Origin of the sequence: Haloferula helveola (assembly GCF_037076345.1) — a bacterium.
GTDB classification, from domain to species: Bacteria; Verrucomicrobiota; Verrucomicrobiia; order Verrucomicrobiales; family Akkermansiaceae; genus Haloferula; species Haloferula helveola.
Genome location: NZ_AP024702.1, coordinates 980,415 through 1,903,160, shown reverse-complemented (window position 1 = coordinate 1,903,160; position 922,746 = coordinate 980,415). Strand labels below are relative to the sequence as shown.

684 protein-coding genes, 7 tRNA genes, 3 rRNA genes, 3 pseudogenes and 1 riboswitch (2 of these 698 running past the window's edge) are annotated in these 922,746 nt (G+C 63.3%); of the genes and pseudogenes, 354 read left to right on the top strand and 343 right to left on the bottom strand.

Annotated features, from left to right (window positions below; all coding sequences use genetic code 11):
- The 10 genes from HAHE_RS06920 to HAHE_RS06875 form a co-directional block, all read left to right on the top strand.
- Positions 1-1,651: the 3' portion of a S8 family serine peptidase gene (locus HAHE_RS06920; protein WP_338689695.1), read on the top strand. Its footprint begins 242 nt before the window's first position; 1,651 of the gene's 1,893 nt are visible here — the last part of the coding sequence; its start codon lies off the left edge, out of view; it ends in the stop codon at positions 1,649-1,651.
- Between the two features lie 105 nt (positions 1,652-1,756).
- Positions 1,757-3,121: a serine hydrolase domain-containing protein gene (locus HAHE_RS06915; RefSeq protein ID WP_338689694.1), complete on the top strand. Its 1,365-nt coding sequence runs from the start codon at positions 1,757-1,759 to the stop codon at positions 3,119-3,121.
- Between the two features lie 759 nt (positions 3,122-3,880).
- The gene (locus HAHE_RS06910; RefSeq protein WP_338689693.1) at positions 3,881-5,824 is read left to right on the top strand and encodes a TIR domain-containing protein; all 1,944 of its coding nucleotides are present in this window, start codon (positions 3,881-3,883) and stop codon (positions 5,822-5,824) included.
- A gap of 274 nt (positions 5,825-6,098) precedes the next feature.
- Positions 6,099-6,803 carry a hypothetical protein gene (locus HAHE_RS06905; protein ID WP_338689692.1) on the top strand — a complete coding sequence of 235 codons (705 nt, stop codon included), beginning with the start codon at positions 6,099-6,101 and terminating at the stop codon, positions 6,801-6,803.
- A 48-nt stretch (positions 6,804-6,851) separates the two neighbouring features.
- Positions 6,852-7,913 (top strand): phosphotransferase enzyme family protein, encoded by a 1,062-nt coding sequence (locus tag HAHE_RS06900; RefSeq protein ID WP_338689691.1) that lies wholly within the window; start codon positions 6,852-6,854, stop codon positions 7,911-7,913.
- A gap of 72 nt (positions 7,914-7,985) precedes the next feature.
- Positions 7,986-9,149 carry a VCBS repeat-containing protein gene (locus tag HAHE_RS06895; RefSeq protein ID WP_338689690.1) on the top strand — a complete coding sequence of 388 codons (1,164 nt, stop codon included), beginning with the start codon at positions 7,986-7,988 and terminating at the stop codon, positions 9,147-9,149.
- Between the two features lie 117 nt (positions 9,150-9,266).
- The gene (locus HAHE_RS06890; protein WP_338689689.1) at positions 9,267-11,630 is read left to right on the top strand and encodes a DUF1592 domain-containing protein; all 2,364 of its coding nucleotides are present in this window, start codon (positions 9,267-9,269) and stop codon (positions 11,628-11,630) included.
- Positions 11,631-11,634: 4 nt separating this feature from the next.
- Positions 11,635-12,915 (top strand): DUF1552 domain-containing protein, encoded by a 1,281-nt coding sequence (locus HAHE_RS06885; protein ID WP_338689687.1) that lies wholly within the window; start codon positions 11,635-11,637, stop codon positions 12,913-12,915.
- A 635-nt stretch (positions 12,916-13,550) separates the two neighbouring features.
- Positions 13,551-14,699, top strand: coding sequence for an SIR2 family protein (locus HAHE_RS06880; protein WP_338689685.1), 1,149 nt, complete (start codon positions 13,551-13,553; stop codon positions 14,697-14,699).
- A gap of 5 nt (positions 14,700-14,704) precedes the next feature.
- On the top strand, positions 14,705-18,094 hold the full coding sequence (locus tag HAHE_RS06875) for a hypothetical protein (RefSeq protein ID WP_338689683.1): 3,390 nt from the start codon (positions 14,705-14,707) through the stop codon (positions 18,092-18,094).
- 114 nt (positions 18,095-18,208) lie between these two features.
- Here HAHE_RS06875 and HAHE_RS06870 read toward each other — a convergent pair whose 3' ends face one another.
- From HAHE_RS06870 to HAHE_RS06830, 9 genes are all read right to left on the bottom strand, one after another.
- Positions 18,209-20,491 carry a hypothetical protein gene (locus HAHE_RS06870; RefSeq protein WP_338689680.1) on the bottom strand — a complete coding sequence of 761 codons (2,283 nt, stop codon included), beginning with the start codon at positions 20,489-20,491 and terminating at the stop codon, positions 18,209-18,211.
- A 29-nt stretch (positions 20,492-20,520) separates the two neighbouring features.
- Positions 20,521-21,240: a type II secretion system protein gene (locus HAHE_RS06865; protein ID WP_338689678.1), complete on the bottom strand. Its 720-nt coding sequence runs from the start codon at positions 21,238-21,240 to the stop codon at positions 20,521-20,523.
- A 100-nt stretch (positions 21,241-21,340) separates the two neighbouring features.
- Positions 21,341-22,867, bottom strand: a complete 1,527-nt coding sequence (locus tag HAHE_RS06860) for a LamG-like jellyroll fold domain-containing protein (RefSeq protein ID WP_338689676.1) — start codon at positions 22,865-22,867, stop codon at positions 21,341-21,343.
- Complete coding sequence (locus tag HAHE_RS06855; RefSeq protein ID WP_338689674.1) at positions 22,864-23,430, bottom strand: sigma-70 family RNA polymerase sigma factor; 567 nt, start codon at positions 23,428-23,430, stop codon at positions 22,864-22,866. The genes HAHE_RS06860 and HAHE_RS06855 overlap by 4 nt, the downstream gene beginning before the upstream one ends.
- A 104-nt stretch (positions 23,431-23,534) precedes the next feature.
- Positions 23,535-24,956 carry a DUF1501 domain-containing protein gene (locus HAHE_RS06850; RefSeq protein WP_338689673.1) on the bottom strand — a complete coding sequence of 474 codons (1,422 nt, stop codon included), beginning with the start codon at positions 24,954-24,956 and terminating at the stop codon, positions 23,535-23,537.
- 3 nt (positions 24,957-24,959) lie between these two features.
- A complete protein-coding gene (locus HAHE_RS06845; protein WP_338689671.1) occupies positions 24,960-27,494 on the bottom strand; it encodes a PSD1 and planctomycete cytochrome C domain-containing protein in 2,535 nt (844 codons plus the stop codon).
- 113 nt (positions 27,495-27,607) lie between these two features.
- Entirely contained in the window at positions 27,608-28,519 is a 912-nt protein-coding gene (locus HAHE_RS06840) for a DUF6807 family protein (protein ID WP_338689670.1), read from the bottom strand.
- 253 nt (positions 28,520-28,772) lie between these two features.
- Positions 28,773-29,144, bottom strand: a complete 372-nt coding sequence (locus HAHE_RS06835; RefSeq protein ID WP_338689669.1) for a hypothetical protein — start codon at positions 29,142-29,144, stop codon at positions 28,773-28,775.
- Positions 29,145-29,184: 40 nt separating this feature from the next.
- Positions 29,185-29,721, bottom strand: a complete 537-nt coding sequence (locus tag HAHE_RS06830; protein WP_338689668.1) for a hypothetical protein — start codon at positions 29,719-29,721, stop codon at positions 29,185-29,187.
- 287 nt (positions 29,722-30,008) lie between these two features.
- Here HAHE_RS06830 and HAHE_RS06825 point away from each other — a divergent pair, with 287 nt between their 5' ends.
- The 3 genes from HAHE_RS06825 (at position 30,009) to HAHE_RS06815 (ending at position 32,969) form a co-directional block, all read left to right on the top strand.
- Positions 30,009-31,610: an alkaline phosphatase D family protein gene (locus HAHE_RS06825; RefSeq protein WP_338689666.1), complete on the top strand. Its 1,602-nt coding sequence runs from the start codon at positions 30,009-30,011 to the stop codon at positions 31,608-31,610.
- Entirely contained in the window at positions 31,607-32,596 is a 990-nt protein-coding gene (locus HAHE_RS06820) for a hypothetical protein (protein ID WP_338689665.1), read from the top strand. Before HAHE_RS06825 ends, HAHE_RS06820 begins: the two co-directional genes overlap by 4 nt.
- Before the next feature lie 112 nt (positions 32,597-32,708).
- The gene (locus tag HAHE_RS06815) at positions 32,709-32,969 is read left to right on the top strand and encodes a hypothetical protein (protein ID WP_338689663.1); all 261 of its coding nucleotides are present in this window, start codon (positions 32,709-32,711) and stop codon (positions 32,967-32,969) included.
- A gap of 51 nt (positions 32,970-33,020) precedes the next feature.
- On the opposite strand, the gene HAHE_RS06810 is transcribed toward HAHE_RS06815, so the two are convergent.
- Positions 33,021-34,316, bottom strand: coding sequence for an MFS transporter (locus HAHE_RS06810; protein WP_338689661.1), 1,296 nt, complete (start codon positions 34,314-34,316; stop codon positions 33,021-33,023).
- Positions 34,317-34,484: 168 nt separating this feature from the next.
- On the opposite strand from HAHE_RS06810, the gene HAHE_RS06805 reads away from it, so the two are divergent.
- The gene (locus HAHE_RS06805; RefSeq protein WP_338689660.1) at positions 34,485-35,816 is read left to right on the top strand and encodes a thioredoxin family protein; all 1,332 of its coding nucleotides are present in this window, start codon (positions 34,485-34,487) and stop codon (positions 35,814-35,816) included.
- 61 nt (positions 35,817-35,877) lie between these two features.
- Here HAHE_RS06805 and HAHE_RS06800 read toward each other — a convergent pair whose 3' ends face one another.
- Positions 35,878-37,122 carry a CynX/NimT family MFS transporter gene (locus tag HAHE_RS06800; RefSeq protein ID WP_338689659.1) on the bottom strand — a complete coding sequence of 415 codons (1,245 nt, stop codon included), beginning with the start codon at positions 37,120-37,122 and terminating at the stop codon, positions 35,878-35,880.
- A 200-nt stretch (positions 37,123-37,322) separates the two neighbouring features.
- Between HAHE_RS06800 and HAHE_RS06795 the strand changes: the two genes are divergently transcribed.
- On the top strand, positions 37,323-38,792 hold the full coding sequence (locus HAHE_RS06795; protein ID WP_338689657.1) for a sulfatase: 1,470 nt from the start codon (positions 37,323-37,325) through the stop codon (positions 38,790-38,792).
- Between the two features lie 88 nt (positions 38,793-38,880).
- On the opposite strand, the gene HAHE_RS06790 is transcribed toward HAHE_RS06795, so the two are convergent.
- The 3 genes from HAHE_RS06790 to HAHE_RS06780 all read right to left on the bottom strand — a co-directional run bounded on the left by HAHE_RS06790 (position 38,881) and on the right by HAHE_RS06780 (position 43,192).
- Positions 38,881-39,792, bottom strand: coding sequence for a hypothetical protein (locus HAHE_RS06790; protein WP_338689655.1), 912 nt, complete (start codon positions 39,790-39,792; stop codon positions 38,881-38,883).
- A gap of 387 nt (positions 39,793-40,179) precedes the next feature.
- Positions 40,180-41,700, bottom strand: a complete 1,521-nt coding sequence (locus tag HAHE_RS06785; RefSeq protein WP_338689654.1) for a sulfatase — start codon at positions 41,698-41,700, stop codon at positions 40,180-40,182.
- 484 nt (positions 41,701-42,184) lie between these two features.
- Entirely contained in the window at positions 42,185-43,192 is a 1,008-nt protein-coding gene (locus tag HAHE_RS06780; RefSeq protein ID WP_338689653.1) for a Fic family protein, read from the bottom strand.
- Between the two features lie 452 nt (positions 43,193-43,644).
- Between HAHE_RS06780 and HAHE_RS06775 the strand changes: the two genes are divergently transcribed.
- The 3 genes from HAHE_RS06775 (at position 43,645) to HAHE_RS06765 (ending at position 46,348) form a co-directional block, all read left to right on the top strand.
- A complete protein-coding gene (locus HAHE_RS06775; protein ID WP_338689652.1) occupies positions 43,645-44,622 on the top strand; it encodes a hypothetical protein in 978 nt (325 codons plus the stop codon).
- 38 nt (positions 44,623-44,660) lie between these two features.
- The gene (locus HAHE_RS06770) at positions 44,661-44,897 is read left to right on the top strand and encodes a hypothetical protein (RefSeq protein WP_338689651.1); all 237 of its coding nucleotides are present in this window, start codon (positions 44,661-44,663) and stop codon (positions 44,895-44,897) included.
- Between the two features lie 155 nt (positions 44,898-45,052).
- Complete coding sequence (locus HAHE_RS06765) at positions 45,053-46,348, top strand: right-handed parallel beta-helix repeat-containing protein (protein WP_338689650.1); 1,296 nt, start codon at positions 45,053-45,055, stop codon at positions 46,346-46,348.
- A 151-nt stretch (positions 46,349-46,499) separates the two neighbouring features.
- Here HAHE_RS06765 and priA read toward each other — a convergent pair whose 3' ends face one another.
- A complete protein-coding gene (gene priA / locus HAHE_RS06760; RefSeq protein WP_338689648.1) occupies positions 46,500-48,878 on the bottom strand; it encodes a replication restart helicase PriA in 2,379 nt (792 codons plus the stop codon).
- Positions 48,879-48,994: 116 nt separating this feature from the next.
- On the opposite strand from priA, the gene HAHE_RS06755 reads away from it, so the two are divergent.
- Positions 48,995-49,660: a DUF4328 domain-containing protein gene (locus HAHE_RS06755; protein ID WP_338689646.1), complete on the top strand. Its 666-nt coding sequence runs from the start codon at positions 48,995-48,997 to the stop codon at positions 49,658-49,660.
- 172 nt (positions 49,661-49,832) lie between these two features.
- On the opposite strand, the gene HAHE_RS06750 is transcribed toward HAHE_RS06755, so the two are convergent.
- The 9 genes from HAHE_RS06750 to HAHE_RS06710 form a co-directional block, all read right to left on the bottom strand.
- The gene (locus HAHE_RS06750) at positions 49,833-50,066 is read right to left on the bottom strand and encodes a hypothetical protein (protein WP_338689644.1); all 234 of its coding nucleotides are present in this window, start codon (positions 50,064-50,066) and stop codon (positions 49,833-49,835) included.
- Positions 50,067-50,091: 25 nt separating this feature from the next.
- The gene (locus HAHE_RS06745) at positions 50,092-51,318 is read right to left on the bottom strand and encodes a YwqG family protein (protein ID WP_338689642.1); all 1,227 of its coding nucleotides are present in this window, start codon (positions 51,316-51,318) and stop codon (positions 50,092-50,094) included.
- Between the two features lie 45 nt (positions 51,319-51,363).
- The gene (locus HAHE_RS06740) at positions 51,364-51,600 is read right to left on the bottom strand and encodes a hypothetical protein (protein WP_338689640.1); all 237 of its coding nucleotides are present in this window, start codon (positions 51,598-51,600) and stop codon (positions 51,364-51,366) included.
- Between the two features lie 157 nt (positions 51,601-51,757).
- The gene (gene dxs, locus HAHE_RS06735) at positions 51,758-53,650 is read right to left on the bottom strand and encodes a 1-deoxy-D-xylulose-5-phosphate synthase (protein WP_338689638.1); all 1,893 of its coding nucleotides are present in this window, start codon (positions 53,648-53,650) and stop codon (positions 51,758-51,760) included.
- Entirely contained in the window at positions 53,628-53,951 is a 324-nt protein-coding gene (gene xseB, locus HAHE_RS06730) for an exodeoxyribonuclease VII small subunit (protein ID WP_338689636.1), read from the bottom strand. Before xseB ends, dxs begins: the two co-directional genes overlap by 23 nt.
- A complete protein-coding gene (locus tag HAHE_RS06725) occupies positions 53,951-55,783 on the bottom strand; it encodes an ArnT family glycosyltransferase (RefSeq protein WP_338689634.1) in 1,833 nt (610 codons plus the stop codon). Before HAHE_RS06725 ends, xseB begins: the two co-directional genes overlap by 1 nt.
- Positions 55,784-55,807: 24 nt before the next feature.
- Positions 55,808-57,172 (bottom strand): sigma-54 dependent transcriptional regulator, encoded by a 1,365-nt coding sequence (locus tag HAHE_RS06720; protein ID WP_338689632.1) that lies wholly within the window; start codon positions 57,170-57,172, stop codon positions 55,808-55,810.
- 54 nt (positions 57,173-57,226) lie between these two features.
- Complete coding sequence (locus HAHE_RS06715; protein WP_338689631.1) at positions 57,227-57,616, bottom strand: GxxExxY protein; 390 nt, start codon at positions 57,614-57,616, stop codon at positions 57,227-57,229.
- A gap of 52 nt (positions 57,617-57,668) precedes the next feature.
- Positions 57,669-58,838, bottom strand: a complete 1,170-nt coding sequence (locus tag HAHE_RS06710) for a two-component system sensor histidine kinase NtrB (RefSeq protein ID WP_338689629.1) — start codon at positions 58,836-58,838, stop codon at positions 57,669-57,671.
- 127 nt (positions 58,839-58,965) lie between these two features.
- Between HAHE_RS06710 and cutA the strand changes: the two genes are divergently transcribed.
- Together cutA and HAHE_RS06700 are read left to right on the top strand one after the other, a co-directional pair.
- Entirely contained in the window at positions 58,966-59,295 is a 330-nt protein-coding gene (cutA, locus tag HAHE_RS06705) for a divalent-cation tolerance protein CutA (RefSeq protein ID WP_338689628.1), read from the top strand.
- A gap of 159 nt (positions 59,296-59,454) precedes the next feature.
- Positions 59,455-66,345, top strand: coding sequence for an FG-GAP-like repeat-containing protein (locus tag HAHE_RS06700; protein WP_338689627.1), 6,891 nt, complete (start codon positions 59,455-59,457; stop codon positions 66,343-66,345).
- Positions 66,346-66,394: 49 nt separating this feature from the next.
- Here HAHE_RS06700 and HAHE_RS06695 read toward each other — a convergent pair whose 3' ends face one another.
- From HAHE_RS06695 to HAHE_RS06680, 4 genes are read right to left on the bottom strand one after another with little or no spacing between them, the layout of a single operon-like run.
- The gene (locus HAHE_RS06695; RefSeq protein ID WP_338689625.1) at positions 66,395-66,670 is read right to left on the bottom strand and encodes an acylphosphatase; all 276 of its coding nucleotides are present in this window, start codon (positions 66,668-66,670) and stop codon (positions 66,395-66,397) included.
- Entirely contained in the window at positions 66,667-67,260 is a 594-nt protein-coding gene (locus HAHE_RS06690) for a MarC family protein (RefSeq protein ID WP_338689623.1), read from the bottom strand. Before HAHE_RS06690 ends, HAHE_RS06695 begins: the two co-directional genes overlap by 4 nt.
- A complete protein-coding gene (locus tag HAHE_RS06685) occupies positions 67,257-68,522 on the bottom strand; it encodes a hypothetical protein (RefSeq protein WP_338689621.1) in 1,266 nt (421 codons plus the stop codon). The genes HAHE_RS06690 and HAHE_RS06685 overlap by 4 nt, the downstream gene beginning before the upstream one ends.
- A complete protein-coding gene (locus HAHE_RS06680; RefSeq protein ID WP_338689620.1) occupies positions 68,522-69,103 on the bottom strand; it encodes a hypothetical protein in 582 nt (193 codons plus the stop codon). The genes HAHE_RS06685 and HAHE_RS06680 overlap by 1 nt, the downstream gene beginning before the upstream one ends.
- 60 nt (positions 69,104-69,163) lie before the next feature.
- On the opposite strand from HAHE_RS06680, the gene folP reads away from it, so the two are divergent.
- Complete coding sequence (gene folP, locus HAHE_RS06675; protein WP_338689619.1) at positions 69,164-70,000, top strand: dihydropteroate synthase; 837 nt, start codon at positions 69,164-69,166, stop codon at positions 69,998-70,000.
- Positions 70,001-70,021: 21 nt separating this feature from the next.
- On the opposite strand, the gene HAHE_RS06670 is transcribed toward folP, so the two are convergent.
- Positions 70,022-71,227 (bottom strand): sialate O-acetylesterase, encoded by a 1,206-nt coding sequence (locus HAHE_RS06670; protein ID WP_338689618.1) that lies wholly within the window; start codon positions 71,225-71,227, stop codon positions 70,022-70,024.
- A gap of 172 nt (positions 71,228-71,399) precedes the next feature.
- Between HAHE_RS06670 and HAHE_RS06665 the strand changes: the two genes are divergently transcribed.
- Positions 71,400-71,906, top strand: coding sequence for a metal-dependent hydrolase (locus tag HAHE_RS06665; RefSeq protein ID WP_338689617.1), 507 nt, complete (start codon positions 71,400-71,402; stop codon positions 71,904-71,906).
- Between the two features lie 42 nt (positions 71,907-71,948).
- On the opposite strand, the gene HAHE_RS06660 is transcribed toward HAHE_RS06665, so the two are convergent.
- The 5 genes from HAHE_RS06660 to HAHE_RS06640 all read right to left on the bottom strand — a co-directional run bounded on the left by HAHE_RS06660 (position 71,949) and on the right by HAHE_RS06640 (position 77,629).
- Positions 71,949-73,664, bottom strand: coding sequence for an alpha-L-rhamnosidase C-terminal domain-containing protein (locus tag HAHE_RS06660; protein ID WP_338689616.1), 1,716 nt, complete (start codon positions 73,662-73,664; stop codon positions 71,949-71,951).
- Positions 73,661-75,103: a sulfatase-like hydrolase/transferase gene (locus HAHE_RS06655; protein ID WP_338689614.1), complete on the bottom strand. Its 1,443-nt coding sequence runs from the start codon at positions 75,101-75,103 to the stop codon at positions 73,661-73,663. Before HAHE_RS06655 ends, HAHE_RS06660 begins: the two co-directional genes overlap by 4 nt.
- A 209-nt stretch (positions 75,104-75,312) precedes the next feature.
- On the bottom strand, positions 75,313-75,915 hold the full coding sequence (locus HAHE_RS06650) for a DUF4126 domain-containing protein (protein WP_338689612.1): 603 nt from the start codon (positions 75,913-75,915) through the stop codon (positions 75,313-75,315).
- Positions 75,916-75,995: 80 nt separating this feature from the next.
- Positions 75,996-77,117, bottom strand: coding sequence for an acyl-CoA desaturase (locus HAHE_RS06645; RefSeq protein ID WP_338689610.1), 1,122 nt, complete (start codon positions 77,115-77,117; stop codon positions 75,996-75,998).
- A 53-nt stretch (positions 77,118-77,170) separates the two neighbouring features.
- Entirely contained in the window at positions 77,171-77,629 is a 459-nt protein-coding gene (locus HAHE_RS06640) for a bifunctional nuclease family protein (RefSeq protein WP_338689608.1), read from the bottom strand.
- 97 nt (positions 77,630-77,726) lie between these two features.
- On the opposite strand from HAHE_RS06640, the gene recJ reads away from it, so the two are divergent.
- Entirely contained in the window at positions 77,727-79,436 is a 1,710-nt protein-coding gene (recJ, locus tag HAHE_RS06635) for a single-stranded-DNA-specific exonuclease RecJ (protein WP_338689606.1), read from the top strand.
- 8 nt (positions 79,437-79,444) lie between these two features.
- Here recJ and HAHE_RS06630 read toward each other — a convergent pair whose 3' ends face one another.
- Both HAHE_RS06630 and HAHE_RS06625 read right to left on the bottom strand, forming a co-directional pair.
- Positions 79,445-80,728, bottom strand: coding sequence for an acetylxylan esterase (locus HAHE_RS06630; RefSeq protein ID WP_338689604.1), 1,284 nt, complete (start codon positions 80,726-80,728; stop codon positions 79,445-79,447).
- Between the two features lie 171 nt (positions 80,729-80,899).
- Positions 80,900-82,132, bottom strand: coding sequence for an LL-diaminopimelate aminotransferase (locus HAHE_RS06625; RefSeq protein WP_338689602.1), 1,233 nt, complete (start codon positions 82,130-82,132; stop codon positions 80,900-80,902).
- Positions 82,133-82,271: 139 nt separating this feature from the next.
- On the opposite strand from HAHE_RS06625, the gene HAHE_RS06620 reads away from it, so the two are divergent.
- The 10 genes from HAHE_RS06620 to HAHE_RS06575 all read left to right on the top strand — a co-directional run bounded on the left by HAHE_RS06620 (position 82,272) and on the right by HAHE_RS06575 (position 105,216).
- A complete protein-coding gene (locus tag HAHE_RS06620) occupies positions 82,272-82,973 on the top strand; it encodes an RNA polymerase sigma factor (protein WP_338689600.1) in 702 nt (233 codons plus the stop codon).
- 48 nt (positions 82,974-83,021) lie between these two features.
- Entirely contained in the window at positions 83,022-86,747 is a 3,726-nt protein-coding gene (locus HAHE_RS06615) for a serine/threonine-protein kinase (RefSeq protein ID WP_338689598.1), read from the top strand.
- 38 nt (positions 86,748-86,785) lie between these two features.
- Positions 86,786-86,986, top strand: coding sequence for a hypothetical protein (locus tag HAHE_RS06610; protein WP_338689596.1), 201 nt, complete (start codon positions 86,786-86,788; stop codon positions 86,984-86,986).
- Positions 86,987-87,182: 196 nt separating this feature from the next.
- Positions 87,183-87,941, top strand: coding sequence for a hypothetical protein (locus HAHE_RS06605; RefSeq protein ID WP_338689594.1), 759 nt, complete (start codon positions 87,183-87,185; stop codon positions 87,939-87,941).
- A gap of 42 nt (positions 87,942-87,983) precedes the next feature.
- On the top strand, positions 87,984-91,688 hold the full coding sequence (locus HAHE_RS06600; RefSeq protein WP_338689593.1) for a WD40 repeat domain-containing serine/threonine protein kinase: 3,705 nt from the start codon (positions 87,984-87,986) through the stop codon (positions 91,686-91,688).
- Between the two features lie 81 nt (positions 91,689-91,769).
- Positions 91,770-92,603 carry a hypothetical protein gene (locus tag HAHE_RS06595; protein WP_338689592.1) on the top strand — a complete coding sequence of 278 codons (834 nt, stop codon included), beginning with the start codon at positions 91,770-91,772 and terminating at the stop codon, positions 92,601-92,603.
- The gene (locus HAHE_RS06590) at positions 92,600-94,288 is read left to right on the top strand and encodes a hypothetical protein (protein ID WP_338689591.1); all 1,689 of its coding nucleotides are present in this window, start codon (positions 92,600-92,602) and stop codon (positions 94,286-94,288) included. The genes HAHE_RS06595 and HAHE_RS06590 overlap by 4 nt, the downstream gene beginning before the upstream one ends.
- Before the next feature lie 25 nt (positions 94,289-94,313).
- On the top strand, positions 94,314-96,749 hold the full coding sequence (locus HAHE_RS06585; RefSeq protein WP_338689590.1) for a tail fiber domain-containing protein: 2,436 nt from the start codon (positions 94,314-94,316) through the stop codon (positions 96,747-96,749).
- A gap of 36 nt (positions 96,750-96,785) precedes the next feature.
- A complete protein-coding gene (locus HAHE_RS06580; protein WP_338689588.1) occupies positions 96,786-104,648 on the top strand; it encodes a hypothetical protein in 7,863 nt (2,620 codons plus the stop codon).
- A gap of 4 nt (positions 104,649-104,652) precedes the next feature.
- Entirely contained in the window at positions 104,653-105,216 is a 564-nt protein-coding gene (locus tag HAHE_RS06575) for a hypothetical protein (RefSeq protein ID WP_338689586.1), read from the top strand.
- Here the strand turns inward: HAHE_RS06575 and HAHE_RS06570 are convergent.
- Positions 105,195-107,093, bottom strand: a complete 1,899-nt coding sequence (locus tag HAHE_RS06570; protein ID WP_338689584.1) for a heavy metal translocating P-type ATPase — start codon at positions 107,091-107,093, stop codon at positions 105,195-105,197. The genes HAHE_RS06575 and HAHE_RS06570 overlap by 22 nt on opposite strands.
- A gap of 189 nt (positions 107,094-107,282) precedes the next feature.
- The gene (locus HAHE_RS06565) at positions 107,283-107,657 is read right to left on the bottom strand and encodes a VOC family protein (protein WP_338689582.1); all 375 of its coding nucleotides are present in this window, start codon (positions 107,655-107,657) and stop codon (positions 107,283-107,285) included.
- 132 nt (positions 107,658-107,789) lie between these two features.
- Here HAHE_RS06565 and HAHE_RS06560 point away from each other — a divergent pair, with 132 nt between their 5' ends.
- The 4 genes from HAHE_RS06560 to HAHE_RS06545 all read left to right on the top strand — a co-directional run bounded on the left by HAHE_RS06560 (position 107,790) and on the right by HAHE_RS06545 (position 111,318).
- On the top strand, positions 107,790-108,227 hold the full coding sequence (locus tag HAHE_RS06560; RefSeq protein WP_338689580.1) for a universal stress protein: 438 nt from the start codon (positions 107,790-107,792) through the stop codon (positions 108,225-108,227).
- Positions 108,228-108,294: 67 nt separating this feature from the next.
- A complete protein-coding gene (locus HAHE_RS06555; RefSeq protein WP_338689578.1) occupies positions 108,295-110,121 on the top strand; it encodes a sulfatase in 1,827 nt (608 codons plus the stop codon).
- Positions 110,118-110,909 carry an ABC transporter ATP-binding protein gene (locus tag HAHE_RS06550; RefSeq protein WP_338689576.1) on the top strand — a complete coding sequence of 264 codons (792 nt, stop codon included), beginning with the start codon at positions 110,118-110,120 and terminating at the stop codon, positions 110,907-110,909. The genes HAHE_RS06555 and HAHE_RS06550 overlap by 4 nt, the downstream gene beginning before the upstream one ends.
- Positions 110,910-110,940: 31 nt before the next feature.
- Positions 110,941-111,318, top strand: coding sequence for a globin (locus HAHE_RS06545; protein ID WP_338689574.1), 378 nt, complete (start codon positions 110,941-110,943; stop codon positions 111,316-111,318).
- Here HAHE_RS06545 and HAHE_RS06540 read toward each other — a convergent pair.
- The 6 genes from HAHE_RS06540 to HAHE_RS06515 all read right to left on the bottom strand — a co-directional run bounded on the left by HAHE_RS06540 (position 111,315) and on the right by HAHE_RS06515 (position 121,270).
- A complete protein-coding gene (locus HAHE_RS06540) occupies positions 111,315-112,058 on the bottom strand; it encodes a sigma-70 family RNA polymerase sigma factor (protein WP_338689572.1) in 744 nt (247 codons plus the stop codon). The genes HAHE_RS06545 and HAHE_RS06540 overlap by 4 nt on opposite strands.
- A 31-nt stretch (positions 112,059-112,089) precedes the next feature.
- Positions 112,090-114,132 (bottom strand): serine/threonine-protein kinase, encoded by a 2,043-nt coding sequence (locus HAHE_RS06535; RefSeq protein WP_338689570.1) that lies wholly within the window; start codon positions 114,130-114,132, stop codon positions 112,090-112,092.
- Positions 114,133-114,228: 96 nt separating this feature from the next.
- Entirely contained in the window at positions 114,229-114,954 is a 726-nt protein-coding gene (locus HAHE_RS06530; RefSeq protein ID WP_338689568.1) for a sigma-70 family RNA polymerase sigma factor, read from the bottom strand.
- A gap of 26 nt (positions 114,955-114,980) precedes the next feature.
- The gene (locus tag HAHE_RS06525; RefSeq protein ID WP_338689566.1) at positions 114,981-117,086 is read right to left on the bottom strand and encodes a serine/threonine-protein kinase; all 2,106 of its coding nucleotides are present in this window, start codon (positions 117,084-117,086) and stop codon (positions 114,981-114,983) included.
- A gap of 146 nt (positions 117,087-117,232) precedes the next feature.
- Positions 117,233-119,779 carry a protein kinase domain-containing protein gene (locus tag HAHE_RS06520; RefSeq protein WP_338689564.1) on the bottom strand — a complete coding sequence of 849 codons (2,547 nt, stop codon included), beginning with the start codon at positions 119,777-119,779 and terminating at the stop codon, positions 117,233-117,235.
- Between the two features lie 30 nt (positions 119,780-119,809).
- Positions 119,810-121,270, bottom strand: coding sequence for a type II CAAX endopeptidase family protein (locus tag HAHE_RS06515; protein WP_338689562.1), 1,461 nt, complete (start codon positions 121,268-121,270; stop codon positions 119,810-119,812).
- Between the two features lie 74 nt (positions 121,271-121,344).
- Between HAHE_RS06515 and HAHE_RS06510 the strand changes: the two genes are divergently transcribed.
- From HAHE_RS06510 to HAHE_RS06500, 3 genes are all read left to right on the top strand, one after another.
- Positions 121,345-122,220, top strand: coding sequence for a CPBP family intramembrane glutamic endopeptidase (locus HAHE_RS06510; protein ID WP_338689560.1), 876 nt, complete (start codon positions 121,345-121,347; stop codon positions 122,218-122,220).
- Complete coding sequence (locus tag HAHE_RS06505; RefSeq protein ID WP_338689558.1) at positions 122,217-123,089, top strand: thiamine-phosphate kinase; 873 nt, start codon at positions 122,217-122,219, stop codon at positions 123,087-123,089. The genes HAHE_RS06510 and HAHE_RS06505 overlap by 4 nt, the downstream gene beginning before the upstream one ends.
- Before the next feature lie 148 nt (positions 123,090-123,237).
- Positions 123,238-123,696 (top strand): tRNA (cytidine(34)-2'-O)-methyltransferase, encoded by a 459-nt coding sequence (locus HAHE_RS06500; RefSeq protein ID WP_338689556.1) that lies wholly within the window; start codon positions 123,238-123,240, stop codon positions 123,694-123,696.
- Positions 123,697-123,706: 10 nt separating this feature from the next.
- Here HAHE_RS06500 and rseP read toward each other — a convergent pair whose 3' ends face one another.
- Positions 123,707-125,149, bottom strand: coding sequence for an RIP metalloprotease RseP (gene rseP, locus HAHE_RS06495; protein ID WP_338689554.1), 1,443 nt, complete (start codon positions 125,147-125,149; stop codon positions 123,707-123,709).
- Positions 125,150-125,432: 283 nt separating this feature from the next.
- Here rseP and HAHE_RS06490 point away from each other — a divergent pair, with 283 nt between their 5' ends.
- Entirely contained in the window at positions 125,433-126,527 is a 1,095-nt protein-coding gene (locus HAHE_RS06490) for a hypothetical protein (RefSeq protein ID WP_338689552.1), read from the top strand.
- A 91-nt stretch (positions 126,528-126,618) separates the two neighbouring features.
- The gene (locus tag HAHE_RS06485) at positions 126,619-126,792 is read left to right on the top strand and encodes a hypothetical protein (RefSeq protein ID WP_338689550.1); all 174 of its coding nucleotides are present in this window, start codon (positions 126,619-126,621) and stop codon (positions 126,790-126,792) included.
- Positions 126,793-126,818: 26 nt separating this feature from the next.
- On the opposite strand, the gene HAHE_RS06480 is transcribed toward HAHE_RS06485, so the two are convergent.
- Positions 126,819-127,091 (bottom strand): hypothetical protein, encoded by a 273-nt coding sequence (locus HAHE_RS06480; RefSeq protein ID WP_338689548.1) that lies wholly within the window; start codon positions 127,089-127,091, stop codon positions 126,819-126,821.
- An 8-nt stretch (positions 127,092-127,099) separates the two neighbouring features.
- Between HAHE_RS06480 and HAHE_RS06475 the strand changes: the two genes are divergently transcribed.
- The 3 genes from HAHE_RS06475 to HAHE_RS06465 are packed head-to-tail and all read left to right on the top strand — an operon-like array spanning position 127,100 to position 130,044.
- Entirely contained in the window at positions 127,100-129,280 is a 2,181-nt protein-coding gene (locus HAHE_RS06475) for a S9 family peptidase (RefSeq protein WP_338689546.1), read from the top strand.
- A 48-nt stretch (positions 129,281-129,328) separates the two neighbouring features.
- A complete protein-coding gene (locus tag HAHE_RS06470; RefSeq protein WP_338689545.1) occupies positions 129,329-129,763 on the top strand; it encodes a hypothetical protein in 435 nt (144 codons plus the stop codon).
- Positions 129,764-129,768: 5 nt separating this feature from the next.
- On the top strand, positions 129,769-130,044 hold the full coding sequence (locus HAHE_RS06465; protein WP_338689544.1) for a hypothetical protein: 276 nt from the start codon (positions 129,769-129,771) through the stop codon (positions 130,042-130,044).
- Between the two features lie 9 nt (positions 130,045-130,053).
- Here the strand turns inward: HAHE_RS06465 and HAHE_RS06460 are convergent, their stop codons facing one another.
- The 6 genes from HAHE_RS06460 to HAHE_RS06435 form a co-directional block, all read right to left on the bottom strand.
- On the bottom strand, positions 130,054-131,163 hold the full coding sequence (locus tag HAHE_RS06460; RefSeq protein ID WP_338689543.1) for a type IV pilus twitching motility protein PilT: 1,110 nt from the start codon (positions 131,161-131,163) through the stop codon (positions 130,054-130,056).
- Positions 131,164-131,185: 22 nt separating this feature from the next.
- A complete protein-coding gene (locus tag HAHE_RS06455) occupies positions 131,186-132,268 on the bottom strand; it encodes a type IV pilus twitching motility protein PilT (RefSeq protein WP_338689542.1) in 1,083 nt (360 codons plus the stop codon).
- 26 nt (positions 132,269-132,294) lie between these two features.
- Complete coding sequence (locus HAHE_RS06450) at positions 132,295-132,675, bottom strand: hypothetical protein (protein WP_338689541.1); 381 nt, start codon at positions 132,673-132,675, stop codon at positions 132,295-132,297.
- A complete protein-coding gene (locus tag HAHE_RS06445; RefSeq protein WP_338689539.1) occupies positions 132,645-133,049 on the bottom strand; it encodes a phage holin family protein in 405 nt (134 codons plus the stop codon). The genes HAHE_RS06450 and HAHE_RS06445 overlap by 31 nt, the downstream gene beginning before the upstream one ends.
- A 71-nt stretch (positions 133,050-133,120) precedes the next feature.
- A complete protein-coding gene (locus HAHE_RS06440; protein WP_338689537.1) occupies positions 133,121-133,549 on the bottom strand; it encodes a hypothetical protein in 429 nt (142 codons plus the stop codon).
- Between the two features lie 103 nt (positions 133,550-133,652).
- Positions 133,653-136,187 carry an AsmA-like C-terminal region-containing protein gene (locus HAHE_RS06435; protein WP_338689535.1) on the bottom strand — a complete coding sequence of 845 codons (2,535 nt, stop codon included), beginning with the start codon at positions 136,185-136,187 and terminating at the stop codon, positions 133,653-133,655.
- Between the two features lie 69 nt (positions 136,188-136,256).
- Here HAHE_RS06435 and HAHE_RS06430 point away from each other — a divergent pair, with 69 nt between their 5' ends.
- A complete protein-coding gene (locus HAHE_RS06430; protein WP_338689533.1) occupies positions 136,257-137,057 on the top strand; it encodes an MBL fold metallo-hydrolase in 801 nt (266 codons plus the stop codon).
- 8 nt (positions 137,058-137,065) lie between these two features.
- Here the strand turns inward: HAHE_RS06430 and HAHE_RS06425 are convergent, their stop codons facing one another.
- A complete protein-coding gene (locus HAHE_RS06425) occupies positions 137,066-137,803 on the bottom strand; it encodes a putative nucleotide-diphospho-sugar transferase (protein ID WP_338689531.1) in 738 nt (245 codons plus the stop codon).
- 115 nt (positions 137,804-137,918) lie between these two features.
- Between HAHE_RS06425 and HAHE_RS06420 the strand changes: the two genes are divergently transcribed.
- The 6 genes from HAHE_RS06420 (at position 137,919) to HAHE_RS06395 (ending at position 145,100) form a co-directional block, all read left to right on the top strand.
- Entirely contained in the window at positions 137,919-139,232 is a 1,314-nt protein-coding gene (locus HAHE_RS06420) for a DUF2868 domain-containing protein (protein WP_338689529.1), read from the top strand.
- The gene (locus tag HAHE_RS06415) at positions 139,229-140,677 is read left to right on the top strand and encodes a GTPase/DUF3482 domain-containing protein (protein WP_338689527.1); all 1,449 of its coding nucleotides are present in this window, start codon (positions 139,229-139,231) and stop codon (positions 140,675-140,677) included. Before HAHE_RS06420 ends, HAHE_RS06415 begins: the two co-directional genes overlap by 4 nt.
- Positions 140,678-140,780: 103 nt before the next feature.
- A complete protein-coding gene (locus HAHE_RS06410; protein WP_338689525.1) occupies positions 140,781-141,449 on the top strand; it encodes a hypothetical protein in 669 nt (222 codons plus the stop codon).
- A gap of 73 nt (positions 141,450-141,522) precedes the next feature.
- Positions 141,523-141,744, top strand: coding sequence for a DUF4177 domain-containing protein (locus HAHE_RS06405; RefSeq protein WP_338689523.1), 222 nt, complete (start codon positions 141,523-141,525; stop codon positions 141,742-141,744).
- Between the two features lie 30 nt (positions 141,745-141,774).
- A complete protein-coding gene (locus HAHE_RS06400) occupies positions 141,775-143,160 on the top strand; it encodes a sulfatase-like hydrolase/transferase (RefSeq protein WP_338689521.1) in 1,386 nt (461 codons plus the stop codon).
- A 71-nt stretch (positions 143,161-143,231) separates the two neighbouring features.
- Positions 143,232-145,100 carry a sialate O-acetylesterase gene (locus tag HAHE_RS06395; protein WP_338689519.1) on the top strand — a complete coding sequence of 623 codons (1,869 nt, stop codon included), beginning with the start codon at positions 143,232-143,234 and terminating at the stop codon, positions 145,098-145,100.
- 10 nt (positions 145,101-145,110) lie between these two features.
- Here the strand turns inward: HAHE_RS06395 and HAHE_RS06390 are convergent, their stop codons facing one another.
- Entirely contained in the window at positions 145,111-150,108 is a 4,998-nt protein-coding gene (locus HAHE_RS06390; RefSeq protein ID WP_338689518.1) for a sulfatase-like hydrolase/transferase, read from the bottom strand.
- Between the two features lie 172 nt (positions 150,109-150,280).
- Between HAHE_RS06390 and HAHE_RS06385 the strand changes: the two genes are divergently transcribed.
- The 3 genes from HAHE_RS06385 (at position 150,281) to HAHE_RS06375 (ending at position 155,085) form a co-directional block, all read left to right on the top strand.
- Positions 150,281-153,412 (top strand): family 16 glycoside hydrolase, encoded by a 3,132-nt coding sequence (locus HAHE_RS06385; protein WP_338689517.1) that lies wholly within the window; start codon positions 150,281-150,283, stop codon positions 153,410-153,412.
- 219 nt (positions 153,413-153,631) lie between these two features.
- Entirely contained in the window at positions 153,632-154,000 is a 369-nt protein-coding gene (locus tag HAHE_RS06380) for a hypothetical protein (protein WP_338689516.1), read from the top strand.
- A gap of 173 nt (positions 154,001-154,173) precedes the next feature.
- On the top strand, positions 154,174-155,085 hold the full coding sequence (locus HAHE_RS06375) for a PEP-CTERM sorting domain-containing protein (protein ID WP_338689515.1): 912 nt from the start codon (positions 154,174-154,176) through the stop codon (positions 155,083-155,085).
- A gap of 9 nt (positions 155,086-155,094) precedes the next feature.
- On the opposite strand, the gene rimO is transcribed toward HAHE_RS06375, so the two are convergent.
- From rimO to HAHE_RS06360, 3 genes are all read right to left on the bottom strand, one after another.
- Positions 155,095-156,489, bottom strand: a complete 1,395-nt coding sequence (gene rimO, locus HAHE_RS06370) for a 30S ribosomal protein S12 methylthiotransferase RimO (protein WP_338689514.1) — start codon at positions 156,487-156,489, stop codon at positions 155,095-155,097.
- 8 nt (positions 156,490-156,497) lie between these two features.
- Positions 156,498-157,172 (bottom strand): hypothetical protein, encoded by a 675-nt coding sequence (locus HAHE_RS06365; RefSeq protein ID WP_338689513.1) that lies wholly within the window; start codon positions 157,170-157,172, stop codon positions 156,498-156,500.
- Between the two features lie 163 nt (positions 157,173-157,335).
- A complete protein-coding gene (locus HAHE_RS06360; protein ID WP_338689512.1) occupies positions 157,336-158,082 on the bottom strand; it encodes a fused MFS/spermidine synthase in 747 nt (248 codons plus the stop codon).
- A 106-nt stretch (positions 158,083-158,188) separates the two neighbouring features.
- Between HAHE_RS06360 and HAHE_RS06355 the strand changes: the two genes are divergently transcribed.
- The 6 genes from HAHE_RS06355 to HAHE_RS06330 all read left to right on the top strand — a co-directional run bounded on the left by HAHE_RS06355 (position 158,189) and on the right by HAHE_RS06330 (position 164,184).
- On the top strand, positions 158,189-159,634 hold the full coding sequence (locus tag HAHE_RS06355) for a hypothetical protein (protein ID WP_338689511.1): 1,446 nt from the start codon (positions 158,189-158,191) through the stop codon (positions 159,632-159,634).
- Positions 159,635-159,658: 24 nt separating this feature from the next.
- A riboswitch (cobalamin riboswitch) is annotated at positions 159,659-159,799 on the top strand.
- A 40-nt stretch (positions 159,800-159,839) separates the two neighbouring features.
- Positions 159,840-161,642, top strand: coding sequence for a TonB-dependent receptor plug domain-containing protein (locus tag HAHE_RS06350; RefSeq protein WP_338689510.1), 1,803 nt, complete (start codon positions 159,840-159,842; stop codon positions 161,640-161,642).
- A 222-nt stretch (positions 161,643-161,864) separates the two neighbouring features.
- Positions 161,865-162,242, top strand: a complete 378-nt coding sequence (locus HAHE_RS06345; RefSeq protein WP_338689507.1) for a hypothetical protein — start codon at positions 161,865-161,867, stop codon at positions 162,240-162,242.
- Complete coding sequence (locus HAHE_RS06340; protein ID WP_338689506.1) at positions 162,239-162,583, top strand: hypothetical protein; 345 nt, start codon at positions 162,239-162,241, stop codon at positions 162,581-162,583. The genes HAHE_RS06345 and HAHE_RS06340 overlap by 4 nt, the downstream gene beginning before the upstream one ends.
- A gap of 55 nt (positions 162,584-162,638) precedes the next feature.
- Positions 162,639-163,403 (top strand): imidazole glycerol phosphate synthase subunit HisF, encoded by a 765-nt coding sequence (gene hisF / locus HAHE_RS06335; RefSeq protein WP_338689505.1) that lies wholly within the window; start codon positions 162,639-162,641, stop codon positions 163,401-163,403.
- Positions 163,404-163,410: 7 nt separating this feature from the next.
- On the top strand, positions 163,411-164,184 hold the full coding sequence (locus HAHE_RS06330) for a hypothetical protein (protein WP_338689504.1): 774 nt from the start codon (positions 163,411-163,413) through the stop codon (positions 164,182-164,184).
- A 100-nt stretch (positions 164,185-164,284) separates the two neighbouring features.
- Here the strand turns inward: HAHE_RS06330 and HAHE_RS06325 are convergent, their stop codons facing one another.
- The 6 genes from HAHE_RS06325 to HAHE_RS06300 are packed head-to-tail and all read right to left on the bottom strand — an operon-like array spanning position 164,285 to position 168,586.
- Positions 164,285-165,172, bottom strand: coding sequence for a tetratricopeptide repeat protein (locus HAHE_RS06325; protein WP_338689503.1), 888 nt, complete (start codon positions 165,170-165,172; stop codon positions 164,285-164,287).
- Between the two features lie 15 nt (positions 165,173-165,187).
- Positions 165,188-165,760: a DNA repair protein RecO gene (recO, locus tag HAHE_RS06320; protein WP_338689502.1), complete on the bottom strand. Its 573-nt coding sequence runs from the start codon at positions 165,758-165,760 to the stop codon at positions 165,188-165,190.
- Between the two features lie 51 nt (positions 165,761-165,811).
- Positions 165,812-166,879, bottom strand: coding sequence for an HD domain-containing protein (locus tag HAHE_RS06315; RefSeq protein WP_338689500.1), 1,068 nt, complete (start codon positions 166,877-166,879; stop codon positions 165,812-165,814).
- A gap of 52 nt (positions 166,880-166,931) precedes the next feature.
- Positions 166,932-167,987, bottom strand: a complete 1,056-nt coding sequence (locus tag HAHE_RS06310) for a hypothetical protein (protein ID WP_338689498.1) — start codon at positions 167,985-167,987, stop codon at positions 166,932-166,934.
- Positions 167,988-168,020: 33 nt separating this feature from the next.
- A complete protein-coding gene (locus HAHE_RS06305; protein WP_338689496.1) occupies positions 168,021-168,407 on the bottom strand; it encodes a hypothetical protein in 387 nt (128 codons plus the stop codon).
- 32 nt (positions 168,408-168,439) lie between these two features.
- On the bottom strand, positions 168,440-168,586 hold the full coding sequence (locus HAHE_RS06300) for a DUF1328 domain-containing protein (RefSeq protein ID WP_338689494.1): 147 nt from the start codon (positions 168,584-168,586) through the stop codon (positions 168,440-168,442).
- A 263-nt stretch (positions 168,587-168,849) separates the two neighbouring features.
- Here HAHE_RS06300 and HAHE_RS06295 point away from each other — a divergent pair, with 263 nt between their 5' ends.
- Positions 168,850-169,815, top strand: a complete 966-nt coding sequence (locus HAHE_RS06295) for a 6-phosphofructokinase (RefSeq protein ID WP_338689492.1) — start codon at positions 168,850-168,852, stop codon at positions 169,813-169,815.
- Between the two features lie 147 nt (positions 169,816-169,962).
- Here HAHE_RS06295 and HAHE_RS06290 read toward each other — a convergent pair whose 3' ends face one another.
- Both HAHE_RS06290 and HAHE_RS06285 read right to left on the bottom strand, forming a co-directional pair.
- Complete coding sequence (locus HAHE_RS06290; RefSeq protein ID WP_338689490.1) at positions 169,963-176,508, bottom strand: autotransporter-associated beta strand repeat-containing protein; 6,546 nt, start codon at positions 176,506-176,508, stop codon at positions 169,963-169,965.
- 331 nt (positions 176,509-176,839) lie between these two features.
- A complete protein-coding gene (locus tag HAHE_RS06285) occupies positions 176,840-182,020 on the bottom strand; it encodes a beta strand repeat-containing protein (protein ID WP_338689488.1) in 5,181 nt (1,726 codons plus the stop codon).
- 263 nt (positions 182,021-182,283) lie between these two features.
- On the opposite strand from HAHE_RS06285, the gene HAHE_RS06280 reads away from it, so the two are divergent.
- Positions 182,284-183,831, top strand: coding sequence for an ATP-binding protein (locus HAHE_RS06280; protein WP_338689486.1), 1,548 nt, complete (start codon positions 182,284-182,286; stop codon positions 183,829-183,831).
- On the top strand, positions 183,828-184,499 hold the full coding sequence (locus tag HAHE_RS06275) for a response regulator transcription factor (RefSeq protein WP_338689484.1): 672 nt from the start codon (positions 183,828-183,830) through the stop codon (positions 184,497-184,499). Before HAHE_RS06280 ends, HAHE_RS06275 begins: the two co-directional genes overlap by 4 nt.
- 8 nt (positions 184,500-184,507) lie before the next feature.
- Here the strand turns inward: HAHE_RS06275 and HAHE_RS06270 are convergent, their stop codons facing one another.
- The 3 genes from HAHE_RS06270 to HAHE_RS06260 form a co-directional block, all read right to left on the bottom strand.
- On the bottom strand, positions 184,508-185,194 hold the full coding sequence (locus HAHE_RS06270) for a zf-TFIIB domain-containing protein (RefSeq protein ID WP_338689482.1): 687 nt from the start codon (positions 185,192-185,194) through the stop codon (positions 184,508-184,510).
- Positions 185,195-185,318: 124 nt separating this feature from the next.
- On the bottom strand, positions 185,319-186,203 hold the full coding sequence (locus tag HAHE_RS06265; protein WP_338689480.1) for a polyprenyl synthetase family protein: 885 nt from the start codon (positions 186,201-186,203) through the stop codon (positions 185,319-185,321).
- A gap of 85 nt (positions 186,204-186,288) precedes the next feature.
- Positions 186,289-187,290 (bottom strand): aspartate-semialdehyde dehydrogenase, encoded by a 1,002-nt coding sequence (locus HAHE_RS06260; RefSeq protein ID WP_338689479.1) that lies wholly within the window; start codon positions 187,288-187,290, stop codon positions 186,289-186,291.
- 644 nt (positions 187,291-187,934) lie between these two features.
- On the opposite strand from HAHE_RS06260, the gene HAHE_RS06255 reads away from it, so the two are divergent.
- The 9 genes from HAHE_RS06255 to HAHE_RS06215 all read left to right on the top strand — a co-directional run bounded on the left by HAHE_RS06255 (position 187,935) and on the right by HAHE_RS06215 (position 200,563).
- Entirely contained in the window at positions 187,935-188,084 is a 150-nt protein-coding gene (locus HAHE_RS06255) for a hypothetical protein (protein WP_338689477.1), read from the top strand.
- A 210-nt stretch (positions 188,085-188,294) separates the two neighbouring features.
- Positions 188,295-189,290 (top strand): AAA family ATPase, encoded by a 996-nt coding sequence (locus HAHE_RS06250; RefSeq protein ID WP_338689476.1) that lies wholly within the window; start codon positions 188,295-188,297, stop codon positions 189,288-189,290.
- A gap of 13 nt (positions 189,291-189,303) precedes the next feature.
- Positions 189,304-190,305, top strand: coding sequence for a hypothetical protein (locus HAHE_RS06245; protein ID WP_338689475.1), 1,002 nt, complete (start codon positions 189,304-189,306; stop codon positions 190,303-190,305).
- Positions 190,306-190,314: 9 nt separating this feature from the next.
- On the top strand, positions 190,315-191,409 hold the full coding sequence (locus HAHE_RS06240) for a DUF58 domain-containing protein (RefSeq protein WP_338689473.1): 1,095 nt from the start codon (positions 190,315-190,317) through the stop codon (positions 191,407-191,409).
- Entirely contained in the window at positions 191,409-193,508 is a 2,100-nt protein-coding gene (locus tag HAHE_RS06235; RefSeq protein ID WP_338689472.1) for a BatA and WFA domain-containing protein, read from the top strand. The genes HAHE_RS06240 and HAHE_RS06235 overlap by 1 nt, the downstream gene beginning before the upstream one ends.
- Positions 193,505-195,655 (top strand): vWA domain-containing protein, encoded by a 2,151-nt coding sequence (locus HAHE_RS06230; RefSeq protein ID WP_338689471.1) that lies wholly within the window; start codon positions 193,505-193,507, stop codon positions 195,653-195,655. The genes HAHE_RS06235 and HAHE_RS06230 overlap by 4 nt, the downstream gene beginning before the upstream one ends.
- Before the next feature lie 18 nt (positions 195,656-195,673).
- Positions 195,674-198,559 carry a hypothetical protein gene (locus tag HAHE_RS06225; protein WP_338689470.1) on the top strand — a complete coding sequence of 962 codons (2,886 nt, stop codon included), beginning with the start codon at positions 195,674-195,676 and terminating at the stop codon, positions 198,557-198,559.
- A 5-nt stretch (positions 198,560-198,564) separates the two neighbouring features.
- Positions 198,565-199,200, top strand: coding sequence for a DUF4159 domain-containing protein (locus HAHE_RS06220; RefSeq protein ID WP_338689469.1), 636 nt, complete (start codon positions 198,565-198,567; stop codon positions 199,198-199,200).
- A 1-nt stretch (position 199,201) separates the two neighbouring features.
- Positions 199,202-200,563: a multiheme c-type cytochrome gene (locus HAHE_RS06215; protein WP_338689467.1), complete on the top strand. Its 1,362-nt coding sequence runs from the start codon at positions 199,202-199,204 to the stop codon at positions 200,561-200,563.
- Between the two features lie 15 nt (positions 200,564-200,578).
- Here the strand turns inward: HAHE_RS06215 and HAHE_RS06210 are convergent, their stop codons facing one another.
- From HAHE_RS06210 to HAHE_RS06190, 5 genes are all read right to left on the bottom strand, one after another.
- Positions 200,579-201,607 carry a class 1 isoprenoid biosynthesis enzyme gene (locus tag HAHE_RS06210; RefSeq protein ID WP_338689466.1) on the bottom strand — a complete coding sequence of 343 codons (1,029 nt, stop codon included), beginning with the start codon at positions 201,605-201,607 and terminating at the stop codon, positions 200,579-200,581.
- 92 nt (positions 201,608-201,699) lie between these two features.
- Positions 201,700-201,864 (bottom strand): hypothetical protein, encoded by a 165-nt coding sequence (locus HAHE_RS06205; RefSeq protein ID WP_338689464.1) that lies wholly within the window; start codon positions 201,862-201,864, stop codon positions 201,700-201,702.
- A gap of 207 nt (positions 201,865-202,071) precedes the next feature.
- On the bottom strand, positions 202,072-202,242 hold the full coding sequence (locus HAHE_RS06200) for a hypothetical protein (protein ID WP_338689463.1): 171 nt from the start codon (positions 202,240-202,242) through the stop codon (positions 202,072-202,074).
- Between the two features lie 194 nt (positions 202,243-202,436).
- Positions 202,437-202,604, bottom strand: coding sequence for a hypothetical protein (locus tag HAHE_RS06195; RefSeq protein WP_338689461.1), 168 nt, complete (start codon positions 202,602-202,604; stop codon positions 202,437-202,439).
- Positions 202,605-202,805: 201 nt separating this feature from the next.
- Entirely contained in the window at positions 202,806-202,973 is a 168-nt protein-coding gene (locus HAHE_RS06190; RefSeq protein ID WP_338689460.1) for a hypothetical protein, read from the bottom strand.
- 292 nt (positions 202,974-203,265) lie between these two features.
- Between HAHE_RS06190 and leuC the strand changes: the two genes are divergently transcribed.
- Genes leuC through leuD form a run of 3 tightly spaced genes read left to right on the top strand, consistent with a single transcriptional unit; the run spans position 203,266 to position 206,245 of the window.
- Positions 203,266-204,684, top strand: coding sequence for a 3-isopropylmalate dehydratase large subunit (gene leuC, locus HAHE_RS06185; RefSeq protein WP_338689458.1), 1,419 nt, complete (start codon positions 203,266-203,268; stop codon positions 204,682-204,684).
- 14 nt (positions 204,685-204,698) lie between these two features.
- Entirely contained in the window at positions 204,699-205,631 is a 933-nt protein-coding gene (locus HAHE_RS06180) for a TraB/GumN family protein (RefSeq protein WP_338689456.1), read from the top strand.
- Positions 205,632-205,642: 11 nt separating this feature from the next.
- Positions 205,643-206,245 (top strand): 3-isopropylmalate dehydratase small subunit, encoded by a 603-nt coding sequence (gene leuD / locus HAHE_RS06175; protein ID WP_338689454.1) that lies wholly within the window; start codon positions 205,643-205,645, stop codon positions 206,243-206,245.
- A gap of 70 nt (positions 206,246-206,315) precedes the next feature.
- Here the strand turns inward: leuD and HAHE_RS06170 are convergent, their stop codons facing one another.
- The 5 genes from HAHE_RS06170 to HAHE_RS06150 all read right to left on the bottom strand — a co-directional run bounded on the left by HAHE_RS06170 (position 206,316) and on the right by HAHE_RS06150 (position 212,368).
- Positions 206,316-208,082 carry an FAD:protein FMN transferase gene (locus tag HAHE_RS06170; RefSeq protein ID WP_338689452.1) on the bottom strand — a complete coding sequence of 589 codons (1,767 nt, stop codon included), beginning with the start codon at positions 208,080-208,082 and terminating at the stop codon, positions 206,316-206,318.
- A complete protein-coding gene (locus HAHE_RS06165; RefSeq protein WP_338689450.1) occupies positions 208,079-209,299 on the bottom strand; it encodes an MFS transporter in 1,221 nt (406 codons plus the stop codon). The genes HAHE_RS06170 and HAHE_RS06165 overlap by 4 nt, the downstream gene beginning before the upstream one ends.
- Before the next feature lie 145 nt (positions 209,300-209,444).
- On the bottom strand, positions 209,445-209,795 hold the full coding sequence (locus tag HAHE_RS06160; RefSeq protein ID WP_338689448.1) for a hypothetical protein: 351 nt from the start codon (positions 209,793-209,795) through the stop codon (positions 209,445-209,447).
- A 47-nt stretch (positions 209,796-209,842) separates the two neighbouring features.
- On the bottom strand, positions 209,843-210,958 hold the full coding sequence (locus HAHE_RS06155; RefSeq protein WP_338689446.1) for a formylglycine-generating enzyme family protein: 1,116 nt from the start codon (positions 210,956-210,958) through the stop codon (positions 209,843-209,845).
- A 120-nt stretch (positions 210,959-211,078) separates the two neighbouring features.
- On the bottom strand, positions 211,079-212,368 hold the full coding sequence (locus HAHE_RS06150) for a Gfo/Idh/MocA family oxidoreductase (RefSeq protein ID WP_338689445.1): 1,290 nt from the start codon (positions 212,366-212,368) through the stop codon (positions 211,079-211,081).
- A gap of 173 nt (positions 212,369-212,541) precedes the next feature.
- Between HAHE_RS06150 and HAHE_RS06145 the strand changes: the two genes are divergently transcribed.
- From HAHE_RS06145 to HAHE_RS06095, 11 genes are all read left to right on the top strand, one after another.
- A complete protein-coding gene (locus tag HAHE_RS06145; RefSeq protein WP_338689443.1) occupies positions 212,542-213,924 on the top strand; it encodes an MFS transporter in 1,383 nt (460 codons plus the stop codon).
- Between the two features lie 18 nt (positions 213,925-213,942).
- Positions 213,943-215,211: a Gfo/Idh/MocA family oxidoreductase gene (locus HAHE_RS06140; protein ID WP_338689442.1), complete on the top strand. Its 1,269-nt coding sequence runs from the start codon at positions 213,943-213,945 to the stop codon at positions 215,209-215,211.
- Positions 215,212-215,352: 141 nt separating this feature from the next.
- A complete protein-coding gene (locus HAHE_RS06135) occupies positions 215,353-215,598 on the top strand; it encodes a phosphopantetheine-binding protein (protein WP_338689441.1) in 246 nt (81 codons plus the stop codon).
- Complete coding sequence (locus HAHE_RS06130) at positions 215,595-216,773, top strand: FAD-dependent oxidoreductase (protein WP_338689439.1); 1,179 nt, start codon at positions 215,595-215,597, stop codon at positions 216,771-216,773. Before HAHE_RS06135 ends, HAHE_RS06130 begins: the two co-directional genes overlap by 4 nt.
- Positions 216,774-216,797: 24 nt before the next feature.
- Positions 216,798-217,037 carry a hypothetical protein gene (locus HAHE_RS06125; RefSeq protein ID WP_338689438.1) on the top strand — a complete coding sequence of 80 codons (240 nt, stop codon included), beginning with the start codon at positions 216,798-216,800 and terminating at the stop codon, positions 217,035-217,037.
- Positions 217,034-217,465 (top strand): type II toxin-antitoxin system VapC family toxin, encoded by a 432-nt coding sequence (locus HAHE_RS06120; protein ID WP_338689437.1) that lies wholly within the window; start codon positions 217,034-217,036, stop codon positions 217,463-217,465. The genes HAHE_RS06125 and HAHE_RS06120 overlap by 4 nt, the downstream gene beginning before the upstream one ends.
- A 114-nt stretch (positions 217,466-217,579) precedes the next feature.
- Entirely contained in the window at positions 217,580-218,212 is a 633-nt protein-coding gene (locus tag HAHE_RS06115) for a sigma-70 family RNA polymerase sigma factor (protein WP_338689435.1), read from the top strand.
- Positions 218,193-218,747: a hypothetical protein gene (locus HAHE_RS06110; protein WP_338689434.1), complete on the top strand. Its 555-nt coding sequence runs from the start codon at positions 218,193-218,195 to the stop codon at positions 218,745-218,747. Before HAHE_RS06115 ends, HAHE_RS06110 begins: the two co-directional genes overlap by 20 nt.
- On the top strand, positions 218,744-219,250 hold the full coding sequence (locus HAHE_RS06105; RefSeq protein ID WP_338689433.1) for a hypothetical protein: 507 nt from the start codon (positions 218,744-218,746) through the stop codon (positions 219,248-219,250). The genes HAHE_RS06110 and HAHE_RS06105 overlap by 4 nt, the downstream gene beginning before the upstream one ends.
- Positions 219,251-219,258: 8 nt before the next feature.
- Positions 219,259-219,945, top strand: coding sequence for a DUF1573 domain-containing protein (locus HAHE_RS06100; protein WP_338689432.1), 687 nt, complete (start codon positions 219,259-219,261; stop codon positions 219,943-219,945).
- Positions 219,942-220,415, top strand: coding sequence for a rhodanese-like domain-containing protein (locus HAHE_RS06095; protein WP_338689430.1), 474 nt, complete (start codon positions 219,942-219,944; stop codon positions 220,413-220,415). The genes HAHE_RS06100 and HAHE_RS06095 overlap by 4 nt, the downstream gene beginning before the upstream one ends.
- On the opposite strand, the gene HAHE_RS06090 is transcribed toward HAHE_RS06095, so the two are convergent.
- Entirely contained in the window at positions 220,399-221,709 is a 1,311-nt protein-coding gene (locus tag HAHE_RS06090) for a hypothetical protein (protein WP_338689428.1), read from the bottom strand. The genes HAHE_RS06095 and HAHE_RS06090 overlap by 17 nt on opposite strands.
- Before the next feature lie 317 nt (positions 221,710-222,026).
- Between HAHE_RS06090 and cdaA the strand changes: the two genes are divergently transcribed.
- Positions 222,027-222,881 (top strand): diadenylate cyclase CdaA, encoded by an 855-nt coding sequence (gene cdaA / locus HAHE_RS06085; RefSeq protein ID WP_338689427.1) that lies wholly within the window; start codon positions 222,027-222,029, stop codon positions 222,879-222,881.
- 96 nt (positions 222,882-222,977) lie between these two features.
- Positions 222,978-223,601: a dethiobiotin synthase gene (gene bioD / locus HAHE_RS06080; protein ID WP_338689425.1), complete on the top strand. Its 624-nt coding sequence runs from the start codon at positions 222,978-222,980 to the stop codon at positions 223,599-223,601.
- 55 nt (positions 223,602-223,656) lie between these two features.
- Here the strand turns inward: bioD and HAHE_RS06075 are convergent, their stop codons facing one another.
- Complete coding sequence (locus HAHE_RS06075; RefSeq protein ID WP_338689423.1) at positions 223,657-224,673, bottom strand: tyrosine-type recombinase/integrase; 1,017 nt, start codon at positions 224,671-224,673, stop codon at positions 223,657-223,659.
- Positions 224,674-224,796: 123 nt separating this feature from the next.
- Between HAHE_RS06075 and HAHE_RS06070 the strand changes: the two genes are divergently transcribed.
- The 3 genes from HAHE_RS06070 to HAHE_RS06060 are packed head-to-tail and all read left to right on the top strand — an operon-like array spanning position 224,797 to position 226,734.
- Positions 224,797-225,603: an RHS repeat-associated core domain-containing protein gene (locus HAHE_RS06070; RefSeq protein WP_338689422.1), complete on the top strand. Its 807-nt coding sequence runs from the start codon at positions 224,797-224,799 to the stop codon at positions 225,601-225,603.
- Positions 225,581-226,057, top strand: a complete 477-nt coding sequence (locus tag HAHE_RS06065) for a hypothetical protein (RefSeq protein ID WP_338689421.1) — start codon at positions 225,581-225,583, stop codon at positions 226,055-226,057. The genes HAHE_RS06070 and HAHE_RS06065 overlap by 23 nt, the downstream gene beginning before the upstream one ends.
- Before the next feature lie 38 nt (positions 226,058-226,095).
- The gene (locus tag HAHE_RS06060; RefSeq protein ID WP_338689420.1) at positions 226,096-226,734 is read left to right on the top strand and encodes an RHS repeat-associated core domain-containing protein; all 639 of its coding nucleotides are present in this window, start codon (positions 226,096-226,098) and stop codon (positions 226,732-226,734) included.
- Between the two features lie 646 nt (positions 226,735-227,380).
- Here the strand turns inward: HAHE_RS06060 and HAHE_RS06055 are convergent.
- The 4 genes from HAHE_RS06055 to HAHE_RS06040 form a co-directional block, all read right to left on the bottom strand.
- The gene (locus HAHE_RS06055) at positions 227,381-227,839 is read right to left on the bottom strand and encodes a hypothetical protein (RefSeq protein WP_338689418.1); all 459 of its coding nucleotides are present in this window, start codon (positions 227,837-227,839) and stop codon (positions 227,381-227,383) included.
- Positions 227,840-227,862: 23 nt separating this feature from the next.
- Positions 227,863-228,591, bottom strand: coding sequence for an RHS repeat-associated core domain-containing protein (locus HAHE_RS06050; RefSeq protein ID WP_338689416.1), 729 nt, complete (start codon positions 228,589-228,591; stop codon positions 227,863-227,865).
- A gap of 329 nt (positions 228,592-228,920) precedes the next feature.
- Entirely contained in the window at positions 228,921-229,595 is a 675-nt protein-coding gene (locus HAHE_RS06045) for a hypothetical protein (RefSeq protein WP_338689414.1), read from the bottom strand.
- Positions 229,596-229,664: 69 nt separating this feature from the next.
- Complete coding sequence (locus tag HAHE_RS06040; RefSeq protein ID WP_338689412.1) at positions 229,665-230,477, bottom strand: RHS repeat-associated core domain-containing protein; 813 nt, start codon at positions 230,475-230,477, stop codon at positions 229,665-229,667.
- A 328-nt stretch (positions 230,478-230,805) separates the two neighbouring features.
- On the opposite strand from HAHE_RS06040, the gene HAHE_RS06035 reads away from it, so the two are divergent.
- Entirely contained in the window at positions 230,806-231,324 is a 519-nt protein-coding gene (locus HAHE_RS06035; protein ID WP_338689410.1) for a helix-turn-helix transcriptional regulator, read from the top strand.
- Positions 231,325-231,658: 334 nt separating this feature from the next.
- On the opposite strand, the gene HAHE_RS06030 is transcribed toward HAHE_RS06035, so the two are convergent.
- The 4 genes and pseudogenes from HAHE_RS06030 to HAHE_RS06020 all read right to left on the bottom strand — a co-directional run bounded on the left by HAHE_RS06030 (position 231,659) and on the right by HAHE_RS06020 (position 233,384).
- Positions 231,659-232,228: a hypothetical protein gene (locus tag HAHE_RS06030; RefSeq protein ID WP_338689408.1), complete on the bottom strand. Its 570-nt coding sequence runs from the start codon at positions 232,226-232,228 to the stop codon at positions 231,659-231,661.
- A complete protein-coding gene (locus tag HAHE_RS06025) occupies positions 232,225-232,683 on the bottom strand; it encodes a hypothetical protein (RefSeq protein ID WP_338689406.1) in 459 nt (152 codons plus the stop codon). Before HAHE_RS06025 ends, HAHE_RS06030 begins: the two co-directional genes overlap by 4 nt.
- Positions 232,684-232,725: 42 nt before the next feature.
- Positions 232,726-233,016: pseudogene (locus HAHE_RS21725) on the bottom strand (RHS repeat-associated core domain-containing protein); the annotation flags it as partial.
- 68 nt (positions 233,017-233,084) lie between these two features.
- Positions 233,085-233,384 carry a hypothetical protein gene (locus HAHE_RS06020; RefSeq protein WP_338689405.1) on the bottom strand — a complete coding sequence of 100 codons (300 nt, stop codon included), beginning with the start codon at positions 233,382-233,384 and terminating at the stop codon, positions 233,085-233,087.
- Between the two features lie 119 nt (positions 233,385-233,503).
- On the opposite strand from HAHE_RS06020, the gene trpB reads away from it, so the two are divergent.
- On the top strand, positions 233,504-234,697 hold the full coding sequence (gene trpB / locus HAHE_RS06015; protein WP_338689404.1) for a tryptophan synthase subunit beta: 1,194 nt from the start codon (positions 233,504-233,506) through the stop codon (positions 234,695-234,697).
- A gap of 464 nt (positions 234,698-235,161) precedes the next feature.
- On the opposite strand, the gene HAHE_RS06010 is transcribed toward trpB, so the two are convergent.
- Both HAHE_RS06010 and HAHE_RS06005 read right to left on the bottom strand, forming a co-directional pair.
- Complete coding sequence (locus HAHE_RS06010; protein ID WP_338689403.1) at positions 235,162-235,410, bottom strand: hypothetical protein; 249 nt, start codon at positions 235,408-235,410, stop codon at positions 235,162-235,164.
- 12 nt (positions 235,411-235,422) lie between these two features.
- Entirely contained in the window at positions 235,423-235,926 is a 504-nt protein-coding gene (locus tag HAHE_RS06005; RefSeq protein WP_338689401.1) for a GNAT family N-acetyltransferase, read from the bottom strand.
- Positions 235,927-236,091: 165 nt separating this feature from the next.
- Between HAHE_RS06005 and rpmH the strand changes: the two genes are divergently transcribed.
- The 4 genes from rpmH to yidC all read left to right on the top strand — a co-directional run bounded on the left by rpmH (position 236,092) and on the right by yidC (position 238,886).
- Positions 236,092-236,274 (top strand): 50S ribosomal protein L34, encoded by a 183-nt coding sequence (gene rpmH / locus HAHE_RS06000; protein ID WP_343218197.1) that lies wholly within the window; start codon positions 236,092-236,094, stop codon positions 236,272-236,274.
- A 20-nt stretch (positions 236,275-236,294) separates the two neighbouring features.
- On the top strand, positions 236,295-236,651 hold the full coding sequence (gene rnpA / locus HAHE_RS05995; protein ID WP_338689399.1) for a ribonuclease P protein component: 357 nt from the start codon (positions 236,295-236,297) through the stop codon (positions 236,649-236,651).
- 75 nt (positions 236,652-236,726) lie between these two features.
- Positions 236,727-236,990 (top strand): membrane protein insertion efficiency factor YidD, encoded by a 264-nt coding sequence (gene yidD, locus HAHE_RS05990; protein WP_338689397.1) that lies wholly within the window; start codon positions 236,727-236,729, stop codon positions 236,988-236,990.
- A gap of 21 nt (positions 236,991-237,011) precedes the next feature.
- A complete protein-coding gene (gene yidC / locus HAHE_RS05985) occupies positions 237,012-238,886 on the top strand; it encodes a membrane protein insertase YidC (protein ID WP_338689395.1) in 1,875 nt (624 codons plus the stop codon).
- Positions 238,887-238,900: 14 nt separating this feature from the next.
- On the opposite strand, the gene HAHE_RS05980 is transcribed toward yidC, so the two are convergent.
- A complete protein-coding gene (locus tag HAHE_RS05980) occupies positions 238,901-242,170 on the bottom strand; it encodes a hypothetical protein (RefSeq protein ID WP_338689394.1) in 3,270 nt (1,089 codons plus the stop codon).
- A gap of 117 nt (positions 242,171-242,287) precedes the next feature.
- Between HAHE_RS05980 and HAHE_RS05975 the strand changes: the two genes are divergently transcribed.
- Positions 242,288-243,547 (top strand): hypothetical protein, encoded by a 1,260-nt coding sequence (locus HAHE_RS05975; protein WP_338689393.1) that lies wholly within the window; start codon positions 242,288-242,290, stop codon positions 243,545-243,547.
- 70 nt (positions 243,548-243,617) lie between these two features.
- Positions 243,618-243,911, top strand: a complete 294-nt coding sequence (locus HAHE_RS05970) for a hypothetical protein (RefSeq protein WP_338689392.1) — start codon at positions 243,618-243,620, stop codon at positions 243,909-243,911.
- Between the two features lie 107 nt (positions 243,912-244,018).
- Here HAHE_RS05970 and HAHE_RS05965 read toward each other — a convergent pair whose 3' ends face one another.
- Both HAHE_RS05965 and HAHE_RS05960 read right to left on the bottom strand, forming a co-directional pair.
- Positions 244,019-245,704, bottom strand: coding sequence for a LamG-like jellyroll fold domain-containing protein (locus HAHE_RS05965; RefSeq protein WP_338689390.1), 1,686 nt, complete (start codon positions 245,702-245,704; stop codon positions 244,019-244,021).
- Positions 245,677-246,186 carry a sigma-70 family RNA polymerase sigma factor gene (locus HAHE_RS05960; RefSeq protein ID WP_338689389.1) on the bottom strand — a complete coding sequence of 170 codons (510 nt, stop codon included), beginning with the start codon at positions 246,184-246,186 and terminating at the stop codon, positions 245,677-245,679. The genes HAHE_RS05965 and HAHE_RS05960 overlap by 28 nt, the downstream gene beginning before the upstream one ends.
- A 361-nt stretch (positions 246,187-246,547) precedes the next feature.
- Here HAHE_RS05960 and HAHE_RS05955 point away from each other — a divergent pair, with 361 nt between their 5' ends.
- The 3 genes from HAHE_RS05955 to HAHE_RS05945 all read left to right on the top strand — a co-directional run bounded on the left by HAHE_RS05955 (position 246,548) and on the right by HAHE_RS05945 (position 252,731).
- Positions 246,548-248,863, top strand: a complete 2,316-nt coding sequence (locus HAHE_RS05955) for a hypothetical protein (protein WP_338689388.1) — start codon at positions 246,548-246,550, stop codon at positions 248,861-248,863.
- A gap of 38 nt (positions 248,864-248,901) precedes the next feature.
- Positions 248,902-249,537 carry a PEP-CTERM sorting domain-containing protein gene (locus HAHE_RS05950; protein WP_338689387.1) on the top strand — a complete coding sequence of 212 codons (636 nt, stop codon included), beginning with the start codon at positions 248,902-248,904 and terminating at the stop codon, positions 249,535-249,537.
- Between the two features lie 155 nt (positions 249,538-249,692).
- The gene (locus HAHE_RS05945) at positions 249,693-252,731 is read left to right on the top strand and encodes a hypothetical protein (RefSeq protein WP_338689386.1); all 3,039 of its coding nucleotides are present in this window, start codon (positions 249,693-249,695) and stop codon (positions 252,729-252,731) included.
- Between the two features lie 22 nt (positions 252,732-252,753).
- Here HAHE_RS05945 and HAHE_RS05940 read toward each other — a convergent pair whose 3' ends face one another.
- On the bottom strand, positions 252,754-253,893 hold the full coding sequence (locus HAHE_RS05940; RefSeq protein WP_338689385.1) for a class I SAM-dependent methyltransferase: 1,140 nt from the start codon (positions 253,891-253,893) through the stop codon (positions 252,754-252,756).
- Here HAHE_RS05940 and HAHE_RS05935 point away from each other — a divergent pair.
- The 3 genes from HAHE_RS05935 (at position 253,892) to HAHE_RS05925 (ending at position 258,870) form a co-directional block, all read left to right on the top strand.
- Complete coding sequence (locus HAHE_RS05935; protein ID WP_338689383.1) at positions 253,892-256,324, top strand: transglycosylase domain-containing protein; 2,433 nt, start codon at positions 253,892-253,894, stop codon at positions 256,322-256,324. The genes HAHE_RS05940 and HAHE_RS05935 overlap by 2 nt on opposite strands.
- A gap of 171 nt (positions 256,325-256,495) precedes the next feature.
- Positions 256,496-257,464: a hypothetical protein gene (locus tag HAHE_RS05930; protein ID WP_338689381.1), complete on the top strand. Its 969-nt coding sequence runs from the start codon at positions 256,496-256,498 to the stop codon at positions 257,462-257,464.
- Positions 257,461-258,870 carry a TonB-dependent receptor gene (locus HAHE_RS05925; RefSeq protein WP_338689379.1) on the top strand — a complete coding sequence of 470 codons (1,410 nt, stop codon included), beginning with the start codon at positions 257,461-257,463 and terminating at the stop codon, positions 258,868-258,870. Before HAHE_RS05930 ends, HAHE_RS05925 begins: the two co-directional genes overlap by 4 nt.
- On the opposite strand, the gene HAHE_RS05920 is transcribed toward HAHE_RS05925, so the two are convergent.
- From HAHE_RS05920 to HAHE_RS05910, 3 genes are all read right to left on the bottom strand, one after another.
- A complete protein-coding gene (locus HAHE_RS05920; RefSeq protein ID WP_338689377.1) occupies positions 258,867-259,304 on the bottom strand; it encodes a hypothetical protein in 438 nt (145 codons plus the stop codon). The two genes, HAHE_RS05925 and HAHE_RS05920, sit on opposite strands and share 4 nt — an antisense overlap.
- A 68-nt stretch (positions 259,305-259,372) precedes the next feature.
- A complete protein-coding gene (locus tag HAHE_RS05915; RefSeq protein WP_338689376.1) occupies positions 259,373-261,433 on the bottom strand; it encodes a sodium-translocating pyrophosphatase in 2,061 nt (686 codons plus the stop codon).
- A gap of 139 nt (positions 261,434-261,572) precedes the next feature.
- Complete coding sequence (locus HAHE_RS05910; protein ID WP_338689374.1) at positions 261,573-262,019, bottom strand: septal ring lytic transglycosylase RlpA family protein; 447 nt, start codon at positions 262,017-262,019, stop codon at positions 261,573-261,575.
- A gap of 200 nt (positions 262,020-262,219) precedes the next feature.
- On the opposite strand from HAHE_RS05910, the gene HAHE_RS05905 reads away from it, so the two are divergent.
- Together HAHE_RS05905 and HAHE_RS05900 are read left to right on the top strand one after the other, a co-directional pair.
- Entirely contained in the window at positions 262,220-262,891 is a 672-nt protein-coding gene (locus HAHE_RS05905) for a hypothetical protein (RefSeq protein WP_338689372.1), read from the top strand.
- Between the two features lie 20 nt (positions 262,892-262,911).
- Positions 262,912-263,265 (top strand): cupin domain-containing protein, encoded by a 354-nt coding sequence (locus HAHE_RS05900; RefSeq protein WP_338689371.1) that lies wholly within the window; start codon positions 262,912-262,914, stop codon positions 263,263-263,265.
- A gap of 3 nt (positions 263,266-263,268) precedes the next feature.
- Here HAHE_RS05900 and HAHE_RS05895 read toward each other — a convergent pair whose 3' ends face one another.
- From HAHE_RS05895 to HAHE_RS05885, 3 genes are all read right to left on the bottom strand, one after another.
- The gene (locus HAHE_RS05895) at positions 263,269-264,087 is read right to left on the bottom strand and encodes a glycerophosphodiester phosphodiesterase (protein ID WP_338689370.1); all 819 of its coding nucleotides are present in this window, start codon (positions 264,085-264,087) and stop codon (positions 263,269-263,271) included.
- A 116-nt stretch (positions 264,088-264,203) separates the two neighbouring features.
- Positions 264,204-265,040 (bottom strand): alpha/beta hydrolase, encoded by an 837-nt coding sequence (locus tag HAHE_RS05890; protein ID WP_338689368.1) that lies wholly within the window; start codon positions 265,038-265,040, stop codon positions 264,204-264,206.
- A gap of 47 nt (positions 265,041-265,087) precedes the next feature.
- Entirely contained in the window at positions 265,088-266,389 is a 1,302-nt protein-coding gene (locus tag HAHE_RS05885) for an MFS transporter (protein ID WP_338689366.1), read from the bottom strand.
- A gap of 74 nt (positions 266,390-266,463) precedes the next feature.
- On the opposite strand from HAHE_RS05885, the gene HAHE_RS05880 reads away from it, so the two are divergent.
- Together HAHE_RS05880 and HAHE_RS05875 are read left to right on the top strand one after the other, a co-directional pair.
- Positions 266,464-267,075, top strand: coding sequence for a DUF1080 domain-containing protein (locus tag HAHE_RS05880; protein ID WP_338689365.1), 612 nt, complete (start codon positions 266,464-266,466; stop codon positions 267,073-267,075).
- Between the two features lie 58 nt (positions 267,076-267,133).
- Complete coding sequence (locus HAHE_RS05875) at positions 267,134-269,059, top strand: fructose-bisphosphatase class III (RefSeq protein ID WP_338689364.1); 1,926 nt, start codon at positions 267,134-267,136, stop codon at positions 269,057-269,059.
- 10 nt (positions 269,060-269,069) lie between these two features.
- Here the strand turns inward: HAHE_RS05875 and HAHE_RS05870 are convergent, their stop codons facing one another.
- On the bottom strand, positions 269,070-270,323 hold the full coding sequence (locus HAHE_RS05870) for an adenylate/guanylate cyclase domain-containing protein (RefSeq protein ID WP_338689363.1): 1,254 nt from the start codon (positions 270,321-270,323) through the stop codon (positions 269,070-269,072).
- 187 nt (positions 270,324-270,510) lie between these two features.
- Between HAHE_RS05870 and HAHE_RS05865 the strand changes: the two genes are divergently transcribed.
- The 8 genes from HAHE_RS05865 (at position 270,511) to HAHE_RS05830 (ending at position 278,638) form a co-directional block, all read left to right on the top strand.
- A complete protein-coding gene (locus tag HAHE_RS05865; RefSeq protein ID WP_338689361.1) occupies positions 270,511-271,875 on the top strand; it encodes a hypothetical protein in 1,365 nt (454 codons plus the stop codon).
- Between the two features lie 55 nt (positions 271,876-271,930).
- Positions 271,931-272,524 carry a hypothetical protein gene (locus tag HAHE_RS05860; RefSeq protein WP_338689359.1) on the top strand — a complete coding sequence of 198 codons (594 nt, stop codon included), beginning with the start codon at positions 271,931-271,933 and terminating at the stop codon, positions 272,522-272,524.
- A complete protein-coding gene (locus tag HAHE_RS05855) occupies positions 272,524-273,039 on the top strand; it encodes a gluconokinase (RefSeq protein WP_338689357.1) in 516 nt (171 codons plus the stop codon). Before HAHE_RS05860 ends, HAHE_RS05855 begins: the two co-directional genes overlap by 1 nt.
- A 55-nt stretch (positions 273,040-273,094) precedes the next feature.
- Positions 273,095-273,628 (top strand): rhodanese-like domain-containing protein, encoded by a 534-nt coding sequence (locus HAHE_RS05850; RefSeq protein WP_338689355.1) that lies wholly within the window; start codon positions 273,095-273,097, stop codon positions 273,626-273,628.
- Between the two features lie 8 nt (positions 273,629-273,636).
- Complete coding sequence (locus HAHE_RS05845) at positions 273,637-274,329, top strand: response regulator transcription factor (protein ID WP_338689354.1); 693 nt, start codon at positions 273,637-273,639, stop codon at positions 274,327-274,329.
- Positions 274,326-275,993 carry a HAMP domain-containing sensor histidine kinase gene (locus HAHE_RS05840; RefSeq protein WP_338689352.1) on the top strand — a complete coding sequence of 556 codons (1,668 nt, stop codon included), beginning with the start codon at positions 274,326-274,328 and terminating at the stop codon, positions 275,991-275,993. The genes HAHE_RS05845 and HAHE_RS05840 overlap by 4 nt, the downstream gene beginning before the upstream one ends.
- Positions 275,994-276,129: 136 nt before the next feature.
- On the top strand, positions 276,130-277,179 hold the full coding sequence (locus tag HAHE_RS05835; protein ID WP_338689350.1) for a cytochrome c: 1,050 nt from the start codon (positions 276,130-276,132) through the stop codon (positions 277,177-277,179).
- 4 nt (positions 277,180-277,183) lie between these two features.
- Positions 277,184-278,638 carry a hypothetical protein gene (locus HAHE_RS05830; RefSeq protein ID WP_338689348.1) on the top strand — a complete coding sequence of 485 codons (1,455 nt, stop codon included), beginning with the start codon at positions 277,184-277,186 and terminating at the stop codon, positions 278,636-278,638.
- A 3-nt stretch (positions 278,639-278,641) separates the two neighbouring features.
- Here the strand turns inward: HAHE_RS05830 and HAHE_RS05825 are convergent, their stop codons facing one another.
- A complete protein-coding gene (locus HAHE_RS05825) occupies positions 278,642-278,989 on the bottom strand; it encodes a hypothetical protein (protein WP_338689347.1) in 348 nt (115 codons plus the stop codon).
- A gap of 68 nt (positions 278,990-279,057) precedes the next feature.
- On the opposite strand from HAHE_RS05825, the gene HAHE_RS05820 reads away from it, so the two are divergent.
- A complete protein-coding gene (locus tag HAHE_RS05820) occupies positions 279,058-279,984 on the top strand; it encodes a cation diffusion facilitator family transporter (RefSeq protein WP_338689345.1) in 927 nt (308 codons plus the stop codon).
- A gap of 37 nt (positions 279,985-280,021) precedes the next feature.
- On the opposite strand, the gene HAHE_RS05815 is transcribed toward HAHE_RS05820, so the two are convergent.
- Entirely contained in the window at positions 280,022-281,260 is a 1,239-nt protein-coding gene (locus HAHE_RS05815; RefSeq protein WP_338689343.1) for a hypothetical protein, read from the bottom strand.
- Between the two features lie 140 nt (positions 281,261-281,400).
- Between HAHE_RS05815 and HAHE_RS05810 the strand changes: the two genes are divergently transcribed.
- Positions 281,401-281,925: an RNA polymerase sigma factor gene (locus HAHE_RS05810; RefSeq protein ID WP_338689341.1), complete on the top strand. Its 525-nt coding sequence runs from the start codon at positions 281,401-281,403 to the stop codon at positions 281,923-281,925.
- Between the two features lie 23 nt (positions 281,926-281,948).
- Positions 281,949-284,183: a vWA domain-containing protein gene (locus HAHE_RS05805; protein WP_338689339.1), complete on the top strand. Its 2,235-nt coding sequence runs from the start codon at positions 281,949-281,951 to the stop codon at positions 284,181-284,183.
- 51 nt (positions 284,184-284,234) lie between these two features.
- On the opposite strand, the gene HAHE_RS05800 is transcribed toward HAHE_RS05805, so the two are convergent.
- Positions 284,235-284,999 carry a glycosyl hydrolase gene (locus HAHE_RS05800; RefSeq protein WP_338689337.1) on the bottom strand — a complete coding sequence of 255 codons (765 nt, stop codon included), beginning with the start codon at positions 284,997-284,999 and terminating at the stop codon, positions 284,235-284,237.
- Between the two features lie 86 nt (positions 285,000-285,085).
- Between HAHE_RS05800 and HAHE_RS05795 the strand changes: the two genes are divergently transcribed.
- Positions 285,086-287,281 carry a glycoside hydrolase domain-containing protein gene (locus tag HAHE_RS05795; protein ID WP_338689336.1) on the top strand — a complete coding sequence of 732 codons (2,196 nt, stop codon included), beginning with the start codon at positions 285,086-285,088 and terminating at the stop codon, positions 287,279-287,281.
- Between the two features lie 93 nt (positions 287,282-287,374).
- The gene (locus HAHE_RS05790; protein ID WP_338689334.1) at positions 287,375-288,673 is read left to right on the top strand and encodes a glycosyltransferase family 4 protein; all 1,299 of its coding nucleotides are present in this window, start codon (positions 287,375-287,377) and stop codon (positions 288,671-288,673) included.
- An 8-nt stretch (positions 288,674-288,681) separates the two neighbouring features.
- Here HAHE_RS05790 and HAHE_RS05785 read toward each other — a convergent pair whose 3' ends face one another.
- Positions 288,682-288,984 carry a hypothetical protein gene (locus HAHE_RS05785; RefSeq protein ID WP_338689332.1) on the bottom strand — a complete coding sequence of 101 codons (303 nt, stop codon included), beginning with the start codon at positions 288,982-288,984 and terminating at the stop codon, positions 288,682-288,684.
- Between the two features lie 193 nt (positions 288,985-289,177).
- On the opposite strand from HAHE_RS05785, the gene HAHE_RS05780 reads away from it, so the two are divergent.
- The 10 genes from HAHE_RS05780 to HAHE_RS05735 all read left to right on the top strand — a co-directional run bounded on the left by HAHE_RS05780 (position 289,178) and on the right by HAHE_RS05735 (position 298,935).
- Complete coding sequence (locus HAHE_RS05780) at positions 289,178-290,239, top strand: hemolysin family protein (protein ID WP_338689330.1); 1,062 nt, start codon at positions 289,178-289,180, stop codon at positions 290,237-290,239.
- Complete coding sequence (locus HAHE_RS05775; protein ID WP_338689329.1) at positions 290,236-290,835, top strand: trimeric intracellular cation channel family protein; 600 nt, start codon at positions 290,236-290,238, stop codon at positions 290,833-290,835. Before HAHE_RS05780 ends, HAHE_RS05775 begins: the two co-directional genes overlap by 4 nt.
- Positions 290,836-291,321: 486 nt before the next feature.
- A 16S ribosomal RNA gene (locus HAHE_RS05770) occupies positions 291,322-292,845 on the top strand.
- Positions 292,846-293,078: 233 nt separating this feature from the next.
- Positions 293,079-293,154: transfer RNA gene (locus HAHE_RS05765), tRNA-Ala, on the top strand.
- Between the two features lie 43 nt (positions 293,155-293,197).
- Positions 293,198-293,274 (top strand) — tRNA-Ile (locus tag HAHE_RS05760).
- A gap of 286 nt (positions 293,275-293,560) precedes the next feature.
- Positions 293,561-296,391: ribosomal RNA gene (locus HAHE_RS05755) — 23S ribosomal RNA — on the top strand.
- A gap of 257 nt (positions 296,392-296,648) precedes the next feature.
- Positions 296,649-296,764, top strand: a 5S ribosomal RNA gene (rrf, locus tag HAHE_RS05750).
- The 16S, 23S and 5S rRNA genes sit together here with 2 tRNA genes alongside, the layout of an rRNA operon.
- Positions 296,765-296,929: 165 nt before the next feature.
- On the top strand, positions 296,930-297,583 hold the full coding sequence (locus tag HAHE_RS05745; RefSeq protein ID WP_338689328.1) for a TVP38/TMEM64 family protein: 654 nt from the start codon (positions 296,930-296,932) through the stop codon (positions 297,581-297,583).
- The gene (locus HAHE_RS05740) at positions 297,576-298,352 is read left to right on the top strand and encodes a hypothetical protein (RefSeq protein WP_338689327.1); all 777 of its coding nucleotides are present in this window, start codon (positions 297,576-297,578) and stop codon (positions 298,350-298,352) included. The genes HAHE_RS05745 and HAHE_RS05740 overlap by 8 nt, the downstream gene beginning before the upstream one ends.
- Before the next feature lie 40 nt (positions 298,353-298,392).
- Positions 298,393-298,935: a plasmid pRiA4b ORF-3 family protein gene (locus HAHE_RS05735; RefSeq protein ID WP_338689325.1), complete on the top strand. Its 543-nt coding sequence runs from the start codon at positions 298,393-298,395 to the stop codon at positions 298,933-298,935.
- Positions 298,936-298,941: 6 nt separating this feature from the next.
- Here HAHE_RS05735 and HAHE_RS05730 read toward each other — a convergent pair whose 3' ends face one another.
- The 19 genes from HAHE_RS05730 to HAHE_RS05640 form a co-directional block, all read right to left on the bottom strand.
- Complete coding sequence (locus HAHE_RS05730) at positions 298,942-300,258, bottom strand: hypothetical protein (protein WP_338689323.1); 1,317 nt, start codon at positions 300,256-300,258, stop codon at positions 298,942-298,944.
- Between the two features lie 347 nt (positions 300,259-300,605).
- Positions 300,606-303,794, bottom strand: coding sequence for an ABC transporter permease (locus HAHE_RS05725; RefSeq protein WP_338689321.1), 3,189 nt, complete (start codon positions 303,792-303,794; stop codon positions 300,606-300,608).
- Positions 303,795-303,811: 17 nt separating this feature from the next.
- On the bottom strand, positions 303,812-304,492 hold the full coding sequence (locus HAHE_RS05720; RefSeq protein ID WP_338689319.1) for an ABC transporter ATP-binding protein: 681 nt from the start codon (positions 304,490-304,492) through the stop codon (positions 303,812-303,814).
- 4 nt (positions 304,493-304,496) lie between these two features.
- Positions 304,497-305,705, bottom strand: a complete 1,209-nt coding sequence (locus tag HAHE_RS05715; protein ID WP_338689318.1) for a phenylacetate--CoA ligase family protein — start codon at positions 305,703-305,705, stop codon at positions 304,497-304,499.
- Positions 305,706-305,724: 19 nt separating this feature from the next.
- On the bottom strand, positions 305,725-306,276 hold the full coding sequence (locus HAHE_RS05710) for a hypothetical protein (RefSeq protein WP_338689317.1): 552 nt from the start codon (positions 306,274-306,276) through the stop codon (positions 305,725-305,727).
- Positions 306,277-306,295: 19 nt separating this feature from the next.
- A complete protein-coding gene (locus tag HAHE_RS05705) occupies positions 306,296-306,730 on the bottom strand; it encodes a thioesterase family protein (protein WP_338689316.1) in 435 nt (144 codons plus the stop codon).
- A 61-nt stretch (positions 306,731-306,791) separates the two neighbouring features.
- A complete protein-coding gene (locus HAHE_RS05700) occupies positions 306,792-308,078 on the bottom strand; it encodes a glycosyltransferase family 4 protein (RefSeq protein ID WP_338689314.1) in 1,287 nt (428 codons plus the stop codon).
- A gap of 80 nt (positions 308,079-308,158) precedes the next feature.
- Positions 308,159-309,418 carry an NAD(P)/FAD-dependent oxidoreductase gene (locus tag HAHE_RS05695; RefSeq protein ID WP_338689312.1) on the bottom strand — a complete coding sequence of 420 codons (1,260 nt, stop codon included), beginning with the start codon at positions 309,416-309,418 and terminating at the stop codon, positions 308,159-308,161.
- A 39-nt stretch (positions 309,419-309,457) separates the two neighbouring features.
- Positions 309,458-310,021, bottom strand: a complete 564-nt coding sequence (locus HAHE_RS05690; RefSeq protein WP_338689310.1) for a hypothetical protein — start codon at positions 310,019-310,021, stop codon at positions 309,458-309,460.
- Between the two features lie 49 nt (positions 310,022-310,070).
- Positions 310,071-311,393 (bottom strand): coproporphyrinogen-III oxidase family protein, encoded by a 1,323-nt coding sequence (locus HAHE_RS05685; RefSeq protein WP_338689308.1) that lies wholly within the window; start codon positions 311,391-311,393, stop codon positions 310,071-310,073.
- 98 nt (positions 311,394-311,491) lie between these two features.
- Positions 311,492-312,661: a PQQ-binding-like beta-propeller repeat protein gene (locus tag HAHE_RS05680; protein ID WP_338689306.1), complete on the bottom strand. Its 1,170-nt coding sequence runs from the start codon at positions 312,659-312,661 to the stop codon at positions 311,492-311,494.
- Entirely contained in the window at positions 312,658-313,782 is a 1,125-nt protein-coding gene (locus HAHE_RS05675; RefSeq protein ID WP_338689305.1) for an iron-containing alcohol dehydrogenase, read from the bottom strand. The genes HAHE_RS05680 and HAHE_RS05675 overlap by 4 nt, the downstream gene beginning before the upstream one ends.
- 6 nt (positions 313,783-313,788) lie before the next feature.
- A complete protein-coding gene (locus HAHE_RS05670; protein WP_338689303.1) occupies positions 313,789-315,222 on the bottom strand; it encodes an aldehyde dehydrogenase family protein in 1,434 nt (477 codons plus the stop codon).
- Between the two features lie 19 nt (positions 315,223-315,241).
- Positions 315,242-316,312: a hypothetical protein gene (locus tag HAHE_RS05665; RefSeq protein WP_338689301.1), complete on the bottom strand. Its 1,071-nt coding sequence runs from the start codon at positions 316,310-316,312 to the stop codon at positions 315,242-315,244.
- Between the two features lie 71 nt (positions 316,313-316,383).
- Complete coding sequence (locus tag HAHE_RS05660) at positions 316,384-317,937, bottom strand: sodium:solute symporter family protein (protein ID WP_338689299.1); 1,554 nt, start codon at positions 317,935-317,937, stop codon at positions 316,384-316,386.
- 36 nt (positions 317,938-317,973) lie between these two features.
- Positions 317,974-318,189, bottom strand: a complete 216-nt coding sequence (locus HAHE_RS05655; protein WP_338689297.1) for a hypothetical protein — start codon at positions 318,187-318,189, stop codon at positions 317,974-317,976.
- An 81-nt stretch (positions 318,190-318,270) separates the two neighbouring features.
- Positions 318,271-319,773: a PQQ-binding-like beta-propeller repeat protein gene (locus HAHE_RS05650; RefSeq protein WP_338689295.1), complete on the bottom strand. Its 1,503-nt coding sequence runs from the start codon at positions 319,771-319,773 to the stop codon at positions 318,271-318,273.
- Between the two features lie 43 nt (positions 319,774-319,816).
- Positions 319,817-322,051 carry a PQQ-binding-like beta-propeller repeat protein gene (locus HAHE_RS05645; protein ID WP_338689293.1) on the bottom strand — a complete coding sequence of 745 codons (2,235 nt, stop codon included), beginning with the start codon at positions 322,049-322,051 and terminating at the stop codon, positions 319,817-319,819.
- 140 nt (positions 322,052-322,191) lie between these two features.
- Positions 322,192-324,282 (bottom strand): TonB-dependent receptor, encoded by a 2,091-nt coding sequence (locus HAHE_RS05640; RefSeq protein WP_338689291.1) that lies wholly within the window; start codon positions 324,280-324,282, stop codon positions 322,192-322,194.
- Positions 324,283-324,339: 57 nt separating this feature from the next.
- Between HAHE_RS05640 and HAHE_RS05635 the strand changes: the two genes are divergently transcribed.
- From HAHE_RS05635 to HAHE_RS05620, 4 genes are read left to right on the top strand one after another with little or no spacing between them, the layout of a single operon-like run.
- Complete coding sequence (locus tag HAHE_RS05635; protein WP_338689289.1) at positions 324,340-324,519, top strand: hypothetical protein; 180 nt, start codon at positions 324,340-324,342, stop codon at positions 324,517-324,519.
- Positions 324,516-325,721: a PQQ-binding-like beta-propeller repeat protein gene (locus HAHE_RS05630; RefSeq protein WP_338689287.1), complete on the top strand. Its 1,206-nt coding sequence runs from the start codon at positions 324,516-324,518 to the stop codon at positions 325,719-325,721. Before HAHE_RS05635 ends, HAHE_RS05630 begins: the two co-directional genes overlap by 4 nt.
- A gap of 15 nt (positions 325,722-325,736) precedes the next feature.
- Positions 325,737-326,306, top strand: coding sequence for a hypothetical protein (locus tag HAHE_RS05625; RefSeq protein ID WP_338689285.1), 570 nt, complete (start codon positions 325,737-325,739; stop codon positions 326,304-326,306).
- 53 nt (positions 326,307-326,359) lie between these two features.
- A complete protein-coding gene (locus tag HAHE_RS05620; RefSeq protein ID WP_338689283.1) occupies positions 326,360-326,725 on the top strand; it encodes a DUF2237 domain-containing protein in 366 nt (121 codons plus the stop codon).
- A 249-nt stretch (positions 326,726-326,974) separates the two neighbouring features.
- Here the strand turns inward: HAHE_RS05620 and HAHE_RS05615 are convergent, their stop codons facing one another.
- The 3 genes from HAHE_RS05615 to HAHE_RS05605 all read right to left on the bottom strand — a co-directional run bounded on the left by HAHE_RS05615 (position 326,975) and on the right by HAHE_RS05605 (position 328,670).
- On the bottom strand, positions 326,975-327,400 hold the full coding sequence (locus HAHE_RS05615; RefSeq protein ID WP_338689281.1) for a DUF2452 domain-containing protein: 426 nt from the start codon (positions 327,398-327,400) through the stop codon (positions 326,975-326,977).
- A gap of 77 nt (positions 327,401-327,477) precedes the next feature.
- Entirely contained in the window at positions 327,478-328,182 is a 705-nt protein-coding gene (locus tag HAHE_RS05610; RefSeq protein ID WP_338689279.1) for a prepilin-type N-terminal cleavage/methylation domain-containing protein, read from the bottom strand.
- A 221-nt stretch (positions 328,183-328,403) separates the two neighbouring features.
- A complete protein-coding gene (locus tag HAHE_RS05605; protein ID WP_338689277.1) occupies positions 328,404-328,670 on the bottom strand; it encodes a GlsB/YeaQ/YmgE family stress response membrane protein in 267 nt (88 codons plus the stop codon).
- A 103-nt stretch (positions 328,671-328,773) separates the two neighbouring features.
- Here HAHE_RS05605 and tilS point away from each other — a divergent pair, with 103 nt between their 5' ends.
- Positions 328,774-329,721: a tRNA lysidine(34) synthetase TilS gene (tilS, locus tag HAHE_RS05600; RefSeq protein WP_338689276.1), complete on the top strand. Its 948-nt coding sequence runs from the start codon at positions 328,774-328,776 to the stop codon at positions 329,719-329,721.
- Positions 329,722-329,766: 45 nt separating this feature from the next.
- On the top strand, positions 329,767-330,654 hold the full coding sequence (locus tag HAHE_RS05595) for an alpha/beta hydrolase (protein WP_338689274.1): 888 nt from the start codon (positions 329,767-329,769) through the stop codon (positions 330,652-330,654).
- A gap of 62 nt (positions 330,655-330,716) precedes the next feature.
- Here the strand turns inward: HAHE_RS05595 and argF are convergent, their stop codons facing one another.
- The 5 genes from argF to HAHE_RS05570 all read right to left on the bottom strand — a co-directional run bounded on the left by argF (position 330,717) and on the right by HAHE_RS05570 (position 335,563).
- Complete coding sequence (gene argF / locus HAHE_RS05590; RefSeq protein WP_338689273.1) at positions 330,717-331,613, bottom strand: ornithine carbamoyltransferase; 897 nt, start codon at positions 331,611-331,613, stop codon at positions 330,717-330,719.
- A gap of 68 nt (positions 331,614-331,681) precedes the next feature.
- On the bottom strand, positions 331,682-332,056 hold the full coding sequence (locus tag HAHE_RS05585) for a four helix bundle protein (protein WP_338689272.1): 375 nt from the start codon (positions 332,054-332,056) through the stop codon (positions 331,682-331,684).
- A 70-nt stretch (positions 332,057-332,126) separates the two neighbouring features.
- Positions 332,127-333,359: an acetylornithine transaminase gene (locus tag HAHE_RS05580; RefSeq protein ID WP_338689271.1), complete on the bottom strand. Its 1,233-nt coding sequence runs from the start codon at positions 333,357-333,359 to the stop codon at positions 332,127-332,129.
- 37 nt (positions 333,360-333,396) lie between these two features.
- Positions 333,397-334,293 carry a DMT family transporter gene (locus HAHE_RS05575; protein ID WP_338689270.1) on the bottom strand — a complete coding sequence of 299 codons (897 nt, stop codon included), beginning with the start codon at positions 334,291-334,293 and terminating at the stop codon, positions 333,397-333,399.
- Positions 334,294-334,645: 352 nt separating this feature from the next.
- Positions 334,646-335,563 (bottom strand): MoxR family ATPase, encoded by a 918-nt coding sequence (locus tag HAHE_RS05570; protein WP_338689269.1) that lies wholly within the window; start codon positions 335,561-335,563, stop codon positions 334,646-334,648.
- Positions 335,564-335,724: 161 nt separating this feature from the next.
- Here HAHE_RS05570 and HAHE_RS05565 point away from each other — a divergent pair, with 161 nt between their 5' ends.
- A complete protein-coding gene (locus tag HAHE_RS05565; protein ID WP_338689268.1) occupies positions 335,725-336,594 on the top strand; it encodes a PEP-CTERM sorting domain-containing protein in 870 nt (289 codons plus the stop codon).
- A gap of 7 nt (positions 336,595-336,601) precedes the next feature.
- On the opposite strand, the gene purN is transcribed toward HAHE_RS05565, so the two are convergent.
- Positions 336,602-337,177, bottom strand: coding sequence for a phosphoribosylglycinamide formyltransferase (gene purN, locus HAHE_RS05560; protein WP_338689267.1), 576 nt, complete (start codon positions 337,175-337,177; stop codon positions 336,602-336,604).
- 131 nt (positions 337,178-337,308) lie between these two features.
- Here purN and HAHE_RS05555 point away from each other — a divergent pair, with 131 nt between their 5' ends.
- The 5 genes and pseudogenes from HAHE_RS05555 to HAHE_RS05535 form a co-directional block, all read left to right on the top strand.
- Positions 337,309-338,409 (top strand): aminopeptidase, encoded by a 1,101-nt coding sequence (locus HAHE_RS05555; RefSeq protein WP_338689266.1) that lies wholly within the window; start codon positions 337,309-337,311, stop codon positions 338,407-338,409.
- Positions 338,410-338,581: 172 nt separating this feature from the next.
- Positions 338,582-340,012, top strand: coding sequence for a hypothetical protein (locus HAHE_RS05550; RefSeq protein ID WP_338689265.1), 1,431 nt, complete (start codon positions 338,582-338,584; stop codon positions 340,010-340,012).
- 190 nt (positions 340,013-340,202) lie between these two features.
- A complete protein-coding gene (locus HAHE_RS05545) occupies positions 340,203-341,624 on the top strand; it encodes a glycoside hydrolase family 10 protein (protein WP_338689264.1) in 1,422 nt (473 codons plus the stop codon).
- Between the two features lie 104 nt (positions 341,625-341,728).
- Positions 341,729-341,944, top strand: coding sequence for a hypothetical protein (locus HAHE_RS05540; RefSeq protein WP_338689263.1), 216 nt, complete (start codon positions 341,729-341,731; stop codon positions 341,942-341,944).
- 64 nt (positions 341,945-342,008) lie between these two features.
- Positions 342,009-342,254 (top strand): annotated as a pseudogene (locus HAHE_RS05535) (CDGSH iron-sulfur domain-containing protein); the annotation flags it as partial.
- Between the two features lie 216 nt (positions 342,255-342,470).
- Here the strand turns inward: HAHE_RS05535 and HAHE_RS05530 are convergent.
- The 4 genes from HAHE_RS05530 to HAHE_RS05515 are packed head-to-tail and all read right to left on the bottom strand — an operon-like array spanning position 342,471 to position 345,941.
- Complete coding sequence (locus tag HAHE_RS05530) at positions 342,471-343,469, bottom strand: MlaD family protein (protein ID WP_338689261.1); 999 nt, start codon at positions 343,467-343,469, stop codon at positions 342,471-342,473.
- 40 nt (positions 343,470-343,509) lie between these two features.
- A complete protein-coding gene (locus tag HAHE_RS05525) occupies positions 343,510-344,271 on the bottom strand; it encodes an ABC transporter ATP-binding protein (RefSeq protein WP_338689260.1) in 762 nt (253 codons plus the stop codon).
- Positions 344,272-344,274: 3 nt separating this feature from the next.
- On the bottom strand, positions 344,275-345,294 hold the full coding sequence (locus HAHE_RS05520) for a tRNA-dihydrouridine synthase family protein (protein WP_338689259.1): 1,020 nt from the start codon (positions 345,292-345,294) through the stop codon (positions 344,275-344,277).
- Positions 345,295-345,338: 44 nt separating this feature from the next.
- Positions 345,339-345,941 (bottom strand): flavin reductase family protein, encoded by a 603-nt coding sequence (locus HAHE_RS05515; protein ID WP_338689258.1) that lies wholly within the window; start codon positions 345,939-345,941, stop codon positions 345,339-345,341.
- Between the two features lie 104 nt (positions 345,942-346,045).
- Here HAHE_RS05515 and HAHE_RS05510 point away from each other — a divergent pair, with 104 nt between their 5' ends.
- The 3 genes from HAHE_RS05510 to trxA all read left to right on the top strand — a co-directional run bounded on the left by HAHE_RS05510 (position 346,046) and on the right by trxA (position 347,533).
- Positions 346,046-346,312 carry an RNA-binding protein gene (locus HAHE_RS05510; RefSeq protein ID WP_338689257.1) on the top strand — a complete coding sequence of 89 codons (267 nt, stop codon included), beginning with the start codon at positions 346,046-346,048 and terminating at the stop codon, positions 346,310-346,312.
- A 118-nt stretch (positions 346,313-346,430) separates the two neighbouring features.
- Positions 346,431-347,003 carry a hypothetical protein gene (locus tag HAHE_RS05505; protein ID WP_338689256.1) on the top strand — a complete coding sequence of 191 codons (573 nt, stop codon included), beginning with the start codon at positions 346,431-346,433 and terminating at the stop codon, positions 347,001-347,003.
- Complete coding sequence (gene trxA / locus HAHE_RS05500; RefSeq protein ID WP_338689254.1) at positions 347,000-347,533, top strand: thioredoxin; 534 nt, start codon at positions 347,000-347,002, stop codon at positions 347,531-347,533. Before HAHE_RS05505 ends, trxA begins: the two co-directional genes overlap by 4 nt.
- 7 nt (positions 347,534-347,540) lie before the next feature.
- Here the strand turns inward: trxA and HAHE_RS05495 are convergent, their stop codons facing one another.
- Together HAHE_RS05495 and HAHE_RS05490 are read right to left on the bottom strand one after the other, a co-directional pair.
- The gene (locus HAHE_RS05495) at positions 347,541-348,119 is read right to left on the bottom strand and encodes a heme-binding protein (protein ID WP_338689252.1); all 579 of its coding nucleotides are present in this window, start codon (positions 348,117-348,119) and stop codon (positions 347,541-347,543) included.
- 58 nt (positions 348,120-348,177) lie between these two features.
- Positions 348,178-348,948, bottom strand: a complete 771-nt coding sequence (locus tag HAHE_RS05490) for a dienelactone hydrolase family protein (protein WP_338689250.1) — start codon at positions 348,946-348,948, stop codon at positions 348,178-348,180.
- 43 nt (positions 348,949-348,991) lie between these two features.
- On the opposite strand from HAHE_RS05490, the gene HAHE_RS05485 reads away from it, so the two are divergent.
- Complete coding sequence (locus tag HAHE_RS05485; protein ID WP_338689249.1) at positions 348,992-349,771, top strand: hypothetical protein; 780 nt, start codon at positions 348,992-348,994, stop codon at positions 349,769-349,771.
- Here HAHE_RS05485 and HAHE_RS05480 read toward each other — a convergent pair.
- From HAHE_RS05480 to HAHE_RS05470, 3 genes are all read right to left on the bottom strand, one after another.
- Positions 349,749-351,260: an alpha/beta hydrolase-fold protein gene (locus tag HAHE_RS05480; protein WP_338689247.1), complete on the bottom strand. Its 1,512-nt coding sequence runs from the start codon at positions 351,258-351,260 to the stop codon at positions 349,749-349,751. The genes HAHE_RS05485 and HAHE_RS05480 overlap by 23 nt on opposite strands.
- An 11-nt stretch (positions 351,261-351,271) precedes the next feature.
- Positions 351,272-353,563 (bottom strand): hypothetical protein, encoded by a 2,292-nt coding sequence (locus tag HAHE_RS05475; RefSeq protein ID WP_338689246.1) that lies wholly within the window; start codon positions 353,561-353,563, stop codon positions 351,272-351,274.
- Positions 353,564-353,650: 87 nt separating this feature from the next.
- The gene (locus HAHE_RS05470; protein ID WP_338689244.1) at positions 353,651-357,484 is read right to left on the bottom strand and encodes a hypothetical protein; all 3,834 of its coding nucleotides are present in this window, start codon (positions 357,482-357,484) and stop codon (positions 353,651-353,653) included.
- A 103-nt stretch (positions 357,485-357,587) separates the two neighbouring features.
- On the opposite strand from HAHE_RS05470, the gene HAHE_RS05465 reads away from it, so the two are divergent.
- The 3 genes from HAHE_RS05465 to argB are packed head-to-tail and all read left to right on the top strand — an operon-like array spanning position 357,588 to position 360,880.
- Positions 357,588-358,550, top strand: a complete 963-nt coding sequence (locus tag HAHE_RS05465) for a phosphotransferase (protein WP_338689243.1) — start codon at positions 357,588-357,590, stop codon at positions 358,548-358,550.
- A 43-nt stretch (positions 358,551-358,593) separates the two neighbouring features.
- Positions 358,594-359,949 (top strand): hypothetical protein, encoded by a 1,356-nt coding sequence (locus HAHE_RS05460; RefSeq protein ID WP_338689241.1) that lies wholly within the window; start codon positions 358,594-358,596, stop codon positions 359,947-359,949.
- Between the two features lie 52 nt (positions 359,950-360,001).
- Positions 360,002-360,880, top strand: coding sequence for an acetylglutamate kinase (gene argB / locus HAHE_RS05455; protein WP_338689239.1), 879 nt, complete (start codon positions 360,002-360,004; stop codon positions 360,878-360,880).
- 4 nt (positions 360,881-360,884) lie between these two features.
- Here the strand turns inward: argB and HAHE_RS05450 are convergent, their stop codons facing one another.
- The 3 genes from HAHE_RS05450 to HAHE_RS05440 are packed head-to-tail and all read right to left on the bottom strand — an operon-like array spanning position 360,885 to position 363,506.
- Complete coding sequence (locus HAHE_RS05450) at positions 360,885-362,267, bottom strand: sulfatase (RefSeq protein ID WP_338689237.1); 1,383 nt, start codon at positions 362,265-362,267, stop codon at positions 360,885-360,887.
- Positions 362,268-362,269: 2 nt separating this feature from the next.
- On the bottom strand, positions 362,270-362,641 hold the full coding sequence (locus HAHE_RS05445; protein WP_338689235.1) for a hypothetical protein: 372 nt from the start codon (positions 362,639-362,641) through the stop codon (positions 362,270-362,272).
- Between the two features lie 43 nt (positions 362,642-362,684).
- Positions 362,685-363,506 (bottom strand): glycoside hydrolase family 16 protein, encoded by an 822-nt coding sequence (locus HAHE_RS05440; RefSeq protein ID WP_338689233.1) that lies wholly within the window; start codon positions 363,504-363,506, stop codon positions 362,685-362,687.
- A 129-nt stretch (positions 363,507-363,635) separates the two neighbouring features.
- Here HAHE_RS05440 and HAHE_RS05435 point away from each other — a divergent pair, with 129 nt between their 5' ends.
- From HAHE_RS05435 to HAHE_RS05425, 3 genes are all read left to right on the top strand, one after another.
- Positions 363,636-364,718: a hypothetical protein gene (locus HAHE_RS05435; RefSeq protein WP_338689231.1), complete on the top strand. Its 1,083-nt coding sequence runs from the start codon at positions 363,636-363,638 to the stop codon at positions 364,716-364,718.
- An 82-nt stretch (positions 364,719-364,800) separates the two neighbouring features.
- The gene (locus tag HAHE_RS05430; RefSeq protein WP_338689230.1) at positions 364,801-366,162 is read left to right on the top strand and encodes an L-serine ammonia-lyase; all 1,362 of its coding nucleotides are present in this window, start codon (positions 364,801-364,803) and stop codon (positions 366,160-366,162) included.
- 3 nt (positions 366,163-366,165) lie between these two features.
- Positions 366,166-366,378, top strand: coding sequence for a hypothetical protein (locus HAHE_RS05425; RefSeq protein ID WP_338689229.1), 213 nt, complete (start codon positions 366,166-366,168; stop codon positions 366,376-366,378).
- Positions 366,379-366,448: 70 nt separating this feature from the next.
- Here the strand turns inward: HAHE_RS05425 and alr are convergent, their stop codons facing one another.
- From alr to HAHE_RS05400, 5 genes are all read right to left on the bottom strand, one after another.
- Positions 366,449-367,546, bottom strand: coding sequence for an alanine racemase (alr, locus tag HAHE_RS05420; RefSeq protein ID WP_338689227.1), 1,098 nt, complete (start codon positions 367,544-367,546; stop codon positions 366,449-366,451).
- Positions 367,547-367,636: 90 nt separating this feature from the next.
- Positions 367,637-369,130, bottom strand: a complete 1,494-nt coding sequence (locus HAHE_RS05415) for a DUF7133 domain-containing protein (RefSeq protein WP_338689225.1) — start codon at positions 369,128-369,130, stop codon at positions 367,637-367,639.
- Positions 369,127-369,990 (bottom strand): hypothetical protein, encoded by an 864-nt coding sequence (locus tag HAHE_RS05410; RefSeq protein WP_338689223.1) that lies wholly within the window; start codon positions 369,988-369,990, stop codon positions 369,127-369,129. Before HAHE_RS05410 ends, HAHE_RS05415 begins: the two co-directional genes overlap by 4 nt.
- A 229-nt stretch (positions 369,991-370,219) precedes the next feature.
- Positions 370,220-371,107: a metallophosphoesterase gene (locus tag HAHE_RS05405; RefSeq protein ID WP_338689222.1), complete on the bottom strand. Its 888-nt coding sequence runs from the start codon at positions 371,105-371,107 to the stop codon at positions 370,220-370,222.
- Entirely contained in the window at positions 371,104-371,778 is a 675-nt protein-coding gene (locus tag HAHE_RS05400; RefSeq protein ID WP_338689221.1) for a hypothetical protein, read from the bottom strand. The genes HAHE_RS05405 and HAHE_RS05400 overlap by 4 nt, the downstream gene beginning before the upstream one ends.
- 303 nt (positions 371,779-372,081) lie before the next feature.
- On the opposite strand from HAHE_RS05400, the gene ileS reads away from it, so the two are divergent.
- The 3 genes from ileS to HAHE_RS05385 all read left to right on the top strand — a co-directional run bounded on the left by ileS (position 372,082) and on the right by HAHE_RS05385 (position 376,258).
- Entirely contained in the window at positions 372,082-374,808 is a 2,727-nt protein-coding gene (gene ileS / locus HAHE_RS05395; protein WP_338689219.1) for an isoleucine--tRNA ligase, read from the top strand.
- A gap of 38 nt (positions 374,809-374,846) precedes the next feature.
- Entirely contained in the window at positions 374,847-375,473 is a 627-nt protein-coding gene (locus tag HAHE_RS05390; protein WP_338689217.1) for a signal peptidase II, read from the top strand.
- A 62-nt stretch (positions 375,474-375,535) separates the two neighbouring features.
- Positions 375,536-376,258: a TPM domain-containing protein gene (locus HAHE_RS05385; protein WP_338689215.1), complete on the top strand. Its 723-nt coding sequence runs from the start codon at positions 375,536-375,538 to the stop codon at positions 376,256-376,258.
- Here the strand turns inward: HAHE_RS05385 and HAHE_RS05380 are convergent.
- Positions 376,224-376,709 (bottom strand): DUF2062 domain-containing protein, encoded by a 486-nt coding sequence (locus tag HAHE_RS05380; protein WP_338689213.1) that lies wholly within the window; start codon positions 376,707-376,709, stop codon positions 376,224-376,226. The two genes, HAHE_RS05385 and HAHE_RS05380, sit on opposite strands and share 35 nt — an antisense overlap.
- Positions 376,710-376,860: 151 nt before the next feature.
- Between HAHE_RS05380 and HAHE_RS05375 the strand changes: the two genes are divergently transcribed.
- The 6 genes from HAHE_RS05375 to HAHE_RS05350 all read left to right on the top strand — a co-directional run bounded on the left by HAHE_RS05375 (position 376,861) and on the right by HAHE_RS05350 (position 381,426).
- A complete protein-coding gene (locus tag HAHE_RS05375) occupies positions 376,861-377,841 on the top strand; it encodes an undecaprenyl-diphosphate phosphatase (RefSeq protein ID WP_338689211.1) in 981 nt (326 codons plus the stop codon).
- Between the two features lie 44 nt (positions 377,842-377,885).
- A complete protein-coding gene (locus HAHE_RS05370) occupies positions 377,886-378,548 on the top strand; it encodes a M23 family metallopeptidase (RefSeq protein WP_338689210.1) in 663 nt (220 codons plus the stop codon).
- 3 nt (positions 378,549-378,551) lie between these two features.
- The gene (locus tag HAHE_RS05365; protein ID WP_338689209.1) at positions 378,552-379,220 is read left to right on the top strand and encodes a thermonuclease family protein; all 669 of its coding nucleotides are present in this window, start codon (positions 378,552-378,554) and stop codon (positions 379,218-379,220) included.
- A gap of 115 nt (positions 379,221-379,335) precedes the next feature.
- A complete protein-coding gene (locus HAHE_RS05360; RefSeq protein ID WP_338689208.1) occupies positions 379,336-380,079 on the top strand; it encodes a PEP-CTERM sorting domain-containing protein in 744 nt (247 codons plus the stop codon).
- A gap of 43 nt (positions 380,080-380,122) precedes the next feature.
- Positions 380,123-380,845, top strand: coding sequence for a uracil-DNA glycosylase family protein (locus HAHE_RS05355; protein WP_338689207.1), 723 nt, complete (start codon positions 380,123-380,125; stop codon positions 380,843-380,845).
- 116 nt (positions 380,846-380,961) lie between these two features.
- Positions 380,962-381,426, top strand: coding sequence for a thiol-disulfide oxidoreductase DCC family protein (locus HAHE_RS05350; protein WP_338689206.1), 465 nt, complete (start codon positions 380,962-380,964; stop codon positions 381,424-381,426).
- Between the two features lie 2 nt (positions 381,427-381,428).
- On the opposite strand, the gene HAHE_RS05345 is transcribed toward HAHE_RS05350, so the two are convergent.
- Together HAHE_RS05345 and leuA are read right to left on the bottom strand one after the other, a co-directional pair.
- On the bottom strand, positions 381,429-382,445 hold the full coding sequence (locus tag HAHE_RS05345; RefSeq protein WP_338689205.1) for a hypothetical protein: 1,017 nt from the start codon (positions 382,443-382,445) through the stop codon (positions 381,429-381,431).
- 13 nt (positions 382,446-382,458) lie between these two features.
- On the bottom strand, positions 382,459-384,141 hold the full coding sequence (gene leuA, locus HAHE_RS05340) for a 2-isopropylmalate synthase (protein WP_338689204.1): 1,683 nt from the start codon (positions 384,139-384,141) through the stop codon (positions 382,459-382,461).
- Positions 384,142-384,431: 290 nt separating this feature from the next.
- Between leuA and HAHE_RS05335 the strand changes: the two genes are divergently transcribed.
- The 4 genes from HAHE_RS05335 (at position 384,432) to HAHE_RS05320 (ending at position 388,346) form a co-directional block, all read left to right on the top strand.
- On the top strand, positions 384,432-384,959 hold the full coding sequence (locus HAHE_RS05335) for a phospholipase D-like domain-containing protein (RefSeq protein WP_338689202.1): 528 nt from the start codon (positions 384,432-384,434) through the stop codon (positions 384,957-384,959).
- 51 nt (positions 384,960-385,010) lie between these two features.
- Positions 385,011-385,373: a hypothetical protein gene (locus tag HAHE_RS05330; RefSeq protein WP_338689200.1), complete on the top strand. Its 363-nt coding sequence runs from the start codon at positions 385,011-385,013 to the stop codon at positions 385,371-385,373.
- A 65-nt stretch (positions 385,374-385,438) separates the two neighbouring features.
- Positions 385,439-386,131, top strand: a complete 693-nt coding sequence (locus HAHE_RS05325) for a tetratricopeptide repeat protein (protein ID WP_338689198.1) — start codon at positions 385,439-385,441, stop codon at positions 386,129-386,131.
- Entirely contained in the window at positions 386,094-388,346 is a 2,253-nt protein-coding gene (locus HAHE_RS05320; protein ID WP_338689196.1) for a ComEC/Rec2 family competence protein, read from the top strand. Before HAHE_RS05325 ends, HAHE_RS05320 begins: the two co-directional genes overlap by 38 nt.
- A gap of 15 nt (positions 388,347-388,361) precedes the next feature.
- Here HAHE_RS05320 and trmB read toward each other — a convergent pair whose 3' ends face one another.
- Positions 388,362-388,982 (bottom strand): tRNA (guanosine(46)-N7)-methyltransferase TrmB, encoded by a 621-nt coding sequence (gene trmB, locus HAHE_RS05315; RefSeq protein ID WP_338689195.1) that lies wholly within the window; start codon positions 388,980-388,982, stop codon positions 388,362-388,364.
- 163 nt (positions 388,983-389,145) lie between these two features.
- Between trmB and accB the strand changes: the two genes are divergently transcribed.
- The 3 genes from accB to thiE all read left to right on the top strand — a co-directional run bounded on the left by accB (position 389,146) and on the right by thiE (position 391,683).
- Positions 389,146-389,619, top strand: a complete 474-nt coding sequence (gene accB, locus HAHE_RS05310) for an acetyl-CoA carboxylase biotin carboxyl carrier protein (RefSeq protein WP_338689194.1) — start codon at positions 389,146-389,148, stop codon at positions 389,617-389,619.
- Between the two features lie 62 nt (positions 389,620-389,681).
- Positions 389,682-391,034 carry an acetyl-CoA carboxylase biotin carboxylase subunit gene (gene accC / locus HAHE_RS05305; RefSeq protein WP_338689192.1) on the top strand — a complete coding sequence of 451 codons (1,353 nt, stop codon included), beginning with the start codon at positions 389,682-389,684 and terminating at the stop codon, positions 391,032-391,034.
- A gap of 10 nt (positions 391,035-391,044) precedes the next feature.
- Positions 391,045-391,683, top strand: coding sequence for a thiamine phosphate synthase (thiE, locus tag HAHE_RS05300; protein ID WP_338689190.1), 639 nt, complete (start codon positions 391,045-391,047; stop codon positions 391,681-391,683).
- 18 nt (positions 391,684-391,701) lie between these two features.
- Here thiE and HAHE_RS05295 read toward each other — a convergent pair whose 3' ends face one another.
- Positions 391,702-392,670, bottom strand: coding sequence for a PfkB family carbohydrate kinase (locus HAHE_RS05295; RefSeq protein WP_338689189.1), 969 nt, complete (start codon positions 392,668-392,670; stop codon positions 391,702-391,704).
- Between the two features lie 423 nt (positions 392,671-393,093).
- Here HAHE_RS05295 and HAHE_RS05290 point away from each other — a divergent pair, with 423 nt between their 5' ends.
- The 4 genes from HAHE_RS05290 to HAHE_RS05275 all read left to right on the top strand — a co-directional run bounded on the left by HAHE_RS05290 (position 393,094) and on the right by HAHE_RS05275 (position 398,943).
- Positions 393,094-394,179, top strand: a complete 1,086-nt coding sequence (locus HAHE_RS05290; protein WP_338689188.1) for a hypothetical protein — start codon at positions 393,094-393,096, stop codon at positions 394,177-394,179.
- Between the two features lie 55 nt (positions 394,180-394,234).
- Complete coding sequence (locus HAHE_RS05285; RefSeq protein ID WP_338689187.1) at positions 394,235-394,870, top strand: PEP-CTERM sorting domain-containing protein; 636 nt, start codon at positions 394,235-394,237, stop codon at positions 394,868-394,870.
- A 290-nt stretch (positions 394,871-395,160) separates the two neighbouring features.
- Complete coding sequence (locus HAHE_RS05280) at positions 395,161-397,254, top strand: fused MFS/spermidine synthase (RefSeq protein WP_338689185.1); 2,094 nt, start codon at positions 395,161-395,163, stop codon at positions 397,252-397,254.
- Between the two features lie 51 nt (positions 397,255-397,305).
- The gene (locus tag HAHE_RS05275) at positions 397,306-398,943 is read left to right on the top strand and encodes a tetratricopeptide repeat-containing sulfotransferase family protein (RefSeq protein ID WP_338689184.1); all 1,638 of its coding nucleotides are present in this window, start codon (positions 397,306-397,308) and stop codon (positions 398,941-398,943) included.
- 387 nt (positions 398,944-399,330) lie between these two features.
- On the opposite strand, the gene HAHE_RS21680 is transcribed toward HAHE_RS05275, so the two are convergent.
- A complete protein-coding gene (locus HAHE_RS21680) occupies positions 399,331-399,414 on the bottom strand; it encodes a hypothetical protein (protein ID WP_343218204.1) in 84 nt (27 codons plus the stop codon).
- A 498-nt stretch (positions 399,415-399,912) separates the two neighbouring features.
- Here HAHE_RS21680 and HAHE_RS05270 point away from each other — a divergent pair, with 498 nt between their 5' ends.
- The 11 genes from HAHE_RS05270 to HAHE_RS05220 all read left to right on the top strand — a co-directional run bounded on the left by HAHE_RS05270 (position 399,913) and on the right by HAHE_RS05220 (position 414,646).
- On the top strand, positions 399,913-403,422 hold the full coding sequence (locus HAHE_RS05270) for a TonB-dependent receptor (protein WP_338689183.1): 3,510 nt from the start codon (positions 399,913-399,915) through the stop codon (positions 403,420-403,422).
- Positions 403,423-403,479: 57 nt separating this feature from the next.
- A complete protein-coding gene (locus tag HAHE_RS05265; protein ID WP_338689182.1) occupies positions 403,480-406,503 on the top strand; it encodes a hypothetical protein in 3,024 nt (1,007 codons plus the stop codon).
- Positions 406,504-406,655: 152 nt separating this feature from the next.
- Positions 406,656-407,441 carry a DUF3450 family protein gene (locus HAHE_RS05260; RefSeq protein WP_338689180.1) on the top strand — a complete coding sequence of 262 codons (786 nt, stop codon included), beginning with the start codon at positions 406,656-406,658 and terminating at the stop codon, positions 407,439-407,441.
- The gene (locus HAHE_RS05255; RefSeq protein ID WP_338689178.1) at positions 407,438-408,886 is read left to right on the top strand and encodes a MotA/TolQ/ExbB proton channel family protein; all 1,449 of its coding nucleotides are present in this window, start codon (positions 407,438-407,440) and stop codon (positions 408,884-408,886) included. The genes HAHE_RS05260 and HAHE_RS05255 overlap by 4 nt, the downstream gene beginning before the upstream one ends.
- A 7-nt stretch (positions 408,887-408,893) precedes the next feature.
- Positions 408,894-409,484 carry a MotA/TolQ/ExbB proton channel family protein gene (locus tag HAHE_RS05250; RefSeq protein WP_338689177.1) on the top strand — a complete coding sequence of 197 codons (591 nt, stop codon included), beginning with the start codon at positions 408,894-408,896 and terminating at the stop codon, positions 409,482-409,484.
- A gap of 3 nt (positions 409,485-409,487) precedes the next feature.
- Positions 409,488-409,898, top strand: coding sequence for a biopolymer transporter ExbD (locus tag HAHE_RS05245; RefSeq protein WP_338689176.1), 411 nt, complete (start codon positions 409,488-409,490; stop codon positions 409,896-409,898).
- A complete protein-coding gene (locus tag HAHE_RS05240) occupies positions 409,899-410,549 on the top strand; it encodes an energy transducer TonB (RefSeq protein ID WP_338689175.1) in 651 nt (216 codons plus the stop codon). It begins immediately after the preceding gene.
- 8 nt (positions 410,550-410,557) lie between these two features.
- On the top strand, positions 410,558-412,069 hold the full coding sequence (locus HAHE_RS05235) for a tetratricopeptide repeat protein (RefSeq protein ID WP_338689174.1): 1,512 nt from the start codon (positions 410,558-410,560) through the stop codon (positions 412,067-412,069).
- 11 nt (positions 412,070-412,080) lie between these two features.
- Positions 412,081-413,382, top strand: a complete 1,302-nt coding sequence (locus HAHE_RS05230; protein ID WP_338689172.1) for a hypothetical protein — start codon at positions 412,081-412,083, stop codon at positions 413,380-413,382.
- 11 nt (positions 413,383-413,393) lie between these two features.
- Complete coding sequence (locus tag HAHE_RS05225; protein ID WP_338689170.1) at positions 413,394-414,008, top strand: hypothetical protein; 615 nt, start codon at positions 413,394-413,396, stop codon at positions 414,006-414,008.
- A 62-nt stretch (positions 414,009-414,070) separates the two neighbouring features.
- Complete coding sequence (locus tag HAHE_RS05220; protein WP_338689168.1) at positions 414,071-414,646, top strand: NAD(P)H-dependent oxidoreductase; 576 nt, start codon at positions 414,071-414,073, stop codon at positions 414,644-414,646.
- Between the two features lie 9 nt (positions 414,647-414,655).
- Here HAHE_RS05220 and truA read toward each other — a convergent pair whose 3' ends face one another.
- Positions 414,656-415,429 carry a tRNA pseudouridine(38-40) synthase TruA gene (gene truA / locus HAHE_RS05215; RefSeq protein ID WP_338689167.1) on the bottom strand — a complete coding sequence of 258 codons (774 nt, stop codon included), beginning with the start codon at positions 415,427-415,429 and terminating at the stop codon, positions 414,656-414,658.
- 92 nt (positions 415,430-415,521) lie between these two features.
- Here truA and HAHE_RS05210 point away from each other — a divergent pair, with 92 nt between their 5' ends.
- A complete protein-coding gene (locus tag HAHE_RS05210) occupies positions 415,522-416,406 on the top strand; it encodes a tyrosine recombinase (protein WP_338689165.1) in 885 nt (294 codons plus the stop codon).
- 296 nt (positions 416,407-416,702) lie between these two features.
- On the opposite strand, the gene HAHE_RS05205 is transcribed toward HAHE_RS05210, so the two are convergent.
- On the bottom strand, positions 416,703-417,341 hold the full coding sequence (locus tag HAHE_RS05205) for a hypothetical protein (protein WP_338689163.1): 639 nt from the start codon (positions 417,339-417,341) through the stop codon (positions 416,703-416,705).
- Between the two features lie 160 nt (positions 417,342-417,501).
- Between HAHE_RS05205 and HAHE_RS05200 the strand changes: the two genes are divergently transcribed.
- Positions 417,502-418,362 carry a uracil-DNA glycosylase gene (locus tag HAHE_RS05200; RefSeq protein WP_338689162.1) on the top strand — a complete coding sequence of 287 codons (861 nt, stop codon included), beginning with the start codon at positions 417,502-417,504 and terminating at the stop codon, positions 418,360-418,362.
- Positions 418,359-418,847 carry an asparaginase domain-containing protein gene (locus tag HAHE_RS05195; RefSeq protein WP_338689161.1) on the top strand — a complete coding sequence of 163 codons (489 nt, stop codon included), beginning with the start codon at positions 418,359-418,361 and terminating at the stop codon, positions 418,845-418,847. Before HAHE_RS05200 ends, HAHE_RS05195 begins: the two co-directional genes overlap by 4 nt.
- Before the next feature lie 25 nt (positions 418,848-418,872).
- On the opposite strand, the gene HAHE_RS05190 is transcribed toward HAHE_RS05195, so the two are convergent.
- On the bottom strand, positions 418,873-419,583 hold the full coding sequence (locus HAHE_RS05190) for a Bax inhibitor-1 family protein (RefSeq protein WP_338689160.1): 711 nt from the start codon (positions 419,581-419,583) through the stop codon (positions 418,873-418,875).
- A 60-nt stretch (positions 419,584-419,643) separates the two neighbouring features.
- A complete protein-coding gene (lpxK, locus tag HAHE_RS05185; RefSeq protein ID WP_338689159.1) occupies positions 419,644-420,855 on the bottom strand; it encodes a tetraacyldisaccharide 4'-kinase in 1,212 nt (403 codons plus the stop codon).
- A 311-nt stretch (positions 420,856-421,166) separates the two neighbouring features.
- On the opposite strand from lpxK, the gene HAHE_RS05180 reads away from it, so the two are divergent.
- The 5 genes from HAHE_RS05180 (at position 421,167) to HAHE_RS05160 (ending at position 426,339) form a co-directional block, all read left to right on the top strand.
- Complete coding sequence (locus HAHE_RS05180) at positions 421,167-423,149, top strand: FAD-dependent oxidoreductase (RefSeq protein ID WP_338689158.1); 1,983 nt, start codon at positions 421,167-421,169, stop codon at positions 423,147-423,149.
- Positions 423,150-423,159: 10 nt separating this feature from the next.
- Positions 423,160-424,572 carry a cytochrome c3 family protein gene (locus HAHE_RS05175; protein WP_338689157.1) on the top strand — a complete coding sequence of 471 codons (1,413 nt, stop codon included), beginning with the start codon at positions 423,160-423,162 and terminating at the stop codon, positions 424,570-424,572.
- Positions 424,573-424,576: 4 nt separating this feature from the next.
- Positions 424,577-425,188: a DUF3365 domain-containing protein gene (locus tag HAHE_RS05170; protein WP_338689156.1), complete on the top strand. Its 612-nt coding sequence runs from the start codon at positions 424,577-424,579 to the stop codon at positions 425,186-425,188.
- A gap of 19 nt (positions 425,189-425,207) precedes the next feature.
- Positions 425,208-425,630: a globin family protein gene (locus HAHE_RS05165; RefSeq protein ID WP_338689155.1), complete on the top strand. Its 423-nt coding sequence runs from the start codon at positions 425,208-425,210 to the stop codon at positions 425,628-425,630.
- A 106-nt stretch (positions 425,631-425,736) separates the two neighbouring features.
- Complete coding sequence (locus HAHE_RS05160; RefSeq protein ID WP_338689154.1) at positions 425,737-426,339, top strand: PDZ domain-containing protein; 603 nt, start codon at positions 425,737-425,739, stop codon at positions 426,337-426,339.
- A gap of 13 nt (positions 426,340-426,352) precedes the next feature.
- Here the strand turns inward: HAHE_RS05160 and HAHE_RS05155 are convergent, their stop codons facing one another.
- The 6 genes from HAHE_RS05155 to HAHE_RS05130 all read right to left on the bottom strand — a co-directional run bounded on the left by HAHE_RS05155 (position 426,353) and on the right by HAHE_RS05130 (position 438,140).
- Positions 426,353-431,626 (bottom strand): beta strand repeat-containing protein, encoded by a 5,274-nt coding sequence (locus tag HAHE_RS05155; protein ID WP_338689153.1) that lies wholly within the window; start codon positions 431,624-431,626, stop codon positions 426,353-426,355.
- The gene (locus HAHE_RS05150) at positions 431,623-431,979 is read right to left on the bottom strand and encodes a response regulator (protein ID WP_338689151.1); all 357 of its coding nucleotides are present in this window, start codon (positions 431,977-431,979) and stop codon (positions 431,623-431,625) included. Before HAHE_RS05150 ends, HAHE_RS05155 begins: the two co-directional genes overlap by 4 nt.
- Before the next feature lie 79 nt (positions 431,980-432,058).
- A complete protein-coding gene (locus HAHE_RS05145; protein WP_338689150.1) occupies positions 432,059-432,727 on the bottom strand; it encodes a response regulator transcription factor in 669 nt (222 codons plus the stop codon).
- The gene (locus HAHE_RS05140; protein WP_338689148.1) at positions 432,724-435,747 is read right to left on the bottom strand and encodes a sensor histidine kinase; all 3,024 of its coding nucleotides are present in this window, start codon (positions 435,745-435,747) and stop codon (positions 432,724-432,726) included. Before HAHE_RS05140 ends, HAHE_RS05145 begins: the two co-directional genes overlap by 4 nt.
- A gap of 49 nt (positions 435,748-435,796) precedes the next feature.
- Positions 435,797-437,086 (bottom strand): GTPase HflX, encoded by a 1,290-nt coding sequence (gene hflX / locus HAHE_RS05135; RefSeq protein WP_338689147.1) that lies wholly within the window; start codon positions 437,084-437,086, stop codon positions 435,797-435,799.
- Between the two features lie 109 nt (positions 437,087-437,195).
- Complete coding sequence (locus HAHE_RS05130; RefSeq protein ID WP_338689146.1) at positions 437,196-438,140, bottom strand: SGNH/GDSL hydrolase family protein; 945 nt, start codon at positions 438,138-438,140, stop codon at positions 437,196-437,198.
- Positions 438,141-438,443: 303 nt separating this feature from the next.
- Here HAHE_RS05130 and HAHE_RS05125 point away from each other — a divergent pair, with 303 nt between their 5' ends.
- On the top strand, positions 438,444-438,920 hold the full coding sequence (locus tag HAHE_RS05125) for a DNA mismatch endonuclease Vsr (protein WP_338689144.1): 477 nt from the start codon (positions 438,444-438,446) through the stop codon (positions 438,918-438,920).
- Positions 438,921-439,112: 192 nt separating this feature from the next.
- On the opposite strand, the gene HAHE_RS05120 is transcribed toward HAHE_RS05125, so the two are convergent.
- The 3 genes from HAHE_RS05120 to HAHE_RS05110 all read right to left on the bottom strand — a co-directional run bounded on the left by HAHE_RS05120 (position 439,113) and on the right by HAHE_RS05110 (position 442,823).
- Positions 439,113-440,309 (bottom strand): MFS transporter, encoded by a 1,197-nt coding sequence (locus tag HAHE_RS05120; RefSeq protein WP_338689142.1) that lies wholly within the window; start codon positions 440,307-440,309, stop codon positions 439,113-439,115.
- Positions 440,306-441,427 carry a DUF6607 family protein gene (locus HAHE_RS05115; RefSeq protein ID WP_338689140.1) on the bottom strand — a complete coding sequence of 374 codons (1,122 nt, stop codon included), beginning with the start codon at positions 441,425-441,427 and terminating at the stop codon, positions 440,306-440,308. The genes HAHE_RS05120 and HAHE_RS05115 overlap by 4 nt, the downstream gene beginning before the upstream one ends.
- A 64-nt stretch (positions 441,428-441,491) precedes the next feature.
- Positions 441,492-442,823, bottom strand: coding sequence for a hypothetical protein (locus HAHE_RS05110; protein ID WP_338689139.1), 1,332 nt, complete (start codon positions 442,821-442,823; stop codon positions 441,492-441,494).
- A 174-nt stretch (positions 442,824-442,997) separates the two neighbouring features.
- Between HAHE_RS05110 and HAHE_RS05105 the strand changes: the two genes are divergently transcribed.
- A complete protein-coding gene (locus tag HAHE_RS05105) occupies positions 442,998-444,749 on the top strand; it encodes a cation:proton antiporter (RefSeq protein WP_338689138.1) in 1,752 nt (583 codons plus the stop codon).
- Positions 444,750-444,812: 63 nt separating this feature from the next.
- On the opposite strand, the gene HAHE_RS05100 is transcribed toward HAHE_RS05105, so the two are convergent.
- Together HAHE_RS05100 and HAHE_RS05095 are read right to left on the bottom strand one after the other, a co-directional pair.
- Complete coding sequence (locus HAHE_RS05100; protein ID WP_338689137.1) at positions 444,813-447,527, bottom strand: DUF2309 domain-containing protein; 2,715 nt, start codon at positions 447,525-447,527, stop codon at positions 444,813-444,815.
- 33 nt (positions 447,528-447,560) lie between these two features.
- Complete coding sequence (locus HAHE_RS05095) at positions 447,561-449,045, bottom strand: proton-conducting transporter membrane subunit (protein WP_338689136.1); 1,485 nt, start codon at positions 449,043-449,045, stop codon at positions 447,561-447,563.
- An 88-nt stretch (positions 449,046-449,133) separates the two neighbouring features.
- Here HAHE_RS05095 and HAHE_RS05090 point away from each other — a divergent pair, with 88 nt between their 5' ends.
- The 6 genes from HAHE_RS05090 to HAHE_RS05065 all read left to right on the top strand — a co-directional run bounded on the left by HAHE_RS05090 (position 449,134) and on the right by HAHE_RS05065 (position 454,390).
- Positions 449,134-450,054, top strand: coding sequence for a LysR family transcriptional regulator (locus tag HAHE_RS05090; protein WP_338689135.1), 921 nt, complete (start codon positions 449,134-449,136; stop codon positions 450,052-450,054).
- A 30-nt stretch (positions 450,055-450,084) separates the two neighbouring features.
- Positions 450,085-451,677, top strand: a complete 1,593-nt coding sequence (locus HAHE_RS05085) for a bifunctional GNAT family N-acetyltransferase/carbon-nitrogen hydrolase family protein (RefSeq protein ID WP_338689134.1) — start codon at positions 450,085-450,087, stop codon at positions 451,675-451,677.
- Positions 451,678-451,815: 138 nt separating this feature from the next.
- A complete protein-coding gene (locus HAHE_RS05080) occupies positions 451,816-452,013 on the top strand; it encodes a hypothetical protein (RefSeq protein WP_338689133.1) in 198 nt (65 codons plus the stop codon).
- A gap of 50 nt (positions 452,014-452,063) precedes the next feature.
- Entirely contained in the window at positions 452,064-452,873 is an 810-nt protein-coding gene (locus tag HAHE_RS05075; protein ID WP_338689132.1) for a hypothetical protein, read from the top strand.
- A 49-nt stretch (positions 452,874-452,922) separates the two neighbouring features.
- Positions 452,923-453,774: an MYG1 family protein gene (locus HAHE_RS05070; protein ID WP_338689131.1), complete on the top strand. Its 852-nt coding sequence runs from the start codon at positions 452,923-452,925 to the stop codon at positions 453,772-453,774.
- 154 nt (positions 453,775-453,928) lie between these two features.
- Positions 453,929-454,390: a hypothetical protein gene (locus tag HAHE_RS05065; protein WP_338689130.1), complete on the top strand. Its 462-nt coding sequence runs from the start codon at positions 453,929-453,931 to the stop codon at positions 454,388-454,390.
- A 9-nt stretch (positions 454,391-454,399) separates the two neighbouring features.
- Here HAHE_RS05065 and HAHE_RS05060 read toward each other — a convergent pair whose 3' ends face one another.
- From HAHE_RS05060 to HAHE_RS05050, 3 genes are all read right to left on the bottom strand, one after another.
- Complete coding sequence (locus tag HAHE_RS05060) at positions 454,400-454,918, bottom strand: PsbP-related protein (protein WP_338689128.1); 519 nt, start codon at positions 454,916-454,918, stop codon at positions 454,400-454,402.
- A gap of 77 nt (positions 454,919-454,995) precedes the next feature.
- Positions 454,996-456,006 carry a hypothetical protein gene (locus HAHE_RS05055; RefSeq protein WP_338689126.1) on the bottom strand — a complete coding sequence of 337 codons (1,011 nt, stop codon included), beginning with the start codon at positions 456,004-456,006 and terminating at the stop codon, positions 454,996-454,998.
- Entirely contained in the window at positions 456,003-457,346 is a 1,344-nt protein-coding gene (locus tag HAHE_RS05050; RefSeq protein WP_338689124.1) for a prenyltransferase/squalene oxidase repeat-containing protein, read from the bottom strand. The genes HAHE_RS05055 and HAHE_RS05050 overlap by 4 nt, the downstream gene beginning before the upstream one ends.
- Positions 457,347-457,543: 197 nt before the next feature.
- Here HAHE_RS05050 and HAHE_RS05045 point away from each other — a divergent pair, with 197 nt between their 5' ends.
- Together HAHE_RS05045 and HAHE_RS05040 are read left to right on the top strand one after the other, a co-directional pair.
- The gene (locus HAHE_RS05045; protein WP_338689123.1) at positions 457,544-458,797 is read left to right on the top strand and encodes a hypothetical protein; all 1,254 of its coding nucleotides are present in this window, start codon (positions 457,544-457,546) and stop codon (positions 458,795-458,797) included.
- Positions 458,794-460,095 (top strand): hypothetical protein, encoded by a 1,302-nt coding sequence (locus HAHE_RS05040; protein WP_338689122.1) that lies wholly within the window; start codon positions 458,794-458,796, stop codon positions 460,093-460,095. The genes HAHE_RS05045 and HAHE_RS05040 overlap by 4 nt, the downstream gene beginning before the upstream one ends.
- Before the next feature lie 128 nt (positions 460,096-460,223).
- Here HAHE_RS05040 and tsf read toward each other — a convergent pair whose 3' ends face one another.
- Together tsf and rpsB are read right to left on the bottom strand one after the other, a co-directional pair.
- The gene (gene tsf, locus HAHE_RS05035) at positions 460,224-461,090 is read right to left on the bottom strand and encodes a translation elongation factor Ts (protein ID WP_338689121.1); all 867 of its coding nucleotides are present in this window, start codon (positions 461,088-461,090) and stop codon (positions 460,224-460,226) included.
- Positions 461,091-461,182: 92 nt separating this feature from the next.
- On the bottom strand, positions 461,183-461,866 hold the full coding sequence (gene rpsB, locus HAHE_RS05030; RefSeq protein ID WP_338689119.1) for a 30S ribosomal protein S2: 684 nt from the start codon (positions 461,864-461,866) through the stop codon (positions 461,183-461,185).
- A gap of 283 nt (positions 461,867-462,149) precedes the next feature.
- Between rpsB and HAHE_RS05025 the strand changes: the two genes are divergently transcribed.
- Entirely contained in the window at positions 462,150-463,967 is a 1,818-nt protein-coding gene (locus HAHE_RS05025; RefSeq protein WP_338689117.1) for an NPCBM/NEW2 domain-containing protein, read from the top strand.
- A gap of 6 nt (positions 463,968-463,973) precedes the next feature.
- On the opposite strand, the gene HAHE_RS05020 is transcribed toward HAHE_RS05025, so the two are convergent.
- Entirely contained in the window at positions 463,974-464,831 is an 858-nt protein-coding gene (locus tag HAHE_RS05020) for a GH25 family lysozyme (RefSeq protein ID WP_338689116.1), read from the bottom strand.
- A 124-nt stretch (positions 464,832-464,955) separates the two neighbouring features.
- Between HAHE_RS05020 and HAHE_RS05015 the strand changes: the two genes are divergently transcribed.
- The 13 genes from HAHE_RS05015 (at position 464,956) to HAHE_RS04955 (ending at position 479,427) form a co-directional block, all read left to right on the top strand.
- Positions 464,956-466,320 (top strand): hypothetical protein, encoded by a 1,365-nt coding sequence (locus HAHE_RS05015; protein WP_338689114.1) that lies wholly within the window; start codon positions 464,956-464,958, stop codon positions 466,318-466,320.
- Between the two features lie 106 nt (positions 466,321-466,426).
- A tRNA-Arg gene (locus HAHE_RS05010) sits at positions 466,427-466,503 on the top strand.
- Between the two features lie 396 nt (positions 466,504-466,899).
- Positions 466,900-466,976: transfer RNA gene (locus HAHE_RS05005), tRNA-Pro, on the top strand.
- A 702-nt stretch (positions 466,977-467,678) separates the two neighbouring features.
- Positions 467,679-468,131, top strand: a complete 453-nt coding sequence (locus HAHE_RS05000) for a hypothetical protein (RefSeq protein WP_338689113.1) — start codon at positions 467,679-467,681, stop codon at positions 468,129-468,131.
- Positions 468,132-468,796: 665 nt separating this feature from the next.
- The gene (gene rsmH, locus HAHE_RS04995; RefSeq protein ID WP_338689111.1) at positions 468,797-469,759 is read left to right on the top strand and encodes a 16S rRNA (cytosine(1402)-N(4))-methyltransferase RsmH; all 963 of its coding nucleotides are present in this window, start codon (positions 468,797-468,799) and stop codon (positions 469,757-469,759) included.
- Positions 469,756-470,100 (top strand): hypothetical protein, encoded by a 345-nt coding sequence (locus HAHE_RS04990; protein WP_338689109.1) that lies wholly within the window; start codon positions 469,756-469,758, stop codon positions 470,098-470,100. The genes rsmH and HAHE_RS04990 overlap by 4 nt, the downstream gene beginning before the upstream one ends.
- An 8-nt stretch (positions 470,101-470,108) precedes the next feature.
- Entirely contained in the window at positions 470,109-472,031 is a 1,923-nt protein-coding gene (locus tag HAHE_RS04985; protein WP_338689107.1) for a penicillin-binding protein 2, read from the top strand.
- Positions 472,028-473,530: a UDP-N-acetylmuramoyl-L-alanyl-D-glutamate--2,6-diaminopimelate ligase gene (locus HAHE_RS04980; RefSeq protein WP_338689105.1), complete on the top strand. Its 1,503-nt coding sequence runs from the start codon at positions 472,028-472,030 to the stop codon at positions 473,528-473,530. The genes HAHE_RS04985 and HAHE_RS04980 overlap by 4 nt, the downstream gene beginning before the upstream one ends.
- Positions 473,527-474,894: a UDP-N-acetylmuramoyl-tripeptide--D-alanyl-D-alanine ligase gene (locus HAHE_RS04975; protein WP_338689103.1), complete on the top strand. Its 1,368-nt coding sequence runs from the start codon at positions 473,527-473,529 to the stop codon at positions 474,892-474,894. The genes HAHE_RS04980 and HAHE_RS04975 overlap by 4 nt, the downstream gene beginning before the upstream one ends.
- Positions 474,894-476,108, top strand: a complete 1,215-nt coding sequence (gene mraY, locus HAHE_RS04970) for a phospho-N-acetylmuramoyl-pentapeptide-transferase (RefSeq protein WP_338689101.1) — start codon at positions 474,894-474,896, stop codon at positions 476,106-476,108. The genes HAHE_RS04975 and mraY overlap by 1 nt, the downstream gene beginning before the upstream one ends.
- Positions 476,108-477,406 carry a UDP-N-acetylmuramoyl-L-alanine--D-glutamate ligase gene (gene murD / locus HAHE_RS04965; protein WP_338689100.1) on the top strand — a complete coding sequence of 433 codons (1,299 nt, stop codon included), beginning with the start codon at positions 476,108-476,110 and terminating at the stop codon, positions 477,404-477,406. The genes mraY and murD overlap by 1 nt, the downstream gene beginning before the upstream one ends.
- Positions 477,407-477,420: 14 nt before the next feature.
- The gene (locus HAHE_RS04960) at positions 477,421-478,248 is read left to right on the top strand and encodes a LysM peptidoglycan-binding domain-containing protein (RefSeq protein WP_338689098.1); all 828 of its coding nucleotides are present in this window, start codon (positions 477,421-477,423) and stop codon (positions 478,246-478,248) included.
- 30 nt (positions 478,249-478,278) lie between these two features.
- Positions 478,279-479,427, top strand: coding sequence for a putative peptidoglycan glycosyltransferase FtsW (locus tag HAHE_RS04955; protein WP_338689096.1), 1,149 nt, complete (start codon positions 478,279-478,281; stop codon positions 479,425-479,427).
- 9 nt (positions 479,428-479,436) lie between these two features.
- On the opposite strand, the gene HAHE_RS04950 is transcribed toward HAHE_RS04955, so the two are convergent.
- From HAHE_RS04950 to HAHE_RS04940, 3 genes are all read right to left on the bottom strand, one after another.
- Positions 479,437-480,177, bottom strand: a complete 741-nt coding sequence (locus HAHE_RS04950) for a phosphodiester glycosidase family protein (protein WP_338689094.1) — start codon at positions 480,175-480,177, stop codon at positions 479,437-479,439.
- A gap of 7 nt (positions 480,178-480,184) precedes the next feature.
- Positions 480,185-481,069: a hypothetical protein gene (locus HAHE_RS04945; RefSeq protein WP_338689092.1), complete on the bottom strand. Its 885-nt coding sequence runs from the start codon at positions 481,067-481,069 to the stop codon at positions 480,185-480,187.
- A gap of 740 nt (positions 481,070-481,809) precedes the next feature.
- The gene (locus HAHE_RS04940; protein WP_338689091.1) at positions 481,810-482,454 is read right to left on the bottom strand and encodes a 4'-phosphopantetheinyl transferase family protein; all 645 of its coding nucleotides are present in this window, start codon (positions 482,452-482,454) and stop codon (positions 481,810-481,812) included.
- 245 nt (positions 482,455-482,699) lie between these two features.
- Here HAHE_RS04940 and HAHE_RS04935 point away from each other — a divergent pair, with 245 nt between their 5' ends.
- From HAHE_RS04935 to HAHE_RS04885, 11 genes are all read left to right on the top strand, one after another.
- Positions 482,700-493,145 carry a non-ribosomal peptide synthetase/type I polyketide synthase gene (locus HAHE_RS04935; protein WP_338689089.1) on the top strand — a complete coding sequence of 3,482 codons (10,446 nt, stop codon included), beginning with the start codon at positions 482,700-482,702 and terminating at the stop codon, positions 493,143-493,145.
- Between the two features lie 103 nt (positions 493,146-493,248).
- The gene (locus HAHE_RS04930; RefSeq protein ID WP_338689087.1) at positions 493,249-494,541 is read left to right on the top strand and encodes an outer membrane beta-barrel protein; all 1,293 of its coding nucleotides are present in this window, start codon (positions 493,249-493,251) and stop codon (positions 494,539-494,541) included.
- Positions 494,542-494,554: 13 nt separating this feature from the next.
- Positions 494,555-495,127: a polysaccharide biosynthesis/export family protein gene (locus HAHE_RS04925; protein WP_338689086.1), complete on the top strand. Its 573-nt coding sequence runs from the start codon at positions 494,555-494,557 to the stop codon at positions 495,125-495,127.
- Positions 495,128-495,150: 23 nt separating this feature from the next.
- Positions 495,151-497,343 (top strand): hypothetical protein, encoded by a 2,193-nt coding sequence (locus HAHE_RS04920; protein ID WP_338689084.1) that lies wholly within the window; start codon positions 495,151-495,153, stop codon positions 497,341-497,343.
- 213 nt (positions 497,344-497,556) lie between these two features.
- On the top strand, positions 497,557-498,960 hold the full coding sequence (locus HAHE_RS04915) for a sugar transferase (RefSeq protein ID WP_338689082.1): 1,404 nt from the start codon (positions 497,557-497,559) through the stop codon (positions 498,958-498,960).
- Positions 498,961-498,988: 28 nt separating this feature from the next.
- Positions 498,989-500,338, top strand: a complete 1,350-nt coding sequence (locus HAHE_RS04910) for a hypothetical protein (RefSeq protein WP_338689081.1) — start codon at positions 498,989-498,991, stop codon at positions 500,336-500,338.
- Positions 500,339-500,395: 57 nt separating this feature from the next.
- Positions 500,396-501,940, top strand: a complete 1,545-nt coding sequence (locus HAHE_RS04905) for an excinuclease ABC subunit UvrC (protein WP_338689080.1) — start codon at positions 500,396-500,398, stop codon at positions 501,938-501,940.
- Positions 501,941-502,010: 70 nt separating this feature from the next.
- Positions 502,011-502,529 (top strand): hypothetical protein, encoded by a 519-nt coding sequence (locus tag HAHE_RS04900; RefSeq protein WP_338689079.1) that lies wholly within the window; start codon positions 502,011-502,013, stop codon positions 502,527-502,529.
- 28 nt (positions 502,530-502,557) lie between these two features.
- A complete protein-coding gene (locus tag HAHE_RS04895; RefSeq protein ID WP_338689078.1) occupies positions 502,558-504,111 on the top strand; it encodes a thiamine pyrophosphate-binding protein in 1,554 nt (517 codons plus the stop codon).
- Positions 504,108-505,082 carry an MBL fold metallo-hydrolase gene (locus tag HAHE_RS04890; protein ID WP_338689077.1) on the top strand — a complete coding sequence of 325 codons (975 nt, stop codon included), beginning with the start codon at positions 504,108-504,110 and terminating at the stop codon, positions 505,080-505,082. The genes HAHE_RS04895 and HAHE_RS04890 overlap by 4 nt, the downstream gene beginning before the upstream one ends.
- A 36-nt stretch (positions 505,083-505,118) precedes the next feature.
- Positions 505,119-505,625 carry a hypothetical protein gene (locus HAHE_RS04885; RefSeq protein WP_338689076.1) on the top strand — a complete coding sequence of 169 codons (507 nt, stop codon included), beginning with the start codon at positions 505,119-505,121 and terminating at the stop codon, positions 505,623-505,625.
- A gap of 156 nt (positions 505,626-505,781) precedes the next feature.
- Here HAHE_RS04885 and HAHE_RS04880 read toward each other — a convergent pair whose 3' ends face one another.
- Complete coding sequence (locus HAHE_RS04880) at positions 505,782-506,255, bottom strand: hypothetical protein (protein ID WP_338689075.1); 474 nt, start codon at positions 506,253-506,255, stop codon at positions 505,782-505,784.
- 57 nt (positions 506,256-506,312) lie between these two features.
- Between HAHE_RS04880 and HAHE_RS04875 the strand changes: the two genes are divergently transcribed.
- The 7 genes from HAHE_RS04875 to HAHE_RS04845 are packed head-to-tail and all read left to right on the top strand — an operon-like array spanning position 506,313 to position 513,011.
- The gene (locus HAHE_RS04875) at positions 506,313-506,903 is read left to right on the top strand and encodes a YceI family protein (protein WP_338689073.1); all 591 of its coding nucleotides are present in this window, start codon (positions 506,313-506,315) and stop codon (positions 506,901-506,903) included.
- Positions 506,904-506,909: 6 nt separating this feature from the next.
- A complete protein-coding gene (locus tag HAHE_RS04870) occupies positions 506,910-507,839 on the top strand; it encodes a polyprenyl synthetase family protein (RefSeq protein WP_338689071.1) in 930 nt (309 codons plus the stop codon).
- Positions 507,840-507,852: 13 nt separating this feature from the next.
- The gene (locus tag HAHE_RS04865) at positions 507,853-508,965 is read left to right on the top strand and encodes an ABC transporter permease (RefSeq protein WP_338689070.1); all 1,113 of its coding nucleotides are present in this window, start codon (positions 507,853-507,855) and stop codon (positions 508,963-508,965) included.
- Positions 508,965-509,627 carry an ABC transporter ATP-binding protein gene (locus tag HAHE_RS04860; protein ID WP_338689068.1) on the top strand — a complete coding sequence of 221 codons (663 nt, stop codon included), beginning with the start codon at positions 508,965-508,967 and terminating at the stop codon, positions 509,625-509,627. Before HAHE_RS04865 ends, HAHE_RS04860 begins: the two co-directional genes overlap by 1 nt.
- Entirely contained in the window at positions 509,624-510,862 is a 1,239-nt protein-coding gene (locus HAHE_RS04855) for a hypothetical protein (protein WP_338689067.1), read from the top strand. The genes HAHE_RS04860 and HAHE_RS04855 overlap by 4 nt, the downstream gene beginning before the upstream one ends.
- Positions 510,859-511,239: a hypothetical protein gene (locus HAHE_RS04850; RefSeq protein ID WP_338689066.1), complete on the top strand. Its 381-nt coding sequence runs from the start codon at positions 510,859-510,861 to the stop codon at positions 511,237-511,239. The genes HAHE_RS04855 and HAHE_RS04850 overlap by 4 nt, the downstream gene beginning before the upstream one ends.
- A gap of 35 nt (positions 511,240-511,274) precedes the next feature.
- The gene (locus tag HAHE_RS04845; RefSeq protein ID WP_338689065.1) at positions 511,275-513,011 is read left to right on the top strand and encodes a cytochrome c; all 1,737 of its coding nucleotides are present in this window, start codon (positions 511,275-511,277) and stop codon (positions 513,009-513,011) included.
- 5 nt (positions 513,012-513,016) lie between these two features.
- Here the strand turns inward: HAHE_RS04845 and HAHE_RS04840 are convergent, their stop codons facing one another.
- Together HAHE_RS04840 and HAHE_RS04835 are read right to left on the bottom strand one after the other, a co-directional pair.
- On the bottom strand, positions 513,017-513,418 hold the full coding sequence (locus tag HAHE_RS04840) for a hypothetical protein (RefSeq protein WP_338689063.1): 402 nt from the start codon (positions 513,416-513,418) through the stop codon (positions 513,017-513,019).
- A gap of 4 nt (positions 513,419-513,422) precedes the next feature.
- Positions 513,423-514,082 (bottom strand): DUF2306 domain-containing protein, encoded by a 660-nt coding sequence (locus HAHE_RS04835; protein ID WP_338689061.1) that lies wholly within the window; start codon positions 514,080-514,082, stop codon positions 513,423-513,425.
- A gap of 142 nt (positions 514,083-514,224) precedes the next feature.
- Between HAHE_RS04835 and HAHE_RS04830 the strand changes: the two genes are divergently transcribed.
- Positions 514,225-515,106 (top strand): helix-turn-helix domain-containing protein, encoded by an 882-nt coding sequence (locus HAHE_RS04830; protein WP_338689059.1) that lies wholly within the window; start codon positions 514,225-514,227, stop codon positions 515,104-515,106.
- Positions 515,107-515,256: 150 nt separating this feature from the next.
- Here the strand turns inward: HAHE_RS04830 and HAHE_RS04825 are convergent, their stop codons facing one another.
- The 4 genes from HAHE_RS04825 to HAHE_RS04810 are packed head-to-tail and all read right to left on the bottom strand — an operon-like array spanning position 515,257 to position 518,718.
- Positions 515,257-516,054: a type II secretion system protein gene (locus HAHE_RS04825; protein WP_338689057.1), complete on the bottom strand. Its 798-nt coding sequence runs from the start codon at positions 516,052-516,054 to the stop codon at positions 515,257-515,259.
- Positions 516,051-517,094: a hypothetical protein gene (locus tag HAHE_RS04820; protein WP_338689056.1), complete on the bottom strand. Its 1,044-nt coding sequence runs from the start codon at positions 517,092-517,094 to the stop codon at positions 516,051-516,053. Before HAHE_RS04820 ends, HAHE_RS04825 begins: the two co-directional genes overlap by 4 nt.
- Positions 517,091-517,777, bottom strand: a complete 687-nt coding sequence (locus HAHE_RS04815) for a PEP-CTERM sorting domain-containing protein (RefSeq protein ID WP_338689055.1) — start codon at positions 517,775-517,777, stop codon at positions 517,091-517,093. Before HAHE_RS04815 ends, HAHE_RS04820 begins: the two co-directional genes overlap by 4 nt.
- A gap of 23 nt (positions 517,778-517,800) precedes the next feature.
- Entirely contained in the window at positions 517,801-518,718 is a 918-nt protein-coding gene (locus tag HAHE_RS04810; protein WP_338689053.1) for a DUF6607 family protein, read from the bottom strand.
- A 129-nt stretch (positions 518,719-518,847) separates the two neighbouring features.
- Here HAHE_RS04810 and HAHE_RS04805 point away from each other — a divergent pair, with 129 nt between their 5' ends.
- The 17 genes from HAHE_RS04805 to HAHE_RS04725 all read left to right on the top strand — a co-directional run bounded on the left by HAHE_RS04805 (position 518,848) and on the right by HAHE_RS04725 (position 539,090).
- Positions 518,848-519,681, top strand: coding sequence for a hypothetical protein (locus HAHE_RS04805; RefSeq protein WP_338689051.1), 834 nt, complete (start codon positions 518,848-518,850; stop codon positions 519,679-519,681).
- 17 nt (positions 519,682-519,698) lie between these two features.
- A complete protein-coding gene (menB, locus tag HAHE_RS04800; protein WP_338689049.1) occupies positions 519,699-520,514 on the top strand; it encodes a 1,4-dihydroxy-2-naphthoyl-CoA synthase in 816 nt (271 codons plus the stop codon).
- A 198-nt stretch (positions 520,515-520,712) separates the two neighbouring features.
- Positions 520,713-522,467 (top strand): DUF1194 domain-containing protein, encoded by a 1,755-nt coding sequence (locus HAHE_RS04795; protein WP_338689047.1) that lies wholly within the window; start codon positions 520,713-520,715, stop codon positions 522,465-522,467.
- Positions 522,468-522,603: 136 nt separating this feature from the next.
- Positions 522,604-523,794 carry an autotransporter outer membrane beta-barrel domain-containing protein gene (locus HAHE_RS04790; RefSeq protein WP_338689045.1) on the top strand — a complete coding sequence of 397 codons (1,191 nt, stop codon included), beginning with the start codon at positions 522,604-522,606 and terminating at the stop codon, positions 523,792-523,794.
- 97 nt (positions 523,795-523,891) lie between these two features.
- On the top strand, positions 523,892-524,779 hold the full coding sequence (gene menA / locus HAHE_RS04785; protein WP_338689044.1) for a 1,4-dihydroxy-2-naphthoate octaprenyltransferase: 888 nt from the start codon (positions 523,892-523,894) through the stop codon (positions 524,777-524,779).
- A gap of 30 nt (positions 524,780-524,809) precedes the next feature.
- On the top strand, positions 524,810-525,769 hold the full coding sequence (locus HAHE_RS04780; RefSeq protein WP_338689042.1) for an enolase C-terminal domain-like protein: 960 nt from the start codon (positions 524,810-524,812) through the stop codon (positions 525,767-525,769).
- The gene (locus HAHE_RS04775) at positions 525,751-526,845 is read left to right on the top strand and encodes an AMP-binding protein (protein WP_338689040.1); all 1,095 of its coding nucleotides are present in this window, start codon (positions 525,751-525,753) and stop codon (positions 526,843-526,845) included. Before HAHE_RS04780 ends, HAHE_RS04775 begins: the two co-directional genes overlap by 19 nt.
- 168 nt (positions 526,846-527,013) lie before the next feature.
- On the top strand, positions 527,014-528,534 hold the full coding sequence (locus HAHE_RS04770) for a PhoH family protein (protein WP_338689039.1): 1,521 nt from the start codon (positions 527,014-527,016) through the stop codon (positions 528,532-528,534).
- A 58-nt stretch (positions 528,535-528,592) separates the two neighbouring features.
- Positions 528,593-529,177: a hypothetical protein gene (locus HAHE_RS04765; RefSeq protein ID WP_338689037.1), complete on the top strand. Its 585-nt coding sequence runs from the start codon at positions 528,593-528,595 to the stop codon at positions 529,175-529,177.
- Between the two features lie 25 nt (positions 529,178-529,202).
- Positions 529,203-529,487, top strand: coding sequence for a hypothetical protein (locus HAHE_RS04760; protein WP_338689036.1), 285 nt, complete (start codon positions 529,203-529,205; stop codon positions 529,485-529,487).
- 124 nt (positions 529,488-529,611) lie between these two features.
- A complete protein-coding gene (gene murG / locus HAHE_RS04755; protein WP_338689035.1) occupies positions 529,612-530,703 on the top strand; it encodes an undecaprenyldiphospho-muramoylpentapeptide beta-N-acetylglucosaminyltransferase in 1,092 nt (363 codons plus the stop codon).
- Positions 530,700-532,997: a UDP-N-acetylmuramate--L-alanine ligase gene (gene murC / locus HAHE_RS04750; RefSeq protein WP_338689034.1), complete on the top strand. Its 2,298-nt coding sequence runs from the start codon at positions 530,700-530,702 to the stop codon at positions 532,995-532,997. The genes murG and murC overlap by 4 nt, the downstream gene beginning before the upstream one ends.
- Before the next feature lie 3 nt (positions 532,998-533,000).
- A complete protein-coding gene (locus HAHE_RS04745) occupies positions 533,001-533,924 on the top strand; it encodes a D-alanine--D-alanine ligase (protein WP_338689033.1) in 924 nt (307 codons plus the stop codon).
- Positions 533,925-533,927: 3 nt separating this feature from the next.
- A complete protein-coding gene (locus HAHE_RS04740; protein WP_338689032.1) occupies positions 533,928-534,902 on the top strand; it encodes a cell division protein FtsQ/DivIB in 975 nt (324 codons plus the stop codon).
- Between the two features lie 7 nt (positions 534,903-534,909).
- Positions 534,910-536,109 (top strand): cell division protein FtsA, encoded by a 1,200-nt coding sequence (gene ftsA / locus HAHE_RS04735; RefSeq protein ID WP_338689031.1) that lies wholly within the window; start codon positions 534,910-534,912, stop codon positions 536,107-536,109.
- Positions 536,110-536,123: 14 nt separating this feature from the next.
- Complete coding sequence (locus HAHE_RS04730; RefSeq protein ID WP_338689030.1) at positions 536,124-537,797, top strand: cell division protein FtsZ; 1,674 nt, start codon at positions 536,124-536,126, stop codon at positions 537,795-537,797.
- 213 nt (positions 537,798-538,010) lie between these two features.
- Positions 538,011-539,090, top strand: coding sequence for a response regulator transcription factor (locus HAHE_RS04725; RefSeq protein ID WP_338689029.1), 1,080 nt, complete (start codon positions 538,011-538,013; stop codon positions 539,088-539,090).
- On the opposite strand, the gene metH is transcribed toward HAHE_RS04725, so the two are convergent.
- Complete coding sequence (gene metH, locus HAHE_RS04720) at positions 539,078-542,929, bottom strand: methionine synthase (protein ID WP_338689028.1); 3,852 nt, start codon at positions 542,927-542,929, stop codon at positions 539,078-539,080. The two genes, HAHE_RS04725 and metH, sit on opposite strands and share 13 nt — an antisense overlap.
- Before the next feature lie 94 nt (positions 542,930-543,023).
- Positions 543,024-543,923 (bottom strand): YceI family protein, encoded by a 900-nt coding sequence (locus HAHE_RS04715; protein ID WP_338689027.1) that lies wholly within the window; start codon positions 543,921-543,923, stop codon positions 543,024-543,026.
- Positions 543,924-544,022: 99 nt separating this feature from the next.
- Between HAHE_RS04715 and HAHE_RS04710 the strand changes: the two genes are divergently transcribed.
- The 3 genes from HAHE_RS04710 to HAHE_RS04700 all read left to right on the top strand — a co-directional run bounded on the left by HAHE_RS04710 (position 544,023) and on the right by HAHE_RS04700 (position 546,334).
- Positions 544,023-544,478, top strand: a complete 456-nt coding sequence (locus HAHE_RS04710) for a hypothetical protein (protein WP_338689026.1) — start codon at positions 544,023-544,025, stop codon at positions 544,476-544,478.
- 66 nt (positions 544,479-544,544) lie between these two features.
- Positions 544,545-545,861, top strand: a complete 1,317-nt coding sequence (locus HAHE_RS04705; RefSeq protein WP_338689025.1) for a serine protease — start codon at positions 544,545-544,547, stop codon at positions 545,859-545,861.
- Between the two features lie 26 nt (positions 545,862-545,887).
- Positions 545,888-546,334 carry a hypothetical protein gene (locus HAHE_RS04700; protein ID WP_338689024.1) on the top strand — a complete coding sequence of 149 codons (447 nt, stop codon included), beginning with the start codon at positions 545,888-545,890 and terminating at the stop codon, positions 546,332-546,334.
- A 108-nt stretch (positions 546,335-546,442) separates the two neighbouring features.
- Here HAHE_RS04700 and HAHE_RS04695 read toward each other — a convergent pair whose 3' ends face one another.
- On the bottom strand, positions 546,443-547,240 hold the full coding sequence (locus HAHE_RS04695) for an HAD-IIA family hydrolase (RefSeq protein ID WP_338689023.1): 798 nt from the start codon (positions 547,238-547,240) through the stop codon (positions 546,443-546,445).
- Between the two features lie 215 nt (positions 547,241-547,455).
- On the opposite strand from HAHE_RS04695, the gene HAHE_RS04690 reads away from it, so the two are divergent.
- Positions 547,456-549,084 (top strand): hypothetical protein, encoded by a 1,629-nt coding sequence (locus tag HAHE_RS04690; protein ID WP_338689022.1) that lies wholly within the window; start codon positions 547,456-547,458, stop codon positions 549,082-549,084.
- Positions 549,085-549,336: 252 nt separating this feature from the next.
- Positions 549,337-550,491 (top strand): hypothetical protein, encoded by a 1,155-nt coding sequence (locus tag HAHE_RS04685; protein WP_338689021.1) that lies wholly within the window; start codon positions 549,337-549,339, stop codon positions 550,489-550,491.
- Positions 550,492-550,684: 193 nt separating this feature from the next.
- Here the strand turns inward: HAHE_RS04685 and HAHE_RS04680 are convergent, their stop codons facing one another.
- Both HAHE_RS04680 and HAHE_RS04675 read right to left on the bottom strand, forming a co-directional pair.
- A complete protein-coding gene (locus HAHE_RS04680) occupies positions 550,685-551,698 on the bottom strand; it encodes a stomatin-like protein (protein ID WP_338689020.1) in 1,014 nt (337 codons plus the stop codon).
- A gap of 26 nt (positions 551,699-551,724) precedes the next feature.
- Entirely contained in the window at positions 551,725-552,165 is a 441-nt protein-coding gene (locus HAHE_RS04675) for an NfeD family protein (protein ID WP_338689019.1), read from the bottom strand.
- A 139-nt stretch (positions 552,166-552,304) separates the two neighbouring features.
- On the opposite strand from HAHE_RS04675, the gene ypfJ reads away from it, so the two are divergent.
- Positions 552,305-553,144, top strand: coding sequence for a KPN_02809 family neutral zinc metallopeptidase (ypfJ, locus tag HAHE_RS04670; RefSeq protein ID WP_338689018.1), 840 nt, complete (start codon positions 552,305-552,307; stop codon positions 553,142-553,144).
- Between the two features lie 3 nt (positions 553,145-553,147).
- Here ypfJ and HAHE_RS04665 read toward each other — a convergent pair whose 3' ends face one another.
- The 5 genes from HAHE_RS04665 to HAHE_RS04645 are packed head-to-tail and all read right to left on the bottom strand — an operon-like array spanning position 553,148 to position 557,824.
- Complete coding sequence (locus HAHE_RS04665) at positions 553,148-554,476, bottom strand: hypothetical protein (RefSeq protein ID WP_338689017.1); 1,329 nt, start codon at positions 554,474-554,476, stop codon at positions 553,148-553,150.
- A 47-nt stretch (positions 554,477-554,523) separates the two neighbouring features.
- Positions 554,524-555,486 carry a hypothetical protein gene (locus HAHE_RS04660; protein WP_338689016.1) on the bottom strand — a complete coding sequence of 321 codons (963 nt, stop codon included), beginning with the start codon at positions 555,484-555,486 and terminating at the stop codon, positions 554,524-554,526.
- Positions 555,483-556,523, bottom strand: a complete 1,041-nt coding sequence (locus HAHE_RS04655; RefSeq protein ID WP_338689015.1) for a hypothetical protein — start codon at positions 556,521-556,523, stop codon at positions 555,483-555,485. The genes HAHE_RS04660 and HAHE_RS04655 overlap by 4 nt, the downstream gene beginning before the upstream one ends.
- 18 nt (positions 556,524-556,541) lie before the next feature.
- The gene (locus HAHE_RS04650) at positions 556,542-556,877 is read right to left on the bottom strand and encodes a hypothetical protein (RefSeq protein WP_338689013.1); all 336 of its coding nucleotides are present in this window, start codon (positions 556,875-556,877) and stop codon (positions 556,542-556,544) included.
- A complete protein-coding gene (locus tag HAHE_RS04645) occupies positions 556,862-557,824 on the bottom strand; it encodes a hypothetical protein (protein WP_338689011.1) in 963 nt (320 codons plus the stop codon). Before HAHE_RS04645 ends, HAHE_RS04650 begins: the two co-directional genes overlap by 16 nt.
- A gap of 153 nt (positions 557,825-557,977) precedes the next feature.
- Here HAHE_RS04645 and HAHE_RS04640 point away from each other — a divergent pair, with 153 nt between their 5' ends.
- The 6 genes from HAHE_RS04640 to HAHE_RS04615 all read left to right on the top strand — a co-directional run bounded on the left by HAHE_RS04640 (position 557,978) and on the right by HAHE_RS04615 (position 565,326).
- Complete coding sequence (locus HAHE_RS04640) at positions 557,978-558,958, top strand: phosphoglycerate dehydrogenase (protein WP_338689009.1); 981 nt, start codon at positions 557,978-557,980, stop codon at positions 558,956-558,958.
- Between the two features lie 113 nt (positions 558,959-559,071).
- Positions 559,072-560,169 carry a sugar kinase gene (locus tag HAHE_RS04635; protein WP_338689007.1) on the top strand — a complete coding sequence of 366 codons (1,098 nt, stop codon included), beginning with the start codon at positions 559,072-559,074 and terminating at the stop codon, positions 560,167-560,169.
- Between the two features lie 148 nt (positions 560,170-560,317).
- Complete coding sequence (locus HAHE_RS04630; RefSeq protein WP_338689006.1) at positions 560,318-561,526, top strand: NupC/NupG family nucleoside CNT transporter; 1,209 nt, start codon at positions 560,318-560,320, stop codon at positions 561,524-561,526.
- 206 nt (positions 561,527-561,732) lie between these two features.
- On the top strand, positions 561,733-563,652 hold the full coding sequence (locus tag HAHE_RS04625; protein WP_338689005.1) for a DUF1549 domain-containing protein: 1,920 nt from the start codon (positions 561,733-561,735) through the stop codon (positions 563,650-563,652).
- Between the two features lie 22 nt (positions 563,653-563,674).
- On the top strand, positions 563,675-564,973 hold the full coding sequence (locus HAHE_RS04620) for a DUF1501 domain-containing protein (protein WP_338689004.1): 1,299 nt from the start codon (positions 563,675-563,677) through the stop codon (positions 564,971-564,973).
- A complete protein-coding gene (locus HAHE_RS04615) occupies positions 564,970-565,326 on the top strand; it encodes a hypothetical protein (RefSeq protein WP_338689003.1) in 357 nt (118 codons plus the stop codon). Before HAHE_RS04620 ends, HAHE_RS04615 begins: the two co-directional genes overlap by 4 nt.
- A 113-nt stretch (positions 565,327-565,439) precedes the next feature.
- On the opposite strand, the gene HAHE_RS04610 is transcribed toward HAHE_RS04615, so the two are convergent.
- From HAHE_RS04610 to lysA, 6 genes are all read right to left on the bottom strand, one after another.
- Positions 565,440-565,814: a hypothetical protein gene (locus HAHE_RS04610; protein ID WP_338689002.1), complete on the bottom strand. Its 375-nt coding sequence runs from the start codon at positions 565,812-565,814 to the stop codon at positions 565,440-565,442.
- Between the two features lie 70 nt (positions 565,815-565,884).
- On the bottom strand, positions 565,885-566,262 hold the full coding sequence (locus HAHE_RS04605) for a hypothetical protein (protein ID WP_338689001.1): 378 nt from the start codon (positions 566,260-566,262) through the stop codon (positions 565,885-565,887).
- A complete protein-coding gene (locus HAHE_RS04600; protein ID WP_338688999.1) occupies positions 566,259-566,852 on the bottom strand; it encodes an RNA polymerase sigma factor in 594 nt (197 codons plus the stop codon). The genes HAHE_RS04605 and HAHE_RS04600 overlap by 4 nt, the downstream gene beginning before the upstream one ends.
- 41 nt (positions 566,853-566,893) lie before the next feature.
- Positions 566,894-567,778, bottom strand: a complete 885-nt coding sequence (locus HAHE_RS04595; RefSeq protein WP_338688997.1) for a hypothetical protein — start codon at positions 567,776-567,778, stop codon at positions 566,894-566,896.
- A 102-nt stretch (positions 567,779-567,880) separates the two neighbouring features.
- Positions 567,881-568,774, bottom strand: a complete 894-nt coding sequence (locus tag HAHE_RS04590) for a DMT family transporter (protein WP_338688996.1) — start codon at positions 568,772-568,774, stop codon at positions 567,881-567,883.
- Between the two features lie 90 nt (positions 568,775-568,864).
- Positions 568,865-570,151, bottom strand: coding sequence for a diaminopimelate decarboxylase (gene lysA, locus HAHE_RS04585; protein WP_338688994.1), 1,287 nt, complete (start codon positions 570,149-570,151; stop codon positions 568,865-568,867).
- Between the two features lie 94 nt (positions 570,152-570,245).
- Here lysA and HAHE_RS04580 point away from each other — a divergent pair, with 94 nt between their 5' ends.
- Positions 570,246-571,523 carry a hypothetical protein gene (locus HAHE_RS04580; RefSeq protein WP_338688992.1) on the top strand — a complete coding sequence of 426 codons (1,278 nt, stop codon included), beginning with the start codon at positions 570,246-570,248 and terminating at the stop codon, positions 571,521-571,523.
- Positions 571,524-571,536: 13 nt separating this feature from the next.
- Here HAHE_RS04580 and HAHE_RS04575 read toward each other — a convergent pair whose 3' ends face one another.
- From HAHE_RS04575 to HAHE_RS04555, 5 genes are all read right to left on the bottom strand, one after another.
- The gene (locus tag HAHE_RS04575) at positions 571,537-571,836 is read right to left on the bottom strand and encodes a DUF4235 domain-containing protein (protein WP_338688990.1); all 300 of its coding nucleotides are present in this window, start codon (positions 571,834-571,836) and stop codon (positions 571,537-571,539) included.
- Between the two features lie 55 nt (positions 571,837-571,891).
- Positions 571,892-572,071 (bottom strand): YqaE/Pmp3 family membrane protein, encoded by a 180-nt coding sequence (locus HAHE_RS04570; RefSeq protein ID WP_338688988.1) that lies wholly within the window; start codon positions 572,069-572,071, stop codon positions 571,892-571,894.
- A gap of 24 nt (positions 572,072-572,095) precedes the next feature.
- Positions 572,096-572,395 (bottom strand): hypothetical protein, encoded by a 300-nt coding sequence (locus HAHE_RS04565; RefSeq protein ID WP_338688986.1) that lies wholly within the window; start codon positions 572,393-572,395, stop codon positions 572,096-572,098.
- A 163-nt stretch (positions 572,396-572,558) separates the two neighbouring features.
- The gene (cls, locus tag HAHE_RS04560; RefSeq protein WP_338688984.1) at positions 572,559-574,085 is read right to left on the bottom strand and encodes a cardiolipin synthase; all 1,527 of its coding nucleotides are present in this window, start codon (positions 574,083-574,085) and stop codon (positions 572,559-572,561) included.
- A 2-nt stretch (positions 574,086-574,087) separates the two neighbouring features.
- On the bottom strand, positions 574,088-575,098 hold the full coding sequence (locus tag HAHE_RS04555; protein ID WP_338688982.1) for an endonuclease/exonuclease/phosphatase family protein: 1,011 nt from the start codon (positions 575,096-575,098) through the stop codon (positions 574,088-574,090).
- Between the two features lie 307 nt (positions 575,099-575,405).
- Here HAHE_RS04555 and HAHE_RS04550 point away from each other — a divergent pair, with 307 nt between their 5' ends.
- A complete protein-coding gene (locus HAHE_RS04550; RefSeq protein WP_338688980.1) occupies positions 575,406-576,797 on the top strand; it encodes a Gfo/Idh/MocA family oxidoreductase in 1,392 nt (463 codons plus the stop codon).
- A gap of 172 nt (positions 576,798-576,969) precedes the next feature.
- Here the strand turns inward: HAHE_RS04550 and HAHE_RS04545 are convergent, their stop codons facing one another.
- Positions 576,970-577,785 carry a PP2C family protein-serine/threonine phosphatase gene (locus HAHE_RS04545; protein WP_338688978.1) on the bottom strand — a complete coding sequence of 272 codons (816 nt, stop codon included), beginning with the start codon at positions 577,783-577,785 and terminating at the stop codon, positions 576,970-576,972.
- 194 nt (positions 577,786-577,979) lie between these two features.
- Here HAHE_RS04545 and HAHE_RS04540 point away from each other — a divergent pair, with 194 nt between their 5' ends.
- Positions 577,980-578,993, top strand: coding sequence for a glutamine synthetase beta-grasp domain-containing protein (locus HAHE_RS04540; RefSeq protein ID WP_338688976.1), 1,014 nt, complete (start codon positions 577,980-577,982; stop codon positions 578,991-578,993).
- A 195-nt stretch (positions 578,994-579,188) separates the two neighbouring features.
- Here HAHE_RS04540 and HAHE_RS04535 read toward each other — a convergent pair whose 3' ends face one another.
- The 6 genes from HAHE_RS04535 to HAHE_RS04510 form a co-directional block, all read right to left on the bottom strand.
- Positions 579,189-579,842, bottom strand: a complete 654-nt coding sequence (locus HAHE_RS04535) for a hypothetical protein (RefSeq protein ID WP_338688974.1) — start codon at positions 579,840-579,842, stop codon at positions 579,189-579,191.
- A gap of 20 nt (positions 579,843-579,862) precedes the next feature.
- A complete protein-coding gene (locus HAHE_RS04530; RefSeq protein WP_338688972.1) occupies positions 579,863-580,801 on the bottom strand; it encodes a MoxR family ATPase in 939 nt (312 codons plus the stop codon).
- 5 nt (positions 580,802-580,806) lie between these two features.
- The gene (locus HAHE_RS04525; protein WP_338688971.1) at positions 580,807-582,714 is read right to left on the bottom strand and encodes a hypothetical protein; all 1,908 of its coding nucleotides are present in this window, start codon (positions 582,712-582,714) and stop codon (positions 580,807-580,809) included.
- A complete protein-coding gene (locus HAHE_RS04520; RefSeq protein WP_338688969.1) occupies positions 582,711-583,787 on the bottom strand; it encodes a M42 family metallopeptidase in 1,077 nt (358 codons plus the stop codon). The genes HAHE_RS04525 and HAHE_RS04520 overlap by 4 nt, the downstream gene beginning before the upstream one ends.
- A gap of 13 nt (positions 583,788-583,800) precedes the next feature.
- Positions 583,801-584,049: a hypothetical protein gene (locus HAHE_RS04515; protein ID WP_338688967.1), complete on the bottom strand. Its 249-nt coding sequence runs from the start codon at positions 584,047-584,049 to the stop codon at positions 583,801-583,803.
- 122 nt (positions 584,050-584,171) lie between these two features.
- Complete coding sequence (locus tag HAHE_RS04510) at positions 584,172-584,630, bottom strand: iron-sulfur cluster assembly scaffold protein (protein ID WP_338688965.1); 459 nt, start codon at positions 584,628-584,630, stop codon at positions 584,172-584,174.
- A 111-nt stretch (positions 584,631-584,741) separates the two neighbouring features.
- Between HAHE_RS04510 and HAHE_RS04505 the strand changes: the two genes are divergently transcribed.
- Genes HAHE_RS04505 through folD form a run of 3 tightly spaced genes read left to right on the top strand, consistent with a single transcriptional unit; the run spans position 584,742 to position 587,772 of the window.
- The gene (locus HAHE_RS04505) at positions 584,742-586,235 is read left to right on the top strand and encodes an FGGY family carbohydrate kinase (protein WP_338688963.1); all 1,494 of its coding nucleotides are present in this window, start codon (positions 584,742-584,744) and stop codon (positions 586,233-586,235) included.
- Complete coding sequence (locus tag HAHE_RS04500) at positions 586,235-586,906, top strand: lysophospholipid acyltransferase family protein (protein WP_338688961.1); 672 nt, start codon at positions 586,235-586,237, stop codon at positions 586,904-586,906. Before HAHE_RS04505 ends, HAHE_RS04500 begins: the two co-directional genes overlap by 1 nt.
- Complete coding sequence (gene folD / locus HAHE_RS04495) at positions 586,903-587,772, top strand: bifunctional methylenetetrahydrofolate dehydrogenase/methenyltetrahydrofolate cyclohydrolase FolD (protein WP_338688959.1); 870 nt, start codon at positions 586,903-586,905, stop codon at positions 587,770-587,772. Before HAHE_RS04500 ends, folD begins: the two co-directional genes overlap by 4 nt.
- A gap of 364 nt (positions 587,773-588,136) precedes the next feature.
- Here the strand turns inward: folD and HAHE_RS04490 are convergent, their stop codons facing one another.
- Positions 588,137-588,484 carry a VOC family protein gene (locus HAHE_RS04490; RefSeq protein WP_338688957.1) on the bottom strand — a complete coding sequence of 116 codons (348 nt, stop codon included), beginning with the start codon at positions 588,482-588,484 and terminating at the stop codon, positions 588,137-588,139.
- A 246-nt stretch (positions 588,485-588,730) separates the two neighbouring features.
- On the opposite strand from HAHE_RS04490, the gene HAHE_RS04485 reads away from it, so the two are divergent.
- Positions 588,731-590,698 carry a hypothetical protein gene (locus HAHE_RS04485; RefSeq protein WP_338688956.1) on the top strand — a complete coding sequence of 656 codons (1,968 nt, stop codon included), beginning with the start codon at positions 588,731-588,733 and terminating at the stop codon, positions 590,696-590,698.
- A gap of 114 nt (positions 590,699-590,812) precedes the next feature.
- Positions 590,813-591,316 (top strand): LURP-one-related/scramblase family protein, encoded by a 504-nt coding sequence (locus HAHE_RS04480; protein ID WP_338688955.1) that lies wholly within the window; start codon positions 590,813-590,815, stop codon positions 591,314-591,316.
- 45 nt (positions 591,317-591,361) lie between these two features.
- Here the strand turns inward: HAHE_RS04480 and uvrA are convergent, their stop codons facing one another.
- Together uvrA and HAHE_RS04470 are read right to left on the bottom strand one after the other, a co-directional pair.
- A complete protein-coding gene (gene uvrA, locus HAHE_RS04475; RefSeq protein WP_338688954.1) occupies positions 591,362-597,073 on the bottom strand; it encodes an excinuclease ABC subunit UvrA in 5,712 nt (1,903 codons plus the stop codon).
- Positions 597,074-597,104: 31 nt separating this feature from the next.
- Complete coding sequence (locus HAHE_RS04470; protein WP_338688952.1) at positions 597,105-597,905, bottom strand: YdjY domain-containing protein; 801 nt, start codon at positions 597,903-597,905, stop codon at positions 597,105-597,107.
- Positions 597,906-598,051: 146 nt separating this feature from the next.
- On the opposite strand from HAHE_RS04470, the gene HAHE_RS04465 reads away from it, so the two are divergent.
- A complete protein-coding gene (locus tag HAHE_RS04465) occupies positions 598,052-604,357 on the top strand; it encodes an Ig-like domain-containing protein (RefSeq protein ID WP_338688950.1) in 6,306 nt (2,101 codons plus the stop codon).
- Positions 604,358-604,367: 10 nt separating this feature from the next.
- Here the strand turns inward: HAHE_RS04465 and HAHE_RS04460 are convergent, their stop codons facing one another.
- Positions 604,368-605,396, bottom strand: a complete 1,029-nt coding sequence (locus tag HAHE_RS04460) for a sialate O-acetylesterase (RefSeq protein WP_338688948.1) — start codon at positions 605,394-605,396, stop codon at positions 604,368-604,370.
- Between the two features lie 112 nt (positions 605,397-605,508).
- On the opposite strand from HAHE_RS04460, the gene HAHE_RS04455 reads away from it, so the two are divergent.
- Positions 605,509-606,816 (top strand): arylsulfatase, encoded by a 1,308-nt coding sequence (locus tag HAHE_RS04455; RefSeq protein WP_338688947.1) that lies wholly within the window; start codon positions 605,509-605,511, stop codon positions 606,814-606,816.
- Here the strand turns inward: HAHE_RS04455 and HAHE_RS04450 are convergent, their stop codons facing one another.
- The 13 genes from HAHE_RS04450 to HAHE_RS04395 form a co-directional block, all read right to left on the bottom strand.
- The gene (locus tag HAHE_RS04450) at positions 606,817-607,236 is read right to left on the bottom strand and encodes a serine/threonine protein phosphatase (protein WP_338688946.1); all 420 of its coding nucleotides are present in this window, start codon (positions 607,234-607,236) and stop codon (positions 606,817-606,819) included.
- 170 nt (positions 607,237-607,406) lie between these two features.
- The gene (mgtE, locus tag HAHE_RS04445; RefSeq protein ID WP_338688944.1) at positions 607,407-608,807 is read right to left on the bottom strand and encodes a magnesium transporter; all 1,401 of its coding nucleotides are present in this window, start codon (positions 608,805-608,807) and stop codon (positions 607,407-607,409) included.
- Between the two features lie 66 nt (positions 608,808-608,873).
- Positions 608,874-609,593, bottom strand: coding sequence for a hypothetical protein (locus HAHE_RS04440; RefSeq protein ID WP_338688942.1), 720 nt, complete (start codon positions 609,591-609,593; stop codon positions 608,874-608,876).
- An 82-nt stretch (positions 609,594-609,675) separates the two neighbouring features.
- Positions 609,676-610,482 (bottom strand): FRG domain-containing protein, encoded by an 807-nt coding sequence (locus HAHE_RS04435; protein WP_338688940.1) that lies wholly within the window; start codon positions 610,480-610,482, stop codon positions 609,676-609,678.
- A gap of 44 nt (positions 610,483-610,526) precedes the next feature.
- Positions 610,527-610,880, bottom strand: a complete 354-nt coding sequence (locus HAHE_RS04430) for an SHOCT domain-containing protein (protein WP_338688938.1) — start codon at positions 610,878-610,880, stop codon at positions 610,527-610,529.
- Between the two features lie 32 nt (positions 610,881-610,912).
- Positions 610,913-611,701, bottom strand: coding sequence for an SIMPL domain-containing protein (locus tag HAHE_RS04425; protein ID WP_338688936.1), 789 nt, complete (start codon positions 611,699-611,701; stop codon positions 610,913-610,915).
- Between the two features lie 136 nt (positions 611,702-611,837).
- Entirely contained in the window at positions 611,838-612,215 is a 378-nt protein-coding gene (locus tag HAHE_RS04420) for a hypothetical protein (RefSeq protein ID WP_338688934.1), read from the bottom strand.
- A gap of 86 nt (positions 612,216-612,301) precedes the next feature.
- Positions 612,302-612,922 carry a hypothetical protein gene (locus tag HAHE_RS04415; RefSeq protein ID WP_338688932.1) on the bottom strand — a complete coding sequence of 207 codons (621 nt, stop codon included), beginning with the start codon at positions 612,920-612,922 and terminating at the stop codon, positions 612,302-612,304.
- 314 nt (positions 612,923-613,236) lie between these two features.
- On the bottom strand, positions 613,237-613,638 hold the full coding sequence (locus HAHE_RS04410; protein ID WP_338688930.1) for a hypothetical protein: 402 nt from the start codon (positions 613,636-613,638) through the stop codon (positions 613,237-613,239).
- 167 nt (positions 613,639-613,805) lie between these two features.
- Complete coding sequence (locus HAHE_RS04405) at positions 613,806-614,144, bottom strand: hypothetical protein (RefSeq protein ID WP_338688928.1); 339 nt, start codon at positions 614,142-614,144, stop codon at positions 613,806-613,808.
- A gap of 296 nt (positions 614,145-614,440) precedes the next feature.
- Positions 614,441-614,737 (bottom strand): type II toxin-antitoxin system RelE/ParE family toxin, encoded by a 297-nt coding sequence (locus tag HAHE_RS21720; protein ID WP_353415629.1) that lies wholly within the window; start codon positions 614,735-614,737, stop codon positions 614,441-614,443.
- Positions 614,734-614,940 (bottom strand): hypothetical protein, encoded by a 207-nt coding sequence (locus HAHE_RS04400; protein WP_338688925.1) that lies wholly within the window; start codon positions 614,938-614,940, stop codon positions 614,734-614,736. Before HAHE_RS04400 ends, HAHE_RS21720 begins: the two co-directional genes overlap by 4 nt.
- Positions 614,941-615,465: 525 nt before the next feature.
- The gene (locus HAHE_RS04395) at positions 615,466-615,990 is read right to left on the bottom strand and encodes a hypothetical protein (protein ID WP_338688923.1); all 525 of its coding nucleotides are present in this window, start codon (positions 615,988-615,990) and stop codon (positions 615,466-615,468) included.
- A gap of 1,234 nt (positions 615,991-617,224) precedes the next feature.
- Between HAHE_RS04395 and HAHE_RS04390 the strand changes: the two genes are divergently transcribed.
- Positions 617,225-618,133: a reverse transcriptase domain-containing protein gene (locus tag HAHE_RS04390; RefSeq protein WP_343218203.1), complete on the top strand. Its 909-nt coding sequence runs from the start codon at positions 617,225-617,227 to the stop codon at positions 618,131-618,133.
- A 73-nt stretch (positions 618,134-618,206) separates the two neighbouring features.
- On the opposite strand, the gene HAHE_RS04385 is transcribed toward HAHE_RS04390, so the two are convergent.
- From HAHE_RS04385 to HAHE_RS04370, 5 genes are all read right to left on the bottom strand, one after another.
- On the bottom strand, positions 618,207-618,776 hold the full coding sequence (locus HAHE_RS04385) for a hypothetical protein (protein WP_338688921.1): 570 nt from the start codon (positions 618,774-618,776) through the stop codon (positions 618,207-618,209).
- A gap of 153 nt (positions 618,777-618,929) precedes the next feature.
- Positions 618,930-619,424, bottom strand: a complete 495-nt coding sequence (gene lepB, locus HAHE_RS04380) for a signal peptidase I (RefSeq protein ID WP_338688919.1) — start codon at positions 619,422-619,424, stop codon at positions 618,930-618,932.
- A gap of 645 nt (positions 619,425-620,069) precedes the next feature.
- Complete coding sequence (locus HAHE_RS04375) at positions 620,070-620,534, bottom strand: hypothetical protein (protein ID WP_338688917.1); 465 nt, start codon at positions 620,532-620,534, stop codon at positions 620,070-620,072.
- Between the two features lie 155 nt (positions 620,535-620,689).
- Positions 620,690-620,962 (bottom strand): zinc ribbon domain-containing protein, encoded by a 273-nt coding sequence (locus HAHE_RS21675; protein WP_343218196.1) that lies wholly within the window; start codon positions 620,960-620,962, stop codon positions 620,690-620,692.
- A 1,706-nt stretch (positions 620,963-622,668) separates the two neighbouring features.
- Complete coding sequence (locus HAHE_RS04370) at positions 622,669-623,172, bottom strand: hypothetical protein (protein ID WP_338688915.1); 504 nt, start codon at positions 623,170-623,172, stop codon at positions 622,669-622,671.
- Positions 623,173-623,287: 115 nt separating this feature from the next.
- Between HAHE_RS04370 and HAHE_RS04365 the strand changes: the two genes are divergently transcribed.
- Positions 623,288-624,676, top strand: a complete 1,389-nt coding sequence (locus HAHE_RS04365; protein WP_338688913.1) for a sulfatase-like hydrolase/transferase — start codon at positions 623,288-623,290, stop codon at positions 624,674-624,676.
- Positions 624,677-624,820: 144 nt separating this feature from the next.
- Positions 624,821-626,386, top strand: coding sequence for an arylsulfatase (locus HAHE_RS04360; RefSeq protein ID WP_338688911.1), 1,566 nt, complete (start codon positions 624,821-624,823; stop codon positions 626,384-626,386).
- A gap of 9 nt (positions 626,387-626,395) precedes the next feature.
- Here the strand turns inward: HAHE_RS04360 and HAHE_RS04355 are convergent, their stop codons facing one another.
- From HAHE_RS04355 to HAHE_RS04315, 9 genes are all read right to left on the bottom strand, one after another.
- Positions 626,396-626,998: a CDP-alcohol phosphatidyltransferase family protein gene (locus HAHE_RS04355; protein WP_338688910.1), complete on the bottom strand. Its 603-nt coding sequence runs from the start codon at positions 626,996-626,998 to the stop codon at positions 626,396-626,398.
- Positions 626,995-627,768, bottom strand: a complete 774-nt coding sequence (locus tag HAHE_RS04350; protein WP_338688908.1) for a metallophosphoesterase — start codon at positions 627,766-627,768, stop codon at positions 626,995-626,997. Before HAHE_RS04350 ends, HAHE_RS04355 begins: the two co-directional genes overlap by 4 nt.
- A gap of 84 nt (positions 627,769-627,852) precedes the next feature.
- Positions 627,853-628,656, bottom strand: a complete 804-nt coding sequence (locus HAHE_RS04345) for a DUF1206 domain-containing protein (RefSeq protein WP_338688906.1) — start codon at positions 628,654-628,656, stop codon at positions 627,853-627,855.
- Positions 628,657-628,789: 133 nt separating this feature from the next.
- Entirely contained in the window at positions 628,790-630,115 is a 1,326-nt protein-coding gene (locus HAHE_RS04340) for a mechanosensitive ion channel family protein (protein ID WP_338688904.1), read from the bottom strand.
- Positions 630,116-630,496: 381 nt separating this feature from the next.
- Entirely contained in the window at positions 630,497-632,299 is a 1,803-nt protein-coding gene (locus tag HAHE_RS04335) for an adenylate/guanylate cyclase domain-containing protein (protein WP_338688902.1), read from the bottom strand.
- A gap of 61 nt (positions 632,300-632,360) precedes the next feature.
- Complete coding sequence (locus HAHE_RS04330; RefSeq protein WP_338688900.1) at positions 632,361-633,527, bottom strand: hypothetical protein; 1,167 nt, start codon at positions 633,525-633,527, stop codon at positions 632,361-632,363.
- Complete coding sequence (locus tag HAHE_RS04325; RefSeq protein ID WP_338688898.1) at positions 633,524-642,448, bottom strand: PQQ-binding-like beta-propeller repeat protein; 8,925 nt, start codon at positions 642,446-642,448, stop codon at positions 633,524-633,526. Before HAHE_RS04325 ends, HAHE_RS04330 begins: the two co-directional genes overlap by 4 nt.
- Positions 642,449-642,603: 155 nt before the next feature.
- Positions 642,604-643,227 (bottom strand): uracil phosphoribosyltransferase, encoded by a 624-nt coding sequence (gene upp, locus HAHE_RS04320; RefSeq protein WP_343218202.1) that lies wholly within the window; start codon positions 643,225-643,227, stop codon positions 642,604-642,606.
- Positions 643,228-643,647: 420 nt separating this feature from the next.
- Positions 643,648-646,683: a sulfatase gene (locus HAHE_RS04315; protein ID WP_338688894.1), complete on the bottom strand. Its 3,036-nt coding sequence runs from the start codon at positions 646,681-646,683 to the stop codon at positions 643,648-643,650.
- A gap of 179 nt (positions 646,684-646,862) precedes the next feature.
- On the opposite strand from HAHE_RS04315, the gene HAHE_RS04310 reads away from it, so the two are divergent.
- Positions 646,863-649,130 (top strand): DUF6288 domain-containing protein, encoded by a 2,268-nt coding sequence (locus tag HAHE_RS04310; RefSeq protein WP_338688892.1) that lies wholly within the window; start codon positions 646,863-646,865, stop codon positions 649,128-649,130.
- A 139-nt stretch (positions 649,131-649,269) separates the two neighbouring features.
- Positions 649,270-650,103, top strand: coding sequence for a hypothetical protein (locus HAHE_RS04305; protein WP_338688890.1), 834 nt, complete (start codon positions 649,270-649,272; stop codon positions 650,101-650,103).
- A 189-nt stretch (positions 650,104-650,292) separates the two neighbouring features.
- Here HAHE_RS04305 and HAHE_RS04300 read toward each other — a convergent pair whose 3' ends face one another.
- Positions 650,293-651,795: an arylsulfatase gene (locus HAHE_RS04300; protein WP_338688888.1), complete on the bottom strand. Its 1,503-nt coding sequence runs from the start codon at positions 651,793-651,795 to the stop codon at positions 650,293-650,295.
- Between the two features lie 93 nt (positions 651,796-651,888).
- Complete coding sequence (locus tag HAHE_RS04295) at positions 651,889-654,555, bottom strand: AMP-binding protein (RefSeq protein ID WP_338688882.1); 2,667 nt, start codon at positions 654,553-654,555, stop codon at positions 651,889-651,891.
- Between the two features lie 171 nt (positions 654,556-654,726).
- Here HAHE_RS04295 and HAHE_RS04290 point away from each other — a divergent pair, with 171 nt between their 5' ends.
- The 3 genes from HAHE_RS04290 to HAHE_RS04280 all read left to right on the top strand — a co-directional run bounded on the left by HAHE_RS04290 (position 654,727) and on the right by HAHE_RS04280 (position 661,925).
- On the top strand, positions 654,727-655,008 hold the full coding sequence (locus tag HAHE_RS04290) for a hypothetical protein (protein ID WP_338688880.1): 282 nt from the start codon (positions 654,727-654,729) through the stop codon (positions 655,006-655,008).
- 62 nt (positions 655,009-655,070) lie between these two features.
- A complete protein-coding gene (locus tag HAHE_RS04285; protein ID WP_338688878.1) occupies positions 655,071-655,859 on the top strand; it encodes a DUF4886 domain-containing protein in 789 nt (262 codons plus the stop codon).
- A gap of 96 nt (positions 655,860-655,955) precedes the next feature.
- Positions 655,956-661,925: a hypothetical protein gene (locus tag HAHE_RS04280; protein WP_338688877.1), complete on the top strand. Its 5,970-nt coding sequence runs from the start codon at positions 655,956-655,958 to the stop codon at positions 661,923-661,925.
- Between the two features lie 90 nt (positions 661,926-662,015).
- On the opposite strand, the gene HAHE_RS04275 is transcribed toward HAHE_RS04280, so the two are convergent.
- Together HAHE_RS04275 and HAHE_RS04270 are read right to left on the bottom strand one after the other, a co-directional pair.
- Positions 662,016-663,860, bottom strand: a complete 1,845-nt coding sequence (locus HAHE_RS04275) for a phosphoenolpyruvate carboxykinase (GTP) (RefSeq protein WP_338688875.1) — start codon at positions 663,858-663,860, stop codon at positions 662,016-662,018.
- Positions 663,861-664,098: 238 nt separating this feature from the next.
- Positions 664,099-664,482 (bottom strand): hypothetical protein, encoded by a 384-nt coding sequence (locus tag HAHE_RS04270; protein WP_338688873.1) that lies wholly within the window; start codon positions 664,480-664,482, stop codon positions 664,099-664,101.
- A gap of 153 nt (positions 664,483-664,635) precedes the next feature.
- Between HAHE_RS04270 and HAHE_RS04265 the strand changes: the two genes are divergently transcribed.
- The 6 genes from HAHE_RS04265 (at position 664,636) to lgt (ending at position 671,043) form a co-directional block, all read left to right on the top strand.
- The gene (locus HAHE_RS04265) at positions 664,636-665,529 is read left to right on the top strand and encodes a rhomboid family intramembrane serine protease (RefSeq protein ID WP_338688871.1); all 894 of its coding nucleotides are present in this window, start codon (positions 664,636-664,638) and stop codon (positions 665,527-665,529) included.
- On the top strand, positions 665,529-666,317 hold the full coding sequence (gene mazG, locus HAHE_RS04260; protein ID WP_338688870.1) for a nucleoside triphosphate pyrophosphohydrolase: 789 nt from the start codon (positions 665,529-665,531) through the stop codon (positions 666,315-666,317). Before HAHE_RS04265 ends, mazG begins: the two co-directional genes overlap by 1 nt.
- A gap of 535 nt (positions 666,318-666,852) precedes the next feature.
- Positions 666,853-667,323, top strand: a complete 471-nt coding sequence (locus tag HAHE_RS04255) for a hypothetical protein (protein ID WP_338688869.1) — start codon at positions 666,853-666,855, stop codon at positions 667,321-667,323.
- Positions 667,324-667,550: 227 nt separating this feature from the next.
- Complete coding sequence (locus HAHE_RS04250; protein ID WP_338688867.1) at positions 667,551-668,504, top strand: hypothetical protein; 954 nt, start codon at positions 667,551-667,553, stop codon at positions 668,502-668,504.
- A gap of 243 nt (positions 668,505-668,747) precedes the next feature.
- On the top strand, positions 668,748-669,827 hold the full coding sequence (locus HAHE_RS04245) for a M42 family metallopeptidase (RefSeq protein WP_338688865.1): 1,080 nt from the start codon (positions 668,748-668,750) through the stop codon (positions 669,825-669,827).
- Positions 669,828-670,032: 205 nt separating this feature from the next.
- Entirely contained in the window at positions 670,033-671,043 is a 1,011-nt protein-coding gene (gene lgt, locus HAHE_RS04240) for a prolipoprotein diacylglyceryl transferase (RefSeq protein WP_338688863.1), read from the top strand.
- On the opposite strand, the gene HAHE_RS04235 is transcribed toward lgt, so the two are convergent.
- Positions 671,027-671,482 carry a LysM peptidoglycan-binding domain-containing protein gene (locus HAHE_RS04235; RefSeq protein WP_338688861.1) on the bottom strand — a complete coding sequence of 152 codons (456 nt, stop codon included), beginning with the start codon at positions 671,480-671,482 and terminating at the stop codon, positions 671,027-671,029. The genes lgt and HAHE_RS04235 overlap by 17 nt on opposite strands.
- Before the next feature lie 148 nt (positions 671,483-671,630).
- On the opposite strand from HAHE_RS04235, the gene HAHE_RS04230 reads away from it, so the two are divergent.
- Positions 671,631-671,703, top strand: a tRNA-Ala gene (locus HAHE_RS04230).
- Positions 671,704-671,787: 84 nt separating this feature from the next.
- Positions 671,788-672,807 (top strand): aldo/keto reductase, encoded by a 1,020-nt coding sequence (locus HAHE_RS04225; RefSeq protein WP_338688859.1) that lies wholly within the window; start codon positions 671,788-671,790, stop codon positions 672,805-672,807.
- Between the two features lie 362 nt (positions 672,808-673,169).
- Here the strand turns inward: HAHE_RS04225 and HAHE_RS04220 are convergent, their stop codons facing one another.
- The 7 genes from HAHE_RS04220 to HAHE_RS04190 all read right to left on the bottom strand — a co-directional run bounded on the left by HAHE_RS04220 (position 673,170) and on the right by HAHE_RS04190 (position 685,306).
- A complete protein-coding gene (locus HAHE_RS04220; protein WP_338688857.1) occupies positions 673,170-674,606 on the bottom strand; it encodes a DUF1501 domain-containing protein in 1,437 nt (478 codons plus the stop codon).
- Between the two features lie 4 nt (positions 674,607-674,610).
- Complete coding sequence (locus tag HAHE_RS04215; protein WP_338688856.1) at positions 674,611-677,481, bottom strand: PSD1 and planctomycete cytochrome C domain-containing protein; 2,871 nt, start codon at positions 677,479-677,481, stop codon at positions 674,611-674,613.
- Between the two features lie 210 nt (positions 677,482-677,691).
- Positions 677,692-677,773: transfer RNA gene (locus HAHE_RS04210), tRNA-Leu, on the bottom strand.
- 686 nt (positions 677,774-678,459) lie between these two features.
- The gene (locus tag HAHE_RS04205; RefSeq protein WP_338688855.1) at positions 678,460-679,401 is read right to left on the bottom strand and encodes a DUF4405 domain-containing protein; all 942 of its coding nucleotides are present in this window, start codon (positions 679,399-679,401) and stop codon (positions 678,460-678,462) included.
- A gap of 4 nt (positions 679,402-679,405) precedes the next feature.
- The gene (locus tag HAHE_RS04200; RefSeq protein WP_338688854.1) at positions 679,406-680,668 is read right to left on the bottom strand and encodes an FAD-dependent oxidoreductase; all 1,263 of its coding nucleotides are present in this window, start codon (positions 680,666-680,668) and stop codon (positions 679,406-679,408) included.
- 90 nt (positions 680,669-680,758) lie between these two features.
- Positions 680,759-684,895, bottom strand: coding sequence for an Ig-like domain-containing protein (locus HAHE_RS04195; protein WP_338688853.1), 4,137 nt, complete (start codon positions 684,893-684,895; stop codon positions 680,759-680,761).
- A 325-nt stretch (positions 684,896-685,220) separates the two neighbouring features.
- A tRNA-Tyr gene (locus tag HAHE_RS04190) sits at positions 685,221-685,306 on the bottom strand.
- A 188-nt stretch (positions 685,307-685,494) separates the two neighbouring features.
- On the opposite strand from HAHE_RS04190, the gene HAHE_RS04185 reads away from it, so the two are divergent.
- Positions 685,495-688,443, top strand: coding sequence for a PSD1 and planctomycete cytochrome C domain-containing protein (locus tag HAHE_RS04185; protein ID WP_338688852.1), 2,949 nt, complete (start codon positions 685,495-685,497; stop codon positions 688,441-688,443).
- A 2-nt stretch (positions 688,444-688,445) separates the two neighbouring features.
- The gene (locus tag HAHE_RS04180; RefSeq protein ID WP_338688851.1) at positions 688,446-689,882 is read left to right on the top strand and encodes a DUF1501 domain-containing protein; all 1,437 of its coding nucleotides are present in this window, start codon (positions 688,446-688,448) and stop codon (positions 689,880-689,882) included.
- 222 nt (positions 689,883-690,104) lie between these two features.
- Here the strand turns inward: HAHE_RS04180 and HAHE_RS04175 are convergent, their stop codons facing one another.
- From HAHE_RS04175 to HAHE_RS04165, 3 genes are all read right to left on the bottom strand, one after another.
- Entirely contained in the window at positions 690,105-690,875 is a 771-nt protein-coding gene (locus HAHE_RS04175; protein ID WP_338688850.1) for a 3-oxoacyl-ACP reductase family protein, read from the bottom strand.
- A 59-nt stretch (positions 690,876-690,934) separates the two neighbouring features.
- A complete protein-coding gene (locus HAHE_RS04170) occupies positions 690,935-691,618 on the bottom strand; it encodes a DUF1080 domain-containing protein (protein ID WP_338688849.1) in 684 nt (227 codons plus the stop codon).
- A 231-nt stretch (positions 691,619-691,849) separates the two neighbouring features.
- Positions 691,850-693,340, bottom strand: a complete 1,491-nt coding sequence (locus HAHE_RS04165; protein ID WP_338688848.1) for a prenyltransferase/squalene oxidase repeat-containing protein — start codon at positions 693,338-693,340, stop codon at positions 691,850-691,852.
- Between the two features lie 190 nt (positions 693,341-693,530).
- Between HAHE_RS04165 and HAHE_RS04160 the strand changes: the two genes are divergently transcribed.
- From HAHE_RS04160 to HAHE_RS04135, 6 genes are all read left to right on the top strand, one after another.
- Positions 693,531-694,931 carry a sulfatase-like hydrolase/transferase gene (locus tag HAHE_RS04160; RefSeq protein WP_338688847.1) on the top strand — a complete coding sequence of 467 codons (1,401 nt, stop codon included), beginning with the start codon at positions 693,531-693,533 and terminating at the stop codon, positions 694,929-694,931.
- 387 nt (positions 694,932-695,318) lie between these two features.
- Complete coding sequence (locus tag HAHE_RS04155) at positions 695,319-696,377, top strand: M42 family metallopeptidase (protein ID WP_338688846.1); 1,059 nt, start codon at positions 695,319-695,321, stop codon at positions 696,375-696,377.
- Positions 696,378-697,505: 1,128 nt separating this feature from the next.
- Entirely contained in the window at positions 697,506-698,597 is a 1,092-nt protein-coding gene (locus HAHE_RS04150) for a ribonucleotide-diphosphate reductase subunit beta (protein ID WP_338688845.1), read from the top strand.
- A gap of 259 nt (positions 698,598-698,856) precedes the next feature.
- Positions 698,857-702,138 (top strand): ribonucleoside-diphosphate reductase subunit alpha, encoded by a 3,282-nt coding sequence (locus HAHE_RS04145; RefSeq protein WP_338688844.1) that lies wholly within the window; start codon positions 698,857-698,859, stop codon positions 702,136-702,138.
- Positions 702,135-702,287 (top strand): hypothetical protein, encoded by a 153-nt coding sequence (locus tag HAHE_RS04140; RefSeq protein WP_338688843.1) that lies wholly within the window; start codon positions 702,135-702,137, stop codon positions 702,285-702,287. The genes HAHE_RS04145 and HAHE_RS04140 overlap by 4 nt, the downstream gene beginning before the upstream one ends.
- An 88-nt stretch (positions 702,288-702,375) precedes the next feature.
- A complete protein-coding gene (locus HAHE_RS04135; RefSeq protein WP_338688842.1) occupies positions 702,376-703,569 on the top strand; it encodes a nucleotide-binding protein in 1,194 nt (397 codons plus the stop codon).
- Positions 703,570-703,659: 90 nt separating this feature from the next.
- Here HAHE_RS04135 and HAHE_RS04130 read toward each other — a convergent pair whose 3' ends face one another.
- The 5 genes from HAHE_RS04130 to HAHE_RS04110 all read right to left on the bottom strand — a co-directional run bounded on the left by HAHE_RS04130 (position 703,660) and on the right by HAHE_RS04110 (position 709,191).
- Positions 703,660-705,699: a DUF2971 domain-containing protein gene (locus tag HAHE_RS04130; RefSeq protein ID WP_338688841.1), complete on the bottom strand. Its 2,040-nt coding sequence runs from the start codon at positions 705,697-705,699 to the stop codon at positions 703,660-703,662.
- 74 nt (positions 705,700-705,773) lie between these two features.
- Positions 705,774-706,682 (bottom strand): hypothetical protein, encoded by a 909-nt coding sequence (locus tag HAHE_RS04125; RefSeq protein ID WP_338688839.1) that lies wholly within the window; start codon positions 706,680-706,682, stop codon positions 705,774-705,776.
- 161 nt (positions 706,683-706,843) lie between these two features.
- Positions 706,844-707,590, bottom strand: coding sequence for an ABC transporter permease (locus HAHE_RS04120; RefSeq protein ID WP_338688837.1), 747 nt, complete (start codon positions 707,588-707,590; stop codon positions 706,844-706,846).
- Between the two features lie 4 nt (positions 707,591-707,594).
- Positions 707,595-708,209 carry an ATP-binding cassette domain-containing protein gene (locus HAHE_RS04115; RefSeq protein WP_338690811.1) on the bottom strand — a complete coding sequence of 205 codons (615 nt, stop codon included), beginning with the start codon at positions 708,207-708,209 and terminating at the stop codon, positions 707,595-707,597.
- A gap of 52 nt (positions 708,210-708,261) precedes the next feature.
- Entirely contained in the window at positions 708,262-709,191 is a 930-nt protein-coding gene (locus HAHE_RS04110; protein ID WP_338688835.1) for a radical SAM protein, read from the bottom strand.
- A gap of 473 nt (positions 709,192-709,664) precedes the next feature.
- On the opposite strand from HAHE_RS04110, the gene HAHE_RS04105 reads away from it, so the two are divergent.
- Together HAHE_RS04105 and HAHE_RS04100 are read left to right on the top strand one after the other, a co-directional pair.
- A complete protein-coding gene (locus HAHE_RS04105) occupies positions 709,665-710,384 on the top strand; it encodes a LysM peptidoglycan-binding domain-containing protein (protein WP_338688833.1) in 720 nt (239 codons plus the stop codon).
- A 153-nt stretch (positions 710,385-710,537) separates the two neighbouring features.
- Positions 710,538-711,560 carry a transposase gene (locus HAHE_RS04100; protein WP_338688831.1) on the top strand — a complete coding sequence of 341 codons (1,023 nt, stop codon included), beginning with the start codon at positions 710,538-710,540 and terminating at the stop codon, positions 711,558-711,560.
- Positions 711,561-711,769: 209 nt separating this feature from the next.
- Here HAHE_RS04100 and HAHE_RS04095 read toward each other — a convergent pair whose 3' ends face one another.
- Positions 711,770-712,411, bottom strand: a complete 642-nt coding sequence (locus HAHE_RS04095) for a PEP-CTERM sorting domain-containing protein (protein WP_338688830.1) — start codon at positions 712,409-712,411, stop codon at positions 711,770-711,772.
- Between the two features lie 618 nt (positions 712,412-713,029).
- Positions 713,030-715,675, bottom strand: coding sequence for a right-handed parallel beta-helix repeat-containing protein (locus HAHE_RS04090; protein WP_338688829.1), 2,646 nt, complete (start codon positions 715,673-715,675; stop codon positions 713,030-713,032).
- A gap of 251 nt (positions 715,676-715,926) precedes the next feature.
- Between HAHE_RS04090 and HAHE_RS04085 the strand changes: the two genes are divergently transcribed.
- Together HAHE_RS04085 and HAHE_RS04080 are read left to right on the top strand one after the other, a co-directional pair.
- Positions 715,927-716,079, top strand: a complete 153-nt coding sequence (locus HAHE_RS04085; RefSeq protein WP_338688827.1) for a hypothetical protein — start codon at positions 715,927-715,929, stop codon at positions 716,077-716,079.
- A gap of 66 nt (positions 716,080-716,145) precedes the next feature.
- Positions 716,146-716,853, top strand: a complete 708-nt coding sequence (locus HAHE_RS04080; protein ID WP_338688826.1) for a LysM peptidoglycan-binding domain-containing protein — start codon at positions 716,146-716,148, stop codon at positions 716,851-716,853.
- Between the two features lie 90 nt (positions 716,854-716,943).
- On the opposite strand, the gene HAHE_RS04075 is transcribed toward HAHE_RS04080, so the two are convergent.
- From HAHE_RS04075 to HAHE_RS04045, 7 genes are all read right to left on the bottom strand, one after another.
- Positions 716,944-720,453, bottom strand: coding sequence for a sulfatase-like hydrolase/transferase (locus HAHE_RS04075; protein ID WP_338688825.1), 3,510 nt, complete (start codon positions 720,451-720,453; stop codon positions 716,944-716,946).
- A gap of 95 nt (positions 720,454-720,548) precedes the next feature.
- On the bottom strand, positions 720,549-721,826 hold the full coding sequence (locus HAHE_RS04070) for a DUF1552 domain-containing protein (RefSeq protein WP_338688824.1): 1,278 nt from the start codon (positions 721,824-721,826) through the stop codon (positions 720,549-720,551).
- Positions 721,823-724,186 (bottom strand): DUF1592 domain-containing protein, encoded by a 2,364-nt coding sequence (locus HAHE_RS04065; RefSeq protein ID WP_338688822.1) that lies wholly within the window; start codon positions 724,184-724,186, stop codon positions 721,823-721,825. The genes HAHE_RS04070 and HAHE_RS04065 overlap by 4 nt, the downstream gene beginning before the upstream one ends.
- Positions 724,187-724,358: 172 nt before the next feature.
- Positions 724,359-725,825 (bottom strand): sulfatase, encoded by a 1,467-nt coding sequence (locus tag HAHE_RS04060; RefSeq protein WP_338688821.1) that lies wholly within the window; start codon positions 725,823-725,825, stop codon positions 724,359-724,361.
- Positions 725,826-726,134: 309 nt separating this feature from the next.
- Positions 726,135-727,508: a sulfatase gene (locus tag HAHE_RS04055; RefSeq protein ID WP_338688820.1), complete on the bottom strand. Its 1,374-nt coding sequence runs from the start codon at positions 727,506-727,508 to the stop codon at positions 726,135-726,137.
- Between the two features lie 346 nt (positions 727,509-727,854).
- On the bottom strand, positions 727,855-728,568 hold the full coding sequence (locus tag HAHE_RS04050; protein ID WP_338688819.1) for an SGNH/GDSL hydrolase family protein: 714 nt from the start codon (positions 728,566-728,568) through the stop codon (positions 727,855-727,857).
- A gap of 271 nt (positions 728,569-728,839) precedes the next feature.
- Positions 728,840-732,229, bottom strand: a complete 3,390-nt coding sequence (locus HAHE_RS04045) for a beta strand repeat-containing protein (protein WP_338688818.1) — start codon at positions 732,227-732,229, stop codon at positions 728,840-728,842.
- Positions 732,230-732,323: 94 nt separating this feature from the next.
- On the opposite strand from HAHE_RS04045, the gene HAHE_RS04040 reads away from it, so the two are divergent.
- The 4 genes from HAHE_RS04040 to HAHE_RS04025 all read left to right on the top strand — a co-directional run bounded on the left by HAHE_RS04040 (position 732,324) and on the right by HAHE_RS04025 (position 737,475).
- Positions 732,324-733,391, top strand: coding sequence for a LacI family DNA-binding transcriptional regulator (locus HAHE_RS04040; RefSeq protein WP_338688816.1), 1,068 nt, complete (start codon positions 732,324-732,326; stop codon positions 733,389-733,391).
- 107 nt (positions 733,392-733,498) lie between these two features.
- Positions 733,499-734,680 carry a VCBS repeat-containing protein gene (locus HAHE_RS04035; RefSeq protein WP_338688815.1) on the top strand — a complete coding sequence of 394 codons (1,182 nt, stop codon included), beginning with the start codon at positions 733,499-733,501 and terminating at the stop codon, positions 734,678-734,680.
- Positions 734,681-734,795: 115 nt separating this feature from the next.
- Positions 734,796-736,058, top strand: coding sequence for a hypothetical protein (locus HAHE_RS04030; RefSeq protein WP_338688814.1), 1,263 nt, complete (start codon positions 734,796-734,798; stop codon positions 736,056-736,058).
- A gap of 145 nt (positions 736,059-736,203) precedes the next feature.
- Positions 736,204-737,475 carry a PQQ-binding-like beta-propeller repeat protein gene (locus HAHE_RS04025; RefSeq protein WP_338688813.1) on the top strand — a complete coding sequence of 424 codons (1,272 nt, stop codon included), beginning with the start codon at positions 736,204-736,206 and terminating at the stop codon, positions 737,473-737,475.
- A gap of 17 nt (positions 737,476-737,492) precedes the next feature.
- Here HAHE_RS04025 and HAHE_RS04020 read toward each other — a convergent pair whose 3' ends face one another.
- Entirely contained in the window at positions 737,493-738,587 is a 1,095-nt protein-coding gene (locus HAHE_RS04020; RefSeq protein ID WP_338688812.1) for an alanine racemase, read from the bottom strand.
- A 212-nt stretch (positions 738,588-738,799) separates the two neighbouring features.
- Between HAHE_RS04020 and HAHE_RS04015 the strand changes: the two genes are divergently transcribed.
- The 10 genes from HAHE_RS04015 to HAHE_RS03970 all read left to right on the top strand — a co-directional run bounded on the left by HAHE_RS04015 (position 738,800) and on the right by HAHE_RS03970 (position 756,841).
- Complete coding sequence (locus tag HAHE_RS04015; RefSeq protein ID WP_338688811.1) at positions 738,800-739,945, top strand: immune inhibitor A domain-containing protein; 1,146 nt, start codon at positions 738,800-738,802, stop codon at positions 739,943-739,945.
- A gap of 203 nt (positions 739,946-740,148) precedes the next feature.
- On the top strand, positions 740,149-740,688 hold the full coding sequence (locus tag HAHE_RS04010) for a sigma-70 family RNA polymerase sigma factor (protein WP_338688810.1): 540 nt from the start codon (positions 740,149-740,151) through the stop codon (positions 740,686-740,688).
- Positions 740,685-742,298: a LamG-like jellyroll fold domain-containing protein gene (locus HAHE_RS04005; RefSeq protein ID WP_338688809.1), complete on the top strand. Its 1,614-nt coding sequence runs from the start codon at positions 740,685-740,687 to the stop codon at positions 742,296-742,298. The genes HAHE_RS04010 and HAHE_RS04005 overlap by 4 nt, the downstream gene beginning before the upstream one ends.
- A gap of 55 nt (positions 742,299-742,353) precedes the next feature.
- Positions 742,354-746,217, top strand: a complete 3,864-nt coding sequence (locus HAHE_RS04000) for a hypothetical protein (protein WP_338688808.1) — start codon at positions 742,354-742,356, stop codon at positions 746,215-746,217.
- 114 nt (positions 746,218-746,331) lie between these two features.
- On the top strand, positions 746,332-752,742 hold the full coding sequence (locus HAHE_RS03995; protein WP_338688807.1) for a cadherin domain-containing protein: 6,411 nt from the start codon (positions 746,332-746,334) through the stop codon (positions 752,740-752,742).
- A gap of 138 nt (positions 752,743-752,880) precedes the next feature.
- Positions 752,881-753,327 (top strand): hypothetical protein, encoded by a 447-nt coding sequence (locus HAHE_RS03990; RefSeq protein ID WP_338688806.1) that lies wholly within the window; start codon positions 752,881-752,883, stop codon positions 753,325-753,327.
- A complete protein-coding gene (locus HAHE_RS03985) occupies positions 753,317-753,538 on the top strand; it encodes a helix-turn-helix transcriptional regulator (protein ID WP_338688805.1) in 222 nt (73 codons plus the stop codon). Before HAHE_RS03990 ends, HAHE_RS03985 begins: the two co-directional genes overlap by 11 nt.
- A gap of 118 nt (positions 753,539-753,656) precedes the next feature.
- Positions 753,657-754,673 (top strand): zinc-dependent alcohol dehydrogenase, encoded by a 1,017-nt coding sequence (locus tag HAHE_RS03980; protein WP_338688804.1) that lies wholly within the window; start codon positions 753,657-753,659, stop codon positions 754,671-754,673.
- A gap of 3 nt (positions 754,674-754,676) precedes the next feature.
- On the top strand, positions 754,677-755,486 hold the full coding sequence (locus HAHE_RS03975) for a glucose 1-dehydrogenase (RefSeq protein ID WP_338688803.1): 810 nt from the start codon (positions 754,677-754,679) through the stop codon (positions 755,484-755,486).
- Entirely contained in the window at positions 755,486-756,841 is a 1,356-nt protein-coding gene (locus tag HAHE_RS03970; RefSeq protein WP_338688802.1) for a gluconate:H+ symporter, read from the top strand. Before HAHE_RS03975 ends, HAHE_RS03970 begins: the two co-directional genes overlap by 1 nt.
- Positions 756,842-756,962: 121 nt before the next feature.
- On the opposite strand, the gene HAHE_RS03965 is transcribed toward HAHE_RS03970, so the two are convergent.
- Positions 756,963-759,896 (bottom strand): hypothetical protein, encoded by a 2,934-nt coding sequence (locus HAHE_RS03965; RefSeq protein WP_338688801.1) that lies wholly within the window; start codon positions 759,894-759,896, stop codon positions 756,963-756,965.
- Between the two features lie 499 nt (positions 759,897-760,395).
- Between HAHE_RS03965 and HAHE_RS03960 the strand changes: the two genes are divergently transcribed.
- A complete protein-coding gene (locus tag HAHE_RS03960; RefSeq protein WP_338688800.1) occupies positions 760,396-761,790 on the top strand; it encodes a sulfatase in 1,395 nt (464 codons plus the stop codon).
- 36 nt (positions 761,791-761,826) lie between these two features.
- Here HAHE_RS03960 and HAHE_RS03955 read toward each other — a convergent pair whose 3' ends face one another.
- The 3 genes from HAHE_RS03955 to HAHE_RS03945 form a co-directional block, all read right to left on the bottom strand.
- Complete coding sequence (locus tag HAHE_RS03955; RefSeq protein WP_338688799.1) at positions 761,827-762,504, bottom strand: rhamnogalacturonan acetylesterase; 678 nt, start codon at positions 762,502-762,504, stop codon at positions 761,827-761,829.
- Positions 762,505-762,570: 66 nt separating this feature from the next.
- Positions 762,571-763,332, bottom strand: coding sequence for a hypothetical protein (locus tag HAHE_RS03950; protein WP_338688798.1), 762 nt, complete (start codon positions 763,330-763,332; stop codon positions 762,571-762,573).
- A 60-nt stretch (positions 763,333-763,392) separates the two neighbouring features.
- Positions 763,393-765,393 carry an FAD-dependent oxidoreductase gene (locus HAHE_RS03945; protein WP_338688796.1) on the bottom strand — a complete coding sequence of 667 codons (2,001 nt, stop codon included), beginning with the start codon at positions 765,391-765,393 and terminating at the stop codon, positions 763,393-763,395.
- Positions 765,394-765,659: 266 nt separating this feature from the next.
- Between HAHE_RS03945 and HAHE_RS03940 the strand changes: the two genes are divergently transcribed.
- From HAHE_RS03940 to HAHE_RS03930, 3 genes are all read left to right on the top strand, one after another.
- Positions 765,660-768,173 (top strand): DUF1588 domain-containing protein, encoded by a 2,514-nt coding sequence (locus HAHE_RS03940; protein WP_338688795.1) that lies wholly within the window; start codon positions 765,660-765,662, stop codon positions 768,171-768,173.
- 8 nt (positions 768,174-768,181) lie between these two features.
- On the top strand, positions 768,182-769,564 hold the full coding sequence (locus tag HAHE_RS03935) for a DUF1552 domain-containing protein (RefSeq protein WP_338688793.1): 1,383 nt from the start codon (positions 768,182-768,184) through the stop codon (positions 769,562-769,564).
- A 161-nt stretch (positions 769,565-769,725) separates the two neighbouring features.
- Entirely contained in the window at positions 769,726-771,540 is a 1,815-nt protein-coding gene (locus HAHE_RS03930) for a S16 family serine protease (protein ID WP_338688792.1), read from the top strand.
- Positions 771,541-771,646: 106 nt separating this feature from the next.
- Here HAHE_RS03930 and HAHE_RS03925 read toward each other — a convergent pair whose 3' ends face one another.
- Positions 771,647-772,612: a PmoA family protein gene (locus HAHE_RS03925; RefSeq protein WP_338688791.1), complete on the bottom strand. Its 966-nt coding sequence runs from the start codon at positions 772,610-772,612 to the stop codon at positions 771,647-771,649.
- Between the two features lie 231 nt (positions 772,613-772,843).
- Here HAHE_RS03925 and HAHE_RS03920 point away from each other — a divergent pair, with 231 nt between their 5' ends.
- Positions 772,844-773,899, top strand: coding sequence for a hypothetical protein (locus tag HAHE_RS03920; RefSeq protein WP_338688790.1), 1,056 nt, complete (start codon positions 772,844-772,846; stop codon positions 773,897-773,899).
- Between the two features lie 119 nt (positions 773,900-774,018).
- Here the strand turns inward: HAHE_RS03920 and HAHE_RS03915 are convergent, their stop codons facing one another.
- From HAHE_RS03915 to HAHE_RS03835, 18 genes and pseudogenes are all read right to left on the bottom strand, one after another.
- Positions 774,019-775,245 (bottom strand): DUF4272 domain-containing protein, encoded by a 1,227-nt coding sequence (locus HAHE_RS03915; RefSeq protein WP_338688788.1) that lies wholly within the window; start codon positions 775,243-775,245, stop codon positions 774,019-774,021.
- 133 nt (positions 775,246-775,378) lie between these two features.
- On the bottom strand, positions 775,379-776,509 hold the full coding sequence (locus HAHE_RS03910; RefSeq protein WP_338688786.1) for a hypothetical protein: 1,131 nt from the start codon (positions 776,507-776,509) through the stop codon (positions 775,379-775,381).
- Between the two features lie 64 nt (positions 776,510-776,573).
- Positions 776,574-778,004 carry a TMEM43 family protein gene (locus HAHE_RS03905; RefSeq protein ID WP_338688784.1) on the bottom strand — a complete coding sequence of 477 codons (1,431 nt, stop codon included), beginning with the start codon at positions 778,002-778,004 and terminating at the stop codon, positions 776,574-776,576.
- A 112-nt stretch (positions 778,005-778,116) separates the two neighbouring features.
- On the bottom strand, positions 778,117-779,724 hold the full coding sequence (locus HAHE_RS03900) for a polymer-forming cytoskeletal protein (RefSeq protein ID WP_338688782.1): 1,608 nt from the start codon (positions 779,722-779,724) through the stop codon (positions 778,117-778,119).
- Between the two features lie 92 nt (positions 779,725-779,816).
- On the bottom strand, positions 779,817-780,281 hold the full coding sequence (locus tag HAHE_RS03895) for a type II secretion system protein (protein WP_338688780.1): 465 nt from the start codon (positions 780,279-780,281) through the stop codon (positions 779,817-779,819).
- Positions 780,268-780,621 carry a hypothetical protein gene (locus HAHE_RS03890; protein ID WP_338688778.1) on the bottom strand — a complete coding sequence of 118 codons (354 nt, stop codon included), beginning with the start codon at positions 780,619-780,621 and terminating at the stop codon, positions 780,268-780,270. Before HAHE_RS03890 ends, HAHE_RS03895 begins: the two co-directional genes overlap by 14 nt.
- Positions 780,622-780,624: 3 nt before the next feature.
- Positions 780,625-780,729 (bottom strand): annotated as a pseudogene (locus HAHE_RS21715) (prepilin-type N-terminal cleavage/methylation domain-containing protein); the annotation flags it as partial.
- Complete coding sequence (locus HAHE_RS03885) at positions 780,726-781,217, bottom strand: prepilin-type N-terminal cleavage/methylation domain-containing protein (RefSeq protein ID WP_338688777.1); 492 nt, start codon at positions 781,215-781,217, stop codon at positions 780,726-780,728. The pseudogene HAHE_RS21715 and the gene HAHE_RS03885, both read right to left, overlap by 4 nt.
- 105 nt (positions 781,218-781,322) lie before the next feature.
- The gene (locus HAHE_RS03880) at positions 781,323-781,715 is read right to left on the bottom strand and encodes a prepilin-type N-terminal cleavage/methylation domain-containing protein (protein ID WP_338688775.1); all 393 of its coding nucleotides are present in this window, start codon (positions 781,713-781,715) and stop codon (positions 781,323-781,325) included.
- A gap of 104 nt (positions 781,716-781,819) precedes the next feature.
- Positions 781,820-783,016, bottom strand: coding sequence for a PilT/PilU family type 4a pilus ATPase (locus HAHE_RS03875; RefSeq protein ID WP_338688773.1), 1,197 nt, complete (start codon positions 783,014-783,016; stop codon positions 781,820-781,822).
- Between the two features lie 27 nt (positions 783,017-783,043).
- Positions 783,044-784,186: a type II secretion system F family protein gene (locus tag HAHE_RS03870; RefSeq protein ID WP_338688771.1), complete on the bottom strand. Its 1,143-nt coding sequence runs from the start codon at positions 784,184-784,186 to the stop codon at positions 783,044-783,046.
- A 160-nt stretch (positions 784,187-784,346) separates the two neighbouring features.
- On the bottom strand, positions 784,347-786,050 hold the full coding sequence (locus HAHE_RS03865; RefSeq protein WP_338688769.1) for a GspE/PulE family protein: 1,704 nt from the start codon (positions 786,048-786,050) through the stop codon (positions 784,347-784,349).
- An 18-nt stretch (positions 786,051-786,068) separates the two neighbouring features.
- Complete coding sequence (locus HAHE_RS03860) at positions 786,069-787,661, bottom strand: secretin N-terminal domain-containing protein (RefSeq protein WP_338688767.1); 1,593 nt, start codon at positions 787,659-787,661, stop codon at positions 786,069-786,071.
- A 20-nt stretch (positions 787,662-787,681) separates the two neighbouring features.
- Positions 787,682-788,191, bottom strand: a complete 510-nt coding sequence (locus HAHE_RS03855; protein ID WP_338688765.1) for a hypothetical protein — start codon at positions 788,189-788,191, stop codon at positions 787,682-787,684.
- On the bottom strand, positions 788,188-788,730 hold the full coding sequence (locus HAHE_RS03850) for a hypothetical protein (RefSeq protein ID WP_338688764.1): 543 nt from the start codon (positions 788,728-788,730) through the stop codon (positions 788,188-788,190). The genes HAHE_RS03855 and HAHE_RS03850 overlap by 4 nt, the downstream gene beginning before the upstream one ends.
- Positions 788,727-790,415 (bottom strand): pilus assembly protein PilM, encoded by a 1,689-nt coding sequence (pilM, locus tag HAHE_RS03845; RefSeq protein WP_338688763.1) that lies wholly within the window; start codon positions 790,413-790,415, stop codon positions 788,727-788,729. The genes HAHE_RS03850 and pilM overlap by 4 nt, the downstream gene beginning before the upstream one ends.
- 600 nt (positions 790,416-791,015) lie before the next feature.
- Complete coding sequence (locus tag HAHE_RS03840; RefSeq protein WP_338688762.1) at positions 791,016-793,016, bottom strand: hypothetical protein; 2,001 nt, start codon at positions 793,014-793,016, stop codon at positions 791,016-791,018.
- Positions 793,017-793,184: 168 nt separating this feature from the next.
- Positions 793,185-796,310 carry a glycoside hydrolase family 2 TIM barrel-domain containing protein gene (locus tag HAHE_RS03835; RefSeq protein WP_338688761.1) on the bottom strand — a complete coding sequence of 1,042 codons (3,126 nt, stop codon included), beginning with the start codon at positions 796,308-796,310 and terminating at the stop codon, positions 793,185-793,187.
- A 325-nt stretch (positions 796,311-796,635) separates the two neighbouring features.
- Between HAHE_RS03835 and HAHE_RS03830 the strand changes: the two genes are divergently transcribed.
- Positions 796,636-797,235: a fasciclin domain-containing protein gene (locus HAHE_RS03830; RefSeq protein ID WP_338688760.1), complete on the top strand. Its 600-nt coding sequence runs from the start codon at positions 796,636-796,638 to the stop codon at positions 797,233-797,235.
- 147 nt (positions 797,236-797,382) lie between these two features.
- Here the strand turns inward: HAHE_RS03830 and HAHE_RS03825 are convergent, their stop codons facing one another.
- The 4 genes from HAHE_RS03825 to HAHE_RS03810 form a co-directional block, all read right to left on the bottom strand.
- Positions 797,383-798,276: a hypothetical protein gene (locus HAHE_RS03825; protein WP_338688759.1), complete on the bottom strand. Its 894-nt coding sequence runs from the start codon at positions 798,274-798,276 to the stop codon at positions 797,383-797,385.
- Between the two features lie 107 nt (positions 798,277-798,383).
- Complete coding sequence (locus HAHE_RS03820; RefSeq protein ID WP_338688758.1) at positions 798,384-799,376, bottom strand: hypothetical protein; 993 nt, start codon at positions 799,374-799,376, stop codon at positions 798,384-798,386.
- The gene (locus HAHE_RS03815) at positions 799,373-800,320 is read right to left on the bottom strand and encodes a carbohydrate kinase family protein (protein WP_338688756.1); all 948 of its coding nucleotides are present in this window, start codon (positions 800,318-800,320) and stop codon (positions 799,373-799,375) included. Before HAHE_RS03815 ends, HAHE_RS03820 begins: the two co-directional genes overlap by 4 nt.
- A 31-nt stretch (positions 800,321-800,351) precedes the next feature.
- Positions 800,352-801,005, bottom strand: a complete 654-nt coding sequence (locus HAHE_RS03810) for a hypothetical protein (RefSeq protein ID WP_338688755.1) — start codon at positions 801,003-801,005, stop codon at positions 800,352-800,354.
- 89 nt (positions 801,006-801,094) lie between these two features.
- On the opposite strand from HAHE_RS03810, the gene HAHE_RS03805 reads away from it, so the two are divergent.
- Together HAHE_RS03805 and HAHE_RS03800 are read left to right on the top strand one after the other, a co-directional pair.
- On the top strand, positions 801,095-802,627 hold the full coding sequence (locus HAHE_RS03805; protein ID WP_338688754.1) for a hypothetical protein: 1,533 nt from the start codon (positions 801,095-801,097) through the stop codon (positions 802,625-802,627).
- Positions 802,628-802,734: 107 nt separating this feature from the next.
- A complete protein-coding gene (locus HAHE_RS03800; RefSeq protein ID WP_338688752.1) occupies positions 802,735-803,220 on the top strand; it encodes a hypothetical protein in 486 nt (161 codons plus the stop codon).
- 26 nt (positions 803,221-803,246) lie between these two features.
- Here the strand turns inward: HAHE_RS03800 and HAHE_RS03795 are convergent, their stop codons facing one another.
- A complete protein-coding gene (locus HAHE_RS03795; protein ID WP_338688751.1) occupies positions 803,247-804,056 on the bottom strand; it encodes a PEP-CTERM sorting domain-containing protein in 810 nt (269 codons plus the stop codon).
- Between the two features lie 22 nt (positions 804,057-804,078).
- Positions 804,079-805,614 (bottom strand): hypothetical protein, encoded by a 1,536-nt coding sequence (locus tag HAHE_RS03790; protein ID WP_338688750.1) that lies wholly within the window; start codon positions 805,612-805,614, stop codon positions 804,079-804,081.
- Positions 805,615-805,802: 188 nt separating this feature from the next.
- Here HAHE_RS03790 and HAHE_RS03785 point away from each other — a divergent pair, with 188 nt between their 5' ends.
- Together HAHE_RS03785 and HAHE_RS03780 are read left to right on the top strand one after the other, a co-directional pair.
- Positions 805,803-806,864: a substrate-binding domain-containing protein gene (locus HAHE_RS03785; protein ID WP_338688749.1), complete on the top strand. Its 1,062-nt coding sequence runs from the start codon at positions 805,803-805,805 to the stop codon at positions 806,862-806,864.
- Between the two features lie 77 nt (positions 806,865-806,941).
- Positions 806,942-807,745, top strand: a complete 804-nt coding sequence (locus HAHE_RS03780) for a gamma-glutamyl-gamma-aminobutyrate hydrolase family protein (protein WP_338688748.1) — start codon at positions 806,942-806,944, stop codon at positions 807,743-807,745.
- Here the strand turns inward: HAHE_RS03780 and HAHE_RS03775 are convergent.
- Entirely contained in the window at positions 807,742-811,515 is a 3,774-nt protein-coding gene (locus HAHE_RS03775; protein ID WP_343218201.1) for a TIM-barrel domain-containing protein, read from the bottom strand. The genes HAHE_RS03780 and HAHE_RS03775 overlap by 4 nt on opposite strands.
- A 301-nt stretch (positions 811,516-811,816) precedes the next feature.
- Between HAHE_RS03775 and HAHE_RS03770 the strand changes: the two genes are divergently transcribed.
- Together HAHE_RS03770 and HAHE_RS03765 are read left to right on the top strand one after the other, a co-directional pair.
- Positions 811,817-818,590, top strand: coding sequence for a beta strand repeat-containing protein (locus tag HAHE_RS03770; RefSeq protein ID WP_338688746.1), 6,774 nt, complete (start codon positions 811,817-811,819; stop codon positions 818,588-818,590).
- Between the two features lie 118 nt (positions 818,591-818,708).
- Positions 818,709-820,115, top strand: a complete 1,407-nt coding sequence (locus tag HAHE_RS03765) for a hypothetical protein (RefSeq protein WP_338688745.1) — start codon at positions 818,709-818,711, stop codon at positions 820,113-820,115.
- 44 nt (positions 820,116-820,159) lie between these two features.
- On the opposite strand, the gene HAHE_RS03760 is transcribed toward HAHE_RS03765, so the two are convergent.
- The 3 genes from HAHE_RS03760 to mgtE (HAHE_RS03750) form a co-directional block, all read right to left on the bottom strand.
- Entirely contained in the window at positions 820,160-821,665 is a 1,506-nt protein-coding gene (locus tag HAHE_RS03760) for a sulfatase (RefSeq protein ID WP_338688744.1), read from the bottom strand.
- Between the two features lie 271 nt (positions 821,666-821,936).
- A complete protein-coding gene (locus HAHE_RS03755; RefSeq protein ID WP_338688742.1) occupies positions 821,937-823,121 on the bottom strand; it encodes a sialate O-acetylesterase in 1,185 nt (394 codons plus the stop codon).
- 120 nt (positions 823,122-823,241) lie between these two features.
- Entirely contained in the window at positions 823,242-824,645 is a 1,404-nt protein-coding gene (gene mgtE, locus HAHE_RS03750) for a magnesium transporter (protein ID WP_338688740.1), read from the bottom strand.
- 88 nt (positions 824,646-824,733) lie between these two features.
- On the opposite strand from mgtE (HAHE_RS03750), the gene HAHE_RS03745 reads away from it, so the two are divergent.
- Positions 824,734-825,195, top strand: coding sequence for a GNAT family N-acetyltransferase (locus HAHE_RS03745; protein ID WP_338688738.1), 462 nt, complete (start codon positions 824,734-824,736; stop codon positions 825,193-825,195).
- Here the strand turns inward: HAHE_RS03745 and HAHE_RS03740 are convergent.
- On the bottom strand, positions 825,192-826,112 hold the full coding sequence (locus tag HAHE_RS03740) for a histone deacetylase family protein (RefSeq protein ID WP_338688737.1): 921 nt from the start codon (positions 826,110-826,112) through the stop codon (positions 825,192-825,194). The two genes, HAHE_RS03745 and HAHE_RS03740, sit on opposite strands and share 4 nt — an antisense overlap.
- A gap of 129 nt (positions 826,113-826,241) precedes the next feature.
- On the opposite strand from HAHE_RS03740, the gene HAHE_RS03735 reads away from it, so the two are divergent.
- Entirely contained in the window at positions 826,242-826,961 is a 720-nt protein-coding gene (locus HAHE_RS03735) for a hypothetical protein (RefSeq protein ID WP_338688736.1), read from the top strand.
- Between the two features lie 15 nt (positions 826,962-826,976).
- Here the strand turns inward: HAHE_RS03735 and HAHE_RS03730 are convergent, their stop codons facing one another.
- Both HAHE_RS03730 and HAHE_RS03725 read right to left on the bottom strand, forming a co-directional pair.
- Positions 826,977-827,738: a sigma-70 family RNA polymerase sigma factor gene (locus HAHE_RS03730; protein WP_338688735.1), complete on the bottom strand. Its 762-nt coding sequence runs from the start codon at positions 827,736-827,738 to the stop codon at positions 826,977-826,979.
- 185 nt (positions 827,739-827,923) lie between these two features.
- Positions 827,924-828,931, bottom strand: a complete 1,008-nt coding sequence (locus tag HAHE_RS03725) for an SGNH/GDSL hydrolase family protein (protein ID WP_338688733.1) — start codon at positions 828,929-828,931, stop codon at positions 827,924-827,926.
- Between the two features lie 168 nt (positions 828,932-829,099).
- Between HAHE_RS03725 and HAHE_RS03720 the strand changes: the two genes are divergently transcribed.
- The gene (locus tag HAHE_RS03720) at positions 829,100-829,759 is read left to right on the top strand and encodes a hypothetical protein (protein ID WP_338688731.1); all 660 of its coding nucleotides are present in this window, start codon (positions 829,100-829,102) and stop codon (positions 829,757-829,759) included.
- A gap of 32 nt (positions 829,760-829,791) precedes the next feature.
- Complete coding sequence (locus tag HAHE_RS03715; RefSeq protein ID WP_338688729.1) at positions 829,792-830,541, top strand: SGNH/GDSL hydrolase family protein; 750 nt, start codon at positions 829,792-829,794, stop codon at positions 830,539-830,541.
- 21 nt (positions 830,542-830,562) lie between these two features.
- Here the strand turns inward: HAHE_RS03715 and HAHE_RS03710 are convergent, their stop codons facing one another.
- From HAHE_RS03710 to HAHE_RS03700, 3 genes are all read right to left on the bottom strand, one after another.
- Positions 830,563-831,597, bottom strand: coding sequence for a type VI secretion system tube protein Hcp (locus HAHE_RS03710; protein ID WP_338688728.1), 1,035 nt, complete (start codon positions 831,595-831,597; stop codon positions 830,563-830,565).
- A gap of 47 nt (positions 831,598-831,644) precedes the next feature.
- Positions 831,645-832,214, bottom strand: a complete 570-nt coding sequence (locus tag HAHE_RS03705; RefSeq protein WP_338688727.1) for a type VI secretion system tube protein Hcp — start codon at positions 832,212-832,214, stop codon at positions 831,645-831,647.
- A 214-nt stretch (positions 832,215-832,428) separates the two neighbouring features.
- Complete coding sequence (locus tag HAHE_RS03700; protein WP_338688726.1) at positions 832,429-833,946, bottom strand: sialate O-acetylesterase; 1,518 nt, start codon at positions 833,944-833,946, stop codon at positions 832,429-832,431.
- Between the two features lie 115 nt (positions 833,947-834,061).
- Between HAHE_RS03700 and HAHE_RS03695 the strand changes: the two genes are divergently transcribed.
- The 4 genes from HAHE_RS03695 (at position 834,062) to HAHE_RS03680 (ending at position 839,724) form a co-directional block, all read left to right on the top strand.
- Positions 834,062-834,760: a hypothetical protein gene (locus HAHE_RS03695; protein WP_338688724.1), complete on the top strand. Its 699-nt coding sequence runs from the start codon at positions 834,062-834,064 to the stop codon at positions 834,758-834,760.
- 73 nt (positions 834,761-834,833) lie between these two features.
- Positions 834,834-836,315, top strand: a complete 1,482-nt coding sequence (locus HAHE_RS03690; protein ID WP_338688722.1) for a hypothetical protein — start codon at positions 834,834-834,836, stop codon at positions 836,313-836,315.
- A gap of 83 nt (positions 836,316-836,398) precedes the next feature.
- Positions 836,399-838,111, top strand: a complete 1,713-nt coding sequence (locus tag HAHE_RS03685; RefSeq protein WP_338688720.1) for a GH39 family glycosyl hydrolase — start codon at positions 836,399-836,401, stop codon at positions 838,109-838,111.
- Between the two features lie 56 nt (positions 838,112-838,167).
- Positions 838,168-839,724, top strand: a complete 1,557-nt coding sequence (locus tag HAHE_RS03680; RefSeq protein WP_338688718.1) for an exo-alpha-sialidase — start codon at positions 838,168-838,170, stop codon at positions 839,722-839,724.
- Here HAHE_RS03680 and HAHE_RS03675 read toward each other — a convergent pair.
- Both HAHE_RS03675 and HAHE_RS03670 read right to left on the bottom strand, forming a co-directional pair.
- Positions 839,708-840,235 (bottom strand): MEKHLA domain-containing protein, encoded by a 528-nt coding sequence (locus HAHE_RS03675; protein ID WP_338688716.1) that lies wholly within the window; start codon positions 840,233-840,235, stop codon positions 839,708-839,710. The genes HAHE_RS03680 and HAHE_RS03675 overlap by 17 nt on opposite strands.
- A gap of 169 nt (positions 840,236-840,404) precedes the next feature.
- Positions 840,405-842,660: a serine protease gene (locus tag HAHE_RS03670; protein ID WP_338688715.1), complete on the bottom strand. Its 2,256-nt coding sequence runs from the start codon at positions 842,658-842,660 to the stop codon at positions 840,405-840,407.
- A 284-nt stretch (positions 842,661-842,944) separates the two neighbouring features.
- On the opposite strand from HAHE_RS03670, the gene HAHE_RS03665 reads away from it, so the two are divergent.
- The 3 genes from HAHE_RS03665 (at position 842,945) to HAHE_RS03655 (ending at position 846,579) form a co-directional block, all read left to right on the top strand.
- A complete protein-coding gene (locus HAHE_RS03665; protein WP_338688714.1) occupies positions 842,945-843,916 on the top strand; it encodes a toll/interleukin-1 receptor domain-containing protein in 972 nt (323 codons plus the stop codon).
- Between the two features lie 115 nt (positions 843,917-844,031).
- Complete coding sequence (locus HAHE_RS03660; RefSeq protein ID WP_338688713.1) at positions 844,032-844,694, top strand: hypothetical protein; 663 nt, start codon at positions 844,032-844,034, stop codon at positions 844,692-844,694.
- Between the two features lie 16 nt (positions 844,695-844,710).
- Positions 844,711-846,579, top strand: a complete 1,869-nt coding sequence (locus tag HAHE_RS03655) for a hypothetical protein (RefSeq protein WP_338688711.1) — start codon at positions 844,711-844,713, stop codon at positions 846,577-846,579.
- 15 nt (positions 846,580-846,594) lie between these two features.
- On the opposite strand, the gene HAHE_RS03650 is transcribed toward HAHE_RS03655, so the two are convergent.
- The gene (locus HAHE_RS03650; RefSeq protein WP_338688709.1) at positions 846,595-847,281 is read right to left on the bottom strand and encodes a sialate O-acetylesterase; all 687 of its coding nucleotides are present in this window, start codon (positions 847,279-847,281) and stop codon (positions 846,595-846,597) included.
- A 139-nt stretch (positions 847,282-847,420) separates the two neighbouring features.
- Here HAHE_RS03650 and HAHE_RS03645 point away from each other — a divergent pair, with 139 nt between their 5' ends.
- Positions 847,421-848,995 carry a sulfatase/phosphatase domain-containing protein gene (locus tag HAHE_RS03645; RefSeq protein WP_338688707.1) on the top strand — a complete coding sequence of 525 codons (1,575 nt, stop codon included), beginning with the start codon at positions 847,421-847,423 and terminating at the stop codon, positions 848,993-848,995.
- A gap of 27 nt (positions 848,996-849,022) precedes the next feature.
- Here the strand turns inward: HAHE_RS03645 and HAHE_RS03640 are convergent, their stop codons facing one another.
- The gene (locus tag HAHE_RS03640) at positions 849,023-850,702 is read right to left on the bottom strand and encodes a hypothetical protein (protein WP_338688705.1); all 1,680 of its coding nucleotides are present in this window, start codon (positions 850,700-850,702) and stop codon (positions 849,023-849,025) included.
- A complete protein-coding gene (locus HAHE_RS03635; protein WP_338688703.1) occupies positions 850,699-852,297 on the bottom strand; it encodes a hypothetical protein in 1,599 nt (532 codons plus the stop codon). The genes HAHE_RS03640 and HAHE_RS03635 overlap by 4 nt, the downstream gene beginning before the upstream one ends.
- 214 nt (positions 852,298-852,511) lie before the next feature.
- On the opposite strand from HAHE_RS03635, the gene HAHE_RS03630 reads away from it, so the two are divergent.
- The gene (locus HAHE_RS03630) at positions 852,512-855,103 is read left to right on the top strand and encodes a DUF7133 domain-containing protein (protein WP_338688701.1); all 2,592 of its coding nucleotides are present in this window, start codon (positions 852,512-852,514) and stop codon (positions 855,101-855,103) included.
- Between the two features lie 419 nt (positions 855,104-855,522).
- On the opposite strand, the gene HAHE_RS03625 is transcribed toward HAHE_RS03630, so the two are convergent.
- From HAHE_RS03625 to HAHE_RS03610, 4 genes are all read right to left on the bottom strand, one after another.
- Complete coding sequence (locus HAHE_RS03625; RefSeq protein WP_338688699.1) at positions 855,523-858,885, bottom strand: hypothetical protein; 3,363 nt, start codon at positions 858,883-858,885, stop codon at positions 855,523-855,525.
- The gene (locus tag HAHE_RS03620; protein WP_338688697.1) at positions 858,882-859,727 is read right to left on the bottom strand and encodes a sugar phosphate nucleotidyltransferase; all 846 of its coding nucleotides are present in this window, start codon (positions 859,725-859,727) and stop codon (positions 858,882-858,884) included. Before HAHE_RS03620 ends, HAHE_RS03625 begins: the two co-directional genes overlap by 4 nt.
- A gap of 84 nt (positions 859,728-859,811) precedes the next feature.
- Complete coding sequence (locus HAHE_RS03615; protein WP_338688695.1) at positions 859,812-862,604, bottom strand: DUF7035 domain-containing protein; 2,793 nt, start codon at positions 862,602-862,604, stop codon at positions 859,812-859,814.
- Positions 862,605-862,749: 145 nt separating this feature from the next.
- Positions 862,750-863,550, bottom strand: coding sequence for a hypothetical protein (locus HAHE_RS03610; RefSeq protein ID WP_338688694.1), 801 nt, complete (start codon positions 863,548-863,550; stop codon positions 862,750-862,752).
- 102 nt (positions 863,551-863,652) lie between these two features.
- Between HAHE_RS03610 and HAHE_RS03605 the strand changes: the two genes are divergently transcribed.
- On the top strand, positions 863,653-864,045 hold the full coding sequence (locus tag HAHE_RS03605) for a Dabb family protein (protein ID WP_338688693.1): 393 nt from the start codon (positions 863,653-863,655) through the stop codon (positions 864,043-864,045).
- A gap of 7 nt (positions 864,046-864,052) precedes the next feature.
- Here HAHE_RS03605 and HAHE_RS03600 read toward each other — a convergent pair whose 3' ends face one another.
- A complete protein-coding gene (locus tag HAHE_RS03600; protein ID WP_338688692.1) occupies positions 864,053-864,895 on the bottom strand; it encodes a PEP-CTERM sorting domain-containing protein in 843 nt (280 codons plus the stop codon).
- Between the two features lie 130 nt (positions 864,896-865,025).
- Positions 865,026-866,456 carry a sulfatase gene (locus tag HAHE_RS03595; RefSeq protein WP_338688691.1) on the bottom strand — a complete coding sequence of 477 codons (1,431 nt, stop codon included), beginning with the start codon at positions 866,454-866,456 and terminating at the stop codon, positions 865,026-865,028.
- A 307-nt stretch (positions 866,457-866,763) separates the two neighbouring features.
- Between HAHE_RS03595 and HAHE_RS03590 the strand changes: the two genes are divergently transcribed.
- Positions 866,764-868,113, top strand: coding sequence for a sulfatase (locus HAHE_RS03590; protein WP_343218200.1), 1,350 nt, complete (start codon positions 866,764-866,766; stop codon positions 868,111-868,113).
- Positions 868,114-868,134: 21 nt separating this feature from the next.
- Here the strand turns inward: HAHE_RS03590 and HAHE_RS03585 are convergent, their stop codons facing one another.
- From HAHE_RS03585 to ppk2, 3 genes are read right to left on the bottom strand one after another with little or no spacing between them, the layout of a single operon-like run.
- On the bottom strand, positions 868,135-868,785 hold the full coding sequence (locus HAHE_RS03585; RefSeq protein WP_338688688.1) for a DUF47 domain-containing protein: 651 nt from the start codon (positions 868,783-868,785) through the stop codon (positions 868,135-868,137).
- Positions 868,786-868,805: 20 nt separating this feature from the next.
- The gene (locus HAHE_RS03580) at positions 868,806-869,855 is read right to left on the bottom strand and encodes an inorganic phosphate transporter (protein WP_338688686.1); all 1,050 of its coding nucleotides are present in this window, start codon (positions 869,853-869,855) and stop codon (positions 868,806-868,808) included.
- Positions 869,856-869,858: 3 nt separating this feature from the next.
- The gene (gene ppk2, locus HAHE_RS03575) at positions 869,859-870,752 is read right to left on the bottom strand and encodes a polyphosphate kinase 2 (protein WP_338688685.1); all 894 of its coding nucleotides are present in this window, start codon (positions 870,750-870,752) and stop codon (positions 869,859-869,861) included.
- 346 nt (positions 870,753-871,098) lie between these two features.
- Between ppk2 and HAHE_RS03570 the strand changes: the two genes are divergently transcribed.
- Positions 871,099-874,908, top strand: coding sequence for an Ig-like domain-containing protein (locus HAHE_RS03570; protein ID WP_338688684.1), 3,810 nt, complete (start codon positions 871,099-871,101; stop codon positions 874,906-874,908).
- A 54-nt stretch (positions 874,909-874,962) separates the two neighbouring features.
- Here HAHE_RS03570 and HAHE_RS03565 read toward each other — a convergent pair whose 3' ends face one another.
- Complete coding sequence (locus tag HAHE_RS03565; protein WP_338688683.1) at positions 874,963-875,478, bottom strand: DUF4870 domain-containing protein; 516 nt, start codon at positions 875,476-875,478, stop codon at positions 874,963-874,965.
- Positions 875,479-876,293: 815 nt separating this feature from the next.
- Here HAHE_RS03565 and HAHE_RS03560 point away from each other — a divergent pair.
- The 3 genes from HAHE_RS03560 to HAHE_RS03550 all read left to right on the top strand — a co-directional run bounded on the left by HAHE_RS03560 (position 876,294) and on the right by HAHE_RS03550 (position 895,451).
- The gene (locus HAHE_RS03560) at positions 876,294-885,269 is read left to right on the top strand and encodes a beta strand repeat-containing protein (protein WP_338688682.1); all 8,976 of its coding nucleotides are present in this window, start codon (positions 876,294-876,296) and stop codon (positions 885,267-885,269) included.
- Positions 885,270-885,462: 193 nt separating this feature from the next.
- A complete protein-coding gene (locus HAHE_RS03555; protein WP_338688681.1) occupies positions 885,463-894,384 on the top strand; it encodes a LamG-like jellyroll fold domain-containing protein in 8,922 nt (2,973 codons plus the stop codon).
- A gap of 266 nt (positions 894,385-894,650) precedes the next feature.
- Positions 894,651-895,451: a hypothetical protein gene (locus tag HAHE_RS03550; RefSeq protein ID WP_338688680.1), complete on the top strand. Its 801-nt coding sequence runs from the start codon at positions 894,651-894,653 to the stop codon at positions 895,449-895,451.
- 37 nt (positions 895,452-895,488) lie between these two features.
- Here HAHE_RS03550 and HAHE_RS03545 read toward each other — a convergent pair whose 3' ends face one another.
- The 10 genes from HAHE_RS03545 to HAHE_RS03500 all read right to left on the bottom strand — a co-directional run bounded on the left by HAHE_RS03545 (position 895,489) and on the right by HAHE_RS03500 (position 916,523).
- Entirely contained in the window at positions 895,489-895,878 is a 390-nt protein-coding gene (locus HAHE_RS03545; RefSeq protein ID WP_338688679.1) for a group 1 truncated hemoglobin, read from the bottom strand.
- Between the two features lie 84 nt (positions 895,879-895,962).
- The gene (locus HAHE_RS03540) at positions 895,963-897,030 is read right to left on the bottom strand and encodes a hypothetical protein (protein ID WP_338688678.1); all 1,068 of its coding nucleotides are present in this window, start codon (positions 897,028-897,030) and stop codon (positions 895,963-895,965) included.
- Positions 897,031-897,079: 49 nt separating this feature from the next.
- Positions 897,080-897,412, bottom strand: coding sequence for a hypothetical protein (locus HAHE_RS03535; protein WP_338688677.1), 333 nt, complete (start codon positions 897,410-897,412; stop codon positions 897,080-897,082).
- Between the two features lie 11 nt (positions 897,413-897,423).
- Positions 897,424-900,033, bottom strand: coding sequence for a hypothetical protein (locus HAHE_RS03530; RefSeq protein WP_338688676.1), 2,610 nt, complete (start codon positions 900,031-900,033; stop codon positions 897,424-897,426).
- Between the two features lie 197 nt (positions 900,034-900,230).
- A complete protein-coding gene (locus HAHE_RS03525) occupies positions 900,231-905,843 on the bottom strand; it encodes a beta strand repeat-containing protein (RefSeq protein WP_338688675.1) in 5,613 nt (1,870 codons plus the stop codon).
- 102 nt (positions 905,844-905,945) lie between these two features.
- Positions 905,946-906,608 carry an AIM24 family protein gene (locus HAHE_RS03520; RefSeq protein WP_338688674.1) on the bottom strand — a complete coding sequence of 221 codons (663 nt, stop codon included), beginning with the start codon at positions 906,606-906,608 and terminating at the stop codon, positions 905,946-905,948.
- A gap of 101 nt (positions 906,609-906,709) precedes the next feature.
- The gene (locus HAHE_RS03515; protein ID WP_338688673.1) at positions 906,710-907,867 is read right to left on the bottom strand and encodes a hypothetical protein; all 1,158 of its coding nucleotides are present in this window, start codon (positions 907,865-907,867) and stop codon (positions 906,710-906,712) included.
- A 52-nt stretch (positions 907,868-907,919) separates the two neighbouring features.
- Entirely contained in the window at positions 907,920-909,770 is a 1,851-nt protein-coding gene (locus HAHE_RS03510) for an IPT/TIG domain-containing protein (protein WP_338688672.1), read from the bottom strand.
- 181 nt (positions 909,771-909,951) lie between these two features.
- Positions 909,952-911,013 carry a sialate O-acetylesterase gene (locus HAHE_RS03505; protein ID WP_338688671.1) on the bottom strand — a complete coding sequence of 354 codons (1,062 nt, stop codon included), beginning with the start codon at positions 911,011-911,013 and terminating at the stop codon, positions 909,952-909,954.
- 149 nt (positions 911,014-911,162) lie between these two features.
- Positions 911,163-916,523: a BNR-4 repeat-containing protein gene (locus HAHE_RS03500; RefSeq protein ID WP_338688670.1), complete on the bottom strand. Its 5,361-nt coding sequence runs from the start codon at positions 916,521-916,523 to the stop codon at positions 911,163-911,165.
- 192 nt (positions 916,524-916,715) lie between these two features.
- Here HAHE_RS03500 and HAHE_RS03495 point away from each other — a divergent pair, with 192 nt between their 5' ends.
- Complete coding sequence (locus HAHE_RS03495) at positions 916,716-917,258, top strand: sigma-70 family RNA polymerase sigma factor (protein ID WP_338688669.1); 543 nt, start codon at positions 916,716-916,718, stop codon at positions 917,256-917,258.
- Positions 917,255-918,835: a LamG domain-containing protein gene (locus HAHE_RS03490; protein WP_338688668.1), complete on the top strand. Its 1,581-nt coding sequence runs from the start codon at positions 917,255-917,257 to the stop codon at positions 918,833-918,835. The genes HAHE_RS03495 and HAHE_RS03490 overlap by 4 nt, the downstream gene beginning before the upstream one ends.
- 28 nt (positions 918,836-918,863) lie before the next feature.
- Here HAHE_RS03490 and HAHE_RS03485 read toward each other — a convergent pair whose 3' ends face one another.
- Positions 918,864-919,211, bottom strand: coding sequence for a hypothetical protein (locus HAHE_RS03485; protein WP_338688666.1), 348 nt, complete (start codon positions 919,209-919,211; stop codon positions 918,864-918,866).
- A gap of 267 nt (positions 919,212-919,478) precedes the next feature.
- Complete coding sequence (locus HAHE_RS03480; RefSeq protein WP_338688664.1) at positions 919,479-919,964, bottom strand: hypothetical protein; 486 nt, start codon at positions 919,962-919,964, stop codon at positions 919,479-919,481.
- Between the two features lie 537 nt (positions 919,965-920,501).
- Between HAHE_RS03480 and HAHE_RS03475 the strand changes: the two genes are divergently transcribed.
- On the top strand, positions 920,502-921,008 hold the full coding sequence (locus HAHE_RS03475; protein ID WP_338688662.1) for a hypothetical protein: 507 nt from the start codon (positions 920,502-920,504) through the stop codon (positions 921,006-921,008).
- A gap of 151 nt (positions 921,009-921,159) precedes the next feature.
- A complete protein-coding gene (locus HAHE_RS03470) occupies positions 921,160-922,068 on the top strand; it encodes a reverse transcriptase domain-containing protein (protein ID WP_343218199.1) in 909 nt (302 codons plus the stop codon).
- 482 nt (positions 922,069-922,550) lie between these two features.
- On the opposite strand, the gene HAHE_RS03465 is transcribed toward HAHE_RS03470, so the two are convergent.
- A protein-coding gene (locus HAHE_RS03465) for a hypothetical protein (protein WP_338688660.1) crosses the window boundary here: on the bottom strand, positions 922,551-922,746 show its 3' end. Its footprint extends 290 nt past the window's final position; 196 of the gene's 486 nt are visible here — the last part of the coding sequence; its start codon lies off the right edge, out of view — the gene reads right to left on this strand; it ends in the stop codon at positions 922,551-922,553.

Sequence of the window (922,746 nt, the reverse complement as noted above, 5' to 3'; positions counted from 1 at the left end):
GATCCGGCGCAAGGGGCTGGCCCATCGCGCCGACGGCAAGATCCAGGTGGAGATCGTGATGAACGGGGATCCCAAGCCGGAGATCGATCCGGACCTTCTCCGCGACCTCGGACTCGAGATCAATCTCGTGCGAGGGAACCGCGCCGACGGCTGGCTCAAGGCCGCGGATCTGATCCCGTTCTCCGCCAAGCTCGGCAACGACTACCAGGTGTCCGGGGTCACGAAGGAGACCACCAACGACGAAGGCCCGGCGCTCGTGAAATCTCTCGGTTATCAGGTCGGCGGCGGCGATGGCACCGGCATCAAGGTGGCGATCATCGACAGCGGCTTCACCGGTCTTGCCGCGGTGTCGAACTCCGGGACCGCTCCGGGTGCCTACACCGCGATCGACTTCACCGGCAACGGTCTGGAGGCGAACGACAACATCCACGGCACGGCGTGTGTCGAAGCCGTCTATGACCATGCTCCCGGTGCGACCTACTTCATCTACAGGACCTCGGGAGGCACCCAGTTCGCGGCTGCGGTCGACGATGCCATCGCGAACGACGTCGACGTCATCACCTGCTCGCTCGGTCCGCACAATACCGGATGGGACGACAATTCGGGGGTCTACTGTGAGGCGGTGGTCGCGGCGCTCGACGAGGGTATGCTCTTCTTCACCACCGCGGGGAACGAGGCGCTGAAGCACTGGCAGGGTGACTTCAGCGATCCGGATGCCGACGACTGGCACCATTGGTCCGGCGCGGACGAGAAGAACTTCATCACGGTGGCCGCGAACAACGCCGACGGCGACAACGACAACAGCAAGGTGGCGGTCTCGCTGCAGTGGGACGGCTCGCCCGACAACGATGACTACGACCTCTATCTCTTCGACTCGAACGACCAACTTCTCGACTCATCCATCGCCGCCAGCGGGTTCGAGTATCTGAGCTGGACGAATGAGTCCGAGGATCCGGTGGACGTCTACATCGCGATCCATCACTACGACGGCAACACGCCCGAGTTCGAGATCTTCGTTGAGAAGCAGCCGTTGACCTATGCCGTGGCCGCCAGCTCGATCGAGTGCCCGACAAACGTCACGCATGCGAACGCGATCTCGGTCGGTGCCGTTCATCGCAACGACTACAACGAGCCGCCTGGCGCCGACGTGCTCACCAGCTACAGCAGCCACGGACCGACCAACAGCGGGAACCAGGCGCCGGACATCTGCGCGCCGACGTCGACGACCACGCTGATCACCGAAGGGGGCTTCAGCGGCACGAGCTGCTCGGCTCCGAACGCGGCGGGTGCCACGGTGGCGTTCTGGTCGGAGCATCCGCACCTCAGCGCGACCGGTGTCCGGCAGATCCTCTTCCGTCTGGCATCGATGAACAAGGATTGGGGAAATCCCGGGGTCGACTACCAGTATGGCTACGGCGGACTGGTGCTGGATGATTTCCTCCCCGAGTCCCACTACGTTTACCGTAGCGCCAACAATCTGGCGGGCACCGCCGACCGCGCCTACTACGACCTCGAGCAGGCCGACGCCGCCGTTCCCGCGGGCGCCAACGTGAAGATCCTCGGCCAGACCTATCCGGTTCCGCAGGCGGGTGTCCGCCTGAGTCATCCCGCGACCTACCGCTCGCTGCGGCTGGATGCCGTCGTGGAATGAGCACGCCCGATCGAATTTGCCATCTTTTGAAACCGGCGTCCCCGAACTGCGAAGAGACGGGCGCCGGTCACACTCCCAAATCCGAATCCCAAACGACCAACCATCATGAAACTACCGAACTACGCACCCCTTGCCGCCGCCCTCGCCGTCCTCTCCATGTCGGCTGAACTTTCCGCATACAATCCTCCCATCAGCGGGCATCCGGATCCGACTTTCGCCTTCGTCGATAGCATTGTCCTCGAGAAGATGGACGACTTCGGCATCAACGGTTGCACCGTTGGCATCTCCAAGGATGGGCGGGTGATTTACCAGCGCGGGTATGGGTGGAGGAACTCGGGCAAAACCCAGCCGCTGCCGGAAAACGCGACCATGCGGCTCGCGAGCGTCTCGAAGGTTTTCGTGATCGAATCGATCAACAAGCTCAAGGCCGCAGGGCTCGATGAGAACACCCCCGTTTTCGACCTTGGACAGGAGGGCGGGGGAATTCTCGACATCGATCCGTGGCCGTCGCTCCAGGACGAGCGCATGAAACAGATCACGGTGAAACATCTCGTCGACATGAAGGCGGGCTGGGCGACCGACCACGTCTGGGAAACCCAGCAGATCTACGAGGCCATGGGTCTCGACGGCGATGAAGGCCATCCGCCGCCGGTCACGCTCGAGGAGATGACGCGTTACGCGCTCGGGCGGAACCTCGCGACCGATCCGGGTGCGGGGGATGACGAAGGGGAAGCGGTCTATTCCAACTTCAGCTTCAACGTTCTGGTCATGGTGATCGAGGAACTGACCGGGCAGAACTACTACACCTACCTGCGCCAGAACCTCGTGGGTCAGAGCCGGTGGGTCCCGGTCACCGACTTCTACCTCGCCCAGCCGTTCAGCGCCCTCGGGCTGCGTGAACCCCACTACTTCTCCGAGGTGGAGTCGGCCAATCTCTACGACCCGGATTTCAACAACGTGCCGATGCCCTACGGTGGCATGAACAACGAGGCAATGTATGGATCGACCTTCATCGTCGCGAGCGCCGCATCGCTGCTCTCTTACATGGAGGACTATGACCAACGGTGGATCGGCGACATGCCGGGAAGCAGTTCGACGATCATCGATTCCTCGACCGTTCCCGGAGTCGACATCGCGGTGATTTGCAACGAGAGGTTGGACGGAATGGCGAACCAATGGATCGGCGACATTATTGGCCAGGCGGTCGATGCCCAACTCGGGGGAGTCGTCAACTGGCCGACGCTGCGGGTCGATGGCCAGTGGATCGGCTGGGAGCCGGGCGACCCGATGTCGGGAATCGGCAGCTACGACACCGCCTACGGCAGCCTCGAGAAGGCGATGAACCACGTCACCGGCGGCACGCGGCTGAAGTTCCATCCCAGCGAGCAGCCCTTCACCGGAACGCTCAACAAGAAGCTCCGTCTCGATGCTCCCTTTGGTCCGGCCAAGCTCGGCGTTCCGGGTCCGTGAGCGTTGAGGAAAGGCTGCTGCTGGTCCCGGCTTGGTGCGATTGGTAACCCATCTCGGCTGCGATGGATCGGCCTCACGCGGAGTGCGTTTGGAAAACTAACCTTAGCGAAAAGGGCAGGCTTCCCTCGGCTAAAACAAACCAATCGGCCTCGAAGTCCTGACAGTAGTGGTGAGTCGAGCTCCTGACGCGTAGCTTGAGATTGTCTGCGGTGCACGATCGAGATATCGGCCCGTCCTCCCGAGATTCGTGATCTAGGCGCTCTGCCCCGCCCCGGCGAACGCCAGACCCCAACCATGATCCCGCAGCCCTGCAGGATGACGCGGACAGGCACTTCCACATGCCGAATTCGAGTGGTTCGGCATCGGTGCGAATTGCCTAGCTGGCTCAATAAACGGGTTCGGTGGTTAGGGTGCCAATGTAAGAGTTTATGGCGACTAGTAGCAGAGAGGTCGGGGACTTCACGAAAGATCAGGATGGTTGGGGATCTAGAGTTGTCCGCAATCCTGAAGATATCGGGGCAGGCTTCTTCCCGATTCACGAAGTAGCCTGCATCGTGCGAAATTTCCGCGCGGGTGTCTGTCGCGCGGATCCCCGCTTATGTCGATATCGCTAGGTAGCTCCGCCATGAAAAGGCTCGAACTGAGTTGTTCCATGGATTCGGCTCATTTCGGTGCAATCTTGACGAGACGAGCAACTTTCTTAGGGTGATTTCAGAGCGTGCGAAGAGGAGCCACTTAGGAATGTATGAATCTAATTCAATGAAAATATTTATCAGTTGGTCTGGGCAACGGAGTCGTGTCATTGCAAATGCCCTGCACGAGTGGTTGCCGCGGGTTCTTCAGAATATCACCCCATGGCTCTCTGAGGAGGACGTCGAACCCGGCACTAGATGGGCAAATGCCATCGCCGACAGTCTCGGTGAAATCAATATGGGAATCTTCTGCGTCACACCAGAGAACGCATCGTCTCCGTGGCTCCTTTTTGAAGCAGGTGCAATCTCAAAGATATCATCTCAGGCAGTCGTGTGCCCGCTGCTATTCGACATGGGGAGGGCTGATCTTGATGGACCGCTCTCCCAGTTTCAGTCTGTGGAATTCAGCGAGGAAGGAGTCACGCAAATCGTTAAGAAGATCAATAGCCTTCGTAAAGATCCCCAAGATGAGAACTGGTTGTCGGAGCAGATATCAGTGTGGTGGGAAAGGCTGAGCGAGAAAATCTCTGAAGGGATGTCAAGGGAAGGGTCGGCATGGAAGGTGGACCTGGAAGCCGTAAGCGCCGAGTTTGAGAACGGCGTGTCGGGCTTGAGTCGGCATTCCGAAATGGAAGGGAACAAGTATTTTCGGGGAATTGTTATTGAGTCGATCCGTGAGCAAGTCTGTACGATCGGAGATCTGCGCGCTAGATCGGGGTCGATATCCTTGTCATATGACGCTTACCCCCGTTATCTAATCAACCTCTTGAAAAGGGACAAGGCGACAGTCAAAGCTTTGGCGGTTATTGACGTAGAGGAGAGGTTCTGGAAGGGGAGAATTGGGCAGACTATTCGAAACAGTACCGATAAGAACAGTACGCGGGTGTTTGTTTTTCAGTCGCCTTCGCAGATGGAAGAAAACGTTCATATTCTTCGTGACCATGCAAAGCAGTATAATGTCTACTCGATCTCTTTTGAGAACCTCACGAAGGGATTTCCGGATTTCAACTACGACTTTTCGGTAATTGGAGATATTGCTGCCAGAGTGCTTGCCAAATACGAGGACAGCGGAAACGAACATGTTTCGAGAGTGATCACATTTCACACGGAGAAAGATGAGATTTCTGCCCACGAAGACGCTCTTGGCGGGATCATAAAGGCGGCCGTGTCAGTGTCTGGAAACCCGGATGACGCCGGCTTGGTCGAGGCTACCTTCCGGCAGCCTGAAATGAAGGTCAGGTCGTTGCGCAAACAGGTTGAGATGTCCGCATACATCGACATACATCATTATCATCAGCACGAGGAGAAGCACGTTTTCTACCTCGAGATGGTGGACGAGATGATTTCCCAGTTTGAGAAACGCCGAGATGATAAGGAGAAGCAAATTCGGGTGCTGGAGTTTGGTGCGGGGACTGGGCTTTTTACGAAGCGTATTCTTCGAAGGGAGAATTTGGATTTGACTGCAGTTGAGTTGGATTGGGCGTGTTATAATCTATTGGGACATATCATCGACACCACATGTACCGAAGGGGAGTTGCGCAACATCAAGGCGCGTGCTGTGAACGAGGATAGCCGACGATACGATCCAGATGGAGAATTTGAGTACATTTTTTCAGCATTCGCTGACCATCATGTCAAGCCATACGACAAAGAAGATTACTTTCGAAATGTCAGACGAAACCTCAAGCGAGGAGGGAGATATATTGTAGGGGATGAGTTTCTTCGCTCATACGATAAAACGAGCGCTGAAGATCGGCGTGAAGCGCTTGTTGATTTCCACACCTTCGTCATTGAGGAGGCGAGGCGGCATGGTCACCAAGAGCTCGTCAAACTCGAGGAGGCGGCACTTGACTCTGGGCTGCGTGAGGTTGGCGACTTCAAGCTGTCTTGTGAAGAGTACGAGGAGTTACTGGCTGAGGCTGGATTTGTATTCGAGAAAAAGAAGATCGGGCCCGATGCGCCCGATGACATCGGCGGTATTTACGTCTATTCGATTGGATGTGAGGACTGAAGGGGTCGCGCCATGCAATTTGGGGTTTGCTACTGCCCGGTTTTGTAGGGAATGACAGACCATCACGATGACGACGAACGTCCGTGTCGCCGAGGCTACATTCTCGGATCATCGGTTCGGCAGCCGGTGGACCGGATCCTGTCAATCGCGCCCGATTCAAACTTTTGGTGCTCCGTTTTCGGAGAAGTTGCTTCGAATAGGGCTCGGATTTCGACGTCATACTTTTCGCATGCTCTATCAAACACTGCGGCAATCCCTATTTATTTTGGTGTGCTTGAGCGCCCCGTTCGCAATTGCGGCGGACTTCGTCACCACCCGGGCGACCGGCACGGTCAAAAAGGGCTACCCGCTGAAGGTGCCCGCCGGGTCGTTCGTGGAAGTCGTGCAAGTCGGAGGCTTCAACGCATCGGTGCCGTATCCGACGGTCAAGTTCGCGGACGGCCGCGTCGCCGACAATGTGATCGTCAACCAGCGGATCTTCCACGGCTTCAAGTTCGCGGGCGTGAGCCGGATCGAGTTCAGCGGTCTGTGGGACCATGTGATCCTGTGGAAGATCACGCCCGCCTCGGAGTTCGGGAAAGACGGCGCGAGTTATGTCACCGTGATCCCTGGATTGCCTCCGCAGAATCCGGGCTCCGGCTACGAGGTTCCCCCGAACCGGCTGCTGAGGGTGCTGCAGACGGTTGATTCGGGAGCGACGGGCACCGAGCCGAACTGGGCCTCGGTGAGGATGGATTCGTCAGTCTCCGGCCTGAGCTCCGGCGGTTATCTGCCGACGCCGAGCGAGGCGTTCCCATTTCTCACCGACTACTACTGCGACTATCTGACCACGATCGAAGTGCTGCCGGCCGCCAGTGCCGCGGCGGTCACGTTGACGGTCGAGCAAAGCGATGACCTCAGCCAGTGGATCCCGCTGAGGACCTTTCAGGTTGAGGCGGCCGAGGCCCAGCAGTTCTTCCGCACGACGATCGATCGCTAACTCCGGCTGCGGCTTGCAGCGGAGCGGACCGCGGGACACGCTCCCGCGATGAAGCCATTCGCCGATCTGACTTCCCGTGGCCAGGTGCTTCGTTTGAGGCCGGTGGCAGAGTCGATCTTGCGCGCCTTCGATTTGGAAGGAGCGCGTTTTTCGAAAGTCCGGCATTGGCAGAATACGACCTTCCGGGTGGATGTGCCGGCGCTGAGTCGTCCGTGGAAACTCGATGATCCTTTCGTACCGGGGCGTTTCCTCCTGCGGATCAGCCGGCCGCATGAGAGGACTACCGCCCAGGTCGCGGGCGAGGTGGCGTGGCTCGATGCCTTGAGCGCGGAAGGTCGCCTGACGGTTCCGAAGCCCTTGCACACTCCGGTCGGCGATTCGTGCGTGGAGGTGTCGAATGCCGAGCATGATGGACTCGATGGCGGTCATGCGGCGACGCGGGCCGGCGTGATGCTGCACTGGATGCCCGGCCGGATGGCGAAGCGGAAAGGCCGGACCCTGAAGCACATGCGAATGGTCGGGAACTCGATGGCGCTGCTGCACGATCATTCCTGCCGCTGGCGGGAAGGCTTGTCGTTTGATCGGCCGAATTGGAACTGCGACGCGATCATGGGCCACAATTCGGCCATCGGAATCGAGCCGGACGTTTGGGACGAGTTGCCCGCTGACGAACACGAGCTGCACGCCGAGTGTGAGGAACGGTTGCGTGCCGCGGTTAAGGCGCTTGGCCACGCTCCCGAGGTGCACGGGATCATCCACGCCGACCTGCATTTCGCCAACGTCCTGTTCACCGGTGGTGAGGCGCGGCCGATCGATTTCGATGACTGCGGTCAGGGTCACTATCTCTACGACATGGCTTCGACCCTGATGGGTTTCGACGCCGAACCCGGACAATCCGAGTGGCGGGAGGCATTCGTCGAAGGCTACCGGCAGAACCGTCCGCTCGATGACGATCAGCTCACCTTCCTCGACACCTTCATCGCCGCACGCGAGTCGACCCTGATCCTCTGGTGCCGCAGCAGCGCCCGGACCCGCGAGGCCTTCCGCAAGGCGCTTCCTGCATGGCGGGAGCGCGCGCTTCCGGAAATCCGGCGTCGGCTGGATGCCTGAGCCCGCGCCCCCGGGGCGCGATGTCGTGAAGATCGCAGACAAGAAAGCCGCTGCGGATTGCGTAACCGGGTGATGAGAGTATTGTGCCCGTTCATCGTCATTGCGGTTGCCCTGAGTGCTCGGGGGAACGCCGAAATCCCTCCAGCCGCGTTCCGGGCTCAGACGCTCGATGCCGAACTCGGCATCGGCTACGGCTTGTCCGTCGCCGACATCGATGGCGACGGGAAACTGGACATCGTGCTGGTGGATGCGAAGGAGACCGTTTGGTACCGCAATCCCGAGTGGACGAAGCACCGCATGACGGGCCATCTGACCCGGCGTGACCACGTTTGCGTCGCGGCGTGCGACATCGACGATGACAACAAGGCCGAAGTGGCGGTTGGCGCGGAGTGGAATCCGGGTGACACGAAGAACAGCGGCGCTGTTTTCACTCTGACCGCTCCTGGCGATCCGACGAAAGAATGGACGGCTCAGAAACAGCATCACGAGCCGACCGTCCACCGCATGCACTGGGTGAACGATGCGAGTGGTTGCTACCTCGCGGTCCTTCCGCTCCACGGTTGCGACAACGTCAATGCGGAGGGTGATGGGATCCTGTTCCTCGGATACGAGCCGGCGGCGGATCCCGCGGCGAAGTGGTCGACCTTCCTGCTCAACGACAGCTTCCACCTCGCTCACAACTTCGACGTGGTGAGTTGGACGAAAGGAGCGGGTGACTCGATGCTCGTCGCCAGCAAGGAGGGCGTGAGTCTTGTTCGAGGTCGCGAAGGCAAGGGAACCCTCCGGTTGACGACGAAGGGAGCGGGCGAGGTCCGGCTCGGCGAGCTGGAAGAGGGGCGCCGTTTCATCGCGGCCGTGGAGCCGTTCCACGGAAACTCCGTCGTGGTCTATCCGAGCCCGGCCGAGGGGCAGGCATGGGATTCGGGCAGGGTGGTGGTCGACGACTCACTGGCCGAAGGTCACGCGCTGGCTTGCGCGGACCTTCTCGGGCTGGGTTACGATCAGGTGGTTGCTGGCTGGAGGAAACCGAACGCCGAGAAGAAGGTGGGCATCCGTCTCTATGTCCCGGACTCGCACGACGGCACCTCGTGGAAGCGGCATGCCGTGATCGATGACAACACGATGGCCTGCGAGGACCTCAAGGTCGCCGACCTGAATTCCGACGGCAAGCCGGACATCATCGCGGCGGGCCGGGCGACCCGGAATCTCGTTGTTTACTGGAACGAGCGGGACTGAGCGAAACGCGTCGGGGCGCCCGGCCGGAATACCACACGTCTCAGGGCGGTGGGTGCCCGGTGCGATGAGTTTCGATAGATCGCGGGGCGGAATGGGGTAATTTCCACCGCCCGTCCCATGCCTTCGACCCGATCTTTTGCCCTGCTTTTCTCGCTCGCCGCTCCTGTTGCGGTCGGAGAGGGATTGAAGAAGCGCGTCGATCCGCTCCTTTACGAATACTGCTACGATTGCCACGACGAGGCGACCACCAAGGCGGGCCTGGATTTGGAAGCATTGCCGTTCGCTCCGAACGATCCGGCCAACTTCGCCCTTTGGCAGCAGGTCCACGACCGGGTGGAGCATCACGAGATGCCGCCGAAGAAGAAGGACCAGCCGACCGACAAGGAACGGCGAGAGTTGGTCGACTACCTGAAGACCGATCTTCTCGCCGCCGACCGGGCGGAGATCAAGGAACACGGACGGGTGCGCGGTCGCCGGCTGACGCGGGTCGAGTACGAGCACACGCTTCACGATCTGCTCGGCATCCGCATTCCGCTGGCCGACCAGCTTCCGGCGGATGAGTCGGACCACGAATTCGACAACGTCGCGGTCGGTCAGCAACTCAGCCATTTCCACCTCAACCAGTATCTCCAGGCCGCCGACATCGCGCTCGAGGAAGCCTTCGGCCGTCTTGAGAACGGCGACGAGAAGTGGAAGCGGACTTACTCGCCGCGCGAGCTGGCGACGGTCGGGCGGCAAGGCAATTACCGCGGCCCCGAAGAACGCGACGGCAAGGCGTGGACTTGGGCGATGCGACTGCAGTTCGTCGGCCGCATGATCGGAACCAACGTGCCCGAGTCAGGCTGGTATCGGATCACGATCAAGGACGTGGTGGGGGTCAATCCGGGACCTGACGGTGCCGTGTGGGCGTCGCTGCGGACGGGTGCCTGTGTCTCGAACGAACCGATGATGTATCCGGTCGCAAGCGTCGAGGCGACGCCGCAACCACGGGATCACTCGTACGTCGCGTGGATGCGGAAGGGCCACGTCCTCGAGCTGCGGCCCAACGAGGGAACGAACAAGTTCACCAACAAGGGGCAGAAAGGCGGCAAGCTGTTCTACAAAGGACAGGACTACCGGAAGGACGGCATTCCCGGAATCGGCTTCGGGCCGATCACCTTGGAGAGGATTTATCCGGGTGGGTCACGCGGCGAGCTGTTGAAGAAGCTGCTGCCCGGTGTGCCGCTCAAGGGTGACCAGCCGGCAGTCAAAGATGCGAACTTCGCGCTGTCGCGCCTGATCAGGAGCTTTGCCGAGCGCGCGTTCCGACGCCCGGTCACCGAGCAGCAGGTTGCTCCTTACATTGAGCTGGCGAACGCGAAGCTCAAGGAGACCCAGCAATTCGCGCCGGCACTCCGCGCCGGATATCAGGCGGTCCTGTGTTCACCGCGTTTTCTTACTTTCGTGGAAACACCGGGGCGGCTTGACGATCACGCCCTCGCCACGCGGCTCAGCTATTTCCTGTGGTCGAGCACGCCCGATGCGGAGCTTCGTAAACTCGCCGATGCCGGTCGGCTCCGCGAACCCGGCGTGCTCCATGGCCAGGTTGAGCGCCTCTTGAGCGACCCGAAGGCCGAGCGATTCATCGAGCACTTCACCGACCAGTGGCTGAACCTGCGCGAGATCGATTTCACCTCACCGGATCCGCGACGCTTCGGCAGCTTCGATCCGGTGGTGCAGGACTCGATGGTTCTCGAGACACGGGGGTTTGTCCGCGAGTTGCTCGCGAAGGATCTCAGTGTGAGGAATTTCATCCGCTCGGACTTCGCGTTCCTGAACACGCGCCTGCAGACCCACTACGGGATGAAGGACGTCACGGTCGTGCCGGGCAAAGGACTCCAGAAGGTGCCGGTGAAGCCGGGGCAGCGCAGCGGCCTCGTCACTCAGGGATCGATCCTCAAGGTCACGGCCGATGGATCGGTGACCTCACCGGTGCTGCGCGGCGTGTGGATCGGCGAGCGACTCCTCGGTCTGCACATCCCGCCGCCGCCGCCGAACGTCGGCGCGATCGAACCGGACATCCGTGGCGCCACCAGCATCCGCGACCAACTGGAGAAGCACCGATCCGAAGCATCCTGCGCCAGCTGCCACGAGAAGATCGATCCGCAGGGCTTCGCGCTCGAGAGTTTCGATCCGACCGGCCAGTGGCGGAGCCGCTACGGAAACTCGCCGAAATCCGCGAAGGTCGACCCGAGCGGCATCACGCCGGATGGAAGTACCTTCAAGGACATCCAAGGCTGGAAGGAAATCTACCACAGCCGCCCGGAGCAACTCGCCACCGCCTTCGCCGGCCACTTGCTTACCTACGGAACCGGTGCTCCAGTGCGGTTCAGCGACCGCGAGGCGATCGCCGGGATCCTGACCGAAACGAAAAAGAACGGCCACGGCGTCCGTTCCCTTGTTCACGCGATCGTCCGCAGCGAGCCCTTCCAACACAAGTGAGCGCATGAAGTCCTTCCATATCCATACCGGTGCCGCCCTGTCGCGACGCACCTTCCTTCGCGGCGCGGGAGCCGTGATGGGCCTGCCTTTGCTGGAAGCCATGACGCCCGCGTTCTCCGCGCCCGCCCGCACCCCGCAGCGCTTCGTCGGAGTCAGCCTTTACCTCGGTCTGCACGGGCCGAATCTCACTCCGAAGGGATCCGGTCGCGACTACACGCCGTCGCGCTACCTGCGTCCGCTGCAGGACATCCGCGACGACTTCACCGTCGTCAGCGGTTCGTCGCACCCCGGCGTCGTCGGCGGCCACACCGCGGAAAGCAGTATCTTCTCGGCCTGTCCGAACCAGCGCGGTGCCACCACGCGCAACACGATCTCGCTCGACCAGCTCATGGCCAAGCACCTCGGCCACGAGACGCGCTTTCCTTCCTTGGTACTGAATACCGGCACCGAGAAGAGTCCGTCGTACACCGAGAACGGCGCGATGATCCCCGCGATCAACGATCCGCGGAAACTGTTCGCCAGCCTGTTCGTCGATGACTCGCCGCAGGCGCGGAAGCGCAAGGGCGAGCTGCTTCAGGACGGCAAGAGCATCATGGACATCGTCGGTGAGGAGGCCAAGGCGCTCGAGCGCGAGGTCGGCTCCGGCGACCGCGAGAAACTCGATGCCTGGTTCACCAGCGTGCGCGAGTTGGAGCAACGGCTTGAGATGAACGAGTCGTGGGTCGAACGCCCGAAGCCGAAAGTCGGCAAGCCGCCGCGTCCGGCGGACCCGAACAACGCGGCCGACGTGAAGCGGGCTTTCCTCGACATCGCCCTGCTCGCGCTGAAGACCGACTCGACCCGCTTCCTCACGCTGCACTGCACCACCAACGGCGTCCGCTCGCTCGATGGTGTGGAGGAAAACTACCACGGGCTCAGCCACCACGGCCGAGACGAGGACAAGCTCGAGCAACTGACGATCGTCGAGCAGGCGATGGTCAACGCCTGGGCCGACTTCGTCCGTGAGCTCAAGGCGCATGAGCAGGGAAGGGGGCGTAACCTGCTGGACGACACCATGGTTCTCCTCACCTCGAATCTCGGCAACGCGTCGTCGCACGACAACAAGAACCTGCCGGTGCTCTTCGCCGGCGGCAGCTTCGAGCACGGCCGCCACTTGGCCTTCAATCCGAAGGACAACGAGCCGCTCCCCAATCTCTACCTCAGCGCCCTCCGCAGCCTCGGCCTCCAGGAAGAACGCTTCGCCACCAGCACCGGCGAGCTGAAGGGGCTGGTGAGGAAGGGGTAGCGCGCTGGCGAGCTGACCTTCCGGAGGTACCGAGCGGATCAAGGCTTTGGGAGTGCGAAGGTGTAAAGACCCAGAACTGGGTTCTGATAATTGTTCAGGTAATGTTAAGCGCCCCCGGTGGGAGATGCTAGCTAGATTTGGCGCGAATGGTTCACCCTGGATGGGCTTGAAAGGCTTGTTGTACATGACGATATTCTCTTGCGCCGATCGCCGTCGGAGGCAGATGCCGAATGCTCGGCAGATCGTGGCGTAGAACTGCCAGTTCCGTATTCGAGCGGTGTCAGTAATGGGAATGTAGAGGTAGCGGCCGATGCGATTGAAGGATCACAGTCAGGCAGCATCATCCATCTCCCTCCTCGATATCAGTGAATGACTAGTGGCACCCCAAAGTATGCCCGAAATCACCTACATAGCCATAAACTTGAGGAACTCGACGTTCCCGCTTGCGCCGTGCGCAAGATCTCTGTTAGCGATCTATCATAAACTTGTATGGGACTGATGAGTGGTCGATCCTCTTCCGAGCAAGCCGCCCGGTTGTTGGTGTGCCTGAGCCGGGACACAGGTACTTGGGGCACCTCAGAATCTCCCATCTGGCCTAAGCTCTCTCTATCCGTAGGGCTTGATCTTAGTAAACCATGAAAGCCGAGGCACCTACCCCCCCCCATTTTGAGGTTGTGGCAGATGCAGCCAAAAGAGGTCGTATTGCAGTATTCCTCGGTGCCGGAGTGAACTACGCGCAGCAACCCGCAGGAAGATCCTGGCGCCCTGAAGCTGAATACCTGCCTACGGGGAGAGAATTATCCCACTACCTTGCTCAAGCGTCAGGATTCCCTTCTCAGCTGGAGGTTCCGGAGTGCGCGGGCGTCCCCATTCCCCAGAATGGCGTAGCGGCGGGTGCTGGAAACTCGTGCCCGATCCGCCATGACTTTGTCAAGTCGGTCCGAGGTGTGCTGGAAGCGGACCTCGCTCAGGTATGTCAACACATCCAGACCAGTGCGAGAGGCAAGCTCAATCTCCCGTTAGAGCTCCAGCGAATTTTTGAGCGCGACTATGCGCCGACCTTGGTGCACGACGTGCTTGCAAAGTTGCCCTCGAAGTCAGAGCGCAACCGTGGATCGATCTTCATCACGACGAACTACGACACGGTTATGGAGTCCGCGTTGGCAGCGGCTGGAGAACCTTTCGACGTGGTTTACTATCGGGCACCAACAGTTGCCAACCCGGTGTGGTTGTATCACTGGAGAAACGCCCACGAGTATTATGAGGCCCGAAGATTGAAAACGCCTGCTGGAGTCATGCGCGATGAGACTCCTATTACCGCACTAGCTGAGTACGATGGGCTCCCCATCGGCTCGGATCAGCAACGCGGCTACCCTTCGATCGAACCCGAAGACAAAGCCCGGACTCTGGTAGTAAAAATACACGGGACCGTATCACCGGATGGCTTCGAGTCGTCGAGTTTTGTCATCAGTCAAAATGATTACATCCAGTTTCTGAGGACTGTCTCGACGAAGACACCGTTTCCCACCACGCTTGAGGATAGGTTAAAGGAGGTGCACTTCCTATTTGTCGGGTACGGACTCGGTGACTGGAACATACTGGCGATTTGCCAGAATCTCTGGGCCCGGCGAGGCGTTCCGAACCTATACAACTGGGCAATTCAGAAAGACCCTTCGCAAGCAGATATTGATCGGTGGGAATCTGCTTCGGACGGTTCTGCAACGATTGATTTGTTCAATCAGGATGGCGCCGAGTATGCCAAACAACTGAACCAGTATCTCTGATCGACGTGAAACCATTGGCTTCACCATTTGTAGGCCTAGCTCCATACACGAGGGAGTCGCGACGTTACTTCTGCGGTCGAGATCGTGAAGTGAGGCTTGCTGTGGCAAACGCGCGGGTCCGACGACACACGATCGTCTATGGGCCATCGGGCTGCGGTAAGTCGTCGGTATTGTGCGCGGGTCTGATCCCCGAATTGGAAAGGCATGGCGACAGAATCGATGATGCCGATGCGAGCTTCTGTGGTACCCCGCCGCCAGCGGTTCTGTTACTCCGGGACGAATGGGCGACCGACCCTTGGCGGTCGCTGTGCATGCGGGTGGAGGCACTCCCATCGTCCGAGGGGCTGAAGTTCCCGCGTCACTGGTTTCCCGCTTGCCATGCAGAGGATTCGAAGAAAGGGCGGAACTTGTCTCTGGCTTCCGCCCAATCACTGGTTCTGGTCTTAGATCAGTTCGAGGACTTGTTCATTCGGTTTCCGCAGATTGCGCAGCTTACGCCTGCCAAATTGCTCGATCTGGCCTCGCGCATGCGAGAGCCGGAACCTTCATTTGATGATCTTCCGGAGGAAGCCGCCTCCGGGATCAAGACCGCCGCATGCCTCATCGCGCTGTTGAATGATCCGGGAACACCGGTCAATGTCGTTTTGAGTTTGCGGGAGGACTTCCTGTCGCGATTGGACTGCTTCAAGGGACTGATTCCGGGTCTGTTTGATTCGACTCTGCGCATCCAGTTTCTTGATGAGGCGGGAGTCCGCAAGGTTATCGGCGAATCCTTGAGGCGGTGGACGGAAGACCATCAGGGTAAATTCGAGGCGGAGCCTGGACTTGTGGATGCGATTGTTGGTGATGCAGGGCTGAAAGTTCGTCAACTCGTTAGGGCCGGTGTCGATTCTCGCTACGAGACACCATTTCTCCAATTGAGTCTTGAACAAATCTGGATTGTCGACGCGTTGCATGGAGATCCTGATTGGATTTGTGATCCCGCGGGTGCCCTTCTGACAGAAGACACCTTCACGACTCTTGGCAACTCGCAAGGCGTTCGTTCCACATTCGTCGACAAGAGCTTGGCCGATCGCGTCGGCTCGTCAAATGAGCAACGCTGGCTTATCGAGGCTTGCCGCTTCTTGGTGTCGCGTAGCCAGAAGTTCCCGTGGATCGCATCGGAGCTTGTGAGGGAGATCGAGGAGCCTCTGACCCAAGACAACATCGAGCCTCCTTCGACCGCTGAGATGGTTGAACTACTGAGTCGCTTCACAGAGGTGCGGTTGATCACCCAGCTTCCATTCGACGACCAGCGTGATCCTGATGATGGTCGATTTGAGGTCGCTCACGATTCGCTGGCTGCTGATGTCTATCGGTGGCGGGTCGAACAGCTTTCGGCTCTTTCGAGCAAGCGAGTGCACGACCAGCGGGTTAAAGAGCTGATGCAACAGCAAGGCGACGAGCGTGCTGCTGACCGGGAGAAGGCACGAAAAGTCCAGAATCGGATCCTAGGTTTCGCGGCGGTGGTTGCGCTAGGACTAGCTGGGTGGGCTCTTAGTAACGCTCATCGAGCAAACAAAGAGACCAAGCGAGCAAACTTTGAGGCAAGCGAAGCGATTGAGGCAAGAGAGGACGCCGAGATTGCGAAGGCCGCTGCCGAGGCCGCCGCGGAGTCGGAACGGAACGCTCGAGCTGAAACCGAGAGGAAAGTGGACGAGCTGGCAGCGACCGCCGAGGAACTCGAGAGTAAGCTGCAAGAGAGTGAGCAAGTGAGCGCCAAGCTCACGGAGCAGCTCGATGAAGCCAACCGCGCGCGGGCAAACTTTGAAGCGATTGCAGCGGATCAAGCTAAAGTGCTCAGCGACATCCAGGATGTGCTGAGGGACTCAGAATCGACGCTAACCGCCGACCAGGAAAGGAAATTGAGAGACTCTGAGGAGCGAGTGATCGCGACCAAGGATCTTGCCAACAACGGGACTAAGCAGGTTGAAACGCTCGCCAAAACAAGCAGTGATCTGATCGCCCAGACTTCTCGGGCTCCAGAGGATGTGGTAGCCGATCCGAAAGCGCCGACTCTGGTTAAATCACTTGCTGCAAGCAATGACGCAATTACGGCTATTGCATTCTCAAAGGATGGTCGCCTTGCGAGCGCTGGACTGGACAACTGGGTACGAATCTGGTCTGCGGAAGGAGAGCAGTTGACCGAGTTCCAAGGCAGTAGCAGCAATGGGGTGAATTGCATCGCGTTCAGTCCTCTAGCTGAGCCAAATCAGCTCGTGGCGGGCAGCAGCGGCTCGACGGTTAGAGTTCGCGATCTGGTCGCCGAGACGACCCGAGCGTATGAAGGGCACAAAGATGCGATTACCAGTGTATGCTATCACCCCAATGGTTCTCGCATTCTATCGGCCAGCAATGATCAGACTGTCCAGATTTGGGATGCGGGTAATCTGAAGCAGTGGCGGACCGCATCGCTTGATGCGATGGTCACTTCAGCATCATTCGATCCCTTCGGGAGGCGGGTTATTGCCTCCACATCCGGAAATAGATCCATCATATGGACTCCCGAAAGTGATGGTATTCCCATTGAGTTGAGCACTGGAGGATCCGTTCCGAGCGGCGTTTTCAGTCCCGACGGATTGCTCGCTGCCACTGCTGGTGCCGATGATGGCACGATAGCTGTATGGAATGTCGAAACGGGAGCTAAGGTGTATAGTCTCAAAGGGCATGAGGGCAGGGTTTTTCAAGTCGCTTTTCATCCGAGGGAGGGCAAGATTGCGACAGCGAGTGGTGACCAGACTATCCGCGTCTGGGATAGCGCCACCGGGAAAATGGAGAGACGTCTCACTGGGCATCAGGGAGAAGTTCGGCACATTGCTTACAGCCCGGACGGAACGAAGTTGCTTTCAGGTAGTTCGGATGCGACGGCGAGGATCTGGTACGACGGGGAAGACCAAGCCAAGTATGTCCTGCGCGGACACTCCAGACGGATTACCGCTATAGCCTTCGATACTTCGGGGGACCGTATTGCGACTGCAAGCTTTGATGGTGGGGTGCAGCTATGGGACCTAACTGGGGACCAGGAAATCGGGCTTGATTCAGAGCCTGTTGGTTGGTCGCTTTATGGTTGGTTGGACCCCGATGTCGAGGCGCCAATGCTGCGGGCCCAGTCGTTCCGTCCCGAATCGGGTGAGCGCACGGCGATTCCGGAACGAGGGATGATAGTCATAGCTGAGGCAACGATGAATATCCGCGATAGCGTATCGCTCGGCGAGAATGGAAAGTGGGATCAAGGCACGCCAATTGGGAGGCTTCAGGAGGGCGACCGAGTGAAAGTTCTGGAGGTGAGCGAGCTTGATCCCAAAAGCGATCCGCCGGGGGTTTGGATTCAATTCAGCCGAACCTCGTCAGATTAGCACGTAAAATGCACGACTTCCGCGGTATGTCAGACTGAACGCAACCTTGTGTAGCAGTTTGACCAGCGCGGTTCGCACCGGAGGGGTCTTGGGTCGTGGGCCTGACTTTTTGAGTCAGGGAATACTGCCCTCAACGACCTGAACGAAGAACTTCGGATCCACGCCCGGGGTCACGGCGACGCTCAGGACGTCGGCGGAGCCGGTGGCGACGATTTCGGTGCCGGGAATGGCGGCGAAGCCGAGAAGGGTGTCGGAACCTTCGAGGTGGTAGGTTTGGCCGTTGGTCAGGCCATCGACGGTCACTTCGAGATTGCCGCCGTTGATGGCGACGTTGGTCACGAGGATCGGCGCCGATGCGCCCGGGCTGGTTTCGATGAAGAGGCCCGCGCCATCAAGCACGCTGACGAACCGGCCGCTGTAGAAGCTCGGGGTGGTCACCATCAGGGTGAACTCACGAATGCCGGCTTGATACAGAGCGAGGAGGTTCTCGGTCAGGTCGATGTCGCCATTGGTCTGGGCGACAAGCACGCGGTGGGTCCCGCCCACGACATCGCCCGGCGTCGCACCGATGGCCGGATCGACGAAGTCGGTGTAGTTGACCGTCGCGTTGTCGGGGACGATGCCGGTTCGAACGATCGGGACCGTCGGATCGGTGTAGGAAATGTAGACATCGAACGGCTTGGCCTCGTCGCTCATGTCGAGTTTCAGCCTCAGTTCTAGGAGGTCCAAATTCAGCGTGTTTGTGGCGAGGTAGCTGTCGAGATCGGTGAGATCCATTTCCCACTGCATGAAGCCCGCCTCGGAGGTGCTGGCGAAGCGGTTCAGCGTCTTGATGCGGGTCACGGAAGTGTAGGTCCGGAGACCGATATCGGTGCCCTTGTCGGGCATGGTGACCGAGCTCTCTTCGAACACCGCAACGGCATCGTTGGTGGCCGAGCCACTGGTGCAGGCGAAGCCGACGTAAACCGGGTCGGTCATCACCACGGTGGCGCTGGCGGGCGACGCCGGGGCGTAGGTCACGCCATCGCCCGAGATGAAGAACTCGAAGAGGTCGCCGGTGCGGGTGATGCGGAGCCATTGCGGCGGCGTTCCTCCGGGTGCGCCGACGGTTTCGGACGCGACGTTGCCGTCGGCGTCACGGCTCACGACCACCGGCTCGCCACCCGGTCGGACACCGAGGAACACGTGGGCGGAATCCAACGCTTGGGATCCGCGAACCATCAGGCCGGCCTGGGCCGCGGCCTCGAGGGACGTCAGCGAGGCCAGTTTGACGTCCACGCTGAAGTTGCCGGTGTCCTGCCACGCGGTGAATTCGAACTCGTCCGATGCGGTCGCTCCGATGCCGTTCGCGCCGTAGCCGGTTACGGTCGCGCCATTACCGTTGAATGAATTGGTGCCCGAGTTGTTCGAGTCGAAGCTGTAGCTTCCGGTGGGGAAGATGCCATCCGGGTTGCCTCCGGGGTTCTGCGAGACCGCGAGGAGCACGGAAGGAACGTCGATGCTGGCACCGGCGACGGCGGTTGCCGCGACCGGCCCGTGCTGATCGGCGTAGTAGAGGGTCGGGTAGAGGTCGTCGCGAACAAGGAAATGGCCGATCTGCTCGCTGCCGAGGTCGTCGGTGCCGATGCTGATTCCGGAACCGCTCTCCACGGTCAGCGTGCGGCCGGAAAAGAAGGACGGCATCATGACCGAAACCAGAAGCTTCCGGACACCCGCATTGTAGAGGCCGAGAATGTTGGTGCTTTCGGAAAGGTTGCCGGTGGTTCCCAGCTTGAGGATCTTGTGGGTGCCGTTGACCACGTCTCCTTCGGCAGCCGACTGGGACGGCCAGTAGAAGTTGTCGTAGTTGAGCTCGGAGTCGGTGCTGATCGATGTCTCCGTGATGCTTTCTCCGGCTTCGGTGTAGGAAAGGTAGACATCGTAGGCCTTGCCGGTATCCGACAGGCTGAAGACGAGGTCGAGGGTCAGGGCGTTGAGCGTGTCGGTGCTGCCCGGGCCGGTCAGGTAATCCTCCACCGGGGAGAGATCGATTTCGTACTGGAACGCGCCCAGCCGTCCGGCGCCGGTCAAACCGCCATCCGTGCTGGAAGCGAAGCGATTGAGATTCCTGAACTCGATGCTGGCAGGGTTCGTTTGGACGCCGAGGTCGGTGCTCGGATCGCCGGGGCCACCCGATGTCGGAACCTGGCTGCTTGCGGTGAACAGGCTGTTGAGCTGCAGCGGTGCTCCCGCGACGTTGCGGGTGTCGAACGGCCCGATCGCAGGATCGAAGTGGACGTCCGTGTTGGAGTGCGAGTTGTTCGAGATGCGCAGATCACCGACCTGCTCGGGGACGGCGAGCAGGATGCTCTGGAGGCCGAAAGCGGCGGCGGCAAACCTCAGGGAATTGGGGCTCATGAGTTTTTCGGGTTTATGGGTCGGGTTGTTCAGTTGTTGAGATCGATGGAGACTGGCTTCGAGCCGTTGGCGTCGTAGGCCCGGTCAAAGCCGAGCTTCGCCAGTTCGTCGGGCGAGAGGGCGCGTCCGCTGCCGTCGGCGAAGCAGACATTGGCCTTGTCGCCATGGCGCAGCGCGACGCGGTCGTTGCCGGAGATGCGGAAAATCTGCTGGCCGTCGCTGCGGCACGAGTCTGCCAGAAGCACGTGGTTGGCGGCGTTCTTCAGGTTCGCGAGACGGAGGGTCGACAGTTGGCCGGTGCGCCCGCCCGAGTCCTTGAGCGATTCGCTCTGCCACTCTGCTCCCGAACGGAGCTGCGGGACGAAGTTGATGCCGTAGGTGTTCCAGTGGATCGTCTGCGGCTCCGGGGCACTCGGGCAGAACATGACGTCCTTCATCGTGGGGTAATGAGCGTCGGTCGGGTTCCTCGGCAGCCCGAGTTGCTCGCTGATCACGTAGTAGGGCCGGTAGTCGAAGTTACCCGAGCCGCCGGCGAAGACCGCGATGCGGCCGTGGTTGTCGGTGGCGGAGTCGAGGAGCATCATGGTGGCGTTCTTCTGCTGGTTCATGCAGGTCGCCCGCCGTGCCTTCTGCTGCACGTTCTTGGTGATGGCGAAAACGAGGGAGGCGAGCGCCGCGACGATCACGATCGCGACCATGAGCTCGACCAAGGTGAAGCCGGTGTGGCGGAGGGTTTCGGGTTTCTTCATTTCAGGCTGTCGGGTTGGTTTGCATGGGAAATAGCCATGCCTGTTTTTTGGTTAACCGGGAGCGGAACATTTTCGGAAAGAGCGCCTTTCCGAAGCCTCGCTACTTCACCCAAGGAAGCCGGTTTTTCTCCATCAGGTGGCGGATCTGATCCTGATCAAGCGCCCCACCGACCACATGGAGTTCGTCGATTTTCCCTTGGTATGTCGGTCCTTCCTGCTCGCTGAAGAGCTGAATTCCCAGAGTCAGCGGCCATCCGGAGCGGCCGTCCGAAAGCGTGTCGACCGATGGCCCCGTGCGGGTGTGGTGCACGGTCTGAGGCTGGCCGTCGACGTAGTGATGGAGTTCGGGAAGGCCTTCTTCATCGGTTTCGCCGGTGAAGACGAAAGCGACATGATGCCATTCGCCGTCGAAGATGTCCGCCCCGTCGAGCGGGCTGGTTGCCCATGCGCCGCCCCAGTTGGTCGACAGGCTCTTGCCTTCCTTCGAGGTGCCCAGTGACCACTTGGCTCCCTCGCCTCCGGCCTGGCCCCAATTGACCAGCGAGCAACCGTCCTCGGTCTGGTCGGACGCATTGACCCAGAAGGCCACCGTGCGCGGGCGGCTGCCGTCGATACCGTAGAAGTCACCCCGGCCGAAGCGCGTCGGTTGGTCGAGCAGGAACGCGCGTCCGTGAAGGCCTTCGCCGGTCGATGAGTCGACGGTCTTCCTGCGTTTTTCGAGGTCGAAGGTGTAGATGCTCAGATCGTGGAGGCCGGGCGAATCGGTATCGCAGGGGAATCCGCCATTCTCGATCCGGTCGAAGGACCAGTGCCAGTAGGGAGCGGTGGCGGTGAGCTGCTTGTTGAAACGACGATCATCGTAGGGAATCGTCCGCGGCTTGCCGATGGCGTTGGTGCGGATCGCCTGGTGGGCCGTCAGCACGACCGGCTTGAGCGTGGAGAGAATCGGTTCCACGCGGACCGTGCCCTCGGCGACGTGCACTTCCTCATCGACCTGGGTGGACGCGATCACTCCGAACTCCGTTCCGAGATCGACCACACGAATCCGGTCGGTGTGGACGATGAACCTGTCGCCGCCGGCACGTGCCCAGAGTCGGCCATCGGCCATGTGGACTTCGTCCGGATTCCGAAGATCGAGGATGCCCGGGCCTTCGAAAATCAGGTGGGAGCCCGAGGTGAGCTGGATCTCCAGCGTGCCGGCATCGAGCCGGATCCGGGTGTCCGGCTCAAAGGTGCCGTCGGAGTTCAGTCCGCCCAGCTCGTAGTTCCAAACGCTGCCCGGACCGGCCTTGCAGAAGGCTTCCGGCGGGGCGGGGGGCCTCAGCATCGAGCCGATGAAGGCGATGATCGCGAGTAGCGCCGCAGCGGCCATCAGGGCGCGGGCAAACTGGCGACCCTGGGCAGGGGGCTGTCGCTCGTCGGCCACGCCACCGAGTTCCGCCAGCGACTCGGCCTTGCTCTGCATCAGGCTCGAGAACCGCATGTGGGCGATGTAGGCCTCGCGAGCCTCGGGCTCATCGCGGAGCTGATCCATGAGCTGCTGGTGTTCCGAGGCCGTGAGGCATCCGTCCTCGAGGCTCTGGAGGAGCTGCTCGAGTTGTCGCTTTGGCGAGCTTGGCGAATTCATGAGGCCGACGGTTTGGATGGATCGGCCACGCTTTCCTCAATGCAGCGCTTCAGTCCGGCGCGGAGGCGGAACAGCGTGACTTTCAGAGCCTGGACCGAGCGTTGGGAGGTCACGGCGAAATCCTGCAGCCGCGTCCGGTGCCAGTAGCGCTGGACGAGGAGTTCCCGATCTTTCGGGCGGAGCTTGCCAAGGCAGTCGTCGAGGGCCTCGAGGCGGCACTCCTGGTCTTCGGGCGTCTCGGGGCGGGCCTCGATGTCGTCCGCGATCTTGATCGCCACGTCGGGATCCAGCGTGACCCAGCGACGTCGCTTGAGCTGTTTCAGGTAAGCCATCGTCTGGAACCGGGCGATGCTGAAGGCCCAGGCGCGGAAGTTCGTTCCGTGGGTGAAATCGGCACGCTTCCGCCACAGAACGGCGTTGGTATTCTGGATCACGTCGTCCACGCCCGGGGCACCGGGGAGGAGCGAGATGATGAAACTCCGGATGATGTTCTGGTGCTCGGTCAGGAGCTGGACGAACTGGACGTCACCCGGGTCATCGTCGATGGCGTGAAGCTGAAGCATGGGCTGCTGGGAAATAGCACTTCCCCGCAGCGGTTAACATGGCACAGCGAAAAAATGCTCCGATCCGCCATGGAGCCCGGACTTCCGCCGGCTGCCAGCCCCCGTCAGCCCAGCAATTCCTTGACCACGCGAGCCTTTTCCACACCGGTCAGTTTGAAGTCGAGACCTTGGAATTTGTAGGTGAGGCGCTCGTGGTCGATCCCGAGCTGCTGGAGCATGGTGGCGTGCAGGTCGTGGACGGAAACGCCATTGTCGGCGACGGCGTAACCCAACTCGTCGGTGGAACCGTAGGTCGTGCCGCCCTTGATTCCGGCGCCCGCCATCCACAGCGAGAAGGCCTGGATGTGGTGGTCGCGGCCCGAGCCCTGGGCCATCGGGGTGCGGCCGAACTCACCGCCCCAAATCACCAACGTGTCGTCGAGCATGCCACGCTCCTTGAGATCCTTCACCAGTGCCGCGGTCGCTTGGTCGACATGCCCGGAGACAACCTCGATCCCGCGTTTCACTCCGCCGTGGTGGTCCCAGCCGCGGTGGTAGAGCTGGATGAAACGCACGCCGCGCTCGGCAAGGCGCCGGGCCAGCAGGCAGTTCGAAGCGAACGATCCGTCGCCCGGCTTCGCGCCGTAGCTTTCGAGCACGTGAGCCGGTTCGTCGGAGACGTCCATCAGTCCCGGCACGGATGCCTGCATTTTGAAGGCCATCTCGTACTGGGCGATGCGGGTCGCGATCTCCGGGTCGTTCTGACGTTTGCCGAGCATCCCGTTCATCCGGTTGATCGCGTCCAACAGTTCCCGCTGGTCGTCGCGGGTCACGCCTGCCGGGTTGTTGACGTAGTGGACCGGGTCGCCCTTCGAGTTGAACTGCACACCTTGGAATTTCGAGGGAAGGAAACCGCTGTGCCACTGGCGCGATGCGATCGGCTGGTCCTGCCCGCCTCCCGAGGAAGTCATCACGACGTAACCCGGAAGCTCGTCGGTTTCCGCGCCGAGTCCGTAGAGCAGCCATGAGCCCATCGACGGCCGGCCCGGAATGATCGAGCCGGTGTTCATGAAGGTGTGGGCGGGATCGTGGTTGATCTGCTCGGTATGCATCGAGTTGATCACCGCGATCTCGTCGGCGATCGAGCCGATGTGCGGGAGCGCGCTCGACATCATCCGTCCGCACTTGCCGTACGGTTTGAACTCGTACTGCGGTGCAAGGCAATTCAGCTTCTTGCCCTGCAGCTGCGCGAGCTGCTGGCCCTTGGTGAACGACTCGGGCATCGGCTGGCCACCCAGCTTCGCGAGCGTCGGCTTGTGGTCGAGCGTCTCGAGGTGCGACGGCCCGCCGGCCATGCACAGGTGGATCACCCGTTTCGCCTTCGGCGGGACGTGCAGTTCGCCGCCCAGCACCCCGTTCCAGCGATCCGACGCTTCGAGGTCACGGGTCAGTAGCGACGCCAGAGCCGCGCTTCCGACCGAGTACGACGATCTCCGTAGAAATGCCCGGCGGTTGATGAGTTCCGCAATTCGTGGATCGGCGAACATGGCTCAGTAGCGGGTGATGGTTTCGTGAAGGTTCAGCAGCGCGCGGGTGACGGCGGTCATCGAGGCCAGCGCGGGTTTGTCGACATCCGCAGCGACCGGCTTGATGCCGATGGCCAGCAACGCGTCGGCGTCCGAGGGCGTCTTCCGGTAACGATCGAGTTGCTTCTCGTGCAGCGACCGCAGCAGGGCGGCTTCCTCCTCGCTCGGCGCCCGCGAGAGCAAGCGTTCGAATGCTTCCTCAAGCCGTGAATCGAAGCCGGTCTCGTTCTTCAGCAGGTCCTCGGCGAAGACCCGCGCGGCCTCGATGAAGGTCGGGTCGTTGAGCTGGTTGAGTGCTTGGAGCGGCGTGTTGCTCTGACTGCGGCTGGCCGTGCACTCCTCGCGCGGCGGAGCGTCGAAGGCGACGAGCATCGGGTGCAGGAACGACCGCTGCCAGTGCATGTAGAGGCCGCGGCGGTACTGTCCGGCGTCGGTGTCCGCCCGGTACTCGCGCTTCGGGAAATTGAGCTGGGCATAGTAGCCTTCCGGCTGGTAGGGCCGGGCGCTCGGGCCGCCGACTGCCGGATTCAGCAGCCCGGCAACGGCGAGGGCGTTGTCGCGGATGAATTCGGCCGGAAGGCGTCGTGCGTTCTGATGGGCGTACAGCGTGTTGTAGGGGTCCGCCTCCATCAGGGCGGGGGAGGGGTTCGAAGATTGGCGGTAGGTGCGCGATGTGACGATCTGCTTCACCAGGTGCTTCACATCCCAGCCGGACTCGACGAAGTCGACGGCCAGCCAGTCGAGCAGTTCCGGATGCGTCGGCCATTGTCCCTGATTACCCAGATCCTGGAGGTCGCGGGAAAGCCCGGTGCCGAGGAAGAGTGCCCACACCCGGTTGACGAAGGCGCGGGCGGTGAGCGGGTTGTCGGGTGAGGCGATCCAGTCGGCGAGGTCGAGGCGGCTCAGACGCTCGCTCGACTCCGCCGCTTCGAATTCACCGCTAGCGAGGAACTCCGGGAATGCGGGTTCGACGACCTCGCCGCTTTTGTCCGTCCAGTCGCCACGCGGGAGAATCCGGATCGTTCGCGGTGTCGTCGACACGCTCGGCAAGGTCGACGGGATACGCGCGTTGAGCTGTTGTTCCTCCTTCCGCACCTGGGTCAGCTGCGTGTGGATCTTGCCGTATTCCGGATGCTGCGTGCGGAAGTGATTGAGCAGGGCCTCCTTCTGCTTGCCCTTCGGTTCCTTGCCTTTGGTCTGGTCCAGTGCGGCAGCGACCGGCTTGGGAAGCTTGGGGGCATCCTTGCCGCCTTTCTTCACGGCTGACCGCACTTCCACCAGCCACGTGCCGAACTCCTTCTCAAGCTCCGGCGTGCCCCGGTCGAACTCCTTCTCGAGCTTCCCGATCTCACCCCGCAGGCGGGCGAGCTCCTTCGTTTGCTCTTCGCTCGGGATCTTCAACACCGGTCCCCACGGACCGAGTTCGTTCCCCGGATGATTCTTGATGTCCGCTCCCTCGTTGTAGCGTCCGTCACCGTTGAATGCCCCTTTCTCGAAGATGTCGGCGAAGAATGCCTCCATCGCGTAGAAGTCCTTCGCGGTGAACGGATCGAACTTGTGGTCGTGGCACTCCGCGCAGCCCATGGTCGATCCGAGAAACGCGACCGACGTCGCCCGCACCCGCTCGGCGTAGTACTTCGCGATGTACTCCGCATCCTGGATGCCGCCCTCTTTCGAGATCTGCTGGACGCGGTTGAAGGTGGAGGCGATGCGCGACTCCATCGTCGCGTCCGGCAACAGGTCACCGGCGAGCTGCTCGACAATGAAGCGGTCGTACGGCTTGCCTTGGTTGAAGGCGTTCACCACGTAGTCGCGGTAGGGGCTGACGTCGCGCTCGTTGTCGCCGTGGTAACCGACCGAGTCGGCGTAGCGGGCGAGATCGAGCCAGTAGACGGCCATCCGTTCGCCGAAATGCTCGGACGTGATCAGGTCGTCGACCGCCTTGGCCGGATCGGTCACCCCGGTGGCCGACGGTGGCAGGCCGGTGAGGTCGAAGGAAAGCCGGCGGAGCAGCGTGGGGTTGTCCGCGGTGTCGGCAAACTCGCGTCCCTCCGCCTTCAATCCGGCGGCAATGAAGTTGTCGATCGGATGCTCCTCGCCCATCTTGGGAACCGCGGGGCGCTCCGGTTTGATGTAGGCCCAGTGGGATTCGTATTCCGCACCCTCGTTGATCCACTTCGCGAGCAGCTGCTTCTGTTTCTCCGTCAGTGTTTTGTGCGACTCCGGCGGCGGCATGATCTCATCCTCGTCGTCCGAGTGGATCAGGAAAATCAGTTCCGAGTCCTCGGCGTCGCCGGGGGTGATCGCCTGCTTGTCGATCGCGGCGTCGCGCACATCCAGCCGAAGCTTCGCCTCGCGCGTGTTCTTATCCGGCCCGTGGCAGGCGAAGCAGTTCTCCGACAGGATCGGACGGATGTCCCGGTTGTACGAAATCTTCTCCTCCGCGTGACCCGGTAGGGTCGTGGCGATGAGAATGGGCAAAGTGATCGGCAGTCGCATAAGCGCGTGACAAGGTCGTGGGTCGGGGGGTGGCCCGACCTCGGAAACTGTCGAATCCCTACGCCCGGGGGAAGCTTTCCTTTCGGATGGAGGTGCCCCCCAAAGAAATCAGCCTACTTCGCAAACGCGCTGTAGGCGTCGGCAAGCTTCGGCCTTTGCGGCGCCGCTCCTTCCGTCACGCGGAACCGGTAGCGCAAGGTGGCGGTCTCGCCGTCAGCCAGCTTGATTACAGGGAACTCGCCGAAACGGCCGTAGTCGCGATAGGCCGACCAGCGGGAACCGTCCGGATTGTCGGGATGACTCATGTGCTGCACGGTCCATGTCTTGCCGCCCGCCTCGAAGGTCATCGCCACCCATGGCAGCCCGGGATTCTTCTGCGGCGAGATGTCATCCCCGTGGAATGTGTATTTGGCGCTCTTGTTCGCGACCACTTCCTGGCTCGGCCGGAAGTGAATGCCGGCATGCTCGGGATCGCCACCGAGCTCGACCGCACCGTGCGCCGCCTTCAACTCGCTGATGAAGTCGATCAGCGCGTAGGCGTCGCCGTCGGTGAAATGCGTCGTGAGCGTGCGCGTCTCCTCGAGCACGGGCGTTCCTTCGGTCCCGATCCAGTCGATGCGGCTGGTCACGGTGGCAGACTTTTCGTCCGCCTCCTGCTTCACGAATGAGACATGCTTCAAGGTGGTGTTGCGAACGTGCCACAGGTCGTGCGACTTGCCACCGTGCTTCAGCTTGTTCCAGCCGATGAAGATCCCGCGGTGGTGGGGATACTTTCCGCCGGGGCCCTTGGTGATCGGCTCGCCGCCGGGGCCGAGCACATGATGGAAAACCTTGGCCGTGTCGAAGGTGACCTTGCCGGCGTCATCGAGCTTGTGCGCGTATTCATAGCGCAGTACCGGCTTCCCCGCGGGATCGACAATGGTGAGCTGGCTGCCTTCGTTGTCGTCGAACGAGGCCTTGTCGGCGCCGGGAGTGGTCGAAACGCCCAAGCCGAGCGCACAGAGTAGGGTGATATGAGTTTTCAAGAGGGAAGGATACTTCCGATATCGGGCCTCTCTACCAGGTTTTCCTCTCGCCCGACTGCGGACGTGCCGCCGGGAGCCGGCCGGATAGCTACGGGTTTAACGTATCGCACTTCTTGGCCAGGAATTGGCGGCAAAAACTTGCTGCGGGCAGTGCGTTTTCGTGATCGCGGATTCAAGAGTCTGGATCGACAGGTATCCGTCGGCGATTGCATCGCCTGCACACCAGCGCGCAAGTGAGGGCAACCACTATTTTTCAAACACCCCCGGCACTTACCGTGGCGATCCAGAGGAAAACCAACCCCGCGCCAATGTTTGCAACCAGGCTGACCCCCGCGCAGAGCAGGCGTAGACCGCGCGACGGGTCCTTGCGAATCGAGGTGACGACGATGTCCGTAATCAGGAGCACAATCGCCGCCATCCATGCCAGGAGGACGACCTTTAGGAAGATCCAGAGCCATGGAATCGCTTCCGCCTGCCATAAGGCGGCCAGGACCGCAGTGCCGATCCAGGCGCCCACCGGCCCCATGAATCGACGCTGGGGGCGGGCGGTCCTGAGGGTGAAAACCGTCCATGCGGCCGCGGCCAGAAACGCCGTGCCCACGAAAGGAAGGAAGGTATTGATCATTGCTGCCAGCGCCGTGGGGTGGTTTGACGGTCTCCGGGGCTCACACTTCGCTGATCACCTCCGCCCATGACCTCGTGGTCGTGTCCCGAATCGGCTCGTAACGCTCTTTGAGGTTGAAGGGCTCTCTCGTGCCATCCTTCTTAATCACCGTGCCCTCCAGCAGGAGCGTAAAGTCTTCGTCGCGAGTGATGACACCGCGGAGCTTCCCGGAGATCGAATTCACCGTCGACTTCACGACGCGGCCACCGGACATGCTGTTGTAGGATTCATACGGCCGGGCGTCGAAGCGCCGCGGGAGCTTGAACGCAGCGGCTCCGGGATCTGCCGTGCCGTCGCCGTAGGTGACCATCACCCTCGTGAACTCAACCGCTTCGAGTGTGAAGGATTCATCGGTGTAGTCGGAGCCGACCGCGTAAGGTTTCCGGGTCCTGATTTTTCCTCCAAACATGCCGCTGATCGACATGTTCGTGTCAATGTAGGTATCCGGCACCGGTCCTCTCGAAGGTGGGGCAGGGGTGATCATCTTGAACGCCGTCGTGTCCATCTTGTACTGGAGGCCTCCCATGCATGAAGTCATCACGAAACAGGGGATCAGGAGAGAGTATGTGAGACGTGTCGGCATCGATCTGCTCGGGCGGGTGTCGGAAGGTCGGGCACAATGCCGGTTTGCCGTTCCGTTCATCAAGTAAGCACCCGCAGCGGCCGCCTATCCGACAAGTTTTTTCCAGATTTGCTGTTGGGAGGCAGAACCGGCTTGGGAAAGGTGAATCAGATGCCGCTATCCGACGCCGGACCTCGAGGGGATCGGGTCCAACCGCCATTCCCGGTGACAGCCCCGGGGGGCAAACTCGCGTAGCGGGTGTCATGTTCATAAACTTCAGCAGCCGGCATCCGAGGCACCTTGCAACTCCGTCGCTTCTCGCGATCGCCTTGCTCGGAGCCGGGCAAGCGCGGGCCCAGCACGATCCCGGCAGGAACGCGGTCCGGCAACTGGCTCAGGAGAAGTACGACGCGGCGGCGAAGACGCTCGTCACCAAATCGGGACGGATGAACAGCCCGATCGAGCAGAGCGAGGTGCACTTCGTCCGGATGCTCTCGGCGAGTTTGCAGGGCGACGGCGCCACGGCGTTCGACGAGGCGAAGAAGGCGGTGGATGGAGGTGTTCCTTTCGGCCGCATCGCGGCGATGCCGGAGGAAGCGGGCAAAGCCCTGCGCTCCGCTCCCGGGTATGCGGAGTGGGCTGCCGGTCACCCGCTTGTTTTGACCCACGGCCCGATGATCGGCGCCGTCACCGACGGAAGCGCCAGGATCTGGCTGCGCACCAACGGCCCGCGATCCGTTGAGGTGGAGCTGAAAGCGGGCGACAAGACACTTCGGGAAACGGTCACGACGAAAGCGGCCGGCGACCACACCGGCGTCGCGGCTTTCACCGGACTCACCCCGAAGCAGAAGTATGAGGTAAGGATCCTCTCGGACGGGAAACCGGCCGGCTCCGGATCATTCACTACCACGGGCCCGGCGGAACAAGCCGGCAGCTATACCATCGTCTTCGGTGGAGGTGCCGGATACACGGCGGAGAACGAACGGGTCTGGAAGAGCATCGCGAAGCAAAAGCCGGACGCGCTCTTCCTGCTCGGCGACAATGTCTACATCGACGACATCCAGAGCACCCTGACCGACCGCTACACCTATCACCGCCGCCAGAGCCAGCCCGACTGGCGCGCCTTGGTCGCACAGACGCCGACCTACGCGATCTACGACGACCATGACTTCGGTCTCAACGACTGCGTGCCCGGTCCCTTCATCGACCAGCCGCCGTGGAAGCGGGAATCATGGGATGTCTTCCGCGAGAACTGGGCCAACCCGTCCTACGGTGGTGGTGAGAAGCAACCCGGCTGCTGGTTCGACTTCGAAACCGCCAGGGTGCGTTTCTTCTTCCTCGATTGCCGCTACTACCGCGACCTGCACGGCGGCACGATGTTGGGTCCGGTTCAGAAGGCATGGCTGAAGGAAGCGCTGGCCGGCTCCGAGGCCGAGTTCAACGTGATCCTTTCCTCGGTGCCGTGGAGCGCGGGCGTGAAGCCCGGCAGTCGCGACACTTGGGACGGCTTCCCGGCCGAGCGCGAGGAGTTGTTCAGCTTCATCGAGAAGGAATCGATCAACGGCGTGGTGCTGCTGTCCGCCGACCGGCACCGGCTCGACATCCGCAAGACCGAACGACCGAACGGCTACGCTCTGCACGACTTCATGAGCTCGCGCCTGACCAATGTCCATGTCCACGGACTCACGCAGAACGCCAAGGGGTCGACCTGGATCTATGGCTACAACAAGACGCCCGGCTTCGCCAAAATGACCTTCGACACGACGAAGTCGCCGGCCACCGTCAGCTGCAGTCTGTTCGATCTGGATAACGAACTTCTGCACACCACGACCTTGTCGAGCGACCAACTCCGCCATCAGCCGTGAGTTCTCCGGCCGACGCCATGCCTGCGGATTCGAGTGACGGGGGAGTTTCACCGAACCCTCTCGACCGGCGCTTGGTCCTTCTGCTGCGCGTGGCCACGGCTTCCTGCTTCGCCGCTTGGGCATGGCAGCATCTGCGTTGGTCCGGGCCGTATGCGTCGCTGCTTTTGAATCCCGACATCTTCGGGTTCGTCGAGATGTTCGGCATCGAGTGGATCGAGTGGATCAACGAGATCATGACCGAGGAGCGCATTCTTCTCCTTTCGCGGATCATCGGCGTCTTCTTCGGACTCGTCGCCCTTGCCGCGGTTTTCGTGAGCGGGCGCCGACGATTCCCGCACGTCCTCCTTTGGCTCGGAAGCTTCGTCCTTTGTCTCACCGCGGCCGGCATCGCGGTCCATGACCGGTCCGGTGTCCTGTGGATCGAACAAGCGGGCCAGATCGGTTGCCCGATCCTTCTCAGCCTCGCGATCTTTCGCGGCCCGCGGTCTCCGGCAGTACTTGTCACAGCCATCGTCGCTCTTTGGGCGGTGTTCATCTCACACGGACTCTTTGCCGCGGGTGTGTTTCAGATTCCCGGTTCGTTCCTGAGCATGACTCACGCGATTCTCCAACTCGATGAGCGGGGAACGGTGACCTTCCTGCGCATCGTCGGCCTCCTCGATTTCGTCATCTGCGTGGCCTGCCTGATCCCCGTGCTGCGCAAACCCGCGCTCGCCTACGCCTGCCTCTGGGGTCTCCTGACCGCTGCCGCCCGACCCGTCGCCGGCATGTCACTGCTCGCTCCCTACTGGGGTGCCGATGTCTTCCTCCACGAAACCTTCCAGCGGCTACCCCACGCCGCGATTCCCGCCTTCCTCTTCTTCGCTTGGCGCCGGAAGGTCCGCTCCTCGGATGGGGCAGGTAATCGCCGCCGTTCGTCCTCCGATGGCGGCACGGGCCACGCGTCATCGGCGGAACCCGCAGGCGGACTCCAAGCCAGCGCGTAAAGTCGGCTGTGCGGATTCCACGTGGGTCAGGAGTACCCGTTGCTTCGGACTGGAGTTGCCGAGGACGAACTGCTAGCGGGAACGGTCGATTCAAGTCGTCTCATCCACCATCATGAAAAACAAGGTCATGTCCGCCGCCGCCGTGTTGCTTTTCAGCACTGCGGGGATCTCTTGGGTTGTCGCCCAATCGAAGCCAGAACCCGCCGCGCCGGCCCAACCCTCCGGGCCGTGGGAGTACACGACTCTCCGCAATTCGGTCAGCAGCCCGACCGCCTTTGAGAGGGAACTCAACCGTCTTGGCGCCGACGGCTGGGAGCTGTGTCTCTTCGACGAAACGCGCAGCGTCTGGGTCTTCAAGCGGCCGCAGAGGTGACCCCTTGCGGGAAGCTGCGCGTAAGCATGGCGCGGCTCCGGCCGATGGCGCTCACCCGTCTCCCCGGCGTTCGATACTGCGGATCAGGGCGAGGTAGGCGACGGTGCCGACAAAGTAGAGTGCGGCGGTGGCGAGGAAGACCTGCCAGTAGGGGATCTCGTAGGTGCGTAGTAGCTGGAAGGTGCGGGCGGCGAGCCACCATGCGCCGCTCCAGATCGCTCCGTTGCAGGCACTGATCAGCTCCCGGTTGCGCTCGCCTACGTAGCTCATCGTGAGCTCGCTGGTCGCCGGGCCGGCCATGCTCATCAGCGGCTGCCGGAGGACGAAGCAGCCGATCGCGAAGGGAAGGGCCCACGCGAGGGTTTTCACGAGTTCGGTCAGTCCCATGGCCACGAGCAGCGCCACGGCGATGCCTTGCACGCCGAGAATCGCGCCGCGCCAGCCGAAGCGGCGTTTCACCGCGGGCACGATCAGGCCTGCGGCGAAGACGAGGACATTGCTCAACGAACCCCACGCGGAGTAGGCCGCCGGAGACATGCCGTGGACGTGGCTGAAGAAGAGATTGAGGAACTGGATGCTGAGGCCGGCGCCGGTGGCGATGCACAGGGTGGGGATCAGCGCGCGACCGAGTACGGCCCAGTCGGAGCGCTCGATGTGGAGCCAGTGACGTGTGGGATCGCGTTTCACCGGAGGGTCCGGGAGCCGGGCGTAGAAAAATGGAGCGCTGAACGCGACCAGCGTCATGAGCAGGAGCGTGGCGTGTTCGTCGAAACGGATCTCCATTCCGCCGAGCTGCACGGTGCCGACGGTCTGGAGCACGGAGGCAAACACGCCACCGCAGACACTGGCCGCCGCCCAACTCGCGAAAAGAAGGCTCAGCGCCTCGCTCGATTGGTCGCCGCGGGTGAGACGCATCGCCATCGGCAGGCTTCCGACATTCAGCATCAGGCTGGCGAGGCCCATGAGCAGGAACGAAACGGTGGCCAGCTGCATGTGGCCGAGGCGGACGGTCTCGATGGCCACGAGTGCGGACAGCGGGAAAAGGAACGAGCCCCATAGCAGCGGCTTTCTCAGCGGCCGGCCGCGCAGCCACAGCCCGGCGGGAAGCGCGAGAAAAAGCGTGGCCACGAAACGGTGGGAGCCGAGGGCGGCGATGGTCGGATCGTCGAGGCCCCTCGCCTTGAGGAAGAGGTTCAGAAGGAGGAACTGGGTCGAGTTGATCAGGTTGATCATGAACTGCCCGGCCGCGAACCAGAGAACGGGTGGGGGGAGTTCACGGTAGCGCGCGAGCCAGCCGGGCAGTCGCCAGCGTCGCGGGGTGTCGGGAGCCTCGGGTGTGGCGCGCATCGTGGGGGGCTGGAATAGGGAGACCCGCCGCAGCTGGCGAATGGAATTCTTGCCGAATCACCCCGACGTTCCGCTCGGCGGATCCCGTATTACCTGCCTCTCGCCATCCGTCGCCGGCAAGAAGCGCGTGCTTCACTTCGTGGAACAGTCCGGCTAGATCCTTCATTGATGAAAATCCCGATCATGCTGGTCGCGGCGACGTTCGGATGGAGCGTGCCGTTCTTTGCCGAGGAGGCCCCATGGAAGGAAATCCTCGGGCCACCCCAAGGCGAGGTTCCGGACGATCCCGGAGGACGGGTGGTGTGGCGTGACGACTTTCCGAAATCGCTGGAGGAGGCGCGGCGAACCGGTCGGCCGTTGCTCGTCACATGGCGCTGCCTGCCTTGCAAGCAGTGCGCGGATTTCGATCAGGCCGTGCTCGATGGCGGCGAGGCTCTTGATCCGTTGCTGCGGCGCTTCGTGACCGTTCGCCTGACCGATGCCTCCCTGCTCGACGAACGCTACTTCCCTTACCGCACGCATCAGGATCTCGACCTGTCATGGTGGGCCTACTTCCTGTCTCCGGAGGGCGACTACTACGGGGTCTTCGGAGGGAAGGATCACGTTTCCGACACGACCCGGATGAGCGAGGCGGCATTCGTCAACACGCTGCGGCGTGTGCTGGAACATCATCACGATCCGCGTCGCGAGACATGGGGGATCGACCTGCCGCACGGGACCGCGGCCACCGAACCGAAGGGCCCGAAGGACATGGAGGGCTACCGGCTGCTTCTTGCCAAACGCCCGGGCATGGCGAACCCGCATCCCCAGCACGGGAGTTGCCTCCATTGCCATCAGGTCGGCGACATGCTGACGCTCGAGACTCTCGAGTCCGACACTTTCAAGCCCGACGACCTGCTGGGCAAATGGCCGCTGCCGGAGAATGCCGGCATTCGTCTCGATCGTGACGACGGGCTTCTCGTGAATGACATCGATCCGGGCAGTCCGGCCGAGCTCGCCGGCCTCAGGACGGGTGACCGGCTCGGGATGGCGGGCGGCATGCGGTTGTTCGGTCAGGCGGATTTCCGCGGCGTGCTCCACCGGCTCGATTCCGGAGCAACGACGGTCCCGATCGCGTGGACGCGCGACGGCGACGTCCGAGTCGGAAGACTTTCGTTGAAGTCCGGCTGGCGGACGACCGAGAACTGGTGGCGGAAGACCGTCTACGACGGCGTCTACGGGCCGGGCATGGGATTCTTCCCGCTGGCAGGGCCGCGCTTTGGCAAAGGTCAGGGTCTTTCAGTGAAGCCGTGGATGGGTCCCAAGCCTGCAGAGCGACCCATCTTCGCCACCGGCCTGAGGCCGTCGATGGAGATCGTCGCGATCAACGGGATGAAGGACGACATGGAGATCCGCAAACTCATCGCATGGTTCCGTTTCAACCACTCACCCGGCGACGAGATTCGCTACACGGTGAAAGGCGGGCAGGAGTTCCGCCATGTCTTGCCAGTGGAAGAATGAGGGAAGTACGGGGCGCTGGCCCGAGCGCGCCCGGGCAGATGGAACCTGCGCTCGGAACCCTTTACGACCCCACCCGGTCGAAGGGCACCAGCCGGATCCGCCAGGCCGCGAGGCCTGACAGCAGCACGACCAGCGCCAGAACCTGGAACAGCGGCGCGTAGGAGCCGCTCGCGGCGTGGGTGCGGGCGTAGAGCAGCGGTCCGAGTGCCGAGGCGAACACCGAGAGCATCTGCGCGGCGCCTTGGATCCGTCCCAGCCGCCCGCGGCCGAAGGCGAGGCCCCAGACGGCGAAGAAGATCACTGTGACGAACCCTGCAGCCACGCCGAACCCGGCGGCAAAGATCCACAACTGCGCGTGGCTGTGCAGCAACGGCAGCGAGGCCAGGCCGGCGGCATAGAGCAGCATCGCCACGGCGAGCAGCCGGGTGACCGGGAACTTCAGCGAGAGCCAGCCGCAGAGCAGTTGGCCGAGCAGAGCGAACAGGGTGGTGACCGCCAGAAAGCGGTGGAAGGTCTGTTGATCGAAACCGCGCTCGGCGAGCACCGATTCGTTAAACAAGCCGAAGCCCGAGGACACCAGGCTGAACAGCGCGGTGGCGACGGCGCATACCCAGAAAACCGGGGTGCGCAGCGCGGCGCCCAGCGACATCCCGGGCAGCGGGGCCTGGCCGCGCGCCTTGCGTTCCGGCTCGCGCAGAAACAGCGCGGCGAGCAGCGCGACAACCACCAGTCCGATCGAGATCTGGCCCCAGGCGACCCGCCAGCCGTCCTCACGGACCACCGCGCCGACCACCACGAAGGCCAGCGCGAAGAACACGCTGAGCAGTAGCGAGTAAACGCCCATCGCCCAGCCCGCGCGCTGTGAGAAGCTCTTCCCCACCGCGCTGATGCTTGTGACCGACAGCGCGCTCTGGCCGATCGCGCGGGTGAGCAGCACCAGCGTGAACACGACCATCACGCCGCCCGCCATCTCGCTCATCCGCCAGACCACCGCGGCGAGCAGCAGCAGCAGCCCGACGGCCGTCGGCCGCAGTCCGATCCGGTCAACCAGCCAGCCGGCCGGAAGGCACGCGGCCGAGCCGAGCAGGGTCGCCCACAGGTTGATGTTCGCGTAGCCGACCCGGTCGAGTTGCAGATCACGGAGCATCGGCTCGGTGATCAGCCCGAGTCCCTGGGTCCGCCCCGGCAGGGTGGCGAGCATCAGGACTGCGGCCATTCCGACGTTTCCCCAGGCGGCCATCGCCCCCAGGGTGCGGCCCGCGACGAGGGACGGCGGTTTCTCGGCGGCGGAGGATTCGGGCGACATCGGGGTGACTCCTAGCGCAGCTTGCGGCGGAGTGGGAGGACGGATGATGGCCGATTGACCACCTCGGATCACAGCCCGGGAATCCGGGTGCGAATGTCAGTCATCGCGGACTGACCTCACCGAATATCCCATCCTGTTGACAACCCGGATTGGGGTAGCGTGTTATCGAACGTGGAAAGCCCACAAAAAGTGCACTCCGCATGAAAACCCGACCCATCACCATCGCGATCGCATGCCTTCTTCATGCCACCGTCCTGAACGCAGCCGACCGCAAGCCGAACTTCCTCTTCATCTACACCGATGACCAGCGCTGGGATGCGATGGGAGTGGTCCAACGCGAGCAAGGTGATGCCGCCCGCTTCCCGTGGCTCAAGACGCCGCACATGGACCGCCTCGCCGCCGAGGGCGTGCGCTTCCGCAACGCGTTCGTCACGCTCTCGCTGTGCGCGCCGAGCCGCTCCGCGTTCCTGACGGGACGCTACAACCACAACAACGGAGTGATCGACAACCACACGCCGTTCCCGGTCGACAACGTTTCGCACGCGAGCCTGATGCGTGCCGCCGGCTACACGACCGCCTACATCGGAAAGTGGCACCACGGCACCCAGAGCGGAAAGCGCCCGGGGTTCGACTACTCGGCGAGCTTTGTCGGCCAAGGCCACTACTTCGACTGCCCGGTGGAGATCAACGGCAAGTCCACGCCTACCAAGGGGTGGATTGATGACGTGTCCACGGATTACGCCATCGATTTCATCAAGCAGCACCGAGACACGCCGTTCTCGATGATCCTGGGATTCAAATCTCCGCACGGGCCACGCGGCGGAGAGAACCTCCCCGAACGCCTGCGGAGCCTGTTCAAGGGTGAGAAATCCCGGCCCGTACCGAATCTCCTGAGCCCTGCGATTTACCGGACCACGGCGGGTCAAACCAAACCGAGACCGGACTTAACGCGACAGGCCGCCGGACCGATGGTTGTCGCTCCGCACCTCGACTACATGCGCCACATCGCGGGTGCGGACGAAGGCGTGGGACGAATCCTCAAGACCCTCGATGATCTCGAGCTGACCGATCAGACCGTGATCGTTTTCACCAGCGACAATGGCTACTATCTGGGTGAACATGGACTGGGAGACAAGCGGTCGATGTACGAGGAGAGCCTGCGCATCCCGATGCTCGTTCGTTACCCGAAGCTCTTCCCGAAGGGCGGGACATGCGACGATATGGTGCTGAACATCGACCTCGCGCCGACCTTCCTCGACCTTGCCGGCGTTCCTGTTCCGGACTCCATGCAAGGGAAGAGCTGGGTGCCATTGCTCACCGGCGAGCAGGTCGATTGGCGGAAGTCGTTCCTCGCGGAGTACTTCTTCGAGGAGCGTTTTGAGAACACACCCACTCTCGTGGGCATCCGCACGACGAGGGGCAAGCTGGTGCGTTACCCCGGACATCCCGAGTGGACCGAGGCGTTCGACCTGTCAGCCGATCCTTACGAGACCGACAACCTGATCCAATCCGACACGGCCGGAGAACTGAGTCGGCAGTTGAAGAAGGAACTCAACGAGCAGATCAAGGCCACCGGCTATCACGAGCCACCCGGCGCCGACAAACCCGGCGCCGCAGGCGCGACGACCGGCAAGAAGCCCAAAGGGGGCGGTGCCGGAAAACGAAAGTAAGGTTCACGGAGATCCCAGACCGCTTCGATAGGCGAGCGCTCCGATTGACGAGGTCCCCTTCTCACGGTGGGCGAGATTCCGATCCTGCTCACTCGCCTTTCTTTGACGGAAGACCGCTCCACAGCTCGACGTCGTCGTAATCGTTCACCATCGGGCTCCCGGCTTGTCCGGTCATCCACTCAAGGAGGGGACGCCCGGTGTAGAGCTTGCAAAAGACCAAGCCATTGATCCGGTTCTTCGGAGGAGCGTGGCCTGCGGCATGGGTTTCCTTTTTCACCACTCGCTCGACCCGCTTTCCTCCTTCCGGCTGATAGGACCAGATCACCTTGCCATGGTCCTGATCCCCGACTTTCACATACATCTCGATGGTGTACCAGCGGCCGAACTCGATCGCATCTTCGGAGACATCCTGCCAAGTGCGGACATGGTGTCCATGCTTGTAGGTGTCGGAGTGCGACACCGCCCAATGCAGGGTTTTTCCAACGCCCTTCTCTTTGAATAGGGCCAGGTTCACACGATCCTCCGGGGCGGGCCACGCGTCCATCCAGAATTCGGTAAGAACCAGGAAGTCCTTCGACCATTTGTGATCCTGAAGCCCGGGCTCGTATTGCTCGATCCGCTTCATGTGTTCCGGGAACCGGACCTTGAACCTGAGGAAGAGCTCGTCACTCCATCGGTAAGGTGACCAGCGGTAGATCTCGGTTTTGGAGAATTTGTCCGTAGTCTTCCGATGGGTATTCCGCAGCACGATATTGTTCGGATCGGAGGAGTCGGTGACCCGCTCGATCGCGCGGTTCTCCTTCTTTCCGTCCGGGAGGCTGGTGAGTCCGAAACCCGCCGCGGACCAATCGTTCGGAGGTTTCAAGCTGCGATCGGTCCCAAGGACCTTCCACTTCTCGAAACTTGTACCGTCCTCGAACCCGGATCGTAGGAGTAGTGTCTGTGCAGGCAGGCTTGTGACGGCGGTAGCGGCCAAGGCGAAAGCGAGGAGGGTCTTCATGTCGCGAATGAGGGTTGTGCGGGCATTGGCCGGGGATTTGCCGATCGGTTCAAATTGCGGGTCGTCGACGGAAGCGGTGCGACACGCGGATACGTCGCGACGGTTCCGGGATCTGTCGTATGGCGGGACATTCTGGTCGAGCGGGTCGTGTGTTTGAAGGTTTGAAAGTCGGGACCGCATCCAATGACGAAAGGAGGTTCGGGGCGTCCGCTTCTCCGTCCGGCGAACTCCCGCCATCTCTGCGCCACCCTCCGACCTGTGGGGCTGACCTCTTCAACGTTTGGTATCGGTAAAGTGCGAGGACTGACCCCTTTTAGCCCCCCTTTCTGGACTGGTCCCTCTGAGATGTCCCTATTGCTTCGAAAACGAAGTCATGCTCGCTGAGTCCTACTTCCTGACTCCCTCATCGATTAGATCCGGTTTGCGAGGTTCCTTCTTAGGGATCCATGCCGAGAGCTTCGCGACCACCGCCTTGAGCTCTTCGCTGCCACTGACCTTCGCGATCAGGTTGTCGAACTCGTGGGGGTCCTTCTCGCGGTCGTAGAGCTCCTCGCTGCCATCGGCATACAGCGTGTAGCGGAAGCGCGTGTCGCAGAGGCTGTGGTTGCCCGCATAGATGGTCGTCAGCGCGGGGCGCTCCTTCTCCGCCTTCGGATCACGGATCCACGGCAGCAGGCTCAGACCATCGAGCTGCCGGTCCGTCTCCGCGGCAGGCAGGGCGGTACCCGCCACGAGCGTGGGGTAAATGTCCACCAGTTCGACCGGGCGTTCGCAACGTACGTCGCGCGGCGTGTCCTTCATCCGCTTGGGCGGCACGATGATCAGGGGCACGCGGGTCGAGCGCGTCCACAGCGTTTGCTTGGCGACGTGCTGCTTCTCGCCGAGATGCCAGCCGTGATCGGAATAGACCACGATCCACGTGTTCTCCGCCAGGTCACCGGCATCCAGTGCGTCGATCGCATGACCCAGTGCGTCGTCCATGGCGGTGGTGCAGGCCAGGTAGGCCTGGGTCAGCGTGCGCAGGTTGGTTTCCTCGGCGATCGCCCATTCGGCACAGCGCGCGTAGCTCACACGGCTGCTGACGCGCCGGGCGATGTCCGGCAGATCTTCCATGTCGTCCTCGCGCTCGGCGGCGAGCACCACCTTCTCCTTCGTCGGTGCGGCATCAAACCACCGCTTCGGCGCGAAGAGCGGCAGGTGAGGATTGTAGAAGCCCAGCGCCATGAAACGCGGCTTGGCACCGTCTGCATGCGGCTTGCTCAGAACGGTCCCGGTCCACTTGGCGATCCGCAGGTCGGTGTAGTCCTCTTCCTTCTCCGGATAGATGCCGATGTCCCAGATCGGCGCCGGGGTGATCTCCTTCGGCACGTTCAGCTTGGCCGGCGGATAAGGGCCCTGGTTGGTCTTGAAGCACGGTGTGCCGCCGAGCGGCTTGTTGGCGCTGCCATGCAGGATCTTTCCGGCCGTGTAGACTTCGTATCCCGCCGCCTCGAAGCGCTTGGTCATCCACGGGACCTGTCGACCCGGTTGCAGCGAGCCCTTGCCATCGAACTGCGGCCGGTTGCCATAGATGCCCGTGGTCGATGGTCGCAGTCCCGACATGAAACTGGTCCGCGAGGGCCGGCAGATCGGCGCCTGGCAGTGGGCGTTGGTGAAAAGCACACCTCGCTTGGCCAGACGGTCGAGGTTCGGCGTCTTCGCCTGCGGATGCCCGCGCCCGGTCAGACGCCCGTCCTTCACTGCGGACTCTCCCTGGTCCGAAAGACAGCCGATCCAGTCGTTCAGGTCATCGATGGTGATCAACAGCACGTTGTCCTTTGTCTCCTCTGCCCCTTGGCATGTCGGGCTTGCGGAAGACAGGATAGCGAGAGCGGCGGCGAATGGAATGAGGCGTGATGCGGGTTTCATGGAGATTGAACAAAGGGGGAAGAGGTCCGTTCCCAAAAAGCGAACGTGGCAGGGCCTGCGTTCACCCGGCTTCCGGCGGGCGTCACCGTTTGAGTTCTATGACCGGATGGAGGACGCCTGCAATCTCAAGGACGTCGAAGGCAGCACGCGAAAGGACCATGGAGCGTCCGGTTCTCCGCCCGGCGAAGTCCACCCCATCCGTGCGCGACTTTCCGATCTGTGGGGTTGAGCTCTTCAACGTCATGTATTGTTAGATTGCGAGGACCGAGCCGAATGACGCTTCCTTAAGTGTGTTTTGGGAAGAGAGGGTGCGGATGGATGGGCGGTCGAAGGTCGGAAGGTCCAAGGTCAAAAAGTATCTTTGCTCGAGCGATCTCTCATCATCGTAGTGGGTGGATCACTCGGACTTTCGACTCTAAGACTTTCGACTTCTGACCGAAACAGCCCTCAACGCAGTACCATTCATGACTGAGCCCTTCGACTTTCACGGATGGGTCAGTGCGTAGCGACCGGTGCGTTGCGGTCCGACTTTCTCGACCAGACCGGCATCGATCAGGGGATTGAGCACGTTCATGAGGCCCTGTTTCGACAGATCCATCGCCTCGCGCAGGTTGGCGGGGGCCATGCTGCCGTGATCCCGTAGGAGCTGCAGCACCCGCCCCTGCGAGGGGCTAAGGATCAGTTTGGTCGGGGACTCGACCCGCAGGCGTTGGACGCGCAACCAGACTTTTTCGAGCGTCTGCCGTAGGCCTTCGGCGCAGTATTCCAACCAGCCCGAGAGGTCTTCCCCCGCGAGCCTCACGGCATCGAGCGCCGCGTAGTAGCCCGGACGGTCTTCCCAGTAGTATTCGTCCACCGAGAAGATGTGGTGGGTGTCGAACCCACGCCGGTAGAGTTCCCACAACGCCAGCGCGCGACCGGTCCGACCGTTCCCGTCGGCGAACGGATGGATGTGCTCGAATCGGTAGTGAAGAATCGCCGAGCTTAGGATCGGCGAAAGCCCGGGTGCCTCGTCGTTCCACCAGGTCAGCAACTCGAACATGAGCGGCGAAACTTCGTCGGGACCCGGGGGCAGGTGACGGCCGACCTTCACGCCGATCGTGCGGTAGCGGCCCGCTTCACCCTGATCCATCACCTCGCCGGCGAGGATCCGGTGCAACCCGAACAGGTTCTCGTGTCCGATCCGCACCTCGCCGACGTGTTGCTCCACGTAGCGCAGGCCGGCGAAGTAGTTCGTGACCTCGCGCTCCGACCGCGGGTCGCCAGCGGCGAGTTCCTTTCCGTCGGCCAGGGCCCGGACCTGTTCCAGAGTCAGCGGGTTTCCCTCGATGGCGGTGGAGGCGTGGACGTTGCGAGTCCGGGTGTCCTTTTGCAGCGCAGGGATCCACGAAAGCTCCACCGACGCCCCGAGAATCCTCTCGCGCAACGCCGTGATCTCCTCCACCCGCGACAGCAGGAGGGGAGTGACCGTAAAGACGGGCTCGTAGGGCATGCTGGACGGTCAAGTTTGCGTCCAGTTTTGCGTCAAACGACTAAAAGTCAAGTTTGCGTCCAGATTTCCGTCCAGATGCCCGGCGGATTGAAGAATAGTCCTGTCGATTGGGTGAACGCCACGAATCACGGACTGACCCCTCTGAGGACCCCTCTGAGACGGACTGACCCCTCTGAGACCCCGGACTGACCCCTCTGAGACCCCTCTGACGAATCACGGACTGACCCCTCTGACAGACCCCTCTGACAGACCCCTTTGACAGACCCCTTTGACAGACCCCTTTGACAGACCCCTTTGACAGACCCCTTTGACGGCCCCCTTTGATCGAGAAGAACTGACCTCATTGAGGCCTCATTGACGCGACCGTCGTCCGCAGGGGTTCACCCAATCGACATCGAGGGGAATCCGATTTGTGCTTCTGGAGTTGGACAATGGACGGCTAGCCTCCGGCTGTGTGGACAGAACAATCTGGAATGGTGCCCTATTGGTTAGACCGGTTGTCAAAGCAGTTGAATTCGCTGATGGTCGCCGGCGGGGTGGAGTTTCCAGATCTTCGAGGTTTCGACTTGGTATGCGCTTCAGATTACAGCGGCGGAACAAAGCTACGACCTTACTTCACAGCGACCTTCCTAATAGTTCCCACTAATGCCGTTCGAGAGTGGGACGAGATGCGGATCAAGGTCAGGAAAAAGTGGCTAGTGGACGGTAGAACAATGTCGTTCAAAGGTCTGAACGATCAATACAGGAGACAGGCGCTCTCGGAATTCTTGGCAGCTGCCGATCACATGGAAGGAGTCTTGTTTACTTTCTCGATTGCGAAGGGAAGTGTCGAAGTGTTCTGCTCAAGCGAGGAAATGGCTAGAATCCAAGCGGCAGGAGCTGGCCGTGTGCGTTGGAAAGATGCGTCTTTGAGAAAGATGATGATGCTTTCATCGTTGCATACATTTCTTGTTGGCGGTTTGATTGGCAAGTGGAGGGGAGTTTTCTGGGTTACGGATGATGATGATTTCACCGGAAGCCATGAACGAATGCTGGATCTTAACCAGTGGCTCAAGGCGCTTCGAGCTAGGAATATGCCGGGGCATCGTGGACAGGCAGTGGTACAAGCCGCTTCGCGCATGGCTAACGACCAGTTGGAAATGTGCTTTGAAGATCTCTGTGCAATTCCAGATCTTGTTGCAGGTGCTTGGGCAGAGACAATTGCTGAGTATTTCCCTCGATCACTCCCTGATCCAGATGAGTCAATCGAACTTGAGATTCCTGAGCTGTCCTCGAAATCACTGAAGATCGCAAAGTGGTTTGCACAAAGGCACGGAAAGCTTTGCAAGGCCTACTGCCTCGTCGGCAGTGGGGGACAGAATGGAGCCTTCACTGTTTTGGCTTCATCATCTGAAGGATTCCCACTGAATGATTTGGGAGATGCCACTTGAACCCGGAGGCGTGGAGGTTGGGCTTCCTTGCGGCAACAGTGCAGCGTTTCGAGGGTGTACTCGGCGCGGTGTTCGTGGGTGGATCGGCTGGTGAGGACGGCGCAGCGGGTGAAAGGGGGGAAGTGGAACTGGCGACGCATTTCGAGCTCCTGCTCGGCGAAGCCGTCGAAGTCGTGGTGACGGGCGAACTGGATGCTCGGGATGTGCGGGGTGAAGGTCTGGACGGTGACCTCGCCTTCGAGCGAGTCGCGGCCGAAGTCCTTGGGGATGACTAGCAAGAGGAGGTAGGGAAGAAAGAAAACAGGAAAAAACGAGGCCAGGCATCGAGTAACGTTGGCTCACCTTTTTCAGAAATCCATTGAGATCCAGAAGAACGATGTGTTCCACAAAATTGATGTTTGGAGCTGCCTTGTTGGCATGGATTCCGGCGATGGCCGATACGTATCATGTGACTGTATCCGGCAGCGGTTCGATGAGCGGCGAAAGTTGGGAGAGCGCATTGCCCGCCTCCGCCCTCGAGAAAACGCTCAGCGAGCGGATCGATGCGGGAGACACCGTTCTTATCGGCGGGCCCGACTCTGCATCGGCCAAGAGCTATGGTAACTTCAAGCTTCGGCTCTCCAAAAGCGGGGAAGAAGACAGGAGGATCCGCATCTCAGGGGTGGATCGCGGTCATGGTTTCCCCGCGTTCATCTCGGGCAACAAGGTGAGAAGCAGTTCGGCCATTCTTGTCACCAAAGGCACCAGTTTCGTGACGCTTGAGAACCTGATCGTCGAGCGCCGTGAAGTGGGCGTGGTATGTGCCGGGGAGAACAACGGGATGGTTCTCCGAGGGATTTCGGTCTCGGACGTGAGCAAGGCTGGCCTTTCATTCGTGGATTGTGACGACCTGCTGGTAGAACGGTGCAGTGTAGCGAAGTACAATCGCCGCGGTTTCCACTGGGTGGGTGCTTGTGATGGCGTGGTCGTGCGCGGCTCGGTTGCCGACTGCCCGGGAACGGGAGGCGAGGAGCCACCCCCGGCAAGTTGGAAGGAGAAGTGTTCGGATCCGGTGGGCTTTGATTTCCACGTGAAGGGCAGCGAGACGCCACCCAACACGGATATCCTGATGGAAGACTGCGTTACTTACTACAATGACGAGGATGGACGTGAGAGTTACGAGCAGGGTGACGGCTTCAAATTCGAGAAGAGCAATGTAGGCGTCGTGCTCAGGCGCTGCATCGCATATGGCAATCAGGATGCCGCAATGGATCTCAAGGCTTCCGAGCTTCTGTTGGAGCACTGCTTCGTGAAAAACAGTCGGCTCGGGTATAAGATCTGGTTCGACGGGGCGACCGTCAACAACTGCATTGCCGTCAACAATCGAAGCGGGCAGGTGATGATCCCGGCCAAGTCAGGGCAAGCGGCCTTCACGTTCAATTTCTGCACCTTTCATTCAGTCACCGAGGAGCAGACCGGAGTTCGCATCAATCACGATGGGAACACGGCAATCCTCAACGACTGCATCGTTTCCTTTGAGGGGAAGGCAGGCAAGTTCTCCGACAAGACCTTCATCAACCGTCGCACCGAATTCCTGAAGAACGCGGGCGACACAGGCAACGCGCCGAACTACGTCGGTCCATTGGAGAACCGGGACTGGGATGGGTTGGGGAACAACTACAACAGTATCCAATACAATCTGACAAAGGGATATCACGCTTCGCGGACCGGACGAACTGATGGTTAGGGAGTGAAAAGCGGCCGAAAGGGGTCGGTTATTGAGAACGAACCTTCGGGGGCACGCTTGAATTCAGGTGAAGCTCAGCGCGTCCATGTCGAAGACGACGGAAGGAAACATTGAACATCGAACGCCCAACATCGAAAGCCGAAGGGGAGAATCAGGTGAAGCTTAGGGCGTCCATGTCAAAGACGACCGTCACGTCCTCGGGGAGGCTGGTCTTTGCCAGAACCTGCTGAACGTGCTTCGTGAGCGTCCGTGCTTTCGGGCCGCGGAGCATGAGCTGGAAGCGGAATTGGCCGTGGGCTTTGACTAAGGGGCTCGGTAAGGGTTCGCCGAGTTCGATGCCGGGGGGGAGGTCTTCCTTGAGCCGGCGATGCAGCGTTTCGAGGGTGAACTCGGCGCGGCGTTCGTGGGTGGAGCGGCTGGTGAGGACGGCGCAGCGGGTGAAGGGAGGAAAGTAGAACTGGCGGCGCATTTCGAGCTCCTGCTCGGCGAAGCCGTCGAAGTCGTGGTGGCGCGCGAACTGGATGCTCGGGCTGTGCGGGGTGAAGGTCTGGACGATGACCTCGCCCTCCAATGACCCGCGGCCGGCGCGGCCGGCGACCTGGGTGAGGAGCTGGAAGACGCGCTCGCCAGCGCGGAAGTCGGGGACGTGCAGGCCGATGTCGGCATTGAGGATGCCGACCAGGGTGACGTTGGGGAAATGCAGGCCCTTGGCGATCATCTGGGTGCCGATGAGGACGTCGATCTTGCGCGCGCGGAAGGCGTTGAGGAGGTCGCGCAGGGCGTTCTTTTTCCGCAGGGCGTCGGCATCGATGCGGGCGATGCGGGCGGCGGGGAAGACCTTGCGGAAGACGTCTTCCACTTTCTGGGTGCCGAAGCCCTGGAGGACGATGGCGGGATCGCGGCACTCGGGGCATTTCCGCGGGACGACGGCCTGGTGGCCGCAGATGTGGCAGATGAGTCGGTCGTCGGTGCGATGGTAGGTGAGAGCGAGCGCGCAGTGCGGGCACTGGCAGACATGGCCGCAGGCCGGGCACTGGAGCGAGCGGGCGAAGCCGCGGCGGTTGAGGAAGAGGATGGTCTGCTCGTTCTTTTCCAGCCGGTCGGTGATGGCGGAGCGGAGGCGCTCGGAGAGGAAGGTGTCCTTGGACTTCTGCTTCTTCGACTCGAGGCGCATGTCGATGACCCGGATGAGCGGCAGGCTCTGGCCGTCGGCGCGCTGGGTGAGGCGGAGGAGCTGGTACTTGCCGTCGATGGTGTTCTGCCACGACTCGAGCGACGGCGTGGCGGTGCCGAGGACGACGGTGGCGCCCTCGAGGTGGCCGCGGAGCACGGCGACGTCGCGGCCGTGGTAGCGGGGGATCTGGTCCTGTTTGTAGGAGTTCTCGTGTTCCTCATCGACGAGGATCAGTCCGAGGTCGGGCAGCGGGGCGAAGACGGCGGAGCGGGCGCCGATGACGATGCGCGCCTTGCCCTTGCGGATGCGGTGCCACTCGTCGAAGCGCTCGCCCTGGCTGAGGTTGGAATGGAGGACGGCGACCTGGTCCTGGATGTCGGCGAAGCGCGCGCGGAAACGTCGGACGGTTTGGGGGGTGAGGGAGATTTCCGGGACGAGGACGAGGACGGTGCGGCCGGATTCGAGGACCTTGCGCGCGGCCTGGAGGTAGACTTCGGTTTTGCCGGAGCCGGTGACGCCGTGGAGCAAGATCGGCCGCTGCGCGGCAGTGGCTAGCCCCGACTTTATCGGGGTGCCTGCGGCATGACTTGTAGGAAGTGGGGGAGTGCGGCCTTTGGCCGGGGTGGGGGATGCGGATTCGGAGATCCGCGGTCCATTCTCGGGTTCCGCGGGCGGACGACCGGGGGCGGTCGTCCCTACCTCTGAGCTGGCGAGGATGGCGGTGAGGGCGGCTTGTTGTTCGTCGGAGAGTTTGAGGTCGGTGGTGGGGAGGATCTCGTCGGTGCCGTCGGCTTCGGGGTCGCGGCGGACTTCCTGGTCGATGAGTTTGACGAGACCCTTCTTCTCGAGCGACTTGACGCTGGTGCCGGCGGCAGTGCCGAGATCGGTGAGAGGCAGTTTGTGTTCCGGGGCGTGGGTGAGAAGGGTGATGATGGTGTGCTGCTTCGGAGCGCGCTTGGCGAGCTGGGCGAGGGTTTCCTCGTCGGGCGGCGATTCGAGGACGACGGCCTTGCGGGTCTTGGCGGAGTTGTCCTCGGTGCGGACGGCCTCGGGGACGAGGACGCGGATCACGCTTTCGATACTGGCTCCGTAGTAGTTGGCGATCCAGTGGGCGAGCTCGAGCAGCTTGGGCGTGATGAGCGGCTCGGGGTCGGTGAGGGAATGCAGCGGCCGCAGGGCGAAGCCGAGGTCGGCGGTGGCGTCGTCGGAGGCGACCGCGAGCACGGTGCCGGTGGCGTTCTTGTTGCGCAGCGGGACGCGGACCCGGCAGCCGGGCTGGACAGGGAGGCCGTCGGGGATGGCGTAGTCGAAGACGAGCTCGGAAGGGCCGTCGATGAGGACGCGGGCGGCGGGCATCGGGGCTATCTTGGGAACATCGAACATCGAACGTCCAACATCGAACGTCGAAGTGGGGAGATTTCGGGAACGATCCGGAGCTGGACAGGGGTGGAGGACTTCGGTGGGGTGGCGGGGTGAGTGAGCTGGACCCGTATTCGCCGCCGGAGGTGGCCGTGGTGGTGGAGGAGCGGAAGGTGCCGGAGGGCGTGCAGGTGAGTGATCCGACGTCGCTCTCCCGCTGGTCGATCGGGCTGCTGGTGGTGGCGACTCTGATCGATCTGGTCGACCACATCTGGCTGACGACGGTCGGGCGGGACTCGCTGTCGGTCGGAATTCTCGATGGGGTCGAAGCGCAGATCTCGGGGTTCGTTTATCTGGCGAACGTGATCGTTTTCCTCTGCTGGAGCTACCGGGTGCTGAAGAACGCCCAGAGCGTGGATCCCGGAACCCAGACGGTGTCGCCGGGCTGGGGCGTGGGTTCGTACTTCGTGCCGATCGTGAACTTGTGGATTCCGGCGAAGGCACTGATGCAGGCGAGCCGGGTGTCGGGGACCAGCGTCGGTCTGGTGCTGGCGTGGTGGCTGGTGGCGATGGGAATCATCGTGCTGGCCGTCGCGTATATCTTTTGGGCGTTCAACGCGCCGATGGAGGACTGGGACACCTATTCCAACGCGCCGACCGGATTCGATCACGTGATCACCGTTGTCGATCTGGTGTCGGTGTGGCTGGAGGTCGTGATGATCCTCGGACTGACCCGGGTGCATCGCGAGTGGGCCGCGTCTAGCCCGAACATTTCATGAAATGTTCGCCCGTAGGGCCGATACGCCCCGACAGGTCGGGGCTATCGGGGCTAGCCCCGACGTCGCGGGATCGACACTCCGTGTCGGCCGCGCAGGGTCGGCTTTTCGTCGCATTTGTTTGTAAAACAGCCACCGGCGAAAAGCGCATGCTTCACTTCGTGAAACATGCGGGCTAGCCGAGCATGATGCGTCGCAGTTCTTCGCGCAGGGCCGGCGGGAAGTTCGGCTTGCAGTGGAAGGTGCGGGCGCGGGTGATCCAGAACGCGGTGTGGCTCGGGAAGTCGTCGATTTCGATCAGCACGCGGATCTCGCGGAGTTTGGCGACGCCCGGGTTGCCCTTGCGGATCTTCAGGCAGCCGGATCGGACCTCGATCCATTCGGCGGCGTGACGTTCGAGGTGGTGCACGGGTCCGATGATTGAAAGTGAATGATCAGGTGCATTGGAGGACGAGCCAGCAGCGGTCGAAGCGGGCGGCGGCGAGGTCGTCGCGGGGAATCCAGAAGTAGAGCATCCCGGCGTCGCCCCAGCACCAGCCGAGGTCCGGGTCGGAGTCGAGCTGGAGGAGCAGTTGCCACTCGGTATCCGCCGGGAGGCCGTGGACACGGGTGGCGGTTTCGAGCTCGCAGGTCATGTCGTCTTGGATAGGCACCGGCGGCGAAAGGACGCGGTGCGAATCGGACGGGCCGGACTCGAGCAGCGTTTCGTAGAGTTCGTCGATTTCCTCGGCGTTGGTGACGTCTTCGGAGTCGGCGAGGTCGTGGATGGCATCCTCGAATTCGCGCGATGGGGAGAAGGCGGGCGTTACCTCGAAGCGCACCGGCTTGCGGAGCGGCGGGTGAGCGCCGGTGCCGGGCGGGTTGACGGATTGGAGCTTCGCCGGATCCGGGTGGTAGAGGATGACGAAGCCATCGCGGTCTTCCGCTTCGCCGCCCCATGGCTGTTCGTCGGTGTCGTAGAAAAAGCTCAACAGCCCGGACTCGGGGCGGGGCATGGAAGTTGGCGGCAACTCGGCAAGATTGATCCGGGCGAGGAAGTCGAGTGGCTTTCCGGCACGCGCGGGCCACGAGTCGGACGGGTCGAGGAGCGGAGCGCCGGAGAGACACGAGCTGTCGGGCGGCAGTGAATCGAGGGAGCGGAATGGTTTCGCGATAATGACCGGCTGGCAGGCGGCTTCGCCGAGCGGACGGAGCGAGTCGGGCAGCGCGGCGAGGAAGGTCGCCTGCAGGTCGGCAGATGGCGGCTCGGGTGGTGGCGCCGGTTGCAGCATCTTTTCGATCGTCGCGAGCTTGTCGCGGTCGCGGTGGTTGAGGCGCTTCACCAGTCGTTCGCCGAGCAGGCCGAAGACGAGCACCTCCGCGGTGACGAAAAGGGATCCGAGCGAGAGATAGGCGAGGGCGGAGAGATTGCCGTCGAGGGTGAGGGCGGCGGCGACAAAGATCGCGATGCCAGCATAGCCCGGGATGTTGGCAAGGACGGCGCGGTTCTTGTCGACGAGTTGGAGCGAGACGAAACCGGCGACCGCACCGAGAATCACCGCGAGGATGACCCACGGGAAGATCGAGGTCTTGGCAGCCAGAGCGGCGACGACGCCGATCGCGCCCCAGATGCCCGCCCGTCGTTTCCAGTTCTCAAGCCCGCCGATCTGATAGGTTGCCATTTCCCGAAACCATTCGATTCGCGGTGGGGGATGACAAGCCGTGAGTCAGGTGCCGCTGAGAAGGTTCCGGAGACGCTGGTGGGCGGACGGAGGAATCGAACTCGAGAGCTGGATGCGTCCCGTGCCGTCGATGGCGATGGTTCCGCGGGTGATGCCGAAGTCGGCGAGGATCTCGTCGAGGTCGCGGATGATACGGCCGCTGATACGGCCCTTGGCCATGGACGCCCGGCCATCGCGGATGGTGATGACGGTGGGGTTGAGGAGTTTCTGGAGCCAAAGCATGGAGCAGTTGCAGATTGGACTGCAAAGGCGCCAAGGGGCGAAGGAATTCGGGAGAGAGGTAGGGTCGGACACCCCCGGCCGACCGGGGTCGGTTTGAGGGGAGGGCCGGACGCAAGCTTGGCGGCGGACAAGCGGGGGCGCTTGGCCCTACCTTCGTTTAGACGTGCTTCGAGATCTTCTCGACGGCGTTCTCGACGGTCAGGCCGTGGAGCTTGCGGAGGATGTCGATCTTGCCGTGCTCGACGAATTCGTCGGGCCAGCCGATGCGCTCGACCGGGGTGTCGATGCCGGCGTCGTGGAAGTGTTCGATGACGCCGCAGCCAAAGCCATTCATCAGAACGTGGTCCTCGAAGGTGCAGACGACTTTGGCTGAGCGGGCGACCTTTTCGAGCAGCTCGGTGTCGAGCGGCTTGATGAAGCGCGGGTTGACGAGCGAGACCGACAGGCCGCGCTCTTCGAGCTTGGCTTTCGTTTCGACGGCCATCTCGAACATCGTGCCGAGGCCGATCAGCGCGACGTCGGTGCCTTCGGAAATGAGCTCGCCTTTGCCGAGTTGGATCGGCGCGCAGGGGCCGTCGACCGGAGTGCCTGCAATCGGACCGCGCGGGTAGCGGATGGCGGTCGGGCCGTCATCGTAGGCGGCCATCCATTTCAGCATGGCGACGAACTCGGCCTCGTCCTTCGGCTGCATGTGGATGATGCCGGGAACGGGGCGCAGGTAGCCGATGTCGAACAGGCCGTGGTGGGTCGGGCCATCGTCGCCGGACAGTCCGCCGCGGTCCATGCACAGGCGGACCGGCAGGTTTTGCAGCGCCATGTCATGGATGATCATGTCGTAGGCGCGCTGCATGAAGGTCGAGTAGATCGCCAGGAACGGACGGATGCCGCGGGTCGCGAGGCCGCAGGCGAAAAGCGCGGCGTGTTCCTCGGCGATGCCGACGTCGAAGTAGCGCTCCGGGAGTTCCTTCTTGAAGATGTCCAGCTTGGTGCCGCCGGGCATCGCACCGGTGATCGCGACGAGCTTCTCGTCCTCCTTGGCGAGGTCGGTCACCGTGCGGCCGAAGATTTCCGAGGCGGTCGGCGTGTTCGAGGTATCGGTCGAGCCGTCCTCGATCTTGTAGGTGCCGAGTCCGTGGAACTTGCCGGGGTTGTCGAGGGCCGGCTGGTAGCCGCGGCCTTTCTCGGTGATTACGTGGAGCACGACCGGCTCGTTGAGGCCCTTGAGGTGCTCGAAGGTCCGGATCAGCAAGGGTAGGTCGTGGCCGTCGATCGGTCCGAAGTAGCGGATGCCGAACTTCTCGAAGAGGACGTTCGGGAAGAGCAGGTTCTTGGCGCCCTGCTCGACCTTGTGGGCGAGGTTGCGGGTCGCCTTGCCACCGATCCACTCGACGAAGTCGGCGGCCTTGTTGCGGACCGACGCGTAGGTCGAGTGCGTTTGGAGCGCGTTGAAGTAGCGGGCGATCGCGCCGACGTTCTTGTCGATCGACCATTCGTTGTCGTTGAGCACGACGATGAACCGCTTGGTGGTTTCCGCGATGTTGTTGAGTGCCTCGAGGGTGGGGCCGCAGGTGAAGGCGGCATCGCCGGCGAGGGCGACGACGTGCGAGTCGTCCTTGGTCAGGTCGCGGGCGGCGGCCATGCCGAGCGCGGCGGAGAGTGCGGTGCCGGCGTGGCCGGCGCCGTAGCAGTCGTGTTCGGACTCGGTGCGCAGCAGGAATCCGTTGAGGCCTTGGTAGGTGCGGATCGTGTCGATGCGGTCGGCGCGGCCGGTGAGCATCTTGTGGACGTAGCCTTGGTGGGCGACGTCGAAGACGAAGTTGTCCTTCGGGGTCGAGAAGATCCGGTGGAGGGCGATCGTCAGTTCGACCACGCCGAGGTTTGGTCCGAGGTGGCCACCGGTCCGCGAGAGATTGGTGATGAGCGCGTCGCGGATCTCCTGGGCGAGCTTGGTCAGATCCGCCTCATCCAGCGCCTTCACGTCCTCCGGCGAGCGGATTTCGGAGAGAAGGGGGCCAAGATGCGGGGGCTCAGAAGAGGCGGATGTCGTCATCGTCGTCGGAGAGGTCCGTGTCGGCGGACGCGTCGTCGGTCAAGGGGTTTCCGGTATCGTCCGGAGTCTCGGATTCGGCTTCCCGGCTGCGGGAGGCGATGGTTTTGAGGCGTTTGCGGGCGGAGTTGAGGACTTCCTCGCAGCGGCCCAGCAGGCGGTTGCCCTGCTCGTATTTGGCGACCAGTTCCTCGAGCGGGAGGGATTCCTCCTCCATGGCGGCGACGATCGCCTCAAGTTCGGCGATCGACTCCTCGAAGCTGGTCTCTTCGGGCGCGGGGCTGGCGGTCTTCTTGCGGGGCATTACTCGTCGAGGCTGGATTCCTTCAACTGGCCCTCGCTGTAGTAGACCATTTCCTGCCGCAAAAGCGGGGTGCGGTAAGGGAACCGGCGGTAGATCTCACTGATGGATCCCGCCTTGTCGTAGATCGAAAAGCCCGGCTGGGAGGGGGTGGGACCGGTGATCGTGGCGACCCGTCCGTCGAGGACGAGAGCGGCGAAGTCGCCGTATTCGGCCGCGACTTCGATGCTCGGACGTTTGTCGCGTGACTGCGGTGTTATCAGGATTCCGGAGAAGCGCGTGCCGAGATCGGTCGCCTGGGTGTCGAGTTTCAGGAAGTCATCCTTCGACCGGGGCAGCCATAGGCAATTGACATCGGCGTACCACGCCACTGCCCACGGCTGGTCGGAAATCGCGATCTCCGACTGCAGCGGATCGTTTTCGACCCACTTTGACATGCCCTTGTTCAGGATCAGCGGATAGTAGGGTGGCCACTGGGGCCATCCGCCCTTGTCCGAAACCTGAATGTACATCCGTACCTCTTTCGGCAGGTTGAGGATGATCGGAGCCGCCGAGAGGGCGACGATCACAATGTAGTGGGCGTTCTTCAGGAATGGGGTCGAGGACACGAACTCGAGCCGGCTCCAGAGGATCGAGAGGAACGCCAGCCCGTACGCGGCCATGATGGGCGCGAACAGCAGGTGGATCTGGTTCGGGTGAAGGCCGTCGCTGCTGATGCCGAAGATCGCCATCCCGATGGCTCCGAAGAACCACATGGCCGCGATGAGCCAGCGGAAGCGCGCGATCGAATCCCGCTTGAAGGGGTGTAGCAGGGCGATGAAGAAAATCGGTGCGGCGAGGATGCCGCCGAGGAAAGGAATGAGGTCGGTCGCCTGGACGAGGGTCGTTCCGAGAATCTTCAGGAGAAGCCCGTCGATGAGCAGCGGATTCGCGTTGAGATCGAGGGTCCGCATGATCTCCGACTCCGTGCCGTTGGCGAGACCGTTGTAGAAGACGAAGCGGGCGACGCCGAACGGCTGACCTGTGATCTGAGTCATTCGGAACAGCGGATAGACCACCGCGATGAACAGAACGGCGAGCGAGGAAAGCGCGACGATGCCGCGAGGGCGGAAGGCGATCGCGGCGAAGATCAGATAGCCGAAGAAGATCCACGCGGTGATCCAGTGGGTCAGCACCATCAGCGCGAAGAACGCGGCCGCGATCAGCGGCTGGGCCATCGAGGCCCGGCCCTCTTCCTGACTCTCGACCGCGCGGTAGGTGAAGTAGAGGCCGCAACTGAAGAGCAGCAGAAGCAGCATCTGCGGCAGGCCGCTCTGCGAGTACTTCCAGAACATGTCGCAGAGCAGCATTAACAGCGCCGTGACCCCCGCGATCTTGCCATCGAATATTCGACTGACCAGCAGGTAGGTGACCCCTATCGCCATCAGGAAGAAAAGGGTCGAGACCAGCGCCACGACCCGGTCGAGGGGATAGACGAGCTCCTTCTTGTTCATCTCCCACGCCTCGAAATCGTCGGCACCGACGAGCTTGAAGACGGCACCCAGGACGAGCGGGTTGAGAGGCGAGTGATAGGTGTCGCGCAGGCCGACGAGCGGAACGGTGGTCTCCTCCTTGGTCTCCGCCAGGTGATGCTCCAGCGGCCGGATGTTCTTGGTGGTCAGTCCTTCGCCGCGGGCGACCTGGCGGGCGATCTGAGCCTGGTCCATCGCCTGCTCCGTGCCGAGGCCGCGGAAGAGGACCAGCAGGTGCACCCAGGACAGCGCGAAAAGAAGAACGAAAAACAGAAGGCGGCGCACAATCAGCGCGCCGTCGAGGGTTTGAAAGGCTTTGTTCATGGATGGAGAGGGGCGGGGGGCGTCCTAACCTTCGATTTCCTTGAGTTTGCGCTGCAGCGTGCGGCGGCTGATGCCAAGGAGTTCGGCGGCGCGGGTGCGGTTGCCATTGGCTTCCGACAAGGCGGCCTGAATGGTTCGGATTTCGAGCGCATGCAAGTTGAATTCAGGGGGGGCGGCAAGGGTGATTTTCCCGCAGGAATCCGGGCGCGGCGCGGGGGATCCGCCACGCAAGGCCGAGGGCAGATGCCGTACGTCGATGACCGCGTCATTCGACATCACCACGCCGTGCTCGATGGCCGTCCGCAGCTCGCGGACGTTCCCCGGCCATGTGTAGTGCTGGAGAAGGTCGAGAGCCTCGTCGGTCAGAGGCTTCACCGGTCGCCCGTTTTCCTCGGCGAATTCCTTCAGGAATCCGCCCGTCAGCAGCACGATGTCCTCGGCCCGGTCGCGCAGGGGTGGCATCAGTACGCGGACGACATTCAGCCGGAAATAGAGGTCCTCGCGGAAATCTCCGGCCTCGACCATCGAGGCGAGATCGCGGTTGGTGGCGGCGAGCACCCGGACGTCGACCTTGATCGGTGCATTCGAGCCGACCCGCTCGATCGTCCGCTCCGACAGGGCTCGGAGCAGTTTGACCTGCGTGGCGGAGTCGATTTCCCCGATCTCATCGAGGAAAAGCGTGCCGCCGTCGGCCTGCTCGAAGCGTCCGATCCGCCGTTGGGCCGCGCCGGTGAAGGCGCCTTTTTCGTGTCCGAAGAGCTCGGATTCGAGGAGCTGGGGCGAGAGGGCGGCGCAGTGGACGATGACCATCTTTTCCGCCGGTCGGCCGGAAATCTGGTGGATGGCGTGGGCGACGACCTCCTTGCCGGTGCCGCTTTCGCCTTCGATCAGCACCGTGGCGCGGGTCGGGGCGACCTGTTTGACGGTTTCGATCACCCGGCGGATCCCGGCCGACTTGCCGGTCAGGCGGCCGAGATTGGCGGGATCGGGGACCTGTTCGCGAAGCTGCTGGTTCTCGGTCTCGAGGCGTCTGCTGCGGAGCGCGCGCTTGAGGAGCATTTCGACCTCGTCGAGATTGAGCGGTTTGGTGACGAAGTGCCACGCGCCGCGGCGCATCGCCTCGACCGCCGTATCGACCGACCCGTAGGCGGTCATCATGAGCGAGACGGGCGGGTGCTTGATCGAGAGGGCGGCGTCGAGGACGTCCATGCCGGAGTCGCCGCCGAGCCGCAGGTCGGTGAGCATCAGATCGGGTGGATCCGCCTTCAGGATGGCGGTGGCCTCGTCGAGGTTCGACGCGACGAAAACGTCGAATTCCTCCTCGAGCGCCGCACGCAGTCCGTCGCGCGTGGCTTTCTCGTCATCGACGATGAGCAGTGTGGGGGTCATGGGTTGCGGAAGGGAAGGTGAACCGCCAAGACGCCAAGGACGCCAAGGGGGTTGTTATTCAGGGTGGTTGAGCGCGACTCGTCGGATCCCATTCTTGATCCGCGGAACGTTGAAGTTGATGAGAAGCGCGAGAGTTCTTCTCGAAAGTTTCAGGTAGGTCATGACCTGGGCATGATGAATCGGAAGGAGTTGCTCTACCGCCTTGAGTTCGATGATCAACTCTCCGTCAACGAGCAGGTCGAGACGGTAGCCCGCTTCGATCATGAGCCCTTCATAGGTAATCGGCTGCGGCATCTGTTTCTCCACCTTGTGACCTCGCAGACCAAGCTCATGCGCAAGACAGGCCTCATAGGCGCTCTCCAAAAGCCCTGGACCGAGATTCGAATGCACTTTGAATGCTGCATCCACGACATCCCGCGCGATCTCATCAATTCCGTGCTTCATAACATTTCAAACTTGGCGGCCTTGGCGTCTTGGCGGTTCACGTATCTGCAACTCAATCGATATCGATCACGCGGTCGGAGGATTCGAGGAGACGGACGGGTTTGGGGCCGCGGGGGATGTGGATGTGGATGGTGGTGCCGGCCTCGGGTTCGCTCTCGATCTCGATCTCGCCACCATGTTCGCGGATGACGCGACGGACGATCAACAGGCCGAGGCCGGTGCCGGATTGCTTGGTGGTGCGGTAAGGCTCGAAGAGTGAGCCCATCTGCTCGGGCGAGATGCCGCTACCGTTGTCGGAGATGGAAATACGGCATTCGTAGTCGTTGAAGTCGGTGGTGATCCGGATCAGTCCGCCGGGCCCGCGAAGCGCTTGGTAGGCATTGCGCAGCAGGTTGTAGAACACCTGCTGGAACTGGGTGGCGTCGAGTTGGAGCGGGGGGAAGTCGGTGGCGAGGTCGAGCTCGACCTTGATCTCGCGCGACGCGAGCTCCGGCTCGAGCAGTTTCAGGGTGTCGTGGAGGACATCGTGCAGCACGCACGGCTCGCGGTGCGGGGTGGTCGGGCGGATCGCCTCGAGGAACTGGCGCAGGATGGTATCGAGCCGCTGGATCTCGCGGCGGGAGGTCTCCAGATGTTCCTCCAGAGGCTTGCGATCGCCGGGCGGGAGCTTCCGCAATTTGCGCTCCATCAGTTGCAGGTGGATGTCGAGCGAGTTCAGCGGGTTGCCGATCTCGTGGGCGACGCCGGCGGCGAGCAGGGTGAGGGCGTTGAGGCGCTCGCTTTCGAGATGGTGTTCGGCTTCCTGGCGGCTGGCGGTCTGGTCGCGGACAAGCATCACCCAGCCGAAGTTCCCGCCGCCGACCGCTGAGGCGATCGGAGAGAGGTAGAAATTCAGGTAGCGGTTCTCCGGGTAGAAGACCTCGAGGTCGCGCGAGACCGTCTTGCCCGGCTTGGCGATGGCCTCCCACTCGAGGCCGGGGATCCTTTCGACCAGCGACTCGCCGAGGATGTCGTCGTCGAGCCCGAAGAACTTCTGCGCGGCGCCGTTGATGAAGGTCACGGAGCCTTCCTCATCGAGCACGATCACGCCCTCGTGCAGCGCCTCGAAGACCTGCTCGAGGAAGCCCTTTTCCCGGATCAGGCGGGAAAGGAGCTGCTGCGCCTCGGCCGGGTCGATCCGGTCGAGACGGGCGAGGAGCTTTTCGAGGAAGCCGGATTTCACGCGCGGACAGGAAAGTGGAACCGCAAGGGCACCGAGGCGCGAAGATGGGAGGGAAAGATCATGAAAACTTGGCGTCCTTGGCGTCTTGGCAGTTCAGTTGCGGGCTCGGGGTTGGTAGGAATCGGGGATGGCAGCTGATGTTCTGGTCGTTCTTTGCACCTTCCCCGATGAAGCGGCGGCGCGTCAGATTGGCGCAGTGCTGGTGGAAAAGCAAGTGGCCGCCTGCGTGAATCTGGTCCCCGGCGTGCGCTCGATTTTCCGTTGGAAAGGGCAGATCGAGGAGGATGCGGAGGTGCTGGCGGTCATCAAGACGACCCGCGAGGGCTACTCTTCTTTGGAGTCTGCCATTCTGGAGCTGCATCCCTACGACACGCCCGAGGTCCTCGCGATCCCGGTCGAGGCCGGGGCGGCGGGGTACTTGAAGTGGGTGGGGGAGAGTGTCGGTGGAGTGGGCTGATCCTGCGTACTGTTACGCAAACGGCAATGGTCAGCTGGACGGGAGTTTCATCGTCGCCTTCGCGGTTTTTCCCGAAGTCCCGGCGCCTTGAAGCGGTTCACGCATGCGTTGCGGGCAGGATCTTGACCGCAAGCCGTGGAATCGGGCTCTTTTTTATCCGTGAAGACGTGTGGATCGGGCTGGAAAGTCCTGACGATTTGGCTGGCTTGCTTCGGGTGGCTGCATGGGGCGGGGTTTCTTCCGGATGCGGACCGCGACGGGTTGCCTGACGATTGGGAGACGGGTCAGGGGCTGAATCCCGGAGATCCGGCCGATGCGGTTTCTGATGGGGAGAACGACGGGCTCAGCGCCTTGGTCGAGTATGGCCTCGGCGGATCGATCGCGGCCAACGATCTCGCATTGCTTCCGCAACTCGAGTTCTTCGAGGACGGCGACACTTGGGTGCGGTTCGGGTTTGTGCGGCGGCGGGACAATCCCGCGGTCGCCGTCATCCCGGAGATCAGTACGGGTTTGGAAAGCGGTTGGTCGTCGGATGGCTTGGAGATCGTCGGTGAACCGACCCGCCTGCCGAACGGCATGGAAGATGTCACCTATCAGGGAAAGGTCGCGGTTGAGGACGCACAGCGGCAGTTCGTGCGGGTCCGTTTCCGGGTCGTGGTGGGCACGCTGGAGTCGGGCCTGGGCAGCGGTGCCGAGATCACGTCGCCGATCTTCGGTTCGGGCGGAACGACGACGCTCGACCCTGCTGATTTCGCGCTCGGTCGTGACGGCGATGCCGCGACGCTGTCGGGCTCGGGAAAGGTTGTCCGTTTTCCGGTCTCCGGGACGCCGAATCTGAACCTCGACCACGGGGAGGTGGAGTTCTGGTATTTGCCGGAAGTCGATTCGGACGCGGACTCGACGCTGCGGGTGCTCTTCACCATGGGCAACTACGGCGGGACACCGTCGCTGACTCTGGAGGAGTCGGATGTGCTTTACTTCTCGGTGGCGACGCCGTCGCGGCTTGAGGTGATCCAGTCGGCCGCCGGCCTGCGCCTGTGGACGGCCGGCCAGTGGGTGCACATCCGCGCGACCTGGGACAACTCGAGCGCGACCGATTCGCTGCAGGTCTTCATCAATGGCGAACGGATCAGCGAAGGCGGGGCCGAGGGGGGATGGTCGCTGGAGGAAGGCGGTGCGCCGACCCACTTCTGGCTCGGTTCCGCGAACGACACCGGCGAGTTCCCGGCCGCCGGTCGTTTCGACCAGCTGGTGGTCCGCAATCACCGGCAGCTCTGGGAAGATACGAATGCCGGGCCCTTCCTTCCGCCCTTCGATCCGTTCTGGGTCGTCGAAGGGAACACCCTGAACTTCGTGGCCTCCGCGACCGATCCTGAAGGTCACACGCTGACCTACACGCTGGAACCCGGAGCGCCGGCGGCAGCGACTCTCGATCCGGTGAGCGGCGCGTTCTCGCTGGCCACCACCACCGGCGATGCGCCGGCGGCTTATGAATTCCACATCCGGGTGACGGACGACGGGACACCCTGCATGAGTGACGTGCAGGCGGTCTTCATCGGTGTGATCGGAAACAACGCGCCGGTGCTGAGCAACGTGCTGCCGGTGAGCCAGCAGACGGCCCCGGACGGCAGTCCGGCCCTGACATTCGATTGGAGCGATGTCGACCGGGATATCGAGCTCCTCCGGGTGGTGACGACCAATCCGCTCGGCACACGCACCACCGACCTGCCGATCGAGGAGTGGGGCATTCCGAAAGTGCCCTCAGGCAGCGCGACCATCCACCCAGAAGTGGCGGAGCTGCCTTACGGAGTGACCACCTACGACCTCACGCTGATCGACACGCTGGGCAATGCCAGCAGCTCCGTGACCGTGACGATCGAAGTGGTTGGTGGCGGGGCCGGCAGCGCGCCGGTTTTTTCCAATCTGCAGCGGCAGAGCCCCCGGATCGCGCGACCGCAGGGTCCGCTCGATGTCACCTATCCCGACCTGACGATCAACGCATTCGACGCCGATGGCGACATCGACCGGATCCGGTTGAAGAGCACGCTTCCGGGAGGCTCGAACGAGACGGTGGAGATTCCGTGGTCGGAGCTTCCTGATGGAGGAATCAACCAGAAGCTCCTCCGTCCTTACCGCTTCCGCTCCGATTCGAGCTACGGCATCTATAGTTTTGAGGTCACGCTGTTCGATGTCGAGGGGCACGCGAGTGTGATGCGGTCGACCACCGTCGAATTGCTGAACCTCAACTTCAGCATGCAGCGCACCCCGATCGTGACGGGCATCGATCCGGTGTCCGGAGCGTGGGGTGACGAGGTGCTGCTCAGCGGGGTGTTCCCGGATCCGGCGAACGAGGATGTCACCGTGGAGCTGGGTGGCCAGGACTGTCCGGTCAACTTCTACGGGATCAGCGCGCTACGCTTCTCGATCCCGGAGGGTGCCTACTCCGGTCCGATCATCATCCGGACCAGCGCCGGGGCGATCACCGCGACGGATGTCTATGACGTCGATCTCGAGGTCAGCCTACGGCCTTTGCAGCCGCTGGATTTCACCGAGGACGGAATCGCGATCGACGGTGAGAATGTGCCGAAGCTTCGCGAGGGCGACGAGTTCGCATTCGAGGTCCGGACGTCCCTGCGTGCTGAGGACGGTGGAACCGTCACGTGGTTCGCCGATGGCATCGAGAGCGGCAACGCTCAGGTGGGAACGATCGGCAGCGATGGTGTGTATGCCGCGCCGGCCTTGGTCGATGAGGAGTTCGACGTCGTGATCGAGGCCCGCCTCGATGCCGATCCGTCGGTGCTCGACGACTTCACGCTGACCGTTTGCCCCAGTCCGGTGCCGCCCGGTGGCGGGCTCGTGCGGGCCTCGGCCGGGGCGGTGGTGGCTTCGGGCGATGCGAGGTCATCGATCGACATCGGTGCCAACGCGCTGCCGGCGGACACGGTGATCAGCGTGGAGACGCTGGCGAATTCCGACTTTCCCGCGCCCCGTGCGGGCAAGCGGGTGCTCGGTGGCGCGACCTTCGGGCCGCCGGGATTGGTCTTCAATTCACCGGTCGAGATCCGGCTGCCGCTGACCCGCGGCTACGAGCCGGGCACCGTGCTCGATGTGCTGTATTTCGACGGCGTCAACTATGTCGACGAAGGACTGACCGGCACCGTGTCGGAAGATGGCGGGAGTCTGCTTTGTGGGGAGACGGACCACTTCTCGACCTACGTTGTCGAGGACGACGCGGCGGTGGCCGGGGCGCCGGCGGTGGCGCCGATCATCACCGTGCTTTCTCCCATCAACGGCTACGAGGGCGAGCGGATTCCGATCAAGATCGAGGGCACCGACTTCGACGACGACCTCGTCGTCGAACTGCTCGACGGCAGTCTGCAACCGACCGATCTGCTGACGGCCGGGCCGTTGTTCACCAACGGCGGGACCACCGCCGGTTTCACGCTCTTCATCGGTGCCTTTCCCTCGCTGGCCGAGGGCCAGAACGAGATGTTCACGATCCGTCTGACGCGTCCCGGGTTCGGCAGCGCGGACGTCAGTTTCCAGGTGCGCGGGCTGGATGAGCTGATCCTGACCCCGGGTCAGGAAATGACCGCGATCGACTGGCCGGCCAAGACCTACTCGACGGTGGTCGTGCCCGCGTCCGCCAAGATCACGGTGCTGTCCGGAGACGTGGATCTGACCACCACCGGGCCGATCGTGATCGACGGCGAGATCGATGCCGCGGGAGAGGATGGGGCCGACGGCGCCCAGCGCGTCGGCGCGACCGGAATTCTCGGAGCCGGCAGCGGTGGCGAAGGGCAGGACAAGGGCCCGGGTTCGTTTTTCCTGCTCCCCGGAGTGCAGTGGGATCGCGGTGCGGAGGAGAATCAGGGAACCGACGGAGTGCCGACCCAAGACAGCGCGCAGCGGCCCGCAGGTTTCGGCGGAGGGGCGGGGAAGTCGGTCGAGATCGACGTCGGAGGGCTGATCTCAAGGATCGCGGACTGCGTGGTCAGTGGAGGATTCGCCTGCGCTCAGGCGGCGGGAGAGATTGTGAATGCGGTGAATGCCATCGATGATCTCGCGAGTGCGGAGCCATTCGGCAGGCGTGGCCTCGGCGCACGGCTTTCCGCCCAGCCGGGCGTGGATACGAATGCGGGTGGCGGTGGTGGCGGCGCCGGGCGCTTCCATGTGAACCTCACGCTGTTCGGCAACGGGGTGGAATTCCAGGTCGATGGCGGCGGCGGAGGTGCCGGCGGCAGCGGCGGCCACTCGGTGCTGCTGAGCTCGGCACAAAACGTGACGGTCAGGGGGCGGATCGATACCTCGGGGGGCGATGGCGGCAACGGCTCCACGACCTCGGATTACCGGGTGAAGTCGCGGGTCTTCGGCATCAACGTGACTCCCATCGCATCGGGAAGCGGCATTCCATGCTTCGCCGGCGGTGGTGGCGGCGGCGGGCGAGGCGGCGCACTCTCGCTCAACGGCAACGACGGTGTCTTCCTCCCCTCGGGTTCCGAGTTGGAATACCGCGGTGGCCGCGGCGGCGTCACGGGATTCGTCGAGATCGATCCCGGTGCCGGCACGATGAATGCCGGGCTTCATCGCAACTGGCTGTCCGACGGACCGACGCTTCCTGCCGAGTATCGGGGGCCGCTTTTCGATCCCTCGACCTTTTACACCAAGACCACCGACCGCCGGGTGCTGCGGATGGTCGGAACCCGGCTGGTTTACGCTCCTTTCGGTGGCGGTCGCGCGACGCCGTCGGCCTACATCACCAACCCCGACGCGGTGCCGTCGTTCCGTGCGGTTCCGATCGAGTACGACGAAGACACCAACCGCTACGACGGTGTGGTGCTTCTCGAGGAAGGATTCAATGTCATCGACACCAACTTCGGTCCGCCGCGGACGATTCTCGTGATTTCCACCGATACCGACGGCGACGGGCTGTCGGATGGCGACGAGGCCGACCTCGGCACTGACCCGAACGACCCCGACAGCGACGACGACGGTCTGAATGACGGTGAGGAAGTCACGCTCGGCACCGATCCGACGAATCCGGACACCGATGGTGACGGGCTTTCCGACGGCGACGAAGTCAATGTCGAGGGCACCGACCCGAACGAGTTCGACAGCGATGGCGACGGGGTGTCGGACAGCGTCGAACTGATCCTGGGAACCGATCCGGGTTGGCAGTTCGAAACACCGACCGAACTGCCGGTCGGCACCGTGCTGGTTGCCTTGAACGGCGACTTCACCGGCGGCACCCGGTTGGCGATCCTCGATGTCGCAAACGACCGCATCGGCATGCTCGGCCATCCCGCCGGCGGCTTCGGCTTCGGGCTGACCTTTGATCCCTTGGCAGACATGTATGTGCTCAGCGGAGGAACCCTTTCGACCTACGAACCGCTGACCGACACGTCCACGCCGATCGGCACACTGCCGGGAGGGGTTCTTGGCGGTCCGCTGGCCTACAACCCGGCGGATGGCATGCTCTATTCATCGCAGCTCACGGTTTCCGGACCGGATTTGGTGAATACCGGGCAGCTGCTGCGGATCGACCCGTCCGACGCCTCGGTGTCGTTGGTCGGTGCGCCGCTGGCGACGCCCATTCATTCGCTCACCTTCACGGGTGCCGGAACCTTGCTGGCATGCGTGGGGAATCCGCCCGGCGGGGACGACCTCGTGGAAATTGATCCAACCACCGGCGGGCTGGTGCAGACCTTCGGGCAGACCGGTCAATCGCCATTGTTCGGCTTGGCCTTCGATCGCAGCGGTACGCTGTTTGCCGCCGAAGCCACGGGCGGCCCCGGCGGCGAACTATGGACCCTCGATACCGGAACCGCGGCTCCGACGGCGGCCCTGAGCGACATCCGGAACTTCTTCGATCTGGCAACGGCTCCTTGTCCGCTGCCCTGCCTCGAGTTCTTCACCAGCGACTACACACCGGGTGGGCCGATCCTCGATATCCGGATCGCCAACTTCAATGGCGACGCCCACGCCGACTTGGTGAAGATGCAGTCCGATTTCGGCGGCCAGCAGACGGTCATCCAGCTTCTCGAAGGCGACAGCAGCGGCGACTTCACCGGAGTCACCGGCATGGTGATCCCTTGGCCGGAGGACGGAAGCTACCCGCGGCATCTCGCCATCGGCGACCTGAATGGCGACGGGTTTGACGACGTCGCCGCGGCCAGTCCGCGTGAGATCGGAAAGTCCTACGTCTTCCTTTCCTCGGATGACGGGATGGGTGGCTATACCGGGCACTCCACGACTACCCTCAGCCACACCAATCCGAGTCAGTGGATCGGCATCGCGAGCATGAACCCGGCGGTCGACAGCCACCTTGACCTCGTGATCGGCACCGACTCGGAAATCCTCGTGTTGTTCGGTGACGGCAGCGGGACGGCCTACCCGACGAGCATCACGATTCCCCACGCTCCGCCGATGTTCGAGTCGGCCTTCTACGATCTGGGAGATCTGGATGGCAACGGCACCATCGACATCGCCACACGGGACGAGCTCATTTTCAACGTGGGCAACGGAACCTTCGGTGTGCCGGTGGCTTTCGCCAGCGGGATCGATCCCGACGACTCGCCGACCGACCTGAAACTGGCCGACCTCGATGGCGACCTTGATCTCGATCTGATCATCTCGGTGGCGAAGTTCGAAGAAGAGGATCCGGTGGATGACGAGTTGCGAGTCTATCTGAACAACGGCTCGGGAAGCTTCGGTGCGGCCATGGTGCATATTGGCAGCTTCACGTCCGAGGGATCCGACGCGATTGCCTGCGAGGACTTTGACGGCGATGGCTTACTCGACATCATCGCCGGCGGCTACGAGGCGGGATACCACCTGTATGTCCGTGCGGGGACCTCGACGCCCAAGATCATCGACCTCGATCCCGATGGCGGTGGCGGCGAGGAGGAAGGTCCGTCGATCAGCCTGCTCGGGGTCTACTGCATCGACTTCGGCGATACCGATGGCGACGGGAACCCGGAGATGGTCGTCGGCGACGACTTCGCGAACGAATACATCAGCTACAAGCTGGGGAACCCGTTCTCGGATTGAGGGGGTCGCCCGGTCGAAGCCATGGCACCTGGAAGGTGCCGCTCCTTGGTCAGCCGGTGATGGTGAAGCCGCTCACGCCGTCGAGGGGCGGGACGTTCTTCACGTGCATGCCGCGGATGTTGTGGGCGAGCGAGCTTTCTTCGGCGATCTCCTTGATGAACTCCTCGACCTCGTCGGCCTCACCCATCACTTCGAGCTCCACGGTGCCCTCGGGGAGGTTCTTGACGGTGCCAACGACCTCGAAGCCCTTGGCGATGTCCTTGCAGGTGTAGCGGAAGCCCACCCCTTGGACCCGGCCGTCAAAAATCACGCGTCGTGCGATCACGGGGCGAAGGATGATTGGTAAACGGCGAGCCCGTCGAGGAACATCTGCACGGCCACCAGGATGAGCAATAGGCCCATCAGACGCTCGAGCGCGCGGGTCCCTTTGCGTCCGAGGAATCGCATCAGCAGCGGCGAAAAGAGCAGGATCACGGCCGAAGCGGTCCACGCCAGGCCGACCGCGGCGCCGATCGAAAGCAGCTCGCCGGGGTACTTGGTCGTGGTCAGCAGCAGCAGCGCGATTGCCGACGGACCGGCGAACATCGGGATGGCCATGGGCACGATGAAGGGTTCCTCGTCGTCCTCCGCGGTGACCATCGCGCGTGCAGGGAAAAGCATGCCGAGGGCAATGAGGAACAGGATGATGCCGCCGGAAATGCTCAAAGTGGCGGGCTTGAGGCCGAGGAAGCCGAGGAGTTGGCCGCCGCCGATGAGGAAGATCAGCATCACGACCAGCGCGATGACCATTTCCCGGATCAGCACCCGGCGACGCCGCTCTTCCGGCAGTTTGGACAGGATCGAGTGGAAGACCGCGACGTTGCCGAAGGGGTCGAAGACGAGAAAGAAGGTCGTGGCGAGCGCGAGGAGGTTCATTCCGCAGCGAGATTGGAAAAGCGGACGCGGTCGGGTGCCGGTCGCTCGACCAGAACGCGCTGGCCGTCAGGAGTATCCACCGCTTCACCCACTGCGGGATCGCTTTCGGCGTCGGCCAACACACCCGCCATCACGCAGGCGGCCCCGGCGATCTTCTCGGCGTCCTCCGGAGTGGCGAGGGCGATCTCCCAGACGAGGTTGAGTCGAGTGTCGCTGACGGCCGTCAGGCGGTAGTGGTCGCCCCGCCATGCATTCGCCAGATCGGAAAGCTCGGGATCGAGGGTCTGGAGCCAGAGCAGCAGGCCGAGCCAGCCGGCGGACTCATCGAGGACGTCCTCGCCGGGCAGCTCGGGCACGGCGACTTTCACCGTCTCGATGCCTTCGCCTTCCTCCGCGAACCACATGGTAGTTTGCGGCGGCGAGTGCAGGGCTCCAAGCAGTTCCTCCTGATCCATCAGGCGGCCGGCGCGTGGGGGTCCGAGCTGCGACGGGAAGGTCGCGAGGCCGCGGACGAAGGCGGGCAGGCTTTCGAGCAGGTCGCGGGCACCGCTTTGGTCGTCCTGGGTGCCGGTGAACCCGATGCCGAGTGCCTGCCGGGCGAGGAAGCGGTTTTCGATCGCGATCGCGGACCCGTGGTGCAGCGCGTTGCGAGCGCGATCCGGCTCGTCGCCGGGATAACCGGGCGGGGGCGGGTAGTGCTGGTGAAGGAGGATCCTCACGAGGGCGCGGATCAGCGCCGCTTGGTCAGGGACGCTGCCTTCCTGGAAGCGGTCGGTCACCCAGCCCTCGCCGGTCTGGTCATCGAACCATGAGCGGGCGCCGATGCTGTAGGTCGCGGCGAGCTGGCCGGCGAAGTTGTCGTCGGGCATCAGCAGGCCCATCCGCACCCACGCCTGCTGGCGGTGGGACAGAGAGTTCGGGGGAAAGCGGCTTTCGATCGATGCCGTCACCCGGTCGCGAAGCTCCTCGCCGGCGATCTTGTGGACCACCGGGCTGCTGCGGAAATCGAGGCCGATGGCTGATTCGACGAACTCGATCAGCGGCTCCGGCACCTTCAGCTCGCCGCCGCCTTGGGCCAGCGAGCGCAGGCTTTCGTTCTCGCGTTCGAGCAGTTCGATCGAGCTTTCCAGCTCGGCGATCCGCTCCTGCAGATCGGCATTGCCGGCCTCCGCGGCGGCATTTTTCCATCGAAGCCCCTGCAGGATGCCGCCGAAACCGACCGCCCCGCCCAGCAGAACCGGCAGAAGGGTTTGCGGTCGCATCAACGGCGTGCGTCTTCCTCGGTGCCTTCCTCAAGCTCGTTGAGGTCGGGCAGGGCCTGCGATCGCAGCGCGCCGCCGCCCTTGCCGAAGATCTCTTCCGCCATCTTGCCCTTCACCAGGGTGATGCCGATCGGCAATTGCGCGGAACCGTCGGGGTTGTAGCGGTACTGGAACATGTGCACCGGCTTCTCGTTCCGCGTGCCCGGGAAGTAGCGCTTGGTGCGGGCGTCGTAGAGGAGCTCCTGCACGAGCTTTCCGAAGGTCGGCCCGGGGCGCTTGCTGTAGCCGAAAGAGGTCTTGTAGAGCCGGTTGCCGAGGCCGTCGTAGATGTCGCACTTGAGCGGGTTGCCCTCATCGTCGAGACGGTAGACCGTCTTCATCGTCAGGTTGCCGCTGGCGGTGTAGGTGCTCTTGGTCAGCGTCTTCTTGTCGTTGCCGCGCTTGAACACGGTGCGCGAGCCGTCCTCGTTGCGCTTCACCCGGACGAACGGACCTTCGATGTCGAACCCGGGGACCCCCTGGGCCGACGCGCAGGGCAGCAGGCACAGGAAAAGCAGGGTGGCGATGAGACGTCCGATCATGGGCGGCGGACAGTAGGACTTGGCGAATGGGGGATCAAGGCGCCATTTTGGGGCATCGCGATGCGCTGGAAAACCCGACGTTCGAGCCATGATCTCAGCCGCAGGGGCCTGATTATGGGGATTCTCAATGTCACGCCGGACTCGTTTTCCGACGGCGGCCGGCACGATGCGCCCGCGGCGGCGCTGGAGCAGGCGCGGCGGATGATCGCCGACGGGGCGGACATCATCGACGTCGGTGGCGAGTCGACCCGGCCGGGTGCGGAGCCGGTTTCCGCCGAAGACGAATCGGCCCGCGTCCGCCCGGTGATCCAGGCGCTGCGGGCCGAGTGGGATGGCCTGATCTCGATCGACACGATGAAGTCGCGGGTCGCACTGGCCGCGCTCGAGGCCGGTGCCGACATCGTCAATGACGTCGCGGGCCTGCGGGACCCGGCGATGGTCGAGCTCTGCGCGGGGATGCGCTGCGGTGTGGTGGCGATGCACATGCGCGGCGAGCCGCGGACGATGCAGGCAGCTCCGGAATACGGGGATGTGGTTGCCGAGGTGCGCGGGTTTTTTGAGGAACGTTACGCCTCTCTCACCGCCGCCGGCATCGATGCGGAAGCCATCTGCTTCGACCCCGGAATCGGCTTCGGCAAGACGCTCGAGCACAACCTCGCGTTGCTACGGGGCCTGCCGGAATTGGAAGTCGAAGGTCGCCCCCTGCTGATCGGCGTTTCGCGCAAGAGCTTCATCGGGCGCCTGCTCGAAAGCGACGAGTTGTCGGATCGCGAGTGGCCGACGGTCGCCCTCACCGCGTGGGCCCGCGAGAGCGGGGCGCGCGTTCACCGGGTCCACGACGTCCGACCGAACCGCGAGGCGCTGAGGATGGTCGAGGCGATCCTCAACGGGGTCTGATCCGGTCCGGTTCGTCGTTGGTTACTTCGCCAGCAGTTCGACCATCAGTTTGCCCATTCCTTCTCCGACGCCCATGTAGGTATCGGCATCGCCACCGTAGTGTCCGCCGCTGCCTCCCTTGGCGACAGGCTTCGAGTAGAACACCGCGGCCTGATCTTCGAATTCCGGAAGAGCCGCGAAATCGAACATCTTCTGGGAGAGTGTGGCGGTCTTGTCGTGTTCCCCCAATGTGGCGCAGACAAACTTTGCGTTGGGCGCGTTGAAGTCCTTCCTCAGGTCATTGAAGAGATAGGCGAGGTTCTTGTCATAAGTCTCCACGTTCCCTTTGCCTTTCTCGGCATTTCCCTGCCACCAGAAGAATCCGGCGACTTCGTATTCGGTGGCGCCTGGATAGTAGGTAGAGAGGTTTTTCAGAGCCTCCTGGGCGGCGCCCACGTCTTGGTCATACTGCAGGCCTGCGTACCACCCGTTCTTCGCTTTGACTTCTTCACTGACTTTCCGATTCGAGCTCTCCGAGTCGCCTTGATACGATTGTCCTTTGGATCCCGTGCCATCCGCGCTCGGTGGCAGCAGGTCCCAGCCCAGGGCACGGTTGCCGACACATGACTTCAGGATCATCACCGGAGCATCGATCGCTTCGCCCAGATAATTCCCGATGCCGATTTCCGGGCCGAATTTCCCGCTGCCGTTCCCGTTTTCAGCAGTCAGCCAGTCGTTGTGTTTCAGCTTCGCCATGCAGAAGAACACGTTGCGGACATCCTTCCGGACGTTCCAGTTGCCTTCATCGTCGACAACGTAGGGATATTTTTCGGCGGCGATCCCCTTGAGTTGGCCTGCATTCCCGAAGCCCAGCATGTTCGACTGGCCCATCATGATGAAGACCTGGACCGGCTTGCTCATGTCGGCTTCCTTGCCGTCCGGATCCGGGAGGACGTCGGGAAGCTCCCCGACTTCCGGACCTCCGCTTCCGCCGCTGGCGGCGGCCGGTTTGCCGTTCTCCTTGAGCCACGCGATGTCATCCTCGGAAAGGACCTCCTGATTGAACTTCATCGTCTTGCCCTTCGACTTCACCTCCACCATGCCGGTGGATTCGTCGTAGGACTCGAGTTCTCCCTCGAAAGTTCGGCCGCCGTCGGCACTGGTCCAGGTGCGCGCTTGCGCGGCGAGGAAAAGCATGGAGCCGAGGGCGGCGGTGGCGACAAGGCGGTTCGTGTGGGGTTTTCTCATGGTCGTTCGTGGTGAGAGGATCAGTTTATAACGCTGCCGGAATGCCGCATCTCACAGAATCTTCGACGCAGATGGGCGAAAGGGCCCGCTTTTTCCGTCACTTGGGAGCTCCGGGAGTCGGCGTCCGGAGCGATTTCACCGGTTCTTCATGGTTCTGCCCCAGAACCGGGCCATGCGTAAGGAGATGAACACCGCCACCCACGCCCTCGCCCCGCTGTTGATCGTCCACGCTCTCGGGCGGTCGAAGTGGGTCGCTCGGCGAAAGCTGTGGCTGGTCGGCCTGTTCGGCGCCCTGCCGGATCTGCTTTGTCCGCACCTCAGCCTCGATGCCCGCATGACGAGCTGGTCGCACGGCCTTCCCGCTTGGGGTGGGTTCACGCTGGCATTGATGGTGGCCGTGCCGCTCAGCCGAGGGTGGCTGGGTTGGCGGCTGGCGATCGCGTGCTCGCTGGCCTACCTGCTGCACCTGTTCTGCGATGCCATCGCGGGCGGGATCAACTGGCTGTATCCGGTCGCGGACGGGATCTGGGGAAAGTACTGGGTGCCGCCGATCTATTGGACGCCGATCGATATCGTGTTGGTGCTGACGACCTACTTCGTGTTCCGGGCGATTCCCCGGTGGAGGAAGTCGAGGGCGCGCGCCGCCGGGGAGCCGTTGGGTGAGGTCGGGGAGTCGTAGATGGGGCGGCGGACAGGCGAGGGCGCCTGTCCCTACCTTGGATCAGTCGACCTGTTCGATGCCGTCGGGCAGTTCGATGTCACTCCGGATCGAGCCGTCCGCCTGGCGTTCGTGTCGCAGCTTGATCACGCCCTTGGGGGTCGGGTAGGTGCCCTCGGCCCATTTCAGCTCGCCGAGCCGGGGGTTGATGCGGACTTTGGCGAAGCCGGGTGCTGCGGCCTCGACGCCGAGCACGTGATGGCTGAGAAAGGCGGTCGGGCCACCGGCCCAGCCGTGGCAGAAGCTGTGGCGGAAGCCAATGTAGCAGTGGGCGCCGAAATCGCCGTGCAGGTCCTTCTTGCCCGGCGGGACAGGCTCGTCGATGCGCCCCGCGTTTTCGGTCCACGCGAGGTCGAAGTCTTCCCAAAAGGTGGTGGCGCCGAAGTCGAGCATGCCACCCCAGTAGCGGCTGATCAGGTCGAGGGCGGCGTCGGTTTCCCCGGCCTCTCCGAGCGCGCGGATCACGTAGTAGCCGTAGAAGGTCGAGAGGTCCTTCGGTCCGCCGTCCTTGAGCGCCGTGGCGACCTCGGCGGAATCCCGCAGGCCGGCCAGTGCGCACAGCGCGGCAGGCGACTTGCGGCCGCTCTTCTCCGGGACGTGCTTGCGCAGCTTGGCGACCGCGTCCTCGCAGACCTTCGCCGTCTGCGGGTCGTCGAGAAGCTTCATCAGGCGGGCACCGCTCTCCATCGTCATCACCATCATCGCCTGCAGGCCTTCGTGTACGGCGGTCTTGTTCTCGAAAGTCGGCCAGTCGAGGAAGCGCATCCCGTCGAGCGTCTCGCGCCCGTCCTCGGCGACGAAACCCGCCAGACGCGGAAGAAGCGCCTGCAGGTAGTCCTTTTGCTCGCGAAGGTAGTCGAGATTGCCGTGCATCCGGTACCAGTCCTCATGGAGAATGATCCACCACATCGAGTAGGAGCTGATCCCGTTCATCCACTGGGTCGGCGGGGTGATGTCCCGGATGAGATCGAGGCTCTCCGGCACCACCTCGTTATGACCGAAGACCGCGCCGATCACCGAGACTTCCGGGTGCATGTCGCCGAGCCAGACGAGTCGGTCGCGTTTGATGCCGTCCCACAGGTAGTCCTGCATGTTGAGGTGAACCGTCCAGGCGCCGGTCTTCCAGATCCGGTTGATCCTTTCGTCGTCGCATTTGAACGATCCCAAATACGGCACATCTCGTATTTGGAGCACCGCACGGACCTGCGACAAGCGGACCGGATGTTTCGGATCCGTCGCGTCGATCCGGACAAAACGGAAACCCGACGGGCCGACCATCTTCTTGCCGAGCCACGGCAGGCTTACGATCTGGTCGCGCAGGGCGTGGTCGTTCTGCGCACCCTTGTGATCGATGTCGGCCATCGTTTCCGAAACCGACTCGCCGAAGCGGATCCGCGCCTTGGGCGGCGTCTTGCCCTCGGAGATGGGCGTGAAGAGTTCGAGGTAGCCCGAGATCTCGGTTCCGAAATCGAGGACGATGGCGCCTGAGCCTTCGCCGGCTTCGAGCACCGCGGGTGGAATCGGGTTGGTCAGGGTCGCTTGTCCGGGCGCGGGTTTGAGCAAGCTGTCGGCGTGCTGCACGCCCTTTTCCGCTGTCCAGACAATCCGGGTGGGGGCGATGAAGTGATGGGAAAGCGGAGACTTCTCGGCCGTCGGCGGCGGGCCTTGGGCGGAGAGGACGGTTGAGATGGCGAGGCAGCAGAGGAGCAGGGTTTTCATGGGGAGGTTCCTTCCAATTCGACGTTGAAGTATTCCTGATACCAACGCTTCTCCTGTGGATTGGCGCGGCCGGGCGGAGGGCCGGGCGGTTTCAGTTCGGCCGCCCACGCGTTCGATTCGTTGCGCAGGCTTTTGAGGACTTCGGGGTGGGTTTCGGAGAGATCGCGGGTTTCGTGAGCGTCGGATTCCATATCGAACAGGAACTCCTTCTCGGCATTGACCGAGAGATACTTCCACTTCCCGCGGCGGCAGGCAATCTGGTTCCAGAACCGCCAGTGAAGCGTACGCTCGGGTTGCGCTTCGGCCGGCTTTTCGAGCATCGGCATCAGTGATCGGCCGTCGAGGTTGTCGCGTGCATCGAGTCCCGCGACCTCCAATGCAGTCGGTGCGATGTCCAAAGTTGAGACTGGAGTGTCGCTGACACTTCCGGCCGGAACCTTGCCCGGCCAGCGGACGAGGAACGGGACGCGGATTCCTCCCTCGCTGAGCATGCCCTTCTCGCCGACCCACGGGGTGTTCAGCGATCCGTCCCAGCCACCGGCATCGGTGGTGATCGGAGTGTCCTTCCGGTTCTTGATCGGCGCGCCGTTGTCGCTGGTGAAGATCACGAGCGTGTCGTCATCGATGCCGAGCTCCTTGAGCAGCTCCATGATCCGGCCGACGCCGTGGTCGACGCCGCGGATCATCGAGAGCCCGGCCCGACGGCGGACCGGCATGTCTTCCGGGAATTCGTTGACGTAGGGCTTGGCCAGTTCGAGCGGAGTATGGGGAGCGTAGTAGCAGAGGTAGAGGAAGAAGGGGGCCGACCTGTGGCGACGGATGAAGGCGAGCGCGCCTTCCGTCTGCAGATCGATACGGAAGCCCGGCTTTTGGATGAACCCCGGCTTCCGGTCCTGACCGGTCAGCTCGTAGTTGGCGTAGAACTGGTTCATCTCGCCGGTGAAGTGGTCGCTGAATCCCTGCTTGGCGGGGAAGTGGGCGATCCGGTCCGACTGCGGGATGTTGATCCGGCGCTTGCCGGTCGGTTTGAGGTTCGGTCGGTGCTTGGCGGCCCATTTCAGGCAGACCGCGTTCGGTTCGAGGTGCCACTTGCCGACCATCCCGGTGGCGTAGCCCGCCGGGCGGAGCATTTCGGCGATCGTCACCTCCTCAAGCGGCAGCGGGATGTCGGGAATCGAGTCGATGCCCATCCGCTGCTGGTAGCGGCCGGTGATCAGCCCGGCCCGGGAAGGGGAGCACTGGGGGGCCGTGACGTAGCCCGCCGTGCAGCGCAGGCCTTCGGCGGCGAAGCGGTCGAGATTGGGAGTTCGAACGTCCTTCTCCTGACCTTGGCAGCCGAGATCGGCGTAGCCGAGGTCGTCGGTGAAGATCACGATCAGATTGGGCTTTTCGGCCGCCGCGAGGAACGGGGCCAGAGCCATCAGAAGCAGTAGGCGCATGGGTTTGAGGTTGGTTTATAAGAAACGTTCCCTGTTGGAAGATTCTTAACCTCGGATTTTGTCATCGGCCGGCTTGTTCCGGGAATGTTGGTTTTGGACCGCGCGAGCCCACTCGCGCCCCGGTGCTTGGGGAACGCGCGCCGCCAACGCCAACGCCAAATGCCCGAGGTTTCGGGGCGCGAGTGGGCTCGCGCGGTCCGCCTGCGGCCTCAGGCTTTGGCGCGGATGCGGCGCCGGATGCGGACGAAGGCGGTGATCACGATCGCGCAGAGCGCGATGGCGAGGAGGCCCGCGATCAGCGGTAGGAAGACGGCGAGGATCGAAGTGACGACCGAGCCGATCAACTCGGTGGTGGCGACCACCACGTTGCCGAAGCCCCCGGTGGTGGCGCTGGAGGTGCCCCGTGCGGCCACGGAGCCGCCTTGGACCACTCCGGCGGTTCCGCCACCGGCGATCGCGGCGATGGCCCACTTCAGGTAGCCGTCGTCCATGATCCCCGGAAAGAACGCGAAGGCGACCAGCGTCCCGGCGATCATCGCGGCGGGGGTCGAGACGGTGTCGAGGGCGTTGTCGAGCCAGGGGATGTAGTAGGCGCCGACTTCCAAAACGGTTGCCACACCGAAAGCGATCGTGACCGGCATGGTCCCGAGCCACGGCAGCGAGTCACCGAGGAGCGAGCGGAGTTCGAAGCCTCCGACGCCGTCGACGCCGGTCTGCACCGCCAGGCTGGCGATGAACAACGGCAGGAAGACGCGGAAGCCGCAGGCCGCGGCCAGTCCGATGCCGGCAAGGATGGCGATGGCTTCGCTCATGATGCCGCACAGCCTGCCTCCGATGCCGGGGCAGGGAAATGGGAAAGCCGCCGTGGCTTTGTAAGCGGGAGCTCCGCCGGTCAGGCGAAGCTCGGCAGACGCAGCGCGCGGATCTCGCCAAGGTGGCGCATCACTTCGCGGGTCTCGTCGCTCCAGCGACCGAGGGCTTCACGCGACAGCTTCACCTTGTTGGCGATCGCCTGCTCCAGCTCGTGGTAGGTCGCGCTGAGGCGCTCGAGGAGGTGGTGGATCGCCTCGCTGGCCGACTCGCGCCAAGCGGCGTCGTGGGACTCGGCGATGCGGGCCAGTTCCGCTTCCGCCTTGCGGCGTGCTTCGGTGATTTCGGCAAGCAGCACGCGGCTGTTCGGGACGCGTCGCAGGTCGCTGGCGAGGCCGACTTTCGACAGGCACCAGATCGCCCACTTGGTCGGGTCGAAATTCCACGGCTTCACGCCGTTGCGGTAGTCGTGCTGAAACTCGTGGTGATAGTTGTGGTAGCCCTCGCCGAAGGTGACGAGCGACATCACGAAGCTGTCGCGGGCGCTGCACTTGGTCGAGTACGGCTGGCGGCCGATGGTGTGGCACAGCGAGTTGATGAAGAAGGTGCACTGCTGGACGACGAACACGCGGAGCACGCCCGCGAGGAGGAAGCCGCCGAGCGCGCCGGTCGGGCCGCTGTGGAGGTAGCCGAGCAAGGCGGGGAGCAGCAGGCCCACGGTCAGTGCGATCACCTTGTCCCACTTGTGCTGCCACATCACGAGCTTCGACTTGCGGAGGTCGGCGACATTGTCGAGCGGCGGCTCCGGCAGGGTCTTGAAAAGGATCCACCCGATGTGCGCCCAGAAGAAGCCCCTCGAGATGTCGTAGGGGTCGTCGTCGTGGTCGGTGTGCTTGTGGTGGCGGCGGTGGTCGGACACCCAGTTGATCACCGAGTTTTCGAAGGCGCAGGCGCCGAAAACGAGGGTGAAAAGCCGGACCGGCCACTTGGCCTTGAAGGAAAGGTGCGAGAACAGGCGGTGGTAGCCGAGCGTGATGCTCATGCCTGTGGCGATCACGTAAAACAGGAACATTCCGAGCTGAAACGCATCGAAACCGTAGTGCCAGATGTAGATCGGAGCCGCAATTACAGCGAGAAGGCTGATGATGAGCAGGAAGACGGTATTGATCCAATCGACCCGCTCACGGGGAATACGCAATTTCATGGGCGCGGGTTCCTTAATCGCAGATAGCGCCGGGGTCAATCCCGGGCAGACCCCTATTCTTGCCCCGGATTCATGCCCTTTTTACGCATTTCTTCGAGTACGGGGGTCATATCCTCAAGGGATTCCCAGAGTTCGGCGACCACGTAGACCGGCGCTCCGACCCGCACCGCCAGCGCGATGCAGTCGGACGGACGGGCGTCGAGCTCGACGATCTTGCGCTCCATGATCTCGTTTTCGGCCTCCAGAATCAGGCGCGCGTAGTAGACCTCCTCCTCGACCGCGACGATCACCGCCCGCGAGACCTTGGCGCCGAATCCCTCCAGAGCGTGAACGAACAGGTCGTGGGTCAGGGGGCGCGGAGGCGTTTGCCCGGCGAGCACCGCGTTGATCGACGATCCGATCGCGATGTCGATGTAGAACACGATCGCCTTTTCCCCATCGCCGAGAAAGACGGCGCAGCCGGCCTGGGTGGGCATCAGGGCGATCGGTTCGACGCGGACGGGGCTGCTCACGAAATCAGGTTCGCCCGATGGAGGGGGCGGCTCAAGGAGAGAGTTGTCCCGATGCGGGGTGAGGGCTTGTGTGAATGGAGTCCCGGTACATAGGATCATGAAACCGATGCGACCCGAAGCCCGAGAATGGATCTTGCGCGGCGAGCCTTTCCGGATAAACGGAAACGGCTCGGCGGACGGATTTCCGGCGATCCTCGGGCACTTGATCGAGCAACGCGGGTTACCCTCGGGAGATGATCTCGAGAGCTTCCTGCGGCCGCGTTTGCGCGACCTCGCCGACCCCTTCGAACTGTGCGACATGCGGCCGGCGGTGGAGCGCGTGCTGACGGCGGTCGACCGTCGCGAGAATGTCTGCATCTATGGCGACTACGATGTCGACGGCGTCAGTTCGGTGGCGTTGACGCGTCGCATCCTCAAGGCGTACGGACTCGATCCGCGCTACTTCATTCCCCACCGCAGCAGCGAGGGCTACGGACTCAGCGAGCAGGCGATCGAACGTTGCATGAGCGAGGGTCCGAAACCGGATCTCCTGATTGCGGTCGATTGCGGCACGGTCTCGGTCGACGAAGTGGCGAAGCTACGTGAGAACAACGTCGATGTGGTCGTGGTCGACCACCATGAGCCGGGTCCGCGCGGACGTCCGGACGTGGTGGCCTTGGTGAATCCGAAGTGCGGACCAGGACCGGAGTATCTTTGTGCGGCGGGTGTTTGCTTCAAGCTCGCGCACGCCTTGCTGAAGGAGCGGCCGCTGCCGGACTTCGACCTCAAATCGCTGATCGAGCTGGTGACCCTGGCCACCATCGCCGACATCGTGCCGATGGTCGGCGAGAACCGCCTGCTGGTCCGGCACGGACTCAAGCGGCTGCCGAATACGCTCAATCCCGGGCTCCAGGCCTTGCAAAAGACGGCCGGAATGAATGGCCGGGCGAGCTCGATGGACATCGGCTTCCGCATCGGGCCGCGGCTCAACGCCGCCGGCCGGATGGACGTGCCGGAGGATGCCCTCGGGATCCTGATGACCGACTGCCGCCGTCGCGCGAACGACTTTGCCGAGCGCCTCGAAGGCTATAACCGACGCCGACAGCAGCACGAGGCCCAGATCCGCAAGGAGGCGCTGGAGATGCTCGAACGCGACTTCGATCCGAATGATCCGGTCATCGTTCTCGGTTCCCGTGGTTGGCACCCCGGTGTGGTCGGGATCGTCGCGTCGCGGTTGATGCGCCAGTTCCACAAGCCGACTTTTATCGTCGCGATCGATGAGGAAGGCATCGGCAAGGGCAGCGGACGGAGTGTTGAAGGAGTCTCACTGGTCGAGGCGATCAACCAAGGCCGCGAACATCTCGTTGCCGGTGGAGGTCATGACATGGCCGCTGGAATCTCGGTGCATGAGGACAAGATGGATGCGTTCCGCGAGTCCTTCGCCAACTACGTCGTGAATCGTACGGATCCCGACGCGAGAAAGCCGAAGCTCTACCTCGATGCGGAAATCTCGCTCGACCAGTTGTCGCTCGATTTTCTCCGCGACTACGAATTGCTCCAGCCTTTCGGCAACGGCAACCCTCAGCCGATCTTCATGTCGCGCTCGGTGCACCTGAGCCGCCCGCCGACGCATATGAAGAACCAGCACCTGCGTCTGAACCTGCGCCAGGGTTACCACGAGCAGGACGCGGTATTCTTCGGGGGCGGAGAGGTGGATCTGCCCGATCCGCCGTGGGACATCGCGTTCACCATCGACCGCAACCACTTCCGCGGCCGGACGAGCCTGCAGGTCATCATCCAGGATGTCCGGGCGGCCGACAAGGCGTGAGCGGCCGCTCAGCGCGGATCCTCACCGGTCTTCCTCTTGAAGACGCCGTCCGCGAAGTCGAGGAAGTGGCCCCAGTCCTGTTCGTCCAGATTGTGTTTGCCGGTGAGGATGTGATAGCCGGTCGATCCGATGTGAAGTGGCGTGTCGAGCGGCGGCATCTCGGGATCCGTGATGTGCTCGAGTCCGAACAATCCGTAGACCGGACCGGCTTGCACAACGGAGGTGTACTCGCCGCGCGGGTCGGCCCAGAGGTCGCGATCCCTGCTGGTCACATAGACCGGTCGCGGGGCGATCAGGGCGATCAGCTGGTGCTGATCCACGGGCAGTTCACCTTCCTTGCCATTGTAGGTCTTGAAGTTGCCGTTGAACCAATGGGGGAAGCTCGTGTTGATGCGTTCGACGGTCTCACCGAAGGCTCGACGTGACAGGGCAGCGCCCCCGCAACCGGAGTTGTTGCTGTAAACCAGTTTGAACCGCGGGTCCTCGGCTCCCGCCCACAGCGCCGTCTTGCCTCCGCGCGAGTGGCCGACCACCGCGGTACGCTCCGGATCGATGCCGGGTTGCTTGAGCGCGTAGTCGAGCACCCGGCTCGCTCCCCAGCCCCAGGCCGACAGGGTGTGCCAGCGCGTCATGGGGTCGCTGTCGTTGGCATCCAGTAGGGAGCGGATCCCTTTCCCGTAGCCACTCTTCTCGTCGGGATCGACGTCCGAGGTGTGGAAGCCTGCCGTGGCATAGCCCCTCCGGATCAACGTTTCGACTGGCCAGAAGCTGCTCGCCTCACCAACGGCATTCTCCAACGTGACGGCGCTGCGGTTGTGAATCATCACAATCAATGGCGCCGGTTGCCCGGACTTCGGTGTCACGAGTACGAAGTCGAAGGAACGCACCCCCTTTTCCGCAGTGACGGTTGCCCGGACCTGCCGTGCCACCGCGCCGATTCCGTAGGCGTTCTCCTGCCGGCCGACTTCCTCGAAGTCGATTTGATAGGGTGTCGTCGGACGGATGCCGTAGACGTGCTTGCGGAAGAGTTCGAGAATCTCCGGCCGCCGGATGTTGGTCCAATCTTCGGTCTCGGTGATCGCCTTGCCTGCTTCCGACACCAGTGGGTCGGGGAGTCGGTAGTCGGGCACCCGGTCGTCATGGAAATTCTTCCCGTCCTTGAACTTGCCCTGCCAGCTCTCGACGACTTTCGGATCGGGCTCCCATGTCTCGGGAGTCGGTTCTTCGGCGAAGCAGGTAGCGGGAAACGCGAGCAGGACGGTGGCGAGCAGTGACTGGAATGAGCCCTTCATTGAAGCATGGCATACGACGACGAAGGGAGGATTGCTTCCATCCAATCCGGAGACGACCGTTTCAGCGCCGCCACGCCCATCGGCAGCACGGGCCTTCGGAGATGCCAGCTCTCCGAGAGCTCGAGGAAAAGGGTCGTCGGTGACCCTGCGGCTTCGGCTTGAAGCTGCGGCTTATCCCAGAACCGTCGCGATCCGTTTGCAGACTTCCTCGACGTTCTCGCGGGAGTTGAAGGCGGAGATGCGGAAGTAGCCTTCGCCGGCGGCACCGAATCCGGCGCCGGGGGTGATGACCACCTGCGCTTCGCCGAGCATCTTGTCGAACATTTCCCACGAACCGACACCCACCGGGCACTGGACCCAGACGTAGGGAGCGTTCTCGCCGCCGAAGACCGTCAGTCCTGCCTTGGTGCAGGCTTCGCGAAGCAGCGCTGCGTTGCCCATGTAGTGTTCGATGAGCGTGCTGACCTGCGCCTTGCCTTCCGCCGAGAAGACCGCGGCGGCACCCTTCTGCACGGGGTAGGAAGCGCCGTTGAACTTGGTCGAGTGGCGACGGCTCCAGAGTTGGTGAAGCGGGATCCGCGTGCCGTCCGGCGTGCTGCCGGTCACGGTCTTCGGAATGACCACGTAGGCGCAGCGCACGCCGGTGAAGCCGCCGTTCTTCGAGAACGACCGGAACTCGATGCAGCATTCGTGCGCACCCTCGATCTCGAAGATCGAATGCGGGATCTCGGGATCCTGGATGAAGGCCTCGTAGGCGGCGTCGAAAAGGATGATCGCGTCGTTGGCCTTGGCGTAGTCGACCCATGCCTTGAGCTGTTCCTTGGTCGCGACCGTGCCGGTCGGGTTGTTCGGGAAGCAGAGATAGATCAGGTCGACCTTCTCGGTCGGCAGGTCGGCGACGAAGCCGTTCTCCGCGGTGCAGGGGAGATAGACGAGCCCTTCGTAGGCGCCCTTGTCATCGGCCTCGCCGGTGTTGCCGGCCATCACGTTGGTGTCGACGTAGACCGGGTAGACCGGATCGGTGATGGCGATCCGGTTTCCCTCACCGAAGATGTCGAGGATGTTGCCGGTGTCGCACTTCGAGCCGTCGGAGATGAACACCTCGTCGGGCGTGATGCCGAGATCGGCGAACTGGTTCTCGACGATCGCCTCGCGCAGGAACGCGTAGCCTTGCTCGGGGCCGTAGCCCTTGAAGGTCGAGCGGTCGCCCTGCTCGTCGATGCCCTCATGCATAGCCTTGCGCACAGCTTCCGGCAGAGGCTCGGTCACGTCGCCGATGCCACAGCGGATGATCTTTCCGGCCAGATCCGGGTTCGCCTCGGTGAAGGCGCCGACGCGGCGGCCGATTTCGGGGAAAAGGTATCCGGCTTTGAGTTTCAGGAAGTTCGCGTTGATGGAGGCCATGGCGGCGGGTGTTTAGACCCGCCGGGCGGAGCGCGCAAGTCCTGGGGTGGATGCGGAGTTGAAGCGGGCCGGGATTCCTTGCACGATGCGGAGCGTGGCAAAACCAAGCTCCCCCCCGGCCGGGTCCCCGGCCTTTCCATTGACGCGTTGGACCGTCGTCTCGATGGCCCGGGGGGACAACGGCGAGGCGGCGCGGCAGGCGCTGGAGGAACTCTGCGGTGCCTATTGGTATCCGCTGTATGGCTTTGCGAGGCGGCGCGGGCTGTCACCGGACGATGCCGAGGACGCGGTGCAGGCGTTTTTCCTGAAACTACTCAAGCAGGACTCGCTGGGTCGGGCGGATCGGGAACGTGGCCGGCTGCGATCGTTTCTGCTGGGCGCCTTGTCCAACTTCCTCGCGCAGCGCTGGCGGAATGAAAGCGCGGCGAAGCGGGGCGGGGGCGCGAAACCGCTGCGGATCGACCAGACTTGGGCCGAGGAACGGCTGACGCAGGAGGTCGATGGGTCGACTGAATCGGAGGACTTTGATCGCGAATGGGCCTATGCGTTGATCGAGCGGGTGTTCGGGCGGCTGGAGCGATTCCACGAAGCGAAAGGAAGGGAGCGGGTGTTTGAGCGGCTGAAGGGCTGCCTGCTGGGCGACGGCAGCTACGGCGACGAGGCGGAGATCGCCGCCGAACTCGAATTGAGTGGAGCGGGGGTCCGCTCGGCCGTGTTCCAGATGCGGCAGCGATTCCGGCGCTACGTCGAGGAAGAGATCCGCGACACCGTGGGCAGTGAGGCCGATCTGCGTGAGGAGCTGTCGCACCTGTGCCGGGTCCTGGCCGAACATCAAGGCTGAAACAATCCCGGTGAAACCGGAAATGATCCAACAGCTTCCGGCCTCGCGATGAGTTCCAGCGTCATCTGCCCCCAATGTGGCGTCTCCCGTCCTCACGCGTTGGCCGGAGGCCTCTGTCCCCATTGCCTGCTATCCGGGCTTCTCGAATCCGACCCCAAGCCCCGGCTCGGCGAGGCCGCGGGCGACGCGGTCGGTCCCTATGAACTGCTCCAGGTCATTGGCGAGGGCGGCATGGGCAGCGTTTGGCGGGCGCGGCAGCTGCATCCGGTGGAGCGAGAGGTCGCGCTCAAGATCATCCGGCTGGGCATGGACACGCGCGAGATCGTGTCGCGCTTCGAGGCCGAGCGCCAAAGCCTGGCGATGATGGATCACCCGGGCATCGCGCGGGTGTATGAGGCCGGCGCGACCGATTCGGGCCGCCCCTACTTCGCGATGGAGCTGGTCGAGGGTGAGACGGTGACCAGCTACTGTGCTTCCCGTAGATTGGTGCTCGATGCGCGGCTGCGGCTGTTCCTGGAAATCTGCGAGGCGGTCGAGCATGCCCACCGCAAGGGCGTCCTCCATCGCGACATCAAACCGTCGAACGTGTTGGTCGTCGACAGTCCGGAGGGTCCCCGGCCCAAGGTCATCGACTTCGGCATCGCCAAGACGCTCGAGAGCCGCGGTGGCGACGGACGAACCTTCTTCACCCGATCCGGCCATGCCATCGGCACGCCGGGCTACATGAGTCCCGAACAGGCTGGGGCGGAGCCGGACATCGACACGCGCTCGGATGTCTATTCGCTCGGGGCCCTGCTCTACGAGATGCTGACCGGTACCCCACCATTCGGCACCGAAACCTTCCGCGAGGCGGCTAATGCCGAGGTGATGCGGCTGATCCGTGAGACGGATCCGCCCCGCCCGAGCCGGCGGGCGATGACGGCTGACCCGCCGCCTGTGCGGATCGCGCCGGACCTGGACCGGGTCGTCATGAAGGCCCTGGCACGGGAGCGTGAGCGGCGCTACGGCGGAGCCACCTTGCTCGGGGAGGACATCCGGCGTTTTCTTGACCACGAGCCGGTCAGCGCGACCGACCCGACGCTGAGCTACCGGGCTGGCAAGTTCATCCGGAAGCACCGGGTTCCCGTCGGTTTCGCGGCGGGGATCGTGGCGGCGCTCGCGATTGGCCTGTGGCTGGCCAAACGCGAGGCATCCAAGGCACGGCAAGCCGCCGCCCTTGAAAGGGAGGCGCGGCTTGAGGTGGTGGAAACACTGGCCGACTCCCACCGCGATGCCGGGCTGCAGCAATCCCGCGACCGGGACGACGGGCTGGCCGCGCTGTGGTTTACGCTGGCTGCCCAGACGGCTGATCACGACCCGCGTCGGGCCGCGGCCAACCGCCTCAGGGCCCGCCTGCACCAGAGCCGTGCCCCGGTCCCGATCCGCTACCTCGAACAGCCCGTGCCTCCAGACCCGGTCCTGGAGTTTGATGCCGAAAGCGCCTTTCTGCACGAGCGATCGGCGACGGGACCGGACGCTGTCTTCGATCTGGAAGCGGGGCGGCCGGTGGACTTCGGCTTCGCCCTGAGCGCGGCAGCCTGGCTGCCCCGGGGACGGATCGCGGTGTCCGATGGCGAAAGGGTCGAGATTCGTGGCCTGGCGGATCGGGCCACCCTCTCGTCGTTCTCGATTCCGGATGGCGGCACTCAGCTTCTGGCGGCTTCTGCGGACGGACGCCTGCTGTTTGTCGGGGGGCGGACTCCCCGGGTTTGGGATGTCGAGGAACGACGGTTTGCCAGCGGGGTGCTGGAACATCCGGCCGCGGTGAGCTTCGCGGCGCTGTCTCCCGACGGGCAACGGGTTCTCACCGTCGACACGGAGGATCAGTTGAGGGTCTTCAAGGTGCGGGAGGGGACGCAACAGGCCCGGTTCGAACCCATCGCGGTGGATCCCATGGGAGCGGCCGACCGGTTGCAGGCGCGGTTTTCCGACGATTCCGGCATAGTCTGGGCCCGCACCGAGTTGGCCATGTGCCTGATCGATGCCGACAGCGGCGAGGTCCTTCAGAAGCATCCCGGACTGAACGTGGTCAGCGATTTTGCGCCCGATGGAGAGGCGAGTGTGTCGTTTCTCGGAATGAGTTCCAAGAACGGGACCTTTCCCGGCTTCTTCCGCCAGATCGGAGATGCGGCGTTTCTCCCCGACGAGTCCGGACTGTATGCGGCGGGCCTCGGTGAAATCCTCGACCTGCGGGGCGAACGGCGCTCACGCATCGGGTTGCCCGGGGCTCCCTGGCGCATTTCGCCCGACGGCACGCTGCTGGCAGTCCGCCACCCCACCGGCATCGTTATCTATCAGATCGCCCGGCCGGGGCCGCTGGTCTTTGTCGGGACGACCACGGCGGGTGCCATCGCAGTGAATCGCGACGGCTCCCTCTTCGCCTCGGCCGGCTGGAATTCGCCCCACCACGGCGAGACCTCGACCCGCGCCTTCAAGGTAGAGGATGGTCAGCCGGCCGGACCGGTGATCGAGACCGGCTTTCAGCAGCTTTGCGGGGCGTTTCTCCCGGGTTCGCACGACTTCGTGACCGGTGGCAGGGAAACGCCGATCCCGGTGTCGCCCTTCTACACCATCGACCCGGAACGCACGTCGCGCGGCGTGCTGCAGCGGTGGGACGTCCGCTCCGGGGAACGAGTCGCCGGACCGCTTATCCTGCCCGTCGAGCCGCAGACCCTCGCCGTCCACCCGTCCGAACCGTGGTTCGCGGTCCTGGGCTCGGATGGCACGATCTGGCGGGTCGAGTCGGACCTGTCGGCCGTCCGCACACTCGCCGCTCCGGCGCTCGGCAAGCGACCGCCGCCGGGACTTCCGCTGCGGGGCAACCTTCTGTTCTCGGCCGATGGGGAAACGCTCTATGCCAATGGCCTCGACACCCGGGTGCGGGCCTTCGAGGTCCGCGGTGGCCAGCTCAGGTTCGTCACCCCGGAGGGCCAATCCTTCGGGCAAAGGATGCACCTAACGGACGGCGTCCTGCTCAGTCCCACCCGATCCTCGGCGGACCCGTGGCTGTTCGACGCCGGGAGTGGTGCCCCCATCGCGGTCGATCCGGGGCTGCGACCCGGCGGCGGATTCGGAGCCCGACTCACACCCGGCGGAGACCTGCTGGTTCCCGGCAGACAACGGATCGAGTGGATCGACTGGCGGCAGGGGCTGAGCCTCGGACACAGCCGCTTCGACAAGGAAGCCACCACCACCTACTCGATGGTGGTCCCGGACACCCCCTGGGTGATGTCGGCCATCGGCTCGAATCTGGAGCCGCCCTCGATGCGACTTTGGGATTCCCGGACCGGCCTGGAGCTCGGACCGCGATGGGATACCGCGCTCGGCTTTCATTCCGACTACGTGCCGACGCCCGACGGGCGCCACGTGATCTTCTGCGCCAAGCTCGCGCGCTATATCATCGTGAAGCTGGATGAACTGCGGGCCGCCGCCGAACATAGCGGACTCTCTCCCGAGGATGAAATGCTGCTGGCAGAAATCGATGCCGCCCGTCGGATCGTCGACGGGCGGCCCTCGCCGGTGCTGTCATCCGCCGAGTGGGGAGAAATGTGGAAGGAATTCAGCCGCCGGCACCCGGGCTTCCGTGCCCTTCGGCCCGATCGTGAGAGCTTGCTTCGGTGGCACCGGAATCGGGCCGCGATCCATGGCCCACGTCACGAGGGCATCTTGTGGCAAGACGGAGCGGTCGAGAAGTGGCACCGCGCACAAATCGAGCGGATCGAAGGGGAGGACTGATTCGCGTCCGCGCAGGACTCCAGCGACGGACTGCTGACGTGCGCCTCCGTGTCTGGTTCTCGGCCGACAACACGACCGTCAATCTGCTCTCGCCCGATGGTCAGATCACCGCGAGCGGCTACGCCTTGAGCGCCGAAAAGGCGCAGAGCGTCACGGACGGAGCGATCACTGAAGCGATGCTGGCCGACGGGCTCGGTGGCGGAAATCCAGCCCCTCGGCGGTGCCGTTGTGGTCGATGACTTTATGCTCACGTTTGAAATGCTTCCCGATCGCCGTTGCCGCTTCCTCAGCACCTTCGCGGATAGGAGGTGGAAGGACTGCGGAGACCTCGCCCCGGCGCTTCTCGGCCAGGAGTCTTGCAAAGGCACTGGTCCTGCCGGGTTTCGGATGCAAGCACTGGCGTGGCGAGGGATTGCAGCCTTTGGGATTCACTGCATGAATCACCCTGTGACAGCCGAGTCGTCCTCTCCCTCCGATGCCTCCGCCTTTCCACTGACCCGCTGGACGGTGGTCTCGATGGCCCGTGGCGACGACTTCGCAGCGGCTCGTCAGGCGCTTGAGGAGCTGTGCTCGGCGTATTGGTATCCTCTCTACGCCTTTGCGCGCAGACGGGGCCTGTCGCCTGACGATTCCGAGGACGCGGTCCAGGCGTTCCTCCTGCGGCTGCTGCAGCAGGACTCGCTGAGTCGGGCGGATCGTGAACGGGGTCGCCTGCGTTCGTTTCTGATGGGTGCCTTGTCGAACTTCCTCGCCCAGCGCTGGCGCAGCGAGAATGCGGCCAAGCGGGGCGGGGGCGTGAAGCTGCTGGCAATCGACCAGACCTGGGCGGAGGAGCGGCTGGCTGAGGAGGGCCCGGTTGGCGGTGAAGCGACGGATTTCGACAGGGAGTGGGCCTATGCGCTCATCGGCCGCGTGTTCGCGAGGCTGCGTGCGTTCCATGAGTCGAAGGGACGGGAGGCCGTGTTCGATGAGCTGAAGGGCTGCCTGATGGGTGACGGGAGCTACGGTGACGAGGCCACCGTTGCGAATTGTCTGGGTCTGAGCGGGGCGGGGGTGAGGTCGGCGGTGTTCCAGATGCGCCAGCGATTCCGGCGATACGTCGAGGAGGAAATCCGTGACACGGTCGGCAGCGAGGAGGATCTCCGGGACGAGCTTGCGCATCTTTGTCGCGCTCTCGTCGAACACGGTGAGTGAAACAATCGCATCGAAACCGGAAAGAAAGACTACACCGTTGCGATGAGTTCCCGATCCTCCTGCCCGGACTGCGGCACCGATCATCCTGTCGGGGTCGCCGAGGGTATGTGCCCGCACTGTCTTCTCCGGGGTTTGCTGGAAACGGCCTCGGCGCCCCGTCTCGGTGAGCAGGTGGGGGACTCGGTGGGTCCCTACGAGCTCATCGAACGCATTGGCGAGGGTGGGATGGGGAGCGTGTGGCGCGCCCGGCAGCTGCACCCGGTGGAGCGCACGGTGGCGTTGAAGATCATCCGTCTGGGGATGGACACCCGGGAGGTGGTGTCGCGTTTCGATGCCGAGCGGCAGAGTCTGGCGATGATGGACCACCCGGGCATCGCGCAGGTCTTCGAGGCCGGTGCGACGGAGACGGGTCGTCCATACTTCGCGATGGAGTTGGTCGAGGGGATGCCCGTCACCGATTACTGCTTTTCCCGTAAATTGGGAGTCGGCCAGCGCCTTGGGATCTTTCTCGAGATCTGCGAGGCGGTCGAGCATGCCCACCGGAAAGGCGTGATCCACCGCGACATCAAGCCGTCGAACGTGATGGTTGTCGAAAGGTCGCAGGGGCCGCAGGTCAAGGTCATCGACTTCGGCATCGCCAAGTTGCTCGAGGATCGTCACTGCGGCCGCACGTTTGCCACGCAGGTTGGGCACGTTGTCGGAACGCCGGGCTACATGAGCCCCGAGCAGGCGGGTGGAGCACCGGACGTGGATACCCGCAGTGACGTCTATTCGCTCGGTGCGCTCTTGTATGAGATGCTCACCGGCGGTCCCCCGCTGGGGAAGGAGACCTTCCGCGAGGTGGCGCACGCCGAGGTGATGCGCTTGATCCGTGAGACCGACCCCCCGAGGCCGAGCACGCGGGCTGGCGCCGCGAGTCTGGCCGCCGCTCCGTCTCCGCTCAGGATCGCGCGGGATCTCGATCGCGTCGTGATGAAGGCGCTCGCCCGGGAGCGTGACCGACGTTACGGAGGGGCGACCTCGCTGGGAGCGGATGTCCAGAGGTTCCTCAATCATGAGCCGGTCAGTGCGACCGATCCGACCTTGGCCTACCGGGCCGGCAAGTTCGTGCGCAAGCACCGGTTGGCGGTGGCGTGTTCGGTCGCCCTGCTGGCGGCCATGGCTATCGGGCTGTTGATGACGCGGCGGGAGGCGGAACGGGCCCGGGTTGCGGGTGCGCTGGCGGAAATGGCGCGGCTGGAAACCTGCGAGGTGCTGTCCGATTCCTACCGGGAAACGGGTCTGGCAAAGGCCAAGGGGCAGCGGCATGCCGATGCTGCGCTCTGGTTCACGCAGGCCGCGGTGGAGGCGGCGCACGATCCAGGGCGCCGCGCCGACAACCGCCTGCGCGCTGCCCTTCACGGGGATCTGGCGATGCCGGTCGTCCGGTGTCTGGAGCGCAGGGAAGTGGCGAATGACGTCTTGGAGTTCGATGCGACGTCGCGCTTCCTGATGGAGCTGGGGTCGGATACCCCCCCGATGGTGTTCGACCTGCGAAGCGGTCAGCCACTGATCTTCGAGGCGACGCTGGCCACCGCGGCTTTCCTGCCGAAGTTGGCGCTTCTTGTTTTCAGTTCGGGCGACGACCAGGTCCTGCTTCGCGACCTCGAGGACGGCTCGGAGCAGGTGCTCTTCGAGATCGAGGGCGAGACGGTCAGTGTCCTGGCGGTCTCTGCGGACGGGGACCGGATCCTCGCCGGAAGCACGCACCCTCGGGTGTGGAGCCGCGGCAGTGGCAATTTCGTGAGCGGTCCGCTGAAACACCCGGAACCAATGCGGTTCGCGTCCTTTTCGGCGGATGGCGGACAGGTGCTGACCGTCGATTGCACCGACAAGCTCCGAATCTTCCCGGTCGCCGAAGGTCACCCTGAGCCCCTGTTTCCGCCATTCACCACCGACCCCCGATCGATCGTGGCGGGCGATCGATTCCTCACATCCCGCTGGGCCGACGCGGGGCGGATCCTCGTCAAGGTCGACGGTCGGATGGTCGAGGTGGATGCGGGCAGCGGCGAGCTGATCGGGCCGGAGCCACGGATCGGGCTGGGCTACGACGCCGATGTCAGTCATGACGGCGGTCTGCTGGTGACGCCGGCGGGGCTGCTTCGCCTCGACCGCCCCGACCCGTTGTTCCGGCGGCCCGTCGGGCACGCACGTTTTCTTCCCGATGCGTCGGGGCTCTATGCCATGAATACGGGCGAAGTGCTGAACCTCGATGGGAGCCTGCGGGGGGTGACTGCCCCCGGCGGAGGCCACGAGGCGGCCTTTTCCCCGGACGGGACGCTGCTCGCAGTGCGGGATGCGATCGGGATCAGGATCCACCAGCTTGTTCAGACGGAGCCGATTGTCCGGGTGCATGCTCCGTTTGCGGAGCTGGTCGCGGTGTCCGCGGATTGTTCGCTGATCGCCCACGGGGGATCGAGGAGACCGGGGCCCCTGCCTACCGTGACCCAAGTGTTCCGCCTGGCGGACGGAGTGCCGGTCGGGCCGATCCTTGAGACCAGTGTAGGTCTGCGTTGTGCCACCTTCGTTTCGGCGGGAGATCGACTGGTCACCGGCGGTGTGGAGGCGGCGACCGAAGAGCAGATGGGGGAGGCGCCTGGCGTCCTGCAGGTGTGGGACCCCGTCACGGCCGATCGGGTGGCCGGACCCATGACCCTGCCATCCGAGCCCCTGGTCATCCGGAGCCATCCTTCGGAGCCGTGGTTGGCGGTGCTTTGCCGGGACGGGGCGATCCTGCGTGTCGATTCCTCGCTGCAGCATCACGAAACCCTCCTGCCGGGGGAGGATGTTCCGGGCGACGTGCGGGGAGCGGAAGTGATTTTCTCCAGCGACGGCAGGTCGCTCCATACGAGCGGCCCGCACTGCCGCGTTCGTTCGGTCGACCTGGAGCGCGGCGAGCTGCAATTTCCGGAGATCCGTCGCTCCGCCGTCGCCCAGTTCCTTCAATTGAGGGGCGACACGCTCTTTTCATTCACGAACGACCGCGACGATCCTTGGTTGATCGATGCACGGGACGGGCGACCGCTGGAAATTCCAGAGGCTCTTGCCGGTGCTTATCGGGCCTATGGATCGGAGTTGTCAGCCGACGGTTCAGCCGTCCTCTTCGTGCACCGCGACCGGGTCTCGGTGATGGATCTCGCCACTGGCGTCGAACGGGGCTCGACCCTGATGACCGGGGATGAGGCGCGTGGCTATTCGCGGTTCGTGCCCGGGACCGGCTGGGTGGTGTCCGCCATCGCCGAGCGGGGCAAACCCCAGGCGCTGGTGGTCTGGGACGCTCGCAGCGGAGCCGAGTTGTCACCTCGCTGGCCGCTTGGAGGGCGCTTGCGCTTTGGCGATCTCGTGGTGACGGCGGATGGCCGCCATGCGGTGGCTTCGGTCAAGGGAGAGGGATTTGCCATCATCGATCTGGCCGAGCTCAGGGCCCGGGCACGGAAGCCGTCGTCGTTGCCGGAGGACGCGGAACTCGCCGTCGCCGAACTTCAGGCGGCCCGTGAGATCGTGCGTGGTCGGAGCATTCGTCTCGACGCCCGACGCAGCTGGTTGCCCCGCTGGAAGGCCTTCCGTGGATTCCATTTGGAGGACCTGCCGCTGAAGCCTTCGAGGGAACAGCTCCTGCGCTGGCACCGCAACCAGGAGGCGCAGTACGGGCCGGACGGCGTGCCGGGTCGTTGGCATCGGGCCCGGCGGAAGGAACTCGGGGACTGACTCTACCTCGGAAAAAATGCTGCCGGGCTAAAACAGGAAGCCTCCAACCGGAAAGAAAGAGGACGAACCCCGGTTTCGTCCATGTTCCGTCTCCCCATTGTCCTTCCCGTCCTCGCGGCCTCGACGGCCGCGGCCTTTCCTCCCGCCCCCTACGATACGATCTACGGGGTCGTCCGGGATCAGGTCGGCAAGACGATCGTGGCCGAGGGCGCCGAACTGGTGCTGCTGAAAGGGGCGGACGAGGTCGAGCGCGTCCCGATCATGGCGGATGCCTGGGTGGACCGGAATTACGAACTGAAGATCAAGATCGACGCCAACCGGCCCCAGACGCGGATCTACAACTTGGCGGCCCTGCCAGCGCAGGGGCTGTTCAGCTTGGCTGTCGATATGAACGGCTCGCGATTCTATCCGATCGAGACAAGCGCGGGCCTGTTCTCCACCGGCCAGGGTGGCGAGCAGCGGCGGCTGGACCTGAATCTGGGCCTCGATTCCGATGGCGATGGCATTCCCGACGTTTGGGAACAGTGGCAGCTCTATCAGGCAGGCTACTCACCCGGTGAAAACGGCTGGGATCTCAGCCTGATCGACCGGGACGGGGACTTCGACTCCGACGGCTCGAGCAACTGGACCGAATATGTGGCCGGCACCTTCGCCGGAGACGCCACGGAGCGCTTTGATATGGAGGTCCGCGAGAAAGCGGACAGCTTCGTCCGCTTCGAGTTCTTCGCGATCACCGGCAAAACCTACACGATCGAACGTAGTCAGGATGGTCAGGTCTGGACCGAAGTTCCGTTCGGTCTGAGTCCATCCGCAGACCGCTTCCTCGCCCATCAGGCGGACGGGGTGGCGGTGTTGTCAGCCTACTGCGCCCCGTCCGGTGATCCGAACGAACTCTTCCGGCTCAACGTGCGATGAGAACCATCCTGTTTCTATTTCTTCTCACCGTTCCATCGCTTGCCCAGTGGCGGAATGTTGCCTACCCGCTGAAGGGTGGGTGGAACGCGATCTATCTCTATGGCGATGCGTCCCATACCACTCCCGATGGGCTGTTTGCCTCGGGCGACGGCTTGCAGATCGAGGAAGTGTGGCGGTGGAATCCGAATCCAAGCCAGGTCCAGTTCACCAGCGACCCCTTCAATCCCACTCCTGGTACGCCGGAATGGAGCACGTGGTACCGCACCCCACCGGGTGGTGTCGAGGGATCGCTGGCGGCGCTGGACGGGCAGGCGGCTTATCTCGTGAAATGCACCGGGTCCTCGTCCAACAATTACACGGTGACGATCCCGCAGCGGATCTTGCCGCCGCGGGCCTCCTGGGTGCGCAACGGCGCCAACCTGCTCGGCTTTCCGGTGGTGGCGTCGCCATCGCCCACCTTCAGCAACTATTTCGACACCTTCCCCGCCGCCATCGCTGCAGGTTCGGAGATCTACCGTTATGCCGGCGGCCCACTGGGCGCGGGCAATCCGCTGCAGCTCTTCGATCCCACGATCGAGGGACTCAAACGCGGTCAGGCCTACTGGTTCGAGGCGCAGGTAAGCGGCACCTTCTATGCGCCCCTCGAGGTTACCGCCTCGCACCCGGACGGGCTGGCGTTCGGTCGAACCGGTTCGGTGATCACGGTTCGTGTTCGCAACCGTTCGAACTCGGCAGTGACCCTCACCGTGAGCCCGGAATCCTCGGATGCCCCGCCGGTTGGGACGATCGCGGGCCCGGTGCCACTGACGCTGATCGAGTTCGACCCGGGCACTGGCGGGGATGTCGCCACGCAGTTCGCTGCGGCTCAGGCTTTCGCCATCGGACCGCAGGCCACGCTTCAGCTGCGCTTCGGGCTGGATCGTGGCGCGATGACCGGAGCTTCCTCCGAAGTCTACGGGTCTCTTCTGCGTTTCACGGAAACCGGTCTGACGGGAGGCCCGTTGATGGATCTCTCGCTTCCGGTCAGCGCCCAGGTTGCATCCTTGGCCGGGCTTTGGCTCGGTGAAGTCGAGGTCGATGGGGTGCAGAGCCTGGTCCCGACATCACCCGGTGGCTCCGTGGCACGGCCCTTTCCGCTGCGATTCCTGATGCATGTGGACGATGCAGGCGTGGCCCGGATCCTGAGCCAGGTATTCGTCGGTCCCCTTGCGGGCAGCAACGACCTAGGCGTGACCACCTCCGAGGTGCTGCTCGACGCTTCGAAGCTCGCTGCCGCCCGCCGTTACTCGGCCGTCCATCTGCCTCCCGGGCGGGTTATCGACGGCACCGGCACGGTCGGTCTTGGCGGCAGCCTCGTTGCCACCACCGACATCGGTTTCAACGATCCCACCAATCCTTTCGTCCACCGCTTCCACCCGGACCACAACAACCGGGACGAACGGGACAACACCGGACTGCCGGAGGGCCGCGAGAGCTACACCATCGGCCGGGAAATGAGCTTCACCTTCGCCAGCACCCCGCCTGCCGGGGTCGGCAGCATCGGTTGGGGCTCCACCGTCCTTGCCGGCACCTACGGAGAATCCCTCACCGGGGTCTTCCGCCAAGGCGGCAGCGACAGCCTCACCACCGGCGGCTCCTTCCTTTTCCGGCGCATCAACGAGATCGGCACCCTTACCACCCCCTGAATTTCCACTCCATCCCTCAATCACCATGAAACCACGCATTCACGCCCTCCTGATCGGCGTCCTCCTTCTCGGTCCGGCTTGTTTCGGCCAGAGCTCCGAGGTGCCGTCCCGCATCAGTTACCAAGGCATGATCACCGACGCCAGCGGCGGTCTCATCGGCGATGCCGCCCCGGTCAACCGGGCCGTCATCTTCCGCATCTGGGACCATCCCTCGGATTTCGCGGAGCCCAACCTCATCTACTCCGAACAGCAGACCGCCACCGTCTCGAAGGGGCAGTTCAGCGTCCTCATCGGGGCCGGGGCGGCAGTCAGCGGCAGCCCGCTCGGCTTTAACGAGGCCACCAAGGGGCCCGGCCCCGGCTTCTCGGTGGCCGACGCCTTCGCGGGCAGCGGACGCTACCTCGGAGTCACCATCGACGCCGACAACAGCGGCGGCGCGGAGGACGACGTGGAGATCTCCCCCCGCCAGCAGATCGTCACCAGCGCCTTCAGCTTCCGGGCCCGAGAGGCGGAGAGCGCCCAGTCGTTCGGGCTCGGCGACGGATCCATCGTCTATGACGAGGGCACCCAGACGATGACCCTCTCCACCGCGGGGACGACGCGCCTCACCATTGATGCCAACGGGCGCACCTCCCTCGGGGAGCCGGGCGCCGCGCAGGGCTTCTTCGTCAACCAGCCGTCCTACTACCAAGAGAGTCTCTCGTTCGCCGATCCCGACGACGGGCAGTTCGACCGGGTCGGGATGTACTTCGACACCAGCAACGACAGCCTGCGGTTTGCCGACACCTACCGGGACATCGACCTGATGGCGCTGACCGATACGGGCAACCTCGGAATCGGGACGGTCTCGCCCGAGAGCACCCTGCATGTCTCCAACGGGAACTCCGGAGTGGCCACCAACTATCCGAACTCGGAGGCGGAGCCGGTCCTCCTCCTGGAGAACGATTCCAACACCACCATCCAGTTCAAGGCGGCCGATGCCAACCTCTCCGGACTGGTCTTCGGGAACAGCGTGTCGCCCCGGCACGGAACGATCTACTACGACAACGACGCCACCGGGGACAACGGCCAGATGCTGTTCCGCACGGGGAACATCGCGGCCTACCCGATGGTGATCGGAGCCAACGGGAACGTCGGGATGGGGACGCAGGCACCCGAGACGTTCCTGCACATCAGGGATGGGGATGCCGCGGGAGTCGGGCTCGCCTACCCGACCTCGACCAAGATGGTCATCGAAAGCTCGGCGGGAGCCTACATGCAGTTCCAGACGCCCAACGGCACCGCCTCCGGGCTCGTCTTCGGGTCGGGCGACAATGATGCCGAAGGTGCGATCTTCTACGCCAACGGCAACAACGGGGACAACAAGGCCCTCTACTTCCGGACGGGAGGATCGACCGTTGACCGGATGGTCATCTCCGAGAACGGCAAGGTCGGGATCGGGACGGGCACACCGGTGGCCAGCCTTGACACCCGTGGCGCGGCCTGGATTGCGGGGGACAACGCGGGGGGCTTCCCCGCCAGCGCTGGAGGGGGGATCCGCCTGTTCCGCCACAGCAGCGGGTATGGTTCGATCTTCGGCTACAACTACTCCACCGGACAGGCCGAGCCACTGGCCCTCCAGTCCGCGGGAGGCAACGTTGGGATCGGGACGACGAATCCCGACAAGGCGAAGTTGGAAATCTCGGGCTCGGTGACCTACGACCTTGGGGCCCACTACCTTTATACCAGCAATTACTCCTCCACTCCCTACAATACTCCTCCGCCAGGAACCCGGGGGGTGAGCATCTACGCGAGTAATGGCATCGCAAGTCCCCAGTTCGCGATCCTGTCGGATGCCCGCATCAAGCGGGTCCGCGGAGTATCCGATGCGGCAGCCGATCTGGCCACGATCAGCCAGATTCAGATTTCCGACTACAATTATGTCGATCCGGTGGCCTACGGTGCGCAGCCCGAGAAGAAGGTCATCGCCCAGCAGGTCGAGGAGGTCTTTCCGCAAGCCGTATTGCGCTCCACCAATGTGGTTCCGGATATTTTCGAGGTGGCCCCGCATCGTGGTGGATGGATTCAGCTCGAGACGGATCTCAAGGCCGGTGAACGCGTCCGCTTGGTGGCGGACAACTATGACGAGACCATTGAGGTTGAAGAGGTGGGTGAGGGAAGGTTCCGCACCTCCGCGGCCATTCCGGGGGACCGGGTGTTGGTCTACGGCCGCGAGGTCGATGATTTCCGCACCGTCGACTACGACGCCATCGCGATGCTCAACGTCTCCGCCACGCAGGAATTGCACCGGCGGGTGGTGGCGCAGGAGGGCGAGATCGAGAGTTTGAAGGAACGGATCGCCGAGTTGGAGGCCCGGGATGCCGCGCGCGACGAGCGGGTGGCGACCATCGAGGCGCTTCTCCGCGGATCGTCTCCCGGCGGAACGGCGACCGTCCCGGTGGCGCGCCGGACCGCGGACTGATCCGTCCTCCTTGTTTCAACCCTGACCCCGGCACGCATGCACCTCCGGACCCTGTCCCTCGTCTCCCTGGTGACGGCCCTTGCGGCCGGGTTTGCCGGGGCTCAGCTGGAGCTGCAATCCGGGAGCTTCAACCCGCTCTTCCTCGATCCGGTCGAGGCGGCGGCGATCCAGTCGGCCGGGGGGACCGACCCGCAGTTCGGGGGGATGGCCGGGACGAGCGCGACCTCGGGGGCGATCGACTCGACGCCGGGCGATCCGCTCGACAACGGGACCATCGGTTCCGAGCATTACGAGCGCTATCCGGCGGGCCTGGAGATCAGCGGAGTGACGGTCACCGGGGGGGTGGTCCTCGTGCGGTCGAGCGTGGGTGGCGTCTTCGCCTCGGGGGTGCCGCGTTACTCGATGGGGGACGAGGTCATCCCGCCCACGAAGGGATTCGCGGGTTTCGCCTATTCGCAGGGGACCCCCTACTGGCGCGCGAAGCCGGTGGAGGACGGGGAGCTCTTCATTCATCCCGGGGCCACCTCCGAGGTGCCGCCTGACGCCGGCTTCGAGGCTCCGGTCACGCCGGCTTACTACTACAGTCCGCATGCGGGGAAGGTCTTCGCGAACCAGCCCGGGCAGGTGCGCATCGTGTGGGTCACCGCCCGCCCGGTCGACCTCGACGGTGATCCGGAGGGCGCCAACGGCCCGCTGCGGTTCCGCTTCAAGCAGGAGATCTTCAGCGTCTCGTCCGCCAGCGCCAGCGAGGCGCGGGTGATCTACTGGACCGAGCGTACCTTCAACGGACCGAAGGTCGCGGTGCCGACCGGCGAGGTGGTGGCGGTCAATCCGGCCTTCCACCAGTACTTCCCCGCCGAGGTGGGAGAGGAGTATACCCTCACCGGCACGGTGCCGGGCAATGAGGCCGTCTCGCAGCCGCCCGAACTGCGGACGCTTTGGCTGGAGAACGTCGGCGGGATCGCCCAGCTGCACGCCTACAACCTCGAGGGGCGGATCTTCGTCGAGTACCTCGGGGCGCTGCAAGGTGGCGAGACGGACGTGCACGAGTTCCTCGGAGCGGACGTGGTGGAGGTCCGCCAGGTCGCCCGCCCGGTGACGGTGGAGGTCGACCTCGGCCAGCCGATCCGGCCGCACGGGCTCGGGGCGGTGCCGGAACCGGACCCCGACCGCTACCGTGCCTCGGTCGTGCAGGCGCTCGGCGGGGGCGGGATTACCTACTACGGCACTAGTACGCGGCCGGACGGCCGGCTCCAGTATCACGCCGAATGGGAGAGCCTCTTCCCGGACAATGTCGCCTTCTACTGGCTGGAGGAGGAGGATGCGGGGATTCATTTCCTCGAGGCTCCGGACACCCCGAACCTCGGGATCGCCTGGCCGAAGCTCTTCAACAAGTACCTGCAGGTCTGGCCGGACGAGCTCGACGACTACGTGGGGGTCACGGTGGATGCGACCGGGGCCGACACCGACACCGGGGTACGCTTCGACAGCGCCACCCTTCCGGAGCTGGTCCACCAGGACGACGGCAGCCAGACCGAGGCGGAGGTTGACAGCGCTTCGCAGCGGCTCCTCGTGGATTTCTCGGCCAGCGTCGACAAGACGAACCGCTCCCTCCTGAAGTTCAATGCGGGCAGCGCGGTCTGGTATGTGCCGCTCTACATTCAGGGTTCGGGAGTCTTGAGCGACCATCCCGGCGGGGGTGGCCCTCTGGAGCAGACCCTGGCCGACCGCGATGCGGACGGGGTGCGTGACCTGAGCGTGGCCGGCGGCGGCCCGGCGGCCTTCACGGTGGAGGTCGGCGCGCGGATCGAGCCGCCGGGGCCGGGCTATGCCCTTGCGGGCTACGTCGCCTCGGGCACCAACTACCAACCGGGGGCCTACCTCGACCCGTTCCAGGTTGGCGTGGAGGAGGCCGGCGAGGGGGCCATTATTCCCGTCAACGCCCTGCCCGGTGATGAGTTGCTTGTCTGGTGGTTCCGCCCGGTCGGGAACGTGCCGGAGGGCTTCGCGACCTTCTACACGCCCACCGTCTCTGCGACCTACTCCTTCGCGTGGCCGACCAACGCGGACCGGATCGTCCTCGCCTCAAATGAGGGCAGCGGGGACCTCGCCGAGATGGACCCGGCGCTCGCGGCGGGATCGCTCTACTATCAGAACGACGACAATGCGGTCGGATACAACCCGAACGAGGAGCACGCCCTGCTGCTCAACGGGCGGGTCTTCGCGATCCGGGACGACCTCAACGTGACCTCCGGACCGGAATACACCTCCGAGTCCTTCGCTCTGCTGTCCTACACCGACGGGGCGGACGGTCGTCCGGCGATGAAGCTCTTCGAGGTGGTGAAGGAGGACGTCGGCAACGACTGGCTCTTCAACTACCCGATCACGGCGGGCACCATCGTGCAGCCGCCGATGCCGCTGCCCCTCCTGCCGGTTCCGGTCGACGAGGACAGCGGCCTGGCGCTGAACCAGGAGGTCGAGGTCAACCCGAACCCGGCCCCGGTCGCGTCCGATCCGCTGTACGAGGCCTTTACCTACGAGGACCGCAAGGGCCTCCGCTGGGTTTACCGCGGACCGCACACGGCCGGTCCCCACCCGGGCGGCCCCCCGACCTTCGGGATGGAGTTCTACTACCCGATGCAGCCGAGTTTCCACGTGCCGGGGCTCGCCTCGCAGCCCGCGGAGGGGACCGCCCTGCCGTACCTCCGTCCGGACGGGGTGACGGGCACCCTCGATCCGGAGCAGACCCCGCGGACGATCGTCTACCGGCCGGAGTGGCCGGCCTCCGTGCCCTCCCTGCGGGTGGCCGAGACCCTCGCCCTGCCGAAGTTCGGGCTGCCCCAGATCCGCGGCCAGTCCAGCGTGGAGGTTCTCTACCAGCAGTCGGTGGCGGTGAACGGAACCGATGCGACCAGCGCGGTCCTCCACGATCCGACCCGCGCCAAGCGGGTGCGCCTCGGGGCCACCCCGGCCCTCGAGGATGTGCCGGCCACCCCGGCGCTCGACGACGTGCCCGAGGAAATCGCCACGACGATCTTCAACGGCAACACCTACTTCCAGGCGCTTCCGCCGCACCTCAAGGAGCGCTTCTACCTGACCCCGGTGCTCGGGGGCGACCTCGAGCTCGTGCTGGAGGGTGAGTTCGTGGACGAGATCGCGGGCGAGGACTACTTCAACCTCAATGTCCTCTCCACCGAAGACCTCGCCATCCTCAAGGGCCTGACCGCGGAGGACGGCGACGTCTGGGATCAGAAGATCGATGCGCTGGTCACCACGATGGAAACCTTCGTCGAGAACGCCGCGAAGAAGGGGGCCTACGAGGTGGACTCCAGCGACTACGTCGAGGGAACGGAGCTTGCGGTGGTGACCGATTCCGACACTGCGGTGGACAGCTACGCGCTGACCGCGACCGGCCGGGGGACCGGCTACGTTTCCCTCGTGTTTGCAGATGGCGAGGCGTTCACCCCGGAAGGGGACCCGGTCACGGTGGCGATCGTCCGCGTCGACCCGCGCCTCTACGTGGGAGACATGAAGGTGCAGATCTCCAGCAACCCGCTCGACGAGCAGCTCGGCTTGCGGCACAGCGGCGACTTCGCCGGCAAGCCGGAGGACTACGAGTTCGAGTGGCGCTACTATGTGGATCCCGGCACCGGGGGCGGCCCGCCGAAGGCTTATGATTACCTTGCCCCGTCCGAGGAACTCGGCGCCGCCACCGTCTGGAACGTGTATGACCGGCCGAACTCGCTGCGCAATCAGGGTCAGGCTCCGACCAGCCAGCAGAACCTGCCGTTGATCGACTACGAGATCTATGCCCCGAACGACAAGTCGGACTTCGACATCCGGCCCGGGGCGATGCTGGAAACGACGGTCGACTTCACCGGCGGAGTGCCGGCCCAGGTCGTCCTCAGCGCGGACCTCTCCGAGCCGCTCGACGGGTTCGGGGTGATCATCAACGAGGCGTATGTCTTCGGCTACCAGGCGGCCTCCGCCTTCACCGAGGTCGAGCCGGCCGCGGTTCTCGAGGGCGTCCTGCCGCTGCAGTTCGAGATCGATCCGTTCTACTTCGCGGAGGGAATCAACACCCTTGAGATCGCTGTCTACAGCGATGCGGACGCGGGCACTCTCTCGGACCTCAACTTCGCCCTCCACGTGTCGGCCAAGGACGACCTCATCACCGGCCAGCCCGAGTGGGTGCAGCCGACCGGGGTGCTGGGCAACCAGATCACGATCGGAGGCTCGCCGACCGCCGCGATTTCCAACCCGGTCCTCCTGATGAAGGACAACTACTTCACGGTGCGCTACCGGCCGAAGGCCGCGGAGAACGTCCTCTTCACCCCGGGGCAGGGGCCGGCCGACGACTGGTCGGACTGGATGGAGCCGCAGTTCGTGCCGGGCTGGGTGAAGCGGGTCCTCGACGGGATCAACCCCTACAACCAGCGGGTCACGGACCTCTTCAACAACGCGGTCAGCACCGATGTGAGCGTCCTGACCCAGGCCGGAACGCGCTGGGAAGGGGACATCGCGCTGAACCTCGAGAACGTCAACGAGGCCGGGTTGATCGAGATCTACGAGACGGTCCTCAACCGGGTGCGCAGTTTCACCTTCGACAACCCGACCTACACGAGTGACGACGGGGTCTCGGACGCCCTGCTCCTCGCTGCGGGTTACCTGAACGACCTCTACCAGCTCCTCGGCAACGAGGCCTTCGCGGACGCCGCCAATCCGACCATCTCGCTGGATGGCCAGGACGAGGTGACCGAGGTGAACACCTCACGGTTCTCGTTTGAGGGTCAGGTGGCGAGCCTCCTCGAGGAGGAACTGGCCCTGCTGCGCGGAAGGGACGATTCCTTCGCCACCAGCGTCGACACCGCCCCGGCCTACAACCGGCTCTACTGGAATTACACCAACGGGATCGACAGCGGGGAGGTGCTCTACGCGGTCAACTACAACATCAAGGAGAAGGTCGGCAGCGACTTCGCGGACGGAGTGATCGACGCCGCCGACGCCTACCGGATGTTTCCGCAGGGTCATGGCGACGCCTACGGCCACTACCTGACCTCGCTCAAGGGCTACTACAAGCTGCTCAGCGAGGAACAGTTCGACTGGGAGCCGCGCTCCGAGTCGGTCCTCCTGCTCGGGCAGGAGGTGGAGGTTGACTACTACGACGAGCGGAAGTTCGCGGCGGCCGCGGCGCGCCTTGCGGCGACCGCCGAGCAGGTCCTGAAGCTCACGCACCGCCAGCAATACGAGGACGACCCGGCCACCGGCTGGTCGCAGTTCCGGGATGACGACCCCGACCGGGCCTGGGGGCTCGACGGCTGGGCCTCGCGCTCCACCCAGGGGGCCTACCTCCACTGGGCGATGGGCAACGCCCTGCTGCCTGATGTGGACGGCGTGAATGAGGGGGTGCGGAAGATCGACCGGACCACGGTGCCGGAGCTCGCCCAGCTCGCCACCACGGCCGGGGCCTTCCAGACCGAGACGGACAATGCCAATGCACGGCTCAACCCGCTGGGCCTCGCCCCTGGGGCGATCGCCTTCGACATCTCGCCGGCCGCGCTCAAGGCGGGCGACTCGCACTTCGAGCAAGTCTACGGCCGGGCCCTGTCCTCGGTCCTCAATGCCAAGGGCGCCTTCGACCAGGCCGCGGGGATGACCCGCCTCCTGCGCAACCAAGTCAATGACCTCGACGACTACAACACCCTCATCGAGCAGCAGGAGCGGGCCTACCGCTACCAGTTGGTCGACCTCTTCGGGACCCCCTACTCGGGCGACATCGGCCCGGGCAAGACCTACGCCCAGGGTTACGATGGTCCGGACCTCTTCAATTGGTTCGTGGTGGACCAGGCCACCGACCTGGTGCCGGTCGATGACAAGGTGACGGTCACGGTCATCCGGCCGACCGAGTTCGACGACCCGGTTGGCGATCCTGAGGCAGATGCGGATGCCATCTACGCGGCTCTCCTCGACGACAGCAACGACGAACGGCGGACCGAGGAGGTGACCGTCGACCCGAACCGCCTGGCCCAGCCGTCCGAGACCTACTTTGCGGGCGCCGGCGGCCAGCGGCGCGTGACCGGGGAGCTCCAGGCGGCCCTGCTGGATTCCCGAAGGGCCCAGATGGCCCTGCTCGACACGATGGAGAACTACGACCGCCTGACGAAACGCTTCAAGGCGAGCAAGCGGCTCTTCGAGAACCTCGTGGACTACCGGACCAAGTCGCTGGACAAGCGGGACGCGGACACCGAAACGATCTTCACCCAGGCGAAACTCAAGGCCCGGCTCGAGCAAAGCGCCTACGCCGCGGAGTTGGCGGGGCTGACCGCCTACGAGATCGGCGAATCGGCGGCGATGTTCCTTCCCGACAATGCCGGTTTCTCGAACGACGTCACCTTCGCGGCGGCGGGGGCGTTCTACGCAACGGGTGCGGCTTTTGCCGCGGCGGAGCGGGTCCTCGCGGTGATAGCGCAAGGCCAGGCCGGCCAAGTCGGGGCGGAGAACCTCGAGCGGACCATGCTGCTCGACCGGGAACTGGCGGCCTACGGCTTCAACTACCAGGAGCGCCAGGCGGTCTTCGAGTTCGAGATCCTCCTCAATGAGGTCGATGACGCCACCTTCGAGATCGCCATCAAGGCGCACGACTTCCAGCGGGCCAACGAGAAGGTGCGGAACGTGTTGGCACGGGGCGACCGGATCCTGGCCGAGCGGGAGATCTACCGGCAGCGGGCCGCCGCGGTGATCCAGGGCTACCGGACCAATGATGTCGCCTTCCGGACCTTCCGCAACGAGGCGTTGGAGCAGTATCGGACCCTCTTCGACCTCGGGGCGCGCTACACCTATCTGGCCGCCAAGAGCTACGACTACGAGACCGGCCTGCTCGGCACGCCGGAAGGGCAGGAGGTGCTGAACCGCATCGTGGCTTCGCGCTCGCTGGGCGACCTGACTGGCGGGGTCCCGCAGGCCACCACCAGCACGCTGGGCGACCCCGGCCTGGCCGGGACCATGGCGCAGCTGAATGCCGACTTCACGGTGGCGGAGGGACGTCTGGGAATCAACAATCCGGACCAGAACGGCACTCTCTTCTCGCTGCGCCACGAGCTGTTCCGCCTGCTGGACGACCCGAACCAGACTGCGGATGACGAGGCGTGGCAGCAGACCCTTGAGCAGTTCATCGTGAGCGATCTCCGGGCAGACCCGGATGTCCTCGCCAACTGCCGGAATATCAGCAAGCCGGACGGCAGCCCGGTGCCCGGGATCATCATTCCCTTCGGCTCGACCATTCGCCACGGTTACAATTGGTTCGGTCTGCCTTTGGCGGGAGGCGACCACCAATTCTCGGCTTCGAGCTACGCCACCAAGATCTACTCCGCGGGGATGGTGATGGAGGGCTATGTGGGGATGGACCCCTACACCTTCGGCACGCCGCAGGCTGGTGAGCCCGACACGAACTCGGGGGATGCCCTCTCCGCCACGCCCTACGTTTACCTGATCCCGACCGGCACGGATCACATGCTGGCCCCGCCGCTCGGGGACACCGGTGCGGTGCGCAGTTGGTCGGTGGCCGACCAGGCCTTGCCGCTGCCCTACAATCTCGGAGAAAGCGACTTCAACAGCGGGCAGTTCTTCGAGGCGAACGGCACCTTGAGCGAAGAGCCATGGGTCGCCCGGAAGCATCAGGCATTCCGACCTGTGGATGATCCTGCCTTCTTTTACAGCCTCATTCCGCAGGAATTCGTCAGCAACCGACTGGTGGGACGAAGCGTCTGGAACAGCCAGTGGAAGATCGTCATTCCCGCCTACACCCTGCTCAACGACGAGGAGGAGGGGCTCGACCGCTTCGTGCGCACGGTGGACGACATCAAGCTGTTCCTCCGCACCTACAGCAACAGCGGCAACTGATCCGATGAAGCTTGCCCTCGTTTTCGCCGCCGCCGCTGGAGTCGCTGGGCTGATCGGCGCCTCGATCGGATTGCGGGAGCTGCCCGTGGAGTCCGGCAAAGGCGCTCAGGCTCCCGCCAATGGGGCGCCTGCGGATTCGGTCGTGACCGACGGTGTCGAGGTTTTCCGGCGGGCGTTTTGGCGGCATCCCGCTCCCGATGACCGGATCGTCCACGCCGAGAGGCGAGAGTGGCTGGACCAGGGCGATGTGAGCCGCTGGAGCTGGTTCATCGAGGTCGAGCCTTCCGCCGGGTTGACCGCTCACCTGGTGGAGGGCAACGCTTTCGGCCTGTCGGCGACGAACGAATTTGCAGGAAGTGGGCCCGAGTGGTTCCCGACTTCGGCCGAAGGGTTCCGGATTCTCGGGTCAGAGGGTGCGAGGATGGTCCTGCTGGTCAACGAGGAGCGGATATTCGCGACCGGTTCCGGAGCGGGGTTCAGGGCGGCGGCCGAGGTGCCGTCCCAACCCCGAGCCGAGCCCGTCGCCGAGATCGGTCGGCTTCCGGATCAGTCGCCGCCAGATCCCTGAAACAGGAGCCGCAGGCTGTTGAGGACCACCACCACGGTCGAGCCCTCGTGGCCGAGCACGCCGAGGGGGAGGGGGATCCAGCTGCCGAGGGCGGCCAAGCCGAGGAGGAGTACGACTCCGAGCGAGATCGCCAGGTTCTGGCGGATGATGGCGCGGCAGCCGCGGCTGAGCTCGAGGGCTTCGAGGATCCGCTCGAGGCGGTCCTTGGTCAGCACGATGTCGGCCTGCTCGAGCACCGCGTCGCTGCCGCGCAGGCCCATACCGACGGAGACATCGGCGGCGGCAAGGCTCGGCGCGTCGTTGACGCCGTCGCCCGCCATCGCGACCCGCTCGCCCTTCTCCCGCCACTGGCGGATGGCGTTGACCTTGTCCTCGGGATGGAGCGCCGACCGCCAGTCGCGCAGGCCGAGCTCGGTGGCGACGAGTTCCGCCGACTCCTCGCGGTCGCCGGTGAGCATGGTGACCTCGATGCCCCGGTCGCGGAGTTGCTTGACCGTCTCGGCCGCCTCGGGGCGGGGGGCGTCGTAGAGCAGCAGTCGGCCGGCGGTGTTGCCACCGTGGACCAGAACTTCGGTCAGGCCCGGCGCGGGGTCGGGCAGGGCGGAGAGCCAGGCATGCTCGGTGAAGAGTGAACGTCTCCCGAGCGTGACCTCCACGCCATCGACGGTTCCGGTCAGGCCTTTTCCGGCAAGGGACTCGAAGTCCTCGGAATGGAGGGTCGGCACCCCTCGCTTCATCTGGGCGGCCACGATGGCGCGCGACAGCGGGTGAGTGGAGTCGCGGGAAAGTGCGGCGGCGATCGAGAGCAGCTTGTCCTCATTGCCGGGCTGTTCGACCTCGATCCCGGTCAGTTCGAGTTCACCCCGGGTCAGGGTGCCGGTCTTGTCGACGGCCAGGCGGTTGATCGTCGCGAGATTCTCCAGGGCGACTCCGCCACGGAACAGGATGCCGCGCCGTGCGCCGGCGGCGATTCCGGCGAGGATGGCGCTGGGGATGGAAATCACGAGCGCGCAGGGCGAGCAGACGACGAGCAGGGTCATCGCGCGGTAGAAGGCGGAGCGTCCGTCTTCGCCTGCGACGAACGCGGGGATTCCGAAAACGAAATGCCAGACCAGGAACATCACGAGCGAGAGTCCGAGAATACCTACGGTGTATCCCGTACCAAACCGGTCGGTGAAACGTTGCGATGGCGCCTTGCTGGCCTGGGCCTCGCGGATGAGCTTGATGATGCGGGCGTGCGCGCTGTCGCCAGGAGGTCGCAGCACCTTGGCGTCGAGCTTGCCCCAGGTGTTGAGGGTGCCTCCGAAGACGGTTGATCCCGCCGTCTTGCCGACCGGCACCGATTCGCCGGTGAGCGACGATTCGTCGGCCGCGCTTTCTCCCGACACCACCATCGCATCGGCGGGAAACTGCTCCCCCGGAAGAATGCGGATCAGGGTGCTCTCTGTCAGGTGGGCCGCTTCGGTTTCGCGGGTTGTGCCGTCGGGCAGGACCTCCAGAGCTTGCTTCGGTGCCTCGCGGAACAGACTGCGGATTTCCCGGTCGGTGCGGGCCATCGCCATCGCTTCGAGGGCGCCGCTGAGGGAGAAGAGGAAGAGCAGTGCGGCGCCTTCCCACCAAGCACCGATGAAGGCGGCGCCAAGCGCCACCGCGAGCATCAGGAAATGGATGTCGAGCCGGAGCCGCTTGAGCTTGCCGAACGTGTCGATGGCCGCATCCCAGCCGCCGGCGAGATACGCGGTGGTGTAGAGGGCGAGCGCGACATTCCCGTCACCCCCGAGGCGTTGGACGAGGACGCCTCCTAGCGTCGCCATGCCACACACTGCCGCGGAGGCGAGCAGCCACGGCCACGGAGCTTCATCACGGGTTGCTTCCACATCCGCAGTCTCGCGAATCGAATCCAATCCGGGCAAGGCATCTCATGCGCGACTCTCCGCGCCACTGGTCCGCCAGCAATCAATCAGGAACCGCGAAAGCCGCGAAAGTTCGCGAAATGGGCACGGTGCCAGGTTCGTTGTTTTGGCGAACTTTCGCGTTTTTCGCGGTTGGTCCGCATCCAGCAGGCTTTAGCGCTCGAGGATCTCGACCTCGTAGCCGTCGGGGTCGGTGACGAAGGCCATCTTGCGGTCGCCGGAAGTGAACTTCTCCCTCCAACCGTCGGGCCAGATCTCGATGCCACCTTTCTCGAGGATGTCGCAGTAGTCCACGATGTCGTCCACTCCCAAGGCGATGTGCATCAGATCCTCCGGGCATTGTGTCTTGTAGTCCTCCGACCAGGTCAACTCGAGGAACGCGCTGTTGCCCGGCAGTTCGAGGAAGGCGAGCTGGTTGCCTTGTGGTGACCCCTTGCGTTCTTTTTCAATGAATCCGAGCTTCGAGTAGAAAGCGATGGAGGTGTCGAGGTCCTGCACGCGGATGCGGGTGTGGAGAAACTTGATCATGGACGGGGACCATGGAGGGAGGTTCCCGGCCTGTCATGTGGAAATCGACGGTTGTGCGTTTCCTTCGATTTGCCACGCATGCGTTGCGACGGGTTGGCAAACGGGAGATCCCCATGCTAGGGGTAGGACCCCATGAAAAAGATCGTTGCAGCCATCGACTTCTCCGATGCCACCCCGGTGGTGATCGACGCCGCCGCAGCCCAGGCGAAGGCGTTCGGTGCGGAGCTTCATCTGGTCCATGTCCTCGAACCGGAGCCGGCCTACACTGCATACGGATTCACTCCCGACGAGTTCCCGGCGATGCATGCCTTCCATGAGGAGGCGCGGAAGCGGGCAACCAAGCGGCTCGAAGATGTCGCCGCGGACGTCGAGGGGGCCGAGGCTCACTTGGCCGAAGGCGGGCCGATGCACGCGCTGCTGGACTACGTGAAGGCGAAGGGCGCTGATCTGATCGTGGTCGGATCCCACGGCCATGGCATGGTCGCGTCTTTGCTTCTCGGATCCGTTGCCGAAGGCATGGTCCGCAAGGCGCCGGTGCCCACCATGATCGTTCCGGTCGGCAAATCCTGAGCGGGCGGCCCGGTCGTAAGACGCAAATCGTTGTCAGCAGCGCCGGGATCGCGCTGTATCAAGGAGCATGATGTCGAAACCCATCCTCCTCCCGCTGGCGCTCTGCCTCGTCCTGTCGCTGGTATCCCACGCCGCCGACAAGCTGCCGAACATCCTCTGGATCACCAGCGAGGACAATTCGAACCACTGGCTCGGCTGCTACGGCAACGAGGAGGCGAAGACGCCCCGGCTCGACCGGCTCGCGGCCGAAGGGAACCTGTTCCTGCATGCCTACTCGAACGCCCCGGTGTGCGCGGTGGCTAGGTCGACGATCCTCAACGGCGTCTACGCCCCGAGCCAGGGGACGCAGCACATGCGCAGCCGCCACACGATCCCGAAGGACTACCGCCCGTACGTCTCCTATCTTCGCGAAGCCGGCTACTACTGCACCAACCGGTCGAAGACCGACTACAATTTCAAGGGCAACGACAAGGCGATCTGGGATGAATGCTCCGGCAAGGCGCACTACCGGAAGCGGAAGGAGGGGCAGCCGTTCTTCGCCATCTTCAACTTCACGACCACCCACGAGAGCTCGCTTTTCCCCCGCAAGAACGAAGGTGGATCGAGCCGGATCAAGCCGGCCGACGTCGAGCTTCCCGACTACGTTCCGGACCTGCCCGAGGTGCGTTCCGATTGGTCGCGCTACCACGAACGGATGACCCAGATGGACTCGCAGGTCGGCCAGTTGCTCGACGAGCTTGAGAAAGAGGGCCTCGCCGAGGACACCATCGTTTTCTACTACTCCGACCACGGCGGTCCCACGCCTCGCGGCAAGCGCTACCTGAAGGAGACCGGCGTGAACGTGCCGATGATCGTCCGGGTTCCGGAGAAGTTCAGGAAGCTCAGCCCCTTCAAGCCGGGGGAGAAGGTGGCGGAGACGGTGGCCTTCGTCGATCTCGCGCCGACATTGATGTCCTTGATCGGCAAGGAGAAGCCGGCGCAGATGCAGGGCCGCGCGTTTCTCGGCGACAAGCGCGTCGAGCCGGCTGCGGATGCCGGCGTTTTTCTTTACGCGGACCGCTTCGACGAACTCTACGGCATGCGCCGTGGATGGACGGATGGCCACTTCAAGTACATCCGCCGCTTCCGCCCGGAACTGCCCGCGGCACCCTACAGCTACTACCAGTTCTCAATGCCCTCATGGGTCGCGTGGCGCAAGGCGTGGCAGGAAGGGAAGCTCGACGAGGTTCACCGCCGGATGTGGGAGTCACCCCAGCCGGTCGAGGAGTTTTTCGACCTCGAAAAGGATCCGTGGGAGGTCAACAACCTCGCCAATGATCCGGCGCAGGCCGAGCGGATGGCCGCGATGAAGGCGAAGCTCAAGGCCAAGATGAAGGAGATCCGCGATACCGGGATCGTGCCCGAGCCGATGTTCGCGTCGCTGGTCGGCGACAAGACGATCGTCGATGTCGTGCGCGCCCCGTCATTCGACTACGACAAGATCCTGGATCTGGCGTTCCTTGCGACTGCCGGTGACGAGTCGAATGTCGACCGGCTCAAGACGGCGGTGGCTTCGAAGGATCCGGTCGAACGCTACTGGGGTCTGCTGGGTCTCCGGATTCTGAAACGCACCGACGGTGTCGAGCCGGCGCTCGGGGACGAGCACTCGGTGAACCGGGTGATGGCCGCCGAGGCATTCTACGTGTCCGGCAAGGAGGACAAGGCGGTGCCGGTGCTGGTCGGCGAGCTCGACAAGGACCTCGACGAGTACTCGGTGCAGAACGTGATCAACTCGCTGACCCAACTGGACGCGCTCGACCGTGTGCCGAAGGAGTGGGTGAACAAGACCCTGAAGAACCCGAAGGCCGGCGGCTACGTGAAGCGATTCGCCGAACGGTTGAAGAGCGGCAAGTGAGCGGGCCTTTCCTCGAGTTGTCGCAAGCGACGGTGTGGCGGGGTGCCGATGTGAGCATCCCGGCGCTCCGCGATCTGTCGCTGGTGCTCGACGAAGGAGAAAGCGTGGCGATTCTCGGTCCGAACGGGTCGGGCAAGAGCACGCTGCTGCAGCTCATCGCGGGATCCCTGAGGATCGAGAACCGCGAGGGCTCGGTCTGCCGTCTCTTCGGTGAGGAACTGTGGGACATCGATGAACTGAGGCACCGGATCGGGCTGGTGATGCCCGAGGAGGTCGCGCGGTTTTACCCTGACGAGCTGGCCTTCGATGTCGTGCTTTCGGTCTTCCGCGGTGCCTACGGCGTGGTCCGCGGCATGCGCTTTTCCAAAGCCGAGCGCGAGGCGGCATCGCGGGCCGTCGACCGGATGGGGGTCGAGTCGCTGATCGACCGCGGCTTCGGCGAACTTTCGTCCGGCGAGCGCCGGCGTTTCCTGATTGCCCGGGCTCTCGCCCAGGATCCGAAGATCCTGGTGCTCGATGAACCGACGACCGCCCTCGACTTCGCCTCGGCCGCCGGTCTGCAGAAGGAACTCCGCGGGCTGCTGTCGGAGGGGCGGACCCTGGTCTGGGTGACCCACCATCCCGGCGAGATCCTGCCTGAGATCGATCGGGTGATCCTGCTCCGTGACGGCCGGTTGTTCGCCGATGGTGCCAAGCGGAAGATACTCACGCCGGCGCGCTTGCGAAACTTGTTCGGTTTGCCGCTGAAAGTCAGCTGGTCGAGGGGGTGGTGCGAGGTCCGCGCTTGAGGATCGGCCGGGTGGGGTTTAAGCGGCGGTCGTGGAGACACTGGAAGCATTGGTTGCCCGCGACGTGGGCAAGGACGGCATCGCGGCGATAGTCGCGGCATTTTACCGTCGGGTCCGTGAGGACGACCTGATCGGCCCGATGTATCCGGACGATGACTGGGAAGGCTCCGAAGAGCGGCTCGCGAGCTTTCTGAGATTCCGCCTGCTGGGTGATCCGGAATACACGCTAAGGCGCGGTCACCCGCGGCTGCGAATGCGGCACATGCCGTTTTCGATCGGCGAGGCCGAGCGCGACCGCTGGCTCGAACTGATGGGCGCCGCCATGGAGGAATCGGGCGTGACTGGGGAGGTGCGGACGAAGCTCGACGAGTTCTTCGCCCAAGTGGCGGACTTCATGCGGAACCGTTAGGCGACGCGCAGCACCTCGATCAGGTAGCGCAGTTCTTCCGCGATCTCTTCCTCGGTGTCGACCGTCTCGGCGATCTCGCTGCGGATCGCCTCACCGAATTTCTGTCGCAGCCGGTGCACCGCCACCTTCGCGGCGGCGCGGGTCATGCCCAGTTCCTCGGCGGCGTCGGCCTGGGTGAGTCCTTCCGGGTCGCCCATCAGCCACGGTCTCAGGACCTCGAACTGCCGGGTCTTTCCCGACTGGTCGAACGATTGCCGGACCCGATCCAACCCACGCTCCATCACGGCCAGCGCCCAGTGTCGGTCGAACCACGCGTCGTCCGCCGTGGCCCCGGGGTCGGCAAGTTCCATGCCGGGCGATTCGTCGGTCCCGCCACCGTCGATCGACTCGACAACCGCGTTGCCGCCCCGCTTCTCCCGGTTGGCGTCGCGCTTCCGGTTGGCGAGGAAGTTTTTGAGTGCCCCGAGCAGGTAGGAGCGGAAGCGGCCCTTGTCCGGGCTGACGTTTCCGATGCCGGCCCCGGTGAGCACCTTCGCGAAGAAGGCCTGGGTGAGTTCGCGGCTTTCGTCCTCGCCGCGACCCTCCCGTCGGAGGAAATGGAACACCGGGTTCCAGTAGGCCTCGCAGAGATCTCCGAGGGCCGCGCGGGCTTCCGGGGTTTCCCCGCTCGCCCGGCTGACCAAGGTCCAGCGGGTGGTGAAGAACACCGGTGCGCTTTTTGGAGGTGGAGGCTCGGTCATTCGGGTGGGAGTGGAGTTTGTGCGGCCTCCGTTATCGGTTCAGGGGCGTGGTCTCGACAACCAGATGCAGGGTTTCCGCAAGGGAATCATCGGTTCCCGGCCGATTGGCCAGTTCGAACTCCCGGCGTTCGCCCGCGGACATGACCGGTGCTTCCGACGGGGCTTGCCGGAATTCCCAACCGGCCGGGTCGGTTCCTGTCGAGAGCATCAGGTAGCGGCTATCGGAGTCCACTGTCGCCACGAGCGCGGGAGGGTCGCTGCTGACGATAGCGTCGCCTCCGGCACTCCCGACTTCGACGGTGACGGTCTCCGGAAAGTCGAAGTTGATCTGGCCGAGCGTCGTGGCGCTGTTACCGCCTTTTTCATTCCGCTCGATGAGGATGAAATTGGCGCGGAGTCCCGCTTCCAAGCGCACCGGATAGGCAATTTCGGGAGGGCCCAGATGCCATTGCATCTCTTTGGAGGCCTCGAACTTCGGGAATTCATGCGGCATCTCCATCCGGCCATCCTCGTAGGGGTCGTAGTGCGGCCCGAACATGCCGGGAAGCACTGCCGCCAGCACCGGACCAAGAATGGCCAATCCGACCGTCACCAGCAGGGGCAGCGCAAGCCCGGGGAAGTGTCGGTGACCGTCTTTCTTCTCCACGCCCTTGGCCCAGCGGCGCAGTCCGCGGATCAGAGTGAAGCTCGCCAGAAGCAGAGGGATCCCTGCCAAGAGCACGATGATGGGCATTCCGATGCCACCTGTCCCTGGCATGGGCATGGCGAGGCAGTTAGAGACCATCACCGCCATGAAAAAGATCGGCCATGTGACGACCGCGAAGATGGCGAATCCGAGACCGCCTTTGGTGCCACCGGATTTCCGGACCTCACCGATGGCAACGATGCCGAGAATGAGGCCGACCACCGCCATGATGGCCGCAGGTATGCCGATAAGGAACATGGGCATGCCTGTGACGAGGTAGGCATCCTGGTCAGGGATTCTTGAGGCGTTTACGGACGCGTTGATCAGGGCCAGCGAGATGGCCAGCACGACGCTGAGACCGGTCAGGATCGCGGCAACGAGGCTGAAACGGGCCGATCCGGAATCGCCGGACGCGGCTCCTGCGGCAGCAGGCGCGGGTGCTTGCGGGCTTGTGGCGAGAGCCGCCACATGGGTGCCGACCTCGCCGGCCGACTGGAAGCGGGCCTGACGTTCCTTTGCCAGGGTCCGCAGCACGATCTCGTCGATGCGTTGGTCGATAGCGGCCTTTTCCGAAGGCAGGTCGAAGCGGCCGATCGGCAACTCACCGGTGAGCATCTCGTAGAGCACGACACCGAGCGAATAGATGTCGGCCCGCTGATCGACATCACCGGGCGTCTCGATCTGCTCGGGCGCCATGTAGTGGGGACTGCCGAGGATCGATCCCTGCAGGGTGAGGGTGACGTCCGCTGGCGCGCCGGCGCCGACCAGCTTCGCGATGCCGAAGTCGGCGATCTTGACCCGGCCTTTGGAATCGATCAGCACGTTCTCCGGCTTGATATCACGGTGCAGGATTCCTTCCTCGTGGGCGAACTGCAGGGCCGAGCAGACGTCTTGGATCAGGGAGAGCGCCTCGGAGGGTTTGAATCCTCCGGTCCGCATCGCTTGGCGCAAATTGACACCATCGACGTACTCCATCAGCAGGAAGCAGTAGGGTCCGGCGGTGCCGAAATCGAAAACCGCGACGATGTTCGGGTGGCTCAGGCGGGCGAGCACCTTGGCCTCGCGGTTGAAGCGTTCGACGAAGGCCGGGTCCTGCGCCAGTTCGTGCGAAAGGATCTTGAGCGCGACGAAGCGGTCGAGCTGCGGTTGGCGGGCCTTGTAGACCGCACCCATGCCGCCGGCGCCGAGCAGTTCGATGATCTCAAGCTCGGGGAAGTGGGCTGCGACTTCCTCGATCGAGGGCGGAGGGGTTTGCCGGCCTCCGGTGCCGGTGTGGGGCACGCAGGCCGCGCCTTCCAGAGTGCAGGCGGGGCACAGGCCGCCGGGCGCGTCCGCGGGGATCGGCGACTTGCAGGTCGGGCAGATGGATGATTCGGAGGATTGTTGCATAACACCCGGTTCCTGACCCGCGGCAGAGGCGAGGTAACAGAATCAGGCGACTTTTTTCAATGAAGCTCGGATGCACCGTTTCCCGGACTCTCCGAGCTACCGGGCCGCCAGTGCCTCGATGAGGTAGCGGAGCTCTTCTCCGACATCCTCCTCGGAATCGACGGTCTCGGCGATCTCGCTGCGGATCGCGTCGGCAAATTTCTGACGCAAGCGGTGAACCGCGACCTTGATCGCCCCCGGGCTCATCTCCAGTTCGGCGGCGACATCGGCTTGAGACAATCCTTGGACGTCGCCGACCAGCCAGGGCTTGAGTGCTTCAAAGTACCGTTCCTTTCCGCTTTCGCGGTAGGAGTCGCGCACGGTCCCGAGTCCGCGCTCCATGACGGCCATTGCCCAGTGACGGTCGAACCACGCGTCGGTCGCTTCGGCGCCCGGATCGGGAAGCGAAAGTCCCGGGGACGTGATGCTGCCGCCCGATTCGATCGACTCGATGACCGCATCGCCACCGCGTTTCCGCCGGCCCTCGGCCTTGCGTTGGTCAGACAGGAAGTGCTTCAAGGCACCGAGCAGGTATGAACGGAAGCGTCCCTTCTGCGGATCCGTATTCTCAAGCCGCCCGCCGGCCAGAAGCTTCGAGAAGAACTCCTGCGCGAGCTCACGGCTGAGATCTTCGCCGCGACCTTCGCGGAGAAGGAACCGATACACGGGGTTCCAGTAGGCTTCGCAGAGGTCGGAGAGCGCCGCCCGGGCTTCCGGTGCGTCTCCCTTGGCACGGATGACCAGGGTCCAGCGCGTGGTGTGGAAGACTTCCGGGTAGCTCATTTGGATCGAGGGTAGGGAGGGGTCGGCTATTCGGGTTCGGAGGTGCCGTCCTCGGTCACTTCAATTTCGAGCGAAAGGACTCCTTGGTTGCCGTCGGGACCCTTCCGGACCGAGGTGGCGATGCCCAGCGTGGTTTGGATCGGTTGGTCGAAGACGAGTTCGTTCGGCAACTCGGTTGAGAAAAACCAATCGCGAAGATCCGCCGCGCTCCTGCTGATTTTGCCGTTTGGTCCGGTTCTCACCGCCGCCACCGCGTGGATCGCTCCATTCATGTCATCCGGTTTGAGGAAGGTGCCGACCTTCAGGAGCGCCTCCCGGGGAAACCCATCCGGTCCGGCCTCGATCGAACCGAGGTCGGTCGTCCAGGCGATTCGGCCGGTTTCGTCCCGTAGCTTGAGGCCAAGGCTCATCCGCTGGCCGGGTTGCGCGATGATTGGAAGGACAAGCTCCGGTTTTTTGATGCGCCACGGGATTCCGTCCCCGAACGAGTCGTCGGAGCTGTCGTCCGTAAGCTCGTCGATCATTTCCTCCAGTCGTGCCAATTCCGGATCGTACCCATCCCGATCGTCGCCGGAATTCAGCAGTGCAACGGCGGTCGCAACCAGCAGGGGAGAGAGGACGATGACGGCGGCCGACACGCCGATGCTGCGTCCGACGCCCGGATGGTGTCGGGTTCCATCCGGTCCAGGAACTCCCTTCGCCCAACGCTGCAGGCCACGGACGAGAATGAATGCCGAGGTCACGAAGGAAATGAGGGTCACGATCACGAGCTCAGTGCCTCCGAAGTAAGGGAACATGGCGAGTATGACGTCGCAGATGGCGCTCGCAAAGAAGAGGGGCCAGGTGACCGTCGCGAAGGCCGCGAGACCGAAGCCGCCCAAGGACCCGCCAGAGTTGCGGATCTTGCCGAGGGCGACGCCTCCCAGGATGAGCCCGAGGAGGCCGGTCGCCCCGGCCATGGCGACGAACAGAGTCGCGAGTCCGAGTTTGTCCGACATGTTTTCGGCCAGTTTCTCGGCTTCGGAGAAGGTCTCCGGTTCGGGCGGGGGAGCCGTAAGCGTCATGACCCAGAGCCAGACGAACAGGCCCGTCGCCAGGAGGCTGACTCCGGTCAGGATGGCGGAGGCGATGCTGAACCTGGCCATACCGGTCTCTTCGGTGGCGGAGGACTCCGCGGGTCGTACGGGAGCGGGAGTCTTGCTGAGATTCGTCACCGAGGTGCTGACTTCCTCCGCCGTCTGGAAGCGTGCCTGACGCTCTTTCTCCAGCGTGCGCAGGACGATCTGGTCGATGCGCGCGTCCATCTCGGCCTTTTCCGAGGGCAGGGCGAAGCGGCCGATTGGCAGCTCGCCGGTGAGCAGTTCGTAGAGCACCACGCCAAGCGAGTAGATGTCGGCCCGCTGGTCGACGTCGCCGGGGCTTTCGATCTGCTCGGGCGCCATGTAGTGCGGGCTGCCGAGCACGGAGCCCTGAAGGGTCAGTGTGACGTCGGGTTGCCGGTTTTCACCGACCAACTTGGCGATGCCGAAGTCCGCGATTTTCACCCGCCCCTTCGAGTCGATGAGCACGTTCTCCGGCTTGATGTCGCGGTGCAGGATTCCTTCCTCGTGGGCGAACTTGAGCGCAGAGCAGAGGTGCTGGACCATCGCCAAAGCCTCGGTCGGGGTGAATCGGCCGGCCTGCATCGCCTGTCGCAGGTTGACGCCATCGACGAGCTCCATCGTCAGGTAGCAGTAAGGCCCGGCAGTGCCGAAGTCGTGGACGCCGACGATATTCGGGTGGCTCAGGCGGGCGAGCACCCGTGCCTCGCGGTTGAAGCGCTCGACGAAGGCCGGGTCGCTGGCGAGATCGTGCGACAGGATTTTCAGTGCGACGAAGCGGTCGAGCTGTGGCTGCCGTGCCTTGTAGACCGCTCCCATGCCGCCGGCTCCCAGCAACTCGAGGATCTCGAGATCGGGAAAGTGCGGGGCGATTTCTCCGATCGACGGGGGTGCGCTCCTTCCGGAGGCCGTCGTGGTGCTGGAAACGGTGGCGACGCCCTTCAGCGCGCAAGCGGGGCAGAGTCCCGACGGGGCGTCCTCGGGAATGGCGGAGCCGCAGTTCGGGCAGGTGGGATCGTTGGAATCACTCATGTCACCCGCTTCCTGAGACGTCACCCGGGCGAGGTTACAGATGAGGGATCAATTTTTCAACGGATCCGGTTTCCCGCCCTCGGCCAAGCGCTTGGCTCGCTCGCGCCCGGTCCCTTCGGCTCCCAGGCATTTTCACGGAAGCGCGGTCAGTCGGCCAGTTCGGCGGCCCAGTCCTCGTGGTCCTCGGCGTTCTCGATCTCCTCGGAGATGGCGTCGGCGACGCCGCGCTGTCCGCTATCCATGGCCTTCTTTCCTTCTTCGCGGAGGCGTTGGACGTAGGCATCCCGAAGGCGGCGGAGTTTCGATGAATGGGCGGCTTCGATTTCGACCTGCTTGTTGTAGCAGAAGGTGCAGACTTTCGCCATTTGCTCGGAAAGGGCGACTTCGCCTTCGTCGGCGAAGGCGGAGGGTGCGGGAACCCGGTTGCCCTCGACCATTGCCTTGAGTCCCTTCACATGGGGCTCCCAACGCACCGAGTCCTTCGGGTTGAGCCCGCGGTACCAGACATCCAGGTCCCAGTTGAAGGTGCGGACGTTCGCGGCGAGCTTGTCGTCCCGTTCTTGGATCGCCTGCTCCACCAGCTCGGCGGCCTTCTTCTTGAGCTCTCCGGTTCCGGATCCGGTGTGGGTGGAGGCGATCTCGTCCGGATTGGCTTCGGCTCCTTCGGCGTCGCTGCTCCATTCGATGATGAGGCCGGACATCTTGTCGTCGGGATCGGCATCGTGCCAGCCGGACTTCGGCACGAGGACGAGGCCTTCGCCGCCACCCGAGACATCGGCATCGTCATTCCAGAGAGCGAAAGCCCACTTTTCGCCGCTGTCCCACTTCCAGACCTTTCCGTCGCGGGTTCCGCCGAGCCAGAAGCCGTCTTCGGCGACGAGTTTCTCGCAGCGGTCGCTCAGCCACTCGGCTTCTTCCCGGCTGGCCGGAACCGCGAGGATTCCACCGGCCAGTTCCGCAAGTTGCTCGGCTTCGATCCGATCGACCGGACGCGGGATGATCGCGAAATGGCGGGCGTCGAGGGAGTCCGTGCCGGGCGGGAAAACGGGATTCGGTTTCTCCAGCGTCTCGCGGGTCCGGCGCAGCATCGCCGCGAGGGTAGCGGGATTCGAGCCGTCCCGGCGCCATTCGATGACGAAGGGAAATTCGTCGCTCGCGCGGCGGGCGCGCAGCAGGCCGAGGTTGTCGAGGGTGGCGTAATTGCCGACGCCTGAGGGGTTCTTCTCCAGCTCCAAGTCGGTGCCGTCGATGACCACCCACTGGTCGCCCAACGAGCGTCCGGCGCCTACCCATGACACCGTGTCCTTCGGCAGGAATTGCGACAGCCAGGTCGTGTCGTCCTCGGAATGGATCACCGCGAGGTGTCCGCCGTGCTCCTCGGCAAAGGCGGCGGCCCGGTGCCAGGACATCTCATCGGGAACCAAGAAGAAGTCGCTTTCGCCATGGCGCACGGTGCCGATCGGCATTTCGGCGCGGCCACCGCGGCTGAGGTCCCGCTGAAGCCGTTCGAGCGACTCCATCGGAGTCTCCTCCTTCGGTTCCGGCATGTCCGGGATGACCGGCTGGCGTTCCCGCTCGCGCTCGGCGGCGATCCGGGCTTCCTCGGCCGCGCGTTCGCGTTCGGCTCTGGCCCGCTCCTTCGCTTCGAAATTCTCCTTCTGGATCCGTGCGTTCTCGATATCCTTCTTTTCCCGGGCGGCCTTGAGGGCCTTCCAAGTGAAAGCGATCGCCACCAGCAGGACGGCGATGATCAGGAGATTGCGGACGATGCTCCAGCTCGAGCCGGTCGACATCGCGACCGGCTGCGGAGAAGGGGAATTCGGGCCGGCTCCGGGTGGTTTGGCGCCACCTGCCGCGGCTCCGCCCGTTGTCAGAAGCTTGCCGGGCGCACGTGCCGCCGGACTGTCACTCCACGCCTTGAGATCGGCAGCCATCTCCTCGCAGGTGGAGTAGCGCAGCGACGGATTCGTCTGGGTCGCTTTCTTGCAGATCGCGTCGAGCTTCGGGCTGCCGGTGCTCTTGCGCGGCTTCTTGCCTTCCGGATCGGGGCGCTGGCCGGTGAGCAGCTCGTGGAGGATCACGCCGACCCCGTAAATGTCGGCCTGCTTGTCGGCCTCCTCGTGGTCCTCGATCACCTCCGGGGCCGTGTAGCCTGGCGTCCCCATGATCAGTCCGGGACCATCGTGGTCGACCGGGCGGGCCAGTCCGAAGTCACCGATTTTCGGCTCGGCCTTCGGGGTGAGGAGGATGTTGGCCGGCTTGATGTCGCGGTGGATGATGCCGTTCTCGTGCGCGTGTCCGAGCCCGCGGCAGATGCCGGTGATGATCTGCACGGCTTGGGCCGGCTCGATCACCTTGTTGTAGGCGGAGTAGTAGAGCGACTTGCCGTCGACATACTCCATCACGATGTAGGGCATGCCATCGACGTCGCCGAAGTCGTAGACCCCGATGAGGTTCGGATCGTTGAGCTTGGCCATCGCCTTGGCCTCGGTCTCGAACGACTTCCGGAATTCGGGGTCTTCGCCCAGCTCGCGGGGCAGGATCTTGATCGCGACGTCGCGGTCCAGCGACTTCTGGCGGGCCTTGTAGACCGCGCCCATGCCGCCTTTGGCAATGAATGCCTGGAAATCGAAGTTCGGCAGGAGTTGCGCGAGTTGCTCGAGTTCGGGGGCCTGGAAGGTCTCTTCGCTCATCGTTGGGGCGGTCTTCGGGGAAGGGGTGTATCAGGAAAGCGTCGTCTGGTAGACGATCCATTCCGGGATTTTAATCGCCGCGTTGTAGAGGCTGTGGAGCACGATGGCGGTCAGCAGCCCCCGGCTGGCGGCAAAGGAGAGTGCGCAGACCATGCCGACACAGGCGATCATGACCAGACTGGAAAGCGGGTAGAAATGCACGATGGCGAAGACGACCGAGGAAACCAGCGTGGCCGGCCAGAGTTTCAGTCGATTTGCCAGCGAGCGGAAAAGGACGCCGCGGTAGAGGATTTCCTCGGCGATCGGTGCGGCGATGCAGGCGGAAACGATGCCGAACACGAGTCCCCACGGGCCCAGCTCGCTGGCACTCAACCCGCCGGTCGGGTCCGGGGTTTCCGAACGATCGACGGTCATCCGCAGCCCGAAATCGATGATCTGCAGGATGGCGAAGGATCCGAGCACCAGCCGGGCGTCGAATGGGCCGGCGATTCCGAGCCGGGACACCGCGTGCCGCGGGCGGCGGAAGAGAAGACCAAGGGCAATGAATGCCGGCAGGAAGCGGGTCAGGCTGTCGAGCGCGATGTAGAGCGGTTTCGACATCAGCGGTCCGGCCTCCGGGTCGGCATTGGCGGCGATCAGGCCCAGCGCTTCGTTGAACGTGCTCGAGAAGCCGATCGAGGCGAGGTAGGCGAGCAGGAACACGCCAAGGCCGAACGACAGCTTCCAGCGGCCGGCGTAGCCGGGACGCTCCCGCCGTTTCCCGGCACGGACGAAGGCCACCAGCGTGCCGGGGATGAACACGAGCCCGCCGAGGGTGAGCGCCGCCACACAGCCGCGCGACTTGATCATGTTGCCGACCAGCTGCTGGGTGCGGGCATCCACCAGGCGAGATGCCATGGCGGCCTCCGGGATATCGAGGCCCTCAAGGTAGGCCATATGCCACCACGCCTCCCGGCCGTCGATGATGGTCGAAAGGATCGGACCGGGGGGTGGCGCGGGATTCAGGCCGTATTTGGCGAAGGGAGCGGTGGCGCCGTCGCCGCCGGCTTGGATCGAGATCATCACGGCCAAGGCGAAAGCCGCCTCGTCCTCGATCGCGGCGGTCATCGCATCTTCCTCGTGTCGGTGGCGCGAGTAAATCAGCGGCTCGAGGGCCGAAATGTGATGGTCGAGGGACTGCGGCAGCGGATCGACGCCCAGCAGCGGCTGGACCCATGAGGGATACTGGGCGGTGCCATCCGCCAGACGCAGGTCCCGATCCGCCTTGCGCAAGGCCAGTTCGAGCAGCTCGGTGCGCTGGGCGGGCGCATGGGGCATCAGGACCTTGCCGAAGTGATTGTCCCAGAGGTAGACGCCGACGAGGAAGATCAGCAGCAGGACCAGCGGCTCGGGAAAGCGGCGGCGGAGCAGCTGTCGGTACGGATTGGTGGCCGGCGTTTGGATGTCGGGACAGTCGGCTGATTTGCCCGTCGGGGCAAGCACGGGGGGCATTTCCGGCGATCAAATTAGGAAAGCTTACGGATTTCCACTGGCCGACCGCAGAAGCGCCACCCACAGTCCGTGGCGTGCCGGAGGATCTCGAATTCTGGGTGATTGCGGGAAGCGGGATTCTCGGAGTCGCGATTTTTGCGATCGGGATGGTGATTCGCGCCACCGTCGCCAAGGCCCCGGCAGGTCCTCCCTCCCTACCGCTCGGCCCCGGCCTCGGTGGCTGGCGGGTATCGGACAAGATCTACCGCGGCATCGATCTCGGGATCGTCGGATTTCTGATGCTGGTCTACGGCTCGCCGGTATTCCTCGATGCCGCCGGCAAGATGCCCGAGGGGCCGGTGGAAATCGGGATGGCCGAGGTGGTGTCCACCATCGCGATGCAGTTTTTCATGACGGCGATGCTCGTCGGCGCGGTGGCCTGGCGGAAGAATCCGGTCGAGTGGCTGGGCCTGAAATGGCGGCTATGGCCGATGGTCGTGCTGATCGCTCCGGTGGCGGTGGCCTTCACGTGGACGGTGGTCATCGCGCTGGAGGAGACCGGTTTCAACAAGTGGCTGCTCGACGTCACCGGTGGTGCGGAGACCCAGGAGGTTGTCGATGCCTTCGGCAAGGCGGAGAGCCCGCTGCTCTTCGGGATGCTGGCGTTGATGGCGGCGGTGATCGCACCGGTGGTCGAGGAAATCATCTTCCGCGGCTATCTTTACCCGGTCGCGAAGAAGTACTCCGGCCGGATCGCGGGCATCCTGTTCAGCTCGTTGTTTTTCGCGATGGCCCATCCGAACGCGATCTCCCTCGTGCCCCTGTTCGTGCTCGCCGTGCTGCTGGCGCTTTCCTACGAGGTGACCGGATCGATCTGGGCCCCGATCAGCATCCACGTCCTGTTCAACTCGGCGACGGTCTTCGCGCAGTTCGCCCACCGGATGAACTGGATCCAGCTGCCGGAGGGATGAAACGGCTGAGCGACATCGGCGAGGATGCGTTGATCGAGCGGCTGCTGCGGGACTTTCCGCAGGGAGGATTGCACACCGGTCCCGGTGACGACTGCGCCGTGGTCGATCCCGGCCGGGGTCGCCTGCGTTTGCTCAAGACCGACGCGATTGTCGGCGGAGTCCATTTCGAGCCCGGTGCGCCGCCGGCCAAGGTCGGCTGGAAAGCGGTCGCACGGGTGCTCAGCGATTTTGCTGCAATGGGCGGACAGCCTGAGTTCCTGATGGTCACCGTGGCCCTGCCGGCGGACACGCCCGTGCGATGGGTCGACGGGCTCTACCGGGGCATTCGGAAGTGCCTTGCCACTCATGGCGGCGTGCTGGCGGGAGGCGAGACGACATCGGTTCCGAATGGGGCACCCGTGATGATCTCGGTGGCGGGAGAGGGCAGCGTGTCGAGAGGGCAAGTCGTGCTGCGATCGGGCGGCCGGTCCGGCGACTTGCTGGCGGTGACGGGCCGGCTCGGCGGATCAATTGGTGGGCGCCATCTGAGCTTCTCGCCGAGGTTGGCGGAGGGCGCGTGGCTCGCCGGTCGTGGAGCCACAGCGATGATGGATCTTTCCGACGGGCTGGCCAAGGACCTGCCGAGGTTGGCGAAGGCGAGCGGTTGCGGGGCGGTGATCCGGCGAGACGATCTGCCCCGTCATCGCGGCTGCGATGTCCGCCAAGCGATGACTGACGGTGAGGACTACGAACTGCTGGTCGCGCTGAAGCCGTCGGCGCGACCAACGGTCGAGAAGCATTGGCCGAAGGAATTCGCGCCGCTGACTTTCATCGGCGAGTTGGCCGAGGAAGGCGAGGCCTTCGCGGGTGGGTGGGAGCACTTTCAATAGCCAATATCCAACAAGGGATTGTCAATGGCCAAGGTAGGGATAAGGACCGGGGGCGCGGTCAGAGACCGCCGCTCCCACTCATGGCGCCTGGAAGGCGCCACTCCTTGACCATTGATCATTCCTTGCTGGACGTCGATGGTTCCTGCCGATGCTGCACATCGTCCTCATCGCCCCGGAGATTCCCCACAATGCTGGGGCGGCGGGCCGCCTCGCGCTGGCGACCGGTTCCCGGCTTCATTTGGTGAAGCCGCTCGGGTTCTCGCTCGATGACAAGCACGTCCGCCGGACCGGACTCGACTACTGGAAGGACGTCGACGTGCGGGTCTGGGAGAGCTTCGATGAGTTGAAGTCGGCAGCCGGGGAAGAGGCTCGCTACTGGTATCTTAGTACCAAGACCAAGCGGGGGCTGTGGGATGTGTCGTTCCGGGATGGCGACTACCTTGTCTTCGGGTGCGAATCGCGCGGCCTGCCGGAAGCCATCGTTCGGGATGCCGGCGAGCAAGGCATCCGGATTCCGATGGTCGAGCAAGGCATCCGCAGCCTGAACCTCTCGACCGCGGTCGGGATCACCCTCTACGAGGCGTGGCGGCAGACTCAGCCGGGTTAGCGGAGGCCCGTCAGCCCGGTTCGGCGAACTCGATCTTCGGAGCCTCGCCGCCGCCGACTCCGAAGTCGTCGAACAGATCCTTGGAGCTGACGTAAAGCATGATGCCGAAGAGAAGGAACACGAAGCCCATCTGGAGCACTTCGAGGAACTTCACGTTCACCGGTCGGCGCGCGATGGCTTCCATGGTGGCAATCGTGATGTGACCGCCGTCGAGCACCGGGAACGGCAACAGGTTGAGCAGCGCCAGGTTGATGTTGATCAGGACCATGAAGCCGAGGATCCGGCGCAATGGATGCTCCATCAGCAGGGAGAAGAACTGGATCTTCGAGATGCCGATCGGCCCGGAAAGGTGCTGGATGCCGATGCTCGACTTCGGCGACGCGACGCTGCGCACGGTGAGCCACATCTGTTGCAGGGTCCCTGTGATCTGCTCCTTCGGGTTCGGATATTCAAGGGTGTCGATGATGTCCGCCTGACCCCACGGAGTGACCCCGATCATGTAGCGGTCAATATCGGGGGTCGGATTCAGCGGTTTGGCGGGTTGGATCGTCAGGGTCTTGGTGACCTTCTCACCGCTTTCTTCGGTCCGCTCGACGACAAGTTCCACCGGTTTGTCACCATTGTCCTCCAGTAACTCCAGGAACTGGAGTCTGGCGACGATCTCGGTGCCGTTGAGGGATAGGGCGACATCGCCTTCTTTCACTCCCGCGAGCTTCGCCGGCGAGTTCTCGGCATCGAGAAGGAGCAGTTGAACCGGCCCGGCCTTCCACTCGATGCCCACCTCGCGGGTCGCGCGGCGTTCCCACCAGGAGGTCTCGGGAATGGTGTAGCCGGAAACGAGATCCAATTCGCCGACTCCCGGCCGATTCACGGTGAAGCGGATCTTCTCGTTCCGGCTGGTGATGATTTTGACGCGGATGCTGTCCAGAGAACCATCCCAGCTGCTGACCGGCTCGCCATCGATGGCGAGGATCGTGTCACCCCGCTGGAAGCCGGCTTTCTCGGCCGGGCTCCCTGCCTCCACCCATCCGACTTCGGTGGTCGGAAGGACTTCGAGCGGACGGCCGATCTTCCAAATCATCAACGAGCAAACGAAGGCCAGCAGGAACGAGAACAGCGGTCCGGCGAAGGCGACGATGATCTTGTCGAGGGGAGAGATCGGCGGCAGCGGTTCGCCCGCGTCGCGGTTGTCACCCTCGATCGCTTCCATCGGGGCCATCTGGGGCAGAGCGACGAAGCCACCGGCGGGGATCCAGCCGAGACCGTACTGGACGCCGTTGATCGTCTTCTTCCAGATCGGCTTGCCGAACCAGATCTGGAACCGGTCGATCTTGAGACCCCGCCATTTCGCGGCCCAGAAGTGTCCGAGCTCGTGGACGAAGATGATCACATTGAAGATCATGATCACCAGCAGGATGAGCAGGGCGGTGGTAAGTGGGCCGGGGTCGAACATGGATTCGCGCGCAGCCTACGGCGGGGGTGCGATGCTTCAAGAAGTTAAACCATACGGGATCGCGGGGACTCTCGACGTCCTCCCAACGCGCCCGTTCCCGGAAGAATGAACCACGGATGGACGCGGATTCACACGAATGGCGAGGGGTCGGGCGTTCTCCGAATTTCACGATTCGTGGCCATGGGCGTCCATTCGCGGTTTTCAAATGCCCAGGTCCGGATCCGGTGGCGGAATTCTCCAACAGCATTGACGCGACCCACGGGGATTTTCAAGGATCGCAGACGTGGCTCAACGCATCGACGACGCGGTGGTCCGCGGCGAGATCTGCAACAGGGTGGAGGGCAAGACCACCGGGCGGATCTGGTTGCGGGGCCGCAGCGAACCGGTGGTCCTCGATCTGGTCGGTGACTGCTGGCGTGACCTCGCCGGAGCCCGTCTGACTTTCACCAACCCGGAGCCGGAGGGGGCCGTAGAGCTCGGCAAGCTGCAGAAGGGAGTGGTGGGCGACATGACCGCATCGCGGAAGTGCCGCGTTCCGCTTTGCCCGATTGAGGAATTCCTCGCCCGCGAGGCGGCCGGGGAGGAGGTGCCGGTGGTGTGGAAGAACATGCTCTACATCGAATGGTTCAGCGACACCGACGGCCGGGTGGTGATCGAGAGCACCGACTACCAGCTTGAGCTCTCAGAGCACGCGTGGCGGATGGACGGCGATGCCGAAGAGGCGCAGAAGCTGGCCAATCTGCAGGCGATGCGGGACTTCCTCAACGTGCTCATCGCGCGCCGCCCGCGGAAGGACGACAGCGGCAAAGACGACGATGAGTTCGAGTGGGAGAGGCGCCTGCGCGACAGCGACCGCCTGACGGAGGCCTACCAGGAAGTTCTGGAGAAGTACATGAACGATCCGGATGCCGAGCGGAAGGAGGCGTTCGTGATGGGCTGGGACGGACTCTTGGAAGCGATGGCCGAAGAGGAGGCGAAGGCCGAGGCCGAGTATGAAGACTCAGGCGACGAGGATTGGGAGCCCGGCGATGACGAGGAGCACCCGCTCCAGCAGGAGGCGGAGGCGCTGGCACTCAGGGCCTGCGACCTTGTTCCGGCGGATGGGGAAGATGCCCGCGGTCTCGTCAGCGCGTTGGGCCAAGTGGCGGGACGCCTTTCCGGGGCGCTCAGCGGCTCCTACGAGCGGGAAACCGGGTTTATCCTGGCGGTCCTGAAACGTTGCGTGAGTCTCCAGAACGACGCGGTGTTGGTGTGCACGCGGTTGATCACCACCTCCCGCGACGCCGATCAGGCGCGGGCGCTTGAGGCCCTGCGCGATCAGATCTGTGAGATGCGGAACCGGCTTATCGACATGCGACGCGAACTCCGCGGAAGCTGAAGTGCGGGACCGGATTCAGAGGATTCAAATTCTCAAGTTACCTGAATATTACAGGTTGATTTACCAAATTCGGGCGGTATTGAAGAAGGGCATGAAGAAATTCGTCATCCTCGCAGCCATGGCTGTCGGACTCAGCTCGTGCAACACGATGATCGGAATGGGTCGGGACTTCCGGCAGCTCGGCCAAGGCATGGAGCACAAGGCTCACGGCCGGAATTTTGACGGCAGCGAGCCCGCGCCGGAAGAGAACCTTCCGACGTATTAAAGGGGAGACCGGGGCCGCACGGCCGATTATTTGCTGCCCGATACCTGAGCGCGATACCCTTGGGTATAGCCCCAGATGTAGTCCTGACGGTAGGCGGCAGGGGTTTCGAACGGCATGTTGATGTGCGGATTGTGGGCGCGTCCTGCGACGCGATCCGCGCTTCCGTGCTTGTACCCGAGGTTGTAGGAGTCGCGCGCGTCGTATCCGGAAGCCGTGTAGACCTTTTCGGTATAGGTCATGCACGACTGGGTGGTGAACGCCAGAAGTACGGCTGCGAGCGCGTAGAAGGGTAATTTCATAGCGTCAAATGACTAACTTTTCCGAACCGATTCGTCCAGCCTTGGTTGCGACCATGCTTCTGAGCTCGTTTTTGCCGGCGGCGCAGGAGGGAAGCGGCCAATTTGAGGCACTGACTGGCAAGTGGTTCGGAGTAGCCAAGACGCCGGTGCCGAATTCGACCGTGGAGGTGGCGTTTTCGCCGGATGGATCAGGCCTCGTTTTCGCTCGGGAGGCACCGGATGGCCGGGAATTGGTCCCGGTGGACCCGGCAACCGGCAAGGCCGGGAAACCGGTCCGGCCCGGGACGGGATGGAAGTCGTTCCGGGTCGGCGAGGGTGGCGAACTGCTGCTGGAGACCGGCAAGGGCTGGAAGCGATGGAAGGGAGGCGGGCTGGAGAGCGTCGATGCGCCTCCGAAGAATTCCGGCGGGCAGAACCGGCAGCGTCCCGGCAGGCGTGGTGGCCGGAGCCGGGGAAGTTGGGAGTCGCCGGATGGAAAGCACCGGGTGGAGGTGAAGGACGGGGCGCTTTTCCTGATGACGGGCGACCAGCGCAAGGAGCTCATCTCGGCAGAGTCCGGCGAGGTATTCCGCGACCCTCCGGTCTGGACGGGGGACTCGTCGCGGTTCGCAATCTGGCGGACCCACGATATCGGCGAACGGCAGGTCCACTACATCGACTCGGCTCCGGACGACCAGCTTCAGCCAAAGCATTTCACCCGCTCCTACCCGAAGCCGGGAGACGAGATCGACACGCGGGCCCCGTGGATCGGCTTCACCGACCAGCGCGAAGTCCTGGCGCCGGACCTCTCGCTGATTGAGAATCCTTTTCAGTGCGGGGCGCTGCGGTGGCGGGATGACGGCGAGCGCCTGACCTACGAATTCACCGAGCGCGGATACGGGAAGTTCCGGGTGATCGAGGTCGACTCCGAGAAACGCTCGCAGCGGGTGTTGGTGAACGAGGAAAGCGATACCTACGTCTTCGTCTCGGGTGCCACCTTCCGCCACGATCTGGACGATGGGAAAGAGATCATCTGGATGTCCGAGCGGGACGGCTGGCGCCACCTGTATCTGCTGGATGGCAAGGATGGATCGGTGAAGCGGCAGCTGACCAAGGGCGACTGGGTCGTGCGGAAGGTCATCGAGGTCGACGATCAGGAGCGGGAACTACTCGTCACCCTGTCGGGCTACTATTCCGATCAGGATCCGTATCTGATCCACTACGCGAGGGTGGGCATCGATGACGGGAAGGTGACGCTGCTCACCTCGTCCCCCGGAACCCACGACCGATTCGAGCGCTCGCCGGATGGCGCGTATCTGACCTGCCGCTGGTCGAGGGTGGATCATCCGCCGGTAACGGAGCTGCGGAAGTGGAGCGACGGATCTCTGGTCACGGTCTTGGCGACGGCGAACGACTCGAAACTCAAGGAGACCGGCTGGAGGGTGGCGGAGCCTTTTGTTACCAAGGACCGGGACGGCAAGTTCGACATCCACGGGATCGTGATCCTGCCGCCGGACTTCGATCCCGCGAAGCGATATCCGGTGGTCGAGTACATCTATGCCGGTCCTCACGATGCCTTCGTGCCGAAATCGTGGAGGCCGTGGATGGCGCCGAGGCACGAGGTGGCGGTGAACGGCTTCATCGTGGTCCAGATCGACGGCCGGGGCACCAACCACCGCTCCCGGGAGTTTTCCCACTTCTGCTACAAAAACCTCAAGGATGCCGGTTTCCCGGATCGGATCGCGTGGATGAAAGCGGCGGCGAAGAGATACCCGCAGATGGACTTGGATCGGGTCGGGATCTTCGGTGGGTCAGCGGGCGGCCAGAACGCTCTCGGCGCCTTGCTCTTCCACGCGGACTTCTACAAGGCGGCCGCGGCCGACTGCGGGTGTCACGACAACCGGATGGACAAGATCTGGTGGAACGAGCAGTGGATGGACTGGCCGGTCGGGCCGCACTACGCGGAGAACTCGAACGTGACCCACGCGAAGAACCTGAAGGGAGCGCTGCTGCTGACGGTGGGTGAACTGGACACGAATGTGGATCCCTCCTCGACCTATCAGGTGGTCGATGCCCTGGTGAAGGCGGACAAGGATTTCGAGTTCCTTCCGATCCCCGGCGCCAACCATGGTGCGGGCGAGTCACGCTACGCCCAGCGTCAGCGGGTCGATTTCTTCAAGCGCCACCTTGGTGGACCGGAGCCACGCTGAGGCGCGAGGCCGCTTGTCGGTGACATCGCGCTCTGATAGGTCCGGGCCATGATCCAACGAGTGCTTGCCGCTGTCTTCCTCTTCTCGCTGGCTGGGCCGGTTTTTGCTGAAGACAAACCGGGGTTGGACGAGCTTCTCGACGAGCGGATCGAGGCGAATGAGAAGTACCGCGACCGGTTTGCCAAGGAGGCCGAGGAGTCGCCGTATGCCAAAGACCTGCAGCCGCTGGAAAAGAAGATCGGCCAGGAGTGGGTCGACTTCCTGAAGCACGTGAAGGCCTCGGAGGACGAGAAGCTCAAGCTTCACACGCTGCGCCTCGAGTTCATGGATGAACTCCGCGGCTGCTACTACGACCTCGAGTATGCGGAAGGCGTGCTTGAGCGGGCGACCATCCGCTCCGAGATCCTGAAGTGGAAGAAGAAGGTCGAGCGCGTCGAGGAGTTGGCAAAGGCTCCCGTGGCCGATGGGGAACCGACCGAATGAGCGCGATGAAGCGGGCTGTCCTTCAACCTGACGACCTTGCGGACGGCTATTCGCTCGGCAAATGGGTGAGGCACCTTCGCCGTTACCCGACTTCGGCGTCTGCCGAAATGCGGCTCCGATGGCGCCTCGGGCAGGCGGTCACGCTGATGGTGATGGGCGTTCTCCTGATCGTCACCGCTCCGACCCTTCACCGCACGTGGATCCTGGGCGGCATATTCGGTCTTCGCGCCACCTACGACCTGGTTGTCTGGTGGAGGAAGTCGCGGCGGCCGATGCGCTGACTCCGGAACTCAGTGCTCCAACGGATTCTCGCCGGAGGCGTCGCCAAGGTGGGCGAGTTCCTTGGGGAGGAACTTCTTGAAGCGCGTTTTGTCGATCGCCTTCATGTACGCTTCCTCGGGGGAAATCATGCCGGCCTGGAGCTTGGCCCAGATCGACTCGTCCATGAACTGCATCCCTTCGCCCTTACCGCCGGTGATGATGTCGTAGAGCTTCTGGGTCGCACCTTCCCGGATGATCGCGGAGACCGCCGGGGTGGCGAACATGATCTCATGGACCGCGACCCGGCCGGGCCGGTCGGTGCGCTTGCAGAGGAGCTGGGCGAGCACGCCGCGCAGCGAGGCGGCAAGCATCGTGCGCACCTGCGACTGCTGGTCGGCGGGGAACACGTCGATGATCCGGTCGACCGTCTTGCGGGCGTTGTTGGTGTGCAGGGTGCCGAAGACGAGCAGGCCGGTCTCGGCCGCGGTCAGGGCGAGCGAGATCGTTTCGAGGTCGCGCATCTCACCGACGAGAACGATGTCGGCATCCTCACGCAGGGCGGCGCGCAGGCCGTCGGCGAAGGACGGCGTCTGGATCGGGACTTCGCGCTGTGTGATGATCGAGAGCTTGTTGCGGTGCACGAACTCGATCGGCTCCTCGATGGTGATGATGTGCCGGTTGTAGTTCGAGTTGATGTAGTCGAGCAGCGCCGCGAGCGTGGTCGACTTGCCCGAACCGGTCGGTCCGGTGACCAGGATCAGCCCGGAACGGATCTGGCCGAAGCGCTTGACGACGTCGGGCACGCCGAGCGTCTCGAGCGACATGATCTCGGTCGGGATCAGACGGAAGACGGCAGCGAGGCCGTTCTTCTGCTTCAGGTAGTTGCAGCGGAAGCGCGACTCCTCGTCCATCTCGTAGGCGAAGTCGAGGTCGCCGGTGTCCATGTACAGTTGGAACGCCTTCGGATCGCAAATCTCGGAGAGCATCCGGTGGATGGCCTCGTGCTCGAGCACGGGCTCATCGGGGATCGGGGTGACGGCGCCGTGGACGCGGATCTTCGGCGGTTGTCCCTCGGAAAGGTGAAGGTCGGAGCCTCCGCTTTCGACGAGGTATTGGAAAAGGCGGTCGATTTCGGCCATGTCGATGGGTTCGGTGGAAGCTTCAGGATTGGAAGAACGCCTTCATCTGGGTCTTGTCCTCGGCGCGGTAGAGGGTCTCTTCCTGGGTGATCAGGCCTTTGATGTAGAGGTTCCGGAGCGACTCATCCATGGTCACCATTCCGACCGCCTTGCCGGTCTGCATGACGCCGGGGAGCATGTAGGTCTTGCCCTCCCGGATGCAGTTCGCGACCGCCGCGGTATTGACGAGCAGTTCGAGCGCAAGCTCGCGGCCGGCGCCGTCGGCGCGGGGTACTAGCTGCTGGGAAACGATGCCGCGGAGCGACTCCGAGACCATGATCCGGATCTGACCGCGCTGGTCGGTCGGGAACACATCGAGGATCCGGTCGAGCGTCCGCGGCGCGTTGCCGGTGTGCAGCGTGCCGAGCACCAAGTGGCCGGTTTCCGCCGCGGTGAGGGCGAGCTGGATCGTTTCGAGGTCGCGCATTTCCCCGACCATGATCACGTCCGGGTCCTCCCGCAGGGCGCCGCGCAGCGCCTTGGCGAACGATTCGGTGTGCAGGTGGACCTCGCGCTGGTTGACGTGGCAGTTGTCCGAGTCGATGACATACTCGATCGGGTCCTCGAGGGTGAGGATGTGATCTTCCCGGTCCTTGTTGATGAAGTTGATCAGGGACGCCAGCGTGGTCGACTTGCCCGATCCGACCGAACCGGTCACCAGGATCAGTCCGTTCTGATATCGGGTGAGGGGGATGATGCTTTCGACCGGCAGGTTGATGTCCTCCATGGTCCGGATCGAGGTGTTGATGATCCGGAAAACAAGGTCGTAGCCGAGGCGTTGCTTGACCACCGACGCCCGGAAGCGGCCTTCGTCGTTCGAGTAGGCGAAGTCGACATCACCCTTTTCCTGCAGACGGTTCCATTCCCGTTCCTCGAGAAAGGATTTCGCCAGGCGCTCGGTATCCTCCGGAGTCAGAGGCTCGTGGTCGTCCCAGATCGGTTGGAGCTGTCCGAAGCGTCGCCATGCCGGCGGGAAGGCCGTGGCGAGGTGGACGTCGGAGCAGTCGTATTCCCGCCCGAGGCGGAGATACTGGTCGACGTGGTCGAGCACTTGATGTTCGGGCATGTCAGAAGCCTCCTTACAGCGGGATTTCAGGGCTTGGAAAGAGGGAATCGCGTCTCCGGAGGGGGCGATTCAGGGTGCGCATTGGCCATGAGTCGCCGTTGTAATTCGCTTGTAACCACATGCTTGAGCAAGGGCTTCAAAACGGCGACGAGAGTCGGAAGCAAAAGACCCATCAGGCCGGCGGCCTTCGCCTTGGTCTTTTTGCGCGGCCGGCGCAGCAGGCGGCTGGCGACCAATCCGACGCCGAGCGAGCCGCCGAACCACAGCAGCGGCTTGCGGGCAACGTTCTCGCGAACGCGGCGCGGGACGTCGAGCTTGTGCCGGAAGGCGGCGACATGGACGCCGACTTTCTGGCGTGATGCCTCGAGCCGGCGGGTCAGCGCTTCTTTTTCAGAGTCTCGAGCCATGCTTGGTCCTTGGCGAATTCGGAACGGGTGAGAGGGAAGGGAGGTTGGCCACCCTTCCGCAGTGACAGGACACCGATACCCGCGATGGCGAGGTGCAGTCCGGCTGCCACGAGGGTGATATGATACCACGGCCAATCCGGTCGGGCGGCGGCGACCAGCCCGATGAGGCCGGTGATGACCAGCATCCAGCAGAGAATCGCGCAGCCTGTGATGATGACTACCGTCGCGGCTTTGCGCGCCGCTTCACGACCGGCGTCGCGGGCCTCCAGCCGGATTAGTTCGATGCGCGCCTGCACGAATTCCGCGGCGGACGCCTTCCAGTCCCCGTCCGCGCCTTCGGCTTCGTCGCGATAGGTCTCCGGAGCTTCACTCATGAGGTGTCAGAGGTGCGCGTCCGATGGCCGGCGGGCCACGGACTCGGCGCAAGCGGCAGGGTGAAGCCGGTTCAGCGGCGGGTGATAAGGCCGATCAGGAAACCGACGCCGAGGGCGCCGAGCACGCATTTGGTCGGGTGCTGGCGGATGTAGTCCTCAGTGGTGATGTGGAGCTCCTTCGCCCTGTCGCGGGTTTGGCTCCACTGCTCGTCGGCAGCGCTCCGGAGTTGGGTGGCCTTGACGCTGGCGGTCTCTTTCAGAGCCTGCGCCTTCTCCATGGCGAGGTCACGGAACTGTTGGGCCGATTGCTTGGCCTTGTCGGTCGCGGCTTTGGCTTGGTCCATTTTCTCGTGAGCGAACTCGCGCGCCTTGTCCTCCGCGGCATGGCGCAGGTCGCTGGCGGCGTGGCGCAGGTCATCGGCGGCCTTCGAGACCGACGGGTTGGAGGAAAATCCGGTTTCACCTTCGAGGGTTTCCGGCTTGGCGAAGTTGTCAGACATGGTCGTGATTGGTTGGAATTGCGGATTTTGGGGTTCGCTCCATTAGGCTTACACCGAAGTAGGGTGGGTGCAAGGCATGTCTCCCCCCGAAAGGCGTCCCGATTCAGCGCTGCGGGGAGACGATTCGGGCGCGGGGCGGGTTCGCGGGTTCGGGTGCGACCGCGCGGGCTTTCGGCGGCTCGAGCAGGCGGCTCTCCTGCTCGGGAGGCGGAGAGGTGAACATCACGTTCTTCCACTCGGGGTCCTCGATCGGTCCGGATCCCCGGAACTGGAAAAGCCCGTAGAACGGTCGCAGCGGCAAGGTGATGAAGCCGAAGAATCCGCGGGCATTCATCCTCACGGTCATGTTCAGCGTCTCGTCGTTGAGGTCGGCCTTGCCGTCGCCGGTGAAGACGAGCGAGGTGGTGGTGGTGAGGAAGTCGGTGGTCGATACGACCCCCCTGTCCACGCGGAACGTGCAGAAGGCGGAAGTCGCCTCCTGGAAGCCGGCATCGCGCCGGCCGAGAACGGCGGAGATCACAGGGGAGAGCGGACCGAAGATCGGGACGTCGAACAGCTCGCTGTCCTCGAGCGCGATGTGGCCGCTGCCGTCGAATCCCGAGATGTCGTCGCCGTTCAGGGAGAAGTCGATGCGCCCGGTGATCGAGCCCTTCGGAGTACTATCGAAGTCGTAGCTCTTGGCGATTTCGGGGAGCCCGAGCTCGGTCCAGTCCAGTTCGCCTTCGATCGCCATCGCGCCGGTGCCGAGCCGGCTCTCCATGTCGGCCCGGATCCGCCCTCCGAACGCGCCGAGGTCGAGGTTGCCGATTTTCACCCGGTCGGGGAGCACCCGTACGGAGCCCGATGGCGCCGCGAGTTCGAGGGTCTCGTCGAGAAACTCGTAGTCGATCGAGGAGGTGGAGGAAAAGGTGACCCGCAGGTCCTGCTTCGGATTGCCCCTGCGGATGTCGATGATCCCGTCGGCAGCGAGATCCGGCGGCCGGTGGAATCCATAAACCTCGAGTTCGTCGGCGATCTCGCCGGCAAAGGTCCGAACCGCCGGTGCCGGCCACATGTTCCCGCGCAGGCCGGCGATCTTGATCGTTCCGCTGGTGTGGTCGTAGAGGATCTGACCCACGGTGGCATGGCCCGAGTCGGGTCCTCCGTGCTCCTTGCGCAGGCGGTAGTCCGAGTAGTCGAAGTCGACTTCGCCGTCGGTGAAATCGAGCTGGTCGTGGTCGAGGTCCATCGAGACCCTCGCCTTGCGGGCCGGGACGCCTCGGAATGATAGCGAACTCGCCGCAGCGGTGCCCTTGAACCGCCAATCCCGGTGGTCAAGAAGGTTCGCCATGCCCTCGAAGTCGATGGTCGCGGTGGCGCCATCACCCGCCTCGAAGTCGGCCAGGATGGTGGCGAGCGGCTGGATTTTCACGCTCTTTTGCCAGAATCCGAGCGGCAGGTCGGTGGATGCCTGGTAGAGGACCCGCTCCGGAGTGATGAAGGCTCGCCCGGTCAGAGAGTGGGATCCGTCCCGGACGGAAAGATCCTCCAGCAGGGCGCGCGATCCGTCCCACGAAAAGCGGGAGAAGATCCGGTCGGCGGAAAGATGGAGGAAGCTGGGGCCCGTCAGGTCGGCATCGCCGATCACCTGGAAGTCCCACTGGTCCTCGGTCCGGCGGAACTGACCGTGGGCATTGATCTGCGGCGGGGCTTCGAAGGTCGGCATCCGCTCGGGCAGGGGGATGTCGAGCCCCGCGAGGAAGGCGGCGATGTCGATCCCCGAACGCAGCTCGAAGCGGCCGGCATGGCGGTCCATGTCGTAATCGAGGGTGCCGCCAAGACTGCCGTTCTCCGTGAGGATCTCGGCGTGGTGGACGACCAGCGTGCGGCCGTGGACTTCCCCCTGGAGATCGATGTGCCGGATCTCAAGGTCGCGGCTTTCGAGTTCCCGGGCTTGGACCGCGATGGTCGCCCGCAGGCTGCCCGGGATCTCGAAGTCGCCGCGGGCATCGATCCGGATTCGCGGCGGGGTGGTGGTCTTAAGCCGGAAGCTGTCGAGCGTGTCGATGATCGCGAGCAGGATTTTCCGGCGCTCGGCGCGGGCCGCCTCTGCGTCTTCCGGGGAGCCGAAAAGGCCGGGGCGGTAGAGTTTGAGTATGCCGGTCGCCTCAAGCCGCACGCCGCCGACCATGCCGGAAGCGCCGGAGATCTCGATTTCCCGTGGCCCGGAAAAGTCGATCCGGCCGTTGGCGTCGGTGATATCAAGCGTCTTCGAGTCCGGGTCGGCCGGGTCGACGGCCAACGAAATCCGGGCTCCGGCGAGGTCGAGCTGATCGATCTTGAAGTCGCCGCGTGACAGGCGGGAACGATCGACGTCGAGGATCAGCTGGTGGAGCCGACCGACCTCACGCGTCCGGGACGCGTCCGAGTAAACCGTCACCTCGCCGGCCTCGATCCCCCGCAGCGGCAGATAGCGCAGGCTGGCGACATCGGCGTGGATGCCGTTGGCGGCGAGCGCGTCCTCGATCCCGGAGCGCCATGACTCCGGCAGTCCAGTGTGGTTCGCCCACCACAGCACGCCCGCGCCGCCGAGCACGGCGACAAAGCCGAGCAGGGCGACCGCGACTCGTAGCCGGTGAATGATGCGGATCCGTTTCACGCTCCTTGGGATGATGCCTGCCGGATTTCGGCTTTCAACTCCGCGTTTGGCGCATGCATGATCCGGGCCATGCGGTTTGCGGTTCTCGGCAGTGGCAGCGGTGGAAATGCCGCGGTGGTCGAGGCCGGAGGCACCCGGATCCTGGTCGATGCCGGGCTGTCGGCGCGACAGATCACGCGTCGTCTCGGGCTGATGGGAATCGCTCCGGAGTCCATCGACGCGATCCTGCTGACCCACGAGCATGGCGACCACATCCGCGGGCTGCGGGTACTCCTGAAGTCGGTGGCGGCGCCGATCTACGCAACCCCGGCGACGAGCCACGTGGTCCGTGACCAGCTTGGAGTTGCGAGCTGGAAGATTTTCGAGAGTGGAGCCGGATTTTCGGTCGGCGGTCTCGCCATCGAGTCCTTCGCGGTGCCCCACGATGCGGTGGAACCGGTGGGCTTCGTGTTTCGCACCGAGCAGCGTGCGATCGGTCTCGTGAGCGACAGCGGACACGTCACGGCCCGCGTCACCGAGGCATTGCGCGGGGTCGATTCGCTTTTCGTGGAGGCCAACTACGACGACGCCCTGCTCGAGGCCGACACCAAGCGTCCGTGGTCGACCAAACAGCGGATCTCATCCCGTCACGGGCACCTGTCGAACGCCCAGGCCGCCGAACTGGTGGCCGAACTGGCCAAGGACGGGCTGCGTCACGTCGTGCTCGGCCACCTGAGCCGCGACTGCAACAACCCGGAGGTCGCGCTTGCCGCGATCCGCGGCAAGGTGGAAGAGGTCGCGTGTGCCTGTCAGGACGAGCCCTGCGGCTGGCACGACGGCCCGTCGGCACCGTGCGAGATCCGCTTCGGGCGGGACGAGTTGTTCGGATAGCGGCCGGTCTAGATGAACCACCGGCCGTGTTTCTTCATCAGCCGAATCTTGGTCCGGTTGCCGACGACGCAGTTGAAGTGGACGATCCGGCAGCTGTCGCCGATGCGATCGTGGTTGGCGTAGAACCAGGCGCCGTTGGGGTAGCGGTCCCGGTCGAGTAAGCGGACCTCAAGCTTCTGACGGTAAACTCGCGCGTTGAAGTAGTCCTGATCATCGCGGTAATCGAGGAAGTCGTCCGCTTCGAGCGCCTCGCGGGTGAAGAGACCGGTGCTGGCTTCGGTCGGCTTCATGGCGAAGAAGCCGGTGCAGCAGTCGCTGCCGTTGAACTGGAACACGCCGTCTACCGACGGATCGGCATCGAGCTCCGCCATGACTGCCTCCACCGGATCGCGGTCGAACACGACATCACAGTCCGTGTAGATGTAGCGTTTTCCCGCCCGCAGGATGCGGTCGCCGATGAGGTAGCGCTGCCAGACGACGCTCTTGAACTTCGAGGTGCCGAACTTGCAGTAGCCGCGCGGAACGTCATCTCCGTAGTGGCGGACCAGATCGATCTCCGACTTCGCGAGCGACTTTTCGAGTTTCGGATCGAGGGCGGCAACCATCAGCCGGACCCCTGCCCGCCCGGCGCTGGCGGCGAGGTTGCGCGCTTGGTCGGCGATGCCGGACGATGCGACACAGAAGACCACGGGGCCTTCGCCGTGATCCTTGAGGAAGGTGTCGATGTTCTCAAACAGTCGCATCATCGCGTCGCGGTCCGCTGTGGGCGACTTTCCACAACGTCCTCTCCGGATCAAGCCCGCCCCGTGCCGTCCCCATGCGAGGACTTGCCACGGACGGAAGGATGCCGAGAGTCGGGACGTGCCCGATGAGAAGCCACGCTGGTCGCTCCCCGAGTTGATCGACTTCGAGACGGAGCTCGCCGGCTGGGACGGACGGGCGACGCCGGATCGTGACGGCGGGTCGCGGGCAGCGGTGATGAAGCGCTGGCTGGAGGCGCGCGATACCGGGAGCATCGGCCGACGTTGGATGGGCGGGCTCGGAGCCGCCGGGGTTCTCGCCGCATTGCTGGCTGCGGCCTCCGGTGCGGGTGCGGTATGGGGAACGCTCGACCGTGAGACGTCGGGTGTGAACGTCATCTGGATGCTGTCGGCGACGCTGGTGTTGCCGTGGATCCTGTTCGTGTTCGCGTTCTTCGCGTGGCTCGCGAGGGGACGGATCCCGATGATCGGTGTGGTGGGAAGCGCGATGGAAAAGCTCTCGCTGCGTTTTGTCGGCGAGGAGGTGCGCGCGGTGGTCGAGCGGATCCGTCGCAGCGGCGAATTGGCCCGTGTGCTGGCTTGGAACCTCGCGCGTCGCACTCAGACCGTGGCTTTGTCGTTCCACCTCGGAGCCTTCCTCGGGCTCGGTGCGATGGTTCTCTTCAAGCACGTCGGCTTTTTCTGGGAAACGACGACCGAGACGGCCTTGCGCTCGTTTCTCGACCGGGCGGTCGAGGTGCTGGCCTTGCCTTGGTCATGGACCGCACCGCATCTGGTGCCCGATGTGGAAGGTTCGGAGATCGGCCGCGACTGGATGGAAAACGGCACCGGGTGGTGGCAGTTCTCGTTGCTCTGCCTCGCGGTCTGGGGAGTCCTGCCGCGGTTGTTTCTGGTACTGTGGGTGTCATGGAAACAACGTCGCGCGCTCGCCAGCCTGACTTTTCAGGCGCCGCAGCACCGCAAGCTGTGGCGGGCACTCACCGAGGTGCGTCGCGGCGAGAAGATCGAAGGTCCGGTCGATGGCGCGCTGGTGGTGACGGTCGGCGGTGCCGAGCCGGATCACGAGGCGCTCAGGCCGTTCCTGCTGCAGCGGCTGCGGATGAATCCGACCGCTTGGGAGAGTCTCGGCGTGCTCGACGAGGGACGTGAGGAGGCGGCGCGGGAGGCCTTGGCGAAGGCTCCTGCCGGGATCGTGCTTTTCGCCGAAGGCTGGTCGCTGGCGCCGCGCCAGATGGAGCGCGCGCTCGACGAGGTGAAGGCGAAGGCGGGCGAGCGGAGGCAGGTGCTGCTGGTGGGAAATCCGTCGGAATCCGGCGTCGAGGCGGTGACCGCTGACGAGCGCGGCCAGTGGGAGCGCTTTGTCGACGGGCGCAAGGGGGAGGAACTCGAACTCGTGTTTTACGAAAGGCCATGAACGACTGGTGGAACGACAAGGTGCCGTCATTCGTGGTGGTCGGTCGCGTGAACGCCGGAAAGTCGGCGACCCTGGCGACCTTGCTGGAGGTCGATGACGACGAGATCCTCCGTGTGTCGTCCACGCCCGGGGAAACCACCTCGGTGCAGGCGCTGCCGGTGGTTTACGATGACGAGGAGTGGATTCGCTTTTACGACTCGCCCGGCTTCCAGCAACCGGTCGAGGCGATGCGTGAGATCGAACGGATGGCGGGAGACGGCACGCCCGGTCCCGACGAGGTTCGGCGCTTTGTCGAGGAGTGCGGTGACCGTTATCCGGACGAGGTCCGCTTGCTTGAACCGATCGTCCGTGGAGCGGGTATCCTTTATGTGGTCGATCCTTCGAAGCCGCTGCGCGATTCGTTTATCGCCGAGATCGAGATCCTGCGATGGAGCGGTCGGCCACGGCTGGCCCTGCTGAATCCTCAGACCGAAGACACGGCTCACGAACAGGTGTGGCGCGAGCGGCTGGGAACTTCGTTCAATCTCGTCCGCACCTTCGATGCCCACCAGGCGAAGTACGACGAAAGACGTAAATTGCTTCTGGCCCTGTTGCAGATCGAGGAACGCCAGTCGGACCGGATCGAACATGTGCTCGAGGCGATGGAGCGGGAATGGGGGCAGCGGCGCGAGGATGCCGCCGAGGCACTCGTCGATTTCCTCGAGAAAGCGCTGACGCTGCGGACCAGCGACGGACTCGACGAGCGGGATCTCGGTGTGCCGACCCGCCGCGAGCGGAAGCAGGAGGCGCTGGTGGAGGAATACTTCACCAAGCTGGCGAAGCTCGAGTCGGATTGCCTCGGTCGATGGCTGAAGATTTATCGGCACCACCTGTTACAGGCCGATACCGATCCGGCGCTTCATCGCGGGCTCGACCTTTCCGCCGACGAAGCGTGGAGGAAGTACGGGCTCAACCGCTCCCAGCTCACCGCGGCGGGTGCCGGTATCGGTGCCGCGACGGGTGGCCTGATCGATGTCGGTGTCGGCGGTCACAGCTTCGGGATCGGTTTGGCGATCGGAGCCCTCGTCGGTGGCTCGGCGGCATTCCTTCAGGGCGGCAAACTTCCGGAGCTCAAGGTCAGCGGGCTCGGCGGCATCCGCTTAAGGAAGGGCGGGGGACGTTCGATCGTCGTAGGCCCGCCCAAGGAGATCAATTTCCCGTGGGTGCTCCTCGATTCCATGCTGGTGCGCTACCGCGGACTGCTTTCCTGCGCGCACGGGCGTCGGGACGCCGACATGGGGCCGTCGGCCGATGACGGAAGCATCGTCCGCGAGTTCGAATCGGACCGGCGGTCGTTGCTGCAGAAGTGGTTCACCTCCTGCCTGAAAGGTTCGCCCGACCGCGGCCGCGAACCCGAGGTCTTCGCCGCCTTGCTGGAGGCTCTGGAGGAAGTGGGGGAGAAATGAACGGTGGACTGGTGCGCGGACTTCAGTCCGCATGTTGGCTTGGCTTCCGGGGCGGACTGAAGTCCGCGCACCACAAGGCCGGCGCGTTTGTTGCTTCCGGGGCATGAAGCCGAACGCCCACACCGCCTTCGCGGATCTCGAACTGGAACTCGGTCGGCAGGTGCGCGAGGCGGCGCTGGATCACGAGGCGTTCTCCATGCCGCTGAAGGTGTGTGAATTGGCAAGCTGTCGCGCGACCTGCTGTCACGACGGTGTGTTCCTGGATCGCGAACAGGCATCGGTGATCGGCGGAATTGTCGAGAGTGGCCAGCTCACCCGCTACGGCTTTCATCGTAGCTATTGGAGCGAGCAGGCCGGTGGTCGGGTCAAGACATCGACGGTCGAGGCATCGGCTGCCGAACTTGCCGACGGGTTTCCGGCCCACTTCCCGCGAACCCGCTGCGTCTTTCTTGATGCCGAGCACCGGTGCGTGCTCCAGCGGCTGGCCATGGATTCGGGCATGCATCCGTGGTGGTGGAAACCGGTGTCGTGCTGGATGCACCCGCTGCTTTTCCGGCGCCTCGCCGATGGGCGACCCCTGCTGGGTCTTGCCTCGGCCGACGATGATCCCTCGGCCCGGCCCGGCTATCCGGGATTCGGGTCGTGCACGCCCTGCGGGATGCCGAATGAGGGTGGCGAGCCGGCGTGGAAGGTCCTCCGTGGCGAGTTGGAGTTGCTGGGGCGGATCGGCGGTCGGGACCTGGTCCGGGAGTTGGGCGGCGGCGATCATTGATCTCCGCTGGGAATTCGCGCCTTCATTGTAGTGGTCGTGGAGGTTCGGACCGGAGCAGCCTCTGGTTGAAATCATGGATGCAGAAAACAGCAGATGGGAACACCGGTCGCTGGTCATCGAGACCGGCGGATGGGGTTCGCGCGGAGTGATCCAGACCTCCGAAGTGGATGCGCGGATGAATGAGTTGGGCAGGGACGGATTCGAGCTGGTTTCCGCCATCCCTGTGTCGGACGGGAGCGTCGGGACGAAGCGAATCGCGCTCTTCTTCAAGCGCCCCGCGGCACTCGGTGATTGAACCGGTGAGGGCGCCGATTCATTGAAAGGCATGCCGATCTTCCTGAAGGCAATCGTCGGGCTGGCCGCGGTCGCGGTGATTCCGGCCGCGCTCGCCGCCGAAAACCGCAAGCCGAACGTGGTCATCTTTTTCACCGATGACCAAGGAACGCTCGACGCGAACTGCTTCGGTTCGGAGGACCTGTATACCCCGACGATCGACCGGCTGGCGGAGACCGGCGTTCGCTTCACCCAGGCCTATGCCCACACGGTTTGTTGTCCGGCCCGGGCGATGCTGATGACCGGCCGCTACCCCCAGCGCGGCGGGGTGGAACAATGGACCCAAGCGAATGCGAAAGACGGCCGTTTCGGGGTCAACATGGCCCGCGAGGAAGTCACGCTGGCCGAGGTGCTCGGTGGCGCGGGTTACCGCACCGCACTCTTCGGGAAATGGCATCTCGGAGCGGACTTCAAACACGGTCCGACCGAGCAGGGCTTCGATGAGTTCTTCGGACTGCGCGGCGGGTTCATCGACAACTTCAACCATCACGCCCTCCACGGGAACGGCTTCCACGATCTCTACGAAGGAACAAAGGAGGTCTTCATGCGGGATGAGTATTTCCCCGATCTGATCACCGAGCGCGCGCTGCGATTCGTCGATCAAAACAAGGAACGCCCGTTCTTCCTCTACGTCGCCTTCAACATCCCTCACTACCCGGAGCAGGCGGATAAGAAATTCGAAGAGCGCTACAAGGACCTGCCGATGCCCCGGCGAGCCTATGCGCAGATGGTTTCGACCACCGATGACCGGATGGGCCGGATCCTTTCGCGACTTGAAAGACATGGACTTCGCGACAACACGATCGTCGTCTTCATGAGCGACAACGGGCATTCGATCGAGGACTACCGGATCCGTGGCAAGGACCACAGCAGCGGGCTGCCCGAAGGCGCGAACTACGGCGCGAACGGTGGCGGCGGCAACACCGGCAAGTGGCGGGGCAACAAGGGAACGTTCTTCGAAGGAGGAATCCGGGTCCCCGCCGTGCTTTCCTATCCGGCGGGCTTGCCGGGTGGAATCGTCCGGGACGGGGCGGTCACCGCGATGGACTGGATGCCGACCATTCTCGAGCTGTGTGACGTCGCACCGCCAACGGTGAAGCTCGATGGCAAGAGCCTGGTGTCCGGCATTCGTTCGGAGTCCGGGGCGGACTGGCACGAAGTCCTGCACTGGCAGTGGCGCGGGGCCTGGGCGGTCCGTCGGGGCGATTGGAAGCTGATGGGCCAGGGGGCGGACCCGGAGTTTCTAGGAAACCTTGCGGGCCCCGAACCGGAGCGGAAAAACCATCTCGAGGAACAGCCGGAACTCGCGAAGGAACTGGCGACCCTCCACGCGGATTGGGTGAAGGAAGTCACTCCCGCCGAGTCTGCCGAAAACTAGACCCCTTTTGGGTAAGGTTGGGCGACCATTGGATCGGAAACACTTCCAGTTCGGGTCCCGTATGGGCCGCGATGAAACTTGGAAAAGTGACCCTTTGTGTGCTGGCAGCCCTCGTGGCGCCGGCGATCGCGCAACCGATGCCAAAGGAGGACGTGGTCGAGGTGCCGGCAATCGGTGACGGGCTCTTTCTCCACAACCTGTTCCAGTCGAACATGGTGCTCCAGCGGGACAAGCCGTTCTCGATCTGGGGCTGGGCGGCCCCCGGCGAGAAGGTGACGGTGACGCTGGCCGGTCAGTCGCAGGAATCGGCCGCGGCCGATGATAGGTCATGGAAAGTGACCTTTCCTGCGATGCCCGCCAGCGCCGACCCGGTGAAGATGAGCGTCAAGGGAGCCTCGAAGACCCTCGAACTCGAGAACATCCTGTTCGGCGACGTCTGGGTGCTCGGTGGCCAGAGCAACATGGAGTTCGAAGTGGGCAAGGTGCAGAACGGCAACCTCGAGATGGTTTCCGCGCACTACCCGCAGATCCGCATTCTGACGATTCCGGCGGTTGGAACTCCGGAGAAACAGAAGGGCTTCGAGAGGCTGCATCAGTGGAGTTCCTGGTCGAGCCGCCACTTCCGGAAGGGAGACTGGGACGTCTGCTCGCCGGAGATCGTCAAGGAGTTGTCCGCCATCGGCTACGTGTTCGCGCGCCGGGTTCACATGGCCAGCCAGATTCCGATCGGGGTGATCGACGTTTCGCGAGGCGGCACGACCGTCGAGGCCTGGACCCCGGATCCGGTGCTGCGGAAAATGGACTCCGAGCCGGTGAAGACGATGCTGGCGGAGTGGGACGAGAAGGTGGCCGCATTCGATCCGCAGGAGGATCTGGCGAGCCGCGTCGCCAAGCACCAGCAGTGGGTCGAGAAGATGAAAAGCGAGGGGAAGGAAATCCCGGCAAACCGCACCGAGCCTACCGATCTGAAGCCGGGACCGGCGATGGACCACAATCGCCCCGGGAGTTGTTACGCCGGCATGATCGGCCCGCTTGAGGGGCTCGCGGCGAAGGGCGCGATCTTCCACCAGGGATTCAACAACTGCTTCAGCGGCACCGAGGGTGCGCGGATGTATCGCGACGTCTTCCCCGAGATGATCAAGGCATGGCGGGCGGCCTTCGGCGATCCGGAGATGCCGTTCGGAATCCTCTCCCTCTGCACGGCCGGCGACAAACAGGACCTGACGAATTTTAGCGAGCTGATGCTCGACGCGGGGCCGTTCATTCGCGAGGCGCAGCATCAGACCTACGCCGAAATGGTCGAGGCGGGTGATGAGAATATCGGCTTCACCAGCACCTACGACCTGCGGCGCCGGTGGTATCATCCGCAACTCAAGTTCCCCGCCGGGGAGAGGATCGCCCGCTGGGCGCTGGCGACCGAGTATGGCTTCGACCGCGAGCTCCGGTGGAAGCCGCCGGTGATCGAGGAGATGAAAGTCGAGGACGGCCGCATCGTGCTCAATTTCGACCAGTCGGTCGGTGGCGTGGACGATGGCGGCGGTATCGAGGGCTTCGCGATCGCCGGTGAGGACCGGAGGTTCCATCCGGCGACGGCGGATTCGCTGGTGATCGGGAAGGATGACCGCGGCCGCGACCGCAAGGACAACAAGGCGATCGTGCTCACCAGCCCGTTGGTTTCGAAGCCGGTCCACTTCCGCTACGCCTGGGCGCGGAACCCGATGGGCAACGTGCAGCCTACCGGAAACACCGACATTCCGCTTCCCACCCAGCGCAGCGACGACTGGGCGATGGAGGAGGCGCCGCTCGGCGTGCTCGACGAGAAGGCTGGAGAAAATCCGCGGGCTGACCGCGGCAAGCTTCAGAAGGCTCTTCGCGAGCAGGACCTCCAGCGCCAGATTCGCAATGCAGAGGCCCTGATCGAAGAGAACTCGGAGAACTGAACGGCGAGCGCTACGGAGCCAGTTCGATCTTCAGGTGCAGGAAACGACGGTCGAGAGTGCCGTCGCCTGCATTGAAGATCACCGACTCGGTCTGCGGAAACGGACCGGGCGAGCTGCTGTCAATGGTGGCCGCGAACGGGTTCCAAGTCGTCAGATTGAGCGAGTCCTCGATGGTGTAGACAAGGTTGTGGAAGCCATCGAGGGGCTTGTCGAAGGCGAGCTTCGCGATGCCTCCTTCGAGCGTCAGCACCGGCAGCGGGGCAAGCGAAGCGATGTGCGGGTTTCCGACGAGTCCGAACTCCAGCAGGCGGGTCAGCGTGTCGCCGTCGTCGTCGGTGTTCCAATCGATCGCCGCATCTCCGAAGTAGCGGGCGTGCCACGCGGCACCCGTCTGGTTGTCGACCGAGAACTGCGTGGCAATCTCTCCTGCCGAAAGCGCCCGGTCGTAGATGCGCACTTCATCCAGCAGGCCTTGAAAGTGGCGGTTCTGGTCGTCCATGCCGACCACGAGTCCGCCGGCCAGAGCGGTATTCATCGCTTGGGAGCTCGAGGCGCCGGGAGTCTCGGCAACGCCGTCGACGTAGAGAATGCAGTCGGTGACATTGCTGCCGCCTGAAGGGAAAACGACCGCGACGTGGTGCCACTCGTCGTCCCGCAGATCGGTCGAGCCTCGGAGATAGCCGCCCTTCACTTCGACGCGCAAGGCGCCGGTTCCGGGCGAGGCGTCCTCAAGCCGGAAGTGCCACTTGTTGCCGTTCACACCGCCGTTCGAGCCCCACGAGACGATGGATCCGAGTCCCGGGGTGGTTGCGGCGTCCGGGACCTTGATCCATGCGGTTACGGTGCGCGGGGTGGTGCCGAGCGGTGGCGTGTAGATCGAAGGGCTGATGGGGATGGAGTCATCCACCCCATCGAGATCGAGTGCCGTGCCGCTGTTTCCGAGGACCCATGGGTCGCCCGGGCCGGAGCCGGTAAGCGCTCCGGCGAACGAACCGCCGGCATCGTAGACGGCGACGCCCGAGCCCTCGTTGAACGGCAGCCAGAGGTCGTCGATGGGGAAACTGAGTGTGACCGTGACTTCGGCGGTGTCGGTGAACTGACCGTCGGTCAGTGTGTAGCTGAAGGTGTCGAGGCCCGCGAAGCCCGCATTCGGCGTGTAGAGGATCGAGCCGCTCTGGATGGTGGCGGTTCCGCCCGAGGGCTGGGTGACCGACTGGATCGTGAGCGGAGACGGAAGGCCGTCATCGATGTCGTTGGCGAGCACGTCGATCAGGATGGGGGTGTCGACCGGAGCGCTGGCGGAGTCGTCGACTCCGACAGGTTCCGGGTCCGGAGTTCCGGCGATGAACAGGGCTGAAGATGGCAGCGCTTCGGTCGGAACACCAGGACCGGTCCAGTCGATGTCGAGCTGGGGCGCGGCGCCGCTACCGTTCTTGTAGTAGATCCGGTAGGGGTGGAGTCCGGCCTCGAGAAGCACGCTCCCGGTTGCCGCCGAGCCATCGTGGTTGAAGTCGTCATCGACGACCATGATGTCGTGAATGCGGAGGAAGCTTCCGGAGTCGGAAGTCATGGTGAAAGTCCAAGTCCCGGTGGTCGGGATCGAGATGTAACCGGAGTAGAGCAGCCCGTTCTCCAGAGGACCGGCGGGCAGGTCGGCGAGGTCGGGGAAGGTGCCGGTTCCTGAAGTGACTTCCGTTTCATCAGCGAACTCCGGAATCCACGGCCAGAGTCCGCTGTAGGATTTCCACTCGACGCCGGGAGCGGCCGCCAAGGGTGGGGCGGGCGGGACCGGAGTGGAATCCATGTAGGGCCGAGCAGCACTTCCGTCGGGTTGGCGGATCTGCAGAACGCGATCCTTCATCCGCTGCTGGAGCTCGGTGAAATAGGTCGCCATGCCGGGAGGCGGTGAGACAAACAGGTCGACCGACTCGTCCGGATCTTCGGAGAGCCGGGTGTCGTAGATTTCGAAGTTGGTGTTGGCATCCCCCGGGTTGTTCCGGATGCCCTTGTAATCATCGAGGAAGATCACCTGGGACTGGGTGCGGGTGGTGCCTCCGTGATTCGGGAAGTCGCCGTAGTTCGGCGTCGATCCGCTGTTGGTATACTCGATGTAGGTCGTCGGGGTCTTTTGAGTTCCGCTGCCCGTGAGCGTCGGGGTGAGGTCGACGCCGTCGGTGCGGGCCGGGGGCGTCCAGCCGGCGACGCTCGAAAGCGTGGCGAGCCAGTCATGGAGCTGGGCGGGCATCTCGTTCACCGAGCCTCCGGCGATCGTGCCGGGCCAGCAGACGAGTGTCGGCTGGCGGATCCCGCCCTCCCAGCAGTCGCGCTTGACGCCTTCGAAGGGTCCGTAGGACTGGAAGGAGGTCGGCTGGTAGCTTGAACCGTCGTAAGTCTGGGCGTTGGTCAGGTAGTCCTCGGTGTGGGGGCCGTTGTCCGCGGAGAAGACAATCAGCGTTTCATTCTCGATACCGAGATCTTCAAGGGTCTTGCGCAGGTCGCCGACGCAGTCGTCCATGCGGCGAACGAGGGTGGCGAAGCGCTCCTCGACGTCCGTCCATGCGTTGCCTACGGCGGTGGTGTAGTCCGGGTGTCGGTAGGAATCGATGGTGCCGGTCGCGGTGTTGATCATCGATCCCGGAGTTCCCTGCCAGAGCACGCCGCCGCCGACACCGAAGCCCGAGTCGTCGAAGTCGTCGGCCGGGTTCCAGCCGGGATAGGCGACGGTCGGGATCTGCAGAGCGGCGTGCGGGGTATCGTAGGCGAGGTAGATGAAGAAGGGCTCGTTGTCGCCGTCGCCAACCTCATCGATAATCAGCTGCTTGGCCTTGGCGGTGAAAAGGTCGGGGGTGAAGCACTTGTCGAGCTGGCTGGAGATCTCGAGGTCACCGTCGTAGAGCTCCTTCACGCCCCGGGAATCGGTGACGTGGTCCGGGTAGTGGGTGTGGCCGTCGGCATGGCGGACGTAGCCGAAAAACCCGTCGAAGCCGCGCTTCGTCGGGTAGGCGGGCCATGCCGCCGGGGATCCGCCGCCACCCTGGAGGCCATACTTCCCGACCAACTCGGTGCGGTAGCCGGCCGCCCGCAGTACGCTGGCGAGGTTGTGGTTGTCCTCGAGCGCCTTGTCGAACTGGTTGTCGCGGACGTTAGCGTGCCCCTGGTGCATGCCGGTCAGCAGCGAGCCGCGCGAAGGGGCACAGACCGGAGCCGGGCAGTAGTGCCGGTCGAGGATGAGCCCCTCGGCCGCCATGGTGTCCAGGAAGGGGGTCTTGTGCTTCATTCCTCCCTTGGCGTTTTGGAAAAGCACGCCGAGGTCGCCATAGCCGAGGTCGTCGCAGAAGATGTAGAGGATGTTCGGCCGGTCGACCTTGGAGGCGGGATTGTTTGGATCGAGTCCCTTCGCGACTTCGAATCCGTCCGGACAGCCGTCGCCGTCGGAGTCGTCGTTGTTTGGGTCGGTGGTCGTTTCCTGTCCGTCGAGCAGGAGGTCGCCGTCGGTATCCCGGTTGTTCGGATCGGTTCCGGCACTGAATTCGGCGAGGTCGGTCAGCCCGTCGTCATCGAGGTCGAGCGTGCCGTCGCGCGAGGTGTCGCCGAAGTTCACGGTTTCCCACGCGTCGTCCATGTTGTCGTTGTCACCATCGGGGTCGCCGGTGAAAGGCGTGACGGTTGAACCGCCGGCGCCGTCGGGTACGACCGCGACGTTCGACGACTGGACGGCCGGGTTGCCCTCCACCGTGACCGATCCGAGCTCCGTGGCGATGACCGTTTCCGGATCGAGGGAAAAGAAGGCCAAGGTGGCGGTCGAGCCGGTGGGGAAGTCCACGGTGGAGTTGTCGAGCGCCTGGCTGGTGGCATCGAGCCCGAGGGTGCCGTCGTTGAGGGTCGCGGTGACCTGGCCCAATCCCTCGGTGTTGACCGTGCCGCCATTCATGGTGAGCGGCCCGTTGAGGATGCGGTTGTCTCCGCCAAGGGCGAACTGGGTCACCCCGCCGCTCACGGTCAGCGAACCGATCCCGAGATCGAGCGAGCCACCGGCGCCGCCGCCACCCGGCGTGCCGGCATTGACGACGAGGTCATGGTTGACCGGCACACCCGGGTCGATCTGCGGAATGAGCGTCACGTTGTCGCCGTCCTTCGACCAGTTGTTCTCGCCGAACAGTGAGACAGCGTCCCCGCCGGACGCCGCGGCGGTCCAGACGTAGGTGTCCGGCGTGACGCTTGCCGGGATGCCGACGACCTCGATGTTGTCCCAGTAGAGACCAAAATTGTTGCCGGTGTAGGTGGTGATGCTCAGGTAGGCGAGCTCGCTGTGGCTGGCGCCATCGTAGCTGGCGATCGGGTCGGAGGTGAAGGCGGTGCCGGATTGGTCGGTGCTGGCGACGGTCCAGCTGCTCCCACCGATGGTGACGTCGAAATGGGCGTCCTTGGTGACATCGAGGACCGTCCCGGTGCCGCCGTTGCCCCACCAGTAGGCCGCCGGAGATCCCGTGCCCGGGAGGGGTTGGCGGGTCGGTCCCGCGACCTCGTAGCCCGGCCTTTGGCGGTCGGCGGCGGCGTTGCCGAAGCAGTTGGCGTCACCCAGGACCAGCGCGAAGACCGGCTGGTTGGTGAGGTCATAGCCGGTGATGATGGTCGATTTCTCCTCGCCGTTCGTCCGGATCGCTGCGACGTCGAAACTCAGCGTGACCGTGTCGGCGCCCGCGAGGCTGGCGGGGCCCGAAAGGTCGAGGCGGGCGTCGAGCAGGCCGGTCTGATTCCGGTCGAGCGCGAGGCAGGACGTTCCCAAGGTCGGGTCCGGGGAACTCGACAGGCTCGCCAAGCTGGCGACGGCGGTCGTGCCGCTGACGTTGTAGTCGGCGGTCCCGATGGATGGGGCGGTCGAGGACTCGAAATCGGCCGAAAACAGGGTGGTTTGGGCAGTTGCCGACACCGCGAGAAGTCCAAGGCTGGCGAGGGTCGAAAGGGTCGGGCAAGAACCGGGCAGGTTCCTTCGGGAAGGGGACGTCATGGGTTTTTGGATTGGGATGGGAACATAATGCCGAATCGGCCCCGGCGTTAGCCGGGAATCTGGAAATCGGCCTGACCGCCCGAGGGACCGGTCGGATGTCTCGATTTCTCAAAATCCGTCATCATCCGGAGTTTGCAGAAATGCCCTCAGTTGCCTATGCGTAAGGTTTCCTATGCGTCCACAGCTCGCTTCTTCGCTATTTCTCTCCATCCTCACGTTTGCCGGTGCCGCGGCGGCGAAAGAGATCTTCAACGGCAAGAATCTCGACGGTTGGGACGGCGATTCGCGGCTCTGGCGGGTCGAGAACGGCGTGCTGATCGGCGAGACCGACAAGGCGGACCGCAAGATCGGAGCGAATACCTTTCTGATTTGGAAAGGCGAGGTGGGCGATTTCACACTGACCTACAAGGCCCGGGCCGAGGGCAACAACTCGGGCGTGCAGTACCGGAGCAAGAAGGTCGGCGATGACGGCTGGGTGCTCGGCGGCTATCAGATGGACCTTCACCCAAAGGATATCTACCTGGGAATGCTCTACGAGGAGAAGGGGCGGGGGATCGCGTGCACGCGCGGCCAGAAGGTCACGCTGTCGGCCGGCCAGAAGCCGAAGGTCACCGGGAAACTGCCGGTGCCGGCGGCCGACCTCGCGAAGTGGAACGAATTCAAGATCGTCGCTGAAGGGAACGTGTTGAAGCACTTCGTGAACGGCGAACTGGCGGCGGAGATCACCGACACCGACGAGCAGAAGCGCTCGATGTCCGGTTTGCTCGGTCTCCAGCTCCACGCCGGCCCGCCGATGAAGGTCGAATTCAAGGACATCGACCTTTCCGAGACGAAGGCCAAAGGGAAGGGGAAGGGCAAGCCCAGCAAGCCGACCGGTCATGGTGCGATGAACGGGATCACGGTGCCCGAGGGCTTCGTGGTCGAGAAGCTGTTCGATGTGGCGAAGGACCAGGGCTCGTGGGTCGCGATCACCGAGGACGACAAGGGCCGGCTGATCTGCTCCGACCAGTATGGCGGGCTGTACCGGGTCACGCTCGAAGGCGGACCGAAGGTGGAGCCGATGAACCTCAAGATCGGGGGGTCCCACGGCATCCTGTGGCACCGGGGAGCACTTTACGTCTCGGTCAACGAACAGGTGGGTGGCGAGTCCGGCGTCTATCGGATCACCGACTCGGATGGAGACGGCGAGGTGGAAACGATCAGCCAGATCCTGAAACTCGAGGGGCGGGGCGAGCACGGCCCGCACGCGCTGGTGCCCTCGCCGGATGGCGAATGGATCTACTTTTCGGCCGGCAATCACACGAACCCTCCGCAGATCGATCCGGGTTTCGTGCCTCCGGTGTGGGGGGAGGATCACCTGCTGACGCGGCGCCCGGATGCCCGCGGTCACGCCCGCGGCCGGATGGCCCCCGGAGGATGGATCGCGCGGGTCCGCCCGGACGGCACGGACTGGCAACTCGTCTCGATCGGCTACCGCAACCAGTACGACATCGCCTTCAATGAAGAGGGGGACCTTTTCGCCTACGACGCCGACATGGAGTGGGACCTAGGGATGCCGTGGTACCGCCCGACCCGGATCTGCCATGTGGTGCCGGGATCGGAATTCGGCTGGCGCAACGGCACCGGCAAATGGCCAGCCTACTTCGAGGACAGCATGCCACCGGTGGTGAACATCGGTCCGGGTTCCCCGACGGGCTTCGTTTCGGGCAAGGGAGCGAAGTTTCCGGCCAAGTATCAGAAGGCGCTCTATGCCTTCGACTGGACCTTCGCGACGGTGCACGCGATCCATCTCGAAAAGGACGGTGCCGGATACACCGGCGAGACCGACGAGTTCCTCAGCGGCAACGGTCTGCCTTTGACCGACGCGGTCGTGGGCTCCGACGGCGCGATGTACTTCATGACCGGTGGCCGCAAGACGGCTTCGGCACTCTGGAAGGTGAGCTACGTCGGTGACGAGGACACCTCGCCCGTCGCCTACGCGGACCAGCTTCCGGCGACGGTCTCCCTGAAGGGCGGCACGTCCGGCGGAGTCACGGCGGACATGGAGAAGGTGATGGCCGGGCTGTCGAGCGACAACCGCACCGCCCGCTACGTGGCGCGGACGACACTGGAGCGCGACTATCAAGCGGGTCTCGAGGGTGCGCTGAACAGCGGCAAGCCGTGGCCGGTGATCGAAGGCGCGATCGGCTTGGCGAGAACCCAGGGCGAAGCGAAGAAGAACGCGATCCTGCAGGGGCTTGGAAAGCTCGACTGGTCGGCGATGAACAATGCCCAGAAGCTGGCTTGGCTGCGGGCCATGAGCCTCGCCTGCATCCGTGGTGGAGGTGAGCTGAACGACGCTCAACGCAAGTTCCTGATCGCCAAGATCGATAGCTCCTTTCCGTCGACCGACGACGTCCTGAACCGCGAACTTTGCCGGGTCCTGAGCTACCTCAATGCTCCCGGTGTGGTCGGCCGCACGCTGGCCCTGATGGATGCCGCCGGTCCTGAGCCGGCTCCCGACTGGGCGGATCTCGCTTCGCGCAACGGTCGCTACGGCCCGACGATCAAGAAGATGATCGAGAACCAGCCACCGTCGCAGGTGATCCACTACATCTACTGCCTGCGCGCCGTGCCGGGTCCGTGGTCGCTGGACGAACGGCGGCGCTTCTTCGCCTGGATCGAACGCCTCAAGAAGATGAGTGGCGGCGCGAGCTATGGCGGCTTCCTCAACGGTCTGCGCGACGATGCCGTTGCCGGGGCGACTCCCGAAGAGCAAAAAGCGATCAACGACCTGCCGCCGCCGTCCCACAGCGATCCTTTCGCCAACCTGCCGCCGGTCAAAGGGCCGGGCCGGACGTGGTCGGTCGAGGAAGTGGTCAGCGTGACCGAGGGCAATCTCGAGGGCCGCGACCCGGCCAAGGGCAAGGCGATGTTCCAAGCCGGCATGTGTGCCGCCTGCCACCGTTTCGGCGGTGAAGGCGGAGCCGCCGGGCCGGATCTCAGCCTTCTGGCGGGTCGCTTCGGGGTGAAGGAGCTCGCCGAGGCGATCCTCGATCCGAGCAAGGAGGTTTCCGACCAGTACCACTTCGAGGCTTTTACCCGTGAGAACGGGACCCAGGTGATCGGCCGCCAGGTCGATGAGAAGGACGAGAAGATGATCATCGCCGTGAATCCCTTCGACTTCTCCCAGACCGAAGAGGTGTCGCGCTCCGAACTCGTCAGCCGCAAGGCATCCCCGGTCTCGCCGATGCCGGCCGGGCTGATCAATTCGATGAACGAGGACGAGGTGAAGGATCTCTTCGCCTATTTGCTCGGGAAATAGGGGCTTTGCCGAAAATTTGCGTCTTGTGTCACACGTGATCGCGCCATGGAGGTGCGAGGTTTGAGGGGCATAATGTTTTGAGTTCCAAGCAATCAGGAGATCGGTGGTTTTCCGTCGCCTCCTCTCTTGGAACTGACACACCCCTAACCCCCACACACCATGAACACACACCCCCGGGGGGGAGCATCAGCAGTTGCTGGTTTTCACCCCTATTCCCCCGTGAGGCACTCTCTGCCTCGCCGTCGTGATGCCGACATCTTCGTTGGCAATTCGGAGCGTCCGGCCTTGCCGTTCAAGAACGGCACGGTCAGTCGCTACTACCTGGAGAACTACTCCGTTCGCCTCGGGCAGCGGAGATTTCGGAACTGCGCCCGCTGGCGTGGTCCGTCGCTCATCATGGCCGCCTGCTGCCTCTTGGCATCGCTCGGCGCGCTGACGGTGACGTCGCCCGAAACCCAGGCCGAAATTCACGAACAGGTCCCGGAGATCATCCTGCATCTGAAGGGTCTTGATCCGATGCCGCCGGTGTTCGCGGCAGCCTCGCCCGGCCTCCTCGCGAGTTCGGGCGGTCCTACGGAATTCCGCTGACCGGCGGCTTCCTGGTAGGTTCAAATGCGGTGCGCGGACTTTCTGTACGCGCACCGTTTTTTTTGGGATGCCATAGCAAAATATGCGGAGCTTGTTGGTGCCGTTGCGAGGACGGTTCCGATGAACGGGGTCAGGTTGGATCGAATCCAAATCCAAACCCTATGAGAACTCGCATGTTCCCCCTGCTCGCCTTCGCCGGCAGCGCGTGTCTTACCGTCGGCAGCCATGCTGCCACCGTTGCCGCCGTCCAGTGGGGCGGGGACTATGTTTCGGCGGATACCGTTCTTGCCGATGATGTTCCTGCCAACCGCACGGGCAGCGACGGCTACGGAGATCCCGACGGACCGATCGTGACGAATGGCACCGACAGCATCGCGGGCCGTGGCTACAGTTCGACGCGGCCATTCAGTCCGGGGACCGGTTACACGGGGACCAGCGGGACGTTCTACGGTGGCGGCTCGGTGGAACGTGTGAACTCAACCGCGAATGACGGCTTCTCCGAGTTGAGCGTGCTGAACCAAGGCCCGAACGACAGCATCCACTTCCACGTCGATACCGGAGGAGACGTCCACACGTTCCACCTCATGTTCCTCTGGGACAAAGCGGACTTCCTCAGCGGACTCGATGCCGCCACCGGGATCGGCCTGACCGAGGGGGAATTCGGCTTGGTGACCTCTCAGGCCAGCGGTCATCACACCGATGAGTTGCTGCGGTGGGTCGTCCGTGACGGAAACCAGCTCTATGTTTCCGAGGACACCACGCTCATCGGCAACAACTCGGTCTACAGCGTCTCTTACTCGTCCCTGCTCAACTGGGCGCCCTACGATCCGAACGAAGTGGATCCCTCGGGCTCCGGCACCGCTGCCGATCTCTGGTCACTCGATTTTGACGAAGGGAGTACCTTCCTGCCCCATACTTTCACCGATGTGACCGGTGTCGGTTTCTACATCGAGCACGAGGCCGCCACCGGACCGATCCATGTCCACATCGAGGGCTTCAGCGCAAGCATGGTGCCCGAACCCTCCACGCCCCTCATTGTCGGGCTTGCCGCATTGCTGTGGATCTGGCGCTTCCGGCGTCGTTGAACCCGCGGCTCACCTCGCCGCGACGAGGTCGTAGCCGCGCCAGTCGCCGATGGTGACCTCGGCGAACTGGCCGACGGGGAGCGTGTCGTCGACGTGCACGGAGCCGTCGATCTCGGGGGCGTCCCATTCGGTGCGGCCGACGCCGGGTTCCTCGACGAGGACACGCACCTTCTTGCCGACCTGCTCCTCGTTGAGCTCGGCGGCGATCCGCTGCAGTTCGGCCATGGCCCGGCTCCAGCGGCTCTTGCGGGTCATGTGGTGGATCTGCCCGTCCATCTTGTAGGCCGGCGTTCCCTCTTCCTTGGAATACTGGAACACGCCCGCCCGCTCGAAGCGGAACTCGCGGATGAACTCGAGGAGTTCCTCGAAGTCCTCCTCGGTTTCGCCGGGGAATCCAACGATGAATGTCGTACGAATGCCGAGATCCGGAATGCCGGCGCGCATCCGGCGGAGCAAGTCGCGGATGTAGTCGCCGTTCGTCTTGCGCTTCATCGCGGTCAGCATCCGGTCGGAAATGTGCTGCAGCGGGATGTCGACGTATTTCACCACCTTGTCGCACTCGGCGATGGTCGCGATCAGTTCGTCGGACCAGTGGGCCGGATGGGTGTAGAGCAGGCGGATCCAGAAGTCGCCCTCGAGCGCGTTGAGCTCGCGCAGCAGGGACGACAGCGATTCGCCGCGGGTCGAGTCGACCGGCGAGTTCGGGTTCGGCCGCTTGCCCTCCCACTTGTCCATGCCGAAATAGGTGGTGTCCTGCGAGATCAGGTTGATTTCCCGGGCGCCACCGGCCACGAGGTCCTTCACCTCGCGGACCACGCTTTCCTGGCTTCGGGAGCGGTGCATGCCGCGGATCTTCGGGATGATGCAGAAGGTGCAGGTGTGGTTGCAGCCTTCGGCGATCTTGACGTAGGCGCTGTGCTCGGGGGTGAGCCGCCAGCGCGGGGTGTTGTAGTCGGGAACGTACTTCGGCTTGAGCGTGACGAAGTCGCGCTCGTCGTCGGTCGCGACGCCGTCGTCCTTGTCCGGGGCCGGCTTGGTTCCGACGAGGCCCTCGATGATCGGGGCGACCTTGGTGATCTGGTCGAGCCCGATGAAGGCATCGACCTCCGGCATCAGGGACGGCAGTTCCTTGGCGAAGCGCTGCGACAGGCAGCCGGCCACGATGATCTTCTGCTTGGCCCGCTCGACGTCCTCGCCGCGGGCGTTCACTGCTCCAAACACCGCCTCGATCGACTCGGTCTTGGCCATGTCGATGAACGAGCACGTGTTGACGATGAGCACGTCCGCGAGTTCGGCATCGGGCGTGAGCGCCATTCCCGCCTCGGCGAGATGGCCCATCATGACCTCGGAATCGATGAGGTTCTTGGCGCAGCCGAGCGAAATGAGTCCGACGGTCGTCGACATGATGCGGATCAGTTCGCGAGCTGGACGACTTCGTCGAGGATCAGTTCGTCGCCGGCCTGCGGCTTGATCTCGCTGAAGTTGCTGATCGGGTTGGCGACGGCGCCCTCGATGGTCACCTCGCCGACGCGGAGCTTGCCGAGGATGCCGCCATTGCGCCGGATCGCGAGCACGCTGCCGGTCTGGACGTTGTCCTGGCTCTGGACGTTGAGGATGGCGAAGCCGCCGAAGTTCGGGTCGTCAACCCATTCCTTGATGGTGGCGATCAGCATCGCGTTGTTGATCACGCGGGCGCGGCGCTCGGTCTTGTCACGGGACTCGGTGTAGCGCTCGGTCAGGAAGCCCGCTTCGGCTTCGGCACGTTCGGCATCGGCCTTGGCTTCCACGGCCTCCATTTCGAGCTGCTTCAGCCGCTCCTCGAGGTCGGCGGCCTTTTCCTCGGCCTCATCGCGGGTGACGAGATCGGCGCCGGACGGCTGGGCGCTGACTTCCTGCAACATCTTGCGCTGGCGCTCGAGATCGAGGCGTTCCATTTCCGCGCGCAGTTCGGCGATCTCGCGCTGCATCGCGGCGACGTCCTCCTTCGGCGCTTCCTTGACGCCGTCGTTCATGCGGTTGGTGAAGACGACCAATGCGCCCAGCAGCAGCGCCATGGTGGCTCCGAGGAGAATCTTCAGCGTGTCCATGGGTCGGATCGTGCGGCGGGGTGCGGTCGATGTCAACGCGGTCGAAGGAGTCGGGATCCGACCGGAAAGCGGAGTTTTCGGACGGTCCGCGCGAGCCCACTCGCGCATCGCCGGACCGACGGGGCGCGAGTGGGCTCGCGCGGTCCTTGGCCGGATTTGGCGCCTATTTCAGCTTCCGAACGCTGAGAATCTCCCAGTATTTCCGGTCCTTCTGGCTTCTGAAGCGCTCGGTCCAGGCGTCGAGGGCGCCGCCCGGGAGTACGGAATCCCCGCCTACGAGCGTCTCGTTCATGCTTTCCGGGGTGGTGACCGTGCGGACGTTCGCGAAGCGGCGCTTGAAGGCGGCGCGGGTGCGGCTCTGCATCCTCCGGTGCCCGGAGCCGGTCACCAGGTTGGTGAGGAAAATGCCGCCGGGATTGAGCAGCTTCGCGAGCCGGTCGAGATCGCGGCCGGGCCGGGTTTGGGGGCGGTAAACGTCCTCCGCTCCGGCGAGGTAGCAGTCGTCGATGATCACATCGTAGCGCCGCCGGTCCCGCTTGAACCACTCGTAGGCATCGGCGATGTGGACGGTGACGCCGGTGTCGTCGAGGTGCATGTGCTGCCGCGCGAGTTCCACCACCTCGGGGTCGATGTCGACCGCGGCGAACCGGCAGTCGGGCAGCAGGTGGCGGAGGATCCGCAGGGTGGTGCCGCCGGCAAGGCCAAGCATCAGGAGCGAGCGGGGAGGTCCGGCGGGTCGCAGGAGCGATGCCGCGGCGAGGTTGTCCCACGCCAGACCGGTGAGGAATTGCGAGCGGTGCCACCATGCGTGGATCGCGCCGGCGACCCGGAACTCGCAGGCGTGCGAAGATTTCCAGACTTCGATCTGCTGGTGGGCGGTGTCGACGGTGGCGATGCGTCGGGCGGGCAAGACTCCGAAGGGTTGGCGGCGACGGGCGACTTTGCCAAGGCTGGAACTTCCACAGCCGGAAACACGGGCGTTGGCGGGCTGGCCGCGGGCAGGTATTCACGAGCCCATGCAGGTGGCGCGTGTCTTCCAATGGGTGTTGCTTGGGTTCCTGAGCCTCGGCTTCCTCGCGATGGTGGCCGGATCGGGATCCATGGCCTTCAGCTCATCGCCGACCGAGGGATCGGTGGGGGAGGTGTGGAGCGATGCTCTCGACGAGATGCCGGATGCGACCGAGCCGCAGGAATACAGCGACTTCGACTACAGTCATTTCGTCGATGATCCGTCGCCCGAGATCCTCGACCAGTTCTCCGACAGCAATGCCTTCCTCGCTTCATCGGGTTTGCTGATGGTGATTGGGATCTTCGGCTTTGTCCTCATGACCGCGGCCGTCGCGGAGCGGCCGTCGGGACGATTTGCCGGCCTGACGGTGGGCGGTACGCTGGCGATGGTGGGGGTCGCGTTTTGGCTCTTCGGCTTCAACACGGCCTATCCCGGCGACTTCGCGCTCGGCGGTCTTTTGCCGGCCGGCGTGGGTGGTCCGGTGTTGATCGAAACGAACAGCCCCGGCCTCGACTACGGCATGGGCATGACCATGGTGACCGACTTCTTCTACCAGATGCTCTTCGCGATGACCGCGGCGCTGATGGTGCTCGGCTTGGCGGCGGGCCGATACCGGACGCCGACGGTCGTCCTGACCGCGACCGCGGTCGGGATGTTCGGATTTCCTCTCGCGGCGTGCTGGCTGTGGGGCGCGGGCTGGCTGTCATCGATGAATGCCCTCGATTTCGCGGGTAGCGCGATGATCCACACGCTGGCAGGGGGAGCCGCACTGGCATTGGTGGTTCTCGCCCGCCTTTGCCCTGCCCATGGCCCGGGTGCCAGACTCGACCGGCCTCCCGCGCTGCGTCCCGACCGGCGTCGGAAACTGAAAGTCTGGGAAGTGGCGATCTACGTGATCGGACTGCTGGTTTTCCTGATGCTCGTCGGGGGAGCGAATGCGGGATCCGTCCTGTCCGACGACATCCCCGTGGTGGCGGCGGTCCTCAACAACACGCTGGCGGCGGTCGGTGGAGGACTGGCGGTGGCGGCAATTGTTTCGATATTCCTCGCCCGCCGCTCGCGATGGGTGATCGCTGGGATTGGCACGCTTGCCGGTTGGGCGGCGATCTGCGCGCCGGCGGATTGCGCCACCGTACAGCAGGCGGCGGGCATCGGCGCGGTGGCCGGCGGATTGGCTGCCTTGGTGGCGTGGGCCATGGACCTCGGTCGCTTCGACGATCCGATGGGAGTCATCCCCATCAGTCTGGTCGGTGGTGCAGTCGGAGTGTTGTCGGTCGGCTTGTTTTACGAGGACGGCGGATTTTTGCCTCAGGTCATGCTGCTGCTGGCGACATCGGTGCTCGGCTTCACGCTTGCGGCGAGCATCGGATTGCTCACTTGGCTTTGCGGGATCCTGTGGGACGGCAACGAACCGGTTGCGAAGACGGAGGTTGCCACGCCTTCAGCGGGCTGACAGCCTCCGCGCGTCGCCGGGGACAGACGGCGGCACCCTTCGGGAAGCCCGTGGCACGGGCAGGAAATTGATGGGGAATCCGGTGCGAATCCGGAGCGGTACCGCCACTGTAATCCCGCCCTCGGGCGGGGAAGCCAGATCGCCAGCCCGGAGTGTTGTCTGAACGGACCTGCGGATCTCAGGTTCACGGACCCAGAAAACAAGAATGCAACACAAGACACCGTCCGGGATCACTCGGACGCGCACGACCCGTCGCCGCCTTTTGCTGGCCGCGACTCTCACCTTCGCCAGCCACGCGGCCGGCGAAGTCGAATCGGAACTCGACCCGCTGGTGGTCTCCGCGCTGCGGACGCCGCTGCCGGCCTCGGAAACAACGTCAGCCGTGACCCGGCTGGACCCGCTCGAGTTGGAAAGCCGCGGCATCCTCGACCTGCGCGACGCGCTGAACGAGGTACCCGGCGTCATCGCCACGTCCACCGCCGGCCAGACCGGAGCCATCGGCTCGGTCTTTGTCCGCGGCACGACCACCGCCTACTCGCAGCTGGTGGTCGACGGCATCCGGCTCAGCGACGCCACCGCGCCACTCGGGAACTTCTTCGCCGGGGCGCGTCTCGACGACCTCGGTGCGATCGAGGTCCTGCGGGGGCCGCAGGCGGCGATCCACGGCGGAGAATCCGTCGGTGGCGTGATCTGGCTGCAGACCGCCCGCGGCGAAGGTGATCCCCGGACGCGGCTGCGTTTGGAAGGTGGATCCTTCGACACGTTCGATACCCACCTTTCCCACTCGGGGGCCAAGGACGGGGTGTCGTGGTTCGCAGGCGTCGGCTATGGCGGCACCCACAATGACGCGGCTGATCAGGACTACGACCAGTCCCGCGCGGCGCTCAGGCTCGAGTGGGAGGCGACCGACAACCTGACGCTCGGGATGACCTTCCGCAGCGTCGACTCGCGGTTCGACTACCCGTTCTTCGGCGCGAACACCGACCGGATCGACGCGACCCTCGCGACGGTTTTCGCCGATGCCCGGATCGCTCCCGGATGGAATGCCCGCTTCACCGCCGGCCACTACGCCGAGAGCTACGATAACGATAGTATTTGGGGCAACTACGGCACCGATCTCGAACGCACCGTGGTCAATACCGACCATGTGATCGAGGTGAACGGCTGCCACAAGTTGCTGGCCGGCGCCTACTTCGAGCACACCGACTTCCGCAATACCATCGGCACCGATGCCGCACGCGACCGCTTCGGCGGCTACCTCGGCTGGCAGTGGCAACCGTCCGACCGCTTCGTCGCCGATGCGGTCGTGCGCTGGGAAGATGATCAAAGCTACGGTGACGAGTTCACGTGGCGGACCGGAGCGGCGTGGAACGCGACCGGAACCACCCGCATCCGTGGCGGAATCGGCCGTGCCTTCCGGACTCCGACCTACCTCGATTTGTTCGGAACCGCTTTCGGGGCGGGGAATCCCAATCTCGGGGCGGAGACCAGCATCGGCTGGGACCTCGGGATCGAGCAGCGGATCGGTGAGCACCACACGGTGTCCGTGACCTGGTTCGAGAACTCGATCGAGGATCGGATCCGCTCCTTTCCCACCCCACCGGTCAATCTGCCGGGAGAAACCCCGACCCGTGGGCTGGAAACGGCTCTGCAGGGAGAATGGTGCGACGGCCAATGGCGCTACCGGCTCGCGTGGACCTTTCTCGACGAGTCGCTCCAGGATCAGCCCGACCACACCGCCACCGCTTCGCTCGATTGGAGACCGGTCGAGAAACTGCTGCTCGGGATCGGGGCCAGCTACGTCGATGAGCGGAGCTGGGGAGGACGGCCGCTCGATGACTACCTGTTGCTCCGGCTATACGGGAGCTACCAGCTCACCGAGCGGGTCCGGCTTCACGGGCGAATCGAGAACCTCGCCGATACCGGCTACCAGCTCAGCAATTTCGGCGGCTCCGTCGTCGAGGGTCCGGGACTGGGCGCCTTTGCCGGGGTGACCCTGGAGTTCTGATGCCGGGCTAGCAGCAAATGCGGAGGGAAATCCGCGCAACCCTCCATCTTACAAGGCGGGATCTCCTTTCGGGGATCCCGCCTTTTCATTTTGGGTTTCTGAAGGGTCAACAAGACCGGCTAATCGGGTCTTCTTGGTAGTCATTTAATACGTGCTAAAACACTCTTGATCAATAACTTACGATGATGAATACCTAACAGCATGGCCTTCCCCCCACCCCCCATGTTGGCGTCGATCGACGCCATGAGGCCGGTCTTCATGATTGTCATGGGCTTCGCCCTGCTGCTGGTCGCTTGGCGCCTTACGCGTCGCACCGGTGGCTGGCCGGCCCGGACCCTGATGGCTGGTGCGTTGCTGCTCGCCCTCGGCTACTCCGTGGTCCTTCCCCTGTATCAGGTGAAGGTCCTCGTGCCGCTGAACCTGATCATGTTCTACCCGAATGCCGATCCCGCGGCGGCTCTCGGATGGCACTTGGTCCGCATGCTGTCGATGAACGGCGGCTGGCTGCTGTTCGGTCTCGGACTGCTCCTCCACGCCCGGATCTTCGAGACGCGGCGTGATACTTCCCCCCAACCTGCAACGCTTCCCTCCCTCCCATGAACCTTCTGTTCGAAATCGTCATCCAACAGGGATTCCTCGTCGACCTCTTCGGAGTCATCGGCCTCGGCCTCGTCGCGCTGGCGGCGATCCGTCTCGCCCGCCGGCTGTCGTCGGAGAGCGCCAAGCTCATGACTTGGGGCGCGCTCGCGCTGATGACCGGCCGGGTCGGCTTCCTGATCTACGCAAGCTTCGTCACGCCGTTCAACCAGGCGGAGTTCGATCCGATGCTTCTCGACACCGTAAAGAACGTGAACATCGGACTCCTCACCGGCGGCTTCGGCATGATCGTCTGGGGCTTCTGGCGTCACGAGCAGCGGCTCGCCGAAGAACCGGCGCGCTGAGCGCTGCCGCATCCGCGGGGTGGACATCCGCGGTTGCCGCCGCTTTGCTCCCAGCGTGCTGGCGAAACGCATCATTCCGTGCCTCGACGTGACCGACGGTCGCGTGGTGAAGGGCGTCAATTTCGTCGACCTGATCGACGCCGGAGATCCGGTGGAGTGCGCGATGGCGTACAACGAGCAGCAGGCCGACGAGTTGGTGTTTCTCGACATCACGGCGTCTTCGGACAATCGCGCAACAATGGTCGACGTGGTCCACCGCACGGCCGAGCACTGCTTCATCCCGCTGACGGTCGGAGGCGGTATCCGCTCGGTCGAGAACATGCGCGAGATGCTGCTCGCCGGTGCGGACAAGGTCGGGATCAACACCTCGGCGGTGAACAACCCGGATCTGGTCGACGCCGGCGCCAAGGCCTTCGGCGCGCAGTGCATCGTGGTGGCGATCGATGCCAAGCGGGAAGGCCCGGGCAAGTGGGGGGTCTACACCCACGGTGGGCGGACGCCGGTCGGGCTCGACGCGATCGAGTGGGCCAAGGAGGTCTGGCGTCGCGGAGCGGGGGAGATCCTTCTGACCAGCATGGATGCCGACGGCACCCAGGCGGGCTATGACTGCGAGTTGACCGCGGCTGTTTCCGAGTCGGTGGGGATTCCGGTCATCGCCAGCGGCGGCGCGGGAAACCTCGACCACATGGTGGAGGTGCTGGAGCGCGGCAAGGCGGACGCGGTGCTGGCGGCGAGCATTTTCCACTTCGGGACACACACGGTGGGCGAGGCGAAGCGCTATTTTGCCGAGCGGGGCATTCCCGTTCGGCCCGAACTTTGAATTGCCGGTGAAACGAGCCTTCTTCCGCCTGCTGTTCGCCCTCGCGATCGTCGCGGGCGGAGTCGGGTGGTTCTTCCGGGCGGAGCTCCGGAACTGGTGGCAGCAGATCGGCCAACCGGTGCTGGTGACCGGCAAGCTGCCGGCCCGACCGGATCCGGAGCGCTACAAGGTGCTCAAGGACGAGGTGGAACGCTGGCGCCTCGATCTCGGCAAACGCTATCGGGCGGCGGGCACTTCGGAAAAGGAGGAGATCCTCGATGAGGCCGCGGTTTTCCTGCAGACGGCCTTGCCGGACCTGATGAGTTGCTGGCTCGGGACGCCGTGGGATTTCAACGGAACCTCGGAGACTCCGGGCGACGGCAAGATCGCCTGCGGCTACTTCGTCGCGACGGTGCTGCGGGACGCCGGGTTCAAGGTCGACCGCTACAAGCTGGCACGCCAGCCGTCGCAGAACATCCTCCGCACCTTTCTGCCCAGGGACGAGCTGTCGCTGCGGGTGGGACGTCCGTATGAGGAGTATGCGGGCGAGTTGCGCGGCATGGATTCGGGGATCCGGATCGTCGGCCTGGACACGCATGTCGGATTCATCGTCACGCGTCCGGACGGCTTCCGCTTCGTCCATTCTTCCGGCTCGCGGCCGTGGTGTGTGGTCGATGAGGAGGAGGCCGGGGCGGATGTCCTGCGCCGGTCGAACTACCGGGTGCAGGGCAGCCTGACCGCCAACCGCGACGTGGTCCGCAAGTGGTTGCTCGGCGAGCGATTCAAGGTGAAGGGGAGCTGAGGGATCTCCACCCGAGCGCCCGGCAAGGCACGAAAAAGCCCGGCACGGGGTGCCGGGCTTCAAAATTGAATCGGGTATCGCCGGAGGAAAGGCAGTCGGCTCAGGCGCCCGCCAGTTCCGACATCTTCCCTTCGATCCGATCGGCAAGGACATTCTCACCTTCGCTGCGCAGGAACTCGCAGTAGTTCGACGACACGGCTTCGAGGTCGCTGTGGTAGTCGGCCCCGAGTGTTTCGAAGGCGTGGAGTGACTTCTCGAAGTGCCGGCGTGCCCAAGAACGGTCGCCGGTTTCCAACAGGGCCAGGGCCAGGTTGTTGTGCGACTGGGCGGTGTCCGGATGATCTTCGCCGAACTGCTTGCGACGCGCCTCAAGCGCCATCATGTGCATCTCGCGGGCCTGCTCGAAATAGCCGGACGACTGGTAGAGCGCGCCGAGGTTGTTCGAAACGGTGGCGGTTTCCTCATGATCGGGACCGAGCACCTGATGGTGAATCTCTAGCGCGCGGAGGAAGTAGCTCTCAGCACCGTCGATGTCGCCATTGGACTTCCGCAGGTAGGCGAGGTTGTTCGCCATGAGGGCCACGTCGAGCAGGGCGGGCGGCTCGGTTTCCTCGAAGATCTTCATTGCGGCTTCCCACAGCTCGGCGGCGCGCTCCTGGTTGCCCAGAGCATCGTGAACCGCGCCTTGCGCGGCGCTGATTCGTCCAACCTGCATCATGCGGTCCGGGCGGTTTTCAAGCTGCTCGAGCGCCTGCTTGTAGTCCTCACGCGCATCTTCATACCGGCCGAGGGCCCGATACAGGTCGCCGCGGAGCTCAAGCGTGCAGGCAAATTCGTCGATGCTCTCCAGATCGGAGGACAGCGCGTGCTGTGCCTTTTCCAGCGCCGCAGTGGCGGCGTGGACGGCTTCGTCATAGTCACCAGCCTCGACCAGCGAATCGACGCGCTGGCGCAGGATCTGGATCAGGGTGATCGTTGGAGAGTCCATAATTTGTATATACGATTAAACCTCGGATTTGTGATCTGGAAAGTGGATTTTCTGGGGATTATCGAAACTCGCGAGCACTTGTTCCCGCTGGTTTGGGAGTCCGCCGAGCGCTTCTCGCAGCGCCGGTGCCCCCCGTCGCTTCTCGTTACCGAGGCCGAGCAGCCGTGCAAGCTCACTTTCGAAGTGAAACAACGCATTTTCCGAGGCTCCGGACGCGTTGATGTGGTCGAGGCCGCGTCGCAGCAGGTCATACAGCTCCGGTTCCGGGTGCTGGTGTTCGACCGCGGTTTCGAGCAAGCGGCAGAAATAGGCGGCCAGCAGGGTGGTCGGGTAGTCGCGGCGGATCCGTTCGCGGCATGATTGGGGCGAGACTTCCCGCAGCGAGTGGAGCTCGCCACGCCGGGCCTCCGCCCAGTGGACTTCGGCGGAGAAAAACAGGTCGAGCTTCCCGGCGAACGGGCTCTTGGGCCGGCGCGCGCCCTTGGCGACCGTTTTGATCAACCCGCACGACTCGGTGAACCAGTGCACGATCAGGCTGGTGTCGGTGAGCTTCGTCAGCCGCGTGAGGATGGCGTCGGAGCTCTCCATGACAATCGGGTGAACCCTTGCCGCAGGCCGAAGTTCCGGCAAGCCGGGAAATCAGAGCAGAAGGTCGCCCGCAGGCTTGGCGGGTGATTCGGGCGCGGCCTCGTAGGCCGGCAGGGGAGCGACCGGATTGGCCGGCAGGGGAAATCGCTTTTCGTAAATGCCGTCGGCGAGCTCGTTCGACTCGGCGTAGGCGTCCTTCATCATCTCCAGTTTGGCATCGAGGTTGTCGATGTGGTGGAGCGCGAATGCTTCGGGTGTCCGTGGCAGGGTGGGGGATCCGAACTCAAGCGCGCCGTGATGGGCGGCGATCAGGTGCATCAGGTGCAGCCTCACATGTTCGCTCGGCGGCTCTTCGGCCAACCAGCCCTTCGCGGCGGGCGTTTCGAGGATCTCGTGCCAGAGCTTGTTGACCAGTTCGATGCCGAGCGGGATGTGGCCGAGCATTTCGCCGTAGAGCGAGTGTCCCTGCGCGAATCCCTGCTCGGGATACTGGTTTTCCCAAAGCTTCCCGCAGTCGTGGAACAAAACGCCGGCGAGCATGAGATCCCGGTTGAGCTGCGGATAGACCGAGCAGAACGCGTCGGCCGCGCACATCATCTGGGCGACGTGTTCGGCCAGTCCGCCGCGACGCGCGTGGTGGTTCTTGCGGGCGGCGGCGGCCCGTCGGAAGCGGGCGCCGTATTCATCGAGGAAATGCGCGCACAGGGTCGACAGGCGGGGGTCGGCGATGCTCGAGCAGAAATCGCGGATCGTCTTCCATGCCGCCCGTTGCCGCTCCGCGGTCTCGGCATCGCCGGCGTAGAAGGTTTCGAGCGCGTCGCTATCGAGTCGCTCCCAAGACAGGTTGGCCGCATTGACGCCCCACTGGTTCTGAGTCCACTCGGCGTCGAGCCGCAGCACGGTGCCGTCGCCGAACTGCGACGCCGCTTCGAACAGCGGCGCGTCCGACCATGCGTTGAGGTTGAAGCTGCCGGTCGCATCGGCGAACGAGAGCACGAGGTAGGGTTTGCCGGTCTTCGTCTGCCGCTCGCTGCGCCCCTGAAGTTCGGCATCCACGGCAAGCCGTTGCGGTTGCTCACCGGCCTGCTGCTTCAACGCCGCGACAGTCACGAATTCCATGTGCCGCAGCATCCATGCCCTCGCCGGTCCGTCGAGTCCGGACGTCGGATCCTTACAGATCCAGCATGTGCGAAACGTGGGCGGCGGTCAGTTCGCCCATCGTTGTGCAGTCGCGGAAAATGTCGGTGTGGTGGTACTTCGCGAGGTCGGCCGCGAGGCGGCGGACGTGCGCGCGCGGTGCGAGTTCCTCGCGCTGCATCACGCCGAGCAGGGCTTTCAGGCGCAGGCTCTCGACCTTGGCGCGACGCGTCATCTGGGCATGTTCCTCGGCCACGTACTGTTCGATGGTCGCGCGGTTCAGGACGTCGAACGCCAGCTTGGTCACGGTGCGGTTCGAGCGGAAACGGTAGGCGAGGTAGGTCTTGCCGGCGCCCTCGTAGCTTTGCTGGTCGAAGTCGATCGGGCGGACGCGGTACTGGACCTCCTCGAAGTCCGGGGTGATGTCGACGACGTAGTTCACGCTGCGCATGTCTCCCAGAAGCCGGATGAAGCAGCGCTCGTTGAACTTGGTGAACTCCTTGGCGATCCGCACCTGGTTGAGTTCCGGCTTCGGCAGGTGGTCGCGCAGGAAGACGTCGCCCGGCACGCCGGCGATGTGCTCCTCGATCAGGGTGTCGCCGTTGACGAGGTAGTTGATGCGGTTGGGCGAAAGGATGTGCTCTAGCTCCAGCCCGAAGATCCGCGACGCGTCGGCGAACTTCACGTAGAAGTAGTCCGAGTTGTCATTGTAGAGGTTGGTGATCCGGATTCGGAACGGTCGCGAGTTGCCGAATTCGCCGAAGTCGATGCGGTCGACCGTGAGGTGCTCGTGGTGATCGGAATCACCGCCGACCTTCAGCTCGCCGTAGATGCGCGTGAGTTTCGGCCGCAGCTCCCGCATGTGCTCGGGATCGTAGTAGACCGTCAGCCACAGCGTCTCTTTGCCTTGGGGATCCTCGTAGGGGATCGAGCCGGCGAAGCGCAACAGGTCCTCGTAAATTCCGGGGATTTCGCGGAAGCGGTCGAAGCGATAGAGATACTGCCCCAGCGGCGCCGAGATCGGGTAGCGGTCCTTGCGGCGTGAAATCATCGGCATCGCCGCGCCACCTTGGAGACAAGGTGGCGGCATGGCGAGTACCCATGGCGCCCGAACAGCGAGTGCTTACGCGGCGGTCTTCCGTCCGGTGGCGACCGCCGTCAGACGCGGGGTGCGGGAACGTTGGCGGAGGGCCTTCACGAAGCCGTCCGGGGACTGCGGTGAGTCGGCCGGGCGCCAGTCGTGGAAGTCTGCCTCGGGATAGGCCGCGCGGACGGCGGTCGAGACGGACCGGTTGCCCACCGACCACACTGTGGCGAGCGTGCCGAATCTCGGGAGCGCGTCCAATGGATTGGAGACGAAGCGCACGCCGTTCGGGCTGTCTTCCCGGAAGCCGGATCCCGGTCGGGCGAGGTAGACGTAGTAGTCGCGGCTGAGTTCCTCGCAGACGGACTCGACGATCTCTCGCGAGCCGTCTCCGAGGGTATCGACGACCAAAAGGTTCGGTTTCATGGGAAGCGGGTGTCCGGGGTCGTCGGTGGCGATCAGAGCACCAGCATCACGGCAGCGACGACGAGGAAGATCACAAGCAGGACCTTGGCGATGCCGGCGAATTGTCCGGCGATGCCTCCGAATCCGAAGATGGCGGCGACGAGGGCGAGAACGGCAAAGATAATGACGAGTTCAATCATGGTGTTCGGTTGGTTGTTGAATGCGGAAACAGACCGCAGGGGAGACATCGCAATCCGTGTTCCAAGGCCGAATCCCCGTGTTTCCGGGGTTTCGCGCCCGGGTCGCCGTGCAGGACGCCCGTCCGCGACCGGCAATCGGTTGCATTTCGCAGTCGGAATGGCTGCACGGCCGGGCATCCGCCGACCCGCACGGAAATCCGCCGCGGATCGGCCCATCCCGTGCTTGCCCCCGGCGGAGGCATCCTCTTCCCTCCCGCCGAGCCATGAGCAAAGGACTTGCGATTTTCACATCCGGTGGCGATGCGGCCGGCATGAATCCCGCCGTGAAATGCGCGGCGGAGTACGCCGCCCGCCGCGGCTACAAGCCGTGGTTGGTGTACGACGGCCTGCGCGGGCTGATCGACGACAAGTTCGTCGAGGCCGACCGCGAGCTGATCTCCGGCATTCTCCACCGAGGAGGCACCTTTCTCCGCTCATCCCGATCGAAGCGTTTCTTCGAGCTCGAGTTCCGCGAGCAGGCGTTCCTCAACCTCAAGAAGCGCGGGATCGAGAAACTCGTCGTCGTCGGTGGTGACGGATCGTTCCGTGCCTTGAATCAATTCTACGCCGATTTCGGAGTGCCGTTCGCCGGTATCCCCGCGACGATCGACAACGACATTGCGGGAACCGACTACTGCCTGGGCGTCGACACCGCACTGAACATGATCCGCCAGTCGGTCGACTCGATCCGCGACACCGCCAATTCGTTCTCGAGGGCGTTCGTCATCGAGGTGATGGGCCGTCACTGCGGCTATCTCGCGATGGTAAGCGCGCTGGCCTGCGGGGCGGAGGTCTGCCTGACGCCTGAGTTGCCCTACAACCTCGACAGCATTGGTGGCCGACTGAAGGCCGAGATCAAGGGTGGCCGGAACTACGTCCTCGCGATTGTTGCGGAAGGAACCAAGATGGGTGATTACCTCACGCGCTGGATCACCGACTCGATCGGCATGGAAGCCCGCCTGACGGTGCTGGGTCACGTCCAGCGCGGCGGCTCGCCGACGGTCCGCGACCGCCTGATGGCCTACAAGTTTGCCGTAGCGGCCATCGATGCCCTCGAGGCCGGCGAAACCAATTCGGTGATGACCTATCAGGACGGTGAATACGGCAGCCTGCCGATCCAGACCGTCTGTGATTCGAAGTACGAGCTCGATCCGCTGCTGCTGAAGCTCTGTACGAACCTCAGCAACTGAGCCGGCATTTCACTCGAACGGTCCGAACTCCGATAGGCAGCCGTCCCGGCAGTCCGGGGCGTCCGCCAGAAAGGGAAGTCATCTGCCCGGCGAGAGGGCGACGGGCTCCCCCACCCGGGTGAGGGAGCCCGCTACCCGTCAGTGCCGTCAGTTCGGCGTGACTTGAAGGCGCACGAAGCGCGGTCCGGGACCGGTGAGCGTGTAGGTCAGGGATCCGCCGGGACCATCGGTATTGGTGTCGAGGTCGCCGACCAGCACGTCGTTCCAGTTCACAAGATCACTGGATGTTTGGACGACGAACTGCGTGCCGTACTCGGAGGCTGGAATGTTCCCACCGTTCGGCCAGGTGATGGTGCCCGAGCCATCGAGCTGCGGGTTGGCAGTGAATCCGGCGGCCGCGTTCATGAAGTACTCCACTCCGTTCTGCATGCCATCACCGTCCCAATCGAGATCCGGACCTTGTCCGCCAGCGTTGGTGGCGGCCCACGAGGCATAGCCCGCCGCTTGCACCAGTTTGAGAGTGGTGCCGCCGTCCACCGTCAGCGCGTAGCCGGCGATCGGAGCGTCGAGCACCGGTGCAATCCCCGCGAAAGACGATGCCGTCATCAGCGTGTAGCTGGCCAGGGTCGGAGTTCCCGTGATCTTGACCGTGGAACCGGCATCGAAGGTCACCGATTCGGTCGAGGTCGTGGGAGAATCCAAGGTGAAGCCGAGCGACGCGGCGTTGTTCGCGGTGATCGGTGAGGCATGGCTGCCGTTGATCAGCGAGAGCGTTCCTTCCGAAACCACCGTCGCGCCGGTGTAGCCATTGGTTCCGGTCAGGACCAGGGTGTCCGCCGTGGTCTTGGTCAACCCGCCGGTTCCGTTGATGGCCGCCACGTTCTGCAGGGTGCCGGACTCGGCATTGAGGACCACAGGCTCTCCGATTGTGCCGATGTCATTGCCGACGAGGTCGAGCAAGCCACCACTGAGGTTGATCGTGCTGGTTACGATACCCCCTCCACTCAGGATGTCGGTGTTCGAGGTGAACGTTCCTCCGGTGAGGTTCAGCGTGGCCTGCGAGGAGCCGTTGCCCGTTTGGGATCCGAAGGTGATGGATGTGTCCACGGTGAAGTCGCCGCCACCGACGTTGATCGTTCCCTTCGCGGATCCGGTCGAGTTCCCGGTCTTCAGACCCATCTGCAAGGTATCCACGGTGAAGGTTCCCGAGTCGAAGTGGATGACCCCGTTGGTGCTCGCGACATTGCTGTTGGCGTTGGTTTGGCCCATCAGAAGAGTCCCGGCCGTGACGGTCGCCACGTGGCCTCGGAGATCCAGCGTTCCTACGGCTCCGCCTCCGGTCGCGACGGTGTAGGCATTGCCAAGCGTGATATCGGTCGGGCCGGTTCCTGCCGCATCGGCGATCGTGACCGTTCCCGGTCCTACGTCCTGGGATGCGAACTTCACGACACCGTTTCCGCTGCTCTTACCGCGCCCGATCGTGAGGGTGTCGGTCTGGATGACATTGGTGCCTGTGCCCAGCAGCAGAGTGCTGACGCCTCTGCCGTTGTTGCTGCCGGTGTCCCCGACCTTGAGGTTGGTCGCGATGATGGTGTTGGCCGTGTCCGAGAGCAGAAGGGTGCCGGGGCCATGAGTGGTGGTGCCCACTCCGACGTTGAAGTTGGTGACATCCGCGCTGAATGCCCCCAGTCCGGAAACGTCGAGCGTCGGCGCGCTCCAGTAGCCTTGGTTCGTGCCCGCCTGGTTCACGCTGATCGCGAGGGTGGAGCCGGTGACGACGAACGAGCCTGATCCGCTGACGGTGAGGTCCGATTGGGTGGCGCCGCTGCCGCCGCCTGCGTCATAGCCCATGGTCAGGCCGCCGCTGAGCGTGAGGGTTTGGGCTGCCCCCACGGTGACCGTATTGGCGGTGGGGGAGTTGTTCTGCGCCAGGGAAGCGCCGGCAAAGGAGGCACTTGCTGACGACAGGTCCAAGGCGCCGGTTGTCGTGTTCCCGGCAGCGGCTCCGAATGCCAGTCCGCCGGACATGGCTTGGGCCACCATGACTTCCAGCATGCCTCCGTCGATGGTTGTGGCATCGGAGTAGGAGTTCATGGCGGAGAGTCTCAGGATGCCCGCTCCGGCTTTGACGAGTCCGCTCGACCGCTCGTCTCCGCTGGCGGTCACCTCACCCAGTTCGGCGGAAATGGTGAGTGTCCCGCTCTGGACATCGAAGATGGTCGTCGTTCCCGCGGCGGCACTCAGGGTGACGGGCTCCAGGGCCGTCGAGGAGATCAGCGAGGTTCCGGTCGAGGTGACCGTGTTATTGAGATTGTAGGATCCGTATCCGCTCGAACTGCCGGTGGTGGCGGTCAGGGTGCCGTCATTGAGCGTGACCAGGCCGAGGGCATTGTTGGTGGCGATGCCGCCGTTGGTCACGGTGCCGCCGTCGATAACGAGCGAGGGAACACTGTTCGACGAGAAGTTTCCGGTGAAGATGTTTCCGGAATCGAACTGCAGGGTTCCGCCGGTGTTGACGGTCACGGTTCGCGCGCTCGAGCCGGCACCGAAGACCCGGACGCCTCCGCTGCCACTGAACGCCCCCGCGCCGACCAGCGTGCCACCGTTGACCGTGATGTCTCCGTCGAAGGTGTCGTTGGCGGTGGAGAGAGTCAGCGTGCGGGTATTGGCACCATCGAGTGTGAGCGGACCCGTGCCCGCGATCCCGCCGATGCCGTCGATGGTGTAGTCGTGGGAGGTGCTGTTCATCGTCACGCTCACCGGAGAGAAGATGCTGTCCAGGGTGATGAGCGGATTGCCCGAGGCGCCGCCGGCGTCACCGAAGAGGACGCCGTCGAGCGGGTCGACGTAGGTGGTGGCGGCGAGGCTGCCGTCGACCCAGTTGCTGGTGGCGGTGTCCCAGATGCCGTCACCGGCGTTCCATGCGATCACCGAAGGAGTGTTGGAGCCGATCGTCACGGACAGGGTGTTGGCCGCGACGCTGAAGGTTCCGGTAAGCAATCCTCGGTGGCTGACGAGAGAAAACGCGGAGCCATCGGCGGGGCCGCTTCCGGTCCACGTCACCAACGGATAGGTCTGCCCGACGAGAAGGCTTGAGATCGATGCGGCGTCCAGAATGACAACCGGATTCGTTCCCAGGCCGAAGTTGTCGACCTGCATCGGTGCGACGGTGGTGCTTGGGGTGGTACTGCCATAGTCGACGAGCAGGATGCCGTCGTTGCCCAAGGTCAGGTCACCGCTGTTGACGAACTGGGCATCATCAGCGGCGACGAGCGGTCCGGCAGCAGCGTTGGCCGAGGCCGTGATGTCGGAAGCACCCGAGCCGTCGGTCGAGAACTGCAGAGTTCCCGCCGAAACCAGAGTGGGGCCGGTGTAGGTGTTGGGGCCGGAGAGCAGAAGCGTACCGTCGCCGGTCTTCGTGAGTGAGCCCGAGGTGCTGGCGTCGCTGACGATCCCACCGATGGTGAGGATCTGGGCGGCGTCGACGATGTCGACGGTGCCTCCCGCGTCGCCGAGTTGGACGGCACGGTTGGTGGAGTTCGCCGAGTCGGTTCCGATCATCCGGAGAGTGGCGGCGGTCGCGTTGGATCCGATCTGGAGGACATCCGCAGTATCGGCATCACCCAGGCTGCTCGCGTTGTTGATGTTGGCGATCGTGTCGAATTCGACGGTGCCGTTTTCGATAACGGTTCCGCCGCCCCATTTGCAGGCGGGGGAGGTCAGACGGAGGGTTCCGGCCCCGATCTTGTTGAGCGCGCCGTCTCCGTCCCCGGTGTTGATGTCGCCCGTCATGTCGGCGAGTCCGCCGGCACCGACGTCGAAGGTCAGTGTGTCGCCGGGGCCGAGCTGCGACGTCGTGCCTGAGCCCGTCTGGGTCAGGGTGACGCCCGCGGCCAGGCGGAGGATGCTGGTAATTCCGATCTGGATGTCGTTGACCTCGCTGTTGTTGAGCAAGGTGATGTCGGCGCTGCCGGAGGTGCTGGTGGTGCCGATCAGGAGAGTGCCTCCGCTTGCGGTGAGGCTGTGCAGCGTCTCGACAACGCCATCCGCCGTTCGGATCGTGCCTCCGCTCTGGATGACGGCCGAACTGTCAGCGATCACCTCACTGGCACCGAGGGCCAGCGTGCCGGTGGAAAGGGTGGTATCGCCGGTGTAGGTGTTCGCGCCTTCCAGCGTCAGGGTCGAGCCACCGGTGTCCTTGGTGAGGGAACCCGCGCCGCTGATGATGCCGGAGAGCGTCTGGCCCGTGCTGCTGCTGTATTGAAGGGCGGCGCCGCCAGCGATGGCGATGTCTCCCGCGTAGCTGCCGCCGCCCAGACTGCCGGTCCCGTCGATCTGCAACGTGCCGCCGGCGATGGCGGTCGGCCCGCTGAAGGTGTTCGCGGCATTCAGTACGGTGGTGCCGCTTCCGGCTTGCGAGAAGCCGCCGGCGCCGTCGATGGCGACACCCGAGAAGTCGGTGCCTTGGGCCACGGCGTCATCCTGATTCACCGCAAAAGTCGCGCCAGCTGCCACGCTGATCGGGCTGCCGGGGTTGAGCGAGCCGTCGGATCCGCCGTTGCCCAGTTGGAGGGTTCCTCCATCGATGGTCGTGGCTCCTGTGTAGCTGTTGGCGGTGGCCAAGGTGAGCGTGCCCGTGTTGGCCGCGTCGAGCAGCAGTGCGCCCAAGCCGCCGATTCCGCCCGTGCCGGTGATCGTGTAGTCGCGGCTGGTGCTGTTCATCGTCACGTCCTCGGGTGAGAAGACGTCGTTGAGGGTGACAATCGGGCTGCCGGTCGCGCCGGAGGCGTCGCCAAACAAGACGGCATCCAGCGGGTCGACATATGTCACGGAGGCCAGATTCGCATCCACCCAGTTGCTGGTGACCTCATCCCATGTGCCATCGCCGGTGTTCCACGAAATCGGCTGCCCAACCGTATTGGATGTGACCGTCAGGTAGAGCGTGTTGGAAGAGACGCTGAATGTTCCGGACAAACCGCCTGTGAGAATCGTGGTGAAGGCGGATGCGTCCGCCGGTCCGGTGGTCCAGGTGATCAGGGGGTAGGCCTGACTGACCGCAAGGGCTGGAACCAGGTCACCCTCAATCCTTGTCCCGATATTGGTCCCGACATTGAGGGTGTCGACCGAGATCGGGGCGACCGTGGTGCTCGGGGTCGAGCTGCCGTAATCGATGACCACGGCGCTGTTGTTGGCGCAGGTCAGGTCGCCGCTGTTGACCCATTGGCCATCGTCCGCGGCAACGAGCGCTCCGGCTCTGGCTCCATCGGCCACGGCGACGTCGCTGACGGAGGAGCCAGCCGTCGAGAACTTGATCGAACCTTCGTTGGCGTTCGTTGCGCCCGTGTAGGTGTTGGTGCCGGCGAGGATAAGGTCAAACGCACCGGTTTTGGTCAGTCCGCCGCCCGGGGAACCGCCGTCTTCGGAGAGGTCCTGACTGATGGTCGCGGCACCGGCGGTGGTGTCGATGTTCATCCCTCCGGCTTTGATGAGTGCGTCGGTCAGGCCTTCCATGAAGGTAGTGCTGGCGACGAGATTCCTCAGCGTGCCGCCGTCGAAGGTGACGGTGGCAGTCGCGCCGGTACCTCTTGTGGTCGGAAAGTCCGGAAGGGTGACGTCGGCGGTGCCGCTGATGTTGATGGTCGAGACGCTGCCATTGCCGCCGGAGAGCACGGAGAAATCCGCGGCGCTGAAGGTGCCTCCGGACAGATCCAGCGTGGCGGTCTGGTTCGTGTTGGTGGTTGCGTTCAGACCACCGATCCGCAGTTCGGCGATCGTTGCGGTTCCACCCGTTTGAACGAATGTGCCGGTGGCACCGTTCGCCGTGACGTTCTCCGAGCGCGTGATTTGCAGCGACGAGCCGCTGGTCACGTCGAGCACACCGGTGCCGCTGAGGTTGAACGTGCCGTCACAGCTGTTGTTGACTCCGATGATCACCCCGCGATGGATCGACGTGGTGGTCGTGGTGAACGATCCGCCGCTGAGGTTGTAGAATCCCTGGGTGGCGGAGTTGGTTCCGAGGGTCAGGTTGTTGCCTCCCGTGAAGGTGACCGCGCCTGCGGTCTGATTGACCGTGCCGGTTCCCGTCGCGTTGCCCGGACGAAACTGGGATCCCCCCATCGGCAGGTCTCCAGCGAGGTTGAGGACCGCGTCGGTCCCGCCGATGTCGAGGGTGCCCCCCATGTTCGCCGAGCGGTTTCCGGTCAGGCTCAGCGTGCCTTCGGTGATCAGGGTGGCTCCCGTGTAGTTGTTGGTCGCGGAAAGTACCAGCGAGCCGGGCCCGGTCTTGGTCATGCCGTCGGAGCCGCCGATCGGGACGTTGATCGAGAGGGTGCGGGCCGCATCGGTGATCGTGACTGTCGGCGAGCCCGAGCTGACGTCGAAGTTGAAAACGGCTCCGTTGATCTGGTTGATCTCGAAGTCGCTCGCCGCATTGTTGTTGAGCGTGATGTTGCCGATCGTCCGGTTGGTATTGAGATTGATCGAGTAGCCGTTGTTGAAGGTATTGCCGAAGGTGGCCGTGAATCCCGTGCCGCTGGCCTCGGTGTTGGAAACCCAGTTGGCGAGGAAGCCCCAGTTCGGAGTGGCGGAGCCACCCGTCCAGGTGCCGCTGGCGGCGTGGACCGCGGGCACGGCTAGAGAGAGATTGATGGCGGTGATGCAGAGTGCGACGCGGGTTGGGTACATGGGTTTCATGTTGGAGGTTTTTCGGGGTTTTCGGCATCCCGTCCGTTATCGACGGAACAGGAACCGGGTTCTGGGAAGGCTGAGGGAATCGGGTCGGCTTCACCGAATCGCCCCTTGCCAGCTATGCAGGTCGGGCTTTCACGAGACACCGGGCCATTCTTCCAGCTATCACGGTATAGAAGGCGATTACGTTGTCTATCCCCCGAACGGGGGGGAAAGTTCCCGCGGGAAGGGTTTTTCCTCCCGGGTTCGCCGTTTGTGGAGGCGCTGCTCCGGAGCCGGGCGCAAAAAGGGCGGATGGATGACTCCACCCGCCCTTTGGAATCGGAAGACCGGTAACCTATGGCGTCACCTTCAGGCGCCCGAACTTCGCCGGGTCGGGCGCGCGCGGGAGGGTCAGGGTGATGGTGTCGAAACCTGCCGACGGGCTGTCTTTCACGACGGTGACTCCCGGGTTGTTCGCGGTGGCACCGCCCGGCACGGCATAGACGTCGGGCCACGAGGCAAGTGTCGTGCCCACTTCGATGACGACAGCCGTCGTGCCATCGATCGACGCTTGGTCGCGGACGAAGCTGAAGAGGAAGTCGGCGCCGCTGGTCGAGGCGGTCGGCAGCTTGTCGAGGTCGTTGGTTCCGATGGTTCCGCCGAGGACGTACTCGACGCCGTTCGGCACGCCGTCGAGGTCTTCGTCGGCATCCGGATCGTTGCCGGTGACCGGAGCGTTGATCGCCGCCCATGCGCTGTAGCCGCCTTGCACGGTGATCGTTCCCGAACCCGGTTCGAAGAAGGAGTCGAAGAATCCGACTCCCTGTCCGCCGTTGTCGGCACCGCTGTTGGTGTGACCGTAAACTCCGTTGTTCTGGGTGGCTCCGCCGAGTACCAGCGAGGCCACCGTGTCGGTGCCGCCGAAGGTAAGCTCGAGCCTGGCGCCTGAGGCGACGGATACGGTCGAGGTGTCGTTGTTCGAGTTGATCCGTCCGAGGCTGAGCACGCCGGCATTCACGGTGGTGTCGCCGTCGTAGCTGAGACCGCCGGCGCCGGAGGTCACGTCGAGCGCGAACTTGGCGGTGCCGTTCTTGACCAAGCTGAAGTTGTCGCCACCGGTTGATCCCGGAGTGGCCGTGCCGGAGACCGAGCCGCCCCCACCTCCGAGATAACCGGAGAAGAAGGAGTCGCTGCTGCTGTTGATGGTCAACGTGGCGTGGTCGAGGGCGTTGCTGTTGACGATCCGCTGGCGGCGGCTGGTTGCCCGGATCTCGTTGGCCAAGCCTGCGAGTTCCTGATCGAAGCCATTCAGGTTGATCTCCGTGAAGCGGCCGGTGCCGGCACCGTCGCCGCCATCCAGAGTGACCGTGGTGGTGACCGGCAGCGCGTTGTCGATGCCGAGCCTCACGATCGTCTGGGTCGCGGTATTCGAGCCGATCCGGGTGATCAGGGTGCTGCCGGTATAGGTGCTCTGGGCATTGAGCAACACGGTCGACAAGGCGTTCTGGTTGACGCTGCTCGACAGGGTCAGGTTGCCGTCCCCGCTGATGACTCCGTTCAACTCGAGCGTTGAAGGAACACCTCCACCCGGCGCGTTGGTCGGGGCGTTGATTGTCACATTCGTCCCGCCTCCGCCGATGGAGATCGGAGCATTCACCACCGCCCCGTCGAGGGTCGACTGGAGCCGTGTTCCGTCGGCCATCGCGACTCCTGTTGTCGTGCTCAGGGCACCGATGTCGGAGAGTTGGAGGACTCCGGCACCGATCGTGGTCGTGCCTGTGAAGGTGTTGGCATTCGACAGCGTGTGGGTGCCGCCTACCGCGGTGGCGAGGTTGAGTGTCCCGGTGCCGCCGCCGATGATGCCGCTCAGGGTGCCTCCCGTCGATGCGGTGGCTCCAAGCGTCAGGGTCTGCGTTCCCGCGGCGCCGCTGCTGATGTCGCCGCTGACGTTGGCCGCCGAACTGTCCAGATTGATGGTCGCATCACCGGCCAGGCTGATGTTTCCACCCAGGGTGCCGTTGGAGAGTCGGATGGCGCCGCGTCCTTCGCTGTTGCCGCTGCCGCTGAGGCTGATCCCGCCCGCGAAAGACGGATTGACGCCGTTGGGCACGTAGAGCGTGTTGCCCGGGTCGATCACCAGAGCGGCTCCTGTGGCTCCGACGCCCGTGGCATTCCACTTGTCCCCCGTGGTGCCGAGCGACGAGAGCTGGATCGTGCCGTTGAATCCCGCGACGTTGGGCATCTGGATATTCCTCGGGTTGGTGTCGGCGGCGAACTGCACCTGCAGCAGGCCCGTTCCCGTGACGGTATTGTTGAGGGTGAGCGTGCCTCCCGAGGTCGTGAAGGTGTCATTGAGGAGCAGGGTGGATCCCGGTCCGATCGACAAGGTGCTGGTGCCCACGCCGTTGACTCCGCTGTCGACCGTGGCCTGAAGCGTGCCACCGCTGACCGTGGTCGTGCCCGAGTAGGTGTTGGCCGCATTCAGAACGGTCGTCCCGCTGCCGGTCTGGGCGAAGCCCCCTGCGCCGGTAATGGGCGCGCCGGAGAACTCGGTGCCCTGCGTGACAGTGTCGCTCTGGTTGACGGCAAAGACTCCTCCGGTGGCCAGGCTGATGGTGCTCGCGGTGTTGAGCGAGCCGCCGGTTCCTCCGTCGCCGAGGCTGAGAGTTCCCCCGGAAATGGCCGTCGCCCCGGAATAGGTGTTGTCGTTGGCCAGCGTGAGGGTCCGCGTGTTGGCGGCGTCGAGGTTGAGGTCGGTGTCGCCGCTGATGGCTCCGGTGCCGCTGATCGTGTAGTCATGGCTGGAGCTGTTCATCTTGACGCTGACGGGCGAAACCGTGGTGTTGAGCGTGACGATGGGATTGCCCGATGCCCCGGCGGCGTCGCCGAACAGCACATCGTCGAGCGTGTCGGCGAAGGTGGTGGGCGAGGAGGCCGCATCGAGCCAGTTCGTGGTGGCCGTGTCCCAGACGCCATTGCCGGTATTCCACGAGATCGCGCCAATCGCATTGGCGGTCACGGTGAAGTAGAGCGTGTTCGCGGCGACGCTGAAGGTGCCTGCGAGGCGGAAGGGGAAGACGGTGGTGAATCCGGAGCCGTCCGCCGGGCCGCTGGTCGTCCAGCTGACGATTGGGTACGTCTGGCTCACCGCGAGTGTGTTCACGAGATCGCCGGAAAGGTCGAGGGTGAGGCCGGTTCCGAGGCTCAGGTTGTCGACCAGCAAGGGAGCGACCGTGGTGCTCGGAGCTGTGGTGCCGTAGTCGATGACCAACGCGCTGCCGTTGCCCAGGGCGAGATCACCTGTGCTGGCGTGCTGGCCGTTGGCGACCTCGACCTGCGCTCCGGCTCCGGCTCCGCTTGCCACAACGACATCGGAGACACTGGTCCCCGCGCTGGATAGCTCGAGGGTGCCGGCGTTGACGTTGGTGGTGCCGGTGTAGGTGTTCGCACCGCCGAGGGTGAGGACGCCGTCGCCGAGTTTGGTCAGGCCTCCGCCCGTGGAGACTCCATCCTCCAGCAGCGCCCCGGGGAGGGTGATGCTGAATTCATCCGAGTCGATGGTGGCGCCTCCCGCGAGGACGTTCACCGCTGTTATGCCGGCGGAAAGGAACGCGGTGCTCGAGCGGCCGGCCTTGAGCGTGCCGCCATCGAAGTTGAAGGTGCTGGTGCCGGAAGCGCTCGAGTTGGCTCCGAGCACGAAGGTTCCGCCGCTGTTCAGGTTGAAGGTGGCGGTGCCCGGTCCCATGGCGAAGTTGCCGGTGCTGAGCAATTCCACCAGCCCGGTTCCGCCGACGGTCATCACGCCGGAGTTGCCGGCCACGTTGGCGATCGAAATGCCGCCGCCGTTGGTGATGCTGAGGACGCCTCCGGTCATGTTGAGGGTGCCGTTTGCTCCAGCGCTTCTGCCGACGACGAGGTTGGAGCCGCTGTTCATCGCGGCGTCCAGGGAGCCTCCGGTCATGTTCATGGTGCCGGCGCTGCCTTCACCGATCCGGAGTCCGCCGGCACCTGCCACGTTCGCGGTGCCGCTGAAATTCAGCACGCCGCCGTTGCGGATTTCCCAGTAGGCGTTGCCGTTGCCGGTGGCGGTGTAGCTGCCCGCGAGGGTTGCCACGGCGCTGCCGCCGTTGACGTTGAGCAGGCCGGCTGCTCCGCCCGTGCCTCCGGGATTGTAACTACTGCTGACGTCGTAGGTCAGCGAGCCGGCGGTGACCGTGGTGCCTCCGGTGGATTGGTTGGTGCCGGAGATGATTGCCGTGCCGTCGCCGGCCTTGGTGACCGAGGAGCTGCCGGAGATGGTGCCGCCAAGGGCGAGCGTGCGGCCGGCCGCGACGTTCCAGATATGTGCGCCATCCATGTTGAGGTCGCAGTCCAGCGTGAGATCCTGGGTCGCGGCCGACATGTCGATGTCGGTGACCGCCAGGCCGAGGGTCAGCGTGTTGCCGGCGTCGATGGAAACGGAGCCGGCAGGATCCTCGATCGCCAGTCCCGCCCATGTCGTGTCGCTTCCGAGAAGGGTTGTGTTGGCGGAGGTCACGACGTTGTTACAGACCGCGATCGCATCGGTGCCCGGGGCGTTGCCGCCGACCCAGCTGGAGCCGAGGTCGAGGTTGTCGGTGTTGTCGGCCTTGATGGTCTCGGTCGTGTAGGTAATGACGATCTGCCCAAGGCCGCCGGTGCCGCCGAATTGGGTGTTTTGCCCGAGATTGTGGCCGCCACCGCCACCTCCTCCCGGCGTCTGGCCGGGTCCGCCCGGTCCCTGGCTGCCGGCGGTTGTTGCTCCGGTCACGCCGTTGCCTCCGTTGCCCCCGCCGACGATACCTCCGGCACCGCCAGCTGCCGGGGTGTTGTTTCCACCCTGGCCGGCGCCACCGTTGGAGCTGTCGCCCGCACCGCCGCCGCCGCCGCCGCTGACGTTGCCTCCTCCGGTGGTGCCCGCTGCGCCGGCTCCGCCCGCGAATTTCACATCGCCCACGCTTGCGGCGGTGGTGCCACCGGCTCCTCCTCCGGCCGAGGCCGCGGTATTGGTGCCGTTGACGTAGACGTTCCGGCCTCCCGTTCCGCCCGCAGCGGTGACGGTGACACTGCTATCGCCGACGAAGGTCACGGTTCCTCCGTTCACCGCGCCGCTGTTGTTGGTCGTGGTGCCGTTCGAGCCGCTGACGGCTGCCGGGGGAATGGTGATCGTGTAGGACAGTCCGGGCGTGACCGGCACGGCGATCGTCCTTGCGTACGCGCCGCCGCCACCGCCACCGCCATTCTGAACACTGTTGGTGCTCGTTTGATTGTCCTTTCTTCCGGAACCGCCGGCACCACCACCACCCCAGCATTCGACCTGGATCGAGGTGACTCCGGGAGGGCAGACCCAGTTGGTTGTACCTGCCGTGTTGTAGATATCCTGGCCGGCATCGGCCGATGATGACCACGCGAGCATTGCAGCGAAAGCGAGCGCGGAGGTGAACGTGGACGGTTGAAGGTGTGCCGGGAAACCGGTGCCTTGGAGGGTCTGCCTTTGGAAGGCGTAGGGTCTTTTCATGTTGGTACGAAGATGCGGCGAGGGATCACCCTGCCGGATGGATTTTTAGCCACAAAGATGCCCTGCGACCGAAGTCAGGCAGGGCTCAACGAAATGAAGGGAACGAGGGAATCGCCGGCTGTGGGGAAAACAAAAACTTCCAGTAGCACGCTAGCCGATCGCGGGAGTTTGTCCATCCCCCGAGAGGGGGAGAAGGTCGGGTTTGATTCGTGTCGGGTTTCTGGAAGGATGGTGGGCGAGACCGAAGCGGTCGCTGCCAACCCATGAAAGTCGCGCACCCGGATTCGTCGGCGATCGCAAGCGTCCCGCAGACGCTCCTCCGATGCGTCCATCGCGCTACCGGAATACGGGTGGCTGTCGCCGCCGTCTTCGGACTGATGGGATGGTCGTGCGCGCTGAAGGCGTTGGACGAGGAGGAGTCCGCCAGTGGTTCGGCATCGAACGCCGAGGCGGTGACATCGGCAAAGCAGGCGTGGGAAGTCGGTCCGTGGATCTGGAGTCCGGAGACCTACGACAAGCAGACCTGCCGGCTCTGGAGGTCGTTTGTCATTCCCGCTGATGCGGAGGTCGAGCACGCGCGGATCCGGATCTCGGTCGACAACGGCTATCGCCTGATGCTCGACGGGCGTGAGATCGGATCCGGAAGCGACTGGCGGAGTGTTACCGAATATGAACTCGGCCGGCAGTTGAAGCCGGGTCGGCACGTGGTGGCGGTCGAAGGTTTCAACGACAACCGGGAGGCGGGCATGCAGTTCGGCCTGCGGGTCGATTTGTCGAATGGCGAGGACATCGAGGTCCTGTCCGACACGGACTGGCGGATTGCTCCCGCCACCGTCAACGGTTGGGAAAGCATCCGGGAGGCGCCGCCGGGCTGGGGGCATGCGATCGAGGTCAGCTCCGACCTTCCCCGCTCCGACCAATGGCTGAAGCGGGTGCCGACGATGCTGGTGAAGGTGAATGTGGCTCCGCCCGTGGACATCCGCTTCTGGCAGTATGGTTGGTTCCAGGCGCTGCTGTGGTGTGCGGTGGCGTTTGCGGTGTTTCTCTGTCTTCGCCTGATGGCCCGCATTTCGCTGCACACGAACGCACAGGAGCTGCTGAACCGCGAGCGCGACCGGATCGCGCGGGACATCCACGACGAGTTGGGTGCGCGTCTGACCGAACTCGCGCTCGAAGGCGAGGTCATCCAGACGGAATTGCCGACCGACTCGCTGGCGCGGCCGCGGCTCGAGGCGTTGTGCGAAAAGGCACGGGCGGTCTCCGGCGCGATGGATGAAGTCGTGTGGATGGTGAATTCCCGGCGCGATACGTTGCGGGACTTCGCCAACTATGCCTGCAAGCAGACGCAGCGGTTTCTCGAGGCGCTCGAGCTCCGGTGCCGGCTCGATGTGGATGGCGACCTGCCGGATGTGCCTCTCGATCTTCCCTTGAGGAGAAGTCTGCTGCTGGGCGTGAAGGAAGCGGTCAACAATGCCGCGAAATACTCGGGTGCCTCCGAGCTTTTCCTCCGGATCCACGTCCGGGGGCCGATCCTGTCGGTGGTGATCGAGGACGATGGCAAGGGCTTTGAAACGGAATCGGCGGATCCGCTGCGCAACGGGCTCCGCAACATGCGGGAGCGGATGGAAGAGGTCGGCGGAGTGTGTCGGATCGATTCCCGTCCAGGAGAGGGATGCCGCGTCGAGTTCGAGGTGCCGATCCCGAAGGCCGGCGTACGCGGTCGCGCGCCGGCGAGATCCGGCACGCTGGTGGCCGCGGTCACCCCATCCGCGCTAGCGGGAAAACCAAGATCCGAGGGAGTGAAGTCATGAGTGAAGAAGCGATGCAGGAGAGAAAAGGGGCGACGTGCATCCGGGTGGCGCTGGTGGAAGACCAACTCGACACCCGGGAGAGTTGGAGGCGGTTGATCTCGTCATTCCCCGACTTCGAATGCACCTGTGTCTGTGCGTCTGCCGAGGACGCCCTCCGGATGATCCCCGAGAACTTGCCGGACGTGGTGCTGATGGATGTATTCCTGCCGAGGATGTCGGGCATCGAGTGCACCGCGCGCCTGAAGGCGATGAAGCCGGACATCCCGATCGTGATGCTGACGGCGTCCGACGAGGACGAGATCCTCTTCCTCGCGCTGGAGTCCGGCGCGGATGGCTATCTGTTGAAACGGACGAAGCCGGCCGATCTCCGAGCGGCTTTGCTGGACGTGCTCAACGGAGGAGCGCCGATGACCAGCGAAATCGCCCGCCACGTGGTCGCCTCTTTCCGGAAGAAATCCGGACTCTCCGATCCCTCGGTGGCCCTCACCCATCGCGAGGAGGAAACGCTCGTGCTGCTGACCAAGGGTTATTCGAACAAGGAGATCGCCGACCATCTTGGCATCGGGATCGAGACCGTCCGCAGCCACCTGAAGAACATCTACACCAAGATGCATGTCCGCTCCCGTACCGAAGCCGTGGCCCATTACATGTCGCGGCGCCTCGGCTGAAACCCACGTTAGTCGGCAAACCACGCCAGCACGTCCTTGAGCGTGTCGACGATCGCCTCGCCCGGGCTCATGTAGTCGCCGTCGGGCAGATCGGCACCGGAGTCCGGCGGGAAGTTGCGCGAGGCGCGTCTTGCCCGCTGTCTCTGGATATCGACCGACTTCAGTCGCTCCGCCTTGCGGGTTTCGTGTGCCTGGTGGAGGTGCTTTCCTCCCGCTCGCCACCATTCGAGCATCCGCCTCAGCTCACCACCTTCGACCCACACGCCATGGGTCCCGCAACGGTCGAGGATGACCCCGCTCTGGCCGCCGAAGTTGAGGTGGCTCATCATTTCCCGGCACATCGGGCAGCGCAGGTAGATGACCTCGTGGTTGTAGCCGAAGTTCTCCGAGATCTCCGAAAGCCGCTGGCGGTCGAGCCAGACCAGCGGATTGGTTTTCGCTTCCAACAGAGCCTCGAGTTCACCCGGATTGAAGAACAGGCCGAGGCAGGACTCGCAGCGCTCGATGCGGATCTTCGGATCGGCGTCGAACTCGATCACGCTCAGGGTCGATTCACATCCCGGACAGGGCAGGGATCCGTCGTTACCGAGGTCGCGGAAATGGATCTGCTGAAGGTCGACATCCTGCCGTGTGTTGCAGAACGGACAGATCGTCAGGTTGCCTTCAAGCCGGCCTCCGCAGTGAGCGCATTTCACGCGCCGAGCTTCGTCGCCGACGCTTGTTGCCCGCAAGGGGAAAGCCTGGGGGGAATTGGAGCGGCGCGCCTGTTATACTCCTCATGCAGCCGGCTTCCCTCGGCTCCGCGAGCTCGCTCGGAAGTCAGTAATCTCGCTCCAGAAGATACTCGGCGATCTGGCGAAGCCGGTGTGCCTTCCTGCCGAAGGGTTCAAGGGCCGACATCGCCTTCTTGGTCAGGCGGTGGGCTTCCTTGCGGGCCTTGTCGAGCCCGAGGATGGCCGGGTAGGTCGCCTTGGCCACGGCCTCGTCCTTGCCGGCGGTCTTGCCGAGCTTCTCGGTGGTCTGCGTGACGTCGAGGATGTCGTCGATGACCTGGAACGCGAGCCCGAGGGCGTGACCGAAGGTGGAAAGCGACTCGAGTTTCCCATCGGTGGCGTTGGCGCTCATCGCGCCGAGCCGGATGCTGGTCGTCAGAAGCGCCGCCGTCTTGGCTTCGTGGATCTTCACCAACTGCGCCTTGGTCAGGTCCTTGCCCTCACCCTCGAGGTCCATGACCTGGCCCCCGATCAGTTTCGTCGAACCTCCGGTGATCGCGAGCTCGGCGACGAAGGCCGCCAGCGGATAGCGCCGGGTCGGTGACGACTCGGACAGCACCAGGAATGCCTCGGTAAGGAGTGCGTCACCGGTCAGCACCGCCATGCCGTCGCCATAAACCTTGTGGCAGGTCGGCCGGCCGCGCCGCAGGTCGTCGTCGTCCATGCACGGCAGGTCGTCATGGACCAGCGAGTAGGTGTGCATCAGTTCGACCGCGCAGGCCGAGGGCAACGCGGCATCCGGATCGCCCCCGCAGGCTTCGGCGGCCGCGAGGCAAAGGACGGGACGCAAGCGCTTGCCGCCGGCGAACAGGCTGTAGCGCATCGCCTCGTGCACCGTGGCCGGCCGTTGCCTCGCCTTCGGCAGGAAGGCATCGAGGGCCGCATCCACCTCCGCGGCGCGGTCGGTCAGGTATTGCTTGAGGTCGTCCATGAGGATGGGGGATTCACCGCCAAGACGCCAAGGTCGCCAAGGAGGAATTCAGGTGGGCCGAACGGGGAGTCCGGGCGGTTCCGGGTCAGAGCAGCTCGGCGATCTGCACGGCATTGAGGGCCGCTCCCTTGCGGACCTGGTCACCGACGACCCACAGGTCGAGCGCGTTCTTGAAGACGAGGTTCTTGCGGATGCGTCCGACGAGGCAGTCGTCCTGACCGGTGGTGTCGAGTGGAACAGGGAACTGTCCGTTGGCCGGATCGTCCTTCACTGCGACTCCAGCCTTTCCGGCGTAGGCGGCTCGTGCCGCGTCGACATCGACCGGTCGTTCGAACTGGGCGGTGATCGAGATCGAGTGCGAACGGTAGACCGGCACGCGCACGCAGGTGCACGAGACTTTCAATTCCGGGAGACCGAGGATTTTGCGGCCCTCGTTGAGCATCTTCAGCTCCTCCTTGGTGTAGCCGTTGTCGGTGAAGGCGTCGACCTGGGGGATCACGTTGAAGGCGATCTGGCGCGGGTAGACCTTGGGTTCGAAAGTGCCGCCGGTGGCGATCGCATTGACCTGCTCCTCAAGCTCGACGATTCCCTGCGCGCCCGAGCCCGACACGGCTTGGTAGGTCGAGGCGATGATCGAGCGGAGACCGAAGGCTTCGTGAAGCGGGGCCAGCCCCATCAGCGCGATGATGGTCGAGCAGTTCGGGTTGGCGATGATCCCGCGCGGGGCGGTGCGGGCGGTGTCCGGATTGATTTCCGGGACGACCAGCGGCACGTCCTCGTCCATCCGGAAAGCCGACGAGTTGTCGATCACCACGCAGCCGGCCGCGGCCGCCGAGGGCCCGAATTCCTTCGAGATCCCGCCGCCGGCGGAAAACAGCGCGATATCGATCCCCTCGAACGAGTCGTGGGTGAGTTCCTTGACCTCGATCTCTTCGCCGCGGAAGGGGAAGCGTTTGCCGGCCGAGCGGGCGGAAGCGAGCAGGGTCAGCGACTTGACCGGGAAGTCGCGCTGCTCGAGGCACAGGCGCATCTCTTCGCCCACCGCACCGGTGGCGCCGACGATCGCGAGGTTCTTGGGTTCGCTCATGGAATCGGAAGGGGCGGGCAGTGTAGGGCCCGATGCGCGGCTGGCAATCCTGTCGTGCGTTTCCCATGACTCCGGGTGCGGAGGGTCGCCTGCGTGTGATTTTTGAACCGCGAATGGACGCCAATGGACGCGAATTCCGATACCGGCGAAGGGAATCCGATCGGATGGGGCTGTGAAGCCCGGGGACCGTAAGAATCGGACCGGCATGGCCCTTGGTTGGGAGAGATTTCCCGTTCATTCATGTGAATTCGCGTTCATTCGCGGTCCATCAATTCGAGGGTTGAACGCCGGATTTGCCGCCCCGGCTTTTACCTTGCGCGGTCGGGTCGGGTCGTTAGAGTGGGCGCGTTGTTGCCAGTCGGCAGCTCCACCCAAACATCGAACTACCTGACCTACTCAGATCATGAAAATCGTGAAGATCGCCCTCCTTGCCGCTGCAGCCGCCGGTACTTTCCTCGCCACTTCCTGCTGCGAGAGCGCTCCGGCTCCTGCTGCTCCGACCTACGTGGCTCCTGCCAAGTAAGGATTTCGGACTCCTCCGGCTGACCGCCGGGAGAGAAACAATGACTTAAAACCGGGGCGGACTGCTTGACAGTCCGCCCCGTATTTTCGACAGCATTCGCAGTCAACGTCACCAAAAACCAATGATGATCCGATTTCTTGCCGCTCTTAGCGCTTCCGCCATCGCCCTGATCAGCGCCTCCTGCTGCTGCACCGGCGAACCTGCCGCACCGGCCCTCCGCGAACTTCCGCAGTTCCAGGAGATGCCAGCCGCCGTGGAATACTCCAAGTAAGCGGTCTCTCCGATCCCAACGATTTTCAAGCACCGGCCTTCCCAAGGAGGCCGGTGTTTTTTTTGTGCTCTGATCCCGGCACGGCGCCTGCAGGTGAGGGCTCCGTGAAGCCTCTGTGAATTCCAACTTCGCCTCCTTTTTATCATTTTCCTAACACCGGCGACGCTTCAGGGGTTTTAGACCGTCAGACTTTTTCATTCTCCGATCCCCATGTCCCAGGAAGCCACCGCCCCGTCCGTCGACGCCGCCCGCGAGGCCGCGCAACGCATCTCCACCGAGCTCTCACGGGCGATTGTCGGCCAGGACGCCATCGTCGCCGCGCTGGTCGGCTCGCTATTTGCCAACGGCCACTGCCTGTTGGTCGGCGTCCCCGGGCTGGCAAAGACCCTTCTGGTCCAGTCGATCGCCAAGGTCCTCGGCCTCGACTTCAGCCGGATCCAGTTCACGCCCGACCTGATGCCGTCCGACATCCTCGGATCGGAGGTCATCCACGAGGTCCAGGGCCGAATGGAGTTCGAGTATCGGAAGGGCCCGATCTTCGCCAATCTGGTGCTGGCCGATGAAATCAACCGGACGCCGCCGAAGACGCAGGCCGCGCTGCTGGAGGCGATGCAGGAACGCCGCGTGACGATCGCCGGCGAGACCCGGGCGCTGCCCGATCCGTTCCTGGTGGTGGCGACCCAGAACCCGATCGAGCACGAGGGGACCTACCCGCTGCCCGAGGCCCAACTCGACCGTTTCATGTTCTCGCTCGACCTCGGCTACCCCGACCGCGACGAGGAGATCGAGATCGTCCGGCGGACGACGATCGGAGACTTTCCCACGCTCAACGCGGTGGTCGGTCCGGAGGAAGTCCGGGCGCTGCAGAAGCTCGTCCGGGCGATGCCGGTGGCCGACCACGTGCTCGGCTACGCCGTCGACCTCGCGATGGCGACCCGTCCGGCGGAAAGCACGGCATCGCAGGTCGCCAAGGACTACCTCGAGTGGGGCGCCGGACCGCGAGCTTCGCAGTACCTCGTCCTCGGGGCGAAAGCGATGGCGCTCCTCAACGGCCGTGCCGCACCGGCCTGCTCGGACATCCGGGCCGTCGCGCCGGCCGTGCTCGGTCACCGGATCGTGCCGAACTACCGCGCCACCGGCGAGGGCAAGAAGGCATCCGTCCTCGCCGCCGCCGTGACCGCCGAGGTCAAGGAACCGAACTACTGAAAACCGGCCCCGGATGACCACTCTCCCGGATCTCACCGAACACCTCCACGTCGGGGGGCGCTTCTGCTACCCCGACTGGGAGGCGATCGGCGAGATCATCGAGGAGAAGCTTCCGGAGTCAGAGAGAAGCGATGCGTGGATGGACGTCTCGCACCAGTGGGTCAACCGGATCCGCTCCGGACTGGGTGGTGGCTACCAAGTCCACGAGACGCCGAACTTCCTGCTGGTCACCGAGGCTCCGGATCACGTGGTCCGGGGTGCCAAGGAGTTCCTCGAGGAAGCCCTGAAACGGATCCTCGGAAGCCTTCACGGTGTGACGTCCGATGACGGCTACGGGAAGCACGTGGTGTTCATTTTCGGCAAGCTCGCCGACTACTATGACTACATCGATCCCTTCTATCCCGACGGCGAGCATCCGATGTCGGGAGGGGTTTGTCTGAGTGGCGCGGGCTATGTCCACTTCGCGCTGCCGGCAACCGACTACTCGTCCTATCGGACCGTCTTCGTCCACGAGTTGACGCATGCATGCGTCACCCACCTCCCGATCCCGACGTGGCTCAACGAGGCTCTCGCGATGCGGATGGAAGAGTGGGTTTGCGGCACACAGGTGTTTCACCTCGATGCGGAGATGTATGGGAAGCATGAGGACCACTGGAATGAACACACCATCCAGCAGTTCTGGACCGGTGAGTCATGGAACCTGCAAGGGGACAGCTTCGAGTTGAGCTACAATCTCGCGCAGGTGCTGTGGCGGAAGATCGAGGTCGACATCGGTCCGCCACGCGAGGTGCTGCTCGAGTTCGCCGCGAAGGCCGATTGGGAGGATGCCGGTGAAGGGGCGTTTCGCGCGCTCTTCGACTTGAGTCTCGGCGAGCTCGTTGCCGATTTCCTTGGCGAAGGTCCATGGGCGCCCGACCCCACGATGTGGCCCGAGCCCGGACAAGCTCAGACCAAAACCGCCTCCAGCCGGTTGCCGGGTGGTCTCGCCTTATCCCGAACCTCAACCGTTTCCTGATCAGCCGCCATGTCGGATCCGCCACCCATTCCCTCCCGGTTTGCCCGCGCCAAGGCGCTGGCGGCGGAAGGCGCACCGGTGCCGCCGCCGATGCCGCAGCGGGATCAACCGCCGGCTGCTCCGGTGGGAGCACCGCCTCCGATGCCGGCCACCAAGGTGAAGAAGGTGGAGGTTCCGGATCGCGAGAAGCAGCGTGAGCGGATGGCCTCGGGCTTGCTCGATCCGCAGTCGCTCGACCGCTACCGGCATCTCGTTGCGTTCGCGCGGACGGCGGTCGAGAGCCGCTTCGCCGGTCGCCACAAGTCGCCGGACCTCGGCAGCGGGGGAGAGTTCGCCGAGTTCACCCACTACTCGCCCGGACTTCCGACCTCGGGGATCGATTGGCGCCAGTACGGACGGAGCCGCAAGCTCTACATCCGTCGCTTCGAGGAGCTCTCGGACATGACGGCGCATCTGGTCGTCGATGCTTCGTCCTCGATGCGCTTCAGCGGGCCGATGCGCGAGTCGAAGGCGATGCGGGCCGTCCGCACCGCAGCCGCGCTCGCCTACCTGATGACCCGGCAGGGGGACAAGGCGTCGCTCACGCTTTTCAACGATCAGGTCCGCCACCACTTGCCGGCCGGCGGCACGCGTCGCCATCTCCACCAGATGCTCCGCGCGCTGGTGACACCCGGCTACGAGGCGGCGGGCAAGACCGACATCGCCGGCTCGCTTGCCGCGACAGTGCCGTTTCTCAAGCCGCGCGGTCGCGTGGTGATCCTGTCGGATTTCCTCGGAGAAGATGCGGAAGGCATTCTCGATGCCATCGGGCCGTTGATCCACCGCCGCCACGAGGTGCTGATGCTCCAGCTTTCCGATCCCGACGAGCGGACGCTCCCGGACGTCCACCTCGCGCGGTTCGTCGACATGGAGACCGGCGAGGAAGTGCAGGTCGAACCGGCCGAAGTCCGGAGCCGCTTCGAGAAGACCGTCACACAGCGAACCGAAACGCTTCGCCAAGGAGCCCTGAACCGCGGCGTCGATTTCGCCGTCCTGCGAACCGAACGTCCCTACCGCGAAGCCATCGAGGCCTACCTCGGGTTCCGCCAGTGGAATAGCCTCTGATGAACTTCCTGCAGCCAGGCTTTCTGATTCCCTTTGCGGCGGCGGTGGCGATTCCGCCGCTGATCCACTGGCTCAGCCGGCGGTTCCCGAAGAAGTTCATGTTCTCTTCGGTCGATGACCTGAAGCGGACGATGGTCGGGCGCTCGCGGCTTTTCAAGTGGCGGCATCTTCTTCTTCTGCTCCTGCGCACCTTCGCGATCGCCGCGCTTCTCACTGCCTTCCTGCTGCCGGTCACGGGGCTCGACGGTGCGGATCCGAAGAAGGGCGGACGACGGGTGATCCTGATCGTTGATCACTCGCTCTCGATGACCGCCGCGGAAAGCGGAGCGACCGCCCGCTCGCGGGCGATCGGTGAAGTACGACGTTTGCTGGACTCGTTGGGACCGGATGACCGGTTCCAAGTGATCCTCGCCGGACGCTCGCCGCGTGCCGCATTTCCGGATTTCTCCGACCACCGCGCAGCGGCCCTGGATTTCCTGAAGGAGGCGACACCGCCCGCGACCGCCGCCGACATCCAGGCGGCCTGCGCGCTGGCATCATCGATCGGCGAGGTGCAGATCGATCCGCCCGATGTTTATTTCTTCTCCGACTTCCAGCGGAAGAACTGGGCCGATGCCGCCTTCAACCGGTTGCCGGAAGGCTCACGGCTGGTATTCGTGCCAACGACCGGAAACCCGGAGCGCCCCAATCACGCGGTGCTCGGTGTCGAACCGGGGCCGACCGCGCCGGTGGCGGGTGCGCCGTTCGAGGTGATCGCCCGCATCGGCAACCATTCGCCTGACGCATGGCGCGGCAAGGTCGAGGCGCGTTTCCTCGACGGTCCGACCACCGAGACGGAGGTCTCGCTTCCGGCGTGGGGCGAGGTTGAAGTGTCGCTCACGCTGGGCGTCCCGGCCTCGGGCCTGCTTCCGCTGGTGGTTTCGCTGCCGCCCGACGACCTGCCGCTCGACGACGAGCGCCGGCTGGTGATCGAGGCCGGCGATCAGGAGGAAGTGGTTTTGCTCACGCCCGACTCCTACGATCCGGCCGCGCCCGAGCCGGTTCTCTTCATTGCCACCGCGGTGAATCCCTACGGTCCGGGCGAGGGTGCCTACCGGCCGCGGATGATCGAGCCCTCCAAGCTCGACGCTACCGAGATCGGCGGAGCCACTCGGATCATTGCCAACCGTCTGCCGCTACTCGGCGACACCGCGACCGACACACTTGCCGGCTTCCTGCGCGGCGGGGGTGGGGTGGTGTGGTTCCTCGATGGACCGGCGGCGAATGACAACCTGCTTCGGCTTTCCGCGAGCCTCGGGATCGAAGCGCCGCTGCGGGTCACCGAAACCTACACCCGTGACCAGATGCCGGACGGTGCGCTGCGGTTGGCCAAGGGCGATTTCGACTCGCGCTTTCTCAAGCTCTTCGCAGGTGAACGGAGGCAGAATCTCGGACTGCTCGAGTTCTATGAAGTCCAGCGCGCGGCGCGCGGAGCGGACAGCAAGGCCCTGCTGACTTTTGCCGACGGCACGCCTGCGATGGTCGAGATCCAAGCCGGCCTCGGCACCCTGCTGGTCTGCAACTTCTCGGTTTCCGAGAGCGCATCGAACCTCGCCCGCCAGCGTCTTTTCCCGGCCTGGATCCATGAGCTGCTGCGTCGCCTCGATACTTCCTCCAGCACGGCCAACGACCGCTTCCTTCCCGGCGATCCCCTGAATGCCGAGGCGTGGACCAGTGAGGTCGCCGGGCGTGACCTGATGGGGCCGGACGGCGTGCCCGTTCCCTATCACACCAATCTCAGCGGCGAGCGTGCGTCGGTTTCGTTCACCCCCGACCAGCCCGGCTTTTACCGGCTCAAGGGACCGATCGGTCAGGACATCCTCGCATTTGCGGTGAATGCCGATCCCGGCGAGTCCGACCTGCGCAGCCTCGACCCTACCGTGCTGCCCGACCGCGCGAGCGGTCAGGGAGTCGAGGGGGCGACCGCGATGGAGCAACTCGGCAGCTTCTCCGATCTCCTGAACGGCCGCCCGGCGTTCTACTGGTTCGTGCTGCTGGCCCTTCTCTTTCTCGCCTTCGAGTCGCTCGTGTTGCGCGGCACCGCTCCGAAACCCGCATGACCTGGGACCCCGTCATACCCCTCCACTGGATCGCGCTGGCCGCCCTGCTCGCGCTCGGCAGCTCGTTGTGGGCGGCGGTGCGGGCGAACAAGCGTCTCGGAAAAGGCCGGGCTACGATGCTTACCGTAGTCCGCATCCTTGCCATTGCCGGCATCCTCGCGCTGCTGCTGCAGCCGTCGAAACGCGAGGTCCACCATCCTCCGGTCCGGCAGCGTTCGATCCTGGTCGCCATCGACACCTCGGCCTCGATGCAGACAGCCGATCTGGATGGTGCGACCCGTTTCGACATCGCCCGCAAGACGGTGCTCGAGGATCTGCTGCCGTCGGCGGGCGACACGCCGGTCGATCTGTTCCTTTTCGATCACACCGCCCGCCCGGTCAGTCCGGCCGGATTGGAAGGCATCCCGGAAGCGGACGGTGACGAAACCAAGATCCACAGCTCGGTCGAGCGGATCGTCGCGAGCACCCACAATCCGCCGCCCGCCGGGCTTTTCCTCTTCACCGACGGCCACGATTTCGAAGGAGAACCGCCGAGTCGGACCGCTCGCGCCGCGCGGGCGCGGGAAATTCCGATCTTCACCGTGCCCACCGGCACGCCCGCCACGGCGCCCGACGTTTCGCTGCGGATCGCTTCATATCACCCGTACACTTTCATCGGCCAGTCGACGCGGCTGTCGGCATCGATCCGCACCAGCGGGTTCCCGAACCAGCAGATCGTCGTGGATCTGCTGCGCGATGGCAAACCGGCCGACTCGAAGACTCTGGAAACCGGCGCCGCCACGTTCCTCGACGTCGATTTCTCGGTCACCGAGGAGGAGGCCGGGCAATACGAGTACACGATGCGGGCGCGTCCGATGCCCGGGGAAACGGAGACGGCCAACAACTCGACGTCGACCTTCCTCAATGTCGTCGACGACAAGCTGCGCATCCTCGAGATCGAAGGTCGGCCGTACTGGGACTCGACCTTCCTGCGTCGCTCCATCACCCGCAACGACAAGTTCGAGATCGACTCCCTGGTCGCGTTCGCCGAGGGCCGCGTGCGGGCGATCCGATCCGACCCCGAGCTGGTCGCCGAGGCACTCTCGCCGCCGGCCAAGATGGAGGACTTCAACAACTACCACCTCGTCGTGCTCGGCAAGGAAGCGGAGCGGGTGCTGGGAGAAACCGGCATCCGGGCGCTCGAACAGTGGGTGAAGGAAGGCGAGGGGATCGTCATCTTCGCCCGCGGGCGGGCGTGGACTCCGGAGATCGGCCGAGATCTGGAACCGATCACCTGGGGCGACAAGGCGCGCACCGGCGTGGCGCTCGACCTTTCCGCGGTGAACAACTTCCCGCCGCTGCGAATCCTGCAGGAGGCGCGTCGCGAGGACGCGCAACTGAGCTTCGACGCGCTGCCGGGAGCCTCCGAGCCGAAGACATTGGCGACGGTTTTCGGCCGCACGCTCGAAGACCAGCCGGCGATCGTTTACCGGCGCTACGGCAAGGGTCAGGCGCTGTCGCTTGGCATCGCCAACGCGTGGCGCTGGGTGTTCAACGAGCGTGCCGAATTCGACAACAACGCGTTTGACCGCTTCTGGGACCAGACCGCCCTTTGGTTGCTCGCCAACCGCGGCCTGACGCCGCTCTCGGGTTTCAGCTTCACCGCCAACTCGGCGAACATTCCGATCGGCGAGACGATCAGCTTTTCGCTCAGCGCCGCCGGCGTTGAACTCCCGCCCGAAGCTCCCGCGATCACCGTTTTCTTCGACGGCCGCCCGCTGACCAAGCTCTCGATGTCGAAGGGTGAGGGGCTGAGTGGATACAGTGCGACCTTCAATCCGGAGAACCCCGGTCGCTACGAGGCGGCGATGACCATGCCCGACGGCGAGCGCAAAACGGTCCGCTTCATCAGCTATCGACAGAACCTCGAACGCGTCGAGACCGCCGTCGACATGTCCTACCTGCGCGCGCTCTCACGGGCATCCGGTGGAACCCGCATCGAGCCAAAGGATCTGACCGAAACGGTCAAGCAACTGCTGATCGAAACCGGCCGCCAGGACCCGATCGAGCGGATCCGTCCGATCTGGCCCACCGCTCCGTTCTTTCTCTTGCTGATTCTTCTGCTATCGATGGATTGGTACCTTCGCCGAAAGTGGGGACTCGCCTGATCCCAACCCCGACAACCGATGATTCCCGAACTTCAGAACTCTCTTGAACGCGCCGGACGCTCGCACGTCCGCCACCGGGTGCTGGGCATCGTGCTCAAGGCGATCCCGTGGGCCGTCGGTCTGCTGGTGCTCTGCTTCGCGATCGACATCATCGCGCACCTCCCCGCCGGCGCGCGAGAGTGGATCCGCAACGGTCTCATCATCATGACCGTCCTTTTGCTCGGAGCGGCACTCGCGGTGGCGCTCCTGCGCCACCCGCCGGTCCTGCGCACGGCACGGATGATCGAGGACCGTCTGCCGGAACTCGACTCGAGGCTGATCAATATCCTGCAGCTCGAGTCGCAGGTCGAGGATCCGGACAAGTCGGAGGTGACCCGTCAGCTCGCGCGGCGGGCGGTCGATGACGCCGCACGCGATTTGCCGATGGCCAAGTTCGCGCCCGCGGTGCGTCCGCCGCAGCTGGTCCGAAAGCTCGTGTTCGCGGCGCTGGTGCCGGCATTGCTGGTGGTCGTCACGCTTGTCTGCGGTGAACCCGGAGCCCGCGAGTGGGCGCGTTTCCTCGATCCACACGGCGACCATCCGCCGATTTCCTTTACCCGTTTGGCAATCATCGATCCGGCGGAAGACGGCTACGCGGTGCCGTTTCGCGACGCGTTCCGAGTGACGGTCGAAGCCGGTGGCCACCGCCCGAAGGAGGTCTTCCTGACCGGAGTCACCGAGGAGGGCGTCAACCTCTTCACCCTGCCGATGGCGCAGATCGAGAAGGGCAAGTTCGGGGTGCGCGTCGAGGATGTCCGCGAACCGCTCTACGTGTATGCCCACACCGAGGGCGAGTCGGCGCTCAGCACGCGTCGACACATCGACGTGATCCTGGAGCCGCGTATCGAGCGGGCGTGGGTCACGGTCGAGCCACCTGCCTACACCGGACAGCCGTCGCAGAAGATGCCCTTCGGTTTCAACGGCCTGCGGGCCTTGGAAGGCGGCATGATGAAGTTCGAGATCGAGTCGAACCGGCCGCTGGGTCCGGGCCGTATCGTTTACGAAATCCCCGGGAAGGATCCGCAGGAGTTTCCCTTGGTTCCGGAGGAAGCGGATTCGGTGGAAACGGTGATCGGCAACGTGCCGGCGCTTGCGACAGGGCGCTTGGTCTTCCACATCGAGGATGTCGATGGCCGGGCCGCCGGCGAGACACCGTCGACTTCGGTGACCGTGACCCACGACGCCGAACCCGCGGTGAGCCTGCTTTTCCCGACCGAAGACACCTTCGTCGTCGAAACGATGACGATCGAGCTGATCGCGGAAGCGGCGGATGACATCGGGCTTCGCTCGATGCGCCTTCACACCGGAATCGATGGCGAGTTCAGCGAACCCGAGACCGTGCGCTTCGATCCACCGGGCGAGACGCGTCATCGGATCAAGCGCAAGCTCGACCTCCCCGCGCTCGGATTGAAAGCGGGCCAGACGATCACGGTGTTCGCGGATGCGCTCGACGGCGCGCCCGATCCGCACTTCAGCAAGACCGAGCAGAGGACCCTGACCCTGATCACTGAGGACCAGTACAACGAGGCGCTGAGGCGTGAGGCCGATGTCGCGCTGATCGCCGGCAAATACGAGGCGGTGCTCGAACGGCTGCGCGAGGCGGTCGAGGAGCAGAAAGCGATCGAGGAACAGCTCGCTGCGGCCAAGGAGTTGCCGCCGGAAGAAGCGACCGCCGAAGTCGGTGAGGCGTTCCAGCGCCAGCAGAACCTGAACAAGCGGCTTGAGGGGATCGCCCGCGACATGCGCGACGTGACCCGCGACAATCCGGTTTACGATTTCGAGAAGGATCTCGCCGAATCCCTCGCCGAGCGGGCGGAGGAGATCGAGAATTCGGTCGAGCAGAACCGCCAGGATGTGGATGAAGCGCTCAAGGAGTCGGCCGCCGGCGAGCCGGTGAAGCCGGAGGAACGCGAGGCTCTCGAGAAGGCGGCCCGCGAGCAGAAGGAGCGGCTTGCCGAAGAGCAACAGCAGGCGGAGGAGCAGGTCCAGCAGCCGCTGGAGGATCTTGCCGACTTCCACGAAATGCTGAAGAACTTCAACCAGCTGCGGAATCTGGCTGAGGAGCAGCGCCAGCTCGCCGAGGAAGCGGCAGCGGCCGACCGCGGTCAGGAGCAGCTCACTCCTGAAGACAAGGCGGCGCTGCGCGACCTCGCCAACCGCGAGCGCCAGCTCGGACAACGCCTCGAACAACTTCAGGAGAAGCTGCGTCAGGATGCCGAGCGAATGCGCGACAAGATGCCGGAGATGGCCGAGGCCGCCGAACAGCTGGCGGATCAGCTTGAGCACAATGGTCTTCCCGGCCAGGCCCGCGATGCCGCCGGCGAGATGCTCGAAGGCGACGCCGCCGGTGCGAATCAGCAGGCGCAGCGGCTCAAGGAACAGCTTGAGGAGATGCTCGGCGGTCAGCCGGGGCAGGGTGGCCAACCGGGCGATGCTCCGGGCGAGCAGGCCGCGGGTGAGCGGCTCGCGCAATTGCTTCAGGGATTCGGCATGCGGCCGGGCAACAATTTCCAGCAGATGCTCCAGTCGCTGCGCTTCACCCCGCCGGGCATGGGCATGGCCCAAGGTGGTGCCGGGATGGGCATGGGCGGCATGCAGGCGCAGGGGATGATGGACGGAAATCCGCAGGCGATGCTCGGTGGAGAGAGTCTCAAAGGCGGCGACATCGCCCGCCGGCTGTCCGGCATGGGCGGCGGCCAGGGAATGGGTGGTGGTCCGGGTGAAGCGGTCGAGTCGACCGAACTCGCCGCCGAGGACATCCGCTCCAGCCGTCGCACCGACACGCCGGAATCCGCAACACTCATGATGGAATACGAGGACGTCGCCGACGCCTACTTCGACCGACTGACCACTCCCAACCCCTGATCGACATGAAACGAATCGCTCTCATTTTCAGCCTGCTCGTCGCGCCGCTGGTGGCCGACGAAGCCCAGCGGATCAAATGCGGCAACCTGGTGTATGGCAAAGGCCAGACCTCGGTCTGCTTTGCCGATGCCTTCCTCAAGGACGCGGCGCGCGAGACCGGCATCGACATCGATCCGAGCTTCAGCCGCATCGCCCTCGCCAAGCCGGAGCTGTTCAAGACGCCGATGTGCGTCTTCACCGGTGAAGGCGACTTCCAGCTCACTCCCGAGGAACGCAAGAACCTCAAGCGCTACCTCGAGAACGGCGGATTCATCATGGCCAGCCCGGGCTGCTCCGATGCTGACTGGAACCGCGCGTTCCAGCGCGAGATCAGCGCCGCATTGCCGGAGTACAAGTTCGCCGCGCTGCCGATGGACCACGAGCTCTTCTCCACCGTCCACAAGATCACCGAGGTGCGGACTTACTCGAAGTCGGTCAAGCTGCAGGGGCTGCAAATCAATGGCAGGCTCGCGCTGCTCTACTCTCCGGAAGGCCTGAACGACGTGCGCAACGCATCCGGATGCTGTTGCTGCGGCGGCTCGGAGATCCAGCAGTCGCGACAGGTGAATGTGAACGCGCTGGTCTACGCCCTTCTCCACTGAGATGCGCCGGCTCCTTTTCCTCGCCGCTCTGGTTTTCGCGTCGTGCGAAAAGAAGCCGGTCGAAGTCGGCGAGCAGTCGCTGACGGTCCACTTCACCTGCGACACGTTCGGACGCCTCGAGCCGTGCGGTTGTTTCACCGGCCAGCATGGTGGCATGACGCGGCTCCGCACCTGGCTGCAAGGGCAGGACCGTGATGGTCCCTCGCTCCGGCTCGATGTCGGCGGTGCGCTCGCCGGGAGCCACGACTATGACCGCATCCAGTATGCGTATCTGCTGCGCGCCTACTCGGCGATGGGCTATCGAGCGTTGAATATCGGCGGTCGTGAAGCGGAGGTGACCGCGGATCAGCTGAAAGCCATGACGGCCGGCAGTCCGGTGCCGATCATCTCGGCCTCGCTGATCGATGCCTCAACCCGCGAACCGCTGTTGGATCCTTACGTGATCGTTGAGGACGGCGGTCGGAAGATCGGGATCCTCGGATTGATCGATCCCGCCTCCTGTCCCGACCCCGGCAAGGGTCTCGCGATCCTCGACATGCCCGCAGCGGTCGACCGGGTGCTGCCCGACCTGAAGGAGAAGTCGGATGTCATCATCGTGCTCGCCTTCACCGGAAATCCCGGGATGGAGCAGCTTGCCCGATCCTATTTCGAGTTCGACATGATCCTCGGCGGCGACGTCCGGCAACCGGCGCAGTATCTCGAAACGGTCAACGAATCCGTCATTGCCTACACCACGAACGAGGGCCGCACGGTGGCCACGATGAAGGCGACGATTTCCGCCGGCGAGCGACCGCGGTTGGTCGATCCGAGCTACAAGGTCGAGCTGCTGCACGAGAAGATTCCGCAGGATCCCGAGTTCCGGCAGATGGTGAAGGAATACCGCGAGGAGATCCGGGAGACCGAACTCGATGTCGACCGTCCGGGCGAGAATGGTTCGTCCGATGCGATCCCCGGTGTGACCGCGGCCGCCACCTACGTCGGCTCCGAGAGTTGCCAGGCGTGCCACCAGGACGAGCACGCGGTCTGGGCGAAATCCGGACACGCCCACGCCTTCGAAACGCTGGTGAAGCTGGGCGCCGAGTCCGACCCGCACTGCATCAAGTGCCACACTGTCGGTTTCGGCGAGGAGTCCGGTTACCGGCGCGAGTATGGAGCGAACAAACTCACAGGCGTTGGCTGCGAGTCATGCCACGGACCGGCTTCGGAGCACGTCTCGGAGATGACTTCCGGACGACCGAAGCGCTTCAAGTTCCGCCCGCTCGGGGCGGCCGACTGCACCGGCTGCCACTACGGCGAGTTCTCGCGGCCTTTCGACTGGGAGAAGTTCTGGCCGCACGTCCGCCACGGCGATGACGGACCGTGATATCACCGGCGTAGTTCAGCCTTGGGCCAGGCTGGCCGATACGTCGCCCTCGAGCTTCAGCTCTTCCGCAACTCCTTCCGGCAGCGGCACGCCCAGTTCGGTGAGGACGTGCGAGATCGGGCGGATGTTGTTGTTCAGAAGGTTCAGCATGTAGCTTTGGTCGACTCCTTCGAACGACTCGATCAGCTTGCGGGCGTTCTTGTAGCGGGTGAAGTAGTGGTAGACCGCGTAGCCAACCGCGCCGGACTCGATCATGATCTGACGGCAGGCGGTGTGCGCCTCCGGATCCGTGGTCGCGCTTTTGAAGTGCTTGATGAACTCCTCCCGCCGCGGGTTGTTCTCGTGGAGGCAGAAGATGATCAGCAGGTTCTTGCAGGTGCTTTCCCAGTCAGGCGAGATGATCTTGTAGATGGCGTCGGTGATGTCGTCGTAGATCTGGGACATGTCGCCGACCGCGACGCCGAGTTCGTACATCGGCTGCTCCCACTCCGGCCGCCCGGCCATGATGGCGCCGAGCTTCAGGTTGCGGCCGACCTGCTGCGAGCTCTTGCCGTGAATGACCTTCCAGTAGTTCGCCTCGGGGTCCGGATTCGGCAGGTCGCCGCTCATGAGAAGCGCCTCCACTTCCTGGGCCGCGGAGGCCGCGAGCAGCAGGTCGGACATTTCGTCGGCGAGCCGCTGGCGGACCTCGTGGGGAAATTCGCTTTGGCCGATGAGCTTGTAGACGGCGACCAGCAGGGCGCCACCGAGGTTCGACTTGCGGCCGTCGTCCATGCCGAAGGCGGGCTTCGACTCGTCGCGGTCCATGACGTCGTCGATCAGGAAGCTCGCCAGCGCGGCGGCGTAGATCGCGGCTTGGACGGCGATGGTGTCGCGCCATTCCGCTTCGGGAGTGAGCATCCGGTAGGCGACCAGAGCGGTCTGGCCGACGCCCGCCTCGTAGTCATCGATCAGCGGGCCAAGTCCTGCGAAGTCGGCCAGTTCGGGCATCGCCCGCAGCATCTCGGCGGACTTTTCGAAGTCTTCATCAACCGCGTAGCTCATGGGGGAGGGAGTAGGGGGTAGGGGAGGAAAAGTGAAGCCCGGGGCGCGACCGCACCCCGGGCTTCGTAAATCGACCGTAGCCGAAGATGGCTTCAGACCGGTTCCGACGGGCCGCTCAGGCAGTACCAGAAGCTGGTGGCGAGCTGGAGATTGTCGATGTAGGCGATGCTGACCTTGGTCGTGACGTCATTGGCGATCTGCATCAGTTCGTTGGTCGGCACTTTCTCCATTGCGGAGAGGAAGCTGTTGATGTTCATGATGTTATGTATCTGGGGTGGGAGGGTTCTCAGACCGGGGCGTCGAGCGCCCGAATTCCACGAACCCGCTGCGTGCAGACTACCAAGCTTGGCATTCTTCGGTCAATTCGGGATGTCCTGATGCTGCCCCCTTGCATCTGAAACAAAGAAGTCCGGAGCGCGGTCGCACTCCGGACTTCGAAATTTGAGGGATTACTTGGCCAAGGTTCAACCGGCAGGGGGTTCGGAAGGACCACTCAGGCAGTACCAGAAGCTGGTGGCGAGCTGGAGATTGTCGATGTAGGCGATGCTGACCTTGGTCGTGACGTCATTGGCGATCTGCATCAGTTCGCCGGTCGGCACTTTCTCCATGGCGGAGAGGAAGCTATTGATGTTCATGATGTTATGTATTTTGGGTGGGCGGTTTATTGAGCCGGGACGTCGAATGCCCGACTTCGAGAAACCAACCGTCCGGAGACTAGCAAGCGCGGCGTTCCCCGGTCAATTCAGGATCCTCCGCCCGCCTCGGAGACAGAAAAGCCCGGAGCGCGGGTGCGCACCGGGCTTTGGAAGAGGCTAGGTATGGGGTCGCGTTATTCGGCGTTCGAGGACGGGCCGCTCAGGCAATACCAAAAGCTGGTGGCGAGCTGGAGGTTGTCGATGTAGGCGATGCTGAGCTTGGTCGTGACATCGCTGGCGATCTGCATCAGCTCGTTGGACTGCACTTTCTCCATCGCGGAGAGGAAGCTGTTGATATTCATAGGATGGCGTATTCAGGGGTGTTGGTGGAAACCGGCCACCCGCTTTGGTGAGCCGTTTCCAACTAAACACCAAGCTACCCGATGTCGGGTGATGGGGTCAATTCGGCAGCTTGTCCGTCTCCGGAAGATTCCGTGAAGCAAAGAAGACCCGAGGCGCTTTCGCACCCCGGGTCCTCCAATGTTGATCCGAAAGGGCCGAGGTCAGCTCTCGACCGAAGACGGCCCGCTCAGGCAGTACCAGAAGCTGGTGGCGAGCTGGAGGTTGTCGATGTAGGCGATGCTGACCTTGGTGGTGACGTCGCTGGCGATCTGCATCAGTTCGCTGGTCGGCACCTTTTCCATGGCCGAGAGGAAGCTGTTGATATTCATGATGTCGTGTTCTTTGGGTGTATTCAGTTTGTGTTGAAGGTCCGAAGACCTCCCCCGAGGCTAGCTTGGGCATAGCAGAAACGGGACCAGAGGGTCAATTCGGGAGCCTTTCGCGCTGAGTCATCCGGGCCGAGGGATGACGGGAGACCTCCCGCGGAGGATTGATCGCGCTTTGACAATCCCCTCGCACTGAATCAGTTTTCCGCCCCCCGCCGTCGCCCACCGGGCCGTGGCGGGCAGGCCGTGAGCCGGTGATTTCCACCCTCGCCGCCTCCATTCATCCACCGAGAACATGGGCAAGAGCCTCTACCAAAAAGTCTGGGAATCCCACAGCGTCGGCACGCTGGCCGACGGTCGCACGCAACTCTTCATCGGCACCCACCTGATCCATGAAGTCACCTCGCCGCAGGCCTTCGGGATGCTTCGGGATCTCGGCCTGAGCGTGAAGTACCCGAAGCGCACCTTCGCCACCATCGACCACATCGTGCCGACGGTGAACCAGGACGCGCCGGCGGATCCGTTGGCGGCCGACATGATGAGCGCGCTGCGGCAGAATGCCGACGAGTTCGGGATCACCTATTTCGACCTCGCCTCCGGCAAGCAGGGCATCGTTCACGTCGTCGGTCCGGAGCAGGGCATCACCCAGCCCGGCACCACGATCGCCTGCGGTGACTCGCACACCGCGACCCATGGTGCCTTCGGCGCGATCGCATTCGGCATCGGCACCACCCAGGTGCGCGACGTGCTCGCCACCCAGACCATGGCGATGGAGCCCCTGAAAGTGCGTCGCATCGAAGTCAACGGCACGCTCCGTCCGGGAGTCTATGCCAAGGACGTCACGCTTCACATCATCCGCCTGCTGGGTGCGAAGGGCGGCATCGGCTACGCCTATGAGTATGCCGGTGAAGTTTTCGACAACATGACGATGGAAGAGCGGATGACCGTCTGCAACATGGCCATCGAAGGCGGTGCGCGCTGCGGCTACGTCAACCCGGACCAGAAGACGGTCGATTACCTGAAGGGCCGCCCCTACGTCGACATGGACGACTTCGAAGCGACCGCCTCCCGCTGGCTGTCCTTCGCTTCCGATGCCGATGCCGTTTACGACGACATCGTGAAGATCGACGCGGCGGACATCGAGCCGACCGTGACGTGGGGAATCTCGCCCGACCACGGGATCGCCGTTTCCGAAAGCATTCCGGATCCGGCTACGGCCGAAACGCCCGAGCAGAAGGCGACCATCGAGGAAGCCCTCGCCTACATGAAGTTGCCGGCCGGAACGCCGATCAAGGGTGTAAAGATCGATGTCGCCTTCCTCGGATCCTGCACCAACGGCCGGCTGTCCGATTTCCGCGAAGCCGCCCGTTTCCTCAAGGGTCGCAAGGTGGCCGAAGGCGTGAAAGCCATTGCGGTCCCGGGATCGCAGATCGTCGCGCACCAGTGCCAGCAGGAAGGTCTCGACAAGATCTTCGAAGAGGCCGGATTCGAGTGGCGCGGCGCCGGGTGTTCGATGTGCCTCGCAATGAATCCCGACAAACTCGTCGGTGACCAGATCTGTGCGTCGTCCTCGAACCGCAACTTCAAGGGACGGCAAGGCTCGCCGACCGGCAGGACGATCCTGATGTCACCCGTGATGGTGGCGGCCGCCGCTGTCGAGGGAGCCGTGGCCGACGCCCGCGAGGTGTTCGACATCGCCCACGCCGCAGCCTGAACGATCCGAGACTGATGATCCGAAAACTGATCGCCTGCCTGATCGCGCCGGCACTTGTCCTGATTCCCGCAACCGCCCAGGAGGATGGTCCCAAGCACCCGCTCCGTCCGCTGCTGTGGAAGGTCGAGGGGAACGGATTGGAGAAGCCGTCGTGGTTGTTCGGGACGATTCACCTTGGCGAGGGGCCGCTGGGCAAACTCCACCCCGCTGCGGACAAGGCGCTCGCCGGCAGCGACGTGGTTTACACCGAGGTCTCGATGGACCCGGCCACGCAGCTCGGCATGGCGAAGCATTTCATGCGCACCGACGGCAAGACGTTGTCGGCATCGATCGGTGAGGAGCTGACCAAGCAGCTCGAAGCCGAACTCGCAGCGGTTCAGCCCGGCTTGACGTCGGGAATCTTCCAGTCGTTCAAGACCTGGGCGGTGGCGGTCACGATTCCGCTGCTGAAGGCGCAGCTCGGCGGTTCGCCGCCGGTCGACCGGATCGTCTGGGATAAGGCGACGGAAGCCGGCAAGGGGACGGTGGCGCTGGAGAAGCCGGAGGACCAGTTCGGGATTTTCGATGACCTGAAGGAGGAGGAACAGATCATCTTCCTTTCCGAGAGCCTCCGCCTGCAGAAGGAATCCCGGGGGAAGGAGGAGGACCCGGTCGCCCATCTGGTTGAAGCCTACGTCTCCGGTGACCCGAAGAAAATCGAGGGTGCGATGGAGCACCAGATGAACGAGATGGCGAAGGGCGAGCACAAGGAGCTCGGCGAGAAGCTCCTCAAGCGCCTGCTCCAGGACCGCAATGTGACGATGGCCAAGACCATGGCCGAGCGGATGAAGGTGGATCCTGCCAAGTCCCACTTCTTCGCGGTGGGCGCGGGCCACTATCTCGGCAAAGGAAACATCGTCGGCCTGCTGACCGACCGCGGCTACACCGTCACCCTCGCGAATCCCTGACTTTCACCACCATGGCACTCGAAAAGATCACCTCTGTTTCCGGTCGCGGCGTCCAAATTCCCGGCGCCGACATCGACACCGACCGCATCATTCCGGCCCGCTTCATGAAATGCGTCACATTCGACGGACTCGGCGAGTACGCGTTCTACGACGTGCGCTTCGATCCCGAGACCGGCGAGAAGACCGATCACCCGCTCAACGACCCGCGCTTCAATGGCGCCGAGATCCTGATCAGCGGTGTGAACTTCGGCTGCGGCTCGTCCCGCGAGCACGCGCCCCAGTCGCTGAGCAAGTACGGCTTCAAGGCGGTCATCGCGCAGTCCTTCGCGGAGATCTTCTTCGGCAATTCGACGACCCTCGGCATGCCCTGCGTCACCGTCCCGGCATCGGCGATCGCCGAGCTGCGCGCGGCGGTCGAGGCGGATCCTTCCACCGAGATCACGATCGATCTTGAGAAGAAGGAAGTCCGCACGTCGGCCGGGCAGAGCTTCGCCTGCGAGATCCCCGAGTCGGCCCGCGACGCGCTGATGGCGGGTCGCTGGGATCCGATCCAGGAGCTGATTGACAACGGCGGGAAGATCGAGGCGACGGCGGAGAAGCTGAACTACGTCTGAGCGGGGAGCGGCACCTTTGGAGGTGCCGGGGAGAAGTGTAGGGCACCCGGAGGGAGCCCCTCCTTGGTGATCACTCGGGTTGGGTCCGGATTCGCACATCGGTCGCGCCGGATTTTCGCACCAACGATTCGGCCTTGTCGGCGCCGGCAACGCAGGCGGCGGTCGCGAGGGGGTCGGTGAGGGTCGCGCTCGGTGCGATCACGCTCACCGCGATCGGTCGGGTGAGTCCGAGTCCGGTTTTCGGATCGAGGATGTGGGAGTAGCGGACCCCGTCGATCTCGACGAACTGGTGGAGGTCGCCTGAAGTCGAGACCGCGGAACCCGAGAGACCGATGACCTCGTCCGGCTTCAATTTGTCGAAGGTCTTGAGCCCGACATTCCAGGCATCCCGTCCGGGTGGCGGCTCTCCAAGCGCGACATCGCCTCCGGCCACCACGGAAGTACGGGCTACACCGTATTTCTCCATCGTCCGAAGCATCGCGTCGGCCGCGTAGCCTTTGGCGATGCCTCCGAGGTCGAATCGCATGCCGGGAACTCCAAGAGTGATGGTCCGGAGCTCTGGATCGAGGGTGAAGTTTTTCCAGCCGCTGGACTTCCGGGCGGCATCGAGCGTGGCAGCGTCCGGCAGCTTTCCGGTGTTCCGGGTCTCCCGCCACAGCGTGGTAAGCGGGCCGAGCGTCGGGTCGTAGCAGCCGTCGGTGTCCTCCGCGATCCGCCGGGCGGTGCTCAGCAGGTCGTAGAGGCTTGGCGACAGTTCGACCGCTTTGCCGACCGGAGCGGTGGAGATCCGCATCAGTTCGGAGTCAGGGATGTAGTCGGAGGCGACTGCATTGATCGCCTCGGCTTCGGCGAACGCGGCATTGGCCGCTGCTTCCGCCAATGCCGGATAGGCGCTGTAGCAGGTGATTGAGAAGCGGGTCCCCATCAGCTCACGGCTGAAGTCATGGCGGACTTCGTCGCTCGATGGGACCTCGAGGGTGACGAGTTTGCTGCCGACTCCTTCGCTGGTGACGAGGAGCTGGTGACCGTCCGGTGTGAAGGCCAGCGCTTCGGCTTGGGGCAGCCCGTGGGTGCCGAGGACGACCGGCTTGCGGCGGAAGACGTCGGCCCAGCTTTCGGCCGATCCACGTCGTAGCAGGTAGGCGGCCTGGTAGGTGAGGATGGCCGCCATCTCACCGTCTGACGAGAAGTCCATCGCCGTCGGTTGCCCACCAAAGGGGTGGGGGAGCGCGCCTTTCGGCCGGGGAGGGGACACGGCTTCGGTGACGAATTCGGCTGTGGCGATCATTCCGTCTTCCGGCTTTCGGAGTGGCAGGCGGTAGAGTCGCGGTGTCGGGTCGCGCTTGCTCAAGAGGTAGATGGCTTCGCCCGCAGGATCGACCGACACGCTTTCGCAGTCCCGCGGGCCGTCTTCGTAGCGGAAACGAAGCGTCCACTCGGGAGCTGCCGTGGCTTCCAGTTGATCACCGGCCGGCGGAAGTTTCGGCTCGGCGACCAGATGCAACATGACCGTTTCGCGCTGCCCTTGGTTGTCGCCGACATCGGCAACCAGCAGCCACGCCCGGCCGTTCCAGGTGAACGATGCGAGATCTTCCCAGTCGATATTCCGGACCCCCTCGAGCTTGAGGGTGCCGCGGGCCGCACCGTTGTTCGACGCGAGATGGAGGTTGGCCGGAGAGCCGCTGTCATTGACCAGCCAGAGGAAACCGGGGGAGGTGGGCGATACCGCCAGTCCGCTTGCCTCGCCGAGTGCGGGATCTTGGAAACGGACCGGCTCATCGGCCGGGCTGAACGCGGTCAGCAGGACGATTGGAAGCAGTCGGCTGAGCGTTCTCATGCCTCTTTTGGAGCGTTGCGGAATTCGGAAATGATCTCGGGAAGAATCACGAGCGTGCTGATCAGCACGAGGCTGGCCGACATCATCGCGACCGACTTCGGTCCGAGATACTGGATCACCGTGAAGGCGATCATTGGCGCGATGACTCCACGGACTCCGGTCAGGAAGCTGTGGACACTCTGGTATTCGCCGACCCGCTCCTCATCGGCGAAGCGTGTGGTCCAAAGCGTCCACAGGATGTTGCCTCCGGAGCGGGCGATGCCGTGCAGCGCGATGCCGAGGCAGAGCGCGAAGACGGAACCGCCGAGGAAGTAGATCAGCGTGCCGGTCATGAAGAAGAGGTTCACGACCGCGCGCACCCGGTAGAACGGCATGCGGTCGAAGATCAGGCCCCATGGTACGACGGTCACGATGAAGGCGAGCATCGGGATAGTGCTGGTGATGAAGCCGGTGCGGTCGGCGTCGAAGCCGAAGCCGTAAACCGGGTTGCCGATGAACTCGACGAACAGCGCCCATGAAGTGAGGTTGCCGAGACCGAGGAGCATCCAGACGACCAGCAGTTTGGCGAAAGCCCGATTCTGGCCGACGTGGTTGAAGGCGTCGAACCAGCGGATGCGGTTCGAGAGCCGCAGGCGGACCGGCGCCATGGCCATGACGCACGCCGCCATGCCGAGCGTGCCGCCGGCGTAGGTGAGAAACAGCGGCGTGAAACCCTGGCGTTCGATCCACAGACCGACGGTCCACCCGGCGAGGGCGACCACGCAGGCCCGGACCATCGCGCTCAGCGAGAACAGATGACCGCGTTTCTCATCGGCGTAGTGCTTGCGGTAGATCTGCGCCATCAACGGCGCCCCCGAAGCCATGCAGACGAAGGCGAAGCAGGTGCCGACGAAGTAGAGTGTGGGATTCTCGGGTGACAGCGCGGCGGTGATGAAGCCGGTCGAAGACAGGACCCACAGCGAAGCCGCGACGGAATTCACCGAACAACCGATCCGGCGGATCAACTGCACGACGAACAGGCTGAGGAGGAGGCCGACGCTGCCCGACGCGATGATCGAGCCCTTCATCCAGGGCGGAAGGTTGAAGACCCGGATCGCAACGAAGACCGCGAAGGTCGTCGCGGCAGTTTCGACCACGCCTTGGGGGATCGAACGCAGCAACTCCAACCGGAACGTTCTCCGCTGCTGGGAGAAGTCGAATTGTCCGGGTTGGGTCACGGCGGGAAGAATCCATGAGACCGCTCGCTTGGGCAAGCGGCGGGGTGAGTGGGCGGAGAATGGACCGCGAGCTTTAGCTCGCCCCGGAACCCGAGCTGCCGAACCAACGGGGCGAGCTGAAGCTCGCGGTCCATGAGCAGAGAGTTCACTGCGGGGCGGGCTTTCGACGGCTGCGGTATGCGAGAATCCGGGTCAGGATCACCTGCGTGATCAGCCAGGTTCCGGCACCGATGCCGAGGGTGGTGATCACGAGGGTAGCAACGAACCACCCCATCCCGTGATCGAGGATCCAGTAGAAATCGAATCCGAGGCGTTCGAAGCCTTTGGCGACAAGGTTCATCAACCACAGCCCGGGGAGTCGCAATGCCGCGAGATCCCACCACGGAATCTCCACACCGGGAAACCTCAAGGGAGTGAAGATCACGGTCGCGAAGGCGAGGAGCCAATAGACCGAGTGCGCGACTCCCAAGCCGATCGGAAGCCATCGCAGTTTCATTGGCTTCCGGGCTCGGGGATCGGACAAGCGGGACGCTTGTCCCTACCTTATTCCGTGGGGCCGGGGCCGGTGTTCCACATCAGGTGCATCGTCTTGACGTCCGGCGTTTCGAGCGGGCGGACGACCCGGAAGCCGATCCACAGGTTGCTGGTGTGATACCAGATCGACTTGGGATTCTGCGGGTCGATCGCCTTCCATGAGGCGTCCGATGCGATGCGGGCACCCGAGCGCATCGTCTCGGGTCCGCCGTCGAAGAAGTGTCCGCCACGCGCGACGCGCGGATAGCGTTCGGTCGCGACCTGCCACGGGTTCTTGTCGCCGTCCTTCCACTTCGCGTAGCTGTCGGAAAGGTAGCCGTCGAGGCACCACTCGGCGACATTGCCATGCATGTCGTACAAGCCCCACGGGTTCGGCTTCTTCTCGCCGACCTTGTGATACTGGAACTCGGCGTTGTCCATCGTCCACGCGTAGTCGCCGAGTTTGGAGGCATCGTCGCCGAAGGACCAAGGAGTCGTGGTGCCGGCGCGGCAGGCGTACTCCCACTCGGCTTCGGTCGGCAGGCGGTAGTAGTGGCCGGTCTGTGCGCTGAGCCATTCGCAGAACTTGCTGGCGGCGTGCTGGGTCATCGCGATGGCGGGCCAGTCGACGCCGTATCCCTCACCCATCTCGAAGTGCATCGGGATGTAGGGGGGAGTCGGCTGCGAGACGATGTCGGGCAGCGTTTCCCCGTCTTCCATCTTGGGAGCTTCCGACGTCATCAGGTCGGAGTCGCGGTTCAGCGTGCCGTCCTTGTTTCGCGACTTCCCGTTTTCCATGAACGCGCGGTAGAGGTCCCAGGTGACCTCGTATTTGCCCATCCAGAACGGCGCGATCTCGAGCTTCTTCTGGGGACCTTCGTCCTCCTTGCGCCCTTCCTCGGACTCTGGCGAACCGATCGTGAAGCTGCCGCCCGGGACCGGCACCATTTCAAGCCCGGCGTTCTCGGCCAGCGGGATTTCCTCGGTGTAGGCCTCCATCGCGTCGGCCGTCTTCGGGCCACCCTTCTCGGTGACTTTCTTGTGGATCTGTTCCGTGACCGGCAGGAATGACGGATTCGGGCCTTCCGGAGCGGCTTCGGCAAAAGCGGGAAGGGTGAGGATCAGCAGGGGCGCGATGCGTTTCATGAGCGGAAAGCTAGGCGGGGAGGATGGGGAGGTCCAGAGTGAGGCGCCGGACCAGCGAAAGGGCCGCCTGCCGCCGGGGTGGGCGGGAGGCGGCCGTGAAGTCAGTGAAGTCGGCGAACGTCAGATCAGCTTGTGCTTTCCGGGAACCGGAACGGGCGCGATCGGGAAGGAGTCGTCCATTTTGAGGCTGTCGGGAGCCTGATCCTGGGTTGCCTTCCACATGTCGTCCCACGTGATGCGCTTGCCGGTGTGCGCCGCCTCGCGGGCGAGCAGGGCGAGCATGGTCGAGTTGGCCATGTATTCGCCGGTGTTGATGATCTCGCCCTTGCGAAGCGCGGCGAAGAACTCGTTGTGGCAGACCTGATACATGTTCTGCTCCTCGCCGGCGGTCGGACGATACATCCAGTTCGTCTTGTTGTCCGGACCCTTGGTTTGCGGGCGGTTCGGTGCGATGGCGGTGCCCTTTTCGCAGAAGATGCGGTCGATGACTTCGGTGTGGCAGCCGGGGAACTGGCGCTCGCCGACGTGGCAGAACACACCGTCCGGATATTCGAAGGCGATGTTGTAGTGGTCGTAAACGTTGCCGGGGTCGGTGCGCATCGCGCGGCCACCGTTGGCCACCGCGGCGATCGGTGCGACATCGCCCATCGCCCATGCGACCTTGTCCACCGTGTGGATGGCCTGTTCGAGAAGCGGGCCGCCGGAGAGCCATTCGAAGTTGTTCCACCAGCGCACCTGCCACTCGACGTCGGCCATGCCTTCGGGCTTGGTCATGCCAGGCTGGAGAGGCTTCGGCGGGGTGCCCATGTAGGTACCGTAGACCGACACGACACGGCCGAGGTCGCCGGAATTGATCTTGTCGTAAAGCGCGCGGACGCCTGGGGCGAAGCGCCAGCAGAAGCCGTGTTGGATCGCGATGTTCTTCTGCTTGGCCAGCTTGGCGGATTCGACCACCGACTTCACGCCGGCGATATCGATCGCCATCGGCTTCTCGGCGAAAACGTGAACACCCGCCTCGATGGCCGCGCGGAGGTGCTGAGGGCGGAAGCCGGGAGGCGAAGCAAGCAGGACGACGTCCACGCCGCTGTCGATGACCTTCTGGAAAGCGTCGAGTCCGGCGAAGAGCCGCGAAGCCGGAACATCGGAACGGGACTCGAAGTTCTTGAGATTCTTGAGCGATCCTTCGATGGCGCCCTTGAAGGCATCGCCCATCGACCAGAGCACCACGTTCGGGTCGGCCGAGAGCGCCTGCGTGGCGGCGCCGGTGCCGCGTCCGCCGCAACCGATCAGACCGACCTTGATTTGCTTGGTGTCTTCGGCGGCGCGAAGGATCGATGGAAAGCCGATCGCGGCGGTGGTGGCGGCGGTGCCTCCGAGGAACTTGCGGCGGTTAAAGGCGTCGATATTCATGATTGGTCGGATTGGGCTGGCGATTACGGGTGGATAAGGGCGCGGGCTTTCACCCGCAAGGGAGGATAATTGCGATAATTCTCAGGAATTCTTGAGAGAAATGGTCTTCGTGATCCGAATAGGGCGCATTCTCGCTTGCCGGATCGGCCAACGAAATCCGAAGACTAGCTCCCATGGAAGCCCCGAAATCGCAAGGCCTGCTCGCGACCCGCCTGTCGCTCATGATGTTCCTCCAATTCTTCGTCTGGGGGGCGTGGTTCGTAACCCTCTACCAGATCCTTGGAGGGAACGGCCTCGCCGACATCATCGGGGACTCCTACAGCAGCGCGCCGATCGCGGCGATGGTCGCACCGCTGTTCCTCGGTCTTGTCGCAGACCGCTTCTTCTCTTCGGAGCGGGTGATGGCGGTACTGCTTCTGATTGGCGGCGTGCTGATGCTGATGGTGCCCGGGGCGGTGGCGGCCGGCGACGGCAAGAAGGTCGTCGCGCTCTTCATCGGCCACATGCTCTGCTACATGCCGACGCTGGGCCTCGGCAACACGATCGCTTTCACGAGCCTGCCGCGGGATGTCTTTCCGAAGGTTCGCGTGTGGGGGACCATCGGCTGGATCGCTGCCGGATTGGTCGGCGGCTTCCTCGGGTGGTCGGCCGACGTCAGCCTGTTCAAGATGGCGGCCTACTCGTCGCTGATTCTCGGCGTCTACTGCTTCACCCTGCCCCACACCCCTCCGCCGCTTGCGGGCAAGCCGCTCGACATCCGCTCGCTGCTGATGGCCGATGCGTTCCGCTTGTTGGCGAAGCCGGCGTTCCTGATTTTCATCATCTGCTCGACCCTGATCTGCATTCCGCTCGCCTACTACTATTCCAATACTTCGGGTTTCCTCGCCAACATGGGCTTCGAGCAGCCGGTGTCGGCGATGACGATCGGGCAGATGTCCGAGATCATCTTCATGCTGATGATTCCGTTCTTCTTCCGGATGCTTGGTGTGAAGTGGATGATCCTGATCGGCATGGCGGCATGGGTCGTGCGCTACCTGCTTTTCGCCTTCGGTGCGCCCGACCAGGTCGCGTGGATGCTTTTCCTCGGAATCGCTCTCCACGGGATCTGCTACGATTTCTTCTTCGTCACGGGCTTCATGTACACCGACCGTGCAGCTCCCAAGGAAGTGAAGGGCCAGGCGCAGAGCATGTTGGTCTTCTTCACCCAAGGCGTCGGGATGTTCATCGGGTTCAAGGTTGCCGCCGCGAAGCTCGCACCCGTGGTCGATCCCTCGACGGCGCTTGGCGGCGAAATTGCCGAAGCCCGCGGCGAGCAGACGCTCAGCTTCGCCCAGCAGCTGGGAAAGATGTTCGCGGTCGACATGCCCGCCGCTGTCAGTGAGGCGTCGATTTCCACCGCCGCCAGCGCTTGGAAAGAGTATTGGATCCTCCCGGCAATCATGGCGGGTGCGATCGCCGTGCTGTTCTTCGTCGCGTTCTGGGACCGGGCGAAGGGAGAAGCGGATGCCGAGGATGTCGCGGAAGCGGCATCACCCGACGAAACGTCCGCCGTCTGATCCCGTATCTGTTGATCCATGAAACACCTGACCCGCCGCCAATCCCTGAAGAGCCTCGCGGCCCTTGCCACCATCCAGATCGTCCCGAGCCGGGTGCTCGGCGTGAACGGCCAGACTCCGCCGTCCGAAGAACTGACGCGCGGGATCATCGGTTGCGGCGGGATCTGCTCGGCCCACCTCAAGATGCCGGGCCGTCTGCTGGCGCTTTGCGACGTCGACAAGAACCACCTCGCCAACCGGATGAAGCAGACCGGCGGTGAATCGAAAGGGATCACCGGCTACCATGACTTCCGCGAACTGATCGCGCGCGACGACATCGACATCGTGCACGTGGCGACACCTCCGCACTGGCACGCGATCCAGGGCATCGAGGCGATGAAGGCGGGCAAGGACGTGTGGGGCGAGAAGCCGATGAGCCGCACGATCGGGGAGGGCAAGCTGATGGTGGATGCGGCGGCCAAGTATCAGCGGATGTTCCGCCTCAACACCTGGTTCCGTTTCAAAGACAACTTCTACGGCATGGGCGTGCCGGTGAAGAAGCTGAAGAAGGCGGCGATGCATGACCTGCTCGGATGGCCGCTCAAGATCACCGTGTCCGGCGTGACCGGCTTCAACTGGAAGTTCAACTGGGTCGGCAAGACCGGCCTCAAGGAACAACCGGTGCCGCCGGAACTCGACTACGACTTCTGGCTCGGGCCGGCACCGAAGAAGCCGTACCACCCGCATCGGGTCCACGCGAACTTCCGCGGTTACTGGGACTACGATGGCGGCGGCTTGGGCGACATGGGCCAGCACTACCTCGACCCGGCGCAGTACATTCTCGGCAAGGACGACACCGCGCCGGTATCGGTCGAGATCGATGCCGATCCGCAGGACAAGGATGCCGTGGGCACCTGGAGGCGTATCACGTTCACCTACGCCGACGGCTGCCAGCTCGTCCTCGACGGCGAGAACAAGGACAAGGATGCCGCCTACATGGAAGGGCCGAAGGGCAAGATCTACCGTGGCTTCAAGAGCGACATCAAGGACCTCGACAAGAAGATCGACGCCTTGCCGGATCCCGAGCCGCAGATCACCGACTTCCACGAAAGCGTGCGCACCCGGAAGAAGTTCGCGCTCAACGAGGAGAACGGGTTCTGGTCGTGCACGATCGTCAATATCGGCAAGATCGCCCACCGCTTAAACAAGAACCTGAAGTTCGATCCGAAGACGCTCAAGTTCGACGACGACGAAGCCAACGCGCTGGTCAATCAACCGATGCGCGCGCCTTGGAAGATCGAGATTTGAAGGGCTGACGGGAGAGCTGGACCGCGCGACCCCAGTCGCGCCCCGGAGCCCCGGAAGAGGGACGGATAGGCAAGAGCGCGACTGGGGTCGCGCGGTCCATGGGCTTGATCCCTTCGCCCGTTCGCCGGAAGCTTGGCGCGGATGACAGCGGAGTGCGCCACGGAAGACGTGATTCGGATGCTTGAGGAGGAACAGCTCCTCGAGCTTCCCGCGGGTGCCGATGGCGAGACCGATCTTTTCGAAGCCGGCCTCGACTCGATGGCGGTGATGCAGCTCATCGTGGTCATCGAGGAGCGCTGGGGTGCGGTGCTCGGTGCGGCGGATGTCGGACGCGACACGATCGGCACGCCGGCGCGGATGGCGGCAACCATCAATGCCCGCCGATGAAGGCGGACGTGCTGGTCATCGGCGGAGGCAGCGCCGGACTGGCTGCGGCCGTCAGCGCGGCGAGGTCCGGCGCAAGGACAGTCCTGATCGAGCGGCATGGGATGCTTGGCGGAATGGGGACCGCCTCGTTGGTTCACACCTTTTGCGGACTTTACCTCATCGATGGAGACTCCCCCGAGCCGGCCAACGATGGCTTGCCGATGGAGATCGCCGACCGCATGCGTGCTGCGACCGGTCGCGACGCCGTGAAGATGGGACGGGTTTGGGTGCTGCCGCAGCACCCTGTCGATTTCGCGGCGATTGCCGACGCGATGGTCCGTGAGGCGGGTGTGGAAGTGCTATTCCACAGCGAGCTGGTTGCACTTGAGCCCGGGTGGAAGGCACGTGTGGCGTGTCGCGGCAGCATTCTTAAGATCGACGCCGGAGCGGTCATCGATTGCAGCGGCGATGCTGTGGCGGCGGCGGCGCTCGGAGTTGCGGACGAACGTGCGGCTCCGGAAAAGCTCCAGCGCCCGGCTTACGTCTGTGGAGTGCAGGGCGTGGCCGGGGAACTGGCCGGACTGGAACTGGCCGGCCGAATCGTTGAAGGTATCCGCTCCGGCGACCTGCCGAAGGCGGCGCTCGGCATGCATTTCCGAGTCAGCGGAAGGACGGGTGAGGTCTTCGGAACCTTGGACCTGTCCGGCGAGGAAACCGGCACCTACGACCCGACCGACCCCGGTTGCCTGTCGGCGCTCGAATCGACCGGTCGAGAGGTCGCGCAACGGGTGATGTTGTATTTCCGAGGGAACCAGCCGGGCTGGGAGGCCGCCTATATTTCCCATTGGCCGGCACGCGCCGGCGTGCGGGAAAGCCGGCGGTGGATCGGTGAGGTGACGCTCACGGGGCAGGAAGTGCTGGCGGGCGCGCGTCACGACGACGACATCGCGCTCGCCGCGTGGCCGCTGGAACTCCGCGAAACCAACCGCGGTCCGAAGCTGCGCTATCCCGAAAACGGCCGGGCGGCGGGGATTCCGTCGGGCGCGCTGAAGGCGAAGGGCCTCGAGCGGCTGTTCGTGGCGGGGCGCTGCATCTCCTGCGATCACGAGGCTCAGGCGTCGATCCGCGTGATGGGCACCTGCTTCGCCACCGGCGAGGCTGCCGGGCGGATGGCGGCCAGCTCATTGACATCATGATGCATTGGGATTACATCATGATGCATGAGAACCACGGTGAACATCCCGGACGCTCTGCTTGAGCAGGCGAAGGCGCGATCCTTGGAGGAAGGAAAATCGCTCGGCGAACTGGTGGCGGACGGGCTTCGGGTGCTCCTGAGTCGTGGACCCGAAGGCTCAGATGTCCGGCCCGAACCCCTGCCGACCTTTGGGCAGGGCGGGGTGCAAGGAGGGGTCGATCTCGACCATAACGCGGCGCTGCTGGAGTTGATGGAGGGGCGATGAAGCTGCTCGATGTCAATGTGCTGGTTTACGCCCATCGCGAGGACACGCCGGAGCATGAGGCCTACCGGACTTGGCTTGAGGAGCAACTGTCCGGAACCACGCCCTGCGCGGTTTCGGAGCTGGTCCTCTCCGGATTCCTCAGGGTGGTGACCCATCCGAAGGTTTTCCATGATCCCACGCCACTTGGCGTCGCTCTGCGCTTTTGCGAGCAACTGCGGAACCGGCCCAACCTCCACATCATTTCCCCCGGGAATCGGCATTGGCCGATTTTCGCCGCCTTGTCTGAGTCGGTGGGGGCCAAAGGGAACCTCATCCCGGATGCCTACCATGCGGCCTTGGCGATCGAAACCGGCTGCGTCTGGTACAGCACGGATTCCGGTTTCGCCAGATTCCCGGATTTGGAATGGAAGCATCCGCTTCGAGGTTAGGGCGTCGACAGGCTTTGGCGGCTGGCTGAATCGGTTTGCCACCAAGGGAGAGCGACTCCAAGCTCCGCACCGACCGGGGCAGGATGGCATTGCCGGGTCAGGGCTTGCAGCGCGATGAATAAATCCGAGCGATCAGCGTCGAAAGAGCACCCGGAAGTCGGCGAAGGCCCGACGGACGAGGAGCTGGTGCTGCAGGCGCAGGCGGGGGATTCCGCGGCGTACGACACGCTGGTGACGCGTCACCGGGGACGCATTTACGCCATGATCCGCCAAATGGTCAAAAACGACGCCGATGCCTGGGACCTCTCCCAAGAGGCCTTCATCAAGGCGTGGAAGGCGCTGCCGCGCTTCGAGGTGAAGGCCAAGTTCACCACGTGGCTCTATCGGATCGCGCACAACACGGTTTACGACTGGGTGCGCCGCAAACGACCCGAATCGGGCGGCGAGCTGAATGAGGAAATCTTCAGCTCCGATCAGGTCGATCCCGGTTCCCTGACCACCCCCGGAGCCGCCCAACGGCCCGACGAGGCGCTGCGCACCGACGAACTTCGCGGCAAGATTGAGGCCGCGCTCAACCAGCTTTCCCCGGACCATCGCCAGGCGGTGGTCTTGAAGGATGTCCAAGGATTGGCGTATAAGGAGATCGCCGAGGTGATGGATTGCTCCATCGGCACGGTGATGAGCCGCCTGCACTACGCCCGCCAGAAACTGCAAACGCTGCTGAAAGATGAGTATGAAGCCCGATGACGAACTCCTGGCCCTGTGGGTCGAGGACGAGCTGGATGCGACCGCGGCCGCCGAGGTCGAGGCATGGGTCGCCGGCCAGCCGGAGTGGCACGAGCGGCGTGAACAGGCCCGGTGGAGCAGGTCGTTGCTCGGATCCGCCTTTGCCGATGACGACGAAGTCCCGCACGCCGAGTTTTTCAATGCCCGCATCCGCCGCGAGATCGAGGTCACCGAGGTCCGCAGTGCGGCCCCGCCGAGGGAGCGCACGATCCCGTGGATGTGGCTGATGCCGGCGACCGCAGCCGCCTGCATGGTCTTCGGATTCATGCTGGGCCGCGGGGGCGGATCTTCCGAGGTCACCGCGCCGATCGCGACGATGGCGCCGGTGCTTTACACGCCCGAGAAAGGAGTGGAGGCGGAATACGTCAGCGATGACGAGGCGACCGTGATCGTTCTCGCCGGAGTCGATGCGATCCCCGACAGCTGGGAGATTCCCGAAACGGCGATGATCGAGCCCGAGCCGAGCCGCATGGCCGACGCCTCCCCGAAGCGATGAAACGCCGGACCTTCCTGCCTCTTTTGCTCGCCGCTGGGCTGGTCCCGTCGATGACGCTGGCCGCCGACCCCGGACGGGAGACGGTCGGGCAGGTGAAGGTGGTCGTCTATTTCGGAACCGATGGTGATCCGTCGGTGGCGGGCGAACGCTCGACCGATGCCGACGAAGAGACCGTCAAGCGCCTGCAGGGCCACGAAAAGCTCCGCTTCGGCCACTACCGGCTGCTGGGTTCAGACACCCAGTCGCTTTACCGCAGCTACGAAAACTGGGCCCAGCCGATCGCGGGGAGTGACGAGATCCTTTGCCGCTTCGAAGCCGAGAGCCAGATTTCCGATCACTCGATGCGCCTCGACCTCGAACTGTGGCTGAGCCGCAAGAAGATCCTCAAGTCCGGCATCCCGCTTTCCGAAGGCAAGCCGGTGCTGGTGCTCGGTCCCGAGTGGCGGGGCGGACGCCTGATCATCTCGGTCGAGCTTGCGCCATCGGCGAAACGAGGCTCATAGTTTCGTCGATGAAACGCCTGCCGCTTCTCCTTGCCCTTGGCCTGCTGTCGGTCTGTGGCGCCGCCGAACTCAGCTTCGACGAGACCCTCAAGGAGGTCCATGTGCCGCCCGACGAAAAGCAGGTCGCCACCGACTTTGTATTCGAGAACAAGACCGACAAGCCCGTCACCATCGCACGCTACGACTCGACCTGCTCGTGCATGAGCGTCCAGGTAAAGGGCGGCAAACTGATCTACCAACCGGGCGAGAAGGGCGTGCTGCGTGCGAATTTCGACATGGGCAACTTCTCCGGCACCGTCGACAAGGCGGTGCAGCTCTGGCTCAAGGGCGATCCGGCATCGGATCCGTCGGTCAAGCTGACCGTGCGCGTCCACATCCCGGTCATCGTCAACGTCGAGCCGAAGACCCTGCGCTGGGAAGTCGGCGCCAAGCCCGAGCCGATCGTTGTCAGCATCGTGACCGACTATGAGAAGCCGATCCACGTGCTCTCGGCCGAATGCGGAAGCGACGCATTCGATATCGAGGTGAAGACGGTCGAGAACGGCAAGAAATACGAGATGGTCGTCACCCCGAAGACCACCGAGACGCCATCGCTCGGCGTGATCCAGATCACCACCGACTGCCCGATTCCCCGCCACGCGACGCAGCGGGCGTTCGCCTTGGTCCGCCAACCCGTGCCCGGCGAGAAGAAGTGAAGAGCTCGGTGGAAGTCGCACTGATCGCGGGCTTCGCCATCCTCGCCGGGACCGGCACCTGGTTCGCCAGCGGCAGGCCGTCGGGCGAACCGGTGACCGAGCTTGCGCAAACGCCCCTGAAGGAGGGAGAGGTCCGGCTTCAGACGCTGCTTGAGGAAGGAACGACGGGCGTGCTCTGGGTCGATGCGCGACGGAAAGATGCGTGGCAGAAGGACGGACTTGAGGGATCGATCCACGTCACCACCCTCTCCGATGAGGATCTCGGCATGCAGATTGTCCGGCATGAGAACGCCTTCTTCGGTGCCGCCAAGGTCGTGATCTACTGCGACGACCTTCACTGCTCGCTGAGCCACGATCTGGCCGAGCGGATGAAGGCCGAATACAGCGCCCTCGTCGCTGGCGAAATTCTCGTGCTGCAGGGCGGCATGACCGCCCTTCGCGAGGCAGGAATGATCAAGGACTCCAATTGAGGTCCTTGATCTCGACCAGCTCGATGTAGGGCTGGTCGGGATTCTCCTCCACGTTCCAAGAGAGCACCACGGTGGCGCGGATGCGCTTGCCCCAGCGGATTTGGGAGTCAGGGGTGAAGAGCTGCTCGGCGAGGGGCGAGTTCAGGCTGGCGTAGGCACGGGCGATCTCACCGCCGTGATCGGTGGAGGAGAGCTTGTAGGTGAACTTCCGGTCGGGATTCGGGATGTCCGGCTCGAAGCAGCGGGGCATCGGTTCGATGATTGCCCGGAATGCCGAGGCTTCCGCTCCGGGCTCGCTGGCGAACTTCGCGAGTCGCCCGCCGAGCAAATCGAGCAGGGGATCGACCAGCACCCTCGGCGGGTTGTCGCCGCGCTTCCGGACGACCACGAGAACATCATCGGTGGTCTCGTTCGCGGTGCGGAAAGTCACCCGGAACGGATAGTTGGTGTAATCCTCGAGATCATTCCGATCCGGGGGCGCGGAGGCGATCGACGTGGCTTCCGGCATCGGACCGTCGAAGACGGTGCCGACGAGCTTCTCCCGCTGGTAGGCTGGCTCCATCATCGGAAGTCGCGCGCCGAGCGAAGTGGCGCGGAAGAAGTATTCCAATGCCTCCTCTGCCGCGACCGCGGCGGAGTCGTTCGGTGGAGGTGTGGGAGGTGAGACCGGTGCCGCGCGGACGGTCTCCGTGGGAGCAGGCTGCGGAGGCGTCGGGGTGTCCGGCGTGCGCTCGGCAGAAGAAGGTGCGGGAGGCTTCTCGGCGGAGCCGTTGCCGGGATCCGCTTTGACATCGGCCGGCGGATGGTTGGCATTGCGCTGGGCGCTGCCGGGGCCACCGGGCATGAAATGGTAGAGGAGCAGGTAGGCGAGCCCGCCACCGGCGACGAGAAACAGCGCCGGCATGAGAATACGGGAGAGTCCGGGCTTTTGGCGCGAAACTCGCCGCTCGGCCACCGGCTGGGTGCGGCGTGCCATGTCGTCGGTGCTGTGCCGTGGGCTCACGGGCCGCGATGAGCTGCGTTCCGGAAGCGCCCGCGGTTCCGGGCGGATCGTCGGCTGGCTCGGGAGCGAATCCGGCTGAAGCGGTTTCGAGCGCGGCTCGGGAATCTTCGCCTTCTGCCCGGGCTGGAAGCGGCGTGGCGTGTCGCTCGATGGCGCCTTCGGCTCGGCTTCAGGTGCCTTGATGGTGGCCGAACATCGGGGGCAGGGACCTTCGACCCCGGCGAGTGCCACGGGAACGGTGAGCCGTGACTGGCAGGACTCGCAGGTGAAATGAATAACGTCGTCAGACATCGGGGGCGTCGACCGAGTCGAAGTGCGGGACGTCTTGGGTCTACCGGAATTACGGCAAATCGTCAACGACGCCCCGCCATCCGGGCCCGGTGCTCCGACCACAGGAATTGGAAACCGCGAAGGATCGCCAATGGACCCGAATCATGGGGTGCATCGTCGATCCACGAGCCATCCGCGTGGATTCGTGTCCATTCCTGGTTCAACATTCCGAATCGAGGTGGCGCTTCGATTCACCCGGTGCTTGGGGGGAACGCCTTTGCCGACGCACGGAAACGGCGAGTGACAGCGACCGGCCGGTTCCTTAGGGTCCGCTGACGATGGTTTGGGAGTTCATCCGCCAGCACTGGAGACACGCGATCGAGATTCTGATTCTGAGCATCGGGATCTACCAGATCTACCGTGCCTTCCGCGCGACGCGTGGTGCGCGGATCCTGGTCGGGCTGGTGGTGATCCTGGTCGTGCTCACAGCCTTGCTTCAGCTTTTCAAGTTCCAGGTCATCACCTGGATCGTGACCCGCGGCCTACTCGTCCTGCTGGTCGCGTTGCCGGTGATTTTCCAACCGGAAATCCGGACCGCGCTGGCGCGGGTCGGCAGCAGCCGCTGGCTCGACTGGTTGCTGCGCAACGACCGCCGCCAGATCGTCTTCCTCGAAAGCCTCGACGAGGCCGTGGTGATGCTGTCGAAGAAGCGGATCGGCGCGCTGTTTGCGATCGAGCGGAACATCTCGCTGAAGGGGCAGCAGGAAACGGGCGTGACGCTCAATGCCGATTTCTCGCCCGAGCTCGCGATGGCGATCTTCTTTCCCAAGTCGCCGCTGCATGATGGCGCGATGCTGCTGGCCGACGAGAAGATCCAGGCCGCCGGGTGCGTGCTGCCGGTGAGTCAGCGGGAACTCAGCGACCGTTCGATGGGTTTGCGCCACCGGGCGGCGATCGGACTTACCGAGGAAACCGACTCGGTGTGCGTGGTGGTCAGCGAGGAGACCGGGGCGATCTCGATCTGCGCGGAAGGCGCGATCCACCGCAATCTAACCGAAGATGAATTCAAGGAGAAGATGGCCGACATCTTCCTGAGCAAGACGAATACCGATGAGAAAGGCGTTTCGGAGGAACTGGGGGCCGAAGATGATGTCGCTGGTCGTGGCGACGGTGATCTGGATGCTGATCTATAAGTATCTCGAGAGCAACGGCATGTGGGAGGTTGAGGATCCGCCCCGCGCGACACCGTTGTCCGAGGAGGAAATCCGTGCCTTGGAGGAGGAGAACCCGTGAGTTGGTTCGTGACGGGGACCGACACCGGAGTCGGCAAAACGTATTTCAGCTCCCTGCTCATCCGCGCGTTGCGCGAGGCGCGGGTCGATGCGGTCGGCTACAAGCCGGTCTGCTGTGGCGATCGCGATGATGCGGTGGCGCTTTCGGAAGCGTCGGCCGGGCTCGACATCGACACGGTGAACCCGGTCCACCTGCAGGCCCCGGTCGCGCCTCAGGTCGCGGCGATGCTTTCGAACATGGAGATCAACCCGAGTTCGTTGGTGGCGTCCTTCAAGTTGCTTGAGAAGGAACACCAGAAGGTGGTCGTCGAAGGGGCCGGCGGCTGGCGCGTTCCGCTCGTCGAAGGCTACGACATGGCCGATCTCGCGACCGATCTCGCCTTGCCCGTGATCGTGGTGGTGGGAAACCGGCTCGGCGCTCTCAACCACACCATCCTGACGGTCGAGGACATCCGTGCCAGCGACCTCGAGGTGGCCGGACTTGTCATCAACAACCTCCAGGAAGAACAGGACACCGCGGCGATCACCAACAAGGGCGTGATCGAAAAGCTCACCGGCGCCCCGATCATCGCCGAGATCATCCACGGGCAGGACTTCGTCGATGTGGAGCCGTTCCTTTGAGGGAGCGGCGCGACCTTCGACTCACCGGCGGGGCGAAGGGCCGCGGAAACCTGGGTCAGCCCCGCGGGTGCGATCGGTGATGGACCGCACACACCCGCTCGAGATTTACGTGGGTGTAGATCTCGGTGGTGTCGATCCGCGTATGGCCGAGCAGGGTCTGGATTGTTCTCAGGTCCGCACCGTGTTCAAGCATGTGCGTCGCGCAGGCGTGCCGCAGTAGGTGGGGGCCGCCCCAACAGGTGATTCCGGCGGCCCTCATGTGTTTCTTGACCAAGTGGCCCCATGAGCCGGCGGAGAAACGCCGGCCGTAGCCGGTCAGGTAAAGCCCGTCGGACTCGACACCTGGCACCTGCAGCAGCGGCCGAACCCTCGTCAGATACCGGAAAAGCCAATCTCGGGCCATCCGTCCGAGCGGCACGATCCGTTCCCGGCCGCCCTTGGTCCGCCGCACCATGAGCACTTCGCCTCCTCTCAGGACGTCGTCGAGGTCCAGGCCGACCAGCTCCTGCCGCCTCAGCCCCGCCCCATAGACGGTTTCAAGCATCGATCGGTCCCGGATGCCGAGCGGATCGCCGGTGTCGGGTGCGTCCAGGATCGCGGCCACCTGGTCTTCGTCCAGGACCTTGGGCAGCTTTCGGCCCCGGACTCGGCGGGCCTTGACGCCGGCGAGGGGGTTTGAATCGATCCGCCGCTTTTCCTCCAGATACTTGCAAAAGGTATTCACGGCACGGATCATGCCCTCCTTCGTCGAGTCCCGGTAGGGTGTGCCCATGGCGGTCCGGTGTTCCTCAAGCGATTTCAGCCAGTCCCGGCACAGCCCGCGTGACAGCCACTCCGGCCGGGTGACTCCTTGCTCGCCACACCAGTGGAGAAACCCTCGGAGAAGAATCCGCCTGCTGGCGATGCTGCTGGGTCGCAGACCCCGCTCCCGTTGTTCGTCAAGCCAGTCACAGACTAAAACCCCAAGCGGAGTTTCAAGCTCCGGGTGGGGGTTGGCCCGTGCGCCACCCGGTTTGTCCCGCCAGGCCCGCATCCGCCGGGCCCGTTCGATTCCGCGTGCATCCTGTTTCATCGCAAGCTCCGTTCTAGTGGATCGTCAACATAGCCGCGGATCGGGGTGAGCGAAACCGATTCCTCCAGTGACGCCAGCTGCTTCTGGCTTCCCCCAAGGGCTGAGCGCAGGTATAGGGATTCCGTGGGTTTCTTTAAGAAAGGCTCGGCGACAAAGCTCAGGAATCCGGCCGAAACGGAACCGGGAACCGTATTCAATGAATACGGCTACCGATACTACCAACCGGATCTCGGAAGGTGGGCCTCGCGGGATTCCATCGGGGAAGAGGGCGGAATGAGTCTTTATCGCTTTTCAGAGAACGCTCCGTCCAATCAAGTTGATGCTTTCGGGCTGTGGGTTTTCCCTCCCCTGCCCAATTCTGAAGTCCCCGTACCGACTCCAATTGGCAACATCATGCCGGATGGAACCTACGAACCCAACGCTGATGTCTTTTGGGATCAGGCCATCAGTGATTGTCAGGAGCAGATAGCGGCCGCACTGAAGCAAGAGAAGCTTGCTATCTTGCACAAGCAGTTTGATTCTGAGTGCGAGTTAAACCTTAGGTGTATCTGCTGCGACTCCGATCCTCGGGCTAAGGCGGACAGTCGGGGCTTTTATGACAGGAATACACGCGAGATTCGCATGTGTGCTAACAGATCTGACGATCAGCTGGAGTTCACTCGCTTCTTGTATGAAGAGTTGTTTCACGCACTTCAGCACTGCGGAAAAATCAAAACTCACGCGCAGTCTGGTCGTTGCGAGCGTTGCCTTTGCAACGAAATCCAAGCGAAAGCAGGGGCGCCAAGAGCGTTAGGAGAATCAGCTATTGCCACAGAATCCGCTCTCTCGTGCAGGAAGTCATGCCTGACTAGTGGGGACCCAATAGCGGGTATGGACGCAGCGATCGCCAAAGCAAAAGCGTTGTTCAATGAATGCTCGAAAATCCCTTAGGGTTCTTGTCGCCCTTTTTATCTTGATTGGTTCATCTTTGGCAAGAGGTCAAGATGCCCCAAACGCTTTTGAAATTCAATTCCGTGACAAGGAAGGCGCTCCGATTTCTCCGAAGAATAGCGTGGTTACCATGTCACTCAGCGAAGAAGATTTACAGCTTCTTATTCGAATCTCTCAATGGATTCGAGAGGATCATGAGGAAGACGTTCAGCGATCTGTTGACGGAGTTCGCCCCGACTCTCCAGTCGCGAACCAAATTTTCGGAGTTGGGACCTACGCAAAAAGCGATGGCAGTAAAGCCTCCGTATTCTTCAGCAAAACCGGCGCTTTGCTGACAGCCGGCCTGCATGAGATCAATGATCAAGCACTCCAGAGCAGATTCCGGGAGTTGTTAATACGGGGACTTAGCACGGCGGCGTTGGGGACGAATCGAGAAAACCCCGATGTAAAGTAGTTGGAACTAACCGCATCACTTAGTCACAATCGCGGATCGTGGGTCTCTGCTTCAATACTCGATTCTTTCACGAAGCGCTTCAAGGCAGAGGCGCCCTCAAGCTATCCTACTACGGCTTCCGGTACTACCACCCCGAACTCGGACGGTGGGCGTCACGGGATCCGATTAACGAAGCTGGTGGGGTGAACCTCTACGGTTTTGTCCATAATGACGGAGTCAATCTTTTGGACGTCTTCGGTCAAGTGCCCGTTAATGGAGGTGGCCTGACTCCAGGTGGTGAGCGAGTGCCGCCTCAACTCGAAAATCCGCACCAACTCGACCGTGAACTGGAGGACTGTAGCGGAGAGAATAGGAAAGTAGTTGGCCCAATTGAGGCGGACGGGCTCGATAACTTTACTCAGGCGGATGTGGCGGTGCATCAGCTCGACAAGCTTATCAATGGCGAAGAGGAAGCCCTTGGGAGTGCGATCACAGCCGTTTGGAACTCGCCATGTGAAGAGGGGTGGTGGGTCACGGAGGTTGCGTTAGTCAAGGCCCCATCAATTGGTTCTCAGCGCGTAAGGTTGGCGAATGACGGGACCTCCGTCTTACTGACAATCGAGAGCAAGAACATTGGATTCGAGCGCAATTCCGTAAGAAAAGCTTCGGTTATCAAAGTTTGCTGTGAGTGCGAGTAACTCGTCCCAAGGAGCTCGGATACGAACTCGCACCTCGATCGGATTCGTTGCATATCTATTGCTTGCAGGTCTCGCATCATGGTCGTTGTCATCCTTGGTGGTTGACAGATCGGCCCGCCAACAGCCGTCAGGCTTGGATTCCCAACTTGGTTGGGTCTCAATCAGCAAAGGTCAATCAATAGATGTTTTTTCTGACCGGGTTAAATCTGCCCTTGAGAAAAGTGAGGGGTGGAAGCTTGTGGTCGATTCAAGTTTGGTTGAATGGCATTCTCCCCGCACACACGGTTTTGGAGGTCAAGTGGGATTGCTTGTCTCGGAGTGTGAAGTGATAGGCATCAAGTGCGACATTGACGAATCGCAGAAGACGGTCCGCCTCAGGAGGCCAAAGCGACCGTAGCCATCAAAGGATTCCTGCAAGCTCCTGTTTAAGTCTCCCCTCGCGTGGGACAAATTGAAATGAGAGGAATCGGATCGGTGACTGCCGAGCGGTACTCTCCCATTTCCCGTGGCCTCAGAACAGGGGAAGCCTACAGTCCCACGCGAGGTGAAGCTTACACTTTGGCAAAGGTCCGGATAGAGAATGATGATCGGCTCGTCGCGGTCGAGCAGATATCGCAGAACAGGGGAAGCCTGCATCGGCTTCTATTTATCTCAGCTCTTCAAGAGCGCGCTTCTGGAGCTCGACTATATCACCGGCCCATTTCAAAGTCGTGGATCCAGCATCCTTCATTTCCAGTTCTACTCCCAATTGGGAATAGAGCCCCTTAACAACCAACTCCTGATCCTCGAACCAGCTCATGACCGGACTTGATTCAAAAGCATCAGGCGCGAGCGTCTTCAAGCAAGTAAGCTGCTTGTTGAGCAGGCTATCCGGGGATTCGCTTATTTTGGTGCCAGACTCCAAATTTACTCCTTCGATCTTGTTAAGGGTGTCGAACGCTCTATATTGGTCCAGATACCAATTCGAGATAATAATGTCTTTCTGCGCCCCACTTTCTGGAATCTTCAGGTCATGCTGGATGCCGTCATGAGCCTCGACCGACCCAGATAGCGCTTCTCCCGCACCACTTTTGTGGTTATCGCACGAAGGCATAGCGAGCGCCACCACTATAGAAAAAGCACATCTCATTATTGTATTGTATTCCTATTGGTGCTCAGAATCCAATTGGCGCTTTCCGGGCGTTTGTCGTCATCCAGTATGAAACTGAGTCTGTTTGACTCTCCATAATATACCTTTTCGCCTCCCCATTTGTTCCTAAGATAATCTTCCTTCTCTTGCTTTTCTTCGCTGTTCTTGCACTCCCACTTGCCGCTGTTGCACTTACAATAACGCCAAGCTTTAACCATTACAGTAACAGCTCTCCAGCCGTCCGCTTCACGCTCCGGTTTCACCGTCAACTCAAAATATTGCCCTGTATTCTGTTTGCAGAACTTGTAGTAGCAGGTCCACCAAGTGAAAGTCGCCGCGCAACACTCCCCCTCGCACTTATCGGATAAGCAAATATCCTTGAAGGTTGGTCTGACTACCTTGGCCTTCACCAAATGGCCCTTGGTGCCGTTGTTTGCAATCTTCGGTTTAGAGCCATCAATTTCGCAGGTCTTGCAACATTCAGAGCATGGTTCCCCATCTTTGATATTGGTCGCATCTAGTAACAGCCCCAATAGATCCCATCCGTTAAGCCCGTCATTTCCAACGAATCCGTAAAGGCTTACGCCACCCTCTTCTTCGATGGGGTCCCGCGAGATCCACCTCCCGAGTTCCGGGTGGTAGTACCGGAAGCCGTAGTAGAAGAGCGCGAAGGCGCTTCTGTTTTGAAGCGCTTGGTCAAAAATTGCAGCAGATGAGCAGGAACCCACGACGCACTATAGTGACCGGATGATCGTCGTTTTGAAAGGGGATTCGAAGCAGTCACTCCGACGAACTGGAGATCGTCCTCACCGGAAAGGGGATTCCATGCCACCCGCCGCGCCGCCGACTGGAGCGCAAGACGCCACGGACTCCGCCCACCCGCACCGCCTCAAACCGCCTGCTCGATACTACCATGGAACCCGTCGCAAATGCTAAAGGCGAGGACCGACCCCGTTGAACAGACCCCGCCGAAGGACACCGGTCGGCGTCGGCCGCAACGAACCATGCCTCAGCGGCAGCGGCGGGAAGTCCAAGAAATGCTGCGGGCCGTGATGCACTATCGATCACCCAAGGCAATCTCCTTCGCCTCGACAAACGACCGATAAAGCGTCCGCGCACTCCGGTCATAAATGTCCTCGTTACGTGCCCAGAACTCAGGGAGTTCCTTCCCCTCATCAACCGTCAGCCATTGCTTGATGGGCTCTGATTCGTGTTCGCTAACCCAGTCAGCCAAGTCCTTCGCTCTCTGTCGTGAAACCACACGTGCCGCTTGGTGGCACCAGAGCTTGTAGGACTTCAGGAAGTCCTCATACGAAATCTCCATATTAGCTTCATCCCCCAGCAATTCGAGTGACATCGCGCGAGCAATTTGAACCTGGTAAACAATCGAGAAGTAGCGGTTTCCCAGCCCAACCGAAGGGCCATAGTCAACTGAAAACGTGATCGTGCGGTTGGCCACATCCAGCTTGGAGCATTTCAGCTTGGCGGCTTCGTCACCCAGCTCCTTTTTCGCATGAAACTCGAATACAGCACCACCGTGTTGCGCAAAGGAAAGGGAAGTAGCCAGCATTGAGAAGGCGACTCGTTTGGAATTGCGCCCTGCCTGCGGCTCGGCAACCTGCAGCGCATCGCGAAGGATCGCATCGCCTTCACACAATAGTCGAACCGATCTTCGCCCCGGATCTTCCGCTTCGCAGGTCGAAGCCGCGCATCCGAGAAGAAGCGCAGCCACGATCATCGAGGGTGCGCTTCTCGCCATCAGTCGGAAGCATCTTGGATTCATAGCTCTTAGATGCACACTTCACCAATCGCCTTCGTCGAAATCGTCCCCTGTTCCAAATGGCCCCGGGTTCTTGTGCTCACTCTCAATCCTCTCGTACTCTTCGTTCAAATCTTCTCGAATACGATCCAGCTCAACCTCTTGAGCGGTCTTCGACATCAAGCCTGAAGCATCCTTGTCGCACAGATCAAAATACCGGTAGTTGAAGTTCTCCGCGTGAACAGTTCCATCTGCGCCCTCAAGCAGCCGGTGACTCCGTCCGGCGGTGCCCGACTTAACTATGAGTATGCGCACCTTGATATTCCTCGGTAGTGTCCCACAGCCGCCTTCCGGCTCCTTTACGTACATGTAAACACTCGTCTCGTGACTCGGCATCAAAGATCCACGCTTGTTGATGCGATCCCTCCCGATTGGCTCCAGGTTTCTGGAGTTTCGATACAGACAGCAACAATGCCGCTCATAGCTTTGCTCGTGGAGCACCATGTCCACCATGTAAGCGCTATCCAAACGACTATCCGGGAAAATGTCCGGCGCGTCATCGGGGCCTTCTCGGGGGGTCACAAAGCCAGCCCCAGGCAACCATGGACCTTGCTTGGGCGGAACAGGAAGAGCCTTCGATCCGGGCTCAGCCAAGCCGAAGAAATCAACCCGGTAGGTCGCCCTATTCCTCACGAACCCATACAGATTGATCCCGCCGCGTTCCCCGATCGGATCCCGCGAGGCCCATCTCCCGAGTTCGGGGTGGTAGTATCGGAAGCCGTAGATGTTCAGCCTCCTCCGCCCGACCGGGGGTACGGGGTCATCGTGAAGGCGGACGTTGGACCAGAAAGCCACGGCAGAGAATGGTGGCGACTCGGCGGTTGTTTTGAAAGGTGAAATCTGGGAGCCTGGGCCCCATCAGTTTGGTGGAGTGGACCTCCCGTCAGTCGGCTCTCGCCACTCTCCGAGTTTCTACGCGTGGTCGAGCGAGCCCCCACGCGAGCACGAACCCAGCAGCCAGCGCGGCGGAATGGAAAACTCGAGGATCCCAGCGCTGACAGCGAGGAAGTACCCCAGCGATGAAAGGCTCTCCCAGAGCCGACCTGCGGGTATCTGATTCCGGGTTTGGCGGGTCCTTTGCTTGCCGGTTGCCAGCCCGGCGGGCGCCAGTCAGACTCCGCCCATGAGCGAAGCGCGAGATTTGGGAACCCAGCCGGTTGACGCCCTGATGCAGCAGTGGGGCCTGAGCAACCACGACATGGTCGATGCCTCCCCGGAGCAGCTCACCCACAAGCAGGTCCAGCGCGCGCGGAAGGGGCGGATGCTCACCCTCGCCATGATGCAGAAGGTCACGCGGACTCTGAACATCGCGGTGTGGTACCGGCTGAAGAAGGAGGAGCGGGAGCAGTACTTCGAGTACCTTCACAAGCATCTTCACAGCTACTTTTTACAACCACGTCTACGAACTGTCCGGAAGGATCGGGATGGATGGGATTGCTCAAGCAGTGAGCCCGGTCACCGCCTCCGCGCAATCAGGAAGCGGCTTGGCCTCGCGCAATGGGAAATGGCGAAACAGATGGGAGTTGGAGCCGTTACACTTCTTGATTGGGAAAACCTTCGTCGCCTTCCAAGCGGAAGTGGTCGGCGGAAAATCGAGGCGTTTTGCCATGAACACTCCGTGCCGAGCATCTTCGCCAGCTGAATTGCTTTTCTGATCCCCGGCAGTTGCGGCATTTGTCCAAAGGCTCCAAGCTGTCAACGACATCATCGGATAAGTCGCGTTTCTTACCGACGTGAAGAACTGATGCGCTGCCTGAAAGATGGAATTCAAGGCGCGGGTTCGGACTGGTCGGGACAGCACAGGATTGGGAGAGGGGCCGGGTGTTGAAGCGTTCAAAACGATAAGATTGCAAGCACCCGCAGGGCCACTGCGCACGAGAAGCTTTGATCCGAAACTTGGCATCATTACCGGTTGGCAAGCCCATTGCGGTTGGCTGCAACTATTACGGACCGATGTCCGACGTGGTTGTGCGGAGCTATTTTGAAGTCACCCAATCATCGACGTTAGCCTTTGAAAGCAGTGCAATGTCAACTTTTGCTTTGACTAAGGATCTACCTGTCTTTGGATCTGGTACAGGCAAAGAGATCCCGAGTATCAAGAACTCGCCCTCTCGCCCAAAGACGTCTCGAATCATGACTTCTTTCTCTTTCAGTTGAGCATCATAGAATTTGTCGTGAGCTTGGTTTTGGTGGATGCATGCAAGCAACACCGGTTTCGCAAGGACGGGATCTCGGCGTGAAAACAATATCCAAACCCCTCCCTGGAAGAAGAAAAATTCTCGCATTTCCAGAAGTCCATTTAGCGTAAGATGCCTCTCGACCCCCAGAAGGTCAGCAGTCACTTCGGTCCGCTCTCCTCTCCGCGCAACTCGAACCGACGATTTGGCATCCTCGGATACAACTTTGTTATAGTTCTTTTCCGATCCAACCTTACCGAGCCTACCGAGGACCTGAATCGATTCATTTTTCAATTCGTCGGCTGGCAGCCTTGAATAAAGCGCAAAGATCACACCAAAAATTGCAGCCACTAAGTAGTCGTGTTTCATCGGCTATTGTTCTCTCTGTATTTTTCTACATCCCATTCCACCGGCGGTCTACATACCTCAAAACCAAAGACCGCAAAGGTTGCTATGTAACTACCATTGGGCGTAAAGCCTTCATCAAGATAGCCTTTCGCTCTAAAGTCAGGACACAGCACTTCGTGTGATCTTCGATCAGAGTTGTCGACCGTGAATTCGACCAGAATCTCGAACAGTTTTCCTAGATCAGGCCCGCTGGTAACCACGCAATCGTACCAGCATGTCTTGCCGCATGCATTGTCGTCGGAGCAGCGGAAATCAGTGCTGACGCCCGACCCGGAAGTTCCTTCTTGGCGCTCGCACTCAAAGGTTTGCACATCGCCACAAAGGTTGCGAACTACAGAGCGCAATTCTTCGATATGGTCCGAATTGTCATACTCAGGCGGGTGATACAAAAATAGTGCAAAATCGAGACGCTTCATAGCCTCCTCGCAATCTGCAATATCCTCAGTAAGGCCCAGTGTGTCCCGCCTTCTGGTCGCATTGCCCACAAACCCATACAGATTGATCCCGCCAGCCTCCTCAATCGGGTCCCGTGAGGCCCACCGTCCGAGTTCGGGGTGGTAGTATCGGAAGCCGTATTCATTGAATACGGTGTTGAGGCGGGGTTGGGTCGGTCTTCGCCGCTCGGGGTTTGGCTGGGGCTGGGTCTCTTGGGTGGGCAGCGGAGCACGAGGTGGACTCGTGCGGGTGTGCCCCGACCTCAAGCGGTGGGCCGCTGGCCGTGAGGAGCGGGGACGACCGCAACTAAGCATCCATGAATTCTCGCAGATTGGGGCACTCTCCGGAAGGTGATTTTGGGATCCCGAGAACGGCCGGGCGTTCAGCGCTTCTTCTTTTTCTTCTTCTTGCCGCCGCCACCCTTCTTCTTCGGTTTTTCGGGTCGGTCGCTGACGCCGAGTTCCTGCTTGGTGATGGTGCCGTCGAGGTCCTTGTCGTAGCGCTTCATCAGCGTCTTTTTCACCGAAGGCTCGAGGGTATCGAGTTCCGCTTGGTCGATCTGGCGGTTCCGGTTGGAGTCGTATTCCTTCAGGATCGCCTCGCCTCCGACCGGGATGGCTTGGGAAATGAGGGTCGAGGCCGCCAGTGCCGCGACGGCGGCGGGGATGGGATGGGTTTTCATTCAGCAGGGAAATGCGGCGCCCGGCGAAAGCGTTACCGGGGAAATGCGGCAGCTGCGGCAGCCGTGTGGCGGATTTTTTCGGCTGTCGTCGGGCTTCCGCTGTGCTTTCTTGCCCGCCCATGGCCGCCACGACCCTTCCAGACGCCACCGGACACTTCGGCAAGTTCGGCGGCATGTTCGTGCCCGAAACCCTGATGGCACCGCTTGAAGAGCTGTCGAAGGCCTACGCGGAAGCCAAGCAGGATCCGGCATTCCAAAAGGAACTCGACCACCTGCTGCGCGACTACTGCGGCCGGCCGACGCCGCTCTACTTCGCCGACCGCTGGACCGAGAAGCTTGGCGGCGCGAAGATCTACCTGAAGCGCGAGGACCTGCTCCACACCGGCGCCCACAAGATCAACAACGCCATCGGCCAGATCCTGCTGGCGAAGCGCCTCGGCAAGAAGCGCATCATCGCCGAAACGGGTGCCGGCCAGCATGGCGTGGCCACCGCGACGGTCTGCGCCCGCTTCGGTATGGAGTGCGTGGTTTACATGGGCCAGGTGGACATGGAACGTCAGGCTCTCAATGTCGCCCGCATGCGGCTGATGGGTGCCGAGGTCCGCGCGGTGACCGCCGGCCAGGCGACGCTCAAGGAGGCGGTCAACGAAGCGATGCGTGACTGGGTCGCATCGGTCGACACCACCCACTACATTCTCGGCTCGGCGTTGGGTTCCCACCCGTTCCCGATGATGGTCCGCGACTTCCATCGGGTGATCGGCCTGGAGGCCCGCGAACAGATTCTTGAGAAGGAAGGCCGGCTCCCCGACTTGCTCGTGGCTTGCGTCGGCGGCGGATCGAACGCGATCGGGCTGTTCCATCCGTTCCTCAACGATGAGGCCGTGAGAATGGTCGGCGTGGAAGCCGGCGGCGACGGCATCATCCCGGAGCGCCATGCGGCGAGATTCCAAGGCGGCAAGCTGGGTGTCCTGCAGGGAACCAAGACCTGGTTGCTGGCGAATGACGACGGCCAGATCGAACTGACCCACTCGGTCAGTGCTGGTCTCGACTACGCCGCCGTGGGTCCGGAGCATGCATATCTGCAGAACATCGGCCGCGTCGAGTATACCTACGCCACCGACGACGAAGCGCTGGCCGCCTTCAAGGAGCTCGCGAACTGCGAAGGGATTCTGCCGGCGCTCGAGAGCTCCCACGCGATGGCCTATGTGTCGAAGATCGCGGGCAGCTTGCCGAAGGAGAGCGTGATCATCGCGAACCTCTCCGGCCGTGGCGACAAGGACGTCGAGCAGGCGGCGAAGTACCTGCTCGGTTGAGCCGGGTCGTCGCTTCGACACTTGAGGGATTTTTGAACCGCAAAGACGCCAAAGCGCGAAGTCGGGGGACACCATTTCCGGTCTCGGGAGGACGGAGGCAGTGAGCCGCTGGGTTTACCCCTTGGTTCGTACTACGATGATTTCCCGATCGCCGAAGATGCGTAACGGCGGCGCGCAGCCGACAGGATGGTAGTGCTTCACCTGCGCCCCTCGCGGGGCTCGGATATCCAAGATATTCGGTGCCACGGGGCAAGCCCCGTGGCTAAGTGCCTGCGCCCTTTCGGGGCTTCTCAGAGGTCGGTTTGAGCGGGGCTCTTCGGGGCTGCGGGTCTTGGAACCGCAAAGACGCTAAGGCGCAAAGTAGAGCACAATTTCAACCTGCGTCGGTCCGGCCTTGGCGACCTTTGCGTCTTGGCGGTTCAACCTCCTTATCCTGCTCTCGGTTCAGGTCGTGGGAAGGAACGTTATTCCTTCTGCCACCAATCGGAGTCGCGTTCCCATGGCTCGCGCTTCGGGGCTTCGGGCGCACCGGCTTTCTCCGGTTTTTTCGGCTCGTCGCTGACCTCGTCGATCAGCTTCTCCACCTCCGGGTCGCCGCGTTTGCCGCCCCGGAAAATCGCCATGAGGAGAATCAGCACGCATCCGAAGCTGACCGCCAGCATGGCAAGCATCGCGAGCGCGAAGCCGTCGGCCTGGGTGATGGCGATGTGCATGGCGGGCGGGCTTTACTCGGGATCCATGATCCGGCGCATCGGGATCATGTTCGAATACTCGAAGTTGTACTTCCGGAAGAAGTTTTGCGATTCGGCCGAGATCTTGTCGGTGAGCAGCGTGATCCGTTTGAAATCCTTGCTGCGCGCAAAGTCGATCACGTGCTCGAGGAGCTGGCTGCCGAAGCCCTGGCCCCGGTGATCGGGATGGATGATGACGTCTTCCATCTGGATCACGAAACCGCCCATCGCGGTCGAGATGGTGAACAGCAGGTTCACCATGCCGATGATCTGGTGGTCGTTGCGCATGACGAAGATCCGTCCGCGCGACGGTTGCTCGAGAATCAGGGCGAGGCCGCGCTCCTGCGCGGTGGCGTCGGGCATGAAGTCGCCCTGCAGCCGGAACAGCTCCATCACCATTTCCACCAGTTCCGGCAGGTCCTCGATGGTTGCCGGCTCGATCTTCGGGGCATTTCCGAGGGAGGGGCTGGCCGGGAGGGAGGAAGCGGACTCGATCACGGCAGGGAGCGTTGCACGGGAGGTGCCGGGAGACACGGAATTTCACGGCATCGGCCCGCGGATTTTTTGTAACCCGGACCCGAATTGGTGCATTGACAAGGGTAGGCCGATGCCTAGAGTGCCCGCCCGCGCCAGGGAGGCGCGTGATTTTTCCCGATTCCAGCCATGAAACGCACCTTCCAACCTTCCAAGCGTACCCGCAAGCGTCAGCACGGCTTCCGCGCCCGCATGGCGACCAAGGCCGGCCGCGACATCCTGCGCAAGCGCCGTCAGAAGGGCCGCAAGCGCCTCCTGCCGAAGGGTGCGGAGATCAAGTACGATCGCCACACCACCCAGCACGGGGTGTGATTCCCGCATGCTTCCGGGCGATGCGCCTTTCGCGGAAGCACAGCATGACGACGCGGGCCGAGTTCTCCAAGGTCCGCACGAACGGTCGAGCGAAAGCCGGCCGTTTTGTCGTTTTGAGCACTCTGGAGGACCCGGAGCTGGAGCGCCTGATGATCGGGATCATCACGACCCGCAAGGTCGGCAAGGCCCATGACCGCAACCGGATCCGCCGGCGGGTCCGGTCGATCCTCCAGCGAAATGGCGAGCGGATCGCCAATCCGGCCCGCTATCTGGTCACGATCCCGCGCCCCGGCGCGGCCTCCGCGACCTTCGAGGAGCTGGAAAAGGACTGGCTGAAGCAGGCGCAGCGGCTGGCTGTCATCGAGCGGACCCCCTGAAGCGTTCCAAAACCTCCGCGCGATTGTTGCGGCGCGGAGCCCCGGATTGTGGCCCCTTTTGCTCCCGCCAACCCGATGACCTTCCTGATCCGCCTGCTGATCCGCTTCTACCAGCGGTTCCTCAACCCGGTGCTGAAAGCGCTCGCCGGGCCGATGGCGGGGTGCCGCTACCAGCCGACCTGCTCGAACTACTTCCTGCAGGCGGTCGAGATCCACGGACCATGGAAAGGATCATGGCTCGGGATCTGCCGGATTTTCCGCTGTCATCCGTGGGGTGGCCATGGTTATGACCCCGTCCCGCCGCCGCGGGGGCACGGCAATCCGCCGACATCCGACTGAGGCAGGCCTACCTATTTCATCATGTACGACCGCAAGACATGGATCGTTCTCGGCATCTGCAGCGTGCTGCTCGCCGTCAATCTGTACTTCAACCACCAGACGTCCAAGGAGCGCGCGGCGCTGGCCGAAAAGGAGCGGCTGGAGGCGGTTGAGCAAGGCGGTGGTGATTCGACCGGCGATACCTCGCAACCCGACAAGCCCGGCATTCTCGAGGAGGTCGACCCGGATCCGGAAGATGTCGTCGAGCCGACGCTCCACACACTCGAGACCCCCGAGATCGTCTTCACGCTCACGACCCTCGGCGGCGGTGTCAAAACGGCCGAGTTCAAGAACGAGAAGGCGGTCGGCGAAGGCGATCAGAATGTCGTGCTCAACGCCGGCGACAACAGTGCGGTCGGCTCCATCTCGGACGGGCCGGACGGACTTGAGCGGGTCAATTACACCTACCTCGAAAAGGAGTCGGAGCCCGGCAAGCGCGTGGTCTTCGCCGCGCGGCACCCGGCCGGTCTGATCATCAAGAAGTCGTGGTCGCTCGTCACCACCGACGAGCCCGGCACCGACTACCTGCTCGACCTGCAACTCGACATCGAGAACTCCAAGGACTCGAACGCGCAGATTCCGCTCGACCGTTTCAGTCTCTACCTCGGCAGGGCCCAACCGTTGCATGCCGGCGAAACACGCCTGTCGCCTGCCGGATTCCTTTGGCGTGAGGACGGTGATTTCCATCTGACGAAGTCGAACAAGTTCCGCGGCGGATGGTTCTCCGATCCGAAAACCCTCATGGTCGAAACGGCCGCGGAAATGGAGTACGCCGGCGTCTCGAGCCAGTTCTTCGCGACCGTGCTGAAGCCTGCCGAAGTGACGACCGGAGGGATCTGGGCGAAGTCGGCGGAAGTTCGCATCGAAGGCGTCGACGACCCGGTGCTGGCCGTGCGCGTCGGCTCCCTTCTGCCGAGTGGGCCGCTCGAGCCTGGTGCCCGCCGCGCCCTCAATTACCGACTGTTCATGGGACCGAAGGAGAACCGGATGCTCAGCAAGATGGGCGACGGTTTCGGCGACATCATGAACTACGGCTGGGCGATCATCGGGGTCTTCAGCTGGATGCTCAACTACCTGCTCGTCTATATCCACGACGGCGTCGACAAGATCTCGGGAGCATGGTCGTGGGGCATCGCGATCGTGGTCGTCACCCTGGTGGTGCGCTCCCTCATGTGGCCGCTTTACGCCCGCTCGAACCGCACGATGAAGCGGATGGCGAAGCTGAAGCCGGAGATGGACAGGCTGAAGGAGAAGTATCCCGACGACCCGACCAAGGTTCAGCAGGAAGTCATGGGGCTCTACCGCAAGTTCGGCATCAACCCGCTCGGCGGCTGTCTGCCGATGCTGGTGCAGATGCCGATCTTCTTCGGCTTCTACCGGATGCTCCAGTACGCGGTCGAACTCCGCGGCCATGGATTCCTGTGGGTCGATGACCTCTCGATGCCCGACACGGTCGCGACCGTCGCCGGATTCCCGATCAACGTGCTGCCGATCGTGATGGGCCTTTCGAGCTTCCTGCAGATGCACATGATGCCGAACACCTCGGCCGACAAGACTCAGCAGACGATCATGAAGCTGATGCCGATCATGTTCCTCGTCTTCTGTTACAACTTCGCGGCTGCCCTCGCGCTTTATTGGACGACCTCGAACTTGTTCTCGATCTTCCAGACGTGGCTGACCCAGCGCATGCCGGAGCCGGAGCTCAAGGAGCGTGCCGGTGGCAAGGGCAAGTCGTTCATGGAACGCATGGCCGAGGCCGCCGAGCAGCAGCAGAAAATGAAGCAGGCCCGCGGGCGTGTGGTCGAAAGCGGCGACGACAAGCCGAAGAAGCCGCGCGGCCCCCGCACCGGCGGCTGATCGGTTCGGCCGGACTACTCGCCGGGTTCTTCGATCTTCTCGAGCTCCATCGTCGGGCTCCACCCGCTGAGGTCGGTGGTGCGGATCAACCCGGTTCCCGGGTGGTACCACAGCAGGGTGGTGCCACGGTCGAAGTAGCCACCCCACACGCTTTCCTGCGAGTACTCGATCTTCACGCAGTCCTCGAAGGTTCCGGCGGGAACCTCGATGGTCTCAAGTCCGAGGATGTGGAATTCCGTCGCGGCGATTCCTTCCTCGGTGGTCTTTTCACCTTCCTCTTCGCTGACCATCGTTCCGCGGTTGCGGTCCCGGACGATTGCGCCCTTCCGAAGTTCGGCGGGTAGGTCGAGATCCGGATCGATGTAGACCGCGGAGGAGCCGCTGTCCTCCCACGCCTGGAGCTGGATCCCGTCGTTGACGAGATACCTGCCGATATAGACCCCCGAGTCACCGGCCCCGGACCATGGCTCCTTGGTTGTGAAAACGGTGCCATCGTCGGTCTCGGAGACATCGGTGATCTCATGGGACCATGTGTGTTTGCCGTCGGCGTCGCGGCCAGCATAGAGCATCACCCGTCCCGGCTTGAGCACCATCAGGTCGGTGGCTTTGGCGAGTAGCTCGCCTGCAGGAGGAGCTTTGGGACCGGGCAGGTCGGTAGCGGGGCCGGCGTGGAGCCGGAGCCTCAGTCCGTCGTCTTCAAAATCAATTCCCGAGGTCAGGCGGCCGAAGCGGGAGGCGATGTCCATCGGTTCCGCATCCTCGCGAGGTGCGGCCGGGTGGCCGTAAGCGACCGACTCCATAGTCAGCGCCTCGGCATTCCACCGGTAGCCTTTCTGGCCGGGGCAGGCGATGGTGGCGCCGAATCGCTCGCGGTGGACATCGACCGGGTCGCGGTCAGGGAAGAGGCGGTGCCATTCGTTGAGGATGGGGATGGCCTTCCAGCTTTCGGACGCACGCCGTGTGGTCACGTCGCTGTCGAACATCCACAGCGGTCCGGCGTTGGCGAGGAAGCCGGGGTCCATATCGAGCAGAAGGCTACGGGCCTTCGGAACGGCGGCGGTCTGCCGCTCCGTCAACTCCATGTCTTCGCGGTCGATCGCCCGTTTCAGAACCTGCTCGTCGAGGGCGACCAGCAGTGCCTTGGGGAGGACCGCGTAGCAGATTTTCAGGTCGAGGAACTCGGATTCCTCCTTCTCGGAAATGACCACATACGAGCGTTCGCCGTGCTTGCGGGTTTCCCACTGCATCGAGTCCGGTGCCGAACTCTCGATCATGCCGCGAAGTCCGGTCAGGAAGAGCCCGAGATTGAGCCGGCTCTTCGATGAAACACGGACCGACACCGGGAGCTTGGCGAACTGCTCGAATTCGAGGTCATCGCCGAGCGCTTCCCAGAAGAGGCTGCGTTCGAAGTCGACCGAGATCGAGTCGCCAACCCACGAGAGCGGGTTGATCTTCAGGCCGGGAATCAGCGGAACCAGCTCCTTGTCCAACGAGCTGAACGCTTCGCTCTTGTTGTCGACCGCGATCGCAAGATGCAGAAGCGAGCGGTCGGTGCGCAGCCGGGCGGCGGTTGGAAGTTCCGTATCACCGGCGAACTCCATGATCTCCTGGTAGTCACTGCCGACGGTGAGAGGCAGCACGGTGAGGTCGACTTGGTATTCTTCTTTCGAAGCCCGGAGTTGGATCGCGATCGGATCGAACACCTGAGCCCATCCATTTTCATAGCCGCGGCGCCAGCGTTCGTAAGCGTCCTTTTCGGCGGCGGTTACCTCGGTGATTCCGAGTTCGGAAATCGGAGTCAGGAAATCCGCCGAGCCGAATTTCTCACTGCGGGCCTGCCCTTTGACGATGCTCGTCTTGCCGAGCAGCGGGCCGTAGTCCGGCCCGTCCTTCTCGCCGGAGATTTCGCGGGCGGTCAGCTCGTTCAGGGCGGCGAGGGCGCGGTTGCGGCGGGAGGTGCCGATGCGCACCTCGGGTCCCGCCCACCGGCGGATGGCCGCGTCGGAGAGGAACAGGAATACACTCTCTCCGGCAGCCATCGGATAGCGATGGCGGAAGAAGCGGAACTCGTCGGTCGACCCGAGGGCGGTGGTATTGCCGCTCGAGACTTCCGTGAGTCGGCGGACCTGGGACTCGGAATTCGTCAGTGCCACCAGCCCGTTCACCTCGATGAGATAGCTTGAGAGCGTGCGGTCGGGCTTCAGGAAGACCCTGCCCTTGCCGCCTTCGACCTTGAGCTCGTCGCCTTCCGTTCCCGCCCAAACGCGGATCGTCTTGGAAAGCGCGTCGAAGAGGTCGGCGGGCTTGCCGGTTTCGAACAGAATCGCGACGTCGGTGCCGGTGGCGAAGTAAGGGTCACCGCCGGTAACGGCGATACGGTTCACCGGCAGCAGCCGGGCGGCGACAGCAGGGAGGTCGAGGCCGAGCTGGCGTTTGTAGCGGAGCGCCAGACCGCGATACGGATTCCGCACGCTGACCGATTGGCCGAGCGGTTCCGCTTCGCGGTCGAGCCGGTCGAGGAGTTCGAGAAATCCGGGCAGCGAAGGTGCGAACACCGCGTGCTGATCTTCGGGGATGAACTTGGCAAGCGGGTCCATCGCGACTTCACCCTCCGGTAGCCGTTCCTTCCAGTTGATCGGTGAAACGGTGACGCCCTTGATGTCGGCGATCGCCACCGGTTCTCCGGCTTTGTCGGGATCCTGACCGAGGATGAGATCCCGATCGAGAGCGAGGTTTTCCGAAATGGCGCGACCTCCGCCGAAGACGGCGAAGCTGCTTCCGATGTCACCGCGCATCGGTCGGTTCTCCTCATCATCCTCGCCTGCCAAGTGCTTGAACCAAGCGGTGCCCGGGAGGTGTTCGTTGGCCCGGCGGTCCGCCCAAACCTTGCGGGCGCCGAGGAACTCCGCCTCGTCGCTCTCTTCGGCTTTCTTGCGATCCACTTCGAAACGCAGGCCGGTCACGATCCGCTCCCCGCTTGCCGGCCGCAGATCGATCACTCCGGAGAGCGGTGTCTTGCCGTCGTCCCTGAAGATGACTCTCGCGTCGCCTTGGGGAATCTGGACCCGTGTGTCATCCTCGGCGATCCAGAGATAGGCCTCCGTGATCATCCGGACCTCGATTTCCCTGTGCGACCACGTGGCGATCTGCTGGGCCAGCAACTCTTCACGATCGGCCGGGTCGATTTGAAGACCGAGGTCCTTGACGGCGATCGAACGGAACTCGTCCGACAATCCGGGGCAGGCGATCAGCACGATGAGGGGGAGAATGAGGAGTCGTCGCATTCGGCAAGCATGACCGAATCGCCGCGGCTTGGAAGATCTTCCGCCGGGTGGCCCTGACGCTTTTACCCGAAAGGGGGATATGAAACATCGGCTGGCTGTCAGACGTTTTGAAACGTCATGAAACTGCCAAGCTGGAGCTGGAATGCGGGTGGATTGGCTCTGGCGCTGGTCGCCGGGGTGATGATCGGACGAGGCACCGGAGGAGGATCGCAGGCCGATGCGGCTTCCGGGAATGACGGCGTTCCTCCGCGCCCCGGGTCCCGGGCGGAAGCTGGCGGCGCTTTGGGCGATGGTGTTTCCGCGACACGGCGAGAGCGCGACTCCGATTCGGTGGTGTCCGGCAGACGCACGAGTGCCGCGGGTTTGCAGTCAATCCTCGATTCCGCCAGCCGAATCGATCGCACCCAGCGGCTGCTTGCTTTTCTCGACCGGTTGCCGGACGGAGAGTTCGCTTCGGTTTACGAGAAGCTCCGAGACGATCCGGGCAGCAACCTTCTGAGGTCCGAGCGGTCGCTCCTTCTTCAGGCATGGGCGGAGCGCGATCCTTATGCGGTCACGTCCTACCTGCAGGAGAATGGAGCGGAGGACTGGGAGCGGGAAAACGTGCTCGGTTCCTGGGCGGCGGCGGATCCTCAGGCTGCATTCGCATGGGCGCTCGATGCTCCCGACGGCGGCGACGTCAACAACTGGGTGGTCGGTGCCATCCGCGGCGCAGCCGCAACCGACCCGATGATTGCCCGCGACCTGCTCGGCCAGATCGAGAGCAGCGAGACGCGGCGCAACGCGCTGCGCAATATCGAGGAGCACGTGACCCGCTTCGGCTACGACTACGCCGAGGGCTGGATCGCCGGAGTGAGTGATGAGGGGATGCGCAACGAAGCGTCCCGCCGATTTGCGGACGAGCTTGCCGAACTGGATCCGGTGCGGGCCGGCGACTGGAACGCGATGATCGCCGATACCAATACGCGCCGTGATGTCTCCGAGACCGTATCCGACCGCTGGGCGAGGCAGGATCTCGACAGTGCCAAGGCGTGGGTGAATTCCCTCCCCGAGGACACCCGCACCGAGGCCGCAGAGGGTGTAGCCCGGCATTACGCCCGCCAGGATCCCGCCGAAGCCGCGGTGTGGCTTGCGAGCCTCGGCAACAATCCGGACCTCGACGGAGCCAAGCGGATCTTTGTCGACGAGGCTTTCCGAAACGCGCCGGAAGTCTCGATGAACTTCGTGGCGAACATCGCCGACGAGCGGAGTCGCACGAAGTCGTATTACCGCTACATCGGCGAGTGGATGCGTCGCGACGAGGCATCCGCCAAGGCGTGGACCGAATCAAATGCCCAGAGCCTACCGTCGGGTGTGGTGAAGCGCTACCTGCGCTGAGCGAACTCTTGTTCCGATGTCGGGTCCGCCTCCGTTGCCGTCGGAGTCCAGGTCGGACATTCGGCCGGTCTTGCGATGGTGGATTCCGTCCGTCGCGATCGGCATCTCGGTCGCTGTTTTTCCTCTCTACGGCCACCGGGTGCACGCGGCACGTGTCGACCAGTGGGTGTTCATCCCGATCCTCCTGGCATGGGTGCTGACTTGGGTGCTTGCCGGAGCCGCCGTCTTTGCGGGGATCAAACTTCCGCCTGAATTTCGCGGCTTGCGGGTTTTCTCCTTCGGCTTCGCACTGCTCTACCTCGTCGCCGGATTCTTCGGCTGGGGTGGGGTGAGGGAGGCGTTCTTCGAGCTGGTCGCGGGCTAGGTCGGACGTGCCTCACCAAGCCGCCTCCAAGAGGTGGAAGCGGCTGCCGGGTCGGCATGCGTGGGTGAGCTTTTGCAAGGGCCTCGATCAGTCTCGCAACGCGCCAATCAATCGCCGTTCTCCGATGCGGCCAGATAGTGCTTCAGCACCTCCTCGTCGCTCAGTGCCCGGTCGTAGAGAGCGACTTCGTCGATCCCGCCCGCGAACTGCCGACTCTTGTTCTTGCCATCGAACAGGCGACCCAACCTGAGGTGCAATTCCTGCTCACCGTGGTCCGGTCGACTGATGGTCTGCCGCGCGGCAACATCCCCGTTGATGAACAGCGTGATGTCCTGGGTGCCGACGCGCGCCACCAGATGATACCAACGGCCGGGAGCATATCGGTCGGGGGAAGTGAGCGCGGCGTTCACACCTCCAGGAAAAAGCATGTCCGCTCTCTCGGTGGCAGGAGACCTGAAAACGGCGCGAACCGCCGGGTTGCCCGGGGTTGCACCGAAGACCCCGGAATCCGTGAATTCCATGCAGAAATAGACGACCTGGCCCCGCGGGGGAGCACCCGTCAACGGGTCCTTATCCGTCTCGACCCGCAGTTGGAAAAGGTGGCCCCATTGGATGTGATCGGGTCGTGCCCAGAGTTCGACGGTGAAAGGTTCCGGATCCTGCTTCCGCCATGGGCCATTCCCATCGATCCATCCGCTCCGGTCTCCTCTCCCGAGCCGAAGGGACCGGGCTCCCGCTTCGTTCATGAATTCGCATTCTCCACGAATGAGTCCCGCCAAGTCCGGATCCGACGGATTGGGAAGAGTTCCGTTCGTCGGAGGCTCTTCGAAATTCCACAGAAGCATGGGTTTCGAGGCATCGACGGCAGCACGATAGGCTGCTGAGACCTTCAGGGCGGCATCGCCGGGAGGAATGGGGCCGTCGTGTTGTAGCTCAGTTGCGCGAAGCACCCTGATACCAACGTGGTCGCTCTCGATGATGGCACCTTCCGCACGTTTCACCCATCGCCAGCCGAGAACATCACCCTCCGCCGTGGTCAACTCCGCCCTTACCTGCCCGCTGAGCACAGCCAGCTCGGATCGCTGATCCGGTTCCTCAGACACGCTGAAAACCGTTGCCCGCTCCGTGAAGCGTCCTTGATCCGTTTCGATCGTGAACGCCTCGCGGTCGTGCGGTACTTCCACCACGACTTGGCCGCTCCACAGCTTCGCCCGCTGGTGTTCCACCTTCATGCGGACCGGACCGGATAGGGAAAGCACGACCCCGCTGTTCAGATCGATCCGTGCACGTTCTGACTCGAGTTCGATTTCCCGCCCCTTCATCACCGGGATTGCCTGAGCCGACAGACCATCTCCTTCCAGCAGTCGCATCACCCCGATCGGCAATTCCTCATTGGAAACCGTGGGTTCGATCGGGGGAGCATCTTGCTGCGGATCACGATCGATCCACAGCACCGCCAGAGCGATCGCGGCGGCGAGCCCGGCCAGCGTGACGAACATGTTGCGTCGCGGCCGCACCTTGGAAGTTGCGGATTCCCTCGCCGGTGTGGCGTTCGGAGGCTCGAGCACCGCTGCCCAGTGCCGGGCGTTGTGCAGCCGGAGCTCCGAGATCAGCGCCGCCTCTTCGAACAACACCTTGGCGGCGATGGGCCGCGCCTTCTCGTTGGACCGCAACAGATCATTCAGTTCGTCCCGGCGCGCCGCGCCCTCGAAGACGAGTGCCCTGATCCGTGCCTCCAGCTCATCCCCATCTGGGCTCATCCCGGTCATGTCCGCAGCTCCCGGTTGATGCATCCAGCCAATTCGCGCCGCAACCGGAACAGCAGCGACTTGATGCCGCTCACGCTGCGGTTCACCGATTCCGCGATCGCCGCGAGGTTCCAGCCTTCGACATAGTGCGCTTTGAGGATCTCGCGCGGCTCGTCCGCCATCTTGCCCATGCAGTGGCGCAGGGCTTGGACCCGGTCCGGGGTTTCCTCCGCAGCGGCGAGCAGGTGTCTCTCCATGATCGTCATCACGTCCTCGTCAAATACCAGCCGGTCGCGTTGCCGGTCGCGAAAGTGGGAGAGGATGGTGATTCGCGCCACGCCGAGAGCCCAGGGCAGGAACGGCCGCGCCCGGTCCCAGTCGGCCTCCTTCTCCCACAGCTTCACGTTCGTCGCCTGCACGACCTCTTCGGCGTCAGGCCAAGAGGAGAGTTGGGCATAGCAGTAACCGCGGAGTGCCTCCTGGCATTCCGTCAGGGCCTCCACAAAGCGGGTCTGATTGCTTTTCATGGTCGTCGGAGATTCGTGGAGCCGAGCGGCAAGGCGGACGGAGACACCTCTTACCACGGGGTATTTCCATATCTACCGCCATTGGTAGCGGAAAATCTTCGCAGCTGCCCGGTGACCCGGCGCTCGGCGCCTCCCGCGTGAAGTTTCTCAAGATTTTGTGCAACCAACCGCCTTCGCGGCGGAAATCCCCAGAGATGCGCCTTTGTTCCGAACCGGTCTCGCTGGGGATTCTCCTATGCCCCCAGGTGCACAACCGGCCGGCAGACGCTGCAGGTGCCCATTTCACCACCCGGCTCATCGGCAGGATCCCGTTCCGGGCTCCTCTGGAGCCAACGATACCCGATCCCGAAAATCCAGAATCATGAGAAAACGAACCCTCCATCCGCTCTCCGCCCATGCCCTGCGAAGGATTGTCCACTTAGGTGGAATCTCGCTCCCGCTGGCCCTGCTGCTTGCCGGAAACGCGGCGGCACAGGTCACCGTGACGAATGACGGCTCGACCGCGCCGACACTGGGTTTGAGCGATACCGGCTACATCACGGCCTCGAACGGGCGTTTCGGCTGGGACGAAGGCGAGCTCCATGGGCAGCGCTTCACATTGGCCAACAGCATCACTCTCGATTCGATCTACATCGCCTACAACGGCTTCGGGGCCGACAGCGGTAGTTTCACGATCACGGTGGACGCCGGCGATGACGGGAGCAATGAGATCAGCGAGACCGGAATCACTCTCGACAGTGCGGACTTCAGTGGCGTCGACCAGGGCGATGCAAACTCCGGTCCGATCTACTGGATGCGGTGGGATCTCTCCACCCACAACCTGACCCTGCCGGCGGGAACCAGCAGCTTTCTGATCAGCCTCGACAGCGAGGGCAACCCGGGGTCGGGGTGGTTGCTGGCGCCGCTCTATAACAACGGGAATCCTTACGCCGGTGGACGAACTCTGGGACTGTCCGGGGGTGCCTCCGGCAACGACGCGCTGTTTGCGGTCACGGCACAGGTGCCCGACGCGGACAGTGACGGCCTACCCGACGACTACGAACTGGCCAACACCAACCCGCCCTCGACCACGGCACTGGTCCCCGCCCTCGACGACGATGGCGACGGGCTGAGCAACGAGCAGGAGTTCCTCGGTCAGGACGCCTTGGGGGCGGAGCATGGATTCGGCCAGACTCAGGCGATCCTCGCCGACACCGACGGCGACGGTCTCGAGGACGGCCCCGAGGTGGCCGGAACCGACAATGGCGATGCATCTCACGGCTACGGTGCGACCAATCCGAACGACGACGACTCGGACGACGACGGCATCGGCGACAATGACGAAGTCATCGGCGCCCTGAACACCGCCCATTTGAACGAGTCGACCGACCCGAACGACGAGGACACCGACAGTGACCTGATGAACGATCTCTATGAAGTGACCAATAACCTGCTTGGTGGCCTGGATCCGAACGATGTCACCGACGGCGGGCTTGGCATGGACCTCGATGGCGACGGGATCGATAACCTGGAGGAGCACGACGCCACGCCCCAGACCCGCGCCGACAAGGCGGACACCGACGGGGACGGCTACGACGACCCCGCCGAAGACAGCTTCGGCTCATGGCTCAACGCAACCGCCACCGGCACCAGCCCGGTCGATCCCGACAGCGACGGCGATGGCCTGCTGGACGGCGATGAGAACCTCGACCTCGGCAGCTTCCAAGGCGCGGGCGTTACCCCGGCTTGGTGCGATCCGAATGTCTTCGACACCGACGGTGACCTCTACGGCGACGGCGACGAGGTCGCCGCCGGTACTGACCCGAATCTCGACACCTCGGTTCCCACGGGGATTCCGTTCCGCAGCGTCGATTTCTCCGGCACCGGCGGCGGCTGGCAGAGCGCCGGCGGCACTACCCTCGAATCAACCACCGAACTGCTGCCCGGGACTGGGCAGTATGCGCTGATCGACGCCAGCACCACCGGCAACGGACTGCGGATCGAGCACGGCAACCCTGCCGCCCCTTTCTACTGCTCGGTGGACCTGCGCGTTGAGGGCGCCCTTGGAGTCGCCGGAGCCGGGGGGTTCAACATCCTCTCGGCCGGCATCCCTTCGATTCTCAGCGACGCAGGCACCCACTGCATCTTGCGACTCTTCGATGACGGATCGGTGCAGGCCTACGATGGTAGCGCCTTCCTGTCCGTCGTCCCGGCCGGAGGGATTGCCGAGAGCACCACCTACACCGCCCAGATCGATCATGATGTGCTCGGGGGCACCTGGGCCGCCCGCGTGTATGACCGCGCGGCCGGCACGCTGGTCGGCTCGATCACCGGAGTGCCGACCCGGCCGACTTCTGATCCCAATGCGGACCCGCTCTACTTCACCGTCGGCTTCCAGCCGCCGGTGCAGGACTCGTGGGACGTGGCGGTCGACAACATGCTTGTCTCGCTGAATCCGATCATCGTTCCCGTCACCTCCGTCCTGAGCATTACCGATACAGGCTTCAACGGGACTGCCTTCGAGATGACGGTGACCGGCTTCGACACCAGCAAGATGTACGTCCTGAAGCGTTCGACCGACCTTGTGACTTTCACCGGGGTTGGGAGCGCCTTCACCCCTGCGGGCACGACGCAGGTGGTTTCCGACGATCCGGCTCCGGCGGGAGCCGCCTTCTATCAGGTGGAGGAGGTTCCCTGAACGCCGGTCGTGATCCATACCCACTGCTTCAAGCATCCATGAGAACATTCCATGCACTCCTCGCATCCGTTCTTGCTACGGGTGGGCTCGGGGCCGCGGTCGTCGTGACGGACAACGCGTCAGTGACACCAACAATTGGCCTCAACGACACCGGCTACACCGGAGCCACGGCAAACCGCTTCGGCTGGGATGCGGGCGAGAGTTTGACGCAGTCGTTCACGGTCCCCAGTGCCGGGTTCATCGACGCGATCTACATTGCCTACAACGGTTTCGATGATGGCGAAACGCTGACGCTCGATTTGTCCGTCAACGGTAACTTGATCGCATCCGGGATTCTGCTCGACGGTAACAACTTCAGCGGAGACTCCGGCAGCGATGGAAACGCGAGTCCGAAATATTGGATGAAGTTCGACCTCTCCACCGAGAGTGTTCCGGTAACTGCCGGCTCGAACAACTTCAGCATGACGGCCACCGCCGACACGGGCACGAGCTGGGCATTCGCGCCGATGTATTCGTTGAACAACGACGTCTACGCCGGTGGCACGCTGTCGGGATCGCTGTTTCCAGGTGGGAACGATGATCTCGGGTTCGCGGTGACGGTCGTGCCCGAGCCGGCTTCGGCCGTTCTGGTTGCGCTCGCCGGTTTGACCCTTCTGTGTCGTCGGCGACAATGAGACGGCAATGGCTGCCGGACCCGGCGTGATTCGGGTTCTGGCAGCATGGCTCAGTTCCGATTCCCCGCACCTGATATCGTCCTTCCATCCACCTGATCATGCCCCTTCGCACCTTTTGGCGGCCATCTGTCCTGACAGCCTTCATATTGGCGTCGTTGGCTTTCCAAGCTGGCGGCGAGACGCTGCCGCTCGCAAACGCCAGTTTTGAGGACGATGGCATTGGAAGCGGCGATTTTCTCAACGCGGCGCCGGCCGGCTGGGTGCGGATAGTTCCAGCGAGCCGGACGGTCGGCGTGATTGGCGAGGCCCGATCACAGGTGAGGGATACTCCGTATGGCATCGCTTGGGTCCACCTCCAGACCAACGGCAGCGATCCTGGCGCGGCGGCCGATCCACCGCGCATCGGCCAGAACATCGGTGCCTTGGACGGCACGGTGTTCGACGACCCGGCCAAGCCGAAACTCTGGGTGCACGGCATCGCCAGCCGGCGGCTCAACGAAAGCACCACCGTGCACGTCACCGCTTCCCTCTATGCGGTTGCGGCCGGCGCTCCCGACTGGACCGGCGGCACGCTGGTCGATTCCACCGTGGTCGACACCAACCTGGCCAACCTCAACGAAGGCGACCCCGGCTCGATTGCCGAGCTCGCCTTCGGGTTGGATCTCGACAACGCCGCCGCCCAGACGGCACACCCCGGCGGCGACTACTGGCTCGTCCTCGCCAACACCATGGCCGGAGACGGCACCGGCTCGCAGCTCCACCTCGACCGGATCAGCGCTCAGACCGGTGACGTCACCGACCCCGGGCCGATCATTCCGCCAACACCCCCGATCAACCCGGCTGATCAGGTGGCCGGTGACCTGATCCTTTTCAACGATAATGGAGGATGGTGCTGGTACCAGGACGAGCGGGTTCTCGTCGACCGCGACACCGACGACATCGTCGTGGCCTCGGTAGCCAACTATCTCGGCTATGGTGGCGAGCCGCGCGACGGCGACATGGATGTCACCACCTTCAATCCCTCCACCGGCAAGCGGACGCTGGTGACCCTCGGAACCGTGCCGACCCTCAACAAGGGCGACGACCACAACGTCGCGGCCCTTTGGCAGCGCCCCGACGGGCGCTACTTCGCCAAGCACACCGGCCACAACTACGGTGCCGGCTACAACGTCACCGCGGATTGGGGTGCGGACAACGTGCCGCGCAGCTTCTACCGCACCACCACGTTGCCCAATGACGGCTCGGCTTGGGATGCCGAGCAGGCCTTCACCTGGCCGGAAAACGGTACCTTCGAGGACGACGTCACCTACACCAATCTCCATTACATGTCGGCCGAGGGCAGCGGCCAGGGCCGGCTCTACAACATCGCTCGCGCCGACGACCGCACCCCGCACATCGCCTGGTCAGACGACCTCGGTGCCACCTGGAACTACGGTGGCCGCCTCTCCACCACCACCAGCACCAGCACCTACTCGAACGGTTACTTCGTCTTTTCCGGAAACGGGGTCGACCGCATCGACTTCATGTGCACCGAGCGTCACCCGCACGATTTCAACAATAGCATCTACCATGGCTACATCCGGGCCGGAAAGTCATACGACTCGTTCGGCAACGTGATCGACGGAGACATCTTTGACGGGGTTGCTCCGGCCCCGGCGGACTTCACGCCTGTCTGGACGACTTCGGCGGTGACCTCCACTTCCTACCATCACGGCTGGACGATGGAGATCGAGGTGATCGACGGCGGTATCTACGGTCTCTTCACCACCCGCTACGGAACGGCAAGCACCCAGGGTCAGTCCGGAGATGCCGACCATCGGCTTTTCTACGCGAGATGCGACGGCTCGATCTGGCACACCCACGAGCTCTGCCGCATGGGCGACGGCCTGCACACCGGGCAGCGCGACTATACCGGTCTCGGCTCCATCCATCCCAACGACCCGTCGCTGATCTACATCTCGGCCGAACACGATCCGCGCGACGATACCGCACTGCCGAAACACGAGATCTTCAAGGGTGTCACCGATGATCAGGGGGCCACCTGGACCTGGACACCGGTGACGGAGAATTCAACCGTCGACAACCTGCGTCCGATGATCCCGAAATGGCGGCAAGGGAGCACCGCCTTGCTCTGGTTGCGGGGTGACTACCCGTACCAGCGCGACTACGACCAATCACCGGTCGGGATCATCGAACGTTCCGATGAGGAAGCCGCCCCGGTAACCTACTTCGACGCAACCCTGGCCAACACCAGCCTCGCCGACGGCTCGCCGTTGGTGACGACCGGTCCAACCGCCACCGACGGTGCGGCAGATGGTCAGTGGCACCTGCACACCGGTCTCGGAAATGGTGACAGCGCTTTCACCGTGAACGAAGCCGGAAGCGAATCCGCTCGCGCTCTCAAGACCACCGTCACCGGTCTCGAGGAAGGAACCTACGATGTTTATGCCTACTTCTGGTCCCGCCCCGGGGAGGACTGGCGGATCCGCGCCGGATTCACGACTTCAGAGCTGCTCGTTTTCCGCCGTTACTCATGCCAGCAGGCGGAGCCTTCGCAGTTCGATTCGCCCGTAGCCGTTCTCGATTCGCAACAGGCCCTCTATCGCGCCTATGTCGGCCGCCGCAGTGTCAGCGCAGGGTCGGTGATCGATGTTTACCTCGACGACTTCGATGGCAGCGCGGTCGCGGGCGCCCAGCGCACCGTCTATGACGGCATCGGAGTGGCCCGCGTGCTGCCGGTCCTTGAGGTCGACGCGGGAGCGCAACTGACCTTGCCTTCCGACTCCGGTCCCTATGCGTCGATCCTCAACGCCGGGTCTCTGGTGATCAAGGGAACGGCCGACCTCGAAGTTGCCGGGACCTTCACCAACGATGGATTCCTCGACCTTCTGAACTACACCGGAAGCCTGCCTGCGGGCTTTGTGAACAACGGCTCGGTTCTGAACCGGGATAACGCCGATCTCACCGCCTCGATCAGACTTGATGGGGAAGAGGGCACGATCACCGTACCGGGCTACGCCGGACACTCCTACCAACTCCAATCCTCCACTACTCTCCAATCCGGCGAGTGGCAGGACGTGGGTGATGCCCTGACGAGTGGCGGTAACAACGGGGTGCCCATCCCGCTTCAGTCAATCATACCGGAAGCCATGCTCACCGACTCACCGCGATTCTTCCGCTTCGTTGTCGATTGAGTGGTGGCAGTGCCCGCTAGCATCAATCGAAGCGTGCTTCCATCACATGGAAGCGGCTGCCGAGTTGGCCGGGGTGCGTGAGGGTCTGGAAATTCCGGACCAGCTTGAGCGCGTCGGGATCGGTGCGGCCTTCGAGCGACAGCAGCCACTCGCGCCCGACTTCGGTCAGAAAGCGCGACTGGTTCTCGAAGCGGATCACCTGGCCTCCACAGGCTTCAACGGCTTCGCGAAATGCGGTGAAGTCGACATGGGCAGTGATGTCCAACTCCCCGGGTGACTGGAGAGGGTTATCGTCGGCGCGGTGCTTGTGAAAGGTGCGGAGGGTGCCCTCGGCACGGGAGTCGGCGTAGTAGTCGTCGCGCTCGAATCCGTAGTCGAACCACAACATTCGCTGCACGAGGCCCGAGAGTGGCTTGAGGAAGGATTCGAAATTGTCGCGCACTTCGGTGCGGTAGCCCGCAGGACGGAGTGGCAGGGATTCGGTGAGGGGGGCCGCCGGACCGAGCGATTGGTAGGTGAAGCGGGATGCCTCCTCGGATGCGGACCGAAGTCCGCGCACCATCTCGCAGGCGACACCGAGCTCGTTCCATTCCGAGCCGTCGGACTCGACGAGCCGGCAGGGGAGGGCGTCGAGGACCTCATTGGCCACAAGCATGCCGGGGAGTGGTTCGAGGTCGCCGGCGTCGCCCGCGATCCGGACCCGGTCGCCAAGCCGCTCGGCCTGGGCGGCGGCGAGCTTCGGCAGCGGCTCGAGGATCGCGTATTCGAGCGCCGCCAGAGCGTCTTCCGGCAGATGATCGAGAATATCCTCCGCCAATCGGCCGTCGTGGGCGCCGAGTTCGAGGACCCGCCAGCGGTCCGGCCGGCCGCAGTCTTCCCAGAATTGCGTCAGGTGGCGGGCGATCAGGAGGCCGAACAGGGGCCCGGCGCTGACGCTGGTGAAAAAGTCGCCCTCGCGGCCGACCTGGCCGGTGCGGCGCGCGTAATAGCCGCCCGCCGGGTCGTAGAGCGCCAACCCCATGAACCGGTCGAAGCCGATCGGGCCGTTTTCCCGGATTTCCTCAGCAATCCTCGCCGCCAAGCCCGCTATTGCTTCGGAAGCGGCTTCCCGGTATTCCCCTGACCGGCCGGTGCCGCAGGCGCCGCTTTCATTCTCCATCATGGTCAAAGGCGAACAATCCAGGCGGAACAAGCGGAAGAAGAAGCGCTTCTACAAGTTCAAACGCTTCTGGCTCACGCTCCTGCTGCTGGGGTTGATCACGGGCGGGATCGCCTATGTGGCCGCGGAACGCTACACCCGCGAGTATCGGGAGCGGGCCGAAACCTACGACCTCGACAAGATCAACGAGGTCGAGGTGCCGAGCATCATCCTCGGTCGCGACGGCGGTGAGATCGGGCGGATCTTCGTCCAGAACCGCAGCGTCATCACCGTGGCCGAGATCCCGGAGAACTTCATCGACGCCCTGAGGGCCGGCGAGGACAAGCGATTCTACAAGCATGAAGGTCTCGACTACATCGGGATCATCCGTGCGGCGAAGGATTGGGTGTCGGAACGTGAAGCCGTTTCGGGCGCATCCACGATCACGCAGCAGCTTGCCCGGGGTGCTTACGCCCTTGAGGCGGAGCGCCACGAGCGCGGCGAGTCCGGCATCGAGCGAAAGCTGGTCGAGGCCTTCCTGGCGATGCGGATCGAGAAGCGCTACTCCAAGCCGGAGATCCTCGAATTCTACCTCAACCGGATCTACTTCGGGAGCGGCTACTACGGGATCCGGTCGGCCTCCCTCGGATACTTCGGAAAGGAACCGAAGGATCTCAGCGATCTCGAGTGCGCGACGATTGTCGGGCTGATCAAGAATCCGACGGGTCTGTCGCCGCTCAATGACAAGGACGCCTGCCTCGTCGCCCGCAACATGGTGGTGAAGCGGATGGCCAATCTCGGCGCGATTTCGGAAGCCGAAGCGGCACGGCTCGCGGCGAAACCGATCGAGCTCAATCCGAAGCCGCTGCGCCGAGGTACTACCCATGTCTACGAGCGGATCGCCGACGAGATCCGGAAACTGCTGGGCGAGGAAGGACTCGCGGCAGGCGGCTTGGTGATCCGGACGTCGATCGACTCGCGCATCCAGCGGACCGCCGAGTCGAAGCTGGAGACGGCGCTCAAGAAGGCCGAGGCGCATCCGGGCTACAAGCATCCGAAGCACGGTGAGGTGGCGAAGGGTAGCGAGGCGGCGAAGGAGTATCTGCAAGGCGCGGTGCTGATGGTGGATCACAACACCGGTGGGGTGATCGCCCATGTCGGCGGCCGGGACTATGCGGAGGTGCCCTTCGACGTGATCGAGCTGGGCCGGCGGCCTCTGGGCACGGCATTTCACCCGATTCTCTACTCGGCGGCCCTTGAAGCCGGGATGACTCCGGCGACCCCGGTCGAGGACGAACCCATGGACAACCGGGCCGTGATGGTCGGCGGACGCGAGGGCATCCTCGGCGAGTGGGGGATGGAGACCACGACGCCCCGATATGAAGGGAACGTCACACTGCGGCGCGCGCTTGAGGCGTCGAAGATTGCTGCATCGGTCCGTGTTGCCAACGAGGTCGGTCTCGGCAAGGTGGTCGAGCAGTCCCGCGCCTTCGGCCTGCCGATGCCCGAGGATGTCGAACTCCTGCCACGCTTGGCGCTCGGCTGGGAATCGGCTTCCCTGAAGCAAGCGGTGCGTGCCTATGCCGCCTTCGCCCGCGGAGGGACGACCGGTCCGAACCGGGTTTGGTATGTCGACAGCATCCGCGATGCCGACGGGACGGTGCGATTCGAACGTCCGCCCCTGAAGGCGGAGACCGCACGCGCGGTGTCCGACGCGACGGCCTTCCAAGTCCACAGCATCCTGCAGGGCGGGATGCAGCGCGGAAGCGCGGCCGGTCTGCTCGAGACCCTTGATGAAGTCCCGTTCAACGGCGCCGGCAAGCCGGGCACGACGCACGATTTCTCGGACAACTGGTTTCTCGGCTACAACGGCCGCGTCACTTGCGGGGTTTGGGTCGGCTTCCTCGACGCCGGCCGTTCGATCTACGAGGGGGCTTTCGCCCGCGACCTCGCGATGCCGGTGTGGGCGGCGACGATGAATGCGGCCGGCAAGGACTTCGGGGGCCGCAGCATCCCGCAGCCGATCAGCGTGGTGGAGGCCGAGGTCTGCCGGGTGTCGGGCGAGCTCTCGACTCCGTATTGCTATGAGTCGGTCGAGGAACCCGGCACCGGCCAGCTGCGTTCCCGTCCGGCCGGCATCCGTGAATACTTCCGGAAGGGCACCGAGAAGCTGCCTTTCTGCTCGGTCCACTCGGGCTCCGCACCGGTCAACCCGGGCCGTGGTGCGGTCGATCTGACGACGCTGGCGGTGATCGACACCTCACCGGTCCGGCCGAAGGAACCGACCCTGATCGGCGACGACCCGTACCACAGCGTGCACATCAATGCGGAGAACGCGCCGAAGGGGCGGATCCGCGGTGGCAGCACGAACGTGCTGGATTCGTTCGACCTCAATGACGCCCTCGACGGCGTCACCCTGCCTCCCCCGAGGAGGCTGGAGATTTCCCCGGAATAGTCGGGACCCGCCTTGCGTCGGCCACCCCAAGTGGAGCATCTTCACGCCGTGGCGGACGCTCCCGTGAAATCCCGAAAGTGGAACGGATTCGTGTGCCCGGCGTGCCGAAAGGTTTTCCGGGTGCCGGCCGATCACGACGGGCGCGGAGTCGTTTGCCCGGCATGCCGGCGCATGCTGCGGTTGCCCGAAGCAGGCGAGGAGACGCCACCGTTGGTGACCTCCGGGAGTCGGCGTCGTCGCCGGTCGGAGCCGTCGAAGAGCGCCGAGGACCGAAGGGCGGAGAAGGTCTTTGACGAGACCTTTGCTCACAAGCAGGGGGCCGACACGACCGTGGGCCGCATGGTGGCCGCTTCGGTCATCACGGTCATCGTCCTGCTTTTGGTCGGGATCTTCTGGCCGCGCGATGACAAGCCGCCCGCGGATGCGGGTCCGGGGGCGGGGGCAGAGCCGCCGAGCAATGTCGAACCGGTCCCGCAGGTGCCTGAAGAGAAGCTGGAACTCGTGACCCCGGAGACGATCCGCGACGACCTTGAACCGGTGGCGAAGGCGTTTCTCAGGGCAAAGGATCCGGAAGAGGCCCTGAAGTGGGTGCGGCATCCGGAGAAGACACGGAAGCGGATGGAGACCTTCCACGAAGGACGTTTCCGTTCGAAAGGCTTCCGCTCCGTTTCCTTGGCCGAGGTCTTTCCGCGTGGCGACGACTGGGCGAAGATCCTTGTGGAGGTCGAGGATTTCACACGGGTGCCGATGTGGCTGGTGAAGGATGACGGATGGAAGGTCGACTGGGAGAGCTGGGTCGGCTGGTCACCGACATCCTGGGAGAAGATCCGGGAACGTCGGCCGACCGGGCCGTTCAAGCTGCGGGCAACCGTCAGCCCGGTGATCTACTACAACTTCCGTTTCAAAAACGAGACCGAGTGGGCCTGCTATGCGCTGGCGAGCCCGGACGGCGAGTCGACGATTTACGGTTACGCCCCGCGTGGCGGGGAGGTTCACTCCTCGCTCGGAGCGGTTGACACCGTCAGGGGCAGCCGGATGTTGCTGGAGGTCCGCTATCCCGACAACTCCGCCTCGGACAATCAGGTGCTGATCGACCGGGTGGTTTGCGAGGGTTGGCTGGACCTGGAAGATGGATCATGAACCGGGCGAAACAAAACACCTACGACAAGGTTCTGGAGCTCAATCTGGATCCGGCGATTTACGGGACTTTCGCCGAGATCGGTGCGGGACAGGAGACCGCCAACTGGTTCTTCCGGGCCTCGGGCACGGCGGGCACGGTCGCGAAGTCGATCTCGGCCTACGACATGACGATGAGCGACGCCATCTACGGCAAGAGCGCGCGTTATGTCTCCCGCCAGCGTCTCGGCCAGATGCTCGATCACGAGTTCTCACTGCTGGTGGAACGTCTCGGCTCGGCGCGTGAGAAGGAGACCACCTTCTTTTCCTTCTGCAACACCGTGCGGGCCCGCGGCTACCGCGACAGCGGTGAATGCCACGGCTGGCTGGGCCTGAGGTTCCAGCTCCGTCCCGGTGATCCGCCGTCGGAGATCTTCATCCACGTCCGGTTGCTCGACGACGAGAACGTCGACCAGATGGAGGCCCTCGGCGTGGTGGGTGTGAATTTCATCCATGCCGCCTTCCGGCACCGCCAGCACCTCGAGCGCTTCGCGACCTCGCTGACCGAGAACCTCGCCGCCGGCAGGGTCGAGGTGGACATGCTGAAGTTCGCCGGGCACGGCTACGACTTCTTCGACAACCGCCTGTGCGCCCTGCAGTTGGTCGAAAGCGGGCTGACGGACGCCACGCTGTTCCGCCCCAATGGCGAGGTCGAGCAGGCGGCCGACGCGCTCTACAAGCGACCGATCCTGCTGCTGCGCGGGAGCTTCGACCCGGTGACGAAACTCCATCTCGAGATGCTCGAGCAGGCCCGGGGCTCCTTCAACGGGTCGCTGCAGAAGGACGAGCTGGACCGGACGCTCGAGCTTTGCGAGATCTCGATGACCAATCTTCTGCGCGGCGGGAGCATCGATCATGTCGACTTCATCGACCGCGCCGACGCGCTGCAGGCGCTGGGCAAGACGGTGCTGGTCTCGCGCTGCGCCGAGTTCCACCGCATCGCCGCCTACTTGAGCCGCTACACGACCTGCCCGGTCGGGATCGTGCTCAGCATCGGCCTGCTCAACGAACTCTTCAAACCGAAGTGGTCGGAGAATCTCCCGGGTGGTTTGCTCGAGTCGTTCGGCCGGCTGTTCCGCAATCAAGTCTCGCTGTACGTCTACCCGTGGCGCAACCGCGTCACCGGCGAGGTTGTGACCGCCGATTCCTTCCGGGCTCCCGAGGATGCCAGCCACCTCTACCGGCATTTCATGGAGACCCAACGGATCCGCAGCATTCCCTATCGCGATCTCGATCTCCTGAAATACACGGGACGCGACATCCAGCGGCTGATCCGCGAGGGCGATCCGGAGTGGAAGTCGTACGTCCCGGAGGTCGCCCACCGCGCGGCGCTTCATCTGCAGGTCGGGGCGCGCCTCTCGGAGGCCTAGAATTCCCCGTCTTGCTCTCCGTTCATCCGGTTTGGCTCACGGTGGAGGTCGAAGGGGGTGCCGCAGTACATGCAGCGGAAGCGTTGGATGATCAGCAGGCTGAGCTGTGCGGTGACGCCATAGTTCAGGGGCTTCAGGCGCACCGCCTTGCGGTGTTTGGCGGCCCGGTTGTCGAGCAGCGGGGTGCCGGTGCAGAGCGGGCAACGGGCCGTCCGGCGGCTGGCGTAGTTGAGCAGCCATGTCAGCGCGATCGCGCACATCGAGAGGATCAGCCAGTTGGCGACATCCGGTTCGCCGGTGCGGATCAGGATGTAGCCAAGAGTCGCCCCGGCGACAATGGAGAGGTAGTGCAGGAACGCGAAGGCCATCGATGCCACGTACGGTCCCTTGTGCGGAACGGAGCGGGCACCGTGGCTGGCCTTGCTGCGGGACATGGAACCGGGCCGGAATTGTTCCGGTGACACCTCTGTTACAGGCTTTCAGCCAGCTTGGTGTCAACGCCTCAGTGCTTCGAGGCTTCGAAGATGATCGGGATGATCAGGATCGCGAGGATGTTGACGACCTTGATCATCGGATTCACCGCCGGACCTGCGGTGTCCTTGTAGGGGTCGCCGACGGTATCGCCAGTCACGCTTGCGGCGTGGGCCAGCGATCCCTTTCCGCCGTGGTTGCCATCCTCGATGTATTTCTTCGCGTTGTCCCAGGCGCCTCCCGCCGAGGTCATCGAAATGCCGACGAAGAGGCCGGTCACGATGGTGCCGACAAGCACACCTCCGAGAGCCTCGGGGCCGAGGAAAGCCATCGCGACGACGAAGATCACCGGGAGCAGGGCGGGCAGCACCATTTGCTTCAGTGCGGCCTTGGTCACGATGTCCACGCACTGGCCGTAGTCGGGCGTTTCGGTGCCCTTGAGGATGCCGGGAAACTTGTCGATCTGGCGCCGGACCTCGTTGACCACCGCGCCGGCCGCATTGCCGACCGCATCCATCGCGTAGGCGGTGAATGAGAAGGGCAGCAGGCCACCGACGAAGAGGCCGATCATGACCTTGTGGTTCATCAGGTCGAAGACGTAGATGCCGCCGAGGTGGGCCTTGAGCTCCTCGACGTAGGAGCCGAACAGGACCATCGCGGCGAGGCCTGCGGAGGCGATCGCGTAGCCCTTGGTCACGGCCTTCATGGTGTTGCCGACCGCGTCGAGACCGTCGGTGATCTCACGCACCTTGGGATCGAGGCCGCTCATCACCGCGATGCCACCGGCATTGTCGGTGATCGGGCCGAAGGCATCGAGCGAGATGATGATGCCCGAAAGGCTCAGCATGCTGACCACCGCGATCGCGATGCCGTAGAGGTCGGCTTGCGAGTAGCAGATCCAGATCGAGGCGACGATGCACAGCACCGGCACGAGCGTCGCGTGGTGGCCGGTGCTGATGCCGGCGATGATGTTGGTCGCGTGACCCGTCTCACTCGCTTTCGCGATCTTGCGGACCGGCTTGTGGAAGGTGGATGTGAAGTAGTTCGTGATCCATACCGAGGCGTAGGTCATCACGATGCCGACCAGCAGGCAGAGGAACAGCTGGTTGCTGCCGACCGTCTTGCCGTTGATGATCATCGCTTCGGGGAACATCGCCCGGGTGACCGGGAACAGCAGGAGCGCGGTGACCACGCCGCTGATGATCACGCCGCCGACCAGCGAGCGGGTGGCGTCGAGTTTGGTGAAATTGACGAACCCGATTCCGAGCAGGGCACCGATGATCGCGATGCCGCAGATGACGAACGGGTAGGTGAGCGCCTGCTCGTAGCCGGCGGCAGTCAGGAAGCCGACCAGAACACCGCCGATCAGGCTGACCGCGTAGGTCTCGAACACGTCGGCCGCCATGCCGGCGCAGTCACCGACATTGTCGCCGACGTTGTCGGCGATGGTCGCGGGATTGCGCGGGTCGTCCTCATCGAGCTGCTGCTCGATCTTGCCGACCAGGTCGGCGCCGACGTCGGCCGCCTTGGTGTAGATTCCGCCGCCGAGCCGGGCGAACACGCTGATCAGGGAGCTGCCGAGTGCGAGGCCGACCAGCGAGTCGATCGCGACCTTTGGATTCTCGGACGTTTTCAACACGATGAGGTAGAAACCACCGACCGAGATCAGCCCGAGTCCGACCACCAGCAGGCCGGTCACCGCTCCGCCGTTGAAAGCGACCTGGAGGGCGGTGTGGGCGCTCTTCGACGCGGCTTGGGCCGTGCGGACGTTGGCGCGGACCGCGATGGTCATCCCGATGTAACCTGCCGCCAGCGAGCAAACCGCCCCGACCACGAAACCGAGTGCCGTGGCGGTGTCGCGCAGCAGCCAGATCCCGGCGAACACCAGCACGGATATCAGGGCGACCGCGACCACCTGCCGGTGGAGGTAGGCGGAAGCACCGTCCTGGACCGCCTTGGCGATCTCGACCATCTTGGAATTGCCATTGTCGGCACTGAGCACCGAGCGGATCAGGACCGCCGCGGCAGCGAGGCTGAGGGCACCGAAGAGGATGGAGACGACCACTCCGTGGTCGGTCAGGAGTTGTTGCATGGGTTCTGGGTTGTGTCGGGGTGTTGAGCGCGAAACCTTGGCGGATCCCGTCGGGGTGACAAGCTGAATCGGCCCTATGAAAAAGGCCGCGAATCCGAAGGATCGCGGCCTCTGAGAATTCGTCCGGAAGGACCCGGCGTCAGCCGTTCGCGCCGTCCTCGATCTGCGGCTTTTCGAGCACCTCCACCTTCACGTGGACGATGCCGCGGCTGTAGAAACCGAGGCGCTTGGCAACGCCTTCGGTGACGTCGATGATGCGGCCGTGGATGTAGGGGCCGCGGTCGTTGATCTTCACGATCTCGGACTTGCCGTTGTCGAGGTTGATCACGCGGACCTTGGTGCCCATCGGCAGGGTCTTGTGGGCGGCAGTGGCGGCGCTGTTCGAGAGGCGTTCGCCGCTGGCGGTCGCGGTGCCGCCGTTGCAACGGATACCGTACCAAGAGGCCTTGCCTTGCTGGATGGCCTTCACTTTCCACTCGGTGCGACCGGTGGTGTTCTTCTTCGAGACGTTCGCCTGGGTGGCGCACGAGGTCGTAAGCAGGGCTCCCACGAGGGCGAGCATGGCGGGGATGGTGTTCCGGGTCATGTCTGGTCGTCTGAGGTTGCCGTTCCAGAGGGAACGTTGGCGGCGCCATAGTGCGTTGGATATCAATGGGCAAGCAAAACTAGATCTTTCCCGAATTGTCCGAAAACAAGCATTTTCAAAGCCCTTCAGCGGCTTATTTCAGAAAACTTAAGTTTTGGGGTGGCCAGATTGGCCCTTCTTTTGCTATCCGGCTCCCTAATATGGCGACGTGGATTTCCTCGGCCCGGGACCGCTTCACTCCGGCGGACTTCACCTTCCTCTCCCAACATCTCGCCCCCGGAGACACAAGGAGCCACATGTGGACGCTCTGGGAAGACCCCGAGGCCCTCCGCGAAATGCTCGACCTCAAGGACGTGCTCCGTGGTCTGATCGATTCGACCGGGCCGCTGTGCGTTTCGCCGTCGTTCTATTTCTACGTGCTCGTCCGCCACGCGTTCCTCGAAGTCGGCATCGAGGACCCGGGCATGGCGGACTTCGTCGCGGGTGTCCTGACCGAGAGGGTGGGGACCGATCCATCGGATGTGCTGAAAGGCGTGCCGAACGGCATGACCCACGCCGCGGATTTCGTTTCGATCATTGAGAATGCCCATGGTCGCCTGCGCTTCCATCTCCAACTCGCCGCGGGCAACCAGTTCCTCGTCTTGACGGGCCTGTTCCCGGGCTTCATTGCCCACCGCTGCCAGCGTTCGGGTGCGCCGGGTATCGAGTTCTACGAATCGTTCGCGCGACGCGTCTACCGGGACGTTGCCGACAATCTAAACGCACCGCGCGAGACGCCTCGCCGGATGTTCGGTGAACTTTCCGAGTGTCTTCCCGAGGCGCGCCGGTCGCTGAACCGGGTGGCGGAGGAATATGTCTTCCTCGGCGACTGAGCGCGGGCCACGCTTTCGGCATGGAAGTCCGCGCCCTTGCCGAGCAGCCGCCGTTCACGACCAAGGACGGATCGACGATCCGCAGCATTCTCGATCTGTCGAACGCGCCGGTCGATAAGCAGAGCTTGGCCGAGGCGACGATCCCCGCGGGTGGTGAGACCGAGCGTCACTGGCACAAGGACAGCGAGGAGTTCTATTTCATCCTCAGCGGCACCGGCAGCATGGAGATCGACGGCGAAACCCGTGAGGTCGGCGAGGGAGACGGCATCCTCATTCCCGCTGGCGCCTGGCATCAGATCAAGGCGGCGAGCGATCTGCGTTTCCTCTGCTGCTGCGCTCCGCCGTACCGGCACGAGGACACTTACTTCGAGTGACTCCTAGCGTCCGGACGCGCCTGCCGCTTCGGTCAAGGACTGGCGGATGAGCCCGGGGACGTTGGTGGTGATGGATTCGACGCCGAGACTCTCCATCCGTCGTGCTTCGTCCGGATCATCCACGGTCCAGACGTGCCACTGGTAGCCCTTCGCTTTCACGGCTTCGATGAAGGACTCGGCGATACGTGAGTTCGAACTGAGGCCGTCGGCCCCGATGGCTGCCAACTTCTGAAGTACCTCATCAACGCCGGGTTTGACCGCCCCCTCCTTGTCGGTCTTGAACGCACACAGCCAGAAGGCTTCGTATTCGGGCGATTGGCTTTTCACCTGTCGGATCACCTCCTCTTTGAATGAGATGATGACGATCTGTTCGTGCCTGAGGGATGAGGCTTCGAGCTGCTTCAGCAGGAACGGCACGATCTCGGGGCCGCACTTGATTTCGATGAAGATCTGCTTCCCGTCGGGAACCGTCGCGACGACCTCGGACAGGGTGGGGACTCTGGTTCCCTTGAACTTCTCTCCGTGAAATGAGCCGACATCCAGTTCCTTCAGCTCCGCCAGAGTCGAGCGGCTGACCACGAGGTTCCTGGACGAGACCTTCTTGGTGTCGGCATCGTGGATGCACACGATCCGCTTGTCCTTGGTGAGGTGAAAGTCTCCCTCGATCGCGTCGGCTCCGAGCTTCCACGCCAGCCGGAAGGCAGGAAGCGTGTTTTCCGGAGCGGCCTTTGAGGCCCCACGATGCGCCACGATCAGCGGCTCGGCCGCGTGACTTAGAAGCGGGAGGCAGGCGACGATCGCCAGTGTGAGTGAGATTCTCATGAGTGAAGGTTCGCTGGCGACGTCACGAGCCGGCGGTCGCTGGCGTTCTAGGGTTCACTCTGAAATACCCTCCAAGCAGCTTCGATTCTTGCGACATCGTCATCATCCGCAGCCACTCACTCGTCCAGCCCGAGGAACTGGGCAGCGGCCTTGGTGGTGGCGTCGTCGGGGAGCCCGAAGCTGCTGTTGATGGTCATGTGGTTCTTGCCGTAGATCCCCTCGACCACGACCTTGCCGCCCTTCTTGCGCAAGGCGCGGGCGAGGATCTCGGATTGCTCGGTCGAATCGCGGCGGTTCTTCACATGCAGGATGAGGAAGGGCGGCGGCTTGGCCGTCACCTTTGAAGCCGGCGACGCGTCGCGCTGGACCTTGGTATCGGTGGTGAACGCCTTGGCATACATCCCGTCGTCCTTGGCAAAGGGCGTGCCGCTGCGCATCTGGCGAGGGACGTCGTAGCAAGCACCGTCGATGAGGATGACTCCGCGGATGGCGGCCGGGTCGCCTCCGGCTTTCTTCAGGCGTGTCTGGTCGACCGCCGCCAGAGCCGCGAGGTGGGCACCTGCCGAGTGACCGATCAGGTAGATCTGCTGCGGGTCTCCGCCGTGTTTCGCGATGTTCTTTTCCACCCACGCGATCGCCTTGCAAACATCCTCGATGTGGCCGGGGTGGGTGACTTCCGGGGAGAGCCGGTAGTTCACGGAGACGACGACGAATCCATGCCGTTTGAACCAGCCGGTCTTCGGCCGCAGGAAACCGCTGTTCGACTTGTCGCCGAAGGCCCAGCCGCCGCCGTGGATGGCCACGACCACGGGCCGCGGGCTCTCCGATTTCCGCAACGGGGCGTGAATGTCGAGCTTCTGCAACTCGTGGCCGTTCTCGACGTAGGGCACGTCCTCGATGGTCGCGGCGCATGAAACCAGCGCCGCGGCGAACAGGAGGAGAATCGGTTTCATGATCAGGCCAACCCCACGACGTCGGGGATGGTTGCGGACGGATCGGATCACGCGGCCCTCCTTTCCTTCCATTTCGCCCAAGCAAAGTAGGGGATGACGAGGGCGGCGACGATCCCGACCTGCCAAAGCAGCGCGGCTTGGAACGCGCCCGCGTCATCTCCGCGGTCGCGCATTCCGGCGAGCAGCAGCGAGAAGGCGAGCGACCACAGTCCGTAGCCGAGGTTGAACGCGAGCCCTTTCACGCTGAGCAGCGTGGCGCGTTGGGAGGAATCCGCAACCCCGTGGAGGAAGCGGCTGACCGTGAAGCCGATGAAGCCGAGCAGCGACATCAGCAGGATGGCCGGCAGCAGTCCGAACCACGGCCATGCCGGAACCAGCGCCGCGAGGGCGACGATCGCCACGCCGCCGGCGATCGCCAGGGCGGAAAGCGGCGGGAAGCGGTGGTTCACGCGTTTCGCGATGCCCGGAACGAACCAGTTGCCGACCGCGATCGCCGAGCCGACGAAGCCGAAGGTCCACTCGGGGATGCCGATCAACCGGTAGTACTCGCTGTTGATGGTGGCGAAGTTGCGGATGACCGAGTCGACCAGCAGGCCGCCGACGATCACCATCGCGATCTTCGGCGTGGTGAAGGCGTGCTTGGCGGTTCGCAACGTCAGGTGCAGCGCGGAGCTGCAGCTCTCGCCGACCTTGTCGTCACCGTGCCCTTGCTCCTCCAATCGCAGCGTAATGACGAGGCACAGGATCGCCTGGCAAAAGACGAGCGCGACCGGCAATCGGTGGGCGGCGGACTCCGAGAACGAAAAGCCGGGGAACAGATTCAGGAGCCACGACGGGTCATACATCAGTCCGCCGATACTCATCGCGATCAGGAAGCCCACCGCCTGCCAGCGCATGGTGGTCGCCATCACCTCGTCCCACGCGCTTTCCCGACCTTCCTCGGGGATCGAGTCGTAGGCGATCGCCTCGTCGGCTCCGCTCGCTGCCGCCTCCGAAGCGCCGGAAAGGAAGCGGTTGAGCCCGCACAAGGCGAGCAGCAGCCAGCCGCCGTCCTTCGGAGCGAAAAGCAGGATGCCCATTTCCACGACCATGATCGCGGACGAGATGACCAGCAGCCGCTTGCGACCGAGCGTGTCGGCGAGGGCGCCGGATGGAACCTCGAGCAGGAAAATCGCCGCCGCCCAGATGAAGTTCAGCATCACGAACTGGTCGAGCGTGAGACCGAGGTCGGTGAAGAAGATCGCGAGGATCGGGTAGTAGGCCCGCGCGTTGTAGAGCACCCGGAAAAGCACGAACAGCCGCGCGTTGCGGTGGGCGAAGGGGCCGCTGCGGCGGATCAGCGAGGTCACGTGACAGAGGTAATTGCCGATCGCCGAATGACGAATGATAAATCTCCTCCATCTTGCGGAGTATTGGCGGAACCATGACCAAGCTCCCTTTGCTCGCCATTGCAGGACTCCTCATCGCCGGCCTTTGCCCGGCTGCGGAGGAAGGTTTCGTTTCGATTTTCGATGGCAAGACCTTCGACGGCTGGAAGATCTCCGGAAAACAGGAGGCCTTCAAAGTCGAGGACGGGGCGATCGTTGCCAACGGGACACCGTCCCACTGCTTCTACATGGGCAAGGAGGGCGACGCGAAGTTCAAGGACTTCGAACTGCGGCTCGAGGTGATGACCAAGCCGAACTCGAACGGCGGCGTGTATTTCCACACCCAGTGGCAGGAGCAGGGCTGGCCGGGCAAGGGCTACGAGGTGCAGGTGAACAACACCCAGAAGGACTGGCGGAAGTCGGGCGGGCTCTACGCCGTGGTCGATAACAAGGAGCCGTTCGAGGACGACACCTGGATGCAGTACGTGGTCCGCGTCGAGGACGGTGTCATCAACGTCACGATCAACGGCAAGCAGCTGGTCAAGGACTTCAAGCCCGAGGGCAAGCAGGACAAGCTGGCCAAGGACGGCGGAACTTTCGCGCTGCAGGCCCACGACCCGGGCAGCACGGTGCTCTACAAGAACATCCGGGTGAAAGCGCTGGACTGAGGTCCCGCTGTCGTGCTGGCCGCTTGGCCCGGCACCGCTTCTGCTCTGGGATGGATTCATGTCCGAGTGGATCCACCGTGTCCTTGCCGAGCGCTTCCCGACGATTGAGTCGGCGGTTTCCGAGATCGCGGCGCTGAAGGCGCAGCTGGTCCTGCCGAAAGGGGTGATCCACGTGATCTCGGACATTCATGGCGAGGCGAAGAAGCTTCGCCATGTGATCAACAACGCGTCGGGCCGGCTGCGCCCGCTGGTGGAGGAGCTGTTTTCCGAAAAGCTGAGCGACGACGAGTTTCGCGAGTTCCTCAACGTCCTCTACTACCCCGCCGAGATCCTCCAACTGAAGGAGGACGAGCTGAAGGACGACGCGGCCCGCAACGCATGGGTCATGAAGACCCTGACGCGGCAGTTCGAACTGATCCGCGTGATGATCCGCGAGCGGCGCCGCAAGACGGTGAAGCTGCTGGCACCGAAAGAGCACCGCGAGCTGTTCGAGGTCCTGCTGAACTATCCCGCGGGGGGGCATGCGTCCGTCTTTCTCGAGGTGCAGCTTGAGGAAATGGTCCGCCGCCGCCTCGCCTTTTCCGCGATCCGCAGTGCGTCGAGATTCATCCGCAATCTGACGGTGGAGGAAACGATCGTCGCCGGCGACCTTGGCGATCGGGGACCGCGGCTCGACCGGGTGGTCGACTACCTGCAGCGTCAGCCGAATGTCTCGCTCATCTGGGGCAACCACGATGTGGCCTGGATGGGCGCCTGCCTTGGCAATGAGTCGCTGATCGCGCTGGTGCTGCGGATCTCGCTCCGCTACCGGCGCCTCTACCAACTGGAGGAAGGCTACGGGCTGCTAACCAAGGCGCTCGAGCTGCTCGCGGAGACGGCCTATGCCGACGATCCGGCCGAGCATTTCATGTCGAAGCGCGAGGGCGAGCGCGACCCGTTGCTGATCGCCCGCATGCACAAGGCGGCGGCGATTCTCGAGTTCAAGCTCGAGGGCCAGATGATCGAGCGGCATCCGGAGTGGCAGATGGACGACCGCAATCTGCTGCGGAAGATCGATTTCGAACAAAGTACGGTGGATCTCGGAGGTGAGATTCATCCGCTGCGCGATTCATTCCTGCCGACCATCGATCCAGCCGACCCGAACCGGCTGTCGGAAGAGGAACAGCAATGCATCGACCGGCTGAAGGAGTCGTTCACCACCTCGCCGAGGCTGTGGCAGCACACCAAGTGGATGGCCGAGCGGGGTTGCATGGCGATGGTCCGGGACCGTGCCGTGATCTTCCATGCCTGTCTCGCGGTGGATGAGGACGGCGGGTATCTGCCGTTGGAGATCGATGGCGAGGAGTGCCGCGGACCCGAGCAGTTCGAGGCCTTGAACCGGCTGATCAAGAGGGCCTTCCGGGCCGGCGCGCAGGCGACCGAGGAGGACCTCGACTGGTTCTACTATCTCTGGGCAGGTCCGAAATCGCCGCTGTTCGGCAAGGACCGGATGGCGACCTTCGAGACCTACTTTGTCGCCGACAAATCGACGCACAAGGAGACGAAGAATCCGTGGTTCCGCTGGATTCACGACTTCGGATTCTGCAACCGGATCTGCAAGCAGATGGGAGTCGAGGAGGGTGGGATCATCGTCAACGGCCACGTTCCCGTAAGGGTCGAGAAGGGTGAGAGCCCGCTCAAGGGAGGGGGCAACGCCGTGACGATCGACGGAGCGTTCTCCGAAGCGTATGGCGACCGCGGCTACACCCTGATCCTCGGCCCGGAGGGCGAGGTGCTGGCCGAACACCATGCCTTTCCCGACCCGGTGGCGGCGGTCCGGGAGGGAGGAGACCTCATCCCAAAGATGACGCTCCTGCGCGGCTACGAAAGGCCACGTCAGGTCGGCGATACCGAGCAGGGTGACGGAATCCGCGCCCGGATCCGCGCGCTTGAAGAACTGGTCGAGGCCTACGAAAACGGCGACCTCCAGGAAGGCGGGAGTTGATGGCGGGTCGTCAGCGTTCCGGCTGGAACGAGATGCCCGGCGCGTAGACTTCGACCGGCTCCTTGCGGCCGGGCACCGGAACCGACCCGATGGAGGTCCACGCGAAGTCGTCGCGCACCTGCTCGAAGGTCGCTTGGGAAACGAGCACGTCATGCCCGACTTCCTTGGTCAGTTCCTCGATGCGGCTGGCGAGGTTGACCGTGTCGCCGATGGCGGTGAACTCGCGGCGGTGGGGCGCGCCGATGTCGCCGAGGACGGCCTGCCCGCTATGGATGCCGATCCCGATCCGGAGCTGGTCCTCGCCGTGCCACGAACGCTCGGTGTTGATCGCCGCAATCTCGCGCTTCATCGCCATGGCGCATTTGACCGCGCGCAGCGCGTGGTCGTTCTGTTGGACGGGCGCGTTGAAGTAGATCATTAGGCCATCACCGAGGTACTTGTCGAGGGTCCCGCCGTGTTCGAATACCGCTTGCACCATGCGGGCATGGTAGAGATTGAGGAAGTGGATGATGTCCCGGCTTTCGAGTGCTTCCGACAGCCGGGTGAAGCCGCGGATGTCGGTAAAGACAACGGTCAGCTCGCACTCGCTTCCTTCGCACAGCATGTCGTCTTCCTGTTTTTCCAACAGCTCGGCGACGCCGGGTGAGAAGTAGCGCTGGAGCCGTGCCCTCCTCGCGTTCGCGCGCGTGATGCGGGTCAGGAGTTCGACACGGTTGCGTCCGGCGAACAGGCAGATCCATCCGACGAGCGCGAACACGACGAGGGCCGCCATTTGTCCCGCCATCGAGACGCCGCCGGCGAAGCCGACGAACATCTGCCCGGCGGCCGCGACCCCGATGGCGATTCCGAGTTGCCGCAGGTCGAGAGTGAACGCTGAAAGCAGGGAGCAGCAGACGAGAACGGAGAGCGTGAACTGGGCGATCGCCTCCTTGTTGGTTGAGTCCTCGATCTGAATGTATTGGAGGGCGACGATGATCGGGATGTCGACCAGTGGCACCGCCCATCGGCTGACTTGGCGAAACCCGCGGTAGAGCCGTGAGCCCAGGTAGAGGATCATCGCCATCAACGCGTAGGCAGAGGTACCCATCAGCATCGTGGTCCATCCGGTTTTCCATTGGAGGTCCCTGGAGTCGAGGAGGTAGGCGGCGATGGCGGAAATCACCGCGAATCCCGCGACGCCGAACACCCGGAGCCGGTTCATCCGGTGGATGTTGTCCCGCTGGACGCTCCGCAGAGCCTCTTTCAGCTGTTCCTCGATGGTCATTCCCGGGGGGATGGGTTTCGCGTTCTAACGACCCCGTTCTCGCGAGGCCAGACCTAAACTCCTAAGGAAAACTTGAGTAGAGGCCGGCGGGTTCGGCCCATCGGGACATTTCGTGTAACGGTTATTTCCGTCATCCCGAGCGAACCGGGCGCGATACAGCGTAGTGGTTGTCGCGACTCCTGACGGCATGAAATTCCTTCTCCTCGGTATTCTAACAATAGCGCTTTCCGGGCAACTTGCTGCAGTCGAACCGTTCCGGATCAAGGTGGTGGAAAAAGGGACCGGCTGGCCGGTGCCGATGGTGGAACTGCGAACGACCCATCACGCGCGGTTCATTTCCGACAATGCGGGTGTCATCGCCTTCGATCTCCCGGAGATGATGGGCGAGGAGTGTTGGTTTTCGATCGAAGGGCACGGCTACGGCGTTGCGGCCGATGGCTTCGGTTTCCGTGGCGTCCGCCTGACGCCGACGTCCGGGGGAGAGGCGATGGTCGAGGTCGAAAGGTCCCTTCCGGGGAAACGGTTGGGCCGTTTGACAGGGGCGGGGCTGTTCGGCGAGAGCCAACGCTTCGGGTTGGAACCTGACTGGAAGGAGTCTGGCATCGTCGGCTGTGACACGGTGCAGATCGCGCCTCACCGTGGGAAGTTGTTCTGGGCGTGGGGCGACACAAGTGTCGCGCGCTACCCGTTGGGATTGTTCCAGACGACCAGTGCGACCACCGGGTTGCGTCCGGTTTCCTCTTTCGAACCGCCGCTTCGCGTTCGCTACGATTACTTCCGGGATCCGGAAGGTCGCGTTCGCAATGTCGCCGAGATGCCCGGATCCGGGCCGACGTGGATCAGCGGCTATGTCAGTCTGCCGGATGAAGGAGGTGAGCCACGCCTCGTGGCGACCTATGTGAAGATCCGGGGCAAGCTCGAGGCCTACGAGGCGGGGCTGTGTGTTTGGAACGAGTCCGAAGAGCGATTCGACCGGCAGCGGGTGCTGTGGAGCAAGTCGGAGGATCAACCCGGGCTTCCGCTCGTTCCCGATGGTCATCCGGCGTTCTGGACGGATCCCTCGGGAAAGCGCTGGCTGATGTTCGGTGATCCGTTTCCGCGGATCCGGATGGAGCCGACCTTCGAGGCATGGAGCGATCCCGGGCAATGGACTCCGATGGATCCGCAGAAGACCGTGCCCTCGCGATCGGGTGGCGACGAGGTGGTTCCGCATCGGGGTTCGATCGCATGGAACGGGTTTCGCAAGAAGTGGGTCGCGGTCTTCACCCAGCATCATGGAAAGCCGTCGCCACTGGGCGAGATCTGGTATGCCGAGAGCGAACAGCCGACCGGGCCATGGGGGTCGGCGGTCAAGGTGGTGACGCATTCGAACTACACCTTCTACAATCCGAGGCTGCATCCGGAGCTCACGGATCCGGACTCGCCGGTCCTCCTGTTCGAAGGAACCTTCACGCGCGAGTTTTCCGGCAGCAAGGACGCGTGGCCACGCTACGACTACAACCAGATCCTGTACCGCCTCGATCTGGACGATCCGAAGCTGGTGGGGGAGTGATCCGAAATCTGACCGTCGATTTGCCCGGTCGCCGGTTTGAGGCTAAACATCCCGAATGAACGAATCCGATGCGCCGGTGAGGAAGAAGGGCTCGTGCCTGGTCAAGGGGCTGGTGGTCCTCGCGCTGCTGGTCGTGGTGATCGGTGGCGTCTGGTGGTGGAACAACCGCCCGATCAAGCCGGTCGTTCTTTCCGAAGAGGAGAAGGTGGAAGTGGTGCAGAAGGTCGAGGCCATCCAGACGCCCGATCCGGAGTACCAGAAAGGAGCCAGCGAGATCGTTCTGACCGAGCGGGAGCTGAACGGCTTGCTCAACGAGCGGACGACCTTGGGCGACAAGGTGCGCTTCGAACTGGTGACCGATGCGATCCACGCGCGGGTCGAGACCGATCTCGACCCGGACCTGCCGGTTGTCGGCGGCAAAAGGCTGAAGGCGAAGGCTAGGTTTCTTGTGACGCAGGACGAAGCCGGGCCGCACTTCGTGATCGATGATGTCACGGTGTGGGGAATCTCGCTGCCGAACGACTGGCTGGGCGGATTGAAGGGGCGGGACTTGATCGCTGAGACGGTCGGTGGTCAAGGCGGCGGGCTGCCGGGTGTGAAGTCGATGAAGGTCGAGTCGGGGCGGATCCGGATCGAATTGAAGGAGTGATGGCGGCCGAGATTCAGGGGCGAGCTGAAGATCGCGGCCCGTCTTTGTCGGACCGTTTGGTGGTTGCCGGCGTCAGCGGCTGCGGCAAGTCGACGGTCGGCTCGGCGTTGGCGGAGCGGATGGGATGCGAGTTTCTCGATGCGGACGATTTCCATCCTCCGGAGAACCGCCGGAAGATGGAATCGGGCATGCCGCTGACGGATGCCGACCGGTGGCCGTGGCTGGAAAAGCTGGGAGTGGAGTTGGCGAAACGGGACCGCGTCGTGCTGGCATGCTCCGCGCTGAAACGGGGGTATCGTGATCGACTGAGATCGGCGGTGGCGGATTTGGATTTTGTCGTCTTGAGCGTGCCGCGCACCGAACTCGAGCATCGGATGGAGCGCCGCGATCATTTCATGCCGGCGAGCTTGCTGGATTCCCAACTGACGGATCTCGAGGTCGGGGAGGACGTGCGGGTCATCGAAAACGTCGGTCCGGTGGGCGATGTCGTGGCGCGGATCTTCGACGGCCGCTGACGGATTTACGCAGCGTTTACGGACGGTGTGACGTGTCTCGGTTAGGCCTTTGGGCATGAGAACGACGGTGTTTTCCCTGCTGATGGTCACGGCTTTCGGGATTCAGGCCCAAGAGCCCGAGCCGAAAGTCGCGGACGCGAACCCGAAAATCGACTATCCCGCCTTCATCGCCCTGAGCTCTGAAGTGGCGAAGATCCGCGAGAAACGCCGGATCAGCGAAGATGAATTCCTGCGGATGGCGGCCGAAGAAGGAACCGTGATTCTCGACACCCGGAGCCGGGCGAATTTCGAGAAACTTCACGTGAAGGGAGCGATCCACCTGAATTTCTCCGACTTCACCAAGGAAACGCTGGCCGCCGCGATCCCGGACAAAACCACGCGGATCCTGATCTACTGCAACAACAACTTCGAGGACGCGGGCGAGGCGATGCTGCTCAAGTCCAAGCCCCTCGCACTGAACATTCCGACCTTCATCAACCTGTATGGCTACGGGTATGAGAACCTCTACGAACTGGCGCCCTATCTGAAGATGGGTGAGACCAAGATCCCCTTCGAGGGAACCGATGTCTTGAAGCCGGACGAAAAGTAACGTCGGATATGGTTGTGGAAGACACCACGCTCCTTGTGATCGAAGACGACGCCGCGGTTCGCCGTGGGGTCGTCGACTCGCTCGAGTTTGCCGGCTACCGGACGTTGGAGGCCGGCGACGGGGTGTCGGGCATGGAGCTCGCGCTTCAGGCGAACTACCGGCTGCTGCTGCTCGACCTCGTGCTGCCGGGGCGCGACGGATTTTCGATCCTGCAGGAGCTGAAGAGCAAACGGGCGGGCCAACCGGTGATCATCCTTTCCGCCCGCGGTGAGGAAAACGACCGGGTACGCGGTTTGGAACTCGGGGCCGATGACTACGTGATGAAACCGTTCAGCGTCCGCGAGCTGTTGGCCCGCGTCGAGGCGGTGCTGCGGAGGACCTGCGAGCGCGCCGCGCCGGAAGACCGCCGCAAGGTGCCCGGTGCGATCATTGACTTCTCGGACGGCAGCGTGGCGTTCGAAGACGGCGAGACCGCCGAACTGTCCGAACGTGAGTCCGGGCTACTGCGTTATCTGCTCGATGCCGGTGGCCGGGTGGTTTCGCGCGACGAAATCCTGCGCCATGTCTGGGGACTCGATCCGGCGAGGGTCGAGACACGCACGCTCGACATGCACATGATGCACTTGCGGACGAAGCTCCGCGACCGCAGCCAGGAATTCCTGATGACGGTTCGCGGCAAAGGATGGAAGGTGAAGCGATGAACAACCGGTCGTCCATAGGTGTTTGGGTGGCGATGTTGGTCTGCGCCGCGCTGATCATCGGCGCGATGGCGTGGTTGACCCGCAGCGTGATGGCAGCCGAGGCCGAACGCTCGCTCGCGGAATCCCGGGCCGATCTTGAGGAACGCATCCGTCTTTCGCTTTGGCGCATGGACACGGTCGCCGCTGCGCTGACCATCGAGGAGAACCAACGGGTGATCTCGCCGGAGCCGACGGTGCTCGAGAATCCGCTGATCCGGCTGAGGTTCCGCATCGGAGCTGACGGCAACGCGACGCCGGTCGGGGATCCGGATGTCGAGGCGCTCAAGGAACTCACACCGATCCTTGCTTCGACCCAGCAGTTCGGCAGCGAGTTCCAGATGCTTTGTCAGGCGGTTCATGCCGGGAACGACTTTTGGGGCGCCAACCAGGACCTGGCGAAAAACGCCAAGAACCCCGAAGGGCCGCGCCAGAGCTATGGCTACCAGCAGGAACTCAACGTCAAGGAGCGGGCGGTTCGCGGGCAGGTCTTCAACAACGCGGTTTCGAAAGCGGGACTGGCCCAGCAGGTGGCGGTGCCGGAGGCGACCGCGGCCCTCGAAGCTTCGACCGGAGCGTTCCAGCCGGCATGGGTTGGCGGCGAGCCCTTCCTCCTCCGGCAAGTCCGGAGCGCCGGATTGCTGATGTCGATCGAAGGAGTTTGGATCGATGTGGAAGCCTTCCGCAGGACGCTGCTGAAGGAAGTCGAGGAGGACCTTCTTCCCCACGCGACCCTTGAGCCGTTCGTTTCGGAGAACGACCGTGGTGCGGCGATGGCGCTTGCTTCCTTTCCGTGGCGCCTCGTGCCGGGTGAAACGGCGGTCGCCAATCCGTCCCTGCGAGGTCCGGTTCAGGCGTCGTTGACCGTCGGCTGGCTGGCGGTTGTCGTCGCGCTGCTCGCCGGCTTCGCCCTCGTCCGTGGCGTGATGCGCCTCAGCGAACGCCGCGCTTCGTTTGTTTCGGCGGTTACCCACGAGTTGCGCACTCCCCTGACGACCTTCCGGCTCTACTCCGACATGCTTGAGAGTGGGGCGGTGACGGATGAAACCAAACGCTCGGGCTATTTCCGGACCTTGCGCCGGGAGGCCGACCGGCTGTCGCACCTCGTCGAGAATGTCCTCGCGTTCTCGCGCATCGAGCGGCGCAGCGCGAAGCGCGAGTTGGTCGAACTCGAAGCCGGTCCGCTCCTGGACGGAATGCGCGAACGTTTCGAGGAGCGCCTCGCCGGCGCCGGGATGAAACTCGCGATCGACTGTGAGCCGGGAACCCGTCTTGTCGGTGATGCGACCGCCATCGAGCACGTGCTTTTCAATCTGATCGACAACGCCGCCAAATACGCCGCCGGCAGCGACCCCGCACGGATTGACCTTTCGGCCAAGCAGGCGGGCGACCAGATCGAACTCGCGGTGGCCGACCATGGCCCGGGAATTCCCGCCCGCGAGCGCAACGGTGTCTTCCGCGCCTTCCACAAGTCCGCGCAGGCGGCGGCGGAGTCGCAGCCGGGTGTGGGTCTCGGGCTGGCGCTGTCGCGGAGGCTCGCCCGTGGCATGCACGGCGAACTCGAGTGCCGCGGGGGAAGCGACGGCGCCATCTTCGTGCTGGCATTGCCTGCCGCGCAGGAGGCGTAGCCTTTTTGAGGTATTTGCACCGATCTGCCAGTCGCTAGACTCGCCGGCCGTGAGAAACCCCGATTCCTCGGGGGACGTTGTGTCATCGCCTCGTCCCCATCTGTATGACAACCCCGGTCGCCGCCGTAGGCTGGGAATGCTCCGTCTTCCTCTGTCCATCGCCCCTCTGACCCTCGCGGTCGCGTTGGGCGGTGAGCCTCTGACCTACGACGTTCTGCCTCTCGGCGAGATTGAGAAACCGCTGCTGCTGAGGACCTACGTCCCGGATCCCGGCCTCGATGATGAGGTGTTCGTGCACCATGGAACCGGAGCCGAGTCTCCAAGATACTCGGTGAACGACGGCAAGGATACGGGTGGCAAGCCGTTCAAGCCAATCGAGGGCATCCCGGCCGCGATCGCGATCAACCACGGGCCTGCGCTATCCTATGTCTTCGACACCACCGAGTGCCGGATGCTCTACGCGTGGCAGGGCGGCTTCCTCGACATGTTCCCTTATTGGGGCGACGAGAAAGGCGGCAATCGCCGGTCGTTCGACTACGTCCCGCGCCTCGTCGGAACGGTCTTCACGATGGCGAGCGGATCCCATCCCTTGTCGGTCGGAGGAAAGCCGGTCGGCAAGGACCTGAAGTTCGTCGGCTACGACCTCGATGGAAACGGTGTGCCGACGTTCCGCTTCAAGGCGAACGGTCACGAAGTCACCCAGCGGATCGAGCCGGTGACCGACACTCCGCTTTCGTGCTCCATCCGGATCGCCAGTGAAGCTCCGCTCGAGTATCGGGCAGCGGAGGGTGAAAAGGTGGCGGGGGACGGCAAGTCGCTGGTGGTCACCGTCACCGGTTCCGCCCTGTCGAAGCACAACGGTTTCGAGCGCAACCTGAAGATCAAGACCGCAAGCGCGGCGGCCGGAGAGGACGTGTTCGTGAACTACGGCTGCATCGCCTGCCATTCGACCGACGGTTCGCTCGGTCACGGTCCCTCGCTCAAGGGCCTGTTCGGTTCCAAGCACGAGATCGAAGGGATGAAGGAGCCGATCGTCGCCGACGAAGCCTACATCCGTGAATCGATCCTCAAGCCGAATGCCAAGACCGCCAAAGGCTTCCCGCCCAACTACATGCCGCCCTATCCGCTCAAGGACATCGAAGTCGATTCGCTCGTCCTCTTCATCCGTTCCCTGGTCAACGAGTAACGCCATGAAAACGACCCTTCTCATTCTTCTCGCGTCCGGGCTGCCTGCCCTGGCCGCCTCGGACTACCGGATCGAAAACATCCCGATTCCCGGAGGGATTCCGCCGGAAGTCGGCGGTATCGACATCGCTTCCGACGGTTCGCTGTTTGTCGTGCTGCGCCGCGGCGATGTGTTCAAGACGACGCCCAAGCCGGACTCCACGGACTTCGAGTGGAAGCTCTTCGCGACCGGCTTCCACAATGGCTGCGGCATCGATGCGGTGACGCCCGACAAGATCCGCGTCAGCCAGATGGCGGAGTTCACCGAGGCCGAGGACACCGACGGCGACGGCACCGCCGACCGTTACCGTGCTTTCGCATCGGGCTGGGGTTTGTCCGGGAACTACCACGAAACCAACGCCCTCGCCGAAGATGGCAAGGGAGGCTACTACCTCGCGATCGGGACGGCGTCCTTCAACGGGCCGACCTTCGAGCACACGCTGGCGGACTATTCCAAGGCGGGCCGCCGCGGGCGGAACTTCTCGGGAGTGAAGTGGCGCGGCTGGGTTCTTCATTGCGATTCCGAAGGCAAGCTCACTCCTTTCGCGTCCGGGTTCCGGATGCACAACGGGATCCATGTCGATGCCAATGGCGACGTCTGGTGCGGCGACAACCAAGGCGACTGGAAAGCTACGACTCCGCTGTATCATGTCGAGAAGGGCAACTTCTACGGCCACCCCAGTAGTTTGGTGTGGGATCCGAAGTGGGAGGGCAAGGATCCGTTGGCGTTCTATCGGGACGACATGGACGCCTACAATCGCGACCGGACCCATCCTGCGGTTCAGGTTCCCTATGGTGAGGTCAACCGCTCCGCGTCGGAGCCGATGGTAATCCCGGACAACTTCCCGCACTTTCCGGGACAGATGCTCCTGCTCGACAACAATGGTCGGCGAATCACCCGGATCATGCTGGAAAAGGTCGATGGCGAGTATCAGGGAGCCTGCACCCACTTCATCGACGGCCAAGGCCTGCGCTCGGGCAACAACCGCGTGCGGTTCACTCCGGACGGCAAGCAACTCTATGTCGGCCAGACGGTCCGCGGCTGGGGCAAGCTAGCGGAAGGCCTCCAGCGGATCACTCCGGTTTCTGAAGAGACGCCCTTCGATATCGACCGCGTGAGCATCCGGCCGGACGGGTTCGAAGTTTCATTCACCGAATCGCCCGAATCTTCGGGCGATGGCGTCAAGGTCGAGTCGTTCCGCTATCAGTCGAAGTGGACCTACGGAGCCCCGCAGATGGACAAGCGGAAGCACGAGGCGTCGGTTGCCGGAGCGGACGGCAAACTGGTGATCAAGGTCGCCGATTTCGATCCGGGCCGCGTTTACTCGATCGAGCTGCCGAAGATCAAATCGAAGGACGGAGAGGAGATCCGGAATCGGGTTGCCTACTACACGGCCAACCGGATTCCGAAATCCGAGTGACGGTCAGCTGCCTCCCTTGACCCGTTCCACCGGGTCGTCCTTCCACATGAAGAGCGCCTTGAGCACATCCTTGAAGTCGGCCTTCAGGGTGTGCGCCTCGCGTTCGATCTCGATCGCCGCGCTCACCACTTCCGGAGCTTCCTCCGTGGGGGGCTCGTCGGCCGGTTCGTCAAAGGCATCGAGAAGCATGTCGCGGATCTCCGTGTGAATTGCGAGGAGTTCTTGAGTCGGGCCGGCGAGCGGATCGCCATCGGGCGCTTTTGCCAAAGCATCCTTCACGTGGGCTTCCGCCTCTTGAAGACGGTCTTTGAGTCGCTCGCAGACTTCGGGGGTGGGCGGCAATGCTGTCATGGCGGCAACCTCGCACGAATCCATGACGACGCAACAGATCAAGGTTGCGGGCGGCCTGCGGGCGCACGATGCTTCCCGCCTTTATGAGCGGGGCGGGGCCGACGAGTGACGAAAGGCGGGTGATGAACGGATCGCTTGCAGTGGCGGTGCTGTTGCTGGTCGCCAAGGTCACGGCAGCGATCCTGACGGGGTCCGCCGCGATCTACTCCGACGCCGCCGAGTCGGTGACGCACGTGCTGGCGGTAGCCTTCGCGGCATGGGCCTTGCGCTTTTCCCACAAGCCGTCCGACGAGACCCACCACTTCGGTCACGACAAGGTGGCTTACTTTTCCGCGGCTCTTGAAGGCGCGATGATCAGCGCGGCGGCTGTGTTGATCGTCTATCAGGCCTTCACCCAGTATCTCTCCGGGTCGCCCGTCGAGGCGATCGAAACGGGTCTGTGGCTGACCGCGGGCGCGGCGGTGGTCAATACGGTGCTCGGCGTGTCGCTGGTGCGGGTGGGCAAAAAACGCCACTCCAGCCTGCTCGAAGCCAATGGCGAGCACGTGCTTGCCGACGTGTGGACCAGTGTTGGGGTGCTGGCGGCGCTGTTTTTGGTCAAATGGACCGGGCACGGCTGGTGGGATCCGCTTTTCGCCGCGCTGGCGGCGGCAAAGCTCCTCTGGACGGGCGTCCGGCTGATGAAAAAGAGCTTCGCCGGCCTGATGGACGAAGCCGACCCGGACGTGGAAGCGAGGCTGAGGGAGCTATTGCGGAGTGAATGCACATCGCGGGGCCTGTCCTACCACAACCTCCGGCACCGGCACTCCGGACGGACCCACTGGGTCGAACTGCATCTCGTCTTTCCCGATCTCGAGAGCGTCCGGCAGGCCCATGAGATCGCCACTGAGATCGAAGCGCGCATCGCCGCCATGCTTGAGCCCGACGGCCGTGTGATCACCCACCTCGAGCCCCGCTCGGCGGAGCATCACGAGGAGGACTGGGAGGTCAGGTAGGGAGTCAGGCATTCCAGGCCGACACCCTGCGTCCCGCTCAAGGCCCGTTCACCGGTCGTCCGGTCGCGTCGATCAGTTGGGGGGTCACGACCAATAACGCCCGGGTGCCGTCGGGGCGGACCTGTTCGAGAATTCGGGACGCGCCATCGTCCGAGTAGCTTTCCGCTTCGAACCGGCTCCGTTCCTCAAAACGGGGAGTCGGTTGCATCTCGACCACACGGGTGTCGGTGAGGTTGACCTTCAGTTGATGACCGAAGGCGAGTGCGGTGGGTTGGACCGCCATCTCGAGTCCGACGTTCCGGGTCTCGAACTCGTCCGGACGCTCGGACGACGGGAAGATCACTTCGCGGATGACTTCAACCTTCGCCTCATCGCCATTGAGCGATGTTACGGAGGGGACGGCTCTCAGGCTGACCCCCTCGGCCTGGCTCAAGTCACGCATCAGCCCCTGCAGTCCGGCGTCGTCAAGTTGACCGAGCGTCTCCTGATTCCACGGACTGTCGGCCGGGAGTTCGATGACCTTGGCGTTGAGTTTCTGCAGGGTCGGCGGTTCCCCGAAGGATGATGCCAAACCTTGGACCGCGACCAGATCGGAGCTGCTTGATGTCCCGAGCGTCAGGGTGCTGTCGGCAGGGTTGAAACGGACTGACGTCGACGGATCGAGGTCCAACCCGGCAATGGCAAGCAGGCTCCGGGTATCGAGCTCGGAAGCGCCGTTGGCCAAGCGGGTCAGGAAATCCGGTGGGACCGGAATCTTCTTCTCCACCGGAGTCCCCAGATCCGCGGGCACCTCGAAGATATACTCCGACCCACGGCGGCGGACCTCGAGACCACACAGGGAGCCGAGCAATCGGATCGATCCGTCCATTCTCCTCCCGGGCAGCTTTCGGTTGATCCTGTGATCGACCTGCGGGGGTATGCTGAAAACGAGGTTCAGTGGTCTCTCACCACTGACCTCGCAGGCCGAGAGATACGCTTCCCGGACCTTCTCCAATGCCGCGCTGAGGATCAGGTCGTCGATCTCGATGGGAGGAAGGAAGAAATCCACCAACTGGTGAGGCGCGTGAGTCGGGCGCGGACCGGAATCCTCGCGCACGGAGAGTTTCGCCGGTCGGGCCGGCTCGGTGGCGGTTTGAGCGGCGGTCGGATCGAACTGCCCGTCGGCCTTTGCAGCGACTTGGTTTCCCGACGAATCGCCGTCCTGACGATTCCTGCTCAACAGGAAGATTAGGGCGGCAACGACAAGAATCGCGAGCGTGGTGACCTTTCCCCTCATCCCGGAATCATCGCCAAGCCGAGGGCATCGGGACAGCCATAAATTGTGAGGATGCGCCGGTGCTTTCACAATCGGCGCTCCTTCCCTTCCATTTTCTTGTCACAATGTCCCCGGCTCGGGTCAACGGACCATGAAGAGCCATGCAAGCAGCCACTGTCATTGAGTTTCCCGTCATGGACCGCGCCCGATTCACCGATCTGATCCGCGGTCATCACCGCGGGCTCGTGGCTTACGCCACCGCCCTCGTGAAGTCAGAAGCCGCCGCCCGCGACCTGGTGCAGGATTCCTGCGTCGCGGCGTGGCAGAGCTTGTCGAAGTTCGACGTCTCCCGCGATTTCGGAACCTGGATGCGCGGGATCGTCCGCAACAAGTGGCGCGAGTACTGCCGCAAGCATTCGCGGGAGGTCGCGCTCGACGAAGAGACGCTGTCGAGGCTCGAGGAGCCCTACGAACGCTCGCCGGACGACTCGGCGCTGTTCGCCCGGCTCGCCGAGTGCCGCGGCAAGCTCCCCGAACCGATGGCCGACGCGATCCGTGTGACCTACGACGAAGGTCGTACGTCCGACGAGGCCGCCGAGGTCCTGTCCACCACCGCCACGGCGCTGCGCAAACGCCTCGAGCGGGCGCGCGATGCCCTGCGCCGCTGCATGTCCGCCCATTCCTGAAACTCCCGACCTTTTTCCCAGCCATGAATCACGAAGATCAACTCATCGACGCCCTGCTCAAGGAGCAGGCCCGCAAACGCGAAGCCGACGAATCCCTGCTGTCCTCGATCGAGGAGGCGCTGGATGACGACGGCCAGCCGTCCCGCCGAACCTCCCGGTGGAAGGGCGCGTTGCCGCTTTCCCTAGCCGCCGCCGTCGCGATCGGGGGGGCGTTCATTTACCACAAGCGCGGAAACTTCGCGCCCGAGCTGGCCCAGTACGATGCGGCCGAGGCCGGCGCGGCCCCGGCCCACGAATCACCGGAGCACGAAAGGATGCGCCCCACTGCCATGCCGCTGGCCGAGGCAAAGATGGAAGCCGAATCGGCCGCGCAAGGAGGGGAAACGTCTCTCATGGAGGCTCCTGCCGCTGCGACACCCGCACAACCCGGCAATGCATTGATGGATGAATCGATGGAGCGGGCGGCGAAGAGTGCGACGATGGGGCGGGACCTCGACGCGACCGGCGGGGCCGGGCGTGAGGTGGGTGACGCCGTGGTGGACGGAGAGATCGCGACGCTCGAGGTTTCACCCAAGCCGGCACCCGCTGCGGATCAGCTCCGTCAGGATCCCACCTCGTCTGACGCTGACACGCACTTGCGGGGGCGGGTAAATATCCAAGGACATACGACCTCGAAGGAGAAAGTCATCCGGCGAGAGGTGCCCGCTGCGCCCAGCGAACCTTTGGACCAAGGCAGTCGTGGCGGGCTTCATCGATCGGTTCCTGCCCGTCCCGCGGACGGAGCACCGGTTCCGAAAAGGCTCCAGGAGGAGATCCTCCCGCGGCCGAACAAGCCACAGCAACTCGACCGCGAGAACTACGGCCGTCTGACCGACCAGCCGTGGAAGTCGCCGTGGAACGATCCGCTCTCGACCTTCTCGACCGACGTTGACACGGCGTCCTACACGAACCTGCGCCGTATGATCCGCAACGGCCAGTCGATCCAACCCGACGCCGTGCGCATCGAGGAGTGCATCAACTACTTCGACTACAAGTATCCGGCGCCGAAGGGTGACAGCCCGTTCGCGGTGCAAAGCATGCTGGCGACCTGCCCGTGGCAGCCCGAGCACCTGCTGGCCCGGGTGGCGATCAAGGGCCGCGAGATCCACAACAACGCCCGACCGGCCTCGAACCTGGTGTTTCTCATCGACGTCTCGGGTTCGATGCAGTCGCCCGACAAATTGCCGATGCTCAAGCGCTCGATGCGCACGCTGATCGACTCGCTCGACGAGCGCGACTGCGTCGGAATGGTCGTGTATGCCGGAACCGAAGGCGTGGTCCTCGAGCCGACGACCCTCGACGATGCCGGCAAGAAGAAGGCCGTCGAGGCGCTCGGAAAACTGGAAGCCGGCGGCTCGACCAACGGTGGTGCGGGGCTCTACCGCGCCTACCAGATGGCGCTTCAGAAGAAGGTCGATGGCGGAGTGAACCGCGTGATCCTCGCGACCGACGGCGACTTCAATGTCGGCACGACCGGCCAGGGCCAACTGGTCGAACTGGTCAAGGGCAACGCCGCGAAGAACGTCAGCCTGAGCGTGCTCGGCTTCGGCACGGGCAATCTCAACGACGCGATGCTCGAGGCCATCACCAACGAGGGTAACGGCAACTACTTCTACATCGATGGCGACAGCGAGGCGCAGCGCATCTTCCTCCAGAAGCTGACCGGCACGCTGATCACGATCGCCAAGGACGTGAAGATCCAGATCGAGTTCAACCCCGGCAAGGTGAAGGCCTACCGCCTGATCGGCTATGCCAACCGGATGCTGCGCAACGAGGACTTCAAGAACGACAAGGTCGACGCCGGCGACATCGGAGCGGGTCACACGGTGACCGCGTTCTATGAGATCGTTCCGGTTGGCGTGGACTCCCCGGGCACCGGTGATGTCGACGAGCTCGAATACCAGCGGCCCGCCGACCGCCGCGAGTTGGTGGAAAGCCCCGCGTGGCTGACCCTGAAGCTCCGCTACAAGCACCCCGAGGGCGAGAAGAGCACCGAGATCAAGACGCAGGTCGAAGGGAAGCCGGTCACCTGGGAGGAAGCCGGCACCGACTATCGGATGGCATCCGCGGTGGCTCTGTTCGGAATGAAGCTCCGCCAGATGCCGGATGTCGCCGACGTCCCTTGGGACAAGGTCGAGGAAATCGCCGAGCCGGCCCTCGCGGACGATCTGAACGAGCGCCGCGCCGAGTTCCTCGGACTGGTCAAGCAGCTCAAGTAAGCCGGAGATCCCCCAGGAAGACCCCGTCCGCGATTCCCGCGGGCGGGGTTTTCACGTTCCCGCGTCCCGGTACAGCTCGCCCATGCGGGTCAGCGATCCGTCGGGTTTGAGCAGGCTGTGCGGTTTGCCGGCTCCGGGTTCGAAATAGGCGTATCGCTCGACCTTCCGATCACGTTCCAGGAAGCGCAGCGCGTCCTTGAGGAAGTCGTAGTTCTCGTCCTCGGGACCCGACCAGCCGTTGAACTCGGTGATCCAGATCGGCAGCCGGTATTTCTTGGCGAGGTCTTTGACGAAGTCCTCGAACGCGTCCGGATCCCGACTGCGGTACCAGTGCACCGCCACGAAGTCGACACGCAGCTTCTTGCGCTTCGCCTGCTTCATGAACTCGTCGAGGTAGCGCATGCCACCGTCGTCCGAAGATGGTGCCGGTGACCCGAGCTTGAGATTCTTGGCCTCGGCGAGCTGGACCAATTGCGGCCAGAGTTCGAGCGCCTTCTCCATCGGCATGTTGGCCTGATCCTTGCGCTCCGGCTCGTTGTAGCCGAGCAGGTGGGTGATTCCCGGGTAGCCCTTGATCTTGTTGAAGGTTCCTCCATTGACGTTCCATGAGCCTTTGATCATGGGCACGAACTCCGGATTTCCGGCTTCGCGGTTGGGCGTCCAATTGTAGTACCAGTGCGCGCCGAACTTCTTGTGCATGCGTCCGTCGCCGCCAGCCCACCCTTTCTTCTTCGAGTCCTTTCCGCCGAGCGCGAATGTGGGGCCGGAGACAAGCGCGGCGGCGGTAGTCGAGAGGAATTGTCGGCGACTGGGCATGACTGGAAGGATGGGTCATGCAATGGGTTACGGCAACTACCCGAAGGAGGGATGACAGAGCGTCCGGGATGTGCAAACTGCAGTCCTTGGCCCGCGAATTGCTTTTCCATGCCGAAACCCTGTCACGAATGATCGAGCGCCCGACCGAGTTCCCCACGCATGCTCGGGTCGATCCGTTTTTGGGCACCGCCGCCTCCGACCTCCCGAAGCCGGTCGGCATCGCAGCGACCTGGTGGCGGCCGAAACCGCCGGTCGGCAACACGCATCCAGGAGCTTCGCTGCCCTTCGGCATGGTCTCGGCCTGTGCCTACTCCGGTGCCTACGTGACCGGCTACGGACGTTACGGCCTTTCGCTGGATGGAGGTCCGCCGCCTGTGGAGTTCGCCAAGCATGAAGCGCTCGGGATCGCGCACTTCCAGCAGAGCGGCACCGGCCGGATCCGCAGCTACTACAATTACTTCCTGACCACCCCGCTCGGGCCGGGTGGGCTGGAGGAGCGGACCGTGCGGCGCCCGCTTCTCGACGAGCAAGCTTGGCCCGGCTACTACGGAGGCCGTTTTTCGGAAACCGAGATCGAGTTCGAGGTGGTGGCGCGTCCGCGCGGGGTCGTGCACCGCTATCGCTTTCCGGAAGGCACGGACGCACACGTGGCGGTCGACGCGTCCGCCGGAGGTCTGCTGATCGACGGCATGGAGAGTTACCCCCAAGGCGGCGAACTGCACCTTGAGCCGGACGGCTCGGTCGCGGGTTTTGTCGTCATGGAGGGCATCCCGGTCCACTTCCGTTGCTCCGCCGGAGACGCCGAAGCCTATCTCTGGGAGGACGACGAGCCGACAGAGGCGTCTGACTACGAGCTGACACTCGACAAGCAGAAGCTGAGGCCGACTTTCGGATTCGGATTCAGAGGCAAGGGTCGGATCATCGAATTGTACTTCGGCTTCTCGCTCCGTGAGCCGGAGGCCGCGCGGGTGGCGGCCGACCTAGGAGAGAGCTTGGAAAGCAGCGCCTCGGAGGCGGCCTCCGCGTGGGAGGCGCAGCTCGCGATGATCGAGGTCGAGGGGGGCGACGAGGCCAGCCGTGAGGTCTTCACCACCGCGCTTTACCATTCATTGCTCAAGCCCGCGGACTTCCGGGATGAGAATCCCTTCACTCGGAAATCGGGCCCGTTCTTCCTAGATCTCTCGACGCTCTGGGATCTCTACAAGACCCAACTGCCGCTGATGATGAGTCTGTGGCCCGAGCGTGGCGCGGCCTTCGTCGAGTTCCTGTGCGAAGTCGCCGAGCGGGAAGGGGTATTCCCGGTGAGCTACCTGATGGACAACGTTCCGGACCGGTTCACCAAGCAGGCGAGCGGTCTGTGTCACGCGATCCTCGAAGACGCGCGGCTGCGCGGCGTCGAGGCGGACTGGGACCGCGCTCTTTCGCTTCTCTGGCGGACGAGTCAGAGTGGCAAGGGGCGCAAGAGTCGCTTTGGCGAGTATGGACGCTCCGGCGTCGTCGATCCGCTCTCCCACACGCTCGACATTTCCTACGCGCATTTCTGCATGGCGAGGATGGCGCGCAGCGTCGGGCATCAGGTGATCCACGATCGCGCTACCGAGCTCTCGGCTCATTGGAGAAACGCGTTCGACGAGAAGACCGGGCTGCTGCGCGAGGACTCGACCTACTACGAAGGCGAGAACTGGAACTACTCGTTCCGGTTCATGCACGACATGCGGTCGCGGATCGACCTGGCCGGTGGCGACCGGGCGTTTGTCGGTCTGCTCGACAAGTTCTTCGGATTCTCGGAGCCCTCGCATGGCGAACGGATTTTCCGCTTCGAGGGCCTCAACAACGAGCCGGACATGGAGGCTCCCTACGCCTACATCTATGCCGGGCGTCCGGACCGCACCGCCCACGTGGTTCGCCGGGTGCTCGACTGTCAGTTCACGACCGGGCCGGGAGGTCTGCCCGGGAATGATGATTCCGGGGGGCTTTCGTCATGGCTCGTCTGGAGCGCGACCGGACTCTTCCCGGTTTGCGGTCAACCGGTGATGCTGATCGGCAGCCCGTGGTTTGGCCGTGCCCGCTACCGTTTGCCCGGCGGGGATTTCACCGTGATCGCCGAGCAGAATGGCCCCGAGCGTTTCCAAATCCAGCGGGCTTGGCTGAACGGTGAGGAGATTCAAAGAAGTTGGTTGAAAATCGACGAATTCCTCGGGGGTGGAGAGCTGCGGCTGGAAATGGGTGAGAAAGCTTCGGGCTTCGGGTCCGAAATCCGGCCGCCAAGCTTTGCGGGCTGAGGGTTTTGCCCCTTAGGTGACCGCTCCGTCGCCAACCTGGGACCTTTCTGGCACGGAATCTGCCCCGTGCCGAGGAACCCTAGCTTAGAGCCCGTGGAGTTGTCTCAGGAATCCCAAGAAATCCGTAGTGCAGTTTTTCTCGTCCGCGCCGATCCCATCATCTGCGGGCATTCGACCGAAGCCCGCAATCTCGCCGAGGCGGCGATCGCCATGGGATTGGAAGAGGTTCACATCGTCTCGTATCCGCTCGAAATTCTCGAGAACAGTGGGCTTCCGCTGAAGCCGATCGAAACGGTCAGCGTCTATTCTGACGGAATCGTGGTCGACCGCCCCGAGCCGCTTGGCGACTACAAGGTGCTGGACGGCAGGCTGACTCTCGGCATCGGCGGGCACATTGTTGATCTGCTCCACGGTCTTCCGGGCCGCACCCTTCTGATGGACCTCTACCTCGTGCCCCACGGCATGATGGTGATGGAGGCGGTCCGCAGCTTCCGGATGTCCGGACTCGGCGCTTCGGTTTTCACCGTCGGCGAGGCGGTCGGATCGGATATTACCAACGTGGTGAACAACGCGCTGCGCGAGGGCAGGCTCGGTGCCGCCCAGATGGTGCTTTCGAATTTCCTCGAGCATGATCACCCGGTCGCGGTCAGCCGATACACCAAGGAACTGATCGTTGATGCCGGGCGACGGGTCGATGCGGCCCTCGGAACCCGCTTTACCGGTCAGCTCGAAAGTCGGGTCGGCATCAGCTATCCGGCGATCGATACCCGCGACTATCTCGCCCTCGAAGCGCAACCTGAGGAGGTCGATGCGGTTCTTGCGAGCCGCGGTCTGGAGCGCGACGGCTACGTCATGTTCCTGTCCCGGATCGCTCCGGCGAAGGGGGTGGACGACCTCATCGAGGCATGGCGCGGATGCACGCTGCGCGGCAGCAAGAAACTGATCATCTGCGGTAACGGACCTGCCAAGGAACAGATTCGTGAATTGGCGGCGGAGCTTGGGGACGTCGAGGTCCTCGACGACGTCAGCGACAGCGAGAAGGGTGCGCTGATGAACGGCTGCTTCGCGTGGTGTTTGCCGAGCAAACCGCGCCCGGAGTTTATCGAAACCTTTGGCATCGCGGTCGCGGAGAAGATGCTCGCCGGCGGTCTTGGGCCGGTCATTACCACCCGCACGGGAGGCATTCCCGAAGCCAGTGGCGGTCACTGTCTCGAGCACGAAGCCGGCGACGTCGAAGGGCTTCGGGCCTGCTTGGACCGTGCGGGCGCGATGGCCGAAACCGAGCGCCGGGCGCTTGCTACCGAGGCCCGGACCTTCGCGATGCGTTTCGACCGCATGGCCATCCTCTCCAAGCTGATCGAGCGCGCCAGCGAGACGGTGCAGGCTGCCTGAGTTGCCGATCAGCCCAACGGGTAGGGGCCGTCCTCGTCGACACCTTCCCAACCGAGTTGGTGGAAAGCGCGGAGGATCGCTTGAGTCGGATCGTTCCGTTCATCCTCGGCATGCTCGATGGTGGCGCTTCCGGTCAGGCCGCGGAGCGACTCGATGCTGATCACGGTATCGCAGCCTTCGATGTGGATCCAGTCACCCCAGTTCTTCGCTTCGTGACTGGGTTCGAGCTTCTCTTTTTTCAGGGCGGAAACGACCTCCTTCACGGTGGTCAGTGAAGCGTCGGCATCGGGACTTTGAACAACGGTTTGCATGGGCACGATGACCGTAACGGGTGCGCTTGCCGACGGGAAGCGGAGATTGGAAGTTTTGGCGCGCATGCTCTTCGTCGACTCGTCCCGATTTTGATTGCGGCAACCGAAGGTGAAGGTGAGTTTCGGCGGCAATGAACCGATGGGATTCGGAGGAAGTATCCGACATTGAAATCACAACCCCGACAACGCGCCGATGACCCTGCTCATCGTCTATGTATTGGTCGCGCTCGGATTCTCATTCCTGTGCTCGGTTCTGGAAGCCACGCTTCTTTCCCTGACCCCCACCTCGGTTGAAACAGCCCGACGCGGAGGCGCGAAGTGGGCGAAGACGATGGAGAAGCTCAAGTCGGACATCGACCGTCCGCTCTCCGCCATTCTTACGCTCAACACGATCGCCCACACGATGGGGGCGGCAGGTGCGGGAGCGCAGTATGCGAAGACCTTCGGAAGCGGCACCGAAGCGGTCTTCGCAAGTGTCCTGACGCTGGCGATTCTCGTCTTCACCGAGATCATTCCGAAGACGCTCGGCGCCCGCTACGCGCTTCAGCTCGCTCCTCCGACGGCGTGGTTCCTGCCCAAGCTCCAGTGGATTCTCGCTCCGCTCGTCTGGCTATGCCAGCAGGTGACCCGGTTGATTACCTTCGGCCGGACGGGTCACAGGCCGATGCACCGGGAAGAACTGCTGGCGGTGGCGCGCCTCGGTGAGAAGGAAGGCGCCCTGAAGGCCAGCGAGAGTGCGGTGGTGAGGAACATCCTCCAGCTCAGCCAGGTCCGGGTCGCCGACATCATGACGCCGCGGCCGGTCATCTTCATGCTGCCGGCGTCGACTCCGATCGATGGCTTCGCGCCGCTCATCGAAGGCAAGCCATTCTCGCGGATTCCCATCACCGGGGATGATCCCGAGCACGTTGAGGGCTTCGTGCTCCGTGCCGAGGTGTTGCTCGCCTGCGTAAAAGGGGAGAAGGGAACACTCGAGCAGTTGAAACGACAGCTTCACGCCGTCCCGAAACAGATTTCCGTCGAGTCGCTGTTCCAGACGATGATCTCGGATGGCCATCATGTGATGCTGGTTCATGACGAGTTCGGCACGACCGTCGGCCTGGTGACTCTTGAGGATGTTCTCGAGACCATTGTTGGCGTGGAGATCGTGGATGAACACGACCAGGTGGCCGACCTGCAGGTGCTCGCCCGCAGCCTGTGGTCCCGCCGAGCCGACAAGATGGGTATCGATACCGATTCGTTCTCCGACCGATGAACCTCCTCTTCTGGTGGGAGGTTGTAGGAACGTTCGTCTTCTGCGTCTCGGGAGCGGTGGCCGCGCGTGGCAAGGACATGGACTGGTTCGGGATGTTCGTGGTCGGACTCATCACCGGCACCGGCGGCGGCATGCTCCGCAGCTTCCTGATCGGAGACCTGCCGCCGGTCTTTCTACGGGATCCGCTGTATTTCGGAATTGCCGGACTCGCGACGGTGATCGCGGTCGCCGGGGCAGGCTGGTGGGAGCGGGTCCGCCGGGCGGTGTCGGTCCTCGACGCTTTCGGGCTCGGCTTGTTCGTTGTCACCGGGATGCGCATCGCGCAGGCGCACGGGCTCGCCCCGTGGGCGGCACTGGCACTGGGAGTGATCAGTGCGACCTTCGGCGGACTGTTGCGCGACGTGATCCGAAATGAAGTGCCGCTGGTGCTGCGCCGGGAGATCTACGCGACCGCCTGCATCGCCGGTGGACTGGTTTTGATCGGCCTGGACGCGCTCGGATCGCCGGAGGGGCTCGCGCTCGCGGTTACGACCGCGGTGGTGGTGACGATCCGGTTGCTGGCCATCCGCTACGCGATCCATCGATCCGAGGCCTGAAGCTTGTTTCGGGTTTCCTGACCAATTGCCTGCCGGTGGAGCGCCTTTCGATCCGGCTCCTGATGGCGTTTGGACGCCCATTGAGCGTTGGTTTGGGAGGTGTGAAAAAATCTCTCCGAAAGGTATTGACGGTCGGGGGCTGGGGTGTAGTTTCCCCCCCGCCGCGCCTCCGGGGGTGGCACGAGAGACGGAAGTCGATCGGAGCTTCGAGTGGTCCTTCGGGACGGGTCGGACGGTCTGATCGGCTTTTTAGTCCCCTCGAAGGAGATCTTTCACAGCGACGGCTCGGTATTCATGCCGTGTGGGTCCGGACGGGAAACCGTTTTCGGGTGGCCATGCGGGAAGGGGATATCGAGCGGAGAGGAAAAGGCTAAATTGTGTGCTGCGTGGATTGGGAAGGATCCCGGTCGCGCGGTTCGGTGAGGCGCCCCTTGCGGGTGTTTTTCACCGAGGTCAATTTGGCTGTGGAAACACAGCAATACGTTTTTTACGGAGAGTTTGATTCTGGCTCAGAACGAACGCTGGCGGCGTGTTTAAGACATGCAAGTCGTACGAGGGATCTTTGGAGCTTGCTTTGGAGATTCCTAGTGGCGCACGGGTGAGTAACACGTGAGTTACATGCCCTGCAGTGGGGGATAGCCCGCCGAAAGGCGGATTAATACCCCATGGTACCTTCGGGTTAAAGGTGGCTTCGGCTGCCGCTGCGGGATTGGCTCGCGTCCTATCAGCTTGTTGGCGGGGTAACGGCCCACCAAGGCTACGACGGGTAACTGGTCTGAGAGGATGATCAGTCACACTGGAACTGAGACACGGTCCAGACACCTACGGGTGGCAGCAGTCGAGAATAATTCACAATGGACGAAAGTCTGATGGTGCAACGCCGCGTGGAGGATGACGGTCTTCGGATTGTAAACTCCTGTCATCGGGGAGTAAGACCTGGGGGTCAATAGCCCACAGGGTTGATAGTACCCGAAGAGGAAGGGACGGCTAACTTCGTGCCAGCAGCCGCGGTAATACGAAGGTCCCGAGCGTTGTTCGGAATCACTGGGCGTAAAGGGAGCGTAGGCGGTTTGGTAAGTCAGATGTGAAATCCCGGGGCTCAACCCCGGAACTGCATCCGATACTGCCGGACTTGAGTAGTGGAGGGGTAGATGGAATTCTCGGTGTAGCAGTGAAATGCGTGGATATCGAGAGGAACACTCGTGGCGAAGGCGATCTACTGGACACTTACTGACGCTGAGGCTCGAAGGCCAGGGGAGCGAAAGGGATTAGATACCCCTGTAGTCCTGGCAGTAAACGGTGCGCGCTTGGTGTGAGGGGTTTCGACCCCCCTTGTGCCGGAGCTAACGCGTTAAGCGCGCCGCCTGGGAAGTACGGTCGCAAGACTAAAACTCAAAGAAATTGACGGGGACCCGCACAAGCGGTGGAGTATGTGGCTTAATTCGATGCAACGCGAAGAACCTTACCTGGGCTTGACATGCATCGCTAATCCCGTGAAAGCGGGTGAGTCTTCGGACACTTTGCACAGGTGCTGCATGGCCGTCGTCAGCTCGTGTCGTGAGATGTTGGGTTAAGTCCCGCAACGAGCGCAACCCCTGTGAACAGTTGCCAGCACGTAATGGTGGGGACTCTGTTCAGACTGCCCAGATCAACTGGGAGGAAGGTGGGGACGACGTCAGGTCAGTATGGCCCTTACGCCCAGGGCTGCACACGTACTACAATGCCCAGTACAATTGGAACCGATGCCGCGAGGTGGAGGAAATCCGTAAAACTGGGCCCAGTTCGGATTGGAGGCTGCAACTCGCCTCCATGAAGTTGGAATCGCTAGTAATGGCACATCAGCTACGGTGCCGTGAATACGTTCCCGGGTCTTGTACACACCGCCCGTCACATCATGGAAGCCGGTAGCACCCGAAGTATCTTTTATTAGGTCCTAAGGTGAAGCTGGTAACTGGGATGAAGTCGTAACAAGGTAGCCGTAGGGGAACCTGCGGCTGGATCACCTCCTTTCTAAGGAGAAGCTGACAAACCGTATCACGCGGTCCCTGCAGCAGGTCGAGCCCCGTGTCTTTTGGGCGCGGGGTTTGGACGGGACGCGAGTTCCGTCCGATTACGAACCGACAATGTTTATTCATGCCGCGCGGATCCGGACGACGTAGGTTCGATCCAGTGTCACGCAGCGCACGATTTTGCCTTTGCCTCTCCAAGTCCGGGCATCTCCACGCCCTCCGGGGCGGGAAAAAGGGGGTATAGCTCAGTTGGTAGAGCGCCTGCTTTGCAAGCAGGATGTCATCGGTTCGAATCCGGTTACCTCCACCAGCTTCGGCGGGCGACCGCCAGGGAGTGCAAGCTCCTGAAACAGGGGCCTGTAGCTCAGTTGGTTAGAGCACACGCTTGATAAGCGTGGGGTCACAGGTTCAAGTCCTGTCTGGCCCACCATCTCCCGATCGTTCCGGACCGGCGTCGCAAATGAATGCGGAGGACTTTTCCGCTCTTTGACATCCGCATGGAGAAAAGAAGTTTTTTCAAGACTGCAAAATAATACAATCGCTCTCTGAGAGCCATGATTGCGGTCCTTGGAAACACTCGATTTCCACAAAGACAAGAGATTGTCTTTTTTACGGCACGTCCCGGACGGTCTGACCGGACCGGGGCGCGTTAAAAGAACAGACAGCTGATCCTGCTGTTCGCTTTTTCGGTTTTTTCCGATTTAGAGAAAGCAAGGAATCAAGCTAATAAGGGCACAGAGTGGATGCCTTGGTGCTAACAGGCGATGAAGGACGTGATAAGCTGCGATAAGCTTCGGGGAGCGGCAAATACGCTTTGATCCGGAGATTTCCGAATGGGGTAACCTGGCGGAGTTAGAACTCCGTCGTCCCTTCCTGAACAAAATAGGGAAGGGCACGCGATACCCGGTGAAGTGAAACATCTCAGTAACCGGAGGAAAAGAAAGAGAATCGATTCCGTAAGTAGTGGCGAGCGAAAGCGGAACAGCCCAAACCGGGAGCTTGCTCCCGGGGTTGTAGGGCCCCGACATGGGACCGTTGAGGATAGGTGAAGGATCTGGAAAGTTCCGACACAGAGGGTGAAATCCCCGTAACCGAAATCCGAGACGGCCCTAGGGTGTCCCTGAGTAATGCAGCACACGTGAAACGTTGCATGAATCTGCGCCGACCACGGCGTAAGGCTAAATACTAGTTAGCGACCGATAGTGAACCAGTACCGTGAGGGAAAGGTGAAAAGTACCGCTGCGAGCGGAGTGAAACAGAACCTGAAACCCTGTGCCTACAAGGTGTCAGAGCCCCTTCGGGGGTGATGGCGTGCCTTTTGCTTAATGAGTCTGCGAGTTGGTATCTGTGGCAAGCCTAAGTCCTTCCGGGACGGAGGCGAAGCGAAAGCGAGTCCGAACAGGGCGAGATGAGTTGCAGGTGCCGGACCCGAAGCGGAGGTGACCTACCCTTGGCCAGGTTGAAGCGTCGGTAATACGACGTGAAGGACCGAACCGGTGAATGTTGAAAAATTCTCGGATGAGCTGAGGGTAGGAGTGAAAGGCTATTCAAACCCCGTGATAGCTGGTTCTCCTCGAAATGCATTGAGGTGCAGCGTCGCGTGCTGACCATCGGGGGTAGAGCACTGACAAGGCTAGGGCCCATACCCGGGTACCAAACCTTATCAAACTCCGAATACCGGTGGGTGGAGCGCGGCAGTGAGACGGTGGGGGATAAGCTTCATCGTCAAAAGGGAAACAACCCTGATCAGCAGCTAAGGTGCCCAAATAACGCTAAGTGGAAAGGATGTGGGGTTTCACAGACAGTGAGGATGTTGGCTTAGAAGCAGCCACCATTTAAAAAATGCGTAATAGCTTACTCATCGAGAGACCCTGCGCCGAAAATGATTGGCGATAAGCGTTATACCGAAGCTCTGGGTGTCATGCCTTTGGCATGGCGCGGTAGAGGAGCATTGTCAGTACGTTGAAGCTGGATGGCGACTGAAAGTGGAGCGCTGACAAGAGAGGATGCAGACATGAGTAACGATAAGACCGGTGAAATCCCGGTCCGCCGTAAACCCAAGGTTTCCAGGGCTACGTTTTTCGTCCCTGGGTTAGCCGGGGCCTAAGCCGAGGCAGATATGCGTAGGCGATGGACAGCGGGTTAATATTCCCGCGCTCGCGACCCTTAAACAGGGGGGACGCATGACGAATTGCAACCAGGTGATTGAATTCCGAGGTGAGGCTACGGCCGATCCGCATTGCATGAAGTTGTGCCAAGAAAAGCCCCTGCGTACGCTAAGCGACCCGTACCGTAAACCGACACAGGTGGGTGGGATGAGTATTCTAAGGCGCAAGAGTGAACCCTGGTTAAGGAACTCGGCAAATTAGCCCCGTAACTTCGGAAGAAGGGGTGCCCCTCTAGGGGGGCCGCAGTGACCAGGCCCAACCGACTGTTTAGCAAAAACACAGCATTCTGCCAAGACGCAAGTCCAAGTATAGGATGTGACACGTGACCAATGCGGAAAGATTAAGGTGAGGTGTTAGCTTACGCGAAGCTCCGAACCCAAGTCCCCGTGAATGTCGGCCGTAACTATAACGGTCCTAAGGTAGCGAAATTCCTTGTCGGGTAAGTTCCGACCTGCACGAATCGTGTAACGAGTTGGGCGCTGTCTCAACCAGGTGCTCAGTGAAATTGTAGTGGCGGTGAAGATGCCGCCTACCCGCAGAAGGACGGAAAGACCCTATAGACCTTAACTGTAAGCTGTCATTGGCTTTTTGATTTGCATGCTCAGCATAAGTGGGAGGCGTTGAAGGTGCCCTTTAGGGGGTATCTGAGCCATCAGTGAGATACCACCCTTGTGTATTGGAGAGTCTAACCCCGCGCCGTACAACCGGCCGGGGAACAGTGTCAGCCGGTCAGTTTTACTGGGGCGGTATCCTCCCAAAGAGTAACGGAGGAGCGCGAAGGTGGGTTCAGCACGGTTTGCAACCGTGTGTCGAGTGCATAGGCATAAACCCGCCTAACTGTGAGGCCTACAAGCCGAGCAGATACGAAAGTAGGCCTAAGTGATCCGGCGGTTGAATGTGGAATTGCCGTCGCTCAACGGATAAAAGGTACCTTAGGGATAACAGGCTGATTTCGCCCAAGAGTTCATATCGACGGCGAAGTTTGGCACCTCGATGTCGGCTCGTCGCATCCTGGGGCTGGAGAAGGTCCCAAGGGTCCGGCTGTTCGCCGGTTAAAGCGGCACGCGAGCTGGGTTCAGAACGTCGCGAGACAGTTCGGTCCTCTATCCTCTGTGGGCGCAGGAAAACTGAGGGGTTCGTTTCCTAGTACGAGAGGACCGGAAACGACGAGCCTCTGGTGCACCGGTTGTCGTGTCAACGGCATGGCCGGGTAGCTAAGCTCGGACTGGATAAGCGCTGAAAGCATCTAAGCGCCAAGCCATTCCCAAGATGAGTTTTCCCAGAAGGATCGTGGAAGACGACCACGTTGATAGGCTGTAGGTCGAAGCGCAGCAATGTGCGTAGCCGAGCAGTACTAATCATCCGTCAGGCTTGATTCCTCTTTTTCTTTGTCGGAACCGAAGGGTTTCCGATGGACCGCGAGGCTCACCGAAAGGGGAGCGGTTGAAGCGGTCTTGGAAAGGAACTTTCTTTCCCTCCATGCGGATGTCAGGGAGCGGCGAACGCCGCCGCCGGCCCCCGGGCCTGCCCGTGGCCGACCGCAACCCGGAGATCTCCAAACCCTGATCCGAAACAGACCCAATCAAGCTAAGGCAGCCAGAGCCGCGACCCTGACAAACGACAGGCAGGATCGAACTCTGGTGGCCATAGCGCGGTGGAACCACCCGGTCCCATTCCGAACCCGGAAGTGAAACACCGCAGCGCCGATGGTAGTGGGGCGATAGGCCCTGTGAGAGTAGGTCGCCGCCAGGTCTGTGCCCGGCATCTCCAGCAATGGGGATGCCGGGCTTTCTTTTGTACCCACGGCACGCCCGAACCCCGCCCCCCGAACCCCGCCCCCCGGACCCCGGGCACCAGACCACACCCACACCAAAATCAACGTTGCCGGGGGGCGGGATCCGGAGATGCTTATCGCCGATGAGGTTGCTGGCGTGGTTCTTCGGCCTGATGGCCGTGATCCTGGGAATCTGGTTCGTTTGGGGAGGTGGCTTCGAGGAGCGCTTCACGCTCCGGGGATCGGTTGAGTATCTTGAGACTGCCGGCAGTTTTGCGTGGCTGCTGGGTTGGGGTTTGCTGGTGGCGGATATCCTGCTTCCGATTCCTGGAACCGTCGTGATGTCGGCCTTGGGTTGGGTCTACGGCCCCGTTCTGGGTGGTCTTCTGGCTGGCACCGGGTCGATGCTGTCCGGTCTGGCGGCGTATGGCCTCTGCCGTTTGCTTGGACAACGCACGGCGAGGTTCCTCTTGGGTGATCGCGACTACGTTCGGGGCCACGATTTGTTCGAAAAGGGAGGAGGCTGGGTCGTCTGTCTGTCGCGGGCCTTGCCAATTCTGCCCGAAGCGGTGGCTTGTACCGCAGGGTTGGTTCGAATGCCGTTTGGCAGGTTCTTCCTGGCGCTTGCCTGCGGCAGCTTGCCGATGGGCTTCGTATTCGGCTGGGTCGGTGCTGCAGGGCATGATGAACCGGCAATGGCGATCGGTCTGAGCCTGTTGTTGCCGGTTGTGCTCTGGGTTCTTTCCCGTTTGCTAAGCCGTCGGCTTGAGCGCAAAGTCGAGAGTGAACATGAGTGAGGCGTTGATCACATCGGGGCGGATCCGTCGGGGGTTGGCAGTGGTCATGTCATTCGTCGTTCTTGGGCAGCCGGCGGGCGCCCAAGGTGAGAAGCCGCCCGAGTGCCGTCTTCGGTTTCTTGCGGTGGGCAACGCTCCTCCGTTCAAGCAGGAGATTCGGGATGGGATTCGTTACGAGTTGCCTCCGGAACCCGGAAGTATCCCTCCGAGGAGGCTCAAGCTCTCGATTCCTGGGAAAGACGATGAAGAGAAAGAGATCGGGGACCTGCGGGTGAAGCTCGGCCGATTGTCAGAGGCCCTTGCGTTCAAGCTGGGTGAGGGAGGCGAGTTTGTTCTCCGAGAGAACGAAGGAGGCGAGCCTTGGCTGAGGCTTCCGAAGCCATCCAAGGGCGGAGATTTTCTGGTTGTGCTTCGTCGCGATCCGAAGGTCGGGAGTTGGGAAAGTGCGGTGGCGGAATTCATTCCGGATCAGGCGCCCGCAGGCAGCGTGACGCTGCTGAATGTCTGCGGGGTGCCGGTGGCCGTGGTCTTCGGTGAGAGCAAGTTGGCTTTACCGAATGGGAAACCGTGGCGTGGAGAACTTGCGGCCGGGAAGCCGGTGGCATTCGAATATGGGATCGCCGATGCCCAGGGAGGATTGTCGAGATTGACTTCGAGGAGTCTCGAGCAAGGTGCAGGTGAACGGACCCTGGTGATCCTCAGCCGTGCGGATCGCGAGGACGCGCGTCATCCTGTGAAGATGACGGTGCTACGCGAGGCCGTGCGCTAAGCGGTTGATTCCGCGGGTGCCGAGATCCTAAGCTCTCCCCATGAGCAGCGGCTCCATCGTGGTCAAAGTGTTCCTGTATCAGATTACCCCGGTGATCTGGCGGCGGTTTTCGATTCCGGCGGATTCAACATTCGAAACGCTTCACGACGTCATCCAGGCGGCCATGGGCTGGGAGAACAAGCACCCCCACGAGTTTCGGCACGGCAAGGGCAAGCGGCTGGTGGATGTGATAGGTCCGGTGGGTTTGGAGGATCAGACTCCCGGCGAGTTTCAGGATGAGAAAAAGGTGACGATTGCCGATTACATCGGACGCCGTCGTTTGCCGCTTCGCTTGCTCTACCGGTATGACTTCGCCGAGGAGTGGATTCACGAAGTGGTGTTCGAGAAGAAGGAGGATGAGGGTGGCCCCGCCACTCTGCTGGAAGGGGAGCGGGCCTGTCCGCCGGAAGACTTCGGAGGGGCGTTCCAGTACATGCAGGCTTTGAACGGAGAAATCGCTTGGGACCATCCCGGCTATGACCCTGAGGCCTTCGATCCGAAGAAGGTGAGCCTTGAGCCGAAGAAAGAGCGGAGGGGTGCGTAATCCCGACTACTCCCCTGATTCAGTGAGCGGGGGTGAGGCGGAGATTGCGAAGGGCACATCGAGCCACTCCGCCGTGCGGAAGTGGCGGATCTTCCAAGACGCGATCGATGAAACCGGTTCCTTCGACTCGAAGTAGAACCAACTTTCCTTGCTGTAGAATGAGTGGGTTGCACCCGTCTTCGTGGCGATCACATGACCGCTTTCATCGAGTGCTTCCACTTCGAGGATTCGTCCGGCATTCCCGACAGCTTTGAATTCAAGGAACCCGTCGCCGGCTCGCAATGGAATCAAACTCAAGCCTTCGATCTCGATCGGAGTTCCGAACGGCTTATTGCGGTCGGCAGTCGGCTCGGTGAGGGTCCCGCTGAACCCGGATGGAATGACGGTCGTGACCTCGTCGGTTCCGAATGCCACACGGCAATGTCCTCTCACATCGACCGGGCCAATGGACCAAAGTCCTAGTCCGTAACGCTTGCCGCGATCCTTGCTCCAAGAGCTTTCAAGTCGCAAGGGGCGGTACTGGTCACTGCACATCGGAACGTCCCGCAGAAAATCCCTTCCGCGTCCGTCCGTCAGGTCGCTTATCCACAGGCTGGTGGCGATGGGCTGCCGTCCGTCCGGGCAATCAATCACGATCGGGACGGACATTTCCGGATAGCGGCGATGGTCGTCGCGCTCGATGAACTCACCTTGCCTGATTTCGACCACGGGGCGCTGGCCGTCCGGTAGCGGTTCACCCCAATCCTCGTCCGCTGGAGCGTGGCGGGACGGAGCCTCGTCATGGTCCCACCAGCCGTGCTTCCGGGACTCGGTGGTGACCGAAAAAGTCAGATGAAAGGGGACGACCTGGCGGCTGCATCCGGTCATGTAATTGAATGTGATAGGCTTGTTTTCAGCAGCTTTCGGCAGTTGAAAGCTGGACCAGTATCCTGGAGAAGGGTCTTCAGGCCAGTGAGGAAGGGATCTCCGCATCATCTGGTCTGCGAAGCCGAATTCCCCACGTCGAGTGGCAACTTCGGTGATGAACGGGCTGTCTGGGGCCGCGACAAAAGCAACGCTACCTCCATGGGACTCAGACTTTGACAAGTCCACCTGAACGATCTCCATGCGGTGCCCTTCAATCTCGATGCTCTCGCCAACTTCGGCTTTGAATCCGTCTATCGTAGTTGTGCCCACTTCGCCGCCGTCCCAGACTTCGAACCTTCCCGAGACCTCGATCCGGCTGACGTCGTCGTGCGGCAATCGAGGGCTATCCACTCGCCAGGTGATTTGCTCAGGTCGGGAACCGAGTCGCCAGTCACTGCCACCCGGATTCACGCTCATGTGGGGAATGGCCGATCGTGGGGAAGGGGTCAGAGTGCCTCCGATGAGGGTATTGCCCCGGTCGTCCGTGATCTGATCGACCGTTAGGCGGCAAAACGCAATCGGCTTTCGGCGGTTGCAGTCGATGTGGATTTCGAACGAAAGGGGTGAGGGCGAGGTGTTCCAGGGAACTTGTGGGTCAAAGGTCGCTTCTCCGGCATAGACGACGTAGGGATCCGCAATCATGCGCTGAAGCGCGGGCACGCCGTAGTTGAGGATCGCGAATACCGTGACCCCTCCGACGACGATGACCTTGACCCACTTCAATCCGGGCCGCTTCCCGGTTGGTCCGCCTTCTGGTGACTTGGTCATATCGAGGTGCTTCGGCTCTTCGACTGCCGCTGGTACGCGAACCACGCCCAGAAGACTGCGTTCGCGGCGATCAAAACCACCAACCCGATGATCCAGATCGCAGTGATGGCCCGACCGGATTCCGGCAGGTTGGGAAGGATCGAAACCACCGCCGCCACCAAGCCAACGCCCAAGCCCCACAGGATGTAACGACGCGACTCCCGGAAGATCACGGATCGAATGACGGTTCCGGAGATCCCGAGAGTCCGCAGGAGGTCGAACTCGGAACGACGCTCCGCGAGGTTGCGTGCGGTGAGCAGTCCTAATCCGGCGCTGCCAAGGATCACGCCGAGTCCTCCCAAGACATGGAAGATCGCGATATAGGTGTTTTCGACGCCGTGGAAGGCGGCGAGGCGTTCCGAGGTGGTCGAAATTGAGGCACCGAGGTCGGTGAAGGCACGCTGGAGCTGAGTGCGATCAGAATCGAGCAGACCCGTTCCTTCGGCGAGGAACAGCCGGTAGCCGACGGTCGACGGAAAGTGCCGGAGGAAGGCCTGCTCATCAACGACGAGGCTTCCTTGGAAGACCGAATCCGCGAGAGTCCCGGCGATCTGCACGGAGAGTTCGTTTCCGAAGTCGTCCGTGTAGGTAATGGTGTCACCGAGCTTCTTCTTGAGCACCCAGAGAAGGGTCGTCTCATCGACAAAGGCAGTCAGAGTAGCCTCCCGGCCGGGTCGCTCAAGGTCCGCCCACCCGGGTTCGGTTTCGAATATGGTGTCCTTGATCCTGAAGCGCCCTTCGAGCTCCGATACCTTGGTCGCAAGCAGGCGCGGACGTGCCACCGCATTCAGGTTGAAGCACGAGGCGTCGTCTCCGGTGCCGACTCTGAACGGCAGCAATGTTCCCGGAGGATCGGATGCAAGGTCGAGCCCGTCACCTGCCGCGGAACGGTTCACCGGAGAGGTGGTCTCGATCCAGAACGAGAATCCTCCCGCTCCGCTTTTCGGATCCTTCCATTCCCCGCCGCCGTGCTTTTGGAAAGCGGCTACCGATACGACGAGGAACACGCCGGAAGCGAGAGCGGAGGTGACCACGAGGCTCCGGGTGGGGCGGCGCGAGGTGTTGAGGAGCGCGAGGCCCTTTGGGTGAACTGCTTCTTCGGGAAGAAGTTCGGTCTTCTTGAGGCGCGAGGTGAAGAATGCCAGACCCGCGATGAGAAAGGAGAATCCGGCTAGGAAGAAAGCTCCCTGAGGGCCCATCACCTTTGATGCGGCAAGAGCCGCCACGCCAACGACCGCCGATCCGACAGCAACCATCAACGCTTTCGACTTGCGGGTGCGAATCACCTCTTCCGTGCCTGTCTCGAGACGCAGGCTGGCGCTACGCTTCGACTGGCGGCGTGTGACCCACCAGATGGTGATCATGGTCACCATCACGAAGCCGAGAGTCCCCGCGATGGTGGAGACCGGACTCATGTGAAAGCGAAAGACCCGATCTCCACCTGTAGACCAGATTGTCTCGAGGAAGAGGAGCAGGCCGCGGGTGTAGGCGATGGCGATGAGCCATCCGCAGATGCTTCCGAGGGTGACAACAACCGCGCCCTCCGCGAGGCGCCAGCGCAGGAGCTTGCGGGCGGGAATCCCGAGGGCGGCGAGTAGTCCCGATTCGTGGTTGCGTTGCTCGACGTTGAAGCGGAACAGCATCGCCGTAAGGCCGACTGCGGCGACGATGAGAAAGAAAGACATGCTCAGGAACAAGGTGGCGATGTCGACCGGTGAGGCCGCCGCGGCCGTTGCTTCGGCTTGGACGTCTCGAATGGTGAGTCCCGCGTCGGAGGGGTCGAGGGTGTCGAGAAGCTTGCTTTCAAAGTCAGCGACCGGAATGTCGCTGTTACGAAACCGGAGTGACGTCGACGAGCCCCACCGGTTCTCCCACAGTTTGGCGGCGGCACGATGCGTGATGAAGGCTTTCGGTGTGCCCCGATGGTCGTCCCAGTAGGTCTCGTCTTTCTCCCGAATGCGTCCCAGATCCAGCGGTAGCCCCGGAGTCCAGTCGGCATTGTCCTCCGCCTCGGCAATGCCCGGGAAGTCGGGCATCCAAAGCTTGTCCGCGGCAAGGCCTTCCAGAGGAGTGATGCCGCGGACCGTGAAGGTCGCTGACTCCTCGTCGAGGCGGTTGTTGCTACCGAGCACGTAGTAGGTCAGGCGGACTTCATCACCTGGCTTCGCTTCCAGGTCGTCGGCTTCCCACGAATTGAGCACGATCTCGTCGTCCTTCAGATCTCCGGGTAGAAACGGAGCTGCATCGATACCCGTGACCATCGAGTAAGGTGTTTCCTTGCTGTTGGCGGCGATGGTGTTGGCGAGATAGGTGAGAACGGTGCGGGCTTCCGGATAGAGTTCTCTGGCATTTACCTCGACCGCGGGAGGAAGAAAGATCCGGTCGGTCCGGAGTTCGGTCGACTGTGCGAGGGGGATCGGCTGGAACCGGAGCCCGTAGTCCTCGAGCGCCATTTTTGCCTTCAACTGCTCGGGATCGATGCCGGCGCCGCGAAGGATCAAGTTTGTCTTTCCGGGGCGCTCGATCGACTCGGCGAGCCGCTCGATGGGCAGGCAGAGAAGGGGTGTTGGCAATTGGCTGGCTCGCAGGCTGAAGCGGCCCATGTCGGTGTCGGAGAGGATGTGTGCGACAGTTCCTCTCAAGGTGATCAACTCGTCCGACTCCCCCGAGAGTGGAGCGTCGTGGGACAGCAGTCCGGGTTTGCGCAGACGGGCGACAATCGAGTCGCCCTCCTTGGCTCCGAGTTGGCGGGCGAGCGTCCGATTGATGGCGAACTCCTGAGGCTTCAATTCGAGAGGCTCCATGCCCGACGGGGCGAGCAGCCAGAACTGCTCATCGACGCCGAGCAGATCGACTTGGCCGGTCGACAGTTTTCCGGCGTTTACCTGGGCCTGAAGCTGGAGAACGGGAGCACCGTTGATGCGTTTGGCGAGGTCCTGCGTGACGAAGTTCTCGCCGCCAACCACGACCGACTCGACCAAGCCGATCCGCTGGGAGGAAAGCTGGCGGAGCGTTTCCTTCACCGAGTCGCCGGCGAAGAGCGCGCCCAGAAGGACCATGGCGCCCAGTGCGGCGCCGGCCAGCACTCCGAAGTAGGATCCACGGTAGTGGACCAGGCCTCGGCGGATGAAGGTGAGAGCGGTCATCTCGCTGTGATGAATGATCAGTGACCCGCGGGATGGAGTTGACCGGCTTTAAGCTCGAAGGTCTTGGACATGCGATGGGCCAACTCGTGATTGTGGGTGACGACGAGAAGCGTGACCCCCTCGTTGCGGTTCAACTCAAGCAGCAGGTCGGCGACCTGATCGGTCGAAGCCGGATCGAGCGAACCCGTCGGTTCGTCCGCGAGGATGAGCTTCGGCCGGTTGATGAGGGCGCGGGCGACGGCGGTCCGCAACTTCTCTCCTCCGGACAGCTGCCAAGGGAGATGGTGGAGGCGGTCCTGCAGGCCGACTTTCACCAGCAATTCCATCGCGCGGTGCTGGGTGTCCGTTGCCGGTTCCTCCCAGTCTCCGGCGAGGCGCGGAACCATGACGTTCTCGAGAACATTCAACTGGGGCAGCAGGTGGTGCTGCTGGAAGACGAAGCCGAGGCGGTGATTGCGGAAGGCGGCGGCGTCGGACTCTGACAGCTGCGCGATGTCGATGTCGCCGATCTCGATCGACCCGGCTGTGGGCCGGTCCAGAGCCCCGAGCAGGTTGAGCAGGGTCGTCTTGCCGCAGCCTGATGGTCCGATGATCGCGGCGGTGGCGCCGTCGTCGAGGTCGAGCGAGAGATCCTTGAGGACTTCGACCGTCTCGCCGGGGGTCTCGTAGCTCTTGCTGAGGTGTTGTGCGCGAATCATCGGATTACTTCAGGACATGCCAGCGTCTGGCTTTGACTTCGAAAACGGGAAGGGTGCCGGGTTCGACGGCTTCGACCGGCAGGCGGAGGCTGAAGGTGGATCGAAGGGCCTGGGCGAGGGATACGGCAACGGAATCGGTCGCCTCGACCTGAAGGCGAAGCTCGGGAAGGGAGGTTCGCTGATCGACTTCGACCCGATACTCTCCGATGCCGTCGACCGAGCGGACGACGGCATCAATGGCACTTGGGTGAATGTTGATGCCGCGGATCACCACCATGTCGTCGGCACGCGCCAGGACGCCGCCTTCCAAGGCGAAGCCGCCGGTGTGTTCCACCGGTTTCACCAGGTCGCCGGTGCGGTAGCGGATCAGGGGAGAACCGTATCGGCCCAAAGTGGTGAGAACGAGCTCGCCAATCTGGCCGGTTGGCACCGGGCTGCCATCGGTCGGCTCGACCACCTCACAGAAGTAGGCTTCATGCCGGAGAAGAAGAATATCGGGATGATCGTGATCACTGACCGACACCGGGCCGATCTCGGTCATTCCGTGGTGATCGAAGACCCGGGCGCCCCAGGCGGATTCGATGCGGGCGCGGACTTCGGGAATGGAGCCACCGGGTTCCCCACAGACGATGATTTTCTCGACGCCGGCTTCTGAAACGGGAAGTCCGACGGATTCACCCACTTCGGCGAGGCGTAGCGCGTATGTCGGCGTGCAGCACAGGACCGTGGCTCTCGAGCGTTGGAGAAGCCGGAGCCGGTCTTCAGAAGAGAGTCCTCCTCCCGGGACGGCCCGGATTCCCATGCGGGTCGCTGCTTCGAAGCCTGCCCAGAAACCGAGGAACGGCCCGAAGGAGAATGGGAACAACGCGGTGTCGCCGGGTTTCACTCCGGCGCCCCGCCACACCCACTCCCAGTTGTCGAGGATCCACGACCAACCCGCCGGATCATCGAGCCAGATCAGCGGCTTGCCGCGGGTGCCGCTCGTTTGATGGAAGCGATGATATCCATCGAGGGCAAAGGTGTGGGTCGTCCCGTAGGGCGGATGAGCTTCGTGATCGGCGGCGAGTTCGTCCTTGGTGGTGAAGGGGATGCTCGAGGTGAATACTTCCAGATTTTCGAACCGGCCGACGTCGCCGAGCTTCGCGCGGTAGAACGCGTTCGCCGGAAGGATCGCGGCGAAGAGTTCGTTCAGCTGGCGAAGCGGGTCGGGCATCGTGTTGCGTGACGTCCGGTCAGTGATCGGCGGATTGTTCGACTGCGGCGGGTTTCGGTGGAGCCGCCGGTGCGGGCTTGAACTTGGTGGCCATGAAGCCGCCGACCGCTGCGAGCAGGATGCCGATGTAGAAGGGAACCGGGATCGCACCGATGCCGCCCTTCGGCGGATGCATGGCGATGCCGACCACGGCATTCACGATCGGCGCGCCGGCAAAGATGGTCGACATGACCAGCACCGCGACGATGCCGGGGTTCATGCCCGACTTGATGCCCGAGCCCATCGCCACCAGCACGAAGAACGCGCCGATCGCGCCGAGGATCCCGGCGAAAAGCGACAGCCACATGCCCTTGGGCGGCATGTTCCAGCTCATGTTCTTCGAGAAGAGCAGGATCGCCAGAGGTGCGAGGACCGCGACCAGGAAGTAGGCGATGCCGACGAAAAGGAATGCCTTGTAGCGTCCGAGTTCCTTGTCTGCCATGCCCATCTGGCCGGCGTGAAGGAAGATGCCGTAGAGGCCCCAGCAGGCGACGGTGATGAGTGCGAAGTAGAGCCAGTTCATGTTTTTCATGGAGTCGGTGGTGTTCCGTCTACGCTTCGGCGGACGGGTCCGTGATCAGGGATTCGAGTTGGGATCGGAGGGAATCGGGAACGGGGACCGCCTGGATGCCGTTCTCGGTGAGGGCCACGTGGGCTGCGGCGATGCTGCCCTCCGCGATCAGGGTTTCGCCGCGGGTGATTTCGAAGAGGTAGCGGATCGAGCGATTGCGGACTTCCGAGACGAACACCGCGATGTTGAGTGTGTCGCCGAAACGGGCCGGGGCGCGATAGTCGCAGGTGGCGTTGACCCGGGGCCAGCCGGTCTCGGTGCCTTCGAGATTTCCGTGCAGCTGATGGTTGATGCTGCGCAGGAAGGCGTGCTCGGCGGCTTCCATGTAGCGGAAGAAATTCGAAAAGTGAACGATGCCCGCCATGTCGGTCTCGTAGAACTCGACGGTGCGCTGGATTTCGAAGGCGGGTGTCATGGCTGGAGAAAGTGAACCGCAAAGACGCCGGGGACGCAAAGGTTCGGATTCGGGTGCTCGGTCAGGAAACGAGAGGAGTCGCAAGTTCAAGGAAGCGGTCACGCATCGCGGAGACGCTGTAGCTACGCTCAGCCGCTTGACGGCTGTTCTTGCGGTAGGTCTGGAGATCGTCGGGGCTTTGGAGAAGCTCGTGCCACGCCGTGGCCAGGGCGATCGGATCGTCTGGAGGCACGAGCAGGCCGGCTTCGTGGGGCGTGATGATCTCCGGAAACGAGGATGCGTGCGGTTGAACGACGGGTACGCCGCTGGCGAGGGCCTCGACGAGGTACAGACCGAAGGCTTCGGGGTAGGTGGCGGGCACCGAGAATAGGGTCAGCGAGGCGAGCATCTCGGCCTTCGCTTCCCTGGAAAGGTTCGGAGACCAGGTGACGTGATCGCTGAGCCCCACTTCATGGAGTTGCTGTTTGAGCTCCTCGACCAGTGCCAGGTCTCCCGCGGTCGTCGCGCCCGCGATGTGAAGACGTGCGTCGGGATGGTTGAGTTTTGTTCGCAGGTGGATGAATGCCTCGACCAAATCATGGACACCCTTTTCCCGGATCATGCGCGCGAGGTATCCGATCACCGGAGGCGAGTCGGCGGGCGCTGCGGAACGGTAGCCTTCGAGGTCGATCCCGTTGGGGAGCACCTCGATGCGAAGGTCGGGTGACTCGAGTCGGTCGCGCATTAGGTCGGCGTAGAACTGGCTGGGCGATACCAGCAGGTCGGCTTCGCCGAGCCGCTCACGCAGTTCCGCCCAGCACTCGGACTTGAACGGTTCCGGAAGGCCGTCGAGGAAGCTGTCCTCACCTTGGAAGCTGCAGATGATCTTCACCCCGAGCCGATTCTTCAGCTCCCGGATCATGCCCGCTTGCAGGGCGGTGCCGAGGCAGAGAATCTCGGGCTTTTCGTTGGCGAGCCAGTCGATGAGTTTGTCGAGTTCGGCGTCGAAGTTGCTGTCCTCGATCCGGAGCATGGCCAGAGCCATTTCGCCGTGCTCGCGGGCGGAGGTCATGTGGCTGCGCTTGGCGGCGGACCGGAGGAGGCCGGAGTGATTGAGGAGCTTGTGGAGCCAGCGGGGCGCGGTTTTGAAGAACGGGATCTTCTGCTGCAGGAAGACATTGATGCCACCGAAGAAGATCGGGTTGTCCGCTTGGAGGTGCTGATCCTCATCAAGCTGCAGCGGCAAGTACATCGGCAGCAGCGAGACTTCATGGCCGGCGGCGTGGAGTGACTTGGCGAGGGCGTTGTCGCGCATGCAGGCTCCGCAGTAGTAGGAGCCGGTGCCGGGAGTGAGGATGGCGATCCGCATGCGGGGGTCAGGCTAGCGGCGGAACCACGGGGGCGGAAAGTCTGAACGGCCGGACGTGGTCTCGCAGACCATCCGGAAGCTTACGCTCCCACCGGAACGCGCCCGTAGGTCAGGGGTTCGGGCAGGGAGGCGAGTTCCTCGATGGCGGCGGTGAGGTCGCTGTAGTCCTTGCCTTCGACATTGCCGATGAGCAGGTCGGTGAGTTTCGGCCGGAGGTCGGGGTGTTTGCGGATAAGTTTGGCGAAACTGAACTCCGGGTCGTAGAAGGCGTAGACAATCTGGCGCATCGTCTCGATGTGTCCGCACAGTGCTTCGCCATAGTCGGCAAATGCGCCTGCCGACGTATCGTCTTTCTCAAGCGCCATGTGCACGGCATCGGCGGCCATTTCGCCGGACTTGAGGGCGAGGAAAACACCGCTCGAGAAAACCGGGTCGAGGAAGGCGAACGCATCGCCCACCAGGACGAGCCCGTCGGTCGCACAGTGCTCGGCGCGGTAGCTGTATTCGCCCGCGATCCAGTACTCGCCGAACTGCTCGCCTTCGGACAGGTGTTCCTTGATCCACGCGTTGTTCTCGATTTCGCGGGCGTAGATCTCGGCGGGATCACGCGTTTCGCCGGGGCGGTAGAGGTAGTCGCGCTCGGCGACGATTCCCGAGCTGACGATGTCGTCGCGGAGCGGAATATTCCAGAACCAGCCGCCTTCCGGAAGATAGGCGATGGTGGTCGCGCCTTCGTCGAGGCCGGGGTCACGCTTGGCGCCCTTGAACAGGGTCCAGATCGAGATCTTGTTGAGCTTGGGGTCACGCTTTCGCCAGCCGTGCTTGCGTTGGAACAACGCGTCGCGACCGGTGCAGTCGAGGGTGATCGGAGCGGTGACCTCGTAGGCGTCCTCGTCGCCTGTGCGCGCCTTCACGCCGATGACCCGGTCACCGTCTTTCAGGAAGTCCAGTGCGGTGGTGTTCTCGCGGACCTCGACTCCTTTGGCTCGCGCGTTGTCGAGGAGCATGAGGTCGAACTGTTCGCGCTCGACCTGCCATGTGGTGGCCGCCGGATGATCGAAATGTTGGAAGAAGTAGAAGGGAGCGGAGATACGGCCGTCGGTGGTGGCGAACTGGACCGATTTCTTATGCTGGAAGCCGATCTCGTCCATGCGGCCGGTGACTCCGAGCCGGTTGAGCGTGTGCCAGCAGAAAGGCATCAGTGACTCACCCACATGGTAGCGGGGAAATGTGGTCTTCTCGAGAAGCAGGACTCGGTGTCCCTTCTCGGCGAGGAGGGCGGCGCAGGTGGTTCCGGCGGGGCCTCCACCGATCACGAGGGCGTCGTAGTCTTTTTTCATCAGTCTGGATGTCTCCCTGAGCGTTTCCACGCCGCGGAACTACGAACCTTGGTCGCAGGCTGGTTCCGTGGGTAGGATTTCGATGATTCGGGCGAGGCAGCGGCCGTCGTCACGAACCAAGTGATTGTAGCGCCCAAACAGATTCGCGCCACCGGAGGATTCCGGGAAAATGCTGCTGAGGCGCTCGGTCGGGATGTGGAAGAACCCCTGCGGCTCGCTGCCATAGGCGAGGCCGGATTCGTTCAGGATCGCACCGAGGGGGGTGCTGCCAGCAAGAATTCTCGGGCGCAAATCTTCGGGGAATGATTCGAGCAGGATGGCGATCAGTCCGTATTCGACGGGTTTTCCGCAGCGAGCCGCATGCAGCGTGACTTCGCGCAGGTAGAGGCCGTCCTTTTCCTGGGAACGCAGGACAGTCAGGTTGATCGAGTCGCCATGGAAACGGGCGAGCTCCGAGGTCATGTCGTGGTCGTGGACGAGCAGGCCGCGGAATGGTTCGGGAACCTGCTCACCCGGAAGCCATGTGAACAAGGCATCTCCCAGCTTGGAGCCGGAGAGGATCGGACCGAGCTCCGCAGGCAGGCTGGGCGAGGTGGTTTCCATGGGACGCGACGGAGTCTGCGATGCCGGTTTCGAAAAACCGGCGCGCCATTCAGACGAGCTTGTCGGTGACGTGCTGCGGCAGGAAGAAGTCGTGCAGCAGGTTGTCGACGCAAAGCAGTCCGTCGCGGTTGAGGACGATCTCGTCGCCCTCAACGGTGAGCCAGCCCTCCTCGCGGAGGTTGGCGAGTTGCGGGGCGAACTTCTCGAGGATATCGACGCCGAACTTGTCGCGCAGCGGCTCTGCGGCGACGCGGCCGAGCTTCATCTGCAGGATGAACTGGCGGATGAGCATTTCTTCCGAAGTCGTCTGCAGCGCGCGTTTTAGGGGAAGTCGACCGGCGTCGAGTGCGGCGTCGTATTCGTCGATCTCCGTGAGGTTCTGGTAGTGGACGCCTTTCGCATGCGAAATCGAAGCGACGCCCAGACCGAGCAGGTCGGCGCCGCTCCATAGGGCATCCCGATAGATGAATTTCGTGCGGTCCGGATTGAGCACGGCGGTGTAGCCGGAGCCGATGGTGTAGCCGGCTTCTTCCAGCGCGGCGAATGCCTCCTTCACCCAGCGTCGCTTGGTTTCCCAGTCGGCGATTGGCGCGATCAGGCTGCCGCTGGCTTTCATCTCCTTGTAGATGCCGGTGTTGTAGGGCACCTCCATCTGATAGATCGTCACCGAGTCGGGGCGCAGTTCGAGGGTCTTCTCAATGTTCCGCTGCCAGTTTTCCTCGGTCTCCTCGACCATGCCGGCGATGAGGTCGATGTTGATCTGGTCGAACTTCTCCTCTTTCGCCCGTTCGTAGGCCCGCCAGATCTCCTTCGTGCGGTGGGCGCGGCCGTTGATCTCGAGAATGCGATCGTCGAAGTTCTCAATGCCGAGCGAAAGGCGGGTGACGCCGATATCCTTGATCGCGGTGAGCTTGCCGGGGTTCAGGGTGCCCGGCTCGCACTCGAAGGCGACTTCCTCGGCCTCGTCCCACGGGAGCAACGCCTTCATCCGGTCGGTCAGAGCCGTGAGTTGTTTGGCGGAGAGATAGGACGGCGTGCCGCCACCGAAGTAGACGAAGTGCGGCTTGCGCCCTTCGATCAGGGGCTTCCTGGCCATCACCTCGAGTTCGCGGACGGTGCAGTCGAGGTAGTGCTTGATGTCGTCCGCGTTCTTGTCGGTGTAGACGCGGAAGTAGCAGAAGTGGCAGCGCTTCCGGCAGAACGGGATGTGGTGGTAGAGGCCGAGCGGCGGCGGGGTGCCTTCGTGCGGAGTGGCGTAGGCGGCCTCGACAACTTCCTCCTGATTCTCCTTCCAGAAGGAAAACGGAGGATAATTCGAAATGAAGTAGTTGCCGGCGCGGGTGCCTTTTTTCGGAGCGGTGGTTTCGGGCATGGTGACTGGAAGGGTAACCGCGACGGGCGCGGAAAGGCGCGGACCGGTAGGAGAAACGGGCTGACCGCCTATTCCTACGGAGTTCCGGGGCGGTTCTTTTACCCGCCGCCGGATCCTATCACGAAAACCGTGCCTGCTCCACCGGCGATGATGATCCGGTCCTGGGCGAAAATCGGCGAGGCGGTGAGCTTTTCGCCGAGATCGAGCCGCCAGAGCTCGGTGCCGTCCTCCGGATTCACCGCGTAAAGACGTCCGTCGCTGGAACCGAACACAACCGCATCATCGAAGACGATCGGAGAGCTTTCGACCCGGCCGCCGGTGGCGAAGACCCACACTTTCTTGCCGGTTTCGCGGTCGATCGCGTGCAGCGCCTTGTCGCGGCAGCCGATGTAAACCCGCGCGTCATCGACGGCGGGAGCGCTGAAAAACGGGAAGTCGTCGCCTTGGTAGATCCACGTCGGTTCCTCGGCATCGATCTCGGCTGCGACGACCTGGTTGGCGTAGTTGCCCGAGTAAACGGTGCTGCCGAGGCTGGCGACCGAGTCGGTGATCTGGGCGTCGGTCAGGATCTCGTTGACGGGTTTGCCGGTGGCGGCGTCGAGGACGTGAATCACACTGTCGCAACCGCCGAAAGCGATCCGGTCGGTCCCGATCAAGGCCGGGGTGCCGTTGATGTAATCGTTGGTCTCGTACTGCCAGATCTCCTTCCCGTCCGCCGGATTGATGCAGCGGCAAATGCCGTCGTAGCCGTTGAGGATCAGGTGGAAGCCGTTTCCGTCCGGCGCCGGGATCACGTTGGCGGCAGACGGGAATTTCTCGAGTCCCTCGATCGACCACCGCTTCGAGCCATCGGTTAGCTCGAGGGCATGGAAACTCTGGTCACCCGAACCGACGAAAACGGCGCCGTCGTGGATGGTCGCGGCGCCCTCGATGGTGTCGCCGGTTTCGAACTTCCAACGGAGCTTCCTCGTCTCGAAGTCGATCGCATGGATGAACCCCATCAGGTCGCCGACGATGAGGGTGCCCTCGGACAGGGCGGCTTCGGCGACCGACGGGTTGTCGAGCGTGAAGGTCCAGTCGATCGCCGGATCTTTCGGGGCCGGGCCGTTGATCCGGCCCTGCAGGGTCGGACCGCCCCGCGTTACCGGCCAGTCGGTGAGTGGCGCGGGCGCCGCAGGATCCGCTGCGGGTTCGACGTGCTCCGGGGCGGGCTCGTCGCAGGCGCTCAGAAGGGCCGCCCCAAGGATCGCTGGCAGCCGGAAACTCATGCGACAGGGATTTCGAGTGCGGATTGGTAGAGTGCGGCGAAGTCCGACGCCGTCAGCGGGCGTGGATTGAAGTTCCCGGTCCACTGGCCGGTGGCGTCCTCGGCAAGTCGGGGGATGGCATCGGCGGGGATGTCGAGCGGCTTGAGTCCGGCGGTCGCGAGGATGTGGTCCAACCAATCCGGAAGCGATTGGTCGAGGTGCCTACTAAGTTTTCCGTAGATCGATGCGGAACCCGGGTCGGCGTGATTGAAGCGCACGACAGGGGGCAGCATCACCGAGACAGCGTGTCCGTGCGGCACTCCGAAACGGGCGGTCAACGGGTTGGCCGTGGCGTGGGCGGCGCCGAGCATGCTGTTTTCGATGGCAAGACCGGCCATAGCCGCGCCGAGGAGCATCCGTCCGCGGGTCTCGAGGTCGGCTTCCTGCCGCAGCACCGGTTCGATTGCCGAGGCAACGAGATCGAACGACTGGTGCGAGTAGGCGATGGAGATCGGGTTCCTCTTGGTGCAGACCATCGACTCAAGCGCGTGCGAAAGGGCGTCGAGCGCGGTGAGCGTGGCGACGGCGGGCGGTTGGGATTCGGTCAGTTCGGGGTCCAGAATCGCGATCTTTGCCAAAGCCTTCGGGTCGCCGCAGGCCATCTTCTCGTGGGTCTCATCGCGGGAAACGACCGCATACGACTGGCATTCGCTGCCGGTGCCGGCGGTGGTGGGGATGGCGATGAACGGAAGCATCGAGTGCTCCGCGTGTCCGTAGCCGCGGAAGTCGGACATCCGGCCGCCGTTGTTGAGAAGGAAGTTGCAGCCCTTGGCGGTGTCCATGCTGCTGCCGCCGCCAAGGCCGATGATCAGGTCGGGCTGGAGGGACTGGGCGAATGCCCGGCAGGACTCGATGTCCGATTCGCTGGGATTGACGTGCGAGCCTTCGAAGACCGTGACGTCGATGCCGGCTTCTTCAAGCAGGTCGACCGCGCGTCCCACATGGCCTGCGGCGACAATCCCCGGGTCGGTGACGAGCAGGGGTTTCGCGGCACCCAGCGAGCGCACGCAATCGGCGAGTTCGGCCAAGCGGCCGGGACCGAAGAGCAGGCGGGGACTGGGACGGGCGTCGAAGGGTGTCATCTCAAGTCAGGCCACAGCGACATTTCCCTGGATGGCTCGGCGGTGGTAGAGGAACTCGAAAAGATTGCCTTCGTGGGGTTGCTCCCACTGGACGCGGTTGGTCGGGAACGCACCGAGATTGAGGCGCTCGATGTCGGGGCTGAGGAGGAGCTTCCCGATGAAGTCGGGATCCTCGGTGAAGGCGGACACGACAAGCGTCTGACCGATGTTGGCGAGCATCTCGGACTGCGGGATCTCGACGATGCTGGCGTAGGGGAACATGAACTCGGTGTTGGCGAGCGGGTGTTCCGGATCGCTGCAGGAGACGAGCGTCGGCTGGAGATAGGTCTGTTCGAAGGCCTCGACCTTGCGAGGGGTGTCGCGATGTTCGGCAGTGACATCCTCCGCGCCCGGTTCCTTGAGATGGGCGGAGATCAGGTCATCGATGCCGTCGGCGAGCGCCGTGTTGGCGAAACCGCAGAGAAGCGCGTTTTCGTCGTCGCGGGCGAGCGGTTGGATTTCCGCCAGTTTGGCAGCGAGGGCGTCGGCAAGTTCGTCGCGTTTCGACGGGACCAGAATGGCCGAGGTGTTGATGCATGAGCGGCCGCCGTTGGCCGAGATCGACTGGACGATGACGTCGAGGAACTCCGGCCAGCGGTCGATCATGTCTTCGCCGATAAGGATTTTCGAACGCCCTGTGCCGTGGACGGACACGCTCGGGTAGTCGGCGTATTTCTTCACCGTGGCATCCGATCCGAAGGAGATGCCGCGGCCGCAGCAGGTGACGATGGTGTCGCCTCCCTCGTGGGTGGTCGGGTAGAAGCCGAAGGCCTCTTTCGGGAATCCGGCCTGGATCATCGCCTGGACGATCCGCAGGGGCGTAAACGGGTCTTCCCGGCCGGGTTTGAGGAAGACCGGGATCTTCATCACCGGGGCTGGAATCCAGAGTGAATTGACCGCGGGTGCGTTGCTCGGGAGGGAGACGCCGAGGGAACTGGTGGCGGGGAAGTAGTTGAGCGCGAGATCGGAAGAACTTCCGGGAGCGGAGGCGAGGCCGCGATCGAAGATCTCGAGCGGCATATTGCGGGTCAGGCCGTTGATGACCGTGCGGACCTGCGACATCGCCGCGTGGATCTTGGTCATGTTCATCCGCACGAGGCTGTGCGGAAGCCGGGTGAGGGCGGAGAGCGACTCGACGTACTGCTGCGGCGACTGATGATCATCGCCGCACGGCAGATCGGCCGTCATGAACAGCTCGGCCGCTTGTTCGCAGTAGCTCGCCAAGGTGTCGGCGGGAATGGCGTCGAGCGCCGCTTTGGCTTCAGTCGCCCGGAGCAGGTCGCGACGGATCAGCCCAGGATTGGCCGTGTGGGTGACCGCCATCTTTCCGTCGCCGAGGTCGAGTTCGACGCGGTCGCAGGATTCGTAGGTCTGGCCGAGGCGGAGGATGGGAAGGTTCATGGCAGTGATCCGTAGGAAATCAGTAGACGCCTTCGATGACGGTCTTGGTTCCGGACTGGAAGGGGCGGACGTCGCCGACACCGTCCCAAGGGAACTCGTCGCATGGCTCGCGGCGGATGGCTTCGTCTCGCTCGAGGAAACGCGGCATGAAGAATTCCTTCGTCAGGGTGGTCAGTTCGACCCGGCCGTAGTCGCCGTAGTCCATGACCTTTTCGGTGTTCTCGGGATCGACAATCCGCAGTACGGCACGGGGCTGCGGGGCGTGGTAGGTAAGGCTGTATTCCCCGGGACCGCGCTTCTTGCTGATGGCGAGACCCATCAGCGTGTTTCCGTAGGTCGGGGCGAAGTTGATTTTCCCTTCGAGCACCTCCTCCTCGATGAAACGCACGTACTGGGGCGTCATAGTGGTGCCGCCGGCGAACACGCCGCGGATGCCGGCGTCGGCCAGCGACATCCGCTCGGCGAGGCTTTCGAGCAGCTTCGGGGTGGTGAACAGGCAACCGATGTCGCGGTGGCGGATGATGGTCGCCGCCTGGTCGATGACGTGTTCCTGATAAGCCTTGGCCATCCGCATTTCGCCCATGCCGATGAGCCTCTTCACCCAGCGCGGGTCGAGGTCGATGAAGTAGCATGCTCCGCCGCGAATGTTGGCGAGGTGCTCGATCGCGAGACGCAGGCGGCGCGGGCCGGTCGGTCCGACCATCAGCCAGTTGGCGCCTTGCGGGAAGAAGTCCGGGCCGTAGTGCTCGGAGAACTCGGTGTAGTCGGTCTTGTAGTCCTCCCAGCCGATCCGCTGTTTCGGCATCCCGGTCGTGCCGCCGGTCTCGAAAACATTGTAGGGGCGGCCGGCGAAGGCGTTCGGGATGAAACGTGCGGGGTCCTCCTTGCGCAGCACTTCGTCGTCGAAATGCGGAAACTTCAGGATGTCGGCGAAACGGGTGACTTCGGTCATCGGGTCGAAACCGAGTGAGGTCGCGCGTTCGAGCCAGTAGGGGCAGCCGGTTTCGGGCGAGAAATGCCATGAGACGATCTCGCGGACGTGGGCGTCGAGGGCTTCGGCGGCTTGTTCGGGGCTGAGGGAGCAGGACATGGATGAAGGACCGGGATGGGTAAAACGGCTCGGGAGTTTCGCAAGGAGAGTCGGCGGGGAGCTGGTCTCCCTCAGGGGAAGAACTTGGCGACCTTTTCCGGAGCCGGAGGTTTTGTGACGAGGGAGACAACCACCAGGGTGACCGCGCTGGCCGCAATCATGAGAGTGACCGGCATCATGCCGGCGATCAGGAGTTCGTCTTCGGCGCCGGGAGGTTTCTCCGCGATGATGTCGCGGTAGAACAGGACGCACCAGACGGCTGCGGTCACGAGGATGGAAGCGATGGCGCCTGCTGCGGTCGCGCGTTTCCAATAAACGGAGCCGACCGCTAGGGGGAACAGCGCGGCGAAGCCGGAGAAGCACCAGACTCCGAGGTCGAAGACGTGGGCGCTGTCCATCAGCAGAACGGCAAGTCCGTAGGTGATGCCGACGATGGCGAGGATGAACCCGCGCGCGATCAGCACCTTCTGTTTGTCGGAGAAGCGATCTTGCCCGAAGACTCGCAGCGCGATGTCATTGGTGAACATCGTTCCGAGGCACATGAACTGGGAGTCGAGCGATGACATGATCGCGGCGAGCACGCCCGCGCCGACGAGCCCGGACAAGACCGGCGAGTGGACAAGACCTTCGACCATCCGGCCGAGTACCGCGTTCGGGCTGGCGCCGGGAGGCAGCGGTCCCAGGTAGGCGGCTGCCCAGATGCCGATGAGGATGCACGGAACCCAGACGATCATGATGAAGACCGGATGGGCGACGACCGTGAGTTTGAATGACTTGGCACTCTTCGCGGTGAGCCAGTGCTGGAAGAGGTGGGGGAACATCCCGACCGAGAGCGGGACGAAGCAGTAGGTGAGGAACTGCGCTTTGCCGATCATGCCTTCGCGCGCGGCCCGCGGGCGGGCGAAGTCACTATCGAGCACCGCCTGGCTGGCGGCGGAGAGTCCGCCCAAGCGGCTTGAGATCATGTAGAACGCCACCACACCGGTGATCATGAACACGATCGTCTGGAAGGTGTTGGCCCAGACCGCGCCGCGGAGACCGCCGAAGAAGACGTAGAAGAGTACGATGAAGCAGATCGCCGCACCGCCGAGTTCGGGAGGAATGCCTCCGGAGAGCGGGTGGGGGTTGCCGTTGGGAAGACTCAAGGCGAAGGCTTCGGGGAAAAGTCCTTTGGTGGAGGCCTGGATGAACTTGCCGGCGGCGATCACGCCAACGAGGAGATAGGGGATGAGGAGGAGGATCAGGATCGGGAAAAGGAGGAAGCCGATCTTGTCCGAGTCGAAGCGGTTCCGGAAGTACTCACACTGGGTCAGGTAGCCGTGCTTCTTTCCGACCGCCCACAGCCGGATGCCGACGAGGAAGAAAACCGCCGAGTGGATCAGGCCCGACCAAGACGCCATCAGGCCGTAAGTGCCGACTCCTGAGGTGTAGGCCTTGCCGGTCGAACCTACCAAGGCGAAGCCGGTCATGGTGGTGCCGAAAATCGACATCAGCAGGAGAAACGAGCCCACGGTGCGGCTGACGACGAAGAAGTCGGCGCTCGTGCCTTTGGAAAAGCGGCTGCTGACCAGTCCGAGACCGATCAGCAGGCAAAGGTAGCCGATGATGATGAAGAGCGAGGTCACTGGGAGAATGACGGTTTAAATGTGATGAATGACGTCTTACTCGTCGGCCCACTTCTCGATCGTGGCGGGCCATGCGAACTTCGAGACCAGCCACCAGAACAGCGCGGCAGTGATCGAATACCCGGCATGGTAGGCGAGTCCGACCGGAAGGAACTCGAAGACGAGTTCTGTGTTGTCCCAGTTCCAGACGTCCTGATGGAGGATCGCAAGGAGGATGAAGACGATCGTAGCGACGAGGGCGGCTGGTTTCATGGAGCGTTCGCTTCTTGGGTCAGGGCATCCGGATAGCAAAAATGCGGTGGGGAACCACCGCATTTCGAGAGGGTCGAGGCTTCACTTGGAAGCGATCGCGTAGATGTGGGTCATGGTCGCGATGTAGAGCACATCGTTGGCGACGACCGGGCTGGAGTAGATCGGTGCGTCGAATTCGAGCAGGCCGAGTTCCTTCATTTCCTTGCCGGTCGATACGATGTGGACCTCGCCGTCCTCGGTGGGTAGGTAGACCTTGCCGTCGGCCACGAGGGTGGAGCCCCAGATCCGGCTGAAGGTTTCCTTCTTCCAATACTGCTCGCCGGTCTTGGCATCGATGCAGTGCAGGTCGCCGTCGTATTCGGCTGCGTAAACCAAGCCGTCGATGATGCTCGGCGTGGAGATCGAGCGGCCGATGTCCTTGAAGGTCCAGACCGGTTTGCCGCTCGAATCGAGGCAGCTCATCATGCCGACGCCGTCACCGTGCTCCGGGTCCTGGCCGATCACCGCATAGACGTGGTCGTCGGCGACGACCGTCGTGCCGATCACTTCGCTGGGCCCACGGAAAGTCGCGTATTTGATCGGTTCGCCTTCCTTCTTCCGATACTCCGGTGGGTTGGCGTCGTAGCGCCAGACTTCCTTGAGGATTTCGAACCCTTCGTCCTCGTCAATCACCGGCTTCGGCTCGTAGGCGTAAACGAAGCCGTCGCCGCCTCCCCAAACGATGCGGTCCTTGCCGCCGAGCTTGCCGAAGGCGGGAGAACTCCACGAGGCGTGCAATACCCTCTCGGAAACGCCTGAGATTTCCTCGCCGACGAGAGTGCCCTTCTCCGCGTCGATCGCGACCAAAGCCGGCGCGAGCGGGGCGGGGATGTTGGTGTGCGACCAGTCGACCCCGTTTGAAGTCGCGGTGTAGAGAATGCCGTCGACGATAACCGGCGAGCAGGACGAGACGTTGTGCGGGAAAACGCCGAGTTCCTCGCGCATGTCATAAACCCAAAGGATGTCGGCGTATTTCTCACCGATCTCGACCGGGTTCTCCGGATCGGCGGTCATGTACTTCGCCTCGTCCTTGAACGGGCCGTCGTTGCCGTCGGCCTGTCCCTTGGTATCGAGGCAGATCACCTCGCCGCGGTTGGTGACCAGGTAAGCCTTGTCGCCGACCACGCAGGGCGACGAGCACAGGCCGACGTATTCCCAGTCGCTGACCTTGCCGGCGCCGAGCTTGGGAATGATGAGCTGCCACTCGAACTCGCCCGTTTTTTCGTCGAACACCATCAGCACGCCGCGGTCGCCCTTCTGCTTGGCGTCGCGGGGCGACTCGTTATTGGTACCGACGTAGACCCGTCCGCCCGCGACCACCGTGTTGCCGTAGGTCTGGGATCCCAGCTTGGCGGCCCAGAGGACGTTCTTGGCCGAGGAAAGGTCGACCTGCTCGGTTTCGGAATCGATTTCACCGACCTCGACCTCCGTGGGCAGCTTGCCGGCCTTGCCGGTCATATTGCGGTCGGGTGTGCCGCCCCACATCGGCCAGTCGGCGGCCATCAGGGCGGGGCTGAGGGTGAGAAGAAGGAGCGTTGCTTTCATGGCTGGAATCGGAAGTGGGTGGTCAGGGGCGAGGAGGATCCGGTCAGGGCTTCGTAAGCTCGATGTTGTCGATGTAAACGCGCTTCTGGGCCTGGGGCGAGAAGGCGAACACGCCGGGAGCGCCGTTCGGGTGGCAGTACTTCACCGGAACCTCGATCGTCCAGGCCTCGGGTTCGCCTTCTTCGCGGGGCCAGGCCTTGGCGAGGACCATGCCGCTACCGTCGTCGTTGCGCTTCACCTGCGTCTTGAGGTGATACCAGGTATTCGGCTGGATCTTGAATTTCACCGACTGGTTGACCCGCTCGTAGTTCGAGGAGACCTCGAGGATCTGCGAGTTGCCGACGAGGGCGATGAGGTAGCGTTGGTTGACGAGTCCGACGCTCGACATGATCCGGCGGTTGCCGTCGGTCATGACATCGGCCTGCAGCGTGTAGCCGGTTTCGTGAACGTCGCCGAAGAAGTTCATCGTCCGCTGGAAGAGGACGTTGTCGAGACGGTTGGCGAGGACCTTGGATTCGTCTTTCTCAAGCGTGTACCACTTGATCCGGGCGCCGAGCCATGGCAGCGGCGGGAAGTTGACCTTCTCGCCCTCGGGCGAGTCCATGACCAGCGGGACCGACTCGAAGTCCTCCTTGTAGCCGGGGCCTGCGACCACGCGGCCGCGGGTGGTGGCGGAGAGCTTGCCGAAGCTTGCTTTGAAGGCGCCGGCCGAGAGTTGCGCGTCCGGCCCGGCGCTCAGCGTGTTGCCTTCGAAAGTCGCGTCGACCTTCGCTTTGACTTTGGCGGTTGGCGGAATGAATGCCTCCCACGATTCGGGAGTGACTTCCTTCACGCGGGTGCCATGCGAATCGAGGCCGAAGACTTTGAAATCCTGGGACTCGCCGGCCCGCAGGGCGAATTCAGCCGGGACGATCTGGAGCTGGGCGATCTCTCCGGGCTGGCTCTCGGTGTTTTCCTTCGGGGCGCCCACGAATTTGCCTTCGGCCGGGCCCCAGCAATGGATGCCGGACTTGGTGATCAGGTAGACCTTGCCGGCCCAGATCGACGGGGCGCCGAGGCAGTTCTCGGAGAGCTTCACTTCCGAGAGGACCTCCGCATCCGAGTCGCCGGGATCGAGAACGAAGAAGTGTCCGTCGAACATCGGCACGAAGAGCTTGCCGTCGCCGTAGGCGGGCGAAGCGTGGATCTGGTCGGGAGCCAGCTTCTTCTTCCAGAGCGTCTTGCCGGTTTCCGGTTCGGTGCAGAGCAGTTCGCCGGTGGCGATGGTGGTGAACAGCTTGCCCTCGGCAAGCACCGGCGAGGAGGTGAAGGCGACGTGGTCGTTGTTGCGCCAGACTTCTGCTTCCTTGCCGAGCACCAGTTGCTCGTCCGGATAGGTGGTTGGAATCTTGATGCAGGTCAGGCGACCGGTGGTCGATGCGTCGAGATTCTCGGAGCCGTGGATCGCGACGAGGCGGTCATTGCCGAGCAGGATCACCTGGGAATTCACACCACCCGCGGAGAGCGGAAAGCGCCAGAGCGGATTGCCGGTGTTGGCGTCGACGCAGTAAACATTGCCGTCGCCGCCGCCGGAGTAGAACACGTCGTGGCCGCCGAGTTTGGCGAAGACCGGCATGGCGAAGGACGAGTCGACCGGACGAACGCCGGGCGACGAGTACCAGACGATTTCACCGGTCGTCTTGTCGAAGGCGTAAAAACGGTCCTGGGCCGGACCGGTGAGCCCCCAGTTGGCGGTAACGCAGTGGAAGATTACCAGATTGCCGTGGACGGCCGGCGAGCCGGTGCGGCCGTTCGGGAAGGTGAGACGGCCGTACTCCTCGATCAGGGAGATTTCCCACAATTGCTTGCCGTCCCGGGTGTAGCCGACGCAGCGGCCATTCGACGTCTGGAGATAGACGTTTCCGGTCTCCGGATCGACCACGGGCGCGCCAACTCCATAGCGGTTGTAGACCACATCGCTGATGTAGTCGGAAAGCAGCACCTCCCACTTCTTCTCGCCGGTGACCGCGTCGAGGCAGAGCAGCGCCTCACGGGTGTCCTCCCCTTTTTCGCCGTAGAACCCGAAGGCGTAGAGATTCCCGTCGGCAATGACCGGGGTGCCTCCGCCCTTGATGTCGTAGGTCCAGAGCTCGTTCCCGGCCTTGAGGTCGGTCGGCAGCCCCTTTTCAAGCGAGGCACCGGTCTGGAGCGGGCCGCGCCAGTCGGTCCAGCCGGTGACCGCGGCCAGAAGCGGTGCCGAAAGGGCGGCGAGGAGGGCGAAGGTCGGGATCGGGCGCATGAAGCTGAACTTAGGGTTCAATTGTGGAAACTCAACGTTTCGGATTTCCGCGGGCTATCAGGGGGTATTGGAATGGGGTGAGCCGATGCCGGGGTTCTGCAGCCCCCTGAAGGGGGAACTACAAACCCCGGTGGCGGGCCTCAGAAGGTGGTGCTGACGCGGACGCCGAACTGCTGCGGGTCGCCGGGCGAACCGGCGACGATCTGCGGGTTGATGAAGGTGTAGTAGGATTCGTCGAGCAGGTTGGTGCCGTATAGCGCGACCGAGAAGTGCTCGGCCTGGTAGCCGATCTCGGCGTCGCAGGTGACGTAACTGCCCTGGGTGAAGCCCGGGGTGTTGGCGGAGTCGAAGTGCGTGCGGCCGACCAAGCGGGCGGAGGCTCCGAGGTAGAAGCCGCAGGCGAACTGGTAACGGGCGCCGAGGCTGCCGGTATATTCGGGCACGAAGGGCACGGTGTTGCCATTGAACACGGTGCCGGTGTAGGGGTCGCGGAAGGAATCGAACTCGACGTCGGTGTAGCCGAACGAGCCGCGGACGGTCAGGCCGTCAACCGGGGCCCAGGCGGCGTCGAACTCGACACCCGAGGCAGTGACTTCCTCGGCATTCAGGATCACGAAGTCGGTGGAGAACGGCGAGCCTTGGTTGAATTGGTAGTCGTCGATCTGGTCGTAGAACGCCCGCAGGCCGAAGCGCAGGTCGTAGGCCGGGCAGTCGTATTCGAAGCCGATCTCGTTCGACCAGTTGGTCTCGCGGTCGAAGGAAACGAAGCGCGGATCATTGCTGTAGGCGGTGTAGCCGCCCGGCTTGTTGCCGACCGAGGTGCGGTAGAAGAGATCAACCGCGGGAGTGACCGAGTACGTCAGGCCGAGCACCGGCGAGACGAACCACTCGTCCTGCTTGCCGTAGATCGAGGTGACGCCGGGAACCGGTGCGGCGGCGTTCTGGACCCGGGCGATCTCTGACTCGTGGTAGTCGACCCGCAGGCCGGCATCGAGGGTCAGAACATCCGTGATGTCCCACGCGACATTGCCGTAGGCGGCGAGGTTGAGCTTCTCGATTTCGAAGGTGTTGTTCTCGGCGAGGATCGGTACGAAGAAGCCCATCGGGCCGAACGGCGCGATCGTGCTGCGCTGTGTGACGCCGGAGTTTTCGGTCCACATCTGGAACAGCCCGGCCTGCCAGCGGACGGAGTTTTCCTCCGGGGAAGTGAAGCGGATCTCGTTCGAGAAGACGTCCTGCGTCTGGTAAATCGCCGAGGTGGCGTCCACCGGCACCGGGAAACCACCGGTGAAGGCTGGGGACGGTGTGAAACGGTTGGCGAGGTCGAGGTCGACCGTTGAGGGGTTGAGCTCCCAAGTCTGGAAACCGTGGATGGTTTCGAGCGTGCCGGCGGTGAGGTTTTTCCGTGTGTGAAGGGAGATCTGATAGCGCTCAAGGTCGGTGCGGCCGGGCGTGTCGGACGTCACCGTGAACGGATCCGGGGAATCGAGGCGGCTCAGGCGCTGGGAGCCGTCATCGATGTGCTCCGCGAAAAGCCGGAGACGGACTTCAGTGTCGGGGTCCGGTCGCCAGTAGAGGTTGAAGAGCCCGCCGGTCGCCTCGCGGTCGTCGGTCTCGGTGCCGAGCAGCGGGTTGCGGATGAAGCCGTCGCGCTGGTCGTGGAAAAGCTGGACGCTGTAGGCGAAGTTGTCGCCGATCGGGCCGGACGACAGGCCGCGGGCGGCGAAGCGGTTGTAGGAACCGTACTCGACGCCGAGTTCGTGGTGGAGGGTGTCGCCGGGGGCCGCGGTGCGCATTTCCAGCATGCCTGCCGGGGAATTGAGGCCGAAGTAGGGGCCGTGGGGGCCGCGGTGGACGCGAACCTCATCGAGCTTGAGGAGCTCCGAGGGGTACGTGAACGCGTCGGAGAACGGCAGGTCATCGATGGTCATGCCGAGCGCGGCCGGACCGAAGAAGAGCGTGTTGGTCGAGCCGCGCATCGCGACGACCTGGCCGTAGCCGCGGGAATCCGAAGAGACGACGTGGAAGCCGGGGACCAGTCCGGAGAGGTCGGAAAGCGATTCGGTTTGGAAGATGTCGAGCGAGTCGCGGGAGAGCACACTGACAGCGGCCGGGTCGTCATCCACGCGCTCGGCGTCGACGATGGTGGGGGCGAGCGTGTCCTGGGCGAGCAGGGGGGCGGCGAGGGCGGAGGCGACGACGGCGTGGATAGTCGGTTTCGGTGGTTTCATGCTCTAACGAGGGCGGAGTGTGGTGCGGGGATCGGGTCGGTCAACGCTTTGTCGGGCATGACCCGGATTTCGCCGATTCCGCGCAACTTCCGGCTTTCCTATGCGTTCGCTCGGGTTCGTTTCATTCCCAAAGCGATTCATTTCCTGTGTCATCAGGCCGTTCCCGCCCGTTTTGCCGCCGGTGGTTCCGGCTTCGCTTGCGCCGAAGCCGAAGGCGGCTACCCTCTGCGATTATGAAAACTTGCCTCCTTCCGCTCTCTGCCGCGGCGTTCCTGCTGCTTCCCGCCGCCGCTTCTGACTGGCCCCGATACCTAGGTCCCGATGGCGCTGCGAAGGTCGAGGGTGAGCTGGGTGCATCGGTCGAGCCCGAGGTGCTGTGGAAGGCCGACGTCGGCAAGGGATGTTCCGGATTCGTCATCGTCGGGGATCGGGCGATCGTGCCGGGGAACCAAGGGGACAAGGACATCATCTGGTGCTTCGAGGCGTCGACCGGCAAGGTGCTCTGGAAGCACGAGTATCCCGAGGAACTGAATCCCAAGCTTTATGCCGGCGGGCCGAACGTGACACCGACCGTTGTCGGTGACCGCGTCTACACCCTGAGCCGGACCGGCAATCTGTTCTGTCTCTCGCTCACCGACGGCTCGGTGAAATGGCACAAGCACTACCAGACCGACTTCGGCGGTAAGGATCCGTCGTGGGGCTACTCGGCGGCGCCGGTCGTGTGGAACGACTGGCTCTACTGTCTGCCGTGCTCGGGTGACGCGGCGGTGTATGCCCTCGATGCCAAAACCGGCGAGGTGAAGAGCCGCTTCGGCGGCAAGACCAAGCCGGGATACGCCACACCGGTGTTCTTCGAACACAAGGGCAAGAAGGCGATGGGGGCTTTCCACGGCCGCGAGTTCATCGCCTACGACCTCGCGACGGGTGACGAGCTTTTCGACTTCGGCTGGCGGACGTCGTATGATGTGAACGCGAGCAACCCGCAGTATCTCGACGGCAAGCTGTTCCTGGCCTCGGGCTACGGGATGGGCTACGTGGTGGTCGATGTCTCGGGCGCGGAGCCGAAGGTCCTGCACAAGGAAGAGGACACCCGCATGATCTTCCAGAACAGCATTCTCCAAGATGGTGACATCGTCGGGGTGTTCGGCGACAAGAATATCGATGCCGAGCTCATACGCATGGACATGGCGAGCGGCAAGATCCACTGGCGTCAGGGGATGCCGGGAACGCGCGGCAGTTCGCTGATGGTCGGCGACTCGATCGTCGTGTTGGCCGAGACCGGCGACCTTGTGGTCGGCAAGCCGGCGCGTGAGGGCTGGAAGGAAAGCGGCCGGGCCAAAGTGCTCAGCGGCAAGTGCTGGGCTCCGGTCGCCTACGCCAACGGTCGGGTCTTCGCCAAGACCAACGAAGGTCAGGCAGTGTGCGTGAGTGTGAAGTAAGCCGCGGAACTTGAGATGGGCCTGCCTCTCGACATTGAGGAAATCCTGGGGTCCTCCGTCGTCGAGACGGTGAAGCGGGGTCTGCTCGCCATACTCTGCCTTTTCGTAGCCTCGGTGTCGGCAGCCTTCTCCGTGGAAGCGGCGGAGGCGATCATGGATCTGAACCTGCTGGGGATCGATGGCGACCTCGAGTTCTACCTGTTTGCGTGGCTCATCCCGATCCCCGGTCTTTGGGCGGTCATCTACGTTCCGGTGATCCTTTGGGCGGCCTACGTGTTTTTCACCGATGACGAGTCGATCGCGAACCGGTTCATTTTCTTTGCGACCGCCGAGTCGGTGATCATCGTTCTCTCGATCCCCGGTTGGGATCTGGAGCGAGGGGTCGCGCTGATCGTGCTGGGTGGATCGATGATGGCGGTCCGTCACCTGACGCTCATCGTGCGCAACAAACTGCGGGTCCTTTACGAAAGGGATCTGATGGAATTGACGGCCCAGAACCAAGCCCGCCGGGCCGAGCTCAAGCGTCGGTTCGGCACCGATGTGGCGGGCGGGGAGTTCGTCGATGACGAGGATCCGAAAGAGTGAATTTGTAACGGATTTTCCGTTGCGTCGGGATCGACCCCCCGTTTGTTCAGCCCATGGCGAAAAATCTCCTCGGTGGCGAACTGGAGCCCTGTTCGAAAGACCCGATGACCGGGTATTTCCGCGATGGATGTTGTCACACCTCAGCCGAGGATCCGGGGATGCACACGGTATGCGCGGTGATGACTGCCGAGTTTCTAGAGTTCAGCCGGTCCGCGGGGAACGACCTGTCCACGCCTCGTCCGGAATATGGGTTTCCGGGGTTGAATCCGGGCGACCGCTGGTGCGTTTGCCTCAGCCGATGGGCAGAAGCGCTCAAGGCCGGGAAGGCACCACCCGTGGTGCTTGAGGCGACCCACGCGTCGGTAGTCGAGTTCCTCGATATCGAGACCCTGCGCGAAAAGGAGTGGCAGGGAGGCTGACCGGTCAGGCCCAGCCGAGCGTGCGTAGAACGTAGGTCAGCGCACCGCCGAAGGCGATGATCAGGAGGACAATGAAGACCTTGATGCTGAATTCGATCTGCGGACGGGTCATGGCGGGGCGGTGATAGGTGGCGGGACCGGGGAGATCAATATCCAATATCCAGCAAGGAATGATCAATGATCAACGGTCGGCAGCGCGAAGCCGCAGAGAATCCAGACACTGGAAATTGATCATTCCTTGCTGGATATTCAATCCCGCTCGGTCCCGAACAGCTCCTGCGGCTTCACCGACGCCTCGACCACCTGCCATTGGCGGTCGACGTTGAGCCGGACGCTGGCCAAATGCCGCATCGGCCACTCGTCGGGGCCGATCATCGAGAGCGTCCGACGCCCGCGGGTTTCGTAGAGATGGTAGGTCTCGCCGACGACCGGCTCGAACTGGATGTCCGCCTCGTAGACCAGCTTGTTCCAATTGAAGTGGTCGATCGCCTGCAGGTAGGTCTCGCGCAGTTCGACGAGCTTCTGCTGGAGGTCCCGTTCGACTTGGGAAATGCCCCTTGCCTTGAAGGTTGAGAGGTCGGTCGGAACGATCCGGGGGCTCAGGGTCGAGACCGGATACGGCAGGTAGGCGCTGGGATTGGGCTCGTCCGACATTCCGGCATTGGAGTCGGTCACGGAAGCCGCCTCGGCAAACGAAAAAACCGGAAGGCCCGCGGGGAGCCTTCCGGTTGGAATCGGTTGAAACCGGTCAATTACGAACCGCGCTTGCGAGGCGCTGCGAGCATTGGAGTGCTCGCGGTGCCCCACACGGTGTCGTCACCGGTCTGCTGCAGGGTGCGGCCGCCACCGACGGTGACATACTTGTCCTTGTCGCGGATCAGCGGCTGGTCGACCGAAGTGTCGAGCTTCAGGATGACCGCCTTGCCGCCATACGGATCGGGATCGAATTCCCAGTTCGTGCTGGCATCGAGCAGCGGTGCGACGAGCACCGGGCGACCCGGGTTGCCGGCGGTGTTCTGGGCGACATTGCCGGTGAGCATGACGTAGCCGAAGCCGACTTCACCCGCATCGAGAGCCTTGCCGGTGGAGATCACGTTATCGGGCTCACGCGTGTAGGTGGTCTTCGCGTAGAAGATGTCCTCGGACTGGATTCCGTAGGCCACCAACTGACGGAGGTAGTCGTTGGACGAGTCACCGCTGAGGGTCAGGTCGGTGCCGGTGGCATCCGAGACCAACTCGGCGGTGTCGTTGTCCGGGAACGAGCCGAACTCCTGGTCGAACTCGATCAGCGCGAGTGACAGCTGCTTGGCGTTGCTGGTTGCTTGCGTCCGGTCAGCCGCCTTGCGTTGGCGGAGGATCATGGGCGCCGAAAGGCCCGCAAGGGCCGCGATGATAACGATCACCACGAGGAGCTCCACAAGAGTGAAGCCGCGTAGCTGTATGGTTCTGTTTTTCATTTGTTTTCCTTATGTTTCGACCCCGGAGATCCGGAGTCTGGTTTGTATAGACCCCTCAAACCGAACGGCAGAGGGGTTCTGAGAAGCTACTCCGGCCCCACTTCCGCTCAAGGAGAAAGATGGAAGACCGGGGGTAATTTCCACGTATCTGAGGATTCGCCCGAGACGGGTATTTGCCCAGTATTTACGGGGGATCTACGGCGTGCCGGGGTGGCCCGGACTCAGCGCCGGATCCACTTCCAAACGGCCAGTAGAACGATCGAGCCAACGGTGGCTGAAGCGATCGATTTGAGATCGGGAATCCACTCGCCCGGCTCGGCGGGCGGCAGGTAGCCGACGGTCTTGGCGATCCAGCCGCCGACCAAGGCGCCGAGGATCCCGAGAATGGCGGTGACGAGCCAGCCACCCTTTTCTTCCCCGGGAAGGATCCAGCGGGCGATCGCGCCTGCGATCAGTCCGAGCACCAGCCACGCTGCGTAGTGAGCCATCTCTTTTACAATCGGCCAAGTTGCCTCGGATTTCAGCATTATTTGGAGACCGAAGGCAAAAATGGCGCTGGGAGGGTGGCGATGGCCGATCAGTATCGGCGCCATGCCCATCCCGGGAAGTGACTGGCTGCGCACCGCGTCGAAGCGACGGCGCTACTTGGTTGGCGTCTCCGGCGGAGCCGATTCGGTGGCCCTTCTGCATGCCTTGGTCCGATCCGGGTTCACGAAGCTGACGATCTGTCACCTCGATCATCGGTTGAGAGGGCGGGCATCGACGGCCGACGCGCGTTTCGTCGAGCGGCTGGCCCATACGCTGGGAGTCGATTTCGAAGGCGGGCGGGCCGACGTCGGTCGTCAGGCGGAGATGGAAGGGATTTCCATGGAGACGGCTGGCCGCAGAGAGCGCCATGCGTTCTTCGCGGAGTGTTCACGACGCTGGCGCTGCCCGCGGGTGCTGCTGGCACACCATGCCGACGATCAGGCGGAGACGGTGCTATGGAACCTGCTGCGGGGCAGCAGGGGCATGGCGGGTATGACGGCGACGCAGAGAATTTCGATCAATGGCCGGGCGCTTGAGCTCATCCGTCCTTGGTTGTCCGTCCGGCGGAGCGAACTGCGACGCTGGCTTGAGGAGGAAGGACTCAAATGGCGGGAAGATGCTACGAATGCCGAGCCTGTCGCGGCCCGTAATCGGCTGCGGAACGAGGTGCTGCCGCTGCTTTCCGAAATCGCGCGACGCGACGTCGCGGATTCACTGGTCCGGTCGGCGGTGTCGGCTGCCGAACTCCGGGAGATCGAATCGTGGGCGGTGGCCGAGGCGAACGCGCTGGATCCACAGGGTCGCCTGCATGTCGGACGGCTCCGGGAACTGCCGGAGCCGCTTCGCCGGGCGTGCGTCTTCGACTACCTCAGGTCGTGCGAAGTTCCGGATCTCGATCGTTCCGCGGTAGATCGTGTGCTGGGGCTCATGGAACCCGGAGCCGCTGCTCGCGTCGTCCTCAAGGGAGAACGGACCGTCCGCCGCAAGGCAGGCCGGCTCTGGGTGGAATGACGGATGCCCCTGCAAAGAGCGTTGCATGCCCGGCGTAGGACGGGGATGAAGATTCTCCTGTGCTGGCTCGGATTGTTGACAACGGTGGCAATGGCCGAGCCGAAACCACTATGGCCAGGCGAAGCACCGGGCGCCCCGCGCCCACCCGAAGGCACCGAGACCGAGGGCAAGGGAGGTCGGCTTTCCCACATCGAGCAGCCGCAGTATTTCCTCTACCCCGCGCCGGAGGGCAAGCGGACGGGGCAGGCTGTGGTGATCTTTCCAGGCGGTGGCTACACGATCCTTGCCATGAACCACGAAGGTCACGACTACGCGAAGTGGCTGAACGAGCGTGGCATCAGCGCGATGGTGGTGAAGTACCGAGTCAGCGGAAATGATGAGCTTGGCTACCGCTTTCCGGTGCCCTACCTCGATGCCCGCCGGGCGATCCGTATGATGCGGTCGATGGCCGGCGAACTCGGAGTCAAGGAGGTGGGCGTCATGGGGTCCTCGGCCGGCGGGCACCTCGCCAGCGTTTGCGCGACGCGCTTCGGCGATACGTTCGAAGAGGAAACCGGCGATGCCATCGACAAGCTCGACTGCCGGCCCGACTTCGCGATTTTGATCTATCCCGTGATCGCCATGGAGGGCGTCGGGCACAGCGGGTCGCGACGGCGTTTGCTGGGTGAGGAACCGACGCCGGAGATGGTCGAGAAGCTCTCCACCGAGAAGCAGGTCACCGCGCAAACACCCCCCTGTTTCCTACTCAGCACCTTCGACGACGGCGTCGACTGTCGCAACAGCCTGCGCTTCGCCGAGGCCTGCAAGGTTGCCAAGGTGCCGGTGACGCTCCACCTCTTCGAGAAGGGCGGCCACGGCTACGGCATGAATGTCTCCGGCAAGGGCGAGCTCGCCGTGTGGCCTGAGCTCCTCGATGCTTGGCTGAAGCGTTAGGTGGGTAGGGCCGACCGCCCCCGGTCGGCTCCAGCGGACAAGCGAGGGCGCTTGTCCCTACCTTACCCGGCCAGTGCCGCGAGCACCGCCTTCTGCGCGTGGAGTCGGTTCTCGGCCTGCTGGAAAATGGTGTCGGCGTGGGCCTCCAGGGTTTCCTCGGTGATTTCCTTGCCGCGGTAGGCCGGCAGGCAGTGGAGTACGATGTGTCCCGTAGCGGCGTCGGCGAGCAGTTCGTCGTTCACCTGATAGGGGCCGAAGGCGGCTTCCTTCTCGGCCTGGTCTTCCTGTCCCATCGACAGCCACACGTCGGTATTGATGACGTGCGCGCCCGTCACCGCCTCGGCGGGGTGCGCGGTCACCGAGATGTTCGGAGCGTCGATCTTCTCGAGGAATGCCTCGGTCGGCGCGTACTGGAGCGGACAGGCGACGGCGAACTCGAAGCCGAGCTTCTTGGCCGCCCACATCCACGAGATGGTCATGTTGGAAAAGCCGTCGCCAACCCAGGCGATCCGCTTCCCCTCCCAGCCGCCGAGTTTTTCCCGGATGGTCAGGAGATCGGCGAGGATCTGGCACGGGTGCTCGTCGTCGGTCAGCGCGTTGATGGTCGGGATCCCCGAGTAGCGGGAGAAGTCGACGATGTCCTGCTGCGCGTAGGTCCGGATGACCGCGCCGTGGACCATCCGCCCGAGGACGCGGGCGGTGTCGATGATCGGCTCGCCGCGGCCGAGTTGGATGTCGTTCTTGGACAGGAACATCGGCGATCCTCCGAGCTCGCGGATGCCGACTTCGAACGAGACACGGGTCCGGGTGGAGGACTTGGTGAAAATCATGGCCCAGGTCTGGCCGGCGAGCGGTTTCCGGGTGTGTGAGCCGCGTTCGGCCTTGAGCTCGGCTGCAGCGTCGAGCAACCCGATGAGTTCTTCGGCGGAGAGTTCTTCGATGGAAAGGAGATGGTTCATGGTATTTGACGGATTGCGGAGCGCCTTGGTGCTCCTTGCATTGGTGGTGAGTGGTCGGTGGCCGGTGGTCAGCGGTGTTGTTGGCGGCGTTCGAGGGCGTCGATCAATCCGTTCAGGAGCCGACCGACTTCGTTCGTGTGTTCGAGGATCCGATCGTGGACCGAATCGGGAATGTAGTCGTAGCGGAGTGCCAGTGTGACTTGGGTTTCCAATTCGTTGAGGGAGCCCTTCGCGATGCCGAGAAAATGAATGAACTCTCCGGTGGATCTTCGCCCCTGACCTTCGGAGATATTCGACGGAATCGAAGTCGCCGCACGGTTGACCTGCGAAGTGAGGGCAAACATCTCGTGTTTTGGAAAGGACACCGCGATTGGATGAACCTCCGCCGCAAGGTCCATCGCCTTCTGCCAGGCAATCAAGTCACGATAGGATTTGGGTTTCACGGTTACAGCTTCTTCAGTTGATTCTGGCCACCGACCACTGGCCTCTCATCACGAAAGCCGGAGTGACGCTTCAGGCGGTTAGCTCATCCAAGGTCGCGCGCACGATTTCGAGTGCTTCGGAGACTTCGGTTTCGGTGACGTTGAGGGGCGGAAGCAGTCGCAGTGTTTCGGGGCCGGCCGGGGGTGCGAGGAGGCCGTGGGTGATCAGTTCGGCCGACAGATGGATGGCGGGAAGTTTGCCTTCCGGTGTCGTCATCTTCGAGGTGTCGAGGCCGATGCCGATCAGCAGGCCGAGGCCCCGGATGTCGGTGACGAGCGGGTGATTCCACGACTCGACCGTCTCGCGGATCTGGGTGGCCCGGGCACGGACGTTCTCGATGAGGTTCTGCTCCGAGATTTCCCGTAGCACAGCCAGTGAGGCGGCACAGGCGAGCGGACTGCCGCCGTAGGTCGTGCCGTGCGAACCGGGCCCCATCAGCGAGGAGAGCGGCTTTTCGCCGTCGATGGTCCGGTCGGACAGCCAGAAGGCTCCGACCGGAAAACCGCCGCCCATGCCTTTGGCCCACGAGATGCCGTCGGGCTCGAGCTCCGGGGCGATCTCCCGCCAAGCCATCGGATCACCGCAGCGGCCGAAGCCGGCTTGCACCTCGTCCATCAGCAGCAGGAGGTCGTGTTCGCTGCACAGCTCCTTGATGCCCTGCAGGAATTCCGGCGTCGCTACGTTGACGCCACCTTCTCCTTGGACGGGCTCAAGCAGGATGGCGACCGTCTCGGGCCGGGTCGCCGCCCGGAGTGCATCAAGGTCGTTGTAAGGCAGGTGCCGGAAGCCGGTTGGCAGGGGATCGAATCCTTCCTTCACCTTGTCCTGCCCGGTGGCGCTGATGCCGCCGAGAGTCCGGCCGTGGAACGACTTGTTGAAACTAAGGATCTCGTACCTCGGCGAGCCGTCGGGCTGCGGCCGGGCGTGGCCGAACCGTCTGGCGGACTTGATCAGGCCGTCGTTCGACTCGGCACCGGAGTTCGAGAAGAAGACCTTGCCGGGAAGCCTCACGTGGTCCTCGACGATGACGCGTGCGAGTTCCTCCTGCTGCGGGATGTGGTAGAGGTTGCAGCAGTGGATGAGGGTGGCGGCTTGGCTCGAGATGGCCTCGACGAGCACCTTGGGCGAATGCCCGAGGGCGCAGACGGCGATGCCGCTGCAAAAATCGAGGTAGGACTTGCCGGCGTCATCCCACACGCGAGTGCCCTCGCCGCGGACGAGAGTTACGGGGAAGCGGCCGTAGGTCTGGAGAACGTGAGACATGGGAAAGGGGTCGGTTTAGGTAGGGTTGGAGAGGTTTTCAAGTCGCGGGCGAAGATTCCGGGGAAACTCGTCGGGAGCGGGAGGTGATGACCTGCCAGGTTGCGACGAGCGTCAGGGCGGCGCCGCCGATCTCGACCGATGTGAACGTTTCGCCGAAGCACAGGTAGCCCCCGACGGCGGTCAGCAGCGGCAACAGCATCTGGAGCGACGAACCCCGCGCGACCGAGAGGCTGCGGTAGGCGTGGGTCATGGCCAGCTGCGCGACGGCCACGATGATGCCGGCGACGGTCATGAGCAGGAAGGCGCCGGTCGGCAAGCCGAGTGAGGGGCCCGCGGCCGGTCCTGCGGCAAACAGCGCGCTCGCCGCGCACTGCGACGCGTAGATCGTCGAAGTGTGCTCGGTGTGCCGGAGCTGGCGGATCAGGGTGACCACGCCGCCTGCCGCCACGGCTCCAGCCACCGCGAGGAGATCGTATCCGCCGATGGTGAGGTCGAGGCCGCCGCCGAGGAAAATGACGAGGCCTGCGAAGCCGGCCGTCATCCAGAGCCACGCCCGCAGCGGTGGAACTTCCTTCAGGAACGCGGCGGCGAAAAGACTGCCGAAGATCGGGTAGCTGAGGTTGATGATCGCCGCCCGTCCGGCGCCGAGGTGGACGACGGTCAGATAGAACGCGAGGATTCCGAAGCCGCCCAGCAGGCCCCGGAAGATCAACAGGGGCCGGGTGCAGAGGTGCCTAGGTTCGAAGCCCCGTTTCCGGAAGGCGATCCAGACAATGGCCATCCCGACGGCCCCACGGAAAAGCGAGGCGACCCAGCCGTCGGCCGCGGGAACGGCGAGCGAGATGCCCTTGATCAGAAGGGCATTGACGGCAAACAGCACGACCGAGCCGAGCATCAGGCCGATGCTGGTCTTTTCTGTAGGAGTGGCGGTCATCGCGGGTCGGTGGGCGGCGCGAGATCCGGCGGGAAACAAAAAGCCCGGCGGACCTGCGGTGCGCCGGGCGGGTGGACGTCGTTCGGATTCGATCAGGTCACACGCCGGCAGCACCGAGCCAGAGGGCACGGGCGAGAAGTCGGACGATGTGACGGTGTTTGATCAAGGCGGCGGAGAGATAGGGGGAAGTGTGCTCGGGGGCAAGCGCGGAGTGATCGGTCTTTGATTGATGGACCGCGCGAGCCCACTCGCGCCCCGGAGCCTTGGGCGCACGGTGGAGAGATTCCCCGACGCTCTGCAGACCCCGTAAACGGGGAACTACGAACCACTGATCCGGACCGCCGCGGGAAGTTCAGGGAACGGGGGTAGACTCGAGGGCCGCCCGAATGAGGGGCAGCGGATCGGATCCATCGGCCGGCACGAGTCGGTGGCGCAGTACGGCCGAAAAGACCTGTTGAACGTGGTCGGGATGAACCGCCGGGGCGGACTCGAGGAAGGCGGCGGCGCGGGCCGTCTGCATCACGGCGAGCGATGCCCGCACCGATACCATGTGGTCGCTGCCGGACAGGCGGCGCAGGCTTTCGCAAAGCGAGGTTATGTAACCTGCAACCGCCTCGTGCAGCGGAACTTTCCGGACTTCCTCCTGAAGCTTCAGGATGTCTTCCGGATGGAGGAGGGGGTCGGGCTCGCCGTTGCCGTTGATCTCGCCCGAAGCGTGCGCCAGCAGGATCCGCTGTTGGACCTCGGCCGACGGCAACTCCATCCGGATGGACAGCAGGAAGCGGTCGAGCTGCGGTTCGGGTAGCGGGAAGGTTCCGTGGAGATCGCCATCGTTCTGAGTGGCGATGACGATGAACGGCTCGGGCAAGCGACGCGTGACTCCTTCCAGCGTCACCTGGTGCTCGTTCATGCACTCGAGCAAGGCGCTCTGCACCCGCGGCGAGGTCCGGTTGATCTCGTCGGCCAGCAGGCAGTGGGCAAAGACCGGCCCGGGAATGAACTCGAAGTCGCTCCGGTCCATGCGGTAGAGCGAGTAGCCTAACAGATCGGCCGGCAGCAGGTCGGGTGTGAACTGGACCCGCTTGAACGTTCCGCCAATGGAGCCGGCGAGCGTGTGGCCGAGCGAGGTTTTGCCGATGCCGGGAGGGCCTTCGATCAGCACATGACCCCGGGCAAGCAGGGCCGTGAGCAGCAGTGCCGCCGCCTCCTCCGATCCGAGCACGGTGGCCGTCAGGCGGGAGCGGAGGGTTTCAAGAACGGGACGATCCATGGGCGATGCCCATTCATCCGGACTGGATTGCATTTTGCCAAGAACGGAAAGGCCCAACGCCGCCGTCATAAAGATGTCACGATTATTAAATTCCCTAAACTTTGGCATCTGCTATGCAGCTCCGTGTCAGCCGCTCGCGGCTGATTTCTCTCCCGCCCGTAATGATGTTAGATTCCGTAAGCATTTCGACCGCCCGAGGTAGGGCGCTGGCAATGGCCTTGGTCGTGGTCAGTGGGTTCGTATCCGGCCGGGCCGATTCGGCGGTGCTGAATTTCACCAACACGACCGTCAACGGGATCGGCCAGTCGACGGTGACCGTGCAGTCGACGACCTACGTCGCAGGGACGATCAACAACGCGATTTTCCGCCGTCCGATCAGCTCCGACGACAGCAAGTCGGGATCCGGGGGCTTCCGGGACCTTTACACGGTCGACAGCAACTCCGGAGCCGAAAGCGGCTACAACCGGGACGGCGTGATGGACTCGAAGGCCGCGAACGGCTTCTTCCCCGAAATCACCGTTGGAGACCTGGTCGCGGATTCGACCGGCTTGGCCTACGTGTTCGCGATCGATACCAACGAGGCTGGCAATGCCACCGACAAGTTCATCTCGCTCGATGACTTCCGGATCTATGTCGGCGGTCCGACAGCGCCATCGCCGCTCCCGCAGGATTTCGCCGGGGTCGACAGCCAGCTCGGCGTCAACGTGTATGCGATGAACGAAACGGGTCAGGACAACCATGTCCTGCTCGACTACTCGCTCTACTCCGGAAGCGGTCAGATGGACCTGTTCGTGATCGTTCCGAAGGTGTTCTTCGACGGCTTCGCTCTCGACTCACAGGTCTACATCTACACCGAGTTCGGCAGCTACGGTGATGCTCCGGGATTCGATCCGTCTGCGGGACCGGAGCAGGTGTCCCTTGCCAAAGTCGACTCGCCGCCGGTGAATCCGTTTTTGACGCCGATTCCCGAGCCCTCCTCGCTGGTACTGCTGCTCGCCGGTGGCGCGCTGTTGTTCCGCCGCCGTCGCTGAGCCCGGTTCAGTTGATGCCTGCGGCGAAGATCCGGATCGCCTCGGGGTAGAGCCGGTGTTCTTGTTCCTGGATCCGGGCATGGAGCGATTCGGGAGTATCGCCGGGTTGGACCGGCACCTTGGCCCGCAGGATGGTGGGTCCGGTGTCCATGCCGGCATCGACTTGGTGCACCGTGCATCCGGTCTCAGGGACGCCTGCCTCCAAGGCCTGTTTCCACGCCTCGAGCCCGGGAAATGCCGGGAGCAAAGAAGGGTGGATGTTCAGGATTCGGCCGGGAAACGCGTCGAGTAGCGGTTGCTTCACCAGTCGCATGAAGCCTGCCAGGCAGACGAGGTCGACGCCTGCTTCGCGAAGTGCGGCGGCCGTTTCGGCCTGGGCCTCGTCGGGAAACTTGCTGCGGAAACCCCGGCAGTCGATCAGTCCGGTGGCGATGGCCCGGTTCTTTGCCCGTTCGAGAATGTAGGCGTCCGGATTGTCGGACAGCACGAGTGCGATCTCGGCGTCGAGATGGCCGGCATCGATCGCGTCGAGGATCGCCTGCATGTTGGAGCCGGAACCGGAGCCGAGGATGCCGAGTCGCATGGGCCGGAGCCTGAAACCTCAAACCTCAAACTCCAAACTTCAATTTCACGAAGGGATCCGAATTTGCCGTGGTAGCCCTGAGCGAAGCATTCGGATTTGAAGTTTGGAGTTTCAAGTTTCAGCTTCGGCCCATGCATGATCCGCGTGTCGACGAGCTGGCGAAGCAACTGGTGGGATATTCGACGTCCCTGAAGCGGGGCGAGAAGATCCTCATCGACCTCTATGACGTGCCGGATTCGATCGGCATCGCGCTGATCCGGGCCGCGCGGAAGAAAGGCGGCGTGCCGCTCCTCCGGGTGAACCAGTCGCGGCTGACCCGCGAAATGCTGTACGGCGCCAGCGACGACCAATACAAGCTCGTCTCGAAGCACCTGATGGCCGAGATGAAGGATGTGGATGCCTATATTGCGGTTCGGGGCAGCCACAACATTGCCGAGAGCAGCGATGTGCCCGCGGCCAGCATGAAACTCGCGATGAAGCACCTGCGGCCGGTACTCGACCGCCGGGTGAAGAAGACCAAGTGGTGCGTGCTGCGCTGGCCGACGCCGTCGATGGCCCAGCAGGCCGGCATGAGCACCGAGGCCTTCGAGGATTTCTACTTCCGCGTCTGCCTGGTAAACTACAAGTCGTTGGTTCCGGCTGCCAACGCTCTGAAGCGCCTGATGGACAAAACCGACCTGGTCGAAATCAAGGGCCCGGGCACCGACCTGCGCTTTTCGATCAAGGACATTCCTGCGGTCGCCAGCGCGGGCAACTGCAACATCCCGGACGGAGAGGTCTTCACGTCGCCGGTCAAGGACAGCGTCGAGGGCGTGCTCAGCTACAATGCGCCGACCATTTACCAAGGCATCCCGTTCGACTCGGTGAAGCTCACTTTCGAGAAGGGCAAGATCGTCAAGGCCGAGTCGCCGGGCAAGAACCGGGAGATCAACAAGATCCTCGATAGCGACAAGGGCGCCCGCTACATCGGCGAGTTCGCGCTCGGCTACAACAACGAGATCCACCATCCGATGCGTGACATCCTGTTCGACGAGAAGATCGGCGGCTCGTTCCACTTCACCCCGGGCCAGGCGTACGAGGAGGCCGACAACGGCAACCGCTCGCAGGTCCACTGGGACATGGTGTGTATCCAGCGCAAGGACTACGGCGGCGGAGAGATCCGCTTCGACGGGAAACTCGTCCGCAAGGACGGCGTGTTCCTGCCGAAGGCGCTGGCGAAGCTGAATCCCTAGCCGGCCCGCGGTCGGGAACTTGCGCAGGTGAGGTCGGACCGCGCGGCGCTGCCGCGCCCTGTGAGGCCGGTCCCGTGGATGCGCGGCAGCGCCGCGCGGTCCTTCCGATGGGGCTTGTTTCTACCTTTCGCGCAAGCTTGCCGGTCACTCGCAGGTCGAGCAAGGTAGTCGGGTGAAGAAGGTGTTGGTTCTGCTTTTCGCGCTCGGTGTGTCGGCGTCCGCCGACGAAACGGTAGCGTGGCGGGTGCCTGTGGATCGGGTTGTTGATGGTGGAGTGAACAACTTTCGGGTGACGCGTCTCGAGAAACCGCCGGGGGAGTCGGTCTTTTTCAAGAAGGGCGACGAACTGTGGGACCTTTCGGAAGCGATCGAAGTCTGGGTTGAGAGCATTTGGGATCCGGGTGATTTCATCGACGATCCGTTCGCGCCGGTGGAGGACCCATTCACGCCCTCACCGCCGAAAAAGAAAATCGAGACCCGGGGATTCGAGGGGGGCTTTGTGGTTTGGAACGCGACTTCGGAGATGGTCATCGTACGGGGCGATCCGCTGCAGCAGTCGTTTGTGGAGCAGGTGGTTGGGATTGAGGAACTCGCCCGCAACCTGAATTTGGCGATTGATGTCCGGAGTGGTGACCAGAAGCCGAAGATTCTCTCGATTACGTGTCGTTCAGGCGAGACGGCGACGGCGAAGGCGCCCGGGATGGCAATCGAAGTCCGACCGAGCCTTTCGTGGGATATGGATTGGGGCGATGTGGCGATGGCCCTTGATGTCGGGGATGAAGAGAACTCGTATTCGATCAATGCGGCGGTTACGGTGAAGCGCGGAGAGCGGCGTCGCTTTGCCCGCTGGACCGAGGACGGTTTATACCATGAAGCGGGCGTCACCTTTGGGGTGGTCATGGCTTGGGGTGTTCCACTGGATGAGGTGCGATTGGTGGAGGGGGATCAAGGAGTGACTCCGTTGGATCGGGTGCACAAGTGGGACCTCAACGGCTACAAGGTTGGGAAAAATCTTTCGGTTCGGGTCTTTGCGGTGCCTCCGGATTTCCTCCTCCGCATCGGCATGCCGGATGGGGAGTTGCGACCGTTGGTGATTCCGGAGGAGTTGAGGAAGTTGATTCCGGTCGGCTTGATCGACGCCTCACCCGCGCTGAAGAGCAACGGAGTAAAATTCGAGATGCCTCTGGCAGTCGCGGGCTTCGATCCGAGGTCGGCAGTGCTCGTCGTCGTCAATGATCCGGTTAATCTTGATCTGGTGGAGCAGATAGCACCGCAGGACACCTGTGGAGGTCCGAAACTTGCGGAGCTGACCTTTGAGTTGGAAGGCTGGCTCGCTTCGCTGGCGGTCAGATCCGGGGAGAAATCGACCCTTGCCCGGTATTCGGGAGGCAAGGAGGAAAAGTTGCTCGAGGTCGCACCTAACATCGGATCGAATGAGGTGGTCGTCGATGCGAACTTCCGGGTGCGTTTGCCGGACGACTCGGCCGCATTAAATTCCGCGGTCACGCTCTTCAGCGGGCGGCCCATGAGGATTGGCGGGAAGGATGGGGAGGAGATGACCCTGACCGCAGAGGTCATCCCGGTTGGAGATCACGGTCACTGAACGGGTCCGGTTGGAGCGCCGATTATGAAATCGGCATCCGCGCAACGTCCGGACGTTGCTCGTGGATGGGTTTTGTTCGGCTCGCGCGCCATTACTGCCCTGGGCTCCGCAGCCGATTTCATAATCGGCGCTCCATGGTCTCCCCACTTGCGCCGGAGGCATTTTGGGGGCAGGGAGGGATATGCGATTGGTGCTGCTTTTCCTCGCCCTCGTTTCGGCCGCGTTCGGGCAATCGTATCGGCCTTCGGGTGAGAAGCCTCCGATGCCGGCGCGGGAGTTCCGCGGGGCATGGGTGGCGGTGGTGCACAATATCGATTGGCCGAGCACGAAAGGCCTGAGCGCGTCGTCGCAGCGCGCGGAGATGATCGCGATCCTCGACCGGATGGCGTCGCTCAACATGAACGCGGTGATGTTCCAGGTGCGGCCCCATTGCGATGCGGTCTATTCGTCGTCGAAGGAGCCGTGGAGCCACTGGCTGACCGGCACGCCGGGCAAGTCGCCGGGCTATGACCCGCTGAAGTTCTGCATCGACGAAGCACACAAGCGGGGCATCGAGGTCCACGCTTGGTTCAACCCCTTCCGCGCGCTTTCGAATGCCAGTCACCCGGTGAGCCGGACCCACGTGACGAAGGTTTCGCCGCAGATCACCAAACGCTACGGCAATCTGGTGTGGTGTGATCCTGCGGCCGGCGAGACGCGGCAGCGGGCGCTCGGTGCGATCCTCGATGTGGTGCGGCGCTACGACGTCGATGGCGTGCATCTCGACGACTATTTCTATCCCTACCCGGAGGGTGGACGGGAGTTTCCCGACGGTCGCGATCCGGCGCAGCGGCGGGCCATCGTCGATGGCTTCGTGAAGGACTTTTATTCGCAAACGAAGGCAGCGAAGCCGTGGGTGCGTGTCGGGATTTCGCCCTTCGGAATCTGGCGCCCTGGGGTGCCGAGCGGGATCGAGGCGGGACTGGATGCTTACGAACAGCTCGGGGCCGACGCCCGGAAGTGGCTGGCCAACGGCTGGGTCGACTACCTTGCGCCGCAGCTCTACTGGCGCGACCAACCCCGTAAGCAGAGTTTTTCGGCGCTCCTCGACTGGTGGCGGCAGCAGGGCAGCCGTCCGGTCTGGCCGGGCATCGCGACCTCGCGCATCGGCAGCTCGGAAGATCCGGGTCGACCGGCGGGCGAAATCATCAAGCAGGTCGGTCTGAGCCGCTCGATCGGCCGGAACTACGTCGGGCACATCCACTGGAGCGTGAAGGGGCTGATGCAGAACCGCGGCGGGGTCTGCGGAATGCTGGAGAAGGGCGCCTATTCCGAGCCCGCCTTGGTCCCACCGATGCCGTGGCTGGGCAAGCGGCCGGTCGCGCTGCCGCGGGTCGAGGCACGGGGAGAGGACGGACAACTGCGGGTCGGGTGGCGTCGCGGGGACGCGAATACCCACCAGTTGGCACTGATGGGACGCTGGGGGAGCAAGTGGCACATGATCGAGGTGCTGCCTTCCGGGAGGACGGATGCGATGATTCCGGTCGGGGAGCGCGGATTGCCTGCGGCGGTTTCCGCGAGCGCGGTCGATCGGTTCGGAAATCTGAGCGGACCGGTGGTGCTGGCCCAGTAGAGGGTGGCGGTGATTGGCCCGGAAAGTGCTTTACAATGCCGAAGGAGTCGGGCGATGGTCCGGCCGTCCCGCCTAACGGCTGTCCGGAGTGACCGCCGAAAGTGATGATGAAAGTTCGGCTTTTTGTGACCGGTTCGGCAGCCCTTTTGGCCACGTGGTTGGGGGTGACTTATGTGCGCGAGGTTCCTCAGGAGAACTATCCGCAGCTTGGAAAAGGATCGCTCCCGCTGTCGGCCGAGGCGACTCCGGAGGCCGAGGAGCTCGAGCCGCTGATCTCTCTGGAGGGTGAAGTTGCCCCCGAGGTCGCGGTGGCCGAGTAGGGCGCGTTCCGCTCGCTTCCAATTGCGCGCTCGCCAGTGAGCGGCTGGTTCCGTTAGTCTCGCCGCTATGGCTGAGGAACCGATTGTCTGCGATACCAAACCGCTTGGGCTGGAAGTCGAACCCGGCACCTATTTCTGGTGCTCCTGCGGCAGATCCTCGAGTCAGCCGTACTGCGACGGCAGCCACAAGGGGACCGGCTTGCAGCCGGTGAAGTTCGAGGTCGCCGAGAAGACGACCGTCTGGTGGTGCATGTGCAAGAAGACCGGCAACCCGCCGCTGTGTGACGGAAGTCACAAGAAGCTTGGGTGAGAGCGGATTTCCATGCCGATGGCGCTGACTTGTGGGAAGTCGAGGCCGAATGCCACCTGCGGCAGACCTTTGATCGGCGGGTGGACCGCTGGTGTCGGATCCGGAGCGTTCCCGGCCATCTCCGGGTCGCGTGGGTGAAGTCTCGAGTGCTCCGGAAGGCGAGGCGCGGAGTGCGCGGACTTCTCTACGGTGTGGATTTGACGAAACCGAACCTGATCACCTCCGCCGTGAACGGAACCGGGTCCGGGGATCGTCCTCCGGTTCGTCGGTATCGCGGTAGCGGAGAATGCCGTCACGCTTGAGGTTGCGGATGAAGGTCTTGGCGTCGTCGGACACCTCCTCGTCGTAGGCCAGGGTGCCGAGCAGGCCCTTTCCCTCTTCGACCCGCTCCAGTGTTTCCGCAGCCTGGTCGGCAGCCTGCGAAAGGGAGGCAATCGCTCGGGGCACATCCTTGAGTGCGGGCTCGAGTTCCTCGATCCGCGCGGTCGCCTCGGCGAAGGTCTCGTTCGCTCCTTCGGCGGCTTTCTCGACACTGGCGATCGCGCGACGGGCGTCATCGATGGTCGGTCCGAGTCCTTCGCTTGCTTTGTCGAGGTTGGCGAGGGTCGAGCCGATATGGTCGAGGTTCTCCTGCGAGAGGATTTCGGTGTTCACCGATTTGAGCGTGACCTTCAACTCCTGGGTGACGTCGCGGATATCGCCAATGGCGCCATCGATGCTTTTCATCGTGTCCTTGGCCTCGCTGAGCAGCAGTCGCGCGTCACGCGACATGGCCTCGGCATTGTTCTGGATCGCGTCGAGACCGGATGGCCCGCCACCGACGATGAGGCTGCCGGCTTCGATCATCTCGCCGCTCGGTTCGGCGGGGGGTGTGATGACGATCAACTTGTCACCGAGAATCGAAGCGGAAGCGATCTGGAACGCGGAGCCTTCGGGGATCCGGATGCGTTCGTCGATGTCGAGGCGGACCTCCACCTTGACCTTCTCGTTGAGCATCGGGGTCGCGCCGACTTTGCCGATGCGGGCACCACCCATCCGAACTTCTGACCCCTTGATCACGCCGGCGGCGTCATCGAATACGACGGTCAGCGAATACTTCCCGACGAACCGGTCGCCGAAGCGTCCGAAGAGTACGATGAGCCCGCCCAGCAGCACGAGGCCGATGAAGATGAAGAGCCCGACCAGGGTCGCGGTCTTTGGATTCGACTCCGACATTCCTGGCAGATGATGCGACGGGTGGCGGCCGGACGCAAGGTCAGGCGCTCTCGTCCCACGGATCGCCCGAGTCGCCATCGACAAAGGCGCGGAGCTCCGGATCGGTCGTCTGGCGCAGTTCCTTCGGGGTGCCGAGCCAGTAGATCAGTCCGTCCTTCAGAAAGGCGATCCGGTCCGCGATGTGGAACACCGAGCGCATTTCGTGGGTGATCACGATGTTGGTCATCCCGTAGTCCCGCTGCAGGCGCTTGATCATGTGGTCGATCGTGTCCGCCGTGACCGGGTCGAGTCCGGCATGTGGTTCGTCGTAAAGGACGCAGGCGGGCCGGTCGACGACCGCGCGGGCGAGCGCGACGCGTTTGCGCATGCCGCCGGAAAGGCTGGCGGGCATTTTCGATTCCTCGCCGGCGAGCCGGACGATTTCGAGGGCATCGGCAACCCGCTTGGCGATTTCGGCCTCATCGCGGACGCCCGCCTCGCGCAGCGGGAAGGCGACGTTTTCGCCGACGCTCATGAAGTCGAACAGGGCGCCTCCCTGAAACATGATTCCGACCTTGCGGCGGATCGGGGTCAGCTCCCGTTCGTTCATGCAGGAAATCTCGGTGTCCTCGACATGCACCGTGCCTTCGGTCGGACAAAGGAGTCCCGGGAGATGCTTCAGCAGAACCGATTTGCCCGCCCCCGAGCCGCCTAACAGCACCAGCGTCTCGCCACGGTGGACGTCGAGGTCGATGCCCCGCAGCACATGCTGGCTGCCGAATCGCTGGTGCAGGTCGCGGACGCGGATGAAGGGATCGCTCATCGCTCAAGGCGAGCTTGGGGAAGGGAGCGGCGGTTGGGAAGCGCCACTCTTTAGCTCGGAGAAGCCGCAGAAGAGGCGGGAGTTCTCGTTGGGGCGTGGCGGCATCGGCTCGTCGTGATCAAGGAAGGCGTCGCAGATCGAGTGGAACTCTTCCGGCTGCTTGGCGCGGCGCAGACGATACTCGAACTCGGGATCGTGGCCTTGGGTCACGTAGACCATCGTCTTCTTCATCCGCTGCACGTGCAGATGAGGCTCGAAGCCGGAGGTATCCCGAGCGATCTCCTCGTAGAGCGTGCGCACGTATCCAAGCAGGTCACGGCAGGTCGGAGCGGGTACCGGGTCTCCGGAAAAGCCGGCGCGCAGTTGGTCAAACAGCCACGGATTGCGGATCGCTCCGCGACCGATCATCAGGCCGGCGGCCGCGGTCTGTTCATGGTAGGCGAGACCGGTCGGCACATCGATCACGTTGCCGTTGGCGATCACCGGGCACGGCATCGTCTCGACGGCCTCGCGGATACGTTCGGGGTGAACCGGGGTCTGGTAGCGTTCGACGACCGTGCGTCCGTGAATCGCCAGGGCATCGATCGAGTGCCGACGGAAGACATCGAGCAGGGCAGGAAACTCGTCGGGCGAGTCGTAGCCGACCCGGGTTTTCACCGTAAACCGCGTCGGGATGGCATCACGCAGCGCGCCGAGGATGCGGTCGACCTTCGGCAAATTCCTCAGCAGACCACCGCCGGCTTCCTTTTTGCAGACCACCGGAGCGGGGCAGCCGAGGTTGAGATCGATCCCGGCCACCGGGTGGCGCAGGAGTTCTTTCGCGGTTCGCACGAGGGCCTCGATGTCTTGCCCGATCATTTGGGCGAACACCGGCCGCCCGGTCGGATTCTCATCGATCGAGCGGAGGATCCATGGATCAGGCACGGAGACCTCGTGAACCCGGAAGTACTCGGTCACGTAGACGTCGGCCCCGCCGTAGCGCGACAGCACGCGCATGAACGTGAGATCGGTCACGTCCTGCATTGGGGCCAGATAGAGGGCCGGCCGGTCCGTTGGAAGGAGGTCGATCAATCGGGTCGGGGCATTTCGAACAATTGGTCGGTGCGGCAGTACCAGTCCGGCGAAGCCATGCGGCCGACCGGGGTGTGGCCCTGCTGGGAAATGTGGAGCGTTTCCGGGTCGATCAATTCGTCCCGCACGTGCGCGAGGTGGACGATTCCGAGGACGATCCGGTTCTTGCCGATCCTCTGGACCGAGTGGACCCGACACTCGAGGGCGGCCGGGGCCGCGGCCACGCGTGGCGGACCGACGACCGAGGCTGCGGCCATTTCGACACCGGCAGCCCCGGCTTCGCTCTCGCCCGGCGGCAGGCTTGCGGAAGTCCGGACCATCGCGTCGGCCAGCTCGGGGGAGACCAGGTTGACGACGAACTCGCCGGTTTTCTCAGCATTGCGGGCGGAGTCCTTGGGGGAGCCGTCGGGGCGGTCTCCCGGCGCGAAAATCACCAAAGGTGGCTTCGAGCCGAAGACGTTGAAGAACGAAAACGGAGCCAGATTCACCGAATCGTCGTCATTCAGCGTGCTGACCCAGGCGATCGGGCGGGGCGTCACCAGGCTGGCCAGGATTGGGTAGGCGCGGCTGGCGTGTTGGCCCAAAAGATCAAGTTCCATGGGGGAAGCGTGGCGGTTGCGGCCCGGTCGCGCAAGGGAGGGAAGACCCTTGAAAACCAGTGTTTAGGGTGCTTTTGGTGACACGGAGGGGACTCAGAGGCGGCTTGACTTTCAAAATTGCCGGGGGATCCTCCGGACAGATTCCATGGAAAGGAGGAAAGGTGCATAATAACGACCTGCTGCACACGGAGAAGATTCTGGCGGATCGGAAGACGTTCTTTCTCGATCTGAAGGAAAACGCCCGGGGCAAGGTGGTGAAAATTACCGAGGATGTCAGTGGCAATCGGGACACGATCATGGTTCCAGCCGAGATTCTCGGAGATTTCATCGCGGCGCTCAGCGATATCAAGGCGACCGCCGACGGCGAGTAAGCATTTCCGTCACTCGACGGCCCCCACACGGGTCGAAGACGACAGGGCAATTGCTGTTAGTTAGGAAAGGTGAAACAAATCTTTCCCAAGCGGCCGGGCTTGGTATGTTCCTGGCGAGGTGAACGACGAAATCCGTGCTGCTTGGATCACGCGTCTGGTGACGCTGCTTGTTCTCGGCGGTGCGATCGTCGCGGGGTTTTCGATCGATTTTTCCAAGCTGTGGAAAAAGGACGCGGGCTCGGCCGAGCTGAATGCCCGCACCTTTGAGGAGGTCATCGCGGCCGAGAACCAGCTGGTCGTTGTCAACATGATGGTCGACGGCGACCCGAACACGGCCGCGCTCAAGGCGATCCTCGCTGACATTGAGAAGGAGCAGGTGTTCGGCAATCAGGTCGGTTTTGCGGAACTGGTGGTAGCGAGTCGACCGGAGCTGTCGGACGCCCAGCAGGTCGAAACCAAGAACTTCTCCGGGCAACTCAATTTCTACGCTGCGGGCCGCCGCTTGGGGACGATGAAGGGCCCCGCCAACCGACAGCAGGTCGAGGAGACCATCCAACGCTATCTCGCCGGCTTGGTGAAGCGCTTCGGCAAAGGCTGGCGACCGCCCGTCGAGGGGATGAGCCGGGCCGCCGACGAGTCGGGCATCCTCAAAGTCCGCCCTGCGGATCCGTCGCCCCATCCATCTCCATGAGAATTCCGCTATTGCTATTCGGGTTGGTCGCCTTCGCGACCAGTGGTTGTGAGAAGGTGCTGGAGGCTCTGAAGTCAGAGAGCTCGACCGGCACCGCGCAAGGAACCGGCGATGCGGATTTTGATCAGCAGATATCCCAGTCGGGCCAAGTGGTGGTGGTCGACTTCTACGCCGACTGGTGCGGACCTTGCCGCTCCCTCGGTCCGAAGCTCGAGCGCATCAGCCATTCACTGGGAGGAAAGGTCTCGCTGGTGAAGGTCAACATCGACGAGAAGAAGGCGCTCGCTTCGTCCCTCAATGTCAGCTCGATCCCCGATGTCCGAATGTACATCGATGGCGAGGAGGTTGACCGCTTCGTCGGCGACATGCCGGAAGCGGCGGTCCGTCAGAAGATCGAAGCCCAGGCGTCCAAGGTGACCGGCGTCGCCGGCGTCACCGAGCCGGGCGCCGAGACACCCGGCGAGGAAAAGGCTCCCATCATCGAGCCGATGGAGAAGGACTGGCTGCCTCCGGGAATGGAAAAGAAGTGACCGCGGGTCACTCGATGAGTGCTTGCAGCTCCCAAGTTCGCTCGTCGCGCGGGGTGCCGGGACCATTGTAACCGAGCAGGCGGAAGCCTTCGGGTTCGAGATCCCTCTTCTCCAGCTCGGCCTCCAACTGGGTGCGGGCTTCCGCGATCAGCTTTTTCGAATCGTCGCCCTGCCAAGCGTAGCTCAGCGCCTTGGTGGCGGCCACGTCCCGGACTTCGACTTTCACGCCGTCCTTGCCCGGCGCTCCGACCTTTCCGTTTTGGTAGAGGAAGGCCATGCCGGCGCGGCTGAGTTTCTCGTCGTTCTCCTCCATCGGCATCTCGACCGGTGCCGTCATCGGGATGTTGTTCTTCTTGATGTGGAGGAAAAGCGTCCAGAATGAGCTCGTCTCCCCCTTGCCATCGGTGAAGGCGGCGCGGTACGCCGGATAGGTTTTCTCGCTGACCTCGTTGTAAGGTCCCGGCTCCGGCCAATCGACCGGAAGGGGAGCCTCGTCGACGTACTGCGGCTTCTCGATCTGTTTGTCCTCAGCCTGCAAATTGCAGGCGGCCATCAGGGCGAAGAGGGGAAAGAATTTCTTTTTCACCCCGGCAAGGGACCGAGGAAAACCCGCCGCGCAAGTGGAATCGGTGGTCCGGGCTGCGCTACTTTAGGATCTCGGCGAAGAACTGCTTCATGTCCTCCCAAGACCTCTCGTCAGCCGCCTCGTTGTAGGCCGCGCCTTTCGATGGGTCGTCGCCCGCCATCTTTTGGGTGAAGGCGTGCACGGCATTGCCGTAGGCGACGAATTGCCAGTCGGCCCCGGCGTCGCGCATCTCCTGCTGGAACGCTGCAACCTCGTCGGCGGGCACGTGCGGGTCATCCGCACCGTGACAGACGAGGACCCGCGCCTTCAGCGTGCCCGGCTTCGCCGCCATGCCGTCGGCTGCGGACAGACCTCCGTGAAACGACACCACGCCGGCGATGTCGGCCCCGGAACGCGCCAGTTCGAGCACACCGGTACCGCCAAAGCAGTAGCCGATCGCGGCGATGTGTTCCGCGCTCGTCCGCTCATCGCTTTTCAGGACCTCGAGCCCGGCAAGCAGGCGACCCCGGTAGAGTTCCCGGTCGCCCTTGTATTTGCCGGCGAACTTTCCGGACTCCGGCGGCTGGGGACGGATCCCTTTGCCGTAGATGTCGGCGGCGAAGACGTTGTAGCCCATCGCGGCGAGCTGGCGGGCACGGGACTTCTCGTAGTCGGTCAGTCCCGTCCACTGGTGGATGATCAGCACACCCGGCCGCTTGCCCTCGGTGGCGTCGTCATAGACATGGAAACCTTCGAGGGTGGCTTCGCCGTGGCTGTAATCGACGTCTTTCTCGACGAGTGCGGCGAAGGTCGCGGATGGCAGGAGCAGGAGAGGGGCGAGGAATTTCATCACCCTTGAAAGAAGCGCGCTGGCTGACGGCGTCAACCCAAGGATGACGGAGCGGCGCCACGGCGGACTCAGCGTCGGCGGATACGTTCTCGCCGGACTGCTGGTCGTGATGCTCGCGGTGTTCGTGCTCGGGCACGTTTGGAGTGCCGGCGCGGTCTGGAACCATCTGACCGGGGAGATCTTCAGTCCGTGGCGGAACTGGGTGAGTGACTATGCCTATCGTAGTCCGGCCTGGCCGATATTCGTCGGCTGCATGTATGGCTTTGCGATCGTTCTGGCGGCGGTCTCGCTGAAGGTCTTCGGCCGGAGCCGGGGGGCGGGGCTGATCGCGTGGCTGATGACGCTGCTGCTCGGCTACGCGGCTCTGAAGTTGGTCGAGGTCGCCGCGTTTCCCGTCAAACCGCCGGAGGTGAGTATCGAAGAGCTGCAAAGCCGGATGGACGAAAGCTCTTGGCAGCGCTTCAAGGGCGAGATGTTGGAGATCTATCGAGGGCTCCGCGGCCATGCTTCGCCCCGGCGCGGATCGGCGTGGGAAACAGTCGCCGCATTCGAGAGCAACACCGGCCACTACATCGGTATCCGCGCTGGCATGGGAGCGATGCTTGCGGCGATCGCCCTTGGCATCCTGCTTCCATTCGGTGCCCGCTGGCGGCTCGGAACCGCGGTGTGTCTCGGGATTGCCGTGGCGGGAGCGTGGTGCACGCGTTTCGAACTCCACGGGCTGTTCCAGCGGGTAGCGTTTCTCGGCATCTACCTCTGGATGTGGCTGGGTGTCGTGACGCTCTTCCGCCGCCAGCCGGTCAGTCCTCTCGAGTCTCGTTGAGGGTCTTCACCATCTCCATGACCGTTGGCGGGTGGAAGGTGTGAGGAAGTCCTTCGACGACCTCGATGTCCGCATCGGATCCAAGCTCCGCCATCGTTTCACGCAGGCGCCCCACGGCGCCTTCGAGGTAGAAGTTGTCCTGCCCACCGGCTTTCACGGTGAGCTTCCCTTCCAGCTTCGGAGCGAGCTCGGTCCAGTGCTGTTTCAGGTAGAGGCTGACATCGAACCGCTTGAAGGCATCCGCGACCGCCATGTCGATCTCGCCGCTTTCGCGATCGAAGAGCGGCATCGGTTTTCCGTCGTCTCCGCGAGGGCTGAAGGTCGCCTCGAAGGAATGGATCTGCATGCCGGGGCCGAGCACGTCCTCATGGTGCACGAAGTCGTCATACCAGAGCCGCTGCTCTCCGAAGCGTCCGACCGGGCGGCGGGATCCGTCGCGCTGGGTGAAGAAGTTGTCTCCCTCACGGTAGAGATCGATCTGCTGGAAGTCGGTGAAGTCGACCGGGTCGGGGACGTAGGACCACGCGTGTTGGAACGAGTCGGGCCACTGGATCTGCAGCCAGATGCTGGCCCAGCCGCCGGACGAGATGCCCGTGACGAAGCGCTTGGAATCACCGGCCAAGCCGAAGCGGCGGTCGATCGCGGGAAGCAGTTCGGTCATGAGCGCGGTGCCCCACGGGCCGATCGAGTCCGAGTCGGCGAAAACACTGTGGCCGCGGAAGTTGCGGCCGTTCGGAGAGATGACCACGACCTTGTCGAGCAGTTCCCCGAACTTCTCCAACTGCCGGATCGATCCGATGTGGTCATCGCTGAAGCCGCCGATGAAAACCAGCACCGGGTAGTCGCCTGAGCGGTCCGGATCCCAATCCGCCGGGAGCTTGATGCCGGCCTGCATCGGGTAGTCGAAGCCGTGGAAGTCGGACAGCAGCTCGGAGCGCTGCTCGAACCATTTGATCCGCTCGGTCTCCTCAGGCGGGGGAACCGAGACCTCGCGATCGATGACGAGGTCGAAGCCGAACTCCTGCCCTTCTTCGCAGGAGAAGGTGACCGGCGGGCTGACCGCATCGCCGTCTCCCCAACCCGGATCCGCGGAAAAGCGATTCAGGCGAATGAACGCCTGGGCACGGTATTCTCCCGGTTCGAGTTCCGAAGCCGGACCGGGGAACGAGAGTTCGGCGTCGTGAAAGTCGAGTGTCGATCCGGTCCAATCCTCGACGTCCTCGGCGAGGATCATCGGCGGGTGAACCCATCGATTGGCCAGTCGGGGCTCCGGCGGTTGTTCATCGGTTGCCGGGGTGATCTGGACGTAGACTCGCCCGGTGTAGGGCTCCGCAAGGATGCCATCCGCGACACGGACCTCGATGGTGAGGTTCTCGGGTGCCGGTGCCGCTGCGTCTCCGGGCTGCTGCGCGGTCGGTGTTTCGCTGCGTTTGCATGCCGGCAAAGCCAGCAGCATTGCGAAAACGATCGGGAGCGAGGGAGGGCGCATGGAGGAACGGGTCAGCGGTCGGATTCATCCTCCGGCCGGGGCCGGATGTGGAGGTGGATGCTCGTCCGGGAAGCGTCATCCTCCATCCAGTGGCCATACGTCAGGCGCTCAATGCGAGTGAATTCGGCGGCCACGCCATCGATGTCCGCCTGTTTCATCGTTTCGAGGGCTTCCTGTCCCATCGGAGGGGCGCTGTCCTTAGCGAGGGCTTCGGCTTCTTCCCCGAACTCTTCGTTCATGTCGGCGATCCATTTCCAGAGTTCCCGGAAGTCGAGTTCGAGGCGCAGGCCGGTGAGCGGGACATTGGGGGCTCCGGATGAAGCCGGTGCCGCGAAGTCGGCGGCGAGTTGCCGAGAAGTTCCGGCGATCCAGATCCGGTCACCGACCGAGATACCCGGCAGGAAGTCGGACTCCCCTTCGAATAGAGGGTAGTGCCAGGTGGTCAGGCCGTCCGACTTGATCGATGCGGGCGGGGGCAGCTCGAAGTCAGGACTCCCGGTCCACTCACGGATGCCTTCCTGGGCGAGATCCATCGTTGCCTGCCCGGCGCCGGCGAGCTTCGAGCGGTCAGTGACCGTTCGTGCGACGGCGAGTCGCGGGATCTTCGCGCGTTCGGCCTTCTCCTTCACCTCGTCCGACCAAGAAGGCAGGGGGCCGCGGAGATCGGCAACCACCGCGATCTCGTCGCCGATGCCGGCGCGGAATTCATCCCGGTAGATTCGGCTCAGGTCGCGGATCTCATCCATCGCCCGACGGGCCATCACGTGGCTCGCGTCATCGATCGCTTCGGGCCACTTTCTACGGGCTTCATCGTAGATGATCTCGGCGATCAGTCCGAGCGCCTCGGTTTCCCGCCATTCGAGTTCGTTCCGCGCCCGACTCTGTGCCCAGTGAGCCCGGAAGAAGGTGGCCTCCGAGAAGTCACAGCCGGTCAAGGCGAGCGGGGCGTCGTAATCGAGTCCGGGATCGGCCTTGCCGCCACGGGATTCGATCCGGTAGCCGCCGTCCTTCAGGATCAGACCCGACCATGCGCTGCAGTCGCGGGCTGCCAGTTTTTCCTCCAGATCGGCGACCGACAGAAAGAGCGCGCGAAGGGTCTCGGGATCCTCGAGGGGGTCGCCGAGTTCCTTGGCGGCGGCCCGCCATGAGGCGGAGCTGTCATCGAGTGGCAAGGTCGAGCGGACGGCCGCTTCGGAGAGATACAGGGCAGCGATGACGTCGGGATCTCCGATGCCGGTCGACCAAGAGAGCGCGTCGGACGCCGCAAGCGAGCGCACCGGAGATTCGGCGAGCTGGAATCCCTCGGCCCCGTTGCCGATGTAGGCCAAGGCGTAGCCGTCCACGCTTCCGTAGGCGACCGTGAGTTCGAAGTCGGACACCGCGTCGATCAGGCTCTGCATGCGTTCGTAGGGAATCGGCGCCTCATGAAACTGCTGCAAGAGTTCGGCGCGATTCTCTTCGAGCTCCTTCTCGAGTTCCTTCTTCATGTCCTCGCCGACCTTGCGGAGGTCCGCAAAAGTCCAGCCGCTGAGCGAGACGCCCGATCGCTCGAACTTGATCGGCTCGGCCGTGAGTTCCTCGCTTGCGACGATCGCAGCGACTCCCTTTTCGAGTCCTGCGACACAGGCCTCGAGCTTGTCTGCCTCCGGGCGCCAGCCGAACACGATGCTCGGCATCCGCACACGCCCGTCCTGTTCCAGCGCGTCGACCATCGGCCCGATCACCGCGTCGGAGACGTCGGAGTCGAACTCGCTGAAATCGAGGCTCGGTTCTTCCTCTCCGAGGTAGCCCAGAACCACTGATGTCCAGTAGCCCGCCAGTTCGGCATTCGCCAGTTGGGCGGCCAGCGAGATCACGCGGATCTGTTCGCCAGCTTCGCCACCGACGAAGAGGAACGCCTCGTCGCCGACATAGCTCCGCATCTCCGGAGTGAGTCCGAATTTCGGGCTCTCCTCGTCGGCTGCCTCGCCCTCATCATCGTCGCCTTCTCCGACCACGACTTCCTCCTGATAGATGAAGCCGATGCGTTGAAGGCCGTCGAGCAACCCGTCGACCATCCTTTGGGTGTCGGCGACGGACATGTAGAAACTCACGTCCTCAGGCACGTGCCGGGCGAATCCGTAATGTGCCGCGACCGTTGGTTGCCCGGTTTCCTCATCATTCGGAGAGGCACTGACCTCGGTATTGGCCGGTTCGCTGACCGAGAGCTCCGTTCCGCTCTCCGGAACCGGGTCCGGCATTTCACGGTCGCAAGCGGTGAAAGCGGCGGCCAGAGGAAGCAGGAGAAGTCGGAGCGGTTTCATACGGTGACGAGACTATCCAGCCGCCGGAGGGTGGGGGAATTGCAAGCCGGCTCGGGATTTGGAACGGTGGGGGGATGGGGCGGGCGGTCAGTCGCCGTCCTGTTCGGCGGTCAGCGCCCGCCAACGATTCAGCGCATCGCGGTAGGGGGTGAACTCGGGCGCGAGCAGAAGCCGGTCTTCCCAAAAACGTGTGACGGACCGGTCGACATCCGCCGCACCCTCGCGGTCATCCAGCCCGACACACCACGCGCGGGCTTCCAAGGGGATGTTGAGGCTGAACGGATCGACCATCATGAACTTCCGGACTCCCGTCAGAACCTCGTCACGGTCACCCCGCTGGATCGCATCCCTGAGCTCCAGCCGGCGGTATGCGGTGGCCGCGCGTGGGGCGTCGACCCGCATGTCCTGGCAGAGTGCCAGCACGCACCGGTTGCGATGGAGGTTGAGCGCGAGCCCCGGTTTCCCGGCGAACTCTAGGAAGGTGAGATACTGCGAGTCTTCGTAATCGAGGGTCCGCGCGAGTGCCTTGCAGGTGCCGCCGATCAATTCGTGGGGAAGTTTCCAGCGGCCAATGCCGAGAATGATCTGCTCGTTGCCGGATCGGTCGCCCCCCGAGCCGGTCGTGCTGAAATCGTAGAAAAAGTGCACCCGCATGTCCTTCTCCGGCAGGTTCCGGTCGAGCAGGACACGCATCAGGATGTCGCGCAGCAAAACTCGCGCTTCGTCCTGTTTCCCGGACTCCCAAGTCTCGTGGACCCGCTTTACGCCGTCGATGGGCTCGAAGTCCTCCGCCCGCGGGTCCGACTTGTTACCCGGAGCCGGATCAAAGGTGATTCTCAATGGCTCCGTTCGGGCACCGTGGATCAACCGGCGCGTTACGGTCTCGCGAAAGCGGGCGATGGATGCGTCGAATGTCGATCCCTCGGGAAAGTCGGTTTTGGCGAGTCTGTGGCACCACGCCGAGAGCACCGAGCGGACATCTTCGTCGGTGAGTGAAGCCCGGTGTTTGCCGAGCAGTGCGACGAGTCGGTCCACATCTTCGGTGCGCACGTCCCTCGGCCGCAGGCGGGCCAGCGAGACGGTGTGCTCGGTCAGGGTCCGGCCCGGTTCTTCCAGTGCGATCAGTTTGAGAACCGGATGCTCTTTCCAGTTCTCCCCGAGATACCACCCGCAGAACCGGCCGGGGGCCCGCGCTTTCGCCGGCGTCTTTGCTTCACCGAGTTCGAAGTAGGCATTCAGGTAGTTCACCGCCTGCTCCGTCATCTCCAACTCGGCGAGGGTCCGGACAAGCGGTTCGTGAATCATGAAGCCACCGCGCATCATCGATTCGACTTCGCTCGGCGGGAGTTCGGCCCATCGTGTCAGGATTCCCCGGGTCCTATCACGGTTGGGTGCGTAAAGCGCGAGCCGGAGGTAGCTCTTGAATTCCTGATCGCCGATGGCGGCTTCGCCTCCGGCGGCAGCGACGGCCCGGGCCTCGAGGGTGCCCAGAGCCGCGGGCCCTCGGCCGAGATCTTCAGCGAGGCTGGAGAAGAACTCGAAGTTGTCCTCACGCGCCATTTCGTCGAGCCGGTAACCCGCAAGCAGGCGGACCCACGCCGGAGGACTGCGCCGCTCGCAGATCTCGAAGGCCTCGGCCCGTTTGCCGTCGTGATCGAGTTCGAGGATTCGCGCGAACTCGGCGGAGTCGATCCGGGCGTCGAGCGATTCGCTGTTCTCGCGCTTCATCGGCCGGCTCCTTTGGGCCGCCTGCACGGCATCTCGGTAGCGGCCTTGTTCGAGTAGCAGGGTCGGCAGGAAAGGGGAATCGCGATCGGCTTCCAGCACTTCGAGTGCTTCCTCATCGCGACCCAGCGCACGCAAAAGGATGGCCCGATGGAGCGGGCGGTCCTTGTGCTCCGTCGTTTTCTTCAGCAGCTCCTCAGGACTGCGGCCGAGCACGAGAATCTCAGCCAGGATGCACAACTGTTTCGGGTACTCCCTACGGGTGATCCAGTAGGCGGACTCGATGACCCGCAGGGCGGCCTCGTCGTCGCCATCCATCCAGAGGTTCAATGCGAACTCGCGGGTGTGGTGATCGCTGACCCAGTCGCGGGCGTCCATCAACTCCGGTTCCCGGCCCAGCAGTTCGAGCATCCGGCTGCGGCGCTTCCGGGATTTCTCATCGCCGGGGCTCGCAACCAGGGCGAAGCATTCGCGGACGGTACCGGCCGGCAAGGGGGCGGCCTTCGCCAATTCCAGAGCTTCCTCCGGTGTCAGCGTGTCGAGAAGCTGGGCGGTGAATCGGGCGCCGAAGTCGCGCAGGTCGCTGCCGGCGACCTTGGCGAGGCATTCCTCGCGTTTGCCCGCATCCCAGAGCCGGATCGCGAGAACCGGAATGAGTCGGCGGTTGGTGCTTTCGGTCAGCAGATTCGGCACCTGCTTTTCCCACTCCCGGGCGAGGCGCTCGACGTTCCGGATCTCGTTAATGCCGCTGTCCGACCAAACCCACATCTCTTCGAGCAAGACCCTCAGCATTCCCGGATGGAGATCCGCCAGAGGCACCCTTGCGGCCAGCGCCGGATCCTTGCGGAGGACGCGGCCGATGGCGGTGGTGAAGTAGCCGGAACTCCATTGCCTGAGGATGGCGAAAACGCGGTCGAGTTCGCCGCTGCTGGCGAGGTAGGGGACAAACAGTCCGGGGATCTTCGCTTCCTCGGCCGCGATGATCCAGGTTTCCGGATTCGGGGAGCGGTCGAGCAGCTCGTGGTAGCGATCGACAGCTTGCCACCAAGTTCCTTCATCGCGGCGGGTGGCATCCGACATGTAGCCGCGGAGAAACCCGGCCCTCAATTCGGGAGACAGCCGTGCGGGGTCGGGCAGCCCGTCGGGCCACAGCTCGGGATGCTCGCGGGTGCCGTTGCCGACCTCCTGCATCAGGGTTCCCGGTTGCTCCTCATCGGCCGCGCTTCTCCGGGCGAGATCGAATGCTTCGCGGATCCGCTCTTCCTTGATCAGCCAGTCGACCTCGAAGTGCCGGAGATCCGGCGACAGTTCCTTCGCGAGGGCGGGATGGGGCTCCCGGAGTGTCCGATACGTTGCCCGGGCTTGCTCGAGGTCCTTGTCCTCGAGCGTGATCATCAGGACTCCCTGCATCGATCCGTCCGGCACGTCGGACAGCTCCTTGATCTGGGAACGACTCCACCGCAGGACATCGGTGACCGCCCGCTCGCGGCCCTGCTTGTCGAGGATCTCCGGCAGCCACGCCAAGGCGGCCATCAGGTCGTCTTGCTTCTTCAGATGGGTGTATTCCCACACCACCCCGGCCCGGTTCAGCAGAGTTCGGATCGAAGGATCCATTTCGCGCCAGCGGCGGTAGTCATCGAGCCCCCGCTCGACCTTGTACGGCGCGATCGTGTTCGCGACCATCGCCCGGGTCGTCACGAGCAGCAGCCGCGGATCGTACTGATTGAAATCCGAGGGGATCATCCGCTGCTTCTTTTCGTAGCCGGTCTCGATCACCTTCAGGGCCGCGTCGCCGACGTTCTCCTCGGTGACCCGGCTGTGCAGGCAGGCGAATGTCACCGGACCGACCGACGGCTCCTTGACCAACCGGTCGATCAACTGGCGCCGCTGGTCGTCATCGAGTTTCCGGTAGTCGAGGAGTTCCTTGCGCAATTCCTCGGGAATCCCGTGGTGGACGCCGAAGCGGATCCACAGCCGGCAGCGCGACGCCCGCTCCGCGGCACGCCGGACGTCGGAAAAGATCAGCCGTTCCAGCTCCCCGAGCGAGTCCCAGCCGCCGCGGATCAGCGTTTTCTCCGCCTCGGTGGCTTCGGCCGGATCCGCGCTGCCGAGTTGCGCGGCGGCCTCGGCGAGGGTCATCGAGCGGCCGATGCCGGTGAGGGCCACGATGGCGGCGAGCCGGAGCAGGAACTTCATCGTGGGCAAGCTGGCAGATCGCGGGCCGGCTTGGCAATCACGCCCTCTCCGGCGGGTGTTTTCCCTTGCCCTGCGGGGTCGGCGTTCTATGTCTCCCGGCGCCATGGCGGCTGATTCCATTCTCACCACGGTCCGGCAGTATCTGGAGTTCGATCCGACCGACAAGGTCACGCTCGAGCCGATCAAACGCGGGGCCTCCGGGCGCACCATCGTCCGGGTGAAGACCGAGGAATACGAGCCGTTCATCGGCATCCACTGGACCGACGAGCGGGCCGACAACGACTTCTACCCGCCGGTTTCCCATTTTCTCGAGAAGGCCGGGATCCATGTGCCGTCGATCATGTATGAGAACCTCAAGTGGCGGGTGGCGCTGGTTGAGGACCTCGGCGACGAGGACCTTCTCGCGCTGAAGGGCACGCCGTGGGAAACCCGCGAGCCCTACTACCGCTCCGCCTTCGAGCAGCTCGACAAGCTCTTCTACTGCCGTGCCGGCAAGACCGTGGAGTTCAATCCGCCCTTCGATACCGCGATGTATCGTTGGGAACAGGAGTATTTCTTCGAGCATCTGATGGAGGAACTGCTGCGGATGCACGCCCGCGAACTACGGGAAGCACCGGAGTTCGAGGCGCTCGCCGAACGTCTCGGCGGGGTATCAAAACACCTCGTTCACCGAGACTTCCAATCGCAGAACTTCCTATTGAGGGACGAACAGGCATACTGGATCGATTTCCAGGGGATGCGCCGTGGCCGCCAGGAATACGATCTCGCCTCGCTGATCCACGACCCCTACCTCGACCACTCCGAAGAGGAACGCGAGCGCCTGATGGACTTGTGGGAGGACGTGGCCGAGGACCGGCCGGCCGAGAGCATGTTCCGCGACTGCGCGATCCAGCGCCTGATGCAGGCGATGGGGGCCTTCGGCAACATCATCGTGAACCGCGGGGACGACTGGTATCGCCAGCACGTTTCCGCCGGGGCGCGTCAGCTGGCGGCGGTGGTCAAGGGCACCGAGTTCGAGGAACTTCTGGCGCCCGTGCTCGAGAAGGCGGCGGCCTTCCCTGCCTGAAGTTCGGCTTTCCACGGACCGGCTTTCGGTTTTCCGTGTCCGGGTGCTCCGCGTGGACCATCCGCGACTGACAGCCGCCGTGGTTTCCCTCGGCGCGGGGCTGCTCGTGCTGGCGACGGGGCCCGCGCTGGATGTGGTGAAGCGCGCCGACCGCGCCGTGTTCGGCTTCCTGTCGGGCAAATCGGGCGAACTGGTAGGCAATGGCAGCGTGGAAGACCCATGGGGTGTCGAAACGCTGGGGCCGCCACCGGCGATCGAGCCGCCACGGGTGTTCTACCTCGATGACAACCCGGACCAGTACTTCGAACGGATGCCGCCTCCGCCGTCGGACCTGATGGTGGTGATGGCGCGTCTCGAGGCCGCCGGACTCGACCACGTCGGCTTCGGCTATCCGCTGCAGTGGGAAAGCCCCGACACGCTCGCGATCGAGACGATGCGCAGGGCGATGGACCGGTTTGACCGGGCGGTGATCGGCTACGTGGTGAAAGACAGCACGGCACCGGAGCCGGTGGTGCCTCCCTTTCTCCGGGCATCGATGCCCTACGGCGAAGTCGATGGCGATGGTACGAAGCTTCCCGTAGTGAACAGTATCCGTGGGATCGCTCCGGAATTCGGAGGCAAGGAGTCTTGGGCGGGGTTCACGCGGATCGAAACCGAAGAGGGAGAGGCGAACCGCGCCTATCTGCTGGCCCGTTGGTCCGACCGCGTTGTGTTCTCGCTGCCGCTCGCCCTGGAGATCGCCCGTCTCGGGCTATCGCCCGAAGAGGATGTCCGGGTGCGGATGGGCAAGGACATCCGGCTGGGCTCCGACGGCCCCAGGATCCCGATCGATTTCCGCGGCCGGGTCGATCTCCCGGACGGACCGATCGAGCGCGAGGCTGTTCCGGCAACCACCGTGATTTCGGACGAGATTCCCGAAGGCTTCCTCGACGCGGACGCGCCGGTGTTTTTCACGGACGAGCGTTTGCTCGGCGACAAGGCGGACCGCCAGTGGGCCGAGCGGATGCCGCGGGTCGACGCGGCGGTGCGGGGTGCTCCGCGGACGGTGGGCAAGTCGGCGGTCTCACGTCCGTCCCAGATGGCCGAGTTGTTCGGGATTCTGGGACTCTCGCTCATCGGTGCCTCGCTGCTCGGCAAAGGAGGACTGCTGAAGCGCCTCGGGTTGTCTGTGGTTCTGATCGGACTTGTCGCGGGCGCGCTCGCCATCTGCATCCGCTCCGGCGTCGCGCCGATGCCGCTCGCCTTCCTGACGGTGCCGGTGGCTACGGCATTTTCGGTGTTGCTCTTCGATACCGAGTCGCGTGTCGAGGTGGTGCGGGCAAAGGCGGCGAAGAAGGCACCCGCAGAACCGAAGGCGGCGAAGAAGGCCAAGCGTCGCAAGGGCAAACGGCGGCCGTGAAGCGGGCTTCCCTCCCGGGCGGCGGCAGTCTAGGGTCCGGCCTCCCGAGACGATGAGCCTGCAGCACACCATCGACAAAGCCGAAGCCCTGATCGAAGCCCTGCCGTACTTGCAGTCCTTCCGCGGCAAGACCTTCCTGATCAAGATGGGGGGTTCCGCCATGGAGGACCCGGAGCTGGTCAAGAAGGTGATGCGCGACATCGTTTTCCTCGAGGTGGCGGGCATCAACCCGATCGTGGTGCACGGCGGTGGCAAGGCAATCTCGGCGGCGATGAAGGAAGCCGGGCTTGAGGCCGAGTTCGTCGGTGGCTTCCGCCGGACGACCGACGAGGCGATCTCGATCGTCGAGAAGGTGCTCTCGAACGAGATCAATCCGGGCCTGGTCCAGATGATCCGCGAGTTCGGCGGCAAGGCGACCGGGATTCCCGGGACCGACGTGTTTCTCGGCGAAAAGATGAAGGTCAAGGATGAGGCCGGCAACCCGGTCGATATCGGCCGGGTGGGCGAAGTCGTCGGCTGTCAGCCGGGCTACCTCGACTCGGCCCACAAGGCGCAGATCGTGCCGGTGATTTCACCGCTGGCGTCCGAGCTCTCGACCGGCCGGCCGCTCAACATCAACGCCGACCTCGCGGCCGCGGCGCTGGCCAAGGAGCTGCGTGTCACCAAACTGGTGTTCCTTTCCGACGTGCCCGGCTTGATGAGGGATCCGTCCGATCCCTCCACCCTGATCAAGTCGGTGAACCGCGAGCAGGCCGATGCCCTGCTTCAGGACGGCACCATTTCCGGCGGGATGATTCCAAAGATCCGCAGCGCGATGGACGCGCTGAATGCCGGCGTGCGGAAGGTCCACTTTGTCGACGGCCGCCTGCCGCACGCGCTGCTGCTGGAGATCTTCACCGACTACGGCATCGGTACCGAAGTGACGCGCTAGCGGGTCAGTCCAGCGCAGGCTTCACCTGCTCGGTGAACAATTCCCGCTGGGGGTCCTCGGTGTCCTTCATCCAGTGCCACATTGCTTTGGCCATGGCGCCGGCGCGCGGCGTCCAATCGTCGTTGGGTTCGGCGATGAGGTTGTTCAGGCAGGCGGGGTCCTTCTTGAGGTCGTAGAGCTCCTCACGGCATCGGTGCAGATAAAATTCGGCGCGTTTCTGAACGGCGGGATCTTCGGACGTCTTCATCGCGTTGAACGTGAGGCCCGACATCGACTCGTTGCGGAACTTCTTCTCGCCGTCCGCCCAGCCGTTCCAGATGTAGAGGAACTTGCCGTCGTTCACGGCCCGCATCGGGTAGGGAATGCGGGAGAACGGCGCGTTCATCATCGTGAACACGCGGTTGCGGTCCGCTTGGTCTTCGCCCTTCAGCAGCGGCAGGATGCTGCGCCCGTCGCAGCCGTCCATCTGGGGCAGGCCGGCGGCGTCGAGGAAGGTGGGAGCCACGTCGATGCCGGCGACGAAATGCTTCGCGTCGCGCGTGGCCTTCTCCACCTTGCCGGGCCAGCGGACGATCCATGGCGTGACGGTTGACCAGTAGTAGCAGTTGGTCTTGGCGTAGGGTAGAGGCATCCCGTGGTCGCTCATGAACATGACCAGCGTGTTGTCGGCCTGGCCGCTCTTCTCCAACTCGTCGAGGATCCCGCCAACGACCGCATCGGCGCGGTGGACCGACTGGTAGTAGGTCGCGAGTTCGGTGCGGATCTCGGGGAGATCAGGCAGGAAGCCGGGGACCGGAATCTCGTCCGGCTTGAAGGCACGCGGGTAGGGGACGTTCTTGTAGGGGTCACCCTTGGCGCCGGCGAAAGGCCGGTGAGGGTCGGCCGCGTTGGCCATGATGAAGAACGGCTTGTCGGCCTCCGTCGCCGCCTTGATGGCCTCGCGCGTGGCCTCGCGGAAACCCTCGATGCTGCGGCCGTGGCTGAGCGCCTTCTGCGGGACGATCTTGTCGAAAGCGGCGTGGCGTGACGGGACCACATGCGCCTCCTTGGCGAAGATCGCGGTGTAGTAGCCACCCTTCTGCAGAGCCTCCGGTAGGCATGGGACACCGGGGTTGATTTTGTCGAAACCCAGTGCCCCGGAGCGGTGCGGATAGCGGCCGGTCATCCAAACGGCGCGGGTCGGCTGGCAGATCGCGATGGTCACGTGCCCGCGGTCGAAGGCCATGCCCTCGCTCGCCAGACGGTCGATGTTCGGAGTCATTCCCTCGACCTTGCAGCCGAAGGCACCGACCGAGTCGCAGTTCATGTCATCGACAGTGATGAACAGGAGGTTCGGGCGCGCGGAAGCGACCGCGAGGGTGAGGAGGGTGAAGAGGAGGACTCGCATGATCAGGCGTTGAGATTCATGATGATGGCGCAGCTGCCGAAACCGACAAGCGGAGAGAGGACGACTTGTCCGACAAAGAACAGGGAGGTGTTGACCCACGCCTGCCGCTTCAGGTTTGGGGCACCGTATTTCACGGCCTGAATCCAGCCACAGAGGAAGCAGCAACCGACGAGGATCGCGAGCCATGCGAGCACGATCAGGATGGAGACAGCTTCGTTGCCGGAACCGTAGCTCATTCCGATGGCGAGGATGAGCGCCCACGGAGCGAGGAGCCCGGGCATGAGCACCCCGGCCCACATCAGGAACTGCTCTCCTGCGTTGAGCTTGCGCGCGACATCAGGAACTTCGGATCGGGCGGGCGGCTCAGGCTCCATGGCGGTCGATGTTTTCAGCTCCGGCAGGCCGGAGCCTGCGGCATCAGGGCTGGCGGTAGATCCGGACGTAGTCGACCTCGTAGCGCTGGGGGAACTCGGTCTTCGAGGGGTCGCCGCCGTTGCCCCCGACCGCGAGATTCAGACGCAGGCGGTGCGGAGCGCGAAAGGGATTCCTGCGGTCGCCGCTGCCGTTGAAGGTCTTCGACAGTTCGACCCGGTTGAGCAACTTGCCGTCGAGGTAGATCGCGATCTTCTCTTCATCCCAGATCATCACCCAGTCGTGAAACTTGTCGTTCCACGTATCCGAATCGAACTTCGAGATCGGGTGCTTGGAGTCGAACCACTTGTCTTTGCCTCTCGCATCGGCGTGGACGGTGTTGGCGAGGATCATCCCCCGGTAGTATTCCATGATGTCGATCTCGCCGCTGGCCGGCCACGGGCCGTGACCGGTCGTCCAGATCGCCGGCCAGAGACCGTCGAGCGCCGGGAAGCGGGCGCGGATCTCGAAGCGGCCGTATTTGAAGTCGACGTCCGGCTTGGTGATGATCGATCCGGAGGTGTAGCGCGCCTTCCAGCGCGACTGCTTCCAATTCCTCGAGCCTTCGCGGAAGTTCGGGTTCTTCACGTCCTCCCGGCGGGCCTCGATCACGAGCAGGCCGTCGCGGCACGAAACGTTGCCCGGTTGGTACCATTGCAGCTCGTGATTGCGCATGAACCCGCGCTCGTATTCCCACACCTCCGGGTCGGGCGGGCCGTCGTCATCGAACTCTGCCGACCAGACGAGCTTCCAAGATTCGTCGCGCTCCGGCAGTTCGGGAGCGGCGGTGGCGAGCGCCGTGAGGCAGAGGGGCAGAAGCAATCGCATCGCGGCTCATACGCACGCACGATGCCGGGAATTGCCCGAGTTGGCGGAAAATGCCGTGGATTGGGCCGGTTGCGGCCGAGTCTTTTGCTTGCCGCGACCTAACCGGAAGGGGGAGATTGGGGACCGCACATGAGCACCCCGGCATCGGTCAACATCGCGCGGCTCGTTTACCTGCTGGTCTGCGAGGCGGCCGGACTCGTCCTCGCCTTCAGCACCCGCGGCAACCCGGGCTGGGAAATCCCGATGTGGGCCGGGCTGCTCGGAGGCCTGCTGATCGCCGGCTTCTTCATCTTTGTCGAAACGCTGATCAAGGGCTTCACGCTGCGCGGATTCTCGACCGCCACCTTCGGCCTGCTGGTCGGATTGTTCTGCGCGTTCCTGCTGACCCGGGTCGGCTTCTCGGATGTGCTCGCCTCCGCGCTCAATCGGAACTTCGAAATGGACAGCGGCGCGATCGTGTCCGGCCCGGACGTGGCCGTGACCATCTCGCTCGCGGTCAGTTCGTTGCTCTACGCCAGCCTCGGGTTCCTTGGAGCGGTGCTGGCTCTGCGCAGCAGTCGCGACGACTTCGCCTTCATCCTGCCTTATGTACGTTTCCGTCAGGACGGCAGCACCGGTCAGCCGGTGGTGCTCGATGGCGAGTCGATCATGGACGGGCGGGTTCCCGGGGTGGTGCGCGCCGGCTTCCTCACCGTCCGCTTGATCGTCCCGCGCTTCGTGCTCGATGAACTGCAGGTGCTTGCCGAGTCACCTTCGCAGGCCAACCGCCAGCGGGCGCAGCGGGGCCTCGACCTGTTGGAGAAGATGCAGGAGTCGAAGGACATCCTGGTTTCGATCGAGGACGCCTCCGGGGTCTCCGGCGACGAGACGATGCACGGACGTTTGCTGCAGACCGCGCAGCTCCTGGGCGCCCGGTTGATGACGACCGACGACAGTCTGAGCAAGGTGGCGAAGCTGCGGAGCGTCGATGTCCTCAACCTGAACGACCTGCAGGATGCATTGCGGCCGACGGTGGTCGTCGGGGACAAGATCCGCCTGCCGCTGGTGCGCGGCGGGAAGGACGAGCATCAGGGCGTCGGCTACCTGACCGACGGCACCATGATCGTGGTCAACCATGCGGTCGACAGGATCGGCTCCACCTGTGATGTGCGGGTCATCAGCACCCTGCAGACGGCCAATGGCGTGATGATTTTCGCCGAATTGGACGAGTAGGGCGCCCCGGTGGCTACTGAAACGGCACAATCCCAGCGACCAATTGACAGAATGGCACGGGTCGTTCTGGGATGCGCGCTGAATGATCTCGGCGCTGGAGCTATTCACGATCGGCATCGGACCTTCGTCGTCCCACACGGTCGGCCCCATGAGGGCCGCCTGCCTGTTCGTGCGCGGACTGCCCGCGGGCGCCGGCGTGGCGAGGGTGAAGTGCGACCTCTACGGATCGCTCGCCTCGACCGGCAAGGGCCACGGCACCGACAAGGCGATCATTCTCGGGCTGATCGGTGAGGATCCGGAAACCGTCGATGTCGATGCGGTGCCGGCCATGCTCGGCAAGATCTCGGAAGAGAAGAGTCTGTGCCTTCCCGGAGGTTGCGAGATTGTCTTCGATGAAAAGCGGGACCTCAGCTTCAAGCGTCTGAAGCCGCTGCCACTACACCCGAACGGCATGCATCTGGTGGCGCTCGACGCGGCCGACCAGCCGGTGGCCGAACAGATCTTCTACTCCGTCGGCGGTGGTTTCGTGCTGACCGAGGAAGAGATCAAGGCCGGTGTCACGGTCGAGACCGAGGTTCCGCATCCCTTCGGTTCCGCAGCGGAGTTGCTCGAGCGTTGCCGGGAAAGTGGCCTGAGCATCAGCGAGCTAGTGCTTGCGAATGAGTCGGCTTTCCGGCCGGAGGCCGAGACCCGTGCCGCGCTGGACCGGATCTGGCAGGCGATGCAGGACTGCGTGAAGCGCGGCTGCGAGAGCGAGGGCATGCTGCCCGGCGGCCTGCATGTGAAACGTCGCGCCCGCACGATCTACGAGAAGCTTCGTAGTAACTCCGAGACCGCGCTGGCGGATCCGCTGACGATTCTCGACTGGGTGAATCTCTACGCTCTTGCAGTTAACGAAGAGAATGCCGCCGGAGGTCGGGTAGTGACCGCGCCGACCAACGGTGCCGCGGGCATCCTGCCGGCAGTCATGCACTACGCGGACCGGTTCAAGCATTCACAGCACCCGGACGGCATCCACCGGTTCCTGCTCACGGCGGCGGCGATCGGAATGCTCTACAAACGCAACGCGTCGATCTCGGGCGCCGAGGCAGGCTGCCAGGGGGAGGTCGGTGTCGCCTGTTCGATGGCGGCGGCGGGGCTCGTCGAGTATCTCGGAGGGACGCCCTCGCAGTGCGAAAACGCGGCGGAGGTCGGAATGGAGCACAACCTCGGGCTGACCTGCGACCCGATCGGCGGTCTGGTCCAGATCCCGTGCATCGAGCGCAACGCGATGGGCTCGGTGAAGGCGATCAATGCCGCACGGCTCGCGATGAGCGGGGATGGCGAGCATTTCGTGTCGCTCGACAAGGTGATCCGGACGATGCGGGACACCGGAAGGGACATGAAAAGTAAATATAAAGAAACTTCAAGGGGTGGTCTCGCTGTAAACGTGGTAGAATGCTGATCCATGCCTAGCAAATCCCGTCAGTCACCTCGCCAGAACCCCGGTAAACCGGGCGTTCCGGCCGATACGTGGCGTTGGAACGGGATTGCGATGCAGGCCCGTCCGGAGCCTGCTCCGGAGCCGAAAGTTCCGGTGGCGCCGGTGTTTTTCCTCTGGTCGGACGAGACCGGCGAGTCCCGTGGCTATGGCGCATCGGACCTGCCGTCCGGCGCGTGAGGGGTTGGCGGGTTTCGCGGACCTCCGGCGAATCCGATGCGCGAGTGGGCTCGCGCGGTCCCAGCTGCCGCTAACTCCGGTGGACCCGCGTCACGCGCGGTGTGATCCCGGTCAGGATTTCCCACGCGATGGTGCCTGCCTTGGCGGCGAGTTCGTCAACGCGAACGTCCGGGCCGAAGAGCTCGACCTCGTCGCCGACCTCGACCGTCGTGTCCGTCACGTCGATCATGATCTGGTCCATGGTCACCCGCCCAAGGAGTGGAAAACGGCGGTCCTGGATGACGACTTCGGTTCCTTTCCCGGAAAGGCTGCGCGGATAGCCGTCGCCGTAGCCGGCGCCGACGGTCGCGACGCGGGTCGGACGCTCGGTGATGAACTCGCGTCCGTAGGAAACGCCGTGTCCGGCGGGCAGCTCGCGGATCAGCGTGACGCGCGACTTGAGACTCATCACGTTGCGGAGCCTCTGCTGGTGGCCCGGAAGCGGCGAGATGCCGTAGAGCATCAGCCCGGGCCGCACGAGGTTGCACGGGGAGTTGTCGTAGCCGAGCAGGCCGGCGCTGTTGGAGAGGTGGATCCATTCGAAGCGATCGCGACCGCCGAGCTTCGCGACGATTTCGGCGAAGCGGGTGAACTGTTCACGAGTGAAGTTTTCGTCTTCGTCCGCTGATGGAAGGTGGGATCCAACGCCCTCGATCTCGATTCCCTTGAGTGCCTCGAGTTCAGGGAGCAGGCAGGGCAGTTCCTCCGGCACGAAGCCGCCACGGCCCATGCCGGTATCGACAGCCAGGTGGCACTTGAGGCGCTTGTTCGCGGAGGTCGCGAGATCCGAGAAGTGCCGCGCTTCGTCGAGGGACGAAAGGCAAGGTGTCCACTCGCGGTCGACGATTTCGGCGCGCTCCTCGGACCATGTTGCTCCGAGCAGGTAGATCCGTGTGTCGATGCCGGCGTTCGAGATACGCCGCGCCTCGCCGACATTCGCCACGCCGAAGAATGCGATATCCTCATCCGCCAGCACGCGGGCGATTTCCTCAAGTCCATGGCCGTAAGCCCCGGCCTTCACCACCGCCATCACCCGGCAGCCCGAAACCTCGCGTGCCACGCCGAGATTGTGGCGCAGCGCGGCGAGATCGATTTCCGCCCAGGCGCGGGGTGGGGAGACAGGTGGCATCCGGGAGGAGTGGAACCGCCAAGACGCCGGGGAGGCAAAGGAAATCTGGAGGATGTAACTTGTGGAAGTGGACCGCGAGTTGGCCTTGGTTTAGGGCAGCTTGGTCGCTTGGTAGTAGAGCTTCGTCGGGCCAAGCTTGCTGCCGGTCTTCGAGGTGCCGCCTGAGAACTCGATGCAGTGGACCGCGCCTTCCTTGGCTTGCTCCGCCGTGAGTTCGAGCAGGATGTTGTCGGTTCCGTTGGCGATTTCGGCCGGAGTCAGCGCCGCTTCATCGACCTTCGGAGATCCGTAGGCCTGATGATACTTGTAGTCGAAGCGGTTCATTTTGATTCCGTCGAGTTCGCCGATCGGCTGGCTGAAGGAGACACGGAATCCACAGCCTTTCGGGGTCTTCTCCAGCTCCACCGCGGTGACGGCGAAAGCCTTGTCGATGTCCTTCGGCGTGATCTTCACCAAGCCTTCGGCACCGGCCCACGACAGGTGGGTCTTTCCGACCCACAGCGTGCCGTCCTTGGAGAAGGCGAGGCGGTGGTTGCCCTTTCCGAGATCTGTGTCGTTGAACATCGCCGTGAGTGACCCTTGGGTGACACCGCCGACCTCGTCGGCCAGATAGCGGACCAGCCACGGTTGGTTCATTTCGCCGATCAGGGTCTGGCCGCCATACGGTCCCCAGCTGTCCGGAATGGCGATCGGCTGGGTCGGGGAGTTGGCGAGTTCGCCTTGGGGAAAGCGCGCCGCCGGCTTGGTCCGCATCGCGTCGAGTTCCTCGACCGGGAGCTTCCGCGGGTCGCCCTTGTCCCAACCCTCGGTCCAGACGAGCGAGGCGGGGTGGCCGTAAAAGCCGCCCTTCTCGACCACATACAGCGGCGAGGTTCCGCGCCAGTCGCCTTGGTTGTCGTCGACCAGCAGGCGCCCTTGGGCATCGAAGCCAATGCCGTCCGGCGAACGGAAGCCGCTGGCAAATGGCTCCCACTTCGAACCGTCGGGCGAGAGTTTGATGATCCAGCCGCGGTAGGCGACGCGTGCGTACATCCGGCCGGCCTTGCCGCGGACCTTTCCGAAGTTCGGTCCTTGGATCATTTGCTCGAAGGTCGCGTCGCCGATGTCCGACCACTCGCCACGGATTTCGGGGCGGATGCCGGCGCCGTTCGAGGCGACGTTGAGGCCGATGTAGAGTGAGCCGTCGGGGCCTCTGGCCGGGCCGAAGGCGAACTCGTGATAGTTGCCGCTCATCCCGAAGTCATCGAAGACGGTCTCGTAGGTGTCGGCGGAGCCGTCGCCGTCGACGTCCTTGATCCGGGTGAGCTCGGCGCGCTGCATCACCAACACCGAATCGTTGCCTTCGCACAGCAGGCCGAGCGGCTCGTGCAGGCCTTCGGCGAAGCGCGACCAGCTCTTGGTCGCCGGGTCGAAGATCATGACTTCGCCGCGGTGGAAGGCGGCGGCGAGCTTGCCGTCGGGCCGGACGTCGAGTCCACCGATCTGCGGGTCGACGCCGGGAGGGTTCGGCATCGGTTCGACGTCGAAGGACTGCGCGCCGGCGATGGCGGCGGTGAGCAGGAGGAACGGAATGGAGCGCTTCATTTCCAACGGAAGGTGAGGGTGAAGGACTTGGCCTGTTCGGCAGTGATCTTGAGGCTGCCGGTGGACGAGGTGATTTCCACTCCGTCTTGCGGTGCGACATTGAGCGCGGCGGATCCGGAGGTGGTGAAGCTGCGCTCGATTCCTGTGCCGTCGGATAGCGGGTTCACCTTTTCCGTCCACTCGATCCCGAGCCGGCGGTAGCGGAAGGTCGGCAGCCCGTCCTTGCCGATGGCGTAGCCGAGGAAGTCGGAACCGGGGATGTCCTTGGAAGCGTTCGTGCTGAAGGGGAACGAGGCTTCCGTGTAGATCACGTCTCCGGCGATGCTGGCCTGCGAGCTGCCGTTGGCCCGCCAGTAGGGCCAGCCGTCGATGAAGCCGCCTTTCCAGACGTAGCGGAGGCGGCAATCACCGGCGTCGAAGCAGTAGGAAAGCTCTCCCGGCAGAGCGACCGCGATCGCGGCGGGCGAGGCGTCGGGGAGGAACATCCGCTGCACCTGCGGCCGGCGGACCAGCTCCTGGGGCAGGCTGTAGGGGTCGCCCTTGGTCTTCTTCAGCTCGGTTTTCCCCTCCGCCGCCTTCATGATGTAGTCGTAGAGCTTGCGCAGGGTCGGCTCGCCGAGGTGCGCCATCGACGGCATCTCGATCGCGCCGGGTCGCTTGGGCTGCGGTTCGATGCACCACTTCACGAACTTGTCCGCGTCCTTGCGGTAGATCCCGGCGATCTCGACCAGCGAGGGACCGACGACCATCTGGTCCACGGCGTGGCAGGCGGAGCAGTTCAGTTTGAAGACTTCGGCGACGGGCGGTTCCTCGGCGACGAGCGGTGCGACGAGGAGGATGGAGAGGAAGGCCTGCTTCATGGAGTTGACGCATAGTGACCGGATTCCGGAACCCGGCAAGTGGGGGTTAGAGACGTGGGGAGGGGACGTGGCCTATCAAAAGGGAGCGGCTCGGGTTGTGGCGGGAATGGGAAGGGGAAAGACGCGGAGGCGCGTGATCCCCTCAATCCGATAGCGTAGGGACGAGCGCCTCGCTCGTCCGCCGGATCGGGGTGCCTTGACGGAACACGGACGAGCGGGGCGCTCGTCCCTACCTTCTGAATTCGCCGAGTTTCCGATCCGGCTCGCTGTCGAAACCCTCGATTTCGATCCGGTTCGGGTAGCAGCGGACGATGGCATAGGCGGTGCGGTCCGCGGTTTCGACCATGCCCTTGAAGTTCACGTAGTGGCAGCCGTTGCGGGTGGCGTAGTTGCCCTTGTGGTTGTGGCCGTTGAACCACGCCACGACGCAGGGGGAGTCGTCGATCAACGCGACCACTTCGCGGTCGTTCCAGAGATTGTGCGGGTCCTCCGGGAGCACCGGGTAGTGGCAGCAGAGGATCACGCGTTCCTTCGCCGACGTCGCGGACTCGAGTTCCTTTTCGAGCCAGGCGAACTGCGTTTCGCTCAGGCCGCCGTTGTACGGTTGGCCGTTCTTGCGGCCGTCCTTCCGGAGCCGCGCCATCCATTTGCGGGCGGTGTCGGCGTGCTCGGGTCGGTAGGGGCTGACCTCGGTACCATCGAGGAGGACGATGCGGTAGCTGCCGATGACCCACGACGAGTAGCCCCGCTCAAGACCGAGTGCCCCCAGCACTTCGCCCTTCTTTTCGGCAGCTACGGAGAAGTCGTGGTTGCCGGGGACTTTGAGGTGATCCGGCTTGAGGTCAGCGTAGATGGCGTTGATCGGCTCGAAGCTTTCGAATTGCTCGTCGATGAAGTCGCCGAGGGTCACGACGGCGTTGAGGGGTCGGCGGTTGAGCTCGTTCACGCACTGCTTCAGTTTGCCGATCGAGGCCCGGTAGTGGCGGCTTCCGGCGGTCGGTTTGTCGGCATACTGCGGATCGGCGATAACTCCGAGGCTGAGATCGGGCGCATTCGCGTCCGCCGCAACCGCGCTGCCGGCGATGGGGAGAGTGAGGAGGAAGGAACGACGGTTCATGGAAATTCGGGATGCCGGATGTCGATGTGCAGACCTTTCCAGCAGGGGCGGGCCGGGTCGAGGAGCAGCTTGCCATCGGGGTGAATGATCTCGCCCTTGCGATTGATGGTGCAGGGGAGTTCGGAGGTGTCGATGAGTCGGACGACCGCTTTTCCGCCGTAGGTATCCCGCCACGCGAGGTGACTGCCGGATTGCATCGGGGCGAGGAGGAGTGGGATCTCCGGGTGATGGGCGCTACTGTGGCCGTAGCTGAAGCTGAAGCCGACCTCGCCCGGCTTCAGCGCCTCGGTGGCCATAGGCATGATGAGGTTGTCGGGTTCGTGCGTGCCTTGGGGATGAATGGCGTAGAAAATGTCCTCGGATTGGAACCCGTAGGCGACGAGTTGCCGGAAGCAGTCGTTGGAGGTGCCTCTCCAACGGCCGAGTTCGGTCCCCGTCGCGTCCTCGACCAGTGCCTTGGTGCCTTCGTGGGGGTAGGCGCCGAATTCCTGATCAAACTCGAGCAGCGCGAGCGAGAACGATCGGGTGTTGCTCAGGGCCTGTTGAAAGTTGGCTGCTTTCCTCTGGCGCTTGAGCATTGAGAACGAGATCCCCGCGACGACCAGCAAGACGGCGACGAAGCAGATTCCCATCGCAAGATCCAATCGGGAGACTCCTGGTCGCTTGGCCACGGAATGATGGAAGCGGGTGGGGGGACAGGTTGCCAGAGGGAAAAGGGGGTCGGACTTTTGCGGCTGTATGAAGGCGGCTGCGGAGTGTGTTTCCGACGGTTGAAGGTCACGAGCCGTTCGCCAGACCCCGTAAACGGGGAACTACAAACCCCTGGAACCGGCCTGTGGGGTTCGTAGTTCCGCCTTCAGGCGGTTTTGGGGAACGGGTCGTGCTTTTTGCTTCTCCGAGGCCTGAATTCCCGCCCTACCCCCGCAGTTGACCCGGGGGGGCGGGATTGCTAGCGTCCGCGCCCTTTTCCCCTGATGAGCAACGCCTACAAAGACACGATCCTGCTGCCGCAGACGGATTTCCCCATGCGGGGTGATCTCGTCAAGCGCGAGCCGGAACGACTCGCCCGATGGGAGTCCGAAGGTCTTTACGGGCGAATTATCAACCGCCGGAAGGAAGCGGGAGCCCCGAGGTTCGTGCTGCATGACGGACCGCCGTTCGCCAATGGCGACGTGCACATGGGCACCGCGCTCAACAAGGTTCTCAAGGACCTGGTGGTGAAGTCGAAAACGATGGCCGGCTACGAGGCGCCGTTTGTCCCCGGCTGGGACTGTCACGGCCTGCCGATCGAGTTCAAGGTGGTCAAGCAGGCCCAGGGGCTCGAGCCCGCCGAGATCCGTCGGCGCTGCACCGAGTTTGCGGAGAAGTTCATCGATATCCAGCGCGCCTCATTCAAGCGCCTCGGGGTCTTCGGTGACTGGGAGAATCCCTACCTGACGATGGCGCCCGGCTATGAGGCCGAGATCGTGCGCGTGTTCGCCAAGCTCGTCGAAAGCGAGGTCGTCTACCAGTCGAAGAAGCCGGTCCAATGGAGCTACGGCGCCCACACCGCCTTGGCCGAGGCCGAGGTCGAGTATCAGGACAAGGTCAGCCCGTCGATCTACGTGAAGTTCGCGCTCACTCCGAGCGCCGCCGCCAAGCTCGGGATCGGCAACGCGTCGATCGCGATCTGGACGACCACCCCGTGGACGCTGCCGGCGAACCTCGGCGTGGCCGTGCATCCGGACTTCACCTATGTCGTGGGCCAGTTCGACGGCAACGGCCGCAAGGAGATCCTGATCGTGGTCAAGGAACTCGTCGAGGCCCTGACCGAGAAGACCGGCATGCGGCTGGTCAACACGCTCAAGGAACTGAAGGGCCGCGAGCTCGAGAACCTGACGGCCAACCACCCGTTCCTCGAGCGCGAGTCGAAGATCATCCTCGGCCAGTTCGTGACGACCGAAACCGGCACCGGCGCGGTACACATCGCTCCGGGGCACGGCGCGGACGACTACGTCGCCGGGCAGCAGTACGGACTGGGCGTGCTTTCGCCGGTCGATGACGACGGACTCTTCACCGAGGAAGCCGGCTTGCCCGATCTCGTCGGCAAGCATGTCTTCAAGAGCAACGAGTGGATCATCGAGTTGCTCGAGAAAAAGGGCGTGCTGCTGGCGCGCGAGGACTACGAGCACAGCTACCCGCATTGCTGGCGCTCGAAGACCCCGATCATCTTCCGCGCGGTCGAGCAGTTCTTCATTTCGATCGAAGACCTGCGACGCACCGCGCTTACGGAAATCGACAAGACCGAATGGCTCCCCGCGTGGGGCCGCAACCGGATCTACGGAACGGTCGAGGCCCGGCCCGACTGGTGCATCTCGCGCCAGCGGACGTGGGGCGTGCCATTGCCCGTGTTCTTCGAGGACGGGAAGGCGGTGCTGTGCGCCGACACCGCCCGCAAGGTGGCCGATCTGGTCGAGAAGGAAGGCACCAATGTCTGGTTCGAACTTTCGGATGAGGAGTTGTGCGAGCGCCTCGGTCTGAAAGCCGGACTCAAGAAGTGCCGCGACACGCTCGACGTCTGGATCGACTCCGGATGCTCGCATGTGGCGGTGCTGGAAAAGCACCCGGAGCTGAGCGCCCCGGCGGATCTTTATCTCGAGGCGACCGACCAGCACCGCGGCTGGTTCCAGAGCTCCCTGATGATGAGCGTGGCCTATCGTGGCAGCGCTCCTTACAAGACAGTGCTCACGCACGGCTTCGTCGTCGACAAGGACAAGAAGAAGCTTTCCAAGAGCGAGGCGGAGAAGGCGGGCAAGCCGATCGACGCGGCGCACTTCTACAACAAGTACGGTTCGGACATCGTGCGCCTGTGGGTCAGCTCGGTGGACTGGCAGACCGAGGTGCCGTTCGGTGAGGACCTGTTCAAGCAGGTCGCCGAACCTTACCGCCGCCTGCGCAACACGCTGCGGATCCTGCTCGGCAACCTCGACGGCTTCGATCCCGATATGGACCGGGTGGCTGCGAGCCACATGCCGCTGCTCGACCAGTGGATCCTCGAGAGGCTCCACTCGGTGGTCGCGGAATGCCGCAAAGCGTACGATCGCTACGAGTTCCGCAAGGTCTTCAACGAGCTGAACCAGTTCTGCGCCACCGACCTGTCCGCCGTTTACATCGACGCGACCAAGGACCGGATGTACTGCGATGCTCGTAATTCGGTGCGGCGTCGTGCGAGCCAGACGGCGATGTACGACATCTTCAGCTCGCTGACGCGTCTGCTGGCGCCGATCCTCGCGTTCACCGCCGACGAGGCGTGGGAGTACGCGCCGTTCACCGACGGCAGCGTGCACGAGCAGGACTTCCCCGAGCCCGATGGCAGCTTCGCCTCCGGTGATGCGACGAAGAAGGTCAACCGCCTGCTCGAAATCCGCCGCGACGTTCAGCAGGTGATCGAGGAGCGGGTTCAGGCCAAGGCTTTCAAGAAGAACAACGAGGCGGCGGTCACCCTGGTCGTGAAGGAGGGCGAGCCGGTTTACGATCTGCTCAACGACTCCGACTTCGCCAAGGAGTTCTTCATCGTGGCCGAGTTCGATGTTTCGGCCGGATCGGAGTTCTCGGTGAAGATCGCGAAGTCCGAGCACGGGATGTGCCCGCGCTGCCGCCGCTACGAGCCGATCAAGGAGGATGTCTGCGAACGTTGCTCCGGGGTAGTTGCGAGGGCTTGAGCCGGGCTGTGCCCGGAGTTCCGAGTGAGAAGCAGGAAGTGAAAAGTGACGATCAGCAGCCTGCGGCAGGCGGGAAGAAGGTGAAGCTCTGGCCGTGGTTGCTGGGAGTGACCTTGCCGCTGTATGTTCTCGATCAGGTCACGAAGTTCTGGGTGATCCGGACCTTCAGCGATCCTCCCGAAGGCTGGAACCACACGCAGGACCCGCCGATCGAGGTGATTCCCGGCTTCCTCAACTGGGTCCGGGTCCACAATCAGGGAGTGGCTTTCGGCATGGGCAACGGGACCGAGTGGGCGCCCCTGGTTTTCCCGTTCATTTCGATCGCGGCCTTCACGTTGATCACTCTCGGACTGAAGAAGGGCTTCTTCGTCGGAAAGACGGGTATCCTCGCGGTGTCGCTGCTGGTCTGCGGGATCGTCGGCAATCTGACCGACCGGCTCGTTCAGGGTTCTCTGCTCGGCTACATGAAAGGCGCGCCATTGTGGGAGCGGCTGAAGGCCGGCTACGTGGTCGATTTCATCGATGTGAAGCTGCCGCTCTACGACAAGATCGTTCCGTCGAGCGGCGGGCACTGGCCGTCGTTCAATGTCGCGGACTCGTGCATCTGCATTGCTGCCGTGCTGCTTTTCATCTCCGGCTGGCGGGCGGAGTCGAAGAAGTCCTGAGGGCGGGCTTGTCAGGAACGCCCCGGGGCCGGAGGATGCCACGGGTGAGGTGGTTGATTTCCATGGTGGTTCTCGCGCTCGCGCCGTTTGCGACGGCAGCGGAACTTCCTCCATCCCCCGAAGGGCACATCCTTGATGAGGCCCGGATCTTTGCCTCAGAGCCGGAGCGTCTCGCGGCCCTGTCGCAGCGCCTCACCGAATTCTCCGACCGCACCGGCTTCCGGCTCGAGGTCGCGTGTCATGGCAGCCTGATCGGAACCACCCCGTTCGGGCAGGCGATCCGGTTGCGCGACGAGTGGCTCGGCGAGGAACCGGGCATGGTGGTGGTGATGGAAATGGACGGTGGCAAATGGGAACTCGGATGGCAGGAAGTCCGGACGGTGCTGACCGAAAGCGGTGACGAGGTTCCGGTGCTCGGGCCGGCGGCGGTTTCACCCCAGGACCGGATTGCGATCCGCAACCGGCTTGCCGAACTGCCGCCGATGCGTGCGGGATCGATGCAGGACGCGGAGACCTTTATCGAAGTGCTGCTCGACGAACTGGATCTTGCGTTGTCGGAGGAGCCCGACGCGGGACCCCGGCGCGGACACGTGCTCATTCTGGGGCTTGGCCTGCTGGCCGGCATGCTGCTGGTGGCGATGCTGGTCTATGCGGCTGTCCGGCGTGCGGACCGAATTGCGGGCGACCGCTTCGTTTTCCCGGATGTGAAAGTCGAACCTCGCCTCGGAGCGCCGCTCGGCGGCGGCAAGGTCAATTCGCGGAGCTTCGGGCCTTCGGCTTCATGACCGCCGGCCGGATCGGCAGGTGATTCGGCAGTAAAGCCGAGAAAAGGTGCACCAGCGGATAGGCGACGAAGGCGAGGAAGATTCCCATCAGGAGGAAGCCGATGATGAAATCGGCCACGCCTTGCGGCAGATTGCCGATGCGCGGGATGGTGACGCCGAGGTTTTCCCTTAGCCACCCTCCCATCCGGTACTGGGCGACGCGAATGAAGGGCTCGGTCAGCGGGTTGCTGACGAAACAGGATGCCACCGCAAAGGGAATGTTGACGCGCGCCCGGGTGGCGATGGCGGCCGACGCGAGCGTCTGCATCGGCATCGGCATCATGGCGAAGAAAAGGCCGACCGAAATCCCTCCGGCGACAGTGTCGCGGCAGGGTTGCCAGAGCCGCCGGTCGAGCAGCCGGGCGCGGATGGCCTGCCACCATTGCCAGTTGCGCAGCCGCCGGTGCCGCATCAGCCGATGGACCTTCCGCACGAGGCGGAGATATCGGACTTTCCACATGCGGGACGGCATGGCGCACCATCCGCCCGACCGGCGTGCGAATCAATGGCAAATCCCTTGCCGAGGGCGATGGAGCCGACATGCTGCGTCCGCCCGACCCACCATGAACTGGATCCCGGTAAGTATTCTTAGCCTTCTCGACTCCCTGTCTCTTCTCGCCACCGGAACACCCGGTGCCGGAGCGGGCGAGTCCGAGATGAACCCCCTCCAAGCGCTCATCCTCGGAATCGTCGAAGGCCTGACCGAGTACCTTCCGGTCAGTTCAACCGGGCACCTGATCGTGGCGCAGAGGTTCATGGGCATCGGACTCGAAGGTCAGGAAAAGCAGGCAGCGGACTGCTTCGCGATCTGCATCCAGGCCGGTGCCATCCTCGCAGTGCTCGGACTCTACTGGCCGCGGGTTCGACAGATGATTCTCGGATTGCTCGGAAGAGATTCGGAAGGGCTGAAGCTGATCGTCTCGCTGATCGCGGGATTCCTCCCCGCGGCAGTGATCGGCCTGTGGCTCAATGACGCCATCGAAGAACGGCTTTTCGGCCTGAAGCCGGTGGTGGGCGCGTGGCTCGTCGGAGGAGTCGCGATTCTTTTCGTATCGCGCTGGATGAAGCGCGGAGGCGGCTCCGAGGGCGTCGATCTGGCGGAGATTACGTGGAAAATGGCGCTGGTGGTCGGCTTCGCGCAGTGCGTGGCGATGTGGCCTGGCACGAGCCGCAGCCTGATGACGATCCTCGGCGGCGTGTTGGTCGGCCTGCGCTTGGCCGCCGCCGTGGAGTTTTCCTTCCTGCTCGGGCTAATCACGCTGAGCGCGGCGACCGCGAAGAAAGCGGTTTGGAAGATCGATGGACTGGGCGAGCGCTACGACGCGTGGGGCGGTGGAGCGCTTCTGATGTGGGACAGCTACGGTTTCGTGCCCCTGCTGGTCGGGGTCATTGCGGCCACCGTTTCCGCCGCCTTGGCGGTAAAGTGGATGGTCGGCTACCTCAACCGCCGCGGATTGGCCGTCTTCGGTTGGTACCGGATTGCGATCGGCATTGCCGTCGGCGCGCTGATTCTTGTTGATTTCCACGGCTTCGGAACGGCCTGATTTTCTCTTGCCCGGGAGCCGCAGCGGGCTTGGACTGGGGGACGATGCTCTCTCAAACCCTCACGTGGCTTCGCCGGCTGATCATGGTCGGTTTCGCATGCCTGTGCGTGGGGCCGGCGGTGGCCGGGAAGACCGTGCGGGTTGCAATCGCCGACGGATTCGATTTTCCCGTCGGGAAGCCGAACGCCGAGGGCTACTACAAGGCCCGCGGCCTCCGCCTGCGCTCCCCGACTCACTTCGGCGAGGACTGGAACGGACGCGGGGGCGGCAACACCGACCTGCGGGATCCGGTGTATGCGACGGCCAATGGCGTGGTGGTCTGGGCGTATGATGTCAGGAGCGGCTGGGGCAACGTGGTGATCATCCGACATGCCTATCGCGATCCGAAGACCGGTCAGGTCCGCTACTGCGATTCGCTCTACGGGCACCTCAACGACATGTATGCCAAGGTCGGCCAGCAGGTGAAGCGGGGCGACAAGATCGGCACCATCGGGACCAACCGCGGGATGTATGCGGCCCACCTGCACTTCGAAATCCGCCACAACATCTACATCGGTATGCACCGGAACAGCGTGGCCGCCAACTACACCAACTGGGCCGACCCGACCGACTTCATCAACAAGTACCGGCGGCTTAACCGGGAGTGGGGCAAGCAGGCGGTTCCGATCGGCACCTGTCCGGAATACAAGGGGTTCCACGGACTCTGAACCATGGCCATCCGAGCGAAGGGTCAGGGGTGGCAGTTTGCCACACTGCTGGTGGTCGCGTTGCTGCTCTGGGGCATCGAACGATGGAAGCCGGGTCTGTTGCGGGATTTCTGGAAAGAGTCACCCGGCGACAGCTCGGCACGGGTGGGCAACTTCGAGCAGATCGACGGATGCAGGTGGATCGGGCACGATCGGAATGATGGCGACAGCTTCAAGGTGAGGCTGCCGGATGGCCGGATTGAAGAACTCCGGCTCTACTTCGTCGATGCTCCGGAATCGGAGTTCCGGACCTATGGCGGCGGTCGGACGAACCGGGAACGGATCGCCGAGCAGGCGTCGGACCTGGGAGTCACCGCGGAAGAGGCGGTGGAGATCGGGCGACTGGCGAAGGCGGAAGTCGAGGAATGGTTGTCGCAGGATCCCTTCACGGTCTTCACCGAGTGGGACGACCCGTTCGGTGATCGCAGGTTTCATGCTTTTGTCGTTTGTCCCGATGGCGAGTGGCTGCACGAACGTCTGGTGAGGGAAGGGCTGGTGCGTATCCATACGAAAGGCGCTTCGGTTCCGGGACAACGTTCGGAAAGGGAGCAGGAGTCACGTTTGGGGCGCTTACAGGAAATCGCGCGACAATCCCGGAAAGGCGTGTGGGCCATGTCTTCTCTGGCGCGCTGAGCCTCCGACTCCACAGCGTTACACTTTCGCCAGAAATCGCATTTCGTCGCGCAACTTGGTCGGAGTTTTGCTGTATCCCCACTGTCCCCGGACACCCCAAACTCCCTCAAAGAACATGAACGCCCGTTCTGCCGCCCTTGCGGCTGTCGTCTGCGCTGCGCCCATGGCGCAGGCCGTCGTGATTACATCCAGTGCCACCAATGTGGCTTCAACGACCGTCGGTGCGTCAACCGACACCACTCCACCAACCACGCAGAACTTCGGAAACGGCAACGGCCGCTCGGTGAACGCCGTGGCGACCGCCCTGAACCTGAACGATGCCACTCCGGTCAGTTTCACCTATTCCGAGCCGGGCTCGCCCAGCCCGTTCGCGACAGCATCGATCGCTTCGCCCAGCGGTGGTGGAACCCCGACGCCGAACGTGACCTCGTCTTTCACCTACACGATCCTCTTCGAAGTTGAGACGGGCCAGGCGGCCAACGTGATCTTCGATTTCAGCTACGACCTCGTCGAAGACGGGCTGAACGGCCAGATCACCTGGAACGTCGTCGGTCCCGGAGGACTGGTCGGGGCGCTTTCCGGTTCGGTGGGAAGCAACGCCTCGGACACCGAGAATCTGGTGAACCAGTCCATCCCGACCCAAGCCTTCCAGCTTACGAACGCGGGATCCTACACCTTTACCCTCACCGGTACCACGAATGGCGACAACCAGAGTGTGAATCCCAACACGTCAGTTACGGTCAATGCCGACAGCCTGAACTTCACGGCAGCCAGTGTCTCCACGGTGCCCGAGCCTGGAACGGCGATTCTGGGCATTGCCGGCATCGCACTGTTGTTCGGTGTGCGCCGGCGCCGTTGATCAAGGGATTGATCGTTTCCCGGCCGACCGCTTGACTGAGGGCGTGAGCCGGCGGTTGATCGAAATCTCGCGGGCGCTGACCGAAAGGCTGCGCCCGCTTTCCTTTTCCACAGCAAGTCATGTTTACCTTCCGACCGACTACGCCAGGAAGCCTCACGAGGCCTATCTGAAGCGCTTCGGGAAGGGGCCGAAGCGGGTGCTGTTCCTCGGCATGAATCCCGGACCGTGGGGGATGGCCCAGACCGGCGTGCCCTTCGGTGAAATTCCCGCGGTCAAGGACTGGATGGGGATCGACGAACCGGTGGGGAAGCCGGACCCCGAACACCCGAAGAGAAGGATCGAGGGCTTCGCCTGCCAGCGTTCGGAAGTGAGCGGCCGCAGGCTGTGGGGCTACTTCGCGGAAAAGTATCCGCAGGCCGAAGACTTCTTCGCCGGGCACTTCGTCGCGAACTACTGCCCGCTTGTCTGGATGGGCGAAACCGGCGCGAACATCACGCCCGACAAGTTGCCGTCTTCCGAAATGGAACCTGTCGAGGATGCCTGTATGGAGCATCTCGCCAAGCTGCTCGAAATACTACGGCCCCAGTATCTGATCGGCGTCGGTGCCTACGCCGAGGCCAAACTGGCGACCGCCGCGGAGGTAGTCTCTAGCACCGCCACCGTCGGCAGGGTGCTGCATCCGTCTCCGGCATCTCCGGCCGCCAACCGGGGATGGGCGGAGGCGGCCGAGAAGCAGCTGAAGGCGCAGGGCGTGCTGGAAGGATAGGGCGCCGGGCATGTCGATCGCGGGTCGTCGCGATGCCTGCGGGAACACGGATCGAACGATTTCTCTTTTCTTTCCAAAAGTTTCAGATAATTCTGAAAATACAGAAAGGAGAGATCATGAAATTGCAGGATCGAGTCGAAGGCATTGAGGTTTACTACGACGGGCGATGCGGAATGTGCTGCACCTTCCACGAGTGGATCAACCGGCAGCCGAGGGCGTTTCCGATCTCCTTCATCCCGTATCAGGCCGACTACGCGGAGAAGGTGTTTCCGGGCCTGGGAACCCTGGATCCCGCGCGGGAGATGGTGGTCCGGACGAGCGGGGGCGAGATCTTCCGCGGTGCGGAGGCGTGGGTTTGGTGCCTCTTCAGCTGCGCCAATCATCAGCGGGCGGCCCGCCGCCTGGCGGGCCCCGGGTTGCTCCCTGTGGCCATCCACGCGTGTCGTGTGCTTGCGGCCAATCGCCACGCTCTGAGCAAGGTCTTTTTCCGCAGGAAGGACCGGCAGGTCCGCGAGGAACTGCACCGGATGGAGGTGGAGAAGTGCGGGGAGGGAGTCTGCGCGACGACCCCGGGCCGGTGAGGTCAGCCTTGCTCCGGAAGTCGGAAGAACAGGATCGCGCCGGCGGCATCGATGAGTGCGACCCGATTGCCTGACGGCGAGATCGAGGCGTGCCAGCAGTTGTGGGGTATCCGTTCGGACGGCTCTCCCACCGATCGCATCTGGAAGTCGAGGACCCGGACAGTGGGTTTGTCGCGTGAGACGCGGATGATCCTCCGGCGAGGCATGTCGATCTTGACCAGTCCCACTTCGAGATCCGAGGTGACTTTCCGGATCTCGCCGTCTTTCCCTTCCCGGCAGCTCAGGTCGAAACCGGAGCTCCAGCCACCCTTGTCGACAATGGCGGCGAAGCCTCCGTCCGGCGTGACTGCGTAATCGCAAAGGGCGGGGTAGTCTTCGCCTCCCTCACCGAGCCCCGTGTCCCAGACCGTTTCGTGGGTGCCGGAGCGGGCGTCGATGCGGTAGATGACGCCGTGGTGGACGTAGGCGGCCCCTCGTTGCATCGATGACGTGTTCCAGAAGTATCCCACCAGTTCCGCCATCACCGGTTTCTTCGACTTTTCCGGGTCCACGAAGTGCAGATTCGAACGGCGGTTCTCCACTTCCTCGATTGCGAGCACGTTCTGTCCCGGAACCCACTCGAGAGCGGAGGGGAGAGAAAGCTTCACTCCGAAACGCTTCAAGGTGGCGGACGTCGGGATCCGTTCCTCGACGGACCCGTCCTTCGGGGCAATCTTGAGCAGCGCCCGGTCTTTTCCCGGGATGTCGTTGACCACCCATGCCGACGCGGCTCCGACGCAGAAGCCCTCGACATTGCCGTCGAAGGCCTTCTCCCAGAGGGTTTTCCGTTCACTGACTTGGTAGAGCCCCAGCAGGGCGCTCTTTCTCAGAACCATGCAGGTGGACTCGTCGGTCCAGACCGCGCGAATCTCCTGCATCTCCGACGGATCACCCGCGGCCTCGACCGCCCACTCCAGTTCCGGCCGCTCGGCTTGGAGGGAACAAGCGGAGACGAACAGGATGGCGAGGAGGCGCTTCATGCCAAAACGAAGTTTATCTCAGCAGGTTCCAAGCGGTGACCAGCGCCTTCAGGCCGGCCATCTCGATCGACGAATCGATGCCACAGCCCCACAGGATGCGCCCGTCGTCGTGCTGGAGCTGGACATAGGCGGCGGCACTCGCGTCGGAGCCACCCCGCACGGCGTGGGAACGGTAGTCGGTCACTTTGATGTCCTTCAGTCCGGCATTCTCGAGGGCGTGGACGAAGGCGTTGATCGGACCGTTGCCGAGCCCCTCGATCTTCTTTTCCTCGCCGTCGAGCACGATGGTCGCGGTGCAGTCGACGCGACCCTTCTCCGACGTGTGGTGGACGAGTTCGTAGTCGCTGACCGCGAGGTGCGTCTCGACGTTGGCGAACAGTTCGTAAAACGCGTCGCGGATCTCGTCGGCCGAGAGCTCCTTGCCGCGCTTGTCCGCAAGGTCGTAGATCGTCTTGCCGACCTGCGGGTGCATGGTCTTCGGCAGGTCGAGGCCATGCTCGCGATCGAGGATGTAGGCCACGCCACCCTTTCCGGACTGCGAGTTGATGCGGATGATGGCTTCGTAGGAACGACCGATGTCCTGCGGATCGATGGTCAGGTAGGGCACTCCCCAGGGGAGGCCGGCGTTCTCCTTGAGCTCCCGCTCGCGGCGGTCGAGGCCTTTCTTGATCGCGTCCTGGTGCGACCCGGAGAAGGCGGTGAACACAAGCTCGCCGGCGTAGGGTTGCCTTTCCGGCACGGTCATGCGGGTCACGCGTTCGTAGACGGCCCGCAGCGACGGCAGGTCGGAGAAGTCGAGCCCGGTCGGAATGCCGTGGCTGTTCATGTTCAGCGCGACGTTGACGATGTCGAGGTTGCCGGTGCGCTCGCCATTGCCGAACAGGGTTCCTTCGACCCGGTCGGCGCCGGCCATCAGGCCGAGCTCGGTGGCGGCGGTGCCGGTTCCGCGGTCGTTGTGGGTGTGCAGCGAGACCCACAGGCAGTCACGACGGCTGAGGTTGCGGCACATCCACTCGATTTGGTCGGCATGGACGTTGGGAGTTGCCCACTGGACGGTGTCCGGCAGGTTGACGATCATCTTCTTCTCCGGCGTCGGCTGCCAGACCTCGATGACCGCGTTGCAGCACTCGACAGCGAAATCGAGTTCGGTATCGGAGAACGACTCCGGGGAATACTGCAGGACGACCTCGGTGTCCGGAACGGTCGGGACCAGTTCCTTCACGAGGCGCGCGCCCTCGACCGCGATGTCGCGGATTTCGTCGCGCGAGGCATCGCCGAAGGTCACCCGGCGCTGCAGCGGCGAGGTCGAGTTGTAAATGTGGACGATGGCCCGTTTGGCGCCATTGATCGCCTCGAACGAGCGGCGGATCAGGTGCTCGCGGGTCTGGACGAGGATCTGGATCGTGACGTCGTCAGGGATGCGGTTCTCCTCGATGAGACGTCGGCAGAAATTGAATTCGGTGTCGGCGGCGGAAGGGAAGCCGATCTCGATCTGCTTGAAGCCGACGCGGCACAGCAGGTCGAAGAACTCGAGCTTCTCCTCGATCGACATCGGTTGGGGAAGCGCCTGGTTGCCGTCGCGCAGGTCGACGGAGCACCAGATCGGGGCGTGGTCGATCACCTGGTCCGGCCAAGTGCGGTCGGGCAGGGAGACCGGCGGAAACGGCCGGTATTTCGAGATGGCGGATGGGTTCATGGTCGGAAGCAGAGAGCTGGGAGCAAAGAGCAGGAAAATAGAAGAACGGGTGCCGCGGAAAGTGCGGCGGCCGGAAAAACGGCGGTAGGGAAAGGGAAAACTCAGCGGGTGGCCAGCCCTAGAAGGAGGGCGGGCAGATCAAGCAGGCCGCGGAGGATGAAGTTCATCTGGGCGGAGGCTGCTGCTTGGGCCACGGGGTGTCGAGGCAGAAAAGGTACGGCGTCGGCGCGACCTTCCGCACACCCGAAAGCCGGCCTCCCCAAGTCCCGGCAAAGCTGCGACAAGGGGTCGTGCGAGAGTTGCTGCTGAACGAGGAAATCTACGATCGAGTCATCGAGGAGATGGTCGGTGGGGCGGAACGCTTCGTTTGGATCGTGACCGCGGACATCAAGGACCTGCACGTGGTCCGCGGGAAGCGGTCGCTCCCGTTCCTGTCGGTGCTCGCCGACCTGGTCGAAGCCGGTGTGGCGGTGCGGCTGATCCACGCCAAGGAGCCGGGGCCGAGGTTCCGGGAGGACTTCGACCGCTATCCGGTGCTGGTGGAGAGCGATCTTTTCGAGCGGGCGCTTTGTCCTCGGGTGCACACCAAGGCCGTGATTGTCGATGGCAGGCGGGCCTTCGTCGGCTCCCCGAACCTCACGGGTGCCGGGATGGGCGCGAAGCATCCGGACCGGCGGAATTTCGAGGCCGGATTCGTGACCGACGAACGCGACGACGTGCGGCGGCTGATGGGCTGGGCGGACGATCTGTTTCTCGGCGAATTCTGCGGTCGTTGCCGGCTGCGTGACCGATGTCCGGACCCGTTGGATGGCGATTGAGCCGCGAACTTGAAACTTGGCACCTGAAACCTGAACCCTACCGTCCCGGGCGTGTTCCAGATCGTCTTCAACGAAATCAGCGCGGCCGAGATCTCGCAGCTCGATACCCTCGAGCAGCTTGACCTGCTGGATGAGTTCAAGGTGACGCAGCAGGATCTGGAGAACATCGACGGGGAGCGCTTCGGCAAGATCGAGCGGGACGGCAAAACCCTCTACCGTTTCCGGGCGCGGGACTGGCGCCTGTATTTCGAGGTCAAGGACGGCTCGGTGATCGTCCACCGCCTGCTGCACAAGGGCACGTTCTCCGACTTCGTATTCCGCTCGAAGATCCCTCTTGCCGAGGATGAGGAATTGGCCGAGTCGAAGCACTTCTGGAAGCTGATCGACGAAGGTCGCGCCGCCCGTCGGGTCTGATGCCGCCGAATCGGCACGTTTTTCCTTTTCCCGGGCTATCCGGTCGCTGCTAGATAGCGGGGGACATGAAGTGGATCATTTATGTGGTGCTCGGCGCCGCGCTTGCCGCCGGATGGCTGTTCTTCATGAACAAGGACAAGGGCAAGCAGGAGGAGATCGAGCGAGAGATCGCGGCGATCGAAGAGCGCGGCTATCAGGACGAGATGGAGAAGATCCCGTCGATGCGCGACCAGATCGAGAGTCTCGACAGCAGCAAGACGCTTACCGGAATCCTGATGGCTTTCCTCACCGCCGGATTGGTGGGTGTGATCTTCGTGTTCGACCTGCTGCCGGCGATCGCGCACCGGATGACCCATGCGGTCTACGACAGCGCGGAGGAGGTCGAGGAGGATCCGATGCACGATGCCCGTGCCAAGCTGGCGCAGGGTGAATACGACGAGGCGGTGGCCGCGTTTCGTGATGCCGCTGCGGCTGACCCGATGAACCGTCTGCCATGGGTCGAAATCGCGAAGGTCCAGCGCGACCAGCTCAAGGATCCGCACGCCGCGGTGGCGACCTTGCGCGAGGCGATCGAGGGCCAGGAATGGCTCCAGAACGACGCCGCGTTCCTGATGTTCCGGTTGGCGGAGATCTACGACGAATCGCTGCAGGACCGGATGTCGGCCTCGATGATCATGCAGCAGGTGATCGACCAGTTCCCCGAAACCCGCCACTCGGCGAATGCCCGCCACAAGTTGCAGGAGTGGGGCGTGGCGTAACGCGGTTCAGAAGTCGACCGGGCGTCGGCCCCTGCTCTGGGTGGCGGTGCTTGCCGTGGCCGGAGTATTGGTCGCGGACGGTGCGTGGATCGTCGGGCTGGCGCTGTTAGTCTCGATCGCGGGCGTCGTTGGTGCCGCCGGTTGTTGGCGGTTGCTCGGAGCCGGTGCGGTTGTGGCGTTGGTCGCAGGCACCCTGCACCTGAGGGATGTCTCGGATCGGAGGGAGAGGCGCGATGCGTTGGGCGACGGTCGCTACGGCGAGCTGACGCTCACGTTGATCGAGCAGCCGCAAGCCCACGGGCGCTTTTGGTCGGCGGTCTGCGAGGAGCGGGGAACCGAGGGCAAAGTCCGGCTCCGTGCGCTGGGGAATCCGCCGGGGAAGGGCGCAGTTGTGGAGGCCAAGGGCGTGCTGAAGCCGCCGCAGCCTCCGCGCAATCCGGGAGAGTTCGACGTCCGTCCCTGGCTCGACCGCAAAGGGGTCTTTGCGGAAATGGATGGCAGGGTGTCGGTGGTGAGGGAACCGGATCCCGGGGCGATCTTCGGACAGACGATTCGTGAGGGCTTCCGGAATGCGGTGACACGTGGGCTTGATCCGCAGTCGCGGGAGGCGGCGGTCATTCGCGCGGTGGTTCTCGGAGAGCACCCCGGGGATGACGTGCTGATCGAGCCGTTTCGGCTGAGCGGCACGCTGCACGTTTTTGCGGTCAGCGGACTTCATGTCGGGATGGTCGGGCTGCTCGGGTGGTTGCTGATGCGGTCGCTCGGCATTCCCCGGCAGGCGGCATTGATCCCGCTCGTGCTGATGATGTTCGGCTATGCATGGCTGACCGGAATGAAACCTCCCGCGATGCGTGCTGCATGGATGGCGGCGGTCGTGCTGGGTGCATTCTGGTTCCGCCGCAGGCCGGATCTTGCCAATGCGCTCGGGCTCGCGGCTTTGCTGGTCGTCCTTCTCGATGCCGACCGCATCTTCAGCGTCGGCGTTCAGTTGTCGTTCGGGGTCGTCGCCGCGATCGGACTTCTTCACCGGCCGGTATCCCGCCTCTTTTCGTGGATCGCGCGACCCGAACCTTACCTGCCTCGATCACTTTACGGACGATGGCGGGAAGGGGGCTTACGGATCCGGCAGCGCTCCGCGGATTTGTTCACGGTCTCGGGCTCCGCCTGGCTAGGGTCCGCTCCGCTGACGGCTTGGCATTTCGGGATCGTCACTCCGGTTTCAGTGGTCGCGAGCGTGGTCCTCTCTTTGGTGGTCCTGCCATTGCTTGGAATCGCGCTCATGGCGGCGGCCTGCTCACCACTGCCGAAGCTGAGCGAGTGGCTCAACCTGGCCAATGCGCAGCTGGCCGGCATTGCCCTTTCGATCGCGAAAGCGGGGCAAAACGTGCCCGGTGGTCATTTCTCGGTGCCACACGGGAGACCCGGGGACGAGTTTCTGATCGTCTACGATCTGGGAGATGACGGGGCCGCCTGCTGGCACGGCGGTGGTTCGTCGCTGCTGATCGATGGGGGAGGGCAGTGGAATTTCGAACGCGTCGTGCTGCCGTCCTTGAGGGAAATGGCGCTGCGTCCCGACTCGCTGGTGGCCACACATCCCGACGGCGGGCACGTCGGGGGTTTGGTGGAGGCGATGGACGCCTTTCCGGTCCGACGCGGATTGGTGCCGGTCCAAAGGGCACTGAGCTCCAACTACCGTGATCTGCTGGTCGCTGCGGAAGCCCGCGAGGTGCCATTGGTGCTGGGAGGAAAGGATGCGATCTACCCGCTCGCTGAAGGTGCTCGTTTGGAAGTGCTGCATCAACCCGATTCTTGGAACTGGCACCAGATTGCCGACGAGAGGGTCATGCCCGTGCGGCTAAATTGGCGGAGTTGGCGGATTCTCTTCGTGGCGGATGCAGGCTGGGCCACGGAACGAGCGATGCTGGAATCCGGGGCCGATCTGCGGGCCGATGTGATCGTTGCCGGCCGCCACGCCCATGACCTTTCGCTTGGCGGGCCGTTCCTCAGGGCGACGGGCGCAAAAGCCGTGATCGCGAGCCACGCGGAATTCCCTCCGGAGGAAAGAATCCCCGACTCTTGGAGAAAGTCGTGCGAGTCCGCCGGGGTGGCGGTCTTCCATCAAGGCGAGAGCGGGGCGGTCGTGGTGACACCGATGGACGGCGGCATCGAACTTCGAGGATTCCTCGACGGCCGCGTGCTTCAACTCACCCGCTGAATTGCCGGGTCGGTTTCAGGCCGGTTTCCGCAGCCGAAGGCCCTGCAGGCGCTTGCCTTCGCTTTCCCAGAGGATCTGGAAATCGGTCTTCGGGTAGAAAAACGCGTCGTCCGGCCAGTCCAGGCGCTCGAAGCGGCCGAAGGCATCCACCTTTTCGACCGCCCACTCGAAATACTCGTCGTGGTCGGTCTTGAAGAGGAACTCTCCTCCCGGTTCGAGGACGTTCAGCACCGCCTCCAGGAAATCCTCCTGAATCAGGCGCCGGCGGTGATGCCGGGCTTTCGGCCACGGATCGGGACACAGGAGATGCAGGCGGGATACCGAGCCGGCCCCGAGCAGCCACTCGATGGTGTAGCGACTCTCCAGCCGCAGCACCTTGAGGTTTTCGAGTCCATCGCGCTGGGCCCGCTTGCAAACCTTTCTGACCCGGCCGAGCAGCCGCTCGACCCCGAGAAAATTGCGATCCGGGTGATGGCTTGCCATCGCGAGAAGAAAGGATCCGTCACCGCATCCGAGATCGACTTCCAGCGGCCCCGGCCGATCGAAGATCTCGGTCTTTTCCACGCGGCAAAAGTAGTCCGCCGGCATGAATTCGCAGGCTTCGGGCGGGCGCGGCGCCGATGAGGGTTTCGTCACGCCCCCTAGCCAGCGGCCCGGGCTCCGGCTGGCAAGCCGATTTGTCCCCGGATTCCGGAGTCGGCGACCGGGATACCGCTTGACGCGTTTTCCCGCGAATCCCTAGCCTTCACAAACGAGGCGCGCGGTGCGCCTCCACCGCTTCCCAACCGCTTTCATCGCCGTGGAACTCAAAGAAATCCGCAAGATCGTCGAACTCATGAACGAGCACGGGCTGACATACTTCGACATGTCGAAGGATGACTTCCACCTGAAGCTCAAGAAAGGCCCGGACCTCGATACCATCAGTAGCCTGATGTCGATGGTCCCGACCGCTGCTCCGGTCGCTGCCGCTCCGGCTCCCGCGGCTCCCTCCGCAGCCGCGCCTGCCGCCGCTGCGGCGCCCGCCGCCCCGGCTCAGGAAGGCGAGGCGATCTCCTCACCGATGGTTGGTACATTCTACAGCAAGCCGTCGCCCGACGCCGCCCCGTTCGTCGCGGTCGGTGATGCGGTCAGCGAAGGCCAGACCCTGTGCATCATCGAAGCCATGAAGGTGATGAACGAGATCAAGGCAGAGCGCTCGGGCACCATCGTTTCGGTCGTTGCCGAGGACGGAACCCCGGTCCAGTTCGGCGACGACCTCTTCCGCATCAAGTAACCCCTCAGGACCTTCGTTCGCGGAGTCGGACGAAGCGGTCCCAGTTCTCTTCCCATACCCAGATGTTCAAGCGCGTTCTGGTCGCCAACCGCGGCGAAATCGCCCTCAGGATCATCCGTGCCTGCCGCGAACTCGGTGTCGAATCGGTCGCGGTTTATTCTGAGGCGGATGTCGATTCGATGCATGTCCAGCTCGCCGACGAGGCGGTTTGCATCGGCAAGGCAGCCGGCAAGGACAGCTACCTGAAGGCCGACCGGATCATTGCCGCGGCGGAGATCACCGAAGCGGAGGCGATCCACCCCGGGTATGGCTTCCTTTCGGAGAACGCCCGCTTTGCCGAGATCTGCCAGAGTTGCAACGTCCGCTTCATCGGTCCTTCGGCAGAAGTGATCACGAAGATGGGCGACAAGGCCACCGCACGGGCAACCGCCATCGAAAACGGAGTGCCGATCACGCCGGGCACCGAGATCATCATCGATCCGGCCGCCGCGCTCGAGGAAGCGAAGCGCATCGGATTCCCGGTGATGATCAAGGCCACCGCCGGCGGGGGCGGGCGCGGAATGCGTCCGTGTTTCGAGGAAGGCGAGTTCCTCAAGCTCTTCAGCGCGGCCTCCAACGAGGCCCTCGCAGCGTTCGGTAACGGCGACTGCTATCTTGAAAAGCTGGTCCTGAATCCCCACCACGTGGAATTCCAGATCATTGCCGACCAGCACGGGAACTTCCTCCAACTCGGCGAGCGTGACTGTTCGATGCAGCGCCGCAACCAGAAGATCATCGAGGAGTGTCCCTCGCCGCTGCTCACTCCGGAGCTCCGCGCCCGGATGGCGGAGGCATCGGTCAATTTGATCAAGGCGATCGGTTACGAGAATGCCGGCACGATCGAATACCTCGTCGATGACAAGGCGGAGAATTTCTACTTCATGGAGATGAACACCCGCATCCAGGTGGAGCATCCCGTGACCGAGGAGGTAATGGGCTGCGAGCTGATCAAGGAGCAGATCCGGATCGCCGCAGGTGAACCGCTTTCCCAACACGTCCTCAACGCCTCCCCGCGCGGCCACTCGATCGAGTGCCGGATCAATGCGGAGGACCCCTACAACAACTTCGCGCCAAGTCCCGGCCACATCGATCTGTGGTACGCACCGGGCGGGAAGGGTGTCCGCGTCGATACCCATGTTTACTCCGGGTATTCGGTTCCGCCCCACTATGATTCGATGATCGCCAAGCTGATCGTGACCGCTGCCACCCGCGAGATCGCGATCGCGCGCATGAAGCGTGCGCTTGGTGAGTTCATGATCCGGGGCATCAAGACCACGATTCCGTTTCAGCAGGAGATCCTCGATCATCCCGACTTCCAGTCCGGCAATTATGACATCGGCTGGGTGGGCAGATTCCTCGAGGAGAAAAAGCTCTGAGGGGCAGGTTGTGGTTCCCGATCTCTCCGGCGCCCGCCTGTATGCGATCCTCGATCTCGGCTACGTCCCCGAGCCGAAGATCGAAGAGGTAACTAGGGCCCTTCTGGAGGGTGGTGCGGATGTGCTCCAGCTACGGGCGAAGGGGCATTCCGAGGAGCGGATCCTCGAATTTGGTAAAAGGACCCGGCCGATATGCCGGGATGCCGGGGTGCCCTTCATCGTCAATGATCACCCAAGCCTCGCTGTGGAGCTTGATGCGGATGGACTGCATCTGGGACAGGATGACGGAAGTCTTGAAGAGGCCCGTAAACGGATCGGGCCGGACCGGTTGCTGGGTCGCTCGACGCATTCTCCCACCCAAGCGAAGCAGGCATTGGAAGATGGATTCGATTACATCGGCTTCGGCCCGCTTTTTCCCACACCCACCAAAAAGGGTCGCCCCGGCATCGGTCTGGAAAATGTGGAGGGTGTCGAGCAATCGGTCGGCATGAAGATTCCCGTCTTCTGCATCGGGGGAATCAAGCGAGCGAATCTCGAGGATGTGATTTCCGCCGGGGCGCGACGCGTGGTCATCGTGTCGGATCTTCTTACGGCATCCGATGTCTCATCGGCCGTTCGCCAAGCGAGGCTGCAGATCACCGGCAGCTGATCTGATCCATCATCCGCTTCACCAGGCGGTCATGGCGCGAAACGCTTCGAGTCGTGCTTCGACATCCGAAGTGGAGATACCCTCGAGCCGTTGGGTGGAAAACGCTTCACAGGTGAACGATGCAAGGACGGAGCCGTAGACCACCGCCTTGCGGATGTTCTTGAATGAGTAATCGCCGCCGGCGTGCGCGGCGAGATATCCGGCAAGACCTCCCAGGAAGCTATCGCCCGCTCCAGTTGGGTCGGCGATGCCTCGCAGGGGAAATGCCGCGCATCGGAAGAAGGAGTCCGGACAGGGAACGGTCGTGGTCCCGCCCGCGGCCGAGAACAGCATCGCACCGAACTCTCCCAATTTGATCACCACGAACTTCGGGCCTTTGCCGAGCAGGAGCCTGCCCGCTTCGATGAGGTTTGATGTTCCGGCGAACTCGCGGGCCTCACTTTCGTTGATCACGAACAGGTCGAGTTGTCGGAGCACTTCGTGGAGCCGCTCGTTGGCGATTTCGATCCAGAGGTCCATCGTGTCCGCGATCACGAAACGATTCTCGGCACCACATCCAGCCAGCATCTGCATCTGGTTGTCGGGCGACATGTTGGCGAGAACGACGATTGGCGCATCGGCGAGTTCCGTCGGAACCTTGACCTCCCAGCTTTCGAGCACATTGAGCCCGACCTGGTGGGTGACCCGCTCGTTCATGTTCTCCATGTACTCACCGCTCCAAGTGAAAGAAGCGCCCTCCGAACGCTCGACTCCACCGAGATTCACTCCGCGGGACTCAAGCATGCTGAGATGAGCGGCCGGGAAATCGTGTCCGACGATGCCGATGAGTCGGACGTCGGACGCAAAGAAGGTCGCCGAGAGCGCTGCATAAGCGGCGGAGCCGCCCAAAAGATCGGTTCCCTCCGAGCCGGGGGTCTTGACGTGGTCAATCGCGATGGTGCCTCCGACAATCACCGGGGCGGGAGAATTCTTCGAGCTTTCAGGCATGGCGGCCCGGAGAATCCATAGCTGCGACCGGACTTCCAGCTTGAACCTTCACCCAATGCCGTTTTCCCGAAGTGGAGCAACTCAGCCCCCGGTTCGCAGGCCGAACCGGAAGTTCTGGCCATCTGCTTCCACGACGGAACTGGTCCTTGGACACGTCGGGCAAAGACGATTGAGGGACAAATTGCGCTGTGAAAGTCGAAAACTACGACGCGAAGCGGCGCTCAACGGCATTTTTTGGCTTCTTATTAGAAATTGTTATCTAACGAATCAAAATACCCCTTGCCCGATGTCCCCAATTTGTGCTACCTGCTACCCAACATCCGAGCTTTCGGGGTAAATTTCGGTCAAGCAGCGCCCGTGTTGCAGAGTTTCCGCAATTTTTTCTCGACGCCCCGGAGCACCAAACCTAAATCCAAACACGTCATGAAACCAATTACCTCCTACGCGCTGATTTGCGCAGTCTCAACGATCGCAGCCCAAGCGGCTGTAACCGACCCCGTGGGCTACATGACCGTGCCGATTCCGGGCACGGGCGGTGGTTCCCCTTCCAAGCTTCAGATCGGTAACCAAGGCCTCCTCCCGAACGGCCCGGCATTGGTTGACGACGGCACCGGTGTTACCTTCGGTAGCGATGGCGGTGGCGACTTCCTTGAGGATAGCGACGGTGCATGGACCGCCGGTGATTATGTGAACGGTGCGGTTTTCAGCCACGTTCTCGAAATTACGAGCGGCGCCGCTCACGTTGGCGTTCTTTCCTGGATCACTTCCACGACCGACACGCCGGCCAAGATCTATACCGCCGACGACCTCTCGGGCGCTGGCGCTGGTGCTGGCTACCGCGTATGGGAAACCTACACGATGGCCTCGCTGTTCGGTAACCCGCCGGCCGCGACGACCCTTGGTAGCGGTGCAACTGCAGCTTCTGCCGATACGGTCCAGATTTACGATCCGACCACCAATACCTACACGACCTTCTACTACCGTGTTCCGACCAAGGGCACGCCAGGTTGGGCATCGGACGACGGCACGATTCTGGATCCGGCATCGTATGCGATCCACCCGAATGATGGCCTTGTCCTCCAGCGCAAGCAGGTTGGCGATGGCGAACTCGTCATCGAGGGCTCCCTCAAGACCGGCCCAGGTAACATCTTGGTTCAGGGTGATCTCGGTGCTGACACGCTGAACATCCTCGCAACCCAGCATCCGGTTGAACAGCTCACGCCTGCGAACTCCGGTCTCTACACTGGTGACGCGGCCACCGGTCTGCTTGGAGCCGCGACCGCGTCGGCCTCTGACAACATCCTTGTCTTCGATGCTGCGACCAACTCCTACACGACCTTCTACTACCGTGTTCCGACCAAGGGCACACCGGGTTGGGTCTCGGACGACGCAGGTATCCTTGACCCCGCGAACTATGAGTTCCCCTCGACTGGTGCGCTCCTGTTGATTCGTCGCGGTGGTAACGATTCCTTCGAGTGGTCGGTGCCGGAAGTCACCGTCGCACCATAATCTGTTCAGTCACTCCAAGCTCCACTACGCACGTCCAAACACAAAAGAAAATTAGATGAAACTAACTTTGACCAATGCCGCCTTGGTTCTCGCGCTGACTGGCGCGGCCCACGCCGCGACAATCTCGATCGATTCTATTCTCGATCTTGATGTCACTGTTGATCCTAACGCTGCAAATACCCTCTCCTCTGGTTCGGGGTTCACTGTTCGTGTTGGTGTCTACACTGGGCCCGCTCTCACTACCACGGCGACCTTTGCGAGCATCAACTCCAGCTTCACGGAAGTTGGCAGCCTGAATCTCGGCACCGCTGCGGTTTCCAACTACAATGGGTATTTCGGCACTTCCTCTGCTATCTCGTTTACTGATGCTGATGGCGTTGGCGGCCAAAATATCTGGCTCTGGGTTACCGATGGAGCGAATATCAACGGTGTTTATGAAGCCACGGGTGCACTCGCTGGTGACTTCCAGTTCAAGGCTGACGCTGCGATTCCGAATAGTGGTTCCATCCAGTTTGGTGGTGCTGCGTTCGATGACTGGGCGATCCGCCTCGGCACCTTCACCACTGGTGGCGTCAATGCCGCTTACGGTGGTTCCTACGTCCTCAACACTGCCAACCCGGTTCCTGAACCGGCAGTTGCGCTTCTGGGTGCATTCGGTGTGATCGGTCTCCTTCGCCGCCGCCGCCCCTGATGCCTTAGGCAGTCAACTAAACTACTTACAGGAAGCGAGCCATTTGGCTCGCTTCCTTTTTTTTGCCTGGACGGAGGTCTCTCGATCCGAGGCGTACCGAAGGGGGTGTTTGCTTCAACGAAGCCGCAAACAGTTGGACCACCGCTTCCCCCGAAATTCGATTTGGATCCCGCGCAGTGGATCCACCTGTTAGACCGTTTGAGGGCGTCCTGAGTTCCGGCGGTTCCTCCGGAATCAATTGATTTACTTGCTGGGCTAATGAGGAGTTCTAATCAAGTCTCTGCACCACAATGAATGCTGCCCGTTCGGCCACCCTTACCGTATTATTTGGTTCATTTCTTCTCTTCGCAGTGCAGCCTATGCTGGGACGGACATTGCTGCCCGCGTTCGGTGGTAGTGCAGCGGTGTGGACCGTCTGCCTGGCGGCATTCCAGACCTTGCTGCTGTTGGGTTATCTCTATGCCCACCTTCTCGGGCGGCAGTCGACAGCTCGCCAGATGACGTTGCATCGGGTGACGTTGGTGGTTGCGATTCTCTGGACCCTGGGGTTTGCGATACTGAGGCCCAATCTGTTCCCGATGCTCGGGAAGTCGGGAATGCCGAGATGGGAAGTGCTGTTTTGTGTGCTGCTGTTTGCCGGCCTCCCGTACGTAATGTTGTCTTCCGGTTCGACGTTGGTGCAGGCGTGGCTGGCACGGACAGGTAGCAAGAACGTCTATCGGCTCTATGCGGTTTCGAATTTGGGCTCGTTCCTGGGTTTGTTTGCTTATCCCTTCGTCTTCGAACCCTACGTTTCCTTGACCGCTCAGTGGTGGGGGTTCTCGGGGCTGATTGTCGTTTACGCGGCTCTGCTGACCGTCATGGGCCGAAGAGTTCGCCTCGCCGAAAGTCTCGCTCCTTCCGACTCAGTCGGGCCGGAGGCTGATGAGGCCGGGAGTGCTTCCGAATCAAATGCGTACGTTGACAAGAAGGTTCTGTGGTTGGCTCTTCCCTCACTCTCGGTGTTTCTGCTCAATGCGGTAACGTCCTACCTGACACTCGACGTGATCCCACTGCCGCTCCTGTGGACGGCCCTACTTGGGTTGTTCCTGCTCAGCTATGTGATCGGATTCTCCGGTTTTGGGCACCGTTTGCTTTCATTGCTTCTTTGGGTGGCCCTCGGTTTTGTCGGGTTTGCCGGCTATGTAGTGAGTAAAGGCCCGGAGCCGGGAGCCTTTGGGATGCAGCTGGTTTCGGGTGCGGGGCTCTGTCTTTTCGGGTGCACCTTCCTTCACTCGTGGCTGTATGCGATCCGGCCCGCAGCCGGAAAGTTGAGCCTCTACTACCTGTTCAACGCGTTGGGTGGCGCCATCGGGGGCTTGATCGCATCGATTGTCGTGCCACTCATTTTCACCACGGTGGCCGAGTATCCCGTTGCCATCGCAGGCCTCGCTGTGGTGATGATCTGGTTCATCGCGTCGTCCAAGAAGTGGGGGCACTTCCGATGGATCGGAGCCGCGCCCGCTCTTGGGGCACTCGGGCTCAGTCTCATTTCGTTCCTACCCACTGAGGAAGATCGCCCGACGATATGGAGAGACCGGGGCTTCTACGGCACCGTTCAGGTCACTGAGGTCAAAGCGAGGGCTTCGGGCGGCGATGGCTCAGTCCACGAGTTCATCCATGGATCCACCCTGCACGGGATCCAGGCATTGATTCCCGGACGGGAACGGTGGCCGACGGCTTATTTCACTCCCGAGAAGATGGGCTTCGGGGTAATCGCCCATCCGAAGTGGGAGAAGAAGGAGCCGATGCGTGTCAACCTCGTAGGTCTTGGTGTGGGCGTGATGCTCGCCTACGGGCGTGAAGGGGACTACTACCGGTGCTACGAAATCAGTCCGGAAGTGCTGGAAATCGCCGAGAATCCGGATCTGTTCACCTACGTCAGCGGCTGTCCGGCGGAAGTTGATCTCGTTTGTGAGGACGCTCGCAAGGGGTTGGAGAGGGAACTTGCGGAAGGGGTGGAGCCCTACGACGTCATTGTCATCGACGCCTTTGCCGGTGACAGCCTTCCGTATCACTTGAGTACCCGTGAGGCTTTTGAGCTGTACTTCAAGATGCTTAAGCCCGATGGGATTCTTGCTCTCAATGTTACCAACTGGCACCTTGACCTCGATCCGTTCGTAAAGGCGGTGGGTGTCTCATTCAAGGTGCCGACGGTTGAGTTGGCTTCTCCCGATGATTTGTCGCGGCTCGCATTCGGGGCCAAGTGCGCCTTCTTCTGCCGACAGCCGCAGGGGATGGGTGAACTCCCGTTTGGAGCCCAGATGGTGGATATTCAGAAGCAACCTGATATCCCGATGCCGACGGATGAGAAGGGAAGCTTTGTTCCGTTGATCCGATGGTAAGCGCTGGCTTGGCCAAGGATTGCCAGGGGGCGGCAGGCGGTCGATACGCCAATGGTCCTTGGCTTCCGGTGGTCCGGTTGGAGTCCAGAATCCCAAGTTCTGTTTATGAAGAATGAGCGTAAGCCCAAGCCCGGTCTGGCATACAATGCCCTCCGGCTCAGGGAGCACGAGTTCCAGGTCGCGTGGGCTTCCCGGGATTTGGACAAGTGTGTGGAGGTGCTTGAGAAGGTGCTGGTGCTCAATCCCCGGTCGACCAACGCCTACTTCCAGTTGGCTCGGGTATACGGACTTCGCTACCAGCACGATGACGCCATCCGGGTTTTGGATGAGGCCGTCAGGCGGTCGCCCAAGGAGCAGCGCGTGCTGGCACTCGCCGAGGCCGGGAAGACTGCGAAAGAGTTTTTCGATCCGAGCGTCGCGGCCGAATTCCTAAAGCGGGCGGTCGAGGCCGCTGCGGCCAGCCGAGGGAGGCACGCGCTGGACGATCTGGCGGATGCCAAACTGGCACTTGCCGAGCACTTTCGGTTCACCCGATGCAAGGCTGAAGCCGCCGAGTTGGTCGAACAGGTGCTAGAGGACCTCCCACACGACAAAAGTGCGAGACTGTTGTGGTGCAAGCTGAATGAGAGTGACGTCGAGAACTGTCTTGATGAGCTCAATGACCTGATGGACGGCGCCGAGGGTGAGTTTCGGGTGAAAGTTGCCTACCAGCTCGGCAAGATGCGGGACAAGGCGGGCGATTTCGCCGGTGCCATGGAGGCCTTGATCGAGGCGAAGCAACCGATGATGGGTGTTCGTGACGCGCTGGTATCGAATCGGATCAAGGTTCGCGCGCAGCTGTCTGACTTCATCCGGGAGTTCGATCGTAAGAAGCTCGATGAGTGGAATGCCGCTGCGGGTGGATTGGGAGAGCCGAAGAGAATCGCCCTGTTGGGAGGGCATCCGCGATCGGGGACGACCCTGCTTGAACAGTCGCTGGATGCGCACTCCGACGCAGTGTCGATCGAGGAGACTGAGAATTTTTCGGTCTGTTTCTACTGCAAGGTGATGAAGGGGTTGCCGGCGCGAGCGAGCATCGTGGATGCGATGGACGCGTGTGAGCCGGAGAATCTGGTCTCCTACCGTCAAGGTTACCTTGATGCCGCGGAACGGTGTCTCCAGGAAAAGGTGGGCGATCGGCTTTTGATCGATAAGAATCCGTCGCTGACTTTCCTAGCGCCGTCCTTCTTGCGGCTGTTCCCGGAGGCCAAACTGCTCGTGATGCTCCGTGATCCGCGTGATGTGGTTCTGAGCTGCTTCATGCAGGCGTTTTTCCCGCCCGATCTGGTCACCGGAAACTTTTTGACCTTAACGGATGCTGCCGCGGAGGTGAATCACCTCCTGATGGCTTGGGCGGAGCTGAGAGAGCATCTGCAGGAAACGCTCTGTGAAATCCGTTACGAGGACTTGGTGTCCGATCTCAAGGGCAACGTGAAACGTTCGCTGGGCTTCCTTGGGTTGGGTTGGAGCGATGACGTGGTGAACTTCGACAAGCATGCGGGACAACGGGTGGTGCGCTCTCCTTCGGCAGATGCCGTCACCGAGAAGGTTCACCGCAAGGCGGCGGGACGCTGGGAGAACTATCAGGATTACCTCGGCCCCGCGATTGAGGTTCTTTCTCCGAGTTTGAAGGCCCTTGGTTACGCGTAGGAGCTAGCTGGAGCCTCAATTGGGCCGTCGACCACGGGCACAGTGGGCAGGATTCTTCGAATGTTCGCGGGTCCGAGTGGTTGATGTGCGGTTTCCCGTGTAGACTTCCCCTGTTCTGAGACCGCGGGAAGCCGAAGCGCACGCGCATCGCCGAGATCTCCCGGATTCGCTTCGCAAGCACTTGATTGTAGGGATTGCCTTTCGGCCGCCGGTAATAACCCGATCGCACCAACCCCGACAGCCTGCACGCACGACTCGGACTGATCGAATAGGCAGCCTTGAGCCACTCGGCCAATTCGCGCTTACGTGCAGGCTTCTGAGCGTTTTTGCGATCACCTCTTCGAGAATACGCTTATCCAGGCCTAGGTCCGCCACCGGCCGCTTGAGCTAGCTCAACTCGCGCAACTCGGTGACTCCCATCCCCGCATGCTTCTTCTTCCAGTTGTAGAGGTTCGCTTCTCTGATACCCATTTTCCGGCAACCGTTTTGGCTCCGTTCTCGGCCTGTTTCAACGCGTAGGCGACCTGTTCGGGCGTGTATCGGCTCTTCTTCATTTCTCGGTTCGATTCATGGTTCCTAACCGGAAATCCTAAAGTTTCCAACCTTCCCGCATTCCGGGAGGACGTCACGATCGTTGTTGTGGTGGATCCAGGCTCCAAGGCGAAGCGAGCGTGCTTGATGGACTTGAAGTTCTCTGTCCAGTTCCTCAGGGGAAAGCGCTGAGAGTTTGTAGAGTCAGCTTGTTTCCACGGTGACGGAAGCGTCACAGCGGGTCTCTTCGTTGGGAAGAAGCATGAGGATATTGGCTCTCCGCTCGTGTTCTTCATGCCTGTGTCGCCCAAGCTGGACTTTGTCATCCGATATGCGTCTAGCGTGTCGCGTCGGTTTCTCAGTGGGTGTGGGCTGAATGGATTTCAAGGTGAGCGGAGGTGGTTCTCACTCGCGTTGCTGATCGCGTCGGCTCCCGGATTGTTGATCCATCCCGTCTGGGCATTTCACCCGGCTGCCGCACTTCCGACCGCTTCCTCGGCTTCGGTCTCAGCGGACCTGCTGCCCACAAAGAGCGATCAACGCCACGTTTCGGATCCGGAGCTTTCCGAGTTGCTCAAGGCAGACCGGCTTGAGTGGTTGGAGGATCCGGGTGTGACTCCCGTGATCTTCGAATTGGGAGGAGGGCTTCTGGGGTACGGTTCGGATGACTCGCCATTCTTGCGGATCCTTGCGGGACCTTCTGAGGAAACGAACGAAGAAGCGGGAGACACCCCAGATGATACGGGAGCCGATCCGACGAGTCCTTCACCCGAAGTAGAGGAGACCGTGCGGGACAGCGCGCCTCCCGAGGGTGAAGTCGGGATGCCGCCGCCGACACCGGAGGAAGAGGAAGACTGGACGCCCGCTGATCCTGTCGCTCCTGAAGGTGGTGTGGGAGGGGCCCCGATTGAGCCCGGTCCTGGAGCCGAGATTCGGGAACCCCTGCCGATTGAGCAGCAAGTCGGTGAGTGCGTGATTTCCGGCGAGGTCTCGGACGTTTCGACCTTGGATCCGATTGCAGGTGCGATCGTCGCGGTGCGGGGTACCGGGCGTGAAGCCGAGACCGATGCCCAAGGTCGATTCCGGATCGATGGGCTCCCTTCCGGCGACTACCTCGTCGAGGGGATGAAGATCGGATACGATGGCGCTGAAGTCGCGGCGAGTCCGCGTCCAGGCTCACCAGCTGAGGTCCGATTGGCGTTGCGGTTGAAGCCTGCCGTAGAGGCGGGTGACGGTGAGTATCTTTTGCCCGAGGAGGCCATTGTCGGTGAGTATCGCGAGTCGGGACGCGCGGACTTCGAACTTGAGCTGGAACTGGGCAAGAACATCGGTTCCGGACTGGATAAGAGCGAGTTCACCAAGTCGGGAGTGAGCGATGCGGCGGGAGCGGTCTCCAAGATTGCGGGTGCGAACATTGTCGGCGGAAAGTATGCGGTCGTCCGTGGTCTCGGAGACCGCTACTCGAACACCACGGTGAACGGTGCGCTGATATCGAGTGCGGACCCCTCTCGGAAGGCCGTGCAGCTTGATCTGTTTCCGAGTGACCTCCTCGAATCGATCAATATCTACAAGACGTTCACGCCCAACTATCCGGGTGAGTTTGCAGGAGGTTTGGTCGCCATCCAAACTCTCGCGTTCCCGGAAGAATCGTTCGTCGAATTCGAATACGGAACCGGCTACAACGAGAACCTCGACAGCGAGCGCTTCTACGCGCTTCCCGGTCGGGATCTGGGGTTTCTTGGAAAGCCGAACGACGGACTGGGTCCGACTGTCGCTCCCTTGGCTTCCGGAGGCCTCGACAAAGGCTGGGACTCGACACGCCCTCCGCGGACGCCAGCCCAGTTTGCAGAGGCTCAGGAAGGGATCGATGCGTGGAGCGGCCTGCACCGGAGCGGAGGCATGCGACCAGTCCTGCGGGATCCGGAACTCGGTCAGGACATGTCTGCCGCATTTGGAACCACCTACCAGTTCGACAATGGGCTTGAGGTGGGAGTCGTAGCCTCAGGTGTCTGGGCTACCGGAGACGAGGTGCGGGAAGACGTTCAGGTCGGGCGTTACTTCAACAATGGCCCGGATGGTCAACCCGGAACTCCGGATGACCGCCTGGAGCGGACACAATCGGAGAATCGCTATACCGCCTATGCCGGCTACGGGTTGCTTGGAAGTCTTGGCGTGCGCGCGGGCGACCGACATCAGATCACCTACACGTTTTTCCAGAATCACCGCGGTGAGGACACCGTGCAGCAAGGGCGAAACGTTCTCGATGAACGCACGACCTTCGGTGAGTATCTCCCGTCTTCCCAAAACCCGTTTGGAGCGGGTGCTTACGCTTACCAGTCGTTCGACAGTCTGATTCCCCTTCAGCGAACGCTCACGCTCAATCAGATCGCAGGAGAACACGCTTTCGGGGACGAGGATCGCCCGATCGAGGTCGATTGGGTATTCTCCCGGAGCAAGGCGGTTGAGGACCGAGCCAACACACGGACGCTGTATTTCTCACAGCTGGACTTCGCGGATCCACGCATCCAGAGCGAAAGGGGCGACGTCTACAATCCAAGTCTCGGAACGATCTACACCGCAGCCGATGTCTTCGACCTGAGTCCGCCTGAGACCGAGAGTTTCAGGGAAAGTCTTGAGACCAACGAGGTTGCGGGAAATGAGCGGATCGACCTGACGTTCCCGGTATGGTCGAGGGGCGAGAATGACTTTTTCAACCTCTCCGCGGGCCTGAATCATTTCAATCGTGACCGCAAAGTGCGCGGACGCCTCTTCATCAATCGTGTGGGTAACGGTTTGAATGGCAGTCTTCTCAATGATGATGGAGGCCAGTATGGCGTCGACTACCTGAACTCCTACGATTCTCTGTTTGAACCGGACGGCTCATTGAAATTTGACGGCTGGTCGGGCAATCCGAACCGCAGCGACAAGTTGATTTTCCTGGAGCAGTCCACTTCGGGGCGGACGGTTCGGAATGTCGACGCTTCCACGGATCTGGGAGCGGGCTACTTCATGGGCAATGCCAGCATCGCCGGCTGGGATCTGGTCGGTGGTTTCCGGTATGAAACCGAGGAGCGAAGTTATCAGGTTCTCCCCGGTCTGAATCCCACGTTCGCAGTCAATCCATTCCCGATCACGGAACAGTCCGCCTACTGGTTGCCGGGGATCGTGCTCCGACGCGACTTTGGAAGGGACGACCAGTTTGCCGTGACTTTGGGGTGGTCGAAGACCGTGGCGCGGCCGACTTTCTATGAGTTCGCTCCGGTCATCACCGAGGACCAGGCCAGTGGGGACGAGATCGAGGGGAATCCCGATCTGACCGACACCCGAATCAACAACTACGACCTCAGTTTCGGTTGGCGTCCGAGCGACGCCACGACGGTGGGCGTCAGTCTGTTCCACAAGGATATGAAGGATCCCATCGCCCAAGCCTACGAGCTCGGCCGTAGGACCTGGGTTAATGGTGAGGAAGGTTCATTGCAGGGTGTCGAGTTCGAGATCGGCCACCGCTTTCTTGAGTATTGGTCGATCAACTCCAACTTCACCTACATCGACTCGAGCCTTGTCTACTCGCAGCGCCGGGGTGCCGTCTTCGACCAGATCAGCACCACCTTCGAGGGGCAGCCGAACCACATCTTCAACATGAATCTCGGCTACGACAATCCGGACACCGGGTGGTCGGCCAACTTAGTCTATAACTTCACTGGATCCTACTTGACGGGGGTCCCCCTGAGCGAAGTTGACCCTGCGATTCGTCGTGAATCCTTCGATCTGCTCGACCTGATCGTCCAGAAACGATTCGACCTCTGGGAAGGTGTCGGAATCGTCAAACTTAAGTGCGGGAACCTGCTGGATTCGGTCGATAGGGAGGTCTTCGACGGCACCGGTCTGGCTTACGAGTCATACAAGCCGGGGCGGTCCTTCAGCCTCTCTTTCAAGTTTGAATACTGAGGAGGGGTTGGACGGCCGCACGGAAACGGGGTCGACAAACCACCTGAGATTCAACACATGAAACTAGAGAAACACCTGCTCCTCGCGAGTCTTCTGCTGACGCCATGCGTCGGTTTTGGCGCCGATGTGGAGATCACCGGAGACATCACGGTCGATACCACTTGGACGAGTAACAACGAATACATCCTGAAGAAGCCGATCTTCGTGACGAACGATGCCGAGCTCACCATTGAGCCTGGCACCAAGATCTACGGCACGGAAGACACCGTCGGCGGCACCTTCGGTTCGCTGGTCATCACCCGCGGCGCCAAGATCTGGGCCGAGGGCACCTGCGAGCAACCGATCGTCTTCACCGCTCTTGAGGAGCGCGACGGCCTCGGCGGCGATCCGCTGACGCTTCCGCTTGATCCGGAATTCGACGCAAGCCTGTGGGGCGGCGTGATCATTCTCGGCAACGCTCCGATCAACTTCTACGACGCGAATGTGGCGCAGAGCGAGAACGAGATCGAAGGTTTCCCGACCGGGCTCGGGCAATCGACGCTCTACGGTGGCAACAACGCAGCGGACAACAGCGGAGCCCTGAAGTATGTGTCGATCCGTTGGGGTGGCTACGAGTTCGCGACCAACAAGGAGATCAACGGTCTGACCCTCGGCGGTGTCGGCAGCGGCACGACGATCGAGTGCGTCGAGGTCTTCGCCAACAGCGATGACGGCGTCGAGTTCTTCGGCGGCACGGTGAACACCAAGCGCATCGCGGTGGCATTCTGCTGGGACGAGAGCTTCGACATCGACGAAGGTCACAGCGGTTACCACCAGTTCTGGTTCGCGATCCAGAACGCGGACGGCTCGGTGGGCGACAAGCTCGGCGAGTGGGACGGCGGCAACGGCACGCCTGACAACGCGACGCCCTACACTCTGACCCAGGTCTACAACGCGACGCTCATCGGCGGTGGCGTTGGAGTGAACAACGGCATCGAAATGAAGGACGCCTTCGCCGGAACCCTTGCCAACTCGGTGCTTTCCGAAGGCGGGATCGCGCTGAGCGACCAGGACGACGGTGTCGACCAGGCCGGAGCTCCGAAGCCGATCTTCAACAACAACACGTGGGGCAACTTCACCGCGGCCGGCCTCCAGGCCACCATCGGCAACGGGGCCGCCACGGATGTCGCCGGTGCCAACAACTCGGCACTGAATACCGATCCGAAGTTCCGCGGCATCAGCCGCATCGCTGACGGTGGTCTCGACCCGCGTCCGCAGTCGGACAGTCCTCTGCTTGGCGCTTCGCTCGCTGCCTTCCCCGGTGGCGCCCCCGCTGGCTTCTATGAAACCGTAGACTACCGCGGCGCGTTCGATACCGGTAGCGATTGGCTCGACGGCTGGTCCTACCTCTCGCAAGCCGGCTACCTCGGCAAGGTTTGCGTTGATGTCGAAGTGACTGCCGACATCACGACCAACACGACTTGGACCAACGACAAGTGCTATATCCTGAAGAAGCCGATCTTCGTGACGAACAATGCCGAACTCACCATCGAGCCCGGCACCTGCATCTACGGCACGGAAGACACCGTCGGCGGCACCTTCGGTTCGCTGATCATTACCCGCGGCGCCAAGATCTGGGCCGAGGGCACCTGCGAACAGCCGATCGTCTTCACCGCTCTTGAGGAGCGCGACGGCCTCGGCGGCGATCCGCTGACGCTTCCGCTTGATCCGGAATTCGACGCAAGCCTGTGGGGCGGCGTGATCATTCTCGGCAACGCTCCGATCAACTTCTACGACGCGAATGTGGCGCAGAGCGAGAACGAGATCGAAGGTTTCCCGACCGGGCTCGGGCAATCGACGCTCTACGGTGGCAACAACGCAGCGGACAACAGCGGTATCCTGAAGTATGTGTCGATCCGTTGGGGTGGCTACGAGTTCGCGACCAACAAGGAGATCAACGGTCTGACCCTCGGCGGTGTCGGCAGCGGCACGACGATCGAGTGCGTCGAGGTCTTCGCCAACAGCGATGACGGCGTCGAGTTCTTCGGCGGCACGGTGAACACCAAACGGATCGCGGTGGCGTTCTGCTGGGACGAGTCGTTCGACATTGACGAAGGTCACAGCGGTTACCACCAGTTCTGGTTCGCGATCCAGAACGCGGACGGCTCGGTGGGCGACAAGCTCGGTGAGTGGGACGGCGGCAACGGCACGCCTGACAACGCGACGCCTTACACGCTGACGCAAGTCTACAACGCGACGCTCATCGGCGGTGGTGTTGGAGTGAACAACGGCATCGAAATGAAGGACGCCTTCGCCGGAACCCTTGCCAACTCCGCTCTCGGAGAAGGTGGAATCGCGCTGAGCGACCAGGACGACGGTGTCGACCAGGCCGGAGCTCCGAAGCCGTTCTTCAAGAACAACACCTGGGGTAACTTCACCGCGGCCGGTCTCCAAGCTACCATCGGTGGCGGAGCCGCCACGGATGTCGCCGGCGCCAACAACGGCACGATCAACACCGACCTGAAGCTGGGTGGCATCAGCCGCATCGCTGACGGGGGTCTCGATCCCCGCCCGGGTCTGGATAGCCCGCTTCGCGGCGCGCTGCTCACCGCCTTCCCGGCGGGTGCTCCGGCCGGTTTCTACGAGACCGTCGACTACCGGGGTGCGTTCGGTGATTCCAACTGGTTGTGGGGCTGGTCCTACCTCTACAAGGCGGGCTACCTCTCCGCGGTCACCAAGGATCAGATCGCCGCTTCCAAGCCGGGTGCCAACTCGGGTGGTTCGCTCAACGACACCGACGCTGACGGCGTCGACGATACCCTCGAGCAGACTCCGGAGCTTGTGGCTCTCGGATTCACCGTGGGCGTCGATGACTCGGCCCTGTTCGCCAGCATCTACACCACCGACGCCATCCTTGATCTCGTGACCGGCAACCAGGTCATGATCCAAGGCGGTGGTGCCGGCAATCCGGTGACCCTCAGCATCCCGCTGTTCCGCTCGAACGATCTGAGCGTCTTCACGCCTGCTCCGGCACTGGACGCGACGTTCAACGGAACCGGCGAGGCCGAGTTCTACCGCATCGAGGTTCCTTCGGCCGAGTAAGCCCGCGAGAATCGCATCTGAATTCCGAGCCGCCCGGGCCTCTTGGTCCGGGCGGTTTTTTGTACACCGAGCCCCTGAATTGACGAAACCGTCACATTGGGGCCATCGGCAAATGCGGGCCCACGACGTTCTATTTCGCCGCTTCGCCAGTCATGCGCATTTCACCGATTTTAGCAGTCCTTTTCCCGTTGGTTGTGGGGGTTTGCCCCGCTCAGGAGGAGGAAGTCCCGAAGACCGAGCAGCTCAAGGATTCCGTCCGCGAGTGGATCGAAACAATGCGGGAGATCCAGACCGAAGAAGACTCTTGGGAGCGCGACCGGGTCCTGCTGGAAGACCAGCGGGACGCCTTGGAAAGCGAGATCTCCGAGCTCACCGAGCGGGTTGAAGCCGCCAAGGTTGAAAAGGAAGGAGCGGACAAGGAGTCGCTCGATGAGATCAAGAAGCGGGATGCCTATCTGAAGTCCCGAGATGTGCTGGCGGACGAAGTGCGAAAGCTGGAGCAGGGAGTGGTCGCGAGGTTGTCTTCGTTTCCCAAGCCGCTTGCCGAGGATCCGCGGGTCAAGGAATTGATGGCCCAGGTGAAGAGTGATGCGTCACTCACCGGGGAGAAAGCGGAGGGAGGATTGACGAAGCGGCTGAACAATGTGCTCAACCTGCTCACCGAGGCGGAGAAATGGCAGCAGACCGTTCACCTGAAGGACGAGCTCCACCGCACCGAGGACGGCAAGGAGTTCAACATGAAGGTCGTCTACTTCGGGTTGGGATCGGCCTATGCGGTCAACGAAACCGGTGACTTCGCGTTAGTCGGAAAGCCGGGCGCCGCCGGTTGGGAATACGAGTCCCGGCCGGAGCTTGCCGACTCGATCCTGCAGATGGTCAAGGTGCTCAACGGAGATGCCGACGCCCAGTTCATCCAACTTCCCATCAATCTTCAATGAGACCCGTTCTCCGATTCATTCTGCCGCTGGCAATCGCCGGCACGGTTTCCGCGCAGACCGCAGCCGAGCAACAGCTGGCCGAGGCCCGCAAGGAACTGAAGGACACGCAGGCGGAATACACCGCCATGCGGACCGCGTTCTTCCGAGAGATCAACACGCTTGATGACCGGGCTCTCGAGCTTGATCGCGAACTCCGAGCACTTGAGCGCGAGGCCGAGCGCAGGACATCGAAGCGGCAGTCGCTCTTGCGCGAGATCGAGGGCCGCGAAGGGGAATTCAACTACGCGGTCGGAGTTCTGAACAATTATGGAGGAGCGCTGCTGACCCGCATTCATCCGGCTGAGAACCAGTTGTATAAGGACCGTCTCGATGATGCGGCCGCGAAGGCGGCTGCTGCCGGCGATGACTATGCGGCCGAGCTCGGAAGCCGCCTTGAAGCGGCGAAGATCGGCCTTGAGCGGCTCTCGGCGGTGACCGGCGGTCATCGATTCGAGGGCAAGGGGCTGCGGAACGGAAGTGAGTCGATCGAGGGTGAGCTGCTGGTGCTCGGCCCCGCCGTTTACCTGAGCGAAAAGGACGGCAAGTTCGAAGGGGTGGCGACCTTTGCGTCGACCGGCACGGAGCTTCCCACCGTCGTTGCGCTGACCGGAGTTTCGGATGGAAGCATCACGTCAGCGATTGAATCGGGATCGGGTTCGCTGCCGCTCGACGCGAGCATGGGCAAGGCGATCGAGGCCCAGGCCGCCGAGGAAACGATCGCCGAGACGATCGAGAAGGGAGGAATTGTCGGACACGCGATTCTCCTGCTCGGCTTGGTGGCGATCGGGCTGACGGTCTTCAAGGTGCTTGAGATCAGCCGCTTCCCGGTTCCGTCCCGGCGTGTGATCAACGAGATTATCGATGACCTGCTTGCCGATCGACGCGATGAGGCCGCGAAGCGGGCTGCGAAAGTCAAAGGCATGGCGGGCGAGATGGCCAGGGCAGGTGTGTCGAACTTCTACGAGAAACGCCGTATTCTTGAGGAGGCGTTGTTCGAGAAACTGGTCGCGGTGAAGCCGAAGCTTGAACGTTTCCTTCCCTTCCTCGGTCTGACGGCCGCCGCCGCTCCGCTGATGGGTCTGCTCGGAACGGTTCTCGGTATCATCAAGACCTTCAAGGCGATGGCGCTCTATGGTTCGAGCAACCAGAAGGCTTTCACCCAGGGGATTTCCGAAGCCCTGATCACCACGGCGGAAGGTCTCGTGGTTGCGATTCCGGTGCTGGTCCTGCACGGCCTCATGCGCAGTCTTGCCAAGGGCAAGTTCAGCGAGGTTGAGGGCGTTGCGATTTCCCTGATGAACGGAACCACCGAGATGGAGAAGAAGGATTTCAAGGCATCCAAGCCGTCCAAGCCATCGGAAGACGACGAGGACGGTGATCCCGAACTGGTGCCGAACCCCGCCTGATTCCGCCATGTCGATCTTCCGCGATGCTCTCCAGATCTTCCTCACCGGAGGAGGGATCATGTACATGCTCGGAGGCGTCGCATTCATCCTCTACGCAACCGCCTTCGCGGCATTGGCCTACGTCAACCGCGGCAACCTCAACGCGAAGGATTCGCGCAAGTGGGGCGACTGGCTCCGGAGCCCGGAGACCGCCGAGGGGCGGATGGGCGAGGCGATCCGCTATGTGCTTCACGGCGACCGCCTGACGATCAAGACCGTGCAGCGACGTCTCAAGGAGGTCAGGCTGAATGTCGTATCCGCGATCGACCGGCGGCTGCTTGTGGTCAATACGCTCACCGCTGCCGCGCCCCTCGCCGGGTTGCTTGGCACGGTGATGGGGATGCTCGCGATGTTCGGCGGCCTGGCCCAGGGCGGCGGAGGCATGGAGGCGGTGGCCAGTGGCATGCAAGAGGCCCTGATCACCACCCAGACCGGTCTCACCATCGCGCTTCCCGGTCTTTTCATCGGACTCGTCGTGAAGGGCAAACGCGACGCGATTTCGGCGGCTCTCGCCCAACTTGAGAGTCAGATTCTGACCACCCGATTCAAACGATCCTGATTTATGTTCGGAAGAGGACTTGGAGACGAAGCGGAAGAGGAGGTTCATGTCGACCTGTCTCCGATGATCGACTGTATTTTCATCCTGCTCATCTTCTTCATCGTCTCGACGGTTTTCGTTGAGGAGACGGGAGTGGAGGTGAACAAGCCGGATGTCGGTGCCGCCGCGAGCGCTCTCGACAGCAACTCGATCCTGTTGGCGGTGACGAAGGAGGACAAGGTCTACTATGGTGGTGAGAGCATTGGCATCCAAGGGGTGATCGGAAAGATCAAGCCGTTGCTGACGGAGACGCCGGACATGCCGGTGATCATCCAAGGCGACGAGGATGCGAGCCACGGCACGGTTCAGAAGGTGCACGGTCAGGCGATGCTGGCCGGGGCGCAAAAGGAGAAGATCTCGATTTCGACGAAGTAGGTGAAACGGGAACTCCATGTTTATCGGCCGCCGCGAGGGCGCTTCACCGGGATCTTCGCGATCCTCGGCGGGGTGGTCGCGACGATTGCCGTGTTCGTGGCGATCCCGCTTTCGCAGAAGCTGGCCGACAGTTTTTCCAAGCCCATCGCGCCGCCGCCGGAGATTGCGATCGACCCGCCGGAGGACTTCGTTGTCGAGCTTGAGGAGCCCCCCGAAGAACCGGATGAACCGCCTCCGGAAGAACCCTTGGAAGAGCCGTCGAATCTGGATCTCGGAATGGACCTCGGCGACCTGACCGTGGGCACCGGCGGTGCCTTCGTCGTCGAGATTCCCAAGTTCGCGCTGAAGGGCGGCGACGATCCCTTCGGAGCCGGAGGGATCGACACTCCGCCGCAGCCGTTCGCCAAGTCCCAACCGATCTATCCGAGCCGGCTGCTGGCCAAGAAAATCGGCGGCAAGGTGGTCGTGGCTTGTGTGGTCGACGCTTCCGGGAAGGTGGGCGGCGCCAAAGTCAGGACCTCTTCCGGCAATCGCGAACTCGACGATGCAGCGCTCAAAGCGGTGCGGAAGTGGAAGTTCAAACCCGCGGTGCGCGGCGGCAAGAAGGTCAAGGCGACCGCGCTCGTGCCATTCAATTTCGAAGTGAAGTAACCCCGATCATGCGCTCCGTATTTTCCAGCATTCTGATCTTCGCGACCGCGTTGCCGGTTGCCGCCGACAAGATCATTCCGCCTTCCAACCTCTTCCGGGATCCTCAGTTCGTGAAGGACTTCGTGGGAAGCTACGGATTCCAGTCGGAAGTGGAGCCCAAGGTGTCCGCCGAAGAGAGCCGAGTGCTCGTCAAACTCAGCGAACTTTTCGAGGCGGGTCAGTTCAGCGCCGCGGAGCAGGAGTTGGTAAGGTTCATCAAGGAGGTCGAAGCGCCGAGCGATCCCGAGAAAAAACCCGGAGAGATCAGCCCCGCGATGGTCTTCGTTCTGGGCAACCTCTACTTCTCCGCCGAGCGAACCGAGGAAGCGCGGCGGGCGTTTCTCGAGGCGATCCGTCGCTTCCCGAAGTTCCGTCGGGCCCACGTCAATCTCGGCTACCTGTATGTGTCGAAGGAAGAGTTCGACAAGGCGATGCGCCATTTCCAGGAGGCGGTTTCGCTGGGTGAGGGGAATCCCCGGGTGTTCGGGCTTCTGGGATACGCCTACCTTTTGAAGAAGCAGCCGCTCGCCGCGGAGAACGCGTATCGTCAGGCCTATCTGCTCGATCCGGAATCAAAGGACTGGCAGCTGGGTCTTGCACAGGCGTTGATCCAGCAGGAGAAGCTTCCCGAGGCGACCGCCATTCTCGGCACCCTGATCGAACGATATCCGGAGGATCCCCAGTTGTGGCTCCAGCAGACCAACACGCTGCTCGGACAGGAGCGCAAGATGGAGGCCGCGGTGAATCTCGAAATCCTGCGGATGAAAGGTCTCGCGGGTGAGTCGGAGCTCAATCTTCTGGGCAACCTCTACATGGACCAGGGCGAGGCGCAGTTGGCACTCTTCGCCTATCTCGCGGCGATGGACAAAAGCAGCGAGTTCGATGTCGAGAAGGCTCTCAAGTCCGCCAAGATCCTGAACGACTATGGTTTTCCGGACAAAGCCGAGCAGTACGTCGCGAGGGTGGAAGCGAAAGCCGGCGACAATCTGAGCAAGGATGACCGGGTTGCCTTGCAACTCGTCGAGGTCAGCATCGCGCGTGCGGCCGGCGAGATGGAGAAGGTCGGGGAGCTGCTCAAGGGCCTGATGAAACTCGACCCTTCGAACGCCGAGGTGATTCTCGAACTCGGCAAGCACTACGATTCCCTCGCCAAGGCCGCGGAGGACGAGGAGAAGGAGCGTGAGTATGTGATGGAGGCCAAGACGAACCTCCAGATCGCTTCAGGCATGGACGAGGTGGCCTACGATGCGAATCTCGCCCTTGGCCAGCTCTACGTCAGGGAGCGCCAGTATCTGAAGGGAATGCCGAAGCTTGAGCGTGCGCTCGAACTCAAGCCGAGTGAGAACCTGAAATCCTACGTCGCGAAGGTGCGTCGGGCCGCCGACCGCCAACAGCAGCGCGAGGAACGCGAGGCGGCTGACCGCGCCGCCAAGGAAGCCGAGGAGAAGGCCAAGGAAGAAGCCGGAGACCAATCGAAATGATGAAACCGTTCATGAAACCAAGCACGCTCGTCCTTCTCGGACTCGCGGTTGGAGTGCAGTGTCCTGCGAACGAGGCACTGGATATCCTCGAGGGCAACAAGAAGGTCGAGGAAGTCGAGTTGCCTCCCTTGCCCGAAGGGACGGAGGAGGAGTCGGCGGACACGCCTCCGGTTTTTGTCGAACCCGAATGGGCACCGAGCCCGCTGGATCCGATCTGGTCGCGCGCGATCCTGTTCGAAGACAATGACAACCCGTGGCTCCAGCAGTTGGCCATCATGGGGCTCTACCAGTGGGGCGGATCATGGGGGACGGCCGAGGTGGAAGGTGCCCGGAACGTGAAGCTTGATACCACCCGGACGCGACGGGCCCGCTTGGGTGCCCGCATGAAGATCTTCGGCAACACGGAGATCGAGGCGGTGGGCGAGTTCGCCGGCGACGCCCGTTACCAGCGCCTTGAACGTTTGAAAGGCAAGACCCGCGTGTTGCCCAACCACTACGTCGAATACGGCAAGTTCCGTCCGCGGTTCGGTATCGAAGGATCGAAAGATCCCGCGCTGCTTCTGACTCCGGAGACCTCGCTTCTCACCAACATGCTGATGCCTCCCAGCACCCTTGGTGTGGCGTTCTCCCAGGACTGCGCGCCGTGGGACTGGAGCATCGGTTGGTTCTCAAACGATACGGACCGCTACATTCCCGGTTTCGAGGGGGACGGGTTCATCGCCGCCAATGTGGCCTATGAATCCGCCGAGCGTCTCGACGACAATTCCGTGATGCGGACCCGCTGGCATCTCGACTACATCTACAACCTGGATGGGAACTCGAGTTCCGCGATCCCGCGCTATCGGCCGGGTGGGATGATGGCCGCGAATGGCCCGCAGCGGGTGCCGATGTACCGTTCCTTCCGCCACATGGTTTCGACCGGTGTTGAGTTGGAAGGGGAGCGGTTCGCTTTCGAGGGTGACTTCATGCTCGCCAACGGCGACTTGAATGTCTGGGGCATGACCCTGACCCCGAGCTACTGGGTGCTGCCCGGAACTTTGCGGGTGGTGGGCCGTTACCACTATGCCGATACGGATGATCCGGGCGGCTTGGTCGGAGGCATGGGCATCGGCAGCGATCCCTATTTCGATTCCTCGCCGCTGTTCGTGGGGGACGAGTATCACTCGTTCTATCTCGGAGCCAATCTCCACCTCTACCAAGACAAGGTGGTGGTGCTGAATGGCATCGAGTACGCGATCATGAAGGACGAGGCGGGAGCCGGCTTCACCACCGATGGCTGGATCTGGCACTCGGGTGCCCGCGTTTCATTCTGATCGATCGAATCATGAAACGGACCTTGTCGATTCTTCTGCTCGCCCTGCCGCTGGCTGATGCCGTGGAGGTCGATGTCGACGCCGTAGGACGGGATCTGAATGGCTGGCAAGGATCGGTCGCCCGCTATTCCACGGCCGGGGCCGCCTTCGAGGTCGGGCAGCCGATCATGTCCTGGGACGAGAGTAACAATCTGATTGTCGAAGCTGAGATCCGGGAGATCCGGCGATCGTCGCCTGTCTACGACGCCAAGGTCCGACTGCTGGTTTCACCAGACGGGCTCGTGCGCCGGGCATCGGTGAAGGGAACAGTGGACGGGAAGGTGTTCGACTCCGGTGAAGTGACCCGGCCCGAGCCTGCCGTGATTCCGGAAGCTCCCTCCGCAGAGGAAGGTGCCGAGGGCGTGGGTCCGGTCGTCGACGTCGCACCGACCGATCCCGACGAAGAAATGCGCCAAGCGCTCGACCAGCAGCTTGTCGCGGCGATCGAGCGTGCGCGTCGTTCCGAAAAGGTCGTGAAGCGTGACCTGAGCTCTTGGCTTCTCAGCGGTGCGGCTTCCGAAGGGGAAACCCTCGTTGAGGGAACGGCAGTGGTCGTGAGCTCGCTGTTCCGTCGCATCGACCGCTGATTTTCCCGGTCAGGCGCCGTGTTCCCGTTGGCATCCGCCGGGATCTCGGTAGGGTTCATCGCATGGCAAAAATCTTGGTGATTTCCGGAAGCGCGAGGAAGGATTCGGTCAACCGAAAGCTGGGCGAGGCGGCGTGCCGGATCGGATCGGAGCTGGGCGCGGAATGTGAGCTGATCGACCCGCGGGAGCATGTCCTGCCGCTCTACGACGGGGATCTCGAAGAAGCGGAGGGTTTACCCGAGGAGGTGAAGATCCTGAAGAAGGCGTTCGCCGAGGCTGACGGATTTGTCTTCTGCTCTCCGGAATACAATTCATCGATCACACCGTTGCTGAAGAACCTCATCGACTGGGTCAGCCGCGCCGAGAGCGACGACGAGCCGCCGCTTGCGGCGTATCGGGGAAAGGTGGCCGGCCTGCTTTCCGCCTCTCCCGGAGCCCTCGGAGGAATGCGCGGTCTGGTCCATCTGCGGTCGATCCTCGGGAACATTGGGGTGTTCGTGACTCCGACGCAGTTCGCCTTGGGTGGAGCCTACGGAAAGTTCGATGAGAACGGTGAGCTGACCGACTCGGCTGCCGCCTCGAAGATCGAAGCGGTGATGAAAGAGGTCATCACAACGGCCGAAAAACTGTCGGCCTGAACTCCGGGTTCACTTACCCTTCGAAGGGTCGTAGGACACCGACTCGAGATACAACCCGTCGGCTGGCGCGCAATGCGACGATCGGCCGTGAGGAAGACCTTCGGGTTGGTCGAGGAATGCGGCGAACTCGTCGAGGCGGAGCCGGCCTTGGGCGACGCGCACGACGCTCCCGGTGAGAAGCCGGACCATTTTGTAGAGGAAGCCGTCGCCCGACCATGTCAGGCGCCAACCGTGGTCGAAGGCATCGAGTTCCGCCCGTGTGAGGGTGCGATGGTGGTCGGTATCCTCGGTTTCGTTGCCGCGTTTGGCCGCAAAGGCTTCGAAGTCGTGTCGTCCGAGCGTGAGCTTCAGCGCGTCTTCCAAGAGGTAGGGGTCGTATTGCCGTGGAAGGTGCCATGCGAGGCCCGCCCGAAAGGGTGAAAGGACCGGTTCGGTGCTGATCTCGTAGCGGTAGGTTTTCGAGGTGGCTGAGAAGCGCGCGTGGAACTCCGGGCCGACCTCCTCCGCGCTGAGAACGCGGATGCTGGCGGGCAACTTGGTGTTCAGAGCGGGTACCCAATTGAAGGGGTTCATCGTCAGCCCATCGGGCGCATCGAGGTGAGCGACCTGGGCGAGTGCGTGAACTCCGGCGTCGGTGCGGCCGGAGCCATGGACGCGGACCGGCTGCTTGGCCGTCTCCGATGCGGCCGATTCGAGGAGATCCTGAACCGTATTCCCGCCGGGTTGGGACTGCCAGCCATCGTGAGGGCGGCCGTCGTAGGCGAGGGTCAGCTTGATGCGCATGGAGGGAGATTGAACATCGAACTTCGAACGTCCAACATCGAAGGCCGAACGGTGAACTCGCCGTATCGCGGGAATTTTGTTTTCCTTCCGGGGTGGAACGGGAGATCGACGGGTTCATTCGCTATGTCGCGGTCGAGCGCGGGCTATCGGATGCCTACCAGATCTCGCTCAGGCAATCGCTGGATGCCCTGCGGGGATGGATGGAGCGCAAGACGCTTGATCTGGTGGACGTCGGCACCGAGGAGTTGGCCTCCTTTTTGGGGACGAGGAAATCCGAAGGGCTCTCGGTCTCGTCGCTGCGGATCACCACCGTCCATCTGAAGGTCTTTTTCCGTTGGCTGGCGGGTACGGACCGTCTGCCGATGGATCCTGCTGAGCCGTTGCTGTCGCCCCGCACCGAGCAGTCACTGCCGGAGACGCTCAACCGCGAGTGGGTCGAGAAAATGCTGGAGGCGGTGGATGTCGGCCAGCCTCTGGGCCTGCGCGATCGCGCGATTCTTGAGCTGTTTTATTCCTCGGGTCTACGGCTCAGCGAGCTTTGCGGGCTCCGGCTTGAGGAGTTCGATGCCGAGGACCGATTTCTCCGGGTCACCGGCAAGGGCAACAAGACGCGCGTCGTGCCGGTGGGAGGCAAGGCGCTGGCCGCGCTTGAGGCGTATCTTGCGAAGGAGCGGCGGTCCTTGGTGGGAAAGCGTACCGGCTCGGAGGTCTTTCTCAGCATCCGGGGCGGACGGCTTTCGCCGGATCGGGTGCGCCAGATCGTGAAGGAGCGCGCTGCGGCGGCGGGGATCGACCGGAAGGTCTATCCGCACCTTTTACGGCATTCGTTTGCGACCCATCTGCTCGAAGGTGGCGCCGACCTGCGGGTGATTCAGGAGCTGCTCGGTCACGCCGACATCTCGACGACCCAGATCTACACCCATGTCGACGGCGCCCGGCTCAAGTCGATCCACAAGCGGTTCCATCCGCGAGGCTAGGAGCGGCTCCTTTGAGGTGCCGTCTGTCTGCCGAAGCCTCGGCGGAGGCGGTTGGGGCGCGCAACGATTGCCGGATCACGGGGATGGGCAGGTCTCGGGCAACACTCAGCAGTCAGCAAGGAACGTCCAAGTCTCTCAAGGCTCCGATACGGATGTCTCGATCTCTGGGCTCGCCTTATCGGTGGGGCGAGCTTCTCTTCCAGAGGTGTAGGCAGCGCGACCCGGAGGTCGCCGCGCCCGCTCATTCGCCTTCGCCGAGGCTTCGGCGGACTGGTGGCGCTTGGAAAGCGCCACTCCTACTTCTTCTCCTTCTCGCCGTAGGGCTTGATCTCGAGGGCCGGGGCCTTCGCCGGCTTGGCGGGCTCCTCGGATTCGGCAGCCGGCGGATCGATGGTCAGCGATGGCTCGGTGTGCTGACGGAGGGCTTGGTAGAGCAGGTTGTAGTTGTGGCGGACCGCGGCGGGGTAGGAGACGCGGCCGGCTTCGACGATTTTCTCCAGCAGCAGCTTGCTGGAAAGGTCGGCCACCAGGTTGGCGCCGACTTTCACCGCGCCCTCGGCACCCGTGAGTTTGGCACCCGCATTGGCGGAGCTGCGAATCAGGTCGCTCGAGATCGTCCGGCCTTGGATGGCCAAGGTGGACTTGGCGGAGCTGACCGAGCCGTCGGGCGCGAAGCTGACCTCGAGCACCGCGTGGTCGTCGCTGGCCAGCCAGCCGCGACGGTGGTCGATCCGCACGGAAACAAAGATACCGCCGTCGGGTGACGGGGTGATTTCGGGCTTGTAGGTGCGGTAGTTGGCGCCGGACAGGGCGTAGTCGACGGTGTTGTCCTTCCAGCCACCCAGGCTTTCGCCGTAGGCATCAATGTCGACGTCGATTCCGGCCATCAGGCGGGGAGCCAGCAGCGAAGCGCAAAGAAGGACGATTCGGATCATCGGAGTGCTTGGATTGTCCGGGAATGATACGGATTTGCGGAGGGATTTCTTCCTCTCCGCACCTGTTTCGACGGGGAAGCGGCTCCGCGTGGTGGATTTGTCGGTTCCGATTTCGACGCGTACGTTGCAAGGGGTCGGGGTGGGCGCGTAGGCTCGGTCCGTGAGCCGGCCGGTCGACCTTTTGCTGGAGCACCTGCGAGCCGAGGAGGCCCGGGGTGTGGAGCATGTGTACCTTGATGAAGAGGCGAAGGAGGTGCTGCGCGAACTGCACCGGCAGGCGCGGAGTGGTGGAAAACCGAAGGCGTCTGCAGCTGCAGGTGCCGGAGAGGCGGTCGCCGAAACCCCGAAAGCCGCGAAACCCGTGGTCGTCACCGAAGTCCGCGCCGAGGGCGAGAGTGCGGCGGCCCGAATCGAGTCGTTGAAACTGCAGGCCGCCGAGTGGCCGGCCGCGAAGGCCTTGGGCAGCTTGCGGGAGACTATGGTGTTCTCGACCGGTGCGGCCGAAGCCGAACTGATGCTCGTCGGCGAAGCACCGGGCTACCAAGAGGAGCGGCAGCGCGAGCCGTTTGTCGGTCCAGCCGGACAGAAGCTAAATGACATCCTCAAGGCGATGGGCCTCGAGCGCCCCGCCGTTTACATTTCGAACATCGTCAAGTTCCGGCCCGCGATGCCGAATCAGACGACCAACAACCGCAAGCCGACGCTCGACGAGATGGCGTCGTGCCTGCCTTTCATCCGCGAGGAGGTGAAAGTCGTGCGGCCGAAGTGCATCGTGGCACTCGGTGGAACCGCCGCCGAAGGATTGCTCGGGCTAAGCGGATCGGTCGGCGCGATGCGCGGCCGCTGGCACGAGTTCGAAGGCATTCCTGTGCGGGTCACCTACCATCCGGCCTACCTGCTTCACGGCAATGCCGCCCTTTCGGACAAGCGCAAGATCTGGGAGGACATGCTTGAGGTGATGGAAAAGCTGGGTCTGCCGATCTCGGACAAGCAGCGCGGATTCTTTTTGCCGAAGTCATGAAGATCCGCGTGATCACCACCGGTGGCACGATCGACAAGGTCTACTTCGATGCCACCTCGGAGTACGAGATCGGTGAGCCGACCGTTCCCCATGTGTTTCGGGAGGCGGCGGTGGGGGTCGAGTGGGAGCTCCAGCCCTTGTTGCGAAAGGACAGCCTCGAGATGACGGAAGCCGACCGGGTGACGATCCGCGAGGCGTGCGAGGCGGCCGGGGAGACCGCGATTCTCATCACCCATGGCACCGATACGATGAGCGATACCGCCGAGTCACTGATCGGGATCGAGGGCAAGACGATCGTGCTCACCGGTGCGCTGGCACCGGCCCGTTTCCGGGTGACCGACGCGATTTTCAATCTGGGCCTCGCGCTGGGCGCGGTGCAGTCGAAGCCGCCCGGTGTTTACCTGGCGATGAACGGAACCGTCTTCGAAGCGGGCAAGGTCCGGAAAAACAAAGAGGCCGGCCGCTTTGAGGCGACCGGCCTTTGAGAAGCGTTGCTGAACTCCGGGGTTCTCAGTCCCGGCGCATGAAGAGCATCAGGACGTAGTAGAAGAGCAGTGCTACGCTCGCGAACAGCGAGAGGGCCGCAGCGACGTGCTGACCCGGCGCGTAGTGATACATGATCTTGCTCGTGTTGTAGAGGATGGCGCCCGAGGCGAGCACGATCATCGCCAGCGAGAACCAAAGTCCCATGCCGCTCGCGAGTCCGGGCATGAAGATCGATGCGACGATCAGTCCGATCGCGATGAAAAAGCCGATCTTCAGGAACCCACCAAGGAAGCTGAAGTCCTTGCGTGTGGTGAAGGCGACTGTCGTGAGGCCGAGCACCAGTAGGCCGGTGACCACCCCGGCCTTTCCGATGGCCATCGGGTCGTAGATGGTGGCCATCATGATCAGCGGCAGGAAGATCACGGCTTCCGCCACCACGTAGAGGCCGAGTCCGGCATACTGCATGCCGGGTGAGGCGCCGCCGTAAGCCCACTTGTTGGCAATCCACGAAACTCCCATGAACGCTCCCAGCACGATGAGCCAGCTGTAGGGGCTGGCATTGAGGAGGCCGAAGATGGTGTCGGCGGGGATCAGCGAGATCAGGAGCCACTCGATGACGGCAAAGGCGCCGATCGCGGCTGCGAGGTGGCCGTAGGTCTTGCGGACAAAATCGCTCCGAGTCTCCTCGGGAGCGGTGATGACCGGATTGCTGGCGTAGGGATTGAATGAGTCCATGCGTGTTTTGAGGTTGAGTGACAGATGGCAGAGCTTCCGGGTGTTGGCAAGCGAACCCGGTCAGATCCCGTAGGCTTCACGAAAGCGCAGGATCGGGTCACCCGGGGCGTGGGGGTGACAGAGGCGGTCGATCATTTCCTCCCACTCGTCGTGCCCTTTCAGGATCTCGACCTCGATCCGCAGGAACCAGATCGGCACGGTGACATCGGTGGGTTTCGGGAATCGTACGGCGTCCTTCTCGGTGGTGACGACCAACTCCATGTCGCGCTCGATGCAGCGGTTCATGAAGGCGTCGATCTCCTTGCGGGTGAATCGGTAGTGGTCGGGGAAGTGGCGTCGGATCTCGACCCGTGCCCCGAGGCTCTCGAGGCTGCGTTCGAAGCTTTCCGGCACCGCGATGCCCGAGATCGCCGCGACCCACTTGTCCCGGAGGAATTCCAGCGGCTGGCGTTTTCCGGTGAAAAGCTCCTCCAGGTAGCGCGGGCCGTGCGCGCACTCGATGATCGGAGCGAACGGGTTGTGGCGGCGCAGTTCCTCGACCAGCGCGTCGTTCGGTGAGCCGTCGCACTTGGTGATCAGGATGTAGCTGGCCCGGCACAGGTTGGCCGGAGGCTCGCGGAGCGTGCCGCGTGGCAGCAGGTGACCGGTGCCATAGGGCGAGGTCCGGTCGACGAGAACGATGTCGGTGCCGTGGGCGAGGCGGAGGTACTGCAGGCCGTCGTCGAGCACGAGGGTGTCGGCTCCGAGCTGCCTCACGGCGAAGCGTCCGCCCTTGATCCGGTCCTTGTCGACGACCACCGAGACGCCATTGAGATTCTGAGCCAGCATGAATGGCTCGTCACCGGCGTACTTCGAGTCCAGCAAAAGCGCGCGTCCGTCCGACACGACCTTGGGCATTTCGTCGGGGTCTACCGGGATCTGGTTCTCGTCCTTCCACTTCTGGGGCTCCTTGAGCTTCCGGCTCTTGTAGCCGCGGGAAAGGATTGCAACCTTCCGGCCGCGGTCGCGCAGCGTGCGGGCGAGCATTTCCGTGACCGGGGTCTTGCCGGTTCCGCCGACGGTGATGTTGCCGATCGAAATGACGTGGGTCCCCAGATGGGCCTGCTGCTTCCAGCGGCGGCGGAAAACCAGCAGCCGGGTGCGGACCAGCATGCGGAACACGCCCGACAAGGCGCTCATCGCCAGCCGCGTCATCCCGGCGCGAAAGCCCCGGGCGCGTCCGAAAATCACATCGGCGCCCCAGCGTTCCAACTCGGCGAGGGATTCCTTCATGCTTCTGGGGCCGGCAGCAAGTTGGAGCAGGGGAGGCTCACGGGCTCAGGCTGGGCGGAATCGTTGCGGTCGGCAAGGCGCGAGGCGGAAGCGTGAGGCGAGGCCTCGGGATGAGTCGAGAATCGCGCTCGGCCGTATAGGGATGCGGTAAAGTATGCGCGGTCCGCATGGGTGGAAAAAACATCGAGAAATCATGCTCATGTCGAGCTGGTCAGTAGCAAGCCCGCTCATACCAAACGTCCTTTTTCTTCATTCCCTAGGCATGGCAAGCGGGCGGTCGGGGCGTGAGGCATGCTTGAGAACGAAGCTTGATGCCTCGTCGATCCGCCGGTTCATCCGCAAGCACGCTGCCCTCCCTTGTTGTGGTGGGGAATGGCATCGCTTCGGTGCGGTTTTGCGAGGAAGCGGTCGCGCTCCGGTTGAACCGCAAGTTCCGGATCACGGTGATCGGAGGCGAGCCGCGACCCGCCTATGATCGGGTCCGGCTCTCCCGCTATGTGAAGGGACGCGATGAGGCGTCGCTGACCATCCGGGACTCCGAGTGGTACTCGGCTCAAGACATCGAACTGAAACTTGGCGATCCGGTTTCCAAGCTGGATCGGTCGAGAGGATGCGTCGTCACCGAGAGCGGGGTGGAGGTAGCCTACGACGAACTCGTGCTCGCAACCGGGTCGGCGGCATTCGTGCCCCCGCTCGAAGGCGTCGGCTTGCAGAAGGTTTTTGTCTACCGGACCATTGATGACCTTGAGGCGATCATGTCGGCTGCCGGGGAAGCTTCGAAGGCGGTGGTGATCGGAGGTGGCTTGCTCGGCCTCGAAGCGGCGCAGGCCCTTGAAACGCTGGGTCTCAAGGTCGCGATCGTCGAGCGGGCGGCATTCCCGATGCCACGCCAGCTGAACGCGAAGGCTGGCGCCTTGGTCACCGGAAAGCTCGAGTCGCTCGGGCTGGGATTTCACGGATCCTTTGCCGGTCAGGCCATTCGCCGGACAGCGGAAGGTCTTGAGTTGGTGCCGGAGGATGGAGCAGCGCTAACATGCGACCTGATCGTCATCTCGGCTGGGATCGCGCCGAACTCGGAACTGGCGGCCGCCGCCGAACTTGAGTGTGGCGTGAGGGGCGGGGTCGTTGTCGATCATCAGCTGGCGACTTCCGACCCGAAGGTGCACGCGATCGGCGAGTGCGCGCTCCACGAAGGACAGATCTACGGCCTCGCGGCTCCGGCGGTGTCGATGGCTCATCATGTCGCGCGCAAGCTGGCGGGGAAACGGCCTCCCGATTTCGAGCGACCCGATCTGTCGACACGGCTGAAGATGCTCGGGATCGATGTGGTGACCATCGGTGATCCTCTCGACCGGGGAGAAACGGTGGAGTTCGAGGGGGATGGAATCTACCGGGCAATCACGCTCGATCCGCGTCGGGTCCCGGTCGGAGCGCTCGGCATCGGAGAATGGCCGGAGTCGAGCCAGATCCACGGTTGGTACCGCGAGGGGAGGGCGCTGAGAGACAAGGAAGTGGCCCGCTTCGCCGCCGAAGGCGTGATCGATGCGGGAGCGGCGTCGGCGAGCGTGTTGGCATGGCCGGGTGAGCGCATGGTGTGCAACTGCATGTCGGTGACCAAGGATGGCCTCTGCCGGGCGATCGCATGCGGCGCGGCCAGTCCTGAGAAACTCGCCGAGGCGACCGGGGCGTCGACCGTTTGCGGTTCCTGCGCGCCCCTGCTTGCCGAACTCTGCGGATCGCCCGCCGCGCCCGGCAGGGCGATGTCGCCGCTGCTGCTGATCGCGATTGCCCTGCTGGCCCTGGTGGCAGCGGTGCTGGTGCCGGTGGCCGAGGTTCCGGTGGCGACCAGTGTCGAATCGTTCAACTACGCGCTCGACCGGTTTTGGAGCGACGCTCTGCCGAAGCAGATCACGGGCTACTCGCTCTTGGGCGTGTCGCTGCTGGGGCTTCTGATCTCGTTGAGGAAACGCCTTCCGAGATTCCGCTTTGGAGCGTTCGCGAAGTGGCGCGTCTTCCACGCCGCCTTCGGGCTCGTTGCCCTCGGTGCGCTGTTCGCGCACACCGGTTTCCGTTTCGGCGACAACCTCAACGCCTGCCTGATGGCGGTGTTTGTCGGGCTGAACCTGCTCGGCGCGGTCGCCGGGGTCGCTGCGGGCCTCGAGACCCGGGGCGGTCCGAGGGCTGCCTCGCTGGCGAGGCGCCTGCGCCCGGGGCTGACCGTCGCCCACTACGTGTTCTTCTGGCCGCTGCCGGTGCTCGTCGCGTTCCACATCGCCGCCGCCTACATCTACTAGATTCATCATAATGCGTATCCGTTTCGGCCGTCGTTCCCAAGCCATCGCGTGGCTCCTCCTAGCGGGGGTCATCACCGCAGTGTGCGCGAACGTGTTCTTCCGGGCCGAGGACAAGACATGGGTCATGCCTGGCGAGACGTCCCACGGGCACTACCAGATCGAGCTCGAGTGCTCGGTTTGCCACGATACGAAGCCGGACGGACTGCTGGTTTCGGCGGTTTCCAACAAGGCGTGCCTCGCGTGCCATGACCAGGATCTCGAGGATGCCGATGATTCCCACCCCGTGGTGAAGTTCAAGAAGCCGGAGAACCGGCCGTTCCTCGAGAAGATCGACGCGATGAGCTGCGTGGCGTGCCACACCGAGCATGAGCCCGAAGCGACGGGCGCCATGGGAGTGACGCTTCCGGCTGACTACTGCACCTACTGTCACCAGACCACGGTCGAGGAGCGGGAGACCCACAAGGGTCTTGGCTTCGACACCTGTGCGACGGCGGGCTGTCACAACTTTCACGACAACCGCGCGCTCTACGAACGGCACCTCGCCCTGCACTCGGTCGAGCCGCCGATGTTGGAAGCGGGTCAGGTCGGGGAGCTCGGAAGTCTCGCCGCATATCTCAAAGCCAACCGGGAGACCAAGGCGCTGGCGATCGGGGATGCGGATGCGCCCACGGGCGTCGACATGGCTTCGCACGCCGAAGCATGGAGTCAGGATGCCCACGCGCTCGCCGGGGTGAATTGCTCGGACTGCCACCAACCGGAAGGTGTCGAGTGGAGCGACAGCGTCAGTGTGGCGACCTGCGGAACGTGTCACGATGACGAGAAGGACGGCTTCTTCCGTGGCAAACATGGAATGCGCATCGCCGCCGGATTGTCCCCGATGACTCCGGGGGCGGCCCGCCAGCCGATGAAGGCGGAGGCTGCTCACCGGGCTCTCGATTGCACGTCCTGTCACGCTGCCCATGACTTCGATACGCGGCGTGCGTCCTACGCCTCATGTGTCGAGTGCCACGACGACGATCACACGAAGGCCTATGTGGACAGCCCGCACTTTGCCGCGTGGGAGCGCGAGTTGAGCGGGGCCGCGCCGGCCGGCAGCGGGGTGTCTTGCGCCACCTGCCACATGCCGCGGGTGGATGACGGCAGGAACGGCCTTCGCGTCGAGCACAACCAGAACGCCAACCTTACGCCGAACGAGAAGATGCTCCGTGCCGTCTGCCAGCAGTGCCACGGCCTGCCCTTCGCCATGGATGCGCTCGCCGACCGCGAGCTGATCGATCGCAACTTCACCGGCAAGCCCGAGGTGCACGTCGAGAGCTGCGACTGGTCGCGCCAGCGCGCGATCGACCGCGAGGACCCCGAGATTCTCGAACTCATCCGGCAGATGACTGCCGACCCTTCTCCCGAACCGAACAACACCGACTGAACCAATGAATACCAAAAAACGCATCGCCCTCACCGGCGCAATCGTCGTCGCGGGCGTCGTCGCCCCGTCCTGCAGCAAGACCGAAACCGCCACGGCAACGTCCGGAGGTTTCACTCCCGAGCAAATGGCCGATACGGTCTACACCGTGCTCGCCGCCGACCGGAAGGTCTACGCGAAGCAGGTCGTCACCCGACTCGTCAACAAAGAGGAGGTCATCAAGGCCCATGAGAACTTCATGGACGAGAAGGCCCTTCCGCTTCCGGCACAGGTCTTCCGGATGGGCGCCGAGGAAGTGGACCTTGTCGAGGGGAAAGCCGTGGACTTCTCGTACTCGCTGCAGTCCCTCTGGCCTCTGAATAAGGAGAACGCCAAGAAGCAGACCGACAAGGTCCAGGAGGGGCTGAAGTATCTCGTCGACAATCCGGAGTCGAAGAAGTGGACGGGCGAAGAGGAGATCGCCGGGCAAAAGTATTTCATCGGCGTCTACCCCGACAAGGCCGTCGCAGAAGCCTGCTTCCTCTGCCACAACAACCATCCGGATAAGGAGGACAGCTTCCCCGAGTTCAAGATGGGCGATGTGATGGGCGGAGTCGTGATCCGCATCCCCTTCGAGTAACACCCCGATTTCAATCGTCATGACCGAAGAACAGAAGAACCTCGTGCAGGGGAGCTGGGAGCAGGTGGTTCCGATTTCGGAAACCGCTGCGGAGCTTTTCTATGCCCGCCTTTTCGAGCTCGATCCCGACGTCAAACCGCTCTTCGCGAGCGCCGACATGAAGGAGCAGGGCAAGAAGCTCATGCTGATGATCACCACCGCCGTGCGCGGGCTCGACAAGCTCGACGAACTGATCGGAGCGATCCAGGCGATGGGCAAGCGCCACGTCGGATACGGCGTGAAGGCGGAGCACTACGACACCGTCGGTGCCGCCTTGCTCGACACTCTGGAGAAGGGTCTCGGGGAGGTCTGGACGCCCGAGCACAAGGAGGCCTGGGCTCTGACCTACACAACGCTCGCGAACGTGATGAAGGACGCCGCCTACGGGCCGGAGCCCGCCTGATGTCCGTGGTGCGGGCTCCTGTCAGCAGGAGCCCGCACGCGGGCAGCGCGTGATTTACGGACGGTTTACCCACGGCTGCCCCGGGGTGTGATTCCATGGGATCGTTATGAACAAGACGACCCCATGGATACCCGTTGTTGCCGCCGTGGCGGTGCTCGCCGTCAACGGTGCCGGTCAACCGGCCACTGAGTGCAAACGTGCGGCCGAGCCAGCCGCCGCCGAAGTCTCGCCGGGCCTTGAAGCGGCGGCGCTCCAGCATCTTCTTCGGAAGCATGGAGCGGAACTGTCGGAGATCGAAAAGAGCGCTTTGGGATCGGCGATCTCGAAACTCGATGCCGAGGCAACGCCTGCGGTCGCGCCGATGCTGGTCGACCTTGGAGTAGCCGTCGAGGAGCTCGACGACTCCCAGCGCCGTCATCTGCAGCCACAGATCGAAGGCGGGCTGTCGGTCACGCGCACATCTCCCGACGGGTTGCTGACCTTCTGGGGTGTCGAGAAGAGCGACCTCATCGTTTCCGCCAACGGGCAGGCCCTCCACAACGCTCGCGAGTTGCTCGATGCTCTCGACGAATCGGTGGACAAGAACAAGCCGCTGCTCCTCGACGTGATCGTTCAAGGCAACCGCCGCACGATCAACCTGCGTCCTTTGGGTGCCCGCGCGCCGCTGCAACCCGGAGCCGGCCGGTTCTGGCAGTTCATGGGGTGCTGAGATTTTGCCCGAATCAGGGCTGCTCCTCGACGACCTCCATCTGCAGGAAGCCTTTCGGTTGTAGCGTGACGTCATCGCCCAACCAGAACGATACGTATTCCCATCCTGCGGAGAGCGGGGGTAGTCCGGCAGCGTCGGTTGCCGAGCCGACGATGACATCCGCATCGAAGGTCGTGAGGTCCGATGAGCCGTGTGCGGAGTAGACGATTCCGTCAATGGTCGCGCTGACGCTTGGAGATCCATTGAAGATCGCGCCACTCCGGACGGGTAGCGTCAGTGAAAGGAAGCGCGTACCGAGGTGGTCGTAAATCGAGACGCGGCGTTTGCCGTCGTCCGTCGGGTCAAGCGGGTCGCCATCGTGGGCGAACTCCTCAAGATTGGTCCTGTCGTCGCCGTCGGGATTGTCGTCCGGACCGTCTTCGCCGGGAGGAAGCCCATTGGCGTCGGCCCACGTCTCGAACGCGGTCAGGACGATCACCGTCCGTGTGACCTGTGCCGCCGGATTGCCGGCATCGTCGGTGGCGTCGTAGGTGACGGTGTAGCTGCCGGGTGAGGACGTGTTCACGGTGTCGCCGCCGGTGACGACCGCGACGCTGCCGTCCACGCTGTCGCTAGCCGTGGCTCCCGGGTCGGACCAGGCCGCCTTGTAGCCGACTGTGGCGGGATCGCTGCCGTTGGGTGAGATCACCGGAGGTGTGTTGTCGATCACAACGGGCGCGCTGGTGACGCTGGACGCCAGCGTCTGATTCACCTCGTCGCGGGTAGGCTGTCCGCCGTCGTTTGGACTGGCTGCGATGGAAATGGAGCCGTCGCCGGAGATGTTGGTTAGTGTTACGACAAACTCTATGCCGCGCCCCGTGATGCTGCCAAAGGTGTGGCTGACGCCGGGATCCTTGGTGACGATGATGTCTCCTTGGCGGTTGAAGGCCACGACGGGTTTGTCGAAGATCACGTCGAAGACCAGCGTGCCGGTATTGGTTGGGCCGGTGTCACGCGGCGTGATGCTGATGCAATTCGGCGGACTGGAAATGACGAGAGCCAGTTTCGGGTCCCCGTCCAACAAGGTGTAGCCCCGCCGAACCTCATACCCTGCCGGCAATCCGGTGACGGGAAAGCTTCCCTGGCTGTTGGCGACGGTGTCTGCGTCCGCGACGATGTAGACCGGCTCGGTAGCGCCCGCGCCGGTTTCCCGGATATCGAGCGTCATCTGGTTGACGCTCATCGTGCCGGCCACGGTGAGGGTGTCGTTGGAGGGGCCGTCGATGTCCATTTCGTAAGTGGCGCCTGTGAGATCGACACCGCTTTGGAAATCGATCTCACCGATGTCTGGCCCGGGTGCGAGTGTGCCGTCGATGATCGCAGGACCAGGGATGGTTCCGGATCCGCGCAGGGCGGCACCCGGATTCACCGTAAGCGAGCCCGAACCTGTGCTGGTGTTATCGATGAGCAGGTCGCCTGCCTGAACCGTGATGCCGCCACTGAGCGTGTTCGTTCCGCCCAGCGAGAGTGGGGCGGGTCCGGTTTTGGTGACGGCTCCGCTTCCGGAAAGTGTTCCGCTGAATGTAAGCGGTGCGGCAAGGTCGAACACCCCTCCGGATGGCAGCGAAAGGTCGCTGACAATCGTGTGGCTGCCACTTCCCGACGAAAGGATGGCCCCATCGGTCAGAGTGAGCTGGTTGTTGATCAGCTCATAGCTGGCATCCCCCGAGAAGATCAACTCGCCGACGCTTCGGCTGCCGTTGACGTCCACTTGGATGGATCCGCTCAGGGTGGATTGCCCGAATCGGGCGGGGCCAGCCGGCAGGGGAGTCACGCCATTCTGCCAGTTGAGGGCGTCGCTCCAAAGTCCCCCGGCAGCGTTTTTCCACACCGGATCGATGGCGACGGTGTCGCTCGCGGCACTGGCGCCGAGGCTGTTTCCGGCAGGATCTTCCACGTCGTTTCCGGCGTCGATTCCGAGGGTGATGTCGCCTTGGCCGACGACGTCCGGGATCACGACCGTGTAGATGCCGTCCACGCCGGAAATGACAGGGGTCGAGTGGGTCCCGGGGAAGGAGACGGACAGGTCCTCGACAGTGAGGTTCTGCACCGGCTCGCTGAAGGTCAGTGCAAACTCGACGGAACTGTCGGGGTTCAGCCCGCTGGTGGCGGTGATGGCTGCGGCGGGCGGTGTCTGGTCCACCGAGACCTGATTGCTGGTGACGCTTGAGGCGAGATTGTTGCCGACTCCGTCGTTCACGGTCGAGGCTCCGTCGTCGAGGTCGACCGAGACAGAAATGGTTCCGTCGCCGCTGACATTGTCGAGGGAAAGCACGTAGGTGTCACCACTTCCTGTGATGCCGCCGAATGAGTAGCTGAGCGTCGGATCCTTGGTCACCACGAGGTCGCCGAGCCGGTTGAAGAACTGCACCGGTTTGTCGAAGGTGACGTCGAAGACCAGAGTGTCGGCGTTGGTCGGTCCGAGATCGCGGGGGGCGATGCCGACGCAATTGGGCGGGGCGGAATTGACAATGGCGATCTGGTTGCCGGCAAAGTTGTAGGTCAGCGTGTATCCGGACGGAATGCCGATGACGCTACTGAAAGTGTTACTGAGCGAGCCGTAGGTGGCGATGGTGTAGGCGGGTTCCGTCGCCCCGCCGCCGATTTCCCGGATGTCGAGGGTGGCATTGTTGATGTTCAGGTTCCCGGTCACCGCCAAAGTGTCCGCCGAGGATCCATCGATCTCCACGGTGTAGGTGGAACCCCTGAGGTCGGCATCGCCTTGGAAGCTGAGTGTGCCTGTGGAGTTCCCGGGTGAAACGAGACCGTTGACGTCCGCCGCACCGGTGATGGTCAGGTTCCCGGCGAGTGTGCCACCCGCGTCGACGGACAGGTCGGCGACCGAGCCTGACCCGTTGAGTGTTGTCCCGGATTCCACCGTGACTGTCCCAGATCCGGTGGAGCTGTTTACGGTCAGGTTGCCCGACTGGATGGTGGTTCCACCGGAGTAGGTGTTGGTGCCGGTAAGGGTCAGGGTGTTGCTGCCTGCGACCACGACCCCGCCGGTGCCGCTGATGTCCCGGTTGAAGGTGGTGTCGAAGCTCCCGTAGTTGAATTGCACGGTGGCGTTGTTCACTACGCCAGCGGGTCCGGGCAGTCCGTTGGTGCCTCCATTGCCGAACTGCAGAACACCCCCGCTGACGAGCGTGGATCCCTGGTAGATGTGGCTCTGGTTGAAGATGACCGTGCCGGCTCCGCGTTTCTCGAAGCCGCCGGTGTGGGTCATCAACTCGCGCCACAGCAGGTTCGCGCCCGCCTTGGTGTCAATGATCACATCGTCACCGCCGAAGACGAAGCTGTTGGAGAACGCATTTGTGCTGGAGAATCCCGCAATGTCGATTCCGAGCGCGCCCCCGTCGAAGTGTATCGGACCGGTGCCGATCTCGTTGACGGACCGGACGAAGACCGTTCCGCCCTCCAGCAACGTTCCGCCGGAGTAGCTATGCGTCGGTGAGCCGCTTCCCAACATTTCGTAGGCGATGGTTCCGCTGCGGACGATCACTTCTCCGGTTCCGGAGATCGAGTCGCAGAAGAAATCCGTCAGGTTCCCATCGCCCAGGTTGAACACCACCGTCGATGAATTGACCAGTCCCTCGTAAGGATTGAAGCGTGACGGGAAGGTACCGTCGCCGAAGCTCATCACGCCGTTTTCGACATGGAGCTCTCCGGTGAGACTGGTGAACGTGGCGGAGGGATCGGCCAATGTCAGCGTTCCGGAGCCCCGCTTGCGCAGGGTCGGAGAATTCGAGAACCCCCTGACCTCGCCGGGGAAGAGAATATCGTCATTGTCCTCTCCCAAAATCAGCTCCGCTCCACCGAGAAGGAAGAGGGATGCGTCCGCGGACGGGCAGAGAATGTCGTGGATGCTCTGGGAGACTCCGTCGATCGTGATGCCTCCGCTGCCATCCATGATGACCAGTCCCAGAAAGGAAGGGATCTGGGTGGCGCTACTGACCCTGAGCGTGCCGCGATTCACCGTCGTCGATCCGGCATAGTTGATATCGCCTGTCAGATTCGTGGTGCCGCCGTTGACCGTGAGATCGCCGCCTGCGTTCAACGTTCCCGCAATGGTCAGGGTGCCTCCATTAGCAGTGATGTCTCCATTGAAGCTCGACGACCCGGCAAGAGTGACGTTTCCGGCCTGCATCAACAGACTGCCGTCGGTGCCTGTGAGCGAGCCGGTGTAATTGGCACTCGAAGTTCCATTGATCTTCAGCGTGCCGTCGTAGATGTTCAGATCGCCTGACCCCCTCAGTCCGCCGATGGTCACCGTGTTCCCGGCGCCGCCGAGTACGCTCATGTCGAGGCCGTTGTCCGTGTTCAGGACCACTTCGCTTCCCTGCAGCGCGTTGACGTGTCCGACGACGATCTTTCCGGCGTTGACGATGGTTTTTCCGCTATGCGTGTTGCTGCCGCCGTTGATCGTCCACGAACCGCTTCCATTCTTCACCAAGGTGGTGCCGTCCCCGCCGGTGATGGGGCCCGAGAAGACGAAATTCGCACCGGCTCCTACATTCAGCGTTCTTCCGGCGATCAATCCGAGGAGCCCCGACCCGGTGACTGCCCTGAGGTTGGCGCCGTCGATGTAGTCAAGCCTGGCTGTGGCTGCGTCCTCCAGTCTGATGGTGGCGTTCTGGAGAGCGTTGACGTGGTCGATATCGACCTCGTTTTTCCCGGTATTGATGGTTCCCGAAAAACTTCCGGCGGTCTTCAGGGTGATGCCGCCGCCGGCGGTGTTGTCTCCATCCAGGATGCCGCTGCCGCCGAGCGGTTCGTTCAGGATCACGTTCGCGCCGGTGCTGGTCCATGCCACGGTCCGGCCGGCGGCAATGTTCAGCGTGTGATAAAGTTCCAGAGAACTGCTGCCGGTGAGATTGGTGTTGAGGACGTTGCGAAGGGTGACGCTGACGGCGCCGTTCGAGACCTCGCCCTGGTTGGCGTAGATGCGCCAGTTGTGGGATGAACTGGTTCCGGTCACCCTGAGCGTGTGGAGGGTTCGGGCGGTGCCCTGGTCGCCCCCTTCATTGGTCACGTAGGCCTTGGTGCCGGCGTTGCGGGCGCTGTTGAACCAGGCGCCGTAGTTGGTTCCGTCCGGGATATTGCCGCTGCTGTTGCGCCAGTTGCCGGAGTTGTTCCAACTGTTGTTGTTGGCGTCGTCACTCCACTCGTAGGTGGTCTGAGCGAAGGCGGAGAATGCGGCGAGCAGTGAAAGGAGGACGAAGTGGATGTGAGGGAGGGTACGCTTCATGGGTGGGTGAGGTCGGAGTGGAGGAGGTCGGGCAAGTCGAGGAGCCGGTCTTTGGTGAGGAAGTGCTTCGCTCCGGCATCGGCGGCTGCCATTCGCATGTCGTCGGAGTCGTGCTGGGTGACGATGGCCACGGAGGCGCAGGGTTCCCGGCGGCGGATCTCCCGGGTGGCGGCGAGGCCGTCCATTTCAGGCATGTCGATGTCCATCACGACCCAGTCGGGACGATGGCTAGCAAAGGAAGCGACTGCCTCGATGCCGTTCTCCGCCTCGTGGATGACGACGTCCGGCCCCTCGAGGAGGTCACGGACGAGCCGTCGGGCGGCGGCGTAGTCGTCGACAAGGAGGTAGGTCACAATCCCCAGCCTAGCCGGATCGCGTGAACCTGGCTCTCGCCTCCTGGGATGATTTCTCCTACCTGCTCCTTGGTATGCCTCAGTCAGGCAAACTCAGGATCGCGGACCGGTTGGCGAGCGCGAAATTGAGGAGGGGATGCTTGCCGGTCAGCTCGAGTTTCTGCGCGATGTTCCGCCGGTGGGTCGTCACCGTGTGTGGGCTGATGTGGAGTTCGGAAGCGATCTCTTTGCTGGCGAGGTTCAATGCGATGCGTTTGAGGACGGCACGTTCGGCGGGCGTCAGGCTGTCGAGCCCGGTGTGGCGTTCCTTCAGGTCCTGCGTGCTGCGGGAGCGGCGCATGACGAACTGGGCGAGCGAAGGGCTGACATAGGACTCGCCGCCCGACGCGGCCCGGATGCCTTGCGCGATATTGTCGAGGACCTCGTCCTTGAGCAGGTAAGCGCAGATCCCGGCGTCGGTGGCCGCATTGAAAAGATCCTCATCCTTGTGCATGGTGAGCAGCACGAGGGGCAGAGGTGGCTTGAGTCCGGCGAGACGTCTGGCGAGTTCGATGCCGTCCATGCCGGGCATTTCGTAATCGCTGACCACCACGTCGGCCGGGTTCGTCAGGAGGAAGGAGAGCGCCTCTTCGCCATTGGACGAATTGCCGACCACCTCCATCGCGGGATCCTCCCCGATGATCTGGGCCATGCCTTTGCGCACGATCGGATGATCGTCGACGACGAGCACGCGGATGATCTGGCTCATGATTTGGCGGCGGGCAGGGGAATGTCGATGAGGATCCGGGTTCCGTGGCCGGGAGAAGAAACTACCCGGAAGCTGCCCGACAGCAGCGTGGTGCGCTCGCGCATGCCGGTCAATCCGAGGCCGCCGCTCTGGATGGATCCGGGAACGAATCCCTTGCCGTCGTCGGCGATTTCAAGGTGGAGCGTGTCGGAGGGAGCACGGGCCACCACGTGAATCCGGTTCGCTTCGGCATGGCGCAGGGCGTTGTTGAGGGCCTCTTGGATCAGGCGGAAAATCGCGATCCGTTGGTGTTCCGTCCAATCAGCATCCAGTCCTTCGAGCTCGTGGCTTACCCCGACGGACGAGTGCTCGGTGACCCTTTCAATCATCGAACGGGTGGCGACCCGCAGGCCGAGCCGGTCGAGTGCGGTCGGACGGAGGTCGCGGGTGATGTCACGGACTTCCTGAATCGCGTCGCCGGCGATCTCGGTGACTTCGGCCAGCCGTTCGCGAACCGGCGATTCGCTATCGAGTTTGCGGCGGGCGAGTTCGGCGGAGTTTTTGATGAGCAGCAGGTGTTGACCGAGGCTGTCGTGAAGCTCCCCGGCAATCCGTTTCCGCTCTCCCTCCTGCGAATCGATGAGCTGTCGGGAGAAGGCCGCTTGCTCGGCCTGACGTCGCCGGAATGCCCGGATGCGCCATGCGTAGAAACCATAGAGCATCAGCGCGACGATCATCACGGCTGCCAGCCGGATGCCCCTCCGCTGCCACCACGCTGGTGCGATGTTGAATTTCCAACCGGCCGATGCCGCCGCCAGCTGCCCGCGGCTGACCCCTTCGACTTCGAAGCGGTAGTTGCCTGGTGGAAGGTTCTGATAGACGGCTGTGGGGTCGGATGAAACCGCGGACCAAGTGTCATCGAGGCCGCGGATTCGGTGCCGGAATCCGATGAAGCGGGGGGAACCGAAATCGAGGGAGGAATACTCGAAGGTCATCCGGTTTGCCGAAGCCGGCAGTTGGCCCGGTCCTCGATCGTTTCCGGAAACTCCGACGAACTGTTCACTCCCGTCGACCCGCACTTGTTCGAGGTGCACCGGGAAGGTCGAAGTTTCCTTTTCCCGGAGAAGCGAGTCCTCGGGATGGATGACGGAAGGCCCCTCGGCGGTGCCGACCCAGATCCGGTCGTCGCTGGAGAGGAAAACCCCGGTCTGCATCCACGAACATGCCCTTGAGGCCAGTCCGTCATTCCGGTCGAACCGGACGACCTCCGGGCAATCCGCTTCTCTGCAGACGAACCGGTAAAGGGCATCGGCCTCGACGCGGAACACGCCGCTGTATGGGGTCGTGAACCACAGTCCGCCGTGTCGGTCGCTGACGATCCCAGTCAACGCCCCCTCGCCGAGTAGAGTTCCTCCGAGGTCACGCAGGCGGTGGCCGTCGGCGTCGGTGCAGCCGATCTGTTTCTGAAATCCGTGGATGACCCAAAGCCGGCCGGCGTCGTCATAAGTGGCGCCTTCTCCCGGGCGGCCCCGGACCCGTTTCCAGCCCGAGTCGTCCCGTCGAAGGAACCCGAAGCCGGAGGCGATCACGTGGATGTCATCGTTCGGGCCCCGGAATACTCCCTTCATTACCGGCTTGTTCTTGATCGGAGGAAGGGGGACGGCCTGTCCGCCATCGGTTGCCGAGTAGCGGAACAGACCCGAAAGCGTTGAGAACCAGAAGCCGCCGTCGTCGGCCGCCATACCCGTCGGCTGGTTCCTGTCGGTGAGTTTCTCCAGTTCCGGGAGATACCGGACCTCACCGCTACGGTCGACCTCGTAGAAGCTTCGCGAGCTGACATCGGCGACCCATGCTCCTTCAGGCTTCCGGCCCTCCACCATCACCGATGGCGAAAGCGGGAAATCGCCGGCCTTTTCCAGCTGCCCGGATTCCCTTGTGAGCCGGTAGAGGCCGCCGGATGCGCCGAACCACAGGGTGCCTTCGCCGTCTTCCGAGATACTTGTGATCAGGGGCGGCGCGGACGGATCGACAACCGGGACCGAAGTAAAAGGGGTGCGCAGCGCTTGAGACAAACCCGGACGGTTGCCGATCCAGACCGATCCGTCGCGGTCGCGGAAGATAGCCCGTGCGGCATCGAGGCGCTTCGGATGGGTGATCAGACGGTGGCAGGTTCCGTCCGGTCGCGCCAGCCAGATGCCTTCCGACGGAATCGCGATCCAATAGTTTCCGTCGCCGTCCTGGCAGCACTGGTTGATCCGCCACGGGCTCGGCAGCTCCGATCGGAAGGACAGATGCCGCACCCACTTCCCATCTTCGTAGCGCAGGACTCCGCTTCGGTCGACGAGGGCGAGGGTTCCGTCGAGCAGGCGGAAGGTGGTTCCTACCGGCCCCGGCACCCCTGCAGGAACGAAGCTCCTGCCTTCAAGCCGAAGCAACTGGCGGGTGCGGGTGACCAGCCAGACGGCTCCGCCGTCGTCGGCCTCGAGCGATAGCGGGTTGGCCAGACGTCTCTGCGGATCGGTAAGAACCTCGCAGCTGGTCTCGGTCAGGTGGAGAAGAACCGACTCGTTGTCGAACATGTTGGTTGCGAACACTCCGCTTCCCGGAGCCGCGCAGGCGCCCTGTAGGTTGCCTCGCGGGCGATCGGGCCATTGCAGACTGACAAACTCGCCATCGCGGAGCATCAAGGTCTGGAGGCGTGGATTCATCGCCCATAGCTCTCCGTTCTCCGCCAGAACAAGGAACGGGAAGTCGTTGTGCTCGATGTCCGGATGGTTGTCGGTGTTGAAGCTCTTGAATCGCGTGCCGTTGAACTGGGTGAGTCCGGCGTTCGACCCTAGCCAAAGGTAGCCGTCGGGAGTCTGCGCGATGGTCGTGCAGGAATTGCCCGGCAAGCCGTCGTCGATGGACCACGACCGGAGGGTTCGTCCGAGCTGGAACAGCCCGATCGATGACTCGTTTTCTCCGGATGTCTCACCGTTCAGGTTCGGGATGCACACGCAGCCCGCGACAAACAAGGCGGAGGCGCGCATCCGGAGCATGTCGTGTTCTTGCCAGCCCGAGGGCGGTTTGGCAATGCGGCGCCGATGACTACTGGCTGACGAACTCTTCCAGCCGCCCCGCGATGGCGGGCGGCACCACGGCATGGACGAGGACGTCGTTGCCCTCGTAGTCGGTCGAGAGGATCTTGGCGTCGCGGTGGAGCAAGCCGACGAGGTCGGCGCGGCTCTGCGGGATGCGGTAGCGGATCCGGCTGACGCGATCCGCCAGCAGGTGCGAGCACTCGGAGAGGATCCGTTCCATGCCGAGACCGGTCAGGGCCGAAGCGTGGAGAGCGTCGGGGAAACGGCGCTGGATGAGCTCAAGTTGCTCCGGGTCGGTGACGAGATCGATCTTGTTGAGCACCACCAATGACTTCTTCTCGCCCGCGCCGAGTTCTTCGAGAACCTCCAGCGTGGTGTCGTGGAATCGCTCGATTTCAGGAGAGGACGCATCGAGGACGTGGATGAGGAAATCCGCCAGAACCGCTTCCTCAAGTGTCGCCTTGAAGGCTTCCACGAGCCGGTGCGGAAGGTTGCGGACGAAGCCGACGGTGTCGGTCAGCAGCAGCGGTTGACCGTCGGGCAGCTCGATGCTCCGCGTGGTGGTGTCGAGGGTGGCGAAAAGCATGTCCTTCGAAAGGACGTCCGCCCCGGCGAGACGGTTGAGCAGTGTGGACTTGCCGGCATTGGTGTAGCCGACGATCGCGGCGTGCGGGGTCTCGAGCTTCTCGCGGGCGTGGCGCTGGGTCGCGCGTTGTTTGCGGACGTCTTCCAGTTCGCGTTTGGCGCGGTCGATGCGGACCCGGGCCATCCGGCGGTCGACCTCGATCTGCTTCTCACCCATGCCCCGTGCGGCGGCCGAGCCGCCGGAACCACCGCCGCCTTCGCGGTCGAGGTGACCCCACATCCGGGCGAGGCGCGGCAGGGCGTACTGCATCCGGGCGAGGTCGACCTGGAGCCGGGCCTCGCGGGTCTTCGCGCGCTGGGCGAAGATGTCGAGGATCACCTCCTCGCGGTCGATCACGCACATGTCGGCGGCCCGTTCCCATTCGCGTTGCTGCGAGGGGGCGAGCTGGTTGTCGAAGACGATGCAGTCGCACTCGTGGGCCCTGGCGAGCTCGACGATCTCGGCGGCCTTGCCGGTGCCGCAGAGGAACTTCTTGTGCATCGAGCGCGACTTCGCGAGGAGCTTGTCGACCACCCCGATGCCGAGGGTGCGCACGAGTTCCTCGAGTTCCTCGAGGAGAGCCTCGGACTCGTCGGCTTCGCGCGGGTCGAAATACAGGCGCACCAGCAGCGCCCGCTCGACCATCTGCGGTTTCTCGCGGACTTCGAACATCGGTGGGCGGGGGAGATAGCAGCCGTTCGGCCCGGGGGCGAGGGGAATTGAAGGGTAGGCCTGGCCACCCTGCGGACACGCGGGGGCGCGTGTCCCTACCTTTCGATCGCTACCTTTTCAGGCTGTCGATGCGCTGGGTGAGTTCAGCGGCGATCTTGTTGGCCTCGGGGAGCGGCTTGCCGGGGCGGACGCCCGGGCGCTTGTGCTTGGTGGCGGTCAGCCACGCGTCGTGGAGCACGGTCATCCGCTGATGGCAGAGCTGGGCGATCCCGGCGGGTTGGCCGCGGGCCTCAAGCATGGCTTTGACCGACTCCGATTTCGCCGCCTCCTCGTCGCCGAACCAGCGGATCATGCCTTGGGCCATCAGCCAGTGACCGGCAGGGTTGGGATGCACCGCGTCGGGCTGCAGGCTGAACTTCGGGTCGGTCTTCCGTTTCTCCTCGATGAACGAAGTCATCGTGCCGTTCACATCGATGACGTTCCAGCCGTCGGCGCGACGTCCCAGAAGCCACTTGGAGTATTCGGCGAGAACGTCGGTGTAGTAGGCCTTCTTCGGATTACGGATTTCATCGTAGTAGGGAGGAGTCAGGAACACGATCTTCGCACCGGCGGCTTCCACTTCCTTTTTCAGCCACTCGATCCCTTCGCGGTATTTGGCGAAGCGTTCTTCGTCCAACGGCATCTGGATGCCGCAGTTCATCCCGTAGCATGCGAAGACAAGATCAGGCTTGGTCTGCTCGAGTACCCGCCCGAGCCGTTCGTGCAGATCGGGGCGGGGAAAACGCCCGCCGGCATGTCCTTTCTCACTCAACCCCGAGACCGTCTCGGAAGACAGGCCGGCGTTGATCCATTCGACGTGATGCTTTGGAAACCGGATCTCCGCCCAAGTCGCGAAGTTGGACGTGTAGGTGCAAGCCGCGGTGATGGAGTCGCCTAGGAACACGATGCGCTCCGACTTCGTGATCAGGGATTCGTCACCCTTCTGCTCTTGCCCGGCGAACGCCGGCAGAAGCGTGAGTGACAGCGCGGCGAGCCATGCGGGGAAGGTCTTCATGCGAGGCGGATTACGGGAAGCTCCGTAGAACCCTGTCACCCCCGTGCCGAGGGGTCCTCCGGAGATGAAGATGCCGCCGTGGCTGGTTGCCGAGATCGCTGCGATACTGCCCTGACACGCGGTTGATCCAGACGTCCACCAACCCGGCGGCATCGAAAACTGGCTTCTTGGCAGGATCGGGATGCATCACGAGACGGTCAATTTCACTATTGAGCATTTTGTTGTCGAATTCGCGCATGGGTAGGTCTGCGATAGTGCGATCCGTTCGACGGCTGGAGAGTGGCAGGGTAGGGTTACCGTCAGATGGCCGACATTTTCAGCCGGGAGAAGCGCAGCGAGGTGATGTCCCGGATCCGGGGGCGCGACACCAAGCCGGAGTTGTTTCTGCGCTCGATGCTGCATCGGCTGGGCTATCGCTTCACCGTCAGTGGGCCAGCCAACCGGGAGCTCCCGGGGCGGCCGGATGTCGTGCTGCCCAAGTATCAGACGGTGATCTTCGTCCACGGCTGCTTCTGGCACGGCCATGAGGATTGCCCGGCCTTTCGGATGCCGAAGTCGCGGACGGAATGGTGGACCGCCAAGATCGAGGGCAACCGCGCCCGGGACGCTCGCAACGAGGAGGCCGTGCGAAGGCTCGGCTGGCATGTGGTGACCGTTTGGGAGTGTGCGTTGAAGACGGCCGCGGCGAGGGAGTGGTTGGCTGCGAGAATCCCGGATCTGCTCGGTGACGGGCGGTCGGCTCGACGGGTCGCGGAGGATGACACGCCCTATCGAACCTGATCGCGAAGCGGACCGCGCGAGCCCAGTCGCGCATTCAACGGGTCGGCGACGCCTTTCGTGAAGGTAGGGCGGACCGCCCCGGTCCGCCGGAGCGTGAAGGAAGATGCAGGCCTGGAGAACTCATCGCGGTCGACCGGGGGCGGTCGACCCTACCTCCGAATGCGCGAGTGGGCTCGCGCGGTCCTTTCCTTTTCAGGTCGCCCGGTCCGGTCGGATTCCGAAAACAACGGCAGCCGCCAGCACGCCGAGCAGGCAGGAGGCGACCCACAGCAGCACAGGCGAGTATTCGAACAGGGCAATGCCCGCGACCGGGCCGACCATCGCGGCGCTGCCCCACGAGACTCCGAGCACACCCATGAATCGACCGCGCATGTCATCGGGTGCGATGGCGGCGACGTAGCTGTGGGCCACCGGTGACGAAATCATTTCGCCGATGGTGAAGACGACGATCACCGCAATCATCAGCGGGATCGCTCCGCCGAATGCGCTGAGGCCGATCCCGATGCCGCTCAGCAGGAAGCCGAGTGCCATCATTCTGGGTCCGGGATGGAGTCGGGTGAACGAAGTCAGGGGAAGCTCGAAGGCGACAATCATGATCCCGTTGATCGCCATCAGCCAGCCGTAGGCATCCTCGGCATGGCCGCCGATGTTCGTAATGTGGAGTCCCCACGTGCTGCTGAGCTGCCAGAAAACGACGGCCATGCAGAAGGACGCGAACACGGTGCGGAGGTAGGCGCCGTTTCGCCGCATCGCGGCCAAGGCAATGCCCCATCCGGGATTGTCCGACTTCGGAGGGTTTCCGGGCCGGACTCCGATGAGGACCATCAGGCCGAGGACGGCGGTGGTGGCGGCATCGATGACGAACAGCAGAAGAAACGAGTGCGCCGCGAGCAGGCCGGCCGTGGCCATCCCGAGCGCGAAGCCGAGGTTGGTCGCAAGCCGCTGGCAACCGAACGCACGGATGCGCAGCGGGGCGGGCACCAGATCGGCGAGCAGCGCGCTGGCAGCCGGGAAATACACCGCGCTGACGAGTCCGACGATCCCGCTCAGAAGGATCAGCATCAAGGGGGTCTGCGCTTGCGAGAGCGCCAGCATGGTCACCACCGCGCCGGCACAAGAAACGAGGATGGTCGGCTTCCGGCCGACCCGGTCGGCGAAGTAGCCGCCGGCGAGATTGGCGAGCAGGGTGCCGGCTCCGTACGAGGTGAGACTGGCACCGGTGACCCAGCCCGCGTAACCCTCGCTCCTCAGGTAGAGGGCGAGGAAGGGCATTACGAAGTGCCCGAAGCGGTTGATCAGCGTGCCGCTGAAGAGAATCCAGTAGCTGCGCGGCAGCAGCCGGAGCTCGCTCCACAGGCTCGCGGGCCGGACGCCTGGATCCGCGGTCACTTCACGATGAAGCGCTCGAGCGTTTCACGCGCGTGCTCGGCATCGCCGGAATGATCCGGTGAATCCTCGGCCTCGAGTTCGCCAGCTTTGGCGAAGTGCACTTGCCACAGCTTCTGGTCTTCGACCTTCGGCTTGAGTTTGAGGGTTTTCCGGTCGTCCAACGCATCGCTCCAAGCGGTCCTGACTTGTTCCCAATAAGGCGCCGTCTTCTTCCACGAATCGGCGAAGGGCGTGGCGAGATCCGGGGCGGTGATCGCCTCGTAGCGGTCGATGCCGACCTCCAACCCGACGTAGTGTTCGGAGCCGTTCTCGCGCGACAGCTTGCGGTTGTTCTGCGTGTGCAGCCACCCGTTCGGAGCGATCGTGATTTCGTGAACTCCCTCGAGGATGTTGTAGTCGGAGCGGACCGAGAACTCGCGACGGGGCAGCGGGCGCGGGCAGTTGTCGCTGCGCCACGTGGAAAGCCCGCCTTCGTGGGACCACTTGCCGACCACTTCGTAGCGCGGTGAGTCATCGACCTGCCATACCGCCTGGGACCAGCGGCCCTTCGGGTCGGGAGCGGGGATCTTTTTCCAAGTCAGGTCGCCGCGGTAGGTCCAGATCTCCGCGGGCTCATAGGTCCAGTCCTGCCGCCAGTGCTTCATCACCATCGGTCCGACTTCTTCCCCCTCCTCGTTCTTGAAATACATCACCAGCGTGTGCTGGAGCTGGATGAACTTCTCCGACGATTCCAGTACTTCGACGTGCTCGGTTCCCCACGAGAAGTAGGGGCGTGGGGGTGTGTAGTCGTCGGAGAACCCGAGGGTTTCGAGGAAGTCGAAGCTCACCCGGTAGTCGCCGGCCATTGCGAGGATCGCGCGACGGTCGCGCTCGACATCCGACAAGCCGTCCGCCCGGAGTTCCTTCCATCCGGCACGCGGAGCTTCGGCGAGCGTGACCTCGGTGCCTTGGGTCGAGCCGCCGCGCGGCTGCATTTTCTCCCACTCGACAAACGGCCAGCCGAAAACGTGGGGCGATGCCTTCTTTTCCGGCTCCTTGGCGTAGTCGTCTTTCTTTTCGGCCTCGTCGGCAAGTAGCGGCGCCGCGAGCAGAAGGGCGAGGAGGGACGTCGTCTTCATCGCCGACAGCATTGCCCGGATGGGCCGGGAAGCAAGTCGGCGGGTGGGGGAAAAGGCCGCCGCCTCAGTGGTCGTGGCCGTGCTCGGCGGCGCCCAGATTGAGCACGAACTGCAGCCAGACCGTGTGCTCGGTGCCGTAGCCGCCGAGGTCGTCGAAGGTGTACTGCAGACGGGTGTGAAGGTCGGCGAACTCGGCGAGATGGGAGACATGTTCAACGTTGGTCGAGGCCCGGAGGCGGCGCTCCGCACCGGCCATGCGGTCTCCCGAGGCCCATTCGACCCGGGCGGCGACCATCCAGTCCTGGACGAATTCGCAACCGCATGCGGCGTAGATGCCGGTTTCGTCAAAGTGGCCCGGCAGCCCCGCGCGGTCGTAGGCGTCGACCGACCGGTAAAACGCCTCCGCCCGCCACCACGACGGCATGCCGGCCAGGTCGAACGTGCCGAACAGGTCAGCTCCGACCACCCAGGTGGTGCGGCCGAAGCCGTTTTCCCCGGCGGCGAACGACACGCCGGCACGGTTCAGGCCGTAACCACTGCAAACGTCGGTTTCCAAACGGGCGAAGAAGAAGCCATCGTCGAGATAGGCATCGTCGACGTCATAGACGCCACCATTTCCGGCGAAACCGTGGGCGTGTTCCTCCTCCTCGTGGTCGTGATCATCATCGTCGTCATCATCATGATGCTCCTCACCGGCGTGCTCGAGCGCCTCTTGGTAAAGATCCCTGCGGAAATCCCGCGCACCGCCGTGGGAGTGGCTCCGCGACTGGCCATACCCGAACCGGAAGATGGTGTTTTCGCCGGGACCGGGAAGGTGGAACGCGATGTCACCGCCTTGCACGACCAGTCCTTCTTCTCCAAGCAGACGGATCACCGAAATCGGTGGCTCTACGAACGCTCGGTCGTGAAGATGGAGTTGGTTTTCGTGGCCGAAGGGGGCGAAGAACTGACCGCCGCGGAGCGAAATGCCCGCAGGAAGCGTGAGCGCGAGGTAGGCGTCTTCCCACTCACCGTCCCAGTGGTCGTAGCGGTCCCAGAAGGTGTTGTAGGTGGTGTGGAGGGAGAGGGCCGAGCCAAACTCCATCACCGCTCCGAACTCGATGCCCTGCAGGTTGAAACCGTCGTCGATCGGCGCGTGGCCACCACGAAGCAGACCGAGGTTCTTCTCGGACGTCGACCCTCCCAGCGCGATCGCGGCGGAGAGGTGAGGGTGAAAGTGGAACCAACCGTCGTCATGCTCGTCCAATTCAAGATGCGGATGGTGCGGGCTCCCCGATGTCTCAGCAGGGTGACCATCGTGCTGGTGCTCGTCGGCGTGGTCGTGCGGGCATTCGCAGGCTTCCTCGGCCAACAGCGTGGCGGGCACGAACAACAGACAGAAGGATGTGAAGCGCATGACAGGTGCATCGAGTAAGTGGTTTGGAAATCCGAATCAATCCAAAAACGCAAAAGATATGCAATAGCATAAAATGCGCATTCTTGCAGCCGGGTGGATTGACCCTTGGGGAATCGGTCCGGCTGCGGAGCATTTGCCATCGCCTTTGCACCTTGGCTGCTTAGCGTGGCGACGATGATGTTCGATTTGCTGGCTGCGGGAGAGTCACCGATCACGCCGTTCTTTGGCCTGCTGGCGATGGTTCTGGTGCTGTCGGTGCTGGTTTCGTTGGTCCTCGTCCGGGTGAAGCAGAGCCTACTGGTCGGCTACTTCATCGTCGGTGTGGTGATCGCCAACAGCGGGTTGCTCTGGATTGTGGGAGCCGACAAAGACGATCCGATTATCGGTAATCTCGGCGAACTTGGAGTGATTCTCCTGATGTTCACCTTGGGCATCGAGTTCTCGCTGGGAGAGTTGCGGCATCTGTGGCGGATCGCGCTGTTCGGTGGTGGCTTGCAGGTGGCGCTCTGCGGCGGTCTCGGGGCGTTGGGTGCCAAGCTTGCGGGAATGCCAGGGCCGGAGTGCGCAGTGATGGCGGTAGCGATCGCGCTGAGTTCGACCGCTGTGGCGATGAAGTCGTTTCAGGACATGGGGCAGCCGAACAATCCGGGTGCCCGGGCCTCGCTCGGCATCGCCTTGTTCCAGGACATCCTCGTGATCCTTTTCATCCTGATCCTGCCGGCGATCTACGGCTCAGGAGGAGGAAGCCCCGCGGTGGAGGTGGGCAAGGCGCTCGGCAAGGGCGTCCTGTTTCTCGGTGCGGCATTGTTGATCGGCAAATACGGAGTGAACCCGCTGCTGCATGCGGTGGCCCGGACCCGGAGCCGCGAGCTGTTCACGCTGACGGTCATCGCTCTGTGCGCGGCTGTGGCTCTCGGTGGCGAGGCGCTCGATCTTTCCCTCTCTCTCGGTGCTTTCGCGGCGGGACTGGTCGTGAGCGAATCGATCTACGCCCATCGCATCATGGCGGATGTGCTGCCGTTCAAGGACCTGTTTCTGACGATCTTCTTCGTCTCGGTGGGCCTGATGATCGATGTCGGGGCGCTCCTCGAGGAATGGCTGTTCGTGATCGCCGGAACGGTCCTGATCCTTGGACTGAAAGGAGGGATCGTCATTGGTGTCACGCGTCTGCTCAAGCTGCCGCTCCGGCCGGCCCTTTTGGCGGGAGCGAGCCTTTCCAGCACCGGTGAGTTCTCACTCGTCCTGCTTTCCAAGGCTGGCGAGTTCCGGCCGATCGATCCTGCCATCGAGCAGCTGCTCCTCGCTTGCACCGCGGTTTCGATGGGGCTTGTGCCGAGCCTGATGAAAGGCGCCGGACCATTCGGCAAGTGGCTGGAGGAAAAGGGCTGGGTGAAGGCCCACCAGCGTCCGCCCGCCGGTTTGGCTGCGGGCAATGTGGTCGGGGAGATGGGCGATCACGCCATCATCTGTGGCTACGGGCCGGTCGGCCGTTCCCTGAACGAAGCGCTGCGGCGCTGTGGCATCAGCACGCTGGTCCTCGAGCTCAATGCGGACACGGTCTGTGAGCTGAAACGTCAGGGGCAGCCCACACTCTTCGCCGATGCCACCCATCCCGAGGCACTCGATCTGGCGCATATCGAGCGCGCCCGGATGGTGGCCTTCACTTTCCCGGCGGTCGAGTTGACGGTGGCCGCGCTACCGTTGGTGCGGGAGCGGAACTCCGGCGTCTGTGTCTTCGGACGCGCGAAGTTCCCGAGTGAGGTGGCCCGGCTCGAGAAGCTCGATGTCCATGTGATCCACGACGAACAGGAAAGCGCGGTAGCGATGATCCGTGCCGCGATGGGGGTTTATCAGCGGGCCGACCTTGAGGACGGCGAGGTGAAGGAGATCGTCGAGGAGGAAGCCGAGCAAGCGGTGGTGAGCTAACCGGACGTGTGCGGGCCGGGGCCATCGGTCCTGGCGGACGACGGCCCCGACCGCGGATGAAGCTCAGTGTGCGGCTTCGGGTTCCCGCTTGGCTGCTTGGGCAGCGAGTTGCGGTTCCGGCAGCGGCTCGATTTCGATCCAGCCGTTGATGCGGACCTGGGTTCCGGTCTCGGCCATCGACTCGCAAGTCTCCAGCAAGGTGTCGCGAAGCTTGCGAAGTTCGGCGAGGCGACGTTGGGGCTGGGTCGCGTCTTCTCCGAAGCGTTCCTCGTGGCTCAGTTTCTCGATGCTGTGGAAGTCGATCTTGCTCTTCACCAGCGAGAGCAGGACATGCCTCGCCTGCTCGGGAGTGAATTTGCCGTCGATGAGTTGGTAGCGTTGGTTCGGGTTCATGTTCATGGAGTCTGAGGTGGTTGAGGTTTCGGAAGGGTCGGATCCGATCGGGTGCCACCGGCCGTTCCGCCTCTGCATGGCGGTGTCACCGGTCAGGCAGACGAGGTGGATCCACTGGTGATCGAAGAGCTGGCGGACCTCGGGATGGGCATCGAGGACCGCGTCAATCAGCTCGGTCCGGCTCTCGATGAAGACCGTGAGTCTCCGCGGCTCGTGGACGAACCGCTTGCCGTCATGAATCGACTGAAGAGGCAGGCCGGTCCGGAGGTCGCCGGCATTGCCTTCGATCACTCCGATGCCGCCGACGACCTGATGGATCGTCTTGTTGCCGGCTGCCAGGACCTCCGGGTTGATACGGGAGCCGTAGTATTGGAGGTTGATCCAGCTTGCCACCACGACCGGTGCCGTGAGGATGGCGGTGAGGACCTTTGATTCCGGATCGTTTTCCGGATGGTATTCATGGAGAAACGCGCGTCCTTCGAGGTTGAGCCCGGAGGTTCGAGACCGGGGCGCGGCGACGAGAGAGGCGTTGTTGGCAAGCGCCCACTCGGGCCGGAGTTGGGCGATGTCGCGTCCGCGGTCGCGAACCGCCTTGTCGAGGGCGTGGCCGTCGAGATCGCCGAGTCCGAGTTTCGGAGCGCGTTCTTTTCTCGCGGCGGCTCCCGCCGTCGTCAGGGCGGCCCGAAGTTCGGCGATCTCCCTGTGGTGGGTAGCGGGGGCGCTTTCGCAGTCATAGAGGTGGAAGTCGTCGCTGAGAGTATCGTGTCGCCCGGCGAGGAAGTGGGTGTCGTCCGGGATGACGATGCCCTTCTTCGCGAGCAGGTCGCGCACTTGCGGGTCATTGAAGGTCGCCGCGGCGAGGCGCGCGTTGACGTCTCCGGCATGGCCGCCGCAGGCGCCGCACTCGAGCGAGGAGGCAAACGGATTGTTGGCGCTGTGGCTGCCATGACCGCAGAGCAGGACCAGTCGGGCGAAGTTCTTGGTCAGGCTCATGCCCCGCAGCGCGCCTTCGGCGAGGTCGGCGCGCTCGGTGGCCGGCAGGTCGGCGATCTCCGGCTTGGGTGAGTCGTGCGACGGCTTTGGGTCGCGGGCGGCGATCAGTTTGGCGCCGAAGCCCAGTCCCAGTGACTCGACAAAGGTGAAGCAGGACGTGGCGGAGTTCTGGAATGCCTTCCATGCTCCATTGCCGGCCCGTTTCCGGTCGGCGTTCGCGGGCTGCTTTTCGTGGCTGACGATGGGTGGAACCAGCAGCGCCGGGCAACGTGGGGTTGGTTTGCAGGCATCGGCGGTCTGGTGGGCGACCGGGAAGCCGAAGAAACCTGCGAAGCCGAGTGTGTGGGTGCCGGGCAAGGCGGCTTCGAGATGTCTCCGGACGATCTCGGAGCGGACATCGATGCAGAAGACGGCCTGCACCGGGGGCCTAGAGGTCGACGGGGCGGACGGCTGGGATGTGAGTTCGGCGGCCAGTTTCCGTTGGTACCCGGCTTCGTATGCCTGCTGCCAGCGAGTGAGGGCCTCATCGAGTTCGCTCGTCTCGGCGGATACGCCGTGATGGCGCCACGCGGTGGTGATTTGTGGATCGCTGCCGAATGCCCGATGCAGGGCGGCGTCGTAGGACAGCCGGATCGCGAGAAGATCGAGCAGGGTCTGGTTCTCATCGCCCCGCATGGCGTCTTCGCGCACGAGGTACTGGATGTGCCCCGCCCAGCCGGCGACGCTGACGAGTTGCCGGTGGAGGAAGTCGGCGATGTCGACACCGGCTGGTTCGAGTTGGTCGAGGCAGGCCCGGATGGCCGTGTTCGGATCATCGGGAAGGGACTTCACGAACTCCCGGAATCCAGGCAGCCCGAACGCCTCCGGTTTGCGGTCGTGGCAGGCTGAGGATTTCCATGCGGCGAACAGGCCGAGGTCGCGCCAAGGTGAGACCCAGGTGGTTTGGTTCCGGTCGAAGTGAACCGCACACCACTTGGCCACCTCCTCGGTGATGAACCGCGCCCAGTGGGCGTTGGGAAGCGTCTGGTCGATGATGTCGGCGAAGGTGGCGACGGGGTGGAGCAGTTGGGCCTCGTCGGCATTCTCCAAAGCGTCGATCAGGCTCTCGCGGGTCCAACGGCCCCCGGTTACCGTGGCGAGATCGTTCGGTGTGATCTCACCCTCATTCCAAGCCCGAAGGTAAGCGTCGGGGGATTGGACCGGTGCCTGTCCGGCGGTCCGCCGGAGCGTCGCGCAGGCATCGCTGAAGGGGCGGTCGACGAGACCGAGGAACGGATTCACGGCGACGAAGTGCTCAAGCGGCCAGAGTGGCGCGATGCGCTTGAGGGCCTCGCTGATCGCGGGTTGGAGGTCGGTGGCGACCGGCGGAGTGATGGTGGAAGTGGTGGTCATGGCAGGCGTGGGAGTGGTGGAGGCGAAAGGGTTTCAGGCGAGGGGTTGGCGGGGCCAGAGGCGGTTGAGGAGGCGGTTGGCGATGGTTCCGATGTAGAAGCCGTTCAGCGCCTGGACGTAGAGGAACCGTCCGAGAGGGTGCGCCGAAGCCCGCCAGAGGAGGGACTGGAAGAGGAAGAGCCCGATGAAAGAGAGGGCGACGAAGATCGAAAGCCAGGCCGGGACGGCGGGGGCTGCCGGTCCGGCCATCACGGAGCCGGCGACCGTGTGCAGGGCCACCGCGAGGCTCGCGATGCCGGTTGCGGCGGCGAGGCCGGGGAAGAGGTTCCGCCGGTGTCCGGACCAACTACGGGCGATGCCGTAGGAAAGCCCGAGAGCGAGGATGGACAGGAACACGGGCGGGCTGGGGGAGTTGGCGGGCAGCGCGGCGTGTAGTCCCGTTGCAATTGCCGCGACCAGCGCGACTCCCGCGGCGATGCCCAGAGCGAGGGACGGGGTGGTGAGCGGAATGGCGGCCCGCGGGACGGCTCCGATCGTGGATCCGGCGCGCAGGAAGGCGTGCGCCTTGTAGAGCGAGTGGGCGACGAGGTGGAGGAGCGCGAGGCCCCATGCGCCGAGTCCGCATTGGATCATCATGAAGCCCATCTGCGCGATGGTGGAGAAGGCGAGGGATCTCTTCACACCCGGTTGCACGAGCATGACGATTGCGCCGAAAACCGCTGTGACGGTGCCGACGACCGCAAGGAGCCAGAGTGCCGAGGGGGCTGCCGTGAAGACCGGTGCGAGGCGCAGGACGAGGAACCCGCCGGCGTTGATGATCCCGGCATGCATGAACGCGGACACCGGTGTGGGCGTGTCCATGGTGTCGGGCAACCAGCTGTGGAAGGGAAACTGGGCCGACTTCAGCATCGCGCCGAAGGCGAGCAGGAAGGCGGCGGCGGGAAGTCCGGCATGATTGCCGGAGGCGATGGAAGAAACGAGTTCGTCAATCCGCCAGGTTCCGTGCCCGTTGTGGAGCAGGATGGCGGCCGTAAGCAGGGAGACTTCGGCAAGGCGGCTGAAGACGAACTTCTTCCGTGCCGCGAAAACCGCTCCCGACCGGTCCGGGTGATGGAGAAGCAGTCGATGGAGACAGAGGCTGGTCGCCGTCCATGCTCCGATCATCAGAAGCAGGTGGTTCGAAGTGACCACGGTGAGCACCGAGCCGAGAGTGAGGCTCATCCATGAGAGGAAGCGGGAGAGCCCGGGGTCTCCGTCGAGATAGCGGGTGGCGAATCTCAGGACCACCGCTCCGAGGGACGCGACCAGAAGTGCCATGGTCGTGGCGAGCAGGTCCAACCTTGCCAGTCCGGGTGTCGCCTTCGGCAGGAAGGTAAGGAGGAGGGCGGTCACGGCGGCCGCGGCAGCCGCAGGGGCGGCGATCCGGCTTGCCTTGGACGGGAACAGCCGGATGACGAGTCCCGCAGCGAGGGGCAGGGAGGCGATGATGAGCGGGTGGAGCAGGTCGGAGGCGTGCATCGGGGCGAACCATGCACGGATCACGTATTTTAGGGAATGACATGGTTTTTACTGTTTCGTTAAATTGAATTTAACGCATGTATTGCCTGTGGAGTTCCTGAACTACCATCACCTCCGCTACTTCCGGGTGATTGCCGGCGAGGGCAACCTGACGAGAGCGGCCCGCAGTCTGAACCTTTCGCCCCCGGCGCTCAGCGTGCAGCTGAGGCAGCTTGAGGAGAGTCTCGGACACACGCTTTTCGAGCGTCTTCCGACAGGCCTCGAACTGACCGAGGCGGGTCGGGTCGCCCTGGATTATGCGGATTCGATCGGACGGGCGGGGGAGGAGCTGATGGATGTGATGAGGCACCGGGTCGGGCCGGGGCGTCAGATGCTCCGGGTCGGCGCGGTCGCGACCCTTTCCCGCAACTTCCAGCTCGAGTTCCTGAAGCCGGCGATGCACCGGGCGGATGTCGAGCTTGTCCTCCGGTCGGGATCGCTTTCCGAACTGATCGTTTCCCTGCAGGCGCACCAGGTGGATGTGGTCCTGTCGAACGAGGCGGTACGGCGCGACGCCGAGCGCCCTTGGCACAGCCATCGGCTGGCGGATCAGGCGGTGTCGCTCGTTGGTGCTCCGGAGTGGAAGGCGAAGCGGTTGAAGTTTCCGCGCGACTTCGATGATGTTCCGCTCGTGCTGCCGAGTTTCGAGAGCAATACCCGCGCGGCGTTCGACCGTCTGCTGGCTTCGGCGGGCGTGCGGCCCCGGGTGATGGCGGAAGTGGATGACATGGCCATGCTCCGCCTGCTGGCGAGGGAGGGTGAGGGGCTCGCGTTGGTGCCGCCGGTGGTGGTTCAGGACGAAATCGCTTCCGGCGCTCTGGTGGTGACCCACCGGATCGCCGAGATCCGCGAGACCTTCCATGCGGTCACTCCGAGCCGGCGCTTCCCGAATCCGCTCGTCGGGGAGCTTATCGAGGCGATGGCTGCCAAAGGGATGCGTGCGCCCCGGCGGAAGAAGGCGTCCAGTTGACGAATCGGCGGAGAGGCCCTTTTCTGGAGCGTGCTTCCGAAAGAATACGAGACGGACAAGGGATCGGTAATGGTGAGGAATCCGCGAGCCGCGGACATCCCCGACATGATCGCGCTGCACCGGCGCTGCTTTCCCTACATGGTCGCGGCCGACGGAGCGTGGGAAGAGAGTGAGCTGAAGTCCCACCTCGATGTGTTCGAGGAAGGCCAGTTGGTCGCCGAGATCGACGGCAAGATCGTCGGAGTGGCATCTTCGCTGATCGTCAGCATGGGCCGTAACCCGCTTCGCAAGCACACCTACTACGGCATCACCGACGACGGCTACTTCTACAACCACGATCCGCAGGGCGACACGCTTTACGGCGCGGAGGTTTATGTCGATCCGGAGATGCGGGGCCGCGGCATTGGGAAGGCGCTCTATGAAGCGAGGCGCGACCTCTGCCGCCGGCTAAACCTGCGTCGCATCCTCGCCGGCGGGAGGCTGTCGAACTACGCCGACCATGCCGACCGGTTGACCCCCGAGGAGTATGTCTGGCAGGTCCAGGAAGGGAAGATTCAGGATCCGGTGCTCGGCTTCCAGGTTTCCCAGGGATTCGCGGTCCGGAGCGTGATGCCGAACTACATCCGCGACCCGAGGTCGAAGGACTTCGCATCGCTGATCGAGTGGCTGAACTCCGACTACCAGGCGAACGACGATGACAGCGCGAAGGTCCGGGTTGCCTGCGTTCAGTACCAGATGCGCCGTTTGAAGGACTTCGATGACTTCGCCAACCAGGTCCGGTATTTCGTCGAAACCGCGGGTGAGGACTACAATGCCGAGTTCGTCCTGTTCCCCGAGTTCCTCAGTGTCCAGTTGCTCAGTGGCTTGCAAGCGATGGGATCGCGGGAGGGTATCCGCAAGCTGGCGGAATTCACGCCGCAGTTCATCGAGTTGATGGGAACGCTGGCACGCGAACAGGGACTCTATCTGATCGCCGGTTCGCATCCGGTCGCGCAGTCCGACGGCCGTTTGGAGAATACCGCGATGATCTTCCGCCCCGACGGCACGTACGTTTCGCAGCCGAAGCTTCACATCACTCCGTCGGAGCGGACGTGGTGGGGAATCTCGGGCGGCGACTCGCTGGTGGTCGTCCAGACGCCGAAGGCGAGAATCGGCGTGCTGATTTGCTACGATGTCGAGTTTCCGGAAGCCGCCCGCTACCTTGCGGACCGGGGAGTCGAGATCCTCTTCGTCCCCTACTGCACGGACAACCGTCAGGGCTACATGCGCGTCAATACCTGCGCCGCCGCGCGGGCGATTGAGAACCAGATCTACGTCGCCACCGCCGGTGTAGTCGGCAATCTGCCCGATGTGCCGGCGATGGACATCCACTACGGCCGGGCCAGCGTGTTCACGCCGAGCGACTTCGAGTTTGCCCGCGACGGCATCCACGCTCAGGCGGATGCCAACGTCGAAACGATGCTGGTGACCGACCTCGACATTTCCGATCTGTATCGCTCCCGCCAGAGCGGGGCGGTGACCCCGATCAGCGACCGCCGGACGGACCTCTTCGAGTTCCAGTCGAAGCTCTCGAACGAGATGATCGGCCGCGGAGTGGAGGAGGGCACGATCGAGTCCGAGTGAGGCAGAGATGCCTGTTTTGTTGATAATTCGGGCGGAGAACCGCTCCGAACTACGTGATTGCGTGGAAAATCTAATAATTTGGAAATTGCGAAGCTTGGTGTCGATTGGTAGTTAAGAAGCTCAAACCTTCTCCCTCCCATGACTCCCCACCGTCTCCCCGAGCTCCAGAAGGCTTATTCGGATGCCCAAGCAGTTGCCCTCCACGAGGGTTGCAATCCCGGCCGCGAGCAATCCGCCGAAGTTGAGAAGAAACTCGACCGGCTCTTCGCGGTGGCGACCTGCATGTTTTCCTTTGCGGTTGGCGCGGTGACCGTCGTCGGTTTTTGGCTCTTCTGAAGGCCGATTCTCTCTGGCCTCTTCCGAGTTGCTGCGCTTAGTGTGCCAGCATGATGAAACTCGGATGGTTCCTTTCTTCTGTCGTCGTCTTCGGATCCGCGCTTGCCGGCAATCTGCCGCAGCTCAATGACCAACCCTGGATCGGGTGGTATGCGGGTTATGAATGCCGCGACTTCCGTTTCGGCGTGAAGAATGATGGCGAGGCGTCGTTGATCCCTCTGCAAAAGAAGGAGCCGATCAGCCCGCGCTACTGGATCGACATCATCCCGGTGATCGAGGAGGTGCTGCCCGGTGGGAGGGTGGTGACCAAGAAGGCTCAGGACGGTGGCTGGGAGGCGCTGACCGAATCGACCGCCGAAGCGGAGAAGATCAGCTACCGCGGAACGGTGACCGGCGGCGCGAAGTTCGAGGTCCACTTCGAACTGGATGGCGATGAGATCCTCGGAGGAGGAAAGATCTTGGACAAGGGGGAGCTGACCGAGAATCCGATCCGCCTCTCGATCCGCGTCCGGGTGCCGAATGTCTACTACCACACGAAGAATGAGGAGGACGTGGAGGACAAGGCCGACGGAGATCGTATCCAGGTGGAGCGCTCGGATGGGAAGAAGCTTCGGTTCGACGGCTGGGATCCGGTCTGGGCGGAGAAGGAGGACGTCAGCGGACCGGGTATCAAGACCGCCCGGATTGACCTCGACGGCTACAAGGGCGCGAAGATCGATCTCGAGTCCGGCGACAAGGGACTGTTCGAGTTCTGGAACGGCGAAAAGCGTCCGCTCTACAAGGGCTTCACCTTCGGTTGGAAGCCCGATCCGCTCAAGGACCCCGAGGGCAAGGCGCGGTTCACGCTGAAGTTCGGCTGATGCCGCAGCGGGGTTGTCATGCGCTGCTTCCCGGATAGGCTGCGCGGCCATGTCGATTCGCCAGATCCTGACCCACCCCGGCGGCGCGCATAAGGACGAGTTCCTCGCCTGCTGCGTGCTCGCCTCCGTGCACCGCTGCGAGATTGTCCGGCGCGAGCCGAACGATGCGGACCTCGCCGACCCGGAGGTCGCGGTCATCGACGTCGGCGGCGAGCACGAGCGCGAACGCTCGAACTTCGACCACCACCAGTTTCCCGCTGACCACGATCCGGTCTGCGCGCTCAGTCTCGTGTTGATGGATCTGGGGGTTTACGAGGACGCCCGACGCTTCTGTGACTGGCTCGAAACTTCCGAGCGTCTCGACGTCACCGGTCCCCGCGGAACGGCGGCCTGGCTCGGGGTCGAGCCCGAGGTGATGGCGAAGCTGAACTCCCCCATCGACATTACGCTGCTGCGCCGGTTTGCCTCGGTTTCGGAGGTTTCGCCCGGCGAGCCACTCTACGAGGTCATGTGTTGGATCGGCGGCGACCTCCTGGAGTATCTGCGTTCTTTGCGCGAGCGCCTCGAGTTCATCGCGCAGCACGCGGAAGTGTGGGAGGTCGGTGAGCTGAAGGTGCTGTTCATGCCGCGCACCGAGCCGCTGCCCGATGAACCGTCGGCCGGACTTGGCCGTCATCTTGAGGCGATCGGTCTGGAGGAAACGGTCTCGGGCCTTGTCTATCCCGACAGGCGCGGTTCCGGCTACGGGCTGTCGCGTTTCCGGGATGACCTGCGCTTCGACTTCACACGCATCGAGAAGGAGGACGACGTCCACTTCGCGCATGCCCGAGGCTTCGTCGCTAAGAGTTCCGCAACCGATGCGGAGAGGTTGCGTGAGCTCCTTTTGGCCGCGCAGGTGTGAGTGGGAGGCGGGACGCCCCCGTCCCGCAACCGATCGAGCGCGACTGGCGGGGCGTGCGGTTTTCGCTGCGTGAAAGTCCCGGGTTGGTTGCGGGACGGGGGCGTCCCGCCTCCCAAGGCTTGTCGTGAGGCGATGGTTGGTTTTGCATGAAACGATGAAATGCCTTCCCACTCTTCTCGCCTGTCTCGCGATCGGTTCCGCCCATGCAGACGAACGTCCGTTGTTCCTTCCCTTCGACCTGAGCCTCGGCGGCGAGAAGGCGGAGATGGCGGATGGCAACGACCTCTTCGCTCAGATCGACAAGCCGGTGAAACCGGATGCGGTGCTGGAACTCGATGCGGAGGTTCCGATGCTGATCGTGAATGCCTTTCCCTGCAAAGAAGACGGCACCGTGGTCGAGACCCAGGCGGCGGCGATCATCTTTGCCAAGGAAACGAAGCAGGTGAAGCTGAGCGACACGATGGACAAGAAGAAGCTGCCGCCCGGAAACTATCTCGCCAACGTGGTCGCCAACGGCAAAACGGCCCGGATCGTTTTCCAAGTCGGTGAGTCGGAGAAGAAGGTCGATTTCTCGAAGATCCTCGGATTCCTCAAGAAGAAGGCCAGCGGGGAGTAGCCGTCTGGTTCACTCTTCCTTCTTCTCGTCGGTATCCTCGCGACGGAAGGACTTCACGACGCCGAGGCAAGCTTCGCGGGTCTCGTTGGTGAGTTGGGGAGCCATCGTTGCAATCACGCGGACCAGGTGCTCGCGGCTGTCGATGAGAATCACGAACATGCCAAGCTGTCCTTCCTCCTCGTTCTGAGGGGCCATCGTGATGAACTTGGCTTTGCAACCATCGAGGGTGCCGTCGGACATCTTCGCCTCGCCTTTGAATTGGATCACTTCGGCGTAGTTCTTGGCCGTCGCCTTGCCCATCGCATCGAGGTCGGCTTCGGCCCCTGCCGGAATCTTGCTGCAGTTCACCGAGACGATCACCGTTTCGTCCGCGCTCTGTCGCGCGAACTCGGCGTCGGGCGTCGGGGACTTGGCCTTCTTCCAGCCCTGCGGGAACTCGAGCGAATACGCGTCGTCGGAGAATTTCACCCGGTCGCCCGCGAGCAGCGGCAGGGCGAGGAGAAGTGTGGCGATGAGAGGACGGATCATGCTGGCACTCTCGACCAGCGACCGTGTGAGGTCGAGTTGAATTCGGAAACGGAGCCGTCGGTGGGTCCGGGCGTCTGTCAAATGGTTGAGCGCAGGGTGGCTTCGAGCGCCAGCGAGCTCGCCACGAGAGGGCAGTTCTCCCGCATTTCTCCGGCGGGATTCAGCCACGAGCCATCGGGTCGGCGGGACTGTGAGAGCGAAGCGGGGAGGTCGTAGCGGGGAGTTTCCGAGTCGATTGCAGCGGTCAGGGTGAGACTGCGGGCGGTGTAGTAGGCGAGATCGGACGGAGCGGCATCGGGTGTCCAGCGGAAGCGCTTGAGCCATGCCCGTCCTGCCGCGCATCGGGCGGAATCGGGCGGCTCGCCGGAGAGGCGAAGCGCTCGGAGACCATCAGCTGTAGCCGCGGCGTAGGAAAGGAAGCGCTTCCGGCCGTCCTTTCCGATGCCGGCGCTGCCGGCCTTGTTGCGGGCCGGGTCGAGCGGCATTTGGAAGAAGCCGCCGTCATCGAATTCGGCGTCCGGCGTGCCGAAGTTCTGGCACCCCTGGATGAAACCGAGAGTCTCTTCCATGATCGGTGCCCGGGCGGCGTGGAGACCGTCGAGCGCGATCGCGGTGGCGGAGAGGTTGGGTTGCTGCATCGGAGCAAGGTCGACCCCCGGTTTTGGCGGCACGGGCGAGTAGCTCCAGCCGCCGCCGGGGAGGCGCAACTCGACAAGCCGCGACAGGGCAGGGCCCCTCAGCGGAGCCAAACTCTCAAGCTGAGCCGCGCACTCAAGGACGGAGGATGCCGCGTGGATGGGAAAGTGCTCGAACAGGCTGGCTCCCTTTCCGAGCAGCCACTTCACGGCTTTGTCCCGTGAGTCGTCGAGGGACGGATCCGGAATCAGCGAGAGGCAGCGCAACACCACCGGGGTCAGTGCCCGCCCGTCCCGAAACGCACCGTAGGCGTCGGACCGCCACGCCCCGTCGGGCGATTGTCGGGAAAGCAGCCATTCGACCGCTCCGGCCATGCTGCTCTCGGACGCTGCAAGCCGCTGCCCGCCCAGCGGGGCGAGCAGCAGCAGACGCAGGAAGTCGGCGCGTTTCATTGCTGGTCCTGACCGTCTTTGGCGGCGATCGGAGATTCGACCGGCACTGGGGCGCGGTCGGTCATGAGCACCATTAGCGCGCTGGCGGTGCAGAAGGTGCGCCCGGTGATGCAGTGCTGGCCCGACCACGATCCGTCGGCGTTCTGCGCGTCGTTGAGCGTCTTCGTCATCTTGGCATCCCAGTTGGTCCACGCCTCGCCGCCCTCGGAGCGGAGCGCCTCGCCGATGTTCATGTAGCTGATGAATTCCTCGCCGCCGTTGTTGCCGAAACCGTTGACGAATTTCTGTTCACCTGCCTTCGCGGCCACCTGCTTGAGCAGGACCTGCTGGTCGGCATCGGAGCGGTCGATCTTCTTCAGCTCATCGCTCGCCTGTTCCTTCTCGTTGTCGGATGCCGTTGGCGAATTGACCACCGTGTTCAGCTCCTGCCGGCGCTTGTCGTTGGTCCACGCGTAGCCGGTCATGCCGCGGAGCTTCGAGGCATAGCGGTAGATGTCGACGCCCGCGTCACCGACGGCACGTCCCGCGGCGACGGTTCCAGTCTGGCGGTCGAGTCCGTCCGCATTCTGGAGGTGATCCTTCTCCAAGGTCTCCGCCTTGATCTTGGCGCCGGCGGCGAAGGCGGAGTTCAGCGCGTTGCTGCAAATGCCTTGGGACAGGGTTGCGGCCCATCCGCTGTTGCCGGCGAAGGCGCCCTCGTCGTTCTGATGCTTTTCGATTTTGGCGATGACCTTGTCGAGGAGCTTGGCACGCCGCGCTTCGTTGGCCTCCGAGAGCTGTCCTTTGAGTTCCGAGAGGATCTGAGCCGCGAGGAAGGTGTCGACGTAGCGGCCGATCTTCGATTGCAGCTGGGTGTCACGAACGTCGGTGACGAACAACGTGTCCGAGTCGCATTTCTCGACTTGTGAGAGGATGAACTCCGCCGCTCTCGACGTGACGGCCGAATACTCACCTTTGTCGGCCCGGAAGCCGGCGCGGATGAAGGCTTGCAAGACGATCGCGGTGTTGCCGATGTCGGACGGATCGGCAACGTCCGCGCCTTCGACGCGACCGCCCCCTTGTCCGTTGGAAAGGTTCACGCGCCAGCCGCCGCCTTGCCCCCAGCCACCGTCGGCGTTCTGGGTCTTGGCGAGCCATGCGAGGCCGTTGTTGGCGGCGGTGCCGAGCGGCTTCGGTTCGGAAACGGGCTTCGGTTCGGGTTGGGGAGCGGGGGACGGTTCCGGAGTGGGGGCGACTTCGGTGGTTTTCGCCGGCGCGGGGGCGGCCGGCGGGGCCTCGATCGAGGTCTCGGCGTAGAGCAGGGAGCTCGCGAGCAGTGCGGTCAGGAATTGGAGTTTCATCGTGCTTTCTTCGGGTTGTGACCGGAGTCCGTTGAGCGGATCTCCAGTCTCTATTGAAGAAAGACACCGCCGTGTGACGGATTCTTGGTAAATCGGAGGTAAATCGCGCGCAGGGCGCTCCTTCCCACTTTTTCGAACCGGGCCGGAAACGGCCGCCGCTTGAGAGATATGGGCCGGAGAGATAGAGGTTCAGGCGAATGAAGCGGTTCCCGGGAGTGGGCGGGAAGTCCGGCCGGCAACGGATCGGGCTCTTCGTGCTTTGGCTTCTCACGGCCGCGGGCGGCCTTTTGCTGATTTGGCAAACCGGCCGGATCGCGTCCTTGGAAGCGGAGATCGCGGAGAGGGATCCGATGCCCGTGCGTCCCGCTCGGGATGACACCCGGTTCGCGGAGAAGCGCGATTCGAGGATCGATGTGGATCTCGACGACTGGAGCGCGGTCGCCGACGGGTTTCGGTCGGCCGGGATCGGATTGTTCGACCCGGCACGCGCCTGGCAGCTGAAGTTGACGGAGATGTCGTTCGACGAACTGCGCGACACACGGCGCGCCTATCTGGCTGCGGATCTGTCCAAGTGGGACCGAGAGCTCCTCGAGCGGGAGTGGCTGCGTGCGATGTTCGGGAAGGAAGGCCGCGAGGCCGACACATTGAGCGAGTACATGCCGCGGATCGGGGAAATGGGCTCGACGATGGCGGCATACTTTGGCCGTTGGATTTCCCGCGATGCCGATGCCGCGATCGACTGGTTTCGAAACCACCTCGGGACGGCGGTGGATCCGGAATCGCCTGTGGCGCAGCGGGCGAGGCAGTTCATTGAAGCCGGAGTGTATGGTGAGCTGGAGACATCACCGGAGAACTCGCGAGCCTTGCTGCAGGCGGTTCATCCCGAGCGACGTTTGGAGTCGCTTCGGTCCCTGAGTATTTCCCGGATGACTCCCGAGACGCGGGCCAACTGGGTCGAGATGGTGCGCGAGTCCATGCCACCGGACCAAGTCGCCACCGTCCTGGCTTGGCCGACCTGGAACTGGAGCGATGGCGACGGCAGCCGCATGGACTTCGATGAAACCGCCGCCTATCTCGAGGAGATCTCTGCCGATGCCGAGGTCTCTCGGAAAGTCTGGGAGTCCATGGCGCGGGACATCCGATGGGGCGGCGGGGGGATTCCGGAATTTGGAGACGCGGTGACCGAATTCCGCAATCGATTGGCCGACGAAGACCCGGTCTGGCTGAACCGGACCACCGGTGAACTGCTCGCGGAGGCCCAGGGGCAAGACTTCGACAAACGCTTGGACCTCGCCACCCGGTTTTACGAGGAGTCCGGTGATACCTCGGTGATCCTTCCTCTTCTGCTGGGCAATGTGCCGGACAAGAGCCGCGGAGCGGCGAGGGATGTGGCGAGGAGCCTCGTGACCGACGAACGGCAGAGGGAGCAACTGATGGAGGCACTCCGATGAGAGCCGCGATCGTCGGATTCCTGCTTCTTGTAGTCGGGTGGATGGCGCTGACCGCCACTTCGAACCATCGTCGGATCCGGCAACTGGCCGCTGAGCGGGATGCCCTTCGGGATCGGACCGGAATTGGCTCGGAGGACGGCGGATTGGTGGGTCCGAAGTTTTCGGTGCGGGAGGAAGTCGACCGGGTCAGTTTGCTGGAGAGCACCATCGGACAGTTCATTCGGGAAAACGATTTCGGTCCCGGAGTTTCCCTGCCGTCCGGGCGTCGCGCGCTCACCCTGATGGTGCAGATCGGACGCGAGTTGCCCAAACTGAACTCCGGGGAACTCGAGGAACTGATCCGTCGTCTGGATACCGATGATGCGCTGGATCGGGAGGGCCGCCTCGCCGTCATTCGCGATCTGACGGCACGCTGGGCAAGTCTGGATCCGAAGGCGGTCCTCGACGGCTTCGGTATCGTGGAAGGATCGCCAACCGGCATCGGACTGGTGGATGATGGGATGCATGCGTCCGAGAGAAACCGTATCCGTCAGGCGGCCTTGTCCTCCTTCGCGAGGGAAGAGCCGGAGATGGCGCTTTCCTGGTGGAAGGATCATCAGGACCGATTCCCACCCAATTCGAACAACTGGCAGGTCTCCGCGGCGATCCTGATCAAGGGGCTTGCGGTTTCCCGTCCGGAACTGGCGGTGCGTCAGGCTCTGGAGTGGAGCCGCACGCGGGGTCTCCGATCTTGCTGGGCCTACTTTTCCGGTGGAGATGACGAGACTCAGCTCGCGATTGCCACCACCCTCGCCCGGATGGAGCGGGATGGAGAGACGATCCTTTCGGGTAGTGGCGGGATTCCGAGCAAAGCGGCATTCGGGTCAAGCCGGGCGGAAGTCGCGCGCCGCGTGATGGAGGCGACCGGCTGGACGCTCGATGAACTGGATGGGCAGCATTCAGCTTTTCGCTTCGATAGTCTGAGCGCGGGCGACGCGATCGATTGGGTCGAGTGGCTGGCCCCGTCGCCGACCGATGACGGCAACCGGCGGCTTGTCTCGCTGATGAATGATGGGAATCTCGGCCCCGCGTGTCGCGAGTGGGTGATGTCGATCGAGGATCCGGATGAACGGACCCGGGTGCTCGGCAAGGTCGTGGGTATCGCGTTGCCCACGCCTGTCTCGGTCGATGCCGTGGCCGCCATGGCGCGGATGGCCGAAGACCAGTCCGAAAAGGACATGATTCTCGAAACGGCCCGGGCCCGGATGAGCGGGCGGGATCGCGAGAAGCTCGAAGAGGCGATCGCTGGGGATCCCTGAGAATGGAGCGCCGGTTATGAAACCGGTATTCTTCGAGCCGACGAAGATGCCGGTTTCATAACCGGCGCTCCACCAAACGAAAAAGCCCGCCTCCCATCGGGAAGCGGGCTTTGGGGAATCGTAAGCGATTACTCGCCGAGTCCGAAGCGCACGAAGCGGCGGATCTCGAGGTCGTCGCCGAGGCTCTTGCCGGCGTTCTCGACGAGCTTCTTGATCGTGTTGTCGGGGTCCTTCACGAACGCTTGCTCGAGCAGGCAGGTCTCCGAGAAGAACTTGCCGATCTTGCCCATGATGATCTTGTCGATGATCTCGGCGGGCTTGCCTTCGTTGGCGAGCTGGGCGCGGAACACGTCCTTCTCCTTCTCGACCAGATCTTCCGGGATGTCCTCGCGGGCCAGGCCCTTCGGCGCGGCGGCGGCGATGTGGAGCGTGATGTCCTTCACCAGTTCGCGGAACTCGTCCTTGGCGGCGGTTTCACCCTGCTTGGCACCGACTTCGACGAGCACGCCGACCTTGCCACCCATGTGGATGTACTGGGCGATGGCGCCGTTGTCGCTGAGCTCGAAGCGCTCGAACTTGCGCAGCTGGATGTTCTCGCCGAGTTCGATGACCTTGGCCTTCACGAACTCTTCGACCGTGCCGCCGTCCTTGGAGACCTGAAGTGCCTCTTCAAGGGTCTTGGCATCGCTTGCGGCCAGCGTGTCGGCGATCTCGTCGACGAACGCGACGAAGTTCTCGTTGCGCGAAACGAAGTCGGTCTCGCAGTTCACCTCGACGAGCAGGCCGGTCTTGCCGTCGTCGGAAAGACGGGCGGCGATGATGCCTTCGGAGGCTTCGCGGTCGGCCTTGCCGGCGGCTTTCGAAATGCCCTTCTCGCGGAGCCAGGTGACGGCGGCCTCGAGGTCACCGTTGGTCTCGGTGAGGGCCTTCTTGCAGTCCATCATGCCCGCGTTGGTCTTATCGCGGAGTTCTTTGACGAGTGATGCGGTGATCATGGTAGTGGGATGGTGGGAAAAAGGACGGGCGGAGGTTGGTCGATCGATCGCCAGCCTGCCGCCCTGTCCGGGTGAAGGTTTCGTCAGGTGGTTCAGCCCTTCTTGCCCGTGACGACGGCGTCGACGAGATTCTGAAGGATGATGCGGATCGAGCGGACCGAATCGTCGTTGCCCGGGATCGGGTAGTCGACGACCGACGGGTCGGCGTTGGAGTCGACGATCGCGACGATCGGGATGTTGAGGCGGCGGGCTTCGGCGACAGCGATCGACTCGCGTGCGGAGTCGACGATCACCAGCGCGTCGGGCATGCCGTCCATGTTGCGGATGCCGTCGAGGTTGCGGCGAAGCTTGTTCTTCTCACGCGTCAGCGCGGCGAACTCCTTCTTCGAAATCGACTTGAACTCGGGCGACTTCTCGAGGCCTTCGAGCCACTTCAGGCGCTCGATCGACTTCTTGACGGTCGCCATGTTGGTCAGCATGCCGCCGAGCCAACGGTGGTTCACGTAGAACTGCTTGGTTGCTTCGGCCGACTGGCGGACAGCCTCCTGGGCCTGACGCTTGCAGCCGACGAAGAGGATGTTCTTGCCCTTGGTGGCGAGGTCGGAAAGGAAATCGGCGGCCTTGTCCAGGCACTTCACCGTTTGCTCCAGGTTGATGATGTAGATCCCGCCCTTGTCCTTCATCAGGTAGGGCTTCATTTGCGGGTTCCACTTCTTCGTCTGGTGTCCGTAGTGGACGCCTGCGTCCACCATATCGTTGATGAGTTCGTTGATCATGGTCTGGGTGTCCCGCCTTGATTCAGGTCGGGCGATTTCGGGAAACCCGCCGCGTTTTTGATCCCTTCGGTCTCCCGTTGTTGTTGCGGCGGCGCGGGAAGGGACGCGCGAGATAGGAGAGAGGCCCCGGAATGGCAAGGGAAAAGGCCGATTCGAGGCGCTCGGAATCAGGGATTTGGCGGCGTCCGGCTGAAAATCGTGCCGATTCCCGGCTCGGCGGGATTCTTCCCGCCCAAATCCCTCGAAATGAACGAGTCGGGGCCCGTTTTGCGTTTATCGGGGCATGAAACTCCCCGGAACCCTCGCTTTTCTGGCTTTTGCCGCGCCCGTTTTCGGCGCGATGACGCCTCAGGAGGAAATCGACGTCAAAGTGCCTGCGGCCATGGCCCTGCTGGAAAAGTGGGAGAACGAGTCACCGCAGAAGGGGGAGCGGAAGCTGCATCTGGTCTACTGGACGCCGAAGGATCGCAAGCCGCAGCCCATGTTCCGGAAGCGGCTCACCTCGATCCTCGAGGACATCCGGGACTTCTATGCCTCCGAAATGAAGCGCCTCGGTTTCGGACCCCGGACGATCAATCTCGATTACGCGCCGGATGGCCTGCTGAACATCCACCTCGTCGAGGGCAGGAAGGATTACTCGGCCTACAACGTCCAGTCGGGCGGCGAGATCCGGACCGAGTGCCTGCCGACCCTCCGCACCGCCGGACTCGATCCCGACAAGGAGACGCTGGTCATCTTCTGCAACATGTCGAACTGGGATCCCGAGAACCGCAAGATCACCCAGAACAGCCCCTACTACGCCGGCGGATCTCCGGCCGGAGGCAACGCCTGGCAGGTCGACTCCGCCATCCTCGAGCTCGGCGGGCTGGCCAAGACCGAGCCGAAGGTGCACGACGGCCAGTACGGACACATCTCGATCGGCCGCTACAACACGATCTTCATCGGCGGCATCTGCCACGAGCTCGGCCACGCCCTCGGCCTGCCACACAACCGCCAGCGGGACGATGAGGGCAAGGCGTTCGGCACGGCCCTGATGGGCAGCGGCAACCGGACCTACGGTGAAGACCGTAGGAACGAGGGAAGGGGATCTTTCCTGACCCTCGCCCACGGACTTAAGCTCGCGTCCCACCCGATGTTCAGCGGGTCGGTGAAGCAGCTCGACAATCGCTCGAACGCGAAAGTCGAGGGACTCCGGGTCGAGCCGCTCGGCAAGTCGTTCCGGGTGCATGGCAAGGTGACCGCTGATCCCGCTCCCTACGCGGTGATCGGGTACATGGATCCGGCTGGCGGAGGCGACTACAACGCGACGACCTGCACCGCGGTTCCGGATGCGGAAGGTAACTTCACGCTTGATGCCAATGGTCTCGTCCCTGGCGAAGGACAGGAGTTCCGGATCGTCGTCTGCCAGGTCAACGGCGCCTGCAGTACCTATGTCGGCAGCAACGGGCGGTGGGAGATCCCCTACCGCGTGGGTCAGGACGGCAACGTCGATCTTTCCGCGTTCCAGGCCGGAACCGAACTCGCGAAGCTGATCGGGGTCGTTAACTCGGGAAATCGCGCTGCTGCCTCTGCGGAGTTGGAGTCGCTGCGCTCGCGGGAGGTCTCAGCCACCTTGATCGAGACGGCCGAGTCGCTGGTCGGAACCTTGGGAGGAGCCTCGGCCGAAGATCCTTCGACCGCGGATGGCGGCGAGCTTCCCCTGACGTCGGCCAAGGCGACTCATGCCGAGGTCGGCTGGAGCAGTCCGCGGATGAACCGCGTGCCTGACGCTTCGGCGTTGATCATCTCGGGGGGCGAACTCCACCCTCGCGGGATCTACGCGCACGCTCCGGCATCTCATCGTTGGAGTCTCGGAGGCAAGTGGAAGAGCCTCGATGGCAAAGTCGGCATCGGTGACGGTTCGTCCCAAGGCAGCTGTGACTTCGTGATCGTCGGCGACGGCAAGGAAATTTGGCGTTCGGGCGTGATGAAAGCGGGTTCGACCAAGCCATTTGCCGTCGGCCTCGAAGGCATCAAGGAACTCGAGTTGAAGGTCACCGACGGCGGCGACGGCAAGAGCAGCGACTGGGGTCTGTGGCTCGACCCGGTGCTCAGGCGCTGATCGGTATCACCACCACGCCAGTCCGTGGCGGTTCCAGAAGGCGCGAAGGTCACCCTCGCTGCCCTTGAAGACATTGCGCTCCGTCGGGTGGGCCATATTGCCGAAGTAGCGGGGACTCCGCCACGATGCGGTACTGTAGTGCTTCGGCGTCGAGCGGCCGTTCTGCCACAGCACCCCGCCGTACTGCCACATCACCCAGTCATTCCACACGCCGTACTGCTCGGTCAGTCCGTCCGGTGTGAGCGTTTCACCCATGCTGCGCTCGGTGCCGGCCGGTCCGTAGAGCGCGATCCAGTATGGTGCCCGCCGGATGATCCGCTTCTGGGCGGGTGAGGCATTGCTCAGGCTGGTGCGGAGGGCGGCGCTATTCTCCAGATAGACCACCGGTGTCACCCCGGTGAGCTCCTCGACCTTGGTGATGAAACGGACGAGTCGGTCGGGGCTCGACTTGGTATCGAAGTCCCCGACGAGGAGGATCTTCCGATGGGAAAGGCCGCGGCTGCGCGCCGTCGAACGAACCCGGCTGACGAACGACACCGCCTGTGCCGCGGGATCTTGATCCATCGTTACGAAGTGATACGCGCCGACCAGCATGCCTTCGCGGTCCGCCGACTTGATGAAGTCCGAGAACTTCTCGTCGAGTAGTGGACCCTTCGCCGAGCGCGCGATCAGCCCCAGCGCCCCGTTGCGACGCATCGCCGACACATCCTGGGGGGAGTATCGGTCGCCGTTCCGCTGGACCTCTTTGGGATCCCAGCCGGAGACATTCAGAATCGCGGGGGAGCTGCCGACCGAGGTGCCGCCGAAGCCGCCGCCACAGCTGCAAAGGACAAGGGAGAGGAGCAGCGCTGAAATCCATTTCATGGTCCGTAGTTCAACACGGATTCCGAATCTCCGCCAATTCGGAATCGCGGGACGGGGCGATCGCGCATCGATTCTTCCTGATGGACTTGCAGCGGGCAGGGCGGCGGGTTTCAAGAGGGGGCGGATGAGTGAGTTCAACCCCTACCAGGTTCCGGAGGCCGGCGGTCCGCCGTCGCAGGTCACGGGCGGCTTGTGGCAGGTGAGCCAGGGTTGTCTGCTTTTCCGCGATGGCGCGCGGCTTCCGGAAATCGATCTCTACACGGGCCGCGCGGACATCCCGCTGATGCCTGCCTCGGCCGAGTTCCTGGTGTTGGGAAGTCGCGGCGCCCAGCTGCTGATCCGGATGCTGGTCATGTTCCTTGTGGTGGGAGCATTCGTCTACTTCGGACCCAGCCTTGAAGTCAGCCTCCCGGTGTTGTGGCTCGTTCTGATCGTCGTCCTGATGGCAATCCGGGTCGTTCGAGCCCGCAAGGCACTCCGAGCACGCCTCAATTGGCACGTCGGCTCGGAAGATGAGAAGCGCCGGAGAAATATCACCGCATGGGGTCGACGGGGATTCTGGCTCGGCTTCGGCCTTTTCGCCGCGACCTTTGTCCTCGAACTGAGGGAATGGAGCACGCTCGGTCTGCTCGCGTTCGTGGCCGGGCTCGTCGCTCTCAGCGTGACCCAGCGTCGGGTGCTGCAGCTACGATGCGAAAGGGTCCGCGACGGCTGGTTCGAATTGCGCGGAGTGCCGGCGGCCGCTCTGCAGGTGCTTGCGGCGCGTCAGTCGGAGGAGGTGCGCGAGTGGATGGACCGGAGCGGTGAAACCCGTGAGCGGAAGGTTTTCAAAACCTACCTCTACCGTTTCTCCCTCCGCACCCTGCTCGGCGACCAGATCTGGAATCCGCTCGCTCTGCTGACCATGCTCATCCTCAAGCTTCGCCGCTCCCGACTCTTGGTGCGTGATTGTTTTGCCAGCAGCGAAGCCGAAGACCTCGGATCGTCCGGCTGGATGCCGAGCCTGAGGGCGAAATGGGACGAGCTTCAGGGGGTCCCGGATTTCGAAGGTTGGCGGCTGTTGCTCGCCAGGAATCTGGGATCGCCGATCGGGGACCTGCGGACCCAATGGTTCACGCTGGTCAGCCCGGACGAGCGACACTCGCTGGTCGTCGGCGTGGTTACCGTCGCCAACCTCCAGGCCTCGAAGGAGATCCTCGAGACGACCTTCCGGGCCTGGACATCGAGCGGCCTGCAGATCGTCACATCGAACACCCTGCTGCAGCGACCCCTGCCGGAACATTACCGGGTGCGGCGGGTCCGCGGTTCCCTAACGCAGGTGCTGACATCCCATCTTGCCCGTCTGGAAGGCCTCGACCTGCTTCCGGCGGCGTTTCCGGAGGGATGGGAGGAGCGGATGGAGGAGGAAATCCGGGAGCGCCATGATCTTCTCGAGGCGGCGGGCTACTACGGCCCGACCCGCACCGAGGAAGTGCCGGTCCGACATTGAATCCGTGAGGGCCGATTCTGCTCGGATTCCCTTGCCGAAAAACTTGACACCGGGCGGGCGACAGCGCTTTCTTCCCGCCCGCGCCGGAAACGGTGCGACCCCAAAAGCACCCGTAGCTCAATTGGATAGAGCGTCTGACTACGGATCAGAAGGTTAGGAGTTCGAGTCTCTTCGGGTGTACCACTTTTCAAGACCCTGCAGTTCAGTGAACCGCAGGGTCTTTTTCTATTCGGGTTTCAGGGCCCGGGAATCCGCCACAGGGGGGTGGAAATTGGGGAGGAATGGCGGCAATCCCTGAATCTACGGGGAATCCGCCGGTGTCCCATTATTTGGTGACATGACAAGGGGGCGTTTCGTGGTAGTCTTTCGTCATTCCCAGGGGGGCGACGCTCTCTGAAAAAAAGTTTCATGACACTATTGAGGGCCGCGTGAGTGCGCGGCCCTCGTCTTTTGTACCGGGTCGGCTTCGGCCTCGTGTGGCCCTAGATTCCGAAGGATCGCGCGGGCGAATATTGGCTTGCAGGCCGGAGGGAAATCGGAGAAAGAAGCCGCCCGCTCCGAAAGGGGCATCCGATTCATCGGGGTGTGGCGCAGCCTGGTAGCGCGCTTCGTTCGGGACGAAGAGGCCGTGGGTTCGAATCCCGCCACCCCGACCAAACCCGGGATCCCGAGACTTCGGGGTCCCGGGTTTGGTCTTTCTGGAGGGAGGCAGTCCCAACGGCAGCGGAGCGTCGGTGGGTTTGAATTCGGCAAGCCGTCCGTGACGGCTTCGTGTGCCGGCGAGTCTGGAACGGGGTGGAGGCAATTCTGCCACCACGACCAAATCCCTCGGTCGCGGTGTTCCTGCGGGGATTCCTACAGCGGTGCAGTTGGTGTCCGTCGTTGGGGCGCGTGGTCGCGGTGATCGGTGAAGCGGCGGATGGCTCTATTTCACAGGCCATGAATCCCTAGACCCCGTAAACGGGGAACTACGAACCCCTGTGGGCGGGCTTTGGAGGTGGCTTCGGGCATTTGCCGCGTCAGTTGCCTCGATTCTCTCGGTTCAAGGGCTTGACGCTCGGGCGGCGCCTTCGAAGTTTTTGGCATAAAGTACACCGGAGATCACCGAATCGACGCGAAGTACACTACAGAGCTTTGAAAAGTGGAGGAGAGGCTCTCGGGGTGGCTGAAATTGCAAAAATTCCCACCTCGACGGGGTTGGATTTGGTCTTAGGGGCTACGAAAAGCACTCAGATACACTTCGTAACTCATTGATTTCCAGTGCATCTAAAAAATATTTTGGGCTTCTTCAATTTCTCTTGCGCACTTGGGTGTACTTTGGTGTAGTTCGGGGCACGTCAGCGAATTGACGCCCTTCCATGTCGGTTGAAGCCAAAGTCTACGAGAGTCATTACGACTACAAGATGGACCCGAAGTTCCGGGTTTCCATCCCCGTGGCTTTCCGTCCCGACGGCGAGGGGGAGGCGATTCGCCTGCAGGTTTCGCAGGAGCAGGACGAGAAGGTGATCAAGGTGTTCACCGACGCGGCCTTCCAGGACAAGTTCCGCCAGATCTCCGAGTCGGAGCTTCCTCCGGCCAACAAGCAGAAGCTCGCCGGCGCGCTCCGCATGAGCTCGAAGGAGGCGACGATCAGCAGCCAAGGCAAGCTGACCGTTCCCAAGGAGTGGGCCGAGCGGATCGGACTCAAGGCCGACGGCGCCGTGAAACTCGCGGGCCGCGACGGCTACTACATCATCTGCACGGAAGAGAGCTTCCGTCGCATCGAAGAAGCCGACCTGGCCATGGACGATGGCGGCCTCGGCGTCCTCTAAACGAAGAATTTCACCCAACGAACGACAACATGCTGTTCGCCCTTCCAACCCCGGCATCCGGACCCAGTCGTCCGGTGGCACCCACCTCCGCTACGGCGCGGGTGCTGGGGTTGGGCGTATTTTTCCCACGGTCCGGAGTGTTCGGGACAGCTCTCCGCACCGTGACCCAAACGGTTGTCCGCTCCGGTTTCCATGGCTGGTTTGCGGGGCGGCGACCGGTGATTTCCCAGGCTGAGCGGAAGGAGTTTCTCGGGACAGTGCTCCTTTCGCCACTTACTCCGCGTGTCCGTGCCGGTTTCCATGGCTGGTTTACGGCACGGGCCGCGGAATCATTTTCCAAGCACCAAGACGGGACGAAAGGGACAGCGGCCCGTCCGGTGCATCATGACACGGTTGTCCGCTCCGGTTTCCATGGCTGGTTTGCGGAGCGGCGACCGGTGACTTTCCAGGCTGAGCGGAGGGAGTTTCTCGGGACAGTGCTCCTTTCGCCAATCAACCCGCGTGTCCGTGCCGGTTTCCATGGCTGGTTTACGGCACGGGCCGCGGAACTTTTTTCCAAGCGATCGGAAGGAACGAAAGGGACAGCGGTCCTTCCGAAGCGTCATGACACGGTTGTCCGCCCCGGTTTCCATGGCTGGTTTGCGGGGCGGCGGCCGGTGACTTTCATGTGTGATGTGTCGGACAGCGGCCGTCCAGGTTACCACGTATCGGTCCTCCCTGAGGAAACGCGGGAATGGATGGCCGCCGGGTCCGGCAAATTCATCATCGACGGCACCCTCGGCGGGGGCGGGCACAGCGAGATGTTTCTCGAAGCCGGCGCCCGCGTGTTGGGCATCGACCGCGACCCGGAAGCCCTCGCGCACGCGCAGGCGCGGCTTTCGAAGTACGGCGAGCGCTTCAGCACCTGGCAGGGCAATTTCTCGGATTTCCGAGACAACCCTGAGGTCCAGGGGGGAGAGCGGGCTGATGGCCTGCTCCTGGACCTCGGGGTTTCGTCTCGTCAGCTGGACGCCCCGGAACGGGGATTCTCGTTCCGGGGCGACGGCCCGCTCGACATGCGGATGGGACCCGCGACGGAGTTGACCGCCGCGACGGTGGTCAACGAGTGGTCGGAAGAGGAGATCCGCAAGATTCTCCGGGAGTACGGCGAGGAGCCGCAGGCCCGGCGAATCGCCGCTGCGATCGTCCGCCGCCGCAACGAGCAACCCTTTCAGTCCACCCTGGATCTGGCCGACTGCATCGAAAAGGCGGTCGGGCGGAAGGGGCGGACGCACCCGGCGACCCGTTCGTTCCAAGCGATCCGGATCGCGGTGAACGACGAACTCGGATCCCTGCAGCGGGCGCTCGAGCACTCGGTCGACCTGCTCAAGCCAGGGGGCCGGTTGCTCGTCATTACCTTCCACAGTCTCGAGGACCGGATGGTGAAGCAATTCATGCAGGACCGGTCCCGGCCATGGCTGGACCGCCCCGAGTGGCCCGAGCCACGGCCAAACCCGCGCTGGGCATTCCGGCTGCCACAGCGCAAAGCGATCGCTCCAAGCGACGAAGAGATCCGAATCAATCCGAGGGCCCGCAGTGCGAAACTGCGGGTCGCCGAGCTTCTGGACCCAACGACTCCACGACCATGAACCGCAAACGTTCCCAAGACACCCAGACGCCCGTCGCCGCCTTCATCGCGCTGGCGTTGATGGCGATTGTCGCGACTACCGGTGGTGCGCTCCATGCGATCTACCGCAACGGTCAGATCAAGACCGAGCGCAAGATCGCCGAGGCACGCGAGCGGATCGAGCAGCATCACCTCGACATCCAGGTGATCGATGTCCGCAAGGAGCGGTTGCTCGACCGTTACGAGATCCGGGCCCAGCTCGAACTGATGAATTCCTCCCTGGCGGCCGTCGATCACGGCGTCGTCGAGAAAGTGCAGTTGCTGGCCCAGCCGGATCCGGTGCCGGTGGCCGTGCGCCCCTGATTCGATTCATGTCGTCCCGCGCTTTTCAGTTCCGCTGCCTCCTGCTGTGCCTGGTCCTGGTGACCGGGCTCAGTTTGCTTTCGGTGCGGCTGATCCAGATCCAGGTGTGGGATCAGAAGAAGTATGCGGAGCGCGCGCGCGCGGCGTATGACCGTAGCGAGATTCTGCCAGGGCTGCGCGGCAAGATCGTCGACCGGCACGACGAGGTGCTGGCCAAGAGCATCATGCTCAGCGATCTGATGGTCGACGCGAAGCTCTTCGACGATCCGGTGGTGGTGGTGCGAGCCCTCGCCTACCAGCGTGCTTCGGAAGAGCCTGGTTGGGACGAGCTCACCGGTGAGCAGCAGGCGCGGAAGCTGAAGGCGTTCCGCAGCATCATTCTGGAAGAGGAGCCGCCCGAGATTGTGGTCGAAAGGTATGTCTCGCGGGTGCTGGAGACGCTTTCACGTCCACTCGGCGTGCGGAAGGAGGAGCTGCGTGCCCGCATTGACAAGCCCAAGTCCAAGGGGCGCGCCTACTACGCGATTGCCAAGGATCTTCCCGAGGATGTGGCCGACAGCCTGCGCGGTCTGATCCTTGAGAACCACCTCAAGGGCTTCCAATTCGAGAACTCGATCAAGCGCTGGTACACTTCACCGGATCTCGCGACGCACGTGATCGGATACACCGGCGAGGAGGAAGCAGTCGCACCAAATGGCAAGAAGGTCTTCCGCCAGGTCGGCAAGTTCGGGGTCGAGGCCGCGATGGAGGAGTTCCTGCACGGAACCGACGGAGTCTGGGACCACCTCAACATTCCGATGCCGGGCGAGGAGGGTGCGATGATCCCGCCGGTGCACGGACTCAACGTCCGGCTCACCCTCGACATGGGGATTCAGGCGATTGTCGAGGAAGAGCTCGACGCGGGCCTGAAGGAATACATCAGCGGCCGTGGGTGCGTGGTTGTTCTGAACCCGAAGACCGGAGGCCTGCTGGCGATGGTCAACCGTCCCCACTTCAATCTCAACCTCAAGGAAGGGCTCTCCGAGGGTGCGATGAACTACGCGCTTCAGGGAATCTACGAGCCGGGTAGTACTTTCAAGGTGATCGCCGCAGCGGGCGGGCTCAATGAACGTCTTGTTTCGCCCAGCACGCTGATTGATTGCGAGTGGGGGTTCTACAAAGAGGGTGCGCTGTCGATTCCGGACCACCATCCATACGGAATCATCCCGGTTTGGAAGGTGCTCCAGAAATCAAGCAACATCGGTGCGTTCAAGATCGCGAGGCAGCTGGGCGACACCCGCTTCTATGAGTACGCCGGACGGTTCGGCTTCGGGGAGAAAACAGGGATCCTTCTAAGCGGTGAGTCGTCGGGGGTGGTGAGGAACACCGAGAACCTGATCGATTTCAGCCGCGCGTCGTATGGCTACGCGCTGAACGTCACGCCTCTCCAGATCGCATCGGCTTACGGCGCCATCGCGAACGGCGGTGAGCTGATCCGCCCCCGGGTGGTCCGGTCGATCATTGCCAGCGACGGCACGGTGCTCGAGCGATTCTCGCCCGAAGTGGTTCGGCGGGTGATCCGTGAGGAAGTCGCGGAGGATCTTCGTGAGGCTCTTGTAACCGTGGTCGAGGAAGGCGGCACCGCCACGCGGGCCGCGGTTCCGGGATTCAAGGTCGCGGGCAAAACCGGCACGGCGGTCCGGATCAAGAACGGCTACTACCAGCACGGACACTACACCGTTTCGTTCGCCGGCATGATGCCGGCGGAGGATCCCGAATTCGTCTGCCTTGTGGTGATTGACGACCCGTGCACCGAGGAGGTGAACCGCTACGGCGGCACGATCGCCGCTCCCATTTTCTCGAAGATCGCCGGCCGCATTGCGACCCATATGAACCTGACCCCCACCGAACCGCTCGACGAGGACGCCCTCGCCGGGGCCGAGACGCCATGAAGCTTCGAGAGTTGGTGGCGGGCCTGCGGAAGCCCTTGGTGGTCGGGGATCTCGATATCGAGGTGACCGGGGTCACGTCTGATTCGCGCTCGATCGAGCCGGGTTTCGTGTTCGTCGCGATCCGTGGCACGCAGTCGGATGGTCGGCGTTTCATCGGCCCCGCGGTCGAAGCCGGAGCTGTCGCGGTCATTTCCGAAACGGCTGCCGAGACCGGAGATCCATCCACGGTCACTTGGATTCAGGTCGCCGACGCGCGGCTCGCGCTTTCTTCGTTGGCTGCCGGCCTTGCAGAGAACCCGTCGCAAGAGCTCAAGCTGGTCGGTGTCACCGGAACCAACGGCAAGACGACGACCGGATTCCTAAGCCACCATCTGATGAAGACGGAGTGGCATCGGGCCGGCCTGCTCGGAACGGTGCAGGTCGACGACGGCGAGGGGGTCGTCGAGGCCAGCCACACCACGCCAGATGCGGTCGCATTGCAGTCGATCCTCCGTCGCATGGCCGACAACGGCTGCCGCGGTGCGGCTCTCGAGGTGTCATCACACGGCATCGATCAGAAGCGGGTGGCCGACGTCGCGTTCGATGCTCTCGTTTTCACCAACCTGACGCAGGACCATCTCGACTACCACGGCACAATGGAGGCGTATGCCGCCGCGAAGATTTCGTGGTTCGAGGATGCCGCGTCGAATCCCCGTGAAAAGAAGCCGGTGGCGGTGCTCAATCTGGATGATCCGAGCGGGGCGGAATTGGCCGAGACCTTGGAAGGCCAGATGTCGGTCGTGACCTATGGGTTCGGCCTGCGTGCCGATCTGCGTGCGATCGATTTCCGCCAGTCGGCACGCGGCATGGAATTCAAGCTCGAGGCCAAAGGGCGCAAGTATCTGGTCCGCGCGCCGTTGATCGGGCGCTTCAATGCTTACAACATTCTCGCTTCCCTCGGGGCGGCGAGGGCGGTCGGGATTCCGCTTCGCAACGCCATCGCTGCGATGGCCGAGGCACCCCAGGTGCCCGGACGGATGGAGAATTGCGGCATCCGCGATGGAGTCACGGTCTTTGTCGACTACGCCCACACCCCGGACGCGGTGGAGAATGCCTGCCGAACGCTCAAGGAACTCGAGCCGCGTCGACTGATCACCGTATTCGGCTGTGGCGGTGATCGAGATCGCGGCAAGCGCCCGCTGATGGCGAAAGCGGCGGCTCGTTACAGCGATGCTTGCATCATCACTTCCGACAACCCCCGTGGCGAGGATCCGGAGGCGATCATCGGGGAAATCGAGGCGGGCATGGACGGTGCGCGCTACAAGAGTGTTCCTGATCGTGCCGAAGCGATCCGCATCGCGATCCATGCCGCCGGCAACGGGGATATCGTGCTCATCGCAGGCAAAGGCCACGAGACGTATCAGCAGTTTTCCGACGAGACCATCCAGTTCGATGACCGGAGGGAGGCCCGCAAGGCGTTGGCGGAGCGCCCGCCGAGGGAAGAAAGGGGGCGGCGGTGAACCCGATCGACGCGAAAACGATCGCGCAGGTGACGGGGGGAGAGCTGGTCCTCGGCAGTGGTGACCAGATGGTCTCGACGGTGTCGACCGACACCCGGTCGGTTGGCGAGGGTGATGCGTTCTTCGCTCTCCGGGGCGATCGCTTCGATGCCAATGATTTCGCGCCGCAGGCGGCGGCCGCCGGGGCGGCGGTGGTGGTTGTCGAGCGCTGGGATGGAGGAGCCGACGCTTGTGGTGCGACGGTGATCAAGGTGGGCGACGGACTGCTGGCCTTGCAACGTCTCGCACGATGGCAGCGGCTTCAGATGGAGATTCCGGTGGTCGGGATTACCGGCTCCAACGGGAAGACCAGCACCAAAGATTTCACCCGGGCGGTGCTCGCTCGGAAATACGACGTCTTTGCCACCCGCGGGAATCTCAACAATCACATCGGCGTGCCCCTGACGCTGCTTGCCCTCACTCCGGATCATGGTGCCGCGGTGGTGGAAATGGGAATGAACCATGCCGGAGAGATCGCCCCGCTATGCGAGATCGCGATGCCCACCATGGGCGTGATCACCAACATCGGTACGGCCCACATCGAGTATCTCGGAAGCCGTCAGGGGATTGCCGAGGAAAAGGGCGCCCTGGCACGCGCTTTGCCGTCCGATGGCTTGCTCTTCGTGCCCGCCGGCTGCGATTTCTATGACTACTTCAAGTCTCGTACCAAAGCGCGGGTGGTGCCGGTCGGAAACGGTCGGGGCCTGATCCGGGCGGAGCATCTGGTTCCGAAAGGCGGGCGGACCCGTTTCACGCTGGTGATCGAGGACAAGGAGGTGGCCGAGGTCGATCTGCCGTCGCTGGGCCGCCACATGGTCAAGAACGCCCTGCTCGCTGCCGGGTGCGGATGGTTTCTCGGAATCGATCCGGAGGAAATCGCCTGCGGCCTGTCGACCGCCGAACTGACCAGCGGGCGCCTGCGGCGCTACGAGTCGTCGGGCATCACCGTTTACGACGACACCTACAACGCGAATCCCGAGTCGATGTCGGCGGCGATCGAGACGTTGGCCGAAACACCGGTCGGCGACGGCGGGCGTCGCTTCGCCGTGCTCGGTCCGATGGGTGAACTCGGTGGCCATGGCCCTGAAGCCCATCTCGAGGTCGGTCGTCTCGCCGCATCCCGCGGTGTTGCGGTGATTTCCGTTGGGGAAGGGGCAGAAGGCATCGCCCGCGGTGCCGGTGTGCCCGACCACATTCCGGACGGTGATGCCGCCTCCTCCATTCTTTCGAACCGGTTCCGGCCGGGTGATGTCGTCCTCTTCAAGGCGAGCCGCAGTGCCGCGATGGAAAAGGTCATGAACCGTGTTTGTCCCCCCAACAACTGATGCTCTACTGGATTTACGAATGGTGGCAGGCGGCGTTCGACGCCGAGAAGGCTTCTGGAACCGAGGGTTGGGCGCATGCGCTGAGTTTCCTGAACCTGCTCAAATACATCACCTTCCGTGCCGCGCTCGGCTGCCTGATGGCGTTTGTGCTGAGCGTGCTTTTCGGTCCGAGGGTGATCCGCCGGCTGATCTCGCTCAAGGTCGGCCAACCGATCCGCACGGCGGCCGAGGTCCACAAGCTCGCCGAGCTGCACGGCGGCAAGGTCGGCACGCCGACTATGGGCGGGGTGCTGATCCTAGGCTCGGTTCTGATCTCGACCCTCGTTTGCGCCCGCCCGCTGAATCCCTTCGTCGCGGTCTGCGCCTGCACGATGGGCGCGCTCGGGTTGCTGGGTTTCTGCGATGACTACGCGAAGGTGAAGAAGAAGAACTCCGACGGCATCAGTGCCCGCGGGAAACTGTTTTGGCAGTTGCTCGTCGCCCTGGTCGCCGCCCTGTTCATCTACTTCAAGCCGGAGATTTCCGGTTATGGAGCGACACCCGAGGAACTCGCCGCGGGGGCACCGAGTTACCGCTTCGGTGGTATGCCGATGAGCATCAGCGAGATCAGCTTCCCACTGCTGAAGGTGTCCCTGATCGATCTTGGCTGGCTGATCATCCCGTTCTTTATCGCGATCATCATCGGCTGCTCGAACGCCGTGAACCTGACCGACGGCCTCGACGGTCTCGCGACTGGCTGCACGATCACCGTATCGCTCGCCTACGGCATTCTCGCCTACCTCGCCGGCCACCTGTTCATGGCGACCGACTACCTGACGATTCCCTACAACCGCTACGTTGGCGAACTGACAGTGTTCCTCCTGTCGTTGGCCGGTGCCGGTTTCGGATTCCTCTGGTTCAATTGCCATCCCGCCAAGGTTTTCATGGGCGATACAGGCTCGCTGGCGATCGGTGGCGCGCTCGGCACCGCGGCGATCTGCGTGAAGCAGGAACTTCTGCTGGTGATCATCGGCGGCGTGTTCGTGATGGAGGCCCTCTCGGTGATGTTGCAGGTCGGATCCTTCAAGCTGCGCAAGAAGCGTATCTTCGCGATGGCGCCCATCCACCACCACTTCGAGCTGCGCGGCTGGCATGAGAGCCAGGTGATCATTCGTTTCTGGATCGTCTCGATCATGCTCGCCCTCTTCGGTCTCGCCCTTCTGAAAATCGTCTGATGACCCTTTCCGGAAAACGCGTGAACATCCTCGGAGCCGGCACCAGTGGCCGGGCCGCAGTCGCGCTTGCCCTGCGGGAAGGGGCGGAAGTCCACGTGTTCGATTCGCGGGAAGCCATCGACCCGCCGATCAAAGGGGCAGAGTCGCATCCGGCCGCCGATCCGGAATCGGCCGAGCCTTGCGACCTGCTGGTGGTCAGCCCGGGCATCGACACCTACGGGCCTTTCGTCGAGGCATTCTCTGGGAAGGCGAGCGAAACCATCGGCGAGATCGAGTTGGCAAGCCGCTACTACGGAGGTCGTATCATCGCGATCACCGGGACCAATGGCAAGACCACGACCACCGAGCTGGTCGAGCGGATCATCCGCGCCGACGGCCGGACGGCGGCAGCCTGCGGCAACTACGGCCGGCCAGTCTGCGAAGTCGTGATGGCGGATCCGCCGCCCGACGTGTTGGCGCTGGAGGCGAGTTCGTTCCAGCTCGAGACGATTGTCGATTTCCGCCCGGACGTCGCGATCTGGCTGAACTTCGCGCCCGACCACATGGATCGCTATCCGGATGTCGACAGTTACCGCCGCGCGAAGCTCCGGATCTTCGAGAACCAGACCGAGGCGGAGACCGCCGTGGTGCGGCTAGGTGAGGAGATTCCGATGCCGACGGCGAAGCTGGTGACCTTTTCGACCGAGGACCAGTCAGCGGATTGGTTCTCCGACGGCCAGCTGATCCTTCACGGCGGAAAACAATTCCTCGATCTGCACGAAGCATCCCATCTCCGCGGTTTGCACAATGCGGAGAATGCGATGGCGGCGATCGCCGCATGCGTCGCGCTCGGAGTCGGGGAAGACGCCATCCGCTCCGCCTTCGATGGTTACGCGCCACCGCGCCACCGTTGCGAACTGGTCCGGACCCTCGACGGCGTCGAGTGGCTCAATGACTCCAAGGCGACCAACCTCCACGCGCTCGAGAGCGCGTTGAAGTCGCAGACCCGTCCTGTGGTGCTGATCGCCGGAGGCAAGGAGAAGGGGCTCGATTACTCGCCGCTCCTGCCGCAGCTGAAGTCGAAGGCGGTGGCCGCCGTCACCTTTGGCCAGATCGGTCGGTCGCTGGCCGACCTGATCCGTCCGGAATTGCCCTGTGAAAACTTTTCCACGCTGAATGAGGCCGTCGCCGCGGCCCACCGCCTCGCCCCGCGGGGCGGTTCCGTCCTGTTCTCTCCCGGTACCTCGTCCTTTGACCAGTTCGGAGGCTACGAGGAACGCGGAGACGCATTTTGCCAACTCGTCCACGAACTTCGCTGAACACCCCTGAGACCATGAAGCACCAACGCATGACCGTGAAACGCCGCCCCGCACGCAAAGGGGGCTTCCGCACGCTCTTCGCGAACGTCGCAAAGAACAAGAAGCGGCATCGCGCCGCCACCGCCACGCCGGCCGAGATCGAAGGTGACGTTCCGAATCTCGGAATTGCCCGCGCGCTGGTGGTGATCCTGATCATCCACGTCGTCGCCATCGCCGGGATCTTCGTCCACAGCCGGTGGCTCGATGACGACGAGCAGGTGGCCAACGTCGAGAAGAAGCCCGTGCTGGCTGCCGCGTCGCTTGCGACCGCGCCGCCGCAGGAGGACAACGACCTGCCCAAGATCCGCTCGGGCGACTCGCTGTACACCGTCGGAACCGGCGACACCTACGAGAACATCGCCGCACGGTTCGGCATCGACGAAAGCGAGCTCCGTTCCGCCAACGACAACATCCCGATCCGTCAGGGTCGCTACCTCCGGATTCCGCCGAAGACGATCACCGCGGTCGAGCCTCCGGAGATCGCCGAGCTTCGACACTCGCCCGAGCCGGTGCGGGTCACCCCGGCGGTCGAGCCGGTGCGTCCCGAGCCCGCTTTGCCGGTCCAGCCGGCGATGATCGAGACCGATGCCGCCCGGCAGGCAGATGCCCGGCAGGCCGGAACGACGACTGCCTCCGTGGGTGGCACAACGGCCTCGGGACAGCGCTACAAGGTCAAGCCGGGTGATACCTTCTGGGCGATTGCCCAAAAGTACGGGACCTCGGTCGACAAGCTGATGGCCACCAACAACATCGATAACGCCCGCCACCTCCGGGTGGGCATGGATCTAGTGATTCCCGAATAATTGCTACGGCTGATCCCGTAGATTCCTCACGTGGCTCGCTACCTCAACATCTCCCTTTGCACCGCCGTTGCCGCCCTCGTGGCCCTCGGTCTGGTGATGCTTGCCAGCACCAGCGCGTGGGTGAAGGGCACCGAGGAGCCGTACTACTTCTTCGTCCGCCAGAGCTGGATGGCCGGAGCCGGGATCGTCGGCGGGCTTTTCCTCGCGACGCTGGATCCGCGACACCTGCGTCGCGGATGGCCGTGGCTGCTGCTTGCCGGCTGCCTGCTGCTGGCTCTCTGCTACGTGCCCGGAGTGGCAGCCGACCTCAATGGCGAGAAGCGCTGGATCCACTTCCCGGTGGTCAACCGCTTCCAGCCGTCGGAAGTGGCGAAGTCGATCACGATGATCGCCTTGGCCGGATGGTTCGCCCGCTGGCAAACCGAGATTCCGACTTTCTGGAAAGGCTTCGTGATTCCCGGAATCCTGCTGGGGGTTCCGTTTTGCCTGATCCTGTTCGAGACCGACATGGGCACGGCGGTGGGGCTTGGCGCGGCCGGATTCGCGGTGCTTTTCGCCGCGGGCGTGCGGTTGCGCTATCTGTTGCCGACCGTCGTTACCGGCTGCGTCGGCTTTTATTTCCTCGTTCGGTCGAACGAGAACCGTTGGAGCCGGATCGAGGCGTGGCTGAACCTTGAGGATCCCTATCACCAGATGCACAAGGGCCTCCAGCAGTGGCGCGCGCTGCTCGCCTTCGGAAATGGTGGCGTGCAAGGTCAGGGGCTGGGCAACGGATTCGAGAAGTTCGGCCACATGCCTTACGCGCATACCGACTTCATTTTCCCGAACATCGGCGAAGAGCTCGGACTCTGGGGAACCCTGCTGACCGTGCTTTGCTACGTGATGATCGCTGTCTCCGGCATCGGAATCGCGATGTATGCCAGCAATGTCTTCAACCGCTGTCTGGCGATCGGCCTCACGGCGGTGATTGTCGTTCCCGCCATGGTCAACATCGCGGTGACGACGGCGGTGCTGCCCAATACCGGACTGCCGTTGCCGTTCGTCAGCTACGGCGGCACCAACCTGGTATTCACCCTCGCTTCGGTAGGACTGCTGTGCGGCATCCAGCGGCGCTCCCGTCTCGAACGCCGCCCCGAGTCCGGCAGCGGTGTCCAGAAGACCTACGAGGTCCGACTGTGACGAGTCCTGTCAATCGGCCGGTTTCATCACCGCGATGATCGAGCCGAACTGGTTGCTGTATTTGTCCAACTCGCCGCCGCTTCTCATCTGGCTGAGGTCACCATCGAGGAACAGCGCGTCGGCGCATCCGAGTTCGAGGAAGAGCGATGCGAACTCGTGGAGGTTCGGGAGTTTCGGAGATCGGCGGTCGCTCATGACGAACAGTACCTTGCCGTCCTTCGTTACTCCGACGCCGTTTCGGTGCAGGCGTGATTCGGAGTCAGCATTGAATGCAGGGTGGATCCGGCTGTTGCGGAGGAGCAGGGGGCCTGACTGAACCGCGCAGCGGATGGAGGCATGCTTGCCCGGATACTCGGTCGTATCGATCACCGCGGCTCCATCCTTCGAGATCAGGAAGATCCCGTTCGGCTTCAGGAAGAAGTTTCCTTTTCCGTCGCGACGGTTCACCGGGTTCAGTTCCTTGCCGCTTTGGATCAGGAGTCCGCTCGGAATCCCTCCCGGTTCGAAAATGCCGCCATTCATCAGGGTTTCGACGGTGCGCCCCGTTGCTTCGAGGTATTCCTTGGCTTGAGGGAACGTCCGGAGCGGTTCGTCCGTCGCACCTTTCCACACGATCTCCACCGATTCGGGTGAAGTTTTCAGGAGGTGGTAGTCGACCCCGTTGATTTCGCGTCGCTCGGGTGCGGCCGACGACACGGAAACGGCGATCGCGGAGAGAACAACACCGGCGAGCCGTCGCAGGTTCAACATGGTGGCTTCAGTTGGCCGGCCCCCAGTGGGTTGCGACAAGGTCATCGATCAGCAGGTAGCGCTGGTCCTGCGAGTTCTTGTGGCACGAGATGCGGACGACCAGTGGCAGTCCGTCCCGTTCCAGAAGCTTCTGATACCGCTCGTCATTCTGCACCTCGTCGCTGCTGACCAGCGCGGTCAGCTTGGCGTGGGCAGGGCCGGAGCGTTTGGCGAAGGACGGATAACTGCGACCCTTGATCGGCGCGCTGAGCTGATATTGCGCGAAGACCGTGTGATCTCCGTCGGTCGGACGGACAAACACATGGAACTCGCCAACGTCGCCGGCCTCGGCACTGGCCACGAAGCTCCTGAACCGGTCGCGATGGAACTCGTCGAAAGTCGCCCAGTCGATCTTCCAGCCATCGGGGGTTTCGCGGAGGGTCACCGGAAAGCCGTCGGGGATGGCCTCGGTCTTGACGCGGAAGTGGTGGAGGTCGTCGTCCAGGAGCGTCGACTCGATGTCGGTGACTTCGATGGGACCGTCTCCATCGCCTCCCGCTTCGGCTTCCATCGCTTCCTCGACCGCGGGACCGTTGGCGACGTAGTCCATGCGGGATTTCCAATCGGGAGCGCTCAGGAACGCCTCAAGCACTTCCCTTGATGCGGGATCTTCCGTCTCGGTCGGTTCGGGAGGATCCTCCGGTTCCTCCGGGGCATCTGGCGGAGTCGTCGCTTCGCCGCCGCCGACTCCTTCGGGCGAGCTTGGTGGCAAAGGTTGCTGGGTGAAAACCGGACCGGCCATTTCGACCCGCCTGAGGGCGGTGAGGTAGCCGGCGATGAACGAGATGGCCGCGGCGATAAGACAGGCCAGGATCACGATGACGATCCAGAGTCGTCGGAGGCTGCGAACCACCGATTCCGTAGACCCATCGGTCGAATCCGACCCGGAAGCGGGATGATATTCGGGTCCGGGTGGGATCTCCGGATCGAATTCCGGAGGAAGATCGGCGGACTCCGAGGCTTCCGGGAAAGGCAGGCTGACCGGCTCGCTCGGGGTGCTGGCAAATTCGCCAAAGGGGAGCGATCGCTCAGGCTTTGGAGCGTCCAACTCGGGCGCGTCCAGTTTCGGAACGTCTTCCCCAGCAGGAGATGCTTCCGTCGGTGGTTCCTCAACGGCAGGGATGGGATCAACCGGTGGAGGCTCCGTAGCGGGTGCCTCGGGGAGCGGATCGGTATCGGGAGCGGGTTCCGTGAGCTTGGGAAGCGGCCCCTCCGATTCCTCCGAAGCCGACGGTCGGCTGAAGCGTTCCAGTGCGCTTGCGACGGGATACTGAGGCGGGAAGGAAGGTGGTTCGGCGGCTGGCGGGGAAGTCTTCGGGGTCTCCGGAGCCTCGGGGGACGGTTCAGCGGGCGGCTTCGGCTTGTCGGCAGCGAGACGGGCCGGAATGCCCAACTTCGGCTGAGGACCGATGATCTCCTTTGCACAGGCGGGGCAGGGGCCTCGCTGGCCGGCTGCCGACGGCGGCACTTTGAGTAGGATGTGGCAGGCGGGGCAGTGGAACTGGAGGGAATCCATAGGGCGAGTCGCCGCGCGATCACAGCGACAGGGAAAAGGTGGCAGGAATCGCGTGATATGTCGATCTCAGGTCGAGTTCACGCAAGGTCGATTTCGTTGATTCTCAAGGGGACAGCGACAGCAATGGAGAACTCCGGTCGGCTTTTTCGCAGAGGTCGCAGAAGGTGGAACTGATCGAGCCCCGGGAGGTCGGCGATGCCACGCGTTCCCTCGATCCGCAGCGAAGTCGGTGGGAACGCCAATCCGCTCCCGTGGGCCTTCAGCAAAGCCTCCTTGGCGGTCCACAGTTCAAGGAGTGCGAGTGCTCGCAACGATGGCTCTTTCGGCAAGTCGCTCAACTCCAGCGGGTGGCAAAAGGACTCCTCGCATTCCGGCAGCTGGATTGCTCTCGAGACGGGTTCGAGATCGATTCCGACCGGGCCGGCGGTGGAGACCGCAAGGGCGGCGAGTTCGCCGCTGTGACTCAGGTTGAACTCGAACTCTTCGGACGGAATGTAGGGCTTTCCTCCCTCTCCGGCCTTCCACTCGATCGATGCCGGATCGGTGTCGAGATAGGATGCCAGGATCCGCCGGGCGGCGGCCCGGATCGCGGTCCAGCGAGTCCGGTCGGAGTCAAAAACGAAGCGGGCCGCCCGCTCCCGTTCCTCAGTGGAAAGGATGGCGTCCGCCACAGTGCTATCCTCCGTATCAGGTTCGATGAGATGGAGGATCACACGGCTCATGAAGCGCTGCGATGCTGCGAGTTGTGGGCGGTCCTTGTCACGATCAAGCAGGAGGTGGGCTCTTGTCGGCTCACCTACGAGATCGCGTGAGGATGGAGGTTGCCTTCATCATAAGTATCTGAAATTAAGAGAGATAAGCTTGTTTTGTGGGGCTCGTTGGATAGGATCGATATTCTTGTTTTTTAAAATATTTATTCCTACGCTCCAGCCGTTCCCTTTCTCGTTTCCCTGTTCCCCCAACCCCCATGCCCCCCCAGGTTTCCACCCTTTCGGTGCGTATTGCCGCCACCTTCACGGCTGAGCCGCTACGCCGCGTTTTCGAGTGCTGGATGAAGGACTTCGGCGTTGCTGCCGATCTCCAGTTCGCGCCGTTCAACCAGGTGCTCCAGCAGCTGCTCGATCCTTCCAGCCTGCTCTCGTCGAACGACAAGGGCGTCAACGTCGTCCTCGTCCGTGCTTCCGATCTCGGCGCCGACACGCCGGCCCGCGCCCGCGCGACCGCCCGTGAGGTTGCGGCTGCCTTGCACGAGTCGGTGTCCCGTTGCGGAGGCCGGTTTTTCGTGATGGCGGCTCCGTCCTCCGGCAACCGGGAGGTCGAGCGAACCTTCGCTGATGATCTGCGTGACCAGTTGGGCGAGACTCCCGGTGTCGATGTCCTAGATGCGGATGAGCTCCTCCGCCTGTACCCGGTCGCCGAGGTATTCGACACGGAGACCGCGGCCGCGGCATGCATTCCGTATCGCGAGGAGTGGTTTGCCGCCCTTGCGACCTTCCTCGCGCGGAACCTGATGACGCTACGACGGAAGCCATACAAGGTCATCGCCGTCGATTGCGACAACACGCTATGGACCGGTGTGTGCGGCGAGGCGGGCGCGGCAGGCGTGGTGATCGACGACGCGCGCCGGGCGTTCCAGCGCTTCCTCATGCGGCGCCGCGCCGAGGGCTACCTGCTCTGTCTGGTGTCGAAGAACCAACCCGCCGACGTCGAGGCGGTCTTCCGTGAGAACCCGGCGATGGAGATCGGGAGGGATTGTTTTGTCGACGCGATGATCAACTGGGATCCGAAGTCGGCGAACCTCCAACGCCTCGCCGAGAGGCTGAACCTCGGTCTCGACAGCTTTCTGTTCCTTGATGACAACCCTGCCGAGGTGGCCGAGGTCGAGGCCAATGCTCCGGCCGTTCTCGCGCTCAAAATCCCTGATGAAGTCGACGAGCTTCCGGAGTTCGTGCGGCACCTCTGGGTGCTCGACCGCAGTGGCGCTTCCGCGGAGGACGCGCAGCGGGCCGACTTCTATCACGACGAAGCCCGGCGGCTCGCGCTCCGCGAGCGGACGACGAGTTACGAGCAGTTCATCGAGGGACTCGATCTGCGGATGGAGATCGCGCCGGTCGGCGAAGGTGACCTCGCCCGGGCCAGCCAGCTCACCCAACGGACGAACCAGTTCAATGCCTGTCCCCAGCCGCGCGATGAAACTACCCTGCTGAATTTGTGCCGTGGCATGCGCGCCCAAATCGTGAGCGTGCGGGATCGCTTCGGCGACTACGGCACGGTCGGACTGATGGTGACCAAGGAGGATGGCGGCCGTCTTTGGGCGGAGACTTTCCTACTCAGTTGCCGGGCTCTCGGAAAGGGAGTCGAGCAGCGGATGCTGCGCTACCTCGGCGGCTTGGCGAAGGAGCTGAAGCTGCCGGAACTGGCGATCTGGTTTACCGATACCGGGCGGAACCGTCCCGTCCGCGAGTTCCTCGAGGGAATCGAAGGGCGCTGGGAGAACGGCATGCGGATCATTGATGCGGAAGTTGCATCACGTTGTCCGTTGCTGCCGCTCGCGGTGGCTGCGCCGGCCTCCGGCAGTACGGTCACGACACCGATCGCCGACTCACGGCAGGTAGCGCGCGTCGCAGGCGACCTGAGGGACGTCGACTCGATTCTGGATTGGGCAAGCGATCCGGTTCGGCCGCGCCCCGAGTTGTCCGAGCGCTTCGTCGAAGCGTCGACCGATGACGAACGCGTGATCGCCCGGATCTGGTCGGAGGTGCTCGGATTGGAGCAGGTCGGACGGAACGACCGCTTCGTCGACCTCGGCGGTACCTCGCTTCAACTGGTTCGTGTCCACGCCAAGGTACAGCGGGCGTTCGATCGTCACTTTGAACTCGTCCGGATGTTCGAGAACCCCACGGTCGCCACCCAAGCCGAACTGGTGCGGTCCGACCGCACGGAGACCAAGGAAGTGCCCGACCATTCCTCCGCACGGGAGAGCGATGACGACAACCTGCTGGCGATTGTCGGAATGGCGGTTCGATTGCCCGGGGCGTCGACTCCGGAGGAGCTTTGGAAGAATCTCCGCGAGGGAGTCGAGTCGATCACGAGCTTCTCGCCCGAGGAACTGGATGTTCCTGGGCCGACGGACGATCCCAACTTTGTCCGAGCCCGCGGTCTGCTCGAGCCGGAGACTTATGAAGGTCTCGACGGCGGTCTTTTCGGCATCATCCCGCGCGAGGCCGAGATCATCGACCCGCAGCAACGGGTGTTCCTCGAGCTTTGCTGGGAAGCGATCGAGCGGGCTGGCTACGTGCCGGACGATGCCGAAGCCGATGGCGGACGCGTGGGCATTTATGCCGGCTGCTACTACGACACCTACCTGCCGCACCACATCCTCTCTGACCCGGAAATGCACCGCCGCCATCTCGCGGAGGCGCAGGTCGGGGCGTTGCAGGTGGAGTTCGGAAACGACAAGGATCACCTCGCGACCCGCGTCGCGTTCAAGCTCAACCTCAAGGGCCCGAGCCTGACGGTTCAGACCGCCTGCTCCAGCTCGCTGGTAGCAGTCGCGCATGCCGCGATGGCGCTCCGTTCGGGCCAGTGCGACATGGCCTTGGCCGGTGGCATCACGATCACCGTGCCGCAGAAGCGCGGCTACCATCACGAAGAGGGAGGCATGCTCTCGCGCGACGGCCACTGCCGGCCGTTCGATGCCGATAGTTCCGGTACCGTCTTCAGCAATGGCGGTGGCGTCGTGCTGCTCAAGCGTCTCAAGGACGCGATCCGCGACGGCGACCATGTCCACGCGGTGATCCGTGGCTTCGGCATGAACAATGACGGTGGCGTGAAGCACAGCTACGCCGCCCCGAGTGTCGATGGCCAAGCCGACGCGATCCGGCGTGCCCATCTCGATGCCGGTATCGACCCGCGGACCATCAGCTACGTCGAGGCTCACGGGACCGCGACCCCCTTGGGGGATCCGATCGAGATTTCCGGACTCACCCAGGCTTTTCGGCAGGCAACCGCCGACAAGGGCTTTTGTGCGATCGGTTCTTTGAAGTCGAACCTCGGCCATCTCGATACAGCGGCCGGTGTTTGCGGACTGATCAAGACGGCGCTTTCGTTGGAAAACGGCGAGCTCCCGCCGGTTCTTCACTTCCGCAATCCCAATCCCCGCATCGATTTCGGGAACTCGCCGTTCTTCGTCAATGACCGCCTTCGGCCGTGGGTTTCGGATGGCGAAACCCCGCGCCGCGCAGGCGTCAGTTCCTTCGGTGTCGGAGGAACCAATGCCCATGTGATCCTTGAGGAAGCTCCACGCGATGTTACACCGGCTGCCGCAGACGATGACCGTGTCTGGTTGCTGTCCGGCCGCAGCGACGAGGCGGTCCAACAACTGGCGGAACGCATGGCTTGCCATGCCGAAGGTGCCGACGACGGGACTTTCGCAACGGCGGCACGGACGCTGGCCGTCGGCCGCAAGGCGATGGCCCGGCGCATCGCGGTTGTGGCGAGGGACTGGGCGACGCTCTCCGCGAAGCTTCGTTCCGGATCATTCTCGATCGCCGAAGCCGCTCCCACGGCCACCGAACTGGTTTGGATGTTCCCGGGGCAAGGTGCCCAGCACCCGGGGATGACCCGTGATCTCTACGAAGCCGAGCGCGGGTATCGCCACGATATCGACACCTGTGCCGAGATCCTCCGCCCGCTGCTCGGAGAGGACCTTCGTGAAACCCTTTTCGCAGCCGATGGTGAGGCAGCCGAACGCCTGAAGCGCACCGTGCTCGCGCAGCCGGCGATTTTCGTCGTCGAGTGGGCATTGGCCCGCCAATGGGCGCGCTGGGGTCTGCGGCCGAACCTGATGCTCGGGCACAGCGTCGGCGAGTTTACCGCCGCCTGCCTCGCAGGTGTGTTCTCGATCGAGGATGGCCTGCGGATCCTTGCCGAGCGTGGCCGACTGATGGGCGAACTTCCCGGTGGTTCGATGCTGTCGGTGCGCATCGCGGCCGATTCGCTTCGTGATCGCCTTCCCGAAGGCATCGACCTCGCCGCGAGCAACGGCCCCGAGCTTTCCGTGGTCGCTGGCGAGTCCGAAGCGGTCGCGGCTTTTGCTGCCCAGCTCGAATCGGAGGGCGTCAATGTCCGCGAACTGCACACGTCTCACGCCTTCCACAGCTGGATGATGGATCCGGTGGTCGAGCGGTTCCGTGCGGTGATCGAGACGGTGAAGCTCCACCCGCCGAAGATGGCGATTCTCTCGACCGTGACCGCGCGGCCGCTCACCGAGCAGGAAGCCACCGATCCCGGCTACTGGGCATCGCACCTTCGCCGGACGGTCAATTTCCACGGTGCGGTCGAAGCGGCCTCGTCGGAGAGGGAAGGACGCGTGTTCCTTGAAGTCGGACCCGGTCAGACCCTGACCACGCTGGCCCGCCAGACGGCCGGTCGCCGCGCCGCTGCCTGTGTTCCGACCTGCGAACATCCGGCCTCCGGAGCGCCGGATCGGGTGCGGATGCTGCAGTCGCTGGGCGATCTTTGGTGCCGGGGTGCCGACGTTGACTGGAAGGCGGTGTTTGCCGAGGTGCCCGCGCGTCGGGTGCCGCTGCCGACCTACCCGTTCCAACGCAAACGCTACTGGAAGGAATGCCGGCTGCTGGATCAGCCGCTTCCTGTCGCTGCAAAGGTCGAAGATACGGTAGTCGCCGTAGATGCTGCTCCAGAGGCAGCTGCCGCGGAGATGTCGCGAGAGGACTCGCTGATGGCTCGCGTGCGCCAGGTGCTTGAGGATCTTTCGGGTATCCCGGGCGAGGAGATGACGGCTAATGCCGGATTCCTTGAGCTGGGTTTCGATTCGTTACTCCTGACCCAGGCGGCCCGGGAATTGCAGAAGGCCTTCGGAGTTCCGATCGCCTTCCGGGACCTGATGCAGGGTTTCCCGACTCCGGGAGCCTTGGTGAAGCACCTTGAGGCGAACGTTTCCGCCGATACCGGTGCACCGGCCGCCAAGTCCGCCCAACCCTTGGTCGCAGCCCCGGTCGTGGAGGAGGAAGGCGGTGAGGAGTCCGGTGTCGCCGGCCCCCGAACCCGGATCGATCGGGTCAGCACGTCCGACGAGCTTGCTCCGGTCCAGCGCCAACATCTCGACGCCCTGGTCGCGCGCTACTGCGAAAGGACAAAGACTTCGAAGGCCAAAACCCAGCAGTTCCGCCAGTGGCACGCGGATCCGCGGACCGTCAATGGCTTCAACCGGTTGTGGAAGGAGATGGTCTACCAGATCGTCGCCACCCGGATGAAGGGCTGCAAGATGTGGGACGTCGATGGCAACGAATACATCGACATGGTGAATGGCTTCGGTCCGAATTTCCTCGGTCACTCGCCCGACTTCGTCACCGATGCGATCCAGCAGCAACTGGCGACCGGTCTCGAGATCGGTCCTCAGTGCGAGGCCGCCATGGAATGCTCGAAGTTGTTCTGCGAGGTCACCGGCAACGAGCGTGCCTGTTTCCTGAATACCGGCTCGGAAGCGGTGCAGGCGGCCATGCGGATCGCCCGCACCGTGACGGGCCGGGACAAGATCCTCGTCTTCGACAAGGACTACCACGGCAACTTTGATCCGGTGCTCGTGCGTAGCGTCGGCAAGGGTGATCGTCGTCGGACTCTGCCTCTTGCGCCCGGTATCCCCGACAACGCGGTGCAGGATGTGATCGTGGTGCCATGGGGCAAGCCCGAGGCGCTCGACATGATCCGCGAGGTGGCCGACCAGCTCGCCGCGGTGCTCGTCGAGCCGGTGCAGAGCCGCCAGCCCGAGTTCATCCCGGTCGAGTTCGTTCGGGAGGTGAAGAAGATCAGCGAGGAAAGCGGCTTCCTGCTCGTCTTCGACGAAGTGATCACCGGTATCCGCCAGGGCCCGCGTGGCGCGCAGGAGCTGTATGGCATCCGCGCGGATCTCGCGACCTACGGCAAGGTCTTCGGCGGCGGCGCGCTGCCGATCGGGATCGTCGGCGGCAAGGCGGAGTACATGGATACCTTTGATGGCGGCCAGTGGCAGTTTGGCGATGATTCGTTCCCGGAGAAGGAAGTGACCTTCTTCGCCGGAACCTTTGTCCGGTTGCCGCTCGCGATGGCCGCGTGCCATGCGGTGCTCAAGCATGTGCAGTCCCAGCCGGCCGAGTACTGGGAATCGATCGGGAAGCGTGCCGACCGGCTTGCCGGAACTGTCGACCGGATGTTCCGCGACCACGGGATCGACGTCCGGATGGTGAATTTCAATTCGCAGATGTATCTGCGGATCGGCGACGGGGCGAAGCACGGCAACCTGATCTACTACCACCTTCGTGAGAAGGGCGTGTTCGCGATGGAGGGGCTGCCGTTCTACCTGACCGCGGCCCACACCGATGCGGATGTCGACTTCGTCATCAACGCCTTCCGTGAGACGATCGACGAACTGCAGGCGGGTGGCTTTTTCCCGAAAGCCGAGCTGCCCGAAATGGCATCGGCGGCCGCCGAGGGCGTGCGTGGACCGTTCCCGATGACCGAACCGATGTCGGAGATCTACCTCGCCTCGCTGCTCGGATCGGAGGCCAACCTCGCCTTCAACGAGATGCTCCAGCTCCGGCTGACCGGGACGGTCGACGTCACCGCGGTGAAGGCATCGATCCAGGATCTGGTCGATCGCCACGACGCCTTGCGGATGCGGGTGCCGGATGAGCGGTCGACTGCCTTTGTGATCGATGTGAAGCAGCAGGCCTGCGTCATCGAGAAGGATCTCAGCCGCGAGTCAGACCCCGAGCGATCCCTGGTGGAGTGCGGTCTGCAACAACGCGAAACCGAGTTCCATCTGGACCGGGGTCCGGTGTTCCGAGTGGTGGTCGCACGGGTCGCGCCGGACGAGGTGGTACTGCAATTCGTGGCTCACCATATCGCTGCGGACGGCTGGTCCTTCGAGGTTCTGATCAAGGAGTTCACGGCCTGCTACGAGGCGCGGAACAGGGGACTGAAGCCGACCCTTTCGCCGGCTCCCTCGATCGTCGATCGCGCGCTTCGCGAGAAGTCCCGAGCCGACAGTGACGCGGCTTCTCTCGAGTGGTGGGTCGCGCGGTTCAAGGACGGCGTTCCCGAGGTCGAGCTTCCTCTGCGGAAGGGCTATGGCAGTGCGCCAAGCTACGTGTCCGATACCTGTGAGCTGATGCTTGATGCCGATGCATTGCAGCGGCTGAAAAAGCTTTCGGGTAGTTGTGGCGCGACCTTGAACAGCACCTTGCTGGCCGGCTTCCAGGCCCTGCTCCACCACTTGGGCGGGCAGGACCGTTTCGTCATGACCTTCCCTACCGCCGGCCAGATGGAGGACGGTGACAGCGGGCTCGTCGGGCACTGCGTCAATTTCCTTCCGCTGCTTGCCGAAGTCGACCCGGCCGCGTCATTCCGCGATCTTGCGAGCCGCGCCTCGTCCGCCCAGATGGACGCGCTCGAGCATGGCAATCTGACCTACGGCCGATTGCTGCGTGCACTGAAGCTCGGTCGCGATGGCGGGCGCCGCCCGTTGATGGAAGTGATCTTCAACTTCGAGCCATCCGGCGATCCCGGATCATTCGGCGGACTTTCGGCACGGGTGGAAACCGTGCCGGCCCGCTACAGCAACTCGACGATCTTCCTGAACCTGATGCAGTCGCCGGAAGGCCTGCTGCTCTCATCGACCTACAATCGCGAGCTGATCGATGAGGCAACGATGGAGCAGTGGCTCGACTGCTACCGGACGCTGCTTCTTCAGGCCGCCCACGATCCGTCGCAGCCGTTGGCCGCATTGCGGATCACCGACGCGGCCAACGAGCGGATGTTGGAGGTATGGTCGGGCGGTGCAGGGGAGGGGACCTCGGAATCGGTGACCGATGTGTTCCTGAAAACCTGTGCCGACAATCCCGACCGCACCGCCCTCACCTGGAAGGGTGGATCATGCAGTTACGCCGAACTCGGTTCCCGATCCGGCGGAATTGCTGCGGCGCTGGTGGAGTCCGGTGTGATGCCGGGAGATCGCGTGGCGATTGTCCTCCCGAGAAGCCCCGAGCTGATCGCATCAATGCTCGGGGTGCTTCGGGCCGGCGCTTGCTATGTGCCCGTCGAGCCCGGATTTCCGGAATCGAGACGCCGGGAGATTCTCGAAGATTCCGGTGTGGCGATGGTTCTCGCCGAGGAACCGGTCGAAGGTTTCCGGACGCTGAACCCGTCGGACGTCGAACCGAATGCCGCGGGTCCCGTGACCGGAGGTGCGCAAGACGCGGCCTACGTGATGTACACTTCCGGTTCGACCGGGAAGCCGAAGGGCGTGGTGGTCCCCCATCGCGGGATCGTCCGCCTTGTACGGGATGCCAACTACTGCCAACTGGGCCTCGGCGAGGTCCTGTTACAGGCATCCACGCCGGCCTTCGATGCTTCGACCTTTGAAATCTATGGAGCGCTTCTCAATGGAGGACGCCTGGTGCTTTTGGATGAGGCCGACACCAGCTTGGACGGGATCGCGGAAACGGTCCGCGAGCAGGGAGTCACCACCCTGTGGCTGACCTCGGGCCTTTTCGAACTGATGGTCGACGAGCACCTCGACGAACTCCGCGGGCTCAAGCAGCTCATCGCAGGGGGTGACGTGCTCTCGGTTCCTCACGTCCGGCGGGCGCTCGAAGGACTGCCGGATACGACGCTGATCAATGGCTACGGGCCGACGGAGAACACGACCTTCACGTGCTGCCATCGGATCCGTCCGGAAGATGTCGATGGAGGAATCTCGATTCCGATCGGCCGTCCTGTTTCCGGCACCTGGGTCGATATCGTTGACGGCTCGGGTCGTCCGGTTCCGGTCGGAGTGCCGGGAGAGCTGCTTTGCGGCGGCGCCGGACTCGCCATTGGCTATCTCGGGAGTGATGAACTCACCGCTGAGAAGTTCGTCCTGACGGAGAAGGGGCGCGCCTACCGGACGGGTGACCGCTGCCGCTGGAAGCCGGATGGCACCGTCGAGTTCCTCGGCCGGATCGACCACCAGGTGAAACTCCGCGGCTACCGGATCGAGCTGGGTGAAATCGAGGCGGTTCTCGGTTCCCATCCCGGAGTCTCACAGTGCCGGGTCGCGGTGCGTGGCAGTGGTGCGTCAGAAAAGCGTCTGCTGGTTTGGTTCTGTCCCAGTCCCGGAGGGGACCTGTCGACCGAAGCCGTCGGACAATGGCTCGCCGAGCGGCTGCCGGCCTTCATGCGTCCCGATCGGATCATTCGTATCGGCTCGATGCCTCTGAATGCGAACGGCAAGATCAACGTGGCCGCCCTGCCCGAGCCGGACATCTCTCCGATGCCGGAACGACTGGAGCCGGTGGGTGCGGTTGAATCGGGGCTCGCCCGGATCTGGTGCGACCTGCTCGGAATCGAACGCGTCGGTCGTGACGACGACTTCTTCGAACTGGGCGGCAACTCGCTCGCCGGGCTCCGGATGTTCGCGCGCATCCAGAACGAGTTCGGAGTCTCGTTGCCGCTGGCAACCCTGCTCCGTGCCAAGACCATCCGGGATCTCGCTGCGGCCATCGGAATTCCCCAGAACGACGAAGCCCCTGAGCCGGCCCCGACCGGAGAACTTGCCATCGTGCAAGGTCGAGGAGATCAACCCGCAATCTGTGCGATCCACGGCGGTGACGGTGGAATCCTCTTCTATCGCCAGCTTGCCGACCGGCTTCCCGATAACCGGCCTTTTCTCGCGATCGAGTCACCTGACCTCGGACACAGCTCGGAAATCGAGGTCGGCTCGGTGGAGGATACCGCTTCGCGCTACATCGAGATCCTGCGGGCCGGGCAACCGGAAGGCCCGTATTTGCTGGCGGGCTACTCGTATGGCGGCGTCGTTGCTTTCGAAATGGCACGCCAACTCGTCGAGGCCGGCGAGCAAGTGCCGTTTCTGGCGTTGTTCGATACGGTCAATCCGGCCACCGAGATCCGGCCCTATGCCTTGGGCGAGCGTGTCTCGGTTTACTGGAACGCCCAGGCGGAACTACCCCTCGGCGAGCGGATCCTGCGTCTGGCCAACCGCTTCAAGAATGGCGTCGAGACGCACCTGCGGGTGAAGGCCGAGTCGGCCGCGGCGAAGGGCGATGCCGCATCCGCTCACACCGAGCGGCGGGCGGTGCAGCTCCGCGAAGCCCACGAGGCGGCGATGGACGCGTATCGCCCGGGATTCTTCCACGGCACCTTGCACGTGTTCCGGGCGTCGGCGGTGAACGACAAGTTCGAGATCCCCGACGACTACGGCTGGGGCGACCGGGTCGATGACCTGAAGATGATGGTCGTGCCCGGCGAGCACCTGACGATGTTCGAGTCGGGAAACGTGGGCCCGCTTGCCGATCACGTAACCGCCGCCCTCACGGCCGCCATGAACCCAGTCGAGAACTCCCCAAATCCTTGATTTTCAAAGCATCCCCCGTGATCCCGTAAGGCGGATCAGCCCGATATTCCTTGTTTTCAGACTTCTAACCCGCCACCATCTCCCGCCCATCCCCCCCTTATTCATGTCTCCCCAGCGGTCAGTCCCCTCAGGATTGCTGGCACCCATTCTCGTCCCCCTTCTCTTGGGAGCGAATGGGGTGTCCGCGGAGGACCACATCTCGATGGATGTCGAATATGAGCCGGTCGAGCAGGGGCGTTTGGAGTCGGATATGGCGCCGCTGGTCGACGATGCCGGTCGAATCGACGACCGGGTCGAAGGGCAGGAGTGGCTGGCGCCGCGTGACGAACCGAAGCCCGCCGACCCTGAGGGCTGGGATCTCGGTCTCGAACTGGAGGCAGCCTACGACGATAACATTTTCCTCACCGCCACCTCCCCGGAGTCTGATCTCGTTTTCACCGTGACTCCGAAAGTGGGGTTCGTGGCAGGACAACGTGAAGATGAAGGTGCGTATTTGCGCGTAGCCTACCGACCGAGTGTTGTTCTTTACCTCGACAACAGCGATGAGAGCCGGGTGGACCATCGTTTCGAGGGAGTGGCCGCCCTGAACGGGCAGAAGAGTTCGGTGGTGCTTTCCGGCAACCTCGACCGACTGGGAGATGCCACGCCGGACATCGGCACCCAGTCCGACCGCACCGAGTATGCCAGCGAACTGCGGTTGGCATGGAAGCCGAGCGAGAAGCTTTCGCTCGAGCTGGCCGGTGGAATCGAGTGCACGGATTACGACTCGCGGGGCCTGTCGGACTCCAAGCTGACCTACACCGAGTTCGCGCTCCGCTACGCCTACTCTCCGAAGACGACCTTAGTCGGCGCGGTCGCGGCCGGGAAGGTCGAGGTCGACGGTGCCGGCGACCAGGACTTCCAACGGGCCACCGCGCGCCTGATCTGGCAGCCGCGCGAGAAGCTCACGGTCGACTTTGAGGTCGGGGTCGAGCGCCGCGATTACCCGAGTGGATCGGATACCTATCCGGTGCTTGAGGGGCGGATCGCCTGGCAGCCGAAGGAAGGGACCGAGTTGTTCCTCGGCGGCTACCTGAGGGAGGAAACCTCCGCCGTTTTCCCTGGCCAGAATATCGAGATCGCAGGCGTCAGTGGCGGCGTTTCGCAGCGGTTCGGCGACCACTGGACCGGTCGCTTCGAAGCTGGCTACGAATCTGCTTCCTACAAGCGTGTCTCGGGTACCGGTCTGGCCGGCCGCGAGGACGACATCTTCTTCATCCAGCCGAGTCTCGACTACCAGGTGAACGAGCACTTCCGCATGGGCATTTTCTATCGCTACTCCCGCAACGATTCGAACGGCGCCGCCTTCGGCTACGACGCCAACCAGTTCGGCATCAACGCCTCTTACGACTTCTGACCCCGTCCCCGTCATGAACCTCCGTCCTCTCCTCCTCATCCTCACCGTCCTTGCCGGGCTGGCGTATCCCGCCGCCATGGGCCAGGGCGAACGCGCATCCGGTTCCATCGGCAGCCGTGACAGCGTGGAAATCACCGTCTTCCGCGAAGATGACCTGACCACCCGTGGCCAGCTCTCGGCAGCCGGCACCATCGACATACCGCTGATCGGTGCGGTCAAACTGTCCGGTCTGACGACCAGCCAGGCCGCCCGCGCGATCGAGGCCAAGCTGCGCGACGGCTACCTGGTCAAGCCGGAGGTCACCGTGTCGATCACCGATCGTGTGAGGAAAACCGTCACGGTGCTCGGCCAGGTCCAGAAGCCCGGCGTTTTCCGTCTCGATCCCAACCGCCAGTTGACACTGGTCGAGGCCCTCGGCATGGCGGGCGGGATGACCCGGATCGCCAACGACAAGAAAGTCACCCTGAAACGCCGCGGCAGCAGCCAGCCGCAGCGGATCAACGTCCGGTCCATCACCTCGGGCGAAGCCAAAGACATCACGCTCCGGGACGGTGACATCATCACCATCCCCGAGAGCCTTTTCTGATCACCCCCCAACGCACCCCTCCGATGAACGCTCCCATCGTCCCCCCGGGCAAGAAGCCCACCGGCGAGCTGACCACCGACCGCTCCCCGGCCGCCAAGGATCCGACCTTCTACCTGCCGAAGCTCGAGCTCTCCCGATTCGTCGGCGCGCTCGTGCGTCGCGGCTGGATCGCTGTGTTCTTCATGCTGCTGGCCGGCGTCGCGACATGGTTCGTCCTCGACCGCATGCCGAAGACCTACCTCTCGACCGGTTCGGTTTACATCAGCACGCAGGCTCCGCAGTTCTTCGACATCCAACCGGTCACGCCGGAGGAGTCCCGCGAGCTCGAAGAGATGCTCTCGGTCGAGCAAGGCATGCTTTCGTCGACCCTGATGCTCCGGGTCATTGAGAAGGAAGGCCTGCAGGACGACCCGACCTTCGTCGAGCCGGGCACCAGCCTGCAGGGGACGCTCAAGAAGCTCACGGACAACGTGAAGATCGCGCTTCGTCGGGGAACCCGGATGCTGGATATCGCCGTGGAAGATACCGACCCCGAACGCGCCCGGCGTCTTGTCGGCTCGATCAAGGACGAGTACGAGATCCTCAGCGAGGAGCGCCAGAAGTCGCTGATGGAAAAGGCGAGCCAAGAGCTGACGCAGAAGGAGGATTCCCTGCGCCTGAAGCTGGCCGGTTCCGAGGCGGAGCTGCAGAAGTTCCGGCAGAGCCATCCCGTCCCGGGGCTTGCCGGGGTAGGGGGATCAGGAGCCGATCCGCTGGCCGTGCTCACGACCCGTCTGACGCAGGCCAAGACCGAGCGGCTGCAACTCGAAGCCGAGCGTGAAGCGTTCCGGAAGTTCGATGCCGGAGATCCCGATGCCCTCGCCGGCCTGACCCACAGCGAGCAGAGCGCCGAAGTGCTGACCTTGGTTCGCGAGCTGCGCGACAAGGAGCTTCAGTTTGACCGGGTCAAGGAGCGGTACCTTCACAAGCACCCGACCTACAAGGAGGCAGCCGGTGCGGTTGCCAGCCTGAAGGAAAGTCTCGGCACCGCAGTCCGCACGGCGGGCGAGGCGATCGAGAAAAGCTACCAGGTCGCGGTCGAAAACGAGTCGAAGCTCAAGAACGCGGTGGAACTCGCCAGCACGGATGCGGTTGGCGTCGAAGGTCTGAAGTCGGAATTCGCCAAGCTGGCGCGTGAGGTCGAGAAGGACCGCGAGCTGCTGGAGACCACCTCGACCAGCTTGCGCAACATCCGTCTGATCGGGCTCGTCCCGACTTCGATCCTCAGCTGGCGCGAGCAGCCGCTCGCTCCCGAGAAGCCGTATCGGCCGCGCAAGATCCTGCTGACGCCTCTCGCCGCGATGGGTGGATTCTGCTTCGGACTCCTCGTGATCGTCGGACTCGAACTCGGCGACCGCCGGGTGCGCGACACCGCTGCGGTCAGCCGCGCGACCGGAGTGCCGCTGCTGGCCCGGGTCCCCGATGGTGGAGGTGACGGACTGGTGATGCTTTCCAATCCTGGCTCCGAAGCGGCCGAGGCCTTCCGCCGGCTGCGGGCGGTGCTGATTCCTCCGACTCCGGAGGGCAACTTCCGCACAGTGGTATTCGCGAGTGCCCGGGCAGGTGAGGGTGCGTCGTTCTGCGCGCTGAACCACGCCGTTTCGCTGGCGGTTCAGGGCTACCGAACGCTGTTGGTCGATGCCGACCTGCGCAAGCCGGGTCTCAGCCGCGACCACCTCGGTGAGCCGGGTGGCGACCGCGGTCTCGGTGCCTATCTGGCCGGTGAGGCGACCCCGGCGGAAGCCTGTGTCCGGACACCGGTCTCGAAGCTCTACCTGATGTCTTCGGGTGAGATGAAGAGCGATGCCGCCGAGCTTCTCTCGGGCACCCGCTTCCCGGCACTGCTCGAGGAAGCCTACCGGTGGTTCGACCGGGTCGTCATCGATGTCCCGTCGGTCCTTGCGACCAGCGATGCACAGGCGGTGGCCCGCTACGCCGATCGTGCCTGCCTCGTCGTTGGCAAGGGCGGTAGCGACAGCCACGATTTGAAACACACCGCCGATCTGCTGCGTTCCTCCGGAGCAAATTTGGTCGGCTTCGTGTGGAATGAACATCCCGCATCGGCAAACGGCGGTCCGAGCATCGCCGTGGCACGCAAATCGCTTGCCGACGAGCCTGTCGATCACTCCGAAGCGCCCCCGCGCAGCCTGTCCCTTTCCCCTGATCAGCTCTCATGACATTGACTCCCCCGGTCATTTCGTTTGAGAATACCGAGTGCTCCGCCCACCCAGTGGAGCACGGCGCGGGCACCGTCCCGTGTTCTTCCCCCCATCCCCCCGAACATGAAAACAGCCGAATCCGAAAGGACGGGCGCTCCCCCCGCGTGCCGTCCCCCCATTGTCCCACCTGCTGAAGGGCGCTACGCCCTCCGCCATCGCCACCGTGCCTGGGTGGCTCACCAAAAGCTGGTTGCCCTGAGTTTCCTCGGCGACGCGGCAGTGGTGATGATGGCGTTGCTCACCGCCTACCTGCTCCGCTTCGAAACCGGGCTGGCTCAGGTCGGTGTGACGAACGCGTCGATGGAGCTGCGCAGCTACCTCGGCCACGTGCTGCTGGGCAGCGTGTCGCTGATGTTCTTCCTCGCGAATTTCCGTCTGCACGACCCGCGCTACTTCCTGGCGATCCGCCGGACGCTGCGGTCGATCTTCAAGGCATGTGCGATCTGGCTGGCGGCCTTCCTGAGCGTCACCCTGTTGCTCAAGATCGATCCACCGATCAGCCGAGTCTACTGTCTGCTCGCGGCCGGTGGTGCGATGTTCGGCCTCGGTCTCTGGCGCTGGCTGCTCTATTGCCTGATGCGCCGCGAACCGATCGCCTCGGCATTGCGTCAGAAGGTGGTCTTCATCGGCTGGAATTCCGAGTGCGAGCGCACGGTTGCGCGCTTCTCCCAAGGGCGCGCGCACCGCTACAGCGTTGCCGGCGTGATTCTGCCGGAAGGGCTCGGGACGGAGGATTCGATGCCTCCCAACGAGGTGCCGGTACTCGGCGAGTTCTCGGAGGTCCGTGAGATCATCCGCGAGTCGGGCGCGGACATCGTGATGGCGGTCGACTCCTCGCTGAGCCGCGAATCGATGCTCGAGCTTGCCGAGACCTGCGGCAAGGAGTTCATCGACTTCAAGTTGGTGCCGAGCTGTTTCCAGATCCTCGTATCCGGCCTGCAGTTCGAGAGCATCCATGGCATGCCGGTGCTCGGCATCGGGCGCCTGCCACTCCACCACACCTTCAACAACATCACCAAGCGGTTGGTCGATATCTGCGGTGCGATCTTCGGCTTGTTGGTGGCGGCGCCGATCATGGCGGTGTTCGCGACCCTCGTGTATCTCGAGTCGCCGGGCTCGGTCATCTACCGCCAGCGTCGGATCGGCCTCAACGGCCGGCCGTTCGACATCCTCAAGATCCGCAGCATGAAGCCGGATGCGGAAGTGGCCGGAACTCCGGGGTGGACGGTGCAGGACGATCCGCGCCGCCTGAAGGTGGGCGCATTCATGCGCGCATGGAACATCGACGAGCTGCCCCAGTTCTGGAACGTGCTGCGCGGCGAAATGAGTCTCGTCGGACCCCGTCCCGAGCGCCCCGAGCTGATCGAGGGCTTTAAGGAGGAGATCCGCCACTACAACGTCCGTCACAACGTCAAGCCGGGCCTGACCGGCTGGGCGCAGGTGCACGGACTGCGGGGTGATACCTGTCTGAAAGAGCGGGTGAAGTTCGACCTCGACTACATCGAGAACTGGAACTTCTTCCTCGATTTCCAGATCATGGTGATGACCCTGATCAAACGCAAAGGTGCCTGCTGACACCGCCGAGCTTCCTCCACTCCGCGAAATGGATACGATCTGCGGTGTGGAGCCGGACGAGCGACAGGAACACGCGTCGAGGCGGGATCGATCGATCCGCCTCGCCGTGGTCACCTCGTTTGTTTCGAAGGCGGGGACCGGGCTGCTCCAGTTGCTCGCGATTCCTTTGGCGGTCCGGGTGATGGGCCGGGCCGAGTTCGGGATCTACACGAGTGTCAGCCTCGCGCTCTCGACCGTCCATCTTCTGGAGGTTGGGATCGGACCGGCGCTTGCCCACGGCATCTCGTCCACGGGGGCGAGCGGCGATATCGCGAAACGCAGGGCACTCGCGTCGACCGCCTTCTTCCTGATGCTCGGCATGGCGCTGCTCACCGGGTTGGTGCTCGGCGGTGTTCTGGCGACCCTGCCGATCGACACGCTTTTCGGCGACGACTACGCCGGCACCGGCGACGTGATGCGCCCGGCCCTGTGGCTCGGCCTCGGGTTGTTCATGATGCTGTTCCTGCTCAATCTGACCGACCGTATGCGGGAAGGATTGTTGGAGGTGGCGAAGACCAACATGTGGGGGGCATTTGGCAACGTGCTTGCGGCGGCTCTTGTCGCCGGAGGTATCTGGTTCTTTCCGCAGGTATGGTACCTTGTGCTCGCGATCCATGGATCGGTGGTGATGGCCAAACTGTGCAATACGGTCGGGCTCTGGCGGGGGCATCCGAACCTGATACCGCGACTGAAGCTCTTCGACCGCAGCATCGCCCGGCACCTGATCGGCGATGGCTTTGCCTTCGCGACCTGCTGCCTGCTGGTCGGTGTGGTGGAGTTCAACTTCTGCGGATGGTTGGTAGGTCGTGACGGCGGACCCGAGGAGGTCGCGCTCTACGGACCACTGATTGCGTTGACGATCATGCAGCTCGGGTTCGTGATCATGCTCAGCACGCCGACCTGGCCGGCGGTTTCCGAGGCGCTCGCCCGTGGAGATCACGATTGGGCGAGGGGTGCGGCTAGGAAACTCTACCTTTACGGTGGCGGGATCGCCTTGGCCTCGGCGACCGGTATCATCCTCATCGGTCCGTGGGGCATGCATCTGTGGCTCGGGGACGAGTTCTCTGCCGTCGGCCGACCGGTTCTCGCCGCCTATGCGTTCTACTTCGCGGCTCATGTCTGGCGTCATCTGAACCACGCGCTGATGATCGGTACCGGCCAGGTCCAGCGCCTTGCCCGCGTGCAGTTTGTCGAGACCGGCGTGCTTGCGGTGGCGGCTTACCTCGCCCTGCATTTCGGCGGCATGACCATGATGCTGCTGGCCATGGGTGGGACGATTATCCTTATTACCGGCTGGATCCTGCCGATCCAGGTCCGCCGCAAGCTGCGGGAAGGCTGAACGTCTCCAAGTTTTCCGGTTGCGCCCTCGCTCCGTCCGCCGCCTATTTCGGCAAGGGTGGCCGTCGATCTGAAAGCCAAGCTGCGGGAGGTCCCGCACCAACCCGGGGTGTATCTGATGAAGGATCGTCTCGGGTCGATCATCTATGTCGGCAAGGCGCGGGACCTTCGGAAGCGATTGTCTTCTTACTTCATGGCGTCGCGGAAAACCCGGGCCGACTTGAAGACGCGGGCGCTGATCGACACCATCGCGGACTTCGAGATCCACCAGGTCCGCAACGAGGCCGAGGCACTCCTTCTGGAAGGCAAGCTGATCAAGGACTATCGCCCGCGTTACAATGTCTCGTTCCGCGACGACAAACGCTTTCTGCTGGTGAAGCTCGATCCGTCCGAGCCCTGGCCAAGGTTCGTGCTGACTCGTTTGAAAAAGGAGGACGGAGGTCGCTACTTCGGTCCGTTCGCGCATTCCGGAGCGCTGCGTGCGACGATCAACTGGGTCAATCGTCGCTACGGCCTCCGGGTGTGCCGCCCACGTGTGCCGGATGAGGTCGCCTACAAGCATTGCAATGCGGACGTCATCCGGAACTGCTCCGCGCCCTGTGTCGGGCGGGTCTCTCGCGAAGACTACATGGCAAAGGTCGACGAGGCCTGCGACATCCTCTCCGGCAAGGGGCGGCGGGAGGTTTTCCAAGAGATCGAGGACGAAATGGAAAAGGCGGCGGGGCGATTGGATTTCGAGAAGGCGGCGCTGTTGCGCGACGTGTTGGACAACCTGCGCAAGACGCTGAATCCGACCCGCCAGTTCACCCGGGGGCGCGGTGTGCCGACGACGGTGAAGCCCATCGAGGATCTCGCCGAACTTGGCGAGGAACTCGGACTGGAGGGTCCGCCTCGGGTCATGGAGTGCTTCGACATTTCGAACGTTTCCTCGAACCACATTGTGGCGTCGATGGTGCGCTTCACCGAAGGCAGGCCCGACAACCGGAACTACCGCCGCTACCGGATCCGCACGGTGGAGGGGCAGGATGACTTCGCCTCGATGGCCGAGGTGATCCGGCGACGCTATTCGCGGATCCTCAAAGAGAACTGGGAGGCGGTTCCCGATCTCGACGATTCGCAGGAAGACATTGTCGAGATCCAGAGGCGGCTTGCGAAGGAAGGGAGGGCGAAAATCGTGCTTCCCGACCTGGTGATCGTCGACGGCGGCAAGGGGCAGCTCTCATCGGCAGTGAGGGAGCTGCGCCAACTCGGTTTGCATGAGTTGCCCGTCATCGGCCTCGCGAAGCAGCGTGAGGAAGTCTTCGTTCCGGGAAAAAGCGAGCCGATCCTGATTCCCCACGAGCGGGGCGCACTGAAGTTGCTGCAACGGATCCGCGACGAGGCGCACCGGTTCGCCAATGGCTACAATGAGTTGCTTTACCGTCGAAGGATGAAGGAAAGCGTCCTCGACGATTGCCCCGCGATCTCGCCGAAGCGGAAGCAGCAGTTGCTCGAGAAATTCGGCAGCGTCGCGCGCATCCGTAAGGCGAGCGTCGGCGAGCTTGCCGCCCTTCCCGGAATTTCCGAACGCAGCGCCGAAGCGATCCTCGATTGGCTGGGTTAACGGGCCTTTGCCCTCATTTTCATCCGACGGTCATCTTTGTTTCACAGCAAGGGAGGACGGTCTCCATGTGATGAAACGGATACGCTGGATGATCGGAACGGTCGTGGTCGGGCTGGTGGTCAGCGGGCTGACCGCGTTCCCCTTGCTGCTCGAACTGAACGTGCTGGCGGCCCGGCTGGACCTGTCGACCGAACTCGGTTGGTGGATCCACTACGTCCGTGATGGCCTTGCGGCGACTTACGCGTCGTATCCTTTCGTCGCCTACGGCACCGACTGGCTCGCCTTCGCCCACTTGGTGATCGCGATGTTCTTCCTGCTGCCGTGGAAAGATCCCGTCCGGTACGAAGCGGTCCTATGGGTAGGCGTGGCGGCTTCCGTGCTGGTGCTTCCTTTTGCCTCGGTGTGGGGAGCGATCCGGGAGATCCCGCTCGGGTGGCGGGCAATCGACGCTTCGTTCGGTGTCCTTTGCCTCATTCCGCTCGGTCTTGCCATCCGCTGGACCAAGCGGCTGCGGATGGGGGAGCTGAAGGGCGGCTTTCCCGTGATGAAGTCATCATCCGAGTCGGTCCCGAAGATGCCGATTTCATAATCGGCGCTCCATGCTCTAGCATCGCGCCGTGACGGTTTGGGAAACGGCGGTGGAGACGGTCCGCAATTGCCTCGAGCAGGGGATTCGCGAGTTCGTGGTGTGTGCCGGCGCGCGGAATGCGGTGCTGGTGGAGGTGCTGGCTCAGGCCGAAACGGCGGGCCATGTCACCCTCCGCCGCCATTTCGAGGAGCGCTCGGCGGCATTCTTCGCGCTGGGCCGTACGATGTCCGGGGAACCGTGTGCGGTGGTGACGACCAGTGGAACCGCGGTGGCCGAGCTTCTGCCCGCAGTGATCGAGGCCTGCTACCAAGGGCGGCCGCTGGTCCTGCTGACCGCTGACCGGCCGGCACGGTTTCGCAACACCGGTGCACCCCAGTCGATCGTGCAGCCGGATATTTTCGGCGGCTACGCCGGCAGCGGTGACTGGGAAAACTGGGACCGCCGCTCTCCATGGCATGTGAACGTCGAGCTTGAGGAAGAATTCGAGGTGGGTGAATGGGGAGGGCCGGGGTTTGTCGCGTCGGGAGCGTCGCCCGTTTGGCCGCGTCTGGCGGTCTCCGCGCTCGCGCGCTGGCTGAAAGACGACCTCTACCTCGGATTGGTCGTCATGATCGGCGAGTTGGAGCCGGAGGATCGCGAGCCGGTGTATCACTTCATCCACGACCTGAAGGTGCCGGTTGTAGCGGAAGCGACGAGCGGGCTGCGCGAGGCGCTCGCGCCATTCGTGCTGCCCGATCCCGATCGGGTTCTGAAAGCCGAGCCGCCCGGCAAGGTGCTGCGACTTGGGTCCGTGCCGTCCGGACGTTTCTGGAGGGATCTCGAAGACCTGCCCGAGACCGACGTGTGGAATGTCACCCGCAGCGGATGGCCGGGACTGGCAAGGGAGACGCATACGATCCATGCGCCGGTCGGCCAGGCGATCCGGGCCCTTGGTGAGGTCGAACAAGCCGATGATGCCCTCGATTATCTCGTCGAACGTTCCCGGCGGGCGGCGGAGACCGATGAACTGCTGCAGGCCTATCCCGACAGCGAACCGGGCATGCTGCGGACCCTCTCCCACTACGCCGCTCTGGGGAGCGGGCTGTTTCTCGGCAACAGCCTGCCCATCCGCGAGTGGAACCTTTTCGCCCAGTGGGACCGGCCGATTCCGGAGACCCGCGCCAATCGCGGGGCCAACGGGATCGACGGTCAGATCTCGACCTGGCTGGGATCGTCGGCATCGAAGAAGGACGCGTGGTGCGTGATCGGTGACCTGACCGCTCTCTATGATCTCGCCGCGCCGGCGATGCTCGGACAGATCGAGCGCGAGGGCCGGGTGCTGGTCGTGATCAACAACGGCGGCGGCAGAATATTCACGCGGGTGCCGCGCCTCCAAGCGATGAACGAACGGGCGCGCGAGCTGATGCTCAATGCCCACACCCAGTCGCTCGAAAACTGGGCGGCGATGTGGGGTATGGGCTACCTGCGAGTCACCGGCCAGGACGATTTCGACGGCCTCGAACCCGGTGAAGTGCCGCTCTTGGTCGAACTCGTTCCTTCCGAGAAGGAGACCGCGGCGTTCTGGGAAAAGTTCGATGCATGAGCGAACGCTTCGAGAACCCGTGGGCGCATCCGAGGCATCGATTTCGCGACGTCCTGCGGTGGAAGCTCGGGGTGGAACCGGGCGATCCGGAAAGCGGCGCTCCGGACCGGCCCGCCCGGAGCGTGCCATGGAGCCCGCAGCCGTTGCCGGCTTCCGGGTGGCGCGCGACCTGGTTCGGGCATGCGTCGTTTCTGCTGGAGGGCGAAGGTCGCCGGATCCTGGTGGACCCGGTGTTCTCGGATTACTGCTCTCCGTTTCCCCTGCCGGGGCTGAAGCGGTTTGTGCGTCCGCCGTGCACGCTGGATGATCTTGGTTCGGTGGATGCCGTCCTGCTCAGTCACAGCCACTACGATCATCTCGAGCTCCCGACGCTCCGTCGTTTCGGTCGGGATACGCCGATGGTGGTCCCGGAAGGTCACGGCAGATGGCTGGAGAGGAAGGGCTTTCGCCAGGTGATCGAGCTGCCGTGGTGGTCGGTCGGGGACTTGCTTCCCGGAATCCGCGTCACCTCCACACCGGCGCAGCACTTCACGGCCCGGACCGCATTCGACCGGAATCGGGGGCACTGGTGCGGCTACCGGATCGATGCATCGGGCTTGAGTCTCTGGCATGCGGGGGACAGCGGCTACTGCCCGGTATTCCGGGAGATCGGTGAGAGGTTGGGTCCGGTGGACTTCGGGATGATCCCGATCGGCGCCTACTCGCCGCGCTGGTTCATGAAGCCGGTCCACATGACGCCGGAAGAGGCGGTTGAGGTGTTCCGGAATGTCGGATGCCGTCGGGCCGTCGGGATGCATTGGGGCACCTTCCGGTTGACCGACGAACCGATGGGCGAGCCGCCGATCCGTTTGCGGGCCGCTTGTGAGGCCGCCGACGTGGCGGGTTTCGTCACCGGAGCTGTCGGGGAATCGTGGGAAATTCCGTTGCTCCGATCGGGAGGGGCTACGGATGACGGGGATTTCACAGCTTGAATCGACGAAAATCGGGGGGATGATCGCTACATGGGCATGAGCCTCGATCCCAGCCGCCGTCGGCGTGCGGGGCGGACCGCTTTCACCAGCGGAACCGTCGGGAGAAGGCTTTTGGTCGTGGCCGGGTTCCTCGCGATCAGTCTTGCATGGATGCCGGCGCTTATGACGAGCCTGCTGGCGCTGGGTGACCGTTCGGGGGATCACGAGGTTCTCTGCTCCGTGACCCGTGGCGGCTTCGAGGTGACACTTCACCATTCGCCGGGAGAGGCGGCCGATCACCGGCACAGTTTGCTCGAGCGTGTGCTCATTGGAAAAGCGCGGGGCGGTGACCCCGACCATCATCTCCGCTTCTGCCACGATGATCAGCTTCCCGAAGACGATACCTGCGCCTTGCCGCAGGCGGTGGTCCCGGCTGATTGTCCGGCCTTCATCGTCCACCGGGAAATCCCGGCGGATGATCGTGCCGACCCGGCCTTTGCCGGATTGTTCCATGACTGGCGCGGGCCGCCCGAGATCTGGCGAGGTCAGGTCATGAGGCTTTGAGGACCGGAGTCGCCGGGCGTCCACATCGCGGACGGCCGGCACTGTGGGAAGTCCCGTTCGGGACTATCCAATTGCTCCCAATCCTCACGTCTCCGCCTTGTGCACCATCAGACCCTAGCCCGTTCCGCTACCGAAGCTCTGCCAGCCGCCGGCTCCTCACTTGAGGTAAGCGTCGATCCCCTCGCTGGCGGGATTCCAGTATTTGATCGAGGAGATCTTCCCTCCCGACAACTTCAGGACGGTCACCTTGCCCTGCTGTTCCGGGAACTTCGCGATCAGCGCGGCATCATCGCCAAGAATGATGCGGTGGGCATACTTCTTCATCTTCGGCAGTGCGAACATCCGGCCGACACCCGGCATGCCGTGGATGTTGGCCATGTAGACGGCCTTCTTGCCGGGCAGGTAGTGCGCTCCGAGGGTCGTCAGCACCGCGTTGGCCGCCTTGCCGGTGTCCATGTCGTGGCTGACCAGCAGGAAGCGCGTTCCCTTGGTGTCGAGCGTGAAGTCCTTCTTGTGCTGATCCTTGGCGGAGAAGGCAGCGATCTTTTCACCTGCGGCATACGGGTCCGCGAGGCAAGGGACCAAAGCGAAGGCGGCGAACAGCAGGGCGAGCAATGAACGAGTTCTCATCAAATTCTTAAGAAGCAATCCGCACGAAGTATCACCATGCAAACCATTCACAAATCCATGATCCCCGTGCTTCGGGAGAAGAAGCACCCGCTGGCCGGAAACGCCATGAAGAAATCCATCGGTCTCGCGATTTGCGGGCTGGTTCTGGGAGCGGCCGCGCATGCGGAAACGCTCAAGGTCGACAAGACCCGCAGCCGCATCCAGGTCGATGCCAAGGCGACCGGTCATTCGTTCACCGGCACGCTCGGCGACTTCACAGCCAAGGTGAGCGGCGACGCATCGAGTCTGGCGCCCACGGGCTTTTCCCTGAACTGGACCTTCGACCATCTGAAGACCGGCAAGGAGGATCGCGACGACGAGATGATCAAGTGGCTCGGCGGCGGCAAGCCGGCGGGATCGTTCAGGTTCACCAAGTCGTGGAAGGACGCGGGCGGCCGGACTTTCGCCATGGGCGAGATCACCATCCACGGGATCAGGAAGACGATCTCGTTTCCCTACACAGCGAAGAAAGACGGTCGCTGGGTGACGATCGATGGCACGGCCTCGCTCAACTACGAGGACTTCTCGCTGCCGATCGTCCGGGCGATGGCGGTGATGACGGTCGATCCCCAACTGACCGTGCGCTTCCACGTGGTCGGCAAATACTGAACGATCATGACTCCACGAGATTGGTGGGCCCGCAGGGCCGTGTGCGCGAAGGCTCTCATGGCCGAGAGCTTCCGGCAGGGGATGGGACGGCCGGACGGGGTCGAACGCCGGCTGGCGTCGGCGCTGGGCGACCTGTTGGCCCGTCCCGGGTCCTTGGTGCGTGCTGTCGCGGCGTATCTGGTCGGGATTGAAATGGGCATGGCCGAGGCTGCGGCCCGGGCGGTCGGTTGCGGCATCGAGTACCTTCACACCGCCTCGCTGGTCTTCGACGACCTGCCGGCGATGGATGACGCCCGGACACGGCGCGGCATGCCCGCGCTCCACGTGCTGCACGGCGAGGGCCTGGCGATCCTGGCCGCGCTGGCGATGGTCAATCGAGGTTACTCCCTGCTCTGGCAGGGGATCTCGGAGGCACCCGCGGAGCGGCGGATCGAGGCCGGCGACTGGGTCGACCGCTGTCTCGGGGCTACCGGCATGATCGGCGGCCAGTCGCACGACATCGGTGGCTGGCGTGAAGGCCAGACCGCGGCCGATGTCAGCGAGGTGGCGGCGCGGAAGACCGGCGACTTGCTCCGTTTGACCCTGGTGCTGCCTGCGGTGCTCGGTCGGGGTCGCGAGCGCGAGATCCGGATGCTCGATCGCCTCGCTTTGCTACGGGGTTTGGCGTACCAAGCTGCGGACGACGTCAAGGACGTGGTCGGCGGTGCGGGCAAAACCGCCGGTCGGGACGAGGCGATGGGTCGTCCGAATCTGGTGGCGGCCGAGGGGATCCAAGAGGCCGTGATCCGGCTCAGGCGTCTGATCGAAGTGGGTGACCGGGTCCAGGCGAAGCTTCCCGGTCCGGTCGAAAGGTGGGGAATGCTCGACGCGCTTCGCGTCGGAGTTCCGGCAGGAGCGGACGGACTGGAGCTTTCGCTCGGGTCGGCCGCCGTGTGATTCAAGTGAAACGATGAGTCTCTGGAAACTGATCCTCACGAATCTCCGCCGTCACCGGGTGCGCACGGCGATCGGCGCGACCGGGATCGCGCTGGGCGTAGCGACCATGCTCAGCGTGGTCGGCCTGCTTGGTGGCGCGGTGAAGATGTTCGAGAAGATCCTCCGGAGTGATGCCGAGATGGTTGTTTTCGAGCGCAACGTCTCCGACCTGTTCTTCAGCAACGTGCCGGAGTCGCTTGTCGCGGAGCTTGAAGGCCAGCGTTTCGTCAAGGAGGCGCAGCCGGTGCTTTTCACCATCATCACCGCGCCCGACCGTCCCGTGATCACCTGCTTCGGGATCCGGGCGAGTGACGGGCGCCTGGCCAAGGCGACGTGGCTGAGCGGGGAAGTCGCCGGTTTCACCGATGGAGGCCGCGGGGTGGTTCTCGGCGAGCGTGCCGCGGAGTTTCTCGAAGCGTCTGCCGGCGACGAAGTCGAACTCGGACAGGAGCGGTATCCGGTGGCCGGCGTGGTGAGGCTGGAGAACGGATTTGAGAACGGAGGCGTGTTCCTGCCACTCGGCGAATGCCAGAGGGCGTTCCACAAGGAAGGCGTGTCGTCGGTGGTGACGGTTGCTCTCGCCGATGGCCACACATCGGATGAGGTCAAGGCGTGGATCGACTCCCGTCACGATCGTCTGACCGCGCTGGAGAACGAGGAGTTCAGCAAGACCTACTCGCAGTTCCGCATCCTCAAAACCACCGCTTGGGTGGTCGGAGGTTGTGCGTTCCTGCTCGGTGGCCTGAGCGTGACCAACACGATGATCCTTTCGGTCTTCGGCCGGATCCGTGAGCTGGCGGTGCTGCGTGTCTGCGGCTTCTCGCGTGGCCAACTGACGCGGATGATTCTCGGGGAATCGGTCGCCCTTTCCGTGATCGGAGTGTTGGCGGGGTGGGGGCTCTCGGTGGCCGGGTTACGGTTGCTCAAGGCGATGCCGGCGCTGCAAGGGTACATCGAGCCGCAGGTCGGTGTGTCGGAGGTGCTCGGTGCCGTGGCTCTGGCTCTGCTGACCGGGGTGGGTGGCGCCCTTTATCCGGCGTTCCATGCGGCGCGTCTCAAACCGGCGGAGGCCTTGAGGTTCGAGTGATGGCGATGATGATCCAGATCGAGGATGTATGGCGCAGCTACGACGAAGGTCGTATCGAGGTGCTGAAGGGGGTGGGCCTAGAGGTGCGCGACGGCGAGACCTTGGCGCTGGTCGGCAGTTCGGGATGCGGGAAGTCGACGTTGCTCAATGTGGTAGCGGGTCTCGAGGTTCCGCAGCGGGGAAAGGTCAAGGTGGCCGGGCAGACGGTGAACGACGAGGCTTCGCGAAGGGAGTTGCTGAGGCACCAACTGGGGTTCGTCTTCCAGTTGCACCACCTGATCACGGGCCTGACGCTCGAAGAGAACCTGCTGGTCCCTGCCGTGGCGGTCGGTCTGTCGCGCAAGGAGGCGCGCGGTCGGGTGCGGGAGTTGGCGGCTGCGACCGGTCTGGAACGCCGTTTGGATCGCAGGGTCCGTGAGCTCTCCGGTGGCGAGCGGCAACGCGGAGCACTGTGCCGGGCCCTGATGAACCGGCCGCGGTTGCTGCTGGCCGACGAGCCGACCGGAGCGCTCGACGAACGCAACCGCGAGGCGGTCTTCGAACTCCTGATGGGGCTGGTTGCCGACCGGGGGCTGACCCTCATGATGGCAACGCATGACCCGCAACTGGCCGGGCGCTGCCAGCGGATGGTCCGGATGCGGGACGGGAGGGTGGAGCCATGAATCACGCCGTGCGGCTGGCGGGGCTTCACGCTTTTGGTTGGCTGGTGGTCGCGAATGCCGCCGGTCTCTGGCTTTCGTTGCTGCTTCTGTTTCCCGAAGTCCAGGGCGGGGAGTTGACCTACGGCCGCTGGATTCCGGTGCATCTGAACGGCCAGCTTTACGGATGGACCGCCCTGCCGCTGGTGGCATGGCTTTTCAGGATCTACGGGGTGGGCCGTAGATCGGCCGAATTCGCGTTGTGGGCATGGACTGCCGCCTTGGCAGTGGGGTGCGTGGCTTGGTTGAACGGCGGCAGTTCCGGCAAGGTGTTCCTCGACTGGTCGGGCGGGGCGCTGGCCGGGCTGGTGTTGGCGATGGTGATGCTCTGGCTGGTTCTCGCGCTGGCTTGGTCACGCGTCCGGGGTGTCTGGCGTTTGATCGGTTTGATCGCGCTCGCTCCTGTGCCGGCGATGATGGCCTTCGCCGCTTCGCCTTCGGTCTATCCACCCGTCGATGTTTCGACCGGAGGGCCGACGGGTTCGAGTTTGCTCGGGTCGACGTTGTTCGTGGTCGGGCTCCTGCTGTTGTTGCCCGTGTCTCTCGGGCGGAAAGTCCGCCTCACGGGCTCACGCTTCCCGGTGCTCGGATTCTTCGGGTTGTCGTGGGCCGTATTCGCGGCAACGGAAGCGATCGGTGGCACACACCGCGATTGGTGGCAGATCCTGGCGATTGTGATGCTCTTGCCCTGGGCCGTGCTGCTGCCACGGTGGTGGAGACGCTACGAGTGGCCGGCGCGGACGGTGGCGTGGCGGATTTCGATGTTCGGCTGGTGGGGCCTGCTGGTGGTGAGTGGCGTGACCGCTTACTTCCCCGAGGTGCTGGACCGCCTGAAGTTCACCCAGAGTCTGGTCGCGCACTCGCATCTGGCGATGGCGGGTTTCACGACCTCCTTTTGCGCTCTGTTGCTCGGTTTGCTCGGGGTGCCAGTCGGCGGCCGGATGTCGGTGGTCATCTGGAACCTCGCCGCACTCGGCATGGTGGCGGTGCTGGCGATCATGGGTTGGCTGGAGAGCGGTGGCTACGGATGGATGAACGAGACACCCGCATGGAGGCACATCGGCCTCGGTCTCCGCTCCCTGTGCGGACTGGTGATGCTCGGGGTTTCGGCGGGCTGGTTTCTGGGAGCGGCGAGGGTTTCGGAGGAAACGGATGCGTCCCATTCGATCGGGGTCCCGGAAAGGAAGGCGGAGGCATGAGGACGTTCTGCAAGTGGTGGAGCGTGGGGGTGGGTGCGATGGATGCGGCCACCGGTATCCTTCTGATCCTGTGGCCGGAATGGGTGCTGGGGATGCTCGGAGTGGAAGGGGTGGGTGTGGAGTCGATGGTGTTCCTCCGTTGGATCGGAGTGTTCGTCGGGTCGGTAGGTTTGAGCTACGGGCTGGCCCTGCGCGAACAGCGGCAGGGAAAGACCGTATGGCAGTTCACCGGTTTGGTGCGGGCCGGCGTGGCGGTATTCGTGACGACGAGCATCCTTCGAGGATCGCTGGACCGGGCATGGATCGGGGTGGCCGCGACCGATGCTCTGGTCGCGGCGGTGCAAGCTTGGGGGCTCCGGAAGGAGTGGTGGCGGTGACGGCGAAATGGAGAGCGGTTGGGGTAGTCGCGGCGGTGTTCGGGTTCTTCCTGATCTTCGCCCAGTTCGCTTTCGTGGAGATCCTGCGGGCCCGCGATGTTGGATTGCTTGGGGAAAAGATTCTGCTGAGTGCGATGGCGGTCGCCGGAATCGCTGCGGGATTCGTCGTGGCATGGCGCGGGGCCTCGACGGCCGGTTTGCGGGCGGCCTTGGCGCTGTCTGCCGTGGCTGCAGCGGTGGCGGCCGTTCCGGGAGGCTTCGCCGCCATGCTCCTCGTTGCGTTGCTGACCGGTATGGGTGTCGGGGCAGCGACCGTTTCAGCGGCAGCGCTCTTGCCGTCTTGGTGCACCGTTGCATGGGTGGGTGCTGGAACGGGGCTTGGCTACGCCGTCTGCAATCTGCCGTGGGTGTTCACCGCTCCTCCCGAAACGCAGGCGTGGGTCGGCACGGGACTTGCGGTGGTCGGTGCGGCATTGGTGCCGAGCGCGACCGAGGGCCGTGTGATGCGGCAGGAGCGCGCTCGAGGCCGCTTGGGATGGCTGGCGGGCATCGTCGTGTTTCTGGCCATGGTCTGGCTCGACTCGGCCGCGTTTTTCATCATCCAGCACGGACGGCAGATGAAGGAGGCGACTTGGGGGGGCGGGATGCTCTGGCGGAATGCCGGTCTGCATCTGGTGGCGGGCTGCCTCGCCGGCTGGTGGCTGTCGAAGGGCGGATGGAAGGGCTTGCTGCTGACGGCGTGGGGAATCCTCGCCGTGGCGGCTGTGCTCGTGAACCAGCAGGTCACACGCGGGGTGGCCGGCTGGTGGTATCCGGTGGGAGTTTCGCTCTACTCAACCGCTCTGGTGGCTTGGCCGGGGTTTCTTTCCGCAAGTGGCGCGGGCCGGACGAAGTCCGCCGCCATGAGAGCCGCATGGGTATTCGCAGTCGCTGGCTGGTTCGGTTCCGCGAACGGGATCGGTATGGCCCAGACTCTCGAGCGGGTGCCTACGTCATTCGTCGTAGTTTCCGGGATCTTGGTGATCGGATCGTTGGCCGGGATCCGGCGCTGGCCGGGGATCCTCGGCGCATCGCTCGTGATGATCGCGGCGTCGGTATTCCCCAAACGGGATGAGTCTTCCGCCGGCACGGTCGAACGCGGGCGACAGGTGTATGTGGAGGAGGGCTGCATCGCGTGCCACTCGAGATACGTCCGGCCTTCGGATCCGGGTGGGTGGGGGCCACCATCGGATCCGGCGGGGGTGCTGTCGGGAAGCCCGGTGCTGATCGGCAACCGTCGGCAGGGACCGGATCTCACCCATGTCGGCGCCCGCCGGTCGGCTGCGTGGCTGAAGGAGCACTTCCTGTCACCCCGGAAACTGGTGCCGGGAAGTTCGATGCCGAGCTACGCCCATTTGTTTGAGGATGGTCGGGGCGACGATCTGATCGCGTGGCTCACGGACAATCAAGGAGAGGCGATCGCTTGGCGCATGGAGCGCATGGGTGATTGGAAGGCGGTGGGTGAGCCTGGGGACGGTGGAGCCGCTTTGTTCTCGAGGCACTGTGCCGTTTGCCACGGAGCGCGGGGACTCGGCGATGGTGAGTTGGCGGGGAGGTTTGCCAAACCCCCTGCCAATCTCGTCGAAGGTCCGTTTGTCTGGAGCGCCGATCCTTCGGTGCTGCCGCGGCTGATCAAGTGGGGCGTGCCGGGCACCGACATGCCCGGGCACGAATTGCTCGCGGATTCCGAGGTGTTGGCGTTGGCCAAATGGCTACGGGCGCTCCGTCAATGAGCGCCTTAGGTCGGCTTGTCGGTCTTGGCTTTGTCTGCGGGCGGGGCGAAGCGCGGATCGAGTGCCGCGTCGGTGTAGGTTTGCTTCTCCGTGTCGTAGATGAAGATCCGTTGGTCCGAGAGCCGGACGTAGCCGGCGAGCATGATGCTCTTGCCGCGGCCATCGACGACTTTGAATGGCAGACGCTCCTCCTTGTCGACCAGCATCGGGCGCTGAAACTGAGAAGAGGGCTGGGGCGGGGCCATGCGCGAGAACGGAGGGAAGGACGACTGGAGGCGGGCGACGATCCGGGTTTGGACCGCTTGCCTTGCTTCCGGATGTTCGACGGTCGGGGTGTCGGGTTCGATGGCAGTGGCGATGCCGGCGAGGATCAGGGCGAGGGCGACGTGTTTTGGTTTCGTTTTCATGGTCTCATGATTCGGTTTGGAGTTGGATGGGGAGAGAAGCGGTCTGCCGTTTCTGGCGGAGGATGAGTTCGGCCACGGCGGCGTTGCCGAGCAGGCTGAGCCAGAGGCAGAGGACGTAATTGGTGTCCGGCTCAAGACCCGCGAAGTAGCCGGCGATGTGGTAGATCCGGAAGGTGACCGCGCTGGCGGCGTAAGCGAACGATCGGATCATCCATGCACGGTGGGCCTGCATGTCGCGGTGGCGCGGCAGGGCGAATCGCCAGCCCTTCAGAGTCGTATGGAAGGCGGCTACCGCGAGGGTCAGGAAGCCGAGTTTCCCCAACGCGCCACCCTTGGCGAAGAAGGCCAGGTGGAAGCCCGTCGGGGCGACCAGGACAAGCACGCTGGCTCCGTAAATGCGTCCGGCGATCTTGTGGACGGAAGGCCAGCGTCGGACCACAGCCCGGGACAACTGCGGAAGCGCCGAGAAGAGACAGAGCAGGCCTCCGGCGATGTGGACGTAGAGGGAGCCTCGCCACAAGGCGCTCTCGCCGATCGCACCTTTCTGAAGGATGAACAGGCCGCTGCCGCCGGGAAGGTAGTCGAGCAGCGTGCTGTGGAGGATCAACCCGCTGCCTGCCAGGTAGGCGAGCCAAGCGGTAATGGTCATTCCTCGGAACCACATGATCGCAGCGTATCAGCCGCCGGAGCGTCCCGGGGTAAACGGTCGGTAAAAGGAATGACCGCCGTCCGTGCCTCCGGGAGAGGCTTCCCGGGTTGCGTGGGGCAATTTGTTGTAATTGAGACGCATTTGCATTTACAAACCCGTGGAACCGTGGCACGGGGCGTCTGCGATGCGCTTGGAGCGATGGTTGGATCTGGGGGGTGTAGCGTGCTGGCGGTTGGTCGGCCGCTCGGTCCGGGCGGGTTCGACTTGGCAGACCAAGGTGTCGGGGGAGGTCTGGATTTGGCTGAACCGTTCGGGTGAGGGCGTAATCTGGGGTTCGGAGGACCGGATGTATCTGAGGCCCGGAATGTATGCGATTTTCGGGGAGGATGAGGAGGAGCGCTGGCGCTGGACCCGGCTGCCGGGTGAGCATGAGGCGGAGGTGGTGGTGGTTTCGCGGGCCTGGCTGGCACGTCGGCTCGGAGGTTCGGCGGAACATGTGCATCCCCGCTACGCCGAGTGGCTGAAGGGAGGGGGCAAGGTGGCCTTCACCGGCCTGATGACCGGGCCCGAACGGGAGCTCTCCGACGGCCTGCGGGGCATGAACGCGGAGAAGCCCGGCACGGCGATGAGGGCTGAAGCGAGGATCTTGGAATGGGCGGCGGTCCGGTTGTTCCGTGCGGGGCGCTCCGATGCGGGAGCGGGGTTCTGTCATCGGATCGGGCGCTCGGATCCGGTCGAGCGGGCTCTTTCGGTGCTGTCGTCGCGGCTCGCCGAGCCGATGGATCTGGCACGCCTCGGGAAGGAATGCGGGGCCTCGCCGACGCACCTGAGCCGCATGGTCAAGCAGCGTACCGGCAGTACCCTGCGGGAGCACCAGCGACGGCTGCGGGTTTCCGCCGCGTGTGAAATGCTTGAGGATGGTTCCTCGGTGACCGAGGTGGCGATGGATGTCGGCTACCGCAGCCTGAGCCACTTCGCCAAGGCCTTCCGCGAGCAGACCGGCAAGGCGCCGAGCACGTGGCGTGGGGGCGAGGGCTGAAGCCGGTCCTTCGGTTCTCTCAAGTCACTGGATTCACCGCCAAGACGCCAAGATCGCAAAGGATGGAGACTCGGAAGTTTTCGGCAGTCGGGTCTTTGCGTCCTTGGCGTCTTGGCGGTTCCATTCCGATCTCATGGAATCGTCTGGGAATCAGTTCCGGCCCACGGTGAAGTCGGGGTCGTTGAGTCGCGCGGCCTGGTTCGACCAGCGGCGCATGTCGCGGAGTTCGTCGGGGGAGAGGAGCTCGACATTGCCGGCGACCATCGCGGCGACGGCCTTGCCCTTCCAACGGAAGTCAACGAAGCCGGTGTCGGAGGCGGGTCCGTCGGGGTCGATCGCTCCCGATTTCCACTCCGGGGCCAGAATGTTCGGCGCGCGGACCTCGAAGTTGCCGACCTTGCCGCTGTCGTGCCGGGCCGAAGCGAAGACGACCAGCGAGCTGCCGTTGTGAACCTCGGACAAACGAGAGACGTAGTACTTTCCGACCGCCTCGACCAGTCTCGGCGAGGGGCGAAGCGGGGATCCGGAGCCGTAGTGTCCGCCGACGAAGACCGCGTTCATGCCGAGATTCGGATGCACGGAAACGAGGTAGTCACGGTTGTCCTCGTCGAGCATCCGCTCGTTGCCATTGTAAACGAAGATGCCGTTCATCTTCGGCGCATACGGCGCGAGTCGCCACGGATAGCGGGCGTCCTGCGGATGATGGAGCGGCTTGCCGTCCAGGTTGACGGCTTCAGGATCCGACTGGTAGCCGGGGAGGACGCGGTCGTTGTGATCCGCGGCATACTGGTGGAAGGCGGTCATCAATTGCTTGGCGCCGTTGATCTCGGTGGTCATCTCGGCCCGTTTGCGGATCGAGGCGTAGCCGAGGGCGGCGATGGCCGACAGCGTGGAGACGATGACGATCGTTACCATCAGTTCGATGAGCGTGAAGCCGTTGCGGTTCATGGAGTCGGAGTGAATTCTAGGCGGTAGAATCGGCGGGCGAGGCCGGCGGTGTCGGTGAATGAGCCGGGTGTGTCGTCGGTGGCATCGGCCGTGTGGACGGGCTGCCAGCTTTCCTCGGAGAGATCCGGCGATGCCTGCAGCACGAAGCTGTAGCCGCTGAACTGCGGCCAGCTCAGAACCGGGCCCGCCGGGCCGGAGGTGATGGTGAGCGGCAGGTCGATTTCCACATCAAGGGTGAGCTGAGGCGCGAGGTCGCCGAAGAGGATGTGCAGCGAGTCATCGCGGGTGAGCCACGACGCGAGTTCGCCGCCCTGCTGGATCGCGGGGTGGAGTGAGGACAGGGTGAGCCAGAGTTTTCCGTCGGCGAGGGATTGCCGGAGGTAAGTGCCGATGCCCGGAACGTTCGGGTTGATCTCGAAGTGAAACTCGGTCTCCAACGGCACCGGGTCTCCCGGAGCCACGTCCGCTGTGGTGCCAACCGCCCACGGTCGCGACTCGAAGCCCTGCGTCACGTTCCAGCTCACGTCGCGCTCGGTTCCCGCGGAGTCGAAGCCCAGCGGATAGGCGTTGCGCTCGGGGCTGCCGTAGGGGGAGGACTCCGAAAAACTGGCCGCGGTGAAGCCGTTCCGGAATCCCGCTCCGTGCAGTTCGACGGGTCGGCCGATGTCGGAGTCGGGAGCCGGCACCGGAGTACTGGGTGTGCCGTAGCTGGCGACCGGATCATAGGTCGGGTCATACTCGAATGTCTGGTCCTGCCCGGTGGTGGCACGGAGGGATATCGAGCGGATGCGGTAGGATTCGGGCGGGAGACCTGCCGGGACCGCGACGGTGGTGTCGAAGGCGAGGAGGAAGAAGCCCCAGCGGTCTTCGAGTCCTGCGGCGTCCGGCAGGGCGCTGAAGGTCGATGCCTGGGCCCGGCTGCCGGGAGTGGAGTTCGACGGATACATCCAGCGGTCTTCCGAGGGTTCCTCGATCGTGACCGGGGTGGAGGCTGCCGAGACGGTGCCGGCGAGCGCCGCGAGAAGAGCGATGGCTTTCATCGGCGGCGACGGAAAGCGAGGAGCACGCCGGCCAGTGAAAGCAGAGCGGCCGATGGTTCGGGAACCGCCTGGCTGAATGTGTCCCCGGTGGTGAGATTGATTTCGTATTGGCTCAGGTGGTTGTTGGCCACGCTGCCCCAGACGATTTCGTAGGAGTCGATGTCGAGCCCGGTGAGGTCCCACTGCCAGGCGTGGTTGGTGGTCGGGAAGAAGGTGCTCGTGGAGAAGTCGAAGCTCAGATATTCGCCCGCGGTCGTGAGGGTGAAGTCGGGCGCGAGTCCCTGGCTTCCGCCGTTGTAGTTGAGGACCGGCAGCACGCCGATTTCGGTGCCGGCGTCGAGTTGGAAGACGATGGTCGCGAGATCGACCATCGGGTCGCTGTCGCTGATCGAGTAGGTTCCGGCGCCGCCGCCGTCGTAGATGGATGAGCTCGCCAAGTAGCCGTTGCCGGAAACCTTGGAGAAGGTCGCGCCGCCCTCGGAGCCGGCCATGTTGGCCGACACGGGACCCGGCCACGGCGTGGCGCCGGGATAGCTGGTCGTGTATCCGTTGTCGGCCCAGTAGGGATTCGAGCTGTTCAGTTGGTCCCAGCCGGAGGTCTCGCTGTTGCCGGGCAGGGTAATCGTGACCGCGGCATCGACTTGGAAGGTTGCGAGGATCGCGAGGAGCAGGATGTGCTTCATGGATGTTGCGAAGGTTTGCGTTCTCACTCGGCGGTCACGTAGGGCGTCAGCGCCGCGCGCACGGTCGCGGCATCGGCGGCATCGGATTCGAGCTGCGCGATCCGCTTGCTCAGGGCCTCGCCGTCCTTGAAAGTCGAGTAGCTGAAGGTCGCCGGTGCGGTCTCTCCCGCCTCCAGCCAGAAATTGCGAACGCCGTCCCAGAACGGGCCATGCTCCTTCCACCAGTCGAGGGCGACGGTGGCGAGTTCCGACTCGGTGCGGTTGTAGGTGTTGAGGCCCGACTCATGGCAAAGCGTTGTGGCGGGCCCGTCCCCGCGGTCGACGATCTTGCGGTTGTCCTGATGGTGGACCCAGCCGGTGGCGGTCAGGCTGTGGCGGTTGGTGACGAGGAGGTGGTCGTAGTCCTCGCGCTTGGTGTATTCGCGTCGGGGCAGCGGGCGTCGGGTCGGCGAGCTTTCCCAATAGCTTTCGCCGTTCTCGTGGATCCACTTTCCGTAGCCTTCGTAGCGCGGGGTGTCGTCGGTCTGCGTGACCAGTTGGCTCCACGTTCCGGCGGCCTGTCCGGGCGTGAGCCGCACGCACTGCCACTCGTGCATCTGGTCCTCGCCGCAGTAGTCGAGGATCTCGGTATCCTCCCAGGTCCAGATCTGGGCCCAGTGCTTGATCACCATCGGGTCCTTGTCCTTCGGCCGGACCACCAGCAGGTGCTGAAGGGTGATGCGTTCCGTGGTGTCCTCGACCACCGTGACGATTTCGGTGGCGTTCTCGTCGTAGGAATCGGGCTTGACCGTGTAGCCTGTGGCGATGGCGACGGTTTCCTCGAAGTGGAAATGGACGGCGTGGGTGCCGGCCATCGCGAGGATGGCCTCGCGGTCTTCGGCAGGAGGGCTGCCTGCCAGAGCAGGCAGGGTAGCGGCGGCGAGAATGGATTGAATCTTCATCACGGCGCGGAGCATCGGCGGTCCGTTGCCCGGCCGCTAACGGGTGCTTGCGCGATGTGAGCGGCGGATTGCGCGAGGGGTGGAGTGGGGGCTTGTGCCGGTGCCGGGAGGCGGCGAGGTTATGGGTCGATGCTCGGAACGATCTGGTGTCTGCATGGGGCCGTGGGGATGGCCGAGGACTGGCGTGATTTCTCGGTGCCGGGCTGGGCAGTGAAGCGGGTCGACCTGTGGCGGTTTCTTGATTGCTGCCCGATGGACTTGGCCGAATTCGGAGCGGCCCTGAACCGTGAGGCGGAGGCGACGCAGGGGCGGAAGGTGCTTCTGGGCTACTCGATGGGCGGCAGGCTCGCGTTGCACGCTTTGTTGGCAGGTAGGGACGAGCGCCCCCGCTCGTCCGAAAGCGCGATCGGAGGGAACGGACCGCGGACGAGCGGGGGCGCTCGTCCCTACCGTGGTTCTTGGGATGCGGCGGTCATCGTTTCGGCCCATCCGGGACTGGAGGACGAGACGCAACGTGCGGAGCGACGGGAGAAGGATGCCGAGTGGGCGGCAAAGGCGCTGAAGGGGGAGTGGTCGGAGTTTCTCGCGGAGTGGAATGCGCAGGCGGTGCTCGCCACTTCGGACGCGGAACTGAAGATGGGTGACCGGGGGAAGCTGGAAGTCCGGAGGAATTCGGTGGCGCGCAGCTTCATGGATTGGTCGCTCGGAGCGCAGGCTCCGCTGTGGAACCGGCTCGGCCGGATCGCGTGTCCGGTGCTGTGGGTGGCGGGCGAGCGAGATACGAAATTTCGGGAGCTGGCGGAGCGGGTTGCCTCGGCCGGAGCGGGACGCTCCGGGCACGGACTGGAGCGGGACGCTCCAGCCACGCTCTGGATCGCTCCGGGGGCAGGGCACCGCGTGCCGTGGGAAAGCGGCATCTTCGCCTCGAAGGTCGGAGAATTCCTTGAGCGTCGGCTTTCCTGAGACAAGATCTCGGCGCCATGTGGACCACCGCCCGCGAATTCGAGGACATCCGATACGAAACGACCGACGAAGGTCAGATCGCCAAGATCACGATCAACCGCCCGGAGGTGAGGAACGCGTTCCGGCCCCAGACGGTGAAGGAGATGCTGCTCGCGCTCGAGTTGGCTCATGAGGATCCGCAGGTCGGGGTGGTGATCCTGACGGGGGAGGGGGAGAAGGCGTTCTGCTCGGGAGGCGACCAGAAGGTTCGCGGACACGCGGGCTATGTCGGCGACGACGGCGTGCCGCGGCTCAACATCCTCGATGTGCAGAAGAAGATCCGCCAGATGCCGAAGCCGGTGGTGGCGATGGTGGCCGGCTACGCCATCGGCGGCGGGCACGTGTTGCACGTCGTATGCGATCTCAGCATCGCCGCCGAGAACGCGCGATTCGGTCAGACGGGTCCGAAGGTCGGTTCGTTCGACGGCGGTCTGGGGTCGAGCTATCTCGCCCGGATTGTCGGTCAGAAGAAAGCACGGGAAATCTGGTACTTGTGCCGCCAGTACGACGCGCAACAGGCGCTGGAGATGGGCTTGGTGAATACCGTCGTGCCGTTGGAGAAGCTGGAGGAGGAGACGCTTCAGTGGTGCCGCGAGATGCTTGCCCATTCGCCGATGGCGCTGCGCTGTCTGAAGGCCTGCATGAACGCCGATTGCGACGGCCAGATGGGCCTGCTCGACCTCGCCGGAAACGCCACGCTGCTCTACTACATGAGCGAGGAGGCGAAGGAGGGTAAGAACGCGTTTATCGAAAAACGCGCCCCCGATTTCTCGAAATTTCCACGGGTGCCGTAGCCAGCGCATTTCGATGCCGCCTGTCAGGGGGTTAAGAGGCTGTTAGATTGGATTGTTTTAGATAAACGGTCTCTCAAGTCTTCAAGATCGGAGAGATGTATTTGCGTTGATTATCCGGGTTGGGAGGAGTTAGACCGGGACTGTGCGTTATCGGCCGATTGGGCCGGAATTGCTTAACCCCCAACCCCCTGAATCCAGATGAAATCCAGTCATTTGCGCCGTTCCGTCACGGCGCAGTTCCTTGGTGTGCTTGCGGCGTTCTCGCTGCCCCTCACCAGTTCCTACGCCATTGTAGCGGGAACGGTCGACCTCGAGCTTTCGCTCGTGACCGATATATCCGGCAGTGTCGATGCGACCGAGTTCAATCTCCAGATGAGCGGTTACTCCAGCGCCTTCCGGAATCCGTTGCTGCATTCGGCGATCGAGTCGGGTCCTAACGGTGCGATCGCGGTCAATCTGATCTTCTACGACGACACGGCATCCGTTGGGGTGCCATGGACGATTCTCACCAATGCTTCGGAGGCGAACGCCTTCGCGGATGTGATCGATGGTCTCGGCCGCCCGCGTTCCGGTCTTACGGATCCGGCGGAAGGGATCGATCTCGCGACTTCCGAGATCTTCAACAATGCGATCACCAGCACGCGTCAGGTCATCGACGTTTCCGGCGACGGAACCTCGAGTTCGGGTGGTCCGCCTTCGTTGGCCCGTGACAACGCCCTGGCCGCAGGCATCGATGCGATCAACGGACTGCCGATCGGTAGCACTTCGCTCGAGCAGTATTACATCGACAACATCCAGGGAGGCACCGGTTCGTTTACGGTGCTTGCGAACGACTTCGCCGACTTCCAAGCGTCGGTGCTGGAGAAGCTCGAGCGGGAGATCCGCGGCGAATTGACCTTCGGCGAGGCCCCCCGGTTGCTGACTTCGGGCTTGCGCACCACTTCGATCGTCGTGGCCCGCACGGCCACCCGCGATGTGGGTGACCGCCTGTTCCGGATGCGCTCGGGTGTCCGTTCCGAACCGATCGTTACGACCCAACCGGCTCCCTACAGTTCGAAGGGCGGCATGGCGAAGGGTGGTATGGCCAAGACGCCGATTACGATCACCGAGCGCTGCCCGTGGGAGGTCTACGGTCAGATCTTCTATGTGACCGAAGATACCGACGCCCAGTACCGCACGGTGCGCCCGAATGTGCCGGGCGCGAATTTCCCGGCCTTCCAGCAACTCATCCAACCCGATACCTCGACCGACATCTTCGGAGGCACGGTCGGGATCGACTACGATATCGATGACCACTGGACGGTCGGCTTCGCGCTCAGCGCGTCGCGCGCCGAGTCTGACATGACCTTCGTCGGCAACGTTGATATCGATAACCTGACCTTGATGCCGTATGTCTCGTATTATCGTCCGATCGGCAACATGGCCTTCTACGCCGACCTCCTCTACGGCTACGGGATGAACGAATACGACACCCGCCGTCTTCCGACGGGTGCGGTGGGCAACACCGACGGGGACTTCCACACCTTGGAGTTCAACACCGGTCTGAATCTTCGCAACGGCGGCTTCGTGCACGGTCCGTTGGCCCAGATCCGTTGGCTCGACGGTGAGATCGACTCCTACACCGAGACGGGTCCGGGAGCCGTCTTCTACCCGCAGGCCGACTACGAGTCGCTCGCTACCCAACTCGGCTACCAGGTGTCCTATCCGATGGAAATGGCCGGTGGCACGCTTGTTCCTCAGGGCCGTGCCGCCTGGGAGCACGAGTTTGAAGAAGACCAAGGCACCGTTGCTGGCATACCGCTTGGCGAACTCGACGAGGACCTTGCAGTGCTCGGCCTCGGTCTTGGCTACTTCACGAATTGCGGCTGGAACGCCGTGCTGGACTACGAGGCCCGGCTCGGAAGCGAGACCCAGTCGCACTACGTCGGCCTGAAGGTCGGCAAGGAGTTCTGATTCCGGCCGGTCCGGACCGGATACCCATCTACCAAGGGGAAAAGGAGTGGCAATTGCGCTCTCCTTTTCCCCTTGAGCGTTTTGGAGGCATGCTGCTAGGCTTCAGCCTGAAGATGTTTCTCTCTTCAGCAAAACCATGAAAACCAACGTACTACAGCCAGGCTCGACCTTTGTCGCCGCCGGTCTCCTCGCTTGCGCCCTCGCGATTCCGGCCGCAGGCCAGGTCCGGGAGCGGGAGGGTCCGATCATTGATGAGTTCCTGTTGCTCAATCAAGGCAACCGGGACGCAGGTCTGACGACCAACCGCACCATCACCCGCGACGTCGGAGACCGCTTGTTCCGCCTGCGCGCAGGGCAGGACCGCTGGGAACGCAGCACCACGGTGCCTGCGCCCGCTCCGAGTGCCAAGGGAGGCATGGCGAAAGGCGGTATGGCCAAGGAGCCGATCGTGATGACCGAGAAGTCCTGCTGGGAGATCTACGGCAGCCTCTTCTACTACACCGAAGAGTATGACCGGCAGTTCACCATTTTCCGTCCGCAGCGTCCGCCGCAGTCGACCTTCGTTCCGCCGCCGGTGCCGATCATCGTGCGTGCCGATACCGAGATCGACGTCTGGGGCGGCACCATCGGAGCCGATCGTCGCATCGGTGAGAACTGGCGCCTCGGTCTCGCGCTTACCGGAGCCAGCACCGACATGGATCTGTCGATCTTCGGTTTCCCGATCGCCAGCACCGATGTCGATACGCTCTCGATCATGCCTTACGTGTCCTACTACAAGGAAGACGCGCTGGGTTCGGCGGACTTCTGGGCCGACTTCCTCTACGGCTACAGCGACATGTCCTACGACATGCAGCTGCTCGGAGGTCTGACCGGCTCACCTGACGGCAGCGCGCACACGCTGAACTTCAATACCGGTATCAACTTCGACAGCAGCAGCATCGTTCACGGGCCGCACATCGGCCTGCGCTACATCGATGGCGAAATTGACAACTACACGCTGTTCCCGGTCGCCATCGGCATTCCGGGTGTCGATTACCAGTCGCTGGTGTCGACCGTGGGCTACCACGTGTCGATCCCGATCCAGTTGAGCGGCGGCACGCTGGTCCCGCAGTTCCGCGTGGGCTGGGAGCACGAGTTCGAGGACGACGTCGACACGCTGTTCGGTCTCCCCCTTGCGGGGAACGAGGAGGACGTAATCGTTGCCGGTGCCGGACTCGGCTTCTACTGCGACCGCAGCGGTTGGAACACCGTGCTTCAGTATGAAGGCCGCTTCGGTGACGACAGCGAGGGCCACTACGTCGCCTGGAAGGTCGGCAAGGAATTCTGATCCTTACGGCTGACCCGATTCATCCCGCCGCTCCGGTGCCCAGGCGCCGGAGCGGCTTTTTGTTGGCGGAATGCCCGGTCGGTCGCTTTCTTCCGGCGTGCTCCGACCGTTCCTCCTCGCCACCCGACCGAAGACGCTTCCCGCCGCGGTGGTGCCGGTGTGGGTCGGGACCGTGCTGGCTTGGATCCTGACCGGCTCGTGGGATGGAACGCTTGCCGTCTGCACGGTGCTCGGGGCGGTATTCATCCAGATCGCGACGAATTTCTTCAACGATGCGATCGATCACCGCAAGGGTGCCGACACCGAAAGGCGGGTCGGTCCGCAGCGCGTCACCGCGAGCGGGCAGATGAGACCCGGCGCGGTTCTGCTCAGTGGCGGGGTTTTTCTGGCTCTGGCTGTAGTCTGCGGCGTCATTCTCTACCGAGCCGCGGGCTGGCCGGTGGTCGCCATCGGCTTGCCGTCGATGTATCTGGCCTACGGCTACACCGGCGGTCCCGTGCCACTGGCCTACCGCGGTCTCGGCGAGCTGTTCGTGCTGCTGTTCTTCGGACTCGTCGCGGTGACCGGCACGGTCTACATCCAGACGCTCGAGTGGCGGGCCGAGGCGGTGCTCCTCGGCGCCCAGGTCGGATTGCTTTCGAGCGTGCTGATCTCGATCAATAACCTGCGGGACCGGGTGGAGGACGCTTCGACTGGTAAACATACATTGGCGGTCCGATGGGGGCCGAAGCCGGCGCGGCTGATGATCTGGGGTGAGATCAAGCTCGCCGCGCTGTTGGGGATCGTTTGGATTTTCCTCGGTCTCCCGTGGCTGATGGTCGCCACCATTCCGCTCTGGTCCCTCGGCACCCGGATTTCCTGGGGAGCGTTGAGCATGGAAGAGGGGCCGGGAATGAACCGCCTGCTGGCGCTGTCGGCCCTGCAGCTCGTCGCGTTCGCCGGAATCTTCCACGCGGTTGCCGCGATGGCTCCCATTCGCGGTTGATCCGCGCCACGCCGACGGCGAGTCTGCGGCGTGGCCGAGGAGATCTGGTACTGGAATTACGAGCTGACGGCGCGCCAGCCGTTGAACTCGAAGAGCACCCGCCGGACGCATCGGGGCGTGCTTCTGCGGATCGATGACGGCTTCGCATGCATCCAACCGTGGCCTGAACTCGGTGATCCGGATCTCGCCAAGTGCCTCGCCGACCTGAACGGCGCCCGACGGTGGCCGATCGTCCGGCGGGCGATCCGCTGTGCGAAAGAGGATGCCGACGCTCGCTTCATCGGTGACCCGCTGCTGGAGGAGATCGATATTCCCGAGAGCCACGCGACTTTGCCGTGGCATGACGAGCGGATTGCGGACAGCGCGGTCGAGAAGGGGTTCACGCGGATCAAGATGAAGGCCGGCCGCGACTTGTCGGCCGAGTCGGCCTACCTGCGGGAAACGATGGAGCGGCATCCGTCGACCCGTTGGCGGATCGACTTCAACGAAAGCCCGACTGCGGAAGAGGCCGTCGATTTCGTTGCCGGGCTGCCTGCCGAACTCCGGCAGCGACTGGATTTCCTCGAAGATCCGTGCCCGTACTCGGAGGAGGGTTGGAAGGCGCTCCGGCGGGAAACCGGGGTGCCGCTGGCGGTGGATCGTGAGGCGGCTCCGCTGTGCTCGGCGGCGCAGGTGATGGTGATCAAGCCGGCGGTCGACGAGCCGTGGCTGTTGGCGGAAGCCGCGGCGGGCCGTGGCCAGCAGGTCGTGGTGACCAGCTACATGGAGCATCCGCTCGGGCAGTGTTTCGCGGCTTGGGAGGCCGCCAAGCTGAACGTCCAGTTCCCCGGGTTGGTTGGCATCTGCGGCCTGCAGACCCATCAACTTTTCACCCCGTGTCCCTTCTCGGAACGCCTCGGCCGTTGGTCGCCGGCCTTCAAGCCACCCGGTGGAACCGGGCTGGGATTCGACGACCTGTTGGAGCGATTGCCATGGAAGCGACTCGACTGACGGACCCCGCCTTCTGGGCGACGGCGGAACCGGTGGCTCCGGGGGCGGTGCTGCCTGATCCGTCGGCGGATCCGCTGGGTTTGGTCTGGTTCCGGACTTCGGGTTCGAGCGGCCGTCCCCGCTGGATCGGCCTCGGGCGCGACGCGCTGCTGCTTTCGGCCGCGATGGTGAACCGTCATCTTGGCGTGCGACCCGACGATGTCTGGGGTCTGGCGCTGCCTTTGTTCCATGTGGGCGGTTTCGGAGTTGCCGCAAGGGCCTTCGAGGCCGGCGCCCGGCTTGAGGTGGCACCGTCGAGGTGGGACGCCGCACGCTTTCCCGCGTGGGTTGCGGAAAGGGGAGTCAACCATCTGTCGCTCGTGCCCACCCAGATTCACGATCTTGTGGCGGCGGGACTCGCGGCGCCTGCCGGTCTCAGGACCGTCGTGGTCGGAGGAGGTGTGCTCGCCCAAGATGAAGGGCGGCGGGCGAGGAAGTTGGGTTGGCCTGTTCTGGCGAGCTACGGCATGACCGAGGCGGGGTCGCAGATCGCTACGCAATCTCCGGAACTACTGCACGAGCCGTATTTGACCGGCCCGATCGGAATCCTCCCGCACTGGGAGGTCTCGGCGGCGGAGGACGGGCGTTTGTCGATCCGCGGCGCATCGCTTTTCTCGGGCCAGTTGTTGGACACGGGTGACGGCTGGAGATTCGAGGAAAGTGCAGGGGAGTGGTATGCGACGGGTGACGCGGGAGCGGTTGGTCCGGACGGCTTGAGTGTTGTGGGCCGGATCGACTCGATGGTGAAAATCCTGGGAGAATTGGTGGACCCCGAGGCGGTCGAGCGCCGCTTGGGGTCGTCGGGGGCAGTGGTGATCGCCGTTCCGGACGCCCGGCAGGGACACCGGTTGGTGGCGGTGGTGGAAGATCGCGGAATGATCGCGGAGACCGAACGCCGGGTGGCGGCATACAACGGAAAAAGTCCCGGCCCGGAGCGGATCGGAGCGGTGGTTCGCGTGGATCGCATCCCCCGCAGTGGCATCGGCAAGGTGCTGCGGGCCGAACTGTCGGAAAACTTCCCAATCGGCACAAATTGAAGATTGCCATTCGCACGGCGGACGCAATACTTCGGATAGCTTGATTATTTCAGGTTTTAGATTTCCGCCGTGTCGCGGACTGACGGAGCCCGGTGACGGTCCGGTCCTTCGTCCCTGCTTAACCGTCGTCTTCTGATTCCCGTTCAACCTTAACCCCGAATCCATTCCATGATCGACCGCATCGATGACTCCCAGGCCCAAGCGATTGACCAAAAGAAAGGGTCGCCGGGAGGAAAGGCGCGGAAGACAGGGAGTCGAAAACGGGCGACAGCACTCGACTTCGGGCTCAAGGCGCCATCCCAAGCGGTGAAGAACTTCGTGCTCGATACGAACGTGCTGATCCACGATCCGAGCTGTCTCAACCGCTTCCAGGAGCACCACATCTGCATTCCGGTCGATGTGCTTGCCGAGCTGGACCGTTTCAAGAGCGAGCAGTCCGAGCGAGGGGCGAACGCCCGTCGGGTGCACCGGATGCTGACGGAGCTGTTCTCGAGTTCCTCGGCCATCACCTCCGGTGTTCCGACCGAAGGAGGGGGAACGCTTCGGATGGTGATCTACGATCCGGCCAGCTGCCCGAAGAACTCGGAAGCTCTCGACCGCTTCCACCGGGTGTTCCCCGATCGCGAAAGGGTCGATCACCGGATCATGGCGGCGACGCTGCTGGTCATGCAGAACAACCGGGCTCCGGTGACGCTGGTGACCAAGGACATCAATCTCCAGCTCAAGGCGCGCGCGGTCGGGATCGACTGCGAGGACTATCTCAATGACAAGGTCGACCCGCGCGAGGTCACGAGCTACGATATCCGTCGTATTCAGGTCGACAGCAGCGAGCTGCAGCGCTTTGCCAGTTCGGGAGAGCTGGTGATTCCGCACGAGCGGCGGCCCGAGGTGGTGCTCAACCAGTATGTGCTGCTCGAAGCGGCCGAGAAGCAGACGATGCCGGCCCGCCTCGCCAGCGAGGGGCGCCTCGTGAGACTGCAGATTCCGGAGGTGCTGAAGATCCCGGACGGGATCGCGCTGAAGCCACTCAATCTCGGCCAACGTTGCCTCGTCGATGCCTTGCTCAATCCCGATATCTCGCTGGTGACCTGCTATGGACACGCCGGCACCGGCAAGACCCTGGTGGCCGTGGCCGCCGGACTGCACGAGATGTTCAACCGCAAGTACAACGGCTTGACCGTCAGTCGCCCCGTGGTGGCGATGGGTGAGCAGCTCGGTTTCCTGCCCGGGACACTCGAGGAGAAGATGCGGCCTTGGCTGCAGCCGATTCACGATGCCCTTGATCTCCTGATGCGTCCGCCGAAGACGACGGGCCCGCGTCGCAAGCAGAAGCCTGCGGATCCGTCGGTGAAGAAGCCTTATGAGATGCTGCTCGAGCAGGGTATCATCGAGATCGAGGCGCTTGCCTACATCCGCGGCCGTTCGATCCCGAACCGGTTCTTCGTTCTCGACGAGGCCCAGCAGCTCACGCCGCAGGAGGCCAAGACAGTAGTCACGCGGATGTCACGGGAGTCGAAGCTGGTGATGGTCGGCGACCCCGCCCAGATCGACAATCCGTACGTCGACAGCCGCAGCAACGGGCTGGTCTACACCCGCAACCGCCTGAAAGGTCAGCCGTTCGTGGCTCACGTGCCCTTGAGTCGCGGTGAGCGGTCGGAGCTGGCCGAGGCCGGGGCCACCCTGATGTGACCGCTTGGCGACGGACCGCCGATTGACAGCTTCGGGGAGCAGGGATTTACTGCTCCCCGTGAAGGTCCGCCTCGGTTGCTGGTTGTGGGTTCCGCTGTCGCTTATGGTGGCGGGCTGCGGCGCGTGGCCGGGGTCTTCCGGAGCCGGCGGCTGGAAAGCGGCGGTGGAGGTTCAGGCGTCGCAACTCGGCTACCGAAACTGGATCGTTATTGCGGAGAGCTCTTTTCCGGCCCACAGCCGGCCGGGAACCCGACAGGTGAATTCCTACCAACCGATCCCGGTCGTGCTGGACGAGGTGCTCAAGACTCTGGAGCGGACCGAGCATGTGCGGCCGCAGATCTACGTGACCCGTGAACTCCGGGCGGTGGAAAATGATTTCGCTCCTGGCATCGACAGTTACCGCGGCGAGCTGGACTCCGCCTTGCATGGCTACGAAGTGACCGAGCTCGATCAGGACTCGCTGCTGACCTTGGTGCAGGACGCGCAGCGCAGCTTCGATGTGCTGGTGATCCGGACCACCAGTGCCTTGCCCTACTCAAGTGTTTTCATGGAGCTGAAGCCCGGCTACTGGGACGGTGATTCCGAGCAACGGCTGCGTCAGCGGCTCGAGCAGGAGCGGCGGGAAAAACTCGCTTCCCCGTGACCTTCGGCGCAGGTTCGCCGCGCAGATGAAGAAGGACGACGAAATCAAGGCCGAGCGGGAGAGCGCATGGATCGGCGATGCCGTGCTGGCACTGTTCGCCCGCACTTGGGTCCTTCAGGAGCGCGGGAAAATGGACGGCGAGTGGTTCACCCGTCTGACTTCGAACGACTTCCTCAGCGCCTTCGGCCAGCCGACCCGGGTCGAGGCCAAGATCGGGGAGATCTACCGGCAAGGTGGCCTCGAAGCGGCCTTCGAGTGGATGGAGGCCGAATTGCTGCCGCTTTTCCGCAAGCAGATGGCCCGACGCTGATCCGGCCGAGCCGGAAATCCCGAGCTTCCCGGGTTTTGAGTATTGCCTGATAATCAGGAAATATTGCATGGTCCGCCCATGTTGCGCGTCCGGGACAGGCGCGTGGCAAATTGGGACTTCGCACATGGAACATCGCGCCGGGCAACCGAGGTTGGTGATCGCCTGCGGCGGCACGGGAGGACATCTCTTCCCGGGGCTTGCGGTGGCGGAGGAATGGACGGCGCGTGGCGGCGAGGTGCTGCTCTTGGTTTCCGAGAAGAAGATCGATCAGGAGGCGTCCCGGAAGTACACGGGCTACCGGTTCGAAACGATCCCGGCGCTGCCGAAGCCGGCGACGCTTTCGCCAAAGATGGTGCCGTTTCTCCTGAGCCTCTGGAAGACGATCGGACGCTGCAAGGGGCTGCTGAAGGACTTCAGGGCGGATGCCGTGCTCGGGATGGGCGGATTCACGTCGCTGCCGCCGGTGCTGGCCGGCAAGCGGCTCGGATTGCCGGGCTTCGTCCATGATTCCAATGCCCTTCCGGGCAAGGCGAACCGGCTCACGAGCCGCTGGTGTCGCGAGGCGCTGGTCGGGTGGGAGGCGGCCTGCAAGCACTTCACCAAGGCGAAGTGCGTGGTGACCGGCACGCCGGTGCGTGCGGAGCTGCGCGAGCTGCCCGATCGGGCGGTGGCGGCGCAAAAGTGGGGACTGGATCCGTCGAAGCCGACGTTGCTGGTGATGGGTGGAAGCCAGGGCGCGAGAAAGCTGAACTCACTGGTCGCCTCGGCGCCGCTCGATCCGGAACTTCAGGTGCTTCACATCGCCGGCCCGGGGGATCAGGAGCGGGTCGAAGCCGAGGCCGGCGGACGCGACGGCTACCGGGTGGTCGGATTTTGCGATGACATGCCGTCGGCCTACGCGGTGGCCGATGCCGTTGTGGCGCGGTCGGGGGCGTCGAGCATGACGGAACTCGCGTATCTCGGTTTGCCCTCGATTCTCGTGCCGTTTCCCTTTGCGGCGGACGATCACCAGACCTTCAACGCACGCGTGTTCGCCGACGCCGGCGCGGCGTTTCTCGAGCAGGAGGCCGACCTCACGGTCGACTCGCTCGGGGCGAGGATTTCTGAGCTCTTGCAACCCGGAACCCGGGAGCGCATGTCGGCGGCGGCCAAGGCGCTCGCGCTTCCCGATGCCGCCGCGCGGGTGTGCAGCGCCGTCGAGGCGACCCTGAAATGAACGAACTTTCCCAACGGCTGACCGACCTTTCCCGACCTTTGCGCATCCACCTCGTGGGTGTCGCCGGATCGGGCATGAGCGGGCTTGCCCTGCTGCTGATGGGCATGGGCCACCGGGTCAGTGGTTCGGACAAGGTGACCAGCGCCGAGACCGAGCGGATGCAGGGACTTGGCCTGAGATTCTCATCGCCGCACACCGCCGATGCGGTGGATGGCGCCGATGTCGTCGTGTATTCCTCCGCCATCCGGCCCGAGAATCCGGCTCTCGCCGCGGCCCGCGCCAACGGGATCCGGATGATGCGCCGCGCCGAGTGCCTCGCGGCGATCCTCCACACACGGAAGGGGATCATCGTTTCAGGAACCCATGGCAAGACGACGACCTCGGCGATGGTCGCGCACGGACTGCGGGAGGCCGGGCTGAATCCGAGCCATTACGTCGGTGCCGAGATCCCGGTGCTCGGACAGAACGCCCGGTGGTCGGAGCATGGAGAGTGGATGGTCGCCGAGGGCGACGAGAGCGACGGCACGCTGGCGCTTTACCATCCCGCCTGCGCGATCGTGCTCAATATCGAAGCGGAGCACCTCGATCATTACCGCGACATTGACGAGATCAAGGAGGTGTTCCGGACCCTGATCGCGCAAACTACGGGACCCATCGTATTTTGCGCCGAGGACGAGGGCGCGAAGGACGTTTGCGGCGGTCATCCGGAAGCCATCAGCTACGGCTGGTCGGATGCCGACTACGTCGCCGGGGAAATCCGTGAGTTGCGTGGCGCGACCGCGTTCTCGGTTTTCCGGAAGGGAGAGAAGCTCGGCGAGGTCGAACTGGCCATTCCCGGGCGGCACAACGTGCTCAATGCGTTGGCGGCGATTGCCACCTGCGACCGGCTTGGCGCGGATTTCCTGCTCGTTTCTAGGGCTCTCAACAGCTTCGCGGGCGCCAAGCGGAGGTTCGAGACGAAGTATCTGTCGAAGCGGCTGCGCATTGTCGACGACTACGGCCATCATCCGACCGAGATCGCGGCGACACTGCAGACGGCGCGACAGTTGAAGCCGGAGCGCGTGGTAGTTCTTTTCCAGCCTCACCGGTTCACCCGGACTCAGGCACTTGCCGAAGATTTCGGCGAGGTGCTGGCGAAGGCGGATGAGGTCTTCGTGTGCGATGTCTATCCCGCCAGCGAGCGGCCGATTCCCGGCGTCAGCGGCCAGACGGTTGTCGATGCGGTGAACCGCCACGGCGGCACGGCGGTGTCGGTGCCCAACCTTGCCGCCGCGCACCACCGCGTCGGCAACGCCCTAGACCCGGGCGACCTGCTGATCACGCTCGGCGCCGGCAATGTGCACGAAGCGGGTACGCGGATCGCGCGCGACCAGAAGGTCGTCGAGGAGATGCTGCAGTTGGTGACCGACGGAGCGATGACGGTGCGCCTCTACGAACCGATGCGCCGTCATACGACCATGCTGGTCGGCGGCCCGGCACAGTTCTGGATCGAGCCGCACACTTTCGAGGCCTTCGCCGAGGCGGTCGCGTATTGCCGCGAGCGCGGCATCGCGGTGCGTGTGGTTGGCCGGGGCTCGAATCTGCTCGTGCGCGACGGCGGCATCCGCGGTGCGGTGATCCATCCGAAGGGCGGCGAATTCAACGACTGCCATGTGGATGAGGAGGGTCACGTCGTCGCCGGTGCGGGAGTGCGCCTGAAAAAGGTGGCGAGTGTGGCCGAAGCGGCCGGCATCGGTGGCTTCGAGTGGATGGAAGGCATTCCCGGAAACGTGGGTGGCGCCCTGCGCATGAATGCGGGGGCGATGGGCGTCGAGACCTTCGACCAGGTCGTCAGCGTGACGCTGCTCGGCGAGGATGGGGAGATCGTCACCCGGAGTCGCGATGAGGTTGAGTCGTTCTACCGCAACGTGCCCGAACTCCGACGGAATTTCGCCCTGAAGGCGGTCTTCTCCGGCGAACCCGACACGGCCGAGAATATCCGCCAGCGCTGGGACGATTCCCGCGCCAAGCGTCGTGCCACCCAGCCGGTCGCTGCCAGCGCCGGCTGCATTTTCAAGAACCCGGAGGCTGTGCCGGCCGGTATGCTCGTCGACGAGCTGGGCATGAAAGGCACGGGCGAAGGTCCGGCCGAGGTGTCCGCCGAGCACGGCAACTTCATCGTCAACCGCGGCGGTGCGAAGGCGGGCGACGTGCTCGGACTGATCGAACGGATCCGCGGGCAGGCGCGTATGAAACGGAACATCGAACTTGAGACCGAGGTGAAGATCATCGGTGAAGACGAACCCACCTTTTAGACCATGTTGCCGGAATCACTGAAAATCGCCGTGCTGATGGGCGGACCGGGCTCCGAGCGCGAGGTTTCGCTGGCGTCGGGCAAGGCGGTCGTTGCCGCGTTGCAGGGGGCCGGTCTCGATGCGGTGCCGGTCGATGTGCATGGTCCGGACTTCGTCTTGCCGGACGCTACCGGGCTCGCCTTCAACGTGATCCACGGGACCTTCGGCGAGGACGGACAGTTGCAGGACATTCTCGAAAAACGGGGAGTCCCGTACACCGGAGCCGGAGCGGCGAGCAGCCGGGTTGCTTTTGACAAGAATCTCGCCAAAGCGCGGTTTGTCGCCGCAGGTGTTCCGACACCTGCCTCCGAGATCGTTGACGTGTCCGGCGGGCCTCGCCTGCCCTCGTTCGAGGCGCCGTTCGTGGTCAAGCCGCCGCGCGAGGGATCGAGTGTCGGGGTCAGCATCGTCAGAGAGGCCTCCGCGGCCATGCCGGCGATGGAGGAAGCCGCCAAGTATGGAGACGAGATTCTGGTCGAGCAGTTCGTGGAAGGGAAGGAGCTGACCGTCGGGGTGCTGGATGATGTGGCGATGCCGATCGTCCACATCGCCCCGCGCGACGGCTTCTACGACATGAAGAACAAGTATCCGTGGCTCGGCGGTGGGGCGGGAAGCGACTACTACTGCCCGGCCGACCTTGATCCCGAGACCACGCAGCGGGTGCTGGATGCGGCGCTTGCCGGCCATCGCTCGCTCGGCATCGAGGTTTATTCGCGGGTCGACGTGCTGCTCGACGCGGACGGCAATCCCTTCGTGCTCGAGGCCAACACGATTCCGGGTATGACCGAAACCAGCCTGCTTCCGAAGTCGGCCGCCGCCCACGGGATTCCCTTTGCCGATCTCTGCATCCGTATCGCCGAAATCTCACTGAACCTCGGAGCCCGATAAGCCATGTTCAAACGCCGCACATCACGAGTCCGCCAGCGCCGCCAGGTGAAGGTGCTGCGTGCGAGCGTGATGTCGCCGCGGATTTTCTGGCACGACTTCCGCCGCGCGGTTTTCTCGCTGATCCGCTACACGCTGCTCGCGGCGCTCATTGTCGCGGCCGGATGGGGGATCTGGCTCGGGGTGCAGAAGGGCCTTCTGAAGAATGACGAGTTCCGGATCCAGCATCTGGTGCTCAACGACAATCCCGCGATCGATGAGATCCGCCTGCTGGAAGTCACCGGCATCGACCTGTCCGGCAGCCTCTTCGATTGCGACCCCGACAAGATCCGTGCCAGTCTGGTCGCCTTGCCCGAGATCTCCAACGCGAGTGTCACCCGCGAGTTTCCGGGAGATCTGGTGATCCGGGTGAAGGCGCGCGAGCCGTTCCTGTGGATCGCTTGCGAGCAGCTCGGTGTGCCTCCGAGGGGGCGGGACCGGGGGCTGATGATCGATCGGGCGGGCAGGCTGTTCCCGTGCCCCGAAGGGGATTTCGACAGTGCCTTGGATCTTCCGGTGATGGAGTTGAGGAATGGCGGCGAGGCCCTTGTTCCGGGGGAGAAGCTGGTGAATACCGACTTCGACCGGCTGCTTCGCCTTTACCGCGTTGCCGAGGAGATGCTACCCGAGGCCTCCGGCTGGATCGACTCGATCCGGTTGCACAAGGATTGGGGCTGTGTGCTGACGACCCGGGACGGCATCGAAGCGACCTTCGGTCACGGTGACCTCGAACGGCAGATGGGTGATTTGCTTGCCGCGATGGAACATGCGCGGGAAAAAGGGGACCGGATCGCGACGATCGTCTTGGTCGGGCGGCGCAACCAGCCGGTGACTTTCCACGAAGTCGCGCCTCCTCGGGCAATCCCGGTAGAGGAAGCGCAATTGCAACCCGAGCCCGAGTCCGCCGGACAAGCCGACCTTCGCCAACTCCTCGAACGCTGACCCCTCCATGGCACGAACCAAGATCCACGTCGGACTCGAAATCGGCACCAGCAAGATCTGCATGGTGGTCGGTGAGGTGAAGTCGGACGGCTCGGTCAAGATTCTCGGAGTCGGGCAGTCGAAGTCGGTCGGCGTGCGGAAGGGCGAGATCTATGATTTTCCCCAGGTCCGCGCCTGCGTGAAGGACGCGCTGGTGAAGGCGGAGGACGCGAGCGACGTCGAGATCGGCAGCGTCTTCCTGGCAGTCACCGGTTCACACATCCAAGGAGTAAACCACCAGGGAAGTTTCCGCCTGCCGGACAGCGAGGACACGATCGACGCCGACCATGTTCGCGAAGCGAAGGAGATCGCGCGTGCGGTCACCATTCCCCCGGATCACGTCTATCTTCACCATGTGCCGCGCCGGTTCGGGGTCGATGGCTTTCATCAGGCGAGCAGCCCGGTGGGTCTCACCGGCCGCACCGTGGAAGCGGATTACCATGTGGTGCATGGCATCCGTTCGCGGATCGAAAATCAGATCAAGTGTGTGCGGGAGATGCCGCTGGATGTCGACGACCTCGTGTTCTCGCCGATCGCGACCGCGCAGGTGGCTCTCAATCGTGAGGCCCGTGACCGGGGAGCGCTGGTGATCGATATCGGCGGCGGCACGACTGACTACGCGCTGTACGTCGATGGCATGATCGAGGCCAGCGGATGCATTCCGGTCGGTGGCGATCACATCACCAACGATATCCACCTCGTCACCGGCCTGCCCTTCTCGAAGGCGGAGCTCCTCAAGGTCCGCGAGGGCGATGCCTCCGGCGACGCCGCCCGTTCGGTCGGGGTGGTCAAGGTGGGCGACGAGAAAGGCTTCGCCGAGGCCGAGGTGAAGCGCCAGTTGCTCAACGATATCATCCGCCAGCGCCTTGAGGAGACCCTCGGGCTGCTGCTCAAGCGCCTGCCCGACGGATCGGTCGACAAGATCGGCACCGGCGTGTTCCTCGCCGGTGGCACCAGCCTGATGCGCGGCTTTGGCGAGCTCGCGCACGATATTTTCCGCCGGGATATCTACCGTCCCGAGCCGCCCGAACTGAGCGGCGTGCAAGCCAGTTTCAAGGACCCCCAGTTCACCACCGCCCTCGGACTCATCCGATACGCCCAGATTGTCGAAAGCGAGAGGTCGCCGAAGCGCGGCTTCCTGCGTAAGATTTGGCCTTTCGCCCGCTGACCCACACCCTTGCCATGATCGAATTCCCACGCGACCCGCAGAACGTCATCCCGACGTCATCCGTCAAAATCGTCGGCCTCGGAGGGGCTGGTGCCAACATGCTCGACCGCGTCGCGCTCGACGGTCTCGACGGCGCCGAACTGCTCGCCCTCAACACCGACATCCGCACGCTTTCCGGCTCGGTGGCCGGAGAGCGGATCCAGCTTGGACGCAACCTGACGAAGGGGCTCGGAACCGGGGGCGACCCGGAGCTTGGCCATCAGGCGGTGCTGGAAGCCGAGGATGAGATCCGCGCCTCGCTCAAAGGGCGGAAGATTGTGTTTGTTTGCGTCGGTCTCGGTGGTGGCACCGGTTCCGGCTCGGCACCGATCGTCGCGCGGATCGCCCGTGAGGAAGGGGCCTTTGTCGTGATGTTCGCGACGATGCCGTTCGTCTTCGAAGGTCGGCGTCGCCGTGAGCAGGCCGAGACCTCGCTGAACGAACTGGCGGTTCTCTCCAATGCGTTGGTGACTTTCGACAACAGCCGGATGGGCGAACTGGTTTTGGCCAAGCAGGGGATTCACGAGGCGTTCGCCGCGGCCGACCGGATGATCTCCGAGAGCATCAAGGCGGTGATCCGTCTGGTCGTGCGACCGGGCCTGATCAACATCGGTCTCGACGACCTGATGAGTGCGCTGCGGACGACCCGTTCGCGCTGTCTGTTCGGTTCCGGCATCGCCCGGGGCAAGGACCGGGCGCAGAAGGCACTGCGCAACGCCCTGGCCAGTCCGCTTCTCGATCAAGGCGCCCTTCTCAAGGACGCGCAGTCGGTGCTGGTGCACCTTTGCGGCGGCGAGGACCTCACGCTTTTCGAGATCGAGTTGCTGATGGAGAGCCTTGGCAAACACGTGCCCCCGAGTGCTCATGTACTTTTCGGTGCTGCGGTCGATCCCGGGATGAACGACCAACTGAGCATCACACTGGTCAGTTCGCTGCCGGAGGAAAGGCTGCGGGACCGCCCGACGATGGAGCGCGCCGAAAGGTCGGCTTCCGGTCTTGAGCCGAGTGTAGGCTTCGCGTCGCCGCTGGTGGAGGACGAGCCGGACCCGGAGCCCGAACCGGAACCCGAGGACAAGATGGAGGAGGACTCCGAGCCCGAGTGGGCGCCGGATCCGGAGCCTGAGGCGGTCGCCGAACCTGAGATCGAGGAACCGGAAAAACCGGAAGAGGAACCCGACGAGCCGGAGGACGAGGACGAGCCGGTCGCTGAAGAGGTTGAAGAGCCGGAGGTTGAGGAGGATGAAGAGCCCGATACCCCGAGGTCTCTGGAGGATGACGGCTTCTTTGCGGAGTCCGAACCGAAGGAGGAAGAAGAGCCTCCGCGGCTCGAGCCGGATGACGATGATGACGCGCCGTTCGCCGAGTCAGGTTTCACGCTCAAGCCGGTCGGTAGCAAGCTGCCCAAGCGGCGCAAGGACCGGCCCGCGAAGTCGAAGGAGGAAACGGATGATTTCGCCTCGGCGCCTGACGATCTGTTCGGAGAAGGTCTCGACGACCTCGAGGACGAATTCGCTCCGAAGAGCGGCAAGTCTCAGTCAGAGCTGAGCTTCGACGGGGGCCCCAAAGGGCGGTTCGAGGGCTCGGATCCGAGTGTTTTCGAAGGCGAGGATCTCGACGTTCCCGCATTCCTGCGAAAGAAGCGCAAGTGAGCCAACGTCTCAAAAATGGACGGCCCCGCCGGCACAAGTCCGACGGAGCCGTCTCCCCCCAAAGAAAACTGTAGCGCTCAGGTGCGAAGATCGTTGGAACTTCCTCACTCGGAGCGGGGGAAACATGTCAGCGTTGGGGCTTTCCCACAATGCGTGTTGATACGTACCGGGATCGTGCGTAGTCTTACGCAGAACTTCCCCCGTTGCTGATCCGTGCTAGGTAAAGCCTACTTCCAACTTTCGAACTCCCTGCAATCGGCGAGGAGTTTTTCTGAGGTCGCCACTTTGCTGTCGAAGGATCTTCCTCCTCTGATCGGCGCGGACTCCTGCGTCTTGAGCGAGTCCTGTTCCCACGGCAAGATCCTGAACATCTACGGGCAGGGCCGGGTTGCGGATACCGGTCGGGAGAGGCTGGACGACCTCAACCGGCTCTACGGGGAACACCCGCTGCTCGACAAGGTGGTTCAGCAGGACCCCGGCGAACTGGGTGTGGCATCGAGTGATTTTGTCGATCCTGAGGAGTATGCGAATCTCGAATTCAACAAGATCCTGCACGAAGGCAGGCCGATGCTTGAGGCGCTGTTCGGCAAGCTTGCGACCTGCTGCCGCAAGACCACGCTGCTGATTGCTTACAAGCGCGACGGAATCTTCAACTCGGAGAACCGTGAGGTGTTCGATGCCGTCCTGTTCATCGCACGCGCGGTCCTCGAGCGCATCGGCAGCCAGAGTGTCGAGCATGCGGTTCGCAATTTCCTTCTCACCACTTCGGCAGGGGCGCCGGTCGCGATCTTCATCGTGCAGCTGAACTCCGAGAAGGAGATCATGCCGCTCAGCTACGAGGCGGTGCGTCAGGCTGAAAAGTGGTGGGCGCTCGATGAGGCGTTCCGGATCATGCCCGAAGAGGCCTACATGGCCCATCGGATGGAACTGATGGATGCCTGGACGGATCCGGTCACCGCGCAGTTCAAGCAGATCCAGATCGACCTCGGCGGGGGCGTGATGCCGTGCTACGCGATGCCGAAGGCGAACGGTGAGATCATTCTCATCATGCCGGTGTCCGGAAGCCTGCCGAGTGGGGATGAAGCGCTGAAGGCGATCCTGACCCGGCGCCAGCGCGAGATCATGGAATGGATCGCCGAAGGCAAGACCAGCGCCGAGGCGGCGATCATCCTCGATATCAGCCCGCGGACGGTCGAGAAACACCTGGAGGCGGTGTTCCAGCGGCTCGGCGTCGAGAACCGGATCGCGGCGGTTCGCCGGTTCCTCGATCTGAAGGGCGGTCAGCCGGCATAGCCGAGCCACGGCCCGAGCCACTTTTCGGCTTCCTCGACGGTCCAGCCCTTGCGGTTCGCGTAGTCTTCGATCTGGTCCTTCTGTAGCTCGCTGATCGCGAAGTAGCGGCTCTCCGGATGGGAGAACATCAGTCCGCTCACGGCGGCTCCGGGATGCATCGCACAGCTTTCGGTCAGGGTGACGCCGGTCTTTTCCGCGGCCTCCAGCAGATCGAACAGGACCGGCTTTTCGGTGTGGTCCGGCTGGGCCGGATATCCCGGGGCCGGGCGGATGCCGCGATACTTCTCCTTGATCAGTTCGTTGTGGTTGAACTCGTTCGGGCGTTCGTAGCCCCATTCGACCCGGGCGCGGTGGTGAAGCAGCTCCGCGAACGCCTCGGCGAGCCGGTCGGCGATCGCCTTGATCATGATCGATTTGTAGGGGTCGGTCTCCTTCTCCGAAACCTCCTTCGCCCACTCGTCGGCACCGTGGATGCCAACGACAAAGCCGCCGATGTAATCGTTCGCGGCACCGACCGGAGCGATGTAGTCCGCCAAGGCCATGTGGGGCTTTTCGGACTCCTTCGCCACTTGCTGGCGCAGCGTGTGGAAGCGCGCGCGTTCGGTGCCGCGTGTGTCGTCTTGCCAGACGATGATGTCGTCGCCCTCGGCATTCGCCGGGAAGAAGCCGTAGATGCCGCGGGCGGTGAAGCGCTTCTCGGCAATGATCTGCTCGAGCAGTTCCTTCGCTTCGGCATACAGTTCCTGAGCCTGTGCCGCTCCGCCTTCGTTGCGGGTCTTGAGCGTCTCGGTTTCGCGATCCCACACTCCGCGCAGCTCCCAAGCATGGAAGAACGGCGTCCAGTCGATGTATTCGGAGAGTTCGCGCAGTGATTGTCCGTCCATCACGCGGGTGCCGGTGAACGACGGGACGGCAGGTGATCCGGCGGACCAGTCGAACTGCGGCGCGTTCTTGCGGGCCTCTTCGAGCGACACCGTCGGCTTGTCCTTCTTGTTGAAGTTCTCACGCAGCGTCACGTGCTGCGCTTCGTTGTCAGCCACGAATTTACCGCGGCCGTCCTCGGAGAGCAGCGAGGTGGTCACCGGCACGGAGCGCGAGGCGTCGAGCACGTGAACCACCGGGCCGCTGTAGTGCGGCGCGATTTTGACCGCAGTGTGCGCCGCCGAGGTGGTGGCGCCGCCGATCAGCACGGGGGTCGACATTCCGCGACGCTCCATTTCCTTGGCCACGTGGATCATCTCGTCGAGCGACGGAGTGATCAGTCCCGACAGCCCGATGATGTCGGCGCTCTTCTCGATGGCCGTCTCGAGGATCTTGTCGCACGGCACCATCACGCCGAGGTCGATGACCTCGAAGCCGTTGCAGGCGAGCACCACACCGACGATGTTCTTGCCGATGTCGTGCACGTCGCCCTTTACGGTCGCCATGATCACGCGACCGGCGGAGAGCGTCTTCTCGGCCTTGATCCGGGCCTGTTCGGCGGTCAGCGAGGCGTCTTCCTTTTGGAATCGCTCGATGATCGGTGCGAGTTTTTCCTCCTTCTCCTCCTCCATGTAGGGCTCGAGATAGGCGACCGCCTTCTTCATCACGCGGGCCGACTTCACGACCTGCGGGAGGAACATCTTTCCGGCGCCGAACAGATCCCCGACGACGCCCATGCCGTCCATGAGCGGACCCTCGATGACCTTCAGTGGCTTCTCGTACTTCTGCCGGGCTTCCTCGGTGTCCTCCTCAATGAAGCGGTCGATCCCTTTGAGGAGCGCGTGCTCGAGCCGCTTCTCGACCGGCGCCTCCCGCCATGAAAGATCCTCGGCCTTGGCTTCCTTCTTCTGACCCTTGAATTGTTCGGCGAGGTCGAGCAATCGCTCGGTTGCGCCCGGGTCGCGGTTGAGGAGGACGTCCTCGACGTGCTTGAGCAGTTCCGGATCGATCTCATCGTAAACCTCGAGCATGCCTGCGTTGACGATGCCCATGTCCATCCCGGCCTTGCCGGCGTGGTAGAGGAAGGCCGAGTGCATCGCTTCGCGGACCGGGTTGTTGCCGCGGAACGAGAACGACACGTTCGAGACACCGCCCGAGACCTTGGCGCCGGGAAGGTTCTCCTTGATCCAGCGGGTCGCGTTGAAGAAATCGACCGCGTAGTTGTTGTGCTCCTCGATGCCGGTGGCGACGGTGAGGATATTGGGGTCGAAGATGATGTCTTCCGGGTTGAAACCGACCTCGTCGACGAGGATCCGGTAGGCGCGTTCGCAGATCCGGGTCTTGTCCTGGTAGGTCGCGGCCTGGCCTTTCTCGTCGAAGGCCATCACCACCGCGGCGGCGCCGAACTTCATGATCGTCCGGGCCTGCTCGCGGAAGTTGTCCTCGCCCTCCTTGAGCGAGATCGAGTTCACGATACCCTTGCCCTGCAGACACTTGAGGCCCGCGAGGATGATTTCCCACTTCGAGGAATCTACGGTGATCGGCACCTTCGTGATGTCCGGCTCGGACTGCACGAGATTGAGGAATCGCGACATCATCTCAACGCCGTCGATGAGGCCGTCGTCGAAGCAGATGTCGATCACCGGTGCGCCGTTGTCGACCTGCTGGCGCGCGACCGACAGGGCGTCCTCCAGCTTGCCTTCCTGAACGAGTTTCCGGAACCGCGGCGAGCCGGCGACGTTGGTCCGCTCGCCGATCATCAGGAAATTCTTGTCCGCCGTGTGGTTGTAGGGCTCGGTGCCGGCGAGGCGAAGTACGGGATCGAGCGTAGGAAGTTTCCTCGGCTCGACCTCGCGCACCGCTTTCGCGATTTCGGCGATGTGCTCCGGGGTGTTGCCGCAGCAGCCGCCGGCGAGATTGATGAAACCCGACCGAGCGAAGTCGCCGACCAGCCGGTTCATGTCGGCAGGAAGATAGGGGAACCCGGTGGACGAGAGCGGATCCGGCATTCCGGCGTTCGGGTAGCAGGAAACGTAGGTGCCGCAGACCTGAGACAGTTCGTCGATGAACGGTCGCATCTCCTCCGGACCGAGCGAGCAGTTGAGGCCGACAGCCAGCGGTTTGACGTGCTCGACCGAGTTCCAAAGGGCCTCGACCTTCTGCGCCGAGATCATGGTCTCGCCACCTTTGCCGACGGCGGCCGAAATGATGATCGGCAGGCGGAAGCCGTCCTCATCGAAAACATCCTGGGCCGCGACCGCCGCCGCCTTGGCGTTGAGCGCGTCGAAGATCGTCTCGATCATCAGGATATCGACGCCGCCCTCCACCAGCGCGCGGATCTGCCGTTTGTAGTCCTCGTAGACCTGGTCGAAGGTCACCGAGCGGAAGCCGGGGTCATTCGGGTCGACGGCCGAGTTGTTCAGCCCGACCGTCAGCGGGCCGATGGCGCCGGCAACGTAGCGTGCGACGCCGGTGTCGTTGGCGACCCGTTCGGCGGCTTCCCGCGCGAGGCGTGCCGAGGCGATGTTGATCTCCGCGGCGAGCTCCCTAAGTAAGGGATCGTCGAGAACCTTCTGGTAGAACTCCGGATCCTTGCGTCCCTTGCCCGACTCCCGCGGATCCTCGACGAAGAATTCGCTCTGGGCGATCGACGTGCCGGAAAACGAGTTGGTCTCGATGATGTCGGACCCCGCTTCCAAGAAGCGCTTGTGGATGTCGGCGATGACATCCGGACGGGTCAGGCAGAGAATGTCGCCATTGTTGAGGAGATCCTTTTCGGTGTTCTCAAACCGCTGGCCGCGGGCGTCGGCCTCCTTCAGGCCGTAGCCACGGATGGTCGTTCCCATCGCGCCATCCAGCATCAGGATGCGCTTCTCCAGGGCGGCGGTCAGTTCAGCGGTCGCGTCGGGTCGCGGCATGCCCAGAACCTAGGAAATCCCCGACCGCCCGCAAGAGACAAATCATCATATCACGATTTGATGATGGGAGATTTTCGGGGGTCCTGCCGATCGCTCAACGGGTGACGATCCGGGCTTGAAACTCGATCATGTCGTTCACGAGGTGGCCGGCGAGGTTTTCGAAGAACCGGGCGGATCCGTAGAGGATTCCCCATCGGGTCCGATCGACGGCAAATGACGCTTGGGCGGCGGGCTTGCCGTCCGGGGTGAGACCGGAGCAGGCGGTGAACTCGATCGGCTCGGTGATCCCTCGCAGGGTCAATTCCGCCGTTACAGCGAGATTGGGCGTGCCCGGTGCGGTATCCTGCAGCTCCTTGGCAGCAGTGATTTCAAGCCGGCAATCCGGATGCTCGGCGGCGTCGAGGAAATCGTGATCGAGGAGGTGCCGGATCAGGACATCGTGGAGCGGGTCGCCACCAAGATCAGTGCAGCGGAGTGACTGCAGATCGAACTCGATCCGCCCGCCGGTCAGCTGGCCGTGGTCGAAGTCCAGTGCCCCCGCGGTAATCGCGATCGTGCCGAAATGTTTGTTCAGCAGATTCCGCCCGGTCCACTCGAGCCGGCACTCGGAAAGGTCGAGGTCGAGCGTGCCATTCGGCGGCTCGGGAATTGCCGGGGCTGAAGTGGTGCCCTCCGTGTCCAACCCGGCTTGTTTCCAGCCCTCGATGCCTCCTTCAAGGACCGACACGTCTTGATATCCGCTCCGGACAAGCTTCTCGGCGGCCATGCGGGCTTCGTGGCTTTTCGCGGACGCGCCGCAAAGGACGGTGGGCAGGTCGGAATCGGGAGCGGTGTCGCCGAGCCGCTCGAGAAACGAGACTTCGAACACGCAATTGTTCACGGCTCCCGGCACGTGTTCAGCAGTGAAGTCTTCGGCAAGTCGCACATCGAGAACCCGCGGAGGTGAAGCGTTGCCAAGTCGGTCGGACAGTTCCTTCGGAGAGATCGATTTCATCGGAAATAGGGGTCTACGTCCGTTCCTTGGTCGGCTCGGGCGCGATGCAAGTTGCGATTTCGGTTCGGCAGTGCGGCCTGCCGGTGCTATGGGTAGAGAATGAGAGCTCTCCCACTCTGCATGGTTTGCGCGTTGATGGCATGCCTTTCGGCTGACGAAATCGGCAAATCTCCAACCGCCTTCGAGACCGAGGGGAATGGCGGGGCGGCGAGAGGCTCCGTTTCGATCCGGAAGACACGTCCGGACCAAGCTCCGAAGAAGATCACCTACATTGCCGTTTGTGACGTTCGGGACTGGAAGAACAAGGAGGGGCAGGTGATCCGCGCCTGCATGCTTGCCTTCGAACGCAATCCGGCGGATCCCGAGACCAAGCCGCTGACCTTGGTCAGCGAGGGCAAGGTGCGTCTGCTCCTGGAGGGTCGCAAGCAGTTCAACCTCTACCCCTTGTCGAATCTCAGCGAGGAGGATCAGAACTTCGTCGACGGGCTCATCCGTGCCCGCAAGGCCGCCGCCGAAGCGGCTGCGGAGAAGACGGCGCCCGAGAAGGAGGAGTAAGGCGAAATCGTCAATCGGTCGGATTCGGCTTGGCGGGTGCTGGCCGGATGGCGGAGCATCGCACCGATGTTTTCTGTGAAATGCGGCCGCATTGCGGCCATCGCAATGGCTTGGGCGGCATGCGTTGCCATCGCCTCAGGGGAGACGGCCGAGGAGAAGATCGACCGTCTCGAGCGGTCGAACGAGGCGCTCCGAAAGTTCGCCCTCGATGGCTTGGTCGGCCGCCGCTACGAGGAGATCAAGACCAAGGACGGCACGGTGTATCCGGAGCCGGTGGTGGTCGATGTGTCCGGTCGGGTGGTGAGGATCCGTTACGAGGAGGACGGCCGCGAAAGCACGGCAAGCATCGACCTCGGCAACGGTCCGGCCGAATGGTCCGTCCTGCTGCCTCCGGGTGAAGCGAGCGAAGCGGTTGTCGTCCGGGGTGAGGCAACCAAGCCGGGCCAGAAGGTGGCCAAGGCGATCGTGGTGATCGAGGGTGACCAAGGGGTTGGCACCGGCTTCCTCGCCGAGAGCGAGGGGAAGGTCTATCTCTACACGGCCGCCCACGTGCTGTCAGGCAACACCCGGCTGGCGGTGAAGCTGCAGAACGGGCGAAAGATCACGTCCTTCGGCAAGTTCGAAGCCTCCGACGGAGCGGATCTCGTCCGCCTTGAGGTGACCGAGGAGGTCGACTCTCCGCTGAAAGTCGCGTCTTCATCGGGTCGCGCCCGCGAGGACATGGTTGTCTTCGCCGCAGGCAATGCCGGCGGTGGTGGCACGGTCGGTTTCGAGCGGGGCAAGATCGTGGGTGTTGGCGCGGAGTCGATCGAGATTGATGCCGACGTGATTCAGGGCAACAGCGGTGGACCGATCCTCGATGGCGTGACCCACGAGGTGCTCGGAGTCGTGACGCACCTGATTGCCGCCCGTCTCGACCATTGGGCGAAGGAGACCCGCTATTCCGATGTCCGCCGTTTCGGTTGCCGTCTCGACCGCAAGTGGGGATGGCAGGACATTGCCATCGGCCGTTTTCTCGGTGAGGGGCAGAAGCTCAAGGAGGTCACCGATCTCAACGAACTGTTCATCATCGCGATGCAGCCCAGCGAGTGGGAGAGCTCCCGCCTTTCGGATTTCAAGGGTCACATCGTTGAGAAGGAGATCCGCGCGCTCCAGGACTGGATCGACGACAAAAGCGGGAGCGGCACCGGAGTCAGCGAGGCCGATCGCAAGCGGAAGGTGGCCGCTCTCTTCACCGGAATCCAGTCGTCGTCGCGGGCCCAACTGCGGGCGTTCAAGCCGGATCGTTACGTCTGGTTCCACCGCGAGATGGCGGAGCAGGCGATGAAACTCCGGGAGGAACTCGACAAGGCCTGCAACGAGGCGGTTGACGATTTGCGTTGAGCCCATCGGCAGGCTAGGGATTTCCCATGCTCATTCCATTTCTCCTTCGCCTGCTCGGCATGGTGGCGGTGCCGCTCGTGGCGTCGTGCGCCGGCGGTTACCATCAGGACTTCCGCGAGGCGGTCGCCGCCCAGCCGGTGCCGCCGACATCACCTCTCGGACCTTGGAAGGGTGAGTGGCGGAGCGAGGTCAACGGCCACCACGGACCGCTGTGGTGCGTCATCCGGCCCGACGGACCGGATCATCACGACTTCCGCTACCGCGCCGGCTGGGGGGCGCTGCAATTCGGTGACTACACGCACCGCGCCGCCACCCGGACGGGCGACGGCGCGATTGAGTTCAACGGAGAGATGGATCTTCCCGGCGGCGTGGGCGTCTACCAGGTCGAAGGCCGGGTGACTGCGGAGAAGTTTTCGGCGAAGTATCGTTCCGACCGCGGGGATCGGGGAACGATGGAAATGAGTCGCCCCTGAGAGTCCCGGGGCTGACCCGAGTTCCCGGTGCCCGCGGATTGCGCTACCCGATGCAGGTGAAGTGCGCCGCCGGCGACGAGAGCCCGGAAGGTCGTTCCCGGGTGCATGTCAGGCTGGCACCTTGATACGGTTGCCACGGAAAAGTTCTTCAGGAAGATCGGCCACGCTCGATGCGATGTAGTCGGGCCGGTAGGCGTAGTTCTTCACCTCCTCGAGCGTCGTGTGACCGGAAAGCACGAGCACGGTGGTGTAGCCCATCTGCACACCTCCGAGGACGTCGGTGTACATCGTGTCGCCGACCATCACGACCTCGCCGGTCCGGAGGCCGAGCTCCTGGCGGGCGATGCGCATCATCACCGGGCTCGGCTTGCCGACCGAAAAGGCCTGCTTGCCGGTGGCCTTCTCGATTGCCGCCACGATCGCGCCACAACCGGGTCGCGCGCCGGACTCGGTCGGGCATCTCGTGTCCATGTTGGTTGCGATCAACCGGGCGCCCTTGTCGACGAGGCGGGTCGCGTGCTCGAGGATCTCGAAGTTGATCGTTCTGCCTTCGCCCACGACCACGAAGTCCACATCGTCATCGGCCACCGTGAAGCCGTTGATGTGAAGGGCATTGGCGAGGCCGTTTTCACCGACCACGAAGGCTGTGCCTCCGGGTCGCTGCGAAGCGAGGAAGCGGGCGGTGGCCATGGCGCAGGTGAAGACCTCCTCGTGGGAGGTTTCGATGCCGAGCCGGCAAAGCTTGTGCGCGACGTCGCGTCGGCTCCGCTGGCTGTTGTTAGTGAGGAAGAGAAACGGGTGTCCCTCCGCACGGAGAAAGTTGATGAAGCGATCGGCCCCCGGCACCAGCTGGTTGCCGCGGTAGATCACCCCGTCCATATCGAGTAGGAATCCAGGTGTTTTCACGGTTGGCGCCGACAGCGGCGAGCGTGCCACTTTTGGCTTTCGGAAGCATTTGGTCGGAATAGTTTCATGAAGCGCGAGCGGCCCTCATGGCAAGGCTTCCGAACCATGAAGGAAACTTAAACGACGCCCGATTTTCGACAGAACCAGCGTTTTATGGCGTTTTTAGTGACGAACGATGTAACTGGTTCTGCCGTTCATACCATCCAACCCGATTCATGAAGACATCCTGTTTGCTATTGATGACTGCAGCGGCACTGGCCGCCGAAGATCCCGGTGAGCCGCCCGTGAAAGCTCCCTATCAGAAAGGCGAAGACCGCCTTGCGGTGAATGACTGGTGGAACCGCCCGACCCCACAGAATCCCAAGCAAAAGATCATCGACCTGAAGGTCCCGCGTGATGAGGTGGTGGCATTCGGGTTGTACACGGTTTCCAACAAGACGCTGAAACTCTCCGCCCAGCTCTATCCTTTGTATCCGAAAGAGACGCGAACGGTGCGGTTGGAGATCCTGAAGGACGACAAATGGCAGGAGATCGCGAAGGCCGAAGTGAACGACCTCGGTTGGTCGGCGCTGTTCCGGGTCGAGGATTGGCCGACCGATCGCGATGTGGCGTACCGGATCCGGCACGGCGAGAAAGCGATGTTCGAGGGACTGGTCCGCAAGGATCCGGGCGACAAGGATGAGATCGTCCTGGCCGCGCTTTCGTGCAACTCGAACAAGGATCGCGGCATGCGGGAGAATTACGTTCGCAATATCAACCACCTCGACCCCGATCTGATCTTCTTCGCGGGTGACCAGTCCTACGATCACAAGGAGCACACCGCGGCCTGGCTGAAGTTCGGCCTCCAGTTCCGCGAGACGTTCCGCAACCGCCCGTGCATCTCGATCCCGGACGATCATGACATCGGCCAGGGCAATCTGTGGGGCGAAAACGGGAAAGTCGCGCAGCTCGGCTCGGGCGCCGATGGCGGATACTTCTTCCATCCGGATTACGTGAAGCAGGTCGAGCGGTGCCAGACCGCGAATCTGCCGGATCCCTACGACCCGACTCCGGTCGAGCAGGGAATCGGCGTCTACTACACCAACCTGATCGTCGGTGGTGTCGACTTCGCGATCCTCGAGGACCGCAAATTCAAGACCGGACCGAAGGACCGTCATCCGATGAAGGGACCGCGGCCGGACCATATTCGCGACCCTGATTACGATCCCAGCGTGGTCGACGTTCCCGGGCTCAAGCTGCTCGGCGACCGTCAGCTGAAGTTCCTCGAGGACTGGTCGGACGACACCGATGGAGTCGCGATGAAAGCGGTGCTTTCGCAGACCGGCTTCTGCGGTGGTGCCCACCTGCACGGCTCGAAGAACAACCGGCTGCATGCAGACATGGACTCGAACGGCTGGCCGCAGACCGGCCGCAACAAGGCGGTGTCGCTGATCAAGAAGGCGAACGCCGTGCACATCGCCGGTGACCAGCACCTCGCGACCCTGATCCAGCATGGTGTCGATGAGTTCCGCGACGGTCCGTGGGCGTTTGTGGTGCCGGCTTCGGTGAACAACTACTACGGCCGTTGGTGGTGGCCGGAGGACGAGAAGGCGGGAGGCAATCCCGACCCGGAGAATCCGCTGCCATGGAACGGCGACTACCTCGACGGCTTCGCCAACAAGATCACCGTGCATGCCTACGCCAATCCGGAGAACCCTTCGAGCGGCGGCGGCTTCGGATTGATCCGCTTCCGCAAGGACCCCGAGGAAGTGACCTTCGAGTGCTGGCCGCGGGATGTGGATGTGACGAAACCGGGTGCCAAGCAGTTCAAAGGCTGGCCGCGGACGATCTCGATGAAGCGCTGAGGTCGATTTCTGCAGTTCTCCGCCCGTGTCCTTCCGGGGACACGGGCTTTTTGTTGCCTTGGTTCGTTCGCGAAGTGGTTCCGGTCAAAGGGAACACTCAGCATTCAACAAGGAATGTCCAAATGCCATCGGATCGACGCGCGGCCTCTTGGTCATTGTGAGGTCCTTGTTGAATGTTGAGTGTTCCCCTCTGGAAGCGGTTGACCCGATCGGGGGATTCGACATTCGTCCGGACTCGTGTGAACTGGGGCAATGAGAGCATGGTTGTTTTTCGGGATCGCGACCGTCTTCAGCGCCTCGGCGCAGGAGCTGAGGCAGGGGAGGGTGTTCGAGCCGGAGCAGGGCGCGGCTGACCTCGCCGAGAGGACGAAGGAGTACGCGAGCCAGGCCGAATGGGAGGCGAAAGCGCGCAAGATCCGCGGTGGAATCCTCAAGGGAGCGAAACTCGACCCGCTCCCGGAGCGCACGCCGCTGAAGCCGATCCGGCATTCGGTGAAACCACTCGACGGTTACTCGGTCGAGAACGTGGCGATCGAGTCGCTGCCGGGGCTCTTCGTGACGGGAAACCTCTACCTTCCGGAGCATCGGGAGAGGATGCCGCTGGTGCTCTGTCCGCACGGCCACTGGCAGGGCAAGGACCTGGCGGAGCACGGGCGCTTCCGTCACGACATGCAGAAGCGCTGCGGCGCGATGGCCCGGATGGGGTGCGCGGTCTTCGCCTGGGATGCGGTCGGGTTCGGCGAGTCGCGCGAACTCGGATGGGACCACAATTTCGGCGACGAGGTGCTGCGAATCCAATTGTGGTCGGCGATCCGGGTACTGGATTTCATGGAGAAACTTGAAGGCGCGGATCCGAAGCGGGTCGGAGTTACCGGTGCCTCGGGTGGCGCGACGCTGAGCATGCAACTCGCGGCGGTGGATGGCCGGGTGACGCTGTCGGTTCCGTGCGCGATGGTTTCGTCCTACTTCTACGGTGGCTGCAACTGCGAGAGCGGCATGCCGATCCATGTGCGACCCGGTCACGTGACCAATCCGGTCGAGATCGCCGCAGTCATCGCGCCACGGCCGCTGCTGGTGATCTCCGACGGCGGTGACTGGAGCGCGCATGTCCCGCAGGATGCCGTTCCTCACATCCGCCGGATCTACGGCTTTTATGGTAAAGAGGACCGGGTTGAGAACGCGCATTTTCCGGACGGCAAGCACGACTACAACGCCGAGAAGCGGAAGCCGCTCTACGCTTTCCTCGCGAAGCATTGGAAGCTGGATGCCGCCCGCGCCGATGAGGCGAAGGTCGAGGTGCTTTCGCCCGACCGGCTCAGGGTCTTCGACGCGGGGCATCCGGTTCCCGCCCATGCCCTGAAAGCAAACACGCCCCCGAGTTGGGGACGTGCTGATTCCGGGGGGTGATCGGTGGGCTTCGACGATGGTGATTGCGAAGGAGCACGAAAATTCCCAGGCCCGGGCATTGCCCGGGATGGACCGCGAGCTTCAGTTCGCCCCGGAACCCAGGCTGCCCGCATGATGGGGCGAGCTGAAGCTCGCGGTCCGCTCCCATTCATCGTCTTCCGACGGGATCGCCCACGATGGAGCTGCGTCCGGGTCAGCCGAGCGGTGGCGGCATTCCCGGGCCCGGATTACGGGAGGCGCTTCCGGCCGGTTCGTCCGAGGCCGCTCCGGTTCCTTGGAGGATCTTCGCCAGCGATGCGACGGTTCCTCCGATGTCGGAGAGGTTCTGCGGCACGATGAGCGTGTTGCCCTCCTTGGCGAGATTGCCGAACTCCTTCACGTACTGCTCCGCGATCCGCAGGTTCACGGCCGCCTGTCCGCCCGGCGCCTCGATGGCCTCGGCGATGCGGCGGATGCCGTCGGCGGTCGCGGTGGCGAGCAACTCGATCTCGCGGGCCTTGCCTTCGGCCTCGTTGATCTGGCTGAGCTTCTTCGCCTCGGAGACCTTGATGGCGTCCTGCTTCTCACCTTCCGCGACGTTGATCTGGGCCTCGCGCTGACCCTCGGAGAGGGCAATCTGTGCCCGGCGCTCGCGTTCGGCGCGCATCTGTTTCTCGAGCGCGTCCTGGACCGACTGCGGTGGCTTGATGTTGGCGATTTCGTATCGGGTGATCTTCAGGCCCCATGGCTCGGACGCCTTGTCGAGCGCGATGATCACCGAGTTGTTGATCGCGTCGCGTTCCTCGAAGGTCCGATCGAGTTCGATCTTGCCGATTTCAGAACGCAGCGTGGTTTGTGCCAACTGCGAGGCGGCGAAGTAGTAGTTCTCGATGCCGTACGACGCGGCTTTCGCGTCGAGAACCTGCATGTAGAGAACACCATCAATCTCAATCGCGATGTTGTCCTTGGTGATGCACATCTGCGACGGCACGTCGATCGCAACCTCCTTGAGCGAGTGCTTGTAGGCGACCCGGTCGATAAAAGGAACGAGGATGTGGAACCCTGCCTCGAGCGTCTTGTGGTACTTGCCCAGTCGCTCAACGACGTGGGCCGAGCGCTGCGGAACGACGCGTGCCGTCTTGATGACGGCAATGACGGCGATCAAGACGAACGCGATTCCGATGATCGTGGGGAACAGCGTTTCAGCGAGTAGCGTGGTGGCATTCATGGTCTTTGGGGTATGGTTGGAAATGCTCAGCGCGTGCGGACGTGCAGCGTCAGTCCGCTCCGGTTCTCGATGATCACGGTCTCGCCGGCGGCGATCGCCGTCTCGGCACGGGCCTTCCACTCGGCGCCCTTGATCTCGACCCGGCCGTCCGCGCCCGGACCGGGAATGTCGTGGGTCACGCGGGCCTCGCGACCGGTGAAGTCATCGTCGAGATCTCCCTCGCCGTCCTCGGAGTTGCCGACGAACCACTTTTTCACGTAGCGGCGGAGGCTGAAGAGCAGGATGATCGAGCTGCCGCCGAACATGAGCGACTGCGAGCCGATGCCCGGAGTCAGTCCGAGCCAGGTGGTGATCGAGGTGACAACGGCACCGAAGCCGAAGAAGACGATCACGACGCCGGGGGCGGCGAATTCGAGGAGGATCATGATGATCCCGGCGATGAGCCAGAGCAGTTTGGGGTCGAGCATGGGTTGTGGACTCGGTTACGCTTCTGTTCTAACACGGCCCGTCACCCGGGCGATTACAAATTCCCCGGATGCTTGGACGGGCGGGAAGACGAAGCTTGCCGTGAAATGGCGGTTTGTGGGAGCCTGAGGAGTCCGGGTTATGCGTTGGGAGAATCGGGAAAGAAGCCGCAATGTCGAAGACCGCCGCCGTCGCGGGGGTGGTGGCGTGGCGATGGGCGGGGGAGGCATCATCGTGGTGCTACTGCTGGCATGGATTTTCGGGATCAACCCGATGACCTTGCTCGAGGACACGGGCGGTGGCGGAGCGATGTCCGGCGCGCCGGCTTCACCCGAGCAGGACCGCCTCGCTGAATTCGCCTCGACGGTTCTGCGTGATACCGAGGTCATCTGGACCGCCGAGTTCGAGAAAATGGGGAAGCGCTACGAGCAACCGAGAATGGTCATCTTCTCCGGCTCGACGCGCTCCGGTTGCGGCTTCGCCAGCTCGCAGGTCGGGCCCTTCTACTGTCCGGCCGACCGGACGGTTTACATCGATCTCGGGTTCTTCGAGGAGCTTGAGAACCGCTTCGATGCGCCCGGCGATTTCGCGCAGGCCTATGTGATCGCCCATGAAGTCGGGCATCACGTCCAGAACCTGCTCGGCATCTCCGGGCAAGTCCATCAGGCGCAGCAGCGGACGGACAAGGTGCGGGCGAACGAGCTCTCGGTGCGCCTCGAATTGCAGGCCGACTTCCTTGCAGGGATGTGGGCTCGGAAGGGGCAGGAGCGCTACAATTTCCTCGAAGAGGGCGACGTCGAGGAGGCGCTGCGCGCGGCCAACGCGATTGGCGACGACACCCTGCAGCGGCAGGCGCAGGGGCACGTGGTTCCCGACGCCTTCACCCACGGCACGTCCGAGCAGCGGGTGCGCTGGTTCATGAAGGGATTCCGGGGCGAGCGTTTCGACCCGAACAACACCTTCGACGCGCGGGACCTCTGATCCCTATTCGATCGAGTTGATCGTCTTGGCCAGCGCCGTCTCGGCTTCCTTGCGCCACTTGAGGGACTCGGCCGCCTCCTTGGTATGGGCTTCCGAGAAACGCTTGCCTTCGAAGGCCTTGGTCTGCCGGGTGGACAGCACCTGGATCTCGTCGAACACGCGGCCCACCTGCTTGTTGACATCGCTCGCCGAGGCCCGGGCACCCTTGTCTCCGAGCCAATCGGAGAGTTCTTTCAGCGAGGAAACGACATCGGCGCCCGAGTGTTCCTCAAGCACTTCTTCGACCGACATGCGGGCATCCGGAATGGTGCCGTAGGTGATCGTGTTTCCGGAAACTGACATCGCCGCGAAGGCCGCAACGAGTCGGGTGGTGCGGTCCATCTCGGAAAGGATCCTCGCTTCCTCGAGATAGGAGGCGACCGGAACCGCGGACCAGTCGGCGTCACCGCCAAGCCGGATCACCGTCTTCGCTCCGGGGCGACGGCGGCTGTAATTGTCGGGCCAGAGCAGGTGCTCCTCCTCATCGGCCTCGACCATCACTCCGAACAGTTCACCGGTGTCGCCCTTGAGGACGGGCGCTCCCGCCGGTGCCGCGCTGATCCGTGAGTCGGCCCGGATGGTGCCGTCGCTGCTCCGGCCGTAGGACCGGCCTTCGATCAGCGAGCCCGATTCGTCGGCCGTCAGGAGGGTCGTCGATCGGCCGGTCTCGGTGGTTTCTTCTCCGGGAATGGACAACTTGGCGGGGACCTCCTCGGTGATCTCGAGGCGGGCGAGGCCGCGGGCGTTGTCGATTTCGAAGGTGCCGAACTTCGTCAGTTCGCCGCCGCCTGACCCGGCGATCTGGAGCTGGCTGTTGCCTTCGAGGGTTTTCAGGGAAAAGTAGATCCACGTCTTGCCGTCCTCCTCGACCAACACTCCGGAGCCCGTGCTCTTGTCGCCGGTGATGGTCACCCGGGCGGCCAGATTCTTCTCCGCCGCCTCGCGTCCGGCCTGGGCCATTTCCTCGCGACTCGGCTTCGCCTCCTCGGCGGCTTCGGCGTCTTCTTCCCGCTTGCGGTAGCGGGCCAGTTCGCTGCTGGCCGACTTCAGCTCCGACTTGACCGCGGACAGCTCGCCTTTGAGCTCGCTGAGTTCGTCGTAGACCTTCTCCAAGCTCTCCTCGGCCTTCTCGCGCATCCGCTTTTCGGACTCGTAGTCGCCTTGGACCGCTTCCACTTCCTCCGTCAGGCGTTCGACCTCGGCGGACTGGTCCTCGTTGCACGACGAGAGAAGAACGGTGCTGCCGGCGAGGGACGCCAGCGTGGCGCGGCGGAAGAGGTTTCGGGTTTTCATTCCCGCATCTTCGCCAAGCGGGATGGCGACTCAAGCGCTCAGTGCATTCACGGACCCAAGCGGTAACGGGGGTCCGAGAGCAGCCGGTCGCGCGGATTGAGTGTGGCCAGCTCCGTGCGGGCTTGGATGAACAGCGAGCGGGCCTTGGCCGCGACCTGGTCCATGCGGAGCGCCCGTTCTTCCCACGTTTCCAGGCTGCCGGGCACCGAGCGGTCGGATCCCAGCGAGCGGCTGCGGGCGGTGGAAGCCATGCGGCGGGCATCGAGATAGTCGGCATGGTAGCGGCGCATGCTGTCCCGGGCGGTCTGGATCCGGGTCTGGCGCAACGCCTCCTTTTCCCGTTCGGCATCGCGGTCGGAGTCCGGTTTCGGCCCGGCTTTCCCGTCTTCGGGCTTCGGTTGCTCCTGCACCACCGCCGGAAGCTCCTCCTCGACCGGATGCCACTGCAGCCTGTCCTTCCACTCGGTGGGTAGGTCCGAGTAAGCGACCCGGGCGCTGCCACCGGAGTGGTGGATGTGAATGCCTTCCGGACCGCACTTGCGGATGGTGACGTCGCGATAGCTCCTGCCATTCGGCAGCTTGAGCGCTTCGACCGCCTGACCGATCACATCCGCCCGGGCCTGGATCCGGTAGCGTCGACGGTACTCCTGCGCATCTTCCTCAAAATCCGCCAAATCTTCCCGCAAATTCTCGGCATCGCTGTGGAGCTTCGAGCGCTCCGCGACGGTCCGGTTGAGCTCGTCGCGGAGAGCGGTGATCTCGCCATCCTGTCCGAGATTCGGCTGATGGTTGCTCTCCCAGCGCTTCTCCAGCGTGATGATCTCCGACTTGAGATCGAGGATCTGATTGGCGTCGCGCGCGATGTCCGCCTCCAGCGTCTTCCCGCTGCGGGCACCCTCGGTGCGCCTCTCGATCACGAGCGAGACCGTGATACCACCGAAGACGAGGACGATGATGCCCAGCAGGATGCCCATGATCCCGCCGTAGTCATCGGTGTCCCAGGCGGTCATGATTCCTCCTTGCTCTCGGCGGCCTTTTTCGCCGCGGCCTCGGCCTTCTTGGTCTTCAGCTCCTGCTTGGAGATCGCGATCTTCTGCTCCATCGCCCGGTAGTCGTTGTCGAGCTTGGAGATGTCGGCGCGAAGAGATGGAAGTTTGCTTTGGGCGGCGGCCATCCGGCTTTCAAGCTGCTGGATGTGCGAGCGCACCTGCGGGGCGTTGCTGATGCCGCCGGACCTCGCCTTGCGCTCTTCCTGCGTAAGCTCGATCCGCTTGCGCGAAATCTGTATCTCCAGCGAGGGAATCGACGCCTGAGCCGTGTTGTATCGGTTGCGGGCATCCTTGCGCTTCTGGTCGAGCCCTTTCAGGTCGTGCTCCATCATCGCGATCTTGTATTCCGCCTCGCCGAAGTCGGCGCTCTGGTTGCGGAGCTTCTTGGCTGCTTCCTCGGCGGCCAGAAGGCGCTCCTTCTCGGAGGCATCGACCTGCAGGTAGTCCTGCATGTCTTCCGGAAGCTGTTCCAAGGCAATTCCGGTAATGCCGGCGGAGTGGCGGATCTGCATGCGCGCCGGATCGACATCGGTCACCTTCACGTCCTTGTAGGTCGTTCCTTCCAGCGTCTTCAGCTCGTCCATCTTCTTGCCGACCATCGAGGCGCGGGCGGACTCGCGGTAGGACTGCTGGTACTCGCCAAACGATCCTTCGAGTTTCTCGATTTCGGCGCTTCGCTCGGCTGCCGCGCCTTCCAACTCCGCCGAGCGCGCTTCCGCGGCGGTCAGCTTCGCCTGCTGGGAGAGAATCTGTGAGGCCGTGTCCTTGAAGGCCTCGGTCGCGGCGATCTGTTCCTCGTGCGACTTGACCCGCTTCTCGAGGCTGACGACCTGCTTGGCATCGTCGGCAATAATCGACTCGAGCGACTTGCCGTCGCCCTGCAGGCTTTCGTCGAAGACGAACACGTAGAGCGTGCCGAAGCCGCCGAGGACGAGCAAAGCCATCAGGGTGCCGATCACCCCTGGGCCGCGACTGCTGGTAAAAAGGTCGGTTCCCATCGTTCGGAAGTTTCGGAGTTAGCGGAGCGGGTACTGGCGCTGGTAGTCCTTGAACTCGTCTTCGAGCTCATCCTTCCGCTTTCCGAGGTCGGCGACGGTGGTCTCCAGTTCGGCGATCTTCGCCTGCTCCGCCACGGTCTTCTTCTGCAGCTCCTCAAGCTCCGCGGTCCGGTCCTTGGGAGCGTTGGCGAGCTTGTCACGCAGCACCGTCAGCTCGCCTTCCAGCCGGCGGATTTCGGCGCGCTGCTCTTCGCGTTTCCGGACCAGTTCCGGATCATCGCCGCAACTCGAGAGGAAGATGGTGGAGAGGAGGGCGAGGGCAAATGGCGTGCGGGCCGTCAGTCGTTTGGACATGGACGTGGTAGGGAAGGGCGGCGTGGCGGATTCGGACTTCTTGAAATGACCCGGGGCCGGTTCTGGAAGACCCGGTTGGTGACATTGCGCGACGTCGTATTGAGATACTTCGCACGGGAGAGAGGATTCGCCGGGGTGTAGTAGCGCGTGCGGTACGGCTGCGAGTAGTAGACGTTGTAGAAACTGCTGCGTCCGACGCTGCGCGCAGGTTGATCGAGCGGGCTGATCCGGCGGGTCGTGTCGAGTGTCGAGGCCGATGCCGCCGACACGAAAGTCGGCCGGTAACGAACCGAGGCAGCCGCCAATTCGGCCGCACGCTTGTCCTTTTGCTCCTGTTCGGCACGGGCGAGCAGCTGGCCGTCGACCCACTGGCGATACGCCTGCTGGCGGGCGTCTTCCCGGGCGACGAGTTCGGTTGAGCGCTGGAAATCGATGCCGAAGTCATCGCGCTGCTCCGGAGTCAGGTCGGCGGCAGTCATCCGCGCCAGTCCGGTGGCATGGGAAAATTCGATCCCGGCCTCGGTGACGCGGTTGATCGTGACGTCGCGGTAGGTGCGTCCGCTGCGGCTGGCGAGTTCCTCGATTTCGCGGCCGCGCTGCCCGTCTCGGCGTTGGGCGAGCCACTGCTCGCGCTGCGAACGGATCATTTCGACCAGCGACTCATTGGCGGCTTCCAATTCAACGATGCGCGCCTCGAGGGCTTCGGCCTTGCCGTCCACAGCGGCCCAGCCGGCTGCGATCGCTTCCGCGTCGAGTCCGTCGGACTGCTTCCGCTCGAGCCGTTGCTTGAGCAGTTCGACCTGGCTCGACTTTTCGTGGCGATCACCTTCCAGCCGCCACCACTCGGCGTCGGCCTGTGCGTCGGTGGCCCGGTCGCAGGCGGAAAATCCGAGTGCGCAGGCAAGCGCGAAGCCGCCCGTCAGCGCGGTTGTTAGTCGATGGCCCAAAATCTTGTTCGCAATTTGATGAACTTACGGTCTCCGGACAAGAAACTTCGCGAAATGTGAAGCAAGTTTCACGCCGCCGGATCATGCAAGACACAGTGGGCCGAAATTCAGACTTGTATGACAACTTTTTGGTGCTGGAATCCGCCCCGAGCCATGGCCGAACGCATTCTCCTCACCACCTGCAGTTTTCAGGACACCCCCGGTCCGCATCACGAGTTCTTCGAGAGCCAAGGCTACGAGATCGTCCGCGAGCGGGGCCCGCTCAGCGAGGCGCGGATGCTGGAGCTGGCCGGCGAATTCGACGGATTTCTTTGCGGCGATGACGGCATCACCCGCGCGGTGATCGAGAAGAGCCTGCCGCGACTCCGGGTGATCGCGAAGTACGGGATCGGCCTCGACAAGATCGACATCCCGGCCACCAAGGAGCTCGGGATCCCCGTGATGTTCACGCCGGGTGTCAACCACACGACGGTCGCCGAGCACACCTTCTGCCTGATGCTCGCCCTCTATCGGAATCTCATCGAGACGGTCGACGCCACCCGCAAGGGCGAGTGGAAGCGCCTGACCGGCCACGAGCTGTGGCGCAAGAAGATCGGTCTCGTCGGTCTCGGACGCATCGGCCAGGAAATGGTCAAGCGCGCCCGCGGCTTCGACATGGAGGTGCACGGCTTCGGCAACTTCTGGCCGGAGGAATTCTGCGCCGAGCACGGCGTGACCCGTCACGACTCGCTCGATTCGCTCTTCGCCACCTGCGACATCATCAGCCCGCACACCAAGCTGAACGCGTCGACCCACCACATGATCAACCGCGAGCGGATCGCGATGATGCCGGACGACGCGATCATCGTGAACACCGGGCGCGGCGAACTGGCCGACACCGCCGCGGTGCTTGGAGCGCTCGAGAGCGGCAAACTGGCGGGCTACGCGACCGACGTGATGGAAGAGGAGCCGCCGCCGGCCGACCATCCACTGCTCTCCCATCCGAAGGCGATCGTCACCTCGCACATCGGTTCGCGCACCTTCGAGAGCGTGCCGCGTCAGGCGATGAAGGCCGTCACCAACCTCGTCAATTTCCTCAAGGGCGAAGGCCCGGTCTTCTGTGCCAACGGCGTCGTGCCCAGCGCCGAAGAGTAGTTTTCCGGACCGGGATGGATGGGATGAATTGGATGGGAATCCGAGACGTCCCGCTTTCCTGGTCTCCCATCCCATCCATCTGACCCATTCTGGTCCCCAACCCCAACGAACCGATGTCCATCCAACTCCGCCCCGCTGATTCCGTTGCCTTCGATATCATCTCGCTCGGCGAGATCATGCTCCGCTTTGATCCCGGTGATGGCCGGGTCCGCACCACCCGCAAGTTCGATGTCTGGGAAGGTGGCGGCGAATACAACGTCGCGCGTGGCCTGCGCCGTTGCTTCGGCAAGCGTGCCGCGGTGGTGACGGCATTCGCCGACAACGACATCGGTCGTCTGCTCGAAGATTTCATCCTCCAGGGCGGAGTCGACACCCGCTTCATCCAATGGGCCGCTTTCGACGGTCTCGGCCGCAATGTGCGCAACGGACTGAACTTCACCGAGAAAGGCTTCGGCGTGCGCGGTGCGAAGGGAACACCGGACCGTGGCCTCACCGCCGCGATGCAGATGAAGCCCGGTGATATAGACTGGGATGACGTTTTCGGAACGCAGGGCAGCCGTTGGTTCCACACCGGCGGGATCTTCGCCGCGCTGTCGGAAACCACCGCCGAGGTGACCATCGAAGCCTGCAAGGCGGCGAAGAAGCACGGCACGATCGTTTCCTACGACCTGAACTACCGGCCGAGCCTGTGGAAGAGCATCGGTGGCCAGGCCAAGGCCCAGGAGGTCAACCGCGAGATTGCCAAATACGTCGATGTGATGATCGGCAACGAGGAGGATTTCACCGCTTCGCTCGGCTTCGAGGTCGAGGGAGTCAGCGAGCATGTCACCGGTCTCGAGGTCGACAGCTTCAAGGACATGATCAAGCGTGCGGTCGCCGATTTCCCGAACTTCCAGGTCGTCGCGACGACCCTGCGCGACGTCCACACCGCCACCATCAACGACTGGGGCGCGATCTGCTGGCACGACGGCGAGTTCCACGAAGCGACCCACCGTCCGAAGCTCGAAATTTACGACCGCGTCGGCGGCGGAGATTCCTTCGCCAGCGGACTGGTTTACGGCTTCATGGAATTCGACGACGCCAAGATGGCGGTCGAGTACGGCGCCGCGCACGGTGCGCTGGCCATGACCACCCCCGGCGACACCACCATGGCCACGGTCGACGAAGTGAAGAAGCTCGTCGGTGGCGGCTCGGCTCGGGTCGACCGGTGAGTCGGCGTAGGAATTCGAAACGGACCGCGCGAGCCCACTCGCGCATCGTGGCAGGGTAGCGGCTTCCCCATGGGGCTCCGGCGCCTGAAAGACGCCGCTCCTTGGTTGCGGGCTGGTCGGTTGGCTTGGAATCGGCTAGTTGCGCGGCATGGCGGTGCTCGGAATGTTGGCTTTGCTCGCGGTGGCGTGGCTGTTGTCGAGGCGCCGCTCGGCGATCCGGTGGCGGACGGTGGGTTTGGCCTTCGGGCTGCAGGTGGTGATCGGGCTGTGGGTGTTCAAGGTGCCTTGGGGCCGGGTGTCGCTGGAATGGGTCTCGGATCGGGTCGCGCAGGTGATCCAGGCGGGTAACTCGGGCATCGAGTTCCTCTTCGGGCCGCTGGTCGATGTCGATTCGCTGGGCTTCGTCTTCGCGCTGAAGGTGCTGCCGGTGATCATCTTTTTCTCCTCGCTGATCGCGGTGCTCTACCACCTCCGGATCATGCACTGGGTGATCCTCGGGCTCGGCGGTGGATTGAAATTGCTGCTCGGCACCAGCCGGGCCGAGTCGCTCTCGGCGGCGGCGAATATTTTCGTCGGCCAGACCGAGGCGCCGCTGGTGGTGAAGCCCTACATCGCGCGGATGACCCGCTCGGAGCTCTTCGCGGTGATGTGTGGCGGGTTGGCGAGCATCGCGGGCTCGGTGATGGCGGGCTACGCCAGCATGGGTGCGGAGCTGAAATTCCTGATTGCCGCTTCCTTCATGGCGGCGCCTGGCGGGCTGCTTTTCGCGAAGATCCTCGTACCGGAAACCGACACGCCCGAGGAGGTGTCGCTGGACTGGGCCGAGGGCGACGACAAACCGGCGAACGTCCTCGACGCCGCCGCTCTCGGGGCGGGGGCCGGACTGAAACTGGCGTTGAACGTCGGTGCGATGCTGCTCGCCTTCATCGGGCTGATCGCGCTCTGCAACCTGATCCTCGGAGCGATCGGCTCGAGCTTCGGCCATCCCGACCTGAGCCTCCAACAGATCCTCGGCTGGGTTTTCTCCCCGGTGGCCTGGCTGATCGGCATCCCTTGGGACGAAAGCGGTCGCGGCGGCAGCCTGATCGGGCAGAAACTGGTGCTCAACGAGTTCGTGGCATACGGCCAGTTCCGGGAGTGGAAGGAGGCGCTCGGAGAACGCAGCCGTGCGATCCTGACGGTGGCCCTGTGCGGCTTCGCCAACCTGTCATCGATCGCGATCCTGCTCGGCGGCCTCGGCGGGATGGCGCCGTCGCGGCGTCAGGAAATTGCCCGATTCGGGCTGCTGGCCGTGGTGGCCGGGACGTTCTCGAACCTGATGAGCGCCGCGATCGCGGGCGTTTTCTGGAGCGCGTAGGGGTCGGAGAGCTCGGTGGGGGACACCGGAACACCTTGGAGGTTTGGCCAATTGTAGGGAGGAGCGGCGGTGGCCGGTCTGCCCTGTGACACGAATTTCCCTAAGGCGCGCGCGACCTTGTGCGTAATGGTGGGTTGCCCGTTTCCGCTCCCTCGCCGGAGCGGTTGACGCCCCGTGCCATCCCGCCGATAGTCCCACAGTATTCCATGAAAACCCGATCTCTCCTCACCCTCGCCGCCGGCGCCCTAATGACGCCGCTGCTCTCGGCCGCCGAGAAATCCTTCGAGCCCTCCAAGGCCGACGACCCGGATTTCGTCAAGCAGGCGGCATTCAAGATCGATAGCTACGTCGCGGGTTGGTACCGCCAGCAGAAGCTAGCCGTGCCGGAGGTGACCGACGACGCGACCTTCCTGCGCCGCGCGTTCCTGGTCTCCGTCGGGCGCATTCCAACCGCCGAGGAGGCACGGTTTTTCTTGGAGATCGATGAGGACGACAAGCGGATCCAGCTGATCGACTACCTGCTCGATTCCCCCGGCTACTCGAGCCACATGAGCAACTGGGCTTTCGACCTGTTGCGGGTGGCCGACAACAAGCCCGGCTTCCGCGGCAGCTTCGAGCCATACCGGCACTGGGTGCGTGAGGCGATCGACAGCAATATGCGCTGGGACGACCTCACCCGCGAGCTGCTGGCGTCGAAAGGAAGCGCCTGGGATCCGGGCAACGCGGCGGTCGGCTACTACATCCGCGACAAAGGCATGGCGCTCGACAACATGGCGAACTCGATGCGGATCTTCCTCGGATCGCGAATCGAGTGCGCGCAATGCCATGATGACCCGTTCGGGGACACCGAGCGGCACGACTTCTACGAACTGGCTGCGTTCACCAACGGTCAGAACGACGGCAACCGCGCGCCGATGCGGAAACTCTGGGACGAGCTCCGCGACGAGGACCGCCGGCGGACGGTGGAATACTCGGCCGCCCAGGTGCTCTGGGACGAGGTTTACGGAATGACCCTGCGCGGCGGTGGCACCGGCCGGATCAAGCTGCCGAGCGACTATCAGTACCGCGACGGCGAGCCCGGCGAGATGATCGGCGCCCGCACGCCCTTCGGCAAAGCGGTGCGCATGTCCGACCGTGACGATGCCGACGATGGCCGCAAGGAGCTCGCCGATTGGGTGACCACCCGCACCGGCGAGCAGTTCCCTTCCGTGATTGCCAACCGCATGTGGCAACGGGTGATGGGTCGTGGCGTCTACGAACCCTACGACGAATACATCGAGTCGAAGGACACCCACCTGCCGGGCATGATGCAGTATCTGACCAGCCTGATGGTCGAGCTGGAATACGACCTCAAGGGCTTCCAGAAGATCCTCCTCAACACCAAGACCTTCCAGTTCGTGCCGAATCCGAAGCCGTCGAAGGTGGCGTCCGGCGACGACTTCCACGGACGCCAGCTCACCCGCATGTCGGCCGAGCAGATCTGGGACTCGCTGATCACGCTGGCCGGTGGCAATCCGGATACGAAGCCCCGGCGGACGGCGGACAACCGTATCCGGGTGCGCGGCAAGGTGGTCAACTTCGAGGGCAAGGACATGAACCAGCTTTCGAAGGAGGTCCTCGCGATCAAGTCCGAGGCGGAAATGCGGAACTACTTCGAGAAGTTCATGGCGGCCGTGAAAAAGGGCGGCGGAGGCAAGAGCTCCGGTGACTCGATGATGATGATGCAGAAGGTCACGAGTTATGGCGGCAACGCCCAGGTCCGCGCCTCCGAGCTTCCGAGTCCGGCGCCGCGCCAGCACCTGCTGTTCCTCTTCGGTCAAGCCGACCGCGACGTGATCGAGTCTTCGAGTCAGGAGCCGAATGTCGGGCAAGTGCTCTCGCTGATGAACGGATTCGTTCAGGAGCAACTCGTCAACAATGGCGGTGCCCACCTCTACAAGAGTCTCGAGGGAGCGAGCGATGATCGCGAGAAGATCCGCCGCCTCTATATCGCCATCCTCAGCCGCCCGCCATCCGATGAGGAGATGGGCTGGATGCTCGAGGAGGTCAAAGCCTCCGGCCGGTCCGGTTACCAGAATATCGTTTCGGCGCTCGTGATGTCCTCCGAGTTCCTCTTCCTCCAGTAAACCCACGCAAGATTCGCAAGCCATGAGCACCTTCGAACCCAACCGCCACGACGAACTCACGCGTCGGACCTTCATTTCCAACGCCGCCCGCTGGTATCTCGGCGTCAACCTCGCGCCGATGCTCGGGTCGAGCATCGCCAGCGCCGCACCCGCGCCGACGGGAGCCAAGGCGAAGAACGTGATCTATCTCTACATGTCCGGTGGCATGAGCCATCTCGACACTTTCGATCCGAAGCCGAAGAAGAAGGAAGTGATGGGACCGGTCGAGACGCTCGACACCAGCGCGACCGATGTTTTCGTCGGCAGCTATCTGCCGAAGACCGCCAAGGTCATGGACAAGGTGTGCGTGGTGAATTCGATGAACTCGAAGCAGGGCGCGCACGAGCAGGGGACCTACATGATGCACACCAGCTACGCGATGCGCGGCACGGTGAAGCATCCTTCGCTGGGTGCCTGGGTGCTGAAGCTTGGAGGCCGGATCAATCCGGACATCCCCGGCTACGTCGCGATCAGCGCCTCTCCGGACGTCACCGGTGGTGGCTTCTTCGGAGCGAAATACGCCGCCGCTCCGATCGGCAGCGCGGACGAGGGTCTCAAGGACAGCCGCAAGCCCGGCAATGTGTCCGGCAAGGACTTCGATCGGCGGCTGGCGCTTGCCGACCGGCTCAACAAGCAATTCCACGGACGCTACGAGAATGCCGACGTGAAGGCTTACGAAGAGCTCTATCAGGAAGCGATCCGGCTGATGAACAGCGAGGACCTGAAGGCTTTCAATCTGAACGACGAACCGCAGTCGGCACGGAACCTCTACGGTGGTGGCCGCTTCGCGCAGGGCTGCATGCTGGCCCGGCGTTTGGTCGAGCACGGCGTGCGCTTCGTCGAGGTCCAACTCGGCGGCTGGGACACCCACTACGACAACTTTGCGGGCGTCGAGGGCCGCTGCAACGAGTTCGACCAGGCCTACTCGGCGCTCATTACCGACCTCGAGAAGCGCGGCATGCTGAAGGACACGCTGGTGGTGGTGGCGACCGAGTTCGGCCGCACGCCGGAGATCAAGACCGAGCACAACGACGGACGCGATCACCATCCGTCGGCGTTCAGCTGCCTGCTGGCCGGCGGTGGCGTGAAGGGTGGCTTCAAGTATGGTGAAACCGACTCGACCGGTTCGCGCGTGAAGGACAATCCGGTGACGCCGCAGGACTTCAATGCGACGATCGCCCATGCGATGGGCATTCCGCACGACCAGGTGATCATGTCCCCGAGCCAGCGTCCCTTCCGGATCTCCGACAAGGGCTCGCCGATCATGGATGTGTTTGCGTGAGCTGGCGGGGATGGCTGGGCCGGATCCTTCTGGCCGGAGTCTTCTTCGTGGCCCTCAGCATTCCGCTCTCGATCTTCTGGGACGCTACGTTTCCGGGTAAGGTCTACGACTGCCGGGACGACAATTTCTTCGGCTACATCACACCGGGAAGCTGGGTGCACGGCGAGATCGCGTACGTCGATGAGATCGTTCCCGAGGCATCGATGTCCGAACCGGATGTGATCTTGAATGGGTGGTCGACCGGTCGTCTGTTCGCCGTTTGGGGCTGGATGGTCGGTGGTTCGGCGGCGGTAGCGGTCGCGTTGAGCTTCCGCATGCTGCGCGGATGGGATCCGGGTCCGGAGCTCGATTGATACGGTGGTGGGGTGCGCCAGCTGGGACCGCGCGAGCCCACTCGCGCATCGACCGGACAGCTGGGGCGCGAGTGGGCTCGCGCGGTCCGTTTGTGGTGACGGAAGCCGCTCGGCTACGGGCCGATCTCGAGGCCGCCCATCAGGGGCAGGGTCGAGGCGAACCAGACGCCTGCGAGATGGAGCAGGGCGGCGGCTGCGGAAAATGCGACCAGCACGGGCAGGAATCGGCGTCCGCTTTCGGTCAGGCTCACCCCGGCGAGGATGATGCTCGACAGGATCGCGAGACCGAAACCGACCGGAACCGGCCATGCACTCATGATGTAGCTGGCGGCCCACTTCGTGAGCAACGGCAGCTCGATCCCTTCCATCTCGGAGAAGTAAGGCCGGATGGTGACCTCTCCGACCCGATCGATCATTCCGCCGGCGAGGATGTGGCAGGCGGCGACCGCGGTGATGGCGAGTCCGTTGAGAGTGGCAGAAGACTTCACGTCCCCTCAAACAACTCCATTTGGCGGGCTCGCGCAAGTTCGGTGCACGTTTCCCGTCGATCCCGAAGCATCAGGGGGTGGCCTGCGTGATCGACGGCAGGCAGTCGAGCAGGAATCGGCCGGTGCGCTCGGCATCGTTGCGCAGCGCGCGCGCCTCGTTGCCGAGCGTGTTGACGGGCAACGGTTCCTCGATCGCGAACTCGGTCACGGGTTCGATGAGCTCCGAAGGCGCGGGAGTATCAACCACTTCCTCGGCGGGCTTTTCCGGAAGCAGGGCAACGACAATCGCGATCGCAAGCGCGGCCGGCACGAGGATCGAAACGAGTGGCAGGCGTCGCCGTTGTTCGACGTTGCGCAGCGACGCACGAATGCGGGTTTCCAAGCCGGGACGCACGGGGACTTCCGGTGACTGTTCGCGGAGGAGGCGGTCGATGTCGTTCTCGTTCATGACGTGACGCGGGCGTTGTTCCAGATGGAGGGCAATGGCGGTGGCCTTTGCGGAAGGGGAGGCGGCGGCGCCGGTTGGTGTCGGAGGTGTTCGGCCAGCGACTTGCGGGCACGGTGAAGCATGACCTTCACTGCTCCTTCCTTCTTGCCGAGGATCCGGCCCACCTCGGCGAGCGGAAGTTCGTCGCGGTAGTGGAGCCACAACGCGCTGAAGGCGTCGGGTGAGAGATGCCGCTCGGCGGTTCGCCAAAGGTCGGGACCTGCGGACGGAGCGGGAGGCAGCAGGACCGGATCGGCCTCGATGGCGGGGATCGGCTTGCGCTTTCTCAGCATGTCGATCGAGAGGCGTCGCGCGATCGTCAGCAGCCACGGCAGGATAGGTAGCGACGGGTCGTAACGGTCGATCTTTTTCCAGGCCCGGACAAAGGTCTCTTGCGTGAGGTCCTCGGCATCCTGCCGGTGCTTGGTCAGGGTCAGGAGAAAGGCGAAGACCTTCGGGTGATGGCGATGAACGAGCCGGTCGAAGGACGCGAGCGAACCCGCGCGGCTTTCGCGCGCGAGCATCGCATCATCCGGTTCAGCGGGGACCATCGTTCTTCAAGCCTAGGTGCTTTGATCGGCGGCCTACAGCATCATTTGCCGATCTTGTCGAAGGCCTTGGCCTTCTCCATCAGCGAGATCAGGTCGGAAGTCGGGAAGCTCAGCGTGCAGCGGACCGTTTTGCCGCCTTCTTCCGAGCGCGAGTCGAAGGAGATGTCGGCCGCGCGCAGGTCCGGATTGCCGAGTTCGCCCAACGCGACCATGCCGTCCATGACCATCCGGAAACGATCACCATCGGCCTTGTCGACCACCTCAAGTTGCATCCGGCCCTCCATTCGTCCGGCGGCCTCGGTCATGGCGATCCGCAGCGTCTCGGCGTGACCGAGGAGCTTCGACTCGTCCTTGCCCATCTCGACTTCCTGCAGATTGGCGTAGCCGACGAGGAACGGTGCGGCGGCACCGGCACCCACGAACGGATCGGCGGTCAGCCCGTTGCCCGACTTGAGTGTGGTGATGGCGCTGTCGAGGAGGTCCTCGAAATGGCTGAAGACGAGCAGGTCATCGCGCACGAAGACCGCGTGCTGGCGTTTGCCCTTGTCGGTCCACGAGTGGATCACCAGGCCTTCGCGTTCCTCCGACTCATGCTTGTCGGCTGCCTTGGCGATGTCCTCGAGATGGGCCCGGTCGAAGTTGCCTTCGATCAGCGCGACCGCGTGATCCTTTTGGCCGTCGCCATAGAGGGTGATGCCCTTGAGATCGGTCATCGGGTTGACCGAGAACATCCGCTTGAGCGCCCGGAGTTGGTCGCCTTTCTTCTCGTCGACTTCGGCAACGACCCGCTTGCCGAGTTCGGTGGCGCGGGCGGCTTCGAGGTCGGCGTGGAGCCACCATTTGGCGTCGGGCGAGACGCGGGCGGGATCGAACTCGGCGGCGTGAAGTCCGGCGACGAGCGAGAGGGAGAGAAGGAGGTGCTTCATGGTTTCAGGAGGTCGGTTGACGTGCGGGAGTACGCCGGACCTGTGGCGGGGGTTACATCGGGGTTCCAGTCCCCGAGGCTCCGCGGCCGCCTGAAGGCGGGACTACGAACCCTTGGGGGCGGGCAGTTGGGGGTGGCGGGCTTTTCGCTCGAGCCACGGGTGGGCGAGGTTGGCGGCGATGATTGCCGTCACGCCCAGATAGAAGCCGGGGTGCAGTTCCGCATACTCGGCGAAGAAGAGCGCGCCGAACAGAATGCCCCAAACCGGTTCGACATTCATCGCGAGGTTGGCGGGGTAAGCCTTGATGTCGCGCAGCAGATGAATGTGGAAGGCGTGTCCGAAAACGGTGCAGACCAGGGACAGCCACATGACACCTGCCCAGTCGATGGCGGTGAGGTCGAGTAGTGCCGCGTGTCCGCGCGGATCGAAAAGTGGAAAGAGCAGGAGGCAGGTGAGGCAGGCGCCGACCATTTCCCATGCGACCATTCCGAGCGGGTCACCGCCGCGGGTCACGAGCTGGCGGTTCAGCACCGGGAAGATCGCGGCGAACAGGGCGCCGAGCAGTCCGACCCCGAGGCCGGCCCAGTGGGCGCGTTCGAGGCCGGCGATCAGGAGGATTCCCGCGACGACCACGAGCCCGAGCAGGACCTCGAACGGCCGCACCCTGCGACGCTCGAAGAGCGGTTCGGTGAAGGCGGTGAAGAGAGAGATGGTCGCCATGCCGGCGAGGCATATCGAGATGTTCGCCAACTGGATGGCTCCGAAGAAGCACAGCCAGTGGAGCCCGATGATCCCGCCGATCCCGAGCAAGGTGGGGATGCGGCTGGTGGGGATCCTGTGGCGACGGACCAGCGCGACCCACAGGAACGCGGCAATCGCGGCGGTGCCCGTCCGCCAAGTGACAAGATTGGCCGCCGATACCGTGCTGAGTCTTCCGACGATCGCGGTGGTGGCGACCAGGAAGACCAGCAGGTGGAGTTGGAGGAGGGGCTTCATGGGGGCGGCGCCGATCAAGGAGGGGCGTCCTCCAGGGCGCCCGATACGGGTGACGGCACCCGGAGGGAGCCGCTCCGTTCGCCTGCGGCGCTAAAGCTCGGCGGCGATCAGGTCGTCGAGGGTCTGGCGCTTGCGCACGACGCTGACCGTGGAGCCGTCGACGAGGATCTCCGCCGGCAGCGGGCGGGTGTTGTAGTTGGAAGCCATCACGAAGCCGTAGGCACCGGCGCTCATCAGGGCGATGCACTCACCCGGTCCGAACTCCGGCAACTCGCGGTCCTGACAGAAGAAGTCGCCGCTTTCGCAGATCGGGCCGACGACATCGACGACCTTGCGTTCGCTGCCGGGCTCCTTCACAGGAACGATCTCGTGGTGGCCTTCATAGAGGGCCGGACGGATCAGGTCGTTCATGCCGGCATCGACAATCTTAAAGGTCTTCGCGCTACCCTGCTTCTCGTAAAGGCAGCGGGTCAGGAGGACGCCTGCGTTGCCGGCGATCGCGCGGCCGGGTTCGAGGAGGATCTTGAGTCCGAGGTTCCGGAGCCGCGGCACGACTTCCCGTCCGTAGCCGGCAAGCGTGAGCGGGCGGTCCTGTTCGGCCTGCGAGTCCCACCAGTCGATCGAGCCCGCGCCGAGCGCGTCCTGATAGACGATGCCGATGCCACCGCCGATCGACCAGAATTCGATGCCGTGCTTCTCCTTCAACACGGTGGCCAGCGGTGCGACCTTCTCGACCGCTTCGACGAAAGGCTTCACCGAGGTCAGCTGCGAGCCGATGTGCATCTGCAGACCGCGAAGCTGGACGTGGGGCAGCTCGGTCGCGGCGCGGTCGTAGAGGTCGGCGATGCGTTCGAAATCGACGCCGAACTTGTTCTCCGACTTGCCGGTGGAAATGTATTTGTGGGTCTTGGCGTCGACGTTCGGGTTCACCCGCACGGCCGCCGGTGCGATCAGCCCGAGGTCGGCGGCGACGTCGTTGAGGTAGCGGAGCTCCTCTTCGCTCTCGACGTTGAACGAGTAGATCCCATGCTTCAGCGCGTACTCGATTTCGCCGCGGGTCTTGCCGACGCCGGCGAAGGTGCACTTCTTCGGATCGCCTCCCGCCTTGATCACGCGGAACAGCTCTCCGCCCGAGACGATGTCGAATCCGGCGCCCTCGTTGGCCAGCAGGCGCAGCACCGAGAGGTTCGAATTCGCCTTCACCGCGTAGGCGACCTCGTGGTCGACGCCTTCAAGCGCCTGGTCGAGGCGGCGGTAGTGGTCGCGGAAGGTATTGGCCGAGTAGACGTAGAGGGGCGTTCCGTACTCGTTGGCGAGGCCTTCGAGGTCGACGTCCTCGCAGTGGAGCGTGCCGTTGCGGTAGGCGAATCCGTGCATGGCGGGGGGTTTAGACGGCCCCGGGCCGGTCGGCAAGGGGGACGAAAGAAAATGAATGCAACGCCGGGAATTCCGTCTGATTCTCGTAACGACCATGAAACGCGCGCTGTTTTCCGCTCTGTTGATGGCCGGCCTGATCGGGCCGGGGACCGTGGTGGCCATTCCGACCAACGTATTCGGGCCGATCGTCCAGTCGGACAGCCCGCTGAATGGCGAGGACCTCACCGACCAGGTGCTGGCAGCCCTCGCGGGCGACGGCCAACTGCCGGGGGAGTGGGTGGCGGAAGGGGCCGTCGGGGCTTCGGAAATCTCTCACCTGCTGGCGAGGCCGGTACTTTTCGACCGCGAGGTGGTCATCCTGCGGGCGGTCCGGCGCGACGGCAATCTGGAGCGGGTCGAGGCGACCTTTGCGGATGCCGGATCGTTCTTCGGCTATTTCGATGAGGATCTCCCGGACGGCCTGAGCCGGCGACAGGCGGAGGAAGCGGTTCAAGCGAAGGTGAAAGAGCGGCAGGACGAGTTCTCCAAGCTTTACACCGAGTCGCTCGAGACGGTCCGGGACTCCATTGCCGAAGTGGCCGACAAGCCGCGGGCGAAAGAAGTGCGGTTCGGCAAGGGGCGGACGCTGCGGGCCGAAGTCGAGGAGTGGCGGAAGGGCGATCTCGCGGTCCGGCTGTTTGCCGCCGACGAGCGACTGGTGCGGGTGATGATCGGCAAGAGCGACCGGTTGCCGGCCGGTTGGATCGACCCGGCTTTCGAGAGCGAAAGCGAACGCGACCGGAGTGCGAGGCTCGCCGCCGCGGTGAAGAAGGACTCCGACGGCACGGTGAGGATCGAGGGCCTGCAGCCGATGCCGCAGGGCTACAAGCCCTACTGCGGGCTGAACACCCTGGCGATGGCGGCGCGCCACCTCGGCCTGACACTTGATGAGGACTGGCTGGCGGCTGCCGGAGGATTCCAGAACACCGGGAGCGCGGCGGGCTCGGACATGGTGAAACTCTATCACGCCGTGGCGTCCGAGGCGGGTCTCGGGATGGACCGCGCCAACGACTTCGACGAATCGGACGTGAAAGCGGCCCTTTCGGAAGGGCGGCCGGTGGTCGTCTGGCGACGTTTCAGCTGGGAGCGCAACAAGCTCCACGACCGGATTGCCGCAGGGGATGCGGAAATGCCGGATCCGAATGATCCGGCGGAAGCGTCGAGCTGGCCTGACGAGGATGCGCCGCTTCACGCGTCCGTTCTCACCGGCTTCGATCCGGAGAAACGCGAGGTGTTTTTCCTCGAGACCTGGAGCGGCAAGGACACGCCGCGCCGGATGCGTTTCGAAGAGATGGAGTCGACCGCCTACCTGACCTTCGTCTTCACCGACTGAGTCGGCGGAGAGGTCAGTCGAGATCGTCGACTTCCTCCTCCATGTCGAGGCCTTCGGCGGGCAGGCCGATGTAGGGAAGCGACCGTCGGGTCGCGAGGCGGGCCACAGCGCCGACGATGCCGGCGGCGATGGTCCAAGTGAGTGCTTCGCTCCACTTCACGTCGCGGCTGGCCGGATTCCTCGGGGGATCGGACTTGGTCGCGACCCGGTAGACCTGACCGGCCGAACTCCGGGCGAGCTTGGCGGCGATGGCGGGCAGGACGAAGCCTGCGCCGATGGCCGCGATTCGCGCGAGTTTGGAATGTTGATGCATGAGCTTGAGAAGAGCGGCGGGCCGTTCCCCGTGTGAGGAACGGCCCGCAGCGAGTTCATAGTACCACCAAGAGAGCGTGAATGAGTCCCGGCAGGTAGAAGATGATGGTCAGAATGATGTTGAGGATCAGGCTGCCACCGATTCCCCGCTTCAGACCGACGGCCAGAGGCGGAAGAAGGATGGCAACAATGACCAGGAGCAGCTTGTTGGTCGCTGCGGAAGGTTGGGCGCTCATGATTCGGTTTGGTGGAGGTTGGTATTACTCGGAGTCACCGTCAGCGTCCGGTGCCGGCTCGGCGTCCGGCTCGGTTGCGGGTTGCTCGTTGTCCTCTTCTTCCGGGAGATCGATTTTGACCTTCGGAACTTCGATTTCGACCTTCTCCTTCTCAACGGTGACGTCGGGGCCTTCGACCTCGTATTTCGGGAGCTTGGTTTCTCCCTCGATCTTCACTTCGGGAAGTTCGCCATCTTCGACCTTGTCGACGTCGCATGCGGCGATCGACAGAGCGAAGGCGGACACCGGGATCAGAGTGAGGGAGCGGAGTACGTTGGTTTTCATAGCGAGTCTGGAATCGCAGGTGATGTGCCATGGAGGCGTTTCGTGGCTTTGGGGGCTGGTAATAAGTGAGTTGTGACTTATGTGATTGTCCGATCAGGTCGCGCGAATCGTGCAGAACACATGACGTCCGGGCACCGGGTTGCAGGCTGCAATCCCGCAAAGATCACTGGATCGGTGCCAGCAGCCGCGAAACCCGCACCCGCAACTTGAAGACGGCGGACTTGCTCTCGAGGTCAGCGGCGGAGGCCTTGGTGGAGTTTCCAAAATCGTTCTGAAGCATGTTTTCGACCTGCTTCGCGAAGGCGGGATCATCGACTCCGACCTGGACCTCGAAGTTCAGGCGGAAGGAGCGGTTGTCGAAGTTGGCGCTTCCGATCGATACGAACCGGTCGTCGACAAGCATGACTTTCTGGTGGAGGAAGCCGTTGCCGTAGCGCCAGATCTCGGCTCCCGCCTTTTCCATCGGCTCGAGATAGGAGTACGACGAAAGCCGTACCAGTTCGCTGTCAAAGAGATCGGGAATCAGGACCTTCACCTCGACGCCTCGCTTCGCCGCGAGTTGGAGGGCGAGCAATACGGCTTCGTCCGGAACAAAGTATGGCGTGGCGATCCAGATCCGGTCCTTCGCGGCATTGATCGCGGCCAGATAGTAGAGGGAGCAGGTTTCGAGATCGTCGGCCGGTCCTGTCGGAATGCAGAGGGCCTCCGCCGAACCCGCACCGATCTTGTCCCGGATCTCCCAGTCCAGGCCGGCAAGCGTTTCGCCGGTCGCCCAGTGCCAGTCCTCGGCGAAGGGGACCTGCAGGCAGGTGACGACCGGCCCGGTCAGACGCATGTGGCTGTCGCGCCACGGCGTCAGCGTCGGGTGCTGTCCGAGATACTCGTCACCGACATTGTGTCCGCCGACAAAGGCGGTCTTGCCATCGACCACCACCAGTTTGCGGTGGTTCCGGTAGTTGAGTTGGAAGCGGTTGACGTCGTCGCCGAGGTTCATGAACGAGCGCACCTCCGCGCCCGCCTCGGCCAGATCCTTGCGGAAGCTCGAAGGGAGACCGAAGCAGCCGTAGTCGTCGTAAAGGACGTAGACCCGGACGCCTTCCTTTGCCTTGCGGATGAGCCGTTCCTTCAGTTCCAGGCCGGTGTCGTCGGCGCGGATGATGTAGAACTGCACGAGAATGTAGTCCTCGGCCGACTCGATCGCTTCGAAGATCGAACGGAAGGTGTTCTTCCCGTCCACCAGCAACTCTGCCCGGTTCCCGCGTGTCACGGGCAGCTTGGTGAGGTTCGAAAGGGTCGCCATCAGCCCTTCGTCCGACTCCACCGAAGCTTCGGCCGCATGGATCTCGTCGATCAGCGACGTGGCCATCGGGCGAATGTCCTCCAGTCCGGCGGTTCGCGTGCTGACGTAGTCGTCGAAGTCCGCTCCTCCGAAGATCGCGTAGGCCGGGACCGCGACGACCGGGAGCGTGTTCAGCGAGATGGCCCAGGCGATGGCACCCTGCGGTGTGCGTGTTTCCATGACCGCCGAGATCGACTGGAAGAAGCCGATCACGTGCATCCCGAGCAGGAAGAACCTCAGGAGCGGCCTGCGGCGCCGGTTGGCGAATCCGAGCACCTTTGCGGTGCGGGGAAAGCGATGGGCGAGTTTGGTCGCACCGAGGCGTGCCCATGCGCGGAGGGACCGGAACATGATCAGTTGGCGGGTTTCGGATGATCGGGCTGCTCGGTCACCCGCTCGTCGCGCTCTTCAAAGTCCCGGGAGTCCGCGTCGGGTTTCTCCTGGGTTTCCTTCCGTTCCGGCTCGTAGGCCAGATCGGCGAGCATCGGGAAGTGGTCGGAGCCGACCGACGGCAAACGCCGTAGCTCGCGGACTCTGAACTCGCGCGAGACGAAAACGTGGTCAAGCGGCCATCGCGCCCACCAGTGGCCGGCGTGGAAGGTGCTGAACATCCCGCGCCCGATCCGCGGGTCGAGCAGTCCGCTGATTCGCCGGAACAGGCGGGTGGTGTGGGACCACGCGACGTCGTTCATGTCGCCGAATACCAGCGTGGGTCCGCCGGTTTCGCGGATCTGCTGGGCCACCACGATGAGCTCGATGTCCCGCTCGGTGCTGGTTTCGTCCTCGCTCGGGAATGGTGGCTTGGGATGCAGGGCGTGGAAACGAACGCGCTCACCGGTCTCCATTTCGATCTGTCCGTGAACCGACGGGATATTCTCGCGCACGAGATACTTCACCTCGGCGTCGATCAGCGGGAGCCGGGACATCAGGACCAAGCCGTAGGTGTCGGGCTGCGGGACGCTGACGCGGTGGGGCAGTTGATCCGCGAGCCGGTCGAGATGGCGAGCCCAGAACTCGTCGGTCTCCAGGGCAATCAGGACATCCGGCTTTTCCTCCCGGACCAACTGCAGCAGGGCGTCGGCTTCCCGGTTGTCCATCAGGACGTTTGAGATCAGCAGTCGCACGCCGGTGCTGTGCCGACCGGATGCGACCTGATTGGGTGCGAAGCTCTGGTAGGGGAAGACTCGGGCCGCAAGGTGGATCGTTGCCGCGGCGAGCAGGCCGACGATGATCCAGTCACCCGCGTCGGCGATCGCGCCTTTCCCGATCAGTGCGGCCATCAGGATGATTCCGACGATCAGCAGTTGCAGGCGTGGGAAGTCCCACACGCGGATCCACCAGCTGTCGTTCCGGATGAGGGGCACGAAGCTGCCCAGAACAATGAGGAGTGCGGCAATTTGCAGGCATAGGGTCATGGCAACGTTCCGCCCTACGCTTGGGCGCAGACGGGTGCGTTCTTCTCAGCGAGCCGCATGCCACCGCCTCGAACCCGCTCTAGGCCCCGTAGTTCGGGGATTCTCCGGGCGTCAACGGTAAGCTGGCGAGCTGCGAAACGTTCCAAATTGAAACGTTGATCGTGCAGTTTGCGCCCCCGGATGCTTTGTGATCATTCGGCGGATCTCGATCGACGGACCGGAAACATCGCCAGCGCCGGGGGCGTATCGGTTCTCCATGTCTAACACCCACCTCAGCCGCCGAAAGTTCCTCCACACCACCGGCCTCGGAGCCGGAGCGGTTCTCGGATTCCCCGCCATCGTCAGCGGACAAAACCTCAACGACCGGATCCGGGTCGCGGCCATCGGAGTGGGAGGGAAGGGCGAGTCGGACATCAACAATGTCGCGAAGTGCGGCTGCGACATCGTCGGGCTTTGCGACGTCGATGCGAAGACGCTCGGTCGGATGTCCAAGAAGTATCCGAAGGCCAAGACCTTCAGCGACTTTCGCGAGATGCTCCCGAAAATGGACGCGGAGATCGATGCTGTGATCGTCTCGGCGCCCGACCACATCCACGGTGTCGCCGCGATTCCCGCAATGCAGGCGGGCAAGCACGTTTACGTGCAGAAACCTCTCGCCCAAACGGTTTGGGAGTGCCGGGTGATGGGGGATTTGGCTCGTGAGAAGAAGCTGGCGACCCAGATGGGCAACCAAGGCAGTGCGGCCGAGGGACTGAGGCGGTCGGTGGAAGTGATCCAGACCGGCGTGCTCGGCAAACCGCTGGAACTCCACGTGTGGACCAACCGTCCGATCTGGCCGCAAGGCTTTGAACGTCCGTCGGGATCGGACCCGGTCCCCGAGCATCTCGACTGGGACCTCTGGCTCGGTCCGGCCGCCGAGCGTCCTTACAAGAATGGGATCTACCATCCGTTCAAGTGGCGCGGCTGGACGGATTTCGGCACCGGCGCACTCGGCGACATGGCCTGCCACACGGTCAACATGCCGTTCCGCGCGCTGAAGCTCGGCTATCCGGAAAAGATCGAGTGCGAGATGGCTTCGAAGCTCTTTTCCGAGACCTACCCGATGACCTCGCGGGTTCGCTTCGACTTTCCCGCCCGGGAAGACCTGCCGCCGCTCAAGTTCTGGTGGTATGACGGGAATCCGGGTGATCCGTTCAAACCCATCATGCCCTACCCTGAGCTCCTCAAGGACATCATCGCGCTTCGCGGCAAGACGCCGAAGTCAGGTGCGCTGATCGTTTTCGAAAACGGAATGCTCTACTCCGAAGACGACTACGGCCGTGCCTTCTGGGTGAAAACGAACGACGATAAGGAGTTCGTCAGCGGCACCGATCACCCGCTGACCCGGGACGCGCCCCAGGTGATCCCGCGTTCGCCGGGACACGAGCAGGAGTGGATCGACATGATGCGCGATGGAACCCCGGCCTACTCGAACTTCGAGATCGCCGCCTACCTGACCGAAGTGATCCTGCTCGGCAGCATCGCCCAGCGGGTTGGCGAAGGTTTGCCGATCGCCTGGGACGGTCCGAACATGAAGGCGAAGGGCAACGACGCGGCGAGCGCGCTCGTCAAACGTCCTTACCGCGACGGCTGGGCACCGCAGGTGTGAATCAAACTCACGGGAATCAGCCGACTTCCCAGACGGCGATTGATGGAACCGCAAAGTCGCCAAGGCCGCAAAGGAGCGCGATGCAATCCACCTTGGCGTGCTTGGCGACTTGGCGGTGAACCAAGGGTAAGAATATTCCGGGAGAATCTCGGGACCCCGGCGGGATCGGGAGCTACCCGATCTCAATCAGGATCGCAGTCGTGTTGTCGCGTCCGGACTCGGCGACCGCGTAGTCGACCAAGGTCTTGGCAGAGAATTCCCCGCGGGCCATTTCGTCGATCCGGCGGTCCCACATTCCGTCGATGAGGCCGTCCGAGCAGATCAGGAAACGGTCGCCGGAGTGGTAGCCAACCCGGCCGAACTGGGGATCGATGTTGTTGCTCCGTCCGCCGAGCACCTGGTCGAGGATGTTCTTCTGCGGATGGGTCCGGGCCTCGCGCTCGTTGATCCGCCCCTTGCGGAGCATCCGTCCGACCCGGCTGTGGTCCTCGCTGAGCTGGACCATCTCGCCGTCCTTCGGGAGGTAGTAGATGCGGCTGTCCCCGACGTGGCCGAAGACCATCCAGTCGGGCATAAACCAGCAGAGGCTCAGGGTGGCGCCCATTCCGCGGCACTCCTCGTAGTGCTTTCCGAGATCGATCAGGGACTGGTGGGTTTCCTCGAAGATCGTGCCGAGCACGTCGGAGAATCCCGCATCCAGCCGCGCCGCACCGAGTTGGAAACTGGCGGGCATGAGGCGGGTGATTTTCTCAACTGCGATCTTGCTGGCCACTTCTCCGGCCTTCGCTCCGCCCATCCCGTCGCTGACGGCGAAGACGTAGTCGGAGGCCTCCAGTGAGCCGTCGCCCTCCCGGCCCAGATAGCGGACTTCACGGGAGTCGAATGTCAGGCAAAGGAAAGCATCCTCGTTGTTCGGCCGGAAGCGTCCGGGGTCGGTGATTCCCGTCCAGCGGAGGGAGTCAGGGGCGGATTGGTCGTCGTCGGCCATGAACGGGGAGTCGCCGAAAAGCGTGCCGACGCATTGCAGACGGACAAAGATAAAAATTTGGCTTCGCGCAGGCCGTTGGCCCGGTATTTGCTCTCCGCGTTCCCCGGGTCGATTCATCGCTCCATGGCGAGGTGTCGTCCCCGACAACCATCCGCGCCAGCGAGCGCATATCAATACCAACCAAGACCAATACGATGCCCAAGTTCAAACTCGAGTACATCTGGCTCGACGGCTACACCCCCGTCCCGAATCTCCGCGGCAAGACCCAGATCAAGGAGTACGACAGCTTTCCGAGTCTGGAAGAGCTTCCGATGTGGGGCTTCGACGGCAGCTCGACGCAGCAGGCCGAAGGCCACAGCTCCGACTGTCTCCTCAAGCCCGTGGCGATCTACCCGGACAGCACCCGCACCAACGGTGCGCTGGTGATGTGCGAAGTTCTTCTCCCGGACGGCACCCCGCACCCGAGCAACACCCGCGCCACGATCATCGACGACGAGAACGCTTGGTTCGGTTTCGAGCAGGAATACTTCCTGGTCGAGGATGGCCGTCCGCTCGGCTTCCCGAAGGGTGGTTTCCCGGATCCCCAAGGCGAATACTACACCGGTGTCGGCTACAAGAACGTCGGTGACGTCGCCCGCCAGATCGTTGAGGAGCACCTCGACATCTGCCTCGACGCCGGCATCAACCACGAAGGCATCAACGCCGAGGTGGCGAAGGGCCAGTGGGAATTCCAGATCTTCGGCAAGGGCTCGAAGAAGGCCGCCGACCAGATCTGGATCGCGCGCTACATCCTCCTCCGTCTTTGCGAAAGCTACGGTGTCGACGTTGACTGGCACTGCAAGCCCCTCAAGGGCGACTGGAACGGCTCCGGCATGCACGCCAACTTCTCGACCGAGTATCTCCGCGAAAAGGGCGGTGAAGAGTACTTCCTCGCTCTCATGGCTGCCTTCGAGAAGAACCGCGACGAGCACATCGCCGCTTACGGTCCGGACAACCACATGCGTCTGACCGGTCTTCACGAAACCCAGTCGATCGACCAGTTCTCCTGGGGTATCGCCGACCGCGGCGCTTCGATCCGTGTTCCGCACAGCTTCAAGAACAACGACTGGAAGGGCTACCTCGAGGACCGTCGTCCGAACTCGCAGGGCGACCCCTACGCGATCGCCTCGCGCATTCTCAAGACGATCGCCGAAGTCCCGACTCCCTGATCGGCTTCCAACGATTCCCAAACCGTCCGCTCCCGACCGGGGGCGGGCGGTTTTTTTGTGGAGTGGCGCTCTCCGAGCGCCATGGCCATGGGGCGGCGGCTTTCAGCCGCCGGGCGGGGTGCCGGTGGACGACCTAGAGGTCGTCCCGCCCTGATATGGCGCTTGGAAAGCGCCACTCCTGCCAGCAATCGAGTTTCAACCGTAGTGGAGGAAAGTCGATTGCTCGAGCATCGCTCGAAAACTTTCGCCGATCACTACCGGGGCGTCTGACCCAGTGGCGACCCAGACGATTCTGCCAGGAGTGAGCAGATCAAACGCAAGGAAGCCTGATGTGCCGGTATCGCTTGGTCCAAACCGGTATGCCCGTCCGAACGGGACGTAGAGAAGGCTGCCATCGACGCCGTGGAAGAGCGAAGGATTCTCCTCAAGAATCGTTGCCGCGAAGTAGGTGTCGGTGCCAGCCTCGGACTGAGGGGCACCCGCCACGGCTGGATCACCGAACGACAGCAGTCTCCACCACTCGATGCTGTTCTCGCCGTCCATCGCGACCTGGTAGGTGCCGTCAAAGCCACCTTCGACCACATCGCCGATCAGCTGCTTGAAGTCCTCTGGTAAGGACACGCCATATCGATCCGAGAAGGCGGCGAGCACTCTCTGCTTCTCGACATCATTTGGGTAGGTCGACCAGTATTTGAACTGAATGCCGGTGTCGAAGTCGAAAGGGACCTCCGCTTGGACTCCGGCGTTCTCGAAAAACCAGTTGTTTGTCACCTGCGAGGCTTGCGGCGTCTCGGCCTGCTTCTTGCACCCGGTGATCGCGACCAGCAGAAGCAAGAAGGGGAGCTTCATGTGAAGTTCGATTCGGGGCGCTACGGCGACGGAACGCCGGCGAGGATTTCGGCGACGACGCCGCGGGCTTCGGTGCCGGCGAGGCGGGCCTCGGGTTCGACGACGAGGCGGTGGGCGATGACGTCGGCGGCGATGTCCTGGATCGTTTCCGGGATCACGAAGTCGCGTTCCTCGAAGAGCGATACCGCTTGGGAGGTGCGCATCAGGGCCAGCGACGCGCGCGGGCTGGCGGCGAGCTGGAGGTCATCGCGGTGGCGGGTGGCGGAGACGATCTCGACGATGTAGCGGCGCAGCTCGTCGCTGAGCCGCACCTGCCGGACCGCGGCGATCAGGTCGAGCATCTCGTCGCGGCTGATGCAGGGCTCGAGAGCCTCGACCGGGTGCTTTTCGACCTGATCGGCAAGAATCGAGCACTCCTCCTCGACGCTGACGTAGCCGAGGCGCGAGCGGATCATGAAGCGGTCCATTTGCGCCTCCGGCAGCGGATAGGTGCCGCGGAACTCGACCGGATTCTGCGTGGCAATGACGAAGAACAGACCGTCGAGATCGTGGCGGACGCCGTCGATGGTCGCCTGGCGCTCGGCCATCGCTTCGAGCAGTGCGGACTGGGTGCGCGGTGAGGCGCGGTTGATCTCGTCCGCCAGCAGGATGTCGGTAAAGACCGGGCCGGGGCGGAAATTGAATTCCTGCGTCCGGGGGTCGAGCACGGACACGCCGAGGATATCGGTCGGCAGCAGGTCGGGGGTGAACTGGACCCGCTTGAACTGGGCGCCCGAGATCGAGCGGGCGATCGTCTTGGCGAGGGTCGTCTTGCCGGTGCCCGGGACGTCCTCGACGAGGGCATGGCCGCCGGCGGCGAAGCAGGCGAGGATGCGGCGAACGGCCTCCTGTTGGCCGAGAACGACGTTGCTGACCGAGGATTCGAGTTTGAGAGCGGTTTGGTGAGGGTCCGTGGGCATGGTGACTACTCTCCGTCGGCTTCGCGACAGAGTTCGGTGTGAGCCGTGTGGGCTGCCTTGAGTTCTTCGACGGCGCTCTCCGGGAGGCGCCTGCCGAGGCGTTTCCAAACGTCGGCATTCAGGAACTCGCGGGCGCGGGTGTCCGCAAGGTAGAGGATGCCCTCGGGCAGGACCTTCGCTCCGGCGGGCGTGCTGACGATCGGGTGCAGCAGGTTGAATGGCGGGTCCTCGGGGTCGGGCGGTTGGTGGCGGATGCTGACCGCGGCCCAGCGGCCGAACCGGTGCATGCCGAGGATCTCCAAGGTGCTGCGGCTCGGCAGTTCCTGACCGAGGTAGGCGAAGAGCCGCCGGATGCCCTCATCGTCATCGAAGATCGCCACACGTTCGAAGATCCGTCGCGGCTTGCGCGATTGGAGCGCGGCGACCCATGCCTCGGCAGCGGCCCGGGCATCTTCCTCGGAGGGGGCGGAGTCGGCCGGCAGTCCGCCGAGACGGGCATTGAGCCCGAGCGTCTCCAGCCAGTCGGCGCGCGATTGGTCGCGGCTTTTCTGGAGCCAGAGCCGCAGCTTGTCCGTGAAATCCTCGAGTCTTGGAGCGGCATCGGGCGCGAGTCTCCAACCTGCGGGTCGGCGCACCAGACGGAGTTCGCGGATGAGGTCGCGGCGCAGTTCCGGGTTATAGGGATCGAGTTCGCAGTAGAGCGCGGCACCCTCGTCGCCGTCGGTCTCGCAATCGAGCAGCAGCCGGATCTGCTGGGAGTTCCGGAATCCCCGCCAGAGGTGGGCGTAGCTGGTCAGGGCGAGCATCGCGTCCTCCTCATCGTCGGTCGCGATGAAGGGGAGGATCGACCGCAGGCTCGGGTCGGCTACCTTGCTCAGGAAGGTTTCACCCAGCTCTTCCGGTGTGGCGAAACCCGCGGGCTTGGCGCTTTCGAAAAGCCGGACGGGAAACGAGGCCTTGAGATCGAAAAACGAAGGCGCCGCGGAAAGCTCCTCATCGTCCGCTCCGACCAACCAGCCGGGAAGCTTGAGGCGCCAGAAGCCGGCTTCGTTGCGTTCGAGGACCAACTCGCGGATCCCGATGGATTCCTGCCCGGGGCGCGCTTCGACCGGATCGAAGTCGCCGATGCTGACAATTGCCCGGCTCTTTTCGGTTTCGGTGTGGACGACCGCCCGCAGCACACGGTCGGAAACCAGGCGGCTCCAGGGGCCCGTGTGATGGGGATTCCGGCGCAGGCCGGTTGCGGTGACCGCGACCGTCTCGTCCCAGCCTTTCGGAAGCGGGTCCTCAAGCCCGCCGAGATAGGCGAGCGCGGCAGGCAGGCGGGAGTTCCTGCAGGCCTCGATGAAATCGAATACGAGTTTCTCCGGCGGACCCTCGAAGAGCTCGTCCTTGGTCAGCGTGCCACGGACATCGTTGAGCAGCTTTTCGCGGATGGAGGTGCGTACGGTTTCGAGCCGGGCGGCGCGCTGGTCGAGCATCCATGCCTCAAGCTTTTCAGCCTGCTTCGCCATCGACGGAACGTAGCTGATGCCGGTGTTCTCGAACGACGCGGGCACCGGCGCCGGAAGCCAGTTCTCTTCCCGCTTGATCAGGCCGATCGCGTGGATCTGGACGCCGGTCGGATCGAATTCTGTGACCTGCGAAATCAGGATCGCGGCCAGGTCGCCCTCGCGCTTTTCCTCAATGACCTCGCAGTCCCCGCGATCCAATTCTTCGGCGAGGTGATCCAGCCGGAGGCGGATCGATGCGGTTTTTTCGGCGGTCGTGCCGGGGGAAAGCGCCGTGTCCTCGAGCAGGTCGAGGTCGTCTTGCCGGATCGCATCGAGATACGCCATCGCCACCTCCTTCGGACCGATTTCGGCCCGGGCGGTGAGGGTCAGGCAAACGATGCCGGCAAGCAGTCGGATCACAGCGATTGATGGAACGGTTCGTCCTCCTTCACCGAAACGACGAAGGCGGCGAGAAGTTTGATGGTATTCTCGATGTCGTCGAGGTGAGCGGTCTCGACGACCGAGTGCATGCAGCGGAGCGGGAGGGAGACGAGGGCACTCGGCACGCCGCCGCGCTGCTGGAAGATCTTGTCGGTGTCCGTCCCGGTGAAGCGGCTGGACGCCTCGTGCTGGAGCGGGATGCCTTCCTTCTCGGCGATCGAAATCAGGCGCTCGACGATCAGTGGATGGTTGGCGGTGCCGTGGGTGACGGTCGGTCCGCCACCCAGCGTCACCTTGCCGTGCTGGTTCGTATCGAGGCCGGGCGTGTCGGTGGCATGGGTGACATCGAGGCAGATGCAGGCGTCGGGCTTCAGCCGGTAGGTCGCCATGACCGCGCCGTGACCGCCGATCTCCTCCTGGATCGCATTCAGGCAGACCAGCGAGGCGTCGGACTTCTTTTCCGACTTGGCCAGGCGTCGGAGCACCTGGGCGATGATGAACGAGCCGATGCGGTTATCGAGCGCGCGGGAGACGATGCGTTTGTGGGCGAGTTCGGTCGGGGTGTCGGCATAGACCGCGAAGTGACCGACCCGCAAGCCGAGCTCCGCGACTTCCTTGGCGGACGAGGCACCGACATCGACCCACAGCTCGTGGACCTTCGGCGCCTTTTCGTCGCCGAGCGAATCCTTGCGCAGGTGGATGGCGGTATTGCCGATGATCCCGAGGACTTCACCCTTGTCGCCGAGGATCCGCAGCCGGCGCCCGCGGGCGGTGGCGTGGTCGGAACCGCCAACCCGGTCGATGCGGAGGAATCCGTCGTCCTGAACCGCCTTGATCATCCAGCCGATTTCGTCGGCGTGGGCGGCGAGCATCACGCGGTGCTTCGACTTGCCCTTGAGGGTCGCCCAGGTCGAGCCATAGGCATCGCATGCGACCTCGTCGGCGGTTGGCTTCAGATAGTCGGCCCAGACCCGCTGGCCCAGCATCTCGCTGCCGGTGGGACTCGGGGTTTCAAGCAGGCGGAAAAGGAATTCGCTTTGGTTCTTGGTCATCGGCGGGAAAGGGTCAGGAGTCGTCGTCTTCGAGCAACTTGTCGATGTAGGCGATGTGTTCCCACGGGCAGCGGCCGCGCTGGTACTTGTTCCACAGTTTCTCGCGCAGCGCCTGCCAGAGTTCGCGGGGCACCGGGTCGATCGGCTCCCAGTCGGGATCGGTCTTGAGGGTCGTCTGGAACGTCCAGCGGCCGGCATGCCGGTTGGCCCGCCAGAAGCGCAGTCCCTCCTCCGTGCGTTCGCGCCATTCGTGGGATTCCATCTGCAGTGGAGCTTCCCGCCTGCACCCGGAACATGCAAGGCCGGGAGTGATCAAGGAGCGGCGTCCTTCGGGCGCCGATTCCGGACCGCCACGGCGCCCGGAGGACGCCGCTCCTTGCCAATCTAATCCAGCGGCACGATGCGGATGTTGCCCTTCGGCTTCTGAAGCTCGGCCGAGAGCGTCTTCGCCGGCTCGGCCGAGGCTTCGTCGGACGGACCGCCGAGCGCGTTGCGCAGGGCGCCCTCGACGAGCTGGCCGCAGTGGATCTTCATCGGCGGCAAGGGGCCGAGTTCGCCGGTCAGTTCGTCGGCGGACAGTTTGGCCGCCTCCTCGGCGGTCTTGCCCTTGAGCAATTCGGTGGCCATCGAGGCGACCGCGATCGCCGTCTGGCAGCCGAAGCTTTGGAAGGACGCCCGGTCGATCACCTTCTTGCCGTCCTTCTCGGTGAACTTCAGCCACATCCGCAGCATATCGCCGCAGTCGGGCGAGCCGACGGTGCCGACCGAGTCGGCGTCGCTCATTTCACCCTGGTTCTGAGGGTTGGAAAGCGCGTCGCGCACCTTGTCTTCGAAGTCGCTCATGCGGGAAGGATGGACCGGCCCCGTGGCGGATCAAGCCCGGGCTTGCCAAGGGTCCGGCCGATGCTGAGGGTGAGGACCACGAAAAGCCCGGCGCTTTCCACCCTTCCATCCATGCACTTTCTGGGAATCGAAATCGGCCACGGATTGACCCGTGTGGCGGCCCTCGAGCTCGAGGCCGCCCGCGTCACCGCGACCGCCTCGGCCCCGCTCGAGTGGATCGAGGGTCTGCCGGAAGGCTATGCCGAGCAGGACCCGGCGAGGTGGATCGGGGCTGTCGATCACGCCGTTCGCGAGGTGCTGGCGCAGCTGGGCGATGCCAAGGCTTCGGTCGCCGGGATCGGCGTGACCGCGCCCGCCGGCGGGATGGTGGTGCTTGATGGCGACGACCGCATCGTCCGGCCGGCCAAACGGGGGAACGACCGCTCGGCGCGTCGCCAGGTCGAGGAGATCGGCCGGGCTTTCGGCGGGGCCCCGGGGCTCATCGAGATGACCGGCAACGCGCTCTCGGCAGGTTCGCTGGCAGCCCAGGCACTTTGGCTGAAGGAGCACGAGCCGAAGCACTTCCAGCGGGCCGCCCGGCTGCTCTCGGCGCAGGATTTCATCGGCTACTGGCTGACAGGGACCAACGCGACTTCGGCATCGACCGCGGCGGCCAGCGGACTCTTCGAAGTGCCGAACCGGACGTGGTGCGAACCGCTGACAGCATTCATTGGCGAAGGCCTCGGCGGGTTGCTGCCCGAGGTGCTCGAAGCCCGGCAGGCGCGCGGTGCGCTGCGGGAGTCGCTGGGGGACGCGTGGGGGCTGCCGAAGGGAGTGCTGGTGGCTGCGGGAAGCGACGGCCGCGCGGCGGGATTGTTCGCCTCGGGCGCGGCGCTGCCGGAGGATCTGCTCGCGGATGTGTCGGCCGAAGGCGCGCTGGTCGGTCTGGCTGCGGAGGCGCGGGTCGACTTCCACGGCGAGGGCAAGGTCGGCTGCGACCTCGCGGGCAACGGCATCACCCGCATGGATCTCGAGAATGTGATCGCCGCTCCGGAGCTGATCCGGCGTCAGTATGGCTGGACGGGCGCAGAGTTCGACCACGCGATCACCGCCGCGCCGGCGGGTGCGGACGGTCTACTGTTTCTCCCGTATTTGAGAGGCGAGTCGGTGCCGCGGATGCCCGACGGCTGCGGTGTGCTGCACGGCATGACGCTCGACAATTTCACGCCGGGTAATCTCGCCAGGGCGGCGGCCGAAGGGGTGGCGCTCGGATTCGGATTCGCCATGAGCCGGCTGCGCGACATCGGATTCGAACCGACCGAGGTGCGCCTGACCCGCGATGTCGGGCCGACGTCGGCCCAGCTTCTGGCGGACGTTTTCGGAGTGCCGGTCGTTGCCGTTTCCGGTGGCGGCGGGGCGCTGCTCGGCGCGGCCATGCAGGCGGCGGTGGTGTATTTCCACGATCAGGGCGAGGAGCTCGGCTTCGATGAGATCGCGGGTTATGTGGTGACGGCCGACGAGGCGTCGCGGCGTCTGCCCGATGCCGCACTTCACGAATTCTACGGAGAGCTTCTGGCCCGTCAGCAGTACTTGGCAGAGACCCTCCACGCGGGGGGATTCCTGTGATGGGCAGCGAGATTCGCGAGAGTCGGAAGTCGTCGCTGCTGGGGTCCCTGGCCGGTTGGCTGATGCGCCTGTGGTGCATGACGCTGCGCTTCGAACTGGTGGACCGCTGCGGTCTCGGCGAGCGCGACAAGCTCAAGGGGCCGGTGATCTACGGGCTGTGGCACAACCGGATCTTCGTGGTGCCGGCGGCGTGGCGGAAACTCTGCGGCAAGTGGCGCAAGGCGGTGGTCCTGACAAGCGCCAGCCACGACGGCGCCACACTGGCACGCGCGGTGGGTGTTTTCGGCCTCGGATCGGTCCGCGGATCATCCTCGCGGCGCGGGGTGGCCGCTCTGGTCGCGCTGCGCAAAACGCTGCGGGACGGGACTGACTGCTGTGTCACGCCCGATGGTCCGCGCGGTCCGCGGTATGTCCTGCAGGCCGGGCTGGTGAAACTTGCGGAAGCTTCGGGCGCGCCGGTGATCCCGATCCACGTCGAATTCACCCGCGCCTGGCAGCTCGGCAGCTGGGACCGCTTCCGTCTGCCGGTGCCGTTCAGCAAGGTGCGCGTCATTTTCGACGAGGCGCTTGCGGTTCCGGGACGGCTTGGAGAGGATGAATTTGAAACTTGGCGCTCGCGGATCGAGGACCGGCTCCGGTCGGGTGTCGAGGACTTCAACGAAGCGACATGAGCAAGGTGATCGATGGAAAGGCAGTGGCCGCAACGGTTCTTGAGGAGTGCCGGCGGGAAGTGGATTCATTGAAGGCAAAAGGAGTGACTCCCGGGCTGGCCGTGGTGCTGGTGGGGGAGGATCCCGCTTCCATGGTTTACGTCGGATCGAAGGTCCGGACCTGTGGCGACCTCGGCATCCATTCGAGGAAGATCGAGCTACCGACCGAGACCACCCAGGAAGAGTTGCTGAAAGTCGTGGCGGAGCTGAATGCCGATCCGGCGATTCACGGTATCCTCGTCCAGAGCCCGCCGCCGGAGCAGATCGACGAGGAGGAAATCGTGAGGGCGCTCGACCCGGCGAAGGATGTCGACGGCTTCCATCCGGAAAACGTCGCCAAACTCGCATTGGAAGATCCCACCGGATTCGTTCCGTGCACACCGGCCGGTTGCATGCGCCTGATCAAGGAGGCGGGCATCGAGACCAGCGGCGCGAACGCGGTGGTGATCGGTCGCAGCATGATCGTTGGCAAGCCGATGGCGCTCCTGCTGATGGCGAAGGGTTCCGACGCGACCGTGACGGTGGCCCACTCGCGCAGCCGTGATTTGCCCGCGATCTGCCGCGAGGCCGACATCCTGGTGGCAGCCGTCGGCCGCCCGGAAATGGTCAAGGCGGATTGGGTCAAGGACGGGGCGGTGGTGATCGATGTCGGAATCAACCGCGTGGAGGATCCTTCGCGGAAGAGCGGCTACCGCCTGACCGGTGACGTCGCCTACGAAGAAGTCGCACCCAAGTGTAAGGCCATCACCCCGGTGCCCGGCGGAGTCGGGCCGATGACGATCGCGATGCTGATGAAGAACACCATCGCGGCGGCGTCGCGCGCGTGATTGCCGGTCCGGACTGCGGGTAGGGGAGTGGAGGAAAGGACCGCGCGGCTCCGACCGCGCCCCGGAACCCCGGCTCAACAGATGCCCGATTCTCGGGGGCGCGGTCGGAGCCGCGCGGTCCTGCTGGAAGCGGCCCTTGCTTGTCCGGTGCGTGAAGGATCGCAACGGCCTGTGGGCAGATCGCGGACGACTGGGGCAGTCGTCCCTACCTTCCGGGGCGCGGTCGGAGCCGCACGGTCCTGCTGAAAGCGCCGCTCGCTTGTCCGATGAGTCCGGGGTCGCAACGGCCTTGCCGGCGGATCGCGGACGACTGGGGGCAGTCGTCCCTACCTTCCGTAGCGCGGTCGGAGCCGCGCGGTCCTTTTCAGCTCCGCCGCTGGGTCATCATGAACTCGTTGCCCTCGGGGTCGATGCACATCGCGAGGTGAAGCGGTTCCTCCGGGGTGTCCGTGGGCTCGCAGGTCAGATCGCCACCGCATTCCTTCAGCCGACGGATGCCTTCGCGGAGGTCGTCGAGCTGGAATGACAGGCCGGTCCAGGTGCGCTTGCCTTCGCCACCGCCGTGGATGCCGATGATGGCTCCTTGGATGACGACCTCGCTCCAGACTTCCGATTCCATCGTCGCTTCGCCACCGAACAGCTCGCTGTAGAACTTCACGCAGCGCTGCCAGTCGGCCGCCCAGAGCACGTATTTCACTTTCTCGACCTGCATGGGCGCACGCTGTCAGGCGGGGGAGAGTGAGGCAACTTCACAGAGCGGAACGGGGATCGTGCAGGGTGCCATGTGGATCCGTGCAGGGTGCGGTTCTCGGAGAAACTTGGGAAAAGTCGGGGGATTCATAAGGCGCTGGCTGCCAGTTGGTCAGAACGCGGTTCCCAAGGCGGCAAGCAGTCTGCGTTTGAATGCGGGCGGATGGGATCCGTCGCACCGGAAACACAGAACCGAATTTCAACGATCATGAAAAACCGAACCATCACCATCATCGCCCTCTCCGCGGCACTCGCTGGCGGGGCGGTGTTTGTCGCCTCTTCAACCACCTCCGAGGCCGTGCCGCTGCCAGCGCAGGACGTCGACAACTTCGAGGTGCTGACGCGCGGACCTGTCCACGAGGCCTTCGCCGAGTCCGTCACTTTTGAACCCGAGCCAGGCATCATCGTCAACCAGCTGCCGCCTGAGCCTCTGGAAGAACTGCCGCCGGAGATGCGGCCCGAGGGAGACAACGTCACGTGGATCCCGGGCTATTGGGGCTGGGAAGACGACCAGAGCGACTACCTTTGGATCAGTGGCGTCTGGCGGAACCTGCCGCCCGAACGTCAGTGGGTTCCTGGCTACTGGGACGAACTCGGAAGTTCCGAGTGGCAGTGGGTTTCCGGATACTGGGGCGATGCGGACGTCGAGGAGGTGAGCTATTTTTCGACGGCTCCTCCCGCGACGGTCGAGGCCGGCCCGAGTGTCGCGGCACCGAGCTCCGACCATAGCTGGATTCCCGGATCATGGATTTGGGCCGATACCCGCTACGTGTGGCGCTCGGGCTACTGGTCGCCCCTTCGCGATGGCTGGACGTGGGTTCCCGCCCGATACGTCTGGACACCCCGCGGCTATGTGTTTGTCGACGGCTACTGGGACTACTCGGTCGCCCGTCGTGGCGTGGTCTTTGCTCCGGTGCATTTTCACCGCAATCACGGCGCCCGCTACCGTTATCAACCGAGCGTGGTGGTCGCTGTGAACGCGTTCGTCGACCACCTCTTCTACCGGCCGCGGACCTGCCACTACTATTTCGGCGACTACTATGACTCCCGTTATCTCTCGAGGGGATACAATCCGGCCTTCGCCTGGCACTCCGCGCGTGGCCACTACGATCCGATCTACGCTTACCAGCGCTGGAGCCATCGCGGCGACAAGCACTGGGAGAAGAAGCATCGCGACCGATACAACTATCTCACTTCGAACGTGCAGGCGCGTCCGCCCCATACGTGGTCGACGATGCGCACGATCCGCACGGAAGGATTCGGCGACCGTGCTTTCGCCAGCTCGATTCGGGACTATCCGAAGCGGGATTCCGGTGGCTTCAAATTCCAGCAGGTCGCCAAGTCGGACATCGAGAGGATCGGCCGGCAGCGCGAGCAGGCGGAGCAGTTTCGGAAGCTTCGCGAGAAGCTCGAAGTCCGCTCGTCTTCTCCGAAAGGCGAGGCCAAGGAGTTGAAGGAGAAGTTCCAGCGCTCACCCATCCGTGGTCGGGGTGACGAGGCTTTTGCCAAGTCGGTGAAGGTGCCGGAGCGTCCCGAGCCGAAGGGGAAAGCGATGCGCGATGCGATCGTCGAACGCCTCGAAAAGACCAAAGGTCCGCGCGGTAAATCGGATGGCGGCCGGCCGGAGGTCGGTCGCGGGCCCGACAAGGAGAAATCCCAAGCGTCTCAGCCCCGGGGTCGCGAGAAAGCTCCGGAGCGTGTCGATAAACCGGCTCCTCCGGGGAATGATAAGGGATCGGGCGCCCGCGCGCAGATGCAGGAGAAGCTGAAGGAACAGCAACGTAAGGCGTCGGAGGCCGCCCAGAAGGCAAAGGCGGCGAAGGAAGCCGGGGACCGTGCCGAAAAGGCAAAGCGGGATCAGGCGAACGAACGCGCCAAAGCGGCGGCTGCCCAGAAGGAGAAGGCGAAGCAGATGGAGCGTGCCAAGCAACAACAGCAGGAACGGGCGAAGCAGATGGAGCGTGCCAAGCAACAACAGCAGGAACGGGCGAAGCAGATGGAGCGTGCCAAGCAGCAGCAACAGGAACGCGCGAAGCAACTCGAGCGCGCGAAGCAAAAGTCGTCGCCCGGCCGGTCGAAGGACACCGGTTCCAGCAGCAAAGGCGGAGGAAGCTCCAAGGGTGGCGGAGGTTCCAAGGGTGGAGGCCCGGGCAAGGGCAAAGGTAAGAAGAAGTAGTTCGATCCAAGCCGCCTCCGCCCGGAGGCGGCTTTTCTCTTTTGGCAGCCGCGTTCCAAAGAACGGAAGGGGATTGTAACTGCCGACTGCAGGCGGGGTCTGACACACTCCGTCATGACTTATCAGATCCGTGAGAAATTCTGGTCGTGGGGAGATGACTTCAAGATTTGCGACAACGTCGGACGGCCGGTTTTCCAAGTGAAGGGCAAGGCCTTCTCATGGGGTGACAAGCTGTCCTTTCAGGACATGGCGGGCCAGGAACTCGCCTTCATCTCGCAGAAGATGTTCTCCATGATGCCTCGCTACGAGATCCATCGTAATGGACAGCTCTTCGCGGAGGTGGTGAAGGAGTTCCGCTGGTTCAGCAAGGAGTTCACGCTCGATGTGCCCGGTCCCAACGACTACACGATCAAGGGCCGCTTCTGGACCCACGACTACGAATTCACCCGCGGTGGTCGGGTCGTGGCCAACGTCAGCAAGGAGTTTTTCAGCATGTCCGACGTGTACGGCGTGCAGATCGTCGATGGTGAGGATGATGTGGCGATCCTCGCCGCCTGCATCGTCATCGACCAGGTGCTGCACGACGGCTCGGGATCATCGAGCGTCGATTTCGACTGATGGTGGCGGCCCGACGGCCGCCCAGCCAGATCGTGAGGTCGGGACTCAGTCCCGGTTCTCCAACTCGACCCGGAGGAATGGCGCGGTGCGCGATTGTTTCGAGCGGGCGATCTTCTCCGGAGGTCCCTGCGCGACGATCCGCCCCCCCGCCGCGCCGCCCTCGGGGCCGAGGTCGAGAATCCAGTCAGCCTCTGCGGCAACCGCCATGTGGTGCTCGATCACCACGACGGTGTGACCCTCGTCGACGAGCCGGTGCAGGACGTCGATCAGGCGCTTCACGTCCTCGAGGTGCAGTCCGACGGTCGGTTCCTCGATGAGGTAGAGATTGGTGGCCTTCAGCTCGCGCGTCGCGAGTCTTGCCTTGGCGCCCCGGCCGCGGATGAGCTGGGACACCAGCTTGATGCGCTGGGCTTCACCGCCGCTGACGGTCGGCGACGGCTGCCCGAGCTGGAGATAGCCGAGGCCGGTGTCGGCGAGGAGCTGCAGGGGAGCCGCGATCCGTGGCTGCGATTCGAAAAAGGCGGCGGCTTCCTCGATCGTGAGATGGAGGATCTCACCGATGTTCTTGCCGCGGAAGCGGACCTCGAGGGTGGCCGGATTGTAGCGCTGCTCGTCGCAGGCCTCGCAGGGAATCCATGTGGTCGGAAGGAAGTCCATCTCGAGCTTTACCCGGCCGTTGCCCTCGCACACCGCGCAGCGTCCGTCGCCGGTATTGAACGAAAAACGGGAAGCATCGTAGCCCCGCATGCGGGCGTCGGGAAGCTGGGCAAACAACTTGCGGATGTCGTCGAAGACCTTGACGTAGGTCGCCGGGCAGGATCGCGAGGTTTTGCCGATCGGAGACTGGTCGACTTCGTAAGTCGACTTGATCGCCTTGAAGCCGGCCGCCGACTTGAAAGGCGCGCCCTTCGGTTTTTTCCCGGCGCGCGCCGCCTCGGCGAGGCAGCGGTGCATCAAGGTCGACTTGCCGGAGCCGGAAATGCCGGTGAGCACCGTCAGGCGGCCCAGCGGGATCTCGACGTCGACATCGCGCAGGTTGTTGGCATGGCAGCCGGTGAGCTTGAGCCGGGCATGCGATTTGGAAATGGCGCGTCGTTTTCCCCGCGTCGGATGGACGATCGGGTGAACGAGGGCCTGATAAGTCGGGGAGAGGGTAGGGTCGGAGGTCTTCGGCCGACCGGCGGACGGGCGGGGGCGCCCGTCCCTACCTGCCGAAGTTGGCGGGTCGCCTTGGTAGACGATCTCGCCACCGAGGCGGCCGGCGGCGGGGCCGAGGTCGATGAGGTGGTCGGCACGGGCGATGGTGTCCTCGTCGTGCTCGACGACAATCAGCGAGTTGCCTCGGTCGCGCAGGCCGATGAGCGTGTCGAGGAGCTGTTCGTTGTCGCGCGGGTGCAGGCCGATGGTCGGCTCGTCGAGCACGTAGAGGACGCCGCGGAGGTTGGAACCGAGTTGGGCGGCGAGCCGGATGCGCTGGCTTTCGCCGCCGGACAGCGTGGTGGCGGAACGGTCGAGCTGGAGGTAGCCGAGACCGACGTGTTCGAGGAAGGCGAGCCGCTGGGTGATCTCGGGGAGAATGTCCCGTGCGATGAGCTGGTCGCGAGGTCCGGTGAACTTGACCTTGGAGAAATGCGTGTCCGCGTCGGTGACCGAGAAGCGCGAGAGGTCGGAGATCCGCAAGTCCGCCTTGTTGCGCGACGATGGCGTTCCGCCTCCGAGGCGAACGGCGCGGGACTCGGGGTTGAGGCGTGTGCCGTGACAGGACGGACACTCGACCAGTTCGGTGTCGTCCATCCGCGCGACCTTGCGGTCGGCATCGAGCTCGGCGGCGAGCACCGATTCGTGGCGCGATGGATCAAAGGCCCGGCGTCGTTTCGGCACCTGGCCGTGGCCACGGCATTCGGTGCACCAGCCGTAGGGTGAGTTGAAGGAAAACAGCCGCGGGTCGAGTTCGTCGAAGGACTGGTGGCACGACGGACAACTGGCTTCGGTCGAAAGGAGAACCAGCTCCTTGCCCGGGGTGAGGATGCGGATCGTGCCCTTGCCGATCTCCAGCGCCCGCTCGATCGAGGCGGACAGGTCTTTGAGGGCGGCTTTGTCAGAAAGCCCCGACGGCTCCGCCACGACGACGTCGATATCGTGCTCTTGATAACGGGTCAGCCTTTCGAAGCCCTCGGCTTCGCGGAACTGCCGGTCGACGAGCAGCTTCGTGAAGCCCTGCTTCAGTGCCCACTCGGCGACCTCCGTGTGGTAGCCCTTCCGGCCGCGGATCACGGGGGCGAGGATGCTGACGCCGCCGCGTTTCAGATGGCCGTGGATGGTTTTGTCGATTGCCGCGACCGATTGCTTCTCGACCGGCACGTCACAGTCCGGGCAATAGCGCGTGCCGAGCTTGGCGTAGAGCAGCCGGATGAAGTTCCAGAGCTCGGTGACGGTGGCGACGGTCGACTTCATGCCGCCTTGGGAAACCCGTTGCTCGATCGCCACGGTCGGCGGCAGGCCGTTGAGGATGTCGAGTTCCGGCTTCTCGAGTTGTTCGGCGAACTGGCGGGCGTAGGCCGACATCGAGTCGAGGAATCGCCGCTGTCCCTCTGCGAACAGGATGTCGAAGGCCAGGGTCGACTTGCCGCTGCCGGACAGGCCGGAGACCACGACGAACTGGTCGCGCGGGATGTCGACGTCGATGTTCTTGAGGTTGTGCTCGCGTGCGCCGCGGAGGGTGATGGAGGCGTCGGAGAGGGTGTGGGAGGACGAGTTGGTCCTTCGGGCTGCGGACGAGCGGGGGCGCTCGTCCCTACCTTTTTGGGCCCGACCTTTGAGGGCGGGCTTGAGGAAGCGGGCGGTTTCGGTCTTGAGCGTGGCGACCTTCTCCGGCGGGCCCTCGGCGACTAGCTTGCCGCCGTCGGCACCGGCACCCGGGCCGAGCTCGAGGATCCAGTCGGCCGACTTGATCACGTCGAGGTTGTGTTCGATGACCAGCAGCGTGTGGCCCTGTCCGACGAGCTTCTGGAACACACCGAGTAGGCGTTCGATGTCGCCGAAATGGAGACCGGTCGTCGGTTCGTCGAGGATCAGGAAGCGCGGCTTCTTGTGGCGCTTGCCGGTGTCCTCGGCGACGACCTGGCAGAGCTTCAGGCGTTGCGACTCACCGCCGGACAAGGTGTTCAACGGCTGGCCGAGCTTCACGTAGCCGAGGCCGACCTCACTCAATGGAAGCAGCGCGCGACGGATCGAGCTGTGGCGCTTGCGGGTCGACGAGGTCGATGACGGATCGTCGGCGTAGAAGGCGAGGGCCTGATCGACGGTCAGGTCGAGGATGTCGGCGATCGACTTGCCGCGGTAGTGGATGTCGAGGGCCGACGGCTTGTAGCGTCGGCCGCCGCAGTCCGGGCAGGTGACCTGGATGTCCGAAAGGAACTGCATCTCGACCTTCTCGAAGCCGGCGCCGGAGCAGCGGTCGCAGCGGCCGTCGCCGGAGTTGAAGGAAAAGTATCCGGTGGTGCAGCCGCGCGAACGGGCGTCGGATGTCTGGGCGAAGAGCTGGCGGATCTCGTTGAACGCGCCGAGCAGGATGGCGGGCGTCGAGCGCGACGTCCGTGCGAGCGGTGATTGGTCGACCAGCTGGACCTCGCTGATGTACTGCGATCCACGTAGTTCCTTGATCGGGGCCGGGTCGAGTTCCTCGGTCGGCTGACGGAGCTTGCGGGCGAGGTTGGCGTAGATGACGTCGTGGGCGAGGGTGGACTTTCCGGAGCCGGAAACGCCGGTGAGGCAGACGAGCAGTCCGAGCGGGATGTCGGCGTCGAGCTTGTGCAGGTTGTGGCGGGTCGCACCCTTGACCGTCAGCTTGCCGTTCTCCGGTTCGCGGCGGTTTTCAGGGAGGGCGATCGAGCGCTCGCCGGTGAGCCAGGGGAGGGTTCCGGGTAGGGACGAGCGCCCTCGCTCGTCCGCCTTTCGGCCGGGGGCGTCCGATCCGACCTCGCCTTGGTAGATCAGGGTTCCGCCGTGTTCGCCGGAAGCGGGGCCGAGGTCGACGAGTTGGTCGGCGGCGCGCATCACGGTCTCCTCGTGTTCGACCACGACGAGCGTGTTCCCCTTGTCGCGCAGGTCGTGCATCACGCCGACGAGGCGCTCGATGTCGCGGGCGTGAAGACCGACGGTGGGCTCATCGAGCACGAACAGCGTGTTCGAAAGCGACGCACCGAGGCAGCTCGTCAGGTTGACCCGCTCGATCTCGCCGCCGGAGAGCGTGCGCGCCGGGCGGTCGAGTGTGAGGTAGCCGAGCCCGACCTGCTCAAGGTAGCCGAGGCGCGACGCGATCTCGGTCCAGACAAGCTTGAGTGACGGGTTGTTCTCCAGCGGCAGGTCGAGCTCCCGAAAGAAAGCGTGGAGTTCGTTGACCGGCAGTTTCCAGAGGTCCGGCAACGTCTTGCCACCCACCCGGAAACAGAGGGCCTCGGGCTGCAGTCGGCGTCCGCGGCACTTCGGGCAGGCGGTGTAGGACCGGTAGCGCGAGAGGAAGACGCGGACGTGCATCTTGTAGGCCTTCGTTTCGAGCCAATCGAAGAAGCCCTTCACTCCGTACCAGCCGCCGTCGCGCCAGATCTCCTCCATCTCCTCCATGTCGGCGTCGGGGCTGTCGCCGTAATTGACCCACTCGCGGACGTCCTCATCGAGGTCTTCCCACGGCGTTCGGATGTCGATGCCGCGCTCGCGGCAGTTGCGGACGAGGTCGCGCTGGCATTCGTCGCCGCGCTCTCCTTGGAACGGCTTGATGGCTCCCTTGGCGATCGAGAGCGTCGGGTCCGGCACGGCCTTCTCAAGATCCAGACCGATCACCCGGCCGAAGCCGCGGCACTTCGGGCAGGCACCGAGCGGGTTGTTGAAGGAGAAGAGCGACGGGGTGGGGGGACGCAGCGTGAAGCCGGTCTCCGGGTTGGTCCAACTCGTCGTGAAGCTGCGCGGCGAGGGGAGCGACTCGGCATTCGCGGCGGCGCTGCCCTTGCCGAGCGCGAACGCGGTTTCGAAGGCCTCGAGGAGTCGGGTCTGGGACGACTTCGAAACGCGAATCCGGTCTTGGATGACCTCCACCTTGGTCCCGGCTTCGAAAGCTGCGGGCTGCTCATCGGTGCGTAGGACCCGGCCGTTGGCGTCGAGGATCCGGAGGTAGCCCTGCTGGTTGAGAAAGGGGAAGAGGTCCTCGCTCTTCGTTTCCTCCGGGACGGGCACCGGGAAGGTCACGAGGACCTGCTCTCCGGAAAGGTTGGCGATCACCCATTCGGCGGCCGACTCCGGCGAGTCGGGCCGGATTTCGGCGCCGGTCTTCGGGTCGTGACCGGTCGCCGCGCGGGCGAAGAGGAGCTTCAGGTAGTCGTTGATCTCGGTCAGCGTGCCGACCGTCGAGCGGGTGGTCCGGATGTTGTTCTTCTGCTCGATCGCGATCGCGGGCGGGATGCCGTCGATGCGGTCGACGTCCGGCTTGTCCATGCGGTCGAAGAACTGCCGGACGTAGGGCGAGAAGGTCTCGACGTAGCGGCGCTGGCCCTCGGCGTAGAGTGTGTGGAAGGCGAGCGAAGATTTGCCCGATCCGGACGGACCGGTGACCACCGTGAGCTGGCCGAGCGGGATATCGAGATCGAGGCCCTTGAGGTTGTGCTGGCGCGCGCCGCGGATGCGGATGGCGGGAATCTCCGCGGCCCGCTTCTTGCTCGATTTCCGGCCGGTTTTTCTCGCGCTGCTGCGTGTCTTGCTCGCCACGTCGGCAGACTAGGCCGGATGGCCGGTGTGGCTAGCGGAGTTTGAAGACGATGCGCACCGGGTGACCGACCTTCGGCAGGGCCTCGGTGTTGGGGATGTGGACCTCGTCGTTGTCACGGGTGGATCCCGGGTAATTGATCAGCGCTTCACCGTCGCGGATGATCGAAATGACGGATCCGTCGCGGCTTGCGACAAAGGTGCCGTCCTGCTGGACCCGCGAGCCGTTGTAGAGCCAGAGCGTGGCGGGCGCCGGGCTCTGACCGGCCCCGTCGCCTCCGGCACCCGTCAGCGCGAGCGCTTCGTGGAGGTTGATCTTCGCCGGTGGTCCGTTCCGGTCCCACTCGATCCACGCCTGGATGGCGGATCCCTTCGGCACGGCGAGGGCCTGCTCCATCGGCCCCAGTTCTGCCGTCGGCTGCATGCCCATCAGCAGCGCAGCCACGTGGATGTCGCGCGGCTCGACGTCGGTCACGAACACCGACTCGTGGACCTTTCCTTTGCGGGTCACCAGCATGTACTCGACCGGATTCTCTCGCATCAGAACGGCGGCGGGAACGGTGATCGTCCGCTTCGACTTGTCGAACTCGACCCGGCCGATCCGGTAGCGCTCGTCGCCGAGCGGGACCACGGCGGATTCGTTGGGCGGTGTGGCACCTGGCACTTCGGCGGGCGGAGATTCCGGCGGCCCGGAGGGTTCGGGTGTTGGATTCGCGGGTTCCTCAATGATCTCCAATTTCTCCTCCGGCGCACCGTCACCCATTCGGGAAATGCCATAGATCGCCAGCCCGAGCAGTGGCAGGCCGATCAGAAATGGCAGGGGACGTAACTTCATGAAAGCTAAGGGAATTTGCGTATGCTGGCGCTAAAGATCAAAAAAAAGCGTGTTTCAGGATCCGTTTTGCCCATTGTATGGTCTTTGTCCAGACGGAAGTCGGACACTGCCCCATCCCAAATTACTGCCCAACCCGTTCAAGCCCAATGAAGTGCCTGCCCGCTCGTTTGCTGGTCTGTTTGGCTGCGCTTGGCCTGCCAGCCGCCGTTTCCGCTGAAGATTTCCCACTCGGTCCGATCGGAGGGACCGGCGACGGAGTGCCCGGATCCGGGCTGGTCGTCGTCAAGAGTGTCCAGTCCGGAGGACCGGGCGCCACCGCCGGGCTGCTGGCGGGTGATTTCATCGCCGGCGCCGACGGGATCCCGTTCGGGGTCCACTCGACGAACTCGAACAACGGCTACCAGGGAGCGGTTCAGGATCTCGGCATGGCGATCGACCGGGCCGAGGGCGGAACCGGCATCGTGACCCTCAACGTGATCCGCAGCGGCACCGGCGGCGTCGACATTCCGGTCACCGTCGGCACCTCCGGGGAGCTCGGACCGGCATGGCCCGCGGGGAGTTCGAAGGGCGATGCCGCCTACGAGTGGTGCTGCGACGAGATCCACGCCAAGGTGAATGCCAGTTCGAACGGCAACTTCGGCTACAACAGCGGCTGGTTCGGAATCATCCTGCTGTCGCACCCGGACTGGAACTCGACCACCGGCGCGAGACCGTTCCGCAACTCGATCGACAAGCTCCGCACGCGTTGCGAGGACTACCTGAACGGCCGCGCCTTCGAGCCGGTGGAGCCGAGCATCGACCAGGCGCTCTATGACTCGCAGGGACCGGGGCTTGAAAACTGGGACGTCTGCGCAAGTACGATGTTTCTCGCACTTTACCGCTCGAAGACGGGCGACACTTCGGCCGACACGATCGTCCAGAAAGCCGCCGAGATGGTGGCCAACCGGGTCCAGCACTGGAGCCAATACAACGACGCCGGCACCGTCTTTGTTGCGGGTGACGGACGCATGGGACACGGCGGCGTGCACGGTGACTACTCGCACTACAACGGCGCGGGCGGGCTCAACATCATGAACGCCCACGCGGTCACCGCGCTGGCGCTGACCAAGCTGGCCGGGGCGGATCACACCGTGACACCGGGGACGACGCTGAACGACGCTTCGGGCGATCCCTTGCCCGACATCGAGGAGAAATTCCTGTGGTGCTGGGACCGGATCAAGGTCGCGACCAATGTTGGCGGCGGATCCGACGACGGCAATGTCGGCTACGTCGGCCAGCAGGGCGGTGGCGACAGTTCCGGCCGCACCGGCGGAGCCTTCGCCGGATGGAATCTCTACGGCCTGGCCGGAACGGCGGACGACAACGACAAGGCGGCGCGCCAGGAGGACTATCTCGTGCGGCGTTGGTTCCGGCAGCAGCACGCGCACGCCTACACCCTTGGCGGTGTCGCGCTGTCGCAAATGGCGATGCCGTGGGTCGGTGACCGCGGCCGCCGCCACTATCAGGAGAACTCGCGCTTTTACACCGTGCTGTCGCGCGGCCCGAGCGGTTCGGTCGCCTACTTCCCCGGTCGCCAGAACAACGGTGGCGACAGCTATCTGAACAAGGGCAACGTCGCGCTGGTGAACGGGGCGATCGCGACCGCGATCCGGTCGGGCAACCTGCCCGGTTTCCCGGTTCCCGATCCCGACCAGCTCGTGTTCCACATGAAGGCTCCGGTGAACTCCTGGCCGGCGCTCGAGGCGCGTCAGGCACGGGTGGACTCGCTGACGAAATCGCTCGAGGTCGACATCACCGACATCGACGGCAACGTGCTCGCCCCGGCAAGCTACACCGCGAGTTGGACGCATGTTTCCGGACCCGGAACGGCCACCTTCGGCAGCCCTGCCGCCGCGACGACCGATGTCACGGTTCCCTCGGACGGCACCTACCGGGTGCAGCTGGAAGTGACGACCGCGGGCTACACGCTGACCGAGCCGATCGATTTGCTGGTCGATACGGTGGCGCCTCCCGCGGGCATCGCACCTTACGTGGTGACGGAGCCATCGTCGCGCACCGCTTCCCAAGGCGAGTCCGTGAGTTTCACCGTCGATGCCCAAGGCACCACGCCACTCGTCTACCAATGGCGTCTCGACGGATCGCCGATCGGCTCCGCCAGCACCTCGCCGTTGCTGAGCATTCCAAACGTGGCCGCGGCTTCCGCGGGAGACTACGACTGCGTGATCTCCAATGCCTACGGGACGACCACCAGCGACGTGGCGACGCTGAGCGTCGATGGGGTCGGCAGCTTCGGTTGGGGTGGGCTTTGGCGCGACGTCTACACGGGCATTTCCGGGGCCTCGGTCGCTTCCCTGACCGGTGCCGCTTCCTATCCGAACTTCCCGGACGTGGGTGAGTTCATTGCCGGCGGTGAGGCTCCGCAGAACTACGCCGACAACTACGGGCAACGGATCGCCGGCTGGATCACACCGCCGGAGAATGGCGACTACACATTCTACCTCGCGACCGACGATGCTTCGGAACTCTGGCTCTCGACCGACGCCACACGGGCGAACCGGGTGCTGATCGCGTCGGAGCCGAGCTATCGTGGGTATCGCGCTTGGTCGGGAGCACCCGCTTCCGCTCCGATCACCCTTGTTGGCGGCCAACGCTACTACGTCGAGGTTCTCCACAAGGAAGGCGGTGGCGGCGACCACTGCAGCTTCACCTGGAACTGGCAGTCGCCGGGAGTGTGGGCCGCCCCGACGGGTGGCGCTGCTCCCTTGCCGGGCGCGGTGCTTGAATACCAGGTCGGCGGCACGGTCAGTGACACCGCGGTTCCGCCGGCGAACTACGTGCCGGTCGCCGATCCTCAGAGCCTGACCATTTTCGGCGGAGCCGCGACACCGATCACGCTGACCGGAAGCGACTTCGAACCCGGGGTACTGACCTTCACGGTCGTCGACAGCCCGTCGAAGGGCGTTTTGAGCGGAACCGCTCCCAATCTCACCTACACCCCCAATGGTGGCGCATCGGGCACCGACGTTTTGACCTTCGAAGTGAGCGATGGCGTCAACACATCGACCCCGGCTGAGGTTACGATCACGCTGGTCCCCGAGTCCGGCAGCAGTCTCAAGACCTGGGAAGGTCTGACCGACGCGACCTGGGCGGCGGGATCGAACTGGATCGGTGGTGCTTCTCCCGGCGTTGGTGACGCGGTGCTTTTCGATACCAACTCGGTTTCCAATCTCGCGACCGATACCGGTGCCGGCTCCAGCGTCGAAAGGATCGTGCTGATCGACCCGATCGGTGCGGTTTCGATTGCCGGTGGAACGCTGACGCTTGCCGATGGCATCGAAATGCTGGCGGCGGTCGAGGACCTGACGGTTTCGGCGCCGCTGACACTGGGCGGCGACCAGGCCTGGGCGGTCGGAAACGGCGGCAGCCTGACGGTCAGCGGGCAGCTGGGTGGATCGAACGTGCTTACCAAGTCCGGTCCCGGCGAACTCACGCTGAACGGCACCAGCCCGTTTTCCGGAAGCGTGGTCGTGGCGGAGGGAACGCTGCGCCTGAGCGGTGGCGGATGGTATCAGGGGTACGTCGGCGGAAACACGACAATCACCGTAGCCGACGGCGCGACCGTGGTGAACGTCAACTCGCACTCGTTCGGAAGCTCGAACGGAGCGGCGCGGGACTTCGTTCTCGACGGGGGTTCCTTCCTGCTCGCGGCCGAGACTTACTTCAGGAACGCCGAACTGACCGGCGGATTGATCGACAACACGGTCGGCGGAGGTGGCGACATCCGCTCGCGTTCGGGTGGTTCGACCGTGACCGTGCGCGCCTCGGACGAGTCGTCGGTCATCGCGGCGAGCTTCAGCCACGTCGGCGCGACCACCTATCTCGTCGAGGACGGGGCCGCATTCAGCGACCTGCTGGTCACCGGCGCCCTGACAAACTCCGGCAAGATCACCAAGGATGGCGACGGCCGCATGACCCTTTCCGGTGTGAACACCCACACCGGCGACATCGACATCATGATCGGCCGGTTGGCGGTCACCGGCTCGCTCGACGCGGCCGATGATGTGCTGGTCGAAGGCGGCGCGACTCTCGAAGGAACGGGATCGGTCCCCGGAATCGTGACTCTCGAAGGCGGGCTCGAGCCCGGTGTGGAAGGCACCGCGGTGTTCAGTATCGGTACCCTGAACCAGGACCCGGCGGCCGTGACGATCGTCGAACTCGGAGGAACGACGGCTGGAAGCGGATACGACCAGCTAGCCGTCACCGGGACCGCCACTCTGGCGGGCGTGCTCGATGTGCTGCTGGTGGATGGATTCGTGCCCGACGTCGGCGACAGCTTCGATGTCCTCGTGGCCGGCGCACGCGTCGGTTCGTTCGGCACGATCGATCTGCCGACGCTTCCCTCGGGTCGGCTGTGGCAGGTGACCGAGGATCCGGTAGGGACTCCCGGACTGCAACTTTCCGTGGTTGCCGGCAACCTGCCTCCGACTTTCGACTCCGATCCCGTGGTCGGCGCGGGTGCCACCGAAGACTCGCCATATGCCGGCACGCTCGATGGCACGGCGACCGACCCGAATCCGGGGGACGTCCTGACCTACCAGAAGCTTTCCGGTCCGGGCTGGCTGACCGTCGATCCGGACGGAAGCCTGTCCGGAACACCGTCGAATGCGGACGTCGGCCTCAATGCCTTTTCGGTCGAGGTCAGCGATCCCCTCGGCGAGACCGACACCGCGACGCTTGAGATCACGGTGGCGAACGTCAACGACCCGCCCGCCTTCGCGACCGATCCGATCACCGGCACCGGCGGCACTCAGAACTCACCGTATTCCGGCACCTTGGACGGCAGCGCATCCGATCCGGACGCCGGCGATGTGCTTACCTACTCGAAGGTCTCCGGGCCGCCGTGGCTTTCGGTGGCTGGAAATGGCACACTCACGGGAACACCGCACGGCGGAGACGTGGGCAACAACGTGTTCGTGGTGCAGGTCGAAGATGCCCTCGGCCTCCAGGACACGGCGACGCTTGAGATCTTCGTCACCAACGTCAACGACCCGCCGGTCTTCACCGCTGACCCGATCGTCGGGGCTGCCGCGACGCAGGACGCTCCGTACAGCGGCACTCTCGCGGGAACGGCCACGGATCCCGACGCAGGAGACACCCAGACTTTCGCAAAAACCGGGGGCCCGGGATGGCTCACGGTGGCACCGAACGGCAGTCTGTCCGGCACTCCTGGGAGCGGTGATGTCGGGTCGAATGCTTTCACCGTTCAGGTGACCGACGGCGGAGGTCTGACCGACACCGCCACGCTCACCATCGAGGTCAGCAACGTGAACGACCCGCCGACCTTCACCGCCGACCCGATCAATGGCGCGGATGCCACCGAGGACTCGGCCTACTCCGGCGGTCTCGCATCCTTCGCCGATGACCCGGACACGGGCGACACGCTCACCTTCAGCAAGACCGGTGGTCCGGCGTGGCTATCCGTCGGGGGCGACGGCTCCCTGTCGGGTACGCCGCTCAATGATGACGTCGGAAGCAATGTCTTCACCGTGCGGGTCACCGACCTCGCCGGTGAGTTCGCCGAAGCGACCTTGGCCGTGACGGTGATCAACACCAACGACCCGCCGGTCTTCTCCGCCGATCCGATCCTGTTGGCAGGAGCCGACGAGGATGTCGCTTTCTCGGGCGAGACGCTGGCGACCTACGGCGATGACCCGGATGTCGGTGACACGGTGACGTTCTCCAAGGTCAGCGGTCCCGCATGGTTGACGGTGGCGCCGGACGGCGCGCTCGGCGGCACGCCTCCTCCGGGAAGTGCCGGAACGAATGTCTTCGTCGTTCGCGCGACCGATGGTGAAGCCGCGGAGACCGATGCCTCGCTGGAGATCGAGGTCACCGGAACGTCCCTCTCTCTGCCATGGGAAAGCACCGACATCGGCTCGCCCGGGCTGGCCGGGTCGGCCTCCGACAGCGGGGGAGTATTCAGCGTTTCGGGAGCGGGCTACCTCGATGACCGGCAGGACAAGTTCCAGTATGTGTGGCAGACGCTCGAGGATGACTTCACGATCACCGCGCGGGTGAGCTCACTGCAGGATACCGGCCCGGATGCGAGGGTCGGCATCATGGTGCGCGACACGCTCGGCGGGAACTCGCGCCATGTCTTCCTCGGTGTCGAGGGTTCCGGCGGCTTCCGTTGGGTCCGCCGGACGAGTCCCGGCGCGCGGACCGCCACGTCCCGCAGCGGCAACAGCGCGGGTGGTGATCCGTGGCTGCGACTCCAGCGTGTCGGTGGAATGGTGACGGCCTACAAGAGCCTCGACGGAACCAACTGGATCCGGCTCGGCTCGCTGACCGCCAACCTGCCGTCGACCTGCTACCTCGGTCTCGTGGTCGCGAGTGGCGATGAGGCGGTGCTCAACGCGTCGGAATTCGATTCGGTGAGCGTCACGCCCTGATTGGCAACCGCTACGGCTGCATTTCCAGCAAGGCCTCGGCGAAGGCCTTGCCCATGCGGACGTGCCAGATGGCGCTGCCGAGGTAGTGGTAGCCGTGGTCGGAGCCGGTCTTCTCCCACTCCTCGAAGTTGTCTTTCCATGTCGGGTAGAGCGCCTCGGCGGCCTTGTCGACGAGCACGTCGGTGCGGACCGCCTTCACGTTGCCCTTGAATTCGGAAACCTTCTCCATCGCGAGCTGGGCCTCTTGGATCGTCAGCATCGCGCCCTTCGGTTCCTTGGATCCGTTCTGGCCCATCACGCCGATCACAAACGGCAGTTCGGGGGACTTGAGGTCCTTCCGGACGTCTAGGATGAAGTGCTTCATGTTCGACTCATACTCGAGCTCGGCACCGCCGTACTGGTCGTTCCACCCTTGGAACCAGACGAAGCCCGCGAGTTCCGGTTCGTGTCCCTTCAGTTCGGGAAACAGGGAGTCCTTCTCGTCGAGCACCCGCTGGATGTTCTCCAGCATGTTGCGGTAGTCGGCGCCATAACCCTTCTTGATGTCTTCCATCGTCGGAAGCGGATCCTCGCGCTTCCGCTTCTCGTTGTTCTTCCGGACCTTCTCTTGGGCGTTCTTGAGTTCCTCTTCGAGCTTTGCGGTGTCCGGTAGCCCGGCCGACGGCGGACGGAACGGCTTCTGGATCGAGCGTCCGCCCCACGCCGTCTTGATGAGCAGGACGGGTTCGTCGAAATATTCGCCGAGCACCGTGCCGAGTTCGAGTTCGACGCCCGTACGGTCGCCCGAACCGTAGCCGACGGTCAGCCCGCCATGCCGTCCTAGGTAGTCGATGAAAACGTCGTCGCGCACGGCCCACCCGTCATCCTTGCGGAGTTGCTTGAACAGGTCGGCGGTCTTCGGATCCGTCGCCTGATGGTCGATCAGTTTCCGTTGGACCTTGCCTTCCATGTTCGACTGGCCGGCGAGGATGAACACCTTCACCGGCTTCCCGAGGACGGGAAGCGCGAGGAGAAGGGAGAGCAGAATGGTGGGCTTCATATCGCGTCGGATACGCCGGACGGAGTCGGGCCCGATCGGGGAAATGCGTCGAAGTTCCCCTTATTTGCGCCGCGAGGTGTAATATTCCGGCTCGGGGTGCCATACTGTGGTCATGCGTCCGTTGCTTTTGCTCCTCAGCCTGCCCGTTCTCGCCACCGCCAAGCCGAACATCATTTTCATGCTCTCCGACGACCTCGCGCAGGGGGACGTCGGCGCCTATGGGCAGGAGCTGATCCTGACGCCGACCCTCGACCGGATGGCGAAGGAAGGGACGCTCTACCAGCAGGCCTACTCCGGCACGAGTGTCTGCGCGCCATCCCGCAGCTCTCTGATGACCGGCCTGCACATGGGGCATTGTCCGATCCGCGCCAATCGCGAGATCCAGCCGGAAGGCCAAAAGCCTCTGCCGGCCGAGACGGTGACGGTCGCGCAACTACTGAAGAAGGAAGGCTACGCGACCGCCTGCACCGGCAAGTGGGGGATGGGGATGTTCGACACCACCGGCAGCCCGTTCAAGAAGGGCTTCGACCGGTTCTTCGGATACAACTGCCAGCGTCACGCCCACAGCTATTTTCCGAAGTACATCTACGACAACGACAAGCGCGTGCCGCTCGATGGCAAGACCTATGCGCAGGACCTCGTCCAGAAGGCCGCCCTCGATTTCATCCGCGACAACAAGGAGGGACCGTTCTTCCTCTTCTACGCGATGACCCTGCCGCACGGCCGCTACGAGATCGACGACCAAGGGATCTACAAGGACAAGGACTGGAGCGAGAAGGAGAAGAACTACGCCGCGATGGTGACGCGCCTCGACCATGATCTCGGTGAAGTCCTCGAGTTGCTCGAGGAGCTGAAGATCGCCGACAACACGCTGGTGATCACGGCCGGTGATAACGGTTCGTCCTTCGCTCCGTCGTCGGACATCGGCAAGCGCTTCAACCAGACGATGGACGGCAAGCTGCGCGGCTTCAAACGCGGGATGTATGAGGGCGCGCTGCGTCAGGCCGCCGTGGCGTGGTGGCCGGGCAAGGTTCCGGCGGGCCGGGACACCGACGAGCCGTGGGCGTTCTGGGACTTCCTGCCGACGGCGGTCGAGCTGGCGGGCGGCAAGCTTCCCGACGGTTTCGAAACCGACGGCCACTCGCTGGTCTCGTTTCTCGAGGGCGGGGATGCACCTGAGCGCGACTACTTCTACTGGGAGCTCCACGAAGGCCGGAAGCCGAATGCCATCCAGGCAATCCGCTTCGGCGACTGGAAGGCGGTGAAGAACGGATCGAAGGCCAAGGTCGAACTCTACGATCTCGCCAAGGATCCCGGTGAAAAGAACGACCTCGCCGGGGACAAGCCGGACCTCGTGAAGAAGGCGGTCAAGCTGATGGCGAAGGCGCGGGTCGACGACCCGGCTTGGCCGATGAAGTGATCACTCGGAAGGGATCGTCCCGGGCTCCGGCGGGTTGGCCGGGTCCGGCAGGATGTCGGCGAGTTCGAAATCGATGATGCAGAACCGGCCAGACTTGGCGTCGTAGGTGATGTTGCGCCGCTCGGCATCGAGGTGGCGCACGCCGTAGTGGTTCTCGAGATCGGCGAAGAGTTGCAGCGCGCGTTCCTTGCTGATGCTTCCAGCAGTCTCGCCACAAGAAGTGCTGACGAAGTAGTTCTCCTCCGGGTGCTCTTCAAGCAGCCGTGGGACGTACGGGCAGCCGCGTTCCTCCAGCACCTTCAGCACCTTGACTTCGGTCGCGTAGCGCTGGTCGGCGTCGGTCCCCCGGAAGCGCTTGTGAACGCGCCCGGTCCAGTCGAGCCGGACCTCGGCGCGGATTCCATCTTTCAGTTCCCTCATGATCGGCAGCTTGCTCGTGTGGCGGAACCGACTTTCCCATGGTGGGGGGTGAACCGCAAAGACGCAAAGGCGCGAAGTTCTCCATCAAGGACTTCGAGATTCGTCTGTCCTTTGCGTCTTGGGGCCTTTGCGGTTCCGGAGTTCAAGATTTCCGACAGTTGGGGGCGTTTTCAAAGCCCCAGCAGCGCTTGGGCGACGGTAAAGTAAATGACCATGCCGGAGACGTCCACCAAGGTTGTGATGGCAGGTGCGGCGACGGCCGCGGGATCGAGCCGGATGGCCCGCGCGCCGATCGGTAGCAGGGCGCCGATGCAGGTCGAGGTGACGACCTGGGCCGAAAGCGCTGCCGCCACCGTGGCGCCGAAGAGAAGATAGCTGACGCCCTCCGGAAGCTGCGGCCGGAATGCCGGTAGGATCAGCACGGTGATGGTGGCGATGGTCAGGCCGAGGAGCAGGCCGAGCATCGCACCGAGCCGGAGTTCCTTCCACAAAACCCGGCTCGCGCTGCCCGGCCCGAGCTCGCCGAGGGACATCGCGCGGATGACCATCGTCGATGCCTGCCCGCCGGTGTTGCCGCCGGATGCGACCACCATCGGCAGATAAAGCGAGAGCAGGAACACCTGCATCAGCGTGTCCTCGAAACGCATCATGACGTAGCCCGACGCGATCGCCAACAGAGCCAGGCCGAACAGCCAGACGAAGCGCCGTTTGAAGTGCGTGAGCACGGTGCTTTGCAGGTAGCTTTCCTCGGCCTGCTCGCCGACGATACCCGCCTGCTTCTCGATGTCCTCGGTGCTCTCCTCCTGGAGAATCTCCATCGCATCGTCGTGCGTGATCATCCCGAGCAGGTGGTCGAACTCGTCAACCACCGGAAGCACGATCAGGTCGTAGCGCAGCAACAGGTTGGCCGCTTCTTCCTGGTCGGCGGTCGCCAGCACGCGCTGCTCGGGTCCGACCTCCGCCATGATGTCTCGGATCGGGGTGTCCCACGTGTTGAAGGCCAGATCGCGGAGCCGGACGCGGCCGATCAGGTGGCCGCGCGCATCGACCACAAACAGCCGCGCGAGCGTCTCGGTGTTCTCTTGGTCGCGGCGCAGGTGGTCGATCGCCTGCTTGACCGTCATCGAGGCGAAGATCCGGCCGAAGCGGGTCGTCATCCGCCCGCCCGCGGTGTCGTGCTCGTAGCGCAACAGGCTGCGGGTCAGTTCCTCGTCTTCGGGTCCGAGCAGTCCGAGAAACCGCAGCCGCGGCTCGTCACCGACGGCCTGCAGGATGTCGACGCGGTCATCGTCGGACAGTTCGCGGAAGAGGATCTTCAGCTGGCCGGGGCCGAAGTGGTCAAGGGCCTCCTCGATCATCGAATCGGGGAGCTGGACGATCATGTCGGCCGCGATCTCGGGGCCGATCGACTTCAGGAAAACCTCATGCCGTTCGCTTTCCAGCTCCTGATAGACCTGCGAGAGGTCGGCATAGTGCATCGCCCCCGCGATCGAGAGGATCGCGCTCTGGTCCTCGGCCTCGAGAGCCCGGACGAGCTCTTCGGCAGGGGGGGTGATGGTTTCGTCCGGCATGCCCCGAGCATGCCTGCGACCCTCGGTCCCGCGCAAGCCCGGTAAGGTGGCGGCAGAGTGACGGACTCAGTCGCGCCCCGGACGTTTGGCGGCCACCGCCTTGCCCCGGATGTTGATATAGAGGTGGTCGAGATCGAGATCCCGTGCCGATTCGTATTCCGCGAGGTTCGCGCACCGGGTCACGATCAGCTTCTTCAGGTTGGGAGCGATTTCCGCGATGCCTTCGAGACTCGTCAGGTTGCGGCAACAATGGAGCTGCAGCTCGCGGAGATTCGGCAGAGCCGGGAAACCGCTCAGGTCCGCCGGGTTCGACCAGTTGATTTCGAGCCTTTCGAGCGACGTGGGCAGGTGCAGATCCGCGTAGCTTTTGCTCTTCGGCTTGAACCGCCAGAGGTCGAGTTTGACGAGCTTGGTCAGTTTCTCGATGCCCGAATCCCTTGTTCGCGTATGCCACGACATTCGCTCCAGTTCGGGGAATTTCGAGAAGTCGATCGGAGCCCGCCTTTCGTGAACACCGAAGTGGCGGAGGCGCTCCAAAGCATAAAGCCCATCGATGTTCTTCAGGTCGATCGCCCAGAACCAGACCTGCTCGGTTGCGGGAATCCGCTGCAGGAAATCGAGGTTGTCCTCGAAGAAGCTGAAGCACCGGCTTCCGAACACGCCTTTCAGTCCGCGCCTCGCGACCTCGTCAACGCACTCATCGACCATCCCGGACTCGATTCCGAGCGAGTGGGTGATTCCGAGGTCCTCGGTTTCGAGAAACCTGCCGACACGTTTGATGGGCATGGTCTTGTTCCGGTAAGCGTCAATGTTTGAGCCAGTTGCTCTTGTCTCTGAAAGGGCTCGGCTTTGGGCGGCATTTGCCCGTTCACCTTTTTGGGGAATACCACCGACGCAACCAGTCCGAGAGCCCGTCGAGTCCCGGGAAAAGGACTCGCTCCGTGATGTTGAGTTGGTCGAGTCGGTCTCGATACTCCCACTTCTTGGCTGCCGGAATGATGATCTTTGTGGCTAGTCCCCGCTTTTTTGATGTCCAGTTCTGGAGCCACACATCAAGTGGCTTGGACACGTCCGAGAGGAGAGAGAATAGGGCGACCTGATTGACGATCCTCTCATCCACCGAAGGAGGCTCGAAGAATAGCACGAATGGATCTTGATCTCCTTCCTTTCGATGGAACTCGTCCAACTTCGGAAATGATTCCTCCAAAGTTCCAATTGGAAACACGTTCGCCCGCAATGCTGCGAGGGAATCGCCAAGCCGAGAGGGAAGGAAGCTATGGATCAGCGGAACATTGAGACACCAAACCGCTGCGTCCCGATCCATCTGGGACAGATCGCATGTCGCGAAATGTAGGGCGACCAACGGGGAGAAACTCCAATCCAGCAGTCGGGTCGGAAGCCCGAAGTGCTGACCAATGGTGATTCGACGCCACTCGGAGCCCAAATCGTCACGCTTCGAATACTTCTCGAAATTCCGCAGCAGCGCCTGCTCGACGGTTTCAAGTGTTTCTCTGGAATGCCTCAAGCGCTGCAGCGACGTGAGAAGCTGGAAACTTGAGTCTGAAAGCCCTCGGAAGACATAGGGAGATCTGTACCGGTCGAGCGATTTATCCAATGAGTTCTTGAATACCGCCGTGTTGAATTTGGTCCAAGTGTCGGCAACGACTTCGTTCACGATTGATCAAGGTTGATGTCAGGGGAGCGGCGGCGCCGCATGCGTCATGAGCGCCCAAGTTTTCCGCGTTGGGTTCTCAGCTTGAAGTAGGAAATCCACCAGAAGACCGAGGCGATGACCCAGAGGGTCATGATGACGAGTTTGAGAGTGGAGGGGTTGAGGAGCACGGAACATCCGCTCAGCACTGCGGCCGTGGATGCGAGAATTCCACCGAGCAGCTGGGTCTTCGCCTTCTTGCGGATCTTCTCCGACTCTTCCCGAATTGGATGGGGAGGAAGTTGGGCGTCGGGATCTTTCCCGGACAGCACCAGCGCCTTTGCCTGCTCGAACTCCGCAGGGGACAGATCACCGCGATCTCTGAGCGAGGTCAGCTTTTCGATCTCTGAAGCAATGTTCATCTCTCCAAGGGTTACCGGAAGTGCGGGATCCGCTAGCGGGTCGGTGTCTCGGAATTCGCTGCGGGTTTCCCGCCACCCTGCCCGGGACCTGCTGCGGAACCCAGACGGTAGAGCACGTGGACCGAGGCCCGAACTTCGATCGTGGTCGGCACGAACACCGGGACTTCGTCGCCGGAGCCGATCGGCGGAAGGAGGGCCGACCCGGCGCTGACCGAACCGTAGTATCCGAAGCCGAACTGATCGGACAGGGTCGTCAGATTCTGGTCGGAGACGGCAAACACATCCCCGAGCTCCGTGCCGACACCCTCGCACAACAACTCCGCCTTCCGCTTTGCATCCGCGCAGGCCTTCGCCATCAAGGTCGCTTCAAGTTCGTCCCGCTTGGTGGTATCGAAGTCGCTCGAGACTCTCGTGACATGGTCGGTCGCCATGATCAACCGGACCACCGCGGTATAGCGGGCGATTTCGGAGACGGTGACCTTCACCTCCCGGGAAGCATCGTAGCCGATAATCTTGAGCCGCTTGTAGTCTTCTCCCTTTTCGCGGACGGCCTCCTTCGAGAGGTCCGCCGCCACGAGGTCGTCCTTGCCGACACCGAGTTCGACGATGCCGTCCACGAGCTTCGTCAGAACCTTGTTCACGGTCGCGACGGCCACTTCCGAACTCGCGTCATGGCAGAGCACGGTGAAGCGAATCGTGGCCTCGTCGGGTGCGACCTCTTCGGTGGCCGAGCCACGGACCGCCGTGAACGGAAAGTCGGGGATCGGGCTGGCGGCAAGCTGGGCGACCGCAGTGAGTAGGAGAAGGAATGGTCGATACATCGTTGGGTTTCTCGGGAATGTGAGGATCTTGGTGGCTCGAACCCCTGTGACTCCGGCAGCACACCTCGTTTCCTACCAACCCGGCCGCGCGGCAACAAGAACGCGCTGAAAAGCCTGTCGCCGCCCTGATCAACGTTCAGTCTCTCGGCCGGAGTCTCGGCAGCCAAAGCAGGCCGATCAGGATGACGGTGAATCCGAGCCATTCCCCGATGATCGTCACCCTGTCGTCCGTGAAGCCGTACGAAATGGCGTCCACCACCAGGCCGATACCGAGAATCAGGGGAACGCCGATGGCGACTCCAAGCACACGAGAGCGGGGGAGTTCGCCGACCCGGCATCCGGTCAAGGCGGACGTGAGCGTCACGATGAGGAGCGCGATGGCGAGGGCACCACAGAACCACGGAACCGTCTCGTTTGCAGGATCGCTCCAAAGGCTGAAATCGCTGGTGACCGCGGCCGCCACAAGGAGCAGTCCGGACGCGGCCAGTAGGGTGACGGATTCTCGTATCGGCATGGAACTCTGTGGCAAAGGTCGGAGTGTTGGCACCCGCTACCGCGGGCACCCATCCGAAGCAGCCCTAAGGATCGCGGTCACGGGTGTCAATCTGCCTCGGGCCGGTCGGTCGGCGGATCATCTCCGGTTGGGCTGGCTCCCCGGTCTGTGTCTCGGGGCCTCGGCAGCAGGTCGTATTCCCTGGCGGAAGGCAGGCCGATCAGGATCACCAGCGTGCCCGGCTTCATGCAGCGCAGATAGAACGGGTCCGGCATTTCTCCCGAAACCGACACCATCACCGGGGTGTCCTCTTCAAGACGCTTCATGGCTTCTTCGCGATCGAGCCGCTTGCCACCCAGATCGACCACCCGGTTCTGACTCCGTTCGCTCAACTGGGTCGCCTCGGAGTATCCCATGGCGATGTCCATCGTGACCATCTCGACCTCCGCCTCGATCTTCGTCCATTCGATCTTCGGTCGCTCTTTCCCGACGATCTCCCAAACCACCTTCGGGGCGCTCAATCGGACCGACCATGCATAGTCCCTCGAGTCATCCGCGTCTTTGGGCACGAACGCCGCGAGCCCGGCAAGAGGTGCCACTCCGCGTGGCGTTGCGGTCAGTCCCTCGCCTTCGGATGGAAGGGGATCACCGGCGAAAACGGATCCAACCAACAGGAGGGTCCCCATGCCGCTTGCGACGATGATTCCACGGGTTGCGGTCTTGCTCATAGGCTTTCTCTACACTGACGAAGTTCGCTGCTTGGGAAAAGAACATGTAAATTCCGCTCCGGGTGAACGGCCATGATGCTTTCGGCGCATTCCGTCAGTCGGAATACTCCACCCGGTAAAAATGCTTCTCCCCTGCGGCGGGGAACTCCGCTTCCAGGGTTTGGAGGCAAACGTCCTCGTCGATGACATTAAGGGAAAACACCAGACAGGCCAGTATCGGTGGCTGACGAGGGGTTTCATGCTGACCATGTGGACCGCATGGGATTCATCGCCGCTGCTTCCTGTCGTGCATGCGGGCTCTTCGATGGAGGCCGCTACTCGGGCAAAATCTTCGGTAACCAGGTTCTCCAAGGGTTGGACACCTGGGGAAGGTCCTCGGTCCAGCCGCGCTCGATGCTGGTGATGGTATGCCGCGAACCGTCGTAGTCGATGCGCAGCCGGGGCGTTTGATCCCGGGAATTGAGAATCGTGACCGACGTCTCGGTCCTGATGACTTCGGCGGGAGAATCCAATGAGCGATGTCCGGGGCAATTGTCGTAGGCGCGGGTCTCGGCGAGAAAGAGAAAGATCTCGTGACCACCCATGCAGCGTAAACCGATGTCGAAGTTCCCGTAGAGCGGCCGAGCCCGGGATGCGGCAACCCATCGCGGGATCAGGTAGACGGATCCTCCGAGCAACGCGATTAGGGAGAACGCAGCAATGAGGGGTCCTTTCATGGGTTGTGCGAGTTGAGACGTGCCGGTCACGCCTCCTAAAAAGAAACCAGAGAAGCTTGCCCATGACGATCCCGATTCGCTCCGGGTGCTGCCAGTGCAGGTGCCCCACGGGCGTGCCGGATCAATCACTGAACGGTTCGATCGCTGCCGCGCCGCGGTTGGTTTGCCTAGCGATTCAGGAAAAAGGACAAAGACAGGAGCAGCGCCCCGAACGCCAGGATTGGCACAAGCGTCAGCCCCGCAACGAATCCCCAGATCCCTACCGACTTCGGGCCGTATCGGATGGCTCCGAGATGCAGGCCGAGACCGATGGCGATGAACGTGATCGGCAGAATGGTTTCCGCCACACCTCCGCCGCCGAGAAAGTCTTCTGCAGCGATCGCGCCGCCGGGATAGAATGCCAGAACAATGGCAGCGGCGTAAGCCAACAGGCCGAAGCGTGAGAACCTGCGTCCCCGCAGCATCCGGTCGGACTCGGCTTGCTTCTCGGTCCTAGCGGGTTTCATACATCAGCCATGTTTGCTGGGCTAGCGTCGAGGGCCGGTCACGCCGTGCCTGTAAGCAGGCTGCAACCTATGATGATGAGAGTTTTTCACGGGGGACAGCTTGGATGGTATCCTGACCTTGTCCGCGAAGTCCGGGTGAAAATCGCCGCGTCATCCGGCCTTCGCACACACTGAGCGTTAGACGCGCGAGCCACGCCTTTTGGGAATCAATCAGATCCGGCTGCGTTCAGCGAGTCCGGTCCAACACGGCCGCTGATCGGCGTCGATCCTCCCATGCAGCATTCTGGCCGCTTGGTCTATTGTCGGCGGCTCCCATAGATTGGACTGCGTGAATGGTGTCGCACGACGGTTACCTTGACCTGGGAGTCAGTCGTCCGAAACAGGAAGTGGTAAGGGAACTTCTTCAGGTTGGAGCGGCGCCGTCCACTCGGATCAAAATGGTGGCGCTTTGGAAAACTTCGGGCGTAGTCGAATGCCTCGGTCAGCTCTGTCCAGAAATCGTCAGCGAGTGCTTCAGAAATCGCTTCGTAGTAATCAAGAATCTCGCGAATCTCCTTTTGAACGGCGGAGTGGAAGAGGATTTCCCTACTCATCGCCCGACGGCATCGCGGAGTTCGTCAAAGGTAATGAACTCTGCGGTGCCGGCGTCGATCTCGGCTTCTCGTCTGGCGACCTCTTTATCATCGGGGCCAAGAGGAGCACCCCGGAGATTCGCGAGAATGTGCGCGACCAAGCCGGATTGGTCCTCTTCGGAGAGCCGATCAACTTCTGGGAGCACCTCAGCCAAGGTCTTCATGCGATCAGTCTCAGCGAAACCTCAGGCGGTGTCAATTTTGGAGCGAACGTTGAAGGGCAAGCGAGGTGACCGGCTTACGCCGGTGGCACGGATTCCGTGCCCCAGCGCAAGTGTGCAACGAGGAACCTTGGCGATGCACTTCTAACTTGAAGCTGTCCTTGTTTGTTTCGCGCGCAGGGTCAGACCGAAGTCGACGAAGGATTAACCCACGTGAGGTCTGCACGTGTGAGCTGGTCATCGAGTGACCATTCCTGCGGCCGGGCTTTGGGGTTGAACCACGCGCATCCACTCTCAATCCACTTCTCCCGGTAGGCTGGAGTATCGTCGTAACCGAACTCGCAACCACAACACTCGCAGATCCAGAATGAGCCCCTCAACTCACTCCCAACGATCCCCTCGTCCGTAAGAAGGTGGCCACAGATCGGGCAATGGGTGTAAACCCTGTCGTTTTGCTCATCCTTCATGACCTAAACGGGAAAGCCGAAGCTTCGATTCTTCTGCCGAACGGCGAAGGACAGGCGACCGCTACCGGGAAGAAGTCTCCGCCTTGGGTTGAGGTTTCTCACCACCCTCCAAATCCGACTGGGGGCTGGTAGCAGGTCGTCCAGCGCCGCCTGGTTCTGCCTCTGGAGCTTTTGGTTTGAATTCGCCTCGGACGCTCGAAATCACAGGAACGCCGGAGCCATATTCAGTCAAAGTCGCAGTCAATCCATTCGCTGTGGACTCGATGATCAACTGACCGCCCGCAAAAAGCCCCTTGGTCAGTCGGTAGACGCGCTTCTTGGCATCAGCATTCGCAACCTTTCCGACGATACCGGCCGGCATGATCTCGACCGCCTTCCGGTCCTCGGTAAATCGGACGTGTAGGATGCTGCGCTCCTTTACCGCCCGATACTCTTTCTCGGGGATCGCGTCGCCGGGGAGGCGCACCTCCGGACGCTTGGCTTCATGCGTCAGAATCAGGGTGTATTCCGTCGAGGCAAGTGGCAGTGACTCCGAGGCAAATGCAACTGATGCCAGCAGAATGGGAAGCAGGGCTATTCGCTTCATGATCCTAGGATAGGATAACCCGCAGCGCTGTCTGTAAGGAGTTCGTCAAATCTGCTCAGTCCCTCCCACTTTTTTTATGTGGCAGAACGTTAAAGGACACAGAACCCCTGACCGGGGGCGCGGCTTCGACTGCGGGTTGAGGTTGTGGTGGGCATGACGGCTAGAACTCGCGGCGGGTCAGGGGTTCTGTGCTCCGACTTGTGTGTGCCCAGCATGGGCACGTTGTAAATGGGGTTCAAGTCCCCTGTAGGAATACCAGAACATGAAACGAAACTACTACCAGAGGCCAAGTGCGCGAGGGCGACCGGACGCATGAAGGAAGGCTATGGGAAAGCTGTGAGTCGATGGACAAGAACCGCATAGAAGGCCGACACGGCGCGCCGAGGTGGCACAACACACCGAAGGCGTCTGGTATGCCCGTGGAGGTAAATGCGGCGGCAGTGCAGCAGAGCAACGTGCCATTACCTGGGGAGATCTCATCCGCATCAGTGGGTGAGAAGTCAGCAGAGGTCGTAGTAGTCGGAGAACGAGCCGGAGCGTGATGAAGCGCGGCAAAGTTGCCGGAAGTCTCGGCCGATGAAGGACCGAACCGATGAGGAGGGTTTCGACCCCGTGGCGGACGCCCCAGCCGACGACGCCGGTAGGCGAGGCATGGACGGGAGCCGCCGCGGAGGGAAGCATGGAGACCCTCAAGCAAGAGACATGACCGAAGCGGTCCTCGACCCGGAGAACCTGGCCGGAGCGTGGCGACGCGTGAAGGTGAACAAGGGTGCGCCGGGGATCGACGGAATGACCGTCGACGACTTTTGCCCTCGTTCCACTCACGCCATGCCGGTCAGTGGTTTCCTCCTCCGGAAACCAGCGAGGGAAAAGGTCGGCAAGCCGACCGCCGCATTCCGCGTTCGCGCGGGCGGAGTGGCCGAGGATCGCCGAAGCCATCAGGGATGGCACCTACCATCCCGCACCCGTCCGACGGGTGTGGATCCCCAAACCCGATGGGACGAGGCGTCCCCTCGGGATCCCGACGGTACTGGATCGGGTGATCCAGCAGGCCGTCGCGCAAGTGCTGGGTCCGCGCTTTGAAGCGGACTTCAGCGAACATTGATTCGGGGGCTCCGCCCGCCCCCTCACCCCTTCGGGGCTGCGCTTCGCTCCGTCCAAAGCGCCTACAGGCCTTCGGCGCTTTTGCCACGGCTACCGGCCCGGCCATTCCGCGCACGACGCGGTGGCCGAGATGGAGTCCGGCTGGACGGAAGGCCGCCGCCACGTCGTGGACTGCGACCTGAAATCGTTCTTCGACACGGTCAACCACGACCGGTTGATGGAAGCGCTGCGGGAGAAGGTCGGGTGTCGCGTGACGCTCGGGCTGATCCGTCGCTACCTGACCGCCGGGGTGGTGCTGCCGGACGGCACGCGGGAGGCCACGCCCCTCGGGGTGCCTCAAGGCGGGCCGCTGTCGCCTTTGCTCGCCAACATCGTGCTCGACCCGCTCGACAAGGAACTGGAGGCACGCGGCCACAAGTTCGCGAGATACGCCGACGACTTCCTTGTCATGGTGAGGAGCGCGAAGGCGGCGGGCCGGGTGATGGCAAGCCTGGCCCGCTTCTGCGAAGGACGGCTCAAACTGGTGGTCAACCGCGCCAAGAGCCGCTGCACCCGGCTGGGCTTCTGCGAATTCCTCGGCTATGCCATGGACCGCAAGGGCCGGCTGGTGTGGACGGACAAGGCGCTGCACCGCTTCAAGGAGCGCGTGCGCGGGATCACCCGACGCAACCGGGGCCACGCCGTGCGGGACGTCATCGGCGAACTGCGCCGGTATGTCCTCGGCTGGCTCAACTACTACAAGCTAAGTAACACCTACACGGTGATCGAACGGCTTGCGGAATGGGTCAGGCGAAGGGTGAGGTTGTACTACTGGAAACAGTGGAAGCAGCCGCGCACGCGGCGTCGACAGCTTCTCGCTCTGGGCATTGACCCGGCGGAGGTGCACAAGGCGTCGCGGAGCCGGAAAGGCTACTGGCGGATGAGCCAGATGTCACTGGTGCGACACGCACTCAACAATCGTTGGCTTGAGGAACAAGGGGTGCCCGACATGAGGGCGACATGGATCAAGCTCCACTACGGGCCACTGGCCCGGGTCTGATCGGAACCGCCCTGTACGGACCCGTACGCAGGGTGGTGTGGGACCGGGGAGCTAATCACTCCCCGGGACCCGATTAGCCTTGTCGTTTGTCCGGGATGGCCAATTGATTCGCCAAGCGCTCGAACTCGTCAAAGAAGGATTCCTGGATGCCCTGAACGAGTTCAGTCATCTGCTCGCAGCACTCTCTCGCAATTCGGGTCATGCCCGGAAGACCGTCTAGATTGTTATCGAGCAGTAGCCTGTGAACGGTCTTGTTACGGACCTCGGCATTGAGGCGACGACAGGCGCTCAGCAGCTCCTCCTTGTGGTTGAATTCTTGGAGGCGGGCTACCCGATCGATCAACTGCCCAAAAGTGATCCTCTCGGGTGTAGAGTAGGCGATCTCAGTCGGGAAGATTCCGAGTGCACATTCAAAGTGGCACCAATAGTCGATCACATGAAGCCACTCCTCGACCAATTGCTGATAAATCAAAATCGCGGCGATCTGATCCTCCCGCCGCCCTGATGCCGTCGCTTGATCCGCGAACTGGATCATGTCGAGGTAGAACGATCCATGCCGGAAATCAGGCCAAGCTCGGTGCTCGATCTGGCTTCGTAACTCCGAGAAGCCCCAATTGGTGAGAGCTGTGACCGCAACGGGCATATTCTTTGGGCTAACGTTTGAGGACAGGCGGCGCCGGGCCTTAAAGCGGCGCTCCCGAACTCTGTTGAAGGCAATGAATCACCAAAACCGATTTTCAACAAGGCCGCTGGTAGGCGTCGTCCTGCTCCGACTTGTTGGCCTTGGTTGGTCTAGCTACTTGCCCGCAACCTTGCCCAGGATCTTGGCTTCATCGAGCCCGCCCCAGTAGCGACTGTCCAGAGCGTTATCAACGTTGTCGCCGAGGACAAAGTAGCTCCCGGCAGGGATCTTGAATGGGAACGACACCGGACCCGGTGCTGCAGGACTCAAGTCACCATCAGGGGCGTGGAAACCTGCTATCGCTACGTGGGCTGGACGCTCCACAAGCTCTCCGTCGATCAAAAGGGATCCGTCGCGGAAGTTGACAGTCTCTCCCGGCAAGCCGGCAATCCTCGACGCCCAACTACCACCACTTCCGGTGGGTGCCTCGAACAACACAACGTCCCATCGTGCAGGCTTCGAGCCACGGTATGCTGCTGGCTCGATCGTAATCAGTTCGCCTCGCGTGATTGACGGCTCCATGCTCGCCGATTCGTATCGCAGCTCGCTCTTGGTGCATGAAGTGATCAGGCCCGATGAGAGAATCGCGGCCAAGGTGCAAAGGCGCATCGCAGGGGAGTCTAATTTTTGGGCCAACGTCTGAGAAATGGCGATCCCGACCCTCATGGCGGGGCTCCGATTCTCGTTGACGGATTGAACCACCAAAACGGAAATTCAACAAGGCCGCTGAGAGGGGTCGCCATCTTCGGCTTGTTCGATTTTTTAGTCCTTCGTGCCCTGTCCGAGCATTCTAGGCAACAACTCTGCTACGCCAATATCGTGCAGGAAACCGTGCCCGAACACTGCAATCGATAGCGATGTGCAGAAGGCAATGGTGAAGGGCCACATGAAAGCTCCGCGCCTGCTCATCGAGCCACCGATGAGTGAAGGCCCGACCGAGAAAAGGATGATCGCGTGAAACAGCATCCAGTCCGATGTAAGGATCGAAACGGGTGCTAGAATCGAAAACCAAACCCAGAGTCGTCGCCATCGAAATCCTTGGCTAGCTGGGGCTGGTGCGGTTCGACCTCCGAAATCAGCCGTCTCTTCGGGACTGAGATCCGATTGCGGGGTCTTCATTTTCGATCGAACGTCTCAGTGAAGACGCGCGAAGGCAAGGCCGCGCGCCGAGGAATTGGAAACGGTGCTAGTCGCCGGTGAGGCGTTCAACAAGACGGCGGTTGAGCGTCGATCTTCCATGCCTTGTTCTGCCATCTATTCTTCGTCGGTTGAGTCTTCGATGCCATCGAGAGCGTCTTGCAGCAGCTCCTTAAGCTTCGGATGCTTCCCGATGACTCGGGACGGGCCCTCCACTCGTTCAAGGGCGTCTCCGCTCATACGTGCACGGGTAATCTGAAATCCTCGCTCCTGCATCTCCACGACGTAGAAGAGCTCGTCGCCAATCCGGACCGCGAAGTAATCGACGATGACATCCAGGAGGGCTGGCGGCTTCACACCCGGAGTCGAAAACGCCTGACGAACTAAGCCCGCGCTCTCGGCATCGAGGGTTCTTGAGCCCTTCAGTTCGTAAAACCGCGAATCGCCCTGCTTCTCCGTGAACTCAATCTTGAGGACGGTGATCTCGTCGTCAGCTCGCCCGCCGAGCGGTGTGGCAATGCCTGCCGTCATCAACGACAGGGTGGTGGCTAAGAGAACCAGCAATGGCTTTAGAATCCGCATTCCCGGCAGAACGATAAAGTGGTGACGCGCCCCTACAAGCTGGAATGCCGGCCCAGGTTCGCTCTCGTGTGGCGGATGGAGTTCGACTCGGACGCTGTGAGGCGTCGCCACCCACGGCTTGTTCTGCAAATTTTTCTTCGTCGGCTCCAGTGTTGCTAGACCGACCGTTCGGAAGGCGTTTCAGCGAACAATTCGATGTGCTTGCACTTCTGACAGACTAAGGCGCAAGCGGAACTGTTGAGCCAATCCATATTCATGAAGCTCATGCCACTGGTGTTCATAAGCATCTCTCGACGATCAAACTCGTCATGTCGACAGATCGGACAGAGGAGAGGATTGTCTCCCACCTGAAATCGCGTCGCTGGGGTTACTAGCGACTTGGCTACGGCTTTAAGGCCCGCTCCAATACCTCCAATGGTCTTCTTCATGGGTGCGTCTTTCCAGCAGAACGTCGAAGGTGAGACGCGCTAGCCGCGCCTGCGAGAAATCAATCAGATCCAGCCGCGTCTGGCGATTCCGATTCAACACGGCCGCTGACCGGCGTCGATCCTCCACCGGCTTGTTGGGCTTATTCAGATTGCTTGGGCGCTTCCTCTTTCGGGCGTCCGATCCAGATTCGGTATGTTGCGTCCCCTCGTTCGAGCATCACGTAGCTGGCAGGAGCAACTGAAGCCGCTACGTAGAACTCGAAGTGCTGCGACGCCACTCCCTCCTTGTCATTGGTTTTCGGAAGTAGCGGAGCATCGGCGAGATCCAGACCCGAGCCGTCCCGGAGGTAGATCCTAGCACTCTCGAAGTTGACGTCGGTCGCAGCCGACCCTCGAAACTCAAGGTGGTATACCCCCTCATGACCCCAACATAAGATTCCGGGATCCGTTGTCCGAGTATCCTGAGTGCTACCCGTGGCCTGATAGATCTCGACCACTGAGGGCTCAACGGCGCCAGCCCAGCTTGCCAGCACGCCCCACGCTACGATCCCGAATACTGGTCCTCTCATATTCTGCCCAACGATAAAGTGGTGACGCGCCCCTACAAGCTGGAATGCCAGCCCCGGTCCGCTCTCATGTGGCAGATGGAATCCGGCTCGGACGCTGCGAGGCGTCGCCACCCACGGCTTGTTGTGCTTGGACGGTTTGGTGCCTTGCCGGACCGCTCCGCAACGCTCGCGAAGTGTCCACGCCGCGTCGCCGATGCCCACACGGGGATGGCCTCCCGAAGCTGATGCGACGCCCCGGGCTGCGCTGGCGAATGATGAAATCCGTCCGCCGCGAAATCGAACGGCAGAACCACGACGCCGCCCGGTCAGCGGTATGCCGGTGATGCTCCGAACGATCTCGGCCTGCGTCGGTAAAGTGCCCGAGCCCGATGCCACTTCCGATCCACCTCGATCCGTCCCCCAACAGGATCATCGACCCCGGAACACGGAGGTCCTATATGCTGCACAACAGTATTTATTCATACCCACCCGAGGGTTGATATCCGGGAGGTGATTTGAGGGAGGGTGGGCTTGGAGGTCCTGATGTTTCAAGGAATTCCTGAGCTCGGAGGGGTGATATCAGGGTTGGGGAGTGGGTGGGATTTCGGCGGGACGGTCCTTGCTGATATCACCTGGTCCTGGGATGGGGGAATCTGATCCTCGGGGTGCGGCTGACGGCCTGGGATGCGAATCAAGGCTGCGCCTTGATCTGAGAAGTGCGGCTGTGCCGGAAGATGAATGACCCAGGGTGCGCTGCGCTTACCCTGGGCTATAGGATGAAGCCCCGATGGGGCAGTTGGAGTCGGTGTGCCTTCGGATCTCGGTCGCTTCGTCACACGGAGGATACCGGTATCATCGCGGTCGCTCCGTTCTTGGTTCCCGATGTCCTCCTACTTGCACATGCCGGTTTCACAACCGGCGCTCCACTTCCAGCCCCTGGCTCCTCACCCCTGACCCCTCGGTTCTTCGGCGTCGACGTGGGTTCAGCCGAATAATGCCGATTTCATTAACCGGCGCTCTTTTCGCGGCTACTGACCACTGGCCACCGACCACTGATCACCGGCTCGGCCTGACGGAAGATGCCGGTTTCATAACCGGCGCTCCATTTCCCGACCACTGGCCCCTCGGCCCTGACCCCCGGCGGATGCCGGTTTTCGCTCAACCCGCCGGGGTGACCGGCTTGGCTCGGGGGACCTTCTTCTTGTGCTCGCGGAGGGCCTTGATGATCCGCGGGGCGGCGCGGATGCGGAGGTCGATGCGGTCGGACTCGTCGCGGGTCCAGGCGATCGAAAGCGTGTCGGTGGTCCCTGCGGTTTCGACGGTGAAGGTGGCGACGCGTTCCTCGTTCGGCTTGCTGCCCTCGGCACGCTCCTGAAGGCAGCGGACCTTGTCGTCATCGAGACCGCTGTCGACCTGTTCGCGGATGCACTCGACGAGGAACGGCAGGTATTCGGTCTGCGTACGGATCCGGATCGCGGGGCGCGGGGCGTACTCGGACTCCAGCTCCGACAGCATTTCCTCGGAACTCGCCTCGCCAAGGCGGTCGAGGCGTCGGGAGCAGACCCGGCGCATCCACCAGGCGAGAAGCATCGCCACCGGCCAGCCGATCAGGACCGCGAGGACCAGGAATCGGCCGAGATGGTCGGGGGCATCGTTCATCATCCGGCAGAATAGCGGTAGTCCCGAGCGAAGGGAAGGAGGGATGTCGCGGCGCGGGGTGTCGGGGGTTGTTTCCGGCGCCTGAAAGGCGCCGCTCCCCGGGTCCCGTATCGGCGGGATGCGATTGCTGACGATCTTTTATCTCGCCTGCCTTCACCTTGCCGCCGCGGCCGAGCGGCCGAATGTCGTGCTGCTGATGGCGGACGACCTCGGCTGGGGCGATGTCGGTTTCAATGGCGGGAAGATCATCGAGACACCGTCGCTCGACGCGATGGCGGAAAGCGGGATGGTGTTCGAGCGGTTCTATTCGGCGGCGCCGGTGTGTTCGCCGACGCGCGGCTCGTGCCTGACCGGGCGGCATCCTTTCCGCTACGGGGTCTATTTCGCCAACAAGGGTCACCTGAGGGCGCCGGAGATCACGCTGCCCGAGTTGCTGGGCAAGCTCGGCTACGCGACAGGGCACTTCGGCAAGTGGCACCTCGGCACGCTCTCCGCCGAGTTCTCCGGAAAAGGGAAAGGGCGGGCACCGGAGAAGAATCACATGACTCCCGGCATGGCGGGCTTCGACCAATGGTTTTCCACCGAGTATTCGGTCGCGACCTGGGATCCCTACGACCCGAAGAACAAACACGGAGGCGGCGAGTACGATACCCGCCGTTTGTTCTGGCACAACGGCGAGAACGTCACCGAGCCGCAGAAGGGTGACAGCGCCCGGATCGTGATGGACCGCGCGGTGCCGTTCATCGAGAAGGCGGTGAAGGCGGAGAAGCCGTTCTTCACGGTCATCTGGTTCCACGCGCCGCACAGTCCGGTGGTCGGCGGTCCGGAGTATCGCAAGCGCTACGCCGAGCACCCGGTGCCGAACCAGCACTACTACGCCTGTGTGACCGCGATGGACGAGCAGATCGGGAGACTGAGGAAGACGTTGCGGGATCTCGGCGTGGCCGACAACACGCTGGTGACCTTCTGTTCCGACAATGGTCCGGCGCGGCAGGGGGATGCCGAGCATGTCGGATCCCCGGGGCCGTTCCGCGGATTCAAGACGACCTTGTGGGAAGGCGGGGTGCGTGTCCCGGCGGTGATCGAGTGGCCGGGGAAGATCGAGGCGGGCAGTCGCACGAAGTCGACGGCCGTGACCAGCGACTATCTGCCGACGCTGTTGGACATCGTCGACTTGCCGGTGCCCGAGGACCGGCCGATCGACGGCATCTCGCTGCTCTCCGTGTTTGAGGGCAACGATGCGCCGCGATCGGAACCGATCGGATTCCAGTCGAGTCGCCAGCGGGTGTGGATGGACGGAGACCTCAAACTGATCACCACCAACGACGGGAAGAAGTGGGAGCTGTATGATCTTGGCAAGGATCCGTCGGAGAAGACCGACATCGCCGCCGAGCATCCGGAGAAGGTCAAGGCGATGACCGAAGCGCTGGACGACTGGCGTGCGAGTTGCAAGCACTCCGACCAGGGCGGGGACTATCCGAAGGCTGAGAAGGCGGGAGGCGAATGAATCGATTTCCAAGGCTAGAGAATGGAACCGCAAAGACGCCAAGATCGCAAAGAAGAGGAAATCCAAAGTTCGTGGGTCGAGGCTTTGCGTCCTTGGCGTGTTCGCGGTGAACCCAATCGCGGCAGACGATTTGTAACTGTCGGTATGAGTCGCCCGCCACGCATGGTTACCGCGATCCTCGGTTCGATCATCCTGTCGCTGGGTTCAGCCTTCGCTGCCGAGAAGCCCAACATCGTCCTGATCAATGCGGATGACCTCGGCTACGGAGATCTCGGTTGCTATGGCGCGACCAAACTCAAGACGCCGAACATCGACCGGCTCGCGACGGAGGGCCGGCGATTCACGGATGCGCATTCGCCATCGGCAGTGTGTTCGCCGTCGCGCTACGGACTGCTGACCGGCAGCTACCCGCTGCGCAAGAACCTGTGGGGGCCGGTTCCGCTTCGTGAGCCGCTGACGGTCGAGGTTGGCAGCATGACCTTGGCGTCATTGCTGAAGGAGGCGGGCTACGACACCGCGTGCTTCGGCAAGTGGCACATCGGGTTCGGGGAGAAGGAGCCGGACTGGAATGGCGAACTGAAGCCGGGGCCGCTCGAGCTGGGCTTCGATACCTACTTCGGCATCCCCTCGGTGAACAGCGGACCGCCGTTCGTGTACGTCGAGAACCACCGGGTTTTCGGAGCGGACCCCGAGGACCCTTTCCAATACGGCAAGCCGTCGGTCGCCAAGCGGATGCCGGAGAAGGGCGGCTACGGTGCGATCGGTGGTGGCGAGGCGGCGCACAAGCTCTACGTCGACAAGCGGATCGGAACCACGCTGAAGGAACGCGCGGTCGATTGGCTGAAGGGACGGTCCGACGAGCGCCCGTTTTTCCTCTATCTCGCGACCACCAACATCCATCACCCGTTCACGCCGGCCGACCGGTTCGTCGGTACCAGCGAGTGCGGCCGATACGGCGACTTCGTTCATGAATTGGACTGGATCGTCGGCGAGGTGCTTGCCGCGGTCGAGGCGCGCGGGGCGACCGACAACACGCTGGTCGTTTTCACCAGCGACAACGGCGGCATGCTCAACGTCACGGCGCAGAAGGCGTGGAAGGCGGGGCACAGGATCAATGGCGACCTGCTGGGATTCAAGTTTGGTGCGTGGGAAGGCGGCCACCGGGTGCCGATGGTCGTCAGGTGGCCGGGAAAGGTTCCCGCCGGGACCACATCGGACACCCTGATCAGCCAGATCGACCTGCTGGCGACCTTTGCCGAGATCACCGGCCGCAAGCTGAAGGAGGGCGAGGGGCCCGACAGCATCGGCCAACTGGAGAATCTGACCGGGGCCAGCCCGAAGCCGCTGCGTGAAACGCTCGTGATCAGCCCGAACAGCCCGAAGCACCTGGGCATCCGCCACCGGCAATGGGTCTACATCCCGCAGCGCGGGTCGGGCGGGTTCCAAGGTAGGAAGCCGGGCGAGCATCTGCTCGCCGGACCGCCGGGTCTGGCTTTCGCCGGCAGGCCGAACTCCGACATCGTCGACGGCAAGTATCGTGCCGACGCGCCGATGGCCCAGCTCTACAACCTTGAGGAGGACCCGGCTCAGAGCACGAATGTCATCGCGGATCACCCGGAGGTGGTCGCGGAGTTGGAGACGATCCTGAAGCGCTACCGTGCGATGGTTCCGAAAGGACCTCGGATCGGTTGGATCAATCTGAAGCAGTGATGGATGATCTCACATCCGCCTGCGGATCCGGATGAAGCCGGTGATCGCCTTGATCCCGAGCGCGGCGGAGGCGATCCACAGTGCGGTGTCGAGACTGCCGGGCAGGAAGTAGAATTCGACTGCGAACCAACCGAAGATCACGAAGCGTGGCCGGAACAGCCAGCTGTAGGGTTCGTTGAGGGCATTGCGGACGAGGGCGAAGCCGACAACGAGTGCGTAGAGGAAAACGTAGAGCCCGCCCGGCCATGCCGCAGCGTGGCCGCTCTGGACCATCGCCAGCGTGCTGGCTGTCACGACGAGCTGGTCGGCCATCGTGTCGGTGAACGAACCGCGGTTCGACGCCTGCCCGCGGAATCGCGCGAGCGGTCCATCGAGACCATCGAGCATGACGTGGAGTGCGAGCATCGCCAGGGCAAGTCCGGGCAGGCCGAACATCACCGCCGGCACGAATGCCAGCCCGGCGAGCAGGGACGAGAGCGTGATGTGATTGGCGTGCAGGCCGGCTTCGGCGCAGCGTGCGAGCATCGGGCCGAGCAGCTTGGCCCGGCATTGCTGCGACCATTCCATGAAGCGGCCTTCGCCGCCGGAGTAGCAGGTGACTTTCGGTTTCATGGTCGCAGGGCGGATTGTCGAGGGGAGGAGAGCGACCACTCGAAGCGCAGCGGTTGGAAGCCCATGTTGCGGATGGCCGAGCCGGTGTTGGAAAAGAGTACGCCGCGGTGGACGAGATCGCGGAAGGGTCGGTGGGTGTGGCCGAAGTAGCAGTGACGGATTTCCTCGGTCCATCCGGGGGTCACCTGATCGAGGTGATGGGCGACGCGCGCCGTGGTGATCGCCTGGCGGAAGTAGAGATCGTGAAAGCGGTGGCTCAGGCCGAGGGCGTCAGCAACGTCGTAGAGCCTTGCGGCCGTCGGTCCGCGCTGGTGGTCGCGGCTCCATGACTTGCGGAAGCGCGCCAGCTTGCGGGCGTCCATCTTCTGGTTGGCGCAATCGCCGTGGAGGAAAAGCAACTCGCCGAGCCGCAGCCGGTGCTCATGGCAGTGAAGGCGCGGGTGATCTCCGGCCAACCGTTCGAGACCCTCGTGAAACGAGATCACGCAATCGTGGTTGCCGAGGACGAAGTGAACGTCCCAGCGCGGCTGCCTTTCGAGAAGCGAAGTTAGCCATTCGAGCGCCGCGTCGACCGTGGCGCTTTCGGACGGCAGCTGCGACCAGCGAAAATCGAAGGTGTCGCCGTTGAGGACGAGCGAGTCGATGTCTCCGGCTTCCGCTTCGAACTCCGCGAACAAGCGGTCGCCCCGCGAGCGCCGGGCGAAGAGATGCAGGTCCGACACCACCGCGCCGGAACGGCGGGCGGGCATCGGAGTTTCGGAATCGGACATTCCGCCGATTGAAACACCGACGGGGGCGGGGGAGGTATCGAAAATCCTTTGTCAGTGATCGACAGGATCGATCAAGTCGGGCGGTCAGCGGACCGCCGAGTGCCGCCAGCGACCGTAGATCGCCAGGACCTCGCAGTAGATACCGTAGCAGACCAGTCCGATGGCCGTGAGACCGAGCAACCACGGTCCCGACTCCCAGCCCGAGAGCGTCTGGAGGGCTTCACCCATTCCCTTGGTCTGGCTGGGATCGCTGTTCGTCGCGGCGACGATCAGGAAGAAACCGATGAGCGGAAAGATCACGCCCCGGGCGATCAGTCCCATCTTCGCGATGCGTTCGATCCACTTGCGCTTGGTCGCGGTGTAGCGGTCCAGCGTGAAGCGGTTCGCGTATTTCCCGGTGAGCGCTTTCACCCATTGGTAAATGCCGGCGCCGATGATTCCCAAGCCGACCGCGCCGACGAGCAGGGCGCCGCCGGGCATCGAGAGAGCCTTGGCGGTCAGGGATTCTTCGGTCCCCGATCCGCTACCGCCGACTCCCATGAGTGCGTAGGCGGCCAGTCCGCAGTGAACGAGTCCGCTGCCGAAGTAGCCGAGCCTTTTCGCAATGCCGCTGCCGTCCTGACCTTCCGAATGGATGTCGGCGAAGGCGCCGAGCAGCCGGTAGATGCCGTAGGCGAGAAGGCCGACCCCGATCAGCACGAGCAGAATTCCACCCCATGCCGTCGACCCGATTTCCGAAAGCGCGCCCTTCGGACCTTCAACCGAGCCGCCGGTTCCGAATGCGGCCATCGCGGCAAGAACACCGACCGCTCCATAAACGATGCCCTTCGAGGCATAGCCCGTAGTCGCCAACTTGGAGATCCATCCTTTCTGCTCGGTCGTGTTCATGCCGACCTTTCCAGCAAGGCGCGTGCAAACGCCCGATCCCCCGGAATTGCGAGGATTGGCCGCTCCCGCAAACCACGGAGATCGTGCAAAACTCACCGCCCGCCGCGCCGAACGCACGATCGGACGACGGGTGCTATTCCTTGTCGCTGAGCAGGTTCTCTTCCTTCGCTCCGGCTTCGGACAACTCGATCTGGCGGTCGAGGGTGTCGTCGGCCCCCGTGTCGGTCGCCGTCCGCGCCGCTGCGGAAGTCGAGCTTCTCATCGGACCTTTTGCTGCCGCTTGGGCGGGCTCGTTTTTCTTCTCGGTGAGATGGACCCGGTAGATCGGCTCCGGCATTTCGATCCCGGCGTCGTCGAAGGTCTCCTTGATCCGACGGATCGCCTCGCTGCGGGTCTTCAGGAAGTCCGAGTCCCTTTGATCGAGCCACGCGAAGAAACGGAGATTCACCGTGCTGTCCCCGAGTTCCTCGACGACCGCCCACGGCGCGGGATCATCGAGGACACCGGTCACCGAGCTGACGGTTTCAAGGCCGAGCTCGCGCGTCGCGACGAGGTCCTGTTCGACCGAGACACCGACGGCGAAGTCGAACCTGCGGCGCGGGTTGCGGGTCAGGTTCAGGAGTTCGGAATCCATGAAGAGGCGGTTCGGAATCCGCAGGTGATTGCCGTCGGGGGTCATCAGCACGGTGTCCCGCGAAGTCAATCGGATGACCTTCCCCTTGCTGCCACCGACCTCGACCACGTCGCCGGGGGAAAACGGGTTGCGCATGCTGAGCAGCACGCCGGCGAGGTAGTTCTCCACAATGTTGCGGAAGGCGAAGCCCAAGGCAATCCCGACGACCCCTGCCACCCCGAGCAGCGCCCCCGCGAGGGCGGTGGCGTCGAGGATCTCGAGGCCGATCGTGATGCCGATCAGCAGGAAGGCCATCCGGATGGTGCGTTGGAGCAGTCCGAGACCGAGGGGGCTGAGACCGAATCGTGACCAGAACGACTTCCGGCCCGCCAGCCAGCGACCGATGGCCCACATCACGAGCGCACTGATGACGGCGATCAGGAAAAGCGGGGCGGCGCGCACTCCCGCTCGCCACAGCGAGTGGGCCTTTTCCATCGCCGGTGAGAGCCGCGACTCGACATCGAGCTGTCGTTCGATGCGGTTGCGCACGAAGACGACGCCTTCGGTCTTTTCAGCGAGTGCCACGGCGACCTCGATATCCTCCGCTTCCCGCGCCGTGCCGCGCAGCGTGACCACGCCTGCGAGAGCGTCGACCTCCAGCGTCTTCAATTCATCCATCTGCGAATAGATCGAGAGCAGTCGCTCGCGGATCGCCTTGTCCGTGACCTCGATGTCGGTCGGGATCACGAGGTCCTCCGGGATGGGGGGCTTGGAATCTCCGGTAGCCAGTTCCTCCGCAGGGTTCTGAGCGCGCAGGAGCGGAAGGCCAAGAATGAGGACCGCCACGAACTGCAGCCAGCGGCGAAGCCACGGTCGGCCTGAGCAGTTGGGTGCTCCGTTTCGCGACCGATGGGGTGTGGCTGTCATTAAGGTGATCGTTAACCCCATCTCATAGGATGATCGAATTCTATTGTCGGCACCGGTACGACGAGGCGACTACAGCGCTTTGCTTTATTCTGTAGCCGTTTCTATGATCTCAATGAAGAGATCGAACCGCGAAAATCGCGAAAGGCCACGAAATCTGAAATGACTTCCTATCTCTGGATTTAGCGGCTTTTCGCGATTTTCGCGGTTCACTTGTATTTCCATTGTTGCCTGAAATCGGTGATCGCCATTCGCTTCCGGGCGGCTACGACATTTCGGAAAAAGCTCCAACACTCTTGTAGTTCAGTCCGTTCCGAGGGTCTGCGGGCTGGACATGTTGCCCCGCTGAATGGCGAACATCGGCACGCGTTCGGCGAAGCCTTTCAGGCTGGCGGTGCCGCGGGTGTCGACGTGGAACTCGTCCTTGGCGGCTCCGGCTACGGCGCTGTCGACGAGCACCTCACCGGCGCCGGCGGCGCTGCAAAGGCGTGCCGCGAGATTCACGCGGTCTCCGAGCACGGTGTAGTTGAGGCGGTCGCTCGAACCCATGCAGCCCGCGACCAGCGGGCCGAATGCCACGCCGATGCCGACGGCGACCTCGCGGGAGGTCGCCGCATCGAGCGAGCGACGTTCCTCAAGCATCGCCACCGCACATCGCGCAGCCCGCAGCGCGTCGTCGCCGTGGGATTGCGGAGTGCCGAAGACCGCCATCACAAGATCGCCGACGAACTTGTCGACCACGCCGCCGTGCTCGTAGACGACGCGTGTCAGTGCGGTCATGTGTTCGTTGAGAAGATCGATCACCTCGGATGGCGGCATGCCGTCGGTCATCGCGGTAAAGCCACGGATGTCGCAGAACAGGACGGCGGCCTCGACGACTTCACCACCGAGCTCGAGTTCGCCTTCCATCAGGCGCCGGGCGACGGTCGGGTCGCTGACCTTTCCGAGCACCTCGTGGTAGCGCTCCTTCAGCGCGAGGTCGCGGGTCATCAGGTTGAAGGCGTCCGAGAGTTTGCCCAGTTCGTCCTTCGACCGCACCTGAACCTGCTCGTCGAATTGACCGCGCCGAACGCGTTCGGTTCCGGCGACCAACGCGGCGATTGGGCGGCTGAATCGCGCGGACAGCACCAGCGCCACGATGCCCGCGACGACCGCGGCGATCAGCGCGAGGCCGGCCACCTTCCAGCGCAGGTCTTCGACGGCGTCGATGAGCGAGCCGATCGGGAAGAGCGTGACTTGGTATCCGCGGCCGAGCGGCGAGTCGGGATTGAGCGGTGCGGTGGCGAGCAGGTAGCGTTCGTTGTCGAGCTCGACGAGTTCGGGTTCGGGATCGTCCCATCCGCTGTCCGCTCTCGTCGCGGCCAGCGTTTCCTTGTCGGCCTCCGTCAGGCCCGAAACGAACCACTCGTCTTCCACGACCACGCCGGTGCGTGCTTCCCGTCCGGAGATCGCTTCGGCCCTTTGGAAGACCTGCTCGTCGCGGGTTTGCGCGTCCATTCCCATGAAGAACCAGCCGAGCATCGTGCCGTCGTCCTCCCGCACGGGCGTGACGACGACCTCCTGCACCCGGCTGCGCGTTTCGCCTTCGCGCTCGTTCTCCACCACCACGTAGGCGACTTCCTGCGACGGCTGGCGGGCGAGTTCGCGGAGCTGCTGTGGCGGCCGCCGTCTCCGCTGTGCCGGAAGGGGTCGTCCGAGCGGCAGCATCTCGCCTTCCAGCGTGATCACGCCCATCAGCGGAAGCTCCGCCGCGCGGCCCGGCCTTGCAGTTCGTCCCTGCTGCGGGTTGCGGACCCTCGATTCCGTTTCTCGTCCGCCGCGGAGCTCTTCGAACTTCTCAAGAAACCCGCGCTCCGGAGTGGTGTCCGGATCGCGCAAGCGTTGCCGGAGCACATCCTGGCCGGCGAGCTTCGAGCAGAGCTCGCGGACTTGTGCGAGTCGCTCGCTGCGGGCCTCTAGCAGACCGCTGATCTGGCTATCGAACCGCTTGGAAACCTCCTCGCGCGTCGAGGTGCGGAACTCCTGCTCGGCGAGGAACAGCACAAGCGCGCTCGCTCCTGCGGTGAGGAGGAAGAGAGCGAGGAACAGCTTCCAGCGGATGCTCACGACGTCCCATCCAAGAGTTTCAGGCGGAGGATGTCGCGCTGATTCGTGAGCCCGCCGGAGATCAGGGGAAGGTGTAGGTTACCGAGAACCCCGTCATGAATCCCGTGGGGTCGATCCGGTAGATGCTCGGGCCTGCCTGAGCCCTGAACTCGCTCGCCGTGTCCAGCCGCAGGTAGGTGCCGACCGCGAGGTTGTTGCCGACGTCGTAAGAGATCTCCGCCTGGGCGTAGATTCCCGGCCGGAACTTTGTCCCCGAGTCACCCTCGGCCCATCGGGCCACCACGGTGGTGCCCGACCGGTTGGTCGCCGACAGCCGCTCCGCCTGGCGTGCCTGCCAGTGATACACGTTGAGAATCAGACCGGCTTGCAGGCTCAGGTCGACCGGGCCGAAGGAGCGCTGGAAGGTCGGACCGAAGGTCAGGCTGAAGACGTCGATGTCGATCGAGTTCCAGACGCGGTTGGAAATCGATCCGGTGTCCGTGAAGAGGAGCACCGGAGTGAGCGAGCGTGATCCCGGTTGGTTGGGAATCAGAGGTCCCGGACCGGCGAGACTTCCGGCATAGCCGGGCGAAGGAGGAATGACTCCGCCGAGTTCGAACCGGTCGACATAGTCCAACCGGTAGTCGTCCCGAAACTGGGTGCCGGTGAAATTCGTGAAGGTCGAGGCGTGGTCGACCTGCGTGAAATCGAAGCCCGCACTCAGGCCGAAACGAAAGCCGGCCACCTGGTAGGGGCTGCGCGCGTCGACTTGGATGTGCGGGGCGAAACCCCGGAGGCTGTCCCGGCTGAAGGGGCCGGAAGAGGGCACGTTGTAGGCATCGCGCCGGATGCTCTGGGCGCCCGTGGCGGAATAGCCCAACTGGTCGCCCTGCACCTGCGAGGCATTGTCATAGCCCCAGAACCAAGTGGAGCCGTCGATGCCCGTTCCGGCATCCTGTCGGACATAGCCGTCATTGTAGAATCGATCGGCGTAAGCGCCCTCGTCACCGATTGGAGGAACCGTCAGCGAGTCATTTCCGACAAAGGACGGAATGATGCCGATGCTGCTGCGGTAGCCCGCGTTGACCTTGAGCTTGCCGACGTTGCGGATCGCCGGGCCGGTGGAGATCGACCATTCCCAATCGCCGGATGATTCGACGGGAGACTTCGCGCTGCCGGCGAAGGCCGGGAGAATCAGCAACGACGACAGCACCAAAGTGCCCGGGCCATGCCTGAGGGAAGATTTCATTCGGTTTCGGGGAGTTCGCGGACACGGTAGAATCGCGAGGACTTGTCGCCGGGTGAGGAGTCGGTTCTGGGAGGGCCCCTGTCGATCCATTGGACGCGGTTGCCAGCCGCCCGGATGCGGGTGGGCGAGGTCTTCCACAGCGTGAAGTCGTCAGAGTACTGAATCTCGTAGAGTGCTCCGGGCACGGAGATGAATTCGATCAGCAAGCCGTCGTCGACCAACTCGCAGCGGTCGACAGCCAAGCCCGGCACTTCGGCGGCTGGATCCTGTTCCGGTAAGGTGACGATTGAGGCAGCGACTTGGGGTTCAAGAACCGTTCCGCGGACCGGAGCGTAGTATTCAAGAATCAGGGTGATCGAAGCTCCAGGTGCCAGCGGCTGCCGGTGCTGGACGGACCACGCGCCTTCAGCTTCGCCGGAAGCGTTGTGAACCTCGACTCCCACGGGGAGCCCCGTGATGGTGAGATCGAATCCGGCGATCTCCCGCAGTGCGGGGTTGGTCACCGTGATCGTGTGCTCGTAGAGTCCCGTCTGCCGGTTCAAGATCATCGATTCCTCGATTTCGAGTGCGGGGAGCGGGTGTGGAGGAACGGTGAAAGTGATGGTGCTTTCAGTCACGTTGCCGACCGGGTCGCTGGCCGAAACGGTCACATCGGACGAACCCGATTCCCAAGGGTTGTAGATCACGGTCAGGTCGCCACTGCCCGGGTCGATGGCAAGGGTGTTGAAGATTTCCGGCCGGGTCACGTCCACGATCGCCCATACCAAGGCGTCGGCGGGATCGGGATCTCCGGTGAACGCGCCGACAGCGAGAGCGAAAGGCGGGGCAGCGACGCCGCTGTTCACCTGATCCGGAAGGTCCGGCGAAAATTCCGGTGCGCCATTGGCGAACCATGCGTGAACCTCGCCGGCGGCATCAACGATGATCAGCTTGCCTTCCGAGTAGCTGAGATTCCCTCCCACCTCGATGACCTGGAGAAGCTCGATGGTTTCCCGGTCGAAGATGTAAGTCCGAGTCTGGGTGGAAACGATAAGATGACCATGAAGCAGCACAGGCTGGGCGATGGCGATGGGGTCCTCGGACGGCAGCACGAACTCCGGCTGCTCAGTGCCGTCTTCGGTGCTGAAAGAACGCACGGTGCTCCCTGCGACCGCATAGATCAGGCTGCCGAAGACGGCCGGATTGCAGTAGGGCAACCCGGGCACGGTCCAAAGACGTTTCTGCCCGATCAGGTCGACGCAGGAAAGCCCGTCCCCGGTTGAGACGAAGGCTCGGTCGCCGCGAATGGTTCCAGAGAAAATGTTCTTCCCGCCGGTGCCGATGCAACTCCAGAGCAGTTTGCCGGTTTCCGGATCGTGTTCGCGCAGGGTGCCCTCGACCCAGCTGAACAACCGGTCGCCGCTGAGGATCGGTGTCCACCTGTCGGACTCCTGCGGCAGGACTTCGTAGAATCGGGATGTCCCGTCGAGATCGAAGCCATATAGCCCGTCGCCATAGCCGCCGCCAATCCAGACTCCTGAATCGCTGACGGCCGGCGAGTCGTAGGACTCGAACTGGGTAATCCAGTTCCCTTCCCAGATGACGGAACCGGTGTCGGCGGCGAGGGACCACAACCGGCTGTTGGAGATGTCACTCTCCTGATAATAGATACGGTCGCGGTGGATGGATGGAGGATTCGCGGAGCGGGTCGAATCGAAAGGCGTCGACCACAGGACTTCACCGCTGTTGAAGTCGAGAGCGAAGACGAGCGACCCGGGAGTGCCGATGCCGCTGACCACGACCCTGCCATCGGCGATGGCGGCTTGGGTGAGCGAGTTCGCCGGGAGCCGTCGCGACCAGACCGGCACGAAGGTGTGCCGCTTGAGTCGTGCCGGATGGAATCCGGAGCGGCGCATCGAGTTGCCGGTGGCAGCCCATGGACCGTTGAACCGGTCGGCAGGTCCGACGGTGACGGTGCTGGTGCGAGAGGTCGCGCCCCCTGCGGCGTTGCTCACTTCCACGTGGTAGGCGCCTTGGTTCCCGGTGCCGGCCTCGGCGATCTCGAGCGTCGGCCGGGTCGCTCCTTGGATCGGTTGGCTGTTGTGGAACCACTGCCATGCGAGCGGTTCGATGCCAGCCGCCTCCGCCCGTAGAACGATGTCCTGTCCGTCTTCTAGAGCAAGGTCGTCCGGCCCTTGGGTAATGATCGGCCGATTCGCCTTCTCGACGACCGTCAACCGGAACGTGTCGTACGACCTCGCGCCGCTCGGATCGGTGACCACCAACTGCAATTCGTGCTGGCTGCCCGCCGGGGCATTCGCGGTGCCCGTCAAGGTGCCCGTTCCATTTCCGAGATCGGTGAACTCGATCCAGTCCGGGAGCTGGGTCGCACCCATCACGAGCCCGTCCGTGCCATCGGCGTCCCCGGCGGAGACTTCGAGATTGAGAAAGCTGCCCGCGACAACCTGCGTCACCGCGGCGGGTTGGAAATACGGCGTGTGATTGGGTGCCGGGTCGAGGTCGAACAGATGTCCCGTGGTGTCGGTGAAGGCTCCGGTGTTGGCGATGCCGGCCCCGACGAACAGCCATCGGTCGCGTGCGGCGAGGGAGAGGCCGAAGTTCCTGCGGCGGACTGAAGGATCGGGTGGCAGGACGGGCACGCCGGGTGACCATGCCGAACCGTCAAAGATGAAGGTGAAGACCGCTCCTGATTCGCCGTCGACTCTTGCTTCAGCGTCGCCGACGAAGAGGCGGTTTCCAGCGAGCGCGATCGCCGACCCGAAGCTCGCGGTGGCTCCCCGCTGGTTGGCGGCCGAGAACGTTGTCTGGAATGCCCATGCTCCGCCGTCGGCTCGCTCGAAAATATGCACCTCGTCGCGGTTGGAGTTCACTACGACAAGGAAGCGGTCGTTCATGGCGAGTTGGCGGATGAAGTCCCGGCTGCCGGCGTCGGGGACTTCGAGCTTCTGCGTCTCCTGCCACCGGCCCGAGACGGGATCGCGGTCGAACATGAAGATTGCCGGGAGGACCGGGTTGCTGAAGCTGAACCGGCCGCCGGAAGTGATGGCCGCTGCGTTGCCGTGAAGGGCGATCGCCGAGCCGAAACGATCGAATTCGCGTTCCTCCGAAGGTACAAGCGCTTGGGTTTGGACCATCGCGGGCTGAGTGGTGTAGGCGATCACCCGGGAGCGGTTGGAGTTCGAAGCGTTGCCTCCCGTCAGCAGCAGGCCTCCGGAAACCGCGAGGCCGGTACCGAGGTCACGATTGATTCCGTCGGGCCTCGGCAGCAGCGAGGTGTGGGCGCGGTTGTAGAGGCTGGCGTCGAAAGAAAAGACCACGCCCGTGGAGCTGTCTTCCGCGGTCTGGCCGGGAAGCGTGTGGTAGCAACGGAACCGGTCGATGAGGGTGCGCTGGCCGGAGGTGGGAATGCCTGCGGGTGGTACGACCGGGTTGTCCTCGATTACCACGGACTCGCCCGAGTCATGGTCGAAGGTCCGCAGCACATAGGAGTTGGAACCCGATCGCGCCAGCAGGTGACCGGGTCCGAATCCCGGATCGTAGGGAATGGCACCTTCGAGCGTGGAGTGCTGCGGGATGCGGATGCCGAACTGATACTCAGGCAGGTCGACCGGTCCACGATCGGAGAACTCGGCGCGGACCGACCAGTCGACGATTTCGCCGCGGATGAACTGAAACGGAATTCCGAGCTGCGGCACGGTCAGTCCACTGAATACAAGGGTTCCCCGGGACGGGCTGCGGAGCGTGACGGTGTAGGCATTCGCGCCATCGACCGGCTGCCAGCTCAGAGTTTCCGGGCTGGCGCCGAGCCACCGGCCGTCGCGCGGGGTGGGACCCGGAAGTTGGATGATCGGGTCGAGCGGGATCGATTCCAGACGGCGGTCGGTCCGGTTGAAGAGAATCAGTCGCCCGCCGTCGGCGGTGAAGGTGGCCTCATCGGCGATGAACGGCAGGTCGTCAACGAAAGTGCCATCGTCGAGCCAGTAGATCGAGGAGGTGCTGACCGCGAGTTGACCGGACGGTGACAGGCAGACGGGTTCCGCGGGGAGCGCGTTCACGATCTCCAGATCCGGGTTGTAGACCGTGTCCCGGCAAACGAGCAGGCTTCCGTCGTTGGTCATCAGGATTTCGTTGAGCGACGCGCTATGGGTCACCTCACCGATCTGAACCGGAGGGGAGAGATTGAGATCATACTTCTTGAGACGGGAAGCGCCCGAGAAGTTCTCGGCGCGGTAGTAGACGTTCCGTGCCGGGTCGATGCGGGTCACGCCGGCCGAACCGCTGAACGAGGTCACCTGCGCCAGTGTGTCGAGATCGAGGGCCCGCACGCTGACCTGGCTGCGCTCGGTTTCGGCGATGAGAAGCCGGCGGTCCGGGTCGATCTCTAGCGTGAAGACATCGTCGCCAAGTTCGAGAGGGGCAAGCTCCGCGAAACTCGCGAGATCCACCACCCGGGTCACCGGGTAGCCGTCATTGGATGCGATCAGGCGATCGGTCACCGGATCAATGACCAGATCGGTGACGTTGCGGCCGATCCGGATCAGATCAAGTACCTCTGCAGATTCGGGATCGATTGCCAGCAGGTGGTTCCAGCCGTTGCTCGGCAGTTGGTCGTTGAGTCCGTAAACCCGTGCCCGGCTCGGATCGATGGCGAGGCGTTCGATGTCCAGCTGGACGACATCGACCTCGACGGGAACCGCGATGGTTTCACCGCCCGACGTGATGGCGATGCTGCCGATCCGGGTGCCGACCGGAAGCCCGGTCGTGTCGATTTCGAACGCAAGTTCCTGAGAGACCGTGCCGGAGGTGCTTTCCAGTCGGATCCAGGCGTCCGAGGTGGATGCTTCCCAGTCGGTGGATCCCGCCGACCGGAAACTCATGATTTGTCGCTCGATCGGACGGCCGGTCAGTGTCGGAATGGTGAATTGGCTCGGGATCGTTTCGATCGGGGCGACGCTGAATTCCCACACGGAGCCGGTCCGGGTGCCGTCGACTCCCTGCATGTCGATCCGCCAGTAGTAAGTCCCACCGATCCCGATGTCGGGCAGGTCTCCCGTCCACCTGGATGAGGTCATCGTTCCGAGGAACTCGGAGCTGTCCGAATCCGCCGCCGCCACGAGGTCGCGATCCGTGCCGAAGAAGACCTTGTAGGAAGCGGCGGTGGCTTCGGGCGCCCACGCAAGTTCGACGTCGTTGATCCGGATCGTGGATCCGTCGGATACGGTGGGAACCACATCACGGTCCGGGAGCGCCGCGAATTCGGAGAGCGGGGTCACCCAGACCTGGCTGTCGAAGGTATAGAGCACCTCGCCGGAGCCGTCGAAAATCCTGCGGTTGCTGAAGGCCGGAAGCCGTCCGACGACGAGCCCGTTGGCGGCATTGTAAAGGTCGCGGTTGGAGGCGACGAATGCCCCGTTGCCGCTGATGGCATGGAGCTGCTGGGGCACCACGTTGAGGAGATTGAGATCGGTGTCGAGGATTCCGCCGTTCCACGCGATCCGCGTCCCGTCGGCGCTGAGCCGCACCGGGAATCCGCCACTGCTGCTGTAGCCGGCGAAGCGGTAACTGGCCAGCTCGGTGAAGCGGTCGCCCGCGAGGTCGAATTTCGAGATGTCGGCGTTCGAGAAGTTGGCGTCGGCGTGGAAGTAGAAGTTTCCGTCGGCGCTGCTGACACCGCTGCCGGCGGGGATGTCTCCGAGTTCGAATTCATCGAGGAGATCACCGTTCGTTGTGTCGACCAGAAGCAGTGCGGACCGGTTCGGTTCGAGAATTTCGACAACGATCCGTCCGTCGGGTCCAGGAGCGAGACTCCGGATTCCGTGCGAGGTCTGGGTGGGCGGCTGACGTGGCTCGAACCGGTAGGTGAAGACCTGCTCGAGCGTGCTACGGTCGAAGCCGTAGATAATGCCGGGGTTCGTTTGCGCGACGTAGATCCGGTCCTCCCGGGCGTGCACCGCCAACGGACTGGCCGCCAGACCGGTCGGGATGACTGTTTCGAAGCCTGATGACGAGGTGTTGTAGGCGACCAGAAAACCGAGTTCGTCAGTTCCCTGCGAGTAGACCCAGATCGTGTCTTCGCCCGGCACGACGTCCATCTCCCGCACCTGCATTCCGAAGACGGTCAACTCCACCGGGATGACGGTGGTCACGCCATTCACGGTCAGCAGCAGGTCGCCGCGATGCACGCCGGTGTCGAGCGCGCTGGCGTCGAGAACGACGGTTGGAGTCGCACTGCCGGCGCCCGATGCCGGTTCCGCGGAGATCCATGGTACGGTCGAGCCCAACTCCCATCCGGTCGACGCGTCGCAGTCGATCGGAAAGGTCTCGAGCCGTCTGGAGGCACCTGCGACAGAACCGGCGATCAGGTCCCTCCGCGGCAGGCTGACCGGCAGCACCGTGAAGGAACGGACCGGATCAAAGTCCGGATCGCTGCCACCCACGGGGATGACCTTCCAGTAGTAAACGGTACCGGCGACGAGGCCCGGGGGAAAAGGTGCCGAATTTCCGCTGAAGCTGCCGAGGTATTCCGGCGATCCGGAAACTGCTGCCGCGACCGCGTCGGGATCCGTGCCGACATAGACCTCGTAGCTCCGCACCTCCCGCGCGGGTGGCCATCGGAGTTCGCCGGGAAGGACTGCTCCTCCGTCATCGGCCGGCTCGAAGCGCATTCCGAGTTCGGCCGGAGTGACCACGCTGTGGAGATCGGTCCAAACCACCTCGCCGTCGCTTCCGATCGAGGTGAACCATGCGTAGTCCGGAGTGAACTGGTTGGGTGCGTATCCGGTGAGGGTCGTGGTGGTATCCTCCCGGAGGTTGTAAATGCGGTTGGAAAGTCCCGCGAGCTCGCCGCCCCGGGTCAGGGCGTAGGCCACAGCGGGAAAGCGGGCGAGCTCGGCATCCAGTGCATCCGGATCAAGCCGGCTGTCCTTGATCACAAGGGTTCTGCCATCCTCGCTCAAGAGGGTTGGGGTGTTGTCGGGATCCCGGCGGAAGGTCCCTCGGTTGCGGATCACCGATCGCGTGAAATTGGAAAGCGTGCCGTCCGGGGCGATGTCGAAGCTCACGGCGTGCGATCCCGTGGACGAGCCGGTCGTATCCTGACGCGTCCACGCGAACAGGCGACTCCGGCCGGAGTCGACCGCGATGTCACCGAATCCATAACTGGTGCCGGGGTCCGTCTGGGGAACGAGATCCGCGGAAAACTTCTGCAGCACGGTTCCGGAGGCGAGGTCGAAGACATGGAGCTTCGGCTGCCGGTCCTCGTCGACGTAGTAGAGGATCGATCCGGGACCGTCGGCGATCCGCCCGTCAAAGGAATCCGGGGACGTCACGAATTCTCCGAGCGGAATCGTTTGGGTGACCGACAGGGTCTCGAGGTCGACCCGCGAAATCGACGGGTCGCTGTTGTTGAGAACGATCAACTCGCTGGCGGTTTCGTTCAGGTCGAAGTCGATCGGCTCGAGGCCCAGCGGGATCGCGGTGGTCTCGGACTGTGTGGCGGGATCGAAAACGAGGAGGAACCCAGGGCGCTCCGCGAGCTTGCTGAGGGCGTAAAGCCGGGGCCGGATCGGGTCGGCGAGGAACGAGATGATGTTTCGAGACTCGACCTCGATCCACACCGGCACGCTGGCGGTGGACGTGCCGTCGCTGACGGCAAGGTGCTCGAGATGCGTGCCCGGGGCGAGTCCGTCGGTCTGCGCTTCGACCTGCCACCGGCCGTCGCCCGTTGGAGTCATGGTCAGCCAATCGGCCGTCGCCGTGACGCTCAGCAAGGGGAGGTTGCTTTCCCCCTCGGCTGGCAGCACTTCGAGTTCCCCGGTTGCGGGGTTGTAGCCCTCGAGTGTGGAGAATTCGAGGTTTTCGGACCCGAGCCGGAAGGGCGGCGGGCTCACCTCGAGGGTGAAGGGTTTCCAGTCCGTCGCCGGGAGGGTGTCGGGGTCGGTGCCGGTTTCCACGATCGCAAACTCGGCGGCGTGAGACCCGATGCCGGAGAGTCCCGCATCGATGACGAAATCGAGCTGGCCGGAGCCGAGCGGCGGAAGCGTCCCGTCGGTCGGTGCTGGTTGGCACCACTCCGGACCGGGAAGGAGGCGACGGAGGTAGGTCTCGGCGAATTCCGAGAGGACGGACCGGTTGTAGGCGGAGCCCTCAGGCCGGGAAAAGTAGAAGTAGTGGAGCGGCGTCGACGGCGGCAGGTTGGAGATGATGTGACCGTCGGACTCGTTCCCGGCGTCGAAGGTCCGCGTCAGCCCCGGCGAGTCGGGAAGCAGAATCAGCTGGTGGACCGACGCACGTCGAAACAACGCCGAGGGAGATGCCGAGTCCGTGATTCTTTTGACGAATGCCCTCCATGGGGTTCCGGCGACCTCGACAGTGAAATCGTCGACCGAGACTTCCGCCGCGGAGCCTTGGTCCGGGCGGCCTTCGATGGCGAACTCGGTGACCCCGGAAAGCTCGCCGGAGAAGATGAACAGTCCGGGTAGTTTGGCGGTCGTGTAGCGGGCGCTGCCGGCACCCGCGGTCACGGTGATCGGAACGAAGTCCGAGTAGTTGATCCGCGAGCCATTGAGGAAGATGCGGTTGCCGGTGTCGCTGAATCCTCCGCTGAGGGTCAACTGGTAACCGCTGGTGCCGCCTGGGAACTCGTAGCGGTCCGGAAGCACCGATAGCAGTGGCTCCGGCGTCTCCCCGAGGTCCGAGAGGAGTCGCTCGATCGGATCCGCCGGGCTGTTCCGGAAGATGACTTCCCATGACAGTGCGGAGGCCGCCTGAGGGTTCTCGATGTCGACCGACACGACCTGCCGACTTCCCAGTGGCAGTTCGAGATCAAGTTCGCCGGGAGGCGGGCTCACTCCGGGCTGTACTGCGAAGCCGGAAACAGTGCTGGAGATGAGGAGCGCGGCGAAGGGAAGGGCGTGTTTCATCTGGATCGGGAAAAGGGGGGGCTTCCGGCGAGGCTCTGCAAACGGTTAGGGCGCGGCAATTCTTAGTTTTCCAGGGAACCCGGAGGTCCGGCTTCCTGGAGGGTGGGCGCCCGCTTGCGCTGTGGGCTTCCCGGCAAACGGAAGCCGGGGAAGCTTCAGGTACCGAAAATCCGGTCACCCGCGTCGCCGAGGCCGGGGAGGATGTATCCCTTGGCATTCAGGCAACGGTCGAGGGCGGCGGTGAAGATGGGGAGGTCGGGGTGTTCGCTTTCGATCGCCTTCACGCCTTCGGGCGCGGCGACCAAGCAGGCGAATCGCAGTCGCGTGGCGCCCGAGTCCCGGAGTTGCCGGATCGCTTCCGAAACCGAGCCGCCGGTGGCGAGCATCGGATCGAGCACGATGACCTCGGCGTCGCCGAGGTCGGGCGGGGTCTTGAAGTAGTAAGGTTCGGGTTGCAGCGTTTCCTCGTTCCGGGCGAGTCCGATGTGGGCGATCGATGCGTCGGGCAGGAGGTCGAGGAAACCGTCGAGGAAGCCGATGCCGGCCCGCAGGATGGGGGCGAGGACGACGGGGCGCGCGAGTTCGACGCCGCTGGTGACTTCGAGCGGCGTCTCGCAGGCGATCGGTCGGGTCTCAAGGCCGGCGGTGACCGCGGGAACCATCAGGGAAGCGACGCGGCGGACCCGTGCGCGGAATTCACGGGACGGGCAGTCCCGGTCGCGCAGGCCGCTCAGTTCGGTCTGGATGACGGGGTGATCGATGACCTCTAGCATGACCAGTGTTTAGGATGGTCGCGCTGCCACGGGAACTCCAAAGCGCACGAAGTCCCGGAGGGTGTGTGGAAGTCCCGAAGAGACATCGGCAGTAGGCCACGAAGAAGTCCCGGAGGGACGCAGGCAGTTAGCCACGGGGTTCACCCCGTGGAATGACCGATGGGAAATTCATCAAGCCCCGTGAGGGGCGCAGGCGGAGTCGTGAGCAATCGGTTTGTCCCGCATCGCCTTCGCCCCTCCCGGGGCTCCAATGTTTCCGCCTGTACGGAACCACGGGGCAAGCCCCGTGGCTAAACGCCATCGCCCCTTCGGGGCTTGAATGCCTTGTCGTCTGCCGAAACACGGGGTGAACCCTGTGACCAACCGCCGCCGGCGCGTTGGGCCTTCATGTTTCGCGCCGCATTGTCGGAGCTGCAAATTGGCACGTCACGGCGTCAGGACCACGCGGTAGAACCTCCGGTCCGAGGTGGCGATGTCGGGGTCGGGAACCGTGGCCGAAGTGCTGGTGCCGGTGGCCGCGATCCCCGTCGCGAGCGTGCTCCAACCGGTCAGTCCGTCGGACACCTCGATGTCGTAGGAGAAGCCTGACTCGCTGTTCCACGTCAGACTGATCTCATCGGTCCCGAGATTCGGAACCGACGATGTGATGCGGAACGTCTGCTCGAACGGCACGCTCACCGCCGGCAAGGTCGAGGCGGACAGGAAAGGCACCGGTGTTCCGCCGTCGGTGATCTGCGAGGGGGCCCAGTCGCTGTCGGTTTGGCCGAGCCAGTTAACGATGTCCTGCGCCATCCCTTCGGCGATTTCACCGTAGAGCAGCCAGTTCGAGTAAGAGCTGCCATCGAGCAGGTCGGTGGTTTCCGAAAGGTCGTCGGTGAGGCAGTACAGCTCCCAGTTGTCGGTGAGCACATCGAGCCCTTCGGTGCCGTCTTCGTCACTGCCGTTTGGATTCGAGTTGCCGACGTAACCGGTGTCGTAGGTGTAGATCAGCTTGTAGTCCTTGCCGTCGATCTTCTTCACCGCCACCTCGCACGGACGGGCCCGCTCGTCGAGGTAGCCGGGGAAGTGATAGAAGACCGTGTCGCGCGCGTCCGGGACGGTGTCGGGATCGGCGGCGTGCGAGAGGAATGACGCGCCGTCGTAGTTCACCGGATCGCCGATGGCGTTCTGAGTCGGCATGGAAAGCTGGGCGGCGTCGACGAAGGTCGGGAAGAAGTCGACCGAGTGGACGAGCGCGTCGGTCTGCTCGCCGGCCGGGATGCCGCCATCCGGCCAGCGCACGATCAGCGGAACCCGCAGGCCGCCTTCGTAGAAGCTGCCCTTGCGGAAGCGGACCGGATCGTTGTCGGTCGGGCCGATGTGGCCGCCGTTGTCGGAGGTGAAAACGACGATGGTGTTCGAGGCGAGACCGCTGTCGTCGAGGAAGGCAAGGATGCGGCCGACCGACTGGTCGAGGTTTTCGAGGATCGCGGCGTAGGGAGCGCTGCCGTGGCGAGGGTCGGTGCTGGTGATCGCCTGGAACTTCGAAAGCAGATCCGGTCGCGACTGCGAGTTGCCGATCGGCGTGTGGACCGCGTAGCTGTGGACCTGGAGGTAGAACGGCCTCGCCGACAGGTTGCCCTTGGCGTGGTCGCGGAGGAAGGCCACGGCGGCGTCGCCGATGCCATCCTGCACGAATTTGTCGGGTGTCGATGGCAGCAGCGTGGTCGGGTCGTTGCCGTTGGCGACCGATACCAGGTTGTCGGTGATGTAGCCGCTCGTGTAGTTCTTCGCGTAGCTCTGCAGTCCGTCGCCGAGCGCGCCGTTGAAGCTCTCGTTGTTGGAGAAGTAGTTGCCCGGGTTGCCGTTCTGTTTGCCGCCGAAGTTGAAGTCGAAACCCTGGTTCTCGGGCAGCGTCGCCGAGCCTCCTTCGTGGTTGCCGACGTGGTACTTCCCGACGTGGGCGGTGACGTAGCCGCCGGCCTGCAGGACCTCGGCGGAGATCAAGTGGCTGGCGGGGATGTCCTCGTTCTGCGACGGACCGGTGAACTGCGGGGCCGACCCGAAGTTCGGGCTGTTGCGGCCGCGGTTGAGCCCGTCGACGTGATAAACGCCATTGCCGTCGCGGCAGGCATACTGGCCGGAAAGGATCGCGGCACGGGTCGGTGCGCAGTTCGGTTGGGCGTAGCAGTGCGTGAACGAAAGCCCTTCGGCGGCGAGCTGCGCCAAATTCGGAGTTTCATAGTAGCCACTGCCGTAGTCGGTGCCGCCGAGCACGTTCGGTCCGTTTCCTCCGATGTTCAGGTCGGTCCAGCCGAGGTCGTCGGCGAGGATGAAGACGATGTTCGGGGCGCCGGCCGGAGCGGCGGGAAACGGGTCGGCCGCCTGCGTGCCGGTGACCGCGAAGACGAGATCGGAGTCGGCATTGATCAACGGCCTCCAACCCTCCGCACTGTTGTTCCGCACACCGCCACCGGTCGGGTAGAGCGGATCATTGCTGATCGGAATGGCGAACTCGGTCGCGCCGACGCCACCGAGCGTGACGACGTACGAGCCGCGCTCGACGACGACCGGGTCAAGCAGTTCGATCTCGAACAGGTCGCCATCGGCCAGTCCGGCCGGAAGCGATGCGATGCCCGTCGCGATCGGGTTGAGCAGCCACGGCACATCATCCATCGCGTGGTACAGTTCGACACTGAAGTTGCCGGGGGTCGTGACGCCGTCGCACTCGAAGACGAAGCTTTCGATCGTGGTCTCGGTGGCCACCGAAAAGCTCTGGCCCTTGAGGTTGCCGTCGGCGATCACCGTGCTGCCTAGGTTCGGTCCCGGATTCGGGTTTTCGGTGATCACGGGCGCTGGCACCGAGCCGACGATCGCGGTGGGCAGGGCGGGGGAGACGGTGAACTCGTTGAGAAGGCAGTCAGCGGAGACCGTCATCTCGATCACCGTGCCGGCCTGGATCACGCCGATGCCACCGGTCACGATCGCGTCGCTGGCGAGCAGGATGTCATCGGCGGGTCCCTGGTTGCCGTCGGCATTGATGGTGAGCGAGGTGCCGGAGGTGAAGGGATTGCTGCCGGAGATGAAGGTCAGCGTGACGACCTCGGTGTTGGTGAAGTTGCCGAAGCGCATCGAGTCGAGCGACACCGCCTTGTCGAAGCTGATGCGGAAGGCCTCGGTCTTGTCGCCTTCGATCCGGGTGTTGTTGGCATCGCTTTCACCATCGGTGCTGACACCCACGCCCTGGCTGTTGGCTCCGATCGTTGGCGTGCCGGATCCGGAGAGCGCTTCGAGCGTGAGCTGGATGCCATCGATGGCCGGCGTGATGATGGCAACGGTCGCGTCGTCGACCTGAACGTTGCCGCTCCCTCCACCCTGGCTGTTGTTGCCGCTGGAGCTGCCGGTCAGGGAGAAGTCGAAGACGGCGGCCGAAGCGGAGGCAGTGAGGACGAGGAGGAGGCAGGGGATCTGGGTTTTGGGCATGCCGGAAAGCGAATGATCGAATCGCGGATTCGTTAGCCTAGCATCCCCTTGCGATTCCGGATTTCGGAAATTGCGAAAATGTGTCGTGAGATTCCACGGTGCGCCGAATTGCCGGAGTTATCCGGCGATTTATGTCGTATTCGGGAAAGCAAAGTGCTGTTTACGCCGTTCATCTGCCCATGATTCTCCGATCCACCTTTCTCGGTCTGATCAGCCTGCCGCTCTCCGCGGCGGTGCTTTCTCCACCCTCCGTCGACCCCACCGTCGAGTGGCATTTGCCGGCCCAGCGCAAGGCCGCCGCGGTCGATGCGGAGACGCCGTGGACCGCCACCGTCGAAGTGCCCGAGTTGACCGACAAGGAGAAGTCGGCGGGCGACGCTTGGCGCGGGGTTCTGGGCTTCGATCTTTTCGGCACCGCCGATGGCAAAGCGGGCGAGCTCCGGCTTGAGGCGCTTGATCCCGCGACGGGCGAGGTCTTCGCAAGTTCGGCCACCAAGGTTTCCGGTGAAGCCCCCCGCGCGGCATGGACCGTGATCGCCTCATCGGAGCAAGGCGGCTCGTTGGCGATGGCCGCCTTCGATGGTGACCCGAAAACTTCGTGGCACTCGCGCTACGGAGGAAAGAAGGAGAACCCGCCGCACTGGATCGGACTCGAGTTCGGCAAGCCGCAGGCGATGGAGGGAGTGAGCTATCTGCCGCGGCAGGAAGGCTTTTCGAATGGCGTCGCGCGCAAGTGGCACCTCGAAGTGCGCAAGCCGGGTGGTGACTGGGAGAAGGTGGCCGGTGGCGAGTCCGACGGCAAGAAGGTCGGCGAGGCCCGCGAGGCGGTAGAGATCCGGTTCGATGAAAAGCTCACCGTCGAGGCGTTCCGCTTCGTCATCGAGAGCGATTGGAGCGGTGGTGGTTTCGGCACTGCCGGAGAGGTCACGCCGATCGGAGTGACGCTGGCGGAGGAAGAACCGGTTGAGGCTTCGACGCGCACCTGGCTTGAGATTCCCGAGTCCGTGATGGAGGCGGTCCGCGGAAAGTCGTTCGGCCTCCGCGTCTCGGCTGCCGAAGGACGGGTCGTCGTGGCGCAGCCGCACTGGTGCCAGGTCAGCACCAAGCCGGGTGGCAAGCTCTACGGCCGCTCGAACGGCGGCGCCGGTCCCGACGTGCTCGGTGCCGGGCTGCTCGGCTTCACCGCGATGACCGAGCACCAGCAGACGGTGCTCCCGATCGTCGCCGTGCGTGAGGGTGGGCCGTCCGCCAATGCCGGGCTCGTCGCGGGAGACGCGATCCTTTCCGTCGGTGGAAAGCCTTTGCCGGTCAACGACGTCAACCCGGGCTGGAACTGGTTCCGGCAAAGCCACGAGGCGATCCTCGGACGCGAGTCGGAGCGAGCGCTGTCGGCCGGAGAGAAGTCGCTGGAACTCGGTGTGCTGCGCGACGGCAAGATCGTGCCACTGAGCGTCGAGCTTCCCAGGACCCGTGCCTTCACCACACTCGATCCGGCCAGTGACCCGGAAGCGGCGGCGTTGCTCGATGACATGCTCGCGTGGGTGGTCAACAACCAGGCCAAGGACGGTTCGTGGTCGGGCGACATGAAGCGCACCACTTTCGGCGCATTGGCACTGCTGGCGACCGGAAAGGAGGAGCACAAGGCGGCGGTGAAGCGGGCGATTGGCTGGAGTCTGAAGAAGTATCCGGCTCCCGAGAAACACGGTAACCTCGGCTTCTGGTCGGGTGCCTACATGGGCATCCTCTACAGCGAGTGGTATCTCCACACCGGCGACGAACGCGTGCTTCCGCACCTCGACCTGATGCGCGACTGGGCCTTCGACGGCCAGCACGAGTGCAAGTGGGAGGTTCCTTCGCTTGGTCACGGTCCCAACGGCATTCCATACGGCCAGAAGGCGCTCGTCGCTCCGGCCTGCCATCTGTTGGTGTTCGAGGCCTTGGCGGGACGCTGCGGCATGGACTCGAAGCTCTGGGAACTATTGATGCCGTACATGGAGATGTCGTGGTCCGACCCGAAGGACGGCGGCCACGGCGCGATGGGTTACAACCGCTCCTACAAGGACCTTGGCGAGTTCTGGTCGCGCAGCGGTCTTTTCGCGATGGCGGCCCACCTGCGTGGCGACCGCAGCGACATGCGCGATGCCATGACCAAGATCATGGAGGAACGCCACCCGTGGATCCGCAACAGCCATGCCTACGGCGAGCCCGGCGGATCGCTCGGCTTGCTCGGCCTCAATCTTGCCGCGCCCGAGCGCTTCGAGCGGGTGCTCAAGGAATACGCGTGGTGGTTCTCGATGGCGTGGGAGCCGGGCTACGGACTGAAGTTCACGCAGCCCCACATGGGTGCGCCCTACATGGGGGCCGACGACCTCTTCAACGTCTGCTATGCGCTCGTGCTGCAGGCTCCCAAGCGGAACCTGCACCTCACCGGCCTGCCGGCGGAGTAAGGGCGGAGCGGACCGCGCGAATCCACTCGCGCCCCGTCGGTCCGGCAGATGCGCGAGTGGATTCGCGCGGTCCGCTGCTGATGGGTCGTCGAGTTTGACTCGTCGATTGCTGCCGGTAGCCTGCGGGCTGCAGGGCTGGATGAAGAAACTCGTTCAACAGGCGATCCGGAACGACACGGTCTGGCGGTGCATCGATCGCGCCCTCGGCTCGGGTGGCCCTCTGCACCGGAAGCTGCTGCGGTCGCGTTCCCGATTGCCGGGCTACGGACCGGAGCGGGAGGCGTTCGTGGCCAAGTTCGGGAAGGCGTTTCCGCAGCGAGCGGTCTGTCACGGACCTTTCGCGGGCATGAGGTATCCCGAAGAGGATGAATCCGGAAGGACGGTGTATCCGAAACTACTGGGTTCCTACGAGCGGGAGCTGGGCGAGGTGATCGAGTCCGTGATCGCACGCCAGCCCTCGGCGATCGTCGACATCGGCTGCGCCGAAGGATACTACGCGGTCGGATTCGGAATGAGGTGTCCGGACACGCGGATCTTCGCCTTCGATAACAACGACGTCGCGCGCGCTTGCTGCGAGGCAATGGCTCAACTCAACGGGGTCGAGGTGCGGACGGGCGAATTCTGCGACCGCGAAACACTGCTTGGTCTCGATCTCGGTGAGCGCGGCCTGGTCTTCAGTGACTGCGAAGGCTACGAGAACAAACTTTTCGACCGGAGTGTCGCCGAGCGCATGGCGGTGCATGATTTCCTCATCGAAGCCCACGACTTCATCGAGCCGGGGACGACCGAGCGGATGTTGGAGGCATTTGACGCGACCCACGACTGTCGCGTCATCGAGAGCGTCGACGATCTCGACAAGGCTTCCGGCTACGACTTCCCCGAACTCGACGGCTTCGAGTTCGGGGAGCGCTACGAGATGCTCGCCGAATGGCGCCCGGAGACGATGAGGTGGGTCTACGCGGAGGCCAAGTAGACCCGGGCCGTAGAGGCGTAAGACCAATGCGGAGCGGACCGCGCGAGCCCACTCGCGCATCTGCCGGACCGACGGGGCGCGAGTGGATCCGCGCGGTCCTTGGCGGAACCTGAAGGTCAGCCTAGCGAACGGATGCCGGACCGACGGGGCGCGAGTGGGCTCGCGCGGTCCTTGCCGGTGTTTTTACGCTCAGTTCAGCGAGCGGATGCCGGACTTGGTGTCGCGGATCTTCACCAGGCGCTCGCGCATGCTTTTCGCGCGGTCCGGGTGCTGGTCGACCACGTTGGTCTGCTCGCCGACATCCTTGTCGAGGTTGTAGAGTTCGTCCTTCTTGCCTCCGAGAATGAACTTCCACGGTCCTTCCCGCAGGGCGAGGCCTTTCGCTTCCTCGACCATGTAGGGAAGGCCGCTCTCGTCCTCACCGAGCAGCGCCTTGAGCGTGTCGCGGCTGTCGATGGCGTGATCCTTCGGCAGTTCCTCGCCAAGCAAGTTGGCGAACGAGCCGAGGAAGTCGATCTGGTTGACCAGAGCTTCGGAAACGCCCGGCTTGATCTTGGCCGGCCAGCGGACTAGGAAGGGAACGCGGGTGCCGCCTTCATAGATCTGGTATTTGCCACCGCGATACGGACCGGAGCCGTCGTGACCTTGGTCGGTTTCCTTGCTGGAAGTGTGGGTCTTGGTGCCGTCGTCGTAGCCGTCGTCGTAGACCGGCCCGTTGTCGCTGGAGAAGATGACGATCGTGTTGTCGGCGATGCCTTGCTCCTCGAGCACCTTCATCATTTCGCCCACGGCCCAGTCGAACTGCACGATCGCGTCGCCGCGGTAGCCGGTCTCGCTCTTGCCGTGGAATCGCGGATGCGGGGCTCGGGGGACGTGGATGTCCTGCGCTGCGTAGTAGAGGAAGAACGGCTTCGAGGTGTCGCGGTTCTCGATCCACTCCTTGGTCCGCGCGACGAAGGTGTCGGTCATCGTCTCATCGTCCCACAGCGCCGACTTGCCGCCCCACTGCACGCCGATCCGGCCGATGCCGTTGATGACCGAGTTGTTGTGGCCGTGGGTGCTCTTGTAGTAGGTCATCGCCTCCGGGTTCTTCTTGCCGTTGGGATACTCCGTGCAGTCGACGTCGGGCTTCTTCGGTCCGACAAAAAGCGGGTCCTTCGGGTCGAGGTTGAGCACCTTGTGATCAACGACGTAAACGCAGGGCACGCGGTCGTTGGTCGAAGGGAGAAGGAACGAGTAGTCGAAGCCGAGTTCGAGCGGGCCGGGCTTCACCTCGGCGTTCCAATTGACCTTTTTGCCCTTCTCGCCGATCCCGAGGTGCCACTTGCCGACGATCGCCGTCTGGTAGCCGGCCTTCTTGAAGAGGTCGGGCAGGGTGAAGGCATCGACCGGGATCGAGAGCGGGGCGTCGGGCGGCAGGATGCGGACATTGTGGCGAAACCCGTGGATGCCGGTCAGCATCGAGAATCGGGAAGGCGTGCAAGTCGCGGCGCTGCAGTGGCCGTCGGTGAAACGCAGGCTCTCGGACGCAAGCTTGTCGAGGTGCGGCGTCGGGTTCTTCACTGATCCCTGAACGCCGAGGTCGCCCCAGCCGACGTCGTCGCCGTAGATCAGAAGCACGTTCGGTTGGTCCGCAGCGTGGCAGAGGGGCAGGGCAAGCAGGGTCGTGAGGAGAAATTTCGGCGGTTTCATGTCTGGGTCGTGAGGTCTTCGACGGAGTCGGAACGGGGAGTCTTTCAGACTGCGTGAGCCTGAGGAATCCCAATGACCCTCCTGTGCCTTTCGTTAGCCAAAATGCGCGGGAATCTCGTCCTGCGGAACTTCCCGCAGTCGCTTGCGGTCCACTTTTCCCGTCGGGTTCACGGGAAGTTCGGAAACCTCGAACAGATAGTTCGGAATCATCGGCGTCGGCAGATGCTTGAGCAGCAGCTCGCGGATCGTCTCCTTCCCGGTGTCCGTATGGGCCTTGTGGAGTTTGTAGAACGCGTAGAGCCTGAGGTCGTCGCGGGCCGCCGGATCGATGCGGGCGACCACCGCGGCCTCCTCGACCTCGTCGAGTCCTACCAAGGCGCTCTCCACCTCGGGAATCTCGATCCGGTAGCCGTTGATCTTGATCTGGTGATCCTTCCGTCCCCGGTTCACCAGGCGGCCGTCTTCAAGCAGAACGCCGAAGTCGCCACTCCGGAAGAACCGGGAACCATCCGATGACCCGCTGAAGGCCTCGGCGGTCTTCCCGGGATCCTGCCAATAGCCGGAGAAGACGTCGCCGGCGCCCAGGCAGATCTCGCCCTCATGGCCGTCCGGGCAGAGGTTTCCGGCTTCATCACGAATGGTCACACCCAGATGCTCGAACGGCTTCCCCACCGGGATTTCACCATTCAGCTCGGTATCGTGATCGATGGGATCGAAGGCGATCGACCCGGCCTCCGACGAGCCGAGGTTCGAGTAGTATACCGTACCTTTTCGGAAGTGTATCTTGAAAGCGTCGACATCGCTCATCCGGGAAGGTTCGCCGCCGGGGACCACGCAACGGATCGTGCCGAGAACCGAGGTGTCGGACAGACTGTTGACGAAGCGCCGGTAGACGGACGTGACCGAGTGGAAAACGGTGATCCGGTTGGCGTTCAGCCAGCTGGCCAGCACATCGATGCCGAAGGTCCGCAGCGGGTAGAAGCAGAAGCAGCTGCCGAACTGGATCGACGCGTAGAATCCGTTCAGGAATCCCATGAAGGCTCCGGAGTAGATGCTCAGGTAGCGGTCGCTCCCCTTCAACCCGATGGCCGTGCCCCGCCGGCGTCCGATGTCGGCGACGCTCCGATGGGTGTGCAGCACGCCTTTGGGGACTCCGGTGGATCCCGAGGTGTAGAGGATGACGGCTGGGGTTGAGCTTTCGATTTGGACTCCCCGGGGGACCAGTGTTTCGCGAAGGTCCTCGCGGGTGATCCGCAGTACGGGAGGCCCTGCGGTATCGACCCACTTTTTCAACTCGGTCGGCAAGGGTCCGTCCGAGATCAGAAGTGATGCTTTTGAATTGTTGAGGACGGACCCGGTTCGCTCCGTCGGTTGGTCAGGCTCGAGGGGAACGTAGTAACGCCCTGTCTTCAGCACGGCGAGGAACGCAGCGCACATCAGGGGGCCGGTCGTCATGTGAACGGCAACGCCTTCCGCCTCGGAGTCGAGGACATCGAGAAGCCGGGCTGCGAGGGTGTCCGAGATCCGGTCGAGTTCCCGGTAGCTGGTGCCCCCCCCGTCTTCGAGCATCGCCGGACGTTCACCGCAACTCGCGACGACCTCACGGAACCGGTCGAGCGGCGAGCGGAGTCCAGCCGCGGAGGCTGGCAGGTCTTCGAACTCTTCGAGAACTTCCTGTTGCTCCGGCAGGTCGTTGAGGATCCGGCTCGTCTGGCGGGCAACCTCCTGGGCAGGTTCCCCATGCATCAGTGTACGGTGGCATCCGGGCACATCGATGATTTCAAGACCGCCGAGGGGGCGGTGGGTCCAGCCGAGTTCGTAGTCGAGGTGTCGCCAGTAGGCCAACTGGGTTTTTGCCCTCAGCAGGATCAGTCTGCCGTCGTAGTTGCCGTAGTCGTACTCGCGACTGAGGTCCTCCTGAATTCGGACGGCGATCACCGCCGCATCTTCGGGGCCGTTCCGGGCAGCCTGGCGTTTCTTCAGGGCTTTCCACGCATCCACGAAACGGTCGCCGATCTCGCTTGCGAGCAGGGGAAGCACCCGGCCGAAATGAAACCGTGAGCTATGGCGTTTGTAGGTATCCCGGAAGTGGGCATACCGCTTGAGATGGGGAGGGAGCTTGTCGAGGAATTCATTCTCCAGACGGATCGGAGCGAAGCCGTTGCCAATCGCCATCGAGTCGAATGACAGAAGCAGCGCGATCGTGCTGCCTTCCGCTCTGAGCTGCTTCGCGATTTCCCAAGCGACCGTTCCGCCGAAGGAGTAGCCGCACAGGTGGTAAGGACCCTCGGCCTGGATCGATTTGATCGACTTGATCGCCCACTCCGCGATTTCCCCGACCGAGGAGTAGTCATGCCCGCCATCGGCAGAGATTCTCGGCTCGAGGCAAAAGCACGGTCGGTCGGCATCGAGATGCCGCGCGAAGTCGTGGTAGTGGAAGACGCCGCCGACTGCCGGCGCGATGGCGAACAGCGGGAGTCGACTGCCGTCCGTCCTCAGCGGCGTGACGATGTGCCGCTTCGTCTCCGACGAGAACCCGGAAACCATTTCCGAGAAGTCCCGGAGGACGGGTGCCTTGTAGATGGTGCCGATCGGCACCAGTCCGCCCGTCTTCCGCTCCACCGCGAGGCAAAGGTTGATGGCTGCGAGGGAGTCGCCTCCCAACTCGAAGAAGTGGGAAGCCGCATCCACGGGGTGATCGGGAAAGAACTGTTTCCAGATTTCCAGAATCCCATCTCGTGTGTCGGCCGGTTCATCCATCGCTGCGAGCTTTTTGGGGTGCCTATCAGGCGATGTCCCTTGGATACCGGCAACCTCACGGACAAGTGGAGTCCAAAGTCGATGTTCCACTCGCTGCGGTGAGTTCGAAATGGATTGGAACGCGCCTCGGGTGTATTCCGGCAGGGCGTGAGAGGTTGGCGGTTACTCCGGGTGATTCTGTTTCTGGTCTTTCTGACCGGGCCTGCGGCGGCCCAGACGCCGACCTACAGCTTCACTTTCCAAGTCGGTTCCGCCAACTTCGGCATCGTGAGTTTCGGTGACTTCTCGTACATCATGTACGGCTGGGGCTCGGTATCGGTCAACGGCCCGGCCGGTTATGCCTGGGCTCTGGTGATCGGGGCAGTCGTGCTCGCGCTGTTGCTGCTCGCCGGAACTTTCGATGCCCTGCGCCGGACGAGACGCGGACCCGGCTCCGCCCGGAATGACGCCTGATCGAATGGCCCGATTCCGGGAAACCATTGAACAGGCAGCGGAGGATGAGGAGTAGTAGTGGCATGATTCGTGTCGTCCTGTGCCTTCTGTTTCTGCCTGCCATCGTCTTCGGCGCTCCGAAGCCGCTGCGGATGCTGATGATCGGGAACAGCTATACGGCCCAGACGAAAGCGGAGGTGAAGGCGTTTCTCGATGCCGATCCGGAGGTGAAGTTGGAATTGGTGACGCACAACCCGGGCGGCCGATTCCTCGAACAGCACGCCAAGGATCCGAAGGTCGCCAAGCTGCTGGAAGGTTCGGGCAAGTGGGATGTGATCGTGCTGCAGGAGCAGAGCCAGCTTCCGGCATTCGCGATGAAGGGCGACAAGGGTTCGCTCGAACGCCTCGAGGGCGGTGCCCCGGTGCTGATCCCGAAGATCCTCAAGGCCCAGCCGCAGGCCCGCGTGATGATGTTCGAAACCTGGGCCCGCCACTCCGGCAACGACAAGGCCAACACCCTCCGGCATTTCGACGGAGATCCGGAGAAGATGCAGGAAGCGCTGACGAAGGGGTATGAGTATCTGGTCCGTCGTCCGGATGCCTGGGACTACAGCAAGGAGGTCTCGATCGTTCCCGTCGGGCAGGCCTTCGCCGCGTGGTATGCGGGAGATGGTAAGGAGGAGGGCATGCCGAGCCTGCACCGTCCGGACAATTCACACCCGTCGAAAGCCGGAGCCTACCTGACCGGCGCGATGTTTTACCGCGCGATCACCGGTCGCGATCCGGCGAAGGTCTCCTATGACGGCGGATTGCAGCCGGACGGCACCGCGGAGAAGTTGCTTAAGATCGCTGCAGCAAAGAACGAAGGCTGAATCGCGCTGAAGCGGGGGAAGCAAGCCGATCGGGCAATTCCCGCGTGACACCATTCGGAGGGTCGGTGCAGTCTGTACCTTAACCCCCTGAAATCCATGAAATTGAGCCGCACCCTCCGTGGGGGCGCCGTTGCCGCGTTCCTCGTTTCGTTCTCTCCCCTCCACGCTGTCGAACCGGTCATCGCGCCGGACGACGGTACCGGCAGCATCGCCTTTCCGGTGCTGAATGCCCCGTTCGGAAACAGCACCCGCGTCCGCAAGGGAATGCAGGAGCTGAAGACACTCTCCGGAGGAATCCGTGTCGAGATCCAGTCGCTCCGGTGCACCGCCGTCACGAGCAGCGGTCCGGGAGGCAATCTCGGCGGCGGCCGACAGACCTGCGACGGTACGGCGGTTGTCGTATTTGAAAACGACTCCGGTCTGCATCACGTGGTCTCGGTGCCGGTGACCGTGGTGACCGATACCGCCGCGGGAAGCCCGGGCGCTGACAACCAGGACTACGACTGCGACATGGTCCGGCTCGAGGGGCAGCTCTTCGGTGACCCGGATTTCGACCTGCTGCGGATCGAGGGCGGCTCGGAGTTCGGACTTCCCTCGCCGGGTCGCACGACCCTGACCCGGCTCGGGCCGCCCGGCAGTGACTTCGCGGTCGATTCGTTTTTCGACATCGAGTATCGCATCGACTTCCAGGGGGCGCCCGGCGGCGCGATCCCTCCCACCGGCGGCCAGGTCACCGAGTCGGCCCGCTGCGAGCAGCCGTTGAAGATGGCGAATGGCGTGCCCTTCGAGGTAACGGGTGATGTCCGGGCCGTGCGCGCACCCGACGGAATCCGCGTCTCCGGGGTTGGCGGAGGTGGAGGTGGCGGAGTCATCCGGCTCGGCGCGCCGGCCCTCGACCCGATCTACGACGAACTCCACTGGAGCTACCTTGCCAGCCCGACTTCGAATGGCTTGGAGCTGCCAACCGACGGTGACTCGCTCGCACTCGCGGTCCATGTCCGGGATCTGGAGATCAATAAGTTCTACAAGTACAAGATCGAGGCCGCCTGCACCAACGTCGGTGGCAACGTTGAGGTCACTCCGGATTTCAGCCCGCTCGGCGCGGTGGGCACCCAGGTCCAGGTGTGGCACGACGGTCGGCTGGTCGGATCCGCCTTCGCGCCTGCCGGGACGGTGGCGTGCAGTGTGCCGGCCCGCGATTTCCAGCTCCGGGACGTCACGGTGTGCCGGACTCCGATCTACGGCGCGACCGTTCAGACCGCGGCCCGGCAGTGCAGGGCCGGCACGCCCGGAGATCTCGTTTTCGTCAAGGAGCTCGACAAGTCCTCGCCCAAACTCTGCAGCACTCCCGGTGGTGACTTCCTCGGCAGCGAGCTGCGATTCGTACCCGTCGGCGCGACCCTCCGCTGCGACACGATCGGGCATGTCGATCACGGCTCGTCGGTGTCATGCGTGATCGATGACAACAGCGTTCGGATTTACGACCGCGAGGGCTCACCTCCGAGGCTGCGGGCGCTCGGCGGCGGAGGTCTGAGCAAGGCCGATTCGAAGCGGGCGCTCGAAGGCCTCAGGGTGTCCAATCTCGGATCGAGCGGGCAGGACGGGGTATCGGTCGATTTGGGTGACGACGGCCGGCCCCCGGTGCGGGTCGAGATCGAGGAAATCTTCACCTACCAGCCGACCGGCGGCGGTTCGGGAGGATCGATCTGGCTGAATGCGCGCGATGCCTTCGGCAATCCGCTGGGCCAGCTCCGGCTCTCCGACAGCAGCGGGTCGGGCGGTGGCGGAAGGGTCGCCTTGGCGGACTTCAGCTCGGTCGGTTCGCCCACGGCCCTGGTCCGAGTCTATCAGGACGACGCTCTGGTGGGCGAGGGGACGGTCGGTCTTGGCGGTTTGACGCCGGTGGCGGAGATCGATGACGTGCCGGGTGAGGCCTCTCTGATCACGGCCTGCGGCAAGAACGAGCTCGCGCCGCCCTTCCAGTTGCCGTGCTTTTTCGCCGAGTTCGACCGGCCGGTGCTGATCACGCCAACCGGTCTTCCGGGCCCGTTCACCGGTAACCGGATCGAGATTCTGGCCAATGCGGTCAGCGGAACACCGAATCCGCTGCGCTTCTTCGAAATCCTTACGGATGAAACGAGCGACCTCATTCTCGGGGAGGTGAGCCACATCTCGGAGCAACAACCGGTCTGGGTGTGGGCGACCGGCGCGCCGGTGTTTCCGCCGACGCTCCATACGATCTGCCCGGTGACCGCGAAATTCGACACCAGCTCCGGAGGAGGGCTTCCGCCCGGGAGTGAAGGGCTCGAGTTCCGGGTCCAGATCAGCGACCTCGTGGATCTCGGACCCGACCCGGCCGGCGGCGCCGGCAATCTCTTCGATTGCACGGTCGAGATCGCCGCGCAGGGGCTCGGTGGCAAGAAGGGCTACGACTACTACAAGGCGCTCGGGGCCCGGTGCGTGATCGACACGGGAACCAATCCGTTTGCCGGAAAGGACGTGCAGCAGTTCGACACCGAGATGGTGAGCCTGGAGCTGACGATCGTGGGCGATCCCGACTTTGATCTACTACGGATCCAGTGCGGAAGCGGACTCGGACTCACACCCTGCCCCGGACAGGTCACCCGGACGCGGCTGCCGAGTGGCAACTTCAACGTCGATTCGTTTTTCGACATCGAGTACCGGATCGACTTCCAGGGAGGTCCGGGAAGCCCGTTCGCGGGAGTGGCCGGCGGTGACACCTTCAACTCGCGGTGGTACATGTACCAGCCGCAGTTCATCCGCTGGGGGTTGGTCCACGAGGAGCGCGGCGGCGCCGTGTTCGGCCGCTCGCCCACCGGCGGACTTACGGTTTCCAACCTTGGATCCAGCGGTCAGGACGGCGTTTCGATCGACCTCGCCGGCGCTCATGGCGGCACGGTGGAATGGGAGCCGCTCGCAATTCTGCCCGGCGGATCGATCCGCGTCACCACGACCGGTGATGCTTCGAACTCGCCCCACTCGTCGGTGAATTTCGACATCACCGTGCAGCGGCACGCCGTCGATTCGTTCTTCGACATCACCTACGATTGCTCGGCCCTCGCTCCGGCTACGACCGCCGTTCAGGTCTACAACGGCCCCATACTTGTCGGCGAGGTGCCGGGTGCGGACATCGGTTCGTTGCAGGCCGCATCGACCCAACCGGGCATCGATCCGCCTCCCGTGGTTGCCTGCAGTACCTATCGGTCGAGCGGCGGCGGGGGGGGCGCGATCTACATCGGACCCTGCCAGTCGGTTTCTTTCGCCAGCCCGGTTTCGGTGACGGCCGGGGGCGGGGGGCCGCTTGTCGGTGACCAGGTCCGGCTGGTTTGCACCGGAGTCGAGCTCGGGCGTCTGTCGCGCATCACGTGCGGTGTGGCCAATGTGCCCGCGTGTGAGATCCGGCGGACCTCGGTGATCATGCATGGCCGGCTACTGTCCTGTGATGATGGTTCGGTGTTCCGCTGCTGGGATGGTACTTGCCGGCTCTCGGTCATCGGTTGTCCAAATGACCGGCCTTTCCGCTGCGTCGACGGAACCTGCCAGATCTCGAGGAACGCCTGTCCGGCCGCGACTTGGCCCGACAACGAGATTTCCGCTGTCGTCAGCCCGCGCGATGCCGCCAGCGGCCTCGCTACCGGCAAGCGACAGCACCGGCCTCTGAGTGTTTCCGTTTCCGGAGCGCTGATGGCTCACCCGGGCGATACTTTCCGTGTTTCCACCTCCGGCACCGCCGGTGGGCTTCCGAATCAGTCGATCGGCGAACTCGAGGTGGTTCACGACGGATTCCAACTGCTCACATCGGTGCAGTGGCCGTACAAGCTCAGTGCCCAGACCCGGGTTCAGATCCGGGAAACGCCGCTTCACGAAGAGTCCGGAAATACCGGGAGCAGTCCGCTGTATGAGGGCGTCGCGCCTCCCGGCGGATCGCCGGTCCTTGTCGATGGTGCCGCTCCCGTGGTGATCAGCACCTTCGGCGCCGCTCCGAGTCCGGGAAATCCCCTGAACCGGCCTGCCTACCTGAATTTCTCATTCGTTGATCCGGTGCTCGTCATCGCTCCGGACGGACTGCCTTATCTGGCACGCGAGGTGATCCTCATTCCGGAGGATCCGGCGCTGCCGGAGGTCGGTGATCTGAACGACGTCACCGCGCGATTCACCGGTCGGACCGGGCTCTCGGTCGATGAGATCTTCACCGGACCGCACTGGAGCACCGGACTGTCGCACCGGTCGCGGGGTTCGGCGGACCTGCGCGACGGTGTGCTCGACGGCTCCGACGGGCTGGTGGTTTCCAACCTCGGATCCAGCGGTCAGGACGGGGTGAGCATCGACCTTCAGGAGGGAGAGGGTGTACGGGTTGAATTCGAGCCGATCGAGCTGGCCGATCCCTCCTCGGTGCTGCGCTGCGGAGTCATGGAAGACCTCGCGGGAACCAGTGACGAGGATCGCAACGACGTCGTGCTCCGCTACAACGGCCACTGCTCGGTGAGCCCCGAAAGTCCTCCGATCGTCGTGCGGGTCGTGTGTCGCGATTCCTTTGGCAATGCGGTCGGCGACTTCAGCCTTCCGAGCGATGACCTGGGAGTCTGCACGCCGACCGTCGGGCCGTTCCTTTCGGTCAGCGAATGCGGCTGGAATCCGCCCTTGGTCACCTCGCTCGGCGCGACCGATCCTGGCCCTTACCTGCGCTTCAGCGAGCCGGTCAGTTTCGCGGCGTCGAGCGGAGTTTCGGTCCAGTGCTCCAGCCTCCACATCCATTGCGGTGATGCGGTGTGCGTGCAGTACCGGGAGACCGACTGGGACTTCCTCATCACGGCGTCGAACCTGCCGGACGTGAAAATCATCTCCACCCATGTATGCCACTTCCGAGGCCACCCGCATCTCGGCCTCGGACAGGCGCGGCTGAAGCCCGGTGCATCGCCCGACCAGCTCGTGATCTCGAACATCGGCTCGAGCGGACAGGACGGAGTGTCCATCGACCTCGAGCACGCCGCGAGCTTCAGCACCGGGGGTTCGGGGGGCGAAGACAAGCTGACCGAGAACGTTTCACTCAACTTCCAACCGATACCGATCCGGCTGAATGTCCCGGGCGGAGGTGGACCGAATGCCGGCAGAATCACGATGGATGCCAGCGGCAGCTTCGATCCGAACGGAGGGCCTGGAGTGCCACTGGGAACCTGTGCGATCGATGTCGACAGCGACGGCGACTCGGTCCCGATCGAGGTCGACTTCTCGGCGCTTGGCGTGCCGAACGCCCGGGTGGTGGTCTTGCAGGACGGCCAGTTTGTCGGAGAGTTCATCCATGGCGATCCCGTGCATCCGGTAGTTGTCGGCCGTGTGCGTTCGGCGGGCGGTCCCGTGGTGCTGACCGGTTGCGGATATCACGCCAGCCGCGGGAGCCAAGGAGCCCACTGGTCGGATATATGGGAAGTGCCGATCGACTGCATACCGCCCGGAGCTGCTCCCGGCAGCGGGTTTGTTGGGAACCAGATCCTGATCTACCCCGAAGGCGATGCGGTAAGCGTGGTTCCGCAGACCGCGGGAACCTACCAGTTCGACCTCACGGTGCGCGACAATCCTTCGCTGTCGTCGTTGCCATCGCTGGTCATGACGGGACTTCCGAAGAACGACTTCATCACCTGGCTGCAGCTGCATTTCACTCCTGCGGAGATCGAGGTGATGGCCTCGCAGAATTTCCAAGGAGACTTCGATGGCGACGGCTGCCCGGACGTCTGCGAGTTCATCGAAGGGACGGATCCCCGGGTCCCCGACAACACGGCGGGGCAGGGCGTGGCCTTCAGCACCGTTGCGGGTCCGCCGGGTTCCGAGCTGATCCGCTTGGTCTATCACACGGCGGATGTCGAGGGGGCCGATGTCATTCTCCGCTCGACCAGCGACCTGCAGATTTGGAACGAGGATCCCTCGCAGTTCCGGCTCATCTCCAACAACCTCCAGCCGGATGGCCGGTGGCGCTGGGAGTGGGAAGTTCTCGCGCCTTTGGGCAGCCAGACCCGGGCGTTCTACGGGCACGTGACGGTTCTCAAGTGAGGCCGCTTGTCAGCCCGGCACTTCGTGCCGGGCTGGTAAGGATGCGCCCATTTAGGACGCGAGGAACGGGGGCAGCCCGCGAACCGGAGACTACGCCAGGCGCGCGGCGAGGAGTTCGCGTTGGAACACGATTTCCTTCGGCAGCAGGTCGTAGAGTTTCAGGAACATCTCGCCCTGGCTGAGGATCTCCTCTTTCCACTCTTCGGGATTGTAGGCCATGCAGGCGGCGAAGGTTTCCTTGTCGAAGCCGTCGAGTCCTTCGGCATTGAAGTCCTGCCACTCGGGCGTCCAGCCGATCGGCGTTTCGTGGCCGGCGACCTTGCCGTTGCAGCGGTTCACGATCCACTCGAGAACGCGCATGTTCTCACCGAAGCCGGGCCACAGGAAATTGCCCTCGGCATCCTTGCGGAACCAGTTGACGTGGAAGAAACGCGGCAGGTGCTTCACCAACCCGCGCATGTCGAGCCAGTGGTGGAAGTACTCGGCCATGTTGTAGCCGCAGAACGGCAGCATCGCCATCGGGTCGCGACGCACCCCGGCCTTCAGGCCGATCGCCGCGGCGGTGACTTCCGAGCCCATGGTCGCACCGACATAAACGCCGTGCGACCAGTTAAAGGCCTGATAGACAAGCGGCATGGTGGTCGGACGGCGGCCACCGAAGATGACCGCGGAAACCGGCACGCCGTCCGGGTTCTGCCATTCGGGGTCGATGGTCGGACATTGGGCGGCGGGGGCGGTGAAGCGCGCGTTCGGGTGCGCGGCCTTCTTGCCGGCCTCACCATCCGCGGGCGTCCAGTCGTTGCCCTGCCAATCGATGACGTGGGCCGGCGGATCCTTGGTCAGGCCTTCCCACCAGACGTCGCCGTCGTCGGTCAGTGCGACATTGGTGAAGATGGTGTTCTCGGTCATCGAATCCATCGCGATCGGGTTCGTGTCGTAGGACGTTCCGGGTGCGACACCGAAGTAGCCGGTCTCGGGATTGATCGCGTGCAGCTTGCCGTCCTCGTGCGGCCACAGCCATGCGATGTCGTCGCCGACGATCGTCGTTTTCCAGCCGGCCTCGGCGTACGACTTCGGCGGAACGATCATCGCCAGGTTCGTCTTGCCGCAGGCGCTCGGGAAGGCCGCGGTGACGTAGGTCTTCTCGCCGGATGGAGCGGTGAGGCCGAGAATGAGCATGTGCTCGGCCATCCAGTCGTGCTCGCGGGCGATGTTCGACGCGATGCGCAGGGCGAGGCACTTCTTGCCGAGCAGCGCGTTGCCGCCGTAGCCGGACCCATACGACCAGATCTCGCGGGTGTCGGGAAAGTGGCTGATGTACTTGTCCTCGTTGCACGGCCACGCGACGTCTTCCTGTCCGGGTTCGAGTGGCGCGCCGATCGAGTGCAGGCACGGGATGAAATGGCCGTGGCCGTCGCGGTGGGTGTTGATCTCGCCGGTGGCTTCGGCCTCGAGGCGGTCGAGCACCTTTTTGCCCATGTGGGCCATGATGCGCATGTTGACCACGACGTAGGCGCTGTCGCTGACCTGCACGCCGATCTTTGCCAGCGGCGAGTCGAGCGGACCCATGCAGAACGGGATCACATACATCGTGCGCCCTTTCATCGAACCTTTGAACTTCGGCTTGAGAAGCGCCTTCATTTCGTGCGGGTCCATCCAGTTGTTGGTGGAGCCGGCCGCGCCCTTGCGGCGCGAGCAGATGAAGGTGCGGTCTTCGACGCGCGCGACGTCCGACGGGGTCGAACGTGCGAGGAAGGAATTCGGACGTTTCTCCGGATTCAGTCGGGTAAAGGTGCCCTTGTCGCAGAGAAGCTGCGTCAGGCGGTCCCATTCCTCCTGGGAGCCGTCACACCATTCGACGGCATCAGGTTGGCAGAGGGCGGTCATTTCCTCGACCCACTTGGCGAGGCTTTCGTGACGGGTGGGAGTGCTCATGGCATCGGCATATCAACCCGATGCCTGTGCGGAGACAATCCCATCCGAAAATATGGCAGGATTTGTCCCGGATTCGCGGAGAACCGGCACAGCATCCGTCCGTCGGACCCCGAACTTCAACCCGCTCGGTCGTGCCGGATGCGGGTTGAAGTCCGTTGTCCTGCTGATGGGGCGGGCCGCCCACGCCTCTCCCGATCCCACGGACCGTTGAAGCGGTGGCCGCCCTGAAAGCTTGCCATCAGCGCAGGCGGAACTGCCAGAGTGCGTCCGAGTCGCGGTCGCGCCAGTCGGGGCGTCGTGCGATCGGGTCCTGCAGGGTGCGGACGGTCTTGCGACCGGCGGCCCGCAGGAAGGTGTCGCAGTCGATCTCGATCACTTCGAGACCCATGTAGTAGGTCCCTTTGAGCGAGGTGACGGCGTCACTGCCGAAAGCCGCGGCCAGGTGGCCACGGAGGAGTTCGGCTTCCCGGCGTCCCAGAAAGAGGAACGCGGGTGTTTCGCCGAGGCTGGACTTCGAGCGGATGAGATCGGACACGGCGGCCGAATCCCAAAGGTCTTCGAAGCTCAGTTCGGTCTCAACCTGAGCGATGTCAGGCAGGGCGGTGGTGTGTGCTTGTTTCATCGGATGATGGGGTGAAGCGGGGGAACGGGCGGCTTTTAACGCAACGACCGCGAAATACATTTCACCGATAGTGACTTTTTTGTGGGTCGACGGCGGCGGATCGCGGGGGGTGCCTTGCCGGTCCGCGCCGCCCGTGCTAACGACATCCCGGCCATGGGAATCAATGACCGGGACTACACAAGAAACGATGCGCGGCGCCGGGCGATGCCGCCGATGCCGGTAGTGACGAAATGGTTGCTGATCCTGAATCTCGGGATCTTCGTGCTCGATCTGCTGATGCGGACTCCGACGAATCCCGGCGGGCTTGTTCCGTTCGGCGCCTTCCGGGTGGCCACCGGCATTTTCCACGGACACATCTGGGAATTCCTCTCGTTCCAGTTCCTTCACGCGTCGCTCGGACACGTCGCCTTCAACTGTCTCGGCATCTTTGTCTTCGCACCCCACGTCGAACGCTGGTGGGGCACTCGCAGATTCCTTGCCTATTACCTTCTCTGTGGCGCGGCGGGGGCGGTGTTTTACGCGATCCTGCTCGGGATCGGGCTGCTTCCCAGCGCGACGATCTACACGCCGCTCGTCGGTGCTTCGGCGGGAGTCTTCGGATTGCTGTTCGCGATCTATCAGCTGGCCCCTGCGGTCCGGGTCCGATTGCTCATTCCTCCGGTCGAGCTGACGATTCGCCAGCTCGCCCTCGCGCTGGCCGGCCTCGCGATGCTGATCATTCTCGGCGGCCTGATCTTTCCCGAGGCGAAGATCTTCTGGAACAGCGGTGGTGAGGCGGGCCATCTCGGAGGCGCGTTGATGGGTCTGCTGTTGATGAAGGCGCCGCAACTGCTCGGCAAGAAGAGCGAGATCGATCGCAAGGTGGTGCGGCCGAAGCAGTTCAGACGCCGCCGTGTGCAGGATGCCAAGGTGCGTCCGCGGACGACGGTGGATCTCGACCAGGAGAGCGAGGTCGACCGGATTCTCGACAAGGTGCGCGACGAGGGCGTCGGCAGCCTGACGGCGGAAGAGCGCCGGATCCTGGAAGAAATGGCCAAACGGAAGTGATGAACGACGAGGAGATGATCGGATGCGGGGAGAAGGAGCGGCAGCTCGAACGCCTGCGTGCGATCATGCACCGGCTGCGTGCTCCCGGAGGATGCCCTTGGGATGCCGAGCAGACGCACGAAAGCCTGATCCCGAACCTGATCGAGGAGACCTATGAAACGGTCGACACGATCCAGCGTGGCGACCGCGAGCACCTGAAGGAGGAGCTCGGCGATCTGCTGTTGCAGGTCGTTTTCCACAGCGAGCTGGCATCGGAAGACGGCGCCTTCGATCTCGATGAGGTCGCGCGCGGTATCAGCGAGAAACTTGTCCGCCGCCACCCGCACGTGTTCGCTTCGAGCGGTGCTGATACGTCGGATGCCGTACTTCGCCAGTGGGATGAGATCAAGCGGGCGGAAAAGGGAGACGGCGAGAAACCCTACCTGCATGGAACCGGGAAAGGACTGCCCGCCTTGTTGCGGGCGGCGAAGCTGCAGAAGAAGGCGGCAAAGGTCGGCTTCGACTGGCCGGACGAGGACGGCGTGCGCGACAAGATCCGCGAGGAACTCGACGAATTCGCCGACGCCGGGACGCCTGAGGCCGCTGCCGAGGAGATCGGCGACCTGTTGTTCTCCGTGGTGAACCTCGCCCGTTTCCGGAAGCTCGACCCGGAGGTATTGCTGGCTGACGCGAACTCGAAGTTCGAAACCCGCTTCGCCGCGATGGAGCAGGCGCTCAAGGATGCGGGCAGCTCACTCGATGACGCATCGCTCGACGAGATGGAGGCGGCCTGGCAGGGGGCGAAGTAAGAGCGACGCAGCGTCGGGGTTGGTCCCCTCGTGCGGTGTTCGCGACCGGGGTTTGTGGTTCCCCGTTCACGGGGTCCGGAGACGCTCCGATTCCGTCGGGCGGTCCTCATCGAGATGGTTCTCATGCGCGGGCGCTTGCGGTTCGCGCTTGGCAACCCGAAGAGGCCGGGCGAGCGTCGACACGATGCAATCCGTGCGGAACCGCTGGCTACCCGCTTGCCTCGTTCGGCGTTGGGAAGTGTTGCTGTGGATCGCGCCGGTGGTGGGGCTGTCAACGGGGCTTGCTCTGGTGCTCGGGTTTTTAAAAGGCAATGAGGTCCAATCCTTGGATGTCTATGCGGGCATCGTTCCCGACCACGCGGACGGCATCACCTACTTGGAGCGAGTTCGCTCCAAGCTCGGGAGCGACGAGGTCATTGCGTCACTCCAGGACCAACTGGAGGAAGACGGGGGTGGCTGGCGACCACGTTTTTGGCTCCGGTCGAGGGTCAGAGCCGTTTCCTCCAGTGTAGACGGTTTGAAGGGAAGGATACACATGAGGTTCACTCATCATTCCGAGGTCGGCCAGATTCAGCAGATTCGCGCATTCGAGGCCATCACGCACGATGTGATCGCGCCCATCCGAAACGAGTATGTCGATCAGTGGGCGGCGGAGATGGAGAACGAGTTCGAAGACGTGGATAACCGTATCCGAAGTCGTGAGCTTCAAGAGGAAAATCCCTCCGCTGAGCTTGTTGCCTTGGGCGAAAGATGGATGCTCCTTGCCATGACTCTCGGTCGCATCCGCGACGACTCCGTCGGCGGTTTGAGGGGCATTTCGGCTGCTCCCGGGGTTTCCGGGAAGGCTTGGTGGAAATCGGTGCCGCCGTGGGCCATCCTCATCGCCAAGTGCACCGGCTACGGACTGCTTGCGGTGATCCCGGGGATGTTCCTTTGCGAGGCGCTTTTCCCGCGACGGGAACTGGCGGGCGACGACGAGGTCGCCGAGACTCCGCCGACCCCGTAAACGGGGAACTACGAACGCTTGTTGCGGGCCGGTTTGCAGGGTGCGGACTGTACCGCGAAATCCGGCCACCGGCCACTGACCCCTCATCACCCAAGCACGACGAGCTGAGGCGGGTTGTCATCTCCCTGAGCAAAATATGCGCAGTGTCAGCGGGGCGGTGCATGGCGCCCTAACGGTGGATCGCGTGATCCTCCTGCCAACCGGAACCACCCGGAATTGCTCAAACCATGAAACCAACCCTAGCCGCCACCGCGCTTGTCGGGGCCTTGGCCACTGTCGCCACCGCCGGAACCGTAATGATCGAACCCTCGACCCCCGTTGCGACGACGGGTGGCTTCGAGAAGGCACGTCGTCCGATCTCGAACCCGACGCTGTTCGACCTCGCGCTGCCGACCACCAACGTGCACCCGATTTACATGCACCACAGCTTGCCGAGCCGGGTGGATACGACTCTCGGTCCGCTGCCGATGGGTGGTGACGTGCAGATCTTCGCGCTGCAGTTCGAGATCGCCTTCACCGAGCGCCTTTCTCTGGTCGCGACCAAGGACGGCTACGTCGATCTGAACCCGCAGGCGGTCGGCCTGTGGACCGAGCAGAGCGGTTTCGCCAACATCGCGGCCGGTCTGAAGTATGCCTTCATCTATGACCCCGAAAGTTCCTGCGCGGTCAGCGGCACGGCGACCTACGAGTTTCCGACCGGCAACCACGATGTTTACCAGGGAGAAGGCAACGGCGTGCTCAACCTGATCCTGTCGGGCGTGAAGCTCTGGGATGACTTCCAACTCGCCGGCGGTGCGGGTGTCCGTCTGCCGTTCGATGGGCAGCAGTCGACCAACAGCTTCGTTAGCCTGCATGCCAGCTACGAGGTCGTGCCGTGGTTCATCCCGCTGGTCGAAGTGAACTGGCACCATGTCCTCTCCACGGGCAACGGCCGGCCGAACTACTTCAGCCAGGCCCTCGGCCTGACTCCGGTGGTCGCGACCTTCGAAGGCAACGACCTGCTCAATTTCGGTGCCGCCAATGCCTCGCAGAACCGCGACCTCGTCACCGCTGCGATCGGATTCCGGTCGCGGATCACCGACAGCATCGACGCCGGGATCGCCTACGAGATCCCGCTGACCGACGAGCAGTCGAGCATCATCGACGACCGCGTGACGGTCGACCTGGTCTGGACGTTCTGAGTTTCAGAGAGGGGAAGAACCCTTCTCCCACAGTTGCGCAAACCTCAACGTCCGAGGAGCCGCTCCAACCCGAGCGGCTCCTTTTTGGTTCATGGGAGGCGGGACGCCCCCGTCCCGCGATGGTAATGCCGTTGTGGCCTCGGCCGTTGCTTTCCCGAGTGCGGACCGCTTTATTGCGGGACGGGGGCGTCCCGCCTCCCATTCGGGCTTGGCGGGGGCGGGCGACGGGCTAGCGTCGTCGCCATGCGCGACAAGGCCATTTCCCTGCTGCAGGAGCTGACGGAAGCCCACTCAGTGCCGGGCCACGAGGAAGAGGTGCGGGCGATATTCGCCGACGAACTGGAGAACAGCGGCGAACTCTCGACCGACGGCAACGGCTCGGTCTTCTGCGACGCGGGTGGCGACGGACCGCGGGTGATGATCGCCGGGCACATGGATGAGATCGGCTTTCTCGTTCAGAACATCACGCTCGACGGTTTCATCCAGTTCCATCCGGTCGGCGGATGGTGGGAGCACAACCTGCTCTCGCAGCGCGTCGAGGTGCGAACGCGCGACGGTCGCAAGATCCTCGGTGTGGTCGCCTCGAAGCCGCCGCATTTCCTTCCCGAAGCGGAACGCCGCCAGGTGATGCCCATCGACCGGATGTTCATCGACGTCGGTGCCTCGTCGCGCGCGGAAGCAATCGAGGACTTCGGTATTTCGCTTGGCGATCCGATCGCGCCGGTGAGTGCCTTCACCCCGATGGCGGGCAAGGATCTCTACATGGCCAAGGCCTTCGACAACCGCGTCGGGATGGCGGGAGCGATCCATGCGGGTCTGCTTGCCGGTGGCGACGAACGCGGCAACCGCTTGCTGTTGGCGGGCACCGTTCAGGAAGAGGTCGGCCTGCGGGGCGCGCGATCGGCGGCGAACTTCGCGAAGCCGGACGCGGTGGTGGTTCTGGAAGGTCCTCCAGCGGATGACACCCCCGGCTTTTCCCGCGCCGATTGCCAAGGTCGGCTCGGTGGCGGTGTGCAGATCCGGCTTTTCGATGCCAGCGCGATCGGCAATCCGAACTTCGCCCGTCTCGCTCAGGACGTCGCGAAGGAGGAGGGGATTCCGTTCCAGATGACCGTCCGGCGCAGCGGCGGCACCGATGCCGGCAGTTTCCATCTGGCCAACAATGGCATTCCCTGCGTCGTGCTCGGCGTGCCGGCCCGTTACATCCACTCGCACAATGCGATCATCGATCTCAACGACCACCTGCACATGGTGCAGCTCGCGACCGCGCTCGCCCGCAGGCTCGATGAAGAGACGGTGGCTTCGCTGACGCGGTATCTGTGATGGGCGGCGGGACGCTGGTGGCTCCGCAGGGGACCCCGTAAACGGGGAACTACAAACCCTTGTGGCCGGCCAATGGGGTTCGTAGTTCCCCCTTCAGGGGGTCAAGTGGCCGGAACCCGGCGACCGGCCGCCAGATCGCGGGACGGGGGCGTCCCGCCTCCCATGACCACTTGCCCGCCGGCGGAAAATCGTCTCTGCTCCGCCCGTGCTCGCCACTTACGTCCATGACCTTGATCCGGTCATCTTTTCGATCACCGACCAGATCAAGCTGCGGTGGTACGGGCTCAGCTACCTGATGGCGTTCATCGTGGCGGTGGTTCTGCTGAACCACCTGTCCAAGCGGAAGCTCTGGGTGCTGCCGCCGGGTTCCGCCGGTGACTTCATCGCCGCCGCGGCCATCTTCGGGGTCTTCATCGGCGGGCGGCTTGGTTACATGCTTTACTACGAGACGCTGAAGCACGGCTGGGGCTGGGTGACTGAGGATCCGCTGATGATCTTCCGGGTGTGGGATGGCGGCATGGCGAGCCACGGAGGGATTCTCGGGCTCGTGATCTTCACCTGGTTCTACGCCCGCCGGAAAAAGGTCTCGTGGACCGGTCTCGGCGACGGCCTGTGCGTGGTCGCGCCGCTCGGGCTGATGTTCGGCCGTCTCGCGAACTTCATTAACGGCGAGCTCTACGGCAGGACGGCGCAGGGCGTGGCATGGGCGATGAAATTCCCGAACACGCTGGTCGATCCGAAGCTTCCCGAGGAGGCGGAGTTCGAACAGGCGATGAAGGCGGCGGCCTCGGCGGACGAACGCCTGCTGCCCGCGCTCAACGCATGGATGGACGGGAGTTATCCCGCCGGCGCCCTGTTCGAGCAGGTGAAGACGGTGCAACGCATGAACCCGGAGGTCTCGGCGGCGCTCGAGCCGTTTCTGCTGCCGCGGCACCCGTCGCAGCTCTACCAAGCCGCGCTCGAAGGCGGCCTGCTTTTCGCGATCCTGTGGACCGTCCGCCTGCGCTATCCGAAACTGCCGCACGGCGTGCTCACCGGGCTGTTCTTCATCTTCTATGCGGTGTTCCGGATCATCGGTGAGCAATTCCGCGAACCGGATGCCAAGATGATCGGTCCGCTGACAAGCGGTCAGTTCCTGTCGATCTTCATGATCGTCGGCGGCCTCGTCTTCGTCGCCGTTGCGATGAAGCGCGGCAAGGTCAGCGAGGAATCTTGAGCTTCTGCCCGATGCGGATCACCGACCCGCTGATGCCGTTGGTCTTCTGGATCGTACCGACCGTGGTGCCGTAGCGCTTGGCCAGACCGTAGAGCGTGTCGCCCTTGCGCACCGTGTGGTAGGCGAACTTCGGAGCAGGCTTCGGCTTGGGTTTCGGCTTCGGCTTGGGCGGCGGGGGAGTCGGCGAACTCGTGCGCTGCGGCTGCGGATCCGCCTGAACGATCGGCGGAGCTTCCGACTGGGTCTCGGGTTGAGTCTCGGTCGGTTTCGGCACGGACCGGCCGTTCCACTTCTCCGGATTGTCGGCCCAGGCCTCGACGTAGTTGCCGCGGCTGTCAAACGGGCCGGTGCCGGTCGGGTTCGGGCCGCTGAAGCCGCCGCAGCCCGACAGCGCGAACGCCAAGGGTGCGGCAATCAACGGGGCGATCCATTTCGGCATGGCCTGAAGTATGCGGGTTCTCCGCCACTTGCAAAGCATGTTTAGGATTTCTTAACGATATTTGCCCTTCTGTGCCGGGCCTCCCGACCATCCTTTGACCTTGATTTCGGGTCTTCGGAATGTCACCCATCCGCCGTCGCGGCGCGAAGGGGCATTAGCTCAGTTGGTAGAGCGTTTCGTTCGCAATGAAAAGGTCAGCGGTTCGATTCCGCTATGCTCCACGCCGTCGCCCGACCCTGTTTTCGAGCGGCTGGAAACAATGATCCGTTGACCGTGCCCCGCTGCTCCGGCGTAGGCTCATGGCGATGAAGTCGCGCCCCCTCGGTTCCACCGGCCTGCATGTCAGCGAGCTCGCGCTCGGATCGCTCTACACCTCGTCGCTGGGTGGTGGCGTGGAGGAAAGCCGACGGATCCTGACGGCCGCGCGGGAGGCAGGGATCAACTACATCGACACCGCCCCGGCCTACGGCGACAGCGAGGCGACGCTCGGGGAGGCATGGGATGGGCAGCAGGACGCGTTCGTTCTCTCGACCAAGCTCGGCGGGCGGCCGCAGCCATTCGATCCGCAGGACGCGGCGGCGCTGCGAGGATCGGTCGAGGAAAGCCTGCGGCTGCTGAAGCGCGAGACGATCGACATCCTGATGATCCACGAGCCGGACCGCCCTTTGCAGTATCCGTGGTGGACCAGTTACGAGCCTTACGCCGGACCGGTGCTGGAGGTCATCGACGCACTGAAGTCGGAAGGGAAAATCAAGCACACGGGACTGGGCGGCACGACGGTGTCTGAGATGACCCACCTGATCCGGTCGGGACTCTTCGATGTGGTGCTGACGGCCTTCAACTTCAACATCCTGTTTCGTGAAGCCGCCGCCGAGCTGATCCCTGAAGCGAGGAGTCGCGGAATGGGCATCGTGATCGGCTCGGTGCTGGGGCAGGGAGGCTTGGGACGTCGCTACGACGACGCCGTTCGTGAGCGGCCGAATTGGATGTCGCACGACCGGCAACAGCAGTTGCTTCGGCTTTACGCGCTGCTGGATCAACTCGACGGCATGCCGCTCGCCGAACTCGGTGTGCGTTGGGCGCTTTCGCAGGAGGAACCGTCGAGCATCCTCATCGGGCCGAAGACGGTGGAGCAACTCGAGTCGAGTGTGGTGGCGGCGGAGCGGGGGAGCTTGCCTGAAGATGTGCTCAGGGAGCTCGACGAGATCGCGGCGATGCTGCCGAACCGTCCGTTCGAGGAGCCGATGATCCTGCCGCTCGGAAAAGATTACCGAGGTCCCGCCATGGCCAACGTCGGTGCGGCGGTGAAGGTGGGGAAGTTGTGAGTGTGAGAAGCGATTCGATTCGCCGACGTGCGGTGCCCGCGCCAGCCCATCGCGCAGGCATTCAGCTCCGAAGGGGCGTCGGCATTTAGCCCCGGGGTTCACCCCGGGGAAATTCGGTACACGCGATATTGAGCGCCGAAGGTGCGTAGGCAGACGCGTTTTGGTCATTCGGTCCGCGCCTGCGCCCCTCCGGGGCTCGAATTCTCTCCCGGTTCCCAACCCCCGGGGTGAACCCCGGGGCTAAATGCCGACGCCCCTCCGGGGCTTGTGATGGTGCCGGCGGTCGGGTTCGCCCGCCACCGGCGTGGATCCGGGGCCGCCGTCATCGCGCATGCGCGACCGGCCACCGCTCGCCCGGCCGATCAAACCAACACGTCGTGCAACACGTGGCCGTGGACGTCGGTCAGGCGCATGTCGCGGCCGCCGAAGCGGAAGGTGCTCTTGGTGTGCTCGACGCCGAGCAGGTGCAGCATGGTCGCGTGGATGTCGTGCATCTCGATCCGGTTCTCGACCGCCTTGTAGCCCCACTCGTCGGTCTCGCCGTAGCTGATGCCGCCCTTCACGCCGCCGCCGGCCATCCACATGGTGAAGCCGAACGGGTTGTGGTCGCGCCCGTTACCTCCTTGTGCGAACGGCGTGCGGCCGAACTCGCCGGCCCACACGACCAACGTTTCCTCCAGCAACCCGCGCGCTTCGAGGTCGGCCAGCAACCCGGCGATCGGTTGGTCGACCGCCGCGCAGTTCTTCTCGTGGCCGTCCTTCAGATTGTTGTGCTGGTCCCAGCGGTCGCCGGCCCCGCCCGGACAGGTCAGCTCGATGAAACGCACGCCGCGCTCGACCAGCCGCCGAGCGGCAAGGCATTGGCGCGCGAAGATCTGGGTGCCCTGCCATTTTCCGTCGAAGCCGTAGAGCTTCTTGGTCGCTTCGGTTTCGCCATCGAAGTCCATCAGGTCCGGCACCGCCGTCTGCATCATGTAGGCGGTCTCGTAGTTGCGGATGGCCGACTCGATCGGCTCGGCGCCGCCGAATCCGTCGAGTGAAAGCCCGTCGAGCGAGCGCAGCGCGTCGAGCTTGCTGCGTTGCAAGGCCGACGAATTCTCGATCGGCGTGATGTTCGCCACCGCTTCGCCCTTCGGCTTGAAGACCGAGCCTTGGAAACTGGCGGGCAGGAAGCCCGAGTTGAAGTTGTCGAGTCCCCCCGGAGGGATCAGTCCGCCATTCAGCACGACGAATCCCGGCAGGTTCTGGTTTAGGCTGCCGAGTCCGTAGCCGACCCACGCGCCCATGCTCGGGCGGCCCTGGATCCCGGAGCCGGTGTGGAGGAAATAGTTGGCCGCCGTGTGCTCGGAGAATTTGGAGGTGCACGACTTCAGCATCGCCAGCTTGTCGACGTGCTTCGCGACATGCGGGAACAGATCGCTGACCCAGTGGCCGCTTTCCCCGTACTGTTTGAACTCCCACGGCGAGGCCATCACCTTGCCGACCGCGTCGAACTGCGTCGGCTCGAGCTTGCCGATCGCTTTCCGCGGATCCTCGCCGTGATGCTTCTTCAGCAGCGGCTTGTAGTCGAAGGTGTCGACCTGCGACGGACCGCCGTCCATGTAGAGGAAGATGATGCTCCGTGCCTTCGGTCCGTAGTGGGGGGCGCGCGGCGCAAGCGGGTTGGTGCCCGACGGAATTCCGGCAAAGGCGCGATCTCCGAGCAGTGCGGACAGCGCGACCGCGCCGAATCCGTGCGCTCCGGTCTGGAGCGCTTCGCGGCGGGTCATCGGGTTGGGTCGGAAGTTTCGGCAGTGCATGGCGTCAGCGGAGGAAGATGAACTCTTTCTTGTTGAACAGCAAATGGCAGAGGTCGGCCCACACCCGTGGGTCCTCGGCTCCCGTGGAGTAAAGCCCGGCCTGGCGTTCGAGGAAGGACAGGAGCATCTCTTTTTCCTTCGCATCCGGCTCGCGGGAAAACGCCTGACGGTAGGCCTTCGCCAGCCGGGCATCGGGATTCGGTTCGGCCTCGAGTTTCTTGGCCCAGATCTTCGCCTGCTCGGCGACAAACGGATCGTTCATCAGCACCAGCGACTGCGCAGGGACGTTCGAGCGCGAGCGACGGCCCATCGTGCTGAACGGGGTGGGGTAGTCGAAGGCGAGGTGGAACGGCGGAAGGAAATTGCGCCGGACCGCGGTGAAGACGCTGCGCCGGCCCGCGCCATCGAGCGGTCCGCATGGTGGTCGACCGCGGCCTTCCATGAACGAGGTCAGGTGGACCGCCACGGAAGGACCGTCGAGTTTCGGATCGAGTCGGCCGGAGATGGCGAGGATACCGTCGCGGATCGACTCGGACGTCAGACGCCGCACGCGGAACTTGTGAAGCAGCGCGTTGTCGGCATCGACCTCGGCGATCGTGTTCTCGCTGACTTCCGGATGCGCCACGCAGGACATCCGGTAGGTGCGGGATAGGACGATCGAGCGGATCATCTGCTTGTTCGACCAGCCGTTCTCGACGAAGCGACGAGCGAGCCAGTCGAGCAGCTCGGGGTGCGACGGGTCCTCGCCCATCACGCCGAAGTCATCGACGGTCGGCACGATGCCGCGGCCGGTCAGGTGGTGCCAGATCCGGTTGACCTGGACGCGGGCGGTGAGCGGGTTGTCGGGCGATGCTACATCGCGCGCGAGTTCGAGTCGGCCGCTCGACGTCTTCGGTGCGGCCTTCTCCTTGCCACCGAGAGCCGTGAGGAATCGACGCGGCAGTTCGTCACCGAGATTCTTGTGTCCGCCGCGGATGTGCAGCCGGTCGTTCTCCGGCGTTCCCTCGGTCATCGCCAGGACGTAGTCGGGCGCCGGCATATCCTTCCAGATCGCCTTGGCCTGCTCCACGGCGGAAGCCGCAACCGCGGGATCGGCAATCGGTGTAAGTGCCGGCTCGCCCTTGCGTGGCTGGTAGCCGACCTCGTCGACCGCGATGTAGCCGTCGCCCTTGTCGAGGAACTCCACATACACGCGATGCCCGACATACTTCCTCAGGTCGCCGGCGAAGCGTTTCCATTGCCACTTGCCTCCGGTGTCGATGCCCTTGTCCTTCAGGTCGATGCCTCGGAAGAGCAGGGCGTTGAACTCGTCCATGAAGTAGCCGTCGATGATCACCCGGGCCCGCACGTTGCCGGTCGCCGCGATCCGGATGTGCAGCTCGGGTTTCTCAAGGGTGAAGGTCGGCGTCCGCAGCACCCCGTGAAGTTGCGAGCCGTAGAGGCCACTGTGCCACACGCCGGCCGGGATGTGTTCGGTCTGTCCCGGCAGCAGCGCGATTTCGAGCGGTGCAGCGCCCGATGGTTGATCCGGAAACGCTTCTCCACTCTTCAGCCAGCCATCGGTCTCGCCTCCCTGGAAATCCCAGAGAACGCCTTCTCCTTTGGCGGACGGCGACGCCTTCACGGTGCCTGCCGCACTTACAGTCGTTTCCTTCTGAAGCTGGCGCAGCCGTGTGGCGGCTTCAGCGATTCTTCCGCCCGGATCGCGGGGCGTCAGTTCGCGGCGCGAGCTCTGCAGGAAACCGGTGAGCGAGTAGTAGTCCTCGTCGGAAATCGCGTCGAACTTGTGATCGTGGCAGCGCGCGCACGAGACCGTGAGTCCGAGGAACGACTTCGAGAACGCATCGATCTGGTTGTCGATGCGTGTCGCTTCGTCACCACGGACGTCGGTCGGGGCGTGGGTCGCCTCGCCAAGCCACCAGAAGCCGGTGGCGGCCACTGATTCGTTGAGGCCGGACTTCTCGTCGACACGCGGGCTTTCCAAGAGATCGCCGGCGATCGCCTCGCGGATCATCTGGTCGTGCGGCACGTCGGCGTTGAAGGCGCGCACGACGGTGTCGCGGTATTTCCACGCTTCCGGGATGTTGTAGTCGAATTCATGGCCGTAGCTCTCGGCATAGCGTGCGAGGTCGAGCCAGTGGCGGCCCCATTTCACGCCGTAGTCGGATGACGCGAGGTAGCGGTCGACGACCTTCTCGAAAGCATCGTCGGAGGTGTCGGCGACAAAGGCGTCGACTTCTTCCGGAGTCGGTGGCAGGCCGCGGAGGTCGAAGCTCAGGCGACGGATCCATGAGGGACGGTCGGCATCCGGTGCGGGCTTCAGATTGGCTGCTTCAAGCTTGGCGAGAATGAACTGGTCGAGTGGTTGCAGAGGCCAATCGGAGTCCTTGACCGCGGGCGGCCGCACCTCCTTGACCGGCTGCCAGCACCAATGTGTCGCGCGGCGTGCCTGGATGTCGAAGGCGTCGCGATTCTTGCCGGGTTTCGGCGGCTCTTCGTCGGGCCACGGTGCGCCCATTTCGACCCATTTTTCGAAGTCTGCCACCTGCTCGTCGGTGAGACGCGTCTTCGGCGGCATCTGCAGGTCGACGTTGGTGTAGCGGATGGTTTCGATCAGCAGGCTCTCGTCGGGTTTGCCCACGACGATCGAAGGTCCGCTGTCGCCGCCCTTGAGGATGGAAGCCCGCGAGTCGAGGAAGAGATCCGCCTTGAGCTTCTTGGCATCGACGCTGTGGCACTCATAGCAGGCCGACGCGAGGACCGGGCGGATCTTGTTTTCGAAGAATGCGAGATCCTCCGGTGATGGCTGCGCGGATGCGATACCGAGCGAGCTCAGGCAGGCTGAAGCGAGCAGGATGGAGCGAAAGCAGGACATGAACGGGCAGGCCGAGGCCGTGAAACCCTGAATACGGCAGGAAAGGCCCGGATTTTCAGGACAATATGCCGCGGAGCGCCTCACCCGCGAAGCAAATGTGGGGGGGCGTTTGTCCTCGGCCGGCAGCGATTTGGAGGAAAGGCTGCTGGTGCAATGCCCACCGCGGACAAGCGAGGGCGCTTGTCCCTACCTTTGCTTGAAGAGAGAAAGTACCGGGGACAGGACTCGAACCTGCACACCTTGCGGCGCCTGATCCTAAGTCAGGTGCGTCTACCAATTCCGCCACCCCGGCGAGGGTCGGGGGCTTCTCGCAGGTCTTGCCGAGTCTGGCCAGCGAAAGTGGCGGTGAGCATGTGAGGAAAAAGCGCCGAAGGTGCGGTGGAATTCGCCACGGGGTTTACCCCGTGGTTTGGGAACGAGAGGGGATTCAAGCCCCGGAGGGGCGCAGGCGCGGACCGAATGACCCAAACGCGTCTGCCTACGCACCTTCGGCGCTCAATATCACGTGCACCGATTTTCCCCGGGGTGAACCCCGGGGCTAAGTGCCTGCGTCCCGTCGGGACTCAAGAGAGCGGGGCTCCGGGACTGAAGAGTGCTCAGCAGATCATCGTGCGAGCGCCATTGTTCGGTTCGAAAGCAAGCGCCGAAGGTGCGTCGGCATTTAGCCACGGGGTTTACCCCGTGGTTCAGGAACCGAGAGGGATTCAAGCCCCGGAGGGGCGCAGGCGCGGACCGAATGCCCCAAACGCGTTTGCCTACGCACCTTCGGCGCTCAATATCGCGTGCACTGAATTTCCCCGGGGTGAACCCCGGGGCTAAGTGCCTGCGTCCCTTCGGGACTGAAGAGCCGATGATCCCGCGATCCTCCAAATGCGACCTTGCGGTTTGCGAGGTTTGATCCCGCGATTTGCGAGGCTCGATCCTGCGGGGTCCGGTGTGTTTCCCCGCGGCCTCCTTCGAAGCGCTCCGCACGGACTCTCATGGTTCCCCCCGCTCGATCGTCAGCAGGGCGCTGTCAATAAGGTCGAGGGCGGAGCCGAAGGTGTCGTCGACGAAGTAGAGCGCCCACGCTTCCTTGCCGTCATCGTCTTCGCGCTTCGGGTAGCCGACAAGGTCGAGTGTCTGGAACGCCTTCGGATGGCGTGGGTCGATTTCGACCGAGTAGACAAGCGAGGCCTGATCGGGGTTATTCGCGTGGGCGTCGCCGCGCTGGTTGATCTCGATCAGCAACTTGCAGGGTGTCGAGTTCTCTGGATCGGCAGGCAGGATGTAATCGGCCGGATCGAAGGACCCGTTCGGAGTGGGGGACGACACGACGTCGATCTCTCCCATCTCTTCCGCTTCGCGCTTGGCCTGCTCCCAGCCCTTTCTCTTGAAACTCCAATAGGGCAGTCCGACAGCGTCCGCGGTGTCGGGACCGTGCAGCGTCTTGATATGATAGGCACCCTGGTTCTCGAGCCAGATGGCGAAGTCGGGCGGGTTGGCCGCATCGAAGGACGGGCCCGCTTTCACCGTCAGTTCCATCCGGTAGTCGGGCAACGGGCGGTAGCGGTAAACCATGCGGTCGTCCGAAATCTCGAACCGGTCGACGGCGGGACCGAGGTTGCCACTCAGCCCGAGCAATGTCTTCACGGGTCCCGGCTGGAAATAGAACAGCGCCGTGAGTCCGCCGGTGATGACCAGAACTGCCCAGATCGCCCGGCCGTGCGTGTAGCCCTTCAACGGGCGGATGTTGTTGAGCACGTGCAGGCCGACGATGCCGATGAAGAGAAACCCCATCAGCGCGTGCAGTCCGACGACCCCGATGGAGAACGGCCCGACAAAGGCCACGACTCCAGTCACCGCGAGCACCAGAAAGGTCAGCGTGATGAACAGCGAGGTCGACCTTCGCCGCAGGGTCCCGAGGTTGGTCTTGCGCATGGCCTCAGGCTTTGCCCGGAAGGATCGCTCCGTGATCGGAAAGGAGCCGGTGGATATCGTCGAGCGGGACTTTGAGCGGCGTCGTCCCGCCCTTGACCGCCAGCACGGCTGCGGCCGCGGCGGCTTGGCCCATGCCCATGCACGATGCCTGGACCCGCAGGCCGGAATTCGCGAGACGGTCGCTCGAGACGCTGCGGCCGGCGACGATGAGATTGCGGCTGCCTTTCGGGACCAAGGCGCTCAATGGGATGGTCGGCACGGTGCCCGGCTTCAGCGGCTTCGGCTTCACGCCGCTCTTGGTGTGCAGGTCGACGGGGTAGAACGCGTTCGACACCGCATCGTCGAAGAGCCGGCCGCCGGTGTAGTCGTTCACGGTGATCACCGTTTCGCCGACGATCCGGAAGCTCTCGCGAAAGGCGGCCTCCGGTTGCAGGTGCATCAGTCGCTTCTTGTCCTTGCGGAGCTTCTCGAGCACCGACTTGCGGCCGGTCAGGTTCGCCTGCGTGACGGTCCGCGAGTTCGTCGAGTCCGCACCATGCACGTAGAGTTGGTGAAGCTGGTGGCGTCCCGGATCATTCGCTTCGCCGAGATGGAAAAGCATCGAGCCCGGCTGTGTCTCGTCTTCCCGCATCCGCTCGAAGCCCGCCATGCCGACCACCTCGGCGCCGCCGGTGCAGTCGATGATCTGCTTGCAGCGGATCTGCCGGCGGGTGCCGAAGCCGGTGCACTCGACCTGCCATCCTCCATCGACAGGCGTGACCGAAGTCGGGAACTCATAGTAGCAAATCGTGACGCCCGCCTTCGCGCATTTCTCCTCGGCGAGGATGGCGTAGAGGAACTGGTTCACGTGCACCTGGTTCATCCAGTGACGCTGGGGGACTTTGGCGAAATTCGGGAGCTTGCCGCCGTCGAGTTCGACCGATTCCTTCACCAGCTCCCAGCCGATGCCCGCGATCACCTGCTTGCCCCAGGCATCGAAGAGCCCGGGAAAGGCGACACCGCCGGTGGTTGTCATCCCGCCAAGCTGGGCGCCGCGTTCGAGCAGCAGCGTCTTCGCTCCGGCGCGACCGGCCTGGATCGCGGCGATCGTGCCCGCCGTCCCTCCACCGACCACCAGCACGTCGACATCGGTCGAGATGTCCGCCTTTCCGGCATCAGGTAGGGCTGACGCCTCGACGTGGGTCGTTGATGCAAGTGCCGCCCCCACCGGAGCCAGCAGCGAGCTTTGCAGGAACCTTCTGCGACCGGGTGAGGGGGAATCGCTCATGGTGCGTAGGCCTAGCACGCCGACACCGGCTCAGGCGAGTCCGGCGTCGTCGTGCGCAAAGGCCATCGGGTGTTGCTCCGGCGGGCCCGTTCAGTTGGCGACGACCCGGACGAACAAGGCCGGATTGGCGAGCAAGGCGGCATCGAGCGTGATCTCGACCGTTTCCACCGGATTGCCGTTGTCGGACGTCTCGCTGACCGGCGTGAACGTCGTCCAGCCGCCGGGCGAGAGGTCGGTCGACCATTCGTAGCTGAAGGTCGCACCGCTCAGCGACGGCGTGCGGCGGGTGTAGCTCAGCGTTCCGACGGCCGCATCGAGTCCGACCGAGATCGGGCTCGGCGACTGACCGCTGGTCGGGTTGAGTCCCCAGATCCGCTCCTCGTCGTTGTTCAGGCCGTCGTTGTCGAAGTCGGCATTCGGATCACTGAGGTCGGCGCCGGGATAGCCGGCAGCCCACGCATCGTAGTCGTCCGGCGTCGTGCCGCTTTCCAGCAAGTCGATCATCGCGCGGCCCATCGCGTCACCCACCAGCGTGTAGGTCTCCGCGTTGTTGTTGTAGTGGAAACCCTGCCCGCCGGGCGACTCCGAGACATCGCGCCAGTAGCCGGTGGTGTCGACCGATGCCACCGTGCCGGCGAAGCCCGGATACAGCGTCGGGTTTCCGACCGCCATCTGCGCGTTGAAGATCGTGTCGCCACTGCTGCCCGGATCCCACGTGCCGCCGCCGAAGCCGACAGTCGCGACCACGAAGGGAGCGTTCGGTGAGTTGAATTCCGTCCGCAGGGCGTTGATCAGGTTGACCAGATTCTGCTCGTAGCGCGTGGCGTAAAGGCTTGCCGTGCCGGTGCCCTGTTCGCCGCCGTCCCAGTGGCCCTGCCACCAGACGAAGCCGGCGATTTCGTAGCCTTGGGCGGCCCAGTCCGGGTAGTGGGTGGCGAAGTCGGCGAGGACGTCGGCGACGTTGGTGATGGACGAGAAGCCGGAGCCGCTCGGATGCCAATCGGCTTCGTCGAGGAAGCAATCGTCGTACTGTTTGCCCGCATACCAGCCTCCCTCGGAAGTCGGATCATACGGCCCGGGCGGAGTATCGATCGGCTCGATCTCGTCCCACTGCTTGTCCTGGTCGCCGTAGCCGGCGTAGGTGATCCCGTCCACCGTGTAGCTGGGGCTGCCCGGCGGCATGAAGTCCCACGCGAGGCCGCGGTTCCCCTGCGAGCTCTTGATGATGAGGACCGGCTCGTCGTGGTAGTAGCCCATCACGTGGCCGAATCCCTGCTCGGGGCCGATGCGGTTGCCCTGCACGCCGACCTTCAACGGGCCATCGCCGATCGCGGTGACGACACCTCGGTAATAAACGTCGTTGCGTTGGGTGTAGGCGCCGCCGTCGACCATGTTCGGGAACTTGTTCTCGCGCATCAGGACCGATTCCATCGATCCCGGCTCGTTGCCGTCGATGTAGCCGATCCCGACCATGTTCGACTGGCCGGACATGATGTAGACCTTGACCGGCTTGGTGGTGACACCGGTGTCGGTGCCAACCGGGTCCGGAAGGGGGTAGGGGACGTTCGGCTTCTCCAGCCCGTCATTCGGATCGGTGAAGGAGGCGGTGGCCTCGTACCAGTCGCCCGCGCCATCCGAATCGGAGTCGGGGAGGTAGGGATTGGTGCCGGTGTCGGTGGTCCGGTCGACGAAGGTCCCGCTGTTCGATTCAATCCCGTCCTTGAGGCCGTCCTTGTCGTAGTCGGGGTCGGTCGGATCGGTGCCGGTGTCGGCGGCGCCGGCCCAGACGCCCGTGTTGCTTTCGACGTCGTCATCCAGCCCGTCGCCGTCCGTGTCGGGATTGAGCGGATCGGTGATCGGCCGCAAGCCGGCGCCGACGGTTTCCGGTCCGTCCTCGAGATTGTCACCGTCGGTGTCGGGATCGTTCGGATCGGTGCCGAGCTGGTATTCCTCCCAGTTGGTCAGGCCGTCTCCCGCGCCGCCGTTCTCAAGGTCGTCGCCCGGATTCAGGCCGGTATTCGAGGGCGGGTCGGTGTTGGCCAGCTCGTAGTCGTCCGGGAAGCCATCGAGGTCGGTGTCGGTGATGTAGAACTCGAAGATGTCGCTTTCCACCGGCACCCCGGTCGGGCTGCCTTCGAGGTAGGAATCGACGCGCCAGTAGTAGGTGTCAGCGACAGGCGCATTGACGGTCACGCTGGTGACGTTCAGGCCGGCATCCACGACTTTCGTGAAATCCGAAACCGGATCGGTGCCGAACCAGACATCGACCCACACGTCCGAGCCGACATTCGGCAGGAGATTGGTCCACATCAGGTCGAGGTCGCCGCCGGCGGTCACCACCCGGAAGGGCGAGGGGTCCATCGGGTGTTCGATGGCGAGATGGAACACAAGGTCACCCGAGGTGAGGTTCAACGCCGTGCCGAGACCGGCACCCGGGTTCTCGCCGGTGAATCGTTGCCCGCCCGCGAACACGTCGCCGGTGCTGCGGAGCTGGGGAATGCCGGCGGTGTGGCTCTGCTGCGATCCCGCAAGGCCGACCTGAAAGGCGTAGAGCGTGCTGGGTGCGAGTTCGACCGGCGCTCCGAGCGTGAAGGTGTAGTAGGATCCGCTCGGGATGTCGGCATCCTGGCGAATGACTTCCGAGCTGATCTCGTTGAAGACGTTCGGGCTGCCGAGTGTCACGGTGCCGACGCGGACGATGTAGTCCTTCCAGCCGCTGATCGTGCCATCTCCATCGGTCAGCTGGACGGTGATCGACTTCAGCGCACCGCCGGTGGCGTCGCTGGTGAAGGTGTTGCCCTGCGCGGGACGGTCGGTCCAGATGGACTGGCCGCCGGTGGCCGCATCAAGATTCGACTGATCGAGGCCGCTGGGAATCGGAGCCGACGCGCTGGTCGTAAGCGTGCCGATCAGCGGAGCGGCGAGCGTGCTGAAATTCCAATCCGTGGATGCGGCAAAGCCGGCGAAAGCCAGACCGGCGAGGTCCTCGAACGCGCCTGCCGAAATCTCGACATGGTAGTCGGTGCCGTAAGTGAAGTTGCCGCTCGGATCGATCGTGACCTGCCCGCCCGCGATCGTTACCCGGGCGTCGGTGACCGGGATGGTTTCGAAGGTGCCGCTCCCGGTTTCGACGATGAGGATGTCACCGGTGCCTTTGACGACCGTTTCATCGAAGGTCAGGACGAGATTCGCACCGAGCGCGACATCGATCTCGTCGTCCGCAGGACTCAGCGATGCGATGCCCGGTGGTGTGATGTCGGGCGGCGCGGTGGTGAAGTTCCAGGTCGTCGCATCCGCGATGCCGGCGAAGACGTTCGGCGTCGGCGCGGTGTCGAGGATTGCACCGGCGGCGATCTGGACATCGTAGTCGGTTTCGGTCGCCAGCGTTCCGGTGGGGTCGATGGTGACCACGCTGCCGCTGAACGAGACCCGCGGGTCGGTGACCGGGATCGTTTCGAAAACACCGACGCCCGTCTCCGTGATCACGATGTCTCCGCTGCCGGCCTGGACGACCTCATCGAACGTGATCGCGAGGTTGTCGACGGCCGGAGCGTCGGTGGCGTCGTCCGCGGGACTCAGATTCAGGATGGCGGGCGGCACCGTGTCCGATGCCGAGGCGAGGTTGAGGTGGAAAACCCGGTCCCAGCTGGTGGTTGAGTTGATGGTGGCCGGGTCGCCGTCGCCCCTCGAGTATCGGTAGCCGTTCGCGACCTCGTCGGCGCGGTTGTAGTAGAGATAGGGAATGCCGGGCTGGTAGGCGCCGCCGGACGTCATCTCGACATCGATGCCGTAGAGGGTGTTCGGAGAAAGGCTGAGTGGGGTGTCGAGGGTCCAAGTGAACCAGTCGCCTCCGACCCAAGTTCCGCTCGAAACGTGACCGGTCTCAAGAACCACCGTCGTCGTGTCGGCGTTGTTCGGGTCGATCTCGACCACCCGGATGCTCCAGGTTTTGTCCGCGGGCGCCGGAGCCGTTTGGCTGGTCGTCCTGACCTGCATCGAGAACGAGTAGAGCGTGTAGCTGGCGTCGCTGCCCGTGGTGAACGCCTGCCCGTGGTTGGTCGTGTCCGTCCACGTTTTATCGTCGTGATTCGTCGTCGACGTCAGGTTTCCGATATCGGCACCGTCAATGGTCGGTGGGGTGCTGCTGATCGTAACACTGCCGGCGTGAACGAGCGGCAGGATCACTGCAATCAGCGGCGGAAGACACAGGGAATGAATGGGTTTCACGATGCCACTGTCGGGGTTTCAGGCGATTTTTCAGGCACTTTCGATCGTTGATTCGAATCAAAGTGAAGTGCATTTGCGCCGATGCGGGCGCACTGCACCGCATCAATCATCGTCCCTCATTTGCGACGGCGAAACTCGTGAATCCACGAGTGCGGAAGCGTCGGCGGCCCAAATCGGGTGAACGCTTGGCCGAATGGTGAGATGGTAGGGTGGAGGGTGGCGGACTTGTTCCGGCCGGCTTCCTCATCACGAACCTCCCGAATCGCTCCGTGCTTTCTTCAACGACCTCACCGACTCAGTCGCGTCGCCATCCCCGGAAGGGGGATGGTGGGCAGGGCTGGATTCGAACCAGCGTACTCATACGAGAGCAGATTTACAGTCTGCCGCCTTTAACCACTCGGCCACCTACCCGTAACCCTTGGTCCGCTTTGCAGCGGGGCCGGTTGTCTACGGAGGGGCATGGGGTTTGGCAAGGGGAAAAAGAAACCGCGCCGGTGGCGGGTGATGTGCTGACGCAGAACCCTTCGGAATGGCGGCTGAAGCCGTTTTCTGACAACGTTTCCAGGCTCGTGTCGTAGCGGTGCACCGACGGTTTTTTCATGAATCGACCTTTTCCAATTTCACTTCCACTTCTGCTCGCGGGCGCCGTTCCGCTTGCGGCCGATGACGCCGGGATCGAGTTCTTCAAGAACGAGGTCCGCCCGATCTTCGAAGAGAACTGCTTCAAGTGCCACGGCGGCACCGACTCGCGTGGCGAGGTCAAGGTGCGCGGTGAGCTGCAGCTGATCAGCCGAAAGGGCATGATGATCGGCGGCGATCACGGCCCGGCGATCAATCTCGAGAAGCCGGAGGAGAGCGTGATCCTGATGGCGCTTTCCTACGAGAACGACGACCTCGAGATGCCGCCGCGCGGCAAGCTCGACGATTCGAAGATCGAGACGGTCCGCAAGTGGATCGAGATGGGCGCGCCGTGGACGCCGGAGGACGCCGACCTGCTGGTCGAGGTCCACGATCCGCTTGCCGGAGTGACCGAGGTCAACGAGACGACGCGGAACCATTGGTCGTATCGCGCGATGGAACGTCCGGAGGTGCCGAAGGCGGCCGACTCGAAGTGGAACGAGAACCCGGTCGACGCGTTCATCGCTTCCAAGATCGAGGCCGAGGGGCTCACTCCGAACGACGGGGCCGGCCGCGCGGAGCTGCTACGGCGTGCGTCGTACGATTTGACCGGTCTGCCGCCGACGCTTGAGGAGATCCGTCAGTTCGTCGAAGACAAGTCGCCCGATGCATGGGAGAAGCAGGTCGAACGCCTGCTCGCCTCGCCGCACTACGGCGAGAAGTGGGCGCGTCACTGGCTGGATGTCGTTCGCTATGCCGAGTCGAACGGCTTCGAGCGCGATGCCGAGAAGACCTACGTCTGGCGCTACCGTGACTGGGTGATCGACGCCTTCAACGAGGACAAGCCCTACGACCGCTTCGTCGCCGAGCAGATCGCCGGGGACGAATTGCCCGACCGCGATGCCGATTCGATGATCGCGACCGGTTTCCACCGGCTGATGCAGTGGGACGACGAGCCGGCCGATCCGAAGCAGTACGAGTTCGATGTTCTCGACGACAACGTACGGGTGATCAGCGAGGGTTTCATGGCAATGACCCTCGGCTGCGCGCGCTGCCACGATCACAAGGGCGATCCGATGCCGCAGACGGACTACTATCGCTTCACGGCCTTCGTGCGCGGCATCAAGCCGATGCAGAAGGGGAATGCGAATCTCGTGATGGTCGATCTGCCCGAGGGCGAGTCCCGTCACGAGTCGGAGCAGGAGAAGCTGCAGGACGAGCTGGAAGAATTGCGCAAGCAAGTCGAGAGGATCGAGGGTGAGGCGGTCGAACTGGCCCGCAAGAAGCATCCGGAACTCGCCGTGCGCCTGATCGGCGGCGGTGGCAACCGGCATCTCGTCACCGATGCCAGGACGAATCCGTGGACCTGGCACTACACGACCCAGCAACCGGCGGAAGACTGGTCGGCCGTCAGTTTCCGCGCCGAACAGGAAGGTTGGGAACGCGGGCTGGCCGGATTTGGAACCACCGTGCCCGGGGCCGCGGCGAAGACGCTGTGGAATGTCGGCACGATCTGGCTGCAGACGACCTTCGGTCTCGAAGAGGTGCCGGAGCAGGTCGTGATGCACCTTTACCACGACGAGGATATCGAGGTTTTCCTCAACGGCCGACCGGTTCTCGCACGCACCGGGCACGTGAAGGACTACCTCACTCTGGAGATGGACGAGGAATTCCTCGGCGCCTTGCAGACCGGGCGGAACGTTCTCGCCGTCAAGGTTTCGCAGACCGGCGGCGGGCAGTACTTCGATCTCGGTCTCGAAGCCGGCGGCCTTTTGCCCGCCGACCTCGTGACGAAGGTGAATCTGCCGAAGGAGAAGGTCCGTCGATATCGCCAGCTCACGGCAAAGCTGAAGTCGGCCACCGAGAAACTGCGCAACCCCCGAATGGAGGTTCTGGCGGTGCAGGAAGTCGGGCGCAAGGCTCCGCCGACCCACTTGCTGATCCGCGGCAGCGCGCACGCCCCGGAAGACGAGGTCGTGCCCGGTTTCCCGGCGATCTGGGGTGGCGAAGATGCCAAGGTCGAACCTCTGCCCGACGAACTCAACTCGTCCGGGCGTCGCCTAGCCCTTGCGAACTGGCTGACCCGTCCGGACAACCCGCGGACTGCCCGGGTGATGGTCAACCGCATCTGGCAGCACCATTTCGGACGCGGCATCTGCCCGACGCCGAACGACTTCGGATACCTCGGCACCGAGCCGACTCATCCGGAACTTCTCGACTGGCTCGCGACCGAGTTTGTCGAGCGCGGCTGGAGTGTGAAGAAAATGCACCGCCTGATCATGACGTCGCGCGCCTACCGGATGTCGTCGGAGTCCCGCTACAAGGAAGCCGAGAAGGATCCGTCGAACGACCTGTTCTGGCGCTTCAATCCGCGACGTCTCACCGCCGAGGAAATCCGCGATTCGATCCTGCTGGCGACCGGCGAGCTCAATCTCGAAGCCGGCGGTCCGTCGGTTTACGTCGACCTCCCGGCGGAAGTCCTCGCGACCTCGTCGACCAAGGCCGGCAAGTGGGGCAAGAGCCCGGAAGACCAGGCGAACCGCCGCAGCATCTATGTGAAGCTCAAGCGCTCGCTGATGCCGCCGATGTTCGCCGACTTCGACTTGAGCGACATCGACAACTCCTGCCCGGTCCGGTTCACCACCACGGTGCCGACCCAGGCGCTGGCGATGCTCCACAGTGACTTCACCAACAAGAAGGCGACCGTGCTCGCTGACCGGATCCAGAAGGAAGGCGGAGCCGACCTCAAGGCGCAGGTCGAACGTGCCTTCGAGCTGATGGTCAGCCGTCCCGCCTCGGCCGACGAAATCGACCGCTCGCTCAAGTTCATCGAAACGATGAAGACCGAGCACCAACTCGACGAGGAGACCGCTGTCGACCGCTTCTGCCTCGCGCTGCTCAATCTCAACGAATTCCTCTACCTCGACTAGCCATGCCTGACTTCTGCAACCGCGTCCGCCGCCGCGAATTCATCCACCAGCTCGGAGGAGGTTTCACCTCGCTGGCTCTCGCCGGCATGCTTTCCCGCGACGGTGCCTTCGCCGACGATCTCGATTTCCCGAACCCGCTCGCTCCGCAGGAACCGCAACTGCCGGCCAAGGCCAAGGCGGTGATCTTCCTGTTCATGTATGGCGGGCCGAGCCACGTCGATACCTTCGACTACAAGCCGAAGCTCTACCCGCTCGACGGCAAGACGATCCCGGTGAAGACCTTCGGCCGCGGCGGGAAAAAGAACGAAGGCCGCGTGGTAGGTCCGAAGTGGGACTTCAAGCAGTACGGCGAGAGCGGCAAGCACGTCTCCAGTCTGTTTCCGCATGTCGGCGAGTGCGTCGATGACATCGCATTCCTACACTCGATGACGGCCGACTCGCCGATCCACGGTTCGGCGATGCTGATGATGAACTCCGGCTCGCTGATCAGCGGCCGTCCGTCGCTCGGTTCGTGGCTCAACTATGGCCTTGGCTCGATGAACGAGAACCTGCCGGGCTATGTCGTGATGCTCGACAAGACCGGCGGCCCGATCTCCGGGGCGAAGAACTGGACCTCGGGATTCATGCCGGCGTCGTATCAGGGCGTGGTCTTCCGTTCGCAAGGTAGCCCGATCCTCAATCTCTCGAACCAGCACGGCATGGACCGTGTCCAGCAGCGCTCGCTGCTCGACTTCGTCGGTGACATCAACCGCGGGCACCTCAAGGGCCGAGAGCACAACTCCGACCTCGCGGCGCGGATCGCGTCGTATGAGCTCGCCTACCGCATGCAGGCGACCGCGCCAGAGGCGATCGACGTCGACAACGAACCCGAGCACGTCAAGCGGCTCTACGGCATGGACGAACCGCGCACCGACGACTTCGCGCGCAAGTGCATCCTCGCCCGTCGCCTGGTCGAGCGCGGTGTGCGTTTCATCCAGATCTACTCGGGCGGCGCCCACAACGACGCGAACTGGGACGCCCACGGCGACCTCGTGAAGAACCACGAGCATCACGCCGGCAATACCGACAAGCCGATCGCCGGTCTGCTGAAGGATCTCAAGCAGCGCGGTCTGCTCGACGAGACGCTGGTCGTCTGGGGCGGTGAGTTCGGACGTCAGCCGACGGCCGAGTACGCCGAGGGAACCGGTCGCGACCACAACTCGTATGGCTTCACCCAGTGGATGGCCGGCGGCGGAATCAAAGGCGGCACAAGCTTCGGCGAGACCGACGAACTCGGCGCCGAAGCGGTCCGTGACCGCGTGCAGGTGAAGCACCTCCACGCCACGATCCTCCACCAGATGGGCCTCGATCCGAACGCCCTGACCTACTTCTACGGCGGACTCGACCACAAGCTGGTTGGCGTCGAAGGCGCCGAGCCGATCAAGGAGATCATCGCGTAGGGCTCGAACGGGAAAGGTAGGGTCGACCGCCCTCGGTCGACCCCGATGGAAGGAGACGGCCGGCGATCCGCCTCGGGCCACGGACGAGCGGGGGCGCTCGTCCCTACCGTGGTTGGGATCGTGCGGAAGGTAGGGTCGACCGTCCTCGGTCGACCGCGAAGGAAGGGGACGGCCGGCGATTCGCCTCGGACCACGGACGAGCGGGGGCGCTCGTCCCTACCCTCACCAAGGAATCCGCCCGCCGTTCACCAATAGCGTCTGGTTCGTCACGAAGCCCGACGCCTCGCTGGCGAAGTAACAAACCGCATTGGCGATATCCACCGGGGTGCCCCATCTTCCGACCGGCACCGTCTTCAGATAACCGTCCTTGTCCTCGGCCGGAACGTCCTCGTGGCGTTCCACCGGAATCCACCCGGGCGCTACGGTGTTCACTGTAATCCCGAACGGCGCGACCTCGTTGGCCACCGAACGCGTCCAGCCGATCTGGCCGCCCTTGGCCGCGACGTAGGCCGAAAATCCCGGCATGCCGGCGTGGAAGACCTCGCTGGTGATGTTCACGAAACGTCCGTAGCCACGCTCCTTCATCGAAGGGAAAAGTCGCTTGGCCAGCAGGAACGGGCTCTTCACGAAGGCGTCGAGCATCGATTGGTGCTCCTCCCACGTATAATCCTCGAGATCCTTCATCGGCTGAAACGGCGTCGCGTTCGCCACGAGGATCTCGACCGGCCCGAAGGTGCTTTCGATCTCACCCGCCATGCGATCGATCGACTCGGCGTCGGTCGCGTCGCCCGCCACCAGCATCGCCTCGCCTCCCGCGGCCTGGATTCCCTCGACCACCGCCTCGCCCTGCTCGCGGCTGGAGTAGCAGTTCACCACGACCTTGGCGCCCGCGGCGGCGAGTGTTTCGGCAATGATCTTTCCAAGCCCGCGGCTGGATCCGGTGACCCAGGCGACGCGGCCGTCGAGGCGGAAGGGGTGGGAGTCGTTCATCATGGACAGGGTTTAGTCGGCGTATTTCGCGAAGGGAAGGGGGCGTTCCCCGGATTGCGGCATCAGGGCTCCGGATCGAGGCGGACGAGGTCGATCTTGCGGTATTCGATCTTCATCGGCGGCCCGACATGCACCTGCACGCCGAGCAGGCCGGAGAGCTTGCGCTTTTCGGGATCGAGGTCGTTCACCTCGCTCATCAGCACGTCATTCAGGTAGTGCTGGAGCAGGTTTCCCTTCGCGACGATCCGGTAGGTGTTCCAGTCCTCCTTCTTCACCGACTTCTGCAGCTCTTCCCTCGTGCCGAGCTGCTTGACGACCTTCGGCTTCTGCCCCGGTTCGAGCACGACCGACTCGCCGCGGTAGGCGAGGAAGGTGCGACCGCGTTCCTCGTAGTTCTGGCCGGTCCAGCGGTCGCCGCCATCGATGTCCGCCTGATAGCCGGTCAGCGCCCATTTGACGTCGGGCGTGTCGATGCTGCGGTAGTTGATGCCGGAGTTGCCCTTGTCGGAGACGCGGTATTCCACCGTCAGTTCGAAGTCTTCGACCGTGCCGGCGCGCCAGATCAGGAACGAGTTCCGCTTGAGGAGCGTGTCGGGAGTGACCTCGCCGACGATGCAGCCGTTCTCGACCCGCCAGTAGGTCGGGTCGCCCTCCCAACCGTTGAGCGTCTTGCCGTCGAAGAGCGAAACCGGCTCACCGGCGTGAAGCACGCAGGCGAGGGAGCAAAAGGCGAGCAGTCGTTGCATGCCGAGGCCATACGTGGCGGCCTCCGCCGATTCTTCAAGGTAGGGTCGGACGCCCCCGGCCGACCGCGGGAACGGTGGGCCTCCTAAAGGAGGAACTACGAACCCCTGCAGCCCGCGACTGGGGTTTGTAGTTTCCCGTTTACGGGGCCTCACGGACCGCGAGCTTCAGCTCGCCCCGGAGCCCCGGTGGATGCGAGCTAAAGCTCGCGGTCCATCTGCTCGTCCCCTCCTTCACTTCCCCGTCGGCAGATACCGGTAATAAACCTCCAGCATCAGCGTCGCGAGGGCGGTCCGGTAGTGCAGGCCGTTCGCATTGTTCTCGGCATACAGCGCGCCGGCCGCCGCCGGCTTGTTCCCGCCACCCGGCACCGGCCATGAGCCATCGGCATTCTGATGATCCATCAATGCATCCCGGAACATCGGCTGGTATTTCTCCCAGTCGGTCCCGCCGCGCTGGAACATCGCCTGCGCGAGATAGTAGTGGCCGTAGAGATCGCAATCCGCGCTGTCCCACTCGAACGGCATCTTCGCCAGCGCATACTTCGCCCCCTTCCGCACCGATGCCCGCGAGCCCTTGTCCCACATCTGCAGCGAGAGCATGCCGACCCCGGTCAGGGTGCAGTAGCCGGCATTGCCGACCGGCGCGGTGCCGGTGTAGCCGAAGCCGCCGTCGCTGCCCTGCCTCGCCTCCACGTAGTCCAGCGCCTTGCGCGCGCAGCCTTCGAGGTTACGGAAGTCGATCTTCGTCAGCTTGCAGGCCTTCAGCGCCTGCACATGCCAGCCGGTGATCGAGAGGTCTCCTCCGCGGCTACTGGACTCGTCGTAGCCGTAGTCCCAGCCGCCCGACTTGTGCTGGCTGTCGATAATCAACTGCCCCGCCTTCTGCACCGTCCCGCGCAGTCCGGGGATGTCGATGCCGAGCGCGTGATGGATGCTTTCCGACTCGGCAAGGGCGTAGGTCGCGATCGCCTGCTGGTAGGGCCAATGCTTGTCGGCCGCGTTTTCGACCAGACGCCCGTTGCCCTTCATGCCCTTGTCGGTGAGGAAAGTGATTCCGCGCAGGCACGAGTCGCCGAATTCCTCGCTGAGCGCCGTCTCGCAGTGGCCGAGGTAGGCGAGCACGGCCAATCCGGTCATCGCCTCGCGGTTGCTCGTGCCCCAGCCGCCGTCGGCAGCTTGCGTGCTTTTGAGGAATCTCAGCGCGCGGATCACCCGCTCGTCGATCTCCGCGGTGCCGCCGCCTTGCTGAAGCTGCGCGATCCGGTCCTCCTTCGAGCAACGCTTGCGGAAGTCGGGTTCGAGTCGCGTCCATCCACCGGGCCCTGCTCCATCATCCATGCCGTCGTCGAATCCCGTGCCGAAGCCGTCGCCGGTTCCGAAGGGTGCTTCCGAGTCCACCGGGTTGTCGGGCACGGGGATCGCAACCGGACCGCTCGCTTCGACGTGGAGGAGGTTCGCCGATGCGGCGCTCGGGCTGGCCGGTTTCGTGGAGCTGACCTTCACCCTGGGTTCGTCGATGGGTTCGTCGGTCTCGGGATAGACATACTGGGCCTGCGGCCATGGCGTGGCCTTTTCGAACGCAGGCATCAGCACGAAGCCCATGACGAGGGCAAGCAGCGTGGTGCAGAGGATGGCGATGACCAGGCTCGCGGCTTTCGAGGACCGCTGCTGGCGTTCGAGCGCGGCGCGCGCTTCCGGGGACAGTTGGGCATGGAGGCTCATGGCAAATCGTGGTTGGAGACAGGGCGCGGCGGGCCCCATGCCCGTCGCGATCGATTTGCGGAAACTCCCGGCACCGCGCGTTTCCGCGAACGCGGCGCCGTTCACCATCAGGAACGCACGACCCCGCGTTCTCTTTGGAAAGAATTGATGGAGTCCCACGGCGCTTGCCGTAGAACTGCCCGATCCATCCATGAAAGCCCTGCTGATTCTTTTGCTCGCCGGCCTGTCGGCGGTCGCCGCCGAGAAACCGAACGTGCTCTTCCTTTTCGCCGACGACATGACCTGGAAGGCGGTCAACGCGCTGTCCGACGAAGACATCGACACGCCGAACCTCGATCGCCTCGCCGAACGCGGCACAACCTTCACCCATGCCTACAACTCCGGCGGCTGGCACGGGGCGATCTGCGTGGCCAGCCGGACGATGCTCAACACCGGCCTGCAACTCTGGAACGCCCAGGCGGCCGAGAAGTCGCTGAAGAAGGATTACGCCGGCAAGAAGCGCTCGTGGTCGCAGTTGATGAGCGCCGCCGGCTACCGCACCTGCATTTCGGGCAAGTGGCACGTCGGCATGCCGGCCGATCAGATCTTCGACGAGGCCGTGAACATCCGGCCCGGTATGCCACGCGACCGCAAGAACGCCTACGAGCGTCCCGTCGAGGGCAAGCCGGATCCGTGGAGCCCGACCGATACCGCCGAAGGTGGCTTCTGGCAGGGTGGGAAGCACTGGTCCGAGGTGATCGTCGATGATTTCGAAGGATTCCTCGGCTCCGACGACGACCGCCCGTGGTTCATGTATCTCGCCTTCAACGCGCCGCATGACCCGCGTCAGGCGCCGCAGGAGTTCCTCGACCGCTACCCGCTCGATCGCATCAAGCTGCCGAAGAACTTCCTTCCCGTTTACCCGCACCGCGACCCGATGGGCGCACCGCAGAGCCTCCGCGATGAAAAGCTCGCCCCGAGCCCGCGCACGCCCTTCGCGGTGAAGACGCACCGCCGCGAGTACTACGCGATCATCACCCACCTCGATGAGCAGATCGGCAAGATCCTCGACCGGCTTGAGAAGAGCCCCGACGGCAAGAACACCTTCATCTGCTTCACCGCCGACCATGGACTCGGCTGCGGTGAGCACGGACTGCTCGGGAAACAGAACCTCTACGACCACTCGGTCCGCGTGCCCTTCATCGTCGCCGGTCCCGGCGTGAAAGCCGGCGGCAAGATCGATGCGCCGATCTACCTGCAGGACATCATGCCGACCACGCTCGAACTGGCCGGCGCCGAGGTGCCCGACAGCGTCGAGTTCGAGTCGCTCAACCCGCACATCAAAGGGGAGGGGACGCCGCGCGAGTTCGCCTTCGGTGCCTACCGCGACTTGCAGCGGATGATCGAGAAGGACGGCAAGAAGCTGATCCTTTACCCGAAGGCCAAGGTCGCGCGCGTTTTCGACCTCAAGAGCGATCCGCACGAAATGAATGACCTCATCGACACCCCCGAGGGCAAGAAGATTGCCGCCGAGCTTTTCCCGGTGCTGGTCAATGAGCTCAAGCGCCTCGGCGACGGCGTCGATCTGAAGGCCGTGTATTCCAAGCTCTGATCGGGCGCGTGGCAATCGACCGCGAGCTTGTCCCTCGACCTGTCGGCGGCAGATCGCCCCTGAGCCTCGGGCAATGTGGTGCGCGGACTTTAGTCCGCCCCGGAGCCCGAGTGCCTTGCCACGAGTATCGGGTCGGACACTCCCACAAGTCTTACCGCCGAGCCCCCGGCCTCGATAAGCGGACTAAAGTCCGCGCACCAGCTCTCTCGCAGCGAAGCCCGCCAAAAAACGGACTGCGCGTTGCCACTCGCGCCCCGGAACCCCTAGGAGGGCATGGACCGCGCCTTCCCCACCAATCAGTCGCTTTTCCGCCGAATCCGGCGAGTTAGATGACGATTTCCAATCTTCCCGCTGGCCATCCCCGCCTCCGCTCTGCTGATTTTTCCCATGCCCATCGACGTCCCTCTTCTCGCCAAGATCTGTGAAGCTCCCGGTGCCCCCGGATTCGAAAAGGAGATCCGCAAGGTCGTCCTCGCCGAGGTCAAGAGCCTGGCCGACAAGGTGACCACCGACAACATGGGCAACGTGATCGCCCTCAAGAAGGGCCGCTCGTCGGCCAAGAAGTCGATGGCCGCCGCGCACATGGACGAGATCGGTTTCATCGTCACCCACATCGACGACAAGGGCTTCATCCGCTTCAACCCGGTCGGTGGATTCGACCCGAAGACGCTCACCTCGCAGCGCGTGCTCGTCCACGGCAAGAAGGACGTCCTCGGCGTGCTCGGCTGCAAGCCGATCCACATCATGTCGCCCGAGGAGCGCGGCAAGAACCTCAAGATTTCCGACTACTTCATCGACACCGGCATGCCGAAGAAGGAGGTCGAGAAACTCGTTGAGGTCGGCAATTTCATCACCCGCTACACCGAGCTCAAAGAGATGGGCGAGTGCGTCACGGTGAAGTCGCTCGACAACCGCGTGTCGGTCTTCGTGCTCATCGAGACCCTCCGCAAGCTCAAGAAGTCGCGCAAGAAGCCGGCCTACGATTTCTACGCCGCCTTCACCGTGCAGGAGGAAGTCGGCCTGCGTGGCGCAAACGTCGCCGCGCTCGACGTGAAGCCGGACTTCGGCTTCGGCCTCGATACCACCATCGCCTACGACGTCCCGGGCTCGCAGCCCCAGGAGCGCTGCACCTCGCTCGGTGAGGGCGCCGGCATCAAGCTCATGGATTCCTCGGTGATCTGCGACTACCGCATGGTGACCTACATGAAAGAGGTCGCGAAGCGGAACAAGATCAAGTGGCAGCCCGAGATCCTCGCGGCCGGCGGCACCGACACCGCCGCGCTCCAGCGCATGGTCCCCGGCGGCTCGATCGCCGGTGCTGTGTCGATCCCGACCCGCCACATCCACCAATCGATCGAGACCTCCCACAAGGCCGACATCGAAGCCTGCATCGACCTCCTCGCCGCCTGCGTCTGCGAGCTCGACAAAGGCAAGTGGGCCCTCTGACGGAGTCGCGCTCTGCGAGCGCCATACCCATGGAGCGGCGGCTTCCAGCCGCCGGGTAGGGTCGACCGCCCCCGGTCGACCGTGGACGCGGTGGCCCTCCTAAAGGAGGAACTACGAACCCCTGCAGCCCGCTACTGGGGTTTGTAGTTCCCCGTTTACGGGGTCTTACGGACCGGAACCCAGCAAGTTGGGTCGACCTTCTCTGCTCCTCCGGCCGTTCTCATCGTTCCTTCCACGGACAAGCGAGGGCGCTTGTCCCTACCTTTCTCCAAGTAGGGTCGACCGTGTCGGTCATTCCGGCCGTCACCGCCCTTGCCGCCCGTAACAAGGGTGATGGTGCGCGGACTTCAGTCCGCCCCGGAACCCCGTGCAACCCATGGACCGCGAGCTTCAGCTCGCTGATCCGGTCCGGCGAAGCGAGCTGAAGCTCGCGGTCCATCTCCTACCCGGATCACATGGGGCAAGGTCGACTGTCCGGATCTTCCGCCCGTCACCATCCTTCCGGCCGCGGCGGACCGAGGGCGGTCCGCCCTACCTCAAGAAAGGACCGCGCGAGCCCACTCGCGCCCCGGAACCCCGGCCCTCCAAATGCGCGAGTGGGCTCGCGCGGTCCGCTGCGCCACGATCTTCGGATCCTCCATAACTCCCTGATCTTGCTCCACCTACCCCGACTCCGAGTCTCACCCCCCAATTCCGCCATCCATCCCCCCTCAAACTTTTACCCCGCGCTTTTCCGCGAAAGGGCAACAAACCGGTCCCGAATCGGCCCAAAAGCCGACTAACATTTTAAAATTCCGGGATCGGCCGGAACGTCGAAATCGGGCTGAAAGATTTTCTTGGCCCTATCGTGGCACCAAGCCTCAAGCCGCTGACTGACGTAACTCATTGAAAGACCAGCACGTGGCGAAAACGCGTGGTGCTGTCAAGAGTCCATTGTAACGCAATTCATACTACATCTTGTATGTGAATAGATTTGTGAATACCATATGAGCAAAAACGTCTTGTCCGATTTTCACCGATCCCTCAGTCTCCCTGACGCTGCGCCCTGCGCGGAAAAGCACTTCACCTGTCCGAAACAGCGCCTCTTCAACCTCTTTTTTCACCCTTCCTTCGACCGATCCCTGTCCCATGTCCGCCACCACCACCATCACCGTCGGAACCCGCACTTTCGTCCTCGATAAGGAGAAGGCCGAACAGGCCTTCCAGGCCAAGAAGGTCATCAACGGCAAGGACACGATGTTCTTCAACATCCTGCCGCTGAAGTACCAATGGGCCTACGACCTCTACAAGACGATGAAGAACAACCATTGGGAGCCGGAGGACATCCCGATGCAGAAGGACGTCGAGCAGTGGCGCTCAAACGACGAGATCTCCGACGTCGAGCGGTGGATCATCAAGATGGGCATCGGCTACTTCTCCGCCGCCGAGGGAATCGTCGGCGACAACATCCTGCACGTCGTCCGCGAGGTCGTCACCGCGCCCGAACTCAAGCTCGTCCTCGGCCGCCACGCCCATGAGGAGAACATCCACGCCGATTCGCTGGTCTACATGCTCAGCTCGATCGGCCTCAACCCGCACGAGTGCGAGGCGATGTTCGAGGACGTCCCGACCATCACCGCCAAGAACCACTTCGTCACCTCCAACAGCCGGGCGCTGCGCCGCGACATCGACCTGACCGTCACCGAGAACAAGCAGGCGCTGGCCAAGAACATCTTCATGTTCGGCCAGGTCATGGAAGGCACACAGTTCTACGGCCTGTTCGGCATGATCCTCAGCCTCTACCGCCAGAACAAGTTCCCGGGCATCGGCCAGATGTTCCGCTACACGCTGCGCGACGAGTCCAATCACATCGAGGTCTTCCGCAACCTGCTGATGGACCTCATCGACGAGAACCCGGACATCTGGACCGAGGAGTTCAAGGAAGACCTCCGCGCCACCATGGCCGAGGGCATCCGCCTCGAGAAGGAGTTCATCCGCGACTGCCTGCCGGTCTCCGGCATCGGCCTCAACGCCGAGGATTTCGAAATCTACATCGACTACATCGCCAACCGCCGGCTCGACTCCTGCGGCCTCAAGCCGCTCAAGGACGACGTCAAGAATCCGTTCCCGTGGCTCGCCGAGATGATGGACATCAAGAAGGAGCAGAACTTCTTCGAAGGCCGCGTCACCGAATACCAGAAGGCCAGTGCCCTCGGCGATGTCGATGATGATGATCTGTGATGGTGTGTCCTTCCTGACCCTGGCTGCCGACTCCGGTGATGAGTGTTCGGTGGCCGGTGGTCAGAGGGCATGAAATGCCAAAGTCCCGACACTGTCCCACCCTGTCTCCTCCAATTCCGGTCCAAGCCGTCCCCAACGTCACTCCCAAAGAACTGACCACCGGCCCCTGACCACTCATCACCAAAGCCTCAGCCGCTCACCCGCTCCGCACTTTTCCCGCTTCCGCCGCCTCCAAAAAACCACACCGCCTCCAAAGAACATGTACTCCAACCTCACCCTCGACGAAGATCTGTTGCTCAAGCAAGTCATCACCGACCGTTTCGCCCAAGCCGCCGGCGAAGGGGGTGGGGGACCGGAAAGCCGGAGCTTCGACTGGCGCGGCGTGCTCTCGACCGACCGCCGCAAGCCGATGCCCGACATCGTCGTGCTGCGCGGCAATCAGGAAGCCAATTTCACCCTCGATGACGTCGCCGACGCGATCGGCCACTCGCTCACCGACCTGCTGATCGCCCGCAAGGAGAAGGAAGACAGCATCTTCACCGAGGAGAACCGCAAGTTCGTCTCCGACGTCGCTCACGCCGTCGCCAACTCGCTGACCAAGTCGATCGACGAAGGCGGCCGCCTCCGTCTTTCCGAGGCCGATCTTTACCTCCTCATCGAGAAGGCGCTGCTCGACAACGACGCTTACGATGTCGCCAAGTCGCTCGCCTTCCGCCGCTCGATGGAGCAGGGCGGCTCTATCGCCGCGGGCACCCAGCCGCACGCGCTGCCGGTCCGCCTGATCCGCCGCAATGGCAACGTGGTGCCGTGGAGCGAGACCAAGATCGAGATCGCCGTCCGCAAGGCCTTCCTCACCATCCACGAGATCCCGGAGCCAGCGGCCGACATCGCCAAGGCGGTGACCGAGCTCGTCCGCACCGGTGACCAGTCGTTCGTCCACATCGAGGACGTCCAGGACATGGTGCAGGAGGAACTGATGCGCCAGGGCCACTTCAAGGCCGCCGCGCACTACATCCGCTACCGCGACGAGCGCGCCCGCCTGCGCATCGACGAGGAAGCCTCGCCCGACGAGTCGGCGCAGGACCTTTTCATCTCGGTCACCACCGACGACGGCGAAACCAGACTTTGGGACGGCCTTGAGCTGAAGAAGCGCATCCAATTCGCCTCGATCGGCCTCGACCTGTGCCTCGACGAGGCCGAGATCGAACGCGAACTCCGCCGCTCGGTCGGCGCCGAGATCAAGGAGCGCGACCTCCGCAACACGGTCATCCTCAACGCCAAGTCACTCATCGAGAAGGACGCCGACTTCGCCAAGTTCGCCGGCCGCATCCTGCTTTCCTACATCTACGAGGAGGTCCTCGACTGGTCGATCCAGCGTGACGGCATCGAGAAGCTCAAGGCCGCCCACCAGGCCGCCTTCAAGCAGTACCTCAAGCACGGCATCGCGATCAAACGCCTCAACCCCGAGCTGCTCGAGACCTACGACCTCGACAAGCTCGCCGAGGCCTTCGACCCGACCGCCGACCTCGACTTCGACTACCTCGGCATCCAGACGCTCTACGACCGCTACCTGATCGTCGACAAGACCGGCACCAAGCCGCGCCGCCTTGAGACGCCCCAGTTCTTCTGGATGCGCGTCGCCATGGGCCTGTTCAAGCGCGAGGAGACCGACGCCGAAGGCTGGGTCATCCGCCTCTACAACCTCTACAAGGGCCGCCGCTTCTGCTCGTCCACCCCAACGCTGTTCAACTCCGGCACGCTCCACAGCCAGCTCTCGTCCTGCTACCTCTACAAGGTCGATGACTCGATCGAGAGCATCATGCACCGCGGTATCGCCGAAAACGCCTTCCTTTCGAAGTGGGCCGGCGGTCTCGGCGGATCGTGGACCGCGGTCCGCGGCACCGGATCCTACATCCAGGGCACCAATGGCGAGTCGCAGGGCATCATTCCGTTCCTCAAGCTGCACAACGACCAGCTCGTCGCCGTCAACCAGGGCGGCAAGCGCCGCGGCTCCGGCTGCGCCTACCTCGAGTCTTGGCACAACGACATCGAGGACTTCCTCGAGCTGCGCAAGAACACCGGTGACGACCGCCGCCGTTGCCACGACATGAACACCGCGAACTGGATCCCGGACCTGTTCATGAAGCGCATGGAGGCCCGCGAGCACTGGACGCTCTTCCGCTCCAACGAGTGCCCCGACCTGCACGACCTCTACGGCAAGGCCTTCGAGCAACGCTACGTCGAGTACGAGCAGATGGCCGCCGAGGGCAAGGTCTGGTCCCGCCAGATCCCGGCCATCGACCTCTGGAAGGGCATGCTCAAGATGCTCTTCGAGACCGGCCACCCGTGGATCACTTTCAAGGACCCCTGCAACGTCCGCTCGCCGCAGGACCACGCCGGCGTCATCCACTCGTCGAACCTCTGCACCGAGATCACGCTGAACACCTCCGATGAGGAAACCGCGGTCTGCAACCTCGGCTCGGTGGTGCTCGACACCCACATCACGCCCGACGGCGCGCTCGACCACGAGATGCTCAAGGAGACGATCACCGTCGCCATCCGCGCGCTCGACAATGTCATCGACATCAACTTCTACCCGACCGATGCCGCCAAGACCGCGAACTCGCGCCACCGGCCGATCGGCATGGGCGTGATGGGCCTGCAGAACGCGCTCTACAAGCGCGGCCTGAGCTTCGCCTCCGACGCCGCCGTCGAGTTCAACGACGAGTTCATGGAGGCCATCGCCTACTACGCCTACAGCGCGTCCAGCGACCTCGCCGGCGAGCGCGGCACCTACTCGACCTACAAGGGCTCGAAGTGGGACCGCGGCCTGCTGCCGCAGGACACCCTCGACCTGCTTGAGGACGAGCGCGGCAAGGAGCTCGACGTCCCGCGCGGCGGCAAGATGGACTGGAGCGTGGTCCGCGAGAAGATCGCCGAGCACGGCATGCGCAACTCGAACGTCCTGGCGATCGCCCCGACCGCCACGATCTCGAACATCATGGGCACCACCCCGTGCATCGAGCCGAACTACAAGAACCTCTACGTGAAGAGCAACCTGAGCGGCGACTTCATCGTCCTCAACGGCACCCTGGTCAACGACCTCAAGAAGGAGGGTCTTTGGAATCAGGAAATGCTCGACCAGCTGAAGTACTTCGACGGCGAGCTCGACTCCATCGACGACATCCCCGAGGCCATCAAGCAGAAGCACCGCACCGTCTTCGGTGTCGGCTACGAGTTCATCGTCGATGCGGCCGCAAGGCGCCAGAAGTGGATCGACCAGAGCCAGAGCGTGAACCTCTTCCTCGCCCAGCCGGACATGAAGACCCTGTCTCACATGTACCGCCGCGCCTGGGACAAAGGCCTCAAGACCACCTACTACCTGCGCACCCTCCAAGCCTCCAACATCGAGAAGGCGACCATCTCGGTCAAAAAAGAAGTCCGCGGCGGCATGGCCGGAAAGCAGTATACGGAAGCTGAAAAGAACGCGTGCTCCATCGATGCGATGCTCAATGGCGGCACGTGTGAGGCGTGCCAATGAAGCTCTCACTCGAAAACACCGACCTGTCCTTCGTAGCCTTCATGACCACCAAAGCCTTGGCGGCGGTGGTGGCGACGGGGGAAGCCAAGAAGAACGCGTGTTCGATCGATGCAACGCTGAATGGAGGGCCGTGCGAGGCGTGTCAGTGAACTCCGCGACGTCAACTTACGATGGGTGAGAGCGCGCCGCCTCTGCCGCTGCAATTTTGGGTCTGCTAAATCGACAAAGCCTAATAGGATGGCGGATACAGAATTCCATGTGGTCGTCATAGATGACAAACTGGAAACCTGCGACCGAGTCATGGAGCGATTGTCGGGTATGCGAGTTGCCGTCAATGCAGGCCAGAGCCTCTCCGTGTTGGTGTCAATGGTGCATATTGTCTTGGAGAGACAGTATCTGGATGAATCTCCAGAGAGGGACTCATGGACCTTTCACCCAGATACTCTTGCCCAGCTTGAGCGTGCGTCACGCAAAAAAGCAGATATGGTGCTAGTTGATTACATCTACATTGATGGGGTGGTCTCAAAGTATTTTGCAGAAAGATCAACACACACCAAAATCTCAGAGGCGGAACTCAAGCGACGGATTCTAAACCCGAGCCATCTCCGCGATTGGGTTGCCAGCCACGACGGTGTCGAACGAAAGATACAGGCGAGGATTCTTGAGAATCTTTTCCTGCTTGAAGGCGCCGTCTATCTCCACACCTATACCCCGCAAGGTGCACATGTTGCAACAGGATCGATGGAGCAAAGACGGAGAATGGCAGGTGTGGCGTTTCCAAATGGTCGGATTGATGTCATCGATACGAGGTCAGAGCTCTACAACAATGAGGAGTTTGATTGGCCGAATCCCGATAGTAAGTTTTGCAGTCGATACTATCCATACCAATTGGCCGTATTGTTCGCGCAGATTGTTCAGACAGAGATGCTGCGGTCAGTCGTCGACCGTGTGACTCCGCATCGAAAGGTCTTTATAGTACATGAAAGAGGCAGCGATGAGCGGAACGAGGTCGCTTCTTTGATGCGGGACTTGTCGCTCGAGGCGGTCATACTCGATGATCAGCCAAATGTTGGTAGCACAATTCTCGCCAAGCTCCGACACTACGCTGATGTTGGATTTGCTGTCGTAGTGCTTACCGGCAAAGATCGTGGAGGTTTTGCTGGCGACGGGCCAAATGGGCAACGACCTCGAGCCCGCCAAAACGCTATCTTTGAACTTGGTTTTTTCTTAGCGCTACTGGGCGACAAACGTGTTTGTTGCCTATGCACACCGAATATTGAGCTGCCCACCAATTACCGTGGTCCGCTCTATCTCGAACTCGATAAGGAGGGTGAGTGGAAGAAGAGCCTTGCGAGGGAAATCTCGGCTGCCGGATTGGGAATTGATCCGGGCTGGGTTGAGAGAGAATCTCCCGAACGAGTTGAAGAGTGAATGAAATCGGTGATCTGCTCCTCATGCTGCTCGGAACATTCAACCGGCGTTTCCTGGATATCTTGATTCCTAGAACGCGGTCGATCCGAGTTATTGCGTCAGTCGATACTTGGTCTTTGAAAAATCAACATAAGGTTCATATCCAAGCGTCTCTTGGAATATCTTTCGGACACGCAAAGCTACGCGATGCCTCCCAATCTTGTTCTGACTTAGTAGAGGGCCTAGAGTTACTTTCGTTCGATTCGTAACCGATCTTCTCATAAAAAAAGGCTCGGAAGGTTCAAAGAATCGAGCTTTGGAAGCATCGCCATCTTGGCAACCTTCGACTGATCTGAGTTCATTGATCGTCACCGGTCTGATTATCCGTGCTTCGCGTTCCGTTTGCCAGCGAGGATGTTTATAGCAAAAACGCAGCATCTCCAAATTCATCCAAAACGAATCAGGGTGACCTTCAACTTCCTTCGGGCAACTAACACACTCCCGTTGAAGTAGTGCCCAAGTCCGAGCGAATTCGTCATCGGCGTATTTTACTGCGTAGAGTTGACTCAACTCGTCGAAACCGTGATCAAGCTCCATCGTTAGGGCAACGCCATTATTGCCTCCATACGCCCTCCACATGTCCAAGTTATCTCCAGCCTCTTCAAAGCTGTCTTCCAAGGAAAAGCTTGTGGTAACTGTAATCAGTCCTCGTGAGTTTGTCCCAGGAGGCTCTCGAATCCATTGGAGATAGTTGGAGAGTTTCGATGCCCCTTGGTTCTTGGAAAGTGCCTTCTCGATCCACTTGAAAAGTTCTTGGCCCTCCATTTCATCGTTCAGCAGATTCACTGGCGTCGCCCAGAGGCGGAGCCCCGGATTGCTGCGTTTCGAATCATCTTTGGCGGAGTTCAGCATTGCCCAAACAGTATCCAGATCACAGTAGTGTGTGAGCACTAACTTTGAACCTGCCGCAGGTCTTAGGCGATGAAGCTCGAGCACCTGTGCGGCGATATCCTCAGATCGAGGTCCATCTTTCTCGGAATCGATGGAATCCGGGGGTTCTGCGTGACGTGATATGATATTCGCAAAACGTCTAGGCCGCGTCAGTTGTTCCCTAAATCTATCATCGCTTATGGTTCGACCTCTATCGATGTCGAACCGATACCGGACGAAAGGGCTAATCAGATTCTCATGATCACGGGTGATGCGATCGTAGACTTCTGAAGAATTCTTAAAATATTCGACCCAAAAATCGTCGGCCTTTGGGGAATCAGGGGTAAGCTTAGCGAAGTCTACCGAGCGCTCAACGATGTAAGCAAAAATCCCTTGTAGGCTGGTGAGGCATTTGAGGACTTTGTTCTCATCTTGGAGAAGTCCCGTGTTGATTCGAGCGCAGATAAAAGTTGGAACACTGATGTCTATTAGGTGCTCGGAAATGAGGGTGTCAGGTTGCTTCGCCTTATCCACATAGACGTCAACTCCTGGTGCTGTAAGAATATACAGTTTTGGAGAATCATAGTTGCACGCGTCTTTGAATGTGATTTCTGACGGAAGCCTTGCCTGTTCGGGGCTGGTCTCCGGGTCGATGATTTCCAGTAGCTTGTGCTTAGGTTTAAGTTCTTTGAGTTCTTTGAGTGCTGTGATAAGTGTATCCACCAATGGCCTACTATCGGTGATTATTACCTTATCTTCGGTTTCCGCATCGTCGGTTTCCGTATCCTCGGCGTGAGTTTGCTCTCCATGTTTTCGTCTGAAGATCGCATGCAGCTTATAATTGGTAAGTGGGACTCGTAGTATACGGTGCCCCTGCTCAACGAGGGACTGTACGGAATCATCGGTCCCTACAAAAAACTCGCAATCACACCACCGGAACTCGGGCGTTCGGGTCTCTCGAGTGTCGAACTCCATCAGGATGATGCGTTCAAGCGTGGGTTGTCGGGCCAAAGCGCTTCTTAGTAAACTAGCGCTCTCCTTAAGATCCTTTGGAATTCCGGAGGGTTTGTCAAATACCTGGGTTGTGAGAAAGTATCCGAGGGAGAAAATATTCGGATGGGGCGTGATATGAAATGCCCAGTCCAAGCCTGATACCGGCGAACCTTCCTCTGAAAGCTGCTTGCACCGCAAGCATCTGCTTTTCGCTACATTTTGAGGCATGGCTTAAGCATGTTTGTCGCCCTTTACTCTTGCTCGAAGCGAAGGGTAGCCCCGAGTGCTTTATCGGCGGCGCATCAAGGTGTCTTGAATGAGCCTGGAGGCAGTGGGGTTATCTGTATGGTCTCGCTAAGGCCAAAGAAAGCGATTACTGTCTCTTGAATACCTTGGTGTGAGAACTTCCCTTCTTCTGTCATCGTTTCGTTGTAAGCCTCGGCAGTTGTGGTAGGGAAATACTCCTGCTCAATCGCAGCCTTGAATTCATCTATAGTGTACTTCGTTGCGGCTTGCCTGTCCAGATAGTCAATGGTTTCCCGGCTATTGCCTTCAATGTCTGACATAACGTATGCGACGCATTCAAACCACATTTGGATGACCGCACGTACGTCGTCACCCCGCTCGCGCATTGTACTCTCCTTCACTAGGAATCCGGTAATGTCCGCGAATCCAACATCGTCCATTGTGAAGACAATTTCGCCGCCGCGTCTCTTTGTCTCGTTGAGTTGGGTGAGTCCTGCGGCGGCAATGTCGAGGGCGCCGGATTGAGCGGCTAGTAGGCCATCTTCGATGACAATCTTGTGGGTGTCGATTTCGGATAATGGTACATCGTTTGATCTGGCGACATGGGCTAGCACCAGTTCGTAGATGCTCTTATCAGGATAACCGAATTTCTCGTTCTGGAGAATGTCAGACGCATATTGTGATACTACTCCAGTTTCGCGGAGTGGTTTGATGCCCTTATCGAAAGTCACAAATCCACCACCTTTGAAGACATAGGCAGGATAGACAAATAGAACAGGGTCGTCGGAGTCGGTGTTCAGGTTCTTGTATTGGTTTAAGTAGCCTATGAAGCTTCCAAATCCAATGTCTGCGCCCGCGCTGGCGCTTGCTACCGAGGGAACAATATCTTCAAATGGGAGTGTAATAAGGTTGATTGAAACGCCGTATTTTTCCTCAAGTCCAAGATGCTTGTAGTTAACGAGCATGCCTTGGTCCTGGTATGGCGCTATGGCGACTGTTATCGACTGTTTTCCCGAATTCCCATCGCGATTGGTCCAAACGATTGCTGCCGCTAGCGTAAGTAGCGTAACGAGGCCGAGAGTGGCCATCGTGAATTTGATGCGACGTGGCTTCTGTTTTGAGGCGTTCATTGTTTCCAGTAAATCAGATGTCTCCAGAATACGATTAAGAGGCGGTCGAAGGCTACCGTTATGGTGCCGAGAATTGCAGCAGCTAAGAAAATTACGTCCATTGAGAACGTGGCGCGAGAAATTTGTATGACGTGACCAAGGCCAGTCTGTGAGCCTAGCATTTCGGCGACAAGTGCTACGCCAATTGCCATAGCTAGGCCGAACCGCAGTGTGGGTAGCAAGCCCTCTAAGGTAGCTTGGAACCAGTACTGTGAAACCAGGGTTCTTGGTTCAATGTCGAACGATTTAAACATTATAGTAGCGTCCCTATCCGGAGACTCAAGTTTGTCGGCGATTGCGACGAATACATTGAGCCCTAGACCAGCGGTAAGCAGCAGGATCTTACCCCATTCTGAGAAACCGAACCAAAGTAGGAAGAACGGCACCATTGCGATCGGGGGGACGGCGCGTAGCGCATTCACCATCGGGATGAGATGACGTAAGAGTGAAGCTCGAAAGCAGAGAAGAGCCGTGGTGAGGCCGAATCCCAAGCCGAGAACGAAGCTTAGAATGATACGGATGGAGGTGTGAAGGGTGTCTATCAGTAGCGCTGGCCCCAACGAATTCGCTGCTGAGAACACCCCTATGGGGCTTGGAAGGTAACGATCGGAGATTTGAAATCCGTACTTCACCGCCAACCAGATGGTGAGCGGTAGTGTCCATGCGATGGCCTTGGTTATGAATTGCCTGATCGCTGATTTCATTCGATCATGAAATTAGGTGGGTGTGCGGAGGGTCTCCTTCAAATCGAAACTGTTCCCAGTGAGTGTTGGTGAATTCCCCAAAATAGTGTGAGGTGCAGATGATACGGATTTTGGTGTTATTGATGATATGGTTCGCAAACCGCTCCCTTCTATTCTCGTCAAGATAGTTAAACGGTTCGTCTAGCAGGAGTAGTTCTCGATCAGAGCAGAAGGCGCGAACGAGCTCGATCATCCGGCGTTGTCCAAACGACAAGGTGTAGACCGGCTGGTTGAGTATCGGCTCGATCATGCCGAAGAGGGGGTGTGAGCGGAAGGATGCGATCGGGCGCTTCAGGAACAGTTCGATATTCCGCGTTCCGGACAGCCATGGAACCAGCATATCATTCTGGAGAATCATGCCGGTGCGGAACGGATTGTTAATGAACGTGGATTGGTCGGTCGGCTTAAGGTAGCCTCCAATTAGTTTTAAGATGGTGGTCTTGCCGCAGCCAGAAGGCCCAACAAAGAGCGCCAAACGTTCTCGTACGTTCAGATTAAGGTCTGAAAACAGTGGGGTGCTGCCGTACGAGAAGCTTAGATTGCTTGCCTCTACTCCATGTGTGGTTGGGTCCGATTGCATTTGGAGTGCACCCACTCTTGCCAGGATTTGGGCGAATTCGTTCCCGGGGTGACTAGTTCCGGAGGCGTGCAAAAGTTTCCTCGGCCGTTTGAAGTCGGTTTACACGTCTCCCGCTACCCTGGTATCCCACCGTGTGCAGAGATTCCAATGGTTTCAGAACAAGGTCATCGAAAGTTACTCTCATCAGACCCCGATCAATCGGATCGCCATCGATTTCCTTGAGGATCCCCGCTTGCATGAGCGGGAGCATTGCTTTGATTGAGTCACTACGGCTTTCATTGAAAGCGTCAAAGTATTTACTTCCGATCAGAATGACGACTTTTCCCGCGCGCTTTTCGAGGTTTATAGAGGCGAAACCCTTCAAGTAGCTGCTGGGTGCGACCATTTCGGCGTATTGCGGCCTGAGACTCGCGGTTCGGAAGTAGGGAGCAAAGATTGTCAAATCAAAGTCTAGATGGTCTGATAGAGAGAGGATGTCAGGGATGTCTTTGATGTTGGCGGCTGATATTGTATTCAGGCTCCGAAGCTTTTTGCACCCTTTCTCCCTGAAGTGATCCACAGCTCGTTCTAGCGAGGCAAGAGGGCCGCGTCCGTGCCGACCAAAGCTCTCAATGCCACCATCGACGCTTATGTCGATCCAAGCGAGTTGTTGGACGGTTTCCGAGCCGAGTAGTCTTGCGTTGAGGCCGTTCGTTATCAGGCTAACCGATTTGCCGGACCGTGTGAATTGTTCGACTGCTTGGGAGACGAACTCTGCGGATCGACGATTTGCCAATGGCTCTTTGCCGACGATTGCGATGTGCGCAAATTCCGACGCTGCTAGCCACGTAACGGTCTTTGGGTCGAGTAGCTCGTTTGTGTCGGATTGATACTGGAGGTAGCAGTGCGTGCATCTGAGATTGCAAGCGTTGTTGACAGTAACGGTAACAGTGTGTAGCACCGAGGTTTCCTCCGGTGTTGTTAGGATGGCAGAGCCTGACATTGAACCCCACATTTGATCGGTGTTCGTTTGGTGTTTTAAACAGGGCTGGATGAATTGCCCCGGGAAGGGCTAGGGGCCAGGTTGCTGTAATGTAGGGCAATGAAAGGGTGCGCCGGTATACTGCGTCTGCGGGACCGTGTTGGAATTTGCTCGTTCATCCTACAAAGCTGGTTCGTGCTTTTCCTGTGGTCAAGGGCGGGTTTGGGCGCGGGAGGAAGGTTCCGTCGTAGAGGTGCGTCATTAGCCGCCGTAACGCTGAAGAGCCGTGAAACGGGTCGGTGAAAAGGGTCGGTCCTCGAGAACGGGTGTGGACGGTTGGATGGTTGTGGCGGTCGGTTCGTTCCATGGTCTGAAAGGGGTCAGTCCTCGCAAGTTAACAGCGTTCAAGCCGTCCAACGGCGGCTTGCCACGCCACTTGAATTCCCTAGGCTCAGTCGTTTATGGAAGAAGGCGCTGATCCACCCTCCGGCAACATGAGGATTCCAATTGCTCTCGCCGTGCTCGGTATGATCTTCGGTGCTGCCGGGCTGTATTTTGGCCTGGCGGCGAACCAGCGGCTTGCGGCGATTGGCGAGTCGATTGAAGCGGGAAGCACGGGGCTCGGAGGCCTCGAAAGCCGCATGGAGGATTACGAGACCCAGAGGGCTGAGCTGGGTGCCCAGGTGGAGAAACTCGAGGGTGTCGTCAAGGAATTCGAAGGTGCCGTGAAACGTGCCAGTGACGACAGCGAGCGACGGGGTGGAGCGATCACCGAACTGGCGACGGCACTGCAGGTGAACCGGACGCAGATCATCAAGAATGCAGAGTCGATCTCCAAACTGGCGCGTGTCGAGGTTCCTGCGGTTTCGCCTGCTGCCCCCAGCATGCCCGACTTGCCCACGCCCCCGGAGAGTCTGCCCGATGCACCAACGACTCCCGACGAACCCGAAATGCCTGACACAGCAGGAACGCCTGACACAGGAGGAGTGCCTGAAACACCAACTTCCCCCGATACACCAAGCATCGCTGAGACACCCCGTGCAGGCGACACACCGAGCGCTACCACGACCTACGTCATTCGTGCGGGCGACACCTTCGGGAAAATTGCGAGCCGCCTGGGAATCGAATTGCAGGCCATACTGGATGCCAATCCCGATGCAGACCCGTCGCGTCTGCAGATCGGCGATGTCATCAATGTTCCGACTGACGACTGATTTCTCGAGTGAAGGGGGGCGGTCCTGAATGGCGCTTCCTTAGGAGTGTTTCCGGGAGGTGAAAGGGGTCGTGAAAGGGGTCAGTCCGCGTGAAAGGGGTCAGTCCGTGAAAAGTGGCATTGACCTGTGGGAGCGGCGCTGTTTCCCTCCCCCATGGCGCGGCAGGCCAGATACGAGGCGGCGGGAGCGGTCTACCACGTGATGGCCCGTGGGGACGGGGGGCGCGATGTGTTTGAGGACGATCGGGACCGGTTGAAGTGGCTGGACCGGATGGCGGAGGTTTGCGGGAAGTATGGCTGGCGGGTGCACGCTTACGTTCTGATGGGTAATCATTTCCACCTGCTGCTCGAAACGCCGCAGCCGAATCTGGTGTCGGGCATGAAGTGGTTGATGGGGGTGCATTCGCAGGACTGGAACCGCAAGCGCAAGCGACGTGGCCATGTGTATCAGGGCCGCTACAAGGCCGTGGTGGTCAACGGTGAGGACGGCGCCGGGTATTTCAGGATCGTGGCGGACTACATCCATCTCAATCCCGTGCGCAGCGGTTGGGTCGGAGGGACGACGGGGAAGCCGCTCGCCGAATGGCGATGGAGTAGCTTTCCGTATTACGGACGACGGAAAGCACCGGCATGGCTGGCGACTGAGAAGGTGCTCGGTGCGTTCGAGCTTTCGCCGGAACGACGAGGCAGAAGAGCCTATGCCGGATATCTGGAGGAGCGTGCGAGGGACCGTGAGGGTGCTCTCAATGACGAGTCGCTGCGGTTTCTCAGACGGGGGTGGTATTTGGGCGACGAGGGCTTCCGCGACCGATTGGTCGATGCTCTGGCCGATGGAATCAGGCCCAAACGCCGAAAGGGAAGCGTGTCGGGTGGGGCCGCACGGGCTCACGACGAGGCGGAGGCGGAGAGGATCGTGCGCTGCGGGTGGATTGAGTTGGGGATTCCTTCAGAGCCAGGGAACCTGGCCGGGAGGGGGGCCTTCAGGGATGAGAAGGCGCTGCTGGCGTGGTTGTCGCGGAAGCTCACGTCGGTTTCACGGGACTGGGTCGCGGAAAGGTTGGCGATGGGTCACCCGACCAGCGTGAGCCGGGCGGCGGCCAGGGTGCGGGTGGAACCGGATCTGGCGAAACGAGGGAGAAAGTTGGAGAGGGCAGTTGTGCAACAAATCACGGACTGACCCCTTTGCCTGACCCCTTTGCGGACCCCTTTGCGACCCCTTTGCGACCCCTTTGCGACCCCTTTGCCGGACCCCTTTGCCGCGGACTGACCCCTTTGGCGAGAGACCCCTTTGGGACCCCTTTGGGAGAGGCCGGAACTCGTGACAAGAAGAGAGGCGGCACCGGGCTGGACGCCACCTCGCCAAAGCTGCAAGCACGGAGCTTGTGACTAGGCTCTACGGCGGCGGAGCGCGAGCATGCCGAGGGCGCCGAGCAAGGGCAACAAGGTCGCCGGTTCGGGAACCGTGGAGGCGGCGATACGGTTGATCGAACCATTTCCCGAGCGATTGCCCAGGAACGAGTTGTTCGTGTCATTCCCGAAGCTGGCAGCGTCCGCAAAGCTCCAAACCGATCCGTCACCGAAGAACGCGGTCACAGCGCCGGAATCGTCGATCGCGATGGACGTGTTACCGCCATTCTGACCGAAGGGCCGAGTACCCATAAACGCGGCACCGGAGTCGCTGATGAAGTTGGCCATGGACGACCACTGCCACACATCGCCGTTCCACAGCAAGGCGGTGACGCTACCGCCCGGACCGATGGCGAGGTCGGTGTCACCACCATTCAGTCCGCCGCGGTTGCCCACAAAGGTAACATTGGTGTTGGTGATGAAGTCACCAATGGTCGCCGCCGTCCAAACGTCGCCCCCGTTGTAGAAGGCATAGACCGTTCCATCATCACTTATGGAGAGTGAGGCGTCGTTCCCGGTGCCCCCGGAAGCCGACGCATTGCCGAGGAAAGTACCACCTGTGTTGGTCGCAAAGTCAGCGGCGCTGGCGAAGCTATAGACGTCGTCATTATCGAGCCACATGATGACAGCGGCATGAGCTGACGTTGTGAGCAAAGCGGCGGCGGCTATGCCCAGGGCGACACTTGGACGTCCCGTCTTCGTGGGTTTCTTCATCTATTTGATATGATTGAATCTTTTCGCCACCCAGCCGTGTCGGCCGGACAGACGCCTTCGAGAATTTCTGCAGGTAGCTTATGGGGTATGGCCAACCGGATCCCTCTGCCAAGAGTGCCTGCCAAGAAGGATCCAATTGAAGAACCGCGAACGGGCCCAAAACCCGACAAGAAATTTTCGCTCTCCGTCAGGTTTGCTGACCGCTGAAGGGGTGACGCACCCGGGAACGGCTTTGCTTTCGGGGTGTGAAGTTCCTCTGAAAAGCGAAAGGAGACGGTCCTCGCAATTTAACAGAGGGGAGTTGAAGCCGGTCAGTCTTTGGGAGCGGTAAGTCCATTCGGTTTTGCGCTCGATTCGAGGAGTCTGTCGCTCTCTGAAGTGATGAAGGTCCTGCACCCCTTGCAGTTGGAGCGAATGTTCGAAAGTTAGGACTGACCCCACCTGCTGACCCCACCTGTGACCCCACCTGCACGTCCGCCGGCAACAAAACCTCGCGATCCCGCCCCGTCATCCTACTTCGCGCGGTCAGGGCGAAGGCGGGACGAGTCTGGCCTCGACTCGGTAGAAGGCTCGCGACATCGGTTGATTCGTGTCGGTCACTTGGATCATGCCGGGCGCATAAGCCGGCGTAAACCTGGCCTCGATGCCCGGTTGCACCTCGAGCAAATCGGTGGAGCCGTCGTAGCGGAAGATCGGCACGAAGCTCCCGGGAGACAGGTCGGGCGAGCGGCTGAGAATCCAGATCGTGTGGGGTCCGGCGGCGGGATTGAGCCCAAAGAACATCTTCCGCTCCCCCGAACCGTTGATCCGCGGTGCCGTGAGGTTGCGGGAATTCCCGGGATCGGCGACGCTCGGATTCGTGCCCAAGGCGTACTCGGCGCCGAAGCCATTGCCATCGCCGTCGAAGTCGCTGTCCCAGAACAGGCCGAGGTCGCTGAGCAAGCCCTGGGACTCGACGGCCCCGAGGTCCACTCCATCTCCGACAAGCCGCGGCAATCCCCGTTGGTCGGTTGGCGACTGTTCGGGACCGAGTCCTCCCCAGGCGTCGATGGCGGGGCATCCAGGCAGCGGAGGCATGGTCGCCGTAGCGCCGCCGTAGTCGCCGAGAGGAGCGAGCACCGGATCGCCGCCGATCAGATTGGGACCATCCAGCGAGAGAGCACCGGGTCCGGCGACATCTTCCGGCAGGTTGGCGGCGGCGATGCTGCCCACGATGGAGAGATTCGTCGCTGCACCTAGATAAACCGCTCCGCCTTGCCCTCTGCTGCCGCCACCCGTTCCGCCGACCGGATTTCCGCTGCCGGTCGCGTTGCCGGAGATGGTGGTCTCGGTGACGAGCAGCGTGCCGCCGGAGATATGGATCCCGGCTCCATGCCCGCCATCTCCACCGCTTCCGGCGTCGCCTCCGTTTCCGCCCGCTCCGGTGGTGTTGCCCGCGATGGTCGAGTTGTGGATCTGCAGCGAGCCGCCCTGCTGATCGATTCCGCCGCCGGATCCCCCATCGGCACCGTCGTATCCGTAACCCTCCCAGCCCGGCGCTGTGGCCAGCCCGTTGCCACCGCGTCCGGTCGAATTTCCGGAAATGCTCGAGCGCTCGATGACGAGGGTGCCCGCGTTCGAGATGCCGCCTCCCCGGCCGCCCGGCCCCACGATGCCACCCTCGGCCTGCTCGTAGCCGCGGCCGGTCGTGTTCCCGGTGATGGTGACCTCGCGCAACGTGAGCGTACCCAGGTTGAGGATCCCGCCCCCTGGAGCCGCCTTTTGGCCGGGGGCCGTCCCCGAGCCATCCGCCGTCCTGCCACCGGTGATCACCACACCCTCGAGCGTGGCAACCCGCGAAGGATTCACCTGCATGACTCGCGAGAGTCCGCCGGCGTCAATGACCACCGGGTCCACTAGACCCGAGGCATCCACGGCAAGCGACCGGTCGATGACGAGCGGCCCGTGGTCGAGGAGGATCGTCGCTCCGGAGAGAGCCGGGGCGAAGACGATGCCGTCGAGCGAGTGGTCGGCGACCGCCTCGCGCAGCGAAAGCAGCGTTCCCGCCGGGGAGTCGTTCTCGTCGGTGGCGGTGTCAACGGTGCCGAGGTAGTATTCCACCGCACCGATGTCCGTGCGCGCCAGTCCATCCCCGTCGCCGTCCTTGGGCCTCGGGAGCCCACGCTGATCAAACGGCGGGAGCCACCAATCGACGGTGGCGTCGATGACCGGCGATCCCGCCAACGGCAGCATGGTGGCGGTCGGGCCTCCGTGGTCGCCGAGGGGGCCCAGCATCGGGTCGCCGGTGAGGTAGTCGATCCCCGGGGTTCCGAGGTTGGGCAGGCCTCCGGTATCACCGATGAAATTCATGCCGATCGGGTTGACGGCGAGCACTGAGAGATTCGACTCCATGGCGGAATCGTTGAGGTTGCCGGCGAGGATGGTGCGGTTCAGCGTGACCGCGCTGGGCCCGGCGATCGCCGCTCCCGGCCCCGTCTCGTTGCCGGAAATGGTGCAGGAGCTGGCAACGAGCGGAGCCCCGGAATCGAGGTAGATGGCGCCGCCATTGACTCCGCTCGAGTTGTTCGCGAGCGTGCATGTGTCGAGGTCCAGGACACTTGAGACGAAAATGGCTCCGCCGAAGGACGAAGCGGAGTTTCCTGAGAGGGTGCAGGCGGAAAGACTAAAGTCATTACCCTCTTGAAAAATGGCGCCGCCATTGTCGGCACTGCTGCCGGTGATGGTGGTTTCCTCGAGGTAGAGATTCCCTTGAGAATACACCGCTCCACCATTGCCGGTGGTCATTGCATCGCCGTCGGCCAGCACGAGCTTGCGGAGCGTAACCGAGGCGATTGCAGTGGTCTCGAGGACCCGCGACGATCCGCCGGCGTCGATGGAAACCGGATCAGCCAGTGCCGAAGCATCGATGGTGAGGGACTTGTTCGCCGAGATCGCCTGGCCGTCGAGCGCGATGGTCGCCCCCGAAAGCGCTGGAGCGAAGGTGATGGTGTCGCCGGGCTGCGCATCCTCGACCGCCTTGCGCAGCGAGCCTGCGGGAGGGCCGGCCGGATCGCCGACCGAGTCGAGGTTCGTGGTGACCACGATCTCTGCCGCCGGCGAGGGATCCAGGAGCAGGACTCCGAACAGCGGGATCAGGCAGACGATCGGGGTCGGGGAGCTGCATTGTTTCATCAGGGCAGGGATCATCAAGCGAAGCCGCTGAGGCTAGCGATGGCCGGAAGGGGCGTCAAGTTGCCCTGTGGCGGGATCACGAACCGACAGCACGCCGCTTCTCCGCGAGATCACGACGTAGTGAAAGGAGTCCGTGAAAGGGGTCGGTCCTCGCAATTTAACAGAGGGGAGTAGAAGCCGGTCGGTCTTTGGGAGCGGTAAGTCCTTTCGATTTTGCGCTCGATTCGAGGAGTCTGTCGCTCTCTGAAGTCATGAAGGTCCTGCTCGCCTTGCTGTCTGTCACCAGCATTCTGCTGCCGGGGGCGAAGAGCGACAAGAGCCTCCGCATCGGCAACACGGTCCAAGCCGGCTCCATCGCGCAACCCTGCGAAAGGCCTTCAACGGCGGCTTGCCACGCCACTTGAATCTTCTAGGCTCAGCCGTTTATGGAAAAAGGCGTTGATCCACGCTCCGGCAACTTGAGGATTCCAATGGCTCTCGCCGTGTTCGGTATGATCCTTGGTGCCGCCGGGCTGTATTTTGGCGTGGCGGCCAACCAGCGGCTTGTGGCGATTGGTGAGTCGATGGAGGCCGGAAGCACGAGGCTCGGAGGCCTCGAGAGCCGCATGGAGGATTACGAGACCCAGGGGGCTGAGCTCGGTGCTCAGGTGGAGAGATTCGAGGGTGTCGTCAAAGAATTCGAAGGTGCCGTGAAACGGGCCAGTGACGACAGCGAGCGACGTGGTGGAGCGGTCACCGAACTGGCGACGGCACTGCAGGTGAACCGTACGCAGATCATCAAGAATGCAGAGTCGATCTCCAAACTGACGCGTGTCGAGGTTCCTGCGGTTTCGCCTGCTGCCCCCAGCATGCCCGATTTGCCCACTTCCCCGGAGAGTCTGCCCGATGCACCAACGACTCCCGACGAACCCGAAATGCCTGACACCCCAGGAGAGCCTGATACGCCAGGAGAGCCTGACACAGCAACTCCTCCCGATACACCAAGCGTCCCTGACACACCGAGTGAAGGCGACACACCGGGCGCTACCACGACCTACGTCATTCGGTCGGGCGACACCTTCGGGAAAATTGCGACCCGCTTGGGAATCGAATTGCAGGCCATACTGGATGCCAATCCCGATGCGGACCCGTCGCGTCTGCAGATCGGCGATGTCATCAATGTTCCGGCTGACGACTGATTTATCGGGTGAGAGGGGGTTGGCCGCGAAATGCGGCGTCGACGCGGATTGCCGGACCGGCCGGCTCCTGAAGAAGCAATTTCCCAGCAGTTATTCAGTCACCTTGGCGCGGAGGAAGAGGCGGGGGACGGAGTCGGGGATGTCGTAGGTGAAGCTCCAGTGCTCGTGGGTGGCGGAGACGTTGGTGACGACGGGAGTGGGAGTGGTGATGTCGTCCCATTGGTCGAGTGCGGCGCTTTCCTGGAAGACGATGGACGGTTGGCGGTCGCGGGGTTTAGTGAATTCGAAGATCATCCGGATGCCGCCGCTGATCGGTTCGGAGCGGACGTCGAGACCCGCCTCGGGCGGGTCGGGTGAGAGGGGATTGAGCCCGAAGGTCCACTCCCAGAGGTTGACCCTCTCGTCGCCGTCCGGGTTGTCCAGGGGGCCGTCTTCTCCGGGGCCGAAGGCGATCCCGCTCGCCCACTCGGCATACGTCAGGGGTGCGACACTGACCTCGGCGTCGTCGTAGACCCGGACCTGCGTGTCGTCGGCGAAAAGGCGCATCCGGTGGAGGCCGGGAAGGCTGAAGGTTGCACTGGTGGCGGCGGACGAGGGGTCGGCGATCGTGGCGATTCCCGGACCTTCGGCCTTCGTCCATTCGGTGGTCGGGCCGGGTCCGGGGCGTCCGTCGTCGCTGGCGCTGCCGGAGAGGAGGGCGGTGGCGGTGAAGGCGATGCTGCGGTCCGGACCCGCGTCGACCTGCGGGCCGACCCCTCCGGTGGCGGTCGCGCTGAAGAGGTCGCCGACCTCGGCCGGGCTGAGGACCCGGTCGTAGAATCCGATACTGGCGATCTGGCCGTCGAAGGTCGTCCATGGCCCGCCGCCGAGCAGGTCGTTGCCGCCAAGGTGGCCGTCGGCGGTCGTTTCACTGCCGACCGAGTCGGCGATGGTGGCCAGGCCCGAATAAGAGGTTCCGCACCAGTCGTTGACGGCCGGGATCGGTGCCGTGGCCGCCTCGGTGCCGTTGAGGTAGAGCCGGATGACGTCGCCCGCGAGGTCGATCACCCCGGCGAGGTGGATGAAACCGTCGCTGCCGGTCGCGGCGGCGAGAGTGGCGGCGGCGACCGCTCCGGTCGCCGTGCTGGAGCCGCCGTCGTCGACCGCGAACGACACCGTGGAGCCCTGCCGGGTGAAGCTGGCACCGATGTCGCCGCCGGTTTCCCAGATTACCTGCTGGCCCGCCGCGAGCAGGTCGTCCGGCCGGAGCCAGAGGTCAATGGTGGCCGATCCGGTGCTGAAGGCGTCCAGATGGAGGGAGCGTCCGCCGGCCGGGATGCTTCCGCCGCCGAAGTCGTAGGCGGCGTCGAGTCCGGGCAGGGACGGCGCGGGGTCGGTGGTGGTGCGGGTCACACCGGGGGCCAGCGACCAATCTCGGGCACTGTCGCCGAGGGAGTCTTCCCACGTCGGTCCGCCCCCGGGGTCGGCGTCGGCGGCATGGGCGATGGTGGCGGCCGGGGTTATGACGGATGTGGCTCCGACCTCGATGTCGAAGCTGACGGCCCCGGATCCGGCGCCCGGATAGGAGGCGGTCAGGCCGATCGTGTAAGCCCCGTCGAGCGGGAAGCTGATACCGGTGGCGGGGGATGTCGAATCGCTGAAGGTGACGCTGCCCGGGCCGCCCGGCTGGGACCAGAGGTAGGTCGTGCCGGGTGGGTCTTCGATGGTGTTGACCGCGGCGGAGGCCTCGGCATGGAGCAGGACGTCGGTGCCGGCAATCCGGCTGCTCGGGATCCGGGGCCAGACGAGGGCGACTTCCACCTGCGGGACGGCGTCGTTGTCGGTGGCGAAGGCGAAGACCTCCCGCACCGGCTGGAAGGAGGTCGAGGAACAGCGGAGCATGACCCCGCGGTCGAGGGTATCGGTGTCCTCCTCGGCGCTCACCGTGACGGTTTGCCAGGTGTCCCAAGTCGCCGCGTCGAACTCGAGATCGGCCCCGCTCGACACCACGATTCCGTCGTCGCCGAAGACCGGGGCAACGCTGACCCCGACGGTGCCCGCCGGGGCCTGGGCGAGTTTCACCTGGAAGCTGGCGCTCCCGCCTTCGACGAGGGTGAGGCGCGTGGTGTCGATGACGATCTCCTGATCCGAGTAGTTGCCGTGGAGCCGCTCGCCGGCCTTCAGTCCGGTCTCGAAGCTGTCGATCAGCGCCTCGAGCTCGGCGGCCAGAACCGGCTCGTTGGCGAACTCGTTGTCGCGCTCCTGGATGTCGTTGTCGAGGTGGTAGAGCTGGCGGGTGGTGGCATTCGGCCGGCGGAATTTCCAAGGCCCCTGGCGAACCCCGTGCATCGTGTTGCCAGAGTAATAGTAGAGCTCCGAGTGGGGCGAGGCGGCGCCCGGTTGTCCGGCGAGGACCGGCCAGATGTCCTTGCCGTCGATGACCCGGTCCGTCGGGGCCTCGGTGCCCGCGAGCCTGGCGAGGGTCGGGAGCAGGTCGATGTGGCCGGCCACTTCGTCGGTGACCTGCCCGGCGGGAATCATTCCCGGCCAGCGGACGATGCAGGGGACGCGCGGGCCGCCTTCCAGCGTGGTCGACTTCGACTCCCGCAGGGGGTAGGCGGAGCCGACCGCGACGTCATCGAGGTCGATGCCGGCCTTGCTGAGCCACGGTCCGTTGTCGGAGGTGAAGATGACCATCGTTCGGTCGTCGATGCCGAGCGTCTCGAGCCGGTCGAGGATGCGGCCCATGGAGTGGTCGATCTCCATGACGATGTCGTAGTAGTAACCATGGCCGCTGGCGCCGGCGAACTGCGGCCAGGTGGTGCCGTCCGCATTGGTGAAGGTGGTGAGCGACGGCCAGGTCGGCACGTGCGGCATGCTGTGGGCGAGATAGAGGAAGAACGGCCCGGCCTGGTGATCCTCGATGAACTGGAGGGCGCGCTCGGTGTAACGCCAGTTGATGGTGTGCTGGTTGTCCCCGGCATTGGCCCAGCCGGTGCCCATGGTGAGGACCGGGGTTTCGTCCTCGATGAGGAAATTCTCCACCTGGAACATGTCGTTGCTGTAGGGGATCCCGAGCCACGAGTCGAAGCCGTGCCGGATCGGTAGGTACTGCGAAGCTCGTAGCTGGCCCGGGTTGTAGCCGAGATGCCATTTGCCGACCATGCCGGTCGCGTAGCCTTGCGTCTTCAGGATCTCAGCGATGGTGATCTCGGTCGTGTTGAGCCCGAAGTTGGTGTTCGGGTTGATGACGTCCGGCATGTCGACCCTTGGCGCATAGCAACCGGTGACGAGGCTGGCCCGGGCCGGCGTGCAGTTCCGGGCACACGAGTAGTAGCTGGTGAAGCGGATCCCCTGGTCGGCCATCTGGTCGAGCCGCGGGGTGAGGGTGCGGGCGAGGTTGGGGGCCGGGATGTCGGGATCGGTCTGCGGGAAGTTCGGGGCTGGACCGGCGTTCGGGTAGTAGTCGGTCTTGTCGGGATACGTGTAGCAGCCGATGTCGTTGTAGCCCCAGTCATCCATGAGGATGACGATGAAGTTCGGCCGTTCGGGCGGCTCGGGAAAGGAAGCGAGTGCCGGGAGCGCAAGCGCCGCCAGCAGCGCCACGGAGGGAAGGGGCATCATGGGGATCTCGCCGATGCTAGGGTACGGGGGGCGGCAGACGAGGCGAAAAGGTTCCTCCATGCGGCGTGCAGGGAGGCTGCCGGGAAACCGGCTTAGGAGACGACTTCCAGCCCTTCGAGTGTCCGCTTGCCGGTCGAGAACTCGCCCGCCTCCAGCCCGAGGTGCTGCAGGTAGGATACGAACAGATCGCAGAGGGGCGGCGGGTTGTCGGGATTGAAGGCGAGGTGCTGGCCGTGGCGGAAGCGCCCCCCCGCCGCGAGGATCGGGAGGTTGGTGTTGTTATGGCTTGAGGCGTTGCCGAGGTTCGAGCCGAGCACGATGGCGGTCTGGTCGAGCAACGTGCGCCCGCCCTCTTCCACCGATTCGAGGCGCTTCAGGAACTCGCCGAACAGCCGCATTTCCTCCAGTTCGATGATCGCCAGCTTGCCGATCTTGTCCGGGTCCTTGCCATGATGGCTGAGGTTGTGCCAGCCGTCATCGACCCCCTCGAGGTCGACGACCTCGTTGCCTCCCGCCCCGGCGAAGGTGACCAGCCGCGTCGAGTCGGTGCGCAGGGCCAGGAAGATGAGGTCATACATCAGTTCCATCCGGCCGGTGAAGTCGGCCCGGTCCTCGATGTCGGTCGGCGCCTCCTGATCGACTTCCGGTTTCGGGCGGCGCGCCCAGTCCTCGGCGCGCACCAGCCGCTCTTCGAGTTCACGGACGCTGGTGAAATACTGGTCGAGTGTCTCGCCGTCGGACTGACTGGCCGATTTCATCACTCCGCGAGTCTGCTCGCGCACCAAGTCCATGATGCTCTGACCGTCCTGGATCCGGCGCATTTGCGCGGCCTTTTCCTGTTCGGATCCCTCGAGGAACAGCTTCGCGAACAGCCGTGACGGGCGCGACTCCGGTGGGATCCTCACTCCGGAGCGGCTGTAGGAAAGCCCCGCGTTGTTGGCGGAAAGCGACAGCGAGGGCACCCGTGTGAGATGACCGATCCGCTCGGCGGCGAACTGGTCGACCGAGATCGTGTTTCGGAAGCTCGGCTGCCCGGGGTGGGCCGCGCCGGTCAGGAAACTCTGCTCGGCGGCGTGGCCACCGTCGACGTCCGGGTGCATCAGGCCGGACATGATCGTGAATTTCTCGCGCAGCGCCTGCAGCGGCTCGAGGTACGGTGTCACTTCGTAGTCACGTCCGGTGCCGGCCGGAAAGAGGTTCGGAGTGTGGATGCCGAGCGGCGAATTGATCGCAACCATCCGCCGGACGTCGGAGCCCGCGGCTGCAGCCCTGGACGCGCGGCCGAACACCGGCTGCATGCCTTCGAGCAGCGGCAGGCCGAGGCTCACCCCGACTCCCTTGAGAAACGTACGACGGTTCAAGTAGTTCATGGCTCGTGGAAAAGTTCGCTCTCGACCACGGCATGGATCATCGAGCGCAGGCCGTGGCCACCGGTGCGTGTCGAGTCGAGGATCGCGTCGACCTCGCCCCGCTGGCCGGGGCCGATCGCCCGCCCGGTGGCGTAGACGAGCAGCTTCTCGGCAAGCGCTCGGGCGACGTCGTCCGAGTCGGCCAGCAGCGCTTCCCGGAACTCGGTGAAACCGGCGAAATCCCGGCCGTGGCGGGTCTCCCCGGAGGCATCCACCGGCAAGCCGAGGCGGTAGTTCTTCTTGTTGCCGGGCGGTTTGTCACCCTCGCCGAGCGTGCGGTAGCGGTCGCGGACGCCACCGACGGGATCGAATGACTCCAGTGCGAAGCCTGGCGGATCGATGCGGTCGTGGCAACGGGCGCAGGACGGGTCGTGGCTGTGCTTCGCCAGTTGTTCGCGGATCGAGGTCGCCCCGCGGATGTCCGGCTCCACCGCCGGGACGCCGGGCGGCGGCGGCGGGGCGGGCCGGCCGAGGATTTTCTCGAGCACCCAGACACCGCGCAGGACCGGCGAGGTGGTGGTGCCGTTGGCGGTGACCTTCAGCACGCTGCCTTGGGTCAGCAGGCCGCCGCGGATGCTGTCGGCGGGAAGTGCGGTCACCTCGAATCGCTCGTGGCTGTCCGGCCCCTCGAGCCCGTAGTGTTCGGCCAACCGGCGGTTGAGCACGGTGAAATCCGAGTCGAGAAACACGTCGGCCGCCAGATCGCGATCGAGGACCTCACGGAAGAAGCCGCGCGTTTCACCGAGCATCGCGTGCTGCAGCAGCGGGTCGAACTCCGGGTAGAGCTTCGGGTCCGGCGTGGTGAACTCAATTTCGCGGAGATCGAGCCACTGGCCGGTGAAACTCTCGACGAAGCGCTCGCGCTTCGGGTCCGCGAGCATCCGTTCGACCTGCGCGCGGCGCACCGCCGGGTCGGAAAGCCGTGCTTCTGCAGCCAGCGCCAGCAGCTCTTCGTCGGGCATCGAAGACCACAGGAAGTAAGAGAGCCGCGAAGCCAACGCGTAGTCGTCGATCTCATTCTCCCGATTCAGCAGGAGGAAATACGGTGAACACAGTACTGCAGTGACACCCGCCCGGACCGATTCCTCGAAGCTCCGACCCGCTTCCAGCCGGTCGAGGGCCAGTCCGACGAACTGTTCGGCCAGCGGCTCGGGGACCGGTCGGCGCAGGGCGCGCGGGATGAATTCGAGGAGGATCGCCCGCAGGTCTTCCTCCGGCTGGCTTGACACCACGGTGTGGTGCTTCACGTCCTTGCGGTGACGCATCCAGATCGGCGTGCCTGGCTCCATGGAAAGGGTCGGCCGGTCACCGAACAGCCGGATCTGCGACAGGGAGGGGAAGTCCTGGTCGAGCGGACCTTGGACTTCCATCCACTCGATCGCCAGCCCGGGCCGTTCCTCATGCTTGTCGCGCCAAGTGACATGCTCGGGGAAGATCCGCGGGAGCACGTGAAAGGAGTCCCCGGTGTCCATCCAGGTCGAGAACTCGATGACCCGCGGTTGGCCCGGCTTCCCGGTCACGTCGAAGACCCCGACGAAACGGCGCTTCCCGGTTCCGAACAGAGGACCGACAAACACTTCGACGGCAATCAGGCGCTCGCCCGGCTGGTGCGGCCAGACCGCCAGCCGACAGTCGTAGCGGCCGGGTTCGGTGGCATTGACCTCGTCGACCCGCGCCGGCGGCCATCCTGGCGAGAAGTCGACGAAGGCTCCGTGGGACTCAATCGAGCCTCCCTTCTTCCTGTCCACCGAGTCGCGGTTTTCCTTGCGTTCCATCAGCACCGAGCGGCGGGTGCTCGACGGCAGCGGAGGAAAGCGCCGGATCACCGCGTCGAAGGCGACGTCGGCCGCCTCCAGGTAGCGCTCCATCAGCACCGGAGAAATGCTCAGGCCGTCGGCGACATTGTCGAAGCCCATCACCTTGCCGTCCTCGGGAAGCATCTCGGCGAGCGGCGTGTCGATGCCCAGCAAATCGTGAAGCGTGTTCTCGTACTCGTGGCGGTTCATCCGGCGCAGTGCGGGTGGTGGCCCTTCCTCGAGACGCGCGAGACCGGCGGCGATGTGCCCGGTCACCTTCGCCACCTCGACGGCCTCCGGCTGTGGTTCCTTCTTCGGCGGCATGTCCCCGTCCTCAAGCACCTCGAGCACCGTCAGCCAATGCTCGCGGGTCTCGTCGTCCGCCCCATCGAGCGGCGGCAGCGTATCAAGGCGTAGGTCACCCTCGGTTTCGTCGGGACCGTGGCAGGCGATGCAGTGTTGCTCGAAGAAGCTCCTCAGCGGTTCCGCCTGCAGCGTGGCCGTCGCTGCCAGCAGAGCGATCATGACGGAAATTCTCGAGGAGCGGGTGGACATCGCGAATCGCCTGCCTACGGGGGGGCTGGCGGCGAGCTTTCTCCCGAGTGTCATAGGGGTCGCTCCTTGCAATTCAGCATCGGGCACGGCCCCGCTCGCTCGGAAGGGTGGGGGAAGCCTGGGTGACCGTCCAACGGCTCCGCTAATTGCCAACCCGGGGCGCGCCGAAGCCGCCGCCTAGGAAGGGGTGGCCGTCGAACTCGAGCGTCTTGGGATTCTTCACGCGGGGGTCCTTGAGTTCCGTCAGGCGCTGTTCGAGGCGCTGCTGCAGCTCGCCCAGCTTCTGTTGGTAGGCGGGGTCGTCAGCGACATTGTGCAGTTGCTCGGGGTCTTTGCTCAGGTCGTAGAGCTCGTGTTCGGGGCGCTTGCCGAAACAGAGTGCGAAGGCGCGCTTGTGGGCCTCATCCTTGTCCCGGTTCTCGATGATGTCGTTTTTGGTCGGGCCGCCGTCGCAGTCGGCATACGTCCGTCCGGGTCCGTTGCTTTTCTCCGTGTCGCCGGTGCCCGCCGGCCACCAGTCGGGCTGGTAATTGTGGATGTAGAGGAAATCGCGCGTGCGGATGGCGCGCGAGGGATAGCCGCCCATGTTGGGCTTCTCCTGAGCCGGCGCGTGACGTTCTCGGCCGAAGACGATGTCGAGGCGCTTGTCCGGTTCCAGCAGGCCCGACTTCTCCGACTTGAGTAGGCTGACAAAGCTTTGGCCGGTCATTTCTGCCGGCACCTCGACCCCGCAGAGCTCGAGCAAGGTCGGAGCGACGCCGGTGAAGGACACGAAGTCTTCGACCTCCCGCCCGCCCTTGATGCCCTTCGGCCAGCGCACCGCGAAGGGCACGCGTGTGCCGGAGTCGTAGAGGTTGCCCTTGCAGCGCGGGAAGGGCATGCCGTGGTCGCCGGTCACGATGATGATGGTGTTGTCGAGAAGCCCGCGTTTTTCGAGTTCCTCCAAGGCGCTGCCGACGAGCCGGTCCCAACGCTGGACGGCGAAGTAGTAGTCGGCAACATCGCCACGCACCACCTCGTTGTCGGGGTAGTGGCCGAAGAGATGCACCTTCGATAAATCGATGCCGCTATCCTTGCCGGTGTCCTTCTTATAGCCGCGATGCGGGTCGTGCGAGGCGAGCCAGAAGAAGAACGGCTTGTCCTTGGTGTCGGTCTGGTCGAGGAAGTCGGCGATGGTCTTGAAGGTCGGTCCGGCGGGAGCCTCTCCATGGTGTTCCTTCCAATCCTTGATGCTGCCCGGGCCCCAGGTCTTGGCCCGGTTCTGGCCGATCACGTAGCCGCTGTCGGCAAGGAGATGGATGTAGCTTTCCTCTTCGACGGGCAACGTACTCCACAGGTTGGCGCCGGGACCGAGCTGCCAGTGGTACTTGCCCGTGATCACCGCGTTGCGGCTGGGCGTGCAGGACGGGCTGGAAACGTATGTGTGATGAAACAGCGCGCCCTCCTTGGCGATGCGATCGAAGCTGGGAGTGCTGATGGCCTTGTCGCCATAGACGCCGGCATGTGGCCAGCCCCAGTCGTCGGCCATGCAAAACAGGATGTTGGGGCGCTCAGTAGCGGCGAGCCCACTGGCAAGCAGGGCGAAGAGAAAGAAGATCCGGACAAACATGGCAAAACAGATTGGAGGCAAAGTCCTCGGTCCTACAGGCAACGACCTGCCATCCTGTCAGGGGTGGCCTTCAAAGCACTCAACCTCCCGGAAGGTTCAGTTTTGGACCTTGAGCGCTTTCGCTAGTCTCGATGAAAAGATTGAACTGCGAAATTCGCGAAAGGCCGCGAAATCTGAAATGATTTCCAGCCTCTGGAATTCGCGCCCCTTCGCGATTTTCGCGGTTACTTGTCGTTCCCATTCTTCTCTGAAATGGGGTATCGCCATCCGCTCTCGGGTGGCTACGACATTTCGGAAAATGCTATTGCGTCACTCTGTCCGTCCCGCGGGTCGGGCGTCGAGGCGCATCTCTTCCTGGAAGAGGACGGCCATTCCGCGGAGCTTGCGGGCGACAGCGGCGTTCTTCACAGGAGACGTTTCGCCGGGGTCGCTTTCGAGGTCGTAGAGCTGGAGGGTCGGGTTGAGGAAGAGCTTCCATTTGCCGGAACGGACGGCGGCGAGGGCGCCGTGGCTGCCGTGGTAGAAGAAGGCGTCGGTGTATTCGTCGCGGCTGACGAGGTCGCGCCATTCGAGCGGCGGTTCCCAGCGTCGGCGCTGCGGCAGATCGGAATTGAGGGAGAGGGCGCCGGCCGCCGTGCGAAGAGCCGCCGGTTCCTCGACCAGCTCGGGCGCGAGGTCGCGTCCGTCGATCACCCGGCCCTCGGGAACGCGGATGCCGGTGAGGGTGGCGAGGGTCGGATACCAATCCATCGCGGGCGTCGGCTCGGTCCGAACTGCACCGCTTCGGAGGCCCGGGCCGCGGAGCAGGGCGGGGACGCGTAGGCCGCCTTCCCAGGTGGAAAGCTTGCCGCCGCGGAGAGGCTGATCCTTGCCCCGGCCGGGATGGCGGCCGTTATCGGAGGTGTAGAGGACGATTGTCTCGTCGGCGATGTCGAGGCGTTCGAGCGCATCGAGAAGACGACCGACGTGATGGTCGAGTTCGTGGATCGCATCGCCGTATTCGCCGAGCTTTGAGGTGCCGCGGAACTCCTCGCTCACGCCGAGCGGGTTGTGAAGCATGGTGTGGGGGAGATAGAGGAAGAAGGGTTTGTTCCGATCCTCCTCGATGAAGTGGATGGCTTCGTCGGTATATCTCCGGGTGAGCGTGCTCGGATCGGGATTGTGCTCGATGATTTCGGAACCGTTCAGGATCGGCACGCCGCCTTTGTCTGCGAAGTGAACCGTTTCCACCGGATCGAGGTTGTGGAGCAGCCCGAAGTAGCGGTCGAAGCCTTGGGCGTCGGGGAGGAAAGGCGGCGCGAAGCCGAGGTGCCACTTGCCGATGCAAGCGGTGCGGTAGCCCGCCCCGCGGAAGAGCTCGGCGAGGGTCAGTTCATCCGGATGGAGGCCACTCTTGGAGTCGGCGCGGTGGACCCAGATCTCAGCGCCCATCCGGCGGGGGTAGCAACCGGTCAGCAGGCCGGCGCGAGATGGACTGCAGATCGGTGCGGCGGAGTAGGCGGCCGTGAAGCGGATGCCATCGCGCGCGAGTGAATCGATGCGTGGGGTTTGAAGCTGCTTCTCGCCGTAGCAGCCGAGGTCGTAGGTGCCCTGATCGTCGACGAAGATCAGCAGCACGTTCGGCGGCGAGGCGACGGCCGGCGCCGCCAAGAAGGCGGCAAAGAGAAGGAGCGGAATTCTCATCGGTGCGGACGGGAGGTGTCAGTCTGGATCATGCATCGTGGGTAGAAAGGCCATTGAATTGAAACGCGTCGGACGGCCCCGTTTGCTCGGCGAATTTGCCTTTCTTTGACGAATGCCGCCTTCGGACTTCGCTACCCTCAATTGTTATGAAGCACGCGCTACTTGTTCCATAGCTCATGCTGAGGGCGATCGTCGCCCACGGGGAACCGACTTCCGCCGAATCATCTCCGACTCAGAAATCCCCGGCAAAGGCTGACGGAGAGGGCCGCGCTGATGCGAGGGGAGAATCCGAGCCAATTGGAACCGGGCGGAAGTGAAGGGGGCTGACCTCTCCGTTCGGAAATCTCTATTTCTTCGGCAAGGCCTTGCTGATGATCCGCGCGACCTCGTCGCCCTGGGCGGTGTAGCCGGTTTTGTTGTAGTGGACGTTGTTGGGCTTGGTGCACCACTTGCCGTAGTTCGGCAGGGTGAAGGCGTGCAGGTCGTTGATCCGAATGTCGGGGTGCTTCTCAAGCACTTCCATGGCAGCGGCATTGTAGATCTTTCCCGTGCCTTCGACCCGGATCTTTTCTCCCTTGGGGACCGGTGTGGTGGTTGCGAAAATCAGGGTGGCATCGGGTGCCGTTTCCTTCAGGTAAGCGATGATCTTCTCAAGGTTGGCCTTGTAAGCCTCAACCGAATTGATCGGGTCCGAGGTCTGTTTGTCAGGCAGCCGCTTGAGGTCGTGGAGCCCGACATTGAAATGGATGACGTCCCACCCGAAGTCCCACGGCTTGTCCAACATCGGGTCCTTCATGGTCTCGAGCATCCTGGTCATGTTCTCGATGAGGGCGCCCGAATGACTGCCGTTGGTGTGGAGCCGGTAGACATTGGCTTTTCCTTCCAACCGGGTCCTCACCCGGTCCGTGTAGGCGATGGAAATGGAGTCGCCGTAGATCAGGACATTCGGGAGTGATGGATCGTTCTCAACGTAGGCGAATGCCGGATTCTTCATCAGCCTGTCTCCGACGAGTTTGTTCCATTCCTCTTCGGCCGTTGCTGCCAAAGCGACCGAGGCCATGACCATGCAGAGAATGGTTGCTGCGACGGATTTGGGCGGATGGCTCTTTCGGTTTCCAAGCATGACCGGATTCAACAGGCACGGTTTCCGGAGTCAATCGATCACTCAGGCAGGGCTTTACGGTCTCGTCTTCAGGTGTCGGCGCCGGAAACGACCTCTGGCTTCCATTGGCCGTAGGTGGGGCAGGCGGTCAGCCTGATGCGGTGCGATGCCAAAAGAAACGCCGGCCCCGTCGAGCGGAGCCGGCGTTGTGAGTGGGTTGGAGTGCGGATCATTCGGTGGCCGTCAGGCGACCGAAGAGCGTGCCTCCGGAAGCCGCAGCCGAGCCGATGGTCGCCACCACCGAATTGGTCGGACTTCCCGCGGTGACCACGAAGGTCACGTCGTTGTCAGGCACTATATCGGTGGCATCCGGCACCTGGTCGACAGTGGCGAGCCACGGATCAGTTGCGCCGATGTCGCTGCTGTGCTCGACCCGGAGTTCGGCGGTGCCCCGGTCGCCCGAGGGCAAGCAGTTGAAGGTGAGCACCAGGCCGCCGAGGCCGTCTTCGGTGACGGTCGGAAGCGCACCATTGGCGTCGTCATCCGGGTTGTCCACTCCGAGAAGGAAGGCGAGCCCGTCCTGGACGCCGTCGCCGTTGGTGTCGCCCTCGAAGGTCACGGCACCCAGCGTGCCGGTGGCCGCCCAGGTGTCGAACGGGTTTCCACCCGGCAGACCGGTGACTGCGAGCACGACGTCATTGCCGCTCAGTTGCAATTCGAAGTCGGCGTCGCCACCCAACACGTCCGTAGCGGTGAGGTCCGCTCCGTCGAGAGTGCCGGTCAACCCGCCACTGCTGATCAGGGTGTAGGTGCCGTTCTGAAGGCCACCGAGGTCGGTGAAGTTGAAGTCGCTCAGGCCGAGTGCTCCGCTGCCGATGGCCAGGGTTCCGGTCACGGCGATCTGGTCGCTGGCTGCGACGGTATCGAGTTCGAAATCAAGAACTCCCGCACCACCTGCGAGCGCCGAGATGTCGAGGTCGCCATCAATGTCGAGCGTGCCCACCGAGGAGCCCGGGGCAAGGTTGGCTCCTGCGGCAACCGTTACGCCTGCGGCTGTGACCGTGCCGGATCCGCCGAGCGTTCCGCCATTGACGTCGAATGCGCCATCGGCGGTGAGCGAGCCGTCCACCTGAAGCGTGCCTCCTGTGACGTTGACCGTACCAGTCCCGTCCGGATCGCTGTCGTCCGAGTCGAGTGTGCCAGCGACAATCAACGTGCCGTTGTTGACCCGAAGATCATCCGCAGTGGTCGTACCCCCGAGAGTCCAAGTGCCGGCGTCATCCTTCCACAGGTCACCGGGAATGATACCTCCGGTCATTCCGGCCTCGACCTCGCCATCACCCGAACCTCCAAGAGTGAAGCGGCCTCCATTGTTGCCGCTGCTACGATTGATGGTGAAGGGCTCGGTGAACTTGAGCAGGCCTCCTCCGGTGTTTCGGATCTCCTGATCCGCGCCGGAGTTGAAACTCACTGCCATCACGCGGTCGGTCGTTTCTCCCGGACCCGTGTAGATCAGGGTGCAGTTTCTGACATTCGTGCCGGAACCCAGGATAATGGTGCCCGCCGCCGCGTCGGCCGGAACGCCAAGCGAACTGCTGGGCATCTGGGGCGGGGAGGTGACACTGTTGAGGGAGGAGACACTGAGCGTCGGACCGCCCCCACCCGATGCGCGGATCTCCGTCTGCCCGGTGTAGGTGTTGGCGCCCGTAAGCGTCATCGTTCCGCTGCCGTCCTTGTGGAGGCTTCCGTCACCGCTGATCACACCGCTCATGGTCACGGAGTTGTTGCTCCGGTCGCGGAAGGTGGAACCCGCGGCGATCGACACATTTCCGGGATAGCTGGATCCGTTCAAAGATCCGGTGTCGCCGTTATTGCCCAGTTGGACGGTTCCATTGAGGATGGTCAGGTCCCCGGTGATGCTGTTGTTGGTTCTCAGGTAGAGGATTCCGGATCCGTCTTTCGTCAGCCCCAAGGTGGCGGCACCGCCGTCCTGGAAGGTGCCGAACCAGCTCTCGTTGGAGGAATTGTTGACCGTGAGCGTCGCAGCGGTGGAGGCGTTGCCGTTCTCCACCGTCGGACCTCCGCTGTTGACCAGACTGTCGACGGTCGAGTCGAAGCCATTGAGTTGGAGTGTGCCCGGGCCCTTGAGGTCGAGCGTATAGCCGGAGGTCAGGGCGCTGTTCAGCGTCAAGGTGCCGCCAGCCCCACCAAGCAGGCGGTAGGTCGTGCCGCTGGGGGTCAACGTGCCGGTGTAATCCACCGTGCCGATTGCACCGAGGTAGGCGTCGGTAAGGCCCGCGGCATCGAAGTCGAAGTCAGCGGTGTCAACATTGTCGGCTGCAATCGTGCCGGTTGATGCAGGGTCAACCCGCGCGAGTACCGTGGGGACATCGCCACCGGTGATGGATCCCGCAACGCTGAGAATTCCGTTGGCTCCGATCGCCACGTTGGCGCCTGTGCCGTTGATCGATGCCAGCGTGTCAAACTGGGTGATGCCACCATTCAGAGCCATCCCGCCGTCGGCGGCGCTGTTGTCACCGGTCAGGGTGAGTTGGCCCGCTCCGTCCTTGGTGAAGAGCTCGGTATCGGTGGCGTCGGTGATCGGTATGTCGATCGTCAGTTCCGCACCCGATGCGACGACCGCCGGGGATGAGGTCGCCAAATTGAGTGCGCCGGAGGTTCCATCAACGAGGCTCACCGCGCCTTCCTCAACGATCAGTGCGCCGATGTCCTGGGCCCCGTCCACGGTGACCGAGTAGGTGCCGGTCGCATCCGCGCCGGCGGCGAAAATGGCGATATCCCCCGGAGTCCATGCCGCGACGGTTCCAGTGCCATCGGGATCGGGATTCCAGTTGGTCGTGGCGGCATCCCAGGTTCCGGCCGGAGTAGCCCCGCCCGACCCGGGAGTGGAGCCGTCGATATCCCAGTAGGCGATATCGGTGGCGTAGGTGACTTCCACCTTGACGTTGTCGATCGTGGCGGAGGTGGTGGCGCCGAAGAAGCGGAGCGTCACATCGTGGCCGAGCACCGCGGCGTCGGCAACCGGATCGACGGTGTAGCTGAAGGTTTCCTGCTCGTAGGTCGCTCCCGTGTCGGCGCTGCCGCTTGCAGACGCGAGGACACTGGTGGCGAGACCGTCGTTGCGTGCATCATTTCTGCTGCCGCCGTTGACCGTGTAGAGTTTCGCCGACCATGGCGTGCCCCCGTTGTGGCCATCCTCGACCACATCAAAGGTGATGGTGTAGGTCGCGCCGGGCACCAACGCGCCAATCACACCTTCCGCGGTCGTGATGCCGGAGTTGGTGTAACGGAAACCCCAGGCTTGTTCGCCGGTAGGATCGGTGAAGTCGCCATGGCTCTCATCAATCAAGCCCTGACGAGTCGCTCCGAAACCCTGGTTTGCCTTCACCCAGAGGGTTGAGTTGATGTCTCCGGAGGTATTGCCGTCGCTGTCACCGGCATCCACATCGGGGGTCTGCGAGTAGGCTCCGGTGGTGTTGTCAACGGTGGCGTCATTCGCACCGTTCTCGAAATCGTCGAAGAAGACGGTGGTCTGCGCATGGGCGCTCGCTAGGACGGAAGTGGCCGCTGCCACGAACAGGTTTATTTTTGATTTCATTGGTAGGAGGCTGTCGGTGACCCAACTCTCGGAGGACGGATCAAACAACAGAAAAGGCCCTCGCCAACCTGCCCCAATTAGGGTAGGTTTTGGTATGGGAGCCTTGAAGGTCTCGACGATGGCTGAGCAGGTGGCGGGTCATCTTCGTGGCGAGCTTGAGAGGGGGCGTTGGAGAGGGTTGATGCCCGGTAGGGACAAGCTCGCCGAGGAACTCGGCGTCAACCGGAAGACGGTGGAGGCGGCTCTGGTGAAGCTTGAAGCGCAGGGGGTCTTGGAGTCGCAAGGGGCGGGACGGCGGCGCCTTATTCGGAAGTCGGGGAGGGCGGACGCCAGGCGGATGTTGACGATCGGCCTGCTCTTCCACGATGCGGATGACCCGGCGCAGGGCTTCGTGATCGATGCACGACACGAGTTGACCGAGAAAGGCTATGCGGTGGTCGAAGCTCCGCTGAATCTGAAGAGGCTCAATATGGATCGAAAGCGGGTCGCGCGGATGATCGGGCGAATTGAGGCGGACGCGTGGATCGTTCTTGGAGGCTCGCTCGAGGTGCTGGAGTGGTTCGTGGGGAGGGGGAAGCCGGTGTTCGCCCTCTTCGGGCGTCGGCGTGGACTGGAGATCCCCGGCGTGGGTCCGGACAAACCACCTGCCTATGCGGCGGCGACGCGGGAGCTGATAAGGCTCGGACATCGCAGGATCGTGCTGATGTGTGGGCCCGAGCGAAGGATTCCCGAACCCGGGGCCTCGGAGCGCGCCTTTCTTGCCGAGCTTGCCTCTCATGGGATTGCGCTCAGTCGGTTTCACCTACCCGACTGGGACGGAAGCATTGAGGGATTTCATCACCGTCTGCAGTCGTTGTTCCGTGTGACTCCGCCGACCGCGATGATTCTCGATGAAGTCCGCCTCTTCGCCGCGGTTCAGGCATTTCTTGCAAGCCGTGGTTTGAGAGTGCCGGAAGATGTGTCGCTGGTCTGCACCGACCATGATCCGTGGTTCGAATGGTGTCGGCCCACGATTGCCCACATCCGCTGGGATACCCGACCGGTGGTTCGTAGGATCGTGAACTGGGCGGGCAATCTCAGCCGGGGCCGGAGTGATGTCCGCCAGGTCGAGGTGCCGGCCGAGTTCGCGCCGGGTGGCACCATAGGGCGGGCGCCGAAGTAGGCGGGCCCGCCTTCGGCACCGGGTCTGAGCCTGTGAGGAAGGAACCCAAGCGGCGATATTTGCGGTCTGGTGTCCGGGCGTCGGGAAACCTATCGGTTGGCGAGGTCATGAAGCGCTCCCTTGTTCTACTGATGGTTTTCTCGGTGTCCGGTCCGTCTCTCGCCGAGACGGAGCCGGCACGTGAGATATGGAAGAAGCACATCATCCAGCCGGACATCGCTCCAGGGGTGAAGGGTCAGCCGACGCAGATCAACACGGTCGTGGCCGATGATTTCGACCGGGATGGGCACATGGATGTCATGGCCTCCTTCCTGGGTAAGGTGACGCTCTACAAGGGGCCGGATTGGACGGCCAAGGTGGTGATGGCGGAAATGCCCAAGGACCGCACCGGCCGGATCGCGGAGCGTGGGTGCATTCACAGCACCCTGATGGATGTCGATGGCGACGGGGATCTCGATTACATCGGGTCCAACCGGATGCTGTTCTGGTTGGAGTGCCCGGAGAAGCCCTTCGAGCAGGATTGGAAGCGTCGCATGATCCACCTCGAGGTGAATGGGGCGCACTGCGTGATCACGGCCGACGTCGATCGCGACGGCAAGCCCGACCTGATCGCCAACTCATGGCGGGACAGCGATGAGAGCACCGTGCCGAACTCGATCGCGTGGTTCCGGGTTCCCGAGGATCCCAAGGCGGAAGGTCTGTGGACGGCCCACTTTCTCGCCGACGGCGATGCTCCGGGCCGGAACCACTACCACGGCTTCGGGGACATGAACGGCGATGGCCGCGGCGACCTCTGCAGCGGAGCGCCGGTGGGCGAGTGGTTCGCGTGGTGGGAGCAACCCGAGGATCCCACAAAGCCGTGGAAGAAGCACCTGCTCTCCGATGATGACCCGGGTGCCACCAATATCCTGCCGGTCGATCTCAACGGGGATGGCGATCTGGATTTCCTCGCGAGCCGCGGTCATGGCGACGGCGTGCTTTGGTATCCTGCCCCGGATTACAAGAAGACCGAGATCGATCCCACCCTCGCGGATCCGCACAGCCTGGCGGTCGCCGATCTCGATCAGGATGGCGATACCGACATCGCGACCTGCAGTTGTGTGCAGGACGGTCACGCCGTGTGGTATGAGAACGACGGCAAGGGCGAGTTCACCCGTCATGTCCTTGAAGAGGGCCAGGAGTCCTACGACCTGAGGCTCGTGGACATGGACAGGGACGGCGACACCGACATCCTCATCGCCGGCCACGGCAGTCGCAATATCGTGTGGTACGAGAATCCTCTGAAGTAGACCGGAACGCCCCGTGGAATTCGAAAAAGGGAGAGCCTTGGTGAAGGGAGCGATCCTTGCGCTCACCGTTTCCAATTGAGCTTGAAGGGGGAAGTGATCGGAAGCTAGTTCAGGGATGATGCTCTCTTCCGTGCAAGCGACCGCGATCCTGCTATCGGGAGTCTTTCTTTGTGCTCTGTCGAGTTGCTCGGACGAAGTGCCCGGGAAGGGGAATGAGAACGTTCAGACTCGGGCTTCCCTGACTGAGGGGCAGAGCAAGGTGTTGGAAGACCTTCTCGGCAAGAAGCCAGCGAAACCGGCGCCATTGTTTCTCTTCACCGATCCCAACAAGGATCCGGACGATCTCAATACGCTGGTCATGTTGGACTGGCTGGACCGACAGGGGTTCGTGGACCTTAGATGTGTGGTCACGACGCTGGGCGGGTTTGAAACCCGGGAACGTCGGGCGAAGTTCGCCTTGTGGGCGCTCCGGAACCTTGAGTTGGAAGGGGTCAAGGTCGGGATCGGGAGCGACTATGACATCGAAGTCAGGGACGAAAGCGGCTCCTTGAACGTCAAGGCGACCGAAAGCCGGAAGAAAGATCACAATGGATTCAATGCGACGCCGTTCGGACTGCCGGAAAACGGTTTCGCAAAGGACGGAGCATCCTTGCTCCAGAGTGAAATCGCAGCTGTGCCTGACGGTGATGCCGTGCTGCTGGTCAACGCGGGCATGGTCGATCTAGCTGGCTTTCTGAAGACAGCTCCGGAACTGGCGAAGCAGAAAGTCGCGAGGGTCGTCATCATGGGAGGGATCAATTCGGAGGCCGAAGAATCCGGTTTCGTTTCGGCCGACCGGCGAGCCTACAACAACACGACGGTGCAGGGTGCGGCCGACTATTCCTACGCCAAGATCCAGGAGCTTGGGCTACCTCTGGTGGTGGTGACCAAAGAGGCCGCCTATACTGCTCCCGTCGGGCGCGAGTTTTACGAAACCATGGCCGAAACCGGTCACCCGATAGGGATCTACCTCCGCGATCAGCAATACGAATCGTTGAAGCGCCTGTGGACGGGGGTTCACGAAGGGCATCTGCCGCCCGCGCTCACGCCCCGGTGGTTCATTCAGACATTCACCGAACTGGATCCCGATGGGATTAAGGAAGCTTCTCTCACCGTCGAGGATTTCGATTCGGTGTGGGAGCATGTCACCAAGTTCAATCTCTACGATCCGATGGCGCTCCTCGCCGCAACACCGGGTGTCGGGGATTATCTTTTCCAGAGCGGGAAGCCCGAAGGAGTATCGGGTGATGTGACCGTGATAAGCCGTGAGTCGATCAAGGATCCGTCCAACGCAATCGACGCCTTCTCGGCCTTGGTGCTGGAAAGCCTGGCTCCCTAGCTCGAAGCGAGGGGATTCCTATCTGCCTTGGCGTCGGTGGCGACTTTGCGGTGAATCGGGTCCTGCCGGGACTCCTCGCAGCTTTTCCGATCCTCGTTTGGACCGAAGCAGAATGACAATGTCCCGAGATCTGCTAATGACTGGCATGCGCACCATCCGACACGCATCCGCGCTGGCTGCCGCCGCCCTCGTTCTCCCGTCATTGTCGCCGCTCCTCGCGGAGGACTGGCCTTCATGGAGAGGCCCCGCGCACACCGGTAGCCGGGCCGGCGAGAACTACCCGACCGAGTTGAGTGACGAGAAGGTCGCTTGGAAGATCGCACTCCCCGGGAAGGGCGCGTCCTCGCCGGTGGTTTGGAAGGACCGCATCTTTCTCACGGCACCTGCGGACGGCGTCGATGCCGCGCTGGCATTCGATCTCGACGGCAAGGAGGTCTGGAAAACCGTGTTCGGCCCAGAGAGCAAAGCCAAACACATGAAGCTCGGGACCAGCAGCAACGCCTCGCCGGTCACCGACGGAACCGGGGTGTTCGTTTACTTCAAGAGCGGCACCTTCGCGGGTCTCGAGATGGACGGGGCCGTCCGCTGGAAGCGCAACCTGGTCGAGGAGTTCGGTCCGCAGGAGCTCTACTGGGACCAGGGCAGCTCACCGGTGATCATCGGCGATCTCGTGATCCTTTCCCGCCTTCATGGCGGTGACTCGTGGGTCGCGGGGTTCGACAAGACAAGCGGTGAGATCCGCTGGAAGCAGGAGCGCAACCTCGACGCGCCGGCCGAGAACGACCATGGCTATTCCACGCCCATTCCCTTCCGTCACGGCGACAAGGACGCCCTGCTCGTTTGGGGCGCGGACCAACTGACGGCCTACGCGGCCGACGACGGTGCCTTGCTGTGGTCCTGCGGTGGCTTCAACCCCAAGGAAACGAAACTCTGGCCACCCATCGCGACACCGGTGATCGCTGGGGACATAGTGGTTGTTCCGGTCGGGCGCGATGATCGCAAGCAGGCATCGACCCATGCGGTCCGGCTCGGTGGAAAAGGCGATGTCACCGCGACGCACCGGGCTTGGGAGCGTGATGATTTCGGAGTCTTTGTCTCGAGTCCGATCGAGTATGAAGGGCGGGTCTACCTGCTACGCCACAAGGGCGAGTTGGTTTGCCTCGATCCGAAAACCGGCGAGCCGTTCTGGAGCGCCCAGCTTCCCCGTTCCGCGGTGCCGTATTACGCCTCTCCAGTGATTGCGGGCGGCATCCTCTACGCACCTCGTGAGGACGGGGTCGTGTTCTCCGCCCGGATCGGCGAAAGCTTCGAGCTCCTTGCAGAGCACGACATGGGCGAGCAGATCCTCGCCACCCCGGTGCCGTTTGATGGGAAGCTGTTGATCCGCACTTCCGAGCACCTGATGTGCGTGAAGTAGGGCTGCTTCTGAAGCGGCTAGGTGAACAAGCGAAACCGTTCGAGGACTTGCCCGTCCGTCGTCCGATAGCGTGGGTAGATCTCGGCAGCCAAGCAGGAGTGGGCAGGTAGGATATACACGGTCTGCCCCAAGCCGATCTGATCGAAGACCTCCCTTGAAACGTGGATCTTCGACACTTCCTGGCAGCAACTCACGATCCGCGCGTCTGTCAGCGGCACCGGCTTCCAGCCATCCGAGGCAGGCAGGGCAAGTTGCCCGAAGACGCGTTCGCCATCGATGATAACGGAGTCCTTCGAGAAGTGAACGGAGCCTCCGTAAACGACCACCTTCAGGTCCGCTTCGTATTTGCCAATGACCGGGCAGGCGATCGCCACGGCGATGTCTTCCGCGCTGCAGGACCCGATCTGCGATTGCACCACATCGTAGAACACGAAGTTCCCCGGTCGCATCTCATCGACTCCATCGAATGCCTCCGCGAGGCTGGCCGAAGGGGTATCGCCCATGGAGATCCGAGCGCTTGTGCCGTGGGCCTGAAGCGTCTCCTCCAAGTGCAGCATGCGTGTCCGGCCTTCTTCGAAAAGGACCTGCACTTCTTCCCGACCGCGACACTCGTAAGTGTGACCGGAATGGGTGAGCAATCCGCAGAACTCCAGAAGGGCCGAGCTTTCGATCAGCTTCGCCAGTTCTAGTAGCCGGGCTTCGTCATTCCATTTGATGCCGACCCTGCCGTATCCGACATCCACCTTGATCCACACCGGACACGCGACCGTCAGCCCGTCATTCAGCGCGCTGGCCGTTTCGAGCGAATCCACGAGGACGTTTAGGCGGATGCGCTGCGCCAGCTGGTCGATCTCTTCGACCTGCCCGAGGTTGACCGGTACCGCCAGTGTGATGTCATCCCAGCCATGCCCGGCAAAGTAGGTCGCCATATCCAGCGAAGACACGGTGATCGATCGGACGCCCATCTCCCTGAACAATTCGCCGATGGCGGCACATTGGTGCGTCTTGAAGTGCGGACGGAAAGCCACCCCGTGTCGCTGGAACTTGTCGAAAATGCGGGAGACATTTCTCGTGGCCTTTTCCAAATCCACGATCAATTGCGGTTTCTTCAAGGCAGGCGCTTTGAGATCAGGAAGAGTCATCAGGGGCAGTCCGGGAGGTGTGATTGCGAGGCTGGGCGGCGTGGCCGGGCCTGTCGAGTTTCACCGGGACCGGCGTCGCGGCTTTTCAATCGAAGCGCCTTGGGCGGAGTTCGGTTCGGCTCTCCTTGGCGAACTTTCGCGGTTCGCTGAGAGCATTCGCACCTCATCCGCGTAGCCGACCCATGCCTCGCCTCTTTGTCGCCTTTCTCCTCAGCCTTTCTTTCGCATCTGCCCACGAACACCAGCACTTCGTGGTCGCCAACCAGCCCGACGAATCAGCGCCCTCGGGCGGTGTCATTCCCACGCTCAACACCAAGGGCGACGTCTACAAGACCGAGGGGCCCAACGACTTCGAGATCTACGGCACGACCGTCGGCGACAAGAAGCTGATCATGGTCTACACCCACTTCAAGGACCTGGGTGAGCCCAAGGAGACCACGCAGGAGATTGAGGGAAAGATGTATGGCGACGGCCGCTTCCTCGACATCTTCCACCAGCAGTCCTACGGCAAACTCAAGCTCGAGATTACCCACATCCACGGCTGGCGCGAGATGCCGCGGCCGCAGAAGGAGAACGATCCGGTGACCACCGAGGGCCATCGCCAGATGTTCGTCGACATCTTCGGGCTTTATCCGGAGATCAACTTCTTCGATTACGACTACATCGTTGCCAAGTTGCCCGGACGCGGGAACTTCGCCTTCGGCGAGCGTGAGGACCGGGCGATTCCCTACCGTGATGGCTTCATCTTCCATGCCGTCAACATCGGCAGCAACAACCCGGGAGTGCTCGCGCACGAAGTTGCCCACTGCATGGGGCTCCCCGACATCTACACCTACGGCAATCTCCAACCCAAGAACCCCGCCGGCCCGTGGGACCTGATGTCGAGCGGGGGTGGGGCATCAGGCTTCATCGGCTGGCACCGTCACAAGCTGGGTTGGATGGATGACGACCGCAAAGCTTACCTGACCGAGGGCAGTCATGAGATCGAGCTCACCCCGCTCGACGCCGAGGATGGCGTGTCGATGGTCGTGGTGCCGGTCGATCAGGCCAAGGGTCCCAGCAAGGTGTATGTGATCGAGATTGGTCAACCGCCCATCCCGCGGAAAGGTGACGAGCCATTTCCCGCCGGGGTGCTGATCTACTCGGTCGATGCGACCCTCGCCACCGGCAAGAATCCGGTTGTCGTTTACGGGCGCGACGGTCTCAAGGAAGGCGCGACCTATCTCACGGGGCACGCTTTCGAAAACGAAGACGCGCCTCTGAAGGTCGAGGTTGGCGATGCGTTGATGGGCGGAGGCTTTGAGGTGAAGGTGGCGGTTACCCGTTAGGTGTAAGGCGGTGTTCCATGGGCTTGAGCTCGGGAAGGCGTAACGAATTCAGACTACGGGTTTCGCAATTCCCGTCAGTTCGTGGCTTGGCGAGTGGCTCATAATCTCGGTTGGCAGGAAAATGTCGCAGATGGCATTAACCTCCGACGGGGCGTCTGGTATTGCTCTACTACCCATGCCCGCCTTGGCGGGATCGCTAACCCATGTTCGAGACAGAGAAAGCCCGGGACGCCGAGTTCGTCCAGCTGCTGATCAAGCATCAGCTGCAGCTGCGGGCTTTCGTGTTGTCGATGATGAAGGGTTCTCCCGATGTGGATGACATCGCGCAGGATGTGAATGCCCTGATCTGGGAACGGCGGGAAGGTTTCGAGTGCGGCACGAACTTCCGGGCCTGGATGTTTTCGGTGGCTCGCTTCCGTCTCCTCGCGCATTGGCGGGATCAGAAACGGCGAAGGGAGTGGGTGTTTTCCGAGGAGGTCTGGGAGTCGCTGGCGGCGGAGGCCGAGGAGCACCTGGCGGTGACGGATGAGCGGCATGTGATCCTGCGCCAATGCATCCGCAACCTGCGACCCGCCGACCGAGGTCTCGTCCTGAACCGATATCTCGGTGAGGACACGCTTCGCGAACTGTCGGCACGCACCGGGCGCCCCGAGGGCAGCCTGAAAGTTTCGTTGCACCGGATCCGGGGACTGCTCCGGACCTGCATCAGCCGAAAACTCAACCCGGTTCCCGACACCCCATGAGCAGGCGCTTTTCCAGAAGTTCCGGCCGCGGAGAGACTCCGCTGCACCGGTTGCTTTCCGAATTGGAAGCGGGAACGCTTTCGCCGGAAGACCACGCACGCCTTGAGGAACTTCTGGGCACGTCCCGGCAGGCACGGCGCGAGTATTTCCGCTACTTCGAACTCTCCGCGATCCTGCATCAGGAAGCGGGCATGGAGCGGGAAGAGGGCGTCCTGCCGACCTTGCAGTCGGACTGGGCTTCCCGGCGGATGGTGCAGCGTTCGCTGATGGCGGCCGCCGCGATCCTGATCCTGGTGGCGGCCCTCATGACACTCCTCAAGTTGCGGGCGCCGACTCCCGAAGCCATTGCCCTCGAAGCGACGCCCGGCGCGCTGTGGTCGGTTCGGTCCGGCAGTGGGGAAGAGGAATCGCAGGGCCGCGGGTTCGAGGCCGGGACGGTGTTGGTGGTATCGACAGGGGTCGTGTCGGCCGAATCGGCGGCAGGCACCCAAGTCCTCGTGCAAGGGCCGGCCCGTGTGAAGGTGCTCGGACTGCGACACTTCGAACTCGAGGAAGGCTGGCTGTGGGTGGACGCGAAAGCGGATCAGGAATCGGTGCGGATCGAAGTCGGTCCCTACGTGGTGCGCGACATCGGAACGCGCTTCGGGGTCCGTCATGTCCCTGATGAGGGAATCGAGGTTCATGTCTTCGAGGGTGAGGTGGAGGTGAGCAACCAGAAGGGGGAGCGCGTGTCGCTCCTGCGCCCCAAACGCATCGCGTTCCGCCTCGATGCGGAGAGTGCCCTCGTGCCGATTCCGTTGGGATCGGATCCGTTTCCCGGGATTGAAGATCTGCTGGATGCGCCTGCCAGTTATCGCACCGTAATCCGTGGCCAGCACCCCGCCGCGTATTGGCAGCTCGACGAGTCCGAGCCCGGTCCGATCCGGAATGTGGTGAGCGGCGAGGACCACGGGACGGCGGAACCGGATGCCCGTATGGGTCAGCCTGGTGTGCGTCCGGCCGACGGATTCGGTGGCTTCAACGACAAAAATCTCGGTGTGCGTCTGCCCGGCTCATCGGTGCGGTCGCTGCTCCGTGGCATGGATGGCCCGAATGGCGTCTCTCTACGCGAGGGGGCCGCTTCCTTTTGGATTCGGCGCGATGCAGACATGACGCAGGGCGAGATCCTGTGGCACGCCGGTGAGACGAGTTCGGGCGGCTTCGGCCCGGAGCTCGAAATGCAGGCATTCCTTTCGGCGGACGGACGTCTCGGATTCTTCATCGAGAACGGAAGGCACGATGTTCTTCTGAAGTCGCCACGGTCCTATGCGGACGGTGATTGGCATCACGTCGCCGTGTCCTGGAACAGTCAGCAGGTTTCGCTCTATGCCGACGGTCTATTGGCGGCCATCGACACCCTTCCGCGTCGAGACGATTCGAACGTCTTCCGGGGCATCGAAGTCCGCTTCGGGAAGCCCGGCATCGTGGCCCATAAGGATGGCGGCAAGCCTGACCTTCAGTCCTTCCATGGCTGGGTGGACGAGGTGGCCCTCTGGGACCGTGGACTCGCACCGGCCGAGATATCCGCCCAGTTCCGCGCGGCCCGGCCCGCGGTCCCCGCGCCCGATTGACCGGCACCGCCGGAGTCTTTCCCAACCCGTATCACTCCAAACGAACCCCAAACCCATGAAACCCAGACCTAACAACCCCATCCTCCTCGTGCCGCTTGCCATGGCGGTCACTCTCTCCGCCAGCGCCCAGTGGGCCTTGGTGGACAACTTCGAAATTGGCTTCACGCCGGGCAACGACGTCAACGGAACCAGTGGCTGGACCACGCCGACCGCAGGCCGGGCGTTCGCCGACAGCGACCCGGCAAGCTCCGGCCGTGGTACGGTGGTGCGCTTCGCGACCGGAGCGACCGCGGCCCTCTACAAGAGTCTCGGCGTCACCAACACCATCCCTGACGGCACGACCGGCACTCTCTTCTTCGAGGTCTATCTCGCGAACGGCGGGGGCTCGAACATGAACGGAGGGATGACGATTGATGCCGCTCCGACCACCTTCGGAAACTTCAGTCCGCAGTTCCGGCTGAACGGCCAGGAGATCTCTCCGCGCGACGGAGGTGGCTTTGTCGATACCGGCCTCTTCGTTGATCAAGGGGCATGGTTCAAGGTTTGGATCGTGGCCAACAGCACGACCGACCAGATGGACGCCTACGTCGAGTGTGTTTCCGGCGGCTTCGGACAGCAGCAAGTGGCGAACGACTTCGGCTTTCGCAAAGCGGCCGGTACGGCCATCCAGAACGCCCTGTTCCTCCAGAGTTCGGCCAACCAGACCTACTACCTCGACAACGTTTACATCGACAACAGCGGGGAGAACCTGAGCGACCCGACGGACAGCGATTCTGACGGGATGGATGACTTCTTCGAGGTGACCTATTTCGGCGACCTCTCACGTGACGGCACGCTGGACTTCGACAGCGACAACCTCACCGACCTTGAGGAGTATCAGAACAAGACCGAACCCGACAACGACGACACGGACGGTGACACGCTGCTCGACGGCGACGAACTCGCTGGAACCTCGAACTCCTTCGACGGCACTCCCACGGATCCGCGCGACCCCGACAGTGATGGCGACGGCGTGGATGACTTTGAGGAGAACGGTTCGCTGAACGGAGAGTTCGCGAACGCCGCGACCGACCCCAACGATCCTGACACCGACGGGGACGGCCTTTCGGACAGTTTCGAGCTGGCCAACAACAACAGCGGCACCGCCCTTGATCCGAATGACGATGGTTCGGGCGACCCGACCCAAGCCCCGGGTGGAGACCGGGATGGTGACACCCTGAGCAATATCGACGAATTGAATGGTGTCCTTTCCGGAGTCCAGACACGTGCCGACCTCAGCGACACGGATGGCGACGGCTACGACGACAATGTTGAGAACAACACCGGCTCGTGGACCTCGGTGACCGCGACGGGAACCAACCCGGTTCTGGTGGACAGCGATGCGGACAGCATCCCGGATGGTAACGAGAATCCGGACCTCACTTTCCAAGGCGCGGGAGTGTTTCCCAACAACAGCGACCCGAACCTGGTCGACTCGGACCTCGATTCGGTCACCGACCTCGTCGAGATCGAGGAGGGCAACGATCCCTCCCTCAACACCGACACCCCCGTCGGCGCGGTCGGCTTCCGACTCATCGAGAGCTTCGAGTCGGGATACATCGCCGGGCAGACGCTCGATGGACTGAACGGCTGGAGCATTGAAAAGCCTGCTTCCGTAACCGTCGATAATGATCCCGCCGCGAGCGGTCGGGGTCTGGTTGGAGTCGCGTCGCCCGACGGCGAGTACGACATCGAGAACGCCCTGCGTGGCTACCAGATTCCGGAAGGCCAGGTGGGCACGATCTACTTCGAGGCCTACATCCCGGGAGGCAGTGCCAACATCAACCTCGGGGCATCGAGTGAGTCGACGCCCAGCAGCTACGGCTCCTACTCGCCGCAGTTCCGAATCACGGCGGCGGACCTCTTTCCGCGCAACGGCGGCGGCTTCACCGATACCGGTTTCGACGCACGCGTCGGTCAGTGGATGAAGGTCTGGCTGGTGGTCGACAATGCCACCGATACGAGTGATATGTACGTGCTGAGTCCGGAAGGTGAATTGGGCCAGGTCCAGATCGCGGACGACTACGGATTCCGTGTGGCGTCTCCCACGGCACTGCTCACCTTCTTCGCGGTCCAAGCCGGCGGACAGACCTTCTACTTCGACAACGTCCACATCGACCCGAATGGTCAAAACCTCGTTGATCCCAACGACACCGACCTCGACGGTATGGATGATGCGTGGGAGATGGTGAACTTCGGGGATCTGAGCCGTGACGGCACGCTCGATCTCGACAGCGACAACCTCACCGACCTCGGCGAGTACCAGAACGAGACCGATCCGAACGACCCGGACAGCGACCTCGATACGCTCTTGGACGGTGACGAAGTGGCCGGCACCTCCAACAGCTTCGACGGAGCTCCGACCGATCCTCTCGCGGCCGACAGCGATGGCGACGGGGTGGACGACTTCGAGGAGAACGGGTCGCTGAACACCGCTTTCGCGAACGCTCCCACCGATCCGAACGCCGCTGATACGGATGGTGACGCCATCCCTGATGACTACGAGTTGGCCAACAACACACCCGGCACGGCGCTCGACCCCAACGATGACGGCAGCACCGATCCGACCCAAGCGGCGTCGGCCGACCGGGACGGCGACAACACGATTCCCGCCAACCCGACGAGCAACCTCGACGAGTTCCTCGCCAACCCGCAAACGCGTGCCGATCTGGCCGATACCGACGCGGACGGCCTGAACGATGGACAGGAGGACAATTTCGGAAGCTGGTTCAGCATCGACGCGACCGGCACCGATCCGACCAACCCGGACACCGACGGCGACGGGATCCTCGACGGCGACGAGAACTTCGACCTGGCCTCCTTCCCGGGACAGGGTGTCTTTCCGACCAACTCGGATCCGAACCTTGCCGACACCGACGGTGACAGCTTCCCCGATGACCGCGAAGTGGCGGACGGCAGCGATCCGAACGACAATTCCGACACCCCGGCCCAGCCGAGCGGCTTCCAGCTCGTCGAGAACTTCGAGGGTCCGGGCATGGTGATCGGAAACACCTTCGACGGAGTGAACGGTTGGACCGCCAATCAACCGGGTGTTCTGGTTGCGGACGAGCCGATTGCCGGAGGGGACCAGATCGGTTCGATCGAGTCGTTCGACGGCTCGGGAAGTTATGCGGTCTTCAAGTCGCTCAGCGACCTCGACCTGCAGGTCCTCGGAGATGGTGTGAACAGCACCGGGACGCTCTTCTTCCAGCTCTACTGCACGACCGATCAGGTGAACCACAGTGTCGGTCTGAGTGATGTGGACTCGCCCACGACATTCAGCGACTTCGAGACGCAAGCCGTGGTTTTCAACGGCGAGATCATCCGGGCCCGGGACGCGGCGGCATTCGACGATGTCGGTGCGTATGCGGCTGGCGAGTGGTACAACGTCTGGATCGTGGCAAACAACGCCACCGACGAGATGACCCTCTACTGGGAGACTCCAGTTGGGGAGACAGGTCAGGTCCAACTGCAGGATGGGACGCTGGATGGGGTGTTCTCGTTCCGGAACGGGACCACCGAAGCACTCCGGACGCTGCTGATCGTTTCCGCTGACGGGGCCGGCAACAACCAGCCGATCTACATCGACAACATCTACATCGACCCGACCGCGGAGAACCTGACGACCCCGGCCGCCGCCAAGCCGGCGCTCGGCGAGTTCAAGGTCACCTCGGTGATTCGAAATGGACTGGGGGATCTCGAGATCACTTTCAGCCCGGGTGGTGCGGGTTACATCCTCACCTCTTCTCCCGACTTGCAGGCAGCGTTCACGGAAGAGGCTGCCGCGACTTACGACAACATCGACACCTTCACGGTGCCGAAGGCGTTCCTCGATGCCAACCCGGACAAGTATTTCTTCCGGGTCGAGGACACGCCCTAACCCCGCTGAGCGAAGTCGATTCGCCCCCTTGTGATTCCCTCCCCCTCTTGCGAAGGGGGAGGGTTCTCCGGTCGACCCACCTGCCACCTTCCAAACCCTAGCTTCGTTCCCACCATGTCAAAGCGCCTGATCTCCGGCCTTGCCGCGTTCGTTGCCTGCCTGCATCCCCTGTCCGCCCAGTTCGTGCTTCTCGAGGATTTCGAGAGCGGGTTCGCGTCGGGCTCCACCCTCGATGGGGTGAATGGTTGGAGTGCGGGAGATCCCTCCCGAGCCCTTGCCGCCAATGATCCCGGTTCGTCGGGTCGCGGCATGGTCGGGCACTCCGTGCAAGGAGTGCAGGATCAGGTGTTTCGCGCTCTGGGCGGATCGTCGGAGATCGGCGACGGGGCGACGGGAACGCTGTTTTTCGAGATCTATTTCCCGGCTGCCGGAGCGGGAACCGCCAACGTGAGCATGGGACTCTCGGACGTCGGAACCCCGAGCGGATACGGAAGCTTCGAGGCCCAGTTCCGTTTTTCCGGATCGGATATCTTTCCCCGCAGCGGAGGCGGCTTCACCGATACCGGTTTCGATTTCGACACGGGCACCTGGCTCAAGGTTTGGCTGGTCGCCAACAACGGCAGCGACGAGGTCGACATGTATGTCGAGAGCCCGAGCGGGAGTGGCGGGCAAGTCCTCGTGGCGGACGACTATGCCTTCCGTAATGGCACCTCTGATCCGCTGTCCACCTTCCTCTTGGTTCAGAACAACGGTCAGGATGCCTACTTCGACAACATCTACGTGGATCCGGCCGCGCAGAACCTGACCGACCCGGTCCCGCGGGACAGCGACAACGACGGGCTTCTCGACAGTGAGGAGGACTTCGGACTCGGAAGTTTCCAAGGCCCCGGCGTGACTCCGGCTTGGTCGGATCCGGGCAATCCCGACACCGACGCCGACGGCTACCTCGACGGCGTCGAGGTCGTCGCCGGGACCGATCCGAACGATGCCGGCAGCGTGCCCGGAGGAGCGATCGGATTTCAGACCCTCGAAGACTTCGAGGACCCCGGCTTCGTGACCGGATCGACTCTGGACGGAGTGAACGGGTGGGTGGTGGACGACGGCACCCGCGCCCTCGTGGCGGACGACCCGGGGGCGGCCGGCCGCGGCAAGGTGGGGAGGCTGATCGGGGGAACCCGAAATGACGTCTTCAAGGACCTTGGAGTCTTCCGCATTCCCCACGGGGCGGTAGGAACCGTCTTCTTCGAGGTCTATTGCAGCGGGACCTCCAATGTGAACTTCGGTGCTTCGACCCAGCCGGCCCCGGACAACTACGGGGCCTTCGGTCCGCAGTTCCGCATCTTCGACGTGGATGTCTCGCCTCGTGATGGCGGCGTCTTCACCGACACCGGCTTCGACGTGCGGACCGGGACGTGGATGAAGGTGTGGCTGGTGGTGGACAACGCCAACGACACCATCGACGCCTACCTGCAGGAGCCGGACGGATTGAGCGGCCAGGTCCTTGTGGCGGACGACTTCGCTTTCCGGGTCAGCGACGCGCTGGACCTCGTCAATTTCCTCGCGATCCAGGGCACCAGCGGGGATGTGTACATCGACAATCTCGCGATCGACCCGGGCGGCGTGAACCTGACCTCACCGACCGATGCCGATGGAGACGGGATGGATGACTCGTGGGAGGTGGCGAATTTCGGTGATACCACACGGGACGGAACCGCCGACTTTGACTCCGATAACCTAAACGACCTCGGGGAGTTCGTTGCCGGGACCGATCCGCTGGATACGGACACGGACGGTGACACGCTCCTCGACGGCGACGAGGTGGCGGGGACGAGCAACTCGTACGACGGTGCTCCCACCGACCCTCTCGCGTCGGACAGTGATGGCGACGGGGTGAATGACTCCGAGGAGAACGGTTCGCTCAACACCGAGTTCGCCAATGCCGCCACCGACCCGAACGACGCCGATACGGATGGCGACGGCATGGATGACGGATACGAGTTGGCCAACAACACGCCGGGCACCGCACTCGACCCGAATGACGCGTCCGGCGACCAGGCACCCGGCAGCGATCGGGACGGCGACAGCCTCTCCAATCTCGATGAGTTCTCGGGAAGTTTCTCCGGCGTGCAGACCCGCGCCGATCTCCCGGATACCGACGCTGACGGATTGCCGGACGGAGTCGAGGACAACACGGGGACGTGGGTATCCGCCGCGCAGACCGGAACGAATCCGGTGTTGCCGGATAGCGACGGCGACGGCCTGCTCGACGGGCAGGAGGACTTCAGCCTCGTCGGTTTTCCGGGGCAGGGGGTGGTGCCGACGAATTCCAATCCGAACGAGATCGACAGCGATCTGGACGGGTATTCCGACCTCGCGGAGATGACCGGCGGGTCCGATCCGCGCAATGCCGGCTCGGTGCCGGCCGGGGCGGTCGGGTTCTTTCTGGTGGAGGACTTCGAAGTCGGGCACGCCGTTGGCCTCAGCATTGACGGAGTGAATGGTTGGAGTGCCTCTGCTCCCTCACAGGCTTTGGTGGCGAGCGATCCCGACTCCGGACTTCGTTCGCAGGTGGGGCATCTCATTCATGGCGGCACCAGCGTGATCGATCGGGCGCTCGGCGGCGCACGCATCGGTGACGGGACCACCGGAACTCTTTTCTTCGAGCTGTTTTTCCCGAGTGATGCCGGCCTGGCGAACCTCAGTCTCGGGCTTTCCGACGTGTCGGCGCCGACGACCTTCTCGGATTTCGAGGCACAGTCGCGCTTCTATCAGACGATCCTGTCGCCGAGAAACGGATCGGGCTTTACCGACACGCCCTACACGTTCCGGCAAGGCGAGTGGATGCAGGTCTGGCTGGTGGCCGACAACGCGACGGACACGATGGATCTCTACATCGATTCCCCGGTCGGATCGTCCGGACCTGTCCTTGTCGCAGACGACTTCGCGTTCCGAAACGGCACGGCCAGCCCGCTCGAGCAGCTGCTCCTGATCCACGCACCCGACAAGGACTTCTACATCGACAACATTTTCGTCGATCCGGGCGGACAGAACCTCGACGTCCCGCCCATCGCCGGTTTCGAGCCGGTCGCGGTCGAGGACGCGGTGGAAGTTGGAGTGACCGGATCGATTCGCTTCGATCCCCTCGCCAACGACACCGGCAGCATTGACGCGGGCTCCGTCACGGTGGTGACGGCTCCGACCTCCGGCACTGCCAGCGTCGACGCGTCCACCGGCGAGATCGTATACAAGCATACCGGATCGGGCGCCGGTGCCGACGTGTTGCGTTATCGAATCGAGAACCCCGGCGCCACGCTGAGCTCGGAGGCCGACGTGCTCATCACGATCAGTGGCGAGCTCCGGCTCGCAAACGTGACGGTGGATATCCCGCTCGATCCGCCGGCCGCAGGAGTGGGCGAGTTGGTGGTCGAGGACGGACTGCCCGGGCTGACCTTTGCCAGCGCGGTGGCGATGTCCTCCGTGCCGGGCAATGACAACGCGCTGCTGGTGGCGTCGATCAATGGCACGGTTTGGTATGTCCCCGACACGACCGCGGCGAGTCCGACCAAGCATGCGATACTCGATGTTTCCTCGCTCTCGAATTACACACGGGGCCGGAGCATCTACTCGATCGAGCCGTATCCCGACTTCATGACGAGCGGGAATCTCATCGTAAACTACCAGGGTGATGGTAGCCGGCTTCCGATGAACGGAGGCACTTTCGACACCTCGGTGATTACGGGTCTCGACAAGAACGGGGTGAGCAACACGGAGATCACCTGTGACTTGCGCGTGTCCCGGTTCACCCTTTCCCCGGCCCACATCGCGGATGCGGTGGCGAACGGAATGAGTGCGGGCGAGAACGCCGCCGCCCTCGCGACCGAGCATCCGTTCATCAATATGGCGGAGCAGCACCTCTACCACAGCATCAACGACGCGAAATTCGGCCCGGACGGGTATCTTTACATCAGCTTCGGCGATGAAGGTGACCAGGGCGATCCTCACCGGAACGGCCAGCTGATCACCAAGGATTTCTACAGCTCCATGCTGCGCATCGATGTGGATCCGGCCTCCACCCATCCGAAGCCGAATCCTTACTATGCCATCGCGGTGGGTCCGCTGAACGGGGCCAACAGTCCGAACACGCCATTTACGGATGCCGTCAGCCAGGACCCGAACTTCCGGGTGCCGCCCGATAATCCCTTCATCCACACGAGTTTCGGAGGAGGCTGGTCCGGTGACTTCAATGGCCAGGATCTCACCGGTCAGCTTCTTTCGGTTCGCACCGAGATCTGGGCTCTCGGCCTGCGCAACCCGTTCAAGTTCCATCTCGATCAGGAGGATGGCACCGGCGAGACGGAGGCGTGGATCGGGGACGTCGGGAAATCGGACCGCGAGGAGTTCACCATTCTCAAGAAGGGGGAGAACGCGGGTTGGTCCTACTACGAGGGCGATATCGTGACACCAGGAGTTTCGCACGCCTCGATGCCGGCCGGCGCCACCCCGCACAAGGCTCCGCTGTTCGCCTATCCACACCTGAACGGAAACAACAGCGCGACCGGAGGAATCTACTATCGCGACAGCGAACTCGGCCAGCTCACGGATTCCTACGTGTGTGGTGACTACGGCTCGGGCCGTATTTGGAGCGTCCTGCGGGACGGGACGGTGACCGAACTGACCAACTTGCGCCTCGGGGGTGGTGACATCGTCGATTTCAATCTCGACCCCGTCACGAAGGACATCTTCGTCCTCGAGCACAGCCCGAGCGGTCGCGTGATGCGGATCACTGAACAAGGAGGCACGGACGACGAAGGTTATCCGGCCACACTGTCGGAGACTGGCGTTTTCGCCGATCTTGCCGACCTTTCTCCCAACCCGGGAGTCGTGGCCTACACCCCGAACCTGACCTTCTGGTCGGACGGGGCCGAGAAGCGCCGGTGGTTTGTCATGAAGGACCTGGCCGACACGATGGGCTACTCACAGGATGATCCATGGTCGTTCCCCGAGGGCATGGTGTGGATCAAGCATTTCGAATTCGACCTCGACCAGCAGAACCCCGGCACCAACGTGAAGCGGCTTGAGACCCGCATCCTCGTCCGCAATGCGGCGGGCTCCTACGGGGTTTCCTACCGCTGGAACGAGGCGGGCACCGAGGCGAATTTGTCGCCGACGGAGGGCGAGGGGTTCACGATCAACTTCACCGACGATGGGGGCGGCGCGCAGAGTTTCGAGTGGAAGATCCCGTCGCGGGCGGAGTGCTCGACCTGCCACACGGCGACCGCGGGACATGCGCTGAGTTCGAACACGCGCCAGTTCAATCTGGACGACATCATCAACGGCCAGAGCGGAAACCTGCTGACCCTGCTTTCCGACGGCGGTTACCTGAGCGGATTCCCGGGGAATCCGGAAAGCCTGCCGCGTCATTATCGGCCGGATGAGTCAGGTGTGAATCTCGAGGAGCGGGTCCGGTCCTACCTCGCGGTGAACTGCGCCTACTGCCACCAGCCCGGTGGCGGCGCACCGGACTCATGGGACGGTCGGCCGGAGTTGAGCCTCGACCTGACCCACATGCTCTACGGTCAGCCTGTGAGCGAAGGTACCCCCGACCTGACCGATCACATCGTTCGTCCGGGCGACAAGGCGAACTCGTCGATCTGGAACAAGATCAACGCGCGGACCGCGATCAACGGCACCTTCAACGGCTACTCGCAGATGCCTCCGCTTGCCTCGAACCGGTTCGACGAGGAGGGCATCGCGTTGTTGGAAGAGTGGATCGACAACTACGCCAACGTCCCGCCGTCCCACAGTGGGATCACGAATGTTCCGGTGACGGAGGGCAGTGTGATCGGCACGTTCGCCGGCACGGCTGACGCGACCGACCCGGATGTGCGGAGCGGCGGCAGCGACCAGGCGAACCTGACCTATGCGATCACCGGAGGGAATCCCGACGAGTTCTTCACGATCGACTCGCTCACCGGCGAAATCGCGGTGACCGGTTGGCTCGACCATGAAGAGTTGGCGTCCTACATTCTTCAGGTCACCGCTTCCGACAATTTCGCGCCGAATCCGATGAGCGTGACGACCGATGTGACGGTGAACGTGACCGACGTGGCGAACGAGGATGCCAATGCGAACGGACTGCCGGATACGTGGGAGGATTTTTTCAACCTCAGCGGGGCCACCGCGGGAGGAGATGGGGATAAGGACGGAGTGAGTGAGTTTTTCGAGTTGCTCACCGGCGGTGATCCGCTGGATCCCGTGACCCCGAACCAGCCGATCTTCGCGATGTTGCCCGCCCAACCGGTAGGGGATTCGCTTTACACGTGGCGCTACATGAATGGTTTCGAACTCGGAACCGACTATCTCCTGCAGGGCAGCGGAGGGTTGACCGGCTGGGGATCACTCGTGTCCGGGGTGGACTACGAGGTCGTCACGGACGTGGCGGAAGAGCCGGGCTACCGTCGCATGACGGTGCGGCTTCTCATCCCACCCGCCGGGCGCTATTTCCTGCGGCTTTCGAGTCCGTAACGAGCGGGCTGGCGACATGGATCCCGAACCGGGATGGAGTCACCCTGTTCGAAGTCATGGACGGACTGCGTTGGGATATTCCGGCGAGAAATGTAAAATAAACTAGACATGGTCTAATGTATGGTTTATTTTACACTGATGAACGCGGACCATCCGACTGGCATTGATAGCAAAGCAGCGATGGAGAAGGTGGCGTGGTTGGAGTTGTTGATCTCCATGACTGCAATCGTAGTTACCCTTTTCCTGATCCCGTTCCTTGGCCATGGGGCTTCGGCAGGTTTCGTATTGCTGGGGGGTGTGGCGTGCAGTTTCTTTTTTCTAAGGAGCCGAACCACGAGGACGATCATGGATGAGCGGGATCGGGAAATCGAGCGACTGGCAACTCGCCGTGGGCTTGAGTTCGCGTGGTGGGTCTTGCTTCTGGCGATGATCGTGATCGTTCTCTGGCCACGGAATGGTGAGAACGGCGGGTTTGTTCCCAAATCAACGATCAACTGGTTGATCTGGAGCCAATTCGCACTGTTTTTCGGAGCCAAGGGTCTGACGGGCGTCATTCTTTACAGGAGGCAAGCCCATGCCTCGTAAGCTGGAACCGGGAATCAGAAATCGAATCAAGGAGTTCCGTGCATCCGAAGAGGGGATGACCCAGCAGTTTTTGGCGGATCACGTCGGAGTGACCCGGCAAACCATCGTGGCTCTGGAGGCGGAAGGATATACGCCGTCGCTGACACTCGCGTTGAGAATTGCGCAGTTGTTCGGAAAGAGCGTCGAAGAGGTTTTCTGGATTGATGAGTAGAACGGGCCAGCTCCGCTCAAGCTCCTGCTTTCGGGGAGCGCGTTGAAGGGAACACTGCATGTCATGCGCCACGTCCTTCCGTCTTGCCGCGGTCCTGCGTGGAGGTGAGCCTCCGACGATGATGAAAGCCCTTGAGTTGGTGGCGGCGTCGCGGCTGGAGGTCGTCGAGCGGCCGGTTCCCGAGCCCGGCCCGGGCGAGCTGCGGATCGCGGTGAGGGCCTGCGGGATTTGTGGCAGTGATCTGCACGGGATGGACGGCAGCAGCGGCCGGCGCATCCCGCCGGTGATCATGGGTCACGAGGCAAGCGGGGTGGTGGATGGAGTTGGCGAGGGAGCCGGTGATTGGAAACAGGGTGAGCGGGTGACCTTCGACTCGACCGTGTGGTGCGGCGAGTGCGGCTTCTGCCGGGAGGGCCGCGTGAACCTTTGCGACCGACGTCAGGTGGTTGGCGTGTCGTGCGGCGAGTTTCATCGTGACGGTGCCTTTGCCGAGTATGTGGTGGTCCCGGAGCGGATCGTGCATCGCCTGCCGGACGGGCTGTCCTTTGCCGATGCCGCTTTCGCCGAGCCGGTGGGTGTGGCGCTGCACGCGGCGAAGCGTGCGGGTGGCCTCACCGGAAAGTCCGTGCTGGTCGTGGGTGCCGGATTGATCGGCTTGCTTGTGGTCCAAGCGTCGAAGCGGGCGGGGGCCGAGCGGGTGGTGGCGGTGGATCTGGATGCGGATCGCCTGGCGCTGGCCATCGAGCTGGGCGCGGACGGGGCGTCGCCGCCGGATGCGCTTCAAGAGAGCGATTTTGATGTGGCCTTCGAAGTGGTCGGCGTGGGGCTCACGGTCGGACTGGCCGTGAAGTCGGTGAGGAAGGGAGGTCGCGTGGTGCTGGTCGGAAACCTGTCGCCAGAGGTGCCGCTGCCGTTGCAGGCAGTGGTGACGCGCGAGCTCGATGTGCTCGGAAGCTGCGCGATTGCCGGCGAGTACCCCGAAGCGCTGGCGGCGATCGCTGATGGTTCGATTCGGGTGCGGCCCTTGGTTTCCGGAGTGCATCCGATCGAGACAGGCGTCGAGGCATTCGCAGAAGCTGCGCGCAAGGGCGCATTGAAAGTGCTGATCGCGCCTGCGCGAGGAGAGGAAGACTGAGCGATGAGTGGATTCGATCTGACAGGCAAGGTGGCACTCGTGACGGGAGCGAGTCGCGGGCTGGGAAAGGGTTTTGCATTGGCACTGGCGCGGGCCGGAGCGGACGTGGTGGTGACGGCACGTAATGCGGACGATCTCAAGGACACGGTTTCGGAAGTCGGGGCCCTCGGCCGTCGTGCCTGGCCGGTGGAGCTCGAAGTGCGCGAGCAGGCAAGCATCGAGTCGGCGATGGAAGCTGCGTGGAGCGCAGCGGGAAAGATTGACATTCTCGTGAACAACGCCGGTTGCAACGTGCGCAAGCCGGCCTTGGACGTCACGTGGGACGACTGGAACACGGTGCTCGATACCAACCTGCGTGGCGTCTTCTTCGTGGCCCAGGCCTGCGCGCGGCGGATGGTCGGGCATGCTTACGGGCGGATCATCAACATCGGCTCCGTGACCTGCGTGAGCGGCTACGCCGGACTCGGTCCCTACGGCGCGAGCCGGGGTGGAGTGAAGCAATTGACGATGAGCCTGGCCGACGACTGGGGGAAGTACGGCGTTACGGTGAATTGTCTGGCGCCCGGGTGGTTCAAAACGGCCCAGAACGCGGTGATGTATGAGGACGAAACGTGGGTCGAGTATCTGACCGAGAAGATCCCGCTGAAGCGCCCCGGTGCGCCGGGTGATCTCGATGGCGCCCTCGTTTTCCTTGCCAGTGATGCGAGCGCCTACGTGACCGGGCAGACCCTGCTGGTGGACGGCGGGATTTCCGTCGGCGCGGTCCAGGCCGTGCCGGCACGCGGTGCAAACCCAACAAAGGCCGATTCCTGATGACGGCCGTGCTGCTTTCCGATCACCCGCTGATCGCCGTTGCCGGAGCGATCGGCCTGCTGCTGGTGCTGATCCTTTGGCTTCGCTGGCAGGCCTTCGTCGCGCTGCTGGTCTCGAGTCTGGTGTTCGCCGTTGCGGTGGGCATGCCGGTCGATGAGATCCCGGCTTCGATCGTCGGCGGTATGGGCGGCGCGCTGGGGCTGGTGGCGACCTTGGTCGGCCTCGGTGCGGTCTTCGGAGCGATGCTTGAGCACTCGGGCGGGGCCCGCGCGCTGGCGAACTGGATGATCCGCCTGACCGGACCGAAAGGGGCGCCGTGGGCGTTGATGGTCGCGGGCTTTCTTATCTCGATTCCGGTGTTTCTCGACACCGCGTTGGTGATCCTGTGCCCGCTGTTGTTCGCCCTCGCGCGCAGCCAGCGCAAACCGGCTTTCTATTTCGGCCTGCCGCTGCTGGCGGGATTGGCGGTGACCCACTCGTTCGTGCCGCCGACTCCGGGGCCGATCATCGTGGCCGAGTATCTTGGCGTTTCATTGGGGCCGGTGATCCTCGCGGGCATCGTCTGCGGGTTGCCGGGTGCGATCCTGGCGGGTCCCCTGTTTGCGAAGTGGATCGTGCCACGTCTAAAGCTCGGAGTTCCGGAGCCGATCGAGGACGAAGAGGAAGCGCCCGCGGATCGAACGATGGCGTGGATCACCCTGACGCTGATCCTTGCACCGATCGCGCTGATCCTCGCGGCGTCCTTGGCGGACCTGAAGCTCGGGAGCGAGAACCGCGGAGCGTGGCATGCGGCGCTCGCCTTCGTCGGTCATCCGATTGTAGCCTTGGTGCTGTCGACGCTCGCCTCGATGGCGGTGATGACTTTCCGGATGAAAGCAAACCGCCAGGCGATCCAGGAGATGGCGACCAAGGCGCTCGGCCCGGCGGGCATCATCATTCTCGTCACCGGGGCGGGGGGTGTCTTCAAGCAAATCCTCGTCGACAGCGGTGCCGGCCGCAAGTTGGCCGAAAGCATGTCCGCGCTGCCGATCGGCTACGTCGCACTCGCGTGGTTGCTCACGGCGGTGATTCGGGTGAGTCAGGGATCGGCGACGGTGGCGATGACCGCCGGGGCCGCCCTGATGGCGCCGCTCGTCGAGAATGCCGACCTCAGCCCGATGCGCCTCGCCCTGCTGGTGGCGGCGATTGCCGCCGGTGCCACGACCGCTTCCCATGTGAACGACAGCGGCTTCTGGATGATCAGCCGCTACCTGCAACTGACCGAGAAACAGACCCTCAAGTCGTGGACGGTCGCCGAGACCATCATCTCCGTGGTCGGCCTCGGTATGGCGCTCTTGCTCTGGGGCTTTGTTTGAAGCACGGAGTGCAGGGCGGGAAGGGTTGCAGTCTTTCTTGGCGTGCCTCCGATTCTGAGGTGTCGGGGTTTTTGACGAATCTTGTGAGCGGTGACTCGCACAGCGACGGGCCGCTCCCATCTCAGTAGAGCAACTCCACGACGTAGAACCGAAGCGGGTTGGATGAGACGTCGCCTTCGGTCACGTTCCACGTTTGATCGGTCTCGGAGGCCGGTATGATGCCAAGCGAGATCGGGAAGCCGGACGAAAGGTCGGCGCCGGCTTTAACCCGGTAGCGTTTTCCGGCCACAGCTTCGAACACCAGGACGATGCTGTTTCCTTCGCGTCGGATTTCCTTGATGCGCAGGACGCTGTTCGGATCCGTGGGGTCGGTGCCGGCTTGATACTCCTCGAGGTTGGTTTGGCCATCCTTGTCGGTGTCGAGATTCGGGTCGCCTGCGGTGGGGCCGCCGAAATAGAGCTGTTCGAATTCGTTCGGCATGCCGTCGGTGTCGCTGTCGACCAGGACCGTGAAGCTGGTGTTGCTCGTGGTCATGCCGGTGCCGGTGGTGACCTTGATCGGTCCGGTACTCGCACCGGCCGGGATGGTGACCACGATGCGATTGTCGGTCTCGACAACAAAACCCGCGGCGACGCCGTTGACGGTGACGGAGGTGGTGCCGGTGAACTTCGCGCCATGGATGGTGACGCTGCTCCCGACGAGGCCGCTGGAGGGAAGGAAGCCGGAAATGGCAAGAGGCGGGGTTTGGGCTCCGACGGCGATCGGGGCGGAGAACTCGCTGGTGTTGCCGTTGGCATCGGTCGCGGTGGCGACGACAAGGTCGTTCACCGCCAATGCTACGGGTGGGTTGGCGACCGTTGTCCGCTGCAGCCCGCTGCCGAAATCGCCTGACGTGAAGGTGTCGGCACCGAGAGAAGTCCGGCCCTCACCCCCACCATCGGCCAGAAAGAACTCGACCCGCAGCGGGTACGCCGAATTCGCCGCGGAAGAGGGGACCCGATAGGAAAAGGTGGCCGTGTTGCTCCCGCTGTCGTAGCCGGCGCCGCTCAGGAGCGGGTAGTTCTGCAGGTTGTGCGGACCGGCGTCGGGGTCGTTCGCGTCGTTCGGCGTGATGCCGTCGAAATTCAGATCGATGCCGATGGAGCTGTTGGAGTGAATCGAATTGGCGCGGATCGGGTTGCCCTGCGAGGTGCCGGCCACAATGATGCCCCGGTCGCCATTGAAGGCAATCCGGTTGGCAGCGCCGGGTGCGGCGCCCCCGATGGTGTTGTCGTTGCCATTGAGAATGAACATGCCGTCGTAGAAGTTCCCGATCGGGGCACCGTTGACATCGGGACCGATGAAGTTGCCTTGGATCCGGTTGTCGTCGGCGCCGGAAATCGCGACGCCTTCCTCACCGTTTCCGGAGATGATGTTGCGTGCCGCGGAGTCGGTGCCGCCGATGGTGTTGTCGGGGGATTGAAGGATGAAGACGCCGCTGCCGAGATTCCAGACCGGCGCCGTGCCGGCCAAGTTGGTGCCGATGTAGTTGCCCTGCACCACATTGCCGCTCCCGGGTGTTTCAAGCAGGATGCCGGCATCGCCGTTGCCGGAAATCACGTTGCGAGCGCCGGCCTCGGTGCCGCCGATCGTATTGTTCGAGCTGAGCACCGCGATCCCGTCATCGAGGTTGTACAACGGGGCCGTGCCGGTGGCATTGGGACCGATGCGGTTGCCCTGCACCAGCGTGCCGCTGGCACCGAGAAAGATCTGGATGCCGTCGTCGCCATTGCCCGAGATCAGGTTTCCGGCGCCGGCGGCTGTGCCACCGATGACGTTGCCCGGGGCCTCCGCGATCGCGATTCCATCGCCGAAGTTGCCGACCGCCGTGTTGCCGGCGGCATCGGTGCCGATGTAGTTGCCCTGCACCAGATTGTTGCCTCCGGAGACCCCGGAGATCGTGATGCCCTGGCCGCTCGCGGTGCCGGTCTGACCGTTGCCGGAAATCACGTTCCGTGCCGCGGCCGTGGTGCCGCCGATGACGGTGCCCGGAGAATTGCTCAGTGACACGCCCGCATCCTGATTGCCCAGCGCGCCTGTGCCGGCCGCATTGAGGCCGATGTAGTTGCCTTGGATGACGTTGCCCGTCGTGTCGAACAGGTCCACACCATCATCGGCGTTGCCGGAGATCACATTCCGCGCGCCGGCCGCCGTGCCGCCGATCGTATTGTCGGGGGCAACCGAGAAATTCAGGCCGGTGCCACCGTTGCCCAGCGCGGCCGTGCCGGCGGCATTGGTGCCGATGTAGTTGCCCTGCACCAGCGTGCCTCCCGAGACCGCTCCGGTAACCAACACGCCGTTGGCGCCGTTGCCGGAGATGACGTTGCGCGCGCCCGTGGTCGTTCCGCCAATCGTGGTGTTGGGGCCGCCCTGGATGACGATGCCATGGCTGGTGTTGCCCAACGCGGAGGTGCCGGCGGCATTCGTGCCGACGTGATTGCCCCGGATGACGTTGCCGGCCGATGTGTTTTCCACGGCAATGAGGGCGATCCCCACGCTGTTGCCCGAGATGACGTTGCGCGCAGCGGTTGTGCTGCCGCCGATGGTGTTGCTGGAACAATCGAGCACGAACACGCCGGTGCCGCCATTGGGCATGGCCGCGGTGCCATCCGCATTCGTTCCGATGAAGTTGCCCTCGAGCGTGTTGCCGCCGTTGAGCGCCAGGACGATGCCGTGGTTGTCGAACTGATTGATGGCCAGCGCCCGCACCGTGCTGGCGCCGCCCTGTAGCACCAGACCGTCGGTGAGAGCGCCGGCTCCGGCGCCATTCAGCACCACGCGTGGCAACCGCGTGGCCGTGCTGAATCCGGGTTGGGTGGTGCCGTCGATGATCACGGGATCGTCGCAGAGCGGCAGTGGGGCAAGCAGGTTGATCGTGTGTACCCCGCCACCCGGGATGTTGAAGGAAATGGTGTCCAGGCCGGGGTTGGCATTGGCCCCCATGATCGCAGAACGCAGCGAGCCGCCGCCACTGTCCGAGGTCGAGCTCACGACAAAGTTCGCGGCGTAAGCCATTGCGGGGGCGAGGAAGGCGACGCATCCGAATAGGGATGCACGGAGAACGAATTGCTTGGATCGTTTTGCGGACATGGGGATTGTCGCCTCGGGGGCTCAGTTCGAACTCGCTGACAACGGCGGGATTCTTCGGCCCATCCCGTCACCGCAGCCACAGCATCCCGGCTCGCTCGGACGGGGTAAGGGGGGAGGGGGACGAACGGACACGTTCACGATGAGGCCACCGCAAATCGGCAGTTTCGTCAAGGATGCAACGGGCTCGGGCAAGGAGCACTTTTTCGTGTCACGAAACTGTTGAATGGCCCTTCCCGGGGACGGTTTTCAGATTTGAGATTTGGACTGGAAGCGGGTTCGGCCTTGGCGCGAACCGGCCTCGGTTTCTTGAGAGTTGTCCCGAGAAAGCACGTCAACTTCGGAACGCTTGGAAGATTTGGGCAAATGGCATTGATATGATTCGGACCGGCCAGGCTTCCGAGCGATCCCGTACATTCCCCAACCCATGAAACCCTGCCTGATTCCTGTTCTGATCGTCTGCTGCACGCTGGGAGTCCGGGCCGCCGGGCCGATGAACGTCCTCTTCATCGCCCTCGACGACCTGAATAACTATCCGGCGATGATGGGGAACTACCCGGGCGTGAAAACGCCCCACATGGATGCCTTTGCCAAGAGCGCGCTCCGCTTCGACCGTGCCTACAGCCCGGGCACCATGTGTAACCCGTCGAGACTCGCGATCCTGAGCGGTATCGCGCCCTACCGCTCCGGTGTTTACGAGAATGGTCACCCTTGGGAGAGGAATCCGCTCTTCGACTCGGTGCGCACCATCCCGCAGTTGTTCCGCGAGTCCGGCTTCCACACAATGACTTCGGGGAAAATCTTCCACGGGCATCCGTCGAAGCCCCGCCTGAAGCTCATGTGGGACGACGCCGACGGCGGGGCCGGCAGGTTCGCTCCGGCTGCCAAGCCCAACCCGATTCCCGACTCGGTGAAGAAGCCCGGGCTCTTTTCCTATGGATCCGTGGAAGAGGAGAGGGTCAGCGATTTCCGGCTTCTCGACTTTGCCCGCAAGCGCATGGCCGCGAAATACGACAAGCCGTTCTTCTATGCTCACGGCATCCGCTACCCGCACAACCCGTGGACCGTGCCCCAACGTTTTCTCGATCTCTATCCCGAGGACTCGTTGCGATTCCCGCCGCCAGGCTATCGCGAGGGTGACCTCGACGACATGCCAGCGGTCGCTAAGGACTACGCCGCCTATCCGGTGAACCGTGCCGCGCTGGAGAAAGCCGGGCACTGGAAGCCCGTCGTCCGACATTACCTTGCTTCCGTCAGCGCCGCTGACGAGTGCTTCGGCGAAGTCATCAAGGCTCTCGACCGAAGCGAGCACGGGGACAACACCATCGTCGTGGTCTGGGCCGATCATGGCTTCCACATGGGTGAGAAGGACCACTTCGCGAAATACGGGCTATGGGAACAGACGACCAACGTCCTGTTCATGATCCGCGTGCCCGGTCTGACCCAAGCGGGCGGTGTGTCAAAGCGGACCGTCAGCCTGCAGGATATCTATCCCACGCTGATCGAACTTGCCGGACTCGAAGCACCGGGACACCCGATCGATGGACGCAGTCTCGTCCCGCTGTTGAAGAACCCGCAGGCCGACTGGCCGTATCCCGCGCTCACCACCCATCATCACAATGACTACGCGGTGCGTTCGGAAGATTGGCGCTACATTCGCTACCACGACGGCAGTGAGGAGCTCTACGACCATCGAAAGGATCCCGGGGAATTCACCAACCTCGCGGGCGATCCGCGGTTTGCCGATGTGAAAAGGGATCTCGCCAAGCGGTTTCCTGACAAGAGCGTCGAGCCGATGAAGGGCAAGAAGGCGCGCGATTGATCGCGTCCGCAGGTGAAAGGGGTACGTGGGGAATGCCTATCGAAGGTGTGCCTTGAGTTCCGGCACGATCGCCACCAACTCGGGCACGATCAGCGCTGCGATGGCCTTGCCGCCCTTGGCGTTGAAGTGGGTGCTGTCGCCTTCTTTGAAGTCGTAGGTGTGGCTTTCCTCGGGCCCGATCCGGTTGTGATGCTCCATGCTGATGTGGTGGAGGTCGATGAAGTTGACCTCCATCCGTTTGGCGGTGGTCCCGGCAGCTTTGGCATACTCGGTGAGGCTGGCGTTGAAGGTGAACTTGGGCGTTTTGGCGATCCCCTGGACGATCTGGCCATCTTCGTCAAAAGTGCGCCGCACCACGGAGCTCAGGACGATGGGCGTCACCTCCGCTGCCTGGACTCGTTCGATGTAGGACTTCAGCTTGGCCGAGTAGGCCTGGGTGTCGTAGCGCTTCTGGTCGTTGTGACCGAACTGGATGAGCACGTAGTCGGGCTTGAGTGCCAGCAGCTTGTCCAGGCGCTTCGAGAGGCTGTCGAGGGTCGCGCCGTTGACGGCGTGGTTGTGGACTTCCACTCCGTCCGCGAAGCATTTGGCGAAAGCCGGGCCCCAGCCGGATTGTTGGGCCACGGTCGAATCTCCGATCAGCCCGATCTTGATGGGCGCATCGGCATGCAGAATGCCCAAGGTGACCCACATCATGCAAAGAAGGCGCTTCATTACCAAACGATGAAGGTTCGCTGCCCGAGCGCAAGCCGTTGATGCCTGCCGGTTCGGCTTTCGGGATCAACGATCGACCGCAAAGAAACGGATCGGGTGCATTCCGTTGTTGGAGCCGGCTGGCGTGGAGCGACGGATGGAGCCCTGCTCGAGTTTCATCCGTTTCTCGAGGGCCTGAAAGGGGGCTTCGAGATCGAACTTCGAGAAGTCGGGTTCGAGGGCGTCGAAGGCCACCGAGACGCCATGAAGTGGGTCGTGCATTCGGGAGTTTCCCCAGTCCACCGCTTTCCCATCGACGATCTCCTCGACCTTGAAGTCCAGGCCGACCTTCATTCCAAGGCGTTCACCGGTCAGCGGCCCGGCAGGACCCTCGATCTCGATCCTGTCTCCCCGACGCTCGGCAACGAATGCCAGAGACACCGGTTCCAATGCCCACTCCAAGCCTTCAAGCGGGCCGGGCTGACCACCCTTCTCGCCGAGATAGATCCGGGCCGTCGCCAGCACATGCACGATCGCCATCCGATGCGGTCCTCTGGACGGTGCTCGCCCATTGTCGGTCATGACGCTGATCTGAGATCGCATATCATAGAACCACTGAATTTCCCGGTCTCCGGCCTCGAAGGGATAACTCGAGTCCGGACCGAAGCTCTCCCGCATCACGCATTGGCCCGGCGTTGTGTCGTGGTCGAGGTTCTGGGAGTTGATGAACATCCCTCCCCGGTCCTGCACCTCCGCCGCGTGGGAACGGTTCAGCATGCTTCCACCCAGGAGTGCTCCGCCGGTCAGGAGAAACGCGCGGCGGTTGGCCGGAGTCAGCGGGTCATTCATTCCTATTCCATACTCGACAGGACCACCTGACACAACATCACGTGCGACGAATCTCTCGATCTACTCCACGGGAAGAAACTGGACCGCGTCGATGATAACGTGGCCGTCGGTGTCCCGATTGCTGAGGATGACCTTGGTCTCGCCTCCCAGCATGAGACGGCCAATCGGCTGGAAGGTGCCTTGAGCCGGTTTCCGGCGCTGGTTCAGGGTGAACTGTTCCCGTTCCCGGCCCGTGACCACGGTTACCGGCACGTTCGTGGCGCGGTTTTCAAGAGCCGTGTAGCCGATCCGGATCTCGTATTCACCGGGCTCCAGTTCGGCGGTGAACGTGGCCATGGCCGAGCCGTCGCCTTTGGCGCCGTCGTGTTGATAGCCGCGATGGACGCCCGCGGCGATGTTGGAACGGGTCCAGTTTCCCTCGCGGACCGCCTTCTCATCGTCGATCACGATGCCCTTCAGCGACTTCAGTCCGACGAAGTCACCGGGTCTTTGGTCCTCGAGCACCTGCTTGTCGGCGACGAGGCGTTCGTGCAGGACTTCGTAAGGCAGGTCCTGCACGGCGAGCTTGCGGTCGAGGCTGAGGCAGGCGGCGGTGGCGGCCGACTGGCCGAGGATCATGAAGACCGGCTCCATCCGGATCGAGCCGTAGGCGATGTGGGAGGATGAAACGCAGACCGGGACGAGGAGGTTCTCGCATTCCTCTTTTTTCGGAACAATGGCGCCGTAGTCGATCGGGTAGGGACCACCGGGATTGATCTGAATGTCCCCCTCGTTGCGGGCGTGGCCGTGCTCGTCGACGTAGCGCTGCACGTGGTGCGAATCCATGTTGTAGGAGCCCATGCCCACCGGGCGGGGAGTGGGCTTGAGCCGCCGGAGGTGGTTCTCGGTGATCACGAAGTCGCTGATCATGCGTCGCGCCTCGCGGATGTAGAGTTGGTGAGGCCAGTGGCCGTTGTCGATAAACTCGTCCTTGGCGAGTCCCCACTGGTTGATCCGCTGCTGGATGTCCTTCGGCACGCGCGGGTCGTTGGCGAGAAACCACAGCCAGCCTTTCTGGTAGGTTTCGTGCTCCGCGATGATCTCGGCGCGACGTTCATAGCTGCCCTCGGGGTAGTCGTAGTTGTAGCCGATGTTGTCGAAAGAGAAGCCACCGTGGTTGTTGGTGTCGGTCTTCCGGTTGGGAAGCGGGTCGAACTTGTTGAAGACGCCTATCCAGCCGGCCTGCAGGTAGCGGAGGCCGAGCTCGTACTGGAGCGGATCGTAGCCGTCGGGCTTCGGCCAGGGCATGCGGTTCTCGGGATGGTTCGTCATGCAGGTCCGGAAGCAGTAGGCCTGCATGCGGTGGTCGGGGCCTCCTTCCTCGCCGGGGGGATTCCCATGGATACGCGGAAGGAGGCCGGAGGACGGGTCGCCGGGTTTCACGTAGGGGTCGACCGGCTTATCGAATTGGTGGGATCGGGCTCGCCGGGTTTGCACGCCGTTGAGGGTTTCGCCGTACTTCGCGTTTCCTTCACGTCCGACCGTGAAGCCGACCCCGGCGGAGTCGAGCAGGTCGCCTTCGTAGGTCGCGTCGATGAACATCCGGGCCTCCCACGTCTTGCCCGAGAGTGTCGAGATGGAAACGATCCGGCCGTCCTGTTTGCGGACTCCTTTCTTCCGGTCGAGCCACTCATCGCGGTGCACGGGAATCTCGTATTCCTTCACGAGGTCCTCGAAGATCCCTTCCGCGACGTGAGGTTCGAAAAGCCACATGGTGTCCTCGGGGAAGGTCGTGTCGCTGTCGAGAAAGCCGCGTGAGCCGTAGTCCGCGCGGGTCTGCCAGTTCCATGCGGAGTCCTCGTCGTAGTGGTCGCGGACCCGGGCATAAAACTCGCGCGAGATCCCGCCGATGACGTGTTTCTTGCCCGAATCAGTCCAGCCGAGCCCTCCTGAGCTCAGGCCGCCGAGATGTTTGTCCGGGCAGACCACCACGACCGTCTTTCCCATTCGCTTCGCCTGCACCGCGGCGCTGATGCCGGCGGAAGTGCCGCCATAGACAAGGAGGTCGTGTGTTTCGGCCACGAGGGGGAGGGTTGTCGTGACGAGAGCAAGGCAAAGGGACCGGGTCATCGGAACCACTACGATACCGGCCGGCCGGAACTTCCGGCCCGGCAGGGGTGCGGCTGTCGGTGCCGCGCTCATCCTGCCGAAACCCTCCGGCATGACGCCTGCTGCAAAGGGCGCCGGGTGCCGAAAGAATTCTGACAGAGGTCGATCATGGTGCCGTAATGGAGCGATGAGCAGGCGCAACAACGCTGGTCTTAGCTCGTTTGAACACCATGCACCCGATGCGATCCTTCTCCGCCAGCCTCCTGATTGCCGGACTATGCTCCGTGGCCCCGGGTGCGGAGCCGGCAGGAGGTGCGGACTACGAGTTCAAGGTCCCTCCGCATGCCGAGGAGCTGCTCGATATCTACTGCTACGAGTGCCATGACTCCGGGCTGAAGAAGGGCGGCATCCGGTTCGATAATCTGGGGGACCTGAACCAAGGAGCGAGGCTGGACCTGCTGAACAACGCGCTGGAGCAGGTCTACAGCGGCGAGATGCCGCCGAAGGATGGCGACCAGCCGACCGATGAGGAGCGAGAGAAACTCGCACAGTGGATCTGGGGCGAATTGAAGGTCTTCAACGCCTCGAAGCTCGAGGACAAGCTGCGCTACTACAAGTACGGCAACTACGTCGATCACGACCAACTCTTCAGTGGCGAGATCGGGGAGGCACCTTTCACGAAAGCCCGGCGCTGGCGCATCAATGAGCTGATCTACCAAGAGCGGGTCAATGACGTGCTGGAACTGGAAGGGCGCGCCCGGCAAAGCGCCTTCTACGGGGTCGTGAAGCCCTTCAACCTGCCGCAGGAATCCGGCGTCCGCTACTACGACACCGAAATTGTGGAGGGCGGGCAGTTCCTCACTTTGATGTCCAATGCCAAGTGGATCGTCGACAAGCAACTGCGCCAGGCGCTGTTGGAGAGCGGGCATTTCCAATACCCTGAGGACTACCAAAGCGTTCTGGATAAGAAGGTGCAGGGGAAGGAAGCGGGTCAGATCCTCCGGAAGTACCCGGACGAAAAGTGGAACCTGAAAACGACTCCAGAGCCCTTCACCCGGGTGGTGATGGAAGAGGGCGAGTCATCCGACGAGATTCTCTCGGGGGCGATCACGCATCAATTCCGGGTCGCGCTGCAGCGTGATCCCGACGCGGCGGAGCTTGCCGAGTATCTGGCCTTCATGCGGGAGACGATCCGGGTTGGCGACAAGGTCAGCGCGCTGAAGAAGATGATGGTCTCCGTTCTCATGGAGCCGGAGTTCCTTTACCGAAATGAGTTCGGTGGCGGCGAGGCGGACGAGCACGGTCGCAGGATGCTCACACCCCGCGAGGGCAGTTATGCCATCGCTTACGCCCTGACAGACCGGATTCCCGACCCGGCCCTCGTGGAAGCCGCCCATTCCGGCAAGCTCAACGAGAGGGTAGACTACGAGCGCGAGGTGCGTCGCCTGTTGGCGGATGAATCCATCGAAAAACCGCGCATCCTGAGGTTCTTCCAAGACTACTTCGGCTACACCAAGATCTACGATGTCTTCAAGGACGAGGAGCGCTTCGTCGGCGCCTACAATCCGCACCGGGTGGTCTCGACGAGCTACATCTACCGGGTTCCCGGAAAGGTCTCGAAGGAGGCCGACCTGCTCGTGCAGTGGGTGCTCGAACGGGACAAGGATGTCTTCGAAACGCTCCTGACGACCGACAAGTTCTTCGTTCACCACAGTGGCGACAACGAGGAGATGCGCAAGCGGACGGAGCAGGCACAGATCTTTTACTCGAATCTGCGGAAGATCTGGGTGGGCACCCGTGGACGGGACAAGAAGGACTACGCGAAGATCGTTGAGGAGCTGGGGCTCTCCAACGGCTACCTTGGTCCCGCGAAGGATGGTAAAAAGAGGAGCTTCAACCGGAAGTTCGGCATCGACATGGAGATGGCGGAGACAATTTTCGGGAAGGACGGATCGCGGCGGAAGGACTCGGATGCAACGTATCCGCCGCTGCTCGGCGAGGCGGTCGATCACTCGCCGAAGATGTACAATTTCGACTACACGCTCTGGGACTACCCGGTGGAGCAGCCGTTCAAGGTGGAAAACCGCATCGGCATGCTGACGCATCCGGCGTGGTTGGTGGCGCATTCCCACAATGCCGCCACGGATCCGATCCTGCGGGGCAAGTGGGTGCGGGAGAAGTTGCTGGGCGGCTTCGTGCGCGACGTGCCGATTACCGTCGATGCCAAGGTCCCGGAGGATCCCCACAGCACCCTGCGCGAGCGGTTCGCCGTCACCGAGGAGAGCAAGTGCTGGCAGTGCCACGAGAAGATGAACCCGCTCGGATATCCGTTTGAGAGCTACGACGACTTCGGGCGCTTCCGCACCGAGGAGGCGATTGAGTACCCCGAGAACATCCTCGAGACCGAGCGGGTGATCGCGCGTAGCGAGCACGGTACGATGACCCGCATGATGGTGAATCACTACAAGACCAAGCCGGTCGATCCGTCCGGCTACCTCGAGGGGACGGGTGACGAATCCCTCGACGGCCCGGTGAAGGACGTGCCGGACATGATCAACCGTCTCGCCAAGTCCGACCGGGTGAGGCAGGTTTTCATCCGCAACGTCTTCCGCTATTTCATGGGCCGCAACGAAACGCCCGCCGACTCCAAGACCCTCATCGCAGCCGACAAGGCCTACCTCGACAGCGGCGGCAGCTTCCGGGAGCTGATGGTTTCGATCCTTACCTCCGACTCGTTCATCTACCGCAAATAGACCACGCCATGCACAATCGAAGAGATTTCATCAGAACCACTACCGCCGGCTTGTTCGGCATGGCGGGTTTGTCGTCGATTCCGCAACTGAAGGCGGCGGTCGGTGGCAGCAGTTCCTCGTCGGTGAGCGCGGGCGTTCCGCGTTTCATCTTCCTGCGCAAGAGCAACGGCACCTTTCCGAGCGAGCTCGTGCCGGTCTCGCTCAGCGCCGCCGACCGCAGGAGGGAGGAGAACAAGGAGGCACTCGACCTCGATCTCGACCGGCACGAGCTGCCGGAGTGGATGGAGCCGATCATCGACCACAAGGACGACCTCACCCTGCTGCAGGGCCTTTCGGCCAAGATGTGCACCATGGGCCACTCGACGTATCAGTCGCCGCTGGCGGTTTCACGATCCGCGGAGCGGGTCGCGACCATCACCCGCGCCTCGGTGGATGTGGAGCTGGGACGCATGTTCACCTCTCCCTTCGAGCACATCGAGCTGACCAGCGCCCACGACCAGAAAGGCGTGGTGCGCGGGATGTCGTCGATCGGTCCCATGCAGCCGAACTACGCCTTCGCCTCACCGGGCGCGGCCTACAAGAACCTGTTCGCCGCGGGGTTGGAGAAGACCAACGATGACAAGGCCGAGGACAACCTGAACCGTTTCCTTTCCGGCAAGATCGCGTCCTACGACAACCGGACGCTCGACATGATCGAGTCCCAGAAGATCGGCAACTACGCGGATTCGGTGGATACGCTCATCGAGCGGAACAAGCTGCTTGAGACGATGTCTGCCAGGATCGCGGCCAATGTTCCCGAGATCGAACAACGCATTCTCAATGACGAGTACACCCGTACGGAGCAGCACTTCGCGTTCGCGGACATCCTCGTGTCATCCCTTCGCGCCGGGCTGACCAACGTCGCGACCTTCACGCTCGACGATCTCTCGACCCCTTACGATGACCTCGTCGACGCCGTCATCCGGCTTCACGATGTCGGTCACAACAAGGACATGGGCGGCGTGCCGGCGATCGAATGCCGCAAGGCGGTGCGGACCCACCACATGAAGGTCATCAACCGGATCGTCGCCCAGCTCAAGGCGTCTCCCGAGGGCAACGGCACGATGTTCGACAACACGATGATCCTTTATCTCCCGGAGAACGGCGAGACGCACCACAGCGTCGGCAGCGAGGTGCCCTTCATGATCCTCGCCGGAGGAAACGTGAAGCTCAGCATGGCCCGCCGTCGCTACATCCGGCTTCCGAACTACAACGACGAGGGCCACAAGACCCTGGGCAACTGGTACACCACGATCCTCAACGCCTACGGCAACGACATCAAACACTACGGTGACTTCGACGTCGCGCTGAAGGTCGACCAGGAAGGACCGATCCGCCACTTCCTGTCCTAAGAAACCGGGGGCATCTCGGTCTTCGGGCCGGAGTCAGGTGATCCGGGCTTTGCCCGGGGGTGGCACGTTTCTTTGCCTGCCCCTGTAACCTGCCTCGGCTTTTTCGGATTACACGACTGCGAACCTTCCGTTCGCTTGAACTCGTCGTAGTCCCGAAAACCATGAAAAGCCGGATTCTTCCCGTTCTCCTTGGGCTTTGCTGCCTAGGCAGCCTTGCTTCCGCCTCCGAATACTTCCGGCCGCCGAATCTCGAGAAGAAGCTCTTCGAGACCGACAAGATCACGATCGATGAGAGGGGTTTCGACAAGTGGGCCTTGAAGGGAGTGGTCGCGGATCTGGTTTCGGTCGCCCGCGACTTCGACGAAGAGGACGGTGTCGATTTTGATCTGCGATCCAACGCCCTGGCGATCGCATCACGGCTCGATCCGGCGAATGCCAAAATCAAGAGCACGTTGGATCAGTTGAAGGAACGCGGGAAGACGGTCTCCGAGAGGGCGAAGAAGGAGAGCGTCGGGCGCCGCCTGAACGACTGCGTCGGGCGTATGCGGGGGATGAGGAGAGGTGTGCTGATGAAGAAGTCGGACGGCAAGTTGATCGAACCCGGCCCCGACCGTCTTACATGTGCTGCCTACATCGCGAATATCGCCGAGAGGCTGGATCCGGGCGCCGATCTTGCGCTTGAACTCAAAGGGCACATCGCGGAACTCGCCGGAGCGGGCTACAAGCCAGACTGGTCCGGGATGCTTCTCGATCCCGAGCGCCCGCCCGGTGAGAGGGGACCCAAACCGCGTGACTGGGAGATCGCGATGCCCGGGGGGACGGCGGAAAAGTTTGCCCGGAATTCCAGCACTGTGACCGGGCTGATGGTTCGCCAGCTTGGTCGGGGCAAGCTCGCCGGACAGGCTTCGGAAGTGAATGCCACGGCGCTGCCGAAGGAAGGGCTGGACGGGCTCGCTTTCACCTTCAACCAACCGGTTGGAACCCAGATGGGCGGATGCCTGGAAGAAGTGATCAAGTTCCTCAGGGTCCGCTACGAGGTCGGTCAGCCCGAACTCGTTCCGGATGGCTACGAAGTCGAACTCGGCTTCGGCAACAAGTTCCAACCGAAGGACGGACCCTCCGGCGCCGTGGCCTTCGCACTTCTCATCGACTCGCTTTTCTCGGGGGAAGAGGTCGATCCGAATTTCGCCTGCACCGGCGACATGACCGCGGACGGGCGCGTCCAGAAGATCGGCGGTGCCGCCGCCAAGATCCGTGGTGCCGCGGTCAAGATCCGGGGCGCCGCCGACAAGGGACTGCCGATTGTCGGCATCCCGATCGGCAACCGCGACGAGATGCGCGACGTCCTTTTGCTCGATGGTATCGATCCTTTGGTTGGCATCCAGATCTTCACGCTTGAGGACTTCGAGGAAGCCCGCGACATCTCACGGATGGAGAAGAAGGGCGAGGTGACGCGAGCCTTGGCAGCCTTTGAAGAAGTGGCGAAAGACTTGAAGCCCGGCGACCGGAAGGCCAATGCCACCTTGCTCGCGGACGCCGGAATCCGGAAACGCCTCGAGAGGGTGGTGGAACTGATGCCGAACCATCTATCGGCAAGGCTCCTTCTGGAGTCGGGGAGGGGCACGCTGCCGAAAACCCTCACGGTGAGGGGAACGCTGCAGCAGATTGAAATCGTGACCGCCGGCACGTTCGAAAATGCCGGCCGGCAGGTCTTCAGGGCAAAGTTCGGGGGTGATCCCAGCGAATTCGGTTTCGATTCGGGGAGCGCGTCCGATGCCAAGGATGCCATGGCGGAACTGGAGACATTGGAGAAGTTCGTCGATCCCGCAGTCAAAGACTACCTCGCCGCGGCGAAGCTGCTCTGCCAGGCGGTAGCCGATGGCCCCGGTGAAGACGAGAAGCCGGCTGCATACGGCAAACGCGTCGAACGCTTGATGGCTCGGGTTGCTGAAACGCTCAGTGGCGTCGCTTCGTGAATCGCCAAGGGTATCGAATCCGCGTGGAGGCTCGGAGAGCCCGACGCTCGGCGGCCTGAACTTCGCGTTCGTTGGGCACGTCGCGATGCTGGTCCGGGCAAGCCTGCTATTCGCTCTTGGAGTAGTCGTTCCAGTGCTTCTCGATGACGTCCTGATCCAACGCTTTCGAAGTGATCAGATAGCGATAGCGGGAGGTGTAATCTTCGCCGGGAGAAATCTTGAATGGTCCGTCGACCATCGGGGCGAAGCAAAAGTAGGGCTTGTCGGGATGGATGCGGACGTGCTGCGGCGCGCGGAAGTTCTCCGGGCTGCCGAAGACGGTGGCCGAGACCTCCTGGCCGCCAATTTCACCCGTGAAAGAGACCCAGTCGGTTCGGGTGTGGTTCCCGTCCCGGCGGTCTTTTCCTTCACGTGTCAGATAGCGAACATCGCCGGGTTGAAGGCTTGGGTCACCTTTGTCCCTGAGCCACTCGGCATTGCCGCGGAATGCCATGCCGCCGTAGTGATACTTCGGCAAGTGGAGCGGTTTGTCCGTGGCGCATCGCTGGACGCTTTCGACATCGAAAAGAAAGTGGTCTTCCGGTGTTTGGTAAACGGTGACCGTCCAGATTTCGTGAAGCACATCGATGGATTCTTCGCCTTCCGGCACCGTGAAGGCATGCTTCACTTGAAACGACACCTTACGGTCCTCCCGTTTCACGTCCAGAACCTCACGGAACTCGACTCGCCCAAGTTCCTTCGCCTGATTCCAGAAATCGATCTCCTTCCCATCGAACTTGGTCTTGGTCCAAGCGAGGAAGAGTGCGTGCTGATGGGGGTGGTCGGCCGGAAAGTCGCCCGTCACCTCCTGTCCGGTGGGGGCGTAGACCGGGTGGATGTAAGCACTCCTCCGGAAGTGGGGATCCATGCCCTCGGGCACCGGCTTCTCCGTCTTGATGTAGTTCAGCACCGGTTTGTCCCGCAGCGTGATGAGGATCGCGTCGTCGGTTTCGGTGAGCTTCAGATCACCCCCGTGCGCCAGTAGCGGGATCAGAAACGCGAAGAGGTGAGCGGGCAAACTGGCGGGTTTCATGGTGGGTTTTGCGGGAAGAGGGTGATGGGAGCGAATGACAGGTGGCGGATCAAAGCTGCTGCCAACCCCGGTTACGAACCGATCACCGTTTTTCTTCGGAGACCGGTCTCAGGATTTCTTCGGATTCTGCCGCGAAGTATCGAATAGGATCTCGATCATCTTCGTTTCATCCTCTATCACAGGGGTATTCGGTGTGCTCCTGTGGATGCGCATCCCTTCATCCCCAAAGCCATGCAGGACCGAGTTCAGACCGTGGGCGAAGCCCGGTGCCGATTGTTGCGCCGGCGGAATCTGAGGAACTCCTTTCTGCTCTCCGCGGCGCTCGGGTTGACGGCTGCCTTCGTGCTGCTCGGAATCCGCTACGCGCTTGAGCCGACGATGCCGGGGTTGGTGGTGGTGGCGACCGCCGAAGACCCCGACCGGCCTGACAGTTCTCCACAGAAGATCAAGCGGTCCGACTCGTATGCGTTCCAGCGGCCGAGTGCTCCTCGTCAGCCGCCCGGGGGCAGTGCGAACGTCGTGCGTGCCGCGACCTTTGGCGATGTCCCGCTGCCGGAGTCCGGGCCGGAGTCGATGCTCACGGAGTGGATCGGCAGCCAGGACCTCGGAGACTTTGGAGAAGGAGTCGAGATTATCGGAGGCGCCGGCGGGAGCACGTTCTTCGGTATCCGGCGCCAGGCCAACCGCTTCGCTTTCGTCGTCGATGTTTCCGGCTCGATGAGCGAGGGCAGTGGTGGACTGCTGCCGAGCCCGGTCAGCCGGATCGAAGCCCTCCGCAAGCAGATGCACGATTCGATCTCGGCGATGCCGGACACCTGCCAGTTTGCCATCGTGTTCTTCAACGAGGGCTACTGGGGGGTCGATGGCAACCAGGGCATTTCCGGAGGAAAGGGGTCGGGTCGGATCGATTGGATCCAGGCCACCGACGAGAACAAGTTCAAGGCGCTCAAGTGCATCGAGAACATGAGTCCGGGCGGCGGCACCGAGTGGATCGGTGCGCTGTCCGAAGCCGTGAAACTCGATCCAAGGCCCGAGGTGCTTTACCTCCTCTCGGACGGAGAGCCGTCCGACTGGAAGGATGTGAAGCAGCGGATGGCTTTCCTCGCCGCCAGTGGCATCGCCATCGATACCGTCGCGCTTGAGTGCGATCCCGGCGGTGCAAGCCGTCTCCGCGAACTCGCACTGAAGACCGGAGGAAGCTACCGACGCATCGAGCGCGGGAAAGTCACCGACCGCATCGACACGGCCGGGGTCGCTCCTGTGATCCCTGAGCTTCCCGGGCCCTGACGTCGTGCCCTGCTTGGACTTACGGCCCTGATCAAGCGGGCTGGAGCTTCCGCGTCAGAGATGCAAGTCGATGTTTGCCGACCCCAATCCAGCTGACGCCCGGATGTGTATTCTACGCCTCAGGTGCTGAGGTCGGTGTCTTCCCACTTCACGCCCTTGGACAGGGCCCAGGTCAGGGCATGGCGTTTCTCATGAATAATTCCACCGTGCATTACCGGATGGAAACCGCTGGGCACGCTGCCCTCTTTGCCGGTTTGGGCGGAACGCACCGCGTTGTGGGCGCCATAGAACAGATCCTCCAGTTGGACGACTTCGTTCAGAGGGCGCACCTTGAGGTCCTTGAGAAACTTGGCCTTTCCAGTCCCGGCCGGAGAGAGAAAGGTCCAGATGGCGGAAATGCCTTCGGAGTCGATCTGCGGCTGATAGACGTCCGGCATCTCCTCAAAACCGAGAACCCAAGCCAGCGCCCACATGTTTTCGATTTTCCAGCCAACGCTGTCGGTGAATTTTTCCGAAGCCTGGTCTCGCGGGGTATCAAGAATATCCCGTTCGGTATCGGTCAGGCTCTCCCGGAGCTTCCATGTATCGAGGAATGCCTGTGCGTTCTTGGATGGCAATTGGTCTTCGCTCAGCACCACCCAGCAAACCGTCGCATAGCTGCAGAGCAGTCGATCGAGGATTTCCTCCGTAGGGCGCAACTGGTCACCCACTCCCGTTCGTCTTTTCCACGTAGGTAGCCAGTTGGCAGCCTTGAATCCTTCGAACCTGAGGATCGCGGTCGATGTCAGCCTGTAGCGTTCGCCGAGCGGATCTTTGTCCACTCCTTCGCGAGCCGTCGGGTCTGCACCGGAGTCTTTAGTCTTCTCGTCAGGATTCTCGGTCACCCGCTTCATCGTGACCGTCATTCCTTCCGCGTCCCGGAGAACTACCGTGTCTTTCGCTACCGACACTTGCTCATAGACATCCACTTCCTTGAGCAATTCGGGAGTCATGGCGTCGAACTCCTCCCGACCCATCTCCTCGAGCAGTGAGGAGAAAAGGTCGATCTCCATCGAACTGATCCGCGAGTGGAGCTTGCCTTCCTTGATCTCCCAGGTGCCAGCATCGAGCCCGCCGGTCGTGATCGCCCTCAGCTCTTGCTCGGGCAGGATGAGGAGGTCGATACCTGTGCTCGAATAGGTCCCGTCGCCGCGGTAAACACAGCGGGTCTCGGTCAGATTGCTGAACTCTTCGCCGACTTTGCCTTTCGAAATGACATCCCATGTCCCCGTCAGGTCCGCGGGTTCCAATGCGTGGGCGGTGACCATCACGCCGAAAAATGCCACCTTGAAGCGCGTGTGATTCATGTCCGGAGGCTAGCCGGAGGCACCGGGGCGTCAAAGCCTCAAGGGGCCGGAAGGATCGTTCGAATTCGACATCCACCGCCTGCGCCTGCCCGAAGGGGGTGGCCCCGCCCGCCTATTTCCCTCGGGGTTATACTCAGTTTCCCGGTTTCGAACCAGGCGGGGATTTGATGAACGCTTCGAAGCCGTCGAAGTGGAATTTGGGGTTTTCGAAAAGCAGGCGGTAGCGCTGCATGAGGTGCTGCTTCTCCTTATCCTCCTTATCCTCCTCCGTATTCTTCCGCTGTATGACCTTGACCTCCGGCTTGGTGGTCCGGAAGCGATACGCGCGGAGCAACAGGCTGCGGATCGCGTAGTCTTCCGGAGGGAGGGAATAGCCGACGAAGACCCATCGATGTGCTGCCCTGAGCGCCTCATAGGCGGCGTTCCATACCTCGCTCAACCCGAGCTCGCTGACATCTCTCACGAACGACGGGGCAACGATGACCGGTTTCAAAGGGGTGATCCCACAGTAGTCGCAGCGGTTCAGCTTGCTCCTTGGATAGAGGAACGGTCGCCACGACACATCACCCAGCGGGTTCAGAAACGAGCATTTGCAGACCGCACACCGCAGCAGGTTCAAGGAGCCATGCAGCTTGTAGAGCCCCACTTTCGAATCCAAGGGTCGAGTCGCGAGCGGCGAGTGGCTGGCGAAGGGAATCCGGTAGGTGAATCCGTGATCGATCCGGGCGGCGACTTCGTGGGAATCCACTGAGCCGGAGGCGCCCGAACCGGTTGCCTCATAGAGCAGCCCCTCGATGGACAGGTCGTAGTTTGTGGACACCACCGTCGATTCGTTCGTCCGGCCGGGATCGGACGGGTAGAGCGAGTCGACGAACTTCCTGAGCAGCTTCGGTGGCGAATTCCTTCGGTACGGAGGGCGTAGCGCGTCGACAATGCCTTGCTCAAGGCGGAGCCGCAGCCTCTGGTGTGAACTCATTTCCGAATCATCGATAAAGACGGGCGTGTCCGTGACGATCGCGTTGTTGAGGAGTGTCAGGAGATCGGTGATGAGCGGCATGTCTCTCTCCGGCTGGCGCCAAAGTGCCGGGAACAACTTCTCCAGCAGTTCCTTGAGCTCCTTCTTCGATGCGGAGACGGGGCCGCTCGTGCCCCTGGCCAGGACCTTTTTGCCGCGCTGGACGATCTTCGGGAGGATTTCCGATGTGATCGGGTATCCGAAAGCTTTCGAAGCTCCTGCCCCGAGAAAGTAGGTGGTTCTTGTCATGGTGAGGGAAGTTGGCCCTAGAGCAATCGGTCAACTACAGGAAAGCCCCGACGCGCCGGTCAAGTCAACAGGCGGACTGGATCTCGCGCATCAGCGAAGTCAGGCCCTGCTTTCCGATGCCGATCCAACCGGCGGCTTGCTGGAGGGTCTTGAGCTCCTTGCGGTCGATTCTGCCGTCGGCGAGCGAGTAGCGGACGAGGGTCTCGAGCTTCTGCCTGCCGTGGGTGTGGGGGAGCTCGTTCGCCGCCCTTTCGGTGAGGGAGGAAACCTTGGCCGCATCCCAGCGGTTGCGGCGTGTCCATCGGTCGAGGACGCGCTGCTCGTCCGCGGAGATCTCACCGTTGCTTGCGGCGAGCTGCCACAATTGGATGTACTCCAACTCACCCAGCTCGGCGGACGAAGGGATGTGTCCGAGGCTCCCCCCAATGTTCTCCCGGATTCGCGCGCGCTTACGGGCTGCATTTCTGGCAAGGAGAACCAACCCGACGGCAAGCAGTATCCCGATGACCGCAAGCACGATCGGTTTGCTGGTCAGGTAGGCGACGGTGAGGGTGGCGAGGCCGACGAGGAATCCGAAGAGCATGCCGATCCATCCCGTGACCCGGTTGAGAAACGGACCGATCACGGGGATGAAAACCAACAGACGGGAAATGCCGGAGAAGAGGATTCCTCCGCCGATCGTGCAGACCACGAGCGCGACGATCCGGACGATCATCTTCACACGCGCCAGGTGCTCCTTGATGGTGATGAGGGCAGGTCCGCGTTGGCCCGCCACGAGGTGGTGGAGGATGCCTTTGTCCTGAATGATGCCTGCGATGAAGCCCTTCTTCGGTTCCGCCTGATGCGCGACGGCCATTTCGTCGCCCCACTTGCCGAAGTAGGTCGCCACTTCCGGAACGGGAATGCCGCTGTAACGGACCCGCTCGTCCCCCAATTGGTCGGAGCGACCCTTGGAGAGGTAGAATTCGTCCTCGCGTGCAACGAGTCCCTCGCTGCTTCCTTTTGACGTGAGAGTGAGTTCGGCGGGTGGGATCGACTGGCTTGGGTCGACGAACTGGATCTTCGCCCCATCGACCGGCAGGTCGGCGATCAGATAGCTCGCGGGTGCGATGGTGTCGGAGCGGAAGACCTTCTTCAGATCCCTATTGCGTTCGTTGTTTTGCAAGGAGGACATCCACTCCTTCGACCAACTTACCCCGTCATCATCCTCGTCGCGGTCCCAAGCGTAGATCTCCGCGGTCCGCCGGACCTGAAGGTAGCCCTGGAAGGAATCCACGTAGCGGCCTTCAAGGGTGAGGCTCCGGTCCATCGCGCCGGTGTGGGAGAACAGGGAGCCTGATGCGAGTCCGTCAACCGTCTCCGCAGGGACCGTGTCCCTCGCCGCTCTGTAGTAGTCGAAGCGGTGCTCGTTCTTCCAGATTGCCGCGATCGAGACTCCCAGAAGGACAAGTCCGAACAGGATTCCGTTGCCCTTTTTGCTCTTCTTCTCCGCCATGGTTCAGGCGGATGTTAGGAGCAGCTGACGGGGATTGGGGAGTGCGAATTGGCGGGCAGATTGGAACGGGTCGTTGATCTTCCATCCGGTTGGACCGACCGAGCCGGCAACCTTACTCCTCAGCGAAGTAGTTCGGAGGCACGTGAACCACCGCACTGGCCGTGATGTCGTGACCACCGCCGCTGTAGTAGGAGCCGATCAGGTAGCTGCCGTTTCCGACGCTGAGGTTGCCGTCCGGCGTGTAAACCGACCCGAGCCAGTTGCTCGTGGCGCCGAGTACGAAGTCGGACTGCGACTCCCAGTAGACCCTTGCGGCGATCTCCGGGTCGACCGAGTCGTCGTCCATCGACACGTAGTTCGTTCCATCGGTCGAGACGAGAACGTTGAGGTCCTTCCCGATCGCAATGTCCCCCACGACGAAGACCCTGATGTCGTACGAACCCGAAAGGTCGAGATAAAGCGTCAGGTCATTTCCCAGTGAAATGGTATTGAAATAGTAGTTCGCGTGGTCGGCCGCCCCGGCGCTGAGGAGCAAGGCCGTATTCGATGAGTTGTTGCTTGAGGAAACGGCGCCGTAGGAGCCCGGCGCCACGATGAACGGCCCCGGAGAGTCCTCATCGATCTCCGGGACATCGATGTCGTCTCCGCCGGCGGTGAATTCGGTGGCATCCGGCAGGCTGATGAGATCGAGATCATCGAGATCGGGGCAGATCGGTTGCTTCACATACGTTGGCGACAACTCGATGGCGGAGCCGGTGACCGCACCGGGGTTCAGAATGACGCCACCGGCGAATGCGTTTCCGACGATACTGCCGCCTACGGTGATTATCCCGCCCGCGTACACGTTTCCGTAAACCGTGGCGGATCCGCTGAGAGTCACGTCGCCATGTGCCCGGACCTCGACCGGTTCGGCCGGGGTGCCGATGATGGCACTTCCTGACAGGAAGACATCGCCAGCGCAGCTGTGGATGTGTCCCCGGACTTCGGAGCCGCCTCCCACCTCGATCGAGCCGTGCGAGAACAACCAGCCTCCGAAAACGGTGCTTTGTGCGCTCCTCAGCAGAATTCCGTCGGCAGAGTGGATATCGCCGGTGACATCTCCGGTTCTGATGTCCACGAACCCCGAGGAAAAGATGCTGCCCGTGACGGTCGCGCTCGACGAGGTGGTCGTCACATCGGCTGCATAGATGTTCCCGTCCACGATTCCCTTGAGTGCGACATTGTCCCCGGTGATCGCGACATCGCCTTCGATCACGGTGTTGTTTCCGAGGGAAATCGCGACATCCCCGAAAACCGCGAATTCGTCGATGGGGTCGTTGTCGGGATCCTCGCCGCAGAGGCTGAGGGGCATTGGCACACGGGCGCGGGCTTCCTTGGCCGTGCCGACATCCACCGTGGCAGTCGCCCAGAAGGTGTCGCCCAGGCGAATGATGTCGACCTGCTCACCTCCCTGCAGGGTCAGGGTGCGCTGACGGCCGTGGAGCCAATCGTTGTCGCGGCAGTGGATGTGCTGTGCGTAGCGCAGGCCTGAATCGGCCAAGTAGTAGGCCCGGGATCCGGCATTGGCGCTGAGGTGGCTGTGTTCGGAGCTGCGCGTGAAAGCGATGACCGAGACGCCAAGAACACCGATGACCAGCGTGACCGCGACGAGGCTGATCAAAACTCCGCCTTTCCGCATGTGCGCTGCGGCGGTGAGGGGGGTGGAGTGGTTCGTTTTCATGATTCGGTTCGGTTGAGCCCCAATGGGGTAGTCGGTTGCCCGACAGGGAATGGATGTCGGGGTGACCGTGGCAGGCCATTGATGGCTATTGATTACGGGTCATAGCGGGGATGGACGATGGTACTGTGGGTGACCCCATTGCTGTTTGCCGACCGCATGCTGATGGTGACGGTATCGGCCGTCGACGAAACCGCGAAGAGGTCGACGTTGTCCAGGAGGATGGCACCCTGCAAGGTAAGGTTGGAGCCCGTGGCGCCGTCCCAAGTCGCGGTTTGGGCGTCGCCGAATCTTTCGGGATGGTTTGAGGTCCATTGCACGGTCCGGCCGTTGCTGACCACGACCGTTCCGCTGCCGGCATAGGTCAGCTCCTTCACAAGTCGGTTCATGGCGGCCTGGATTTTCTGGGAATCTTCCGCGGCTTCCTTGTTGCTGATGAAAATACCGGTCGATGTCACGAGCAGCATCGCGGCGAAAACCAGTGCCAGCGAGCTCAGCACGAGAACGGCGATGATCTCGATTAGCGAGAATCCGGAGCATGTTCTGTCACGGGTTCTCATCGGCGGAGGGGATGGGTGAGAAGTAGGCCGTGAGGCGTTCGCCGCGGGCATTGACCAAGGTGACCCGCAGCACGTTTTCCGTTCCGGGCGGGGGGACGAACTCCACGCCTGCCGCATCGAAATCGACCCATGTGTTCTCAACGAGGGTGTAGGGAGGCGGCGGGTTGGCTGCAGCGGCGTTGGCGATAGCGGTGGAAAGGCCCGCGAGGTCGTTGGGGTAGCTGGTGCGGTAGAGTTGCCATACCGCATCCATTTCCGTTCGGAGACTTTGGGAATCCGGCATGCGCATCAGGGCGCGCCGGCTGCCTTGGAGCCCGGACCCGATCAGGGGCAGGAGCATGGAAAAGAGGACCGCTGACAGTACGAATGTTGCGATCAGTTCGATGAGGGAGAACCCTCTCGGCCTGCGCGACCGCGCAGGTCCGGATTTCTGACGGGTCGAATTCATGGAATGAATCCCGTGTTCGCGCGGATCACAACACTCTCGCTGAGTGACCCTTGAGTCAAGGTGATCGTTTGGTCCGATGCAAGGAGTGCGCCGGCATCATTCAGGGGCCTTCCCCAGGAATCGAAGCGAATGGCGGTTCCGGCCGGCGCCGTCACGCCGTCGGTCAGGGTTCCCTGCGTGGTGGAGGTCCCTGGAACGACAGCCGGCTTGAAACCGGCTCCGGGGACGATCACCTGCCCGATCTGGTAGGTGGTGGCGTCGGTGAATACCAGACGCCATTGGTAAGTGTCGGCCTGGGCCCGGATCTGGGCGTAGCGCAAGTTGGCGCTGAGTTGATTGGCCTGCGTCGCCAGGCTCGCATTGGAGCGCGGAAGGACGCTTGCGGCGATCACCGCCAGGATTCCGAGCAGGATCAGGACGGCGATGATTTCGATGAGGGAGAATCCACCTCGCCGCCGTGCCGCCTGCGGTTGGGTGGTTGGGGTCATGGTTGTCGGGGGTTTCCGCATCCGAATCCCAAGGGCCGGACCGAGCCCTCGAAGGAGTTCCTCAGAGGGACCCGGTCCGGTTTGGGATAGCTTGCATGCGTTGGATTAGCGTGACCAGGTGCCGGGTTGGGTTGCGGTAGAGGCAGCTCGCGTCAGTGCCACACCGGCCGAGCCTTGGAACGAGATCGTTCCGCCTGCGACGGTAGGTGCAGCGCTCCAGGTGTAGTCACCTCCAAGGGCGGTATCCACAGCACCGAACGTGGTCGCGTCGTCCGAGTAGCCGGTGTCCGAGATCAGGACATTGCCCCATGTCAGGGCTTCACGGCCATTCAGCTCGGCGACACCCGCGTCGATCGCCCGGTTGCGGGCATTGTCGGCCATGTCGATGTATTTGGGTACTGCGATCGCGGCGAGAATGCCGAGCAGCACGAGAACGGCGATCACCTCGATCAAGGTGAAACCGCTCTTCCTTCGGGTTGGTTTCAGTTGTGTCTTCATGTTGGTTGCTTCTGTTTCGGGTAAACGGCGGCAGAACCTTCGAATCAGGAGTCTGCGGCCGAGATCGGGGGGCGGGTCAGGGGGGATTGGCCCGAGGCCCATGGCTAGTTTTCCATCCGTTGTGCGGGGGTGAGTTGGGATGAGGATCGTGGATCGTAATCCAGATCATCGTGATCCTCGACGTCGTCGGGCTGGGCGATCGCCAGTCCGGGAACCGAGAACGAGAAGGAACTGCTCGCGAGGTAGTCGCGCAACTGGGACGGCCGGTTGGCTTCGGCCTCGGCGGCATCCCGTGTGATCAGCTTCTGCCGGACTTTCGCGGCAAGCGAGAGCTCCAGCGGACACATGCCAGCCTGAAGTCCGGAGGTCAGCGCGTTGTAGAGCTGGTGGGTATTGCTTTCCCGGATCATCGTGCGCACCGCCGGGGTCGCCAGCAGGATCTCGCGGGCGGCGATCCGGCCGGATCCGGACGCTCGCGGCATCAGCACCTGGGTGACGATGCCCTGCAGGACGGCGGAGAGCTGGGAGCGCACCATCGATTGCTGTGCCGCCGGGAAGACGTCGATGATCCGGTCGACCGTCTGCGAGGTGTCGCTGGTGTGGACGGTGGAAAAAACAAGGTGACCGGTTTCACTGGCCGTCAGCGCGAGCTGGATCGTCTCGAGGTCCCGCATTTCACCCACGAGGATGACGTCCGGGTCTTCGCGCAGGGCCGACTTCAGTGCCGGGGCGAAACCGTGCGTGTGAATGCCCAGTTCGCGCTGCGTGATGCAGGCCCGCTTCTCCGAGTAGGTGTACTCGATCGGGTCCTCGACGGTCAGGATATGTTCTTCGCGGCGACGGTTGATCTGTTCGATCAGGCAGGCGAGCGTGGTCGACTTACCCGTACCGGTCGCGCCGGTGAAGAGCACGAGACCGCGCGGAAGCTCGGCGAACTTGAAGATCGATTTCTCCATCGTCAGGGCCTCCGGCGAAGGGATGTCGTCGGGAATGAGCCGGAAGATGGCGCCGAGCCCGCGTTGCTGGCGGTGGACATTGACCCGGAAGCGGGTGGTTCCCTTGGGCAGGTTCAGCGAGTAGCTCAGGTCGATCTCGAGGTTCTGCCGGAGCGTGTCCACCTGATCCGGCCGAAGGATGCCGATGATGGCATCCTCGCACTCCTGCGCGCTCAGGGGCGGATACTCTTGGCGCAATGGTCGCAGCGCCCCGTCAACCCTGATGGCGGGGCTGCGTTCCGGGGCCAGGTGCACGTCCGACGCACGGCGTGTCACGGCCAGTTCCATTAGCTCGGGAATATTCATGGTGGGGGGTACCGGAATATCGGGGAGTTACTTTTTGTTCACCATCTCGGTCAGCTCCCACATGGGCATGTAGATGGCCAAGGCGAAGAATCCGACCACGACGGTGAGTGAGATGATCAGGATGGGTCCGATGGCATCCGTCATCTTCTTGATGGTGTGCCGGATCTCCGAGTCATAGTGCTCGGAGACGTGCCGGAGCATCTCGTCGAGACGCCCGGACTCTTCGCCGATCTTGACCATGTTGATCAGCATGGGGGGGAAATACTTGGACGAGCTGAGAGGGCCTGCGACGCCGTGCCCTTCCTCCAGCAACTCGCGGACCTTGACGAACTCGGATGAGATGGCGGCGTTGCCTACCGTCTCGGTAAGAATCCGGAGAGCATCGAGGATCAGGACGCCGCTGGCCTGGAGAATGGCGAAAATGCTGGCGAAGCGGGACATCGCGGCTTTGACCAGAACGGGCCCGATCAGCGGCATGGCGATCAATGCCCGGTCACGGGACAGGCGGCCGCGTTCCGTCCGGTTGAAGTAGTGATGGGCCATGAGTCCGGCGATCCCGGCTCCGAGCAGGACCCACAGCCCGTAGCTCGTGAAGAACTCGCTCATCGCGATGCAGATGCGTGTCGGCAGGGGAAGCACCAGCCCCTGTTTGTCGAAGAAGGCCACAAATCGCGGAATCACGAAGCCGACCATCACGACGAAGGCGGCCACCAGCGCTCCGACGACGATCATCGGGTAGCGCAACGCGGACTTGATCTCCGCTTTGACCTGCGCCTCGTGCTCGATCAGATACACCAGCCGGTCGAGGACATCCGGGAGGGTGCCGCTCGTCTCGCCCGCCTCAATCATACTGCAAAAGAGCGATGAGAATACGTCGGGATGCTTTCCTGCCGCGGCGGAAAGGCTGGAGCCGCCTTCGACATCGTCGCGGATGATGCCAGCCAGGCGTTTGAGTCGCGGCTGCTCGGTCTGATCCCTGAGGATCCCCAACGCCTGGGTCATCGGAATGCCGACGCGGACCATGGTGTTGAGCTGTTTGGTGAAAATGATCAGGTCGGTCGGCGGCACCGGCAGGTAGTGGGTGCGCAGGCGCGCGAGAGCGCCACCTTTTGAGTTCCCGACGAGTTGCAGGTCGACCGGGACGAGGTTCGAATCGGCGATACGAGCCAAGGCCTCAGTGGCGTTATCCGCCGTGAGAGTGCCGCTCCGCATTCTCCCTGAGGAGTCGGATGCTGCGTAACTGAATGTCGCCATGACGATTGACCTCCTTTCTGCTTCTGGCTGGCGGTGAGGGATGGCTTTGGGTGACGTTGGGGGGACCCATAGGTCCTCAGAGGGCGACGTTCGCCGCCGCTTCTTCGAGGGTGGTGACCCCCGTTCGGATCTTCTCGGCCGCGTCCTCGCGCATGGTGCGGAAGTTGCCCTCGGAACGGGCCGCTTCGAGCAACTCCGATTCGTCGGCCCTTCTTGCGATCAGCGAATGCAGCTTCTCGGTGATGGCGAGCACTTCGTAGATGCCGACACGGCCGCGGTAGCCGGTGTGGCGGCAGCGGTGGCATCCGCGCGCTTTGACAAACCGGGAGTCGGCATCCGGCTCAAGGCCCCAGAATTCCAAGGCCTTTTGCGGCGGTGTCCATGGCTCGGCGCAGCAGTCGCAGACGCGGCGGACGAGGCGTTGGCCGATCACGCATGAAAGCACCGAAGAGATGAGGAACGGTTCGATCCCCATGTCGATGAGTCGCGAGATTGTTCCGATCGCGCTGTTGGTGTGAACGGTGCTGAGAACGAGGTGTCCGGTGAGCGCCGCCTGGACGGCGATGGTGGCGGTCTCGGTGTCGCGGATCTCGCCGATCATCGCGATGTCGGGGTCCTGCCGGAGGATGCTGCGCAGGCTGCTGGCGAAGGTCATCCCCGCCCGGGCGTTGAGCTCGACCTGGCGGATGCGGGGGATGCGGTATTCGACCGGGTCCTCGACGGTGACGATGTTCACCTCGGGGGCGTTCAGCATCTCGAGCACCGAGTACAAGGTTGTGGTCTTGCCGCTTCCGGTCGGACCCGTGTTGAGGATCATTCCCTGTGGTTTGGCGATCGTGTCCTCGATCTTGCGGATGTCGCCCTCGCTCATGCCAAGCTGGTCGAGCTTGAACACGAGCGCATTCATATCGAGGAGTCGCAGCACGATGTTCTCACCGTGGATGGTCGGCAGCGACGAAACCCGCACGTTGATCTCCCGGCCGCTGATGCGCGCCGTGAAGCGCCCGTCCTGCGGGACGCGGGTGACGGCGATGTCCATCCTACCGAGGATCTTCAGGCGCGACACCACCGAGAGCAGCATCGACTTCGGAATGGGCGGCAGGTCCTTGAGGACGCCGTCCACCCGCAGCCGGACCTGTACATGAGTTTTCTCCGGCGAAACATGCACGTCACTCGCTCCTTCGCGAACGGCCCGCGTGATGATCCAGTCGACGCTGCGCACGGCGGTCGAACCTTCGGCCATGTCGGTGAGCGCCTTGACCTGGGCCTCGATGGCCTCGTCGCTGTCATCTTCCGCTTCAGCCTTGCCGTAGTCGACTTCCTCGATATCGGCCAGAAGCGATCCGATGCCGGACGCCAGGCCGTAGAGGTTGTTCATCAGATCGTTGTACTCGGCCTCCGTACAGATGACGGGTTCGAGCTCCATCTTGACGTGCCGCTGAACCGCATCCATGTCGAGCACCTCGGTAGGGTCGGGCATGGCGACGATGAGGAGGTTCTGCTCCTGACGCAGCGGGACGATGCGGTGCTTGCCGGCCAGAGAGGCGGGCAGGATCGCACCGAGCTCCGGATCCACGGGGTAGAGATCGGGATCGTAGCGGGGGATGTGCAAACGGTCGCTGAGGACGCTCACCATGTCGGTGTCGGTCACCAGTCCTTCGCGGAGGATGAGCTCCTGCGCCTTGAGTCCGTTCGCTCGGGGGGTCTTGCGTGCCCGGATGAAGTTCTCCTCGGAGAGGAGACCTTCGTCCATAAGCATGTCTTCAAGTCTTGCGGTCATGATTCGGAGTTTCCGGTCTTACTTGGAACCCGCCAGCCTGTCGGCAACCTTGGGGAGGATGTGGGGGGTAATGAAAATCAACGTGTCACTGAAAGCATTTCGATCAGCTTGGCTGCGGAATGCGGCGCCGAGGCCAGGAATGTCCTTGAGGAGCGGGATGCCGCCTTCCTGGCGGCTTTTGGTTTCCGAGGAGAGCCCTCCGATCACGGTTGTCTGTCCGTTTGCAAGATACAGGGCCGTTTCCGCCGAGCGGGTCAGGATCGGCAGCTGGACGTTGCCATCGATGATGATCGGCCGGGTGTCGTCGAAGTCGTCCTTGGTCGTTTCGATGTCGAGTTTGACCCAGTTGGTGTCGATCACGTGCGGGGTGACCTGGAGTCGCAACGCGGCCTTCTTGAATTCGATCTGGGAAACGGTGGCGATGCCGGTCCCGGCGGCGGACGCGAACGGCCGTTCCTCGCCGCTTTCGATGGTGGCGGGCAGTTGATCGAGGGTCGTGATCGAGGGGCGGGAAATGATGTTGAGTCGGCCGTCTTCCTGCAGGGCGGACAGCTGGGCCTGCAGGGCGGTGCTGCCGGTGATGAAGTTGACTCCGTAGGTGAAGCCCGAATCGGCGGGGTCAAAGCCGGCGGGGAAGTTGGAATTGAATCCGTCCGGACGCGGTGTGGTGCCCAGCATGAAGTTGCCTGGGTTGCCGTACAGGCCCCACTGGACGCCGAGCTCGCGGGCGACATCGTTGTTCGCCTGGACGATGGTGGCCTCGATCAGAATCTGATAGGTCGGCTGGTCAAGACCTGCGATCATCTTGCGGGCGCGGGAGATGTCGGCCGGAACCCCGTGAAGGATGAGCTGGCCGGTATCCTTGTTGGCCTGAACCGTGAACTGGTTGTCCACGAGCGGCGGAAGCACGCCTTCGCCTGCCGGATTTCCGGCCGCGGTCTTGGCGTACATGGTGGAGCGCACTGCTTCCGCAAGACTGTCGAGGTCGGCATAGTGGATACGGACCATGCTGACCTGAGTGGGCTCGGACCGCATCCTTCTCTCGGAGGCCTCGAGCTGTTCGTGGAGCGCGGACTCCATGGCGATCTTGCTCTGGACATCCTGGAGGGAGTACACGCTGAGGAGATCTCCCTGGAGGTCGTAGTGGTAACCCCGCGCCTCGGTGATGGCGAGGAACAGGCGGTCCCAGCGGGTTTCGCGCCGGAGACTCACGCGGATCGGGCCGCTGACGTCGTTGCTGATGAGGACGTTCAGGTCGGCGGCGTCAGCGAGCGCGCGCAGAAGGACGCCGACATCCATGTCCCGGGTGAGAACCATGTTCTTGACCGCGATCTGGGGCAGTGGCTCGCTTTCCTCGAAATCGAACGGGTGGTAGGTCGCCACGCTGTCGTGGATATCCAGCGCCGGAGGGAAATTGGGAGCGGGCGGAGAGTTCCATGCCGCGGCTTGGGCCAGCTGCTTCCATTCCTTGTAGGTCGCATCGTCGGTGGCCGAGTCCGGCGGCATCGGCGGCATCGTGCAACCCCCGACCAGCAGGACCGCTACGAGGCCCGCGCAGAGATGGCGAATGGATAGGTGCGACGTGAAACGGTCGCGTTGTGTAACAGACATGGTTGTCATCGGCTTGTTCATTACGATGCTCCTGCGGTTTGGTCCCGGCTGCCCGGGATCTGCTCTTGTTCGAGAGGGACGTCGACCGGGTCGGTGGCTCCCCGGCGAATCAGTTTGACGTGGTCGGAGTGGATCTCCGAGAGCTGGAATTCCCCGCCTTCGATCATTTCGCCGGCCCGGTAGTCGCGGCCGTCGATGATGGCGATGGGTTGTGATCCGATATTGATGAAGCCCGTGTACTGCGGAAGCTGGGTGGACTCGACCTCACGTTTCCGTGCCGCAAGGGGGCGGTCACGTAGCGGATTGCGGGCCCATGGAGTGGCTGCCGCGGCCAGAATCCGCTCCTCGCGATCCGTCAGTTGTCCCTTCTTCAGGTTCACCTGCACACTGGCGATCAGCGCCGTGAGGTCCGGCCGTGCCGGCGGCGGCGAATCCGCAACCGGGCTGGCGGCTCCCGATACGAAATACACCCCAGCGCCGATGGCGGCGACGGCGACGATACCGAGCAGGACTTTTTCGCGTGAGGTCATTGGATTGCCAGCCAGACCGAGAGACCGATCTCGTTTCCGAGGTCGGTGACATCGATGGCGAAGGATTCGATGGATTCGACGAAAGGCATGTGGTTGAGCCGGTTGATGAGCGGACTGAAGGTCATGAACTCGCCACGCATGCGGACATCGACCCGCAGCAATTCGCGTCCGCCCTCAAGGGAGCGGACCTGGGGGGTCGCCGAGACGAGTTCCACCCCGGACACGCTCGCGAGGGTCTCGAAGACATCCGGCAACTCGGCGAGGTCTTCGATCTTCAGCGGCTCGAGCTCATTAACGGAGATCCCCTCCGGAAGGGACTTCTCCTTCCGCTTCTGCAGCGACTGATAAACGGGAACCAAGGTCCGTTGTTGCTTCAGGTCGGCTTCCAACTCGCCGATCGAAGCTTCGGCCTCTTTGATGTCTCCGACGCACGGAAGCACGCCGCCGAAGACAAGCGCGAGTGTCGCCAGCACGAAGATGGTCGGAAGAACCATCATCCATCGGGCGGATGCGATCGCGTTGCCTCCCGTGGTCTTCATCGCTTGGTCACCTCCTTGTTGCTGTCGTCAGCGGTCTTCACGTTCAGCGTGAAGGCCAGAAGCAGTTCGTCCGCACTTTCGACAAGTTCCGTCGACTCGACCTCGACCGATTGAAAAATCCCCGACTGGGCGAGCCGGGCCACATAGATCGTGAGCGCGGTTTCCAGCGAGGTCCGGTCTCCCTTCACCACTCCTTTCAGAAGCATCGAGTCCTCTGCTTCGGCGACGGTCTTCTCCTCCTTGTCGTCCTCTCCCGAGGCGTCCAGAAGCATTACGGAGCTGTCCATCGCGGCTGAGACGTGGAGGAGAGAGATGTTCTCGGGCGTCAGCCTCGTGACTTCGGAAAGCAGGGCGGGCGCCTCGTAGCGGCTGGTCGCGGCCCTCCGGCGCTCCTGGATCGCACGGACTTCCTCACTTTCCTTCTTGATGCTTGCGGCGTCGAGCCGCGGACCCAGTTGCTCCAAATTCCATGCAAGGCCGTCGCGCTTGCCGTTCAGGCTTCGCAGTTCCAGCCGCTGCAGGCCGTAGAAGATCGCGGTGCCCGCCGTTACCAAAAGCAGAAGGATGGTAACCAGCGTCGCGGCCTTGCGCTGCTTTCCTTCGTTCTGCCGATCCTTATAGGTTTGGGCCAGATTGATTCCGTCCTGACCCGCCTCCAGAGCCAGACCGAACGCGGGACCGTAGGCGACCCGTTCCGCAGTGTCGGCGGGCAGGGATGCGTCGGTCTCGATTTCCGGTGCATCGAACGGATCAATGGCGATCACTTCCAGCGGCAGGCCTTGGGAAATATAGTCGAACAGTTTTCCGCGGGCAGCGATCGAACCGCCGAAGTAAACCGTCTCCAAGGGTTCGCCGTCGAAATTGCTTTGGTAATACTGAACCGTCCGTTCGATCTGCCGCACGGTGCGTTCGAGAACCGGTCCGAGCAGCTCCATCGAGCTCTTGAGTCGCCGCTTGTCATCGGCGGACAGACCTTCCTCCCCAAGTCCGAGCTTGAGGACCAGTTCGCAGGCTTCCTCGTAGCTCGGTGTCGGGTCGAGGTCCTTGACCAGTGCTTCGGCAAGGATCTCGAGTCCTCCCGGAATGTTGCGGGTGAAGACCAGCCGCCGGTCGAGCAGCACGCTCACGCTGGTCGCGTGCTCGCCCATCTGGCAGATCATGACCGGCGTCTTGGGTGTCTCCCTGTTGCCGAGGTTGACGACATTGCGCAGTGCGAACAGAGAAAGTCCGATGCCACTCAGCGGGTAGCCGGCGTGGGCGAACGTCCGCCGCAAGCCGTCGACTTTCCGGCGCTCCACGAGCGCTCCCGTCACGTTCAGGCTCTTGTCGAATTGCTCTCCATGCTCGACTTGGAAATCAACCGCCGTTTCTTCCTCAAGAAATGGATCTTCTCGCTGGAGGCCCCAATAGACCGCTCCCGGAAGTCCGGCAGGGTTCACCTGGGGGATCTTGATGTGATGGACGTTGGCTCCGCCCAGCTTCGGTGCGGCCCAGATCGAAATGTCCTTCAGCGATCCGCAGAACTGCTTGAGCGCTCCCTTGAGCGTTGAGACGAAAGCAGAGGATTCGAGCTCCGCGTTCGCATCGTATTCAAAGGCCTGACACTTCTCGAAATGAACCTGCCCTCCAGCGCTCCGTTTCAGGAGCACGAGGTGGATCGTATCATACCCGATCTCCACGCCCACGAGGGTTTCCTGTCGCGAAGAGCGGCGGGATCGGTTCGGGGGTTGGGGACTCGGGTTGACTGGGTTGAGGGAGTCAGGCGTCATGAACAAAGGGGGGAGGCCAAGTCGCCAGCACCGCCGGCCCTGCAGGGCTCGGCTTCGTAAGGGGCTGGAAGCGGCTTTCGGCCTCTAGTTGTTCGCGAGGACGATGTGCTATCTGGTACCTTGAATGTGCCGCCGTTGGGGGAGCAACGGAGGGACTCTGATTTCGCAGCAGCTCGCTCTTTGGGGGGCAAGCACGCCTTGAATAGCTATATCACTTAACTAGTAGGTATTCCGTTCTAGCAGAAAGTATGCGCAAGTGTCGAGACAAAACATGGATGTTTGCACGATCCCATCCGTGTCGAGGTGAGGGGAATCCTGTAAGTTCTAGGCTCGGCTGATGCTTCTCACCGAGCGCTGCAAGAAGATATGGGGACGGCTCAATGAGCGGGTCCGCACTAGGTGCGGCGTCATGAACTCGGGAGGCTTCCAGTGTCTTCTAGCGCGCAAACGAATCGGCAGATCCACTTCGACGCGGATGCGTTTCCCTCGCCGTCTGCAACTGGGAAGAACCGGCTGCTACTGGAGATCCACCCTCAAGCGAAAGAAGCCGTTGTCTTCTCCAGCGGGCACCGGCACTTCGAATTGATCGAGGCCGTCCACCGTGCCGGTGAACCCGGGAGCAGCCGGTAGCCACTGCTCGAGATTCGTGGAGAACTCGACCGAGACATCGACGTCGGTAGCGGCGGGGTTGATCGAGTAGCGGTAGGTGGGAGTTCCCGAATTCGAGTCGAGCGAGGGGCCGGTGCCGGGGAGCAGGGGATCAAGCCCAAGCGCGTATTCAACGACGTTCGCGATCCCGTCTCCATCCGGGTCGGCATCGGGATGGGTGATTCCGGATGGTGCTCCGAACCGGTCGAGGATCCATGAAGCGAACGGGCTGTCATCGATCGCGACTTCGGCAGGTGCGGAAGCGGCAACGAGGTTCGCGCTTGGAGCGATGGTCACCTCGAGAGTCTCGGTTCCTTCAACTTCCTCATCCGGCAGGCCCTCAAGATCCAGCGTCGCGGTTGTGTTGCCTTTGGCGATACGCACCGTGCCCGAGTTTCCATTGGCGATCCGGTAGTCGAGATCCATGTCGGCTCCGGTAAAGGTGAGTTCGATATCGGTGTCCTCGTCGGCCGGTTGGGAGAGCGTGACTGTGAGAACGGCGGAACTGCCGCCGGTTTCTGAGAGTCGCCCGTCGGCCGATACCGAGGCGGTGGGAAGACTGCTGAAGGAGGCCTTGGCGAGCGGGTCGCCCAGCACGAGGGTTTGCCAGGAAATGTAGCGAACCGACGACCAAGCGGCTTCGACCCAGGTCCGACCATCGATGAAGTAGTGCTTGAGCAGGTAGGAGTTTCGTGGGGCGCCGTCGGTCATCGGTTCCCACACATTGCCAACTCCGAGCGTTCCGCCGGCGTCGATCCAGTCCGACAGTTGCCCGTGATCGCTGAAGCCGCCGACGCCGCCGAACTTGCGTGCGTTGAAGCTCTCGATTCCCGAGTAGACCGCACCGGCGGCAAGTTGTCCCTGCCAGGTGGACGTGAATCCGGTCCAGTGACCACCCGAGTGATTGCCGCCGTAGCCGGTCAGCGCGGCAACCCGGCCCGAGAGGCGCTGGGTGCCGGCGTTGCCGTTGGGGAGGTCGCCATTTTCGCCGATGATGAAGGTATTGGTCTCCTCGTACAGGAAAGCCGGCCATTGGGGTGCGACCTGTGACTCGGTCGAGTTGTAATCACCCAGATCGTAGGTGCCTCCCGCATGCTTGTCCTGAACGATCCAGTCGCTCTCCGGGTTGTAGTTGGCGACCGGGCCCCGCTGGATCATCCCGATCACCGCTCCGAGCGAGTTTCCGTCGAGTCTCGAAACGAGATACATGCACCCGGGGTCGAGATTGGAGCCCTTCTTCGAGGTCTTCATCGTCCAGGTCGTGCCCCCGGCGACAAACGTGGCGGAGTCTCGAATGCCGCTCCGGTCGAAGGATGCGAAGGGCGTCGCCAGGCTGCGGAAGGGGTTGGTCACCCGATTGTCCGCGGGGGAGTCCATGGCGTTGGCGGTGTCGCCGACTTCGAGATCCTGCCACAGTAGGGTCAGCTCGGAATCGACCGATACGTAGGATGCCTTTCCCGCCTGCCACAGGTTGTAGGCGGTGCCGGGGCTGTCTCCGACGTCTCCCAGATTCAGATCCCGGATCCGGTGGGGAATGCCCTTGGTGAGAACGATGACCATCACGTCCTCGGCCGATCCGGTGGACTCCAGATGGGAGCGGAGCGGGTTCCGGATCTTCGAAACGAACTCCGAATAATCGATCGTGCCCGGCAAGAGGGAAGGATCGTTCAGGTCCATGCCCCGGACGCCGGGACGGACCGCCTGGTAGGCCTCCCAAACCGCCTGACTGTCGGGCTGGGCCGAATTCCGGACCACCAGAACGTTGTCCTCGGCCAGTTCCTGATTGGCCGCTCCCCAGAGGGGTAGGGACGAAAGTGCCAGCAGCATCGAAAGACGCCCCGGAAAGCGGAGAATGTTTGAAGAGATCACCGAACCAGAGGGATATTTCGGCGATCTAAATAATTAATTTTTATTAAATATCAAACTTTTCCACCTAACAGGTTGGAAATTTTTATGAATCGGCTCCCATGGATCCCGGAAATTGGCTGATCCCGGCGTCTGTGGGCGACGGCTCAGAAGAGGGAATTGCCCACACCCTCAAGGCTGGAGCGGCTCGATGCGGAATTCCCATCGGTAATCCCGGTCGGCCGGAATGAGGTAGGGGGTGTTGACCGGGAGCCCCCAGGAATTGTCGCCACCGACGCCCATTTGGAGGTGGTCAAGATTGACCGTGATGAAGTCGCGCTCCGGCAGGTCGAAGTCGTGAGTGCCGCCGGTGAGGTCCTGCATCGAGTAGGGCCAGGCGCTCGCCGATAGCGTCTCGGTGGAGCGGAACCCAAGCCCGTCGCCGGTCGGGTTGGCGAAACGGATCCAGCGGATGTCGCAGCGGTTGCCGTTTTCCTGAGGCCGCACGTAGGGCGTGACCCAATCGCGGACGGTCGATTGGTAGCGCCCGACCGGTGCGGAGGTCTTGCGGTCCCAATAGCTCTCATGCGGTCCGCGGCCGTACCACTCCACCTCACCGAACTCCGCCGGAATGGCGAACTGCAGCCCGAGGCGGGGAAGGTCCGGAGTCTTCTTTTTGCCTTTGGTCGCAATCCGGAAACGACAGCTTGTGAGAATGACGCCACCGGAGGTCATGGTGTGCCGTGTGTGAATCACTGCGCCGATCCCCGGAATCCGGGCCTCGCACTCGACAAAGCCCTGCTGGTCGTTATCCGTGCCCGAGGTGATGGACTTGACCTCCACCTTGCTGCCCGCCTCCTTCCAGACCGCGAGCTTCTTATCGACCTTCCAGCCGAGGTCGTTGTCGGTCAGGGCGCGCCAGAAGTTCCAACGCATCGGTTGCACGATCAGCTCGCGGTCACCGATCCGGTAGGAGCTCAGCAGGCCCGTGTCGGATGAAATCCTCGCGGTCACCCCGCCGTCGCTCAGCCCGAACCCGTCGGCTTCCTTGTTCGGCGGGTCGGTGGCGACTGCGGCGCGTGGCTCGGGTTTCCCGTCGCCCAAGGCAAATTGCTCCCACGCGACGACATGCCCCTTGGGTGTCCACGGGGTATCGCCTTTCAGGATGAGTCGGAAAGTCACCATGCATTCCGTTCCTTTCGCCGATTCGAGCCATGTTTGCACACGGACCTTCACCTCGCCCGTGCCACCCAAGGGGACGGACGGAAGTTGCAATGTCTCCGAGGTGACCTGCTGTCCGTCACCATGAATGTCGGCGTGCAGTTCCAGATCGGAAAGCTCTCCATCGAGCGCCCGATTGATCAATGTCAGGCGGCCGGCTTTCAGTTGTGAGCCGTCGAAGGCCACCGGTTGATGAACCTTGCGGACCTCCTCGTAGTGCGGATGCGGCGTGCGATCCGCGGCCACCAACCCGTTGACGCAGAAGTTGGTGTTGGTGGGCACGTCGCCGAAGTCGCCGCCGTAGACGAAGCCTTTGCCCGGATCGTTTCGGTCGCGATACAGGGCTTGGTCCACCCAATCCCAGATGAAGCCGCCGGCGAGCACCGGCTCGGCCCAGATCAGGTCCCAGTAGTCTTGGAAATTGCCCACGCTGTTGCCCATGGCATGGGCGTATTCATTCATCACGAAGGGGCGGCCCGACGGGTAGGGGCCGTGTTGTTCCTCGTGCGACGTCTGGCCCTGTTCACCTTTACGTTTGGCTTTCCCCTGCACGTGCTGCTTGAGCCACGAGATGGGCGGATAGGTCTGGCTGTCGACATCCGCCGCGCGGTTCATGTCCGCATACTGGATGAGGCGTCTTTCGGGATCCGCGGCACGGGCCGCCTCGCGCATCGCGAGAAACGTGTCGCCATAGCCAGCCTCGTTGCCGAGCGACCACATCACGACCGACGGATGCTGCCGGTCGCGGATCACCATCCGTGTCATCCTCTCGACGCATGCCGCCGACCAGTCCGGTTGGTCACCCGGCAGCACCCTTTTGTGATAACTCAGCCCGTGGGATTCGACGTTGGCCTCGTCCATCACCAGCATGCCGACTTCATCACACAGGTCATACCATCGCGGGTCGCAGGGGTAGTGGGCGTTGCGCACGAAGTTGATGTTCGCCCGTTTCATCAGCTCGAGGTCCTTCCGCATCAGCGCCTCGTCCATCACGTAGCCGGTTTGCGGATCGAACTCGTGCCGGTTGACTCCACGGATCTTGAAAGGCTGGCCGTTGAAACGCAGCTCCTTGCCTTTCGCTTCCAGCTTGCGGAAGCCGACCGGCAGGCGGAATGCCTGCACGAGATTGCCGCCGGACTTCACCGTGACCTCCGCGTGGTAAAGCGCCGGGTTCTCGGGTGACCAGAGCTGCGGTCGGGAAACGGAAAGTTCGCTTCTGCCGGTTCCGATGCGTTTGCCGGCAGGATCGTAGAGAGTCATCTCCACATCCGGTTCCGCTCCGGGCATCGGCGTGGATCGGAGCGTCAGGTGACCCTCGTTCTTTTCGAGGTGAAATCCGGATTCGGCATAGACGTCCCACAGGCCGTCCGCGGGCATCGCGTGGAGCATCACGTCGCGGAAGATCCCGCTGAGACGCCAGAAGTCCTGATCCTCGATGTAGGAGGCGTCGCTGAACTTGTAGACCTCGACCGCGAGCCGGTTCGCCCCGGGCCTGAGCTGGTCCGTGATGTCGAACTCCGCCGGCAGTCGCGATCCCTGCGAGTAGCCGACCTGCGTGCCGTTGACCCAGACGAACATCGCCGACCGAACCCCGCCGAAGTGCAGGATCACCCGCATGTCCTTCCAGGTGTCCGGTATCTCGAAGTCCCGGAGGTAGGAGCCGACCGGATTGCGTTCCTTGAAGCTGGTGAAGCTCGGGTCGGGCTCACCCATCACACGTGGTGGATCGACTTTGAAGGGGTAGTTGATGTTGACGTAGAGCGGTGTGCCGTGGCCCTCCCGTTCCCAGGTCGATGGGACCGGGATCGTGCCCCACGCCGAGTGGTCGAAGTCCGCACTGAAGAAATCCACGACCCGTTCTTCGGGGCGCGCTGCCCAACTGAATTTCCACGTGCCGTTGAGCGACCGCACCCGCGGTCCTTCGCCGTAGGGGTGCTGTCGGGCACTCGAGGGATCCGGGTGACCCCAATGGTTGCCGCGCGCCTCCAGCTTGTGGGCTCCGGTAATCCGGGCGTCTTCGATTTCCTTCGGCACTTCTGCCGCCGACATTACTCCGGCCACCAGCAGGCCGGTCCATAAAAGGGTTTTTGTCTTCACGTTCGGGTAGGGTGGAAAGCCTCCGGCAGGGCGGGGCAGGTGACAAGATCGAAGCCGTCGGAAGAGTTTGCCTTTCCAGCCGCGTCACGGATGGAAGACGCGGGTGCTCAAGTCGCAGCGTGCACGGCGATCGCGCGCATTGCAGATCTCGTAGGGTGTTGCTCAGTGATCTCGGACTTAACGGAGATGCAGGTCGATGGTCGTCGGTTCCGCTCTACGGCAAGGCTTGCGGCGCATCTCGGGCGTCGCGGTCTTTGGCGGCACGGAGCGTGCGGAAGGATACCTGAGGGCGGAATCAACCGGCCCTCGAACCAAAAACATGACCATGAAACCACTCCTTCTGATATCATTCGCAGTCGCCGCCTCCTGTGTGCCCGCCACCTTCGCTCAAGATGTGGAAGTCGTAGAGGTGCCCGTCGTTCCCGCTCCCGGAACCGGGATTGACGTCGATACCGATGTTGCTCCCGCGGCCACCCTTCCTGATGACAAGGCCGACCTCGACGATCCCATTACCAAGCAGATCGCCGCTTCGCCCGGACTTTCGAAACTGCAGACTCTCATCGAAGCGGCCGAATTCGAGTCCCGGCTCAATGCCGAAGGACCGATCACCTTCTTTGCTCCGAACAACACCGCCTTCCGCGACATGAGCGACGAGGAGTTTCAGCAGCTGCTGCTGCCGACCAACAAGGAGCGCTTGGTCAAACTTCTCGAGCGACACATTGTTGACGGTCCGCTGGCCGCCCGTGATATGGAGACGGGCGCCCTGGAAACCGCTTCGGGCGAGCAGGTGCTTGTCGTCGTCGAGGGCGAGAGCATCACCGTCGGTGAAGCCAATCTCACGATGGCGGATCTTGCCGCTTCCAACGGAAGCTTCCACATGATCGACCACATCCTCAAGACCGTGCCTTCGGACGCACGCAAGTGATTCGGCAGCTGGTTGAAACCTGAAAAGGCGGATCACTCCAGCCCGGGTATTCACACCGATCTCCACAACGTCCCTGCCGTCCTTCGTGGCGGTAAGGGGCGTTGCTGCCGTTGGGGGAGCTTGCCTGGGTTTTCTCCGGCGGCCTCGTCAGCGGCGCCTCGAGTGAAGGCAGAGCAGTGCGCCACCGACGGCGATCAAGTGGAAGCGTGACGGCTCGGGCACACCGAGTGCCTCGGCGTAGGTTGTGGCGAACCGGATCTCATCCCACTCGCCGGCGTGGTTTTCGTAGATCGAGATCGTGTTCCAGTCCGACTGGTCGAAATCCTGATCGGTGATCGAGGCGATTGCGGATCCCTCACCGGGCTCGGGCGCCGCGGGGTCGGTGACGTTGAAGAGGAAAAACTCGTCGGCGGTTCCGGAGGCGTTCCAGTTGATCTTGCCGACCAGCAGATAGGTCGCGGAGGTATGGGCAAGTCCACTGTCGTCGCTGGCTGCCGGATTGGTGCTGGCGTCGCCGACCACCCACGCATTTGCATGAATCGTGGTATTCCGGACACCGGTGTAGGGAGAAAATCCGAATCCGTCGCCCGAGGTCACGGGGTCTCCGGAAGTGTCGCCGAAGGATGAATTGCCGAACATGAAGGCACCTCGTTCGTCACTGCCGGAAGCTCCGGGCAACCAGAGGACGCTGAACCAGATGGTCGTTCCATCGGCTGTCAGCGTGCTGCGGGCCGAGTCGGAGATCGTCCGGTTGGCTTGGGCGCGGTTGAGGTTGCTGGTGCGTTCGGCGGTGTTTCCCGAGACCGGTAAGGAGCCGAAGCTCAGGCCGGGGGAGCGCACCCCCAGCGGGTTGCTTCCGCTGTCGGACTCGACCCATGCGCTGCCTCCGGGGCCGCTGAATCCGGTCCCTCCGTTGGCACCGGAGAGGGAGCCGGCCGGATAGTCGAAACCCTCGTAAACCACCGCCGATTCGGCGACCGGTCCCACCGCTGCGATCACGCCCAGCAGGCCGGAGATCAACGGGGGGAAGAAGGACTTCATGTTCGGCGGGGGAAAGAGGAGCAACGAGGCTCGTATCAGACGCTCACCGTCGAGTCAAACCGGCGGCGGGCGCTCGGGTGCCCGCGGGGGGAGTGCGCTGACGACAACTAGCGGGCGTAGCTCAACTCGGTGGCCGTCAGCTTCAGGTCGTCCTCGATCGCGCGCTTCGGCGCGAGCCCGCTTGATCCGAGCGCATCGTGGTAGGACCGCACGGCCTCCTCGGGCGACAGGTCGCCGTCGGTAATCTTCCGGAGGTGGCGGACGAACTCCACCGGATGCTCGGCATCCTTGATCTTGCGCCCGAACAGAGCGACGCGTGCGCCGTGCCGCTGCGCTTCGCCGATCAGTTTGAAGGCGTCGTGAGTGGTGCCCGAGCTGCCTCCGAGAATGCCGACGATCATGTTCTCCGGGTCGTAAGCCGCGAGGTCCTCGATCGCATCGGGCGAAAGGAACGGGATCTTGAGGAAGACCGGCCAATTGTCGACCGGCACGCCGGCGAGGCACCTGCAGATCTGATCGTTGACGAAATGGGGCAGGTCTCCCTCGGTCACGCGGCCGGCGAGGTTCGGAGCGAAGACTTCGAGGAAGTAGCGGAAGCCATGCTCTTCGGCTTTGAGTCTGAATCTTTTGAATGCCTCAAGGCTTTCGTGATCGGCATCGAGGTCGTTGTTGAAGGTGATCGAGTAGAGGCCGAGCTTCGCCGAAGTGCCCGCCATGGCCCGGCCGAGATCGCAGGTGGCGAACGGTCGTGACGCTTCCTCGCGGTAACGGGCACCGCGGCCGCACCAGATGTCGGTCGTGTCGTTGGCGCGGATCGCCGGTGTGACGTCGCTCCGGTCGAACAATCCTTCGCGGTCCAGCAGGCCCAGCTGGGAGACGGAGGCCAGCAGGATGTCGATCACGCCGTCCTCGACGATCTCGCGGATGCTTTGCCGGAACTCCGGCATCGTGTTCCATCGTTTGCCGTTTGCCGCGGCAGGACTGCCGGCCGCGGGAATGCCCCAAGCCATGTCCGCGTCTTTGGCATCGGCGAGGATGAAGGCGTGCGGATCGCTTTGCTTCCGGATGACGTCGAGTTTCTGGAGCAGGCGGTCTTTCATGGGAGTTCGGAAACGGCGGCTTGCAGGGCGGGCGAGAAACGGTCGAGGTCACGCTCGATGTCGGCCTGGTCGGGAATCCCGCTACGCCCTCCCAAAGCCGTGGCCACTCGGGACGCGACCCAAGCGCCGAACTCCATCCGCAGCGCCAGCGGCCAGCCGCGGAGCAGTCCCACGGCATAGGCACCGTGGAAGGCGTCGCCACAGCCGTTGGTATCGATGACCTCCGTGGCGAAGGCCGGCTGATGGATGACCCCGTCCGGCGTCAGCGCCCAGCTCCCGTGTTCGCCGTCGGTGACCACCATCTGGCCCGTTCCGAGACCGGCCAGCGCGTGAAGTGTGTCTTCCGGTGCGTCCTTTCCGGTAACCGCACGCGCGGTGTGAAGTGGCAGCACGACGTCGGTGGCGAGCGAAATGCATTCGTTCACGAACTCCGACTCGCCGTGCTCGAGGTCGATGATGCTCCGGCACGGCGTTCCCGCGGCGGCACGCAAGATCGCGAGCGCGGCGGTCGTGTCGTAGCCATCCACGAGGATCAGCTTCGCCTTTGCGACCGCTTCGCCCGGGATGTCTTCGGCGCGGATCCATCCGTAGTCGCGGAGGTTGTAAAAGACGGTCCGCTCACCGGTCTCGCGATCGATCTGGACCATCGACATGCCGGCGCGTTCGCCGGGCGCGTCGATCAGGTAGTCGGTCAGAATCCCGGCTTGCTCGAACTGAGACCGCGACAGTCGGCTGATCGCGTCGTCGCCGAGCCGGGCGACAAATGCGGTGTCGTGGCCGAAGGCGGCCGTCACGCAGGCCGCGGTCGAAGCGGGTCCTCCACCCTGGACCTCCAGTTCGTCCGTCTCATACTTGCCGCCCTGCACGACATCGGCCGGCGGGCGGGCGAGGAAGTCCACCACATTGATTCCGGTCGCGATGACTTCGGGGCCTGAGTCGGGCATGGGGGAAGAGGTGAAGCCGGTGTCGGTTCGCTCAGGTTCCGTGGCTATCGAGGTAGCGCTTTACCGGAGTGCGGTTGAGGAGGATGAGTGCGACGACCGGATAGGCGAAGGAAACCGCCGAACCGAAGAAGGTCGAGATGTTCGACAAGGTTTCCTGCGTGTCCCCGCCGATTGCCTGGTTCATCCGTGCGGCCGCCGGCATGATGAAGACCACGGTGATCACCAGCGAGGCGACCTTCATGACAATCGACGTCCACGCGTAGCCATTCGACCAGGTCACCGCGTTCCTTCGCTTTTTCACCAACTTGATTCCCGCGACCAGCAGCAGCGCCGCGAGCACCAGCGTGAATCCTGTGGAAAGGAATGAAAACCACGCGATTTCGGCCATGTAGCCTTGGAGGGCGTCGAACTCACCTCCTGCGGAGCTCCCCGCCGGCCCTGATGCCAGACTTCCCAGCTTGCCGAGAAAGAGCATCCCGACGGCCGCCATGATCGCGCTCACCACGCCCAGTCCGGCGAGCACGAGATGGATGATGCCGAAGACCTTGATCGCCGGCGGCGGTTGATCGGGAAACTCGGGCGCCGCCGCTTCAGGGGCTTGGGGCGGAGTGTAGGGAGAAGTGGGATCGGTTGTCATTTCGGCCTGTAGCGATTCGACCACGGCCATCCGTGTCGTGTCGAGCATGGGGGCGGCTGCGGTCCTGTTCCGTGGCCGAAACATCCGGAACGCAACGGCGACTTGCTTTGCCGCGGCCGGCTGGTCATCCTGATAAGATGACTGCCCGATTCTTTCCGATGCTGATCGGTGTGGCGGCTTCCCTTTGGAGCCCCTTGGTCCATGCGGTTGCGTGGACGGTCGAGGACGAGTCCGTGACCGACGCCAACGTTGCCAGTGCGGCGTTCGGTCCCGACGGGCGCCTCTACGTGATCCATCTCGACGATACGGTCCCGTCATCGCCGACCGGCAGGGTCGCGCGGTTGGTGATCTACGACCGTGGAAGCTTCTCCGGCCAGACCCTTGAGGTGGTCGGGCCGAGCGGAGGGACCACGATCGAGCACTTCGTGGAAATGGTGGCGGATCGGCACAGTGTCTGGGCCGTTTGGAGAAAGAAGGAGTCGACCGGTCCCGGGATCATCCGTGCCGCGAAGGTCTATCCCCTGACGGGGCCGCCGGTGATCGAGACCGTTGACAGCGGTTCGTCATTCAATCGTTTCGACGCCTGCATGGGGGCGGGCGGAACGCCGCGGGTCGCCTTCATCAACTCGAATTACCGTGGTGTCACGGTGGTCAGGAGAACCTTTGCCGGAACGTGGGAGAGTAACAACCTGTCAGGGCTTCAGATTCCCACGCACTCGATTTACCGGGAAATCCAGATCGCCGCAGGCGGCTCGTCTCTCGATCTCTTCCTGTGCGCGACCGAGAACCTCTCGCTGTCGGGAGGGGGGACGGGCCATCAGGCGACCCTGACCCATCGCTCGGCGGTGGAGCCCGGCACTTGGAGTCTGCTCAACTTCGGCTCCGCGACCCCGATCGAAGACGTCAATTTTCCGACCGACGACACCGCCGCGATCTATCTCGACGCCGAATGGACGCCGGCCGGCCAGCTCGCGATTGCCTACAGCCAGGTCGATGAGCGGGATGGCAAGCTCGCGATCCTCGAAAGCGGCGGTTGGGTCGCGCGAACCTATCAAGACGTCAGCGTGGGCATCACCCGGGGGGTGTCGATGGCGGGTGCCGCGGATGGCAGCATCCATGTCTCATGGACCAATACCCTCAATACCATCCAGCACCAGGTTTGGGATGGCTCCAGCTTCAGTGTGGCTGATCCGGTCGGCACGGTCCGTTCGTTCTACCCCCGCCTCGCCTGTGACTCGCGGGGAGTGCCGTATTTCGCGTCGACCGAGACCGACGGGTCCCTGCTTCAGGTGTCGACTCCTACCGACTTCACCGACGAGGATCAGGATGGAATCATCTACCTTTTCGAGGATGCGTTCCATTCCGACCCGCTGGTTCCGAACCGGGATTCGCTCCCGATCTTCTCGATCGAGAACGTGGGCGGGATGGAATACCTCGCGTTGAGCTTCCTCGGCGACTCGGGTGGATCGGGCAACAATCCTTACGTCGCTACGGATTTCACCTACTCGGTCGAGCTGTCCCATGACGGAACTTCGTGGAGCACCACGGGAACGGTTCTCAAGGACCGGTTCACCATTCCCGGAAGGGGGACCGTCTCGACGATCCGCAGCCAGTATCCGATCGGCGATTTCACGAAGGAGCTCCTGCGCGTGAAGGTCGAGAGGAACTGACCTGCAAGCGTGCGGGAGGGGGCCGGGGCGGGGGGGTAGAATCCCGTGGCACTTTGCCGCTCCACGGGTTACACTGGCAGGTGGAACCCCGACCTTGATCCATTGCCATGAACGATTCCGAATCTCAGGACCCGGTGGCCGAGAAGATTGCGCAGATCGATGCCCGGCTTGAAGCGCTGGAGGAGCAACTCCATCAGATCGGCCGACCCGCCGCCAACCACCTCTTCGAGCGTCTGGAGGCACTGAAAATCGAAGACCGCGCGTTGTGGCGGAACTTCGAGGAAGTCCGCAGCCATCCGCGGCAGGAACGATTGGAGAAGCTCGAAACCCTGCTCCGCCACATCGAGCGCGAGGAAGCGTCGGTCGAGCACGAGGCGGCCTTTCTCGGACTATCGGCTCCCTCATCCGTGGTTCTTGCCGCGGAGGCCGCCACGAAAGTCGCCGATGCGGTCGGTCACAGGGTCGGCAAGATCCTTCACGGCCACCATCCGTTCGGTAGCTCGGTATTCGTCAACCACAGCCACAGCCAGCTCGTCGATTATCACGGGCTGCAGGAACCCCGGCCCCCGCGGGACGAGGGCGACGCGTCGTGAGGTGATCGGGCCCGTCGACAGGGCGACTACAACCTGCGACGCTTGAGAACCAGCAGGCTCAGGCCGGAAAGCACGAGCAGCGACGAGCCCGGTTCGGGAATCGCTTCGAAGGCGGCTCCGGCGATCAACCTGAAATTGGCCCCGGTGTTGTTGATAGGCGCCAGATAGCTGCCGGGGCCGGTGCCATCGACCACCTGATACTGCGAGAGCGCTTGGTAGCTCTGCGGTCCATTATAGTCGTAAAGGGTCTGCCAGGCATCGCCCGCGTCGGCGGTGAGCGACTGGTTGTTGCGGGCGGCTTCCTGCACCAGGAAGCCGGAGGCCGTGGTCAGCGAAATGGTTGCATCGGCGATGGTGGCACGGCCGGACTGGACGTCTTGCACTCCGAGCTTGAGGCCGTCCACCGCATAGAGACCGAAGCCGAATTCGGTTTGGCCCCCGTCGGCCAGTTCGATGCGCAACGTGCCGTCCGCTGCAACGTTGTCGAGGTAGTAGATGCCCACGCCCACCCGGTCGCTGTCGCTTGCTGAAAAGAAGGCGGTGTTCAGCGCCACCCCGGCGTAGGAGATACCGGTTACGGTCGCACCCGCGAGGTCGGCGCCGCCCGCCTCATCCTTGCTGCTGTAAACCATCACCAGCTTGCCGTGACCTGCGGCGGAGAAATCCGACGTGCTGATGTTGATCTCGTATCCCCAGGGGCCCGCTCCTCCGTCGAGTTGGGTGGGGGCGCCACCGGCGACGGCCGGGGCGTAGGAATCCTGAAGAGTTACGGCAGCATGTGCGCCAGTCAGGCACCCACATGCGGCAACGAAGATAGCAAGGCGGCTCGGTTTCATCGGGAGAGTGCTGCTTCGGAAATTACGGAGCGGGTTGCGTGACGAGAACATCATCGATGTAGGCGCCGTTGTAGTTGAAGGTTCCGTCTCCGGTGAAGGTCCACTGGATGCGGACCGGCTGTCCCAAGGCACCGGCCGGAATTGCCAGAGGTCCGACGATCTCCCAGGGTGCATTGTTGAAGTCAACGTCTTCGGTGGCCTCGATCACGTTGGCGATCACCGTGTCGGTGAGATCATCGATGACATCCACTTGATAGGTGTGGCCTGCCTGGGCGTCGATTGCGAGGGCGAAGGACAACTCGGCAGCCGGGATGCCGGTGAGATCGATAACAGGCGAGCGCAGGCAGGTGTCGGTATCTGAGCCGTAAACTCCTGTGAGGTTGGTGCCCCACGCATTCGTCGATCCGCCATTGCCTCCGATGAGTGCACCGCCTCCCGCGTTAGGTGAATTCGGCTCCCCATAGGCCCAATCCGTGCCGGTTGCCTTGTTTTCAACGGTGAACCCGCCGTCTCCGGCTTCGAAATCCTCGCTGAGGAGGGGAGAAACATTTTGGGCGCGGACGAAGTCAGCAGGGCCGCCGCTCAGGGTCAGCCGCGCTTTGCCGTCGCCGTTCGAGTCGGTGGTCAGAACACTGTCGTTCGCCCCGCCGATGCTTCCCGCATCGCCGGGGTCACCCTGCGTCAGGTTTTCAACCAAGGTCCCCGGATCGAAGTCGAGAGTGGTGGAGGAACGGAACTCGTAGGCGGTGTCCGCGTCGCCGCTCAGTTCGAGCTCCCAAAGGTTGGGTCCGACCGACGTGAAGGAGGTGATCATCGGTCCGACTTGCGGCGCCTCGACCGCTTCGAAAGCCGCGGTGACGACCCTCCTGTAGTTGGCTCCGCCGTTGTTGATCGGTGCAAGGTAGTCGCCGGGGGTCGTGGTTACCCGGTACTGCGAGAGGACCCTGTAGGAATCAACGCTGTAGCTGTAGAGCGTTGAGTAATCACCGCTTCCGTCCCCGGCCAAGCTCTGGTTGTTCCGAGCCGTTTCCTGGACAAAGAATCCCGAGTTGGTGGTCATGGTCACCGTGGCGTCCGATAGAGGATCACGCGCGGTACCCGTGTCCTGAACTCCGGGCCTGGTGCCATCAACGGCATAGAGACCGAAGGCGTAATGCGCAAGGTTGCCGGCGCTGAGCTCGATTCGGAGCAGTCCGTCGGTTGCCACATTGTCGAGGTAGAAGATTCCGGCGCAGACCAGTGCTCCGTTGTCGAAATCGTAGATCGCTTGGGTCAGGGCGGCCCCGTCGTAGGTGACGCTGGTTACTTCAGGCGGGTAGGGGATGTTGAACGCCCCATCGTGCCCGCTGAAAACCAGTACCAACTTGTCGTGTCCCGCGGCCGAGAACTCCGCAGTCACGTCGATCTCGTATCCAAAGGGACCGACGCCTCCGTCGAGTTGGGTGGGGGCGTTGCCTGCTGCCGGAATCTTGTAGGATTCCTGCAAGACTACCTCCGCGCCAGCGTGGCTGCCGGCCATCATGGCGACGGTTGTGAGGAGTGCCTTGAACTCTTTCATGGTGTCGAGGTTAGAAGCTGGAATCAGACTTCGGTGGTGTCTGGTCGTCGTCGGACCTCCGTCGGCTCGGTGGCAGGGCCGCGGTCCGCTACTTTTCGATTCGATACCATAGGCAACCGCGTGCGATTCCCCCCTGCAACCGCCTTTTACCTCGTCAACTATTCCAGATTTGTCATAGCTGTGGGCTGATGTTCCGGCCACTTTCCCATGTCGAACAGGTCGCCGCCCATCTCCGCTCCGAACTGGAGCAGGGGCGCTGGTCCGGTGAGATGCCGGGCGTGTTCCGGCTAGAGCAGGAACTCGGGGTCAACCACGGGGTCGTGCATCGTGCACTGGGAATGCTCGAGGATGAAGGGATGCTTGAGAATCAGGGCCGGGGCAGGAAGCGGCGGATTATCGCGAAGCGCGCCGGATCGAAAGCCCTGACGGTCAGGGTGCTGCTCTACGAGCGATCGGACCTGAGGGACGACTACCTCCTCGACCTGATGCACCTCCTCCGCGGCGACGGTCACGACGCGGACTTCGCCGACAGGACGCTCCTCGAGTTGGGGATGGACGTCAGAAGGGTCGCCCGCTTCGTAAATGCCACCGAGTCGGATGCCTGGGTCGTGCTCTCCGGATCAACCGAAGTCCTCCGGTGGTTTTCCCGGCAACCGACCCCGGCCTTTGCTTTGTTCGGGCTCACCGAAGGCGTCGAGATTGCATTTGCCGCGCCGCGTAAACGACCCGCGATCGCCGAGCTGCTGGAGCACCTGATCGGACTCGGACATCGGCGCATCGTTCATATCGTGCGCGAAGAGCATCGGAAGCCGGAGCTCGGGGCGATCGAGCGTTTCATCCTCGGGTATCTTGAGGAGAGAGGCGTTGCCACCGGGCCCTACAACATCCCGGATTGGAGCAACAGTCCGGCCGGATTGCACGGCATGCTGGACTCGATCTTCCGGCACACGCCTCCCACCGCACTGCTGGTGGACGAGCCGTCCATCTTTCTGGCGACTCAGAACCATCTTGCGAACCAGGGAATCCGCTGCCCCGAGCGGGTCTCCTTGGCCTGCTACGACGATGATTCCTCATTCGACTGGTTCCTTCCCCGCGTCACGCACATTTCCTGGGATCCAAAGCCTCTCATGCGCGGAGTCGTCCGCTGGGTCAACAAGGTCGCCCAAGGAAGGAATGCCCCACGGCCCATCCTCGTAAAATCCAAACTGGTTCACGGTGGCACGACCGGACCAGCCGTGGCGCCTCGATGATGTCAGTCCCGACCGTGTCGCTTCAGCATGGCGCGCTTGCTAGACAGCGGGTTGTCTGAGGGCTACTTTTCCGAATTGTGAAGTGCACCCGCCGCGCCTGGATCGCATCTGCCGCCACCGTGGTGGCGGGGGTGCTCGGATTCGGCATCGGGCGATGGACGGATGAAGTTCCGGCCCGTGGGACGGCTCCTGACGCGCCGTTGATCGGTATCGCCAGCCTGACCGACGAGAACTACTCGCGCGCCGTCCGCCAAGCCGGAGGCATCCCGATCGTGCTGCCGAATTCGGGTGAGGCCGCGGCGGATGTCGACCGCTACCTCGAACTGCTGGACGGGCTACTGCTTCCGGGTGGATGGGACATTCCTCCGGAGGAGTACGGGGAAGAGCGGCACGAGACGGTCGAGGTTCTCGACGACGACCGCTACCAATTCGAAAGGAAGTTAAGCCGGGCGTGGATCGAGCGGTCGGACAAGCCGCTGCTCGGTATCTGCCTCGGCGGCCAGTGGATCAACGTTTCGAGCGGCGGCACGCTGGTTCAGGACATCCCCAGTGAGTTCGACGGCCTGAACCACCGGAGCGACGGCCACGCGGTCATCCTCGAGCCCGACTCGCGCCTTGCCCGGATCTTCGGAGCGACCGAACTCGACGTGAACTCATCCCACCATCAGGCGGTCGACAAACTGGGGAAGGGGCTGCGGATTGTCGCGCGTTGTCCGGACGGGGTGGTCGAGGCGACCGAGACGGCCGACCCCGACCGATTCCTCATCGGCGTGCAATGGCATCCGGAGAAGCTGATGCCGGAGAACGAACAGCAGACGAAGCTTCTCAAGGCATTCGTCGAAGCGGCTCGCGCAGGCAGGGAGGAAAGGGTGGTTCGTTAGTTCTCTTGCCAGAGTTTGACTGTCTTCAGGTCCTTGCCGACGAGGAATCCGTCAGTGGGCTGCAGGTCGAAGCGGTAGTCTCGCTTCACCTTGAAGCGGATGGTGAGGAGTTCGCCATTTCCTTCGACCGTCTGCTGGTCGCCCAGATGGACGAAGGTGGGGTAGAGTGCCTTGCTACCGTTGGTGTGGAGGCGGTCCTTGGTGAGGCTCTCCATGGTCTTCAATCGCGGAGCTTCGATCCCTTCGAACTCGAGATCGGCCGGATCGTAGGGCAGCGCGAAGCTGATCGCGTTGACGGCACGAAGTCCCTTTCCGGAGACCGAAATCTCCAAGGTCTCACCGGCCTTCAGCGAAGGCTTTGAAGGTTTGAGTGAGAGGGTGCCGGCAATGGACGCGTCCTCGGCTGGCGCATCCTTGCCACCTTCCGGCGTTTCCGTTTCCGAAGTTTTCACACCGCCGTCCAACTGAGTGGCGACGAGCGAGATGTCGTAGGCGTCGATCAGGCCGTTGCCATTGATGTCGCCCTTGCTGATGTAGCCCTCGAAGTCGGAGTCACCTTGGCGGAGACCGGTGTAGTTGTCGTAGGACGTCAGGTCGTTGCGGTCGATCTTGCCGTCGTCATTGATGTCGCCGGGGATGTAGCTTTCGGAACCCGGGACCTTGAAGACGTAGAGCTCCCGGCCGGAGCCGAACTTGCCCTTGCCCTCGGTCACCGAGAGCCGGACGAGCCGTGCGGTCGGCTGATCGGGGAAAACGAACTCCTTCACCTTGTCATCGCCCGTCCACTCGAAGTCTCCCGCCCCGGTCCAGGTCTCGCCGTCCATGCTGAAACTCACGCTTCCCTGCAGCAGGTTGCCGTTGCCGCCCCCATGGCGCGGGAGATACTGGAACTTGTCGAGCTGGTTGACCGACTTCAGGTCGAGGGTGAGTTCGAACGGGGTTGCCTCGGTTCCCCACTTCGTGTGCCACATGTTCGACTCATCGAAGTCCACGAGCTTGGATGCCGGCGAGCCGCCTTGGTCCTCGGCGCTGCACTCGGCGGCGATGCCCGAGATCGCGAACTCGAGAGGGTTCGCCTTGGTGGTGGCGGACAACTCGGTCCACGCCGAGCGGCCGGCTTGGTTCACCGCTCGCAGTTTGACGGTGTAGGTGGTCTCAGCCTCGAGGCCATCCAGCAGGAACTCGTTTCCACGGATGGTAGAGTAGAGCATGCCCTCGTGCTCGATCTCATAGTAGTCGGCGTTCGCCACCGGCTGCCACGACGGTGTTAGGGTGTAGGGGCCGATGTGATCTTCGGTGATTTCGGCGACCGGTGGATCGAGTTCGCCGGATGACTTGAGCCACGGATCACGCGACTCGTAGCGGTAGCCCCCGATCTCCACCTCGATCTCGCTTCGGCTGGTGTCCACGGGAGCGAGTTTGATGCGGAGCACCGGATTCTTGGTCACGACGAGCTCCGCCATTTCGGTTTCCGGCGTGGCGAACCGATTCAGGTCGGGGGCGGCATCGTAGAAGAAGACGTTGCCGCCTTCATTCAAATCGTCGGCCGAGCGCACTTCCTTCAGGGGCAGTTCGGCGCCGTTGACTTTTGCCATGACCGAGGATGGCCTGGCGGTGAGGTTGACGCGCAGTTCGGTGGTTTTCTCCCCGACGAAGCCATCGAATGTCCCCTCGGTCGGATGGATCACCAAGGTTGCGACTCCATTCTCGAGCTTCGAATCAATCCGCGTCGTCGCCACTTTGCCACTGCGATAGGACTCGGATACACCGTCGTCGTCATACTCCGTGAATGAAGACTCGCGGAGGGGATAGAAGGCAAAGACTCGTGCGTCTCTGGAGACATCCTTCGGCTGGTTGTGCGGTTCGTTGAGCGGGAGGATGGCTCCGCGCTTGACGAAGACGGGCAGTTTCCAGAGCGGGGCGTCGAAGCTGTTGATCACGCGTCCGCCGGTGATGACATCCCCGGTGAACCAGTCGATCCACTCGCCTTCGGGAAGGTAGATGTTGTCGCGCTGGTCGTTGCCGTCCTCGTCCGCGCGGGTGTCCTGGTAGACCGGTGCGACGAGCAGGGAAGGGCCGTAGAGGAATTGGTAGCGTGTAGTGATGCCGAGCGTGAAAGGATTCGGATCCTCGAGGAACATCGCGCGAACCATCGGCAGCCCGGTGGCGGCCTCGTGGGCGATGCTGTAGGCGTAGGGCATCAGCTCCGACTTCAGTTTGAGATACCAGCGGTTGATCGAAGTCGCCGGCTCGCCGAGCGCGTGCGGGTACTTCGGGTTCGCACCCCAGCCGTCCATGTTGAGCTGCATCGGGGTGAATGTCTTCCATTGGAAATCGCGCGTGTTCACGACCGGGTTCTCACCACCGAAAATGCCGTCCATGTCGGAGGTGATGTTCGGCATGCCCGATAGCCCGGCGCCGAGATAGGTCGGAATGTGGAAGCGGATGTACTCCCAGTCGCCGCCCGTCTGGTCGCCGGTCCAGACTCCCGCGTATCGCTGTGTGCCGGCCCATCCGTCGAGGGTGATGATGAACGGGCGGCTGTTGTCACCGTGTTGGGTCATCAGTTGGGCGGCGTCGGCGATGCCGTTCAGCCCGAACGAATAGCCGGCGCCGACCCACGCGACGTCCGTCTTCAGCACGCGCACGCCGGCGTCGCGCACCTCGCCGACCAGATCCCGCTGGAGGAGCGGTTCGATGTCGGGTTTCGGGTGGAGGTCCGACTGCGTCCAGAGTCCGATCTCCACGCCGCGCTCGCGGGCGTAGTCGCCGAACTCGCGGAGGTTCTCGATGTTTCCTTCCAACGTGTCGGTCTGGCCGTAGCCGGCGCCGTAGCCGTCGTTCGGAAGCACCCAGCCGAGCGGCATGTCGTGCGCGGCGTAGCGGTCGATCACGGCTCTCGCGGAGAACGGGTAGTTGTCCTTCTCCCCGTTCAGCGACTCCTTGATGCCGCCCTCCGTTGCCTTCTGACTCTCCTTGTAGGTCTTGCCGTCTTCAAAAGGAATGCCTTCCTCGGCTTCGGTCCAGTAGTCGCGGTTGTAGGCATTCAGGTGGCCCTGGTAGAAGCCGAACTTGGGCAGAACCACCGGCTTGCCGGTGAGTCGGTAGTATCCGGCGAGGATTTCCGATGGCGTTTCACCAGCCATGATGAAGACGTCGAGGTAGCCGGTCTCGTGGGATAGCCCGACTTCGTCCGGTGCGGAAGCGGCGAAATCATAGCGACCCTTCTTGAACGTGTGCCACAGGATCCCGTAGCCGGCGGTGGACCAGTAGAACGGTGCCGGTGACGCGACGCCGCCGTCGGTCCAACTGTTCTGGTTCTCGATCGCGATCGTTTGTCCTCGATGCGAGAAGCGGCCGTTCTGCACACCGCCACCGAAGAACGATTCATCTTGCTTCGCCCGAAGCCGGACCGCGACACGATCCTTCTCCAGCTCGACCGGTGCGATCTGTTCGAGGATAGGCTTTCCGGTGCCGGCATCGGCGATCTTCAGCAAGCCGTTGGTCTGGTCGATCTCGATGGCGATGCGTTGGCTGCGGATGCGGAACACGCCGTCTCGCTCATCGAACTCCAGCTTGCCGACCTCGGCGCGCGGCCGGTCGACCAGGATCCGGGCTTCCGGGTCGGACTCCGGATCACGGATGGTGCCACCATCGTCGTCGCGGAACCAGCGGACGATGCCCTCGCCATAGAAGTCTAGGGTCATGCGTTGGTCTTCAGCCAGCCTGACTTCAAAGGTGGTGGGGTTGATCTGCCGGATCTGGGCCATCGACGGGAGAGCCGTCAAAATCAGGGCGAGAAGGCTGAGCAGTGGGTTGCGGACGGACATGGATGGGTGCTCTGGAGATTCGCGAAACGGGCGGCTTCGGGCCGGGGTGGTGATCGGGGCGGGGACCCTAGGCACCGGCGGCCGGGGCGGCAACCCATGATGGTGGAGGAGTCCGGGAGGCTCGCAAGGTCGGGCGGAAGGGAGCGTTTCGGTTGCTGGCTTGAACCTCAAAGGCGATCGGCGCTAGCTTTGTGGTGAACCTCCCCATGGAGCTGCTGCGTGGCTCCTTCCCCCAATAGCCATGAATTTTCCCACCCGAAGCGCTGTCGTTCTGGCGGCGCTCCTGCCTCTGCCGCTGTCCGCACTCACCCTTCAGGATCTCAGTTCGCCGGCCGGACTGCCGGGAGCCACCGTGACCGTAACCGGGGTCTTCGAGCCCACGGCCAGCCACACCGTCGAGATCGGCGGAACATCGGCGACCGTCGGGGTGGTCACCGTCGATTCCCTGAGCTTCACCGTGCCGGTGGCGGCATCGACGGGTGAGCTGACGGTCACCGAGGACGCCGACTCGGCCAGCCTGCCGTTGCCCTTCGTGATCCTCCGCGAGATCACCGGGACCTTCACGCCGCCCGCCGGAGTGACCGTGACTGGCTACTTCGCGGGAACCGGCGAAGACGTCCGCGCGGTGCTCCCCGACGGGAGTTTCACGGCCGTTGTGGAAAAGGGCGAACCGGCCACGGTGATGCTGTTCAAGGGTGAGAACGACCCGTCCTACCTGACCCGTCTCCCGAGTGGCGATACGGCCATCACGACGGACGCGGCATCGACAGCGTTTGCCATGGTGGTCACCAATCCGTTGGTCAAAGGGCGCGACGACCTGCTTCTCGCCGCCCAGCAGAGCTACCTCGCCGGAAAGCCGGACTTCACCGCCCTGGTCAGCCGGATCAACACCCTCGGCAACGCCGACTACCTCGATGACGGCCAGGTCGAGGACCTGTTGGTCTCACTCGTGACCGATGTCCGGGCCGATGTTCCCGATCCGGTCGCGGCATCGTTCAAGACCGGTGACGATGTGGCGACCTACGGCGTCAAGCTGCGCGAGCTCAATCCGGATCCGGCCGATACGGTGAACCCCGTAATTCGCCACAGCAAGAGCCTGAACAGCAGCGTCGAGGGTATCGGCAGCGAGTTCGTGAACTTCATCTACGAGACCGATCGCGATACCCGGCTCGATTGGACCTACAGCCTGAACGAACTCGATCCGTTCGCGTTTCCAGGAGGAATCGCAGACATCGAGGCGCTTGATGTCAACGATCCCGCGACCGCGCCGGTTCCCTTCGGTGCTCCCCTCGAGCACGGCTACGTGCGCGCCACGCTCGATTCGGCGAAGCTCGACTACTTCGGCCAGGCCATCGGAGCGGCGACCAAGGCGGTCTACGGATTGTTCACCGACAAGGCGCCTTCCGACCGGACCGACCGCTTCGTGGTCGAGCGACAGCCTCCGGGGCTCTACATGATCACCGCCACCAGCGGGAACTTCTGGTACGGCACCGACTGGCTATTCCTAGGGACCAACAACCAGGAGGACTCGATTGCCAAGTCGGACCCCGGATACCAATGGGAGCTGTCGGCGGGAACCAATGCCTTCCTCGCTGCCGCAGATGCGGTCGGGATCATTCTCAGTGTGAAGGAGATCGGGAATTCCGACGTCCGGTCGATCGTCTTCGCCGTGGCCAAGACGATCAGCGCCTACCGGGACGCCGGCACTCCGCTGACGCGGGCGGCGCTTCTCGAGATCAGCAAGAAGCTGGTGGACACCGTGGCCAAGGGCTACGTGACCGGGAAGGCCAAGGACCTGCCGGGCAAGATCGGCCAGCTCAATCTGATGGCCGGACGGGCGGTGAAAACGGCGCTCAAACAGATCGACATCCTTGGTAAGATTTCCAGCGGACTGCAGGCCTTGGAAAGGGGCGCTACCTTGTTCTCGCCGGGTACTTTGGCCATGGAGCGTGCCATTCTGGTGGTTGGCGATCCGTTCGCTCCCGTCATTTCCGGAATCAGCCCGCTGCGGGCCCGCGAAGGCGAACGTCTGGTGATCGCCGGATCGGCCTTCGGCACCACCACGCCGACGGTCAACTTCTGCGAGTTTCCGTCGACGATCCCGCCCGGCGAGGAGCCGGCGCCGACCGGAGCACCGCTGGCGGCGACGGTGGTGGAAACGCGCGACACCCGGTTGGTGATCGAGGTGCCCTCGGGGTTTCTGGCGCGCTTCCCGAACGGTGAGGCGCATTTGTGCATCGAGAAGTCGGCCGACTCGAAGACGGACTCATACGCGCTCGGAGAGGCGGGCGTATTCCACTTCATCGACAAGCCGGTGGTGACCGCGATCGATCCGTCGCCCGAGGCCGACGGCGGGGTGGTCGTAATCACCGGCCAGAACTTCATCGGTCTGCGGCCCGAGGTGAAAGTGAACGGAAACCGAGTCGGATCGTCGGTCATCAGCGACACGCAGTTGCTGGTCAACCTGCCCGCGCTCTCCACAGCGGGAAGTCACTCGCTGACCGTTGCCTTCGGAGACGATATCTCGGTGCCGTTCAATTTCACCGTGACCCGTCCCGTCCATGTGGTGGATCCGGGGCTGGTCGGTGGGGCGAGCATCAGCGTGAACGAACTGAGCATGATCAACGCCGCGAATGACAAACTGAGCGTGCTCGAGGCCTTCCTGATCGCCAACGGCAGTCTGGGCCGGGCATTGACCTTTGATGAAGACGCGCTGGTGGGCGGGACGCCGGGAGCCGGACGCCGCGACTCGATCACGATCTTCGGTTCCGGGCAAACGATCGTCCTCAACCAGGCGATCCCGGTGCTCGACAGCGGCGACACGATCCGTTGCAACGGCCTGACTTTCGATGGCCAGAGTCTCGCGGCCGGAACCGACGGACTGATCCTCGACGGCGTGACCGACGTCCGGGTCACCGACCTGATTCTCACCGGTTTTCCCGGCGACGGTGTGCGCGTTACCAACGGCAGCAATGGCAACAGTCTTGAGAACCTGACGATTTCCGGCAGCGGGGAAAACGGGCTCTTCATCCGGAACGACTGCGACTTCAACAACTTCGATACCGTCGAGATCCTGGGCAGCACGCTTGATGGCCTGAATTTCGCGGACCTCTGCGATCACAACACCTTCACCGACCTGATGATCGACGGGGCGGGGGATGACGGTGCCGAACTCGACAACGGCATCGACCGCAATGCCTTCGTAGGCCTAACGATCGCGAACTGTCTCGGCGACGGGCTGGTCATTACCAACGGTGCGACGCAGAACCGTTTCACCGGAGACAACGAGATTAGCATGATCACCGGCACCGGCATCGTCCTCGACGGCGACGGTGTTTCCCACAACGGGTTCCAGTCCGACCTCTTCAGCGCGGCAGCCGCCTACAGCGTGAGGACCGCGGTCCGCGACTGCGGTCAGTACGGAGTGCGGATCGAGAACGGCGCCTCGGCGAATCTGCTCGGAATCAAGTTCGTCTCAAACTGTGAGCTCGGCGGCGTGCTGATCGCCGGAGATACGACGACCGGAAATACGGTCGGCAGGGTCTACAACCGCGCGATTACCCAGGGAGACGAATTCACCTCGCCCTTGCTCTACTCGTTGGTGGCCGATTGCGGACCGGGATCGGGAACTTCCGTGCATGGCATCTCGGTTCTCGACAGCCCGGGAAACACCCTGACCGGTCTCAATATCTCGGGGTGCGACGGCGACGCCATCCGTCTCTCGGGTGCCACCTGCACCGGCAACCGCCTGCTGTCGATCCGCACCGGATTGTCCGACTTCATCGAAGGCGAAAGCCCGGCTGCCGCGCCCAATTCCGGCGTCGGTCTGCGAATCACCAACGGTTCGTCAGAAAACCGGCTGGCTTCGAAGGTGCCGGTCTTCATCGGCACGTTCGGAGGAGGGAATCTCTCGTACAAACACCGCAACCGCATCGCCAACGACCTGCTCGGCGGGATCGTGATCGAGAACGGATCGAACGACAACGAGGTGCTGGATCTCGACATCGGCGGCACCGAAGCGGCCGACGGAGAAGGTGCGACGGGCGGGGACGGCATCGCGATCCTTTCGGGTTCGTCCTACAACTTGATCGGCAGTGCCGACTACTACGAGACGGTCATCATCAACGCCTGCCCGGGCGCGGCGATCCGTGTGGATGGTGCCACCACCACCGGCACGATTCTCGGCGGGATGCGCATCGGACAGATCGCCCACCGCGGAGTCGATACCTCCTTTGCGGACAGCCGTCCGAATGCCCTCGGTATCGTCGTCAGCAACGGAGCTCCGGGAACCATCGTCGGAGTGCCGGCGCCGTTGTTGAACCAGCCGTCCCCCTTCAGCTTCTTCGACCCCGACCCGTTCAGCGTGAACATCACGGGGACCGCGGGCGCGGCCGTGACGCTGGACGCTGCCGGCGGAGGTGCCGACCCGGTCCGGGTGAACCACGTCGCCGTCAATGAATCCGAAACCGGCCTGCGGGTGACCGGCGGCTCGAGCAGGAACCGCATCGACTTCAACCGCTTCTCCGCATCCGGCACCGCGGGCATCCACATCGATGCCAACGTGATCGCCGACGCGGAAGCCGACCGCAACCTTTACACCCGGAACTCCGCGATTTCGACGGCCACGCCATCGGATGTGAACCTTTTCGACGCGAATCCGGGTGCCTGCGGGCTACTCATTTCGAACGGCTCGTCAGGAAATGTGGTGGGCGAGGGCATCGGCCGCTCGAACCGCTTGCAGGGAGCGATCATCGACAGCTCCAATGGCAACTGGCTCCGTGGCAACTCGATCAACTACTACGGTCCCTTCAATTTCGGCTCACCATCGTCGCAGGTCATCTGTCTGCTGCTCCGTGATTCGGCGCAGAACCTGATCGGCGGCGCGGGCCGGGGATACGGCAACGAATTCGGCGACCCCTTCTACATTCCCAGCGGTAGCGGCGGCTCCGACTCGGCCGGGGTGGCGATCGACGGTGGCATGAACAACACGGTTCAGGGCAACAAGCTCGACTACATCGCGGGCAATGGCGTGTTCATCAACGGCTCGTCCTCGAACCTCGTCGGGGGCGGTTCCCTCCCCGAGGCGAACACGATCACCCGTTGCCTGCTCAACGGCGTGCGGATCGACGAATCGGGCAGCCAGAACAATCACATCCAGGGCAATGACATAGGCACGAATTTCGCCAACGCGAACTTCGGGAACACCGGTGACGGCGTGCGGATCGAAGGGGCGGCCTCCGCCAACGTGATCGGCGGGCTGACCACGCTCGCCGCCGGTTCCGGAGCCTTCCGGTCGGCATTCCGTCCAAGCCTGACCGCCGGCAACCGCGTGGCCTTCAACGGCGGCGACGGCGTGGCGGTGTCGGGCGCGTCATCGATCGGCAATCCGATCACCCTCAACAGCATCCACTCGAATTCCGGCTTCGGCATCGGGCTGCCGGGCGGAGGGAACAACAACGTTTCCCTCTCGATCACCGGTTCCTTCGGCAGCGGGGTCGCCACCGGCACGGTGACCGATCTGGCGAGTGTTCCGGTCGGGAGCACGCTCCATTTCTACGGCGACCGTAGTGGACAGGGGGAGGTCTATCTGACCTCGACCACGGTGCAGGCCGGTGGTGTGTGGTCGGCGATCTATCCGGTCCATCCGTATGCCAACATGAACGTGACGGCCACGACGCCCGACCCCGGCGGCTTCGGCGACACGACGCCTTTCGCCCCGATCTCCGCGGCCGCGGTGGCGTCGTTCACGCTGGACCGGGCCGGCGGAGGACCGGCGGGATCGCGCACCGATTCCTTCGATGTCGGCAAGATGGTGGTGGCCGTGCTCCGCGCCTCGTCCAGCAACGGAGCTACCCAGATCACTGGACTCACGTTCGAGGCGAGCGGGACGGTCGACGACGCGACCGGTATCGACGGGTTGGCGATCTATCTCGATCAGGACGGCAACGGGCAGCTCGATGCGACCGATCCGCAGCTTGGAGACGAGGCGGCCTTCGGGGCCGACGACGGGTCCGTGATGCTGGCCCCGGACTCGCTCGTCGCTCCCGAGAACGGCTCGGTCGATTTCCTTGTCGTCTGCCATGCCGCCTCACCGCCTGCCGCCGGGGAGACCTTTTCGGTCGAGCTTACCGCGGCGGCATCAGTCGACGCCAACTTCGTCCTGCCCCTCGGCCCGGCGGCGCCGACCAACGCGTTTCCCGTCAGCTCCGACCTGATCACCCTCGGGACTTCGACCGGGGGCGGGGGAGGGCAGACCTTCGGCGCGTGGCAGCAGGTGGAATTCGCCGGCGAGACCGACCCGATGATCATCGGGGAAGCGGCCGACCCCGACAAAGACGGCGTCCTCAATATCTTCGAGTTCCTGTTTGGCACGGATCCGAACGATCCGGCCTCGTCGGCGCGCCCTCTCGTGACGACGGGGGCTTCCACCATCACCTTCGAGTTTCCGCAGGCGAAGAACCTCGAGGGAATCAACCCGGTGCTCGAGAGTTCGTACGAACTTGCGGTGTGGGAGACCGCCTTCGACGCGGCCGTGGAACTCCTGCCCGGCAGCCCCGTCGATACGGTCCGCTACACCCTGCCCCGCACCTCGCGGGTCCGTTTCCTGCGTCTGAATACCGCGGGAACGCCCGGAATGACCTTCGACGAGTGGCAGGCGATCGAATTCCCGGGTGAGTCGGACGCCTTGATCATCGGGGAGAATGCCGACCCCGATTTCGACGGTTGGTGGAACATCTTCGAGTTCCTCTCGGGCACCGATCCGGACGATCCCGCCTCGAGAACCGGCCCGACAATCTCGGTCAATGCGACCGAGGTGACCGTGGAAATGCAGCGGGCGAAGGGAATCACCGGCGTGCTGGTCGGGTTGGAGAGCTCCACGGATCTCATGACGTGGACTCCGGTCACCGGCGCCAACGTCGAGGTCATCCCCGGCCCGACCCATGACACGCTCAGGTTCCGGATTCCACGCGACGGGAACACGGGATACGTGCGACTGACCGCGACGGTACCGTGATCTGAACGGGCGGGCCCTAGCCGAACGAAAAGCCCAGGGTGGGAGGACAGTATGCACTCGGGTGATATCTCTCGTTCGGGTTGCCGCTCTCGCCTCCGTCCTTGCTCACTGCCCGGTCGTGGCCGCACCGGAGCCGGCGGAAGTGAAGGACGCGATCGTCAAGGCGGTGGCGACGATGCGCGGGACCTACGGCCGACACGGCGGTTATGTCTGGGTCTACAGCCCCGATGGCAAGTTGCGGGCGGGGGAGGGTCCAGCCGGTGAAACATCGGCGTGGGTGCAACCACCCGGCACCCCGACGGTGGGTGAATCATTTCTTGCCGCGTATCGCGCCACCGGCGACCGCGTGTGCCGTGAGGCGGCCTTGGAAGTCGCGAGGGCTCTCGTGAAAGGGCAACTCCACTCGGGAGGATGGAATTACCGGATCGATTTCGATCCCCGGCTTCGCAAGCAGTCGAACTACCGCATCGATGGCGGCAAGGCGCCGAAGGCCGGCGGGCCGGCGGGATGGGACACGTGGCGGAAGAGGCGCAACAAGGGCAATCGGTCGATGCTCGACGACGATACGACCCAGGCAGCACTGCGGTTTCTGCTGGAGGTGGACCGGGAGTTGAAGTTCGCCGACAAGGAGATTCACGACTGCGTGCTCTACGGCTTGGAGGCGTTGATCGGGACGCAGTATCCGGTCGGAGCGTGGTCTCACAACTTCGACTCGTTTCCCGATCCGCCGGTGAGCGAGGCGGATTACCCGGTCATGCGGGCGAGCATTCCAGACGAGTGGCCGCACACGTGGCCCAATGCGTGGAACGGCTGCTACCATCTCAACGACAACATCACGACCGATGCGATCCGGACCCTGCTTCTGGCGCACGAGGTGCTTGGGGACCGGAAGTATCTGGAAGCGGCGATGCGCGGCGGTGACTTCCTGATCAAGGCGCAACTGCCCGAACCGCAGCCGGCGTGGGCTCAGCAATACGACAAGCGGATGGTGCCGGTATGGGAACGGAAGTTCGAGCCGCCGGCGGTGACGGGAGGCGAGTCGCAGGGCGCCCTGCTGATGTTGCTTGAGCTCCATCGCGCGACGGGAGAGCCGAGATTTCTCGAGCCGGTCGGTCCCGCGTTGCGCTACCTCGAAAAGTCCCGGCTACCCGACGGCCAACTCGCCCGCTACTACGAACTGCGGACCAACCGGCCGCTGTATTTTACCAAGGACTACCAGTTGACCCACGACGACAGCGACGTGCCGACCCACTACGCGTTCAAAGTCGGCTCGAAGCTGGAGCGAATCCGCCGGGAGTTCGACGCCGCCAAATCAGGGAAGGCACCGAAGGCCGGCGGACCTCCCTCGGACCGCGAGGTCGAGCGGATCCTCTCGTCGAGAAATGACGAAGGTATCTGGCTGGAATCCGGAGCGGTGAGGGACGGTAGCGGCAAGAAGGTGGAAACGGCCGAGGGGGTGCTCAACTCGGGAACCTTCGCCAAGAATCTGCGCACCTTGAGCGACTGGCTCGACGCGGAGAAGTAGTCTCGTGCCACGCCTTGCCTGCCCGGGTGACTGGTGCGGTCGGTCTATTTCTTCCGGGGCTTGGCGGTGCCCGACGGATCTTCGTCGGGTACCTTGAGCTCGGTCCGAAGCCGCGCGAGTTCCGTCTTCAGATCCTTCTGGATCGACTCGTATGCGGGGTCGCCGTAGACGCTCTTGAGTTCGTTCGGGTCCTTCTCGAGGTCGTAGAGTTCCCAGAGGTCGTAGGTCTCTCCCTTGACGTGGCTCGGGCCGTAGAAGTGGATCAGCTTGTGGCGGCCGGTGGTCACTCCGTAGTGCCGCGCGACCGAGTGCACCGCAGGGAACTCGTAGTAGTGGTAGTAAAAGCTCTTCCGCCAGTCGTCCGGCGTGGAGCCTTTCATCACAGGCACGATACTGCGGCCCTGCATGTCGTCCGGAATCTCGACACCTGCGATGTCGAGAAAGGTCTGCGCGAAGTCGATGTTCGAGACGATGTCGCCGTTCACGCTGCCCGGCTTGATCGTTCCGGGCCAACGGGCCAGCAGCGGGGTTTTGAGCGAAGGCTCATACATCCAGCGCTTGTCGTACCATCCGTGCTCGCCGAGATACCAGCCTTGGTCGGACGAGTAGATCACCACCGTGTTCTCCGCGAGACCGCTTTCATCGAGGAACTCGAGGATCTTCCCGATGCCGTCGTCGACCGAGCGGACGCAGCGCAGGTAGTCCTTCACGTAGCGTTGGTATTTCCACTTCACGATCTCTTCCTCGCTCATCTCCGGCCGCGCCTTTTCGAAGGCCTCGTTGCGCTCCTTGTAGTTCGGGTAGCCGCGGAGCTTCAGGTCATTCGCGCCGAGGTCCTTGCGGATGCTCATTGTCTGGCGTGATGCGGGAGGTGTCCGGCCCTCGTAGTCGTCCCACAGCGTCTCGGGTTCCGGCAGTTCGACGTCGGCCAGCCAGTCCTGATACTTCGCGTCCGGCGTCCAGTTGCGGTGCGGTGCCTTGTGCTGGCACATCAGCATGAACGGCTTGTCGGACTTCTGGTTCTCCTTCAACCACGCGAGGGTCTTCTCGGTGATGATGTTGGTGGTATAGCCTTGGTTCTTCACCACGGTCGCCTTCGCGTCGATACCGCCCGTCCTCATCTGCGGATTGTTGTACGGACCCTGTCCGATCAGCACGTCGAAGTGGTCGAATCCCTGCGGCACGCTTGCGAGGTGCCACTTTCCGATCACCGCCGTCCGGTAGCCCGAGGCGTGCAGCAGCTTCGGAAAGGTCTGCTGGTCGCCGTTGAACACATTGCCGTTGCGGACGAAACCGTTGAGGTGGCTGTACTTGCCGGTCTGGATGCAGGCGCGGCTGGGACCGCAGATCGAGTTGGTCACGTAGCAGCGCTTGAAGAGCATGCCCTCGCGGGCGATGCGGTCCATGCCGGGGGTGTCGATCAGCTTGGAGCCGTAGGCGCTGAGCGCCTGCTCGCAGTGGTCGTCGGTGAAGATGAACAGGATGTTCGGCCGGTCTTCGGCGCTGGCGATGCAGGCAGCCGCGAGGCTGAGAATGAGTGTGCGGATCATGGGTGGGATTGGGTCGAGATGGAGTCCTTGAAGGCTTCTGACGAGTGAGCTGGCTTTTCCGAAGGCGATGGATGGAACCGCAAAGGCGCCAAGGTCGCAAAGCCTTTCAATCTAACGTGATCTGTCCAGCGGACTGGGAATTCTGAAACCACGGAATACACGGATCACACGGAAGCGGAGATCTTGATTCATCCGTGTATTCCGTGTGTTCCGTGGTTTTTTCGAAGTCTCGATATGCCGCCACTTGAAAGCCTATTTCGAGGAACCGGGTTTACTTCGACATTTCTCCGATTGCCTCAGCGAAGGCCTTGCCGATCTGACCGAGGATCTTCGCGGACCCGAGGTAGTGGAACTCGGCGTTCGAGGCGCCGTTGGTGAGGATCTCGCGCTCGCGGTCGTCGAACTCCTTGGCGCGGAGCTTCTCGATCTCGTCCTTCTTGTTCTTGCCCTCGATCTTGCCCGCCTTGACGGCCTCATCGACCTGCTTCTGGAGTTCCCGGTCCTTTTCGCGCAGCTTGGTCAGCTCCTGGTCCCAGTATTTCTCGGTGTAAACGGCGGTGACGTTACCCTTGAACTCCGGCATCGAGGCCGGCGCGGCCATCGCCTTGCGGAATTCGGAGTGGATGCCGGCGTAGCGCTGCTGGGACGGTCCGTATTCCTCGACGGGGCCACCCGCGCCCATCACCCCGATGACGAAAGGCATTTCCGGGGCGGAGAAATCCTTGCGGACGTCGCGGATGAAGTGGGCGAGGTTCTCACTATAGGCATCGTAGCCGCCGGGTTTGCCACGGTCCGGATAGACATCACCGGCGACCATGTCGTTCCAGCCCTGGAACCATACGAAACCCGCGATCTCGTATCCTTCCTCGGCATCGTAGTCCGGATAGACGCGCTTGATGTCGCCCAGCACCTTCTTCACGTGCTCGGTCATCAGGCGGTAGTAGTGACCGGTCGCCTCCTTGCGCTCCGCCTTGATCTTATCGATGTCCTTGCCCTGCTCCTTGAACTTCGCCAGCTGGTCGTCGCGGAACTCGAACGGACCCGCGCTCGGCGGGCGGAAGTCGGTGTGGATGCTCTTGCCGCCCCAGGCCGTCTTGATGATCAGGATCGGCTCATCGACCTGCTTCTGCATGTAGATGCCGAAGGTGAACTCGGGACCGATTTTCGGGCCTCCCTTTTCAGGCCCGAATCCCACGGTGAGTTTGCCGGTCTTCTCTTCGTCCGAACTTCCGATCGAGGATATCCAGACGTCGTCGCAGACCTTCGGGTCGCCGTTCGCATCACGCATCTCCTTGAGCATCGGAGCGGTCTTCGGATCGAGGCCGATCACGTCCATCGTGCGGACGTGGGCGTGGCCCTGCATGTTCGACTGGCCGGCGAGGATGTAAACCTTGAGCGGGTCGGCGAGCGCGGGCAGGGCGAGGGCGGCAAAGGCGAGGATCGGTAGCGGTTTCATGGAGGTCGTGGATTGGAAGGGGCCGAGTGCCGCGCGGGGATTTCCCGTGGCGGCATCCGGGCCTACTGGCCGCGAGCGACAATCCTTTCCGATGAGCGGTGATCGGGGCGGGTCCCCGGCTCAGACGAGCTTCGCGAGCACGACCGAGGCGAGATTGAGGACGAGGAAGAACCCGCACATGTCGGTGCAGGTCGTGAGGATCGGGCCGGATGCGAGGGCGGGATCGACTTTCAGGCGCTTGAGGAAAAGCGGGACCATGCCTCCGAGGAGGACCGACAGGATGGTGTTCAGGCACAGCGCTCCACCGACGACGAGACCGAGATAGACGTTTCCTTTCCACAGCGCGGCGATGGTCCCGAGCAGCAGGCCGAGAACGAAGCCGTTCACAATGCCGAGGATGCCTTCCTTCCACACGATGCGCAGGAACTCGGTCGGGCGGATCACGCCGAGGGTCAGCTCGCGGATCGAAACGGCGACGGCCTGGTTGCCGGAGCAGCCGCTCATGTCCGAGACGATCGGCAGGAAGACGGCGAGCGCGATGACCGCCTGCAGGGTGTCCTCATACATCGCGATCACACTGGCGGCGACGAGGTTGAGCACGATGTTCGGACCGAGCCACGCGAGCCGCCTGCCGCAGCGGGCCGCCATCGGCATCGAGCGCAGTTCCTCGCCGCCGAGGATGCCCTGGGCGTGGAGGTAGTCTTCGGTCCGGTGTTCCGAGGTCGCTTCCCGCACGGCCTGCCGGGTGATCACGCCGACCAGAACGCCACCGTCCTCCACCACGGGCAGACCGATGTAGTTCTTCTCATCGAACAGCTTCCGCAGGCTCTCGAAATTGTCGCCGACATGGACGGAAATGGGGTCGGCAATCATCACCCGCGAGACCGGCGTGGGGCGGGGGGTCAGGACCAGGTCGCGGAGGCGAAGCACGCCGCGGAGGATTCCCTGATCACCGGTGACGTAGACGTACTGGACGTCCATGTCGGCGTAAGTCTCGGCATTCTCACCGAGTTCCGCGAGGACGTCGCCGACGGTGGCGGTTTCCTGGAACGAGGCCAGCCGGGCGCGCATCAGGCCGCCGGCGGTGTCCCACTCGTAGTCGGCGCGGGTCCGCAGCTTGTCCGCCTCGTCCGGGTCGTCGAGTTCGGCGAGGACCGCCTCGGAATCCTCCTCGTCCATTTCCCGCAGGAAGTCGGATCCGATCGAGCCGGGCAGCATCTCGATGATGTCGGCCGCCGACTCGGAGGGCAGCAGTTCGAGCACCTCGACCGCCTGCACCTCGGGAAGGGCCTCGAGCACTTCGGCGGCGGCTTCGGGTGGCAGCGTCTCGATGAGTTTCGCCTGCGAGTCCGTGGGCAGGTGCGCCATCGCGAGCCGCTGGTCCTCGACGCTCAGCTCGGCAAGCAGCTCGGCGGCGCCTGCGTTGTCGTCGGCATCGATTTTCTCGACGAGTGCCTCCCACGGGCGGTCGTTGGCGATCTCGTCGGTCGGCTCGGCGACAGTTTCCGGTGGCGTCGAAGTCATGCCGACTACCTACACCCCATCCGCCGGCATGGCGAAGGACGATTGGCCGGGAGTTGGCGAATCACGCCCGATCCCGTAGCCTGCCGCCATGTCCGAACCCCCGATGTTGATCCGCTTGGCCAACTCGTCCGACGTGCCCGTGGTCGCCGAATTCAACATCGCGCTGTGTCGCGAGACGGAACACCGGGAGCTAGATCCCGCCACCGTGACCGATGGCGTTGGGCGCTTCATCGGGGAGCCGGCGAGGGGGCGATACTTCGTCGCGGAACTCGACGGTGAGGTGATCGGCCAGTCGGCGCACACCTTCGAGTGGAGCGATTGGAGAAACGGCGAGTTGTGGTGGATCCAGAGTGTCTATGTGCACCCCGATCACCGCGGAAAGGGCGTGTTCCGCTCGCTGTTCGAACACATCCGGCAGCTGGGTGAGTCGGATCCCGACTGCTGCGGCATCCGCCTCTACATGGAGCACGACAACCACACGGCCCGTCGGAGCTACCTCAAGCTGGGTCTTGAGGAAACCGGTTACGAGGTGATGGAGGTGCTGCTCTAACGGGCCAGCTCCCTCAGATGTGCATCGACCGAGCGGGCGAGCGCGTCGAGATCGTAGCCGCCCTCGAGGGTGGAAATGATGCGTCCGCTCGCGTGTTCCTCGGCGGCTTTGACGAGCCACTTCGTGACCCATGCGAAGTCGTCCTCATCCAGCTTGAGTCCTCCGAGCGGATCGTCCTTGTGCGCATCGAATCCGGCGGAGACGAAGATGATCTGCGGCCGGTGTTTCTCAAGGGCGGGCGTCCAATCCCGCTCGATCGCCACCCGGAATTCCTTGCTTCCGGTGCCGGCGGGAAGCGGGGTGTTCACGATATTCGGGCGTTTCACATCGTGGTAGCGGCCGGGGTAGAAGGGATGCTGGAAGCTCGAGCAGACGAGCACCTCGGGCCGGTCCTGGAACATCTCCACCGTGCCGTTGCCGTGGTGGACGTCGAAGTCGAACACCGCGACGCGCTCGATGTCGGGCATCTCAAGCGCGGCAGCCGCTCCTACCGCGACATGGTTGAAGAAACAGAAACCCATCGCCCCGTCGCTCTCGGCGTGGTGTCCGGGCGGGCGCATCGCGCAGAACACGCGCCGGGTCTCGCCGCGTGAGACCAGTGCGACCGCTTCCTCAAGCGCGCCGGATGCCAGCCGCGCTGCCCGCAAGGTGCCCGGCGACATCGCGGTGTCTGGATCGAGGTCGGCAAGACCCTCATCGGGCGACGAGGCGAAGATCCGGTCGAGATACTTCGCGTCGTGCACGTGATCGAGCGCCTCCCGGCTCACCAGTGGTGGCTCGCGGACCTCCCATGCATCGAGGGTCTTCCGCTCGCGCAGGTGGCGAAGGATCGCCTGCCGGCGCTCCGGGCGTTCCGGATGACCGGGGTGCATGCGGTGGGCGTCGCAATCGTCGTGAGTGAAGAAGATCGGCTTCATGGATAGGGCTGGCTGCGTCAAATGGAGGCGATTCAAAGGTGAACATAGATATCCGGAGGGGAGTTGCCAGCATCGGTTGAAACGCGGACCGTTTCTCACATTCTGCTCGCGGCCCCGGCTTCCGGACTCGTGAATGGGTCTGTGGACGAACTCCCTGCCCGCCCGCCCGCCGACGCCTTGCTGATGGCCAACATCCTCGCCAGCCGGGCGGAGGAGTGGAACCTGCTGGAGATGAACCTCGATCGGATCCGGCCGCAGCGTTCCTCACTGATTGTCGACCTGTGGGACTCGGAGATGACGCCGGCGGATGTGTGGAAAGATTACGGACCGGTGCTTGAACGCTTCGAGCAGGTCCTGTTTCTCAAGATCGGCAGGCGCGACGAACAGGACCGGCACCTCCGCTCATCGCTCACCTACTACCGGCACTGGCTGAGCTGCCTCGATCTCGTCCGCGATGACGAACTGCCGACTCATGTGATCCAACTCGACGCCCGTTATCAGGACGCGATCGATCTCGCGCATGCTTTCGAGGCTTTGGAGAGCCCCGACGTTTTCGCGGTGACTTGTTACCAGAACCGGGACCTGAGCCGGTGGAAAGCGAGATGGATGGCGATTGGCGAGGGGAGGAAGCACGGGATTCCATTCAAGATCAGGTCCAAAGACGCTTTCGGCTACCGCGTGTTGGGTCCGTGGTTCAGCACGCGGTATTTCGTGATGCACAAGTGCCGCATTCCGTCATTCCTGAAGCGGGTGAAAAGCTGGCCCGAGTCCTCGCAACTGCGGATGGAGTATCACCTCTGCGGACTGCTTTCCGACGGCACGGAATTGTATGTCCATGACCCTCGCTGAGACGAGGCAGACCCATCAGGCGCGGCAGGCTCCGAAGGTCGCCAGCAGATGGCGGATCTCCTCATCCACGTCCGACGGATCGACGAGCGTCGACGCCACAAGTTCGCGCAGGTGATTGCCGTAACGTCCGCGCAAACGGTGGGCGGCCACCTTGACCGCTCCCTCGCTCATGCCGAGACGCTCGGCGATGGCGGAGAAGCGATCGGTGCCGCCACAAGCCGAGATCGTTCCTTTCAGTTCCTCGAATAGGTCGCCACGTCCGGCGCTCACTTCGTCTTCGGCGGTGGCGGCGTAGGCCTGTGCGACGACTCGCATCGCCCATTGACGGTCGAATTCGAGATCGGGGCTGACGTTGTGTCCGGGATCGGGAACAAATCCTTCCTCGGCCAGACCGCAATCGAGCGGAAGGACCGCCGCGCCGTCGCCACGTTTGGCGGCGGTGGCTTTCTCGTGCTCGCTCGCCATGTGGCGTGAAACGGCGGTCAGCAGGAAGGTCCGCAGGCGTCCCTTGTCCGCATCCACCCCGTCGAGCGACTTCCTGCGGAGCAGCACCGCGAAGAAGCCCTGCGTGAGGTCCTCGGCGTCCGAGGGCGAGTTGCCGCGACGCCGGATGTAGGCGTAAACCGGCTGCCAGTAGGCGCGGCACAATTCCTCGAGTGCTTCGGCAGATTCGGCATCGAGACCGGCACCGCGGGCGGATGCCACCAAGGTCCAGCGCGTCTTCGGAAACCTCGAACTGGTGATGCCGAGACGGGTGTTCTGGGTGGGCTGGCTCATGGCTGAGAGCGCTTCGGGGTTCGGCGGGCAACCGGTCGGGGTGCGACATCCGGAAACTGCATTCTGCAACGGACGCGCGTCCGCATCAATTCAATAGGGCGGACGCTGCCTGGACGGGAAAGCCCGTGGCTCCGACCGGCCCGCCTCGGAATCGAATCACGAGGGGGCCGGCGGAACCCCGGAAATCAGTGGCCCGCCCACGCCGGACGGCGGGCGTGACCGGGGGAGACCGAAACCGGGTCGCAGCGCCTCGCGTGCTGTCCGCGTTTCCCGGCGGGGGTCCGGTAGATGACGTAGTCTTCCTGGAGGGCCTCGTAAGCCGCGGCGGCCACATAGGAATGGGCCGTGGTGGTCGGGTGCACCGGATCCCAGAAGAGGTAGTCATCGGGGTTGGCCGAGGGAAGGTGGTAGATCGCGCCGTCGGTGACGTTCGTGAAGCCGTAGTCGGCCGGATTCGCGATCATGTCGTTGATGAGCGCGAAGGAATCGAGACGGGTGATCCGGAGGGAGGGCCGCTCGGCCTCGAGTTCGTCGAGCTTCTGATCCAGCAGTCCGTTCCATGCCACGCACAGATTCGTGAGGAGTCCGTCGACCCCGGGGGGTAGCACGGCGGCGCTGGGTGTCTTGCCGAGGTCAGGGACATTGACGACGAGGAAGTTTCTCGCGCCGGCGGCCGCCAGTTCTTCGATTCCGTTCACGGTGTTGCTCACTCCGTTCGACACCATGCCGAGGGCGTTGGGATCGCCGCTGCCCAGCCAGATGAAGAAGTCGTTCGCGCCGACCCAGACGGTATAAAGTGCGCGGGGGTCGATGCGGGGAGTGCCGCTGTCCTCGATCACTCCGTCCACTTGCTGCTGGAAGCCGGGAAGGATGAATCCGGGAGGGATGCTGTTGTAGTTCGCGGTTCCGGTGGACGATCCGCCGAGCGCGTATTGATACTCCGGTTCGATCGGCAGGTTCAGCCATTCGGCGAGGTATTCGACCCAAACCTCTCCGTTCGAGAAGCGACCGGGCGCGTAGGGCGGCGGGGGCTGGGTGCCGCCGGTGATGGCGTAGAAGTTGCCCACGTCGGACAGGCTGTCGCCCATGCTGGTGATCCCCGAGAGGAAGGGTGTCGCGCCTGCCGTGCAGGTCATCCACAGCGAGGCGATGGCTCCGGCAATGAGTCGGTTGTTCTTAAGGTTCAGTTTCATTTTGTCTTTGGTTGGGATTCCGGGTGACGGGCCGTCGGAGGCTCCATCACACCCATCATCCGGAGTCCGGGTCGCCGGTTACGCGGAAGTGACAAAAAACCGCGGATGGAGGGGTTTTGCCGGTTTTTCGGTAACCGGACGGGGGTTCGACCGGATGCAGCGGTCGCCATGAAAACGATAGTCATTCGATTCTGCATCGGGGGTGTCCTTCCGGTTCTCTGTGCCGTCATGACATCCTGCGGGTGGGTCTGCCCGGAAGCGGTGGACCACCGACAACATGAGAAGACGCCCGACCACGCCTCGACCAAGATCTGGAGAGGGTTGGCGAAGAGCAACGGGTGGAGCTCGGAGCGTGCCTTCTATGGAAACTGGGGAGGGCCGGGAAACCGCGGCGGCAAGCCCGTCGATGAAATGGACGAGATGTTCCGACGTCACGACATCGTCTACTACGAAGCCCGTAGCGGCTGCTGTCTCAGGGCGGCTGACCGGGCGCTCGCGGAAGCGCTGAAGTCGATCGACACAAGCGAGCTCGACCGTGATGCCCTCGCCTTCCGCGAGCGGGCCATCCGTTTCTTCGAGTCTCCGTGGTCGCGTGTCGTGGGCAAGCCGATGTCCTATCACGTCCGGATGACGGAGCCGGACTGGAGCCGCTTCGACTCCTCCCAGGAGGTGTTCGCGTTCTTCGATCCGGATTCCTCCGGCATGCTTGAAGAACCTCGACCGGTCACCGGTTCCGAGACAGGGATCGTGAGGCGTTTGGCTTCACTCGCGTCGGCCGGGGTTCCCGAGGATCACAAGAGGGATCGTTCGTGGCGCCTTTTGCATTGATCGCCCCGAGGCGTCCGGGAAGATCTCCGACCATGACCACGGCCCATTCCCTTTCCCGTCGTTCGCTCCTTCAGGGTGTTGGCTCGCTCGGTGTCCTTGGCGCCCTCGGGGCGACGACGGCAGCCGTCCGAGCCGAAACCGCGACGGAGCCACCGAAGAAGGGCTGCGTGATTCTCTTCCAAGGCGACTCGATCACCGACGCCGGCCGCGACCGGAAGGTTCTGGAGGCGAACGAGTCGAAGGCCCTCGGCAAAGGCTATCCGGCTCTCGCCGCGGGAGCGCTGCTCGGCAGCTATCCGGAATCGGAACTCAAGATCTACAACCGTGGGATCAGCGGCAACAAGGTGCCCGATCTGGCAGAGCGCTGGCAGGCGGATGCGATTGATCTGAAGCCTGACGTGCTGAGCATCCTGGTCGGCGTCAACGACCTCTGGCACACGCTCGCCTTTGGCCGGAAATACAAGGGGACGGTGAAGGACTACGAGGAACTCTATCGGGCGTTGCTCGAGCGCACCCGCAAGGAGCTGCCCGGCACGAGAATCGTCATTTGCGAACCCTTTACCACGCGGACCAGCGACGACTTCAAGGTGCTGGCGGAGTATCGTGCCGTGGCCCGGAAGCTGGCCGACGAGATGAAGCTGACGTTCGTGCCGTTTCAGTCGGCGTTCGACTCCGTGCTCCAGGCGGCCCCGGCCGAGTTCTGGCTTTGGGATGGCGTTCACCCGACACCCGCCGGCCACGAGCTGATGCTTCAGACGTGGCGCAAGGCGGTGGGGATTTGAGATGCCCGGTCGGGAATCACTTCACGGTGTCTCGCTCGAGTGATTCACCGAAAGCCGGACGAACTGTTTCGGCCTTTCCGCACGGGAGTGGGTGAGTCGGTAGACGACCTGCTCGCGGTCGTCGCCGAGCGCGGTGCGCGATACCAAGACCGCGACATCTTCGCCGCTGGTCCAGTCCTTGAGGTTCTCCGTGACCTGGACCTCGAGCTGGATGTCGGGGGTCGAGTCGTCGGACCGCTGGATGAAGGCGACCTCAAGATACTGTCCGCCGTTCACGGTCGCCATCCAGTGCTCCAGCACGTGTCCTCCGTCGCTGGAGTCCCACGGATTGCGGTCGAGCTTGAACTCAACCACCGCCGGCAGGCCGTCCGTATCGATGTCGGCCGTGAGTCCGCCGATCTCGGGATCCGCCTGTTCCTCTGCGGTGAAGTAGTGGTCGAGCCAGCCCTGCAGGGCCTCGCTGAATTCGCCCGTTGGCTCCGTAGTCAGGGTCCAGTCGAGCGTTTGCTCCTCGATTCCGTCGGGGCCGGGCAGGCGATTGATGATCTCGATGGCGTCATAGACGAAGAACGCCTGGAACCATGGGCGATCGCCGCTGGACGTTTCCATGGTGAAGTCCTTCACCGAGGAGTTGCGCAGGCGGATGATGCTGAAGGTGAGCGGCACCGCCTGGCGCAGGTCCACCAGATGGATCTCGACATCGCCGACCGGCTCGCCGCTTGCCGCCGCTTGGGCGAGGGGAGCGGCCGCGCGGTTGAGGTGGCTCGCCATTCCGATCGGCAGAAGCCGTCCGACGCCGATATTGACGCTCGCGGTGCCGTCGGTGCTGGAATCGACCAGGTCGCGTTCGACTCCGTAAGTGCCGGAAAAGGCTTCGAACCAAGTGCCGTCGTCATATCCCTCGGTGGTGACGTCACCCGCCACTCCGGGGACCTGGATGAAGATCTCGCCGCTCGCCAGCCCGGTCCCGAGAAGGAATCCCGACAGGAGCGTGAGGAAGGTCTTCGCCTTCCGGGATAGGTTCTCCCGGTAGGGGCGTGCTGGCGTGGCTTTCATGGGAGCGGTGGTTGGAGTGGGGATCGGGTTCTTGTTGGTCAACGGCTTCAGAGTCCGCTGTCGGTCCACTTCTTCTGGCTGGTGTTATCCCACGACATCGGGGTCGAGCCTGCCGCTCCGACGTAGGCGAACGCGATCTTGTTGTAATAAAACGCGACTTCCTCGGTGGGACGGTCGTCGGCATCGCCGGAGGTCGACCATGACTTTATGAAGCAGCGGTCGAGCTTGTACTTCAGGTAGCAGACCGGTTGGTCCGCGGTGCCGTCGCCGCCGCCTGCGACTTCGACGAAGTGAATCTCCGCGGTCCCGGGGGAATTGCCGTTGATGGCGAACTGCGCGAGTTGTGTCGAGGCCCAGTCCATCGACTTCGAGATAGTGCATTCCTGGAGTTCTCCGACGCCGATGTTGATGTCCTCGGTGCCGCCCTTTTCTCCGCTTTCCTTCATTTCGCGTTCGATGCCGAAACTGAACGAGTCGGCGACGAACCAAGTTCCGTCGTTGTAGCCTTCGGTTGTGATCGAGCTGTCGCCCATGCCGGGGATTTTCACGAAAATCATGGCGGAGGCGGCGGTCGGAAGCAGCAGTGCGAGGCTGGTGATGATGGCGAGTGTCTTCATGGTGGTTGTGGGTTGGGTTCGTTGGAACCGGATTCGAATTGCTTGAGGTTTCGGTTGTCGCGGCCCGGGCGATTCCCGCTCCGCACCCCCCATTCGCCGGTGCCACACGCCGATTTCAAATTTCCGGGAGAAAGTTCCGGGCACGGCCCAGCCGGGAGGGACGGTCCTCCATGGCCCTCGGCAAACGCAGGATTTCGGCACTAGTCCCGTAAGCTCACTGGCCCGCGACTTTCCAGCGATCGTCTTTGTCGCTTCTGAACGAAGTGGCGGGGATGCCTTCCTTGTTCGTCAGGTTGAAGCGGGTGAGCGGGTGCCAGCCGAAGCGGACGTGCTTCGGTTCCTTGATGCCCTCCGCGCGGACGGTCACCTGGTTCGATCCGGTGATCTCGGCGTCGGCCTTCAAATAGACCGTCTGATTGCGGTCCTTGGTGCCGTCGGACAGTTCAAACCAGTTTGGCGGTTCGCCGTCGTTGGTGGCGAGGCCGGTGCCGGTGTGCTTGAAAGTCACCACGATCCGGTCGCCCTGAATCTCGTGGGACTCGTACAGCGGTCCGAAGATCACGCCCGGTTCGCGCCCGTAGGTCCGGTCGAGCGCGATGCGGGCCAGCCTCTCGGCGATCTTGTCCTTGCCGGTCGGATGGGGATTTCCGCCGCCGGCGATCGGGAGTCCGCTCTTCTTGTCGAGTCGCTCCTTGAAGCCGCCGTTGCCGGTGCCGACGTAGATGTCGTTGCTGGCGGCCATCCCCGTGTGGGGCACGTTTTCCATCACCCACTGCTGGCCTTCCCAGACGCGCAGCATGCCGCTGGCATAAGTCGTTTGTGCGATCTGGGCGAAGTAGAACGGAAGGTCGTCGCGGCCGAGGAGTTGCCGCCATGTCCGGATCAGGGTGGCGAAGTCCTTTCCGTAGTCCTTGTTGCGGCCGTCGTCCTCGCCCTGATACCAAACCACACCGCGGGTGGTGATCGGAACGATGCCTCGCATCCGGACTTCATAGAGTAGGCCCGCCTGATGGGTCAGCCGCTCGACCGGTTCGTCAAAGGTGAGCGTGGCGCGCAGCTCCGGCTGCAGGGTCCAGTCCTGGGCGGTCGAACCGCCGCAGTTCATCTGGACCAGTCCGACCGGGACCTTCATTTCCTCATGAAGGCGGCGGCCGAACACGTAGCCGACTTCGGTAAAGCCGCGCCGTTTCTCGCCGATCCCGTCGCCGGCGCGCGCGATGGTTTCGGGCGAGCAGACCGCCCAGCCGAAGCGGTCGTCGATGTCGTGCTCGCGCGGCGTGCCGCCGCTGATGTTGAAGAGCCGGATCTGCGGATGATCGGCGGTCTCGGCCTGTTTGCCGGTCACCGGTCGGCCCATGTTCGACTGTCCGCCACAGATCCAGACCTCGCCGAGGAGAACATCCTTCAGTTCGACGGTTTCGTCTCCGTCGGAGATGAGCAGAGAGTGAGCTTCACCGTCGGCTTCCATCGCGGGCAAGCGGGCCTCCCAGCGGCCGCCGGCGTCCGCCTTTCCCTTCGCCTCCGCTCCTTTGAACGATACGGAGACAGCTTTGCCAGGATCTGCCTGACCGAAGACCGCGACCGGCAATTCCTGCTGGAGCACCATGTGGTCGGTGAAAATCTTGGCAGGCCGGAGCTCGGCAGTCGCGTTGACGATCAGGAAGACGCCCGCGATCCGCGCGAACAGTTGTCCGGTAAGGGAGGCAAGGCCTGCGGAAGCGGATCGAGTCATGAAGAAGGCATACTGGCCGCCTCATGCGGAACTGGCAGGAAATTGGCGAGCCAGAGGTAGGGGGCTTCCGACTTTGTCATTGCGGGAAAGTCCTTCGACCTTAGTCTACGGGGCGATGAAAGCTCCGATCCTGTTGCTCGCGCTCGTCGCGGCCGGCTCCGTTTCCGCCCGGACCTTCACGAGTGCCGATGGCTCGAAAACGATCGAGGCCGACCTGATCGACTTCAATCCGTCGACCGGCAACGTGGTGCTCCGCTACGACGGAACCGTCCGCAATGTGACGGTCAGCGCCTCCGCCTTCTCCGAGGAGGATCAGGAGTACTTCGGTGAATTCCTCAAGGACGAGGCGAAGCGCAATTCGCTGAATATCTCCACCGATGAGGAGAGCGAGGATGTCGAGTCAGGCGAGGGAGGGCTTTATATTTACGAGAAGTCGAACAGTCACTACCGCGTGAAGGTCTCGAACCGGGGATCGGTCGATATCGAGGATCTGACCGTGAAGTATGATATCTACGTTTCCCGCTACGACAAAGCCGGCGACAAGAACATCGAGGTGGTATCGGGCGAGGGTTCGATCGATAAGGTGCTGAGCCAGTTTTCCGAGGAGGTCGAAAGCGAGTCGGTGACGCTGACCGAAGACTGCGAAACCACCTCAAGTTGTCCGAAGTGCAAGGCGCAGGCCGCATCGGTCAAGCGCGAGCGCTTGATCGGAATCCATGTCCGTCTTTACGACGACGAGGGCGAACTGCTCACCGAGCACTATTCGTCGAACTCCGTGAAGTCGGCCGCCGAGAAGAAGGCGCGCGAGTCCTGACCGAAGAGTCGGGAAGGGGCCCCACCTTCACCCCGCTGAAATGAGCGGGCCGATCGACCGGTATGGTCGGTTGATGAGGAACATTGCACGACTTTGCTCGCTGGCGGCCTTGGCGGCCGGGCCGGTGGTCTTCGGGGCCGGGGAGGTCTGGACGGTCGGATCCCAGGAGGAGTGGGCTGCGGCGACGGAGGCAAAGGCGGATTTCAAGCTGGAGGAGGGTCGCCTTCAGCCGACCGCGGACGAGGCTAGCTTCCGGAGCGTTCTCAAATCGTGGAAGGAGAAGCGGAAGGCGAAGTCGATCACCATCGAGCAGATCCCCGATTGGCTCAACTGGAGCGAGACGGAGAATCTCGGCCCGCCCAACCTCCAGGACGCACCGGTCTTCCTCAGCCTCGGACCGGACAACTACTGGATGTTCGGTCGCTATGGGAAGCTCAGGGGCGCGGACGGGCACCGAGCGAAGAAGGCGAAGCTCGAGGGCTTCGATGTCCCGCTGCTCAGCACCGCCGACCCTCGACAGTTCAACGCGCCCGGCGGCCTGAAGAAAAGTCGGGGCGGCTACCATGCGTGGCAGAGTCGCGACATGGTAAACTGGGTCCACCACGGCCCCGTGACCGAAGGTTTCTCCAAGTGGGTGACCACCGCCGAGTATGCCGACGGCAAGTTCTACATCTACTACGACTACCCGAATGACCAGGATCCTCATGTCTACGTCGACACCGACCTGACCGACGGCGAACCTGGAAAGAACATGGGGCTCGCGTTCGATGATCCGTCGGACGGTTCCGACTGCTCGGTCATCCGTGACCGGGACGGGGCGTTTCACGTGATCTACGAGGACTGGAGCCCGATCAACGCGAAGAGCCATTCGTGGGACTCGCCGCTGGGCGGGCGCGCTGTGAGCAAGACCGGTCTGGGGGGCTTCAAGATCGTCGATCCGGTGGTGGACGAGCGGACCCGCGCGACGGGCAAGACCGCGACCTACCCGCACCCCCATTGGAAGCAGCATCCCGATTGGGACAGCAACATCGCGACCTATGAGGTTCACGAGCCCGAGCAGAACGCCTTCGGCGACTGGGCCGCGATTTCGGTCGGTGGGCAGTACTACCTGTTCGCGGATTTCCATCCGGCGAACGAAAAGATCCGGGTGGGTTGGTTCACCTCGCCGAGCCTCGATCAGCCGTTTCGGCGGTGCGGCAGCATCGGCACCGGACACCCGGATCCGGATATCGGATTCGCCGAAGGCCGCTTCTACCTGATCACCCAGATGAAGAAGGACTACACCAGCCCGGGCCCGTGGGTGGACACCGTGAGCGTGCGGGTGGGAGTCGATACCTCGGGGGACGGGAAAGCGGACTCCTGGGGCGAGTGGTCGGAAGTGCGTGAGACCTACGACTACGTTGACGGCTTCGCCAAACAGGTCGACAGGACCCCGGCGAAGCTGGATCTCTCGGGTTTGCCCGAAGGTTTCGGATTCCAGTTTGAGATCCGCACGAAGAAGAGCACGGACAATGGCGTGCTGCCGGTGGTGGACCGGGTTTCGATCGACTTCTGAGAGTTGGGAGGTGTCGGATTCCCGCGGGTCAGCCATCCTGCGGATCGAAAACAACGGGAGACCGAGCGCGTATCTCCGGTCGCATGAATCGATGGACCCTGCTGCTTGCCGCCTTAGGTTTGGTGCCCACACTCCTGCAGGCCGAGCCGGGTCCCTTCGGAATCGGCTCGTGCCACATCAACGGACGCAGCGTTGACGACTACGAGCGGTGGGTGCCCGAGATGCGGGAGATCGGGATCGGCTACCAGCGCAGCCTGATGACCCATTGGGGCGCGGTGGAGCCTGAGCCGGGGAAGTGGAACTGGGAGAACGTCGATGCCCAGTGGAAGTATCTTCACGACCTCGGGTTCGAAACCGGGACGCTGTTGATCGGAACTCCCTCATGGAACAAGAAGGATCCGCCGGGGCATCTGCCGGTGAATCACATCGAAGGCTGGAAAGAGTATGTCCGCCAGACGGTGACCCATTTTCGTGGAAAGGTCAGCCGTTTCGAGGTCTGGAACGAACCGCCGAACTTCACGGGGCCGAACCAGACGCCGGCCGACTATGCGAAACTCGTCGTCGCGGCATACGATGCCGCCAAGGAGGCGAACCCGGACTGCGAGATCGGACTGACCGCGAAGTCGGCTCACATCCACTACCTTAAGCAAGTGATCCGTGCCGGGGCCGCCGACCACTTTGATTGGATCTCGCTCCACCCTTACGAGGTGCTCGACGGTATCGTCGAGGACGCCGGCATGGAGTGTGCCTACCTCAACATCGTGCCAACGGTCCGCCGCATGCTTGTCGCCGAGAATCCGGCGAAGCGGGACGTGCCGATCACCTTCACCGAACTCGGCGTCGATGCGGTCCGGCATGGTGAGAAAGCGCAGGCGGCGGCTTTGGTGAAGGCCTACGTGATGGGGATCGCCCAGGGTGTGGAGAACATCCAGTGGTTCGAAGGGCGGGATGGCGACAGCGGTCCGATGGGCCTGCTGGACCGGGACGGCAAGCCACGGATGGCCTACCGGGCCTACTCGCGGATGATCAAGGAACTCGGTCCGAATCCCGAGCCGATGGGATGGTTGCAAGTGGGGGAGACGGGACTCGGCTTCGCGTTCAAGGTGAATGGCCAACCGGTGGTCGTCGCCTGGGTGCCGCGAAAGGAATCGGAGACCGTGACTCTTCCGGATGGCTGCCGGAGCGTCGGGCTCGTTGACCGTTCCGAGGCCACGTCGGGGGAGCTTCGGCTGGATGGACTGCCGGTCGCACTTCACGGCTTGCCCTCGTCATGGATCGGAAAGGTCAGGCAGATCCGTGGTGGCTTGCCGCCATGGCCGGGCGATCCGGGAAGCTACGCCGATGCGAAGTCGGTCTCGATCGACTTTTCCCGCAAACCTGCGGAGCAGGGGTTGCACCGCCGGTCCGGCGAGCGTTTGGCGGAAGCGATCGTCGCCTACGGCGGATCGGCAAGGGCGGGGGATGCGCCGGGCGGGAACCTGTTCACCGTCGATCCGGCTTTCCTCTGCTATGACCCGGAGCCGATTCGGATCACCGCCGAGGTGCGTCGCAAGGACCCCGCCGTGAACGCCGGATTCAAGCTCGTCTACGAGGGTGGCAAGGACTTCAAGACGGCCGGCGGATGGTTCACTGTTCCGCCTGAGGACGGCTGGCATACGGCCACGTGGACGATCGAGGACCCCGGGTTCGTCAGTTATTGGGGCTACCATTTCCGTATCGAGTCGGACGGTCCGAAGTTCAGTCAGTACTACCTTCGTCGTATTGTTGTCGAGAAGCTCGATGGTGCTTCAAGGTGACGGACTTTCGCGAAAACCCGTGCAGGAACCTTCGTAGTCCTTGTTGCGACAGACTGATGAAATTCCTCCCATTGCTCCTTCTGACCGCCGCGTTGTCTCTCCGGGCGGCGACCGTCCCTCCGCCCCCCGGTGTGGTGATCCATCACTCGCCGGCATCGTCCGGTCTCTACATCGGTTCGCCCTCGCTGTGTGTGGCTCCGGACGGCTCCTATCTCGCCAGTCATGACTACTTCGGCCCGAAGAGCGCCGAGTTCGGGGCGGGTCGAGGCAGGCTCTACCGGTCCTCGGACAAAGGAAAAACATGGCGGCATGTGACCGACTTCGACGGCTTCTTCTGGACCGGGCTGTTTGCGCACCGCGGGAAGCTCTTCCTGATGGGCACCGACAAGCATCATGGGAATGTCGTGATCCGACGCTCGACGGACTCCGGCAAAACGTGGAGCAATCCGGTGGTGTTGGCCGACGGGCAGTGGCACACCGCGCCGATGCCGGTGATCGAGCACGGCGGCCGAGTGTGGCGGGCGGTGGAGGACGCCCACACCGGGAAGAAGTGGGGGGCACGCTATCGGGCACGCGTGATGTCGGCGCCAGCCGATTCCGACCTGCTGGATCCTGCGAACTGGACGATCAGCAGCGCCCTTGCCCGGGATCCCGCATGGAACGGCGGCGACTTCCACGCCTGGCTGGAGGGCAATGCCGTGGCAGGTCCGGAGGGGATGCTCGACATCCTACGGGTCGACACATCGGGCGTCCCGGAAAAGGCGGCGATCGTGCGGATTTCGGAGGATGGGAAGACCGCGGCATTCGATCCCGATACCGATCTTGTCGAGTTTCCGGGAGGCTCGAAGAAGTTCACGATCCGCAAGGACCCGACCGGGCCCGGCTACTGGACGCTGGCGTCCATCGTCCCGGAGCGTCACATCGGTGCCGGTCGACCGGCATCGATCCGCAATACGCTCGCGCTCTTGTTCTCCACCGATCTCCGCTCATGGGAGACGCGGTGCATTCTTCTCTGCCACCCTGATGTGGCGAAGCACGGTTTCCAGTACGTCGATTGGCAGTTTGAGGGGGACGACATGATTGCCGCCTGCCGGACGGCTTGGGACGATGCCGAAGGGGGCGCGCACAACAACCACGATGCGAACTTCCTGACCTTCCATCGGTGGAAAGACTTCCGCTCGCTCAGCCGTGAGGACGATGTCGCGATGCCTGAGTTCATTCCGGACGTGCACGAGACGGCAAACCTCGTGATCCGGGGTGGCCCCTTCGAGATCGCGAAGTTGGAGAGCGGGGCGAAGGCTTTCTCCAACCGTAACTATGGCTGGCAGGACGTCCCGTCGGAATTGTCGGGGGCCTCATTCACCCGTTTGCCCGGTGGAGTGAAACCGGCGATTGAGGTGACCGCGAAGCATGCCACGGTGGTTCGCATTGCCACGGCCACAGGACAGAAGGGCGTGGATGTTGGCGGTTGGAAGCGGGAACCGGCCGAGTTTTCCTACACCGACGCCGGACGCAGCACGGTTGAGGTTTTCTCACGGCCGCTGGCGGCGGGGGAGAAGGTTCACCTTCCGGGCGGAAACTGGACCGGCCCGATCCTCATCTTCTCCGAATAGGCCTTTGTTCCGCCCGTCGGAAGGGATGCTGGATGGAAACCCAGCGGTCGAAGGTGGCGGCCTGTCCGATCACCTTCCCAGTGTCGTCGGAGACGTTCCAGACCGTCGCTCCCTCGATGCGGAACCGTTTGCCGGTGCGTGAAATGCGAATCCCCGCGTAGTCGTCGATGAATCCCTCCGCGGTGACCCTTTCCAGCAACCTGGCGCGCTCGGCGCGGTTCGGTTCTTCCGCGGTGAAGCGCGACGGTGTGGTCATGAACGTCGACCAATCCAGTTCGAAGAGAGCCTGGGCGGTGAGGTTGGCATAGTTGAAGACCGGGTCATCTCCACCGTCGTGCGATGCGAGGAAGAAGGGAGCTTGGTAGAGTTGCCGGGCAAGCGTCGTTGCATCGGTTACTCCACCCGGAATGAGATCTCGACCGGTCAGCCTTCGGAATGACGACTCAAGCAACGCGACGTGTGCTGCGAGGAAGTCGTTTTCTTCCGACGGTTCGGGATTCGGAGAAGTCATTCCGGGACGATGCTTGGCGGGTAAGGGCCGGCTGGCAAGAGCCGGGAGCTTCCTTCTGGCGGCCACCCGGCTTGCCGGTGCCACGGGTCATCCGCTGGCATACCCTCGGTCCTGTTGTGCTAAATCGGGCTGCTTGCGAAGAATCTCATCATTCGGGATGTAGCCCCGATCAGGGCGAGGTGGTTGTCAGCGTGTAGCCACCGGTTTCTCCATCATAGGCGCTGGACGCCCGGATGATGTAGCTGATCGAACCGTTCACCGTGAAGGTGACCTGCGAGTTGTAGTCGCCGGTGCCGGGATTCCTGTCGTCGTTCTCGAAGAGAATCGCACCCGTGGCGGCGTTGATCACATACAGCCACGGGTCGAGTGCCCCGAGATTGTCGGATACCATCGACACCGTCACCGACTGGCCGTTGGTCACGCCGAGGAGTTGATAGTCATCGGCGTAGTAGCCAGGGAAGTTCGGGTCGAAGGAATCCGAAGCGGACAGGCTGGCGGTGAGCGAGTCCGGAACGCCGATCCCGGGGGTGAGCGGCGGAGAGGTGAGCGAGAGGGTGTAGCCGCCGGTCTGGCTTTCCACAGCGGAAGTGACGCGGACGATGTATGGCACACCCGGAACGGGGTTCAGCGTGAACTCCGCGTTCAGGGAACCTCCCGAGTCATCATCCGCTCCGATCACGAGGCCGGTTTCGGCGCTGAGGATCTCGAGGTAGCTGTCGAACGCCGAGGACGAGAGCGAGATGCGGACGGGCGAGGTCAGTCCGACGAGCCGGAAGTCGTCCGAGTACAGTTGGAATGGCTCCCAGAGCGGATCAAGCGGGTCATTGGTCGTCAGGCTGCCGCCGGTGGTGGATGGATTCGTGATCTGGGGGAGTGCGGAGAAGACGGAGGGGCGATACGCTCCGATGAGGAATGAACCGGTTTGCGAGTTCAACTCGCTCGTAATTCTCAACCGGTATTCCGACACAACGGGCGATGCGGTGAACTCGATCGCTTCGTCCGTGCCGACACTGCCGAGGGCCGCATCGGTGGTCGCGACCGCAAGGGGTGTTGCGAGATCTTCGGCGTCGAAAAGCTCGAGTCGAACGTCGAACGCACCAGACCGGCCGACGAGCCGGTAGGTTTGTCCGGCGACGACATCGGTGAGGCGGTATTCCTTGATGCGTCGTTGGGGGAAGCCGGGATGCGCCAGGTCTTCCGCGGTCAGTGAGCCTTGGGCGCGACCGGTTGCGGAAAGACGGCGGAGGCCGGGAACGAGTGCGCCTGACGGTTCCACCCGGGCCCTCACGAAGCCCCTTGCCGCCGACGCCGGTTGGCCGGCGCCGACGAGGGCTTGGATGCCATCCGCATCGCCTGTGATCGGTTGGCTGGAGATCACGTTGGGCAGCAGCGGGAGATCGTTCCAAGCCGTCAGGCCGGAGCTCCACTCGACTTGGTAGTCGGCCTCCGCCGGGTTGGCGAGAATCCCGAGCCGGATGGCCATTTCGGGATTCCCGCCGGAGGGATGAAACTCGAATGCCGGACTCGTGCCGCCACCATCCTGGGTGAGACGGAACGCATACTCAGCAAAGTGACCGAAGCCGTTGCCGTCGGGATCACGGCTCTCACCCACCGATCCGGTGACCACTTCCCACTGGCTGTATCCGGGATAGAGGTGGTCGATCACGAAGCGGCGGAATTGGCTCACACGGGTGTAGATCCCGTAGGAATCCGGCTGGGCGCATCCTGCTCCGAAACTCGTGATGCCGGCCAGGGCCCATCCCCCGAGCTCAGGAGCGGGAACCGCCAGCGGTCCGCCGCTGTCGCCTCCGCACGAGTCCTTCCCTCCCGCTGCCAGACCCGCCGGCAGCATCGTCGGGAGCAGGGAGCCGGCATAGGTCGGGGTGGCGTTCGCGGTCGCGAGACTCACGACCGGCAGATCGACCTCCTGCAGCACGGTCGGATAGCTGCCGCTGCCAGTGGTGTCTCCCCAGCCGAGCGTGCGCGCGAGCGTGCCGGGGACATCAAGCGTGGCATCATCGACAATGGCCAGGGGCGTGTAGGCCGGATCGGCGGCCACCGACAGTCTCAGCAACGCGATGTCCGAATCGGTGTTCGTGTCCTTGTAGTCGGGGTGGATGATGATCTCCGCGACCTGGATCCGTTGGAAAGACGGATCCGACGAGAGATCGTGCCCGCCGAGCAGGACGTCCAACTCACCGGGCTCGGCTCCCAACACGCAGTGGGCGGCGGTCACGACCCAGAAGGGATGCACGAGCGTGCCTCCGCAGAATTGGGCGTTGAAGAGATCCGGATCGCCGTGGAAGAGAATTCCCGCCATCCAAGGGTAAGCCCCTTCCGTCGCATCGTCGCCGCCGATGATGGACATCTCGCGCGGAAGTTCGACCCAGGTCTCAAGGTCCTTCGGGGCTGTCGGTTTGGGCATGGCCGAGGAGGCACCGGCAGGCGGGCTCCACGGTCGCTCGATGCGGGTGGAAAAATGCAGATCCCTCGCTCCGGTTTTCCCGGGACCGGGATCAGCCGCGACTTTCGGAGGCATCGCGAGGGACGCTGCCATCACGCCCACCGACGCTCCGACGAGACCCCGCTTTAGAACGCTGATTCGCACGACGCGGAACATACGACCGGATGCCGTGCCGTCGACCCGAATCGGGATACGATCTTGTCGCCCGGACTTGTCGCCGGATCGCGGATCGGATTCAGTCCGGAATGGCTTATGATTGGGACCTGTTCGTTTCCCATGCCTCCGAAGACAAGGAGCCCTTTGTTCGTGCCCTTGTGCTCCAGCTTCGTGAGTTCGGGCTACGGGTCTGGCATGACGAGTTCGCTCTCATCCCCGGTGACAGCCTTTCGGAGTCGATCGATCTCGGGCTGAACCGTTGTCGTTTCGGTTTGGTGGTGCTCAGCGAACACTTCTTCGGGAAGCGTTGGACCCGCTACGAGCTGTCACAACTGGCAGCTCGCGAGAGGGACGGGTCCAACGTGCTGCTGCCCCTCTGGTTCGGAATCGACGAGGACATCGTGCGAAGCTTTTCCGAGCCACTCGCGGATCGATGTGCGTTCATCAGCGATGGCAGCGAGCTTCTGGCCCTGGCCGAGCGGATCTTCCAAGCGGTGGATCCGGTCAAACACGAACAACATCGTTGCCGTGCCACGGTCGACCGATGCCTGGAGCGGGTCCTCGGTCCGACCGTGCAGGTGACGGATGAGGGGTCTTTCGTTCATCGCTCCTATCGCGAGGTGCTGCTGGACCGATTGCCCGATCATGACGAAGTGCGTCGGGCGCCGTACTTCGTCATGCCTGCAGCCGGTGCCGAGGAAAGGGCTCTGGACGATGCGTGGTGGGAGGCGTTTTTCGATGAAATGCTGCGGATCCAGAGGAGAAAGTGGAGTCTTCCCCTGCCGCTCTGCTTCGTCATCTCCGAGCTCCCGATCACGTTGGAGGCGAATCGGTTGATGGACCGGGACACCTTTTTGAACATCTCACAGACCCGCCATGGCGAGGCGCAACGCATCGTGGAGATCGACTTCCGCGACATGATGGGATGTCTCCGGCGTCGGACTATCTTGGTCGAGACCGGCGACGTGGCGGATTCGGAGCCCTCTCTCGACCTCCTGTTTGAGGAGGTTGCGGACCGGGTTCTGGATCTGCGCGGGTGGATTTCGGCCAACGATTGGTAGCTGGCCTGTCGGGGGGCGATGCCAGCGTATGCGTGCAGCTTGCGCTCGACCGTGGCCCCTCCACCCGTCAGAACCGTAAGGAGTTCGGCAAACTCACGAAGCAGAACAAGTTGAGATGATCCCCCTCACACAAGACAGGTCGTTCTTCGTCTGGGGCGTCGTGTTTCTCGTCTTCCACGCATTCTACTGCGTGACCGCGATCGCGACCGGGACTCCGCAGTCATGCCTGTGGTTCTGCGTGACTCTGGTGCTGCTGTTCGGGATCGGCCTGATCACGGAGAATGTCCTGCTGGTCAGTTCGGTGGTCTCCTCGGGCTTCTTTCTCAATCTTCCTTTGGTCATCGACCTGCTGGCCCATCGTTTCGCAGGGAAAATCCTGATCGGATCCGGTGCCTATGTGCTGGATCTGACGCCCTTCGGCTACGCGGTGACCTTCTACCATGTGTTTCTTCTGTCGGTCCCGGTATGGGCGGTGTTCCGGCTCCGCCGTTTCGATCGTTGGGCGTGGGCGGTTTCGTCCGGTCATTATCTCGCGCTGTCACTGCTGACACTCGCGCTTGTCGATGCTTCGAGCGACGTCAACTACGTCCGGGAAGCGACCGACCTCGCGGGAGCGTATGCCATGAAGCCGGAAGGGATGCCCTACTGGCTGTTCCATTGGTTGATGATGACGTTCGTGTTGATCCTTCCCGGACACGTTCTGTTCCGAGTCCTCGTGTATCTCTGGGCAAGACTTCGAGGAGGTCGCTTGAATGAAGGCCGGGCCGCGGACGCGTAGTCACCGGATCATGGTGATGGTGTTTCAGGTACGGATATGGATCACGTGGTTCCTTGCGGGTGTCGCCGGCGGTTCGGCACGGGAGTGGCCGGCTGACCTCGAAACCGGATTCCAGGAGCGCGGTCGCTACGTGATCGAGTCAACCACCCGTTCCGGGCGCTACGGCAACACCTTCTTCGAGAATGAAAAGAAGGCGTACGGATGGGCGATGCTGTCGATCCTGGGAGGCGAGGAGGAGGCCGCACTGAAGTTCCTGCAGGAGGAGGACAACAAGGCGAAGGAGTGGAACGCGGGAACTTTGGGAATCGACTACTACCCGGCCTTCACGCTGAAGCACCAGATCCGCAAATACTTCCACTTCGGGGACCGGCTTGATCCCGCGTACCGGGATCGGATGAAACGTGCTGCCAGGATCTTCACGGAGAAGGACCCTTACCGGCGGCCACACCCCGCCTACAAACCCGGGACGCCGGGGTGGACGCCCGAGGCACGCAACTCGTGGGTGGACATCCGCAATACCGACAACCTGAAGCTCATGCGCGAGACCTCCGTCTATTTGCTCGCCGAAGAGACGGGAAACGAGGAGGTGAGGCAGCTCTACAAGCGGCATCTGGAGGTGTTTGTCACCGGGCTTCATCAGGTTGGCATGTCGGAGTGGGACTCGGAGAACTACCTCGGTCATTCGATCGCTCCGCTGGTGAACCTCCACGATTTCGCGAAGGATCCCGAGGTGAAGACCTTGGCGACTGCGGCCCTCGATTGGATCACCGTGACCGGTGCGCTGAAGTATCGGCAGGGGGTCTGGGGCGGGCCGACCAAGCGCGACTACAACCATCCCGAGGCGTTCGGCGGCTCGGCCGCGATGCTGTTCTGGCTGTGGTTCGGAGATGCGGTGGGAAAGCCCGGGCACTTCGAGTCCGACGAGGTGCATCTCCTGACTTCGGACTACCGGCCGCCGCTTGCTGCAGTGCGGCTGGCGAGGAAGGCGTTCGCTTCGGGTGCGGTGCAGTTCGCCTGCAAGCCGGGGCTGGAGTCATGGACCGGCTATCGGGACGAGCAGCCCGAATTCCGGGAAACGCAGTACTTCGGTGAGGGGTTCCAACTCGGCACCTTATGGCGCGGAACGCGGAATCCGGACGTGAATGGTTTCAAGATCGTGTTGGAGAGTGCAGAAAAGGGGGCGGCCGTCATTGCGGCCGCTCCATGCTCCGATCCGACGAAGCTCGGTTCGCCGATGTATCAGGACGGGTTGCTCGCGGATGGCTCGGCGGTTGGGCAGGATCGGAATCTGGCGATCTACCTGACGGCTCCGGCCGGGCAGCCCTACCTCTTCTGGATGCCGTCCGGCATTGAGGTCGTAAAGCGGACATCCGGCTGCGTGGTCGGGCGCCGGGGCGAGCACGTGGTCGCGATCTGGCCGATCCGGCTGTCTGTTCCGAAGCTCTCGGACAAGCTCACGACAGCCGCGAGAACCGGGAAGAAGAGTGCCGAGCGGTGGCCGGGTGTGGAAGTGTGGGAGGCGAAGCGGACTGTGGATGGTCACTACGGCTTTGCCTTGGAAATCAGCCATGCGGCCGGCGATGCGTCGGTGGAGGCATTCGTGCAAAAGGCCATCGAACTATCCCCAGAGACGGACGAACTCGATGCCCGGATCGCGGTGTCCATGACCGGCACCGCGGGTCAGCGCGTCCGCCTCCAGTGGGGAGCGGACGCTGCGGGCATCGATGTCTGGGCCAATGGCAGACCGAGCCCCTTCAATGAGCCGGGAACGGCCTTCGTCTACCGGGGAGACCTGCTGGAGCAGGGCTGGCATGGAGGCTGCCTGGAAGTCAAAGGTGAGGTGCTGGGCGAACCGGCGCGCTTCTGTTTTCCTCCCAGTGACTAGCACGTCCCGCACGGGCTAGCGCCGATCCCGGATCAGTCCGATCGCCCGATTGGCGAAGCGGTTGCCGAGGGCGATGCTCTGCTCCTTCGGATAGTGCAGGTGCCCCTCCGGTTTTCCTTCGGCGTCATTGAGGTCGTCGGTATCGATCCACGCGCCGTTCTCGAGTTCCTCGGCGAGCTTCACCTGGGCGTCGCGAACTTCGCGCCAGCCGTCCGCCTTGTCGCCGTGCAACCCGAAGTCACTGATGCGACCGATCACGGTGTTCATTCGCTTGAGTCCGAGATCGGCCATCAGCCGCTTCCGCAGTTTCCTGAAGCTCTCGGCATAGGCGGCCGACATGCCGTTGCCGCCGTCGGACTCACCCTGCATCCAGACGAAGGTCACGCTGGCGAAACTCCTGGCATCGCCTGTCTTTTCCGCGGCGTTCAGAAGCTTCGGGTATTCACTGCCGTTATCGGCCGACTTCTTGCCCGCGAGGCGGCTGCCTTCGGGCGCTTCATAGTCGGCGACCCAGAAGCGGATACCGCGGCCGCTTTTCATGCTCATCGCGACCTCGATATTCCCGGCTCCGAACTCCTTCCCGACGGTCTCGGTGAATCCCTTGGCCAAGCCTCCGGTCATGTTGGATTGGCCGGAGAGGATGAACAGATGGCGTTCGGGTTCATCGGCGAGACCGCGCACGGTCAGGGCGAGAAGTAACATGGAAAGAACGATCCGGAACAGAGCAGGGGTGGCGGGCATCGCTCGTGTTACGCGTTGATTTGCGGCCATCTTCCCCCGAGTTCCGGCGGGCATAAAAAAGGGCTGGAGCTTGTTTCCGGCGTCCTCATGGTTCCGGGCCATGAATCGAACGCTCCTCACCTCGTTTGTTCCGTTGGCGCTCGCCGCGTCCGCGCTGGCCGCCGACCGGCCGAACATCCTGTTCATCTTCTCCGACGACCACGCCCTCAACGCGATCTCGTCGTATGGCGGTCCGCTGGCGAAGGTGGCGCCAACGCCGAATATCGACCGGATCGCGGACGAAGGGGCGCTGTTTCAGAATTCCTTCTGCGCCAATTCGATCTGTGGGCCATCCCGGGCGTGCATCCAGACCGGCAAGCACAGCCACAAGAACGGCTTCATCCGCAACTTCGGCAACGGTGGGTTCGATTCGAGCCAGTGGACGATTCCCAAGGCACTCAAGGCGGCGGGCTATACCACAGCGGTGATCGGCAAGTGGCACCTCAACTGCGATCCGGTCGGCTACGACTACTGGGAGGTGCTCCCGGGCCAGGGCAGCTACTACAATCCCGATTTCCTGCAGATGGACGGGGGCAAGAAGCGCTACTCCGGCTACGCGACCGACATCACCACCGAGAGGGCCGTCGAGTGGCTCGACGGCCGCGACAAGTCGAAGCCCTTCTTCCTGATGTGCCAGCACAAGGCGCCACACCGGACCTTCGCGCCGGCCTTGCGACACCTCGACGCTTTCGAGGGTGTCGAGATTCCGGAGCCACCGACGCTTTTCGACGACTACGAGAACCGTAGCCGCACCCTGCCGACGAATGAGATGGAGATCGATCGTTGGATGGACTGGGCCTACGACCTCAAGGTCCGCAAGGACGAGCGCAAGGGTGTTGAACTGCCGAAGCCGGACCGCTACGGCACGCCCGAGTACAACCGGATGGACAACGACCAGCGGAAGGTTTGGGACGATCACTTCGGGCCGCTCAACCGACAGTTCCTCGAGCGTTTCAAGTCGGGCAAGATGAGTGAGAAGGACGTCGTGCGGTGGAAATACCAGCGCTACATGAAGAACTACCTCGGTGCGGTGAAGGCGGTCGACGAGAGCGTCGGAACCCTGCTCAAGTATCTCGACAAGCACGGCCTCGCGGAGAACACGATCGTCATCTACTCGTCCGACCAGGGTTTCTTCCTCGGCGAGCACGGCTGGTACGACAAGCGCTGGATGTTCGAGGAGTCGTTCAAGATGCCGTTCATCATCCGCTGGCCGGGCAAGGTGAAGCCCGGGGCGCGGCCGATGGAACTGATCCAGAACATCGACTACGCGCCGACCTGGCTCGATGCCGCCGGATTGGAAGTCCCCGAGGAAATCCAAGGCCGCTCGATACTCCCGATCTTCGAGGGCAAGGCCGATGATTGGCGTGAATCCCTCTACTACGCTTACTACGAGCTCGGGGAGCACAACGTGCCCCAGCATTTCGGGGTGCGGACGAAGACCCACAAGCTCTTCTACATTCCCGGCACGGACGAGTGGCAGATGTTCGACCTCGAGAAAGACCCGAACGAGCTGGTGAGTGTGGCGGACGATCCGGCCTACAAGGAGAGGCGCGCCGAACTCACTGCCGAATACGAGCGCCTCCGGAAGCTCTACGACGCACCGTCGTACGAGAAGTACGCGCCGAAAAAGAAGTAGCGGGCCGAGAAGCGCTTTGTCGGTCTGCTAAGGCAGCTCCGCCATCGCGAGTTCGCGGTCGGCGGTGTCGGCGAGCAAATCGACCCAGCGTCGGGCGCCGGCCGGGTCCCGCGCGGCCCATTGACGGGTGACGTTCCTCAGCACGGTCTCCCGGTGGGATCCCGGGGGCAGGGTGGTCGCCCAGTTGGCGGTTGCGGAGGGGTTCTCCCGTGCCCAGTTGACGGTGGTGTCAACGAAGCGGGTCGTGATCTCGTCGGTCATCCAACCGGGATCGGTCTCCAGCACATGACGGTAGGCGGGGCCGACGTCTTTGAGCGCGCTGTCCCACGGACGGCTTTCGGCAACGAGAGACTGCATCCTCGCGGTCTCCGGGTCCGCGCCGGGTGAGGGTGGCTCGGACCGGGGTTCGAACGTGGGAGGCCACGAACCCCAGTCGGGGACGGCGGGGCCTCTTCTCGCGTTTTCATCGCGTTGTTTTTGGAGTTCGACGTAGTGGTCGTATTTCTCCTGCGCCGCGGCCCGGGCCTCCGGGTAGGGGATGGTGGCGATCCATTCTGCGGCTCCCTTGAGATCGTCATAGCGACGCCGTTCCAGGGCCTCGAGTGCCAGCGCGGTCTGCACCTTTGGGGTCAGCGCGGCAGCCATCAGGGCATCGACATCCCCGGCGCCCTGAAGCATGTCGGCAGCCTCGAGTTGGTAGACTTCGAGAAGAGCGGGCGACATTCCGAGCTCCGAAGGTGTCGCCTTCAGCCAGCCTTCCATGTCACCTTGGACGATGAGGTATTCGACCGATCTCGATGCGATTTCCAACCACTCCGGAGGCATGTCCTTCACATGCTCGAGGACCTTCAGAACTTCCCCGCGCTTTTCCCATGGAGTGGAATCCCCGATCAGTGAGAGCATCCCCGAGAACACATGGGGAGGCATGTTCTCCTCCTTCATCCATGCGATGGTCGAGGCGGGATCTTTCAACCAGCGTGGTTGGGCCACGCGCGACTGGATTTTCGATCGCCAGTGACTCGGCCAGCCTTTGCTGAGCTCGATCAACTCGTCGCCGTGGGTTTCCGCGAGTGAACCGAGTTCCCTGAACAACTGGTGAGAGTGATCGAGTCCGCACTTCCGGGCAGACAGATCGATGATCCGGAGGGCGCGTTCCGGGTCGGAAGCCGCCCACTGCTTGAGTGCGGCCCCGCTGAAAGATTCAAGGATCGAGGGGTGGGCATTCTGGAGGAAGCGCAATGCCCTTTCGGGGTCTTCCCGCATCCACTCCTCGAACTCCGCCTCGGCCTTCTTCGGGTCGGAGCCCCGGAGTTCGACGATGGCCCTGCCGCGATCGGTGGTTGTGAGCCGACCGGTGAGGATCTCCCTGAAAATCCGGTCCTGCAGAGGATCACCGGAGCGAAGGGAGCCGCGACGGTTCCAGGTCGGAAGGTCACGGAGCGGGATCGTGTTCGCGAACCGGACGAGGCCGCGGAGGCGTTCGGCGGGATTCGTTTCCGAGAGAATGCGGTCGAGTTCGGACAGGTTCAGTGAGGATCCGGACTCCCGCGTCGGGCCGGCATTCGCACTCCGATTGCGGTCGGTCTTCGGTGGACGGATGGGGACGTTATCCAAAGGCTTCTCCGATGGTGTAATTCCGTTCCACCCGATACCGAAGCCGATCGCAAAGGTGGCGGCGCTGAGAAGATACACGGCCGCTTTCATCATTCCGCTTTCCGTGTGATTTCGGCGTAGATCGCTCGGACTTCGTCCGTGGCCGCGTCGGATTCGGCAAACTTCGCCATCCCGGTCGGACTGTACTTCTGAAAGTCGGATGCGAGCCTCCGGATCATTTGCCGCCGCGATTCGTCGTCGGAGATGCGGCTGGCTCGCCGGATGGCTTCCTGCCGGTCCGGGTAGTAGCCGCGCCCGTCACTCTTCAGGTTCGCGATTTCGGAAACGAGCGGGACAAGGAAGGCATCCTGCATCGGGCCCGGATGGAGGGAGTTCACCCAGCCGGCGTAGCCGACCTGGTCACGCAGCATCCACTCGCGGCCGAGGATCTGGGCGGGGCTTCCCGTCTCGACCGCATCGGTTCTGCTGGAAAGAAGGGCCATCGTTTCCTGCGGGGCGGCCATCGAGAGACTTTTCAGCCAGCCGTGCTCGACCACCGAACCCTCCATCTTCTCCTCGCCGTCCGGCAGGACAACCGCGATCCGGCCTCCGTTCGGGTAGTCGCGAAGTAGGTCGGCAAGCAGGTCGATGGAACGGCGTGGGTCTTCATCTGCCAGCGCCTGTCCGACTTTTGCCAGCAGTCCGGTCACGTTCGCGGTGCCAGCTTGCGAGCGGGCGAACTCGATCGCTTGGCTCGGGTCGTAGTTGGCAAGTGCCAGCACGTAGGCTGAAACCAACTGGGAACGTTCTTCACCCGGGGGAAGCAGTGCGGCGATGGCCGGCAGATCTTCGGGGGGAAAGGACTTCAGCGCGCCGGCGATCACCTTCTCATTGGCGACCTTCGAGCCTTCACCCTTCTCGAGTTTTGCGGCGAGCCATCTGATGGCAGCCTTGGGGTCGGATGCGACCCACTTGTCGAAGGCGAGCGAGGCCGTGACCTCGCGCAGATTCAACATCTCCCACCCTACCGCCTCCGGATCGGGGGGGATGCGCACCTTGAAGCGCTCAAACTCGCTGAGTTGCGCAAACTCGGGCAGCTTCTCTTCGAACTCTGCCGCGCGGTGGGGATCGACTTCCGCCAAAGTGGTTAGCAAAGCGGCGCTGTCCTTCGGCCCCCACCGATTGGCTTCGTCCTTCGCAAACGCCGGGGATGCCAGCCACTCCTCAAGCGACGACAAGGAAGCTTCGATATCAACGCGGGCCCACGCGGCGTATCCCAATGGATGGCAATGGACCGCCTCGATCATGGATTCGGGTTCGAGTTCCGCCCAGCGGATGAGGATCACGGCCGTCACCGGGTCGAGGCCATTGGGGAAGCCGGGCTCGGTCTCATTCCGGAGCTCCCAGAGGCTTTCGACCATCCCGAGATCGGCTGTGAGGGCCGCTTCCGCAAAGGCTCCGAACCCCGGCCCCTGTCGACTTGCCCAGATGGCATTCGCCGAGCGAAGCCGTGGAGATGCCGGAGTTGTGGGTGCAGGCTCGGGGGGCACCGGCTTGGGCCGGCTCGGGGCCGGCGCGGGTTCAGCGGCGACCGGATTCCGGTCCGGCATGGCACTTGGCTCCGGGCGGCTCAGCCACCCCACGCCGAGTCCGATGGCGATCGTGGCCAGCGGCAGCCTCCAGAGGCTTTTGGACGGCAAGTGCTTCATCTAGGCGATCCTGAAGACCGTGCTTTCTAAACCAACCGGAGGCACGTGGGTAGCTCACAGATCGAAAATCGCATGGCGCGGACCCCTCTCACCTGGACGAACTTGGGGAGCATCCCAACCGGCGATTTGAAAGGATTCCGGGGCGGTTGCCGTGTCGTAGATGCGATCCTGATAAGGCGGTTCGATGCCGGTTTTGAGGTTCCGCTCCGATCCCATGGCCACGTTCAAGAAATCCACACTCACCCTCGCTGCCGTTTGTTCCGGCGCCGTATTCCAATCCCACCAATCCCACGCCGCCGAGCCCAAGGTGATGGAGCCTGCGGGCAGCATCCCGATGCTCTCCGTGGAAGACAGCCTCGGGACTTTCGAACTGCCTCCCGGCTACCGGCTCGAGCCGGTGCTCACCGAGCCGCAGATCTCGGAACCGGTGGTCTGCGCGTTCGATGGCAACGGCCGGATGTATGTCGCCGAAATGCGCACTTACATGCAGGACGCCGATGCAACGGGGGAGCAGAAGCCGCTGAGCCGGGTCTCGCTCCACGAGGACACCGACGGCGACGGGCGGATGGACAAGCACTCGGTGTTCGCGGATGGCCTGCTGCTGCCGCGGCTGGTGCTGCCGCTTGATGACCGGGTGCTGATCCAGGAAACCAACACCCTCGACATCTTTTCCTACCGCGACACCGACGGCGACGGCGTGGCGGATGAAAAGGAGCTCTTTTTCAAAGGCGGTCCGCGCGGTGGAAACATGGAGCACCAGCCGAGCGGCCTGATCTGGTCGATGGATAACTGGCTCTACACGACCTACAGCGCGTTCCGCATCCGCTACAATCCGGGTGGCGCGCCGCTCAAGGAACCAACCGCGGCCAACGGCGGCCAGTGGGGGCTTTGCCAAGACAACCAAGGCAAGCCGTGGTTCGTGAATGCCGGTGGCGAACGCGGTCCGATCAACTTCCAGCAACCGATCGTGTATGGCGGCTTCAACATGAACGACCAGTTCGAGGAGGGCTACAAGGAGGTCCATCCGCTGGTCGGGATTCCTGACGTTCAGGGTGGCCCCAAGCGCTTCCGGCCCGAGACGCAGACGCTGAACCACTTCACCGCGACCTGCGGTCAGGAGATCTTCCGCGGCGACCGTTTGCCGGAGGAGCTGCGCGGCGACCTGCTTTTCTCCGAACCGGTCGGGCGTCTGATCCGCCGAAGCAAGGTCACGGTCGATGACGGCGTCACGAAACTCAGCAACGCGCATCCCGGCAGTGAGTTCATCCGGTCGTTCGACCCGAACTTCCGCGTCGTCAACATGGTCACCGCACCCGACGGCTGCCTGTACCTCGTCGACATGTATCGCGGCATCATCCAGCAGGGCAACTGGACGAAGAAGGGCAGCTACCTGCGCGGCGTGATCAACGAGTACGGCCTCGACAAGAACATCGGGGCGGGCCGGATCTACCGACTCGTCCACGAGGACTTTGAGCGGGGACCGCAGCCGAAGATGCTCGATGAATCACCCGCCGAGCTTGTGGCGCATCTCGAACACCCGAACGGCTGGTGGCGCGACACCGCGCAGAAGCTGATGATCCTGCGGGGCGACAAGAGCATCGCCGGAGCGCTGGAGAAGCAGGCTCTCGGAAGCGAGAGTGTCTTCGCGAGGATGCACGCGCTGTGGACGCTCGAAGGACTCGGCGTGCTGAAGGCCGAAACGGTCAGGAAAGCGATGGCGGATGAGGATCCGCGGGTCCGGGCCACCGCGGTGCGGACCAGCGAATGGCTCTTCAAGCACGGCGACGACAGCCTGTCGTCCGACCTGACGAAGCTGGCGGGAGATCCGGATCCGCAAGTGGTGATCCAGACGATGATGACGGCGAAGCACCTGAAGCTGCCTGAGTGGAAGGCGACCGTGACCGCCGCGACGACGGCCAATATCTCGCGCGGTGTCCAGGAGATCGGCCGGGCCCTTGCCGGTGATGGAGGTGCGGCGCAGAAGCCGGCGAGCGCCCTTACCAAGGCCGAGCGGGCGAGCTACCAGCGCGGCATGAAGATCTACCAGTCGCTCTGTTTCTCGTGCCACGGGGAGGACGGCTACGGCACGGTGCTGCCTGAGGAGAAAAACCAGCGGCTCGCGCCACCGTTGGCCGCCTCGCCGATCGTCACCGGACACCCGGAGCTTGCGGTGAAGGTGCTGCTGCACGGGCTCTCCGGACCGGTCGACGGGAAGGAATACCCCGGCGAAATGATCGGCATGGCTTCCAACGGTGACCAGTGGGTCGCAGATGTGCTGACCTACGTCCGCAACAGCTTCGGCAATGGTTCGAGCGCGATCAGCAAGTCGCAGGTGTCAGGAATTTCGAAAAGCGTCGGCAAGCGCGAGGAGCCGTGGACCGAGAAGGAGCTTTTCGCACACTCGCCGCATGCACTCGACGGGTGTTCCGAGTGGAAACTGAGTGCCAGCCACGGCAAGGACAGCCTCGTGCACGCGGTCGACGGCAAGCTCGATACGCGCTTCACGACCAGCCAGAGCATGGCGCCGGGCATGTGGCTTCAGGTGGAGCTTCCCGAAACCGAGAACATCAGCGGGATGATGCTCGATGCGGCAGGCTCGAAGGGCGACTACCCACGCGGCTACAAGGTCGAGGTCTCAACCGACGGCAAGCAGTGGAGCAAGCCGGTCGCGGAAGGCAAGGGGACCGGCCCACGGACCGAGATCGTCTTCGGGCAGGAAGTCCCGGCGCGCTTCGTTCGAGTCACCCAGACCGGCAAGAACCGCCTCTACTGGTCGGTTCACCAGATGGAGATCTGGGGACGGTGATCCGCAGCAGGCGGCAGTTGTGTTGGTGGGATGGATGAACCGCCAAGACGCCAAGGCCGCCAAGTAGTCCGATTTGGAGAATGAAGTGTCCGTATTGCCAGAGCTCCATGACTGCGAAGACGGCAAGATTGGAGTCCACTTGGTTCCACCTACCTTGGGTGGTGCTTGGCGCTGGCCTCTACCTTCGCGAGGAAAAGAAGAAGAGATCCGCCTATCTCTTCCAAGGGGATATAAGGAATGCGTTCCTGTGTGAGAACTGCGGAGCTATCTCCATCGAGGGCAGACTCCCGGAACCAGACGGCCCGGTGGAATACTAGCGAACTCGAGCGGATTCCTCCGACTTCCAGAGTCTTGTCTGAACCTTTGCGTTCTTGGCGTCTTTGCGGTTCAAAATCCACACGGTCCTCACAGCCCGCACCTCACTCCCACTCGCAAAGCGAGCGGACGTAGGCGGCGGAGCCGTCGCGGAGCCAGCCGTCGAGTTGGGCCGGATCCTTGAGCTGCTGGCCGCGCATGCGGGGGACGACGAAGAAGCCGGCATTGGCGTCCGGCAGAAGCGTCAGGTCGCCCCACAGCTTCTCGAACTGGGTGACCGGGAAGATGTCCTCCTGGCCGTGCCCCCAGCGCTTCTTCACATCCTTGAGCGTGATGTAGGTGGGAAGCCGACCGGCCAAGGCGCGCAGGGCCGCTGAGGCCGCCTCATCGTCGCCTGCGAGGATGGTGTCGCGGGTCAGACCGCACAGCCCGAGGAACCGATCGATGTCGATCCATGTGGTCAGGGAGTTGTAGTAGGAAAGTCCGAATTCGGATTCCTCGTCGGGCATCGCGAGGCCCTCGACGAGTCGGGCGCGACCGTTGACCCGGGCGAGTCCGCCGCCGCGGTCCTCGAGGCGGCGGGTGATCACCTCGTAGGTCAGGCCGTGGCCCGACTGGCGGTGGAAGCCCAGCACCACCGGGTCGGGATCCGCACCCAGGGTGTCGATGTTGTGCAGCATGATGGTGCGCAACTGCGGACGTTCCTCCAGCAGGCGGCGCAGGGTGCCGTTGAGGATGAGGTTGGGGATTTCGAAGAAGTGGCCGACCGGATGCAGGCACTGCAGCGGCAGGTTGTTGGTGTAGTCCGACGCCTCGCCGGAATCCTTCGCCCATTGGATCAATGCGGAGCGGGCGGAGTCGCGTACCTTCTGTTGCTGTTCGTCGAGGACCTGCTGCGGCATTTCTTCCCAGGCGAAGCGGAGGTCGCGCTCGGTCGGAACCATGCGCAGTCCGACCGATCGGCCGGGCGAGACGATCAGCGGGCCGTCGTAGCCGTAGTTGTCGACCGACTCGAGGAACGCCCGGGTCGGATCCGTCGTCAGGTAAGAGGTGGTGAAGATGTGCGGGACCGGTGCGCCAAATCCGCGACCGATGCGGCGCGACTTCGCGAGGTGGGTTTCGATGAAAGTACGATAGGCACCGTCGATCGGAGCGAAGGGATTCAGGGCCTTGCAGGTGCCGGCGCCGCCGGTCCAGCGTGAGCCGGCGCCCGCGGCAAGCGACACCACCGCGACTTCACCATTGGCGAGGGCCGCGGCTCCGGTTTTCTCCGCGCCGGCGACATCGAGCCGGCCCAGCGCGGCACGGGATGAAAGATCGAGCACGTCTTCCGGGCGGACATCCTCGATGGTGGTGGTCGGGGCAAGGCGGTTCTGGGCGAGACCGATGCGTCCGGCACGGAGGTCGGCGCGAATGCGCTCGTGCAGCTTACGGTCGAAGCCGTTCGCCGTCAGCAGTTCGGCCAGGTTCCGGCTGTCGTCGCGGGCCTCTTCATGCGAGCCGTCGGCCAGATCGCTCAGGATGCGGGGCAGGGCTGCGTTGAAGGACGGATCATCGCGCGAGGCCTCGCCGAAGTGGCACAAATCGCCGCGCTGGGATGCGGTCAGCGCGTCAGAGCCGCGTTTCAAAAGTGCGGGGATGACGAACCGGTAATAGGCCGGTGGAAGTGCGGCATGCTCGCCCCCGTGCAGGTCGGCGCTGGTGCCGTGTGGGTTGATGGCAAAGTCATAGACCACCGGTTCCATCGCGAACGGCAGGGCGTGCTGGAGCTGCTTCTTCGCTGCCGTCATGATCGACTGCATGGCTTCCTGAGCCTCCGCCTTCCGCTCGGGCGCGAAGATGAAGCCCATGCCGCCGCCCGACATGCCGCCGAGCATCCAGAAGCCCCAGAAGTCTCCGCCGAAGCGCTTCTGCGCCTCGGTGATCAGCGTCTCGGTGAAAAGGTTCGTGGCCCACGGGATGATGGTCTGGATCGGCCCGCGGAAGTTGCGGGTTGTCGCCTCACCCAGCGCCCGGATGTCGCCGCGCTTGAGGGCGTCGATCAGTTCGTCGAGCAGTGCGAGAGCCTCCTGCCGCCCTGTCCACTCCCTGCCGGAGCGCAGAAGATACTTCTCGGTGACCATCTCGAGGATCGGTCCGACATTTTGGGCCATGCCGCCGTGGACCAGCACCAGCGAGTCCTGCAATGCTTGCCGGGCGCTCTCGGGAATCTCGTCGTTGTCGAAGACGTGGTGCGAGGGCATCAGGCGTCCACGGGAAATGCCGTACTCGGGATCGTCTTCGCCGGCCTGTTGACCGGTGATCAGTTTGATCCCTGGCCAGACGCCACCGGAATCCTGCCAGCCGCCTCCCGATCCGCCGATCCATTCCCCAAGGATCGCGCGCGCCAGCACGAGCCGGCGTTCGCTTTCCTCAAGCGGACCGGTGAGCGAGCGCGTCTGGCCGGTGGCGCGCATCAGTACGCCGATCAGGGCGGCCAGCAGGTTGGTCGAGACCGCGAGGCGTGAGCCTTTCGGGATGTCGTTGACCGACGAGACGAGTTCGATGCCGCGTCCGGGACCGACCAGTCGGGCGAGCAGGCTCTCGAGTTTCTTGCCGCTGCCCTCGATGCCGGGCGGTACGATGCCCGCCGCGATCACCGCGGCCTTGAGCAGGCCGAGGTAATCCTTCGCGAAGTCGAACACCTCGCCGAGGCTGTCGATGCGGGCGGTCGCCTTGAGGTCGATTGAATGGAGCACGATCACCGGTTCGTCGATGACCCGCAGGTAGGCTTCCACCGGCGGCCGGGTTTCGGTGTCGCGTCCATGGACACCCAGATCGACCGAGACATTCAGCACCCGCGCACCCTCGGGGTAGTCCATTCCGAGGAAGAAGATGTCCGACCAGCCGCTGTGGGAGAGGTCCATCCGCACCGGCGTTCGCTCGCGCAGCACGGGAAAGCAGCCGTTCGGGGCCGCCTTCAGCATTTCGCTCCGCATGCGCAGCGGGTGGTCGGCCGGGTGACCCATCCGGAACATCCAGCGGTTGCCGCGGACGGTCCTCACCGACCGCCGGACCTGGTCGGCGAGCGTTTGGAAGGCGAGTTCGTGGTAGGCGGAGGCGAGGGCGGACGACAGCGCGTCGCCGGGTCCGGAGGCTTCCGTCGCCGCCAGAAATCCATCGATGGCCTCGGCAAAGCGACGGCCGAGCAGGTGCTCGTAGGCTTGGAACGGGATCCGTCCGACCTCTCCCGCCGGCAGCTTCGGAGGCAGGTGGAAACGGTGGATGGCGTAGAGGAAGAACAGCGCGCGGACCCGCTCGTAGAGATTGTCGGCATCGCGGCGGAAGGCGTCGAGCGCCGAGCACCCCGCGAGCAGGCCATCCGCATCAAGGTCGGCGCAGGCGTCCGCGAGGTCGGTATCGCGACGCGCGGGATCTCCGGTGGTGATGATCTCGACCAACCGTGATGTCGGGCGGGGGAGGGTCATGGCCGGGAGGTGGCGGTGATCTCGATCAGCATGCTGAGGATCTCGTCGCGATGAGGCCCGGCCAGCGCCAGAGAGAGTTGGGCGCGGAGCAGTCCGTAGCGTTCGCCGATGTTGAAGCGTTGTCCGTCGATCTCGACCGCGAGGTACTTTTCCGAGTGGGCGATTTCCGCCAAAGTCGAGGTCAGGCCGAGCGTCTCACCCTCCTGCAATGCGGATACCTTGCGGTCCAGGGATTCCATGACCTTCGGAGTCAGGGCGTGGATTCCGAAAAAGCAGTAGTAGTTGCCCGCCCGGAGTCCGGAGATGAAGAGCTCCTGTTCGGCCAAGGTCGGCGTTGGCTTCTCGACCATGGTCGTGACCTCCATTACCGATGGAGTGGAGGGCACGCGGCGCCCGCCAATCGTTCCATACAGGTGCAGCTGGCTCTCGTGGGTCGGTTGCACTCCCGACACGCAGCCATCGTGCCCTGCGGCGACTTCGAGCAACTGCGCCACGCATGAGGTTTGCTTCCGGCTGTGGAAAAGGTGATCGCCGACGAGCAGCACGAACGGGTCGTCCTCGGTGTAGTCGCGCGCGGTCCAGACCGCGTGTCCGTATCCCCGCGGTTCCGTCTGCTCGATCAGCGTGAGGCGATCGGCGCGTGCACCGGCGGCGTTCAGGTAGGCGTCCCGTTTGCCCGGCGCGATGACCACGGCGGCCGAGTCGAGCCCGGCGGCGAACAGGTCGTCGAGGAGGATTTCGAGGGCCGGGCGGGAGACGCCTTCGGGATCGACCAGCGTTTGCAGGGGGAGGTGCGACTCCGTCGGGCTGGCGGCGGTCACCACGGCTTTGCGAAAGCTCATGGCGTGGATCATTGGCAATCGGCCCCGATGTGCAACCCTATGTGTCTCAGGGCGTCCGTGAGAGGACGCAGGGCCCTGACGGGGTCACGGGTCCCTGGCGAAGAGCCGGAGATTGCCGGTGGTGTCGGGGCCGATCGGGATCGAAACCCGGTAGGTTGTGCCGCTGATCAGAACCGGAAGCTGATGGGTCCAGGTGCTCAGGTTGTTGGAGGATTGTCCGGTAATCTCGAAGGGCGGATTGGTGCCGTCGTCGACTTCGAGAAACTGTCCGTTGGCGTGAATGCTCAACGACGGATCGATGGTGAAATCGATCCGCAGTTCACCGCCCGCGACATGGGAGTCATACACCGCCGGGACGGGGAAGTCGGCGACGGTGGGGTCAAGTCCCAGAAGGATCTCGAAGATGTTCGAGAAAAGGTCGAAGTCAGGGTTCGCGTCCGCGGCCGCGTCGGCTCCAGTCAACGGATACGCCGCCATCAGGGTCTCGAATGTCGAGAGTGTGGGAGTCACGTTGACGAACTCCTCCGAGCCCGGAACCGGAAACGGATCTCCGAACTGCCCGTATCGGTTCGTATTGCCGACGAAGTCGCGCAGGAAGACCACGACTTCCCAAGTGCCCTCGGCGCTGGACATGGGAAGGTTGATGGTCGTGGTGAAGTCGCCCGCGACACCCGAGGCCGGATCGACCGAAACCGTGAACTGGAACGTGCCGGATGGATCGTAGACGAACAGAAAGATGCCGCGGATGCCGGCCAAATCGTCGGTTACGTTGAAATCGACATCGATCGTCTCGGCCATCGAGGTGGTGTCCACCGTGGTCGGGTTCAGCGAGAACGAATGAAGTACGGGCCCTGTCGTATCCGCGGTTCCTGTATTGGTGACGGCGAACTCCTCGTCGCCCGGATTCGCGAAGGGTTCGTCGAACGGGTAGTTCCGGTCATCGCCTCCGAAGTCCTGGAGGTAGAAGTTCACCGACCACGTTCCCGGCGGTGCGTACTGCGGAATCGGAACCGTTACCTCGTAGGTTCCGGAGAACTCATCTCCGGCGACGAGATCGGTGTTTGAGAAATAGACCGAATTCACGAACCCGCCTGTCGGGTTGTAGAGTTCCACGAACCCGTAATCGAGTCCGTTGTCTCCGTCGGAAACATCGAAGTTCACCGTGACGCTCGTCGCTCCCGCGGAAGCGTCGACCGGGTCGGGGAGGATGGAGTTGATGCTTTCGAGTACCGGCGGGCCGGTCCCCACCGACCCTCCGTCGCTGACGACGAAGGTTTCGTCCCCCGGGTTCGGGAAGGGGTCGTCGAATTCACTGTAGTAACGGGAGTAGCCGTCAACCGCATCGCCGACCTCCGCTTCGACGTACCATTGTCCGAGGCTGTAGTCGATCTGCGGGATCAGGTCGCTCTGGTAGATCGTGCCCTCGACTTCGTAGGTGCCGAAAAACTCGTCACCCGAGACCAGGTTGAAGCTGTCGAAATAGAGATCGTCGTAGTACTCGCCGAAGGGGTCGTAGATTGTGAGATTGCCGGAATCGAATCCGTTGAATTCGTCGGAAACCTCAACGGTGATCGTGTAGGTCTGGTCACCTCCGGAAATATCCACCGGATTCGGAGTGATGCTGATGTACTGGATGACCGGCGCTTCACCATCGGCATCGGCGGCGAAGTAGACGCGGTCGACCCAGCCTGTGTCCGCGCCGGACGATACGCTGTTGTCCTTGCTGTAATCGAAGATCACCGTTTGCGGCCCCGGAGGGATCAGCACGCTCGACTGGGTCCAATCCACGTTGCCGCTGATTTCCTCGAAGTTGCCCGTCCCGAGCACTTCAACGGACAGGATGTCGTAGTCCTCTTCCGAGTCGACCTTCCACCAGAAGTCGAGGGTGCCCGGGCCGATGATCGTCAATTCGAGCGACGTTGATCCGTTGTCGTCGATGGGGCCGCTCTGCGCGGCGTCGATTCCGTCATGGGTGACCGACGTTTGGAAGAACCAGTCCTCATCTCCGGAGACCGACCACGGGAACTGGGTGGCATCGATGGCATCCGAGACGTCACCGGTCGCCGCTCCGCTGTTGTCGACCTCGAAGGTCACGGAGCTGCCGGGTGAGAAGCCGCTGTTGCCGGCCTGGTCGCGGGTCGAGACATCGATCATCCATGTTCCTTCGAGGCTTCCGGGCGGGAGCTCGAAGGTGATCTGATAGCTGCCGTTGGTGTCGGTTCCCGAAGTGCGGTTGCTACCGTCGTAAAATGGATTGATGGAGTTCTGGAAGTTGGAGTTCGGGTCGTAGACATTGACGAACCCGTAAAGGAACCCGCTCAGCGGGTCCGCGATGTCGAGCGTGAGGGTCACGGTGCGAAATGGGCCGGAGGTATCGATGGTCGCGGGACTGGCGGAGAGGTTCGCCACGGTTGGAATCGCGTTATCGATCGTGCCGGCATTCGTGACGTCGAACTCCTCGTCACCCGGGACGGGAAAGGCGGTTCCTGACGAGTCGTAGGTGATCTGGTTCGAATCGTTGTCGAAGGCGAGTACTCCGACGCTCCAGGTTCCGGGAGGCGAGTATTGGGAAACCGGAAGGGTCATTTCGTACACGCCATCCAGATCGTCGCCCGAAATCCTGGCACCCGAATCGAAGAAGAACGAATCCACGAACTGGTCACCCGGGCGATAGAGGAAGAAGTTCCCGAAATCGAAACCGCTGGAGTCGTCAGTGATGTTCACGGTCACCGTCACGGCTCCGTCACTGCTGGCGACATCGATCGAGCCCGGACTTACGGTAATCGAAGCGACTTCGGGAGGAGTCGAATCCTGGGCATGGACACAAGAAATACCGGCTGCGGCGAAAAGCGCGGCCGCGCAGGGGAGGCGCAACATGACAGTCGAGGGGATTGGGATTGGGGAGGAGCGGCCGGACGGATCCGTCCGCATCGACCCTGTCCATTAACGGAATGTGAATTGGGCCGCGAGACGTTTTTCGTGAACTCGCGGTCACGAGTTTCCACGGGACCCGCGGGCCGTCTCAATCTGCCTGTCGGACCCTGCGCCGGCCCCAGCCTGTCAGTGCGGCTTGGGCAAGTCCGTGCCAACCGAGCAGCAGGGTGACGAGGAGTGATCCTACGAATAGCTGTTGTTTGATCTGACGTCTCAGTTCCTTGATCCCCCCGTCGATTTTCCGGAGTCTCCCGGAAAAGGCACGGGTGCGGTCCTCCAGTTTTTCCAGAGCCGCGGCGCATTTGCCCAAGGGCGAGAGCTTTTGCGGATCGGCGTCTGCGGCAGTTGCCCCGCTTTCCAACTCCTCCAGGGCAGCCTGGAGTTCCCCGACCGCCTGACGGGCTTCGGCGATATCCTTCCGTCCCGCGGCGAGCGCATCGGCCAGATCGCTGCGGCTTTCCGCACCGGTCACCGCGCCGGCCGATTCGATGACGCTGCGAAACACCTGCACCAACTCCGAGGTCGATTCGGCGACCGCGAGCCAGTCGCGGGTGCGTTCGATGTAGCCGCTGATTCTCGCGGAAAGCTCCCGGAGTTCGCCCGGCTCCATGCCCAGCCGGCCGCTCACCGCCTCGCCGGCCTTCGTTTCGACTGCCGTGACATTGGCCTGTGCTTCGCCGAGCCGGTCGCCCAGTCCATCCGAGCGTTGCTCGATCCGGGAGAGGAAGGTGGAAACCTCGTTTCCGAGCCGGTCGACGGATGCACCGATCTTCTGGCTCACGATCCAGACAACGATCGCCCCCGCAATGCTCACCAGAATGCCGAGGCTCCCGAGAACGATCGCCAGCCAGCCGAGGATCCTGCGTGCCGCATTCATGACGGTGATCATCTAATCGATCCGCCGCGGCGGATGCGAGCGGTAACGGGAGGGACCATGCCTCCGCCATTCGTGGAGCTTGTCCCGAATGCTGCCGCCTGCTCGTATCGGAGAATGAGAGCGTTTCTCGTCGCCGGCTTGTCCGCACTGTTGGTCGCTGCGTGCGGGCCCTCAACCGCCGTGCTTCCCGATCCGAAGCCGGGGACGGTCGATCACGTGGTCATCTTCTGGCTGAAACGGCCGGGCAACGGGGACGATAAGGAAAGGCTACATGCGGCGGCCGGGCAGTTGGAGGCCATCCCGGGCGTGCTGGCGGTGCGCCACGGCAACGTGATCGCGAGCGACCGCGAGATTGTCGACGATTCGTTCGATCTCGCCTACATCATCACCTTCGACTCGGTCGAATCGCTACGGGCCTACGACCCGCACCCGATTCATGCCAAGCTCGCCGCCGAAGTGGCGCGGCCGCTGTGCCGGAAGATCCTCGTCTACGACGTGATCCACTGAAACACCCTCAGCGGCGCCGGCGGAAAGCGAAGCCGAGCGCAACGAGCGAGAGCAACGCCACGGACGGCTCGGGAACGACCGTATTGGTCGAGAGGGCTTCGTCGTAGACATTGAATTCATCGACGGTCAGTTCCCCGTCCTCGATCGAAAACGTGCTGCTTGCCGGATCACCCGAGAATTTCGCAAGCCCGAGCTCGAACTGGATCAGGAGCGGATCGCTGTCGGTCATGCTCCAGGCGGAGGTGTCGACCGGAGAGACCAGCGAAAAGAATCCCGACCCGGTATCGAGGCCCATCGTGATCTGGTCGAGGCTGGCGTCGTAGGCCATGCGGATGGTGGCGGTGAGTGACGCGGTCGCGTCGCCGATGATCGTGATGTTCTCGGTTTCGCTGCCGCCGGTCCGGTGGGCGCCGCGCACGGCGTGCTGCGGTCCTGCGCCGAAGTTGAGATTGACGAAGTTGACCTGCGCCCGGTCGTCCGTGGCCGGGAGGTTGTTGCGGACGCCGAGGGTCACTTGCACGCCTTCTCCGCCGGCCATCGTCGAGAATGCCGATCCGTCAGCGATGGAGGTGACCGCCTCAACCGTCCAGCTCGATCCGAGTGTCAGCGTCGGAGCGCCGGTTCCGGTGAGTTCGAGCGTGTGCCGGACCGTGCTCAGGCCGGTGACGGTGCCGGCATTGACGTTCAGTGAGCCACCGCTAACGTTCACCGTCGCGTTGATCTCCTCATCGGAGACCCATGCGGCGCCCGGTGCGCCGGATCCGGAGAAGGAGTCGGTGAAAATCACGCCGGCAAAGGCGGTCGGGGCGAGGAGCAGAACGAGAGGGGAGAGAGCAAGCTTGAGGGGCATGGCGGGGGCAGACTGGCGGCGGTTGGCAGGGACGCAATCCCTTAGGCCGACATTTTGTTAGAAAGCCGGATCCGTGCCATTTTCGAAGCCGAAACCACAAAAAGTTCCGGAGTCCTGTGCAAGGACTGGCTCAGTTCCGTGCCTGTTCGAGTTTGGCGGCAAGTTTCCGGTCGAGCGTCTCGATCCGCTCCTTCTGATCCTCTTCCCCGGCGATGTTCCGTTTGGCCAGGGAGTCGGCCTTCAGGTCGATCAGCATCCGTTCCTCGCCGTTTGCCTCGGTCTTCCACTTCACGTAGAAGTGGGATTCGGTCGTTATGGCATCGCCGGGGCCGAAGCGGGTGTAGGCGTGGTCGCGGTGGTTTGACGACGGGTCTTTGAGCACGGCTGCGAAGGATCGGCCGTCGATGGCGTCGGGATCCACCTCGATCCCGGCCAGCTCGCAGAGGGTCGGGTGGATGTCGACGAACTCGACGAATGTGTCGACCTGCTTACCAGCAGCGATGCCCGGACCGCTCATCCAGAGGGCCGGGCGGAGTGCCTCGGGAAGGAGCTGGTTTTTCGCCCACTCGCCGTTCTCTCCGAGCAGCCAACCGTGATCACCGAGTACGACGACTACCGTATTTTCCGTGAGCTTCAGTTGGTCGAGCTTGTCGAGAAGCCGGCCGGTGAGGTCGTCGACATGGGTGACGCAGGCGTAGTAGCCCTGCCGCATGTGGCGGTGGTAGAGGTCGTTGTTGTAGGGAATCTCGCGAGTGAGGGCATGATTCCTGACGACATAGGCGAACTGCTCCCGCACCTGCCGCAGCGAGGCCGGTGCCGGTTCGGGCCGCTGCCGCCACTCGGCGAGCGCGATCTTCGGCAGCTTGTAGGGTTCCCATGCCGACTCGGGGGCAAAGAAGGGCATGTGCGGCTTGGCGAAGCCGCAGGCGATGAAGAACGGCTTGTCGCTCTTCGAGAGGCGCTCGAGGTCGTCCATCGTCTTCTTGGCGATGAGTCCGTCGTGGCTTTCCATCGTGCCGATCCTGCTCTTCTCGAACATCGGCACCTTCTTGATCGTCTTGCCATTCAACTTCCGCGTCGCGGTCGAGGTCTTCATGAAGTCCTGCGTCTCCTTGTTATGGAAGGTCCGGCCGCTGGTCTTGGGGCGCCATGACGGTTCCGACCATGAGCGGGCTCCGGTGTCGTCCTTGTGGTGGAAGATCTTGCCGTTGGAAATGGTCACGTAGCCGGCGTCCTTGAAGCGCTGGGGCAACGTGACCACTCCGGGGGCGTCCTTTTCGGCCCAGCACTTGAAGTCGGGAAAGCGCTTCACGGTCGGATAGCGCGAGGTCATCAGGCTGGCCCGCGAAGCTCCGCAGGTCGGAACCTGGCAGTAGGCCCGCTCGAAGCGCAGTCCGCGGGCGGCGAGACGGTCGAAGTTCGGCGTGTGCATGTGGGCCTCGCCGTAGTCGCGGGTCATCGGCTTGAGGTCGTCGATGTAGATCAGCAGCACGTTGGGCCGGTCGGCTGCCCTGAGGGAGCCGATGGCGAGCAGGGCGAAAAGAAAGGCAAGGGGTTTCATGATGGGTTCGTTGGGTCGCTGGCCGGAAGGCGGGGATCCGATGAAAACGCGTTCGGCACGCGGCTCTTCCATGGATTTCACATCTTTACAGGTTGTTCCGGGTCGCGGGGCAGGGTGTTTCCTCGGCGGAAGGAGGTTCGCGTGCTCTCCAATATCCGTCAGATTCCCTCCGAAAAGCGCCAACTCCCGGGTCGGAGTTGCCATCGCTCCGAATGCATGGTTTTTGCGGAGTGCACCCATGCCCCAGCTGATGACCCGAATTCCCGTGCAGCGTTGCTTCTCCATTGTCCTTCCCTCCTTGGTCGCGATGGCCTGCGTCTCGATGGATCGAGCCTCCGCGGCGGACGCTCCCGCCAAGCGCCCGCATGTGCTCCTGATCATGACCGACGACATGGGTTGGATGGACCTTCATTGTCAGGGGAATGATGTCCTCCGCACCCCGAACATCGATCGCTTCGCCAAGCAAGGGGTGCGATTCACCCATGCCTATGCGGCGGCACCGGTCTGTTCGCCGACCCGGGCCGCGCTGATCACCGGGCTGGCGCCGGCGCGGCTGCACATCACCCAGCACGGAGCCGACACGAAGCAGTTCTGGCCCGAGGATCGGACCATCCAGCCACCGCCGTCGGACAACACGCTGCCACACGAACGGGTCACTCTGGCCGAGCGCCTGAAGGCGGCGGGGTATGCGACGGGCTTTTTCGGGAAGTGGCACCTGGGTGAGAAGGAATTCTACCCCGACACCCAGGGCTTCGACGTCAACGTGGGTGGCTGCAACAAGGGCGGACCGCCGACCTATTTCGATCCCTACCGGATCCCGACCCTGAAGGACCGGAAGGAAGGGGAGTATCTGAGCGACCGGTTGGCCGACGAGACGATCCAGTGGATGGGGCAGCAAGGCGACTCGCCGATGTTCATCTGCCTGTGGACCTACAATCCGCACTATCCCTTCGAAGCGCCCGAAGCGCTCACGGCAAACTACAATGGCAAGGAAGGACCGGGTCTCAAGAACCCGATTTATGGCGGTCAGATCGAAGCGACCGACGTTGCGGTGGGTCGCGTGCTCGGGGCGCTCGACGAAATGGGTATCGCGGATGAAACGCTCGTGATCTTCACCAGCGACAACGGTGGTTGGTCGGGTGCGACCGACAACCGCCCGCTTCGCGAGGGGAAGGGGTTTCTTTACGAAGGCGGGATCCGGGTGCCGCTGATGGTCCGCTGGCCTGGCGTGACCGAGGCGGGGAAAGAGGACGACACGCCGGTGATCAGCATGGATCTTACGGCGACGATTCTCGATGCGACCGGCGTGGATCTCGAAGAGGGCGAAACGCTCGACGGCGAGACCCTGCGTCCGCTTTTCGGCGATGGCGCTCTCGAGCGCGACGCGCTCTGTTGGAACTACCCGCACTGGTCGTTTCACAAGGAGAACCGCCCCGGAGCGGCGATCCGGGTGGGGGATCACAAGCTGATCCGCCGCTACGATGACGGGTCACTCGAGCTGTTCGACGTCGTGGCCGACATCGCCGAAAAGAATGACCTGGCCAAGGCGAAGCCCGATCTCGCGAAGAAGCTGAACGCCCGCCTCCAGAGATGGCTGGAAGAGACCGACGCGGGAATCCCCACTCCGAGGAAGCCGGTTACGGGAAGCGGCGGGTGATGTCGCCTGCAGGGCCTGATCTCAGGTCACCGCCTTGACCGCGACCAGTCCCAGGTGGTCCGCGGCATCTTCGGCCCGGTCGGAGATGTGGACGATCCGGCGGATCGCGGCGCGCAGGTGAAGCTTGTGGGCGAGCTCGTGGGCCGAGTCGAAGACGCTGTTGGTGAGCGCCCACTCCTGTTCGTCGACCTTGGACTCCTCGATGCTGACTTCCTCGGTGAGCGAGCGGACCTCGTCGGTTTGCCCCTTGGGGTCGAAGAAGGTCCGGACGGCCTCGGCGAGGGGTTTCATCGACCCGAGGGAATCGGCGAGAAGCTGGCGGAACGCATCCGTGTATTCTTCGGGAATGGAAGGCTTCTGGCTGGTGAAAAATGTGGCACAGGCCTCGGCCGCGTTCGGCACCCGGTCGAATGCCTCGACCAGCGAGTAGATGTCGCCGCGGATGAGGGGCATGTAGGCACCCGAGTGGAGTTCGTCACCGATCGCCCGCCTCAACCGGTCGGCCTCGGCCTCAAGCTGGCGGACCTCGTTGCGACTGTCGCGTGCGGTCGCGACGTCGCCATTGAGGTAGGCGTCCACGGCGCTCTTGGCGGCGGTCACGCAGGTCGTGCAGGCCCCGAGGTATTCGAGCGCGAGTTCCGCGACCTTTTCTTCCTTCTTGAAGATGCTCATGGCTGATGGGGGTGGGTTCGCTACTTTTGGATGATCAGGAGAATCAGACGATAGGTCAAACAGGAGAACAGGGCGGCACCGGCGGGGGCGAGGACCCAGCCACTGACGATTTGCAGGATCTTTTTGCCACTGACGACATTGCGCCCCTTGGTGAGTCCGACACCGATCACCGCGCCGACCACGGCCTGCGACGTCGAAACAGGGATGCCCATCATCGAGAACACGTGAATGCCGACAGCGGCCGATGCCTGTGCGGCGAAAGCGCTGCCGAGGTCGAGGGGCGTGATGCTTTTGCCCACCGTGTCGGTGACCCTCCGGCCGAAGGTGAGGGCACCGACCGCCATCGCGACACCGCCCAGCAATGCCAGTCCGACGCCGTGGCCGGGGTATTTGTTGAGCAGCGGTCCGATCGCGTTTCCGACGTCGTTGGCGCCGAGCGAGTAGGAGACGTAGCAGGCGGCGCCGATCACCAGCACCGAGAGCACCCGGTTCCATGCCAGCGGGTTGACGCGCCGGGAAATCCGGCCGAGCAGGAGAAAGGCCCCGAATCCCATCGCCATGCTGAGCACGGGGCTGATCACCCAGCAGCCGAGGATCTTGGTCAGGACCTCCATTTTGAAGTAGGCGCCGTCGAATCCGACGATCCCGACTCCGACTCCGGCCACGCCGCCGACGATCGCCTGCGAAGTGGACACCGGCACCCGGGTGAAGGTCGCCAAGGTGACGAAGAGGCCGGCGGAGAGAAGCGCGACGAACACCGCGAGGTCGGGAATGCGCTTTTCGGGGAAGTTCCGGTCGATCTCCGGCGGCGGTTCCCCATCACGCGCTTCCCGGTAGTCCTCGCTGGAGGTGATCAGGATGCCCTTGCCGACCGTTTTCATCACGTGATGTCCCTGCAGCGTGCCGCCGAGGATCACGAAAGCCCCCATCAGCAGGGCTGCCTTGCGGAATGACATCACCTGCGCGCCGACCATCGTGCCGATGCAGTTCGCCGCGTCGTTGGCCCCGATGTTCCAGCCGACATAGAATCCCGCCGCGAGCAGGACGATCGCGATGAGGAGAGGGGACATGGTTCAACTGGATCCGTAGTAGTCAGCGGCCGGGATGACGATCCGGTCGTCCGGTTCGCAAGCGAGCTCCGGGTCCTTGTTCGGATAGTCGAGCGAGTGGAGGAAGTGGCGCAGGCAGTTGATCCGGGCCCGCTTCTTGTCGTCGGACTTGATCACGACCCACGGTGCGTGGGGAGTGTCGGTGTGGCGGAACATCGCCAGCTTCGCTTCGGTGTATTCCTCCCACTTCGTGAGGGCGGCGCGGTCGATCGGGCTGAGCTTCCACTGCTTCAGCGGGTCCGACTCGCGTGCCTTGAAACGCCGGACCTGCTCGATCGGGCTGACGGAGAACCAATACTTGAAGAGAGTGATGCCGGAGTCGGTCAGCATTCTTTCGAGGCGCGGGCAATGCTCGAGGAACTCGGTGTATTCGGACTCGTCGCAGAAGCCCATCACCCGTTCGACGCCGGCGCGGTTGTACCACGACCGGTCGAAGAAGATCATCTCCCCCCGGGTCGGGAGCCGGCGGACGTAGCGCTGGAAGTACCATTGGCCGCGCTCGTTGTCGGTCGGCTTCTCCAGAGCGACCACGCGGGCAAGCCGCGGGTTGAGGTGTTCCATGAAGCGCTTGATCGTGCCGCCCTTTCCCGCGGCGTCCCGTCCTTCGAATACCACAACGATCCGCTGGCCGCTCTCCCTGACCCAGTCCTGTACCTTCATCAGCTCCGCCTGGAGTTGCTTCTTGGTGTGCTCGTAGTCGTGGGTTGCGAGCGGCTCGGCGTAGGGATACGATCCGTCTTCGTGGAGAATCCGCAGCGTCTCGGCCTTCGGGTGCACGCCGGCCGGGTTTCCCGTAACCGATCCGGGAACCGGGCTTGAATCTGGATTGTCGGCGGGAAGGGAGTTCCGGGACTTCATCGGATTCCCCAGACTGCAAGAAAAAGCCGGTGACAGAAAGTACACATTTGGAGGCATCTGGCGGGATGCGATCTGCCGGTGGGGAGGCCACCGGACGTTCGCGAAGGGCACCGTCGGACCTATGTGATCCGAATGGAGATGGAGCGGAGCCGCGCTTCACTTGGGAGGATGTCCAGGTCTCGGCCGTCGCGCGTTTTTTCGGAAACGGGACGCCAAGTCGTTGCAATCTGCAGCAGCGAACGCGCATTTGTTAGGAAGAGGTTAAGGTCTTGTAAGAATCATTGATCTTCCAGTTTCGTTAGACTGTATCGTCGCCACTCCACCGCTCCTCCGAGTTGCGATGCCTATGAAACAGAATGACCTCAAGACCCTGCCCCAAGTCCTGCTGACCGTAGCCGGAAGCGTCGGCCTTTCGCATGGGCAAGTTTCCATCCCGATCGAGAATCCCGGCTTTGAACTTCCGGTTCTGACCGACGCCAATACCGGAGTTCCGGACGGTTGGACGGCCTACAACTCGCCAAGTGTGTGGGGGTCATGGAACCCAACGGTGCTCGACTTCGACACCCAGGCGCCTGAGGGGTCGAACGTGGCCTATGTGTTCGGGTCGTCGCCGGACGCCGGGCTTTCGCAGGTGCTCTCGGGTGCCTATTCGACCTTCCAAGCGGATGCTTCCTACACACTGACGGTCGAGGTCGGCGACTCGTATCCGTACACTTATGACGGCTATGTCGTTCAACTGGTGGCGGGCGGCACGGTGCTCGCGGAGGACGACAATTCCAATCCTCCGTCGACCGGTGCGTTTGCGACCGCCACCGTCAATTACAGCTACGACGCTGCCGATGCCGGTCTGGTGGGCCAAGCCCTCGAGATCCGTCTTCTGAGCAAACAGTTGTCCGGTGGCTCCGGCGGTGAGGTGGAGTTCGACGACGTCGATCTGAGCGTCACCTTCCTCAATCCCGTGGCCGAGCCCGGCGGACCCTACCTTCTTGCCGACGGCGTATCGCTTGAGCTCGATGGAAGCGCATCCACGCCTTCCACCGGTGAGAGCATCACCGCCTATGACTGGGATCTGGACAACGACGGAGACTTCGATGAGGCCGTCAGTGGCAGCACTCCGCCCGAGATCTCCTTTGCCGATTTGCAAGGCACCTACGGCATGGTGCTGGGCGAGAACACCATCAAGCTCCGGGTCACCGACTCGTCGGCCAAGACCTCGACGGTCGAGACCACGGTCACCCTCGCCGAGACCCTGCTCTACGAGGGTTTCGACTACACGGCAGGACAGAACATCAATACCCAGGACGGCGGCTTCGGCTTCGGTGGTCCGTGGGCGTCGACCTTGCGCAACCCGAAGGCGCAGAACGGCAGCAAGGATTGGGGCGCGTTGCGCTTCTCGGGCGGGCACGCCCGGGGCGATGGCTGGAGCGCGTTGGTGCGCCCGCTCGGTTCGACCCTTTCGGATGCAGGCCTCATGGCGAACGGTGCGACGCTCTGGTTCAGCGTCGTCTTCGATCTGGAAAACCAGAACTTCACCAACGCGGACCTGCATTTCGCCCTCGCGAGCGATCAGTTCGAGCCCGTCAACTACAGCGACCGCAAGAACCTCGTGGCCGGCGAGGGGATCGGTGTGACTCACGACCGCGCCAGAGTGAGGGGCGCCTATTGGCAGGACAACGACACGGACACGGTGGCCGAACTGGCCACGAAGAACAGTTCGTACTATATCGACGGCTCTGGCGGCGCGCTGCCTCGCGGCTTGCTGGTCGGGAAGATCGAGTGGGGTGCCGATGACCTCGCCAACGAGACCCTGACGATCTACGCGCCGGGCAAGGACCTGTCGTTGGGAGATCCGGTCATGGAGCCTTGGAGCATTCCCGCGCTGGATCAGTCGCAGTTCGATGTGCTGGCACTGCAATTCAAGGACACCCCGGTCATGGATGAGGTGCGATTCGCCGCGACCTCCGCGGGAGTTCTTCCTCCGGACTATGAAGAACCGGTGGTCGCCGCCCTCAGTCCGGCCGATGAGGCGGATGGCGAGCTCGGATCCGACGTGTTCAATTTCGCGAATCTCGTCCTGACATTCGACCGGGACGTCCAACCCGGTTCGGGCTCGATCACGATCGTCGAGACGGGTGTGGGCGATTTCGAGACCTTCGATGTCGCGACCTCACCGAGGCTTACGTTCGACGGCGGGGAACTCACCGTCGACCCGACGAACAACTTTGCCGACGGCACCGCCTATCACATCGAGATCGATCCCACTGCGATCGAGAGCACCAATGGTGTCGCCTACGCCGGCATATCGGGAACATCCGATCCGAATTGGAACTTCACCACCGCCGCGGCGGCACCCGTGCAACCGGGTGGTGCCGGGGCCGTGACCATCTGGAGTGCCGTGTTCGGAGGTGAGGCCCTGACCGACTCTGCGGACCTCGTCCACGGCTTCGATCTGGCCCGTCGCCGGAGCGAAAGCCACACGCTCACCGGTGGATCGTCATTCGAGATGAGCACCGGCCACCACCTGGTGCTCTACAACTCCCGCTTCGATTCGAGTTCGGGATCGGACCGCTCCCAGATCCAGACCCGGCTGAACCTGGCCGGATCCGACCTCGCGGCGGGGTGGTCTCAGGGCTACATCCGCAGGGACTCCGGGCAGGACGAGACCATCACGGCGGGCGGTGCCATCGTCGATGTCGCGAGCGATGCCGATCTTCTCGAACTCCGATCGATCCGGACCGACTCGAATTCGGGGGCCGGGGTGATCCGGGCGGCCCGAGCCACCGGGATCCAGATGGTCAAACTGGATGACACCTGGAACTACCTCCGCCTCGCGGGTCACGACGGCGCCGGCACGGATCAGGTGATTCCCAACGACTCCAACTGGCATCAGGTCGAGTACGCCCAACAGGACGAGATGGATGCCGGATCGTTCGCATTCGCAGGCTCCGGATCGGACATCACGCTCGTCGAGCAGGGACACTATCTGGTTTTCGCCAATACCTATGGGTCAGCTCCGGAGGACCGGTCGACTCTGGTTCAGCGGCTCACCCTCGACGATGTTGAGATCTCGGGAACGATGACCAGCGTCTACCTGCGCGGCTTCGACGGCGCGGACCAAGGTGCAGCGACGATCGGCGCGATCATCGAGACCGGCTCCGCCAACCAGGTCCTCAACGTCGAGGTCCGGCAGGGTGGTCCCGATGGCACGCTCACGATCGACGGCGGTCGCACCGCGTTGACGATGGTGAAACTGCCGGACACCGCGGACTTCATCCGTCTGGAAGACACCAGCGCCGATCAGAACCTGAACACCTCGGGTTCGATCGTCTTCAACGATGATCCGGGATCCCAACTGGAGCTGGATTCCGCATTCAGTCACTCGGTCACGACGGATCCGGGTCGCGTCGGCGTGAACTCGGCCGGCGACTACCTGTTCCTTTCATCGCAGTTTGATCTCCTGAATGCCGGTGGGCGATCGTTCTATTCCCAAGGCTGGCAGGTCAATGGGATCGGTGGACTTGACGACCGAGGGCAGACCGGTCGCTACGGCCGGGACGACAGCAATGCGGCCGAGGAAGTCGGCAACTGGTCGGGCTACGTTTCGGAACTGGCGGCAGCTGACTACGTCGAAGCCGTGACCGAAGCCTTGGGGAACACCGGCAACGTGACCGCTGATGTGCTCGCACTGCAGGGGGTGAACCTCGACAGCCTCTTCGCCGAAGTTCCTCTCGATACGTATCAATCGTGGATCGGTGGATTTCCCGGGATAGGGAATGCGGATCCTGAGAGTGATGTCGACATTGGCGGACTGGCCACGGGAATCGAATGGGTGGTTGGTGGTGATCCGACCGACTCCGCCGATGATGTCGGCCTCGCTCCGACCTACGACAACTCGAGTGACCCCGACTTCTTCATCTTCACCTACCGGCGAAGCGACGACGCCAATGCCGATGGGGACACGACCATCGAGGTACAGTATGGCAGCGACCTGAGCGGATGGACGACCGCTGAACCGGGAGCGGACATCATCATTTCCGAGACTCCAAACGGAGCGGGAACCGGTGTGGACCTCGTCGAGGTCAAAATCCGCCGCACGCTTGCCGTCGATGGCACGCTCTTCGCCCGTCTCCGGGTGCAGGTGACCTTGCCGTTCTGAGTTCGCCCGTACTCAGGCCCCGCGGCTTCAGCCCGGGGGCCTGAGCCGTTCGTCTCACTGGATGATCCTCCAGTTCATCGGGTAGGCGTAGGCCTTGCCCTCGTTGGCTTGGAAGGCGGCGATGATCGGGAAGATCAGGTTGTAGACGATGGGCAGGAGGAGCAGCAGCGGCCACAGGAAGATGCCGATGACCACAAAGGTCAGGACCACCGTGATCACCGCCGCGACGGTGGTGACGATCAGGCCCGTGATCTGAAAGTTGAGCGCCTCCTTGCCATGGGCGTCGACCGCCGGGCTGGTGTCCTTCTTCAGGATCCAGACAATCAAGGGTCCGATGAAATTGCCGAACGGGACGACCCAGCCGGACAGCGCGCTGAGATGGGTGAGCATGCACCACGAGTTGTCCTCGAGATGGATGCCCGACCGCTCCGGGGCGGGCGGGGGAGTTCCGGCGGAGGGAACGAGCTCCTGTGACGGCGGGGTTTCCACGGCGTCGCCGGATGACGGCTCCGGTGCAGAATCGGACTCGGAATTCTCGGGAGTTGATGAATCGGGAGATGAGGTGTTCACGGATAGTGGTCTAACCGCGACCGGCTTCTTCCGCGACTACAACCGCTGCCACGGATTATAGGGAATCGACGGAGTGCCTCCGGCGGATCGGGCGGATTCTTCCGGCTCAGGAAAATTCAGTGTTGCCGGGGGCCGGGCATATCGGCGCGGAGATACAATTTTGACATGTGTTAGAAGGCCGCCCTGCGGAGCAGGCGCTGCTCATCGAAGCCACCGGGTATGCAAAAGAGTGCATTTGGAATTCTGTCAGCCGGGTTTGGACGTCGTTTCGGTCATGCCATCATGGCGCCCAAGAAGTGAGCTGAATTGGCCCCGATTTCCTTCAATCGGCAACAAAGATGAAGTCCTATGACGGTGTTCGGAAATTGTTCAGTTCAGCTGTCTGAATAGTCAATTGGAGGACTGCATTCTCCCTACGGAGTTTCCCGTAGGATTTTCTGCGGATTATCACCTGAACGTACTTGCCGAACCGTGAATGGCTTCGTTAAGGCTATCTGAAACTGTGGAAAATCGACCGTTTTGGTCTATCTTCCCAAAAACCCAAATCCCTCTGGCGCGATGCCCTCCGGATTGCCGAATTTCGGCCGTTTCGGGGAGGCGTCGTCGTCAGCGGAAAGAAACCCATGACCCCCGGAACCTTGGCCGAAAGCGCCGACGCAAGGATGCGTCCCGCCGGCTCTTGTCGTGCCGATCCGGCTCCCCGATTCGATGCCGCTTTGAGGCGATATCGGGACGAATTCCCCGGAGAATCAGGCCTCCACCGTGGTTCCGTCTTGGTCGAAACAAGAAACGTTCATTAGAAAAACAATCCCATCATGAAACCGAACGAAAAACCCATCCTTCGTCTGGCTTTCCTCACTCCGTTCCTGCTGGCGCCACTGCATGGTGACGTTACGGCGGTCGACGACGGCAGTGGCGGGAGCCCGTTCCTCACCACCAATTCCAACGCTCCTGCGTGGGGTGGATCCGTAACCGCAAACGACACCGGAACCACGGTCACGCCCCTTGCCGGTCCGATTACTTCAACGGAAGGGGCGGCTGTCATTCTCCTGTCCGACGGCACATTCTACTATGATCCGAGGGGCGTGGCCGCAGCGCGGCTTCTGGCATCCGGAGCGAGTCTGACCGACACCTTCGACTACATGCTGACCCTCGGCAACGTGAGTTCCGAGGCGACCGAGACCCTTGATGCGACGACGGCGGAAAACACCCTCACGGTGACCGGGCTTCCCGCGCCGGTGGCAGCCACGGGGACTTCGATTCCTTCCGTCGTCACGTCGGCCTACGAGTTCACCGGCAGCAACAGCGCCGACCGCACGAACTTCCAGCAGTCGCCGAACGACGCGAGCACCCAGGACGTCACTTTTGAGTTCTGGCTCAAGCCGGACAGCGTCACCGCCGATCAGATCGTGATGGAAACCGGCGGCTCGGGTGACGGCTCGGGCGTTTACCTGAAGAGCGACGGAACCCTGTTCTGGTTGATCAAGAACCAGGGGGTTTCATCGATCGTCAGCACGACCGCACTTACCGCCGGCGAGTGGATTCACGTCGCGATGACCTACAACAAGGATGCCTCCGGGACGACCGATGAGGTGAGGATGTATTTGAACGGCGTTGAGACCGATTTCGACAACAGTGAGACCGCGCTGAACGACTGGAGCGGTACGGATGCCTGCAGGTTCGGCGCGAAAGCGGGAACCGCCGGAGGCCAAGGTGCCGGGGATGATCCGGCGCCCGGAGTCACGAACTTCGGGAACTTCACCGGGCAGCTCGGCGCGGTTCGCTTCTACCGCGACCGGGTTCTCAGTGCCTCGGAGGTGAGCGGTAACTATCTGTCGGCCGTTGTGGTGGACGACACCGGCACCGTCACGGTGCAGATCGACGGCGTCGATGATGCGCCCTCCGCGGTGGACGACCTGATCACCGGAGGCGTACCCGGGGCGAACCTGGTCAGCACCGAGGACCTGACGGCGAATGACGGGTCCACCCGTACGGCTGCGCCGGGCAATCGGAGCGACCTGATTCTCGACTACGACGCGAACCTGAGCTCCAGCGCATCCGTTTGGGAAAACCGCGGACCGATCGGCGGCACCACGCTGGATATGGAAATGGGTACCGGTGTGAGCCTCAATACCAGTGTCACTTCGGCGGTGCCCACCATCCGGCAGTCCTATTCCTTTGATGGCACGGCCGACGCAACAGGATTGTTCAGCACCAATACAGGTGCCGACTCGTTCCACGAGTTGCTTTCGGGAACGGATTCTTCCAACGCCACCTTCGAATTCTGGGCCAAGCCCGCCAACACGAGCCAGGTCATGACCTTGTTCGAAACCGGTGGTGGAACCGGCATCGGAATGGTCATCGACAACGGCGTGCTCGAAGCGGCGATGGAGCTCGATGGTGCCACGAAGGACGGCAGCTACGTCAGCTACGATCTGGTTACCGATCCGCTTGGACTCGTCGGTGGTGATCCGACCACCGACTTCAACCACTACGCGGCGGTGGCGCGTGTCGGAAACAGCGGGATGTCCCTCTATGTCAATGGTGTGCTGGTTGACAACACGACCGCGGGCAACGGCTCCGACTGGGATGGTGGCGATGGCTTCGGCCTCGGCCGCTACGGCGGCGACAACCACGGGGGCTTCGTCAATGGTGCGAGCGGCGGAACCTATGATTCCCCGTTCCTTGGCGAGATCTCGTCATTCCGGGTCTACGGCGCGGCGCTGAATGCCGATCAGGTCGAAAGGAACTACCAAGCAGCGACCAACCTGCTCCTCCTCAACTACGAAGCGTGGACCCCCGGCAACAACAGCGATACGTGGCAGAACATCGGACCGGTTGCCGGCAGCAGCCTCGACTGGCGGCTGGGCAGCGGCGTCACGCTCAACGGAGCCCCCGGCAGTTCCCGCGCGCAGATCACCGCGGCCTACGACTTCGACGGAACGACCGACGCGTTTGCCGTTTACGGTCTGAGTGAAGGAACCAACAGCATCGAAGATGTGGTGGGCGACTCCATCGAGTTGCAGGATGTCACCGTCGAGGCTTGGGTGAAGTTGGATGTCGCCGATCAGACCCAATTCACCACGATCTTCGAAGGCGGAGCCACGCAGGGTCTGGGCCTTGTGGTCGACAACGAGGTCCTCATCGCCGCGACCGAATCGGACGGCGCCACGCTCTCCGGCAGCACGGTCAGCTATGACCTCAATGCCGATTCGCTCGGAGTGCTCGGCGGCCAGACGACCATCAGCGAGTTCTTCCAGGTGGCGGTGTCCGTCGAGGTCGGAGAGGGACTGGTTCTCTATGTGAACGGAGTCAAGGTCGATTCGTCCACAGGCGGAGTCGTCGATACCGATTGGATCGGCGGCGATGGCGATGGTCTCGGCCACTTCGCAGGGGCTGGTCACGGCGGATTTGCCAATCCTGCCGGAGGGGGAGCTTACGACACTTACCTCAACGGCTCGATCGCCGCGTTGCGCCTCTATGGAGAAGTGCTGGGCGAGTCGGACATCCGCCAGAACTTCGAGGCGGTCAACAACGACACGGACGTCGAGGGCAACATCATCTCGGTCAGCGGAATCTTCGATGATGCTACCGGAACCGTCAAAACGACAGGCCAGACCGCGACCCTCGACTCTGGCGCGACGGTGGTTCTCGATAGTGCGACCGGTGCGTTCACTTACAATCCGAATGGCATCTTCGATGACCTCGTGGCCGATGATCTGGGTTACGACCGATTCACCTATCAGGTCACAAGTGCCAGCGGCACGGGCACGGCGGAAGTCGTGGTGGTGATCGAGGGTTTGAACGAAGCGGCGCCCGATACCATCGAGGCGACCGAGCTTTTGGTCACCACCTACACCGCGAACCAGATCGTAGGCAACGATGACCACGCTTTGGGAACCAGCGACGCGTTCCTCGACCTGAATGCGAACGACGTCACCCCGGAGGACATCCTTGCCGGAACTTGGCGGAATACGGGGCGTGGAGGTTCGACCTATGACGTCAACATTACCAGCGGAACACTGATTGCACCGCCGGTGCTCGAGTCGAACTTCGGCGCGGTCGGCCAGTCATGGAAGGATGTCACCGGCACCTTTACCAGCTTCCAGGACATCTCGGACGACGATGCGACCGTTGAGATCTGGTTCCAGCCAACCCCTCTGACGACGGGTCGTCAGCTTCTCATGGAGAGCGGCGGCAACGGAAACGGCATGTCGATCGTCTACAACGCCGACACGGCGGAAGTGGACTTCATCATCGATGGTGGAAATGACAATGACGACAACATCCAGGTCTCCGCGACCGGCATCGTGCCGGGCGAGTTCAACCAGTTGATCGCGATTTACGACAAGGACTCACCGACAGTTGAGGACACACTGACCCTCTATCTCAATGGAGATCCGACCAGCTTCAACGGCGCTGCCAACGCCAGCGAGACCAATTTGGGTGGCACGACCGACAATTTCTCAGGCAGCAACGGCTCCGGTATCGGAGCGGTCAATAGCGGCGAGGCCCTCGAGCTCTCCTTCGGATTGCCGGGGTTCCCGCCCACGGTTTCCGCTGCCTTCGAAGGTCAGATTTCGATCATGCGGGTCTATGACCGGAAACTCTCGATTGCCGAAGTCGAGGCGAACTTTGATGCGATTGCCCAATCGATCCAAAGCGTTACCGGAACCGGTAGTCCCGGATCGGTCGTGACGACCACGCTCGGAGCCACGGTCACCCTGAATGCCGACGGCTCGTTCGAATACGACTCGACCGGCCTGGCCGACATTCCGGAAGGCAACGTGGTGATGGACAGCTTCGACTACACCATCAGCGATGGGGCGGGGGGCACGACCACCGCGACGGTCACGGTCAACGTCACCGGTGTGGGAAGTTTCCTCGCCGTCGATGACAGTTTCGGAGTCTCCCAGAACGACGGTCCGACCGCGTTCAATCCGCTGGCGAACGACATCGGTGCCGAGGCGGCGGTCGTCGAGCTCCAGAGTGACGTTTCGAACTTCGGAGCGAGCGTCCCGACCGGGACCGTCAATGGCGAGACGGCCGACTTCCGGGACGGTTCCGACCACGGCTGGCAGTTCCTCTGGAATGCCCCGACCGGTTGGTCGCCCGGCGGCTCCTTCGACGGAACCACCGGCGCGCTCGGTTCGGAAGCGGACTACCTGCCACTGGTCTGGGACTCCACCGTCGGTGGCTGGCTGGTCGATGCCGACGGCTTCGACAGCAACGCGCTTGCGGAACCGGGTGCCTATCTGCGGATCAGCCCGGACGGTACCGGAATTCCGGGCCTCGGCTCCACCCAGGCCACGCTCGGTAACGACAAGGACCGCTACCTGATCCTCGCCTACACCGTCGACAGCGACGGCTACTACGGCATCACCGATAGCGGCATCTCCGTGCCCTCCGGTTCGAGCGGCGGCATCACGGTGGAAACGCTGGTCGGATCCACTCCGGTCGCCACCACTCCGGTCGCGGGCGGAGGAAGCGGAAACTTCGACCAGCTGTTGGGCTTCGTGAATGCGGATGACACCATCTACATCGCGATCGGTCCCGACGGATCGCGGGCGAGCGACTACTTCTCGAATCTGGACTTCACCTTGGTGAAGCTGCCCAGCGCCGAGTCGCAACTCGATGACATCCTCGGCACCGTCAGCACCGACGGCAGCACGATCACCTACGATCCGGCCGGTGCCTTCACCGGGCTGGCCGCCGGACAGACGGTGGATGAAACCATTACCTACACCATCCGCGACCTGTCGTCCGAGCTCGACTATGACGGAGGAACGGTGGCCTTCAATGTGGGACAAACGCTCACCAGCAGCTCCGGAGGCAGCGCCACCATCCTTGCGGTGGATGGCGATGCGACAAGCGGCACGCTGCGTCTGGGTGTGATCACCGGGACGATCAACGACAACGACACCCTGACTGGCAGCGGTGGCGGGTCGGCACTGGCCAACGGCACCCCGGTGGCGAGTACCAGCGTCTCGACTGCCGAGTTCACCGTGACGGTGACCGGCGAGAACGATGCCCCGACCGCGGTCGAAGATCCGCTCGCGACCACCGCGGACGAGGATCTCGGTGTGACCGGAGCCCTGTCGGTTCTCAGCAACGACACCGACCCCGACCAAGGCGACGCCCTGACCCTCGTGGTCGCCGAAGTGCAGAGCACGCCGGTGAGCGGCCCGACCGTGGTCGCGACCGACCAGGGAGGTTCGCTGACGATGTATGAGGACGGCACCTTCGACTACACGCCGCCCGTGATCTTCAACCCGCTTTCCGTGGGTGAGACCGCGACCGACACCTTCACCTACCTTTGTGAAGACAGCGGAGGCCTCCAGGCCGCCGCACCGGTGACCGCGACGATCACGATCAACGGCGCCAACGATCCGGTGGCCGCCACCGCGAACGCTTACACCGTGGACGCCGACGACGTTGCCAGCGGCAACCTCATCACCGATGACACCGGCAGCGGACTCGACAGTTCGGTGGATACCAACGACACGCTCACCGTGTCCGCCGTCGATACCAGCGCGACGCTCGGTTCGGTGTCGTTCCAGTCGGACGGAACGTTCACTTACGACCCGGGCTGTGCTTTCGATACGCTTGCTCCGGGAGGTTCGGCCATTGATACCTTCGTCTACACCCTCAGCGACGGACAGGGCGGGACCGACACCGCGACGGTGACGATCACGGTCGATGAGGACAACGTTCCGCCCAGCGTCGATGATCCCTCGAGCCTCGCACAGGTGGTGGTCGGCGCCGGCACGGTGCCGCTTGAGGACATTCTGGTCATCGACGGTGACGGCACCCGTTCGGAAGTGGACACGGTTGCCACCGCGCTGTTCGACTTCCAGAACAACGTCACGGTCTTCAGCGACCTGCGTCCGGACGACGACGGAAGCTTCGATGTCGATGCCGGAGGACCCTCGCTGACCGATGCCGACGGATTCTCGGTCGAGATCACCTTCGTGCCCCAAGCGGCCGACATGACCGGGACGGTGGTCCTGTTCGAGTTCGGCGGAAGTTCGAACGGCTCGTCGGTCCTGCTCGTTGACGGGATCCCGCACTTGCTGTCGAAGGCAGGGAGCGCTGCGGCCAACGAGCCCACGGACGACAGCCTGCTAGACAATGTGTTCCAGGACCTCGACTGGGCCGGAGACAGCGCCATTGTCGTCCCGCTCTCGACCACCCCGGCGGTGGTCGGCGAGTCGAACCAAGTGGCGGTCGTCTATGACATTTCCAATGATACCGTGGACTACTCGATGAACGGAGCCGCCGCGGGCACCGCGACCCTTCTCAACAACGACTCGGTCGATTGGAACGGAGACCACACGGTCAACATCGGCCAAGGCGCCGGCGGCGGAGTCGGTGGCAACGCCAATTCGGGCAGCGGCCCGTTCCGCGACAACCTCATGGCTAATCCGGCGTGGGGTCCCGGGGCGATCTCCTGCCTCTCGTTCTGGAGCGAAGCCACCGGCAGCGTCCTGACGAGTGCCGGGGAAAGCATCACCGCGACCCTGACGATCCAGAGCTGGAACGGGACGGACTCTCTGTCGAGCGTCACCAACAACGGCGGAGGAGTCTACACGGCCACCGGAGACGCGGCCACGGTCAGCGCCACATTGGCGGCAATGGAGTTCGTTCCGGGTGTGGGTGTGACCTACCCGGTTACGATTACGGTCTCGATCGACGATGGTGACGAGGATGGCAGCGGTCCGGTGACCGGCACGATCTACATCACCGACACCGCACCGGCGAATGTCTACGTGGACGACGGCTTCAGCGGCTCTTTCCTGGATCCCATCGCCGATGCCGACAACGGCTCGCCGGTTTCCGCCGCGCTCTTCGGCTTCGATGCGTTCGCAACGATCGCCGAGGGTCTGGCTGCGGCCGGTTCGACGGGGACGGTCGTGGTCAACGGCGGTGACTACAGTGGTGAAGACGTTTCCATGACCGGCAACTCTGCGATGCGCCTGACCGATGCCGGCGAGTCTGTCTCGATCGGTTCGGTCTCAGCCGGACCCACCAATTCGATCGATCTCCAGAACGGCGACCTCACGCTGGGTGCCTCGGACTTCGCCTCGGCCATCATCGATGCGCCGATCGCCGGAACGGGCACGCTGACGAAGGTCGGCACGGGAGACATCCGCATCCGGGGTGCTTGCACCTACACCGGAGTCACGACGATCGATGACGGCCGCATCGTAATCACCTACCAGAACCCCTCCGACCGGGGTTCACTCGCGAGTTCCGGGATTGTGGTCAACGCTCCGGCGATCCTCGCTCTCGGTGCCGATGACGACACGACCTACGTCCATACGAACCCGATCAGTGGGGATGGATCTGTCAGCACCTTCGAAGATGGAACGGTCGAGTTCAACACACCGGGTGGAAACACCTTCTCCGGGGGATTCGATCTCGGAGATGGGGCCAGCTCGACCTTTGACGGTATCGCTGGAGCCAAGCAGGGCTTCGTCGTGGTGAACGACAACGCCGACCTCGGCACCGGCAAGATCCTGTCGCGTGGCGGTCAGTTGCAGGCCGGTGTTGGGGGGATCGTCATTTCGAATGACATCGACATCACCGGCGGCGGTTTCCGTTGCGGTGGGGCGGAGGACTTCACCCTGAGCGGTTCGATCGCCACCATCGATGACGCGAACCGCGGGTTCGGCAACTACGGCTCGGTCGACATCGACCTCACGATCACCGGCAACATCGACAACACCGGCGGTAACGTCCTGTTCCAAGGCAACGCCGGAGGAACCAGCGGCACCTGGACGGTCAGCGGTGACATTTCGGGTCCTTTGGGCGTGGAGGTCAGCACAAACTACAACAACGGAACCGTCACTCTCACGGGAACGAACACCTATGAGGGACCAACCGATGTCGATGCCGGCAACTTGGTTGTCGACGGCACCCACACGGGTGGCGCGGCATTCACGGTCAGCAGCGGTGCGTTCTTGGCTGGCAGCGGGTCCATCGCATCGCCGGTCACGGTCGGCGGAACGCTCGATCCCGGAGGTTTTGACATCGCCACCTTCACCACCGGTCCCCTGACGGTTAGCGGAACCGTGCAGATCGACGTCGACAATACGGCGGGTGCGGCCGGTACCGCCTACGACCAGGTCGTGGTGACCGGCGGAGTCAATGTCAGCGGTGGGAGCATCCTGGTCTTCGAGGTTGGGGTTGAGGCCAATCCGGCTCCGATCGTGGTCATCGACAACGACACGTCGGTCGACGCAGTGCTGGGGACCTTCATCGACGGCAATCCCTTCAGTATGGACTTCCTCGGATCGGGCAAGTCGGGCGTGGTTGAGTATGCCGGTGGAGACGGCAACGATATCGCCTTGGTTACTTCGACCATCATCGAGAGCTGGCGGGTGGCCAACGGTCTGCCGATCGATGGTAGCCTGGACGAGGTGGATACCGATAGTGACGGTCTCGTGAGCCTGCTCGAGTTCGGCTTCGGCACCGAGGTCGGCGTTCTCGACGGCGGTTCGTTGAATCCGGACGGATCGGTGAACGGTTCACCGACCACCCAGATCAGTCCGGGACCGCTGGCCCTGTTCAATCGCCGGGATGACTTCGGGCAGTCGGGTAGCGTGAGTTACACGGTGGAATTCAGCAGTGACCTCAGCATGTTCTATCCGAACGCCGACACGATCTCGATTGCCGCGGACTCGACCGATGACCCGGACTACCATGTTGCAAGCGTGCCGTATCCGGCGCTGCTGCCGGATGGCAAACCCGCGAGATTCTTCCGGGTCCGGGTGGAAGTCGTGCCGTAATCGGACCGGCCCATGCACGGCTCCGGCAGGAGCCGCCAACACTCCAAACGCCAGGGTGGCCTAACGGCTGCCCTGGCTTTTTTGGATCCAAGACCGCAGATCCCCCCGGCAGATTTCTGAGCCATAATGCGATCCGGGCAGCCTTCGGGCTTGGCGACCCTAAGAATCGATCTTTATGGTCATCAGACCCATCATGAAATCGAACGAAAAACCCATCCTTCGTCTCGCTTTCCTCACTCCGGTCCTGCTGGCGCCACTGCATGGTGACGTGACGGCGGACGACGACGGAAGTGTCGGAAGCCCGTTCCTCAGCACGTCCGCCAACGCTCCGGCTTGGGGCGGCTCGGTGACCGCAAATGATTCCGGCACCATTGTCGCTCCGGCCACGGGCAGGGTGATGAGTGCGGAGAACGCGCGTGTCACGCTGTTGGCCGACGGGACCTTCCTCTACGACCCGACGAGCAGTGCCGCGGCGAGGGATCTGGCTTCCGGCGGAACCTTGACGGACACCTTCGACTACACGCTGGTCTTGGGCGAGGTCGTAACCGAGGCCAATCAGGTGTTGGACGCCACGGCTACCGTCAACTCTTTCGGTTTTACAGGGCTGCCTTCGATTGTTCCGGCGACCGGAACGTCGCTTCCACCGTCAATCACCTCCGCCCACGAGTTCGACGGTTCGGGTGGTGCTGACCGGGGGTCGTTCGACGGCTCCAGTACCCAGGACGTCACCCTTGAGTTCTGGTTCAAGCCGGACGATGTGGCCTCGAACCAGATCATCCTGGAAACAGGTGGAAGCGGAGACGGTTCGGGCTTCTTCCTCAAGTCGGACGGCACCCTGTTCTGGCTGATCAAGGATGGCAGTGCTTCGGTCAATGTCGGCACGGGTGCGATCGCCGCCGGCGAGTGGATTCACGTCGTGCTGACCCATGATGTCAACGCATCTGATCCCAACGACGAAACCAAGATTTACATCAACGGAACCCTTGCAGGCTCCGATGCCACGCCGACCGATGTCAACGACTGGAGCGGGAGTGACGGAGCGGGCTTGGGACATCAGGGATCAAGCGCCGTCGGGGGCGCGACCGCAACTGCCGACCCGAGCCCGAGCGTGTCCACCTACGGCAATTTCGACGGTCAGATCGGGGTCATCCGTTTCTATCAGAACCGGGTGCTGAGCGCCTCGGAAGCGAACGCCAACTACCTTCACGCGCTCGTGGTGGACGACACCGGCACGGTCACGGTGGAGGTTTCGGGTGTGGATGACGCGCCGGACGCGACCGATGACCTGATCGCGGGCCCGCTCTCCGATTCTACCCTTGTCAGCACCGCCGATCTGACCGCCAACGATGGTGCCGCCCGCACCGCTCCGCCGGCGAACTTCGGTAGCCTGATCCTGAACTACGATGCGAACTACAGCTCGGGTTCGAGTGTCTGGGAGAACCTGGGACCCGTGGGTGGCACCGCGCTGGATCTGAATCTCGGCTCCGGCGTCACCCATAGTCCGTCGGTGGTGAGCTCGGTCTCGTCCATCCGTGCGGCGTACTCCTTCGACGGAACGGTCAACGCGAGCGGCACCTACGGGACCGGGACGGGCAATGATGCCATCCATGAACTTCTACCCGGGGTCGATAGCAATGACGCGACTTTCGAGTTCTGGGCAAAACCGGCCAATACGAGTCAGGTCATGACCTTGTTCGAAACGGGTGGTGGAACCGGCATCGGGATGGTGATCGACAACGGCGTGCTTGAAGCCGCCATGGAACTCGATGCAAGCACACAGTCCGGGAGCTACGTGAGCTACGACCTCGTGGCGGATCCACTTGGGCTCGTCGGTGGTGATCCGACCACCGACTTCAACCATTACGCAGCAGTGGCAAGGGTGGGGAACAGCGGGATGTCGCTCTACGTCAACGGCGTGTTGGTCGACAATACGACGTCGGGTAACGGCTCCGACTGGGACGGTGGCGACGGCTTCGGTCTCGGCAGGTTTGGTGGCAATAATCACGGTGGATTCGCCAACAGTGCCGGGGGCGGAACCTATGACGCGCCGTTCCTCGGTGAGATCGCGTCCTTCCGGCTCTACGGCGCGGCGCTGAACGCCGATCAGGTCGAAAGGAACTACCAAGCAGCGACCAACCTTCTCCTCGTCAACTACGAGGCGTGGGCTCCCGGAAATGACAATGACACCTGGCAGAACACCGGACCGGTTGCCGGAACGGCTCTGGACTGGCGCCTCGGCGGGGGTGTCACGCTCGACGGATCTCCCGGAAGCTCCCGCGCGCAACTCACCGCGGCCTACGACTTTGACGGAACGACTGACGCGTTTGCCGTCTATGGTCTGAGCGAAGGCACCGACAGCCTTGAGGACGTGGTGGGCGACGCCATCGAATTACAGGATGTTACCGTCGAGGCTTGGGTGAAACTCGATGTCGCCGACCAAACCCAGTTTGCCACGATTTTCGATGGCGGGGCTACCCAGGGTCTGGGCCTTGTGATCGACAACGAGGTGCTCATCGCAGCCACCGAAACGGACGGAGCCACACTTTCGGGCAGTACGGTCAGCTATGACCTCGATACCGATTCGCTCGGAGTGCTCGGCGGCCAGACGACCATCAACGAGTTCTTCCAAGTGGCGGTGTCCGTCGAGGTCGGAGGCGGTCTCGCGCTGTTTGTGAATGGAGTCGAGGTCGACTCGTCCTCCGGCGGGGTGGTCGACACCGACTGGGTTGGAGGCGACGGAGATGGTCTCGGCCACTTCGCGGGGGATGGTCACGGCGGATTTGCCAACCCTGCCGGCGGGGGAGCCTACGACACTTATTTCAACGGCTCGATCGCCGCATTCCGCATCTATGGCGAGGCGCTCGGCGAGGCGGATGTCCTGCAAAGCTTCCGGGCGATCGCCGACGATACCGACATCGAAGGGAACACGCTGTCAGTGACGGGAATCTTCGATGATGCGACGGGTGTGCTGAAGACGGTCAGCCAGACCGCGGATCTGGACTCCGGAGCCACGGTTACCCTCGACAGCGCGACCGGGGCGTTCACCTACGATCCGAACGGTGCCTTCGATGACCTGGTGGCCGACGAGGTCGGCTACGACCGGTTCACCTATCAGGTCACGAGTGCCAGCGGGACCGGCACGGCACAGGTGGTAGTCGCCGTCACCGGACATAATACGGCCGTTCCCGACACGCTCGAGGCAACCGAACTCTTGGTGACCAACTTCGCGGCGAACCAGATCGTCGGCAACGACGAGCACGCCCTCGGCACGGGCGGGGCGTATCTCAATGTGAATGCCAACGACGTCACTCCCGCCGACCTGCTTGCAGGAGTCTGGCGAAATACCGGCAGGGGAGGATCGACCTACAACGTGAACATGTCTTCCGGCTCACTGATCGCGCCTCCGGTGCTCGAGTCCAATTTCGGAGCCGTCGGTCAGTCATGGGAGAATCCTGTCGGGACCTTCACGAGCTTCCAGCCGATCTCGGACAATGACGCCACGGTCGAGATCTGGTTCCAGCCGACCCCGCTGACGACCGGGCGCCAGATGCTCATGGAAAGCGGCGGCAGCGGGAACGGAATGGCGATCGTCTACAACGCGGATACCGCCGAAGTCGACTTCATCATCGATGGTGGCGACGACACCAACAACAACATCCAGGTCTCCGCGACCGGCATTGTGCCCGGCGAGTTCAACCAACTGATCGCGATCTACGACAAGGACTCACCGACGGTGGAGGACACGCTGACCCTCTACCTTAATGGCGATCCGGTCGCGTTCAGCGGTGTCGCCGACGCCAGCGACACCAATGCCGGGGGCACGACCAACAACTTCTCGGGTTCCGACGGATCCGGGATCGGTGCCAAGAATGCCAGTGAGGCCCTGCAGAACTCGTTCGGGCTTCCGGGCTTCCCGCCGGGAGCGTCGGCCGCCTTCGAAGGGCAGATCTCGATCGTCCGGGTGTACGACCGGAAACTCTCGATCGCGGAGGTCGAAGCCAACTTCGATGCGATCGCCCAAGTGATCCAGAGCTTCACCGGAACGGGCGGTCCCGGATCAAGCGTGACGACCACGCTCGGTGCCACGGTCACCCTGAATGCGGATGGGTCCTTTGACTACGATTCGGCCGGATTGGCCGACATTCCCGAGGGTAATGTGGTGATGGACACTTTCGACTACACGATCAGTGACGGCGCCGGCGGGACGACCACCGCCACCGTGACGGTCAACGTGACCGGCGTCGGCAACTTCCTCGCGGTGGACGACAACTTCGGGGTCAACGAATCGGACGGTCCGACCGTCTTCGATCCGGTGGCCAACGACCTCGGTGCCGATGCCGTTGTGGTGGAGTTGCAGAGCGATGTTTCGAACTTCGCCACCAACATCCCGACCGGCACGGTCAATGGTGAGACCGCCGACTTCCGCGACGGATCGAATCACGGCTGGCAGTTCCTATGGAACGCTCCGACCGGGTGGACGTCGGGCGGTTCCTTCGACGGCACGACCGGGGCGCTGGGGTCCGAGGCGGACTACCTGCCGCTGGTTTGGGATGCCACCGTGGGAGGTTGGCTGGTCGATGACGACGGTGTTGACAGCAATGCCACTGCCGAACCCGGCGCCTATCTCCGCATCAGTCCCGACGGAACCGGCATCCCCGGACTGGGATCGACGCAGAACACCGCGGGCAACGACAAGGACCGCTGCCTGATCCTGGCCTACACCGTGGACAGCGACGGCTACTACGGCATCACTGGCAGCACGATCTCGGTGCCTTCCGGATCGAGCGGCGGCATCTCGGTGGAGACGCTGGTCGGGCCTGCGGCGATCAACAGCACACCCGTTGCGGGTGGAGCGACTGCGAGCTTCGATCAGTTGCTTGGATTCGCGAATGCGGACGACACGATCTACATCGCCATCAGCCCCAGTGGCTCGCGGTCGAGCGACTACTTCGCGGATCTCGACTTCACGATCGTGAAACTCCCGAGCGCGGACTCCCAGCTCAACGACATCCTCGGAACGGTCACCACGGACGGCAGCACGATCACCTATGATCCCGGCACCGTGTTCAATGGCCTCGCCGCGGGACAGACGGTCGATGAGACGATCACCTACACGATCCGCGACCTGTCCTCGACGCTCGACTACGACGGCGGAACGGTGGCCTTCGCGGTCGGGCAAACCGTCACCAGCAGCTCCGGCGGCAGCGCCGAGATCCTGTCGATCAGTGGCGATGCGACGAGCGGGACGCTGCGGCTTGGCGTGATCAGCGGAACGATCAACGACAACGACACGCTGGCCGGCGGCGGTGGCGGGGCCGCCCTGGCCAACGGAACTCCGGTGGCCAGCACCAGTGTTTCGACCGCCGAGTTCACGGTGACGGTGACGGGCGAAAACGACGCGCCGACGGCCAACGCCGACCCATTGGCCGCCAACGCCGACGAGGACACGGGTGTGACCGGCGCGCTTTCGGTCCTGATCAACGACACCGACCCCGACCAAGGCGATTCCCTGACGCTCGTCGTCAGCGAGGTCCAGAGCACGACGGTCAGCGGACCGACCGTGGTTGCGACCGACAAGGGAGGATCGCTGACCATGTATCCGGACGGGACTTTCGACTACGTCCCGCCGGTCACCTTCAATCCGCTTGCGGTCGGGGAAACCGATACCGACACCTTCACCTACCTGTGTGAGGACAGCGGCGGTTTGCCCGCTCCAGCGGCCGTGCTCGCCACCATCACGATCATCGGTGCGAATGATCCGGTTACGGCAACGGCGAACGACTATGCGGTCGATCTCGATGCCTCGGTCTCGGGCAACGTGATCACCGACGACACCGGTTCCGGAGTCGACAGTTCGGTCGATACCAACGACACGCTCAGCGTTTCCGATATCGACACCAGCGCGACCAAGGGCTTCGTCAATCTGCAGTCGGATGGCTCCTTCTTCTACGATCCTGGCTGCGCCTTCGAAACCCTGGCTCCGGGTGCGACCGATACCGACACCTTCGTTTACACGCTCGATGACAGCCAGGGGGCGACCGACACCGCCACGGTTACGGTCACGGTGACCGGCGTGAACCAGCCTGCGGACGTGCCGGACGCCGCCAGCCTTGCCCAAGTCGTGATTGGCACGGGTAACCAGGCACTGGGTGATATCGTGGTGCTGGATACCGATAGCAACCGTTCAACGGTCGTGGCGGGCTCCGAACCCTTGTTCCGTTACAAAGACAACGTGGCGGTGTTCAGTGACGGACGGCCCAACGGGGACGCCGACATGGACCTAGATTCCGATACGGGTGGCTCGACCCTGAATGCTGGGGCCGGCTTCTCGGTGGAACTCGGATTCCTACCGCAAACGGCCGATCTTACCGGAACCGTGGTGGTGTTTGAAGTGGGTGGCAGCTCCAATGGCTCCGCCATCCTTCTCGTCGATGGCATTCCGCACCTGCTCTCGAAGGCGGGTAGCGGAAGTGGAAGCGAACCGACCGACGACAATCCGGGCGACAATGTCTTCCAGGATCTCGACTGGCTGGGAGACAGCGTGGTCGTAGTGCCGCTCTCGACGGTTCCCGTGCTGCCCGGAGGGTTCAATGAGTTGGCCGTCGTGTACGACATTTCCAATGACACGGTGAAATACTCCCTGAACGGGGCGCCCGAGGGGACCGCCACGCTTCTCAACAACGACTCCGTCAACTGGTACGGCGACCATACCACCAACATCGGCAAGGGCGCGGGCAGCGGTGTCGGTGGCAACACCAACTCTGGAACGGGCCCGTTCAGGGACAGCAACATCAGCAATCCGGCGGGCGGTGTTTCCGCGGTTCCTTGCGTCAACTTCTGGAACGAGGCGACCGGCAGCGCGGCGGGTGTCGCGACGGAGTCGCTGACCGCCACGCTGACCATCCAGAGCTGGAACGGAAGCGACAGCCTTTCGGGTCTGAGCAACGACGGTGGCGGGGTGTTCTCCGTCAGCGGTAGCGCCGCAGCCGTCAACGCCGCGCTGGCAGCGATGGAGTTCGTGCCGGGTGGTGTGACGACCTATCCGGTCACCATTTCGATCTCGATCGACGACGGTGACGAGGACTCGGGCGGTGCCATTACCGGCTCGATCTACATCAATGATGCGGTGCCGGCCACAGTCTATGTGGATGACGACTTCGGTGGTGCTTTCCTCGATCCGATTGCGGATGCCGACGGCGGCACACCGGTCGTTGGCGCGACTCTCGGTTTCGATGCCTTCGCGACCCTCACCGAGGCTGTGGCCGCGGTGGATCCGGCGGGCACGATCGTGGTGAACGACGGCGATTACTCCGCTGAAGGGATCGGTCTGACGGCGGTCGCTCCGGGTGTGACGCTTCAGTTGACCGGAAGCGGCGGCAGTCCGGGTGGAAGCACCGTGATCATCGGCTCCCTCAACGCGAGCCCGACCAACGTGGTCGAAATCGGCGAGGAAGGCCTGGTGCTCGGAAATGATGCATCGACCAACAATATCGACTGTCCGATCACCGGGACGACCGGGACTTTGGAGAAGGTCGGCACGGATACGCTGGTTCTTGGAGCCGCATCGACCTTCACCGGTGCGACGACGGTCACCTTGGGCACGCTCCAACTGGGAGACGGCACCCTGACCGGGACCGTGGCGGGGCCGATCGTCAATGACTCGAGCCTCGTCTTCCATCCGATGGACACCGACACGGTGGTGCAGAGCCAGATCATCAGCGGCACGGGAAGTGTGACCAAGCTGGGCTCCAGCACACTCCTGATGGCGGCCGCCCACACCTATTCCGGAGGTACGATTCTGGGTGACGAGAGCAACGACGCCACGAACCTGACCCAGGTCGGCTTGGATAGCGTCGGTGGTCCCGGCTCGGTTACCAGCGGCCCCTTCGGTACCGGCATCCTGTCGATCTACGGAGCGGGTCTCAGCTCCGACGGCGCTGCAGCGCGAACAGTTTCCAACGACCTGTTCTTCGAGAATGGTGGTGGCAACAGTGCCTACCTCGGAGACGCGGTCAACAATGGCACGCTGACATTCGACGGTCCGGCCACGCTGACGGCCAACCGTGGTATCAGCGTCGCCAGTGATGTCGATCTCGCGGGAGATATCGGTTCAACCGTTGCCGGTGCGGGCATCGTGTTGCGGGGCGGCGGGCGGATGATCCACAGCGGTTCCAACACCTACGTTGGTGCCACGGTGATGGAGAACGGCACACTGGAACTGAACGGCTCCCACACGGGCGGTGGAACCTACACCGTGGATCCGGGATCCCGGCTTGAGGGCAATGGTTCCACGGATTCGGCGGTGGATGTCGACGGCACCCTGAGTCCGGGAGGTAACGGAGTCACCACGCTGACGACCGGGCCGCTGACGGTTTCCGGGGTTCTTGAGATCGATGTCGACAACACCGCGGGTGCACCCGGGGCGGCCTTCGACCAGTTGGTCGTCAACGGAGCTGTCACCCTGACCGGTCCGACGCTCACGGTGTTCGAGGTCGGTGCACCGGAGGCGAGTCCGGCACCGATCGTGGTCATCGACAACGACACGGCTGGCGACGCGGTGACGGGAACATTCGCCGTCGGTGACCCCTTCAGCAACGACTACCTTGGCTCGGGCAGGACGGGCGCCGTGGACTACGTCGCAGGAGACGGAAACGACGTCGCGTTGATCGCTTATTCGATCATCGAGGGCTGGCGTTTTGCCAACGGTCTCCCGGTGGACGGTAGCCTGGATGAGACCGACACCGACGGTGACGGTTTGGTCAGCCTGCTGGAGTTCGGTTTCGGGACGGAGATCGGGGTATTGGACAGTGGCCCGTTGAATCCGGACGGTTCCGTCAATGGTTCGCCGACGACGCAGCTGACGTTCGGTGGCGGGGTAACATTCGATGCGTTGTTCATCCGTCGCGACGACTTCGGGCAGCCCGGGAGCGTGAGCTATACGGTCGAGTTCAGCAGTGACCTCGGCACCTTCTACCCGAGCGGTGCGAGCCCGGGCAACGTAGCCGACTCGACGGACGATCCGGACTACCATGTCGCGAGTGTCCCTTATCCGCCGCTCCTCCCGGACGGTAAGAAGGCCCGCTTTTACCGGGTCCGGGTGGAGGTCGTGCCCTAAGCGCCTCCTAGCCGCATTGTCCGCGGCGAAGCATAAGCAATCCAAGTGTCAGGGTGGCCAATCGGTCACCCTGACTGGCGTCGGAAAGGGGAAAAGCTCAGGCAGTCCAGCCGATCCGTGCAGAAAGCCTGCCGCGAGACCCCACGCCCTCGGGCTCGTTGCTTAGCCAGTGTTTCTCTCCGGCCCTATTTCCGACCGGGTCGCAAACATCTTGAATTTCGGGCACGATCTGTGCGTATGGGAGACGTCGCCTAAGCGTACTCCTCATGAAGTCATCACTTGCCCACGGAGCCCTCGGGGCTGCCGTCTTGCTTCTGGCCCTCTCGCATTCCGCCGGAGCCAGGACCTTCACCGACCAGCAAGGTCGAGAGATCGAGGCCGAGGTCACGTCGGTTTCCGGTTCGAATGTCACGCTGCTCCTGGACAGCGGTAAGAAGTATACCTTTCCGATTTCCAAGCTCAGCAGCGCCGACCAGCTCTACATCAAGTTGTGGAAGGCCGACCCGAAGAAGTTCGAGACCGACAAGCCGGACGCCTCGGGTGATTCCAAGCCGGCCGCGATCCCGGATAACATCGATTACTCGATCGAGATCGAGCCGGAGAAAGAGCGGATTCGCAAGGGTTCGAAGACCGATGTCGGCAATGGTGAGATTACCCCGGAGGAGTGGATCTTCGAAATCGAACTGGAGAACTGGTCACGCGCGCCGCTGGAAGGCCTCGAAGTCAGCTACCGGATCTATCTCGACACCAAGGCGTCCGACAAGATCGGCTTCGAAGATGCGCAGAAGGTCTACGGTCACCGGATGAATGTGGAGAAAATGACCCATGGCGCGAAGGTGACCGTCAAGACCCGGCCGGTGATCGTGAAGGATCTGGAGCTGGACGGGGACTTCGTTTTCACCGACGGCTCTCGCAACCGGCTGAGCGACGACATCGAGGGGATCTGGATCAAGGTCTGGCACGGCGACAAGAAGGTCGCCGAATACAAGTCGAACAACTCGACGGTGAAGAAGGCCAAGTGGGCGGACGACGAGAAGGCCGATCCGAACCCCGAAGCCGCCCCCTGATTGGAGAGCGGGGAGAGTGTCGCCTTTTACCCGAATCTCAGCCCGACTCGGCCACGTCGTCGGTGATACGGTCCGCCTCGATCGCGATCCGGCTGTAGATGTCGTTGACGTCCTTCGGCGTGAGATCGAGGTCATCCCGCTCCGCCTCCAGCGTCTCGAGCAGGATTTCGGTGAAGCGCTGCAGGTGCTCCTTCCGGATTCCGCGTCCCGCGTGGACCTGTCTCATTGACCGGCCGGTGTAGAACAGCGGACCGCCGAGGGCCTCGCTGAAGAATTCCTTCTGCATCTTCGTCAGGTGCTCCATCGGCACCTTCTCGAAGAAGGGGGCAAGTAGCGCGTCGGACGTGACCCGGCCGTAGAATGCGTCGACCAACTTCTCGATGCCGGCCTCCCCGCCGACCCGTGTGAAGAGCGATTCGGTTTCCATGGATTCCATCTCATCAGATGCACGGCGAATGCCAAGTGGTCAATGAGTGGAACCGGTTTGGGTTACGACCCGCCTTGCCACTCTTCAGCCGAGATACGTTGCCAGCAACCGCAGGGCGGCACGGATCGAATCGAGCGATGCGGTCTCGGATGCGGTGTGGTAGCCGGTGGTCGGGATCTGAAGCGTAGTCCCGTTGATCCGTCCGTCGGTCGCTGCCGCAAGCCGGCCCAGTTCGGTCCGGCCGAGCGACATCGGCTTCGGCCGGTCCAGGTTCTCATGCTCGATCCATGCGTCCTTGAAGTCATGTCGGACGCCGAGGACTTGGCAAAGGGTCTCAAGCTCGGCGGTGAACTTCGGATCGAACTCCGCCGATGCGTCCTTGCGGCGGAGCACCAGCTCCTGGGCTCCGGCGGCTTCGGGGGTGGGATAGGGTGAGGTGTCGAGCACCAGCAGGCGATTGGTCTCGATGCCTTCCCGACGGAACCACTCGAGCGCGTAGCGCCATGAGCGTCCGGCTTCCTCCTGAGCGGTGAAGAGCGCGGTACCACCGAACCCCTGGCGGAACAGGTGAACGATCAGGGCCACCGAGAGAACGTTGTCGAGCTGGGCCGAGAGGTGCGTTTCCGTGACCCGAAGGCGATCGAGAAACGAAACCGGCGCTCCCGGTTGCAGGAACTCGAGACCGTCGAGTTCAAAGATGAGGTTGTGACGCGCAGGGCAGAGGTAGGAGTGGGAAATCACACCCTGGCCGAGGTAGGTGCCGGTGTAGGGCAAGTGGGCCTGGACCCTCTGTCCGGCGAACCGGTCGGCGATGGTGGCCGCCATCTGCTCCGACAGCGAGTCGCCCGTCAGGTCTCCGCGGTTCGAGGAGATGAAGGCGGCATACTGGAACTCGTTCGGGCCCGTGCAGAGCAGGCCGTGGCGGTCGATGTGGGCGGAAAGCGTCAGCAGTTCGGGGTTTTTCCCGCGGGCGACCAGTACGCCCAGGTGTCGCTCGACCTGCAGGTCGAGTTCCTCGAGTTCACGTCGCAGGACCCTGAAAAACGAATCTTCCGTGCCGACGACCGAGGGCTCCCGGACCAGTTGCTGGAGCGTCTCGAGGAAGCCGGACAGGTCGGCGTGGGCATCGATGACGCTGGTTTTGTCGGACATCGGATTGTGCGTTCCTTCAGCAGAACCAGTGCCGTGCAGTGAGACGAAATCAGGCGCCGCCCAGCGCCGACGCACACATCGCGAATAGCACGGCGAGCGCGAGAACCCCCACGGCAATGGTCCCGAGGATAAGCCCCGAGAGGACGCCCATGGTGATCATGGCGGCGCGGCGCCAGCCCGGTGTGGTTTGCGCCATCACGATCATCGCCACGATGACCACGAGCAGCACCGCTCCGCCAACAAAGAGTCCGCCGCTCGATTCCGAGATCCCGGTTCCCACCATGCTGAGAGCCAGCAGGGCTGGCACGACCGTGAGTCCGGCCAGCCCGATCCGCGAGAGGATACTCGGGCGCGGGGTCGGCATCGGAGGCGGGGTCTCCATGGCAGCTGGGACTATGGACGGCGCAGACGGAAAAAGCGACGGCTTTCGAGACCCGATTCCTGCACTTCAATCCAAGGGGCGCTGGTGGAGCGCGGCTCGGTGACGGTCTGCCACGGGCTGGAGCCACCGGGGGTGTCGCTCGATTCGAGGACCATGAAGGGCTCGTCGAAGGGCCAGCGGAGTTTCGGCAGGCCGCCCTCGATCGCGATTTCAAGCCGGGGAAGGGGTTCGTCGCGGTTCGGGATGCCGTCGAGGTCGCGATCGCGCCCGAGGCGCTCGCCGCTGCCGTCCGGGACGCCCATCAGGGTCACTACGGCATCTCCCGTACTGATCAAGAGCTCGAGTTCCGCGCGGGTGAGGGGGCCGAACGAGTCGGAATCGCTGAGATAGTCGTCGGTTCCCGGCCGATAGACGAAGGATCGCGCTTCTCCCTCGATCTCGCCGTGGATCACGAGGTCGATGTTGCCGCCTGCCGCCTGGTTCTGGAGGATGTTCCACTCGGAGTCTCCGGGAGCCAGGGTGGTCTGGTCGACAGGCTTGCTGAAGCCGACCGTCGGTGCCGTGCCCGTGTCGAGGCAGTGGAGGAAGGCGCTGATGTTGCGCTTGACCGTGGCGTCGTTGGCGAAGAGGCCGAACACCGGACGGGAGAGGAAGGTGAAGAGGTCGGGGTCGAGGCCGTCGTGCGTCAGCCCGAAGCCGCTCAGAGACGGGTCGATGTCGCTGCCGGTGAAGAAGCGCTTCTGGTAGACGTTGCGGAGGTGTGGGACTTTGACGTCCTGCGGCGAGCCCATGATGTTGCCGGGGATGATCAGGTTGTTGCTTCCCGTCGGCAGCGCGTGGCAGGTGTTGCAGGTAAGACCAGGGACGTAGAAGTCGTTGACGAAGATATCGAGGCCGGCGAGCGGGTCGCCGGCGTTCGGGTCGCCGGAAGGAAAGCTGGCGGGCAGGGTGCCGTTCAGATTCTGGTTGGGGTTCGGCTCGAAAACGATCGTATGGATGAACTCGCGGAAGGCATCCATGTCGGCGGGCGCGAGTTGGCTGCCGCCAAGCAGTCCGTCGAAGGCCGCATTGAAGGCATTGAAGCCCGGTCGGTCACCACGCCAGTGCAGCGGGTCATGGCTCTCGATTCCCTTCAGGGTCTGCGTCGTCATCGGGCCCTTCATCGGATGGAGCTCGAAGGTGACGTCGGTGCCGACGATGGGATTGAACTGGGTGACGATGTCGAGATCGCCGTCGGGGTTCCCGAGGTCCCACGCGAGTTCGTCGCGGTCGGCATCGATGTGGCACGACGCACACGACTGGGTGCCGTTTCCGGAAAGCAGCGCGTCGTAGAGAAAGCCTCTTCCCTCGCGAATGGTCACGGGTGTCGGATCGTGGCTGCCGACGGGACTTTCGAAGAGAAGCGACGAAGTGCCGGTGTCCATGACCGAGACCGTGTTGGAGATCCGGTTCATCACGTAGAGGCGGCCGGTCGACGCCTGCAGCGCAAGCCCCCGGGGACCGCGCTTGGTTCTCGTCTGCGGAGTGCCGTCATCGACGGGATGCACGGAGACACGATCCACCACAACCCCGTCGCTTGCCCTGACCCTTGCGATCCGGTCGGTGCCGAACCCGGCCACCCACAGGTGCAGGCCGTCCGGCTCGAACGCCAGATCCATCGGCTGGGCGATGGCGGTCGCCTTGGCGGCCGGATTGGGAAGCGTGGCGTAGTCGATGCCCGGGTTGAGGTCGAAGGGAGCCACCGTAGGGGCGGCGCCGGTCGTGATGCGGGTCAGCCGGTTGTCGACCGAATGGCCGCGCTGGTTGGGTTCGAAACGCACCAGATTGCGGGCGTCGGTGTTGCTGACCCACAGCTCGTTCGAGCCGGGCCGCGGTTTGACGATGAAGTTCACCGTGCCGACACCGCTGAAGTAGCGCGTGACCGACAGTCCCGGCACGCTGATTTCCGCGACGTCGTGATCGGGCATCAGCGGCTTGGGAAAAAGCCGCGGATCGTCAGCAGTGACGATCAGCCCCGCATCCGGCGGCGGGGGGAGGGCGGGGTTCGTCGGCGCGGGTTGGGGAGGGGCCAGACCGGCGGGAAGCAAAGTGGTGCGGTTGCCGGACAGGGCGAAGGCGGCGAAGATCTTCGAGCCGTCATTCGAAACCTCGAGCGAACGTGGCGACACGCCCTGCAGCGGGATCACGGCCTCCTCCGATCGGGTGGCGACATCGAACACCCGGAGCTCGTTGGTTCCGGCGCAGCAGACGAAGGCCTTACCTCCGGCGAAGACGAGGTCGTTCGGTTCGTCCTTGCAGTGGAGTGTCGCGACGACGCGCCGCTCGCTGAGAGAGACAATGCTGACCGAGTCCGAAACCTGATTGGCCACCCACGCCTCGTCGTTCGAAACCACATTCACCGACACCGGTTCGACTCCGACCGGAATCTCGTGGATCAGCACGGGAGCCGGATTCGCGGCGTTCGAGATGTCGAACACCGACAGCCGGCCGTCCGGGGCGTTGACGGCGAAAAGCAGCGAGCCGTCGGGCGAAAGGCAGACCGGACGTGACTGGCGTGACTCGAAATTGCGGTAGGTCTGGGCGTTCAGACGCGCGGCGAACCCGAGGCACAACAAGGCCATCAGGGCCACGGTGGCTCGTCGGCGGACCGGCGGGTCAGTGGGTTTTCCAATGGCCATTGATCAAGGGTAGTGTCCTCGCCATCGGGCATCAAAACCCATTTGGCGGAAATCCTGCGCATGGATCCACGGTGGGGCGGCTGGGCCAAGGAAAAGCCCCGCCAGCTGCCGCTGACGGGGCCCGTTCGCGGAATCTCTGTTCAAGGCGTCTCGGTGGCGCTCGCGCGCATGAAGCCCTTGTCGGGGAAGTTGTCCGAACCGTCCAGACTGACGGAGCGGTATTCCCAGCCCACGCTCAACGGTGGTGCGCCGGGCGGCAGGACGGCAGTCGACTCGACACTCACGGGTGCGGTGAAGTCGGACAGGTCGAGCGTGCCGGCGACGCTGTAGTCAACGCCATCGACACTCGCGAGCGTGGGGGAAGCCGCGTTGAACACGGCGTTCAGTCTCGCGGCGAAGGTGAGGATGAGCTCGGGGTCGGCATCGCCGTCGTCACCGTCGGCCGTGACGAGGAACACCTTGCCGTTGTTGGCGCCGTCGGTCGGATCCCCGTCGAAGCCGAACTCGCCGATGTTGTCGACACCGTCGCCGTCCGGGTCGGCACCCGGCAACTTGTCGGCCGGACTGGCAAGCACGCCCGGATTGGCAAACACGGTGTTCTCGATCCAGTCCTCGAACGGCGTGAAGGCCCCGGTGACGACGAGCTCGATGTCCTGGTTGTTGATCTGGAGCATGCCGGTGGCACTTCCGATCGGACCGCTGAGGTCGGCGCCGTCGAAGGTGCCGGTCAGGGTGCCGCTCTGAACCAGAACGTAGACCCCATTCTCGAGTCCTCCGAGGTTGGTGAAGTTGAAGTCGGAGAAGCCGAAGACGCCGTTGCCAAGCGCGGTGTCGCCGGTGACGACGATCTGGTCGCTGGCTCCGATGGCATCGAGCTCGAAGTCAAGAATTCCCGAGCCCGCGGCAGGTGCGGTGAGATCGAGGTTGCCGTCGATGGTCAGGGTGCCCGCCGAGGAGCCCGGAGCGAGGCTGGCGTCGGCCGCGACGATCACGTTCGAGGTCACCGAGCCGCTGCCACCAAGCACGCCATCGTTGACCAGCGTGTCTCCGGTGTAGGTGTTGGTGCCTTCGAGCAACCATGTTCCCGGACCATCCTTGATCAGCGAGACTCCGGCCCAGCCGGCTCCGTACGAGCCGAGGTCGTCTTCGATGACGCCCGTTCCTTCGCCGGTCAGGGTCAGGTCGCCGCCAAGGTCGTTGTAGATGATGTTTTGGCTGGCAACCGTTCCGGCAAGCTTCCGGTAGAAGCCGCCCGCGGCGACTTCAAGTGTCGCGCCATTGGTGCCGATCGAGAAGGAACGCAGCGTGTCGTTGGCAGGATCGTTGCCGGTCAGTCGCAGCGTGCCGCCGTCGATCAGGATCGAGTAGTAGTTGTTGCGAAGCTCGCTGAAGGCGCGGGCGGCACCGTAACCGAATCGATCGGTCTCCAGCGTGCCGCCTTCGATGAATACATAGGTTGTCCCGTTGTTTCCGAAGAATCCGCCGGTCGAGTAGAGCTGCGCGGTGTTGTTCACCGTCACGGTGCCTTCCACCACCCGGGTCTGCCCGGTGTAGGTGTTGACGGCATCGAACTCCAGCGTGCCCGGGCCGGTCTTGTTGACGCCTCCGGCGCCGCCCGAGTTCTCCAGCTCGGCCGTGATCAGCAGGTCGGTGGAGGCGTCTCCGGTCACGTCCGCCACCTCGAAGGTCCGGAGGCCTTGAGGCGCCATGCCGAAGGTCATCGGGCCGATGGTCGAGGGGATCGCTCCACCCACCGTGACCTTGCCGGTAAGGAGGACATTCTCGTCATTGAAGGAGTCCGGGCTGGTGGCGGTCCACTGGGCTTGGTTGAGCAATGTGATGTCGCCGATGTGGGCGTGGGTGCCGCCGCTCTGGGTGAGCGTGCCGCCGTCGATGATGATGTCGCCATCGAGGCCACCTTCGCTCGCAGGATCGTCCCGCTGGATGGAGTTGGTTTCGGTGATGTTGAGCTCGGATGTGGGGCCGACCGTGATCTGTGACTGGTCGTGGATGCTGTCGGCCTGGTCGGTCGAGGCAATCAGGATCGAGCCATTGCTGACGGTGGTGTCGCCAAGGAGGTCGAGAGTGGTGAGCAGTTCGACCCGGCCTCCGCCGACCACGTTGAACGTCGCATCGCCCTGGAGACTGGAGCCGTCCAGAGCGTAGTCGTTCCCGGCGGTGTTCGAGAAGGTGACCTTGCCCGGGAAGTAGCTGTCGCCGTCGGCATCGTCGATGAGCACGGTGCCGGCGCCGACGTCGGTGAATTCAACCGCGTCGAAGTTGTAGTAAAGGTTATCGGTCGAGGTCCAGTTGGTGTCGGGACCGCCGACTTCCCAAAAGGTTGATGCCGCCCCGGTCCATTGGTGGGTCTGCGGCTGGAGCGTCACTTCGAGGGTGCCGGCGTTGTCATTCCAGAGCGCGGGCCGCGCGGTGGCGGGATCGAGCACGAGGTTCACACCCGGCACTCCGACGATGCCGCCGGTGTAAGTGATCACCGGGTGGGGCCCCACGCTGGTCAAGGTCGTCGGCAGTTTGATCCGGTTGTCGATTCCGTTCAGGTCGAGCACGTTGGTCGTGAGCGAGGTCGTGGCCGGGTCGACTTCAACGGTCGGAAATCCGCCGCCGGTCGAGTCCATCGCCAGCAGTTGGGTGTTCTCCTTGTTGTCGACGACGTAGAAGCGACCGTCGGTCATCACGATCTGGACCGTGAACGGCAGGTTCTCGATCGGCGCGCCGGAGTCACCTCCGAGCCGGAGTTCGCCGCCGTTGATCGTCCAATCGGTCGAGGCGGCGGTGAAGCCAGCCCCGATCCGGATCAGACCGTCGTTGAGCGTCGTCGTGCCGGTGTAATCGAGGTCGGCGAAGGTCACGTCGAGCGTCCCGGTGCCGTCCTTGATCAGATTGCCGGGTCCCGCGATCGAGTTGGTGAACGGGTAGAAGTTGCCGGTGCCGGACAAGGTGCTGCTGGTGGCCGGAGCGAGGCTCATGGTCGAGCTGGCCGGGAAGAGGAACACATCGTCGTCGTCGACCTCGAGCGTGCCGCCGAGCATCTTCAGGGGGGGAAGGTTGTCCTGCCCCGCGTTGCCCGCGGAGACGCGGAAGGCGCCACCCGGATTCACCGAGATGCTCTCGACGTTGCGCAGCGCCTGGGTGTCCCCAGTGAGAGCCACGGTCCCGCTGTCGATCAGGATGTTGCCGGTGTAGGGCATGTTGTCGTCCGGAACGATCAGGTCGAGGAAACCGATGCCGAACTTTGTGAGGTCGCCGGCAGAGGTTCCGAGTTCTCCCTCGATCGAGTAGTTCAGGACGTTGTTGTTCACCGTGATCGCCGCCGGGTTCGGCAGGGGGCCGGAGATCTTCACCGCGCTGCTCGCGGCGGTGTCGTCGAAGGTCACCGTGTCGCCATCGAAGAACCTCTCGGTGCCGGCGTTCCAGTTGACCGTGTTGCCGACATCCCAGTCGGGCAGGGTGCCGTCGAACAGTAGTGCGAGACTGCCGAGGTCGACCTCGAGGGTCATCGCGTTGTCGACGATGCCGAAGCTCCGGTGATTGGCGGGATTCAGCAGCGCGAAGTTGTCGCCGATGCCCGCCGCGCCGTCTTCGCTCAGGGTCCCGCTGTAACTGAGAACCGGAATCGGGGTTCCCGGCGCCATCGGGTAGGCGTAGAAGTCGAGATTGGTCGTGCCGTTCAGCACGAGGTCGGTGGTGTTGAAACCGCCGGCGGTCGCGCGGAGTGTCGCGCCTCCCGTCGTGCCCAGCGTCAGCTTGCCGGCGACCGTGCCGTTGCCGCCGAGTTCGCCGGTGTCATCGACGATGACATCGCCCGCGACGCCGTTGCCGTAGAAGTTCACGAGACCGGTCGAAATGGTGAGCAGTCCGTTGTAGCCGGCACCGGCTCCGGTGAAGTCGAGCGTGCCGAAGAATCCCGGATTGCCGAAGATGCCATACTCAAGATTGCCCGATCCAAGCAGGTCGCCGGACATCAACGCCGTGCCGCCACTGACCGTGATCCTCGATCCCGAGGGAGCGATCGTCGTGTTTCCGCTCATGGTCGAGCCGTCGGCGAAGCGCATCGCGCCCGACACATTCGCGCCGCCCGTCCAGCCGAGCCCTGTCAGGCTGACATCATTTGTAACGGTCGTTCCGAGCAGGGAAATCTGAGCTTCGTCGAGCACATCCACCGGGCCTGTTCCGAACGCATTATCGGTGCCGACGAAGACACGGATGTCGTCGATCGTGGTGCCGCCCGTGTAGCTGGTCGGTTCGAGGATGTTGAGGTTGTTGTTCGTTCCCGGTGCGGCGCCGACGATGTTCAGGGCCAGAGGGGTGCCGCCATCGAAGTCTTCGACGCCCACCATCAGTTGGATTGTTTGGGTGACGGTCGGTTCGAAGGTCAGGTTCAGTGTTCCGCCCGACGATGTCAGGCTGCCGAGGGTGCCGGTCTCGGTGGAGATCCAGCCGCCGCCGCCGATCTGACCGAGGATGCCCCCGGCGATATCGAGACGGGTCCCGTTGTTCACGCGGAGTCCCGTATCGAGGGAGACACTGTTGACCGTGACCGTGCCGCCGCCGTTGTCGAAGTGGAGCAGGTCGTTGGTCGTGATGAACGAGGCATTCGACCAGTCGTCCGAAGTCACGAAGGTCTCTCCATCATCGGTGCTGTAGCTGCCACTGAAGCCGGGGCTGTCACCGGACAGGAAAATCTGGGCGCCTCCCTGCTTCGAGATCGCCCCGGAGCCTGCGAGCGGTGAGGAGATGGTCAGCGTCCGGTTGTTGAAGATGGAGCTGGCGATGGTCAGCGTGTCGGCGGCGGTCGCGCTGTCGATCGTGTAGTTGGTCGCGCCGACATGCAGTTCGTCCACGCTGATCGGTTCGGTCAGCGTGACGACGTCTCCGCTCCCGCCGAGGAACGCGATCTGGGTTCCGTCATTCGGTGCCCACGTGGCGTTCGGTGTGTCTCCGGTGGCCGGTTGCCACGAAAGCGATGCGGTATCCCAGTTGCCGGCGCCACCGGCGTCGTCGTCCGCAGGATCCCACTCAATTACGGGGTTGAGGTCGGGTCCCTCGGCAAGGAGCAGATTCAGGTCGACCGTGTCGTCGTTGTAGACCTGCACGTTGGCGATATCGCACTCCGGGAATGAATCGCGGTTGCGGTTCGTCGCGAAACGGATCGCCTGGATGCCGCCGAGATTGAGTGGATCGGTTCCGATCAGGTTCACCGACGGCTGACCGACTTCGGTGATGTACCACTCGGCTCCCGAGCCGGTTTTGCGGATTACGACATGGAGCCAGGTGTTCACCGGGAAAGCGGCCGCCGGAGTGGTGATGGCGACACCCGGGTCGGAGAGGAGGCGGAAGTCGGTCCCATTGAGATCCATCTGGTAGTCGAAGCTTCCCGGTTCGACGTTCGTGTAGAACCCTTGGAAGCTGCCTTGGCTCCAGCTTGGGGATCGCATCCAGAAGGAGACCGTGAACTGGGGTGATCCGCCACCGCCGGTCCACTCGACCCATGCCTCGTCCGCACCCTCGGTGCCGGGGAAGCGGAAGAATCCCGCAGGGTGATAGACGACCTTGGCCGAGCCGCTGAATTGTTCGATGAGGTCGCGACCGTTGCCGGTCTCGTCGGTGAGGAAGTCACCATCCTTGCCATGAAACTTGGCGAAGGGAGCCGCTGTGGCGGCACAGGTGAGCGCAAGGAGGGCGAGTGTGATCCGAGTCCCCGCCTCCGAGGGGAGCAATTGGGTTTTTTTCATCACGAACTGGGGTTTTTTGGCCCTAAAAGCCTGAGCCGTTCCCGTCGTGATGGCAAGATTGTTCCAAGTCCTTCGCGGATCGTTACAATGCGCGATTCCCGCCTACTGGGGCGCTTGGGTCCCCAAACGTCCCCGTTTCAGCGTCTGCAGCAGCACTCGTCCCGGTCCGCGCAGGCTTGTCATGAAGAGCCCTTCACCGCCGAACAACATCTTGCGGCAACCGCTGACGCCCCGGATGTCGTAGTCGATCGAGCCTCCAAACGCCGCGAGATGCCCGGTGCTGACGAGAATCTCCTCACCCGGCGCCAGAAGCTGTTCGGAAAAGTCACCGCTGCCGTGGATCAGCACCGTGCCCTTTCCGGACACTTGCTGGAGGAACAGGCCGGCGCCGCCGAAAAGCGCGGCACCCGCGCGTCGCGCCACCGTGACGCTGATGTCGACGTCCTCGCCCCATGCCGCGAGAAATGATCCGCGGGTCGTGACCACCGGGCCGTCCGCCAGATCCCAGACCGCGATGTGTCCCGGCTGGCTGCTGGCGAGGAGCAGCTTCTGGTCGGGCTTTCGCGCCTCGACCCGGGTCAACGCGATGCCTTCTCCCGAAAGCGAGCGGCGCACCGCGCCACCAACTCCCCCCGGCACCTTGAGTGTCCAGTAGATCCCGTCGGTGAATGCCATCAACGATCCGCGGCTGCACCAGAAGGCGTCACCCTGCTGCGGGTGGATTTCGACCTGCTGCGCGATCTCTCCGGAAATCCTGTAGTCCATGCTCCGGATCCTACGCCAATGAAGGCCTGGCTCAAGGATGTCGCTCGATCGCGGATCAATCGAGAACGGGAGGGGTGAAGGCCGCGCGAATTGCAGGGGCCTCAGGCGTCATCCGCCGTGCCGAGTCGGTCGGCGTACTTCTTCTCCAGACGCTCCCAGTATTTCGACCAGTATTCGTCGTAGTAGTCGTTGGCGGCGTCCTTGATGAAGTCGGGTTGAATGACGACCGGGGCGTTCTCGGGATCGTAGCCTTTGAGGTGGTCCTTGCCGGCGCGCTCGCGGGGGGAGACGAAACGCCAGTCGTCCTCGTTGAAGATCTTCTCGAGGAAGGCATAGCCACCCGGATCGTAGCTCTTGAGTTCCTCACGCGTGTCGATGTGGTTGTGGTCGTGGTCCATCACCCGGTTGGTGTCGAACCACGCCTGGACGATCTCGGCGAAGTACTCGGCACGGTTCTTCGAGGCGTAGCAATCCTTGGGTCCGCCGAAGACGATCCGCACGTCGTCCTTGCCGGTGATCTCCACCTTGGAATCCGTCGGTTCGCCATTCACGAGGATATCGCCGCCGTCGAGGCAGAGCTTGAGCAGCTCCGGTTTCCGATCGGGAAATGCCTTCACCAGCGCATCGAGCAGGAGCACCGGTTCATCGCCACGGACACGACGGAAACGCTGGGCCGCGCGACCGTCGTTCCACAGGCCTTTGGCGAGAGCGTCTTCCCACGTCTTCTTCAATTCCTCGTCGAGTCCTTCGTAAAAACCCGGCCGGTGGATGACGTGGCCGAACTCGTGGATGAGAATGCTTTCGTCGCGCATGCCGCCCTCGAACTCGAGCACGTCCTCTTCCGAAAACAGCACGACCGGGCGGCCTTCGACACGGGTCAGAAATCCCCGGCTGCGCCAGTTGTAGAAAGCCAGCTCCTCACCGGTCTTGTCGTTCCTGAACTGGGGGATGTCCGAGGTCAGCTCGTCGTGGCCGACCAAGATGCACAGCACGCCGCCCTCGCGGATCCGTTTCGAAATCTCCGGCTTGAGCTTGGTCATCATTTTGCCGAACTGGTAAGCCGCCTCAAGGTGCGCGTAGTCGGAGACCTTGTCCGATGTGGCGATCAGGATGTCCTCGACCATCGTGCCCTTCTTGAAGAAGTCGCGGTCGAGCTTGTACTCCTCGGCTTGCTCGTCGGTCACGGGAAGAACCTCGTGGGCCGAGATCGGCGTGAAAAGGCAGGCGAAGCCCAGCAGGGCGGAATGGAATCGGATCACGCCCGATGGAACGGCCGGGCCGGGGGCATCCTTTCCGCCAATGCCGAGCGAATCAGTTCGCCGGAACCTGCACCGGTCCGACGACCCAGAAGCGCCGGGTGGCGGCCGGGTTCGGAGGAGTCACCGCGACCTGCACGTCGGCCCCGGTACCGGGGACCGTTTGGATCAGGGTGAAGTTCACGAGGTCTTCGGTGTAGAAGATCCCGTAGTTGTCGGTGGTGTTGGTCGAGAAAGTGAGTTCGAAGTCGCCACTCGTCAGCTTCTCGGCACCTACGATCTGGATCTGCGGAAGAGGGGTGAGGGAAGCGCCATCGGTGGATTCGAAGCCCGGCGGGACCGGCAAGACGCTGGTGAGTCCGGCTGCGGATGCGTAGGTGCCGGCGGGTGCCGGGATCGCGTCGCGCATCCCTTCGATCGGAGCGTAAGTGCCCGCTTCCGCAAGGTTGGCGATGGTCGCCATGGGGCCCGTCGCATACCTGCCGGCCGGCGCGGGGGTTTGCTGATCCGATCCGGAATTCGTCACGTAGAAGCCGGGGTCGGCCGGAATCTGTGCCCGCATGCCGTCGACCGGGGTGTAGTGGCCTGCGTCGGCTGGATCCGGGGTCAAACTTCCCGGAGCATCGGTATAGGTGCCGGCGGGTGCAGGGAACTGCTCGGGAGATCCGATGATGTTCACGTAGTAGCCGGGACTTGCCGGAATCGCCTGGCTCATGCCCGGGACCGGCGTGTAGTGACCGGGGGGTGCGTCGAAGGCCGTCGTCATGTCCGGATTCGGAGCGTAGCGCCCTGGCGGGGCGGGCACGATCTGGCCGTTGACCGTATCGATGTAGTATCCCGGCGGGCTCGTCAAAGGCGTCGAAAGGAAATGCGTGTGGTCACTGAGTTGGCCGGCGGCAGATACAACCACTTCGAGGCTGCCAACCTCGCCGGGCGGACGGGTGAAGACGATTTCCTCGTGGGTGCTGGAAACCACCACGCCGGCACTGGCTCCGAAGATCACGGTCGGACTCAGGCCGAAATTCGAACCGGTGAGCGTGATCTCGGTGGCCACCGGGGACGGACCCGTGGCAGGGCTGATGCCCAGGATGGTGGGAGGGTCGTAGTCGAAGTCGAAGGTCGGACTGGTCTGCCCGCCCACCGTCACTTCCACCGGAATGTCGAATCCTTCGCCTGGCGGCAGGGTGAAGCTGAGCGTGTTCTGGGTCTGCGAGTCGACCGGGATCGTGACCGAGTTGAAGTCGAGGGTCGCCACCGTGCCGAAGTTCGTTCCGTTCAGCGTGACCGGGACACCGCCCGCGGTTGGCAGTGCGGCGGCGGTGACGCCGACAATGGTCGGGGGCTGGTAGGAAAACTGTCCTGTCGGTCCGCTGGACTGGCCGCCGGCGATCACGGTGACAGGAAGATTGGTCCCCTGACCGGCCGGGGCCTGTGCGGTGATCGAGCCGTGGCTCCAGCTGGTGATGCTCGCGGCGCCCGTACCCACCGTGACGGATCCGTTGAGCCCGAAGTTGGAGCCGGTAATCGTGAAGGTGCCGCCGCCCTGGGTGGGCGACGAGCCGCTGACTCCGCCGACATTGATGCTGGGGGGCTGATAGGAAAAGAACCCGCTGCCTTGTTCGCCGTCGAGCGTGACCTTGACCTGGACGTTGGCTCCTTGGCCGGGCGGTAGGAGAAAGGTGAGCTGGTTGGGGGAGGGGTCGCCGATGATGGTCGCCATCTGCCCGCCGACCGTCACGGTCGGGTCTTCGTTTCCCAAGGGAGGGTCGTTATCATCGAGCCCGGTTCCGTTGATCGTCACTTGGATGTTGCCGGTCGTCGGTGCGGTCGGCGGGTTGAACGAACTGATCACGGGCGCTGCCTCGGCCAGCGCGGGGAGGAGGAAAAGGAAGACCGCTTTCTTCATCTGACCATGGGTCTATCGGAAACGGGACAGGGTGGCAAATGCATCCGATCCCGAGATCAAGGAGGGGCGTCCTTCGGGCGCCCATTCATGCCAAGGAGGAGCCCCCTTTCAGACCACCCCGAAAAAGAAACGGCCCGGCCTCGCGAAAGCACGCGAGCCGGGCCGATGGAGAGGGTCGGAATCAGTCCTTCAGCAGCTTGACCATCGCCTCACCCATGGCGAGGCCGACGTCCATGTAGGTCTTGGCGTTGCCGCCGTAGTGACCGTTCGAAGCTCCGCCCTGCGAGATCGGGTTGGTATAGACGGTGGCGACGTTGCCCTTGAACTCCGGGTGCTTGCCGGACTCACCATCAACCGCGAGCTGGGCCTCAAGGATCAGCGCGTCGTTGCCGGTCGCCTTGCCCTTCTCGGCCTGACCGAGCGTCGCGCAGACGAACTTGGCGTCGGGCGCGTCGAAGGTCTCGCGGAGCGCCTTGATGAAGTTCACCAGGTTTTCCTCATACTTGGTCGCGTGGGCCAGGTTGTAGCGGTCCTTGTCACCCTGCCAGTAGAAGAAGCCGGCGACCTCATAGCCCTTGGCATCCGGGTAGTAGGTGTTGAAATCTTCGAGCACCTTCTTGGCGTCGGCGATGTCGGTGTCCCACTGCTTGCCGGCGTACCAGCCGATTGGCTCGGGCTCGCTGCCTTTTTCCCAGCGCAGCGGCGACTCCTTGTAGCCGGCGTAGGTGTAGGTGACTTCCTTGCCGGTCTTCTTGTCGGTTTCGGTGAAGTCGTAGCCCTTGCTGCCCGGAGGCAGGAGGTCCCAGCCGAGGCTGCGGTTGCCGATGCAGCTCTTGAGTACCATCACCGGCTCCTCCATCGCGGTGCCGAGCTGGGCGCCGATGCCGAGTTCCGGACCGATCTTGCCTTCGGAAACCGACATCCAGTCGTTCTTCAGCATCCGGCCGGTCATGTAGCGGACGTAGCGGACGTCCTGACGGGTCGTCCACGCTCCGGCGTCATCGACCAGGAAAGGGTAGAGGTTCTCGTTTTTCACGGCGAACTCGAGCGTGCCTTCCTTGTCGCCCTTCACCTTGCCGGCGCCGACCATGTTGGATTGGCCCATCAGGATGAAGACCTGAACCGGCTTGGTCATGTCGGCCGGCTTGCCGTCCGGATCCGGGATGTCTGCGCCTTGGACCGCGGAGGTCGCGAGAAGTGCGAGGCCGCCGACGGCGGCGAAAGTCTGGTGGATTGGTTTCATAACCCCCAAACTACTCGATGAGCGCGACCTATCTTGAGGGATACCTTCGTGTATTCGCGGATATCAAACGTCGAAGTGCGCCGGGTGGATACGAAAAGGGGCGCACGGGAAAACCCCGTGCGCCCCGCTGCCCGAACCGGATCCGAAGGCTACTGGTCCTCGACCCGGAAGAAGTCCTTGATCGCGTTTCGGTTCGCCGGACTGATGAAGAACCGGTTGGCCGCATCGTCGGTGGTCGGGACGTCGGTGAACGGATCGCTCAGGTTGTCCGAGGAGGTCACCTTGCGCCCGGCCACGCCGCCTTCGACATCGATGTAGAAGTCGTTCGCGGGATTGCCCCCGACGAAGCCGAAGTCGGTGATTTTCAGTTCGGTGGTGACGTTTTCGAACAGGCCGACGACCGCGGTGCTGTAGTTCTGGAACGTATTGTATTCCCCGTAGAACCACAGCGCGTGGCGGTCGTAGCCGTGATTCGCCGGAACGATCGGCCGCAGGTTGTCGAAGTCGGAGTCGACCGTGATCTGCTCCCACGTGAAGGTCAGACCGCCGTCCGCCGTGACACCGCGCCAGATTTCGTAGCGGTCATCGGTGTTCAGGGTGGTGTTGGTCAGGTAGGGGTCGCCCGTCGCCCCGGTCGCGCTGCCGTTGAAGGTCAGGTCGGTCGGGTCGACGCTGTTCGACGAGATGTAGACGACATTCGGATCATCCGGATCGATCGTGATCCCGCCACCATACCAGCGCTGCGAGCTGTAGATCGGGCGGCCACCCTGTGAGATGAGCCGCTTCTGCCACTCGGTCCCGGTCCAACGGGCGTAGTAGTAGTAGATGCGGTCGCCGAGGTGGCCACCGGCTCCGGTGACATTGCTGAGCTGCACCTGGAAGACGCAGATCGGATTGCCACCACCGTCGTAGTCGATGTCCCACGTCCACGCCCGGCCGGTCGGCAGGTAGTCGTCGAGGTCGTCGCCACCGCCGTAGGCCGCGGCGTTGTATTGATACACCACCGTGCCGCGCTCCGGACCGGCGGTGTCGCCCTGGTCGCCGTCATGATCGATCGGGTCACCTCCCTCGATGTCGGCGAAGGTCTTCGGATCGCTGCCGGCATCGAGCACGGTGCCGTCGCTGAGCAGGACGCTGCCGTCCCCCGGGGTCACTCCACCACTCTGGTAGTAGAAGTGGTAGATCGAGCAGTTCACCGAGTCCGGATGGCCGTCGGTGTAGATCATGTCGATCCGGTCGGTGCCGTTGCTGACGGTCTGCGGATAAGGCCGCACGCCGCCGTTGCCGGTGTCGATGAAGTGGATCGGTCCGGTCCACGTCGCGCCGTCGTCATCCGAGTAGCTGACGGTCGGGTTGAAGTTGGTGATCCGGCTGAAGTTGTAGATCCGGTCGGACTCGCCGCTGAGGCGGAACGTGTTGTTGTAGGTCACGTTCGCTCCCTGCGCGGGCGAGGCATTTTCGGGACCCCAGTCGGCGATGTCGGCAGGCTCGGTGACCAGCGATGTCCGCCAGTAGTAGACCTGCTCTACTCCATGCTTGGCGTACATCACGAGTAGCGTTCCGTCGGGACGCACGGTGATCGACGGGTTGTTGTGGTCGTCGACCTGCTGGGCGGCAGGGGTTCCGAGCACGGTGCGGTTCAGAGCCATGGTGACCGGGTCGTACTGGGTGATTCCCGGAAAGCCGTTGGAGTCGACGTAGCCGGTGTAGAGCTTGCCGAGGTGCCAGATGGCGCGCTCGTCGTTGAACCAGGTCCAGACGCCGTCGTCCGAGACGATCTCGGTGCCGGCCGGCGGGATGTAGAAGACGTTGGCGACATTCGGGTCGAAGCCTCCCGATACTTCGTCTCCATCGCTGGCGCCGTCACCGTCGGAGTCGGCCAGGAACGGGCTCGATCCGGTATTGCCGGCGTCGACGAAGATGTTGGTGTTCGTTTCGACGTCGTCGTTCAGGCCGTCTCCGTCCGAGTCCGGGTTGTTGAAGTCGGTGCCGAGGTTCCACTCACGGGTGTTGCTCAGGTTGTCACCGTCGTCGTCGATCAGATTGTCGTCGGATCCCGGGTTCGGGTCATCACTGTCCGGGATGAAGTCGCCGTCGCTGTCGGTGGCCTCCGTTAGCTCGATGGCGTTCACGCCGAAGAAGGAACGGGTAAAGGTCGCTGGATCCTCGAGAACCGCGTAGACCAGCACCACGTCATCGACTCCGTTGGAGTTGAACAGGAGTTCGACGGTGGACGACAGGGTGTCCGGGTCGTTTCCGACACCGGGATTGATCGCCTGGTAGTCGGTGCCTGCGGCCACACTCGCGGTCATACGGAACGACCCGAGGGAATTCGCGGCACGGGTCGGGTCCGTGATGAGGATCTCGAAATCACCGCCGATGTTCTGGGTGTCGTGGTGGTAGCCGCGATACTGATAAGTGCCTGCCGGCAGTCCGCTGAAGGTGAGTTGCAGGTAGGTGGGCCCGTAGAGCGAGCCGTCGCCGTTGCCGCCCGAGCCGCTCCGGGGGTCGACCCCCAGCCAGTCGCGCATCAGTTCGAGCTTGTTGCCTTCGTAGTCCGCGGCATCGACGTCTTCCCGGCCGATCATCTGCTTGATCGTGTTCGGGAAGCCGGTGAAGGCGGAGCTGTCGGTGTAGGCCACACTCAGCGTGACGTTCGGCACGCCGGTGAAGCCGGGCACGGAGAAGGTCTCGGAGCGGTCGACGATGAGCTGGGTTCCCGTCTGGTTGCTGCTGTCGACCTCATGGCTGGCGAGGAACGGCTGATAGAGCAGGTCGTGCTCGGGGCCCTGCTGGGTGAAGTTGGCGGTCTGGCCGTCACTGCTGAAATCAATGAACAGGCCGTCGACGTTGATCGGGTAGCTCGTGGCATCGAATGGATCACCGGGGTAGGTGGCATTGACCTCGAGATCGTCGGTCCAGAAGTCACCGTCCGGGTTCGCGTTGAACGGGTCGGTGCCGTAGACGTTGATTTCGTCGTCGTTGGTCAGCCCGTCGCCGTCCTCGTCGCCACTCGCGATCGGGAAAGGACGCTGGATGTAGCTGACGCCGTCGTACCAGGTCCGGCTCAAACCGCCGCCATTGACGAAGTCATCGACGAAGACGGTGATCTCGCCGCTGCCGTTGCTGACGTGGAAGCCGAGGTCGGCCTCGTAGAGGTCGCGGTCGCCTTCCTCGATCAGCACCAGGGGAGTGGTGTTGGTGAAAAAGGAATTGCCGTCGAATCCGTTGATGTCGGCATTGCCGTCGAGCGGCGCGGCGGTTTCGGACCCGAGGCCGTCGGCGTTGCGGTTGATCGGTGACGCGCTTGTCATCGCCGAAGGGGAGTTGTGGCTGCCCACGAAGCCTTCGAGATCGCCTGCGGTGTCGTAGAAGCCGGCGCGGAGGCGCCATGACTGGCTGGCGGCACTCCAGAAGTTGCCGTAGACCTGATAGACCGTATTCGGAGTCAGGCCGGTGATGACCGTGGCGAGACGCGGCGCGTCCTCGTTCCCGTTGCCGTTCGACTCGTAAACGGTACCGTTGCCGAATCCGGCACCGGCGTTGTCGCGGAGCCGCCAGAGGTTGTCGTTGCCGGCCGGGTCAGGGGATTCGGGCTCGGGGGTGAAGGGTGAACCGTCCGCAAGGGTGGTGTAGCCGTTCGTTCCGGGAACCGTGTGCTGGGCATCGACGTAGGTCTTCGACTCGGCGGCGTCCGGGACGAGGTTCGGGTCATTGGCGACCGCGCCGGTGGGGTCGAAGGCGACCTCCTCATCGTCGGTGAAGCCGTCGCCATCCGTGTCGGCGAGCGTCGGATCGGTCGGGTTGGCGAGTCCCTGTTCGGTGCCGGCAGTCAGGTTGTCGCCGTCGCCGTCGGTTCCGGGTGGAAGGCTGGCGACATCGTTCGGGTCCGTGGGCGGCGCGGCGTTCATTTCATCCGCGTCGCTGATCAGGTCGCCGTCGGTGTCAGCAACGAAGGGATTGGTCGGCGTGCTGCCGAATGAGCCGTTCAGCGAGCCGTTGAGCTCGTCGCCGTTGTTGATGCCGTCGCCATCCTCGTCATCTCCGGCGATCAGGGTGCGCTCGATGTAGGAGACGCCGTCGTACCAAGTCCGGTTGGAGCTGCTGGCGCCGGCGAAGTCGTCGATGTAGACATCGATCTCTCCGGCGGCACCGCTGAAGGCGAAACCGAGGTCGGCCAGATACAGGTCGCGGTTGCCCTCCTCGATCAACACATTCGGGGCGTTGTTGGTGAAGAAGAGGTTGTCGTCGAAGCCGTTCACATCGGAATGCCCGTCAAGCGGCGGATCGGTGAAGGAACCCAGGCCGTCCGCCCCGATGTTGATCGGCGGCGCGTGGGTGAATCCCGACCCGAAGCCGTCGTTGCCGATGAATCGGGTGAGGGCTCCGGATGGATTGTCGAGGCTGCCCTCAAAGCGCCACGTCGCGTTGTTCGGGCCCCAGAAGTTTCCGTAGACTTGGTAAACCTTGTAGGCGGTCAGGCCGGTGATTGTGGTCCGGAGTCGAGGCGCGTCTTCGCCCCCATCACCACAGGATTCGTAAACGCTGCCGTCGTTGCCGAATCCGGCGCCACCGCTGTCGCGCAGTTCCCAGAGGTTATCGGGACTCGGCACGCCTTCCGGTTCCGGCGTGTAGGGCGTGCCGTCGGCCAAGGTCGTGTTGCCGGTGTTGGCGTCGACGTAGGTCTTCGACTCCGCGGCGTCGGGGAACGAGGTGTCGTCGGTGGGAAGTTTGCCAGCGGCCACTTCGGTGCCGTCATCGAAGCCGTCGCCGTCAGTGTCGGGGTTGAGGACATCAGTCCCGTGGACATTGACCTCGTCGCTGTTGGTCAGGCCGTCGCCGTCCTCGTCGTCACCCGGAGGAAGCTCCTCGTAGGCCAGGCCGTCGAACCAGGTCCTTTCGCCGCCTGCGTAGGTGTCGATGTAGCCGGTCACCTCGCCGCTCGGGGGAGGCACGGCTACTCCGAGCCGGACGATGTAGGCCGCACGGTTGCCTTCGCCGACCTCGATCGTCGGACTGAAGAACTTCGTTTCACCGAAGATGTCGGCCTGGTTGATCACCACCGGTGTTGCGTACGAGGTAAAGCGGTTCCCAAGCGCGAAATACTCGCCAGCGGGCCCGTCGCGATAGTCGGTCAGGCTCCCCGAGGTCAGCCCCGCGGCCATGTCCCAGGTGCTGCCGGCGGTCCAGCCAAGCGCGTAGATGACGTAGATCGCGCCGGGCGTAAGGCCGGTGATCGTCTGGCTCAGCTCATCGACGTTGTCATTGGTGCTGCCTTCCCAAACCGCCCCACCGGTTGGAGTTGGATTGGCGAAGTTGGAGTCGTTGTCGTAGCCCCAGAGGTTGTCTCCATTCGTGCGGCCAGGGACGGTGTAATTGACGCCGGGGTTGAGCGCAGCGCCTCCGATCAGGACGTTGCTCTCGTCGGCATCGACGAAGTAAATGGTCTGGCTGTTCGAGACGAGGGTGAGGCACCCCGCGGCCCCGAGGCCGAAAATCAGGTTTTTCATGGGTTGGTTCGGTTTTTTGAGTCGGTTGCGCCACTTTCGTGACGATTCGCCGATTCCCAATATAGGCACGGAAGGGAAGGTTAACAAACGGGTGAAAGATTTTCTCAATCCCCCGGATTCGTTCGGGTTGAGAGCCTCAGAATCATTTCCCGGTTAACCTTCCCCCATTTTCCGTATTCCTTATTGAGCGCCATGACACCCGAGCAGGAGGAACAGTTCGTGCACCTGATTGCCGACCATCAGGGGGTGATCCGCTCGTTCATCATCTCGCTCCTGCCGGGCGCACCCGGGGTCGACGACGTCATCCAGGAAACGAACTCGGTCATCTGGCGCAAACGCGATTCCTTCGAGCTCGGCACGTGCTTCAAGTCATGGGCGCTGACGGTCGCGCGCTTCCAGGCGATGAGTTACCGCACGTCGTTGCGGACGCGGCGGTGGGTGACGCTGGATGAAAATGCCGCGGAACTGGTTGCCGACGAGATGGAGGATCTGCTTTCGAAGCCTGGAGAAGAAGGGCGCCTGGCGGCGCTCCATTGCTGCATCGGGAAATTGAAGGACAAGGAGCGCGAGCTGATCCAGCACCGCTACTGGCACAAGACGCGCCTGCAGGACTTCGCGGTTTCCACCGGCCACTCGGTCGGCGTGCTCAAGGTTCAGCTCTTCCGCATCCGCGCGGCGTTGAAGAAGTGCATCGAACGTGAACTCGGCTCCGACGACGGGCCCGTGGCGACATGAACCCCTCACCCCGCCAGATCGAACAGCTTTTCCAGGACCTCGAGGACGGAGGGATCTCCTCGCAGGACCATGCCTTGCTGATGCGATTGCTGGTCGACGATCCGGTCGTCCTCCGACGCTACTGCCGGCACATGGCCTTCGTCGGAGCGATGCATCAGGAAGCGGCCTCCCGTGCCGAGCTCGACGGCTGCCCGTCAAGGATTGCGGAGCCGAAACCCGCGGGGCGTCTGTTTGCCAACTCGCTGGTCGCTGCCGCGGCGATTTTGCTCATCACCGCGCTTGTCGCGGCCTTCATCACGCTCCGGCAGGAGCCGCCGCTCGTCGTCACGATCGAGGCTCCCGCAGGCTCCGCATGGAGTGTGTCCGGAGGCGAGGACGACGTCGCATCGAACGGAGTGCTGCATGAAGGCTCGACGGTCGAGGTCGCGACGGGCTTGGTCAGCTTCACCATGGACTGTGGTGCGCGGATGATTGTCGAGGGTCCGGCCACGGTCAGCTTTCCCACCTTGCACAATCCGGTCGTGGAAAGTGGCTCACTATGGATCGAGACCGCTCCCGCGTCCGAGCCGATGTGCGTGACGGCCGCGGGTTGGGAGTTCCGCGACATAGGCACGCGCTTCGGTGTGGCGATCGGCACCGACGGTCAGCCGATCCTGACCGTCACGGATGGCAAGGTGCGTGCGAGCAGGGTGGAAGGCGGAGCGTCCCATCTCGTGACGGCCTCCGACCATGCTTCGGTCTTCGATGCCGATGGTGACCGCCTCCTGGTACCGGCTGAGACCGATCCGTTTCCCGCGCTCCCGCGCCTGCTGGAGAAACCTTCCGCCTACGTCTCGGCAGTGCTGCGGCAGTCTCCGGTCGGATACTGGAACCTTGATCACATCGGTTCGGGAGCGTTTCTCAACCGCGTCCGTCCCGACCATCCCGGGCAGGCGGACCTGTTGGTCGAAGCCGGTTCGCCGGGCCCGCAACCGTTTGAGGGGTTCGACGGGATTTCGAAGTCCAACGCCTGCGCGGTGCTGCCGGGTAACTCGGAGAAGTCGGTGATCTACGATCTCGACAGTCCACAAGGTGTTGCGCTGTCGCAGGGCGCTGTTTCCTTCTGGTTCCGCCGCTATGGGAACCTCAATCACCGCGAGGTCCTCTGGTTCGCCGGGTCGGAAGCGGAAGGTTTGCAGGAGGTTCAGGTTTACCTGATGAAGGACGGAACCCTTCACGTGCTGATGGAAGACGGGAGTCGCACGGTGCAGCTGGCGGCGGGCCGGACGGTTCACGACGGACGCTGGCATCATGTCGTCGCGTCGTGGGGTGAAGGGCAGCTCGCGCTGTATCTGGATGGTGACCTTGCGGCGTCGGAGCGTGGTGTGCGGATGCGGGAAGCCGAGCCATTCCGCGGGATCAATGTCCGTGCCGGGAAGGTCGGTCTGAACGCAAAGCATCGCGGAGAAGGGGGTGCCGAGTGGAAAACGAGTGACGCCTTCACCGGGATGCTCGATGAGATCGCGCTCTGGGACCGGTCGCTGACCGCCGGGGAGGTGCGGGATCAGTACGACGCGGCCTCGGCCAACGGCCGTTGAGTCAGTCGAACTGATCCGTCAGAGGGCGTCAGTCGCCGGGTTCGACCGGAGCGTCACCTCCGGAGGCAAGTAATGAGGGTGCGGTGTTTCCATCCTGCTCTTCCAGCGCCGCTTCGTATTTCTCGATGATCCCGGCGAAGGTGCCTTCATAGGAGCCGCTGGCCAGTGTGAGTTGGATCAGACGGTAGGCGACCAATCCGAAGCCGATGATGCTCCAGGTCGGGTCGCCGGCGCGGAGCAGTCCGAACACGAAAAGGCCCGCGCCCACGACAAGGACGGCAAGGTCGTAGAGCCAGTTCTTCTTCGTTCCGGCGCTCGTGGAATTCCGGTAGTAGGCGATGAGGTATTCCTCTTTTGGATCGAATTTCGGTCGCATGGTATGCGGTTGGGGTGATGGGAGGTTGACGGCAGTGGAGGCCGGAGACTTGCGACTCCCGGGGACCGATCCGCCGATCTGACTAGCAGCTGGACATCATCCCGCCGGCAAGCAACGAGAGCGAATGCACGGAACGCTGCACGTCCGGGTAATGTAAGCCCTCGGGGCATCGATGGTGCGATTCATTAGCGGGTGTCTAGCTGCCAAAACGGTCTGCGACAAGACCGCTGATTGTGGCCGGCAGCCGTGCCTTGTTCGCCGTTGAATCTAGTTCTGCTGGGTCCAAGCTCGTTCCGGCCAAGTTGGAAGTAGGGCTTGATCCGATGCGCCATCGAAGGTCTCGAGGGCATACTCAGAGATAAAGTCCTCGAGGGTGTCCATCTGGTCGTGCCCCTGAAGCGCGAGCATCCCGACGCAGAAGTGGTAGGTCGAGTAGTACCAATTCCCATCAGATGCGCGGCCGATAAAGAGGTCGTAAACCTTCGGATCGACCTTGTGGCATTGGGCTCGGTAGGCAATCCACGATCCGTCATAGAACTGGATGAACTCATCATCCCACCATTCGTAACGCTTGAGCTGGTTCTCAGGATCGAGGTCGACGACCTGCTCGCCAATGTCTTGGATCATCTGCCGCTTGGCAGCCCGACGTTCGGGTGTGTGATACTCGTCCGGTCGGGTCACAACCCAGACGACTGGACCTCCAACGGCCAGAAGCAGCGCCAGCACGCCGACAATCCGGACCCAGCTCTTCATTACTGTGGCGAACGTCAACGCTATGGCGATCCCGGAACCGGACCGGGACGGCCCCAAGCACTCAAGCAGCCCCCGACGCTGGCGGCAAGATCGTAACAAAGCCGCTTATAAGGGGTCGCCATCAGCATCTTGTGTGTGCCCAGCATGGGCACGTTGTAAATGGGGTTCAAGTCCCCTGTAGGAATACCAGAACATGAAACGAAACTACTACCAGAGGCCAAGTGCGCGAGGGCGACCGGACGCATGAAGGAAGGCTATGGGAAAGCTGTGAGTCGATGGACAAGAACCGCATAGAAGGCCGACACGGCGCGTCGAGGTGGCACAACACACCGAAGGCGTCTGGTATGCCCGTGGAGGTAAATGCGGCGGCAGTGCAGCAGAGCAACGTGCCATTACCTGGGGAGATCTCACCGTCGCAGGACAGTGAGAAGTCAGCAGCCTGTCCGCCGTAGCCTTGGCGAAGGAGGGAGGTCGTAGTAGTCGGAGAACGAGCCGGAGCGTGATGAAGCGCAGCAAAGCTGCCGGAGGTCTCAGCCGATGAAGGACCGAACCGATGAGGAGGGTTTCGACCCCGTGGCGGACGCCCCAGCCGACGACGCCGGAAGGCGAGGCATGGACGAGAGCCGCTGCGGCGGGAAGCATGGAGACCCCCAAGCAAGAACCATGATCGAGGAGATCCTCGACCCGGAGAACCTGGCCGCAGCGTGGAAACGCGTGAAGGCCAACAAGGGCGCTCCGGGCATCGACGGCATGACCGCCGACGACTTTTGCCCTCGTTCCACTCACGCCATGCCGGTCAGTGGTTTCCTCCTCCGGAAACCAGCGAGGGAAAAGGTCGGCAAGCCGACCGCCGCATTCCGCGTTCGCGCGGGCGGAGTGGCCGAGGATCGCCGAAGCCATCAGGGATGGCACCTACCATCCCGCACCCGTTCGACGGGTGTGGATTCCCAAGCCCGACGGGACAAGGCGTCCCCTCGGGATTCCGACGGTGCTGGATCGGGTGATCCAGCAGGCCGTCGCGCAAGTGCTGGGTCCGCGCTTTGAAGCGGACTTCAGCGAACATTGATTCGGGGGCTCCGCCCGCCCCCTCACCCCTTCGGGGCTGCGCTTCGCTCCGTCCAAAGCGCCTACAGGCCTTCGGCGCTTTTGCCACGGCTACCGGCCCGGCCATTCCGCGCACGACGCGGTGGCCGAGATGGAGTCCGGCTGGACGGAAGGCCGCCGCCACGTCGTGGACTGCGACCTGAAATCGTTCTTCGACACGGTCAACCACGACCGGTTGATGGAAGCGCTGCGGGAGAAGGTCGGGTGTCGCGTGACGCTCGGGCTGATCCGTCGCTACCTGACCGCCGGGGTGGTGCTGCCGGACGGCACGCGGGAGGCCACGCCCCTCGGGGTGCCGCAGGGCGGACCGCTGTCGCCTTTGCTCGCCAACATCGTGCTCGACCCGCTCGACAAGGAACTGGAGGCACGCGGACACAAGTTCGCGAGATATGCCGACGACTTCCTCGTCATGGTCAGGAGCGCGAGGGCGGCGAGCCGGGTGATGGCAAGCCTGGCCCGCTTCTGCGAAGGACGGCTCAAACTGGTGGTCAACCGCGCCAAGAGCCGCTGCACCCGGCTGGGCTTCTGCGAATTCCTCGGCTATGCCATGGACCGCAAGGGCCGGCTGGTGTGGACGGACAAGGCGCTGCACCGCTTCAAGGAGCGCGTGCGCGGGATCACCCGACGCAACCGGGGCCACGCCGTGCGGGACGTCATCGGCGAACTGCGCCGGTATGTCCTTGGCTGGCTCAACTACTACAAGCTCAGTTGCACCTACACGGTGATCGAACGGCTTGCGGAATGGGTCAGGCGAAGGGTGAGGTTGTATTACTGGAAGCAATGGAAGCAACCGCGCACGCGGCGCCGCGAACTCCTCGCGCTGGGCATCGCCCCGGACGAAGTGCATAAGGCGTCGCGGAGCCGCAAAGGCTACTGGCGGATGAGCCAGATGTCACTGGTGCGACACGCACTCCACAACCGTTGGCTTGAGGAACAAGGGGTGCCCGACATGAGGGCGACATGGATCAAGCTTCACTACGGGCCGTCAGCCCGGGTCTGATCGGAACCGCCCTGTACGGAGCCGTACGCAGGGTGGTGTGGGACCGGGGAGCTAACTACTCCCCGGGACCCGATTCGACAATTTGGTTTTCGGTCGTTGCGGTCGGGTAATCAGGAACTGAGCAGTCGACAGAAGACGGCCGAATGGCGATCTGAGCGATGCGGAGAAGTCCGGCCAATCCGTATCCCCAAACGAAGCAATTTGGGATCATGAGTGCAAGATACAAGATCCAACTGCTAATCGGTGCGGGTCCCATGGTGGAAACTGCTCCACTCAGAATCGCTAGCGGGAATGACAGAGCGATCATCACGCACCAACTCACCCCAACAAAAACGTCCGAACCGACAAGCTGTCCGCAGATTGAGAGAGCCCACAGCACGGCTGCGGCCATCGTCAACCGTCCTCCAAGTGTGAGTCTCATTGGTATCGGAGTTCTCTGTCGAACGTTGAAGGTGAGACGCGCTAGCCGCGCCTCCTAGAACTCAATCACGGCCGCCCGCGTCTGACGAGTCCGATCCAACACGGCCGCTGATCGGCGTCGATCCTCCACCGACTTGTTCTGTCATTGTCGGTTGTCGTTGCCCACTCCGCACCACGTAGTCGATGCCACATACCACAAGCATGATCACGCCCACCCAGAATTCATTGACGATCATTCTTACCACATTGTCCTCACCA

Coding starts and splice junctions, on each gene's coding strand:
- HAHE_RS06915 (WP_338689694.1), top strand. CDS start 1,757: ATGAAACTACCGAACTACGCACCCCTTGCCGCCGCCCTCGCCGTCCTC.
- HAHE_RS06910 (WP_338689693.1), top strand. CDS start 3,881: ATGAAAATATTTATCAGTTGGTCTGGGCAACGGAGTCGTGTCATTGCA.
- HAHE_RS06900 (WP_338689691.1), top strand. CDS start 6,852: ATGAAGCCATTCGCCGATCTGACTTCCCGTGGCCAGGTGCTTCGTTTG.
- HAHE_RS06895 (WP_338689690.1), top strand. CDS start 7,986: ATGAGAGTATTGTGCCCGTTCATCGTCATTGCGGTTGCCCTGAGTGCT.
- HAHE_RS06890 (WP_338689689.1), top strand. CDS start 9,267: ATGCCTTCGACCCGATCTTTTGCCCTGCTTTTCTCGCTCGCCGCTCCT.
- HAHE_RS06885 (WP_338689687.1), top strand. CDS start 11,635: ATGAAGTCCTTCCATATCCATACCGGTGCCGCCCTGTCGCGACGCACC.
- HAHE_RS06880 (WP_338689685.1), top strand. CDS start 13,551: ATGAAAGCCGAGGCACCTACCCCCCCCCATTTTGAGGTTGTGGCAGAT.
- HAHE_RS06870 (WP_338689680.1), bottom strand. CDS start 20,491: ATGAGCCCCAATTCCCTGAGGTTTGCCGCCGCCGCTTTCGGCCTCCAG.
- HAHE_RS06865 (WP_338689678.1), bottom strand. CDS start 21,240: ATGAAGAAACCCGAAACCCTCCGCCACACCGGCTTCACCTTGGTCGAG.
- HAHE_RS06860 (WP_338689676.1), bottom strand. CDS start 22,867: ATGAATTCGCCAAGCTCGCCAAAGCGACAACTCGAGCAGCTCCTCCAG.
- HAHE_RS06855 (WP_338689674.1), bottom strand. CDS start 23,430: ATGCTTCAGCTTCACGCCATCGACGATGACCCGGGTGACGTCCAGTTC.
- HAHE_RS06850 (WP_338689673.1), bottom strand. CDS start 24,956: ATGTTCGCCGATCCACGAATTGCGGAACTCATCAACCGCCGGGCATTT.
- HAHE_RS06845 (WP_338689671.1), bottom strand. CDS start 27,494: ATGCGACTGCCGATCACTTTGCCCATTCTCATCGCCACGACCCTACCG.
- HAHE_RS06835 (WP_338689669.1), bottom strand. CDS start 29,144: ATGATCAATACCTTCCTTCCTTTCGTGGGCACGGCGTTTCTGGCCGCG.
- HAHE_RS06830 (WP_338689668.1), bottom strand. CDS start 29,721: ATGACTTCATGCATGGGAGGCCTCCAGTACAAGATGGACACGACGGCG.
- HAHE_RS06825 (WP_338689666.1), top strand. CDS start 30,009: ATGTTCATAAACTTCAGCAGCCGGCATCCGAGGCACCTTGCAACTCCG.
- HAHE_RS06815 (WP_338689663.1), top strand. CDS start 32,709: ATGAAAAACAAGGTCATGTCCGCCGCCGCCGTGTTGCTTTTCAGCACT.
- HAHE_RS06810 (WP_338689661.1), bottom strand. CDS start 34,316: ATGCGCGCCACACCCGAGGCTCCCGACACCCCGCGACGCTGGCGACTG.
- HAHE_RS06805 (WP_338689660.1), top strand. CDS start 34,485: ATGAAAATCCCGATCATGCTGGTCGCGGCGACGTTCGGATGGAGCGTG.
- HAHE_RS06800 (WP_338689659.1), bottom strand. CDS start 37,122: ATGTCGCCCGAATCCTCCGCCGCCGAGAAACCGCCGTCCCTCGTCGCG.
- HAHE_RS06795 (WP_338689657.1), top strand. CDS start 37,323: ATGAAAACCCGACCCATCACCATCGCGATCGCATGCCTTCTTCATGCC.
- HAHE_RS06790 (WP_338689655.1), bottom strand. CDS start 39,792: ATGAAGACCCTCCTCGCTTTCGCCTTGGCCGCTACCGCCGTCACAAGC.
- HAHE_RS06785 (WP_338689654.1), bottom strand. CDS start 41,700: ATGAAACCCGCATCACGCCTCATTCCATTCGCCGCCGCTCTCGCTATC.
- HAHE_RS06780 (WP_338689653.1), bottom strand. CDS start 43,192: ATGCCCTACGAGCCCGTCTTTACGGTCACTCCCCTCCTGCTGTCGCGG.
- HAHE_RS06765 (WP_338689650.1), top strand. CDS start 45,053: ATGGCCGATACGTATCATGTGACTGTATCCGGCAGCGGTTCGATGAGC.
- priA (WP_338689648.1), bottom strand. CDS start 48,878: ATGCCCGCCGCCCGCGTCCTCATCGACGGCCCTTCCGAGCTCGTCTTC.
- HAHE_RS06745 (WP_338689642.1), bottom strand. CDS start 51,318: ATGGCAACCTATCAGATCGGCGGGCTTGAGAACTGGAAACGACGGGCG.
- HAHE_RS06740 (WP_338689640.1), bottom strand. CDS start 51,600: ATGCTTTGGCTCCAGAAACTCCTCAACCCCACCGTCATCACCATCCGC.
- dxs (WP_338689638.1), bottom strand. CDS start 53,650: ATGACGACATCCGCCTCTTCTGAGCCCCCGCATCTTGGCCCCCTTCTC.
- xseB (WP_338689636.1), bottom strand. CDS start 53,951: ATGCCCCGCAAGAAGACCGCCAGCCCCGCGCCCGAAGAGACCAGCTTC.
- HAHE_RS06725 (WP_338689634.1), bottom strand. CDS start 55,783: ATGAACAAAGCCTTTCAAACCCTCGACGGCGCGCTGATTGTGCGCCGC.
- HAHE_RS06720 (WP_338689632.1), bottom strand. CDS start 57,172: ATGACCCCCACACTGCTCATCGTCGATGACGAGAAAGCCACGCGCGAC.
- HAHE_RS06715 (WP_338689631.1), bottom strand. CDS start 57,616: ATGAAGCACGGAATTGATGAGATCGCGCGGGATGTCGTGGATGCAGCA.
- cutA (WP_338689628.1), top strand. CDS start 58,966: ATGGCAGCTGATGTTCTGGTCGTTCTTTGCACCTTCCCCGATGAAGCG.
- HAHE_RS06690 (WP_338689623.1), bottom strand. CDS start 67,260: ATGAACCTCCTCGCGCTCGCCACGACCTTCTTTCTCGTCTTCGACCCC.
- HAHE_RS06685 (WP_338689621.1), bottom strand. CDS start 68,522: ATGCGACCGCAAACCCTTCTGCCGGTTCTGCTGGGCGGGGCGGTCGGT.
- HAHE_RS06680 (WP_338689620.1), bottom strand. CDS start 69,103: ATGATCGGACGTCTCATCGCCACCCTGCTTTTCCTGTGCCTGCTGCCC.
- folP (WP_338689619.1), top strand. CDS start 69,164: ATGCGCTGGAAAACCCGACGTTCGAGCCATGATCTCAGCCGCAGGGGC.
- HAHE_RS06670 (WP_338689618.1), bottom strand. CDS start 71,227: ATGAGAAAACCCCACACGAACCGCCTTGTCGCCACCGCCGCCCTCGGC.
- HAHE_RS06665 (WP_338689617.1), top strand. CDS start 71,400: ATGCGTAAGGAGATGAACACCGCCACCCACGCCCTCGCCCCGCTGTTG.
- HAHE_RS06660 (WP_338689616.1), bottom strand. CDS start 73,664: ATGAAAACCCTGCTCCTCTGCTGCCTCGCCATCTCAACCGTCCTCTCC.
- HAHE_RS06655 (WP_338689614.1), bottom strand. CDS start 75,103: ATGCGCCTACTGCTTCTGATGGCTCTGGCCCCGTTCCTCGCGGCGGCC.
- HAHE_RS06650 (WP_338689612.1), bottom strand. CDS start 75,915: ATGAGCGAAGCCATCGCCATCCTTGCCGGCATCGGACTGGCCGCGGCC.
- HAHE_RS06645 (WP_338689610.1), bottom strand. CDS start 77,117: ATGAAATTGCGTATTCCCCGTGAGCGGGTCGATTGGATCAATACCGTC.
- recJ (WP_338689606.1), top strand. CDS start 77,727: ATGAAACCGATGCGACCCGAAGCCCGAGAATGGATCTTGCGCGGCGAG.
- HAHE_RS06630 (WP_338689604.1), bottom strand. CDS start 80,728: ATGAAGGGCTCATTCCAGTCACTGCTCGCCACCGTCCTGCTCGCGTTT.
- HAHE_RS06625 (WP_338689602.1), bottom strand. CDS start 82,132: ATGGCCTCCATCAACGCGAACTTCCTGAAACTCAAAGCCGGATACCTT.
- HAHE_RS06615 (WP_338689598.1), top strand. CDS start 83,022: ATGAGTTCCAGCGTCATCTGCCCCCAATGTGGCGTCTCCCGTCCTCAC.
- HAHE_RS06605 (WP_338689594.1), top strand. CDS start 87,183: ATGAATCACCCTGTGACAGCCGAGTCGTCCTCTCCCTCCGATGCCTCC.
- HAHE_RS06600 (WP_338689593.1), top strand. CDS start 87,984: ATGAGTTCCCGATCCTCCTGCCCGGACTGCGGCACCGATCATCCTGTC.
- HAHE_RS06595 (WP_338689592.1), top strand. CDS start 91,770: ATGTTCCGTCTCCCCATTGTCCTTCCCGTCCTCGCGGCCTCGACGGCC.
- HAHE_RS06590 (WP_338689591.1), top strand. CDS start 92,600: ATGAGAACCATCCTGTTTCTATTTCTTCTCACCGTTCCATCGCTTGCC.
- HAHE_RS06585 (WP_338689590.1), top strand. CDS start 94,314: ATGAAACCACGCATTCACGCCCTCCTGATCGGCGTCCTCCTTCTCGGT.
- HAHE_RS06580 (WP_338689588.1), top strand. CDS start 96,786: ATGCACCTCCGGACCCTGTCCCTCGTCTCCCTGGTGACGGCCCTTGCG.
- HAHE_RS06575 (WP_338689586.1), top strand. CDS start 104,653: ATGAAGCTTGCCCTCGTTTTCGCCGCCGCCGCTGGAGTCGCTGGGCTG.
- HAHE_RS06565 (WP_338689582.1), bottom strand. CDS start 107,657: ATGATCAAGTTTCTCCACACCCGCATCCGCGTGCAGGACCTCGACACC.
- HAHE_RS06560 (WP_338689580.1), top strand. CDS start 107,790: ATGAAAAAGATCGTTGCAGCCATCGACTTCTCCGATGCCACCCCGGTG.
- HAHE_RS06555 (WP_338689578.1), top strand. CDS start 108,295: ATGATGTCGAAACCCATCCTCCTCCCGCTGGCGCTCTGCCTCGTCCTG.
- HAHE_RS06540 (WP_338689572.1), bottom strand. CDS start 112,058: ATGACCGAGCCTCCACCTCCAAAAAGCGCACCGGTGTTCTTCACCACC.
- HAHE_RS06535 (WP_338689570.1), bottom strand. CDS start 114,132: ATGCAACAATCCTCCGAATCATCCATCTGCCCGACCTGCAAGTCGCCG.
- HAHE_RS06530 (WP_338689568.1), bottom strand. CDS start 114,954: ATGAGCTACCCGGAAGTCTTCCACACCACGCGCTGGACCCTGGTCATC.
- HAHE_RS06525 (WP_338689566.1), bottom strand. CDS start 117,086: ATGAGTGATTCCAACGATCCCACCTGCCCGAACTGCGGCTCCGCCATT.
- HAHE_RS06520 (WP_338689564.1), bottom strand. CDS start 119,779: ATGAGCGAAGAGACCTTCCAGGCCCCCGAACTCGAGCAACTCGCGCAA.
- HAHE_RS06515 (WP_338689562.1), bottom strand. CDS start 121,270: ATGCCCCCCGTGCTTGCCCCGACGGGCAAATCAGCCGACTGTCCCGAC.
- HAHE_RS06505 (WP_338689558.1), top strand. CDS start 122,217: ATGAAACGGCTGAGCGACATCGGCGAGGATGCGTTGATCGAGCGGCTG.
- HAHE_RS06500 (WP_338689556.1), top strand. CDS start 123,238: ATGCTGCACATCGTCCTCATCGCCCCGGAGATTCCCCACAATGCTGGG.
- rseP (WP_338689554.1), bottom strand. CDS start 125,149: ATGTTCGACCCCGGCCCACTTACCACCGCCCTGCTCATCCTGCTGGTG.
- HAHE_RS06485 (WP_338689550.1), top strand. CDS start 126,619: ATGAAGAAATTCGTCATCCTCGCAGCCATGGCTGTCGGACTCAGCTCG.
- HAHE_RS06480 (WP_338689548.1), bottom strand. CDS start 127,091: ATGAAATTACCCTTCTACGCGCTCGCAGCCGTACTTCTGGCGTTCACC.
- HAHE_RS06475 (WP_338689546.1), top strand. CDS start 127,100: ATGACTAACTTTTCCGAACCGATTCGTCCAGCCTTGGTTGCGACCATG.
- HAHE_RS06470 (WP_338689545.1), top strand. CDS start 129,329: ATGATCCAACGAGTGCTTGCCGCTGTCTTCCTCTTCTCGCTGGCTGGG.
- HAHE_RS06465 (WP_338689544.1), top strand. CDS start 129,769: ATGAAGCGGGCTGTCCTTCAACCTGACGACCTTGCGGACGGCTATTCG.
- HAHE_RS06460 (WP_338689543.1), bottom strand. CDS start 131,163: ATGGCCGAAATCGACCGCCTTTTCCAATACCTCGTCGAAAGCGGAGGC.
- HAHE_RS06455 (WP_338689542.1), bottom strand. CDS start 132,268: ATGCCCGAACATCAAGTGCTCGACCACGTCGACCAGTATCTCCGCCTC.
- HAHE_RS06450 (WP_338689541.1), bottom strand. CDS start 132,675: ATGGCTCGAGACTCTGAAAAAGAAGCGCTGACCCGCCGGCTCGAGGCA.
- HAHE_RS06445 (WP_338689539.1), bottom strand. CDS start 133,049: ATGAGTGAAGCTCCGGAGACCTATCGCGACGAAGCCGAAGGCGCGGAC.
- HAHE_RS06440 (WP_338689537.1), bottom strand. CDS start 133,549: ATGTCTGACAACTTCGCCAAGCCGGAAACCCTCGAAGGTGAAACCGGA.
- HAHE_RS06430 (WP_338689533.1), top strand. CDS start 136,257: ATGCGGTTTGCGGTTCTCGGCAGTGGCAGCGGTGGAAATGCCGCGGTG.
- HAHE_RS06425 (WP_338689531.1), bottom strand. CDS start 137,803: ATGATGCGACTGTTTGAGAACATCGACACCTTCCTCAAGGATCACGGC.
- HAHE_RS06415 (WP_338689527.1), top strand. CDS start 139,229: ATGAACGACTGGTGGAACGACAAGGTGCCGTCATTCGTGGTGGTCGGT.
- HAHE_RS06410 (WP_338689525.1), top strand. CDS start 140,781: ATGAAGCCGAACGCCCACACCGCCTTCGCGGATCTCGAACTGGAACTC.
- HAHE_RS06405 (WP_338689523.1), top strand. CDS start 141,523: ATGGATGCAGAAAACAGCAGATGGGAACACCGGTCGCTGGTCATCGAG.
- HAHE_RS06400 (WP_338689521.1), top strand. CDS start 141,775: ATGCCGATCTTCCTGAAGGCAATCGTCGGGCTGGCCGCGGTCGCGGTG.
- HAHE_RS06395 (WP_338689519.1), top strand. CDS start 143,232: ATGAAACTTGGAAAAGTGACCCTTTGTGTGCTGGCAGCCCTCGTGGCG.
- HAHE_RS06390 (WP_338689518.1), bottom strand. CDS start 150,108: ATGACGTCCCCTTCCCGAAGGAACCTGCCCGGTTCTTGCCCGACCCTT.
- HAHE_RS06385 (WP_338689517.1), top strand. CDS start 150,281: ATGCGTCCACAGCTCGCTTCTTCGCTATTTCTCTCCATCCTCACGTTT.
- HAHE_RS06375 (WP_338689515.1), top strand. CDS start 154,174: ATGTTCCCCCTGCTCGCCTTCGCCGGCAGCGCGTGTCTTACCGTCGGC.
- rimO (WP_338689514.1), bottom strand. CDS start 156,489: ATGTCGACGACCGTCGGACTCATTTCGCTCGGCTGCGCCAAGAACCTC.
- HAHE_RS06365 (WP_338689513.1), bottom strand. CDS start 157,172: ATGGACACGCTGAAGATTCTCCTCGGAGCCACCATGGCGCTGCTGCTG.
- HAHE_RS06355 (WP_338689511.1), top strand. CDS start 158,189: ATGCAGGTGGCGCGTGTCTTCCAATGGGTGTTGCTTGGGTTCCTGAGC.
- HAHE_RS06350 (WP_338689510.1), top strand. CDS start 159,840: ATGCAACACAAGACACCGTCCGGGATCACTCGGACGCGCACGACCCGT.
- HAHE_RS06345 (WP_338689507.1), top strand. CDS start 161,865: ATGTTGGCGTCGATCGACGCCATGAGGCCGGTCTTCATGATTGTCATG.
- HAHE_RS06340 (WP_338689506.1), top strand. CDS start 162,239: ATGAACCTTCTGTTCGAAATCGTCATCCAACAGGGATTCCTCGTCGAC.
- HAHE_RS06325 (WP_338689503.1), bottom strand. CDS start 165,172: ATGGACTCTCCAACGATCACCCTGATCCAGATCCTGCGCCAGCGCGTC.
- recO (WP_338689502.1), bottom strand. CDS start 165,760: ATGGAGAGCTCCGACGCCATCCTCACGCGGCTGACGAAGCTCACCGAC.
- HAHE_RS06315 (WP_338689500.1), bottom strand. CDS start 166,879: ATGGAATTCGTGACTGTCGCGGCGTTGAAGCAGCAGGCCGGTGAGCAA.
- HAHE_RS06310 (WP_338689498.1), bottom strand. CDS start 167,987: ATGCCGCCACCTTGTCTCCAAGGTGGCGCGGCGATGCCGATGATTTCA.
- HAHE_RS06305 (WP_338689496.1), bottom strand. CDS start 168,407: ATGAAACCGAACCTTTTGGTCGTCGATACCCTCGGAGACGGCTCGCGA.
- HAHE_RS06300 (WP_338689494.1), bottom strand. CDS start 168,586: ATGATTGAACTCGTCATTATCTTTGCCGTTCTCGCCCTCGTCGCCGCC.
- HAHE_RS06295 (WP_338689492.1), top strand. CDS start 168,850: ATGAGCAAAGGACTTGCGATTTTCACATCCGGTGGCGATGCGGCCGGC.
- HAHE_RS06290 (WP_338689490.1), bottom strand. CDS start 176,508: ATGAAACCCATGTACCCAACCCGCGTCGCACTCTGCATCACCGCCATC.
- HAHE_RS06285 (WP_338689488.1), bottom strand. CDS start 182,020: ATGAAAAGACCCTACGCCTTCCAAAGGCAGACCCTCCAAGGCACCGGT.
- HAHE_RS06280 (WP_338689486.1), top strand. CDS start 182,284: ATGAAAGTCGCGCACCCGGATTCGTCGGCGATCGCAAGCGTCCCGCAG.
- HAHE_RS06275 (WP_338689484.1), top strand. CDS start 183,828: ATGAGTGAAGAAGCGATGCAGGAGAGAAAAGGGGCGACGTGCATCCGG.
- HAHE_RS06265 (WP_338689480.1), bottom strand. CDS start 186,203: ATGGACGACCTCAAGCAATACCTGACCGACCGCGCCGCGGAGGTGGAT.
- HAHE_RS06260 (WP_338689479.1), bottom strand. CDS start 187,290: ATGAGCGAACCCAAGAACCTCGCGATCGTCGGCGCCACCGGTGCGGTG.
- HAHE_RS06255 (WP_338689477.1), top strand. CDS start 187,935: ATGATGATCCGATTTCTTGCCGCTCTTAGCGCTTCCGCCATCGCCCTG.
- HAHE_RS06250 (WP_338689476.1), top strand. CDS start 188,295: ATGTCCCAGGAAGCCACCGCCCCGTCCGTCGACGCCGCCCGCGAGGCC.
- HAHE_RS06245 (WP_338689475.1), top strand. CDS start 189,304: ATGACCACTCTCCCGGATCTCACCGAACACCTCCACGTCGGGGGGCGC.
- HAHE_RS06240 (WP_338689473.1), top strand. CDS start 190,315: ATGTCGGATCCGCCACCCATTCCCTCCCGGTTTGCCCGCGCCAAGGCG.
- HAHE_RS06235 (WP_338689472.1), top strand. CDS start 191,409: ATGAACTTCCTGCAGCCAGGCTTTCTGATTCCCTTTGCGGCGGCGGTG.
- HAHE_RS06230 (WP_338689471.1), top strand. CDS start 193,505: ATGACCTGGGACCCCGTCATACCCCTCCACTGGATCGCGCTGGCCGCC.
- HAHE_RS06225 (WP_338689470.1), top strand. CDS start 195,674: ATGATTCCCGAACTTCAGAACTCTCTTGAACGCGCCGGACGCTCGCAC.
- HAHE_RS06220 (WP_338689469.1), top strand. CDS start 198,565: ATGAAACGAATCGCTCTCATTTTCAGCCTGCTCGTCGCGCCGCTGGTG.
- HAHE_RS06215 (WP_338689467.1), top strand. CDS start 199,202: ATGCGCCGGCTCCTTTTCCTCGCCGCTCTGGTTTTCGCGTCGTGCGAA.
- HAHE_RS06210 (WP_338689466.1), bottom strand. CDS start 201,607: ATGAGCTACGCGGTTGATGAAGACTTCGAAAAGTCCGCCGAGATGCTG.
- HAHE_RS06205 (WP_338689464.1), bottom strand. CDS start 201,864: ATGAACATCAACAGCTTCCTCTCCGCAATGGAGAAAGTGCCGACCAAC.
- HAHE_RS06200 (WP_338689463.1), bottom strand. CDS start 202,242: ATGAACATCAATAGCTTCCTCTCCGCCATGGAGAAAGTGCCGACCGGC.
- HAHE_RS06195 (WP_338689461.1), bottom strand. CDS start 202,604: ATGAATATCAACAGCTTCCTCTCCGCGATGGAGAAAGTGCAGTCCAAC.
- HAHE_RS06190 (WP_338689460.1), bottom strand. CDS start 202,973: ATGAATATCAACAGCTTCCTCTCGGCCATGGAAAAGGTGCCGACCAGC.
- leuC (WP_338689458.1), top strand. CDS start 203,266: ATGGGCAAGAGCCTCTACCAAAAAGTCTGGGAATCCCACAGCGTCGGC.
- HAHE_RS06180 (WP_338689456.1), top strand. CDS start 204,699: ATGATCCGAAAACTGATCGCCTGCCTGATCGCGCCGGCACTTGTCCTG.
- leuD (WP_338689454.1), top strand. CDS start 205,643: ATGGCACTCGAAAAGATCACCTCTGTTTCCGGTCGCGGCGTCCAAATT.
- HAHE_RS06170 (WP_338689452.1), bottom strand. CDS start 208,082: ATGAGAACGCTCAGCCGACTGCTTCCAATCGTCCTGCTGACCGCGTTC.
- HAHE_RS06160 (WP_338689448.1), bottom strand. CDS start 209,795: ATGAAACTGCGATGGCTTCCGATCGGCTTGGGAGTCGCGCACTCGGTC.
- HAHE_RS06155 (WP_338689446.1), bottom strand. CDS start 210,958: ATGAAACGCATCGCGCCCCTGCTGATCCTCACCCTTCCCGCTTTTGCC.
- HAHE_RS06150 (WP_338689445.1), bottom strand. CDS start 212,368: ATGAATATCGACGCCTTTAACCGCCGCAAGTTCCTCGGAGGCACCGCC.
- HAHE_RS06145 (WP_338689443.1), top strand. CDS start 212,542: ATGGAAGCCCCGAAATCGCAAGGCCTGCTCGCGACCCGCCTGTCGCTC.
- HAHE_RS06140 (WP_338689442.1), top strand. CDS start 213,943: ATGAAACACCTGACCCGCCGCCAATCCCTGAAGAGCCTCGCGGCCCTT.
- HAHE_RS06135 (WP_338689441.1), top strand. CDS start 215,353: ATGACAGCGGAGTGCGCCACGGAAGACGTGATTCGGATGCTTGAGGAG.
- HAHE_RS06130 (WP_338689439.1), top strand. CDS start 215,595: ATGAAGGCGGACGTGCTGGTCATCGGCGGAGGCAGCGCCGGACTGGCT.
- HAHE_RS06125 (WP_338689438.1), top strand. CDS start 216,798: ATGAGAACCACGGTGAACATCCCGGACGCTCTGCTTGAGCAGGCGAAG.
- HAHE_RS06120 (WP_338689437.1), top strand. CDS start 217,034: ATGAAGCTGCTCGATGTCAATGTGCTGGTTTACGCCCATCGCGAGGAC.
- HAHE_RS06115 (WP_338689435.1), top strand. CDS start 217,580: ATGAATAAATCCGAGCGATCAGCGTCGAAAGAGCACCCGGAAGTCGGC.
- HAHE_RS06110 (WP_338689434.1), top strand. CDS start 218,193: ATGAGTATGAAGCCCGATGACGAACTCCTGGCCCTGTGGGTCGAGGAC.
- HAHE_RS06105 (WP_338689433.1), top strand. CDS start 218,744: ATGAAACGCCGGACCTTCCTGCCTCTTTTGCTCGCCGCTGGGCTGGTC.
- HAHE_RS06100 (WP_338689432.1), top strand. CDS start 219,259: ATGAAACGCCTGCCGCTTCTCCTTGCCCTTGGCCTGCTGTCGGTCTGT.
- HAHE_RS06090 (WP_338689428.1), bottom strand. CDS start 221,709: ATGTCTGACGACGTTATTCATTTCACCTGCGAGTCCTGCCAGTCACGG.
- cdaA (WP_338689427.1), top strand. CDS start 222,027: ATGGTTTGGGAGTTCATCCGCCAGCACTGGAGACACGCGATCGAGATT.
- HAHE_RS06075 (WP_338689423.1), bottom strand. CDS start 224,673: ATGAAACAGGATGCACGCGGAATCGAACGGGCCCGGCGGATGCGGGCC.
- HAHE_RS06065 (WP_338689421.1), top strand. CDS start 225,581: ATGAATGCTCGAAAATCCCTTAGGGTTCTTGTCGCCCTTTTTATCTTG.
- HAHE_RS06035 (WP_338689410.1), top strand. CDS start 230,806: ATGAGCGAAGCGCGAGATTTGGGAACCCAGCCGGTTGACGCCCTGATG.
- HAHE_RS06030 (WP_338689408.1), bottom strand. CDS start 232,228: ATGAAACACGACTACTTAGTGGCTGCAATTTTTGGTGTGATCTTTGCG.
- HAHE_RS06025 (WP_338689406.1), bottom strand. CDS start 232,683: ATGAAGCGTCTCGATTTTGCACTATTTTTGTATCACCCGCCTGAGTAT.
- HAHE_RS06020 (WP_338689405.1), bottom strand. CDS start 233,384: ATGAAAACCCATCCCATCCCCGCCGCCGTCGCGGCACTGGCGGCCTCG.
- trpB (WP_338689404.1), top strand. CDS start 233,504: ATGGCCGCCACGACCCTTCCAGACGCCACCGGACACTTCGGCAAGTTC.
- HAHE_RS06010 (WP_338689403.1), bottom strand. CDS start 235,410: ATGCACATCGCCATCACCCAGGCCGACGGCTTCGCGCTCGCGATGCTT.
- rpmH (WP_343218197.1), top strand. CDS start 236,092: ATGAAACGCACCTTCCAACCTTCCAAGCGTACCCGCAAGCGTCAGCAC.
- rnpA (WP_338689399.1), top strand. CDS start 236,295: ATGCGCCTTTCGCGGAAGCACAGCATGACGACGCGGGCCGAGTTCTCC.
- yidD (WP_338689397.1), top strand. CDS start 236,727: ATGACCTTCCTGATCCGCCTGCTGATCCGCTTCTACCAGCGGTTCCTC.
- yidC (WP_338689395.1), top strand. CDS start 237,012: ATGTACGACCGCAAGACATGGATCGTTCTCGGCATCTGCAGCGTGCTG.
- HAHE_RS05980 (WP_338689394.1), bottom strand. CDS start 242,170: ATGCGACGACTCCTCATTCTCCCCCTCATCGTGCTGATCGCCTGCCCC.
- HAHE_RS05975 (WP_338689393.1), top strand. CDS start 242,288: ATGAAACTGCCAAGCTGGAGCTGGAATGCGGGTGGATTGGCTCTGGCG.
- HAHE_RS05965 (WP_338689390.1), bottom strand. CDS start 245,704: ATGCATCAACCGGGAGCTGCGGACATGACCGGGATGAGCCCAGATGGG.
- HAHE_RS05960 (WP_338689389.1), bottom strand. CDS start 246,186: ATGAAAAGCAATCAGACCCGCTTTGTGGAGGCCCTGACGGAATGCCAG.
- HAHE_RS05955 (WP_338689388.1), top strand. CDS start 246,548: ATGAGAAAACGAACCCTCCATCCGCTCTCCGCCCATGCCCTGCGAAGG.
- HAHE_RS05950 (WP_338689387.1), top strand. CDS start 248,902: ATGAGAACATTCCATGCACTCCTCGCATCCGTTCTTGCTACGGGTGGG.
- HAHE_RS05935 (WP_338689383.1), top strand. CDS start 253,892: ATGGTCAAAGGCGAACAATCCAGGCGGAACAAGCGGAAGAAGAAGCGC.
- HAHE_RS05940 (WP_338689385.1), bottom strand. CDS start 253,893: ATGATGGAGAATGAAAGCGGCGCCTGCGGCACCGGCCGGTCAGGGGAA.
- HAHE_RS05930 (WP_338689381.1), top strand. CDS start 256,496: ATGCTGCGGTTGCCCGAAGCAGGCGAGGAGACGCCACCGTTGGTGACC.
- HAHE_RS05925 (WP_338689379.1), top strand. CDS start 257,461: ATGAACCGGGCGAAACAAAACACCTACGACAAGGTTCTGGAGCTCAAT.
- HAHE_RS05920 (WP_338689377.1), bottom strand. CDS start 259,304: ATGTCCCGCAGCAAGGCCAGCCACGGTGCCCGCTCCGTTCCGCACAAG.
- HAHE_RS05915 (WP_338689376.1), bottom strand. CDS start 261,433: ATGCAACAACTCCTGACCGACCACGGAGTGGTCGTCTCCATCCTCTTC.
- HAHE_RS05910 (WP_338689374.1), bottom strand. CDS start 262,019: ATGACCCGGAACACCATCCCCGCCATGCTCGCCCTCGTGGGAGCCCTG.
- HAHE_RS05905 (WP_338689372.1), top strand. CDS start 262,220: ATGGCGACGTGGATTTCCTCGGCCCGGGACCGCTTCACTCCGGCGGAC.
- HAHE_RS05900 (WP_338689371.1), top strand. CDS start 262,912: ATGGAAGTCCGCGCCCTTGCCGAGCAGCCGCCGTTCACGACCAAGGAC.
- HAHE_RS05895 (WP_338689370.1), bottom strand. CDS start 264,087: ATGAGAATCTCACTCACACTGGCGATCGTCGCCTGCCTCCCGCTTCTA.
- HAHE_RS05890 (WP_338689368.1), bottom strand. CDS start 265,040: ATGAAACCGATTCTCCTCCTGTTCGCCGCGGCGCTGGTTTCATGCGCC.
- HAHE_RS05880 (WP_338689365.1), top strand. CDS start 266,464: ATGACCAAGCTCCCTTTGCTCGCCATTGCAGGACTCCTCATCGCCGGC.
- HAHE_RS05875 (WP_338689364.1), top strand. CDS start 267,134: ATGTCCGAGTGGATCCACCGTGTCCTTGCCGAGCGCTTCCCGACGATT.
- HAHE_RS05870 (WP_338689363.1), bottom strand. CDS start 270,323: ATGACCATCGAGGAACAGCTGAAAGAGGCTCTGCGGAGCGTCCAGCGG.
- HAHE_RS05865 (WP_338689361.1), top strand. CDS start 270,511: ATGAAATTCCTTCTCCTCGGTATTCTAACAATAGCGCTTTCCGGGCAA.
- HAHE_RS05860 (WP_338689359.1), top strand. CDS start 271,931: ATGAACGAATCCGATGCGCCGGTGAGGAAGAAGGGCTCGTGCCTGGTC.
- HAHE_RS05855 (WP_338689357.1), top strand. CDS start 272,524: ATGGCGGCCGAGATTCAGGGGCGAGCTGAAGATCGCGGCCCGTCTTTG.
- HAHE_RS05850 (WP_338689355.1), top strand. CDS start 273,095: ATGAGAACGACGGTGTTTTCCCTGCTGATGGTCACGGCTTTCGGGATT.
- HAHE_RS05845 (WP_338689354.1), top strand. CDS start 273,637: ATGGTTGTGGAAGACACCACGCTCCTTGTGATCGAAGACGACGCCGCG.
- HAHE_RS05840 (WP_338689352.1), top strand. CDS start 274,326: ATGAACAACCGGTCGTCCATAGGTGTTTGGGTGGCGATGTTGGTCTGC.
- HAHE_RS05835 (WP_338689350.1), top strand. CDS start 276,130: ATGCTCCGTCTTCCTCTGTCCATCGCCCCTCTGACCCTCGCGGTCGCG.
- HAHE_RS05830 (WP_338689348.1), top strand. CDS start 277,184: ATGAAAACGACCCTTCTCATTCTTCTCGCGTCCGGGCTGCCTGCCCTG.
- HAHE_RS05825 (WP_338689347.1), bottom strand. CDS start 278,989: ATGACAGCATTGCCGCCCACCCCCGAAGTCTGCGAGCGACTCAAAGAC.
- HAHE_RS05820 (WP_338689345.1), top strand. CDS start 279,058: ATGCTTCCCGCCTTTATGAGCGGGGCGGGGCCGACGAGTGACGAAAGG.
- HAHE_RS05815 (WP_338689343.1), bottom strand. CDS start 281,260: ATGAGGGGAAAGGTCACCACGCTCGCGATTCTTGTCGTTGCCGCCCTA.
- HAHE_RS05810 (WP_338689341.1), top strand. CDS start 281,401: ATGCAAGCAGCCACTGTCATTGAGTTTCCCGTCATGGACCGCGCCCGA.
- HAHE_RS05805 (WP_338689339.1), top strand. CDS start 281,949: ATGAATCACGAAGATCAACTCATCGACGCCCTGCTCAAGGAGCAGGCC.
- HAHE_RS05800 (WP_338689337.1), bottom strand. CDS start 284,999: ATGCCCAGTCGCCGACAATTCCTCTCGACTACCGCCGCCGCGCTTGTC.
- HAHE_RS05785 (WP_338689332.1), bottom strand. CDS start 288,984: ATGCAAACCGTTGTTCAAAGTCCCGATGCCGACGCTTCACTGACCACC.
- HAHE_RS05780 (WP_338689330.1), top strand. CDS start 289,178: ATGACCCTGCTCATCGTCTATGTATTGGTCGCGCTCGGATTCTCATTC.
- HAHE_RS05775 (WP_338689329.1), top strand. CDS start 290,236: ATGAACCTCCTCTTCTGGTGGGAGGTTGTAGGAACGTTCGTCTTCTGC.
- HAHE_RS05745 (WP_338689328.1), top strand. CDS start 296,930: ATGAGGTTGCTGGCGTGGTTCTTCGGCCTGATGGCCGTGATCCTGGGA.
- HAHE_RS05740 (WP_338689327.1), top strand. CDS start 297,576: ATGAGTGAGGCGTTGATCACATCGGGGCGGATCCGTCGGGGGTTGGCA.
- HAHE_RS05735 (WP_338689325.1), top strand. CDS start 298,393: ATGAGCAGCGGCTCCATCGTGGTCAAAGTGTTCCTGTATCAGATTACC.
- HAHE_RS05730 (WP_338689323.1), bottom strand. CDS start 300,258: ATGAGCGTGAATCCGGGTGGCAGTGACTGGCGACTCGGTTCCCGACCT.
- HAHE_RS05725 (WP_338689321.1), bottom strand. CDS start 303,794: ATGACCGCTCTCACCTTCATCCGCCGAGGCCTGGTCCACTACCGTGGA.
- HAHE_RS05720 (WP_338689319.1), bottom strand. CDS start 304,492: ATGATTCGCGCACAACACCTCAGCAAGAGCTACGAGACCCCCGGCGAG.
- HAHE_RS05715 (WP_338689318.1), bottom strand. CDS start 305,705: ATGCCCGACCCGCTTCGCCAGCTGAACGAACTCTTCGCCGCGATCCTT.
- HAHE_RS05710 (WP_338689317.1), bottom strand. CDS start 306,276: ATGAAAAACATGAACTGGCTCTACTTCGCACTCATCACCGTCGCCTGC.
- HAHE_RS05705 (WP_338689316.1), bottom strand. CDS start 306,730: ATGACACCCGCCTTCGAAATCCAGCGCACCGTCGAGTTCTACGAGACC.
- HAHE_RS05700 (WP_338689314.1), bottom strand. CDS start 308,078: ATGCGGATCGCCATCCTCACTCCCGGCACCGGCTCCTACTACTGCGGA.
- HAHE_RS05695 (WP_338689312.1), bottom strand. CDS start 309,418: ATGAAAAAAGACTACGACGCCCTCGTGATCGGTGGAGGCCCCGCCGGA.
- HAHE_RS05690 (WP_338689310.1), bottom strand. CDS start 310,021: ATGGAAACCACCTCGCCCAGCCTGCCTGCGGAGCTCGGTCCGATCCTC.
- HAHE_RS05685 (WP_338689308.1), bottom strand. CDS start 311,393: ATGCCCGAAACCACCGCTCCGAAAAAAGGCACCCGCGCCGGCAACTAC.
- HAHE_RS05680 (WP_338689306.1), bottom strand. CDS start 312,661: ATGAGTTTCCGGCTGCCAGCGATCCTTGGGGCGGCCCTTCTGAGCGCC.
- HAHE_RS05675 (WP_338689305.1), bottom strand. CDS start 313,782: ATGACACCCTTCGACGCCCGTCCCAGTCCCCGCCTGCTCTTCGGTCCC.
- HAHE_RS05670 (WP_338689303.1), bottom strand. CDS start 315,222: ATGAACCTTCCCATCCTCCGCCTCGGCCAGACCTACGAATCCTGCGAC.
- HAHE_RS05665 (WP_338689301.1), bottom strand. CDS start 316,312: ATGTCCTGCTCCCTCAGCCCCGAACAAGCCGCCGAAGCCCTCGACGCC.
- HAHE_RS05655 (WP_338689297.1), bottom strand. CDS start 318,189: ATGAAACCAGCCGCCCTCGTCGCTACGATCGTCTTCATCCTCCTTGCG.
- HAHE_RS05650 (WP_338689295.1), bottom strand. CDS start 319,773: ATGAAAGCAACGCTCCTTCTTCTCACCCTCAGCCCCGCCCTGATGGCC.
- HAHE_RS05645 (WP_338689293.1), bottom strand. CDS start 322,051: ATGCGCCCGATCCCGACCTTCGCCCTCCTCGCCGCCCTTTCGGCACCG.
- HAHE_RS05640 (WP_338689291.1), bottom strand. CDS start 324,282: ATGAAACCACCGAAACCGACTATCCACGCCGTCGTCGCCTCCGCCCTC.
- HAHE_RS05635 (WP_338689289.1), top strand. CDS start 324,340: ATGACCCGGATTTCGCCGATTCCGCGCAACTTCCGGCTTTCCTATGCG.
- HAHE_RS05630 (WP_338689287.1), top strand. CDS start 324,516: ATGAAAACTTGCCTCCTTCCGCTCTCTGCCGCGGCGTTCCTGCTGCTT.
- HAHE_RS05625 (WP_338689285.1), top strand. CDS start 325,737: ATGGGCCTGCCTCTCGACATTGAGGAAATCCTGGGGTCCTCCGTCGTC.
- HAHE_RS05620 (WP_338689283.1), top strand. CDS start 326,360: ATGGCGAAAAATCTCCTCGGTGGCGAACTGGAGCCCTGTTCGAAAGAC.
- HAHE_RS05610 (WP_338689279.1), bottom strand. CDS start 328,182: ATGAAAAACAGAACCATACAGCTACGCGGCTTCACTCTTGTGGAGCTC.
- HAHE_RS05605 (WP_338689277.1), bottom strand. CDS start 328,670: ATGGCTCACTACGCAGCGTGGCTGGTGCTCGGACTGATCGCAGGCGCG.
- tilS (WP_338689276.1), top strand. CDS start 328,774: ATGCCCATCCCGGGAAGTGACTGGCTGCGCACCGCGTCGAAGCGACGG.
- HAHE_RS05595 (WP_338689274.1), top strand. CDS start 329,767: ATGAAGATTCTCCTGTGCTGGCTCGGATTGTTGACAACGGTGGCAATG.
- argF (WP_338689273.1), bottom strand. CDS start 331,613: ATGAACCATCTCCTTTCCATCGAAGAACTCTCCGCCGAAGAACTCATC.
- HAHE_RS05580 (WP_338689271.1), bottom strand. CDS start 333,359: ATGTCTCACGTTCTCCAGACCTACGGCCGCTTCCCCGTAACTCTCGTC.
- HAHE_RS05575 (WP_338689270.1), bottom strand. CDS start 334,293: ATGACCGCCACTCCTACAGAAAAGACCAGCATCGGCCTGATGCTCGGC.
- HAHE_RS05570 (WP_338689269.1), bottom strand. CDS start 335,563: ATGGATCGTCCCGTTCTTGAAACCCTCCGCTCCCGCCTGACGGCCACC.
- HAHE_RS05565 (WP_338689268.1), top strand. CDS start 335,725: ATGATGTTAGATTCCGTAAGCATTTCGACCGCCCGAGGTAGGGCGCTG.
- purN (WP_338689267.1), bottom strand. CDS start 337,177: ATGCGACTCGGCATCCTCGGCTCCGGTTCCGGCTCCAACATGCAGGCG.
- HAHE_RS05555 (WP_338689266.1), top strand. CDS start 337,309: ATGCATGATCCGCGTGTCGACGAGCTGGCGAAGCAACTGGTGGGATAT.
- HAHE_RS05540 (WP_338689263.1), top strand. CDS start 341,729: ATGATGAAAGTTCGGCTTTTTGTGACCGGTTCGGCAGCCCTTTTGGCC.
- HAHE_RS05530 (WP_338689261.1), bottom strand. CDS start 343,469: ATGTCGGAGTCGAATCCAAAGACCGCGACCCTGGTCGGGCTCTTCATC.
- HAHE_RS05525 (WP_338689260.1), bottom strand. CDS start 344,271: ATGAGCGATCCCTTCATCCGCGTCCGCGACCTGCACCAGCGATTCGGC.
- HAHE_RS05520 (WP_338689259.1), bottom strand. CDS start 345,294: ATGCAGGACGTGACCGATCTCACGTTCATGCGCGTGCTGTCGCGCTAC.
- HAHE_RS05515 (WP_338689258.1), bottom strand. CDS start 345,941: ATGGAACTTGATCTTTTGGGCCAACACGCCAGCCGCGCCTACCCAATC.
- trxA (WP_338689254.1), top strand. CDS start 347,000: ATGAGAATTCCGCTATTGCTATTCGGGTTGGTCGCCTTCGCGACCAGT.
- HAHE_RS05490 (WP_338689250.1), bottom strand. CDS start 348,948: ATGAAATTCCTCGCCCCTCTCCTGCTCCTGCCATCCGCGACCTTCGCC.
- HAHE_RS05485 (WP_338689249.1), top strand. CDS start 348,992: ATGACGGAGCGGCGCCACGGCGGACTCAGCGTCGGCGGATACGTTCTC.
- HAHE_RS05480 (WP_338689247.1), bottom strand. CDS start 351,260: ATGCGCCCTCCCTCGCTCCCGATCGTTTTCGCAATGCTGCTGGCTTTG.
- HAHE_RS05475 (WP_338689246.1), bottom strand. CDS start 353,563: ATGAAACCGCTCCGACTTCTCCTGCTTCCTCTGGCCGCCGCTTTCACC.
- HAHE_RS05470 (WP_338689244.1), bottom strand. CDS start 357,484: ATGAAGTTCCTGCTCCGGCTCGCCGCCATCGTGGCCCTCACCGGCATC.
- HAHE_RS05465 (WP_338689243.1), top strand. CDS start 357,588: ATGGCGGCTGATTCCATTCTCACCACGGTCCGGCAGTATCTGGAGTTC.
- argB (WP_338689239.1), top strand. CDS start 360,002: ATGAGCCTGCAGCACACCATCGACAAAGCCGAAGCCCTGATCGAAGCC.
- HAHE_RS05450 (WP_338689237.1), bottom strand. CDS start 362,267: ATGCGAGTCCTCCTCTTCACCCTCCTCACCCTCGCGGTCGCTTCCGCG.
- HAHE_RS05445 (WP_338689235.1), bottom strand. CDS start 362,641: ATGGAGCCTGAGCCGCCCGCCCGATCCGAAGTTCCTGATGTCGCGCGC.
- HAHE_RS05440 (WP_338689233.1), bottom strand. CDS start 363,506: ATGCGATTGCTTCTGCCCCTCTGCCTCACGGCGCTCGCCACCGCCGCT.
- HAHE_RS05435 (WP_338689231.1), top strand. CDS start 363,636: ATGAGCACCCCGGCATCGGTCAACATCGCGCGGCTCGTTTACCTGCTG.
- HAHE_RS05430 (WP_338689230.1), top strand. CDS start 364,801: ATGATCTCGGCGCTGGAGCTATTCACGATCGGCATCGGACCTTCGTCG.
- HAHE_RS05425 (WP_338689229.1), top strand. CDS start 366,166: ATGCCTAGCAAATCCCGTCAGTCACCTCGCCAGAACCCCGGTAAACCG.
- alr (WP_338689227.1), bottom strand. CDS start 367,546: ATGCCACCTGTCTCCCCACCCCGCGCCTGGGCGGAAATCGATCTCGCC.
- HAHE_RS05415 (WP_338689225.1), bottom strand. CDS start 369,130: ATGAAGCGCTCCATTCCGTTCCTCCTGCTCACCGCCGCCATCGCCGGC.
- HAHE_RS05410 (WP_338689223.1), bottom strand. CDS start 369,990: ATGAAGCAGGCCTTCCTCTCCATCCTCCTCGTCGCACCGCTCGTCGCC.
- HAHE_RS05405 (WP_338689222.1), bottom strand. CDS start 371,107: ATGAACCGTCGTTCCTTCCTCCTCACTCTCCCCATCGCCGGCAGCGCG.
- ileS (WP_338689219.1), top strand. CDS start 372,082: ATGAGCAACGCCTACAAAGACACGATCCTGCTGCCGCAGACGGATTTC.
- HAHE_RS05385 (WP_338689215.1), top strand. CDS start 375,536: ATGGTGGTTCTCGCGCTCGCGCCGTTTGCGACGGCAGCGGAACTTCCT.
- HAHE_RS05380 (WP_338689213.1), bottom strand. CDS start 376,709: ATGCGGCACCGGCGGCTGCGCAACTGGCAATGGTGGCAGGCCATCCGC.
- HAHE_RS05375 (WP_338689211.1), top strand. CDS start 376,861: ATGAACTGGATCCCGGTAAGTATTCTTAGCCTTCTCGACTCCCTGTCT.
- HAHE_RS05370 (WP_338689210.1), top strand. CDS start 377,886: ATGCTCTCTCAAACCCTCACGTGGCTTCGCCGGCTGATCATGGTCGGT.
- HAHE_RS05365 (WP_338689209.1), top strand. CDS start 378,552: ATGGCCATCCGAGCGAAGGGTCAGGGGTGGCAGTTTGCCACACTGCTG.
- HAHE_RS05360 (WP_338689208.1), top strand. CDS start 379,336: ATGAACGCCCGTTCTGCCGCCCTTGCGGCTGTCGTCTGCGCTGCGCCC.
- HAHE_RS05350 (WP_338689206.1), top strand. CDS start 380,962: ATGAAATTGCAGGATCGAGTCGAAGGCATTGAGGTTTACTACGACGGG.
- HAHE_RS05345 (WP_338689205.1), bottom strand. CDS start 382,445: ATGAAGCGCCTCCTCGCCATCCTGTTCGTCTCCGCTTGTTCCCTCCAA.
- leuA (WP_338689204.1), bottom strand. CDS start 384,141: ATGAACCCATCCGCCATCTCGAAATACCGGCCGTTTCCGCCGGTCTCC.
- HAHE_RS05325 (WP_338689198.1), top strand. CDS start 385,439: ATGAAGTGGATCATTTATGTGGTGCTCGGCGCCGCGCTTGCCGCCGGA.
- HAHE_RS05320 (WP_338689196.1), top strand. CDS start 386,094: ATGCCCGCCACAAGTTGCAGGAGTGGGGCGTGGCGTAACGCGGTTCAG.
- accC (WP_338689192.1), top strand. CDS start 389,682: ATGTTCAAGCGCGTTCTGGTCGCCAACCGCGGCGAAATCGCCCTCAGG.
- HAHE_RS05295 (WP_338689189.1), bottom strand. CDS start 392,670: ATGCCTGAAAGCTCGAAGAATTCTCCCGCCCCGGTGATTGTCGGAGGC.
- HAHE_RS05290 (WP_338689188.1), top strand. CDS start 393,094: ATGAAACCAATTACCTCCTACGCGCTGATTTGCGCAGTCTCAACGATC.
- HAHE_RS05285 (WP_338689187.1), top strand. CDS start 394,235: ATGAAACTAACTTTGACCAATGCCGCCTTGGTTCTCGCGCTGACTGGC.
- HAHE_RS05280 (WP_338689185.1), top strand. CDS start 395,161: ATGAATGCTGCCCGTTCGGCCACCCTTACCGTATTATTTGGTTCATTT.
- HAHE_RS05275 (WP_338689184.1), top strand. CDS start 397,306: ATGGTCCTTGGCTTCCGGTGGTCCGGTTGGAGTCCAGAATCCCAAGTT.
- HAHE_RS21680 (WP_343218204.1), bottom strand. CDS start 399,414: ATGGGTATCAGAGAAGCGAACCTCTACAACTGGAAGAAGAAGCATGCG.
- HAHE_RS05265 (WP_338689182.1), top strand. CDS start 403,480: ATGAAACTAGAGAAACACCTGCTCCTCGCGAGTCTTCTGCTGACGCCA.
- HAHE_RS05260 (WP_338689180.1), top strand. CDS start 406,656: ATGCGCATTTCACCGATTTTAGCAGTCCTTTTCCCGTTGGTTGTGGGG.
- HAHE_RS05255 (WP_338689178.1), top strand. CDS start 407,438: ATGAGACCCGTTCTCCGATTCATTCTGCCGCTGGCAATCGCCGGCACG.
- HAHE_RS05250 (WP_338689177.1), top strand. CDS start 408,894: ATGTCGATCTTCCGCGATGCTCTCCAGATCTTCCTCACCGGAGGAGGG.
- HAHE_RS05245 (WP_338689176.1), top strand. CDS start 409,488: ATGTTCGGAAGAGGACTTGGAGACGAAGCGGAAGAGGAGGTTCATGTC.
- HAHE_RS05235 (WP_338689174.1), top strand. CDS start 410,558: ATGCGCTCCGTATTTTCCAGCATTCTGATCTTCGCGACCGCGTTGCCG.
- HAHE_RS05230 (WP_338689172.1), top strand. CDS start 412,081: ATGAAACCAAGCACGCTCGTCCTTCTCGGACTCGCGGTTGGAGTGCAG.
- HAHE_RS05225 (WP_338689170.1), top strand. CDS start 413,394: ATGAAACGGACCTTGTCGATTCTTCTGCTCGCCCTGCCGCTGGCTGAT.
- HAHE_RS05220 (WP_338689168.1), top strand. CDS start 414,071: ATGGCAAAAATCTTGGTGATTTCCGGAAGCGCGAGGAAGGATTCGGTC.
- truA (WP_338689167.1), bottom strand. CDS start 415,429: ATGCGCATCAAGCTGACCCTCGCCTACGACGGCCGCCCTCACGATGGC.
- HAHE_RS05205 (WP_338689163.1), bottom strand. CDS start 417,341: ATGATCCGAATCGTCCTTCTTTGCGCTTCGCTGCTGGCTCCCCGCCTG.
- HAHE_RS05195 (WP_338689161.1), top strand. CDS start 418,359: ATGAAGATCCGCGTGATCACCACCGGTGGCACGATCGACAAGGTCTAC.
- HAHE_RS05190 (WP_338689160.1), bottom strand. CDS start 419,583: ATGGACTCATTCAATCCCTACGCCAGCAATCCGGTCATCACCGCTCCC.
- lpxK (WP_338689159.1), bottom strand. CDS start 420,855: ATGAAGGAATCCCTCGCCGAGTTGGAACGCTGGGGCGCCGATGTGATT.
- HAHE_RS05180 (WP_338689158.1), top strand. CDS start 421,167: ATGCCTCGTCGATCCGCCGGTTCATCCGCAAGCACGCTGCCCTCCCTT.
- HAHE_RS05175 (WP_338689157.1), top strand. CDS start 423,160: ATGCGTATCCGTTTCGGCCGTCGTTCCCAAGCCATCGCGTGGCTCCTC.
- HAHE_RS05170 (WP_338689156.1), top strand. CDS start 424,577: ATGAATACCAAAAAACGCATCGCCCTCACCGGCGCAATCGTCGTCGCG.
- HAHE_RS05165 (WP_338689155.1), top strand. CDS start 425,208: ATGACCGAAGAACAGAAGAACCTCGTGCAGGGGAGCTGGGAGCAGGTG.
- HAHE_RS05160 (WP_338689154.1), top strand. CDS start 425,737: ATGAACAAGACGACCCCATGGATACCCGTTGTTGCCGCCGTGGCGGTG.
- HAHE_RS05155 (WP_338689153.1), bottom strand. CDS start 431,626: ATGAAGCGTACCCTCCCTCACATCCACTTCGTCCTCCTTTCACTGCTC.
- HAHE_RS05145 (WP_338689150.1), bottom strand. CDS start 432,727: ATGAGCCAGATCATCCGCGTGCTCGTCGTCGACGATCATCCGATCGTG.
- HAHE_RS05140 (WP_338689148.1), bottom strand. CDS start 435,747: ATGCTCCGGATGCGCGCCTCCGCCTTGTTTGTCGCGGGCTGCGTGTGC.
- hflX (WP_338689147.1), bottom strand. CDS start 437,086: ATGTTCGAAGTCCGCGAGAAACCGCAGATGGTCGAGCGGGCGCTGCTG.
- HAHE_RS05130 (WP_338689146.1), bottom strand. CDS start 438,140: ATGAAGACCTTCCCCGCATGGCTCGCCGCGCTGTCACTCACGCTTCTG.
- HAHE_RS05125 (WP_338689144.1), top strand. CDS start 438,444: ATGGCCGACATTTTCAGCCGGGAGAAGCGCAGCGAGGTGATGTCCCGG.
- HAHE_RS05115 (WP_338689140.1), bottom strand. CDS start 441,427: ATGAAGACGACGTCCCTCCTCGCCCTTCTGCTCGCGGCGCCGCTACTT.
- HAHE_RS05110 (WP_338689139.1), bottom strand. CDS start 442,823: ATGCGCTTCACATCCTTCTGTCTGTTGTTCGTGCCCGCCACGCTGTTG.
- HAHE_RS05105 (WP_338689138.1), top strand. CDS start 442,998: ATGATGTTCGATTTGCTGGCTGCGGGAGAGTCACCGATCACGCCGTTC.
- HAHE_RS05100 (WP_338689137.1), bottom strand. CDS start 447,527: ATGACCACCACTTCCACCATCACTCCGCCGGTCGCCACCGACCTCCAA.
- HAHE_RS05095 (WP_338689136.1), bottom strand. CDS start 449,045: ATGCACGCCTCCGACCTGCTCCACCCGCTCATCATCGCCTCCCTGCCC.
- HAHE_RS05080 (WP_338689133.1), top strand. CDS start 451,816: ATGACTCCCCACCGTCTCCCCGAGCTCCAGAAGGCTTATTCGGATGCC.
- HAHE_RS05075 (WP_338689132.1), top strand. CDS start 452,064: ATGATGAAACTCGGATGGTTCCTTTCTTCTGTCGTCGTCTTCGGATCC.
- HAHE_RS05070 (WP_338689131.1), top strand. CDS start 452,923: ATGTCGATTCGCCAGATCCTGACCCACCCCGGCGGCGCGCATAAGGAC.
- HAHE_RS05065 (WP_338689130.1), top strand. CDS start 453,929: ATGAAATGCCTTCCCACTCTTCTCGCCTGTCTCGCGATCGGTTCCGCC.
- HAHE_RS05060 (WP_338689128.1), bottom strand. CDS start 454,918: ATGATCCGTCCTCTCATCGCCACACTTCTCCTCGCCCTGCCGCTGCTC.
- HAHE_RS05055 (WP_338689126.1), bottom strand. CDS start 456,006: ATGAAACGCGCCGACTTCCTGCGTCTGCTGCTGCTCGCCCCGCTGGGC.
- HAHE_RS05050 (WP_338689124.1), bottom strand. CDS start 457,346: ATGAAACTCCAATTCCTGACCGCACTGCTCGCGAGCTCCCTGCTCTAC.
- HAHE_RS05045 (WP_338689123.1), top strand. CDS start 457,544: ATGAAGCGGTTCCCGGGAGTGGGCGGGAAGTCCGGCCGGCAACGGATC.
- HAHE_RS05040 (WP_338689122.1), top strand. CDS start 458,794: ATGAGAGCCGCGATCGTCGGATTCCTGCTTCTTGTAGTCGGGTGGATG.
- tsf (WP_338689121.1), bottom strand. CDS start 461,090: ATGATCACCGCATCACTCGTCAAAGAACTCCGCGATAAGACCAACGCG.
- rpsB (WP_338689119.1), bottom strand. CDS start 461,866: ATGATCAACGAACTCATCAACGATATGGTGGACGCAGGCGTCCACTAC.
- HAHE_RS05025 (WP_338689117.1), top strand. CDS start 462,150: ATGAAACTCCCCGGAACCCTCGCTTTTCTGGCTTTTGCCGCGCCCGTT.
- HAHE_RS05020 (WP_338689116.1), bottom strand. CDS start 464,831: ATGAAATGGATTTCAGCGCTGCTCCTCTCCCTTGTCCTTTGCAGCTGT.
- HAHE_RS05015 (WP_338689114.1), top strand. CDS start 464,956: ATGAGTGAGTTCAACCCCTACCAGGTTCCGGAGGCCGGCGGTCCGCCG.
- HAHE_RS05000 (WP_338689113.1), top strand. CDS start 467,679: ATGTCGGTTGAAGCCAAAGTCTACGAGAGTCATTACGACTACAAGATG.
- rsmH (WP_338689111.1), top strand. CDS start 468,797: ATGTGTGATGTGTCGGACAGCGGCCGTCCAGGTTACCACGTATCGGTC.
- HAHE_RS04990 (WP_338689109.1), top strand. CDS start 469,756: ATGAACCGCAAACGTTCCCAAGACACCCAGACGCCCGTCGCCGCCTTC.
- HAHE_RS04985 (WP_338689107.1), top strand. CDS start 470,109: ATGTCGTCCCGCGCTTTTCAGTTCCGCTGCCTCCTGCTGTGCCTGGTC.
- HAHE_RS04980 (WP_338689105.1), top strand. CDS start 472,028: ATGAAGCTTCGAGAGTTGGTGGCGGGCCTGCGGAAGCCCTTGGTGGTC.
- mraY (WP_338689101.1), top strand. CDS start 474,894: ATGCTCTACTGGATTTACGAATGGTGGCAGGCGGCGTTCGACGCCGAG.
- murD (WP_338689100.1), top strand. CDS start 476,108: ATGACCCTTTCCGGAAAACGCGTGAACATCCTCGGAGCCGGCACCAGT.
- HAHE_RS04960 (WP_338689098.1), top strand. CDS start 477,421: ATGAAGCACCAACGCATGACCGTGAAACGCCGCCCCGCACGCAAAGGG.
- HAHE_RS04950 (WP_338689094.1), bottom strand. CDS start 480,177: ATGTTGAACCTGCGACGGCTCGCCGGTGTTGTTCTCTCCGCGATCGCC.
- HAHE_RS04940 (WP_338689091.1), bottom strand. CDS start 482,454: ATGAGCCGTGTGATCCTCCATCTCATCGAACCTGATACGGAGGATAGC.
- HAHE_RS04935 (WP_338689089.1), top strand. CDS start 482,700: ATGCCCCCCCAGGTTTCCACCCTTTCGGTGCGTATTGCCGCCACCTTC.
- HAHE_RS04930 (WP_338689087.1), top strand. CDS start 493,249: ATGTCTCCCCAGCGGTCAGTCCCCTCAGGATTGCTGGCACCCATTCTC.
- HAHE_RS04925 (WP_338689086.1), top strand. CDS start 494,555: ATGAACCTCCGTCCTCTCCTCCTCATCCTCACCGTCCTTGCCGGGCTG.
- HAHE_RS04920 (WP_338689084.1), top strand. CDS start 495,151: ATGAACGCTCCCATCGTCCCCCCGGGCAAGAAGCCCACCGGCGAGCTG.
- HAHE_RS04910 (WP_338689081.1), top strand. CDS start 498,989: ATGGATACGATCTGCGGTGTGGAGCCGGACGAGCGACAGGAACACGCG.
- HAHE_RS04900 (WP_338689079.1), top strand. CDS start 502,011: ATGAAACGGATACGCTGGATGATCGGAACGGTCGTGGTCGGGCTGGTG.
- HAHE_RS04890 (WP_338689077.1), top strand. CDS start 504,108: ATGAGCGAACGCTTCGAGAACCCGTGGGCGCATCCGAGGCATCGATTT.
- HAHE_RS04885 (WP_338689076.1), top strand. CDS start 505,119: ATGAGCCTCGATCCCAGCCGCCGTCGGCGTGCGGGGCGGACCGCTTTC.
- HAHE_RS04880 (WP_338689075.1), bottom strand. CDS start 506,255: ATGAGAACTCGTTCATTGCTCGCCCTGCTGTTCGCCGCCTTCGCTTTG.
- HAHE_RS04875 (WP_338689073.1), top strand. CDS start 506,313: ATGATCCCCGTGCTTCGGGAGAAGAAGCACCCGCTGGCCGGAAACGCC.
- HAHE_RS04870 (WP_338689071.1), top strand. CDS start 506,910: ATGACTCCACGAGATTGGTGGGCCCGCAGGGCCGTGTGCGCGAAGGCT.
- HAHE_RS04865 (WP_338689070.1), top strand. CDS start 507,853: ATGAGTCTCTGGAAACTGATCCTCACGAATCTCCGCCGTCACCGGGTG.
- HAHE_RS04860 (WP_338689068.1), top strand. CDS start 508,965: ATGGCGATGATGATCCAGATCGAGGATGTATGGCGCAGCTACGACGAA.
- HAHE_RS04855 (WP_338689067.1), top strand. CDS start 509,624: ATGAATCACGCCGTGCGGCTGGCGGGGCTTCACGCTTTTGGTTGGCTG.
- HAHE_RS04850 (WP_338689066.1), top strand. CDS start 510,859: ATGAGGACGTTCTGCAAGTGGTGGAGCGTGGGGGTGGGTGCGATGGAT.
- HAHE_RS04840 (WP_338689063.1), bottom strand. CDS start 513,418: ATGAAAACGAAACCAAAACACGTCGCCCTCGCCCTGATCCTCGCCGGC.
- HAHE_RS04835 (WP_338689061.1), bottom strand. CDS start 514,082: ATGTGGTTCCGAGGAATGACCATTACCGCTTGGCTCGCCTACCTGGCA.
- HAHE_RS04825 (WP_338689057.1), bottom strand. CDS start 516,054: ATGAACCGCAACGGCTTCACGCTCATCGAACTGATGGTAACGATCGTC.
- HAHE_RS04820 (WP_338689056.1), bottom strand. CDS start 517,094: ATGAAAGCCATCGCTCTTCTCGCGGCGCTCGCCGGCACCGTCTCGGCA.
- HAHE_RS04815 (WP_338689055.1), bottom strand. CDS start 517,777: ATGAAGCACATCCTGCTCCTCGCGATCCTCGCAACCTTCCAAGTCGAT.
- HAHE_RS04810 (WP_338689053.1), bottom strand. CDS start 518,718: ATGAAGATTCAATCCATTCTCGCCGCCGCTACCCTGCCTGCTCTGGCA.
- HAHE_RS04805 (WP_338689051.1), top strand. CDS start 518,848: ATGCTCGGAACGATCTGGTGTCTGCATGGGGCCGTGGGGATGGCCGAG.
- menB (WP_338689049.1), top strand. CDS start 519,699: ATGTGGACCACCGCCCGCGAATTCGAGGACATCCGATACGAAACGACC.
- HAHE_RS04795 (WP_338689047.1), top strand. CDS start 520,713: ATGAAATCCAGTCATTTGCGCCGTTCCGTCACGGCGCAGTTCCTTGGT.
- HAHE_RS04790 (WP_338689045.1), top strand. CDS start 522,604: ATGAAAACCAACGTACTACAGCCAGGCTCGACCTTTGTCGCCGCCGGT.
- HAHE_RS04775 (WP_338689040.1), top strand. CDS start 525,751: ATGGAAGCGACTCGACTGACGGACCCCGCCTTCTGGGCGACGGCGGAA.
- HAHE_RS04770 (WP_338689039.1), top strand. CDS start 527,014: ATGATCGACCGCATCGATGACTCCCAGGCCCAAGCGATTGACCAAAAG.
- HAHE_RS04760 (WP_338689036.1), top strand. CDS start 529,203: ATGAAGAAGGACGACGAAATCAAGGCCGAGCGGGAGAGCGCATGGATC.
- murG (WP_338689035.1), top strand. CDS start 529,612: ATGGAACATCGCGCCGGGCAACCGAGGTTGGTGATCGCCTGCGGCGGC.
- murC (WP_338689034.1), top strand. CDS start 530,700: ATGAACGAACTTTCCCAACGGCTGACCGACCTTTCCCGACCTTTGCGC.
- HAHE_RS04745 (WP_338689033.1), top strand. CDS start 533,001: ATGTTGCCGGAATCACTGAAAATCGCCGTGCTGATGGGCGGACCGGGC.
- HAHE_RS04740 (WP_338689032.1), top strand. CDS start 533,928: ATGTTCAAACGCCGCACATCACGAGTCCGCCAGCGCCGCCAGGTGAAG.
- ftsA (WP_338689031.1), top strand. CDS start 534,910: ATGGCACGAACCAAGATCCACGTCGGACTCGAAATCGGCACCAGCAAG.
- HAHE_RS04730 (WP_338689030.1), top strand. CDS start 536,124: ATGATCGAATTCCCACGCGACCCGCAGAACGTCATCCCGACGTCATCC.
- metH (WP_338689028.1), bottom strand. CDS start 542,929: ATGCCGCGACCCGACGCGACCGCTGAACTGACCGCCGCCCTGGAGAAG.
- HAHE_RS04715 (WP_338689027.1), bottom strand. CDS start 543,923: ATGAAATCGATCTCTCCGAAGGAACTGTCCGACCGACTTGGCAACGCT.
- HAHE_RS04710 (WP_338689026.1), top strand. CDS start 544,023: ATGAGAGCTCTCCCACTCTGCATGGTTTGCGCGTTGATGGCATGCCTT.
- HAHE_RS04705 (WP_338689025.1), top strand. CDS start 544,545: ATGTTTTCTGTGAAATGCGGCCGCATTGCGGCCATCGCAATGGCTTGG.
- HAHE_RS04700 (WP_338689024.1), top strand. CDS start 545,888: ATGCTCATTCCATTTCTCCTTCGCCTGCTCGGCATGGTGGCGGTGCCG.
- HAHE_RS04690 (WP_338689022.1), top strand. CDS start 547,456: ATGAAGACATCCTGTTTGCTATTGATGACTGCAGCGGCACTGGCCGCC.
- HAHE_RS04685 (WP_338689021.1), top strand. CDS start 549,337: ATGAGAGCATGGTTGTTTTTCGGGATCGCGACCGTCTTCAGCGCCTCG.
- HAHE_RS04680 (WP_338689020.1), bottom strand. CDS start 551,698: ATGAATGCCACCACGCTACTCGCTGAAACGCTGTTCCCCACGATCATC.
- HAHE_RS04675 (WP_338689019.1), bottom strand. CDS start 552,165: ATGCTCGACCCCAAACTGCTCTGGCTCATCGCCGGGATCATCATGATC.
- ypfJ (WP_338689018.1), top strand. CDS start 552,305: ATGCGTTGGGAGAATCGGGAAAGAAGCCGCAATGTCGAAGACCGCCGC.
- HAHE_RS04665 (WP_338689017.1), bottom strand. CDS start 554,476: ATGAAAACCCGAAACCTCTTCCGCCGCGCCACGCTGGCGTCCCTCGCC.
- HAHE_RS04660 (WP_338689016.1), bottom strand. CDS start 555,486: ATGACCGCCTGGGACACCGATGACTACGGCGGGATCATGGGCATCCTG.
- HAHE_RS04655 (WP_338689015.1), bottom strand. CDS start 556,523: ATGGGAACCGACCTTTTTACCAGCAGTCGCGGCCCAGGGGTGATCGGC.
- HAHE_RS04650 (WP_338689013.1), bottom strand. CDS start 556,877: ATGTCCAAACGACTGACGGCCCGCACGCCATTTGCCCTCGCCCTCCTC.
- HAHE_RS04640 (WP_338689009.1), top strand. CDS start 557,978: ATGGCCGAACGCATTCTCCTCACCACCTGCAGTTTTCAGGACACCCCC.
- HAHE_RS04635 (WP_338689007.1), top strand. CDS start 559,072: ATGTCCATCCAACTCCGCCCCGCTGATTCCGTTGCCTTCGATATCATC.
- HAHE_RS04630 (WP_338689006.1), top strand. CDS start 560,318: ATGGCGGTGCTCGGAATGTTGGCTTTGCTCGCGGTGGCGTGGCTGTTG.
- HAHE_RS04625 (WP_338689005.1), top strand. CDS start 561,733: ATGAAAACCCGATCTCTCCTCACCCTCGCCGCCGGCGCCCTAATGACG.
- HAHE_RS04620 (WP_338689004.1), top strand. CDS start 563,675: ATGAGCACCTTCGAACCCAACCGCCACGACGAACTCACGCGTCGGACC.
- HAHE_RS04605 (WP_338689001.1), bottom strand. CDS start 566,262: ATGAACGAGAACGACATCGACCGCCTCCTCCGCGAACAGTCACCGGAA.
- HAHE_RS04600 (WP_338688999.1), bottom strand. CDS start 566,852: ATGGTCCCCGCTGAACCGGATGATGCGATGCTCGCGCGCGAAAGCCGC.
- HAHE_RS04595 (WP_338688997.1), bottom strand. CDS start 567,778: ATGAAGCACCTCCTTCTCTCCCTCTCGCTCGTCGCCGGACTTCACGCC.
- HAHE_RS04590 (WP_338688996.1), bottom strand. CDS start 568,774: ATGAAGCCCCTCCTCCAACTCCACCTGCTGGTCTTCCTGGTCGCCACC.
- lysA (WP_338688994.1), bottom strand. CDS start 570,151: ATGCACGGATTCGCCTACCGCAACGGCACGCTCCACTGCGAGGACGTC.
- HAHE_RS04580 (WP_338688992.1), top strand. CDS start 570,246: ATGAAACGCGCGCTGTTTTCCGCTCTGTTGATGGCCGGCCTGATCGGG.
- HAHE_RS04575 (WP_338688990.1), bottom strand. CDS start 571,836: ATGCATCAACATTCCAAACTCGCGCGAATCGCGGCCATCGGCGCAGGC.
- HAHE_RS04570 (WP_338688988.1), bottom strand. CDS start 572,071: ATGAGCGCCCAACCTTCCGCAGCGACCAACAAGCTGCTCCTGGTCATT.
- HAHE_RS04565 (WP_338688986.1), bottom strand. CDS start 572,395: ATGAAAACCAACGTACTCCGCTCCCTCACTCTGATCCCGGTGTCCGCC.
- cls (WP_338688984.1), bottom strand. CDS start 574,085: ATGTTCCGGTCCCTCCGCGCATGGGCACGCCTCGGTGCGACCAAACTC.
- HAHE_RS04550 (WP_338688980.1), top strand. CDS start 575,406: ATGTCTAACACCCACCTCAGCCGCCGAAAGTTCCTCCACACCACCGGC.
- HAHE_RS04545 (WP_338688978.1), bottom strand. CDS start 577,785: ATGGCCGACGACGACCAATCCGCCCCTGACTCCCTCCGCTGGACGGGA.
- HAHE_RS04540 (WP_338688976.1), top strand. CDS start 577,980: ATGCCCAAGTTCAAACTCGAGTACATCTGGCTCGACGGCTACACCCCC.
- HAHE_RS04535 (WP_338688974.1), bottom strand. CDS start 579,842: ATGAAGCTCCCCTTCTTGCTTCTGCTGGTCGCGATCACCGGGTGCAAG.
- HAHE_RS04530 (WP_338688972.1), bottom strand. CDS start 580,801: ATGCCCACGGACCCTCACCAAACCGCTCTCAAACTCGAATCCTCGGTC.
- HAHE_RS04520 (WP_338688969.1), bottom strand. CDS start 583,787: ATGACCAAGAACCAAAGCGAATTCCTTTTCCGCCTGCTTGAAACCCCG.
- HAHE_RS04515 (WP_338688967.1), bottom strand. CDS start 584,049: ATGGAATCCCACGAATGGCGCGAACGCACGGAGGAGGGACTGCGCTTC.
- HAHE_RS04510 (WP_338688965.1), bottom strand. CDS start 584,630: ATGAGCGACTTCGAAGACAAGGTGCGCGACGCGCTTTCCAACCCTCAG.
- HAHE_RS04505 (WP_338688963.1), top strand. CDS start 584,742: ATGCACTTTCTGGGAATCGAAATCGGCCACGGATTGACCCGTGTGGCG.
- HAHE_RS04500 (WP_338688961.1), top strand. CDS start 586,235: ATGGGCAGCGAGATTCGCGAGAGTCGGAAGTCGTCGCTGCTGGGGTCC.
- folD (WP_338688959.1), top strand. CDS start 586,903: ATGAGCAAGGTGATCGATGGAAAGGCAGTGGCCGCAACGGTTCTTGAG.
- HAHE_RS04490 (WP_338688957.1), bottom strand. CDS start 588,484: ATGCAGGTCGAGAAAGTGAAATACGTGCTCTGGGCGGCCGACTGGCAG.
- HAHE_RS04485 (WP_338688956.1), top strand. CDS start 588,731: ATGAAAAACCGAACCATCACCATCATCGCCCTCTCCGCGGCACTCGCT.
- HAHE_RS04480 (WP_338688955.1), top strand. CDS start 590,813: ATGACTTATCAGATCCGTGAGAAATTCTGGTCGTGGGGAGATGACTTC.
- HAHE_RS04470 (WP_338688952.1), bottom strand. CDS start 597,905: ATGAAGTTACGTCCCCTGCCATTTCTGATCGGCCTGCCACTGCTCGGG.
- HAHE_RS04465 (WP_338688950.1), top strand. CDS start 598,052: ATGAAGTGCCTGCCCGCTCGTTTGCTGGTCTGTTTGGCTGCGCTTGGC.
- HAHE_RS04460 (WP_338688948.1), bottom strand. CDS start 605,396: ATGAAGCCCACCATTCTGCTCTCCCTTCTCCTCGCGCTTCCCGTCCTC.
- HAHE_RS04455 (WP_338688947.1), top strand. CDS start 605,509: ATGCGTCCGTTGCTTTTGCTCCTCAGCCTGCCCGTTCTCGCCACCGCC.
- HAHE_RS04450 (WP_338688946.1), bottom strand. CDS start 607,236: ATGAGGGAACTGAAAGATGGAATCCGCGCCGAGGTCCGGCTCGACTGG.
- mgtE (WP_338688944.1), bottom strand. CDS start 608,807: ATGCCGGACGAAACCATCACCCCCCCTGCCGAAGAGCTCGTCCGGGCT.
- HAHE_RS04440 (WP_338688942.1), bottom strand. CDS start 609,593: ATGCCCATCAAACGTGTCGGCAGGTTTCTCGAAACCGAGGACCTCGGA.
- HAHE_RS04430 (WP_338688938.1), bottom strand. CDS start 610,880: ATGAACATTGCTTCAGAGATCGAAAAGCTGACCTCGCTCAGAGATCGC.
- HAHE_RS04425 (WP_338688936.1), bottom strand. CDS start 611,701: ATGTATCGACCATTCCTTCTCCTACTCACTGCGGTCGCCCAGCTTGCC.
- HAHE_RS04420 (WP_338688934.1), bottom strand. CDS start 612,215: ATGCCGATACGAGAATCCGTCACCCTACTGGCCGCGTCCGGACTGCTC.
- HAHE_RS04415 (WP_338688932.1), bottom strand. CDS start 612,922: ATGAGCAAGACCGCAACCCGTGGAATCATCGTCGCAAGCGGCATGGGG.
- HAHE_RS04410 (WP_338688930.1), bottom strand. CDS start 613,638: ATGAAAGGACCCCTCATTGCTGCGTTCTCCCTAATCGCGTTGCTCGGA.
- HAHE_RS04405 (WP_338688928.1), bottom strand. CDS start 614,144: ATGAAACCCGCTAGGACCGAGAAGCAAGCCGAGTCCGACCGGATGCTG.
- HAHE_RS21720 (WP_353415629.1), bottom strand. CDS start 614,737: ATGAGTAGGGAAATCCTCTTCCACTCCGCCGTTCAAAAGGAGATTCGC.
- HAHE_RS04400 (WP_338688925.1), bottom strand. CDS start 614,940: ATGAAGACCTTGGCTGAGGTGCTCCCAGAAGTTGATCGGCTCTCCGAA.
- HAHE_RS04395 (WP_338688923.1), bottom strand. CDS start 615,990: ATGAAGCGAATAGCCCTGCTTCCCATTCTGCTGGCATCAGTTGCATTT.
- HAHE_RS04390 (WP_343218203.1), top strand. CDS start 617,225: ATGGAGTCCGGCTGGACGGAAGGCCGCCGCCACGTCGTGGACTGCGAC.
- HAHE_RS04385 (WP_338688921.1), bottom strand. CDS start 618,776: ATGCCCGTTGCGGTCACAGCTCTCACCAATTGGGGCTTCTCGGAGTTA.
- lepB (WP_338688919.1), bottom strand. CDS start 619,424: ATGCGCCTTTGCACCTTGGCCGCGATTCTCTCATCGGGCCTGATCACT.
- HAHE_RS04375 (WP_338688917.1), bottom strand. CDS start 620,534: ATGCGGATTCTAAAGCCATTGCTGGTTCTCTTAGCCACCACCCTGTCG.
- HAHE_RS21675 (WP_343218196.1), bottom strand. CDS start 620,962: ATGAAGAAGACCATTGGAGGTATTGGAGCGGGCCTTAAAGCCGTAGCC.
- HAHE_RS04370 (WP_338688915.1), bottom strand. CDS start 623,172: ATGATGAACGATGCCCCCGACCATCTCGGCCGATTCCTGGTCCTCGCG.
- HAHE_RS04365 (WP_338688913.1), top strand. CDS start 623,288: ATGCGATTGCTGACGATCTTTTATCTCGCCTGCCTTCACCTTGCCGCC.
- HAHE_RS04360 (WP_338688911.1), top strand. CDS start 624,821: ATGAGTCGCCCGCCACGCATGGTTACCGCGATCCTCGGTTCGATCATC.
- HAHE_RS04355 (WP_338688910.1), bottom strand. CDS start 626,998: ATGAAACCGAAAGTCACCTGCTACTCCGGCGGCGAAGGCCGCTTCATG.
- HAHE_RS04350 (WP_338688908.1), bottom strand. CDS start 627,768: ATGTCCGATTCCGAAACTCCGATGCCCGCCCGCCGTTCCGGCGCGGTG.
- HAHE_RS04345 (WP_338688906.1), bottom strand. CDS start 628,656: ATGAACACGACCGAGCAGAAAGGATGGATCTCCAAGTTGGCGACTACG.
- HAHE_RS04330 (WP_338688900.1), bottom strand. CDS start 633,527: ATGAAATCTTCCCTCAGGCATGGCCCGGGCACTTTGGTGCTGTCGTCG.
- HAHE_RS04325 (WP_338688898.1), bottom strand. CDS start 642,448: ATGAAACACGCCCTTCCCTTCGCCGCGCTCCTCATCTCCAGCACTGTT.
- HAHE_RS04315 (WP_338688894.1), bottom strand. CDS start 646,683: ATGCCCAAAACCCAGATCCCCTGCCTCCTCCTCGTCCTCACTGCCTCC.
- HAHE_RS04310 (WP_338688892.1), top strand. CDS start 646,863: ATGATTCTCCGATCCACCTTTCTCGGTCTGATCAGCCTGCCGCTCTCC.
- HAHE_RS04305 (WP_338688890.1), top strand. CDS start 649,270: ATGAAGAAACTCGTTCAACAGGCGATCCGGAACGACACGGTCTGGCGG.
- HAHE_RS04300 (WP_338688888.1), bottom strand. CDS start 651,795: ATGAAACCGCCGAAATTTCTCCTCACGACCCTGCTTGCCCTGCCCCTC.
- HAHE_RS04295 (WP_338688882.1), bottom strand. CDS start 654,555: ATGGATGAACCGGCCGACACACGAGATGGGATTCTGGAAATCTGGAAA.
- HAHE_RS04285 (WP_338688878.1), top strand. CDS start 655,071: ATGATTCGTGTCGTCCTGTGCCTTCTGTTTCTGCCTGCCATCGTCTTC.
- HAHE_RS04280 (WP_338688877.1), top strand. CDS start 655,956: ATGAAATTGAGCCGCACCCTCCGTGGGGGCGCCGTTGCCGCGTTCCTC.
- HAHE_RS04275 (WP_338688875.1), bottom strand. CDS start 663,860: ATGAGCACTCCCACCCGTCACGAAAGCCTCGCCAAGTGGGTCGAGGAA.
- HAHE_RS04270 (WP_338688873.1), bottom strand. CDS start 664,482: ATGAAACAAGCACACACCACCGCCCTGCCTGACATCGCTCAGGTTGAG.
- HAHE_RS04265 (WP_338688871.1), top strand. CDS start 664,636: ATGGGAATCAATGACCGGGACTACACAAGAAACGATGCGCGGCGCCGG.
- mazG (WP_338688870.1), top strand. CDS start 665,529: ATGAACGACGAGGAGATGATCGGATGCGGGGAGAAGGAGCGGCAGCTC.
- HAHE_RS04255 (WP_338688869.1), top strand. CDS start 666,853: ATGAGGTTCACTCATCATTCCGAGGTCGGCCAGATTCAGCAGATTCGC.
- HAHE_RS04250 (WP_338688867.1), top strand. CDS start 667,551: ATGAAACCAACCCTAGCCGCCACCGCGCTTGTCGGGGCCTTGGCCACT.
- HAHE_RS04245 (WP_338688865.1), top strand. CDS start 668,748: ATGCGCGACAAGGCCATTTCCCTGCTGCAGGAGCTGACGGAAGCCCAC.
- HAHE_RS04235 (WP_338688861.1), bottom strand. CDS start 671,482: ATGCCGAAATGGATCGCCCCGTTGATTGCCGCACCCTTGGCGTTCGCG.
- HAHE_RS04225 (WP_338688859.1), top strand. CDS start 671,788: ATGAAGTCGCGCCCCCTCGGTTCCACCGGCCTGCATGTCAGCGAGCTC.
- HAHE_RS04220 (WP_338688857.1), bottom strand. CDS start 674,606: ATGCACTGCCGAAACTTCCGACCCAACCCGATGACCCGCCGCGAAGCG.
- HAHE_RS04215 (WP_338688856.1), bottom strand. CDS start 677,481: ATGTCCTGCTTTCGCTCCATCCTGCTCGCTTCAGCCTGCCTGAGCTCG.
- HAHE_RS04205 (WP_338688855.1), bottom strand. CDS start 679,401: ATGCGCAAGACCAACCTCGGGACCCTGCGGCGAAGGTCGACCTCGCTG.
- HAHE_RS04200 (WP_338688854.1), bottom strand. CDS start 680,668: ATGAGCGATTCCCCCTCACCCGGTCGCAGAAGGTTCCTGCAAAGCTCG.
- HAHE_RS04185 (WP_338688852.1), top strand. CDS start 685,495: ATGAATCGACCTTTTCCAATTTCACTTCCACTTCTGCTCGCGGGCGCC.
- HAHE_RS04180 (WP_338688851.1), top strand. CDS start 688,446: ATGCCTGACTTCTGCAACCGCGTCCGCCGCCGCGAATTCATCCACCAG.
- HAHE_RS04175 (WP_338688850.1), bottom strand. CDS start 690,875: ATGATGAACGACTCCCACCCCTTCCGCCTCGACGGCCGCGTCGCCTGG.
- HAHE_RS04170 (WP_338688849.1), bottom strand. CDS start 691,618: ATGCAACGACTGCTCGCCTTTTGCTCCCTCGCCTGCGTGCTTCACGCC.
- HAHE_RS04165 (WP_338688848.1), bottom strand. CDS start 693,340: ATGAGCCTCCATGCCCAACTGTCCCCGGAAGCGCGCGCCGCGCTCGAA.
- HAHE_RS04160 (WP_338688847.1), top strand. CDS start 693,531: ATGAAAGCCCTGCTGATTCTTTTGCTCGCCGGCCTGTCGGCGGTCGCC.
- HAHE_RS04155 (WP_338688846.1), top strand. CDS start 695,319: ATGCCCATCGACGTCCCTCTTCTCGCCAAGATCTGTGAAGCTCCCGGT.
- HAHE_RS04150 (WP_338688845.1), top strand. CDS start 697,506: ATGTCCGCCACCACCACCATCACCGTCGGAACCCGCACTTTCGTCCTC.
- HAHE_RS04145 (WP_338688844.1), top strand. CDS start 698,857: ATGTACTCCAACCTCACCCTCGACGAAGATCTGTTGCTCAAGCAAGTC.
- HAHE_RS04140 (WP_338688843.1), top strand. CDS start 702,135: ATGAAGCTCTCACTCGAAAACACCGACCTGTCCTTCGTAGCCTTCATG.
- HAHE_RS04135 (WP_338688842.1), top strand. CDS start 702,376: ATGGCGGATACAGAATTCCATGTGGTCGTCATAGATGACAAACTGGAA.
- HAHE_RS04130 (WP_338688841.1), bottom strand. CDS start 705,699: ATGCCTCAAAATGTAGCGAAAAGCAGATGCTTGCGGTGCAAGCAGCTT.
- HAHE_RS04125 (WP_338688839.1), bottom strand. CDS start 706,682: ATGCTCGTTAACTACAAGCATCTTGGACTTGAGGAAAAATACGGCGTT.
- HAHE_RS04120 (WP_338688837.1), bottom strand. CDS start 707,590: ATGAAATCAGCGATCAGGCAATTCATAACCAAGGCCATCGCATGGACA.
- HAHE_RS04115 (WP_338690811.1), bottom strand. CDS start 708,209: ATGCAATCGGACCCAACCACACATGGAGTAGAGGCAAGCAATCTAAGC.
- HAHE_RS04110 (WP_338688835.1), bottom strand. CDS start 709,191: ATGTCAGGCTCTGCCATCCTAACAACACCGGAGGAAACCTCGGTGCTA.
- HAHE_RS04105 (WP_338688833.1), top strand. CDS start 709,665: ATGAGGATTCCAATTGCTCTCGCCGTGCTCGGTATGATCTTCGGTGCT.
- HAHE_RS04100 (WP_338688831.1), top strand. CDS start 710,538: ATGGCGCGGCAGGCCAGATACGAGGCGGCGGGAGCGGTCTACCACGTG.
- HAHE_RS04095 (WP_338688830.1), bottom strand. CDS start 712,411: ATGTGGCTCGATAATGACGACGTCTATAGCTTCGCCAGCGCCGCTGAC.
- HAHE_RS04090 (WP_338688829.1), bottom strand. CDS start 715,675: ATGAAACAATGCAGCTCCCCGACCCCGATCGTCTGCCTGATCCCGCTG.
- HAHE_RS04085 (WP_338688827.1), top strand. CDS start 715,927: ATGAAGGTCCTGCTCGCCTTGCTGTCTGTCACCAGCATTCTGCTGCCG.
- HAHE_RS04080 (WP_338688826.1), top strand. CDS start 716,146: ATGGCTCTCGCCGTGTTCGGTATGATCCTTGGTGCCGCCGGGCTGTAT.
- HAHE_RS04075 (WP_338688825.1), bottom strand. CDS start 720,453: ATGCCCCTTCCCTCCGTGGCGCTGCTGGCGGCGCTTGCGCTCCCGGCA.
- HAHE_RS04070 (WP_338688824.1), bottom strand. CDS start 721,826: ATGAACTACTTGAACCGTCGTACGTTTCTCAAGGGAGTCGGGGTGAGC.
- HAHE_RS04065 (WP_338688822.1), bottom strand. CDS start 724,186: ATGATCGCTCTGCTGGCAGCGACGGCCACGCTGCAGGCGGAACCGCTG.
- HAHE_RS04060 (WP_338688821.1), bottom strand. CDS start 725,825: ATGTTTGTCCGGATCTTCTTTCTCTTCGCCCTGCTTGCCAGTGGGCTC.
- HAHE_RS04055 (WP_338688820.1), bottom strand. CDS start 727,508: ATGAGAATTCCGCTCCTTCTCTTTGCCGCCTTCTTGGCGGCGCCGGCC.
- HAHE_RS04050 (WP_338688819.1), bottom strand. CDS start 728,568: ATGGCCTCGGTCGCTTTGGCAGCAACGGCCGAAGAGGAATGGAACAAA.
- HAHE_RS04045 (WP_338688818.1), bottom strand. CDS start 732,229: ATGAAATCAAAAATAAACCTGTTCGTGGCAGCGGCCACTTCCGTCCTA.
- HAHE_RS04040 (WP_338688816.1), top strand. CDS start 732,324: ATGGGAGCCTTGAAGGTCTCGACGATGGCTGAGCAGGTGGCGGGTCAT.
- HAHE_RS04035 (WP_338688815.1), top strand. CDS start 733,499: ATGAAGCGCTCCCTTGTTCTACTGATGGTTTTCTCGGTGTCCGGTCCG.
- HAHE_RS04030 (WP_338688814.1), top strand. CDS start 734,796: ATGATGCTCTCTTCCGTGCAAGCGACCGCGATCCTGCTATCGGGAGTC.
- HAHE_RS04025 (WP_338688813.1), top strand. CDS start 736,204: ATGCGCACCATCCGACACGCATCCGCGCTGGCTGCCGCCGCCCTCGTT.
- HAHE_RS04015 (WP_338688811.1), top strand. CDS start 738,800: ATGCCTCGCCTCTTTGTCGCCTTTCTCCTCAGCCTTTCTTTCGCATCT.
- HAHE_RS04010 (WP_338688810.1), top strand. CDS start 740,149: ATGTTCGAGACAGAGAAAGCCCGGGACGCCGAGTTCGTCCAGCTGCTG.
- HAHE_RS04005 (WP_338688809.1), top strand. CDS start 740,685: ATGAGCAGGCGCTTTTCCAGAAGTTCCGGCCGCGGAGAGACTCCGCTG.
- HAHE_RS04000 (WP_338688808.1), top strand. CDS start 742,354: ATGAAACCCAGACCTAACAACCCCATCCTCCTCGTGCCGCTTGCCATG.
- HAHE_RS03995 (WP_338688807.1), top strand. CDS start 746,332: ATGTCAAAGCGCCTGATCTCCGGCCTTGCCGCGTTCGTTGCCTGCCTG.
- HAHE_RS03990 (WP_338688806.1), top strand. CDS start 752,881: ATGAACGCGGACCATCCGACTGGCATTGATAGCAAAGCAGCGATGGAG.
- HAHE_RS03985 (WP_338688805.1), top strand. CDS start 753,317: ATGCCTCGTAAGCTGGAACCGGGAATCAGAAATCGAATCAAGGAGTTC.
- HAHE_RS03980 (WP_338688804.1), top strand. CDS start 753,657: ATGATGAAAGCCCTTGAGTTGGTGGCGGCGTCGCGGCTGGAGGTCGTC.
- HAHE_RS03975 (WP_338688803.1), top strand. CDS start 754,677: ATGAGTGGATTCGATCTGACAGGCAAGGTGGCACTCGTGACGGGAGCG.
- HAHE_RS03970 (WP_338688802.1), top strand. CDS start 755,486: ATGACGGCCGTGCTGCTTTCCGATCACCCGCTGATCGCCGTTGCCGGA.
- HAHE_RS03965 (WP_338688801.1), bottom strand. CDS start 759,896: ATGGCTTACGCCGCGAACTTTGTCGTGAGCTCGACCTCGGACAGTGGC.
- HAHE_RS03960 (WP_338688800.1), top strand. CDS start 760,396: ATGAAACCCTGCCTGATTCCTGTTCTGATCGTCTGCTGCACGCTGGGA.
- HAHE_RS03955 (WP_338688799.1), bottom strand. CDS start 762,504: ATGAAGCGCCTTCTTTGCATGATGTGGGTCACCTTGGGCATTCTGCAT.
- HAHE_RS03950 (WP_338688798.1), bottom strand. CDS start 763,332: ATGAATGACCCGCTGACTCCGGCCAACCGCCGCGCGTTTCTCCTGACC.
- HAHE_RS03940 (WP_338688795.1), top strand. CDS start 765,660: ATGCGATCCTTCTCCGCCAGCCTCCTGATTGCCGGACTATGCTCCGTG.
- HAHE_RS03935 (WP_338688793.1), top strand. CDS start 768,182: ATGCACAATCGAAGAGATTTCATCAGAACCACTACCGCCGGCTTGTTC.
- HAHE_RS03930 (WP_338688792.1), top strand. CDS start 769,726: ATGAAAAGCCGGATTCTTCCCGTTCTCCTTGGGCTTTGCTGCCTAGGC.
- HAHE_RS03925 (WP_338688791.1), bottom strand. CDS start 772,612: ATGAAACCCGCCAGTTTGCCCGCTCACCTCTTCGCGTTTCTGATCCCG.
- HAHE_RS03920 (WP_338688790.1), top strand. CDS start 772,844: ATGCAGGACCGAGTTCAGACCGTGGGCGAAGCCCGGTGCCGATTGTTG.
- HAHE_RS03915 (WP_338688788.1), bottom strand. CDS start 775,245: ATGAATCACACGCGCTTCAAGGTGGCATTTTTCGGCGTGATGGTCACC.
- HAHE_RS03910 (WP_338688786.1), bottom strand. CDS start 776,509: ATGACAAGAACCACCTACTTTCTCGGGGCAGGAGCTTCGAAAGCTTTC.
- HAHE_RS03905 (WP_338688784.1), bottom strand. CDS start 778,004: ATGGCGGAGAAGAAGAGCAAAAAGGGCAACGGAATCCTGTTCGGACTT.
- HAHE_RS03900 (WP_338688782.1), bottom strand. CDS start 779,724: ATGAAAACGAACCACTCCACCCCCCTCACCGCCGCAGCGCACATGCGG.
- HAHE_RS03895 (WP_338688780.1), bottom strand. CDS start 780,281: ATGAGAACCCGTGACAGAACATGCTCCGGATTCTCGCTAATCGAGATC.
- HAHE_RS03890 (WP_338688778.1), bottom strand. CDS start 780,621: ATGCTCCTGCCCCTGATCGGGTCCGGGCTCCAAGGCAGCCGGCGCGCC.
- HAHE_RS03885 (WP_338688777.1), bottom strand. CDS start 781,217: ATGACCCCAACCACCCAACCGCAGGCGGCACGGCGGCGAGGTGGATTC.
- HAHE_RS03880 (WP_338688775.1), bottom strand. CDS start 781,715: ATGAAGACACAACTGAAACCAACCCGAAGGAAGAGCGGTTTCACCTTG.
- HAHE_RS03875 (WP_338688773.1), bottom strand. CDS start 783,016: ATGAATATTCCCGAGCTAATGGAACTGGCCGTGACACGCCGTGCGTCG.
- HAHE_RS03865 (WP_338688769.1), bottom strand. CDS start 786,050: ATGACCGCAAGACTTGAAGACATGCTTATGGACGAAGGTCTCCTCTCC.
- HAHE_RS03860 (WP_338688767.1), bottom strand. CDS start 787,661: ATGTCTGTTACACAACGCGACCGTTTCACGTCGCACCTATCCATTCGC.
- HAHE_RS03855 (WP_338688765.1), bottom strand. CDS start 788,191: ATGACCTCACGCGAAAAAGTCCTGCTCGGTATCGTCGCCGTCGCCGCC.
- HAHE_RS03850 (WP_338688764.1), bottom strand. CDS start 788,730: ATGAAGACCACGGGAGGCAACGCGATCGCATCCGCCCGATGGATGATG.
- HAHE_RS03830 (WP_338688760.1), top strand. CDS start 796,636: ATGAAACCACTCCTTCTGATATCATTCGCAGTCGCCGCCTCCTGTGTG.
- HAHE_RS03825 (WP_338688759.1), bottom strand. CDS start 798,276: ATGAAGTCCTTCTTCCCCCCGTTGATCTCCGGCCTGCTGGGCGTGATC.
- HAHE_RS03820 (WP_338688758.1), bottom strand. CDS start 799,376: ATGAAAGACCGCCTGCTCCAGAAACTCGACGTCATCCGGAAGCAAAGC.
- HAHE_RS03815 (WP_338688756.1), bottom strand. CDS start 800,320: ATGCCCGACTCAGGCCCCGAAGTCATCGCGACCGGAATCAATGTGGTG.
- HAHE_RS03810 (WP_338688755.1), bottom strand. CDS start 801,005: ATGCTCGACACGACACGGATGGCCGTGGTCGAATCGCTACAGGCCGAA.
- HAHE_RS03805 (WP_338688754.1), top strand. CDS start 801,095: ATGACTGCCCGATTCTTTCCGATGCTGATCGGTGTGGCGGCTTCCCTT.
- HAHE_RS03800 (WP_338688752.1), top strand. CDS start 802,735: ATGAACGATTCCGAATCTCAGGACCCGGTGGCCGAGAAGATTGCGCAG.
- HAHE_RS03795 (WP_338688751.1), bottom strand. CDS start 804,056: ATGAAACCGAGCCGCCTTGCTATCTTCGTTGCCGCATGTGGGTGCCTG.
- HAHE_RS03790 (WP_338688750.1), bottom strand. CDS start 805,614: ATGAAAGAGTTCAAGGCACTCCTCACAACCGTCGCCATGATGGCCGGC.
- HAHE_RS03785 (WP_338688749.1), top strand. CDS start 805,803: ATGTTCCGGCCACTTTCCCATGTCGAACAGGTCGCCGCCCATCTCCGC.
- HAHE_RS03775 (WP_343218201.1), bottom strand. CDS start 811,515: ATGGCCCAGATCCGGCAGATCAACCCCACCACCTTTGAAGTCAGGCTG.
- HAHE_RS03770 (WP_338688746.1), top strand. CDS start 811,817: ATGAATTTTCCCACCCGAAGCGCTGTCGTTCTGGCGGCGCTCCTGCCT.
- HAHE_RS03760 (WP_338688744.1), bottom strand. CDS start 821,665: ATGATCCGCACACTCATTCTCAGCCTCGCGGCTGCCTGCATCGCCAGC.
- HAHE_RS03755 (WP_338688742.1), bottom strand. CDS start 823,121: ATGAAACCGCTACCGATCCTCGCCTTTGCCGCCCTCGCCCTGCCCGCG.
- mgtE (WP_338688740.1), bottom strand. CDS start 824,645: ATGACTTCGACGCCACCGGAAACTGTCGCCGAGCCGACCGACGAGATC.
- HAHE_RS03745 (WP_338688738.1), top strand. CDS start 824,734: ATGTCCGAACCCCCGATGTTGATCCGCTTGGCCAACTCGTCCGACGTG.
- HAHE_RS03740 (WP_338688737.1), bottom strand. CDS start 826,112: ATGAAGCCGATCTTCTTCACTCACGACGATTGCGACGCCCACCGCATG.
- HAHE_RS03730 (WP_338688735.1), bottom strand. CDS start 827,738: ATGAGCCAGCCCACCCAGAACACCCGTCTCGGCATCACCAGTTCGAGG.
- HAHE_RS03725 (WP_338688733.1), bottom strand. CDS start 828,931: ATGAAACTGAACCTTAAGAACAACCGACTCATTGCCGGAGCCATCGCC.
- HAHE_RS03720 (WP_338688731.1), top strand. CDS start 829,100: ATGAAAACGATAGTCATTCGATTCTGCATCGGGGGTGTCCTTCCGGTT.
- HAHE_RS03715 (WP_338688729.1), top strand. CDS start 829,792: ATGACCACGGCCCATTCCCTTTCCCGTCGTTCGCTCCTTCAGGGTGTT.
- HAHE_RS03710 (WP_338688728.1), bottom strand. CDS start 831,597: ATGAAAGCCACGCCAGCACGCCCCTACCGGGAGAACCTATCCCGGAAG.
- HAHE_RS03705 (WP_338688727.1), bottom strand. CDS start 832,214: ATGAAGACACTCGCCATCATCACCAGCCTCGCACTGCTGCTTCCGACC.
- HAHE_RS03700 (WP_338688726.1), bottom strand. CDS start 833,946: ATGACTCGATCCGCTTCCGCAGGCCTTGCCTCCCTTACCGGACAACTG.
- HAHE_RS03695 (WP_338688724.1), top strand. CDS start 834,062: ATGAAAGCTCCGATCCTGTTGCTCGCGCTCGTCGCGGCCGGCTCCGTT.
- HAHE_RS03690 (WP_338688722.1), top strand. CDS start 834,834: ATGAGGAACATTGCACGACTTTGCTCGCTGGCGGCCTTGGCGGCCGGG.
- HAHE_RS03685 (WP_338688720.1), top strand. CDS start 836,399: ATGAATCGATGGACCCTGCTGCTTGCCGCCTTAGGTTTGGTGCCCACA.
- HAHE_RS03680 (WP_338688718.1), top strand. CDS start 838,168: ATGAAATTCCTCCCATTGCTCCTTCTGACCGCCGCGTTGTCTCTCCGG.
- HAHE_RS03675 (WP_338688716.1), bottom strand. CDS start 840,235: ATGACTTCTCCGAATCCCGAACCGTCGGAAGAAAACGACTTCCTCGCA.
- HAHE_RS03670 (WP_338688715.1), bottom strand. CDS start 842,660: ATGCCCAAACCGACAGCCCCGAAGGACCTTGAGACCTGGGTCGAACTT.
- HAHE_RS03665 (WP_338688714.1), top strand. CDS start 842,945: ATGGCTTATGATTGGGACCTGTTCGTTTCCCATGCCTCCGAAGACAAG.
- HAHE_RS03660 (WP_338688713.1), top strand. CDS start 844,032: ATGATCCCCCTCACACAAGACAGGTCGTTCTTCGTCTGGGGCGTCGTG.
- HAHE_RS03655 (WP_338688711.1), top strand. CDS start 844,711: ATGGTGTTTCAGGTACGGATATGGATCACGTGGTTCCTTGCGGGTGTC.
- HAHE_RS03650 (WP_338688709.1), bottom strand. CDS start 847,281: ATGTTACTTCTCGCCCTGACCGTGCGCGGTCTCGCCGATGAACCCGAA.
- HAHE_RS03645 (WP_338688707.1), top strand. CDS start 847,421: ATGAATCGAACGCTCCTCACCTCGTTTGTTCCGTTGGCGCTCGCCGCG.
- HAHE_RS03640 (WP_338688705.1), bottom strand. CDS start 850,702: ATGATGAAAGCGGCCGTGTATCTTCTCAGCGCCGCCACCTTTGCGATC.
- HAHE_RS03635 (WP_338688703.1), bottom strand. CDS start 852,297: ATGAAGCACTTGCCGTCCAAAAGCCTCTGGAGGCTGCCGCTGGCCACG.
- HAHE_RS03630 (WP_338688701.1), top strand. CDS start 852,512: ATGGCCACGTTCAAGAAATCCACACTCACCCTCGCTGCCGTTTGTTCC.
- HAHE_RS03625 (WP_338688699.1), bottom strand. CDS start 858,885: ATGACCCTCCCCCGCCCGACATCACGGTTGGTCGAGATCATCACCACC.
- HAHE_RS03620 (WP_338688697.1), bottom strand. CDS start 859,727: ATGAGCTTTCGCAAAGCCGTGGTGACCGCCGCCAGCCCGACGGAGTCG.
- HAHE_RS03615 (WP_338688695.1), bottom strand. CDS start 862,604: ATGTTGCGCCTCCCCTGCGCGGCCGCGCTTTTCGCCGCAGCCGGTATT.
- HAHE_RS03610 (WP_338688694.1), bottom strand. CDS start 863,550: ATGATCACCGTCATGAATGCGGCACGCAGGATCCTCGGCTGGCTGGCG.
- HAHE_RS03605 (WP_338688693.1), top strand. CDS start 863,653: ATGAGAGCGTTTCTCGTCGCCGGCTTGTCCGCACTGTTGGTCGCTGCG.
- HAHE_RS03600 (WP_338688692.1), bottom strand. CDS start 864,895: ATGCCCCTCAAGCTTGCTCTCTCCCCTCTCGTTCTGCTCCTCGCCCCG.
- HAHE_RS03595 (WP_338688691.1), bottom strand. CDS start 866,456: ATGAAACCCCTTGCCTTTCTTTTCGCCCTGCTCGCCATCGGCTCCCTC.
- HAHE_RS03590 (WP_343218200.1), top strand. CDS start 866,764: ATGGCCTGCGTCTCGATGGATCGAGCCTCCGCGGCGGACGCTCCCGCC.
- HAHE_RS03585 (WP_338688688.1), bottom strand. CDS start 868,785: ATGAGCATCTTCAAGAAGGAAGAAAAGGTCGCGGAACTCGCGCTCGAA.
- HAHE_RS03580 (WP_338688686.1), bottom strand. CDS start 869,855: ATGTCCCCTCTCCTCATCGCGATCGTCCTGCTCGCGGCGGGATTCTAT.
- ppk2 (WP_338688685.1), bottom strand. CDS start 870,752: ATGAAGTCCCGGAACTCCCTTCCCGCCGACAATCCAGATTCAAGCCCG.
- HAHE_RS03570 (WP_338688684.1), top strand. CDS start 871,099: ATGAAACAGAATGACCTCAAGACCCTGCCCCAAGTCCTGCTGACCGTA.
- HAHE_RS03560 (WP_338688682.1), top strand. CDS start 876,294: ATGAAACCGAACGAAAAACCCATCCTTCGTCTGGCTTTCCTCACTCCG.
- HAHE_RS03555 (WP_338688681.1), top strand. CDS start 885,463: ATGAAATCGAACGAAAAACCCATCCTTCGTCTCGCTTTCCTCACTCCG.
- HAHE_RS03550 (WP_338688680.1), top strand. CDS start 894,651: ATGAAGTCATCACTTGCCCACGGAGCCCTCGGGGCTGCCGTCTTGCTT.
- HAHE_RS03545 (WP_338688679.1), bottom strand. CDS start 895,878: ATGGAAACCGAATCGCTCTTCACACGGGTCGGCGGGGAGGCCGGCATC.
- HAHE_RS03540 (WP_338688678.1), bottom strand. CDS start 897,030: ATGTCCGACAAAACCAGCGTCATCGATGCCCACGCCGACCTGTCCGGC.
- HAHE_RS03535 (WP_338688677.1), bottom strand. CDS start 897,412: ATGGAGACCCCGCCTCCGATGCCGACCCCGCGCCCGAGTATCCTCTCG.
- HAHE_RS03530 (WP_338688676.1), bottom strand. CDS start 900,033: ATGGCCTTGTTGTGCCTCGGGTTCGCCGCGCGTCTGAACGCCCAGACC.
- HAHE_RS03525 (WP_338688675.1), bottom strand. CDS start 905,843: ATGAAAAAAACCCAATTGCTCCCCTCGGAGGCGGGGACTCGGATCACA.
- HAHE_RS03520 (WP_338688674.1), bottom strand. CDS start 906,608: ATGGACTACAGGATTTCCGGAGAGATCGCGCAGCAGGTCGAAATCCAC.
- HAHE_RS03510 (WP_338688672.1), bottom strand. CDS start 909,770: ATGAAGAAAGCGGTCTTCCTTTTCCTCCTCCCCGCGCTGGCCGAGGCA.
- HAHE_RS03505 (WP_338688671.1), bottom strand. CDS start 911,013: ATGAAACCAATCCACCAGACTTTCGCCGCCGTCGGCGGCCTCGCACTT.
- HAHE_RS03500 (WP_338688670.1), bottom strand. CDS start 916,523: ATGAAAAACCTGATTTTCGGCCTCGGGGCCGCGGGGTGCCTCACCCTC.
- HAHE_RS03495 (WP_338688669.1), top strand. CDS start 916,716: ATGACACCCGAGCAGGAGGAACAGTTCGTGCACCTGATTGCCGACCAT.
- HAHE_RS03490 (WP_338688668.1), top strand. CDS start 917,255: ATGAACCCCTCACCCCGCCAGATCGAACAGCTTTTCCAGGACCTCGAG.
- HAHE_RS03485 (WP_338688666.1), bottom strand. CDS start 919,211: ATGCGACCGAAATTCGATCCAAAAGAGGAATACCTCATCGCCTACTAC.
- HAHE_RS03480 (WP_338688664.1), bottom strand. CDS start 919,964: ATGAAGAGCTGGGTCCGGATTGTCGGCGTGCTGGCGCTGCTTCTGGCC.
- HAHE_RS03475 (WP_338688662.1), top strand. CDS start 920,502: ATGAAGGACCGAACCGATGAGGAGGGTTTCGACCCCGTGGCGGACGCC.
- HAHE_RS03470 (WP_343218199.1), top strand. CDS start 921,160: ATGGAGTCCGGCTGGACGGAAGGCCGCCGCCACGTCGTGGACTGCGAC.